Origin of the sequence: Erysipelothrix rhusiopathiae, assembly GCF_900637845.1 — a bacterium.
Lineage (GTDB): Bacteria > Bacillota_I > Bacilli_A > Erysipelotrichales > Erysipelotrichaceae > Erysipelothrix > Erysipelothrix rhusiopathiae.
In genome coordinates this window covers 865070-1770411 of the sequence record NZ_LR134439.1, presented here as the reverse complement: position 1 = coordinate 1770411, position 905342 = coordinate 865070, and the positions used below count along the sequence as shown (strand labels likewise).

The window sequence follows — 905342 nt, the reverse complement described above, 5'->3', positions numbered from 1 at the left end:
AAAGCCACGGCTAACTACGTGCCAGCAGCCGCGGTAATACGTAGGTGGCAAGCGTTATCCGGAATTATTGGGCGTAAAGGGAGCGCAGGCGTTTATCAAGTTTATGGTTAAAGTTCGGGGCTTAACCCCGTGATGCCATAGAACTGGTAGACTAGAGTGCAGGAGAGGTTAGTGGAATTCCATGTGTAGCGGTAAAATGCGTAGATATATGGAGGAACACCAGTGGCGAAGGCGGCTAACTGGCCTGTAACTGACGCTGAGGCTCGAAAGCGTGGGGAGCAAATAGGATTAGATACCCTAGTAGTCCACGCCGTAAACGATGGATACTAAGTGTTGGAGAAATTCAGTGCTGTAGTTAACGCAATAAGTATCCCGCCTGGGGAGTATGCGCGCAAGCGTAAAACTCAAAGGAATTGACGGGGGCCCGCACAAGCGGTGGAGTATGTGGTTTAATTCGAAGCAACGCGAAGAACCTTACCAGGTCTTGACATACCGCGCAAAAGCACAGAGATGTGTAATAGTTATGGCGGATACAGGTGGTGCATGGTTGTCGTCAGCTCGTGTCGTGAGATGTTGGGTTAAGTCCCGCAACGAGCGCAACCCTTGTCTTTAGTTACCAGCATTAAGTTGGGGACTCTAAAGAGACTGCCGGTGATAAACCGGAGGAAGGTGGGGATGACGTCAAATCATCATGCCCCTTATGATCTGGGCTACACACGTACTACAATGGCGTATACAGAGGGCAGCGAAGCAGCGATGCGGAGCGAATCTCAGAAAGTACGTCTCAGTTCGGATTGGAGTCTGCAACTCGACTCCATGAAGTCGGAATCGCTAGTAATCGCGGATCAGAATGCCGCGGTGAATACGTTCTCGGGCCTTGTACACACCGCCCGTCAAACCATGAGAGTTGGTAATACCCGAAGCCGGTGGCCTAACCTAGTTTACTAGGAGGGAGCCGTCGAAGGTAGGATCGATGATTGGGGTTAAGTCGTAACAAGGTATCCCTACCGGAAGGTGGGGATGGATCACCTCCTTTCTAAGGAGTAATTAGAAAGACGTGAAGTTGACACCTAAAGTTTCCTGTTTAGTTTTGAGAGTCCGTTGGAATCTCAAGAAAAATGATCTTTGAAAACTGAATAACAGAAAAGAAAAAGAGATAGACAAAGAAATAAATGTTATCAACATGATCTTTTCGAATAGTTGTATAAAACTAGATTTACATCAAGTTAAACAAAAACAGTAACTTAAGCAATTAAGTAAGCAATCAAAGCAAACACACAGCTTATCAAGCGATAAGCGTTAAAAAAACCTGATTTTAAGAATTAGGGCGCGAAATTACATGTGATTAAATATGTAAGGGCGTACGGTGGATGCCTAGGCACTAAGAGCTGATGAAGGACGCGACTAACAGCGAAATGCCTCGGGGAGTGGTACGTACACAACGATCCGGGGGTATCCGAATGGGGAAACCCAATACTGGTTATGCAGTATTACACATAAATGAATACATAGTTTATGATGAGGCAACCTTGCGAACTGAAACATCTTAGTAGCAAGAGGAAAAGAAAACAAAAGTGATTCCCTGAGTAGTGGCGAGCGAAACGGGAAAAGCCCAAACCATCTTCGTGATGGGGTAGTAGGACCACAACGTGGGATATCGAAGCTAGTCGAATGGCATTGAAAGGCCAGTCAAAGAAGGTGCAAACCCTGTAGACGAAAGCGTAAGATACTCTAGTGGTATCCTGAGTACGGCGAGGCACGAGAAACCTTGTCGGAATCAACCGGGACCACCCGGTAAGGCTAAATACTCCTTAGTGACCGATAGTGAACCAGTACCGTGAGGGAAAGGTGAAAAGAACCGCGGAAGCGGAGTGAAATAGATCCTGAAACCGTATGCTTACAAGAAGTCAGAGCCCGTTAATGGGTGATGGCGTGCCTTTTGTAGAATGAACCGGCGAGTTACTCATAATGTGCGAGGTTAAGTTGAAGAGACGGAGCCGAAGCGAAAGCGAGTCTTAATAGGGCGATATAGTACATTGTGGTAGACCCGAAACTGAGTGATCTAGCCATGACCAGGTTGAAGTTTGGGTGAAACCAAATGGAGGACCGAACCGACCATCGTTGAAAAGCTGGCGGATGAGTTGTGGCTAGCGGAGAAATTCCAATCGAACTCAGATATAGCTGGTTCTCCCCGAAATAGCTTTAGGGCTAGCGTCAATGTAAGGCCACTGGAGGTAGAGCACTGAATGTATGATGGCCCCATCTCGGGGTACTGAATATAATCAAACTCCGAATGCCAGTGGATAGTAGTTGGCAGTCAGACTATGGGTGATAAGGTCCGTAGTCGAAAGGGAAACAGCCCAGACCATCAGTTAAGGTCCCAAAATTCATGCTAAGTGGAAAAGGATGTGGGGATGCACAGACAACTAGGAGGTTGGCTCAGAAGCAGCCATCCTTTAAAGAGTGCGTAACAGCTCACTAGTCGAGTGACCCTGCGCCGAAAATGTACCGGGGCTAAGTATGATACCGAAACTATGGATTTATTGTTTCAATAAATGGTAGGGGAGCGTTCTATACTGCGTTGAAGCTGTACCGTAAGGAGCAGTGGAGTGTATAGAAGTGAGAATGCCGGTGTGAGTAGCGAGATGTCAGTGAGAATCTGACACACCGATTGCCTAAGGTTTCCAGGGGAAGGCTCGTCCTCCCTGGGTAAGTCGGGACCTAAGATGAGGCTGAAAAGCGTAGTCGATGGACAACAGGTTGATATTCCTGTACCCGATACATAAGTGAAGGAATGACAGAGAAGGCTAGGTTATGCCAGCGACTGGAAGTGCTGGTTTAAGCGAAGGAGCTGTATGGTAGGCAAATCCGCCATGCAAAGCAAAGGCGTTACGAGGAGTGAACCCGTGAGGAAGTAGCGAAGTAACTGATGCCAGCTCTCAAGAAAAGTTTCTAGCGTTAATTATGTATTGGCCCGTACCAAAACCGACACAGGTAGGCAAGGAGAGAATCCTAAGGTGAGCGAGAGAACTGTTGCCAAGGAACTCGGCAAAATGACCCCGTAACTTCGGGAGAAGGGGTGCTCGTAAGAGCCGCAGTGAAGAGGCCCAAGCGACTGTTTAACTAAAACACAGCTCTCTGCAAAGTCGCAAGACGAAGTATAGGGGGTGACACCTGCCCGGTGCTGGAAGGTTAAGGGAATATGTTAGAATTCGTTCGAAGCATTGAACTGAAGCCCCAGTGAACGGCGGCCGTAACTATAACGGTCCTAAGGTAGCGAAATTCCTTGTCGGGTAAGTTCCGACCCGCACGAAAGGTGTAACGATTTGGGCGCTGTCTCGGCAGCAGACTCGGTGAAATCTTAGTACCGGTAAAGATGCCGGTTACCCGCAACTAGACGGAAAGACCCCATGGAGCTTTACTGTAGCTTGATATTGAACTTTGAGCCTACATGTACAGGATAGGTGGGAGACTATGAAGCATGTACGCTAGTATATGTGGAGTCGCCATTGGGATACCACTCTTGTATGTTTGAAGTTCTAACCGCGTACCGTGATCCGGTACCGGGAGAGTGTCAGGTGGGCAGTTTGACTGGGGCGGTCGCCTCCTAAAGAGTAACGGAGGCGCCCAAAGGTACCCTCAGATTGGTTGGAAATCAATCGACGAGCGTAAAGGCAGAAGGGTGCTTGACTGCGAGACCTACAAGTCGAGCAGGGACGAAAGTCGGGCTTAGTGATCCGGCGGTTCCGAGTGGAAGGGCCGTCGCTTAACGGATAAAAGCTACCCTGGGGATAACAGGCTAATCTCGCCCAAGAGTTCACATCGACGGCGAGGTTTGGCACCTCGATGTCGGCTCATCGCATCCTGGAGCTGAATTAGGTTCCAAGGGTTGGGCTGTCCGCCCATTAAAGCGGTACGCGAGCTGGGTTCAGAACGTCGTGAGACAGTTCGGTCCCTATCTGTTGTGGGCGTAGGAAATTTGAGGAGCGCTGTCCCTAGTACGAGAGGACCGGGATGGACATACCGCTGGTGTACCAGTTGTTCTGCCAAGGGCATCGCTGGGTAGCTAAGTATGGACTGGATAAGCGCTGAAAGCATCTAAGCACGAAGCCAACTCCAAGATGAGATTTCCCATACGTAAGTAGTAAGACCCCTGAGAGACGATCAGGTTGATAGGTCAGAGGTGGAAGCATAGTGATATGTGGAGCTGACTGATACTAATAGGTCGAGGTTTTAATCACAAAAGATACAACGATTCGAAAAAGATCAAATTTCTGTTATTCAGTTTTGAGAGTTCATCTCTCTAATGCACTACGATCTGGTGATTTTAGCGAAGTGGTCACACCTGTTCCCATCTCGAACACAGAAGTTAAGCACTTTAGCGGCGACAATATCTAGCCACGCGCTAGTGAAGATAGTTCATCGCCAGGTAATTTGACACTCTATTTAGAGTGTCTTTTTTTATGTTTTCAAAGAAGCGCTTATACTGACCATCACGGTATAAAATGATGAAACACGATGTCGATCTAAAAAATCATAGAATAAAGTGGTAAGTCTAAATAGGTGCTGCATTGTGAGCTGGATCGGTATCAAGCTTATAAAACGCCAACTTTTGTGAGCGAAAAGGGAAAAAGAAACAAAAAACTATCCAAAAACCGCCTATAAAAAAGACAAAAAAACAGGTAAAACAGGCATATATGAACCATGAAAATCACGAATGAACTGAAAAGACCTAAAAAAAGAAGAAATGTCAAAATAAAGTGAAAATAGTGTTGACGGTGGCTAAAGAGGGTGGTATTATATACAAGCGCTAAGGGAAACCGAGTGCAGAAAATGGTCTTTGAAAACTAAACAGGAAACGTCAATTTCAAAAAGAAATACGGATAAATTAATAAACAAAACTCGTCAGAGTTAAAAAGAGAAAGAATCAAATGGAGAGTTTGATCCTGGCTCAGGATGAACGCTGGCGGCGTGCCTAATACATGCAAGTCGAACGAAGTGAAGAGGAGCTTGCTCCTTGGAACTTAGTGGCGAACGGGTGAGTAATACATAAGCAACCTGCCTCGATGCCTGGGATAACAGAGGGAAACTTCTGCTAATACCGGATACGTTAATCTAAGACATCTTAGATTAATTAAAGATGGGATACATCACAACGAGATGGGCTTATGGCGCATTAGTTAGTTGGTAAGGTAACGGCTTACCAAGACGATGATGCGTAGCCGACCTGAGAGGGTGACCGGCCACACTGGGACTGAGACACGGCCCAGACTCCTACGGGAGGCAGCAGTAGGGAATTTTCGGCAATGGGGGAAACCCTGACCGAGCAACGCCGCGTGAGTGAAGACGGCCTTCGGGTTGTAAAGCTCTGTTGTAAGGGAAGAACGATAGGAAGAGGGAATGCTTCTTATATGACGGTACCTTACCAGAAAGCCACGGCTAACTACGTGCCAGCAGCCGCGGTAATACGTAGGTGGCAAGCGTTATCCGGAATTATTGGGCGTAAAGGGAGCGCAGGCGGTTTATCAAGTTTATGGTTAAAGTTCGGGGCTTAACCCCGTGATGCCATAGAAACTGGTAGACTAGAGTGCAGGAGAGGTTAGTGGAATTCCATGTGTAGCGGTAAAATGCGTAGATATATGGAGGAACACCAGTGGCGAAGGCGGCTAACTGGCCTGTAACTGACGCTGAGGCTCGAAAGCGTGGGGAGCAAATAGGATTAGATACCCTAGTAGTCCACGCCGTAAACGATGGATACTAAGTGTTGGAGAAATTCAGTGCTGTAGTTAACGCAATAAGTATCCCGCCTGGGGAGTATGCGCGCAAGCGTAAAACTCAAAGGAATTGACGGGGGCCCGCACAAGCGGTGGAGTATGTGGTTTAATTCGAAGCAACGCGAAGAACCTTACCAGGTCTTGACATACCGCGCAAAAGCACAGAGATGTGTAATAGTTATGGCGGATACAGGTGGTGCATGGTTGTCGTCAGCTCGTGTCGTGAGATGTTGGGTTAAGTCCCGCAACGAGCGCAACCCTTGTCTTTAGTTACCAGCATTAAGTTGGGGACTCTAAAGAGACTGCCGGTGATAAACCGGAGGAAGGTGGGGATGACGTCAAATCATCATGCCCCTTATGATCTGGGCTACACACGTACTACAATGGCGTATACAGAGGGCAGCGAAGCAGCGATGCGGAGCGAATCTCAGAAAGTACGTCTCAGTTCGGATTGGAGTCTGCAACTCGACTCCATGAAGTCGGAATCGCTAGTAATCGCGGATCAGAATGCCGCGGTGAATACGTTCTCGGGCCTTGTACACACCGCCCGTCAAACCATGAGAGTTGGTAATACCCGAAGCCGGTGGCCTAACCTAGTTTACTAGGAGGGAGCCGTCGAAGGTAGGATCGATGATTGGGGTTAAGTCGTAACAAGGTATCCCTACCGGAAGGTGGGGATGGATCACCTCCTTTCTAAGGAGTAATTAGAAAGACGTGAAGTTGACACCTAAAGTTTCCTGTTTAGTTTTGAGAGTCCGTTGGAATCTCAAGAAAAATGATCTTTGAAAACTGAATAACAGAAAAGAAAAAGAGATAGACAAAGAAATAAATGTTATCAACATGATCTTTTCGAATAGTTGTATAAAACTAGATTTACATCAAGTTAAACAAAAACAGTAACTTAAGCAATTAAGTAAGCAATCAAAGCAAACACACAGCTTATCAAGCGATAAGCGTTAAAAAAAACCTGATTTTAAGAATTAGGGCGCGAAATTACATGTGATTAAATATGTAAGGGCGTACGGTGGATGCCTAGGCACTAAGAGCTGATGAAGGACGCGACTAACAGCGAAATGCCTCGGGGAGTGGTACGTACACAACGATCCGGGGGTATCCGAATGGGGAAACCCAATACTGGTTATGCAGTATTACACATAAATGAATACATAGTTTATGATGAGGCAACCTTGCGAACTGAAACATCTTAGTAGCAAGAGGAAAAGAAAACAAAAGTGATTCCCTGAGTAGTGGCGAGCGAAACGGGAAAAGCCCAAACCATCTTCGTGATGGGGTAGTAGGACCACAACGTGGGATATCGAAGCTAGTCGAATGGCATTGAAAGGCCAGTCAAAGAAGGTGCAAACCCTGTAGACGAAAGCGTAAGATACTCTAGTGGTATCCTGAGTACGGCGAGGCACGAGAAACCTTGTCGGAATCAACCGGGACCACCCGGTAAGGCTAAATACTCCTTAGTGACCGATAGTGAACCAGTACCGTGAGGGAAAGGTGAAAAGAACCGCGGAAGCGGAGTGAAATAGATCCTGAAACCGTATGCTTACAAGAAGTCAGAGCCCGTTAATGGGTGATGGCGTGCCTTTTGTAGAATGAACCGGCGAGTTACTCATAATGTGCGAGGTTAAGTTGAAGAGACGGAGCCGAAGCGAAAGCGAGTCTTAATAGGGCGATATAGTACATTGTGGTAGACCCGAAACTGAGTGATCTAGCCATGACCAGGTTGAAGTTTGGGTGAAACCAAATGGAGGACCGAACCGACCATCGTTGAAAAGCTGGCGGATGAGTTGTGGCTAGCGGAGAAATTCCAATCGAACTCAGATATAGCTGGTTCTCCCCGAAATAGCTTTAGGGCTAGCGTCAATGTAAGGCCACTGGAGGTAGAGCACTGAATGTATGATGGCCCCATCTCGGGGTACTGAATATAATCAAACTCCGAATGCCAGTGGATAGTAGTTGGCAGTCAGACTATGGGTGATAAGGTCCGTAGTCGAAAGGGAAACAGCCCAGACCATCAGTTAAGGTCCCAAAATTCATGCTAAGTGGAAAAGGATGTGGGGATGCACAGACAACTAGGAGGTTGGCTCAGAAGCAGCCATCCTTTAAAGAGTGCGTAACAGCTCACTAGTCGAGTGACCCTGCGCCGAAAATGTACCGGGGCTAAGTATGATACCGAAACTATGGATTTATTGTTTCAATAAATGGTAGGGGAGCGTTCTATACTGCGTTGAAGCTGTACCGTAAGGAGCAGTGGAGTGTATAGAAGTGAGAATGCCGGTGTGAGTAGCGAGATGTCAGTGAGAATCTGACACACCGATTGCCTAAGGTTTCCAGGGGAAGGCTCGTCCTCCCTGGGTAAGTCGGGACCTAAGATGAGGCTGAAAAGCGTAGTCGATGGACAACAGGTTGATATTCCTGTACCCGATACATAAGTGAAGGAATGACAGAGAAGGCTAGGTTATGCCAGCGACTGGAAGTGCTGGTTTAAGCGAAGGAGCTGTATGGTAGGCAAATCCGCCATGCAAAGCAAAGGCGTTACGAGGAGTGAACCCGTGAGGAAGTAGCGAAGTAACTGATGCCAGCTCTCAAGAAAAGTTTCTAGCGTTAATTATGTATTGGCCCGTACCAAAACCGACACAGGTAGGCAAGGAGAGAATCCTAAGGTGAGCGAGAGAACTGTTGCCAAGGAACTCGGCAAAATGACCCCGTAACTTCGGGAGAAGGGGTGCTCGTAAGAGCCGCAGTGAAGAGGCCCAAGCGACTGTTTAACTAAAACACAGCTCTCTGCAAAGTCGCAAGACGAAGTATAGGGGGTGACACCTGCCCGGTGCTGGAAGGTTAAGGGAATATGTTAGAATTCGTTCGAAGCATTGAACTGAAGCCCCAGTGAACGGCGGCCGTAACTATAACGGTCCTAAGGTAGCGAAATTCCTTGTCGGGTAAGTTCCGACCCGCACGAAAGGTGTAACGATTTGGGCGCTGTCTCGGCAGCAGACTCGGTGAAATCTTAGTACCGGTAAAGATGCCGGTTACCCGCAACTAGACGGAAAGACCCCATGGAGCTTTACTGTAGCTTGATATTGAACTTTGAGCCTACATGTACAGGATAGGTGGGAGACTATGAAGCATGTACGCTAGTATATGTGGAGTCGCCATTGGGATACCACTCTTGTATGTTTGAAGTTCTAACCGCGTACCGTGATCCGGTACCGGGAGAGTGTCAGGTGGGCAGTTTGACTGGGGCGGTCGCCTCCTAAAGAGTAACGGAGGCGCCCAAAGGTACCCTCAGATTGGTTGGAAATCAATCGACGAGCGTAAAGGCAGAAGGGTGCTTGACTGCGAGACCTACAAGTCGAGCAGGGACGAAAGTCGGGCTTAGTGATCCGGCGGTTCCGAGTGGAAGGGCCGTCGCTTAACGGATAAAAGCTACCCTGGGGATAACAGGCTAATCTCGCCCAAGAGTTCACATCGACGGCGAGGTTTGGCACCTCGATGTCGGCTCATCGCATCCTGGAGCTGAATTAGGTTCCAAGGGTTGGGCTGTCCGCCCATTAAAGCGGTACGCGAGCTGGGTTCAGAACGTCGTGAGACAGTTCGGTCCCTATCTGTTGTGGGCGTAGGAAATTTGAGGAGCGCTGTCCCTAGTACGAGAGGACCGGGATGGACATACCGCTGGTGTACCAGTTGTTCTGCCAAGGGCATCGCTGGGTAGCTAAGTATGGACTGGATAAGCGCTGAAAGCATCTAAGCACGAAGCCAACTCCAAGATGAGATTTCCCATACGTAAGTAGTAAGACCCCTGAGAGACGATCAGGTTGATAGGTCAGAGGTGGAAGCATAGTGATATGTGGAGCTGACTGATACTAATAGGTCGAGGTTTTAATCACAAAAGATACAACGATTCGAAAAAGATCAAATTTCTGTTATTCAGTTTTGAGAGTTCATCTCTCTAATGCACTACGATCTGGTGATTTTAGCGAAGTGGTCACACCTGTTCCCATCTCGAACACAGAAGTTAAGCACTTTAGCGGCGACAATATCTAGCCACGCGCTAGTGAAGATAGTTCATCGCCAGGTAATTTGACACTCTATTTAGAGTGTCTTTTTTTAATTTTTGTGTAAGAAGTGTGATATAATTATTCGGATGGTGATAAAAATGAAAAAACAAATAAAAACATACTCAGTAACTGAGACAATGAAACTCGGAGAGCAACTTGGACAAAGTCTAACGAAAGGTTGCCTCATTTCTCTAGCAGGTGATTTGGGAGTTGGGAAAACAGCTTTCACAAAAGGTCTTGCAAAGGGATTAGAAATTAACGAAACGATTAGTAGTCCAACATTTACGATCTTAAAGGAATACGATGGACGACTGAACCTAAAACATATTGATGCATATCGATTAGAGGGTGTATCATCCGACGCAATCGGTCTTTTTGACTTATTGGATGATCGTAATGTCGTCGTACTTGAATGGGGTAAGTACTTAGATGATTTAGATTTCAAAATCGATTATTTAATTACTCTAGATTATGAAGATGAAAATGAGAGAACGATTACAATTGAGGAGCTAAATTAATGAATACACTAATTATAGATACATCGCATAAATTTCTTGCTGTTGGTTTGAAAGTGAATGATGTACTAAAGGTAAATAAACAATCACTCATGGATAAAAAACAATCTGAATTCTTATTAACTTATGTTGATAAAGCAATTCAAGAAGCTGGATTAGCGCCAATGGATATCGATAAAATCGTAATTACTAGTGGTCCCGGTAGCTATACAGGATTAAGAATCGGTATGACATTTGCTAAAACATTTGCTCTTACAAACCATAAGCTTGAGATATACAAAGTCAATACATTACTTTCTTTATCAGGAAATAATAACGGTTTCTCATTTATTGATGCGAGATCAGATCGTGTTTTCGGTGCTTTTGTTTCAGATGGTATCGTCAAGGATGAGCGCATCTATACGCTTGAAGAGTTAGTTGATATCAATGTTGATCTATTTGGTGATCTTGAATTAGTTCATAAAGCAGTAGAACAACCACAAATAATTCAAAATATAATCGATGTTGAGAAATCGTGGGAAATGGAATCGAATATTGACTTACTCGTTCCCAATTATTTAAAATAATGATACGAAAAGCTACGCAAAATGATCTGAGTGAGATTGTTAGTATTGACCAGAAGACACTAACTTCTCATTGGACAGAGAAACAATATTTAAGTGAACTCTCAATTGAAAATGGATTGATGTATGTTATTGAAGTAGAAAATTACATATGTGGATTCTTCAGTCTCAGAATTCTTGATGATACCTGTGATTTATTACAGATAGCAGTTCATCAGGATTTTCAATCACGAGGGTATGGAAACATGCTTATGAATCATTTATGTAAAGTAGCAATTAATTATGAGATAAAGAATATCTTCTTAGAAGTCGAAGAAAACAATAGGAAAGCACTCCAATTCTACCTCAAATACAATTTTGAAGTAATTTCTATTCGAAAAGACTATTATGGGATTAATAGAAATGCAGTAGTGATGAGAAAGGTGTTATAAATGTTAATATTAGCTATAGAATCAAGTTGTGATGAAACATCTTGTGCAATAATTAAGGACGGTTTTGAGGTTTTAAGTAACTCAGTGTCAACACAGATAGAAATCCATAAACAATATGGAGGTGTATTTCCTGAAGTTGCTTCAAGACTTCATGTTGAAAATATCAATATTGTAATTAAAGACGCTTTGGATAAAGCAAATATAAAAATTGAAGACGTTGATGCGATTGCAGTAACGCAGGGACCCGGATTGATTGGTTCGTTACATGTAGGTGTTATGGCTGCGAAAACTCTTGCATGGAGTCTAGGAAAGCCTCTTATTCCAGTTCATCATATTGCCGGACATATTTATGCAAATAAACTTGTCGGTGATTTAAAGTTTCCTCTGCTTGCGCTCGTTATTTCCGGTGGTCATACAGAGCTTGTATCAATGCAGGACGAATATCAATTTGAGGTAATTGGAAAAACTCAGGATGATGCAGTTGGTGAAGCATTCGATAAAGTTGCACGATTACTTGGTCTTGGATATCCTGGAGGTCCTGTAATTGACAAGTTGGCACAAACTGGTAAAGAAAACTACCAATTGCCAAAAGTTAAGACAGAAAATCCATTGGATTTCTCTTTTAGTGGTTTAAAGTCAGCAGTAAGGCAATTAACATTGCGTGAGGAACGTAACGACCGTGAGATCATTGTTGAAGATGTTGCGTATGCGTTTCAACATGCTGCGGTTAGAGAACTAATGTCACGGGTGGAATATGCACTTGAAAATTCTGAGGTTCAATATGAATCGCTAGTATTAGCAGGCGGTGTCGCCGCTAATTCAGAAGTTCGTAAACAAATTGTAGCTTTAAATGCTCAATATCCAAGTTTAAATATTTTAGTACCACCACTTTGGGCATGCATGGACCAAGCTGCGATGATTGGACTTGCGGGTCAAATTGCCTATGATAAAGGCGTTCGTGGAGATTGTGAAATTTCCGCACTTTCTAACAAACAACTGATCTCTTATTAAAGTTTTCACATTTAATAAGGCAAGACTTTGTGATATGATTTACACGGTGGTGATATCATGAGTAATATATCTAATGTACCAAAAGCAACAATGCAAAGGTACCCTATATATTTAAAGGCATTAAGAAAACTCTATAATATGGGAGTTGAACGTATTCTATCAAGAGAACTATCTTTATTTGTAGATATTGAATCTACAACAATACGTCGTGATTTTTCGTTTATTGGTTCGCTTGGTAAACAAGGTTATGGTTATGATGTAAAGACCTTAATTGAAACGTTTGATAATCTTTTAGGTGTGAGTTTTGAAGAAGAGTTAATTTTAGTAGGTGCCGGAAATTTAGGGCGTGCTATTTTGAATTATAATCGTTGGAATCACGTCGTTGGTGAAATTGCATGTGCATTTGATATTGATCCAAACAAACTTGGAGAAGCATCAGATATTCCAATCTATCACATGAGTGAGTTGGAAGAACGAATGCCCAAAGGATGTCGCATAGCAATCGTAACGGTTTCAAAAAATGTTCAAGAAACAATAGATAAACTCGTAGATTTAGGAATCGTAGGAATTGTTGACTTTTCAAGTGAACATATTCAGGTTCCAAAACATGTAATTGTAAAAACAGTAGATGTCGTATCTACGGTTCAGGAATTAATATTCCAGACTAATAATATTCGTTAAAAATAGTTGAGGTGTAAAGATGATTTCATATTTAACAATACGAGAGTGCTATGACCTGTTGTCATATGGCTCGGAAATTGAAGTTGATGCAATTGAATTTGTGCAATTGCAAGGTTGGGTTAGAACTAACCGTAAAGGAAAAAATGTAGGGTTCATCGAGTTAAATGATGGAACTTATTTTAGAAGTGCACAATGTGTTTATGCAGCAGATTTAGATAACTATGATGAAATAGGTAAATACAATACAGGTACAGCGATTACGGTAACTGGATTGTTTAAAGTTACTCCGGATGGAAAACAACCTTTTGAAATCGAAGTTAAAGAAGTTAAATTAGAAGGCGAATGCAGTTCGGATTATCCGTTACAGAAAAAACGTCATAGTTATGAATATTTAAGAGAAATTGCGCATTTACGCGTAAGAACAAACTCATTTATGGCAGTGTTCCGTGTCCGTTCTGTTCTTTCAATGGCAATCCATGAATTTTTCCAAAATCAAGGGTTTGTTTATGTGCATACACCAGTAATTACAGGAAATGATGCTGAGGGTGCTGGTGAAGCATTTGTCGTTACAACACGTGATGATGCTAAATATGAAAAAGATTTCTTTGGAAAAAAAGCAAGTCTAACCGTATCTGGTCAATTACATGCTGAAGCTTTTGCACTCGCATTTAGAGATGTATATACTTTTGGTCCTACTTTTAGAGCTGAAAATTCAAATACAGCACGCCATGCAAGTGAATTTTGGATGGTTGAGCCAGAGATTGCATTTGCAGATCTTGAAGATAATATGAATTTAATAGAAGATCTCGTTAAATATTGCATCGAGTATGTGCTTGAGAATGCTCCAGAAGAAATGAAATTTTTCAATGAGCGAATTGATACCACGCTATTAGAACGACTTAACGAATTACTTTCAAGTGAATTCAAACGAATGACGTATACAGAAGCGGTTGAATTACTTGAAAAACAAAATGACCGTTTTGAATATAAGGTTGAGTGGGGTACGGATTTACAATCTGAACATGAACGTTATATTAGTGAAGAAGTTGTTAAGGGTCCTGTATTTATTACAGATTATCCAAAAGAAATTAAATCCTTCTATATGCGACTTAATGAAGATGGAAAAACCGTTGCAGCTTGTGATTTATTAGTTCCACATGTTGGGGAACTTGTAGGTGGATCACAACGTGAAGAACGTCTTGATGTTCTTGAAAGACGAATGGAAGAGTTGGATATTCCAAAAGAAAGTCTTGAATGGTATTTAGATTTAAGACGTTATGGCGGTGTCAAACATTCAGGTTTTGGAATAGGATTCGAGCGCTTCTTGATGTATATTACTTCAATGACAAATATTCGTGATGTAGTACCATTTGCGCGTACACCACGTCATTTAGATTATTAGGGGTAAAGCATGGATTTTAAATCAAAATATGTTCCAAAAGAAAGAAAAAGAGTGAACTACAAAATTGTAGTTCCTTTTATTCTATTATTAGGACTGTTATTTTATGCTGTTTATGATCTTTATAAACCAGCGAATCAAGAAACAGATAATCACTTTTCGATATGTAAGACAGATTTTATTCAAACACAAGAATTGCTTTCGACTTTAGAACATCAACCTCCAATCGATTTGAACGATTATGGTATCTATGGGCAGACTTTAGGATTGTACAATAAAGCTTATACAATCCACGAACAAGATCCATTTGATGGAAAGACGGTGTTTTTGAATAACCTCTGTAAAAATGAAGAAAGTGTCTACATGATGAATGTTGATTTAGATAATAAAATTCCAATGGAGATGCTCGAAGATGGATTCTATCAAATAAAAATATTGGAAGGTCTCAAACAATTATCCTTACGTTCAGATAATAAAATCGATGATGTATTTTATTCGGTATCCAAGGATGGGTACTCTAAGAAAATTAGAATGATTGCCGATATGGATTTATTTAATGATGATTCTAAAAAGGTTATGAACGATAATTATGTTTTTTTGGAGGTATCATCTGTTGAAACTCCAAAAGATAATATCGATATTGTAATCGATCCAGTTGGTTTAGTTGAAGATGAAAACGGAAATATTGATTATGGAGGTCAACGTTCCGATCTTATAGAGAGTAAAGAAATGTATCGCACAGCAGAGGAGATTAAAACGCAGTTGGAAGCCAAGGGGCTTACGGTTATGATTGCTCGTGATGACAGTAAACCAAAGTCTTTAAATGGCACGGAAGGGCGTTTAAAATCAGCTTATGATGTTGGTGCAAAGTACTACATTCAGTTAAGATTTCCAAATAGTCCGTATGAAGGCGATAAGGGTACAACAATTATGTACTCCAATTTCACATCAAATAAACTTGCTACAAATATTATGAAGAATATTATGAATGCTACCTCATTAAAACCTTCAATATGGTCTTCTGGTAGAAGTATGGATGGTGTTTACCATCCTGAACAAATTGAAGGATATGATTCAATTGATTCAATACGTGAAGCGGGTGGGCGTTTTACAGGTGCTGGAACCATGGATGAGACTTATCGTGAGTTAAATCAATTTGCGTCTGAAAGCAATAAGGGCATGCATTCGATTGTAATTGAATATGGGTTCATGAATGATGATCAAACATTTAATACATGGAAACAAGAACATTCAAAAATAGTCGATGCCACTGTATCAGGTATTCTAGCAGAATTGGGATACTCTAAATAATTAGGTGATAGTATATGTTAGTTCAAATTAAAAGTGCATTTAAGTCTTTTGGGAGCCAAGAGCTTTTTAAAGACTTAAATTTAATCATACAAGAGAATGAAAAAGTTGCGCTCATTGGCGCGAATGGGGTTGGTAAGACAACTCTTTTTAACGTTTTATCTGGGAATGAGGGTTTGGATAAAGGGGATGTGTTTTGGAAGTCGGGAATACGAACTGGATTTTTAGAACAAATTCATGTAACTCAGGATGAAGTAATACTGAAGGATTTCTTTGCGGAGGCATACAGCGATATCACAAAGCTTCAGACTCAACTCAATGATTTGGAAGCTTTGATGAAGACAGATCACAGCGATAAAATTCTAAAGTCTTATGATCGAATTCAAACTGAATTTTTAAGACGTGGTGGATACTCAATTGAAACAGAAGTTCATACACTGCTTACAAAATTTAACTTTACAGTATCGGACTTAGACCGTTCCCTTAATACATTTTCAGGAGGCCAAGTTACGCGTTTAGCGTTTGTTAGGCTTTTATTAAGTAAACCCGATATTCTTTTTCTAGATGAACCAACAAATCATTTAGATATTTCAACCATTGAATGGCTTGAGGGCTATCTAAATGCATATGATGGTTCTGTAGTTGTTGTTTCACATGACCGTTTATTTTTAGACCGTGTTTGTAATGTGGTCGTCGAGATAGAGGATTACATCGCGACACGTTATTCAAGTAATTATACGGGTTATCAAGTATTAAAAGAAAAAGATATCGAGCGCCATAACATTAAGGTTCGAAATCAGCAAAAAGAAATCGAACGTATCGAAGGTTTAATCGAAAAATTTAGATATAAAAAGAATAAAGCTGCTTTTGCACAGTCAAAAATTAAATATTTAGATCGTATTGACCGACTTGAAACTAAGGATTCTAAGACAAAGGAATTTAAAGCTGAATTTAAGTCACAATTAAGAGGTGGGAAAGATGTACTCACTCTAAGTGATTTTGTAATTGGCTATGATAAGCCTTTGACAACAGTGACGCAAACATTCACAAGAGGTCGTCGTTATGCGATTGTTGGTGATAATGGTACCGGTAAATCGACGCTTCTAAAGTCTTTATCAGGACGTTTAGAACCACTTGGAGGCGATATTTTGTTGGGACATCAAATTAAGATGGGTTACTTTGATCAGAATCTTCTTGATTTCTCGATGGATAAATCTGTTTTGGAAGAGGTATGGGACGAATTTCCGCAGTTGGATCATACAGAGATTCGAACCGCTTTAGGTCAATTTCTCTTTAAGGGTGAAGATGTCTTTAAATCGGTTTCTGTTCTCTCTGGTGGTGAACGTGTTCGCTTATCATTGATTAAATTAATGTTAAGGCATGATAACCTTCTTGTTCTTGATGAGCCAACGAATCATCTTGATATCCAAGGAAAAGAAGCTTTAGAAAAATCACTGAGTCATTATGATGGTACAATGATTTTTGTATCACATGACCGTTATTTTATTGAGAAACTTGCGACGGATATTTTGTTACTGAAAGATGGTGTCCTTGAACATACAGAAATGAGTATGACTGATATTGTTAACGAAAACAAACAAAAATCTCAAGAGCAGAAACAAACCAATAAAAATGAATATGTGAATATTAAAAAATATAAAAACAGACAAAAGAAACTTGAAGAAGAACTGATTGAATTCTACGAGGATTTAGAAATTCATCGTGAACTTCGGTTCAGTCCGGATTATTATCATGATTATGAAAAAATGAATCAATTAAATCAAACAATAGATGAAATTCATAATGAAATTAAGCATCGTGAAAATGAATGGGCTGAGGTTTCGGAAATCTTGGAAGAAAACGATTAGAAATTGCTTTCTTATTTGGCTATTTTGATATTATTGTGTATAATAGGAATTGGTAAAAAATAAAGGAGTAGATTACTATATGGCTAAATGTTTAGTGGCTCAATCAGGTGGGCCAACATCAGTAATTAACGCTACTGTTGCAGGTATCGTTAAAGCAAACCAACTGAACCCAATTTATGATGTGGTTTTAGGTGGTCTTCATGGAATCGAGGGAATTCTTGAAGAAAAATTTGTGGATTTAACACACATGAGTGAAGACGAAAACAATGTTTTACGTCAAACACCTTCAAGTGCATTAGGTTCATGTCGTTATAAATTAAAACGTGAAAACGTGGCAGATTTCGAAAAATTATTCGCAATTTTAGAAAAACATGATATCCGTACTATGTTCTACGTTGGTGGAAACGATTCAATGGATACTGTTTATGCATTATCACAATATGCAGAAGCAAATGGCCACACTGAATTCCAATTTGTTGGTTGTCCAAAAACTGTTGATAATGACCTTATGGTTATTGATCACTGTCCAGGATTTGCAAGTGCAGCGAAATTTATCGCTACAACTGCTTACCAAACATGGTTAGATAGTACTGTTTATACACGTCAAGATGTATTTATTCTTGAAACAATGGGACGCGATGCTGGTTGGTTAGCAGCAAGTGCTTGTGTTTCAGGTGTTGTTGATATGGTAGTTCTTCCTGAACTAGCGTTCGATAAAGAAGCATTCTTAAAAACAGTTCAAAAACATATTGATGAAAAAAATAAATGTTATATCGTTGTAAGTGAAGGTGTTCGTTACGAAGACGGAACTTACTTAGCAGCAGGTGAATCAAAAAATGATACATTTGGTCATGCAGTTCTTGGTGGAGCAGGAAATGCTTTACGTGAATTAATTCTTGAAGCAGGTATTTCAGAACGTGCTAAAGTACAAGACTTAAGTAACGCGCAACGTTCACATGCTACAGAACAATCAAAAGTAGACGTTGAAGAATCATTCAAACTTGGTATGTCAGCACACATGCGTTCAATGGAACCATCATTCACAGGGAAAATGGTTGCACTTAAACGTGTTGAAGGTGTTGAAGAATATGATGTTGAATTTTTCGCAACAGACGCAAGTAATGTTGCAAACCATGTTAAGAATTTCCCAATTGAGTGGATCTTACCAGAATTTGCAGGTATTGCTCAAGAAGCTCACGACTATATCGCTCCTCTTTTAGTAGGACGTCCAGTTGTAATGTTTGACGAAAAAGGATTACCTCGTCAAGTTAAACCTTTCTACATGCGTTAATTTAAAAAGACTCCTTAGGAGTCTTTTTTTCATGACAATTTCATTACGAGAACGCACAGATTGTTGATTTAAAATCATATAAGTGATTAAATAGAATTACACATGTCACCCATAAAAAAAATCACTCTAAAAGTGATTGTTATTTTTATTATGGCGGAGAAAGAGGGATTTGAACCCTCGCGAGCTTTCACTCCTATCGGTTTTCGAGACCGACCCCTTCAGCCTCTTGGGTATTTCTCCAACAATGTGTATTATACCAAGTTTTAATAAAAAAAGAAATATTTTATTGAAATTTATTTTTGATAGGAGTATTATAGGTTTTGTCTTTTTAAGGAGGGCAAATTATGGATGAACATATTCTTCGAATATTGAAAGCAAATCAAAGTGCAAAGCAGTTGGTTCATGAACATGAGTTGACGAGTGAATTTGATCAAGAACACTTTGAAGAATTAAAAAAATCGATAGATAATGCGTTATCAGAAGTATTTGAACACGAGTCTGCGAAGATTCGAGAAGAGTCTAATGCACGCTACGAACGCCTTAAGCCTATGTCAGATCATGAATATAACGAACGTGTCAAGGACTTGGACGAGCGGTTTAATGTAGCAAAAAAAGAATGGGAGCATATTCTTTTTACAAGAATTACTACATTAGATGGCAAGTGATTATGCAATGTCTACCAAGGCACGTTCGTTTTATAGTCAACATTTAACAGCGGCACACTATCGATCGATGCTCGAAATGCCAGATATACCTGGTATCGCAAGTTTCTTAAAAAATGAAACACGGTATTCAGATGTTTTAGAAGGTATTAATGAGAAAGGAATCCATCGTGGTTTTTTTGAACAACGTATTCGTTTAAAGTCACATTTGGAATTCCTAAGTCTTATGCGGTTTATTCAAACCAGTAAGCATCATTTTTATGAATTCTATGTTCGCGAAGTCGAGATCGCGCAAATTATTTTTATTTTGCATGCAATTGATGCAGGTACCAGTCATTTTGTGGAAGACTTCGTTGAAGATCTTAATCATCTTATGTCATTTGATGTATATGGTTTAGCGCAATGCACAACTTTTGAAGAGGTTTATAAGTATTTAGAGCACACGTCATACAATAAGCCACTCGCGTTCCTTACAGATAATGTTGTTGATATATCTAAGTGCGAAGATAGCTTAAAAATCTTTTATAACCAACGCATGTTGGATTTAATTCGCCACGAACCAAACAACAAAGAATTGCTCGAAGTTTTTCGAATTAACATTGAACTTGAAAATATTTCGAACGTTTACCGAATGAAAAAGTATTTTAATATGACATCAACAGAGATATTAAAACGCGTTCATTATGAGCCGTACTATATTTCAGAGAATCGATTGCAAGAGTGGATTCTCAATTTAGATGCAGAAGCATTTTTAGAAGCTTTTAAAGAAACACCCTACGGTAAATATGAGGACTTCGAAGGAAATCGTCACATCGAGTATTATTTCGATATGATTCGTTATAGTATTTTAAAACGAAAAATTCGATTTTCTACGAATTCAGATGTAATTTTGTTTTCATACATGTTTCTTTTAAAAATAGAAATAGAAAATATTATTGATGTTGTTGAGGGTGTTCGATACCAAATGAGCCCCGAAGAAATTGTTAAGTTGCTGATTATTTAGGAGGTGGTTTAGTGGCAATAGAAAAAATGAGACTTGTTATGGTATCAACAGAACCTAAAAATGTGTTGTCGATGATTGATAACATTATGACTTGTCCAAATTTTCATCCAGAGCTTGCAACTGAGGTTGTTAAGGATGGAGATGGGGGGTTAATATATCCAAATGATCGTATTTACGATAGTTATTTATCACGTTGTGAACGTATTATTACAGATTTACATTTGACCTTAAGTGATCATTATGATCGCGAGTATTCAGTCGAGCAAATCGAAAATGCACTTCAAGAAGCGGAACAACGGTATAATACGCTTCATCGCCAAGAATCATCACTATCAAGTTTAAATGATGATGACAAGATGGCACTCAGTAAGTTAAAAGAATATCCAATGGAGCATGTAGAAGAAGGCTTTATTCGTGTTCATTTCGGTAGAATACCAACAAATTCATTATCTAAAATAACTTTACATAATGATGAACGTTTTGTATTCACAGAATTACATCGTACAAAACAATATGGCTGGATTGTGTGGATTTGTTTGGAAGCGGATGAGAATCATCTGGTACAGATGTTTGAATCTTTATTTTTCGAACCTCTTGCAATTCCAATTGGAGCAGATGATGGTTTAAGAAAAGAATGCTGTGATTTGTTGGAAAATATGTACGGATACATTAAAGTTCAGTCATTGAAGGAAGCTTATTACAAGTACATAACAATTTATAATCAAGAAGCGGTTATTGTAGGTTTTATACCTGAAGTGCGATTGACGGTTTTTGAATCATTATTTCCAGAGGAAATGAAAGTATTAAACTTTGACGCTTCGACTCAAGAAGGATTGTTAGCGCCAACACGATTAAAAAATGGTTGGTTTTCACGACCGTTTGAAATGTTCGTTGAGATGTATAGTCTACCTAAATACGGTGAATTTGATCCAACATCGTTTTTTGCAGTTACATATTGTCTGTTGTTCGGAATTATGTTTGGAGATTTAGGACAAGGGTTTGTGATTGCATTAGGTGGGTATTTACTATCTAAGAAAAAAGGAATCAAACTTGGTGATGTTGCAGTTCGTATAGGGATGTTTTCAATGTTCTTCGGATTGATTTACGGATCGTTTTTTGGAAATGAAGAAATTTTGAAACCCTTATTGGCACCTTTAGGATTGCCAATTCATGTTACAAGTCCTGATTTCACAATGACGCTTTTACTTACGACGGTAACACTGGGTGTTATTTTAATACTCATGTCAATCGGGCTTAACATTGTTCTGTCCTTTAAGAAAAAAGATTTCACAAGTGCAATCTACAGTCAAAATGGTATTGCAGGACTTATGTTTTATGGATTTATTATGGCTGCAGTCGCACTAAGTTCCCAAGGAATTCATGTTGTAAATCCACTCACAATTTTTATTTTTATCGTTTTACCTTTATTAATGATTCTATTTAAAGAACCATTATCGAATCTTATGAATAAAATGAGTGCTTCCCCACATGAAGGTTGGGGCGGGTACTTAGTTGAAAGTTTTTTTGAGTTATTTGAAGTTCTTTTAAGTTTTATTGCAAATACGATGTCGTTTCTTCGTGTTGGAGGTTTTGTTCTCTCACATGCGGGAATGATGAGTGTTGTGATGACTCTAAATGAGATGGCGGGAAGTGCGGGTATTTTGATTTTAATATTCGGTAATATTTTCGTTATTGGTTTAGAAGGACTCATTGTTGGAATTCAAACATTACGTTTGGAGTATTATGAAATGTTTAGTCGTTATTACGACGGTGGCGGTAAGCCATTTAAATCAGTCTACTAAGGAGGAAATACATATGTCATTATCATTATTTGAAATTATTGGACCAATGCTTTTAATCGGTCTTATTACACTACCACTCGTTCCGGTTTACAAGAAAAAGGTAGATCCACAAAATGCGAAGTTCCGTGTTTGGTTCCAAGTATCATGTTTCTTTGCAGCTCTAATTGGTGTTGTTTTAATCACAGGTTACACACATGCGGATGAGGCAGTATCAAATGCATTCCAAGGAAGTAACGCTCAAGGTATGGCGTATTTAGCTGCTTCGATTGCGGTCGGTTGTTCAGTACTTGGTGCAGGTTATGCTGTTGGACAAGCCGCTCCTGCAGCCATTGGTGCTATTTCTGAGAAGGGTGAAAACTTTGGTAAAGCAATGATTTTCGTTGCTCTTGCTGAAGGGGTTGCGATTTATGGTCTTTTAATCGCTATTCTTATTATTAATAAATTATGAAAATGTATCTTATCAGTGACAACATCGATACCCAAATGGGACTTCGTTTAGCTGGTATCGAAGGTGTAGTTGTGCACGAGAAAGAAGAACTCAAAGAGGAGCTTGATAAAGCGATTCATAATCAAGAAATTGGAATTGTTTTACTCACAACTAAGATTTTTGATTTAGATCGTGAATACATTCAAGACCTAAAACTCAATGTTCCGAGTCCGTTAATTGTTGAAATATCAGACCGACATAAGTCTCATGAAGTTCAATCGATGATTGATGAAACAATTTCTAAAATTATCGGAGAGGTGGTATAAATGGCTGGAGAAAAAGCAAAGGTTTCTAAAGAAATCGTAAATATTATTGATGAAGAGGCACATAATTATGCAGAAATGAGCCATCGTGCTCAAAAAGAAAAAGTTGACGCTGAATTATCTGCTTATAAATTGCAGGTAGAACATTCAATTAAATCTCGAATCAAAAGTATTAAAGATCGAGAAGAAAAAAAACGCAGTCGTGTTGAATCCGAATTAAGATTTAGTGTGCAAAAGCGGTTGAGAATGCGTCGACAAGAATTACTTGAGTCATTTGGAAACGATTTGAAAGAAGATGTCATTCGTTTTCGAGAATCAAAAGGTTATAAGCGTTATCTTGAAGAGGGTTTAAATGTTTTAAATATCGATGAAACAACACCTGTCATCATTTCGATTCGCGAAGAGGATCAATTATTTTTTAATCTCAAAAATGCAAAGTTCAATTTTATCGACCTCGAACTCGGTGGGTTTTTATGCGAAGTTGGAAATGTTGTATACGATTATACATTGGATTCTCGATTTGATTCAGCAATGGAGTATTTTGTTCAGGAAAGTAAATTATGGATATAGAGGTGATCAATATGAGTACAATTTATTGGATTAATGGTCCGATTATTAAAAGTCGAGATGTTGATAACTTCACAATGTCAGAGATGGTATATGTTGGACATCAAAAATTATTAGGAGAAGTGATTGGAATCGATGATGATTATGTGACGATTCAAGTCTACGAGTCGACATCATCCATGAAAATTGGCGAACCAATTGAACATACAGGACAACCGTTAAGTATTGAGTTAGGACCCGGTCTCCTTGGTAATATTTATGATGGAATCGGTCGTCCACTGCAAGGATTATCTGAGAAATACGGTTCCTATCTGGATGTTGGGCAAAGTATGCGTACATTGTCTGAAGAACGAGAATGGAATGTTAGTTTTTCTGTTTCAAAAGGCGAATCGATTCAATTAGGTCAAATTTATGCAACATTTGACGAAACGGGTTCAATTGAACATCGTCTAATGGCAACCAAAACAGGTATTATTGCCACTGAATGTAAAGATGGTTTGTATAAAATTGACGATACGCTCTTATCTTTAGAAGACGGTACAGAATTTAAACTTTCTGTTATGTGGCCAATTCGACATGAACGACCAGTTGCAAGTCGAATTGATGCGAAAGAGCCTCTTATTACTGGCCAACGTGTTATTGATACCTTGTTCCCAATTGTTAAGGGAGGGAGTGCAGCAATTCCTGGTGGATTCGGGGCTGGTAAAACAATGCTTCAACATCAGCTAGCGAAGTGGTGCGATGCAGATATTATTGTTTATATTGGATGTGGTGAACGTGGAAATGAAATGGCTCAAGTGCTAGAAGAGTTTTCAGAATTAATTGATCCAAAGACGGGTCGTACCCTTATGGAACGAACGATTTTGATTGCAAACACTTCTAACATGCCTGTAGCCGCTCGTGAAGCGTCAATCTATACTGGTATTACCTTTGCAGAGTATTATCGTGATATGGGCTACCATGTAGCGCTTATGGCGGATTCCACATCTCGTTGGGCTGAAGCCTTACGGGAATTGTCCGGACGTTTGGAAGAAATGCCTGCAGAAGAAGGATTTCCAGCATATCTTGCTTCACGTTTAGCAGCCTTTTATGAAAGAAGTTCTTATGTTGACACACTCAATGGCGATGTTGGTTCGATTAGTATTATTGGAGCAATATCCCCTCAAGGGGCTGATTTTTCAGAACCTGTAACACAAAATACGCAACGTTTTATCGGATGTTTTTGGGCTCTTGATAAGTCATTGGCTTATATACGTCACTTTCCATCGATAAACTATAATTTATCGTATAGTGAATATCTCGTTCAACTTGAGGGATGGTATGACCAAAACATTGGTCCTGAATTCTTGGAATACAGACAAATGATTCTATCGATTCTAAATGAAGAAACCAGTTTAATGGAAATCGTAAAACTAATTGGACAAGATGTTTTAGCTGATCGACAAAAATTAACACTTGAAATGGGACGTGTAATTCGTGTTGGATACTTACAACAAAATGCATTTCACGAATATGACAGCTCTGTTTCATTACAAAAACAATTTGAAATGTTGAAGCTGATTAACTACACATATAAACAATGTCAGTTGGTTCTTCAAGATAAAAAAACAATGAACGCAATTACGAACACTCATATTTTTGATGAGATTGTTGGAATTAAATATGCAATTGACGAAGATTTAACAAAATTTGATGCATACTACAAAAAAGTTGACGACGCACTTGCGTCCATTCAATAGGAGGAGATCGATATGAGTATATTTTTTAAAGGATTATCGAGTATTAATGGTCCTCTTGTAGCGATTGAAGGCGTAAAAGATGCTTCGTTTGATGAACTCGTTGAGCTCGTCGATGATGATAATCATAAGCGTCTTGGTCGAATTATTGAATTGCAAGGTGAACGAGCATTAATTCAAGTTTTTGAGAATACAGAAGGCATGTCAAAGAAAAATATGTTGACGAAATTGTCAGGCAAGCCAATCGAAATTGGACTTTCTGAAGAAATATTAGGGCGTAGTTTCAGTGGCTCAGGTGTACCAATTGATGGTTTAGGAGCTGTGTTTACAGAAAAATTTTCTGATATCAATGGTCGTGTTATTAACCCGGTTTCCAGAATCTATCCTCGAAACTATATAAACACAGGTGTTTCAGCCATCGATGGACTCAATACGCTCATTCGAGGCCAAAAATTACCAATCTTTTCGGGTAGTGGATTATCACATAATGAACTTGCGGCACAGATTGTACGTCAGGCAAAGTTACATGGTGATAAGAATGAAGATTTTGCGATCGTATTTGCAGCAATGGGTGTTAAACATGATGTTGCGGCATTCTTTAAACAAACGTTTATGGAACACGGTGTTATGGATCACGTAACTATGTTTTTGAATCTTGCAAATGACCCGATAATTGAACGAATTTTGACACCGCGTTTTGCCCTAACTGCAGCGGAATACCTTGCATTTGAAAAAAACATGCATATTCTTGTTGTGATGACAGATATTACTTCATACTGTGAAGCATTGCGTGAGTACAGTTCTTCCAAGGAAGAAGTACCAGGACGAAAAGGGTATCCAGGGTATCTCTATTCAGACCTAGCGAGCATGTATGAGCGAGCAGGTTGTGTTGAAGGAAGTACAGGGTCATTAACACAAATCCCGATTCTTACAATGCCAAATGATGATATATCCCATCCTATTGCAGACTGTACGGGGTACATTACTGAAGGACAAATTGTATTGGATCGCAGTATGACTCAAAAAGGAATTTATCCACCGATCAATGTCTTACCCTCACTATCACGTCTTATGAAAGATGGTATCGGTGAAGGATTAACAAGAGGGGATCATTCAAGTGTTTCATCACAATTATTTGCGGCATATGCGAAAGTTATTGATGTTCGAAATCTTGCTTCTGTTATTGGCTTGGATGAACTTTCAAAAGCTGATCAAAAATATTTATCGTTTGGTAAGTTATTTGAAAATTACTTTATAGGGCAAGGAGACAAAACGAATCGATCCGTATCTGAAACACTGGATATCGGTTGGCATTTATTGTCGTTGCTACCAATTCATGACCTAGATCGTCTTGATGCGAAATTGCTCGATGAACATTATGATAATCATTCAGCAGTGGTATATTTCAAAGAAAATAGCCCAGAACTTGTGGATGCGGTTTTACTAGAAGGAATCCATTAAGGTGTTAATTACCAAAGGAAATTTACTTGCGTGTAAAGAGTCGCTTCGATTAGCGAAGTTGGGCTACGAGCTAATGGATCGAAAGCGAATAATTCTAATGCAAGAGTTGTCTAAAATGATGGATGATGTCAAAGAATTACGTGATGTGATTGATGAAACGTATGACAAAGCATATATATCTTTACAACGCGCTAATGTTTCTTTAGGTGTTATTGATCGTATTGCGAATTTAATGCCAGTTGAAGAAGATATCAAGATTGTATACCGTTCTGTAATGGGGATTGAAATACCCAAAGTTACGATTGAAGAAAAGGAAGTTAAAATTCCTTATGCACTCAGTGTGAGTAATTCAAGACTTGATGAAGTTTTTTTACAGATGCGTCAGGTTAAGTTGTATACTGCTAAGCTAGCAGAACTAGATAATGGTATGTATCGACTCGCGAAAGCGATTGAAAAAAGTCGAAAACGTGCGAATGCATTAGAACAGATTGTTATTCCAGATTTGGAAATTAAGATTAAAACAATATCGGATGCACTTGAGGAAAAAGAGCGCGAAGAATTCATTCGCATGAAATTAGTTAAGAAAATGTAATTAATAAAAGACAGACGTTTTAAGTCTGTCTTTTATTAATTACACATAAAGTAAACGAAGGATTCACTTTATGTTGAATGGGAATTCTTAAATTAGAGCAACTCTGTAATAGAGATAGAATGTTTCGAATGTGATTTTTCAAATATAGAGCACCAAAGTTTCATACTAACTTTTACTAAAAACTTTGATTACGTAAGTAAAAAGTGCTAAAATGACAATGATGAAATAGGGAAAAAGGAGATTATTCTATGATTAAAGGTATTGCTGCTTCAGCAGGTGTTTCAGTATCAAAGGTTTTCAAACTTCAACATCCAGTTTTAGAAATTGAAAAACGTGATGCTAACCCGGAAGAAGAAATCAAAAAATTACAAGATGCTGTTATTGCTACTCAAAAGGACATTACAGCGATTAAAGAAAATGCAGTGGGACGTCTCGCTGATGAAGAACTTGCAATTTTCGATGCTCACTTAATGGTTACTCAAGATCCTGAATTTGTGGGTCAAATCGAAGAGATGATCAAAAATGATTCTGTTAATGCAGAATTTGCAATTAATGAGATTGGTAATATGTTTATTGGTATGTTTGAGAGTATGGATGATCCTTACTTCCGAGAACGTGCAGCAGATATTAAAGATGTAACTTACCGTATGAAATGCCATGCATGTGGATTAAACATTCCAGATTTAACAACAATTAATGAAGAAGTTGTTATTGTAGCGGAAGACTTAACACCTTCTGACACAGCACAATTGGATCGCAATTTTGTTAAAGGATTTGCTACTGAAATTGGTGGACGTACATCACACTCAGCTATTATGGCTCGTAGTTTGGAAATTCCAGCAGTTGTAGGTTCAGGTAAACTTTTAGATCAATGCGAACATGGTGATGAAGTAATTCTTGATGCTTTAGAAGGTGTGATTATTTTCAAACCTACTGAAGAAGAAAAAGCTACATACTCTAAAAAAGCTGATGATTATGCAGAACACCGTAAGAGTCTTCTTGCACTAAAAGATGCTGAATCAGTATCGAAAGATGGTCGTCACGTTGAACTTGCCGGGAATATTGGTACACCAAATGACGTAGAAGGTGTTGTTAATAATGGTGGAGAAGCTGTTGGTCTATATCGTACAGAATTCCTTTACATGGATGCTTCTGAATTACCAAATGAAGAAGATCAATTCCAAGCATACAAAACAGTACTTGAAAACATGGCTCCAGGTCGTGTAGTTGTTCGAACACTTGATATTGGTGGTGATAAGGAATTATCATACCTAAAATTCCCACATGAAATGAATCCATTCTTAGGATACCGAGCAATCCGTTTATGTCTTGACCGTCCTGATATTTTCCATGTACAAATCCGTGCATTATTACGTGCAAGTGTTTATGGTAAATTAGCAATCATGTTCCCAATGATTGCGACTATTCAAGAATTCCGCGATGCGAAAGCAGTTGTGGAAGAAGAAAAGAAAAATCTATCAAAAGAAGGCATTGCTTTCAGCGATGATATTGAACTTGGTATGATGGTTGAAATTCCTGCAGCAGCAATGCTTGCAGATCAATTTGCTAAAGAAGCAGACTTCTTCAGTATTGGTACAAATGATTTAATCCAATACTCAATGGCTGCTGATCGTATGAACGAAAAAGTATCATATCTTTACCAACCTTATAACCCATCAATTTTACGTCTTGTTAAAATGACAATCGATGGCGCACATAAAGAAGGCAAATGGTGTGGTATGTGTGGTGAGATGGCTGGAGATGAAAAGGCAATTCCTTTACTCTTAGGACTTGGTTTGGATGAATTCTCGATGTCTGCATCATCAATTTTAGAAGCACGTCGTATTATCCGTGATTTAAGTTACGAAGCTATGAAAGAACTAACAGATAAAGCTCTAAACTGTGCAACTACAGAAGAAGTGCTTGAACTATTAGAAAATGCTATCCAATAATCAAATTTTTATTTTAGATAATCTAGACCAGAACATTTTTAAAATGATGTCCAAGGACAAATCTGGTCATGATTATTACCACATAAAGCGTGTTGTGAATCTCACTTCACGCTTAATTTCTGAAACGGATAATGAGTTTGTAATTAAAGTAATTGCTTATTTACATGATGTATTTGATGATAAAATTTGCAAGACGGATAATCTTGAGTTATCGCTGAAAAATCTATTTTTCGAATGGGATTTAGATCTTGAGGGTTATGATGACGAGATAATATTAGGCGTTTCGCAAATTGGATATAAAGGCGGATTCGGTATTCAAAATAAAATTCGTGTCGCTCAAATTGTATCGGATGCGGATTATCTTGATGCGATGGGTGCAATTGGTATTGCGCGTACTTTCTACTATGCTGGAAGTAAGGGAACACCACTTTATGATCCGACGCTTAAAAGTATTGAAATTGATTCGCTATCAACATATCGAAATACAGAACGAAATGCGATTGCGCATCTCGATGAGAAATTAATCAAACTTTATGATTTACTTGAAACAGAAAAGGCCAAAAAAATTGGTAAGGTGCGTCATCAACGATTACTGGACTTTTATCAGGCCTTCTATGACGAAATGAACGAATCAGATATGTAAAAAAAACAGGAAACTGTTTTTTTTTATGATGCAAGCATGAATCCAATACTTATAAGCGGGACGAAAGGATAGGGGGTATCATGTGAGATGGGATTTCGTATTAGAATAAGTAACAAGATTATCGATGCAACTGATGTATAATAAATTCCCATTAGACTTTTTTCCAAACCAAAATAAAAACATAATGACTGAATAAGTAGGACATCACCAAGGCCAATGCTTTTCCGATAATGACATAACAAATGAAAAGGGAATCCAAGAGAGATTAAACTGATAAAATTATCAATCGTAATTGGTGCAGGATTTACAATTCGAATAATGTAAATAAAGTTAATAAGACATCTTGGTATTTTCAGTATTTTGTAGTCAATGTATGACATAACAAGCAAGTCTATCATAAGTAAAGTATTTGTTGATTTAATAAGTATCACCCTTTATTAAATATTCAAAAATACGATTATGACATAAAAAAAGAGCTTTCGCTCTTATTTAGAAAAAATTGTAATTGATGCGATGAAAGGAAGTTCCCCTTGCTTGTACTCACCATCTGATTTCCAATTTCTGTAGTGTCCACCAGTTATTTTACCACGGATATGATAAATTGAATCAAAGGACTTATGGACCTCAACCAAGTGTTTTGTAGGAATATAACCAATAAGAACAAGGTCGTTATCTGAAACACCGGCCATCACTTTAATATGAGTCAGGGTTTCTTTACGGTTTCGTTCTTTAACAAGACTGATTGAAGGGATATCATTAAAGATATTTTCGAAAATATACTTATTGCATAGCTTATGATTTTGAACTTGTTCAAAGTTCATTTTATATGCTACAGATTCTTTTAGAAGTCCTCGGGCGTTCATTTTATGGAGCAGTTGATAGATGTTTTCTTGGTTTTCATCACTTCGAACAAGCGTCAATGTAACGCGTGATGACTCATCAGTTGTTTGCTGTTCGGATTCATTTTGCTTCATATCAATGTTTTTTGAAGGAGATTGAGCCGTTTTTAAAGGGTCATCAAAATTTGTCGGATTAAAAATACGTGTTGAATTTGTGACTTCAAACGGATCAATGTCTTCCAACTCAATTTCAGGTTCAATCAATTCTATATCATCAGATTCTAAATTTTCTTCGAATTGATCAACCACTTCATCATCCAAATCCTCCTTAGAGTCCTCATCCGTAAGATTTTCATAATCTTGTCCTTTATGGATGGAGATAACGATAATACTCATAATTACAAAAAACAGTGAAGTTCCGCAAGCTAAAGCAGCATAGAGACGGTAACCTTCTTGGTTGAGGATGTAAGCACCACCAAGACATCCAAGTCCAATTAAAATAAATAAAGTTGGTAAAATATTTCTTTTTCTCATCTAAACACCCTCTCTTTACGACTATATTAAGTTTAACCCATCCATCCGTCATAAGGCAAGCAAATAATCAATGTGTTTTCAAATAAAAACAGTAGAAAATCTACTGTTTTTATTTATCTTCAAGTGCTTTAATTTGTTTACGTAATTTTAAGTACTTAATTGCAAAATAGCCGCTCATTGCGATCAATAATGCGATACCAATATACATAATCCATAAATCAAACTCGGATGGTGTATAGCGTCCATCTACATTACGTGTTAATAGAATAATAATCACAAGTAGGGGAACGACAACATAGGATCCTGTGTCTGTTTTTTTCGATTTAAGAGCACTCATTGAATTCAGTTTTGAATAATCTTCATCTGATATTTTAATAATATTTCGATCTTTTAGAAAAAAGAATTTTTCATAAAGATAAAAACCAATAAAGATTACTATTGAAACAATAACTGAAACAAGAAGAGATTGTCGCAGTAATCCGTAAGACATTACAAATCCGAGGAGAACCCAAAGATTTCGACCTGTTATGATATTCATAACTTTCATTTCACGTTCAAGAATATGATAACCTTCTTGTTTCCCTTTGATGATATAAAGTAAACGACGTCGTTTATCTTTTAACATATTCATCTTAAATAATTCTTCATCTGTAAAATTCATATTTCGCTCCTACCTAAAGTACACCATGATATTGTAAAGCGTACATAATGCCATCTTGATCAACATCGCGTGTTATAAAATCAGAAACTTCTTTTGCGGAATCACATGCATTCCCAAGTGCTACTGAATAGTTTGCATTTTTTAAGAAATCGACATCGTTATCGCCATCACCAAAACCAACATAACGTGATACATTGAGGTGTTGATTCAAGGTTATTAATCCGTTGTATTTTCCACCTTGGGTTGGAATGACTTCGAGATTTCCGAGTTGATCGAATGCGGTGTTTTTATCACCGATAAGTCTATTATAATCATCTTTTGAGAGCGTGTCGATATCATAACTAATTAAATTATAGATTTTTTCATTTTGATAGGATACAACAGGGTACTCAGCAGGAATTCCAAAATGCTTAAGTGATTCTAATAGACGCTTATTTGCTTTGCTTGTAAGCGTATTGCGAGCTCCTTCTAAAAGCAATGGACCTTTATTCACTTCAATAAGTTCATGAATAAATTCAGGTTCAAAGAAGATTTCAGAAATGACTTGTTGCTTTGAATCTAAAATGAGAGAGCCATTGGAAAGTACATATCCATCCCACGGAAAGATATCATCAACACCAGCTTCATGAATACCTAACAAACTTCTTCCAGTACATAAAGCAACCAAGTATCCTTTTTCTTTTAAGAGATACAGTGCATCCACTGTGCTTTGTGGAACGGTATGTGTAGTATTATCCAACAACGTACCATCTACATCAAAATAGAATATTTCATTATTTTTCATTTTATCACCTTAAATAGTATAGCATGAATGTGCTATGATACCCTTATGAAAATTGAAATCAATAGAAGCAAACGTAAAACAATGGCAATCTTGGTTCGTGATGGAAAGGTAATTGTGAAGGCACCCATCAATACATCCGATACTGTAATTGAGGCATTTATTACTCAAAAAAAATCTTGGATTGAAAAACATGTACAAGCTTATGAACCACTTGGTTATCATCATCAAACGATGAATAAACTTCGTGTTTTTGGTGTATACAAAAATGTGGAAACGTTAGAGGGAAACGTTTTTAAGATTTTTGAGTCAAGAGATTCGATAAAAATTACGACACCTTCATCGTTATCGGATGAACGTATCAACCAAAAGGTTGATGACTATTTTAAGAAACAGCTCGAAATACGGTTGGATTCGTTGGTGTGTTTGTATGCATGGCGATTAAAATTAAAAACGCCTCCCTTTAAAGTGAGACGTTATAAACGATTGTATGGTCGCTGTAATCAAAATCATGAGCTCGCATTTAATACATACTTATATCATGAGAGCATTCCATTTATTCATTATGTAGTTCTGCACGAATGCGCCCATATCTTTGAATTTAATCACAGTGATCGCTTTTACAAGGTAGTATCGTCGGTGATGCCCTCATATAAAGAAGTTATTCATTCAAATAAGATGCAACGAGCGATTCATCAGGATCTATAAAGATGCTCTTTTGTGTTGATACACTTACCAGTCCCGGATTAGCGCCTGGGATTTTTTTTATGTTTTTTGCTTGAGTGTAGTAGACCTCAACACTGCTGCCATGTCTTGCTTTTGAATAGAATGCTGCAAGGTGTGCACACAGTCTAATTTTAGGCTCATCCAATTCTGGAGTTTTGATAATGACATGGGTTCCAAATGTATTTGCGGCATGAAACCACATATCTTCTTTACGTGCAAGTTTAAAGGTTAGGTAGTCATTTTGGATATTATTTTTACCTACAAAAATTGTAGTTTCATCATCGTAGGTAATTGTGAGATAGTTCGGTTTTTTCTTTTTCTTTACGTTGTGTTTCTTCATTCTTTTTTGATTAATGATTCCAAGTGACATCAGCTCATCATTAATTTCTTGAGCGTCTTCAACTGTTGCTTGTTCGGCTTGTGTTTGAAGTTGTTCAAAATAATGGATGCGTGCTTCAGTTTTGTTAATTTGTTCTTCAAGATAAAATAAGCTGGTCTTTGCTTTTTGGTAGCGTTTAAAATAACGTTTCGCATTGTCTTTACCATTAAATCGAGCATCAAGTTCAATGGTTACTTCATTGCCCTCAAAGTCTGTAACAGTTATTTCATTATGGCCATTTGGTAGAGAACTCGCGAAAGCGAAGAGAAGATCTCCTTTTTCACGCAAATAATCACTGTCTTGAGCATGATCATAATCATCGTATAATTTGGGAAGTTTAATGCGACTCCGTTTCAATTCGCGTTTGATTAGTTTTAATAAATCACCCGTATGCGCTTTAATACGATCTTTTTGTTGAAGGTCTTTGAAGTATAAATCAAGACCTTCCATAATTGGTTCTATTTTAAAACTTTGATTGAGATGCGTTAATTCAATAATATGGAAATCACGTTCATACAGATAGATGTTTTGAGACTCAGACAAGAGTTTTATGATATCTTCAGGTTTCTGCGTTTTTAAACGATATGTAATCTCCCGTTCTAAAAGCGGCGAGATTCCATTAAATTGATTTTTTAATGCATCATCAGGATCGTAGGATGCAAGTTCTAAAAAAGATTTTTTATCAAATTGTGGTGGATATTCATAAAGACTACCACTTACAATTGCTCGCGAAGTATTTTCAAATGGGGATATACGTTTAAGTGCATCAATTATAATATTATTCGCATCAACGATAATAATATTTGCGTATTTCCCTAAAAGTTCAATAATTAAACGGTAGGGTCTAATGACGCCCATGTTATCACGATGCTCGATATGAATCTCTATAACACGATCAAAGCCGTATTGGCTTATCTGTGTGATTATACCACCTTCAAGATGCTTACGCATGAGCGTTAACAAATGAGTTTGATCAAGATTTGCAGTTGGTTTTTCTTTAGTCCATTGAACTCTACTAAACACAGGGTGTGTTGAGATGAACATATTCATTTTTTTTCCTGCAAAACAATGAAGCATAAATTCATGATTTGAAGGTTGAGTAATTTTATTTATTTTCACAGGACAATCTTCATTCATCATCCTAACAATTCGATTTAACAGTACGCCATCAATAGCCATATAATCTACCTCTCAATACTAATATTTAATATTATAACATTAAGTCCACGTGGTTTATAAAATTGTTTGACTTGTTATGGTATAATAAGTAAAATTATTAAAAGGGATGGTGTTTATGAGACGAGGATTATTAATTATTTTTTCAGGTCCTAGTGGGGTAGGAAAAGGAACAGTTCGTAAGTTGTTTTTTGATCGAGAAGAGTTGAACTTAGCATTTTCTATTTCGATGACAACACGCAAACCAAGAAATGGCGAAGTCGATGGACAAGACTACTATTTTGTTACTCAGGAACGTTTTAATGAAGCACTTCAGAATAATGAATTACTTGAGCATGCTGAGTTCGTTGGGAATCATTATGGAACGTTGTTAGCGGAAGTTGATCGTTTGAGAGATTTAGGTAAGAATGTATTGCTTGAAATTGAGGTCCAAGGTGCGCTCCAAGTTATTGATCGTGTTCCTGATTCACTCAGTATTTTTTTAGTACCACCAAGTATGGAAGAACTCAAGCGTCGTATTGAAGGAAGACAGACGGAATCTCAAGATGTAATTAATGAACGTCTTGAAAAAGCGGCTAAAGAAATGGAATTAATGAATCATTATCGTTATGTTATTTGTAATGAAGATCCACAAAAAGCTGCAGACTCTGTTGCTTTAATTATTAAAAGAAACATCGAAACAACTCTATAAGAGTTGTTTTCAGTCTATGGGAGGTGAAATCATTGAAATATTTAGAAGTATATATAGAAGAGAGTTTTTTAAATAATCAAACACTTACATATTCCGATAATGGTTTTGATGTTTCACCAGGAGTCAGGGTAATGGTACGAGTGCGTAATCGTCTGATGGTTGCCTTCGTTCATTCCGTAAAGGAACCCTATGAAACGACTTATACCGTAGCACCGATTGATTCTGTGTTGGATGAAGTGCCGATTTTAAATCAAGAGTTAGATGATTTGGCATTGTGGATGAGTTATGAGTACATGACACCGATGATTCGTTGTTTGCAGACTATACTTCCTAATAAGCTAAAACCTAAAAGTTCTGCGGGAACAATTAAAACAGAACGGGTTTTGAAATTAACAGGCCATTCGATGGGGTCTGATTTGACCCCAAAACAATGTGCTTTCTTGAAATATCTGGATCAAAACACGCCTCTCTCGCTTAAAGCAGCGCGACACTATTATTCAGATTATCGAAAACTCATCGAGAAGGGTTTTGTAGAGGAATTTGAACGTGAAGTTACGTATCAAGAGCAATTTATAAAAGCAGACTACCTAAAGCCTACTTTAACTCCAGATCAAATAGAGGCACTTAATAAAATTCAATTTGGTGTAGCAAGTACATACCTACTTCATGGTGTTACCGGAAGTGGAAAAACGGAAATATACTTAAATGCAGCGGCACAAGTGTTAAAGGAACAAAAACAAGTACTGATTATGGTTCCTGAAATTTCGCTAACACCACAAATGATTCAAAGGGTTTCCGAACGGTTTGGGGAAGATGTCGCAATCTATCATTCTGCTTTAAACGATCAAGAAAAATATGAACAATACGTTAGAGTCCAAAAACAGCAGGTTAAAATTGTCATCGGTACACGATCTTCGATTTTTATGCCCTTTGAACACTTAGGGTTAATTGTCATGGATGAAGAACACGATTCGAGTTATAAACAAGATCAAGTTCCCATGTATCATACACGTGACATTGCGATCAAGCGGAGTCAATTTCATAACTGTCCATTGGTTTTGGGTAGTGCATCACCAGCATTAGAAAGCTATGCACGAGCACTGAAGGGGAATTATCAACTTTTAGAACTTAATGACCGGATTAATCATACATTTCCAACCGTTACGCTTGTCGATACACGGACAGCACTTTATGAAAAGCAATCGCCTTATTTGACCCATACGCTTTTATCAGGGATTAAAAAGCGTTTAAGTGCGGGTGAACAAGTGATTTTACTTCTTAATCGAAGAGGGTACAATACCCTTTTGAAAAATGCGATAACAAATGAAGTATTACTCTGTGAGCATTGCGATGTCGCCTTAAACTATCATAAAGATGATCAAACGATTCGATGTCACATGTGCGGAGAAAGTTACCACCAACTACCACTTGTAGATGGTAAACCCCCTAAAATAATTGGAAGTGGTGTTGGTACACAGCGCTTAGTCGAAGAGCTTGAAGGGATTTTTCCCAAAGCGCGTATTGCGAGAATGGATGCCGATACTACATCAAAGAAAAATGCCCATCAACGCATCTTAAACGATTTTATTAATCATCAGTCTGACATTCTTGTCGGAACGCAGATGATTGCGAAAGGTTTAGATGTGGAAAATGTAACGTTAGTAGGGATTGTGAATGCGGACGCAACCCTTGCATATTCTGATTATCGTTCGGTTGAGTTAACCTTTAATATGCTCTTACAAGCCGCAGGTCGCAGTGGAAGAGGTCAATATCCAGGAGAGGTTATCATCCAAACAAGTAATCCAGATCATTATGCAATTGTTTGTGCAGTGAATCAAAAATATAAACACTTCTTCAAACAAGAAATGGAATATCGAAAAATAGCAGGATATCCGCCTTATAATTACTTGATTTCACTGGTTTTCTTAGATGAAGATGCACTGAAATCATGGCGAGCAGCAGAAGATTTTCAAAAGTTACTGAATGATCAAGACTTTCAAATTTTAGGTCCTACTGAACTGAGAAAACTTCAACGAAAACATCGTACCCGGATTATCTTAAAGGGTAAGAATTTAGAATCAATGATTAACATCTGTAATCAAGCATTACAGTTATATCGAAAAATTAACGGAACAGGAGTTGTTGTGGACGTTAATCCCATAACATTAGAATAATATGAGAAGAATCGAGAGTTATAAAGTACTGAGTGAAGTTTACTTTAAAGGACGACATGCGCATTTAGTACTCAAAGAGTTGGATTTACCTGCACAAGATCAAGCATTTGTGAGTGCTTTTGTTTATGCGACATTACAAAACAGTTTATTTTTAGATTATCAATATGAAGATTTAGTAGATAAAAAGTTACCCAAAGAAGTACGACTTGTTATTAAAATGGGATGTGCACAATATTTTAAAATGGACAAAATTCCAGACTATGCTTTGGTAAGTGAAACGGTTGATTTATGTAAAGCAATTGGGAAGCATCGCTATTCAGGTGTTGTGAATGCGGTATTGAAAAAGGTGATTGAACGCAATGAACGTGAAATCAGCGGGAGCGACCTTGAAGTGGCTTCAATTCAATATAGTATGCCACTATGGATTATGAAACTCTTATCGAAGCAGTACAGTGAATCCTTTTCATTAGCGTATGCGCAATATTGTCAAGATATTAAACCGACATATGTACGTTTTAATGCTTTAAAACCAACAACTGATGATTTATCGGATTTCATATTAGATGATCAGGATAAACATTTAGCTAAGCCTGCACTTTTTAAAAGTAAATATTTGCAAGAGGGTTATGTTCTTGTGCAAGATATCAACAGTCAAGAAGTCGTGCGTTGGATGGATTTAGAACCGTCATTGTCCGTACTTGATTGTTGTTGTGGTCCGGGTACCAAAACCGTGCAAATTGCAAATTATCTTGAAAATAGTGGAACCATAACGGGTGTTGAACTTCATGAATCACGTGCAGAAGCTACAAGAGCGCTTTTAGAACGTTGTAATGTTGTAAACGCGAATATTATTACCAGTGATGTCCTTCAGTTTCAAACAGATCAAAAATATGATCGAATTCTCGTTGATGCACCGTGCTCGGGATTGGGCGTTTTATCCCATAAGCATGATTTGCGATATCATATTTTTCCGCAAGATTTAGATGAACTCGTTAAAATACAACAAGAAATGCTTATCCATACATCACAGTTTGTTAAAAAAGATGGAATTCTGGTTTATTCCACCTGTACCTTAAATCGAAAAGAAAACGAAAAACAAGTCCAAACCTTTTTGGATCATCATTCAAATTTTGAACTGATTAAAGAGGTTACGCTTAACCCTGTTGAGACAAAGGGTGATGGGTTTTATATCGCTAAATTAAAGAGAACATGTTAATATAAATAGATAGAATAAGTGAGGTTTTCGCGTGAAGTATACAAGTATCAGTGAAATCGGATTAATCCGCAAAGAAAATCAAGACTATGTTGCTGTAGTTGAAAATGACAATGCACTTTTAGCTGTTGTATGTGACGGTATTGGGGGCGCGAATGCAGGATCTGTTGCGAGTCAAATGGTTGTGAAACTACTTCGTGAATCTTTTATTGATAAACGTGAATTTTCAAATCTAAAGGATATTCGAGCATGGTTTGATAAAGCTATTACCTCCATTAATCGTGCTACTTACCATGAGTCTTTAGTTGTGCGGGAGTATTCGGGTATGGGGACGACTCTTGTTGCTGTGGTAGTTTTAGGTGAAGATGTTATCGGATTTAATATTGGAGATAGCAGAATTTACAGTGTGAAAGATAATCGATTAAGCTGTTTGAGTCACGATCAAACGTATGCTTATGAGATGTATAAGCGTAATGAAATATCCAAAGAAGAAATTTATAACCATCCTAAAAGAAATATTTTAATGAATGCCGTTGGAATTGACGAGAATGTTGATTTTGAGGTTGTAACGATTACACCAAAGTGGGATTATCTTTTGCTTTGCTCAGATGGTCTTCATGGATATGTTCCTCAAGATCAAATTGAATCAACTTTTAAGATTAATGGTTTACTCGCTCAACGGAATCATTTGATGGAAATGGCGTATAAGGCGGGTGGATACGATAATATTTCAATCATCCTCCTTGAGGCAGATCGCCATGAATAGTATTATTGGAGAACGTTATCGAATTGTTAAGAAGATTGGTACCGGAGGGATGGCGGATGTCTACTTAGCATTGGATACTGTTTTAAATCGGGAGGTAGCCCTTAAAGTTTTAAGAGGTGATTTATCCCATGATCCGGTTGCACTGTTGAGATTTCAACGTGAAGCCAACGCAGCTTCAGGATTAAACCACCAAAGTATTGTTGAGGTGTATGATGTAGGTGAAGATGAGGGTCAGCACTACATTGTAATGGAGATGATTCGTGGTACGACTTTGAAACAACTTGTTCATCGTCGTGGTGCATTGGATAAATATGAGTCAGTCGCAATTATGCAGCAACTTGCCTCGGCATTGCAGCATGCTCATGCCGCTCATGTTATTCATCGAGATATTAAACCTCAAAATATTCTTGTTAAAGATGATGGTACCGTTAAGATAACTGATTTTGGTATTGCGCTTGCAGGTGATGCAATACAATTAACGAAATCAGACTCAGTACTTGGATCTGTACATTATATGGCGCCGGAGTGCTCTCGAGGGGAAGGTGCCGGGGAACAATCGGATGTTTATTCATTGGGAGTTGTATTTTACGAATTGTTGACCGGTGATGTGCCATATCGTGGTGAGACACCCGTTGAGATTGCAATGAAGCACATGAGAGAACCATTTCCTTCAGTGATGAAATTTAATCCAACACTGCCAAATTCAATTGCAAATATCATTGCACGGGCAACACATAAAAATAGAACGCATCGATATGCAAATATGAAGGAATTTGTAGAAGATTTAGACACATGTCTTTTGGAGTCACGTGCTGATGAGCCCTTGTGGGAAGCAACGATGGAAAGTGATGACGGAACTAAATTAATCGAAAAGTTAAATGGTGTAACTGAAACACTTCCAAATCAATCAAAACCCAAAAAGAAAAGAAAGATGATTGTTGGTGCAAGCTTACTGGCACTGGTCATCATCATCTTCAGTATTTGGATGATATTTGCTCCTAAAAAACCTAGTGATATCGAAATTCCAGATTTAGCAGGTCTTTCTGTTTCAGAGGCTAAGGAACACCTTGCAAATTTAGGACTCAATTACGCTCCGTCCTATTTATACGAAATCTCTGATAAATATGAAGACGGTAAGTTAATTGGGACGAAACCAGAGAAGGGTACGAAGGTACTTAAAGGTGATCAAATTAAACTGATTGTTTCTCAGGGTAAAATTTACACTGTAGAGGATTTTACAGGGAAATCGGTTAATGATGTGAAAGCGATTTTGTCGGATAAAAATATTAATATTAAAACTACTTCGGAGTACTCATCATCCGTACCGACGGGTCATATTATTCGTCAAGAAGGCTTGATGCCAGGTGATAAAATCAAACCAGAACAACGTTATGATATCGTTTTAGTCGTAAGTTCAGATAAAGAACTTGTTTTACCAGGGGATTTAATTGGTAAATCAATTGCGGATGCTAAAGCACAATTAGAAGGTCTGGGTGTTGAGGTAACAACTTCAGAACTTCCAACCCAAAATTTAAGCATTTCAGAGTTGAATAGTTTAAGTTATGGTACTGTAATTCGGTCAAATCCGATGCCAGGAAGCTATTATATCCAAAATTCCGGGAATTCTGTGACGCTTTATTACTATAGTGAGAGCAGTCGTCCAAAAGAAGAAGCGGATGAAAAAGAAGAAAAACCATCTGAACCCGAAGAAAAACCAGATGGTAGCAACGATAGGGAGGCATAATGAGAGAAGCAGTAATAACACGCATTGTATCAAATCGATATTCGGTTTATTTTGAGGGCGAATTCATTATAGCAACTGCAATGGGTAAATTAAGACTTGGTGACAAGCCAATTGTTGGTGATCATGTTCATATTGAAGAATTAGATGGGAAATGGGTAATTCAACAGGTTCTGCCCCGTCGCAATCAATTAATTCGACCACTTGTAGCTAATGTAGATCAAGCGCTTATTGTGATGTCTGCAAAAGAACCTGATTTTTCCTTTACACTTGTAAACCGACTCATTTTCCTTGTATCACTTCAAAATATTAATCCAATAATTATCGTTTCAAAAGGGGATTTGGCAGATTCAGCCTTGAAACAAAGTATTCTGGATGAATATGAACAATATGGATATACGGTCATCATGAGTGGAAAGGATATCTCAACAGATGCCCTTGAATCAGTCATGGAAAATAAAATTTCTGTTCTAGCAGGTCAAAGTGGTGTTGGAAAGTCGAGTATCTTAAATCGAATTAGTGATGATTTAGAGCTTAATACACAAGAAATATCTAAAGCATTGGGACGCGGACGCCATACGACACGTCATAATCAAATTTATCCACTCTGTGGAGGGTGGATTGCGGATACACCAGGGTTTTCTTCTTTAGATTTCAGTTCTGTTGATCCTGTTGAGTTATCACAATCCATTCCTGATTTTGTTCCGTTTATTGGAAATTGTAAGTATCGAGACTGTATGCATATTCAAGAACCGGGATGTATCATTAAAGAAAAAGTAGAGAGCGGTGAAATCTCAAAACAACGTCATCAAGATTATCTTGATTGCTTAACATTAATTAAGGAGGAGTCACGATGAGTAAAATCGTATCACCATCTTTATTATCCTTGGATTTTAAAGATATGAAAACACAGTTAAAACGCGTAGAAGTAGCAGGTGCAACATGGTTGCACTATGATGTCATGGATGGGGTTTTTGTAGATAACATTAGCTTTGGTCCATCAATCATGAAACAAATAGGTCAAGTTTCAGATTTATTAATGGATGTACATCTTATGATTGTTAATCCTGAAAAGTATTTTGATATGTTTATTGAAAATGGTGCTGATGCGATAACCTTTCATACAGAATGTTATGGTGATCCAACGCAAGGTATTGAAGCAGTTAAACAATTAAAGAAAAAAGGAATCAAAGCGGGTATTACGCTAAGACCGGGTACCGATCTCGATAAAATTGTTCCTTATCTAAAACACGTAGATTTGGTTTTAGTGATGAGTGTAGAGCCTGGTTTTGGAGGACAAGCTTTCATGCCTGAGATGCTTGAACGTATAAAACAACTTGATGAGATGAGAAAACTTAATAATTATGAGTATCTAATTTCTGTAGATGGTGGCATTAATGGTGAAACGGGTCCAAGAGCACGTCTTGCTGGAGCGGACATATTAGTAGCGGGAAGTTATGTATTTGGGGATGATATCGAAAAGGCGGTTTCATCGTTACTATGAAAATCGTCACAATCGTTTTAGGAGAACATCACGACACAATCATTGGAGATGTGATTGGTGTTGACTATGGTGCATTTGTTTGCGCTCGGGATGGAATATCGATGGATCTAGCCTGTGGCGATTTTGATTCTGTAACGGCAGTGCAATTCAAGGAGATTGAATTGCACTGTTCGCATATACACAAGCTAAACCCCATAAAAGATGAAACAGATTTCAAGTATGCATATTCACTTTGTAATGAATACGACATAATTCGCGTACTTGGCGGCCTGGGACGTCGTAAAGATCATGAGTTCATAAATATTATGACTGCGATTAAAGACTCGAGAATTGAGTTATATGATGATTTAAACAAAATAAAACGATATGACTCAGGGAGTCATATCGTAAATAAGTTGAATTATAAGTATTTTTCTATAATTGTGCTGACACAAGGTTTTATTACGCTTAATGGATTTAAATATCCTCTTACCCGACGAGAAATATTTCCTTTTGATGATTACCTCACTTCAAATGAAATGATCGGTGATACTGCGGAAATAATTCTCGAAGAAGCAAGTGTTCTCGTTATTCAAGCATGCGATTCATAATAAAAAAAACGGTGTAAACCGTATTTTTTATTATTTTGCTTGTTGTGCTTTCAATGATTTTAGTGCACGGGCGGAAATACGGACACGAGTTGGTTTTCCATCCACCATAATTGTTGCATTTTGCAAGTTTACATTCCATTTACGACGTGTTGCACGAAGTGAATGTGAACGTTTGTTTCCTGATAGTGTTTTTTTACCGGATACGGAACATACTCTAGGCATACCGTAACCCCCTTTCTTATCTATTTCATAACGCTTGACTATAATATCATATAGATTTTGTTTAATCAAGTATCTCAGAGAAAAATTATCACCAAAAATTCTTGTGTGAAATAACAAGCAAAAATGCACTTAACACACCATCTATCACTTTGCTATTGGACTTTATTATGATATTATGATAATAGCACAAGGAGGTTCGCTGATGGAGAAACAAATTATTGCAGCTTTAGAAATCGCGGATCATGAAGTGCGCTTGTTAGTTGGACAATTTTTCAATGGCCGATTAAATATATTAAAGGTTGAACGTGTCCCACATTTAGGTGTGGCAGGCTACTCGATCATGAGTGAAACACATGTGGTCGATTCAATTAAAAAAGCGATTGAAAATGCATCGCGAAATTTGGGGGTTGTAATTAAGCAAGTACTCTTACTTGTTCCAGGCGTCCACATGAAGCGAATTAATAAACAATTGCGCGTACCAATCACTGGGCGTATTTCTGAGAATGATGTAAAAAGAGCATATAAAGAATTATTAAACGTAAAAGCTCCTGAAGGACATATATTAACAAATGTTTTAATGAGTAAATATTTTGTGAACGGAAGTTCGACACGTAAATTACCATTAAACGAACGATGTGAAAGTTTGACTATTGAAGCAGATTGCTACTTTGGAAAACAATCCATCATTTTCCCATATGTGTCATGTGTTGAAAAATCAGGATTAAAGATTATTGATATTGTTTTAGATGACATTGGTTTTGCAAAAGAGGCTTCTTTATTCGAAGCATCGATTGACAAGCCGATTGTTGCCTTAACATTAGGTGAAAAGTTAACTAAATTATCATTATTCAGTAAAGGGATTCTCTTATCGAATGATTATATTGATCGTGGATTTGAAGTCTTTATGAAAAAAATCGAACGCACATTAAAGGTACCAACTGATGTTGTACATCGTTTGTTGTATTTTAATATCGATTTGAATAATGAAAATCCGAAAGATGACCCAATATTTATTTGGTCGACTAAATCGACATCCCATACCTTATCACAGGTAGATCTTATGAATTTAGTCGCAGATGATATTCATAAATTTGTGGGCGAAATATGTAGTAGTTGTGACCCAATTTTCGAAAATCTCGGAGAACCACGTTTTATTATCAGTGGTGAAGCAGCAGAGATTTCAGGCGTTACAGATTGTATTGAAAAAATAACAGAAGCGGAGGCGGTTACATACCGTTCTACAACATTTGGTGTAAAAGACTATGGTTTAACATCTCTTGTAGGGGCATTTTACTTTTATAAAGACCAAAGTATATTCCGTGATGTAACACTCTCAAGCGTTGATGAAGATGAGTTTAAACGAGTTGTGTTACAATATGAAAAAGATGAAGATGACTCGATTACTCAAAAACTAAAGAGCATGTTCTTTGAACGTTAGATGGAGGAGTGAACAAATATGGATGCGAATTTTGAACAAGTAGCAAGAATTAAAGTAATAGGTGTCGGTGGCGCAGGATGTAATGCGGTTAATCGCATGGTCGATGAAGGCATGAAGGGCGTAGAATTTTACGTCGCAAATACGGATTTGCAAGTGCTTAACTGTTCACCTGTAGTGAATCGTATTGAATTAGGCCGTGAAGTAACAAAAGGTCTCGGGGCAGGGGCGAATCCAGAAATGGGACGCAAAGCTGCTGTTGAGAGTGAAAATGAAATTCGTGAAGCTGTAAAAGATGCAGATATGGTATTTGTTACAGCAGGTTTAGGTGGTGGAACTGGTACGGGAGCATCTCCACTTGTTGCGAAAATTGCGCAAGAAGAGGGAGCACTTGTAGTTGGTATCGTTACAAAACCATTTACATTTGAAGGACGTCGTCGTTCAAATCAAGCGATGTCAGGTTTGGAAGAGTTGAAATCTTACGTTGATTCGCTCATTATTGTAAGCAATAATCAATTGCTCGAAGTAATCGGACGAATTCCATTCCAAGAAGCATTTAAAGAAGCAGACAATGTTTTAAGACAAGGTGTTCAAACAATTACAGATCTTATTGCTGTTCCTGCAATGATTAACCTTGACTTTGCGGATGTTCGCTCAGTTATGGCTGGACAAGGAAGTGCCTTGATTGGTATCGGTATGTCACAGGGTGAAAATAAATCAATCGAAGCAGCTCAAAAAGCGATTACTTCACCACTTTTAGAAGCGCAAATTGATGGAGCCCGTAACGCGATTGTGAACGTTACCGGTGGTGATTCAATTTCGATTCAAGATGCATCAGAAGCAGTGGATTATATTCGTGATGCAGCTGGAAATGATATTGACATTATCTTTGGTGTTGCAATTAATGAAAATATCGGAGATTCAATTATTGTAACTGTTATTGCTACTGGATTTGATGGAGCAGAAGAACCTGCACCTGAGGTCCATGCTACGCGTACTGCTGCAGAATCAAGACCAGCATATCAAACATCTCATAACAATCAGGAAGAACGTCGCACTGAAAATAACGATATTCCTGAGTTCTTTAAGACACGATAATAAACAATGTTTGATCTTTTTAAATCATAAGAACTAAAGAAAGAACACGTTTCTTTCTTTTTTTATGAAGTTATTTCTAAAGAACATACCTAGTAGCGGAGGTGATATATGCTTTCGTTATATTTAACAGGATTAATTGTATTGATAGGTTTGGCTGCTGTTTACAAAATCCTTACAAGTAGTAGCGGCAGTTTATCTTATGGTAAAGCCAAAATTCAATGGGGACGTTGATTTGGATCGTTCTCAATTTTTGCCAAGAGAAAAACTGTTGGTGCTTGGTCCGAATAAATTGACGGATGAGGAGCTTGTTGCGATTTTACTTAGGACAGGGACCCGTAATAAAAATGTTGTTTCCCTTGCTTCGGAGGTTTTAACGTCGATTGGTGGAATCCAAAATTTAATTAAAATTCAATACAGTCAACTGTCAAAGATCAAAGGAATGAAACAAGCGAAGTGTACAACTTTGCTTGCTGTACATGAATTGCTGCGAAGGATTGTGATGCCATTCCCTGGAGAAAAAATCAAACTCAGCTCATGTGATCGAATTGTTCGCTGGTTAAATCTTGAAATTGGATTTGAGGAACAGGAACTATTTCGAGTGCTTTTCTTATCAACTCAAAATAACTTGATACGTTATTTAGATTTATTTAAAGGTACAGCCGATAAGAGTTTAGTTCATCCTCGCGATGTCTTTCGGGAAGCGGTTCGATGTAATGCATCAAGGATTGTGTTGGTTCATAATCATCCAGGCGGGTCATTAAGCGCCAGTGAGGCGGATGTGGAAGTGACACGAGCCTTAATAGAGGTTGGAATGATGATTGGAATTGAAGTCGTCGACCACATTATTGTTACTTCTACAAACTCGGTTTCACTGCGCAATTTGCATCCGGTTTTGTTTGAAGAATAAGGGCTAAAACCCTTATTCTTTCATTTGTAAAAAGTTGGATTTGTAAGTATAATAAAGAAGGTGATTAAATGAAACGAAAGAATAATTTTAGACGTGTACTTATATATTTATTAACAACAGTTATTGTTTGTCTTTTTGGAATGGGATTTGTTAAAAAATCGTCATTTTATGAATCGTCAGATCGTAATTTCTTTAGTTTCATTTCGATGGTGCGTTATGGCCTTATCGATTATCCAATTGAGACAGTAAGTAATGTTGTAAGAGACACATCAATGATGTGGGATGTACGCCATGAAAATGATAAGTTAAGAACGCAATTGGAAACATCGCATCATTGGCAAACACGATTAAATGAGTTGGAGAGTGAAGTTGCAGAGTTAAAGGCTCTAAATGAGCTAAATTCAGTGTATTCAGAATATACACAAGTTAATGCGACGGTTAAAAACCGTTCATCAGAAAAATGGGATTCCGTAATTACAATTGATAAAGGGAGTCAAGACGGTGTTGCCGTAGGTGATGGTGTTGTAGCGCCTAAGGGAATTATTGGTAAGGTATTAAGTGTTGATAAAAATCAATCATTAGTAGCTTTACTTATCGCAAATGACGAAAATTCAAATGCGACGGTACAAATTGAAGTTTCTAAAGGGAATTATGTTCAAGGAATTTTGAATTCATATGACCACGAGAAAAAATTATTTTCAGTTGTTTTACTTGAATCAACATCGACCATTGCCGCAGAAATGCCTGTTTCAACTGCAAGTATAAGCAGTGTTTATCCAAGTGGATTATTTGTTGGAAAAGTTGATTCTGTTAAAAATGTTGCAGATAGTGTGGGTGTGTTAGTTTATGTAAAACCTTCTGTTGATTATAATAATATTAAATACGTATCGGTGGTGAAGAAATCATGAGAATGATTCGCTGGATGCATTTCTTGTATATTGTGGTTCTCTTGGTTCTAGATTCAATATTTAATGCCATATTTACACAATTGGGTCTAAGTTCCTTAACATTTGTGAGCAGTCTTCATTTTTTAGGGCTGATGTTATTGACTCAAAATGATTCTCAAACGGAATCGATAATTAAAGCAATTCTTTTAGGAATCTGGATGGATCTGTGCCATATTGGTTCATTTCCAATGTTTTTTGTCAGTTATTCAATCACGATAGCGCTTTTAAGGGTCTGGGACCGTTATATTGGTACTTCAACCTTTGAGTTCTTAGTCTTAGCCGTGATTGGTTTGTTTATTAAAGAAATGTTAATATTTGGCATGTTACCTCTAGTAAAAGGGGTGTCATATAGTTTAATTACTTTTATAAGTACCCGAACGTTATGGGTTATTATTGGTAATTTAATTCTGCTACCAATCGCTATGACGTTATATAAATTAATGCATCGTATGATTATGCAACGCGTTCAGAATTTATATATGCGTTAATAAAAATAGAGGGAGAAATAAATTAATGAACATTTTTCAACGTATTCAAAAATTTTTTGACGATCATTTCAGTTGGAAGCAACTTGTTCCATTTATGTTATTTTTATTAAGTGTTTTCTTATTGATGCAAACATGGGCAGTATGGCAACATGCTTTTGAATTAGCTAAGCGAATTCTTCTGCCATTTGTTATTGGCTTTGCACTTGCATATATTGTAAGACCGATTGCGGTGTTTTTTGAAAAATATAATATTAAAAGAGCAATCAGTGTTCCAATTACACTCGTTTTGTTTGTAGTTTTGATTGTACTGCTCTTTTCATCGATCTTACCATCATTGTATACAGATATTTCGCAGTTAATTGGTAATAGTATGGACGGCATACAGCAACTCTATAATTACTACAAAGAAATTAACCATAATAATCCTTCTCCATGGGCGGATGACATTTTTAAACAAGTGATGGGAATGCTTAACGGAATTGTGGGCCAGATACCTACATTGCCAGCAGCTGCTTCACAATTCCTATCAAAGATTTTTTCAACAATCACTACAGGTATTTTCTCGTTTATTATCGGGATGTATTTTGTATTCGATTATGAAAATTTTACGGGAAGTGTTTTACGCATTGCGAATAATATTTCTCCAAAACTCGGAAATTCAATTATTGTTATTGACCATGCTGTAAGTCGTTATTTAGGGACACTCGTTGTGATTATGACTATTACATGTATTGAGTACAGTTTGCTTTATTTAGCTGTCGGACATAATTATGCATTTGTTCTTGGTGTTCTAACGGCATTTGGGTTGTTAATACCTTACATTGGGCCAACAGTTGTACATGTATTAGGGATCTTAACCGCTTTAACGTTACCGTTACCGCGAGTGATTATACTTACAATTGGATTGGTTATTCTTTCAAATGTTGATGGGTATGTCGTTTCTCCTATGGTTTACTCCAAGCGTGATAAAATCGAACCGCTTTGGTCCTTATTTGCGTTTTTCGCATCAAGTGTTTTATTTGGTTTTGTAGGGATTTTAATTTCGATGCCATTATACTTCTCAATACGAGCATTATTCAACTTGAGAAAGAATAATTGGGTTATCCCTGAAGAAAATTAGTGTATAATAAAATGTGAAAAGAGGTTGTGTATGAAACGATTGATGAGTAAATTACTAGTATTGGTTATCATACTGGGGACATTGTCGGGATGCGTTCCTAGAAGTCGGAATGTCATCGTTACAAATTATCCGATTCAGTTCCTTGTTGAACGTCTTGCGGGAGAACGTGTTAACGTTCAGCGCATTGACACAGGATTAATACCTCAACAGGCAACGGTAAAAGAAGATTTTCAAGAAATTATAAAAAAAGCAGATACAATTTTTTATATTAATGAATTACAGCCTTATTGGCAACTATACTTGGATGATCTTCAAAACTCTAAATTACAGATGATTGATTTATCGGAACGTTCCATGTTATATCCATTTAAACGCTACACAAATGTTGTGGTTGATGGGCAATCGCATGCGATAGAATCCGAATATTATGAGTCTGATGCTTTTGCAGCAGTTGATCAATATGATAAAGATCCGTTTTTATGGATGGATCCTTTAGCGATGACTTCAATGGCGCGAACAATAAAAGATTGGCTTGTACAAACTTATCCGGATGAAGAAGCATACTTTACAGAGCAATTTGAAACATTAGAAGTAGAATTAACAGGGCTTCAAGCACAATATCAACTTTTACGTGATTCGGAGAAAGGTATTAAATTTGTTTCCATGACACCATCTTTTGGGAATTGGCAAAAGAGTTATAATATCGGTGTATATCCAGCGACATTATCAAAATACGGTGTTTTACCAGATGAAGATATGCTCAATGCGATCCGTGCACGGATTGCGAAGGATGGCGTACAATTTATTGCATATGAAGAGAATATGCCAGAAGAATATGTAAAATTATTTAATCAATTAAAAACAGAGTTTAATTTAACACAAATTGAATTAAGCAATCTTTATAATCTATCAGATAAAGATATCGAAGCGAATTATGATTACATCGCGAAAATGAGACTTAATCTAGAAACCCTTGAGACGATTGCTAAGTAATCCCAAGGGTTTTACTTATTTAGAAAGTAGGAAAACATGAATAAATTATTATTAATAGACGGGAATTCAATGCTTTTTAGGGCTTACTATGGAACGCTTTCAAGAGGATACATGAAGTCCAGTTCAGGTGTGGTCACCAATGCAGTATATGGCTTTTCAACAATGCTCGCTAAAGCAATAGAAATCATAAATCCTACACATGTCCTCGTGGCCTTTGATACAAAGGATAAAACATTTCGTCATGATATGTTTGATGAATATAAAGGGACTCGCAAAGAGGTTGATGAAGAATTGGTGTCTCAGTTTGCACTTGTACGTGAGTTTCTTGATGCATATCCGATTAAACGGTTTGAACTCAGTGGCTATGAGGCGGATGATATTATCGGAACAATGTCGAGAATGTATCCGGATTTCAAAGTTGAAATTTTAACCAGTGATCGTGATATGTTACAACTTATTGATGATAATGTTGATGTTTTACTTATGAAAAAAGGTTTAACAGATTTACGTCTTATGGATAAAACGAGTCTCATGGATGAAATGGGTATTGAGCCAAAACAAATTGTAGATATGAAGGCGTTAATGGGTGATACTAGCGATAACATTCCTGGAGTACCTTCGATCGGTGAGAAAACCGCACTTAAACTTCTTGGACAATATACTACTTTTGAGAACCTGTATGTGCATAAAGAAGAAATCAAAGGGAAAATGGGAGAAAAAATCCGTGAGTTTGAAGAACAAGCGAGAATGTCGTACAAATTAGCTGAAATTCATACCTCGGTACCCCTTGACATTGACCTCTCAAGTATTAAGTATGAAATACCGAATGAATCGTTAAATGCTTTCTATCGTAAATATGATATGAATTCACTTATTACCGATAATTATGACGTTGAAGTTGTTGAAAAAGAGACCATCGAATTTACTAATCTTGATTCATCTTGGAAGAAATCGATGATTGCGATTTCAATGGAACTTGATAAAAAAGGAAACCTTGAAGGGTGTTATCTTTCTGATGGTAAAGAAAACATATACTTAACATTTGGAGAAATGGTCGGCAATGAAGCCTTTAAAGCGCTTATTTCATCAGATACTTCAATAGTTGTGGATTCGTCTAAATCACTCTATCGATTCTGTTTAGAAAACAATATTGAAATTGCTAATCAATTTGATGATTTGTTACTTCTTGCATTTATAGTAAATTCGTCAATAACGACCATGGCACGATTAAAGGATGAATTTGGTTTGTGGTTCCATGAGTATGAAGGTATGGAAAAGGGTGCAGCGTTTACTCAAGCAATACTTTCACAATTCAATACACTAAAAACAGAAGCTAATAAAATTGAAGTGCTCTCTGTCTATGAAGAGATTGAAAAACCTTTAGTTCCCATTTTATCAAAGTGTGAGTTTAGAGGAATCAATGTTGATCGAAGCGTGCTTGATGAAATTGCGCTCGTGACACACCAAAAAATCGAGACACTGAGCAACCAAGTCTATGAACTTGCAGGGATGGAATTCAATTTAAATTCGCCAAAACAGCTTGCTGAGGTGTTGTTTGATCATCTAAAATTGCCTACGAAAAAGAAACGATCAACTGCAGTTGATGTACTTGAAGGCTTGATTGAAGAACATGCAATAATAGCTCCAATTTTGGAGTATCGAAAGTACCAAAAACTTTACAGTACTTATGCTGTAGGATTAACAAAGCATATCCATGCTGATGGAAAAATTCATACTTCTTTTAATCAACATGCAACACAAACCGGTCGTTTGTCTTCAAGTGACCCAAATTTACAAAATATTTCGGTTCGTGATGAAGAGACACGGATGATTCGGAAAGCTTTTGTAGCATCCGAAGGTTGTACCTTAATGTCCATCGATTATTCTCAAATTGAGCTTCGTGTACTCTCTTACTTAGCTGATGAAAAACGTATGATGGAAGCATTTAATGGTGGTCATGATATTCACTCCGAAACTGCGAAAGCGATATTTGGTGTTGATGATGTAACAAGTACGATGCGACGTCAAGCAAAAAGTGTTAACTTTGGTATCGTTTATGGCATGTCAGAATATGGACTTTCAAAACAATTGGATATCACTATTCCAGAAGCACGTCATTTTATAACACGATATAATGAAATTTACCCTAACATTACAAAATATATGGATTCTGTCGTTGAAGACTGTTTGCGTGACGGTTATGTCAAGACACTCTTTAATCGCCGTCGTTATATTCCTGAAATCTACGATGCCAATCGTGCAGTGAAAGATTTTGGAAAACGTGCAGCGATGAATGCGCCGATTCAAGGTACAGCAGCAGATATTATCAAAATTGCAATGATTAAAGCAGACGAATTATTAACGTCAAACAATTACAAATCGTCAATGATCCTACAAGTTCATGATGAACTAGTATTCGATGTTTATGACGATGAACTGGAACAAATTCAAGATTTAATGGTATCTGTTATGGAGCACATTGTCTCATGGCCTATTGATTTGAATGTTTCTGTGGATACAGGTAAGGATTGGTATTAATTATGCCTGAATTACCAGAAGTTGAGACAATTATACGCACCCTTGAGAAGTCTCTCAAAGGTAAACAAATTGATTCAATCAATTTTATTTATCCAAAACTGCTCGAAGATCAATCAGAGTATTCACTCGAGAATCTCGTCGGATCAAACTTTAAAGCGTTTCATCGTCGAGGGAAATACCTCTGGTTTGAGATGTCGAATGGTTTACATTGGATTCTTCACTTAAGAATGGAAGGGAAGTTTCATCTTTATGATTACGATAAAGCACCATCTAAGCACACTCACTGTGTTATTAATTATGATGGGGGCACGATTCACTATTTAGATACACGAAAATTTTCACGGATGGCTGTCGTGAAAGACCCGCTGAAATATTTAGAAACGAAAAACTTAGGTTATGAACCGTTTGACTCAAATTTAAATGGTGAATACGTCTATCAGAAAATTCATCATTCCAAACGCGTTATGAAATCAATATTATTAGATCAAAGCATCATTGCCGGAATTGGTAATATTTATGCAGATGAAATTCTTTTTGAAACTCAAATTCACCCACTAACTACGGGTTCGAAAATAACAATGAAACAGTGCGACTCACTCGTAGAGACGACGAAAATTATCCTTCGTAACGCTATTAAAGCTGGAGGAACAACTGTGCGTTCATACACTTCATCGCTTAACGTATCAGGACGGTTTCAAATTAACCTTAATGCATATGGGAGAGCAGGCGATCCGTGTTCACGATGTAATTCAATTATGAAACGCATCGTTGTATCCGGTCGATCAACTGTATTTTGTGAAAAATGTCAGAAGGTACAAGTATGAAAATAGGAATAACAGGAACAATTGGCTCAGGAAAGTCGAGTGTAAGTCATCATATCGTTGATCTGGGTTATCAGGTGTATGATATGGATCGTTTAACACATTCATTTTATGAACCAGAGGGTATTCTATATGAGTATATTATCGAATTATTGGGACCTGAAATTCTCCGGGTTGATAAAACGGTGGATCGTCAGTTGATGTCAAAAATATTATTTACGAATACTAATTTACTTGAACAACTTGAAAAAAAAGTTTTCTCTGAAGTTAGAGTATTTATCCAAGATATTCATGATGATAAAAATTCGATGATATTTTTCGAAGTTCCGCTTCTTTTTGAGTCAAAGATGGAAGATTTATTTGACTGTATTATCATGGTCAGTGCAGACTATGATGTTCGCATCAAAAGGTTATTAAATCGTGGCATGAAGACTGATGATATCAATCTAAGAATGAATCGACAGTATTCGGAAAAGATAAAAGAAGAAAAATCAGACTATATTCTATATAATAATAGTACGGTTGTTGATTTAAATCAGGAAACTGAGAAATTAATTAAAAAAATAAAAAAAGGAGGAGTCAATTGATGCAAGAAGTCGTATATAAAACAAATGTAGATTTTAAAATAGCCCCTGATCAAATGGAGTCATTGATCCTCTTATATCAACCCCTTTTTTCATATCCTGCATTAAGTTTATATTTGACACTATATGAGTTTGGTCAATTTGAGTCGGAGGTGCCAATTAAATCATTGACACATATGTTACACCTTGGGACTTCTGACTTAAACAATTATCGAAAAGAGTTAGAGCGTTTTGCACTTATTCGAACGTATGATACGGGTGTTTTAACCCTTGTTCTGACACCACCGCTAAGCCCTCATGATTTCTTACAGCATCCTACCTTTGGAAGACTCTATGCAATTGTACGCGGAAATGAAGCTTTTATTGAGGTTTGTTCACGTTACCGTAAAAGAAATTGTGTTGAATTGGATAATGAAATATCGGCAAGTTTTGATTTGTCTCGATTATCATCTTGGGATGAGTCGTTAGAAGAATCATATACATCAAAACGCGCTGAAGGAACAGATACAGATCGTAAGCATAAATTCGACGTTGAGGGCTTCTTTAAGTCGATCAGTAATGTGATGTATCCACGAGCATTTCGAACTGAAGATGTTCGTGAAAAAGTAGGGGTGTTTGGTTCTTTCTATAATCTAAACTACTTAGATATGAAATCTGTATTAATGGCTTCAACAAATTTTGAAACCGGTGATTTCGATTCGAAAAAGTTTCAGTATCTCATAGAAAAAAATCACGGAACACAAAGTGTTGAAAGTGTTTCTGATCCTTACGAACTTGATCCTGTCAGCTTCTTGGCTTATAAACAGGAAGATACATTCATCATTGACGCGGATCGAAAACTGTTAAAATCTTTAGAGCATAATTTCGGTTTTGATAACAAAGTCATTAATGTACTTGTAGAGTATATTCTAGAAACAAATGACAAAAACTTAAACAGAGGATTTGTTGAAAAGGTCGCATCATCATGGAAACGTCGTGGTGTAAAATCATTGGAGGACGCTCTTAAAGAACGTGAAGCGCCAAATCCTTCAAATACTAAGCGTGTACCGAAACCAAAGGTTGAAGTTGTAGCGCCAACCTATTCCACAGATACTACAATTGATAAAGATGTTGATGAACTAAAATCTCGATTAAAAGGGATGTTAAGTAAAGGAGAGATCTAGATGAGTTTACGTAATCTAAAATTTGAGTTATCCGATGAACAAGTTCAAAAGCGTGTCGAAACGTTTGAACGTTTACGTATCTTACCAGAAATAATCGATTTTATGGAACGATTTGAGTGTCCTGATTCGATTGTCGAAGCGAATGCGTTTCAATTCAAAAATTGGGTTCTAAATAAACGAAAAGCTGAATCATACTCAGCCCACGAACTTGAAAATGATCCAAGTTTGGGTCAATATGTAGACCTAATTTACGATCAATCAACAGGGATATTATCAGAACAGATTTTTGAACTTCCAATTGTTCGGGAAATTGCGGAAGAAAATGCTTATTTAAGTCAGTATGTTATCTTTGATTTACCACTTAGTTTACACGATGCATTATTTTCAAAAATATCAATTGAAAATGAAAACCCAAATTATTTAGGTGTTCTCGAAGATATGATTAACTTTGTTGAAAATGACAAACCAGGATATTATCTTTATGGCAATTTGGGTATTGGAAAGAGTTATTTAAGTGCGTGTGTTTCAAATGACTTTGCTAAGAGTGGTCGAAATGTGGCATTTATTCACGTACCAAAACTTATGAGTCATTTAAAGCAATTATTTACACATCCAAATGAGATGGAATATACGTTAAGAAAGTTAAGAAAAGTACCTTTACTTGTTTTGGATGATTTGGGAGCGGAACCAATCACGTCATGGAGTCGTGATGAAATCTTATTGTCGATTTTAAATGAACGCCTTGAAAACAAAAAAAAGACGATTATAACAAGTAATTACAGTCCTGACATGCTTGTTGACTTATATAAACTCGATAATAAGGGGACATCTGATGAGATTCGAGCTAAAAGATTAGTAGATCGTATCCATGCTTTAACAATCCCATATGAAATGGTGGGTCAAAATCGACGAAACAAGTAATTTATCAACATTTTGTAGAGAAATAGCAATAAAATAGTGGTATGATTACAAGAGAGGTGAATTATGAAGAAGATTGGCATATTAACTTCAGGTGGTGATGCTCCGGGCATGAATGCAGCGATTCGTGCCGTTGTCCGTTCTGGTATTTCAGCCGGACTTGAAGTATTTGGTGTTTTTGACGGATACGAAGGCTTAGTAAACGATAATATTCGTAAGCTAAGTCGTGGTGATGTTAGTGACATTATTATTCAAGGTGGAACAATTTTAGGGAGTGCACGTCTTGAGGACTTTAAGCTTCTTGAAGTTCGTGAAAAAGCTGTAGCGAACTTAGAGAAACACGGTATTGAAGGTTTGGTTGTCATAGGCGGTGATGGAAGTTACCGTGGTGCGATGGCACTTACAGAGATGGGGATTAACTGTATTGGAATTCCAGGTACCATTGACAATGATATTGCATCTACTGATTACACGATTGGTTTTGATACAGCATTGAATACAGTTATTCTTAATGTTGATAAGCTCCGTGATACTTCGAGTTCACACCATCGTTGTTCAGTTGTTGAGGTTATGGGAAATCGATGTGGTGATTTAGCCCTCTATGCTGGACTAACTACAGGTGCGGAAGTAATTATTACAAAAGAAACAGGATATGATGAATCAGAAGTATTAGAACGCTTAAGCAAAATTGAAGAAGTGAAGAAAAAACGACATGCAATTGTTATCATTAGTGAAAAAATAACAGATGTAGAACTTCTAGCGCAAAAGATTTCAAGACATACTGGTTTTTCTGGCCGTTCAACTGTTTTAGGTCATATACAACGTGGTGGATCACCGACAGCGCGTGACCGTATTTTAGCAACACAATTCGGTGATAAGGCAGTAAGACTGCTTATCGCAGGTGATGGCGGAAAATGCGTCAGCATCTTAAACGAAGAAATAGTAGCAATCGATATTGATGAAGCATTGAAAATGCCTAAAAAATCAAGTAGAGCGCTGTTTGAATTACATGACAGATTGGTATAGGAGGATAAACAATATGCATGAAATGAAAAAAACTAAGATTATTTGTACTATCGGACCCGCTTCCGAATCACCAGAGATGATTGAAAAACTCGCAAACGAAGGAATGAATATCGTTCGCTTTAACTTCTCACACGATGTTCAAGAAAATCATTTGCGTCGTATGAAAGTTGTTCGCGAAGTTAGCGATCGAATTGGTATTAACCTAGGGATTCTTTTAGACACTAAAGGTCCAGAAATCCGCTGTGGCGATATGGAAAACGGTGCACTTGAATTTGCAGAGGGCGATATTGTTCGTGTAGGTTTTGATGCAGATTATTTAGGAAATAAAGAACGCTTTACTTTATTAGTACCAGAAGTTTATGAAGATGTTAAAGTTGACGATTACCTACTTATTGATGACGGTAAAATGAAACTAACAGTTATTGATAAAAAAGATGGTGATCTTGTATGTCGTATCGACAATCCTGGTCTTATTAAAACACGTAAAGGTGTTAACGTACCTAACGTAGTGTTAAGTATGCCTTTCCTTTCTGAAAAAGACCGTGCAGATATCACATTTGGTGCGGTTAATGGTATTGACTATGTTGCGGCATCATTTGTTAGACGTGCACAAGACGTTCTAGATATTCGTGAAGTTATTGAAGCAGCTGGAAAACCCGATATCCAAATCATTGTTAAGATTGAAAACCAAGAAGGATTCGATAACATCGAAAGCATTCTTGAAGTTGCAGATGGTGTGATGGTTGCTCGTGGGGACTTAGGTGTTGAAGTAAGTACACACTTAGTTCCAATTTACCAAAAACAAATCATTAAAACAGCAAACAGAATGGGTAAACCTGTAGTTACAGCGACTCATATGCTTGAATCGATGCAACAAAACCCACGTCCAACACGTGCAGAGGCAAGTGATGTTGCGAATGCAATTTTAGATGGTACAGATGCAATTATGCTTTCAGGTGAATCTGCAGTTGGGGCATACCCAGTTGAAGCTGTACGTACAATGGCAGAAATTGCGATTGCAATGGAAGAAATTATCCCTTACCGTGATCGTTTACGTCATTCAATTAAATCATCAAAACGAACAATTCAAGATTCAATCGGGATTTCAATTGCTGAAACAGCATTAAACCTTGATGATGTTGCTGCGGTAATTGCATTTACTCAAAGCGGTTCAACTGCTAAACGTATCTCAAAATATCGTCCAAACGTTCCTGTGATTGCTGTTACTTTCACTAAAGAAGTACAAAATCGACTTGAAATTGTTTGGGGTGTGAAACCAGTTGTTTCAGATATTCGAAATGAAATGACAAATGATGATGAAATTGCAAATACAATTGCTAAAAACTTCGGAATCGAACCAGGTAAAAAAGTTATTATTGCTGCTGGATACCCAACAGGTACCGGTAATACAAATACAATGAAAATTATTGAAATAAAATAAGGAGATTGTTATGAATAAATATATCGGAGTTGATTTAGGCGGTACAAATGTACGTGTGGCTGTTATTGATGAAGATGGAAAGATTCATGAGCAAGTTAAGAGCGAATCATACGCACTTGAGGGACCTGAAGTTGTTTTAGATAATATCATTTCGATGATAAAAAATTTAAAGCAATTTGATGAATGTGTTGGAATTGGACTGGGTTTACCCGGTCCAGTGAACACAGAACTCGGGTGCGTAACCTTATCTACAAACATGAAAGGGTTTACGGAGTATCCGGTAATCGATTATCTCAAAAAACATATAGATTTACCAATCTATATGGATAATGATGCAAACGTTGCAGGTCTTGCTGAAGCACTCGTTGGTGCAGGTAAAGGCAATAATGTTGTGTATTATTTAACGCATTCTACAGGTATTGGGGGAGCACTTGTATTTAATGGACAAGTGCTTTCTGGTCACAAGGGGTATGCGGGGGAAGTCGGTAATATCGTGATTGATCGTGAACGTGTTCGACGGTCGGACATTAATACTTTAAATGCGGGTGCGGTTGAAAATGAAGCAAGTGGTTCGGCATTAGTTCGTAAAGCTCAAGAATTGATTGATCCAAAGATTCAGTCTGCAGAAGAAATTTTCACCTTAATGGAACAAGGAAATGAACAGGCAATTCAACTAATTGATGAAATGTCCTACGATTTCGCTATGATGCTCTCTTCAATTGCGCATGTATGTAATCCACATGTTTTTGTAATTGGTGGTGGTGTTACGAAATCGAAAAACTTATATTGGGACCGTATGATCGGTTATTATCAGGATCTCGTTCATGAACAAATGAGAGATACACAATTTGTTGAAGCGAAGTTGGATGAACCTGGTGTAATTGGTGCGGCGATGTTGTGTTACTCGAAAGAAGGTCACAGATAATGAATGATTTATTAAAAAAATATGCTAAATTAGCGGTTTGTTCAGGTGTAAATGTACAAAAAGGACAAACAGTTTTAGTAAATGTTAAAGCTGAGCACTATGAATTTGCTCGTTTAATTGTAGAGGAAGCTTATGCAGCAGGTGCTAAAAAAGTTGTTATCAAATTTGGTGATGATCATATTGCGAAAATGCATGTTCAAAATCAAGATATTGAAACACTTACCGATATTCCACAATGGCTTATTGATGAATACGATAGTTATTTAGATGAAGATTTATGTCGTCTCTCTATCTATGCACCATCACCTGGGCTTATGGCTGATGTAGACGGTGATAAACTGGCTGCACAAGCTAAAGCACAAGCGCAGGCTTTAAAACGTATGCGAGAGTATACGATGGCAAATCGAGGTCAGTGGTCATTAGTATCACTTCCAACCAAAGAATGGGCACACGTAGTTTTCCCAGATCTTGAGATTGAAGAAGCATATGAAAAACTGTTAGAAGCTATTCTTTATGCTGTACGTATTAATGAAAGTGATGATCCAGTTGAAGCATGGGAAAAACATAATGCAAAACTGTCACATCAAAATCAAATTTTAAACGACTACAATTTTAAATCGCTGCATTTCAAAAATGGTAAGGGAACTGATATTGTAGTTGGATTGGTCGATAATCATGTATGGGCTGGTGGTGAAGAAGTATCAGAACGCGGATATACATTTAATCCAAATATGCCGACTGAGGAATCATTTACCATGCCTGATCGCCTAAATGTAAATGGTATTGTATATAGCACAAAACCATTAAACTATAATGGAAAGCTTATTGATGAATTCTGGTTGAAATTCGTTGATGGAAAAGTTGTTGAGTTTGACGCGAAACAAGAACGCGAAACATTAGAACAACTTTTAAACACGGATGAAGGAAGCCGTCACATTGGTGAAATTGCACTCATTTCGCATCAATCACCCATTTCCGATCTGAATATTCTATTCTATAACACGCTTTTTGATGAAAATGCTTCATGTCATATGGCCTTAGGTCGTGCTTACCCAATGAATCTTAAAGGTGGTACCGAGATGACTGGTGAAGAATTACTTGCACATAATGCGAATGATTCATTAAATCATGAAGACTTTATGTTTGGTAGTGAGGATATGAGTGTTGTAGGAACGACACACGATGGTAAAACTATTATCGTATTTAATGAAGGTAATTTTGTAATTTAGTTGATATTTCTTTACTATTGATGTATAAATAATATATAAACAGTGAAGAGGACAAAAATACGTTGTTTTGAACTAGAGAGTGAAGTGGTTGGTGAAAACTTCTCGTAGAATATGCGTATTTACCACCTCAGAGTTGGATTTTAGAAAAAATCCCGTATTCTGGCGTTAACAGTTTAAGTGCACAATTTAAATTGTGAATTAAAGGTGGTACCGCGTAAATTCGTCCTTTTGGATGGATTTACGTTTTTTCTTTATTATAGAGGAGGTTATTATGGTAAATATTAGAGAAGACGAACGTCTAAATATCTTGAATCACTCATCAGCACACTTACTTGCTCATGCTGTGAAGCGTCTGTATCCTGAAGCGAAATTCTGGGTTGGACCTGTAATTGAAGATGGTTTTTATTATGACATGGATTTAGGAGATCAAGTTTTAACAGAAGAGGACTTACCTAAAATCGAGTCAATGATGCGTAAAATTGCGAAAGAAGACAAGCGCATTACACGTGAAGAGTTAACAAAAGAAGAAGCTTTAGAAATTTTCAAAGACGATTCCTATAAGATCGATATCATCAACAATCTTGAGGATGATGCAACAATATCAGCATACCGTCAAGCAGAATTCATTGACTTATGTCGTGGACCGCATGTTGAAACGACAAAGAAAATGAAATATTTCAAACTTCTTAAAGTTTCTGGAGCATATTGGAAAGGTGATTCCAATAACAAAATGCTTCAACGTGTCTACGGAATTACATTTGAAACTGAAGAAGATCTTAATCAGTATCTTGAATGGCTAGAAGCAGCCAAAGCACGTGATCATAAAAAACTTGGTAAAGAACTTGAACTCTTCATGATGAGTGAATTTGGCCCGGGTTTCCCATTTTGGTTACCAAATGGTATGACATTGCGTCATGCTTTGGATGAGTATTACTACAATGCACACATCAAACGTGGCTATGTATTTACACAAACTCCAACGATGTTAAATAAAGAATTGTGGGAAGTCTCAGGTCACTGGGAAAATTATCGCGAAAATATGTATACATCAACTATTGATGATCGCGAGTTCGCAATCAAACCTATGAATTGTCCTGGAGGAATGCTCGTCTATAAAAACGGTTTGCATTCATATCGTGATTTACCAATTCGTCTTGCTGAGATGGGTCATGTTCATCGTCACGAGGCAAGTGGGGCATTAAATGGGTTATTCCGTGTTCGTTCCTTTACTCAAGATGATGCTCACTTGTTTATGCGTGAAGATCAATTACAAGATGAAATTGTTGAAATTTTAGATTTCATTAATGAAATTTATTCGACATTTGGTCTTTCTTACTCAATTGAATTATCAACGCGTCCTGAGGACAAATACATTGGTGATATTGATGTTTGGGATCGATCAGAACAAGCGCTTAAAGAGGCTTGTATGGCCGCTGGTGTCGACTTTAAGATTAATGAGGGCGATGGTGCTTTCTATGGTCCTAAACTAGACTTCAAAGTAAGAGATTCTTTAAACCGAGTATGGCAATGTGGTACTGTCCAATTGGATATGAACCTTCCTGAACGTTTTGACCTCACATATGTTGCGGAAGATGGAAAGAAAAAACGTCCAATCATGCTCCACCGTGCAATTTTTGGGTCAATTGAACGCTTTATTGGTATTCTGATTGAGCATTTTGCAGGTGGTTTCCCACTGTGGATGGCACCAAAACAAATAGAAATCATTCCAGTAAATACGGAATTCCATATGGATTATGCAAACGAAGTCTGCGATCTTCTTTTAGAAAAAGGTATTCGTGCACATGTTGATGGCCGTAATGAAAAATTAGGTTATCGTTTACGTGAAGCGCAAAAGAATAAAATTCCACTTCAATTAATTATTGGAGATCAAGAAATCGAAGATCGTAGTGTTAACGTACGCCGTTATGGTGAACGAGCACAAAATCCATTTGATTTAGATGTATTCATGCAAATGGTTGAAAACGAAATCAGTACACGTTATATCCATAAAATTGAAAAATAACAAATTTTACAGTATTTAGAATTGCTTGAATTGAGTATTAATGCAGGGATGTGTTAATACTCTTTTTTTGTTCTATTCTTGTATTGTTTGGCGGTGCTTTTGAATTTATTCCTACATAAATGATACCGGTTACATTTATTTGTGACATTTCTATTGATTATCAATATAAAATTCGATACGATATAGATACAAGGAAACTTGTATGGAGGAAACAGATGAAAAAACTATTTTCTAGTGTTTTAGTTGTCTTGTTAGCTCTTACTCTTACCGCTTGTTCAGGTGGAGAAAAAGCTCAAGATGGAAAAGGCGCAGAAATCGCTTTGATTACTGACGTTGGTACAATTGATGACCGCTCATTTAACCAAGGTTCATACGAAGGCGTTAAACAGTATGGAGATGAAAACAAAGTTACATATACATACTACCGTCCCGTTGCGAAAGACGACGAGGCATACTTTAACGAAATCGAAAAAGCGATTACTGAAGGGGGCGCTAAGGTTGTTGTTATGCCAGGATTTTTATTCGCTAACGCAGCATTTAGAGCACAACAAGAATTTCCAGATGTAAACTTTATTTTTGTAGATGGTGCTCCTTCAGAGACACCACAGTCAGAACCCGTTATTGGTCCTAATATGTATTCAGTTGTTTGGGAAGAACAACAAGCTGGATTCTTAGCAGGATATGCTGCAGTTAAAGATGGCTACACTAAATTAGGTTACATTGGTGGTATGAAAGTTCCAGCTGTTGAAAAGTTCGGTTTAGGTTATGTTTACGGAGCAAATCACGCAGCTGAAGAATTGGGTATTACAGTAGATATGATGTACAAATATTCAGGTACATTTGAAGCGTCACAAGAAGTTCAAATGTTAGCATCAGGTTGGTATGCTGGTGGAACTGAAGTTATCTTTGTTTCTGCTGGTGGTGCTGGACCTTCAGTATTTAAAGCTGCAGAAGATAAAGAAGCTAAAGTTATTGGTGTAGATGTGGACCAAGCTGGCGAAAGTGAAACAATTATCACTTCAGCATTAAAAGAACTTCAACTTGCTGTTTATGAAGGATTGAAAGCGCACTATGATGGAAAATTCCCTGGTGGAACACAACATGCTTACAATATCAATGATGACGGTGTCGGATTACCTAAGAACTTCGACCGTTTCAAAACTTTCAAACAAGAAGATTTGGATAAAGTTATTGCAGATATGAAGGCAGATAAAGATGGTGTTACTTCAGCAATCAAGAAACAACATGCTGATGATTTCTCAGATGTTATCAGCGATCCAATCTTGAAAAACATTAATATCACATTTATTAAATAGTTATTTTAAAACGGCTTCATTGCCGTTTTTTTTCGTGTAAGTGGAAAAAGAAGTGTTTGAATCTCTATCTTTCACTTGATAAAGTTAAAGTGCAAGGGGGGATGATTATGAAATCCAAATTTATGATTTTGTTTATGAGTTTAATTTTGCTTGGGGCATGTTCTTCAAAGTCAACAGAAGATCAAAAGACTTCGGAGATTGCTTTGATTACGGATATTGGTACGATTGATGACCACTCATTTAATCAAGAATCTTGGGAAGGTATTATTGATTTTTGTAAGGAACATAATGTTTCATATAAATATTATCGACCAGAAAATAAAGATGATATAGCATTCTATAGTGAAATTCAAAAAGCAATTGAAGAAGGTGGGGCTAAAGTTGTAGTCTTACCGGGATTTTATTTTGAAGCAACAGCGGCTAAAGTGCAAAATGATTTTCCAAAGACTAAGTTTATTTTAATTGACGCTCTACCTAAACCTAATGAGTCGGGAACAATCGATATTCGGGACAATCTAGTTCCTGTTTTATTTAGAGAAGAACAAGCTGCGTATTTAGCTGGATACGTTACTGCACTTGAGGGTTATACGAAAGTAGGATTTGTTGGTGGCGCTAAAATTCCTGCGGTAGAACGTTATGGAATGGGTTTTCTACGAGGCTTACAAGAAGGCGCTAAAAGTATGAATAAAACGATTGATCTTAAATATAAATACTCAGGGGCATTTGAGCCATCTACTGAAGTTCAAATGCTAGGTTCGAGTTGGTATAATGAAGGAACGGAAATTATTTTTGGTTCAGCTGGCGGTGCTGGACAGTCAATCATAAAAGCCGCTGAAGATACAGATAAACGTTATATCGGAGTAGATGTTGACCAATCGTACTTAAGCAGTAAGGTGGTATATTCCGCAACGAAGGGTATTCGAAAAACGGTTAAGAATCTTCTCGTTGAGAACTCTGAAGATAAATTTCCAGGTGGGAAACGATTAAGTGTCGATTTAAATAATGAAGGTGTGGGTTTGGCTTTCGATGAATCCAGATTAAATCAAATCGGTAAAAGAGATATTAAAGCACTTCTTGAAAAAACAAAAAAAGAAATTCTAGATGATAAATTGGTAATTCTAACAGAACATGATGAACAGGGAGATGTTTTCACTGATCAAAGTTTATTTCCAAATCTAAAAATCGATTATTATCGCTGAGCAGAAAGCTCAGCGATATGTATGTGTTACACGATTGAAAGCGCTTGCTAAAACGTGTCGAAAATGCTAATATTTAGGTGAACATAAATCATATTCTATCGGGGGATGATTGAAGTTAGAACCCATCACAAAGGGTTAATTCACGAACAACCGGTTTTAATCGAACGCTTCAGTTGAATAGGGTATGACGGTTTATAGTGAAAAAATAATACGGGGATGATGCTTATTAAAAGTCGACAATTGGATATCAAGTATGCTTGATATTTTTATTATTTAAATTTTACTGTTTTATCGTTCTTTTTTTGTGTATGATATGTTTAAGGAGTGTAAGGGAATATGAAAAATATTGTTGAAATGAATCATATCACCAAGACGTTTCCAGGCATTAGAGCCAATGATGACGTCACAATTTCACTTCGTGAAGGGGAAATTCTAGCGCTACTGGGTGAGAATGGTGCTGGAAAGTCAACGTTGATGTCTGTGTTGTTTGGGATGTACCAACCAGACTCGGGAGAAATTGTCATTCGTGACAAAGTTACTCAAATCAATAACCCTCATGAGGCAACCTACCATAAGATTGGTATGGTACACCAGCATTTTAAACTGGTGGATAATTTTACGGTTACTGAGAATATTATTTTAGGAGTTGAGACCGTTGAACGCGGGATGGTCCGCCTTGGGGATGCTCGTAAAGATATTATCGAATTAAGTAATCGATATAACCTTAATGTAGATCCGGATGCAAAAATTTCGGATATATCAGTAGGGATGCAACAGCGTGTCGAAATTCTGAAATTACTTTATCGTGAAAGTGATGTCATGATTTTTGATGAGCCAACGGCTGTGTTAACACCGCAAGAAATTCAAGAGTTAATGGCAATTATGAAGCAACTTCGATCTGAAGGAAAATCAATTATTTTTATTACTCATAAATTGAACGAAATCAAAGAAGTAGCTGATCGTGTGTCGGTTTTACGTAAAGGGAAATTTATTGGTACCGTCAATGTAAAAGATGTAACTGTCGATGAAATGTCCGAAATGATGGTGGGTCGAAAAATTGATTTAAATATCGATATGAAACCGCAAGAGCGGGGTGAAGTAGTATTAGAAGTTACAAACATTAATGTTGCTTCTTCTCATGGAAATCATGATGCCGTTAAAGCAGCGTCATTTGCATTGCATGAAGGTGAAATTGTAAGTATTGCTGGTATTGAAGGTAATGGACAACATGAATTGGTTTACGCAATTGCTGGAATGTTACCGATAACACAGGGCGAGATCGTCCTTAAAGGTGAAAGCATTGAAGATAAATCAATCCGATACAGAAATACTCATGGGATATCGCATATTCCCGAAGACCGTCACAAGGATGGTTTAGTTCTTGACTATAAATTGGATTTCAATCTTGTATTAAAACAATATTTTACAGATCGTTTCCAAAAAAATGGAATGCTTCGTTTCGATAAAATCGAAACGTATGCACGTAAAATGATTGAAAAGTTTGATATTCGAAGTTCAAAAGGACCGAGTTCTGTTGTACGTAGTATGTCTGGTGGGAATCAACAAAAAGCTATATTGGCTCGTGAAATTGACATGGGATCGGAAGTTCTGATGGCTGTTCAACCAACACGGGGTCTTGATGTAGGTGCAATTGAATATATACATAACCAACTTGTAGCACAACGCGATGCTGGAAAGTCTGTTCTTCTCGTATCGTACGAATTGTCTGAAATTATGAACATCAGCGATCGAATTCTTGTAATGTACAATGGAGAATTTGTAGGTGAATTTAAGCCAGAAGATATTACGCAACAAGAACTTGGCTTATATATGGCTGGAGCAAAGCGGGGTACTCTAAATGGTAAAAACTAGTTCGATTGGTACAAAAATTAAAAAATTCTTCGCAAATGAGGGGAATCACGCTGTTATTGCATCCTTTCTTGCGATAATTATTGGATTGTTTGTTGGGTTCTTAGTAATCTTACTAACAACACCTCAATATGCATTAAGTGCATTTTGGATAATTCTCAAAGGTGGTTTCCACCATAACCTACGTGGTATGGGAAATGTTCTATTCCGAGCAGCTCCAATTATCCTGACGGGGTTATCGGTTGGATTCGCATTTAAAACGGGCCTCTTTAACATCGGAGCTTCAGGACAGTTTACAGTTGGTGCATTTACTGCAGTCTATATTGGCGTTAACTGGACTTGGATGCCTGCGGGTACTGGTTGGATTGTAGGTCTAATCGGTGGTGCTCTTGCTGGAGCACTGTGGGGTGCAATCGTTGGTATCTTAAAGGCTTATCGTAACGTAAACGAAGTTATTGCTTCGATTATGTTGAACTATATTGGAATGTATGCCGTAAACTATCTGATTACCAATACTGCATTCGATTCTGTTCACTCACGTACCTTGCCACCTGTAAATGCATATTTACCGGTACTTGGCTTAAACAAGATTTTTCCGAGATCATCGGTTAATATTGGAATTGTGATTGCGATTGTGATGGCAATTTTGATTTACATTATTTTAGAAAAAACAAAGTTTGGATTTGAACTGAAAGCAGTTGGTTATAATCGTCATGCCAGCCGCTATGCAGGTATCAATGAAAAAAAATCGATCATTTTATCAATGACGATTGCAGGTGCACTTGCAGGTCTTGGTGGTGCAGTGATGTACCTCGCAAATGTTGGGAAATACATGGATGTACTTAATGTTCTTCTTACAGAAGGATTTGACGGTATCTCAGTAGCTTTACTTGCTCAAAGTAATCCTATAGGTATTATTCTTTCAGGTCTCTTTATAGCACATATTACGTATGGTGGTAATAATCTTCAATTATTTGGTCTTGAGCCTGAAATTATCTCTGTTATCACCGCTACAATTATTTATGTGAGCGCACTTACAATACTTCTTAAAGGATTTATTGCGAAAGTGACGAAAAATTCCGGAGGTGATAACTGATGAACACACTTGCATTTATTGTTCAACAGATGTTGTATGTAGCAATTCCATTACTTGTAGTTTCACTTGGAGGGTTATTCTCTGAGCGTGGTGGTATTGTAAATATTGCTTTAGAAGGGATTATGGTATTTGGTACCTTCTTTGGAGTTATCACTCTGTTTTTCCTTCAGAACCATATGTCTGGTCAATTACTTTACATTGTTGCCATGTTAGCAGCCATTCTTGCGGGTGTTGTTATGGGTGCAGTGCATGCATTTGCGGCTATAAATATGAATGCAGATCAAACTATTAGTGGTACGGCCATTAATATGTTTGCACCAGCATTTACAGTTTATATCGCGCGTCTTTTGTATTCGGTAAAAGAAATTCCGTTCAGAAATGAGTTTCTCATTCGAAAGGTACCGTTCTTATCCGAAATACCGGTTATTGGTAAATTGTTTTTTACCAATGCGTATATCTCTACCTATATTGGAATTGCAATCCTCTTTATCGCAACGTTTGTTATCTATAAAACACGATTTGGATTACGATTACGATCAGCAGGAGAGAATCCTCATGCTCTTGACGCAGCAGGTGGAAATGTAAAACGTATTCGTTGGGCGGGAGTTCTTATCTCTGGAGCTCTTGCGGGGCTTGGTGGACTTATTATAACAGTTCCAATCAGTACATCATTTACAGGTACTGCAAATGGTTATGGGTTCCTCGCGTTAGCAATCCTTATTTTCGGTCAATGGAGACCTAAGACAATATTCTTTTCATCTCTATTTTTCGCTCTTGCATTAACGCTATCCAACGTTTATTCGGGAATACCATTCCTCAATGGACTTGGAATTCCGGATCAAGTTTTCAAAATGTTACCTTATATTGCGACCCTAGTAGTCCTTGTATTCACATCTAAGAAGTCTGCAGCCCCTAAAGCAGCGGGACAACCTTATGATGCAGGTAAACGTTAAAATAATTATTCACAGCAAAAAAGGTATGAATCTCACATGGAAGAGGTCATACCTTTTTTTTATCTGTATTTAAGGTTAAATACGTTTAGAATGTTAAAATTGATTATTTATTTTTACTAATATTGTGGAGAAGCTCCAATTTCAAGTCATAAAGTTTCTGAGATAAATCAACATAATAACGATGCGGATAATGAAGTCGTTTTACCTCATCCCAAATTGTTTCCAATTCCTTTTGAGAATAGAGTGCAATTTCTTCAAGATTCGGTAACTCATAGACACATTTACCATTTTGGTAAATAGGTACTTGTAATTCTCTTACTTGATAATCCGTCAGTGTTTTCTTCTTCCAAGGTGCGGAAGGGTCGAAAATGGTAATGGTATCAGTTGGGATTACTTCATCTGCGAGGGCGATGTAATCGGCAAGGGCTTTGTTCGTGTGATTATCATAGAAACGATAAAGTCGTTTGTAACTTGGGTTTGTTATTTTTTCAATGTTTTCACTTACTTTAATTTTTGGTGTAAGGGTTCCATCTGCGCGTTCTTGGGCTACAAGTTTATAAACACCGCCTAAAACAGGTTCCGATTTTGAAGTAATAAGATTTTCGCCAACACCAAATGAGTCGATTTGCGCTCCTTGGTAGATCAAGTCATCTATGAGATATTCATCAAGTGAGTTTGAGGCCATAATTTTACAATCTTGAAGACCTGCTTGATCGAGCATTTTTCGGGCTTCTTTGGATAGATATGCTAAGTCACCAGAATCAAGACGAATTGCTTTGAGGCGGAAACCGTTTGGAATAAGATATTCATGTGCTACTTTAATTGCATTTGGAATTCCAGATCCCAATGTATCATATGTATCAACGAGGAAAATTGCGTTATCAGGATTGATTTCCGCAAAAGACATAAACGCTTCAAATTCAGAATCATGAAGTTGAATGTATGAATGTGCCATTGTTCCAGAAACATGAGCCCCGTATTGATAACCAGCAAGTGTATGGGATGTTCCGATACAACCCGCAATAATTGCGGCACGTGCTCCATCGACGGAAGAATCGTAACCGTGAGCACGGCGAGCACCGAATTCGAGTACAGCACGTCCACGTGCAGCATTTACAATACGACTTGCTTTAGTTGTAACTAAAGTTGAGTAGTTAATCGATAATAATAAAAGTGTTTCAATGAGTTGTGCTTCGATAACGGTACCACGTACTGTGACCAACGGTTCATTTTGGAAAACAACCGTTCCGTCTTCAACAGCCCAAATGTCTAAATTTAATTCTAAATTTAATAAATAATCAAGAAATTTTGGATCTGTAAATCCTTGTTCATAGAGGTAATCGATATGTGACTGTGTAAACTTAAAATTATTAATGGTTTCAATAAGTTTACTCAATCCATTAAAAATAAGATAACCACCTTGGTTTGGTATTTTCCGGGTAAACATATCAAAATAAACAATTTCTTCATGTCGGTTTTGTTTGAAATATGTATAAGCCATTGTAAATTCATATAAGTCAGTCAAAAAGACTGCGTCGTTAGGTTTTATCATTATGTCACCGTTCTTTCTATTTACATCATATTGATGTACAATGCTATTATATTGTATCATTTTTTGGAGGATGTATCATGAATGAAGAATTAATATTAAAAAATGACATTAAGGTTTATCAAATCAATGAAGAAAAGTTTCATGAAGTGTATCTTTCGTTAAAAATTGTATTTAAGCTTGAATCAAGAACGAATACTATCGCAAATTTACTCACGCGGATGATGGGAGATCGTTTAATTGAAAACCCAACTAAAACATCACTCGCACAGCGACACGATATGTTATATGGAGCGAAGACAAGCGCTTTAACTTATACTTTAGGAACATACCAAGTTATAGATCTTGGAATTAAAATGATTCACGAACGATTCACCAATGAATTGTTGTTGGACAAACAGATTAAATTACTTGAAGATATGTATCTTTATCCACTATTAACAGAACAAACTCTTGAAGAAGCAAAGAAAAACTTACGCATCAGTCATATGCATATCAAAGAAAATGCATCGCAAAATGCGCTGGTTAAGGGTTTTAAACATGCAGGTGAAGGACAGTTGTTTGGTTTAAGTGCTTTTGGGGATTTGGATGATTTAGATTCTGTAAGCTTGAAAGATATCCAAAATCTTCATACACGTTGTATTCAAGAGTTTAATAAACAAATTTATTTGGTGGGGGGCGTTGACCGCGCATGTAATTTCGATGCATTTACGGTTGGTCACTCAATGCCAATCAACGAATCACTTTTAAAAACAGAAATTTCAAATTCGTATCTTGAAGAACGATATAAAGGAAGTCAAAGTGAACTTGTATGCGTTTATGAAACAAGCATTACGCCTTATGATGATTTGTATTATGCCTATCTCGTGTTTATTGCATATCTTGGTCAACTTCCGACCTCACTACTTTTCCAAAATATTCGCGAAAAGCATAGCCTATGTTATTCAATCTATGCATCACGTCAAGTCTATGACGGGATTTTCTATATTGCGACGGGAGTGAGTGATAAAAACGTAGAAAAGGCTTTATCACTGATTGAAGATCAATTTGAGATTGTTCGAAATGAACCTTTAGATTTAAAAGCGGCTATCAACTATTTAGATCTCTCCTTAGAGGGTAATACAGAACGGATAAAGAGTATTGCAGATCATACCTTTAGGAATAATATGCTGCAGGTAGATGAGTCCATTGAAACAATGCAGGAAAAAATTCGTGCAGTAACGGAGTCGGATGTGAAAGCTGTATTAACAAAAATCACAGAGCCGTTTATCTTCGCATATAGAGGTGAAAATGATGAAAACAATTAAAAATGATTTTAATGAAAAAGTGTATACCTTTACAACACCAAGTGCTCTGAGTGTAACCATTGTGCACCGACCTGGTTTTAAACGTTCAAGTGCTGTATATGGGACTCCGTTTGGTGCATTGAATCTTAAACAAAGTCTCGATGGAAATGTAATTGAACATAAATCGGGTGTTGCACATTTTCTGGAACATAAACTGTTTGAAGATGAGAGTAAGGATATATTAAGTCAATTTGCGGAACTTGGTGCAAGTGGCAATGCTTTTACTTCATACGAACAAACCATGTATTACTTTGGTCATAACGGTGATTTGGAAGCGCCCTTACGCTTACTGATTCAGTTTGTAAGTAAGTTTAGTGTGAGTGAAGAAAGCGTAGAAAAAGAAAAAGGGATCATCATCGAAGAAATAAAAATGTATGATCAAATGCCGGATATGCGTTTATTGAATGAGACGTATGTGAACTTATTTCATCATTATCCGTTTATCTATGATATCGCAGGAACAGAAAAAAGCGTGACGGAAACGACGCGTGCGGATTTACTCCGTGCTTTTGAAATGAACTATTCTGATCACCGCATGTCATTAACAATCGTAACACCGATGGATCCACAAAAGGTTGCGGAGATCGTCTTAGAAGAAACGCAATCACATCATGCTGTGAGTGAAAATGTAATGGATTTGTTTGATGAAGAACCGCATCATGTTGCGTTTAAAGAACGGGAAATTCAAGGGGATGTAGAAGTTCCGAAAATGACCTATTCATTTAAATTTCCTTATAATCGCAATGATAAATTAAAAGATGAGTTTTTGATACGTATGCTTTTAGAGATGAATTTTTCAGAAATGATCCCCGACTATCAGGTTTGGCTTGATGAAGGAATCGTTTCAAACTCATATGGCTATGATGTCGATATCCGTGAATCATTTGGTGTCATCTATTTTGTGAATGAAGGGCATAAGCACGAATCGTTTAAAGAAATTATTAAGTACCGCATGAATCATTTAAAGCATGATGAAGCAATGTTTAACCAGTTGAAGAAGCGATATTATGGTGAAATGATTATGTCACTAAGTAAAACAGATGAACTTGCAATTACATTGGGACGTGCTCACTTCGATGGAGTTTCGTACTTTGAGTATTTGGAAATGATTCGTGATTTATCGTATGATGCATTGGCCAATCTTGTGGATGTGATTGTGGATAGTGACGATACATTTTTACGGATGGTTAATTCGAATAATTAGGTTAGATTCTAGAGAATCTAACCTTTTTTGTTGTTTTTTTGAAAAAAATATTAGGAAGGTTTTTATTTGCAGTAAATTTATGAGTGTGGGGTAACCCACATTATGAAGAAAAGGAGGTCAAAATGAACTTTGTACAGCTAGTTGGACACATTGAAACCATGCCGGTGCCCATTGAGGACCACTCAAATGAAAGTTATGCATTGATGCATGTTAGTGTCACTTCAAATTTTAGAACGCCAACGGGTATTTTCAGAAAGGATACATTTCCGATTTTACTATGGCGCGGTGCAAGTGAGACAACCACAAACTCATGTAAACCAGGAAGTTTAATTTCTGTGAAAGGTAGATTAGAAATTAATGATGAAAAATTTATCTTAATTGCAGAACATCTTGAGTTCTTATATCCGAAATAGTACCAAAGAGAGTGATTTTTTTGTATAATAGAATGTAGGTGATAAAATGAAAAATTATTTGGAAATGTGTCAATTTGTATTAGACGAAGGTTCACGAAGAGAAGATCGTACGGGAACAGGTACGACAGGCGTTTTTGGTTATCAAATGCGTTTTGATTTAAGCAAGGGTTTTCCCTTGCTTACAACTAAAAAAGTTCATTTTCCATCGCTTGCGAAAGAACTTTTATGGTTTGTAAGCGGCGATACCAATATTAAATGGCTTGTCGAGAACAAGGTTCGAATTTGGAATGAATGGCCATACGAACTTTTCAAAAAATCAGATGATTACAATGGCGAAACCATGGATGAGTTTATTGCACGCATTGTAGCTGATGATTTGTTTGCTCAAAAATATGGAGAGTTGGGTCCCGTTTATGGTAAACAATGGCGTGATTTTGGTGGTGTTGACCAGATTAATAACGTTATTGAAACAATTAAAACAAACCCGTATTCACGTCGTATTATTATGAGTGCTTGGAATCCGACCGAAGTTGATCAAATGGCATTACCACCTTGTCACGCATTTATGCAGTTTTATGTAAGTAATGATCGAAAATTATCATTGCAACTTTATCAGCGTAGTGCAGATGTATTTTTGGGTGTTCCATTTAATATTGCTTCGTATGCGCTGTTGTTACACATGATAGCTAAAGTCTGCGATTTAGAGGTTGGAGAATTTGTCCATACTTTTGGTGATTTACATATTTACAATGATCATTATGATGCAGTTCAAATGCAATTAGCACGCGAACCGAAATCTTTACCACAACTCATAATTCATGGAAACCAAGAAAAAATTACAGATTTCAAGTTTGAAGATTTTGAAGTAGTCGGCTATGATCCACATCCATTAATAAAAGCAAAGGTGAGTGTGTGATGATTAAAATTATTGTCGCGATGAATAACCATCGCACCATTGGTTTAAATGGGTCGATGCCATGGCATAATAAAGAAGATCTACAGCATTTTAGAAAGTCGACACTGAATCAAAAAGTGGTTATGGGTCGAAAAACGTTTGAGGGTCTTCCTAAAAAGCTTGATAATCGAGAAATCTATGTCGTAACACGAAACGCTTCGATTGAAAATGCAATTCCAGATCTTAGGGCATTTTTAATGCAACACAAAGAATCGAGCGAAGATATTTTTATCGCGGGTGGCGGAGAAATTTACGCTCAAAGTTTGCCTTTTGCTCACGAGTTAATCATTTCGTATATACCAAATGATGTAATTGGTGATACATTTTTTCCGGATTTTTCTGATTTAGAATTCAAGATCAAGAATCAGGTTGAATACAGTACTTTTAAACAAGTAACTTACGAGAGGATATAATTATGACAATAGTAGAAATAATTGAAAAGAAACGTGACGGTATGGAATTAACTCATGAAGAGATTAATTTTTGGATTCATGGTGTTACAGATGGTACGGTTAAAGATTATCAAACCAGTGCATTGCTCATGGCAATTGTATTAAAAGGAATGAGTCTCGACGAGACAACAGCATTGACAGATGCGATGATGCGTAGTGGAGATGTTATTGATTTGTCATCCATTGTTGGCAAGAAAGTGGATAAGCATTCAACAGGTGGTGTAGGTGATAAAACTACAATTATCTTGAGCCCAATTGTTGCGGCAGCAGGTGCAAAAGTTGCGAAAATGAGTGGTAGAGGCTTAGGTCATACAGGTGGAACACTTGATAAGTTAGAATCCATCGCTGGTTTCAACATCGAGGTTTCAAGTCAAGATTTCATTGATCAAGTTAATGCTATTAATCTTGCAGTCATTGGTCAAACTGGAAATTTGGTTTACGCAGATAAAGTTCTCTATTCGCTTCGAGATGTAACGGGAACAGTTAATGCGATACCTTTAATTGCATCATCCATCATGTCAAAGAAATTGGCAGGAGGTGCAGACTGTATTTTACTTGATGTGAAATATGGTGAAGGCGCATTTATGAAAAATGTCGAGGATGCGCGTGAGTTAGCAAATACAATGATCACGATTGGCCGGAATCTTGGACGTGAGGTTAATGCGATGCTTTCAAATATGAATCAACCGTTAGGACATTCAATTGGAAATGCACTTGAAGTAGAAGAAGCAATTATGACTTTAAAAAACGAAGGACCAAAGGAATTAGAGGAATTGTGTCTTGTAGCATCAGGATATATGCTGTACCAAGCAGAACTTTCTGATTCATCAGAAAGTGGTTATGAACTCGCAAAAGAAACATTACGAAGTGGTGCAGCTTATGAAACATTCTTAAAATGGATTGAAGCACAAGGTGGAGACATTTCAATTTTTGATGATCTTGATTCCTTTACGAAAGCTAAATATGAAGTCGAAGTGTTCGCTGAGCAAGATGGTTACTTACACGATTTAAAAGCAATGGAATTAGGTATTGTATCCATGCACTTAGGTGCAGGAAGACAAACAAAAGACGATATTATTGATTATAAAGCGGGGATTGTACTTCGAAAAGAAATTGGAGATTTAATTCATGCGGGTGATTTACTTGCTACTTTATATAGCGATTCACCAATAACCGATGATCATAAAAACAATACAGTATCATGTTTTGTGATGGGACAAGAACCTGTTGAAAAACCAAATTTAATCGCAGCCGTGCTATAATAGTTTAGATTGGAGAATAACCATGAATTTTGAAGTATCTATTGATCAATTTAGTGGTCCCTTGGATTTAATGCTTTATCTAATTAAGGATAAAAAACTAGATCTTTTTGATTTGAATATTGATGAATTGGCGGATCAGTACATTGCTTTTATAGATAGCGTTCGAGATCAAAAACTTGAAGTAGCGTCTGAATATCTTAGTGAACTTGCCGGTTTAATTGAATACAAAAGCAAACGTCTGTTGCCTAGAGATAAAAGTGAACTGGATGCAAAAGATGTAGAAGATGATGAGAATGACCTTGTGAGACGACTTATTGAGTATCAACGTTATAAAGAGGTCAGCATTGAATTGGCAGAGCGTTATGAAGAACGTTCAAAGCAATTCGCAAAACCAATCTCATCGGGTTTGTTTAAAGAAATTAAGACGAGTTTACAAGATTCGATTACTTATGAACAAACGCCCTATGACCTTATGAATGCAATGATGAAAGTAATGAGTCGTTTTAAGTTAGCGCACCCTCAGGATGTATCTATAGAACGAGCGGAACTCTCAGTTGACGAAGTCGTAGAAGATTTAAGAAGAGTGTTTCAGGGTGGTGTCGTTTTGTCTCTTGACCATGTATTGTCTCAAGCACCCACCCTGCAATACCTGCTCGTATCATTCTTAGCAGTTTTAGATATGTTACGAATGGGAGATTTAAAAATGAGTTATCAAGATGAAGAGGTCTATCTGAAAGGGGCGATTTAATGACTGATTTTGCAATTATTGAAGGCATTTTATTTGCCTTTGGGGAAGAAGGCGTTGATAAAGAACAATTAATGCTCGCTCTTGGAATTGATGACGAAGCATTTAATAACAAAATACAAGATTATAAAATAAGTTTAATGGATTCGAATCGTGGATTGGAACTGGTTGAGTTTGGTTCAGTTTACAAGTTAATTACTAAAAAAGAACTGCACGAGACCATTTCCGATATGCTTGAATTTAATAAAAACCGTCAATTATCTCAAGCTGCTCTCGAAACACTTGCGATTATTGCATACAAACAACCGATAACGCGTTTAGAAATTGAAGAAATACGCGGTGTTAATAGTGACATGATGTGTCGAAGATTGGAAGCATTGGATTTAATTCAGGAATGTGGACGAGCTGATTCAGTTGGTCGTCCAATACTCTATGAAGTGACAAACTCATTTATGGATGTATTTAAACTGACGAGTTTGAAAGAATTACCCGAAATTAAGATAGAAATGTTGGAAGAAAATAATGAACTCTTTAAATAATATAAGATTACAAAAATTTATAGCGATGAGTGGATATTGTTCCCGTCGTAAGGCTGAAGTTTTAATAAACGAAGGTAAAGTAAAAGTTAATGGGATTAAAGTTACAGAACAGGGTTTGAAAGTTTCGACTGAAGACCGTGTTATGGTCAATGGAATCCTTATTAATGTTGAAGAAAAAAAAGTATACTACATTCTCAATAAACCTCGTGGCATTGTATCAAGTGCAAATGATGATAAAGATCGAGAAAGTGTCGTAGATTTAGTGCCAAATGACATTCGTGTTTTTCCTGTAGGCCGCCTCGATCGTGAAACAACAGGTGCACTCATCCTCACCAATGATGGAGATTTTGCTTACTACATGACACACCCAAAATTTGATCTATCAAAAATATATCGTGTAAGTGTTAGAGGAAGACTTTCCTATGAAGTGACCAATTCACTTAAAGAAGGCATTACCATTGAAGGTGTCGAATATAAAGGTGTCGAAATTAGTCGTGTGAAATATGATGCTGCTAAAGATAAAACTCAATTTTCGATTACGCTTCACGAAGGTAAAAACAGACAAATCCGTAAAATATTTGCGCATTTTGGACTTCCAGTCTTGAAACTTCACCGCTATCAAATTGGATATCTTGATATTGATGAACTTAAAATCGGACAATACCGTGAATTAAAACCATTTGAGGTTAAAAAATTGCTTTTAACAGCAAAAGGTGAAATCTAATGCAACAATTCTTCATTGAATCAATTGAGGACTTGCAACTCAGTGCAGATCAATTACATCAATGTCGAAAGGTACTTCGAATGCAAGAGGGTGATTCGATTCGACTTGTAGATCATCGTGGTAATGGTGTGATCGCTTCATTTACGGATGATACGCTCACACATCTAACAGTTAAAGAACCAATTGAATGGAACGAGAAAAAATTTAGATTGCGAATTGTCGCTTCATTAATTCGATCAGAACGCCTCGAGTGGATGATTCAAAAAGCATGCGAGTGCGGTGTAGATGAAATTATTCTTTACCAAAGTCAACATGGGGTTGTACGTGATTTTGGGAAAAGATCAGATCGTAAAATGGAACGCCTCAACCTCATTGCGAAGGAAGCGTCGGAACAATCTTACCGACAGTATGAAGTACCCGTTAAAGGAATCGCAACACTTGATGATTTACCTCAATATCAATCCGATTTAAATCTTTATGCGGATATAGGAGATGAAGCGCATTTGATTCATACAGTTCGGGAAGATACAAAGTCTATCACGGTACTTGTAGGACCCGAAGGCGGTTTTAGTAATGACGAACGCAGTAAATTTGAAGCAATGGGATATCGTCAAGTGAGCCTTGGAGACAATGTTCTTAGAGCTGAGACAGCAAGTATCTATATTTGTAATATTGTATCGGCGTGTGAGGTGATAAAGTGAATATACTAAAAAAATATCATGACCAGAAGCGTTCTAAAAAAGAAATCAAGATGTTGATGGATATGAATAAGATGTATAATTTAGGGCTTAATCCAAAATCTGATTTTGATCTTTTAAAACTTGATGTTTTTAAGCATAGTTTAGAGACTAAGAAAACATTCGAAACAGAGTTTGAGCGAATTCGGAATGAGCATCTGGATATGTGGGATAATTTACTTTTCAAAGAACGAAACTTTATCGTTCAGTGTGACATCGCCCCAATCAAATCAAAATTGAAAGTATTCCAAGTCGAAAATGAAAACAGAGTATACATTCCTATTTTTGATGGATTGTTGAATACCTTGTATGATCGTGAAACCGCGATTTTGGAGTTACCACAATACTTTAAATTATATAATGACTTTCAAGATCGTTTGATTCCAATCGATACGTATGGATTACAGCCCTTTATCGCAAATATGAGTTCAGGTCGATGTATCGCACAAAGCACATCCGATATTGTATTGTATCGAGAAGATATAAATATTTTTTATCGATACAATTTGACGGAATGCGAATCATATCCTCTATGGACGGAAAAAAAACTTGAATCCGAACACATTAAAGAACTTGCAGATTTAATATTAAATTCAGATGAAAAAGCATTATTAGATTATTGTATTGAAAATGAACTTATCAAACCGCGCTGCATTAAGAAAATTAATAAACAACGCGTTAAAGCAGAAAAAAAGAGTAGGAGATAAGTATGAAATTGAATAAACTTGTGAACACAGAATTGGATTGTGACATTGATCATTTGGTTCTTGATTCTCGTGATCGTGTTAAAAACGGCATGTTCTTCTGTTTAAAAGGCTTAACTGTTGATGGTCATCAGTTTGCGAAACAAGCAGTTGAAAATGGTGCGGTAGCGGTAGTCCACTCGGATGATATTGATGTAATCGAAGGAATTGTATATATTCGCGTCGATGATGTGATGACTGAATTGCATCGTGTAACGGATGTATTCTATAACAGTCCATCAACAAATATGTATGTTTATGGAATAACAGGAACGAATGGAAAAAGTACGACGATGCTTACAGTTCGCAACATTCTGAGAAGATTTGGTGTAAATGCGGGCTATATTGGTACAATCTCTGTAGAGTATAACGAACATAAATTCGCTCCTTCATTAACAACACCGGATATTGTAGAGTTGCAATCATACCTTCAGGATATGCGATTAGAAGGTGTTGAAGAAGTTTGCCTTGAAGTATCAAGTCAAGGACTTGCATTAAGAAGAGTTGAATCAATCGATTTCGATAATGCATCCTTTACCAACCTAACGCATGATCATCTTGATTATCATAAAACAATGGAAAATTATTTTGAGGCGAAGAAAATGCTTTTTGATAATTTAAAACCGTCTGGATTTATGGTTCTAAATATTGATAATGAATATGGTGAAATACTTCAAAATCAAGATTATTCAAATGTTGTAACATATGGAGTCGACAATCCGAAGGCACATTATCGTGCAAAGGATATTGTATTACATGAAGACTTTACCGAATTCACACTGATTCATGAAGGAAAAACCTATCCTGTTGTCACAAATTTTGTAGCGATATTTAATGTATACAACATGCTTAATGTCATCGCAATTCTACATCAACGTGGTTATGCTCTCGAAAAAATAATTCCTGAGCTTAAAGATATTGAGCACGTCGATGGTCGCCAAACAATGGTTAACAAGGGACAACCATTTAGAGTAATTGTTGATTTTGGACATGCACCAGACAGCATGAAAAATGTTTATGAATTTGTACGTTCGACACAAGATGAAGGTGCACGTTTAATTACTGTATTCGGTGCAGCAGGTGGGAGAGATACAGCAAAAAGACCGATAATGGGCCGTGTCGCTTCGATGTATTGTGATCACGTAATTATTACAGAGCATGATAATCGAGACGAGCGTGTTGTGGATATTACACAAGATATTATTACAGGGATTGAATCCAACAATTATGAGTTTGTGCCCAATCGTACAGACGCAATTGAAAAAGCTTTAAAAATGGCCCTGCCAGGTGATACGGTTGTTCTAATCGGTAAAGGTGAAGAAAAATTTATCTATCGTGAGCAAGGTTCAAAAGAAACGTGGATGGGTGACGAAGTATGTGCATCACTGATCCTTGATAAACTATACGGAGGAAAAGAAAATGAAATTAAGTAAATATATTGATCATACGCTGTTGAAGCAAAATGCTACAGAAGCGCAAATTCGTGTTTTATGTGATGAGGCAAAAGAATACGATTTTATGAGTGTGTGCATTAATCCGGGATTTGTTTCACTTTGTAATGAACTTCTAAGTGGTACTGATGTTAAAGTATGTACTGTAATCGGTTTTCCATTAGGTGCAAATACAACTGAAGTAAAAGTTTTCGAAACTAAAAACGCTCTTGAAAACGGTGCGGATGAGATTGACATGGTTATCAACGTAAGTGCTTTAAAAGACAAAAAATACGATTTAATCGAAAATGAAATTCGTTCAATTAAAGACGCATGTGGTGAAAACATCCTTAAAGTGATTATTGAAACATGTCTTTTAGAAGATGACGAAATCGTTAAGGTTTGTGAACTTGCTGTTGCTGCTGGTGCTGACTTTGTTAAGACATCAACAGGATTCAGTACAGGTGGTGCAACGTTTGAAGCTGTTAAACTGATGAAAGATACAGTTAAAAATCAAGCTTCTGTAAAGGCTTCTGGTGGTGTTCGAAGTCAAGAAGATATGGAATCGATGATCGAAGCAGGCGCTACACGAATCGGTACATCATCCGGTGTTGCATTGGTTAAAAACGAAGTAAGTCAATCCGATTACTAAAAAAAGGTGTTTCAGCCCTTCAAATGTATTCAATACGTTTGAAGTAAAGGCTGAAAACACCTTTTTTTTTATTGATACCAATTAATCTGTTCGTTTTCACTTATTAGCGTACGATAACCGATTGAAAGTGAAGTAAATGTTGTGAGAGCGACACCTGTTGTGATCGCAATCATAATTGCTGTTTGATACATAATGGCAGTTAGGGGAGGCGTTCCCGATATGATTTGTCCCGTCATCATTCCGGGTAGCGAAATAATGCCCATATTCAACATATTATTAAGAGTGGGTAAAAGTGCCATTTCTAACGATTGATTGACGAATGGAATCATAATCCTTTTAGGTGTGACTCCTAAGTTTAATAAGGTTTCAACTTTATTGCGTTCAAGATCAAGTGTATCAGTAAGTGTTTTGATTCCTAAACTCAATCCATTCATGGCATTACCAATGATCATTCCTCCTACTGGAATGGCATATTGAGGGTTGAAGATACTTGTTCTTACAATAATCCCTACAAAAAATGCAACGACAAAGAGACCCGAAGCCATAAGACATAAAAAGATAACACGCTTAAATTGGGGATTTAATCGGGGGTTTTTCTTTAATATTCTAAAAGTTGAAAAGAGAACCATCGAAGTTAAATAAAGAACCACAAAGAGGGGGTGTGGGTTTCCAAAGATGTACGTTAAGATAAGACCTGATAAGTATAATTGAACCGACATCTTGATACTTGCGGTAAATAAGAGACGTGTCTGACTTATATTTGCCCGTTTCATGATAAATAATACAATCAACAGTAACAGATATATTAAACTGAATTGAACAATGCTTAATTCAATGATTCCGCTATTCATGAGAATTATCCTCCTTCAAATTTGAAATGATGACTAAATTATCGGCGTATTTCTCACTTAACGCTGAATTGTGACTCACAATAATGAGGTCAAGGTGGTTTTGAATGCAGTACGTTTTTATGTTCTTTAACAAAGTGTCCGCAGTCACATCATCAAGAGCGGAAGTGGGTTCATCAAACATGATTGCCTTTCGCGCTAAAGATAAACAAAGAGCGATGTAAATTCTCTGACGTTCACCGCCAGACATAGAAATTACAGAATCATCAAGGTGTGCACTAGAGCACGATAGTTCTAGAAAGTTTTTGATTTGAGAATCTGTTAGGAGAGATTCCTCTCTTAAATTGTAGAAAGAATGAAAATTATCACGTACGCTTTGGTCGTATAAAAAAACAGATTGATCGCATAAAATATAGTCTCTACGCAACTCAATGCGATTATAATCCTCGATTTTCACGCCATCCAATGAAATGATTCCATCCTTGGGATCAACGGTTCCGTTGATGAGTTTTAGGAGTGTTGATTTACCAGAACCTGATGGCCCTGTTATAAATGTTGTTTCGCCTTCAACAATTCTAATTGTTGGGTAATGCAGTATATCTTTAAAATTAATGTTTGTTAGTTCAATCATAAAATGCCTCCGTAGAATTATCATAGCTTAAATAGAGGGAAATTAAAGTAAAACAGCACATTAATTTATTTTTGTTTACATTGGGCTCATAAAACTATAAGATTAAACGGTTGGTGTTCTGATTATGAACACAAAATGTATAAAAGAATTTAAGGAGTAATTATATGGAATTTAAAGATTTAGGTATCAATGAGAAAATTTTACAAGCGTTAACGGAACAAGGTTATGAAAAACCTACACCGATTCAGGAACAAGCAATTCCAACTTTATTAAAACATAACGATTTAATTGGACTCGCTCAAACAGGTACAGGAAAGACTGCTGCTTTTGCGGTACCAACGTTACAAAATTTAAAAGAGAAAGCATTTGATCGTAATGGAAAACGTAAAATACGTGCACTTGTACTCACGCCCACTCGTGAACTTGCCATTCAAATTCAAGAAAATTTTGAAATGTATGGTAAGTATATGGATTTACGTTCAACAGTAGTTTTTGGTGGTGTTGCGCAACGCTACCAAGTTAAAGCACTTCGTAACGGTGTTGACACATTGATTGCGACTCCCGGTCGTCTTGAGGATTTGATGAGTCAAGGTTATATTGACTTATCGCAGATTGAGATTTTTATTCTCGATGAAGCGGATCGCATGTTGGATATGGGATTTATTAATGATGTGAAACGCATTATTAAAAAACTTCCTAAAAAGAAGCAAACACTTCTTTTCTCTGCAACAATGCCATCAGAAATTTCAAGTATTGCGGAGATGCTTTTAAATAATCCTACTACAGTCGCAGTTACACCTGTATCTTCTACAGTTGAAACAGTAGAGCAAAGTGTTTATTATGTAGATCAACGTAATAAGACTCAACTTCTGATTGATGTTTTAGAGAACAAGTCTTTTGATTCTGTTCTTGTCTTTACACGTACAAAACGTGGTGCAGACCGTGTGGCACGTGATTTATGCCGTAGTAACATCAATGCAGTCGCAATCCATGGCGATAAGTCACAAGGGGCACGTCAACGTGCTCTGAGTGGATTTAAAGATGGTACGATTAATGTAATGGTCGCAACAGATATTGCGGCGCGTGGTATTGATATTAATGAATTAAAATATGTTGTGAATTATGAATTGCCAGAAGTTCCTGAAACATATGTGCATCGAATTGGTCGAACAGGTCGTGCAGGTTTTAGTGGCGCAGCGATTTCATTCTGTAATTTTGAAGAGATTCCATTACTTAAAGATATTGAACATGTGATTCAGATGCGTGTTCCTGTAATTAAGTCACATAACTATCCTTTACTTGATAAAACAATCAAGGATGGGAAAATCAGTAAAAAGAAAAAAGCTAAGTTAGAACGTATTAAAGCAGAAGAATCCAAAACTAAGAAAAAACCGATGAAACAAAAAGATTCCAAATCAAAAGGAAAACCTAAGAAAAAAGAAAAAGAACTCAATGGCCCTTATGATTGGAGTAATCATGCTTCGAAGAAAGCAAAGAAACAATCTCAAAACGGCAAGAAGCCAAGTGGAAGTCGTACACGAACAAAAAATCAAGAACAAAAAACAACAAATCGTCGTAAAAAGTCAGCATAAAGAATGCTTAATTAGGATGATAGATCGATTAAATTGTCCCAAAACGTGAGTGTGAGGGTGCTTATACACTAGGTTTTTACCGTTTAAGCAATATATTAGCAATATATCGAAAAAATCCTAATTATATACTTGATTTTGATTGATGAAGTGTTATAATTAATTTGCTTGCATCAGAAGGGAGGTTAGTCATGTCGAGAATTGTAGTAAAAGAGAACGAAGGTTTGGATGACGCATTACGCAGATTCAAACGTCAAGTATCTCGTAATGGTACCCTTGCTGAGGCTCGCAAAAGAGAGTTTTATGTAAAACCTGGCGTACGACGCAAATTGAAGTCGGAAGCTGCTCAAAAAGCACGCCGTAAAAAACGTAGATAACAAATCAGAAGCGCAAAGCGCTTCTTTTTTATTGCATGTTTTTAAATTTGCGATATGATTAATACATAAGGAGGACTACTCTTGGTAACTCAAACAGTTAATTTAAATGAACTTGAAATCTCACTCCAACAACTCGTCGGTATTGAGAATAAAAATATTCGTCACATTGAAAAAAATTATGAAGTAAATATTCATGGACGGGACGCTTATCTTTCCATTGATGGATCTGAAGTGAACGTAAATAACACCGTCACATTTATTCGCCTTGCAGCCTCAGTTATTAAACGCTATGAGCGTTTGGATGTTCAAGAATTTGAGTATTTGTTTGATGTTGTGCGTTTAAATCAAACAGATCGTTTTATTGAAATGATGGATGAAGTTTTAACGCGGTCTTTTACCGGTAAGCCAATTAGACCTAAAACTTTAGGTCAAAAGGTATTCATCGACGCATTTAAACAAAGTGATTTGACTTTTGCGATTGGACCAGCAGGAACGGGTAAGACATTTTTAGCGGTTTGCTATGCAGTAGAACTTTTAAGAAAAGGTGAAATTCAGAAGATTATCTTAACGCGTCCTGCTGTTGAAGCGGGTGAGAACTTAGGTTTTTTACCTGGTGATCTGAAAGAAAAAATTGATCCTTACTTAAGACCGCTCTATGACGCATTAGATGATATGCTCTCTCCAGAACGTGTTCAACGTTATATGGATAAAGGTGTTATTGAAATTGCGCCCTTAGCGTATATGCGTGGCCGCACCTTAGATGATGCAATGATTATTCTTGATGAAGCACAAAATACGACAAAAGCACAAATGATGATGTTTTTATCAAGACTTGGTCGCAATTCGAAAATGATCGTGACCGGAGATGTTGACCAGATTGATCTTCCGCGTCATCAAGCTTCAGGGCTTCGTGTTGCGCAAGATTATTTATCAGATGTTCCCGAAATTCGCTTTGTTAATTTATCACACAGTGATGTGGTTCGCCATCCATTGGTGATTAAAATTCTTAAGAAGTTTGCGGAAGGAGATCGTCGTGAGCAAGAAAATACTAATTATCGAAGATGAGGAAGGCATACGTCGCCTGTTGCGCTATGATTTAAAGCAGATGGGTTTTGATGTCTATTCTGCTAAAGATGGTCGTGAAGGTCTTGAGATGGCTTTGCAGGGACAGTATGATGTCATAATTGTTGATTGGATGCTTCCTTACCATGATGGCATTGAACTTGTTGCAAAATTTCGTGACCGTGGATTAAAAGCCATTTTAATCATGCTGACTGCAAAAGATGAGGAAGCAGATATTCTCGAAGCGTTTGATGCGGGTGTAGATGATTACTTGTCAAAACCATTTTCACCACGAGAACTTTCAGCGCGTATTACAGCACACCTACGCAGAGTTGATATGAATCATGAACTTAGAAGAATTGAAGTGGGTGATATTGTCATTAATTTGGATCAACATACAGTAGTGGTCGGTTCAAATCCTGTTGAACTTACCAAAAAAGAATTTGACCTGTTAATCTACCTATTACAGAATGAAAATATAGTATTAACACGTGATCAAATATTGTCTGAAATATGGCACTTTGATTACGATGGAGATACGAGAATTGTTGATGTTCATATATTTAAATTAAGAACAAAATTAGAAGATTCAAATGTTAAGATTAATTCGCTGAGAGGAGTTGGTTATGTTGCGAAAAGAGAATAAAATACAATTATTAATTCTCGTACTTCTTTCTGTGATTGCTCTATGGAGTCGTACAGTTGTATCAATACTTTTTTTAAGTTTAGGGATGGCTCTGCTATTTATCCTGGATACCTTAAACACTAAAAACAAAGTTGAAACAATTAAAGAAGATGTTGAAATGGTAAAAAAAGAGGCTACGGTACAAGCAGACTATGCTTATGATCGTACGGTACAATTAATCAATGCAATTCCATCACCGTTGGTTTATATTGATCAAAGAGGTGATTTTGAGGTAAGTAATCAATATTTTGATCAACTCATTCATGTAGACGCAAAAAGTGTGTACGATGTAAAGATTGATTCGCCGATACGCCAAACCTTATTGGATGCATTTCTAAATGAAAAGCAGTTTGTTCGTCAAGTAAGTTATCAAGATGTCGAGTTTCAAGTTCTATCAATTCCTTTTCTCACTGAAAAGCGCCGTTATAACGGATGTATGTTGATTTTTCAAGATGTTACACGCATTTTAGAGGGTGAAAAGATGCAGAAACGATTTATTGCGGATGCATCCCATGAACTGCGGACTCCGATCGCTTCGATCAAAGGAATGGTTGAAATTTTAAACCGACCTGAGTTTGATGATACGGAAACATTAGAAGCGTTTTTAAAACAAATTGAGAAAGAAAATAACAGACTTGATCATATCGTTGAAGATTTATTGCTTCAATCACGACTTAAGTCAAATACCGTATATTTAGAGAAAACAGTTTTTAATTTAAAACAGTTCTTTGATGGTTTGATCTATGAACGAAGACAAGAATTGCATCAAGCAAATATTAAAGTCGTTTTAAATTGTCCTTCAAATATTACAGTTTATGCTGATCAATTTCGTCTTTCACAAGTTTTCTTAAATCTTTTCAATAATGCCATTAATTATGCCGAAAACGGACGTATTAAAATTCAGTGTGATACTGATGAAGAATATGTTCACATTGATTTTATGGATAATGGCAAAGGTATGGAACCGGATTTAATTCCGCATATCTTTGAACGATTCTATCGTGGTGAAAAAGATCGCAGTCGTGAAAATGGTGGTAGTGGTCTTGGTCTTGCAATCTCGAAATCGATTGTGGAGGCACATGGTGGAACGATTAATGTCACAAGTAAGATTGATAAAGGTACAACCTTTACAATAAAGTTAACACAGAATTAACCTTTAATTGATTTTCTTTTAATGATACCTCGCTATACTTTCAATAACAGTTGGAAAGGGTGTGTGTATCATTATGAGGAAATCTTTTATTTTGCTTTTCCTGTTCGCGATCATGCTCAGTGGATGTCGGGCACAAGGCAGTGAGGATCAAATTAAGGTTTATACACGAGATGGTTCATCTGGAACTCGAGAAGCGTTTGAATCCATTGCGGGAATAAAATCAATTACTCACAATAGCGCAGAGACTACGGGTAATGGGGATATGGCAACGCAAGTGGGGCAAGCTCACAATGCAATTGGATATGTATCACTAGCCACAGATTTTAAAGGCAATGGTATTAAACCGTTACAATATTTGGGTGTCTTACCATCCATAGATTCGGTTAATCAAGGTTCGTACCAATTAGCGCGTCCATTCAGTTTTGTAACACGACGTGAGGGAGACTATGAATCGGATGAGAAACAAGCATTAGTGCTTGCATTTCTAGATTACTTAAATAATTCGATAGAGGGTAAGGAAATTGTATTAGCGGCTGGTGGAATCGTGGATGTGTCCAAAGGTGTGTTATGGGAGGATTTGAAACAAAATCACCCGATTGTATTAAGAGATAACACAGACCTCGTACTTAAAACAGGAGGTTCTACATCTGTAGAACCAACAATTAAACCTGCCGTAGAATCCTTTATTCCGATGGCAGGTAATTTTAAATATGAACCAAATCATACGGGTTCTGGAGATGGTTATAAGCGAACTTTAGGGAGTGAAAAGAGCGGTGCAAATCATATTGATATTGGATTTTCATCACGAAAATTTAAAAAAGAAGAGCCGGTAAGTGAGGGCATGACCTCTGGAGTTTATTGTATGGATGCAGTGGTTGTGGTCGTCAATGAGACAAACACTTTGGATGATATATCACCCGAACAACTTCAACAAATTTTTAGCGGAGAACTCTCGCAATGGAAGGATCTTGTATGAGTTACAAATCAAATCGTTTCAGCACTGAAGGATATCAACGACGCAAAAAAACAGTGGATGTTTGGGTTCAAAGTTTATTAAAACTTACAGGAATCCTTGCAGCGTCCATGGTTATCATTATTTTCATATTTATTTTTAAACGGGGGATTGCTGTTTTTCTTCCATCTTATGGTCCAAATCAAATTTCATTGATTGATTTTCTGACAGGTTTTGTTTGGGAAGCTGATAAACATGTTTACGGTGTCCTGTTTATCATTATCAATACCGTAATTACAGCTTTTTTGGCAATGTTGATCGCATTCCCAATTTCTGTATTGACGGCATTATTTATTTCAAAGATTGCGCCCCAAAAATTATCAAAGCTGCTTACGACGGTTATTGAGATGCTTGCGGCAGTACCTTCTGTTGTGTACGGTGTATTTGCTTCCGGTGTCATCGTGCCTTTTGTCGATCAATTTGCAACCGTGCTTGGATTCTCGACGTTTGGTGGGCGCTCAATGTTAGCTGTTGTTATATTACTTGCGATTATGGTGTTACCGACCATGACATCACTTTCAATTGTTTCTATGAATGCAGTTGATAAGAATTTAGAACTTGGATCACTTGCATTGGGGGCTTCTCCCACTCAAACAAATTTTAAAGTTGTTTTAACATCAGCGAAGTCAGGAATTACAACAGGACTTATTCTTGGCTTAGCGCGTGCTTTTGGTGAGGCTACCGCCGTTTCAATGGTTGCGGGTAATAAACCAACAGGTCCAACTTGGAATCCGTTTGATATTACCCGAACCTTAACTTCCACAATGCTTTCAGGGATGAAAGAAACTTCTGGTGTTGATTACGATGTACGTTTTAGTGTGGGTATTGTATTAATGATCATAATTCTTATCTCTAATTTAATGATTCATGCATTTAAACGGAAAGTGGGGAATGAAGGAAAATGACACGTAGACGTAGCATTCACGATTTTTTACTAAATGGAATTACGTATGTGGCAGCACTGCTCTCTGTTTTGGTCCTTCTGGGTATTTTTAGTTTTGTAATCGTTCGAGGAAAGGATACGCTGAGTTGGGATATGTTGAGATCGAATTATTGGTCTGAAAATTATCTACTTGGTTTCTCGAAAACGGAATCTGAAATGTTTGCGAATCCAGGGAATTTAAATTCAGGTGATGTATTTAATGAATCGTATGGAATTGCTGTGCGCGATGATAAGAACCATGAAGGTAAGCAAACTGTTATCGTAACTTACATTGATGAAAAAAGTCCGTTCAACTCAACATATAATCTAACTGCAGGTTCTCAATTTGAAAAGCAGCAAGTTATGCATCGTGGCGATGCGATTGAGCGGATTACGATGCATGATTCGCAAGGGAATCGTATGATTTCTGGACATGTAGCTGGTGATGATGCGCACGCTTTAAGTTTGAAACTTGATCAAGCGCAACGATTAGAGTCTATATATTTTAAAACGCAAAGCGGCGGTATTTGGGGGTCAATTCTTGCGACATTACTGTTGATTGCAACCTCACTCTTATTTGCATTGCCACTTGGAATCGGGGCAGCATTGTATTTAACAGAAATTGCACCAGATACAGCGATGACACGAATGCTTGAAAGCAGTATTGAAATGCTCGCAGGTGTTCCAAGTATCATATTTGGACTTCTTGGGATTGCGGTGCTCTTCCCAATTACTGCATTCTTTAATGTTTCGGGTTTGAGTATTCTGTTAGGTGGTATGACAATGGCAATCATCTTGTTACCAGTAATCATTCGTTCAGTAAAAGAATCGTTGTTGGTTGTACCTGATAGCTTACGTTCTGCCTCGCTATCTTTAGGTGGAACACAAACCCAAACTATTTTTAAAGTGGTACTTCCAAGTGCATTACCAGGAATTTTATCTGCTGTATTACTTTCAGTAAGTAGAATTATTGGGGAATCTGCGGCTCTTATTTATACGATGGGAACCTTTGTGAACGATGTGCCGGGATTAACTCAAGGTGGAACGTCTTTAGCTGTTCATATATGGTCAGTGATGAGTCAAGAACAGCCTAATTTCGAGTTGGCAAGTGCAATTTCAATTGTAATCTTAGCATTAGTTTTAATTTTAAATTTAACCGTCAAATACATTTCTAAGCAACTTCAAAAAAGGATGGGATATTAATTATGAATAGTTTCCAAGTCAAAAATCTAAATCTTTTCTATGGCGAGCACCAAGCACTTAAAGACGTTTCTATAGACATAAAGAAGCAAAAAGTTACTGCTTTTATTGGGCCTTCTGGCTGTGGTAAATCAACATTTCTACGATGTTTTAATCGTATGAATGATCTGGTAGAAAATTGTCGCATTGAGGGGAGCGTTCTTTTTGAGGATGAAAACATCTACGGACGTGATGTGGATGTTGTTGATTTAAGAACACGTGTTGGTATGGTGTTTCAACATCCCAATCCATTTCCAATGAGTATTTATGATAATGTTGCTTATGGATTACGCTGTCAAGGAATAAAGGATAAGCAAGTTTTAGATGAGGCCGTAAAAAATGCATTAATTAAAGCAGCGTTGTATGATGAAGTTTCAGATCGCCTGGGTTCATCAGCACTTCGTTTGTCCGGAGGACAACAACAACGTTTGTGTATTGCACGCGCGATTGCATTAAAACCTGAGGTTATCTTAATGGATGAACCGACTTCGGCCCTCGATCCAATTGCCACAGCGAAGATTGAAGAATTAATTTTAGACTTGAAAAAAGATTACACCATTATTATTGTCACGCATTCAATGCAACAGGCGGGGCGTATTAGTGATATGACTGCTTTTTTCCTGATGGGTGATATTGTTGAATATGAGACGACCCGAAAACTATTTCATACCCCTAAAGATAAACGTACTGAAGACTATATTACAGGCCGATTCGGCTAGGAGGAACTATGCGACTAGAAGATAAAATGTTAGTATTTGAAACGGATTTGTTGACGATGGCAGATCGCGTTCGCAAGCAAATGGCGATGGCAATTCAAGCGATTGTAACGGAAGATAAGACACTTGCTCTAAATGTTATTGAAAAAGATGATTATATTAACGATTCTGACGAAAGCATTAATGATCAAGCGATTGAAATTCTATCTCTAATGCAACCAGTTGCTAAAGATTTAAGGATGGTTGTGGGTGGTATCAAGGTATCTGCGGATTTGGAGCGTATTGGTGATTATGCTAAGAACATGGGTCGATATGTGATTAAAAGTAAAGAGTCGCAACCTGAATATCAATGCGATGTTGAGTTATTGGGCGCCAAGTTTCTTGAAAATTTTGATGCCGTGGTGTCACTTCTCAAAAACCCAAGTGTGAAAGATGCTTACGATGTGGCCGAGATGGATGAATCTTTGGATGAGTTATTTCAAGGGATTATGGCACGTTATGCATCTGAACCTTTGGAAACAGATCGTATCCCCACCCAAACAATCGGAATCTTGCGTAATATTGAACGCGCTGGGGACCATGCAACCAATATTTGTGAGCATGTTATCTATATTGTTAAAGGACGTCATATAGATTTTGGTTAATATGTGATAAAAGGCTTAGATTTAAGCCTTTTTTTTGTGATATAATTAATGAGGAAGTGATAAAATGGAAATAAATTATATTAATCAATCAAATGATGACTCTTGGGATGCTTTTGAAACATACCTCAGTCCAATATTGGAAGAGACTTTAAATAAAACTGGTTTTAAAAATCCGGTTGAAGTTAATGTTGTTTTGGTAGATGACCCAAGCATTCATAACTTTAATAAGGAATTCCGCGATATTGATCGTCCTACAGATGTTTTAAGCTTTGAGGATGGTTCAATGGAAGGGGAAGTTTTTATGATGGGGGATATTATTATCAGTGTTGATGCGATTCGCCGACAAGCAGAAGAATACGGACACTCAATTAAACGTGAGTTTTGTTTTCTTGTAGCGCATGGATACCTCCACTTACTTGGGTATGATCATCATACACCTGAAGAAGAAGTCGTAATGTTTGGACTCCAGAAAGAGATATTACATGATATCGCTCGCAAAGATTCTTAAGCGCACCCGAAAAAAGTTTAAGTCGGCATTTCAGGGTGTAAAGACCGGAGTGTTATATGATCACAGCATTCTTATTCAACTTATTCTTGGGTTGATTGCTGTTGTCTTTTTTGCTTTTATTGGGATCACCCCTGTTGAATGGATGTTTGTAATCAGTGCGGTGTTTATGGTTCTGGTTACTGAGTTTTTAAATTCAGCAGTTGAGGATATTTGTGATTTGCTAATTAAAAATTATAATTTGCACGTAAAGGAAATAAAAGATATTGCTGCTGGTGCGGTGTTGTTAGCGGCTCTATATGCAATCATTATAGGAGTTATCGTACTCACAAGGAGATTTATATGAAAGACGAACTCATTACAAAAGCTTTTGAAGCAATGGGCAATGCCTATGCACCTTACTCTAACTATCATGTTGGTGCGTGTCTCCTGACACGTGATGGAAAGACATTTGTAGGTGCAAATATCGAAAATGCATCGTATGGTGCAACGAATTGTGGTGAACGAAGTGCTGTGTTCTCAGCCTATTCTCATGGATATCGTCAAGAAGATATTATGGGTATTGCAATCGTTACAGACGGGAATCTCTTAGCAGGTCCTTGTGGTATTTGTCGTCAAGTGCTTTCGGAATTACTTGAACCGACAACCCCTATATATTTATCAAACGGTAAGGAATCAATGACAACTAACATTGAGGAACTGATGCCGTTAATGTTTGGAAAGAAGGACTTAAATGACATTTAAATCAGGATTTATTTCAATTGTTGGGCGTCCCAATGCAGGGAAATCAACACTCATTAATCAAATCGTTAAACAAAAAATTGCGATTGTAACAGAAAAAGCACAAACAACGCGCGATGCTATCATCGGTGTTAAAACAGAAGAAGATTATCAATTAATTTTTATTGATACTCCTGGGATTCATAAACCGAAACATCAATTGGGAGAGCGAATGAACCGTACCGCATATGCTCATTTTAAAGGTGTGGACTTGGTTTACTACATCATTGATGGTGCAGAGCCGTTTGGAACGGGTGATGAATTTGTAATTGAACGTTTAAGCAAGCTTAAAATACCTGTGTTTTTGATTATTAACAAAGTTGATAAAATGAGTGAACAGGCATTGCTTGAGCGTATTGCTGCTTCAACCGATTTTCAATTTGCGGAAATTGTACCTATTTCGGCCCTTGAAAATAACAATGTAGATCGCTTGCTTGACGTAACCTTAAGTTATATGGAAGAGGGTGTAATGTATTACCCTAAAGATCAAGTCAGTGCATATCCAGAGCAATTTATTATGGCGGAAATTGTTCGAGAAAAAATTCTTGAACTTACTGAAGAGGAAATTCCACATAGTGTCGCTGTCGCTATTGAACGCATTGTGAAAAAGAAAAATGCAACAATTATCAGTGCTGTTATTCTCGTAGATCGTCCTTCGCAAAAAGGGATCATTATCGGTAAACAAGGCAGTATGATTAAGCAAATTGGTGAACGTGCCCGTGGTGAGTTGGAAACAGTACTAGGTGAAAAAGTCTTCTTAGAAACATATGTTCGTGTTGAAAAGAACTGGCGTAATCGTGCTCGTATGTTGAATCAACTCGGATATATCGAAACTGAATATGAACAATAAGGATGTTGGATTCATTGTATCGATTGTTCCATTTCGAGAACATGATGCGATGGTCCATTTTCTTGGTTATGAGTATGGGTTGATCCGGATGATTTTGCCGGGCTATTACCGTGCAAAATCAAAACAAGGACGACTGGGACTCGAATTTTCTAAAGTTCAATATCGATTTAATTTTCAAGAACATAAATTAAATCGAATTATAGGTGGTGAATCAATCAATGCATATTTACAAGTGCGGCAGAATCTTGATTGGTTGATGTATATGTCATTGGTCTCTGAATTAACAGTGCGATGTTTTGATTTCGATTCACATCACTTATTTTATCAATGGTTCGAGAATTGTATTGAGTCCAACAATTTAGAGGTTCACTGTATAAAGTATTTGGCTTTTATAATTCAAACACAAGGATTCACACCTGATGTTGAAGGATGTGTCATGTGTGGGAGTACAAATGTAAATGCTTTTTCAATTGAACACGGTGGCTATGTCTGCGCAACGCATGCACAACATACAATTAAAACGACTAAATCATTGATGATTGCACTACTTGGTATTTTTTCGAATCGTGATGTCGATGCATATTTGGAAACAATTAATCGATATGATTTACTTAAAATACTCGTGGAATATTTAGAATTTCATGGTGATTATAAATTTAATAGTTGGAAACTCATTTCTGATGTATAATAGAGGGAAAGTAATTGGAAGGTGAAAGAATGAAAAAATATGAATTTGAGACGATAGTAAACCATGTAAGAACAAGTGGTTTTGTCTTTCAAGGTAGTGAGATTTATGGTGGTTTAGCGAATACTTGGGATTTTGGTCCTTTAGGAATCGAACTTAAACAAAATGTTAAGAAATTATGGTGGGAATCATTTGTTTCTCGTAATCCATATAACGTTGGGATTCAATCCGCAATTTTAATGAATCCATCTGTGTGGCAGGCAAGTGGTCACTTAGATACTTTTAATGATCCTTTGATGGATTGTCGAAAATGTAATACTCGACACCGCGCGGATAAACTTATCGAAGAATTTTCTGAGACAGAAATTAATGCGGGTGTGATGAGTAATGAGGATATGGAACTGTATATTCAAGAGCATCAAATTCCATGTCCTAATTGTGGTGGTCATGATTTTACAAATATTCGTCAATTTAACTTAATGTTTAAAACATTTCAAGGTGTAACAGAAGATACTTCAAATGCGATATATCTTCGCCCAGAAACGGCACAAGGAATGTTTGTTAATTATCGAAATGTTCAACGTTCGATGCGTAAGAAATTACCGTTTGGAATTGCTCAAATTGGTAAATCATTTAGAAATGAGATTACACCAGGTCAATTCATTTTTAGAACACGTGAATTTGAACAAATGGAACTTGAGTTCTTTGTAAAACCAGGAGAAGACCTTGAATGGTATGAGTACTGGAAAAAATTCGCAATGGATTGGTTAATTGGATTAGGAATTAAGCCTGAGAATTTACGACTTAGAGAGCATGATGAAGATGAATTATCTCATTACTCAAAAGGTACAAGTGATATCGAGTACCGTTTCCCATGGGGATTTGATGAGTTATGGGGTATTGCAGATCGTACAGATTATGACCTTAAACAACATCAAGAGCACTCTAAAGTAAGTATGGAATATTTAGATCCGGAAACAAACGAAAAGTATATACCTTACTGTGTAGAGCCTTCTTTAGGGGTTGAACGATTGATGCTTGCATTGATTTGTGAAGCTTATGATGAAGAGGAACTTGAAAATGATACACGTGTTGTAATGCATTTTTCTCCAAAACTTGCGCCAACACAAGTTTGTGTTTTACCGCTTTCAAAAAAATTGAGCGAACCAGCGCGTGAGATTATGCACAAATTAATGGGTTCTTTTGCTTGTGATTTTGATGAAACTGCAAGTATTGGTAAACGTTACCGTCGTCAAGACGCAATTGGAACACCATTCTGTATTACATTTGATTTTGATTCTTTAGAAGATGAAAAAGTTACTTTACGTTACCGTGATTCAATGGAACAAGTTCGTGTAAGTGTAGACGAAGCGATTGCATTGATGAATGCAGAAATTAATAAATAAGAATAATGGGTGAGTGATATGAAGCGAATGCCAGAAGAACTGATCAATGACATTCGTTCGAAAACGGATATCGTTGATACCATTTCTCGATACATGACACTATCAAAAAAGGGCAAAAATTACTGGGGGGTTTGCCCTTTTCATGATGATAACAATCCGTCAATGTCTGTTTCACCAGATCGACAAATCTATAAATGTTTTGTTTGTGGAGCGGGAGGGAATGTTTTTTCTTTTGTTAAGGATTTTGAAAAAATTGGATTTATTGATGCAGTAGTGAAAACAGCATCTTTTATTGATATTGATGTCACAGAATACGAACCGCAAAATACTGTTCCGGTAGATGAAGAAAAATTAAAGTTGTTTCAAGCACTCGATGAAACTCAAAAATTTACTGAATTTCAGCTTTATACAAAAACAGGTAAAGATGCGTTAAGTAAGCTTGAAGCGCGTGGATACAGCATGGAATTGATTAAGAAGTTCGGTATTGGTGTTGCATTTGGCGACAATCAATTATCAAAATACTTAATTGCAAAAGGCTTTAATGAAAAAGAACTCGTGGATGCGGATTTAGTACGCGTAACAGATCGTGGTATTGAAGATGTGTTTTATCAGCGAATTATGTTCCCAATCTATGACCGTCATGGTCGTGTGATTGCTTTTAGTGCACGAGCTTTGAGCGATGAGAACAAAGTCAAATATATCAATACGTCAGAGACACGATTGTATACTAAGGGTTTAACGATTTATAACTTACACAATGCAAAGGAAGCGGCAAGAAAGCATGATTTTATTCTTGTAGCCGAAGGTGTAACGGATACAATTGCCTTTACAAAATCAGGCTATGATAATACCGTTTCACTATTGGGTGTCGCATGTACAAATGAACAAATTCAAATGTTGAAGCAATGCAGTTCGAATGTTGTTTTAGCGTTTGATGGTGATCGTGCAGGACTTGAAGCAACATACCAAGTAGGAATGAAATTGCGTAAAGCACATTGCTCAGTAACAGTATGGTATAATGATACGGGATTAGATCCAGATGAGTGTATACGTGAATATGGCATTGAACGTGTACAGAAAGGTGTCGATGATCGTATAAATTGGCTTGATTTTTTAATGAGTTATGGAATTGGTAATTATGGTTTAGATTCATTTGATAATCGTAAGCGCGTAGTTCAATTTATGATTGACCATTTAAAAAATGAAGACGAATTAGAACAAAGCTACTATCTCAAAAAACTTTCAGATAAGACAAATTTTGAATACAGCGTATTATCACAACAATTAAACGCGCGCAGCGTAATGATTGAACGCGATACACCGTTGATTTCAAATAATGTTTCAAATACCATGGAATTTAATGTTAATATCCCCGAAAGAGCGATTTTGAGACAAATGCTGATTTCTAAAGAAGCAGCGTATTTATATCGTGATCAATTAGGATTTTTAGTGTCAGATCTAGCAACCGATTTTGCACTCATTATCTTAGATTGTTATCGAAATCAAGAAGTTATCGAAATTGCAGATATACTATCACTAAATATATCTGAAAAAATGAAAAAATTTGCTATCGATATTGAATCAAGCGACTTATTAGATGGCTATAATCGAGCAAGTATGGAGCAAAATATTAATTTGATTCGAAATCATCTTGTCGTCATGGGAATCCATGATATGAAGGGTCGGGTGCTTCAACAAGATAAGATTGATGATCAAGCGGCACTACTCGAAGAAGCAATAAAACAATTACGAAATAAAAATAAGAGAGAAGGAGAACATTGATGGCAGCTAAAAAATTAAAAACATTAGAAGAAGTTAAAGAGAGTTTTCTAAAACAATATGAGAAAAAGCGTGTTCTATTAAATGATGATGTAGAGAAGGCAATCGATCACCTTAATTTGAATGACGATGATTCAGAAGAGCTTTTTGAATGGTTCACGGAAAAAGGAATCATTTTAAGTGATGATGAAGATGATATTGATGAGGAGGTAATGCTCGAAGCTGGAGAACCAGATGTCGATGATGATTTTATTAGTGATGAAGCAGAAGAGGATGAGATTTTTGATGACTCACTAAATAAAGTTGACCTTAGCTCATATGAAAATGAATTAACCAGTGCAAATATGGTACGTATTAACGATCCCGTTAAGATGTATCTTAAGGAAATTGGTCGTGTTAATCTTTTAGATGCTAAAGATGAGCCTGAAATTGCACGCCGTCTCCAAGAAGGGGAACAAGCAAAAGAATTTATTATCAACAAGTATAAAGAAATTGTTGATCCTGCGATTACAGATGAAGAACTTGCAGAACGATTAACAGAAAACCAAATTGGTTACTTTTTTGATGATTTCGAAGCGTACCTCACCGAAAATGGTGATGAAGAAAACTTAGCGTTCCTGACAAACTGGGTTGCGACATATTATGATGGTTTAGAAGCACGTCGCATTCTTATTTCAGCAAACCTTCGTCTTGTAGTTTCAATCGCTAAAAAATATGTTGGTCGTGGAATGCTATTCTTGGACTTAATTCAAGAAGGAAACATGGGTCTTGTTAAAGCCGTTGAAAAATTTGACTATACAAAAGGATTTAAGTTCTCGACATATGCTACATGGTGGATTCGTCAAGCGATTACACGCGCAATTGCTGACCAAGCACGTACAATTCGAATTCCAGTTCATATGGTGGAAACAATTAATAAATTGACACGAATCCAAAGATCACTTGTTCAAACATTAGGACGTGAACCAACTGCTGAAGAAATTGCGGCAGAGATGGAAAACATTACACCTGAAAAAGTTCGTGAAATTCAAAAAATTGCTTTAGATCCTGTTTCTTTGGAAACACCTATTGGTGAAGAAGATGATTCACATCTTGGAGATTTTATTGAAGATAAAGACGCATTATCACCTGATGAGTATGCTAATAATCAACTTCTAAAAGAAGAAATTAAGATGGTACTTGAAGGTTTAACAGAACGGGAAGAAAAGGTCTTACGATTGAGATTTGGTTTAGAGGACGGCCGTACACGTACCTTGGAAGAGGTTGGAAAAGAGTTTAACGTTACTCGTGAACGTATTCGTCAAATCGAAGCAAAAGCACTTCGCAAGTTGAAACATCCAACTCGATCAAAACGATTAAGAGACTTTGTAGACAAACGATAATATGAAGCTTTCGAATCGACTTACAGAGATTTTTAATTTGATTCCTGACAAAGCACGGGTTGCTGATGTAGGAACAGACCATGGATTACTCCTGATTAAAGCAATTCAAGAGCATAAGGCGATTAGGGGTTATGGTCTTGATATTGCTGAAAAACCATTACAACAAGCACGTGAGAACGTTGAGCGTTTTGGTTTTCATGATAAAATTGAACTCCACCTTGGTAATGGGCTTGAAGGATTTAAAGGCGATGCAGATTGCTTTGTAATTGCAGGCATGGGTGCAGAAACAATATGGTCTATAATTTCTAATTATAAATTTAAGGTGAATGATACAATAATCATTCAATCAAATACAAAAAATGCTTGGCTTCGACAAACAGTAGCCATAAACGGATTTGACATTGTTGATGAGCGTTTTCTTTTAGAACGTGAGATTCCTGTTTTTATTATGGTAATAAAAATCTCAACATCAACTAATAATGCATTAACACAGGAAGATGTGTTGATTGGTCCTGTGTTAAAACAACATATTACAGAAGATTATTTAATCTATTTAACCAATCGCGCAAATCATCTATATTCAATCAAAAAGCACAATGTTGCTTTTGAAACGGAATATAACACCATAAGAAATATTTTAGAAAAGGAGTGTTAATATGATGAATAATATTAATAAAAAGTTTTTTGAACTGAATAAATTTAGAGAGCTAACATCAGTTCAAGAAAAAGTTCTTAAAGAAATTAAGAACAAGCGTGATTTGATTGTTAAATCGGATACAGGTACGGGGAAAACCCATGCGTTCTTATTCGCAATTTTAGAGCTCATTGATCCTACTGTTGACCAAACTCAAGCCTTAATTCTTGCACCTACACGAGAACTCGCAATGCAAATTCAAAATTTTGCTCGCGAAATTACGACACTAGATGAACGAATTACAACTGAGCTTGCGATTGGTGGTATGGATAACAGTCGTCTTAAGAAAAAAATCGAAAAACAACCAATGATTTTAATTACTACACCAGGAAAATTTCTTGATATATTAAGCTGGAGTGTTTTGAGACTCGATTTTATTAAAGCTCTTGTTATTGATGAAACAGATATGATGCTTGACTACGGATTTATTAATGAAGTTGATACGATTGCATCGAGATTGTCTAATGACACGCTTTTTATGCTTTACAGTGCAACGATTCCAACAGGGCTTCGTGCATTCATTAAAAAATATTTGAAACATCCAATTGAGATTGTTTCGACAGAAGAAAAACTAAAACCGAGAATTGATCACATCTTAATCAATCAACGTCATCGTGATATGAATGAAGCGGTTCTTGACGTTTTATCCGCAATTAATCCTTTACTCGCTGTTGTATTCACTAATACGAAAGTACAAGCGGGCGAAGTAGCACGATATCTTAGAGATTATGGTATCGAGTGTGTTGAACTTCATGGCGATGTGAGTGACCGTGGACGTAAACAAGTTCTGAATCAAATCAATAGTAAACGTGTTCAATATATCGTTGCGACGGATTTAGCGGCTCGTGGTATCGATTTACCTGAAATTAGTCATGTAATTAATGCTGGGTTACCCAATCATGATTTAGATTTTTATACCCACCGTTCGGGTCGTACTGGTAGAAGTGGACGTCAAGGTTATAGTATTAGTATCGTGACTCAAAAAGATCAAGGCGCCGTAACACGCTTAATGAAAAAAGGTTTGCGATTTGAATATAAACGTGTCAAAGACGGTGCACTTGAAGATGTTCGTCCTTGGTTTAATTTAGAAAAACGTACGAAACAACTTGATCCAGAAATTGTACAGGTTCTTCATCGTAAAAATGTTAAGATTAAGCCTGGCTATAAAGTAAAACGAAAACGTGAAATTGAACGATTAACAAACAAGAAAAAACGTAATATGATCCAACAAGAAATTAGAGATCAGAAAAAAGAACGTGCAAAAGCAAAACAACGCGAGCGTGCACTCGATACTGAAAAGTAGTGACTTAACGGGAGGTTTTGATGGGTATTTTTAAGCGACGAAAAAAAACTGACAATTACACGGGAAGTAGTGAACACCTAAAACAAGGATTAGATCTTGATAAGATGATTAATACACGTCTTAAAATCTTTGTTTTAATATTGGTTGCGATTGCTGCGGGTCTTGTCTTTAGATTATATAAGATTCAAATTGTAGGTCAAAGTCATTATGAAGATTTACTTTCTAAATACTCATCGCCACCTGTTCGAATGCCCACTATGCGGGGTGAATTTCTGGATTCAAAGGGTCGAATTATCGTTTCAAATAAAGCAGTAAATTCAATAACATATTATCCTTCTAAGATGCCTAAGGGCATGAAAGAGGAGGAGGTGGCTCTTAAATTTGCAAAGCAATTTGAGATTAAAGATGAATTGAATGAAGATGATCTCAAGGTATTGTGGTTGAGAAAGAACAAACTTGGAGAAAGTCTTTTATCCGAAGAAGACCGAAAAACGATCAAAGAAACAGATATGGATCAAAGTGCTGTTGAGGCATTGAAGAAAAGTAGAATCACAAAAGAAATGACAGATACACTTTCTAAAGATGACCGTCTTGCATTTCAAGTCCAAGTCAAGATGGGGAATATCCAAATGGGACAACCATCAATTATTTTAGAAGAAGCTACCAATGAACAAATTTCTTATTTAGCGGAACATGCAGCTGAGTTTCCAGGTTTCTCGCGTACTACATCTTGGAAACGAGAACCCAATAAAGAAGTTGATCTTATGTCGCTAATTGGTGATTTAGGTGATGTTCCTTATGAAAAACGCGATTACTATGTAGCTGAGGGATATGAACTGAGTGAACAAGTAGGAGCGTACGGTCTGGAATATCAGTATGAAAACTTCTTATCAGGTTATAATAGTGAATATGAACGAACATCGGGAAGTAAATTCAAATTACAGAAGGATGGTCGGAAAGGGAATGACATTCGTTTAACCATTGATATGGATTTACAAAAAGAAATGGAAAAAATTGTCAAGGAACGATTAGATTATCAGAAGAGTATTGGCGAGCGCACAAAAATTAATAATCAGATCCATGTTGTAGCAACAGACCCTCAAACAGGCGACATTCTCGGTATCGTAGCGATGGTTCGTGGCAAAGATGGTAAATATTACAACGATCCACAATTAACGATGCTACAAGGTTATCCTGTCGGTTCGACAATCAAGGGTGCAACGGTCTATATGGGCCTTGATACAGGGGTTATGAAGCCGGGAGAGACTGTGAATGATACACCAATGTACATTGAAGGAACACCGCCACGACATTCATGGCGTAATCTTGGTATTGTAGATGATCAAACTGCATTACAACACTCATCTAATATATACATGTTTAATGTTGCGATACGTCTAGGTGGTTCATCTTACGTTCCAAATGGACCCCTTGTATTTACGGATGCTGAAAAAACATTTGCCCAAATGAGAAACTATTATAGTCAATTTGGTTTAGGTGTTCGTACTCAAGTGGATTACCCACGGGAAGAAATTGGTTATAAAGGTGGTACGACAAATTCGGGGTCATTGCTTGAATTTGCAATTGGACAATTTGATAACTACAATGCTATGCAACTGAGTCAATACATCACGACAGTGGCTAATGGAGGATACCGATTACAACCTCATTTTGTCAAAGAGGCATTGAATCATGATACGCATCGTCCAGTTTACCAAAATAATGTAAATATTTTGAATTCATTAGAAAATAAAGAAATGCTTGAACGTGTTCGATCGGGTATGCGTTTATGTGCTTCTTCAAATATGTGTGGGGATTTAATTGCAACAGTGCCATACAGTGCTGCTGCAAAAACGGGTACCGCACAAGCGTACGATCCAGAGATTGGTTCATACATCAATAATACGTATGTTGCATTTGCTCCTTATGAGCAACCTAAGATTGCGGTTGCGTGCATTGCACCCCTTGCATATACAGAAGATTTGTCGAATCCTGTTACAAATATTTGTACTTCAACGGGAGATCGAATTGTAGATGCGTATATGAATTTAAAATAATATATGCAATTAAAATAATATATGATATAATGAGTTGGCTAATAAATATTGGAGGTAACTATGAGAACTCAAGCGATTTTAGTTTGCACAGAATGTGGCGAAGAAAACTATCACACAAGTAGAAACAAAAAAGTTCAATTAGAACGTATGGAAGTTACAAAATACTGCCCACGTGAGCGCAAACATACATTACATAAGGAAAAAAAATAAGCCTATTTTGGCTTTTTTTTCTAGGTGAAGACAATGAAGATAACATATCAAACATTAGGCTATGCAGCCACAAATACATATTACTTAAGTAGTGGGAATCAAATGTTAATTATTGATCCTTGTTTAGACCCAAATCAAAACACGATTAATCTATTGAAGCCTACACAGGATTACGAAGTCATTGGTGTTCTTTTAACACATGGACATTTTGATCATATTTCAGGTGTAGACGTGATTGCGGAAAGATTTAATTGCCCTGTCTACATGTACCACGAAGAAATTCATTATCTTAAAGACATGTCCTATAATCTCTCCAATCAAACACCAGAGCCTTTTACGATTAAAACGAATCCGATTGCGATTGATCTAGAACCGTTAACAGTAGGACCCTTTGAATGTGATGTTGTTAAGACGGCGGGACATACTAGCGGGTCTATTTCCTATGTCTTTGATGATTTCATTTTTGATGGTGACTTTATCTTTGAACAAAGTATTGGTAGGACAGATTTACCGACCGGAAATATGAATGTAATGAATGCATCCCTTCGAAGTTTTATTGATGATTTTGGAGACGTGGACTATACTCTTTATCCAGGACACGGTTCACCAACTACACTTTTTAAAGAAATTGAGACGAATCCATATTTAAAACCTAAACTTTAGTTTAGGTTTTTTTTATTGATTCACGTAGTTTTAAGTATGGAATATATTGATAAAAAGTTACATGATTTGCTTAAAATGGCCATTGGACTTTCAATTACAGATATACACTTTAATATCACAGAGGTTTATCAGGTAATTCGACTAAGACGTCACAAACAGACAATTAAAATCATACACGATGATTTATCAGTCAATTTATATGAGCATTTAAAATACATATCTCGTTTTGATCTAAGTCAGAATGAAATACCTCAAACTGGTAGCTTTACGATGATCTTCGAACGGAGATACTTTTTTAGATTTGCCTCCATTGAATCATTTGGGCGGAAAAACGGTGTGATACGTATTTTAAACATTGTATTGATCCGCTCACTAAGTGAGTGCATTTCAAATAAGAGAGTTTTAAGAGCTCTTTTAAAATCATTTAGTGCACGTTCGGGATTAATTTTGTTTTCGGGTGTTACAGGCTCAGGTAAATCTACGACAATGTTTAATACGCTTAAAGAGGTTTCATCAGAGGCTATCTACAGTGTTGAAAGTCCGATTGAACATTTCTATAACCATGTAATTCAACTGGAACCCATCGAATCACGACTTACTCAAGAAGATATTTTGAATCAACTGTTAAGGATGGATGCTGATATTATTGTATATGGAGAAGTTCGAACAAAGGGTGATTTAAGATTATGTCTTCGTGCCGTTAATATGGGTCATTTGGTCTGTGCTTCAATTCATGCAAGAAGTTGTTTCCATACATTAGACCGTCTTTATGATCTTGGGGCAACGGATTATGAGATTGAATCGGGACTTATTGCTATTTTGTATCATTATTTAAAACAAGAGAAAGGAGAGGTTGTTTTTAAGCATGAATTTGCTGATCAAGTTCAAATCCGTCATCGACTCAGTCAATCGTTTAAGGATAAAGATTCACCCGATAACCGAGACGGATAATTCTGTATTCAAGCTTTTAAACGGAGGTATTGCCTTTCAAGAAATAAAACAATATTTAAATATTGATGATATATCTTTTGATGCATATCTTAGACGTATTATTCCAAAAAATTTGTATTTACTCTATCCGAAGGTTTCAGGAATTACGCTATTGAAACTTTATAATGAAGTATCTATACGTAGACATAAGCGCCTAAAGGTACTCTATCAATCTGTAGGTTATTGGCTGTTTCTTCATTTTATGGTTTTGGTCATGCTGTTATTTTATAGAAAGTTGCTACTGCCAACAATTGCTTCAGAAATTGAAGTGTTTTCAACCAAACCACTGTTCTCAACGATTTCTAGTTTGTTTTCTTTAGGGCTTGTTTATTTGCATGGTGCTTTTCTTTTGTTTGTTCTTATCATGTCTTTGGTTCTTTTTCACCGTAAAATGCGGATGATCGTTATTGCTGGTTTGAATACATTTTTAAAATGCAATTTAATTGTCTTATGCATTTCCGAACAATTTTGTCTATTCTATAATGTACTCTATCCTGAAACAAAAACAACTCTTTCTACGATTAAATGTTTACGAACTTCACTCTCAAATACGTTAGCAGGTTCAATTGCTTTTGAAATTGAGCGAATGTTAGAGCATGGAAAAGATATTTGTGATGCATTAGCCCATTCATCGCTACACCCTATAATTAGAAGAAATATGCGAGAAGGATTTTTGTTTAATGAATTAGAGAAATCATTAAGTTTGTGTCTGAATCTTTCGGATGTTTTGATTTTATATCAATTAAAAAAAGTTATATGTGTTTATAGGGTATTTGTTTCGATTAACATAATTATGATTGTGGTTGTTTACTATGAATTAGTAATGATACCACTCAAATTGATGGAGGGATTATGAAACAAGGTTTTACGCTTATTGAGATGGTGCTTGTGATGACAATTATTGCAATCATATTTATGTTGACGTTACCCAATATCCAAAAAACCATTACAATGGTTAATCGAAAAGGGTGTGATGCACAGAAGAAAATAGTCGATGCGGCAATTATGCAGTACAAAATTAATTATGATGAACTACCAACAACCATTGATCAGCTCATAAATGCAGGGTATCTCAGAGAAAATCAGTACAAATGTTTTAATGGAGAGGTTATTCAAATTGCAGATGGTCAAGCAGTCTAGTATGAATTTTACGCTGTGTGAGATTCTCTTAGTTGTTTTTATACTCAGCATATCATTGCGAATGTTTCTTTCACTTCGAGTAGAATCGAAAAACGAGCCAGCCTTACTTGAGTATCAATTAAATGCGATGGAGCACTTAGAAACGGTTCCAATTCATGAGAATCATTGGTTTAATGCGAACGGCAATATTAATAAAGCTGGAACCTTCAGAGTTAATAAATATACATGCGTAATACAACTAGGGTTTGGAAGGTATCAGTGTGATTAATTTCTTTACATATATTGAGGTGATGTATTGTTTGTGTCTTTTAAGTTTGATGGTATACCTGCTCTGTATTTTTTATGCATAAAGCCTATTCGTTTGTTGAGTTTTTAATCTGTCTAGCAATTACTCCCTTATTAATGATTGTTTTGAATCAAATCCTCGAACGCAGTTATCAACTTATCTCGGATGCACCGAGGGTCAAACAAAATACCGTTTTTGAACTGCAATTACAGCAGTTATTGATTCGGAGTCGACGTGTTAAATGTGTTGATAATCGCATACTGTTTGAAAAAAACAATCTAAACAACGAAATCAGTTTTAATGGAAAGTATATTATTAAAAAGCCGGGTTATGAAATACTTTTGCACCATGTTACTGATTTTGGTTGTAAAGACAGCAAGGTGACATACGTTTTTGAAACAGAAAAATTTGAATTTTATGGATGGTAGTCTTATAGGTTGTACCCATCTCGTTTTCATTGTTTTATGTTTTAGTATTAGTAAAGCGTCAATGCTGTACGTCAAGCATTACCGAGTCGTAGAATCTATCAAACGTATTCAAGAACGAATTGAATTGGAGCGTCTTGTGATCGACCATTTTTGTTTTGAAGATGAAGATTTTACGTATGAAGATGAATTCTATGAGATTAAGGCACAAAAAAAAGACGAAAAAGTTTATGTTTCGATAAATGGTATTAGGTCATATCGGTTTTCTTATGATATAATTGATGATGGAAGTTTTAACTTAACTAAAATGGAGGATTAATTATGATTCAATCAAATGATTTAAGAGCTGGGATGTCAATTATTTATGAAGACAACCTATACCAAGTGTTGGATACATCACATAATAAGACAGCGCAAAGACAAATGATTATTAAAGCTAAAGTTCGTAACATGCGTTCTGGTTCCGTAACGGAATTAACAATGATCGGTGGGGATAAAGTTGAACAAGCTCATATCGATAAACGCGTTATGCAATATCTTTATGATGCAGGTGAAGAACTTGTTTTTATGGATGGTGAAACTTACGAACAACTTGAAATTGCGAAATCCCGTCTTGAGTGGGAAATGAACTTTATGAAAGAAAATCAAGACATTACAGTCGTTTTCTATGAATCAGAAGTTCTAGGTGTGAATTTACCTGAAAAAATTGCATTAACAGTCACTCAAGCTGAACCAGCTGTTAAGGGTGATACTGCAACAAATGCACAAAAAAATGCTGTTGTGGAAACTGGATTAGAAATTCGTGTGCCACTCTTTATCAGCGAAGGCGAGGTTGTTCTCGTTAATACTACTGATGGTAAATACTCAGGTCGTGCATAAGTCTTAAATAAAATCATAAAAAGCAAATTCACCGTATCGATTGAATTTGCTTTTTTATTTCACAGTACAAATATTGGACATTAGCCTATTGTTTACTTATAATAAACTTGTATACTTCAGGGCAGGGTGTAATTCCCGATCGGCGGTAAACCCCGCGAACCAATTTGGTAGAACTTGTTAAATTCAAGTGGCGACAGTTAAAGTCTGGATGGAAGAAGTTTTTTTCATGTTTGCCTTGAGTATTAATATTTTTTTACAAGGAGGCTAATATGAAAAAATATAATACTCGCACAATGGTTAATATAGCAATGCTTACAACGGTATCCATGATACTGTATATGTTTGAATTTTATGTACTCCCAGGTTCTCCATTACAAGCGGATCTCAGTGATTTGCCAGTTATTGTAGGTGGATATCTATTAGGGGCAGGACCCGGACTCATGATTGCTTTTTTAAAAAATCTCATGCATATGTTATTTTTATCCAAAAATGCAGGTCCAGTCGGAGAAATTGCAAATTTTAGTTATGCAGTCTTGATTATGTTACCCATTGCATTGTACCAACCAAAGACTAAGTCTAAACGGGTTGGCTTATATGTGTTTACGGTGTGTGCGAGTGGACTTTTAATGAATATTATTAATTACTTTATAACATTCCCATTATATGGAATGACCCAAGAAGGTGCCTGGAATTTGCTCTTTGCGGTGTTTTTACCATTTAATTTAGCAAAAGGGACGCTATTAATCGTTTTCTTTAGTGTTTTACGTCCCCATATACATAGAATCACAGGACATTAATGTGATATAATTACCTCAAGGAGTGATTGGATATTATGAAATCTCGAGTGAATAAATATCAAGACTTACATGAGCAAATTGCATTGGACTCTGAAAGTAATATTGAAAATTCAGATCTCTCACATTTTGCGAATCGATTAAATCAAATTGATGATCAGTTTGATAAAATGGATGTCGTTGCCAGAGAAGATCGTGAGCCAACACATGCACGTCAAATTGAAGAGGTTCAAGAAGAACATTCAGTGATTGAAGAAGCAAAGACTGAACCACAATTTGATACTTTTGAAAGTGCATATCTCAAGGATTTTTTAGATGAAGTTAAAGAGTATAATGTTCGCAAAGGTTATCGGGATCTTGAGAATACCGATGCAAATATTTTAAGCGAGTTGAATAAATCGTCAGAAATTGCAAAACCATTTAATGATGATGAAATGACAACCGTTTTACATGCTATTGATCCAGAATTGTCTACAATGGATGCAGATGTTTTTATTGAGGATGAAATTGAAGAAGAAGTAAATCTTGATGAATTACCAAATCTTGATGAGACAATAGTATTCAAGTCTGTAGAACAAAGTAATGCCGATACATTTGACGAAGAAGATGAGTTGGAAAAAACCATTGCAATGGCTGTTCAAGAAATGGTAGATGACGAAGATGTATCGTTAGATTTATCAGGTCAAGATTCATTTGATTCGGTAGAATTTGAGTTGGAAGCGGATGAGTTTGAGAATATCTTATCTGAAGAAGATGATTCGATTTTCGAAATGCAGGCTCAATTGGATGCAATGGAAGATTATTCCGATAATGATTTTGATTCGGATAAGTTCCGTAGTGAATTACTCGCTCAAACACAAACTTTACAACATAAAATCATTGATCAAGAACAAAACATCGATCAAATGAATGAAACAATGGTTCGAACAAATCGAATGTTGAACGTTGTTCTTTCGTTATTAATCCTTGCGATTATAGTTGTATTGTTGCTGATTGTAGCGCAATTTAGGAAGTAGGATAGTTTTTGTGTTTAATATAGCAATTGATGGACCGAGTGCGTCGGGGAAAAGCACCATCGCTAAGCAATTAGCAAAAAAATTAGGATTTGTGCACATCGATACAGGTGCAATGTATCGCGCAGTTGCACTAATTTGTTTGAATCAAGATATTGATTTAAATGATGAAAAAGCATGCTTTAATATCGTTAAAGATTTGAAAATCGAATTGCCCGAAGAAAATATGATTTTAGTAAATGGGCAGGATGTATCACTTCTTATTCGAAACGATAAAGTTTCGAAAGCTGCTTCACAAGTATCTAAACATAGATCAGTTCGTGATGTTTTAGTATCAATTCAACGAGACATCGCTTCAAAAAAAGGATTTGTTTTGGATGGACGTGATATCACATCAGTTGTTCTTCCAGATGCTGAAGTAAAGATATTTCAAACCGCAGATGCGAGTGTTCGCGCGCGTAGAAGATATAACGAATTGATAAAAAATGGAATTAAAACAACATATGAAGAAGTTCATTCTGATTTAGTTGAGCGTGATGAGCGCGATATGAATCGTCAAGAATCACCACTGATTAAAGTTGAAGATGCCATTGAAATAAATACAACTTCGATGTCAATTGAAGAAGTTGTATCACAAATAGTAAATATTATAGAGAGTAGGAATTTGAATGATTGATGGAGTAGTAGCAATCGTTGGCCGTCCTAATGTAGGGAAATCGTCTCTGTTTAATCGAATTATGGGTGAGAGAATTTCTATTGTTCATGATGAAGCAGGGGTTACACGTGATCGTCTATATGGAAAGACCACATGGTTAACAAAAGATTTAAGATTTATTGATACGGGTGGAATTCAAATGGAAGGCCAACCGTTCCAAGAAGAAATTAAAATGCAAGTTGATATCGCTATCGATGAAGCGGACATTATTCTCTTCGTTGTAAGTGCTAAAGAAGGCATGACTACAGATGATGAGTTTATAGCACGTCTTTTAAGACAAACAAACAAACCTGTCATCATTGCGGCAAATAAGGTAGATGATGTTCAATTTGTATCGGATATCTACGAGTTTTATGCACTCGGCTATGATGAACCTTTTGCAGTATCTTGTGAACATGGTATCGGTTTAGGTGATCTTTTGGATGAGGTCATTAAAAAATTACCACAAGACGGGATTACGATGTATGAGGATGAACTTAGCTTCTGTGCCATTGGTCGCCCTAATGTAGGGAAAAGTTCATTGGTAAATGCAATGTTGAATCAAGATCGTGTTATTGTTTCGAATATCGAAGGAACGACACGTGATGCAATCGATACACCTTTTAGAATGAATGAACGTGATTATGTCATCATTGATACTGCGGGAATTCGTAAACGCGGTAAAGTCTATGAAGATGTAGAAAAATATTCAGTATTACGTGCTATGAGTGCAATTGATCGAAGTGACGTTGTGTTATTTTTAATCGATGGTGAAGCAGGTATACGTGCACAGGACAAACATGTTGTTGGGTTTGCGCACGAAGCAGGAAAGCCAATCATTATTGTTTATAATAAATGGGATGTTGTAGATAAAGAAGAAACTGCGATGGAAGATGTAAAAAAAGTTATTCGCAGTGAATTTATGTACTTATCCTATGCTCCGATTGTATTTGTATCTGCATTAACACGTAAACGTGTTCATACGTTGATTCCGCTTATTGAAGATGTTCATGCAAACAGTATTAAACGTATCAGTACAAGTGTAATCAATGAAGTAATTCATGATGCTGTAATGCTTACACCGCCACCATCACACAATGGAAAACGTTTAAAAGTATTCTATGCATCACAAGTTAGTACAGTGCCACCAACATTTGTTATTTTTGTAAACGATCCCGAGTTGTGTCACTTCTCGTATAAACGCTATTTAGAAAATGCTCTGAGAAATGCCTTTGATTTCACAGGGACGCCAATTAGAATTCTAATTAGAAAGAGGGGAGCTTAATGAAAATCGGAATTGTAGGTTCTGGTAGTTGGGGAACTGCTTTAGGTCAAGTCTTAGCGGATAATGGACATGAAGTTATGATGTGGGGACGTAAGTTAGATCAGGTTGTAGATGTACATCTATATCATTTAAATGAAGAATTTTTTCCTGGTGTTAAACTTAACGAACGATTAGATGCTACACAAAATTTCGAAGACATATTAGACTCTCAAATTATACTTCTTGCAGTGCCAACAGGCGCTGTAGAGGAAGTTTGTATTGAGTTGAATGCTCATTTAAGTAATCCTGTCATTATTATCAATGTTGCGAAGGGATTACATCCTACAACGCATGAATTACTTGATCATGTTATCAAACGCGTCATTGATTCAAATAAATTGAAGGGTGTTGTGAGTTTAATCGGTCCTTCACATGCAGAAGAAGTTGTGCTAAGAAAAATCACAACAATTAATGCAGTGTCGGATAATCCTGTTCTTGCCGAAGAAATTCAAGTTCTATTTTCGAATGATTATTTTCGAGTTTACACCAATGATGATGTAATAGGATCACAATACGGTGTAGCAATCAAGAATGTCATTGCGCTTGCAAGTGGCATCGCTGCAGGATTGGATGCGGGAGATAATGCGCGTGCTGCATTAATAACTCGTGGTTTAACTGAGATGCAACGATTTGGTGTTCACATGGGTGGACAACCTGAAACCTATCTTGGGCTCTGTGGTGTTGGCGATCTCGTCGTTACAGCTACATCGGTCCACTCACGAAATTTCCAAGCAGGAATGGAAATTGGTCAAAAAAATTCAGCTGTTGGATTTCTAGATCATAATACAAAAACTGTAGAAGGTGTTTTTGCTGCAAAAGTAGTTTATGAAATTGCAGTGGAAGAGGGCATTGATATGCCGATTACTGAACAAATATATAAAATTATATATGAGGAAAAACGCCCTTCTGAAGCCATAAGTGAATTAATGGTGAGAGATTTGAAACCTGAGCGTATTTAACTTGTCAGACAGCAGTTATAATGCTATTATTTGATTATGAAATGGAGGTTTCAATATGAGTGAAACATACAACAAGAAATTATTAAGCGAGTCAATCGCTGGCAAATTAGACATTAGTAAAAAACAAGCAAATGAATTTATCGAAACATTCCTAGACGAGGTAAAAGAAATTCTCGAAAATAAGGGAACAGTCGATTTAGCTGGTTTTGGAAAATTTGAGGTTCGTCATCGTGCAGAGCGTGATGGTTTTAATCCTCAAACAAAAGAAAAAATCCGCATTGCTGCATCACACAGTGTAGGATTCAAACCTGCGAAAGCTCTTAAAGACGCAGTTAAATAATAAATGATTTTAAAAAAGGAGCCTGTCTCCTTTTTCTATAGTGGAGGTTAGTATGGGTTTAATGGGTGTCGGCTATGGATTTGTAATCCTTGCCGCTATAATATCTTTTGCTGCACAGATGTATGTTCAATCTGCTTACAGCAAATACAGCCAAGTGGATACATTTGAACATTTGTCCGGTGCACAAGTTGCACGTCGTATTTTGGATCTTAAAAATATTGATGATGTTCAAGTTGTTGAATCAAGTGGTGGTGAATTGAGTGATCATTACGATCCAACAAAAAAAGTTGTGGCTCTATCACCAAAGGTTTATCACGAAACAAGTATTGCTTCAGTTTCAGTTGCAGCTCACGAGTGTGGTCATGCCATACAACATGCTGAAAATTACGGATTTATTGCATTACGTAATAAAGTTTTACCGTTTGCGATTGTCGCAAGTAAATTCAGTATGATTCCGATCATGATTGGTCTGTTTGGAAGTCCACAGTTTCTCAAAATTGGAATTATTCTGTTATGTGTAATTGCGATTTTTCAATTAGTGACGCTTCCTGTGGAATTTGATGCGTCATTACGAGCAATTAAAATCTTAGAACAAGAATCATTGCTTGATTCTGGGGAACTTCAAGGATCAAAAAAAATGTTAACAGCAGCGGCTCTTACCTATGTTGCAGCGTTAGTTGGAACTTTATTAAGTATTCTTCGATATATTGCGATTTATAATCGTCGCAATGATTAAGACACCAAGTGTGTCTTTTTTTTATGTCCGACTATGTATCGTGTTTATTTAAATAAGGGGATGAATATGCGTTGTTACTTATTTTTTTTATTTGTATTTATGTTTTGTTTCACGACAAGGGTTAAATGTGAATATATCGATGATCGACGACACGTTCCAAATGAGCTACTTGAAGTGATGTTTGATAAAAAAATGCTTCATTTGAGAGGGTGGGCGTTTGTAAGAGATTATCAAAATTACTATGATAGTTCGACTCATGAGTATCGACTCCATTTAACGGGTCCTTCTCATAAAGTATTCCCATTGTCACTAAATTCCGTAAATCTGACTCGAATCATGTCTTATCGAGGTTATCGCTTATGTGATGATAATCAGATGAATCAAGAATCCTGTAATCATCATTATGAAAATGTAGGTTTTGCGGGCTCTATACCGCTTGATACCTTGTTAGAAGGTGATTACGCTTTGACACTAGAGATATACCATAGACAAACACATCGTAGCGTAGAGGTGCCTTTATATCTAACAAGCATGAAATCTATATCGCATCAGTATGAAGGTCAAGACTATTTGATTGACTCAGTTTTTAAACAAGGAGGAATTACAGTGTATTATCATACACTGATTGCAACGGCTACACCGTTTCCGTCGTATGAAGGCAAAGTAGTTGAGTATGGACAGAATTGTTCACTTTCTCATGGAAATACATCTTTTTATCGTCAAGGTGCAGTGTTTCAAAAAATAAAAGATGTAACCAAGTATAAAGGAATTGTTTCTTATTTCAAAGTTGGAGCAAAACAATCGGGTTGTGTTGATGGGCGACAACGGTTAATTGAAGGAAATGATGTCACAGTCTATATACCAAGCACGTTTGTGAACTATACAGGAGGAAGTATGAAGCTTAAAATACGAAATCGGATACCGAAGCTTGATGCTCAACCGATTTCAATCAGTCAATATCAACCTTATGATGTTTTTAAAAGTGTAAAGGCGGTTGATTACGATCAGAAGAATATTTCACAACGGATAAAGGTTACATCGAATAATGTTAATGAAAGGATCCCAGGAACGTATCAGACATGTTACTCCGTAACGAATTTTCGAAATCAAAGCGTAAAATCGTGTCGGAAAGTTGTTGTGGAAATGATACCAACATACTTTAGATATCTTAGTGATTCGAGCCTGCAAAAAGCACATTTAAAAATTTGGAATCAGAGTTCGTTTGACTCTGTTTTAAGAGATACATTGTTGAGGCGGAAAAAGTATATAAAAAAATCGTATTGATGAAAGTAGAAATTCTTTCATCAATACGAAAACGTTAATTATTTTTTGGATTCTTTTTCTACTGCAGCTTGAGCAAGTATATTTAAGTAGTTCCAAGGACGGTCAAAATGTGGTTGGAAGAAAAAATCAACATAAGCTAAATCTTCGATTGTCATTTTGTTTTGAACTGCTAGTGAAAGTGTATTGGCGGATTGAGTAATATCGTATTTTGAGATTACTTGACCACCGACAATACGATGTGTTTCTTTTTCATACACAAGTTTCATCATCACTTGTTCAGTTGTAGGCATGAACTCAGGACGGTAGTTATCTTTAACAAGTACTGAATCTACGTCTAAGCCAAAGAAAGGTGCTGAATTAACGGTAACTCCAGTGGAGCCAATATTATATCCAAAGAGGTATAATCCAGAAGTACCTTGTGTTCCACGGTATTTAACTTTATTTTCAAGAATGTTCTTTCCGACAAGTGTACCCATTCGAACTGCATTTGTAGCAAGAGGAATATAAGCATGGTCACCTGTTGGGTTATAGTGAACTGCTACGTTATCACCAGCAGCATAGATTTCAGGACGACTTGTTTGCATATACTCATTAACTTTAATTGCACCATTTGGCAAGGTTTCAACTTTATCCTTAATTAATTCTGTACTTGGTTTAAATCCTACACACATAATTACGAGGTCTGCATCATAACTTCCCGCAGAAGTAATTACTTGACTTACATTTCCATTGTCATCGGACTTAAACTCTTGTACAGTTTGGTTAAGTGCGAGTTTGATACCACGGTTTGTGAGGTCTGCTTCTAATACATCAGTAAACTCAGGATCTAGATACTTATTAAGGATTCGATCAAGTCCGTCAACTAAAGTTACATCTTTACCAGACTCTCCGAATGCTTCAACAAGTTCAATACCTATATAGCCACCACCAACAATAACAACTTTTTCAGCTTTGTCTTTGCGTGCGATGATTTCTTGAGCTTGATTATAGTTTTTACATAACATAATATTTTCAGCTTCAATTCCTGGAATTGGTGGAACAATCGGCCATGACCCTGTTGTAAGAACTAACTTATCATAAGTTTCTTCAAAAGTTTCATTTGTAAGTAAATTTGTAACAGATACGCGTTTTGCTTCAACATCAATATCTGTAACATTATGTTCCATATTAACATCTGCGCCTAATTCTGCAAGTTCTTTAGGGCTTGAATAAAATAAACTTTGTGCGTCTTTTACAACACCACCGATATATAAAGCAATTCCACATGATAAAAATGACACATTATCATTACGTTCAAAAACCTTTACCTCAGCAGTAGGGTCTTCATTAATAATCGCTTTAACTGCGGATGTACCTGCATGTGTACAACCAATAACTACAACTTTCATACATAATCCTCCTTAATGTATACGCTTATTATACCAATGTTTAAAATGAAATTTGAGTGATATGACCGTAAACGAATAACTGTTGTTGACACAGAATTAAATCAAACATATAATAGTTGTTGCGAACCATTTGCATATGGTTGTGATTCGTATATTTCAGTGTGATTATCATAAAAATAATTGGTATTTATAAATAAAAATAAAGAATGAAAATATATAAGGAGATGGCATGAAATCGATACTTAAATTAGAGAATATGGATTTTTCATATTCTAAAAACAATATTTTAGAGTCCGTATCCTTTGCGATTGATGAAGGGGATTTTGTAGCTTTAACAGGAGCAAATGGGTCGGGGAAATCGACGCTTCTTAAAGTTATTTTGGGCTTTGAGAAGGCTCAATCAGGAACGGTAACACTTTTAGACGAGCCCATCGATGCCTTTAGTCAGTTTGACGATATAGGGTATGTTCCACAAGGTGGATTATTGGGTGTTGCGGATTTTCCGGCGACGTCGTTGGAAATCGTGATGCTAAGACTTTCCAAAGGGAGTTTTTTTAATTTTTATAATAAGTCACGTAAAAAACGTGCACTTGAAGCACTTGAGCGCGTCGGTATGGAAGCATATGCCTCAGAAATGATTAACAATCTTTCAGGTGGGCAATTGCAGCGTGTATTAATTGCACGAGAATTAATCGTAGAGCCAAAGGTATTATTTTTAGATGAACCGACCAATGGTTTAGATCAAGAGGCGATACGAAACTTATATCAACTTCTTGAAAAACTGAATCAAGATCAAAAAATGACTATCGTAATGGTTACCCATAACTTAGACCATGATGTACAAAAAATTAATCGTATTTTTGAAGTGAAAGATCGTAAGGTTCAAGAGGTGAAGACTCATGTTTAAATATGAATTTATGCGAACTGCATTTCTTGTTGGTGGCTTGTTAGCGGTCATTATACCACTCATTGGTGTTGTAGTTGTTTTCAAAAGAATGTCGATGATTGGTGATGCATTATCACATGTTTCTCTAAGTGGTATTACGATAGGGTTAATTCTCGGTTTTAATCCAATTGTTGGGGCGATTGCATTAAGCTTGGTTGCTGCGTTGAGCATTGAGTTTATACAAAAGAAATTTGGGAAATATCAAGAACTTGCGATTGCGATTATCATGTCCTTTGGAATCGGTTTGTCAGGTGTTTTGCTTGGCTTTGTGAAAAACCCGGCGAATTTTAATAGTTTTCTATTTGGTAGTATTGTCGCAATCGGTGATAGTGATAATTTACTTGCGATTTTACTCAGTTTGGTAGTTATTGGTGTATCAATTCGATATTATCGTGAATTTTTCTATCTCGCTTTTGACGAAAAATCCGCATTTCTTTCAGGTATTGACACAAACCGCATTTCATTGATATTCACAATTCTTACCGCAATCACGGTTTCGATTGCATCACGAATTGTGGGTGCATTGATCGTTTCATCACTTATGGTTATTCCTACAGCGTGTGCTATACAAGTTTCAAAGAGTTATCGCTCCACAATGCTTTATGCAATTGTATTTTCCTTAACCTTTGTGTGGCTAGGGCTTGCGCTGTCATATACCCTCAATCTTGCTCCTGGTGGAACGATTGTGCTTTTGGGTGTTGGGGTATTAGTTTTACTTATTATAATAAAAGCTGTATTAAAGCGAGGGTAATCTTGAATTTACCTTCGCTTTTAGTTATAATAGAGAAGATAAAAATCATTGAAGAGAATTAGTAACAGGCAACATCTTTTATAGAAACAATAGGGTTGATGGAACTATTGATTGATAACCTGCGAATTCATCTTGGAGAGAAGCTAATCACTTACGTTTCGTTTGCGTTAAAAACGAAGAGATGTATACATTATTTGTATAAATCAGGATGGTACCGCGCTTGACGTTCCTGGACGTGCGGTTTTTTTTATGTTTAAGGAGGATTTATATGGACTTGAAAGAGATTATGAATCAAGGGATTGAAGCAATCAAAAAGGCAGAGACTCTTGAGCACTTAAATGATGTTCGTATTGAATATCTAAGTAAGAAAGGTCTTTTAACGAAAGTTATGGGACAAATGAAGGATTTATCAAATGAGGAAAAACCATTGTTTGGTAAACGCGTGAATGAAGCGAAACAAAGTATTGAGTCTGCACTTAAAGAAAAACAAACAGACTTAGAGGCAGTTAAATTAAAAAAAGATATGGCTAAAGATGCGATTGATGTGACATTACCTGGAACTCAATTTAAACAAGGAAGTCAAAATCCACTCATTCTTATGCGTCGTGAAATGGAAGATTTCTTTAGAGAAATGGGATATAAAGTTGTCGAAGGTGACGAAGTTGAACTTGATTTATATAACTTTGAGCGTGCTAATATTCCGCAAGATCACCCAGCTCGTGAGATGCAAGATACATTCTTTATTGATGAACATACCTTACTTCGAACCCACACAACGGCAATTCAAATGCGTGCGCTCGAAGAATATGCACCATCCGTTCCAGTGAAAGTAATTTGTCCTGGAAAAGTATATCGACGTGATGACGATGATGCGACACATTCCCATCAATTTGTCCAAATGGAAGGTTTAGTATTAGGTCACGGAATCACCTTGTCGGATTTAAAAGGTACTTTAAACCTTTTTGCGAAAAGAATGTTTGGCGAAAGTCGTGAAATACGTTTTAGACCTAGTTATTTCCAATTTACGGAGCCAAGTGTTGAGATTGATGTAACTTGTCATATCTGTGGTGGTAAAGGATGTAGTATTTGTAAAGATACAGGTTGGATCGAAATTCTTGGTGGTGGTATGGTTCATCCTAACGTCTTGCGTGCTGCAGGTTATGATGACCCAACACTTTCAGGATTTGCTTTCGGTATCGGAGTTGAACGTATAGCAATGCTTAAATATGGTATTGATGATATCCGATCATTTTATACAAATGATAAACGTTTCATTGATCAGTTTAAGCGTTTTGAGTAGGAGGTTAGAATGTTAGTTAGTAGAAAATTATTAAATAGATATGTAGATATTGCAGATATTGACACATTAACACTTGCGGATACCTTAACAAACGCAGGGTTAGAAGTTGAAGGAATTGAACCGTTAATTCACGGAACACATTTAACGGTGGGGCATGTATTAGAATGTGTTCCGCATGAGGATAGTGATCATCTAAACGTCTGTCAAGTTGATTTAGGTGATCGTGTTGAACAAATTGTATGTGGGGCATCAAACATTAAAGCAGGATTATATGTTTGTGTTGCGCAAGTCGGAGCAGTATTACCTGGTGATTTTAATATCAAAGCCTCAAAAGTTCGTGGTGTTGAATCCAATGGAATGATTTGTTCCCTAAATGAATTGGGAGTTGCTGAAAAATTCCAAACAGAAGAACAAAAAACAGGAATTGTTGTTCTTCCTAAAGCAGAACCGGGTAGTAATCCAGCAGTTGCGCTCGGATTGGATGATGAAATTCTTGATATTTCTCAGACACCAAACCGATCTGATTTTATGTCGATAATTTCGATTGCGCATGAAGTAAGTGCATTATTTGGACGTGAACTTACTTTGCCTCAATTTGATGGTGCATCGGATACTGGCAGTGAGACAGAACTTAAGATTCAATCTTATACTGAAAAATCACCTCTGTTCTTAGGAAAAGTGATTGGTAATATAACAATTGGCACTTCTCCAGCTTGGATTCGTGAAGCACTTATTGGTTCCGGTATTAAGCCGATTAATAATGTCGTAGATATTTCAAATCTTGTTATGCTTGAAACAGGTCATCCAATGCACTTTTACGATATTGATTTCTTGAAAAATCAAGATTTGTCAGTTCGTGATGATTTTGAAGGAACCGTAGAGGCACTTGATGGTCAAACATATGATCTAGAAAAAAATGACCTTGTTATTATGAATGGTTCGGTTCCAGTAGGGATTGCAGGGATTATGGGTCTTGGAAATTCCATGATTCAACCTCATTCAAGAGGACTTGTAATTGAAGTAGCGCGCTTCAATCATGTTTCAGTGCGTAAAACCGCAACACGTTTGGGTTTAAGTAGTGAATCTTCCACACGTTATACCAAACCAATGGATAATAATGCTTCAAAACAAGCAATGGATCGTGCAGTTTCACTTTTAATGGAGTATGCAAGTGCATCAGCACTTGAAGAAACTGTTCAATGGGGTTCACTTGACAGTACACCGGTTGTAGTATCAATTACCGTTGATCGCATTAATAAATACCTTGGAACAGCTTTAGAAGAAGCAGAAATTATCAATGTTTTTGAGCGTCTAAATTTTAAACCTCAAAATTTGGATGGTAATATCACGTGTACCATACCGTCGTACCGTAAAGATATTGCAATTGAAGAAGACTTAATTGAAGAAGTAATTCGAATTGTTGGCTATGATGTTATGGATGAAACATTACCATTAATGGATTTAACGCTTGGTAATCTCAATGATCAACAACTTAAGGCACGAATGATTGAAGATGTGCTTCTTGGATTTGGTGCTGATCAAATTTTATCCTATACACTTGTTGATGAATCAAAGACTGTTGGTTCTGAAAGTTTAGGGTCACCAATTCGTCTAGCGAATCCGATAAGTGACAAACGTGCTTATTTAAGAACACACTTGTTACCATCGATGGTTGAAGTTTTAGCATATAATAATGCGCACAAGATTTCAGATGTACTCTTCTTTGAACAATCTTCAGTATATGCTAAAGGGGCGAAATCAAATCGTTTGGGCGTTATTGGCCAAGGATCGCTATGGAATCAAAATTGGACCAAAACTGATATTCCTTTAGATTTCTATACGCTCAAAGGGATGATCATGGAATTATTTGAAAAACTCGGTTTTAACGAAAAACGATTCCAGTTTAAGCAAAGTGGCTTTGATGATACAAAATTCCATCCATTCAAGAGTGCAGAGATTTTATTTGATCGTAAACACTTAGGTGTTATTGGACAATTGCATCCTCTTTATGCAAAAGAATATGACTTAAAAGACCCAATTTATTTAGAAATTGATTTGGACTATCTTTTAGGGCAAAAAGCAGGTGCAATTAAAGCGACTTCAGTAGCAAAATATCCAATAATGACTCGAGATTTAGCAATTCTTTGTGATAATGAAGTTGCAGTAAGTGATTTAATTCAATCAATTGAAAAAGTATCTCGAAAATATTTAGTTGATTTAAATGTCTTTGATGTATTTACGTCAGAAAAATTAGGAAATAAGAAATCCATTGCATTCCAATTGTCTTTTGGGCAAGACCGTACCCTCGAGGTAGAGGAAATTAATGATATAATGAGTGCAGTGATTGAAGAACTTAAAAAACGTTTCAACGTTGAAGTGCGATAACATTAGGAGGTAAAAATATGGGTAGAGCATTTGAAGTTCGTAAGGCGTCGATGCAAAAGACAGCGGCCGCTAAAACGAAAGTGTATTCACGATATGGAAAAGAAATTTATATGGCAGCGAAAGCTGGAATTCCTGATCCTGAGATGAATGTGGGTTTAAAACGCATCATTGATGAAGCAAGAACTAAACAAGTTCCTGCGGATGTTATTAAACGTGCTATTGATAAAGCGAAGGGTGGTTCTGAAGAGAACTATCACGCAGTTCGTTATGAAGGTTTTGGACCGGGCGCATCGTCATTTATCGTTGAATGTTTAACAGATAATGATAACCGTACATACAGTGAAGTACGAAATTGCTTTACAAAATCTAAAGGTAAAATCGGTGTAAATGGTTCCGTAGTGCATGGCTATGAGCACGTTGGTTTGTTGTCATTTGAATCCAGTGATGAAGAAACAATTATGGAAATTCTTTTAGAAAATGAAGTAGATCTTATCGATATTGAACAAGAAGAAGGTCATATGACTGTCACTGTTGATACGACAAGCCTACATAAAGCAAAAGAAGCACTTGAAAGCAAATTGGGTGAGATTCAATTTGACGTGCTTGAAATTACCTATTTACCAAATGAATACGTAACGGTTGAAGGCGAAGATGCTGATAATTTCAGAAAAATTCAAGCGATGTTTGACGAAGTTGAAGATATTCAAGAAGTATATCACAACGTAAAATTTGAAGATTAATTATTTAGATAACCTCTAGTTTAAGCACTAGAGGTTTTTTGTGAACCTTTGATGAAGAATGTAAGGATTGAGTCAAAACCTTTGATTGCTTCGTATGATATACGGTATAATCAACATATACAAAAAGGGAGGCTTTATGATATGGGAAATTTATTAGACAAAGCAAAAGAACTTGCAGCAAAGGCAAAGAGCTCTGCTGATGATTTGGGTGAAAAAGCCAAAGAAACCGCTGAAGATCTTGGTGAAAAAACAGAGTCAGTAACTAAAGAAGCATCTGAAAAGATGAATGAATTTGGTGGCAAAGCCAAAGAAGCTGCTGAAGATGTACTTGAAAAAGGTCGCGATATGACAGCTGATGCAGTGACTAAGGGTAAAGAAGTTGCTGAAGATTTGTCCGAAAAAGCTAAAGAAACCGCTGAAGATTTAACGGATAAAGCAAAAGATATCTTCAATAAATAATCTGAAGTATTTAATGGCTTTAAAATAATAAAAAACCTTAAGATTTTGAAACGTGTGTTTCGGTCTTAAGGTTTTTTTATTAGAGTGTTTCAATAATTTGTGGAAGTCTTTTATGAACCAGTTTCTTTATTAATTGATACACAAGAACACTGAGAATCATAAGAAGTACACCAAATACATAGATTACATGAATTGGATTATATTTAAGGGATGCAAATACGAATCCTCCGATAATCAAGAAAGAAGAGAAAAGGGGAACCGCAGCGAGGAAATTTTGTTTGATCGCTTGTGTTTCATTATCCCAAATTAATTTTGGAGAGAGTACATCCAAGACGATAGCACTTGTATTGGAAAGGATGGAACCTAAGAAGGAACTAATGATAAAAAGGCATATATACCCGATATTTAGTTTAAGGAAACTAGCGACTAGAATGCCGATAATCCAAGTCGGAATGACCGTTATGATTGAACCAATTAGAATTTTGGCGTGAATTAGGGTCATAAAATCAAGTGGCATTGCTCGGAATTGTTGGAGGGTACGACCCTCACGGGAAATGGATGTTGCGGTTATCATACCGACATTTGCCATAAAATACGAAATCAGAAGACCAATTATAGATACTAATGCAAATTTAACGTAAAAGGCTTGGCTGTAGAAATTGGTGTTCATAATTTCCTGTAGTGTCTGGTTGATTTCCGTAATTGAGACAGGTGATTTGGATATACCTATAATTAGTGGAATGACAAAAGATACCGGTATAATAATAAGTCCCGCAAAATAATTGGTGGTAAATGTTGGTGTTCGAAGAATGTTTCGAATATCATATCGCATAATTGAGCGTAGTGCGGATCTTTGTTTTGTAGATTTTTGAAAGGCCTCCGATGTTAATACAGTTTTTTTAGAACTGGCTTCATCAATGCCAATAACTCCTTTGAAGTACAACTTTTGAACGAGTGTTACGAGCAAGAAAGGGCTTAAAATAGACACTACAATGCCTAATATCATTTTTCCGTAATCAGCATACACGACGCCTTGAGAAAGTAAAGGAATCGTAGGAAAGACACCGTTGAGTACCTTTAATAAAGCATTATCTCCTGAAGCGATGCTCGCCATAATATTAGCTAAAAAATCAGCGCCTCCGGTTCCGGATGTTTGGCCAAGATAGGCCATGCCAAGACCAAGTACAACACCAAGGAATGTAGAAACATAAGTATAGACATCCTTATTCTTAAAGAAGGGAATAAAGGTCAAAATGAGAATCATGAATACTAATGATAGTGTGAATGGAATGATGGGTATCATTAGTGAACTGAGAATAAAACGAATTATAAAAAATAGATCCGGTTTAATGTTCACAATATATGCAAGAGCAAAGGGTATAAAAATAACGGCTGCACTGACGTACATTGTCACTAAACTAGTAATAAATTTTGAAAATAAAATATCTGAAGCTTTAACCGGAAGTACTAAATATCGTTCAATATCTTTTGAAAAATAGAATATACCTGGAACGATAAGAATACCAATAATTAATATATAGACACTTGCACTTGCGAATAATGTGTGAATTGCGATGCCAGGTTGTCCTAATGAAACAGCAGATTTAATAAGTGTGTTCCAAAGATAAAAGACGATCCCCCCAAGATAGATAAAAAGAAAAGCAAATAATAGAATCATAAACTTGGAGTTCTTTTTTTTCTTTGTTGAAAGTTGTTGTGTAAAGTCATAGGTCGTTGTTTTCAACATCGTTTTGGTCAGTGTTAGAATTCGATTCATTTTGTAAGCTCCAAGAAGATTTCTTCAAGCGATAATTGGTTATAGTTTGATTTGAGGGATTCTAGAGTCCCAGTATAAACAATTTGACCATGATTGATGATAACGACCTTGTCACACAATTTTTCAGCTACTTCAAGAACATGAGTTGAGAAAAAGACGGCACCACCTTGATTTGCGTGCTCACGCATTGCTTCTTTTAAAATATAGGAAGATTGTGGATCTAGTCCGGTTAGCGGTTCATCAAGAATTAATAAATACGGATTATGAAGAAGCACTCCAATTACCATTATTTTTTGACGCATACCATGAGAATAAGATAAGAGTTTATCATTCAAAGCCTTATCCATTCCAAGGAGCTGGGTATAGTTTTGAATACGCTTTTGACGGTCCAATTCATTGATGTTGTAGATGTCGGCAATAAAATTCAAATACTCGATACCTTTTAATTTTAAAAATGCATTTGGGTCATCGGAAACGTATCCAAATTGTTGTTTTGCTTCGATGGGTTGATCACGGATGCTCAAGTCATTAAGTGTAATAGATCCGGAATCCGGAGCTAAGATACCTGTCAGCATTTTAATAGTCGTTGTTTTACCAGCGCCATTGGGGCCGATAAATCCAACGATTTCACCAGAATTAATTTGAATGGACACATCATCAACGGCTTTATGGGTACCATTATAAGTTTTCGTAACATTCTTAATATTAATCATATTTTTCTCCTTGATTATAATATGGTTCAATTATATCACTATTTTCACTATTTTCAATATCTTCACCAGCTCTATAAAAAAATAGAGGGAAACTTTCCCTCTACATCCATGTAATTTTTCGTTCGGAACCGTCAAGAATTCTCTGAATGTTTGATCGGTGTCGATAGATAACGATTGCTGCAATGATTGCGAAAGCAATTGTAACTTGAATATTTTCCTGTGTAAAGCCAAGAATCACGACTGCTGTCGTAACTGAAATCATGGCAGATAATGAAACCATTTTAGATAGATACAGCGCTGCAAAGAATATAAGTACTGGAACTATAAAATGAAGTACAGGTCTTTTTGTGACAAGAATTGATATTCCAAGTAAAAATCCCATTGCGGTTGAAACAGCCTTACCACCTTTAAACTTAGCAAACACTGGAAAGCAATGACCCAAAGTAGCGAAAAATCCAGCGTAAATAGTTGCTTCTGGGAAGACTAGATTGGTAATAACCATAGCAATGGTTGCTTTTAAGACATCCAATATCGCAACTGCAACACCAGCTTTTGCACCGAGTGTACGACCGGCATTTGTTCCCCCAAGATTTCCAGAACCGTGTTCACGGATATCCGTATTGAAAAATACTTTCCCAATGACTAACGCATTGGGAATTGATCCTAAGAGATACCCAAGGACACTTGCTAATAATATTTCCATAAATTCACCTCAAAATCATTTTACCATGTTCAATGCCAAAGTTAAAAGAACTTTAGTTAAAAGAACTTTTCATGATGGTTCAACTTTTAGTACTCAAATAATCATGAGGTCATGATATAATACACGTTGAGAGGAGTTGGAGAGCTTGAGTACACAAAATTATTCAGCATCAAGTATTGAAATTCTAGAAGGTCTTGAAGCTGTAAGAAAACGCCCTGGGATGTACATTGGATCTACCGATTCACGTGGTTTGCATCATTTAGTATGGGAAATTATGGATAATGCGATTGACGAGGCCCTTAATGGTTATGGGACGACAATTCGTTTAAATATAGAAGATGATATGACTGTATCGATTCGAGATGAGGGTCGAGGAATGCCGATTGAGACACACACGAGTGGAGTCAGTGCATTACAGGTCATTTTTACTGTGCTTCATGCCGGTGGGAAATTTTCCGAAGCGGGTGGATATAAAACAAGTGGAGGTCTTCACGGTGTTGGTGCATCTGTTGTGAATGCGTTAAGCGAAGAAGTTAATGTAAGTGTCTTCCGTAAAGACGGAACCTATAATATGACTTTTAGAAATGGTGGTAAAGAAATTGAACCACTAAAAAAAACAAGTGATCGTGGTCCAATAGGTAGCCGTGTTCGTTTTAAAGCAGATCCAACGATTTTTAAAAATTCAAAATTTAGTTTTGATACTATTTGTGAACGTGTTCAAGAAAGTGCTTTTTTACTGCAAGGAATTCAGTTTATTGTTACGGATGAGCGTGTCAATGTAACGCGTGAGTATCGATACGAAAAAGGTCTTGAAGCATTTATGGAATACATTCATGAGGATCAAGAAGTTCTAAACGACGTCATCCTTTTAAATGGTTCAGATCAAGGTATTTCAGTGCAGATTGCGTTGCAATATAATGAAGGCTATAACGAAGATACTTACTCTTATGTTAACCTTGTTCGCACTCATGATGGGGGGACCCATGTTGCGGGTTTCCGTTCAGGATTTACAAAAGTTATTAATGAATGGGCACGTAAACATAACCTTCTTAAAGATAAAGAAAAGAATTTTGAGGGGAATGATGTTCGGGAGGGGCTTTCAGTTATCCTTTCTGTAAGTATTCCAGAAAATTTACTACAATTCGAAGGTCAAACCAAAGGTAAATTAGGAACACCCGTTGCGAAAGGTGTTGTGGATGCAGTTATTTCGGAACAACTACCTTACTATTTAGATGTTCATCACGAAGAAGCTACAAAAATTATTACAAAAATACAAAAAGCTTCCCATGCTCGTTTAGCTGCTCGAAAGGCACGAGAACAAGCACGTAATGGAAAGCGAAATAAAATTGAACGCATTCTATCAGGGAAACTTGCGAATGCGCAAACACGAAATAAAAATAAAAATGAATTGTATTTAGTCGAAGGGGATTCTGCTGGTGGTAGTGCGAAGCAAGGCCGTGATAGTAAATTCCAAGCTATTTTACCTTTACGGGGAAAAGTACTGAATACACAAAAAGCAAAATTTGAAGATATTCTTAAAAACGAAGAACTCAATACCATCATTCATTGTGTTGGTGCAGGTGTTGGTAAAGATTTTGAATTAAAAGATTGTAACTATAACAAAATCATTATTATGACCGATGCGGATACCGATGGTGCCCACATTCAAGTATTGTTATTAACCTTTTTCTTCAGACATATGCGTCCGCTTGTTGAAGCGGGGTATGTTTATATTGCGCAACCGCCTCTTTATCGTGTTAAATCCGGAAAGAACGTTCATTATGCTTATACAGAAGATGAATTAGATGCATTCCGCAAACAATACGGTAAAATTGAATTGCAACGTTACAAGGGACTTGGTGAAATGAATGCGGATCAACTATGGGAAACTACAATGGATCCCGAAACGCGTTCATTAATTCAAGTTCAAATTAATGACTTTTTAGTTGCAGATAAGCGCGTTTCAGTACTTATGGGAGATAAAGTTGATGTTCGTCGAGAATGGATTGAACAAAATGTCGCATTTACGTTAGAGGAGGATCCACATGTCGCATGATTCATTAATTAAGTTACCTATCGAAGACATTGTTGGTGAACGGTTTGGTAGGTATTCAAAATATATAATTCAGGAACGTGCGCTCCCAGATGTACGTGATGGATTAAAACCGGTTCAACGTCGGATTTTGTATGCGATGTTCCATGATAAAAACTTCTACGATAAACCTTATCGTAAATCCGCAAAAACAGTTGGTCTTGTAATTGGTAATTATCATCCTCATGGAGATAGTTCTGTTTATGAGGCAATGGTTCGTATGTCACAATCTTGGAAGATGAACATGCCGCTCATTGATATGCAAGGGAACAATGGGAGTATTGATGATGATCCTGCAGCTGCTATGCGTTATACGGAAGCACGTATTTCAAAGCTATCACAAAAACTTTTAGAAAACATTGATGAAGAAGTGGTTCCATTTGTATTAAACTTTGATGATATGACGACAGAACCATCTGTATTACCTGCTCGTTATCCAAACCTTTTGGTAAACGGTTCTACAGGGATTGCCGCAGGATATGCAACCAACATTCCGCCGTTTAATCTTAATGAAATTATGGATGCTTCAATCTATCGTTTACATAATCCGAATTGTAGTGTTGAAGAAATTATGACGATGGTTCAAGGTCCTGATTTTCCAACTGGTGCAATTATTCAAGGACAAGAAGGCATTGAGGATATCATTCGTAAAGGTAAAGGCCGTATTGTAGTCCGTGCTAAGGCAGAGATTGTTGAAAATAAAAGCATGAAACAAATTGTTATTACCGAGTTACCTTATGAGGTAATTAAGTCGAATGTCGTTCGAAAAATTGACGAATTACGATTTACGAAAGCCAGTGAGGGATTTGGCGATGTTATGGATGTTCGAGATGAATCGGACCGTACGGGATTACGAATTGTTATTGACTGTAAACGGGATGCAAATGTCGAAAGTATCCTAAACCTCTTCTATAAATACACGGAACTTCAAGTTTATTACAATGCCAATATGGTTGCGATTGTAGACCAACGTCCGAAGGTTTGTGGTCTTTTAGAAGTTCTTGATGCGTATTTAAAATTTAGACAAGAAGTTGTTTTAAATCGAAGTAAGTATCGCTATGAACAAAAAGAAAAACGTTTACACATTCTTGAAGGTCTTATGAAAGCAACTTCAAACCTCGATGAAATTATTGCAGTAATTCGTAGTTCAAATAACCGATCTGAATCTCGTAATAATATCATGGCTGAGTTTGGATTCACTGAAGCTCAAGCAACTGCGATTGTTGATTTACAGCTTTATCGTTTATCATCGACAGATATTAATGCGCTTCGTGATGAGTTTGCGAAACTTGCAAATGAGCTTGAATATCTGGATCTTGTTATTAATAATATCGATATGTTGAATAATATGATTGTTAAAGAGTTTATGGAAATAAAAGAAGCGTTTGATACACCACGCAGATCTGTAATTGAAGCAGAAATTTCAGAGTTGGAAGTAGATCATCTCAGTCTTATTACAAATGAAGCTGTTATGGTAACTGTATCGCGTGACGGATATCTGAAAAAGGTTTCCTTACGATCATATGGGTCAAGTCAAAAAGATGTGATTGCGCTTATGGATGAAGATATGCCTGTATTCAGTTCAGAAGTTGAAACGACTGATTATCTCGTTTTTGTAACTTCAAGAGGCCGATATGGCATGATTCTTGTTCACGAGATTGATGAAGCCCGTTGGCGCGATACAGGTTCACATATTAATCAATACATGAAATGCGATCCAAACGAAAAAATCATTAGTGTCTTTACGTTAAAATCATTTGATACATATCGTTTTATCGTGACATCTACTGCATCAGGTATGATTAAGAAAACAGCGATTTCCGAACTAGAAGTTAAACGTACAAATCGACTTTATGACGTCATGAAGTTAGGTAAGCATGATGAATTGGTGGGTGCGGTTATAACTTCGAATGACGAACACTTGCTTCTAGTAAGTAAAGAAGGTCAATGTATGCGCCTCGATCTCGCTGAGATTAATCCTATTGGCCTGCGTGCTAAAGGTGTTATCGGAATGAAACTGAAACTTAATGATCGTGTAGTCTCTACTATGGGCTTATCGGATGAGTCAGAAGTTGTCTTTGTATCCGATCGATTCCAAATGAAACGGATCAAAGCACAAGATATTGCGATAAACAATCGTGCAACGCAAGGAACCTCTATTGTGAAAATGGTTAAGAGTAACCCACATTGCTTGGCTGAACTTTTTGTTGGAAATATTCAAGATCATATTTTAATTTATAATGATCATACTTCAATTATTCCAATCAAAGATGTTCCGATTATGTCTGCAGATGCTACCTTCTCAACGGTAACTACGGAGAAAGATTTCTCAATACTGAGACCTCTTGTTCATGTAGTGAAAGTTGCAATTCCTAAAGTAGAAGATAAAAGCGTTACTGAACCTTTGAAACTTGATTTATAATTATGTATAATTGTAGGGTAGAGTTATTACGTTCGACCTTACAAAACCAAGTCTGGCGGTTGTATACTTCCAGACTTTATTATTTCAATTAGGAGGTTTTATGATTAATCGGTATTCAAGAGATGTAATGAAAACAATTTTTAACGATCAGTTTCGTTTTGAGGCATGGCTCAAAGTTGAGATTCATGCGGCAGAAGCATTCAATCAACTGGGTGTAGTTCCAGATAACGATCTGAAAGCATTGCAAGCAAATGCTTCCTTTGATATCAATCGTATTTATGAAATTGAAGCTGAAACACGTCATGACGTTGTGGCATTTACACGAGCGGTAAGTGAAACACTAGGTGATGAAAAACGATGGATTCATTACGGATTGACGAGTACGGATGTTGTGGATACAGCCTATGGTTATATTTATAAGCAAGCAAATGATATCTTAGAACAAGGTCTTGTGGATTTTATCGAAGTATTAAGACAACAAGCAATACGGTATAAGGATACCCCTTGTATTGGACGAACACATGGAATTCATGCCGATATAACGAGTTTTGGATTAAAATTTGCGCTTTGGTATGATGAAATGAATCGAAATTTTGGTCGATTTCAAGCTGCTCGTAAAGATTTAGAAGCGGGTAAAATAAGTGGCGCTGTTGGGAATTTTGCGAATACAGATCCTTTTGTTCAAGATTATGTTTGTTCTCAATTAGGCATTACGTCAACACATATTTCAACGCAAGTGTTGCAAAGGGATCGTCATGCATTTTACATGTCAACGATTGCAATGATTGCAACCAGCATTGAAAAAATCGCAACGGAAATTCGTCATCTTCAACGTACTGAAGTGGGGGAGGTTGAGGAATTCTTTAATAAAGGTCAAAAAGGTTCTTCGGCAATGCCACATAAGCGTAACCCAATAAGCAGTGAAAATATGGCAGGATGTGCACGAGTAATTCGTGGATATATGCTTACTTCGTTTGAAAATGTGGCGTTATGGCATGAGCGTGATATATCACATTCGAGTGCAGAACGAATTATTTTTCCGGATGCAATTACTTTATTAGACTATATGTTGCATCGATTTACACGAATTGTTGCGAATTTAGTTGTTTATGAAGACAAAATGGTGGATAATATCAACTTGACACACGGTGTTATTTTTGCGCAACGTGTAATGACTACATTGATTGATAAAGCAGGTCTAAGTCGTGAAGAAGCGTATGACTTAATCCAGCCCCTTGCAATGGAGGCTTACAATACGCATACATCATTCTTAGACGTGCTTATTGAAAACGGTAACGTATTAACATTGATGACTCAAGAACAATTAGAACAGTGTTTTGATTTAAACTACTTTTTAAGAAGAGTAGATACCATTTTTGAAAGGGTAAATATATATGGAAAATAAAAAATGCGTTGGTTGTGGTTCAGTATTACAAACTGAAGATACAATGGGACGCGGTTATGCGAAGGCAATTGAAAATGATTATTGTCAGTCGTGTTTTCGTTTAAAACACTATCGTGATTTTAAACGTGTTAAAGCAGATGTTAATGATGGGACTACGCTTGAGTTTATTGAGCGTTTTGAAGGCCATATTTTATGGGTTTTAGATATCATGCATCTGAATCAAAGTATGCATACAGGACTGCTTCGTGCTTTAAGAAATAAGAGTGTTGTGCTTGTTGTCAATAAGCGTGATCTTCTGCCGAAGTCTGTTTCAAATAACAAACTTACAAATGCAATCATGCGTTCATTAAAAGATGAAGATGTTTCGTTGATGGATATTGTTTTCGTTTCTGCTCTGAAAAAGAATACACTTGAATCGTTGAATCCTTACTTAGAGGATGCACCGTGTGCATTTGTAGGATGTGTCAATGCAGGAAAGTCATCATTACTTAATGCACTTATGGGTAAAAATGATCTATCAGTATCCCCAGTAGCTTCCACAACCGCGGATGTGCTGCATATTGAGACAGAAAATTATGATGTTTATGATACACCAGGCTTAAGTAATGAAACAAACTTATTAACCAAGTTTACAGATGAGAACCTTGTGATGTTAGCACCTCAAAAAACGCTCAAGCCAGCAGTGTATCAATTGTATGAAAAGCAAACAATTATGATTGGGAATTTAGGGGCCATTACGGTAAGTCCTAAATCACAAGTTCATGTGGTATCTTATCTTCCATTTGAATTAAAACGAATTAAACCGGAACGACTTGAAGCTAATTTTGAGTTAGAACATGATTTTATGATTCAAAATCCTTCTTATCGTAAGAAAAAGTGGCCTGTGACCGATAAGCATATTGATATCGAGATTTTCGATGTTGGATTTATTAGTATTCAAGGTGAATTAAAAGAATTAGAGACAAGTTTCGATAAAGAAGCTGAAGTCGTAATCAGAAAGGCGATCATTTAATGTTAAGTAAAGATCAAAAAAAAGAATTAAAACGAATTTCTCATGAGGAGAAAACAACCGTATTTATTGGAAAAAATGGATTAACGGAGACTGTATATGAAACCTTTGAAACATCCATGTTAGCTCATAATCTTGTGAAAGTAAGTATTCAAAAGAATTCTGATGTTACCATATTAGAAGCAGTTGAAGCGTTTGAAGACCGTTTTAGTTGTGATTTAGTAAGTAAAATAGGGCGTGTTGCGGTTTTCTATCGATTCAGTAAAAACGGACGCATCAAAGTTTGAGAAAAATAATCTTGTTTGGGGGAAGTTTTGATCCCATCCATGATGGTCATCTAACAATGGCAAAAAATGCCCTAAAACAACGTAATGCTGATGAACTATGGTTTATTGTAAGTGCACAGAATCCTTTTAAAGTCGGAAGTTCTGCCTTTCATCATCGTTTAAATATGGTTCAATTGATGATTAAGCCTTATCACAAGATGAAAGTCATTGATCTTGAATCCAAATTGCCTTTGCCTTCCTATTCAATTGATACAGTTCGAATACTGAAGGCACAGAATCAGGATTGCGAATTTGAATGGTTAATTGGTTCGGATCAATTACCCACTTTAAATAAATGGAAAGAATATGACTTATTAAATCAAATGATTCAATTCATCATATATGCTCGAGATTTCAATATTGAATCTCAATTTCCAATTGTTACGGGTCCTGTTTTACCAATAAGTTCGACAGAAATCCGAAAGGGATTGATTACTACGACTTCACCACGCGTTCTACAATACATGACTGGATATGGTATATATCTGGATGAGATATTAAAAAACCGAGTTTCTCAAAAGCGGTATGATCATGTATTGAGAGTTAAAGAAGTTGCTTTAGAGTTAGCTGATGTTCATAATGTTGATAAAGACAGGGTGACACTTGCTTGCATGATTCACGATTTATGTAAGGAAGATTCGAAAGAAGATTTACTCAATACCATGAATGCGAATTACCCAAGTCTTGTCGGATTGCACCCGGCATTTTATCACGGATTTGCAGCGGCTTCGGAGCTATCAAAGAAATACTATGTTCGAGATAAGCAGGTTTTGAATGCGATTCGAGGACATGTTAATGGCGTATCAACAAACAAAATTGGAATGATTTTATATATTGCAGATAAATGTGAACGGGGTAGAGGCTATGACAGTGAGCCCCTAATAGCATTATCAAAACAAAACTTAGTTGATGGGTTTAAAGAAGTAAAAAAGGCACAAGATGCCTATTTAAGGAGACATAATGAATAATTTATTAGATGTAATTGTGAAAACAATTGATGAGAAAAAGGCAAATGACATTGTAACAGTTGATTTTAAACGAGAAAATCCACTCTGTGATTATTTTGTAATTGCGGATGCACCCAGTGTACGTCAAATTAATGCGATCGCTGAGTTTGTAGAAGTTGCAATTAAAAAAGAAGGATATAAAATCCGTAGTATTGAGCGTCAACATGGATCAACATGGATTCTTATTGATGCATATGATGTTGTTGTCCACTTATTTTTAACTGAGGAACGTGGTCATTACAATTTAGAAAAACTTTATCAGGACTATATCGATGAAAACGTATTACGATAGTCTTTTTGCTTCAAAAGAAGGAACTCAGTTATATAAAGAATTTATCATAAAGCATGCTGTTGGAACGTCACTACTAGAACTGGCATGTGGAACTGGCGATTTACTGAATGAACTTAATGAACAGTATGATGTTAAAGGTGTTGATCTCGATGATTCAATGCTTGCTCTCGGTTATGAAAAATATCCTGAATTATCGTCAAAGATGGTACAAGGGGATTTCTTAACCTACAATGACGAAAAAACTTATGACACGCTAGTATGCGTAGGTGATAGTCTTAATTACATTCTTACTGAGGATGATTTGTTGAAGTTTGTGGATCAAAGTGTAACACTTTCATCACACATTATTTTGGATTGTCATCATCCATACCGTTTGAATGAATTTGCGGATGATTATTATGAAGAAGGATCAACGGATTCCTTTGATTACGCATATCAAATTGAAGTTGATGGTTCACATTTAGTACATGTCATTAACTTTCTAGATGGAACATTTGACAGTGTATATCAATGGGTTTTTGATCCGCAAATTCTTATTGATGCTTACGAAAAACATGGTTATTCAGTAAGTACTTATACTGATTTTAACCAAGCTGGTATCAGTTCTGAAGGCGAAAAAGTAATGTTTGTCATTACAAAGGAGCGCATATGATTTTAATTATTGGTGCTATGCAAGAAGAAGTATTCGCATTAACATCATTGATGTCAGATGTTAAGTCCACTCGTGTATCGGGTGTTGATGTTTATACGGGTGTTCTTTCTAATCAAGAAGTCATTGTAGCGCAAAGTGGTGTTGGTAAAGTTAATGCAGCATACACCGCTTCTTCCTTAATCGGAGTATACAAGCCACATATTGTACTAAATATTGGAAGTGCAGGGGGTCTAAAATCAGATCAAAAGCACGGGGATATGGTTGTTGCTACACACCTTCAATATCACGATCTTGATATTGGTCCAGGTACACAGACAGATAAACGATTTATTTTTGAAACGGATGCAAATCTTTTCCAGACTGCCAAGAAAACGCTTGAGAGTATGGAAAAACGTTATCATGTCGGTCTTATCGTTTCCGGAGATCAATTTGTTACAAAATCATCACAAGCATTTTTAAATATTCAAAAACACTTTTCAGATGCAATTTGTGTTGAAATGGAAGCAACTGCGATTGCACATGTGTGTCATCGTAGCCAAACACCATTTATAGTATTAAGAGGCCTATCAGATGTTACGCATGACCCAGAAAATGACATTGATTTCGAACAGTACTTACCGTTAGCAAGTAAAGTGAGTGCAGCGTTGTGTCAGGCATTTATTCTAAATCTATAAAAAAAACGTACAAGTTAACCTTGTACGTTTTCTCTTTTGATTTGAATTGTTTATGATTTTTTGTTTTCAATTCCATAAGGACCAGTCCAAAGACCGTTATCAAAAAACCATGTTTTCAGATCGTCGCTTGTAAAGGGGTTGTCTTGTTTGAAGACGAGTGTAGATTTAACATCTACTTTATCCTTTTTAGCTTCAATTACGACAAATGCTGGATATTTTTCAACACCCAATAATTGTTTTAAGCGTGTTACAGATATGTTTTGAGCTTCAGACATATCAATTGAAATGATTTCCGGTGTGGGACGTACTTCTTGTTCTGTTGTTAAAGGAGCTAGTAAGGCATCTTCAACATAATCAGAATCAGAATCACTATCTTTGAGTAAAAATACGTGTTGTCCTGGATTATCATTTAAAAAAGTCTGGATTTCATTAAGTTTAATAACCGTTTCGCTCTTAGGCATACCGGCACGCAGCGTTAGAGCACTTGTTTTTGGTTTAAATTGATCGTATAAAACGACAAATAAAGATACGAGTGCAACTGCAGTAAACGCAATTAGAATAATTCGTTTTCGCATATTTCCTCCTAACGTAGCCAATAAAAGAATAGCACTTTGTAGACAGAAAATCAAATTGTTGGATACATCTTTCATGTTTCAGGATATTACGGTATAATAAGTCCATATAAGAATGGGGGTTTCTATGTTCCTCAAAAAGATAGAAATGCAGGGATTTAAATCATTTGCGGATAAAGTTGTAATTAACTTTGATGATGCCGTTACCGGTATTGTAGGTCCAAATGGATGTGGGAAAAGTAACATTAGTGATGCGATACGTTGGGTTTTAGGCGAACAGTCCGTAAAATCAATGCGTGGCTCGAGTATGACTGATGTTATTTTTAATGGGTCTGAAACGCGCCGGAAAGTCAATCTTGCGGAGGTTACACTTGTCTTCAATAATGAAGCACGGCCACTCAATAGTGACTACGAAGAATTAGAAATAACACGTAGACTTTATCGTGATACACGAGAATCGGAGTATCTCATCAATAAAGTTCCATGTCGATTACGTGATGTCCATGATTTAGTTATGGACACCGGATTAGGTAGGGACTCATTATCGATTATTTCGCAAGGTACAATTAGTTATTTTGCGGAAGCTAAACCCATCGAACGTCGTGTAATTTTCGAAGAGGCTGCAGGTGTTTCCAAATACAAAAAACGTAAGATTGAATCCATTAACAAACTTGAACGCACAAAAGAAAATGTTGATAGAATGCAAGATATTGTGGACGAAATAACACGTCAGGTTAGTTCTTTGAAGCGTGCTGCGAAAAAAGCGGAACAATACAAAGAAAAGAAAGCGTTGCTTGAATCGATTGAGGTGTCTGTGATTTGTCGTGAAATTAAAGAATTAGAAGAACTTATTGATTCCAATAAAAACGAAACATATCGCTTGGAATCGGAGATTGCTTCTTTAGAAACAAATATCGGTGTTTATGACCATGAGCTTCAAGAAAAACGTCAAGAAATATTCAAAATGGATCAAGATATCGTTAAGGGGCAAGAAAAGATTATGCAATTTGTTCGTGAAATCGGTATTTTAGAAACACGTAAAGTTGAAATTGATGAACGTCGTAAGTACACCTTGGAAGTTGGTGATAAACAAGCCAAAGCCCAAGAATTATTTGCGGCGATGAATGATGCGAAGCTGGAATATGACGAGCGTAAAGATCGTCACAAAAAACTGAATGCGGAAGTAGAACTTTTAACAGAATCCACTTACGAAAAGAATAGAGAACTGGCGGATAAGCAACAATCGCTCAATACCTTATTATCATCATTGAACCAATTGAAAAATCGATTAGAACTTGTAGTTCATCGTTTAGAACGACCTTTTGAATCACAAGCGGGCGTTCAAGCTGTTATGAACAACAAAGCTTCTCTTTTTGGAGTTCTTGATGCAGTCGGAAATGTTTTTACACCAGAGTCCGGTTTAGAGTTAGCGATTACAACTGCTTTAGCAGGGTCGATGGTTCATATCGTTACAGAAAATGATAAAGCTGCTGTGAACGCAATTAATTTTTTAAAGAAAAATATGTCGGGAAGAGCAACCTTTATTCCGTTAACATCCTGTAAGTCACGCTCTGTTTCTGAAGATGCCCTAACGGTTTGTGAGCATGCACCAGGATTTATGGGTGTTGCTTCAGATTTTGTATCGAATGATGCTGTGTTTGATATCTTAAAAGAAAGCTTGCTTGGGAATGTTTTAATTGTATCTACGATTGAAGATGCAAACCGCCTCGCGAAGCAATTACATCACTCCTATAAAATCGTTACATTGGATGGAGATGTAATGCACCGTGGTGGAACTATGTCCGGTGGTAAAACGAAAAACAACCAACAGTCGATGTTAACGCTAAAAGGTGATAAGGAATCGTTAGAAGTAGAAATCTCAAAATTAAAAGATCGTATCGTATTTTCGGAAAACGAAGTTCGAATGCTGCAAACGACAATTAAAGAGACGAATGATGTTTTAATGCAACGTCGTATTGCGCTAGCGCAATTAGAACCTCTGTTGGATGTTAAACGCTCTAAATATGAACGTCTACAACAAGAGTATGAGGAAATTAATCCAAATGACGAGTTTATGACGGAAGATGTTGTGGATGAAGTTGTTGGGAAATTGAATCGTGCTTATATGGAGCGCGATGAATTGAGTTCAAATCTTGCTTTAATTCGTGAACGTCGTTTGGCACTCGGTAATGATGTGCAACGTAAAGAAGTATTGATTCGTCAATACCGAAGCGATTTGAATAAGCTAACGCAAGAAAAACATCACGTTAATTTAAGTGATACGAAACATGCGACACGGCTTGAATCAAATCTTGAGCGTTTGTCCAGTGAATATCAAATGACCTTTGAATATGCACTTGAAAATATTTATGATGAATCAGCTGCTAACAGTCGCGATGAGGTTCTAAAGTTGCGTGGCGAAATTGCTGCGTTAGGAAATGTGAATCTTGAAGCCCCAGAAGAATACCAAGAGGCATTCGAGCGTCATGAGTTCTTAACAAAACAGCTTGATGATTTGATTTCTTCTCGCGATAAGCTTCTCGGAGTCATTGAAGAGATGGATCAAATAATGGTTAAACAGTTTAAAGAAATGTTTGATAAGATTAATGCAGAATTGGGACCGGTTTTTGGAGCGTTATTTGGTGGCGGTAAGGCAAAACTTGTATTAGAAGATGAGAATGATTTGTTAAATACGGGTATTGATATTGATGTGCAGCCACCCGGAAAATCTGTTCAAAACATTCGTTTGTTTTCAGGTGGTGAAAAGAGCTTAATTGCAATTTCGGTACTGTTTGCGATTTTAAAAGCCCGTCATGTTCCACTTTGTATTTTTGATGAGGTTGAGGCTGCGTTGGATCAAGCTAACGTTGAACGTCTTGCAAACTATATAAAGGATTTTAGTGATGATACACAATTTTTGGTGATTACACATAGATCTGGAACAATGGCGCAATGTGATGTCTTGTATGGCGTTACAATGCCGACACGTGGTGTTTCATCCATGCTTCGCGTGCGATTGGATGAAGCAATTGAATTAAAGGAGGAAGCATAATGGGATTTTTTGATATGTTTAAAAAATCGAATAAAAAAGATCAAAAAGAACAGGAACTTTACTCAACGGGTTTAGATTCTACTAAAGCATCTTTTGGTAATAAGTTAAAACAAATGTTCACTGGGAAACCAAAGTTTGATGATGCTTGGTATGATCATCTTTTAGCAGTTTTGATTCAAAGTGATGTCTCGTTGAAGAGTGCACAAAAAATTATTAAAACATTTAGAAAAAATGTTAAAGCCTCAATGAGTGAAGAGGAAGCATTGGAGACTCTTGTTGAAGTAATTTTAAGACAGTATGGTGATAATCTAGAACCTTATGCAATCGAACCGGGACGACTTAATGCAATTCTGGTTGTTGGTGTGAACGGTTCAGGAAAAACAACAACATGTGCTAAATTGGCGTACAACTATCAACAAGAAGGCTATAAAGTCTTATTAGTAGGTGGTGACACATTTAGAGCTGCTGGAAGTAATCAACTCAAAGTTTGGGCCGATGAAATCGGAGTGGACTTTGTTGGAGGTAAGGATAATCAAGATCCCGCATCAGTTTATGTTGATGCGGCACGATATGCCAAGGAACATGATTTCGATGTCATGATTTGTGATAGTGCTGGTCGTTTACAAAATAAAGTGAATCTCATGAAAGAACTTGAAAAAATGAAGCGTGTTTTAGAACGTGAAGTTGGAAGTATCGATCACACTTATCTTGTTATTGATGGAAATACAGGTCAAAACGGATTATCTCAAGCGAAAACCTTTACTGAAGTGACTCCTGTTAATTCTTTAATCGTTACAAAACTCGATGGTTCGCCCAAAGGCGGGGTGCTGTTGAGTATTAAAGATGAATTGGATCTCAAGGTAAGCCATATTGGTTTAGGAGAAACAGTGGGGGATCTTAGAGCTTTCGATATTGAAAGCTATCTGTATCATCTTGTTAATGATAATCATGAGCGTTGAGAAAGCAGTCGAGCTAAATCGACTCTTTGATTACTATGAAAGTTTGTTAACAGAAAAACAAATACAAGTTTTTCAATATTATTACCAAGATGACTTGTCATATCAAGAAATTGCGGATATCCTTAATATTAGTCGTTCGGCTGTTTATGATAACTTAAATCGAACAACCAGATTACTCGAAGAGTATGAGCAAAAGTTGGGAGTTGCGACATCCTATCAAAAATTATTTGATAAACTTTATGCCCTTGGGGATGGGGAAGTCAATAAAATCTTAGATGATTTCAATAGAGGAGGAAATTATGAGTAAAGTTTTAGCGGTAAATGCCGGAAGTAGTTCATTGAAATTTCAATTACTAGAAATGCCAGAAGCAGAAGTGCTTACAAGTGGAATTGTGGAACGTATTGGTTTAAATGATGGAATTATCACATTTAAATACAGCGATCAAAAAGATACCAATACATTGGATATTCCTGATCATCACGTAGCGGTTGATCTTGTGTTAAAAGGTCTTGTGGAAAAAAATATCGTTTCTGATTTATCAGAAATTGTAGCTGCAGGTCATCGTGTTGTTCATGGTGGTGAATATTTCCAAGGTAGTGCAGTATGTGATGAAGTGTCAGTAGCACAAGTTGAAGAACTTGCAGACTTAGCGCCATTACATAATCCAGCAAACTTGATTGGATATCGCGCATTTAAAGAAGCACTACCAAATGCAACACATATCTTTGCATTTGATACTGCTTTCCATCAAACTATGCCTGAAGAAGTGTTTATGTATGCTTTACCATACGAATACTACAGCGATTTAGCGGTTCGTCGATATGGTGCTCACGGTATTTCACATGAATACGTAGCACAACGTACAGCTGAATTAATGGGTAAAAAAGTTGAAGATGTTAACTTGATTACACTTCACTTAGGAAATGGTGCATCAATTTCTGCTGTTAAAGGTGGAAAATGTGTTAATACATCGATGGGATTTACACCATTAGCTGGATTAATGATGGGTACACGTACAGGGGATTTAGATCCTGCAATCGTAACTTACTTAATGCGTAAGCTTGATATTACTGCAGTAGAAGTTCTTGATATCTTCAATAAAAAATCAGGTATGGCAGGAATTAGTGGAATCTCAAGTGATGCACGTGATATCGAAAACGGCATCGACGAAGGTAATGAGCGTGCTATTTTAACACGTAAGATGTATGCACAACGTGTATTAGAATACGTTGGAGCCTATGCACTTCAATTAGGTCATGTTGATGGACTTGTCTTTACAGCAGGACTTGGAGAAAATGATACAGGGACTCGTGAAGCAATTTTAGATGTATTGCAACCAGGTTTAAAACTTGATTATGATCGTGAATTAAACAATAAAACACGTGGTAAGGAAGTTAAATTAAGCACTGATGCTTCATCAATGGATATTTGGGTTTGTCCAACAAATGAAGAATTAGTCATTGCGACAGATGCTTACCGTATTCACAATGAACAAAACTAAATTTCTAGAATACGTTGAGTCCTTTGATAAAATTTGCTTATTTCGTCATGTTCAGCCGGATGGAGACGCATTAGGGTCTCAAGTTGGACTTGCAAAATGGTTAAAGCTTAATTATCCTGAAAAGGAAATTTTGATGTTAGGAAGTGATCTTCATAATTTTACGATTTATGAACCCATGGATTGTGTAGAAGAACTCGGAACATTTTTAGCAATTGTACTGGATAGTGCAAACCAAGAGCGAATTGATGATCAACGTTATCAAGAAGCAAAGACAATCATTAAGATTGATCATCATCCTGAAGTGGATGCTTATGGTGATTTACAGATTGTTGATTCAGGTCGTGGAAGTGTTTGCGAAATTGTTGCAGACTTATTACACGATCTCCAAATGAAAATGGACGAATCCGTTGCGAATACACTTCTTTCAGGTATTTTGACGGATACACAAAAATTTTCAATTGAAACAACTTCATCAAAAACACTTCGTGCTGCAGCTTGGCTGATGGACGAAGGTGCGAATATCACAAAACTTAATCATGCACTCTTTTTACGAACACGTAGAAATTTTGAAATTAATCGTGAAATTCAAAACCACATTCAGGTTAAAGGTGCATTTGCTTATGTGATCATTGATCAGGTTTTACTTGACCAAATGCAAATTACAGAATCAGATGCGAAAATGTTTACTGGATCAATGGCTGGAGTTCGTGAGTTTAAAATTTGGGGATTGTTCATCCAGACGGAAGATGGAACCTTTAAGGCTTCGTTAAGGTCTCAAAACAATACCATCAATACCATTGCGCAACGTTATAACGGTGGAGGGCATCGTTTAGCCTGTGGCATTAAAGGTTTGACGCATGAAACTATGGATACATTAATCAATGAATTGGCAGAAACATCGCTATTATAGCGATGTTTTTTCATGTATAATGATGTTAGAGGTGGCAAAATGGCGACACACTTAATGGTCCGCAGTCATTATTCTCTTTTAAAGGGAATGATGCCTGTTGAATTAATCTGCGAAAAAGCAAAACATAATGAATCAAAGAGCATCGCCTTAACAGATCGGCATGTTCTTTTTGGTGCATTAGATTTTTATGATGCAGCACGTAAACATCATATTAAACCGATTTATGGCATGGAAATTACAATCTTGGAAGATGAGTCTTATTACGATTCATTAGTGCTTGCACGAACAAACGAGGGGTATCAAGGCTTAATCCATTTATCATATTTACTCTCAAAACAAGCTTATATTTCCGAAGCGGATGTAGTGCCTTTTGAATCTGAATTAATATTTATCGCGTATTCAGAACAAGGTCCATTTGAAAAAGGCATGTTGAGTAAAAATCTTGATGAGGTTGCGAATACGATGGAACGTTTAAAAAAGATGTTTTCATATTTTTATATTGGTTTATCCCATCAAGAATCCGGATTCTTTTCAAATGTTAATGATCAGCTCCGACAAATGGCTGTTTTACGTGAAATTGAATGTGTTGCACTTCCTAAAGTGTATTATGAAAATAAAGACGATGAGGAAGCGTTTCGAGCACTACAAGCAATCGATAAGAGCACGTATTTAGAAGATAAAACGCTTGTGTCTTCGCCGAATCGAAACTTTATTAGTGACGATGATTTTAAAGTTCTTTATACCGAAGCAGAGCTATCACTAACTGATACAATCGCTGAAATGTGTAATGTGTCAATTATGAATCTTAAAACGGAGTTACCGGAATTTGAAACCCATCAAGAAGTAAGTAATAAGGTTTTCTTAGAACAACTAAGTCACTTTGGTTTGAAACGGAGGTTAAACAATTCTGTTCCAGAAAAATATCGTGAACGCTTGAATTATGAGCTGAAAATTATCAACGAGATGAATTTTACCGATTATTTCTTAATTGTTTACGATGTTATTCGTTATGCTAAGAAGGCGGGGATTTATGTAGGGCCAGGGCGTGGGAGTTCTGCAGGTTCACTTGTCGCATATTGCTTGGGTATCGTCGAAATTGATCCCATTGAATACGACCTGTTGTTTGAACGTTTTTTAAACCCAGAACGTGTTTCAATGCCGGATATTGATATTGATTTTCCGGATGATAAACGGCAATACGTAATTGATTACGTGAGAAATAAATATGGTGATGATTATGTTGCGCACATTGTAACCTTTGGGACACTTAAAGCACGTCAAGCTTTCCGTGATACAGCACGTGTTTTACAAGTTCCCATTCGTAAAGTCGATCAAGTATCAAAGTTGATTGATCCGATGATGGGATTAAGAGACAATTATAATAAAAACAGTCGATTTAAATCGCTTATTCAATCAGAGGATCTTTTGAAAAAGACCTTTGAACTCGCATGTAAAATAGAGGGGATGCCAAGACATACTTCAACGCATGCGGCAGGTATTGTTTTAAGCAAGAAGCCGCTTGATGTTGTTGTTCCAGTTATTCAGTTGGATTCGGAAACAAAAGCGGTTCAATACGAGATGAGTCATCTTGAGTCCATTGGTCTTGTGAAAATTGATTTTTTAGGTTTGAGAAATCTAACAATTATTGATAATATTAGTCGACAAATTAATGAATCCGAAGCATTTGATATTATGTCAATTCCATTGGATGATCAAAAAACGTACGAACTAATATCACGGGCAGAGACGGTTGGTGTTTTCCAACTCGAATCGGATGGAATGAAGGCGCTTTTAAAGAAAGTTAAACCACATAAGTTTAGTGATATCGTCGATACAGTCGCACTATTTAGACCGGGTCCGATGGAAAATATTCCCTTGTACTTGGAAAATCGCGATCATCCAGAAAAGGTTAAATACATCCATGATGACTTGAAGAGAATTACAGAAAGTACCAATGGCATTCTGATCTATCAAGAACAGATCATGCAAGTTGCTCAAATCATGGCTGGATTTAGTTTAGCTCGAGCAGATATTTTAAGAAAAGCAATGGGTAAAAAGAATGCTAAAGAACTTGATGGTTTAAAAACAGAATTCATACAAGGATGTATTGATAAGGGCCATAAGGAAACATTTGCGGAAGAACTTTTCTCGCTTATTTATAAATTCGCAAACTATGGTTTTAATAAATCTCACTCCGTCGCGTATGGGTTAATTGCTTATCAATTGTCATATTTAAAGGCTAATTATCCTCACTTGTTCTATACGTATCTTTTAACCAGTGTTATTGGTAGTGAAGTTAAAACACGCCAATACATTGACGAATGTCGACGACGAAAGGTCGATTTGCGTCCTGTTAATCTAGAGCAAAGCCGTAACAGTTATACACTTGAGGGCTATGCAATTCGTTTGCCATTTACCGTTATTAAAGGTATTAGTAAGAGTATCGGTACCAAAATTCAAAATGAGGTTCATGATAATGGTCCGTATTTAAATTACTATAATGCCATCAGTCGTTTAAACCTTGTAGGAATTAAGAAAAACCAGTTTGAATTACTTATTCAAGCGGGTGCATTTGATTATTTAAATTCAGATCGTCTAAGTATGATTGCATCACTTGAAGAGGCATTGCGCTATGCGAATATCATTCGTGTTGAAAAAGATGGTCAATCATCATTAAATATGGATTTAATCAGTGAACCCATTTTTACAGTGGTATCTGAAAATCGAAGACAAGTTTTAAATGATGAATTGGTTGTTTTAGGATTTTATTTCAGTGAACATCCAACCTTACGTTTGAAGAAAAAGCATGAATCGGATTCGCTGATTGAGGTCAAAGTTCGTGATAAATATTTTAGAATCATCGCCATGGTCGATCGAATTAAGCTGCATCGAACCAAAAAAGGGGACCAAATGGCCTTTATTCAGTTAAGCGATGATACAGGTTTGATTGATGGAGTGGTATTTCCGTCAGTATATGATAAAATAAAAGTGAACCTAGAAATAGGAGCACTTGTCTTAGTGAAGGGGCAGATGCGTGAACCAGGATCTTTGATCATAATGGATATGTATCGATTTGATTCAAAACCGGAGTTTCACGAATCATAAAATGAAAGAGGTGAATTCACATGGTTAGATTTTTGATTGTAGATGATGAAGAAAAAATTAGAGAAGTTGCCAAGGAATATGCAAAGGCAACGGGGTTATTATGTGATGAGGCGTCCGATGGAGCTGAAGCAATTGAAATGGTCAAAAGTAATGACTATGATGTTGTGGTTTTAGATATCATGATGCCAAATCTTGATGGTTTTACTGCATGTCGTGAAATAAAGAAAATCAAAGATGTTCCGATAATTATGTTATCTGCACGTCAAGAGGAGTTCGATAAGTTGCTAGGGTTTGAATTGGGGATTGATGACTATGTCACAAAACCGTTCTCACCTAAAGAATTAATGGCTCGTATTAAAGCTGTGAGTGAACGTGCCAAAGGGATGAAACACAGTGTTTATTCATTTGGTGGTCTTGAAGTTGATATTACCGGACGTAATTTAATCATTGATGGTGAACGTATTAATGTCACACCGAAAGAGTTTGATCTGTTGGTCTTCCTGATTCAACATAAAGATCAAGCATTATCACGCGATGTGCTATTAGATAAAGTATGGAATTATAATTATTATGGTGACTATCGTACCGTCGATACTCATATTAAAATGTTAAGACAAAACTTAGGTCCATATCGTGACTATATTGTTACGGTTCGTGGAACAGGTTACAAGTTTGAAATCAACAACTAAGAATATGGCATTTCGTATTTGGTTCTATTTCCTATTACTAACAGGGATTATGCTGTTATTTTTATGGATGTTACAAATTTCGTTTATAGGACCTTATTACGAACGCAATCGATCTCAAACAATTCAAATGAAGGTTACTGAGATTGAACGGTTATTAGAACGATCGGATATTTCAATCGTCGAGGAAGCAACAGGAAAAATTCTAGCTACGGAAAATATGTGTATTAGTATCTATAATGATCTTGGGGTTCGTACTTATATTGGTGAGAACCCAAATATTCCTTGTCAGTTAAACAATCTTAAAAACTCAACAATGAAAGAATACATGATTATGGCTGACAATGCTCCGACCCATGATTTTTCGATTAATTTTAATAATGGAATTCATGAACAAGGAATGTATTTTTATGGAAGAAGTACACTTATAAATGGTAAACCCAATTATATTTTTGTGATTTCTCCTATAAAGCTTTTAGATTCAACGGTATTTGTTTTAAAAAGACAATTTGGATTGTTGGCTCTTGTAGTATTTAGTGTTGCGACAATTGTTGCTTTTATTTTATCAAAGCGGCTTTCAAGTCCTATTACTAAAATTACAAATAGTGCTAAAAAGTTAGCAGATGGCGATTTATCAGTAGATTTTGAAGGAAATGATTATTCTGAAGTTGAAACACTTGCCAGCACATTAAATTATGCTACACAAGAGTTTCGGAAAACCGACGAATTACGTAGAGATTTGGTTGCGAACGTTTCCCATGATATCAAAACCCCATTAACAATGATTAAAGCTTATGCAGAAATGATTCAGGATATCTCAGGAGATAATCCCGAAATGCGTGAACAGCATCTTAATGTTATTGTAGATGAAGTTAATCATTTGGAGCGTTTGGTAAATGATATGTTGACACTGTCTAAATACGAGGCCAATGTTTTTGATATTAAAGAAACTGAATATTTTATGTTACAGCAAATTCGTGCTACAACTCATTTATTCTTAGCGCTGGATCTGCATTTTGAAATTCATTGTGACCCCAATTTAATGGTGGTAGCGGATGAAATAAAAATGGGACAGGTTCTTTACAATTACATTAACAATGCCACCAAGTATGTTGGTAACGATAATGTTATCGTAATAAAAGCAGACGTTGAGGGTGATCTTGTTGTTGTTTCAGTGACAGATCACGGAATCGGAATCAGTCCGGATATTATTGATCATATTTGGGATCGATACTATAAAATTGATAAAAATTATCAGCGAAGTGGTTCCAGTAGTGGACTTGGATTATCGATCGTTAAAGCGATTTGTGATGCTAGTGGGTCAAAATATTGGGTTGAATCAGAACTTGGTGTAGGTACTTCATTCTTCTATTCCGTAAAAAAAGCAAAATAAAAGTTAGGATTAGCCTAACTTTTTTTATATTACTGAATAGGATCAGCGTTGAAATAAAGTGCATTTGTTTTAACGATATCATTACGTGATTCGAGTAATTCCTCAACCGTCACAAATTTATAACCTTGATCATGAAGTTTTTTTGCGGCACATTTAAACCCTTCATAACTTGACTCATAAATATCGTGAAGTAATATAATTGCACCGTCATGTTTATATTTATCAATTGTGTTACAGATTTGTTGAGGGTCACGAGATACCCAATCTTCACTATCCACAGACCAGTTGACAAATGTCACGGGAGCTCCCTTGCGAACTTCTGCATTTGCATTTCCATAAGGAGGTCGAACCATAAATGGTCCCTTTAAGCCAGATGCCTTAAATAGTGCTTCTTCAGTATTTTTAATCTCTTTATTAACATCTTGAATATCCATTGAATTAAAATCAGGATGTGTAAACGAGTGATTTGCAATTTGGTGTCCACGACTCACAATTTCTTTTACGATTGATGGGTTTTGGTTTACCCGTTCCCCAAGCATAAAGAATGTTGCTTGACCATCATATTTATCCATTTCATCCATAATTAGCTGAGTATTACGGTGATGAGGTCCATCATCAAATGTGAATGCAACCATTTTTTCTTTCGGATCAATACCACGATCAAGATATACGGGTGCAATTTCACCATTTGTTTTTTCGAAAGAACCAATTGAATGGGAGAAGTAATCCGTTATTTTAGACAAATCAAATGAGACAGGTTTATTAAAACCCTTGATGTTGAAGACAACATTTGATTTTGATATAGATAGTGCGGTGTCTTCATCCAAAGATGTCGCTTTGAGATAACTTTGGCGTTCCATTTCTTTCGGTTTGGAAAGTGTTGCTCTTACATCGCTGATTAATTTTTTGAGACCAAGCTCGTTAAATAAATCTGATGCTTTTACAAATTCTCCGCTTTCAATATCATATGTACGGGAAATTACATCTGTAATTTCGCTATTCAAAGATGTTTTAATATCTACAGTTACATATTTATCATGGACTTGATAAATCGAGTAATCCTGAAATATTTCAGCTTTCTTACCATCTTTGTTTGATAATCCTTTAGAACGCTCTTTACTTTGATTGGTAAATTCTTGAATCCAAGTATTTACTTTTTCATTATCAAGCGCTGGGTAGTGTAAAACAGTGACACGATCATCTGTTGCTTCTTTGATGACTTCATGATGACCAATTTTTTTATACTCGTTTGAAACACGTGTCATGTATTTCGGATACTTTGAGAAAGGATTAAATATCAAAGTAACGAGGATTGTTACAACGACGAGTAGTGCGGCAATCATCATAGCGACTGCCTTCATATTGAGTTTGCGTACTTTTATGCTTCGTTTTACTTTCATAGACGCACCCACAATTTTAAAAATGCTTTCATCCCAAATCCACCTTTCGATAAGATTTTAACATACAAACAGCGGAAATAAATTTTATTATGTGAATCTTAAGAGGAATTTAAGGAATAGAGTTATAAAACAGTTTTAATTGCAGATTTTTCGTGTTATTGTTGATTCAAATATATCGTTAAAAGTGTTAAATCTTTATTAATATTAAGCTTGGAATAGAGGTCATATTAATTCTCTAAAAAGTGCTTGACCTACTATGATTTTGTGTCTGATAAATCTGAGTGATTAATATATAAAATAATTTAGATATACACTAGACATTAGAATAGGACTGTTATATAATGTTAAGGCATTTAAAGGCGTAGTTGCATGTCTCTGGACGTACAACCGCACACTGTAAGGTTTAAGTGATTCGTCCACCTTACTTGGCGAGTCTTATGGCAAAAAATTGAAGGAGGTGTACTATGTACGCAATTATTGAAACAGGTGGAAAACAAGTTTTAGTTGAAAAGGATCAAACAATTTTCGTTGAAAAATTGGATGTTCAAGAAGGTGAAGAAATCGTTTTCGAAACAGTTGTTGCTGTTAAAAACCGCACACTTAAAGTTGGTACTCCATACGTTAAAGGTGCTACTGTAACTGCTAAAGTTGAAAAACATGGAAAAGGTAAGAAAATTACTATCTTCAAGTATAAAGCTAAAAAAGGTTCAACACGTAAAAAACAAGGTCATCGTCAACCGTATACTAAGTTAGTTGTAACTGAAATTAACGCAGGATAGTTCGATGATACATGTATCTGTTTTAATTAGCAAAGGGTTCTATAAAAAAATGACTGTTACAGGTCATGCCGGTTCTGGTGATCACGGATTTGATCTTGTGTGTGCCGGAGTTAGTTCCATTATGGTTGGTGCTCTTAACGGTTTTGATGCGTTGACTGATTCTGTAGGATTGATAATGACTCAAGAACCACTAATTGAAATTGAAATTAAACATAGTAATGAACTAAATCAAAAAATATTTGAGTTTGTATTGTTACAACTTAAAACAATAGAACAAACTCAATCTAAATATATCGAAATTAATGAAAAGGAGGTTACTTCATGAAATTCGTATTAGATATCCAATTATTTGCTTCTAAAAAAGGTGTTGGTTCGACAAAAAATGGTCGTGACTCACATTCAAAACGTTTAGGCTCAAAGCGCGCAGATGGTGAATTCTGTACAGCAGGTTCAATCTTATACCGCCAACGTGGTACAAAGATTCATCCAGGTGTTAACGTAGGCCGTGGTGGCGACGACACTTTATTCGCTAAAGTGGATGGTGTTGTTAAATTCGAACGCATTAGCAAAACTCGCAAATGTGTTTCAGTTTATCCAGTAGCTTAATCTGAAGCCCCCTTAAATAGGGGGTTTTTAATTGAAATGGAAAGGGTGATTTAATGTTTGTAGATCGCGTTAATATAAAAGTAGTAGCCGGAAACGGTGGTGATGGAATGACATCTTTCCGTCGCGAAGCATTTGTTCCACTTGGTGGACCTTATGGCGGTGATGGTGGTAAAGGTGGCGATATCGTTTTTGTCGCAGACTCTAATAAATCAACATTGCTTGATTTAAGATATAATCGTGTTATTAAAGCTTCACATGGTACACCTGGGAAGAATAAAAAAATGCACGGGGCCGGAGCAGATGATGTAATCTTAAGAGTTCCAGTTGGTACTATGGTTATTGACAACGAAAAAGGTATTGTTATTGCTGACTTAACAGAAGTGGGCCAACGTGAGGTTGTAGCTCATGGAGGACGCGGCGGTAGAGGTAATGCTCGATTTGCGACAGCAAATAACCCTGCGCCTACGTTTTCTGAAAAAGGTGAATTAGGTCAAGAACTTGATATCACAATTGAATTGAAATTACTTGCTGATGTAGGGATTATTGGTTACCCATCCGTTGGGAAATCAACATTACTATCAGTAATTTCGAGAGCAAAACCAGAAGTTGCGGATTACCATTTCACAACGATTGCTCCAAACTTAGGTATTTCAAGTAGTCCAGACGGTCGTTCTTTTGCTGTGGCAGATTTGCCAGGATTAATTGAAGATGCACATTTAGGAAAAGGTCTTGGACATGTTTTCTTAAAACATATCGAACGTTGTCGTGTATTAGTACATGTTGTAGATATGGGTGCAGAAGATGGTCGTGATCCGATTGAGGATTATAAAGTCATCAATAATGAACTTGAAAAATATAACGAAGACTTATTGAAAAAACCAATGGTTGTTGTTGCGAATAAAATGGATCTAGAGGTTGCACCTGCAAATTTAGAGAAGTTTAAAGCAGCATATCCGGACTTGGAAATTTTCGAACTTGTTACAATGGTTGGAGAAGGAATCGATTCGCTTCTTTACCGTCTTGCAGATATTCTTGACGAACATGTTGAAGAACGTATTGAAGAACAAAGTGAATCTGTTGTTTATAAATATGAAGCACCAAAACGTAATTTTGATATTGAACAAATTAATCAAACAAAATGGCGTGTTACCGGTGATATCATTGACCGTCAATTGCGTCAATATGAATTTGATACTGAGGAATCCGCAGTTCAGTTTGGGCTTGCTATGAAGCGTCTAGGTGTTGATCAAGCGCTCCGTGAAGCAGGTGTAAAAGATGGTGATATTGTAATTGTTGCAGATATTCAATTTGTTTTTGAAGAAGGTATGGTAGAATAATAATAGGTGATAATATGATTGCATTTATTTCAGGTGTTGCAGTGGATCGAGGAATCGATTATGTTGTGGTCGATAACCATGGTATTGGTTATCAAGTTTTTTGTGGGAATCCAGAAATGGTTACATTAAATGAGAGCATAATATTTCACACTTACCAACATGTGAGAGAAGATGCAATCATTTTATTTGGATTTGTAGAAAAACGTGAATTAGATATTTTTCGTCAGTTAATAACAGTCAAAGGGGTAGGACCTAAGACTGGGATTACAATTTTAAGCCGTTTTAGTGGTGATGATATCGTTCGTGCTATTGATCAAGAAGATATGGCTTTCCTTAAGAAACTACCGGGTGTGGGGCCTAAGATGGCTTCCCAAATGATGTTAGATCTTAAAGGTAAGTTTATTGCATCCGATACTCCTTCAACAACTAAAAAAGCATTACCACTTGTCGATGAAGCACTTGATGCTTTAGGTGATTTAGGTTTTAAAAAAGTGGAATTAAACAATATAAAGCATGAGTTGTCGCTTCTAAATCTTGATTCTGTGGATGATATGATTAAAGAAGGATTAAAACTCTTGCATTCAAGAAAGAGAGGGCTGTAGATGGAAGAGCGTCTTATGTCTGGTGAAGCGATTTTATCCGGTCAAGATTACGAAGAAAGTCTACGTCCTCAAACGCTTTCTGCGTATGTTGGGCAAGAAGGACTAAAAGAAAATTTAAAAATTTTTATTGAAGCGGCAAAATCGCGTAATGAAGCATTAGATCATTTATTGTTTTATGGTCCTCCTGGATTGGGTAAAACAACAATAGCGCATGTAATCGCAAACGAAATGCAAACAGGAATTAAAGTGACCAGTGGGCCAAGTATTGAGCGTAGTGGCGATCTTGCAGCAATCTTATCAAGTTTGGAGCCTGGTGATGTTTTGTTTATTGATGAAATTCATCGTATGCCTAAAGCAGTAGAAGAAGTCTTGTATCCTGCGATGGAGGATTTCACTTTGGATCTTGTTGTTGGTAAGGATTCATCAACAAGAAGCATTCAAATTGATTTACCGCCGTTTACGCTTATTGGTGCAACGACACGAGCTGGCGATTTGTCCTCACCATTAAGGGATCGTTTTGGTATTATTTCAAAACTTGAGTATTACAGTCAAGATGAACTTGAAACCATCGTTTCGAGAACAAGTCGTGTCCTCAATACAGTTATTGATCGAGAAGGTGTAAGCGAGATTGCGAAACGTTCTCGAGGAACTCCACGAATTGCAAATCGTTTATTTCGACGTGTAAGAGATTTCGCTCAAGTTTTAAATGATAATGTTGTTGACATTTCAATAACTAAGTTGGCACTTGACAAACTAAAAGTGGATCATTTAGGACTTGATGACGTAGATTTACGTTATCTACGTGGAATTATTGAACGCTTTGATGGTGGACCTGTAGGGATTGAAGCTATAGCCGCTTCAATTTCTGAAGAAACCATGACACTGGAAGATGTTTATGAGCCATATTTGTTACAACTAGGATTTATAAATCGAACACCACGTGGTCGTGTTGTAACAACAAAAGCATATGAACATCTAAAAATCGATGTAAATCAAAGGCTATTTGAATAGAGGTAGGGTATGAAAGTATGTATTGTTACAGGTGGTAGTGGTGGTCATATTTACCCCGCAATTACCTATGCTGATTTCATTAAAAAGAATCGAAATACAGAAGTTGTTTTCATTGGAAACGACCATAAAATGGAATCTTGGATCGTTCCAGAAGCAGGATATCCCTTTTTTGCGATTCACAATCAAGGACTTCAAGGCAGTATCTTTGATAAAATTAAAGCAGTTTTTTCTCAATTCGGAGCTTATCGTTCTGCAAAAAAACACTTAAAATCATTGAAACCAGATGTTGTATTTGCCTTTGGTGGATATGTTTGTGGTCCTGTAACATTTGCAGCAAAATCACTCAAGATTCCGATTGTTTTACATGAACAAAATGCGTATCCTGGGAAAGCAAACAAGATGATTGCAGATTCTGCGAAAGCGATTATTACATGTTATGAGGAAGCATTTTCAGGTAGAGATTATGTCCACTATCTTGGAAATCCTCGTGCTTCGTTAATCCATGAGGAAATTAATAGTTCGAAAGAAGTTGAACGACTTAATTTGGATTTAAATTTAAATACAGTCCTTATGGTTATGGGGTCGCAAGGCTCAACTGCTATGAATAAAAAATTCGAAAAATTTGTTAAGTATTATGATGACCCAACGACTCAAGTGATTATTGTTACGGGTCCACTTCATATTGATAACTTCAAAAAGACAGTTGGTGAGGTTCATCCCAACATTCGTCTCGAGGGATTTGTAGACCAAAAAGCGCTTTTACCGGTAATTGATTTAATCGTATGCCGATCGGGTGCTTCTACAGTAGCTGAGATTGAATCATTTGGTTTGCCGTCATTACTAATACCAAGCCCATATGTGGCAAATAACCATCAATTTTATAATGCTAAATCGTTATTTGATAAGAACGCTTGTGATATGCTATTAGAAGAAGATATCCATGATGACGTATTAAATAAACATGTTTTTGAACTGATTCGTAATAAACAACGTTTGGTTGAATTAGGTCATAATGCACGTAAGCTTGCAACGCCTGATGCGGTTTCGAATATTGCAGATTTAGTTGAAAAGGTGGTGGGAAACGATGACGCGTCGCAATAATCCTGAATTGAATGATGAGCGTGAGCCAATTGATAAAATTAAGGCTTCGATAGACCTTAAAAAGAAGACAATTCGTCGTAATAAGCGAAAACGTCGGTTGATTAAAATGCTTCAATTTTTAATTGTAATTGGGGTTCTTATAGGGATTTACTATTTTGATAAAAGCGATGCTTCTCGAGTTCACAATGTACGCGTGAATGGAAATGTAATTCTAAGTGACGCAGAAATCAAAGATGCGCTCAATATACATGAAAATCAACGTATCTATTTAACGTTTAAACCTTTCATTAATCATAAAGGTAAAAAAGTTAAGGGGATTGACAATATTGACGCTAATGTATATTATCGTCAAGGTATCATAAATTTAAACGTAACGGAAAAGAAAGCTGTGGGTTACACATTAGAACCGTCCATTCGAATTTATTTTGAAGATGGATTCTATAAAGAGTTGGAAACGCTTAATCCTTCAGTGATTGAACGTTTACCATTGCTTGTAGGGTTTACAGAGGAATCAATATCTGAATCTCTATTATCTGCTTTGGCTACCATTGATGATGGTTCTATGGCTTCCGTTTCTGAAATTCATTTCGAGCCTACAAAAGTTGAACCTGACTATATGAGGATTGTAATGAATAATGATTATTTTGTTTTTACAAATGTAGAAACTTTACCACAACTGAATAAATATGCTACTATTATAAGTGGGGCTGATTCGAATGCTCGTTGTATCGAGTTTATCGAGTACGGTCCAACTGAAGAAACACAGTCTGCTGTTGTTAAGGCATGTGGATCATAAAATATAAAAATATGAAAGAGGAGGAGAAATGATGGCGATTGAAAAAACCAATGAATTTGGAAAAATCAATGTTTCAAACGAAGCAATCGCAATGCTAGCTGGCGGTGTCGTGACAGAATGTTATGGTGTTGTTGGTATGGCCTCTCAGCAAGTCTTTAAAGATGGCCTTGCAGAATTGTTAAAGGGTGAAAATTATTCCAAAGGTGTAATTGTGCGTAAAGGGGATAACGGTTTTGATTTAGATTTATATATTATTGTAAGTTATAACGTTAAGATTTCAGAAGTAGTACTCGAAGTTCAAAAGAAAGCGAAATACATGTTAGAAAAAACACTTCAACAAAACTTTAATACGATTAATGTTTATGTTCAAGGTATTAAGGTTGTTCAATAATGAATACTATTAATGGCGATATCTTTTTGAAGATGCTTCAAAGTGGTGCCAACAATCTAACAAATAAGCATCATGAAATAAATGCTCTTAACGTTTTCCCAGTTCCTGATGGAGATACAGGAACAAATATGAATCTTACTTTTACAAGTGGCTTAACAGATTCTAAAAAAGCTGTTACATCACACTTAGGTCAATTATCCAAAACATTATCTCGCGGTTTATTAATGGGCGCACGAGGAAACTCAGGCGTTATCCTTTCTCAAATCTTCCGAGGATTTGCGCAATCCGTAGAAAATTTACAAGAAGCAAGTGTTATGGATCTTGCGGAAGCTTTCCAAAAAGGTAAAGAAGTTGCTTATAAGGCAGTAATGCGTCCTGTTGAAGGAACCATTCTAACTGTTTTACGTGAAAGTTCACAGGCAACCTATGAGTTTGTTCTTAAAAATCCAGAAATCTCAGTAATTGAGTTTTTTGAATGTTTAGTATCCGAGGCAAATACATCCCTAGATGGAACTCCTGAACTTCTACCAGTATTAAAAGAAGTTGGTGTTGTCGATAGTGGCGGTAAAGGTTATGTTACCGTTTTAGAAGGATTCTTAGCAGAATTAAAAGGAAACCCTATTGAACTTGAAGAAGGCGATGAGTCAAATCATGCAGCTGCTTCAGATTTCGAACATGATGAATTTGGTTATTGTACTGAATTTATCGTACGTCTCGATGAAGAATCAATCAACCGTTATAATGAAGACAAATTTAGAGCGCAACTAGAGGCACTTGGTAATTCATTAGTAGTTGTTACGGATGAAGATTTAGTTAAAGTTCATGTTCATACATTGAAACCAGGTAATGCTCTAAACTTAGCGCAACGCTATGGTGAATTTGTTAAACTTAAGATTGAAAATATGTCTGAACAACACAATACGATATTAGATGCAGAATCTAATGCTACTAAAGCACAAAAGCAACACAGCAAATATGCAATTGTTGCTGTTGCTGCAGGTACAGGTGTTGTGGATATGTTTAAAGAGCTCCGTGCAGAATATATTATCAGTGGTGGTCAAACAATGAACCCATCAACTGAAGATTTTGTTGCACTTATCAATAGTATCGATGCAGATCATATTTTTATCCTACCAAATAATTCAAATATTATTATGGCTGCAAAACAAGCTCAAGATATTTGTGAAGACAAAGATATACACGTTATTGAAACAAAAACGATTCCTCAAGGATTATCAGCATGTGTTATGTTTAATCCTGACGTAGATGTTGAAGATAATTTAACTGAAATGCTTGAAGCTGTTGCAAATACCAAAACAGGTCAAGTTACATACGCTATTAAAGATACGATGTTTGAATCCATTGAAATTAAACAAAATGATTTCATGGGAATTCTTGAAAAAGACATTGTTGTAACCAACCCTAATCGTTTAGAAACAACGAAAGCACTTTGTGCGAAGTTAATTGATGATGAAAGTGAACTTGTTACTTTAATCACGGGAGAAGATGTATCGGATGAAGAGGCCGAGACAGTTGTTGATTTTATTGAATCTACATATGATGTAGAAGTAGAATCACATCGTGGTGAACAACCAGTTTATTCATACATCATTGGAGTAGAGTAAAAGGGCTTAGCCCTTTTATTTTTTTATGAAACTCACGGATAAACAATTAAAAATCATTGAAACTTATGGTGCTGACACACCTGAAAGTTTCTTAATGGTTTTTCCCTATCGTTATGAGCGTCTGGAGGCGAAACCTCGAGATGCATGGCGACCAGGAGATACCGTTGTTTTTTCGGGACGATTATTGGGTGGTTTTAAAAATTTTACATTCCGTCGCAATCAATCAGTAACAAATTTTAAAGTTGTTTTTCAAGATGAGATTGTTCCTGTCGCGATTTTCAACCGACGCTATCTGAATACGCGCCATTACGAACACGGTATTGTGGTAGTTGGTGTCGTCGGAAAAGAAGGTAATATCACTGCGAAAACGGTAAGTAATAAGGATATTCAAGATATCGTTGGAATTAAACCGATCTATAGTCAAAAATCAGGAATTAAACAATATGAAATTGAGCGTTTAATCCTAAAGATTATGGAAAATGTATCGTTGCCCAACATTATACCTGTAGAATTTCAAGATCAATATAAACTTATGGATCGTTTTGATGCTGTTAAATCAATTCACATGCCACGAAGTGAAACAGAACTTCACCATGGTTTAAGAACACTTAAATATGAGGAGTTTTTAGCTTACCATCTTTCGATTACATTAAATAATAGTGATCGCGAGTATGGTGTCTCCAAGTTATTTGAACGCGCTAAGGTTCTAGAAGAAATTGAGATCTTGCCTTTTAAACTGACTGTTGATCAAAAACAATCTTTAGATGATATTCTTAATGATCTTGAATCATCTAAAAAAATGAATCGATTACTCCAAGGTGATGTTGGGAGTGGGAAAACTGTTGTTGCGTTTCTTGCTGCCTATGCAAACTATTTAGCGGGATATCAAGTCGCATTTATGGTTCCCACTGAGTTATTATTAATGCAACATGTTCGGTCTTTTCAGAAACTTTTTCCAGATATCAATTGTGTTGTGTTATCTCAAGGTATTGATCATCGAGACGACGTGATTCAAGCAATCGGTACTGGTGAAGCATCTGTTATTTTTGGTACGCATGCACTTTTTCAAAAAGACGTGGTCTTTCATAATCTCGGTCTTGCGATTATTGATGAACAACATCGTTTTGGTGTCGAACAACGTCGAGCACTCATCACAAAGGGAAAACGTATTGATACCCTCATGCTTTCGGCGACACCCATACCACGTACCCTTGCCGCGAGTTTATTCTTTGACCTCGATGTTTCTACGATTGCGACTTATCCAAGTCATCGAAAAGAAATCGAAACACATTGGATTCATGAAAATTCACTCCGTAGTATTATGAAGCCAATTCATGATCGTTTAAAGAATCAAGAGCAGATTTATATCGTTTGTGCAGCGATTGAAGAGGGTGAGCGGGCAGGTGTTAAAAATGTTCATACAATTTGTGAGAATCTTAAACCAGTATTCAGTAGTTATAATGTTGACTTTGTACATGGTAAAATGCCAAGTGAATTAAAGGCTTCGAAAATGCAATCGTTTGTTTCAGGGGATATTGATATTCTTATTAGCACAAGTGTTATCGAAGTAGGTCTTGACGTGCATAATGCCAATATGATGATTATTTATAATGCTGAGCAGTTTGGTCTTGCAACACTTCATCAGTTAAGAGGTCGTGTAGGGCGTGGTGGTAAGCAAGGTGTATGCTATTTGCTTAGCAGTAATGAAAGTGATGAAACAGCACATAGAATGAACGCGCTAGTTTCTTCCCATGATGGTTTTGAATTATCAATGATTGATATGAGACTTAGAGGGTTTGGAGATGTTTTAGGTCAACGTCAGTCGGGACTTCCAAACTTTATTCTGGGAGATATTATAAAAGATGAAAATATCCTTAAACAAGCTAAGACAGATGCAATCGCTATTTCTCAAAATTTAGATAATGCAGATTACCAAGAAATAATTGCGGATGTCGACCGCCGACAGTATTTTAAAACGACATAATGGTGTATAATATTATAAGGTGATAACATGACAAAATGGGATTTATTGGATTCTATGAAGATTCCATACTTTAATAAAGATTTAATTAATAATGCTTTTATTCATTCTTCTTATGTGAATGAGGCAGAAGAATTATTAGAAGATAATGAACGTCTTGAATTTATGGGCGATGCTGTATTACAAATTTGTGTATCAGAGCGTCTTTTTAAGCATCAAGATCATTTTAATGAAGGGGATATGACGCTTTATCGAGCAAAACTCGTTTGCGAAGATGCCCTTGCACAATATAGCTTAAAACTTAAACTCAATGATTATCTAATGTTGGGGATGGGTGAGGAAAAAAACGGTGGTAGAGTCAGAGTTTCAATTATCGCTGATTTATTCGAAAGTTTTATTGGTGCACTCTATTTAGATAGTGGTATCGATAGTGTTAATCGTGTACTTGATTCTGTAATGAATGATGCTTTTAATGAACTTGAATCCTTAAGTATTACGGATTATAAAACTAAGTTACAGGAGTATATACAATCTGACTCACGTAAGTCGGTCAGTTATGAAGTTATCAATGTTGTGGGTCCATCCAATGCACCTGAATTTGAAGTGGTTGTGAAGTTGGATGAACTTATTTTTGGCCAAGGAAAAGGCTTATCGAAAAAGAAAGCAGAACAAATGGCAGCGAAGGATGCATTTGAGAAACTTGTAAAATAAAAAAGGAGATGATATCGTGACCGAAATTTTTGACAAACTTGGAATTAATAAAAATTATTCGTTTCATTTTGAGGATGCGGACATTATCTCGTGTAAGTATAATCCAGAAAAAAAGAAATTGATTCTCAACGTGAAGGTAATGAATGCATTACCTTTTTCAGTCTATAGAGAGTTAACGAAAAAATTAAAATTGTATACAAAAACGGACGTTGAGCTTATTGTTCAGTCTAATCATTGTGAACTTGATTTTTTAAATATCAGTCAATATACGGATATGATTGTTCGTGCGAATAATTTAAGTGCTGTAAAAGAAGCATCGTTGCAACTTGTTGATAAACAGCTTAGGTTATTATGTATTGATCAGCATCACCAAGAAGCAACGTTACGAGAGTGTAATGCTTTGTGTGATGCATTAAAATCATTGGGTATTGATCTTGAAGTGGATGCGGAAATTTCAACGGGAAGCCTTGAAGATGAGGTATCCGAAATGCCTAAAATTGATAAAGTTGAAGTAGTTGATCGAAAAGTTGTTTCCAGAGTTCCGAAACGACGAAATGGTAAAGGAAACTATAATCCGATAAAAATGAGTTTACTTACGGATGAAGCACGTGATGTTTCGGTAGCGGGTAAAGTCTTTGATGTAGAAGTTCGTGAAACAAGAACAGGGAAATTCATTGCGAAGTATTATTTAAGTGATGGGGAATCTGCAATTTGTGTTGTTGATTTTGCGGACACTGAGGAAGAAATCATTTCCAAAGGTATTTGTATCCGTGTTTTTGGAACCTATGTGTTTGATGCGAAATATGAACGTGATTACATTTTCAAGATGGATCGTTATGAGGAAATTGATAATATTTTCCGTCGTTTTGATACAGCTGATGAAAAACGTGTCGAGTTTCATTTACATACGAAGTTTTCTGAGATGGACGGAATTAATGATGCCTCAGAATATATGGCGCAAGCTTTTGAATGGGGCCATCCGGGTATGATCATTACAGATCATACCGGTGTCCAAGGTTTTCCGAAAGCATATGGTAATCTTAAAAAATTACGATCGAAATATCCGAACCATGAATTTAAATTGGGATACGGTGTTGAGATGAATATGGTTGATGGTGAGCTTAAAATTGTTTCGAATGCTCATGGTGAATCACTTCAAACAGGATCCTATGTTTCTTTTGACTTGGAAACAACAGGTCTTTCAAATTATTATGATCACATCATTGAATTTGGAGGGGTTTTAATTGAAAATGGTCGCGTTGTTAAGAAGATGCAAACATTTATAAAAGCACCGGTTCCGGTTAGACCTTTTATTCAAGAACTAACCAATATAACGGATGCAGATCTCGTGAATGCGCCATCAATTGAAGAAGCGATGGATGAAATTTTAGAATTCTTAGGCGATCATGTGCTGGTGGCCCATAATGCGCAGTTTGATATTGATTTTATTCAAGAAACACTTCGTAGAATAGGAAAAGAACCAATTCAAAATGCAGTGATTGATACTTTAGATTTATCACGTGCACTCTTTGATAATCGACGCTCATATCGTTTGGGAAGTATTGCACGATTTATGCGAATTGGTTATGACGAAGGTGTTGCTCACCGTGCTGATTATGATGCCGAAGTATTATCGCTTGTATTCTTAGAAATGTTACGTCTTGAGCAATTGAGTACGATGCAGACGATTGATGATCTCCAATCTTTAAATAATGAATCAAGTTTTAAAAAATTACGGAAAAGTCATTGCACTGTAATTGCTAAAACACAATCCAGTATTAAAGATCTATATCAATTAATAACCCTTTCGCATACAAAATATCTTGCGTTTTTTGGTAAAACGTCAAAAGGGGATGCGGTCATGGCAGAGCCAAGAATTTTAAGGCGTGAATTAGAACGATTCCGTGAGAATTTACTAATAGGAGCAGGGTGCACCAATTCTGAACTCTTTGAAATTGCTATGAATAAAAGTCAAGAAGCACTTGAGCGTTGCGTTGCGTTTTATGATTATGTAGAGATTATGCCTTTAGACTTATATGCTCCTTTGTTGGAGAGTCAGGCAATTGAAAGTGAATCACGTTTACTAGATATTATTAATCGTATTATAGCGACAGCTACAAAGCTCAATAAACCGATATTAGCTGTTGGGAATGTACACTATAACCATCCTAGTGAAAAAGTAATCCGCGATGTTTACATCCATTCACAGGGGATTGGTGGCTCACGTCATCCCTTATATATTTTTAACGAACAACGCCGAATGGCTTTCGAGGCCCCGAACCAACATTTTAGAAGTACCAATGAAATGTTGGATGCATTCGCATTTCTAGGTGCAGATAAAGCCTACGAGTATGTCGTTAAAAACCCTGTAAAATTATTAAATGAAATTGAAGATATTTCACCCAAGAAAAAAGAGTTGTTTACACCTCATCTTGAAAACAGTGATGAGCTCCTCAAAGATATTGTTTACCATAATGCGCATAAGCTCTATGGAAATCCACTCCCTGAACTTGTTCAGGCACGAATTGAACGAGAACTTAAATCAATTTTTGGAAATGGTTACGGTGTTATTTACTATATTTCTCATCTTCTTGTGAAAAAGTCGCTCGATGACGGTTATCTAGTAGGGTCTCGTGGTTCTGTTGGTTCTTCTCTTGTTGCTACGATGGCTGAGATTACCGAGGTTAATCCGCTTGCGCCTCATTACGTTTGTGATAATTGCCATTACAATGAGTTCTTTCTAAATGGTGAGTACTCTTCGGGATTTGACTTAGACCCTAAAGATTGTCCGAATTGTGGCAAAGCGTTACATTGTGAAGGCCAAGATATTCCGTTTGAAACGTTTTTAGGATTCGAAGGTGACAAAGTACCTGATATCGATTTAAACTTTTCAGGAGACTACCAGGAATTTGCACATGCATACACCAAAGAAATATTTGGTGAGGAATATGTTTATCGAGCAGGTACGATATCAACGGTTGCGCAAAAAACTGCATTTGGGTATGTTCTGGGTTATCACGAGAGTATGAATATTACAAATAGTAATAATGCATGGAATACCTATCTTGCCATAGGAGCAGAAGGGGTTAAACGAACAACAGGACAACATCCTGGTGGGATTATTGTTGTTCCAGACTATATGGATGTTCATGATTTTACGCCTATTCAATATCCAGCAAACAATCCGGATTCTACGTGGTATACAACACATTTCGAATTTCATGATATTGATGATAATGTACTTAAACTCGATATCTTAGGACATGTGGATCCAACAGCGATGAAAATGTTAGAACGTTTAACCGGTGTTGATATTCATGATGTACCGATGAATGACAAGAAAACCTTATCACTTTTTGGTTCGACAGAGGCCTTAGACGTCGATGAGCGCAAATATCATGAAGTCACTGGTGGATTGGGATTGCCCGAGTTTGGAACTCCATTTGTTCGTGGAATGCTTGAAGCAACGCGCCCGAATAAGTTCTCGGATTTAGTGCGTATATCAGGTCTTTCTCATGGAACCGATGTTTGGCGTAATAATGCTGAAGAATTAATCAAACAAGGATTAGCGTTTGATAAGGTAATTGGGTGTCGAGATGATATCATGGTTGATCTCATGCATTATGGTCTTGAAGCGAAGGAAGCATTTACCATCATGGAAAGTGTTCGAAAAGGACGCGGACTTACCGATGAATGGATTGCTTCCATGAAACGAAATAATGTACCTGAGTGGTATATTGATTCGTGTCTAAAAATCAAGTACATGTTCCCTAAGGCGCATGCTGTAGCCTATGTTATGATGGCAATTCGTGTAGCGTGGTTTAAGGTTTATTATGCGAGAGCTTATTATGCAGTGTACTTTACATTGCGGGTAAACGCTTATGAGATTGAAACGATGTGTGCATCACAAGAAATAGTCGCAAGTCGTTTAAACTCAATTAATATGCGGTTAAAGAGTTTTGATACCAAAAAAGATGTAACAATTAAAGAAAAAAATCTAATTGATACACTGGAGGTAACACTTGAACTCCAAAGTAGAGGGTATAAAGTAAGTCCTCTAGATTTAGAGTTGTCAAAGGCTACGGAGTTCAGTCTGGATCCCCGCGATGATAAAGCAATTCTTCCACCGTTTAACGTAGTGGATGGTTTGGGTGATAACGTTGCCCGACAACTTGTGAAAGCACGCGAAGAACAACCATTTATATCCAAAAAAGATCTGATGACGCGAGGTGGAATTAGTTCTACTTCGGTCAAAAAACTGGATGAGTTGGGTGTTACTTCCCATTTACAAGATAGTAATCAGATGAGTTTGTTTTAGAAGATTAAATGACTTAAATTTATCTATTTTTAACTGCTGAAACTGGATGCATAGATTTGCTTTTACCTCGGTTTAAGTGTATAATATGCATATACTTTGAAACAGAGGAGTGGTTAAGCCACTCCTTATATATTGTCTAAGGAGCGATTATGGAAAAGTATTTAGAGAAAATTAAACCAACTGCAGAAGCACTGGGACTTGATATTATTGATGCAGAACTCATTAGTAATGAATTACTTGAATTGAGTATTGCACGTAAAGACTTCAAACCTGTGGATCTAGAAATCTGTGCGAAGGCTGGTGAAGCATTTGGTGAAGCATTGGATTATGAGATTGGTCTTGATGTAGGTTCTGCAGGTGCAGAACGTGTCATTCTTGAAGAAGATTATGATAATGTTGTTGATCAATACGTATTAATTAAATTTAAAAATCCAATACAAGGTGCTGACTATGTAGAAGGAACAGTAATATCCGTAGACGAAAACGAGGTTGTTGTATCTTATAGACAAAAAACAGCATTAAAGAAAATTGCAATTGAACGTTTAAATATTAAAATGCTAAGATTAGCGGTTAAAGTTTAAGGAGATAGTGAAATGAACGTTAAAAATGTTATATTAGCGATGCAAGAAATTGAAGATAATCGCAATATTTCAAAAGAGATTATTATTGATGCATTACAAGACTCACTGATTAAAGCGTATCGCAAACAAATTGGTGTTCCTGATGCACTTGTCGATGTAATCATTGATGAAAGAACTCAAGAAATGAAATTATTCCATAAATTTCTCGTGGTTGAAGAAGTTATGGACGATGAATTAGAAGTTGGAATTACAGAACTTCCTGAAGGTGCAGAAGGACTTCAAGTAGGCGAGTACTACATGATTGAAGAACCAATTGTTGAATTAGGACGTGCTGCAGCGACACTAGCGAAAAATGTTATTAAACAAAAAATTCGTGAAGCTGAAAAACAAGCTGTTTATGATGAATATATTGATCAACTCGGCGAAATGATTATGGCAATGGTTGAAAGTGTTGAAGAAAAATTTGTTGTTCTTAACTTAGGTAAATCTTTAGCAGTTATGCCTCGTGCTGCACAAATTGAAGGCGAAACATACCGTGAAGGTCAAACGCTTAAAGTTGTAATCACTGATGTTAACCGCGATACAAAAGGTGCTCAAATCCTTGTATCACGCGCTGATGCGATGCTTGTACGTCGTTTGTTTGAAAATGAAGTTCCTGAAATTTTTGAAGGACAAGTTGAAATCAAAGCGATTGCACGTGAAGCCGGTGAACGTACAAAAATTGCAGTTTATTCACATGATTCAGATATTGATCCTATTGGAGCATGTATCGGACCACGTGGTAGTCGTGTTCAAGCAATTATTGAAGAACTTAAAGGTGAAAAAATCGATATCTTTGAGTGGAGCGATAACATGGTTGAGTTAATCAATAATGCACTCGCTCCAGCAGAAGTGATTGCTGTTTATCCCAATGCGGATAATAAAGGCCTTGTTGTTATTGTTGATGATAATCAACTCTCACTAGCAATCGGTAAACGTGGTAAAAATGCCCGTTTAGCGGTACGTCTAACGAAACAACGTATCGATATTAAATCAGTGTCTGAAGCAGAAGCAGATGGTATTGATTATGTTTCACTAATGGCTGCTTACGAAGCTGAAATACGTTCTAAACAAGTACAAGAAGAAGTGAATGAAGAACTTGTAGTTCGAACTGAAGTTGAAGCAACTGTTGACGCAGAAGAAATTGTTGAAGTTGAAGAAACAGCAGATCTTGCAGAATCAATTATTGAAGAAGTTCAAGAAGTTGAACAAACAGAAGTAACGGATGTAGTTTCTGAAGAAATTATAATCGAAGAAACTGAAGAATCAGAAGAAGCAATTAAACTTGATCGCAAAGATGTTTTCAAACCACGTACAGATTATGTATCTAAATTTGAACAACTTGCAGATGCATCACGTAAAGAAGAACAAGATTTACGCCGTCGTAGACGTAAACCAGAACGTGAAGAAGATAAGCCAGTTAATACTAGTGAACTTCTTAAAGAAAAAGAGTATGATATTCTTCCTGAGTATTCACCTGAAGAGCTCAAACAAATTGAGAAACAACAGGCAGCTGAATCAAATTCATGGTTAGAAGAAGAAATCGACTTTGATGAATTTGATGAGTACTACGACGCCGAATAATCTTAGGAGGTGTGTAATGAAAAAAGTACCATTGCGCAAGTGTATCGTAACTGGAGAACAACATCCGAAGGGTGAAATGCTTCGTGTTGTTTTAACACCAGAAGATACAATTGAAATAGACCCAAGTGGCCGAAAAAATGGGCGCGGAGCATATTTATATGTGACGGAAGAGACCATTGAGAAAGCTCAAAAGTCTCGTGCTCTTGAACGTGCACTTAAAACAAAAGTTCCGGTTGAAATCTATGAGGAGCTTAAGAACTATGTTCGATAAACAAAAAATGTTAAATACACTTGGTTTATGCCAACGTGGACGTAAATTAGTTTACGGTGATGAATTGCTTCCAGCAATTACGAAAAACAAAGTGTATGCAGTTGTATTAGCGGATAATGCATCCGAAAGAACCCGAAAACAAATTCAAGATAAATGCAACACAGCGGGTATTCCTGTAATAGGCGGAATAACACGTGAAGAGTTGTCATGGTCAATTGGTATGACAAATCGTGTTGCTGTAGGGGTAAGTGATCGTGGTTTTAGTAAAGTATTTAAATCTTACTTAGTAGAAAGAGGTGACGTAGTAAGTGAGTAATAAAAAAAGACAGAGAAATAATAAAAACAAACAAAATCGTAATAATAAGCGTCCCGCTCAGGACAACTTTAAACCGAAAGATAACGTCGTAATTTCGGAAATTGAGTATACTGATGGTATTACGGTTAAAGATTTATCAGAAAAAATTAATAAGAGTCCAGCAGAAGTCATCAAGCTCTTATTTATGATGGGAACAATGGTTACGATCAACACTTCTTTAGATGATGATACAGTTCAGTTAATTTGTATGGAATACGAAGTTGAAGCAACTCGTGTAGAACCAGTAGATGAATTAACACTGGATGATGAAGAAAAAGATGATCCAAAAACACTTGAACAACGTCCTCCAATCGTTACAATTATGGGTCATGTTGACCACGGTAAAACAACGACATTGGATACAATTCGTAATACAGATGTTGTTGCAGATGAATTTGGTGGAATCACACAACATATTGGTGCTTACCAAATTACCCATAAAGGGAAAAAGATTACATTCTTAGATACTCCAGGTCACGAGGCTTTCACAGCGATGCGTGCTCGTGGAGCAAGTGTTACCGATATTGTTATTGTTGTTGTAGCTGCTGACGATGGTGTCATGCCACAAACACGTGAAGCAGTTGATCATGCTCGTGCAGCGAATGTACCGCTTATCGTAGCTATCAATAAAATTGACAAACCAAATATCAATATTGATCGTGTGTATTCAGAATTCAGTGATCTTGGAGTTATGCCAGAAGAATGGGGTGGAGACACTGTATTCGTTAAGATTTCTGCTAAATCAGGCGAGGGAATTGAAGAGTTACTTGAAACAGTTCTTGTTGCTTCTGAATTAGAAGAATTAAAAGCAAACCCAAATCGTTTAGCGTTTGGTACTGTTATTGAAGCGAAACTCGATAAAAGTCGTGGACCGGTTGCAACCTTACTTGTTCAAAAAGGAACATTACGTCAAGGTGATCCAGTTGTAGTAGGTACTACATTTGGTCGTGTACGTAAAATGGTTGATAACCGTGGTCGTGAGTTACAAGAAGCATTACCTTCAATGCCAGTTGAAATCATTGGTTTAAGTGATGTTCCAATTGCGGGTGATTCATTTAGAGCGTTTAAAGATGAAAAGAGCTCACGTGCTGTTGCAGATAAACGTAACCAAGCTCGTATCTTAGCGGATCGTAATCAAACAAGTGCATTAAGTCTTGATGATTTATCACAACAAATTGCTGATGGTGAAATTCAAGATATTAATGTTATTCTAAAAACAGATGTTCAAGGTTCAGCAGAAGCTGTAAAAGCATCGCTAGAACGAATTGAAGTTGGTGATGGACATGATGTTCGTGTAAACGTAATTCGTGCTACCGTAGGTGGAATTACCGAAAATGATATCATGCTTGCATCTGCATCAAATGCAATTATTATAGGATTTAATATCCGTCCTACTGCAGCGATTCGAAAGAAAGCTGATGAAGAGGGTATTGAAATTCGTCTCTACAATATTATCTATAAAGCAATTGAAGCTATGGAAGCAGCGATGAAGGGTATGTTAGCGCCTGTATTCGAAGAAAAAATCTTTGGACAAGCTGAAGTACGTGAAATCTATAAAGTTTCTAAAGTTGGTACAATTGCTGGATGTATGGTTACAGATGGTAAAATGCTTAAAGAATCTGGAGTACGCTTAATGCGTGATGGTGTTGTTATTTATGAAGGACAAATGGCTTCATTAAAACGATTCCAAAATGATGCAAAAGAAGTATCTCAAGGATTTGATTGTGGTATTACTATTGAAAACTATAATGATATCAAAGAAGGCGATGTTATTGAATCATTTGGTGAAATTGAAGTTGAACAAAAGTAGAACAGAGGTAATTTAATATGACAGTTAAAAAAGAACGTATTGAATCTATCATTAAGCGTGAACTTGCACCAGTTATTCAAAATCGATTAAATGATCCAAGTTTAAAATTTGTAAGTATTACAGAAGTGGATGTTACCAATGACTTCTCATTTGCTACAATCTATGTTAGTTTTTTAGAAGATTCTAAGAAACAACCTGGAATGGATGCTTTAAATAAAGCTAAAGGCATGCTTCGTTCAGAAGTAAGTAAAGCATTGAGTATTCGTCGTACTCCTGAATTAATTTTTAAACTCGATGAATCATCAGAATATGGTGCTAAAATCGATGGTATTTTAGAATCGCTTAAAAAATAAAAAAAAGAAACTTGGATTAATTTCCAAGTTTTCTTTTATAAAGTGTTGCTACCACAATAATTTGTTTGGTATAGTAATGTTAGTGGTCATTTTGTAGTCTAATATCTTCATAACAGTGAACTTGTTTTAAAGCAATTATCATCGATATAGTGTTTCGTCATATCTTAAAAGGAGCATAAATTATGATTAACAATACAGATGTATTTTATACCATTGTAAGTATTATGTGTCTCATTTTTATAATGATTGCGTTGTTGTTAATAATCTATGAATCAAAAGAAAGTTGGAATAAACAAATACATAGATACACAAACTCTATCTATTTGTTAGTGTTTCCGATTATTTTATACATCGAAAAGCCAGGCACAGATATTGTAATATTCGCTTATTTGATTATTTATATTTGTTTTATCATCATCCGAAGAATAATATTAGAAAAAGAGACGCTGTAGTCTTTTTTTTGAGCGTGAATCGTTTATGTTGTCTGTGATTTTAGAAATTAACTTGAACCTAATCCAAGTTAATTTGTACTAAATAGGGTGTAAAAAAACGGCCATGAGCCGTTTTTTTTTATGATTAATTATACTTTCATGAATCGTGTTAAGAACTGTTTTGTACGTTCTTCTTTCGGGTTTAAGAATAATTCTTCGGGTGAACCTTCTTCGAGAATAATACCACTGTCCATAAACAGAATTCGATCGCTTACTTCACGAGCAAAATCCATTTCATGCGTTACGATAAACATTGTGTAGCCTTCTTTTGCTAAGCTCTTAATAACTTCGAGTACATCTCCGACCATTTCTGGGTCTAGAGCTGATGTAGGCTCATCTAAGAGGAGAAATTCTGGTTTCATGCATAATGCTCGTGCAATCGCAATGCGTTGTTTTTGGCCGCCTGATAGTTGTTTTACGTTTTGATCTTTAAATTCTACCATCCCAACACGTTCCAGGTTTTTAATCGCTTCAGCCTCAGCTTCTTTCGGATCAACTTTTAAGACCTTAATCGGTGCGAGGGTACAGTTTTCTAAGACCGATTTATTATTGAAAAGGTTAAAGGATTGGAAAATCATTCCTACTTGGGATCGATACTTATTGATATCCATTTGTTGATCAGTAACATCTTCATTATTGAAAGTGATGGTACCATTATCAAAGGTTTCAAGGAGGTTAATGCAACGAAGAAGTGTTGATTTACCACTACCACTGGATCCAATACATGAAACAACTTCACCTTTTTTAATCTCAAGGTTTATATCTTTTAAGACTTGTAATTCACCAAATGACTTATTTAAATGGGATATGGATAAAAAACTCATTGTTAATTACCTCCTTCTTTTTTACCAAAATGAACTTTATGGGTAACTGATGCGGGATAACTTCCTTTTGGTGCATCCATTCTTTTTTCAATCATATTCAAGATTTGAGTTGAACAAATTGTAAGGACTAAATAAATGAGTGAAACAATAAAGAATGGTTCCATTTGTCGGTAATAAATACCTGTAAGACGATTCCCTTGGAAGAATAGTTCGGAAACTGTAATTACATTTAATACGGATGAATCTTTGATATTAACAACAAATTCATTCCCAATAGCTGGAATAGCGTTTCGAATCGCTTGCGGTAAAATTACATAGCGTAATGTTTGTGCTTCCGTCATTCCAAGTGAACGTGCAGCTTCATTTTGACCTTTGTCGATGGCTTGAATACCAGCACGAATAATTTCAGACATATAAGCAGAGGTATTAATCGATATAATGATAATCCCTGCAGTAAGTGGTGAAATGGCAACCTCTAATCCACGTAATCCATAATAAATTAAGATTCCTTGAACCATCATTGGAGTCCCACGTAAATACTGAACATATGCGGTTACAATGACATTCATGATACGTTTAAAGAGTCGTGTGATACCTTTATCGCGGTCACTAATTTTAATTTGTCGTAAGCCAGCAATAAAGAGACCGATAATTAAACCGAAAGAGGTACCTGTTAAGGCAATAAGCAATGTGATACCTAATCCATTCAAGAATAATTTCCAATTATTTTGAATAAGGAAACCGACCCCTGCGAAGAATCCACTTGGCATTAGTTTTGTTTGGTCTTCATTAGAACTTGGTTGGCGCTTGATAGCGTCAGACATCATTACATCACGTTGTTCAGGTGATAACTTGCTTAATGCATTATTTACATCACTAAGGAGTTTATCATTTCCTTTCGCAATACCAATTGAAACAGTAACTTCTTCTGCGTCTACGATAAAACCATTATTTCCTTCAAACTCAACAATTGATAAGTTGGGGTTACTACTTGTGATTGCAAGTGCAACGGGTTTTTCGGAAACAAATGCATCAATCGCATTATTATTGACAGCGGTTGTTAAAAACGGAAATGACTCAAGTGGTACGCCATGCTTTACAGCAGGAATTTGATCCACAAGTTGATCATGCATAGTACCAATTTGTGCTGATACATGAGCACCCGAGAAATCTTGAAGTGTTTTTGCATCTACATAAGGACTGTTTTTCTTGGTTACAAGTACCATTTGACTTGTATAGTACACATCAGTAAAATCAACTTCTTGACGACGTTCTTCTGTGTTTGTCATTCCTGCAATAATAAGATCAATATCACCAACTTTAGCGGATTCGAGTAAGCCTTTAAATACCGCGTGTTCTTTGATGACTAAATTACGATCGAGTTCTTTAGCGATATGACGAGCCATTTGAACATCATAACCATCACAATAACTATGACCATCGGATAATGGTTCTGTAAATTCTGTTTCTGTAGATTGTGTCCAGTTGAATGGGGCATAGTTACATTCCATTCCAACCACTAAATCATCCTGTCGATGACCTGAGTTCGTACAACCAGTAATGGTTAATAGAACTAGAAATAAAAGTAATACTTTTTTCATGTTTTTGCTCTGCATAACATGTCTCCTCCTAAAAATAAACAAAAAAGACCCACGCTAGAGGTCCGTATTGAAATAAGGATAGTCTAGCTCCACTTCACTAAGGAAGGAGTGTTATAGGTATTTCCTATAACCCCACAGTAAAAATTTGCGGTTTTTACCGTTCGGCGATGGTTGCCTTTTTGTATCTTCAAAGCCTGCAAGCTCCAATACATACTTATCTGCATCGCTACCTCTAATATTGTCTTTTAATAGACTAATCATATCACTCAGTGAAATTAAGTCAAGTTTGGTTTTGACTAATTGTGAAAAACCTATATAATTTATAGGTAGAAATGAGGTTCTTATGGACGGTATCTTATGTATTAACAAACCACAAGAAATGACATCGTTTGATGTGGTAGCGAAAGTGCGAAAATTATTAAAAGTCAAAGTAGGGCATAGTGGAACTTTGGATCCAATGGCCACAGGTGTTTTAGTGTTAGCAGTGAATCAAGCAACGAAAGCACTTCCTTATTTAGGTTTAAATGACAAAACGTATCGAGGGAAATGTAAGTTGGGTATGAAGACTTCAACCGGTGATATTTGGGGAGCGGTAGAAGAACAAGCGTCTATACCGCAATATTCGAGAGAAGATGTTTTGACATGTTTTGAGAAACTTACGGGCCCTCAAACACAACGCGTTCCGAAAGTTTCCGCAAAAAAAATAAATGGTAAAAAATCCTATGAGTATGTGTTCAATGATGAAGAGGTTAAACAACTCTACACAGACATAACAATCTATAATTTAGAACTTATTGCTCTTGAAGGTGATGAAATTGAATTCAGAGCGTTCGTGTCAAACGGTACTTATATTCGTACCCTTTGCGAAGATATTGGTATGTTGTTGGGTACGCTGGGGACGATGTCGGCTCTAGAACGTGAACAGGTAGGACCTTATACGCTTGAGAATGCTTTGACTTTAGAAGCGTTGACGCCTGAAACTAAGTTGATATCTGTAAAAGATACAATTGCTTTACCTAAAATCGTAAACCCCCGCATGGAGGATTATGTTAAAAATGGAAAGAGACTTGAATTAGATATTGAAGAAGATCAAGTTCTTATTGATACGGGCACTTATTATGCCGTATACGAACGAGAACATGAAACAACATTTAAATCAGTAAGAGGACTTTGGTAATGAAACAAATTACAATACGAGATTATCTACAACTTCATCGTAATGATCATCAACTCGCAGCATGCATTGGTTATTTTGATGGCTTACATCGAGGTCATCAAATTTTAATTAATGAAGCAAAAAAGATAGGTCAAGAGTTTAATTATGAAACAGCACTTATAACATTTGATCCAGATCCTTGGACTGTGATTCATAATAAATCTCATGTAAAACATCTAACACCAATAAAAGAAAAAGTTCGTATTGCGGAATCTTTAGGTATTGATTATTTGATTACCATTGAATTTACGAAGGATTTATCAAAATTATCACCACTAGAGTTTATAGAGAAAATCCTTGTGCCTCTCAATGTTAAGACACTTATCTGTGGTGCAGATTATAAATTTGGTTATCGTGGTGAAGGGTCTGTTGATGATTTAGAGGCACTTGGGCATTATTATTTTGATACCCATGTTGTCCCTTTAGATCACGTGAATGAACAGAAAATCGGCACGACGGCAATTACACAAGCGATTTTAAATGGTGATGTACAACAGGCAAATGACTTATTAGGAAGACTTTATTCAATAAGTGGATTTGTTGTGGGTGGTCAACATCGTGGGCGAGAAATTGGGTTTCCTACGGCTAACATGGATGTAGTAGACGAATATGTTATACCAAAACAAGGTGTATATGCAGGTTTTGTAGAGGTTAAGGGAACAATGTATCAATCGGTCATAAATATTGGTCATAATCCAACCTTTAATACAACGGAACATTTATCTCTTGAAACATACATTCTTGATTTTGACGAAGATATTTATGGTGAAGTAATTAAACAATCCTTTGTGAAGCGTCTTCGTGATGAATTGAAATTTGATTCCATTGAAACGCTTGTCGAACAAATGCATCGTGATGTAAAAGAAGCGAGATTGATCCTTGATGAAACTAACGGCTGATTATCAAAAAATGCTCATCGAATCATTTGGTGAACCACAATATCAAAAAATTATAGCGGCATACCAAATGGATTCCGTTCATGGATTAAGACTGAACCCATTAAAACCATGTGTTTTACCTTTTAGTGGAATAGCTTCACGTATCGATCCTACAATTCTAATACCAGATGATTATGCAAAGACAGTAACACATCCTTTAAGCCATGCAGGATGCTACTATATTCAAGACCCTACAGCGACAACACCGGTCAGTGCGTTAAGGGTTGAGCCTAATGACATTGTTCTGGATTTGTGTGCCGCACCGGGTGGCAAAACGACACAAATTCTAAGTGCATTAACAACAGGGTTCCTAATAAGTAATGAAATTGATTCCAAACGTAATATAAAATTACAACATAATTATGATCGATGGGGTTCCGAACGTGGCGTTGTTACACAAATGGATACGGATGAATTGGTAGACAAGCTTAATAATACCTTTGATAAAGTGTTATTGGATGCACCATGTAGTGGAGAAGGTCTATATCGTCGTACTCCTGATTTTGCCCTTGAGTTTAAAAATTCTGAACCCCTCCGTTTTAGTCGACTACAAAAACAGCTGCTCGAAAATGCTTTTAGGGCATGTGTCGATGGTGGTGTGATTGTCTATTCAACATGTACTTTAAATTTTCACGAAAATGAACAAGTTATTCTCTCTTTTTTGGAGGAACATCCAAAGTGTCAATTAGAACCTGTAGACCTATCCGAGAAAAGTAGTGGATATCTTGGATTAGGAGAACAAGTTGCCCGTTATTTTCCTTCCAAAGATGGTGAAGGGCATTTTATAGCTCGAATTCGCGTATATAAAGAGAATACAAGCCGTCATCTTCTAAACTTCGGTATCAATGAACCAACATCTTTTAACTGTTTTGATCGGAAGTTGGTTGGAAATATACAAGAAAAATCAGGTAAAATTTATGGACTTCGTCATCGAGGTTTTCTTGATGAACCCCTCCATATAACGCGTGATGGTGTTTTTATCGGAGAAATTAAGAAAAACCGTATTGAATATAGTCATACACTTGCTCAATCGCTTAATTTCACAGATGTTTTTGAACAACTCGAATTAGATCTGGATACAGCTTATCGCTACCTGTATGGACATCCTATTAATACGACAATAAAAGGAATTCATTGTGTTACATATCAAGGTCATGTTTTAGGTTTTGTCAAAGGTGATGGAAAAAAAGGGAATAATCGTTATCCTAAGGGATTACGCAATAAATTTGAATCCTATAAATAAAGGGAGGGAAACATGGTTGTAAGTAAGCGCACGGCAATTGCCAATATCAAAAAAGAAACTGGATTATTTCTTGAGGAAAATATGAAGCATTTTATTATTGACAATGCATCGATGGAATTTTATGCCATGGCTGTAGATGTGAACTCTCAAAATGGTATGCTAAGCATCTCTCTCAATACAGATTTTGATTTTAAAAAGAAATTACTGCAGTATCGTATCCAAAGTCAAAATGATCAATATAATCAAAACGATGCAATCGAAAGGTTAAAGTTCACGACGAATGAGTGGCATTATCAAGCTTTCGCATCGATGTGTCCATTAAATGAAGATTTATATGAACATTATTTTAGTCAAAATTTTGAGACGTATCTGGATATAATTACAGCATGTTTAATTGAGTTTAAAGACACTGAAGCATATGATATGATTCCGAAATGTGACTGCTTTTCAATTTTTTGTAAAGCGGAGGAAGAACCCCATAATATCTCATTAAATCGAATCAAACGCATCGAAGATAAAATGGTCATTTGAGCCGTCTTAAGAGATAATTGTTAAACCTTTTGTGTTCTTGCTTTTGTTTAGATTTTTTTTCTGTTATAATTAGTTTAGTAGGTGATAAATATGTCAAATGAATATGTCTTAATTCAAAATGAGAAGACTGGTCTTGGTCAAATTGCAATTTCGAACAATGTTATTAATCATATTGTTCAGATTACAGTGAATGAAAATGATGCTATCTTTTTTGAAGATGGATCAGGTAAAAAATCATTGATTGTTTCAAATGAAAACGGTCATGTTAATGTCGATCTTAAAGTACGCGTAAAATATGGTAAAGATGTTGAACGTGTATGTCGTGCATTACAAAATGATTTGCAACGCAACATTGAATTAATGGTTGATTTCAGTAATACTTCAATCAACATTAACGTTGTAGGATTTAAGTTTAATTAGAAGCAGGAGTCTGCTTCTTTTACTGTGGAGGTTTTTTTATGGTAATGTCGCGATATAACGAACGGCAAAATGCAATGTCAGCAATTTATATTCATCTCTTGAGAGAGCAATCCATGCAAGAGGTTCTTGAAGATAATCGCTTCGTATCAGAAGTTGGCACATTTATTCAAGATTTCAATCTTCAGGATGAAATGTTACAAGTAGTGATGAATGTAGAAGCACGTAAAGATATTTATTCGCGAGCAATCGATCATTATTTAACGAAATGGCGTTTTGACCGTTTAGGATTTATTGAACAAGCGATTCTTCTAATGGCTTGTGCTGAATTAGAACTCGGTTATCAAGATAAAGTTGTTATTGTTAATGAGGCGGTTAATCTCGCTAAAGATTTTTCAGACGAGGAATCTTATAAATTAATTAATGGAGTCATTGATGCACTATGATAACTCAGGATGTAATTACGGTTACAGAATTTGTTAACGAATTAAAAGGTGTTATTGATCAACATCCTTCTTTTAAGAATGTCGCATTAGTCGGTGAGCTTTCGAATTTTAAAGCACATCATAGTGGGCATTTTTATTTTTCCCTCAAGGATGATAAAAGTAGAATTACTTGTGCTATGTTCCGACGTAGTGCAAGCAAAGTATTATTCAGACCTAAAGATGGTGATAAAGTTGTTATCTTTGGACGCTGTGAGGTTTATACCGATACGGGAACTGTCCAAATCTATGCTGATCGTATGAATCTTGATGGTTTGGGTGACTTGTATATTCAATTTGAAAAATTGAAAAAAGATTTTGAAGATCGTGGATATTTTGATCCCAATCATCGTAAAAAAATCCCTAAATATCCGCAACGAATCGCTGTTATTGTTGGTGAAAACAGTGCAGCTTATGCTGATATTACCCGTACACTCCAAGAACGATGGCCAATTGCCAAGCAAATTGATTTGTTAGCCTATGTCCAAGGAGACAATGCCTCTAAAAGTTTGGTACAACAAATTCAAAGAGCACATCATGAACAAGCAGATACGATTATTTTAGGACGTGGTGGGGGATCAATTGAAGACCTCTGGGCTTTTAATACACCGGAAGTAGTTGAATCAATTTTTAAAAGTGAAATTCCAATAATCTCTGGTATTGGACATGAAAGTGATGTTACTTTATCCGATTTTGTTTCAGATTATCGAGCTGCAACGCCCACTGCTGCAGCTGTTGCAGCGACACCAAACTGGGTTGAGATGAAAGCGATGATTCGTGATTATAAAAACCAGTATTACCTTGCGGTACGAAATAAATATCTTCGACGTTCAGGTGATTATACATCGTTGATTCAAAGTAGTGCTTTAAAAGATCCGGTGCTTTTTGTTGAACGTAAACAACAAAAATTAGATACCTTAACCGTACGGATCACACATCAACAAGTTCTATTTGATGAATCAAAACGAATGCTCGCATTAATATCGAATCGTATGGAAAATTCATTATTACTGAAATATAACAACTCGTCTAATATTATAAATCAATATCTCGGTTTGAGTTCTGCGACAATTCAACAGAAGATGACTCAATCACTTCAAAAAGTTGATATGATGCGAAGTCGTTTTGACTTTTATTCGCAGTATATTGATCGAAGTATTAAGCAAAATCAAGGAATGATTCAGCAGTATGATGAACGTTTTTATTCAATTATGGAACGCGGGTTGAACTTGAAAAAAGAGCGTTTAAACGATATACTTAAATCATTAAAGTATCGTTCACCACTCGATGTAATTCAACGAAATTTAAACCAAGGTTATATCATTCCACGTGTAAATGATATCCATGTTGTAAATGCAGAGTCCGTTAATGTTGATGATCGAATTCAATTAGAATTTAGAGATGGATTTGTGCTAACACAAGTCATCAGTAAGGAGCCCAAAGATGAATAAAGATTTTAATTTTGAAATTGCAATGGCGCGTCTTGCGGAAATTGCAAATGAATTAGAGAAGGATAGTTTACCTCTTGATCAAGCAATCGTTCTTTTCGAGGAAGGTCTTAATTTATCCAAGCAATGTCAGGAACGCTTAAGTGGTTATGAAAATCAAGTTAAAGCGTTAGTTCAAAAACACCAAGGGGATCAAAATGATTAAAGATATTGATGCGCGTTTAGATGCGATTTTAGAGTATTATCCAAAAACATCTGTTGTTAGAGAAGCTATGACGTATTCGTTGATGAGTGGTGGAAAACGATTGAGGCCACGTCTTTTACTGGCGATGCTTGAGGATTTTGGATGTGATTATAAACTAGGATTAAATCCAGCATGTGCTCTTGAGATGGTTCATACTTATTCCCTTGTACATGATGATCTACCAGCTATGGATGATGATGATTTACGCCGTTTTAAACCAACCAATCATAAAGTGTTTGGTGAGGGCGTTGCAATTCTTGCCGGTGATGCACTCTTAACAGGAGCCTTTACAGCCTTATCACAATCTTCTTTAGATTCGGATGTCGTTGGGAAGTGTCTTGAAATTTTAGCTCGAAATGCGGGTAATAATGGAATGATTTTAGGTCAAGAATTGGATATCGATGATCATATCGATCATATTGATGATTTAGTTGCTTGTTATAATCTTAAAACAGGATGTTTATTTGCAGGGGCATTTGAAATGGCAGTCGTAATTGCAGGTAAAGATTCATATCAAAAACTTGCACATGATTTAGGTCTGACTCTCGGAGTTGCTTTCCAATTCCAAGATGATCTTCTTGAAGTTACGAAAACATCTGAGCAAATTGGAAAGAGTAATCAAAGTGATGCCGATCGTGATAAAACAACCGTGGTTAGTCTACTTGGTGTAGAGCAAGCCCACACTTTAACGGAATCGTATTTTTCAAATATTAAAGATTTATTAAAACAAATGAATATTGAAAATGGAAATCTGAAACAGATTATTGATGAAATGATGAGTCGCGAATTATAGGAGGCACGTCTCTTGTTTGAACAATTTAGCAAATCGTATGATTTTACGTCATTAACCGTTGATGAATTAGAAAAACTCAGTGATGAAATCGCTGTTTTTCTTGCGTCAAAAACACGATATGAAGTAGATACAATTATTGAAAATATCAATGTACTTGAAACAACACTTGCGCTCCATCATGTTTTTGATTTAAACCATGACAATATCATTTTCGATGGTGGTAAGCAAGTCATGGTTCATAAAATTCTTACAGGTAGATCTGAAGATTTGTTGCTTAGAAATTCTGGTTCCATGTATTTAGATGATCAAAATCCAATGGATCGTTATAGTGGTGGAAAACCTGGGGAAGGGTTGGGTGTGGCACTTGCATATGCTATTGAACATCCAGATGTTAATAATGTTATCGTTCTCAATGATTATGCTTTGAATTATGGCATTACTTATGAGTCGTTGGTTCAAATAAGTCGCTTTAAACCCAATCTAACCATTATCCTCATTGATGAACAACAATCGCTTTTAAGACATTACAGTTCGATGGATGCGTTAATCAAATCAATTCGCATCAGTAAAACCTATACCGGTTTAAAAAAAGATATGAAATCACTCCTAGATTCCAATCCTATTAGTCGACCAATCCTTGCGACGCTTACTAAAATACGAGATGCGGTCAAAGAAACTGTATTGGAACCCACAATATTTAAACAATTTGGTGTGGATTACCAAGGACCTATGGATGGTCAAAATCTTAAAGAGTTAATTCGTGTGTTTGAATTATCGAAAAAATATAAAGGTCCTCATGTAATTCATGTACAAACGCGCTTAAAGAATAAAAAACAACGCAAACTTGAATTTCCAACCTTTAAAACGGACCATGATCGAGCAGAAAATTATCATACGTATTTAGAAGCAATTGATTATCAATTAACAGATATTGCTCAAGATGATCCAGATTTATATGTTCTTGCGGATACTTACAAGTTAAAAGACTATTTGCCGACCTTTGCACTGACAAGACCTGATCACTTTATTGCAACATCGGGTTCAACACAGGCTTTAGTAGCAATTGCACACGGTCTTGTTCAAGAAGGAAAACACGTTATTATTTCAATTCACGCCTCTCAAGTCGATGGCGTCGTGTTGCAACTTCGAAATCAATTTTCAATCAAGCAGTGTCCAATTACTATAATTGTGAATGATTCCGGTCTTAGTCCGGAAGGGGATACATACCGACAAGGTATTTTTGATTTAGGTGTTTTTTCAAACCTTGCACACTTTAAAGTGTATATGGGGAAATCAATAGTTGATACGATTTCCATTTTAGAACAGGTAATTCAAGAACCACAAATTAGTGTTTTAAGAGTTCCATCAGGTCTAGAGTACGTTGCGCCGGAAACTGCTTTAATTCCGGTAAGGGGATGGCACATTGAAAATGATTTTAGTAAGGAAAGCACAGGGGTTATCCTGTCTTTTGGTCCATCCATCCACTCTCTTAAGCAAAGAATTGATGCCAATCAGTTAGATCTTGGATTGATTAATTGTTCTGAAATTTTATCTGTGGATCACGATATTTTAGAAAGAATTATTGCATATAAGCTTAAGATCGTAGTTTATGATGTAGAAAGCACAAAAAGTGTTCTTTATCAAAATGTTATTCAAAATCTTCATCAGCTAAAAGCAGATAATGAATGTATCAATTTACATGTCTCATGTCTCCATTTAAACAAGACTTCAAAAGATGCGAAATCATCTCAAAAGATTCATATAAACAATGTTTTCGATTATTTTCAATAGTAAAGGAGGATTACCATGCTTACTCATTTAACGATAGATAATTTTGTTTTGATTCATCATATATCGGTTGACTTTTCAGATCGTTTCAACGTTTTCACCGGTGAAACTGGTGCAGGTAAATCGCTTCTCGTCGATGCATTAAATTTTGTCTCCGGACAGCGTAGCAGTGCATCTGTTGTTGGAAAAAACGGTAAAAGTGCACGTGTAGAGGTTGCTTTTGACCTTGAAAAAGCAATAAATCTTAAAATGAAACTCGTCGCTTTTGATTTGTATGATGAAGATGATGAGTACGCTGTTATTTCAAGAGAAATGAATCTTGAAGGACGTAGTATATGTAAAATAAACCAACGTGTTGTTAATCTATCGACGGTTAAATCGTGTTTGGATGGTGTACTCGATATTCATTCTCAACATGAGACACAATATCTACTGAACCCTAAAAACCATTTGAAATTACTCGATGAATTTGCCCAAAATGAAACGGAACGTTTGTATTACAATGATTTATTTAGGAAATATCAAGAAGCACAAATGCGTTTAAGAAATCTGGAAAACAGTAATATTAATCCTGATGAAATTGCATTCGCAAGTTTTCAACTTAAAGAGATACATGATTTAAATCCAAGCATTGATGACTATCATTCGATAAAGGAAAGTCTTGAAATGCTTACGAATTTTGAAAAGACGAAATCGTTTGTGAATGATCTCGAAGAGACATTGGATGGAGAGCAGGGTGTCGTTGGCCGTCTTTATGAATTTTTAGATACCATTGATGCTTTACCCGATCAAAATCTTCAGGAACGTTTTAAAAACGTCTATTATGAAGTGGAGGATATTCGCGACGAGTTAGTTCGTTATAACAGTGGTCTTGTTTTTGATGAGTATGAATACAATCTTTTACAAGATCGTGTTTATCAATATGATCAATTAATTCGTAAATATGGATCTCTTGAAGGTGTATTTAAGAAGCAAGATGCGCTTATCCAACAGATTGAACAAGCTGAACATTTCGATGATTTTAAAACTGATTTAGAGAATGAGATTGAGGCAATGTATGATCAACTGCTCGAAGCGGCCCGTAGCCTTTCTGAAACCAGAATTCAAGCGAAAAGTGATCTGGAACATGCTATTATCGAGCAACTTGATGACTTATTACTTGAAAATGCACAATTTGTAATTGCACTTGAAAATTCAGAATTAACAGCTGATGGTTCGGAATCTGCACATTTTCTCGTATCGATGAATAAAGGGATTATGCCATCGCCATTAGAACGTGTTGCAAGTGGTGGGGAACTTTCCCGATTGATGTTAGGACTTAAAACGATTTTCAGTTCGATTTATGGGGTTTCTACAATTATTTTTGATGAAATCGATACAGGTGTTAGTGGACGTGTTGCGCTTAAAATTGGTTCGAAAATGAGTAGTCTTTCTCAGACTTCTCAAGTGTTAACGATATCCCATTTAGCGGCGGTTGCAGCGTGTGCGGATCATCATTATCTTATATCTAAATCAGAATTCGAAGATGACGTTGTGACCGATATTAAAGAAATAACAGGGCAAGATCGAATTCACCAGATGGCATTAATTATGTCGGGTAATGATACGGGTGCATCGTTAAATTCTGCGCAAGAACTTCTAAAGGAAGGTCAACAATTAAAATGGCACAAGTAATATTTCATATAGATATTAATGCGTTTTATGCAAGTGCTCATCTCATTACAGATTCAAGTTTATATGGAAAACCCGTAGTTGTTTGTAGTAACCAAAGAGGATCTGTTGTTACAACTGCATCCTATGAGGCGCGCTCATTTGGCGTTAATTCCGCAATGCCACTCGCACATGCCAAACGTCTTTGCCCTAATCTGGAAGTCATTGAAGTTGATTTTGATTTGTATCAAGAGTTATCGGTTAAATTTATGAATATTATTCGTTCTTATTCTGCTGTTATGCAACCTGCGAGTATTGATGAATGTTATGTTGATATGACAGAGGTTATAAAAAAATATGAGAAGCCACTCGATCTTGCCGTTGAAATTCAGAAAAATATCTGGGAAGCATTGCGACTTCCCATTTCTATTGGTGTAGCGCCAAATAAATTTCTAGCTAAGATGGCGAGCGACATGCAGAAACCTCGTGGTATTACAGTACTTAGAATTCGTGAAGTATCACAAAAATTATGGCCGCTTTCGATTGAATCAATGTACGGAATTGGTCAAAAAACGGTGCCTAAATTAAAACAAATTGGTATAGAGACCATTGGGGACCTTGCTCGTTTTAATCCCGATCATCTTAAGAGCATTTTGGGAGTCAATGCACAAAATTTTGTACAAAAAGCAAATGGATATGATCACTCAGTGATCGATACTGATGTGACCATGAAATCAATCGGTCAATCGAAAACATTTAAGGATGCGATGACTGATCTTGATGAGATTCGCAATGCGATCTTAAATGAATTGGTTGAAGTAAAGCGCCGGATGGAACGTCAAGATGTTGTTGGTAAGACCGTTTCATTCTCAATTCGACTCGATGATTATAAAACGGCAACCCGTTCCTTCACTTTTGATGAATATACAAGAGATCAAAATTTAGTTTTCGAGAGGCTTATGAGTTTATATGATGAATTTGAAGGGGAAGGCGGCGTATCTTTCATTTCAGTAACAATGACAAACTTATTGCCTAAAGATGAAATAATTGAACAGTTAAATATCTTTGATGATTTGGATGAAATTACGGTCAATGACATCATCCAGCGACTTAATAAGGAACTTAACCAAGATCTTTTTAAGACGACTCGATCTGTTCTTAAGGAGAAAAGTCATGAAAAACAAAGCTAATGATTTTATTCACTACCTCCAATTTATTGACCCTAAAGCAGCATTAACCGTTGCATCTTATCGAAATGACTTAAATCAGTATATTGAGTATTTAGAGCACGAATCAGTTTCATCACTTGAATCTGTTGATGCTGAAGTAATTCGAAAATATATTGATGATATAAAGAATGACTATGCCGCATCAACAATACAGCATAAGATTGTAGTGATACGTCAGTTTCATCAATATTTACTGAACAGTGGTCAATTGCAACATGATCCAACAGCATTTGTTTCACTTAAAAACAAAGGGACTCGATTGCCTACAATTGTTTCAGATGATACGATCCGTAAACTTTTTTCTTTTGATCGAGTCACTGGAAAAGACTTTATGGATTACGCGATTTTATTGCTGCTTTACCGATGTGGCTTGCGTGTTTCAGAATGTGTTCATCTCGAGTTTTCGCAAGTGTATCTTGATCAAAAATGGTTACGAATTCTAGGTAAAGGAAATAAAGAACGCATGATTCCTTTATCTATTGATGCCATTGATGGCTTAAGTGAATATATAAATATAATTCGTCCGCAGTGGATGATTCAACCAACAGAGCAAATATTTATTAACGCAAAAGGCAAGGGAATATCAAGACAATACATCGATTCTATGATAAAATCTAGATGTAAAGAAATGGGAATTTTAACTCCTATTTCAGCGCATACTTTGCGACATAGTTTCGCAACAGCTATCTTAGACACAGGCGTAGACTTGCGTATTATTCAAGAACTCCTCGGTCATCAAGATATCTCAACAACCCAGATTTATACTCACGTCAATAAAAAAACATTAAAGCGAGAGTATGATCAGTTTTTAAAAGGTGGTTTTTCGAATCAAGGAGGGAATAGAGATGAAGAAATTTGATCGAATTATTACAGTAGTGATGGATTCAGTTGGAGCCGGAGCAGCACATGATGCTGCGAAATTTGGCGATGTAGGTACAGACACTTTAGGCCATATTGCGGACGCAATGAATGGTTTAAATATGCCTAACCTTGAGCAACTTGGACTCGGTAATTTGCATAATATTAAAGGTGTTTTACCGGTATCGAAACCTAAAGCATACTATACAAAAATGATTGAGGCTTCGAATGGTAAGGATACGATGACAGGTCACTGGGAAATGATGGGACTCTATATTGAAAACCCATTTATCACATTTACCGAAACAGGTTTTCCGAAAGAACTTTTAGAAGAACTTCAAGAACGTACGGGTTATGAAATTATTGGTAATAAGGCAGCAAGTGGTACTGAAATTTTAGATGAGTTGGGTGAAGAACACATGGCGACGAAAAAGATGATCGTCTATACTTCCGCTGATTCTGTACTTCAAATTGCAGCGCACGAAGATGTTTTTGGACTTGATGAACTTTATCGATGCTGTGAAATTGCTCGTGAATTGACAATGAAGGATGAATGGAAAGTTGGTCGCGTCATTGCTCGTCCATTTGTGGGTGAGGGCAAAGGTGCTTTCAAACGCACTTCAAACCGTCATGACTATGCGCTTAAACCTTTTGGGAAAACTGCTTTAGATTCACTTAAGGAAAACGGTAATGATGTTATCAGTGTCGGAAAAATTTCAGATATTTTTGATGGCGAAGGGATTACTGAGTCATACCGTACAAAGAGTAATGAGCACGGGATGGAAGAAACAATCCGAATTACTAAAGACCATGATTTTAATGGATTTATGTTTGTAAATCTTGTGGATTTTGATGCAATGTATGGTCACCGTCGTGATCCAATTGGTTACGGTAAAGCTTTAGAAGCTTTCGATGTGCAGCTCGGTACTTTACTACAACATATTGGTGATCGTGATTTACTTATTATTACAGCTGATCACGGTAATGATCCAACGCACACCGGCTCAGATCACACACGTGAAGAAGTACCCGTTCTCTATTATTCTCCTTCATTACAAGGTAAGGGTATGTTAGAAAAAAATAATACGTTCTCTGATTTAGGTGCAACCGTTGTAGATAATTTCGGTGCAAAACCTACGGAGTATGGTACATCAGTTCTTGATCAGTTAAAATAATACAGCGCCAGGTTACTGGTGCTTTTTATAAAAAGGAGGGTCTATGAATTTTGTAGATTTTTGTGATGCGGTAAGTGTTATAAAGGGTTATGTACTCTATGATCCGCTTCAAAACTTGCGGGAACAAGCTTATAATCCAGATTCTGTGACTAAACTGATAAGAGATGGAGAACGCATTTTTGTTGCAGATTTGAACGTTTTAGAACGTTATACATTGAATCACAATCTTGCGTATCTTTACCGACTTAATCATCTCTATAAAGATGCTCTTTATTATACTGAAAAGTGTATCGATTATGCACACGGAACCAAAGACCATGAAATTCAAATTAATAATCTCATCGATAAAGCGATTGTGCTCAAGTGCTTAAAATATTATGAGATTGCGATCGAACTCTTCGATTCACTTGAAGCCAATGAATTTTTAAATGATGTTTCGGGAGCTCTAGATCGAATTTACCATGAACGCGCAAAGTGTTTACTAGAAATGAATGAGTTTACGCAAGCTAAACACTACTTCAACAAAGCTCTTGATATCAGACTTCAATCAAATAACAGTGAACTAATTGATGAAACTGAAGAAGCTTTAGATTATGCGCAATCTATAGAATTTAAATTAATAAATGGACATGAATTTCCAATATATATGGATGATATGGTACTGGTTGATGCATATTATGTTCCAAGTTCAACTGTAGAATCCTATATAAAAGATCGTGAATTCTTTGCGATGAAGGCACAAGATGTATTCAGTTCGTTTTGCTCACGGGTAGAACGAAAGTGGGAAAATACTGAAGAGGGTGAAGCCATTGTAGGTTATGATGAGAACAATAACATTGCTGCTTTGGTTTATCTCAACCCTAAAGGGATTGAAAATATGCTTTACGCCTATCAAAACCACGACCTTGAGTCCTATCTATTAAGACTGAATCAACTCAGTAAAGCAATACAATAACAAGATCTTTTGGATCTTGTTTTTTTATTTTTGAAATATACTTGATTAAATAGAGTGACATGCTATAATATCCATGTTTTTACGAATCGTATATCATCACTAATATGGAGTGATAGTTTCTAGCCGATACCAATGTAAATTTCGGACTACGATAGGAAAGTTTTTTTCCTATTGGTAAAAACTTTTTTTATATTAAAATAGAATCTTTTTTATCATATATGTGTCTAATAAGGAGACACGTTTCTACCTGATACCGTAAACATCAGACTATGATAGAGAGTGTTTTTTAGCTTTCTATCATTCTAATGATAGGAAGCTTTTATTTTTGTTAGGAGGCGTTCATGAAACGTTTTAAAAATTCGGTGTATCTGTTTCCGGGATTATTTCTTGTAATTGTTTTTATGATAATTCCACTTGTAATAACCATTATGCCCACATTTATCAATAATGGTTTTACGATTGAAAACTATACCGCCGTACTTACGGATTCGTTTTATCAAAGTATTTTGATACGAACAATTCGAATTGGTCTTGTTACTACCTTAGTTTGCTTCTTATTGGGTTTTCCAACAGCTTACTTCATTGTAACGGGATCAGCATTGAGACGAAAATTAACGATGGCGCTCGTATTGTTTCCATTATTCACAAACGCGGTGATTCGCGGATTTGCATGGATTACAATTTTAGGTAAAAATGGTTTTCTGAATCAGTTATTACTCGGTATGAAATTGATTCATGAACCAATCGGATTTATGTATACAGAATTTTCGATTATTATCGGTTCTGTTTATTTATTTCTTCCCGTTATGGTTAATACCTTAGTCTCTGTTTTATCTAAGGTTGATGGAAAGCTCATTGAAGCTGCACAAACACTAGGAGCTAAAAGGGGTACAATTTTTAAAGAAATTGTCTTACCACTCTCTTTTCCGGGTATTGTCTTAGGTTCGGTTCTAGTCTTTACAGGTACGATTAGCGCCTACGTAACACCTTCATTACTTGGTGGTAATAAGAATATGATGCTTTCGACGCTTTTGTATCAACAGTCAAATGAACTGATGAATTGGCAATCTGCAAGTGTCTTTGCATTTATTATGATTTTGTTATCAGCAGGCGTAATGAGAATGATGACATACCTCAGTAATAGAGTTGATAAAAGGGGGGTATCTCATGAATAGAAATCGATTTTTGGACAGTATCGCATACCTTGCAATTGCATTTATTGGCTTGCCGCTTCTGATTATAACCGTTACTGCATTTGGGGAAGCACCTATAATTGAATTTCCTATTCAGGGATTTACGATGAAATGGTTTATTAAAGTCTTCCAGTCTCAAGTTTTTATGGATAGTTTTGTTTTAAGTTTGAGAATCTCAGTACTTGCGACGATTCTATGTATGGTAATTGCGATTCCAGCCTCTTATGCATTAGTAGTAACAAAAGGCAAATGGAGTGAACGGTTTAAATCAATATTCTTAGCACCATCTCTGATTCCATCAATCGTTCTTGCCTATGCACTCTTTCAATACTTAGTGATTCAACTTCATATCAGTTTGAATATGGCACTTATTATTGGACATATGTTGATTGTATTCCCATATACGATACGCATTATATGTGCATCGCTTCATGATTTTGATTTGAGTATCCATGAGGCATCCATTATTCTGGGGTGTGGCCAATTGGAGGGGTTTATTAAAGTAGTTCTACCAAATATTAAAGATGCTTTACTCTCTGCAAGTATTATGGGATTTATTAATTCATTTAATAATTTACCAGTATCTATGTATCTCAAAGGACCTGGAATGAATACCTTACCGGGAGCATTGATGAATCATATTGAATATAATTTTGATCCCATTGTAAGTGCACTATCCGTTATTCTCATGGTATTTACCATGGTATTGATGATTATCATGGATAAAGGATTAAGTAGAAAAGGAGCCAAAATTTGATGAATTTTGCAGTATTAGATCGTATTTGTGTTTCCTATGACGGAAAACACAATGTGCTTCAAGACTTAGATTTAGAAATAAGAGAAGGTGAGCTATTATCATTATTGGGTCCTTCAGGATGTGGTAAATCCACAACATTACGCACAATCGCGGGATTTAATACGATTCGTTCGGGCACTTTCTATGTAGAAGATAAAAAAATGAATGACGTTAAAATAAATGATCGTGATTTTGGAATGGTATTTCAAAGTTATGCATTGTTTCCACATTTAAGTATTCGCGAAAATATTGCATTTGGTTTAAAACAGCGTAAAGTAAGTCGTGAAGCAATGAATGGTGAAGTGGAATCGATGGCAAAAACGTGTGGACTCACTGAACTTCTTGATCGTTATCCAAATCAGTTATCAGGTGGACAACAACAACGTGTTGCGCTAGCGCGTGCACTTGTCATTAAGCCAAAGTTATTGTTGCTTGATGAACCGCTTAGCAATCTTGACGCACAATTACGTATTCAGATGCGAGAAGAAATTCGAAGAATACAACAAGAACTTAAAATTACAACAGTATTTGTTACTCATGATCAAGATGAATGTTTTGCAATCAGTGATCGCGTTGCTATTATGAATAATGGCAAAATCGAACAACTCGATGCACCAGAGGTTATTTACTCAAATCCTAAAACGCATTATGTTGCGGAATTTGTTGGATTTGAGAACATAAAACGAATTGAAGATATGAAGTTTTTAAATAATGGAAAGGGTCTAATTACATCCGAAGATGAGTCAACTTCAACATCATTTGGCATTCGACCATCCGAAATTATCTTAGGAACTGGCATCAATGAAATAGTGGGTAAAGTAGTATCCGTTGCATATCTTGGTAGTTGCTATCAATACCAAGTCGATACTGAATGTGGCGTGTTTAAATTATGTACACAGGAGAAACTACAAATCGATTCAGTGGTTCCCTTTAGATTAGATCCAAAGTCAATTATTTTTATTTAGGAGGAAATTATGAAAAAGAAAATTGCTTTAGCACTAGTACTATTTATGGTTAGCGGTTGTTCACAAAAGAATGAAACCCAAGAGTTGGTTGTATCCTCATGGGGTCTAAGTGAAGAAGTATTACGTGAGGAGGTTTATAAACCTTTTGAAACGAAACATAATGTAAAGATTGTTTTAGATAGTGGTAGTACTTCAGAACGTTTTGCGAAGTTTAGTAGTGGTGACAACAGTAATATTGACGTAATTGAACTCTCACAAAAAGCAGCAGATGATGGATACCAAGCAGATCTATTTGAGAAAATTGATCTACAAAAACTAACAAATGCATCATCATTAATTGATGCAGCTCATGAAGTCACACGAAGAGGATATGGCGTACCATACACCATTAACAGTATTGGTATTGTTTATAATAGTGAAACTGTAAAGGAACCAATTACATCATGGAATGATTTATGGCGTGAAGATCTTGTTGGGAAAATCGCAATTCCTGAAATTGCATCCACATTTGGACCTGCGATGATTCAAATGGCCAATGATTATAGTGGGGGAGATGTCAGCAAGGATAATGGTGAGAAAGCATTTGAGGGCCTTGAATCTCTAAAAACAAACATTAAAAAGACGTATAAAAAATCTTCGGACCTCTCCGTTATGATGAGTACAGGGGAAATTGATGTTGCAGTCGTAGGGGACTTTGGTTTTGATGTTATTAAGAAGTCAGTACCCAGTGCAATCCTCGTATTCCCAGAAACAGGTACATATGCAAACTTCAACACAATCGAAATTAATAAGAATTCAAAGAATAAAGACCTTGCTTATAAATTTGTAGATTGGCGATTAAGTCAAGAGTTACAAGAAAAAACAGCAGAGACATTGAACGAAGCACCCGTTAATAAAAATGTTGTGTTGAGTGATGCTGTCGCATTAAATAAAACTTATGGTAAGATTGCTGAAAATGCAAAAACTCTTAATTACGAAGTAATGAATCCACTAATGCCTGAGTGGATTGATCGTTACAATCGTTTGATGAATCAATAATGATTACAAAATATACAGACGCTTTCCTTTATAATACATCACAGCGAACATTTGAGAAGGGTGACCTTTATATTCAAGATTCAATGATTTACCATATCGGTGAGGCAGATATCATTGTGGATCAAGAGATTGATGCAAAAGGAAAGTGGATCATACCGGGACTTATTGACATTCACATGCATATAGAAAGTTCAATGACCAATCCCAATGAATTTTCCAAAACAGTACTGCCAATGGGTACCACAACAATCGTAGCGGATGCTCATGAAATCGGAAATGTTTTTGGTACACAAGGACTTATTGATTTTATGGACATTGATACGCAACTTGATATCTTTTATGCAATTCCTTCTTCAGTACCATCTACAAATCCATTTCTAGAAACAACGGGTGGAATTGTTGATGAAGCTGCAGTTGAAGTTTTATGTAAACATCCCAAGGTAATTGCCTTGGGGGAAATTATGAACTTTAAAGATGTCATTTCCGATGAAGATACAATGACACGTAGAATTATTGAAACATTTAAAACATGTAAACCAGGTTCTCCAATTGAAGGACATATTCCAAGAATTTCTGGACTTGAATTATCGCGGTTTATTCAAAGAGGTATTGGTTCTGATCATACACTTCAAACAAAAGCATCGATCCTAGAACGCACTCGAATGGGTGTTTTAGTTCAAATGCAAGAAAAATCACTCAATCAAGAGACCATTTCGACTCTGTGTAAGCATAATCTCCATGGAAGTTTTTGCTTAGTTACTGATGATGTAATGCCCGATGATTTAATCGCCAAAGGTCATCTGAATCATCTTATCCAAATATGTATTGAGAATGGTATGCGACCTGAAGATGCAATTTATGCGACGACTTATGTTCCAGCTCAACGAATGCAACTTTATGATCGTGGTGTTCTTTCTCCAGGGAAACAAGCCGACTTCATTATCCTTGATGATTTGAATGCATTCTCAATTCATTCGGTATATAAGAAGGGAAGCAATATCAAAGATCTTCCCGAAGATTACTTTAATTTTAATGATCAATACATCTATAATACGATTAAACGAAAACCCATAAAACGTGATGATCTTATATTGCCAATCTCAAATTTAGAGGGAGATGAGGTTAGGTTAAGAATCATGCATCGTGAAACAACAAACACCTTTACAGAAGAGCTGATAATTCCCGTTAAAACAAGGGAAGGGGTCTTACAGTGGCAGGATGCTGGTTTAACGATGATTGCAGTGATTGAACGTTATGGTCATCAAAATCCGATAGCAATTGGATTTGTGGATAATGGCTTTACCGAAAAGGGTGCAGTCGCAACCTCGTGGACTCATGACCATCACAACATTTTGGTTATGGGAACAGACTTAGATGAAATTGTAAATGCAGTAAATTTATTAATTAAAGTGCAAGGTGGAATCATTTCATCCATTAAAAACAAACACCACAAAGTACCACTTGCATATGGTGGTATTGTTTCAACGAATTCGATGGAATCACTCGCGAGTGACGTAGCTCAAATTCGTCAAGATTTAAAAGGTCTTGGATATAAAGCACAAAATGAGTTGATGAGTTTCTCAGTACTTGGTTTGTTAGTATCACCAAGTTTAAAAATATCCGACAAAGGATATGTAGATGTGAGAACTCAAGAAATTAAGTCATTATTCGTATACTGATAAATTACATAATATACATTATACGAAGTTGTTAATATAATAAGAAAAAGACCGAAGATTCATATAATTCGGTCTTTTTCTACTTTATTTGGATTTATTGAGAACTTTAAGTCCATTTTTACTCAATGCAAGTGTTACATCTGCCAATTTCGCAACTGATTTACTGTGTGTAACAATAATAATGCCTTTGTTCTGCGTATTCGCAAGTTTTTTAAAGATATCCATAATAACCGTAGCGTTTTCTTCGTCCAAATTACCCGTTGGTTCATCTGCGAGTATAAATGGTGCTGGTGATGCAAGCGATCGCGCGATTGCGACACGCTGTTGCTGTCCACCAGATAATTGGAGTACATTACGTTTAAAATCTTTAGGATCAATACCCAGTTCAATTAATAGTGAACCGGGTGCATTTTTTTGAACTAATCTAAGATTTTCTATGGGTGTCATATAGTCTATAAGATTATAATTCTGGAAAATAATCGTAATATTATCTTTTCGATGTGTACGGTAACCTTGTTGTTTGATATCAATGTTATTTAGATAAATTTGTCCGCTTTGTGGTGTATCCAGACCAGCTAATAACGACAGAATGGTCGTTTTTCCAGATCCTGATGGTCCACATATGGCGTAAACTTTACCAATTTCAAAATCATAATTGATGTTATTCAATACTTGATGTGACGCATTGTTTTTATAGGCATAACATACGTTTTTCATAGTTAAATTCATACTTTTCTCCTTATTAAGACATCTGAGATAGAATTTCTTTTGGTTTGAGACGTATTATATAGTTTGAAGCACCAAGTACTGAGATGATAATAATCACACTACCGATGATGGCGACTTTTATTAATTCCGAGTGTGTAATGCTTACATCGATCGAATCAACCGTTTTAGTTGTGACACTTGTATTTGCATCACTACCAAAAGCCATTCCGTTAAGTTCTTGGTTTTGTTGTCGAATCGTTTGTGTTTGTGCTTGTTTGATAATCGACGATCCAATATTTCTCGCAATTTTATCGGTTGTCATAAATGATAACGAAAAGCTTAGGATTGCAATGATTAATACCTCAAGTACAAATTGTGAGAGGATATTTAACTTACTCATACCCATCGACAACAAGATTCCGGTTTCATGAACTCGTGTACCAATCCATAACCAAAGCACGACAGAAAGCATGAGAATGCTCATGATAATAGAACCGGTCACGAGTTTGTTTATAATGCCGTCCATATTATCAAGCGATGATGTTAGGCCCATAAAGGTCTGGTCTGCTTTATGAACAACATATCTAACCCAATCAAGGTCCATATTTTTCACATCCGAGATAATCGATTCAATTTTTTTAGGGTTATTGACATAAAATGTTGCACTTTCGTATAACGGTTTGTGTTCCATACCACGAAGTGTAGCGGCAGTGTTGAGATCGGACAGCATTACATTTTCAAACAATTCTGAAAAATGATTTGCGCGATCTTTATTAGACCCTTTAAAAATACCAATTATTTCAAGTTTTTGAGACTTGATGATGTTTTGATTACGATCTTTAGATTCAGGTATTGTTATAATATCATGGAGTTTTAAACCGTTTAGCGTCGCGAAATCATGATGCACCATTACTTTTTGAAAATCGTCTTCATTTAGATGTCGCCCCTCATGAAGTTCGAGTACTTCTGAAACGAACTTTGAATCCAATTCAGATTTACGTGTTCCTTCTAAATCAAAATGTGATTTTAATAAAGCTTCTTGATCATCTTGATACTTAATTCTACTTTCTTCCAGTTGAACTTTCTTAAGTTGCGGCAGTTGCGCCTCTCCAAAAATGGATGCGTTGAAATCTCGTATTCCTTCATGTTTAGAAATTTTCTCAATCATCATTTGACTAATATTTCCAAAACCTCGATCACCCACCCCCATATTTGTTTGTAAGTTGGTTTTTAATTCAAAACTTGCGTTAATGGACGCATTAATGGATTCTCGTGCATTGTGTGCAGACTTTCGAATTGTAATACTGCTTAAAATGGCAGTGCTTATTAGAAAAAGAATCATAAAAATTAATACGGTTCGAGATTTTTTTCTAAAAATATAAATAAAAGAACGTCTCAATATAGACATTATAATACCTCCTGTAACGAAAACATCGTAATGTATGTATATGAAACGTATATGAATTATTAAAAAAACAATTTGAAAATGAATCGATTGTCTAAGTTTTGTACATGATACGTAATATTTAGGCGTTGGAGGTTTCGTTTCGTAATGTACAAACCGAGACCATTTCCAGTAATTCCCTGTCCCCTGCTTTTATCGTATCGATAAAAGGGTTCAAATAATTTTTCAGTCTCAATGGTTTGATCTGTAAGGTAGATGTTTGAAATAGTCAGACATTGTTCCTGAAGTTCTATTACTATGGTCGTATTGGAAAGACTGTGAACCACTGCATTGCCGATAATATTATTCAGAACATCCTGTATTAAGCGCTTATTGGTATCGACTTCTAGTTGTGATGATTTGAATTCTATGTCTAAGTGTTTATGTTCGATAAGCAATTGATTTTGCTTGATAATATCTGAAATTAGAGCATGAATTGCAACTGTATCATGTTGATGGTCTGGACTGATATCATCGGAACTAGCGTCGAGAATTTGTTTTAACTTGATGTTTGTATTACCAACCAACTCTAGTGCTTTGGGTAGATATTTTTCATGATTATGATACGGTTTGATACCGTATATCATATTTTCGAGAAGAATAGATAAGGATGTTAGCGGAGTTCTGAGCTCATGTGAAGCAGCTTTGAAGAACATCTCTTTCTGTTCTTCAAGATTCTCCATTCTTTTAAGATTATCCTGGAGTGTGCTGATTGCTTTGAGTAATGACGCATACATTTTGTTTATGTGAAAACCTAATTGCGCAATTTCATCATTTGAATCACTTGAGAATGAAATACCCTCTTTAAATGCAGCCATATCATTGGTTATTTTGAGTAAATCGCGAATGGGTTTCGTTATTTTTTTACTATAAACAAAGGCAGCTATACCAGCAATAATGATGCAGAGTACGATTGAATACGGTAATAATTTGAGTGTTAAAGCCTTTATTTCATGTACCGGTTGAACACTCATCATAACTTGAACGTTTATGGGTTCGTTAAAGTTGTTTTGAAATTGAAGTGTTTCCAGTATAACCCCTACTTTATTGAGTTCTCCTGGAGTTTGAACAAATAAATTGCTTTGAATCGCTTGAATCTCTTCAATGGTTAAATCTTCGTTGAACTCTATATGAAATTGCATTAAACCGTAGTAAGGGTAGGATTGATTATTGATGGTCACCTTCATATTTGTATTATTGACATATGCGAAAGTTTCACTTAGATCTAGAATAGACTGATTATCCATATGATTCATATAAGATGTTAGCTCTTGAGTAAGATTTTTCAAATCTTGGTGTTTTTGATTTAAATATAAGGTTGGTATAAATGAATAAAGAATCCCATGAATTAATAGAACAACCGAAATAAGAACAGAAAAGGTATAAATAAAGTTTTTTTGAAAAAGATTAAGTTTATTCATGATTCAGTACCATGACATACCCAAGCCCTTTTACAGTCCTGATGCAATCCAACTGCAAGTGTTTGCGGATGTTTTTAATGTATACATCAATAACACGATCGTTTGGATATTGGTCAACCCAAAGTTCATTAAGAATTTGTTCACGGGATAGAATTTGATTTGGATTTTTAATGAAAAAGTGGATGATTTGAATCTCTTTAACTTTAAGATCGACCACTTCGTGATTGTAATAAGCAGTAAATGTGTCAAAATGAACTTCTGCTTGACCATAGTTCCAAATATTCTTGACGCGGTTTTCATATCTTCTTAAAATCGCTGCGACTTTTTTCTCGAGAATCATCAAAGAAAATGGTTTAATGACATAATCATCAGCAAGATAGTCATAGGAAGTTGTCTGGGTTTTATCATCTCCAAGCGCAGTTACCATCATCACTGCGACATCTTTTGTATTTTTAAAATATTGTAGGAGTTGTAATCCATCTTCGTGAGGAATCATAATATCAAGAATAACAAGATCAAAGTCATGTTGGTCAAATGTGTTACGAGCAGAATGTCCATCTGCTGCACTGAGGACATGGTATTGGTGATGAGTTAAAAATGCCACAATGCCTTCACGTGTAATTTGATCATCCTCAATGACTAATATTTTTTTCATATTGATGCCTCCATATCTAGTTTGAGTATAGTGAACTTCTAAAAGTGTGTCAATAGATTTCGAGTATGGGCCCAATAAAAAACAACCCGATTTGAATCGAGTTGTTTGTCTTTTAAGGCTTAATGTATGCATACCCTTCGGTCTGTTTTTCAATAAGTTCATAAACACCAGTAGGTACTATTCGAATACCCTCGCATAATTCATCTGCATGAATATGATGGGCATTTAATGAGTTTTGACACGCAACGACATCAACCTTTTGATCTAAGAGCTGTTTGAATTCTGATTGATTTTCTGAAACGAAAAGGGTTATTGCATCACCATTAATTAAGAGTTCAAGTTTTTCTAGATTTCTTTGACTTAAATTACGAATATTCGCAATACAATGATTTAATCGTTCAATTTGATTTAAATGAAAAATGACCTTCATAGGATACTCCTTAGTTTATATGGTACATCGTAAACGTACCGGTATCACACAATACATCGTTATCGTCGTATATTTTGATATCAACAACGCATGTTTTTCGTGTGCGACTTAAAACGGTACCAATACATGTAATCATTCCTGTTTGAATACCAGACATGTAATTAATATTCGCGTTCAATGTGACGTAATTATCTCCACGACTGCTTGCCGTATAACCTGCCGTCGAATCTGCAAGCCCAAAATAAAGACCACCATGGACATAACCATAGTAATTCATCGATGCCTCATTAACATGAACAATACATTTCGCATAATCTTCTTTAACTTCAACACATTCAATCTTATTAACAGACATAAAATCTAATTTTTTATCCATTATAAACTCCTACTAATTTTTAAAACTGTGAATGGGTGCCGGAATACGTCCACCTCGATTAATAAAGGATTCACAGCTAAAAGGATTTACCTTCATGATAGGAGCATAACCCAACAACCCACCAAATTCAACCGTTTCGCCTACCCCTTTACCGTATGCTGGGATGATTCGTACTGCGGTAGTTTTATTATTGATCATTCCAATTGCAGCCTCATCACCAATAATGCCTGAGATTGTCGTCGCAGGTGTATCCCCTGGGATCGCAACCATATCTAAACCAACAGAACAAACACAAGTCATTGCTTCAAGTTTTTCAAGTGTAAGTGCCCCTTTTTCCACAGCAGATATCATAACATGATCTTCGCTCACGGGGATAAAAGCACCACTTAGACCACCAACATAAGATGAAGCCATCACGCCACCTTTTTTCACATTGTCATTAAGCAGTGCTAATGCAAGTGTTGTACCGGGTGCACCCGGTTCTTCAAGTCCCATCTCTTGAAAGATTTCACCGATACTATCACCTATTGCAGGTGTCGGCGCGAGTGAAAGGTCGATGATTCCGAAAGGATATCCTAGACGCTTCGATGCCTCTTGAGCAATCAACTGACCAACTCGGGTAATTTTAAATGCAGTCTTCTTTATCGTCTCACAGAGTGTCTCAAAATCTGCCCCACGTGCCGATTCCAATGCACATTTAACAACACCGGGTCCACTGACCCCAACATTAATCACCGTATCAGCTTCACCAACACCATGGTAAGCCCCTGCCATAAATGGATTGTCCTCGACTGAATTACAGAAAACAACAAGTTTAGCACATCCAATGGATTCGCGATCTCCAGTTAGTTTGGCACAATCAAGAATCGTTTGACCAAGCTGTTTAACCACATCCATATTAATACCACTACGACTTGTACCAACATTGACACTCGCACATACACGATCGGTGACTGCTAATGCTTCAGGAATGCTTTGAATTAGCACTTCATCTGCAGCTGTACACCCTTTTTGAACAATAGCACTAAAACCACCAATAAAATCAACACCAACCTCTTTTGCGGCTTTATCGAGAATCTTTGCGGTTGAAACAAATGATGTCGCATTACATCCCGATGCAGCAATCGCAATAGGCGTAATAGAAATGCGTTTATTAACGACAGGAATTCCATACTCATGTGCAATTTCATCACCTATGCGTACTAAGTCTTTAGCACGTGACGTTATTTTATGATAGATTTTTTCATTAAACCGGTCTAAATCAGAATCTGCACAGTCTAATAAACTGATCCCCATAGTAATGGTACGAACATCTAAGTTTTGATTTGAAATCATTGATTGTGTCTCTTGAATTTCGAATTGATTAAGCATAAATCCTCCTAAATTCGGTGCATCGAGGAAAAAATATCCTCACGTTGCATCGTAATGACAACTCCAAGGGTGCTTGCCACCGATTGAAGTTGCTTTGATATTTCATCAAAGGGTTTTGAACATTGTGATAAATCAACAATCATAAGCATATTAAAATATGCATCAACAATTGTTTGGTTGATATCAAGAACGTTAATCTGTTCTGATGATAAATATTGACATACTCCTGAGATAATTCCAACGTTATCTCGTCCTACTACTGTAATAATTGCTTTCATAATTCACCTCTCGGGATAATAATATCACATTCAAAATGGATTTGGACTTCAAACTTAAATATAAATCATTTATTGTTTACTTCGTTCATAAAAAAAGCTTTCTTATTATAGAAAGCTTAAATTACAGGTTTAAAGCGTGTTATTTGTTGAGATTTTAGACGTTACTTTGAGAGCAATCCAAACTGCAAGAAGTCCTGCAGTAAGTTTCCCAATCATCAACGGAAGGATCAACTGTGGTTGAAAATTAGCGGTGAATGCTAGATGGTCACCAATAACAAATGCCCCACAGACTGAAAATGCTGTAATTACGATAATTTCACGATCATCCATCGTATCATCGATCATTGTGAATGCGGCGATCACATTTGCGGAACTCGCTAGAATTCCGGTTGCAATCTTCCGTGAAATATTAAGTTTGTCTGATAAATTTTCAATAGGTTTCTTAAGTTTTGTTTCAATTAGATATACCATTGGCAAGGCACCACTTAACATTAAACCAATGTATCCTGCAACTTCAAGTGCACGTTCAATATCAACGCTATCTGCAATAATAGGATCTAAAGGATAGGTACCAAAAAGATTACTGAAAATATGTGTGAAGTGCTCAAGTATACTGATTGTCAGGATAACCTTTGTGAATATTTCAATAAATTTTGAAAAGTTTTGAAATCCTTTAATCATAAGTTCTGATTTTTTCCAAAGACCAATTGCCATAAGTAAACATATAATAATTAACGGTAGTAAATTTTTCATAAGAATTACAAATGTCATATTTAATAATACTTGTGGTGCATTTGGGTCTGAAGAAACAACGGTTCGGATCATTGGATTGAAAATCATAATAAGAATATTTGTAACTAAAACACCAAACGGAATTGTGATAAAACCAATCATCGTTCCGATTGAAAGTTGTCGATGATATTTTTCATCGATAATCTTAGTGGCAATTGGAATACTAAACACAATGGTAGCACCTGCCATATAACCTACAGTCATGGAAATAATCCATGCTTCATGGGTTTGTGCTAAAGCAGCAGCAAGTTGATATCCACCCATATCAACTGCAAGCAATGATGTCGCTGCCATGGCTGCGTCTGCACCAAATACGGTGAAAAGTGGTGCAATAAATTTTGAGATAAAAACATTGAGAATCGGTAACGCTGCCATAATTCCGGCAATGGGAATAAATAAACCACCAATTGATTCAATGCCTGCTGTGAATTGTTTACCCAATTCGGATTCACTATCCTTAATTGAGTAAAAACAACCAATAACAGCACAAGCCATTATGATGTAGATGACAAGATCACTAATTATTTTCATAGGTTTCCTCATAAAGTGCAAGTGCTTTGTTTCCATAGAATTTTGAGTTATTATACCAAATTGTCAGATATTCACCAACTGCCGCACCATTTGATTCTTGGAAAATAGCCCATACGAACCAATAATAGGATGCAATCGCGATGTATGCGATAAAGTGGCGCTGCATTGATGCGTCCATAGGTGTCTTATTATAAAGTTCAAGAACCTGCATTGCCTCTTCATAAGTATAGTCCGAACATGCAATAAAGGTACCAATATCAACTCCAGGATCATCAACTCCTGCATATTCCCAATCAATGAGGTATAAATCGTTTCCTGAAAACAGAATATTTGGGTCATAAAAGTCACAGTGACATAATCGTAAAGGAACATTATCCTTATCTGAATATTTTTTTACAGATTCAATCAGTTTAAATAACTCATCAAAATCACTGAATACGTCTTTATCTTGTTGTGATAATTTACCAATAAAGTCGCAGGATTTATTCCAAATATTAAACTCAAATTCACCGGATAATTGTTGATCATGCATGTCTTTAATCATTTCGAGTGCTTGCTTTACTTCATCCCATTGATGATAATCAAGTTTTCGAGCTTGATCAATAAAATAAGATAATTTCCATCCTTTTTCGGGATCCATATAAATATAGGAATCATCAAAACCTAACTCTTTTGCTTTTTGTTGTGCAAAAAATTCAGATTTACGGTTTATGTATTCATCAGTCCCAACACCTGGATGACGGTAAATATAAGCCTTACCATCATATTCAAACTTTAGAGATAAATTGGTGAGACCGTCTTTAACAGGTACAATACCCGTGATATCTGAAACTTTGCACTTGAGCACAGACATTATATTATTGAAGATTTCACTATCTTTGATTTCGAGATACGAAGCATCAAAGGCTTGAAGTTCTTCAAGTGAATCAAATTCTTTAATGATGTCTTTGGAATAGACTTCTGCGTACATTGTGAATTGATCCATATGTTCTACATAAACTTTTTCCCAAAGCTTAGATTTAGTCTCTTCTTTTGGATATTCTTGTTTTAAGAGCTCTCCAAAATCGTGTGAGAATGCCTGATCAAAGAATACATGACCAACCATACAATTGTAAGTGCCTGACCCGATGCCGATTTGAGTAATTAGCCCTTCATCCGTAAAATCCGCATAATATTCTCCGCTTTCATGTGTCGTATGTACTTGTACTGGATAAGTAGTTTTATATTCGTACGGATTAAATACATTCTCTACGAAGTAGTTATCGGATGAGCAGATATATGTATTTTTTAATTGATCCAGCACAAGCATCAGTGTCGAAGTATTATTGTAACGATAGTAATCATCATTGACTACAATTTTAACGTTGTACTTGTCTTCTAAGTAGTAAAACTGTTCTTTCATGTATCCTAAAACGATTGTGATATCGGTAATACCTCGCTCATGTAATTGACGGATTTGTCGTTCAATTAGAACTTCGCCACGAACATTCAAAAGCCCTTTAGGACGTTCGTAGGAAAGCGGCGCAAAACGAGAAGACATTCCTGCAGCCATAATGATCGCATTATCGACTCGGTAAGCTTCCATAGCCTCTAAACCTTTTGATGTTATTTTCCCCATTTGATCGAGATAGTCCATATTTATGAGAGCTTGGTATGATGATTTCATTGCTTCATTGTCTATTGCTAGAGCGTGTGTAGCGTCATTTAAACACTCACGCAAAATTTTAAATTGATAGATATTCATGAAATTCTCCTTTTAATAATTTTATCATTTATGTTCAAGAAAGACAATGATATCAAGAAATTGAACAAAAGAAAAAACAACACTTTTTTGTGTTGTTTTCTTAGCAATAATTATTATTTTTTACGTCTGAAAAGTTCTATTAATTCACGTGGGTTTTCGGAAGAAAGTATCGATCCAATCATGATAAAAATAACGAGAATAAAGTTTTTATAGTTAAATGTATGATCGACCATAAACTGGAACAGAAATGCCCATGCTGGATAACTGATATTAAGTCCCATGGCTTTACTTGGACCAATAAGAGATATGGATTTATAGTAAAATGAATACGAAATGGAACCGATGATTCCACTGATAAGAATCATTAAGAATATAGGGTGTTTCACAACTAAAAACTGAAGTTGAGAATAGCCAACTAGTGGCATTATGATCAGTCCATATGTAAGAAATGAAACGAGTTGACGAATCGCAAGTGCAATATGAGATGGTACATCTTGTTTAAGTGCAGTACTGATAATTACGGCTTCACTTCCCCACCCAATAATGCATATAGATATAAAGAATAAACCCGCTTGTAAGTTTATTACCCCTGAACTACCTGTAAATCCCATCAAGACAATCGCGGATATCGCAATAAGAAGGCCTAAAAGAGTTCGTTTATTAGGCTTTTCTTTTAATATTATAAAGCTTAATACAGATCCAAATAGTGGATAAATCGCAGAAATGCTTGCGGAAATTGCAGGTCCAAGATGGTTTATGGATAAGATATAAGCACCCATGCCGATTGGGCCACCTAAAAGTGCTGCGATTGCGATAATCATACCCGACTTCGAAAATAGAACACGTATCAGATCGTTCCCCTGTTTTTGAATCACAATGAGGATTAGTAAAAATAGGAAGGACGCGCCATCATGGATAAATGTTGAGATTAGCGGTGCATTGGATCCAAAAGCTAAGAACATCGTGGATGCCAATACAACACCAATCATAACCGTATCAAGTCCCCAAAAAAGACCTGAAAATAAACCGGTAATCGTTCCCTTATTACGCATTGCGATGATCTCTCAAAACAACCTCATGATTGGAAACACGTTCTGATTCTGGAGGTAATTGCATATAGTCTCCATAGTTTGAAGTCAGAATTTCATCATAAGCTGTTGGAATTAAGAATTCATGGCCTTCAAATACACCTGAAGTAACAGAATCTAAAACTTCATTACGGATAAATGTTGATTTGTAGATGGCGTCGTTATAATTGAACACTAGCATATTCGCATACTCTGTTTTTTCATTATTATATTTTTCAATCCAATATTGACGTTTTTTATAGAGACTTGGAAGCAAGAAATTTACACGATAAAAGATTCGATTTAGATGATAAAAAATATTTTTGATGATACGTTTCTTACCTTTGTCTTCATCGGTAACGAATGTATACACAAATAGAGAAATAAGTTTATTGTAAAAACCTACTTTTTTCTTTTGTTCATCACGAAGTGTTATATCATCAGGAATGTTATCATAAGGAAATATATCAATCCAAACTCCATGATTTATATTAAGGTACTCAGTTGATTTTTCAACAAGCTCAACCTTATTACTTCGAATTTTGCTGAAGGCATGATAGTGATCTTTTTCAGTATCAAAGGATTGATAGAAGAAATCTTTATCCAGTTCCTCCAGTACAATTTTTTCGAATCGATTAAATTCACTGCGAGACATATTGACATCAATATCATCATCCCAAGGAATAAAGCCATGATGACGGATTGATCCTAATAAAGTTCCCGATGAGAGTGAATAGATAATATCATGTTTTCGACAAATGCGATCGAATTCGACGAGAACATTCAACTCTTCTTGCTGTAATTTGTTCATTTAGTCCTCCATAGACAACGCTAAGCGTGCATATTTATGTGCATAGTGGTATTGATCCAATGCATAACTTCCAAACGATTCCCCGCTGGCTTGTTTAAATTGAGCCCATAAAGCCCAGAGATATCCTGATAAACTAACATACATAAATAAGATTTTAGACTCCTGTTTTGTAGGTTTTCGTTCAAGATAGATTTCAAGTAATTTTAAGATTTGATCATCTTGATGTCCTGAGTAAATTGCGTGCATCGCGATATCTAATATTGGATCGCCCATGGCTGCATACTCCCAATCTAAAAGTCGTAAAGAACCATCATATAATTTCACGAAATTCGATTCCACTGGATCAATATGACATAAAACTTTCGGACGCTCAAGTGTATTAAGATAGGATATTTCTTCATCAACGAGTCTTGATACCTCATTGATATCATCGAATAAAATCGCATTAGAATCTTTACATAAAGTCATATAATATGCAATGCGTTCTTCTAAATTAAAGGAATGACTCACTGAGATATCGCTTGAGTGCAACATTCGTAAGATACTAAAAGCTTGCGGTATATCATCTTGGGTAATCGACTCACAATTATCATAATAACGTGAAATTTTATAACCGTTTTCTGGGTTGATATAATAAAGCTTATCCGATAACTTTAAGTGATTAATTGCCTGGTACACTTTCGCCTCTTCGCGTCGGTTTATCAGTTGTTCAGTTCCTTTTCCAGGAGCCCGAAAAACATAAGACTTGTTATTGACTCTAAAGATAAAGGAATCATTTGTCATCCCTTTTTTCATGGACTCAATTCCGGTTATCTCATTTGATGTAACTCCGAAGACATTACAAATAATTGAAATCATTTCATTTTTTGTCTCGGTAATATATGTCGTATCAAAAACACGTAACTCTTCAATTGATTCGAACTCGAAGATTGACTCTGGTTCGACCTCGTTTGAATAAATTTGAATTTGATTGATTCGATCGAGCCAGCAGTTCTCCCAGTAATACTGCTCTTTTCCAGCAATCTTAATATCCTGATTAACTGCTTTAATTATTTTTTGGGATGTTTCGGCGTCAAAAAATGTGGGTCCATAAAGGCCAAGTACATCCTTGCCGCCAATTTCCATCTCGGTAATAAGGCCGCTTGGTGCTGTTTTTGCAGTCCATTCATCCGTTTCACCTTCAAAAAACGTTGTAGCGTACCAAGATTTAAATTCATATTTATGGAACATATTTTCCATTATATAGATATCTGATGGCATTATTAAAGTGTTTTTCATAACATCTTGTGCATGATAAATCGTAGAAATGTTGTTGTATCGATTATAATCGGGATTATGAATCAATTTGACCCCGTATTTTGTTACGAGATATTCAAATTTCTCTTTGAGATAACCGACTACGACATATATTTCTTTAATGCCTACTTCTTGAAGTTGTTTGATGAGACGCTCGACCATGCGCTCACCGTGAACTTCCATAAGACCTTTAGGTGTTTCATAGGTATAAGGTACAAACCTTGATCCAAACCCTGCAGCCATAATAATTGCGTTATCGACCTCGTATTCTTTAAGAAACCTAAGTCCTTCTTTTGTAATTTTGAAATTATTTACATATCCTTGATTGATGCAATCATTCAAGAGTGAATTGACTTTCCCTAGGGAAAAATTTGTGTGTTTACTTAATTCACGCTGTGATGAAATTTCTTGCTCAAGTAACGTTCTGAGAATATAAAATTTCGAAAACATAAAACCCTCCGTTCAATTTTGCTTACATATTGTAACATTTGAACGGAGGGTTTTCAATTACCGTTGATACAACTTAAGAGTGTTTGACACAAATGTATGGGAATCGTGTGACTGACTATCAAAGTGATCAAAAGATATATTTTTATTTGAATTGAGCTCATGTACAATTGCTTCCAAATCTCCTTGGGGAACAATTGTCATAAACGGCTTAATCGAAACTTCTTTATTACCACCTGTATCATATGCAATCACAGGTGTATGACAGCAGAGTGCTTCGATATTTGTTGTAGGATAGTTATCCTCATAGGTTGGATTGATAAAACGGTGCGAGAGTGTGTAATACGCTGCAAGTTGCTCTGCACTGTCCGTTCGTAATACACCATCAATTGCAGTGGGTAAAGATTTCTTTTGCTCTTCAGTCAAACCAATCAGTACGATTTTATAATTATCAGAAATCATGGTACTTAACTTAATGAAATCGTTTAAGCCTTTGCGCTGCTCCCAAATGCTTGCAACACCAAGTAAAACGAGTTTATTCTCATATTTTTTTGTTAATTCTGCATCATATGTAGGCTTAAAGAGATTGGTGTTAATGCCGTTATGGATTACTTCACACGGGTACTGAGCTAAAAAACTTTTTGCAAGTAACTCTTTAAGCCAATAAGATGGCGTAACTAGGGTTAAATTATCAAGCCCACTGAATGCCTTTTTCTTCCATAGAAAATTTTTCTTTTGACGTTTGAATACTAATGCTTCAGGGTAATCACGTGTCGAATTGCATTCAACACAACCTTCATCCCATGTTTTACAACCGTGATAATCAAAATAAGCACTGCTACCACTGATTGGCCAACAGTCATGAAAGGTCCAATAGATTTTTCCCTTAAATGTTTTTAATGCCTCAAACAGCATTTCAACATTTAAGTAGTATCCGTGTAAATTATGCAAATGAATCACATCCGGATTAAAGGTTTCAATTTTTTCAATTAGTTTTTGAGTTGCACGATTTGAATGCAGTCCATGTCGGTTAAAGACACGCGTCATGAAAACATGACTGTATGTCGTAAGCTTATCACCAATATAGAACGTATCCGTATCTTCTTTTGCCTGATGACGACCGTAACATATTAAAACTTCGTGGCCTTCTTTTTTTAGTCCGTTTGCGAGATCACGTACAATTTTACCCGTACTTCCGTAGTCACAAACCGAATTAACAAATAGAACCTTCATTATTTACTCCAAACATTGCGATTTATGTAGTCAACATAAGAAATAATAATACGTAATATTTTTTCAGATACATTAGGCATGCTGTAATCAGAGACATAGCGTAATGTTTCCGGTTCTTGTTCTTCCAATACTTCTAGCCCTTGTAAAATACGTTCTTTTTCAAGTCCTACCATCATAACGGAGGCTTCTTCCATAGCTTCTGGGCGTTCATGAGCTTCACGTAGATTAAGTGCTTTAAATTTAAGAATCGATGATTCTTCACTAATCGTTCCACTATCACTCAGAGTAGCTTTAGAATCTACTTGAAGTTTTACGTAATCATTAAATCCCATTGGTTTCATAATTTTTACAAGCGGGTTAAAAGATACACCTTTCGCATCAATCATGTTTTTTGTACGTGGATGTGTACTTACGATAATTGGCATTTGATATTTTTCTGCGATAGCATTTAAACTATCTACAAGATTCAAGAAATTTCTTTCTGAGTTAATATTTTCATCTCGGTGTGCTGAAACTACAAAATACTCGCCTTTTATAAGTTCAAGAGATTCGAGAATTGTACTTGCAGCGATATCTTCCTGACGGGATTGGATTACTTCATACATAGGGCTTCCAGTTTTAATAACACGATCTGCGGAAAGACCTTCTCGTAATAAGTATTCACGTGCAATGTCACTGTAAGTTAAGTTGATATCTGAAATATGATCGACAATTTTACGGTTTGTTTCTTCCGGAACACGTTGGTCAAAACAACGGTTCCCAGCTTCCATGTGGAAAATTGGAATATGTTTGCGCTTTGCAGCAATTGCACAAAGACAACTGTTAGTATCCCCAAGTACTAAGAAAGCATCAGGATTTACTTCTTCTAAAACAGGTTCAATATTGATAAGGATATTACCAATCGTACCAACAGGTTTTCCTGTAGCGGTTTCCAAAAAGTAATCTGGTTTTCTAAGTTTAAAATCATTAAAAAACACTTCATTTAATTCGTAATCGTAGTTTTGTCCTGTATGCACAAGTACATGTTCAATTGCATCACTTGATTCTAAGCGATTAATCACAGCAGATAAACGAATAATTTCAGGACGTGTTCCCACGACAGTCATAACTTTTAGCTTTTTCATCTAAACCTCCAAATAGTGTGTATCGGGCGTATCAGGATCAAATGGTTCATTTACCCACATAACCGTGATTAAATCAGTGTCACCCGTGTTAATAATATTATGTGTATAACCGGTTGGAATATCGATTACCTCGAGTTTTTCTCCAGTTACATGATATTCAATAATTTCTGTTTCAAAGATATCTCTAAATTGGATACAACCTTGACCCGAAACAACGAGGAATTTTTCATTTTTACTGTGATGCCAGTGATTTCCTTTTGTGATTCCAGGCTTAGAAATGTTAATGCTTACCTGTCCCCGATCTGGTGATTTTAGAAATTCAGTAAATGAACCACGATCATCACATTTCATATCGAGAAAATAGTTAAATTCATCCTTAGGTAAAAATGAGAGATATGTACTATACAGTTTTTTCTCAAAGCCTTCTTTGAGATTGGGTACAAAAAGTGAATTGCGTGATTCTTTAAAAGAATGTAAGAGATCTGCAATCTCACCTAAAGTAACATCATAAGATGTCGGTACCGTACAGTAAACCCCTTCAACAACAGTAGGAGATCCATTAATAGCTCGCATTATTTCTAAAACAACATCATCAATATACATGAGGTTTAATGAAATACTTGGATCGTTGACGTGTATGGGTTCATTTCTTGATATCGCATGACACCATGTCGCAATAACCGTGTTGTAATGAGGACGAGACCACTTCCCAAATAGATTTGAGAAACGATAAATCCACACCTTAGCATCCATTTGTTCCATATGATTAATTAAAACAGTTTCACCTTCACGCTTACTTCGTCCATAATCATTATCAAGCGCTGCTTGGATGCTGGATGAAACAAGAATGGGCGCTTTATTGTTGTTTTTGGCTAATGCATTGCATAGAAGTTCTGTAAAACCAACATTACCTTTTTTAAATTCTTCAGGATCTGTAGGACGATTAATCCCAGCAAGATGCACGACCACTTCTGCTTGAGAAGCATAATTTTCAAGTTCTTCAAGTGAATTATTGCGGTCATACGCAAGTACAGTGTGACCAAGATGATTTAGTGTTGCTACAAGATTTTTCCCAACAAATCCCGAAGCACCTGTAACAAGAATTTTCATTTACATCATGCCCTTTAGTTCATCTTTAATTTCATAAAGATCGACTAACTTAGCCTTGATTTCTTCAACATTAAGTCGGTATGTGTTATGAGAATTATATTCTTGTTCCTCATGAATTTCTTCACCTTCCATGAAATATTTATCATAGTTGAGATCGCGTTGATCCATAGGAACTCGATAATAATCTGTAAGATCTTCAGCTTTTTCGAATTCTTCTTTAGTTAAAAGCGTTTCATAAAGTTTTTCACCGTGACGTGTTCCAATAATTCGGGTTCCTTTTTGGTATCCTGTAAGTTCTATGATTGCCTGTGTTAAATCTTCAATCGTACTTGCAGGTGATTTTTGGACAAAGAGATCACCGGGTTCACCGTGTTCAAAAGCAAATAATACTAATTCAACTGCTTCGTCTAAACTCATTAAGAAACGTGTCATATGTGGGTTTGTAAGCGTTAATTCTTTACCATTTCGAATTTGTTCTAGGAATAATGGAATTACAGATCCTCGTGAAGCCATAACATTTCCATAACGGGTTCCACAAATAATAGTATTTGTTTCTTTTGCAATACGTGCTTTCGCAACAAATGTTTTTTCCATCATAGCTTTTGAAATTCCCATTGCGTTAATTGGGTATGCAGCCTTATCTGTCGATAGACAAACAACGCGTTCAACACCACAATCAATGGCTGTTTCTAAGACATTATCCGTTCCGATAATGTTTGTCTTTACAGCTTCAATTGGGAAAAACTCGCAGGAAGGAACTTGTTTTAAAGCAGCAGCGTGGAAAATATAGTCAACACCTCGAACTGCATGAATCAGTGATTCTTTCTGACGAACATCTCCAATATAAAATTTTAAGCGATCATCATTGAAAAACTTACGCATGTCATCTTGTTTTTTCTCATCTCGAGATAGAATGCGAATTTCTTTAATGTCTTCATTTAAAAGACGACGTACAACGGCATTTCCAAATGAACCGGTACCGCCTGTGATGAGTAATACTTTATTTTTAAACATATTTTTTACGCTCCCATGTGTTTTATAATTATTTCATATGCGTGTGCAACGGTATAATGATTCATTAAGTATTCATGCCCCTTTGCACCCATTTCTATTCTTAAAGTCTGATTGGATACGAGCGTATCAATTGCTTGATACCATGCCTCAACATCCGTACTTTCAATCCCAAATCCATATTGATTCGTCATTGCAATCGTTCCGATATCAGTCGCTGTGTCTGTAGCACAAACAACGGGTTTAGAAGCCTCAAGATAGGTCAAGAGTCTTTGCGGATAATTAGGTATCGTAAAACGATGATCTAAGAATATCAAACCAACATCACATTGACTTACAAGACTATTATATACCCTGCTTTCAAGTTGCCCTAGGAAAAGTGTGTTGGATATATTGTTTTCTTGAATAAAGGAAGTAATCAGTTCTTCTTTTGCACCCGACCCTGCGATTAAAAATACAATACGATCATCATTTTTAATGCGATCGATACATTCGATCACAAATGGAATTGCCTGTGGTGCCCCTAAGTTACCGCCATAGAGAAGAATCGTTTGGTCATCACGAATGGAATACGTCTCACGAATGGAAATGCTGTCATGAGCCGTATTGTTTTCGTTAATATCTAATGCGTTTGGTAAGATTTCGAGTCGTCCTACGGTAGATGGATGATGTTTTTCCATATAGTTTAGGTTCGCAGGCGACATCGTGCCAATCACATCAAACATTTTGTAGAGTGCTTTTTCTTTATGAGAGAAGAAACGATGAATCAAACCCATTTCTTTCATAAATCCAAGATCAACGGCATTTTGCGGAAAGATATCCTTGAGCATTAAGTAGAGTAACGCGTTTGGATTCTTTGTTTTAAGATAATTAACGGTTTTTAGTAGTGTTATAGGGGGCGTTGAATACAGAATAAGATCAAACGATTCATGTCCCAGATGTTTTTTCAGCGCATTCTTGAATTGTGAATCAATTCGAAGTGTTGCGATGCCTTTATCAATTAAATTACTATTTTTCGTTAAATTTCCAGTTTTAATGCCAAGATAGTGTATACCAAATTGTTCATAATACTCTGTTTCTTGGCCTAAACGTTTTTCACGAGCATATGCAATCGTAACATCATGTCCTTTTTTCTGAAATTCAGAAAGTAGATCAAAGTAAATACTGTGACGATGCATCCCTGAATTTGTTGAACTTAAATAAAGTACTTTCATAGGACCTCCTTAATATTGCCACAATAAAGAACCATCTTTATTGTAAAGGCGTTGACGACAATATGTATCTACAGTGATAACACCATCCGGTGCAATCCGATAAAAATCATTACTTAAAACAGGTACAATGGGTTCAAATGACTCATCTACATAAATAAAGAAATGATAATCAATGTATTCAAGATCTAGAATCTTGTAGGCATAAGGTTTGTTGAATTCAACATATTTTGCACTTATGATTTCATCTTTATAAGGAAACATATTAACAATGCTTTCAGGAAGTTTCTCAACATCGTAAGATTTGACATCAAGTGCTTGTGTTGTGATTTCTTGACGTTCAAGTGAATCCTTGCTTAAAGCTTCTTGAATGTGTTCTTCGGTGACTTCTTTACCCGATAAATCAAGATACTCTGTAGATTTAAAAGCTTGTTTTAAGTCATCATTAGGAGTAAATGCAACCAGCGAACCATAGACTGTTGGTTTACGTTTAAAGGTCGGTTCTACAATCCAAGTTCGATCGGTTCCTAAAATTCCATACAGTTCTGATTCATGATCCCACATTGCATAATAGGAAAGATTCTCTTGATACTTTGATGATGAAGGTAACGCGGCTTGAGAATCTAAAAGCTCATCGCGCTCATCATTACAATTACGTCGAACTGTTAGATATGCAAAACGATTGTCATAATCATCATAGCTCGGACGATTGAAAATTGTGTTAAATCGTAATAGCTTGTTTGGTCCACGATAATTAGATTGGTGCATGTAGGCATTGATATCTTTGTAGAGAAACAAACCTGTAAAACATGCGAGTCCTGTATAGATTAATCCATTCAGAACTTTTGAGTCTTTTAAGAAATAGTGGTCAAGTATATATTTGAATACGACGATGCAGAGAATAAACGTATAAATCGTTGTTCGACCAGCAATTAATTCTGAGAATTTCAAACAAAAGTAAACTGCAAATCCAAGTAAAGTCGAATCAACCATGAATTTCTTAAATACGGAATCCGTGATTTTATCGTAGTGATAAAGAATTACTGTAGCGAATGCAATACGGACAATTCCTGCAAAGTTCAAGACTTGTGTCTTCGCATCAATATATCCCATTATTTTCTTAGATCCTGGAATAAATGGAAGGTGTGCGAGTACGCGTTGCCATGGAATGAATGCAAAAACAAAAGAAATACCAAGAACAATGATCAGTGTTTTTTTATTCCATTTAACGTTGCGTGCTAAGAATATAATCGGTAGGTAGAATAATACAGAAATATGGAATAGCGCAAGTGCTGCTACAAGTAAGATTGATTGCTTTTTGGATAGATTTTTTTGAGGATTAAAGAAGTAATAGGACGCAACTGCCATAACAAGACCTTGACGAATTGCACTTAAATTCCAAACAAAGAAAAACATACCAATAAAGAGAATCAGTGAAACGAGTGATGAATCCGTCGTCTCATCAATCCATTTTACAAAGAAAGCGAGTGTAACGGCTCCAAAAAAACCAATAAAAAATTGGAATGGTAAACCAATGGATTTAAATATAAATATAAAAATGCGAAATCCGAGTTCAATGTTACTTTGATGGTCTAACATTTTCCCAAACGTTGTTACGTTTTGTAAATTATAGAGATATTCATAGGAAAAATAATCTGTACCTACACCTACTCTAAAAATTACGATAATAAAAAGTGGGACCGTTGCCAAATAAAACTTTTGCTTTTTTGTTAATTTTGGTAATAAACTAACAATAAAAGGAAATACCAGTGCAAAATAGTACATAATTACCTCCAATAAAATAATATAAAATAATAAGTCTTAAAGATAAATTCCCTAAGACTTAAACGAGTTTAAAACCCTTCTGTACTGTCTTTTTTAAAAATAACTACAACAGTGCGTAAGATTAATTTAAAATCAGTCCAAATTGAATAGTTTTCTATATACATAAGATCCATAAGAAGTTTATCTTTTGGAGATGTATTGTACTTACCCTCGATCTGCGCTAGACCTGTTAAGCCTGCTTTAACCTTCAAGCGGTAAGCAAATTCGGGCAACACTTTTTGATAAGAATCGACATTTTCAAGCATTTCAGGACGAGGACCTACAATGCTCATTTCACCTTTAAGTATATTGATGAGTTGGGGAAGTTCATCCATACGAATTTTACGAAGAACCTTTCCAACTGATGTGATTCGGTCATCATGCTCTGTAGCAGAATAATTTTCAACATTTTCTTTCATTGTTCTGAATTTATAAACATCGAAAATGCGTCCGTCAATTGTCGCTCTTTTTTGTTTAAAAAGAATTGAGCCACCATCATTAAGTTTGATAGCAATTGCTGCGATAATCCAAATTGGTGATGATAAAATGGCACCAACTACGGCTACAAAGATATCCAGAATTCGTTTTAAAACACGTTGTTCGAAAGATAGACCTTGAATATTTACCTCAACCATAGCCTTATCATCGACAACCATCGAGAACCCTGATAATTCAACAATATCCGAAATCGAAGGCGCAAACATGAAATTTAATTGATGCTTGTAACAAAGATCAACCAGACGTTTTCGCTCACTTATAGGTGTTTCTAAGATTACAACATAATCAACATTGTAAAGCATTGCTTCCAAATTCGGATCATCAACAGCAATGCAACCTAAAATATCATATTGCAGCTTAAAACGCTCTAAATAATGTTTAACTTTACCTAAACTCACTTGGTCGTTTTCATCATATACAATAATAGTACGAGACGGCTTGTACATCTTGAAGTAAATATAATTGCCTAAATAGGAAAAAATCACAATCCCAATAATCTGAATGAGTATGGTATAGAATAATAAATCCAATTGCTCAATTTTAAAAGATTGATTGTTATTAGGATTTGTATTCATGACCATCAATTGAAAAAATGTCGCTAAATCCGTTAACATAATTGCAATCGTTGAATTATAAATAATTGGTTTGCTCTTTTTTACACCAATTTCGAAAGGTCCGTAAACCTTAAGCATTAAAATGCCAATCAAGATAAAGGTCGATCCTGTAATGACCGCTGTTCTTGACCAATTTTGTAGCGCAATATTTTCTTTGCCAAAGAGATAAAAGAATACCGCTGCTAAAAACACAAAGATAAATCCCTTTAGAGCCACAATTACTAATGACTTTAGATTTTTACTCATATTTTCTCCTAATTATTAACTACTACCCGTAAAACACAAATTCGTTTTCATATAGAAACATTTTTATATTTTTAGTAATCAAATACGTTATAGATAAAGTGTAATCACAATAAATTCCATTGAAGTGGTTGAATCATGTTTCAATGGAATCATTTTGTATAAAACACAGTAGATAACCTATTTATCCTTGTCAATTATATCATTTTGACGTATTAGATTCAATATTGATAGGACGTCTTCAGTAATTGTTAAGAAACAATAAAAAAACAGAATCAATCTGATTCTGTTAGTGATGACCACGGGTTTGGGCAGATTTGACCAAGGATCATATGTTCTTTCGAAGCTGTTGCAGATGGCACATTACTTGACCTGCCCGCCAATGTTTCATTACCCAATATTGCAAACGCAATGGCTTCTTTTGCATCACTTGAAAAACCGAGGTCTTCTTGAGTACAAACCATGATGTCATCAGGTAACATCATTCGTATTTCTTCGAGCAATACGGGATTATATGCGCCACCACCACCAATAATCACTTTATCGATCGTATGTTTAGGCATAATAAAACGTTTGTATGCATCTGTAATTGAATGTGCTGTAAATTTTGTTAATGTATAAATAACATCATCAGCATCATAACCTTCTTTATATAATTTTGAAACTAAGTGCTCTCCAAAAAGCTCACGTCCAGTTGATTTGGGTGGTTCAAGTTTTAGATAAGGATGATTTAAAAGTTTTTGATAAAGTGCTTCGATTAAAGTACCTTTTTTCGCATGCAGTCCATTCTTATCATATAACTCATTATAATAGTGAGATGTTGCTGCATTCATCATCATATTACCAGGACCGGTATCAAAAGCATACAAATCATCAAGATGAGCATTTTGGGGAATGACAGTAACGTTGCCAATTCCACCAATATTTTGAAGTAAAACCGTTTTATGTTTTTCGCGATACATTAGAAATTCAGAATATGGAACCAGTGGAGCACCATCCCCACCTGCCACAATATCCATGACTCTAAAATTAAAAACTACAGGAACTTTATGATGAAATGCGATGATTGATGGATCTCCAATTTGAAGTGTTGACTTCATCAATTGATTACTTGGATTTGGAAGATGGTATAACGTTTGTCCATGGGAAGCTACAAAATCAAGTGATCCCTTAAAATTACTTTCTGTCAGTACTTTTGTCGTTGCATCATTAAAGAGGTGTCCTAATTCAAAATTCAGTGAACAAATTTCATCAACACGTGATGTTTCTGGTACACTGGCTCTTAAAATTCGTTGACGAATCTCTTTTGGAATCTCAAGCGTTACAAAATGAATTAGAGTACATGACGTTTCAGTACCCGAACCTTTGATTTCTACTAAAGCTGCATCAATCCCATCAAGAGATGTTCCAGACATCAGTCCAACTGCATATTTAGTTTCCATATTGTTCCCCTATTTATTTTCCAAAGCACGTGTAATATGCCCTTGGTTTTGGTTTAGAAGATGTAACGCTTCTTCAACATCAAGATTACATAACTCCATAACAATGGCTACTTTGACACTTTTATCACTTAAATTCAATAAATCGGTTGCACGTTCATAAGTACACCCAGTTGCGTTCATAATTATATTGCGTGCACGTTCGATAAGTTTTGCATTTGTTGCTTTAACATCCACCATTAAATTTCCATAAACTTTACCCAGTTTAATCATCGCTCCAGAGGATATCATATTTAAAACCATCTTCGTTGCAGAACCTGATTTCATACGTGTAGAACCTGTTATAACCTCTTGCCCAACTACAACTTCGATTGGATGATCGGCGTATGCAGCCATCTTGCTTTGAGAAACACATGCAACTGAAATTGTTTGAGCACCAAGTTCTTTAGCGTATTTAAGACCACCAATACAGTAGGGTGTTCGACCGGATGCACCAATTGCACACAAAATATCATCTTTCGAAAAATTAATGGCTTTCAAGTCCGTGATACCACTAACTTCATCATCTTCAGCAGCTTCAACTGGATGTCTTAAAGCGATGTCACCACCTGCAATAATTCCTATTACTGACTCTTCACCAACACCAAATGTGGGGAGACATTCGGATGCATCAAGGACGCCTAGACGGCCTGATGTACCAGCCCCCATATATACAAGGCGACCACCTTGAGCAATTGCGTCATAGGTAGCGTCGATAGCAGCGGCAATTTCATAAGTTTGTTCACCAACCGCATCGATAACACGTTGATCTTCATGATTGATCAAGGTTACCATCTCGACGGAATCGAGTCGATCGATATTTTTAGTATTTGGATTTTGAAGTTCGGTACCAATTTTTGATAAGTCGATTTTCATATATCTGTCCTCATTTCATTGTATATCTATTATACCTTCTTTGAAATGATATTTCAATTTAATTAACAAAAGCGTGAAATAAAGTTAAATGTTTCGAATTGATTTAATCGTGTCGCGTGTATTTACGATCTTACGACGTGTTTCTTCTATATTGTTTTTCGCAACACCCAAGTAAAGTAAATCTGAAATAGCTAACATTGAAAAACGTGATGCAATAGAACCCAAACGAACTTCTGACTCTTCTTTAGGAATGTTAATGACAAAGTCAGAATTCTTCGCAAGTTCATTACGTCCTACTTGAGTGATCGCAATCGTTGTAGCCCCTTTATCTTGAGCGAGTTTTTGAGCCATAATAATTTCACGCGTTTGACCCGAATAGGATAAGGCAATGGTGACATCGTTTTCAGTTATATGCGTTAGTGAAGACATTTCCAAATGAAAATCATCGAAATAAACAACATCTGCATCAATACGAACGAACTTATGGTAAAGGTCCTGACAAACAATACCTGAACCTCCAATACCTAAGAGATAGATGCGCCGCGCATTGCTTATTGCTGCAATTGAAGCATCCAACACCTCAAGATTCAAAAGTTTATATGTGTTATCAAAGGTTCTATGATTGCTGTAATGTGATTTACGTACCATGGTTTCAATCGTATCTTCTTCTTTGATGAGTTTATCAAACGATTGTTCTTCTTCACTGTGATCTCGAGCAAGCTCTACTTTTAGGTGAGTGAATCCATTATAGCCAATTTTTTTAGAAAAACGAACGATTGCAGCTGCAGAAGAATTAATCTCCTTCGCAAAATGTTGCGATGAAAAATTAACAACTTCATCTTTATTCTCAAGAATGTATTCCGCAATACGTTTTTCTGTATCAGTATAAGTATGCATATTCTCTTTAATCCTATAAATACAACTCATCTAAAATCCTCCTATGATATATTATTTATCGTGTTCTTGTTTAACCAACGATTGATCATACATTCTAAAAAACGGAAAATAAACTAGCGTCGTAATACCGACTAGAATAAGTGCTAATAGCAGTGAACGCACATCTCCTAAGGTTGAAATAAATAAACCTAAGGGCATGGGAATTACCCATGGTGCTACGATACTTGGAATCGAAACATAACCCAGTTTCATTGCCCAATACGCAACACTTCCTGTTATTAACGGTGCTAAGAAAAAAGGCACTCTAAAATACTTATTCTCGACAATCGGTGTTCCAAAAATTATATTCTCGTTAATATTGAATATATTTGAAAGAAGGCTATCTTTTCCAAGTGTTTTAAGATGACGGCTTTTCGCAAAAAGCAAATTAACCGTTAATCCTAATGTGCATCCAGACCCACCGATCCAAACACACCACCCTAAGAATGCTTCCGTACCGATATATACGGGTAAATTACCTGAAACGATCATAAATCCATTCACAAGCATCATATGGAACCAAAACGGTCTCATTAATGTTCCTATAACGCCAACACCATGAATCCCTAAAACCCAAAACATACAAATAATCATGATGAGTGATAGTATGATAATAAATTCACTCAAAACATTGGTTACTACTATAATACCATTAGCCAGCGCTAGAAAGAAATGATTAAAAATAAATATAAAGATTAATAGACAAAGCAACATGACGATAGTTGGCCATAAGCGGTTATAGTAATCCGTAACAGCTTGGGGAATCCGCGTTCCTTTAAACTTAAACGAATCCAAATAATTGAAAGCGAGTGATACGATTACAGATACGATCATCGTAACCAATGGAAACGTGGTTGTGTGTCCATTTGGAACCAAAACAATTCCAGGTAATAACGATAAGAAAACAGTACTCATCGTAAAACTCACATCAACATCCGTATTTAAGACTTCACTTGCAATTAGATACGATAAAGAAATCGATAACATGACGCAATACAGCTGGTAAAACAAAACAGCTTGATTACGAAATGGATCACGGACCCAACCGATTTGATCAAACTGATAATACACAAAAATACAAACACCCAAAACGATATTGATATATGCCATTTTATTAATCGCATTTTTTATAGCGTTTAAACAACGACTTCCCTGTATCAATGAAACAAACTTTTCTAAAAACATAATAAACTTCCTCTTCTACTTACAGTATTGCGTACGTAGCATTTTAAAAAAGAAGGATAGAATCCTTCTTAGTCAATACGCACAAATTTTATTTTAGTATATCGATCAATGGCATGAACAAGATCTACGTAATCAGGATGAATAAATCCGATTACATTGGTTCGTGCATCCATTGGAAATGCTTTTTTACAAATTTGCATTTCACCACTGTATCGTCCCGATAATTCATTCTCAATCGTAATCGCTCCACGGACACGTGGTCCATTATCGGTTACGGGAATCCCAGGAATACGTGGTGTTAACATGCGAATCACATTTTCAGATAAATCCTTACGTACTTCAAACATTTTATCATACATATCTGGTGCATTTTTAGTAAAGAATGCAGGTATATGCATCATTGAATCTTTCATATACGATTCAATATAGAATAACGTTTCAAGGTGTGCTTTACTATCTCCAATTAGAATATCCGTGATACCACAATCATGAATCAATTCCACGGCTGCAAGATACGGATTACATTGACGATGTTTCTCAACGGTAGGTAAACCCTCATAAAGAGGGAATCGTTTTAAAGCATCACCGGGTACAAAAGCCATAATTTTTATATTGTGACGAATAAATACTTCATTGATTTTTTTAAAATAATCTAACGATAGTCCCGTCTCCGTTTTAGGATAAAAGTTATGTAGAACAGAAATATTCTTAAAATCAACACCTGCTTCCAAAGCATCAAGAATATACGGTTCATTTACAACACTTGCATTCAACATTAAATCAAAGTCTTTTTGAAGTGATTTAACGACTTCAAAGTCATCAAATCCATAGTCAAGACGTAGTGATGTAAAACCAAGTGTTTTAAGTGCTTTATAATCATTTGCAGCAATTCCCAGTTTTTCAAAAGTTGCAGGAGAAATATCGGGTACTAGTTCAAGACCTAAGCGTTTAACTTCCGATAAAAACTTTGGAATTTCTTGATCCAATTTCGATAAATCTTCCTCTGGGATATGAAGTGAAGTAAATAAATACTTCACTCCTATAGCAGCCGCAGCTTCTAAATATCCGTAATCTAAATCTTTAAAATAACTTGAGATACCTAACATAATTTAGTTTTCTTCTGCTTGTTCCGCAGCAGCCATTTCAGCGAGGTCGTTTTTCTCCATTGCCTTCACAAATGGATAGAAGCATAGGAACATAAATACCCAACCAACGAGTACAAACGCTGTTGCTGGAATACTTCCTGCAGTCGCTAAATATGTTTTAATCGGTGCTGGTGTAATCCAAGAAATCATCAATGCCGGTACTGGTATGACACCTAATGTTGTTAAAACGATTGCGGCAAGTGCTAGCACTAAGTAACTTAAGATGAATGGAATCATCATGAGCGGATTCAACATAATTGGTAATCCAAAGATAAGAGGTTCACCAATATTGAATAAGGATGCAGCTAAAGCAAGTTTACCTAAACCGCTTAAACGTGGTGATTTTGACATAATTAAGCAAAGTGATAATGGGAACAATCCAGTCCAAATATAGTTATCCATAAATACGGATGTATATGTGTGTGGTAGATTTGCAAGTGTACCGGTAGCTTCAAATGCAGCAAGGTTTAATTGTGACATTTGACCCCAGAATGTACCACCTACTGAGTTTACAATGTTAGATCCATGAATCCCAACAGCCCATAGAATACGGTTTAGAAGTGTTGCAATCATAACAACGATTGGTGAATCACCAACGGCTACTAATGGTTTGAACACGCCTGCAATCAATTCTGGAATGTTTAATTGGAAAACATGACCCAATAACCACCAAAATAAAATTACAAAGAAACTTGGAATTAATGCAATAAATGATTGAGATACCATTGGAGGAACTCCCTCTGGCATTTTAATAACAAGTTTTTTATTAACAACAAATCGATAAATTTCAACCGTAATAATTGCGACAATCAATGCAGCGAATACGCCAAGTGCGCCCATATATGTTGATGGAACACCTGTAAACTTACCTTCAACACCATCAACCATCGTTGTAACAGTTTGTGCTGGATTTAAAAGTAAGAATGATGCAACGGCTAGAATCATCGGTTGAACAATATCGTGATTTTCTCCGCGTTGTTTATTGTAGTATTCGACCAATCCATACGATGTCGTGATTACAGTATAGAGGGCAATAAAACCTGTCCCTACTCCAGATGCTGCTGCAATAACCCAGCGTTTATCTCCTAAGAAATCAGTCCAAGCCTTAACTGGGAATGATGCAATAAGTAAAAATACAGAACCAATAACTAATAGGGACATGATTCCAAGTCCAGTACGTTGCATTACTTGAACGTATTTTAACTGAGAAAATTTGATGAGTGGTGGGGCAATCTTCTCTTCTATAAATTGTGTTAACTTCTCCATATTAACTCCCTTTCCTGCACTTGTTAGTGCTTACATATGAATAGTAACCGATTTCAAAATATATTTCAACCTTTCTTTGTAAATATTGGAATATTATTTCAATATCGTTGTTTATCATTGTAATCGTTTCCATATTTTGCTACTATTATTTTGTAGAAAGAGGTATTAATATGAATACAATTATTATAAATAGTCCTATAATGCAAAAACAAATTCAAAAAATTGTTGAATCAATGACCGATCCGAAATGCACTTTTGTAAAGAAAGATGGTATCAAACTCTATTTCGAAACGGACATGGAAGATAAAGACGAAGCGTGCAAACGCATTAAAGCTGAAATCAAAAAAGATCCTATGGCTGGAGCAATAATGTTTACAGTTAAAGCAGATGAGTATATCTAAAACAATATAAAACGTTCACTGATAACAGTGAACGTTTTTTTATGTATTTTAAACTATGAATGCATCGACTCTTTTTCATGATAAGTACTAACAATAGATGTTTTCGAAATCCGTTCATAAAAAAGGCGATAATCCTTGCGAAACAATGTTGAAATAATATGACTCACAATAAATATCCAATAACCTAAAATCACCAATAAATATAGAACCGACGTAATGGTACCAACATATAAATTGGTTGATGAAACCATTTCAAATAGTGCACCTGTAATATCTCCAAAACGAATGATAAATATATAAACAAGAACAGTTCTTAAAATTATAGATTTGATTCTTGATGCACTCTGCTCTGCCACGATACGGACTTGCACCACTGACATTCCTATGGTAGATCCTTGATGTACAATTGGCCATATCGCAAAAAAGAAGATGAATCCAATGAAGTTAATCATCGACATAAATACATTATTCTGGGCTACTACGGGATTGATTGCACCCATTCCAAGCATAAATACTGAAATAGCCACCGACATTATCGCTGTATCAATCAAATAAGCCACAAGACGCCGTATATAAGTAACTCGAACCGATTTTTCAGCAGATTCTAAGTCCAACGCTTCTCGGGATGGGAAAAAATAAGTCATTAAGGGTGCGATACCATATCCGAAAAGCCCACCTAAAGTATTTAAAATTAAATCATCCACATCGAATAAACGATAAGGTCCTGGATACAGTCCATAAAGTCCTGTAAGCTGTGTAAGCTCAAAGAATAATGATAATATAAAACTTAAAATCACTGTTTTCTTTAAATCACAGTTAAAGTAATAACGTAAATAAATTCCAAAAGGGACAGTCATCAGGATATTAAAAACCGGTTGAGTGAATACCCCCTCTTTTAATCCCATCAGAATAGAGCTTGGATTTGATAAACGCATCGAGGACTCTCGAATAAAGTCAGATATAAATGAGAATGGAATGGGTTGAATCATATCTTTCCAATGTGTATGCACTGTTTGTCGATCGGGTAATGGTAAAATTACCAGATAAAAAGCACACAGTAAATAGAAAATAAAACTGTAGATTACCACAGCCCGCCATTTTGAGACCGATCCATGTTTATGATAATCATAAATTAAATATGGAATTAACATCGCAAAAGCAATGAAAGGAAAACTGATTAGAGCTGTTCGTATTGGATAAAAATAGGTTTGCATCGTCAATTCCCCTTAACTTGTTATTTACGGTCTAAATATTCTTGGTATGTTCCGAGATAGTCTACAAGCGTACCATCTTCTTTAAATTCCATAATACGTGTTGCGGTTGTTTCAATAATTTGGTGATCATGTGATGCTAAAAGAATTGTACCTGGGAATTTAATCAGTGCATTATTCAATGCAGTAATGGATTCCATATCGAGATGGTTTGTTGGTTCATCAAGAATTAGAACGTTTTTACCCATAATCATCATCTTGGACATCATACAACGCACTTTTTCACCACCGGATAGAACATTAAGTTTCTTCAATGCATCATCTCCAGCAAAAATCATGCGTCCTAAAAATCCACGTACATACGTTTCATCTTTTTCATCAGAAAATTCCATGAGCCAATCAACAATTCGTTCATCAGTTTCAAAATCTTCATCAAAGTTTTTATTGAAGTATCCATAATCAACACTTGATCCCCAATGCACAAAACCAGCATCTGGTTGAACTCGTTCTGTAATGATATCAAAAAAGCGTGATTTAGTGATTTCTTGGTCTCCTACGAAGGCTACCTTTTCGTTATTTCCAATTGTGAAACTTAAATTTGTGAAAAGTTCTTTGCCATCTAAAGTAGCACTCAGATCGCCAACTTCTAATACTGAACTTCCGAGATTACGTTTTGGTTTAAACTCAATAAATGGGTAACGACGTTTTGAAGGTACCATCTCATCAAGTTTGATTTTTGATAGAGCTTGTTTACGTGAGGTTGCTTGTTTTGATTTTGAAGCATTTGCACTAAAGCGATCAATAAAATCTTGAAGTTCTTTAATTTTTTCTTCTTTTTTCTTATTTGCATCTTTCATTTGACGAAGGATTAATTGACTGGATTCATACCAGAAGTCATAGTTTCCTACAAATAACTGAATTTTACCGAAATCAATATCCGCAATATGAGTACATGTTTTATTTAAAAAGTGACGGTCATGGGATACTAAAATTACGGTGCTTTCAAAATTAATTAAGAATTCTTCAAGCCATTGAATGGCTTCAAGGTCAAGGTGGTTTGTTGGCTCATCAAGTAGAAGAATATCAGGATTACCAAAAATTGCTTGGGCTAATAATACTTTAACTTTATCAGAACCTGTGAGTTGTTCCATTTTCGATTCGTGATACTGACGATCAACGCCTAAACCATTTAATAATGTGAACACTTCTGCTTCAGCATTCCAACCATCCATATCCGCAAATTGTTCTTCCAGTTCACCGGCACGAATTCCATCCGCTTCTGAAAAATCTTCTTTTGCGTAGATTACTTCTTTTTCTTTCATAATTTCATAGAGTTTTTCGTTCCCCATGATAACTGTTTCTAAAACAGTAAAATCATCGAAGGCAAAATGATCTTGTTTTAAAAACGAGAGTCGTTTTCCATTTGGAATTGATATATGACCACTTGTTGGTTCAAGCTCACCGGATAAGAGTTTAAGGAAGGTTGATTTCCCTGCACCATTTGCACCGATGACACCATAACAATTACCTTCTGTAAATGTTATAGATACTTCTTCGAATAATGCCTTGCCATCAAACATTAACGATAAATTATTTGTACTAATCACTGATATTCTCCTTTAAATTCATTCAAACTCCTATTATAGAGTATATTTATAAATAAACAATAAAAACAAGACAGATTTGTCTTGGCTTTTACATTACTTATCTTCTTAATAGTATAGCAAATTTTTATGAATATAGTAGTCTTATGATATTGATGCAATTATAACCACGATACAAGCCCTGTTGTTATGTCATAAAACGCACTCACCACTTTAACATCATGACGTTTGATAGACGAATTGTCTGCGATTTCTGAAGCCGTTTTTTGAGCGTGGTTTTCCGATGAATGATCAATGCCTTCACTTAAAATGTGTCCTTTGATTTGATCCACAATGGTTTTAAGATTCCCATCCAGTGATAGGTTATTGAATGCGGCACTGATAGCACCGCATTGACTATGACCTAAGACGACAACTAAAGGCGTTTTAAGATTCTCAACCGCATATTCAATACTTCCTAACACCGAAGAATCTGAAATATTTCCAGCATTTTGAATCAAAAACAAATCCCCTAACTTACAATCAAATATAATATCCGGTGACACACGAGAATCCGAACAACTAAGAATAATCGCATAAGGATTTTGTCCCGTTCCTAAGTCTTCCATCTCATGTTGAGAATGATGTGAATTTCGAACCGTTTGATTTGTAAAGCGAAGATTTCCATCTTTTAATAAATCTAGTGAATTTTTCCATTTATGACGCATAACTACTCCTCTTCTTTCATCGCTGTTTGATTGTGTTTTAAAAACAATTACGATCTTATAGTTATTATAAAATGATTATTCAAATATGACGACGGCTGTCATGAAACTATCACAAAATGTCATCAAGAATTCTTCTCGTTAAAAGACAGTAACAATGGTATTATAGTGACAGAACGGAGTTGAATTATGAAAGCAGAAATTATTTGTGTTGGAACCGAATTGTTGTTGGGGGATGTTGTGAATACAAATGCAACGTATATTGCCCAACAATTAGCGACTGATGGAATATTTTGTTACCATCAAAGTGTTGTGGGTGATAATCCAAAGCGTCTTAAGCATAGTTTTTCGGAAGCTTTAAGTCGTAGTGATGTCATTCTTCTTACAGGTGGACTTGGACCAACTTATGACGATCTTACAAAAGAAATTATCGCTGAAATGCTTGGTCTTCCTCTTATACTTCACCAACCTTCCATGGATAAGCTTGAATCGTATTTTAAAACAAGTGGTAAATCTATGACCGAAAACAATATTAAGCAAGCGATGATTCCCCAAGGTGCTTTTGTATTTGAAAACATGTGTGGTACCGCTCCAGGCATTGGTATTGAAACCAACACCAAAACTGTTATATTACTTCCGGGACCTCCACGTGAAATGAAAATGATGTTTGAAACATCTGTTAATGATTACTTAAAACAAAAAACAAACGTGACGCTTGTATCGCATAAGGTCTATTTATTTGGAATTGGTGAATCAACAGTCGAATCAATTCTCAAAGATAAAATGATCGATTATCAAAATCCTACAATTGCACCATATGTTTCAGATGTCAGCGTAATGTTGCGTATTACTGCAAGTGCTCAATCTTATTTTGAAGCGGACACACTTATAAAACCCGTAATCGAAGAAATCAAAGAACTTTTTCAAGATTATTATTACAGTGTTGATGTGCCCTATCTTGAAGATGTGATTGTTCCCTTACTTGCACGAAAAAACATGAGCGTTTCAACGGCTGAAAGTTGTACAGGAGGACTTTTAAGTTCCCGAATAACACGCGTTTCCGGCAGTTCAAAAGTATTTAATCTGGGTGTTACTACGTATTCAAACGATCAGAAAAACGCAATCCTAAACATACCTCATGAATATTTTGATACCGTTGGAGCTGTTTCTCCGGAAGTTGCGAAACTAATGGCCTCCAATATTCGTACACTTGCAGGTTCAGATATTGGTATTGGTATAACAGGAATCGCAGGACCTACAGGTGGTTTTGATGATAAACCGGTAGGACTTGTATATATTGCAATTGCGACGTCTAAACATGTTGAAGTGAAAACCCTCATGTTGGGCCGAAATCATACCAATGAACGCATCCAAATCCAAAAAATGGCAACAAACCATGCATTAAAAATGATTTTCGATGAGATAAAATAAAAAAAACGATGTAGCTCAATGACAGTAGACTACATCGTTTTTTTATGTCGGCTATATTCAAGGAGAAGAATGAATATATTTTAACAGTACCCATGTATTGGGAATACATGTCCCCCCCGACTGTCCGACACCTATATATTAAAACCTAAATCTTAATATAAACTTAAATAAAACTTAAATCGATTTAAGATTAAACATTATTATTAGAAACATCATTTTAGTATCGAATTCATATAACAGATACCCTATATTAAAATAAATCGTTTAAATGATGAGAAAGATGACCTATAATCGCTAAAACAGTGTATAATCCTAATTATAGCGCTTTTATGGGGGAACGATGTATATGAATAAAAAGAATATCTTAACCTATTTTCTATTAATATCGATGTGTATTGGTTTGTTTATGTATTCATCACTGAATCCATTTATGAAAATTACACGATTTTATAAATGCGGCAATGAATTAGAATCACAATTGATTTTAACCCATACAGGAACATACGTTATTTTAAATCAGGATGGAACGTTTTATAAAGATAATTATCATCGCACTTTTCTAAGATCTTTTCGTCTAACAGACCATAAGGACGTAAAAATCGCATCACTTAATGAATCAATCCGGTTCAAGTCTCGAAGCCACGGTGATATGATTTGCAGTCAAAACTATCGCAATGACGATCTCAATACCCATGATCGAATGGCTTCGCTTATTCTTGATCACCATAACCGTTTAATCCAATTAAGTAATATCATTAAAAATAAAACAAACAATTCAAGTCCTATAATTACATACAACACGATTGACTATCAAATTACTCTATTTGAAAAAAACTTTGACCATATCCTTGGTAATTAATGTGATTTCACTCAATATCCACCTTTACACTATAAACTTAAATTCTAGAAATTGAGGTCTTTTATGAATAAATTATCACGCCATGAGGTGCTTTCTCTTGGTATCACTGTTTTCTCTATGTTTTTTGGTGCTGGAAATCTGATTTTTCCTTCCATGATTGGTTATCTATCGGGATATAACCTTCCAATATCAATCTTCTTCTTCTCAATGTCTGCAGTGTTTTTAACGTTTTTAGGCATTAGTGCCGTCGCAAAAGCTGAAGGGTTCTATCCAATTGGCTCAAAAGTTCATCCTTACTTCGCTACAGCGTTCACAGTTATTATATACATCTCAATAGGACCTGGATTAGCGATTCCACGAGCAGGTACAATGCCCTTTGAAATTGCAATTAAGCCGATATTATCTGAATCAAACCTGAATGTTGGAATGCTTATTTATACCTTTGTGTTTTTTGGTATTGCCGCATGGTTATCCATGAAACCCAATAAGTTAGTGGATCGGATGGGTAAAGTATTAACACCGATTCTTCTCAGTCTTTTGATTATTACTTCAGTCCTGATTTTTTCTAAACAGGCACATGTAATTTTACCTCCCAAAGATCCATATCGTCTCCATCCGGCAACTGCCGCATTTATTAATGGTTATATGACGATGGATGCGATCGGATCCCTTACAGTTGGACTTGTACTTTCAATGATTATACAAGACATCGGAATTGCCGATAAAAAGGTGATTCGTAATACAACATATAAAGTTGGTGCGATTGCAGGTATCTTATTATTTCTTGTTTATATTCTTTTGGCACTTCTAGGCTCTCATATTGCACCAAATTTAGCAAATGCTACCAATGGTGTAGAGGTCTTAATTGCTGTTTCATATGCGGCCTATGGGTCTTATGGTCCAATTGTACTTGGATTGATCTTTACCTTAGCATGCCTTACAACTTGTGTCGGATTAATTACTTCATGCAGTAAATATTTTTCAGAACTTCTACATATCCTAAGTTACGAAAAATTTGTTATCTTACTCTCAATAATTAGTCTAATCATCGGTAATTTTGGTTTGAATCAGATTTTAGCGATCAGTTCACCGATACTGAGTGCAATCTATCCGATCGCAATTACTTTAATTCTCTTAACCCTTATAGGCGACATACCCGATATAACATTTAAAATAACGACGATTGTTGTGGGATGTATTAGTATCCTATCGAGTATTAATCATGCTCACAGTACATGCTTTAAACTCATCTCAACGCTTCCATTACATAACCTTCAACTTTCTTGGGTCATACCTGGAATCATCATTGCCATTATCACAACAATCTATGCAAACCTTACACTGATTGAAGATTAAAAAAACGACCGAAGTCGTTTTTTTCCTAAATTCAAATCTCAACCGCACCACCCAAGGTGCGGTTGTTTTTGTATAATAAAAGGAGCCCACCCGACTAAAAGGAGCTCCCATATGAAGTATAAACAATTAGATAAAAAAATGAAAGACCAAATTGATATTCTATTAAGCATCGGCTATTCTATGCGCAAGGCAGCACGTAAACTCAATATATCTCATTCTACGATTTCTAGATATAAAAATAATGTCTATAAGAAACGAACGATTGATATTCGAGACAAATATTCCCACTTAATCGAATATCTTCATTCTCACTATGATCCTAAAGTTCATTCGGTAGAAGTATGCTTGAGTAACTATAAACGATATCATCCATATAAACCGTGCGTTACATCGCAGCAAGTCTATAACTGGATTAACCAAGGTAAGCTTGAAATAAAGCCAAATAGAATGTGCTATAAACGTCGAAAACGTAAAAAGAGAATTAGTGGAATGATGAATCACTTGAAATGGAACTTGGAAGAGAAAACGGTACTTCCAATTAGCCTTAGACCTAAATACATTGAGGAACGAAACGAGATTGGTCATCTCGAAATTGACTCCATCATCGGTAAGAAACATGAAACTGCAGCGATTATATCTATTGTGGACCGCTGCTCAAGAATGATCTGGCTTATTAAAGCAGAATATAGATATGACTATTACACATCAAACTTAATTCGGAAATTTATTGAAGAAAACAATATAACAACAAAATCGATAACAGTAGATAATGGACTTGAATTTAAAACACTAGGAATTACAGCCAAGCGGTTGGGTGTGAAACTATATAAGTGTGATCCGTACTGTTCTTTTCAACGTGGAACCAATGAACGAGCCAATGCAATCGTGAGAAGGTTTATACCAAAAGGAAAATCAATGTATGATATAGCGCAACAATATCTTGATGATATTTGCTTCAAAATTAACTCAATGCCGCGAAAAATATTTGACTTCAAAACGGCCTATGAGATAGACTTTAATAAAAGTAAAAGTGGTGCGGTTGAGATTTGATAAAAGAAAAAAACGACCGAAGTCGTTTTTTTTTACTTTGAAAACTTTTCTTTAATCCAAGCAAAGAATCCTTGGTGTTCTTGAACAGTTTCTTCAATAACCTTTGTTTCTTTTTCTTTTTTAATTGCTTCAGTTCTCATAATCATTTTGGAACTACCTTCCATGTCAGAACCAAGTCCACTGAATGTTGTATTTGTTTCAGCGATCTCTAACAGACCATCTTTAACATCAAGAATTTGAGTTAAATCATCCATACTGATCTCATCGTGTGATTTCGCTTCAGCCATCCCTTCGGTAACTTTGACATTAAGCTCTGAAGAACCTTCTGCAAGTTTGGATGCTCCTGCTTCGAGTTGTGAACCAGCATGATAAACTTGATTTGTTCCTTGTGCAAGCGCATCAAGTCCGTCTTTAACGACACTGGATCCATCATTTAGTTTTTGAATCCCTGTTGCAAGTTCTAGAGCGCCCGAAGAAAGTTTGGACGAACCATCAAGTAGAAGTTGACTTCCACGTGATGCTTCTTTAGATTTAGTATCAAGTACCAAGGCTCCAGCATTTAGTTTTTGTGCATTCTCATTCAATTGAGCAGACACAGTTTCAAATTGTTCCAATCCATGATCTAGTTGACCAAGTCCTGTTAAGACTGATTTTTGATTTGTATTCACAGTTTCAAGTCCTTGTTTCACAGCTTCACTACCTTCAACAAGCGTAGGTAGTTGTGTATCAACGTGTCCATAGATTGTATTTACTGCTTCGTTGGATTGTTCGAGTGCATTAACCGTTTTAACAAGTGTTTCATATTCTTGTTGAATTTCTGTACGATCTTTGTCTTCAGGAATCAATGCAATGGCTTTTTCAAGTACCGTAATTTGTTCTTTAAGTGATGCAATGGCTTGCGTTGTTTGATTAATTTGATTTAATCCCATCGTGTTTGCACCTTGAACTCCAGTTACACCTGCTACAACTTGATGACTTCCTGTCATCAACTTTTGTGTGCCTGAATCAATTTGAGTCATTCCAGTCTTAAGCTTAGTAACAGAACCTCGAACAGGTTTCAATGCTTCAGAAGCTTTAATAAAACCATCGCTTAGTTGAGTTGCCTTTGATGCATATTGCATGACACCTTCACTTAAGGCTAAATAACCATTACCTAATTGTGCTGCTTTCTCTGTAAATAAAGATGTATTGTCAGCAAGGGATTGTGCACCTACTGAACTTCGATAAATACCATCGAAGAATACACCTGAACCTGAAGAAAGTTCATGCGATCCATCGTTTACTTTACCAACTGCACTAACATAGTCAGTAATACCACTATTTAATTGATTTGAACCATCTGATAATTGTTGTGTTCCGTTTGCAAGTTGGTTGGCAGCATCTTTTAAAGTCTCGATACTTCTTGCAACATCTTCAACACGATCAAAATCTTCTAATGCTTCTAAATTTGGAATGTTTGAAGTGGCGGTAAATACAATTGGACTCATTTCAAAATCCACAACATCTGCTTGAACTTCGATATGGTCATTTAGACCAAAGAGTTCTTTTGTAATACCAAGATTTTCTTTCATTCCAGGAAGAACCGCAAAGGTAGCAATTTGGTTGTTTCCATCTTGAATTAACTTACCTGTATTCACAGTTACATCTTTAAAGATGTCTGAGGATAAGTTCATGACAGTTGCAACCATATAAGGTGCATAACCTTTTTTGGTTCCACCATTTTTTAATTTAATAGTGCGTGGATCGTTATTTTTAATGTCGATTGAAATTTTTAATCGACCACTTTGTCCAACAATATCTTCTGGACGAACCGTTTTACCATCTAAGGTATAATGTATGGAAGTTTCAATGGGTAACGATTGTTCAATATCTCCTTGATAATAAACATCTTTTTGATCTGTGTTCCATATTACTGTATTACCAGCTATACCGGGTTGATCATCTGTTTTAACATTCACAATATTCTTTAAATTTGATTTGTCGGAAACAGTCTTTAATTCTTTATTAGAATGTAGATGAACACTTGATACTTTATGAATCACACGTCCATCGCTATCTAAGTTAACAAATACTGTTTCATCTTTTTTTATTGGTTCATTTGCACTTACAGGTACAACGGCAACCATGCTGATTGCAATCGCACCACTGAGTGCACGTATTGAATTTTTAGTCTTCATTCGTTATAACATCTCCTTTATTACTTTTTCTCCAACCCCGTGTTGTTTTACTTATAATTCCTTCACATCCAAGTAAGATTCCCGGAAGAATGAATAAAATAACGAGTGTAGAAATGATTGCTCCACGAGCAATCATGCCGCTAAGACTTGATACTAATTCCATTTCAGAAATAATTGCGACACCAACGGTAGAACCGAAGAATGCAAGTCCACTTGTTGATATTGATTTCGCAGATTCTTTAACGGCAATTTCCATCGCTTCATGTTTTTCTAAACCATTACCACATTCTTCTTTAAATCGTGTTGTTAGAAGAATTGCGTAGTCAACTGTAGCGCCTAATTGAATTGATCCAATTACGATTCCAGCTATAAATGGAATTGAAGTTCCCATAAAGAATGGGACACTCATGTTGATAAAGATTGCCAGCATGATTGCTGCAATTAAGAGAACAGGAATTGATACGGACATGAATACAAGGGCAATGATAATAAATACAGCAGCAAAACTAAGTGCATTAACACGAGCAAAATCTTCGTCCGCAATATCGATCAAATCTTTTGTTAGAACCCCTTCACCCGTTAGTAATGCGTCATCATCATATTGTTTCATAATTGAAGATATCGCCTCTATTTGTTGATTTTCTTCATCCGTAGCTGATTTAAAAGATGAATTAATGATTAAACGTTTGTAATCACCTTTTTCGAAAATTGAGACTACCTTTTCAGGTAAAAACGACTCTGGTACAGTAGGTCCTACATATTTTTGATATGAAATAACATTTTCAATGCCATCCAACGATTCGATTTCTTTAATCATTCGGGTGATTTCGAAATCAGGAACTGTTTTCGGGATAACAGCAAAGTGTGTTGTTTGCATATTATAATCATCTTTTAATTTTGTAAGAGCGACCATTGATGTCATATCTTTTGGTAGAGACTCATCAAGGTTGTAGTAAACATCGTTGTTACTTTGTCCAAAATATGCCGGAACAAAGAGTAAAACACCAATGAGTACAAATACTTTCGCATGACGTGTAACTAATTTTGATAGATGGTTAAATTCAGGTAAAATTGTACGATGACGCCATTTATGAATTGGACCATCAAAGATAAGAATTAATGAAGGTAATACCGTTAGAACGGATAATACACCTAACACGACCCCTTTAGCCATTACAAATCCAATATCTTTACCGATTGTGAGATTCATCGCTCCGATTGCTAAAAATCCTGCAACCGTGGTTAATGAACTCCCTACAATCGATGATGCCGTTGACGCAATTGCGGAACCCATTGCTTGTTCTTTATTTGAATTCTTGCGTAATTCTTCTTCATAACGATGTAATAAGAAGATCGAGTAATCCAGTGTAACACCTAATTGCAATACAGCTGCTAACGATTTGGTTATATATGATATTTGACCAAATATCACGTTTGTTCCAAAGTTATAGGCGATTGCATATCCAATACTTAAAAGGATAATAAAAGGTATAACTGTAGATTCTAAAGTCATTGCAAGCACTAATGTTGCAAGTAATACTGCAAGCCCAACATAAATCGGTGTTTGTGCATCTGCAAGTTCTTTTGTATCTTTTAGTAATGCGGACATTCCACTTAGGAATGAATGTTCATCAAGCAATGATCGAATATCCTCAATTGCTTCATGGGTAAGTGGTGATGCATTTCCCTCATCAAACTTAACAATAAGTAATGTTGAGTTTTCACGGAAAAGTAACGACTGTACATCTTCGGGTAACATTGTTGAAGGAACCGATATATCTACAAGGTCATCAACCCAAATGACATCTTCGACACCTTTAACCGTTTTAATCTTTTCTTTTGTTTTTACTACATCTTTGTTTGTCATGTTTTCAATGACTAACATTCCTGTAGAAGCACCACCAAATTCTCGGTCTAATATTTCTTGACCTTTAACCGACTCAGAATCTTTAGGAAGATATGTTAGAATATCATAATTTATCTTCGTAGATACTGCTCCGTAAAGCGATGGAATCAAGAGTAACGTCGCAATAATTAATATTACATTGCGGTGTTTCGCAATCGCATCTCCAAACGCTTGGGTAAAACCTTTCTTCACGAAATCATCTCCTAATAATACGTTTTATGGTATCGAAGAGGAAGGGCTTCATGGTTTCTAAACTTGAGGGTTCCTCAAGAATTATTGTATTGTATGCAACTGAACCCGTAAGTTCGATTACAATGTAAATCGTATGATCAATTTCTGCTTCTGATATACCTAAATCTTTAAGCCCTTTTGTAAACATATGATAGATTAAATTTATCTCTTCATAGTCTTCTTTTGCCTTTTTAAGAACCCCCCATGACAAATTCTTATGGATAAGTTTTAGAAGCAGTCGATCTTGTTCTAAAAAATCAAGAATTACATTGATAAAAAATATCACTTCATCTTCAAAATGTTCAAATACGTTTAAATGTGTTTCGTTAACCGCATAAACTAAAACATCCGAACTTTTTTTAAAAATAATGCGATCTAAAATATCGTATTTATCTTTAAAGTAAAGATAAAAGGTTCCTTTACCAACTCCAGCGTGTTTCGCAATATCGCTGATTGATGTTTCGTTAATTCCATGACTCGTAAATAAATCATACGCAGCATTATACAATTTGTTCTCTTTAAGTAACTTGTTTTTCTCAAGCTTGGATACCATATTTCCCTCCTCCGATACAAACTGACCATTGGTCATTATGCCAGCCGTTGTTAAGTTTATCACCAAACTGACCGTTGGTCAACTATTTTAGTAATATTGTATCGTTTTCTATTTTTTATAGTTCTATTATCGCATCATTAGGCAAATAAAAACACGGTTTCCCGTGTTAATGTGTTGCATATGGCAAGAGTTGATCAAGGATTACTAAATGGTCTTTAGAAACCATGATCTCACATTGCTTATTATCTGAATTTATTTGTGAAAGAAGTTCACGTGTTTGACCTGAAGGTGCAATCACGTTTCCTTCGCCATTAACTGTAACCATCTTTACAAAATGTGTTTTTCCAGACTTTAAAGCCTCTGCAATAGCGCTTACGCCTGAATTACATCCTGCTGCTGTTGTACTTTGAACAGAAATCCCAGTAAATACGATTCCATCTACCGATAATAATGCCGTACATTCTCCATTTAATAATGCATTTGAGGATAGCACATCGCATCTTGAATTTTGGAGTGCTATTTCGATTAAATCACTATATTTCATACTTATCTCTCCTATTTCTCCGTAATTCTATCACATCAATTACACAAAGAAAAGGATTTTGTTAAAATAAATATACATTTAGAATTCTTACATATTTGTATACTATTTTTTACGATATTAATTTATAATTTGACAGTTGTAAAACAGGAAAAACTGTTTTGATTCAGAAAAATATCGTCAATTCCATCATTATATTCCAAAATAATTAAACATTAATAAAAAAATCTTTACTTTTACTATAAATTATTTTATATTTTACAAGAAAAAGGAGATTTACTATGAAGAAACCGTACGAAGATTTTGGAAGCAAGCTCTTCACAAAGGATGTGATGAGTGAGTATTTACCCCGACCTGTTTATGAGCGTTGGCTAAATGCAATCCAATATAAAGAGAAAATGGATATGGCAAATGCGGAAGCAATTGCTCACGCGATGAAAGTGTGGGCTTTAGAACATGGAGCAACGCATTATTCTCATTGGTTCCATCCAATGACGGGCTCAAGTGCAGAAAAACATGATGCTTTTATTGAACCTGATCGAAACGGGAAACCAATTACACGATTCTCTGGTAAAACTTTAATTAAAGGTGAAACAGATGGCTCATCATTTCCAAATGGAGGTCTAAGACAAACGTTCGAAGCACGTGGGTATACATATTGGGATGTAACCTCTCCTGCATTTATTCGTGGTCATGTTTTGTTTATACCTTCAATATTTATTTCATATCACGGTGAATCTTTGGACGAGAAAGCACCACTTATAAAATCTATGGAAATCCTAAGTAAACAGGCAACCCGCATTGTGAATCTCTTAGGCGATAAAAGTGTCACAAGTGTTGATGCAATGATCGGTTTGGAACAAGAATATTTCTTGGTTAGCTCGAAATATTTTGAACAGCGGGAAGATCTTGTTTTTACGGGACGTACCCTATTAGGTGAAAACGCACCAAAAGGTCAAGATTTAGTAGGACATTATTATGGTAATATTCCTTCTAATGTTGTGCATTATATGGAAGATGTTAATGATGAACTATGGAAGCTTGGGGTATACAGCAAAGTAGAACATAATGAAGTTGCACCAGCGCAATTTGAAATTGTAACACATTTCGACAAGGCAAATATTGCCCTTGATCAAAATATGATCGTTATGGAAACTTTACAACGTGTCGCAAAAAAACATCATCTATCAGCACTACTACATGAAAAACCCTTTAAGAATATCAATGGATCCGGTAAACATAATAATTGGTCATTAGTAACAAATACCGGTCACAATCTTTTCGAGCCAGGCGAACGTCCGCACGAAAATATTCGGTTCCTTGTATTTGTGTGCGCCCTTGTAGAGGCCGTTGATAACCATGCGGAACTGTTACGTTTCGCTGGGTCATCGGCTGGAAATGATCACCGCCTTGGATCATCTGAAGCACCACCTGCAATTATTTCACTTTATGTGGGATCTGTTCTTGAAGAAATATTTAAGCAATTGGCGACCTCAAAGAAAATAAATATTGAAAAAGAAGTTCAATATTTTACGCCCCTTACTACACTCAGTGCTGTGACAAAAGATTACTCGGATCGAAACCGAACATCGCCATTTGCGTTTACCGGAAATAAATTTGAATTTAGAATGCCTGGCTCCTCGATTTGCAGTGCTTTTGTGAATACTGTGTTGTGTTCAATTATGGCGGAATCGCTTGAGCGCATCGCGGATGACTTAGAACAATACAAGTATGTTCAAGATATTCGCGAACAAGCTCTGGGGCACTGTCAGCGAATCATTAAAGCGCATCACAGGATTATTTTTGATGGAGACGCTTATCATGACAACTGGAGAGAAGAAGCGTTACGACGTGGTTTACCGAATCTTGAACACTATGTTGATTCAATCCCTTCCATGCTTTATCCAGATACTATTAAATTATTTAAAACCACTGAAGTACTTAGTGAACGCGAATTACAAGCCCGTACAATTATCGTTCAAACGCGATTTATAAAAACCATTAATACTGAAGCCAATACATTACTAAAAATGGTAAAACAAGATATTATGCCCGCAATTGTAACTTCAATCAATCACCTATCGCACTCAAACAGTCAAAGCAGTTATGTCCAACGCCAAATCAACGACCTCGAGACAAATCTTGATGCACTTGATGCAGCTATCATGACACTTGAACATAAATTAGGATGCGTCCATGAAATTACAGATTTAGAAGAAAAAGCACGTGCTATGCACCAACAGATTCGTCCAGAATTCGAAACGATACGATCTCTAGTCGACCAAATGGAACGCGTCATTTCTAAAGCACATTATCCCTTCCCCACTTACACTCAATTACTGTTTGAATTATAGTAATAAACAAAAAAAGGTATTCGCAATGAATACCTTTTTCTTTTTATGAATTGTATTTATAATGATCCATAAATGCATCTAAAGTTTCTCTTTGAGCTTCAATTTGCTTGTAGATACGAGCAATTTCCTCTTCAAAGTCATTTTTAGCTGCAACTACAGGTTCAACAACCTGTGGTGTTGGTACAAAATTTGAAACTGGCTCAAGGGCAGGCTCTTGTATATTCATATGTTGAATACGAGTACGTTCTTGAAGTGCATCATGAGATGGGTTTGTAAAATTAACACGTCCCATTAATGCTTCCATTTCTTTTTGCATATTCTGTAATTTCTGAAAGAGTTGATTGATTTGGGTGTCTTTTTCATCGATAATGCGTTCAAAGTCTTGTCTGGGTTGCCCTTGAAACGTTTGTGTATCTAATCGTTCTTTGAGACGACGCACCTCATCGTTCAATCCTTTACGAACCTGATATTTGTCAATCATTTCTTGCTTGAGTTCTTCTTGCAATTGCGCAATTTCTTGTTTTAGAAGTGCACGTTCTTGATCGAATGTAAAAGATGGCGCGCTGTTAACTTCTGCTTCCAAACGGTTAATGATAATATCCTTCTTTTGAAGTAATTGATCATATTGCGTACGGATATCTTCTACACGTTGCATAATATTCGGTTGTAATTGAACTTGTTCAAGTTGTTGTGTAAGATTTTGAATCTTTTCTTGCAACAACATTACTGTCTCATCTTTTTCAGATGTCATAAGGTCAAGTTTCTTAGTTAAAAACTCAACTTCATTGGTTAATGTTTCAACAGCTAAATCATCTTGGCTGTTCATTGCTTCAACAGCATCTGTAAGTTGTTGAATTTTTAATTCAAGTGTCTTAATCTCTTCTTCTTTTTCATCAAGTACATACTGCGTATGTTCAATTGACTCTTGTTGTTCATCAATTGTTCCTTGTTGATCCATAAGACGTGATTCAAATGCCTCGCGTTGGCTTTCTAATGATTCAACCATGCGAGCTGCTTCTTGAAGTGCATTATTGCGTTCAATAATCATATCTTCTTTTTGATCAATTAAAGCCATAAAGTTTTCTTCTTGAGCTTGATATTCTTCTAAGATTTTCATTGTACGTGCGATCTCTGAATCTTTTTCTGCTAGTTTTGTTTCCATAACAAGCATTTGTTCACGTAACTCATGAACTTCCGCATTACTTGTTTCAAGTTCAATTTCTTTTTCTTTTAAGAGTCGTACACTTTCTTCGAGTGCACGATTCTTTTCTTGTAGGCTAGATTCAAGTTGATCAAGGTATTGCTCAACTTTAATATTTTCTTCTTCATTTTCTTTCACTTGCTGTGTTAAAACGGAAACTTCACCATGAGCACGTTCTAACTGTTCCTGGAGTGATTGATAGTGAGAAGATATTTTGTCTAATTCTTCTTGTAATTCTCCACTAACGGTTTTGTATTGATTTAACTCAGTTGAAAACTGTAATTCTTGATTCTTAATATTTTCAGCTAATTCTTCATTTAAACCTTTAATGCGTTTGTACTCTTCTTCAATTTCAATCATTTTAGATTCTGCATCTGTAAATTGTGACTTGAGTAATGCATTTTCTTGAGAAAGTGAAGCTTTTTCAAGCAACATTTCTTTGATTTGAAATTCGAGGTTTCCTTGCATTTGTGAAACATTTTGTTCAATTTGTTCTACATATGCTTCAACACTACCGCGTGTATAGCCTCCGAAAAGTGTCTTTTTGAATTTATTCGATGATTCTTCGAGATCATCAACTTCATCATCGTCGATGTCATTTGATGCGTCAAATGTCGGCATGGCGAAGTCGTTTGATTTTGAATCATCACCAAAACTCATATCAAAAAAATCGTTCATCTTATCCCTCCTTCATAATTAATTCATTAAATGTAATATCACTAAGTGATGCTACTATTTGGGGTGACGCTTCAACTAAATGTCGCGCACCTTTTACTTTTTTACCGAGACGCCAAGGTTTTATTATTTCATGGTCAATAATATTAAAGTCTTTGTCTAGGTAAATTACACAAATGTCAAACTTCATAAAACAAGTATGAACACGTGCACAATGAAGAAATAACATTCCTTGATCTTCATTGATTTCTTTTCTTAACATCAATCCTTTGAAACGTGTTCCAAAGTTAGATGCAATTTCGAGGTTTTTTATCATTATCGGCCTCCCAATGCGTCAATAATTGTCGGCACAGCAGGTCCGAGCAGAATAATAAAGATAACAGGGAAAATAAAGAGTACCATTGGAATTAGAATTTTAACTGGAATCTTCGCAGCGCGTTCTTCAACATCCTGACGGTGTGAAGTACGAATCATTTGAGACTGACTCATTAAAACATTTTGGAGTGAAATCCCAAGTTCATCTGCTTGAATAATAGCGTTGGTAAATGATTTTACCTCTTCAATTTCAGTTCGTTCTGATAGTCGGTTTAATGCCTCTTTACGAGGTTTCCCCAACATAATCTCCCGTTGACAAATACGAAACTCTTCAATCAACGGTCCTTCTGCTTTGGTTGTAACATGTCCGAGTGCTTGGTCAAAACTTAAACCCGCAACAACAGAAACACTTAAAATATCCATAACTTCAGGTAATTGTCCTTTGATAATTTTTTTACGTTTTGTTATCTTTCCCTCTAGTGAATAACGACGATATACGTATCCACCAGCCATCCCCATCATCATATACATAATGCGAGAAAACCCACGTTGATGGGATGTAATAGCAAGATAAAGTCCAACTAATCCAAAACCGACAATAATAATAACATTCATCGCACGGTAATCTTTAGGATTCGTTGTAATCCCCGCTTTAAGCAAACGATCTGCAAGTTTTAATTGAGATTCTGCTTTAACCGGGAGCATTGTTGATACGGCATGAATCAACTTATCAACAATCGGTTGTAAGAAACGTTCTTGGAACGTTTTATCTAAAATGTCATCAGAACCATGTTTTTGTGAGCTCGAATTCTTTGTTTCATCCAATCGTTTTTTAATAACAAGTGACTTTCCTGTTAAGACACTCATTACAAAATCTACGAAGACATACGCAAAGATTGCTCCTGTAATTGCTTTTATCATGATTTCCTCCTACATCTCAATATTTGTTATTTTCTTGATCATCGCATAACCCATGATTTCAAGGGTTGCACTAACACCAAGCAATGCATAACCAAATGGAGTTGTGAATACTGGCTCCATATATTCTTTATTAACCATTGAAATTAAGACTAGAACGACAACAGGTAAACCCGCAATTACTTTCGCAGATACATCCCCTTGTGCTGTTAGAGCCTTAATATTTTTCTGAATTGTAATCCGTTCTCGAATCGCTTCACCAATATTATCCAAGACATCCGCAAGGTTACCCCCTACTTGTCTTTGAATACTAACAGCAGTGTTCATCAATTTCATTTCTTCGGATTCCATGCGTGTTGATACAGCGGCTAGAGATTTTTCAATATTCTCTCCCAATTCAACTTCACGACACACTTTAAGAAACTCAGGACCAATTGGATCCGGTAAGTCTTTCGCAATACTTGCAAGTGCTTGTTCAAAGGTAAAACCTGCACGTAAACTATTGGAAAGAATTAATAATGCATCACCTAATTGTTGACTAAATTTACCAATTCGTTGTTTTCTTTTAATTTTAATATACATCGGTGGACCAATAAGTGCTGCAGCGAAAGCGAATAATGTAACAATCATCCCTTTATCAAGTGCAACACAAATTACAACTGCAAACGCAGCAAGTCCTAACCACATTTTCAGAAATTCATCCGGTCGTAAGTTAATTCCAGCCATTAAGAGATTTTCTTTTAATTTTTCTGGAACTTCAATACTGATGGATTGTTTTTCTTTTTTCTGATCTTTTTTTGATTTTTTTGAATAACCGTATAAACTTTGTTTTTCGATTAAGTCCAAACGGTCTTTTAACATTATGAAGCGATGATAAATCAAATTTAATACAAATTGTAGGACAACAAGCGTAATGTAACTAAGGCATGCTGCCATTATAATCCACATTATTTTTGGAACCACTCATCTTTCACAAGGATACCATTCGCTTCTAATGTATCAATGATGTATGGACGAATACCCGTTGCCATAAATTTACCTTTAACTTTACCTGCAGCATCATAGCCTTCTTGTTTGAAAACGAAGATGTCTTGGAGTGTAACAATTTCACCCTCCATACCTGTAACCTCTGTGATCGCAACAACTTTACGTGAACCATCACGAAGACGGGTTTGTTGAACAATGATGTTGATCGCAGATGAAATTTGTTCACGGATCGCTTTAATAGGCAGATCCATTCCTGACATCATAACCATCGTTTCAAGACGTGAAACCATATCCCTAGGTGTATTCGCGTGACCTGTAGCAAGAGAGCCATCGTGACCTGTATTCATCGCTTGTAACATGTCAAGCGCTTCACCGGAACGAACCTCACCAATAATAATACGGTCAGGACGCATACGGAGGGAGTTCTTTACCATATCTCGAATGGTTACAGCACCCTTACCTTCAACGTTAGCTGGACGTGCTTCAAGTGTAATAACATGATTTTGCATTAACTGAATTTCAGCCGCATCTTCGATGGTTACAATACGTTCTGTTTCAGGAATAAAGCTTGAAAGAACGTTAAGTAATGTTGTTTTCCCAGAACCAGTACCTCCAGAAACCACAACGTTACAGCGTCCTTTAACACATGCTTCAAGAAAAGCAGCCATACCAAATGAAATCGAATTAAATCCAATTAAGTCACTGATTTGCAGTGGTGTTGAATTAAATTTACGAATTGTAATTGTTGGCCCACTTAAAGCTACAGGCGGAACAATGGCATTAACACGAGAACCATCCGGTAAACGCGCATCAACCATTGGGTTTGCTTCATCACATCGACGACCTAATGGTGAAACAATACGGTTAATAATTTGAGCTACGTGAGCATCATCTCTAAAGAAAACGTTGGATAACTCAAGACGACCTTTACGTTCAATATAAACCGTATTCGGACCGTTAACCATGATTTCAGAAATATCTTCATCACGGATTAGAACTTCTAAAGGTCCAAGTCCCGTAACATCGTCAAAAATTTCTTGAATTAATTGTTCGCGCTTTGCTTTCGTCATTGCTTCTGCACGTTGTGTTAAGCATTCCGTAATAATTTCACGAACATCAATTCCTTCTTTATCACCGTGATTGTCCTGAATTCGTGTATTATACGCATCAATCGTTTCACGGTGAATAATTGCTTTTAAATCTTTAAATTGGTCAACTTGAGGTTCGGCATCAACTTCAAATACACCAGGCATAAACGCTAGTCCATCACCCGAGCCGCCACCTTCAGTTGCTTTAGCACGTTCTAAGCGTTCTGATAACTTCATTATTTACCACCTTTTTTTCGTTTACCTTTTTTTGCTTTAGCAGGTTTTTCTTTAGGTTTTGGTAAAAATTTAGCAAGAAGTCCCGCAGGACCCGCTTCTTGTTCATCCGGTGAATCGGATTGATCAATTTCATCCGCCATAACTTGGTATGCTTTCGCAACACCGGATAATGGTGAATCAATTGCAATCGGTTTCCCTTGATTTAGAGCATCAATCGATGATTTTAAATCATAAGGGATGGTATGCCATAGCGGGAATTCCAAGACACGTGAAACATCTTTTGGCTTAACACGTCCAGGTTCTTCTTTCGCAACTACCAATTTAATTTTTTCATTACCTGCTAATGAGGTTACAATCGACAATCCTTTTTTGGTTCTACGTAATGTTGGAATATCCATTCCTGTTACATAAATAATTGTTGATGACAAATCAAAACATGACAAGTTAATGTTATTAAATCCCATGCTCGTATCAATAATTAGGTAATCGTAATAGGAACGAAGTGACGATACAATTTTTTCAACTTGTGAAACTGAAATGTTATCCGCAAATTCAGGACTGTTAGGTGCAGCAAGCACGTTTACACCAGAAGGGTGAACAGCCATATATTTTCGGATGGTATCTACGTTTGGACTTGCTTGTTCTTGTAATAACTCAGCAAGTGTATCTTTGGTTTCAATACGCATTGCCGTTGCAACTTCTCCAAATTCAAGATCAAAGTCTAAAATCGCAACTTTTAATTTCTTTTGAGCAAGTTTCACAGCCAAGTTCATTGCTACTGTTGTACGACCAACACCACCTTTTGAACTAAAAACTGTAATAACTTTTGATTTCCAGTTGTTTGTTGAACTGTTTTCTAATGCAATAAGTCGTGATGACTCATTACTATGAATTCCTTTTAATTGCTGTACTAAAGTAGAACGATCAATTTGCATCGGTAAAATATAATGAACACCTGTTTGCATAACCTTCTGCATCGTTTCACTTGTGTATTCTTGTGTTAAAACTACGGGTACAGATTTAGGACGTAATAAATAAATTTGTTGACATACACGTTGCAAAATACTTTCGTGAGAAGAATAGATTAGAACAATATCTGGTTTTGTTTTTGAGATATCATCTAAGACTTTGTTCTCATCGTTTGATTTACCAACGATGCGGATTTCATCATCTTGTAGCATTGGAAAGAGTCGTTGAGCGACACTATCTTCAGCAAATACTAAAACTTTTAACTCCATCTAATTCTCCTTCTCTATTTCAATAAATCGCCTGTGATAACACCAGGAACTTTATCAACCTTGTCATGATCATGACTTCTTAAGATTGCACGGTTAGTACCTACTGATTCAGAAACAGCTAATTTCAGTGCGTCTTCAGCAGAAACCGCTAATGTTACAGTTGTGTACATCTTATCCGCTACTTTTTTATCATCCGGTAAGGTGTCTTGATCAATTGCAAGAACTTCTTTATTTTGTAAAAGGAGCACTGCTTTCTTTTCTTTTAAACCAAGAACAGGAATGCGTTCTTTACCATCAACTGCAGTTTCAACAGATCCTGCATACAATTGAGGATAATTCTTCTTCAAATAATCATATTTTTGAAGTGTATCTTCTGGCAAATCACTATCTAATACAGTAATGATATCAATTTTATTTCCAACACGAATTAACCCTTGCATCCCGTATTGACCTTCAAGTTTAACAGTATAAGCACGCATATTGTCTGTAAGGACAGTACTTAATCCACTTGATCCTTGACCCACTACCTCTACCTTTTCACCGGTAAACATATCGCCAACGGACATCTTTGTAGTTGTAACTTTTCCAACAACACGTTCAGCATCCGCAAAAGCACCTTCAGGTGCAGCATCTTTATGAACATTTTTAACTTCGATCATATCTTGAGTAATTCGAGTTTGTGCTGTAAGGGGTTTAAGTGCTACAACAACTTGCGTTAAATCTTTCTTCGGTATTTCCTTTTTTAAACCTTGGATTGGGTTCATTAACGCTAAAAGAAATACACCTGCAGCTACAACTACAGAAATTAATTTATTCTTATCCAAAGTAATTCCTCTTTCTTAATATTAATAAACACCATTAATGGTTGGGGTACGACCATCCCAAATTGGTTGTTGATCTGTAAAGTTTTGCCATACAGGTAATTCAACTTTAATTGGGAACTCATCAATTCCAAGTGCTTTCAAAGTCGTCGTTTTATAAACATCACGCAAAATAATCGTTCCGGTAAGACTAATCATGTAGTTACCGTTTGGAGACATACCACGTTGTTCATTCCAGACCAACTCAAACTGACTTGGATCAATACCATTTCGTTTTAGGATCTCATGTGCATTATCCAATGCAATCTGTTGACCTTGTTGTGAATGCAACATTTCTTCTGTGATATCAAGACGTGCTTCACGAACCAAATAAGCTACTTCAGTTAATTTATCTTTTTTATTCATTGCTAAAACAACATCTGTTGAAAGCGCAACAAATCCCAATAGAAACATTAAAATAAATGCAAACATAATAAGAATATTTCCATCTTCTTCATTTTTAAAATTTACCATTGTTGATTCTTACCCCCTACTAACTCAATTCTTCTAATTTTGTAAAGATTATTTTTCAACTCAACACCATCTTTGAGGAATGGCTTTGAGAAAGGTGTAACAGGGTAAACTTTGTATTTTACATCCGACGCAATTTCCATTGTTGTTGTCTTAAATTTACTGTTTGCGCGATCTTTATCCGTACCATCTGGAACACCATAATTGAATTCGCGTTTACCAGCAAGTACCGCTATACGACTATTTTCAATCGTTACGCGACTTACATCAATGGGTGCACCCATTTCTTTGATATTTTTTTCATACATGTCTCGAATATGAGTATTTGCCCAACCTCCATCTACGATATAACTTTGATTCGTATGGAGCGCATGTTTTTGTTGAGGACCAAGATCCAATTGAATGGCCATTTTACGTAGTGAGTAATCAAACTGCACTTTGTTATAAACCACCCAGCTCACATCAATTAAAAAGCAGACAATCAATAGAAAAAGTGGCAGCACAATCGCAAATTCCACCATTGCCTGACCTTTTTCTTTTTTAGATTTATTGACCAACTTTGACATTTGCATCACCATCGCCTCCTATGTACATTAAACCACTGTACGTTTCTGTTAGACGAAGTGTCTCACCCATTACTTGTTTTGTAATATACATTGAGAAAGGAACATCATAAGTTGTTGTTACGGTTACATAACGTATATCAGTTCTATTTTTATGTCCGATAAAGCCACCATCATTTGCGCTCCAAATTTTTCGCGTAAAGTCACGATGCTCAATATCAGATAAATCAATTTCATATTTTAAGCGTTTAGGGTCAAGTGTACCGTTATTGTTTATAAGTGTTTCAATCGTCTTCTCTTTACTGCTAAATCGGGATTGATCTTTTACACCACCCGTTGCACCACCTTCGTCGTACAATACCGCAACCTTTTGAATTTCACTGGTTAGATATTGTAAATTGACCTTTGCATGCACCGCTTTACCAACGTCCATGATCAAAGCAAGCATAATTATGAGAATAGGAAGGATTAAAGCAAATTCCGTAACACTTTGACCACTTTCACCTTTAAGTTTTTTTATCATATTCACTCCTTAAAGCGACAAATAAAGGGGATGAAAAATCATCCCCTCGGAACTATCCAAGCCGGATAGAGATTATAAAAATATTTAAAGTTAAAGTATCACTTGCGCGATACTTTAACGATTTATAAATGCGTGTTAAGACTAAGCGCCTTTACCTGCTTGTAATTCTTTACCTACGTTTTCGAAGATTCCTTTTAGGTTTGTACCTAAAGTCTTCATAACAACGATAACTACTACTGAAACAAGAACTAAGATAAGACCGTATTCAACCATACCTTGTCCTGATTCTTCATTGAATAAAAAGTTTTTCATAATTTTCTCCTCATTTTTCTTCCCTAGTTAATTTTAGGGACTAGATCAGCGACTGTTTCAAACATTGTTTTAACATAACCACTCCCGATAGATTTGAGCACCACTACTGTAACTACTGAAACCAATACGAGAATAAGTCCGTATTCAACCATGCCTTGTCCAGACTCCTCGTCCATAAATTCATTTACGGTTATCATAACTATCTCCTAACATCCTAACAGAACACTGCAAATCAACATACTGATGACTGGGTAATACAGCGCGAATAAAGCACCGCCCATTAATTGTGCACACATGGGGAATGTACTACCTATGTACATCGTTTTGGTGTAAAAACCGATAACAATGTAAATTAACAAGCAAAGTACGATACCTATTAGAAATGTCAGAATATTAGGTAATCCCAACATAAATGATAATGCAATTGCAAGCTTTATATCGCCTGCTCCCACACCGAGACTTCCAGAGAATGCTTTTGTCAAGAAGGCTGTAGCAAAGAACAGTATACCTGTTAATAGCATTGCTATAAGTCCAGTTGACAATCCATGAAATCCATTTGAGACAAACTGATATATTAAACCTATGACAAGGACACAAAGGACCATCTCATTTGGAATAATTCGAATTCGTTGATCGATTCGAATACCATAAACTGCTAAGAAAGCAATTACAGAAATAACAGTTGCTTCAAACAATCCGAATGATGTATATGCAACTAAAGTAGCTGCACCGACATAAATGCCATTCATCAATGCGTCATGCGCATCTTCTGGACGAAAGACCTTATAGATCTTATTGTTACGTTTTTGTTTCCAAGCTACAGTATCTTTCACAAATCTTGAAATGTTGTATCCTAGTGTAAAAAATAAAGCAGTTAGAACCATATAAACAATAATATTCACTATAGAATCTCCTCATCACCGACATAGATAGTATATGATGATATGCATTCTGTATCTACCAATATTTTGACGTGAATTTCACAAAATTTTAACCATTTACCCATCTTTGTTGTAGACTACGCATTATTTGTCATCGCAGTTGTAAATAATTGTATTAAATGTGAAAGAAGTAAAAAAGATACCGTAATTTGGTATCTTTTTATATCTTATTTAACTTAATGAGACTAATATTCAACAAACTCTGATTGAATGCGTAATCTAATTCACCATCGATTTCCAAATATTTAACCTTCATTCGTGGATTTGATTGCTGGCGGATGTAATCACGCTCTTCTGGAGTCAGATTTGACATTCCGGTATCTTCAATCCAGTTCTGACAGAAATATGCATTTTTATAATCTAAATAGCGTTCCGTCATTTTGTAACGGCCACTAATGCTTTCAATTTTAAAATTAACCTTACGCTCATACTCTGAACCACTGTTACGATCTTTAGAGTCTACACGACGATACGATTCGTAATAGTTGGAATATACAATAATTGCATAATCATGATGATTCCGGGTCACGATATAACCCTCACCATAATCGACGACAGTACTAAACAATTCTTGAAGAAATTTAAGGACATAAAATGGCATCCGTTCAACACCAAGATAGTTATAGAAACTTGAATAAGACATCGGCATCAGTTGATGCTGCGACTTACCTAATATATTCCAAGATGAAAAGTAGAAGTCACCTAAACTTAGCTGAAGCAGAATTGGAAGAAAGAGTAGATTATAGAATGGATTATCAAATGCATCATTCCAACGATAATCATCTTCAACCGTATAGTTGAATGAAGCTGCAACAATATGTCTTCCTAAGCGATCCGCAGGTAAACTAATACGGATTGCATGATTAATCTCACGAATATCGTTAAGAATTTTCGGTAGTAATTGATCACTTCCAAAATCATTGTTTGTGAAATTGAGGTCACAAGTATAGAATGCTGGTTCGATATTCATTTCCGCAATCATCTCAAGATACTCTTGATGAATATCTCGTGTATCGTTATCAAAAGAACCAAGGTACAAGCCCCAACGCACTTTTTCCTGATCAAACTTTTCTTGAAGGACTTTTACGAAAGAATGAATACATTCTTTAAACATTGGTCTTCTTGATTGATCACTGACCGCATCGTTAATGGTTGGAAAGTATAATTCATAACCCCACTCACGAAGCTTAGAATTACTAATGATTAATGATGCCTCATCCAATGCTTTCTGCATTCCAACTACAGCATGATTGATTTCATTTAAACTCGCACCTTCTTGTAATAGCGCATTAAAGCTTACAAAATCAAGTCTCAATACTGGAATAATATCAAATTCAGAAAATACTGTGAAGATATTATAAATTTCAAATGACGAGAAATCACGCAAGGCACCAGATTTTGTTTGCAATTTAAAGACACCGTCTAAAAACGCAAGTTTAATTTTAACTGTTTTAAATTTAAATTGCCCCAGTGTTTCCCGTAATTCCGCAATACTTAAGAAATCACGATCGACCACACAATCCAAATCAACCACAACACCCCACGCATTCCGGAAGTGTCCTTTAATAAAGTTTGGATTGATTCGAGCTTCAAGTGCTTTAATAGGCTCGTTTTCTAGTTGACTTGGTCCTTTTGTACCCACTTCCAAGAAATAACGCACTTTAGAATCCGCAGCATAAGGATATTCTAAGGAAGCGATATGTTCCGTTGTGTATTGCTTACGAAATTGAGTTGGCGATAAACCAAAAACTTTCTGAAAATCTCTTCCTAATGCTTTAATATCTAAAAAGCCACAATGATTTGAAATCTCGGTCATTGTTAAGTCTGTGTTGATTAAACAATCAACAGCGTAATTAATGCGGTTCACTCTAAAATATTCACTGACATTCACGCCGGTTATTTTTTTAAACATTCTTGATAAATACGCACCGCTGACATTATATTCGTCCGCAAGCCCCTCTAAGGTTATTTTCTCATTTTTCGCATCTGCATACTTCTCCGTAATATCAATCACGATGGATTCAATAGAGTCTGTACTTAATATAGCGCGTTTTTGATTCATAACAAAGAGTTTTATAGAATCCACAACTTCTTTAACAGCATGATAACTTTCTTCAAATGTTACTTCACCTGCATCTTTTTGGCCATACAGATGACGAATGGATTCAATAAGACGGACTTTATTTCTATGGTCTTTAAGTGTACTATCGATACTTACCTTTGGCGATAAGTTAAAATGTTCCTCTGCAAACGATGAATCAATCTGTGCTACGAGAATTAAATTATCCCGACTGTTTGCATAAAAACAATGAGCTCGATTCGGTTCAAGAATATAAACATCACCTTCATTGAGATTTAAATACGAACCATTTACGCGAAGTCCAATCATGCCCTTTACGACATAGATCACTTCAAACGCTTTATTCGCCTCAAATTCTTTACCGTCAATTTGTTTTAAAAATGTCCGGTACGGTAAATTTCTTCTAACAACAACAATTCCATTATTCATAGCAATTCCTGCGAGCGAGCAGGATTCAGATTTTTTGATATGTATAGTATTCATGGTATGGTTCTCCCTTGCACATTGTCATCAAAAAGAATCATAGAGGATTCATTTAGAATCGTATGATTATCTTTTTCTTTGATAAGCATTACCCATACTTATTAAAATCAAAGATTGTTTTTTTGTTTATATCTTTTTCTTTATCGAATACAACATGTATAATTTAACACATTTCAACAAAATTTCACATAGGTTTTGCACATTTGGTACGTTTATACGCAAAATATGTCTATTTTGTCCACTTTTTCGTACAAATACGCAAAAAAAAGAAGGCTCTCCTTCTTTATGGATTTGTAATCTTTGCTTCACCAACCTTACGTGCAGTCGCAATTTTGGATTCCGTTATGAAATAAAAATAATCGCCACCATAATCTAAATCCCAGATGATTGAAAATAAACGCGCATCACCTTCATTGTGATGAGCATCTAAATAAATGCCACCAACATTATATTTCCCAAACGAATAATCTAGAAACAATACCTTTTGTTTTAGCTCAATCGTCGGATTATCCGAATGACTGCCCGCAAAATCATCTCGTTTCAATTTCATAGACCCTTCCATCGATACAGCGTATTGATCAAAGGAATAATACCTGCGATTTGCTTTCCCATTTGAAATCATATTCCTCATATTTAAGCGATAAGTAATTGAATCGTTTGCGGACACCTCTAAATAAATACTCGACATCATAAAAATAAACAGCAGTAAGATCGACATCACACCAAATCCTTTACGGTGTAACCAATGACTTTCTTTCTGATCAAAATATACCAGTACATGACGAACTGCATGATAATACAAACAATAACCGAAAAATCCCCCAAGTGTGTTAGTAATTAAATCAGTGACATCAAAATGCCATAAAATAACGCCAAAAGAAAGCGTCAATAGCAGTTCCGCACATTCAATCATGAGCGAAATCATAAATGTGCCAGCCACCGTCTTTTCAACTTTACGGAAACGTTTAAAAAAAACTGGTAAAAATACGCCCATAGGAACCATCATTAATACATTCAGGAGTGGCTCCTTAAGGTTTTTAAGACTAATTCCATTTCGAAACGGAATCAAATTATAATAATCAATGGATGCATTTTCAAGAGAAAAATGAATCGCAGCATTCTGTACTTCTTTTTGATTTAAAGGCAATGGAAATAATGTAAGATCCATGACTTTTCCAAGATACAAAATAAACAGAAGACCTAAAATCTTATTTTTAACCGTGGTTTTGCGAAATTTCACTAAAAAAATCATCGCAACAAGAATATAAACGATGATACCTGAATTAATCGATACTCCTTGAGTATTGTTTATGATAGGACTTAAATAACGTTCAAACATGTAAAACTCCATTCTATACCTAAATTTTACATGATTCCCCTAATCTTGTCGAGAATTCTCAAGATTAATATGTTTTATTTCGTCAATCGGCAATACTTTCACAAATTTACTGGGTTTTTCAGTTTTAAAAATTTCATCATCATGATAAATAATGCGTGTTCGCACTTCCATAATCCCATTCTCACCTTTAACTAGATCGATTATATCAAAAGATTTAGGATCAACCTGAATTGTCTTAAATGGTATCTCCACATATTCAACCAATACCGACGAAGTCACAACTTTACATGTGGCATGCACCGTTACATTATCTGTAACCATAATTTTACTTTGCGGACTTGTATGGCTATCAAACAGCCATCCTTTAAATAAGACTTCTTGGTCCGGTTCATACAAATTATGATCGGGTAGTACAAACTCAGTATTTTTACGTACAACATAGATTGTCTGGGTAAACCGTTGAAACGGAATTGTGTCTGACTTTAAGACCAATACGGCATATCGCATCGTAAACCCTCGGAACAAAACGACAAATACTAAAACAAGACTTACAAATACATTCATGTGTTTTCTATTATAATTCATAAAAAAACCCCCTCTATAACGTATCATAGAAAACGCAATATTTATTCGTTTCGCCGTATAAGATAAAACCATTCCTAATTTGTACAAATCTTAATTATTTAAAACAACTATGTTATAATATGCAAGATATTTTAAATGAAGGATTTTAAAGCATAAACCTTCATCACGAAAGAAGGTTTTTAAAAATGCCCTACCTTGAAATTAAAAATTTAACGCACACATTTGTGGAGCGCCAATTATACAGTAATGCAGAGTTTCTCTTACATAAAGGAGATCATATCGGACTTGTGGGTTTAAATGGAGCTGGTAAAAGTACATTAATACGCTTTATGACCGGAGATCTATCCCCTGATTTTGGAACCGTTGTTTGGCAAGATAAACTGAATGTTGCCTTTATGGACCAATATGTCAGTGTCGACCCAAGCCTCACCATACACGGTTACCTTTCCACAACTTACAAAGAGTTGTTTGATTTAGAGGCACGAATGAATGCCTATTACTTAGAATCGATTGAAGATGAAGATGCACTCCGAAAAGCGTCAAACATTCAAGAACGTCTTCTACAGGCGGATTTTTATACAATCGAAACAGAAATTCAGAAAGTAATTCAAGGACTTGGATTACACCTTCTTGGATCTGATACAAAAATTGAGCACTTATCAGGTGGCCAGCGCGCAAAAGTAATTTTAGGAAAATTATTACTCTCAGATGCAGACGTATTACTGCTTGATGAGCCTACAAACTTCCTCGATGTCGATCATATTGAATGGCTTGCAAATTATTTGAATGCTTATGCTAAGAGTTTTATCGTTGTTTCCCATGATGATTCTTTTATCAATCGTGTTGCGAATGTTATCGTAGATATCGATTTTCAAAAAATAACACGTTATAATGGAAACTATAATGCCTTTTTAAAACAAAAAGAACATAACCGCATGGAACAACTCAGCCTTTATTCCAAACAACAAAATTATATTGACAAAACAGAGGCTTTTATTCGTAAAAATAAAGCTGGTGGTAATGCGAAAATGGCACGAGGACGACAGAAACAATTAAATCGTCTTGATCGTGTTCATGCTCCCTTAGCACACGCAAAACAAAATTACGCTTTTAAAACACTTTCTCAAGCTAATGTTCGAGTACTTGAAACCCTTGAACTTGCAATTGGTTATGATTCTGTATTAATTGACGGATTTAATATGAAAATTTACGGTGGTGAGCGCTTTGCGATTACAGGATTTAATGGTATTGGTAAATCCACACTGATTAAAACAATCATGGGTCAACTTAAACCTTTAGATGGCAGCATCTATTTAAATGACGATCTAAAAATTGGTTACTTTGAACAAAGTCTTAATTGGAGTGATGATACTTTAACGCCACTTCAAATCGTAAGTCAAACGTATCCAAAGTTTTCTCAAGGAGAAGTGCGTAAGACCCTAGCTTCTGTGGGTATGAAGGAAGAACATTGGAGTCGTAGTATTAAAACATTAAGTGGTGGTGAACAAACTAAGGTAAAACTATGCTTGTTGATGAATCGCTATACGAATATGCTTGTGCTCGATGAACCGACAAACCATCTCGATATTGAAAGCAAAGATGCATTAAAATTCGCATTACAATCTTATACCGGGACAATCATTCTTGTATCGCATGAAGCCAGCTTCTATGAAGATTGGATTGATAAAATCATCAGTATTGAAAAATAAAAAAACTTAGGTGGAAAACCTAAGTTTTTTAATCTGTAATTTCAATTAAACGATAAACAGGATGATTAAAACTTTTAATGTAAACAAGTGGACTTCCATCATTTTTATAAATAATCGATTCAATGGATAGAATCGGAGTTTCAAGTTTAACCCCTAAAAGATTTGCGTACTTGATGGGGACGAGCATGGGTATCACCGTGAAGGATGCACTGCCACGATTAAAGAATGCATTAAAATTCTCTAACTTTGGTAAATCGTTGAACGCATCATCAGTCAATTGATTTCGAGCAATATAAACTTCTTCAAGTGCAATATTAATATTGTCTTTGGATAAAATACGAATAAACCGCACAACGGAAGTATCCCGAGAAATGTTCAACTTTAAACTTACATCCTCACCACAAGAAGCCTTCACATCAAAATATAAAATTGTATGTTTATCAAACTCCGGTGTTAGTAAAGAATTCTTTTTGATTAAGCGCTTGTCTGATACAAATGTACCACGATTGGCATCACGATAAAGGTATCCTTCATCGACCAATTCATTGATGGCTTTTCGAACAGTCATACGACTTGCCTGAAAGTGATCGGTAAAATCACGTTCACTTGGAATTGAGGCGTTTGGTTCCATGATATCAATCATCGCTATGATCTTATCTTTAATTTGTTGATAAAGTGGAATCTTCATCCCTACACCTCCAATATATACCTATTATAAAATAATATAATAAACAATCAACGATTATTTAATGAATGCAAAGGGACGCCAGGGTTTGATGTAGTCAAGCAACATCATTTCAGCGTCAGGGATGCGCCCAATTTTATTCTTATTTCCATCATTTGGCATGGATTCAAGAACAATATGTAATTCCCCTTTGTAACGCCCATATTCATCATTTAAAACAACCACATCGCCCCGTTTTAAGTCAACCGTATTCTTAGCTGGAATTGACGCTTCCGCATAGGTAACACGTGGCATCGTTGATCGTGCCATGTAAGAACTCATATCACCACGAACAAAATGATAATGATCATAGATTATCCAAGACTCAGTCTCTGAAAGTTCAACGTCTAAATCGATTTTAAACTGCAACTTACCCAACACAATATTTGCACATGACGCTAATTCTTCATCGGATGCATAGGCATTTCCGATAATAATATCATCGATCATTTCAGTCGCAATCAATTCTCGAATTTGCACATCAATTGGCAAGTCACGATGGTGTTCAAGTGTACACAAACCTTCATAAACAGGCCATGGACCAAACGTCCCCTCATTTTGACTTGATACAAAAGCAGCACTTTGAAGTCCTAGTCTTCGAATCTTTTGATTGCAATAATCAAAATGATTCTTACTCAAGCCTGTAAAGCGTTGCGGATAAAAATTATGACATGTGATTAATGCATTTTTATTTGGATAATACGTCATAACATTTTCAATATAATCATTTCCTTGACTCGAGTTTAATTCAATTTTTAAACCATACTCATTAAAAGTCATTTCACTTTCTAATGAACCATTAAAACCTTCATCAAGTCGAATGCCATCAACACCAATCTGGTTAAAGAAAATAAGATCTGTGTGGGTAATATTAAAAGCCTTAAATACTGCAGGCGCAACATCCACAATGACTTCCATCCCTCTTTGGTGTGCAGCATCCGTAAGCAAGCGATAATCTTGAATGAGTTGATCTTTATGATCAAAATCAGATTGAAGTAAACTCATAAAAATACGCTCAAAACCGCAGTCTGCCGCTTTATTCAAGTATGCGATATCCTTTTCCTTCGTGGAATTTTCGGGATAAATTGATATTCCTAAACGTGCCATAATCTGCTCCTTCTCTAATTGTTTGCAGTTCTTTCTCGTAAGATACCTTCAATTTGATCTAATAAAAGATTAATACGTTTCTGACTGCCTTTACGATAAAATCGCTCCATCAACTTAAAATTCAACATCTTTCTTTTTTTATGTGAGTGATACGACTCGATGTACTTTAATTGAAATTCTGAATCATCAATCGCTTCAAGATGATATTCCAGCATATTAACGCCTTGTGCACTCTCAAAACGCACTTTATATACATTCGGTCGTTTGATTTCTAAAATCGTCACAGTAACGATTCCGGAATTACCCATACGTCCTCGTAACTGTTTATCATAGTGAAACCCTTCTTGAATTTCGTCTTCGTTTACTGATTGACCTGAACTCGATAGGATATCCATGCACAGCGATTCAATCAATAAATCAAAACATTGATCGGGTGTTCCATTTATCGTTCGATATACTTCCATTAATCTCTCCCCTTTCGATAAAATATTCCAAGTGCAATCACAATGAGTGTCATGCCTAAAAGCATAATTCCACTTCCTTGTTCTACAGTACTAGACAATAGAACCAAAAGTGTACCAATCGCGAAAATAAAAACAATCCACTGCTTCATAACGACCTCCACTAAAACAAATATTAGGAGCTTTTACGCCCCTAATATTTCGCTAACATTATTTTTGTGCTTCAGTATAATCAATTTTATTTGCAACTAAAACGAATACCGCCCAAATTGCAGTACCAATAACAAGATTAATCAAAGCAAGCAAGGCCGCTGAGAATGAGAAACCTGTCGCCATCCAAGCATAAAGAATGGGTGGCATTACCCATGGTACTTCAAGGAATACGGGTGGTACAAGTCCTGCTGACGTTGCAAGATATGCAATTGTAACGAGAATTGTTGGAACTAAAATCCAAGGAATTAAGTAAATTGGATTTAAGACGATCGGTAATCCAAAGATTACCGGTTCATTGATATTAAACAGTCCCATTGGGGCACTCAATTTCGCAACAGCACGATTTTCCTCACGTTTTGAGAAAATAAGCAATGCGATAATCAGCCCAAGCGTACATCCAGCGCCACCCATCCACGCAAAGGCATCAAAAGATCCACGTGTCCATAAGTAAGGTAAATTATCTGCTGATAAAGCTGCATTATAGGCATTCGTATTTGCTGTTAAAGCAACTTTATAAACACCATCAAGTGCAGGCGCTAATACGTTGGTACCGTGAAGACCAAAGAACCAGAACACAGAAACAGACATCGTAACGAAGATAACAGAACCAAGTCCTTGAGAAACATTAAGGAATGGCATTTGAACATACTTAAGGATTAAATCACCCACCGATGCATCAAAGAATGTAGATGTAAGATATGCAAGCGTACCTACAGCATATAAAGCAACACATCCTGGAATGATTGATGCGAATGCACGGGATACTGCGGGAGGAACTTGATCTGGCAATTTAATTGTAATGTTTTTATTCATCAGTTTTGCATAGATGATGGTTGCGATAAAGCCCACAATTAGAGCTGTAAATAAACCCTTCGCATCCATATAACCAATTCCGATAAATCCCCATCCAACAACAGGTTCTGCTAAGCCTGCAACATCAATAGACGCTACTTGAGGTGTAACAACAATAAATGATGCAAGTGAAATCAATCCACCTGCCAATGGATCAACATCATAAGCTTTGGATAATTGATATCCGATTGCGAATGCGAACACTAAAGCTAAAATCGCAAGTGTACCGAACCAAATGTTTCCATTAATACCAATAAGCCAACTGAATGCATCTGTAATACCATCTGCACCAAACTTTGCGGGTAAATCACGTACAAGTGCGTTTAATAAAACGGCAACAGATCCTGCCATTGTAATTGGCATGATGCTGATAAAAGCGTCACGAATCGCAACTAAATGCTTTTGCGAACCAATTTTAATTGCAATTGGGACGAAATGCTCTTCCATCCATGAAGTTAATTTCTCCATATATATCTTCTCCTTTACTACGGATTATACCGTTATTTTTAGTGGTATATACCATGTAGTTAATCTTAATATACCATACTCATATCAAGATGCAAGCGTTATCATAAGAGTTTCACAAAAATAACATGAATCACCAAGGATAATAAAACAAAAAAAAACAGGTGTTGAAACCTGTTTAAAGTTATTGTTGACCAAGAAGACCAAGTGTACGTGATGTTTCAATGACAAAGATGACACCATGTCCTGGTTTATCAATTTCAAATGATGTATTTAGTGCTTCGACTATGGATGATGTTAATTCCATTTTCGATAAGATTAAGATAATCTCTTTCTCGGGTTCAATATCCATATTAAATAATTTTTCATGTTCATGCGTTCCAGATCCACGTGCATGGATAATCGTTCCACCTGTTGCCCCATGGTTTTTCGCAACATGCATAACATCTTGCGCTAAACCATCATCAACGATAATAAAAATAGCATCTGTACCCATATTTCGTTCACCCTCCTTTATCGTTTTAACATGACCCGGTAATTTCTGAATCCCTAATACACTTTTTAAGGGAACTGAGAAAACAACACCTGTATCAGGCTTTTTAAACTGAGTATGCATTTGGATGCGTTCGTAGAAGTCTGTCTCAAACATTTCAGGCATAATCGTGATACACACTTCCTTACGACGTTCTTCAATACCAAGCATATTAAGAAGCCGATCTCGAACACATCCTCTACCTTGAAATACAGTACCACCGGTTGCACCCACTTGTCGGGAAATTGATAGAATATGCGAACCGTGTTCACGTTCGACGATTGAGCAAACCATTATAAGATTTGATAATTCAAAAGGCATCATCTACCCTCCTCTTTTTTTTGTTTTTAGGGCGTATAAGAATCCTAAAATTTGAATCGCAATAATTGGCATCATTGCAATCATCGCAATAACACCAAAACCATCCGTCATAACATTTGCAGTGGGTATTGCGGATGCAGCACCTTGAGCAAATGCTAATACAAAAGTTGCAGTCATGGGTCCTGAAGCAACTCCACCGGAATCATATGCAATTCCCACGAAAATATTTGGAACCCTAAACGATAAAACTGTAGCCAGCATAAATCCAGGTAAGAGCAAATGCCATAGTTTTAAATGTTCTGATGTGATGCGTAACATGGATAACATCACGGCAAACGCAATTCCTATAGAAAGTGTTACAAGAATTGATTTTTTCTTAATGTGTCCTGAAGTTACTTCTTCAACTTGTTCCGTCAGTACATATACAGCCGGTTCCGCCAACACTACCACCATTCCCATTAAAAACCCTACAACTAACAACAGCGAGCGATTTGGGATCAAGGCAACACCTTCACCTAAAATTCGACCTGCATCCATAAAACCTGCCTGAACACCAGTCATAAAAATTGAGAGACCAAAGAAAGTATAGAAAAGTCCTTTAAATATTTTATCTCTTCGAAAACGTGTCAGTTTAAACTTCCACATATCAAAAGCAATAAACAATATTGTAAGTGGTAGCAGTGAAAGTAATGACTCTTTCAACATTGTAGGCAATATACGAATAAAAGGCAAGAGAATCCCTTGTGATTCAAGAATCACTGCACTCTCTCCTTCAATACCACCAAGCCCTCTAACTAAACTTAAAATCATAACCATAAATATAGGACCTGCCGAAGCCAATCCAACCATCCCAAAGCTATCCTCTTCCGCATGTTTCCCACCTTTAAGCTGAGAGACCCCATACCCTAATGCAAGAATAAACGGCGTTGTCATCGCACCAGTTGTGGCACCAGAAGCGTCTACAGAAATCGCTAAAAACTCTTCTGATACAAAAACACCCAATACCATGATTCCAAAATAAGTAACTGCAAAAAGTTTATTAAGCGGTTTATTAAACAAAATTCTTAAAAGCCCAATCGCAACCATAATCCCTACACCGACCGAAACAACAGCTACAATTAAAGTTGCTGATAAGGTACCTCCAGAAGCCATATTTACTTCATTCGCAAGAATTTGTAAGTCTGGCTCCGCAAATGTAATTAAAAACCCAAGAATTAAACCTAATACCGCAACAATACTTACTTTATTGGTTCGCGCAATCGATTTCCCCATAAGCGTTCCAATTGGCACAATCCCCAGTTCTGCACCAAATAGAAAAATGCCCAAACCGATGATTACAAAGAATGCCCCAATGAGAAATCGGATCAATACATCCGTTTCAAGTGGTACGAGAAACAAATGCATTAAGAGTACTAAAACTGTGATGGGCAATACTGAAAAAGATACCTCTTTAAATTTACTTAATAAGATATTCAAATAACCCCTCCTAACTAACTGTTTTAAATATAACATGAATGTACGTTCATAATGAGTTTATGTGTAATATCACATAAAAAAAATCTAACCGAAGTTAGATTTGAATTAATATTGATCAATACGGTGCTTCGCATCTGAAAGAGACATTCCAGTTTTCTCAACGAGCATTTTAATCGCTAAGATCTTTTTACCTGATAAAACAAGATGACGAATTTCTTCTTCAGTTGCTTCGCTTACGCGAACCGGATTATTCGGCTTAGCATTCGTTCCAAACTTCATCTCATGGTGATGTACCTCTGCTTCCGTATAAGGTCTTGATTTTCGCTCAGCCTCAAATACATCATACTCTGTTGTACGTTCTTGAATCCGTGCAATACTTAAACCAATAATAAGTACAACCAGTATAATAATTACCGCCACAAGTACTTGTTCCATAATAATCACCTTCTTTCTCATATCATATCCTATATGTGCTTTTTTTAAAACAAATAGTAGTAAAAACAATGTTTTTTTAAGCTTTTACTCACAATTAATGAACTTTTTGCTATACTATAACCAACTAATCATAGGTTAAGGGGATACTAAGATTAACTCATCATATCGGAAAGGTACGATGAAATGAAAAATACAATTAAAGAAAAACGTAAAGCATTAAAATTAACACAACAAGAACTTGCAGATCAAACCGGGGTAACCCGGCAAACGATTTTAGCTGTAGAGCATAATAAGTATGTGCCATCATTACAACTTGCTTTCAATATTGCGAAAGCGCTCAAGACTGACTTACAAGATGTTTTTATTGATGAGTAGTCCCCAGATCATATATTAGTTAACAGGCAAATGCCTGTTTTTTTATATTTTTCAATCATCGATTGAATCTAAATAGCTTCCAACACAAACCCCAACACTGCATCCTAAACCCAATCCAAGTACGAGCTTATCGAAGATAAGCCCTATAACCAAGCCCACACCAACGCCAATTGGAATCCATGTTGCCAGTGAATTTTTTTCATGTTTCATAACACCCCTCCTTAAAACTCAGTTCCTTTGAGCATCGGTGCCGCCCAAACAAATCCTGCCCCTGCTATTGCATAAGCAATAACACTCACAGTTATACCTAAAGCCAATGCATTTGCCTCAATATCAACGCTTAGAAGACCTGCAGTCGCAAACACGAATACAATTGGTAATACACAAAGAATCATGCGTAAAAGCATATCCACAATTTGGTTCTGACGTGACTTCATAATACGAATCGTTAGAATTGATGATACATTAATCAAAGCGACATAACTTGATACAAACACAAGAGCTACCAATGCCTCGCGAAGATTTGCACCAGCCATCCCGATTGACACTAAAGTAAAGAATAAAGCAATTCCCAGTGATTTAAGAAATGGTAGTTTAATTGTATTAAAAAGCTTACGTAATGGTGAATCTGGAATTAAGTATAAGTGATATTGTTTCAGATCATCAGTTAACGTATCAACATTTGCTTGATTAAATAAGGCAATAATAACAAACATGATGTATCCTTGAATCGGCATTTTCATAAAATAGCCCATAATAAGATAGATGATATAAATAAGAACATCTTTGATACTGATCATCCGTCGCTGTTTTTTTAATAAGAGAACATTCTTATTATGTATAGCACGAGCACCAGTCCCATATTTTACTGAAACCCGTTTAATATCATCGGTATTGATTTCTTGTTTTCCTGCTTTAGCTCGGGCATAGAATTCCGAAAAATCTTCAGCATCAAGCATGGCTTGCTCAAAGAAGTCTCCCTTTGTATTCGCAAAAACATAGATTGCAAGAACATGAAATAAGAGCATAAAACCAAAACCCAGTAAGACTTGAACTATGTTATGACTAACAAATCCAACAAGACCCAGTTTTGCCCATCCAAATAAAGGAATCCAGAAAAAGGAATCGTGCGTTACAAATGCCATTAACGATGCCATGACATCAAAACCATTTTGATAAAACTGAGCACCGAGAATTATTAAGGTACTCACAATTATAAATGCGAAGAAAATACGTGGTCCCTTACTCTTAGTTTTATGAATAATGCCTTTGAGATAAAACCATTCCATTATCAATGAGAAGGCACTTATCAAGAGTGTATTCATAAGAAATGTGATCAAGACAAGCTGGATTGGCATTACAAAATGCAAACTAAACTGAAACGCACTTAGAAATGACGCTAACAATGCCAACAGCATACTACCCCAAATGTTTTCAAAGGGTAAAAGACTTAAGATTTGTTTTCGATTAAAAGGGCCAATAAACATAAAGTATGAATCTTCTAAAAAGAAGAGACTTTGATGTTTTGAGAGGACCATAGAAAGCATGAAAAAGGCTGAAATTCCTAAAACAATCATAATATATGCTTGCATGAGTTCCAGTGCCATAATTGCTTTTCCTTCATGTCTAAACATTGGGATAAACATTGAACCGTAGAGTAAAATTGCACCAAGAGTAAAAAGTGCGGAAGTAGGCTTACTGAAAATATTTCTGATTTTCGCAAAGCGCTTCAGTAATGATAGTTTAAGCAATGTTACCATATTCTAAATCTCCTTACCTACTTCAAAATAAATTTCTTTAAGACTCTTATCTTTTATATCCTTACGCAGTACTTCACAAATAACATGACCGTTTTTCATGATATAAGCGCGATCCCAAACATCACTTACAATATCAATTACATGAGTACTTAAGAGAACACTGGTACCTTTATCTTTTAAATCTTTAAGCAGTTTAAGGGTATCTTCGATACTTTGAGGATCAAGGCCCATCATCGGTTCATCGACAAGAATTGCCTTTGGTTCCGTAATAAGTGCAAGAATCATTGAGAGTTTTTGACGCATTCCTTTCGATAATTCTTTCGCAATCGTATCTCGTTTGGAATCAAGTCGAAATAATTCTAAATATTCCGCAGCCAAATCTTTATAATTATTAACGTCATAGGCATGACCGATAAAATCAATGTGTTCTTGTACCGTAAGCAAATCATAGAGCACTGGTACTTCGGGGATATACCCAAATCGTTTTTTAGCTTCTACACTGTGATTATCATAACCACAAATTGAAATTTCCCCCTCATATTCCAATAATCCAATTATGGATTTAATGGTTGTAGACTTTCCAGCCCCATTTTCACCTAATAAAACAGTGATTTCTCCTGGATTCGCAATTAATGAGACATTATTTGCCGCTACTTTATGTCCGTATTTCTTTGTCATATTCTTAACATTAATCATATTCAATCTCCTTTGAATATCAAAATCGTACCATGAATCATTTAGAATCTTCTTTAAACGACCTAAATGACCCGATTTCTTGGCTTAATGACAAAAAAAGAAGGCTTTAGCCTTCAAGTGTTTTACGCCCTTTACGGGACATGGGTATGATTTCACCGTTATCCAGTTCAATTTCTGATTTACCGCGGTCAATGCGTTTAATCCGTTTTTCATTCACAACATAGGATCGATGCACACGTACAAAGGTTTTACCTAAGTCGATATCGATTTTAGATAGATTTCCAACAAAATCTAAAATATCACGATCGGCATGAATGATGATACGATGCTTCTCTTGAGATGTCTCAAAATAGAGAATCTCACTAACTGGAATATGATAGAGATCATCAAATATTTTAACCGTATAATATTCGCCAATTTCCATTTGCTCCTTAATGACACGATTTATGGTTTCATCAATACAATGGCGAATACGCTCATCCACTTGGCTCATATCATCCTTGAGGATATAATCCATGGCTTCAAGACGCATTCTAAATGTTTCCAACAACAATTCATCATGTGTTGTAATAAAAACAAGATAGCCACGGGGATCCCGTTCACGAATGATTTTAGCCAATTCAAAACCACTCATCGCATTTGGACCTAAATCAACATCAAGAAAATATAAACCACGAACATTTTCTGAAGCACCTATTTCTAAGATCGATTCTGGATTGTCAGTTGCGCACAAAATCTTCATATCATAATTTTGGATTACAATGTGCTTTTCGATTACATCTTGGATGTGCTCACGTATTATCATTTCATCTTCTAATATATATACAGGTATCATCTTAACCCTCCACTCTGAGTTCTTGTTTAAACTTATGATTTGTGCAGGATGTATGTCCTACAGCATTGCGATATTTATTTAAAATGCTTCGATAACTTTGTAAACCAAGACCTCTTCCGCTTCCTTTTGAACTGTAATCAGGACTGAAAATTCGGTTGATTTCGATGGGTTCATGGATTGTGTTTTCAACCACAACCTTTAGGTATGTATCTTCTTGATAAAGAAGTACGTTTATATAACCCGTCGGATGACCTTCTACTGCTTCAATCGCATTATCAATTAAAATACCAATTGCACGGATAAAATCATTAGAATGCATAGAAATCGTCTGAATTGGATTCATGCATTCAAAAACATAGTCAATTTTTTTACCTTGCATTTCGATGAACTTTCCAAGAAGTAAACTTTTAATTTCCATGATTTCAATATTCGCTAGCTGAGCTGTTTGTTTTACTTCCTTCTCAAGTTGGTGATCAACGGCCAATGTATTCGTTCTTAAATACTCTCTGCCGCCAGCCAAGCCACTTGATTCAATTTGATGTGCTAGTTGGTTAAACGAATCCCGGTAAATCTTTTGGCTTTGTCTCACGCCTTCTTGAAGCTTAAAAAGCGAATTCAGATAATAATTTTGCTCAGCAATATACGAATTGGTGGCATCAATACGTTTCGATACCGATTCAAACGAAAGAAAAACAACACTCCCAATAGCTAAACAGGAAAGAATTAAAATCAAATGAATACGATTGGCTTCAAGATACTGATAAATCCCTAAGTTTTTTCCTGAAACTTCCAGGATAACAATACCACCAATCACAAGAAACATTGAAATTCCCAAACCAAAACGCAGTTCATAAAGTGTGTTGAGAATTACCTCCACAAAACCGGTATCATTTGGTGTATGGGAAATTTGAATCGGTTCTGGATGGTCCACATGATCCATATATCGTTCCGTTTGATCTAGAATACGTAAAACCGTCTCATCCCCTTCATCAAAAGCAAGATAAATACTAGAGAATAAATTCTTAAAGTCATGCCTTAACATCCGCACTTCTTGAGTTAATCGCTCTAAGGATTGAGCCTGTTGAACTTGTTGTAGGTAATGGACACGTTGTGTATGTAAGATTAAACGTTGATGTTCCAACACAGAAATAACTAAAATGATGAGGATCACCTCAAACACGACAATGATACCTAAAACAAATGATGCATTGCTATAGCTTTTCGTACCATAAACATAGATGATGCGAAACACATCTTTAATACACCAAAATACAATGGTTACGATTACAGATTTTCGACGTGACGTAAACAATTTCGAAAAGTAGTCACTAAAGTTTGAGATGCGAAAAAGTATTGAGATTAAAAAAGCAACACACGCGGTTAACACATATCCACCTAAAACGGTATAAGGAATCAGATTAGGAAATGGAACCAAGATTTGATACAGAATCGTAGTCACAACGGTAAATAGACTTCCTGTGATAAAGTAACTGAATAAACTTGAAGATAAAGCATGGAGGTAGTTTATGTGAGCATCGCGCGCAAGAATAGTGGACAAAACAAGAGCTTGTACCGCAAACACCGGCCCTTCAATTAAATACAATAGATTTCGATTCATTAAACTTGATACTAATCCAGGCGTGAATTCTAAAATATAATTATTGAGAACTTGAATTAGAATAAAGATTCCGAGAAACTTAAAGAGCGTTTGTTTACGATGGCTTAAAACAATCATTTCTCGATTTAGAAAAAACCAAGATAGCCCATAAAAAAACGATATCGAAATCGCAACGATTGTAATCATTAAAAAATATGTCATGATACCTCCTGACAAACATTTTTGTACTTTTAGATAAAAATATTTTTAAATTTAAAACTGTTATCGTTTGAACTTAAACCCACGTTTTATGGAACAGCTGCGCTCATGTTGTGATCGCATAACATTACGATCGTAAAGGAATGGTGTCACAAGACGCTGAAAACTCTTAGAACGAACATGAACATCATCCCAATCAATTTCATCATACAAGTCAACTGCCAGGACTTTTGCTTGCTTCGGACTTAAAATCGATTGAATTTCAATCGCTTCTATGAGTTTATCCAAACGAAATTGTTCCAATTGACTAATCATGTGTTGTGACTCCTTTATAATCCATAAGATTTAATATCTCTTTATGGTTTGTTGCTTTAAACGAACACATATCCCCAGCAAACTCACCATCAATATTCATCGACATTACCGTATCCGACTGAATCTCCACCTCTTTACACTGACGAATCACAAACATGTCATTATCATACTCACGACTCATCATTCCCTTAAGAATTTGACGTATCTGTGAAACATTTCGCGGCTTACGTATTAACATCACCTCAAAAAGACCATCTGATAATTCAATCTCATTTTCATCATAATGAAAAATACCACCTACAGATTTAGAATTTGTGATACCTCCGAATACAAAACTACCCGAAAACAACATATCATCAATTCGCACTTTCAAACCGTATGCATGAATGCGTCGAAACGTTAAAAAACCATAGATCAAATAGGCTCGATAACCCAACCAGTTTTTTAAGTTTTGAGGTGTTTTATACGTAACCTCCGTAAAGTTTCCGAACGTAAGCGCAAACGTAAAACAATCCGTTTCATTTAAAACACCCAAATCGACAGGTCTTTCAGATAAATTTTCAAGATTACTTAAAATATCTGTAGTATGAGCTACATTCCCTAAATTTTTCGCAATCTCGTTCGCAGTCCCAATGGGTAATATAATGAGGGGCTTACGTATTTTGTGATTGTATAATCCTTGAACCATTTGACTTACTGTGCCATCACCACCTGCGATAATATAGCCTTCGTAGTTGTGATCCACCTCATCCATAATTTCTACTGGGCCATAATTAATATCTGTGAGAAATAAATCAAAACGAATCTTACTTTGATTTAAGCAATGAATGAATTCATTCAACTCGTTTCGTTGGGATAACCCCGCTTTTGGATTATAAATAAACAAATACATATCATCACCTCTTTTGTAAATATTATACCACATGACATCAACCGTAAGGATAATGAAACAAAAATAACGACAGAATCAAAGAGGACCCGGCCCAATCCAATTCATAAAAAAAACCTTTAGCACTATGCCTAAAGGTTTGATCGAGATTTGATTTATATTTTATAACACCACTGAAGTGCCAGAGTTCCGATACCTGCATGTGTTGCTACAGCAGCGGGTAGATTTACAATCTTAATGGTAAAAGGCCCTAAAGATTCTGTTAGAAAATCTTGGAATCGTTTTAGTGTGTCCAATCCTTCACTGTGAAGAAGATAAATATCATGGGTATCCGGTTTCACGTCGTGATGCACTAAGTCATTCACAAGCAATGAGAAAATTCGTCGTTCTGAGCGCGCAACACCCAATTTTTCAATCGACTCACCTTTATTCTCCAAGTACAAGACCGGCTTGATTTTCAATAAACTTGCGACTTTTGCGGCTGTCTTTGAAACACGACCACTTGCAATCACTTGATCAAGTGATTGAGGATAGATATATGAAATTTGATTTGAGAAAAAATGATCTAAATAAACTTCAATTTGTTCTACACTGTAGTCTTCTTCGTTCATTTTACGAATCGCAGCAACCGCTTGTTGAACAGGACCCGTAATGGAATGGGTATTGATTACAGACATGTTCTCAATTTTAAGATCTTGTTTCACCATCTCCATCGAACTGTAAGTACCCGATAAAGCAGTACCGATACTTAATGCAAAGATATGATCATAACCTTCACGCATCACTTTTTCAAACAATTCATAAATAGTCCCTAGGTTGGGCTGAGACGTCTTTACAACTTCATGATTACGTAATAAATCATTCACTTGATTTTCTGTTATCGTGACCTGATCAATATATACAGTATTATTATGGATAATGGTCAATGGTGCAATATAGACGCCAAACGTTTCAATTTCAGTTTGAGTAAATGACACCGATGAATCACATATTATGGCTATTTTTTTCATAATACCCCTCCGTTATAGATAGAGTATATCGAAGTGAATGCACCGTGTCAAAGTATATTTGACATAAAACACAATTATCTGAATTTTAACTCAATTAAGCAGTAAATATCACGTAAAAATGAATAATAATTGATACAGTTCATTAAATAAAACTATAAAATTTTACCAATATCTTTAAGCTCAATGGATACTTGACCATTGATATCTGTTGAAATATTAACCACGTCACTGATATCTAAAATATCCAGAGGCAAAATAATTTCAATTCCCGACTCCGTAACGATACGATGTTTTTTAGCTGCTTGCGTACGATTAACCATTTTAAGGTTAATCATGTCTTGAACATGTTCCTGTTCAAAAGTAGCGTCAATTAATCGTTCTTCTTCCTCAGAAAATGTGTCAAATACTTCTTTTAAGATTTGCTTTGGTTCAATTTCATCAAAAAAATCAACATTATCTGTGATTACTTGCTTTGCCTTTACGATATTTTCAAAATGAGAATCTTCGCGCACTTCCGATATCGTTCCTACAAGCGTATCCACGACTTGAAAACTTGTTTTAGAATTCGCAATAATTTCGCAATCTAAAATCGTTTCCAAAAGTTCACGATAACGAATATCTTGAAATTTGACTAAGGTTTCGCCCGTTGTCAGATTAACCATAAAAGCATTTTTAACACTTGCGAACGTTGCTGGAAGAATGGCTTGATTATGAACTAAAGCATTTTCCAAACCATGTTCATTTTGAGTAATTTTAATGTATCCATTTTTACTTAAAACCTCAAACATTGCTAATGATACAAAATCACCCATATCTACCATCGCAAATAACAGATTTGAACTCTCTACAGTCATGGTCGCAATATGATGATCAAACCATTGCTTTGCAAGTTTTTGGGTTTCTTCGATAAAGTTTATCGGAGTTCCAATTAAACTTAAAAATGGACTTCCTGAATTAAGCTTTGCTTTCGAAGCGGTTGGACTTGACTGAAATGCTTTCGCTAATTTCGCAATAAACGGTTCCACATCTTTCGATGTATTAAAATTTAAGGGTTTTTCTGATAGAATCATTGATTGTAAATCTCGATCTAAAGAATGTATTACACCTTTATCAATATTCATAATTACCTCCATGATGATACCTAACTAATATAACAAAAAACAACACGAAAATCATGTTGTTTTAGGTAAATGGACTGTTAATCCTTAATTAGATGCGTTCCTGTTTTTGTTTAATATAACAAATAGAACCGATAGCTACAACGACCAGTACACTTGTATATAAAACAATGTAGGTCCAAGGCTCTACGCGTGCTTGAATGAACTCCTCACTCAAAATCGGCGCCTTGTGTTCAGAACTTTGTAACAACTCCACATATTTATCTTGATAGGACCCATCTGCATTGATTGAAGGCCGCTCAATTGAATTTACGCGTATTTGTGGTCGTTTTTCTTCTTCTTTTGCTGGAATCGATCCAAACGCAAGAATTGAAACAGTTAAAGATATTGCAATTATCGTAGGTTTAAACATCCAATGCCTCATTTCTTCCCTTATAATTTATCACAATAAGTTCACATTATTCAATGGTATTTGAAGAAAAGAGAAAAAGACTGTTCAAAGACAGTCTTTTCCTAAATTCAAATCTCAACCGCACCACACAAGGTGCGGTTGTTTTTGTATAATAAAAGGAGCCCACCCGACTAAAAGGAGCTCCATATGAAGTATAAACAATTAGATAAAAAAATGAAAGACCAAATTGATATTCTATTAAGCATCGGCTACTCTATGCGCAAAGCAGCACGTAAACTCAACATATCTCATTCTACGATTTCTAGATATAAAAATAATGTCTACAAAAAACGAAAGATTGATATTCGAGAAAAGTATTCTCACTTAATTGATTATCTGCATTCTCACTATGATCCTAAAGTTCATTCGGTAGAAGTGTGTTTGAGTAACTATAAACGATATCATCCGTATAAACCGTGTGTTACATCGCAGCAAGTCTATAATTGGATTAACCAAGGTAAACTTGAAATCAAACCAAATAGAATGTGTTATAAGCGACGAAAACGTAAAAAGAGAATTAGTGGAATGATGAATCATTTGAGATGGAACTTAGAAGAAAAAACTGTACTTCCAATTAGCTTAAGGCCTAAATATATTGAGGAACGTAACGAGATTGGTCATCTCGAAATCGACTCTATCATCGGTAAGAAACATGAATCTACAGCGATTATATCTATTGTGGACCGATGTTCAAGAATGACCTGGCTTATAAAAGCAGAATATCGATACGACTATTACACATCAAACTTAATTCGGAAATTTATTGAAGAAAACAATATAACAACCAAATCGATAACAGTAGATAACGGACTTGAGTTTAAAACATTAGGAATTACAGCCAAGCGGTTGGGTGTGAAGCTATACAAGTGTGATCCTTACTGTTCTTTTCAACGTGGAACCAATGAACGTGCAAATGCAATCGTGCGAAGGTTTATACCGAAAGGAAAATCGATGTATGATATAGCACAACAATATCTTGATGATATTTGCTTTAAAATTAACTCAATGCCACGAAAAATATTTGACTTCAAAACGGCGTATGAGATAGACTTTAATAAAAGTAAAAGTGGTGCGGTTGAGATTTGATAAAAGAAAAAGACTGTTCAAAGACAGTCTTTTTAAGAAATCGTTGCTCGGATAAATTCTACAGGATCTTCAACCGTACTTGTTGGCATCGTTACCGACTTACGGAATATTCCTGGGGTCATGTTCTTTTGTTTCACAAAATTACGATGAAATGTTTTACTGTTATTATAACCTACCGCAATGCCAATATCGACAATCGCCAAATCGGTAGATAAGAGTAATTCACACGACTTATTGATCCTAAGATAATTCAAGAAGTCTTCAAAGTTCATTTCTACTTGGAAAAGCAAAATGAGGTTAAGTTCTACAAGTGGAATGTTGAACTTATCCGCAACTTCTTGAATTTTTAAGTTTTCTTTGTAGTTGTTATACATATAATTTAACACCTGATACGAAAGACTTAATTCTTTATCATTTATAACTTGGTGAATATTACGGTAAATTTTACGATATTCATTTGGCGTTGTACCGATGCGTTCATTATATACTTTTGATAAGTGCGACGCATCCGCAAACCCCGTTAATTCCGCAATTTCACTCAGTGACATGCCTGTATAAATCAGTAAGTCTAACGACTTCACAATACGCATCTCATTAAGTAATGCGGTGAAGGATAAGCCAGTTACATCATAAATGTACTTACTAATTGCAGATTCACTCATATAGAAAAATCCGGATAGTTTAGAAAGTGTTAATTTTTCACTTAAATGTGAATATAAATATTTGAAAATCTTATAGCGATGATCGAGTTCAATTTCTTGATTCGACTTCATCTTACATTCCTTCTTATTCGCAAAACGTTGGAAATGAATTACAAGTTCAATAAGTTTATTGGTGACATAAAGTTTTGATAAACTTTGCTCTTCAGGAATATCGAGGTTTGATTCAACCCCGACCTCATCACGAATCTCATCTAAAACTTTCAAGATAACATCAGCTTCTTTTGAAGTACATTGAATCACGTGATTTTTTTCTAAAGGTCCCGTCACTGCAATCATATCATTACTTGGATTCGCCCCACACTTCATTGCTTGAGAAATGTAATCGATATTATAGATTATGCGTACAAATTGGAGGGGCCTGGCCACGCTCTCAATTTCTGTTATTTCCCAAGGAAGAATTGCGATAAGAGAATTTTCTCTAATAGGATAACTTATCCCGTCAATCAAAATCGTTCCTTCACCTTTTTTGATAAAGAGAAAGCGTGACGCTTGATGAATGATCGGATAGGTTGGTAAGTCAATAAATTCCATGTCAAAACTGCAGAGCTTTCGCTTATCATATCGAGAGCAGTTTTTACCTTGTATTTCAGTTACAAAGTCCATGAAATATACCCCCTTTCACACTTCTTGATTACACTCTTATTGTACACTAAAAGAACACTTTTTTACAGTACCTAGATTGCCCTCTTACAACATAAATTATTTAATCTTAATCGTGTTTCGTTTCATAAATAAAACGTGTAGAGATTGGCATCTTACACGTTAAATAAACTTAAAACCCCTTGAAATAGCAATTCATGAAAATCAGTCAAGCTTCAGAGTATATCGATAAACGTAAATCATGATCTGTATCTGAAGGCTGATTATGACTATCTTGCTAAATGAAAAAAGGAATGGAAGGCAACATCCATTCCTTGATCCTATTTTATATTATAACTTAAATTATGAGCATAGCTCCGGTTAGGATAATAACACTTACAAGTGCAATTATGAGAATAATTTTCTTCGAGAATTTAATCCAAGTAGAGTATTCAACTTTGGCGATTGCAAGACCACCCATGATCGCTCCACATGTTGGGGTAAAGAGGTTGACAAGACCACTACCCGCCACGAAGATCATTACCATTACTTCAGGACTGAAGCCTAATTCTGATGCAAGTGGTGCCATAATTGGCATCGACACTGTTGCAAGTCCTGATGAGGAAGGAATAAGGAAAGTTAGTACAAGGTAGAGTAAGTATGCAAGTGGTGCAAAGATGATTCCTGACACCCCTTTAAGTGCATTTGCAGCATTGGTCAAGATGTAAACATCAAGTCCTGTTTCAGTCATAAGAACTGAAGCACCACGTGCTAATGCAATAACGAGTACTACACTCATCATATCGGCAGCGCCATCCATGAATGTATCGACGATTTCTTTCTCGTTAAGTTTACCAACAATACCAATAATAATACCCATGAGAAGGAACCAAGTTGTTGCTTCTTGGAAGTACCATTCTCCAAATGGAATCCCTGTTAACCAAGCAGTCCAACTATCAAAGAATGTAATTCCAAAGGATCCCCATGGAATAAAGGAAAGAATCATTACTAAGAATGTAATTCCAAACAAGATAAGAACTGTTTTGTGTGTACCTGTTAATTCAACTGTGGTAGCACCTTCTGCATGTCCATAATGTTTATCAATTTCTTGTTGTTCTTGAAGTGAAAGGATTGTAGATCCTTTATCTTGTTTAACTTTTTTAGCATAACTCATTACAAAGTAAATTGAGATGAGTAATGCTGAAATCCATAGTACAAGACCAATTAACATAACAAGTCCATTGTTCACTGGAATGTCTTTAGGAATCGCATCCAATGCTGCACCAACTGCAAATGGGTTAATTGTAGATCCAAGAACCCCAGCACCAGCACCGAGTAAGACAACTGCTGAACCAACAACAGCATCAAATCCTGCTGCAACCATTGTTGCAGTAAGCAGTGCGTAGAATGGCACAGTTTCTTCAAGCATTCCGTAGGTAGAGCCACAGATTGAGAAGAGTGTCATTAATACTGGAATAATTACAAGTTCATTACCTTTAAGTTTTTTAACTAAAGCTGCAATCCCCGCATCCAATGCACCAGTTTTTGTTACAAGTCCCAAAAATCCCCCAAGGATCATAACAAACACACAGACATCAATCGCATCTGCAAAACCTTTAACTGGAGCCATCATTACTGTTGATAATGTTGCACTTGTTACATCAGGAATTAAGACTGTTACAAGAGCTAAAACAAACAGAATGATAAAAAGAATTGAAAAGGATGAGAGCATTTTTCTAGTTTTCTTTTCTTTTGCCATATTTTTCTCCTCCGTATGTCATCTATATAGATTGACTATTTTTTGATGATCGTTCCGGTAACCCCTGCAAGTGCATCTTTTGCTCGTACAAGTGACGTAACAAGAGCTTGACCTTCAGATGCTTGTTCAACAAAATCGAGACAAGCTTCAATCTTAGGTAACATACTTCCAGGAGCAAAATGGCCTTCCTTGATGTATTGTTTTGCTTCTGCAACATTCATTGTTGCAAGTTCTTCTTGTTGTGGTGTGTTGTAATGAATGCATACACGATCCACTGCCGTTAAGATAATAAGCATATCGGCATTTAGGTCAAGAGCAAGCTTTGAGCAAGAACGATCCTTATCGATAACAGCTGCAACCCCTTTATAACCTTCAGCTGTTTCTATAACTGGAATACCGCCACCACCAACTGTAATAACAATATCGCCTTGACCTGTTAATTGCTTAATAAGATCAATTTCAACGATTTCTTTTGGCAATGGTGAAGCAACGACACGACGATACCCACGTCCTGCATCCTCCATAAAACTGTATCCCTTTTCTGCTGCAAGTTTCACTGATTCTTCTTCTGTGTAGAAAAGTCCTACAGGTTTTGTTGGTTTATCAAATGCTGGGTCTTTTTCATCCACAATCATTTGGGTCACAACACTTGCACAGTGTTTACTTAACTTACGTTTACGCAATTCGTTTTGAATAGCTTGTTGTAGATGATAACCAATGTAGCCTTGACTCATTGCCCCACATTCAGGAAATGGCATTGCTGGAGTTCCACCGCCATTATTAGCGGCGAACTCCATTGCCAAATTAATCATACCTACTTGAGGACCATTTCCGTGACCAACGATCACTTCATAGCCTTCTTCAGCCATATCAACGATTGTTTGTGCTGTTTGTTTAACGAGCTCGATTTGTTCTTCTGCATTATTACCGAGTGCGTTACCACCTAGAGCGATTACAATACGTTTTCCCATAGAAATCGCCTACTTAAGTGTTGCATACATCACAGCTTTGATTGTATGCATTCTGTTTTCTGCTTCATTGAAGACTTTAGATTGTTTTGATTCAAACACTTCGTTTGTAACTTCCATTTCTTTTAAGCCATATTTTTCATGGATTTCTTGTCCAATTGTAGTCTTAAGATCATGGAATGAAGGTAAGCAGTGTAAGAAGATTGCATCATCTGCTGCATTTGTCATAACATCACTATTTACTTGGTATGGACTTAAGAGTTTAATACGTTCTTCCCATACACTATCTGGTTCACCCATTGATACCCAAATATCAGTATAAATAACGTGAGCACCTGTTGTTGCTTTCTTAACATCTTCAGTTAAAGTAACAGTACATCCGTTTTCTTTTGCGATTGCACGGCATTCTTTAACTAATTCTGCGTGTGGCATTTGTGCTTTAGGTCCACAAGCTGTAAAGTTTAGACCCATTTTTGCACATGCTACCATTAGTGAGTTCGCAACGTTATTTTGAGCATCACCCATAAATACAAAGTTTAGACCTTTTAAATAACCGAAGTTTTCTTCAATTGTAAGTAAGTCTGCGATCATTTGTGTTGGGTGGAATTCTGTAGTTAAACCATTCCATACTGGAACGCCTGCATCATCTGCTAATGCTTGAACAATTTCTTGTGCATAACCACGGTATTCAATTCCATCATACATGCGACCAAGTACACGTGCAGTATCAGGAATGCTTTCTTTTTTACCCATTTGTGAACTACCTGGATCTAAGTATGTAACACCCATACCCAAGTCCATACCCGCTACTTCAAATGAACAACGTGTACGTGTTGAAGTTTTTTCAAAAAGTAATACGATGTTTTTTCCTTCGAGATAACGGTGTGGTGTTCCTGTGAGTTTTAAATTTTTAAACTCTTTTGATAAGTCTACTAAATATCTAATTTCATCTGATGTGAAATCCAAAAGCTTTAAGAAGCTTCTTCCGCTTAAATTTACTCCCATGTGATCTTAATCTCCTTTTATTATTTTTCTAATTAAATATCTTCACGAATTAATGGCATACTCATACAACGAGGGCCACCACGACCACGAACAAGCTCTGCACCACGTAACTCAATTAATTTGAGTCCATGTGATTTTAATAACTCGTTACTGATTTCGTTACGGTCATATACAACAACAACACCAGGTGCGATTGTTAGTGTGTTAGAACCATCATTCCATTGTTCACGTTCTGAAGCCATCATGTCTTCGCCACCACATTTAATTAATGTAACTGGACGTCCAACATGTTTTGATAAGATGGACTCTAGATCCGTATCAATCTTAACAATATTTACATCGCCATTTGTGCCTTTAGTGATCTCAAATACTTGTAGAGGTCCAAGGATACCTGGGTGAATTGTAAATTTGTCATAGTCAACTTGTGTAAACACAGTATCCAAGTGCATGAATGCACGACTATTTGGAATATCGATTGCAAGAATTGTTTCAATCTCTGTTCCTTCAACATTGAAGATATTATGTGCAATGTCTTCAATTGCTTGAGCTTGTGTACGTTGTGAAATCCCAATTGCTAATGTTTTAGCATTGATGTTTAGGATATCTCCACCTTCAATATGGAAATCTGCCGTACGGTCATAGTAGTAAGGAACATTTCCTTTATATTCTGGGTGGTATTTGAAGATGTAGTCTGCATAGATTGTTTCACGATTACGTGTTACAGAGTACATACGGTTCAAGCTTACACCATCTCCAATTGATGCAAATGGGTCACGTGTAAAGTAAAGGTTTGGTAGTGGATCTAAGATTAAATCTTGAATCTCTCCAGCCATCTCTACTAATGACTTTTTACCTGAATGATCAAGTTCATGTGTACGAACACCTTCCATTGTTTTTAATACAAGTTCTTTTTCATCTTTGATTGAGTCTAAGAAATTGTAAACCATGTCGTGTTCACGTTGTGTTTTGATTCCGCCTTCTTCAATGAATTGATTTAGGAATTGTTTACGTAGGCTTGAATCTTTAATCACTTCTGCCATTAAATCTTCGAGGTAAACAACTTCAATATCGTTATCACGAAGTGCTTGAGCAAATTTATCGTGCTCATCTTGTGCATCCTTAAGGTAAGGAATGTCATCGAATAGAAGACGTTCTAGTGTATCGGGAGTAAGGTTTAAAAGCTCCCTACCAGGTCTGTGTAATAAAACTTTTTTAAGCGTTCCAATTTCGCTTGTAACTCTAATTGCGCTCATTACGTTTCCTCTTTTCTTTTTTTTCTAGGTTTTGAAAGTGAACTGATCAGGAACACTTTCATTACCGAACATAGAGAGTCTAATTCCCATGGGTTGTTCGACCTTCTATGTTTACATTTACATTGTAAGCGCTTTTTTGAATACGTGTAGGACAATTAACCCTTTTCAAATTGTATTCTTAGCATTTGCAAAATTACATGTGATTTTTTTCATTAGTAAACAAAAAACAAACAAAAACCCACTCTTAAGTGGGCCTTTGATAAATGATATAAAATATTTTTCTACTAGAAATCCGATTAGGATCGTAGAAAAAAGCATGAAAACCTTGATTTACTTTAATTCATGTCCCTTTCTAGTCTTAGAAGACGCTCTTTTAACTCGATCCCACCTCTAAATCCTGTTAATGTTCCATTTTTACCAATAACACGATGACATGGTACACAAAGCAATAAAGGGTTTTGGGAGACTGCTCGAGCAACAGCACGGGTTTTGCGTGTTTCAAATAAGATGTCAGAAAGGCCTTCATAACTTATGGCAGATCCATAAGGAATCTCTTGAAGTCCTTCCCAAACTTGACATTGAAACGGTGTTCCCAACAACTTATATGGGAAATCAAATTGTGTACGATCACCACGTATATACTCGTTTAGCTGGCACACTATCGCCTCACACGATGTAGTATTTATTTGAAGATGTTCAACTTTAAATTTACGCTTAAAAAATTCTAAATCATCAGCAGTACTTATGAAGATCACATTACCTTCCTGCTCAACAATCAAGTACTCTTGACTATCGATGCTACAAATGCGTCCAATCATATTCATTCCTCCATCAATTTATAATATCGGGTTTAATTTCCCGTCTTCGAGGTTCCATACTTCATCCGCAATTTTAAGCGTTGATGCACGGTGCGAAACAATTACTATCGTTTTGTTGTGTTTATACTCAACGATTGATTTTAGGATGATAGCCTCATTGAGACTATCTAAATTACTTGTGGGTTCATCAAGCAAGATTAAATCACCACCATGTAAGAATATACGGGCAAGACCGATTCGTTGACGTTCACCCGATGATAGGTTACTTCCTAACTCTTCCATCATCGTATCATAACCCAAAGGAAGACTCATAATGAAATCATGAACCGAAGCGTGTTGAGCCGCCTCATAAATTTCCTCATCACTTGCATCCGGTTTTACGAAAGCAATATTATTCTTAATGGTATCTTTAAATATATCAGTATCTTGACTCATCATGCTTTCAATACTTCTTAAATGGCGCGTCGTTACCGATTTAATATCCTGATCATTGATATTAACACTTCCTTCATTCACATCCCAAAAGCGCATTAAGAGTTTGAGGATTGTAGATTTACCGGCTCCACTTTCTCCCGTAAGAGCAATAATTTTATTTTTAGTGATGGTCATATTGATCTCATCCAAAATGATTTCGTTGTCATAACTAAAAGTCACATCACGTACAGATGCTTCCTCAAATGCCTCATTCGTACCGTCCCAAACTTCATTAACTTGTGGTTTTTCATCCAACAAATCAAGAATACGTTGACCACTTGCAAGTGTATGGTATAAATCACCACTTAAGTTTGACAGGGCAATCACGGGTCCAAAGGAACTCATATGTAAGGTAAACACGAGCAATAAGATATTAAAGTCTAAGGTTCTTCCAAAATATAGGAGTGCGAAACCTGACATCATAATAATCAAATCAACTAATAAACGCATCATACTTTGATATCGGTTAAGTATATCTTGCTTTTCGTTAAGGTCATGTGTTCGTTGTTTAAGTAAATCCATGGTTCGTTGTGAATTTTGATATTGTTCCAATTCTTCAATTCCACGAATTGAATCCAATACGTTTGTGTTTAAGTCCCCAAGATCATTTCGTATTTCTAAACCCAATTCATTTCCGATTTTACTGGTTATAATTGGTACAATTACCCCTACCAAAACCAATGCAGTAACAGAAATTAAAGCAAGTGTACCCGCTTTTAAAGCAATCGTTGTGATAACCGTTGAGGAAATAATCACGGCTATTATAATCGGTGAAATGGTATGTGCGTAGAAAACTTCAAGCAACTCGACATCATTTGTGATCATCGCAATTAAATTACCACGATCTTTTGTTTCGAGTTTCGCAGGTGCTAGCGATCTGAGTTTCGCAAACACTTCATGACGAATGTGTGCTAAGAGTTTAAATGCAATAAAGTGATTTAGAGCTTGTTCACCATAACGAAAAACAGCTCGTAACAACCCACACCCCACAAGTATTATCATTAAGAAGGTTATGGAATTATTCTTGATAATCTCAACAACAATCCGGGCTGAAAGGTAAGGAATACCAATTGCCGCAAAATGTCCGAGCACACCAAGGGTAATGGCACCCGTCATCGGAAAGTAAAGGGGTCTCACAAATCCTACAAGACTTCTCATAATGCTCAATCCTGTTCGTTTTTCCATCATTCACCCTCCTTTAGAAATAAATACTGTTCAAGATTTTGTTGCGCCTTGACCAGTTCTTGATAGAGTCCTGGTGTTTGCATTAATGAAGCATGTTCACCACACTGAACAATTTCGCCCTTATCAAGTACATAAATACGATCGCATTCAAAACAATTCGCGAGACGATGCGAAATCATAATAATACCTTTACCGTCTTGACGTAGCTGTTGAATTGTATCGAGGATAATCATCTCACTTTCAACATCAATATTTGAGGTCACTTCATCAAAAATGTAGAATGGCGTATCATGAACTAATGCACGAGCAATGGCCAAGCGTTGTTTTTGTCCACCTGAAAGATTTGATCCGCGTTCTTTAATTTCGTGATCGAGGTTCAATTCGAGATTCACACGTTTCAAGCACCCTTCAAGTTCCATATCAGAATATGACCCACCCATCATAAGATTTTCGCGTACAGATCCTTTAAAGATGATGCTGTCATGACTTACGTATGTGACATGTTTATAAAGTTGACTGCAATTAATCTCCTGATCTCCAAAATAGAGATGCCCTGACTTAGGAAGAATACGTCCCATAAGTAATGAAACAAGCGTACTTTTTCCCGATCCGCTCTCACCTACAATACCAATAAATTCACGATATTCCGCACAAAAATTAATATTTGATAACACATTGGTATCCGCATATGAAAACGAAACATTATCGACCACGTATCCTTTTTCACTAAAAGAATCTGATAATATTTTCTTGCATCCTGCATCCGTCGCAAGTAATTTAAACATTTTTTCACTTGCTGCCATACCGTTCATCGCAATATGAAAGTAGGAACCCAGTTGACGCATGGGAATAAAAAATTCAGATGAAAGTAAAATAAACATTAACATACCCGTTAAAGATAGCGATCCGGATTTATAGGTAAACACTGAAACTACAAGTGCCAACATCGCGCCTCCGTAAGCAACGAGATCCATGACAGATATTGAATTTAATTGCATTATAAGAACACGCATTGTTACTTTGCGAAATGATTCCGCATCTTCATCCATTAAATCTTGTCGTAAACCATCTGCATCGAAAACTTTTAGAGTCGTAAGACCTTGTAAATTTTCAAGAAAATGATCTCCCAAGCTTGTATATTGTGACCAATATTTATTGAGTAATTTTTTTGCGAACTTCTGAACAATGATAATAGAAATTGGAATTAAGGGTACGCAAATAAACAAGATTAATGAAACCTTAAAGGAATACTGAAGTAAAAACACAAAAAGTGTTAGTGGCGCAAGTAAGCTATATATAAATTGTGGTGTATAAAGCGCAAAATAATTTTCAAGTTGTTCAACGCCTTCTGTTGATACTTGCGTAATCTCACTACTTGATAATACGGTTTGATAATCCGATCCCAGTTCAAATAATTTCCCAAAAATAAGTGATCGCATCTTAATTTTGACACATGAGCTCGTTTGGTGCATCGCCCGCGAACTTTTATAAAGCGCAATGCCCTTTATTAGAAGAGCTATCCAGAAATAAAAGGGTATCTCAAGCGGCGATCCCAAATTTATGTCTACTAAAATCATCACGAAAACGTGCGTTAATATGATGTTTGCAATTAACGCCAACCACTTATAAAAAACCGTCGCTATGATTGGTTTTTTTGCTTCCTCAACAGTCTTTATGAGTTGAATATTGATCATACTTTAAATCCTCCAGCGCAGTAACCTCATCTTCATCTGCAATTTTGAAGATGAAATAATAATATTTAAATAGTACAAGTAAACCAATAACAATGCGCGCATAGAAATTTTTCGAAAAATAAAATGCACAAGCCATCATCAAGGTAGCAAGAATTAGAATTTTTTGTTTACTCTTGCGTTTCATTGTATGTTTTGTGACAAAATCATCAAGATGATTCTGGTAAACAGAAGTGTGTGTTAACCATTGATGAAACCGGTCAGAACTTTTTGCTCCAAAAACGGATGCACACAATAAAAATGGCGTCGTGGGCAATACGGGTAGGAATACCCCCAACAAACCTAAACCTAAGAATAATAATGCTAAAATCATCATAAATGTTCGTTTCATAAGTCACCTCGTCAAAAAATTATAATCGATAAACAACCGATAAATCATGTGAAATCATTTGAATTTGTATAATTCGTATTTGAAGACTGAAAATCATCATCGAAAAGGTCTCGCTTGTGCAAATACCCCTCATATTAACAATTGTTTTGCAAGCGCTAAAACTTCTATTATTTTATCTTTTATCTGCGGGAGTCACATGATATAATTTCCAAGTAAAAAATATAGAGGTATTATTATGGGATCATGGATTATTACATCAAAAACACTTGGCTTGCGCATTGATCATTTTTTAAATGAACACTTAGACCTATCACGAAGTAAAATTGCTAGCATGATTAAAGACGGTACAATTTTATGTAACGATATGCCTACCAAAGCAAATTATAAAACGAAACTTAATGATTGTATTACCGCTTCAACTTACCAAATTAAAACATTAGATATAGAACCCGTTAAAATGGACATTGATGTCGTTTACGAAGACGAATACCTTCTTGTCGTGAATAAACCAAGAGGACTCGTCGTTCATCCCGGTAACGGTGTAAAATCAGACACACTCTTGCATGGATTACTCTATTATCTAAACAGCAATTGTGATCATTATATTCGCCCCGGATTGGTTCACCGCATTGATCGCAATACCTCTGGCCTACTTGTAATTGCCAAGGATGATAAAACACATCAATTTCTTGCTGAACAGTTACTTGATAAAACGATGAATCGTACTTATTATGCATTAGTTCATGGTGTCTTACCACAAGCTCACGTTCTAATTGATGCACCGATTGGTCCGGACAAATCAAATACAAAAATCATGACCGTCAATCAGGCCCGCAGTAAACCTGCCCGAACTCATTTTGAGAAAATAGAAACATATATAAACTCGAGTTTGATTTGTTGTAAACTCGAAACTGGAAGAACACACCAAATTCGTGTACATGCCTTACACGCAAATATACCCCTTCACGGTGACCCTCAATACGGTCATCCATCAGACACTGATAAAACTGGGCAATACCTCTGTGCTGCAAGACTTGAATTTGTACATCCAAAATACTTAAAGTTAATGCAATTTGAAATACCGCTTCCAAGGTACTTTCAAGATAAAATAACTGAATTATCTCATTCATGATTCCACAAAAAAAACAAACATGATATCATGTTTGTTTTTTTTATTATGATTCAAATCGATTCAAGATTTTAAATAGAATACCCATTACAAAAGCACCTAATGCACTCCATAAATAGAGTTTAAATGGATTCTGCTTTAACGTAATCGGCATCCCTACACGATTTTGTAGAAACGTCATAATAAATGGGGATACAAGATAAAGCATTAACATTATGATTGACATTATCAGTGCAATAGTCCCAAATAACTTCGACCACTGCCACTCACGATTCATTATTACTAAAACAAGAAGCGTCACTGCAAGAATTGCAATCGTTCCCGATATGATTTTACCGCGCATCTTTGTAAACCCATTAATATAAGCTAAAATGCGTTGTTGTTTCGGCGATAATTCTTGTTGAACGCGTGTAACAATCGTTTCATAGGTTTGTTGGAATTCGGGATTATTCAATGCTTCTTCCACAACCGTACTCACTTCATCCACTGACACTGTGCCTTCGCTTAGCGTTTCAATTTCAGGTGCATACGATTCAATATAAGCTTGGACATCTTCTTTAAAAGCAGTCTCGTTCATGCTCATTCCACCAGATACCACATCATTTAATGCGTTGGTTACCAAAGTTTCAGAAATCTCTTGGAACTTTGGATCACTGACAACTTGCTCTTGTAATGCATCAAATTCAGCTTGTTTTGTTTCTGGAATTGAACTTCGAATGGGTTCAAAATAATGTGCTACTTGTGATTCAACATCCACAAATGTTGGTTCAACTAATGATGATATATTCTCTAACTGCGATTGGACCATCAATGCCCCAACTAACACAATCGAAAAGCCAATGACGATTAATCCTAGAAATCCATTTATGATTTTTTTCATAATCCACCTCAATTCTTATTATACATGAATAAAACCGTTACGGTAACAGTCTTTGATTATGCTCACGTGTACGATCCTTCGCTTCTTGAAAGCCTTGAACATCCAAATCTTCCAATTTCCGCCCTTCAACACTCTCACAATACTGCGCTAAGGCGTGGATTAGAAGATCACCAATATAACGGGGCGTTAACGCAAAACCCGTAAGAATATCCAAAGATTGCATCGCATGTGGATTCACATTTACCACATCACCATGGCATTGTGAATAAAAATTACGGACAAGTTCACCACGACGTAATTGATCACCACAAACACTGATATAACATACCATAGAAGTTCGAGAACCTGATCGCCGTTGGGCAGTACCGCAAAACTTTTGACCTTTGATACTCATATCCGTATCGCCAGGACAATAGGCACCCTCAACTTTATAAATTTCGATTTCATTAGAAATCGGCTTCAGTGCATCACGAATAAAGTCACCATAAAACTGATAGTTCTCATTCATAGACTTCGAGGTATGAAAAATAAGCGACATATTTAAAACGCCTTCATCTGCTACAATCGATCGACCTCCTGAGTTACGAATTGTAACCGGAAGATCGTGTGCACGATAAAAGTCTAAACCTTTGTCGAAATCATCCATCCGTACGTCATCAACGCCCATATTTATACCTTGGTGTTGAAAAAGATGTAGAATCATCTCATCTTCCGCAACATTTTTTAAAGAATATGCATCAATTGCGGTTGATACAAAAGCATCTTCAACTTGTCCAATTTCATCAATAACAATTCCCTTCATAGTATCCCCCTACTTTCTAACTAAATCTTAGATTTTACGATGCAACAAGTCAACAATCATGACCTTTCACAAACACATGATATAATTAAGACAAAGGAGGATTATCATGCAAAAACAAGAACGCGATGTACTGGAACAACTTTATCTTTTATATCAAACTCGCTGTGATCGTAACGACTGTTCCCGAACAGTCTCAAACTTCAACAGTTCGTTTATTCAAGAAATTGCTTCAACGCTTAAAATTGATGCAGAACAGGTCATGGAAAGCATTACATTACTCCAATCAGAAGGTTATACAAAATTATGGGTCGTCGGTGGATTTGAACTCACGCGAAATGGAATTCGAGAGTCACAACGTCTTTTTGTATAATTGACTTTATTAAAAAACGCTCACGATTAGATATGAGCGTTTTCAATAAATAACTTTAAACCTCATACGATTATTTCTTACTCAGTCGTCTTTGCGATTAATTAAGTTGGAATCGATTGTGCTCACCCCAAAAATACATCGTGTTGGATTTTTATTGATTCTTATGTTTTTATAAGTTTTTTTTATAAAATCCACCAAATCTCATGGCTTTATGGACTCGATTTTAAGTTAAGCATTTCATACATTTATCATAAGCGAAAAGAGAGTCTAACGCCTTATTCAAACGTACTTCGGATGATTTTTTGAAGGTTTTCTTCATCATTAAATTCAAATTGATCCACAAGACTTGCATCTAAGTGCGTTAAAAAACGACTGTTTCCAGAGGCATCTATGGCAATGATCGCCTCACCATCTTCAGATCCAGCATAAGCACGTTCGATATTTCTAAAACCACGAGCAACGGCTTCTTCCATTATTTTTCGTGCAAGAAACTCTCGTTTATCGATATACGATTCTACTTCTTCATTGGTAACTAAATAGGCATCAACTTGTGTTGCATCATCAACAAGACCCGTCTCCGCACTATCCATATAGACTACTGGAATAACGAAAACAGAAATACGTTCATTAGGAACAAACATATGCTTGGTTATGGGCACCTGTTTACCATTATAGTGGATTTCTTCATAATCACCGAGATGATCTCGATTTATTGAATAATCGACAAAGGGTTCTTCAACCCCTTCAATCTGGTACTGTTCAATTTCAATGTGCGGAATTTGTTTGATAAAGTTAAGTGCATTTGCTTCCGTATCAAAGACTCCTAACGTATGATGACGCTCATACTGCATTACTTTAACGATATACATTGTGCTACTCCTTATGACGCTCTAGCGCTTTAAATGATGTTTGAATCTTATCGACATTTATATTACGGCCAATGACCACGAAATGACTGCGGAAACCATCAATTTCATCGCCATAGTCAATCATAAAGGTACTTCCGACACCTTGAACCACGATGGATGCTTCAAGTCCCTCTACAGATAAAATTCCTTTGTAACGAAGCAAATCATGGCCCATTAATTCGACAAGCTCTACCAACCAATCTTTAAAATCCGAAAATGAAAGTGGATTTTCTGCATAAAGCGTTAAAGTATCAACATGAGAATGACGGTGATGCTTCGTTTCTTTTGCTTGATCTAAAACAGATTGGCTCAGTGACGCATACTTGGTATGCGATGCATCAAAACGATCTTCACTTAGAAGATGTAAATACGTTTGATCTTGTTTTAAAAGTGAAACGGGAGCCAGTGGATTAATCGCTTTAAGTTTTCCCAATAAAGAATAAGGTGTTGATGTTGCTTTCGTAATATAGATGCGATCTGCAAAGGCAATTTGTTCTAAAGATTCGCGATAATTTTCAAGTGTTTGTTCCCCATTTATCGCATCCACAAGGGTGATAATTTCATTTAAAAAGAACTGTTTTTGAATGGGTTGTGATTTTAAAATTGTTTGGATTAATGGATTCACTTCCGCAAGGCCACTTGTTTCAATAATGATAGATTTTAACTGCATTTCCTGTAATTCGAATTGCATTTTTAAATCTAAAATGGCACGTTCAAACTCACGATCATCAACACAACACAAGCAAGCACTATTAATTTCAAAAATACGATCTTGATCGTACTTAATAAAAGCCTTATCCAAGTTTACCGATCCAATTTCATTAATAATCAAACCGATGGTATCCTCTTGAAACTCGCGTAGTATTTGATTGATGAATGTTGTTTTACCCGATCCTAAAAAGCCTGAAATAATCGTAATTGGTATCATAACGTCCTCCTTATTATTATATATATTATGCGTGAGTGAGAACTTCCATGCAAGTAAAAAGCGACTTAAAATGAAATAAATCAATACATTGTATTCAATTCCAGCAAAGTAGAGAGGTTTGTTTGACAAAACCGGTTTACTTAATTAGAATGGTTAGTGTTGTCGTCACCTATATGTGATGATTTGTGGAGGAAAGAATAACAATATGAAAAACAAAACAATCTTAAGAACCTACTTTAGTTTCTTCTTAAGTGGGATCTTTATCCTAGGTATTGGCGCAATTATGCCAGACCTTATTACAAACTTGAATTTATCATACAGTGATGCAGGAACCTTGCTCTCAATGTTTGCCGTAGGTAACCTACTCTCAAACTTTATCAGTCCCTTCGTATCCGAACGATTTGGAAATAAAATTGCGATTGGAATCCTTGCTGCTCTTGTACCATTGAGTTTTTTATCCATCGTTGTGTTTACAGATTCAATCCGTAAAATACTATGGCTCGGCTTTATTTTAATGGGTATTGGTCGTGGTGCTGTAAGTATCTTAAGTAATGCAATCGTAAATGATTTAAGTGATAACAAATCACGAGACATGAATATGCTTCATACGATCTTCGCTATCGGTGCAGGACTTGCATCATTTGTAATCATCGGCTTAAAGAAAATCGGGTTTGATTTTAACCAACTCATTTTATTTTTAACAGCCATTACAACAATTTCATGGATTAACTATCTTACAATGGATCTTGATTTAAAGGGACAACAAAAATCTACAACTGTTGTGGAAACACAAAAACTAGACTTTGCATTCTTCGCAGTTGCATTTGTAATGTTCTTCTATCTTGGACTTGAAAATACCATTAATGGTTGGTTTATGACTTACCTAAAGAGTATGAATATTCTATCGGATGCTTTTGCAGCAACACTTGTTTCCTTAACATGGATTATGATCATGATTGGTCGTTTAATCACTGCATTTATTTCTCAAAAAGTTAAAGGAACAAAATTAGTTCTAATTTACACAATTGGAGCTGCACTCGCATTCTTCGGACTTGTTTCAACTATGAATCCTGTAATTATTACAATTTCAATTCTGGGTCTTGGCTTATGTCTTGCCGGAATCTACCCTACAAGTATTGCGAATACATCAAAATATGTTATTGGTAATCAAAAACGCTTAGCCTTGCTCTTAACATGTGCCGCTTTAGGTGGAATTATTACACCTCAAATCATTGGTTCAATCGCTGATCGTACAAGTATGGTCTTCGCAATTAATGTGCTAGCGATTAATGCAATCGCAATGGTTGTATTTGCGTTTATATCTGATCGTAAATTAAAATAATTACACAAACCACTTTGTTTCAAAAGTGGTTTTTTTTATCGTTATTAAAAAAAGCCAATTCAACATGAATTAGCTTTTTTAAACTTAACACTGTTAGGATTCAATTGTAAGAATAATATCTTCTTCTTCATGTGTTGCAATCTTGCTTCCAATAAGTACAACACCAACATAAATCATGAAATAACCACATGTATAAATAATACTTGGTACACCATTTAGAAAACTCAAGGCTGATGGTGGTGCAGATACATAACCGTAATTAGTATGGAGTAAATGATTGATGAAACTTACAACAACAAAATAGCCTCCAACCATTTTAATAACGCCTACCGTTGCACTTTCCTGGATTGAAAAATGATAGCGATACTTCATATACAAGGGAACCAAGATCATCATCGAATGTCCTACAAAGAATTGGATAAACATTGCATTTGGAAAACTAAAACCACTTGTATCTGCGAGAATTAACGCAGTCACAGCTGCCGGGATTCCAAGAAGTCCCAGGACTTCATAAATACGCTCCTGTTTCGTAATTAAGAGGATAATCGTCATGATCTGTAAGATCCGACAAGGATAAAGAGGCAGCGCATCATTCAACGTTAGTTGCTGATTCATGCCATACCAACTATAAAGCAGAACTTGTTGGATAAAATACAGTCCAAGGAAAATCCAACGTAAGGATTGATATCCACCCGCTGCAATCTCTTCACGTTTTTTAATCAATAATCCTACACAAATTCCCACCAAAACTAACATCAAGATATGAATGGGAGAGTAGATATTGAAAGGATTTTGACTAAAGTATAAATTTTCAATTAATCGATTCATAAGAACTCCATTTTCTAATTTTTAACGTAGCATATATTATACCCTATTTCACCATAAAATCACACTGATATTATGAGTTGATTATGCAAAAGAAGTTCGGAATTCTTATGTGCTTAATTTTGATCGAAAAGATTTATAAATAATCCGTCTAAAATTTATCGAGACAAGTCTTTAAAATGATTCTGACTGTTTCAATTTATAAAAAAACACCAATTTTTTATTTGGTGTTTTTGAAAATCGAATCGTTTCAGTCATTGAATTGAGGATTTTGAATTATCTAAACGGTAGGTACTTGATGTATACAGAATAATTGTTTTTAGCGGTATAACTTTGATCCAGTATATAGCCATTTTTCAAGTACAAATCATCTGCAGAATCAGTTGTTAGGATCAATTTAAATCGTTGATTTCTTTGAGCAAATGCTTCCACTTCAATAAGTAATTTTGAAGCCATACCCGTGTTTCGATAGGATTTTTTTACCCAAAGTTCCCTTACAAATACCACCTCTTCACTAAAAAACCAGTTTGTAAATCTCTCCAACCTAAACATTATAAATGCAATAAGCTTACCATCTGCTTCGTATGCTAGTACTTTATTATCTTGTTCATTATTCATGGTTTCAAAAAACACATCGTTTTCAGGAATCTGATACCCAAATTCCTGAAAATATTCAATAAATGCATCCTGAAACTGATGATTGCGTAAATCATCAATATTTACTTTTTTCATAAATTTACCTGCCTTTTAAACCTTTATAAAGGTGAGCACTCTAAAAATATCAAAAGGTTATTCGAAAGATATAATTAGAGGAATCTTAGATTGTTTTTTCATAACAGACCCCTCCTTTCATTAAAAAAAGTATAGCATAGTATACATATCGTTTTCTACCACTCTTTAAAACAGTCTAAAAAAAAGAACTCAATAAAATGAGCTCTTTCTTAAATGATTATTTCTGTTTACGTTTCTTTTTAAGACTAACAACATACATTAACCCACCAAGAGTAATAAGGCTTGATACATTTCGTGTACCGACACCTGTCGTTGGTAATGTCGATGGTGGTGTTGTTGGTGCTTCAGGTGTAACGGATTCTTCTTTTGGTTCCGTAACAATTGGTTTACTACTTTCACCTTGAATCGTAACATCTACTTTAAATTCTTTAACATATGGATTGGACTTCATACGGAAGAATGCACGTTGTGCCCGAATGAGTCGAACCGTAACTGCATAGGTTCCTTCTGTATTTTGATCTACAAGTTCCATAAAGTTTGTTTCAATATCAAAGGCAACACCATCTGGGTTTTGAATATTTAAAGCATTGATAAATGCTTCTTCAGTAATCGGTGTTGATCCTTCAAATGATACCTTTGGATTCATCGTAATCGAATCAAAAGGACCTTTTACAGTTTGATCTCGATACTCTAATCCAAAGATTGCTTCACGAAGATTTTGGGTAACAACGTCAAGAATAACTGTTGTTGCGGAATCATCTTCGTAACTTACTTTCGCAAACGATAGTTGTTTATCTAAAGCAGCAAGACTTTCATCTGTATAAAGTGTCCGATCGATGCTTTCCGCAATATCAATCATCGCTTGTAAGGATTCACGTGCCTTATCAATTTGATCGCCCACGGCTACAAGATCATCAATATTTTTTTCCAGTAGTTTCGTTAGACTTTGAAGGGTTTTCACATCTGTATTTAAATCTTCAACTGCAGTTTGTGCTTTAAGAATTGATGCTTGCATTGCTTGTACACCAAGACTTTCATAGCCTTCAATTTCAACATTTTTAGCTTTTGAAATCATTTTCACTAAAGCATTGCGTGCATCACGAATGCTTGTGTCATAGGTAATCGTATAGGTTTCTGTTTTAATACCATCTTCTGCTCTCACAACATATTTCATACCGTTTTCGATTTCAATAGCGGTAATGTTTGCGTTATTTGTTGCTTGCAGTTCAAGTGATGGAAGATTGTTTGTTTTTTGTTCATATACAAAATTATGATCTTGCGTAAAGGCATCGACGTCTTTACCATCAACTTTTAGTGTTACTGTAAAGTCTTGATGTGCTTTTGCGATACGGTCATAAACTTCAATTTCCGTAACTGCAAGACCTTTTTTATTGGCTTGTTTTGTCATGTTAATACGTACTGCATACGTTTCAACGCCATCAAACGTTAAGGTATTCATTGTTTGATAAGCAAATGGTTTCGCCTTTAAGTTTTGAACCTCAACCCAATTATTTGGATCATTGAGCACTGAATCCTCACTGCTGATATGACCAAATTTTGTTGGTAATTCTGGCTTAATGCCTTCTTTAAGAACTTCAATTACATAGGATCCTGGATATCCAGTTCCATTGTCTTCAAAGAATCCAATATTAAAGTTATCAACGAAGCGTGGTGCCATAGTACCTGCGTCTGCAAAGACAATCCCTACCCAGTCTTTTTCGCGACTTTGGGCTTGCCAGTTTGTCCAACGGTTTGCTGGAGTATTCGTATACGATATGACTGCATCATTCATTGCACTTACGCGGTCATTTGATCCGGGTCCATCATTTGTAAAGGATGCAATTGCTGCTGGAAGTTCTGATCCAGTCCACATTTTAGCGATATTATCGCCCTTCTCATATTCTGCTGCTACACGAATGGTTAGTGTCGTTTCAGTATTTGCGGTTTCAACCATACCCTTAAGGATATATGTACCCGGTGTTTTTAGATTTTCTTTATCAAATGCTTCCCAAACGACATTAAATTCATCAACACGACCTGTATTATGGTATGCCTTCGCTTTGAGTGGTAATTTAAAGGATTTGTCCTTCGGTGTAACCAGACTAAAGCTTTCTACACCAACATATCCCTCAACGATGACTTTAGCCACAGCTTGTATATCTGTACCTTCTACGCGACCTTTAATTTCAAAGGTTCCGTATTCGTCAAGTCGTAACACATCAAATGCATCCCATGTTACGGCAACATCTTTATCAAAGAGTGTTTCATATTGTGCAGTAACAGTTTTTGGAAGCTCAATCTTTTGACTACGTTCTGTTCGAATGACAACAGGTTTAAACGCTTTAATCGGTTCTTGCACTTCATTTTTCGTTACTGTAAAGCTTACTTCGTTACTTTCGTATGTTTTACCACCGTAGGAAACATGTGCTTTAACAGTATATGTTCCTTCTTTATGTAAGTAGATTAAGCCCGCATTCATACGAATTCCAGATGCATCGCCTTGAACTACTTCATAGGTAATATCAAGAAGTGATGGTGCAATGGCAGTGCCATCTTCTAATAAACTTTCTGTTTTAAATGGAATTGTTTCTTGTGTCTTTCCTTCAATGCGATCAAGTGTCAGTATTGTATGATCATATACTGGATCTGATACAACATAAGTTACATCGTAATCTTTTGAATTAAGTCCATCTTCTGATGTTACACGTACTTTACCTTGATAGTTATTATCGCGAGTTGGTTGCACTACATTCACAAAAGATCCTGCTTTCGCAGTTCCTTTAAGTACAGGAAGTGCTTTTCCAAATGGTACACCCACAACATAAACATTTTGATCAACTTTAAAGTTCTCTAATGGTTTTGTATCAAGATGAATCATTTCTAATTCTGCTTTTGAATTGGCTTCAATCTTAAAGGTATCACCAATTACTTTTAATTCAGATAGACCCATGGGTCTTGGTTTATCACCGTTCATTTGAGACGTCATGTTGAGACGAACAAATTTCGCATCAACCTTATCAAATTTAATTGGAATTTCTGTTTTAACATCACCAGATGTTACTACAAAGTTATTGTTTTTACTTTGGTTAACAACCGGTGTGAACGTTACACCATCAACACTGGTTTCAATGGTTAAAGAAGCCGGTACTTTCGTAGTATTGTCTGTAAAGAAATGAATGCCTACTTGATGAATCGTTTCAATCTTTTCAAACTCTAACATTACCCATTCTTCTTGCTTATCACCAAAATTATTAACCCAGTTTGTCCATCGATTTTCAAATGCAATCGTTCCATCATTGATGCGTTCAATACGATCGCCACCGCTCATATAGGAACTTGTCGCAATCGGATAAGTATCTTGAGGACGACGAATAGCAATATTTTCTTGAACGGCAATCGCTTCTAATACCGTAATGTGTGCAAATACGGGATAATCTTGACCACCTGAATGTGCTTGACCTGAAATCTTAAGTACACCTGCTTCCGCAATCATGGCATCGGTAATGGATTCCCATGTAACAGGAAGGTTAACTTCTGCCCCGTTAGAATAATAGGCAATAACGGTTGAAGGCAAGCTTGGCATTGTACCTTTAGGTGTTGCCAGAACTGGATCTATGAGATCTGTAATCATACGCACCAATACTGTTGCGTTAACCGGTATTGCTACACCTTCTACAGTTCCTTTTACGCTAAATGATCCAGGTTGTTCAAGTTTGGATGCTTCAATGGTTTCCCAATTTACATCTACCGCTTTTTCAGAACCATCTGAATAAATAGCATTTACTGTTTTCGGTAATTCGGGTTGAACATGTGTTTCGGTAAAGACTGAAACATCATCAAACCCTAAAATACTAGGTGTTTCAGGTTTCTTCTCAATTGCGAAGACTTCTGTTTTACCTTCAGATAAGTTTTCTGCTTTAGCTGTAAGTTTAAATGAACCTTCTTGCCCATCCGATTTAACAATCACAAGCGCTTTACCATTAAAGGCTTTTCGTTGCCATGTTCCATCATGTTGTGCTTTATAGCGTTCATTACTTGCTGGATCACCGTTATCAACCCCAACAATTTCTCCATTCCCTTCAAGGGTAAAGATAATATTGTTTTGTGCATTCGGATTCATAACACCATTTTCATCAACTACATTCACATGAATGTATGATAAGTGATCACGTCCATTTTGAATTACACGTTTTTCAGGCACTAACTCAACTGCTGCAGAACCTTTCGATGTTTTAATCACATCTTCAGCGATGACATTACCATCTTTATCTTTAGCAATCGCTTTTAATGTTCCTGGTTTAAAATCCAAACGCCATTCTAAGTATAATTCTTTAGCGTTTGCACCTTCCTGATATGGACGTCCATACGCTGTTGTTTTTTGAACAAATGCTTTTTCGCCAAGTGAAACACCATCTAAGAACAGTTCAACTTTTGCGGCATTTGAGAAGATACGTACTGGAATTTTTCCATCACGTGTTCTCATGTTGTAATCTAATAACGATTCTTTTTCCCAGTTCCAGTGCGGTAAGATGTGAACCATTGGATCTGTTTCAACATCCTTCCATTGACTTTGGTAAAGGTAGAAATCATTTTTAGGGAATCCTGCGGTATCGATAATACCAAAGTAAGAAGATTTCGGTGGGGTTTGATTCTGGTTATGCCATGGTGTTGGTTCACCAATATAATCAAATCCAGTCCAAATAAATTGTCCTGCATACCCTTTTTCATCACGATCTGGAATCCATGAATTGGTTGCGGTTTTACCCCAACCTACATGATCATTCCCGTAATCAGATTGTTGGTATTTACGCGCTGCACTGTTGTCGTGTGAACGTAATTCATCTGGGAATGCGTAAACCCCACGACTACGTGTAGCGGATGATGTTTCCGATCCATAGATCAACCAATCTGGGTGTTTTGCACGGATTGCTTTATATGAATCTTCTGCATAGTTGATCCCTACAGCATCAACCTCAGCACTAATAAGTTCATGTCCTCCTGTAGGAGCCCAACGATAAACATCTTGTCCCATGGTTGTGTAACGTGTATCATCAACTTCTTTCGTCCAACGATGTAGATTACGAATCGTTTGAATTGCTTTTGCACTACCGCTATTGGATTCACCAATTTCATTACCGAGTGACCACATAATAACTGCTGGTGAATTTTTACCACGAGCAACCATTCGTTTTAAGTCATATTCAGCCCATGATTGACCATCAAGCGCTTCGGGATGCGTTGCTTTCGCATCAAAGAAACGACCGTAGTCGTATGGTTTTTTACCGCCATACCACGTGTCAAATGCTTCATCAATAATCATAAGACCTAAATCTTCCGCAATTGCGAGTAATTTATCATCAGCTGGGTTATGTGTAATTCGGACAGAGTTTACACCCATATCTTTTAGAATTTCCATCTGACGTCGCATAGCATCATAGTTTGCGACAGATCCAAGTGCACCTTGATCGTGATGCATTGATACGCCGTAGAACTTAACATCATTACCATTCAATGAAAATCCACCACTTGGTGTCCAGTTCATATAACGATATCCAAAACGTTCTACCGTTTCATCTACAACACGATTGTTTTTTAATACCTGAGTTTTAACGCGATATGTTACCGGTGAATCAATATCCCAAAGGCTTGGATTTGAAACCATAATTGCGGAATCCAAGGTTTGTTCATTTCCTGCTTGGATTTCGACTTCTTCAGTTTCTGCCTTCCCCATTGATGTCCCATCAACGGTTACAACTTCTGTCTTAACTTTAACTTTTTCTGCTTTTTTCGATTTATTTAAAACAGTTGTCTTAACCTCAGTTGTAACGTCTTTTCCAACTTCTTTATCTAAGTTAGGTGTTAAGACTGTTGTCCCGTATTCCTTAATCGAAACATCATCTGTATAGGTCAACGAAACATCACGATAGATACCGCTACCTGAATACCAACGGCTACTTGGCTGTTTATTTACAACTTTCACAGCAATGGTATTTGGACCTTCTTGATTAAGATATGATGTTATATCATATGAAAAAGGGGTATAACCATTAGGATAATTTCCAACTTCTTTACCGTTTACAAAAACAGTAGAATCCATATAGACACCACCAAAATTTAAGCGTACATTTTTTTCCATCTTTTTATCGAAGACAAAAGTTTTGCGGTACCAACCTGTACCACCATTCAACAAACCACCCTCATTTTGTGCCGGTGAGTTATGGTCAAAATCAAAAAAGATTGACCAATCATGAGGTAAGGATAACGCTTGCCAGTCTGTCTCATCATAGTCAATTTCACTTGGACTAGATGTGCCTGAAACATTTAATTTAAATTTCCAATCATCGTTAAAATCAACATTGCGTGAATCTGTTTTAGTCACAACAGGTTCCACAACCGCAGCATGGATCGGTGTTTTTTCAATAAATACACTTGAGCACGTCACAGCTACCACCACCCCCATAATTTTAACTGCTTTTCTAAATGACGAATTCATACTCTTCCTCCTATTTAGTAAAAACCAGTAAACATTTAAACATCTTTAATCGATATCTTTACCAAAGATATTTCTCATGTATTTCATATTGTTAGCGCTTACGTGTCCATTATTGCGTTTGCAAGCATACTTGTCAAGTGTAAACGGTAACATTTCACAAGTAAAATAATGGTAAACTTTACTTAATTTGAGAATACCCCCATCTAAGTGCTTTTAACCCTTAGCGTTACATCGTTATCGATGTTCGTCATTATTCTTAAAAAATTCTCTTCTCACTGGCAAAATTTCAAATATGGTATAATATAGGAAAATATGGAGGCATTATGAAAAAAAAAAAAACATTGATTGCAATCAGCTTTTTCGTTTTAATTTCACTTACTGGGTGTTCTCAAACCAAAGAACAACCGAAACCTGATCCATCTTCAGAAGTTCAAGACTTTTCAAAAGACACCAATCCGATCGTCACCATTGAGATGGAGGATGGTGGGATTATCAAGCTTGAACTTTACCCAGACATCGCTCCAAACACCGTAAATAACTTTATAAAACTCGTAGAAGATTCTTTTTATGATGGCTTGTTATTTCACCGTGTAATTCCTGGGTTTATGATACAAGGTGGCGATCCAAAAGGTACGGGAACGGGGGGGCCTGGATATACGATTAAAGGAGAATTTTCTCAAAATAATTTCGATAATCCGATAAGTCATAAACGTGGTATTATTTCAATGGCACGTAGTAAGGGTAATGATACTGCAGGATCACAGTTTTTCATCGTAACAACTGATGCACCACATCTTGATGGTAGTTATGCGGCATTTGGAAATGTTGTGGAAGGTATGGATACAGTTGATCGTATTGTAAGTGTTGATACCAACCAAGACAATCGACCTGTAGAAGGCAAAGAACAAGTCATGAAGCGTGTCACAGTCGATACCAAAGGTAAAACCTATACAAACCCTAATCAAAATTAAAACAACGAATTTTAATACATAAGAATAGCATGACCGTACACACTGTGTACGGTTTTTTTCATAACAAAAGGAGTTCCCCTCAAAGAGAAACTCCAAAAATTAAAGATTATACTTGACTAGTTTGATGTTGGAAGCACACGATTCACTTCACCCGCTAAATTAGAAATTGGCAGTGTTTGAAGTACAACTTGACCTGGTCCGGTAAGTTTAACCAAGAAGAAGCCTTCGCCACCAAAAAATTTATTACTTAAACCCTTCACTGTTTCAATTGCATAAGAAACTCCCGATTCAAACATAAATAGATTCCCCTGATCAACTAACAAACTTTCGCCTTCTTTAAGATCATAGGTAATTAAAGAACCATCCGCTTCGAGAAAGAGATTACCGACTCCAGAGAATTTTTGAAGAATAAAGCCTTCACCACCAAAAAATCCAGCAGAGAGTTTTTTCGTAAATTCATTTGAAAACTCAACACCCGGCTCTGAAGCTAAAAATGCGTTTTTCTGAGCAATAAACGTTTTAGATCCATCCATTTCAATGTGTTTAATAACTCCAGGCATCGACATCGCGAACGCAATTTCTTGATTCGAATCGCCTGCAGTATATGTGTTTTGGAAGAAACCTTCTCCTGAAAAAGCACGACCAAACGCCTTCTTAAATCCACCCCCTGAATGCACCTTATAACTCATGTTCGCAGTCATCCAAGACATATTCCCTGCACTTGTGATAAGGGATTCCCCTTCATCGAGAAAACAACGCAAAACGGGGTAAGTTCCTTCAATTTTAAATTCCATAAATGTTCTCCTTTTTCTTGAATTATATCATAAAAAGAAAAAAAGAGGCGTAATGCCTCTTTAGTGTTCTTTGCGATATGATTTATAGACAACAACCATACCTACGAATGCTATACCCAAAGCACCGTAAAGCAGAGTTTGGGATGTGGAAACTCCCGTTTGTGGCAGGGTGTTCGAAGCTTGAGTCACGCCTTTTTTAGGCGTTTCATTCTTCGTTGGTACCTCTGTCTTCGGTTCTTCCGTTTTCGGTTCCTCTGTCTTCGGTTCTTCTGTCTTCGGTTCCTCTGTCTTCGGTTCCTCTGTCTTCGGTTCCTCTGTCTTCGGTTCTTCTGTCTTCGGTTCTTCTGTCTTCGGTTCTTCTGTCTTCGGTTCTTCTGTCTTTGGTTCTTCTGTCTTCGGTTCAATTCCTTTAAGTTTTTGATCTAATGCTTTCAGTTTATTAAAGGCATCATCTGCTACTTGCAGTGTATGTGCTTGATAATCAAAGTCTCCTGAACGCATCATTAAACGTTTTTCAATATTGAGCTGGTCTTGAATTAATGAATCCTCAAACTCAATCCATTGTCTTTGAATTTCATTCCGCGTTACATCATCCTTAAATACTTGATGGGCAATTGAATTTGCATTCCAATACCATGAGTTCTCATCAAATGATGTACTGGTAACTTGATAGGATTTATGTGTGTCAGTGATGTTTCCCATATACGGAATGTACGGTGAAACAAGTGGTGATCCAACAGCAAGCCACATTACAGCACCTGCATCTGCAGGCAGCGAATCTTTAATTTGGAAGATATGTGCCTCCATGGTATTGATATTACCAATCGGATACTTACTGCGATCTTTTTCTTCTTGACTTAAAATATTCCCTTTATTATCCAATTTAATCTCATCTGAAGGGACAAATCCAGTACCTTCTAAACGGTTACGTTGGAATTTCATGACATCTTTCAATCCAACTTTACCATCCATCGATTGAAGTAATTCAAACGTAGCATCATTGTAATTAACCGTACTGTTTGGATTAATGGCTTTAATTCCTGACCAGACGCGTGATCGATTTCCATCCGTCATTTTAATTGGATTGTATGAGTTTGCAATGTGGAACTTCCCGTCCTGTTCAACATAACGACCTGCTGCGATAGCGGTTGCTTTGAGGTCTTTTGATTGAATAACATCTTCCGCTTCAAAACCATCTAGGGTTCCTAAATAAAAAGCATTGGGGAAGACACCGAATTTATCATCAGGGAACTTAATCGCTGCATATTGATGCCCCGATAGAATTTCCATATACCACACTTCATTTTTGTCCGCTAAAACAACAATATTCCCTTCACCAGATCCTTTTTCTTCAATGACCTGCGCTATTAACTCAATCCCCTCACGAGCTGATTGAATGCGCGGTAAAATTAACGTTGTGATGGCAGCCTCTGTTAATCCATCCGATACATATGGATCAACCGTTTTATAAGCAGGATCATACTTCGCAGATACCGTAGCCGTCATTACAACACCCTTTTCATTAATTCCAGCTGCGTCATACATCCCATCATTCAGGGTGACATCCGGTATAGCCGTATATTTATAATTATGTTCACTTGCTGTATAGGTAAAGCCATTGGATGGATCTACAAACGGAACTGTATTATCAAGCATCCGTCCTTCCACATTCTTCACAACAAATGTCTTATTATGATTTAATTCAAGGTCTTCAGTACGTCCAATAATCACAGAGCCATCTTCGGTTAAATTTTTCCCAACAATAATACCGGTACACGCGAATGTACTTGTGATGGTTAAGCTCATTCCAACAATCGTCATAAGACCTGTTAATGCAATTTTTTTTATTTTACTCATAGTTTCCTCCATACATAAAAAAATGCACACTAAAACATTTCGTAGTTTATATTTATATACCTCCCTTTCTATGTCTAAATTCATAGTATCACAATGAGAATTTTTGAAAAGATACGATTGTTAACTGAGCAATCATGTAATATATTTCTGTCATTCTCTCAAACATGTTCGAATAAAAAACGGTATACATTTTGTATATCGTTTTAAAGTTTTTATGATTTCACAAGAACTTGTTCCTCAGCTTGAAGTGCTTGAGGGAATTCATGATAGGTTTTAAGATCTAATTGTTCTAAATCATGTGCAACACAGACTGCACTGACTCCATCATCCACCACATTTATGGCCGTCACCAACATTTCTACAGGACGGTTAATTGCGAGGATGAAACTGTATGCAGCTAAAGCATACTGATTTGTATAGCCCATTCCGGTAAGAATTGTGAAGAGTAAGATTGCTCCTGATCCTGGTGCCGCAGGAGTACTGATTGATCCAATAATGGTCAAGAGAATTATCGATATTAGCTCAATAATACCAACATGATAACCCGCTACGGATGCGACAAACAATGTCGCAATAATTTGCATGACTGCAGTCCCCGTCATGTTTATGGTTGATGCCAGTGGTACGATAAACGATGCAACGGATTCATCTACACCGAGTTCGTTCATCACCGTTTCTTGAGTTAATGGAAGGGTTGCAGCTGAAGATGAGGTTGAAAAACCAAATACAGCAACTTTATACATCTTCTTAATAAATGGAAGTGGCGATAATCCTGTTTTAAATGCAATGAATATCGGAAACACTGCAAATCCAAGAACAAGAAGTGTTAATGACGTCAGTATCATATAGATAAGTGCCGGCTGTAAGTAATCAATCCCGTATGATGCAAGCGTTCTAACAAGTAAACAGAAGATTGCGATTGGACCGAATTTCATAATCACAAGATCCAATAATTTCATCGACAGAAGATAGATTTCATCGACAAGTTTTGGTAAGACTTCCATCTTCTCGCCAAGTTGATGTGACATCACACCAACAATCAACGCAAGAACGACGACGGCAATAATATTTGAATTACTGCTTAGTGTTCCGAGTGCATTATTATTGAAAGCATTCAAAATCATTGACAGTGGGTTTGTTTGATTTACAACCCCTTCTGTAATCTCAATCGCACTTAAATTGGATATTTGAAATACACCCAATTTGTATGCGGTAAAACCAGTAATACTTGCAAGTATAATTGCGATCGCTAAGAGTTGCATAAAGTTCGCAAACCCTTTCTTCGCAAGTTTATTGAGTACGCGTGTTTCTTGGATTTGTTGAATCGATCTTACAATCGATGTAAAGATTAGCGGTACTAAAACAAGTTGCAACAAACGCATGAAGATTTGTCCAATAATAAAGAAAATCCCTATGGCCGTCGGATTTGACTCATGTAAGATATCCGCAAATAACAAATCGTTGATCTGCTTCCAAAGCGATGCATTACCATTTCCAATCAAGGTCTCTCTTAAAAATATAAAACCAAGACCCACTCCTAAACCTAAAACCAAGGTCCAAATAATTCTACGTGTGAAGTTATTTTTCTTCATATTTCCCTCCTGTATTTGGTTCCAAATAATAAGTTTTCCAAAAAAAAAACTTATTTTGAATCAAATAAGTCCGAAAAGAATATAAATATATACTAAAAAAATATATTTTTACTCCTTATAAACATCTCGTGCTTACTTAAAGGATTCGTATGTAGTGTATCAAAGTTGTTCTAAGATTTCAAGCACCACAATACGATAAAATACGTTTTTTAAAATTAGGGTCTGAAATCGAAATAAAATAAGGCTTCATTTTGGTTTGCGTTTTTTGAGCTTGTGATGAGGTTAATAGGATGCTTGGATGATATACCCTAAAGCCCATCTTTCCAGGAACATGTTCGCTTTGTAAGATTTTAAATTGATCCATATCCCTAATATGGACCACAAAAAAACCCGGATCACGTTCATCCGAAATATAAATAATCAGTCCATCCTTCATATCTGATTGATGATACGGTATGTTTTTGAGTCCTTGAGAATCTTTCTGCCACAAGGTAACAAAATGACCCAGTTTTTTGGGCGTGCTGCGTCCTTCTCGAAATACAAATTCAAACTGGTTCGCAATAAGAACATTCATTCCCGCATACGCTTTATTAAATGGATCTTTTGATATAACATCAACACTTATATCTTCCTCACATAATAGCTTAATACCTTCTGACATGCTTTCTCCTTTAACATCAAAAAGAAGTCCTAAGACTTCTTATTTGTTTATTTCGTATTCTAGTACATCTTTCGCAATATCAGCCTGTGTAACAGCGTGATCATCATTAACAATCATGATTTTCTTACCATCTAAAGCTTCTTCACCATATTTATCTTTAAGGTAATTCATGGCTTCACGTTCTTTTACTTTATCTTGAATAATATCTTTTTCAATGATTTTCTTAACTACAACACCAATTCCTAAAACAGCTGCAGCACCAATTGCTACTTTAAATAATTTGTTCATAATATTACCTCCTTGTTAGTAATATTATAACATGACACTACGCTCTTATCATTAAATATCATTAGACCTTCACAAAAGAATTCAGTAAATGCTCCGCGATATATTCCGCAACGCCGTTTTCATTATTTGTACACGTCACCGTATCCGCAACGATTTTTAAAGAATGTCTCGCATTTTCCATTGCAACACCAATTCCAGCCTGTTTTATCATCGTCAAATCATTATCACTATCACCAAAACAAAGCACTTCATCGGGTTTAATACCACGGTAAGCAGCATACGCCATAACTGCATCACCTTTATTAATACGTTTAGGCATAATTTCAGCCCAACCAGGCGCTACCATTAATAAATCATAATCCGCATCTATATCTAAAGCAATCCGTTCTTTCACCAACTCTGTATAATCTGCATTTTGTATGTATACAATTTTAAGAATCGAATCCCCAGCTTCAAATCGATGACGAAGATCACTTAAATGATCTACCTTAGATACTCGAGCACCATCACTAAAAAATCTTAAACGATCTTCATCTTCGCCAAATACAAAATCTTCTTCAGATCGTGCATCCATTTGAAAATATATAATATCTTCAAAGCAATAAAGGATGCCCATAAAATACTTGGCACCAAGTATTTCCATGCGTTCACACGCCTCATAACTCATTGGAGCTTGGATTGCTCGATAATTTCGAATTGGGTGCTCTACGCGCATACCATTGAGCGAAACGATTGGAATTTGATGTGGATCAAGGTCCAATGCTTCCGCTATAGACGCAGCACTCTCATAATTTCGGCCCGTCGCAAGCATAAACTCATACCCTTGATTGCGTGCTGCATGAATCACCTCTCGCGTACGATCTGTAATGACATGTTCAGAATTCAATAAAGTACCATCAATATCACTTGCAATTAACTTAATCATAAAAAGCTCCTTTATCTATTTACTCTCGAGATCTTTCATTATACCAACTAATTGTTCAAACATTGCATCATCATAAGGACTATGACCACTCGCCTCAACAAGATGCAAGTGCACAGAATCTAACTTTTGTGATAATTCGTATGCCCCACTTGGTCTACAATCAACATCATAACGACCGTGAACAATTTCCGTAGGAATTGTTTGAATCTGATTGATATGATTTAGAAGATAATTATCATCATCCCAAAACATTCGGTTTGCGAAAAAATGACATTCAAGCGTTGCTAGACTTATGTCTGCATCAGTAACTTCTAAATCTTGCGACTTAGGAACTAAATGGACCAGCGAACTTTCCCATGTTGACCACGCTTTTGCACACAGTTGCTTTTGAACATCATCTGTTCCCGTAAAAACATTATAATATGCCCTAATTAAATCATGACGATCATTAGGGGCAATAACAGCTTTAAACGCTTCATGTTCTTCAGAATAGAAGTAGGACGCCCCTTCTTGATAAAGCCAATCAACATCCGATTGTCTTCCAAGAAAAATACCGCGTAATACTAATTGCGATACACGGTTGGGATGTTTAATCGCATACAACAGGGCAAGTGTCGATCCATAACTCCCACCAAAAACAGTCCAAGATTCAATCTCATATTGACGTCGAATCATCTCCAAATCCGCTACACCTGAAAACGGTGTATTATTTACTAATGTTGCGAAAGGCTTTGATTGACCACAACCACGTTGATCAAAGGCGATCACAAACCATTTATTTAAATCAAAAAAACTAAAAGACTTCTCCGAGATACAACCACCCGGTCCACCATGTAGAAAGACAACGGCTGGATTTTGCTTATTTCCACGCGTATAAACCGCTATAGATTGTCCATCTTGAGTTAATAATCGATCTGTAATTTCCATCTTTTTCCTCTTTTTCTTTTTATTATTATATCATGAATTTAAATTTGTCTATAAAACTTGAAATAATATATCGTTATCGCTATTATTAGTATGTTATGTAATTGAAAAGAGGTCCAACTATGAACGAATTACAACGCGAAGATTATAATATATTAGTATGGGTTAAAGCATTCTGTGATCGTGAAAACATCAATTATTTCTTATATGCCGGTACGTTACTGGGTGCAATTCGTCATCAAGGATTTATTCCTTGGGATGATGACGTTGATATCGCAATGGAACGTGAGGATTTTGATCGTTTTGATGCATTAATGGCGCAAGAACTTAAAAATAATACACCTTATCGTTACCAATCACGTCAAAACGATAAATACCTTGCCATTGAATTTTCAAAAGTACGATCCGATATTCTTAAAATTAAAGAAACCGTATCAAAAACACAAAAAGGATATGAAGGTGCATGGGTCGATATTTTCCCTATGGATCGCGTGCCTGATGATGAAACCTTACGTCGCAAGCAGTTTGAACAGGTTAATAAATACACACGTCTTTTACGCATTTTCTTATTAGTTCAAGAAACAGAAAATGATAAAGGCGCAAAACTCATTTTGAAGAAAACCATGCAATTTCTTAATGAAAAACTGTATAAGATTAATATCTTTATTCCAATTCTTATGAAAAAACGCTATAAAGCAATGACACAATACCGAGACGTTGAGACATCATGTATCGGTGACTTAGGTTACTTATACTTTGAAAATTACGATCAATACAACACATCAATCATTGAACGTAAACATATCAAAGAACCTATTGAAACACTATTCGAAGATGAGATGTTTAAAATCCCTACGGATGCGGATGCAGTTCTAACGCGTGCCTTTGGCGACTATATGACGCTACCCGCAGAAGAAGATCGAAAAATACATCGCATCGAAACACTTGAATCCTAAAATAAAAAAAGTGTATCTTCACGTTAATGTGGAGATACACTTTTTTAATTAATCTGCAAAGTTATCGAAATAACCTTGAACAAATACGATTGGTGTTCCTTTATCGCCAGATCCACTTGTTAAATCACAAAGTGAACCAATAAGGTCAACTAATCGACGAGGTGTCGTCCCTTGAGCTGCCATATTACCTACAAGATTATCATCTTTCTCTTTAATATGAGATTCGATTGCTTTCTTCAAAGCCTCACCTTGTAAATCTTTAAAATCATTATCTGCTAGATACTTCAATTTTAACTCATTTGGAGTACCTTCTAAACCTGTTGTGTAAGCAGGTGAAACGGTAGGATCTGCAAGTTCCCAAATTTTACCAATTGGATCTTTAAAAGCCCCATCACCATAGACCATCACTTCAACATGCTTCGAAGTTGCTTCAAGCATACGTTTTTGAATATCTTCAACTAAATCTGTACATTCTCTTGGGAAAAGTTTTACAGAATCTTCAGTAGATTTATTTGAGCCAAGTAAACCATAGCGTTCATTGTATCCACTACCGTCTACACTTTCATTTAGAATATCATCGAGACCACAAACAATTTTTGCGCCATTATCACGTAAAATACGTTTTGTACGCGCATTGGTATGAATATCACACGCTAAAACTTTATCAGTATAATCTAAGATTGTACGAGAATTGTTTGAGAAAATAATTTCAACCTCAGTTCCTGCTTCTTCAATTATACTTGCATAGTAAGAAACGTAATCAACACCCGTAAATGGATGCTTGTTTTCTCCAAATAAACTACGATATTGCTCAAGACTTAGAACATCACTATATGGGTTAATACCTGATGCATCAAGCTGGTCTAAACTCACAAGTTCATTCCCTACTTCATCTGAAGGGTAACTTAACATGAGCACAACCTTATCAACACCTTTAGCGATTCCACGTAAACAAATTGAAAAACGATTTCGTGAAAGAATTGGGAAAATAACACCCACTGTTCCACCTTCCATTTTTTTATTTACATCTTTCGCAATGGCATCAACAGAAACATAATTTCCTTGAGCACGAGCAACAATGGATTCCGTTAATGCGATAATATCGCGATCACGAACATCAAAATTTTCACTCTTCCCAGCTTCCAAAATGCTTTCTGTAACGATTTGAGCTAAATCATCACCTTCACGAATGATCGGACAACGAACACCTCTTGAAACAGTACCAATTTTTCTTTCCATATATAACATCCTTTTTCTTTATAAAACACTGAAAGCCTCGTAGAGAGGCAATCCATTAATGATTCTAACACATTTCGGAACAAATTTAAATAAAAAATATAAAACAGTATCCCTTTAGGATGCGTATATGCTATGATATCACTAAAACAATTTTAGAGGTAATCGCATGAAGCCAATTCGTTATCGTATCTATCAGCATAAAATCAAAAAAAAGAAGGGCAAAGATCGAGGTATGCAATTTGAACTCGAAGCGTTCAATCTGTTATCTCAAGACTCAAATACATTTGTATATCATAGTACCTATATTCCTATTGTTCGCAATAACGGAATAACAGAAATTGATTTGATTGTCGTAAATCGAAGCGGTATCGCTTGCTTTGAAGTTAAGTACACAAAGCATCCATTCATCGGTTCTTATGATGATGCATTATGGTTTAAGAAAGATACCGACCAATCAATACGTAATCCATTTATACAAAACCGTTATCACGTAGAAGCACTCGCATCGTACTTAGGGATTGATGCTTCACTTATCAAAAATTGTGTACTGGTCAATCAAATTGATCGCCCGATTAGAGATCTGTATACCCTAAGCTCGGCACGCTCATTTTCGAAGGGTGCCAAACTATCCCGTATTGAAGTTCGAAGGATTAATCGTTTATTGCTTCGGCGTCAACGCTTCATGATTTTGAAAAGATGGAAGCATCGGCGTTACCGTAAACGAATTGCAAAGAAAAATAGAACGACTTCTTAGGTCGTTCTATTTTTTTAGTGCTCCTTGAGTATCAAAATAATAAGTTCTGTTATGAATGGATGCTTTTCCAACTATCATCTGGCCACCGTCTTTAAAATAGTACCATTTATGATTGAGGTATTTCCAACCTGTAACCATTGCACCACTTTGATCCAAGTAGTACCACTTATGATTGAGTTTTTTCCATCCTGTTGCCATTGCACCAGAAGGTTCTAAGTAGTACCACTTATTTTTAATTCTCTTCCATGATGTTGCCATCGATCCCGATTTATCTAAGTAGTACCATTTCTGTTTAATCTGTTTCCAGCCCGTTGCCATAGCTCCTGAGTTTTCAAAGTAATACCATTTATTGGCTATTTTTTGCCATCCTGTTACCATTTCTGAACTTGAGTCAAAATAGTACCAAATACCCTTAATCGATTTCCACTGATTCTTGAGTGCACCTTCTAGGGTAAAGTAGTGCCACTTATCAGATATTTTTCTCCAACCGGTCACCATACCTTTTTCATGATCGATATAAAATTTATTATTCACGATTGAAATCAGGCCGGTCAAAGGTTTTCCTAAATTATCGAAATAATAACGTGAACCCGAGATTGTCTCCCAACGCCCCTTAACAAGTTCTAAAGTCTTGTCACGATAAGTGGACTTTCCTTTTTCGCCTTGCCATCCTTGGCTATGTTTTACGATTAAGTTTGGTTTTGGATCCAGTTTTGAAACTACAAGATTCCCTTTATGAGGGATTTGTTCTACTTTAATAAATTTTGATTCTAAAGATTTTAATGCCTGTGTAATCTGATTCGCTTCCAAAATACTGCGACTTGCAATTGCATGATCCAGTTGATTTGTTAAGATTTGCTTATCTTTATCAGTTATCTTATAACTTTTTTGAATTTGCTGTCTTAAACGCTCTGTGTGATTCATGAACAACTGATTCTCTTGATTTAGCTTAGTTGCTTGATCTCGTATTGCATCAAGTTCTTGTGTTGTTTGTGAAGCATTAATGAGAGCTAAAAACTTATTGATATCTTTAATTGTTAAAAATTTAAACGATATTTTCAAATCGTTGCTTAAAGCCTTCTGCTTATTAATGAATTGAATTCGTTGCGCTTCATCTTCACGTTGTTCAGACTCACCAACACTTGAATCGTCATTACCCTCTACAGACTCATTTTGTGGACGCTTCCATGCTTTCCCACCCTTACGAACATGTTCAGCCTCAATTTTCTCAAAATAAGGAACTACTTGTCCTTCAAAATTTTTAGAATTCAACCAAATGTTCGCAAGTTCTTCTGCATAATAATTTCTCATATCTTTACGGATTTTATCAAACGAATCAATTGCTTTAAGATAAAGTTCGACGTATTGACTATCCTGCATAATTTGCTGTTCTAAATTTTCAACTTCTTTTTTAAGCTCATCCAGTTGGGAATCATCCGCAGTCTCTTTAGATCGATCAATAAAATATTTTTTCTGAGAATCTGACAAAATACCTTTTCGCATTAAAGTGTTCTCAAAACGCTCTAGATTACGTAATCTTCGTTTTCGTTTGGTTGAGTCTTCAACCATTTTCTTTATCTGATTTATTTTTTCTTGACGATTCGGGATTGCTGTTTTTTCAATAATTTGAATATACTTTTCAACTTTTTCCGCATGACCTCCCAAATCAACAGTTTCATCATCCATATCTTCTAATGAAATGAGATAGGCTTTTAAAGCGACTAAATCACGTTCTCTCGGTTTTCGCCCCTCTGCAAAAATTGGCTGAGAAAAAAACAAAAAACCGGATACGAATGATAAAACGAGTAACATCGATAACATTCTCATTTTCAAAATCTCCTTATTGTGTCGAACGAGCTTAGGATAATCGATAACAAAAGCAATGTAAAGAATATTTATAAAACACTCTCGATAGTTGTTAATACAGGTTAAAATCAATTGGATTTGTGCGTGTTATTTGGTCATTCGCAAGATAATTACAATGTTGAAAACTTAAATATATGCATAAAGCTTAATAGGACGCCCTGATAAGTCACATAAGCCGAAATCAACAGAATGTCATAAGAGCATGATAAACAATGTAGGCATTGCACACGATTTGATATAATTAAAGTGTTAGAAGAAGGAGGAATAAAATGAAACTAAATATTGATTGTGTACGAGATATCCTACTGCATCTCGAACATACTGAGCCAACCATTACTTTCGAGGACCTATCCCTCAATGATTTACAAAATACAAACGATATAAAAGAATGCATGGACCATTTACATAAAATGCATCAGGCAAACATTGTTACACTATCTTCTACTGATTCTGAGAACCCTTCAATTCAATTAACACAAAACGGGAAAAACCTCATCGAGGCAGTCAAAGATACAAACCTATATAATGAATTTAAAAATGAAATTAATCAGAAATATCCAATTTATACGGTAGAAATATTTGCATACGGACTTTTTGCTTATCGATCTACACGGTATGGATATTAAGAGTGTATCCCGGATACACTCTTTTTTAATCGAATAAATTATAAATCTGAATGGCTACAAGCGAAATTAAAGTTGGAACCACCCATGCCAAACCATGGGAATTTAAAGGAATTCGGCTAAGTAACGATACGCTTGTGAAAAAGTAAGTATCAAAAATCGATAATAATGACATCAAGGTCGTGACTCCAATCGTAATTTGATACACAGACTGTTTTACATTCCAAAACAATTCGAGAAAACTGAGTACGATAAGAACCATTGCTATTGGATAAATTGCCTCCAAAAGTGGCACCGAAATCTGTAAAATTTTACTTAAACCAAGATTTGACGTTACAAAACTCCATACTGTGATACCCACGACCCAAGACTTATACGAATACTTAGTTTTTGATGAGAAATATTGACTGCAAGAAGTAATCAATCCAACAGAAGTTGTGAGACAAGCTAAAGTAAAAATAATTGCTAAGAGAATGATGCCAACGGGTCCAAATATATGAATGATAATATTCGCAAGCGTTTGAGCACCGTGTTCAGAAAAACCATAAATTGTTCCACTTAAGGCTCCAAGATATGCTAATGCACCGTAAACAGCAACTAATAAAATACCCGCAAACATTCCCGCACGTACTGTATTTTTTACGACGTCTTTTTCATTGGTGATTCCAAGATCTTTGATGATTAGTGAAATAACAAGTCCAAAATTCAACGCTGCAATGGTATCCATCGTTAGATAACCATCAAGAAACCCTTGAACAAAAGGAGTTGTTTGATAATTCCCACTTGCTGATGTAAAGCCATTAAATGGTTTTATGAAACTCCCTACAAATACAATTAACATCAAAATAAGTAAAAGTGGCGTAAGAAGTTTCCCCATACGATCCACCAACTTCGTAGGATTTTTTGAAATATAATAAGCAGCGATAAAAAAGATTGCCGTAAATATAAAAAGTCCTAATTGTTGATAGGATGCGTAAACACCGAGAAAAGGAGCAACAGCCATTTCAAAGGGCAAACTACCTGCTCTTGGAATCCCTAAAAGTGGACCGATTGAAAGATAGATTAAAAAAGTGAAAATCAAAGCAAATTTAGGATGAACCTTTGAAGCAAGCGGATATAAACCGCGATTTTGAGATATTGCAATGACTGCGAAAATGGGAAAACAAACTGCTGTAATATAAAAACCTGCTAACGACACTAAAGTATGTGTCCCTGATGATTCACCTAAAAAGGGTGGGAAAATGAGATTTCCAGCACCAAAAAACAGTGAAAATAATGTTAATGATACGAATAATGTATTCTTACGAGACAATTTCTGCATATGCTTCTCCTTAATTCCATAAATAATCGACAAAAAAACCTCATCCACAAGGGACGAGGTTATCGCGTTACCACCCAAATTCCATACAATGTATGGCACTCAACGTACATAATTATACGCGTTTCGGGTAACGGTGAACAACCGGTATTACTTACTTACTTCAGTAATACATCTAAGTGATGATTTTCAGATACTCTTGAATCATTGACTCTCAGCTCATGTCAACTCTCTGTGCATTCAATGAAGTACCCTACTCCTTCACTATCGTCGATTTATTTTTACTATAATAATCAATCTACGAGTGGTTGTCAATATATTACTCATTAATAATTAAGATTGATGTTTTCGACGAGATTCTAAAATCATTAATACGCCCATACCAATCATGAGAAATACGAATCCTGGCATGTCTTGAGCACGACCTGCTGACGGTAAATGACTTTCATCATTAGAAGCATTCGTTTCTGAATTTGGTAAGCCATTGCCAGTACCCGGTTTATTGTCTCCAGGTTTGGTTTCTGGTTTTTCGTTAGGTGTTTCTCCTGGCTTTTCTTCGGGTTTCACTTCTGGTTTTTCAGGTGTAATACCGCCGTTGCCATTGTTATCATCCTTAACAAGTTCTACAGTTTGAGTACGTGTTTGTCCATTTTTGGGATTTAAATCAAATGTCAGTACTTTTACATCTGATTTTGAACGCATCATGATGTCTTTATCTTTTAATACAATTTCAACATCTACTGTATCAACTGCTTGTGATGGATCACTTGCACTCACCGTTAATATCCCCTTCTCATAATGGAATACATATGAGCCTGGTTTAAGGTTAAGTTCCTTGATTGGAAGTCCATCAAAATCAAGGGATAGTTGATCTTCTTCAAAGACGTTCACTGCAATAATTTGTTGTTCTGCATCATACACAGCATGCATTGACGCATCATTTCTCACAATATGAATTGGATTAGCTTGACTTAATGACGCTGTTTCTGCTTGATTGTATTGCGGTAAGATCATAACAGCATAGGAATCATTTTCTGCTTTAGATGAATGGTTTTGACGAATTGATACAAATTCATTTTCATATTCTTTATCATTACCAAACAATGTGTTTATTGATTTATACGTACCTTTACGTGTTTCATATTCAAACGTAATGGGTGCTTCTTCTAAGAAAACATAACCAATTGCATCATTATGTTGTTTTGATTCGTAGTGTGCCCACATATTCGGTGTGACGGTCATTTTTTGTTGAGTGTCCGTCATGAGTTTCCCATTAATTGAGAATTGATCACCAATCTGTGTATCGATAATACGATTTTCAAAAATCGTTTCAATTGTCTCAGGAGAGTTTCCTTGAATCTTACTTCCCATAAGCACAACTTTATCATTTAAAAAGAGATACGATTTTTGTGCAGTGAGATCTTGTTGGTTAAAGTTTGATTTATCTAAGTTCATCACAGCTGTACCATTAGAACCTTGTTCAACACCCCCTACAAAACTTTGTGGTGAGAGCAAACGTTCGCCACTGCTTAAAGCAAGCTCACGTGTATCTAAGGTTACACCCGGTAAACGATATGGATTAACCGTTGGCCAATAACTAACTCCAAATTGACGATCATCATGGGTATAGAGGTAGTACATACCGTCTCCAGTGTACCATCCTTTTCCGTTTTCGCCACTGAATGATTCGAAGTTCGCAATACGATTTGAGTACATACTCAATCCTAAAGTATAACGCTCATGATGCACAGCAACACGATCCATTGCAGAGAAAATCGAAACTTTCTTCTCAAGTTCCACAGGATCACTTTGTGTATTTAAAGCTTTTGTAATTTGTTCAGCATGTTTCATATCCCGAACATGATCAAGCGGATTGATGGCTTTCTCAATGTTTGGATACCAAAGCGCTGTAACACTTTCAACTTTATCTCTAAATAAATCCGGAGCAATCTCACTTACAAAAAGCAAGTTCCCAAGCATACTGAACCCACCACCATAAGCACTGGAAGATTTCATCAGTTCAGGTGCACGAGACATTCCGCGTCCTTGCACCATTGCCATTAGTTGACCTTCATGAAGCATGCTGATAAATCCACGCTCTAATACAGGGAATAATGTTTGATATGTTGATTCATCTAATTTCCATGGGCTTGGTTGAAGTAAGGTAAGAAGACTTGAAACACCTTCTAAATATACAGAACCATATCCTCCAGTATAAGGAATTGTTTTATGTTGAACCATTGAGCCATCTTCATAAATACCATCTTCTGAAGTTGCCAGTTCAAATAAAGGAACTAAATCGTTTTGAAGTCTTTCCAATTTAGAAACATCTTCACTTAATAAAGCAGTCCCAAGTAAACTCATTGCTAAGTCCGTTCGGTTTGCCCCCGTTGCGATATCACCTTTTTTACTCATTTGATCAACAGCATTTGGTACATAGCTTTCTACGACATTAACCAAAGATTCAAGTCGTTGATGTGGCATGTAATCGGCGAGTAGAATTAAACTATCAGTAATTGCTTTCGCACTTCCAATTTGATAATCCCACCAGTTTCCTTCAAATACCGATTGGTTTCCGTTATAACTAAAAACTTTATAAAGATGTTCCATTCCTGAAACAATTTCTTCATAGACATCTCTTTGTTGGTATAAGGTGGATTCAGGCATTTGATATGCAAGAACCACAGCTTTTAGATTACGGAATTGTTTAGTCATATTCGAAGACTTTGTAGCACTGGTATTATCCCAGAGATCTTCTCTATAATCATTTGTTTTTTTCATACTACTATAAAGTGATTCACCTTCGCGAATGACTTTATCTTTAAACGAATCTTTAAGAGAACTTGAAATACTACTGTCTCCTATATATCGTTTTTGCCATTGATGAATCATTGATTGCATATCAGCATTTTTTTGAGACGGTGTAATTTCAACGTTAATTATTTTTAAAACGTTGTTTCCAAATAATATTTGAACTTCTGTTACACCTTGTTTTTGAGGCAGAAGCAAACCTTCCTCAGTCACAGCTACAACATTTTTGTTTTTAGAAACAAAACTCAAGTCTTTGTAGTTTGCATGAACAGGAGACATTTCAAATTCAAGATACTGAAGTTGGTTTTCATCAAGTTGAATCGAATTAGATGCTACTGAGATTGACTGAATCGGTAAAGAATTCGTATTTAACACCGTAACGGTCATTTCATCATAAATGGTTGGATCAAATGCAGAGCTGACACGAATTTTTGCGCTTCCCGCTTTAAGACCTACGATTGAACCTTGATCAACACGAACAATCGATTCATCACTTGATGACCATTCTAAAGTTTTTTGATTGATTGCATTCGGTTCGGTAACAACAGGTAATAATACTTTTTGATTTAATGCGATATCGAGTGCATCGTCATCCAATTGAATTGATGTTGCCCCGATTGGCTTTTCATAAAGCATGAGGTCATCCAGGAAATAAGATCCTTTCGTATTATGCATACGGAATACCGGTAAGATTTGTGTTGTTTTATCATCCGTCTTGAATTCAACTTTAAAACGAATCCATTGATCGGATGCATTAATGGTATCCGCATGAACTACGCCAGAAAATTTATTTGCTGCATAGCCATCTACTTGTAAATTAATGCGCGCTTGTGCTGAATTTAATGTTTCAAGATCTTGAGTTTTAAACCAACCCTCATACACATACGTTGTCTCGGGTTTCACATCATAACGTTTTTGTGGTTTAAAAAAACTTAAAGCACTTTGATCATTACGCGCTAAATTAATTTTCGCAGCATACGATCCATCTTTGACGTCGGATTTGACCATCTCAGCACTGTAGTACGATGCATCTAAATTTGACGATTTATAGCGTTCAAAAACCCATGATTCAGGTTTTAAGTCTTGATCCCAAAAACCAACATCTTGATGCCAATTTCCGGCACTTGTATTGCCTTTATTGGGTGCTTTGACGAGTTTTTCAAAGCTTCCATTTTCTAAAATATTTTTCGCAAATAGATTCGTATCTTTTGGAGCACGAACATTTACATTAACTTGTTTACTTAATCCACTTTTAGAGTCTGAAACCGTAATGACACTGAGTCCTTCAGAAACTCCAGTCACAACACCTTGTGCATCAACGGTTGCGATTGCAAGATCACTGGATGACCATTCCAAACGATCAACAGGATAATCACTCGGTTCAACAACAGGTTTAATCACAGATTGTGCTTGCGGTGCGAGTGTCATTTCATCTTGCACAACATTCAAATCTGTAAGTTTAATATCCGATGCGATTTCTTTTTCTTTCAGAGATATATTTTTTATTGAATAAGATCCTTTGATAAATGCGAATTTAAAAACGGGTAAGAAGTCTGTCGCAGACTCAATTTTAAATTCATGTTCAAAATCAGTCCAGGTAGGTGCGGCAGGAAGTTCGAACTCGATTGATGGTTTAATCAATGTGTTTTGATTATATTGATCAATATTCAAGTTAACGACTGCAGGTTTACCATTCGCAATGATTTTAAAATCAGTTTTATAGGACCCTTTCACAATATAAGTTGTATTGGGTTTTGCCTTTATTTTCTTCTCAGGTTTGAAAAAAGACATTGGTGTTTGGTATTGACTGTTTGACGAAGCGGTCATCACACCTTGATCTAGATCAGCCTTATATTGAGAACGATCGAGGGATGAGCTGCTGTAACGTTCAAACATCCATCCTTGTGGTTTAAGATCATTGGACCAAAAACCAATATCTTTATTGTTTGTTTTGTTGCTTTCATCCATTGGGACAACATTTTCGGTCAATGAAAAATCAGAATTGACGAAATACTCAGCTGCTGAAGCGGGTTGCCCAACATCCAACGCTTCAATACGTTGTTGGGTTGGGAACAACGTAACGGTGAGAAGCAGCGTGAGTAAAAACATAACGGGTTTTCTCATAAATGTAACCTCTTTCTTTTCAAGGTGATTATAAGGTAAACCGGTTAGGTTGTCAATTGTTTTTAACATTAATCATTAAAAAACAGATTCTTATCGAATCTGTTTTATTTTATTTTTAAATAAGTTCTAAATCCTCGAGCTGCATAATAGGAATCTGCGCCGTTATGATAAATAAACACTGTACCATAGCGGTAATCTCCAAATAAAGCACCTCCGAGATTACGGATTTTTGCGGGTGTTTCAATCCACGATGATGTTTTCTGATCAACGACATCATGATTTTGTAGAAAGCGGTAAAGCGTCTCATCCAACAAACGCACCCCTGCCTCCTGCGCAATTTGAACGGCACTGCCGCTCGGTTTATTCTTCTTGCGTTGTTCTAAGGCTAAAGCGTCATAACACAAGCTACGTCGCTCTACAGGACTTTCTGGAGCGCAATCCATGTATATCCATGAACCGTCATCCAAAACAAACAAATCCGGTTCCCCTTGCGTTTCTTCCATCCATAAAAGCGAATCTAAAACGTGTGAATTTGACTGAATCCCTTCAAGAACATCATCCCAAACAATCGTAGGATGACGGTGTTCATTCATTTCAAACCGTTCTTGTAAACTTATAAGCAATTCCTTTTGATTCATCCAAACTCTCCCTTTCTTCTACCGATTCATATCTTGATAATACATTAGTACTGATTTACGCGTAATAATCCCCATAAATTTATTACGATCATCCACAACGGGTACAAAGTTTTGATCTAAAATACGTTCTAAAACATAAGTTAAATCAACATCAATGGTTACCGGTGGATTCCAAGAATGACGCATAATATCTTTTAAATACACTTCTTCAACATCTTTCATGTCCGTTATTTGTTCATGAATTAAATACCAAAGAAAGTCACCTTCATTTATCGTTCCATAAAATTGACCATCTTCTGTAATTACAGGCATCGCAGTATAGCCATGGAACCTCATTTTCTCTAACGCTTGTCGAACACTTGCGGTATTTGTAATATATCCAATCAAGCCTTTAGGTTTTAATAAAAATGCAATACTTGTATAAGGTGCTTCATTTAAATGCTTTGAATTAATATTATTTAATGTTGTCATAATCCCATCCTTTTACACCCTTATTTTACCATGAGTTCCAAAGACGACCACCAAATCACATAACATTACACATTCCGTTTTAAAACCGCATCCATCCAATAAGGCGCATACGCTGATGTACATCCTTTAGCTACTTTCATATCTTTATAGACCGCAGATGCTTCACCAATCTCATAAGCTCTATCCACAAATTCAGAATAACCAAAGCCAATCTCACATAGAGCTCGATTCATCATCCATTGCGTTAAGGGATGCGCACGAACTAAATTCACTTCAATCTCATCCAATAAAGCCATGAGTTCAAGCTCTGATTTCTGCTTTCGCTTAATTGCATCCACAACAAAAGTCCAATAAGCACGCCCTAAATGATCTGCAGTCTCAAACTTCAAACGCTCAACCCACACATCTTTATCTTGTGAGAAAACAAGACATCGAAAAATAAGGTCCTCCTGAAGCGTCATAACCTGAATCTCATTGAGAAATTTAAATACGGTCACTTCATCCAGCTCATTGGGATCAAAAAGAAGTACCGCAAGCAATTGATAATCAATAATGTTAAGTTCCCATAAAGAGAAAGCTAATTGGTGGTCCTTCCCAATTTCTTTTGCCAATTTGCGCATAATTCCTAAAGGAACTCCCTCCGTTTTATCATTTGCACCTTGTTTCATCAAGGTCTTACGTCGACTCTCATTTTTAAAATCATCTAAATACAAAACAACGGATTCAACGGTCCACGTTTTCATATCATCACCTCTAGAATCTATTATAACGTCTAATTATTATTTTGACGCTTCTAACGACCCGAGACATTCTATTCTTGATTTATTTAATGAAAGTCGTATGCTTATTAAAAAGGAGTCTTTATGTCGAAAACAATGAAACACATTCTCGCTGTCATTATATCTCTAACAGTTCTCTTGGCTTACTTCTATATAAGCGCCCAAGCACCTGAGATTACACGTTATACTTCAAAGTATAATCCCGCCCTAAGCCAAGATGAAAATATGAATGCATGGCTTAGTGGCTACCTTCGTACTCATCAATCAAAACTCAACCAAAAAGCTCCCTTGATTGATTATAAAATCGAAGCTTTGAAATCGATAGATCCTGTAGCTGAAGAGCAAGGTTGGTGGATCTTCGATGTGAAACTTTCAACCGAAGCAACAAAACGACCGGATAAACTTTTTAAAACCTTGCCCTTACAAAATAACACTCACTACGAATACCACTTAATTCTATATATGAATTTGGAAAATGATGTACTGAGATATCATAACGATATGACTGAAAAAACCTATAAGGAAAAGCATTTCCCTACAACCCCGGATTACGAAACAGATCCTCAGGCATCTTTTTATGATGACCAGAATATGTTTTTGCGTATACGCGAAAATGAAGACAGTCCTTGGATTGAAACCCCGGTAGAATCAGACGACTTCACTACATCTTCGCAAGGTCATTTTCAAGAAGACAAGCGTATCTTCAGTTCAAAAAACCATCATGAAATTTTAAATAAGAAAGATGGCAAGGTTATCGTAACTGCAACAATGGATGGAGGCGCAAGCTGGTCCTCAACAACCATCTTTCATGAACCTCCATTATCAATTATTACTGCCGCTTATCTCGATTTCGTGAATGAGACAGGCATTCTTGCCTTGTCCAGTCATGTCGCATTAAACTCAGAAATTGTAAGTTATCATTATACTTTGGACAATGGTAAAACATGGACTTCACAACCCATCCCAAACTATACCAACAAGATAACTGATGCATCCCTAAGTGACCCTAAAACACTTTGGGTAACCCAACCCAATTCACCACACCTTTATCGAAGTAATGATTACGGTGAAACCTTTACTGAAGTTATCCTTCCAGCACAAACACTTAACGATACCGCTATCGGCTGGAATGATATTTTTATTCAAGCAACAGCACCCATACGCAAGAACAACGAATTATCGGTAAGACTTACCCAAAACAATGGCGACTACCGACAAAATGCTGATGCGGTCTTTATCAGTACCGATAATGGCGATACGTGGACCTTTAGTGAATACATCATTCCACCTAAAGTATTTTTCAAATAAAAAAACACCCAGTATTAAAATGAAACTGACCCAGTTCCGTGAGACTAAAGAAAAAAACCTCTTGTATGAGAATTATTGTAAAATAGTTCAATATAGGAGGTTTTTATATGGGAACACGAACTTTGCATAGCTATGAGACAAAGATGAAAGTTATAGAAATGAAATTGGCAGGATACTCAAGCAGGTTTATTCAGACTGAACTTGGAATAAAAAATGTAGCTCAAGTCAAAACATGGTGGAGATGGTATCGAAATGGTGAACACTATCGATTTTCTCAACCGGTAGGCAAGCAATATACTTTTGGAAAAGGGCCTGAAGGAGACACGGTCGAAGAAACACAAAGCCTTAGAATTAAATCTTTGGAGCAACAAATTGAACTATTAAAAAAGTATTTGGAAAGAGAAAGGATGTGGTTCCTGAAATAATCATCAAGCTCGTTGAAGAGTATCGCAACACTGTATCTATTAAAGATATCTTGAATCTTTTTGGGGTACCTAAGTCAACGTATTATCGTTGGACTAAAAAAGAGCAACTAGAGTCTAATAATTATTCTGTCAATGAAGCATTAGTAATTGAACTTTGTAAAGAAAATAAATTTCGCTACGGATATCGAAAAATAACTGCATTAATTCGAAAAGAAAGAATTATCAATAAGAACACTGTTCAAAAGATAATGCAGAAACATCAATGTCAATGCCGTGTTAAGGTCAAAAGGTATAGAAAAAACAAAAATCCGAAGATCATTATGCCCAATATCATTAATCGCGACTTTAAATCACTGCGTCCTCTAGAGAAATTGGTGACAGATATCACTTACATCCCTTATGGTCATAAGATGCTCTATTTATCTACGATCATGGATTTATATAATGGTGAGATTATTGCGTCTACACTGAGTGACAGACAAAACCTAGAATGTGTGGTTGATACATTAAATCAATTTCCGGATATCGTTCAGCCATGTATTCTTCATTCTGATCAAGGGAGTGTCTATACATCAAAAGAGTATCAACTTAGGGTGAAAAATAAAAGCATTACCATGAGTATGTCCCGTAAAGGTACGCCCGCTGATAATGCTCCTATCGAATCGTTTCATTCATCGCTAAAGTGTGAAACATTCGAATTAAACCCAGAACTAAAGGGTTCTACTAAAATTGTATCACAAACTGTGATAAACTATTTAAAATATTACAATGAAAATCGAATACAAGAAAAGCTAGGATATCAATCTCCCGTAAATTATCTATCGGTTGACCTCGTCCTAACTTGGTTTTTTCTTTAGTCCCACGGAACTAGGTCAGTTCCAATACCGGGTGTTTTTTTAAGCTATTATCCAAAAAATGTGAGGAGTAATCCTGCAGCAACTGCAGAACCGATGACACCTGCAACATTAGGACCCATTGCATGCATGAGTAAAAAGTTTGATGGATCTGCTTTTTGACCCTCAACTTGTACAACACGTGCAGCCATTGGAACTGCAGAAACCCCTGCAGCACCAATCATTGGGTTGATTTTATCTTTAATAAAGAGATTCATTATTTTAGCAACGATAACCCCTGATGCTGTTCCAACAGCAAAGGCTACAAGACCTAAAGCAATAATCCCTAAAGTTTGTGTATTAAGGAAGGTTTCAGCATTCGCTGTCGCACCAACTGTCATTCCTAAGAAAATTGTGATGGTATACATCAAAGGATTCTTAGCTGTTTCAACTAAATTGGGAACAACACCGACTTCTTTTATTAAGTTTCCAAACATCAACATCCCCACAAGAGGTGCAGCACTTGGAACGATGAGTGACACTAAGATCGTAACAACAATCGGGAAGAGAATTTTTTCTTTTTTAGACACTTCACGAAGTTGAACCATTTTAATTTCGCGCTCTTCTTTTGAAGTTAAAGCACGAATGATTGGCGGTTGTATGACGGGTACAAGCGCCATATAGGAGTAAGCAGCAACTGCAATAGGACCCAATAAATGTGGTGCCAATTGACTTGTTAAGTAAAGGGCTGTTGGTCCATCAGCACCTCCAATAATTCCAATACTGGATGCTTCCATCACATTAAATCCAAGTGCAATTGCACCTAAGAAAGCGAAGAAAATTCCAAACTGTGCCGCAGCACCCAGAATTAAACTTTTAGGGTTTGAAAGCAACGGACCAAAATCGGTAGCCGCCCCAACTCCCATAAAAATCAGTGGTGGGAAAAGACCAAGGTGAACCCCTTGATAAAGAAGGTTTAAAACACCACCTTCTTCCATAACCCCTGATAACGGTAAATTTGCAAGCAACATACCAAATGCAATTGGAATGAGTAAATAAGGCTCATATCCCTTTTTAATCGCAAGAAATAACAGTGTGCATGCGATAACAATCATCACAAATTGCCCTAAGGTCATAGCAGCAAAACCTGTTTGATTTAAGAAATCAAATAGAATATTTAACATATCTTAACCTCGGTAGGTCAACAAGTCTTGACCATTATCGACTACTTGTTTTTCGGAAACAAGCACTTGATCAATCACACCATCCTGATCGGCTACAATTTCATTTTCAAGTTTCATTGCTTCAATAACCATCACGGCTTGACCTTTTGAAACAGATTGTCCGGGTTTCACAAGAACACTAAGTACAGATCCTTGAATCGGTGCTTTTAATGCAGATCCAGAACCGCTTGATGAGACTGGTGTTGACACTGTTGGTTCAAAATCTCCAACTTTCTCAATTTCAACCTCATAAACTTTTCCATCTACAGATACTTTATATTTTTCCATTCATATCTCCCTTCTACTTAACTCTCTTAATTGATTTAATACGAATATTTTGAGACTCGTTTTCTTGAGCTAAACAGCTCACAACAAGTTTCGCAACAAGACGACGTTCTTCATCATTATCTTCAATTCTTTGTTCTGTTGGTGCTTCCGGTTTATCAAACTTCGACAACACCGCTGTAAATACTTGAAGTACAAGCGCCAAAAGTAAAAGAATAACAAACACAACAAGCATTGAAAATAAACTCACAGTTAATCCATCTAAAAATGTAAATGTTGGACTCATTTCACAGCTCCTCCATCAAACATCTTGAACTCAATGAATTCAGGACGAACTTTAGGTTCTTCACCTTCTAAAATAGCATTTTGAGGGAAGAGAATATAGGATAACACTTCTTCTTCTAAAGCTTCACGACCCAATTTTGATTCAAGTTCAATTTTACTTGCTTCATAAACACTTGGCATGGATTCAACAGGTTGTTTTTCAACACGTTTTTCATCTTTCAAGATAAGGTTAATAATCTCCTCGTTAACAGGACCTGGGAATGTGCCATAAAGACCCATAGCATAATCTTTAATTTCCTTAGGTACCATTTTATAACGGGTGCCTGTTAAGACATTCAAGACCGCTTGTGTTCCTACCATTTGTGACAGGGGTGTTACTAACGGTGGATAACCCAAATCTTCACGAACTTTTGGAATTTCTTTTAGAACTTCTTCGTAACGATCGGATGCACCTTGATCTTTTAACTGACTCATTAAATTACTGAGCATTCCACCAGGAACTTGATACGTTAAAATATTGGGATTAATCATTAATGCTTTCGCAGGATATTGACCACTTGCAATGTATTTCGTTGCAAGTTCATTTGCTTCTTCGTATGCGCCTTGTAAGGCAGTGTGTGTAAGTGTAGTTTCACGATTTGTGACATGTGCAGTTTCGAGCAGTGTTTCCAATGCAATATGGGATGTTCCATTTGAAAATGGTGAAATACAACCATCCACAATATCGACACCAGCTTTCATCGCTTGTTCAAAAACAAGACTTGAAAGACCTGTTGTTGCATGTGAATGAAGGTTAATTGGAACATCAAGTTCTTCTTTTAAACGCTTCACAAGTTCAAAGGTTACATCCGGTAATAAAATTCCCGCCATATCTTTGATACAAATCGAGTCCGATCCAGCTTCAACCAACTGTTTTGCATAAGTAACATAATAATCAATATTATGAACAGGACTTACCGTATAAGAAATTGCTCCTTGACAGTGTCCACCATGTTTCTTAATAAAATAGATTGCATTCTTTACATTTTCAATATCATTCAAAGCATCAAATACACGAATAATATCAATCCCATTTTCAAGACTTAGACGAATAAATCGTTCTAACGTATCGTTATCATAATGGTGATATCCTACAATGTTTTGACCTCGTAACAACATCGAAAAAGGTGTATTGGGTGCAACGCGTTTCATATCTCTTAAATTTTGCCATGGACTGCGCTTAAAGAAACGAAGTGCACCATCAAAGGTAGCACCGCCCCAAACTTCAATCGCATTCAGACCTACTTGGTCCATTTCCGCTAAAATTTTAAGGATGTCTTCATGTTCCATACGTGTTGCAAGTAACGACTGATTTCCATCACGTACCGTTACATCATTAATTTTAATTGTTTGCATAGATCTCCTTTCTGAACTATTGCATTACGGAATGAAAGAGAGACTTTGAAGTCTCTCTCTTTCCATCATTCATTACATAAAGATTGAGAATAATATGGATCCGATGATGAGCACGATCGCCCCACCAAGACGGGATGATAATTGTGCATAAGCCATCAGTCCCATACGGTCTCCAGCTCCAAGAACAGCAAGGTCTCCAGAACCACCACGGTTCGCCATACATAAACCAGCTGTAATCGCTGCATCGATTGGGTAGAATCCTACGAACCAACCAACAATAGCGGAACCAAGTGTTGCTCCTACAACAATTGCAAGGGCAAGAATAACGTTACTAAATGATAATGCACGAGCAAGTTCACCAAGGTCTAAATCAACACCAACTCCAACCATGATAATTAGTACAAGGTATTTTGAGAAGAATGATTGAAGACGTTTTGCACCTTCACGAATATTTTGAGGTACAACACCTGTTGCAGCTAGGATAACTACAAAGATAATCATGTAAGCAAGATTATGAATCTTAACACCAAAGATACTTGGTAAGATTAATTTACTCATTAAGAATCCAAAACCAAAGCAAGCAAGTCCTAATACAAGTCCAGCAGCAACATCTTGAAGTGTTGGATCATATTTTTCATCTTCTTTAACAAGTTCTTCAGATTCATTACGTAAGATTGTGCTCTTATTACCTGTTAAGTTCGGACGTAATTCACCAAGACGGTCAAGTAATGATGCCATCATGATTGCAAAGATATTTGCGACTGTAAGAATAATGATAGCGAATTGGTAGTAGTTTTCACTTGGAAGACCGGTAACATCCGCATACATTTGTGATAGTGGAACTGCTCCACCACCATTACCACCACCCATTACAGGTAGAACATAGTTTAAGATAATATCTTGTGGTGCTTTCCCGAAGAAAATTCCAACAACTGAAGCAAGTAAGAATGCTCCTAATAATCCACCAAGGATTGCAGGAATATATCCTACAAAGCTCTTAAGTAAAACTTTACGATCAAGTGATAAAACACTTCCGGTAATTAATACAATAATAAATAAGTTTAAGAAGTTTACTTTTTCTGTAAAGTTTCCAATTGATTCTACATATACTTCTGGAAGAATATTGAAGTATACCATTGCGGATGTTCCTAAGAACGCAAGAACAATTCCTCCCCCAACATATTTATTCCAAATTGGGATACGGTTTCCGATTTCATAAAGTGGAATACCTATTGTAAACATAACTAATAGTGTTGCAGGCATATCGGTTCCGAATGTTTCTGTAAAGATTCCGAGTGCACCGATTGCAAGGATTGCTAGCATAATTGGCCATTGAATCCCGTAAAACTTAAGTTGTTTTTTCTCTGACATAATGTCCCCCTAGATGTTTTTTACTTGACGAATCACGTCAATAAGTGTTCCATCGCGATATTCTACTAACGCTACGACTTTATCCTCAAACTCAATGTCTGCAGGTTCCCCTACAATGTCGTATGCAATATCACGTAATTCTTCAATTGTAACTAATGGTAAATCTGTTTTCTTAAGTGCTTCAAGAATATCAGGTCTTGCAGGATTCACCGCAACCCCATAATCAGTAACAAGAATATCAACACTTTCTCCAGGTGTTGTTACGGATGTTACGGATGTACGGACTGTTGCTAAACGACCACGAACTAATGGTGAAACAATAATACAGCACTTAGCACCTGCTGATGTATCAACATGGCCTCCCGGTGCTCCTTGAATGGTTCCATCTGAACCAACAACAACGTTAACGTTAAAATCAACATCGATTTCAAGTGCTCCAAGGATTACATAATCCAACTTATTAACATATGCACCCTTATTTAATGGGTTTGCATATTCAGAAGTTGAAATTTCAAAATGATTTGGTGTTTCATGCACTGATTCAACACTTGCGATATCAAAATCTTGTGTATCTGCAATCGCATGAATATAACCTTCTTTAAGCATATCAACCATGGGTTTAACGATACCACCTAAAGCAAAACTCATTTTAATATTTTGTTCTTCCATTGGTTGTTTCAAGAATTGTGTTACTGCTAAACTTGCACCACCAGCTCCAGTTTGGAAGGAGAAGCCGTCTTTAAACCATGGTGTGTTTACAACACATTTGGTTGCATATTCTGCAATCATTAATTCACGAGGATCTTGCGTCATACGAATTGCATTTCCTGCAATTTTTGACGAATCTCCAACTTTATCAACCTCAACAACATAATCAACATCAATTCCTTTAATTGAATATGGATTATTTGGGTAAGGAACAAGTGTATCTGTGATTACGACAACTTTATCAGCATAACGTGCATCAACATCAGAGTAGCTTAGAACACCACAATCTGCTTTTCCACCTTTACCCGAAGCATTTCCGTATACATCACTTGTTGGTGCTCCAATAAAGGCAACATCAATTTTAACTTGTCCAGTTTCAATAGCACGAACACGACCACCGTGTGAACGAATTAATGCTGGATTTTTAAGTTTTCCTGCAGAAATTGCATCCCCAATTTCATCACGAACACCTGAAGATGAAATGGTTGTAATCGTACCATCTTCAATTAACGGAACTATTGAAGCATGTGCTTTTCCTAAAGAGGATGCACAAAGATAGAGATCCTTAATTCCCATATCTTTAATCACTTCAAAGACCATTGCCGCAATGTAATCACCATTTCTAAAGTGGTGATGGAATGAAATACACATACCATCTTTAAGTCCCACTTTTTCAATGGCTTCACGAATTGAAGCTAAAACTTTTGAATCATGTGGGTTTACTTGAGCTTTAATTGTTGGTGCAGCTTTTGTATACTCATAATTATCACGATAATATTGTCCTTGGAAGGCTTCAACACCATCTACTAGAAATTCATCAGGAATTATACGATTTACTTTGTTTTTCATATTAAATCCCCCTTATATACGCCTGCTGCTTGAGCGAGTTCAAGGGTACGTTTTGCCCCTTCAACGTGGGCAACGTCAACCATTTGTCCATCAACAATAAGAACTCCAATACCTTTCGCAGCACTTTCCTTAACACCTTCTACGATATGTAGAGCATGTTCGATTTCTTTTTGAGTTGGTGTAAAGACTTTATGGATTGTCGCAATTTGTCTTGGTGAGATAATTGACTTCCCATCAAATCCCATGTCTTTAACCAATCGTGTTTCTTTTTCAAGACTTTCGAAATCATTAAGGTCTGTATGCACTGTATCAAATGCCATAATGCCTGCAGCACGTGCTGCAATCACAAGCATTGATCGAGCCATAAAGAGCTCTTCTCCCGTTTTAGTACGTGTTGCACGCATGGTACGTGTAAAGTCACCTGCACTTAATGCAACCCCCATCATACGTGGACTTGCTGTACAGATTTCATATGCGTTGATAACTCCAAGTGGTGATTCAATGGCTGCCATTAACATTGTTGATCCCACTTCACGACCGAATTCTTTTTCTGCTTCCGCCATTAAGCGTTCCACATCATAGATTTCTTCTTTAGTTTCGGTCATTGGTAAACGAATTCCTTCGCAACCGCCTGCAATCGCTGCACGAATATCTTCATGATAATACGTTGTTGTTGCGGGATTAATACGAACCCAACGTTCTACACTATGATAATCCACTGATTTTAACGTGTGGTAAAGTTGAACACGTGCTGAATCTTTTTCACTTTCTGAAACAGCATCTTCTAAGTCTAAAATGACACAATCTGGCTTGTAAACATAAACATCTTTCACAAGTGAAGCACGTTGTGCATTTAAGAACATCATCGTACGTCTAATTCTATTTTTCATAATTTAGACCCCCAAGGTAGGTTATCGACTGTATCGCTTGCACGAAGAACAGCAGTTTGTACGCGTGCTTTGATTGTACAATCTAAAGCACCTTGATCTTGAACGACAATTTTCGCATCTTTGACTTCTAATGTGTCTAAGACTTCATGAACCGTTTCAAGAATTTGAGCGCCATATTGTTTTATGACACTACTGTTTAATTCTACAGAGACTCCATCTGTAGAAGGTTCCACCATAACTTGTACATCACTTGATTCTAATGTACCTGCTATTGCGCTGTGTTTTATTTCCATTTCTTCTCCTTCCTCCTAAATCACAAACATCACACTTGTAACATAGGTTCCTGTACTTAATTAATACCATATGGCAAACGCTTACATCAAGGGTTAGGGTCCTTAAAGAACATTCAAAAAACACTTATGAAACAAAACTTTGGTATGCTATTATTGAATTGTGAAGAAAAGGAGATTATTATGATTAAAAAACTCTATATCAAATCAAATCCAAGCGTTAAGGAAAAATGGTTAAACCTCTTAATGCAAGAAGGCATTCGAGAGGAATCTACCTTAGATGAGACTTACGGATATTATAATGAAGAAGACGAACTGATTGCGACAGCATCACGATATCAAAATGTTATCAAGTGCGTCGCGGTAGATTCGACGTATCAAGGTGGATCACTCTTTAATGAAATCATTTCTCATGTCATGAATCAAAATGTACAAGAAGGGTTCTTTAAACATTATGTTTATACAAAACCAGGGTGCAAGAAAGGTTTTGAGTATCTCGGCTTTCATGAGATTGAATCTGTAGATCATACACTTGTTTTTATGGAGAAAGCCATCACAGGTTTTGATGCTTTTATTAAAAACCTCGAATCTTTAAATCAAAACGCGCCCAACACTGCCGCAATCGTCATGAATGCCAACCCATTCACCTTGGGTCATCAATTTCTGGTAGAAAAAGCGGCTTCCGAAAGCAAATACGTCTATGTTTTTGTATTGAGTGAAGAAATGAGTGCATTTAAAGCAGCACAACGTATTGAGCTTGTACGTCTAGGTACTGCACATCTTAAAAATGTGAAGGTCCTTCCAACTGAGAATTATATGGTTTCAAGCGCTACCTTCCCTTCTTACTTTTTAAAAGAAGATGATGATGTGACCTTTGTCCAAGCACGACTTGATGCCCGTGTATTTGCGCACCACATCGCTCCAGCCCTAAACATAACCAAACGTTATGTCGGTTCTGAGCCGTTTTCAAATGCCACAAACATCTATAATGAGGCCTTGCAGGAAGAATTTAAGGGAAAACTTGATTTAGAAATTGTCGATCGTATCGGAAATGAGGAAAGTATTATTTCCGCAACCAAGGTCCGTTCACTGCTCGCTGAAGAAAACCTTGATGCCGTGCGACACTTTGTCCCAGAAACAACCTTTGCGTTTTTTATCAGTGAAGAAGGCAAACAGGTAATCGCGGCATTAAAAGGAGCTTAATGTATGAATGAAGTAACTTTAGAAGCAATGCTTGATGCCCGTGAAAAACGTGTACAAACAATCGCTGACCTCAAAAAACAATTCCCTACCCAATCAATCATCAGTTTTAAACTGAATATTCCAGGTCCTACTAAATCAACGCCCAATTATCAGTGGGCATTCAAGCAAGGAATCTTTGAATTGGATCAATTCGCGAAATGTTATGACTGTCAACTTGAAAATCATACTGGTCCTGAAGCTTATTACATCAGCGATTTAAAAGCTGAAGCGGTGAAAGAAGCCATGGTCAACCTGGAGGATACACATCCGCTTGGTCGCCTTTTCGATCTTGATGTCGAGGGCATCAATCGTAAAGATCTGGGGATTGCACCGCGTAAATGTCTTATTTGTGATGATGATGCACATGGATGCAGCCGAAGTCGCAAGCATACCCTTGATACCGTAATCGATACAATCAATACCCTCATCGAAAACGTGAAATCGTCACAATAAACACTAAAAAAACACCCCATTGTAAACTCTTTGTTATTTCAAGTTTACAATGGGGTGTTTTTATGTTAATCTTCATTCGCAAAGGAGTATACTATGAAACCAAAAACCGTTCTCGATTTACTCATTGAACACGAAGATGCATTTATCAGCGGTGAACATATCGGCGACATCCTTCATATGACACGTGCCAATGTATGGAAAGAAGTCGATAAACTTCGTAAAAAGGGCTATACCATTTCATCCGTCCGAAACCGTGGTTACAAGTTAGTTCATAACGCAAACAATTTATCCCGTGCTGCAATCCGCAGTCATTTGCAATACGAATTGATTAAAGATGTTTACTGTTATGACAGCGTTCCTTCCACAAATTCTTCGGCTAAAGCGATGATTCCTGAAACCTTTACGAATCCCTTTTTGGTGGTAACCGATCATCAAAGTGAAGGACGTGGACGCAAAGGACGTTCGTTTTATTCACCAACAAAAAACGGTATCTACATGAGTCTCGCTTTTGTACCGACGCTTTCTCTAGAAGATACCCAGCTCATTACGATTATTGCTGCTTTGGCAGTGAAAGAAGCACTATACACTTTATACCAACTCGATGTCGATATAAAATGGCTTAACGACATCTACCTTGATGGCAAGAAACTTGCAGGCATCCTTACAGAAGGTGAGATTATTTTAGAAAGCAATCAATACCGTTATCTCATTTTGGGTATTGGACTCAATGTTTTCCATGATTCAAACCTTCCTCAAGAATTGAATGAGATTTATACATCACTCGATCAACATATCCAAACGGACATTGATCGCAATAAACTCATCGCAACCATCACAGACAGTTTCTTTAACCTCTATACAGATTTTCCGCATAATCGTAAAACCATCATTCACGATTATCGCTCATCATGCTTTATCATCAATCATTACATTTATATCAATCAAGACTTCTCACAACGGTTCTACGTAAAGGATATTGATGAAAAAGGTCAACTCATTGTTTGTGATGAAGACCAAAATATCCGTACATTAAACTCAGGAGAAGTAAGTATTCAAGGAGAAAAAAAATATGAACGTTAAAGATTTAGCCCTATCATCTCTATTTTCAGTATTTATCATTATTGGATCCATGATTAAAATTCCGGTTCCATTTGTACCCTTTACACTTCAGGTCTTAGCAATTTGCTTGAGTGCACTTTTATTAACTCGAAAACAAGCGGTAATGGCAGTATTAATATATATTATAATGGGACTTATTGGTTTACCTGTTTTTGCTGGTGGCATGTCAGGCCCAAATATCGTTATGTCACCAACATTTGGTTTTATCTTAGGATTTATTCCCATGGTTTATATTATTAACACCTTATATCATAAATTACCTAAAAACCGCCGTTTCCTTGCCTTTGTAGCCGGAGAAACCATCCTTTATACACTTGCCCTTCCAATTTTGTATTTTAATCTTAAAACCTATCACGGAATTGCATTACCCATTTCAAAATTATTTATTTCATACTGTTTCATGTTTATTCCTACAGATGTGTTATCTATGACTTTGAGTGCATTTATCGCATCACGAATGCCCGAACACATTAAAAATAAAAAGGATGCTTAATCAGCATCCTTTAATCGTTGATCACGATACATTTGAATAAAAATACTTAAAGCCAGTAAATCGGCAGTACCTCCAGGACTTAAATTACGTTCGATAAATTCGTAGTTCATCTGAATAAGATGTTCATCTAAATCTTGGTAAGGACTGTGTGCACGGGACTTCCCAAATTCAAGACCTTCAATCCCCCCACGTTTAAGCATATTCGTATCATTATTTGACTGCATTAAAGCAAGCAGTGCTTTCTTTCGGGCAACTACTTTATCGTTATCAGAATCTAACATTGGTAAGGCCACTTCAAAGACATGAGGAATCCCAGCTTCTACCTCACCACGTATTCCAGTAAACCCGTAGTCACAAAACATGCGCTCTCCATGGGTCTTATAAACTATAAGTGACTTAAGCTCCGCATCAACAAGTCCTGATGTCATGGCCTGAATCCCTTCCCTTAGCGTCTTTAAATCGGGCATGTCCATGAAAGCAATAGCAGCGATAACCACACCGTATAGAAAATTAGCACCTTTATGCGTATTAACATTTTCCGTCGCATGAAACATTGCCTTCTCATTTTCGATACCAACGTTTCGTATTACCTCAAAAAGTTCCGGTAATGTTCCACGATGATTGAGTCCAGCGTCAAAGTATGCTTCAAATCCAGGAACCAACGCAAAACAACTTTCTAAAAACATATTATAATCCATATCATCGTGTGATCCCGAATCCATAGGATCTACCAATCCAGGTTTCGGATATAAACTGACTTCTAAAATTAAAGACTTTAAAGCAAGTAATACAAGATCATTTTTTTTCATATTGTAATTGTCGGTCCATTTCTAAAAGAATAAAATCCCGAGATTCTAGAAGATGTTCCGTAATTACCATCTGAACTTGTTCGACATCATTATTTTTTAAACATCTGAAAATGAGTCGGTGTTCATGGAGTGCTTTAGCACGACGACTATCCGCTTTTAATGATATATCTCGGAATCGAATGATATAATCTCGAAGTCGATTCTGAATTGTTTCTAACCGCGGCATTTCCGCAAAACGATAAATCATCGTATTAAACTCTTTCGACATTGCAATGACTTTCTCAACATCCCCCACAGCTTGTGCCGCTTCTGTCTCCGTTAATAAGGTCTCCATAGCAGCTTCCCGTTCTGGTGTCATCAGTCGCATTGCATTTGTGGTTGCGAGAATGTCTAAAGCCGTTCGGATTTGGTAAATCTCATAGACATCCTCATGAGTAAATGTAGTAACAACAATGCCATAATTTGGCACATATTGAACAATCTCTTCGTTTTGAATTCGGTGTAACGCCTCTCGTATCGGCGTTCGACTCACATTTAGTGCTTGGGCATAATGCTTTTCATTGATACGTTCTCCCATTGGAATCACACCATGGATAATTGCGGATCGCAACCCTTCATAGATGATCTGATTCAAGGGAAGATTTTGATTCAAATCAATCATACTAATGACATCACTCATATAATCTCTCATCATTACCTCCTTCTGTTAAAAATACCTATTTAAGTTCATTATATGGAGAAAGAACTCAAATGTATACATTATAAACACTTAAAAAACACTATGAAAAAATTGTGCAATTTATGTTACTTATGACCTAAAAATAGATTCATTTTCATTATACCCTAAGATTTTAGGATGAAACGTGAAAAATTAGTATACATTTCATGATTTGTGGCTCATTTTGAGAGTAAGTACATGAAATTAAAACAAAAAGACACCCTAAAATGGGTGTCTTTTACTCTAATATAAAAATAACATAACTAACTACGTTTCAAGTAATACCCTAAAGTAATAAAAATACAGCCTAAAATAATGGATTGATTGCCAATACCGGTTTCCGGTAAGATGTTCGCATCAAATTCTAACTGCTCTGCTTCCTTTCCTGAATTTGCATTGAAACCTTTATCCTCATGATTTTCAAGATTAACATGATCAAAACTAATAATAAAACCATCATGCACTGCATCATTCAGAGATGAAACATCTTTAAACGTGTACGTGACGCGATCTCCGTTTCCATTTTTAATATTCATATCAAAACTAAATATATCATCTACAATTTTCAAATATTCCAAATGATCCGGTGTTGCGCGACTTGCCATTGTGTAAAAATCTCGCAATGCATCAATCTGTTCGGTACTCAATAAGTCTTTATATTCTTCTTTAATAATTAATTGTTCTCTTTCCTCAGATTGTGCTTCATCATAGAGAAAACTTTCAAATTCTGAGATTGTTATTGGGTAACCAGAATGAATCAACACATTTTTTTCTTGTTTTTGTGTATTCGCCTTAATTCCATTGATGTAAGTATCAATCGACTCTATATAAACATCATCCGATGTAAACAATCGAATATAAGCTCGATAATAATCACTCCCAAAATAGCCATGTCCCGCATAACGAATAAGAAGATACTCTCCTTCTTTTAAGTCAAAATCGGGATAGGGATTATTCGTGTTTTCCTCTAAAGGCAGTTCAATTCGTTTTGTCTTAAATAATTCTTGAGCTGATTTAAACTCATAGATACCTTTTCTTCCATCTCGTGTACTGAATTTCATACGATATTGAAGATTTTTTTCAAAATAAAGATTCAATTCATCCAGAGCCTTCGTCACATCTTGTCGAAGGATGCTGCATTCATCCGTGTCCTCTGTAAGCGATTCAACGACCTCACATGTGTCATCAAAAGTTTGCTTTGATTGATTGTATGATGCTTTTAAGGTTTTGTATTCTTCTCGCTGACTATCATTTAGAAGCGGCATAATATCTGTTTCAGTGATAAGAGAAACGGATGTTGTATCATCATCACCGTAAGCGATAGGCAGTGATACCGTATGATCATTAACTTCCAGTTCAAATTCAGAAAGCATGAGCGTATCATTTGCATCAGTCCGTAAATTGACAACCCATTCTCCCTCTCCCTCACTGCCGCCACCTGCCATAAGCTCTACAAGCGATGTTGATGAAGCTCGTACTGTTTGTGCAGGCATCAATCCAAAAATAAGTAAAGTAAGTAGGATAACTCTAAACCTTTTTTTCATATATACCTCCTTGTATCCTATCTAAAGCCTATCATTCCTAAACATCCTTTGGGGACACTTCATCAATTATTCATTTACGACTTAAAACCAACATTAATTCTCTAATAAGAAAGATTAAAAATAACCAAATGGTACGTACAACTTCATAAAAAAAGGTGCACATGCACCTTTAAATATTAATATCCTACTTTTTCAACACCATACAGTGCCTCTTCACTACTGAACCCTTCAAATTCAAGTTGTTCGATTAAACCATCGCGTGAAAAACTTGTGTAATTAAGATAATCCTGTGCTTTTTGAGCAGCTTGTAAATTCCAATTTGTATTTGTACTGTCAGCGGCACGTGTTGAATCGTCTTCACTAAAACCTTCAAACTCAAGTTGTTCGATCAGACCCGCACGTGAAAATGCACTATAGTTTAAATATTCCCTTGCTTTTCGATTCGCATTAATTTGAGACATCGAAAGCGCTGGTTTCTCAGATTTTTTATCTTGTGCTGCTTTCTCTTTTTTTTCTTGCTCTTTCTTATCAGCCTCTTCTTGAGCTTTTTTGATTTTTTCTTCCTCAACCTTTTTAGCCTCATCATTGAGCTCTTTTTGATGCGCTGTATATTCAAGATCATCACTAAATTCAGTATATCGGAAACCCAGTTGTGTCATTGCAGTCGTAGCATACTTCTTTGAAAATACATTATAAAACTGAATATGATCGGAGACTGCATCGCCATAGAAAATGGTACTATCATCAATTAAATCCGAACGATAATATACATCTTCAAGTTTAAAATCGTGATATCGATCACTTGATGTATTAATAACCTCTTTAAGATTCACTGAAGGCATTAAATCATTTGAAAGCTCACTGAGTGATTCCCCAATAAACCGACCGATTTCAGTGGCATCTTCTGTTTCTCTAATATCGTAATCTACCGTAAAATAGACTTCAGTCACATATTCATCAACCAAGCGAGCCATAATATTTACATCATGTTTAAGGTTTAGCGTATAAATATTTTCTCCGTAAATCTGAAATGATTCTTTGGATGATTTCATGCGTTCTTTTAGATTCTGTACAACATGTTGTTCCAATTCTAGAAGTGTTATACCCAAATTTTCATGATCCACTGTTATAGCTTTAAGTGGCACGGTTTTTGTTTGGCCACACCCAACAAGCATTAATAAAATCAAAAACACAATTCCAAATTTTTTCGACTGTTTCATAATTAGTTTTCTTTCCCCTTTGTACTTTTTCTGAAACATAAATTAAAAGACACCATAAAGTGTCTTTTAATTTATGAATTCTATTTTATATCTAGTTAACGCGGTTTGCAGTTGTGCCTGTTTCTAGAATTTCAAGTACAGACGTCAAGGCAAATTCCATAATATTACGCACAGATACATCAGTATAGTGTGCAATATGTGGTGTGAATAAGATTTTCTCGTGATTCAAAACTTCTAAGAATAGTTCATCTTCGATTGTTTGATTTGAGAAGTCTTTTGGAATAAAAGGACTTTCGTTTTCATATGTATCCAATGCAGCACCAGCAAGATGTCCTTGATTAAGCGCTTCAATCAATGCTTTTGTATCTACAACTGATCCACGTGCAGCATTAATGAAGTATGCATTTGGTTTAAATTTACGGAACATTTCCGCATTAAATTGATGATGGTTATCTTTTGTTGCGGGAACATGAAGACTTACAACATCTGACATTGAAACAAGTTCTTCTACAGAATCAACATAGGTAACATATTGTTTTGCTTCTTCATTTTGATATACATCAAATGCAAGCACTTTAGCACCAAAAGCACTGAATAATTCCGCAGACTTACGACCAATATGACCTGTACCAACTACCCCTACAGTCATTTCTTTTAAAAGACCTGCACGAATTTGTGGTTGCCAACGGAAATCATGTTGACGTGTTTTTTCTTCAATCACGCGGAGTTTACGAATTAAACTTAATGCAGATGTAACACTGAATTCAGCAATTGACTCTGGTGAGTAACTTGGTACGTTTGTAATGATTAATCCATTTTCCGTAGCTAAATCAAGATCATAGTAATCAAACCCAGCACTACGTTGTGCAATTTGTTTAATACCGTAACCCTTTAAGATTGAATACATTTCCGGCTCTAATTTTGTATTTTGACTAGTAGATAATCCATCAAAACCTTCAACCATATGGATGTTGTCCATTGATAATTGACCTTCAGCCATTGTAACTTCGACATTATTACGTTTAGCCCAATCAAGTGTCAGTTCGCGCTCTTCTTCACGAACATTAAATACGATAAATTTATACATAGTTTATGCTCCTTCTGTTAGTTATTTTCCTGAATTAAATGTAAAGATTTCATTTTTATAGAGATCCATTTTTGTAAAGATTGTATGTGTAACCATTGCAATCCCTAATGGAACAACTAAGTATTGAACAAGTAAGATAATAATTCGCACAACAGGTGTTGCAGTCATAAAGCTATAAGCATTAATTGGACCTGCAAGGCCTGTAATTCCAAAACCAGCTGATGCTGTTGTACCTTGAATTTGGAAAATGTAAGCAACAACGCCTGTTACTGCCGCATTAATTGCGATAGGTAAAGACATAATTGGATTTTTTAAGTAATTAGGCATCAACATTTTCGGACCTGCAAAAAATAATGCAAATGTTGTACCTTTGTTATTAACTTTAGATGAACCGTAAGCAAGTGTAAATACAGTAGCTGCAATCCCAACGTTTGCTGCTCCTGAACCAAGACCTGCAAGAGAAATTGCATATGCAATCGCAACAGTTGATAACGGTGTAACGATGATTAACGCAAAACATACAGCAATCAGAATCATCATTAAGAGCGGTTGTAACGTTGTAAAGTTTGCAATTAATGATCCTAATAAACCTGTGATCTTACCAACATAAGGTAATGTTAATAAACCGATAAATCCAGGAATAACACCTCCAATGATTGGTGTAATAACGATTGCAAGGTTCGGAATACGGTTGTTATACCAACGAATGATTAAGATTGCGACTGCAACAGTAAGCATTGTATTGATTAAATCCCCTGTACCTTTTAATACCCATGCACCTTCAACAAGACGTGCAGCACCACTACCAATAAATGCAGCTCCAATAACAGAAGCCATTTGAAGGCCATTTAATTTAAACTCAAGAGATGAGAACATCCCAACTAATACAGGCACTGTAAACTGAATTGCGAATACAATCCCCGCTAATGTTGCAAATACTGCAAAGTGGCTTCCTAAAGCCTTAAAAATTTCTCCAAATATTGCATTTGGAATCAAACCAACAACGATCCCCATCGCTGCTCCTTGTAAAATCTTATTCATAAAATCTTTGGAATTCATTTTCTCCATAATTTCCCCTTCTAAGTTGTGAATCAACTAACAACTAGTGTAAAGTGATATTATCATGCACTAAAATGACTGTCAATTGGCTCTCCACACATTCTTAATATTATATATTTTAATCAAAATTCGTCATTTTCAAGCAGATTGACGTAAAACCCACTCTTTAGTTAATCAAATGATTATATTTTTGATGATATGGTTAGATTCTTAAGATTTTAGAGCTTCACATCATGCACCACTTGTGAATTATTTCGTTTATTGTACAACTTTTATCGTTAAATCGTTAACTTTAGAATTGCTGTGGTTATAAAAAAAACTCGTAATTGGAATACGAGTTTTAAATATATTCATGAATGCATTCTAAGAATTGGGCACCATAAAGTTCAAGTTTTTTCTTCCCAACCCCTTTTACAGCTAAGAATTGTTCTGGATTTCGAGGCATTAAGCTACACATATCAATTAAAGAGACATCTGAAAAAATAATAAAGGGTGGTACACCTCGTTTATCCGCCAACTCTTTACGAATTGACTTAAGTGCTTGAAGAAGATCTGTATCTACTTCGTGAACTGTTGTTCGTGTTTCTGGCGTCTGCTTCTCTTTAGGTAGACGAATGCTTAAATCACTGCGATTGATAAGAAATGACTTCCCTTTTTCAGTAATTTTTAAAATATTGTATTGATCGGTAAGACGCTCAATATAATCAACATCAATTAAACCTTGAATAATAATCTCAATGCGTGACTTATCATATGAATTCATGATTCCATATGTACTGAGCTCATGAAAATCTAAATCTAAGATGCGTTGTGTTTTTGCGCCTCTTAAGACATCGATTACCAGACCTGTTCCATAACGCTCATGCATCCTTAAGATACACGACATGATTTTCTGTGCTTCCATGGTTACATTGACACTTTTGTAATGGTTTAAACAATTAAAGCACTGATTACATTGAGTTGGTGCTTTCTCATCAAAATAAGTCATTAATTTATACCGAAGGCATTGAGTTGTCTTACTGTAATCGACCATTTGAGATAAGCGATCATTGGCACGTTTTTTTACAACTGCAAGGTAATCTTGATCATCATGACTTTCATCAAGTTGTTCAATAAAAAATTGATTCGTACGAATATCTTTACCATTAAAAAGCAAGATACACGTTGCCACTTGGCCATCGCGACCAGCTCGACCTGCTTCTTGATAATACCCTTCCAATTCTTTAGGCATATTATGATGGATAACAAATCGAACATTGGACTTATCTATGCCCATCCCAAAGGCATTCGTTGCGACCATAACTTGGATATTCTCTTGGATGAATGCGTCTTGATTTACAATACGTTCCGATGCATTCATACCACCATGATATCCTGCCGAAGCGATGTGATGGCTTCGAAGTAGGTTTGTAATGGTCTCAACTTCATTACGAGTTTGACAATATACAATCCCTGAATCCTTTGTATTGAGACAATAATCTAAAATATAGTCTTTTTTATCGATATCTTTCAATTCGTTTGTTTGGAAAAACAAGTTGGGTCGATCAAACGATTGAATCGTTTCGAGTGGATTAATAAGTTTAAGATTTGTTTTAATTTCTTCGCGTACTCGTTCGGTTGCGGTAGCGGTAAAGGCCGTTACAACAGGACGTGGATGAACCATCTCTATAAATTTGGGTATGTCTAAGTATTGGGGTCTAAAATCATTACCCCACTGTGAAACACAATGCGCTTCATCAACCGAAACTTGAGAAATTGTGATCCCTTGAATCAACGTTTGAAATCGTTGCGTCAACAATTGTTCAGGAGCGACGTAAATTAATTTATAGTGGTTTTGAAGAGCACGCTCATAAACAAGTCTTTTCTGATTTTCATTTAATGAGCTATTGATGTATGCCGATGGAATCCCCATCAAGTTTAAAGCATTCACTTGATCTTTCATAAGTGAAATTAAGGGTGATACAACAACAGTAATCCCCTCCAACATTACTGCCGGAACTTGATAACATAAAGACTTACCACCACCAGTTGGCATTAACGCTAATACATCCTGACCGTTTAAAATTGTATTCACGATTTCTTCTTGACCACTACGAAATGCGTCAAATCCAAAATAATCTTGTAGCACTTGAAATGTATTCATGATGCCTCCTTATTATATTGTAAGTAAAAGATCAAGGTGTTCCTTCTCAAATGCATCCAAAATTGTACGCGCATCATCAGTGGTTTTTGTATCCATAAGTGCTGTACGCAAATCATTAGCTCCCTTAAATTCTCGAATATAAATCTTGAAGAAACGATGTAGTGGTTTTGATAAGCCGGGTTCTTGTGCAGAATACAAATCATATTGATCTAAATGATAGCGGAAAAGGTCAAGGAGTTCCTTTGCACTATGCTCTTGCGGTTCTTTTTCAAATGCGAATGGATTATGAAAAATACCACGACCGATCATGACACCATCAACACCATAAAGATCTGCAAGTTCTTTCCCCATTTTATAATCCATAATATCACCATTAATTGTGATTAAGGTATCCGGAGCAATTTCATCACGAAGTTTTAAGATTTCAGGTATTAACTCCCAATGTGCGTCAACCTTACTCATTTCCGTCTTCGTTCTAAGATGTATCGATAGATTAGAAATATCTTGACGTAGCACATGAGCAATCCATGATTTATATTCTTGAACATCACGATGTCCTAAACGCGTTTTGACACTCACAGGAAGACCACCTGCTTTAGCCGATTGTATAATTTCAGCGGCAACTTCGGGACGTAAAATTAGACCCGAGCCACGACCATGTTTAAAAACGTTCGGTGCAGGACACCCCATATTGATATCAATACCTTGAAACCCCATCTCAGCCAAGCCAATACTCATATCACGAAAATAGTCAGGATTATCACCCCAAATATGAGCAACAATCGGTTGTTCATCCTCTGTGAAGAGCAATCTTCCACGAAGACTCTCTCGTCCTTTCGCATGGAAATAACTCTCGCTATTTGTAAATTCTGTGAAATATACATCGGGTTGAGCTGCTTTCGCAACAACATGGCGAAATACCACATCCGTTACATCTTCCATCGGTGCTAGTATAAAAAAGGGCTTTGGTAGTGCCTTCCAAAAATTTTGTGTCATGATTCTTCCTCGCTTAATATCTTACTCTTTTTAATAGAGCCTTTGTGACTTATTGTCCCATTTTTCGTCTTTTTTTTCAATACATATAAAGTGTATAAGTATATCATTGTGTTAAATTCATACTCAGCTTCTCTAATTTATCTGTATTACATTTTCATGATACATTTGTCAATCAACAAAGAAAAACACTCCAAAACGAAGTGTTTTTGTTTGTCGATTATAACCAGACCCCATTCTCATTAAATCGGTACCATTTCCCCTGTATTTTGTGCCGTCCTGTTATCATAGCGCCTGAATCATTAAAGTAATACCATTGCTGGTTAACTTTCTTCCATCCCGTTGCCATCATTCCTGACGGTTCAAGAAAATACCACGTATTATTAATTTTTTTCCATCCTGTAGCCATCGCTCCTGAATTTTCAAGATAGTACCACTTATGATTCACTTTTTTCCAGCCTGTTGCCATCACACCTGAGTTTTCAAGATAGTACCACTTATTGTTTATCTTTTTCCATCCCGATGCCATAGCACCCGATTCCCCAAGGTAATACCACTTATTCGATACTTTTTTCCAACCTGTTGCCATAACACCACTGTTATCTAAGTAATACCACTGATTCTTAATCTTTTTCCAACCCATAACGACTAAACCGTCTTGTTCGGTAAAGTACCACTTTTTATTGACCTTATGCCAACCTAATTTCGTCCCATCTTCTACAGTTGCATAATAAAGTTTTTGATTTACATTGAAAAATCCAGTTAGTGGAAGTCCGTCTTGATTGAAGTAGTAATTCTTCTGATTGATTTTTTTCCATGTGTTTTTAATCAAAACTTTTGGTTTTTCTGGTAATACTGATTTGACAGGTGCTACTGGTTTAACAGGTGCTACTGGTTTAACAGGTGCTACTGGTTTAACAGGTGCTACTGGTTTAACAGGTGCTACTGGTTTAACAGGTGCACCTGGTTTTGCAGGCACATCTGGTTTTATATGTACAACTGGTTTTGCAGGTTCATCCGGTTTTTTAGTTTGGTTCTTATATTCCTGGATTGCGAGTTCAATGCGTTGAAGTCGTCTATCGGATACAAAAGACACACCCGAAATATCACCTTGAGGCCATGTTTTGAATATATCTTCTGCAAGGTGTTTTTGAACGGATGCAACATTAGGATAAAGCTTTGCTAAGCTTAAAGCTTTTCGTGCTGAATACTCTAACGAAACATAGTCCATGTGTTGCATTACTTTTTGTGAAATATATGATTCAACATCTTCAACACGTTTTTGCTTTTCCAATTCCTTCAACATTGCTTCTTTTGGTATACGCATTGATTGATATTGTTTCCAAAAAGGTTTATACCCTTGATAGAATGCAGTATCGGGTAACGGTTTAAGATCGTGATCCATTGCATCAATCATGGCGTATAAACGTTCGATTTTGGTTTTCGCATTCGCTTTCGCATTACCAAGGAGTGTTTCAGGAGCTTTTAAACGTGCCTTTTCATTCGCTTCTTGTGCTCGTTTGAAAACACTTTGCAGCATGTATTCATTTTTATCGTTGTATGCAGATTCCATCTCATCATCATAGTGATTTTTCTCACTTTGAGATAAAAATTTCATTTTGAAAAGTTCTTCACGAAGTTTTAAAAACACATCCGCCATTAAAGAATTCTTCTTATCAAGTGCTTGTAATTCCTCGCGATATTTCTCTAGTTCTTCAAGTGGTGCACTTTGAATTAAACTGATATAGTTTTCTTTAACGTTACTTGGAATAAAAAAGAACTTACCACGGATTTCCTCTGTAAGCGTCTCAATCGCTTTTAAACGATTTTCTCGAACTCTACGTTCTTCAAATGGTTTTTTCAGTTCCACAATCTTGGCCGCTTGCTGTTCTACCGGAAGTTTTTTAATCTGATTAATATAACGATTAACACGTTCTTCCGTCATCCCATCAAATGAGTATAAGTAAGCTTTAAACATTACTAATGCTCGTTCTGGTGTCAATTCAGAGTAGTATTTCAAATCTTGTTCTGCTTGTTTTAGTTCTTGAGCATTAATAAGTGTTGTCTTACTCATTAAAACCGTAAAACTAATACAAGAACATATCATAAACTTTAAAAATCGTGATATGTATTTTGATTTATGTGTCATGCCTTCCATCCCCTTTGTTCTATTTTGAAATATAATGTTGTTTTTTTGATATGTTTCTGAATTAAAAATAAAATAAAATCTCGGTCATGTAAAGATATTTTTTCGTTTTGAGCTGCTTTAAGGGCTCTATTAAGATTTCTTAAGATTTGTGAGTACATTCTAACGTTAATCTATACTTTTAATGAAATGCATTGTGTTATTAATGATACCGGTATCATTTTTAACGAGAAATGCTTGACAAGGCACTTTTTCTCATGTATTTTGATAATGTAAATGAATGTTCACATGTTACTATTTAATTAGGCAGGGTGATTACAAAACGTCGTTTTTGTAATTGTCCTGTCTTTTTTTATGGAAGGAGGAAAACGTTACCGTGAACATCAACCATAAGGAGGAAACAATGAAACACTTGAAGAAACAATTCGTAATCTTAGCTTTAAGTTTTGGATTAGCATTCACAGGTTTTGGTAATAAGATTTATGCGGACGAACCCGCCGAAGTCCCTTTAAGCATTCTTTCGATTGACGCAGGTCGAAAATACTTCTCTGAAGAACAATTAATGACCATTATTGATCAAGCACATCAAAATGGCTATACTGGGGTACAAATACTTCTTGGAAATGATGGCTTACGCTTTGTTTTGGACGATATGTCCATGAATGTACAGGGGAAAACATTTGAAAGCGATGCACTTAAGAAAGCCATCACAGTTGGTAATAAGAGTTATTATAATGATCCAAATGGTGATGTTTTAACTGAAGCAGAAATGACACGCATTCTAAATCACGCGAAAGCAATCGGAATTGACATTATTCCAGTCATTAACAGCCCCGGCCACATGGACGCAATCCTTGTAGCTATGGAAGAACTTGGACTAAGCAATGTCCGTTACCAAAACAATAACAAAACTTCAGAACGTACAGTTAATATTGAAAATAAAGAAGCAATCGCTTTTGTTCAAGCATTAACTAAGAAATATGTTGACTACTTTGGAAATGCGGGTGCATCCTCAATTTTCAACTTTGGTGCTGATGAATATGCAAATGATGTATTCACATCACCTGGTTGGGGTGAACTGCAAAAAAATGGACTTTATGGAGATTTTATTGCATACTCAAATACTTTAGCTCAAATCATTAAAGATGCAGGTATGAAACCCATGAGTTTTAACGATGGTATCTACTACAATAGTAAAGATCAATTCGGAACTTTTGATAAAGATATTATTATTTCATATTGGACTTCAGGTTGGTGGGGATTTAATGTCGCGAAACCAGACTACTTTGCATCAAAAGGACATCCAATTCTTAATACAAATGATGGATGGTACTGGGTATTAGGTCGAATCGATAAAGATGGTTACAACCTTAAAGATGCTCTGAAGCGAACACAAACCAACGATTTTAACGACTTAGCTGGGGGCAGTAAAATTCCATCGATTGGAAGCATGCAAGCGATTTGGGCGGATGATCCATCACAAGATCACGGTATGAATCATATTATCGAACTCATGGATGCGTTTGCTACGCGTCATGCAGATAAATTAGTGAAACCTGCAGATTATTCAGTACTCGATCACACTCTAACAGCAATCCCTAAAAATCTTGATCTTTATTCTGATGAGTCGGTAATGAAGCTTCAAAACCTTGTTGCATCAATTGTACGTTCATACCGAATCCCTGAGCAGAATAAAGTTGATGCAATTAATTCACAACTCGAAGATGCGATTAAAAATCTTGAACTAAAGATGGCAGATTATTCAAAACTAGAGGTCCTCAAAGAACGTGTTACGAAATTAAATGCTGATGACTACGAAAACTATGAAGTTATTACTGATGCATTAGCACTTATCGAAAATAATCGTAAAATCACACATCAAAGTGACGTGGATGAGTGGACTGAAACTCTAGAAAATGCACTTAAAGCGCTCATATTCAAAAACGATGAGCCAAATGTACCAAACCCTAAAGAAGATGACACAACAATCTTAGACACCAAAACAGAAAACAAACCCACAACGATGTCTAAAACACCTACCACACAGATAACTTCGACGACACAAACTATGAAACCAAAAGAAACAACACTTCCTATTACAGGAATCCAGTACGATTTAACCAATAAAATTTTGGGTAGCCTCATGTTATTCGGTGGCGCACTTGTATTAAAAAGAAAATCCTAATTAGTTCGTTCATGAAAAAAAGACACACGATATTGTGTGTTTTTTTCTTAATTTATCTATAAAACAATTGATCACAAATTATTTCGATTTTTTCTATGAAAATAAATTCCAGCACCTATAAGAATGTATCCACCGAGGTTTCTTGATTTACCGGTATTGTGTAAGATGTCCTTCGACTTTTTGTGTTTGTCTTCTTGGCTTACTTTTGGTACTACAGTTTTTTAGAAACAATCGCATATACAGGATCTTCTGGTTTTTATGGAATACTTAAATCCACTAGATCTTCTGGAACGACTGGGACATCCGCGTCGATTGGTGTAACAGGTATTATTGGCCTTTTAGAGGGATAAAAATGCGCTTCTGATTTACTCCAAAAATTATTGGTAATTACAGAACCTGCGAAGTGTCCTACATGACTATAAATATCCGACATGGGTGCTATGATGTGATACCAAAACTAAAAAATATTATAGTTTTGAAGTACTTGATCAAGTTCTCAAGTGTTTGTCAGATCGTCCGCATAAACGAATGGATTACTGAATGCAATCACCATCATAATACTTAATACGATACTACTAAAAATCGCTTCATTACAGCCTCCCACTATAGAAACATCAACGTTTTAATCTTAAAGAGTCTCGTCTCTATAGCCTAGTATCATCTCATAAAATCACATACTGTATAATATGTGTAAGAAATAGTTGACATAACTGTCACAATACGATTCAAACGGATATAGTGCCGTTAAGATGTACTTTTAATCATCATATATCTATATTCACTTAGGTTTCTAAAGAAATATTTCGGATAACATCCCAACTAATCACGTTATTTTCTACATAAAGATACATGTGATCTGAGTAGCCGGTAAATGAACCGGTAATGGTATCGATGAGATTATTGTTTTCATCACGTAGGTTTACTTGGATACTAATGCGACAGGATTTCGTAAAAGCATGTTGAAGCACCAAATCCATTTCCTCTTGGGTCATTTGTGGCAATTCAATATTTTTTTTCATTGCCTGAACCTGGCCTTCATTGATTGTTTTAGTAAGTTCTGATAAAGCAAAGGCCGTTCCCCATTTTAAACCGAAGCGACGATCATGGTAGTCATTATAATTTGTAAATGTTTTTCTTGTCCGCTTCCGTGTCATCTTCACTACCTCGACTTTCAATACCTTCCATGCCTCCAGCATGCCCACCTACTAAGGAGCTTCTCGCAATGGCACGCCCTCCTTGTGTCAAACTGCTTGCGTATACAAGTTTCGTAAATCCAAATTTGCTACGAACATCATCAACCACCTGATCGAGTTTTCGATCGCGATCTTTGATTTCTAGAGGTTCAAAAAGACTTAATTGATCTTGGGTAGGATTTTCCAGTTGAGTACAATTAATACCGAGATTTCGTACAACTTGCACGTCGTAATACTGATCAAAAATTTGAAGTAGCGCTTCCGCAATTCGGGCACTGTTGCTGGTTGCTTCGATTTTCACTTGTTTACTGAATCCGGTTTTACCGGTTTCATCAATATAGCTTAGCGAATAACCAATCCATAAGCCAATGCATTTTGTGTATTTGTTTTCCTTACGAAGTCGTGTCGCCACTTGGTCAGCCATTTCGCGAATCACAACAATAATCTCTTGTTTATTCGTATAATCACGGTTTAAAACTTGTGAGTTTCCAATCGATTTTGATTTTGGGATGTAGTGTTCTCCAAGAAAGGTACGATCAATGCCCCAAGCGTGTGCATACAGTTGCATGCCAATCACACCCATTTCTTTTTTGAGGTGATGATAGTTTGCGTGAGCGAGCTGTTCGATTGTATCGATTCCCATACGTTTAAGTCGAAGTGCCGTACGACTTCCGATTCCCCAAAAATCTGTAATCGTTTCAATCTTCCAAAGTTTCGATGCAACATCTTCATAACGCCATTCTGCTTTCATATCACGAGTATGCTTGGCTTCGTTGTCTAAAGCCAGCTTCGCAAGTAAAGGATTGTCACCAATACCCACTGTCGTATAAATTCCAGTATCCTTGTAAACATGGGTTTGAATGATTTTTGCAAGTTCATAAGCAGTTTTGCAGTTAAAATAGGATAACGAATCTGTCACATCTAGAAATGTTTCATCTACAGAATAAGTAGCAACATTTTGATCATCAACATAACATCTAAAAATTTCATTGATTTGACGATGAACGGTCATATACAGATTCATCCTAGGTGGAGCAATCACGAGATCTTCGGGATATGGAAACGGTAAATCACGTGCGCGACTTACATTGCTGATTCCAAATGCTTTCTTAGCCATAGGACTTGAGGCAAGAATCAAACCACTTCCTCGTTCACGTACACTATCACTGGGGTAACTCATCACAACTAACTTTGTTTTTAATGGATTTAAACCCCGAGCAACGGCTTCGCATGATGCATAAAAACTCTTACAATCAATGCATAATATATCCCGTGAAGGTTCTTTATCATAATCAAAGACCATATTCATACAAACCACCTCCTTACTGTAAGTATAGCGTGAATAAGCGACAGTTGGCGTCGTCTACTTTAAGTTTCTAAGTAAATGACATTGTCTGCTTGCGCAATCAAATCAGGATCATGTGTAACAATCACTAAGGTTTTCCCGAGTTTTTGTAATGTTTTTAACAGGTCAAATATTAGATATTTATTTGCCTCATCCAAACTTCCCGTGGGTTCATCTGCAAGAATCAAATCGCAAGGTTTAAGCAATAAGCGTGCTATCGCAATTCGTTGTTGTTCACCACCAGAACATTGGTAAACATATTGATCAAGAATATTGGGAAGTCCTACTTGTTTTAATGCATCAATCATAGCGTCTTTAGAATGTTTATACCCTTCCATTGCTATTTTCAAATTGTATTCAACGGTTTTCTCAGGAACCAGTGCGAAATTTTGAAATAAGTAACCGATGTGTTTCCGTAACATCGTGGAAGCACTTCGTGAGAATGGTTTAAGATTTCGTTGATCTAGAAGGGTTACATTACCCGAATCGGGTACATCCAAAAGTCCCATAATATTTAAAAGTGTGCTTTTTCCAGAACCTGAGGGTCCCGCAATAACGGTAAAACTGTTTTGATGAATCTCAAGAGAATAATCTTTGAGAATCACACGGTTTCCAAAAGTTTTCGTAATTTTATCGATTTGAATCATCCTAAATCTCCTTTCAATAAATACAACATAACTTCTTTTTCAAATTTTCGAATCTGATATATCATCCACATTAAATCTGTAATAAGCACTACAAGTGATAATACGCTGAGGCTATACAATGAAATTGCAGGATTCACTTCTGTAGCCGTAATACTACGATGAATAAGCGTGAAACCATACCCAAGCACTAATGACATCATGTTCCATAGCACAAGCTTACCATAGCGCTTTAAACGATATTTCCCCTGTAAATACTGTACGGATACTTCCATACCTTTTAAATCAATAAACATTTCAAATATTAACGTTGAAAATAAGATCATCAATGACACGGTTGCACCAAACATTGCATAAAATTTAAACTGTTGATGTTGATACAGGGTCATCGTAGTTTCATACGCATCTTCCAATTTTGTAACTTCTGGCATATCACTCCACATTGAAATTGCTTCAATCATCGCGTCAAACGATGCTTGATTGGATTTAGAAGTAAATACAGAACCATCCCCAATCCATTCCACAAACATTGAGTCGGGTGTAACCACAATTAGAATGGGCGCATTATCACGGATGCTTTTTTGAGTGTTATTGTAACTTATGGCTGCGACAGTAGGCGTTTTTCGAACCGGAATGGTATCCACTTTAAAGTGTGGAACGGCCATATCATCACTGCCTTCAGGTACAAGCAATGTGTTCGCTTCCAGTCTGCTTACATCAAGTTCATGACCATCACGGGTCATGATGGATTCATGCGTTAACGCATTTCGATTTGTAATGATATATCCAAGGTCATCATGACGATCTACCATTGCTTCATTGTTGATATATGATAAGCCATAGCGTTCCACCAATTCAAAAACTTTCACATTAAACAAATCTGTTTCAACCGAAGTCGTATCGTAACCATAATTAATTGAATTGATCATCATTCCTGATTGCAATTCAGGTTTTCTAGAAACAACGCTTTGATAACGACGAATGTTTTGATATGTATCATAGATTCCAACCAACGGAATGAGTAAGATGACGACCGCAACGATTTTAAAACTCGGAATGACAATCTGCATAATTTTAGATTTTGTGCGTTTCTTTAAAAATATACTTTTTACGGTAACGGTTTGAAATATGAAAAACAAAATGGTTGTAATGATGACAAACCCGATATAAATTGCGGTGAGAATAGCTAAATTCTGGAAATACCGTAAAGAAACAGTATTCATAAATCCCACGTTATAAATACTTAGTCCAATCAGTGTTCCCATAAACAAACCAATATAAGCCATCACGGGTTTCATAAAAATTCGCTTAAAAATAAGAAGCGACCGATTCCCATGAAGGTGACGAATGGTAATTTCACGATTTTGTTCCATGTTAATCATCATAAGAATGGTGAATAAGGTACCAATCGTTAGGATTAATAATGAGTTAGGAAACTCAAGTGGATTTGTAAAAGCATTCAGCTGCATGAGTTGATCAAGAATTTGTACTCCTGTATTATCAGTTGTAATAAGCATGCCACAATAAGCATTCGCACTGACATCTGAACAGGGAAAATATGGAAGCAAAAATTCATTGTAGTAATCAGTTTTAAATTGAGTTACCATTTCCGGTTGCACAAATACTTCCAGTCCGACAATTAAGTTTTCGGTCTTATTTTCTGTCTTATTCAAAAAGTGAAGCGGATAATAGTTTATCTCTGGATTGTATGAATCACTTTTAGGTGGTTTATCATTTCGATTAAACGGTAGTACGTATGCATACGCCTCGCTTTGAAGCGTACTGTTTGAAATAAATCGATATTCTTCTTGTGATTTAAAATTAAGATCATCAAGTCCTCTACTTAGTTTTAAATGATTCCATGCCACACTTTGATCAGTATAAACATAGAAATTATTGGTATAACGATCTTGAATGTTAACCAAGGCGTCGTAATCGTGATTTTGTAAGAACGTTATAAGCGCCTTAAGAAACGATGCTTGATCTCCTTGAAACCGTTCCATACTCAAACTCATCGTTACCGTTTGGATTGATTGGTTAAGTTGTTCTTGTTTATAGAGCGTTCTTTGACTTGCTTTATAACCGCGATCAAACTGTGTAAAAGTAATACTAAACAAAAGCAATGCCGTCAAAATTGTGAAAATCGAACCCAATTTCCGCATAGAATCCCCCCTTTATTTTGTGAAAAAACACAGGTTTAAGACACTGTGTTTTTTCATCTAAAAAATCCTTTTTAACGCTTATCGCGGATGAATCATCGATTCTGGTTTTAAAGCTTCATCCACTTCAGCTTCACTCATCAAACCTTGTTCAAGCACTAATGTCTTTAGTGATTTGTTTTCTTTTAGAGCTTGTTTCGTAATTTCAGATACTTTCTCATAGCCAAGATACTTAACGAGTGCTGTCGCCATCGCAAGAGAGTGTTCCACATAATCTTGAATGCGATGTTCATTGACCTTAATGTCTTGAATTGCGTGGATGCGTAAGGTTGCGCATGCATGCCGTAATATCTCAAGCGATTCAAACAGGTTATCGAATAGAACTGGTTCAAAAACATTCAATTCCATTTGTCCTGCTTCAGCCGCAAGAGTAACGGTTGCATCATTACCAATCACTTGAAAACATACTTGATTCACAACTTCGGGAATTACTGGATTAACTTTACCCGGCATTATTGAACTTCCCGGTTGTTTTTCTGGTAAAAATATCTCATTAAACCCTACCTTAGGTCCTGATGCCATCATACGGATATCATTACAAATTCGTGACAATCCCACTGCAAATGTTTTTAATGAACCATGGACATTCGCAAATCCATCCACATGTTTGGTTGCATCCACTAAATCTTCTGCACTCACAAAGGATTTACCCGTTATACGACTTAAATGCGTTACAGCATGTTCACGATATCCTTCTACTGAATTGATACCTGTACCCACCGCAGTAGCACCTAAATTAATAACTTGCATTTCACTGAGTGACTGTTTTAAACGTTGAATATCACGACGTACTACCGACTCATAACTATGGAAAACTTGACCCATTGATATGAGGACAGCATCTTGTAGATGGGTGCGTCCAACTTTGATGATGTTACTAAATTCAAGGGCTTTCGCATGAAATGTATCAGCAAGAAAGATCATTTCTTCGACGAGTAACAGTCCTAGATTTAAAACGGTTAGTTTTCCTGCCGTTGGAATGATATCGTTTGTGGATTGCGCCCGATTTACATGATCGTTTGGGTGAATGTAATCATAGACGCCAATGGGTCTATTTAATATTTGTGCTGCCCGATTTGCGATAATTTCGTTCACATTCATATTCATGGACGTTCCTGCACCACCTTGGATTGCATCAGTAATAAAGGCTTCTTTGTACTTACCACTGATAATCTCATCACACGCAAAAACAATCGCATCACAGCGGGGGCCATCCAATTCCCCAACCGATTTATTCGCAAGCGCACATGCTTTTTTTACCTGTGCTAATGCTAGGTACATCATATCATTAACGTGTCTTCCTGTAATCTGAAAATTTTGGAGTGCACGTACTGTTTGTGCACCATATAAAGCATCTTTTGGAACCTTAACACTTCCTAATGAATCATATTCAATCCGAACATTTTGGTTTTTCATACCGATCTCCATTTTGTATTTAAGTTTTAAGTGATTTAATCCGGTTGTATCATTTTTTGATAATCAAAGAATGCATCAAATTCATCGTCACCCATAGCACCCGACTCTACCACAACCGTTTTTATACTTTTTCCCTCTTGATGGGCTTGATTCACAATTTTCGCAGTGTGATCGTAACCGAACTTACGGTTTAAAAATGTTGCTGTCATCAGTGATTTGTGTAGGTTATCTGACATTTTTTCTTTATCAACCTCGATGCCTTGTAAACAACGAAGGTTAAAGGAATTAAGTGCATCTGAAAGTAAACATATTGATTGGGTAGTGTTATGAATAATTAACGGCATAAACGTATTCAACTGAAAATTACCCAAAGCCGCACCGACTGTGACCGCGGTTTGATTTCCCATAACTTGGGCACACACCATCATTAAAGCTTCACACTGAGTTGGATTTACCTTCCCAGGCATGATGGAACTACCGGCTTCATTTTCCGGCATAGAGATTTCTCCCAAACCACAACGTGGTCCACTAGCAAGAAAACGAATATCATTCGCCATTTTCAGACTATTTGAGGCAATGGCTGCAAGAGCACCCTGAAGGAAAACAAAACTATCTTTAGAACTGATCGCATGGAATTTATTGACAGAAGGTCTAAATGATTCGTGATACATTTGGTTAAGTTCATCACATATTGCTTGATCAAAACCTTCATAAGAATTTAAACCCGTACCTACCGCTGTTGCTCCCATTGCAAGTGGCTGTAAGGATTCAAGACACTGATTCAATTGGTCAAGACCCTCTTGGTACATATGTCGCCAAGCACCAAGCTCTTGGCCAAAAGTAATCGGTGTTGCATCTTGAAGATGTGTTCGACCGGTTTTCATCACAAGACCATATTGATCAATCAGTGCATCAAAGGTTTCAATCATGTCCTCCAAACTTAGCATGAGACTGTTTTTTACCAACAATACCGTACTGATATGCATTGCACTTGGAAAGATATCATTGGAACTTTGTCCCTGGTTCACATGATCATTGGGATGAACGTGATGTCCGTGAAATCGTGTATTCGCAAGATGAGCAATCACTTCATTCACATTCATATTTGTTTGGGTACCACTTCCAGTTTGCCAGATGGAAAGCGGAAATGCTTCCTTCAAGTCACCATCCAGAAGATAATCACACGCTTCCACAATCACTTTAGCGATATCCTCATCCATTTTATGATGAACGCGGTGTACTTTGGCTGATACTTTCTTTAATACAATTAAAGCTTCAATCAATGATTCAGGCATCGTTTCTTGACCAATCGGAAAATTTTGTAAGCTTCGTTGTGTATTAACACCCCACAACGCGCCTTCCGGAATATCAATCTTTCCAAACTTATCTTCAAATGTTGACATTTAGTCCTCCTTTACAACACCTGTTTCAAGCGCTTTTTGCGCTACTGCTTGAGATACTTCTTCCACAACACGAGGATCAAGGACACTTGGTATAATATACGTTTCCTTGAGTTCCTCTGTACAAATGAGTGATGCAATGGCTTCTGCAGCCGCAAGTTTCATGGGGGCATTAATTTCTGTAGCTCGAACCGACATTGCCCCTTTAAATATTCCTGGGAATGCAAGAACGTTATTGATTTGATTTGGATAATCCGATCGTCCTGTCCCTACAATACGAGCACCACCTTTTATTGCTTCATCATAAGGAATTTCTGGATTTGGGTTGGCAAGTGCAAACACAATCGCATCCTTACGCATTGATGCAATATCTTGTGATGTTAATAGGTTCGCAATCGACACACCAATAAAGATATCTGCATCAACCAAAAGGTCTTGCAGCGTTTTTGCTTCGTTATCTTCATTCAAATACTGATATAAAGCTGAAACAACTTCATCATCAGTATCTTGATGTGTTGGTGAAATAATGCCTTGACTGTTGACTGCATAGAGATGTCTTGCACCGTATGCATAAAGCATTTTGATAATAGCACTCCCTGCTGCACCCGTTCCTGAAATCACAATCTTTGTATCTTTTAAATCTTTCCCCACCAAACGACATGCATTAATAAGTCCCGCAAGAACAACAATCGCCGTACCGTGTTGATCATCATGGAATACGGGTATCGAGAGTGTTTTTTGAAGGGTTTCTTCAATGAGAACACATTCGGGTGCCCTAATATCTTCAAGATTTATTGCTCCAAAAGATGGTGCTACCATCTCACAAAATGAAATGATTGCTTCAGGAGTTTGCGCATTAATAACTAATGGAATCGCATTTAAACCCGAAAACGCCTTAAAAAGCATTGCTTTTCCTTCCATTACGGGAAGTCCTGCTTCTGCGCCAATATTTCCTAAACCGAGGACTGCAGAACCGTTACTAATCACAGCGACCGTATTGCCCTTCCATGTATAGTCATAGACTTTATTGAGATCTTCTTTTATTTGAAGACAAGGCTCTGCAACGCCTGGAGAATACAAAAGTCTAAGGTCCTCTTGTGATATTACAGGTTTTTTAATATTGACTTCAATTTTCCCTTGAAGTTTTCGATGTAATTCTAGTGATGAATCTTTTAATTGGCTCATACCATACTCCTTCTACTTTTTCTCTATTTTATCACTTTCACCAATTAAATAGGTTAAGGCTATGTGTAAATCAAAAAGAAAGCAATTCTGAACAACATGTTTATACAAAAAAAGCCCGCAGCAAAGGCTTACGAGCTTTTTCATTCTAAAAGTTTAAGATCTAATTACGATTTTTGATAACCATCAATGCCATGCCTGGGAAAACAAATATTGATCCGATATGATTATCTGAAATTCCGGTTTTCGCCAAAGTCTTTGGTTTGGGTTGGTGTTGAAAATGATTGGTGATATCAGCACTTCCCTTCCATCCATAGTTTAACAGAAGTCAGTTATCTATTTTTAAGGCGTTACTTACATGGGCGATGGCGTACAGATCTACAAACGAGAAGTAACATACCAAAGACAATTAAGTAATGTGAAACAGTATCACGTTCGCTAACGCCCGTCAACGGCAAGGTATTTGGTTCTACCTTATTATTTGTTGTCGTTTTGGATTTATTCGCAGATTTTGTTTCAGGTGGCATCACTGAGTGGGATTTATCTTCGTGTTGTTGTGGTCGATTTTGGGTATCTAAATCATGTTTTGGGGTGTTCTTTTCCTCTTCAGAAGTCTTTGACGTGATCACAATTGTTACTGGATGAGAAACCACATGTCCCGATTTAAAAACGACATTAAGATTGCGCTTGAGCGTACCTTCAACATCATAGTCGACAGGTACATCCAACGTCATTGTTTGAATCTCTGGATGATCATTTAAAAGTGACTCAAACAAATACGGATTTCCTAAAGATGTCGTAAATTCTTGAGGTAAATTTACTTTGGGCATTGGTTGCAGCGGAATAAGCGGGCTCGTTTCCACGATACGACCAATTTTCAAGCGACCCGTCATCATTTTTTCTCCATCACTCAAATCATTTTTTAAGAAACGAATCTCATGAACTAAATCAAGATCTTCAAGTGTAAATTCATGGTTTTCATTATTATATGTGATTTCATCCGAGAAAATATCAGGCTTAATTACGTCTCCATCAATCCACTTAAATGGATTCTTAAATGAGTACACACCTTCATGTTCTAAAAGATCAACTTCCGCAACTTGGTCAAATGCTTTCAAGTCCGTAACTGAACTTGGGATATGACTCAAATCAGAGATTCTATTTTTGGAAAGATCAAGTTCTTTCAGTTGCGGTAACGTTTTCAATGAATCTACATTTTTCAATTCATTATTTTTGAAATTCGCAAAGACAAGACGGTTTAGTTGGTCTACATCTGGCAATGATTCAAGCCCCAACGAATCAAGCGTCAAATATTGGAGTTGGGGATGATTAAGACTCAACGTCCTTGGATTAATCCGTTCATCCCGAACGATAAGACGTTCAAGTTCCTGGTAACCACTCAGAAAGTTCGCATCTTCCATTCCGGTATTTACCATCGATAAATCATGGATTGTGTTGGGCAAACGCTCTGGATTAACGACATTAATATTTTGAAATCCAAGTTGAGTAAGATGAATATTTTTCAGAACATCCGCATCAAATTGGGTATCATTTTTCTTGAACTGAGTAATCAAGAGACTCTTTAATTCATTTAAGTGCTTTAGTGGGGTATAGTCCTGCACTCCTGAATTCATAATCATCAGTTTCTTTAAGTTTGGAATGTATTCAAATTCATCTAGACTTTTGGTATTGCGAACTGGAAATCGATTTAAATCCTCTATTCCCTTTAAAGACTCTAAATCAAAGGCATTTTCTTTTGATTTCAATGCCCGTTGGACGGCATTTCGAATCCCTTCATCCCCGAGGGTAATGGATGTAGCATGTACAGGTATTTGAAACCAAAACATGAATGCACACAGTAAAACAACAATTTTTTTCTTCACGGTATCCTATCTCCTTTATTCTAAATGCAAAGCATTCGCATTTAGAATATTCGAATTTCGCTACGAAGTCAATAATTTTTATTAGAATCTACACAAATTTTATTATAATTTTCTTTTTCATATTCTTCACGTAAACTCAATTTTCGTTTGTATCTACAAAAAAAACGAGAACACGATCGTTCTCGTTAAAGATACTTTATTTCAAAATATCGAAATCTTGGCCATAGTAAGCATCACGTCCATGTTTTCGTTCATAATGTTTTTTTAGAATATAGTCCGGTAAATGCGATGCATCTTTTACTATCGTTTCTGTTTGGCAAGCCATAGTACAGATAATTTCTAAAATATGACTATTCATAACTGCTTCTTTAGCACTTGTACCCCAAGTAAAAGGTCCGTGACCATTAACAAGAATACCAGGTATCGCCATTTCATCTAAATGGCGCTCTCTAAATGTCTCCACAATTACGGTACCCGTATTTTTTTCATAATCTGTCGCCACTTCATTTTCCGTTAAAAACCGCGTATTTGGAATATCGCCATTAAACGTATCCGCGTGAGTTGTACCATAAGTTGGCAAATCACGCCCAGATTGGGACCAACTAACAGCATGAACACTATGTGTATGAACCACGGAAGATATGGAATGAAAATGTCGATACAATTCGAGATGTGTCTTTAAATCCGAAGACGGTTTGAGCTGACCTGACTCCAATGAATTTCCTTCAAGATCTGTAACAACCATATCTTCACGACTCATTTTGTGATAATCAACGCCGCTTGGCTTAATAACCACATACCCCTCAGTGCGATTCAAAACACTAACATTACCCCATGTTAATGTTACAAGGCCTTGTTCAATCAAATTTCGGTTAGCTTCAAAGACTTCTTCTTTAATTTTGTTTAAAGTTTCACGATTCAAGGACATATCCTGCCTCCTTAAGTATTGGTTTAATGTATAACAATGCTTCTGTTATCGAACGAACGGGATTCTGATCAGACTCACTCCACATTTCTAAAACAAAACTTCCTCGATATCCTATTCGAAACAAAGTTTTAAAATTAGCTAGAAAATTAACATCTCCTTCACCAAAACGTACATTTTTAAAGACACCGGTTGTTTGTGGAGAAACTTTAACAACATCTTTAATATGGATTGCTGCAATAGCCGCAATATTTTGTTCCAATTCCTGACCAACATCATTCCCGGGCCAAGCCGAAAGATTCCCAATATCAGGATAAACTTGTAGCCAAGGAGATGGTATTTGTGATTTGATGGCATTATACTTTGTAATTGAATTGATAAAAGGATCATCCATAATTTCGATTGCTAACATCACTTGTTTGGAAGCGGCAATTTCGACACATTTTTTTAAGTTACTTATAAAGTATTCTCGTGTTAGTTCAGACTTCTCTTCATAGTAAACATCATAACCAGCAAGTTGAATTGTACGAATTCCTAACATAGATGCTATTTTAACGGCTTTCTTCAGAATAATGAGCGCATGATGTCGTGTATTAGCATCCAAAGAACCTAAGGGATAGCGACGGTGTGCACTTAAACAAAGCGACTGAATCCGTATATCTGTTTTATCCATAGCATCAGAAATCTCCCTAAGTGTTTTCATATCCCAATCCAAACGATCTAAGCGCGCGTCTGATTCATCAATAGAAAGTTCTATATAAGAAAATCCTAGTTTTTTTGCAAGTTCGAATTTTTCGACCCAAGAAAGATTAGGGGGCAGTGCTTTTTCATAAACTCCAAGTGCAGTCATCATGAATCACACCATAGTTCACTAATTTTATTTTGAAATGCTTGCGCACGAGTTCCAGGAGATTCGGATTCTGTAATACTGCGCCCTACAATAAAAGTACCAATGTTCATTCCTTTGAATAGTTTCAAGGTCTCTAAATTGAGCCCTCCTGTCACCGAAATCTCAAATCCCATCTCGATTAATTTTTGGATTCTTTTCAAATCAGATGGTTCCCAGGATGTTCCTGAAAAAAGCGCATCACGACTTTGATGATAAATTAGATGTTTTACACCACATTGTCTCCAATTTACCGCCTGTTCCATGGTCCAGTCACCATATAATTCAATTTGAACTTCATCAATCTCCCTAAGTGCTGCTTTAATGGTTGGAAGCGTTGCTGAGCAGATACATGTCATCCAAGTAGCACCATTATCTTTGCAATTTTTGGCCACAGTACCGCCAGCATCTGCACACTTGGTATCCGCAACAATGATTTTGTCAGGAAACAATTTTCGTAGTATACGCGTCGCTTGCATTCCCGTCTGAAGTAGCATAATTGTACCTGCTTCCACAATGTCTACAGCACACCCTACTGCGACTGCAGCAGCAATTCCATCTTCAAGATTTGAATAATCCAAAGCCACTTGTAATCGCGGTCTATTCATTACAATTGTTCTCCTTCCCACTTAGATATGACGCCAACGCTGATGTCACTTCTGAAATAGACATCACATTTTTAATGCCAAAAACTTTAACATTGTGCTGATCTTGAGCACGATCGAACATCGAAACGAAATTCAATGGAGTAAAAACGACATCATAATTTTTTGCTGTGTTCTTACCTTCTGAGACCGCTGCTTGATGAATCAATGTGATTGGTTTATTTAAATCTTTCATCGCCTTCTCCACAGTCTTCTTCAGCATTAAACTTGTACCTGATCCATTACCACAGGCAACCAAAATTCTCATGATGGCACCCCCTCTTTTTTAAATTTTTGTTTATAACCTTCATAATCTTCCGTTATTAAGAAGTATGCATGAGGATTTCTTCGATATTGAAGCTGAGGAATCAGAACTAAAATAAAAATTACGACAAGAATTCCTAGATATCCCAGTGTTTTCATGATTATCGTAAATCCTGGCCATACAGTGGCCCAGTCAAACATACCTAGATAACCACCATATTGAGAAAGACCAATCCAAGAAGCAAAAAGTGCTGATCCTAAAACTTGAATCATTCCCGAAATAAATGGGAAAATTACAGCCGGTTTAATGCCACCTCGATGATTTGCATATGTTGCAATGACAGCATTATCAAAAAACATCGGAATAAATCCCGCAATGACAATCGTCGGTGCTTTTAGGACAATAAGTAGTATAATCATTAAAAACTGCCCCAATGCACCAAATAGAAATCCGAGTGTTACTGCATTTGGTGATCCAAATGCGAAATTAGCAGCAACATCAATCCCTGGTACTGCACCGGGTAAAAGTTTATTTGCAATCCCTTGGAAAGACTCTGTTAACTCAGCAACAAAAGTTCGTACGCCTAACTGTAAAATTGCAAGATAAACCGTAAAATGTAAGGCAGATTCGAGAATATAGAAAAAAAAGTTTTTATCAGCAGTAATAAATTCATTCTCGACTAAGTAAGGTTTCCCAAGAATCAATAAAATCGAACCAAAAAACATAAGCATAAGAAGTGATGTGGCTACCATGTTATCATTAAAAATTGACATAAATCCAGGTAACTTTATATCTTCAATACGCTTTAACGATTTCGAATTATCTTTAGGTTTAAAATATTCTGAGAGTTTCGAAAAAATAGCGACACCAAACATTTGTTGGTGAGCAATAGCAAATCCGGCTCCCTCTGTAAGTTCTTGCGCATAATCAACAGTTAAATTTGAACCCACAGCCCAATACAATCCCAAGATAATCGACATCACAACCAGTACTTCAACGCGTCCTAAAAATGGATAACAAAAGAGAATAATCCAAAATGCGGTAGAAGCCTGCTGAACTTGCACATTTCCAGTCGTAAAGACTGCGCGCATTTTTGTATACTTTTTCAATCGAACAAGAATAATATTTACAATAAATGCTATCAGAAGAAGCAACATTACATCACTAAAATGACGTCCAAATGTTGGTTCAACACCCGCAGTAATTGCATTTTGACCAAAATAAGGATCAATAACCATCGCATCTAAATTAAAGCGATCTTTTAATCCGACCAAAATTGGACGAAAGTTTTTAATTAATCCCCCCGACCCTACAGCAAGAATAAAATATCCAACTGTTGCTTTTAAGAATCCAGAGATACTCTCATAGAGTGGACGCTCAAGTAAAATATACCCAATCAAGACAATAAATCCGATTAAAAATGCAGGTTGTGTAAGAATATTTTGTGCAAAAAAAGACCAAACATTCATTGCAAAATCTAACATAATAATGTACCCTCCCCTTTTAAAGTAATTTTTCAAAATCCATCATGTTATCTGTTTTCATTAGCGTTTCAATTACGGATTCATCACTCAATAATTCCATCAAATTTACAATATTATTTAAATGCTCTGTTGCGTCTTTTGCTGAAACTGTAAAAAATAAATTTGCTTCTTTAACATGATTGCTTTCTGGAAATTGTATTGGCTCTTTAAACTTTGTAAAGGCGATGCCACTTTTTTTGATTTTGAACTCAACTGGCGATGCGTGTGGCATCGCCACATGGGGCAAAATTACGATATAAGGTCCATATTTTTCAACACAATCAATAATGCCCTCAACATAGTCTTCACCAATATAATCATGTTCAAGTAATTTATGACAACTTAATCGAATCGCTTCTTTCCAATCACACTCAGTTCTATCAATAAATTGCACTAAATCATTTTCTTTAAAGTACTTTAACATAAACCAGTCCGACTCCTAAAGAAACGACGGATAAGGAACATCTGTATCATTTTCGAAATGATCATGGAATCCTCGATCAAACATAAAAGCGATATGATTTGTATCTTGTGGATAACAATATTCACCTCCTACTTGCCAAATAAACGGTTTAAAATGGTATTTTAATCGATCTTTCTTAAAATTCCATAACGTTACGATTTCATGCGGATCTGCCCAGAAATTTGTCCAAATATCATAGTGGAGAGGAATAATAACTTTTGTTCGAAGCGCTTCTGCCATGCGTAATACATCTGAAGAAGTTAATTTATCATGGATTCCTACCGGGTTTTCGCCAAAATTTGCTAATGCGACATCAATCTTGTGTTCTTTCCCATGTTTCGCATATAGAACAGAATAATGAGAATCTGCACCATGATAGATGTTACCACCTGATGTTTTCATTAAAATATTTACAGCAATATCGTCCATATCTTGTGGAAGTGTTCCAGCTAGAATTTCATCGGGATTCTCTACCGTAATTAAGGCAGTATTATCAAATGAGTCTAGAAATTCAAGTTCGACGCTACCAACTTCTAAAACATCATTCGGTCTCACAATACGAGTACGTGCCTTCGGAATCCCCCATTTAATCCATGTTTCCACAACTTTTTTAGGGCCAATAAAAAGGGCATTAGGACAGTTTTCAGCTACAACTGCTGCTGTTACTAAATCAAGATGATCTGAGTGAATATGGGAAACAACAAGTGCATCGACCCCCTGAATTTCAAATGGATCAATAACAAATGGAACATTTCTACGATTTGGCTGTATTGCCTTTACGCCTGCCATACGCATCATTTGATGACCTTTCTTCATCATGCCATTCCCGTGTGTTCGCTTTCCTGTCCCAGACCACATATCAACTAAAATGTTCGTATTTTCATGTGTTTTCAACCAAATACCAGTACATCCTAACCACCACATTGAAAAAGATTTTTCTGGAACTTCCGTCTCTGCAATCTCTTCATTAAGCCATGTTCCCCACTCTGGAAATGTAGCTTGAAGCCATTTCTCTTTTGTAACATCATGAATACCATTCATATACATATCGTCTCCTTCTGTTTTTTACAGTATCATCATACTCCTGCGAGAAAGCGCTTACCAGTCCATTATATGTTCATTTTATGTAATTATATGTTCGTACCAACATTAACAACAAAAAATATAGTATTTATGTTATCATATGAACATAGGAGGTGCTTTATGTATAAAAAAAGTACTCAGGATGAACTTAAAACTCGAAGAACCACAATCTTAAATCTTTTAGCTGAAAATAAATCAAGAATGCTGACTACAGATATAGCTGATTATTTGGGAGTTTCGGAAATGACTGTAAGACGTGATCTTCAAACACTTGAGCAAACCAATCTTGTAACACGATTTCACGGTGGTGTTCGCTTGAATGAACTTCCTAACCATAAAAACACAGCTCACTGTGACATATATCTTGAAGGACTTAAAACATCCTTAGCACAACGAGCTGCAACCTACATACCTTCCGGATCAACGATATTTCTCAATTCCAGTTCTACTGCAGCTTCAGTTCTTTCCTATGTCTGCCAGGACAATCTTACATTAATAAGCAATAATTTACGATTGGCTACAATGAACCTACACTCGGGGATCACTGTAATCTTGACCGGCGGAGAGATTCGTTCTCATAAAGAGGCACTCGTTGGTGATATTGCATTGCGAGCACTTGAAAAAGTCCAAGCAAATATTGCGATTATGGGATGCTCTGGAATCAGTGCACAACATGGAATATCAACAAACAATATTCATGAAGCAAATGTTAACGCACGAATGATTCAGAATGCACACGACTTGGTTATTGTCGTTGCAGACCATCGTAAGGTGGGCAATGATACTAACTTTAATGTGACAGACCTCTCCCATGTCGATATCTTAATTACAGATACATACGCTGATACCCAAAGCATTCGGGAAATTGAAGAGCTTGGAGTTCAAGTACTTCAAGTTTCCTCGGATTAAATCTACTCGAAAATCTGAGTATTTTTCAAATTGGGGTTACTACTTTTGTATCTTTATAAGTATAAAAAAACCTTGATTCGAGAATCATTGGGAACTGACCTAGTTCCGTGGGAGATGATTCATTGAATTGAGGCTTTTTTATCTTTTCATAATTGAAATCTTATACGTGTTTTTAAACTTACTAATAATACTAGTTCGTATTACGCTTTGCTTTCATCGCTTCTAAAACAAGTAACAAGGCACCAACGCCAATGACCCCATCACCGAAGTAGGTATTTGAAATCCCCGTATTAGTAGGAATTGGATCTTGAGTTTTAGGCTTCTCATGAATTATCGGTGCGTTATCATCAATAACACGAACTGTAATCTCTGCATAAGTGTTCTTTTCATCACTACGTGACATAGATTTTAGGCTATACATAATCGTGTATTCGCCTGCATGTTGTGTGTCTACATAAGCTTTGACGTCAATGGTATCCAGTGAAGACTCGACAAAATTCCAGTCTTGGTCCTTTGCGGACATTAACTTATCTTTAGCATTCCACGTATCACTCACATGAATCGTCGAGTCTTTTACGTTAATACGCGTTAAGTCTTCTTTGACCACAATCGTGGCGCTTGCGGAAGTGGATTCATATCGATAGTTAATTAAATACGTACTCGGATTAGTCGTATCAACAACCCCATCAACAATAATGTCATCAAAAGCAGTAATTGAACTTAACGGATTGTTTCCAATTTATAAGAAATCAATGGCATCAAAATGAGCAAGTGCACTGATGTCTTCGATTACATTGACACTTAAAGTAATGATTTCCATTACAGTTTGTATCATTTAATTTAAATATGAAATATCACTAATTTTAATTTTTTGCTGTGCCAAGCGTTCTTAAATGAGCAAGGCTTGAAACAATGTACAATTCCAGTTTAAACTTCTCTTATTTATTCAACAATCCGAGCATTATATCTCCCCCTACCCTTACCAAATACATTAATTATTTAATGTAGAATATTAAACTGATAATAGTGTGTGATTTAACATCACACCACGTAAATACATTTTCCAATGCTATTTGTAGCGTTATTTTGTAATAGTTTCAATCTCTACGGTATTCAATCTATTTCCAAAACCGCGATACTTTTGATACAAATAAGTGTAAGGACAAATAAAAAACTCACAAGTCTGTGAGTTTTTTATTTCGTTCTGCTTAAGATATGCTCATCGTGTTCGTTTGATAATTAGAGCATGTTTAAAATCCATACCGAGATCTTCAACATATAAACTTAATAATTTTTGGTAATCTGATGCACCCCAATCAAATCCACATGTGAAGCTACACGCTCTTCCATAAACTTAAACAATCCTTGTCCAACCTTTTGATTTCGATAGGGTTTCGAGACAAACAATTCATCCAGTTCGAAAGCCTGCTCACCAACTTGGTCGTAGGATGTCGCTTGTGATAATGTCTTAATTGTTCCTAATGCATAACCAATTATCTTTGTTTCATCCGTAGCCAAAAACAATTCTTTATCCTTATAATAATCTTTCGTATTGGCACTGTAAGCCGTACTGCATTGTTCCTGATCCCACTCTATGGATAGATTAATGAGTGCTTCAAGTTCAAATTCATTGAGCGTTTCAAAATTAACATATCGGTATATAATCACAGCATCTACCTCCTAATTTTCAGTTATAGAAATATTAAAATCTAAATTTACTGATCAAAACCATAATATACACCCAAGAGCGATCTCAAGGTTTCCAACTCATCAAAACTCGATAATTTTGTATGATACATCTTATTGTCTACATCCATCAAATTATAGTTTGGTGAGAGTTCAACGACAACATCATCTCCATCATAAAAAGTAACCGTTATCGGCATTCCATAAATCACAAAAAAACGATGTCGACGTTCGAGTTTTATTTTGGAAGTAAGTTCAATTACTTTTTGAAAGTTAGGATCAGATTTTTTAATCTCAACAACATCATCAAAGTATCGTGTACTGATCCGTGTAATATTTTGTGTCTCGAGTTGATCAATTTTACGTTGACTTAAAAAACGATCACCCACTAGAGCAATAATCGTTACGATGATTCCTACCCCAAAAATCTTTATAAGTTTTTTCATGTTCTCCCCACTCCCATTATCCATCAATATCGATTCATACGACATTAATTTATTCGAATTGAAAGTTTCGCTTCAAGTCAAGAGGTTAATTATCTTAAACCTCATGACACTCCCCGACTCACATCGATTATCCGATGGATATGATTAAATCATTATCTTCTTAAACTCATCATATCATACCAAACCAAAATAATCCGACCATTATCCATCGAATCTAAAGAATAAAAAAAGATTTCAAAATGAAATCCTTTTAGTCTTCTAAAATTTCTTGGACGCGTCCCACTTGTCCGTCAGCCAACATTACTTTAATGCCATGTGGATGATGTGAACTGTTTGTAAGAATACGGTCTACATACCCTTCTGTAAGCTTCCCTGTACGTTGGTCTTGTTTCAACACAACATTAACATGGGCACCTATTGTTATATCTTTACGATTTTTTCCGTTCATGTAATTCTCGCTTTCAATTTTCTTATTAATATTATACCATACCCACTCCTATCCTATTCAAAACAATCGACATCTTATCATCATCGATGCTTATTCAATAAAGTTCATAATTGATTACCAAGGTAGATGTTCATCTTAATTTCATCTTAGTTTGATGTATATCCATGCGCTATCAGACCTAAAACTGATATACTTTATCCATGGAGGAACCTATGAAAAATACATATACTTTAAATAATGATTTAGAAATTCCTGTAATTGGTTTTGGTACATGGCAAACACCGGATGGCGAGATTGCGGAACAATCCGTACTCGATGCTCTTGAAGCTGGATACCGTCATATTGATACTGCTGCCGTATACGGTAACGAAGAAAGTGTTGGTCGTGCAATTATTAAAAGTGGCATTCCCCGTGAAGAACTTTTCATCACTACAAAACTTTGGAATGATGCTCACTCTTACGAAGGTGCTTTAGAAGCCTTGGATCTATCATTGAAAAAACTTCAATTAGATTATGTAGATCTCTACCTTATTCACTGGGCAAACCCACTTCCACTTCGTGACACCTGGGAACAAGCAAACGCTGAAGCATGGAAAGCCATGGAAGTAGCTTATCGTACCGGTAAGGTTAAGAGCATTGGGGTATCTAATTTCCACCCACATCATCTTGACGCACTTTTAAAAACAGCTGTGATTAAGCCAAGTGTGAATCAGATTTACTTAAGTCCAAGTGACATGCAAGAAGAACTTGTAGCATACAATAAAGCACATGGTATTCTAACCGAAGCATACAGCCCCCTTGGAACAGGTAGTATCTTCGAGGTTAAAGAACTACAAGAAATCGCTCAAAAGTATAACCACACAGTAGCGCAGGTTGTTCTACGTTGGTCGATTCAACATGGTTTCTTACCTCTACCAAAATCGGTAACTACAAGTAGAATTATTGAAAACCTTCAAGTATTTGATTTTGAATTAGATCAAGAAACGATGACTTTCATCGACTCGTTAAAAGGGACGGCGAAAGTAGCACTCGATCCTGATTCAGTAGATTTCTAAGATTCAACGTACTCAAACATATACAAAACACGCTCCTTTCTGACATAATTTCAGTTGCATGAGCGTGTTTTTTTTATCAATGTTTTATTGATTGGCTCTTATGCACAATCAACCATGATATTTTTATCTTGTATTGTTAAGACGGTATCTGCAAGGTGCTCGATATGTTGATACTCATGGCTTGTGAAGATAATGATTCGGTCTTCATTGATATATCTTTTTATTAAATCTACGAGTACCATCGTTGATCTTTTATCAAGAGCATTAAAGGGTTCATCTAAGAGTACGAGATTTGGTTGTTCCATGAACGCTTGAATAATTCTTAACTTTTGTTTCATTCCTAACGAATAAGCCTTATAACGCTTGTGAATATTGCGTTCCATATCGAAGATTTGAATTAATTCGTTAAGGAAGGTTTTATCCGTTTGTTTACGAATATTTATCAAGTACTCGAGATTCTCCATACCTGTGTAATTTTTGATGAAATGCGAGTCATTAATCAAAACCCCAACACTCCGTGGAAAATCACGGTTTACACCTAATGTTTCTTCATAGACATTGATTGATCCTGAGGTGGGTTTAGAATAGCCACACAGCATCTTCATGAGTACACTTTTACCAGACCCATTCTCTCCAACGAGGCCTACAATCTTACCCGTCGGAATTTCCAAAGAGACGTCTTCGAAAATTTCTAAATTTTTAAATCGTTTTGATATATTTCTAATCTTAATCATAATATTCTCCAATCTTTTTTGAATGACCCCAGTATAAAAAATAAGTCATAACAATGAAACAAATATAGATTGAGATATACCGTAAATTGATGTCATACGAGTCAGGCATCACAATTAAATGATACTTGCCGATGATTATATCTGCTAACAACAACATAAATACAGTAAATATTTTGTGAATTGATCGAGAACCGTTTTTTGTCGTTATGTTTATAAAGTTATAAAATAGTTTTAAAAATACCATCAATAGCACTATCTTGATGTCCTGTAAAAAAAGTTCAACTAAACTATTAGGAGACAAAACGAAACGAACGTGTTGAGCATTTGAAAAAGCAACTAAAAGTGCTCCATAACCCATAATTATGACGAAGGAGTTCTTTAAATATTTTAAAAATAGATAGAGCCAATAACAGGTTATACTTTTAAATCGTGACATCATAAACATATGAATTGACGTTTCTTGTTCGCTTACGGTATCAGTATAGAGAAACAAGTAATACACAATCAGATTCAATACCCCAAAGATTATTATTTCTTTGAAATATAGTCCGACTCTACTGAATGCAGCTGAGTTCATGAAATATACTTTATACTCATCGTAAATTTGGAATCCATGTGTCGTATCAAGGTGTACGTTTACCAAGTGTATAAAAGTAATGGTCAGTAATGGGAGGACCATCATACATGGTAAGATTGTTTTTATTTTTCTAAACTTCATAACGACGCCAACTTATAAAGTACAATACTCCTGCTGTGATAATCGGAACCAGCAATGACGATAGATACATAAGTGTATTAGGATAACTATAAGCTCCTGAAACGATCACAGCTGATGGATCGAACATATATCTAAAAACAGAGTTATAAGGGATAAATAATGAACTTGCGATTGAAAATGCAATAAAATACATCGTAAATACTAGTGTTGCCATAGGCAAATTTCGGAAATAAGGGACTACAAATCCATATGCGACGCCATAAATTAATGGAACAATAAAGAATACAAAGATTCCCCATAATAAGTGATACAGCCTACAGTGATTTAAAAAGAAATCTTTAGGAAACCAATCAATGAATAGTTTTACTGGAATACCAAATTGCATGTCATCGACAGTAACTTTGCTTCCCACAAAAAATGTGAATATATAAAAGAGTAGATATCCCAAAAAGATTGATGCCGATACTTTTAGCGATTCTCCAACAATTTTTTTAAGCATAAACTTCGAATGACGGTCATGACGATAACACTCAAAAAAGTACTCATTGTTTTTCTTTAAGTAGATGTTTATCCCAACAATAGTGATAAATAGTGGAAGTAATAATTGAAATAAATTTGTGCCCCAAATCATCATACCTATATAGGATCCAACACTATGGTGAAACAATGTCCACCAGTTTATTTCTGAGCCATACTTTAATGCTTCTAAGCTCGTAAGTTTGAAACCATTTTGGTATCCCTCCCAAAGCCTTGAAAGAGTACCATATTCGCACTCGATCGAGATAAAGAATACAGATGACGAAAGTAATGCAATAAGAAGGTAATCAGTGTTCTTTCTTACAAATTTCGGTAACATACTATCAATCATCACTTCATCTAAGGTCTCCAGGAACCTGAAACATGAGTTGCTCTAAAATCCCAAATATGTTGACGGCGTGCGCGCAAATCATATTGCACCCCTTTTACAGTGTCAGTACCCGTGATCGTAAAGCATCCATAATCTGAATTTGCAAAGAACACCTCTTTTTTAAGATAATCTGTTTTTGCTTCATGAATTGAGAAGTACATGTTAATCCCTTTAATAGAAGAAGCATCCCACTCAATACCGCTTGGACTATTGGTTTCCTTATCAACGATACTTGACACCCTAGCTCTCGTTCTATTTGCTTTGCCATCGAAACCATAATAATAGCAATTATAGTCCGTTGGTCCAGCAGCTTCATTCGCTTGGACGGATAAATCAACAATACTTCCTAACACCATCGTAAAAATCAAAAAAACCGATACACAAAACGTTTTTCTCATAACCACCCTCCTTTTCATTTGTGTACGCATAAAATATATCATAAAAAAAAGCGTTTTTTTACTCCGCTCTTTCGTAGGAATTTCATTCTATTATTAAGGAGATATTCGATTAATTGCATAGAATAAATCTATTCAGTTTAATATCAAAAGTACATATTTTTTAGAATTCAAGCACACTTTTCTCTTTGTTATGCTCAAGTGAAAGTCCTGAGAACCCAATGTAATAACAGAATAATTCTATTAACAAATAAAAGAACTAACGCCGGATTAAAACAGGTGTTAGTTCTTTTTGTTTATGAGGCTAATAGCTAACCAGGATTGAAACTTACTCAGTTAATCTTGATTCTTTCTTTGCTTAAGTTTTTTTCTATTACTGGTATATAGAATAGCGATTCCAGTAGCAATCATTGAAAGTGTTGCAATTATGATTGATCTAACCAATTTAGATTTAGAATTGTTAATTCTAAAATTTTCACTTAAATCGTTTTTACCAAAAACACTTTTAGATGGTCCGCCAAATAATTCGCTTCCTTTAGTAATGCCTTCTTCAGGAACCACAGTATATATTGCATCATAATATTTTTGCAATGGCCCTCTCAATTCTTCAGCTTTATATATTTGTCCGTTTTTAACGCCTTCTATTTCAATAAAATCTCCAATATTTTTATAGAAGGGAATAATTTCCTCTGTCTCAGTAGAATATACAAATGCTAAATCAGGACGTAGCCCAGTTCTAACATACGCAACCTTTTCTGAATCAAGCTTGTTATCATTAATATAATTTTCAACATAGTCCAAGTCGATAGAAAGTGTTCCACTATCGGTCATCTCTAAATTTGTTAGAATATATTCGCCATCTACTTCTTGAAAGTTTGCAATTTGATTTGTTTCTGTTAATGACTCAAATGCGATTGAAGCCTCATTTAAGTTGATGTCCTCATTTTCTAAAATAGAAATAACAATATCTTTATTCAACATGAGAAGCTTTATCATCTTACCACTTAGCGGACTAATAAAAGTATCCTGTCCTAGACTTCTACTTCTCCTTGGACTTTGATCATCGATAAACAATTCAAAAAACTTTTGACTCTCATTAACTGATTCCTTATCCTTAGCTTTTATACTGATCGCGTCTATTTGTGTACCCTCATCGCTATCTGCATAAACTAAGTTTTTTGGTAAAATATGACTCGAAGCAGTCACAATTAAGACGAATCCCAAAATAATCCAATACTTTATCTTAAATCTACTCATAATTAGAATTTCCCCTTCGCTACGATACTATAAACAATATTTGCTTTATTCCAGATATGATCTTTTCCTCCAACAAATGAAGCGTATTCAACAAAAACGGTTCTTCCCCAAGGATCATTGACTTCAATATAATGATAATCGGACGAGTTTTTATTTTCGACCCATTTATAACCTCTTCCTACAATCGCATGACCACTTCTTCCCTCTTTAAAGTCTGATTCAAATAAAATGATGTAAGGTTTTCCATTATTAATGGAAGTAGCATATTTCCAATAACCCAAAGGTCCATACTTAGAAATATAGTGATTTCCATAGGCAGAAGCATAATTAACAGCCTCGACCGTTTCAGAAACACTTCCTTTTGACGAAGTATTCCTCTCGCCTGTCACCTGATAGACTATATCTGAAATCGACCCTCTACTTCCGTAAAGGTAATCCCCTACCATCTTAGCTGACGTAGCCCAACACCAATACGTTTGCCCTTGCTTATACAGTGGAACCCATAAAGTTTTCTTACCACTTGCGGCATATAAATCTGTTAGTGAGGCTGAAAAGGTTATCACACCTACAAGTACAACAGTAACAATCTTCAAAAAACAATTTCTACGCTTCTCCATAATTTCCCCTCTTTATGTTCAATTTGTAGTATATACAAACAGTAACACTATTCAAATATTAAAATCAACATTGTTTTTTTCTCCGTAAACTTAACAATGGAAATAATATTATACTTTTAAGTTATTCTTGATTTTAAAGTACTTTCGATACTAACTTCAACGCGTGTAAATTAAAAAGTCTTTTGTATTTGAATTCATTCTAAAACGAATCTTGACGAAAGTCTTCTACCTAAATGTTGATTTCAACCGAAGCAGTCTAAGTACGGTTAAGATTATATATAAAAAAACACGTTCATTCGACTGGTCTACATCCAGTTTGATGAGCGTGTTTTTTTATCAATGTTTTATTGATTGGCTCTTATGCACAATCAACCATGATTTTTTTATCTTGTATTGTTAAGACGGTATCTGCTAGGTGCTCGATATGTTGATACTCATGGCTTGTGAAGATAATGATTCGGTCTTCATTGATATATCTTTTAATTAAATCTACGAGTACCATTGTTGACCTTTTATCAAGAGCATTAAAGGGTTCATCTAAGAGTACGAGATTTGGTTGTTCCATAAACGCTTGAATGATTCGTAACTTTTGTTTCATTCCTAACGAATAAGACTTATAGTGCTTGTGAATATTGCGTTCCATATCGAAGATTTGAATTAATTCGTTAATGAAGGTTTTATCCGTTTGTTTACGAATATTTATCAAGTACTCGAGATTTTCCATACCTGTGTAGTTTTTGATGAAATGCGAATCATTAATTAAAACGCCAACACTGTTCGGAAAATCACGGTTTACACCTAATGTTTCACCATACACATTGATTGATCCTGAGGTGGGTTTAGAATAGCCACACAGCATCTTCAAGAGTACACTTTTACCAGACCCATTCTCTCCAACGAGTCCTACAATCTTACCCTTCGGAAGTTCCAAAGAGATGTCGTCGAAAATTTCTAAATATTTAAATCGTTTCGATACATTTCTTATCTTAATCATAATATTCTCCAATCTTTTTTGAATGACCCCAGTATAAAAAATAAGTCATAACAATGAAACATATATAGATTGAGATATACCGTAAATTGATATCATACGTGTCAGGCATTACAATTAAATGATACTTGCCGATGATTATATCTGCTAACAACAATATAAATACAGTAAATATTTTGTGAATTGATCGAGAACCGTTTTTTGTTGCTATGTTTATAAAATTATAAAGTAGTTTTAAAAATACCATCAATAGTGCTATCTTGATGCCCTGTAAAAAAAGTTCAACTAAACTATTAGGAGACAAAACGAAACGAATGTGTTGAGTATTTGAAAAAGCAACTAAAAGTGCTCCATAACCCATAATTATGGCGAGGGAGTTCTTTAAATATTTTGAAAATAGATAGAGCCAATAACGGGTTATACTTTTAAATCGTGACATCATAAACATATGAATTGACGTTTCCTGTTCGCTTACGGTATCTGTATAGAGAAACAAGTAATAAACAATCAGATTCAATACCCCAAAAATTATTATGTCTTTGAAATAGAGTCCGACTCTACTGAATGCAGATGAGTTCATGAAATATACTTTATGCTCAGCGTAAATTTGGAATCCATGTATCGAATCAAGGTGTACATTTACCAAGTGTATAAAAGTAATGATCAGTAATGGGAGGACCATAATACATGGTAAGATTTTTTTTATTTTTCTAAACTTCATAACGACGCCAACTTATAAAGTACAAAACTACTGCTGTGATAATCGGAATAAGCAATGACGATAGATACATAAGTGTATTAGGATAACTATAAGCTCCTGAAACGATTACAGCTGATGGATCGAACATATATCTAAATACAGAGTTATAAGGGATAAATAATGAACTTGCGATTGAAAACGCAATAAAATACATCGTAAATGCTAGTGTTACCATAGGTAAATTTTGGAAATAAGGGACTACAAATCCATATGCGACGCCATAAATAAATGGAACAATAAAGAATACAAATATTCCCCATAATAAGTGATAAAGCCTACAGTGGTTTAAAAAGAAATCTTTAGGCAGCCAATCAATGAATAGTTTTACCGGAATACCAAATTGTATATCATCTGCACTCACTTTACTTCCAAATAATGAGGCGAATATATAGAAAATTAAATAACCCAAGAAGATTGAAATTGAAACTTTAAGCGACTCTTCAAAAATCTTCTTCCGTATGAATTTTGAATAACAATCAAAACGGTAACACTCAAAAAAGTGCTCATTGTTTTTCTTTAGGTAGATGTTTATCCCAACAATAGTGATAAATAGAGGAAGTAATAATTGAAATAAATTCGAGCCCCAGATCATCATACTAATGTAGGACCCTACACTTTGATGGAAAAACGGCCACCAATTGTTCTCTCCACCGAATTCTAACGCATCGATTCCCGAAAACTTAAAACAATTCTGAAATCCATCCCAAAGCGTTGATAGCGTGTGATTATTCGATTCTAGAGAAATGAAAAATACAGATGCAGAAAGTAATACAATAAGTAGGTAATCACTATTTTTTCTTACGTTACGTGAAAGCATATTACAATTCCTATCCTATTTTAAAGTCTTACGGTCTCCAAGATCCCGAAACTTGTGTATACCCACTATCCCATATATTTTGTCTGCGAGCCCGAAGATCATATTGAGTTCCTCTCTTTGTATTGGTATTTGTTATTGTAAAACAACCCGAGTCATGATTCATAAAAAGAACCTCTCTTTGTTCCTTACCCGTTCTAGAATTATGAATCGAAAAGAACATGTTGAGACCTTTTAAAGACGAATAATCCCATTCAATACCACTTGGGCTATACGTCTCTTTATCAACAACACTTGAAACTATCGCTCTTCTTCTATTTGCACGACCATCAAAACCATAATAATAGCAATTATAGTCCGTTGGTCCAGCAGCTTCATTCGCTTGGACGGATAAATCAACGATACTTCCTAACACCATCGTAAAAATCAAAAAAACCGATACACAAAATGCTTTTCTCATAATCATCCTCCTATTCTTTTGTGTACGCATAAAATATAACACAAAAAAAGCCTTTATTTTACTCCGCTATTTCGTATTAGAGACACGATTATATTTAGGAAATATTTAGATTATTGCATATAATACTTCCATTTTATACCCCAGTATTAAATTAGATACGGAAATTTTTTAATCGTCGTTTTACTCTTAAATGACAAAAAAGTGCGAATGATTTCGCACTTTGCATATATATTCATTTATCGAGTAATACCTAATTCAATTATTCTCAATAATAATTTTTCGAACATATCAAATCAGTATAAAGTTTATCGCTACAATACCGCATCGACCCAACTATCAAATGATTTAAAACTATTATTTTTAATAATATAATTCTCATTATTAATAATCAAGTAATAATTACCTACATTGTTAAATTCGTAAGTAGTTCCACTCTTTAGATTTATTGTTAGTGCTATCATTCCACCATAGATAACTTCCATTTTATTCTTAGAGATTTTCTCTACCTCAAATTCATCTAATGCGTCTACGAGTTCTGGGATATCTTCAGCATTCACTTCACGTTCTAAAACAGTTGGACCGATATGTCTCTCTATGCGAACACTTTCAATACCATTTAACTCAATATCATCTTGCATTGTCTTAAGCATGTCTTGCTTACTACAACCGGAAATGAACGCTAAAACAAGTACCCATACGATTATGAACCTTTTCATTCAAATTCCTCCTGTTAATTTTATTATACATGTTTTTCATCAACTTTAATCTATGTAGGATTATTCCAATTTAAGTAATCTACCATTCAAACATAAGATTTTTAAACAGAGTATTTTCATATTATTTACTGTCTAATATCATAGTGTTAGACAGAGTATTTCTACATAATGAATCTAACTCATTTTTTATAAAAAAAGTGCGGTCATTTCCCGCACTAACAAAGCTATACTCATTTAAAGGGCTGTAGATATTCAAACTAAATGATTTCTTCCAAATAGATAGACTGGATCTGATGTTTTTGATTCATATCCATATGGTCTATTCTTTAACAATATTAAGCAAAGAATAAATAAAAGCTATTATCGAAAATACAATTAATGCATATGATAATAGATTAATCATCGTAAGTCCTTTAAATTGTAAGAATATGTTCCATGAGTCTCCACTTATAACCCGATCAGCAGCATAAAAAACATGTGCGATTCTTAGTACAACAAAAGCAAAAAAGCCAGCACCAAATGATATTTCTCCAAGTTTCATTGCCTGTTTATTTTTATTCATAATATTCCCCCTCATAATTTTATTAATAATAAATTACACTCAATATTTGAATATAATTCTGTTCTTAAGCACTGCACTTACATTATACAAATAGACCCAAGGAGTACGAATTATGATCAAATCATCCCCTGAGTACCCATTTCTACTATGACTAGGTACTGGTACGCCAATTCGATGACTACGTCAAAACATACCTTTTGCTCTTTTGATTTGAATCTATAAGATTAGATAACTTGTTCATTATGCATTCGATCATTGGTTACGTTATAAATGTTGAAATTGAAAATAAAAAGCTACTATCTAATAGTTTATAGTCGATTCTTTTCTCAGAGAAATACTCCAACATTGATTATAGAAAAAGCATCTACCGATATTATTTATACCTTATAAAATCATGCTTCAACTTAGAAAGCCCTTACACAGATATTACCATAACATGATCAATAATCAAGACACTTTGTCAAAATAAAAAATAATAAGTGCATTGGTAATCTATCTTCCGAGATAGATTCATTTTAAGTGACACATCAACCGCCTGAAAAGCCACATGCATAATTAGGCGTTCGGTTTATTCAACGAAATATTAGATATAAAAATTACTACTATTATTTCGGAATTAAAGATCTAGATTTACGAATGCCCTTAATAGACTATTCATCTTATTATAGTTCTATAACTCGATCGCATAATTGCATAATTTCTTTACTATGAGAAACAATCACAACGACTTTCCCTTGCTTTGTAAACTCAGAAAGAATTCCCATCACAATCTCTGCATTTTCTTGATCCAAATTACCGGTTGGTTCATCCGCTAGAACGATATTACCTTTTTTTAAAATACACCGGGCCAATGCAACTCTCTGTTGCTCCCCTCCACTAAGTATATAGATTGGGGTTTCTAATATTGCGCTATCGAGTCCAACTTGTTTTAAAGCATCGTCTAACTTATTATCATCTTTCTTTTTAAGTACCAACTCAAGATTATACCGAACGCTCTCATTATCAATTAAGGCATAGTTTTGAAATAGATAGTTGATATTCTCACGGACCAATTGCACTTTTTTACGTTTGCTAATATTTTTAGTAGCTATCGAATCAATTAATAATTCTCCTTCATAATCAGAATCAATTAAACCGATTATATTTAATAGTGTACTTTTTCCAGAGCCACTTTTCCCGGATATCCCAACCAACTCACCCACCACAAATTTTTCATTAATATCATGAAACAGCGTGCGATTACCAAATGTTCGACTTACCGACTTCAATTGAATCATCATCTATTCCCCCTTTATCTGATTACTCGAATTATTTCTAACAAACTTCGATTTCACAATACTAAATACGATAACATCAATCATTATAATTAACAGAAACAGAACTCCAATTCCTTTAAAACTAATGGTCGTTTTTAAGAACACCGGCAAAATTACAGTAACAATAACAACAGCAAGTAAATCTGTAAAGAATAACAAAAGAATGTATTGTTTGAATATATTGAAATCAGATTCCCCTATTAGTTTTCTAACGAAGATTTCTTTTCGAATATCGCTCATATACGTATGTGTTATATTAAAGGATACAAAACTGATTAATAAAATTGAGATAAGCAGTATACCGGTATAGATCTTTACAGAAAATTCCAAAATAGAAATCATTATATTTAGATCATTTGAAGTGTTGTTAAAATGTTCAACAGAAATATTATTCTCTATATTGAACTGTTTGAAAACATCTTCATTCTTCTTATACCACGATTCCTTTGTTTCCGTCGAGTCCAGACTAAACTGCGCAGCTGTTGACGTTCCATAACCAAAGAATCGGAGTTGATAATCGGGAATCCCTTTAACTGTATTCTCATCAAATACAATTAATATCGGATTATGGATAAGATAATCCGAACCGACTACTTCACTGTTCATTGAGAAAAAATCTGAGTCTTCATAGATTATTGATTCCATCTGCAAATCATCTACGATTGTTTTCGTTGATTGGAAATACTCGCTATAGTCTTGAAGTATCGAGTTCTCAGAATCTTGTAGCTCTCTCGGTATTAATATGACACGTTTTTCTTCTTTTAGGGCGTTTTTAATTTGTTCCATCGGTAATAATTTATAATCGTTTATATAGATATCATTAACCAGAGCAAAAATATACTGATCATCATAACAATTTCTTGCTAACTTTCGTTCGTTCGTTTCATCAGGGCAAGAATAAGCGGAAAAATCAACATAGTAGCCATTATTACCCGCGACGATTTTTTTATAAAAATCTGAATAATTAAATTCTGGATATCCTATTGGAACACGCTTATTGCTTGTAGAATTATTATCTGATCTGTTTTTTGCATAACTTGTAAAAGCATAAGTGTCCCGATAGTTTTCAAAAATACTGAGTTTATAGCGTTGATCAGTAAGCGACTCTAACATATTTGTCGTATTGAGTAAAAAATATCCCAGGATAATTGTAAATAATACCTTGGACACCATCGAAATCCTAATTATCGCATTTGTTGTTTTTTGGTTTTTTGTAAGCGAAGCAATGCTATATTTTCGCGTAATAACAGTTGAAGCTGTAATAATCAAAATAATCGATGCCAGTAGATATACTGATAGATATGTGATCTGAATTTTAATTAGGTAAATATTCCAATAGTTCAAAATTAATGATGTCACAAACATTACAATAACCGAGAAAACTATATACCACGAAATATATTTAGATATTCCTTTTTTTGCTACTGAAAAATCAGACAATCCAAGTAATTTATATACGCCGATTTCTTTATTTCTTTTTACAAAACTAAAAATCGTTACGAGCATATTACTTATCGAAAAAATTACAATTGCAACCATCAAAAACAAGAAGAAAAACTCAGCATCACTTGAGATTGTTTTTTGCTGAACAATTTCATCAGCATCTAACCCCGCTCGCTGAGCAATTTCTTCAATATATACTTCAGCTTGTTCTTGATCTTTTGCATAGAGATCAAGAAAACCGTAGACTTCTTCGTCTAAGGTACTTTCATCAAGTTTTTTAAAAGTTAATTCAAGTTGCTCGTTTGAACCAATGTTTAGTGGTTTGACATAAAAATCGTGATTTTTATTCGTTTCAAAAGTTGATAAACTTAATGTTCCCGGCGGAATTCTTACGCCTAAAAATTCTTTGACGTCAGTGCTAAAGTCATTAACAGATACATAGCGAATTTTCTCGCTGTATTTTCCAAAATAAACATGGTTTTTTTGGGCAGAACCGATAATACTCATAAACTCATCTTTCGATATTTTTGCAGTATCTGGTATATAAATACTCTTATAGGATCCTGATTTAAAAATATCATTAAGCATCGTTTCTTGTTGTGCGGACACTAACAAGATTGAGAACATTACTATAAAGACGATGAAAACAGACGTAAAGACTCTCGTAATTTTTGATGACATTGCAATTCCCCTCTTTTTTTTAATGCTATGTTAGTTTTTAACCATTAAATTAACTTATTAAGTACGGGTTATTCATAACACAGAATAGCATAGGTGTATAAAGTCCCACCCAATAAGCGTAAACGTTGGGAAACCTCAGGTATCTTACCAATTTCCCACGATCCAACATGACAATACTCAGAACTTGCTCTATCTGTTGCTTATAATCAAATTTCTGCTTGACTCCAAATGCTATTTCTAGATTGCGGGTCCCAAGCTTCGATCCTCACTGTCTTCCATGAACTCAAGTATATTTCATCTTTTTATTTCAAACCATTGTCCGATCCAAAATTGCCGGAATCATCTAATACACAACTAACAGAAGTGATTAATTACATAAATACAGATATACGTAAAATAATTCTATTTGCATTATAGGTTCCTCTAAAGATTATGTATTCTTTATTATTTTTGCCAGTTTATTTTAAACGTTATTATCGAATCATTTTCCTCAGAAACTTTTACTAATTTTTCTTCTTTAAGTAACTCCAAGTCACAATTAACTTTATTTGTTACTGGTTTACGAAAGCTCTTACTATAAGCATTGGTACTTATAACAGTAAATTCTCTCGTTTTTTCAAATTTCTTGAATATATCTCGTTTAAATTGATTAGTTTCTTTCATTATTTCCAATATAGTTTTAGGTGACTTTACTTCTTCATTGCTGAATAGTTTGTCAATTAATTCCTTGTGGTCATCTATTACGTCGATGATGTATTTTTTATATCGGTCAAGGGCATTATTATTGCCTTCTGATATTATCTTTCTCAGCAAATCAAATGATGGATAAAGAAAACCTTTCTCAATAAGAATGTTCTCACAATCGGTATCACTAATTGTTTCTTTCATCGTGAATTCAACTAATTCTATTATTCTCAAGGGTAATTTACTTACAAGTCTTTCAAGTGATTCAACATCAGATTTATCTGAAATATTTACAAATAGTTTTGTGAAAAAAGTTCTACTGTTTTTACATTCCAATATATTAGAAACGCACTCATTATAGTCATATGTTGACAAAAATTCAAGCATTGGTTTATTGGGTTCACTATCTAAAAATAAATTAACAATATAGTCAATATTTGGTTGATTTATTTTAAATAAATTTCTAGTTATAACTTCCTCGACTACCTCTTCATTTAATTTACTTAAGTCATCAAACCAATGAATAAATTCGGAATTTGCATCTCTTCTAAACATATCCTTATACTGTAATGGAACTCTCTCAGTTGAGTAGTTCTCGATTGAATCAAATATTACAAGCGATTCTTTAAGACCCAAATTATTAATCAAACGTTCTTCAAAATCATACTCATTAAGACTTTTATTATTAATCCAGAATCTAATACTTTTATCTGTATCGATGGGTCTAGGTCCAACAATCAGACTATCTCTAGTTTCTATAGGATTTTCCAACATAAAGTCAATCATTTTTCTCTCGTTTTCTTTATCTAATTTTAGATTTAAATATAAAGCATCCTCGGAATCAGGATAAAAAAACATTAATTGCATCAATCTATGACTATTCTTAAATTGATGTTTCTCAATTTTTTGTTTTAGTGTTTCTTTATATTGAGTTAAACTTTTTTTAAATAAGACACTTGGGTTATCGATGAAATATCGTTCAAATTTTATTCTGATTTTATCAGATGCAACAAGAAGCATGAACTTTCTTTCAATCTCATTTATTTCTTGACCAAAATTGATGGTTCTATCGATAAGTGAATCTAATGACTTAATTTCAAACATATTGTTAACAAAGCTTACGAAAGAATCAATTTTAAGTATATCATCTAAACTCTTAGTAGCTAATAACGCTAGAAATAAGTAATAACTTGTATTGGCAAAACCCATCTCTTTGGAATCAAAATTATTGAACATAACACTAATAAACTCTTCAGAATAGTATTCACAATCTTGTAACATTATTTTATAAATATCATTACTATATTTTGCCATACCATAATATCCATATGAAAAGAACTCTATTGCCATTTGTGGTTTTTTTCTCTTAATTTGGTCTTCTAGATTAATTACCATCTGTTTATATTGTGAAATATATTGTTTTCTTTCTCTAAAAAAATTCATCATATTGTAATTAAACAACTTTGATGTTTCAAATTTTTCATTATTGATTAAAGACATGATGGTTGGAATATTTTCTTCATTCACTTTAATGCTTGGGTCGATACTAGTATCATTACTAATAGCCTGTTCAACTAGAAATGTCTCTTCAGGAGTTAAATCATCACTTCTATGGCTTATATATATACTTACTTTTGAAGTTAGATAGCCCTTAAAGAGTAATTCCCCGATTACTTCATTATAATTCGTATTTTCTGACCACTCTATTTTAAGTTCATTATCTCCTTCTGGAACGTAATAAGATATTTTCATCATATTAGAATTAATTTTTTCCTCTAGATCAGCAATATATTTTTCATAATTAGAATTTAAGAACTTGATTCGCGTTTTATAACTTTGCGATTGCATTACATCCTTAAAATGACGATTATAAATATATCCATATGAACTACTTAGCTCAGAATCATTAAAATAATTTGGTTCTGAAATTTTAAAAGTCTCAACCAATAATATTTCTTTCTCATCATTTAAAATATCTTTCTTTGCTGAATCAATATTTTTTTCATAAGATTCATTACTTGTTTTTAATTTAGCTGTTTGTTCGTTCTCATTTTTTATAAGAAGGCTATGCAGATTGCCATTACCTTCTAAAAAACTGTTGTAATCTTGTGTGAAAATATGTTTGTAAATTGATAGCGAAAGCAATAAATCTTCAATTTTTGTTCTCTCCTGATCTTCCAAACCAAGTTTTGAAATTTTATCTCCATAATAGGATTCAGATAGAAATATATAGTCAGATATAATTATTCTTAGTAGTCTAGACTCATGAATGCAATTTGTTAAAATCCTTATCAGTCCATCCGAAACGTGAGTCAATGAATAGTTTCCTAAATCTTCACAAAGTTTTTGAATTTCTTTAACATAACTATAAGAATACGAGTAACTCATATATGGGACAACATTTATGGAATGGTCAAAAAACTTCGCTCTTAGTTTTTCATCATCGATAGTACTAAAGTCTAAGAGAAATATAAACTTCATTTTGCGCATTGCGCTTCTATTGTATAAATTAGCAAATTCTCTTAATTGAAAAATAACACCCTTATCCATAAATCGATCTAAATCTTCAACAATCACAGCATCAAAATTTGATTTGGATAATAGTCTTATTAATTCTGTCGTTACTCTATCAAACCCAACATCATGTTGACTAAGTTGTACCTCGATCGACGGAATTTTAACTCGATTTATTATTGACGAAAAGTTTGAAGTTGAAATCAAAACATAAATCGAGTAAAGAATCCACAAAACTGAGAAAGTAAATAGTATGACGGTTGATTCAGGCAATATAGGTATTGCCTTTATAGTTATAGCATTTCTAAGGGTACTCCAAAAAGATTTTATATTTTCAATCCTTGGTCCTAAAAAATAAACGATAGCAATTCCAAGTGTACATAGTGAAAAGAGTGGATACAGAAAATAGTCAAGTCTCTGGTTGGATCTGTTAGAAACTTGATTATAGATTTGCTCAATTATTTTTTTCTCTAACGCAATCCCACTATTACAATCAGAATCAAGTTTACTTTCGTCATCTTCAATGTGGTTTTTCTGTTTCACATTTGATGAATAAGGAAGTGCTGAAATATAACAAAATTTTAGTTTTTTATTTTTTTCTAGTGTTTTAATGAGTGTGCTTTTTCCGGTACCATATCCCCCAACAATCGCAGTAGTATTAATTTCTTCATTAGAAAACACAAGATTTAATTGTTCTTCATACTTATCATAATCATCTTTATTTGAATTAGGATATACATCCAAGAGTTTTTTTCTTTTCTCAATTATATTATCAAAATTTTTTGGTTTGTTTTCTGAAGTTTGCATTTAGTTTCCTTTCGTAGTTATATATGCATATAGTATATCATTAAAAAAACGATAAATAGGCAGATTTAAGATATATAGATTCGTTTTATTTTCTATCGTTTTTATGAATGAGGTCAACTTTATTATATTTTCATATTACAAATTCCACTCTGCATATATATGTATGTTAAGTTGGATGGGCTACACTTTAGATGACAGTTTCTTAATAGACATACAATAATGTAAGAAAGTGAGGAACATAGTATGACTAGAAAAAGATAGAGTGTGGATTTCAAGAAGCAAGTCGTTGAGCTTTATAACAGCGGCAAGACCATCCTGAATATCGAGCGAGAGTACGACCTTCATGCATCTGTAATCTACTGATGCATGAAGCGCTACAACAAGAGTGGCTCATTTAAGGCATCTGAGAATATACTCCTGAAGAGAACCGACTCATTGAACTTGAGAAAGAAAACAGACAGTTCAAGATGGAAAATGATATTTTAAAGCAAACGGCGCTGATTATGCCACGAAAGTAAAACTCATCCGGTCAATCGCCGTAAGTATCCCATATCAGCAATGTGCAATATTCTAAACGTTAGTAGACAAGGCGTTTATACCTATGTGGATTCAAGTGAGAAAGTTGATGAATACGCTGAGAAAGTCACCAAGGTATTCTATGACAGTCATGGAATCTATGGAACACGAAAAATGAAGGCGCTACTGACACGCGAAGGAGTTATCTTATCCCGTAGACGTATATCACGAATCATGTGTGACAATGGCCTAGTATCTGTTTATACCAACAAGAAATATCGACCATACAAATCAAAGGTCAATAAAAATACTACAACAAATGCAATCAATCGGAAGTTTGATGATCGTAAGCAGTTTGAAGTAATAGTCAATGATTTAACTTATTTAAGACTTGGTTCTAGTTGGAGTTAGATCAGCACCATCATCGATTTACATAATTGTGAAATCGTTGGATGCAGTTGTGGGCAAAAGAAAAACGCAGAACTTGTTCATAAGGCGTTTGTGAATATACATTTAAATTTAGGTAGCATTAAGTTCTTTCACTCAGATAGAGGAAGTGAATTCGATAATTATTTAATTGATGATGTCTTATCAACGTTTGGGATTAAACGGTCGTTAAGTCAGAAGGGCAACCCTTACGACAATGCCGTCCCGAGACACAATTCAAGACGATCAAAACAGAGTTTGGCAGATAGCATATTTTCTCAACACTTAAAGAATTGAATTGTGAGTTCGGCAACATGCTGAGTGCTTTAATTCCAAGAGTCTTCATGCAGCATTGGAGTATAAAATACCATTAGAATACAAGCAACATTCTACTATTAATTTGTCTATATAAGTGTTGCCATTCACTATGTCTTTACTAAAGATAATGGTTTATACTTTAGTTAAAACTAATGAGGAGGATATTACTTTATGCTAAAGATTGAAAAATTTGATAATGTGTACGGAATAAAAAAGCTGACTAACCCTGAATTGATCAAAAAGAACACCCTAATTTATGCTCCAAATGGAGTAATGAAGTCTTCATTCAGGGATGGATTCATTGATTTGAAAAACGGTTTGAATCCAAAAGATTTGTTTAATAATTTGGAAGCAAATATATCAATTGAGTATAATGGCGAGAAATATGATTCAACTTCTGTTAAGAAACTTGACGTAGTAGTCTTCGATTCTGAATTAACAGGTAATGATATTTTTTCTATTCCTGATATAGCGAAATTAGTGATGTCAAGTGATCTAAGAAAAAAATACACAAAGGAAATTGAGAAAGTCAAAGCATATATATCAAGAATTTTGGAGTTATATTCAACTAATGTTACTGAAGAAAAACGAGGAACTTCAAAAACTGAATCTTTGATCAGAACGATTTATCCCGGCAAGGATATTGTAGAATCAATATCTAATTTAACTTTAAGGTTTGAAAAAGATGAACATGAATTGGAAAAATACAACAAACTATCGTTTAACGATTTCAACAACGATAGCGTGCAAGCACTATTTTCGAATGATAATTTTGCACAAAGTTGTACCTTATATTTAGAAAAAGTTAACAAAAAAATTGATGAGTTTATTTTTAAAGAAGGATTTGGAATTGATGAACTTGTTAATGTAAATAAGAACCTAAAGATCAGTAAGTTCTTTGATGCAGGACATAAAGTGGTACTGAACGAAGTTGAATATAAAAGCGAAGATATTGATTTATTAATTGAAAAAACAATTAAGGATCTCTATGAAGATACTGATGTAGAGACACAGTTTTCGAGCATAAAAAAAGCATTGAACAAAAATAGAGATACGAGAAAATTATTAACTGTTGTACAGGGTGATAAGACGATAATTAACGATTTCTCTGATCCTGTTTTTTTGCGAGATAGAATTATTTATTCAAAACTGTTTGATTATAAAACTGAAATCATAGAAATTAAAGATGCACTTAATGAATCAAAAGATAATATTAATATTATTATTGATGAGGCGAACAATGAAAGTACGATTTGGGACAGTGTGATTGAAATATTTAATAAGAGATTTTGGAGTGGAACATTTGATGTAAGTATTTCAAACAGATCTGATGCCTTGATTGGAAGAATGTTACCAACATTTAATTTCTCAGTGCGAGAAAGTGGTATTCCAGTTGACGATTCTGTCTTCACAAGATTTAGTAGTGGAGAAAAAAGAAGTATTTTTATTCTAAATATGATATTTCAAATTGAAATAATGAAATCTAATAATAGCCCTTTTATCGTTTTACTTGACGATGTAGCGGACTCGTTTGATTATAAGAACAAGTATGCAATAATTGAGTATATTAGAGAATTACAATCAAGTGATAAAATTCAGTTAATTATTTTAACTCATAACTATGACTTTTTCAGATCTGTTTCTATTTCATGTGATAATTTGAATTCAAAAATACTGGCCTATAAAGACCAAAATGGCGTGGTATTATATGAAGCCAAAAACAAGCAATTGTTTGATTATAGCTATTTTAATGGTTGGAAAAATGATAAAAAATTAAATTCATTAATTGCACTTATTCCTTTAGCAAGAAACTTGGTTCAGTTGCAATCAAATGCCACGGACCCTGATTATATTAAGTGCACAGAGTATCTTCATTATACTGATACAAGTGATCAATTGTTATTGGATGATTTAGATAATCTTTACTCTAGATACAACATTACGAAAAAATCTGAGTATAATAACCTGAACTATATTGATACATTAGAAAATGAGGTTAAATCTATCTTGAAAAACGATACTCTCAAAGAAACTAGCATTAAGGAAAAATTAATACTAGGAATATTTCTAAGAGTTTTTTCTGAAAAGTATTTATATGATTCATATCTTCTATATACAGAAAATATACCAAGTGTTTCTTTTGATAGTCACTATTCATCAAAGTTGTATGATGGAATAAAAGATAAACTTATACCTGAAGAAATCAGTGTAATAGAAAGTTCCAGAATTATCGCGCCATCTTTTATTCATGTTAATAGTTTCATGTATGAGCCACTTATTGATGTTGGTACCGAACGTTTGAAATTTGTAGCTGAGGATCTAATGAATATTATTGAAAATCGTAAGAATACATAAATTGAATTATTCTTCTATTGTGGCTTTAAAGATTGAAAACAAGTATATTGTTTGTAAGTGAGGAGACCTATGAAGAAAAATGCTCTATATTCTATAATTGTTGCAATTATAATAAACGTAATTTCGTCAGTTATTTATGCTTTAATTGAGAAGATTAATTTTATTGAAGCTTTTTTGCAAATATGGGAATACTTATTTGAACTAATAGCAAATATTTTAAATTTCGAAATTAAGATATGGCAACTTATTGTTCCAATTATTTTATTATGTGTCACACTATATATCATTGCTCTTAAATCATCAAAATCAAATACTAAGATTTCAAAAGAATATATGGAATATATCTCAGGAAAATATAAAGATATTCATTACAAATGGACTTTAGATTCATATAATAATGTCGTATCTATTAATCGATTTAACTTCCGACCAGTATGTGGTTGTGGTGGAGAGCTAACATTCAAGAGGCAATTTGGCAATATGCATTTTTCATCCGACAAGTTATTCTGTGTTAACTGTGAAAAACTTATTGATGGTGATTATAATCATGAAATTCATAATGATGCATTATTGTTTTTTTCTAATAATCTAGGAAAGAAAATTGAAAAGCATAATCGTACGATTTTGGATGAATCTTAAACAAGTGATATCAAAATGATGTCAAAAACTTTGAGAAACAAGATAATCGTGAGAATACAGAGAAAAGTGATATTAAAATAGGCTTTGAAATGGGTAATTTGTGGTTAATGAAAGATTTTATGTAGTTGAGTGGGAGTAGCAAACTCTACTTATAACATTTATATATCGGTAGAATTCTTAAATTTAAATCTCAACCGCACCACCGAAGGTGCGGTTTTTTCTGTTTAATAAAAAAAAGTCTGTACGATTATGAACTAACCCCAAATCTTGGACAATCAAATTATCTGCTAAATTTAAGGATTGATTCCTGTATTAATTAAGAAGAACTCCATTAAGTAATTACATATATCTAATATCATTCTACCAAATTAAAAGTTTATTAATTATTCAAAAGAGTGACGAGTTCTATCACAATAGCCACACCTACTTAGGTTATCTGTTGAATTATGAACCCTTCTTTATTATATCAGATGTTTGCCATTCAAGTATTTTTTATGGATTAATATCAATTATAACTTAATCATTAGTATCTGTTATGGCAACACTTTTTTAGACAAATTCACTAGTTAGTCTTTGTTGGTATTCGACTGGGCTCAAATAACCCAAAGTCGAGTGAATGCGTTTGTGATTGAACCAATAAATGTATGTCGATAATTCTTCCTTTAACTCATCGAGACTCTCAAATGATCGTCTCCTTACAAACTCTGTTTTAATAATCTTGAATGTGGCTTCCGCTACTGCATTGTCATTAGGTGTACCCTTCGCACTAAGTGATCGTGTAATCCCAAATGCTCCAAGCATTTCGCCAATGCTGTAATTCTTGAACTCTGAACCTCTATCGGTATGAAAATATTTTATATTAGATAGATTTCCGTCTACTTTCGTAAAGGCATCTAGGACAAGAGATGGCGTTTTCCTTTCACCACAACTTGATCCAATTATTTCTCGCGCATGAAGGTCTAAAAGTATGCAAATATAATTCCAGTTATTCCCAACTCTTACATAAGTCAAATCACTGACAACAACCTGCAACTTACTTCTATCATTGAAATCTCGGTTTACTAAATTTTCAATTTTTGATTCGATGACATCAGATGAATGATTTTTATACTTCTTTTTAGTATAAACTGACACCAGTTCATGTTTTCTCATAATTCTTGATATCCTGCGTCGTGATGTATTGATTCCATTTCTTCGAAGGTCAGCTCTAATTTTACGACTGCCATATATCGAATGACTCTTATAAAATACATCAATAACTTCATCTTCAAATTGATCGATTTCTTTTGTCTTTGGCCTGTATGAATAGATCGCGCTTCTTGCTACATTTAGATATTTACACATTGAAGAAATTGAATATTTATCCGAATTCTTACGTATAATCTCTATTTTCGTCCCATAATCAATGTACTACTATGCCCCAAAACTCGAAGAGTACAGGAGGCAGCGCTGCTTGCTTTAAAATATCATTTTCCATTTTTAACTGTTGGTTTTCTTTTCGAAGCTTTATAAGTTCATTTTCTTCGTCAGTTCTATTAACAGCAGCTTTGAAATATCCTGAAGTAGTCTGTTGTTTTACCCATCGGTACACCAGCTGTTCATTCAAATCGTAATCGCGCGCAAGGTCACCTGCAGATCTTCCACCTTGATACAATTTCACAATTTGTGTTTTAAATTCATCAGTAAATTTTCTTCTTGTTCTTTTTTCCATGATAATATCCTCTTTCTGTTATTTTATACTAACTAACAGATTTGTCTATAACATTGTAGCCGGTCCATTTATCGAAAGAATCACCTAAATCAGATATAAATAGTATAGGAGTTTTAATTGACGTTAATTTAATATAATCTTGAAAACTAAATTTTTCAGTAGATTTATTAATGATATTTATAATATAACTTTCATCAATATAATGTGAAGGTGGCATAGTCATGTACTTAATTTCCTTCATAAGCTTAATAATAGGCCATTATAACCAAAGCATAATTATAGTGTTTTACTTTGATTGACCCTATTTTACTAAATCCTTTAATTTAATTGTAAAATAATCTTGTGAAAATACGGCAAAAAAAACATTCTTGACAACTGATATCAGGTGGCATATATTTAGAATATAAAGGGTAAGCGCTTTCAAATAGAGAGGAACGCGATCACGATGAAAATTCCAAGTAATGTTATGCTTAGAAAAATTGTTTTGAAGACCATTGGTAGCACGTATATCTATAACTCTGACTTTGATGAAATAACTAAAATAGGTTCATTAAATATTACAACTTCTCAAATTAATGAATCTATCAACAGTTTCCAGAATATGTCGGTTCTTCAAAGAAAATGTGCTCCTTCTACTGATGAGATGTTAGTCAAAGAAATTCTAAACAGACAAATTTCTCAGCTAACTTTACAAGTCACTCAAGGTTGTAATTTAAGATGTTCTTATTGTCCCTATAGTCAAGAGAATACTTTCACAAGAAGCCATAATAACAGTTTAAATATGACAGTTGAAACTGCAAGAGAAAGCATACTATTCTATGCTCAACACTCTAGAGATTGTAATAATAAAAATATAGCATTTTATGGTGGAGAGCCCATTTTTAATTTTAAGCTAATTAAAGAAGCAGTTGAATTTGGGAACAAAATGTTTGGTGAAAATGTTTCATATCATATGACTACAAATGCAACGCTATTAACTCGGAACATCTTAGAATTCCTAGATACTAATGATTTTAGGCTCATGATTAGTATTGATGGGCCAGAAAATATAAATGATCGCAATAGAAAATTTTCTAATGGACATCTCGGAGTATTCAAAAGGGTTATTGATAAAATAGAGTTAATAAAAAAAGATTATCCCTGTTTATATCGTTATTTAAGTATCAATATGGTATTAACTCCCGATAATACATTTACAGAATACCAAGATTTTATTCAATCCAATATGTACATATTTAAAGATATTGGTGTAAATGCTTCGATAGTTTCTGAAATAGGCCTGGATATCAGCTATTCCCAGAGTGAAATTTTTATTGAAGAGTACAAATATTTCCAATTTTTAGTTCTTATCGATATATTTACAGAAATAGAATTCCCTCACCAATACCTAGTATTAATGAAAAATTATAAAAATGATTTATTAACATTTTTAAGAAAATTCCAACTTTATTCTGGTATACCTCATAAAGGAAAAATCAACACTACGGGCCAATGCATCCCTCTAAAAACTAGAATGTTTGTTTCTGTTGACGGGGATTTACATCCGTGTGAAAAGGTAATGGAAAATCATTCAACTGAACTAGGAAGTGTTTATACAGATATTGACCATAATAAGGTGAATCAACTATATAGATTTAATAGCAGTTTTTATGAAAAATGCGAAAATTGTTTCGCTTTAAATTATTGTTCCAATTGTATTGCGCTTTGTTCTGATAAAGATTTATGTAATTATGACGGATATGGCGAGTCTTGTGGATATATAAAAAATAATCTTGTTAATAATTTAGCTACTGTTTGCATTATTAGAGAACTTTCAACGAGAGGTTTACTATGAAAATTTTATATCTTTCTGCAACAAAAAAAGATTACTCTGTCATAGTAAATTTACATGATCAAGGTAATGAATTATTTGTTGTATGTGATTTGAAATATGGTTTAGGAGAAGACGATATTTCGATTCTTCTTAATTTCCCACCTATTGGGATTACCAATTGTAATTTTGATGATATTAAATTTGAAAAATTCGACTGTATAATTGATAAGAACAACATCTTACGCTCTTCAGAAATTAATTACATGACTTTGCCAACTTCTCAATATATTGATGAAAGTTATATTATGAATATCATTAATAAATCTACTGAAAAATTTAGTTTTCAAGATTATATTAAATTAACGCCAATTAAAACTCCTATACTATTTATATCTGATTTAGGTGATTCTTTCGATAAATATTACATAGCTAACAAACTTAAAATTCAACTTGAACGATTGGATGTAAATCCAATAATTATTACAGATTTGAGAGAATCAGCTATTCTAAAATCTTATATTTATCCTGATATTTTCTTTGATTGGAGAAGTCCAGTTGACTTTCGGTTAAGTTATCTAACATCCTGGATTAATTGGATAGAAAATAAAGAAAACCCTGACTTAATTATCTTGACTATACCTGGAAATTACAGCGAAGTAAGTGATGAACTTATTGGTGATCTGGGTGTATATAATTATCTTTTATCATACTCGTTATCTTGTGATTTCTCAGTTCTTTGCTCCTCTTATATATTAGAGGTTGAAAATGATAATTTTGAAAAATTTAACAGATCAAGATTTGGTTACGCTATTGATTTCCATATAAAAAATAATGTTTCTTTACTAAATGATGAACCAGTTTTTGATTCTTCCAATCGAGATTGTTTTAGAGTAAGCCATGACTATATTATAGAATTCGAGAAGGAATCCGATTGCAATAAAAATTTTGTTTACGTGAATAAAACTTATGAAAAACTAGCTAAAAGTGTTGTTAATAAATTGAAAGTTGATTAACCAAGGAGGAACATATGGAACATAGAAGCATTTACGATATAATTTTAGGGCTAATGTTACAAAATCATATCATTAAAGATCGAAACATAGATTATAAATCTTCTCTGTTAGGCAAAAATAATGATTTATCACCATCAGAATTATTTTACCTAATCAAAATAATTGAAAACCATTTTAATATTAATTTTTCATTAGAGGATTATCGGAATTATGGATTATCAACTTTAGAAAAAATTGTAAATAGAGTTTACAATTTAAATGGAGAGGAGGTGAATTATGAATAAACTACAGAAAACGAATCAAAGTACTTCTTCTATTAACTCATTACTTTCAAATTGTTCTTGTATAAGTAGAGGTTGTACAAATTGTAGTACGTGGGGCGATAATTTGGCACGCTTAAATCAGGATAAATATATTGGTTCAAAAAATATTTCTAATCAATATGTTACAGGAGACCCATGGTAATTAATAGAACGCACTTTAATCGAGTGCGTTCTATTAATTAGGGCAATTACTTATGGTTAATAAATTCTATTTGGAAATTTACAAAAATAATAAATCTCTTTTTACAGGTATCTCTTTACTAAAAATATGTAACTACTTTTTACTGCTAATCTGTCCTAAAATATATGGTGAGTTTATTAATGAGTTGCTATACCATGGTTCTAGCAAACAAATTATCGCGTATCTTTTACTAACTATCCTTTCACTTCTCATCGGTTTATTAATTTTTTGGCTTCAAAAAAATTTATATTTTAAAATAATAGAATGCATTAATAAATCACTAGTCGAGAACTATGATATGTTATCTTACGAAAGTCAAAAAAATGCAGACGAAATGCTATACTTACAACTTATAAGTGAAGACAGTCATATATTAGCCAATTCATTTTTAGAATTTATGGATGTTATCTTGATACACTTGCCACTTATGCTTTTTGGTTTACTATACTATTTATCTGTTAGCTCTAAATTATTAATATTTATTTTAATTTCTGTTCTTGTTCACTCATTATATTTATTATATATTATGAAAAAAGAAGAAAAATGGTACAAAGATTCACTACGGAATCAAAAATCAATTAATGATGTGGCATTTTCAAAAATTAAATCTCTCTGGCACTCAACATTAAACGATCTCACAGCATTTTTTAATTCGTATTATTTATTACAAAGAAAGAAATATTATAAAACTGAACAAGAAATAGAGTTAAAAACACAACTATCTGATCGTGTGTTTACTCTACTATCTGTTATTTTGACTTGTTCATTCTATTTTCTACTAGCAAAAAATTTAAACAGTTCTATTTTTACGGTTGGCGATTTTTATAAATACGGGAGTTACTATGGATATATAAATTCATCTATGATTTCAATATTAAATTATTTGATAGTAAGAAAAAAAGTTATAATTTCAATGGAAAGAATTAAGAATAATTGTATAATGAAGTCAGTGGTTCACAAAAGAAAAAATATTAATCATTCATGTAACAATCAAAAAGTTGAACTTCGTTTGGTTGACTGCTCATACGATATAAGTGATTATAACCTGATTGAAGACTTTTCTTATTCATTTAAAATCGGTGAAATCTACGTGATTAACGGAAAAAATGGTAGTGGTAAGACGACTCTTTTAAATTTAATATACGGTAATATTACACCAAATAAGGGAGTAATTATAAGTCACAGTTGGTTGTTAAAAAAAAGAATATTACTTAAGAATGAAGGAATAGATGACATCTATTATGATCAAATAATTATCCCTATATTAGATAAAGTATATAATGACTCTGATTGTTTTGCTGACACTACTTTATTTAAATTTTATAAAGATATTAACGGTAAACAGTACTCTCGCATGTCAACTGGTGAACAAATGAAAGTAGAAATTCTCATAGTTTTCTCTGAAAAATGCAAAGTATATCTTTTAGATGAACCGACAATAGGTTTAGATAATAATTCTATAACTTTGTTAAGAAATTTTTTAAAAAGAATTTCTCAAGTCTCAATCTTGATTATCGTATCACACGATCCTGAAATTGTAGATATGGCTGATAAAATAATTGATTCGGCTACTTTTAGAGAGGTGATTTAATATGCTCATACAAATAAGTAATTTGTCCAAGATTTTCGGTGATAACATCGCATTGGATAATGTTAATTTATCAATAAAAGAAAAAGAAATAGTCGGTCTTTTAGGACCGAACGGTGCTGGAAAGTCTACACTTATGAAATGTTTGTGTAGCTTAATGAATCCCTCTTCTGGCACAGTTTGCACTTACAACTGCAGTATATCTTCAGTCATAGAAGGCCCCGGAGTATATTTAGATCTAACAGGACGACAAAATTTAAATTTTTTCGGATCTCTTAAGAAGGTTACACAAGAAAGAATTGACTTTTGTAGTGATTTAATTAAATTGGGAAGTAATCTAGATCGAAGGGTGTCAACATATTCGATGGGTATGAAACAGCGAATTGGTCTTGCTGTTGCTTTACTCAGCGAACCTGATTTGTTGATTCTAGATGAACCAACAAATGGATTAGATGTCGAAGGTATTACAGATTTTTTAGAGGTTTTGGAATTAATTCGTAGTAACTTTAACACAAGTATATTATTGTCGTCCCATAAACTTGATGAAGTCGCAAAAATCTCTGATCGTTTTGTCTTTATTGATAATGGAAAAATTCTTGGTGAAGTGGAAAACATCCCACAATACGAGAAGATCATTGATTTTAAAAGCAAACAAAATAAATCTAGTGATTTTTTTAATGAATACAATGTAACTAAAATTAACCACGATTCCTATAGAATGACCTTAGCAGATAATGAAAATTTAGACTGTGCAATAAATAAAATAATTAAAGAACAAAATACTATCATAGATATTGATAAAAAAATGATTGATTTAGAATCCATATATCTAAATATTATAGGTAATAAAAATGACTAAACTAATACTTTTAGAATTAAAAAAATCTATATTGCAGAAGAAAATGATTTATTTTATTCTCTTGGGTTTTTTAATTGTTTCTGTATTCTTGGGATTTATGTTTATACAAGAACAGCAATTTATAAGTTCAGAAAATAATTATTATGAGAACCTGAGTAGAGAGTATCAAAAACTGATTGACATCAATAGAAATCAAAAAAAAATAGGGGTTATTTCTAAAGATGAAATGGATTCCCGTAATAATTATTATAATAAAATGAGACAATATATCTATACACATGAAATGAGCATCAATAATAAATCTAAAAACATGGCTGATCTCCATCATACAAAAGACTTTTTGATTGAACAAAGTCACGGTGTGTCGTTAGAATTTGACGAAGTGATGATCAATAACCCTAAATGGGTAGATAAACTCGATAATGACTTAGAATTGACCGAGCTTTTAATAGAAAGAAATATAAAGCCCTACTATTCCCCTTACTCAATAAATAGCTTTAATTTATTATATCAAATGGTCGAATCCCCTGGCTTTATTGTTGCAATAATAATTTTGATATTATTGTTTTCTTCCGATTTTATAAGTGATGATTTTGAGTCAGGTGCATACAAAACCTATTATTGCAGAGGTGCAAATTTAAGAAAAATATATATTTCCAAATCAATAACGGGTCTGGTGTTCTGTTTTATGAATCTTATAATTCTAATTGTTTCATCATTTATTATTGGTTACGTAGTGGGTGGACTAGGAAATCCTCAGTACCCTGTTGTTACTCTTAATTCAAATCAAATCGTTCATATTAGAATTGGTTTATTAAAATTATTAGGTTTAGTTTTGATTAACGGACTGATTGGTCCAACAGTTGGATTGATACTAAAAAATAAAAACTCTATTTTAAATTATTCTATTATATATTGTTTTGTACTCTACATAAACACTACCATCACAAAAATAGAAATACTTAATTTTTTGCCAAGTAACGCACTTCTGTCAACGGGAAATACTTTGTATTTTTTATATAATATAATCTTTGCATTTTGTTTATGGTTTGTAGGACTATATGTCTTCGTCACAGTTAGGTGGGAGCGTTAACATGACTAATATAATAAAAAGTGACTTTATAAATTTCTACAAGAATACATTTTCTTATATTGTTATTATTTTGTTTACTATATTATCCATAACAATCCTTAATAGTTATGAAAATAAATACTTTGGTAATATTAACAACAACTCAAGGTTTGATTATCATATGAATAATGAATTTATTATGATGCTTTTTGAGGACTATGATGATTTGAATCGTGAGCTTAATCAGTATAATATTGAAATTACTAAAAATATACAAGATAAAAATATTGACGAATATTTAACGAACCAGGAAAAATTTGATTTTACTTACTTGTTAAATGTCTATAATTCCATGAGCAACGGTGAAAAAGAAAACTATGCTCAAAGAGTCGATTTACTTTACCAGATGATTAATGATAGGGGTTATCAGATTAACACGCATGAAAAAATGCATGGTATCGACCTAGAAACGTTTGATTATTTAGTATCCTCTCAATATGTCAATATGTATGGAAAGACCCTCGATCATACCCCCATAAAAGCATATCAGAATACTGGATCCAGTTCTATTTTTAATTATATTAGAGATATATTACCTGTTTTTCTTCCCCTTATGATACTAATAGTTTCACTCTTTGTATTCGGAAGAGATCGTAATAGTAAAATATATGCAACACTTTTGCAGTCGGTTTCGAGAAATTCTTTGTTTACAAGTAAAATAATCTCAATATCACTTATAGTTCTGTCCTTGGTAATCATACAGATAACTTCTCTATCTATATATTATGGTTTGACCTTTGGGTGGCAATTTGAGATTCCTACATTAATTAATAAGAACATGATGATTGATTCATCAAAGTTACATAAAATGATGTTTACATACTCAATCAAAACAACGACCATAAAAGATACTGCTGCTATAGGAATCAATGTGGTAGAATTTTTTGATCCAATTTATTATTCTGAAAATTTAGTATTTATTAAACTGAGCATATTTTTACTTGCAACAATTCCTCTTATAATTCTTAATATCATATTCTTAACTGTTTTGGTTATGTTACTTTACACATCGTGGTTAAAAAGCAATAAATTATTTCTTGAATCAACTATTATTGCAGGATTAATTCTTTTATTTTCCTTCTATTCTCCCTTAGGAACATATTCCCCATATTACTACCTAAACTGTGTTCATCTCTTATGTTCTTTCTTTTCTCCACCAATTTTACAAGGGTATCTTGTTTTTATAGGTTGGATACTCCTCTGTTTCGTAATATTATTTAAAATTTCTAGTCAAATAGATTTCAAATAATTACCTCTTTCAATCCAATTGGATTTGCTAAAACAAATACTGGACCGGCTACAATGTTATAGACAAATCTGTTAGTTAATATAAAATAACAGAAAGAGGATATTATCATGGAAAAAAGAACAAGAAGAAAATTTACTGATGAATTTAAAACACAAATTGTGAAATTGTATCAAGGTGGAAGATCTGCAGGTGACCTTGCGCGCGATTACGATTTGAATGAACAGCTGGTGTACCGATGGGTAAAACAACAGACTACTTCAGGATCTTTCAAAGCTGCTGTTAATAGAACTGACGAAGAAAATGAACTTATAAAGCTTCGAAAAGAAAACCAACAGTTAAAAATGGAAAATGATATTTTAAAGCAAGCGGCGCTGCCTCCTGTACTCTTCGAGTTTCGGGGCATAGTAGTACATTGATTATGGGACGAAAATAGAGATTATACGTAATAATTCGGATAAATATTCAATTTCTTCAATGTGTAAATATCTAAATGTAGCAAGAAGCGCAATCTATTCATACAGGCCAAAGATAAAAGAGTTTGATCACTTTGAAGATGAAGTTATTGATGTATTTTATAAGAGTCATTCGATATATGGCAGTAGAAAAATCAGGGCTGAGCTTCAAAGAAAAAGAATAAATACATCACGACGCAGTATATCAAGAATTATGAGAAAACATGAACTGGTGTCAGTTTATACTAAAAAGAAGTATCGAAATCATTCATCTGATGTCAACGAATCAAAAATTGAAAATTTAGTAAACCGAGATTTCAATGATAGAAGTAAGTTGCAGGTTGTTGTCAGTGATTTGACTTATGTAAGAGTTGGGAATAACTGGAATTATATTTGCATACTTTTAGACCTTCATGCGCGAGAAATAATTGGATCAAGTTGTGGTGAAAGGAAAACGCCATCTCTTGTCCTGGATGCCTTTACGAAAGTAGGCGGAAATCTATCTAATATAAAATATTTTCATACCGATAGAGGTTCAGAGTTCAAGAATTACAGCATTGGCGAAATGCTTGGAGCATTTGGGATTACACGATCACTTAGTGCGAAGGGTACACCTAATGACAATGCAGTAGCGGAAGCCACATTCAAGATTATTAAAACAGAGTTTGTAAGGAGACGATCATTTGAGAGTCTCGATGAGTTAAAGGAAGAATTATCGACATACATTTATTGGTTCAATCACAAACGCATTCACTCGACTCTGGGTTATTTGAGGCCAGTCGAATACCAACAAAGACTAACTAGTGATTTTGTCTAAAAAAGTGTTGCCATACCAAATATCAGTCTTATTACTATCAGTATAGATAGGGTAAAGATTCTTTACTTCAGGGATTTCTCCACTATTTAGTCGCTTATTTGTGCTTCTTTCATTAGCATTCGTTTCTTCTATCTTCTCTTTATCGTCTAAAGAATCACTAGGAAATTGAAAGTATTCATCTTCAATCATGTACATAAAAAATAAGTTTGGCTTTCTTAATCCCTGTCTTACTTCTTCTAGCAACCCATGTTCTTTTAATGCTTCCATTGCTTTAATTACTGTAGGTTTACTGACTTGTAACATGCGCATCATCTCTTCACGCGTATAGATGAGATATACTTCCCCATCATCAGTTAACCATCTGTTTTTTAGTGATAACTCGTGTCTATCTTTTAGCATGGCATAAAGTAACCGCGCATCACTATTTAAATCTTTAAACTCATCTGTAAACAGAAATTTAGGAACTTGAAAAAATGTACTATTAATCACATCACTAACATGAAATCGTCTTCTTTGCGTCATAATTACCCCTTCTTTCTTAATTCTTTGATGCATGCACTTACACATGAAATGTATTCAAGAACCTATAGATTCCTGCATCAATATAGATCTATGTCTCAACTTTAATCATTAAATTAAAGAAAAATGAAAAATAGTGTATTTGATTGCTGGATGTTGCAATATTCGCGTTGATTTTGAGTTGAGTTTACCTTATAATATTTTTACAAGCGGTCAGTTAATCTGGACACGCTTAAAAGCACAATTTACGCAATTATAAATTGCATATTGTGGTGAATCACTTATTAGATAGTGCGAATATCTAATAAGGTTGTAACGCAGGTTGGAGCCGTAAAGGCTCTTTTTTTTGCGTTTACTTAAACTCACCATATTATTGATGATTTCTTTCAATGTCACTCCAAGATTATTTAGGAGTTCATCAACAATATCTAATCGAACACCTCCAGAATTTGGATATTTTAGTTTCTGAATTGTCGAGTGTGAAACACCTGCTTTTTTGGCAAACCCTCTAACAGTCAAACCGTTTTTTTTTACTTCATCAGCCACAAACTCAGAAAGTATAAATCTGAGTGGCTTTCTTTCCATTTCATCACCTCCATAAGCACAAAAAAACTCTTGATTTAGATAAAATCAAGAGTCTGTATTTATGCATATGGTGCCCGAGGACGGACTCGAACCGTCATGAGTTTTACCTCGCTGGATTTTGAGTCCAGTGCGTCTACCGATTTCACCACTCGGGCTTGTTGTTTGCTTAATAATAATATCTTAAAAGGGGCTTAAATGCAACCTAAAACTTAAAGTATTTCACATTAATAACGAATTTATTTATTTCCAATGAAAATAAAAGAGTTCACGTATGTGAACCCTTCTATTTCTTTAAAATTTGATCTTTTAATACTTGGTATTGTTCTTTATTAATCTCGAGGGGTTCATGGCGCATAGCACGTTCAATTTCAGTAAGTGCGCGTTGGTCATGACCATTTTCTTCCAAGATCATCGCTTTACGGAAATACCAAACACCTTTAAGTTCCTCGGGGGATTGTTCGATCAAGGTGTCAATGGCAGCTAGTGAGTCCATATCGTGATTAATAAAAATTGATTCATCCAAATCCAGTTTCTCAAGAAGCTGGGTGCGATTATCCATATCTGATTCACGAATAAAGGTACGCAATGCTTCAAGTGCTTGTTTGGTGGATTCAACTTCATCACGCATCAATGCATATTCATAAAGTTTCATTAAGTACTCTAATTTTTGATTGCGGTTCATATGAAGTTTCTCCATACCCTGCGCAATGCTTTGAACCTGCTCACTGTCATTTACACTCATAAAATAATTAAGTTTAAAGAAGTTACGGTTAAATGTGGGGATGGTCAGCTTCGCAAGCCAACTATCAATGTTTTTCGTGAAGGTTGGGGTGTCACTTTCCATAAATGCTTTCATTGCCTTATCACTCGCTTTTTTACCCAGTAATCGGATTAAAAGTTGGATTGCGATAAATGCAACGACAAAGATCATAAATATTTTTAAGTAATCCATGGCTTCCTCCTATTTGGAATATCTAGTACTATAATAGACTATTTCACGTAATAATGAAATCCCTATCACCATTATTCGAAGCTTTCAAATTCGATAATCCCACATGCGACCCCAAGCATTTCCGGATGTTTGTATGCATCACGTTGTAATTGAGTTGTTTTGGCCATGCGACTGATTTCATACATATCGGTTGTCCCATAGATGCGTTCCAGTGCTTGATATCGGTTATGTGATGAAGCAATTACTTCAAAGCGATTTCCAAACTGAACGATATGGCTGTTTGGATCACCAATTAAAGCCATAATACCGCGATGAATTAACCATGTTCGGGTAATAAACGCTTTAAAATGATGTTCGGGGAAGGTCTTTGTAAAGAAGTCATGTGCTTGCTTGAGGGATGCATCGATGGCTTGTGGTGATAAATCGGCATCACGTTTGATGTGGATGTTAAGCATCATGGTGTATTCAGGAAAACGGTGTTTTTGTTGTTGGGGTAAGTGCATGGTGTCATGACCACTTCGTTCAATCTCCGCATAACTGAAGGGAAAGATTTGATAGCGCAAACTTCCAAGTTCAAACATTTCAAAACGGAACATAAAGCGTAACCAGATGACATCACTATCGCTGAGTCCATAATGATCATTGGATTTATGATAACGTTCAATACGATAGTTTAGGTCTTGAATGCTGGCGTTAAAGATTGCATCGTCAATACCACGCTGAATATATTGTGCTTTGAGCTCAGGAAGCATATAAAGCGTTCGCATGAGCCGTTCTTGGGGATTGAGTTTCAAGATAGGGAGTGCATTCTTTTCACCCGTATACGGCTTCTCACAGGTTTCCAAGACATATTGATAGTTATCATATTGTGAGATTAGGATTGAAATTGCATCGTCATTAAACTGTGCTGTTTTTAATAGTTTCTTAAGCATTAGGCCACCTCTTTCATAATTTGGAAAAAAAAGACATCATGAAGATGTCTTTTAAGCATTAATTGAGAAAATATCTTCAGACTCGGGTGTTACCGATTCCCCTTCTTTAAGAAGCGTAATGGATTGACCTGAAGTTAGAATAAAAGGACTTATTAAAGATTTTCCGTTTTCACGGATATAATCAAGATCCACAGTGGTTAACAGATCACCTTGGTTAACCTTATCCCCTTGCTTCACAACACCATTAAATCCTTTACCATTAAGTTCCACCGTATCAATTCCTAAATGAATTAACATCTCCACACCACTTGCATCCGTAATGCCAAAGGCATGACCTGTAGGAAAGACTAAGGTTACATCACCACTGATGGGTGCATAGACCTTCCCCTCAGTAAGTTCAAGGGCATAGCCATCCCCCATCATTTTGGTTGAGAACACTTGATCTGGTACATCCTTAAGGGCTAAGACGGTACCGGTACCAAATGAACGGTATGATTCTTTATTTTTTTTAAACAAACCAAACATAATATCGTCCTCCAATCGGTTTCTCTAATTTTATCATATTATTTTAAAAATATAATTGCTAAGTGTTTGAAATTTACGCATAAATTTCGTAAACGATTTCGGATATGGCGACTAAGCCTTGAAATCGTGAAGTGATTCAAGTAATGCCACCAAGAATTCGTAGGTACGGTCAAATGACGCAATATCCAAACGTTCATCCGGTGTATGAATATCAAACATAATTGGACCAAAACTTACGATATCGATATGAGGCATTTTACCCTTCCAAATTCCAAGTTCCATTCCACCATGTGTTGCTTCGGTTTCCATGTCTTGACCACGAAGTTCTTTATAAACACTCATTGTACGTTCGCGTAGTTTTGACTTCGCATCATAGTTCCATCCAGGGTAACGTGATGTAAACTCGGTCTCAAGATCATTTTGTGCTGCAATCCACTCAACTTGACGCATTACCGTATCTAAGACAAACGCTTGGGTTGCACGAATCGACATGGTGATTTCAAGTTCTTTTTCGTCTAAACGAACCGTTCCAATATTTGAAGACGTGATGACCAGGCCTTCAATTGCTTTACTCATTTGAATTACACCGTAAGGAAGCATAAAGAGTGCATCCACAACACGAAGTGTGTCTGCTTCACATAAAGCTCGAGTTGTATGACCTTCTGTTAAGGTAAAGTTTAAACCGACATCACTGAATTCATATTGTTCTTTAAAGCCTGCTTCCATTTCTTTAAACCATGCTTTAAATCCTTCAATATCTTTCATAGCTAAGGTGAAATCATGTTCACGCGTAATCGCGTTCATTTTTAAACCACCCTCTGCGGCAACCACACGGAAATCAAAGTGATCGAGTGCACGACGCATAATGATTCCTGCAATCTTGGAAGCATTCCCACGCTCTTGATCAATTTCACCACCTGAGTGACCGCCTAAAAGACCACGAATCGATACGGTAATTGTATCCGAATCAACATCTTCAAATTGTACTGCCTTCGCAAGACGTGCACGCACACCCCCACATGAGGATACATACGTTTCAACTTCACCCGATCCATCCAAACCAATGCATAATTCTGACTTAAGCATTGATGTATCAAGTTCAGTCGCACCCGTTAATCCCGTTTCTTCTTGGACCGTAAAAACACATTCAAGGGCAGGATGTCCCGTTTCTGAGTCCGCTAAAATCGCCATCATATAAGCAACCCCAGCACCATCATCAGCACCCAGTGTTGTATTATTTGCATAAAGCATCCCATCTTTAATGATCAGTTCGATTGGATCCACATCGAAATCATGATCACTGTCTTTGTTTTTTTCCGCAACCATATCTGTATGGGATTGAAGCATTACAGTCGGTGCATTTTCATAACCTTGAGTTGCCGGCTTAAAAATAATCACATTCCATAATTCATCTTGGATGTAGTTTAACCCTAATCCTTTCGCAAAATCAACTAAGTGATTACTGATTGCTTCTTCATTAAACGAAGCACGAGGAATCGCACTGATTTCTCTAAAATATTTCATTACAACTGATTCACTCATAAAAGACCTTCTTTCTTGTTATTTGTCGTATAAATCATATCACATTCCTTTGAAATATCACATAAATCAATTATATTATTAATAAGGAGGAGCAGTATGAAAAAATTTATCACAGAATTCAAAGAATTCGCAATGCAAGGGAATGTGATTGACATGGCAGTTGGGGTTGTTATCGGGGGTGCGTTTGGGAAAATCGTAACGTCACTGGTAGCAGATATCTTTACACCACTCATTAGTTTATTAACCGGGGCCGCAAACTTTGAGGACTTGAAATGGGTTATTAAACCTGCAGTCGGTGAAACACCAGCCGTTGTCATGAGTTACGGAAACTTCCTACAATCAACAATCGACTTTATTGTTATTGCTTTATGTATCTTCATGGTAATCCGCGCTATGAATAAATTTAAAAAAGCACCTGAAGTTGTGGAAGAAGCACCCGCACCAAAATCAGATGAAGTTGTCTTACTTGAAAACATCTTAGAAGAACTTAAGAAAAATAAATAATCGCTGAAAAAGCATAAAAAAATAACACCTATTATAAGCGGTGTTATTTTTCTTATAGTAGTATTATAGCTACCATAATAGATTTTGTCTCCCAAACTAAATCCACCATGTCTAAGATTCATCACGTCTCAGACAAATCTATTATATCAAATTTTTCTTACTTTTCAAATGCTTCTTGCAAGCGTTCGGTTAAGTATGTATTGCGTTTGGCTTCATGGTGATTTTTAACCGCAGTATTAAAGGCTTCCAATTCACCAACTAAGACCAATGATTTCGAAGAGCGCGTTGCTCCGGTATAGTAAAGACGACGTGATAACATGCGGTAAAAATCACGCACCGCTACAAGAATGACAATGGGATATTCCGATCCTTGTGCTTTATGAACACTCATCGCATAAGCATGCGTAATGTTTATATAGGAAGATGGCTCATACTCGACGAAGTTTCCGTCAAAATCAACGACCAAACGTTTGGCTTCAACTTCCACAAGCATCCCAATATCCCCATTAAATACAAAATCATCCGGTTGATTTTTAAGTTGAAGGATTTTATCCCCTTCCCTAAAAATACGTGTCCCATACATAATCTGTGCTTTTTGAGGACTCTCAGGATTACACATTTTTTGAAGGAAGTGATTTAAATTATCAATCCCAGCCGGTCCCGAGTACATGGGTGCTAAGACTTGAATATCGCTTAAATCATAACCGCGTTGCATGGCTTCATCCACAACCTTTAAGACAATATCTTTGACACTGCCATAACGGCTATCAAAGAAACGGACATCACGATGATAATTTGAAACATCCAGAAGACCTTGATTCATATTGACGGCTAAGTCGATAACTTCAGATCCAGCCTCTTGACGGTAGTTTCGTTCTAATGAAATTGTTTTAAATACCTTTGATGCAATTAAATCCCCCAATACAAAACCACTGCTCACTGATGGAAGCTGATCTTTATCACCCACAAACAGCAGTTTTTTTACCTTCTCCGATGCTTTTAAGATATGAGCAAGAAGCCATGTATCCACCATTGAAAACTCATCGATAATTAAAATATCGGTTTCTAATGGGTTTTCTTCATGCATACCAAACTTATTGGATTCCAAATCCCATTTAAGTACAGAGTGAATCGTAGCGGCTTGGACGTTGGTTAATTCTTCCAAGCGTTTTGCGGCACGTCCAGTCGGCGCACACAAGGTAATGTGTAACCAGGGACAATTTGCTTGGAGTAATGTGACCACACCTGAAAGCAAGGTACTTTTCCCCGTTCCCGGTCCACCGGTTAAAATCATGACATCTTCACGTAAAAAGGACTCAATGGCTTCACGTTGGGTATCATCAAATTCAATGCGTAACTGTGATTCAATCGATGCAATTTTAGATTCCAAATCATCCAAATCAAAATCATAGCCTGAGTATTTAAAATCCTTAAGGGTTTGGGTAACATAAACTTCACTATCATATTGTGTACGGTGGTAAAGACGGTCACCATCTTCAACCAATTCACCGCTTTGAACCAGAGCTTGATACGCCGATTCAACACGCTCTGCATCGCCCATTCGTACCCCATCAAACAATTTGTCTTTGGTTATAAAACTGTCGCCAGCCCCCAAACAAATTGTTTTATAACGGTCAAGGACCAGTGCCTCAACTCGCAAGGGATCATCAAGTGCATAGCCAAGCGACATTGCGACTTTATCGGCCGTTTTAAATCCAATACCATCGACGTCATAAACAAGACGATAAGGATTTTCACGAATTACTGAAATCGCATTATCACCATATTCTTTGGTTATTTTAATAATTTGCTTATTCCCAAGTCCATGGGCAAGCAAAAACGATACCGCATCTTCTTGCGCATCTTGTTTTCGAATCACTGAAATAATCATTTCCGCTTTTGCTGCAGTGATTCCCTTAACTTCAAGTTTAAAGGACTCATCTTCACGAATTTGATCTAATACATCTTCGCCATAGGTATCCACAACTGCGGTTGCCGTTTTTTGGCCAATACCAGGAAAATTGGGTCCACTTAAAAAACGAATAATGAAATCACGGTGTTGGGGAAGCATTTGTTTAAAGGCAATGACATCAAACTGCATGCCATAACGTGGATCTTCAACGTAATCCCCTGTAAACTCATAAAACGAATCCAGCTCTAAAGTCGCTAAAGGGCCCTTAATGGTCATCGGTTTTTGATTGCTATTGAAAAGAACAATCCGGAAAATACCATATCCAGATTGTTCATTTTTAAATATACATGTTTCGACAGATCCTTTAATCGTTTGTTCCATAATATTGACCTCAAATCTAACCTAAAAACATTGGTAAAATTACAGTTAATGTTGCGAAGGCATTGTTCAACATATGGACAAAAATTGCCCCCCATATTGAACCGGTTACCTCAAATGCCATAATCATAAAAATTGCCATACCTGAATAAGGAATCAAGTAAATCAGTTGCGTTAAATCTCCAGTTGTCATCATGCTGGGTAAGATATGGATTAACCCAAAAAGAAAACAGGATATCGCAATGCTTGAATAATATGATTTTTCAGAACGAAGGGATTGGTATAATGCTCCGCGAAAGACAATTTCTTCCACGATTGGCGCAAAAACAATCGTCGCAAACATATTCAGAAACGGAAAATTACGTAACCCTTCATTAACCGCATTTTGATTTGCACTGACCGTACCACTTCCTAGAATTAATTGAACCAACAAGCCCAATGCAATATTAAATAAAAGCAAAAGACCCGCAATCCTAAAAACAGGAATTATATTTGTACGTATGTTTCGTTTAAAGAAATAATAGCTTGCACGTAATTGTCGATGTACAATTGCAACCGTGGATATCAGCGTAAAAAGATAGATAAACATTGCGACACGAGGTGTCACAACAGTTTGGGAACCACTAACCAAAGCTCCTAAGCGTGGGTAAAGGTATTGATATCCACAAAAATAATTTATAATCACAAGAATCAATTGCAGGGGTGTAAATTCAAACCGTCCCTGATCAAGATCATAATTTCGAATCATACTTCACTTCGTTTCCATCAGTATCAAATACACGATCAATACGACCACCACCAAGGCATTCTTCACCAAGATAGAAAACCGCTTCTTGCCCCAACGTTACCGATTTCACATCATCAATCATTTCAACACGTAATCGAGTCTCATCAAGCCATGAAATACGAACTTTAATATCTTTTTGACGGTATCTAAATTTTGCGGTACATTCAAGATCTACTTTTTCATCCGTAAACCAGTTCATTTCCGCAATCTCGGCAGCACCTGCAAAGAGCATCGGATGGTCTGCACCTTTTCCAACATAAATACGGTTTGTTGATAGGTCTTTCCCCACCACAAACCATGGACCTACTGCTGTACTGATATCTAAACCATGACGTTGCCCTATTGTATAGAACATAACACCTTGATGTTTTCCAAGTACTTTTTGTGTATCCACATCAATAATATCCCCTTCCACATCCTTAAGATAGTTTTTGAGGAAATCACGATATTGACGTTCACCTATAAAACAGATACCCGTAGAATCTTTTTTGGTTGCTACCGGTAAATCTAATTCTAAGGCGATACGGCGAACTTCATCTTTAGTCAAAGAACCTAATGGGAATAATACCCGTGGTAAGACTTCCGGACGTACACGACTTAAAAAATACGTTTGATCTTTGTTTTGATCTACAGCACGGTACATTTTCCCATCACGTGTGATGGCATAATGACCCGTCGCAAGTGCTTCAAAACCATTCGCATCCATAAAATCATAGAATGCATCAAACTTCACAAAACGATTGCATAAAATATCCGGATTCGGAGTATTCCCGCGTTCTGTTTCTGCTAAGAAAAATGAGAACACATGATCCCAATATTCTTTAACGTAATCCACGCGAAGTAATTCTAAACCTAAATGGTCAGCAACACGTTTCGCATCATCATAGTCCACTTCTTGTGAACACATATCATCTTTAATTGTTGGGTTTCCCAGAATATCATTATTCGCAAAAGAATCCCAGTTACGCATAAAAGCGCAAGTAACATCATGTCCTTGCGATTTTAATATATGAGCCGCGACTGCGCTATCGACGCCTCCAGATAAACCTACTAATACTTTCATTTTTCATCATCTTTCATTGCCATGCTGCATGACCCATACTTTGGACAGGTTGGATCACACGAATGTCTGTTTGCCGAACGTAATTCCGGCGGTAGAAATGCATCGATTTCTTCTTCATCATACCCCACTAAGAATGATTTATCATTCATAATGATTGGACGTTTTAAAACGGATGGATGTCGTTGAATAAATGTAATTAATTCACTCATCGATAATTCCTCTAAATCAAGTTGTGATTCTTGCATCACTTTCGAACGTTTAGAGATAATATCTTCCGTACCGTTTTCACTTCGCATAAGTAAATGTTTAATTTCTTTTTCGCTAAGAACCGATGTAAATATGTTTTTTTCAATAAATTTTAAATTCCGATCTTTAAGCCATTGTCGAACTTTTCGACACGACGCACAACCAGGAGATGAATAAAGAACAATCATGTGCAAACCTCCCTTTTAATCAATTATACATTTTATATGTATATTTTGAAAGACCTAGAAAATAATTCTAGGTCATAATTCATGAATCTTTTTGATATTTATGATAAGTGAACTTAGTCGCGTTTCCAATCAAGACCAAATTTTGCTTGGACATCATGCAATGTCGCTTGAGCTTGAGGACGAACACGGGATGCGCCTTCCGCTAAAACATCATTAAGCGTATTGGATTCAATGCACTCGTGATAACGTGCTTGAATCGCCTCTAATTCAGCGCAAACAACGTCTGCGACTGCCTTTTTGAAGCTTCCATATTGTTGGCCTTCAAATGCTTTTACGGCATCATCAATACTGATTTCTTTCAATGAAGCATAGATCGTCAACAAGTTCGCAACCCCTGGTTGGTGTTCTGGATCATATTGCACAACACCAATACTATCGGTCACTGCAGACATAATTTTCTTACGTGCTTTTTTAGTGTCTTCTTTTAAATAAATGACACCTTTGTCCCCTTCGCGATCGGATTTACTCATTTTCTTGCTTGGATCTTGTAAGGACATAATGCGTTTTCCAACCTTCGCAATGACCGGTTCTGGAATTTTAAACGTTTCCCCAAATCGATTATTAAAGCGTTCGGCTGTATCACGTGCTAATTCAACATGTTGTTTTTGATCTTCACCAACAGGTACAAGTTCTGCGCCATGAATTAAAATATCGGCTGACATTAAGGTTGGATACGTATAAAATCCTGCACTTAAGGAAACACCACTGTCTTTTTTATCTTTATATTGAGTTTGTCGGTTTAATTCACCCATTGGGGTAACACACGATAATAAGAAACCAAGTTGCGCAATCTCAGGAACATCACTTTGAAGAAAGATGTCCGTTTTTTGCGGATCAAGACCACATGCAAGATAAAACGCTAAGGCATCTCTTAAATTTGTCTCGAGTTCTTTTGGATCAATAGGCATGGTAACGCAGTGTAGATTCGCAATAAACACACTCAAATCGTATTCATCTTGGGAAGATACAAATGGCTTTAACGCGCCAATATAGTTTCCTAATGTTAATTGTCCTGTTGGTTTAATACCACTAATCATTCTTTTTTTCATTTCATTGTCCTCCATAAACATCCATTAAATAGATTTCTTCGGCACGTTCTGCTGTAATTTCTTGGGCATCGACCAAACGATTTAATACATGACGTTGCCGTGCTTTAGCCGCCTTGAAATTTGAGCTTAAGGCGTAATACGACGGTGATTGTGGCAAGCCCATTAAAAGGGTAGCCTGGCCTTCATTCAGTTCTGTAGGAAGAACGTCAAAGTACCCCATGCTAGCATGATAAATCCCAGTATAACCATCACCGTAATAGATTATATTAAGATACATCTCCAAAATTTCTTCTTTTGTATACGTTAAAAGCAAGTCACGCGTTACAAAATATTCTGATACTTTCCGCACAAAAGAGGCGTCGTGATCAAAATATATATTTTTAGAAACTTGTTGGGGAATGGTTGATCCCCCTTCCACAAGTTTACGACTTTGAATATTATGAACAATCGCACGTAAAACCGCACGTACATCCATCACCGATTTCCGGCTAAACAAACGGGTATCTTCCGTTGCCACCATGGCTTTCAAGGCAATGTCTGGAATTTCATCGATTGTTGTATATGCTTCATCTTTTTTTAATTCGATTAAAACCGTATCAATTGGTTTTTTCTGAATTACCAATTGATACTCTTTGTATCCGAAAAATATGATGACCCCCGCAACCACCAAGGCAACGGTCACAATCATTAATACAAGCTTTCGTATCAATTTTCTCATATTCACACATCGTAATAAAAAACACAGTCGCCTGTGTTTTTTATTGTCCCATCGACTTCATGATTTGACGAATTTGCGCTTCAGACGGTTTACGTCCCATTTGCATGTACATCGCACGAATCATTTTTTCGTTAATTGGTGGGTTTTCTTTTAATTGTTTTTCAAAAATCTTCTTAGTAACAAAGAAAGCAATTAAAGCACCAACTGCTCCTCCTAAAAGAAAATAAACAATTGATAAACCTGTTGTACTTATTAGTGTTAACATACTCTCACCATCCTATATCTATCTATATTTTATAACGATTCCTTGATAAACACAAGGACCGATTTAATCATTCAAAATAAAAACCCAAAGGGTTGATATTATTCCCTGTGTTAACAGGTGGGTATCCTGTTATGTGTTTAGGATTCTAATAAATTAGCTTTCACACCACGCATAAACATCCAGATTCCCTTATATCAAAGTGTCGGAAATATATTTCCCTTTGGGCACCACTATTATAACACACAATTCATGGTTTCGTGATATACTATATGAGAAAATTACGAGGTGAATGTATGAAATTAAGTAAAAGTTTCTTTTATACCATTAGGGAAGATGTTCGTGATGAAGATTCTACCAGTGGTAACCTACTCGTTCGAGCTGGGTATATTAAAAAAAGTTCTTCCGGGGTATATATGTATATGCCACTCGGTTTAAAAGTTAAAAATAAAATCGAAAATATTATCCGTGAAGAGATGAATGCCATCGATGCACAGGAAATGACCATGCCTACTTTGATTCCTGAAGATGTTTATGTAGCCTCAGGACGTCGTGATATTATTGGTACAAGCATGTTCCAATTGGATGACCGTTTTAAAAAACCATTTGTTTTAGGTCCTACGCATGAAGAGTTGTTTGCGCAAGCAGCACAAATGAAAATTCGTTCGTATAAAGATATGCCATTTAGCCTTTATCAATTTCAAACGAAATTTAGAGATGAAGCACGTCCTCGTTTTGGTTTAATTCGTGTTCGTGAGTTTGTGATGAAGGATTCCTATACCTTTGATGCTGATCTTGAATCTGCAGATAAGTCCTATGACGCAATGTTTGAAGCATACAAACGCATCTTTGATCGTGTTGGATTGGATTATCGTATTGTTCGTGCAGATACAGGTATTATGGGTGGATTGCTCTCTGAAGAGTTCCAAGCTGTTACTGATATCGGTGAAGACATCTTAGTGCTTGGCGAAGAGACTGGATATTCAAGTAACCTTGAAGTTGCGGAAAACGTATATCGTATTCAATCTGATGAACCATTCTTAAGTAAAGAAAAAGTCTACACACCAAATGCACGTACGATTGAAGAGGTTGCTGAGTTTTTAAAACAACCGGTTCAAAAATTTGTTAAAACATTAATTTATCGCTTGGATGATCAATATGTTGCAGTTTGTGTACTAGGTGATCGCGATGTAAACGAAACAAAACTTGCGAAATTATACAAAGCAACTGAAGTTGAACTCGCAGACTTTGAACACGTTCAAAAACATACAGGTGCTTCTGTTGGATTTGCAGGACCTGTAGGTCTTGAAATTGATGTTGTTGTTGATAAGATGATTGAAGGATTACGAAATTTCACAGTTGGTGCAAATGAAAATGACCACCACTTCATTAATGTGAATCATTCTGATTTTGAGGCAACACACATTATTGACGTATCAAATGTTAAAGAAGGCGATCCAAACCCAGATGGTAAAGGTGTGCTTACATTCTCAAAAGGGATTGAAGTTGGAAATACCTTTAAACTGGGTACAAAATACTCAAAAGCTATGGGTCTTGAATACTTAGATCAAAACAATAAACTTCAAGATGTATATATGGGTTCTTATGGGATTGGATTGGGTCGTACCCTTGCAGCTGTTGTTGAACAAAACAATGATGAAAATGGTATTGTATGGCCAATGAATCTTGCACCATTCCAAGTAGCAATCGTTGTTATCAATAATAAAAACGAAGAACACATGGCCTTTGCAGATGATCTCTATCAAGAATTAAGCCAAGCTGGACTTGAAGTAATTCTCGATGACCGTAAACAACGTCCTGGTATTAAGTTTAACGATATGGATCTAATTGGTGTTCCATTACGAATTACGGTAGGACGTGATGTGGAACACGGTGAAGTCGAACTTAAAGAACGTAAATCAGGTAATGAACAAAAAATTAAACGTGAAGACATTCTGAATGTCCTCAAATCTTATATGTAAAAAAACAAAAACTGGATAATTAGGTCCAGTTTTTGTTTATGCCTTTATAAAAAAAGAAGCCGAAGCTTCTATTCTTTTTCCTCACGATGATGTTTCAATACAAACATTCCGATTCCTGAGATTAATAATAAACTACCGTAAAGTAAGACATTGTTTGCACTTACGCCTGTTTGTGGTAGTTGTTCTTTACGAACACCTAATACTTCAGGTTTTGTTGGTTCTACGGGTTTTGTAGGTTTTACGGGTTTTGTAGGCTCTACAGGTTTTGTAGGCTCTACAGGTTTTGTAGGCTCTACAGGTTTTGTAGGTTTAGTTGGTTCTTTTGGTTCATGTGGATCTACAATAACAGGTTTGTCATAGTAGTTTGTAACGGTTAATCCGTCTTCACTATAAACCGCAACATAACCTTTAGGTACGTCCAATTCTTTAATGGTATAAACATAGTCTTTACCATTTGGATCTGTTTTAGGTAAGTCTTCAAACACTGCTGTTTCTTCACCATTTACTAGATCTACCGTAATGCCCATTTCAATACCATCACGTACTAAACCAAATGTGATTGTAGGTTTAACACTTGGACCACCGTCCCAGATTTTATGTGCAGTAATATCAATTTTCTCGACGATAAAGTGATTTGTAATTGTGAGTGCATCAGTTTGTTCCATTTCATATCCTTCAGGAACATTAACTTCTTTAGCAGAATAAACAATTTCTTTTCCTGCTTCATCAAAGATTGGTAAATTCTTAAATGTTACCACATTAGTACCTGATGTTAATGTTTCAAGATGATTTTCAAGTGCAATATCATTTGCATACAGTTGAATTTGGATGGTTGGGTGAACCGCAGGTCCACCAACCCATACTTTGTTTACAGCTACATCACGTAGGTTATAGGTATTGGTTACTTCAAGTCCATTTTCAAGTTTGATATAGTTCTCTAAATCTGTTGTTTCCTTAACGGAATATGTATATTCATTGCCTTCTTTGTCGAATTTTAACTGTTTTCCAAAATCAGCGGTTGTTTGACCATCAACCAATTCAATGGATGCACCGTCAACACGTTCTGTAACACCCTTTGCGCTACGGTATAGATCAAAGGTTACTGTAGGACGTGGTGATGAACCACCCACCCATTTCTTTGTCGCTACAACATCAACACGTTGATAATCGTTGTAGATTGACTTCGATTGGGATTTTTCAGTCATTTCAATTTGATATTCTGTTGTATCTAACTCAAAACCATCACGTGTTTTGATTTCTTTTAAGGTATAACTACCCGGTTCAAGATTAAAATCAAAGATACCATCTTCATTGGTGATTCCTTCAATTTTCTTTCCATCTTTATCTGTAATCTCAAAGGTAACGCCTTCAAGAACTTCATCTGTATCTTTAATAAATTTTTGCACGCGGAATACACCTTTATCCTTCATTTCACCACCGATTGTTGCATCATCAAACATATTCACAACCGATGTATCAGTATAATGCTTTGGTGTATCCGTTACAAGATTTCCCGATTCATCTTTATATTCAATTGTTGACGAGTTTTTATAATTTTCAAGTTTCTTATCAAAAGCACGCGTATCATAAGTAACTGTAAATGTTGTCTTTGCTGCTTTTTCTTTTGGAATCATGACTGTTAAGACTTGACCTTCTACAGTAATTGTTCCGTATTCCTTATTAAATGCTTCAGCACTAATATGTTTGAGTTCTCCATTCGCTTCAACATCAACCATAATCGATCCATCAACCAGTTTATGACCTTCACCAATTGTATCGATTACCTTAACATCAGATTGTACTGCTTCTTTAGGACTGTTGATGTTTAACCACCAGTTCATATCGCCATGAACTTCTGTGGAGAATGTTCCTGTTTTCCAGTAAAAGATTGGACTTGGTTCGACACCTGTAGGGGTTCCAGGTTGTGAGATTGTAATCATTTGCTTATCCAATGAACCCAATCCAAGATTGGTAGGAAGTTCCGCAATTTTATCATCTTCACCACGATATGCATTATCGTATACTGATTTTAGATTAATCGTACCTGTAACGTTTTCAAGTTGAAGTACGTCTTCCATAAATTCAAAATGGATGTGACTTCCATTAAAGGTTAACTCACCAAGAGTAATTTCTTTTCCGTTTTTATCCTTAGCAAGTACAGGCATTTTTGAACCCATAGCACGAAGGGAACGTAAGCTAACTTCATCATTACTTGGTAATGTTAAGTCAAAGAAGTCTCCAGGTTTAAATTTAACTTTTTGACCGTTGTTCATATCACTGAACGCCAAGTTAAATTCGATCGGTTGACTTGGATTGTTAATTAATCCCTTAGGATTAACGTCGAATTGGGTAAAGATCGCTTCGTTTGTATAATCTTTAGGACTGCTTGATGCATTCACATTTGTTGTAATACCCGAAACGATTAGAACTAAGGCTATTAGTGACCTTAGAATCAACTTTTGCTTCATGTTTTTCATATTCTCTCCTTTGCTTGTGAACTTTCATAACCTGCTCACAATCTCTTTGTATATGTAGTATATGCGGTTTGTCACAAAACTTACACATTTTTGCACCTTTTTGTCACAAAGTTTTCACGATTCCTTACAAAATGTATCTAATGAACAAACTCAAGCATTTGTTCACTTATTTATGCAGTGTAACACACATCTTTTTGCACAATAAAAAAACCTACACGCATGTAGGTTTTGTTTCGCTATTTTCTTTTTTTACGTCTAAGGATTAACCCCAGCGCAATCAGACCCAGCGCAGCTGTATACTGCATCTGAGGTCCACCTACCCCTGTATTTGGAAGAGCACTCAAGCGATCTTTACTCATTCCTAACACATTAACTCCATGAAGTGGTGGTACTGATGGTTTGGTTGGTCTGTTGTTTAAGGAACCAACTCCATTATCTATTTTTGTATAGGTATTAATTGCGGTTAAACCATCCGCACTGTATGTAATTTTATAACCAGGAACATCATGTTCCACAATATGGTACTTAATTCGTTTTCCAAAATCATCAAACACAGGCTGACGTCTAAAACTGATTGACTTAACACCCGACCCTAAGATTTTTTTCACACCAAGGGGTTTGTTGTTGGCATAAAGTTCAAAGACAACATCCGGTTTATCATCTGGTCCACCAACCCATACTTTATGGGCAGTGATGGTTTGAGAACCTGGATTGAAGGTATTCGTTACGGTTAATCCGTCCGCACTATAGCTTACGTCATACGCTTCATGTTTCGAACGTTCTTGAACCGTATAGTGAATGATTGATCCATCTTGATTACGAACTGGTAGTTTTGTAAAACGTGCTTGGGTCGTTCCGTCATGCAAGGTTGCCGTCTGATGCGTCTTAACGCCATCTGCATACAAATCAAAAATCACGGTTGGACGATTGCTTGATGCACCACCCACCCATTTCTTCGTTGCAATCACATCACGAATTCCTTGGTTATACGTATTGGTTACGGTAAGTCCATCTGAACTATAACTTACGTCATAATGTTCAGGTACATTCACTTCTTCAACACGATACACAATTTTTGTTCCTTGTGCTGTATAAACAGGCACATCCGCAAAGGTAACCGTCTTCTCGCCAGAAGCAAGAACTTGGGTCATCCCTGTAGCCTTTTGATCAGCGTAAAGCTCAAAGGTAACATTTGGACGTGACATTGGGCCACCATTCCATCGTTTTGTCACACTTACATCACGCATGCCTTGATTAAAGGTATTTGTAATCGTTGTTCCTTGATAGGATACATCGTAATTTTCAGGAACATCACGTTCTTGTACTGAATATACAATATCAATACCTGCCTCATCACGTTTTGGTAGGTTTGTAAATGATGCTTCATGTTCTCCATGTTGGAGCGTCAGTGCATGTTCTGTTTTAACGTTATTCGCGTATAAATCAACTACAATTGTAGGATGTTTTTCTGGACCATCAACCCATACTTTTTTAAATGCAACTTCCGTTACACCTGGATTGTAAGTATTGGTTACCGTTAAGCCATCATCACTGTAAGAAGCATCAAAGAACTCAGGTCCTTGTATTTCTTTTACACGATACTCAAAACGTCGTCCTTGCGTATCAAACTCAGGAACATCTGTAAACGATACCGAAGCCATCAAAGGTGTCAGTGTTTCCTTTTGATTCGGTACAGCTTCAAAAGCTTTATCTTCAACACGGCGATACAACTCAAAAACAACATTGTCCCGTGCTTTTTCGCCACCAGACCATACTTTAAAGGCACTCACCGTTTTTAATGGCGCATGATAGGTATTGGTAACCTCGATTGTATTCGCGTCTGTTATCGGTGCTACGGAAACTGTATAGTTTTCGGGTACAGAAACTTCGCGAACAGCGTATTCATACGGTTTACCTTGATGATCATTTTGAGGAACATCCACAAAATCAAGATGGGATTGACCCGAAGGCAATTGTTCTTGCATGCCTAATACATCTATAAATTCATCGTGTGTCCCTTTTAAACGTCGCGTTAATTGGAATGTAGTGTCAGGACGAACTTCAGGTCCATCAACCCAAGTTTTTAGAATACGAATGGATGTCGTAGGTGATACGTAGTGATTATAAACTGTTAAGCCATCGGGACTGTATTGCGTTACCGTATTGGGTACCGACGTTAATTCCTTAACAAAATACGTATACGTTTTACCTTCGTCATCACGCACTTCTAAATCTTCAAAAACGGTAGTTGTTTCTCCATCACGTAAGGTTTGAATCATACCCGTTGATTCCCCTACTTTATCGGATGGGGATGTCGTACGACGCAGTTCAAACTCAATATCAGGACGGGGACTTACACCATTCGTCCAAACTTTTTTCGCAGTGATGTTTTGTAATCCGTAATCATAAACGTTTGTTAATGTAACACTGGTATCACCGTCATGCGAAATATTTTCAAGACTATAATGTTCAATGTCATTAACTTCACGAACACTATAAAGATAAGGCACATTGTCCTCATTAAATTTCGGTAAGTTCGCAAAAACGATATCATGATCTCCTGGCATCATCTTTTGAATCACGCCCGTTGACTCACCGTTGCGAAGAAGTTCAAGTTCTAATGGCACTGAAGGTCCAGGACCCCCTTGCCATATCTTTTTCACATTTAAGTGCGTTACCCCTTCTTGGAAGGTATTGGTAACCGTTAAGCGATCTGAACTGTATGAAACGGAATAATTTTCAGGTACTCCAGCTTCACGCACAAAATACGTAATGTCTTTACCATCAAGTGTACGTTCTGGTAAATCTGTAAAGGTTACAACCTGTTCTTCTGATTCTTTTAAAACACGTTCCCCATTAGGTACTGGTGTTTCAATACCATCTACGTCTTGGTAAAGACGTAGTGTAACCGTCTCCTTGTGTCCACCCACCCATATCTTTCGAGCGGTAACTGAAGTATTCCCTTGATCATAAGCATTGATTAATTCAAGGTTATTCAAGCTTTTAATTTGGGTATAACCATTTGGTACGTTTACTTCTTTAAGTTTGTATTCAATACGACGTCCTTCAAGTGCGAAGGTTGGCATTGAATCAAATCGTACCGTATCACTACCACTTTTTAATATTTTGGGTGCAACACCGCTATCACGATAATCTGTTTCACCATCATAACGCTCTTGAAGTTTAATCTCGATTTCCGGTTTAAGTTCCGGTCCACCACGCCATACTTTTTTACCATAAATTGGGCCTGTTTTGACGTCAAAACGATTAATAACCGTTAAAGGATCCGAAAATGAATTCAAACCTAAATAACCCTGCGGCACTTCGACCTCATTGGCGAAATAGGTAATCGTTTTCCCATCCAAGGTTTTAATTGGAAGGTCACCAAAATGAGCCTCCGTTTCACCATCTTTAAGTTCGATTGGCGCAAGTGGAACCGGTAGAATTTCATTGGAACCTTCAATCCGTTTTGATAGCACAAGTGAGATGGTAGGTCTTGGACTCGGTCCGCCTTCCCATACTTTACGCGCAATAATGGGTTTGGTCGGTATTTGATAATCATTAATAATCTTCAAATCTGTACCAGATCCTTCATATCGAGTTACATAATGATCCAATTGCGTTAATTCCTTAACAGAATATACAATATCTCCATCATGATCTTGTTTTGGTAGATTTCGATAAACTAGATTCGTTTGACCATTTCTTAAAGTTCGTTTTCCATTTGAAACCGGAACTCCATTTGCGTAGAGTTGAATCTCAATTTCAGGACGTACTATTGGGCCATGATTCCATATTTTCTCTACATTTACAGAGATCATATCCGGTTTGAAAGTATTGGTAACGGTTAAACCATCAGCACTGTAGTGAACCTCATAGTGTTTAGTAATATTCGCTTCGCGTACAAAATAACGGATTGATTTTCCGTCTTGAGTTGTTTTAGGAAGGTTCTCGAATGTGACAGAGCCCTCACTTAAATCTTGATAGACCCCATTAACTGCCGAAGAAACGCCATCAATACTTTGGAATAATTGAAATCTTACTGTAGGATGATTGCCTTGGTTCAAGGAATCCACCCAAACTTTATTTGCAGTCACATCGACATACTCCATACGGAATGTATTTGTGACCGTTAAACCATCGTCGCTATACGATGCATCATATCCTTCTGGAATGACAACTTCACGTACGCTGTAAACAATTTCTTTGCCTTGTTCATTATACTTAGGCATATCTTTGAATGTATGACTGGTTTGTTGGGTGAGGGTTATCGTATTTTGTGTATCAACACCATCCGCAACTAAAACATACTTCGTTTCAGGACGAACAGGATTCCCTCCGACCCATTTTTTGGTCATTGTTACGTCTTTTAATAAGTATTCATTTTCAATATGATTCGGTTTTATAATGTTTTCTTTATAATTTTCAGGTACGTCAACCTCACGAATACTATAATCAATCGCAACACCACTCTTATAAGCCGGTAAATCTTTAAACGTTACAGAGCTTTGACCGGATGGAATTTCAAGGATGCTTCCTTCAACAAGTTCACCATTTGCATAAAGTTGAACGGAAACAGATGGTTTCGCAGAAGGTCCACCCTTCCATGTTTTAAAGACTTTAAAATCCGTTAACTCGGTATCTTTAATAAATGTATTCGTAACAAAAATCTCATTGTTTTCATTAATTGGTGTGATGTCAACCTGATACTCATCGGTTGCGAAACCTGCTTCTTCTACAGAATAGGTAATCCTTTGACCCGTAGCGGTTGCTTGAGGAAGGTCTTCAAAAACAACAGATGATTTTCCGCCTTCAAGCGTTAAAATACGACCTGATTCGGTTGTAACGCCATCAACTGTTTGCATTAAGTTAAATGCAACTACAGGATGTGGAGAAGGACCACCAACCCATTTTTTGGATACTTTAACATTTGTTTTCTTAATTTCATTTTTAAATACGGCTAAAGTACCAACTTCCGCATTTTGATCTACATCTACCGTGATTGGTTTTGAATCAACCACAAGCCAAGAAGGTGCTTCAACTTCTTCAATAGTGTAACGACCATCTTTAAGCGAAAGATTAACCACGCCAGACTCATCTGTAGTAACACGTTCAATGAGAGCACCACGATCATTTTTCACAGTAAAAGTAACACCAGCTACAGGTGTTTCAGTTCCATCAACGACTTTCACAATTCGTAAAACACCAGGCTTTGGCTTATTACCAACAATCGATCCTGAAGCATAATGATTTTCTACAGATACTTCTTTTTCAATTGTTTGTGGGTAGCCTTCGTTATCATAAAAACTTGCGACTGCCTTATTTTCCAATTGAGCTTGCTTCAAATCCGTTATTTTTGTGTTATACATAACTTCAATTGAAGCATAGTGTAATTTACCTGGATGGGTCGACACAATGAGAGACTGACCATTAATCCAGACCCCTCCAAATTGATTACGGAATTCTTGTTCACTAACACTATAGCGATTCCCAGTATGATCTGTAACCATAAATACTAACGATCCGGGAATATATTCATGACCCACACCGATCGTATCACGGACTGTCATTTCAGTCATAAAACCTTCACGTTCACCGTTTAAAAGAAGAACCCATCGCACGACTTCTTCCTCATCACGAGACATACCGCCAAGTTTTGAGAACATTTCATAAGAACCACCACCCTGGAATTCACCTTCTACCTGAACTGATTTTTCAGATAAACTTGTACCCAAATTCGTGTAAATGGTTTCTTTAATGTTTTGAGTATTATTGTTATATCCTTCTACTCGAAACGTAAAAGATCCAGCAATATTATTAAGTTGATTGACTTCATCCGTAAATACAACATGAACATTGCCTTCAGTAACATAAACATGACCCAGTGGATTCTCTACCCCTGGCATCGTAAGTTTAATCGTTTGTGAGATCCCTTTGAGTCCCACGGAATAAGGAGATCCGTTTGAATCTACTTTCTGATCCATTGGTAATCGGAGTTCCATAACATCACCAGAATTCAATTTACGATTTCCTGTTTCCGCGAATTGAACTGTAACGCTGGTTTCATACCCATGGTTTAAATTAGTATTTGAGAAATTAAAATCAGTTATGAGACTGTTTTGATTTGCGACACGTGCTGTATCTGCATCCAACTGAATACCAGTCGATACAAACATGACCACAGCCATCAATAGTGCAAATAGCTTTCTTTTCATATACCCTCCCATGAATCCAAATATAAAAATTTAGACTAACGGTATAAATATACACTATTTTTAAGACAATTTCACTACATTCGCACAATTTGTTCTCTTAATATACATAATCTTAACAATACCTCCCTAAATTTAACGGTAAATGACAAATAATGGGTAATAATCACACAAATAAAAAAGCGCTATAGAGCGCTTTCTGGTTCAATATCATCTAATTTTATATAAACATCACGAGGTTTACTGCCCTGAGCAGGTCCAATAACACCATTTTGTTCTAATGAATCAACGATGTTGGCGGCACGATTATATCCAATTCTAAACCGTCGCTGTAATAAAGAGGTTGACGCTTTCTTTTGACGCACAACATATTCCAAGGCTTCTTGATAGAGTGGATCATCTTCCACACCCAAGACACCTTGATTCCCATCAACACCATCAAGTTTAATGAAAGAATCATCAAATCGTGGTTTTGCTTGCGAACTTGCTTTGTCAGCAATTTTTTTAACTTCATCATCGCTGACATAACAGCCCTGAACGCGAATTGCATGCGGTTCGCCCATGGGAACATAAAGCATATCGCCATATCCGAGCAGTTTCTCAGCACCCGTTTCATCAAGAATCGTTCGAGAATCAATAGCACTTGAAACAGCAAAAGCGATACGTGATGGAATGTTTGCTTTGATAATACCCGTCACAACATCAACAGAAGGTCTTTGTGTTGCGACAATAAGATGAATCCCTGCAGCACGTGCAAGTTGTGTAATTCGTTGAATACTTGTTTCAACTTCTTTACCGGCAACAGACATAAGATCTGCTAACTCATCAATAATAACAACGATCCATGGTAATTTGGAAAGGTTTTCCGCTGGGAACGCCTTAACTTTTTCATTGTAAGATCCAATATTTCGTACACCTGCTTTTGAAAATAAATCATAACGTTGTTCCATTTCCTCAACAACCACCTTTAAAGCCGCTGAAGCTTTATGGGGATCATCAATAACAGGACCAATTAAATGTGGTATTTCAGTATACGGTGTAAATTCTACTTTTTTGGGATCAATCAAGAGAAGTTTCAAATCTTCAGGTGACTTCGTAAGAAGTATGGATGTAATAATTGTATTCATACATACCGACTTACCACTTCCAGTTGCCCCCGCCACAAGTAAATGAGGCATTTTATTTAAAGCAACTGTAATCGGTTTTCCAGTTAGATCTTTACCCAAAGCAACATTAATGTTATCTTCAGCCATAAATTGTGACGAACCCATCACAACATCTTTCATCTTAACTGGAACCATTTCCACATTGGGAATTTCAATCCCCACTGCACTCTTACCTGGAATTGGTGCTTCAATACGTAATGTTTTTACTGCCAATTCCATCATTAAGTTATCTTGAATTGAGGCAATGCGACTGATTTTCACATTACTATCCGGTTTTAATTCGAACTTGGTAACTGCTGGTCCAATATGTATATCCATAAGAGCGGCATCAATACCAAACTGTTTTAAAACTGCAATTAAACGGTCACCTTTATCTTTAGCACTGCTAACATTTGCTTTTGAGGTATTCGAACCACGTCCCGCCTCTAATAAGTTAATGGAAGGAACTTTGTAATGATCAAATGAACTGGATCTAAAATCCTCACCGTGTTCAAGTGCTTCTTGTGTACTTGTTTTATCTGATAATGAAACCGGATCTAAACCCGCATTTTCAAGACCAAAGGGATTCTCATCAGATTTAGCGACATCACTTGGAATCGTTGCGGATGGTTCGTCCATTGTCATAAACGGAGTTTTAGAAGTCGGTTCGACACCACTTTGAGGTGAATCAAAAGAAATAAACCCAGCTTTCGTTGGCTCTGCTTCAGATGCATAATCATTTAATTTCTCATCCAATTCAACTTGTTTTTGATGAAGTGCTTTCTCACGTCGTTTTGCTTCTTTTTGTTCACGACGTTTTTCAAATGCAGACTTGGTAGCATCCGTACTCTTTTGAGCACTACGCAACATTTCTCGAGGTGTAAACAAGAGAGCAAGACCACTTAGAATTAAGACAATCACAAACAGCAATACACCAGCACGATCTACAAGATACGATAACAAACCAAATAAAACGGCTCCCACTACACCACCATAAGCATTCTCATTCGAATTCATAAAAATCTTAGGAATTCGATTAAAATACTCGGATATCACCGATAAACCGGATACTTGAGGTTGTAGAAAGAAATTAACCGAAAGAATCATTGCTGTAAACAAAAGTCCTACAGCTGTCCAAAAACGCCACGTTTTATGTTTATGATCTGTATCAATCATTTTATAAAATGTGATACCTATGATCAAGATATGGTAAGGCATTGGATATTGACCTACTAAAACACGCATGCATTGATTTAAAAAACGACCAATAACACCCAGTTCAAACATCGCAATAATTGCAAGTGCAATCAAAGAGAGTTCAACAACAAATTTAATAAGCTCTTGTTGTTTAAGCTGTTCTTTTTTAGTTTTCTTTCCCTTAGAACTCACTCAATCACCCCTATCAGATATGAATTTCGATAATAACAGGTAAAATCATCGGACGTTTTCCTGTTTGTTTGTAAATGTATTTCGCAATAACATCACGAGCTTCATTACGGGCCGTAACATTATCGTATTTATGCTTCTCAACAAGTTTCAAAATCGTTTGTTCAAGAATAACACCGACTTCTTTCATAATATTATCGGCATCTTTTAGGTAGATAACACCACGTGATTGCACATCGGGTCCGCCCAAAATTTCTTTAGTTTTATTATTAATTACCATACCTACGATGATTGATCCATCCGTTGCCAATGTTTGACGATCACGGAGCACTAATCCTGATGTATCTAAATGATCCTTACCATCAATCAACATATCTTCTAATTTCAGAATTTCTGAAGTAGCTTTTAAACGTCCTTCATCAAACTCTGCAACTTGACCGTTGTCTAAAATCACGATATTACCAGCACTGATACCCATATCAACAGCAACACTCGCATTCGCTACAAGATTTTGATATTCACCCTTAACCGGAACATAATACTTCGGTTTAAGAAGTGCAATCATCATTTTTAAGTCTTCTACCGATGCATGCATTGGCATAACATCTTTATAGTTGAGTGACATCACTTTAACGCCATCTTTATACAACTCGTTAATCATTGCACCTGCGACCGCTTCAGTACCAGGAACAACTGGAGATGCGACAATCACATGATCGTTTTCATTCACTTCAACAAGTTGATCTTCCCCCATAGCAATGCGTCCCATTTTATTGAACACACTTGGACCAATATCGGATACAATCACGACAACATCTTTAATATCATTATTAAACTGCTCTGGCTTAATTTCTAAACCTTTAGGCATGTGGTAATAGTTAAGACGTTCAAGATGCTTCATCAAACGGCGTTGCTTTTCACCGTAGAAAAACACTTTACGTTTAAATTTCTGTGCTGTCTCAATAACTTCGATAAGTCGGTAAATATTTTGTTCGTATAAAGTAACGAGAATACGTTCATTTGTCTCTTCAAAAACACGTTCAATTCGCTTTGTAATACGATGATTTGGTGAAGTAAATCCTTGACGTTTCGAAGCAACAGACTCGGCTGTTAATAAGAAAACACCTTTTTTCCCTAATTCAGAGATGTTCGCGACATCACACATAAAACCTTGATTACGCACATCAAAATCAATTATAAATTCACTTGAATGAACAACATAACCTTGATCTGTATCAATAGCAATCCCAAATGTATCCGGAATTGAATGCGTTAAACCGAACGCGACAAAACGACGCTCACCAATTTTAAAACGACTGTTACGTTTAATTTTGTGAATATGCGCATTCTTGACTTTATTTTCTTTAAACAAGTCTTCAATCATCAGTGCAATCAAAGGTGTTGCATATACCGGTGCATTTACTTCCTTTACAAGATAAGGGAGTGCACCCATTACGTCATCATGACCGTGTGTGATAAAGATAGCTTTAACACGTTTTTTATTTTTCTTTAAATATGATAAATCGGGAATTACAATTTCAACGCCCAATTGATCAGTTTGTGGATATTTTAAACCTGCATCCACGACATAAATCTCGTCATTAATCTCGATGACTGACATATTCTTGCCATCTTCATCAAGACCTCCTAATGCGAGAAAACGAATTTTATCCATAAAATCTCCTTTTAATTAATTTCTATTATGATGTAAACCATTTCCTATATTATACACTAGATTTCCTTCACTTAAAAACGAAGCACTAATGTTTGCACAGAAACTTCAATAAAAAAACCAAGCAAGGCTTGGTTTTACTTACTTTAAATTGCAATTCTTTGAATTGATTTCGACTTCATTGTCTTATCATCAACATCAATCACTACAGCATTTAAGAATGCATCACCTTTAGCCACTTTGAAGTGTGTATTTTCATTTAAAATTACGCGATCATACAACTCATCAATGTCACGTCCAATAACACTATCACAAGCGCCACACATTCCTACATCCGTAATATAAGCTACTTGACCAATAATACGTTCATCTGCAGTTTGAACATGTGTATGGGTTCCAACCATTGCATCAATTTCTTCTGAATAAATATGAGCAAATAACATCTTTTCACTCGTCGACTCCCCATGGAAATCCACAAAGTAATAATCATACTCTGTATTCTCCAAAAGCCAGTCCATATAAGGATAAGGACGATCACCAACGCGATTCATAAACGCTTCACCATAAAGGTTTACTACACATATTTGTTTTCCCTTAACATCAAAAACTTTGTAGTAGTTTCCAAAATCAATGGGTTCAATGTTAGCAGGTATTAAAAGATTAGGACATTCGTCATAATCATCGATAATTTCACGTTTTGCGAATGTATGGTTTCCCATCGTAATACACTCCACGCCTGCTTCCGTTAATTGATTGTATATTTTCTTTGTAATCCCTTTACCATGCGCACTGTTTTCACCATTTGCAATCGTAAAGTCTATTTCATATTTCTCTTTTAACATAGGTAAGTGGTCAACAACAATTTGTCGACCACTTGCTCCTACGATATCACCTATAAATAATATCTTCATTACTTAGCTAACTCCATTGCGCGTAATTCACGAATCACGGTCACTTTAATTTGACCAGGATATGTGAGTTCTTCTTCTATTTGTTGACGAATATCGCGTGCCAATTTTACCGTTTGAAGATCATCGATTTCATCTGGTACAACCATAACGCGTAATTCACGACCTGCTTGAATTGCGAATGCGCGTTGGACACCTTCACGTGTCGATGCAATTGCTTCAAGTTCTTCAAGACGTTGAATATAATTTTCAAACGACTCAAAACGTGCGCCCGGTCTTGCTGCACTTAATGTATCCGCTGCTGCGACAAGTACGGCAATCGCACTGGTTGCTTCAGTATCACCGTGATGTGATGCAATCGCATTAATCACAATTGGATGTTCATTATGTTTCTTCGCTAAACGTACTCCTAAATCTACATGGCTACCCTCGATTTCAAAATCAAGGCCTTTACCAATGTCATGAAGGAGACCTGCACGTTTCGCAAGTTTTTGATTCAAGCCAAGTTCTGCGGCCATCATACCCGCTAAATTTGCTACTTCAATACTGTGTGCTAAGGCATTTTGACCGTAGCTGTAACGATATTTAAGACGTCCAAGGATGGTAACAATTTCTTTATCCATCTTACTAATACCAAGATCAAATAAGGTGTCTTGACCCGTTTTATTAATAACTTGATAGAGTTCTTTACGAGCTTTATCAACAACTTCTTCAATACGACCCGGTTGAATTCGACCATCAGTCATAAGAGTATCCAATGCCATTCGCGCAACTTCACGACGAATTGGATCAAAACAGGATAATGTAATAATTTCAGGTGTGTCGTCGATTAAAAGATCAACGCCCGTAGCATTTTCAAATGCACGGATATTACGTCCTTCACGACCAATAATACGGCCTTTCATTTCCTCACTTGGTAAGGTAATTACCGATGAAGTACGTTGTGAAGTCTCTTCTTGTGCATATCGCGAAATAGCAAGAGAAATTATGTTTCTTGCGATGTCTTCAGCCCGTTGATGAGCCATTTCTTCTTGTTCACGTATGTATGTAAGAACTTCTTGTTCCATTTGCTTTTCGACAACTTCGAAAAGTTCAGCTTTTGCTTCCGATGCAGGCATATGTGCAACACGTTCTAATTCTCTTAATTGAACTTCTGTGCGCTCAATAAACTCCTGCTCCATCTTATCTAGTTTGGCAGTTCTAGCCTCTAAGTCACGTTGCTTATTCAACATTTCTTTATCTTTAGTAACTAAGTTTGCATCGCGAAAATTTAGATTTTCTTCACGGCGATCCAATTTATTTTCATATTCTTGGAGTTCCTTACGCTGCCCCTTAAGTTCCTTTTCAGCATTTAGTTTGATCTCATATGCATGAGTTTTCGCTTCTAAATGTGCTTCTCTTTTTATTGATTCTGCTTTATCTTCAGCATCTTTAATTAATGAATTTGCACGTTCCTTTGAACGGTTTAAACCTAATTTATTAACGACAATCATCGCAAAAATTGTCAAAATAAAAACAATAATACCAGTTAAGACGGAATATAATAGTTGATTGTCCATTCTATTCCTCTTTCTTTATTAAAAAATATTTAAAAATTAGTTTCCTAATACATATATAATACTTTATTAATGTGAATTCCACAAGGACAAAAAAAAGAATGATATATAATATCATTCTTTCTCCTCTTTTTTCTCTAAAACTTCACGTTTCGGTAGAATAATCTCGCGAATTTGCGCAGCAATTTCTTCAGTTATCTTAGGATTATCTTCTAAGAAACTTCGTACCGCTTCACGACCTTGTCCGATTTTCTCATCTTTATAAGAATACCATGATCCACTCTTATTGATAAAGTCGTATTGAACACCTAAGTCGATTACTTCACCAATATAGCTAATTCCCTTACCGTAAATAATTTCAACTTGTGTTGCTCTAAAGGGCGGTGCCACTTTATTCTTTACGACTTTAATATTAGCTTTATTACCCACAATATCTGTACCTTGTTTTATTTGTTCACTACGACGAATATCAAGTCGAACAGAAGAATAGAATTTTAAGGCACGACCTCCCGGTGTTGTTTCAGGATTACCAAACATAATTCCTACTTTTTCTCGAAGTTGATTAATAAAAATTGCAGTACACTCGCCTCGGTTCATTCCACCGGATAATTTACGCATTGCTTTAGACATCATCCGAGCTTGTAAACCAACTTGAGCATCGCCCATTTCCCCATCAAGTTCCGCTTGTGGAACAAGTGCAGCAACACTGTCAACCACAATCAAGTCAACCGCACCACTTCGTACCAAAACATCCACAATTTCCAATCCTTGTTCACCGCTATCGGGTTGTGAAAGAATTAAATCATCAATGTTAACGCCTAAGTTTTGAGCATAGATAGGATCAATCGCATTTTCAGCATCGATAAATGCAGCTTTTCCACCCGCTTTTTGCACTTCTGCAATTGCATGTAATGCGAGCGTTGTTTTACCGCTTGATTCAGGGCCGTAAATTTCAATAATACGACCTTTTGGGTATCCGCCAATTCCAAGTGCAGCATCTAAACTTAACGACCCTGAACTAATAGCATCAATATCAACCGCTGCTCGATCACCCAAGCGCATAATTGAACCCTTACCAAATTGTTTTTCGATTTGTTTTATTGCATCATCAAGAACTTTATCTTTTTTTGCGTTATCCATACGATCCTCCATATATGAAACTAAACAAAGACTACATACTTTCTGTAAAGAATGAACGGCTTTGAATTACATACGAAGCCCCACTTAAGACTGACATTAATGTTGCAAACCATACTGCAATGGATGAAACTGGAATATGATACAACTCAAATGGCAGGTTATTCAGCAAGACTAAAATAATTGCAATCATTTGCGCTACAGTCTTTACCTTACCTAAATACCCAGCAGCCATAACCATTCCTTTTTGAGCAAGTAACATTCGTACTGCATCTACAATGGTATCGCGCCAAATCATAATCAATACTGCCACAACAGGAACAATTCCTTGATAAGCAAAAATTATAAATAATGTATTCACTAAAAGTTTATCCGCAATTGGATCTAAGAACTTACCAAAGACGGTAATCATATTGCGACTGCGTGCAAGATAACCATCCAGGAAATCTGTAAAGGATGCAACCGCAAAGAGTACAAGAACCGCGATATTTTTATAAGATAACATTACGGTTTCGATATTAATATAGGGAACGGTAATCCCAAAATGACTGTAAGGAAATAATTCAACCAATACGATGATTGGTATTAAAATAATCCGAAACACGGTTAATTTATTTGCAATATTCATTAGTTAGCTCCTCCAATAAACTTGAAGGTAATTGTTGCATAGTCTGGTAAGGTTGCAATCGATGCATCCAATTCAACTTTTTCACCATTCAACTTAATTTCATTACCATTCATATAACCAAACGTTGCTTCCAACGACTTCCCTTCAACAACATTGAAGATCACACTTGCTTTCTCACCTGCATTAAAAATCTTAGCTGCAGGGTTTGCAAGTTGTTGACCATCTTCTGTAAAGGATGTCCATGAAGCATTGTGGAACTCAAATTCAAACGTTGCTTTTTCATCTTTAACCCAGTTCTTTACTTCATAAACAACACTGGATCCTTCAATCGATTTTTGCGCAACTTCAAGTTTCACTTTTTCAGGTTCTTTTGGTTTTTCTGTTTCAGGTTTTTTCTCGTCTTCTTTAGATTCCTCTTTCGGATCTTCTTTTGGCACAACAATTGTACTTCCTGGATCTTCAATTGGATCTTTAACGTTGAGACTTCCACTCAACAATTTATAACCACCAAAGAATAAAAGCGCAAGAATTGCAATCGCAAATAGAAGCATTGCAATTGTTTGCAAATCCATCTTTTTACGGCCTTTCGAAGTGGGTTTACTTTTAACTTTTGTTTTCTTTGATTTTTTTTGGACATTACTTGTAATTTCGTCTTGCTTTTTGATTTGAGAAACCGTGATGGAATCCGTATACGCGTTAATCGTATCATCCAACTCATTTCGCAATTCATTATAATCAATACCTAAAGCATTTGCATAATATCGTACAAAGTAACTCAAATACGATAAATCATCTTTAAAAAATTGAATATTTCCTTCTTCAATAGCACTCAACTGTACGGTTGATAATTTCGTTTTAACACTCATTTCTTCTAATGAGTAACCTTGTTCTTTACGGCGTTCTTGTAGTATTAAGCCAATTTTTTCCAAGTTATGCTCACCTTCCTTACACATATAAAATAATTATAACAATCATTACACTTTATTACAATGTAATACGTGTGCATTTATCAAATTAAAAAAGGAGTATTTCTACTCCTAAATGCATTAACACTCATTAAGCCATGTTCTGTTGCGATAATCATTTATCTACGTTTTAAAAACGTCTCACGTTACCTTCATTTCAGTAGTGTGAGTTCCCCTACCAATTTTGGGTTTCTCGCTTATGGGGTTTACCTCGTTCCACTTCCTAGGTTTCCCTAGGAACTTCGTCACTGTGGCACTTTTATAGCCTCCATCCATAGTTTCCCTTAGGATTTTGGTCTGCCGTTATAGATGCCTCTATACCTCAGCTTATTGATTCACTGAGCACAAACACTACCACCATCTCAGGTGGTGCGAGCATGGACTTTCCTCTACATTTTACTGCAGCGATTATCTTTCGTGTTAGTAAGATTTATTTTTTATTATTAAAGACCGCTTCCTCAAGTCGTGAAACACGTTTTAGAATGTCTACATGACTGAATTGAGTTGGCATATCCTTAGACACACGATCTCTTCCTTCATATTCTAAAAGCATGCGTTTTTGTTGACCTAATGTGGTTTCATATCGATCTAACAACTCTTTTTGTTCTTTGATAATGCCTTCAAAGAATTCATAGTCGTGCATTACTTGATCAAGGAATTGATCAACCTCAACTGCATTATATCCCTTAAAGTCCACATGGAACTCTTTATCCAGGATTGCTTGCGTCGTTAATTTTTGTGCCATAAATTCACCTCTCATCTATTATTACAAATTACCGTTTGAAGTTCAATAGGAAACCTCCGCTTTCCCCGAAGATTTTTAGTATATGATATTTGATGTGAATTATAGTATAATATTGTTGGTGATTAGATGATTCAATATCCAACTGGAAAAAAAACTTACAACAAACCCAGTGGTACTGGCGTTACAAGTAGACGTGGTATGAGTCTTGAAGAAGATATCAACAAAACCAATGACCACTATCTAACGAAGGACATGGCGGTAGTTCATAAAAAACCTACGCCGATTCAAATTGTCAATGTTGACTATCCTTCACGTAACAAAGCAAAAATCACTGAAGCTTATTTTAGACAGGCATCCACAACCGATTATCAAGGTGTATATAAGGGATACGCCCTTGATTTTGAAGCAAAGGAAACAAAGAACAAGACATTGTTCCCACTCACTGCGCTTCATCAACATCAGCTCGATCATCTTGCTGCTGTTTCACGGCATGGAGCCATAGCATTTCTTATCATTCGTTTTTGGACGATTGATGAGACGTATTTGATCTTTGCAAAAGACTTTGTACCTTATATTAGTGAGAAACAAGTACGTTCATTACCCCTTTCGTGGATTCGAACGGTCGGTTTCCAACTAGAGAGTACATATCAAATACCTTGTCATTATCTTGACATTATTAATAGAGTCTATATAAAGGAGTGTCTATGACAAATAGAAAAAGTAAAAACGAACCTGAGATTCCACATATGAAAAGTGGATCTTCAAATAATATAAATGGTTCTCAAAAAAAAGCAAAACCAAAAAAAGATAAAAAACCCTTAACACCCGAACAAAAGAAACTTAAACGACAACGAATTGTCGCATGGGTTTTAATTGTCTGTGTATCGATTGGAATTCTTGGCGTTACGGGCGTGGGAGCACTCACCGTTAAAAATATGAAGAATGCTCCAGCACTGAAAAAGGATGATTTTTTAACACAATCAGCCTCAACCATCTTTGATAAGAATGGTGAACCCATTTATAATACTGCTGCAAAAAAATCGGATCCAACAACATTTGATCAAGTGCCTCAATCATTAATTGATGCATTTGTAGCTGTTGAAGACTCAAGATTCTTTGTCCATGGTGGTTGGGATGTTCCCCGCTTTACCAAAGCAGCACTTTCAAATCTTCTTGATTCATTAAGACATGGATCGATTAGTTTTGGTCAAGGAGGATCAACGCTAACGATGCAACTGATCAAAAACCAGTATTTTATGGAGAATGAGGATGCAGCAACAGGTGTAAACCGAAAACTGCAAGAAATTTATCTTTCTACTAAATTAGAGCGTGAACAAGTCCTCAGTAAGAAAATGATTTTCGAACTCTATATTAATATGATTAACTATGGTGTTCCACGTACGATGGGTGCTGATGCTTCAGCTCAAGCATACTTTGGAAAACGTCTTTCAGAAATTAACCTTACAGAAGCTGCATTCCTTGCAGGTGTTATTAATGCACCAAGTGTCAATAACCCTTACTACAGTATTGAAGCAGCCGATGAACGGACTAAAGAAGTACTCTATTTGATGAATTATCACGGATATATAACCGATGAAGAGTATCAACTTGCCAAAGCCGTACGGGTTGAAGACTTGCTGGTTGAGTCCTCGGCTTCAGAAGGTGAAATGTTTGAATATCAAGCATTTATTGACGTTGCGTATCAAGAAGCACAAGAACTCACTGGACTTGATCCAGGAAAAGTTTCGATGAATATCTACACAAGTATGGACCCTACGGTTCAAAAAGGAATCGATGATTTCCAAAACCGTAAGATCACAGACTTAAACCCTTCAATGATTGATGAAGAGAAGAATGAATACCGACCAATTCAAGTAGGTTCGGTTATCTTAAATAACCGTACCGGTGAAATTGCCGGGATTGTTGGTGGTTTTGATTACAATGGGGCATTCTTACATAACCGTGCCATTGCGAAAAACTCCTCACCAGCATCCGTTATGAAACCACATATTGCCTATGCACCTGCATTTGAATATCAAGGTCTTGCGACCTCACATGTATTCTTGGATGCTCCCATGAATTATCGAGGTACCGATATTTTAATTGGTAACTATGATGGTCGCTATTTAGGACAAGTTCCTTTAATGATGGCTGTTGCCGACTCACGAAACATACCTGCTTTAGAAGCAACACAAGGTACAATTGATACCATTGGAAATGAAAAGATGGTCGAATATCTCAATAAACTTGGATTCAGTTCCGTATCTGAAGATAACTTCCGACCAGGATTTGCCATTGGTGATGGAACATTTACAGTTAGCCCTGTTGAATTAGCGGGAGCCAATGCCGTTATGTTCAATGATGGTAATTATATTAAACCTCATACAATTACACGCATTGAGTTTTTAGATAGTGATCGCGAACCTTATGTTCCATCACATACAGCGACACCTGTTATCTCTGATGCATCTGCATGGCTCACAACACGAATCATGAAGTATGCTGTAGATAGCCCTTATAATCCAGTTATTTCACCCGTTCGTCGTAACTATCCAGTATTTGGTAAAACAGGTACAAATAAATACGACAATGAAACAGCTGACGCAACCGGTGTTCCACGTAATGCAATTAAAGACCGTCTCATGATTACCGCAACATCAGAATACAGTATTGCGACATGGACCGGTTTTGATTCAAAAGATAAAAAGAACCCTTACTTTATTGATGAGTATGGTGTTGATGAAGCATCACAAAACCTTACAGGTAAATTAAACAGTTATTTACTCGATCTTATTGAAGAATCCTTCGGGACAGGTGATGATGTTGCCCGTCCAGGTTCGGTTGCAGATATCCAACATATCTTGGGTACCTTCCCGTATCAAGCGCCTGTAGAGGGCATGGATCAAAGTTTACTTGCTACAGGTTACATTAAACGTGACTTCCTCAAACTTGCAGAAGCGAGTCCAAAAGACTTATCTGCGCTCAGCGATCATAAAGTTATGATGAACCAAAAAGGCAATAAATTTAATTTCGATATTAAGATGGCAACCTATCCGGATGCCTCGCAATTAACCGTTGCACCTTCAACCATAACCATGAACTACCCAAGTGGTGGAACTGTGGATGGAAAACGATTGTATGATCCATCATGGCTCTTTGGAGCGGTGCGTTATAAATCCGAAATTCGTGTTGATGGAAAACCTATCGCGGAATCCATGACCGAAGGTCCAAACCAAGAAATCTCAGTCACAATCGAGAACTTAAAAGGTAAGATTGAAGCATGTTCATACTATACCTTTGATAAGAGTACCGGCAAGAAGAGTAATGTTGTCTGTACATCAGTTGATGCGAAAGAAATCAGTGTTTCTGTACCATCAGCTGGTACCGCATTTAATGACTTTGTAGAACAGATGGTTGCGGCAGGATTTAGTCGTGATCTTATCCAAGGAAACTATGTTCTTGAAGGCAACAAGTATAAATCCGTTGTCTCCGCAGATCCAAACATTCTTGGAAAAAGCGTAAAACCTGGAGATTACTCTGGTACAACCATTCGAGTTAATGTCACGGACTTAGAAATTACCGCTTCTGGTGACTATCTCCGTTCAAATCTAAAACGGGCTGCCGATGCAGGTTATTTGACCGTCGACACACAAGGCAAGGCATCGGGTGTTATCGATTCCTTTACTGTAGATGGCGTAGCCATGAGTTCCTTTAGATTAAGTGATCATGAAGGTTCTGAAGTAGTTGTAAACTTTAAATAGAAGGCTTCGGCCTTCTTTTTTTGTGCGAAAAAAAAAAGTACCCCAACTATTGAGGTGCTCTTTTTATTTCGATTCGATTTGATGAATGTAAATGCGAGGAATGTCATAAAGAATATGACTGATCAACTCATTGATGGATTGACCTGTGATCCCAATGTAATCATAAATAGTTTGTTTTTCATGACCAAAGAGAATAACACGATCTTCAAGGTTGCACGGAACCCCCGTGACATCAACCATAAATTGGGACATCGCAATATCTCCAACAATAGGACATAGCGTATCATTAATGACAACATGACCACCATTAAGTGACAACGACTTCATCACACCATCGCAATAGCCCGCAGAGACCGTTGCAAGCATCATGTCGTCTTCTGCTTGGAATGTTCGACCATAACCTACAAACTCCCCTTTTTTAAGCTCACGCACCATACAAACGCGTGATTCAAAGGATAAGACGGGCTCATACCCATCATTTAAAGACATTTCAAGTTGAGAAGGATGATAAAGACCAAACATAATCATACCGCAACGTACTGCATCAAAACCTAAATCTCCAAAATTAAGAATAGAAGGACTGTTTTGAATATGCGTCATTTTAGGATCAATACCATCGTGACGAAGTTTATCGATCACTGCTTTATAACGATCAAGTTGTAACATAGAAAACGCAACCGCATCCCCTTCATAAGATTGTGCTTCCACAAAATGACTGTAAATTCCACAAACTTCTAGTCCCTCAAGGCCATAGCAAGATTTAATTTCATCATAATCTTCCATGCCCAAACGATGAAGACCTGTATCAACTTTCACGTGTGTCTTAACTTTAACACCGTGATCAAGTCCGAATTGATTTAATTTTAAAGCATAATCGTGATTAATGATAACTTGCATTAAATCATATTCGATTAAATATTTAAAGTTTGATTCTAAAGTGGCACCCAAAAGTAAAATTGGTGTTGTGATACCGTGCTTTCTTAAATCACGCGCTTGTTCGATATTAAGTACCGCAAGGACATCAATCTTCATTTTTTCACAGGTATGTGCAACCTCTACAAGACCACAACCATATCCATTCGCTTTAATTACCGCAATGATCTTCGTCTCAGGTTTGATAATTTCACGTAATTTTAAAGTGTTATTTAAAATTCTTTGTTCATCTACAAATACAGTACAGTTATTAATCATAGTAAATCCTCAATCATTTTTGTAATCAATTCAGGGTAACTTACACCCGCACGATCCAACATACCTGGGTAACGTGATGAACTTGTAAACCCTGGAATTGTATTGACTTCGTTTAAGAAGATACGATGATCTTCAGTCACAAAGAAATCAAGACGTGAAAACTGCGCACAATCAAGAACATTAAATGCAAGTTCACCCAGTCGTTGAACTTCTTTGCGTACAGATTCTGGGAATGTGGAAACAGGCAATGTCTCTGTAGCGTGTGGATGGTACTTCTCTTGGAAATCAAACACTTCTCCAGAAACATTCACTTGATCCACTTCACTTACAATAAGCTCTTGATCGGTTTTAAGAATGCCTAGACCGACTTCCGTTCCTTTGATGTATGCTTCAATTAAAACCCTTGAATCAAACTCAAAAGCAAACAAACATGCATTTAAGAGTTCATCATAATTACGTACGTAACTCACACCAAATGAAGATCCTTCTCGACTTGGTTTCACAATACAAGGATATTCAACTTTTTCAAAATCAATATCATTAATATGAGTAATGAGTTGGTAAGCTGCCATATCAATTCCTGCTGCTTCACAGATAATATGCGTAAACCCTTTATCCATACATAATGCGGAAGATAGAACATCACATCCAGTAAATGGGATATTTGCACATTTAAGAAGCCCTTGGACTTGTCCACCTTCTCCCATACGTCCGTGTAACATTAAAAATGCGACGTCCACAGGCAGTAAACTTTGATCATCTGCATAAATAAATCCCGGACGATCATAATTGAATTGTAAATAGAGTTCTCGATGTCCTTCCAGTTTATTGGATTGCATCATATCTAAAGTATAATTTCCAGTATACCATTTTCCATCTTTACCGATGTATAAGGGTACACAATCAAATTTTTCCTTTGGAAAATGTTCTAAAACGGAGGCTGCACTTGCAACAGAAATATCATGTTCGCTATTAATCGAGCCAAAAACTAATGCCACTTGTAACTTATTCATCTACTTTACCTCTTCCATTAATCGTTCGAGTTGATACGAACGTGATCCTTTAATTAATATCATCGCATGCTCATCAAAACATGGTGTAACACGTTCTACAAATGCCTCAAATGTGTCATCATTCGTAAAACGTGACGCATCCAGTCTACTATCGGATAGTGCTTTCTTAAACTCTGGCCCTAATGTATGAGCCATCTTAATGTTTAAATCTTGAATGCAATCTAAAACCTCAAGATGTGCCTTATGACTCTCAGGACCTAACTCTACCATGTCGCTTAAAATCGCTACACGGTCGCCATCATATTCATAATGAGCCAGTAAATCGAGCGCATACTTAGCACTAATTGGATTGGACTTATAGGCATCCAGTAACACCAAAGCATTTCCCTTTTCAACAAGTTCTGTTCGTAGAGACGTTAATGCGACATGATTTAAACCCTCACGAATCACGGCATCATCAATACCAAGCTTACTCAATAAGGCAATCACACCGGCACAATTACTTGCTTGATGATTTCCTAAAAGATTGCTTGAATACGCAACACCATCAAGCTTGAATGAAATTCCGTGATTATTTGAAGAAACATCCGATACAACCCATTCATTATCCTCATTAAAACCAAAGGTATGCTCACCATGACTAATACTACGGTATTGTTCAAAGTCACCCTGATAAAAGGATAAATCTTTGTGTGTTACAAAATCAAAAATTCTCATTTTTTCTGAAGCAATATGTTCGATACTATCAAAATTCATCATATGTGCGGGTGCCAAACTCATCACTAGGCCTGCATCCGGACGAATACACTCCGCCATTACCGCAACATCTCCCACATAATCAAGACCCATTTCAAAAATACCAAACTCTGTATCGTCATTCATACGAAAGAGGTTAAGATACGTTCCAATTTCTGTATTTTGATTTTTGTAAGTTGCAATAGAATTCCCAACTCTACTTAGAATACTAAAGAGTATATCTTTGGTTGACGTTTTTCCATTACTACCTGTAATTCCTATAAATGTAGCATTTAGTGTGTCACGATATGCTTTAGCAAACAATTGTAATGCTGCCATGGTATCGTCAACGATTATTTGACATACATCAAGGTTATCGATTTTGTGATCAACTAGAACTGCGACTGCACCTTTACCGATCACATCTTCGATATAATCATGACCATCCACGCGCGCCCCTTTAAGACACACAAATAAATCACCGGCTTCAACAGCTCGTGAATCAACCTTTACACCTTGAACTTGTGTAGAACCCAATACAGAACCTTTTACCCAATTTGCTATGATATCTGTTTTTAAATCTTTCATCGTTGATGTTTCTCCTTTAATTCTTCTAATAATTCAAATGCATCACGCTCATTACGTGCTGTACTGTGATAACGACCAAATAGTAAGAGTAGATGATGCGCCCTTGCCCAGTCTTCACGTGGTATTTTACGCATTAACTTACGTTCAACATCCTCAACTGTATCATTTGGTTTCGCGAGTTTTAATCGCTTAGCGACACGCTCAACATGTGTATCTACAGCAATCGCTGGCAGTTTGAAACCTTCCGCTAATACAACATTCGCTGTTTTACGACCAACTCCTGGCAATTTCATCAGTTGAGTACGTGTTCTCGGCACTTCACCTTCAAAATCATCAACAAGCATTGACGCACATGCCACGATATATTTTGCCTTATTGCGATACAATCCAATCGTTTTTAAATATGATTCCACATCTTTTACATCTGCTTGCGAAAGACTATACGGTGTCGGATATCTTTCAAAAAGAGCAGGTGTAACTTTGTTGACGGCAACATCTGTTGTCTGCGCCGATAAGGTAACAGCAATCAACAATTCAAAGGGATTGCGATAATTTAAATCACTTTTCGCATTTGGGAACTCAGCATCTAAAATTTCGATAATTTCTGCTACTGTCATTGTGAACCCAAACGTTCTTTTTGTTTATTCGCGAGAATCGCATTGATATATTGCATCGATACTTTTTTATAAATGACCGCATTACGAAGACCATCTAAAATATCCGCTTCCGAATATTTTGACAACCACGTATTCAACGTCATCAGTTCATTTTGAGATAAAAGTCGACCAAACTCCGATTCAAACACTTCAAAAATTCCTTCATTAACATATTCATAACGTACACCATCTTGAAATAATCCATCGAGATTAAATTCAAGTGCATCTTTCGATACCTTAATTGCGAGGATGTTTTGACGTACCAAATCATGAATCGTTTCATCAACAACATGACTTTCTACAGCCGTACGTTCAGCCAACAATTCTAAGGTGATGGGAACGCCTTGTTGATTCAAGAAATCAATCATCAACAACACTAATGTTTGTGTTGGACTCAATTTCATCGATCCCAAATTTTCTAAAATCCAGTCCCTACGATTAATGTAAGCTTTATTCCACCACATAATTAAAAGTCCTCCAATTCAAATACAACCGATAAATCATCCACATCTACAAATACTTCTTTATTTTTAGTTTTTAATACGTATACAAGTTTGTCATCATACACACCAAAGCGAATCTTACGATTTGAAATGTCCAAAGACTCAGCCAGATCATAAACGGGCTCATAAGTGACCATATCATGTTCACCAAAAGCATCTAAAGCCTTATTAAACCATACAATTTTAGATCCTGATTCTTCTTTAATTTCGGTTATGTAATAGACTTGATCAAGCGAAAAACGACTCAATAGACGAGCCTCTTGATATCCTTTTAATTTCATCATTGCTTCCACATGCAATTGGTCTTCACGTTCATAAGCACGGCGAGGTCCACCAATAAATCCTACATAGCCGATATAGATTGTCAAAACGATTAGGAAAATCAAAAATACATTTGTGGAAAATGCTTTAACTCTATTTTTCATGTTCACACCTCAATCATTATTTTACCATAATTACAAAGAAAACGGCGGACATTCCACTGGAATTATCTAGAAATCAATCTTCTTACCAATCAGGACCGACTTCTAGAATAATGATATAAAAAAAACTGAATTGCTTCAGTTATTTTTTCTTAAATTTAAGCAAACCTTTACGCTCTAAAATACTTGCGATGAGTCCGCTCGACACAACTGCTAAGGCGCCAGAAAGTCCCCAAGTCGCAGTAACATACGCATTATCGACATGATCAAAGCCTACAATAGACCACTCGATATTTTTTTCAGTATCAAGATTATAAAAACCTTGCTTCCCTTTGGCATTTACTCCATAAATCAACTGCGATTCATTTTCTAAATCCCATGCTTTATATGTTTCTTTAAAATTCAAATCTGGATCAATTTCAAGGATTTTCTTATCCAATTCAAGTGTGTGATCCACATAAGTTGCTTTGTTAACCTTTTCATGGTCACTACCATTTGTAGTTGATTGGATAAAGAATGGTTCTTTTTCAGATCGTAGCATCATCACCGCATCGCCTAAAAACTCATCATCTTTATTGAATAATCGCCATGATGCTTCCCCATCTACAAGAGTTAACATTGCTTTAAGATTGTCGTTACCAAAACCGTTGATCTTTTGGTCACCAATTTTAATCTCCGTTTTTTTAAATCCGATTTTATCCATGTATCGATCCAGCAGTTCATCTTCATAAACCGTTACGTCTTGATCCTCCATCTTAACAACAGTAGGTTCATCTAAATTTTGTTTCAAAGTAAGTTTATACTCTTTCACAACATCCTCTTGAGCACCACGAATCGTAATAACATGTTCTTTAACATCTTCTTTAAATTCGTACTCTTTATCATAGGTGAGTGTTACATCACCTGATGTTGAAGCGACATCTAAAAGGAATTTATTAACACGCTTTGGAAGCGTATATTCATATTCAGTTTTACCCTCTTCGATTTTAATGGTTTTAAGAGTTTCACCATATAGTTTCGTATCACTGGATACGATATCAATCGATTCTACTAAGAGCGATTTCGCAATTTCTTCTTTACGTTCTTTCTCTGCTTGTTCCGCTTCAGCTTGAAGTTCCTCCGGTGTTTTGGACGGTGCTTCGGAACCACCTTGGTTTGAGCCGCCTGAAGATCCACCTGAAGACCCACTATTTCCTGAAGAAGTTCCACCACTTGAAGGTGCAACAATCGATACTTCTTTAGATCCTCCGATTGAAAATTCAGAATTACTTCCTGACGTAGTCGCCGCAGTTCCCGAAACTGAAATTACCACAGTACCACTTGATCCAGCCGTTACTGAGATGTTAGCACTCTCCGTTTTGCTTTCACCACTACCATAGGCGCCACTCGATGTCGCGCCACCGGCACTACCATTTGAAACTGACGTACTATATGAAAAGTATGCAGTCTCGGACGCATTGAATGTTAATGTATAATACCCTGTTTCCCCGGGAGCAAGTGATGAAGGACCCGAAACTGAAATACTCCCACTTGCTGCATGAACTGTATTCATATTGAACGGTAATAAGAGGACCGTCATGAGCCCCACAACAACTATTTTAATAATTTTCTTCATGATTCACCTCTAGTTTAATTTACTGTTTCCTAATAAATGACTTTTAATCATCGCTAAATCTAATAACGAAAGCTTACCATCACCATTAACATCTGCTCTTGCAAAACTGTCACCACTAAGTTTTGAATTTCCTAATAAATGACTTTTTACCATCGCAAGATCGATTAGCGATATTTTTCCATCTCCAGACACATCCCCGCGTTTCATATTTGTTTCTTTATGCAATTTCCCAGCTACTGTCTTCACTTCACTACCCTTTACATACCCATAGTTATGATTTTCATTATAGGGTGTCTTAAAAGGTCTTGTCGTTGTATCCCAAGGCATTAAATCGCGATTCGATGTTAATAATGGATCCGAAGCGATTTTATACCACACCTCTGAACCCTTCTTAATCTCATCAAGAATTAATACATGTTGTCCTGTAACGTTTAATTTGTAAATCGAAGCAGAACTACCATTTGCTTCTTTATAAACCGACGGGGATCCACTGGATGTAACTAAACCAATGGTATATTGTTTGTAATCTTTCATACCCATATACCAATCCATAATATAGAAATACTCTGCTGCTTTTTCACCCCAAAAAGGATCCGATGAATACTTAACATTAATTCCACTTTGTTTATCTCCGAGGTATCCACCAAAGTAGTTCGCTTCAGTAACATCCATATAATGCCAATTCAGAAAATGAGTCATATGATTTGAGATTGACATTCCAACACTTTCATAAACCGTTGCGGATTCTGGTGATGAGTCATAAGCTTCATGCCCAAATATGTTTTTATCTTTTAATGCAATATTACTACGACCCCATCCCGATTCATTAACGGCAGTTCCAAATGTAATAAGTGGGTTAATACCATATTTCTTTCCTTCATTTATGAAATGACTTTCCGATCCGACGAGTAAGGACTCATTCGGTTTTAAATTTTCTACTTCTGTAACTTTTGGTGAAGGTGCCGCTGTATACCCTTTACGTGCTAGATATTTATTAATATCTTGAGCAGTAACAGCTGATTTTGCGCGGTTGGATAAAAATTGGTAGTAGTTATACCATGGGTTTGTTGAATTCAATGCCCCTGCATTTTTATTTAGTTTTAAATCCGCAACCATGGTTTTTAGATTTGTATAAAAGTAATGACCATCTGCGGAATAGTAGTTAACACCTTGGCGTAAATAACTTGGTGCGGGTCCCAATAAAATGGTTGCAGCTTTCGTTTGGTTTGCACCCCGACTGATATAGTGGACCAGTTCATTATCACTGTTCACTTTATACATATTCATCGATTTAGCTTCCGCAAAACTGTATTCTCTAAAGTTTGATGCGTTAACCCAACCTACTGCCCCTGCGATTTGAATTTGGTAGCGATTGTTTTCTTTTTTATAGAAAGGAAAGACACCACTGTAAAGCACACCATCGGAAATATACGTACGCGCTGCTTCTTCTGTTGAATTATTGTATAGGAGAATGGTCGATTTCCCAGATCCATTCGGTTCAATTATACCCTCAGTGCGTTGTGCACGTGCTCCAACAGAAAAACTCCGCATTTGATTTAACACGGTTACTGTTTCATTATCCTCGCCTCCAAGTGATGGGACCTCTGGATTTTCATTCAAATCTAATTCCCCCAAGTCCTCTTCATCACGAAGTTGCTCTATTTCAGGATCAAGTACTTGTGTAAAACCTTCCAGACCCTTCTGGTCAGCATGGATTGATGCATTTGAATTTACACCTACAATTCCTAAAATAACAGCACAAATTATTAGTTTTAAAAGTCTCTTTTTAAGTTGAGAAAGCTTCATATTCACCCACCGCCTCTAGTGTAAAATATACCATAATTCCCTCACAATCACAATTCAACGACTGAATCATGAACAATATTTCACATACCGACATGCATAAATATACTGTTAGTTCATATGTGGATAGTGTAGAATAAATCTAGGAGGTAATTATGACAAACGAAAATTCAATGAAACACATGGTCAAACTTTCTTTTAAAGAAGAGATTTTAAACTGTGTTTCTCACGGAATCATGGCTCTAGCGCTCCTTATTAGCCTTCCCTATGTTTCCATTCATGCATACAAAGATGGTGGTGCTTTGCTCGCTACTGGAGAAGCCGTATTTGTAATCTCTTTATTTTTTATGTTTTTAGGATCAACACTTTATCATTCAATGGAATACGGCTCAAATCATAAGTATATCTTTAGATTTCTTGATCACAGTTTTATTTTTGTAGCAATCGCGGGGAGTTACACACCCATTGCCCTCTATGCAATCGGTGGCAGCTTTGGAATCGCTATTGTATTAATCCAATGGTTAATGGTTGTCCTGGGAATTCTTTATAAAGCTTTAGCTAAAAATGCGAAACCATCAATCACCGTTGGAATTTATCTTGTAATGGGTTGGACGGCCGTTGTACTTATTCCCCGTCTATTAAAAAATACATCGCCACTATTTTTAGGACTTATCGTTCTTGGTGGTCTTCTGTATAGTATTGGTGCATGGTTTTATATGCAGAAAGATAAACAGTATTACCATTTTATTTGGCATTTGTTTATTAATTTCGCATCCATCGCACACTTTGTCGCAATCGTATTCTTTATGGCATAAAAAAAGAGCAGATTAATCGTCTGCTCTTTTATATGGGCAATCAAATACATATTCTTGTTGTGCATCCACGACACGTCTCATATCGCCATCCGCGACATAATCATGTTCATGCATCCATTCTGCAATTCCCGTATGAACATCCACAAATGAATCCGCAACAATACGTATCAACTCATCGGGTTTCTCTTGAACAAATTTAATCGGTCCAAGGTCTTCAATCGGTTCTTTCACAGCAATGAAAAGCTTAACATCAACAAGTTCGATACGATCTTCTGAATCATATGCGACTGTATAGTTATATTCTGGCTCTGTTAATTCAACATTAAGACGAATCAATTCATTACGTAATGAATCAATTGCTTTTAGGTATAGATTACGTGAATAATCAGGTACCGTAATCTCCATAGTAGCCAGCCACATTTTATCTAATGAAAGTTTTTCAATTTTATACGCCATAAAATACTCCTTTTGACCATTATAACATAAAAAAAGGCTATTGCCTTTTTTTAACTTAAATACACCTGGGATTAGCCAATTAGTTTTCGAATATCATTAAACATGATAAATACAAAGAGTGCCATAATCATTGCTACTCCAATTGACATAATTCCATTTTCAATTTTTTCTGGAATCGGTCTTCGAATAATCATCTCGATAAGTGTTAGCAGTGCACGTCCACCATCCATTACTGGAATCGGAACAAGATTAATCACCGCTAAACTCACAGACAATTGTGCAATTAAACTGAGGAAGAAGATAAAACCTTGACTAGAAATCTGTGATGTCACTTGGTAAATCCCAATAGGTCCACCTACAGAGTTAAGACCAACACCATGTACAAGACGACTTAAAACAAAACCAAGTTGTTGGATTATCGTGCCCAGCATCGTAAATCCCATGCCAAGTGATTCAAAGAAATTCAAATCACGATGTTCACCACTGATTGCCTGCACACCAATGAGATAACGTTCTTCTTCTTTATTAAACTCTGGTTTAAGTTTTGTATCTACTTCATTACCATCACGCATCACCGTAACAGTCACTTCGTGATCTTCATAGACCATGATGCTTGTAACCAATTGATTAAAATCATGAGGCGTCACAACTTTACCATCATCAAAAGTAAGTTTGATAATTTCATCGTTGATGCGCAATCCTGCTTTTTCTGCTGGAGAACCTTCTGCAATCCCAGCTACAATTGGTTTGGGTGCATCAACTGTACCAAGATGCATCGAAAGTCCTGTGAAAATCACAAAAGCTAAGACTAAATTCATAAAAATACCTGCAAGCATAACAATAAGACGCTTCCAAGGTTTGATACCAACAATGGTACGTTCACGATCGACACCAAAATCACCTTCACCAGGCTCTCCTGCCATCGACACAAATCCCCCTAAAGGTAATGCTCGAATTGAGAAACTTGTCTCCCAACCTTCTTTTTTATATTCGAAAATTTTAGGTCCCATGCCGATTGCAAACTCGTTACAATAAACACCAAAAACCTTCGCAGCCATAAGATGACCTAATTCATGAATGAATACAATCAATCCCATAACTAAAACAAAATAAAATATATTGAGTAATATTTGCATGCAAACCTCCTATATAAAGATTGTAAGTATAATATTAAATGTTAAGAGTGCAAAAATAACACTATCAACACGGTCTAACACCCCACCATGACCTGGGAATATATAACCAAAATCTTTCACATCAAAATGACGTTTGATTGAACTGAATGCTAAATCACCAATTTGTCCGATAAAAGGAATAATAAGTGAACCCGCGATGATTACGTTAAGTGGTACATAGTTAATGATGAACATCGATCCGAAGATAAAAGATAGAAGTGCTGACATCGTATAACCAATGACTGCACCCTCAATTGTTTTCTTAGGCGAAATACGTTCAATCAGCTTATGTTTCCCAAACATCATTCCTCCAAAATACGCAAAGGTATCCGTTAAGTAGGTTGCAAGGAGAACATAAATAAACACAAGTTTATCATATTCTAAAACGACCGTCACCGCTTGTACTGCTAGCACTAACATCATAATTAAGATAAACATATACGAAACATTATCGAAAGTATACCAGTCAAAGAATACGGTCAATGCAAAGAGTGTCATGATCAATACTGCTGTAAATGAAGGTATATACTCAGGTAGAATTAAGCCACCTGTAATGGTAAATGCAATGATGATTGGAACTATAATCGGTTTTAATCGCTCTTTATTTAGAAGATATATTTCATAAGCTCCCAACAGGATTAAACCCATTATTAAAGTAAAAAGAGCCCCGTTCCCTGCAAATAAAGCTGCACTAAAAACAGCGACTAATACAATGGCAGTGGTTATGCGCTCTTTCATACTAAAGTCCTCCAAATCTACGATTTCGTTGATTGAAATCCTCTACACACGACTTAAACATTGGACGATCAAACTCTGGCCATTGAACATCTACAAAGAGAAGTTCCGCATACGCTAATTGCCACAATAAGTAATTCGAAAGTCGGCGATCGCCGCCTGTGCGAATTAAGAGATCTACAGGTGGTAATCCAAATGTATCTAAATACGATTCAAAAACAGTTTCCGTTACAGTCTCAATTCCATCATCCACTATTGATTGCGCAGCACGTACGATTTCATCCCGTGAGCCATAATTCAATGCGAAATTAAGAATGAGTTTATTGTTATCTTTTGTGCGTTCAACCGCATTATCCATTACCTTGCGCGTGCGTGCTGGAATTTTCGTTAAATCACCAATGGTTCGGATTTGAATGCCTTTTTCCATCAATTCATTTAAGAACTTTTCAAAAAACACAGCAGGTAATTTCATGAGATAATCAATCTCTTTTTGAGGACGTTTCCAGTTTTCAGTCGAAAATGCATACAATGTAATGACCTCAACACCCAAATCTAAGGCTTCCAAAGCAATATCACGTACATTCTCACTACCGTAGTAGTGACCGAATGTACGTTCTTTCTTCTGCTTTGTTGCCCAACGTCCGTTACCATCCATAATGATGGCCACATGTTTTAGGCTATTCATAATTAAATTGTCATGATTTCCTTAACTTTGTCTTTAGAAATCGCATCAATTTTCTTTGTAATATCGTCTGTAAGTTTTTGTACATCATCAAGAAGACGTTTCTCTTGATCTTCTGGAAGATCTTCAAGATTCTTGATTTCATCATTTAAATCACGGCGAACATTACGTGCAGCTACTTTAGCATCTTCCGCTAAAGATCCTACTTGTTTTGAAACTTCTTTACGTGTTTCTTCTGTTAATTGAGGCACATTGATGCGTACTACCGTACCATCATTTTGTGCTAATAACCCGAGGTTACCGTTGTTGATTGTATGTTCAATTTCTTTAAGTGCAGATGGATCAAATGGCTTGATTACCAATTGACGTCCTTCTACTACAGAAATTTGAGCAATTTGTTCAATGGGTGTTGCTGAACCATAATAGTCAATTGACACTCCATATAACATTGACACATTGGCACGTCCTGAACGTAAACCACCTAAGCGTGTCTCAAAGTTTTCAATTACTTCGTCCATTAAAAGACGACCATCGTTAATGATTGATTGCATCTTTATTTTCCTCCCTTAGATACGCGTGTTGCTACTGCTTCACCTTTTACTGCTTTTATTATATTATTTTTTTCATTCATATTAAATACAATTAAATCAATATCGTTATCCATACACATTGACGTTGCAGTTGTATCCATAACGGCAAGTTCTTCTTGAATAACATCCATATAGGATAAACTATCATATTTTAAGGCATCCGGATTAATTCTTGGATCAGAATTATAAACACCATCGACACCATTTTTAGCCATTAAGATTACATCGGCTTTAATTTCTGATGCGCGAAGTGCTGCAGTAGTATCCGTTGAAAAATATGCAGATCCTGTACCCGCACCAAATACAACAACACGTCCTTTTTCTAAGTGACGGATTGCACGACGTGGAATAAAGGGTTCTGCGACCTTAGTCATATCAATCGCTGTTTGAACGCGTGTTTCAACACCGTTACGTTCTAAAGCTCCTTGGATTGCTAAAGCGTTAATTACTGTGCCCAACATTCCCATGTAGTCAACTTGCATGCGATCGATGCCTAATTCTTCAGCCATTCGACCTCTAACAAAGTTTCCTCCTCCGACAACGATAGCGACTTCGACACCATCATTGACAATTGTTTTAATTTGTTCTGATAAATCATCGAGAACGACCGGATCAAAAATTTCTCCATCTGTTGATAGAGCTTCACCGCTTAATTTTAACAATACGCGTTTGTACATGTTGCACGTCCTTTCAAAAAGGACACAGTAACTGTGTCCTTATATCATAAATTAAACTTGAGCTGCTTTTGCAACTTCAGCTGCGAAATCTTCTTCGCGTTTTTCAATACCTTCACCAACTGCGAAACGAATGAATGATTCAACGTTTGCATTTGCTGATTTAAGTACTTGTGAAACCTTAGCTTTACCATCCTTAAAGAAAATTTGGTCAACTAAAGAGATGTCTTGCATTGATTTGCTTACACGTCCCTTAATGATTCCTTCAACTACTTGTTCTGGTTTGTTTGAAAGTGATTCGTCATTTTTAACGATTTCAACTTGAATGTTTGTTTCGTGATCAATGATTTCTGAAGGAATTTCAGCTTGTGACACATATTGTGGTGACATTGAAGCAATTTGCATTGCCATGTCTTTTGCTAATTCTTCATCAGCGTTCTTAAGAACTGCTAATGCTGAAATTTTTCCACCCATATGCATGTATTCACCGAATACTTCATCATCTGATTTTTCAACGATTGCAAATCGACGTAATGTAATTTTTTCTCCGATTGTAGCTGTTGCAGCAACAACTAAGTCAGATACTGTTTGTCCATTAACATCAACTGCTAAAGCTGCATCTAAATCTGCAGGATTAGCTTCAAGAAGTACGTTGCTTAATGTATCAACGAGTTCTACGAATTGAACATTCTTAGCAACAAAGTCTGTTTCTGAGTTTACTTCGATAACAATACCGCGGTTTCCCTTAACAGTAACCTTTGTTGTTCCTTCAGCAGCAATACGACCTGATTTCTTCTGAGCATTTGAAATACCTTTTTCTCGTAACCAGTCAACTGAAGCTTGGATATCGCCTTCAGTAGCTTCAAGAGCTTTCTTACAGTCCATCATTCCAGCTCCAGTAAGATCACGAAGTTCTTTAACTAACTTTGCACTAATCATCTTTACGCCTCACTTTTTTCTGTTTTTGTTTCTGTTTTTGCTTCTACTTTTTCATCACGATTGTTTGTTGGACGGTCAGTACGTGTATAACGTTGTTGACGACGACGATCATCGCGTTTACGACGTTCTTCAAAACGTTGACGACGACGACGGTCATTTTCAGCAGCTTGTTGTTCTACATTAACGATAACGTCTTCCATTGTGATGTCTTCTACATCTTGATCTTGGTAAGCAACTTGTAATACGCCACCTTTTGGTTCGATCATTGCATCTGCCATTAATCCTACGATTGTACGGATTGCGCGGATTGCATCATCATTACCAGGAATTGCGTAATCAACTGCATCTGGATCACAGTTTGTATCAACGATTCCAAATACTGGGATTCCTAATTTACGAGCTTCAGCAACTGCGTTAGCATCTTCAATTGGGTCTACCACAAATAATGCATCTGGAAGTTTCTTCATTTCTTTAATTCCACCTAAGAAGTTTTCTAGACGGTCTTTTTCTTTAAGTAATAATGATACTTCTTTTTTAGTATAAACATTGATTGATCCGCTGTTTTCCATTTCTTCAATTTCAACTAAACGACGAATTGATTTTTGGATTGTACGGAAGTTTGTTAATGTACCACCTAACCAACGTTGGTTGATAAAGAATGATCCACTACGTAGTGCCTCTTCTAATACGATTGTTTGAGCTTGTTTCTTTGTTCCTACAATTAAAAGTTTACCGCCTTTTTCTGCGATATCTTTCATTGCTGCATATGCTTCATCAAGTTTTTCTTGAGTTTTATTTAAATCGATAATGTAAATACGATTCTTTGCAGCATAAATATATGGTTTCATTTTTGGATTCCAACGACGTGTTTGGTGTCCATAATGAACTCCGCTTTCTAATAATTTCTTCATTGTCACAACTGACATAACTAAATTCCTACCTTTCCGTTAGTCCTCCATCATTTCTAAAGTAGACAACTCATCGTGAGCACGGGGTCTACGAATCCATGATGTGTGAATTAGGCATTCTTTTGATGCCATTGTTTATTTTATCATAATGTCCTTGCTTAAACAAGGTTCTTTCGCGATTTATCCATGGTAAAATCTTTGATAAATCGTTCCAGTCGATCCAGTCCTTTTTCCAGCACTTCTAAAGGGCTTCCGTAAGAAATTCGAATAAATCCTTCTGTACCAAAATAGATGCCCGGTATTGTTACCAATCCATACTCTTCCGCGAGTCTTGTTGCGAAATCTTCTGACGACATACCAAAGTGTTGAATTGAAGGAAAAACATAAAAGGCTCCTTCTGGTTTTACATAAGGAAGTCCCATTGCATCCAATCGTTTTAATACGTAACTTCTTCGAATTGCATAAGCTTCAACCATATACTGTGTGTCCACATCCAACGCCGCAATACATGCCGGTTGTGAGAAACTTGAAATTCCGGTCACAAGATTTTGATGAAGACGATGCATCAACTCAATGAGTCCCGCTTCCGCTATCACATACCCGACACGCCAACCGGTCATTGCATGAGACTTTGAAAAACTTTGAGTAATAATAATTTGATCTTGAAGATGCTCATCCATACGCAATGATGGAATATCCCCTTCATAAAGCATCGAACGATACACTTCATCGACAATTACATAAATATCTGATCGTTTTGTTAACACATCACGAATTGCTCGAATACTTGTTTCATCGTAGACCACGCCGGTTGGATTATTTGGAGTCGCAAAAAGAATTGCACGGGTACGTGGCGTAACCACGTTCTCAAGCATCTCAGGTGTTACTTGAAATTGAGTTTCACTTGTATTAACTAACACAGGTTTAGCTCCCGCAAGGGTAACTTGAGTTTGATACAATGGGAAACTCGGTGTGAAAATCACGACTTCATCCCCTTCGTTCACCACAGACCAAATCGCTAAGGTAAGACCTTCTGTTGCGCCATTTGTGATAATAACATTTTCGGATTGGTAAGGACGGATGTTAAATTGTGATTCATGACGCGCAATCGCATCCCGCAAATCTAAATTTCCAATGGCAGGTGGATAATGCGTTTCATTTCGCATCAATGAATCTACCGCTGCTTGCTTAATAGTATCCGGTGTGTCCAAATCGGGTTCTCCAATCGTTAAGAAAACCATATCCTCACGTCCTTGATAACGTGCCGAAAACTGACGTATCCCACTTAGGGTTAATGCTTCAATCCTACGCTTCATCCACATACCTCCAGTCGCTTGTTTGATAAATTGCATAAAGTGGAACTTCGTTCCCATTAATCGTAAGAACAGTCTTGCCAAAAGCATTCTCACGTTGACCATTCCAAGAATTAAACTGACCAAATAGTCGTGTAACAATCGTACCCAACCATACATAATCGGTTAACCCACCAACAACTACAATCTTATCAGGGTTGATCGTTTCAATTTCTTGACGGACAACACGACACAACTCAGGTTTTTCAATTTCATAGACATCCATTAATTGTTCATTTGGAAACCCTTTTCGTAAATCCAAATATTCAAAATCAAGGTTTAAATCGGTTAGTTCTTGCTTTACAGAATCCCGATCACTGATAACTAATAATTTCATGATAGACCTCTTTTCTCTTCTAGTATTATTTTATCATAGAACTTCTAAATTCAAGGTATGAATCATCTGCCATTTATAATTTCAGTTGTTTTTTACCCATTCCTTGTTAATTTATCGTATGATTAATTAAACTTATATTGAGGTATTATTATGAAACAAAAAATTGTCCTAACATTTTTACTCTTAACCGCTACGTTATTACCCATCAAAGCTGATGGAAATCATGACCTAATTCCCATCTATGATTTAGACTTACAAAGTCAGAACTATATTCTCGTTGACCCTAAAACAGGTCAAACTCTAGCCGAAAAAAATCATGACGCATCAATCCACCCCGCTTCCATCACAAAGGTACTCACCGTAATTACCGCAATTGAAGCTTTAGGTGAGACATCACTTGACACACTTTATACAATCCCTCCCGAAGTATTTGAAGGCTTAGACCCAATCGCTTCAGTAGCAGGATTTCAAGAAGGTGACCAAGTAACACTGAACGATTTACTTCATGGAATCATGTTACCCTCAGGTGCTGATGCAACGCGTGCAATATCATCCTACCTTACACATGATCCCGAAAAACTTGTAGTTAAAATGAATCGACTCGCCCAACGCATTGGTATGAAAAACTCACACTTTGTCAATACAAGTGGACTGGATGACCCTAAACACCTTACAACACTTGATGATCTTGCTTTACTTCTAAGGTACGCATTAGAAAATCCAACATTTGAATCCATTTATAAAACAGAGACTTACCTCACGTCCTCAACACCATCCCATCCAAATGGTATCGAGCTTACAAACGAATCCCTTAGCGTCGCACATCAAAAAGGTTATACCATGATTAAAGGTGCCAAATCCGGAACGACTGATCTAGCAGAGCGTGCACTTTCAAGTGTTGCGGAAGATGCTTCACAGTCCTATATATTCATCTCAACCAATGCACCCTTTGAAAACCGTCTGTATACTCAAGTTATTGATCACGGAACTGTCTACCAACACGTAATCGAAAACTACCAATATGCGCCTTTACTGTATAAAAACACTACAATTCAAACCATACCCATCAAACACGGACGAACTGATTTTGAAATTTGGTTTAAAGACGATATTATGAGTTACCTACCGAAAGATTATGATCCTAAAGATATCAAGATTGAGTTTATTCCCAGTCAGAAAGAATTTGAAGCACCCTTACCAAAAGATTTCAAAATGGGTGAAGTTCGCTTCAATTACAAAGGAAAGCAATTGCTTGAAAAAGAAGTTATTAATAATGAAATTATCAAACTTTCATATCTTAAAGTAGCTTTTGAAGCTTCAAAAATCATTGGATTTATACTTGCTGTTGGCTTAGGAATTTTAGGTGTTGTCTATTTAATCTATCGCCAATGGAAAGATTATCGAGACCATAAATACTACCTTAAAAAATTGGATCGACGATCCCGTATAGACTAAAAAAGAACCTTTTTCGAAAGGTTCTTTTTTTAGTTTTCCTCTTCAACAACTTCTTGAAGTAATTTTGCTTCTTTTGGGCTAAGGTTTCTCGCTTCCAAAAGATCTGGACGTACACGATAAGTCTTTCTTAACGACTCTTTTAAACGATACGTTTCAATATTCGCATGGTGACCACTCATAAGAACTTCAGGAACATCTTGTCCTTTATAAGAGCGTGGACGTGTGTAATGTGGATATTCTAATAAGCCATCACTAAATGAATCATCTTCATGGGATTCTTTGGTAATAACACCATCGACAAGACGTATCACAGAATCCGCAATAACCATCGCAGCCGTTTCACCACCGGTAAGAACATAATCACCGATAGACATTTCCATATCGACATAACTTCGAATTCGTTCATCAAAGCCCTCATAATGACCACAAACCAAAATTATATGACTCTCTTTACTTAGATCATACGCTAAAGATTGTTTCAAAGTCTTCCCTTGTGGGGTTAGCATAATAACAAGTGACCCTTCTGTACGAGTCGCTTCAATCGCATCAATAACCGGTTGACACATTAACACCAAACCGGCCCCACCACCATAAGGATAATCATCAACACGGTTGTGTTTATCTTCTGTAAAATCACGCATATCTACAACATCAACTTGAATCAAATCACGTTCAATTGCTTTACTAATAATGGATGACTCTACAAAACCTGTAAACATTGATGGGAAAAGGGTTAAAATACTTACGCGCATTAGAGCCCCTCCATCCAGTTAATATCAATACGCTTTGATTTGGTATCAACATCTTGAATAAAGCGTTCGACAAAAGGCACCAAAATATCGCGTTCTTCAGCTTTAATACGCAATACAGGATGAGCTGGTGTCTCCATAATCTCAGACACAACACCCAATTCAACACCCTCTGAAAACACGGTACAACCTTCTAAATCAATAAAATAATATTGATCTTCTGGAAGTTCATGTTGTGATTCGCGATCAATCGATATCTCCCCTTTATGGAAAAACTCAACATCATTAAGCGAATTTAATCCTTCAAATTTAATCAGAATCGATCCGTGATGACGGCGATACGATTCAATAACGTAATCTGTAGTTTTTCCACCTAATTTAAAATGAACACGTTGACCTGGTGCAAAACGGTCTTCCACAAAGTCTGTTTTAGGCGCAACTTTTAATTCACCCTTAATACCAAAGGGTTTTTGTATAATACCAATAATAATATGTTCCATATAACCTCCAAAAAAAGGATGTATTGCTACATCCTTAATATGATTCAAATTTAATTGAAATACGTTGATCAAGGACACGTGAACCAATTGCCATTGTTTGACGAATCGCATGTGCCATCGTCCCTTGTCGACCAATTAAACGAGCAATGTCTGCGCTATCCGCATAAATCGCAAGTATAATTTCATTTTCATCTAAGCTCGGTAACCTTTTGACACTCAAACTCTTTTCTTCCTCCACAAGTGGAAGAACTAAATCATAAAGAATATCTTCAACCGGTTTCATGATTATTTCGTTAATTTAGATTCGTGGAAACGAGTCATGATTCCTTCTTTTGAAAGGATACTACGAACTGTGTCTGATGGTTGAGCTCCAACTGATAACCATTTTAATGCTTTTTCTGCATCAACTTTAACTTCAGCTGGTGAAGTTGTTGGATCATAATATCCAACGATTTCGATGAAACGTCCATCACGAGGTGCGCGTGAATCTGCTGCAACGATTCGGTATGAAGGTTTTTGTTTTGAACCCATTCTTCTTAAACGTAATTTAACTGCCATGTGTATAGCCTCCTAATAATTTTAACGTAATTGTTAATTTCCTTGTTAAGTATATCATAACAGGAAGTGGTGTCAAGTGTTTTTACTTGACACCCTTTGCTTTATAGAAATTTCGATTATCAAGAGCAAACATACGTGTACTAAATTCGCCCTCTTCAAGATCATCATAGAACTTTTCAAACATATTCGTACGTGCATCAATGTTATCAATAAACGTTAGCATCTCTGCTTCTTTGATCATCGGTAACACCGGTGATCCATACTCTAATTTACCGTGATGCGATAAAATCATGTGACGTAATAACAGCACTTGCTCCGTATCTTGATGACCAAGACGGGTAGCAACCTCTACAAAATTTGAATGTTCAATTGAAATATGACCCAACAATTTTCCTTTTGCACTGTACTCACTTAACATCGCTGCGGTATACTCTTCAATTTTACCCATGTCATGAAGAATAACGCCTCCAAGTAATAAATCGCGATTATAGATTGGATACAAGTCACAAATGCTGTTGGCAAGTTGACACATCCCAAATACATGCGTTGCAAGGCCCCCAACAAAATCATGATGATTCCGTGTTGCAGCAGGATATTGGTAGAATTGTTCGCCACAATCCACTAAAGATGCTTCAACAAGTTCTTTAATAATTGGATCTTCAATTTGATCTTTAAACCCATTAATTTGTTCTTTCAAAAATTCAATATCGTATTTCGACGCATTCACGAAATCACTTAATACATACTCTGATTGTTCTTTAATTTCGATATTATGAATTCGCAACTGTAAACTTTGACGGTATTGTAAAACATCACAATGTACCACACCAATTAAACCCACTTGAATCAACAATTCTTGTTCTGGCTTAACATCCCATATCTTTCCTTCAATCTCACCGGTATCATCTTGTAACGTAATTGACATATAAGGTGCACCATTTTGAGTTACCCCTTTTGTATAACGTGAAATCAACAACGGTACTGTGTTTTTTTGACCGGCTTCAAATTCTTTAATCTTCATTTTCATACTCCTCCAGAACACGTGCAATCATATCGTAATCGTAACCACGTGATAATGCATGTCGTACAACACGATTTCGTGTTTCACGCGCATCATATTTACGAGCATAACGTGCAGTGCTTTTTTCCATAACTTTTTTAAGACTTTCAAATTCATCGGTCTCATCAAATTCATCTTTAATCAAGCGACCCACAATATCGTTAATCACTTCAAAACCATAACCTTGTCGTTGGAGATGCTGACGCAATTTCGACTCGCGTTGACGACTTGAACCATCACGCAATGTCTTCATAAACGTTTCAGCACGTCGAACACCCCGCTCAGTATAGTCATCATAGTCTTCATCTTCTAATGCAGATAAAATACGATCTGCTTCAAATCCACGTTTGCGCAAGTCCTCAACGATACGTTGATTCCCACGCATTTGCTCACGGTGATAATCCACTTTATCTCTAAAGTAACGATCATCATCAATAAAACGACGACGCTTAAGTAATTCAATGACAATATCAACTTGCTCTTGCGTTAACTCAAGTTTCTTATGCAAGTATTCCGACATTTCAAATGAGGTATAATCTTTAATCCCGATTCGCGATAACGCTAACTGGTATGCTTCATAGATGGCTTGATCATCCTCAATTTCATTTAGCTCGTTTCGTGACAATTCGCGACCCACCTCAATTCCTCTCCGATCAAACACATACTGATCAATCACCATGCGTTCATCACTATCTTTCGATTCAAAATCAATAAATACTTCTTCTCCAACACGTTCTATTCCCGTAACAACATAACGTCCAAAGTATGTATCAATGGCACGTTGGTATACTGTCAATACACTATCTGCAAATTTCGAACTATCAAAGGTCGATGCTTTTTGAAGTGCATTGGATTTAAATTGTTCTAAAAGGTCTTTGTCTGATTGTAGAAGATGTTGCGCTTTATCCGCAAACTCTTCTGATGATTCGAATAAATACCCCGTCTCACCATCTACAATAATACCCTCAAGCGGTTTATCGGGACGTGCAAACACACATAAGCCACAGGCTAATGCTTCAATATACGTCAAGCCTTGTGTTTCTGTTAACGAGGCTGAAATAAACGCATCTGAAACATGATAGAAATTCACAACATCATTTGCATCAACAGGTCCTACAAAAATGACAGAATCTTGAATCCCGATTTTTTGAGCTTGATGTAAAAGATCCTTATCAGAAGGTCCACCACCAACAATTAAGAGTTTCGCTTCTACATTCCTCTTTAAAAGTGCAGCGAAAGCATCAATAACAACATCGATACTCTTTTCCTTAGCAAGTCGACCAATATATACAAATGTTGGCTGCGAACCTAAATGGTATGACTCACGAATTTCTTGAATCCGTTCTTCATTCCGGGTCGCAAACCGCGTTAGATCTAATCCTGTAGGGATTACAGCAATCTCTTTACGTATATCATAACCCAACAACATTTTCTTCGTTTTATCCGACGGCGAAATAATCACTTGAGCCTGTTTTGTAAACATACGACTCATCTTCGCAATTGCTTTTTTGGATAGTTGATCAACGGACTTAAGTCCTAATAAATTTACATAATGAGTATAGTCCTCATAGGTTGTATGATACGTTGAAACTAGAGGTAGGTGTAGGTTTTTCGCGACAAGTCGCGCAAACATCCCAACACCAAATTCTGAATGAACATGCAGCACATCCAAATCCATCTCTTCAATAACACTCATCGCTTGAATGTGTAATGGACTACTCATAACATAGCCATACAAAAATTTCAATTCTAAACCTGGAAGTCGTAATACGCCATCTTCATAAGTCGTGCTTAAAATTGACGGTTGGTTTGTAATCACAAAAACATTATGTCCTTGCGCTTCTAACGCATTTTTTAAAGTAACTATTGACGTTACTACACCATTTATATCCGGTGTATAAGTATCTGTAAATAAACCAATTCTCATTGAGAATGCCTCCTTTGGCATTTAAATTCACTGTATTAATAATAATCTAATTTAGAGAAAATATCAAAAAAAGACACCCCGAAAATGGGGTGTTCGTTAATAAAGGACCACACATTCTTCTGAATCATCTTCACGAAGTTTTACTTTTACGGTTTCATTGAGTGATGTTGGAATATTCTTACCAACAATATCTGCACGAATTGGCAGTTCACGATGACCACGATCAACCAAAACTGCTAACTGTACGCGTTCAGGTCTACCGTTATAGATAATACCATCCAACGCCGCACGAACCGTACGACCTTTAAAGAGCACATCATCTACAATCACCACAACACGATCTTGAACACTGATTGGTAAGCGGAATGCTTGATCGGATGCTTTCACGTCATCACGCCAGTAACTGATATCAAGTGATGCTACTGGAACTTTAATATTTTCGAATTGATACATAAGTTTTGCCATACGAAATGCAAGTGTTGCACCACGTGTTTCAATTCCTAACAATACAACTTTATCGAGCCCCTTATTCTTCTCAATAATTTCGTGCGTCATTCGAATGAGCGAACGATTAATTGCACTTTCATCCATTATAGTTTTCATAATTTAACACCTCAAGAAATATTATATCAAATACCTATTGATATTGATATACGACTATGGTATTATTTGTTGGCAGTCAGTTAAATAACGTCTTGCAAAGCCTTTTAGGGGTATAGTTCAATGGTAGAGCAACGGTCTCCAAAACCGTTAATGTGGGTTCGAGTCCTGCTACCCCTGCCAACAATACAATTACAGCCACTTCTAAGTGGCTTTTTTTATTTTCACACAAATGTTCCTGCCATACATCTGCCATACAAAGTGCTTTTTGTACCCTTAAAATCAATTAATTTCACCACATTTTATCCTTTTTTCTTCTTTTCGCAAATTTGAAAATATAATATAATAAAAATATAAATTATGGAGGGGATTTTATGTGGAAATCAAACAGTAATAAAGAACGTTTAATCGCTACCATGATTATATGGGTTGGAGCTTCCATTCTCTATGGAATTCTAGGTCAAAGTGAAACATTGGCAGCTATTTTCGGTATTATTTGTATGGGATCAACCGCGTATGTTTGGATAGCTCGAAATGATAAACCTAGTGACAAAGTCGCTAAGCGAGATAAGCCAAAGAAAAAACACGTAGAGCCAGATGAACGAGAAATACCTTATGCAATGACAAGTCTGCGGTACTTAGGTGGTGGTACTATTAATAAGGAAAAGAATGTTCCTATTATCGTCACCTCAAAAGGACTAAGATACGGTAATGAGTTTATACCTATAGAAAACATCACTGCTACAGCCATTGAAACTCAATCGCAAATACTGAGCAGAATTAGCGCTACACGAATGCTGGCATTTGGTGTTTTCTCGCTTGCTATGCCAAAAAGAAAACAAATAAACCAAAACTTCCTAACAGTTGACTATGATCATGGTTTCCAATCAACACTCATATTCGAAGGAAAAAAGATTGTAAAAGTTAACTCAGCTCTAATCAAAGCAAAACAAACATCAAAATACTTAAAATAATAAAAAGTTAAGACCACTCTAAAATAAGAGTGGTCTTTTTTTTCTATATTCTATCTTTAATAAAGTTCGTACGTTCAATCTTTTCTAAACGTCCCTCATGTTCATTCAGTCTACGGTCCTGCTCGACATCTTTATCATCTTTGGACTTTTGCCATTCAAGTAAGTTGTCAACGGATACCGTGAACTTCGCAATCGACACGGAGAGTTTGAAGATTGATACGATTGTAGGGATTCCTACTAGAAAGAGTAATCCAATAAATTCTGTATTGCTCATAATCTATCCTTTAAATCCAATGCCTGATTGCCACTTTATCCCTACAATTTGCGGATCAGCATAAGGAATGTTGACGATGTAATGACCATCCGCGATTTGTCGCAAGATTTTGAACTCACGATTACGAGGACTTAATCCATCAGGATATTGATACGTAAAGTCTTTGTTATAAAGCGGTACGTATCCCGCGTAATCATGAATGACAAGGGTTTGCCCTGTGTAGTCTGTGACATTGCTTGAGTTCTTTCCATAGATACGCCCCACAGGTTTATCCGTTACCGTCGCACGTGTTGAATCCACAAAGATTTGTTGTTTCCCAAAATCACGTGTTTCAATGCATGCAACTTGTGGATTTACCCAATCTACAATCTCATAGGAAATCCCAGTATTGGGTTCAAGTTCCATCACTTCGATGTAGTGGCTGATATTCTTAGCAACTGGTACCACACCCATGTCATAAGTCCCATATCGTGGATAATCTTTGAGCGGTAATAGGTTAATATATTTTCCTTTAGTGCTCTTACTTGGTACCGGTGCTTCATAAGATGTTGCAGGTTTAAGGGGTGCAAGGTAACGAATGACTTTCATACCCCATTGATGTTCCACATCTTGGATACTACGTCCATATTTGAATAAGAATCCATTGGTTCGTTCACTGTAAGCGGACTCCGATAAGTATGTGCGTCCATTTTCTATTTTTTCAATAAAAGCAACATGGCCATAGTCATCAGGATCTCCCGGTATCCCAAAGACAACAATACCTTCTACTTTAGGCTTATCACTGAGAACTGCACCATCACCGTCACCCCATCGCTTTGCATCCCATCGACAACACGGATAGTCTGGACGAATTTTAAAAACTTCAAGCATACGTCCAAAAGCATACCAGGTACAATTTCCAAGCGCATATTTGTTCTTTAAACCACTCATGGTTCCTTGGACACTTAATGGTGCAAACTCGTCATGATAAGGGTTCATAGTGCCATTTGCGTAGGAATTGTATTCAGGGAGACGATGTAAATCACTCACTGTGGTTCGTATTTTAAATGATATCCTGATGACAGCCTTTATTGATCCACATGACATCTCAATTATTCAAACCTCCAACAAAAAAATTCAGTCAACATCGTCCGCCCTTCATAATTAATGTCAGTACCCGTTTGATATTATAATCTATGAACAAATCTTTACACGCTACCTGTACAGTTTTAGATGTGAAAGTAATACTTAAATAGAGTTTTATTATTCCTACGAAATTAATGTATGAAAATGGATTCTCTAATTCATATTTTTATTAAACAATAATATAACATCTTCTTGACTTATAGATTACAAATAACCTTCGTTTTTTTGTGATTTGTTCTCGATATTATAGTTTATCTTCTTAAGTTCATAAATTATTAAGTCAATAACTAAACAATTCTTAGTTTTAAGCAAGAAAATTTATCTACAACAACTGTAAAATGTACTTTATTAGTCTAGAGTTTTAATAAAAAATTATGACAAAGTAAATCTAAGACAGCGAAACTTTTAGAAACAATTCTGTTTCGATTATTCATGATATCTTCCTCAAAAATTTCCGCCTATTTTTTATTGATTTAAATTAATATATATCATTATTTGGTTATTAAAGGTTAAAAATCAAATTCATATATCCTAAATCTACTGTTTCCAATTCTAGAAATTAAGTAAATAAATAATTCGTTTCTATCAATTATTTAATAACATCAAATAATAAGAGATAGATATTATTAATTTATTTGTGTATAGTTAATGTAGATGAAGTGAAATAGTAATAAAAGAAAAATATTTCATTTAAGGAGGGGCTTATGATTATTAAAGAAATTGAAATTGAAAATTACAAAGGAATCACTGATAAAGTTAGGATTTCTATAGGACGAAAAATCGTCCCTATAGTGGGTATGAATGAATCAGGTAAAACTACTATAATAGAAGCAATATATGCGTTTGATAATGGGAACGACGAACTTAATAATGGATCACATGTTAACGAAATTAAAAATCAATATTCTGTTATAAACAATAAAGATGCTAAAATATCATTTCATATTAAAGATAATATAGTTCCTTACTTTATCATTTACATTGAAGAACAGATGGAAATGATATATTTAGATGTGGAGAACCATTGTAACAAAATAATCGATATTTCTAAAAACAATGAGTCGTATGAATCTCAATTGGTCGATATTAAAGAGATAATAGAAGAGTCTCGAGCTCAAAAAAAAGGGAAACTTTATAAAGGAACTTTCGAAAAATTTAACAGCCTTTTAGAATCAGTAAATAATGATCCGGAGTATAAAGAATATCGACTTTCGTTTGATTCAAATGAGGCTTCAATACTAACAATTTGCCTAAAAAAATTAGAAACTATAAAAGTATTTAGAAACCTAACGAGTCAATTTCTAGAAATAGATGAGTATGTTATTACGAGGGTTTTTCCAGACGGTAAAAAAGAACTAAGTTACTACACTCTCGAAAACTCAAATATTCCAGAATTAGAAGATAAAACTTACTATGATAGTGTTATTGATGAAATCGTTAAAAGTGTCATGCTTTCGTTACCACAATTGATCTATATTGATGAATTTAGTAAACCCCCTAAAAGTAGAATTCAATTGAATGATAAAAATGATTACTGGTACAAAATATTCAATAACGTTTTTAAACAAGTAAGTCTTAAAAATTACAATCAAGAAGTTGATATTACAAAAATGCTCGATCTTGAAAAAAATAATCAGGACATGTTTTTAGAAGACGTTAGCCTTACTTTGTCAAATACTTTTAAAAATGCTTGGAAGGATTTAAAGACCGATAAAGAAAATATTAAGTTTAAATTAGACCTAAATACAGAATCACAAACTTTTATCGATCCAGAAAGTAACGAAGAAAAAAAAGGAAATGTAAATGTATTATCAATCAGAATAGTAGAAGTCAAAGAAGGATTAAGTTATAGTATTTCAGAATTATCAAGTCGGAGCAAAGGTTTTATATGGTATTATAACTTTATTATGAACACAAATTTTATACCGAGTTATAAAAAAAATGCCAATTGTACAATATTTTTGATTGATGAGCCGGGCGCTTATTTACACTCTACTGCCCAGACCGAACTTCTAAATAATCTAGTATATCAAGCAGTAGATAACTACATTATTTATACCACTCATTCTCCAGCACTACTGAACCCAGATATAGTTCCTTCTAATAATATTCTAATTGCTCATAAAGAAGATAAAAATATTATAGTTAGCAATATTACTAACTATAAATCAAATATTTCTAACAAAGACAGAACACATGCATTAGAAGCTGTTTACGACGCACTAAGAATACCTATGTATGATCAAGTGTATACCGAGAATGTTAAAGTAATTTGTGTAGAGGGTATTTATGATTTATATTTTCTTAAGTTGTTTTGTAATTTGGATTCTGACGTTAGAATATTTCCAGGGACAGGAGCGCAGTCTATATATAAAAATATTAGTTATTTCATTACTTATTCAATACCATATATCTGTATTTGGGACAATGATCCAGAAGGAGTAAAATGTTTAGAGGCCGCACAAAAATTTTATGGCCCAATTGAATCTCAGAAGATGATTACTTTATCCGTATGTGAAAATAATGTCTCGGAAATGGAAACTATATTAGGCGAAAAAGAAATAGGCACTATTCTCCCAATATTAAGACTTAAAACAACAAATGTTTTGAAACAAGATTACCAAAATATGTTACTTGAATTATCATATAAATGCGACGATATAACAATAAAAGAGATTATTGATAATTTAGAGCATTCCACGACACAAAAAATCGCAAAGTTAGAAAGTAAAATAAGATACTTATTAAAACAAAAATAGTATATATATATCAAATTGAATAAATAAATCGTGTTGATATTATAACTATCATTATTAAAAACTGCGATATAATGCTCTATTATACTTATTTGGCTATAGGAATAAGCTTTTTGAGCTTTTTGAGCTTTTTGAGCTTTTTGAGCTTTTTAATGTTTCTCCCAATTTTATAAATAAACCACTTTCGAGTGGTTTATTATATTTTACTCTCTTTCTTTGGCCTACAAAATGCCATTTTTTATATTAACTTCAATCGTGTTGTTTGGAATTGCCATGGCGAATTCAACTACACCTGAAAGTACCAAAGATGAAGAAACCGTAGCACAACCAACAAAAGAAACACAAAAAGATATAAAGGATGAAACAAAAGAAGAATAAAAAGAAGAAACAACAAAAACTGAGCCAGTTAAAGAGAAAGAATCTGTACCGATTGAGTATAAAAATGCTTTGATCAAAGGACAACAATATGCGGAACGAATGTATATGTCAGAACGCGGTGTTTATGATCAATTAGTCTCAGAGTATGGAGAAAATTTCCCAGAAGAGGCAGCACAATATGCCATTGAGAATATCAAAGCAGATTATAATAAAAATGCTCTGGAGAAAGCAAAAACTTATCAATCTCGAATGAGCATGTCTCGTGATTCTATTTGGGAACAACTCGTATCAGAACATGGAGAAAACTTCACCGAAGAACAAGCTAATTTCGCGCTGGAAAATTTACCAAATTAATCGAATTTGAATCACAAACGCTTAGATGCTTCGAGATTTATAGCCGGTATACACCCTTCTTTATTATGAATCATACAAATTTATTATCTTGTTATGAAAATTAAAACAAGTATCTCCGTTAAAACCTTGAAGAAATCTATCAAAAATAAGCACCCGCTGTTGTAGTGGGTGCTTTCATTTCTTAATATTCATTAACAATCTATTAAGAATACCTAATTCTTAGATATGTTACGTAAGACCTTGCTATAATTTTTGATGTAGCGATGCATGTCTTTCTCCATAAAAATAGATTATCATCTGTACAATCGTTACAAATAAGACTCAAGTTCGCATACGGACTCGAGTCTTTTGTATGTTATAATCCAATTAGGGGGAATTGAATATGAAACAATCGATCATAAAGCATCAAAAGATGCTTTTAAGTTTTATCGCTTTTATATTGGGATTATCTTTATCAAAGCTACCACCAATAATCAGTACAGGAGTATTTTGGTTTATGATTGCTTATGGTGTTTACGTTATCTATGATGCAATTCAAATCCAGAAATCAATAAAAAACAAATCAAACAAAAAAGCGTGAATCTTCACGTTTTTTTATTTCATTAAAGCATTATGTTATCTTGCGTGAATTTCATGAACCATTTCTTAAGAATGATATAATACTCTTAGGTGATAATATGGAAAACATACGACACGATCTCCAACATCGAGGCTATCTCGACTTAAATATCGTGACACATTGTGCAGATTTAAGTGATGAAGCATTGGTGAAGCAACTGAATGCGAAAACTGCACAAGAACGCACCGCTGCTGTCCATGTCGGTGCAAGAAGATGGAATTATGAACCTTGGTTTGTTGATTTACTCTTAAAGCAACTCATGAATGAAAAAGCGCTTTATACACGACTTGAAATTTGTCGTGTTTTAGAAGGTGGCAATAATGACGTCGCTGCTGCGATGATGCCCTATCTTAGAAAGATTGGAGACAACCAACATCAGTTCATTCCAAAAACTGTTTCACGTAAACGCGGCTATCCTTTACCGCGTGATATTATTGCGCGGACGCTGGGCAATATGAATGCATCCATCCTTTATACGATGATCGATCAATTAGATTCGTTGTCTCAAGATCAAATAAGCGAGTTTGTGGATGCCTATGGTTATTTTATTTCTAAACATCCACACTTAGCGACACAAGCACATTTAAATGTCATCGAGTATCTCATTAATAATTACTCAGATAATACTCTAATTAAATGGAAATGCATGCAATGTCTTTCTGTGTTTCCACTTGATCACGCGCTTGAGATTTTAAACGACCAATCCACATTATGTGATCATCCGACAATTAAATTAGAAATTAAACGAAGTATTCATCAAATTTCAAAAAAAAGAGAAGCTATATAGCTTCTCTTTTTGTATATGGTTCGAGCTGGAAAAAGTAGTGATGATCTTGAGCGTACGCCTCTAGTTTACATATCCCTTGATACACCCCTTCTTCGGATGCATCTTCTGTTACCGTTTGAAACAGTTCGATTTTAGGATTCTGCTTACGCTCATGAGCCATCGCTTTATGAAACCATCCTTTAATGCGTGCAGGTGTGGAAGCACAATAAAGAATATCCACGATCTGCTCCCGTACCATTTCGAAATGATTATTCTCTTGAGACGCAAGAACACGACCGAGAGCACGCGCTTTCGCATCATCAATTTCTTGACATAAGAATTTTGTTGAGTACCAAAGTTGATAAACATCGGACCAGGTGCTCAATTGTGTCTCTTTGACGTAATCAATGCTTTTTGCACGACGAACAACATCCCATGATTTTAAATCAGATTGTACTGTTTCAGATGTCACAGTAATCCCTTGATTTGGTAATTCATCAACCCAAATCAGACGATCTTCTTCTTGAACTATAATCGAATTCGGTGTAACGCCGTTTATGATATAAATTGCCTCTTTCATCATTGATTTAGACTGCGAAAATCGCAATGACTCCCAATGTATTCCAAATCATATGTAAATACATCGCAGCTTTGATGCTGTTTGTTTTTTCATAAATATATGCGAAAAACGTTCCCATTCCTGCATAAATTATGAGGTTAAACATCATCACCCATTGTCCCGTCACAAGTTCTGTAGTGAGATGCATCAAACCAAACAGAATTGAACTTAGAGCATAGGCTGCAAAGCGGTTTTTATGAATAAGCTTGCGGAAAATTAATCCTCGGAATAGCAGTTCTTCTTTAATTGGACCTGCAATAACCGCGAAGACGAAATACATCGGGAATCCTATCCCTTTCATCGCTATCAATGCTTCTTGATTAATGGGTTGACTTGTTCCACCAAGTGATTCAATAAGCATTGCGACTAGTGGACTTACAATAAAATTCGCAAGGACCATAACTACAAAATAGAAACCAACCTTACGTAATACTTCGAAACCTGTTAATCGATTTGGAAACGTGCGTGCTTCTTTAATTAATGGTAAATTAATCCATAATAAAATGACTGTAGTCAAAATCATCATTACAATTGGGGTAAATGCGGTCATGTTTATTTCCTGACTCATTTGCATTTCTATAAACACACCTACAAATACATCTGAAAATGTGGAAAGAATAAAAATGGAAAGTACACTCCAAAATAATCGTTTTCCTTTTAATGGAGATTCTACATCCAAAATCCCTACCTCATGCTTTAACGGTTCGTAGTCTAACGCTTCTTCTCTATACATACATCCTCCTCAAAATTTCTTGCTTTAATTATACCTTAATTCCGTCTCTAAATTCATCCTTCATGAACAAGCACCCTTTGAAGCAATAAAAAAAATGCACCATAGGTGCATTTATGAAACCTGAAATGCACACTCCGAGGATAAACGTACCTCGTCATTGCAACCGATTAACGTCTTACACATCGCAACCATTTCAGTTGCGTATCCATTCCCTCGAAACGCTTCCTCGACATAAATCATTTGAAGTCGTGCATGATGCTTATTAAAGGCATCTTTTTGAAAGTGCGCAAACCCCGCTGGAAAGCCACAATCATATTTAATAACAAAAACATCTTGATCTGAATTTAGTTGTGCTTTGATTACGGCTTGTCGATGTTCGTAAGAACAATCCGTTTCACACATAATACTAAGGTATACCAATTCTTCAAGTTGTGCTTGTGTACCAAGACAAATCATTACGACATCCTCCATAAACCTATCTTATCGTATTCATGGTCATGTGTCATGAAAATTAAATGAGCGTTTATGAACGGCGCTCACAACCGTAACACCATAACGCGCTCTTGTTTCAATGTCAATTATTTCAAGCATTTTCATGAAAAAATAACGATTTTATTGATCTGCATGCTATACTAAAACCAGTAAAAAGAGGTGTAATATGAATTCATTCGATCTTAATCATGAAAACAGTCGTTTCGCATATATTTTCTCATTTATATCCGGTTACTTAGATGTATTGGGAATCCTTGCTATTGGTGGGGTTTTTCTTTCTTTTATGAGTGGTAACTCTACACGCTTAGGAATTCATTTAGTCAATCACGAATGGATGGAAGTACTTCGCTATGTTCTCGTACTTATCACCTTTGTTTTTGGCGCTTTTATTGGTAATCTTTTCTGTATTGGAAACCACACGCAATCCATCAAACGAATCTTAGAACTGGATATCCTTTGTTTGGTATTTGCCCTGATGTTTCAATTTACAACATACCAATCGTGGAGCTTTCCACTCATAAGTTTTGCGATGGGGATTCAAAATAAGGCACAAGTTGAAGTCAATAACGCCACTATTGGAAAAGGATTTATGACTGGAGTGCTTTATGGTATTGGTGAAGCACTCGCTCGATTTGTACGTAAGGAAACAAGTTGGCATGAAGTGTCAACGTTGATTCTAACGTGGTTCCTATTTTTCTTAGGTGCTATAACCTCTACCTATCTGCTTTGTGTCATAAGTTCTACTTTAGCTTTAGGCTTGATTGTTGGGTTTCTGTGCATCATTTATCTCAGTTTTTGTTTCTATCATAAACATTAAAAAGAGCCAGATAGCTGGCTCTTTTTAATTTAAAGTCTTACGAGGTTCAAGAATATGAATTTCAAATTCATGATCTTGGGCATCGATTTCAAGGACGCTATTATCTTCCACATCGTTTTCAATGAGAAGATATGCAATCTTGGTTTCAATTTCACGTTGTATGAAACGTTTCATTGGACGTGCACCATAAGTTACGTCACTACCTTCCGCAACAATAAGATCAATTGCCTTATCTGTAACACTTAACTTGAGATTACGACGTCCAATACGGACTGCAAGCTCATCTATGAACTTACGAGCAACATCGTGAAGCACCGCATCGTTTAAGGCATTGAAGACAATGATTTCATCAATACGATTAATAAACTCGGGTTTGAAGTGTCCTTGAACCGCCTGCATGTATTGTTTATCTCTATTTGCTTGATCCGATTCAAATGCAAACTGACTACCAAGATTTGAAGTCATAATGATAATGGTATTCTTAAAATCAACCCTTACCCCTTTGCTATCCGTAATATGTCCGTCATCAAGGATTTGAAGTAACACATTAAACACATCTGGGTGTGCTTTTTCAATTTCATCTAAAAGCACGATTGAATACGGATGACGGCGAACTTGTTCAGTTAATTGACCACCTTGTTCATAGCCAACATATCCAGGAGGGGCACCAATGAGTCTTGATACGCTGTGTTTTTCCATATATTCACTCATATCAATGCGAATAATACGATTTTTATCATCGAAAAGTTGTTGGGCTAAAACACGAGCAACTTCAGTTTTACCAACCCCTGTAGGTCCTAAGAACATAAACGAACCTAAAGGTCGATTTTCATCTTGGATTTGAGCTTTAGAGCGTAGGATTGCGTCTGTAACAGTTTGAAGTGCTTGATCTTGTCCCTTAACATAAACGCCTAATTCATGTTTAAGGTTCAAGAGTTTTTCGCGTTCAGAAGCCACAAGTTTCGTAACATCAATTTGTGTCCATCGTGATACAATTTCAGCGATCAACGCTTCATCAACAACCTCTTGTATCATACTTCCTTCATGATCGTTCTCATTACTTTCTTGAATTTGACGTTCAAGGGCAGGAATTGTTTCATATTGTAGACGCGCAGCTTCTTCATAACGGGCTTCATTCTGTGCTTTCTCAAAGTCTAAGCGTGCACGTTCTAATGCCTCTTTCGCATCTTTGACGCCATCAACTTGCGCTTTTTCTTTTTCCCAACGAGCATAAAGATCCTGATAGTTTTCTTTCAGGTTGCTGAGTTCTTCTACAATCTCGTCACGACGTTCAAGCGTCTTCGCATCCGTTTCTTTTTTTAGGGCAGCTTCTTCAATTTCAAGTTGGCGTATTTTGCGTGTTAATTCATCCAATTCTTCTGGCATCGATTCCATCTCAACGCGAATGGAAGCACACGCTTCATCAATCAAGTCAATAGCTTTATCCGGCAAGAAGCGGTCCGTAATATATCGATCCGATAATTTCGCAGCGGCCACAATGGACTCATCCAAAATTTTAACCCCATGATGAGACTCAAAGCGATCTTTAAGACCTCTTAATATAGAAATAGTGTCATCCACAGAGGGTTCATTAACAGTAACCCGTTGGAAACGACGCTCAAGTGCAGCATCCTTTTCAATGTGTTGTCGGTATTCATTATAGGTTGTCGCACCAATTAGGTGGAGTTCACCACGCGCTAACATTGGTTTTAATAAGTTTGCGGCATCCATCGAACCTTCTGTTTTCCCTGCACCTACGAGATTATGAATTTCATCAATAAAGAGAATGATGTTTCCATCTGCTTGTTCTACTTCTTCGAGAACAGCTTTTAAACGTTCTTCAAACTCTCCACGGTATTTTGCACCCGCAATTAAAGAACCCATATCCAACTCAATGAGTTGTTTATTTTTTAAACTGAAGGGGACATCACCACGCATAATCCGCCATGCTAGTCCCTCTGCAATCGCCGTTTTACCAACACCCGGTTCTCCAATAAGGATTGGATTATTTTTTGTTTTACGGGATAATATTTGGATTACTCTACGGATCTCATCGTCACGACCAATAATTGGATCGATTTTACCATCACGAACATCTTTTACCAGATCTCGACCATATTTTAATAGGGCATCAATTTGATTTTCTGCTTGTGGTGAATCCATGACTCTACCGGAACGATGACTAAGAATTGAAGTTTCAATCGCGCGGTAATCCGCTTGATTTCGATAAGTATTTACAGCTTCTAAGATTCCTAAAAAAAGTGCAAATAGAGAAATATATGTATCGCCTTGTTTGGTTGACCATGCCTGTGCTTTCGCGAAAACATTCGTGATTTCTTGGTCCATGGTTAATTGTGCACCTTGAACCTTTGGAAGTTTATCTAAAATTTCATCGGCAGATTGAAGAAGTTTAGACTTACTGGTTCCAGTTTCTTCTAATATTAAATCAAGATCACCTGAATTCAGGATTGCCTTCATCAAGTGGGCTGACGACACAGCGCTGTGTTGCATTTGTGTCGCATAATTCACAGCTTCCATTAAAGCTGCTTGAGCTTTTTCAGTTAAGTTTTCGTAGTTCATGCAATTCACCTCCGTTTTAGCAATTGACTACTTAGAGTGCTAATATAAATTCTAAAGAAAAGTGACGTGTGTCACTTGAACGCTTTTTTAAAGCGGTCAAAGACACTATCACCTTTTACTTCTGTTTCTTTTAACGCTTCTAAATGTTCACGTTGTTGACGTGATAATTTAGTTGGTACTTCTAATTTAACTTCAACGTATTGGTCTCCCATACGTCCGGAACGAAGGTCTTGAACCCCTTTTTCACGGAGTCTAAATTTAGTATTGGGTTGTGTACCTGCTGGAATCGTTAATTTAACATCACCATGCACGGTTGGAACTTCAATTTCTGTACCCAATGTGGCATCGATTACCGACAAAGGAATATTAATATGGATATCATTACCCTCACGTCTGAAGTGTTTATGCGTTCCGACTACAATCTCAATAAAGAGATCACCGTTCGGTCCACCATTTGCCCCACGTTCACCCTTACCGGAAACACGTAATTGTTGTCCAGTAACGATTCCCGCAGGAATTTTAATATCGACTTCGACACGTTTGGTATTAAATCCTTTACCATGACATTCACCACAGCGTTTTGTAATTGTTTTACCTGAACCACCACAGTCCGGACATGTTGCTTGAGATTGGAAAACTCCAAAAGGTGTACGTTGTTGCGTAACCGTTTGACCCGTTCCACCACAACGTGAACATGTCTTGATATCATCTTTGCTGTGTGCACCCGACCCATGACACGATGTACATTCTTCATCTACATTTAAAGTCACGGATTTGTTTGCACCAAACACAGCTTCCATAAAGTCAATTCGCATACTCATAAAGCGATCTTGACCCTTCATAGGTCCATTAGGATTACGACGCTGACCGCCGCCTCCGCCGCCGAAGAATGAACTAAAGATATCTCCGAAATCATCAAAGCCACCACTAAAGCCGCCACCAAAACCGCCTGCTCCCTGATCAAAGGCTGCATGGCCGTATTGATCATAGCTCGCACGTTTTTGAGAATCACTTAGGACTTCGTAAGCTTCTTGGACTTCTTTAAACTTAGCTTCAGCATCATCCTCTTTGTTGATATCAGGATGATACTTTTTAGCTAATTGGCGATAGGCTTTCTTAATTTCTGCATCTGTGGCAGATTTACTTACTCCAAGTATTTCATAAAAATCTCTTTTATCTGCCATATCTACCTCCGAAAGTTTTTAAACTAGTTTTTTTCTTCAAATTCAGCGTCAACTACAGTTTCATCATTTGATGAAGCATCTGCTTCAGGTTGACCAGCTTGTTGCTCATACATTGCTTGTGACATTGCTTGAGCTGCTTGTTCTAATTGTTCAAGTTTTTCTTTTAATGTTTCAAAATCATTGTTGTCCATTGCTGCTTGCAATTCATCACGTAATTTTGTTACTTCTTCTTTTTGAGCATCATCCACAGGTGAATCTTCACTTGCTAATGATTCATCGATTTGATGGATGAATTGTTCTGCACGGTTTTTAAGTTCTGCTTCTTCTTTTAAACGTAAATCTTCTGAAGCATTTTCTTCCGCTTCACGAACCATACGTTCAATTTCTTCATCACTTAATCCTGAACTGTTTGAAATTGTAATAGATTGTTTTTTGTTTGTTCCTTTATCCATTGCCGAAACATTTACGATACCATTTACGTCAATATCAAATGTAACTTCAATTTGAGGAATACCACGTTTTGCAGGTGCAATACCATCTAATTTAAATAAACCAAGTGATTTATTATCCTTAGCCATTGGACGTTCACCTTGTAATACGTTAATGTCTACAGCAGGTTGATTATCTGCTGCTGTTGAGAATACTTGTGATTTTGATGTAGGGATTGTTGTGTTACGTTCAATAAGAACAGTCATCACACCACCCATTGTTTCAATACCTAATGATAATGGTGTAACGTCAAGAAGCAATACATCTTTAACATCTCCAGAAATAACACCACCTTGAATTGCGGCACCCATTGCAACAACTTCATCAGGGTTTACAGATTTATTAGGTTCTTTTCCTAATTCATTTTTAACTGCTTCAACAACTGCAGGAATACGTGTTGATCCACCAACAAGTAATACTTGATGAATATCATTTTTTGTAAGTCCAGCATCTTTTAATGCTTGACGAACTGGAACCATTGTACGTTCAACAAGGCTCTTTGTCATTTCTTCAAATTTAGCACGTGATAATGTTGTTTCCAAGTGTAATGGACCATTTTCACCTGCTGAGATAAATGGTAATGAAATTGAAGCATTTACAGTTGAAGATAAATCTTTTTTCGCTTTTTCTGCTGCTTCTTTTAGACGTTGCATTGCCATCTTGTCGGATGATAAATCAATTCCGTTTTCTTTTTTGAAAATATCTACTAAATAATCAACAACAATGTGGTCAAAATCATCTCCACCTAATTTGTTGTCACCAGCTGTTGATAATACTTCAAAAGTACCATCTGCTAATTCAAGAATCGAAACGTCAAATGTACCACCACCAAGGTCAAATACAAGAACTTTTTCTTCTTTATCTGTCTTATCAATTCCAAATGCAAGCGCAGCTGCAGTTGGTTCGTTAATAATACGTTCTACTTCTAATCCAGCAATCTTACCAGCATCTTTTGTAGCTTGACGTTGTGCATCATTAAAGTATGCAGGAACTGTGATTACAGCTTTTGTAACTTTTTCACCGAGGTAATCTTCTGCATAGCTCTTCATATAACCTAAGATCATTGCTGAGATTTCTTCTGGTGTATAATCTTTGCCTTCAAGTGTAACTTTTTCGCCTGTACCAATTAAACGTTTAACAGATACTGCTGAGTTAGGGTTTGTAACAACTTGACGCTTTGCAGCATCCCCAACAATACGTTCACCATTTTTAAAACTTACAACAGAAGGTGTTGTACGATTTCCTTCTGGGTTTGTAATTACTTTTGCTTCTCCACCGTCCATTACGGAAACAGCTGAGTTTGTTGTTCCTAAATCAATACCAATAACTTTACTCATAATATATATCCTCCTATAGACTCACTTTTACTAAACTCGCACGTAGAATGCGATCTTTTAACATATATCCTTTTTGGAATTCTTCAATCACGATATTGGATTCTACTCCCTCTTTTTCCTCAGTCATCATCGCTTGATGAATATTTGGATCAAAAGGTTGATTTAATGCATTAATCGGTTCCACACCTTCCGCTTTAAGGGATGCCATCAATTGATCATAAATCATTTGTACACCTTCTCTTAACGCTTCATCCGTTGTCTCTTGTTTTAATGCACGCTCCAAATTATCTAACACAGGCAATACATCTGCCGCAAAACCTTGAATTCGGTATTTACGCAGTTGATCATGCTCACGTTGCAGACGTTTTTTTAAGTTTTCTGTATCTGCTAACATTTTAAAATAGTCGTTTTTTAACGTTTCAATTTCTTTTCGTAAGGCTTCATTCTCATCAATTGCTTCATCTGTTTCAGAAGCCTCGTTCTCTGAGTTTGAAGTTTCAAGTTCTTCGCTGTCTGTTGCTTCAACTTCTTGTTCTAATTGAACTTCTTCGTTGAATTCTTCAGCGGTTTTATTCATCTTGCTCATCATTGCCACCTTTCCCATACACCGTTTCGATCATCTCCGAAACATAATCCATTAACGAGACAACGCGACTGTATTCCATTCGGCTTGGTCCCACAATCATTAACTTATGTTCATGATTATCGAGTAGATTAAACGAACTGGATACAACGGCCATATCATCAACCCAAACAATTTCACTTTGATCGCCTTTTTTAAGACTTAGGTGATTTTGTCCTGTGGATAAGTTACGCCACATTTCACTGTTTTCGAGCATATCCATCATTTCACGAAGTTTCTCTATGTTTGAGAATTCTGGCTGGTATAACATATTGCGTTCACCACTTAAATAGACTTCGTCCTGAGCAAATTTAACAAATGCTCCCACAAACGCCTCAAAGAGTACCTCATACTTTTCGATCCGTTTCGATAAGATGGGTCTTAAACTCTCCATTTTATCTACAACTTCCGATAGTGCTGTACCTTTTAATCGTTCATTTAATATTGAAGTACACGCCTCGAGGTCATTCACATCCACTTTACTATCAAAATTAAAGATTCGATGCTCCGCATGCCCTGATTCTGTTACGAACACGGCCATTGCATTAAATTCACTCAATGGAATTAACTGGACACTTTTCAGTGTTTCATTCATTGCACTGGGCCCTAATACAACCGTAGTGAGATTCGTCATTTGCGATAAGATATCACAGCTTTGACGAATTGCTTCATCAATACCGAGTCGTCGATCGGAGAAGATTTGTGCAATTGCGGTTTCAATACCGTAATTCTCTTCTTCATCCATAAGGTGTTCTACATAGAATCGATACCCCTTTGTTGAAGGGATACGTCCACTGGACGTATGTGTCTTTTCCAGTAGTCCTATTTTTTCTAAATCTGACATCTCATTTCGTATTGTCGCAGACGAGTATGATAAGTTATATTTATCGATTAACGTCTTTGAACCCACAGGTTCAGCTGTGTTAATAAATTCTTTAACAATCGCCTTAAATATTTCTATTTTTCGTGGCGTCAACATATTAATCTCGCCTCCTAAACACTCTATTCTTTGTGTCTAGTATTATTCTACACCACGAGTTTAGCACTGTCAACCTTTAAGTGCTAAAAAATAAAAAAGGACTTATTTGTCCTTTTTGTAGTATCGTACTTTACTAATTCCATAATCTTTAACACAATCTAACGAATAACCATCAATCTCATCAGGTAAGTCGTAATTTTTATCCGTCTCACAAATTATCAACCCACCATCTACGACCAAATCACGCTTGATTATCAACTTTATGATTTCAAGTGTTTGCGCGTAGCGATAAGGTGGATCAAGGAAAACAAATTCAAAGGAACCGGATACCGTTTCCAATAACTTCATCGAATCACCTTTTTTGAGTTGAATGCGCGATTCAAGACCAAATGTTTTTGTATTATCCTGGATAACACTAAAAGCTCGTACATCTTTTTCAAAAACTACTGCGCGCTCGATACCGCGACTAATTGATTCAATTGCCATCGCACCCGATCCACCAAATACATCTAACATTGCCCCTTCATTAAAGAAAGGTCCAATTCGATTAAAAATTGCGGCACGAACCTTATCCGTTGTAGGCCGTGTCGTATCTCCTTTTAATGTTTTGATGGGTCTTGATCCAAATCTTCCTGCTACAACTCTCATTACACTACCTCTGTTAACCGTTTTAAATTTTCTTTACGTTTTGTTTCTTCTTGTTTAATCCGTAATTGGTCTTTACGTTTTACATTAATAATACCCATTTCATATCGGGAAATTACATTTTGTGTTAGACCAATGGCAATCATGATTGCCATACGACTGGATCCCCCCTTAGAAATAAAGAGAAGCGGTACTCCTGTTAGAGGAATCAGTGCCGTAATACCTCCTATATTAAAGATAAAGTGAATCATAATATAAGCAACAGTCCCCATTAAAATAACTTTATCGGATTCTTTTTTAACTTTAAATGAATATTTAACCAGTTGGAATAGCATCGTTCCATATCCAATTAGAATCACCGAGAACCCAATCATCCCCAATTCTTCAATTGTTATAGCAAGAATAAAATCCGTATGAGCTTCTGGAAGATAACCATATTTGATTAAACTATTCCCATAACCCATTCCAAAAAGACCACCTTTAAACATCGCAACCATTCCATTAAAGATTTGATATCCACTTCCATAACGATCCAAGAATGGATTCGAGGATGTTTTAAATCGTCCAATCATATAAGGCGGAATGTTTAATTTTTCAATGAGACTAATTCCGAACGAAGAATCCAGAAAGATCAGTCCTATGATTCCTACACCTGCAAGAATAAACATTACTTTTTGTAATCGTGTTAGTTTGTCATGTGATGGTATTAAAACACAGATATATGCAACACCAATAATAACAACCGCTGACCCAAGGTCATGCTGCGCTTTCACAACAAATACGAAAATCGCAAGAATAATAAAGAATGGCTTTTTAACCATATCAAATGTGCTAGCACTTGTTCGTTTATTACGATCTGCAAGAAATGTTGCGATCGTAAGGATTCCAAAAATCTTAGCAAACTCACTAGGTTGTATGGTCATTACTTTAAGATTAATCCAAGCTTTCGCTCCATTAATTGCAGGGAAAACAAGCGTAATTCCCAACATACCAACCATTAAAAGTAATATTTTCGCATAATTTTTTCTAAAATAATTAAGTGAAAATCTTCGAGCGACCATAACCATCATAATATAGGATACAATCACAAAAACGAGCTCCTTAACCCCAACCAAGACTAGTGACTTCGGCGTACTTCCGGATGTCATGCTTCCTGAGATAACCATAAGGACCCCAAAGATATTTAATATTAATGCTGCTGCATGGATTGGGCGGTTATAGCCCATTGGCATTTTAAGTGATATTTTTCTTTTCTTCATGGCTTTATTCTATCATAGATATAATGAAAAATAAGCGAAAGCCTTTCAAAAAGAGTAAAAATACGATAAACTATGCATAAAGAGTTTGAATAGACCCACATATAATTCATACTTAAATATTATAATATATGGCATATATATTATTTATTTTTATCATGGAATAGAGGAATTTTAAATGCACGATATAAATATGGACACAATTGTCCTAGATCCAAACCCAGTTCTGCGTGAAAAATGCGAACCGGTGTCTTTTCCTTTGTCGGAAGAAGACCGTAATACACTTGAAAATATGTTGCAATATGTTCGTGATTCAAGAGATCCTGAACTCGCTGAAAAGTATAATTTGCAACCTGCAAACGGAATTGCTGCACCTCAAATTGGTGTTGCGAAACAAATGACAGCACTTGTTGTTGATCTTGAAGATAAACATGGAAATGTAAAAACGGTTGAATATGCTTTAGTTAATCCTAAAATAGTTTCAAATTCGGTAAAGCAATGTGCACTCAGTTATGGTGAAGGTTGCTTATCCATTCGTAAGGATTACCCAGGACTTGTTCGTCGTAGCCAACGCATTAAAGTTTTAGCATACGATATGATAACAGACCAACGTATTGAGATTGTCGCAAAAGACATCTTAGCAATTGTTTTACAACATGAAATTGATCATTTAAATGGTGTACTCTTTTACGATCATATTGATTCAAAAGACCCATGGATGGCTGAAAAAGGACTTAAAATCATAGAATAGGAGATTATATGGACGAAAAAAATATGAAATTAAGAAAAACCGATACCCTAGTCTATGCTTTAGGTGGCTTGGGCGAAGTCGGTAAGAATATGTACTGTATTGAACATGATGATGAAATTATCATTATTGACTGCGGGGTAATGTTCCCCGAAGAGAACTTATTGGGTGTTGATTATGTCATTCAAGACTATGCTCACTTAATTCGTAATCAAAAGAAAGTTAAAGCCCTCGTTATTACACACGGACACGAAGACCACATTGGTGGTATTCCTTTCTTGCTCCAAAAAGTGAACGTACCTCAGATTTACGCACCGCAATTTGCGAAAGCTCAAATTGAACGTAAACTTGAAGAACGAAAAATAAGAACAAAACACAAAATTCAAGAAATCGATTCAAAATCTACAATTAAAACAAAACATTTTGTTATTGGATTCTTTAATGTTGTTCACTCGATTCCCGATGCACTTGGGGTTCTTGTTAATACACCAAATGGACGCATTGTCTCAACAGGAGACTTTAAATTTGATTTAACGCCTGTTGGAAATAATCCAGATTACCAAATTATGTCTTATATGGGTGAAATTGGCGTTACGCTTTTAATGAGTGATTCTACCAATGCAGAAGTTAGTGGCTTTTCCATCAGTGAAAAAGAAGTTGGACGTGAAATTAAACGAATTTTCAACAAGACAGAAGGTCGTATCATCATTGCTACCTTTGCTTCAAACGTTTATCGTGTTCAGCAAATTATCGAGGCTGCTATTGCGGATGGTCGTAAGATTGCAATCTTTGGTCGTTCGATGGATAACGTTGTTAATATCGCACGTAAACTCGGTCATATTGATGCAGCTGACAAACACTTTGTTAATGCTCATCAATTAAATAAACTTCCTGCTGATCAATCTTGTATTATCTGTACAGGAAGCCAAGGGGAACCCTTGGCTGCGTTAAGTCGTATTGCAAATGGAACACACCGCCAAATCAGCATTATGCCTGGTGATACGGTCGTATTCTCATCAAGCCCAATTCCTGGAAATGCTACCAGTGTTTCCCATGTTGTAAACCAATTGACTCGTGCCGGTGCAAATGTCCTAACAAACTCACCGCTCAACTCAATTCATACAACAGGTCATGCTTCAAAAGAAGAACAAACACTGATGCTTCAATTAATCAAACCGAAATTCTTTATGCCAATGCATGGAGAATACAAGATGCTTAAAGCACATCGTCAAACAGCAATTGAGACGGGTGTTGACCCAGATAACATCTTTATTTGCTCAAACGGTGATGTTGTTGCACTACGTGATGGTGTTGCATTCATGAGTGATACCCGAATTCAAGCCGATGACATTTATGTTGATGGAAATGATTCGAGTGGATTATCGACTGCAGTGCTTAAAGATCGTAAGATTTTATCGGACAGTGGGCTGGTTTCAGTTGTAGTAACCATTGATTCACGTCAAAATAAAATTCTATGTAAACCAACTATTGTTACACGAGGATTTGTATTCATTAAAGAAAATCAAACATTACTTAAAGAAGCGGAACTTGTTGTTTATGAAGCACTTAAAAAACGTATGACAAAGAAAGTTACCTTTGGAGAAATTAAGAATACAATTCGTGGTTCTCTCGAGCCCTTCCTTTACAAACATACTCAACGTAACCCACTTGTTATTCCTGTAATCTTAAACCAAAAAACAGCGATGACACCGGTAAAAGTCGAAAATAAAAAAGAAAACTCAGGTCAAGAAACAAAACCTGTAAAAAAACAGAAGAAAAATAACAACAAACAAAATAATGAACCGAAACAACAAAAGGATGCTAAAAAACCAAAAACACCGAAAGCAACAAAACCTCAACAAGCTCGTGAAGCATGAGTAAAAAAAAGTTAGCGGTTTTACTGGGGTTGATTGCAATTGTGTCATCACTAATTTATTTTGAAATGACACATTTTGCACCTCAGCGTGTTAAGTTGCGTATTGAAACGGTGGAATCAACACGCATTCCTGCATCCTTCAACAATCTTTCAATTGGATTTCTATCCGATGTATACAGTCATGAAGAAAATCTTGATAAAGCACTTATAGAACTCGATTCATTTAAACCCGATATGATTATATTTGGTGGTAATTTATTTAAAGCTGCTCCTTCTGAGAAGGAACAAGCTGCAATGATTGAAAAATTAAGTAAAGTAAATGCGAAACTTGGTAAGTATGCAGTATTGGGTGAAAATGATATCCGTAAAGCAAATGAAGTGACGCAAGAAGTTTTAACACAAAGTGGATTTAAACTCATTTCAAATACAAAAATTGATGTTCACAACTTTACGACCGATTCGATTCAACTTGTTGGTATTGATGCGAACAATGATATTAACAAAGAAACTGAGTTCCCTTACCCTACAACATCAGAGGACCTCTTCAACATTACCATTGCAAACAATCCGGATAATGTGAAGGAATTTGATGATACGGAAGTGGATCTCATGCTTTCTGGGAAGACAATGGGTGGTTACATCCGATTACCACTTATTGGCTCGATCACAGAGTCTTCAGACTATATTAATAAACGTCAAACAGTTGACGAAACAACTTTAATTATCTCATCAGGAATAGGATTAAAAGAACCTGAAATGCGTCTTTTATCTAATCCTGATGTCATGATTGTTATTTTAAAAAGCCCCGAAGCATAGGGCTTTTTTTTGGAGGTATTATGAATCATAAAGAACGATCCCATCAATGGATGAAACAATTTCTCAATAAGGACTCAATTGTCGTGGATATGACCTGTGGTAATGGATATGATACGCATTTTCTAGCCAATCATGCCGGTCATGTTTACGCCATCGATATACAAGAAGAAGCAATCTTGAGTTCAAAACAATTAAACCAAAACTTTTCCAACATCACTTATATCCACTCCGATCACAGTCGTGTTAATTTCGAAGAAAAAGCACCCTTTACAGGTGCTATATACAATCTTGGTTACTTACCTCGAAGTGATAAGTCGATCATTACAACGTCACATACAACGGTCTCATCACTTAAAAACATCTTTCCCTTACTTACAGACTTTTTAGTAATTGCTTGCTACTTAAAGCATGAAGGTGGTTACGAAGAATATGAAGCAGTTCGTGATTACATTATATCGACAAACATGCCCTATGAGACCTTGGAATACGAAACGCCTCTTAGTCCCGTAACGTTTCTTGTTGATCTACGAAATAACGCATCATAAACCGTTCCCGCGCATGAACCAGCTCATTGACGCCATCTTGTGGTTTATCCAAAATGTCTAACCACACATTTGGTAGTTTCCATTCAATCGAATCAAACAATTGTAATTCAAGACATGTTCGAGCATAACATGTCTTTTTTGCGAGCTTACAAACAAAATAATTATGGACTGTAGTAAGTTCTAATCGATGGTATGCGTCCACAACACTTGCGAGATAGGAAATTGAATCCACCTCATATCCAAGTTCTTCTTGTATTTCGCGATGAACTGCTTGAATCATTGACTCACCAACTTCAATACCACCACCGGGTGATTCATAATGATTTCGCTTACCAAATAAGTCTTGTCCTTTAATTAGAATCATTGCACACTGTCCAAATTCATTCAGCACAAAACAACGAACGGTATTACGAACATTACAGATATTAGCCGCTTCAAATTGATCATCATCGAAGTATTTAATTATCATTATAAAACCTCCTGGTCATATAAAAAAAGACGCACGCTGCGCCTTTCAATGAAGTTGTTGAATCACACAAATATCTTGGGTGGGGGGGTAAAGAATATTTGGTGTTCAACCGGTCATCACTGACCATGTACAATAATACGCTCTTGGTCATTTATTGTCAAGGATAAAACCAAAAATTAAATTTTTATTAAGATTTACTTTGCTAACAAAGTAACAAGTGCTTAGAAAGCTTAAAAAAGAGGGTTTCCCCTCTTTGTTATTAGTGTTTATGACGTCGTTTTAGAGCCAATCCTAATCCTAACATTACGATACCACCGTATAGGCTTGTATTTGAAACACCGGTTTTAGGAAGTTCTTTTGTTTTATCTTTTTGAGATATAACACCCTCAGTCCCACCTTTATTCAATGCTTCAGAAGGATTTGTTTCAGGTTTCACTTCTGGTTTTTCTTCCGGTTTCACTTCTGGTTTTTCTTCCGGTTTCACTTCTGGTTTTTCTTCTGGTTTCACTTCCGGTTTCACTTCCGGTCTCACTTCCGGTTTTTCCTCTGGATCCACGGATTCATCAATACGAACAAGTGCATCCATTGCTGTTTCGAGTTCTAAAACAGCTTCATTGAGTTCTTCCTGTGATACGGGTTTAGGAATTGAAATACTTCTAAATTGTCTACCTTGAATACGTCCTAAAATGGTCTCTGCCTTTTGGAGTGCATTTTCAAGCCCTACGAAGCTTTCTTCCGTATAGTGAGTTACATCAAGTTGACGTGCTTCACTGACACGGTCTTCCAAGCGATCAATCATTTCCTGATCCAGTTTTACAGGTCGTAAATTTATGACAAGTTCTTGAACTTTTTCTGCGACTTCATCAATTTCATCTTGAGAGAGATTAAGATCCAAACGCAGCGTGTTCACCTGCTCAATATATTCTTGAAGTGCTTTAAATGTTGTTTCATCATAACGGTTTGCTTCAAGTTCTCCAAGCATTTCTATAAGTTCATCAACACCACTCCAATCTTGACTCATATCAATTCGTTCAAGAAGTGATAAGGCATGTTTTAGATTTTCTGCTGCGTCATCGATATCTTGTTGTGTTGATAGTTCAAGTTCCGCAATGGTTCGTGCATGTTTGTGTGCATCATGAAGGCGAATTAAACTTGACTCTGTATAGAGATCTAAGTTTACTGCATCGGCTTCTTTGATAAGTTGTTCAAGGAATTCGGTGTTACGGATTCGTTTTAAACCATCGATGGATTCTTGTAGAGATTTAACTAGAGCATCCATCTCTGTTTGATATGACACTTTATTCCGTAATGTTTGAACATTTTCGAGTACCTCTTGGAATGTCGCAAAACTTTCTGATGTATAAAGACTGGCATCGATTGTTTTTGCCGATTCAATAAGAGCATCCAATGCTTTTATATCGAGTTTCAGTACTAAATCATCAAGCGCTTTGTTAAGACGTTCGTGAATTGTTTTATACTGTGTCTCGGATGCCTCGTTTCCTTCAAGCATTGCCTTAGCTTCAGCATAGATTGTATCAAATTGTGCTAAGGAGGCTTCGGTATAGACACTTCGGTCCAAACTCTCAAGTTCTTGAATACGCTCTTGAAGCTTCACATATTCTGCATCGTGAATTTTCTCAAGCTTATCGATAGCATCGTTCAACTTAATTAGCATCGCTTCATAATCTTTTTCTTGCGCAGTTTCAAGTTCAAGGAGCGCCTTTGCTTCTACAACGACTGAATCTGCTTTTTCAAGGGATGCTTGTGTATAGATTTTACGATCAAGCTTTTCATACGCTTCAAGCCCTATGTTTAAGGCTTGATATGATTTTGATTGAACAAGCGTAATGGATACTTGATTCATGCTTATATCATCTTTAACTTCAAAAGGATATTCAAGGATATTATTAGGATAACCTTTAGGAAGTGTTTTTAGTGTAAGTGTATAGTTTCCTAATGGTAATTCAGTTTCAATTCCCGCTTGAGTACTTACACCTTCATAGACTACTTTGTTTTCGTGATTTTTAATCATAAATGGTACTTCTATGGCCTCATTCACATCACTTGTTATATGGATTGAAGTCATTGCTTTTGTTTCTGTTGGAATTTCGAAAGCAATACTGTTTTTAAAACTTTCTTCCGAGAAATCCGGTTGGATGGTGTAGTAAATCAAACCATCGTACTCACTAAAATCGAAATCTTTAAGGACCATGGTTCCTTGTTTTTCATTGCGAATGGATTGATTTGGTTTTTTATCTTCAAGTTTGCGATAAAGGTGTACGGTTGTTTTCGCAGGAACATGTTTAAAGGTTAATGAACCAATACCATTTGCTTGAGGTTTTGCTTCAACTTGATTGAGTAATAAGTTATTGGGTTTTGGGAAGGAATCCGTTTCAAACATTTGCCATTCATAAATACGAACTGCTTGCCATGGCGATGACCCCGCTAAATCAATCTTCAATTTCCACTCTTGAGAGGTAATCGGTTCATCTAACAAGACATCGGTTACGGCTTCACGATTATTTTTAATCTGTTTTGCTAAGATCCAATCGCCTTTCTCATTTTTATAATGCAGTGAGAAGTTAATGGTATTCATGTCTTTGGCTTCTCCACCGTATTCCGCATGCTCAACACGCCAACGTTTGATTGTTTTTGGCGCATCCAGTTTGATATCCATGTATCCATTACTTTTTGGTGATGAAGCCCATTTACTGTTTCCTTGTGCTGTTCCATCTAAAGCTTTCGATGCAGGTTCCGCATCATTTTGATGACTTACAGCTGTTACTTCCGCATTTAACGCAACATTTATGGGAACTTCCATTTCCACAACTTCACTACGGTTGAGGTCTACACCCCATTCAAAACGACCCTCTGTACCAAGGCCTCGTTGTCCGTCTTTATTTATGGTGATTACTTGAATGGTTGTATGGTTGTCTTCAAATGCATTCGCATCAGTTCGAGTAATCTTATCAGCATAGAAATGATTGTTTGTACTTGTGCCTAATAACACAGGTACTCCATCGTTATTTACTTGGTAGACTTCATAATACTGAGCACCGTCTACTTTGTCCCAGGTCGCTCTAAATTGAGCCATACGAGCATCCGCAAGCAATTGTTCGGTTACCACAATGTTTGACGGACCGGCCAAGCGTGGTGCCGTATTTGTATACACATGAATTTGGCCAAGATTTACTTTAATCGGCCCTGCTTGTTTCGCTTCAACTTGAAGACTAAGTGCATGCATCACAGAACCACTATAAGTGGATAAATCTACACTGTGACGTACCCACCCATCTTTATCGGATGTAAGTGTAAAGAATGTCGCATCATGATCTTTATAGTTTTCATCAAACGTTACCCCTAAACGTAGCGTCGTATTCGGTGTCGTCTTTGTAACGACATCAACTTTTGTTGTATCGGTTACATTTAATTTTGTACTATATAACATAACTTCATTCGTGTCCCCTGCTTTAAAGTTACCTTCAATTTTTAAAGCATTCCCACCATTGTATGCATCATCAAAATCGTAAGCAATGGCAGCGCGAGCTTGACCCGCTTTATGATCTTTAACCCAAAAACGCCAGGTTGGCATGATATCTTGAATCGCACGGTTGTGCCATGCACCATCACGCGTTAAAACACCATCCGTAAACCATTTACGACCATGACCGGAATTAAAACTTGTTTGAAATTCCGTACCCGTGATAACCGACTTGTCCACAACATAACGGGACATTCCCTTCCAGTTTTGGGAATCATCTGCTAAAGTTGGATCGCCTTGAGGTCCTGTATATAAGATATTTTCTTGATGATGGAAATCTTCAGGATCTCTCGCAAGACCCATGGTTGAATTGGATGCGTAAAGCGCGATGGATGATAGAATGCGTTTATCAGCACCAATTAGAGTTCGAGAATCAATATTTGTTTTATGAGAACGTTGTTGGATCTCAAAACCTGTATAAGCGTCAAACGGATTACGTCCAATCGATTTTAAATAATCAGATGTTCCTTGAACACGACCTTGCCAGTTATAGTTAATGAAAAATTCATCAACACCAAAATCATCTTTATGATCAACAGGTTTCATCCATAAGTCATTGGATTGATTAATTGCATTTTGATGACTTACATTCCCATTATTCGCCATGGCATCATACCAAGAAATGTTAATAGGATATCCCATTTCACGTGATTTGGTACGCATATAACGTAGCATCGCATTCAATTGATTCGCAACACGTTGGTTGGATCCATAAGTTTCTTGATTAAAGAAATACCCATCAAAGCCAAAGTATTGCGCAATTTCGATCATTTTATCCGCTGCAGGAAATGATCCATCGGGATTTTGTTGAACCATCGCTTCGAGTTCCTTTAAGGAATCTGGTTGACCACTACCCCATGGAAATCCTAATGTCGCATACACTGGAACACCATTTTTATGCGCTGCATCGACGATATCGGGTGATGGCAAAGCAAAAATCCCTTCATCCGTACCAGCCCAATATATGAGTGAATCAATGTATTGCCAGTTATCAAATGCATATATATTGAAATCACTACCACCTGTTGATGGTGAGCTATCATGATTTGCATTGATAATCGCAGCATTGGTGATCTTCGCATCAGGATGAGCAAGATCGTTAATTTGATGGCCTTTAAATCGGTTGGTATTTAAAGGAATTGTTGCACGATTCAATGATGCATCGGGATCTGTTTCTGGTGTCCATTTCATCAATGTTTCGAGTCTAAAAGCGGGTGATAAGGGTTGAAGTGAAAGCCCATCATGATACGCTTCATTCACCTCATCCGTTCCATCTCCAGTAACAAGTGCATGAGATGGCATGACAAAAAAAGGTAATAATAACGAAAAACTGGTGACAACCGCAAGTGTTGTCTTTACATATGATTTAAATCTAGAATTTCTTTTCATAAATATCCCCTTTCAAATGTGCATGCGTTTTAGAAAACGCTTACACTTATATGTTATTTTGAAATTGAATTCTGAACAAGTCACAAATCATATGAATTTGGGTATAAAAAAAAGACCCAATGGGTCTTTTAGTTTTTTGTGGATTGACGTGGTGTATAAAGATAACTAAGTTCAATTTCTTTATCTTCAACTTCATCTTCATTAAGCATTTTTGTAAGAACACGCATTGCAACTGCACCCAGATCATAGGATGGAATTGCGAAACTTGATAAGCGTGGACGTACCATTGAGTTATACTTCGTATCAATTAAACATACAATTTCCAAATCTTCTGGAATATTCATATTACACTCATGCGCCGCATTCATTGCGGAAATCGCTTGAGAATCGCGGTTTGCAATTAAGAAATTGTAATTCATTGATTCAATATGATCTAAGAAATAATCATAAGAACGACGGTAATCTAGTGGAATTTCAATATACCCTTCATCATCAATACCTAATTCTTGATATGCACGTTGAACACCTGAAACCATTTGATTTGTTGTGAAATCATTTTTGCGGTCTTGAATTACAGCAACACGGTTTTTAGGATCCATTTGAATTTTTTGCATCGTCAATTCATAAACTGCTTTTTCAATATCAACGTAAACGGATGAAATTTGCTTATCAGACATTTTATTACCGATAATTACAATTGGGAATTGATATTTATTCAATTCTGCCAATTCATTTTCCATGAGCTTATCGTTATAGATAATTACACCGTCCACACGTGATTTAATGATATCATCAATAACATCTTTAATGTCTACGATACCTTCAGTCATTGTGTGAAGCATAATATTGTATTTATAAATCTTTGCGACATCAATCAAACCATTAATAATTTGACCGGTATAGCCAAAACTTGCTTCAGGTACGAGTAACGCAATTGTCGTAGTTTTTTGTAAAGCAAGGCCTTGAGCAATAGCATTTGGTTTATATCCTAATTTATCAATTGCAGTTTCTACTTTAACACGTGTTTCTTCACGAACAATTTCGAGACCATTAATTACACGTGATACAGTAGCGAGTGATACCCCAGCTTCTTTCGCTACATCATAAATCGTTACACGTTTCATACTTCTTCATCCTCTTTTACTTCATCTAATTTTTTATCGAGTTCACGAACTTGTTTTTCAGCCGCTTCTACAATATTTGAAGGTTCAAGGTTTGATTCTGCATCTCTTGATACTTGATCCAATTCTTCTTCTAAGGTATCAAGAAAACTGAATGCATCTTCTTCAAATTCATGTGCTTTCGTTTCTACGGTATCTTCAACAATTTCTGATACTTTTTCAGCACCATCATGGACTTTAACTTTTACCGTTTCAGCGCCTGCATGGACTTCTTTTGAGACTTTTTCTGCCTTAGCTCTTAATTCTTGTTCTGATACCCAATCTGTAACGTTTTTAGATGTATCTTTAACAATTTGAGTTCCAGCATCAACAGCCTCTTTTGTTTTTTCTTTTACAATCTCAGTACTTTTAACGACACCAGGATGTTTAGCAAGGTCATCCAAGCCCTTCTGCATTTTTTTAAGACCTAAAAGTGCGCCTTCTTTAAAACGATCAAAAGTTTCGGACTCTTCAACTTTTTGAAATGTTGTTTTTGCCGATTCAAAAATACCGGTTGCAAGATTTCCTAAATCATCAAAAAATTCATTGCGTTCCGGTGCTGCACGAAGCACTTCTAATGCGGAATTCACAATATCTTTATTTTTTTCAAGTAAATGTTCTGCACGTTCTTGTATTAAATCACTGTCTTTAAATCCCGAAATGATTTCCAGTGAGCGAACATTCATATCGTTAATGGTATTGAGCGTTTTATCTCTAAATGTTAAGAGACGTTCTTGACCATTTTTAGCGGCAATAATTTCATTGCTTTCGCTATAAAAGTTATAAACAACATCATCGATTTGATAAACAAGTTCATTTAAAATTTCATCATATTTACTCATAAATTCCAAAATCCTCCTCTTTTTCATCTCCAGTTTCTTGAACATCCGAACTTTCAGGATTCCGTCCATTACGACGTTTATCTAAAAGGTCTTTTGTCCAATTTACAATGGCATCGGAATGTTTCGCACCATAACTTGCGACAGAGCTTACAGCACTTACGGCTGATTGATTTACCAAGTCCACTGTATTTGTGACATTATTTAAAGTATTTAAAGGTGCTTGAAGCTGATCCACTGAACTTTGTGTCGAATCAATAACACCGTTAACACGGTCAATTGTTTTCGGCAAATCCCTCACAACAACATAAATACGATACAAAATCATTGCCAATATAATTAAACAAACCACACCAACTATCGGTGCAATTAAGATTGATACTTCACGTAAATTCTGAATTAATGCATCCATTCTATCACCTCTCTAATGTCATTATAACTGTATATGAAAAAGTTTTCAATCGTTGAAACGTATTTTCAATGCATCTTTTAAATCATAAATATCTTTCGAACTCATAAATACATAAACGGCTGGTCCAAAGGACTCAAGCAAGTCTAAATCATGATCATTTAAATCCACAACATGACTGTCTTCAATGCGATCTTGAAGATAGGTGATATCAATGTCAATCCCCTCTTCCGCATCATCAATACTTGTGAAAGGACATAAACACACTTCGTCAGCAAGACTGAGTGCGTCTGCGAATTCATCCGCAAAGTAATAAACACGTCCAACACGATGAGGCTTAAAGATCCCTACGATTTTACGATCTGGATAACGGGTTCGAGCCGCTTCAAGTGTTACACGAACTTCAGTTGGATGATGTGCATAGTCATCAATATAAACATTATCTTTTCCCGTTTCAATTACAAAACGACGTTTAGCGCCTGTAAAGGTTTGAAGTCCTGCCTCAATATCATTGGGTTCAATGCCTTCATATAGACCCACAGCAATCACTGCAAGTGCATCTAAAATCATATGATCCCCTACGATTGGAAGATTAAAACGGTGAATACGTTTTCCATCTACTTCAACATCAAAAATACTGTGAGTCGTTGTCTTCTCAAGTTCTGTTGCACGAATTTTATTGCCTTCACCAAAACCATAAGACCATGTTTCCACATCGAATGATAAGTCTTGGTAATGAGGATCATCACCCCAGACAACAATTAACGATTCCACATTCTTTGCGAATTCTTTAAACGCGGATAAATAATCCTCAACGGATTTAAAGTAATCCACATGATCAATCTCAAAATTCGTCATAATCGCAATTTTAGGTTTATATGCCAAGAAATGACGACGGAATTCACATGCTTCTACCGCAAAATATTCATCATCACGTTGCAAGTCACCACGACCATCACCAATGAGGTATCCCGTTTCTTTTGAATAACTTAACATATCACGTAAAAGTGTTGTAGTCGTTGTTTTACCATGGGACCCACTCACCGCAATCGTCCGGTACGAATCCATCATTTTCCCAAGATATTCATGATATCGATACGTTTCAACTGTCGGATTCGCCTTAGCTGCTTGTACTTCTTCATGATCATCTAAAAATGCATTCCCGATAATCACAACGGTATTATCTTTAATATTGTTTTTGTTAAATGGGACAATTGGAATGTTTAACGCTCTTAACGCATCCTCTGTAAAGAAATGACGATCAATGTCTGAACCCATCACTTCATAACCCATTTTGTAACAGATACGCGCTAACGCTGCCATACCGGTCCCTTTAATACCAATAAAATAAATTGGTTTATTCTTCATGCTCATCAATTCCTTCTAAATAATCATACAGAGAAACCTGAACTGTTTCTCCTTTTCCTTCATTTGAAATAATATCATCCACACGTAAATCCATAAGTGACTCATCAATTTTACGTGCTTCTGCTTTTGATTCTTCTTGTACCTTGCCATACATTGGACTTATTACTTCCGCAACAGGTACATGTTTGGACGCTTTATTTTTCTTAGGAATATCCAAAGGCTCTGAGGGTTGTGAAGGCCCACCATACATTGGACTAATAATATCTTTTCGTTGGTATTCGAATTTTTTTACTTCCAATTCGGATGTGCGTGCTGCTTTAGCGCGCTCCATTTTACGTTTTGCTAGGTCATCATCAGCCGTAATCATGCGAGATTTACGGTTTAACTCACTGGCTGCTTTCACAGCCTCGTCAGGAGTCATATCAGTAATAGGCTTTTCACTTATAACAGGCTCTGTTATATCAACATGTTCTGTTACGGTTTTTGGTTTTTCTACAATTTTCTTTTCTTTGGGAAGAATTGGTTTCAACTCAGGAATTTCCACTTCACCAACATGATCAGAAATTTCTTCTTCTATAACGATTTCTTCTTCTTTAAATAAAACTGATGCTAAACGACGAAACATGATATTACCTCTACCTTTCTATCCTACTCCGTTTTTGGAGCTGTCTTATCAATTATATCCGAGATTGCTCCAGATTCTGGTATCGCATGCTCAAAGAATTCTTCGTATCTTTCGTGATACGTAATAATATCTTTCTTCGAGAAATCTTGGACTACTAAATCTTCATTTACAGTGATGCTACGCATTGTTGTAAACATTGATTGCACAATCATATCCATATTGGCATCATTCACAATTGCCATCATATCGACTTGACCATTTTCTAACACAACAGCTTTATGCTTTTCTAAATCAACAATACTAAAGATAAAGTGTTGTTCTTTATCCGAACCGTCTACATAGGTACCGGTGGTACGATACGAAACTGCTTCTTCTTTGATTAATGACGAAAATTGAATTTTAGAATCTTCTTTTTGATCCCCTTTTTCTTTTCCTTCATTATTCTCAGTAATCTCGGTATAACGTTTCGCTACAATATTCGCAACATCAAGATCAAGCATGATCGGTTTGCGATCAATTTCATAGAGTGTTGAAATTTGTGTTGATTGCTTAATCCCAACATCGGGTAAAAGATAGTAACGATAATATTTTTTATTATGATTGGTAGCTTCTGGCATTGGTCTACTCAATGCACTCTTAACAAGATCATCATAATTGATCGCTGCAGGTGTACATCCACTTACAAGAAGTAAAAGTAGCAATGCAGTCATTAACTTACGCAATGACATCACCCCATGTCTTCTTATCAATAAAGTGTAATAAGGCCTCACGTGCTGCTAAGTAATCATCCGTATCCAAAATTGAACTGGATGTATGGATATTACGAGCACATAAACAGCATGTTAATGTTTTAACACCGGAATTCGATTTGTGAACTGCACCTGCATCTGTTCCACCTGGTGAAAAATAGTATTGGTGCTTAATATCATGTTCGTTACAGATATCCACAAATTTGTAGATTAAATCTTTTGTTGCAATCATATTACCATCCATAACACGGACCAAGACGCCACCACCTAACTTGCCGATTGCCTTGGAATCTAAAGCGTCATTAGCAGGCGAACAATCCAGAATAATCGCAAGATCGGGTTTCACAAGATTTGCGACCGTTTGCGCACCTCGTAACCCAACTTCTTCCTGAACACTGCATCCAACATAAAGATCATAATCCAATTCTTGATCTTTCAGTGCTTCAAGCAGATCCAAGCCCATTACACATCCATAACGGTTATCAAATGCTTTGGCTAAAAGGCGTTTTCCCTTGTTTAATACATTGAATTCACCATCAACCACAACCATGTCACCAATTTGAATACCCATGGCGTGTACTTCTTCAGGTGTTGTTGCGCCAACATCCACAGTCATCTGAGGAATCTGGATTGGCTTTAAACGTTCTTCAGCTGAGAGCATATGTGGTGGTGTTGCACCGATAGCGCCATCATAAACTTCACCATTACGTGTTGTAACACGAACACGATGTCCTAAAAGCACTTGACTAAACCAACCTCCAACAGGATGTATTTTTAAAACACCTGTCTCCGTTACTTCACGTACTAAAAAACCTACCTCATCCATATGTCCTAAAACTAAAACTTTAGGTGCGTTTTTTTTCTTACTACGACGTACGGCAAGAATACCTCCTAAATTATCACGAAGAATTTCATCGGTATAGTTTGAATATTCATTAAATAAATATTGAGCAACTTGATGTTCATGACCACTCACACCATCAAGTTGTGTTAAAGTTTCAAACCAATTTAATTGTTTCTCATTCAACATTATTTTTTCCTCCAAATCGCTCTAAAAATCGGTTGCCCCATTTCATGGAACTTACGTTCATATTCGGTAAATGGATCTTCATGTTCATGACTTCTAAAATCTACGTCAACTTCCACAAGTTCAAACTTATGTTGACCAACACTCACGAGTGAATAGTTAAAAAGACCCACATTGTCTGTTTTCATCCAAATCTCACCTCTATCCGATAAGACAGAATAATATTCATCCAATTTATCTTTATACGTTAGACGACGTTTTGTATGACGTTTCTTAGGCCATGGGTCACTAAAGTTTAAATGAACCACATCCACTTCACCCGGTGCAAACATATCGTTTAGATTTTCCGCATCACCATAAATAAATCTTTTATGATCTCCTGGGTTTTTTTCTAATTTCTTCAATGCGATTGAAGACGCTGTAAAATCACGTTCCATCGCTACAATACCGCGATCTGGGTACAGTGCCGACAACTGATGCCAGTAATCACCTTTACCCGATCCAATCTCTAAATGAAGCAATTCGCTACCGAGTGCTTCTTTCCAATTTCCTTTAATTGTTTCAAATTCTGTTACTGTGTAGTCAGCAAAAGTTTCAAAGACTTCTGAGCTCCACTCTTTTTTACGTAATCTCATGCAATCATCCTCATTTTAATATGTACATTGTACCATGCTTCAAGACTTCTTACCTTGTTTTTTACATTATTTTCATGAATATGTGATAAAATACAAATATGAAAAACAAACTCACCGCAACTGGGATTATTGTTGAATATAATCCTTTACATAATGGTCATTGTTACCATATTAAAAAGACCCGTGAAATCACGCGATGTGATGTTTTAATAGCGGTCATGTCACCAAATTTTGTACAACGCGGTGAACCGGCTTATCTGGATAAATGGGTTCGTACAGAAGCGGCTCTTGAATCAGGTGTGGATTTAGTTTTAGAACTTCCAACTATTTATACTTTACAAAGTGCTGATGTCTTCGCATTTAAGGCAGTCGAAATCTTAAATCATGTGGGTATTCAGTCCCTTGTATTTGGTTCAGAATCAAATGTTCTTCCCGTCAAACCACAGTTTGATAAAGGCTTACTGAAACAAGGGCATTCCTTTGCCCATGCTTCAAATACGTCCAACCATCAGTCAAATGATATTTTAGGTGTCTACTACGTCCAAGCATGCCAAACATACGGGATAACGCCATTAACCATTCTCCGCACGAATAACTACCACGATCAAAGCATTAGTACCAGCATCGCTAGTGCCTCCGCAATTCGTAAAGCACATCAAGAAGGCATCTCTGTTAGCCATACAACGCCTTTAGACCTTAATACACTTACAAACTATCAACTCAAGGAGTATGAACCCTTTATTCACTATTTGCTCTCCGTTCAACCCTCTAAAACACTGAGTCAAAATTCATTAGTTTCAGAAGGGATTCAAAATCTATTCATCAAACATCGACATCTTCCTCTTGATGTTTTAATTGAAACGTGTACCTCTAAACGCTATACACGATCACGGGTACAACGCACCTTAATGAACTTACTTTTAAATTTTACGAAAGATCTTGAACAACCCCTAGAACACGTTCGAGTCTTGGGCATGAACACCAAAGGAAAAGCTTACTTACGACAACTGTCCGATGATGAAATTCCCTATACAACGCAATTTAAGCATTACCAGTTTAAAGAACTGGAATTACGCGCAACTGAAGTTTACACCTTACCCAAAGATGAGACGATAAAAAAAAGACTTCTTAAACAAGAAGTCTCCGAACTTATTATTAAAACTTAAGCGGTTTAATAACTTCCCATGGGAAGCCATCACGACCGAAATGACCGAAATTTGCGGTATTACGATAGATTGGACGTAATAAATCAAGTTCCAAAATAATATTGCCGACTTTAAAATCAAAGTTGGCTTTTATTATGTCTAAAATCTCTGATTCAGGACGTTTATGCGTTCCGAATGTATCAATATGAATCGAAAGGGGATCCGATAAACCAATTGCATAACTCAATTGCAATTCAATTTTATCGCAAAGCCCTGCAGCCACAACACTTTTTGCGACATAACGTGAGAAGTAAGCTGCTGAGCGGTCCACTTTAGATGGATCTTTCGAACTAAAGCATCCACCACCGATACGACCAAATCCACCATAGCTATCCACTACAATCTTACGACCTGTTGTACCACTATCACTAAAAGGACCTGCAATACTAAACTCACCACTTGGATTCACAATAAAACGTGTTTCTTCAGTAATCCATTTTGAATCAATTACAGGTTTAATAATCGACTCCATAACCGTTTTCTCAATGGTAGCGTGATCAATTCCTGCTTTATGTGATGCACTCACTAAAACCGTATGCACAAACTTAGGCTCATTGCCTTCATATGCAACTGTAACCTGTGTTTTCCCATCGGGATAAAGCCAATCAATTTCTGATTTCGCATCACTTAATCGTTTTGATAAGGCATGCGCTAAATGAATTGGAAGGGGCATATAATTTTCAGTTTCATTACATGCAAACCCAAACATAATCCCTTGATCGCCTGCTCCCACATTTTCTTGAGAAACAACAGCGTTATTGATTTGGGATGATTGTTTATTAACCTTAACCATGACTTCATAATCTTCAGGATAACCAATATCCGCAATGACATCTTTCGCAACCTGTGCATAATCAATCACTGCTTTTGTATTTGCCTCCCCGTAGATTAAAACAAAATTATCTTTAATGGTCGCTTCAACTGCCATCTTAGAATTAGGATCTTGTTTTAATGCTTGATCTAAAATTGCATCCGCAATTTGATCACACATTTTATCCGGATGACCATCCGTAACACTCTCTGACGTAAAAAATACTAAATTCATACTAGCCTCTTTTCTAACGACATAAAAAAAAGTCCTAGCAACAACACTAAGGCTCAGAAATACATCTATAGCTTCTTATCGTTGTTAGCTGTACCACCTTGCTCTAGCAGGTTGGTATGAGGTTAATGAGCTAACTCTCTACCTCAACTCTTGATAATCGTGCCTACATCTTAAACTAATTGTACTGAAAAAGCAACAGATTGACTGGAATTTTCAATAAAGAAATTAAGCGTAATGAAAAATATAAAAAAAGAATAAGCATGAATGCTTATTCCAGTGGTTTTTGACGATAATTACCTTCAATACGCTCTACAGAAGAAATTTCAATAAATGCTTTCGGATCTGTATGCGTAATCGCATCAATAATGCATGCAAGTTCAAATTGGTTCACAACAATATACAAAACTGCTTTATATTTTTGTTTAAACATTCCAATACCATCAATCTTCGTAATACCATGACGTGTCACAGCCATAACAGCATCTGAAACTTCCGTTGGTAGATCTGTAATAATATGTAAACTCGATAACTTATAACGATCATGATAGTGATCAATGACTTGCGTTGAAACAAATTGGTAAATAATTGAATACAATGCAAGCATCCAACCATAAACAAAGCCAGAATAAATTAATAGGGTAATATTGAAATACATAATCTTATCCCACATCGGTTTATTCTTAACCATAGAGTAATAAATTGCGACAAAATCAGTACCGCCTGCTGAACCCCCTACCTTTAAAGCAAATGAAGATCCGACACCGTTCATCACCCCTCCAAAAATTGCAAGGAGAATCAACTGATCATTAGGATCAACATTGGGTAAGACGGTAACCACGGGGAGTATTTCCACAAATAACGATACCAAACCAACGTGTAAAAAGGACAATGCAAGGAAACGACGACCGAGTTTTTTCCAAACAAATATCAACACGATAGCATTAATCAGGAAGAACACAATTCCATAAGACAATTCAATTCCAAATAATCGACTGCTCTCTTTCAGTAATAAGATTGTTAATCCACCAGCTCCAGCAGGAATCAAATTCCCTGGACGAACAAACGTTTTAATTGCTAATGCCGAAAATAACGCACCAACAACAATTCCAACTATATGTTTGGGTTTAATTAACCTTAAATTTTCCATATTTATCATAACTGTACTTTAAGTACATCCCTTCTTAACTCTAAATTGATAATAACACATATTTGAAAAAACCCAATCAATCACTCCTTATTTTTGTAAATCTATGATAAAAACTATGTGAAGAAGCGCACAACTTCAATTTAAAAATAAAAAAAAGAGGTTGCTGTCTAATCACAACAACATCCCTCACACGCTTCATCTTCTTCTTCAAATTCCATATCTTCACGCGCAATCGCAACACAATCAATTGAAATCTTCGCATTCTTCGGTAAACGCGATACTTCAATACAACTACGAGCTGGGTAAGGATATGAAAAATAGATGGCATACATCTGGTTCATCTTATCAAAATCTTCAAAATCGGTAAGATATACAGTTGTTTTCACAACATCACTCAAACTTAGACCGCTGGCTTCCAAAATATGTTCCATATTTTCGATTGTTTGAATTGTCTGCTTCACAATGTCTTCCGCAACAAGATTTGATGTCGCATCAATCGGCAATTGCCCTGAAACATAAACCGTATTATCGATAAGTAATCCCATTGAATAAGGACCCACGGACTTCGGACCCGTTTCGGGACGGATTTGTTTTCGAACCATCTTACATGCCTCCTACAATAAATCGCGATAATACTCGTCGATTTCTTCATCTTTCTTAAAGCGTTTGTTTAATTTGAAGTAACCCACAATCGCACCAACGACGATAATAAGAAGGCTTCCTAAACTTAAGAACCCATTTAAATCTTCAATCATCTCTGTCACCTCGTTTCTTATATTATAGTTTAATGGTTTTTTGAATTCAACGAATCCGCACCACCGTATTCATGTCCTTGAGACACTAAAAATCTTTTAGGAAATCTTTCCCTTTAAGAACTTCATGTGTGGCTAATTCTGGATATCCAATTTGACGCAGAACCTCAAAGACACAAATTGCGACCGTGTTTGAAAGATTCATACTTCGAGCATTTGGAGCCATAGGAATTCGGAAACAATGATCGTAGTTTTCTTTAAGTATTGATTTAGGAATACCCGTACTTTCCTTACCAAACACAAGGTAGATATCCGTTTCAACTATCGCTGAATAATCAAAATCACTGTGGGTATATTCACCATAGCGAGTCAGATAAAACACAGGCCCCTTAACCGTCTTTAGAAAACTCTCCCAATCAAGATGACGTGTAAGATTCAAATCATCAGAATAATCCATCACACTACGTTTAACACGCTTCTCATCCAAAATAAACCCTAACGGTTCAATTAAATGAAGTGCAGCACCACTTGCTACACAAGTTCTCATAATATTACCGGTATTCTGAGGAATCTCCGGTTCGTAAAGCACGACGTGAATCATATTTAACCTTCCAATCTAAGCCAAAATAGGCAGCACCCATAAGGGCAAATATCACTGCGGTAGCAGCAAAAATACGATAAACAAGCCCTATAAAGAAGGGTTCTGGAACCAATAAAATTAAACGGTCCACCCTTGGATTTAAAAGCCATAAATCATTACTAAATACAATATTGTGGAATGTAATCCAAAATGTATCAAAATCTAAAATTGCGATCATACTAACCGTTCCAAAAACAACAGCCAACACAATAAGCGCGGATCCTAAAACATCACGATTTAAAACCAAATCAAGATAATCGCCCGAACCCAAGCTCACCACAATCATCATCGCAACAAAAATCATGCCTAAATTGCGAAACAACATCGCTTTTTGATAGAGTGCTTTCACATCTTTCATATGCTCTTGTTCACGCTCATTAAACATCGGAACCGTTTCACCCTGAATAACTACAGTTTTCGATAAAGCAGGCGCACGATCTTTCAAATAATTTAAAAGTTCTACCGTTACATCTTCCAATTCCGTCTCAGTAATACCAATTTCTTGGGCAGTATTCGCACGTGTATAGAAATTATGATAAGTACTTCTATTAAATGATAAGATATCAATCGCCGTAATCATCATACACACTACAAAAACCACAACAGCGAGGCCATAAAATTTCCGTTTCATCTTTACCCCCTTAAATAATTCAAGAGGCCTTGAACCGCTCGACCACGATGTGATATTTTATTTTTCGCATCATGTGACATTGTGCCAAAGGATTGATTTGACCCTTCTGGATAGAATATTGGATCATAACCAAATCCCGTTCCACCTTCTTGAATGGGTCCGATCACACCTTCAACAACACCCTCAAAGACTTCATCACACTTTGGACCATAAAGCGAAATGGCACAATGGAAGCGTGCACTACGGTTCTCAACCCCATCTAAACGTCTTAATATTTCATTATTTTTTAATTCATAAGATGTATCTTCACCCATGAAACGCGCTGATTTCACGCCAAGAATATCGGGTAACGCATCAATGACTAAACCCGAATCATCTGAAATAACTGTTAATCCTGTTTTTTCAGATAAATATTTTGATTTAAGGCGTGCATTCCCGCGAAATGTTTCCTGATCTTCAATTACAGCGTCCATTGAAATGCCATAATCTTTTGCACTCAGTACTGAATAGCCTAAAGGTTCCAAAAGTTCTCGAAACTCCCGGATTTTTCCTTCGTTATGGCTTGCAATTAATAGTTCCATAGTATACCTCCAAGTCTTATGAAATTATAACACTTATGCTATAATTACACTATGAAAATTCAAAAAACGATTCGAGACATTTTAAATGAAGCTGCACTTCATATCAAACACATCGATACCGGACTTACCAATGATAACTACTACGTAAAGACGGAGCATTATGATGTGGTTTTAAGAATGCCAAAACCAGAAAACCTTGGATTGTTTGATTATGAACATGAAGGCCATGTGCTCAATCTGTTGAATGATTCCAATCTTGAACCACATCTTTGGTATTTTGATCCCACTACAGGGATAAAATGTGCCAACTATGTCGCAGATGCGAGCACCTTTTCGATTGAATATCTGAATCGGGCTGCAAAACTCATGCGTTCATTTCATAATTTGAAACTCAATTCAGGAAAAGTATTTAGTATTAAGGAACATTTTGAAATGTACCGAAATCGAATCAACAATCCTTGTTACGATCTGAATTTTGTGATGGAAATTATGAACGAAGCCGATGCTTACTCGCATGACAACCCAATTTTATGTCACAATGATTTAGTACCCGGTAATTTTTTGTTTACAGACAAACATGATTATCTCATTGATTTTGAATACGCCATGGATAACGACCCCTGTTCTGATGTCATGTCTTTCATCACTGAAAATGATATCACAGACATCAATCTACGAAATCAGTTCTACCACGCGTACTTCGGCTCCTTACCTGACCCAACACTCCAACATAAGCTTGATGTCTTTGAAATGGCTCACAACGCCTTATGGTGTGCGTGGGGCCTGATGATGCTTGAATCACATCAACAAGACATATACCAAGAAATCGCAGATTTGAAATATCTAAGACTGTGTGAGGCTTATCGTAAAGAAACACCCACCAAACAATAATTGGTGGGTGTTTTTATAAAAAAAGATCCCGAAGGATCTAATTAATTTCATATAATTCTTTGAAGAATTCATTAATTTCCGCAATGGAATCAATGAGTTCTTCTTTATCTTGTAGATGAAGTAGCAGTCGTTCTGACATAGCTTCATGAAATTGATTATGAATTTCCATAACCGCCTCACCTTTATCCGTTAAACGGAGTCGATAAACACGTCGGTCATTCTCATCTTGTTCACGAAGAACATAGCCCTTTTGACTTAATCGATTGATCGTTGTTGTCAAAGTGCCTTGCGTTATTCGAAGAGCCTCCGCAACATCCCGCATCATTTTCGATTTGCTTTTTTGAATGCTTTCAAGTGCATGAATTTCCGTCATAGATAATCGAACACCATGAACACGATGATATCGTTCTTCTAATATTAAAATTTGATTAAAAATATCAACCAATAATTCATTAATTACTTTACCAGCATCATCTCTCATGATTTATTATTTTTCTAAAGCTTTTTGAGCTTTTCCTACTAAAGTTGTAAATCCTTTAGGATCATGGATAGCAATTTCTGATAACATTTTACGGTTAATTTCGATGTTTGCTAAACGTAGACCATGCATTAATTGGCTGTAGCTCATGTCATTTAGACGAGCAGCAGCGTTAATACGTGTGATCCAAAGCTTACGCATTTCGCGTTTTAATTGTTTACGGTCACGGTAAGCATAACGTTGTGAACGCATAACTTGTTCATTAGCTGTACGGTAAAGTACATGTTTTGAACCATAGTAACCTTTCGCTAATTTTAATGTTCTTTTACGGCGTGCACGTGACGCTACTGAATTTGTTGATCTTGGCATACTAATTCATCCTTCCTTAATCTTGTAACAAATGCTTGATGCGTTTGTAATCGCTCTTAGAAACTAATGTAGCTTTACGTAATTGGCGATTTTGTTTATTTGTCTTATGTCTAGCAAAGTGAGAAACATAAGCTTGTTGTCTTTTTAATTGTCCTGATCCTGTACGTTTAACACGTTTTGCTAAAGTACGTTTTGTTTTCATTTTAGGCATAACTGGCCCTCCTCTTATAAACTATTTCTTTTTATTTGGAGATATTACTACAGACATTGTATTTCCTTCGAGTTTAGGACGTTTTTCAACAGACCCTAAATCTGAGCATTCCTCGATGAAACTATCCATTGTCTTTCGTCCAACCTCTAAACGAGTGATAAGACGTCCTCTAAATCTCATGTCAACTTTAACTTTGATTCCTTCTTCTAACCATTTACGAGCATGACGTAACTTTGTATCAAAGTCATGTTGATCAATAACTGGTGATAATCGAAGAGGTTTAATTTGGGTAACATGTTGATGTTTCTTCGCTTCTTTCGCTTTCTTTTGTAATTCAAAACGATAGCGACCGTAATCCACGATTTTACATACTGGTGGGTTTCCGTTAGGCGCAACACAAAGCAAATCAAGATTGTGCTCAAAAGCTTTTTCTAAAGCCTCGCGACGCATAAGGATTCCAAGTTGTTCACCTTTAGGTCCAATAACAAGAACTTCTTTAAAACGAATTGCTTCGTTCACTAAATCCTCTGGTCCTTTAGGCTTTTCATTTCCATATCTTCTACTAATAAAATTCACCTCCTTGTGGTGTAAACAATAAAAAATGTGTCTCATTATAGGAAACACACTCAAAGGTATAAATAAATAGTGACCTAAGCTTATTACCTATGAATGAATCATCAGGTGAGAAGTGTGCTTCTGCTTTCTTATTGCTTGGTAAGTATATCACGGTCATATCAACATGTCAATGAAATACTCAATAACAGCTCCGGAAACAAAGTCCACAAAGCGTGAATTATTAGCCAACATATTATACATTTATTTTCCCATTCTGCCTATACTTATTTTAAATATAATTCTTCAAATTATAAATACACAAAAAAAGCACCCGAAGGTGCTTTTAAATTATTCTGAGTCTTTTTTCTTATGGACGATTTCTAGATGCAATTCTTCAAGTTGTTTATCAACAGCCGGTGAAGGTGCATTGGTTAATGGGCAACGTGCTGATGCATTTTTAGGAAATGCAATAACATCACGAATTGTATCGGAATGTGTTAAAGCCATTGCAAATCGATCCAATCCAAATGCAATACCGCCATGGGGTGGTGTACCGTATTTAAAGGCATCCACAAAGAAACCAAAACGTTTTTTAATTTGTTCCGGTGTAAAACCAATAATTTCAAACATTTGTTGTTGTAATTCTTGACGGTAAATACGCATTGAACCACCAGCAATTTCAAATCCATTTAATACAAGGTCATAAGCTTGCGCAATGACTTTGAGTGGATCTGTATTCAGAAGTGCCTCATCCTCTTCACGCGGTGCTGTAAACGGGTGATGACGCGCAATAATAACATCTTCATCCATTTCAAACATTGGGAAATCCACGACCCAGCAATAAGCAAAGGTGTTTTCAGGAATGAGATTGTAATCTTTCGCAAGTTGAAGGCGTAATGCACCAACTGCAGTACATGTGTTTTCCCACATACCACTACCAATAAACACAACATCACCGACTTCTAATTCATATTCTTGAATCATTTGAAGGCGTTCTTGTTCATCGATAAATTTAGCTGCACCACCGGCGAAACCATCTTCTTCAACTTTCAAGACTACCAAGCCTTTTAATCCATTTTTCTTTACAAGATCAGTATATTTGTCCATAACTTTACGAGTCATTGATTCTGCTTGTCCTTTAAGTACAAGACCTTTCAAGACACCACCCTCTTTAAGGGTATCACTGAACACTTTAAATTCGCTAAGCATAAAGATACGGTTAAAATCTTGTAAGTACATTTCAAAACGCATATCTGGTTTATCAGAACCATAAACATTCAATGCATCTTCGAAACGAATTTGAGGAATGCGTGGTTTTTCAAGACTTAAGACATTGACCATAACATTATCGACAACTTCTTCCACGAGACTCATGAATTGTTGTTGATCCAAAAAGGATGCTTCAATATCAACTTGAGTAAAGTCTAACTGACGGTCAGCACGTAAATCTTCATCACGGAAACAACGAGCAACTTGATAGTAACGCTCAAGACCACCAATCATAAGTAATTGTTTGAAGATTTGTGGTGATTGTGCAAGCGCATAAAACTCACCTTCATGAACACGGGATGGGACAAGGTATTCACGAGCCCCTTCAGGTGTTGATTTTGTAAGCATTGGTGTTTCGACATCAATAAATCCCATCTCATCAAGAGTACGACGCATCTCTGTAACAATTCGTGCACGGGTAATCAGTTTATTTTGCATTACCGGACGACGTAAATCAAGATAACGATACTTGAGACGTGTTTCTTCCAATGCATCCGTTTCATCCGCAATAATCATCGGTGTTTGTGCTGCTTTATTGATAATCTTAACTTCAGTTACTTCGATTTCAATATCGCCAGTATCCATTTTAGGGTTTTTATCCTGACGTTCACGAACGGTACCACTTACCGAAATAACAAATTCATTTTTTAATTCTTGAACAATTGGATATTCATCATGATTCACAACTAACTGAACCAAACCGCTTCGGTCTCTTAAATCAATAAAATTAATTGAACCAAAGTTACGACGCTTCGCAACCCAACCAACCAGTTCCACATGTTCTCCAACATGCTCAATTCTTAACATTCCATTATGATGTGTTCTTTCCATTATTTAGCTCCAATCCACATTCTAACCTGTTCCACGACATCGTCGTGTGCCACACGACATTGTTCTTGTGTTTCAATATTTTTTAAAGTTACGACATTTTCCGCAACTTCATCACTACCACAAATCATCGCAATCTTCGCATTAAAGCGATCAACTTGCTTAAATTGTGCTTTCATGGATTTGTTGTAGTAATCCATATCCGCATCATAACCTGCTTCACGCAAGGTTTCGATCATTTTAAACATTGAGCCATTTGCTTCATGTCCTAAAGGCATTCCAAATACATCAATACGATCTTCGGTATCAAATTCGACACCCGCTAAATCTGCATAGAGTAGAAGGCGTTCAAGACCCATCGCAAATCCAATTGCATCTACTGAAGGCCCCCCAAAATATTCTACAAGCTTACTGTATCGTCCACCTGCGAAAATTGTTGACTGAGATGCCGCTTTAGGATCTGTAGAAATAAGTTCATAGACTGTGTGGTGGTAATAATCCAAACCACGTACCAATCGTGAATCAATTTCATAAGCAATCCCTTGTTCATCAAGCGTTCGTTTTAATTCTTCAAAGTATTCTCGTGAAGCATCGTTTAAATAGTCATGATTAATTGGAGCGGTTTTCATCGCTTCATGTTCTTGATCTACTTTACAATCCAACATTCGTAAAGGGTTTTGTTCATAACGACGTTGACAATCCGCACACATCGTATCGAGATGACCTGCAAAATGATCACGTAAGGCTTTTTTATAAGCATCCTGAGATTCTTGATCACCCAATGTATTGACTACTAATTTAAATTGTGTGATTCCAACTTCTTTTAAAATATTGATACCGACAAGCATTGATTCAATATCGATATATGGGTTTGCTTCTCCAAGAAATTCAACACCAAATTGGTGGAATATACGCAAACGTCCAGCTTGAGGTCTTTCATAGCGGAAGTTTGGTGCAATGTAGAAGTAACGTTGCAAAGCGCCTCCTGTTGCGTAAAGTTTATGTTCTACAAAACTACGAACTAAACCTGCAGTTCCCTCCGGTTTAAGGGTCAGTGATCGATTTCCGCGATCTTCAAACGTATACATTTCTTTATTGACGACATCACTACCATCATTTCCACGCGCAAATACATGTGTATGTTCAAAAACTGGTGTACGCATTTCAGTGATATGATATCGATCACACATCTCCCGAGCGATGCGCTCAATGTGTTGCCATTTTTTAGCCTCTGCTCCAAAAACATCTTGTGTACCGCGAGGTGCGCGATAATTTTCTGACATAATTCTACCTCCTCTAGTATATAAAAAGGTGCTACCAAGGACGCAAATCGCGTGGTACCACCTTTGTTTTTTACTTAATCTCTTAACGCGAGTCACGACAATTTCTACTGATTCAAAATTGTATCTCCCATGTGTCCCATTCCTTTATTGATATGCTTTTCACCAACCAGCATTTCTCTACAATCAAACCAGAATTTAATCATGATCATTGAATATGATATTACTTTAACACAATCACACATTAGATGCAATTACAATGTGATGCGATCAACACGAATAACACTATCAACTTTTCGTAAATTCGCAATCAATGTTTTTAAATGATCTGCATCACGAACAACTGCACGCATGGTCGTCGTAGCATGAATTCGATCTTCGTTGATTTCTGAATTGACAGCATTCAGTCGCACTTTGAGTTGTGAAGCAATCGTGATGATATCGGTAAGTAAGAAATTACGATCTGTGGAAAGAATTTGAAGCACGGCTTCATACTCCCCTTGCTCGTGATTTTCTTCCCATTGAACTTCAATCAAACGTGCGGTTTCATGTGCAATGTTTGGACAGTCCTTTCGATGGACCTTAACACCACTACCTTTAGTAACATAACCTACAATTTCATCGCCATAAACAGGATTACAACAATTACTCAAGCCAATCATCATCGAATCAATTCCCGATACACTCACACCCGACTTACTGGTTGACTTACTTTGTTGGGTCGCACTACGGGCCACAACTTTTTCAACCTTACTGTTTTCGTCATTAAAGTTTTTATTAAGATCTAATCTTTCAAAAAGAGCGGGAAATGACAAGGATTTTGACGCAATCGCATACATTAAATCATCAAATGAATTCACCGAAAATTGACTGTAAACATGTTCAAAGCGTTTGGACGCTTTTAATTCTTTCTCATCAATACCACGACGTTTACACTCATCCTTAAACATCGTTTCGCCTTTATCGACAATTTCTTTACGATTATCCATCTGTTGTTTCAGAAGGAAATTACGAATTTTGTTGCGTGCATGGGTTGTTTGGACTACTTTAAGCCAGTCTTCACTTGGAGTCGATTGTTTTGATGTCTTCACTTGAACAACATCTCCAGTTTTAAGCGGAGTATTCAAAGGTACTAATGTACCATTAACGATAGCACCAACCGTTTGATGACCGACTTCAGTATGAACTCGATACGCAAAATCAATCGGGGTCGCACCATTAGGAAGACCAATAACGCGTCCTTTCGGAGTCATAACATAAACATTTGCTTCAAAAATATCTTTTTGAAGAACATTCATATAATCCTGAGCATTTTCATCGACGCCCTCGGTAAGAATGTTGATATCTCTAAACCATGAGAGTCGGTCTTCAATTTCTTTTTGATTTGCTTCTTGATTGGTATTGCCTTCTTTATATCGCCAATGCGCTGCGACCCCACGCTCTGCGATTTCATCCATTTGTTTCGTTCGAATTTGAACTTCAAAAATAGCACCTTCGTCACCAACGATTGTGGTGTGAAGGGATTGGTACATATTCATCTTCGGCATTGCAATATAGTCTTTTAAACGTCCAGGAATGGGACGGTAGTTCGCATGAATATGACCTAAAATTTCATAACAATTTAACTCGGTCTCCGTAATAATACGAATCGCAAGCAAATCTAAAATTTCATCAAATCGCTTATGCTTTGTCGTCATTTTTTTATAGATAGAGTAAAGGTGCTTGGAACGACCAAAAATATTAAAACGAATATTATTTTCAAGTAATAACTCTGCAATATCTTCAATCATACGTGTAACTTGAGCATCACGCTCAGCTTTACGATCATCCACAAGACGGGCAATTTCATAATATTTATCACGGTGAAGGTAACTAAAACTTAAATCTTCAAGTTCATTTTTAATTTCCCCAAGACCCAATCGATGGGCAATCGGTGCATAGACATCCAATGTCTCTGCCGCAATCTTTTTTTGCTTCTCGGGGTTATGGTATTGAAGTGTTCGCATATTATGAAGACGGTCTACCAGTTTAATAAAAATAACCCGAACATCTTTTGCCATCGCAATAAAGATTTTACGATGATTGGCAGCAAGATACTCTTTTTCATCTTTAAATTCAATATTACCAATTTTTGTAACACTTTCCACAAGTGTTGCGATTTCTTGATTAAACTCTTCCGCAAGTTCTTCTTTACTTACATCACAGTCCTCAATAACATCATGCAAAAGCCCTGCAGAAATTGTGGTTGGAGACATGCCTAAATTTGAGAGAATATAGCCCACGTGTAAAATATGAACAATATACGGTTCACCACTTTTACGATATTGACCTGAATGCTTCGCTTCCGCAAACTCGTATGCATGCGTAATTAATTCAATGTTTTCAGGTGATGTAATATATTTTGACGTCTCTTCGAGTATCATATCAAAACTTATATCTTGAAATTGTCTCATCGGCTACCTCCAAATTTGAGAAAAGAACGAAGGGATCTTCGTTCTTAGTATTGCATAATTGTAAAGACTTCATAGCCCTCAAGTTTATCGCGGCCATTTAAATCTTCAAGTTCGATTAGGAATCCACATCCTACAACTTCAGCACCTAATTCTTCAATGAGTGCTACTGAAGCTTCAACGGTTCCACCTGTTGCAAGTAGGTCATCAATAATGAGAACCTTTTGACCCGGTTTAACACCGTCTTTATGGATATGAAGCTCATTGGATCCATATTCGAGATCGTATTTGTAACTTACCGTTTCACGTGGTAGTTTACCTGGTTTACGAACAGGAACAAAGCCAATATTCATTGCATATGCTACGGGACATCCAAAAATAAATCCTCGGGATTCAGGTCCCACAATAACATCTGCACCCACCTTACGGGCAAATCCTTCAAAAAGTCGAGTTGCTTCCGCAAACGCTTCGCCATCTGCCATTAAAGGGGTAATATCTCGAAACTTGATGCCTTCTTTAGGGAAATCATCAATTGTTGCAATATAGTTTTTTAAATCCATAACATCCTCCAAAGTACAATCATTATTATATCATAGTTTTTTCTTTTTCTTGTACTTATTAAAATAGAAAAAACCACTTCCTCCAACAATCGTGAGTACGATGATTAATAAAGAGATGATGATAAAATGGTCATCTGTTTTCGCAAGTTTATTAAACGTAATCACGTAATCATTATTGGTAACTAAAAATTTAAGTCGGTCTTCATTAGATACCGATACTTCTTGATTGGTAAACTCTAAGTCACTTTCATTGGTTCGCTCATAAATAAAATGCATTTGAGAAAACGTTGACTCAATTAATTTCGCAGATAATTCTACAGTTGTACCTTCACCAAATTGTGCTTGATTCGCAAATACCAATTCAAATGCACGTCCTGATAATTGTTCATATAGGGGTGAACGCTCCGTAATCTGCATGATTTTGAATCGTAAATCCACATCATGAGGATAAGCACCTTGGAAATTATAAATAATTAACGGAACATTGCGCTTATCTACTAAGTGAATGGATAAGGTTTTATCCGTTAATGCACTCATTACCGTTTCAGGAACAATAAACGATTCCAAATTCGTCATATCTTTTTCTAATAATACATCATCAAGAACAAGAATCACTTCTGAATGATCACGCGCTTCAATAAACTTGGTTAAGATTTTATCCGGTAAAGTTAAGGCATATTTTTGATTATCAGCTTTACTTAAATTATCCGTAACAAGAACAAGGCGATCGCCTTCTTCTTTATCAACTTTTAATTTGATAATATCAGCACCCGATTCTGTTTGCTTTGACTTTACCGTTACTTCTAACTCAGCCTGGTGTTCACCGATTGTTGCTGTAACTTTTGTTTTACCGATTTTTTTCGCTACAAGACGATCTTCCACAACTTCAACGATGCCATTGTCTTCCGAAACATAACTTGCATTACGTGAAGTAGTGGTATCGTAAGGCACAAAAATAAGATCCGGTATTGAGACTTCATCTTCTAAAACAATCGTTAGATTGGACGGATTAAACTCGATATCACGTAAGGGAATTGTGACTGTAACTTTTACACTTGATGTAATCGTTCCAATACGCGCTGTAATGGTTGTCGTACCCGCTGACTTTGCCGTAACTTTTCCATTCACAACATCCGCCACCGCCGTATTATCGGATGACCAAATGATACTCTTATCTTTCATAGCATCATTACTTAAGGTATATTCCAGTTCATATTCAAAACCACGGTTAATATACACGTCTTCATTTTTAAAATTAATGGTTCCATCAAGAACACTAACCTTAACACTGATTTCCTTTGTGTAGATTTCTTCCCCATCTACCGCCACAATTGTAATGATGGATGATCCTTTTGTGATTGCAGTAATCAAACCTTTTTCGGATACACTTACGATATCCGGATTTTCACTTTTGAATGATACCGTCGCTTGTTTACTTAAACCTTCCAAGGTGTAATCAATTTGCATGCTTGAATTTTCATACAACTCATATTTAGCCTGTTTAATTTTTATAGGATCTTTCGCAACTTCCGCATCATCTTGCGTCACCGCAACACGACGTGATGTAGGAGGAATCTTATCCGCAATGGGTTGCTTATTTATTTGTGGATTTTGCCCAATACCACTAAGAAGTAATACTGTAGCTAAAAATGTTTTAAACATAACATGCCTCCTATTCAATAGTCCTATCATATCACAAGTTATTCAAAATCTTCTACGAACAATACATTTTTTGAACGACTGTCTAAATCTAAAGTTCCAATTAAACGTCGGGCTGTTTGAAGTTGGTATTTTTGATACTGTTGTGTAAAAAACACTGCTTCATCAAATGAAAAACCATTAAAAGCGTATTTAAAACCATAACCATTAAGGTTAAACAACTGGAAATCACGAGGAATTTTAATACTCATTAAGGGCAATTTAAAGCCTTCTCCGAATGGTTCAAGTTGACGTAATTGTTCAAGAGCAGCTTGTGTGATCCATGATGGATCAATGGAAAGAACAGACTCATGACGTCCTTCAAAAGCACCAAAATCTGACACAATCTGGTTTACATCAGATTTAAAATCCTCAAACGTCGCTTTATTAAGCGTCATTCCATAAGCAAAATCATGTCCGCCCATCGCAACAAAATAATCTGAACGAACTTCTGTAAATATATCTTGTAATGAAAACGTCATACTCCGAGCACTGCCCTTTAAGACATTATCGTATTCTGTAAGGACTAAGGTCGGTTTCATGGTTTCCTGAGCTACTTGATTGGCTACTATCCCTAACAAGCCTTCGTGGAACCGTTTATCAACAATAATTTGAATGGGGTCATCATTGACCTGCATCATCGCAACTTCTTTAAGCGCTTTTCCTTGCTCTTTGCGATAGTCATTTAATTTAAATAATTGTTTGGCGTAAGACGTTATCACCGATTCATCCGTTGTAGTGAAGTATTGAACTAAAGTATTCACATTCGCAAGATCACCCAATCGTCCCACAGTGTTAATTTTTGGAATTGCTTGAAACGAAAGCAATTTCGCAGAGTAATGTGTAAAACGATTACGCTTAACCAGTGCGTCAAATTGTAAGAACTGATTTTGATTTAAAGCATGAATCCCTTTTCGAACGATTTCTCGGTTTTTACCCCATAACGGCATCACATCCGCAACCGTTGCGGTACATGCCATCGCAAGCATATACTCATCCGATAGACCCATTGTTTCCGCAACACAATAAATTAAACCGCTTGCACACATCGATGCTTCATAAGAACTGCATACATCGGGATGTAAAAACGCATCAGCCATTACGGGTTCATCAATAATATGATGATCTACAACAGCTACTTGCATACCTAAAGACTTCGCATAAGCAATTTCCTCGTGTGCTTTAACACCGTTATCAATAATTAAGACATCTTTATAGCCACGTTCATGGGCCATGGTGATGGTATCTTTTGAAACACCATAACCTTCTTTAAGACGATTTGGAATATAATATCCCACTTCGATCTTACATTTTTTTGCTAACAACACCGCAATGCTTGTTGAAGAAACACCATCACAATCATAATCACCACATACAATTAATTTTGTGGCTGTTTGATAAAAACGAATCATCGAGTCAATGGCTTCATTTGAAACAACATGATCTGTTGGTTCAAACAATTCCAGTAACTGAATATCGGACAAGTCCATGGACTTCAGGGTTTCTTGTACAAGCGTTGATAAAGAATTAAACATATCGTTCACGTTTTTGTACCCACCTTCTAATTAACCAAGCAATACAGTAAAGAATGATTAACGCTAAATAAATCGAGAAAATCATCATCATTAAAATCGCAATCATTTCAACCGTAATTGGAACAGGAATAATAATTAAAATCGGCGTTGAAATAATCGCAAATAAAATTACATTAAGCATCAATGAATCCATAAACTCTGATTCAAAGAGATCTAAATTAAAGAATCGATTTAGAGAGTATTGTGAACTGTAGTAACAGCCAATAATCAAAGGTATTGTCCATACAATATAAACCGTTTCCCTGCTCCACTTAATATGATAAATCATCGTTAAAAACACAAAGAGCATCGAAGACAGTACGCTTAATATTGGAATTAAGATACTGCGCTTAAACCCAAAGATACAACTAACCATAATCCATGAAGCGAGAATAAACACACCCAAGGTTAGATAGAAATCCACATCCTCCAAAGGAAATAAATTCTCATGGGTATCATAATAGGTCCCCTTAACATTAAATTTTGTTTTCACACCTCTTGCTGCAGCACCCAATTGCTTGGACGTTACATTTTCATCAAAATGAATCCACGTATCGCCTTGTTCGGTTACTTCATAACTTAATTGATTATCAAAAATACCAACTTCGTAAAGTGTTGCTTGCAACTCAAGATAAGCAGTCGAACGTGCATCATTCATAATGAGAACATTTTGATTCGCAAAGTCCCACCCCTTGTGTAGATCAATACCTTTTGGTATCGCAAACAATGTACTTAAAAGCAAAACTGCAAGCATCACCGACACGGTATTCTTAAACAGAATATGCGTTGGTTGTGTTATTTTCAAAATGTTTATATTTTGAAATTGAACAAAACTGGATTCCTTTGGAATTTTAAGTAAGAATCGCTCAAAAACAAAATTAAATAAAAGAAATTGTATCAAGACAATATAACCTAAGAAAATCATGTACCATCCCGTGCGTACAAGACCATAACGGTTCAAGACCACTGCCACAAAACCAAAGATCAGATAAAACGCTGAGTGCAGCAATGATACACGAATGTGTCGTTTACGGATATCTTGACGTGATTCCACAACTTCATGTAAGGTCAACCCTTCTGAATCAACTAAATACATTTGCTTTTGATAAACAAGCATCATAAATGAAATCAGTACAGAATACCAAAGTGATTTTGTGAATGGATATCCAAAGAGCGAAACTAAAAGCAGGGATAACATCACGCCAATTACAATCTCCATCCCTGCAATCCATCCAAAAAACCGAAACCTAAAACAAAAATAGCCTGCCGTTAAAGCCATAAATAAAACTAAATATAAACTAATAAAACTTTGAGTGCTGATTAATTTTGTCACTGATCCAAAGGTCCCTGTATTCCAAACCACAAGATCTGAAACGTGGGCATCAATACTGTTAACCAAATCCGTAATATTCTCAACACCGGAAAACGATAACGCATAGTGATTTGAATCAATTACACGTTTACGCCATTCCCGATTATTTCGTGTTTGATTCGAAAGAAAATTATTTAAGCCGGTTCGATCTTTCGTTTCCACAATCAATCGGACATCATGGCCAAATCCTAAACCCGTATTCAATCTTCCAACCGTCGTTAGGGTCAAAAACCCTACCAACACGGTAACAATGATTACAATAAACGAAACTCTTAACTCAGCTTTTGTTTTCATTGAATCTCCTCATCCTCAAATAAATTTTGATAGTCTTCAAGAGATGATTTTAACCCATTGATTTTAGACTCAGTCGCAAGCCACCTTACAACATCTTCATCAGTCGTTTTAAAAATATCATCGGCCAATTCACTTAACCGAGTTGGCTCTTTATGACGCCATACATAGGTTGTAAACATGCGGTACAAATCATCATATGAAACGCCTTCTAATCCATTATTATGTATTTGACGAAGTCTTAATGTTAGTAACAATTTAAATTGTTGTGTATTTTCATCTTTCATACATTCACCTCGTCTCATCACGTATATGATACACGAAAAACGCAAAAGAAAAAACTCTAACTAGAGAGTTTTAACGTATTCTTTAAATATGTTACCACGAATTTCAAAATTTTCAAATTGATCATAACTTGCACATGCTGGCGACAACACAATGATATCACCGGATGATGCCTGTGATTTTGCTTCGACAAAAGCAGTTTTCATGGTATCAACTTTAATTGCAAAAGGAAATACTTCACGAATTTGATCAGCACTTTCTCCAAATACAAACAGTATTTTAATGCGATTTTCATAAGGTTTAAGTAAATCAAAAGAAATATGTTTATCGAAACCCCCTGCGAGTAAGATAATTGGCTTCTCAAAAGCTTGAAGACAAACTTCCGTAGATTCAGGGTTTGTTGCCTTGGAATCGTTGTAGTAGCGAACGCCATCCACTTCATCCACAAATTCGATGCGATGTTCAACACCACTAAAGGTATGGATTACATCTCGAATATCTGAAAGCTTAACACCTGCAAGAAATGCAAGACTTGCGGCAAAGGCAGCGTTCATTAAATTATGCTTACCGACAAGTTTTAATGAAGATACTTCAAAAAGTGGATTATCAAGAAAATAGACCCAACCCTCACGCAGACAAATATCGGCGTCGTGAGTCATGGATAAATCATAAACCTTGCCTTGATAATCTTGCGTCAAACGCATAATGTTTTGATCATCACAATTTCGAATGAATGTTTTAACATTCGGTAATATGTTTAACTTAGCTTTGTAATAGTCATCAACTTCGTCATAACGATCCATGTGATCTGGACTTAAATTCATAAGCGCATACACTTCTGGTGAAAATGTAGGCGTGCCTTCCATTTGAAATGCAGAAATCTCTAAAGCAACATCACGCGTTAGATCCCCATCGCGATAAATGGCTTCACTCAGTGCATAGCCCACATTCCCCGCAAGAAGCGCAGCTGAATCTTTTTTCAATAACATTTCATGGAGACATGTTGTTGTAGTTGTTTTCCCATTCGTTCCTGAAATTGCATAAAATTTCGCATGATTTGCGAAACGAGACGCAATTTCAATTTCATTATAAATGTTTGGAAATTGAGAAACGAGCGGATGGTCATTGGGTATTCCTGGATTTTTTATCACAAAATCATATGTACCTAGAAGACTCATATCTTTATCATCCAAAGATACATGAATCCCTAATGATTCAAGTTCATGACGTTCTGGAAAGTCTTGATTTGTCGTCAATACCACTTCAAAACCCTCTTTATGAAGAAGACGAGCACATCCAATTCCTGAACGTGCTCCTCCGATAATTAACGCTTTCATATTATGCAATCGCGTTTAGCGCTAAACCAATGATTGCGAAGGCTACACCAAGTGCATAGAAGAAATTGACGACATTCTCTTCTTTCCAACCATTGAGCGTAAAACTGTAATGAATCGGTGTATATTTAAATACTTTTTTATGTCTTAACTTCCATGAAGTACGTTGAATAATGACACAAAGTGTTTCAAATACAAAAACACCTCCAATAATCGCTAAGAGAATTTCTTTATTAAGTAAAACGGAAACACCTGCAAATAAAGCACCAAGTGCAAGAGATCCAACGTCACCCATAAAGATTTTCGCAGGTTTACGATTAAAAACTAAAAATCCGAAAAGTGCACCAATAACGGCTAACAGAACCATAAAGATATCCATACGATTTACCGTATACGCAACAAATGCGAACGCTGAAAATCCGATGATACTTGTACCACCCGCTAAGCCATCCATACCATCTGTAAGATTTACAGCATTCGAGGAACCTGCGAAAATAAACATGATAAGTGGTAGGTAGAACCAACCAAGATCCAAAGGCTCTTTCATAAATGGAATTGCCAGCTTATTATCGCCGCCCATTTTAATATAGATAACGTAAAATAGCACTGCGAGCAATAATTGTCCCAACATCTTAAATCGTGGTGAAAGACCATCATTTTTCCCTTCTTTCACAATTTTATAATCATCAACCAATCCAATTAATGCATACATCGCATAGACGCCTACAAGTAAGAGAACCGATCCATTGAAATTAAAACCATTAAAGACGAGAGCGACTAAAACAGGAATAACGACAAAAACAAATCCCCCAAATGTTGGTGTTTTTTGTTTGTTTTTAAACTCTTCTAATGCATACTCACTAACTTTTTGTTCCATGTTGCTTTTCTGAAGATATTTAATAAATCTTGGGTAAGCAACAACACTGAGTGCAAATGCTGTTAGCATTGCGATAATTCCTACAATCATAATCTTTCTCCCTTACATCTTACTCATTATAACAAATTCTTAATTCAGTTTAAGTGAAACCGTATCATCTTTTGTGAAAATTGTTCCTGGAGGAATCGACTGTTCGGTAACATAACCCGAACCACTTACCTCCGCATTTAAACCTGAGATACTCATAAAACTGAAGATTTCCTTACGCGTCCACCCTTTAAAATCAGGCATGGTCATATTATGATCACCCGCATAAAGATAAACACGTTCATTATTAATAACCTGACGGTTCACTTCTGGTTTTTGATTAATTACCGTTTCCCCATCACCAATAATAACTGGTTTGTATCCTAAAGACTCAAGCGACTCTTTAGCCTTTGGTACCGGTGAATTAATGTAATTTTGCAATTCTTGAACTGTAATTTCTGTAATCGACTCTTTACCGCCTTCATTGGTCATGCCATACGTCGCGGCAATCTTATGAAGAATATCCCGAATATAGACCGCTGAATAATCCACATCATGTCCATAATTCGCTTTATACGCAGTATAAACAAGGACTTCAGGATCTTCATAAGGTAAAGCCACAGCACTTGAGAAGTTATAGATTGTCGGTGAATAACCCGGAACCCCTTCCACAACCGTTTGTGCAGTACCTGTTTTCGCGATTACATTGGTCTCTGGTATATTAAAACGGTAACCAGACCCTGTAATATCAACAACATATCGCATTAAATCTTGAACCTTTTTTGCGGTTTCCTCAGAAAACACTTTTCCAAGATTTTGAGTTTGTCCTTTATAAATTACTTCACCCGTCTGTGAGTTTTTAATTTCGTCAATATAGTAAGGTTTAATCATAACCCCTTTATTTAAGACCGATGTATACGCTTGAGCGAGTTGCAAGACTGAAGCACTCGAACCTTGACCAAAACCATTACTGATTTTTTCAAGAGGTTCTTGCCATAAATCATAACCTTGCTCTTCGGGTATTTTATCCGTATTCACACTCTTAAAGAATCCAAGTTTGTAGAGGTAATCATGGAACACTTCCGGATCTAATTTACGTGTCAACAATTCCGCAATCATAACGTTCGAACTTAATGCATAACCATAGTCATAACGCATTTGCCCATAAGTATGGCCTCCCGCATTGGTAATCGTATGAACACTGCCATCTTCACTTGGTAAACGGTACGCTTTATTATTTTCTACACCAACATGGAATGGGTTGGAATCAAAAGTCTCTTCGTTATTCCATACACCTTCTTCAATTGCTGCCGCAACCGTAAATGTCTTCATCGTTGAACCGGGTTCAAAAGTACTTTGAGAAACACGGTTTGTAAATCCATTACTAAAGTCAGGTGCGTTTGGATCAAAACTAGGAGCATCACCCCAAGCTAAAATTTTACCGGTTTTTACTTCCATAACAATTCCCCAGGCTTCAGATGCCTTTACACCTGGATCTTGAGTAATGCCTAAAAGAGCACGTTCAAGTGAATCTTGAATCCCACGATCAAGGGTCAACTTAACATCATTACCATTAATCGGGTCTTTACGTTGACCATCGTCAAAACGCAATCTAAAATTATCGCGGTCATGAGTGTACTGTTCAAAGCCATTTGTACCCTCTAACACATCATTATAAGCACTTTCAAGTCCCATCTGACCAATTTGACCTTCTTCTAATTCATCATATTGAGAATAACCAATCAACTTGGATGCAAATACCTTTAAAGGATAATTTCGTGTAATAATTTTTTCAAACATTAGGCCAGGAATTTTTGAATCTTCTAAAGCTGTTTTTTGATCTAATGTTAAGTACTTACCTGCATAACCAAACTCGACTTGAAGCGCATCTTGACTGATAATCTCCAAAACCTTGTCATAAGGGGTCCCAATAACTTCACTGATCACTTTTGCAGCTTTTTCTTTGTCATCAATGTGCGCTGGTGTCTTGTCCGAATGCATACGCGATTCATCAAGACTTGCTTGTAAAGTATAGGCTACCAGATCTTGAGCAATCACAGTATCATTTCGGTCAACAATCTTACCGCGATTTGCTGGAATTTTACGTTCTACGGTATGTATTCCATTAATATCATCACGAAAATCCGTACCCGAGTTCAAATGATAACCCAGTACGGATACAACAAAAACATTGGCACCCACTACAACAAAGAGGAGCGCCATTGTGATTGAAACAATTAAAACTTTATAGTTTGCACTTTTTCGTAACTTCTTCTTTTCCAAATCTAATCACCATGCTTTACGGTCACAACATTATGTGTGTTATCTAATCCCGCTTCCGTTGCAATTGATACAACGCGGTTTGAATCACTCAAATCTTGAATCTCTGCTGTTAATTTTTCATTATTAACATTAATATCTGCTTGCTGTTGTTTAACAACTTGAATTTCTCGTGCAAGACGAGCATTTTCTGAACGAACAAAAATCTGCGTAACAAATGAAAATAATAATGCCATCGTGAATACAAATCCTACAAGTCCACTCCAACGAATTGTTTTCTTTTTTCTTTTAATTACGTGTTTTGCCACAATTATTTCACCCTTTCGATCCCTCTTAAGATTGCACTATGTGCGCGATTATTAAACTCTAATTCTTCTGTAGAGGCCTTGAGTGCCTTTGAAACCAATTTATAATTAAGTACTTGTTCTTCAATTATTGGTAATCTCGGATCAACCTTTTTAGGTTTACCGTAGTTACTGAAGATTCGTTTAACAATTCTATCCTCGATAGAATGGAATGTAATAACAACAACACGGCCGCCTGGCTTAATAACATGGACCGCTTGTTCAACTGCATCTTTTACTTCTTCAAATTCATTGTTTACTTCAATGCGTAAGGCCTGAAATGTTTTCTTAGCTGGATGTCCTTTTTTAAGATCTTTTCCAGGATAAGAACGTTTAATCAATTCAACAAGTTCGAATGTTGTTTCTACAGGTCTATTTTCAATAATATTCTTAACAATACGGCGAGCATAACGTTCATCCGAATTATCTTTAAGAATCTGAACCAAATGTTCTTCTTCATATTCATTGACGACTTCATAAGCACTGAGTGCTTGAGTTTGATCCATACGCATGTCCAATCTACTATCAAAACGATAACTAAATCCGCGTTCTGCATCGTCAAACTGTGGTGATGAAACCCCTAAATCAAAAAGTACACCATCCACTTCATCAATCCCTAACTCATTTAATTTTTCAGTAAGCTGGGTATAACTTCCATGAACCATGGTAACTTTATCCCCAAAAACTTCAAGACGTTTAGAAGTGCGTTCAATCGCATCCAAATCTTTATCAAATCCAATGAGCCTACCTGTTGTCAATTGCTTACAAATTTCATAGCTATGACCACCGGCACCTAATGTTGCGTCAACATATATTCCTTCTGGATTAATATTTAATAATTCAATTGTTTCATTAAGCATGACTGATATATGTTTCATTAGAAAAACTCCGTTAGCGATTCTGCTATTTCTTCAAAATTCTCGCTCGCTGCTTCACAGTAATCCGTCCATCGTGTTTGATCCCAAATCTCAACATGATCGCTTACCCCAACTACAACACAATTTTTAGTTAGCTTTGCTTCTTGTGTTAAATGTGCAGGAATACGAATGCGCCCTTGTGAATCTAAATCACATTCAGCGGCTTTGGACATGATCATATGTGTATACATACGAACTTCTCGTTTCGTTGATGGCAACTTTTTTAAATTTTCATAAACTTGTTGCCACTGTTCAAGTGTGTAAAGTGCGAGGCATCCATCGAGCCAACGCGTAACGATCATTGCTTCGCCGAGCTCCTCACGGAATTTAGCGGGAACAATGATTCTTCCTTTGGTATCGATATTGTGCTGATATTCTCCAATAAACATTGAATTGTCCCCACTTTCCTCCACTTCTTACCACTTTGTACCACTATTGTAACATATCACCTGATATATGGGAAGAAATCAACTCATAGAAAAAGGAGTGGCATAAGCCACTCCTAGAGCGTTTTAAACATCATTTCACGATTATTTCAGAAAACTTAAGATTAAATTTCGCACAAATTGTACTTTAAAGGCCAAGATTGCGATTAAATATGCCAAGCCTGCCACAAGTATGATTACAATTGTGGATAACTTACTTGGAATGAGGTATTGAATGGGACTTTTTACCAATACAACTACAACACCCATAATGAATGCTGCTAATGTAATCTTAATAAAATCCAATGCAATAAAACGCAAGCGTGAACGGGGAATGTGTTTCTTCATACTCTTGTAAAGTGGAATACATGAAATCAATGCCGCTAATGAATACGCAAACGATAATCCCGCTAGAGGCATTCCGAATTTTCCAAATATAAAACTAAACACGACCATCCCAACTACAAACAGGACCGATACGAGAACTGTATTGCGTACAGGACCTTTCATATCATGATATGCATAGTGGATGCGGAACATTAATTCTCGCATCGCATAAGCAAAGAGCACAATCGTATCACAAATAAAGATTGGGACAATTACAGAAATATCTGCAGGCGTTACAGCGCCACGAAGGAACACAAACTCTACGATTCCGCGTGCTAAGGTCACAAACCCTACCATTGCTGGTAATACGAACAATGCTATCATCAATACCGCATCATTAATCGAGTCATTAACTTTACGCATATCTTTTTCCACAACGCTCTTTGCAATCGTAGGATAAGTTACTTGAAGAATCGCAATAATAAAGATCCCTTGCACAAAACCAATAAGCTTTGTGGCATAGGTCATATAACTGTAACCACCTTCACCTTGCAAGACAGTAGCATAATTCTTCATTACAATATCATTAAATTGACCTAAGAATGATGATAAGACTAATGGTAAAGCTAAAGCAACCATTGAACGTAAATCATCATCTTTTAAATCAATCACGGCATGGTATACAAAACCACTACGCCACATAAAGAATAGAATAATTATTGCCTGTACAATCAATGCAATTAATTGTGCATAACCAAGAATATAAGCATTCCCAGCTTTACTACTAATTGAAATTCCAACTATCACGATAAGATTCATTGGAATGGTTACCATCGCTGGCACCACAAAGTTTCCTTTTACATTAAGATACCCTGTACCCAATTGCATCACCGCTACCGAGAAAACCCCTAGAGACAAAGTCCGTACAAACACAACGGCATAAGCCAAGGTTTCACCTTTAAATCCACCTGCTACAATTTTTAAAACCACTTCTGGAACTAAAAACATAAAGAGTGACAGTGCTAAAGAAAATACGATCATAATATTGAGGACATTACTTGCGAAACGATCGCCTCGCTTTTTGTCTTCGTGAGAAATCTTCGTCAACATTGGAATCACACCCGTAATCAGTGCAGAACCAATAACAGACAATACAACTGTAGGGATTGCTACTGAAGCATTAAACGCATCCGTAATTGCACCCATACCAAACATTGAAGATAAGGTAATATCACGGATAAAGCCTAATACTTTAGACAAGACACCGATAAACATTACAATAATCGTCGTTTTTTTCATGTTAGATTACACGCCATTCTAGTTCTAGATCAACATCGTATTCATCCTTAACACGTTTTTTACATTCTTGAATTACTGCGTGAACATCATCAACTGAAGCATGACCAACATTCACAATAAAACCAGGGTGCTTCTCAGAAACCATCGCATCACCCACACGGAATCCACGAAGATCAACACCATCAAAAAGCTTCCAAACAAACAGTGATTCACCATCTTTATCTTTAGGACGCTTGAAAACACTTCCAGCATTCGCGTAATTACGTGGTTGTTTTACATAACGTTCATGACGGTAATAAAGCATTTTTTCAAGTGCTTGATTATAATCGCCTTCAATTGTTTTCAAACCACTTCGTAATACATAAACTGGTAAGTCATTTAATCGTGAATAACGGTAGCCGAAAAACGCTTCATCCGGAACCAATCGTTCAACTTCTTGTGTTTCATAGTTGAATACTTCAATCCAATTTACGAATTGTCCAATCGCATATTGCCATTGACCCGCATTCATAATTAATGCACCACCAACAGTTCCCGGAATATCTTCACAGAATTCCATATCGCCTAAAGATTGCTCACAAGCAAACCAAGCAAGTCGGTTTAAACGAACGCCTGATTCCGCAACAATCTCATTATCAACAATCTCTAAATCATTTAATAAAATCGTAATAATAAATACGGTATTATCATCATAATGTTCTTGAGAAAAAATCATGTTTGATCCATTCCCAACAAGAACAATGCGTTTCCCTGTATGGTCACGTAATGCTTCCACCAATCCATCAACAGTATGAGGAATAATCACCGTCTCCGCTGTTACATCTAACCTCATTGTATTATAGCGTTTTAACGACGCATTTTTCATCACAAAATAATCTGCCATAAGAACTCCTTTTATATAGTGTTACCAAAGATAAATATACACGTTACTGTTCAATTATTCAAGTTCACGTATAAGAATTGGTAAATCCGCAACCGTAAAAATACCGAGCGGTTTTTCATTTTGTTTTCCAGTTTCTGTAACAATAATGGCAATGACACTTTTTCCACGATTATGATTGGTCTCATAGACCTCTAATAATTCAGGAATAGACATTGATAATGGAACAAAAACAACCCGATCATCCGGTTGGTAATATTGTAATAATTCCTCAACACGAATCAAGGCTAAATCATACGATGTGCGTGAAGCATCCTCCATCAGTCTTTGATATAATCTTGGATGTACGACACCCACATAAACATGATTATTATATACCGGAATCGCTGAATAGTGTTGATGTTTTTGCTGCTTAACCATATCAAGCAATAACATGTCCGAACTTACACTAAATGGTTTCTCACGGACTAAGTCCATCACGGTTTTACGATTTTGGATTTTTGATACAATCGCTTGAATATGCGTTACAACTGAGTCATGCGGTTCAGCAATCGCTTCTTCGTTACCACCGCGGTTATGAACAATCGCATTACGCAATTGAGCATACTCAACAAGATCTGTTTGAAAATGACGAATCACTTCATCTTTTCGGGCACCCATATGAACCATTTGCACAAACCCAACACTTGGATTATTTAATAGATTACGTAAATACATCTCAATCTGTACAAAAGCATTTAAAAATAAAACTGAATTCGCTGTGGTTTCTCCCACTACGATCCCTCCTTATTTGCGACGATTAAATCGCTAATCTGTTTTTGTATTGACGCAACACTTTCATCAGAAGGCCAATAAACATAATATTTGTATCGTCCATCCTGACTATATGTCGGTTGCATATCGCCTTCACCGCGAAGATAATCTTCTTCAAAATGCCACTTATCACTGGTTTCAATTTGCTTAGAGATCAACTTAGAAATACTTCCATCATCGAGGTTCGTATCAACAACTTGACTCACAAGTCCTGTTAATTGTGGTGCTTTGATAATATTTTCGGTTTGCGTTGCTTTTTCAAAAATTGCTTTAACCAATTCTTGATGATGCAATCCCCGAGCAACATCACCATATTCAACATGATCGCGTTCTCGTGCAAACGCCAAAGCCTTCTCACCATCAACATGATTCATGCCCTTCACGAATACATCACCATTTTCAGTAATGAAATCATAATGAGATAGAACATCAACACCCTCTAGAGTATCAACAATTTGAACCAAGCCCGTAAAATTAACGCGAATATAATAGTTAATATCAATATTAAATAATTTTTCAAGGGTCTTAACCGAACAGGTAACCCCGTAAAGACCCGCATGTGTCAATTTATCCAACTCACCGTTTTCACATCCCAAAGGCACATAAGTATCACGGGGAACAGATACCGTCAATACTTCATTTGTTTTTGGATTCACCGTTAGCAAAAGATTCATATCGCTGCGAGAACGGGTTACTACATCACCATAAACATCAATCCCACTGAGATAGATTGTGAACGGTTCTTTTAGTACATCAACATGTTTCACAATCGAATCTCGGCTTAAGCGATATTCGTAGCTGTTAACCAAAATCGTATCTTTAATAAAATCGGGATATAGAAAGGATAAATTCGCAAGCATCGCCTTATTAACAAAAAGACCATCGATATCTTGAGCATAAAATGAAGAAACGACTTCATCAATGTCTGAGAACTTCTTAAAGCGATCTGTCCCTATTTCATTTTTTAAATCTTCTGAAATTGCTTCCAGATGATTTTCCTTAACTCCATATAAACCAATAACTGGATTTTTCTCAAATTCGTGATCTTTCATGCGAAGTAAATCGTATTTTATGAGTTCATACTCTTTCGTATCAGCCATTTGGTCCACAAATTTTTGAGAACTGAATACAAAAACACTGGTTACGAGAATACAAATCGCAATTAAATAACGCCAAAATGGCCGTTTCGTTACAATCATAACAACCATTGCACCGATAACCGCCACTACTAATATTATAAGACGATTCCGTATCGGCATATACTTCGTAAATACTAAAACACATGCTAAGCATGCGAATGAAAAAATTACTGCCAATGGACCGAAAACGACTGATTTACGATTCATAATAAACACTCACTTTCCCAAATTTTCCCATATTTTCACATAAAAAAATCTTGGATATCCAAGACTTAATTATATTATTTAACCTCGTCGCGATTTGCACGGTGTGGTAATTTCCACTCCCCAGTTTGAGGATCTTTAGCTAATGTCACATTAGGTAATTTATAATGTGTACGACGTTTGTTTTTTCTTGCTTTAGATGTGCGTCTTTTTGGAACTGCCATCGTCTCACCTCCATTTAATCAAACTTAAAGTCTTTTAGTTTTGCAAGTCTAGGATCAATCTCTTGACTCTTCTCTTTTGTATAATCTTCTTCAGTCATAACCTGCCAGCCTTCTCCCTCTGGATATTCCTTAAGATCCGGATGGATTGCCTTTAGGGGAACTGCAGCTAAGATAGAATCCAATAAATATGGATCAAGATCAAGCTCTTCACCTTCAATTTCAATACCTACTTCGTCATCTTCGAGTTTCTCGAAGCTAAACACATCACCAACTGGTATTGAAAATTCAATATCAAAAGGTTCTAATGTAATGGCGCAGGGTACTGTCATAATACCTTCTATTGTCAGATCAGTAATTAATTTTGAAGTGTGTTCGTCATAATAACCATGACCTACTGCGAAGATCTCACGTAAAGCAGTACATAGAGAAAAACCTTTCAAGAGATCTTGATCGATGATTATTTCCTCGTCTATTTCTAAACGTGGTGATTTTAACCGATCTAAATCAGCTCTATAAAATTTCATACTCTCACCCTACTCTTTAACGCTACTTAATTATATAGATTACAAACTGGAATGTCAAACAAAAACCGTTCATGTTTTCGATGATTCGTTTTTTTGTAAATTCAACCTTAATTTTGTACAACTTATATAATTGTAAAACTAAAATAACATACTCTTTATATCCTTAATAGCGCAACAAGTCAAGATATATTTATTTTAAGGGTCTTGCGAATTCTACGCAAAAAAAAGAAAAGCTCTATTATTTGCTTCTCTTTTTTTACTATTTATTTATAAGGGGAAAGATTATGTATGATTTTTGGTTATTCATAAGGGGATATGAATAAAGGAGAAGAGGAATCATACGCGTAAGAGTTTCTTCTTACATATGAATCATACACAAACAATATGTAAGAATTATACCAAAAGTATGTAAGATTATGTGAGTGGTATTTTTTCAATCGCATCATCATATACTTCTTTAATTTTTTGCATACTCACATGCGTGTAGATTTGAGTTGTACTTAATGATTCATGACCTAACAATGTCTGAACCACACGCAAGCTCGCACCATTGTCCAATAAATGCGTCGCAAAGCTGTGACGCAACATATGCGGGTGCAACTTCATTCGAAGTCCTGCGGTCTTACCTTGGTGCTCTAGAATGTGTTGTATTCCTCGTGGCGTAAGTGGCTTGCCTCTTTGATTCAAAAAAACAGCTTCAGTATCCGAAACATTCGGAAATTGAGGACGATAGAGATTAAGATAGGACCAAAGTTTAGGTACAAGGGATTCATAAAAGAAAAGCTGACGCTCTTTATTGCCTTTTCCAATTACACGCAGCGAGCGCTCTGTAAGATCTAAATCATGAATTTGTAAATCCACAACTTCGCTCACACGCAAACCACAAGCATACATTAATTCAATCATGACCTGATTACGAACACCTAAAACAGACTCATCACAACTTAATAATAAAGTTTCGATTTCATCATACATTAAGAAATGTGGCAGGTGTCTTCCTTGACGTTTAATTTTAATTTGTTGGAAGGGATTATCAGTTAGTCCGTAATTAATTTGTAAAAATTTATAGAATGAACGAAGTGTGGAAATCTTTCGCGCTACACTTGAACTGGAAAGATTTGAATCATAAAGCATATTTAAGTAATCATATGCCATCAAGCGATCTACTTCATGAACTGCTTGCCCTTCAATAAAGTCGAGAAATTGACGAATGTCACGTTCATAGGCAACATTGGTATGTTCTGAAGATGTGTTTGTAATCGCAATATGACGCATAAAATCCATAACAAGTTCTTCTGTTTTCATTCAATCACCTCTTGTTTTTATTATACGCTAATCTAAATAAAAAAAGACACCGAAGTGTCTTATCCAAACTGAGAAACAAATTTATCGATGTGCGCAAGACTTCGAACAGACATTGCTTCACGATCTTTTAATCGATTCGATACAATTCCAAAGTTCGCATTCATAGGTTGGAACTGTGATGGATTTGCATGTGAAATATAATAAGCCATTGAACCCATTACCGTTTCTTGAGGAAGATCAATAAGTGGTTCTTGTTTTAGGAATTGCGCCATGTTAAGTGCCGCAACAAGTCCACTTGCAGCTGATTCAACATACCCTTCCACACCACTTACTTGTCCCGCAAAGAAAAGCGATGGCTGAGTTTTTGATTGATAGTGATGATTTAAAAGTAAAGGCGATTTGATGAATGTATTACGATGCATCACACCATAACGAACGATTACTGCATTTTCCAAACCAGGAATCATTTGAATAATCCGTTTTTGATCACCCCATTTTAAACGCGTTTGAAATCCTACTAAGTTATATAGAGATCCTGCTGCGTTATCTTGACGTAATTGGACTACTGCATATGGACGCGTGCCATCCGGTTTTTCCAAACCTACGGGTTTTAATGGCCCAAATAACATTGTTTTAATACCACGACGCGCCATTACCTCAACAGGCATACAACCTTCAAAAACCTTAACGTCTTCAAAATCACGCATTGGAGCTTCTTCCGCCTCTAAAATAGCACGGTGGAATGCTTCAAATTGATCACGATCCATTGGACAGTTAATATAATCTTGACCATCCCCTTTATCGTAACGTGATTTACGATAAGCAATATCAAAATTAATACCGTCTACCGATACAATCGGTGCAATCGCATCATAAAAATACATCTCCGATTGTCCAAGATAGTTCATCAAGTATTTCGAAAAATTATCGGATGTTAATGGGCCGGTTGCAACAATTGTTGGTAAATCATCCAGTTCGGTCATTTCGCGATTTGAAACGATTATGTTATCCATCTTTGAAATTTTTTCCGATACTTTCTCACTAAAACCAACGCGGTCTACAGCTAACGCACTTCCCGCAGGCAAACGATGTTCATCCGCCGATTTCATAATAATACTATCAAAGCGACGCATTTCTTCCTTAAGAAGTCCTACGGCGTTATTTAAATCATCAGAACGAAATGAATTTGAACAAACAAGTTCTGCGAAATGCTCCGTTACATGAGCAGGCGTCATTTTAACAGGACGCATCTCCACAAGTTCTACGACAAATCCACGTTTTGCAAGTTGGTAAGCAGCTTCGCTCCCTGCCAATCCTGCACCTATTACTCTAACTTGAGGTTGTTTCATAATTACCTTCCTTATCTTAATTTTATGCCAAAGAAAACTGACATACATTTTAAATTATACGCGATGCATCAAATACAAACGCGTTTAATGCACCATAATTTAATAATGGATGTCAGCTCGTTAATTAATCTTTAATTTCTTCACCTAAAGGTTCATGTTCCGCTGACACTTGTTCGGGTTTTTTTGTTTTTGGTTTTTTTGCATTTTCATTAGGTTGAATATAACGACATTTAGGGAACCCAGAACATCCTACAAAGAATGTACCATAACGACTCTTACGTTTTACTAAGGGTTCACCGCAGTCTGGACAGACTTCCCCAGTCTTTTCAGGCTCGGGACGTTTATCTTGATCCAAGGCGCGATTATAACGACACTCCGGGAAGTTTCCACAAGCTATGAATTTTCCATAACGACCAAATCGGTAAACAAGCTCGCCGCCACAATCGGGACAAACTTCACCAACTTTTTCAACTTCAATCTTTTCCATTTTTTCATCTGCTTCTTCAAGCAATGGATAGAACTTATCTACAAAACGCTGTAACGCTTCAACATTATTTTCTTCTCCTTCAGCAATACGGTCTAATTCATCTTCCATATTCGCTGTGTAGTGAACATTAATAATATCCGAGAAGTGTTCTTGAAGTTTTTCGTTCGTTAAAATCCCTTGATCTGTAGGTTTAAAGACCTTCGTTTTCGATGTCTCAGAAACGGCACCAAACGTTGCATAGGCACGATAAACAATCGTTTCTAAAATCATTGAGTAGGTACTTGGTCGACCAATACCCAATTCTTCGAGTTCTTTAATTAAACGTGCTTCCGTATAACGTGCTGGTGGTTGTGTAAAGTGTTGGTTCTTTTCAATTTTTTGCGCATTATACGCTTTCGTTTCATCCAACTCACCCATTACTTTATCGGTAGTTTTTTCATACTCATATACCTTTAAGTAACCATCAAAGGTCATGATTGAACCACTCCCATTAAAATCATAATCATTTTGACTAAAAACAACACTTACTGAATCCGAAATGGAAGGTGCCATAAGTGATGCGAGTGTTCGATAGTAAATAAAACGATATAATTTATATTCATCCGGTGTTAGGTAAGATTTAACTTCTTCAGGACGACGCGAAATACTTGTTGGTCGGATAGCCTCATGAGCATCCTGTGTATTTTCAGTCTTTTTACCTTGACGGTATTTACCTAAATATTCTTTTCCGTATTCTTCAACGATAAATGCTTTTGCATCTTCAACAAAAACATTACTGAGTCGCGTTGAATCGGTACGCATATAAGTAATTAAACCTTCTGTATCCGCACCCATCTGAATTCCTTCATAGAGTTTTTGAGCAACACGCATTGTTTTCTTTGCAGGAAAACCAAGACGTGTTGATGCTTCTTGTTGAAGTGTGGAAGTAATGAAAGGAAGTTTTGATTCCTTCTTACGTTTTTTCTTCTCAAGTTTTGTAATCTTAAAGGACCCTTGAGCTGCATCGAGCACAGCTTGTGCTTCTGCTTCATTTGTGAGCTTTAACTTTTTACCTTTGAAACGTTCTGCACTAGTTTCTATGATATTTCCTTCATTCTCAAAGAACGCAAGCACTGACCAGTATTCTTCAGGTGTAAATGCATCAATTTCTTTTTCACGATCTACGATTAATTTCAGCGCTACAGATTGAACACGCCCTGCACTTTTACTTTTAATCTTAGCTTGTAATAACTTAGACAATTTAAAACCTATAATACGGTCAAGAATACGACGTGTCTCTTGTGATTTCACCAAGTTCATATCAATATGACGTGGTGATTCGAATGCACTTAAAACAGCATCTTTGGTAATCTCATTAAAAACAACTCGATTATCCTGATCAAGATCAACGCCTAATTCATTCGCAAGATGCCAAGAAATCGCCTCTCCTTCACGGTCAGGGTCAGTTGCAAGATAAACAGCATCTGCTTTTTTTGCTTTTGCTTTTAATTCCTTAACAACATCTTTCTTATCTTTACTTATTTTATATGTTGCTTCAAAGTCATTATCGAAGTCTACACCGAGACCACCTTTACCAGTCGTCGCTAAATCTCGAATATGACCTTTTGAAGAAACAACTTCAAAATCCTCACCAAGATACTTCTCAATTGTTTTAGATTTTGAAGGTGACTCCACAATTACTAAATTTTTCATAGCCAACACTCCTTAGTTTATATATTGGATAAATCTTCGAGGTTTGTCAACACCTCGGCTCCCTCTTGAATCAAAAGGTTGCATCCAGCACCTGTGATATCATCAAGATTATGAGGAAGACATATAACTCTTCGGTTCAACTTTAATGCTTCATTAACCGTGTGCATAGTTCCACTGCGAACAAATGCACTCATGACATACACACTTTGAGACAAAGCGGCAATCAATCGATTTCGAAAAGGAAAATAATGCTTATGCGGATGCACACCCTTTGGATACTCCGAAATGACTAAATGATTTTTTTTCATAAATTCAAACTCAACCCGATGCTTTGATGGGTAACATATATCTAAACCACACCCTACCACAGCTATCGATTGAAAATCAAGTGCTGCTCGATGTGCTGTGATATCAATACCATATGCAAGACCTGAAACAATTGTATAATGCTCCCTTACATTTCCAACAAAATCCTCAGTCATTCTTAGAGCATATTCGCTGGGAGTTCTTGAACCAATTACAGCAATACATTGTTCATTTAAAAATGAAAGATTCCCCTCATAAAAAATTACAAATGGCGGACAATCCAATTCATAAAAACTACTTGGATAAGCGCGATCACCATAACAAATATAATTCCCTTGATAGTCATAGGAGGGAACATTACGACCCTCATGAATGAAACGACATATACTAGGATAATCCCCTCGTAAATGTATTGCAAGATTTTTTAAGTAATTTCTCACATTATCACCAATAATAGTTAAGCAATAAAAAAAACAAGACCTAAATATCAAATGATATTTGTGTCTCGTCTTTAAATCGAAAAGATTTACGATGAATGGGGCAACGACCAAATTTAAGAATTGCTTCTTTATGTTGTTTCGTGCCGTATCCTTTATGTTTGGCAAAACCATACTCTGGAAACTCAAGATCGTAAACTTTCATCAGACCATCTCGAACTGTTTTAGCAAGAATGCTTGCAGCTGCTATAGAAAGCGAACGCGCATCTCCCTTAACAATTGCCTCAACAGGAATCGCGATATCATCTAATGGCATCGCATCCGTTAATACAATATCAGCCTTACTTTCGATGGCTATTTTTTTCATGGCATTTTGAGTTGCACGATAGATATTATCACGATCGATAATATCAACTGGAATTATTTCCGTAAACGTCCATAATGCATTCGATTCGATATTCGATACCAATTCATCACGTTGCTTTTCGCTTAACTGCTTCGAATCGTTAATACGAGCATCATAATACCCTTTTGGGAAAATAACACCTGATACGACACAAGGACCTGCCATCGGGCCACGACCCGCTTCGTCAATCCCGACAACAAGTTTCCCTTGTTCCCAATAATTGACTTCAAATTCATCTATAAGTGATCCCATGTAATGCGTCCAATCCGTCCATTTTGAATATCACTTAAAAATGCAACGCGCGTTTTATCATCATTCACCGTTCCGCCTTCTCCGAGAAGTCCGCGATAACGACCCACTTGATCATAAAAATCATCAAACGATTCGAGTTCATAACGTCGTTTTAATTCTTCAGGTTTATATTGAATGTAATAGTCACGTGCATAATCCGTGACAAGCGCCATTGGATACCCAGTATCTTTAACCGATCCAATAACAGCACAAATAATACCCATCTCTTCACTTTCAAATTTCGGCCATAATACACCTGGTGTATCAACCAATTCAAGATCTTGTGTTACGCGAATCAGTTTTAGTGATTGTGTAACACCCGGTCTATTTTCAACACCTGCAGCTTTACGTGCAGATATTTTATTTATAACGCTGGATTTCCCAACATTAGGAACACCTACAATTAATGCACGTGCAGTTCGAGGACGAATCCCACGACGTTTATCGCGTTCACGTTTCTCTTTTAAGACGATATCCGTCTTTTCAATAATCATTTTACGTACGGGATCGTTAATAACGTCCACCAAAAGTACGACATTCCCTTCAGATTCGAGCTTTTCTACCCATTTTTCACTTTGCTTTGGGTCCGCTAAATCTTTCTTTGTCAAAACAATAAGACGTTTCTTTTGTCCAATTGACCGTGACAAAACAGGATTTCGAGTCGACATCGGTGCACGTGCATCACGACATTCGATGACAAAATCAACGACTTTGATTTGCTCTTCAATCAATCGAATCGCTTTTGCCATATGACCCGGAAACCAATGTACCTGTGACATCAAATCACGCTCCTATTTTCCTACTGTTCTTATTTTATTAAATGGAACAAAGACAAATACGTCTTTGCTCTTAATTGCATCACGTTTAAAAGTTCCATAATCACGTGAATCACTGGAACGAATACGATTGTCCCCGAGCATAAAATACTCACCCTCAGGAACTTTAATCGGACCAAAATCACGTGAAAACTCTTTTCCCGTTGAAGTCATTTCTCGAACGTAATCCGTATCTAAGAACGGTTGTTCAACTTCTTTTCCATCGATGTACAACTTCTCATCGCGAATTTCCACAACTTCACCAGGCAAACCAATAACACGTTTCACAATATGTTTCTTTTGCGAATCAAGATAGAGCACAAGAACATCAAAGCGCTCTGGATCTTTCATTTTCATGCTTAAAATATTTGAAAAGCCTAATTCTTTATCGTTAAGACTCGGGTACATGGATAAACCTTCTACCCGAACAGGACGCGCAATAAATTGCGTTACTAAAATAACTAAAACAAGACTAATTACCATACTTTTAATAAAGTCTTTAACCGCGATTAAAAACTTATCATCGCCTTTATTCATTTCATACCCTCCCTACAATAAAGAAAAAGCCGTATAAATACGGCTAATACTAACGAATTTCTTTAATACGTGCTGATTTACCTGAACGGTCACGTAAGTAGTATAGTTTTGAACGACGTACTTTACCTTTACGTAATACAGTTACGCTGTCAATAATAGGTGAGTTGATTGGGAATGTACGTTCCACACCAATTCCTGATGACATTTTACGAACTGTAAATGATTCTGAAATTCCAGTTCCTTGAGTTTTAATAACAACACCTTCAAATGCTTGAATACGTGTCTTTCCACCTTCTTGGATCTTAACGTCTACGCGTACTGTACATCCAGGACGGAATTCAGGAATGTCGTTACGTAATTGTGACTTTGTAATTTCTTGTACTAATGCTAATGACATAGTAATTCTCCTTTTTCTGTCTATATATGTTAAAACTGGTTCATAATGATTCCAACAGCGGAACCAGAGTGCTTTAAGCCTATATAATTTATCATAAACGGCTTAAATAATCAAGTTAAATTTAAATATGAAACAAACACTCTGTACGAAGTGCGTTTTCACGATTTAAATCAAAACATTTAGAATTGGTATTACCGTGGAAATACCGCATCCTCATGCTGTTTCTGATTGTTTATTATTATAAAATGAGACTATTTACCCATGAAACGAGATAACATCTTCATCTGTTTTTGCATTTTTTCATATTGGCTTAACAGACGGTTAACATCTGTTGTAGATGTACCAGAACCCTCAGCAATACGACGTTTACGTGTTGAACGAATAATTTTAGGATCATTGCGTTCTTCAGGCGTCATACTTAAAATCATTGCTTCTGTTTTCTTCATCGTACTTGAAGCATCTGCATCATCGATTTGCCCTGCTAATTGGTTAGCACCTGGCATCATTTTCATAAGCCCTGATAATGGTCCCATCTTAGAGACTTGTTGCAATTGAATTAACATGTCATCAAGCGTAAATTGCCCCTTCATCATGCGCTCTGCTGAACGCTCCGAAGCTTCGATATCCATTTTTTCTTGTGCTTTTTCTACAAGACTTACAATATCTCCCATACCTAAAATACGGGATGCTGTACGATCTGGATAAAACTCATCCAACTCATCAATACCTTCACCAACTCCGACAAATTTTACAGGGACTTGGGTCATATAACGAACCGAAAGAATTGAACCACCACGGGAATCACCGTCAAATTTTGTAGCGACTAAACCCGTAATATTTAATTTTTCTTTAAACCCATTAGCGACATGAATTACATCCTGACCACTCATTGCATCAACACTGAGTAAAATCTCATCAGGTTTTGTAAGTGCTTGAATGTCTACAAGTTGTTGCATTAACGCGTCATCAATTTGTAAACGCCCCGCTGTATCGATAAGGATAAGATCAAAATCTTTACCGTGTGCAAGTGCATTCTTTACAACTTCAACAGGTGTACTGTTTTCTTGTGCAAATACTTCAACACCGATTTGCGTACCAAGTATTTTGAGTTGCTCAATCGCTGCTGGACGTGCTAAGTCAGCTGCAACCAACAATACTTTTTTTCCTTCTTTATTGAGTTTGTTTGCAATTTTAGCAATTGTAGTTGTTTTCCCTGAACCTTGCAAACCAACCATCATTAAAATTCCTGGTTTTTGATTGAAATCCAGTTCAGACTTTTCTTCACCTAAAATTTCAATTAATTTATCATTAACAATCTTTACAAACATTTGTGAAGGTTCCACATCACGTGTAACTTTCATTCCAAGTGCTTCACTACGAGTATGTTCTAAAAGTTCATTAATAACATCTAAACTTACGTCTGCTTCTAAAAGTGAAATTCGAATTTCACTTAAAGCATCAGTTATATTTTTTTCAGAAAGTTTTCCCTTTCCGGTCATATTTCTAAATGTATCTTGTAATCGGTTTGTTAAATTATCGAATGCCATAACTTCCTCCTATAAGAACGATGGTGTATCTTCTTGTTTTTTCTTTGTAACTTCTACTACTTCGATATTTTTGATTGCTTCATCAACAAGCGCGTCAATATCGAGTCCCTCTTCAAATCGTAAAATCTTATCCCCATGAGGTTTCGTTGTAGGGTTTTTAGGTGTAAAAATTGTACAACAATCTTCAAACGGTAAAATTGACGTTTCATACGTATCAATTTTACGTGCTAGATCAATGATTTCAACTTTATCGTATGTAATTAATGGACGTAAGATTGGCAAGGTTCCAATATTCGTAATTTCTTTCATACTGTGAAGTGTTTGTGATGCAACTTGACCTAAGCTTTCACCATTCGCAATTGCCAAGCAATTACGTCGGAATGCAAGACGCTCAGCAATACGCAACATAAAGCGACGCATCATAGTGATCGCATAACTTTCGGGCACTTTTTTATAAATTTCAAGTTGTACATCGGTAAATGGCACAACATTAATGCGAATGTGGTCTTGGTAATTTGTAAGTTGTTGCGCAAGATCCATAACTTTCTTTTGTGCTTCATCTGAAGTATATGGTGGTGATGCAAAGTGAATTGCTTCAATACGTACGCCGCGCTTCATCATAAGATATGCAGCTACAGGAGAATCGATTCCACCTGAAAGCATAACCATAACTTTACCTTGGATTCCAACGGGATATCCACCAGCACCGTCAACCCGCCCCATCATAATGTATGCTGAGTCACTGCGAACTTCGATGATAATTCCTACATCTGGTTTACGCACATCAACTTTAAAGTCTGTTGTTTGTAATATTTTCGTTGCAACATGGCGGTTAATTACATCTGAAATATGTTCGTAAGATTTGTCATGACGACGTGCAATAACTTTAAAAGTTGCTTTGCCTTCTTCTTTTTGAATCATTTCTGCAGCTACATCAGCAATAAGATCGAGGTCTCGTTCCACTTTAACTGCAAGAGAAAAAGAACTCAAACCAAATACGTGACGAAGTTCACCACTTACGGCAAGGCCATCTTCACCGTTTAAAGTGATATAAAGACGGTCATACGTCTCACGATATGTTAGATTTGGGAATGCAACAAGTTGCGAGCGTACATTACGCACAAGTTGCGCTGTAAAGTTACGACGATTTTTCCCTTTTGTTGATAGTTCACCATAGCGGCAAACAATAAATTCATAATTAGTGTTGTACATAATTTTTAATCTCCAATATTGTTTCACAAACTTTTTCGAGTTCTTCCATTGTTGTTAAATGCGATAAACTAATGCGTACACTTGTCAGTGCGCACGTTTCATCACAACCCATGGCTTTTAATACATGTGAAGGTTCCAACGATTTCGAATTACACGTACTTTGTGCAGATACGTAAATGCCTTTTGCATTTAATCCATTCATCATTATTTCCGATCCAACATTTAAAACAGACATATTAAAGATATACGGCGAACCGTTAATATCTGAGTTAATGTGGATGTTCTCCATTCCATCAAAAGTATCGTATAAAAATTTATTCATGCGTATTATATCATTAATTGAACGTTTGTGGTCTTCAACTGCTAAACGGAGTGTTTTAGCCCACAAAATCGCAGAGACATTATCCAATGTTCCACCACGTAGGCCGCCTTCTTGCTGTCCCCCATTTACAAGTGGTAAGCAATTAACATTTGCTTTTTTCACAAGAAGTCCGCTTCCCTTTAATCCATAAATTTTATGCGCAGAATAGGAAACACTGTCAATTTGTTTCATAGGGAAATCATGTCGCGCGAGCGCCTGAACTCCATCAATATGAACGTAAGCACTCGAATACTTTTTTGTTATTCGAGCTACTTCTTGAACATCTGTCATGCTCCCTACTTCATTGTTTACTGCCATAACAGTAACTAATACAGTGTCTTTACGAAGTTTTTGTTTTAATTCATCAAGTGAAATACAACCTTTCGTATCAACACCCAAATAATCTACTTCAAAGCCAAATTCTTCTTTTAATTGTTGTACCGCACCCATTACTGAGCTGTGTTCAACACATGTTGTAATGATATGTTTACCACGATGACGGTTTGCAAGCGCAATTCCCTTGATCGCTGTACTGTTTGACTCACTGGCTCCAGACGTGAAAAAAATCTCATGAGGAAGCACTCCAAGCATTTTTGCTAATGCATCACGAGATTGCACTACAAGATCTGATACGCGTTGTCCACCATAGTGGAGCGAGTCTGCGTTTTCATAATACTTTTCCATAATTACCAACGCATCCTTGAGAATTTCAGGACGCGTTGGTGTTGTACTTGAATAATCTAAATATATTGGTTTATCGTGCGCTTTTTGCATTGTCACGAATCATCTCCTCATAAGCCGTATTTGGTCTGTATCGATCAATAGAATTAATGATTGTAGTCAAACTCTGTGTATAATCACCACTATTGAAGGATAACTCTGCACGGGTTAACTCGGCATCGATATCTGGGACAAAAGCTCTAAATTTATTTGCATAAACGATTGCATTTTCACACATGTCGACCACACCCACTAAATTATTGACGTTGTTGTGTAGTTTATAGATATAATCGATTGCTTCATCAACAGTAGCGTTTAAAAGCTTAACATCAATTACATCTTGACCTAGCATTTCTTTTACTTGATCAGTATATTTATATGCTCGTTCCAAATCCGAAGCATACTTATCGGATATTGAAGGTAACGAACGTTTTTGAATTCTTACTTGAACATCGTTAATGATAAGATGGAGTTTAAGAAGTTGTTTCGTTGCGCGAACTTCATCTGCATTCGCACGTTCCACTTTTTCATTCATAACGAGATATTCATCTTTAAGCATCGAAACATCTTGTCCGAGTTCTTGAAGCGATATGAGGATTGTTGAGGCTGGAATTTTTTCTTCTTCAATCATTCTTGAAACCTTAACACCCGATTCGCTAAACTCTTGAATTCGTTGCGAGAATACACCCACATTTTCTGTATATCCATCAAAATTAAATCGCGTTTCAACTTTGTGTGCATCCTTACACATCTTCTCGATGCTATCCACAAGGAATTCTAAATTCTCAAATACTTCTTCACTCAGTGAATCGACTTCACGTTGAGCCTTATCTTCTTTTTGAATCGAAAGTGCAAGTTGTTCTAAACGTTTTTGACTTTCTTTTAGGCTGGTACGTGACTTTTCAATTTCACCTTGTCCAATATTAATGAGATCATCTTTTAGAATTTCACTGAGAACACCAATATTCTTTGGAACTTCAAGATGCTCAACAAAAACACCATTTTGACGAACACCTTGATACAGTTTCGATACCTCATCAAGTAATTGAGGAATCAAGCCTTTCGCATGTTCGTAGAGTTTAGGAATTTCAGTAATCTTCGTCTCTAAATCATCAATTGAAACCCTTGTTTCTTCACTGATTTCTTGTGCTTTCATAAAATCAGAAGCATACATCCATTCTTCAAAAATGGAAAAGTTTTGTTCAATTTCTTTAATTTGATCTTCTATTGTTGGGAAAGCATCGCCTAAACCTGAAGTGTTTTCAATTGCATTTTTCTTCAATTCTCTAAAACGATCCTTTAAGGCTGTGATTTCCATGCGTTGACGTGTTTCTTGCTCGAGTAACGTTTCGAGATTATCATTAAGGGAAATTGTTTGTTCCATCGACTCCGCAATTAACTCATCCAAAAGCGATAAGTGCTTCGATGCTTCTTTTAGTTTTCCAAATGCAAGTGCATCCTCCGAATCCGCAAGTGCATCTGAAATCTCTTCTTGTCGTGCATTAATTTCACTGAATTCTGCCTTACACTCCGAAACTTTTTTCTCAACATCTGGATTTAATTTAGCCAATCCGTTTGCTTTATTTATTTTAAACAACACAGGAATACTCATCAGCTCGTTGTATCGAACCTCTAAGGTCTCAAAGGCTTTATTTAATCGACGTTTTTTAGCCATACGTATGTAGACAAAAACACCAATGATTAACAGCACTAGGACAACAGCAATTATATATTTGTAGTCATTCATTAACTTTAATATCATCTGAAAATTCATACGTTCACCTCGTTGAATTTATTGTACCATAGATAGCTTGGTTCTTAAATGCGTTTCGTTGACTTTTCACCTCAATTTAGGTATATTATATAAGCGTCATATTTTTAGTGCAGCACGCAAAGTTATTAGCCACGTGTTTATCCCGCGGCAGGAATCAAAGTACCTACGCTGTACAGGGAAACGATTATAGATAAACTCAACTAATAATAATTTGCGGAACTCGCTAATGACATATTAGGAGGTCATTACTATGGCAAGAATTAAAGGTCCAGTTTGGAAAAAAGCACGTCGTTTAAGTTTCTCAATCCTTGAAACAGGTGAAGAGCTACAACGTCGCGATTATGCACCAGGACAACACGGTAAAGCACGTCGTCCAAAATTATCAAACTACGGTTTACAATTACGTGAAAAACAACGTATTCGTTACACATATGGAGTTACTGAAAAACAATTCTATAACACATTCAAAAAAGCTTCAAAACTTGAAGGTGTTGCAGGTCACAACTTCTTATTCATGTTAGAATCACGTTTAGACAACGTTGTATACCGCATGAACTTATCACGCACACGTCGTGGAGCTCGTCAATTAGTTAATCACGGTCATATCTTAGTAGATGGAAAAAAAGTTGATATTCCTTCATACATTGTAAAACCTGGTCAAACAATTGAAGTTAAAGAATCTTCACGTTCAATGGCAGCAATCAAAGATTCATTAGAAGCTAACGTATCAATGGTTGATTATGTTACATTTGACAAAGATAAATTCAAAGGTGAATACAAACGTTTACCAGAACGTAGTGAATTAAACCAAGAAATTAATGAAGCATTAGTAGTTGAATTCTACAACCGTTAATCTTCATAACCCTAAGACTTCCTCTATGAGGGAGTCTTTTTTACCCTCTAAATCAAAAAAACCATTCTCACTTTAAGAATGGTTTTTTTAATACTTTAAATCGTAACCCTATTCATCGTCTTTATCGGTTTTATCTACTACTTCTTCTTTTTTAGGTTCCTCTTTTTTTGAATCAGCTTTATTGGACTTTGATTCCTCTTTTTTCGGTTCCTCATATTTCAACTTAAACTGAACAAATTCACGTTGTGTTTCAAGTTTTGTATTATTACGCCATGAAACAAGAACATTCAGCGTTACCTCAGGGACATCAACTTCCCCTGCGAGACTGATACCACCCATATAGTTGCGATCTTTTCGTACTTGACCTGGTACTAAATTATATTCAGAATCAAAAATACCCGCAGTTGGCATCATTTTATCGGCATGGTAATCTTCATTGTTTTCTAATACAACAATTTCAACGCCATACATCGCAATCTTCGGTTTATCAACAACAACACCATAAACATAAAGATCCTCATGTTTTTCGATTGTAGCTGAAATATCAAAGAATCGAGATGACTCTACGAAGCGGTCATTATCATTAATTGCATTCCAATAAGACTCATACCTTTTAAGTTTTTCAGTATAGAGTTTTTTTTCATTCACTGAACATCCTGTTAATAAAAATATGCTCAAGAGTACCAAAAATAGTTTTTTCATATTATACCTCTTACGATTTAGTTTGTGTGATTAAAGATATGATACGTTTTCTTACCTCTGCGTATCACTGTTACTTCTTTACCAATTGCATTGTCTTTCGAAATGACAAAATCTGTATCATTTACAACTTCACCATTAACGCGAATTGCACCGCCTTCGATCAGTTGACGTGCTTCACGCTTACTTGGACATACTTTTGTATTTACGAGTAATTCAACAATATTTTCATCTGCTGAAACTTCAATGGATGCACTATCTGCAAATACTTGACGAATTTGTTCAACAGTTAATTCTTGAACATTTCCAGAAAAGAGTGCATTGGTTACACGTTCTGCCATCGCAAAACCCTCTTTACCAAAGACTACTTCCGTTAATTCTTTCGCAAGTTCTTTTTGCGCAAGTCTTAAATGAGGCTCTTTAATAAATGAAGCTTCAATTGCTTGAATTTCTTCCACACTCTTGAATGAAAGACGTTTTAAGAAATCAATAACGTCATCATCACTTGTATTAATAAAGAATTGGTAGAAACTATAAGCATCCGTACGGTTTTCATCCAACCAGATATTTTGACCTTCACTCTTACCGAATTTTGTACCATCAGACTTCATAATTAAGTGCGATGTAATACCAAACACTTCTGCTTCCGGTCCTTCAACCTTACGAATTAAGTCCGCACCACTTACAAGGTTACCCCATTGATCCGAACCACCAATTTGAAGCTCAATACCATAGTTTTTGTATAAATGTAAGAAATCAATCGATTGTAAGATTGTGTATGAGAATTCCGTAAAAGAAATTCCAGTACTTAAACGCTTCGCAATGGTATCTTTGGCTAACATGTTACTTACGCTGAAGAATTTACCATAATCACGTAAGAAGTCTAAAACTGTTAGACCTCCCAACCAGTCGCGATTATTTACGATTGTTACTGGGTTATTATCACTTGATAGAATACGTTCAATTTGCGCTCCAATTCCATCTACGTTTTTTTGTAAATCCGCATCATTAAGCATTGAACGTTCTGTAGTAGGACGTGGATCACCAATCATACCTGTAGCACCACCAACTAAAGCAATAGGCTTATGACCTTGCATTTGGTAACGTTTTAATAAAATTAATTGTTGAAGATGACCGACATGGAGTGAATCCGCAGTTGGATCAAACCCGCAATAAAGCGTAATCGGTTGTTCTAATCGTTTTTCCAATGCTTCATAGTTGGTAACGTCCTTAACAAGACCACGCCAGTTTAATTCTTCTAAAAAATTCATTTTCTTTTCCACCTTTATTTTTCTTGTGTATCAAATAACATTTTAATTTTCAAATAATAACGTTGCATAATATCCAACATACATGTGACCGCTAAAAGTGTCGTTGCATCATGTGGATAGATATATCCTGATGCACAAAACTTATCGAGCTCAGCCCACTTATCTTCTTTAAAAATCAAGTTTTTAGCCAAAAACTGTGTTTTTAATAATGCTTGCTCTCCATTATGCATTAAAACGGCTTGATCATCATGACGACTCATAATATAGAGAAGTGTTGATGTAATCGATTTGTTTTTTTGTAAGAATGGTACGTATTGATTAAACACCTCACGCATACCATTGTTTAAAATCTCATATCGCTTCGGTTCCTCAGTAAACATATTATTTTGAGTGAACCCCTCACTGATTTTTTTAATTTGTTTTGTTATATCCGCATAGCCACGTGAATTTATAAATGCAAACATTACTGTGCTAGTAATGAATACGGTATAGTGGTAGGATTGCTGATTTAAAACGGCACGTTGAATTTTTGTTTCAACCTCATTTTGGAATCGGGCAATATCAACCGTACTTGTGCTATTAACAGAAAAAATACGTTGCATTTCATCTTTGTAAGTACGAACAAGATGAATAAATTTTTCAAAATTCATTTGCTCATTACTGCCACGATAATTCGGGCCATACATACCAAATCCCATTGTTTTGGTAAAGGAACTCACATAACCATAAACTAAGATGTTTGACAGAATCGTCTGCTTATCACCTTTTACAATATAACCTTCAACTCGTTTTGTATAATTATCAATGTACTTTGGATCTTCTACAATATCATTCATCAGTTCTTCAAGCGAGGACTTATAATAGTCATCAAGTCTATTTTTATAACCCAGCGCCTCACGGGTCCACTTTTGATCACAATCGAATACATCACTATCAATTGCAAAACCTAATGGATGGTGATCTTCGTAGTGAACCAAAATATCTTTGACCGTTTTTGCGCTTTCATCAAGTTTAATGTAGAACATAAGACCTTCTTCATCAAACGTATACGACCAAGACTCCATATTAAATCGTTCCCAAAGCTCAAAAAAGATGGTGAATACTGCATAAGACACAATGTTACGTTGGCGTTCTTCCCCCGCAAAAGACCCACCTAAAACAAGGAGGGAACCATCCTGCCCTTCAATCATACTTTTCATGATACCATTACGCTTCTCGCGTAACTCACGAATTGATTCAGATGTTAATTGAACAATATTCATAATAATACCTCTTTCAACATATAATATTCTACCATGAAATCATCGTTTAAGGTAATGTAAAACTCAAAGAGCCATAAAAAAAAGGCAATACGCCTTTTTTTCGGAAAAATATTATTTAACAAGGGAAATCTGTAACCATATTTATTTTTAAGGAGAAGAAAATATAGTCATTGTAAACAATTTGTTTACGTATATAGAATACAAAAAAATTGTGGTAAGAATTCGCAGAAACTGTGTTAATTTGTGTGAGCTGGTTTAAAGATTGAAATCATGATAGTTGGAATGATCATGATTACTCCAAAAATAAAGATAACGATTTGTATAGGCATGCGTTCGACAAGTATTCCAGATACAAGCGGTGTAATAATCGCAGAGAATCCAATACTCATTGAGATTGAAAACATTTGTGCAGTCGATCGTAAGTGACTTGGTGATTCTCTAAAAATTAAATCTTTCTGTGCAACAAGTATTAATGGGAACGTAATCGCTTGAAGTGTTGAAAGTACGATAATTTGAAACACCGAAGTTGCCATCCCATACGTTACCATACGTATAATCATAACAATACTGGAGAAAACCATCAGGTTCTTTCCACCATATTTCTTTAGGAGCGTTCCCCCTACTAACATAAGTGGAATTTCACTTAATGCTTCCACAAACCATTTGACACCAACATCTTGCGCATTCCCACCAAGATGAAAGATATAGTCTGTAATCGTAATCGAGTCTACATTCATAACAAAATATGTCAATGTAAACACAACAACCAAATACATGTAACGTTTATTCGTAAGAAGAACTTTCAAATCTTTTAATCTTAAGGCAGTCGCAACATTATCATTTTTTTGTTTTGTGGCATCTTCAAGTTTGAAGGAATAGAAAATGACAACAAAGCTCATAATCCCTGAAAGATAACCCAGTGATGGATAACCATAGCGATGAATAAAAAAACCTGATACAAGAGAGGCTAAGGCCCACCCAAGTGAACCAAAGCTTCGAATAAAACTAAACTGATGATAAATCCCATCAACCTCTAGAACCCATGTTTCAAATAAATTAGAGAGAATTCGGACAGTACCTGCCATCGTCCCTACTAAAAAGAAGTGATAATAAAAATTATGAATATTAACACAGTAGGAAAGCATTCCTGTTGCCGCAAGGATAAAAGTTCCATAAATAAAGAAACGTTTAATCGTCCCATATCGATCACACAAATATCCCGATAGAATTTGTCCTACCATCGCAATAATAGCAAGAAAAGAAAGAATGAGTCCCCGCTGTGATGCCGAATAACCAAGATGCGTTAAAAATGGCACAACCTGTGGAAACAACAATCCATGTGAAGCATACATCAAAAACATGACAGCACTAAAATTAAAAACTTTTGTTTTATTAGACATTTTTATACCTCATATACTCTAAACATCATTATAGCATTTAATTTCCTAAAGTTTACACCAATTAAGTTATAAAAAAACCCTAATCTTGATTAGGGTTAAAAATTGCATTTTCGGTAATAATGACATCACAAGGGATATCATGATCTTCTTGAAAAAGAACATCCGTTTCCTGAAATGAGTACGCAATTCCGATTTTTACGGGGCTCACTTTCGCTAAAAATCGATCGTAATATCCGCCACCATAACCGATTCTATAACCGTTTTGATTAAATACTAGCATCGGTATGATAACAACGTCGATTTCATCCGCTGAAATTTTCTGATTACCTGTAGGTTCCAAAATCCCCATCACTCCAGGTTGTAGTTGATCAAAGCCTGTTATGACGTAAAATTCCATGGTATCACCTTTAATTTTAGGTAAACAAATTGTATAGTGCTTATCCCAAAATAACGTTTCCATAATACCATACGTATCTACTTCATGATTAAATGCGGCATAAAGTGCAATGGTTTGGTGACCCTCTAAACGATCAATAACAGCATTATGAATTGCCTTATCCCAAGGAGCACGCATGAGCACATCGTATTGCTTGCGCTTTTCTAAGACACCTTGAGCAATCTTTTTCTTATCCAACAGAACCTTCCATCTCCATTTTCATCAATTGATTTAATTCTACCGCATATTCCATAGAAAGTTCTCGAGTAAATGGTTCTAAAAATCCCATAATAATGGTTTCAGATGCTTGTTCTTCACTTAAACCACGGCTCATAAGATAGAAGAGTTCCTCTTCTGAAATCTTAGAGACACGCGCTTCGTGTTCAATAATTGATGCATTCGTATCCACCACATTCACGGGCATCGTGTCGCTCATCGAAAGTTGATCAAGAATTAAGGTGTCACATTCTATTTTTGTTTTCGCATTAATTGCATTTTTATCATGATGCACAATCCCACGGTAATTCACCGTACCACCATTGCGTGATACAGATTTTGAGATAATTGTACTCTGAGTATTTGGTGCTTTATGGATCATTTTAGCGCCAGCATCTTGCCACTGATTAGCACCTGCCACTGCGATTGAAATTGTCATGCCCTTCGCATATTCTCCAATTAAAACACATGACGGATATTTCATAGTAATATAGGCACCGATATTACCATCAATCCATTCCATCATTCCATGCGCTTCCACCTGAGCACGTTTAGTAACTAAATTATAAACATTCGATGACCAGTTTTGAATTGTCGTATAACGACACTTAGCATTTTTATGTACAAAAATTTCCACCACTGCAGCATGCATCGCATCTTTTTTGTAAATGGGTGCCGTACATCCTTCAACATAATGCACATCTGCACCTTCATCCACAATAATCATGGTACGTTCAAACTGTCCCATTTGCTCTGCATTAATTCTAAAGTAGGACTGAAGTGGTTTATCGAGTGTTACACCTTTAGGGATGTATATAAACGACCCACCGGACCATACGGAAGTATTGAGTGCTGCAAACTTATTATCATTATAAGGTACAAGTTTTCCAAAATATTGCTTTACAATCTCTGGATAGTCTCGCAATCCTGTATCCATATCAAAAAACAATACCCCTTTGGATTCTACTTCTTGAAGCATACTTGCGTAAACAACTTCAGAATCATATTGTGTTGCAACTCCGGATAAATATTTCGCTTCTGCTTCAGGAATTCCTAATCGATCAAATGTATTACGAATTTCTTGAGGAACATCATCCCAACTGCGTTCCACTTGGTCACTAGCTCTTAAGAAATAGATATACTCATCAAAATCCACCTTGGAAAGATCAGCACCCCACGAAGGCATCTTTTGATCCATAAACGATTGATATGCTTTCAAACGGATTTCAAGCATCCACTCAGGTTCATTTTTAAGTCGTGAAATCTCACGTACAACCGATTCACTCAATCCCTTATCAAACGCTACAACACCTTCAACATCATCATGAAATCCGTATTGGTACTCTTCATTAGGTAATCGATCGCGATCATCCATTTTTTCTTCACTCATCATTATCCCTACTTTCTTCAATAATATCCGTTAAACCACGCCATCCTAAAGTTGCACATGTAATACGATTCGCTTGGCGACCAACATTTTTAAATGCAACAGCTTCTTGAAGCAGTTGTTCATCAAAGTTTTCCAAGTGAATCATACGATTGTATTCTGCAATAATCTGATCTGCCTCCGCGACAGTCTTCCCTTTCACAAGTTCCGTCATAATGGAAGCGGCGGAAGTCGCAATCGTACAGGCTTGACCATCGAAACAAACATCTTCAATGACACCATTTTTAATGAATGCTTGAATGGTTAAATCATCAATGCATGAATCAGTACTTACACGCTTTTTCGGATACGTTTCGTCTGTACGTTTATTCCGAGGATTTTCATAATGGTCCATAATTAATTGACGAAGAAAACGGGGATCTTCAAAATAATTCATTTTATCACTCCAAATCTATAAATAAAGGTCGATACACTTTTCTAAAGTAATCGTTTCTAAAGCTTTAATCAGTTTAGTTACATCCGCATCATTATTATAAAAATAAAATGAGATGCGAACACTTTTTTCCATATTCAATGCTCCATTGATCAGTTTAGCGCAATGTTCACCTGAACGGACACTTACGCCTTCGCGGTTTAGATAAGCTGCAACATCCTGAGCAAAAATCCCTTTAACACTAAATGTGATCAGTCCCATATCGGCGTGTTGATTGTAAACCGTAATGTGATCCATTGCATTTAACGCATCCAAAGCACGCTTATGGAGCGGTAGAATAATCTCATGGATACGATCCATACCAAATTGATTTAAGTAATCAATTGCAGCACCAAAGCCTAAGACACCTTCAATATTTGGGGTTCCTGCCTCAAACTTCGCGGGACCTGACTTAAGTTCGACCATGCCACATGCATCAAAACGAATATTACTGCCACCACCATGAGAAATGGGATACATTTTCTTTTGAATTTCAGGTTTTGCATAAAGTACCCCTACACCGGTAGGTCCTAGCATTTTATGAGCTGAAAAGGCCATAAAGTCAACATCTAAATCCACGACATCAATTGACATATGTCCAATCGATTGAGCGGCGTCAAGACAAAATAATGCGCCATGATCATGGGCATACTTTGCGAAAGATTTAATATCATTAACATATCCCAAAACATTTGAAACATGAGCCATTGATACCACTTTAACGTTTTCATGGAATGCACTTGCTAGCATTTCAAGTGTAATATGACCTGAATCATCTAAAGGTATAAATTCAACACTAAAACCAACTTCCTCAGCCAAAGCATACCAAGGTAAAATATTTGAAGCATGTTCTGCTTGGTTTAAGAGAACGACATCACCTTTTTTTAGGTAATACTTTGCGTATCCACTTGCAACAAGGTTTAAGGATTCACTCGCACCAGATGTGAAAATAATCGAATCGGGTGTTGTTTTAATAAACTGAGCTGTTTTCTTTCGAACTGCTTCATAGAGATCACTGGTTTCAAGTGATGTATTATAATCGCCTCGATGAATGTTGGAACTAAGGCGTTCATAATAATCAACGACCGCATCGATCACAGTTTGAGGTTTTAATGCAGTCGCAGCATTATCAAGATAACTTACATCTGGATGATGTTTAAAAAAAGGGAAATCTTTTTTTATTGAATCCATTGCGTATTCACCTTCTCCGTAATTTCTTCTTTTAGTTGTGCTTTAATCGTCTCATCATCAATTGCATCCACAATTGGCATGAGGTATCCCATTATAATAAGACGTAATGCATCTTCACGTGTCAGTCCACGTGATTGCAGGTAATAGATGTGTTCTTCATTGGGTTGGCCCACGGATGCAGCATGGGATGCAGCAACATCGTTTTCATCAATTAGTAACATCGGGTAGACAACACCATGAACTTCTTCGCCAAGATTCATTATGCGACTCATTTGATGCGTTTCGGAACCGGAATTCCCTTTCGAGATACTACCAATGACTTCTAAATTTAAACTTCCTTTATTAAGGACGATAGCATTACATTCAACCATTGCATAACTTTTTCGAGCTTGATGATCTGCTTTTATGGTCCACTTAAGTTTATTAAAAGCAATCACAGCACCTTTAAATTCACAATGACTTCCAATGCCGAGGTACTCAATATGTGTGTGTTTTTGATGGTTTCCTTTGCTCATTTCACCATAATTCGCAACAAATTGTGCGTGTTCATGCAACTTAATATGCTCATTAACAACCAATGCTTCATCACTTTGATTAATCCACAGATATTTAAAGTTAGCATATTCTAAAACATCGATCGTTAGATCTAACGTTCCCTTACCTTTCGCAATAATATAGAGCGTTCCTTTTGATTGTTTCGGAATGGTAATTGACACGCTTTCTTCACCTTTAATATCAAGTACGATTGAATTCATCGGTTCCATCAAGGTAAATGTCGCCATTATTTATCACCTATTGCTTCACGCACCGCACATGTTCCAAGAACAGTTGGACGCTTGGGATCTTTCTCTTTTTGAATATCGGCTTCAATCCAATCGTATCCTTCACGGTCAATTTTACGTACTAAGGTTTCATCAGAACTTAAAACAATTCGACCATCAATCATAATGTGAGTATGGGTTGGTTGAATCAGTTCAAAGAAACGTTCGTAGTGACTTACAATAATAAGACCCATTTTTTGTTTATCTTGTTCTTCTTTTAATACTCTCGCAACAAGTGCAAGCGCATCAATATCAAGTCCGGAATCAATTTCATCCAACATTGCGAATCGAGGTTCCAACATAATCATCTGTAAGATTTCATTACGTTTCTTTTCACCACCACTAAATCCTTCATTAAGGAATCGGTGAGCAAGATCTTCCTTCATTTTAAGGCGGTCAATGCTCCCTTCCATTGACTTTACAAACTCAAATAAACCAATCGGTGTATCACGACGTGCATTTAATGCGGACTTTAAAAAATCAGAGTTCGTTACGCCGGAGACTTCTTGCGGATATTGCATCCCTAAAAACAAGCCAAGTTTACTGCGTTCATCAACTTCGAGTTCAAGTACATTGATATCATCTACAAAAACAGAGCCTTCTGTAATTTCATATCGGGGATGACCCATGATAGCAGAAAGAAGTGTTGATTTCCCATTCCCATTGGGTCCCATGATTGCGTGGATTTCATTCTCATTAACTACAAGATTGACACCCTTGAGTATTTCTTTTCCTTCAATTGCTACATGTAAATTTTCAATTCTTAATTGTGCCATATTATCACTTTCCTCTACTTATATCTTAATTTATATATTATAGCACAAGATTAATCCGAATAAGGCGACCATCGCTCACGAAACGTATTCGTAACGTGTTGCATTGACCCCTTAAATAACCTATAATTAATGAGACAAAAGGAGGATTGTAATGATTGACAATTTAAAAAAATATTGGTTTGTCGTCGTTATAGGTTTGGTACTGATTGTCGGTATCGGGTATTTTACTAAAGAACAGATGAACGCTGTTTTGAGCGGTAAAAAAGTAGACGGTAAAGATGTAATATATGAGGTTGCTGGGAGTGATTATACTGCAGATGCATACTATGATGAACTCTTAGAATCGAAGGGAACGGCAGAGATTTATAAGTTATTCGAACGTGCTGTTCTTGATTCAATGGAAACAACTGAAGATATCGTTAAGAAATCTAAAGAAGAAGCTGAGACAGTTAAAACTAATGTTTCTGCACAAAATGGTGCAGCAGGGTTAGAACAATTGAATAAAGCACTTGTTTCATTGGGTTATAAAGGTGTTGATGAAATGAACAAGTTTTATGAAAATTCAAATAAACTTGATGTCATTTTAGGAGATTACCTTGAAGCAAATTACGATCAATATGCGAAAGCATTTGTCGAAGAAAAACAACCTCGTGTTGTAAGTCACATCCTTGTCAAGATGGACGATTCAAAAAATCCTACAGCTGAAGAAACAGCTAAGATGGAGAAAATTGATGCAGCTTTAAAAGAGGGTAAAGCTTTTAGTGATGTTGCTATGGAATTTTCCGATGATGGAACTGCCCAAAATGGTGGTTTACTCGGATATATGGATAAAACATCAAGTTTAGTTCCTGAATTTATTGAAGGAGCTACAAGTATCAAGAAGGGTGAAACAACTGGGTGGGTTACTTCACAATACGGTCGTCATCGCATTACAGTTCAACAAGACTCTTTCGAAGAAATCAAATATGATAAAGATTTCTTAAAAGCAATATCAACAAATAATCCTAAAATCCAATATCAAGCAATCTGGGAAAAAGCAGAAGGCTTAGATATTAAATTTGCAGACGAATCCGTTAAAGCAGATTTAATGGCATTTATGGGTCTAGGAGGTAATCAATAATGAAAAAACTTCTAGTTTCACTCCTCGCATTGCTGATGCTTGCGGGATGCAGTGATGCACGCGCAATGATTTCCACAGATGAAGAAATATTCTCTGTTGGTAATGAAAAAGTTACTTCTAAACGTCTTTTTGATGTTATGAAGCTCAGTGATGGTGGAATGACGGTTGTTAAGTCAGCTCAAAACAAAATTACTGAAAATGTTGCGGACGAAGATGTTAAAGCGGAAGCTGACAAACGTCTTGAAGAAATTAAAGAAGTCTTCGGTGATCAACTTGAAGAACGTTTAAAACAAAGTGGCTACGATAGTGTTGATGCATTCATGTCACAAACAGTTTATCCAGAACTCAAAATGACACATCTTCTTAAAGAAAAAATGGTTACAGATTTTGAAGCATTAACTACAGAAAATGCACCGCGTAAAGCACGCATTCTTCAATTAGAGAATCAAGAGAAAGCAGACGAAGCACTTGAAAAAATTAAAGCAGGTGAAAACTTCGATGATATCGCAAAAGATTACAAAGTTACAGGCTCTCCATATGATGGAAGTGCTAAAGTACACTTATTGAAATCGGTTCAATATCCTCAAGAAGTTGCGGATGCACTCAAAAATGCAACTGAACCAACATTATCCGGTGTCCTCAGTGATGCAAGTGATGATAGTAAATATATTGTTCAAATTATTGAAATCGATGCAAGTCGATATCAAGATGAAACCATTGAAGCATTTGTAGGATCAAAGGACATCGTAAATAAATACCTTGCACAACTTTTTGTTGACAATGGTTTTAAAATTTACGACAAAGACGTTTATGACGCCGTTGCCGAGAAATTCCCACAATACTTAAATATTCAAAAGGAAAAAGACGCTAAATAAGCGTCTTTTCTTTATGCTATAATAACGTAAAGGAGGTCTATTATGACACTGTTTGAAAAAATTATTAACCGAGAAATCCCCGCAAAAATAATATGGGAAGATGAGGATGTCATTGCATTCTTAGACATATCACAAGCCACTCAAGGACACACCCTCGTTGTACCCAAGCTTGCAACAGAATCTGTCCTTACAGCCACACCTGAGGTCGTCTCCAAAGTAAATTGTACCGCTCAAATGCTTTCACTAAAACTCATGGAAACTTTTGGTGCTACCGGAGTTAACATCTTAACTAATGCTAATGAAGTAAGTGGCCAAACCGTTCCTCATTATCACGTGCATGTCATTCCACGCTACGATACCGATGAATTAAAATTTGTACCGCTTCAAAAAGACCATGATCTCGATGCAGTTTATAAAACCTATCAAGAAAAAAATCTTACATTTTAAAAATAAACAAAGTATTGATGTACACGCTTCAATACTTTTTTACTTAAACAAGCACCGCTAAGTCATCGTCATTGAAAAAAATAATTTACTTAGTATATAATCAAATTAGATCATATGAGGTAGTTTTTTCGATTCATATTTCAAAATTATATACTTTCTATGACTTCCAATATTTAGAAAAGGAGTAATTATCATGAAAATAGAATTAGGTATCAGTACGTTTGGCGAAACAACACCTCTTGAGAATACTGGCATTGCCCCTTCTCATCCGGAGCGCATTCGCCAACTCGTAAAAGAAATCGAACTTGCAGATCGTGTTGGTCTCGATATTTACGGAATTGGAGAACACCACCGATCCGATTTTGCGGTTTCCGCACCTGAAATTGTTCTTGCTGCTGGAGCGGTGAATACGAAACACATTCGTTTAAGTTCTGCAGTTACGGTCCTTTCATCTATTGACCCAGTACGTGCGTACCAACAATACGCAACGATCGATGCTTTATCAAACGGTCGTGCGGAGATGATGGTAGGACGTGGTTCCTTTACAGAGTCCTTTCCTCTATTTGGCTATGATTTAAAGAACTATGAAGCTTTGTTTACGGAAAAACTACAGATGCTTCGTACTATCGTTGAAAATGAAACAGTTACTTGGGATGGTCATCATACCCAATCCCTTGATAATACAGGTATCTACCCCCGTTCTGTACAAGAAAAGCTCCCAATTTGGGTCGCAACAGGGGGAAATGTGGAATCAACCGTAAACATTGCACGCCAAGGATTACCGATTACCTATGCAATCATAGGTGGAAACCCCTTACGTTTTAAATCACTCATCGAAGCCTACCACGCAATTGGTAAACAAATGGGATACCCTAAAGACCAAATGCAAGTTGCAGCACACTCTTGGGGATTTATAGCGGATACATCACAAGAAGCAAAAGACAAATACTTCTATCCAACCAAACTCTTGATTGAAGAAATTGCGAAAGACCGCTCAAATTGGGTTCAAACTTACCGCCGTCAAGATTTTGATATTGCGACAGGTCCTGGAGGTGCAATGTTTGTAGGAAGTCCTGAAGAAGTTACTCCAAAACTCATCAAGATGATTGAAGATCTCGGTTTAAGCAGATTTATGCTCCATTTACCTATTGGTTCTATGGAACATCAAGACGTTCTTCATGCAATTGAATTGTTTGGAACACAAGTAGCTCCTGCGGTTCGCGAATACTTTAAAGATAAATAACAAAAAAAACATCAATCATAAAGATTGATGTTTTTTAAGTTCATTTATTATTCAGCAGACTTTTCGTCTTCTTTTTTAACTTCTGGTTTTGGTAATAATGCTTTACGAGATACATTTACACGTCCTTTTTCGTCAATTTCCATAACCTTAACTTTAACAATATCGCCCAATTTCACGATATCTTCTGGTTTTTCAACACGGTTATGATCCATCTTAGAAACATGTAAGAGTGCATCCGTACCTTGGAATAGATTTACGAATGCTCCGAATTTTTCAATACGTACAACTTTCGCATCGTAAATTTCTCCAACAGCAGCTACACGAACGATATTTTCAATCATTGCTTTCGCTTTATCAATTGAAGCTTGATCAGTATGATAAATTACAACACGACCATCATCTTCAATGTCAATCTTAACATCATTACAGTCTTCAATGATTTGGTTAATGATTTTTCCACCCGCACCAATAACATCACGGATTTTGTCCGGTTTGATGTTCATTTGAGCGATCTTAGGAGCATATTCACCAACAAAGTTACGAGGTTCTGAAATAACTTCATCCATCGCAGCCATCATTTCCGCACGACCTGTTTTCGCTTGTGCTAATGCTTCACGTAAAATGTCTTCGGATAAGCCTTTAATCTTAATATCCATTTGAAGGGCGGTAATCCCTTTTTTAGTTCCAGCAACCTTAAAGTCCATATCTCCAAAATGATCTTCCATTCCTTGAATATCTGTAAGGATTGTATAATCATCACCATATTGAACAAGACCCATTGCAATACCACTCACTGCGGCTTTAACGGGAACACCCGCTGCCATAAGTGCTAATGAACCTGCACAAATACTTGCTTGTGAAGAAGAACCGTTTGATTCAAGAACTTCCGCTACTAAACGAATTGTATATGGGAATTCCTCTTCAGAAGGAATAACATAGGATAAAGCACGCTCACCTAAAGCACCATGTCCAATTTCACGACGTCCTGGTGCACCCATACGGCCTGTTTCACCAACACTGTATGGTGGGAAATTATAATGATGTAGGAAACGTTTTGAATCCACATCGGATAAGTCATCAATAATTTGAGTATCTGCCATTGCACCTAATGTACAAACAGAGAGTACTTGAGTTTCACCACGTGTAAAGAGTCCACTACCGTGTACACGACTTAACAAATCAATTTGAACGTTTAAAGGACGTACTTCATCAACACCACGACCATCAGGACGAATTTTTTCAATCGAAATGAGTCGACGAACTTCATCCGCAACCATGCCGTGTGTGACTTCTTTAACGTACTTCACTGTTTTATGCTTTTCAGATTCCGTTTCGTATGATTTCGCTTCGAAATGCAATACAGCTTTTTCCTCGAGTTCATCAATCATGCCATAACGTTTTAATTTTTCATGGATTGCGACTGCTTCACGTAAGTCTTTACCTACAAGCGCTTCTACTTCTTCTACGATTTCAGAAGGCACTTCGTATAGGGTAACTTCCATTTTTTCTTTCGCTACTTCTTGTGCAATTTCAATTTGGAATGCACATAGACGTTTGATCCATTCATGACCAAATAACATCGCTTCAAGCATAAGTTCTTCTGAAACTTCTTCTGCACCCGCTTCAACCATATTAATAGCATCTTTAGTACCCGCAACAATCAAATGCATTTTTGATTTTTCTTGTTCTTCAAGTGTTGGATTAATTACAAATGTTTCATCAATATACCCTACTGTAACTCCAGCAATAGGACCTTCAAAAGGAATATCCGATACCATTAATGATAAAGATGCCCCAAACATTGCAGCCATATCAGGTGCGCTGTCTTGATCAACAGATAATACTGTATTTACAACTTGTACTTCATTACGGAATCCTTCCGCAAACAATGGACGAATTGTACGATCAATTAAACGTGATGTTAGTGTTGCATGTTCACTTGGACGTCCTTCACGACGTAAAAATCCACCTGGAATCTTACCAACTGAATATAATTTTTCTTCATATGTAACTGTAAGTGGGAAGAAATCGATATCTTTCGCTTTCTTACTTGCAGTTGCAGCTGATAATACTACAGTATCTTCATAACGCACTAAAACAGATCCACCAGCCTGTTTCGCTAATTCTCCCGTTTCAACTTTTAGATTTTTTCCACAAAAATCCAGTTCAAATACTCTCTTGTTCATAGATTCACCTCAATATCTTATTCAATTTTAACACATTCTATACGTATTTGATATAACAAAAAAGGAGCAACTGCTCCTTTTCATGTTTTTTATTATTTTCTTAATCCTAGGCTTGTGATTAATTCACGGTAACGGTTAATGTCTTCGTTACGTAGGTAAGTTAATAAATTACGACGACGTCCAACTTTTTTAAGAAGTCCACGGTTTGAGTGGAAGTCTTTTTTGTGTTCTTTCATGTGTTCTGTAAGCAAGTTAATTTCTGCTGTAAGAACAGCTACTTGAACTTCTGCTGAACCTGTATCGCCTTCATGACGTGCATATTGAGTCATGATTGCTTGTTTTTCTGATTTTGATAACATGTATGTATCCTCCTGTTTTTCAGACCTTCATCACCGAGAGTATCGTCGAGGAAACGGATATCCCAGTCATAAAGCCTATAAATAATAACATACCGATGCTTAATAGGCAAGTTAATTCCTTCGCCGTTACATTCATAATTTTAAAGCGTCATCTTGTGCTTCTTGATTTTGTATCAGACATCTCACTTCTAAATAAATTGAAGTGTTAAAACAATAAATTCATCTGAATTTGAATCGGTTGTGATATGTGTATAAAGATCACTTAAGGTCACACTATCAGAATAGATAGTGTTTGAAGCATAGGCAAGAAGATACGTCTCTCCAAATTCAAGTGTTTCAAGGCTGTCATTCAATAGAAATAAGTTTGGTGCTAAAGACATGTCGATTTGTTCTTCAACAGTTACAACCTGCTTATTTGCCATCTCAAGCGCTAAAACAATCTTATCTGGCAACAACTCAAACTGAATCACTTTGAGTCGTATATCGCTTCCACTTTTTTCTTGAAGCCGATTTTGATTCAATAATACTTTATTTTCAACAATTGCACCCTGACGAATTAAAACACGATTCAATTGAAAGTCTTGTGTTTGAAGCCGTTTTGAAAGAGCGAGGGTATTGTGTTCTGTAAGCACAAGATCAGCACTTGGATTCGTCACTTGAATCATGATTCCGAAAGCAACCACAACCACAAGACCCAAAAACATCGTTTTATATTTCATATATACCCCTTTTTTTATTATTATAACACAGGCATGGTATAATTATTGTTACTTAAGGAGGGTATTAATATGAAAAAAATAGCGTGGATTGGTACGGGTGTCATGGGAAAACCCATGGCGAATCATTTGGCTGAAGCGGGTTATACAGTTTCAGCGTACAATCGTACATTCTCAAAAGCAAAAGCGATGGAACCATCCGTAACTGCATGTCAAACAATTGAAGAAGTAGTGCAAGATGCGGATGTTGTTTTTGCGATTGTTGGGTATCCAAGTGATGTGAAGGATGTTTTTGAAGAGGTCATGAAGCATGCGAAACCGGGTTGTCTTTTGGTGGATATGACAACATCATCCCCATCGCTTGCGAAATCATTGGCACGTGATGCAAAAGCACACGGATTTAGAATGCTTGATGCGCCCGTTACCGGTGGTGACTTAGGGGCAATAAATGCAACACTTTCGATCATGGTGGGTGGCGATTCGTCTGATTTTGATGCCATTCTTCCTCTTCTAAATGTAATGGGTAAAACGATTAATTATATGGGTACACATGGTAATGGACAACATGCGAAACTTGCGAACCAAACTGCAATAGCGGGAGCACTTGCCGGAACTGCGGAAGCATTACATTATGCTCACCATCATCAGATCGACATGACAACCATGCTTAATGTTATAACTGGAGGTTCTGCATCCTCATGGCAAGCTGCAAATAACGGTCCAAAAATGATCTCAAAAGACTTTAAACCAGGATTTTTTCTGAAGCATTTCCTCAAAGATTTAAAACTTGTAATGGATGAAAAAGAAGATCTATACCTTCCAGTCGTAGAGAGTGTATGTAAGATTTACGAAACCCTTAGCGAAAATGGGTATGACGAGATGGGTACACAAGCCATTATCGATTATTATATTAAACAGTTATAATGAAGTTTAAAGTTAATCGAAATACTTTAGTATCAATCTCAGCCGCAATTTTATCTTTCATTGCTTTTGTTTATGTTTATCTAAAACACGAACAATTCACGCCAATGGGTATCAGTTTACTTGTTGTTCTTTTGGTTTGCGCACTCAATGCATTGTTATTTGGGCTTTACAAACGCCTATCAAAACGTGCAGGCGCACTGGAACTAAAATTTCTGAAACTTATATGGATTGGACTTAGCATGTGTCTTATACTTATTTCTGTTGCGGTTGTATTGGTGTTGGTTTCTCTATAAAAAAACCCTGTATGAATTTCCAAATTGGTGGAATCGTACAGGGTTTTTATTAATCATTTAATATTGACATGAAAGGCAGTAGTGTATCATCCAACATTACAAATCCTTCAAATGTTGTCTTTAAGACATCATCCGATTTATAAAGAAGTTTTCGAGAAATACCTTCTGCAATAGCATCTGAGAAAACATCTTCAAGTGCCACTCCAAAACGTTCTTGAAATCTTGAATAGGCAACGCCATCTTTAAGACGAAGTCCCATCATCATAAACTCAAACATTTCATCTTCAAGTGTTAAGTCAATGACTTCATGATAGGCATCTTCTTTTAAGTACATCCCAAGCTTGGTCGTCCATGTTTTACGTTGATGATTATGTTTCAAACTTGATCCAGGTCCAAGCGCATAAAAATCTTCATAGCGCCAATAGACTTGGTTGTGTTGACTTCTTGATCCCGGTAAAGCGAAGTTTGAAATTTCGTACTGTTCGTAGCCCGCACCTTCCATTAATTGAATGCAAGAAAGAAACATTTCAGTTTCAAGTTCAATAGGTACCGGCTGAATACCACGTCTTCCAAATAACGAATTGGGTTCAACGGTCAATGCATAAATGGATACGTGATCAGGTTTGAGTGCGATAACATCACGCATTGAAGATTCAAAACTCTCCAAGGATTGTCCTGGTAATCCGTACATTAAGTCTAGAGATATGTTTTCAATACCAATCTTTCGTAAAAGCTTCACGCCTACTTCAACATCATAGAATTTATGATGTCTTCCGATTTTTTCGAGTAAGTCATCATGAGTTGTTTGAACACCCAAACTCATCCGGTTTACACCGTAATTATGAAGCATTTGTACATTTTCCTCGGTAAGGTTTTCTGGGTTCCCTTCAAAGGTCCATTCGTACTCATCCGCTAATTTGGGTTTCAAGGCTTTGAGTAATGCCTCTAATTGATCATTTTCTAGAGATGTTGGTGTACCACCACCAACATAGATGGTCTTCAAATCTCCTGGTAAAACATTGATTTGTTGGATCAAGCGAATCATAAATTGATCAGAAATTTGTCGCGCATAATGAAACCGAGTAAAATCACAATACCCACAAATATGATCACAAAACGGGATATGGACATACAGTGCTTTAGTATTCACGCTTCATCACCTCATCAATTTTATCGTTGATAATCGCTTCAATATCATAGTCTCGATCCAAACAAATGGAAATCGTATACATTAAAACATCCGCAAGCTCTTTCTTAAAATTTTCTTCATCGTCGAAACTCTCTTTGAGTTCATGTGCTTCTTCCACGACACACGCAGTCATAAATTCGATGGTGTCTGTTTTATCCCATCCAAAATGTTTGCGCATCGTTTGGATGCGATCATAAACGCGACTATTCATCATCCATTGAGAGAACAGACATAAATGCTTCTTGAGGTATTTCCACAGAACCTACTTGCTTCATGCGTTTTTTACCTTCTTTTTGTTTCTCTAGAAGTTTCTTCTTACGAGAAATATCACCACCATAACATTTCGCAATAACGTTTTTACGAAGTGCTTTAATGGTAGAACGAGCAATCACTTTTTGGTTAATTGCAGCTTGAATTGGAACTTCAAATTGTTGTCTTGGAATTAAGGTTCTAAGCTTTTCAGTAATTGCTTTACCGCGATTAAATGCGAAGTCACGATGCACGATTGTGGAAAGGGCATCGACAATTTCTCCATTAAGAAGTATATCCATCTTCACAAGATTAGATTGTTGGTATCCAATAAAATCATAATCAAAAGACGCATAGCCTCGTGTTGTGGATTTAAGTCGATCAAAGAAATCAAAAACGATTTCCACAAGTGGTAGATGGTAAACAATATTCATACGTGTACCATCAATGGTTTGCATATCAACGTAGATACCACGTTTGTTTTGACAAAGTTCCATAACAGCACCTACATAGTCAGATGGCACCATAATTTGCGCTTCGACAAATGGTTCTTCAACATGATCAATAACATTTGAAATCGGCATTTTTGATGGGTTATCTAATTGAAGCATTTCTCCATTAGTAAGATAGACATGGAATTCTACCGATGGTGCCGTCGCAATTAAATCGAATTGATATTCTCGTTCCAAACGTTCTTGAATTACATCCATGTGAAGCAAACCGAGGAATCCACAACGGAATCCAAAACCAAGTGCTTGTGATGTTTCGGGTTCAAAAACAAGTGAAGAATCATTGAGTTGCATTTTTTCCAATGCTTCTCTTAAATCAGTATAACGTTTACTGTCAATTGGATACAGTCCACAATAAACCATAGGATTTAATTTACGATAACCCGGTAATGCATCGGATGCAGGATTATCAGCCAAGGTAATTGTGTCACCGACCCCAATTTCTTTAATTGATTTGATGCTTGCGCTAATCCAACCAACTTCTCCTGTTACAAGTTTATCTTTTTTAATTTCAGTCGGTGTACGCACACCTAACTCCGTAACCTCAAAGACAGCCCCTGAAGCCATAAACTTAATCTCGTCGCCAACTTTAACTTGCCCTTGTTTTATATTAACAAAAGCAATAACGCCTCGATAAGAGTCATAAATAGAGTCAAAGACCAAAGCTTTAAGCGGTGCTTCGACATCGCCTTGCGGTGCAGGAATTTGCGCAACAATACCTTCAAGCACTTGATCAATATTTAAACCGGTCTTCGCACTGATTAATGGTGCATTGCTCGCATCAATTCCGAGTACATCTTCAATTTCACGTTTAACACGTTCAGGATCGGCAGATGGTAAATCAACTTTATTAATAACTACCATAATTTCAAGGTCATTCTCGATTGCAAGATATGCATTCGCAAGCGTTTGTGCTTGAATTCCCTGTGTTGCATCTACAATTAAAATTGCACCTTCACATGCTGCCAATGATCGCGATACTTCATACGTAAAGTCAACATGACCTGGAGTATCAATTAAATGGAAAATATACTCTTGGCCATCATCAGCTTTGTAGGCAAGTTGTACAGCATTTAACTTAATTGTAATGCCACGTTCACGTTCAAGATCTAATTGATCGAGAAGTTGTGCTTGCATGTCTCGATGAGCTACCGTATGTGTTTGTTCTAAAATACGATCCGCTAATGTTGATTTTCCATGGTCAATATGAGCGATAATTGAAAAATTTCGAATATTTTTTTGATTCATTTAGTTACCTCTTAAATATTTCATTAGTTTTTGTAATCTTGGATAAAAAATTGTCGCCAATATGACTGCGAAAACGCCTTGGAACAAATCGCCTTTTAATGTCACAAAAAATGCCGGCCAGCTCTTTGTTAAGAAAACCGCAACAAACCCATACATCGTCATCATCCACAGTGCAGCAAGTGAAAATGGAATCCAACGCTGACGAGTGTCAAGGTAGCGTTCTAAAAGCTTAATAATTATAACTTCTCCTGCTTTTATAAAAAGTGAGAAAATTGCGTAGACTGCATAGCCTCCTGCAATATCTGCAAGCGCACAACCCACTCCTGCTGCGAAAATAGCGCCACCAAGTGGAAGCATAATGGGAGAAACCATTATGACAAAATCACTCAGGTTAAGATACCCTCCAGTTGCGGAAGGAATTTTAATGATTAATGTTACGGTCGCAATAAGCCCAGTAACAATACCAATCATGACTAAAGTTTGGGTACGTTTTATTTCATAGTTTTCTCTCATTCAAATCGTTTCCCCTTCCAATTTCGACCAAGCCCATTTGCGAAATCATGCGCAGACGTAACTGGTTTTCCTGCAGGTTGTATTTGAGTAATTGTAACGGTTCCTCCGATACAAGCAATTGTAAGTCCATTCTCATCGACGGAAACAACTTCCCCTGGGTCAGAAGAATGCTCTGAATTGGACATCATGACGCCATGAAACTTAACATTCATCCCTTCCACAACACCATAACCTACGGGCCATGGAATCAGACCACGAATATGATTGTAAACATCCACGACGGGTCTCTTAAATGTAACGAACTCATCATCACGTTGGATTGTATAAGCAAGTGTAACGAGATCTTTATCTTGTGGAATAAATGACAACTTACCTTCTAAATAGGATTTTAAATCCTCATGAATAAGGACTTTGGAAGCTTCCATTAACTTAGCCTCTACATCACCCATCATATCTTGATCTTCAATTGACACACTGCGAGATGAAAGCATATCTCCACTGTCCATACCAACATCCATTCGCATCAACGTTACACCGGTCTCTTTTTCACCACGAATAATTGACCAATGAATCGGTGCACCGCCTCTAAATTTTGGAAGCAATGAAGCATGAACATTCAAGCAAAGAAATTTTGGATAGTCGAGTATTGCTTTAGGTACAATTTGACCATAAGCACACGTAACCACTAAATCAGGTTCAAACGCTAAAACATCTTCAATTGATTCTTTAATTTTAATTGGTTGAATAACCGTAATTTGATGTTCGATTGCTAATTCCTTAACCGGTGGTGCTTTTAGTACCTTTTTACGACCAAAAGGTCGATCCGGTTGCGTTACCACTGCAACGACATCATAACCATCATCTAATAATTGTTGTAACACAACACATGAAAAATGTGTTGTTCCCATAAACATAACACGCATATTATCACATCCTAGCACATATTATAACACGTGCTTGAAACAAGTGCATCGTTCATTCTAAATTTACAAAAAACATTATTCGTTCCAATGTGAAATTTATATCACTGAACTTACACATAGCAGAAACTTCAAACGTGTTACAATAAGTCTATACTGGGAGGTGGCAATTTATGGCAATTATCGCAAGTAATGCAAAACGTACTAAAACGAATCGCAAATCGGAAGCTGCAAACAAGAGCCAACGTTCAAGTTTGAAAACATCACTACGCAGCTTTAATTCCGCAATCGAATCGGGCGACAAAGAAAAGGCAGAAATCCTATTCAATCAATCCAATTCATTGTTGGATAAATCGATTACAAGTAATATTCATCACAAAAACTACGTTGCACGTAAAAAATCAGATTTATCATTAAAACTTAATTCATTAAAATAACCTTCATACGAAGGTTATTTTTTTTATATCATCGCTTCCAACATAAATAATTCAAAAGCCACAAAGCGATCAATTTTCCCTTGTTTAACATCTTGATCAATTTGCGCAAGCTGATTTAATAAACTCAACAATCCAAAGGAAGGTCTCATTTGATGTTTAACCAAATAATAAACCTGCTTTTCTGAAAGTGACAAACGATCCGCAATTCCTTTATTTGAAACCCCTTGTTCATACAGGGCACTAATTTGGTAGATTTTACGAATGCTGCTTCCAATCAAACCTAAGAGTGCAAGAGGATCTACTTTTTGCGCAAGCAAATTTTGATAAACTGAAAAAGCCTTGCTAATATTTTTCTCTAAGAGTGCATTTGAAATCGCAAAAATATCTTCATCGATATTTTTAGATACAAGTTTACGAACATGTTCTTGTTCTATTGCTTCACCCACTAAACTCAATTTATTTAACTCTTGATATAGGCGTGCTACATCATTACCAACACGATCTAAGAGTTCGACCATTGCGGGGTTGGACATTTTGAAATCAAGGCGATCAATTTCTTGCTTCATCAAGAGACTGAGTTGACCAACATCCATATCTTTAATTTGATGAACACGTGCATGCTTCGCAATCGCTTTCCCGATAACGGATTTGACCAGTGGTTTCTTTTCGAAGATTACAATAAGACTTACATCAAACATTGATTGTGACATCAACTCACCTAATGCTGCTTCGACTTCTTTAATTAATTCGTCATGTGTGTTTAAAACAACCGCCTTTTTATCACCAAAAAGCGATACAGTCATAGCACTTTCAAGAACGTGATCGAAAACGAATCCTTTATCACGCGTGTCAAAATGCGACACATCAAAAACACCATACTGATTTTCATATTCTTTTATGATACTCTCGACCTTACTCTTAACAAGAGAAGGTTCTTTTCCTACGATTACGTCTATCATCTTATCACCATACCTATTATACCAAAGTGACCGCGATTTGACACAAAGTAATCAAAGAATGGTGTGAACACAAAATCTATGGTTCCAAGTTTTGAAGTCTCTAATACTTCAACCTCATATTTCTCTAAGGTATCGATTACTTCTCTATGAGGATGACCATATTTAGATGGATCTGAACTTACAAGCCCAAACTTTGGTTTTAAGTCATGAATAAACCTGGGGTCTGTCGAAGTCTTTGAACCATGATGACCCAATTTGATGAGAAATATTGGGTCTTCAAATTGATATAATCGCGTCAAATCTCTTTCTTGAGCTTTTGATGCATCACCCATAAACAAAAAAACATAATGCTTAATCTTCAAACCCAATATGATACTGTTATCGTTTTTTGAGGCATAGGCCTTATCTTCTAAAAACTCATAGACTACCTTGAGAGGAGTTCCCTTTTTGTCGATGACCGTACCGACCTTATAGTCTTCAAGAATTCTATTCCTTAATCCATCATGATCTTGATCTGCATGAGTAATAATTAACTGATCAATGTTTCGGATACCATAATTAGATAAGACGCGTCGCACCTCAAAATACGCTGAAGGTCTTCCCGTGTCGATCAATGTTGTATGGAACGAAAACGGTGTTCGTATCAAAATACTATCCCCTTGACCTACATTAATAAACGTTACGGTATAACAGGGATTATAGACCGTTATAAACGCAATCAAAACGAGTCTAACAACGGATTTAACGTGAGAATTAGCCCGAAACAAAAACAATAAACATACCAATGGAGGCAGACCATATACTGTAAATCGGTCTTGTAATATAGCATTCACATTCATCCAAATTAAAAAAAACCAATCATATAGACCTAACGGTGAACCAATTAGAATCAGTACATACATTGTAAACAATACAAACCCTAAAATCGGTTTTACAATTTTGGTCAAGACCATACTTATGACATCCAAACGTTTACAGGAATAAAAAACCAAAACAGACCGAAGAAACCACTCTGGTATGTTTTGAAATATGCGGGACAGATTTCTCAGTAACAGAGGTCCATAGACAATGACAAATGATGGGTTCTTAAGTGGTTGTGGAAATAATAAAATCAAAAGGATCATCGTGATTCTCTGAGAACATACTTGCCGCAACAAAATACTAAGATTTGAAGCATTTACACCAAACAGATATTGATACCAAAGTGTCACACAAACTCGTATCGTCTTCGTCTTCATTGGAATACCAAACCGTTTCTTTATGATTACGACAAATTCAGAAAGCGATCGAATCTGAAAAGAAATTAAAGATAAATAAGATTCATTTCGACTAAAGAAATAGGATTGGATGCTTGGATTTATACTCATAGCATGATAGATTGTACCCATCAGTGGAAGTGTTCCAAATTTAGTGAAATGACCTGATTGTAACTGTTCATCGGACACCCAGAGGACATCACCAATACTGCCCTTATATTTTACAGGAATTCGATATTTTCGATTAAGAGCATTAAGACACAAAATACCCTCGTCCATCGAAACAACAACACCAATTGGTATGATACATTGATGAATCATAATCATAATGAGAAATAAGAATGGAAACAGATATCGAAAACAATGCTTACGGTAAAATAGAAAACCAGTCCAGGCAAAACACACCAACACTTTTAAGTAGAAAGCCTCTACTAAAGTACCCAAAAGCATTCCGTAAACTAGATACATACAAAATCTTTAATCCGATCTAAAAGTTTTGGACCAATGCCTTTAATATTTAAGAGTTCTTCAACGCTTATAAACTTTTCATGTTCAATGCGATATTTTAGAATCGCATCCGCTTTGCGAGGACCAATCCCTTTGATTTGAGTGAGGTCTTGGGCCGATGAGGTATTAAGTGAGATACACTGTTTTCTTGATTCAAGGTGAATCACTTGTCCTTCATAAAAGGAATTTATATCAGGTATTTCTTTTAAACTTGAAACTTGAATTCCAACACGTGTAAGAATTTTCTGAATCGTATCGTCATGTTCAACAGACACGTGATATGATTTCGAATCGACTTCCACGGTAATTTCTGTCTTTTTTTTATATTCTAATCTTCCAATAAATCCTAAGGAAACAAAACCTACAAGGAAGAAACACAGCACAATTAACTTCATCAACCACCCCTTAGTTAATTATGCAATCAAAGTTTAGAACCATAAAAAAAAGAAGCTTTCGCTTCTTAGTTAATTTTTAGAACTTTAACTTCATAAGGTTCATCGACTTGAACTTCAACAACGTCGCCTTCTTTAGCTTCGTTCATAGCTTGAGCAAGTGGTGAAACGTTTGAAAGTTTACCATTTTCTGGATCTGCCTCAACAGAACCAACGATTGAAAATGTTTCTTCAATTTCCATTTCCATATCATAAATTGTAACCGTTGCACCAAGACCAACTGTCTTATGTTTTTTTGCTTTGTCTCCATCAATAATTTCAACTTTAGTTAAAGTCGCTTCAATTTCACGGATACGAGCTTCGACACGTGCTTGACGATCACGAGCTGCATCGTAATCAGCATTTTCAGACAAGTCACCTTGTGCGCGTGCTGCTTTTAAATCTTCAATAACTTCTGGACGTTCTACTTCGATTAATTGACGAAGTTCACGATTTAATTCATCTAAACCAGCCTGTGTTACAGGAATTCTTTCTGTCATGTTCATCACTCCTTGAATAAAAATTATAACACACTCGTACCAATGATACTACTTATTTTAGTTGTAAGTAAATCAATAGCAACTGTGTTATGAGCCCCTTCGGGGATAATAATATCAGCATAACGTTTTGAGGGTTCTACGAACTGTTCATGCATAATACGAACTGTAGACATATATTGCTCAATAACGTGTTCCAACGTACGTCCGCGTTTATTGACATCACGTACAAGACGTCGAATAAAACGAATATCTGCCGGTGCATCCACAAAAACTTTAATATCGAGAAGATCACGTAAACGAGCGTCGTCTAACGTCATCAAACCTTCCAACACAATAACATCATTGCATTGAATTTCTTCCGAATATTGACTTCGGGTATGATTCATAAAATCATATACAGGCTTTTGAATTGATACACCTGATTTTAAAGACTCCATATCGGAAACGAGTAAATCCATATCAAATGCAAATGGATGATCGTAATTGGTAGCCAATCGTTCTTCCATTGGTAAGTGGCTTTGATCTTTATAATAGTCATCCATTTTAATAATGACGACTTTCTGTGTTTCATCAAAATGTTTTTTTAACTTTTTCGCAATACTTGATTTACCGGATGCACTTCCACCAGCAATCCCAATAACAATTGGACTCATTATAGCCTCCTAATACTTAATTGAGTATCTCTTTGACACGTTGGTCATGTTCTTCAAATGTTTTTGAATAATATATTTTTCCATAATCTGGATCGTTTTTATCTGCCTTAACATTCGCAACAAAGAATAAATAGTCATGATGTGAATAGTTAATCACCGCTTCAATCGCAGACTGTGAAGGATTAAGAATCGGTCCTGGAGTAATGCCTTCATAACGATAGGTATTATAAGGGGAATCAATTTGATTATTGGTCATTGACTCACAATCATCCCAATCTTGAAATTCATAAAGTGCGTAACAGATCGTTACACTGGATTCAAGTTTCATCCCTTGTTTTAATCGATTCATAAATACACCTGCAACATCTTGCATGTTTTCATATCCCGGTGCTTCATACTCAACAATCGACGCCAAGCTGAAAAGTTGATATGGCGTCATCCCTAAAGAATCAATTTGATCTTTATAGTTTTGATACTTGTCGTTACCGTTAGCAATAAGTCGTTCTGTAATTTCTTCCTCAGAATTATTAGCATTAAACTCATATGTATCTGGATAGAGATATCCTTCTAACAATACTTTTGCATCTTTATTTTTGAGTAAATCTTTTGATAGAACCTCATATTGAGACATTAATGATTCAATATATTTGGGATCATTCCATAGTTCTAAAAAACGCTCAGCTGTAGTATTCGTTTCAGAAGCAATTTTCTTTGCGATATCCTTAGCCCAACTGCCCTCAATAAGTGTAATGGTTACTGAACCCGTCTTATCATGCTCATAAGAAGGTTTTTCGAGATACTCCAAGATTCGATCGACATCCCAACTTTTATCAAGATTAAATTGACCTTCATAGAGTTGATCGTGATGTCCTAATTTTGCTTTGATTTTAGTGAAAAAAGCAGAACGAACAATACCATCATCCGCTAAACGATCGATAACCGTCGACATCGTGTCACCTTCATTCACATTAAAAAGAACAGTTTGACTGTCCTTTTTAATGCTTTGTGTGTTGATATTGAATAGAAGCATAAATCCTATAACAACAATCACACACACAAGCAAGAGGCCACCAAGAATTTTCTTAGTGTGAGTGGTCATGCCCACATCCACAACTGCACTCATGATCTTCAGACGATTCGTGATCTTTACCACAAGCACATGCGCCTTCTTCATTTGATTCATCGTGTTGGATTACAAAAGCATTAAATACTTCTTCAATCATTGCCCATTCTTTAGGATCTGTAACAGCGTTCAAAGTTCCGTCTTCAACATAACTTGAAACAAATACTTCACCTGTTGTATCTTCCGGACTTACATATAAGACATATTTTTTATTAAATGTATCGTCATCAAATGTAAATAAGATATCCATTTCTTGTTCAGTTCCGTCATCATTGATGACAATAAGTGATTTTTCTTCCATTTTAATTTCCCTCCATAAAACGGCGTTTATCCAAGTACGTTTGTAGTATGTGAACAGCCGCAAGTTGATCGACAACTTTCTTTCTTTTTTTTCGTGATACATCTTGATCAATGAGTTGGCGATTTGCAACCACACTTGTAAGTCGTTCATCGATGAGAACGACTTCACAATTAAACCAAGACTCCAATGTCTTTTTAAACTCTTCAGAAATTTGTGCACGTTCCCCAACATCATTATTCATCATCTTAGGAAAACCCAGTGCAATAACTTTAACGCGCTCTTTTTTTATTAAAGAATCCAACGGTTCCTTTAATTCGTCTATTGAGACTTTATAATACAATGTTTCAACTGGATGAGCATACATTCCAAGCCCATCCGATAGTGCTACACCGCATGTTTTCGACCCTAAATCGAGACCAATTATCTTACCAATCATTTACTTTTCACTAAGATAAAAACGCACTAACTCTTCAATAATTTCGTAACGTTCAACTTCCTGAATCTTCACACGCGCGTTATTGTGTGAAGAAATATATGCTGGGTCATTTGAAATCAAATACCCAGAAATCTGACTCACTGATTGATAGCCGCGATCCTCAAGTGCTGATTCTACTTCAGCAAGGATTTCTTTAATTCGATCACGACGAACTTCATCTGAATTGAAAGCCATTGTTTCTGTCACATTATGTTTCGACATTTATATCACATCCTTTATTCTTATTTTATCGTATAAACCCTAAAAGATAAAGTTATTAAGCAATTTTGTTAGAAATCACTAATTTGGCATCTTCGATTTTAGTGATATCTTTACCACCTGCTTGAGCAAAATTAGGTTTTCCACCACCATTACCCCCTGTTGTTACTGCAGCTTCTTTGGCTAAATCCCCTGCCTTAACGCCTGCTTTAATTGCCTTATCACTACATCCTACAACGAAATTCACTGATGATGCTTTATGATTTGCAACAAACACGATATCCACATGATCACGAATTCGCTCAACAAGTTCTTTCACAACATTCATTTCTTGATCATCCATGTCAATCCATACAAAACTTAAGTCATTTCCAACAACTTCCGCCATTTGAATATATTCTTGAGTTTTAGCTTTAAGAACATCCGCCATCATAAGTTTATATTTACCTTCTAATAGCTTCATTTCTGCTTCCATTTCTTCAATCTTAGTTTTGATTGACTTTTGCGGTGATAACTTAAGTTGCGTGCGAATCGCGTCAACTTCGAATTCTGTTTCTTTGTAGGATGTGTATGCACCAAAACTTGTTTTCCCAAGAATACGACGCACTCCTGAACCAACACTTTCCTCAGAAACTAATTTAAAGACACCAATTTCTCCTGTACCATGAGCGTGAGTACCACCACATAATTCCATGGATGCATCACCCATCGTTACAACACGAACAACTGATCCGTAGTTTTCTGAAAACAACGCCATTGCTCCCATTGCTTTGGCTTCTTCAAGTGGTTTCTCAACAACAGTAATTGGAAGCGATTCTGCAATCCATTGATTTATCATAAGTTCAACTTTTTCAAGTTGTTCATCCGTTACTTTTTCGAAATGTGAGAAGTCAAAACGGAAATAGTTATCGTCAACATAAGAACCTGCTTGAGATACATGATCCCCTACTACCGATTTTAAAGCAGAATGTAACAAGTGAACGCATGAGTGATTTTTTCGAATTAAAATACGACGTTTCGCATCTATTTTCAAATCAAAAACTTGTCCCATCGTAATCGTTCCATCAACATCAACAAAATGAAGTGGTTGACCACCATTCGCTTTCTTGACATCCAAGACCTTACCTTTAGCACTATCAGACTCAATTGTACCCGTATCGGCTACTTGTCCACCACTTTCAGCATAGAAACATGTCTTATCAAATACAACGTGACCTTTACCTGTAAACGAGTCTACACGTTTTCCATCAACAAACAATCCGACAACACGGCCTTGTGTTTCAAAAACGTCGTAAATAAATTCACTGTTTTCTTTGAAATTTAAGAGGTCTTCTTGTTGTGAACCCATTGATTCTACTTTTTGGCGACTGCTACGTGCTCGTTCTTTTTGTTCTTCAAGTGATGCTTTAAAGCCATCAAGATCAACCGTAACATGATGTTCTTCAGCGATTTCTTGTGTTAATTCAATAGGGAAACCATATGTATCATAAAGTTTAAAGGCCACATCCCCTGTAATCACCGCTTCTTGATTTGCTTCGATTGTATCAAGGAGTAACTTTTCTCCACCTGCTAAAGTCTTCGCAAAACGTTCTTCTTCACTCAAAATCAATTTCACAATCATATCGCGATGTTCAGCAAGGTTTGGATATGAATCACCCATTACCGCAATCACATCATCTACCAATCCATGTAGGAATGTTCCTTCAATTTCAAGAACCTTACCAAAACGTACAGCACGACGTAGAATACGACGTAAAACATAACCACGACCTTCATTTGAGAACACAGCTCCATCCGCTAGTGTAAAGACAAGTGAACGAATATGATCTGAAATAACACGATATGCCATAACATTGTCTTGATATTTCATAGGTGTTAAAGCCTCAATTGCTTGAATGATTGGAATGAATAAATCAGTATCAAAGTTTGTATCACCATCTTGAACAATACTTACTAAACGTTCAAAACCCATTCCCGTATCAATATTTTTTTGTGGAAGCTCTTTAAACGTATGAATGTCGCCACCTTCAACACCATCAAATTGAGAAAAGACGATATTCCATACTTCAACATAACGGTCATTTTCAAGATCTTCAAAGAATAGACGTTCTCCAATATGCTCTGGATCATACTTCTCACCACGGTCATAAAAAATTTCTGAGTTTGGACCACAAGGTCCATCACCAATTTGCCAGAAGTTATCATCAGTACGTAAAATACGTGATGGGCTGACATTATATTTATTAACCCAAATATCAAAGGCTTCTTGGTCATCCGTATGAACGCTAAAATATGCTTTATTTACATCCAAATCAAGCCATTCACTTGAAAATAAAAACTCATATGCAAAACCAATGGCTTCCTCTTTAAAATAATCTCCAATTGAGAAATTTCCGAGCATTTCAAAAAATGTATGGTGACGTGCAGTCTTTCCAACATTATCGATATCATTTGTACGTAATGATTTTTGAACATTCGCAATACGTGGTTTCTTCGGTTTAACGCGCCCATCAAAATATTTCTTTAACGCTGCAACACCCGAATTTATCCATAAAAGGGTATCATCATCAATTGGAACAAGGGGCGCACCCGGTTCAATCATATGATCTTGTGCTTTAAAATAATCCAAGAACATTGTTCTTATTTCACTACTTGTAAGTTGCTTCATAACTTCCTCCTAAACATAAAAAAAACATTCCATCCAGGAACGTTTTCACGCGGTACCATCCTGATTTATACAAGTGTATACATCTCTCCTGTTTTTAACGCAAACAATACGGAGTTTCCTCATCTTCTAAAGGAGCATCGATTTCGTGTAACTCAAGTTTTTCACCAACCAACTTGTCTCTAAAAGTTCCATCAAAATCAATATATCTTTAGTACGATTTTTCAAGATAATCTTACCACATCACACTTTATTTGACTAGCCTTGAACTAACATTTCTACCTTAACAACATCCGCTACATGCCCTACTACCACCAGAACATCATTTTCTTCAAAAATTGCATCCGGTCCTGGAGATAAAATCATCGTACCTTGACGGTTCAATGCAATAATTGTCATCTTAGTAGTCTGGTAAAACGCAGAACTTCCAATTGTTTGACCAATTAATTTCGAGCCCGAGTGCAATGTAAACTCAAAGCGTTTTAACGGGTCAGAAAATGAGAATCGACCTGATAAATCCACAATTTGACTGATGATCGTTCTGATTTCTTCATCAATTTCATGACGTTTATCCATCAATGCATTAAGCCTGTGCTTAAGTTGAGTAACATCTGTAACCGAGGAAAATGAATCTAAATAAGCAATCGCTGCTTCTTTTGATCCAATGATAACACCATAATTATTTGCGACATGCACCACTTCAACCTCTTCAAGAAGACTCATCGCTCTACGAATTGTTTCTGGAGAAACACCGTATTCGCTGGATAAAATAGAACGACCTGAAATTCGTTCACCTTCTCTTAAATCATTACGTGCAATTCGCGCCGCAATATCAAGTGCTATTTGTTGATATCGTGCTTGTTTTTTCTTTGTCATCATCTCTAACCTCGCATTCACCCTATATCTTAAATATTACCATAGATTCTCTATGTTTAAATAAAAAACACTACCTTAACCTTACACTATAACTAAAAAAGGTATTTCCTTTGCGTAAGGGAATACCTTTTGATTTAAAGTTCACTCTATATCATAATGCATTGAATTTATAATTTCAGTTTAAGACTTCGCTTACTCGTTAAACATTGGTGTTGATAAGTAACGTTCACCAGTATCTGGAAGAACAACAACAATCGTCTTCCCTTCATTTTCAGGACGTTTTGCGACCTTAACCGCAGCTGCAACCGCAGCGCCTGAAGATACACCAACAAGTAAACCTTCTTCTTGAGCTAACTGACGACCGACAACAAATGCTTCTGAGTCCGTAATTCGAACAATTTCCTCATAGATATCCGTTTGAAGAATTGAAGGAACAAAACCAGCACCTAAACCTTGAAGTTTATGTGGTCCAGGTTTTTCTCCCGAAAGAACTGCTGAGTTTTCAGGTTCAACTGTAATAACTTGAACATTTGGATTTTTTTCTTTTAAATACATACCGGTACCTGTAATGGTTCCACCGGTACCAATACCAGCAATAAAGATATCAACTTGGCCATCTGTATCTGCATAAATTTCTGGACCTGTAGTTGTGTAATGTGCTTGAACATTAGCGTTGTTATCAAATTGTGATGGAATAAATGAATTCTCATATTCTTTCGCAAGTTCCTCAGCCTTAGCAATGGCTCCCTTCATGCCAGAAGCACCATCTGTAAGAATCAATTCGGCACCATAAGCTTTTAATAAATTACGACGTTCAACACTCATCGTTTCAGGCATTGTTAAGATTACTTTAAGTCCCATTGATGCACCAATTGATGCAAGACCAATCCCAGTGTTACCACTTGTAGGTTCGATAATGACTGTATCATCATTAACTAGACCTTGCTTGCGTGCTTCAGTTAACATTGCGAATGCAATACGATCTTTAACACTACCACCTGGATTAAAAAACTCTACTTTCGCAAGAATCGGATTTTTAAGTCCCGCTTCTTTTGAGATATTATTCAATTCCACAAGGGGAGTACGACCGATTAATTCTGTTATATTTTTATATGTTTTCATATTATCACCTTTACCTATATGTTATATATGTATTATACAACGAATTGTACTCGTGTCAATTCAAACACTCTTTGAGTTTCATTGACATTACATACTAAAAGACATAACATTATAGGTAATAAGGAGTGATGACATGAAATTATCCGCACGAACACGTTACGGCATCGCCGCGATGACTTATATGCACATCAACGATCAAGAACTTACAACACTTGTGAACATCGCTGAGCATCTAAATATTTCTAAAATTTATCTTGAACAAGTTTTTTCCAGCTTAAAACAAGCCAATCTCGTTGACGCAGTTAAAGGTCCTGCGGGAGGCTATTATTTAAAATCCAAAGAATGTAATATGTTTAACATACTGAACGCTTTAGAGCCATCACTTTTTGAAAAAACACCAGCATCTACGGATGACTCTATCATTAATGCTGCATTGTGTACTCATTTATATACGCCGATTGATGCAGCACTTCGAGAAACTTTAAAAGGTATTAAATTAAAAGAAATCGCCGAACTCATTAAAAATGAATCCGGCGACGGTAATATGTATTATATCTAATCTTCAAGGGAGTCGAGATCGACTTCCTTTTCTTTTGTTACACGAACTCGTGCGATAACTTTTTCATCAAGTTCCATAATAGAGAAACGATACCCATGGTAAATGACATCTGATAAATCTTCACGTACATCCTCTTCAGTAGGTAGACGTCCAATTTGACCGACGACAAAACCACTGACGGTATCATAATCTTCAACCGGAAGGTTTATATTGATAACATCTTCTAGATCTTCAATATCACAAGCACCATCAACTAAATACTCATCCAAATTCACAGCAACAATCTCTTGCTCCTCTTCTTCATCGTACTCATCCATAATGTTTCCCATAATTTCTTCAATAAGATCTTCCATTGTTACAATACCAGCGGTACCACCGTACTCATCAATCACGACTGCAAAGTGCATCTTACTATTTTGTAATTCTCTAAATAGTTCATCCGTACGTTTTGAATCAGGAACATAATACGGTTCGCGAATGATTTTTTTAATCTCAAACACTTCATCATCACGATGATCTTTAACATAACGCAATAAATCACGCAGATGAATTAAACCGATAATGTTATCAATACTATCTTCATAAACTGGATAACGTGTATAACGTTCTTCATCAACAAGTTCCATAATGTCCGCAAAAGAACTGGATACATCAATACCGACAACTTCTGTACGGTGGGTCATGATATCCGCTACATCAAGATTATCAAATTCAAATATATTATTAATCATTTCTTTTTCTGTGACATCAATTTCACCCGCATCAACCATGATTCGGATTTCCTCTTCTGTCACTTCATCTTCAGCTTTATCGGGATCAATTCCAATAATTCTCAGTACAAGATTCGTCGATACCGACAATACTTTGACTAAGGGTTTCGTAAACACTGCTAAGGCTGAAATTGGATAAACTACAAAAAAAGCAAATTTTTCTGGACTGGTCATCGCAATGCGCTTTGGAACAAGTTCCCCAAAAACAAGCATTAAATATGACGTCAACAGTGTAATCAAAATCATCGAAATTGGCTTCATAACTGAAGCTGCCATCCAACCATTTTGTACGACCCAATCTGTAAGAACTTGCGCAAACGCTTCCGAAGCAAATGCCCCCGATAAAATACTTGCCAATGATACACCAATTTGAATGGTTGACAAGAAACGGTTCGGAACAGCTTTTAATTCCAATACACGTTGCGCTTTCTTGTGTCCTTCTTCTGCCATACTTTTAAGTTTGTTATTATTAATTGAAACAAACGCTAATTCACTTCCGGCAAAAAAGGCATTTAAGAGTACTAAAAACAATAGGGTTATGACTTGTACAAACATTATTGAACCCCCCCTATAATTACACTGTATTTTTGATTCCTTTTAGGATAACTATCCTGGTCACTGTTTTCCACAAACAATCCTCCAAATTTTCTATAACAGTAATTCTACAAACTACCTCCTCAATTGTCAATACTGAGGCATTATCGATCAAACGATATTATTTATTATTATATCATAATTTTAAAGTGAAACGACAAACTATGGAAAAGAGGCATACGCCTCTTTTTGAATTTTAATCATCAAATGTCTTCAATGCTTCGCTCATATTAACATTGTTAGCACGGCGGGCCATGAGAACATTGATCACAATTGAAAGTGCAAATGTTAAGACAATTGCCATTACAATACTCATCGGTAACAACTCTCGATTAAACATGATTGCATCCAGTTCTGCTTGTACCACAACAAATTGATGGAGGAAATATCCAAAACCAACGCCAAATATAAGACTGATTAAGGTAAGAATTATATTTTCACGTAGGATATATGTAGCAAGTTCTTTAGGATAGAAACCAAGAACTTTTAACGTCGCAAGCTCTTTATACCGTTCACTAATGTTCATGGTAATAAGGTTAAGAAGTACAATCACTTCCAATGCAAATGCAGCACCGACAATCACATAAATAACAATATCAAAATTCCCCATCATGTCTTGGTACGATTCGCGCATATCCCCTAAGAAACTTACGTTAAATACAGAATCTTGACTGAGTAATTGTTCTGCTACGTGATCATGATCATCCGGTGTATTAAAGAGATACATGTTTTCAGGTAATTTTTTTCCGGTTATGGCTTGATGTTGCGCTTCACTCATAAAGATATAATGGGCAACATAGTTCTCTGATATCCCACCAATTTCAAATTCATATTCGTGTTCATTCACTTTGAATGTGAGAACATCGCCAACATCCACATTTTTTAAGATTGATAGTTTTTCAGTAATCACGATCGGATCTTTTTCTACAGAAATTGGTTCTTTTGTATGACGATCTTTTAACTGTATAAAATTCGGTAAAGCTTTAAAATCTTCCGCAACATAAAGTGTTACATCTAAATCATCGACTTTTGCTGCTTCTGTTGCAATATGAATTGACTCAGTAACAGTTATATTCTCAGTAGAAATATCTTGATCATAGAGAACCATTCCGTCATATTGAACAACTTCATCAAATTGTTTATCGACAATTGAGTAGATTGAATGCTTAATACCAAATCCTGTAATAAGAAGACCACAACATCCGCCAATTCCAACAACAGTCATCGCAAATCGTGTTTTGTTTCTAAATAGATTTCGTAGACTTACTTTATATAGAAAATTGAGTCGATCCCAAAACATGGGTATCCGTTCAAGAAGAATGCGTTGACCACTTTTGGGAAGTGGTGGACGAAGCAAGTTGGCAGCCTTTTCCCGGCTCACAGACATTGATTTAACCATTGCAACACCAACACTGGATACAAAACTAATGAGAAGTGGAACTGCTGCATAACTCCATACAAAGCCACTTTCAAGTTCCGGTGTTAAATACATAATGCGATATGCATTATAAATAAGGGTTGGAATCATATAGAATCCCATGATTAAGCCAAGGATCGAGCCTAAAACCCATGCAAGTCCTGTAAATCCAACAAACTTCATTGCTGATGCTAGCCAGGAATACCCAAGAGCCTTATAAACCCCCATCTGCATACGTGATTCATCGACCATACGCGTCACAGTACTAAGTGTCACAAGAATCGCAACACCAAAGAAGATGAGTGGGAAAACTTGACCAATCGCTTCAATACGATCACTGTCTTGGTAAAACTCGCGATATCCGATAAGTACATCTTCTCGATCAAGCAAGTAGAGTTTTCCATGATCTGCTTCTTCAAGTTCTTTTAAACCTTCATCGATTGTTTTTTGACCGGATTCAATTTGACCATATACATCCGACTTTTTCAGATCAAAGTCCCGTTCTGCTTCGGTTAAACTTTTTAGTCCTAGATTATATTCTTGGATTCCTTTTTGAATCCGCGTTTGTCCTTCTTTAAATTTCGCCTTCCCTTGCTCTAAACTTTCAAATCCAGCCTTAATCTCTGCCTCATTTTTATCAAGTTCTGCTTTTGAATCAATAAGAGTCGCTTCTGTTTTTTCAAAAGTTGCTATCGCTTTTAATGCCTCTGTTTTTTGAGGTTCTGGAAGGGTGTCGACATTTTCCTTTAACGCATCGATTTCTGCGCGTTTAGCCTCAAGAGCAGCGAGTCCTGAGTTATATTGTTCTTGTCCTTTGGTCAGTTCTGCTTCATAGCCTTTTAGAATGTTTTCACGTTCACCTACAGTTTGAGCAAAACGACGCACTGCGCTATCAAGTTTGGTTTGTAAATCTCCCGGCCCCGGTTGAGATGATAGTTCAAGAATGCCGTTTTCAAGTTCTTCATGTGCATCTTGAAGTTGCAGTCTTGTTTGCGTTAGTGTTTGAGCACCTTTCGCAAATTCTTGATCTGCTTCAAGACGTTTTTGATCTAATTCTTTCTGTGCATCTTGAAGTTTTTCCGCGTCCGGCTTTGAAGCACGATCAAAACGTTGTGATGAGATTGCTGCTTCTTGCTCTTTGATACGGTCTTTTTGTGCTTCAATATCAACATCTTCACCAAAGACAAAGCGTGCACTGGTGAACACGTCAATTTCTTTATCCAAATCAAGACCATACATAAACCCGAGTACGTTTCCGGATCCTATCTTACTTTGACCCCGTTCAAGGTTCATATACAAACTGGATTCCGCAAACCCTACTATTTTTAGATTTGCTGGCTTAAATACATCATTTTTCTTTAACTTTAAAGTATCCCCAAGTTCAAAACCTCGATGTTCATGGAGCACCTTATCAACCACTACTTCATTTTTTTGAGTTGGCATGCGTCCATCCACAAGGGTAATATCTTTTTCGGTTTGTTGATTAATTTCAATAACCTTCATGACACCATCAACATCACGCAGTCCAATGAATGCATCACCATCATAAACACCGACTGCATCCCCATCCACAATATCACTGAGCTGTTCCAACATCGCTTGATCAATACCAAGACTGTGACGGTATTCTAAATCCATCACTTCGCTTTCTTTCATGTATCGATCCCCTGTAGCACGCATGTCATATCCCGTTACACGAATCCCAACAAAAAAACCAACCCCCAACGCGGTAATTATAAGGATCGCAACAAACTGAAACCATTTGGCCTTAATTTCGCGTAGGATATCTTTTACCATGAGATGTCATCCACCGACTTCACATGGTCATTAGCCCAATTTCGTTCAACTTTACCGTTTTTAATTTCAATAACACGGTCTGCAATTTGTGTAATGGTTTGATTATGGGTAATAATCACAACCGTCATATTATAGATATCGGAGCAATCACGAAGCACACGAAGTACTTGTTGACCGGTTTCAGTATCCAATGCTCCTGTAGGTTCATCACAAAGTAATAACTTTGGATTCTTGGCTATTGCCCGTGCAATCGCGACACGTTGTTGTTCGCCACCTGACATTTGCGCTGGAAAATTCCCCATACGTTTATCAAGACCCACTTGTTCTAAAATTATTTGAGGATTCTTAGCATCTTTACATATTTGGGTCGCTAGTTCCACATTCTCCAAAGCGGTAAGATTTGGAATTAAGTTATACGATTGGAAAACAAAACCGACATCATCACGTCGATAAGCCGTCATTTCGCAATCACTCATACCCGTAATTGCCTTACCATCGATGGTAACACTTCCAGAAGTGGGGGTATCCATACCACCAATAATATTCATTACAGTTGTTTTACCTGCTCCCGATGGTCCAACAATGACGATGAACTCACCTTTATTAATTGAAAAATCCACCCCTGCACATGCTGAGATTTCAACGTTTCCAACTTTGTATACTTTTGTAATATCTTTAACTTCAATATAACTCATTCTTCATTTACCTCCTTAATACAATTCAACAGTGATTCATGCGTATTTGGAAGCGTTCCTTCAATAACACGATCCAAGCACATATTTAAATACTTATTAATTGTTTTTCCTTCAATACCTAATTTTTTTAAGTCCGACGCCGTGATCACAAGATCACGAATGGATGTAGGACGTTTTTGATCTCTAATTTCTTGGATAATTTGACTTATATGCGTACATCGTTGTAGCTGATACTGTGCTCGCGAACCTTTAGCTAAGTTATCAGCACGCTTTACTGCCATTAAGTCCTCAACCCACTCAATTCCATGAACTCGGATGAGTTGTTGGAGTTGCGCGGATACCGGTTGTAATTTTAAATCATGTTCAAGAATCAATTTCTCTAAGTACGCGATCTTCTTTATTGAGAATTGCAATGCTTCAAAAAAAGGACGCGCTATAATACAGCTTGCTTGCGCATGACCCGGATAGTGTGCAATACCTTGATCATCTACAGTTTGCACGTTACTTTTGCCTAAATCATGAAACAACGCAACCAATTTCAAATCAACACGATTTGGAATTCCTTGCATTGTACGAATGGTATGCTCGTAAAGCGAGTATTCATGGAATGGATTATGCTGATCAAACCCAAGTGTTTCCTTGAGCGGTGGAAAGAGTGTCATTAAAAATTCAGGACAAAGAAGGCTTGTCTCTAAAAAATATGGACCCAGCAAATAACGTGAAAGTTCTGGATATATTTGTACTAGTTTTAAACGTTGGAGTGACTCTATCTGTGTTTGCACCACATAGAGTGTTTCCGCATCAATGTCAAAACCGAGCTCCGATTTAAAGCGATAAAGACGCGCAATACGTAAAACATCCTCTTTAAAACGAACTTTAGGATCCCCAATAACACGGAGTGTGTGGTTTTGTAAATCCTTAACGCCATCATAGTAATCTATGAGTCCATGACGTGGATGATAATAAAGAGCGTTAACCGTGAAATCACGACGCTTTGAATCATCGAAAAGATGATTAATAAATTCTACGCGTGATGGACGTCTTCCATCCTCATAATCCCCTTCAAGCCGCATTGTTGAAATTTCAAAATGTTCTTCACCCGACATAAACTTAATGCCGTAATCATGTCCATTTGATTCAATTGAATATTTTTTATAAATTTTTAAAAGTTGTTCCGGTAAGGCATTGGTACATAAGTCTATATCAAAGGATCGATGTCCCATTAAAGCATCACGAACAAAACCACCAACAACAAAAACTTCAAATCCACGGTTGGTAAGCTCCATCATAACAATTTCAATATTTTTTGATAATTCGATCATTTGCATCAACTCCACTTAAATTATAACACCCTTCGTTCAAAGGTGAGCATTGTTCACCAAAAATTAACAAATCAAAAAAAGAGGATTTCTCCTCTTTTCTACTGAACACGAATCTTACTGGAGTTGTGTTCTTCAACTTTTGTTGGAAGTGTAATTTGGAGTACACCTTGTTGGTAGCTTGCATCAATTGCGTTCGCATCAACTTCCGCAAAGCGAATTTGACGTTTAATGTTTTTTTGATTGCGTGATCGATAGAAGTAATTTTTTTCGTCTTTTTCTTCTGATTCGCGACGCGTTGCTTGAATGGATAAGATATCACCACTAAATTCAATATCAATATCTTCCTTTTCAAATCCTGGCATTTCAATTTCTACGAAATAACTTCCTTCTTCACGATAGATATCAACACCGGTTCCATAACCTGCGTTATTCATAAAATCATCACCAAACAAGCTTTCTAAAAGTGTTGTCGGTCTTACTGTTTGTTTCATATAATTACCTCCTATTTTAGCACTCGCCCACATAGAGTGCTATTACACCTTTAGTATATCACATTAATTAGCACTGTCAATACAAGAGTGCTAATGAATGACAATTAGGCTAACCTTTCTTGACACCCTTATTATACAGGCGTATAATACCAATTAAATTAGGTGACCCTAATTAAATACAGGAGGTCCTATAATGACTATTTCAAAATCATTGTTATCCGAATTTAAATCGGAATATCAAAATAATAAAGCGGCTCGTACGCTCGAAAACGCAGTAACACACAGTGGAATTCACGACATCGCTGTGGATCATTCATTATCATCACGCTATCCTGATGCCTTCTCTGTTCAGGCAAAAACAGGTCAAATTACAAATCAAAAGGCAAGTGGACGTTGCTGGATGTTCGCATCGCTTAACACAATGCGCGCCGATGTCCTTGGATGTCTTAATGTTGATTCCTTTGAATTTTCAGAAACCTATCCATTCTTTTGGGATAAACTTGAAAAAGCAAATTACTTCCTCGAAAGTATTCTTGAGACAAAAGAAGAACCAACCGATGGACGTTTGATTCAACACCTTCTATCCGGCCCCATTCAAGATGGTGGTCAATGGGATATGTTTAAAGGAATCTTAGAAAAATACGGTGTTGTGCCTAAAGAAGCAATGCCTGAAACTTTCCACAGTTCAAATTCCGCATTTATGAACAAGATCATCACATCAAAACTTCGCGAATTTGCTTATGAACTACGCGAATCCGAAAACCCACGTAGTAAAGATGAAATGTTATATGAAATTTATCATATTCTATGTTTATGTCTTGGAACACCACCTGAATCATTCAGTTATGAATACCATGATAAAGATGGTAATTACAAAAAAATCGATACCATTACACCGGTTGATTTTATGAATCAGTATGTAGGTTGGAACCTTAAGGATAAAGTAAGTATCATTAATGCCCCTACTAAAGATAAGCCTTATGGAAAAGCATTTACCGTTAAATATTTAGGTACGGTAAAAGAAGCCGATCCAATTAAATATGTGAATGCTCCCAGCCATATCTTAAAAGAAGCTGCGATTGCCCAACTTCAAGATGGAAAACCTGTATGGTTTGGATGTGATGTTGGACAAATGCATGATCGCGATAACGGTATTATGGCTAAAGATGCCTTTGATTTCAAAGGTGTTTTAAACACTGAATTAAATCTTGATAAAGCCGGTCGTCTTGATTATGGTGATAGTTTGATGACGCATGCAATGGTATTTGTGGGCGTTAATTTAGATGAGAATGGAAAACCAACACGTTGGAACGTTGAAAACAGTTGGGGAACTGATCGTAATGCACGTAAAGGCTATTACACCATGACGGATGAATGGTTTGATGAATACAACTACCAAGTTATGGTGGATAAGAAATATGTACCTAAAGATTATCTTGAAGCGCTAGAAAGTGATCAAGTCATTGAACTTGAACCATGGGATCCAATGGGTGCCCTTGCGCTTGTGAAATAAAAACTGAGTGTATTTCTAATTAAACGATAAATAAAAAAAACGTATCCGAAGATACGTTTTTTTATTCTACCGTAACCGATTTCGCAAGATTTCGCGGGCAATCAATATCACAATCTCTAATATTCGCACTATAATATGCAAATAACTGATGTGCAATCACACTGATAAAAGGCATTAAGGCATCATCCACCTTCGGTATCAAAAGTACTTCGTCATATGCGTTTGACAAGGCGGCGTCACTGCTTATGATGAGAACCTTACCCGCTCTTGCTTGTACTTCTTGCACATTGCTGAGTGTTTTTTCTTTGGTGTTCATTTGCGTTAAAGTAAAAACAGAAAGAACATCCGGATCAATCAAGGCAAGCGTACCATGTTTTAACTCTCCTGCTGGATAAGCATCACTCATAACATAGGAAACTTCTTTAAGTTTGAGGGAAGCTTCAACGGATGTCGCATAGTCAAGCCCTCTTCCTAAGAAAAACACAGCCGAGACATCCATAAACTTGCGTGCTAATGTCTCAATCGCATCGGTTTGTTCAAGGAGCGCTTGTTGAGCGGTGACACATTCTTGAAACTTTACAAGTGCTTGATGTGGATGACTCGTGTCTTGCAACACTAAGGTGATGAGATAAAGCAAGGCTAACTGTGCCGTATATGCTTTAGTACTTGCTACAGACTTCTCAAATCCCGCACAAGTATATACACACACATCGACTTCACGGGCAATTGAAGATCCTTGCGTGTTCACAATTCCAAGTGTTTTGATACCTTGCTCCGACACCATACGTAAACACGCAAGACTGTCTGCGGTTTCCCCACTTTGCGAAATAAACCATGCACAGTCATCGTCATCGAGCTTTAAAGGATAATAGCGAAACTCGCTCGCTGTATGAACCATGACCCGGTAATTCGTTTCGGCTTCAATCCAATACTTTGCGCATAATCCTGCATAAAGTGCAGTACCACATGCAATAATGTGGATGGTTTTAATGTTTGTAAAAAAATCACAGGGGATGGGTAAGGATACGTTTAACGAACCCTCATCATCAGCTTGTGTATAAGTTCTTAATGTTCGATCAAGAACATCTGGTTGTTCATGAATTTCCTTCAACATAAAATGTTCAAACAATTGGCGATCTGATGATTCTTGATTCCAATTCGCAAAATGAATTACTTTATCTTTAACTTCGATACCATCAGATCGATACACCACAAACGAATCCGATTCAAGACGGACAATTTCACGATCATCAAGAAGTATATACTCATTGGTATAACTCAAAATTGGTGACATATCCGAACCAAGAAACATTTCATCTTTTCCGATCCCTAGACACAAGGGACTTCCGTAACGAATACCATAAAGAACATCGTGTTCGTTTGAAAACATAATCGCAAAAGCATAACTACCATGAATCCGGTCACAGAGTAATTCAATGGCTTTTTGGTTTGAAATTGATTGCTTTGTAAGGTAATCCAAATACTTTGCGGCAACTTCAGAATCTGTTTCAGATTCAAAACTGTAACCAAGTGCCAAGAGTTCTTCTTTTATTTCTAAATAATTCTCAATGATGCCATTATGTACCAACACAACGTTTTCCGTGCCATGTGGATGAGCGTTATTTTTAGAGGCGCGACCATGCGTTGCCCAACGCGTGTGGCCAATACCACAGGATGGCTCCCCTTCACGAGCTGCTTCAAGTTGCTTTTCCAGATTCTTTATTTTCCCTTTTTCTTTATACGTTATTAATTTTTTGCCTTCTTGAATCGCTAAACCAACCGAGTCATACCCTCGGTACTCCAAGTGGGATAATCCCACAGTTAAAACGTCGACAGCATTGCGCGTGCCAACATATCCTACAATTCCACACATATTATATATCTCCTATTATATTTAAGATTATGGGTGATAAGGGATTTGTTCAATTTGTCCTTATCTTACGATTCCATATAACCGAAGAGGCATCCGCCGAAGTCTCGATTCTCCTCTTTCCTCGTCGCTCTATATGAGCCAGGCGCTTAAATTCCTAAAAATCCTCCTTTCATTTTCTATTTTATCACAGTCTTTTTTATCCTTATTATCTTTTTTCTTAAACATCTATTTGGAGTAAAAATTAGAACTTAATCATTCTTTGTGTTTTATTCATAAGAGTTTGCTATAATGTGCATATTGTAATTTTGGAGGTTACACAATGTCTTATTTTAAGTTTATGGGGCATGAGATCTTTTATGAAGAATTCGGTATGGGAGACCCCTTGATTTTCCTACATGGTAATGCATCATCATCTGATGTTTTTAAACCGATTATTGATTTATATAAAGATGACTTTAAAGTCGTTCTGATTGATTTTTTAGGCTATGGGAAATCCGAGCAGATTGATACATTCCCACTTGATATTTGGGCTTATGAGGCTGCTCAAGTCTTAGAACTGATTCATATCAAAGATTATCGGGATGTGAAGTTAGTGGGAATGAGTGGTGGTGCGATTGTTGCAGTAAATATCGCTCTTAAAGAACCTGGACGCATCCACAAAATCATTGCCGATAACTTTCAAGGTGAATCATCAAGCCCTCAATTTCTTGAATCTCTCGCGCTTGAACGTCGAAAGTTACTTTCCAGTATACCGGGAAAATTTAACCTCCGAAGAATTCATGGAAAAAAATGGCATACAACAGTGGTTAATGAAACCAATGCAATCTTAGAGTTTGGGAATACACCCTACTTCGATGATTTGAGTAACCTACGTGCTCCCCTTCTTTTAACGGGATGTCGTGATGATCAACGCATTCGTAAATGTCATTACATCCATATCTATAATTGTCTCCTTAAAAAGGTTCGACATACCTCGATTTATTTATTTAAAAATGGTAAGTACCCCGCCGTACTTGCCCATCCTGAATCGTTTTCCGATTTAGCCTATCATTTCTTCGATGACGATGACACGATTCAAATCTATAAAGTAGAATAAAAAAAACAATCAGCTCAATCTGATTGTTTTTTTTTTACTTATTTAAAAACTTTTACTTTACCCTTTACATCTTGAAGTGTTTTAGGTTGTACTTCATCAATTGCTTTACCAAATGGCATTTGCGCAACTAATTTCCAACTTGATGGAATTTCAAAAGCCTCAGCTGCACTTGCATCCACAAGGGGATTGTAATGTTGTACGGAAGCTCCGATTCCCGCACCTGCTAAAGCGGTCCATGTTACCAATTGCATCATTCCATTTTCTTGTTCTGCCCAAATTGGGAAATTATCTGCATAAAGTGCAAATTGATCTTGTAAGCCTTTCACAACATCAGTGTCAATATAATAAAGAATTGTTCCTTGACCTTGTTTGAAGCTTTCCAATTTCGTAACTGTATTTTCAAAGCCTTCTTCAGGCGCTACTTTACGTAATGCTTCACGTGTTAAGTCCCAAAATGTATCACTGTGTTTTCCAAATAAAACGACTGCGCGTTGTGTTTGAGCATTAAATGCTGATGGTGTATGTTGAACTGATGCTTCTACCAATTCAATTACTTCCTCTTCGGTTAAAACTGCTTCCTTTGATAATCCATATCGAGAACGTCTAAGTTCTAAATCTTCAAAAATCTTAGTCATGACATTTACCTCCTGAGTCACTATGTTTTACGAATTATATTATATAGTTGCTGACTATGTTAATTCAAACCATATGCTCTAAAGATGATTGTGTAATTTTCAAGTTTGTGAACTAGTCTGGATAATGTAGATTTTAGAAAAGGAATGGTGTAAAATGATTAAAGAACTAGGAGGAATTGATTATGATGAAATTAGTTGTAGTTCGTCACGGTGAAAGTGAATGGAACGAAAAGAACCTCTTTACTGGATGGGCTGATGTAGAACTTTCAGAAAAAGGTGTAGAAGAAGCTAAACTTGGTGGACGTATGCTTAAAGAAGAAGGTTACGATTTCGATATCGTTTATACTTCATACTTAAAACGTGCAATCCACACTATGGACAATATTTTAAATGAAATGGAACGTACATGGTTACCAATCGTTAAAGATTGGAGACTTAACGAACGTCACTACGGTGCGTTACAAGGTTTAGATAAAGCTGAAACAGCTGCGAAATATGGTGAAGACCAAGTTCTTATTTGGAGACGTTCATTTGACGTTAAACCTCCAGAATTAGATCCTACTGACGAACGTGCTCCACGTAACATGGAAGCATACCGTAATGTAGAAGATAAAGATATCTTACCATTACACGAATCCTTAAAAGAAACAATTGAACGTGCTGTTCCTTATTTTGAAGAAACAATTAAACCTCAAATGTTAGATGGAAAACGTGTTCTTATTGTTGCTCATGGTAACTCATTACGTTCACTTGTTAAATATTTTGACAATATGAGTGATGAAGAAATCATGAAGGTAAACATCCCTACAGGAGTTCCTTTGGTTTATGAATTTGATAACGACTTTAATGTTGTAAACAAATACTACCTCGGTGACCAAGAAGCACTTAAAGCTAAAATGGAAGCAGTCGCAAACCAAGGAAAAGCTAAATAAATTTAAAAAACGAGTCTCACTCGTTTTTTTTCTTGTTGGTCTAAGTTATAAGGCTAGTTTATTAGCTTAGATTTTTGTACAATAGTTATAGACTTTGGAGGTAATTATGAAAAAAAATGATATAGGTGTTATTGGACTTGCAGTCATGGGGTCAAACCTAGCCCTTAATATGGCTGATCACGGGTATAATGTATCGATTTATAATCGTACATATGCTGTTGGTCAAAAAGTAATTCAAGAAAACCCACACGAAAATTTAAGTCTTTTCGAAAGCTTAGAAGATTTTGTGACTTCACTCGAAGCACCTCGTAAGATCATCCTTATGGTTAAAGCGGGACCTGCTGTCGATAAAGTAATTGAAAATTTAATTCCACTCCTTAACAAGGGTGACATCATTATGGATGGTGGTAATTCTAATTTTAAAGATACCATTCGTCGTACACAAGAAATTGAAGCCCTTGGATTCCGTTATTTAGGTGTAGGTATTTCTGGTGGTGAAGAAGGTGCTCGTTTTGGACCTGCTATTATGCCAGGTGGAAGTAAAGACGCTTATAAATTTGTTTCAAATATTTTAGAAGATGTTTCCGCTAAAGCACAAGGCGAACCATGCTGTACTTATATTGGTGAAAATGGTGCCGGACATTATGTCAAGATGGTACATAATGGAATTGAATATGCAGATATGCAGTTGATTGCGGAAAGTTATTCAATTTTAAAACATGTTGGTGGTTTTTCAAATGAAGAGCTTGAGCAAATCTTTAGCGATTGGAATCAAGGTGAACTTGATAGTTTCTTAATCGAAATTACAGCACAAATCTTTGGTGAGATTGATCCGGATACCGGTAAGCATATGGTGGATGTTATTTTAGATACAGCTGCTCAAAAAGGAACGGGTAAATGGACCGCTGAGGAAGCATTAAACACCGGAACGGATGCATCCCTACTTGCTTCTGCTGTTTTTGCTCGTTTTATATCCGCTAAAAAACAAGAGCGTGTTCAAGCACAAGAAATTCTTAACTATGAAGCACCTCATATACAACTAAACGATCGGGAAGAATTTATCGAACAAGTTCGTCAAGCCTTGTATGCAAGTAAGATTATTGCCTATGCACAAGGTTTTGACTTGATGAAAAATGCTTCCATTGAATATGGATGGGACTTAGACTTTGGTGCAATTGCGAAAGTATTCCGCGAAGGATGTATTATTCGTGCGAAATTCTTAAACCGTATTACGGATGCATATACCTTAAATCCTGAATTGCAGAACTTAATGTTGGATGCATCTTTTAAAGAAAGTCTTCTAGACTATCAAGGTAGTTTACGTGATGTGTGTGGTCTTGCCATTCAATCCGGAATCAGTGTTCCAGCCTTTACAAATGCAATCAGTTATTTCGATGCTTACCGTAACGGCCGTTCAAATGCAAACTTAATTCAAGCACAACGTGACTTGTTTGGTGCTCATACTTTTGAACGTGTTGATAAACAAGGCAGTTTCCACCACGAATGGAATCCCAGTAATGAAGCCAAATAATCATATCGTCGCAATTTTCGGAGGTACAGGTGACCTAACCTACCGAAAATTGTTACCTGCATTCTATAACCTTCTTGAAACAAAGAGCCTACCTGATTCGTTTCATCTTGTTGTGATTGGTCGACAAGAGTTAACGACAGCGGCATACCATGATTTGGTAAAGCCTTGGCTTCGAGAACAAGCACGTTTTGATGTGAAAGAGGAGATTCTGGATGTCTTCCTCGAATACGTATCGTATTTTAAAATGACATTTACCGAAGATGAAGGGTATCCACGTCTTAAGACATACTTTGAGACACTTGATCCACAAGCACAAATCCTTTACTACTTCGCAGTTGCGCCTTCTTTCTTTGAAACAATTGCAACACAACTCGATCGGCATCAACTGGTTTCCAATAGTAAAGTTATTATTGAAAAACCCTTTGGTAATGATTTAAAATCCGCAATCGATATCAATAATACCTTAACGCATATTTTTGACGAAGATCGTATTTTCCGTATTGATCACTATGTTGCGAAAGAAATGGTTCAAAACATCTTTACCATTCGTTTTTCTAATATGATCTTTGCGGATAGTTGGAATGGAGCGTCCATCAACAATATACAAATTAGTGCGGCAGAAACGGTTGGGGTTGAAAATCGTGGTAATTACTACGATCATACAGGTGCTTTAAAAGACATGTTTCAAAATCACTTGCTTCAATTATTATCCATTGTACTCATGGAAGAACCGCATGCATTTAATGCTGCGGACATTCACCATGAACAAGAAGCCGTATTGGAAAGTCTATATGTAGAAGATTACGAAAATGATATTGTTTACGGTCAATACCTTGAAAACAGAGATTCGAAGTCCTATACACACGAAGATAAAGTTGAACCGAATTCCACAACTGAAACCTATGTTGCGTTAAAGCTTGCCTCTTCACTACCCAAATGGCAAGATACACCCATCTATATTCGGACAGGAAAACGCATGCATAAGCGTTCAACGGAGATTATGATTGAATTTAATCAGAAAGACCACGAACAACCAAATGTGTTAATCATTAAAGTTCAACCGGATGAAGGAGTCTATCTTCGCTTCAATATTAAAAAACCAGGTCAAAGCCATGATAGCCAAACGGTTTTTATGGATTTTTGCCAGAGCTGTAATTATGAAAACAGAGAAAATACACCGGAAGCTTATGAACGTCTTCTTAAGGCAGCCATGGATTCCGATCAATCCCTTTTCGCAAGTTTTAAACAAGTCCATTTAAGTTGGAGTTTGGTTGAAACAATTCTAGAACATAAAGGAAACGACAAACCTGAAGGCTATGATGCATATTCATCCGGTCCTAAACGTGCCCATGATTTATTAGCACGTGATGGCAATCAATGGATTGAAGAACAGGTTATGGGAGAAATTTTTAAATACTAAACATAAAAAAACTTCTTAAATGACTAAGAAGTTTTTTTTATGTTTACATTCCCGTTCCTAAGTACTGAGATATCGCAGCTGACAAGCGCGGTATGATTTGATTCTTTCTTGAAACAACATCTTGTAAGAAGGTACGTGCTTCACCATCTTTATTGGGAAACGCATCCAAGACTGCTTCTTTTAAACTTCCTGAAGCAACAATAATGGATCCATTATCCTCAACACTGGTAAAGACGACAACCAATAAATCCAGGTGATGTTGAGTTACAAATTGTTCCATCACTTCTTCAAATGAATCTAAAATATCATCCAACTCATCAAAGTGGTAAATTACAAGCTGGGATACCATTACCTCTTTTTGAGAAATGTAGAATTTCTTAATATCTTGGTTAATAATATCTTCATATGGTTTATTTTTTAAGCCAGATGTTACTTCGTACATATCACGTGCAAATTCATTGCGATCAAGACCCGATCGATCTTGAAGAATGTTCGCAATTTCAAAATCTTTTGGCGTCGTCGTTGGTGATTTTAAATTTAAGGTATCAGATACCAGTGCTGCGAGTAATAATGAAGCAATATCTTTTGGAATTTCGACACCATGTTCCAAATACATCTTTGTAATGATTGATGCCGTTGATCCGATGATTTCATTTCTGAAATATATCGGTTTAACGGTGCGTAGGTCGCCAATACGGTGATGATCAATGATTTCTAGTATTTCTGCTTGTTGGATCCCATCCACGCTCTGTGAGGCTTCATTGTGATCCACAAGAATCATCTTTTTACTTGATGAGTTTAAAATATGGTACCGTGACACAAAACCATAAATCTTATTCTGATCATCCAATACAGGGTATGCTCGATAACGTGTTTTTAGCATTCGCTTTCCAACATCATCTACAAACTCATTCCAATTAAATGTAATTAAATCCGTGGACATTACTTCACGAACACTTGGCGCAAACAGCAAATAACGCGAAGTATTCATGGTTCCATGTGTTGATCGAATAATTCCACAATCATGCAATTTCGCAAGCGATAAGACCGATTCTTCAATCTCATCTGTCCATACTGTCACAATACAAGATGCACCTTTACGAATTGCAGTTAACTGTGATTCCGTATCATTACCAATAATTACGAGGCGGTCTGTTAATTCATAATTATCCAATTTTGTTTTAGATATCGCAATGATACTTGTTTTCCCATTAAAATGAAAATGCTTTGGTTCATAAATCAATTCACCATCGATTGCTTGCGCAATATTACACATCGGTGTTTTCTTTAAAAGTGCGATGGAATGTTTCGTATCACCCATCGCGATATGAGCAAGATTTGAACTGGTCACAAGCCCAATAAGTTGATCCCGATCATCAACTACCGCAAGTGTCTGTCGCTTATCTGAGATAATTTCCATTGCTTCCTTAATAGAAGTATCCAGATGAATCTTTACCGCATCATCCATTTCAATCTCATCAAGTGTTGCACGTGCATCTTTGAGAAGTGTTGGCGTTTCAAAACCAAAGCGATCAAGAAGATAGCTGGTTTCATCACTCAGTTCACCCAAACGACAGGGTACTGCTGGAGCACCCAGAATGTTTTTAAGATGAGCATATGCAATTGACGATACAATTGAATCCGTATCTGGATGACGATGTCCACAAATATAGATTAAATCTTTTTCGTTTTTCATATTAATTCCCTTTCAATGATTAATATAAGTTTATCATATCTACTTAATATATAAAGATGACCCTGTGAAAAAGAACCACGATTAAACACTATTTATAGGTATAACTGACTAAATCTAATTCTATGTTGCGTTATTTATTCTGTTTTTCTTTCAAAAACAGGATTTCTGAAATCATCTTGCTTTTTTTTATCTAAATAAAAAAACACTGATTTCTCAGTGTTTAGTCTTCATGAATCATATCGTAGCGATATGATGAATGTTTAATCATATTTGGATTTGGTTTGCGTGTTCGGTGAATTTCTTTATGCAAGTCACTGCGTTTAAAATTAGTATAGGCATCTTCATTTTCCCAAACAAATGAAACATCCACACAATCATAACTGTGGCATGACTCATTCAGCCCTACACGAATACTAACAAATCCTGGAAAATCTTTAACTACCGTACGATTATAAAAATTCTCGGCAAAGTCACGACCTGTTCCTTTTTTCATTTCAAAATGTTTAACTTCTACATATTTCATTGTGATACCATCCTTTTTAAAATCGTAAGTTCTCTATGTATATTCTATTCAAACCTTATCGATGAATCAAGCATTTCATAAGTTAAATTGATGATATTATTCACAAAGTATCGTTTACGAGAATAATTTGTTCTAAAAAATGGTACTCATGTCATAAAATAAAAAGCACAGGAAACCATTTGTGATTTCCGTGCTTTTCTACACAAAGTTATTTTGTAAGTGGTGGTAAATCAAGTACTTCTTCAATTGAATTGATAATATACTTCGCACCATGTTCTCGAAGTTCTTCAACACTTCGAAAACCCCATGATACTCCTACAGGTACCATCCCTGCATTCTTAGCTGTTTTCATATCCACATCACTATCACCCACGAAATAAATCAATGAAGGATCTATGCTCATTGTTGATGCAATTGCGAGCGGATAGTATGGGTCTGGCTTATGTTTACCATCAAAGGTATCCCCAATTGTCGCAACAAATTGAATATCATCATAATAATGCTTCACAATACCCTCTGTATATTCTTGTTTCTTATTTGTACAAATTGCAATCGGGATGTTGCGTTGATTCAATTCTTTTAAGGTATCACAGACCTTGCTATAAGGCACAGAAGCCTCTGTGTAATGACGACTGTATTCATCAAGGTATTCTTCTAGGATTACATCAAATGCTTCGTAATCGCTCGGTAATGCCCGCTCAACGAGTTTCTTCATCCCATTTCCTACAAACTTTTTATACTGTGCGCGATCATAAGTGGGAAGATCATGACGCAAAAGCACTGTATTTAAATTATTTCCTAAATCATCAATGGAATCTAATAACGTTCCATCCAAATCAAATATAAAAGCCATCTGTATCCAACTTTCTAAATAATATTTCTAAAAACTTGATTATCATGTTTTGGTTCATAACATGTTGTGATTGGACGTGACATCGCCCAATTGAAAAAGCGTGAATCATCATGCTTTGTTTTAATTGGAAAGAAACAAAGCGGTTGGAGTAAATCAAGTGCTTCACGCGCACCACGATCAAAATCTTCACCCATTGAAGGTTCGAGTGTAAACATTAAGATGTCAATCGGTGCATACACCGCAATCTCCTGAAGAATTTCATGGAAGCGATGCGTTTCAAAACGTGATTCTGCAGGCGTAAACGTATCCTTCCAGTGCCAGTTGTTAAGCGAACCGGCATGCAAGATTTTTAAATCTCCCTCTTGAATAAAATAACACACACCACCACCCGTACTTCCGTACGTACGTACTTTCGCAAAACCCAAATGAATTTCATCACCTGGCTCCATCATAAATACATTACGGTACGGTGAGACTAAAATATCCGATGACAGAATAACCGTCTTGCCATAACTGTAAATTGATTCATTATAGTGATTACGATGACGACTTGTTACAAAAAAGAATGTTTCTTTCTCACTGTATAAATACCGTGATGGCAACAGCCCCTCAACATAATCAAAAATATAAACGGCTTTTTCCGTTTCCACAACATAACCCGCATTATTAATATATTCTACATTAACCATCATAATGCCCCCCTTCTTTTTATTATAACACGAAAAAGAGTAGCATAATGCTACTCTAAGCTAACTGAGATTGTCCCGAATATAATGATGCATAACGTCCGCCTAGTTGAATTAAATCATCATGGCTACCGCGTTCAATAATTTCACCATGTTCTAAAACAATAATCGCGTCTGCATTTCGAACTGTAGACAGACGGTGTGCAATCACAAAGGTTGTACGTCCTTCCATAATTGAATCCATCCCTTTTTCAACCATACGTTCAGTACGGGTATCGATGGAGGATGTAGCCTCATCAAGGATAAGAATTTCAGGATTGGCTACCGCAGCACGTGCAATATTCAGTAATTGCATCTGACCTTGCGATAAATCATCCCCATCCCCACCAAGAACCGTTTGATAGCCATGTTTAAGTTGACGTATAAAATGATCCGCATTCGCAAGCTTTGCAGCTTCAATACATGCCTCATCACTTGCATCAAGATTACCATAACGAATGTTTTCCATAACGGTACCACTAAACAAATGCGTATCTTGAAGTACCATCGCAATATGTTTTCGTAAACTGTAACGATTAATGGTATCCAAAGGTTTTTCATCAATTAAGATGGTACCTGCATCAATATCGTAGAATCGAGATATTAGGTTTGTGATAGTCGTTTTCCCTGCACCTGTAGATCCTACGAAAGCAATTTTTTGTCCCGGTTTCGCCCAAAACGAAACATCTTTTAAGACTGGAACACTTGGATTATATCCGAATGTTACATTTTCAAAACGCACTGACCCTACAACATCTTCAAGAATTAAATCCGTTTCATTTTCAGACTCTAAACTCCAGTCCAGCAGTTCAAAGATTCGTTCAGCTGAAGCGATTGCAGACTGAAGTGTTGTGAATTGACTCGAGATTTCATTAATTGGTTTTCCTTGAGTCCGTGTCATATTTACATAAGCACCCAAGTCTCCAATACTTAATCCATGATTAATTGCAAGGTATCCCCCAACAATCCCAATAACCGCATAACTTATTGTATTCACATTTTGCATCAACGGGTACATCATAATTGAGGTAATCTGAGCACTTTGAGAATTCTTTCGGTAGTCTTGATTTAGCACTTGGAAATCTTTCTCAGCTTCTGCTTCATGATTAAAAAGTTGCATAACCATTTGGCCTTCCATGGATTCTTCAATGTAACCATTGAGGGTTCCAAGGGAACGTTGTTGGCGTTTAGAATAAATGCGACTTCGTTTTACGATTGCATTTGCCATAATTGAAAGGAGTGGCAAAATAATCAGAGTCACTAGGGATAGCGTAGGACTTAAGATAAACATAACCACGATTGTCCCTAACAACGTGAAGATATTAATAACAATTGAAGCAGCAGCGGAGTTTAACCCTTCCCCCACAAGATCAATATCATTGGTAAAACGACTCATTAAATCCCCGTGAGCATTTTGATCGTGATACTTAACATCCATCTTCAACACATGATCAAACATGTCTTTGCGAATTGTTTCAACAGTACGTTGTGATATCTTCACCATCATACGGTTTGAGAAAAGCATCGCTAATACTTCAAGCGCGAAGATAATTGCAAGAAAGACAAGTTTACTAAAGAGCTGTTGGAACATCAAATCTCTTGAAATCGATCCATTTAATCCATTTTCAATAATTTTGATTAATGGAGAGATAGAATACGATCCATAAAGCCCACCCAAGGTGGAGACAATCGATGCGATGATTACCATAATTAGTAAGATCTTATTTTGTCCTAAATATCCTAACAGGCGTTTCAGTGTTTTTTGTTGGTTTCGTGGTTTATGACCAATGACAACTTTACGTTCACTCATCTTATTCATCCCCCTTTCTTTGTTGGCTTTCATAGATTTCTTGGTAGACATTACAGGACTCAAGCAATGTAGTGTGTGTTCCTTGCCCGACAATCTTACCCTCATCCATAACTAAAATCATATCACTGTCTGAAACAGAACTAATTTTTTGCGCAATACTTATAACCGTAACATCTTCATAAAGACTTTGAACGGATTCTTTAACCCGTTGTTCTGTAGCAGCATCCAAGGCACTGGTACTATCATCTAAAACAAGAATTTTAGGTTCCACAACCAATGCTCGAGCAATACACATTCGCTGACGTTGACCACCTGATAAATTGGTACCACCTTGTTGGATCGGTGCTTTAAAACCTTCTTCTTGTTCCATGATAAAATCATAGATTGAAGCAGCTTTGGTAGCACGGATAAGATCTTCTTGACTTGCATTTGGATTTCCAAGTTTCAGATTGGACTCAATGGTTCCCGTAAAGAGCACATTTTTTTGGGGAACAAATCCAAATTGACTGCGTAACGATTTTAAGTCAAGCGTACGGATGTCTTTTCCATCAAGGTAAATTGTTCCTTCAGTAACATCAATTAAACGTACCATCAGATTAATCAAAGTCGATTTACCGGAACCTGTAGAACCGATAATCCCAACATGTTCACCGGGTTTAATAGCAAAATTAATGTTTGTGAGAATATCATTTGCATCCTCATAATAACGGAATGAAACATTATCAAAATGTATATCACCACGCGGATTTTCAGGAAGTGTATCCAGTATTGCCGCATTGGTAATATCTGGTTCAGTTTCCAACACTTCTTTCAAACGAATGACGGATGCTTTCGATCGTGAAATCATCATTAAGACGTTTGTAATCATCATCATCGAGAACATCGTGAAACGAAGATAGTTTATAAAGACGAGTAAATCTCCAATATTGATTAAATGTTGATCAACAATGAGGAAACTTGAAATCCATACGATAAACAGTGTCGCAAAATGAATCGCACCCATTAGTGCAGGATTCATAACAACCATTAAATTCATTGCGCTGACGGAAGCATCAAACAACTCGCCGTTTTCATCTTGAAATTTATGGGATTCTTCATCCTCACGTACAAAAGATTTAATAACTCGAATGTTCATGAGGGATTCTTGCACCTTACGGTTCATCTTATCCACTTTATCTTGCAACTTGACAAATCGTGGAAATCCTTCTTTAATTACATAAAGCAGGACGAGTGATAAAACCACAACTGCTCCCAACATTACAATGGACAGATCAGGACTAATCATATAGGTCATGACAACTGTACTGATTAGAAATACTGGTGCACGCACTAATAAGCGTAAGCACATCATTATGGTTCGTTGTAGAAAGTTAATATCATTTGTCAAACGGGTTACTAAAGAAGCCGTTTGAAATTGAGACATATTCTTTAATGAAAATGTTTGGACACGTTTAAAGATGTCTCGACGTAAATTTAAGGCGAAATTGTTGGATGCTTGCGATGGGAAAACCAAACCAAGCATTGCGATGACTGCCCCTAGCAAGGCAAGTCCAACCATTTTTAGGCCAACATTAAGGATTACTGTAAAATCTTGATTCGCAATCCCTACATCGATAATTTGCGCCATCAATTGAATTTGATACAATTCGATGAAGGCTACACTACCGACAAAAATTATTCCCAATAATGCGATTGGGATCTCAGGTTTAAAATATTTAAAGAACGTTTTCATTTGTCTCTCTTGCCTCCAATCCTTTAATCATTTCTGTAAGTAATTCTTCTAACTGCAGTTGTTGTTCCGGACTTAAGTTCAGGAACATTGAGTTATTTATGGAATCGAAGTTTTTCTTCAACTCAACAATCGTTGCTTCCCCTTTTTCAGTCAGGTATAGCTGACGACAACGTTTATCATCTTCCGGTATTTCCCGGCGAATAAAATCACCTTGTTCAAGACGTTTAAGAGCCACAGATACTGTTTCCTTTGTAACCACAAGTGTTTCTGCTAACTCTCTTTGTGTCAAACCAGGATTTCGATACAGTTCAAACAAAAAACGTGGTTGTCCTATATAGAGCCCTAAAGTATCTAAATAGGTTTGGACAACACTTCTGTGTTTTCGTTCTAATGCGCGATAAAGTTGTGATAAAACAGATTCCATAAGCTTCTCCTTTAGTTAAACGACTAACTAATTATATCAAAAAAGAAAAAGACACTGTGATAAATAAATGAAAGCCGTCCTGAGACGGCTTCCTTAGTGTCTTTAGCCAATGAAGATCAGCCATAAAAGTCCATAGATTAATCCTAATACTAGGAGTAGTGCTGGTAAAAGTGTCACGATTGCGGCAATAATCATCGCCGTCGTATCATTTTTCTCAAACTCAACATCTTTAAACTTTTCTTGAATTTCTTCTTCAGTTAGTAATTTTCTTTTTTTTCGTTTATTCAACATAATTATTTCTTTAAATTACACGCAACGTAATGGTTCTCACCAACACTATGCCAATCAACATCCGCAATCGCGTTTGTTTTAAAGTTATAGAAGTCATAAACATCATTTTCTGAAGAATAGAGATCTGCTTCAACTTCTTTACGATCTTTACGTCCACTGATATCCGTTTTTAAGAATGCGTTTAATAAGCGTTTCGTATATGGATGTTTCGCATCTGTAAAGATCGCTTTGATTGGTGCCGCTTCAACAATCTTACCACCATACATAACAATAACATCATCTGCCATTTGGCTGATAACACCGAGATCATGAGTAATAAAGAGAATTGATGTGTTGTAATCTGTTTTGAGATCATTCATTAATTTTAGAATCTCTGCTTGAATAATAACATCAAGAGCCGTTGTAGGCTCATCAGCGATTAAAAGCTTAGGATTACATGCAAGCGCCATCGCAATCATAACACGTTGACTCATCCCACCTGATAATTGGTGAGGATAGTTTTTTAGAACTTTCTCTGGACGAGGAATTTTAACGGATGCAAGCATTTCTAGTGCGCGTTGACTCGCTTCTTGCTTTGTCATACCTTGGTGAAGCATTAATACTTCACTAATTTGACGTTCAACCGTAAATACTGGGTTTAAACTTGTCATTGGTTCTTGGAAAATCATTGAAATATCATTTCCGCGAATTTTACGTAATTGTTCTTCAGTATAATCCGATAGAACTTCACCGTTAAAAATAATCTCACCTTCATAGATACGTTGGTTTGATTCAAACAATTGTAAAATCGACATTGCTGTCTGACTCTTTCCACTTCCTGATTCACCAACAATACCCAATGTGCGTCCTTCATCTACAGAGAAAGAAACACCATTAACAGCTTTTACCAAGCCACGTTTTGTATCAAAGTAGGTATGTAGGTTTTTAATTTCTAATAAAGCCATGCTTACATACCTCCTTTCTTGTTCTTTGCTTCGGCATTAAGCAGACGACATGCTACAAAGTGATCTGGTGCCACTTCATACCAATCTTTATCGGCTTCACCCGTTTCTTCAAATGTGAAATCAAAAATGCCATTTGGAACAACTTTAAGAAGTTCCGCAATCTCTGCTTCATCTTTTTCCATTCGAGGAATCGCTGCAAGCAATTGTTTGGTGTATGGATGTTGCGGATTACTGAAGATTTCTTCAGCAGGTGCAAGTTCAACCAAGTTACCAAAATACATAACTCCAATACGGTCACTGATATAACGTACTACACCTAAGTCATGTGTAATGAATAGGTATGTTAAGTTGTGCTCATCTTTAAGATCTTGAAGTAAGTTAATAACTTGAGACTGGATGGATACATCCAACGCACTAACCGCTTCATCACAAACGATAAACTTAGGACGAAGTGCTAATGCACGTGCAATCCCGATACGTTGACGTTGTCCACCTGAAAATTGGTGAGGATAACGATGTATAAATTCCTTCTGAAGTCCACATTTTTCCATTATATCAATAATGTATTCATTATATTCGTCACTGTTTGCATCCTTGAAGAGTTTATGAGCAATCAGCCCTTCTCCAATAATGTTTCCTACGGTAAAACGAGGATCAAGTGATGAATATGGATCTTGGAAAATAATTTGTAAATCCTTACGTAAGAAACGCATCTCTTGTTTGTTTAATGATGATAAATCGATACCATCATCAAGTAAAGATTCATATTCTTCAAAATTATCATGTGAAGATAATTTTGCCTTCATTTCGTTAATAACCACATTAACGTCATCAAGCTCTTTTTGAGCTGCTGCTAATTTTTCTTTTAAACTTGATACATTACCATTTGCTTTTTTATCATGCATGGTATTGCGTAATGTTTCCATTTCAAGTTCTTTATGTAACTTCGCAACTGCACTCCCTTTTTGATATTTTGAAAGAAGCAATTTACTTACTTCATTGAGATTATCATGAACGAGAAGTCCACCTGCAAGACGGAAAATATTACCGTATGTTGTTTCATATGCAATCTTTAAAAGACGCAATGATTCATTAAGTTCAATAAATTCTTCGCCTGATGTTCCTTCAATTTTTGATTCAAGGTCCTTAATCGCTTTGTATTCTGTATCATGTTTACCAAATACCTTTGGTATTGATTTATATACTCCGCGTACGTACTCAGGCATCATTTCTTCAATTGTTTCACCATAATAAAGTGATACTCCACCTGTTTGCTCGTACAATTGAATTAATGTACGACCAAACGTGGATTTACCACAACCTGATTCTCCAACAAGTCCTAATGTTTCACCTTCAAAAATTTCAATTGAGATATCTTTGTTGGCTTTTACATATTCTTGTTTACGTTGGAAAACACTGGATTTTTTTATTGGGAAATATTTTTGTAAGTGTTCAACCTTTATGAGAACGCGATTATCTTTATTTTCCATTATATAATCCCATCCTTACTTTGTAATTTACTGTATTTTTCATTTTATCTACCATCCCCTACTTCTGGTTCGACTTCGGATCCATTGCATCACGAAGTGCATCTCCCATTAAGTTTACAGACAAGGCTGTGAACATAACGCAGAGTGCTGGTAGAAGCCATTGCCACCAGTAATTTTCAATAACTGTTGTATTCGCAACACCATTGAGCATATTACCCCATGATGGTGAAGGTGGCTTAACACCAAATCCTAAATATGATAATCCAGCTTCTGTAAGCAAGCTTGATGCATATCCAAGTGTCATATTAACAATAATAAAGTTAAACACACTTGGTAAGATATGGCGAATAATAATTGTTTTTTCTTTTAGCCCTAACGCACGTGCGGCAAGAACAAAGTCTTTTTCACGTTCGGCAAGGATTTGTCCACGCACAAGACGTGCAACACCCGGCCAAGAGATTACCCCTAAAATAACCATAATCATAGCGAGTCGTTGTGACTGTGTTGTCGATGAAGGCAACAAGGCCGATAAAGTAATAGCAAGCGGTAAGAATGGGAATGCACTAATAACCTCAGCGATACGCATGAGTAAGTTATCAACCCAACCACCATAGAAACCTGCAATTAAACCAACGAGAACCCCAATTACAGTAGAAATGATCATTGAAATCGCACCAACTGTTAGTGAGATGCGTCCACCATAAAGTAAACGTTCTCCAATTGAACGACCCATATCGTCAGTACCTAATACAAATCCTTTATTTCCCCAACCTTTAATTTGGTTGTCTTCACTAACTGCAAAGGATTGGAAGTGATCTGAGAAAATTTGTTTGTTTTTAACGTTTGTTACTGATGATGGAACATCCGTTAAATTAAATTTACCTTCACCCCAAGCATAAACACTTCCAGATTCTGTAAGTGCATTAAATGATGATAATGTTGATGCAATTTGAACTACTTTACCATCAAGTTCTGGAACGCTTTGATATTTACCTTGTGCTCCCCATGTATGAACATTACCATCAGCATCTAAAGCGATTGCTGAAGTCTTAGTAAGTTCTACTTGAGTAACTTTTACAGAACCATCTGTTAATTCTGTCGGAATGGCACCTACTTCAGTACCACCTTGACCAAACGCAACCAATGATCCGTCATCAAGTAAAGCGATGATATTGAATTGTCCAATTGCGATGTCTTTAACACGCCCTTGGATACTTTTCGGAATATTATCGAGGTTGTTTTCAAGAACACTACCCCATGTATAGATTTTTCCTGTATCAGTAACAATCGCAGTAAATCGTTTTCCTGCTGCTACTTTAACAATGTTATCACTACCAAGTTCTTCCATGACATCAAATGGTAGTTCTGTTTGAGAGAATGTATTTTCACCTACACCAATAAATTGATTGTTTTCGGTGACTGCAACAACAAATTTATCTCCAGACGCGAGTGACTTAATTTTACTATTCTTAGTTTTTTCAACGATTTGATCTACTTTAAATTTCTTATCCGGGCGTTGTCCCCAAAAATGTACTTTTCCTGCATCATCTAAAGCAACGGAGTATGAAGTACCACTACTAATTGTATCAATGTTTTTACCTTGTATTTCCTTGGGAATATTCAAATACTTTGTCCCAGGTGCTAAGTTATTTAATACTGTTTCATGTTCGTATGAATTATACGGTCTAAATGATGTAGTACCAAATACAACTACAAATATTAATACGAATGCTACAAGTCCTGTAACACCTAATTTATTTTCAAAAAAGTTTCTCGCAATTTGTTTTGATGGGCTAATTACCACATCATCAGCGATTAAATCTTCAAGTTCTTCGCGTCGTTGCCCACCGCTCTTAAACAGATTAGCAAACATCGATTTGATACTTGACCAAAATGAATTTTTCTTATTGTTGTCCATATCAAAACCCCTAATCTAATTTAACACGTGGGTCAACCATCGCGTATCCAATATCCATAACAATGTTTGAAACGAGTGATAGGATCGCATAGAACATGTTCATTGCTAATACAAGCATGAGATCACGACTACCAACTCCTTGAATCAAGACGTTTCCAATCCCGTTCCACGAGAATATCTGTTCAGTAATTGCGGCACCCCCAAATATACCAGCAATCGAACCTGCAAGAACCGTTACAACTGGAATTAGAGCATTTCTAAACGCATGCGAATAGACAATGACTTTTCCAGATAACCCTTTAGCACGTGCAGTACGAATATAGTCACTGTTTAACACTTCAATCATTGCATTTCGGACATAACGAATTGTCGATGCAAATGAACCAATAGTTAATGTGATAATCGGTAAGGCTGCATAACGGAACCATTGACCCACATATGCAATCCCTGTAGTTCCAGCAAGTGGCATCCCACCTGTAGGGAAGATGCTTAATTTAATTGCAAAGAAGTAAATTAACAAGATCGAGATTAACAATGTTGGCATTGACATTCCGACAAGTGAAAAGACTTGCCAAAACTTATCAAATTTTCCACCACGATTCACGGCTGATTTAATACCTACAATAATTGAGATAACAAACGCAATTGTTGTAGAAATTATATTAAGAAATACTGTATTTTTTAGTGGTGTTGCAATAACCTCTTTTACGGGTTTGTTTTTAGATGTTGAAATTCCTAAATCACCCGAAAGTGTGTTTTTTACCCAGCGAACATATTGTTCTGGGAGTGGCTTGTTATGACCGATGCGCTCTGCAGCTTCATCATAAGCCCTTTGGTATTGTACTGGATCTTTAATCGCTGGGTTAATCATTCCTATTACGGGATCACCAGGCATCATTTTCACTAATGAAAATAGCATGATTGAAATGATGATCACAACAGGAATCAACGACATAATCCGTTTTATCATATACTTAAACATCGTTTTTCTCCTTTTAACACGACTATAAGAAGTGCCGATTGACACTTCTTATAGTACTTACATTCAATTATAACTCAAATTATCCTTCGATTGAGATATATTCTATAGTTTTTGACCAGTCCATCTCTGGTGTTACTTTTTCTAAACCTTTAACACGGTTTGACGCGATATCATGGTATAGATTTGAGTAGAGAGGAATTTGGAACAAGAGATCATTCCAAAGTTGGAAGTATTCTACAACTGCTTCTGAATAAGCTTCACGGTTTCCTGGTTCAATACGACGTACCTTTTCAATAGCTGCATCAAGTTCTGGATCTGAAATATCACTCCAGTTTAAACCTGTACCAACATATTTTGAATGGTTTTGCCATGGATCGTATAGTGATGTGAATGATGTTGCAAGGTTAAATGCATTAAAGTCATTCTCTTCACGTCCTTGCATGTATGCACCTAATGTAGCAAATTCTCCTTGCTCAATGTAGTATTCCATACCAGCTTTTTCCGCTGCAGGAACTAATTGAGAAACAATTAAATCTGTTACTGAGTTCTTTTCAGAACCAAAGTGTTTAACAACAAGTTTATTTCCATCTGCATCGTAACGAGCATAATCTTTACTTGCTTTACTTGCATCAAATGGTGTTACACCATCTTTTTCGAATTTGTAGATTGATTGATCTAGTAATTCGTTTGCTTTAGTAATGTTGTAAGTATAGTCAATAAGTGAACTTTCGATCTTGTCCTTGTTATCTTTATAAAACCATTGTGATAGTCCGAATGGTCCGTTAACTACAGAACCGTATCCACCAGCAATTTTTTGAACAAATTCGTTACGGTTTAACATGTAACCAATTGATTGACGTACTTCTTTATATTGAGTAGGTCCTTTGTTTGCTTTTAATGTGATGTTACCAAATCCATTACGTGGATAGTTAACTGTTTGTAATTCAAGTTCTTTTGCTTTATTGATGTATTCACCTTCGATGTTACCTGGTGATAAATCAACTTCACCTTTTTCGATCGCTTGTACTGTAACGTTTGAGTCAACTTGACGGATTACAACTTTTTCAACTTCAGGTTTTTTACCTTCGTAGTTTCCTGCATATTGATCATTTTTAACAAGAATTGTTGTACCATTTTCATAGCTTTCTAACTTATACGCACCGACTACTACAGTTGGTTTGTATCGTTCAGTTGTTGAAACATATTCAACAGCTGCTTGAATTTCTTCAGGTGTGTTGTCGAATGCATTTCCTTCAGCATTTAATTTAGCATCCTTAAACCAAACATGCATTGGTTCAGGTGAGATATCAGCTTTACTTGCTTCAAAGTAGTAAGGCAAGTTTGCTTTATCAATTGTTAATGAGAATGTGTTGTCATCGATTAATTTAACCCCTTCGAAAACTTTTGATTCCCCTGTACTATATGCGTTGTATCCTAATAGTTCATCTCCGGTACTTTCCATTGATGCAACTTTCATCCAAGCTGGATGTGTACGGAACAACATTGACATAACGTAATCTTTTGCTGTGATCTCTGTTCCGTCAGAGTATTTGTTGCCACCTTTGATTTTGAAGGTATAAGTTTTATTTCCTTCGCTATCTGCTTTTACTTCGTGACTTTCTACGAAGTTAGGGTTTGGCTTGATCTCTGAAGTATCGCGATCAATATAGAAAACGCTTGCACCAATGTGCATTAAGTTAGTTGCCCATCGGTCATAGGCATTTGATCCGAACCCTTCCACAAAGTCACCATTTTGTGAAGCAGGGGCCGCAACCGTTAATGTACTGGATGAACCTTGTGATCCACAACCAGTAAGAACCAATAACGCTGCAACGAATGCAATCATTAATTTTTTCATGGTAATTCTCCTCCTTTTGTTGTCAAACATTGATACAGATAAGTGATACTGTATGAATGTATTATATAGGATACAGAAAATTTGTCAATTGATTTTTCAGTATATTATCAATTTTATGAAAATAAATCATAAAAGATATGAAACAATTTACATTTAGCATATTTAAGCAAATAAACCACTAATTAGTGGGTTTAAAGATACAGATTGTATGTTGGATGAAAACATCGTATGAAAATAAATCTATAAATATCACAAGAAATCCATAGAACTCGTTGATTTGGCAAGTATTCTTGAAACAACTTTCAGAAATTTATGCAAGATAATACAAAATTATCATGGTTTAAATGAAATAAATAAAAAAAAGGATGCTTTCGCATCCTTATTATATAGATTAAATATGAATTGGCAATCCGAGTGAAATTTCAGATGCATCCATAACTGTTTCTGATAGTGTTGGGTGAGCATGGATTGTTAATGAAAGATCTTCAACATTCATGCGTGCTTCAACAGCTAATCCGATTTCAGCAATAATATCACTTGCTCCAACACCGGCTACTTGTCCACCAAGTAGTAATCCTGTGTCTTTTTCTGATACAAGTCTTACAAATCCTTCACCTGCATTAAGTGAAAGTGCACGACCGTTTGCACCAAATGGGAATTTTGATACTTTAACTGTTAATCCTTGGTCTTTTGCTTCTTTTTCAGTTAATCCAACAGTTGCTAGTTCAGGGTCTGTGAAACATACCGCTGGAATCGCAACATAGTCGATTTCTGAAGGTTGGCCTGAGATTGCTTCAGCAGCAACTTTTGCTTCGTATGAAGCTTTGTGTGCTAATGCTAAACCTGGAGTAACATCACCAATTGCAAAAATATGTTTTTGGCTTGTGCGTCCTTGTTTATCTACAGTGATAAGACCACGTTCGTTTGTCTCAACACCGGCTACTTGTAAACCAAGATCATCCGTGTTAGGACGACGTCCAACAGTAACCATAACGTAATCTGCTTCGATTGTTGCTGGTTTGCCATCTACTTCATAAGTAACGACAACACCATCTTTTGTTTCTTTAGCATCTTTAGCCATAGCGTTGTTTACGATTGTAACGTCTTTTTTCTTAAATTCGTTTTCAACAAGTTTAATCATGTCTTTATCGAATTGAGGTAAGATTGAAGGTGCACCTTCAAGGATTGTAATTTCTGATCCTAGGTTAGCATAAACACCTGCTAATTCTGAACCAATGTATCCTCCACCGATAACAACAAGTTTCTTAGGAATTTCTTTTAAGTTTAATCCACCTGTTGAGTCAATGATGCGTTTTCCAAATTTGAAACCTTTGATTTCAATTGGACGGCTACCTGTTGCAATTACACAGTGTTTGAATGTATATGATTGAGCTGACTCATCATTTACAACACGTAATTGATGTGTGTCATTAAAGAATGCTGTACCACGAATGATTTCAACTTTATTTTTCTTTAATAACATTGCAATTCCAGATGTAAGTTTATTAACAACTTGCTCATCTTTCCATGCTTGTGTTTTTGTGAAGTCAATTTTAACATTTTCAGCTGTAACACCGAATGTTTCTGAATTCATTGATTCTTGGTATCGATGACCTGCATTAATTAACGCTTTTGATGGAATACATCCAACGTTAAGGCAAACGCCACCAATATTGTCTTTTTCAATAATTGCTACTTTTTGGCCTAATTGAGCTGCACGAATTGCTGCAACATATCCACCAGGACCTGAACCAATAACAATTGTATCTAATTCAAGAGCTAAATCTCCTACTACCATGTACTATTCCACCTTCCAATTAAGATTCCATTAATAGAAGCTCAGGATTGTTTAACAATCTCTTGAGTTCGTTCATGGCATTTTGTGCTAGGGCACCATCGATAATACGGTGGTCGAAGCTTAATGATAATGCTAACATATTTCCAACGCCGATTGTTCCATCTGCTAGAACAACTGGTTTCTTATCAATACGTCCTACACCTAAGATCGCTACTTCTGGGTAGTTGATGATCGGTGTAAACCAGAGTCCACGTGCTGATCCAATATTACTAATTGTAATTGAACCATCGCGCATATCTGCTCCAGCTAATGTATTATCATTTGCTGCGGCTGCCAATGTTGAGATTTCTTTAGCTACTGTAAAGATACCTTTTGAATCAGCATTTTTGATATTTGGAACATATAAACCGTGAGGTGTATCTGCTGCAAAACCGATGTTAATGAAGTTTTTGTAAACAATTTCTTGTGTTGAATCATCAACACTTGAATTTAAGATTGGATATTTACGTACTACTGCAGTTAATGCCTTAACAATATAAGGTAAGAATGTTAATTTAACATCTTGTGCTGCTGCAATTTCTTTAAATTTCTTACGGTGATTTACAAGTTCTGTAACATCAACTTCGTCAAATAATGTAACGTGTGGTGCTGTTGCTTTACTTGTAACCATAGCTTTTGAAATTGCTTTACGAGTTGGAGTCATTTTTTCACGTGTAGTAGATCCTGTAACAACAACTGGAGCTGGTTTTGCTGCTGGTTTTGCTACTGGTGCTGCTTCAACGGATGTCGTTGCTTCAACTACTGGTGCTTCAACTACTGGTGCAGTTGCGCCGCCTGCGATAAATGCTTCAACATCTGATTTACGGATATGACCGTGTTTACCTGTTGCTGTAACAAGTGTTAAATCAATGTTATTTTCGCGAGCAAATTGACGAACAGATGGCATTGCGAGAACGCGTCCTGCAATTTTATTCTGTGCGAAAGTTTCGCCGTTTCCTGAAGCTTGTTGGCTTGCTGCTGCAACAGGTGCTGCTTGGGCAGGAGCTGCTGCTGGAGCATGTCCTTCTGCCGCAAACTCAACAAGTGGTTGTCCAACTGTTGCCACTGTACCGGCTTCGATCATGATATTCATGACTTTACCTGATACTGGGGATGGAATTTCTTGAACAAGTTTATCGTTTTGAACTTCTAATAGTGGTGCATCTTCTTTAATGTCATCACCAACTTTTACGAACCATTGTACAATTTCACCTTCAGCGATACCTTCACCAACATCTGGCATATTGAATACAAATGATCCTGCAGCTGCTGCGGGTGCAGGTGCTGCTGTTTCTTCTTTAGCAGGTGCAGATGCAACTGCGCCTTCTGCTACGATTTCTACGAGATCGTCACCAACTGTTGCTACAGTTCCTGGTGCGACCATAATTTTTGTAATTGTTCCTGCTACTGGGGATGGAATTTCTTGAACAAGTTTATCGTTTTGAACTTCTAATAGAGGTTCATCTTCTTTAATTGTGTCGCCTTCTTTAACGAACCAACTAACGATTTCTCCTTCAGCAATTCCTTCACCTACGTCAGGCATTTTAAATATAAATGACATTATGCACTTCGCCTCCTAAATTAATCAAAGTTAACAATTTCACGTACTTTATTTGTGATGTCTTCTTCGTTTGGTAACCAATCGTTTTCAGCTAAACCAAATGGGAAAATTGTATCTGGTGCTGCAACACGACCTACAGGTGCTTTTAATGTAAGAATTGCGCGTTCTGCGATTTCTGACATAACATGAGCCCCTACTCCGGCTTGACGTTGTGCTTCTTGTACAACAACTAAACGTCCTGTTTTCGTTACAGATTCAATAATTGTATCTAAATCAATTGGTGAAACTGTACGTAAGTCGATTACTTCTGCAGAAATTCCTTCTGCTGCTAATGTTTCAACAGCTTTAATGGATTCACGAACCATTGCTCCATAAGTAATAATTGTTACATCATTACCTTCTTTTACAACATTTGCTTTTCCTAATGGTACTGTATAGTATCCTTCTGGAACTTCATCACGGAATGAACGGTATAATTTCATGTGTTCTAAGAAAACAACTGGATCGTTATCTTCAATAGAAGCTAAAAGTAAACCTTTTGCATCATATGGATTTGATGGAATAACCACTTTAATTCCAGGTGATTGTGCCATTAAACCTTCTAAGTTATCTGAATGGAGTTCAGGGGTATGAACACCACCACCAAATGGTGAGCGAATTGTAATTGGCATGTTACGTGTATTTCCTAAACGGTAACGTGTACGTGCCATTTGTGCTACAACTGAGTCCATAACTTCGAATACAAATCCGAAGAATTGGATTTCAGGAATTGGACGGTATTTTTCTAATGCCAATCCGATTGCTAATCCACCAATACCTGATTCAGCTAATGGTGTATCAAATACGCGGTCTTCACCGTGTTTTTCTTGAAGTCCGTCAGTTGCACGGAATACTCCACCGTTTTTCCCAACGTCTTCACCGAAAATCAATGTATTTTCGTCACGTTCAAGGGCAATATCAAGCGCTTCAGTAATGGCTTGAATCATTGTTAGTTGTGCCATTATTTGTTACCCTCCTTGTTTTCAAAATATTCAATTTGTTCTGCAATTGTGTTTGTTGGTTCTTCGAACATATTTTTTAAGAAGTCAGAAACTTTTTGTTTTGGTTGTGAATCAGCAAGTTTAACTGCTTCTTTGATTTCATCATCAATTTGAGCGATTAATTCAACTTCTTTTTCTTCGTCCCAAAGACCTTTTTCTGTTAAGAAATTACGCATTCTGATCAATGGATCTTTTTTATCCCATTCATCAAAACTTGCTTGAGTTCTGTATCGTTTTGGATCATCACCTGAAAGTGAGTGAGGACCGAAACGTGATGTTAATGTTTCGATTAACACTGGACCATTTCCTTCGATTGCCCAATCACGTGCTGCTTTTGTTGCAACATAGACTGCTAGGGGATCCATACCGTCTACTTGAACACCAGGGATACCTGCAGCTGCTGCTTTTTGAGCAAGTGTAGGTGCTGCTGTTTGGACGTGACGTGGTGTTGAAATCGCATATCCATTATTTTGAATAAAGAACACTACAGGTGCTTTAAATGCTCCTGCGTAGTTAAGACCTTCATAAGTATCACCTTGTGATGATCCACCGTCTCCTGTATATGTGAATGCTACTTGAGCTTTTCCACGTTTTTTAAGTGCAATTCCAGCTCCTGCAGCTTGAATAATTTGTGCACCGATAATAATTTGTGGAGGCATTGCATTGAAATCTTCAGGGTAGTTATTTCCTTCAACATGACCACGGCTCCATAAGAATGCCTTATGTAGTGGTAATCCGTGTTTTACTAATTGAGGAATATCACGATATCCTGGGAACAAAATATCCCCCTTATTAAATGCAAAGTGGCTCGCCATTTGACTTGCTTCTTGTCCTGCAGTAGGAGCAAAGAATCCAAGACGTCCTTGACGTGCTAATGTAGTTGAACGGTCGTTTAATGCTCGTGACCATAACATAGTTTCAAAGAGTTCTACTAACTCCTCATCTTTTAAGTCTGGTAACATTTCTTTGTTAACAACTTTTCCAGTTTCATCAAGAATCTGGAATGTTGGGTAAAGCTTTTCAACATTTTTAAGTTGAGCAGCGAAATCCAACGCTTTATCTTTCTTAACTTGTGCCATTGAAATTTCCATTTCCCTTCTATATCTTGCTTAGGTCATTAAGTGGTAATGCCTAATTACAGTTTAAATGTAACACGTAAGCGCATTTCATTCAACGATATTGCTACTTTCGAGCAAAATTCATATTGTTGTTTGAAACTAATCAAACATCAACTCTAATAATTCCTCTTTTGTGATAATACCAAAGTATTTTCGTAAATCCATTTCTGAAAGTACGGCATCGACATCACTTTGTTTAAAACGCGTTCCTTGGAGGCGTCCTTCAACATCCGCAACATCTTCTAAACCTAGGTAATCTCCAATAAAACGAACGTTATCGATGTGGCCTTCGCTTACATCCATCAAGACCTCAACGCGTCCGCCTGCAAATCGCTTACTGTTCTTTAGGTTAAACTCAGGTGAAGCACCGTAAATCCAATCCCATGTGCCAAATCGATTGATTGCTTCATATTCGATTTTCGCAATTTCTTCAGGTGCGAGAATAATTTCCGCATCTTGCCCCTTATTTGATAAAAAGTATTGTAACTCATCCCAGAAGGTTTTAAGATCTGTCCCTTCAGGTAAATGTTCCTTAATATTGGTTACACGTGATCGCACTGATTTTACACCTTTTGATGTAATTTTATCAGGATCAACGTTTAACGCTTGAACCATATCTTCAATATTAACATCAAACAACAACGTACCATGGTGCATTAACTTTCCATTGGCCATTCGTTGCGCATTTCCTGAAATCTTAAGGCCATCAATTAAAATGTCGTTACGTCCCGATGCCTCAGCATTGATACCCATACTTGCAAGTGCATCAATAATTGGTTGAACATACTTCTTATAATTGACTTTTCCTGGGTCATCCACATTAATCACAAATGTAAAATTAAGATTTCCAAAATCATGATATACTGCGCCACCGCCTGAAACACGACGGGCAACCTTGATTTTGTTATCATCAATAAATTTCTGATTAATTTCTTCCACGGTATTTTGATTTTTACCAATAATTACCGCTGGCTCATTTTGCCATAGAAAGAAAAAATCCTCCTCACAATTGATGTGCTTCATTGCATATTCATCAAGTGCTAAATTAAAATAAGGATTTGTTGATGGATTTTTTAAGTATCTCATACTTGTTACCTCACTCTCTATCTCCCACATCCACTTTCATTTTAAAGACCATTGCGATATAATTCAACTAAAGTGAATTTATATTTCACATTCACTTCGTTATCGTTTTGACAACTAAAAAGGAGATTAAATTATGGAATTCACATTACAAACACCCGCAATGATTTTTCCGGCAATTTCGCTGCTTATGCTTGCTTATACAAATCGCTTTGTCGTGCTTGCTGGACTCATTCGTGACCTCTACGAAAAACATCAAGATTCCCCGAATAAACAGATTCTCGCACAAATTATAAACCTTCAAAAACGCATGAAATATATAAAGTCCATGCAAGTTCTCGGAGCAATGAGTTTTATTGGAGCTGTGCTCAGTATGCTCCTAACCCTTTTTGCACAATATAACGAAGCAATGGTTACTTTTTCTCACATCATATTTGCGCTCAGTTTAGTGCTTCTTGTTATTTCTTTAGTTTATCTACTTAAAGAACTTTCAATATCGATTGAAGCCCTTACCATTCAGCTACAAGATATTAGAAATAAAAATGAAAACAATTAGCACTTATGTGCTTTTTTTATGAATTGTAATCAAGGAGTTATTATGAAAACAACAATTTATCTTATTCGCCATGGAAAAACTTTATGGAATCAAGAACATCGAATGCAAGGTTCTAAAAATTCACCTTTAACGGCTGAAGGAAAAGAACAAGCAATGCTTCTTCAAAAACGTTTAGAATCAATAGACTTTGATGAAGTCATCGTAAGTACCAGTGAACGAGCACAAGAAACTGCAGCACTTGTATTTCCACAAACACCAATTCGATTAGAACCAGGCATTCGAGAGATTGAAATGGGCGTTTGGGAAGGGCAACTACATCAAGATGTTAAAAAACAGCATCCTGATCAATGGTATGCATTTTTTAATGATCCCCTTCATTACACACCTGTTGGTCCCGGTGAACGATTTGAAGATGTTCACAATCGCATCGCTCCCGTGGTCAAAAACCTGACGACTCAATATGTTGGCAAGACGATCGCACTTGTATCCCACAGAATCACACTTAAAGTATTGACGAATTTTTTTATAAACCATGACTTAACGTCCATTATTAATCAAGAAGATTTTGATTCAACAAGTCTCACTAAAATCATCATTGATGAAGACGGAACTCATTTAATTTACCGTAATGATACATCGCATTACCAATAAAAAAAATCTCCCGCAGGAGATTTTTTAATGCATTAAACGATTCTCATCATTAACCAGAGTGATAAATTCTTTAACTGCATCAAAGATCATCTTTAATTCATCAGGATCCATATTTTCAATATCACTGGAAATAAAATACTCGACAATTGGTAAGACATCCCCTTCTTCCATCGATTCTTTAAAAGCGGAAACGAATAGAACTATGCGTTCAGCAACCTCTTGGTTCATAATTTTTGTTTCGATTTCTAGTTTGACTTCTTCAAAATTATCTTCAATTTCAAAAAGATTTATCGGACGAAACGGCGGTATGACAATTTGAATACTGGAATCGTAAGGATTACGATTTACGATAATAACTTGTGATTCATGTCCTTGTTTCATAGAGTATCATCCTTTCTTTCATATTCTAACATACTTATATGTACATTGCATTTGCCTTAATACCAAGCGTATAATGATGAAAAGGAGTAACACTATGAAAAGAATCGATAAACTAACAAATCTAATGCAGGAATCACAGCTGATTATCTCAGATAAAATGATGATTTTTTACTATACTGGCCATCGTTTTGACGTTGGTGAACGCATGATTGCACTTTTGGTCGGAAAAGACCATGAACCCATCTTGTTTTTAAACAAACTTTTTGAAGCACCCAAAGATATAAAAACTATTGTTTATGAAGATGGTGATGATACGACATCACTCATTGAAAACTATCTCACACATAAACATATCGCAGTTGATGGAAATTGGGCTTCTCGCTTTTTAATCCCGTTCATTAATAAAGGATACAAGGTTGTTAATGGTTCCACTTACCTCGAACAAATCCGTACGCTTAAAGATGAACTAGAGCTCGCTACACTCATTGAAGCATCCCATCATAATGATCGCATTATGCTCGAAATGGAATCTTTGCTTAAAGTTGGTATGACTGAAATTGAACTCGCTGAAATTGTTCGCGAAAAGCAAAGTACACCACCGTTAACGGGGGTAAGTTTTGAACCCATCGTACTGTTTACTGAAAACATTGCAGATCCCCACGGTGTTCCATCAAGTCGCACCTTACGCGAAGACGATGTAGTACTGATTGACATGGGTGGCATATATCAAGACTATTGTTCCGATATGACACGATGCTTCTTTATGGGCGAAAACCCTGAGATGGAACATCTCTATAAAATCGTACTAGCCGCAAATAAAGCGGGTATTGATGCAGTAAAGCCAGGGTCACGTTTGTCGGATGTTGATAAAGCAACCCGCGCTGTTATTGAAGCAGCTGGATATGGTCCTTACTTTGTACATCGTACAGGACATGGAATTGGTATTGAGTGTCATGAAAACCTCGATGTTTCTTCCAAAAACGATCGAATCATTGAACCCGGAATGTGTTTTTCAATCGAGCCGGGAATCTATATTCCTGGTAAAGGTGGCATCCGAATTGAAGACCTTGTACACGTTACAAAGGATGGTGTCTTTGTAATGAATCAATGTAAAAAAGAGTTTACCGATATTAAAAAGTGAAACACTTGTGAAATGAACTCGTATTAATTTACATCTGTATCTTTAGAAGGTATGATGTATATGCAGTCATAAGATTGTAATGCTTTACATCCCCTCAAAGCATTTGGCAGCCAATGGCTGCCTTTTTTTAAATAAAAAAAAGCTGGTCGTTAAAGGACCAGCTTTTTAATTTATCCAAATACAGCATTAACAATCTGTTCAGTGGCATTACCGCCATAGGTGACATGATTTTCTTTCATCACTTTTGTCTTTGCAACTTGTTCTTCATAGTCCATCGATTTAATGTGCTCAATGAGATGTGTTTCATCTCGAATGATACCGCTTGGAATCACTGTCTCTAAGTCAATATAGAATCCACGTTTTTCAGCATACGCTTCATAATCATAACCAAAACAGATTACAGGTCTTTCAAGAACACAATAATCAAAGATAATACTTGAGTAATCTGAGATAAGCATATCTGAAATCATCATCAAGTCATTAACACGAGGATACATCGTTCCATCAAAGAAGAAATCATCAAAGGTAACACCCATCAATTCGTTGGTATAAGGGTGGGTTCTTAAAATCACAACATACTCATCGCCCAAAGCTTTTTTCCAAACATCACAATCAATCGGTGGCTTGATTTGATAACTCTTACCAAAATCTTCACTATCACGCCATGTCGGTGCGTATAGAATCACTTTCTTATCTTCTGGAATGTTCAAGTTTTTCTTAATTTCAATGACTTTATTAGGATCCACATGATACAACTCATCATTACGTGGAAGACCTGTAGGAATCATTGACTCTGGACGCGCATTAAAGTCACGATAATAAATCGGTCTTTCATTTTCTGCACTATAACAAATATAATCTGTGTCAGACCAATCAAAATCAGTACGTCCTGCTACGGCATTTCCCATTTCATTAATTGCAACGCCATGCCATGTATTAAGAAAGACCGTCTTTTTCTTTTTAAAATGCAAACCTCGTTCAATATTAACACTGGTAATCCAATATTGTGCTTTCAAAGCAGTCTTGAAATATTGCCACGTATCCGCTTTAACAAGTTCTGCCCCTTCAATTGTTTGCGTAACATCATCAACAGCCCACACAAAGCGATACTGAGCATATTTGGGGTCTTTTTTCATATATTCATAGATTGCACGAGGACTATCATTATATCCGCGTGAATTAGCGGAAATTAAGATTAAATTTTCTTCAGTGCGAATAAATAAACCGACGAATCGGAAAATCATCGAAAGCGTCTTTGTAAATACAATCAACAATATTTTATTGTGCTTTAATATATAATCAAGTTTTTTCTTCATTCATAACCTCCTTGAAAGGCTTTATATACACGGGGTATTATACTATAAAATACAGACAATTCCTATTACCTTTGGAATAAAGAAAAGGTGCATCATACACCTTCCTTTATTAGATTAATTCGATTGTTTTAATGATTTGAGGTTCTGTTGGCTTATCGTTACGATCACGTTTAACATGCACGATCTCATCAACAACATCAAGTCCATCCACAAGTTTACCAAAACTTGCATATTGACCATCTAAATGCGGTGCATCTTCAGCCATGATAAAGAATTGACTTCCAGCACTGTTTGGATCCATCGCACGTGCCATTGATAAAACACCTTTACTGTGTACTAAATCATTTTTAAAACCGTTTGAAGTAAATTCGCCTTCGATTTCATAACCCGGACCACCCATTCCAGTTCCATTAGGGCATCCACCTTGAATCATAAATCCAGGAATTACACGGTGAAAAATCAAACCATCATAAAACTTATCTTCAATCAACTTCACAAAGTTTGCGACTGTTTTAGGCGCAATGTCTTCATAAAGTTCTGCTGTCATGGTTTTACCATTATTCATTGTAATTTTAATTGTTTGTGTCATAAAAATACCTCCGTGACAATCATAGCAAAAGTGCTATACTTTTACTAGGAGGAATTCTTGAAAGCATAAGGCGAATTAATCTATTCCAACATCAAGAGTCCAAAACCTAAAAATTTTATTTATAAGGATTAATATCATCAATCCTTACAGAGCGTTTGCGTTACTTTTCTTAGACCATGGTATAATTGAGATAAAGGAGCACATTATGTCACATAAGTATCGTATGATTAGTACTATAATAGAAGATCGTATTATGGATGGTATCTATCCATCTAATACAAAAATCCCTACAGAAGAAGCGTTGATGCAGGAATTTAATGTGAGTCGAAATACCATTCGAAAAGCCATTGCCCTCCTGTCACGACAAGGTTATATTATTTCCGTTCAAGGGAGTGGTATGTTTGTTCGTGATGTGGACCACATTAATGCGATAAACTTAGAAAACTTTCACGGTTTATCTTCAAATCATAAAAAGAATCGTATTGAAACGAAAATCTTGGATTTTCAAGAGATTAGCGCCGATCGTGAGATTGCCATCGAGATGAATTGCGAAGTGGGTACCCAATTGTATTTTGTGAATCGGCTACGAATTGTGGATGGAAACCGGTGGGTTGTCGAATATTCATATTTCAATCGTAATTTAATTCCCTATCTCAATCGAGAAATCATTGAAAGTTCTATATATTCCTATATTCAAGAAGGTCTTAGACAAGAAGTTGGCTATATTGACCGCCTAATCGAAGCATGTTCTTTAGATGATATTAATGCTGAGTTACTTGGACTTCATCAAGGCGACCCTGCTTTAAAGACGACCAGTAAAGCCATGCTTAAAAACGGAGAAATTTTCGATTATTCAATTGACTACCATCATTATAAATATGCACGATTCTTAAAATTATCCAGTCCAATTTAAAAGGGAGCTATGCTCCCTTTTCTGTTTCTATCATGAATTTAATCTGTTGAAGACGACCTTTAAGCTGTTTTCGAACTTTTTGTTTTACAAAAGGAAGGCGATACACCATTTCACCTTTACTCTTTTCATCATACGATGATATAAAGGTTCCATCTTTGTCCTCAAAAAATTCATAATGCGTTGTTACGTTTTCTTTAGGGTTTTCCGATATAAAAGCAAAATGTTTATAGCGATCATGAATGATAACACGTTGCTTCAATTCAATTTCCCGTCCATTCATAGTTTTAACCTTTGCCTTCATTTCGCGATGAAGCATTTTTTTAGGACTGCACTTGAAGAGTTTTGCGAATTCAAGTTCGAATCGATCCCAGGCTTCTTCTAAAGGAGCCTCAATAAAAACTGTTTCTTTAAGCATACACTACCTCACTTTATTCTATTATAACTGAAAAAAAGATAAGTCATAGACTTATCTTTTGTAGTTTTGTAAGGATTCAAGCACATCCGCATCGCATCGTTTACAGAATTCAGTAATGAGAGCAACTGTGTCTGCGTAATCTTTACGATGAATAATTCCTAAATGCGAGTGAATATAACGTGCAGGGATTGAAAGGGTTAACGTAATAACACCATCATGAACTTTATGGATTTCTCCGGAATCCGTTCCCCCAGCAGCTAAGATTTCAAATTGTGTATCAATGTTCATTTCTTCTGCTAAATCTTGAAGGTAGTAAAGAAGTCCTTTATGACCAATTACAGAGCCATCCATTACTTCTAAAGTGGCACCAACACCCATTTTAATACGGTTGTCTTCACCTGGTGTATCTGTTGCGATGGTGACATCAACAGCAAAAGCAATATCAGGGTTAATTGTTTGTGCAGCAGTACGAGCTCCACGTAATCCCACTTCTTCTTGTACTGTACCAACTGAATAAATGTGTGATGCTGTTTGAACATCTTTAAGCTGTCTCATAACATCCACAACAATTGCAGCACCGATACGGTCATCCCATGCTTTTGACATTAAGAAGTTAGGATTTGCGAGAACATGAAAATCTGACTTTGGCGTTACAGTATCCCCAACTTGGATTCCTAATAATTCAACTTCATCTTTTGATGCGACACCCAGATCAACAAACACTTCTGTAATATCCATAACTTTGTTACGAACTGCAGGAGTCATACCATGAGGTGCTTTTGATCCCGTAACACCAACATACATCTTTCCATCACGTGTTTGAATTGTGACTGGTTGTGATAATAACACATGTGGCCACCATCCACCAACAGGATGAATTCGTAAGAAACCATTATCATCAATGCTTCGAACAAGGAAACCAACTTCATCAATGTGACCCGCTAACATAATTTTAGGTCCATTTTCAGCACCTTTTTTATGAGCAATAATCGATCCAAGATTGTCAAAGCAGATGTCATCTGCACTTTCTTCAACCCATGATTTAAAAACATTTGCAACATCTTTTTCATGACCTGAGATACCATTTGTAAGCGTAAAATCAGCAAGCATTTCTAAGTTTACATCACCATATGCTTCTTCAAGCGTAATATTTTTCTTCATATCATTCTCCTATTTCTAGACCCTAACTTTAATCCAATAATCTTACAGTATTAAGATGGTAATTATTATGTACTACAACATCTTACAATGACGTGACTAAATCCTCAAAAAAACGAATCATTAACCACATGTAACGTCAATTGGTGGGAATGAAAGAGCCTCTTTTTTCTAAACTATCATATCACAAAGATTTCTATAGGACACGAATTATGATAGCGAATATTCAAGATGACAAGAATTGCGATAAAAACACCTATTCGGAAATAGGTGTTAGTGTATTCATCATATTTGTTTGATTTTTCTCGTTAAACTGGTTCATATAGAGTTCGTAATATCGTCCTTTTTGGCTCATAAGACTGTGATGATTTCCATCTTCCAGTATCTGACCTTTATCAATGACAAGAATTCGATCTGCATTCACAATCGTTGAAAGACGGTGAGCGATTATGAAACTTGTTTTCTCTTTAAGTACCGTTTCGACTGCATTCTGAATGATGGCCTCAGTTTCTGTATCGATTGAAGCTGTTGCTTCATCGAGAATAAAGATTGATGGATCAACAAGTATTGCTCGTGCAAACGAAATTAACTGTTTTTGTCCCGTAGACAATCGGTTTCCTCCTTCACCAACATCCGTTTGATAACCATCTTCGAGTTCCATGATGAAGCGATGCGCATCAACAAGTTTTGAAGCCTTTATCACGTCTTCATCCGATGCGTCTGGTTTTCCATAGGCAATATTATCTCGAACAGATCCAGAGAAAAGATGCGGTGCTTGCAAGACATATCCAAGGTGAGAATGAAGCCAGCCAATCGAGCGATCTCGATAATCAACACCATCAATCAGTATCGAACCAGAAATCGGTTCATAAAAACGACATATTAAGTTAACAATCGTCGATTTACCACTTCCCGTTTCACCGACTAAAGCAATGCGTTGCTTCGGTTGCACGGTCAGATTAAATTTATTTAGGATAGGCTCTGATGCCTGATAATAAAAATCAACATCTTTAAATTCAATATCTCCCACTATTGGTTCATAAACGGATTCGTTGGGATTTAAGATGGTTCCGTACTTTTCAATAACATCTGGACGATCAACGAGCGTTGAATCTTGTTCCAACAATGAGAGTACACGTTCCGCAGAAGCCTGCGCCATTTGTAATTGTGCAAACACGTTACTGATGTTTCGTAACGGTTCAAAGAACCGTTCTGCATACTGGGTAAATAATATTAAAGTCCCAATTTGGATAACACCTTGTAATGCCATGTTACCCCCAACGTAAATAATGCCAGCATTTCCCAGTGAAGAAATAAGGGTAATCAAAGGCATATAAAGTGCACTCAGAATAACAGCATGAATCGATTTGGAGCGCATTGCCATCGTGTTATTTTTAAATTCACTATAATGTATCGCTTCCAAGCCCATTGTCTTTGTGGTCTTTGCGCCGGTAATCCCTTCACTGAATCCGTGTGTTATTTTTGAATTTTCAGCACGAACACTGCGATAGTTTTGAAGAATGCGCTTTTGAAACCAAGCACTCACAAAGTAAACCATCGGTACGATTACAAGGATAATTAGAGCGAGTTTCCAATTTACAGTAAACATCACAATCAGTAACAAGATCATCACCAAAAACCCCCATACAAGGTCATTAAAACTCCAGGAAAGTATTTCGGATAGTCGTGATACATCACTGGTCATCCGAGCCATAATCCATCCTGTTGGCGTTTTATCATAGTACGAAAAGGGAAGCGTCTGAAGTTTCTCCATAACATTTTGACGGATTTGATAACTAATATCCATCTCAATAAGACCACTGCGATAGATGAACTCGTAAATTAAAAATGCTTGAACCGCAACCAAGCCTCCATAAAGTAGCGTAAACTTCAAAATCGTTTCGGTTGATCCATGCCCTTGATAGAAAACATCAATGGCGTAACGATTTAGAACCGGTAGGATGACTCCAATAACCGCTTCCAACAAAACAAAAAATAAAGCTAAAAATAGATTCTTCTTATTTTCAAGTAACATCTTTAGGATTTTCTTCCAAAGTCCCACATCTAATTTTTCTGAAGTGAATTGCTCTTCTTCTCTATAACTCATACAATGCACCTCCTTTCTGATTCGTTTGGATATCATAAATATTTCGGTACAAACCATCAACTTCCAATAAGCTATCATGAGTACCAATTTGTTTGATCTCACCATCTAGAACAACAATAATTTTGTCTGCATTTTGTGCACTGTTTATACGATGGGTAATGATGATAGACGTTGCATTTTTAGTATGATTCAATGATTCTCGAATTGACGCATCTGTTTGCGAATCCAAAGCAGACAAGGAATCATCAAAGATTAAAATTGGTGTATTGGCAATAAGTGTTCTCGCAATCGCAACACGTTGTTTTTGTCCACCCGATAAGGTAACACCTTTTTCACCCACTGGTGTTTCATACCCAAGATCAAAAGATGTAATCACATCGTGAATTGACGCGACACGGGATGCATCGTAGACATCTTGTTCTGAGGCATGAGGTATCGCAATTCGAATATTTTCAAAAAGTGTTTTCGAATATAAATAAGGCTCTTGAAGAACAAGTCCTACGTTTTTTCGAAGATAGCTTTTTGAAATATCATTAATATCAATGCCATCAATTCGAATAGTCCCTGAAGTGACATCATAAATGCGGGTAAGTAAATGAACTAAACTCGATTTACCACTTCCGGTCGGTCCCATAATCGCAACCGTTTCACCGGGATTAATTTTGAAATTTAAATTTTTGAGTATGGGTGTGCTTGCATCATCATATTTAAACGAAACATTATCAAATAAGATTTCACCTTGGATATCAGGGGTTAGACCGGATTCAAGATTTTCAATGGGTAATTCTAAAATTTCATTTAAACGATCAATACTCACACTGACCTTCCCCATATCCGAGAGGGTTCGACCCACATTACGAATTGGCCAAAGCACCATATTTACATAAGAAATAAAAACAATTGCATTCCCAACGGTTAAGTTTCCCGCACGCACTTCAAAAATACTTGCGATAAGAACAATCAAGGTTTGCATAAAACAGAGCAAGTCCGAAGTTCCCCAATAAACACCGAGAAGTCGAATCATTTCTTTGGTAATCGAAGCATATTCTTTATTTTTAACCTCGAATTTTTCAACTTCAAACTGTTCTTGATTAAACGCTTTCACAACACGTACTGCATCCATACTCTCTTGAAAGGTATTCGACAAAGCCGCTTCAGCTTCGTCACTTTTCTTAAATACAGCTTGCATTTTTTTAAAGAATAAAAACGCGAATCCAAAGATGAATGGAAATGAAATCATTGTAATCCATGTCATCTTGGCATTAATTCGAAATAAAACCGTCAGTGCAATGACAACCATCGTTACTGCATACACCAACTCTTGAATTTTCGATTTTAAAAACCGTCCTATTTGATCTACATCACTGGTACAACGTTGGATTAAATCACCCGTTTTAGCGCGTACATGATAGGCATAGGGTAATTTTTGTAAATGATCAAAAACATCATTACGTAAATTTTCTGAGAAATACTCCGAAAAAGAACCAATTGAGTATGAAGCCCAAAAATGAGCAAACCCACTCAAAACATTCAAAATCACAATCACAACACCTACATACCATAAGTGATCACGAACGGAATTCATTCCTCCAAAAAAATCTGTAAACATCATCATCCATGAGGTGTTTATCGGTAAGTCGTTTAAAACATGATCAATTGTATACTGCAGTAAAAGCGGATTCACTAAAAGTACTGCACAATAAATAATTACTGAGAATGCCATCATTATGATTTTATTTCGATGCCCCTCAGTATATTTAAAAATAAATTTAATATTTTTCATATTCACCTCGATATTATATTATCTTCTCCTTTAAGGCTTAAAAAACACATTTCCATGTGTTTTTTATGATATCTATGCTGAAAATAAGTGTGCTAAGAGGCACTTACAGAATCACACAGACAATCATAAGTATTTTGTATACCACAAAATGCGACGCTCGATAATGCAATATTATCATTTTTATTCACTTGGGTTAAAAGGTGCTTACTATTTCTTGGAGACACAAAAGCCCCTTGTTGATTATGAGAGCCAAACATACCATTCGACATAATCGTTAGAAATAAAATAACACACATTAAACATTTATCTGAGCGATTCATAAGTTCCTCCTTTCATTTGTTTATATTTTATCATATATTTCAAAAAAAGTAATCAATACCAAACATCGTAAGTTAGATTTGGTATAATAGATTTGGTGATAAAAATGAAACTTAAAATCGTCGTCACAACAGACGTCCATGGAAATATCTTTCCAACAAATTATACAAGTCGTGAAAACCTTGAAGATTATGGGCTTGCACGCATCAGTACTGCAGTTAAACAGTTCCGAAATGAAGGAAATGTTTTACTTCTTGATAATGGAGATGCCTTTCAAGGCACACCTCTTTTAACCTATGCACATCAACATGCGCAAACGGTAACCAACCCGATGGCACAATGTTTTAATGCAATGAACTATGATTTCATCAATCTTGGGAACCATGATTTTAATTATGGTCCTAAAATTTTAAACAAATATATTAACGAAAATAATGCGCCTTTGCTTACTTCAAATATAGAAATTGAGGGTAATGTACCCGGAAGTACGCAGATTCTTACCTATGAAGGTAAAAAAATAGCGTTAATTGGAGTTTTAACCCAATATATTCCACATTGGGAACGTCCTGCTCATATTAAAAATATGCGTTTTAAAAGTGCTTTTGAACACCTTCAAAAAGAAGTTTTACGTGTGCGAAATGATGTCGATTATGTCATCGCAATGTACCATGGTGGTTTAGAACGGGATCCACAAACCGGTGAACCTACTGAACGACTTACTGGTGAAAATGAAGGTTATGCTATGACTGAGATAGAAGGACTCGATATTTTAATTACAGGTCATCAACACCGTTCTTTTATTGAAACCGTTAATGGTGTTTTAGTAACTCAAAATACCTTTAAAGCAAAAGAATTCATTACTATAGATCTTGATTTAGAAACAGGAAGCACCTCTGCACAACGCCTAAGTGCAGCTGATTATGATATCGACCAAGACCTCCTTGAACCCCTAGAATCTTTACAAAATAAAACACAAACATGGCTGGATCAACCGGTTGGAACCTTAGAAAACATGGATGTGATGATTGATGACGAATTGGATGCACGACTTCATAAGCATCCACTCGTGTCCCTTTTAAATCAGATCCAACTCAAACGTTCGGGTGCGCAAATTTCATCAGTAGCACTCTTTAATGGCGCGCAAGGATTCAATAAATCTATCACTATGCGTGAATTAGTGAGTACTTACCTCTATCCCAACACATTAGTTGTAAAACAAATGAGTGGGAAAGCACTTCGTGAAATGATTGAATTCAGTGCACATTACTTTACCTTAAATGAAGTGCATCAAATTGTACCTTCTCCAGAGTATGTAGAGCCAAAACCTCAACACTATAATTACGATATGCTTGATGGTGTGGACTATACACTTGATATCTCAAAACCAAGAGGCTCTCGAGTTACATCTCTAGTTTATCAAGACAAACCCGTACAAGACGATGATCAATTCACAGTCGTTGTGAATAATTATCGTGCGATGGGTGGCGGAAACTATACAATGGTTGCGGAAAGCGAAACATTGGATGATATTCAAGAAGAAATGGTCGATATCATTATGGATTATTTTGTAGAAAATTCTCCAGTTCATGTAAATCATCGTGATAATATTAAAGTTATTGCCTCAACATAAAATCCTAAAATACAAAGTTTCAAGTTCTTAGAAATTTTGTATTTTTTTTATTCTATCAAAAAAAAATCTTGACACTCGAAAAAAATAAAAGTATTCTAGTTCGTGTACAGTGAGACACCAAGGTGTCTCATTTTGTATTTTTAGGAGGTAATTATGATTAAAGCTATAGTAGGTGCTAACTGGGGCGATGAAGGTAAAGGAAAGCTTACCGATGTATTCGCAAGTGAGTCAGATATCGTCGTTCGATTCCAAGGTGGAAATAACGCAGGTCATACAATTATCAATGATCAGGGCAAGTTTGCACTTAAAATGTTGCCATCCGGTGTTTTTTATAAACATACGATAAATGTTATTGGTAATGGTGTTGCCTTAAACATCCCCGCATTCATTCAAGAATTAGAAGAATTAAAATCACGTGGGGTCCATCCTCAAGTTATTGTAAGTGATCGCGCTCAAATTGTGATGAGTTACCATAAAAATTTTGATGTTTATGAGGAAGCGCGTATGGGTAAAGATCAATTCGGATCCACAAAATCTGGGATTGCTCCTTTTTATTCGGATAAGTACGCAAAGATTGGTTTTCAAGTGTGTGAGTTATACAACGAAGACTGGTTACGCAATAAGATAAATCGCATCTTAGATATAAAAAATACATTATTAGTAAATTTATATCATCAAGAACCTTTATCTGCGGATGCAATTTTTGAAGAATTGATGACATACCGAGACTTAATTGATCCTTTTGTTCGTGATGTCTTTACCTTCTTAAATGAAGCGCATGATATGGGTAAAAACATTCTCTTCGAAGGACAACTTGGTGCATTACGTGATCCAGACTTTGGAATTTATCCCTATTCAACCTCATCATCTACTTTAGCTTACTTTGCAACTATAGGGGCAGGCTTACCTCATCCTATCGATGAAGTATGGGCAGTCACAAAAGCTTATTCAAGTTGTGTCGGTGCTGGTGCTTTTGTCTCAGAAATATTTGGAGATGAAGCGGAAGCATTGCGTAAACGTGGTGGCGATGCCGGAGAATATGGTGTCAACACAAAACGTCCACGCCGAGTTGGTTACTTTGATGCTGTTGCAACGCGATTTGGTTGTAAAACTCAAGGAGCAACTCATGTAGCTCTGACAAACATTGATGTACTTTCTTACCTTGATGAAATCAAAGTCGTTACTGCGTATGAGTATCAAGGGCAACAATCAATGCGTTTTGGAAATATTACAGAACTAGAACAAACACAACCTGTTATTGAAATATTCCCAGGATGGAAAGAAGATATTACTCATATCACCTGCTACGATGATCTTCCTGAAAATTGTAAAAACTATATTAATAAACTCGAAGCGCTCATTGATACAAATATTGCACTTGTTTCAAACGGTCCAAATCGAAACCAAATTATGAAGCGCACTCCTTTACGATAAAGAAAAAAACGAACAGAATCTGTTCGTTTTTTTTATAATCTTCCTTCATCACTACACTTATTGCGTATTGTTCGAGCTGGAATCCCAGCAACAATATCACAACGCGCAACATCTTTGGTCACAACACTACCTGCACCAATGACAGCTTCATCATGAATCATAATATTACCCAGTACTTGTGCTCCAGCACCAACGTGTACTTTATTACCTAAAGTAGGGTGTCGTTTCCCTGGCTCTCTCGATTTACCGCCTAATGTAACTCCGTGATGTATCAAACAATCATCACCGATGATCGCAGTCTGTCCAATAACAACACCGCTACCATGATCAATAATAAATCGACGACCAATTTCTGCACCCGGATGAATTTCAATTTGAGTAAAGAATCGTCCAAGCTGCGAAATAAGCCGTGCCACAAAGAAAAACTTAATACGATAGAAACAATGTGCGATTCGATAAAATCCCATCGCATGGTATCCTGGATAAAGTAAAATAACCTCCAGAACTGATCGTACAGCAGGATCTTGTTTTTTATATGCACGTGCTGTCTCTAAAAATCTCATAAAATACTCCTTATTTTAATTCGAGTAACGCTTCATTGATGAGTTTGAGAACATAGATGCGATCGGCTTCATTATTTTCAAAATCAAGATGATCAACATTAATTTTAAGCATTGGTGAAAGATCGTAATTGTCAAAATAATTACTGTATTCATAATTGAGCTTTTCCCAATATTCACGCTCAACAATCAATTCATAATCTCTTCCACGTTTCTTAATACGATTCATTGCCTCATCAACACTAATCTCAAGATATACCATTAATTTTGGAACATGAACATGTTCAAGCATATTTTGTAATAACTCAGAATAAATTTGAAATTCTTCGTCACTCATTTCTCCACTTAAGTTTAACATACGAGCGAATATTGCGTCCCCATATATGCTTCGATCCATTACCGCTTTACTTACATCTTTCGCTTGTTTGATGTGTTCAAAACGCTTATTTAGGAAAAAAACTTGTAGAGGGAATGAATAACGACAACGGTCATGATAAAACTTATCCAAGACTGGATTATCAACTACCGGTTCTTCAAACTCTTCGTAGCCTTCTTGACCAAGAATGCGCATTAATGAACTTTTTCCAACTCCAACAACACCTTCAATAACTATCATGTCATAAACCTCTTTCCGTGATACATAATTTAATATATCGCTATAATTAAATCCCATAACTCACCACCATCTCATGTCCCTAAGAGACACTCTATCCATAAGTTTAGCTTTGTCATGACAAAAAAGCAAGCCTCTTAACGATAGAGTTTCGTAATTTTATGACATTCATCAACAATCCATTCTCGAAGCCACTCTGGTTTTAAAACTGTAATATGAGAACCACCTTGTAATATAAAATCTTTTACGGCAAGTTCGTTGGAAAATTCAACTTTTAAGACAAAACGATGATCGTCAATCCATGTAATTTCCTGGTGTTCGCCCCAAATATACTCACTGATATAATCTTGTTCAAAAACCTCTAATTCCGCAAATACGGGTTTAATTTTATAACCAAACTTCGAAAAAACATGTTTACTTGATGTCTCATCATCAAAACGAAATATCTCATCACGTAACGATAATTCATGAATTCGATTCACTTTTAGACTTAAGTAACGATTTTTTTCATCATAGCCCAACAAATACCAAAACTTATTCACGATCACAAGTTCATAAGGCTCAAAGATGTATGATCGCTTCTCACGATGATTTTTATTATAGACAATGTCTATACGCAAATGGTTTTCAATAGCGTTCTCAAGCATCTCTATATGTTTTTGATAGAGATTTGGATCGACATTAAGCTTAACCGATTGGAAAGCAGATATGGAAACATTACCACTATAATCTAATTGATGCGATAACTTTGAAATCACCGCAACAAAATCATTACCTAAGGTTGGATTATCTTGTGATAACAAAACCGCAAAAGCTTGCTTCAACATTTTACGTTCATTGCGCTCAAAAGCAAGTGGCTGAAGCTGTGTTTTTGATTCCAATACATAACCACCACCTGGTCCCATTACCGTTGTAATCTCATATCCAACAGATTCAAGCTCGCCTTTCAGACGTTGAACGCCACGCTCACTTATCTCCAAAAGATCCGCAAGCTCTGAAAGGGGAACAACAGAGCGTGCGGATAATACATCTAACATCACAAGTGCGTTACTTAACTTACTCATAAATCGTTTGACCTTCGACAATATAGCAACGTGTTAGCAGATCATTAAATTCTGATTCGCTGCGTGCAATTTGACAAAGTCCTCCAAGCGTAAATTCTGGTAACATATCACTCACCTCAACAATACATTGACGACTTAAAAGCTCACCACGATGAACTGCGCCAGTAAACTCGGTACCGGTATACGTTTGAATAAAAGAAATTTCAAAGTTTAAGTCTAGATCACGACTTACAGTTAACAGATTTGGTTCATTCGATCCAAAATAATCATAAAGTGTTTCAGCACCGGATACAGTTAGATAATGCGCTCCACAATCAGATGAAGCAACTGAATAGTCGTTTGAATAATATGCATTAAATTTTAACTCATTATAGAAATCCTGTGCATCCTCATGGGAATCAAATTTTAGCGTAACGGAAACACAATCTTCAAATGATAATCCAAATCGTTCTGTAAAACGAAGTGCTTGATCATTAATAAATGAGCTCACATCATTTCCTTTCATTGCAATCATCAAATCTTTTAAATTAAATCCTTTTTTCATCTTGTATCACCTCTTGACTTAAGTATACCAACAGTATACGACATTAATGGTCGTATACTCAAGAAATCCCAAAAAAAAAGTGGATTTAGAATCCACTTTTGATTTAATTATTGCCAGATTGTTTGTAAAGAAGTTTTGTATGACTCCATTACGGATTCTGGTGTTTTTGATGTATCAGACAGTAATTCTTCCATCTTCACAGTTGCTTCTGTATAAGCTGCATCTGAGTTTGCGGATACTGGAATTGTAAATACATCTTTCGTAATTTCTTGAATTAATGGTGCAATCATTGAACCACTTTCTAAGTATTCTTTACTTTCGATAACACTTGTACGCACTGGAATATAACCTGTTGATTTAGCCCAGTGTAATTGTGAATCAGCAGATACTAAGAATTTCATGTATTCAAACGCTGCAGTTTTTTGTGCTGGTGTTGCGGATGAGAACATGTATAAGTCAGTACCTTGTTGTAAACTGATTTTTTCAGGACGTTTAACAACGCCAATTTCGAAACGACCGTCTACACCTTTAAGTACGTGTGATTCTCCTGCTGTACTACCAACATTCATTGCAAGTTGACCATTACCAAATGGTCCGGATAAGTATTTGTCAGTTCCTGCGATACGTAGGTAACCATCTTTTACACCTTCTTGGTAGAATGATGCAACTTCAATACTTTCTTTACTTGTAGGATCCATATCCTTATTGAATTCGACGCCTTTATTGATTAATCCTGTAGCATAGTAGTTATTGAGTGAGTCAAAACCTGCTCCCACAATATTTTTCTTTTCATAAACAGTTTTACTTACTTCTTTTAGTTCTTCAAGATTCGTTGGAGCTTTAAGTCCTAATTCATCAAGAAGCGTTTTGTTATAGTAAAGAACTTCTGTTGATTTATTAAATGGCATACCATATGTTACGCCTTCAATTTTACCACCTTCACGGAATCCTTCAACAATATCATTGTAGTCTTTCATTCCGATTGTATCGTTTTCGATATATGGTGTTAAGTCTGTAACAAGTTTATCTACTGACGCATTAAACATCCATGCTGGATATGCTTGTGTCATTGTAGGCAAGTCTTTAGGACTTACAAGTGTTGCAGATAATTTTTGACGTAAATCCGGATAACTTGATTGGTTTTGTAATACAACTTTAACCTTTGGATTTGCAGCCATAAAATCTTCAGTAAGTTTTGTTAATGCTTCTTCTTGTTTACCATTCATTGCATGCCAGAAACGAATTTCTGTTTCTTCTGTTAACTCAGTAACAATATCAGCAGATGCTGTATCATCACCTTTATTTGAACATCCTACAAGAACAAGTAAAGCAAGTAATGCTACTAAAATCTTTTTAATATTTCCCATATTTGTTTTATGTGTCTCCTTTAGATAGTTTCCCCACGGGTTGGTAAATGACGCATTCCATATTTATTCTCAAGTAAATCTGGTCTTAGAGAATGAATTGGAACTAATAACTTCGGTTGAATTAGGCCTACAATACGATCTAAATCTTCAGGGTAAGCATGTCCAGAACACGCTATACGATTAAATTCAATATCGCAATCCTTCAACAACTGAATAAATGGTAAATATGCTGGATCAAATTCTCCTAGCGGCGAAGCGTCGCTATGGATATAGACACCACCTCCTTTAAGGTTTTCGTGATGATCAACAACCTGCCATAGATAATCTCCCTCATCTTCAATCAGTGTATTGTAATCCACTTCAAGATTCTTATCCAGGTTAAAGTTGTTGTCATTGGTATTGTAATACTTACACTCCATATTTAAACACTCTTTCAAGATATTTGCAAAGGATGCTTCGAGTACCACCTCACGTGGACTTTGTCTTACAATCTCAGCTAAACGTTTAACGTTTGCAGGATAGCAATTGAAAGTCACTTGTTTGGTTGGATTACTGTTTACAATATTCACGATTTTCTTAAGTAAATCTGCTTCTGTTTCAATTCGGCCCGTTGCACGGTCCTCTTGAGGGAAGCTTATCGACACACCTTCAATAATAAGCATATCTGTGTTCTTCGCTTGTTCACAATAGTGAAGGGAATCTTCAACATCAAAACCATGAAGTCGTAAATCACCAGTGTAAGCAATATGCATATCCGGTGTTGTAATCAAAAGACCACAAGCACCATAAGCATCATGGTCAACACGACTTAATTCTACTTTGATATCTCCAACTTCAATCACATCATGATTATCACAACCGATAATATCACGTGTAAAGGAATCTGAAGTCTTTGCTCTTGGTAAAATAAAGTCATTTTGTGCATTCAAACTGTTTAATAAAACTTTAGTTTCTTTAAGTGCATACATCGGAATTTTTGGATCTAAGTAATTAACCATACGCGTATGATCAAGATGACAATGACTTAAAAACACAGCTGTATGGGTATAGTTAGGGCCCTTATCGAAGGGATATGTATACCCTAATTCAGGATCATAAACATTCTCTAAATGGGGCACTAAACGATGATCAATTAGTTCTTGAAGCGATTCATTTTTAAGATTTAATTCCGGTTTAAATTCTGTACCGAAATCAAAAAAGATATGTGAATCTTCATACGCTATTTCAATAACAGTACCACCAATTGTAAGGACACCGCTATGAAATGTAATTTTTGTTTTTCTATCCTTTAAGTCCACTCTTCGACACTCCTTTAATAATTTGATTTCTAAATATAAAGTAAATAATCAGCACAGGAATAATCGTTAATGTCGCAGCTGCCATTTGAAGGTGAACATCCGTTCCACTCTCAGTAGCAAATGCGCTCAACCCATTATTCAATAAACGCATACTTGAATCATTTGTAACCAATAGTGGCCACAAGAATGAATTCCAGTGTGAGATAAAGCTTAGAATACCAATGGTAACCAGAGCAGGTTTTGATAAAGGAATCATAATTTTACGAATAAATTCCAAATCAGTACACCCATCAATTTTCGCTGCTTTATAGTATGAAATTGGAATACTTGTTAGATATCCTTTTAGATAGAATATATAGAATACGCTGGCAAGTGATGGAACGATCAACGCAGTATATGTATTCAATAAACCAAGGCGCGCAATCGTCTGATAATTTGTAAAGACTGTTGACTCATACGGTACCATAAGCAAAGATACCATGATTAGAATAATTAGACCTTTGTGTTTAAACTCGAGCTTAACAAGTGCAAATGCAGCCAAAGTTGATGTAATTAAAATTCCAAGTGTACTAATACCTGCAACCACTACAGTATTAATGAAATAACGAACAAACGGTGCAGTTTGAAATACTTCCACAAAGTTGTGGAACTGTGGTGATGCAGGAATTAATGTAGGTGGAATACTTGTTGCTTCTTGATAGGTCATCAAACTTGCGAGAATCATATATACAAATGGAAATAAGGTGATGATCGCCATAACCACAATAAAGATTGTCGCAATTACTTTAAATATCTTAGTTAGTATCATTTTTAAACTTGGTGAAAATTCAGATTTTTCGTTCACGGCTATCTCTCCTCTATCTTCTTCAACACTTTATTCTGAATCAGTGTTAATACAAGAATAAACACAAACAGAAGAATTGTTGCGGCCATAGCCGGACCATATCGATTATCAACATGGAAGGTAGTGAATATATAGAATACGGCAGTTGTCGCACTGTTTGCAATTCCCGCCTTACCATTAAAGATCGCAAAGACTTGAGTATATACTTTAAAGGCATTAATTAAGTTAACTGTTAACAGGAACGTTAAAGTTGGGATAAGTTGAGGCAAAGTTATTCGAAATAATTTTTGAAGTTCCGTTGCACCAAACATATCGGCTACCTTATAGTATTCACGATCAATATTACGAAGGCCTGAAAGTAGAATGATTATATTAAACGCAAGACCATTCCAAATTCCAAAAATGACCAGCGTTGGCAAACTCATCATGATGTCGTCCAAGAAATTAATTGGACCTACATTAATAAAGCTTAATAGAAAGTTAATGAATCCGTAAGAACCATTAAAGAGATAACGGAACACAACCCCAATCGCAATAACACTTGTTAAGTAAGGAATAAAGAAAATTGTTTCAAAGAAACTCTTATTCTTTATTTTCTCAAAAATAAGCAGTGCAATAAACATTGAAATAATTAAACAAATTGGAACTACAAGAAAGGCATAAACTGCAGTATTTCGCATTGCAATATGAAACTTTGGATCTTGTAATACGTATTGGTAATTACTAATACCAGCGGGCTTCAAGTTTGTTAATGTACCTGATTGAAATGACATGATTAACGCGCGGATTAATGGATATATATTAAATAAAGCAATAATCACCAAAGCAGGCAAAAGAAACAACCAAGCTTGTCTTTGATTTTCAGCGCTATACTTAAACTTCTTCATTAGTAGACCCTCTCGCCAGATTCATTAAACATAAAGATACGTGGATAATTGAAATCGCAATTAACGATTGTTGCAGGATCAATTAAAGATTCGATACTTACGATTCCCTTCGCATTTTTTGAACCAATTTTAAAATTAAGGATTCCCTCACGACCAATAAGTTCTACGGTTTCAATTTCCGTATTAAAAATTCCTTGCTCACCGAAAATAATATCTTCTGGACGAACACCTAAAAGATATGTTCCATCAGTTAAATCTGTTTTAATTCGATTTTGTACGAGTGAACTCTTATTGAATTCAAAAGTTTCTCCTACGATTGTGCCATTTTTAACTTCTACAGGAAGAATGTTGATGACAGGATTACCAATAAATTGAGCAACAAATAAATTATTAGGTTCTAAATATAGATTTTGAGGGTCATCATATTGTTGGATAACACCTTCGTTCATTAGAACAATTTTATCACTAATCGATAACGCTTCTTCTTGATCATGCGTTACAAAAATTGTAGTAATGTTAATTTCTTTAACAAGACGACGAATTTCTTCACGAATTTTCAAGCGCAAACGCGCATCAAGGTTACTTAATGGTTCATCAAGTAATAAAATTGAAGGGTTTTGAACTAAAGCACGTGTAATCGCTACACGTTGTTGTTGTCCACCAGACATTGTCCCTGGTTTTTTATTTGCTAATTCTTCAATATCTGTTAACGCCATATATTTACGAGCAATTTTTTCAGCTTCTTCTTTAGGCATTTTTTTATCGCCAACACGTAGTGGGAACATGACATTTTCTAATACTGTCATATGTGGGTAAAGTGCGTAGTTTTGAAATACAAAACCAATATCACGATCTTTAGGATGCTTATCAACCATTGAGACCCCTTCATTGTGAATTGTGCCATCTGTGGGATCGAGTAATCCAGCAATTAAATTTAAAATTGTTGTTTTTCCACAACCACTAGGGCCAAGTAAGCAAACCAAATCACCTTTCTCAATCGAGAATGTAACTTGTTTTAATGCCTCAAAACCATTATCAAACACTTTCCGTAAGTCCTTGACTTCAATCATTCATCTTCCTCCTATAAACATATTATTACGTAATTTTAATATATTCGATATTATTTATTTCGTGAACACCACGAATTTTACGTACAGTTGTTACATCATTATTATAACAGTCAATACATGTATTTGTGTTAAAAACCATTAACAATATTAAATAAACATGTGAAAAAAATATAAACCGTCACATAATCACAACTAAAAGCATATATAAAAAAAGACACTCTAAATAGAGTGTCAAATTACCTGGCGATGAACTATCTTCACTAGCGCGTGGCTAGATATTGTCGCCGCTAAAGTGCTTAACTTCTGTGTTCGAGATGGGAACAGGTGTGACCACTTCGCTAAAATCACCAGATCGTAGTGCATTAGAGAGATGAACTCTCAAAACTGAATAACAGAAATTTGATCTTTTTCGAATCGTTGTATCTTTTGTGATTAAAACCTCGACCTATTAGTATCAGTCAGCTCCACATATCACTATGCTTCCACCTCTGACCTATCAACCTGATCGTCTCTCAGGGGTCTTACTACTTACGTATGGGAAATCTCATCTTGGAGTTGGCTTCGTGCTTAGATGCTTTCAGCGCTTATCCAGTCCATACTTAGCTACCCAGCGATGCCCTTGGCAGAACAACTGGTACACCAGCGGTATGTCCATCCCGGTCCTCTCGTACTAGGGACAGCGCTCCTCAAATTTCCTACGCCCACAACAGATAGGGACCGAACTGTCTCACGACGTTCTGAACCCAGCTCGCGTACCGCTTTAATGGGCGGACAGCCCAACCCTTGGAACCTAATTCAGCTCCAGGATGCGATGAGCCGACATCGAGGTGCCAAACCTCGCCGTCGATGTGAACTCTTGGGCGAGATTAGCCTGTTATCCCCAGGGTAGCTTTTATCCGTTAAGCGACGGCCCTTCCACTCGGAACCGCCGGATCACTAAGCCCGACTTTCGTCCCTGCTCGACTTGTAGGTCTCGCAGTCAAGCACCCTTCTGCCTTTACGCTCGTCGATTGATTTCCAACCAATCTGAGGGTACCTTTGGGCGCCTCCGTTACTCTTTAGGAGGCGACCGCCCCAGTCAAACTGCCCACCTGACACTCTCCCGGTACCGGATCACGGTACGCGGTTAGAACTTCAAACATACAAGAGTGGTATCCCAATGGCGACTCCACATATACTAGCGTACATGCTTCATAGTCTCCCACCTATCCTGTACATGTAGGCTCAAAGTTCAATATCAAGCTACAGTAAAGCTCCATGGGGTCTTTCCGTCTAGTTGCGGGTAACCGGCATCTTTACCGGTACTAAGATTTCACCGAGTCTGCTGCCGAGACAGCGCCCAAATCGTTACACCTTTCGTGCGGGTCGGAACTTACCCGACAAGGAATTTCGCTACCTTAGGACCGTTATAGTTACGGCCGCCGTTCACTGGGGCTTCAGTTCAATGCTTCGAACGAATTCTAACATATTCCCTTAACCTTCCAGCACCGGGCAGGTGTCACCCCCTATACTTCGTCTTGCGACTTTGCAGAGAGCTGTGTTTTAGTTAAACAGTCGCTTGGGCCTCTTCACTGCGGCTCTTACGAGCACCCCTTCTCCCGAAGTTACGGGGTCATTTTGCCGAGTTCCTTGGCAACAGTTCTCTCGCTCACCTTAGGATTCTCTCCTTGCCTACCTGTGTCGGTTTTGGTACGGGCCAATACATAATTAACGCTAGAAACTTTTCTTGAGAGCTGGCATCAGTTACTTCGCTACTTCCTCACGGGTTCACTCCTCGTAACGCCTTTGCTTTGCATGGCGGATTTGCCTACCATACAGCTCCTTCGCTTAAACCAGCACTTCCAGTCGCTGGCATAACCTAGCCTTCTCTGTCATTCCTTCACTTATGTATCGGGTACAGGAATATCAACCTGTTGTCCATCGACTACGCTTTTCAGCCTCATCTTAGGTCCCGACTTACCCAGGGAGGACGAGCCTTCCCCTGGAAACCTTAGGCAATCGGTGTGTCAGATTCTCACTGACATCTCGCTACTCACACCGGCATTCTCACTTCTATACACTCCACTGCTCCTTACGGTACAGCTTCAACGCTGTATAGAACGCTCCCCTACCATTTATTGAAACAATAAATCCATAGTTTCGGTATCATACTTAGCCCCGGTACATTTTCGGCGCAGGGTCACTCGACTAGTGAGCTGTTACGCACTCTTTAAAGGATGGCTGCTTCTGAGCCAACCTCCTAGTTGTCTGTGCATCCCCACATCCTTTTCCACTTAGCATGAATTTTGGGACCTTAACTGATGGTCTGGGCTGTTTCCCTTTCGACTACGGACCTTATCACCCATAGTCTGACTGCCAACTACTATCCACTGGCATTCGGAGTTTGATTATATTCAGTACCCCGAGATGGGGCCATCATACATTCAGTGCTCTACCTCCAGTGGCCTTACATTGACGCTAGCCCTAAAGCTATTTCGGGGAGAACCAGCTATATCTGAGTTCGATTGGAATTTCTCCGCTAGCCACAACTCATCCGCCAGCTTTTCAACGATGGTCGGTTCGGTCCTCCATTTGGTTTCACCCAAACTTCAACCTGGTCATGGCTAGATCACTCAGTTTCGGGTCTACCACAATGTACTATATCGCCCTATTAAGACTCGCTTTCGCTTCGGCTCCGTCTCTTCAACTTAACCTCGCACATTATGAGTAACTCGCCGGTTCATTCTACAAAAGGCACGCCATCACCCATTAACGGGCTCTGACTTCTTGTAAGCATACGGTTTCAGGATCTATTTCACTCCGCTTCCGCGGTTCTTTTCACCTTTCCCTCACGGTACTGGTTCACTATCGGTCACTAAGGAGTATTTAGCCTTACCGGGTGGTCCCGGTTGATTCCGACAAGGTTTCTCGTGCCTCGCCGTACTCAGGATACCACTAGAGTATCTTACGCTTTCGTCTACAGGGTTTGCACCTTCTTTGACTGGCCTTTCAATGCCATTCGACTAGCTTCGATATCCCACGTTGTGGTCCTACTACCCCATCACGAAGATGGTTTGGGCTTTTCCCGTTTCGCTCGCCACTACTCAGGGAATCACTTTTGTTTTCTTTTCCTCTTGCTACTAAGATGTTTCAGTTCGCAAGGTTGCCTCATCATAAACTATGTATTCATTTATGTGTAATACTGCATAACCAGTATTGGGTTTCCCCATTCGGATACCCCCGGATCGTTGTGTACGTACCACTCCCCGAGGCATTTCGCTGTTAGTCGCGTCCTTCATCAGCTCTTAGTGCCTAGGCATCCACCGTACGCCCTTACATATTTAATCACATGTAATTTCGCGCCCTAATTCTTAAAATCAGGTTTTTTTTAACGCTTATCGCTTGATAAGCTGTGTGTTTGCTTTGATTGCTTACTTAATTGCTTAAGTTACTGTTTTTGTTTAACTTGATGTAAATCTAGTTTTATACAACTATTCGAAAAGATCATGTTGATAACATTTATTTCTTTGTCTATCTCTTTTTCTTTTCTGTTATTCAGTTTTCAAAGATCATTTTTCTTGAGATTCCAACGGACTCTCAAAACTAAACAGGAAACTTTAGGTGTCAACTTCACGTCTTTCTAATTACTCCTTAGAAAGGAGGTGATCCATCCCCACCTTCCGGTAGGGATACCTTGTTACGACTTAACCCCAATCATCGATCCTACCTTCGACGGCTCCCTCCTAGTAAACTAGGTTAGGCCACCGGCTTCGGGTATTACCAACTCTCATGGTTTGACGGGCGGTGTGTACAAGGCCCGAGAACGTATTCACCGCGGCATTCTGATCCGCGATTACTAGCGATTCCGACTTCATGGAGTCGAGTTGCAGACTCCAATCCGAACTGAGACGTACTTTCTGAGATTCGCTCCGCATCGCTGCTTCGCTGCCCTCTGTATACGCCATTGTAGTACGTGTGTAGCCCAGATCATAAGGGGCATGATGATTTGACGTCATCCCCACCTTCCTCCGGTTTATCACCGGCAGTCTCTTTAGAGTCCCCAACTTAATGCTGGTAACTAAAGACAAGGGTTGCGCTCGTTGCGGGACTTAACCCAACATCTCACGACACGAGCTGACGACAACCATGCACCACCTGTATCCGCCATAACTATTACACATCTCTGTGCTTTTGCGCGGTATGTCAAGACCTGGTAAGGTTCTTCGCGTTGCTTCGAATTAAACCACATACTCCACCGCTTGTGCGGGCCCCCGTCAATTCCTTTGAGTTTTACGCTTGCGCGCATACTCCCCAGGCGGGATACTTATTGCGTTAACTACAGCACTGAATTTCTCCAACACTTAGTATCCATCGTTTACGGCGTGGACTACTAGGGTATCTAATCCTATTTGCTCCCCACGCTTTCGAGCCTCAGCGTCAGTTACAGGCCAGTTAGCCGCCTTCGCCACTGGTGTTCCTCCATATATCTACGCATTTTACCGCTACACATGGAATTCCACTAACCTCTCCTGCACTCTAGTCTACCAGTTTCTATGGCATCACGGGGTTAAGCCCCGAACTTTAACCATAAACTTGATAAACCGCCTGCGCTCCCTTTACGCCCAATAATTCCGGATAACGCTTGCCACCTACGTATTACCGCGGCTGCTGGCACGTAGTTAGCCGTGGCTTTCTGGTAAGGTACCGTCATATAAGAAGCATTCCCTCTTCCTATCGTTCTTCCCTTACAACAGAGCTTTACAACCCGAAGGCCGTCTTCACTCACGCGGCGTTGCTCGGTCAGGGTTTCCCCCATTGCCGAAAATTCCCTACTGCTGCCTCCCGTAGGAGTCTGGGCCGTGTCTCAGTCCCAGTGTGGCCGGTCACCCTCTCAGGTCGGCTACGCATCATCGTCTTGGTAAGCCGTTACCTTACCAACTAACTAATGCGCCATAAGCCCATCTCGTTGTGATGTATCCCATCTTTAATTAATCTAAGATGTCTTAGATTAACGTATCCGGTATTAGCAGAAGTTTCCCTCTGTTATCCCAGGCATCGAGGCAGGTTGCTTATGTATTACTCACCCGTTCGCCACTAAGTTCCAAGGAGCAAGCTCCTCTTCACTTCGTTCGACTTGCATGTATTAGGCACGCCGCCAGCGTTCATCCTGAGCCAGGATCAAACTCTCCATTTGATTCTTTCTCTTTTTAACTCTGACGAGTTTTGTTTATTAATTTATCCGTATTTCTTTTTGAAATTGACGTTTCCTGTTTAGTTTTCAAAGACCATTTTCTGCACTCGGTTTCCCTTAGCGCTTGTATATAATACCACCCTCTTTAGCCACCGTCAACACTATTTTCACTTTATTTTGTTTTATTTTGTTTGGTTCTTTTACATCACGAATCAATAATATTTTCTTCCTTATATATAAGCACTACAACAAACAAAAGAAAATAAAGAAAAAAGGCATTGCTGCCTTAGATTGTTTCTACATAATTATCGTCATATGATGCAAACATATTTAATAAATCAGTTTTCGTAAGTTTGGATTTTTCATCATTTGAAATATCACGGATGATCGTACCATTATGAAACATCAATAATCGCGTACCATAATCGAGTGCATGCTGTAGATTATGCGTTACCATAATGGTCGTAATTTTTCGTTTGCTTACCATCTCCTGAGTAAGTTTAATGATGGATTCCGAACTTTTTGGATCAAGTGCTGCTGTATGCTCATCAAGAAGTAATAAGTTTGGATTATTCATTAAAGCCATGAGTAATGACAACGCTTGGCGCTGCCCTCCTGAAAGTTGACCAACTTGGACATGTAATTTATCTTCAAGTCCTAAATCTAGCGATTTCAATAACGCGATAAATTCTGATTCTTTTTTATGGTTAATCGCCTTTTTTAAACTCATGAGTTTCCCTTTATTTGAAGCAAGAGACAGATTTTCCAACACAGTTAGCGAAGGTGATGTTCCGGCCATCGGATCTTGGTATACGCGTGAAATTGTTTTAAAACGTTCGTGATTCTTCATTTTTAGAAGATTATGACCCATAAATATCAAGTTACCTTCATCAGGATCGATTTGGCCACATACTAAATTGAGTAACGTTGATTTTCCACTACCATTCGAGCCAATAATTGTGACAAACTCACCCTCATCAACTTGAAGATTCACATTTTGGTAAAGTTTCGTCTCCATGGGGGTATTTCGATTGAACGCTTTTGAAATGTTATTAAGCTGTAACATGTCGTTTCTCCTTCGTATCCATATGTTTTGGAAGTTTAATTTTATTCAGCATAATTGCTCCGATGAAGATTGCAACAGTCATCAGTTTCATGAACTGTGCATCAATTCCCATTCGAATTGCAAATGCTACAATTAGACGGTAAACAATTGCTCCAAAAATAACCATTGTTGTTGATTTTAATTTAGTTCTTCCTAAAATTGTTGTTCCTAAAATTACAGAAGATAATCCCAGGACAACCATTCCCGTTCCAAGCGAGATATCAAAGTATTTATTCACTGAAACAGCCAATCCACCACTAAATGCAACAATCGCATTCGCTAAAGCCAAGCCCATGATTTTCACTACACCAACATTGTGGCCAAGTGAGGTAACCAGTTGTTCATTGTCGCCCGTAACTTTGAGTAAATAGCCCGTTTTAGTTGTCAACAGTTGATCAATGATTACCTTTATTATAAGTACCAGAACCGCCATGATAATGAGTTGAAAGTTATTAATTATAAAATTGGGTGCTCCGATTTGTTCTAACCATTGCGTAGAAAAGATTGTTTCAAATTTAAAAAGCGGAATGTTAGGTTTTCCTCCAGCTACAACTAAATTGATGGAATAAAGTCCTGTCATCACCAAAATACCACTCAGTAAGGACGATATACCAAATTTAACATGGAATACTCCTGTAACAACACCTGCAGATGCGCCCGCAATTGTTGAAATGAGTAATGCTAACCACGGATTAAATCCATTAAGAATTAAAATAGCACTCACAGCTGCCCCCAGTGGATATGTTCCATCGACGGACAAATCCGGAATATCTAAAATTTTATAGGAGATAAGAACTCCCATCGACAAAATTCCGTATAGAAATCCTTGAATTAAGATGTCTGAAATAAATGAAGCATTAATAAGTCCCATTATTGAATTACCGCCCTTTCACGTACCGTTTCTGGAATACTGATACCAAGTTTCGATGCAACGTTCTCACTTACGAATAATTCCGTTTGTTCGGAAACATAAACTGGAATTGATGAAATCGCTGATCTATTTACTAAAATTTCGTAAGCCATTTCCCCAGCTTTTTCGCCAAGTTGTTTATAACTTACCGAATCTGAAGCGAGAATGCCTTGATCAAACTGTCCAACCTCTGCCATAAATACAGGTTTATTGGCACCATTTGCAGTATCTACCACAAGTCCAGTAGCAGCAGCAATCATATTATCGTTTACGATATAAATTGCATCGGTCTCTTGAACTAATTGTTGTGTTGCAATCGCAATCTCGTTAGCCTGACTTACACCTTTTTCAATTACATTAATTTCTAAATCTTGTGCAATACCACGCACTTCATCAATCTGATTTCTACTATTAATTTCGCTTGTATTGAATAATATTCCTATATTTTTAGCGTCGGGAAGCATTTCTTTGATCAGCGCAACTTGTTTCGACAGCGGCGGTAAATCACTAACCCCTGTTAAGTTGCCTCCCGGTTGCATTAAATCATCGACTAATCCTGCTTGTTTCGCATCCGATACAGCACTGAAGATGACTGGGATTTCTGTTTTTTCAACTGCATTCATCGCTGCTTGAGCAGCTGGTGTTGCAATTACAAATATTAGATCAACAGAATCACGTACAAACTGATTTGCAATGAGATGTGCAGTACCGACATCCTCATTCGCATTTTTAACTTCCAGTGAAATCTTATCGGTCAAGCCATGATCATCAAGACCTTTTTTAAATCCTTCTAATGAATCTGCTAGCGCTGGGTGTTCAGCCCATTGAATAACACCGATTCTCATTTCCTTCTGTTTACTATCCATGCACCCTGTAAGTACAAGTGCTCCTATGAGCATCAATATTATTTTTTTCATTTTTTTCTCCTCTTTCAATCCAACAAAAAAGCCATGTACAGAAATCTACACGGCTTTGTTAAGTTGATACGAGATTGATGGGAGCCTGTAGATTTTAGTAACACAAAATAGCTAATATCCACGCGGCATATTAACTAATTAACTAAAATAATAATAGTAGCTCCATTGTTGGGCTTGATTTAAATTGTTTATATTTTTCATTGGAATACCCAACCTTTCGTTACAACCATAACACTGTTGTTTTTTAGATGCAAGTACTTTTTCAGTTTTATTCATTTCTTACATTCTTAATGAATATATTTTCATTTTAACTCATTACGTTCTGCAAGTGATGCTGGAATCGCAATACCAAACTTCTTAGCAACCTCTTTATTTATAAACAATTTTGTCTTATCTGAAATTAAAATAGAAAGATTATTTGGATCTACCTGATCCACAAGGATTTTACAGATTAGATCACCCGCCGATTCCCCTAGATCAAAGTAACTTAACGATTCCGTCGCTAAAATCCCCTCATCAAGCTGACCATCTTCCGAGGCAAACACCGGTACCTTATATTTTGAAGCAATATCCGCAATATTCGCAGTTGATGCAACGACCATGTTATCTGTTATGTTGAAAATAACATCTACCTTTTCTGCTAACTGTTGAGTTGCAATTGGTAATTCTTGCATACTTGTGACCCCAATCGAAACGACTTCTAAATCTTTTTCGAAGGAAGTGATGACTTCAACTTGAGTCACAGAATTAATTTCACCAATATTATAAACAATCCCCATACGCTTCGCTTCAGGTAAGAGTGCTTTAATAAGCGCTAACTGTTTTTTAACGGGCGTTTGATCACTAACTCCCGTAACAAATTGCCCAGGTTGTTCCATCGAATCAACAAGTCCTGCAGTAACTGGATCTGTAACCGCGTTAAAAACTACTGGAATGCTTGTTCCTTCCGTCGCGTTTTTAGCGCTTTGTGCGGAGTTTGTTCCAATTGCATAGATTAAGTCCACGTTTTGAGATACAAAACCACGAGCCATCAATTCATTATTTCCGTTTTCTCCTTGTGCATTTTGATAAATAATTCGATAGTTTTCACTTCCTATAATCTTGTCTAACTTAACCTTCATCCCTTCATAAGCCGCATCCAACGATGGATGATCTGCGAATTGTAACACACCAATCGTATATATATCTTTTTGTTTTGTACTATTACAGCCTACCAATAATAGTAGAAGCATACAGAATATCATTGTTTTTTTCATCGTTTCCTCCTTCAAACAAAAAAAGCTGCAAATGCAGCTTTTTGATTAGTGAGCTACATTCGATTAACCTAGGAAAAAGGGTTAATACCGTGTAGCGATATTAACCTTTATCTAAAGTAAAAGAAAGAGCTGTTTTGTTTGTGATTTATGTTGGTCATAGGACACCAACCTTTCTGTAAAGAAACTTTAACATGTTTGGTTTGTTGTTTCAATGTTTTTCTGATAATTTGAATATCATTTACATTATTATGTAACAAACTTTCATAATTGTGGTATAATTCTAATATATTTAAAGGAGAATTATATCACAATGTATACATGGAATTTAGACGCCCTTTATAAAGGGTATGACGCAGACTACACTTCAGATGTAGAAAAGCTCAAAACAATTATTAAATCAATGAATGACTTAGCACCCAACCTTACAAATTGCAAGGACTTAGAGGCCTTTATCACTCTCGATTCAGAACTCAATACACTTGCAAATTCACTCGTAAGCTTTGCAAGTTTACAGATTTCAGCAAACGCAAGTGATAATGAAAGCAATCGCCACATGGGACAACTCCAAAACATACTCAGCGAAACATCACGCGCTTACGCTCTTTTCAGTCAATTCATGGCTGATTCAAAAGATGTATTTCCGCAATGGGTTTCGGAAAGTCCATTAGTTAAAGAACATGAATTTATCTTGCAAGAAATGATCGACCTCAGCAAGCATAATTTAAGCCCTGATGTTGAAGAGGTCATTTCTAAATTGAATATTAATGGCGCAAGCGCTTGGAATCAATTATTTGGTCACCTTACTTCAATGACAACAATTGAATTTAATGGTGAAAAACACACGATGGCTTCAATTCGTAACCTTGCATACGCTCACGATCCCAAGGTTCGTAAAGATGCTTATTATAAAGAATTAGAATTGTATGAAAAGATGGATGATTCCATCGCATTCGCATTGAACAGCATCAAAGGTACTGTAAATACGATTTCTGACTTACGTGGCTACGAATCAGCACTTGAAAAAACACTTTTCGATTCAAGAATGAGCAAGAAAACACTCGATGCTTTGTTAGAGGCTATTGAAGCGTATCTTCCTGTATTTAGGAAATATCTAAAACATAAAGCCCATCTCATGAATCATGAAAACGGACTACCTTGGTATGATCTCTTTGCACCTTTTGAAACCAAAAACCCAAAAACGTATACAGTTGAAGACTCCAAAGAAATGATTCTTAATAGCTTTGCAGTGTTCTCAGATGATCTTGCGGATATGGCGAAAACTGCTTACGAAGATGCATGGATTGACTTTTTACCTCGCGAAGGAAAACGTAGCGGTGCTTTCTGTAGTAACCAATCACAGATAAAACAAAGTTATGTTCTTACCAACTTTGACGGTTCTATCTCGGATATTGTTACGATTGCACATGAATTAGGGCACGCATACCATGGTATGATGATTGAAGATCTACCAATACTAAACACAAGTTACTCAATGCCTGTAGCAGAAACCGCATCAACATTCTGCGAAAACATTGTCTTCAATGCCGCACTCAAAGCATCGAGCGACGAAGAAAAACTCGTGTTAATTGAAAACTCACTACAAGATTTAACACAAATTATCGTTGACATTTTATCACGATTTAAGTTCGAATCTGAAGTCTTCGAACGCCGTAAAACTGAATTTTTATTCCCTAAAGATTTGAAAGAAATTATGATCGAAGCACAACGTCAAACGTATGGAGATGGCCTCGATGCAAGCACGTATCACCCTTATATGTGGGCATGTAAAGGACACTATTATAGTGGCGGGTTAAGTTATTACAACTTCCCTTACGCATTTGGTGGTTTATTCGCATTGGGTCTTTACGCTAAGTTTGAAAAAGAAGGCGAAGCATTTGTTCCGGCATACCGAAACCTTCTAAAAGCTACAACAACTGCATCCTGTGAAGATGTCGCTGCACAAGCAGACATCGATGTTACAGATGTAGATTTTTGGAAATCAAGTCTCCAAGTTGCGGCAGATCGCATCGAAATGTTTATCGAACTAACTCAATAACAACAAACAATCAGACATAGAAAAACCATAATCACAATAGTGACTATGGTTTTTTTATATTTTTAAAGCATACGACCTGAACGATCAAAACGATATCGAGTACCATTTATCGTCATTGTTTTATCTGAAATCATCACACAGTCAGAAGGATTTAAATAATACCAAGCACCACCCAGCTTAATCCAGCCTTTTTGAAGTGCTCCAGAACCCGTAGCATAATACCATTTTTGATTCAGCTTTACCCACTGATTGGCATGCATTGCAGAATCCGTTCCAAAAGCATAACTTGAACCACCGATTCGATGAACACCACGTGCGGTTCCACCATGACTTAAGAAGTAGTACCATTTACCACCCGACTTCTTCCATTGATTGGTTAATGCCGCACCTGAATCCGATACATAAGACCAAGTACCACTTGCATTTTTATACCACTGGTTTGAAAGCATTTTGGTACTTGAATCAAATACATACCAATTACCGTTAATCTTCTTCCAACCCGTAATCATTTCACTATTTGCATCAGCATAATACCATTTCCCACTGACTTTAACCCATGCATTTTTTACAGCCGCACCACCTGAATTGAGATAATGCCACTTCCCTTTAGAATTTTTAATCCATTTATTTGCTTTCATATCCGCATCAGAACCAAATTCATACCATGAACCTTTTACTAGATGAAGACCCGAACGAAGCATTTTGCCATCATTTCCAGCATAATACCATTTTCCTGCGGATTTAAACCATTCATTCTTCAATGCTTTACCATCCGTACCAATGTAACTCCAACGCCCTTGAACATCTTTAGTCCATGTACTCGAATACATAACGCCTGTGCTGTTATTAAAGAGATAATAACTTCCACCAATTTCTCGCCACCCTTTTACAGGTGTATTGTTTTCATAATAGAGCCATTTCGCTCCATCTTTAACCCAGCCCTTTTTAGGCGCTGTTGGGATCGTTTCAGTTGTGAGATAATCTTGTGATACATAGCCAATTTGATTATTATAGACAACTTTTGCCCATCCATTTGTAGTTGGATATGCTTGAACAACGGTCTTTGCAGGAATTGTCGCTAAGACACGATTTGAAGTTCCCCAACCACTACGCATATTGAGATCTTGTGTTACAGTGTATTTCTTTGACGATTCCGCTACCGTAATACGCGTGCTTGGAGCATTTGATTTCTTTACACCATTTGATTTAATTTTAACCCGTGCACTATTTGCAATATAACCAAAGTTTGCCGGTAAATCTACAGGCATTGCTTTAACGGATACCGAGCCATTTACTACCGGCATTGATAAATATGTTTTCATAAAACCAGCTGAATCACCCAGATCAAGAACAACTTGATGGTTCAACCCGGAATTTGTTGCATAATAAACACCTGAATGCGTATTCGCCCCTTTATATACAGGCGTACTTGTTTGATTGTTGATTCGTGCTAAGGAATAGCCATTATGGTCCTTAAATCCTGCTGCACGATCTGTTGTATAAGCGATACCCGCTACTTTAATACCATAAAACGGATCTGAAGCATAACGCACAGCAATTCCAGAACCCTTATTTCCAAAACTCAGTCCAGCATTACGCCACTCTCCAACATCGAAATAAGAACTTAATTGTTTGGACATATGATAATTAATACTGTTATAAACACCTGTATAAGTCAATGCTTGACTTGGATCGGAATCAACTGCATTCCAACCAAACAAATTGAATCTATTTTTAGCCAACCACGAAGTTCCATAAGCAGATTCATGTGCAGCTTGTGCAAATAACAGTAGTGGGTTCATACCATAAAGATGACCACTTTCAATAAATGCTTGTTCATTTCCAAACATAATTGAGTCTGTTTTATCGAGATAGCGTAGGCGCGCATTTAAATCATCCGCACTAATATTTGAAAAACTACGAACCGGAAGCCATTGATAATACGCATAAAATTCTCCCGGTTGGTTCCCGTCCATTATAGGTTTTTTCAGTTCCTTATCGCTAAAGAAATGGACACCATCTTCGGAATAGTATGGATTACCGGATTCAGGAAGCCACGAAGGTGCTTGCGCATACGTAATTCCTTGTTCTCCACTTTGGGCGTAGGTTTGAGAGAAGTATAATGATATTTCTCCATTTTTCACCCAATAGTAATCTGGAGCGACGACTTTTCGATAACCATCGTCATCAAGATTACCACCCAAATAAACTGGAATTTTTTTATCGATATAGTGCATCGGAATTAAATCAACTTTATTAAGATCGACATACCCTTCCGCACCTTGAATATTAACCCGAATTACCGGGTTTCCAGAGTCCGTTAATTCAGTCCCTTTATACTGCATTTTATAATTACTTGAGATATAAGTAAGCGCAGATCCCGAAAGATTACGATTACTATAGATGTTTAATGTTTCAGTACTTGCAAGATCTTTAATTTCCCCTTTGCGACTTGGAAGTGAATGCGCATATCCTGAACTCATGGCCACAATCCCCAAATGACTCAAACCAGCCTTCGACGTCACAACATAACCACTTCCGAGTTGGTTCATTTTATTTATGGCATCATTAAGATTATTACTTACAAAATCTGCCTTTCCCGTTGCAATACTACCATCATCCATAATTTTCTTAACGGAATAGGTATGGGTAGCACTGGTTTCACGAATGAGATGACTTGATGAATCAAAATAATATGAAACATCTCCAACTTTTTTCCATTGTGATTTCGCTGCCTTACCATTTGAGCCTAGGTAATAAGAATAACCTCCAGATTGAGTCCATTGGTCTTTAAGCATTACTGATTTAGAATTAAATAAATACCAGACACCACCTATTTGAGCCCAATCATTTTTGACCGCACTCCCACTTTTACTAAAATAATACCAATCATCACCGCTTTGATGCCATGCTTGTGACTTCATTTCACCATCCGGTCTGAAGAAATACCAATATCCCCCAATTTCTTTCCAATTTTTGATTGGGTTTCCATTTTCACAGTAAAACCAAGCAGTCCCTTTTTGTACCCAACCCTCTTGGACACAAAGACTCGAAACCGCCTTTAAAGTATTCAAAGGTGCTTTTGAAGGAACTTCAGGTTGAATTTCAGGATCAACCACAGGTTCTTCAGGTTCCAATTTAGTTGGTTCCTCTATAATTTCTGACTCTTCTTCTTTTTCAAATTCAATTTTATGATTTAAATCAACTTCTTGATTCACATCAGTACTTAATGATGCATCCGGTTCTTCAAATGCTAATGTATTATAAGTAACTGAAGTAACAAGCATTACTAACGTTAAAAATAACGCTAGAAATCTCTTTCTTTCCATAAACAAAACCTCCTCGACAATAATAGTATTATAAACTATTCTTCTGATATAAAGTACTCTAACAAAGAATCATATATTAATTAATCTTAATTTTACCATGAATTCACAAGAATATGAAAAAAGCACTCTCTCGAGTGCTTTATCGTGCGCCACTTCCTGTTAGAACCACACGAATTGTTTTGAAGATAATTACGATATCTTGTTTAAATGAAAACGCATTGAGATACTCTCGATCAAACACAAGTTTCTCAGCAGGAGTAATGTCATACCCACCATTAACTTGAGCCCATCCGGTAATCCCTGGCTTAACAAGAAGTCTTTCTTTAAAGCCTGGTATTTCCGTTTCAAACTGATCCGTTAAATCTTTACGTTCTGGGCGAGGACCAATAATACTCATTTCCCCAATTAATACATTTAAGAATTGTGGAAGCTCATCAATACGTACTTTACGAATAAAGCGTCCCACCTTCGTAATCCGCGGGTCATTTTTCTCGGCCCAAACAGCACCAGTATTGACCTCGGCATCGACACGCATCGATCGTAATTTATAGATTTTGAATTCTTTACCTGCTTGTCCTACACGTTGTTGCGTATAGAAAGCAGGCCCCTTAGAATCCACCTTAACAATAATTGCGAAAATCACAACAATTATAATAATAATTGGTGAAAACAATAGTGTTAAGATAAGATCAAAAAATCGTTTTAAATAAACGTATGGGTGTTTTTTCTTAAACTCTTGATACTTTTCCATTAATTTTTTATTCTCATTAGCATCGGAGTTGTTGTTTATCATATTTTCCATCCTCATTATCTTAACAGAATGTTTATTGCTTAATAAACACTGCTTTTTATATATTTTACAAACAGGTCAATTATAGCATATTAGCCCTATCCTAACAAGGTTATGTGCGGGTTAGGAATTAGAAACAAAGAAAAAGAATCTTTCGATTCTCCCTCTTTAACTGTTATCTTATTATTTTTTGATAAAAGCCATGATACGCTCATAGTCTTCGATATAATCAACCTCACCCCAGAAATTTGGAGCAACATTTTTAACATGAATGGGTTGTTCCTCAATCATAGAGTAAAGAATATTTTCCCACCATAAACCATGTTGTTGTGAATCAATAAGAATTTCTAAACGTTGTAAGAATTCAGGTAAGAAGTCTGAAGATAATTTCGCAATCCCAACATATTCTCCAGTAATATCATCACCCGTTAATTCTTTACCGTGTTTGATTAAGATATCGTTTTCGTAGTAGAATTTGTAATCACTTTCTTCTTTACGTGTATCATCTGAGAACAATACAGGTGATTTTTTCTCAGCTAAGATAATATCAAGTGTTTTTTGTTCTAAAAATACGTCTGCATTCATGATTAACACATCTTCTGCAGGTTCAAAGAAATCTTTCGCAAACCAAATTGAAGCAACACTGTTTGTTACATCATAGAATGGGTTGTAGTAAAACTTAACATCTTTACCTTTTAATGCTTCACGAATATATTGACCTTCGTATCCCAATACAATTGCAATATCGTTAATACCATTCTTATTGAATAATTCAATTGTATATTCGATCAGTGGTTGTCCCCCAATATCAACAGTACATTTAGGTCTTCCTTCTAAATAACGGCTAATACGAGTTCCTCTTCCTGCTGCTAATAATACTAATTTCATTAGATTATACCTCTTTCTTTAAGTGAATCGAGCGCATTATATAATGTCTCCATATTTTCTTGAGTGATTTCACCGATGTGTGAAACCCTTATAACTGAATCTGCATAAGCACCACCACTTGGCGTTACCCAGATTTCATATTCATCCTTTAGAACCGTAAAGATTTCTTTCGCAGATTTACCTTCTGGTACATAAAGCGCTGTCACTGCATTCGAACTCGAATCGGTAACACACTTGAACCCGTAATCTTCGATTTTTGATCGAAACGACATCGCGAGTGCTCTTGTATTCCCAATTGTTTGATCGATGCCATCTTGCTTAACTTGTTTAAGTCTTAGATTGAGTTGTAATACAATACCGACAGCAGGTGTAAACGGTGTTTGCCCACGCTTTGCATTCGATAATGCGCTCTTTAAATCTAAGTAGTAACAAGGACGTTTGTTTTCATCAACGCGACATTGAGCATCTTCAGACAACACAAGAATCGAAAGTCCTGGAGGCAATGCTAAAGCCTTTTGAGATCCTGTAATGAGAATATCAATGTTGGATTGCTCCATCATAATTTCATCCGCAAGAAACGCACTGATTGCATCCACAATCAAGAATAAATTATTACGTTTACAAAACGATGAAATTAAATCGATATCATATAAAACACCCGAAGATGTCTCATCTAAATTCACAAGAAACCCTGTAAATCCCGCATTTTCATAAGGTTCTAAATCAGCCGATGTCAAACTTTGACCAAAATCTAAATTAATGGATTCAAAATTTACATCATATACAGAACATATTTCACAAAAACGAGCTCCAAAAGAGCCGCCATTAACAATTAAAAACTTATCGTTTTCTTTTGCACAATTCACAATAGCTGCATCCATTGCAGCTGTACCCGATCCCGTTAAGACAACAACTTTGTCCTCATCTCGAGCACCGCAAATTTCTTTAACGATTAATTCATTTTCCAACATAACATCTGAAAACTCAGGTGTTCTAAAGTATGGAACAGGCTCAGCACCAACATCCATTATGTCTTGACGCATCATGACCGGCCCAACTGTAAAATTAAGCATATTTTCCTCCTTAATTGTATCATCATATATTATTTAATCAACATCGATGAAACAATCAAACTTTATATATTAAACATTTATATTATACCTTATTTTGGAATCTATTAAAATTCTTAATTTCAAATTAATGATTCTAAAACTGCTTTAATACTAATATTTATGGAATTGTTATATAATTGAATACGGTTAATCCCATTTTGAGACAAGGAGGTATCACAGTTTTGAAAAAAAAGATTGTTATCATAATTTTCAGCTTAATGCTTTTTATTACTACACTTTCACTACTGAGCCCAGATCGTAAAAATTCAGACTTAGAATATCGAAGTCTAGCTCAATTTCCAAGTGCAGATATACAAGAAGTACTAAATGGAACTTATTTTCAAGAATTAGAAACATATCAACTGGACCAACTTGTATTTCGAGATTCTATTTTGAAGTCTAGTTCTAAAATCGATAAATTACTGCTTAAATCCATTCGTAAGAATCATTTTATCAGCAATTCCGGTTATATTTTGGAGTTTGAAGATTATCAGGAACAAACACTCAGTTCGTTACAAGAGTCCCTTGATAAACCGATATCAAACCTTCAAAATCTAAAAAATGTTTCAGAGAAAAGTGGTGGTCAATTTATTTTTATTGATATTCCGCAAAAATATGATTTCCACAACGAACTGTTCCCAAATTATTTCGCAACAAATACAATGCATAAGTTAGAATATAACAACACACTGCGTACACAGGCAGATAAAGCATCCGTTCAGACTATATCAGGTTCTGATGTTTTCCTAAAAAATGGTTTGCTTGAACCTTACTATAAAACCGATAACCACTATACCGCTGATGCATCGTTATTAATTTATCAGGAACTCCTTGAAACAATCAACGATCCTCGCATTCAGACACGTCCCATCAGCAATTACGAACGAATCGTTTATGAAAGCCCCTTTATCGGGAATAATTCTCGAACGATGGCGGATACAAGCTATTCTAAAGGAGAAATCTTTTACTACCTCAAACCCCAAAACCAATCGCTCCCAAAATATAAGCGATATGAAGACAGTTCACCATCGGATGAACCCGTAATGATTGCGGATGAAACGATTTCACTTTATGGTAATTATATGAATGGTGATAAAGCAAATACAGTTATAAAAACAAAACGCGACAATCTACCTAAGATACTCTTTATCGGAGATTCATTCGCCAATGCTTTAGAGTACCTTTCGATTTATGATTTCAATGAAGTTCATTCACTGGATTTACGTTCCTATAAAGGTAATGTATATGAATACATTGAAAAAAACAAATTCGACGTAATCGTCTTTGTTCGAAACACACAACTTAATTTAATTGAAAATGAATAGGAGATTCTATGCCCCTTACAAGTTACACATTTTTATTTGTTTTCCTTCCCCTTGCAATTCTCATAAACCTTGCGACACATGGAAAACATAAGACATCCCTTTTAGCAGTTCTTAATTTATTTTTTATCAGTTATCTTGGACTTGGTCCATTGCTTATCATTATTTTATCGATGTTGAGCTATTTCTATGCTGCATCCTACTTGTATAAGAAACCACATAAGCAGGTGTTTATAGCTACAGTTAGTCTAAATATCTTAGTCTTAGTTTTCTTTAAGTATAAACCGCTTTTTATTGAAACAACAAACTTGACTTTTTTAGAAGGATTAATGGCTCCTCTCGGCATATCTTTTTATACATTTCAAGGTATTGCTTATCTAGCAGATGTCACATATCGTGGTCGAAAGCCCGAAACGAACCTGCTTAAATTCAGTGCATTCTTTATGTTATTTATGACTATCACGTCAGGACCTATCTTAAGATATGATGAAACCAAACTTGAAAACAAAGATGTACCGAATGAAATGTTATACAATGGTTTTATTCGCTTTACTATCGGTTTATTCAAGAAAGCATATTTAGCCGCTAATTTTGGACTCATTGCCTCAAAAGTCTACGAAGGGCTTTATACAACTGCTTTCTTTACCGGAACAGCATGGCTTGGCTCCATTGCGTTTATGCTTCAACTATACCTGGATTTTTCAGGATATACAGACATGGCAATTGGTATTGGTGGAATGTTTGGAATTCGATTACCAGAAAACTTTAATGATCCATACCTCGCACGATCATTTAGCGACTTTTGGAAGCGATGGCACATTACCCTTACCCGTTGGTTTAAAGATTACATTTACATCCCTTTAGGCGGAAATCGTAAAGGATCAATGCGCACTTATCTGAATATGTTCGTTGTATGGCTCATAACCGGATTTTGGCATGGCTCATCTCTAAATTTTATTATTTGGGGATGTTTCAACTTCTTAGTTATTATTTTAGAACGTAATGTGTGGGGAGAAACACTCAAAAAAGCACCACGAATCCTTCAACACCTTATCACCCTGATCATCATCAATATCGGTTGGGTTTTCTTCCGTGCAGGTTCCCTAGGGCAAGCTTTTGATTTTCTATCAAAAATGTTCATATGGGATATGAATTTAATTGGTATAAAACAAATCCTAACCTATGTACTCTCACGACCGATTGATTGGATTCTCGCAATCCTGTTTTGCACACCCATCGTTAATGCATTTATCATGCGTTGGAATGAAAGCGAAAAAAAATGGCAACAAAGGGCAAGTATGGTCTTGATCGTTGGATTATTTATACTCGGCATTATCTTTGTTGTCACAAGTTCCTTTAAAGCATTTATTTACCAACAGTTCTAATGAAAACAAGCAACAAAAAGACCCATAAAAATATGGGTCTCTTTTCTTTATTTCTACTCATCGAGTAGATTGATTTAAATTTGGCGGAGAACATGAGATTCGAACTCACGGAAGCTTTCACTTCGCCACCTTTCCAAGATGGTGCCTTAAGCCACTCGGCCAATTCTCCAGTGCTTATTTATTATACATAATAATTAAACAGAAAACAATGTATAATATACAAAAAGGAGGCTTTCTTTGTGCTACTTATCAATCGAATCAAAAACAGTACCCAACTTTCGGATACCGAATCAAAAATTGCGCAGTATATCCTTGAAAATCCGCAACTTGTGACTCAACTTACAATTCATGAATTATCTGAAATTACATATGCAAGTGCGTCAACCATTACCCGTTTTTGCCGAAAAATGAAAACGGAAGGATTTAGTGATTTTAAAGTTAAACTTGCTGGTGAATTAAGTTCATTCTCAATAACTGAAAATCGCATACGTGATGATGTTCCTTTCCAAAGCAATCACACAAGCACTGAAATTGTTCAATCAATCTTATCGCTTAACTATCAATCCATGAGTGATACCTATAACAACATCGACCTTGAACAACTCGAACGAATTGCCCATAAAATCTATTATGCGCCTCATATCTATTTATACGGATCGGGACAATCGTTAATTCTTGCTCAAGATTTCCAATATAAATTGTTTCGCATTGAACTCGATTGTAACCTCGAAACATCACTTGGTTTTCAATCACTCAAAGCCAATACACAACCGCTGGACAGTATTGCCCTCATTATTTCCTATTACGGTCAAAATGAACATAACAAAACCATTGTGGACTCCCTCGTTGAACGAAATATCCCCTATATCTTAATTACGGGTCCCTTAAACAATCCCTTATGCACACATGCCTCAGAAGTCGTACATGTTTCACCCCAAGAAGAACTTGTAACCAAGATGGCATCCTTCTCTTCGCGAACATCAATGCAACTCGTTCTTGATTTCATTTACGCTTTAATCTTCGCAATCGATTATGAAAAAAACCAAAAAATCATCGAAAAACACCCTTGGTATATAAAAAAAGACTCCTATCAGTGATTGGAGTCTTTTTTAAAATTTATATTGATCAAGATATCGTTTAACACCGTCTTCATGATTAAAACCACAGACTGCATCCGCAACATCCTTTACAGCTTGTGTTGCATTCTCCATCGCAACACCATGCCCTGCATCTTCAATCATATGTAAATCATTATTATTATCACCAAAGGTCATAATTTCATCAACTGTAATACCATACTTATCCATATAGTACTGAAGTCCGACCATCTTATTAATCCGTGGATCCATAAATTCAATTAACTCTTTTTGAGAGTAAAACGCAACATAGCGCGGATCGGGATTTTCATGTACATATGCTTCAATACGCGCTAAAGTTTCAGGTTCTCCACTGAAGATGATTTTAGCATGTGAATCTAACACTTTAGAACGAACATCGACATACTCCAAATCAATATGTGTACGAACTTCGATATTATAGAAATCCTCAAATTGTGTATACAGTTTTCCAGGACCTGTTAATACGGGGTTTCCACCCATGGGCATAAAGGTATCTAAAATTTCACGAATTAAATCACCACTCAATGGGAACTGTTCATGGATCTCACCATCCGCAAAATCATAAACAAAACCACCGTTATCACAGATTGCGAAATCAAATAATTCTGCGATATCGGGTATACCAAAGACTGCGGAATCCATGGGTCTGCCCGTCGCAACCCCAAACTTAATCCCCTTCTGACGCAGTTTTAAAATCGTTTCCCGCATCGAAGGCGTTAAAGCATGATCTGCGTCCAAGAGTGTCCCGTCCATATCTGTCGCAATTAATTTAATCATATACTTCCTCAACTTTCATAAAAAAAACAGAAGGCAAAGCCTCCTGTCCATTATAGCAATATAATCCCTAATCTGCGATGTATTTAACGCCTTGGCTTTCGAGTTCCGCAATTTTATCTGCAAATTGCGGTAAATACGCTTTATGGGCTACAAGCATTTCGTGAAGCATATCGATTGTGTAATGCCCCCCTTGAATCATGGGATTAATCGAAAAGGCTTGAACCGCTTTACGATAATTTCCAGTAACCGCGGCTTCAATGACCGTTTCTTCCATGGCTTTCATCATTTGGAGTTGACCACGTGCTGCCGGTTCAAAAGAACCCCAGTTAAATGGTTCGGCGCCATGAGAGGTAATAACACTTGTAACCTCCACAACACAATCATATGGCAAATCGGTAATCGTACCATTATTTTGAGTGCTTACAGTCATTACGGTTCGTAAATCATTATGAATCGATGCAATTAACTGACAAGCTGCATCAGAATAATGGGCACCACCACGTTGTGTTAGCTCATCCGGCTTGTAATTCAAATTCGGATCTTTATACAACTCAAATAAAGCCGCTTCGGTTTGTTGAACCGTTTCAGCACGTGTCTTATGATTCGTCCAATTTTCCATAAACTCTTCTGTCATATTTCGTGCGATATAGTAGTAACGGTGATAAGAACATGGAATCATGCCTAAATCCTTCAGCTGATCAAGGTTATAAGGGATGGGTGTAATATTTTTCACTTCTTGGACTTTTGAAAATGCACTGCTTGGATCAAACAATCGCTCAATTAACATCTGCGTCACTTCGGTTCCATCTTGATCCCAAACACGGTGCCAATGAAAATGGTTTAGCCCCGCAAACTTTTCAAATAAAACATTCGCATTCTCATCATAGCCCATCGCTTCATGGTTAATTTTTGTACATCCAACTGGAATATTACAAAGTCCAATAGTACGTTTCCAACCACCCCACTTAATTGCAGCTTCAGTTATAATCCCTGCAGGGTTTGTGAAATTAATCAGCCATGCATTGGGACATAATGTTTCCATATCTTTAATAATATCAAGAATTACAGGAATGGTACGAAAGGCCTTAAAAATTCCACCTGCACCATTCGTTTCTTGTCCCAACGACCCATATTTCCCGGGAATTCGTTCATCACGTTTACGAGCTTCAAGTTGCCCAACACGAAATTGTGTCGTCACAAAATCCGCATCTTTGAGTGCTTCACGACGATCAAGCGTTAATTTAACCTTCCAGTCAAGGCCGGCTGCCTCAACCATTCGTTGTGCCATTGCACCTACAATTTCTAACTTTTCCTTGCCTTCTTCAACGTCCACCAACCAAAGTTCTGAAATATCAATTTGATCTGATCGTTTAATGAATCCTTCCATAAGTTCGGGTGTATAACTACTCCCCCCACCAATCGTAACAATCTTTATTTTTTTAGTCATAGTCGCCTCCTTGGTATTCAAATTGTATCCCTTATTAAGTCTTCTCACAATAAACCACACCGAACTTGATTTTTAATTTCATTTAAGTGTTTTCTTAAGTGTTAAGTGTGAAATTAAATACCATATTCTTATGGTATAATTTATTTAGGAGGCTTTTATGACTAAAATATTACTTGGAACTTATACAAAATCTGAAAGCAAAGGGATTTATGAAATTGACTTGGAACATGATCGTTTAGATCGTTTAACGCACATTGCAAGCGTTGAAAATCCAACCTACCTCGATTATGACCCAACAACTCAAACCTTATTCAGTGTCTATCAAAAAGATGATCTAGCAGGGATTGCGACATGGAAGTATCAAAGCACTGACACAGAACTTATTGAACGTTTTATTGAGCCCGGACCTGCGCCGTGTTATGTCGCCTATGACAAAAATGAAGATCAAATCTATGATGCGAATTATCATAAAGGACGCGTCAATGTTTATAAAAATCATCAAGTCTTTAAAAAAATTGAATACAAAGATGGATCGCATGCTCACTTCGTAAATAAGAAACCAAACACCGAATTTGTTTATGTTTGTGATTTAGGCTTAGATACGGTTCGTAAATATGAACTTATGAATGAAATCGCAACGTATAAAGCACCTGCAGGGTCGGGTCCACGACACCTTGCCTTTCATCCACATTTACCCTTACTTTATCTATTTTCGGAGCATACATGTCATGTTACGGTTTTAGAGGATGATGGATTTGATTTTATCGAGCACGGTGTGTTCGATGCATTGCCAGAAATTGATGCAATTCGATCTGCAGCTGCAATTCGAATCTCTAAAGATGGAAACTATCTTTATGTATCCAACCGTGGTCATGACTCAATCACAGTCTTTAAAATCAGTAAAGACGGGCTCCAGCTTGAATTAATTCAAAATATTTCAAGCTTTGGTGAACATCCGCGTGATTTTGCACTCAGTCCTGATCAAAAATATCTTGTTTGCGCAAACCGCGATACAAATAATCTCAGCTTGTACGCAAGAGATGAGACGACTGGGAAGCTAACATTACTCCAATCGGATGTTTACGCACCGGAATGTGTTTCAGTTCTCTTCGTTTCATAAAAATAAAAAAGACATCGCTGCATTCAGATGTCTTCTTTAATTCTAAAAAAAAATCACGCGGTTTCGGCGTGATTTTTTCGTTTAATAAATTATAAATTAAACAGTTCTTTCGTGAGCCGTTCTCATAAGAACATCAAGTTGTTGTTCTTTTGTAAGTTCTACAAATCGAACAGCATAACCGGACACACGAATTGTTAAGTTAGGATATTTCAATGGATTGGCCATAGCATCTTCAAGAAGTGCATTGTCAAACACGTTAACGTTTAAATGGTAAGCTCCTTGCGCGAAGTAACCGTCCATAATACCACGTAGGTTTACGATACGTTCGTCTGTAGTTTTACCCATTGCGATTGGCGCAATTGTTTGTGTATTTGAGATACCATCAAGTGCACAGTTATAGTCTAATTTAGCTGTAGAGTTTAATGAAGCTAATAAACCATTCTTTTCTGCACCGTATGATGGGTTCGCACCAGGTGCTAAAGGAACACCTTGTCCACGTCCATCAGGTGTGTTACCTGTAGCTTTACCATAAACAACATTTGATGTGATTGTGAGTAAGCTTAATGTCGGTGTTGAATTACGGTATGTATGGTGACGTTTGATTTGACCCATGAAGTATTGTAATGCCCAGTTTGCAAGATCATCTGCTCGGTCATCATCATTACCATATTTAGGGAAGTCTCCTTCGACTTCATAATCTACAACTAAACCTTTTTCGTCACGGATCGTCTTAACCTTAGCGTATTTGATTGCTGATAAGGAGTCAGCAACGTGTGAAATACCTGCAATACCAGTTGCAAAAGTACGTTTAAGATCGGAATCCATTAATGCAAGTTGTGCTTTTTCATAAGCGTATTTATCATGCATGTAGTGAATTGAGTTTAATGTATTTACATATAATTCAGCTAACCAGTCCATCATGTCTTGGTAAGCAACTTTAACTTCATCAAAGTTTAAGTATTCTGATGTAATTGGACGTAAACGTGGTCCTACTTGTGCTTTAGTAACTTCATCAATACCACCATTGATAGCATAAAGTAAACATTTAATTAAGTTTGCACGAGCTCCAAAGAATTGCATATCTTTACCGATAACAGTTGCGGACACACAACATGCGATGGCAACGTCATCTGAACCCCATTTTTCACGAAGTAATGTATCATTTTCAAATTGAATTGAAGATGTTTCGATTGCTACATGTGATGCAAATGTACGGAATCCTTCTGGTAATTCTTTACAGTATAGAACTGTTAAGTTTGGTTCTGGTGAAGGTCCCATGTTAATGAGTGTGTGAAGTAAACGGAAGTCAGTTTTTGTAACAAGTGAACGTCCGTCAAATCCCATACCAGCGATTGATAATGTTGCCCAAATTGGGTAACCACTGAACAATGCGTTGTATTCAGGTGTACGTGCAAATTTAACCATACGTAATTTCATTACAAGGTGGTCAATAAGTTCTTGTGCTTCTTTTTCAGTAATCACACCATTGTCTAAATCACGTTGAATATAGATATCAAGGAATGCTGAGATACGTCCAATTGACATCGCTGCCCCGTTATTTTCTTTGATAGCTGCTAAGTAACCAAAGTATAACCATTGAACTGCTTCTTTAGCATTTGCTGCAGGTTGTGAAATATCGAATCCATAAGAAGCAGCCATTTCTTTAATTTCTGCTAATGCATGAATCTGATCGCTGATTTCTTCACGTAAACGAATTACATCATCTGTCATTGTTTTGTAACCTGTGTGTGCTAAATCATTTTTCTTACCAGCTACAAGACGGTCGATACCATAAAGTGCGATACGTCGGTAATCACCGATAATACGTCCACGTCCATAAGCATCTGGAAGACCTGTAATGATCTTGTTCTTACGTGCTGCACGCATTTCAGGTGTATAAACATCAAATACCCCTTGGTTGTGTGTTTTACGCCATTTTGTAAAGATATGTACTAACTCCTCATCGGGTTCATAACCATTACTTTCAAGAGCTTTCACAGCCATTCCAATTCCACCGAAAGGAATAAATGCTTGTTTTAATGGTTCATCTGTTTGGAACCCAACAATTTGCTCTTTATCCTTATCCATGTAACCTGGACCGTGTGAACTTACAGTCGATACAATTTTTGTATCCATGTTGTAAACGCCAGCTTTTTCACGTTGTACAGCATTCATTTCTTCAAGTTGTTCCATAAGATCCAACGTATTTTGAGTTGGTCCTTCTAAGAACTCATCGTTACCAGTATACTCTGTGTAGTTATTTTTAATAAAATCACGAGTATCAATGTTTTCTTTCCAATAGCTTCCTTTGAAGCCTTTCCATTGATTATACATTAAGATACCTCCTTATTCTCGGGTTTGATTCCCAATATCTTATTTGTATTACACGCATATTATATCAAACTTAGTACAATACGTTTTATTTTTCACATCCTTTTTAGGCACGTTCTGGTATACACTTGTGCTTAATTGCTTCAAATCATACTAGTTTGCGAATTCACAGACTTTTTTCACAAAATTAATTACACCACTTGGAAATCAAAAATACTCACTTCTAAGTGAACTTCGTTCAAATGAAAACCTTTTTGAATTGTATACCCAATTCACAAACTCACTCGCACCAATTAGCACTATATTGCTCTATACTGTTCGTGTTATCGACAAGCGAGAGACGATTTAAGTATGGTTTTAATGTTATTCATTAAGAATGTATTGCTTTCTCTATGGATTTAAAGATTTAAAAGCAAGATTGTTTCAATTAAAATAAAAAGACTGATATAAAATCAGTCCTTAAGTGCTTCAATCAACATTGGTAAATAAATTGGTAGATCCGGTGGACGTCTCCCAGAAACAACATGCCCATCTCGAACTGCAGGTTCATCAACCCAATGTGCGCCTGCATACATTAAGTCATGCTTAATTCCCGGTGTACTGGTTACCGTTTTTCCGCTTAATATTCCAGCTGATGATAAAACCCAACCAGCATGACAAATTTGTCCAATAACCTTTTTATTGGTATCCATATACTTCACAAAATCAAGTACTGGTTCCAATCGACGAAGATAATCTGGTGCCCATCCGCCCGGAATTACAAGACCATCATAACGCGTAATATCCACATCCGAAAACTTTAAATCACTGACAACCGATAAGCCGTATTTTCCACGATAGGTCGTGCCACTTAGTTCAGCTGCTATATCAACCTGTGCACCAGCTTCGCGAAGTCGAAGGATTGGGTACCACAATTCTAGATCATCAAAATCATCACTTACGATGGTTAAAACTCTTTTACCACTTAATTCCATGTCATCACCTCTTATTTAAACTCTATCAATATCCATTTCTAAAGTATAGTTATTTGCTTTAAGATTGTAGTCTACGATGCATCTTGATACGATACATATATATAAGGAGGAATTTTTATGTTTTATCTAGGTTGTCATCTCTCATTTGCGAAAGGTTACGAAGCAATGGGACATGAATCACTTCGTATTGATGCCAATACGTTTCAGTTCTTCACGCGAAGTCCTCGCGGCGGAAAAGCAAAGCCCCTTAATCTTGAGGATTTAGGAAAACTTAATACTTTAATCGAAGCAAATAATTTCAAGCACATTCTTGCACATGCGCCATACACGATGAACCCATGCAGTAATAAGGATTATACGCGTGATTATGCCGAAGAACTGATGCGTGATGACTTGTCCCGTATGAGCCATATCAAAGGCAGTCTTTATAACTTCCATCCGGGAAGTCATGTAGGGCAAGGTGTTGAACCTGCGATTGTGATGATCTCCGATATGTTAAATCGTGTTTTAAACTCAGATCAAGAAACAATTGTCTTGCTTGAAACGATGGCAGGTAAAGGAACTGAAGTGGGTCGCACTTTTGAAGAAATTGCTGCGATTATTGAAAAAGTGAATGTTAAAGAAAAAATTGGAGTATGTTGGGATACATGCCATATCTATGATGCCGGTTATGATATCGTGAATGATTTAGATGGTGTCATCGAACACTTTGATGAAGTTGTTGGTTTAGATAAGCTGCATGCGATTCATATCAATGATAGTAAAAACCCCTTTAAGTCTCATAAAGATCGACATGAAAAAATTGGTCAAGGATCGATTGGTTTGGAAACATTTGAAAAAATTATAAACCACCCCAAATTACGTCATCTTCCCTTTTATCTTGAAACGCCACAAGATGATAACGATGGCTATAAAGCAGAGATTGAGCTCTTAAGATCAATTCGAAAATAACAACTTAAGGTTTATTTATGACATCTTACCCTTTTTTTGTATCGATTCGATTATAATTATTTATAATAGAGTCAGGAGGAACATCCGTGAATATAAAGGTTATTATTAATCCGAATCTTGAAGAAGATATCGTTTTAGAGTGTCGCGAAATGACACCTCAAATTGAGAAAATGATTCATACTTTGGATACCCAATCGATTAACGCGGTTCACCGCGGTAAGGATATTACACTTGATCTTGATGAAGTTTGTTTCTTCGAGACTGAAGACGATGCGGTTTATGTCCATACAGCAAAAGATTCATTTCGCACACATTATCGCCTATATGAGTTAGAGGCATCCTTGCCAAGTTCATTTATGCGAGCATCCAAATCAAGTATTGTGAATCTTAATCAGATTGATTCACTTGAACGTAATATTACTTCATCTCGAAGTGTTCAATTTTATAACAGTCATAAGATAACGTATGTATCACGCATGTATTTCCAACAAATTAAACAACGATTAAAGGAGGAGAGTATCTAATGAAAAAAAATGATTATTTCTGGGGCTTTGTCCTAGTCTTACTGGCATTTGGATTATTTGGTAGTGCATTTAATCTTTATAGTTTTGGTCCCAATGCATTTAAGATTGCATTTACGGTAGCCTTAGTAGCGTTCGCAATTTCAAATATGCCTAAGTTAAATTTCTTCGGGATTGTTTATCCACTTACTTTGGCGCTTTGGATTAACCGTGTTTATTTTAATATTCACGGAAATGGAGGAACCCTATTTTGGGCAAGTACATTTCTAGCTGTTGGTCTTTCCGTGATCTTCAAACGACGCAAACGGCACGTGAACTTTCAAAAGTATGAATCGTATCGTGAAAGTTCAAGCTATGCAACGGATGAAGATGGTAATCAATATGAGTATCACACAGGAACACAGAATAGTCGCAGTGGTTATCGCGATGACGACCATGCAGACTATATAAATATCGAAGCATTATTTACGGATCGTACGCGATACATCCGCTCAAAAAACTTTACCGGTGGTTATATCGATAATACCTTTGCTTCATTATCAATCTATTTTGATCAGGCTCAGTTTAACCCTGCAGGAGCACAACTTGAAGTAAGTTGCGCATTTGGTCAGGTAAAATTGTTTATTCCTTATAATATCAACGTTATTAATAATATTGATAATACACTTGCAAGTGTCAGTGATCCCCATCGAAATACAGTCGTTGATGGTCCTACATTAACCTTAACGGGTGATGTAACCCTTGGCGAAATCAAAATTGTGTACGTATAATCACTATTTAAGCGGTTTTAGGCCGCTTTTTTTATATTTTCATTCTTTTTTAATTTTTATTGAATTTGGGTATTGCTTTCTTAGAAATGGCTTGTTATAATCTATTAGCAATACAAAGTGAATACGCGGGCGTGGTGAAATTGGCAGACACACTAGACTTAGGATCTAGCGCTTCGGCATGGAGGTTCGAGTCCTCTCGCCCGCACCAATTATTAAATCACAGTCATTACTTCGGTAATGACTTTTTTTTGCGCTTATTCCGGTTAATTGTTTTTAAAAATAAGATTTGCTATAGTTTATTTAAAGGAGATTATTATGAAAACATCGATAAATCACCGCATCTCACAGTACCAAGAAAGCATTAATCAACACGACATGCCTTCAACGCACAAATATTTAATTGACACAATGAATGAGATTCAACGTAATTTCAAACTTGATTCATTCACGGCAAAATCCGTTCTGAATGGTTATCTTGATTACACTTACTTTTATTTTGATGATGATTTTCTTCGATCACAGGGTTTAAAACTCGGTCTGATTTTAAATCATCAAGCGATGACCTTTGAACTTTGGCTTATGGGACGGACAAAACCCATTCAAAAAAAATATTGGAACGTCTTCAAAGATACCCCACTTAATACTTTTGATGAGATGCCTCAGTGGTATATCGTCGCTAAGGATTTAGTGACCCATCCAAACTTTGAAGATCTTAATGCACTGACACAAACACTCCTTAAAGCGATTCCAATCGCTTATGAACAAATACACGCTTATCTCTAAGTTAAGAACATGCTTTACTTTTTTCATCACATTTACAAGTTCCCCTTCACACCAATGTATTATAATAATCATATAGAAAGAAGGAACTTCCATGAAACAATTTATAATAACTGATGATTTCTGGTCTTTATTTCCTGATGCTTGTTTTGGGATTGTACTTGCACACGATGTCCAAAACAAGGATCTTACCCCAGAAGCGATGACTGCAATTTCTAAATTTCTTGATGAGAGTCATCATGAAGCTCAAAAGTATCTTACCGAAGATGTTTTAAGTCAAAATGCTGTAGTTTCTGTATGGCGTGATGCATATCAAAAGTTTAAAACTAAAAAAGGAGCGCGTGTCTCGATTGAGGCTTTATTAAAGCGGGTTTCTAAGGGCAATACGATTGGATCAATCAATCCTCTCGTTGATATCTATAATGCAATCTCATTGACCTATGGGCTTCCTTGCGGTGGTGAAGACATTGATACTTTCGTTGGGGCATTACAATTAATTAAAACTCAAGGAAATGATTCCTTTATGGCTCTTGGTGATTCTGAACCTGATAATACACTCCCTGGAGAAATCGCATACGTTGATGATGTGGGTGCGGTTTGTCGTTGTTGGAATTGGCGTGATGGTCAACGCACCATGTTAACGGATGACACAACGAATGCATTCTTAATTATTGAGTGTGTCGATCCAACACGTCGCGACGATTTAGAGAAGGCTACCCACCACCTTGCAACATTTGTTGAACAACATCTTGGTGGGTCTGTAAAAAGCACTATCATGGACTACGAAAACGCGAGTCTCAATCTTGAATAAAAGATAATTTAAAAAGGAGAAGAAAATCATGGCACGTCCACAAACTAAAGAAACGCTGCTTGAAGCAGCAACTGTAAACTTTAATAAATTAAATGAATTTATCGATTCTTTGAGCGAAGAAGAGCGTAACGCTCCATTTGTACTTGAAGATCGAGATCGTAACTTACGTGACGTTTTATGTCATTTAATCGAATGGCATAAAATGATGATCCGATGGTATCAAATCGGTGTTATAGAAAATGGAATGCCGGATATTCCCGCAAAAGGATTCACATGGAAAACAACACCTGAACTAAATCATAAAATATGGGAAGCCTACCAAAATACAACATTAGAAGAGGCACTTACCGAAATTCAAAATACCCATGCAGAAGTTGTGAGTCGTATACATAACCATACGCAAGAATCATTATTTGATAGAAAGGTATACCCATTTACCAAAACAACAACCTTAGGTGCATATTTTATCAGTGCTACCTCCTCGCATTACGACTGGGCATTAAAAAAATTAAGAAAACAGTATAAAGCCATGAAGCGTGATACAATAGGGTAAAAGGAAGTGATACCATGAGTATTGATAATTGGTTTAATTTTCGTCCTAAAGTAGATCTTGATCGAGATCGGGAAAAATATCTCAAACAAGTCTTTCCACGTGGTGAGCAACAAAAGCAAATGATTCAAAACGTACTCCTTGAGTTATTTCCGAAACGAGATCAAAAAGAACTTCTGTATCATTACATTGTTTGTAAAGAAATCATAACCAATGATGCATTGGATCCTTTTGATCAAATTCATAAAATCGAAAAAGCACTTAAACGAGTTCGCCCTAAATTAGACTTTACCGAAACAGAAACGTTAACGAATCTGCTCTATATTGATGCTAATGAAATCGAAACTATCGATTCACAAAAACTATTAAATCGAGTTAGACATAAAGCCATCGTATGATGGCTTTTTATTTTATGTATCTATATTTTTGACTTCTTAATACTCGTTTTTTGTGTGATTGAAAGGATAAACTTGTAAGTCATCGATTCCTTATTTATGATGTGTATCGTTATTAAAGGAGATTTATTGTGTCTAATCATTTAAATTTAAGTCGTGTCGATGGGGATCTTTATATTGGTAAAGGTGCCGGAAAAGAAATTATGACATGTTTTAATCAAAGTAAACAAACAATTAAGATTGTATCCCCTTATGTTAATAAGGATTATGTACAAAAGTTAATTAAACAACATCAAGCAGGTATCGCAACGGGTTTAGTATTCACATGGGATTATAAACAAGGTCAAAAAGCAAATCAAGATTTGGCGCACACTCTGTTCACCCAAACGCGTATTAAAAGTGATGAAGCATTACGAAAGAAACGTATGGGCCGTTTTATTGCATTAGGGTGGTGTTTTGTTAATTTTATTATTCTCGCGCATGCGATAACACTTAAAGGTACTGTTGGGTTTTGGTTTGAAATGATTGCTGTTGTGGCGCTTTTCACCGCAAATTTCAAATATTTCGACCACGTTCATAAGACACCCATTTATAGCTACTCTTACGAACCCAATATGCCAATCTCTATCTGGAAAACCAACCGCTATCAAAAGCTACATACAAAACTGTATGTCGTGGATGATGTTGCTTTTATTGGTTCTCTCAACTTTACAAAAAACGGTTTTTACTCAAACTATGAATCATGCATGAGTATTCATAAAAAGGATGAAGTCATCGATTTACATCACTATATCGATTCCCTTTTAAATGACAAAGAATGTCAGCAGTTTTATTTTAATGAAATTGGAAAACAATACTTTGAAGAACCTGCCTACTAAAAAAAGTCCATTTCGGACTTTTTTTATTGAATCGTTTTAATAATTTTCGCAGGATTTCCCGCAAGAACAACATTATCTCCAAAACTCTGTGTAACAACAGATCCCGCTCCGACCACTACATTATCCCCTAAGGAAACGCCGGGTAATAGAATACAACTTCCACCAAGCCAAACATTTTTTCCAATACTTACTGGTTTTCCATACTCCCATCCTGAACTTCGTGTCGAAGGGTCAAGTGGATGCGTAGCTGTATAAATTTGGACATTGGGTCCGCACATACAATAATCACCAAAACGGATTTCACAGACATCAAGCATGACACAATTATGATTTGCGAAAAAGTGATCTCCAAGATGAATGTTTACACCATAGTCACATGCAAAGCCTGGACAAATACAAAAGGTTTCAGGAGCACTCCCAAGTATTTCCCGATAAATATCCGAACGTACTGTGCCATTTGCTTCTTGATTTGCACGGATCGTACACTGTATTGCTTTTAAGTTGAGTTTCATTAATGTTGGATCATCGCTACGATACATGTCTCCACGAATCATCTTCTCAAACATCTGCATGACAATACTCTTGTTTAAAATCCACAAGTTCTTTATAGATTAATGCGACATCATGACGGTATGGGTAATTTTTAGTTTCTTTTTCAAAATTTTGAAGTATCTGAGAAGCACGAACTTCATCATTCTCAATTACTAACGCTTTCAAAAATTCAAATTTTAAACAATCTGGATTGCCTTTGATTTTCTTCACAATGGTATTCATCATTGGAGTGGGTTCCACAACCTCCCCTTCCAACATTAAACATGAAGCATGGTCTAAATCCACAAACACTTTTTGAATCGGGATCATTTCAAGATCTTTAAGCGCTTCATACGCTTCAATGCGCTCACGATTTGACTTCAAAGATTCGATATATATTAGTTGAGCCGTTAAACCGATTGGATTGTCACAATCTTGAAGTGGAATCGATTTAATAAAACTCGGATTGATTTCTTCATAACCTTTGCCCTGTGCTTTCATACCAATAACGTAAAGTTGTAACCAGAAATAAGGACGCAACTCTGAGCGATGTCTTAACAAGGATGCATTGTAACCATCATTGGGTGTATCTTCCATAATAAGTCCATTCACCAAAATCGCGAATATTCCGAGGAGAATCAGTAAGGTTAGAAATATTTGCATGTAGGGTCCAACTGGAAACATTACAAGGAGCACTAGAGCCACAAGTGTAATGACACCATTTGTAATAAGTCCCCCAAAATTATAAAGTTGAGTCGGAAAGTCTTCGTTCATTGTTTTAGGTGGCATCATCAAACACTGGCCGGCAGTACCCGGAATTTTGAGCGATTTCAATTTGTATCCGTGATTTGTTTTAATCAGTGTCAACGAGAAAAAACGAATCAGAATAAATTGATAACCCGTTATTAAACCAAAGATGAGATGACCTGTTTCATGCATCACAATATGAATTATAAAACTTAATATTATAAAGCCCATCGAAGCCAGAAAAATATTGAGGGGACCGATACTATATGTAAAGGATAACTTTTGGGCCATATGGCCTCCCGCAAACCCCAAGAATGCGCAAAGAAATACTAAGGTTATTTTCAGTAATTTATTTTTCATACAATCCTCTTTTCATGTCTATTAGACCATAAAAAAACCACTCATGCAAGAGTGGTTAAAACTAGAAGATTCGATTTAATTCATTTTGAAGTTTTGCTTGTTCACGAACATATTCATCAAGTTTTGCTTCGTTTTCTTCATAGTTGTTTTTAAGACCTGCAATTTCTTCTTGTAACGTTTCAGAATCATTTGTTTTTGCTTGACCTTCAAGACTTGCAATCTTAACTTTGATTTTTTCGTTGAGTTCTTCTAAAGCATCACAACGAACATCGAGCAGTTCAAGTTCTTCTTCGATTTCATTTCGACGTGATTCTTGTCGATTAAAGTCCCGATTTTTTATGCGTGCATAGAAATCATCTTGAATCCCTCTAAATGTATCCCAAAGTTTCGGCTCATGATCGCGACCACTATGTCCTGCTTCTTTCCAGTCATTAAACAGTGCTTCCATATTTTCACGTGTGGTTGCATCATTGAATGTTTGGACAAGATCTTTTGCCTTCTCGATAATCGCTTCTTTTTTCTCACGTGCGTTATCTTGTTCTGCACGTAATCCGTCAAAGAACTCACGTTGTTTTTGATAGAAATTTTGACGATGACCGTTAAATTCTTCCCATAAACGATCTTCATGTTCACGTCCAGCAAATCCTGCTTCTTTCCAACGTGTCATTAAATCGCGCATCGCATCCGATGTTTCTTTCCATTCCGTTGAATCTTTAATTGCTTCTACTTCCACAATTAAAGCTTCTTTCAATGCTTTCGCATCTTTGCGAAGTAACGTCATTTCTTCAAAGTGGGTGGTGCGTGCATCAAAGAACTCATCATTAATCGCACGGAATTTTTCCCAAAGCTCTTGATCTACATCTTGACCCGCAAATCCTGCTTCTTTCCATTGTTTTTGAAGTTCTTGTAATTTAACGGCTGTTTTATTCCAGTCCGTTGATTTCTTTAGTTGATCAGCTTGTTCAATTAAGTCTTTCTTAATCGCACGTGCTTTTTCAAGTCGTTCTTGGCGATGTTCGTATTGATCAAGTGCCGTTTTGAATTTATCTTCTAAATCTTGGTCGATGCCTTCTTCAGATAAAGATTCCCATTCTTTCTTAACAAACTCAATGCGTTCATCATCCCCTGTACTCATAACACTGTATACTTCTGAAATTAATTGGTTTTGTCGAGACGTTTCCACAGAAGCAAGACTTTCCCATCCAAAATCATGTCGCGAAAATTCAGGCTCCCTTACTTCCTTTTCTACTACTTCTTCTGTCTCATTAATTTGTTTCTCGTTAATGTCGAACACCTCTTTCTTATCAATTAAAATATTTTGTCCTGCAAAAATTATGCTTCGAACAAATATACTTCTTTTTTATCTAATAAATCATATCATTTATATGTGATTTAAACGTGAAAATCATGTGTGCAAACTTGCATTTTTCGATTTCTTACATTTATTTTGATTTATTTTTTCAGTTTATCAATCATTCCAGTCTGAAAATCTTTGAAACCTCCTAATCCACCCTGTTTAAAGCCTCTTTTCTTGAATTAAGGTGTGATATTTGTCACGTATTTGTCTGGATTTCATCATCTTTTTAGAAGTTGATGGGTTGAATCCTGAAAATACCGTCGTCTTTTAGTTGTAATGAATCCTGTTTCATTTTATAATCTTACGTATAGTTAAATCTATACGAGAGGAGAAGTGTATGGTCGATACTGTTAATCTTTGGCTCCTAGTTGGAGTTCTTATTATTGTTGTTGGATTTGCAATGAAAATTGATTCAATCGCTGTTGTTTTAGTCGCTGCTGTTGTTACCGCTTTAATTGGTGGTATGAACTTCGGTGAGATTTTAGAAACACTGGGTTCTAACTTTGTTAAGTCCCGTGGTTTAACGATCTTTGTCTTAACGCTACCGGTAGTTGGGGTATGTGAGCGTTATGGATTGAAAGAACAAGCTGTAAAACTTATTCAAAAAATGAAAGTTCTTACAGCAGGACGTGTTATTTGGGTTTACCAATTAATTCGTCAATGTGCCGCTGCAGGTGCATTACGTTTAGGAGGGCATCCTCAATTTGTCCGTCCATTGATTCATCCAATGGCTGAAGGTGCTGGAATTCAAGAAAAAGGTTCCGCATTATCTGTTGCAGAGGAAGAAGAAATTAAAGCAGGCGCCGCTGCTGCTGAAAACTATGGTAACTTCTTTGGTCAAAACTTATTCCCTTATGCAAGTGGTGTTATCTTAATTGTTGAAACACTGGTTGAACAAGGTTATGACGTAACACACCAAGGAATCGCACTTTGGAGCGTTCCAGTCTTTGTAATTGCTCTAGTACTTGGAGGCGTTCAAACAGTTCTGTTAGATCGTCGCATTAAGAGAGGGGCTAAATAATTATGACAGCTAATTTTTGGGAATTATTCTTAGAAATGTGGTATATGGTTGTTGGTTGTATTTTTATCGCAACTGCAGTTTCAGCATACCGCAATATTGATGATAACCGTAAATACGGTGCCGCATCATTTTGGATTATTTTAGCCGTATTGTTTATGTTAGGAAAATACATTCCTAATAAAATTAACGGGTTACTTGTCTTAGCACTTGGAGTCCTTTCATTTATGAAGACCGTTAACATTGGAGATATTGAACAAATTTCTCAAGATTTCCGTGATGAACAATCAGATCGAATCGGATTTAAAATCTTTATTCCATCTGTATTTATTGCAATCGGAGCATTCTTATTCTCCTTTGTATTACCAAAAGTTGCGCCAGGTGTTAGTGCTGGTGTTCTTGGGTATATTGCAATTGGATTGTCTGCAGCATGTGGATTAATCGCAACCTTTATTATTACAAAAACAAAACCTAAAGGTGTCATGAATGACGCAACACGTCTTATGCGTACAATGGGTTCATTCAGTATCTTACCGCAATTGCTTTCAGCCCTAGGTGTTGTCTTTACAACAGCCGGAGTTGGTAGTTTGATTGCGACACTACTTGGTAGCTTTATTCCTAATGGAAACATCTTTGCAGGTGTTGTTGCTTACTGTGTTGGTATGGCCATCTTTACTATTATTATGGGGAATGCTTTTGCGGCATTTACCGTTATTACAATTGGAATTGGGATTCCATTTGTGTTTGCACAAGGTGCTAACCCACTGATTGCAGGTGCGCTTGCAATGACTGCTGGATTCTGTGGTACCTTATTAACACCAATGGCTGCGAACTTTAATATCGTTCCAGCTGCATTACTTGAAACAAAGTCACAATATTCTATTATTAAATATCAAGCACCTATGGCTCTTATTATGCTCGTAATCCATATCTTCTTGATGTATTTCTTAGCTTTCTAAAAAATTATTGAAGGAGGACGTATCTATGAAAGTTTTAATTACAGGTTTTGATCCATTTGGTGGGGAAAAAATGAATCCTGCTTATGAAGCAGTTAAATTACTCCCTGATACAATCGAAGGGGCCGAAGTACTTAAACTCGAAGTTCCAACCGTCTTCAACAAATCGGTTGAGGTATTAGATGAAGCGATGGCTAAACATCAACCTGACATTGTCATCTGTGTTGGTCAAGCTGGAAATCGTTTTGGGGTTACGCCTGAACGTGTAGCGATCAACCAAGATGATGCTCGTATTAAAGACAACGAAGGCAATCAACCGATTGATGAAACAATCTTTGAAGATGGTAAAGCAGCCTATTTCGCTACATTACCAATCAAAGCAATGGTTGAGAATATGAAGCAAGCTTCTATTCCCGCAAGTGTTTCAAACACTGCAGGTACCTTCGTATGTAATCATCTTATGTATGGATTACTCTATTTAGTTGATAAAAAATATCCTAATGTTCGCGGTGGCTTCATTCATGTGCCTTTCGCAACACAACAAGTTATGGATAAACCTACTGCACCAAGCTTAACTTTAGAACAAATTGCTAAAGGCTTAGAAGTATGTATTGCTACAGCCGTAACGGTTAAAGAAGATCATAAAATTCAAGGTGGCGCAATCAGCTAATGAATAATCAAATGTTTGTTTATGGATCTTTAATGGAAGGGTTCTTTAATTTTGATAAATATGTCGATGGACATGTTGTTTCAATTGAAAAAGCTTATGTTCTTGGAACATTGTACGATATGCCCTATAAAGGCTATCCTGCACTTCTACAAGAAGGCAATACCAAGGTTTGGGGTGAAATCATTACAGTCAAAGACCTAAGTCTCATCATTGATGATATTGATGCGATGGAAGGTTTTAATGGACGTGATGATGACGAGTATAAACGCATCCCCTCTACCATTACCAAAGAAAATGGTGATACAGTAGAACTGGGTGTTTACTTCTATAATCTTAAAGATCAAGATGTTCGGTTTGATGAAGCAATTCTTCTTCCAGAAGGAAGTTGGAGAGCATTTAAAACCTCAAAAAAATAAAACATGCCTAATTGGCATGTTTTTTTTATATCATCTTAACCTTGTAATAAACATCCTCTTGTCCTTTTGTGACTGGGATCATCTCAAATTCATAATGATATTCACGATGAACATCCAAAAACTGAGGATCGTGCTTTGATAACCACCCGACAACATCAACTGCCACAATACATGCTACACAGTCATCATCGGTTCTACACGCCCCAACATTAAGTGGTAATCGATCAGACTTGATCATAAGGCCTTTTTGCAATGAATTCGTCAAGGAAGCCCAAAAGATTTGCGTATGATTTTTATACGTCTTTGGACTTACTTCTTTTTCGATAACTTCCTCATATACAGCCAAACCGAGATCCTCATTTAAATTTTGATAATTCGCATGCGGACCTTTTCCAAAATAATGAAACGCGTTATATGACGGTTCAAGAGGAATCTTAAATCCGATCATCGACAGCCCTGAATGGTTTGAGGGCTTAAACGATTGCCGCACCCAAACACGTCCATCTGCGTAGACTTTATAAATTGTATGCACTACGGAACCATTTGCAAGCACGCTACGAATCGTAATGCGAACGCGCGAATCATTTACAACTACAATTGAAAAATGCTGTGTCGTCGATTCAACGGCTTCCTGCGACCACTCACGTGTAAATGAATTCCAATGTTCGTTATCTTCATAATTCATCGGTCCACGATTACACAGTAGATTCATCGGCCGACAAAACAACATTTCATCATGAAAACAATACGAATCCATAAAACCCGTTTTTTTATTAAAAGACAGTGAAAAATATTCGCCGTATACACCACATCGTTCTTGTGACTCCACAACTTCTATGGCAGCATAATCATCAGCCATTGAAACCTCTTGCTTCACCAAATGATGAAGACGCAATTGATGACACAACACATCCTCATCTGTGTAAGGATCTTTAACATAAAGATTCAAGTGATACATTGCATCAAATTCATAAAAACTTGGTGTATTTACAGGTACTTCTTGAATTTCACCCACCCTAATAGCGATCGTTACGGATGATTCTGATCCTGAAATTCTGTGCCCATCTTTAAGCACACACGACCGAAACACCGCATGTTCCGTATTTAAGTGTTTAAAATTATTACGGACACTTATGGTTTTTGTTTTGGGATTAAACTGGGTAAATGTTAAGACTTGGTATCGAGGTGAGAAATGACCCGATAACTTACCCTGACACCATTCGTGAAGTTCATCCAATTGCTGTTGTATTGGACATTCCAGATGTATATCGAAATCTTGCCTTTGCGATCGATCACAATCTGTATTCCTTAGTCTTTGAGCCCTACTTTCTTGCCTATCTGCTCGAAAGTCATCACCAAAACATCCGCTTAGTATATGACTCTTAACTTTCGGAATACTTATTGTTTTATTTTCAGAGCTACACGGAAGTTCATCTTCCTGACTCTTTAATTCTATTTGATCGCATTTCATGATTTCGCCCCCTTATAAAATATGCATCTGAATGCGCTTTCTAAAAAGATACCACCCTAGAGTGGTGATGTCAAATATTAATTGATTCATATGCAATTAAAAGCATATTACTATTTTTATATACCCCCTGTGGTATAATGAGTTTGTAATAATTAGAGGTGGACAATGATGTTTAATGAAGCATTACAAAAACTAAAGTCATCGAGGTCGTTGATGAAACTTGCGTTATTTTCGATTTTCTTTCTCGCAATCTATACGCTGATTGATTCCTTCAACCTTAGTTACCGTGAGATGATACTTGAATATGGTATGTATCTCGTTATTATCAATGTGTTTATAAATCTATTAATGGCGCTTCTCAGTGGTCTCTTAATGGTTTTAAATACAATTATGGTGGATCTAAAAGGTATCGAAAGTAAAGGTGCAAATCTCAGCTTTGTATCGATTCTATTCGGAATTCTTACCTATGGATGTACACCTTGTGTTATTGCATTCTTCGCAAATATCGGAATTGCCTTCTCGGTTATGGCCCTTCCGTTAGCCGGACTTCCGTACAAATTACTTTCATTAGTACTAATCCTTCTCGGACTTGTCTGGACACGTTATGAAATCAATAATACAACATGTAAAATAAAAGCACCTACTGCATAGGTGCTTTTTACTTATCGTTTATAGTGTCTCATTAGCGAGACTTTACAATGAGATTAATCGCATCTTGAACACGTTCATGATCACGACCGGATTCATCTACACAATCAAGTAGATTATCTACTGCTATTAATTTAATAATACGATCAACACTTGATCGTACAGCCGTTAACTGAACCAAAACATCTTGACAGCTCTCGCCTTCTTCAAGCATACGCGTAACACCACGTATCTGGCCTTCAGCACGTTTTAAACGGTTTAATAATTGTTTTTCACATGTCATTGTGACATCGCTCCCTTATAAATCGACATACCGCCCATTACATTCACAACGTTAAATCCTTGATTCGAAAGAAAACGTGACGCTTCTTGAGAACGATGACCGGTTAGACAAATGATATGATACATCTTGTCTTTAGAAAGCTTCTTATACTGGTCTTCCAATTCACCAAGAGGAATATTCAGCGCACCTTTGATATGGCCACTTTCAAACTCCCATACATCCCGAACATCAACAATATTCAAATTTTCTTTACGACTTAACAGTGATTCCAATTCTGGGGTCATAATAGTTTTATACATACTCATACCCTTCCTAAAAAATATAATGTGGCGTATGCCACATTATATCATATCTTTACGATTATATTTTACTGTCTAAGTATTTCTCAAGCGCTTGTTTTGGTTGGAAGCCACTGATTTTCTCAACAGGTTCTCCATCTTTAAACAAGATCATTGTTGGGATACTCATAACGTTAAACTCTGTAGCAGTTTGACGGTTTTCATCAATGTCTAACTTCGCAACTTTGATTTTACCTTCGTATTTTTCTGCAAGTTCATCAATTACAGGTGCAAGCATTTTACATGGTCCACACCATTCAGCGAAGAAATCTACAAATACGAGTCCCTCTGAGGTTTGTTCTTTAAAGTCTTTATCTGTTATATGTAATGCCATAATTGTTACACTCCTTTTGGTTATTTACCTTATGACTCTATTATACCCCCTACGGTATAATAGTAAAGTGATTTGCATCAAAAAAAGACAATCTTTTAAAGATTGTCCCTTTCTTATTCATTGTGATCTTCTAGATCATTAAATCGTTGTAAGTCTTTTTCTTCTACAAGTACAAAGAAGAGATCCCCTTCACGTACTTTGTATTCTGGACTCACAAGAATTTGAAACTCTTGATTATTATCACACTTCATCCCAAGAATATTAAAACCATACTCTTGACGAAGGTTTAAGTCGTTAATGCTTCTACCATACCATGATGAAAGTGCATGAATCTCGACAATATTGTATCGATCATCAATTCTCAAGGCATCAATTACACTATGTTTCGCAATCTCATTCGCAAGTCGTTTTCCCATTTCTACTTCAGGTAACACGACACGATCAGCACCTACTTTTTTCAGAACTTCATAGTAATCCATATTTTTTGTTTTCACAATAACATGTTTACAACCCAACTTTTTAAGATTTAGAACACCGAGGATTGTGGATTCCAAACGTTCTCCCGACGCAATAATTGCGATATCGGCATTTGCGACATCCGCAGCTTCGAGTTGTTCAAGTTTGGTGAAGTCGGCTTGAACAGCATGCTCCACTAAATTCGCTACTTCTTCAACACGTTCCATTTTCGAATCCATCGCAATAACATCAACTTTATGTCGCGCTAATGTTTTCGCAATCGATGCTCCAAATAATCCAAGCCCTAAGATAGCAACAGTTTTATTTGTCATTATTTCGCTCCTTTATCCAATTAAGACATTCCCTTCCGGGTAACGAATTAACGGTTCTTTCTTTTCTGCACGGCCACCAAACGAGAGGAAGAATGTTAATAATCCAATACGTCCAGCAAACATTAATACGATTAATACAATTTTACCAATCACAGTAAGATTTGGTGTAAGTCCCATTGTAAGACCTACGGTACCAAAACACGAGAATACTTCTACCAGCACATACTCAATACCGTAACGCTCAGGTATCGTTTCTGTTATCAGAAGTATGAGTGAAGCAAGTAAGACCATAATAATCCCAGCAAATACAATTAAGAGCGCCTTCTCTACTTTTTCATGAGAGATGGATCGATTCTTAAAGTGTGTTTGTTCATCTCTTAACTTAGCACGAACAAAGAGTACAATGGTAGCAACAGTTGTTACTTTAACACCACCACCGGTTGAACCCGCCGAAGCCCCAATAAACATTAAGAGAATTGTAACAAAAATACCCATCGACGAAACCGTCGCATAGTTAACATTCGCATAACCTGCCGTACGCGGGGTAATCGCCATGAACAGATAATTTATAAGTTGCATATGGAATGGTAAATCCGCAAAGGTTCCATTGCGACTTTCACTCAACCAAAAGAGTAAGAAGCTTACGCCTAAGATTGAAAGTGTCGTTATCAGTGTAATTTTGGTATGCATAAGTAATTTACGATTCCGTCGGTACGATAACACATCACGCCAGACGATAAACCCTAAGCCACCCACGACTATAAGTCCACCAATTGTGAGAATCACAAGTGGATTTCGAGTAAAACCTTCCAAACTGTCTCCAAATAAATCAAATCCAGCATTACAAAATGCGGATATACTATGGAATACAGAGAAATAAATACCTTTGAATAAACCAAATCTCGGAATAAAATCAATCGCTAAAAGTGCCGCACCAATTGCTTGAATCGTAAGTGAAAATCGAATAATATATCGAATTAAGAACTGCGCATCCGATAGGCTATCCGTATTAATGGCTTCACGAACAATCAAACGCTGACGTAAGTTTAGACGTTTTCCTATAAAGACAAAAAACATCACGATAATTGACATGAACCCAAGTCCACCAATTTCAATTAAAGTAATGATTACCGTTTTTCCAAAATAGTTCCAATGTTCTGCTGTATTAAGCGTAACCTGGCCGGTCACACATACTGCAGATGTCGCTGTAAATAATGCATCCAGAAAATTTGTTGCATGGCCACTTTGACTTGATATTGGCAAAGACAACAAGGTCGCACCAACAAAAATTGTTAGTGCGAAACCAAGTGCAATATATTGAGGAATTGTAAGTTTTTTAAATTTACGTTTCATTTTTTCAACCTCAACCTCGATAATGAACGCATAAGAGCAAGTTGAGCACGTTTTAAATCAAGCCCATCTTCATACTCTTTCTTTTCATTCAGACGCTTTTCAGCACGAATTCGTGCCTGTTCAGCTCGATGGAAATCAATTTCTGCTTCGCTCTCGATTGTAGCAACCAAAAGGGTTCCTTGATTGTTTTCAAACGTAAACAAGCCTTCTGAAACCGCAAAATTCTCTTTTCCATCTTTCGATTTTGTATACATTGTTCCAATTTCAATTGGCAAAACAATTGCCATATGTTCTTGGAGCACCGTGCGTTGTCCATCAGAAGTTGGGAGAGTGATGGATTCCACATCAACACTCCGGTATGCTCCCTCTGGTGTAACTATTTTTAGATTAAACATTTTCTTTTGTTACGCCTGCCTTGCGGTAAACGTCATCGATTGTAGATGCAAACAAGAATGCTTGTTCAGGTAAGTGATCCACTTCTCCATCTAAAATCGCTTTAAAGCTACGGATTGTGTCAGCAATTGGCACATAAGAACCCGGAATACCGGAGAACGTTTCCGCAACGAAGAACGGTTGGGACAAGAAGTTACGGATCCTACGCGCACGGTTAACCGTTAACTTATCATCTTCACTTAATTCGTCCATACCTAAGATTGCAATAATATCTTGTAAGTCTTTATAACGTTGCAAGATTTTTTGAACTTCTGTGGCAACATAAACGTGCTCTGCACCAACAACATCTTCAGATAGAAGGTTACTGCTGGATTCAAGTGGATCAACCGCAGGATAAATCCCAAGGGCTGCAATATTACGATCCAATACCGTTTTCGCATCTAAGTGCGTAAAAGTAATGGCAGCAGCAGGGTCTGTTAAGTCATCCGCTGGTACATAAATCGCTTGAATTGATGTAATTGATCCTGATTTTGTTGAAGTGATGCGTTCTTGTAATTGACCCATTTCTGTAGCAAGTGTTGGTTGGTAACCAACAGCAGAAGGCATACGACCCAGTAAAGCCGATACTTCTGAACCTGCTTGAGTAAATCGGAAAATATTATCGATGAAAAGTAAAACATCTTGTTTGTTTTGATCACGGAAGTTTTCAGCCATCGTTAAAGCGGATAATGCAACGCGCATACGTGCTCCAGGCGATTCGTTCATTTGACCGTAAACAAGCACAGTATTTTCAAGAACTTTCGCATCTTTCATTTCGTGATAGAGGTCATTCCCTTCACGAGTTCGTTCACCAACACCCGCAACAACAGAAAGACCACTGTGTTCGATTGCGATATTGTGAATTAATTCTTGCATTAGAACAGTTTTACCAACACCCGCTCCACCAAAGAGACCAATTTTTCCACCTTGTGGGTACGGACAGAGTAAATCAATAACTTTGATTCCTGTTTCTAACACAGTATTCGTAGTTTGTTGATCTTTAAAGGGTGGTGCCTCACGATGAATTTCATGCATTTCAACACCTTCTGTGCTAAACGCTTGTTCATCGATTGGTTCTCCCAATACATTAAACATTCGGCCTAAAATTTCTTTTCCGACCGGAACTTTGATCGCAAATCCTGTATCCTCAACTTCGAGTCCACGAGACAAGCCATCGGTTGGACCCATTGAGATACAACGCGCTAAATCATTACCAATATGTTGTGACACCTCGAGAGTGACATCCATTGATTCATGTTTAACTTTTAAAGCATTGTACAGTTTTGGCATATGCTCTTTTTCAAAGCGAACATCCACAACAGGACCTACAATTTGTACGATACGACCTTTCATCTAAGAAACCTCCATTCCAGAAACAATTTCTGATATTTCTTGTGTGATTGCCTCTTGACGCACTCGATTATACTTGCGGCCAAGATCGTCAATCATATCTTGAGCACTATCAGTTGCTTTTTCCATAGCAATCCGACGTGTTGTATGTTCACTAACTTTTGAAGTTAGATATGTAAATTTAACGAGACTCATCAGTGATTGTTTAATCATCATTTCCGATGCTTCTTCAAAGCTTGGTTCATAGATGACATCATCACGACGACCACTTGATTTGGTATTCAAAATATGAAGTTTAAATTCAAGAGTCATCGCATTTTCATACTCTGGTATGATTGCGACAATTTGATGTGTTGATACAAACGGATCAATCGTTTTGATAATATCGTGTAGTTCAATACGCTCACTTGATACCTCAGGATTAATGATGTTTACACCTCGAGTTTGTAAAAAATCGTAAGCTTGTGCACCAAGACTGATGACCATGTCATCTTCGCGGTAAACTTCTAGGAGTTTACGTGCTAGACCTTGGGTATATGCAGAACATAACCCTAAATCTGGCATGACAACAAGATATAGTCGTGGTGTGTCATCAATAATCGCTTCATCAAAATGAATAAATTGTTCTGAAACTTTAGTAACCGCTTCATAGTAATCTTTGAACTCACTCATTTGATCACGATAACGTTGTAATTTACTTAAGGAAACAAGTTTCATTGCCTTAGTAATTTTTTGAGTTGAAGTTATGGATTTTATACGTTTTTTTATACCTGAAGTATTAGGCATGATGCGCCGCCTTAAAATCACTTATTTCTTCATCAATAATTGTTTTTAAGTCTTCAATTAATACATCATCCAAGACATAGTCTTTTTTAATACGTTCAAGAACATCTGTATGTGTTTGAACAAAACGACCATGTAAGTGTTTCTCAAACGGTAAAACTTCTTTAACCTCTAATTGATCAAGATAGCCATATTTGTTTAAGAACATACTAATAATCATCAACTCATGCGGTGTCTTTGTAAGCGCACCTTGTTTAAGAAGCTCAGTTAAACGACGACCATGGTCGATCGTTTTTTGTGTTGCTTCATCAATATCTGAACTAAATTGAGCAAAACTCAATAATTCATGATACGTTGCAAGTTCTAGTTTTAGTGACGATGCTACATGTTTCATTGCTTTAGTTTGAGCTGCTGATCCTACACGGGATACAGACATTCCACTATCTACAGCAGGACGAACACCACTATTGAATGAATCTAAGTTTAAGAATAACTGACCATCTGTAATTGAAATTACATTTGTAGGGATGTAGGCTGAAATATCACCTGCTTGCGTTTCAATAATTGGTAACGCAGTCATCGATCCGCCCCCGTAATTTTCATTCAGCTTTGCAGAACGTTCGAGTAAACGTGAATGAAGATAGAAAACATCTCCAGGATACGCTTCACGACCTGCTGGTCTTCTTAATAGCAGTGAAATTGTTCGGTATGCAACAGCGTGTTTAGATAAATCATCATAGACAATTAGAACATCTTCGCCGTTATCCATCCAATGTTCACCAATTGCACAACCTGTATAAGGTGCAAGGTATTGCAGCGGTGCTAACTCACTTGCAGTACTTGAGACAACAACAGTATATTCAAGTGCATCATGCTCTTTTAGTTTTTCAACAACCATCGCAACCGTTGAAGCTTTTTGTCCAATTGCAACATAAATACACTTAACGTTTTGACCTTTTTGATTCAAAATAGCATTTAAAGCAATACTTGTTTTACCTGTTTGACGGTCTCCGATGATTAATTCCCGTTGACCTTTTCCAATAGGAATCATTGAGTCAACGACCTTAATCCCCGTATGAAGTGGTTCATGAACAGATTTACGCGTCATAACACCTGGAGCTACACGTTCAATTGGACGTACATCTACAGTCTCAACTGGTCCTTGACCATCAATTGGTTGACCTAAAGCATTAACGACACGTCCTAAAAGGGCATCGCCAACACCTACTTCAATAATATGGTTTGTACGGTAAACAACATCCCCTTCTTTTACAAGTTTGTCATTCCCTAAAAGTACAACCCCTACTTGGTTTTCTTCTAAGTTTAGAGCTAAACCAAATACTTCATCATTGAAACGGAGCATCTCACCAGATAGAACTTGATCTAAACCACGCACGAAGGCAATACCATCACCAACTTTGAACACTTTACCAACATCAACATTGGCTTCATCAAATTCGATAGTACTTATTTTTTCCTTTAACATCTGTAAGATGTTTTCAGTTTGGTTACTCATTCTCTAATCCTCCCTGGTTTAAGATTCGATCTAACTTACTTTTAATACTCGTGTCATAAATATCATGGTTGACACGCACCACAAGACCATTAATCAACGAATCGTCAACATGATACGCAACTTCAAAAACACCTTCATATCGCGTTTTTAAATTATGCATCAATTGGCCTTTTTCATCCTCAGTTAAAACCTTTGGACTTGTAACTTCAACAACATTGAGATGCTTACCTTCTTCAAGGAAATCACGATATTCGCGTAAAACACGACTAAAATCGCTCATAAGTTTCGCATCTTGAATCATGCCAAGAAATTTCACAACCTCTTGAGGAAATATTTTTCCCAATTCATTCCATACTGGTGTCAACGCATTCTGATCTAAAAACGTTGCCACCATAATACGATTAAATTCTTCATCGTTCAAAAATTCTTGAAATGTTTGTAACGCTTCATAGAATTCGAGAGGTTTACGTGTTTCAACCCCTACTTGATAAAGTGCTTCTGCGTAGACTTTAGTGCTTATAATCATAAGCATTCATTTCCTTCGCAAGATCATCCATCATCTTCGTATCATTCAGTGCAGCGTCTTGTAAAACCTTACGGTTTACATCCACCGCCACCTCAAGCATGTACTGTTGAACTTCTGTATAGAGTTTTTTCTTTTCTAATTCATATTCTTTTTGCAATGCAGCTTCACGACGATCGATTTCAACCTGAGCAGACGCAATAATATCTTTGCGTTTTGCTTCAGCGTCACTCATCATGTCACCCTCAATTTTTTTCAGGCGCTCCATTGCGACAACGTACTCATGACGTTGTTCTTCTTTAAGTTTTTTTGATTCTAGCTTAAGTGCTTCTGCTTCTTTTACTTCGCTCTCAATTAATTCCGAACGTTTTTCTAAGTATTCTTGAACAGGTTCGTGTAAATATTTTTTATACATCAAATATATTACGAATGTAGCACCAAGCTGAGCTGCCATCGTCAAGAGATTTGGCATTAACTTTTGTGCAATATCGATAGTCATAGAACCCTCCTAATATCTTACTTAAATACAAAGATTAACAAGAATGAAATTAACATACCATAAATAGCAGCTGTTTCAGCAATACCAGCACCAAGAATTAACATAGCACGGATTTTACTTTCTGCTTCTGGATTTTTTCCAACTGCCTCTACAGCTTTAGCCGCTGCATAACCTTGTCCAATTGTTGAGAAAATCCCTGTCATAACCGCTAAAGCAGCAGCAATCGCTACTAACCCTCTTCCAACACTAACTGTATCCATTTTAAATCCTCCTTATTCTGAATACTCGACAGCAATTAAAATTGATGTCAATGATATAAATATAAATGCCTGCAAAAATGCAGAAAATAAATCAAAATATAAATGCAATACTGGGGCTACAATAACACCCATAAAGTTGAATCCACCAATTACTGGAACAAAACTACTTAACCACGCTGTAAACGTATAGAGTAATGTCATAATGACCGTTCCCGATAATACGTTCCCAAATAAACGTAATGACAAACTTATGAGCGGTGCAACAGTACCGAAAAAGTTTGGAATTACAAACGGGAAGAATGGTTCAAAGAAACCTTTGATATATCCCTTGGCACCATTCGCGTCAATCTTTGCAATTTGGATGAGAACAAACGTTATAATTGCGAGAACGAGTGTAACACTATAGTTACTTGTCGGTGCTTCTAATCCCGTTAAACCCATCATATTTGCTAAGAGAATGTAAATAAACACACTCCCAATGTACGCCGCCATGCGCTTCCCATGTTTTTCTCCCATGTTCTGCACAGTAAACGTAGTTATGGTTTGAACATAAAGAACGGCTTTAAGGGCTAATCCTTTCGGACGTTCCTCAAGCGTTAAATCTTTAAGTTTAGTACCAATAACATAAAACAAGGCGGAGACAGCAACTGTTAAGATCAAGACTGAATAGAGTTCACTCTGTACCATGCTTATTCTCCTTTGTAAATAATCCCGACATAAATAATATGAGTCGATCAATCAAATACGATGCAGCTAATGCATACGGGTTAATTGCATTAGGAAACATAAATGCAAGCAATAGTGGTAACCATAAGATTACAAATACAAATATGATGTACCGTACATATTTACCTACAGTAAACTGATCTTCATCGAGAATAATCGCATAAAATTTTTCTCTGAAAAATCCTAGCGTTAATAGACATGCCCAGCCAATGAGCCAACCAAGAGTCATTCGCCAATCAAAGAACATCAGAATCATTGCCACAATCGCAATCACACCAACTTTAATTTTCTTTGCCATAAGCACCTCCATAATCTCAAAAAAACCCCGTTTTGTTCGCATCCACTTTCTGTAAAAAAAGTTAGACATTCATAACGGGTTATCGACTCCTTCATTCAACACTGTGAATACGGGTAAATCGTAACACATTGAAGGTTATTTTTCAATGAATAATGCACCGTGGAATGTACAACAACAAGGAAATAAAAGGCTTAAATTTGCCCCTATATAAATAGGATAGAAAAACCAACTTTTTAACGCCTAATTTTAACACAAACTTAACAATTTAAAGTTGTATTTTTATTGTTTATTGACTGTATGCTTGATAAACAATAAAAAAACTGCAATCACCTCAAACAGATGACTGCAGTTTCACATTATTTATTCGCTTGCGAAAGTGGAATCATTGAAAGTTGCACACGTTGTTTTGCTGCATCTACATCAACAACCCAAACCTTCACAACATCACCAACCGCAACGACATCCGTTGGATGCTTAACAAACTGATCACTTAATTTAGAAATATGTACCAGTCCATCTTGCTTAACACCAATATCTACAAATGCTCCAAAGTCGACGACATTACGAACGGTACCGTTGAGTTCCATTCCCAGTTTCAAATCCTCCATCGTTAAAACATCAGAACGTAAAAGCGGACCACTCATCTCATCACGCATATCGCGTCCTGGAGCAATCAACGCTTTAAGAATATCACTGAGTGTCTCTTTACCTAAATCGTATTTCTCAGATAATTTATTGATTGATAATGACTCCAAATGTTTTCGTGTCGCTTCCGTCCCCAAGTCTTTGAGTGCAATTCCCTCATCACTTAAAAGTTGTTTCGTGATGACGTAGGTTTCAGGGTGAATTCCTGTATTATCTAAAATGTTTTTTCCTTTAGGAATGCGAAGAAACCCGATTGCTTGCTCAAATGATTTGGGTCCTAAACGTGGTACTTTTTTGATTTTTGTACGCGAATCAAAAGAGCCATTTTCCTCACGGTACGATACAATATTTTGCGCTGTAGTTTTCGTTAATCCCGCAACATGTTCGAGTAATTGCGGGCTTGCCGTATTCACATCCACACCAACTTGGTTAACTGCTGTTTCAACCACAAAATCTAACTGATTTGTTAAGTTCTTTTGACTCACGTCATGTTGATATTGTCCTACACCAACAGACTTCGGATCAATTTTAACGAGTTCTGCTAATGGATCTTGAATTCTTCGCGCAATACTTACCGCAGATCGTTGTTCAACTTGAAGATCTGGAAATTCTTTACGAGCAATATCACTTGCAGAATAGACGGATGCACCGGCTTCATTAACGATCAGATAGAACGTTTTGGTTTTAACATTCTTAAGGTTTTCCGCGACAAAAACTTCAGACTCACGACTTGCAGTACCATTACCAATAGCAACCATGTCAACGTGATATTTTTCTATAAGATTTATAAAAATTTGTGCAGCTTCACGTTGTTTCTGTGCTGGGGCTGGATTGTGTGGATAGATAACATCGATCGCTAAAACTTTACCAGTTTCATCAACAATTGCCAGTTTACATCCAGTACGATAAGCAGGATCAAATCCCATAACCGTATGGCCCTTTAACGGTGCCTGCAATAACAAATTCCGTAGGTTTTCACCAAAAATTGAAATCGCTTGTTTATCTGCTTCTTCGGTTAACAAATTGCGCACTTCACGTTCTATGGCAGGTTTTATAAACCGTTTATAGCTATCTTCGTATGCATCTCGAACCATTTGAACGGTTGGCGAATCGGTTTTATTCGCGATGATTTGATGATCTAGATAACGCATAATTTTGGTTTCGTCAACGGCAATATCAACCTTAATAACGCCCTCTTTTTCGGCGCGATTCACCGCTAAAACACGGTGAGAAGCAGCATTTTTGACGGGTTGTGTAAATTCATAATACATCTCATACACATGACGTTCATCTTTCGATTCATCTTTAAGTGCTGTTGTTAAAACACCGGTTTTGATTGAAAAATCACGAATCCATTCGCGAAATGCAGGTTCATCCCCAACACGTTCCGCAATAATTTCATGCACGCCTTGGTACACTTCTTCCAACGTATTTAACTCAAATTCATCGCTTAGATACGGTGTTCCGTGTGTTTCAAGGTTGAAATCATAAGGACAAGATAAAACGTAATCGGCTAGTGGCTCCAAGCCTTTTTCCTTTGCAATTGTCGCCTTTGTACGTCGTTTTTGCTTATAAGGACGGTATAAATCTTCAACTTTTTGGAGTACTGCCGCCTTACCAATCTCCAAAGCTAAATCGTCGGTTAACTTACCTTGCTCATCAATAAGACGCAACACTTCCTCTTTACGCGATTCTAACGATTCAAGATATCGATGACGCTCTTCAATTTCACGAATTTGTACTTCATCTAGTGTTCCCGTAACTTCTTTACGGTAACGCGCGATAAAAGGTACTGTATTACCATCAGCTAATAATTTTAAAACCGCATCAATTTGATGCGGACCGTACTCTTTAAGCTCTTTCTTGAGTAAATCAACTATATTTTTTTCCATTTAATTTCCTCACTTCTCCCCCTATTTTAACACACCTTAATCAAAATAAAAAAGCGTGTATCACGCTTTTGAAAATTCTGCTAGTAAGCCTTCATATACAACCTCAAACGCTTCAACTTTCGTGAAATCATAAGGATGCACAAGATAATTAGGGGTTTCCCAAAACACAAGATTAGCCTGTTCCATAACCTCCGCGACAAACTCTGAGCAATAATACCCATTTTCACGCGCGATGCGACGGTTAAACGCCGCACCAACAAGCCCCACAAAATTATAGTGGTATGCATCCATATTTTCCACAAACACCCCGACATTTGCCTTTAAAAGTGCATACGTCTCCGATTCAACATCAAGTTTAAGAACCAAACACCGTGTATTCTTAAATCGCTTAAACGTTCCCTCATAAAAACTCTCCTTCACAAACCCTCCCCAAAAAGGATTGTGAGGTTGTTTCCGACCAAAACTATACAGCGTATGCAACGAAGCATCAAATGATATTGAAACATGATTATACGGAGCACCTGTAACCATCTTGATAATTCGAGTTAAAAGACTCCCTGTATCACTTAACACAATATAAACTTCTTTATGTTCCACAATTCACCTCAAATATTAATGAAAATATTATATCACAACTTTTAACGCAATCCAGTCACCTTGCCATCAACATAATCCATATCCACTGCATTTGGATGCTTTGGTAAACCAGGCATCGTTAAAATGTTGCCGAGTAACACAACTACAAAGCCCGCACCCGCTGCTAATCGGACATCACGCACATGAACAGAAAAGTTTGAAGGTGCATTGAGTTTTTTAGGGTCATCACTGAATGAGGTTTGAGTTTTCGCAATACAAATAGGAAGTCCACTAGGGTATCGTGCTTCAATATCCTTCAGTTTCTCAAGAGCAAGATCCGAATAAGATACGGAATCCGCACGATAAATTTCTTGCGCTACCGTTTCGATTTCTTGTTTAAGATCCCTGCTTAAAGGGTAAAGAGGCTTAAATTGAGATGGTTTGTTACACATTTCGATCACAGCACGTCCCAAGGCTTCACCACCTTTTCCACCTTCAGAAAATACGCTCGTTAAGATCACTTCACATCCAAGCTTATCTCCAAGCTGAATTAAGTATTCGATTTCTGCGTCTGTATCCGATTCAAATTGATTAATTGCGATAACGACATTATCAGAAAACTTTTTCAAATTTTCAAAATGTTGAATTAAATTTTTTGACCCTTCCTTTAGCGCTGCGACATTTTCGCTACTTAATTCAGAAAGAGCAACGCCTCCATTATATTTAAGAGCACGAATTGTCGCAACTAAAACTGTGGCATCTGGGACTAGATTTGCGCTTCGACATTTTATATCATAAAACTTCTCAGCCCCAAGATCAGCCCCAAATCCCGCTTCTGTGACAACATAGTCGCTTAATTTGAGAGCCATTCGTGTCGCAATCACTGAATTACAACCATGCGCAATATTCGCAAACGGTCCACCATGAATCAATGCGGGTGTATTCTCCGTTGTTTGAACTAAATTAGGTTTCATTGCATCTTTTAGAAGCAACGACATTGCACCCACCGCATCAAAATCACGAGCCGTTAAAACAGCTCCATCAAACGTATAACCCACGACAATACGACTTAAACGTTGTTTCAAGTCATCCATATTTTCTGCCAAACATAAAATCGCCATAATCTCTGACGCTACCGTAATGTCAAAAGAAGTTCGATGTGAGACACGCTTACCGATGATTTCCAATTCACGTAAGGAACGATCATTCATATCCATAACACGATGCCAAACAATACGGTTTGGGTCAACGCCCATCTCATTGCCATGATAGATATGGTTATCAACTAAAGCAGCAAGAAGGTTGTGTGCGGACGTAATCGCATGGAAATCTCCTGTAAAGTGAAGATTAATATCATCCATCGGCACAACCTGAGCATAACCACCACCCGTTGCACCGCCTTTCATACCAAAACAAGGACCCAAAGAGGGTTCGCGTAGGGCACTGATTGCAGATACCCCCAAACGGTTTAAAGCCATTGAAAGACCAATATTTACCGTGGTCTTCCCTTCTCCAGCTGGTGTTGGGTTAATGGCAGTCACAAGAATTAACTTCCCCTTCTCAGGACGCTCCATAATATCCAGTGACAGTTTCGCTTTACTTTGTCCGTAAGGTTCAACCAAAGACGCAGATACACCCAGTTTATCCGCCACGGATTGGACCGGTACTCTTTTCGTCATTTCTGATATCTCTACATCTGTTTTCATAAAATTCCTCCTTAAATATAAGAAAGCATAGGAATCCTATGCTTTGGTTAATCGTGATTTGTAAGGTTTTATATAATCCAAAACCTTTTTCAGTACAAAAATCTTAATGGGAAGCATGACTAAAGATTTCGTTACGCGAATTGGTATCATCGCTAGATAACTCTTACCAAGAATCAAACTTAACCAATACGTATTCAATAACAAATTAATCACAATTGTATTAAAAAGTGCAATCCCAATAATAACGGACCAGCTGCAATCTGAATCTTTCAATAATCCATACATCGCTCCAATAATAAACGCAGATAGCGTAAACCCTGGAAAATAGGCACCGCTTTGTGGAAACAGCATCGCTCCTAAGACATCAGCCAGAGCAGCGGCCACCCCACCAAATAACCAACCATATAAATACCCCGCAATCGCCATGGGTACATACGTAAAACTTATCTTAACAATGGGTGTGGGTATTGATAAAAATCGTGAAACAACGACTTGTAGCACCACAAACATCGCAAGATGAGTCAGTTTTCGTGTATTCATCATAAATCCCTCTTTTCTTTGTCAAGCAAAAAGAAAAGGTCTCGCAACGGACGCAATAACACACCGCGCTTTCGCTTCGTCATACAGCAACTTCCCATCTGTATGCACTTAACGCGTGTCATTTACTTTGCTTGATAAATAAAGAATACCAAGACTGCCCTAAGAAATCAACTTATGTTACTATATACTCAAATGAGGTGTATTGACTATGAAAAAAACGAACGCAATGCGCATTCTTGATCAAAAGAAAATAGTATATCAAATGCGCGAATATCAAAGTGATGGCATCAATATTGATGGCATCTCTGTTGCTGAACAAATCCAAGAATCTGTCGAACGGGTCTTTAAAACCATTGTCTTACACAATGGACACAGCTACTATGTAGCTTTAATCCCTGTGGCAGATCATATCGATCTTAAAGCATGTGCTAAAGGATTGGGTGTTAAGAAACTCGAACTGCTCCATGTAAAAGAACTCTTTGATTTGACGGGCTACGTACGCGGTGGTTGTTCTCCGATTGGTATGAAAAAACAATTTCCAACGATTATCGATGAAACCTGTCTGCTCTTTGATACCATCATTTTTTCTGGAGGCCGCATCGGCACACAAATTGAAATGAAACCCGAAACTTTGATTGAACTCATCGGTGCAAAAACAGGTGCCATTACCGCTGTTGAGAATTAATAACATTACCATTCACTAAAATTGATGCATTCAAAAAAAGTAAACACCTTAAATGCGTGTTTACTTTTTTGATGCATGTGTAGAAAACTAGTTGGATAAATCTTGTTCAACATAAACAGTACGTGTTGGAAATGGTAGTGAAATATCATGTGCCTCAAGTGCATAGATAATAACACGTCGCAGATCGCGTTCCACCGCCCAATTCTTACCCACATACGTTTTACATGTAATCCGTATATTTAATGAGCTTTCCTCATATTCTGTAACACCCTGTACAACTGGTGCCTGCATGATTGAACCCGGATTTTGGTAGTGTTTCACGGTATCATTTAAAACTTCTAAAATAGTATCCAGATCTTTATCGTAAGGAACGGGTACATTGACAACCGCAAACATATACTCTTTCGACATATTTGTAACCATCTTAATCTCACCATTGGGTATGATATAAACCTTCCCATCAGTGCCATTGCGTAAACGCGTCGTACGTAATGTGATGTCTTCAACCGTTCCTGTCACATCTGACAACGAAACCACATCACCAACATTAAATTGATTCTCAGATAGAATAAAGAATCCATTAATGACATCCTTTACAAGTTGTTGCGCACCAAACCCTACCGCAACACTTCCAATACTTGTGACCGCAAGAATCGGTTTTGTATCCAATCCAATTGTTTCTAAAATTATGATAAACGCAATGAAATAAACAACATACACCAGTGTTCTTGAAATGATTGGGTATACAGTTCGTTGTTGTTTCCCAAGTGGTACTTTATTTTCAATTTTAATTAAACTTCTACGTATGACTCGAACAATCACAAACACAATAAGCAGCGTTAATGCAATGCTTATCAAACGTAAAACAATCGGTTTTTCAAAAAATAATATGATATTTTCCATAAACTTCAACTCCCTTTAAATAGTTTACCAAGGTTTCGTTTCTAATACAATTCAAAAAGAAACACCACAGTGTTTCTTAATCTTGAAGCTCTTCTGATTTTTCTTCGTCTTTCGGTAATGATTGTTGATCACGACTTCGCTCAATATGGTCATGAATAAATTTCTCTTCTCGCTCATCAATTTTCTCATTCGTCTTTTCAAGAATCGAAATAAGACGGTGTTTTCCTTGAACAGGAAGTGTATCATCACGAACAACATAATTAATACAATATCCAAAAAAGACAACCCATGCAATAATCCAACCTGAAATCAAGAGAATCATCATCGATGCGAGTGGACCGTAGATAGTTTGATAATTCGAGTATTGATTTATATACACAAAGAACAATCGCCCTAATAAAATTAAGACAATTGAAGTAATGGCAGAACCCCAAATTACATCACGAAATCGTGTATATTTGAACGATAACAGTCGATAGAAGAAAACAAAGAAAAATGTAATGACGATCGGTGTCGTAAATTTATTGATAAATGGAACATAGCCGATTAAGATACCAAATGCCATAATCCCTAAAACGATCATAATAAAGTAGACACAGGCTAAAATTCTTAAAAAGAAATGATTGATGTTGACGCCATCTTGTTCACTGCTTAAAAGCAGAAATGAATAGATACTTTTTGATGCAACCCAAATTGATACACCCAGTAATGAAACAATCAACCATAAATTCGATAAATCTGAAGTTTGAATATAGTCCACAAAAGGCAGAATTAAATCCGCCGGTACATATCGTTGTAAGAGTTGAATAATCTGTGATACGTCGTAAACATACGTTCCTACAAACACCACCGATATAATGATAAACGGTGCAATACCAACAATAATTGAATACGCCAAAGCATATGTAAAGAGTGTCCCCTCGTTTGAAGACATCATTTCCATAACGGTTTGGATTTTTTTAATGAATTTTTTCATGCACCACTTCTCCTTATACCAATGTAACAAAAAGACTGGAATAATTCCAGTCTAAATGATTTTTTCGAAAAATGCGTTTACTTTTGATGGATTGGTATCAACCAGTACCTCGCCACCACCAATTAATACAGGTGTCGCCATAATACCGTGTTCTAGAGCGATTGATTTAAAACGTTCAGGATCGTCTTCACGCTTTACCACTTCGATGTGTTCTGCATATTTATTTCGAAGTCCCAACTCTAAGTAATTTTTTAGCGCCATACATTTAGGACAATTGTCCTGAGTTAACATCATTATTTTTGTCATTATCGTGCAATCCTTTCTTTATCAAAGAAGAAGTCATCATCATGTAATGACTCTGATTTCATTTTCTGATAACCATTTCCTTTCATGGAGAAATTATCCATAGTTTTTGTTTCTGTATTTAACCCATTAAGCACAACTGGGTTTACTTCTTCATATTCATAGTATGCATCAAAACCAAGATTCATCATTGCTTTATTCGCATTATAACGAACAAAGATCTTAACGTCGTGTGATAACTCTACCGGATCGTAAATTGCTTCAATCAGCTCTACTTCTTCCTCATAGATTGCATCAAGATAGGTTGTAAGCCATTCATAAAGTGATGCTTGTGTTTCCGCATCAAACTTGCGATACAATTCCATCGCTAAGTTCCCAATGTAAAGTCCATGGATACTCTCATCACGTAAAATCAGATTAATAATTTCACCTGCTTGCATCAACTTCCCTTGACCATAGAAATAAAGCGGATAATAGAAACCACTATAGAAAAGACATGACTCCAAGAATACACTTGCAACCATCGCTTTCCATTGTGCTACATCAAACTCAAAATCATCCACGGGTTCGCCTAAATCAGCATATTGCTTACGATAAGTAAGACGGTCCAGATTTTCATAATAACCAATGATTAATGCGAGAATATTTTGCATATTCTTATTTTGTTCACCCCAACGGTAAAGATCATCAATTTCTTCATTTTTCATATAGGTCATAAAAATATTTGAATAACTTTTCGCATGAACTGCATTTTCCATGGCAGCCATAAAGTTCAATACAGACTTACGTTGATGATACTTGTGGTCAATCGAACGCGACACTACCGGCATTCCGATATCCCCTTGATAGGTATCTAAGAAGGTAAGTACTAATAAGTTTCGGCCGTATGCCAGTTTCACATCTTCAGACAAGCTTGCCCATAGATTTAGATCTGGCTGAAGACTGATATCTTCAGGTCTCCAAAACTGACTTAAATTTTGTTCGTAAAACGTTTGTGTAAAATTATCTTCATGTTCATTCCAATTCGCACCATCATATTCACGATTTGCTTTGATCTCATTAATTTGCTTCAACATCATCGTTTGCCTCCTCCTTAAACTGCACAACTTTCACATTCATCAATTCTTAGTTTTTGTGTTCGTGTATAATACAACGTCTTAATCCCTTGGTAATGTGCATAAAGATAATAACGTTGAAGACTTCGTGTCGTTTCATCTGAAGTGATGCACAGTTCAAACGAAATTCCTTGATCAACATGTTTCTGAGCCGTTGCAATAACGTCAATGATCTTATACTTATCCATTTGGTATGCCGATTCGTACATAAACCCTGCAACATCAGCAGCCGGCATTGGGAAGTATGTTTTTGAGTTTCCATAAGTACGTTCTTCCACAACTTGCTTAATCGGTGTTAAGGAAGGTGTTGCACTCATCACATATGCAATGGATCCATTAGGTGCAACCGCAAGACGGTTAGAGTTATATAAACCATAGGCCATCACATCTTCTTTTAATTGTGCCCAGTCTTCATCCGTTGGGATTTCAACATCTGCTAGTAATCCCTTCACAACTTCAGTTTTAGGTAATACTTGGCCTCGATCGTTGAAATAGCTGCCATCTGCATAAGAACTGCGTTCGAAACCGTAGAATTTTTCTCCCGTTTCTTTCGCTTTTTCCATTGAATGAACAAGACTGTAGTAATTAATCAAACTGAAGAACACATCAATTAAATCAATATCTTCCTCACTTCCGTAAGCAATGAAGTTTTCCGCAATGTAACCATGGTGACCCATGACCCCAAACCCAACACTACGCATAATTCGGTTTGCACGCGCTACGGCAGGAACATGTGCAATATTTGTTTTCTCAGAAACGGAGTTCATAATTTCCATCGCTGCAAATACAGTCTCTTTAATTGAGTTGTTTTTAATCATATTACCCATATGACCGCTTGCAAGATTACATGAAATGTCTAAGCCAATTTCATCTTCATCACGACGGTGGTAATCTCCGTAATGGGAAACAATTGACGGTTGTAAGATTTCTGTACATAGATTTGAAAATTTAATTGGATCTGCAAGTGGATTTTCTTTATTTACGTTATCTGCATACATAATGTAGGGATAACCGGATTCCCCTTGTAATTGCGCAATCATATCAAACAATTTACGCGGATTGATTTTACGTTTACGCACATTAGGATTCTCAACCAATTTGTCATACCATTCATCCATTTTAATCGCAACATCTGAGAAAGGAATGCCATATTCTTTATAAACGGTATGAGGATAGAAAACATACATGTCTTTATCTTCGCGCGCTAATTCAATCATTTTATCCGGCATTACAACACCCATTGAAAGTGTTTTAACGCGTACATCATCATCAGCATTTAATTTTTTTGTTTGTAAAAAATCTTCTATATCTGCATGGAATACGTTGAGATAAACAGCACCCGCACCTTGGCGTTGGCCCATTTGATCAGCATATCGGAAGGCATTATCCAAAAGCTTCGCTACCCCAACAACACCTTTCGCAACATTTGGAATATCTTTAATGGACTCACCCTTTGCACGTAAGTTAGTGAGGTTGATTGAAACACCACCACCTAATTTTGAAAGTTGCATTGCAAACTCTTGAACACGCGCAATGTCATTTAACGAGTCATCCACTTCGAGTAAGAAACATGATACAAATTCACCACGTTTTTTCTTCCCTGTGTTTAAAAGTGTTGGCGTCGCTGGTGTAAAGTCTTGTGCAATTAACGATGTAATCAATTTTTTCGCGAGTTCAAAATCACCATCTGCGTGATAGAGTGCGATAACTGAAAGTCGGTCTTCATATCGTTCTAAAAACACACGTTCTGCATCGATCGATTTCAAAGCATAATCATTATAAAACTTAAATGCTCCCATATATGTTGGGAAACGGAACTTTGCATCGTATGCGATATCATAAACTGCTTGAATTTGTTCAAACGTATACTTTTCTAAAAATTCTGTTTCGTAATAATCATTGGTTGTGAGATATTCGAGTTTTTCTTTTAATGAGTGAAAAAACTGAGTTTTCTTATTGATTTCGTTTAAGAAGTACGAACGTACCGCCTCTTTGTCTTTATTTAGATCTTTAATATTACCATCACCATCAACAATTTGATTATTCAGAATTACCCATTCTGGAATTTGATTTGATTTATTTTGTACTGTCATTTATTTGTCCTCCCCTTATAAGATTCTATCCACGTTTGAACAAGTTCCACATCTTTTGTGAAGCCTGATCCTTCAAACTTTAAAACAAGTTCAATGTTATATTCATGATGAATTTTGTCGCCTGCTGCACCGAAGTTTGTGCCCCAATTGCGATTGCCACCTACTGCAAGGCCAATAACCTTTGCTGCTTCGTGTTCTAAAAATGCTTTGGTCTCTTCCGTTACCTTTCCAAAATCCCAAGATCGGGTTACTAGAAAGATGTCTTCATCTATCGGTTCATAGTCTAAGATATCAATACAAGGAACACCAAGTTTTTCCGCAAATCGTTGACATTGTCCTGTTAAACTGTCAAAAACTACAATCACATCGTCACATCCTTTCGAACTAATTTCATTTAAACATAACCCTCTCGGAAATTCTTGAGTATTGCATGAAATTACAACGAAATTCCAAAATGTAAACTTGAAAGATTAATTAATTAACGATTAACGTTGTTAGTAACTTTGTTTTTCATTTCTCATGGTTTTTTTAAAGTTTTTATGTTTTACCCGTTGACACCAAAAACAGTCTTTAAATCGCGGTTTTGAAACCGCTTAAATTTGTTGCACGACCGTTCGTGCAAAAGTCCCTATGGAACTGAAAAGCACAGGTATGTATGATAAAGGCGAGCAAAGGAAAGAGAGGTGACTCAATGAATACATTAATGGATTGTATTATTGAAATCCCAGAAAAACTAGAGCAATTACGTGATCAACAAAACGTCATTACAACCGCAATCAACCATGCTACAAATGGAGATACTGTACGCAAAGTTGTGGTTATAGGATCTGGTTCATCATACAATACGGCATTCACCACAAAATCATTTGCGGAATCGACATGTCAAATTGAAGTTGAATTAATGTACCCCAGTATTTTCGTTGAACACTACAACTTAGAGTTATGTGATCAAAACGCGCTCTATATCTTCATCTCACAAGGAGGCCAAACAAAACTTGTGTATGAAGCCATACAACGCGCAAATCAATTAGAACTCAAAACTGTTTCAATTACTGAGTCGCTTGATACACCGATTGCAAAAGCGGCTCAAACGGCACTTGAAATGGGCAGCGGAAAAGAACAATTTATGTTTAGAACCCTTGGTTTCTCAACCACATGTACCGTTCTTTATCTGATTTACTTGTCACTTGGTGTTTTAAACAAACAGATTGATCCCACACAATCTGAAGCGATTCTCAAAGACTTAGACGTGATGATTCAAGAACTCCCCCACATTCGCGAATCATCAGATATTTATTATCATGCCAACAAGTCTTATTTCTCAAAGACTGATGCCTATATCTTTTCTGGACCGGGCGCCCTATGGCCCATCGCTCAAGAAGCTGATATTAAGTTTATGGAAATGCTACCCAGTCTTACCAATAGTTTCGAGCTTGAAGAATTAATTCATGGTCCACAAAATATGTTTACAAGCGACCAAGGGTTCTTCTTACTTGCTCATCATGAAAAAGATTTACAAAAAAGCAGGAAGATTCAAAAATTTATAACACAGGAAGTTCATGCACGCTGTATAATTGTCTCAAATACAAACGAAGACGATTTCAACATCAACACGAATTCCACGTATTTTTACCCTCTTGCTTACATGACTTTCTTCCAAGTGCTCGCATATCACATCGCTACGCAACGTGGTCGTGACTTAACAAAAACGATGTATCCACAACTTACGAAATACATCAACAAGACACTTGAAACAAAGGCTCCCTAAATAAGACACCGCGCTACACTTTAAATCGTACAAAGTATCGGTTCTCATAACACACGTTTGTTTAAATCGTAAACGCTATAACTGATGACGACACGAACAATCTCAAAGCATTAGCCGATATTATATAAAGAAGGAGTTTATTATGATACAAAAAATTAGAATTGATGACCGCTTGTTACACGGTCAAGTTGCTTACAGTTGGAAGTCTGCTTTAAATTATGAAGCGATTGTCATCGCAAGTGATGATGCAGCATCCGATCCCATTCGTAAACAAGCACTAAAGCTTGCGAAACCTGACGGCGTGAAACTTGCAATCCGCTCTATTGATGAAGCCATTGCACTTTTAAACAACGAAAAACTTAAAGGTCTCAAGGTATTTGTCGTTACTGCATCCCCACACGATGCACTCAAGCTCTACCAAGGTATTGATGAAACACCTGTCTGTACGTTGGGTGGTGTTCAAATGAAAGATGGTCGTAAAGCCTTTGCACCTGCAGTATACTTCACACCCGAAGAACTTGGTGCAATGGACAACCTCATTACATTAGGAATCTCTGTTGAAGTGAAACAAGTTCCTGATGATAAAGGCAAAGACTTCTCTGATTTACGTCAAAAATATTTAACACAGTAATTAAACAAAAAATATAAGGAGGAAATATCTATGCAAGAAGCGTTACTTGTTGGTCTCGTCGTTGCCTTGGTATGGTTTGTCGAAAAGATGCTCGGAACCCCAATGGCCAATAGACCACTTATTATCTCACCCCTTGTTGGTCTCGTTTTAGGTGATCTACAATCAGGAATTATTATTGGTGCAAGTCTTGAACTCGTCTTTATGGGAGCTATCCAAGTTGGTGCGGCGGTACCACCCGATGTGCTCATTGGTTCTGCACTTGGTACAGCTTTCGCAATCTTATCCGGTCAAGGATCTGAAATTGCGCTCGCACTCGCATTACCGATTGCAATTCTCGCTCAATCTTTAAAAGTTATTATCTTTATCGTTCGATCATGGTTTATGGACTTTGCCATGAAGCTTGCGGAAAATGCGAATATTAAAGGCATGTTTGCACTTAATATTGGTGGACTTTTACTACATTGTCTTATGTACTTCACCGTAGCATTTATCGCTGTACTCTTTGGTGCAAGTGCAGTTGAGGGTTTTGTTCAAGCAATTCCTACTAATCTTATGAACGGTCTTGAAGTTGCTGGAAAATTACTTCCTGCAGTAGGATTCGCATTATTACTACAACCAATGATGAATGGAAAGAACATCCTTTACTTTATTCTTGGATTTATTCTAATCGCTTATCTTGAGTTACCAATCTTAGCCGTAACCTTATTTGGTGTTATCCTTGCATTCATTATTGTATTTGAAGTCGGACAGACACCTACAGCCATACAGCATGATGAATTGGAGGACTTATTCGATGAATAAAATTGAAACAACAAAAGAAGACAAGAAATTATTTAGAGAAATATTTTGGTATTCATTCTTACTTGAAAATTCATATAACTATGAACGCCAACAAGGTCTTGGATTTGCCGTTGGTATGTGGCCTGCAATTAAACGCTTCTATCACACAAAAGAAGATCGTGCCGATGCCCTTGTCCGTCATATGCAAATCTTTAATACGACACCACATGTCGTATCCGCAATTACCGGTGTTGCGACTGCACTTGAAAAAGAAGCAAGTCAAAACCCTGATTTTGATAAGAATACCATCAACAGCATTAAGATTTCATTAATGGGTCCTTTTGCCGGTATTGGTGATTCCTTCTTCTGGGGTACCATTCGTATTATCGCTACCGCAATTGCATTACCTTTATCCCAACAAGGAAATATCCTTGGTCCAATTCTATTCTTAATCGCATTTAATGTACCTCACTTAATCGTTCGATACCTTGGTGGTGTCTTTGGATATAAATTCGGTACAAACCTTATGGATAGTGCTTCAGAATCCGGGATTTTCGCTAAAATAACAAAAGCCGCAACGATTGTTGGATTAATGGTTATTGGGGGTATGAGTGCTCAAATGGTTAAACTTAAAACCATCGTAGCCTTCTCATTCAACGATACCGAGTTTCTCCTCCAACAATACATTGACCAAATATTCCCGTTACTTCTACCACTACTTTATACATTACTCATGTTCCACTTATTAAAGAACAAGAAAAAGAGTTCCATGTTCTTACTCCTTGTCACCATTGCATTTGGTATCATTGGGTCATATATTGGATTACTCTAATTGCACAAGTTAAGATGTTGCGTTATCGTAAAGATACGCAACATCTTTTTTTAAGGAGGACTTATGGAATTCACAAATCGTCAACTGATCATCATGCACCATCTTGCCCAAGGCAACACTGTTACAGCCCAAGAACTTGCGCTTTCAAGTAATGTATCCATACGAACGATCAAGAAGGAAATCCAAATCCTTCGCGAGATCTTAAAGTCATATCAAATTGAAGTCAGTTCGATTCCAGGACACGGATACCGCCTCAATCCATTAGATGAAGATCAGGAAGAAAAAATATTTGAAAATATTGGTTCGATCAGTCTTATTCGACGCATGAATAGCTTTTCTCGAAATAATTCAGAGCGTGTTTCATATCTTATTCGAACACTCTTAGAAGCTTCTGACTATCTTAAAATTGAGGACCTCGCTGAACGTATGTTTGTAAGTCGTACAACCATCCACAATGACCTTAAGGATGTTCGACTACAACTGCGCCGGTTTCAACTCGAACTCAAATCACGTCCTGCATACGGACTTAAATTAACGGGTTCTGAGTTCAACCTTCGCCTTGCCTTTGCGGAATACTTTTTCCATAACACCTTAAGTCTTGTCGAGTCTAAAGAAAAGGAACCCTTTATCTTAAACAAAGACACTCTCTTTAAAACCGAAGAAATTGTTAAGGAATCATGTTTCAAGGTAAACATTCTTCTTTCCGACTTCTCCCTCCAAAACATTGCGGTCCATATACTCATTCTCTTTAAGCGACGTCGTGAAGGCCATCGCATTGATATCCACAAAACCACCGATTCACTGCTCCTTCCACTTGCTCGAACCATAGCGAATGCGGTAAGTACCCTTCTAAACGAAGTTGTCCTTGAAAAACCAGAATTACTTTATCTTGCCATTCACCTTGACAGCAAACAAATCATTGCTCACTCAGGTAAAACAGATGCTCAAGATGAAGCGCTTATCTACGATATCTTTACAGAGATTGATAATAACTTCGCTATCAACTTTTTGGACAACCATGAACTCTTTCGCTATCTTTTATTACACATACCTCAAATGATTAAGCGCATCCAAAACGGTCTTACCATAAGAAATCCCTTAATCCATCGAAATTTACGAGAATTTCTCTTTGCCGCAAAAGTAACTATATCCGCGGTATCGGTTATCGAAGCAAATTATCCAGATATCTCCATCAATCTTGATGAGTTTGGTTACTTACTACTCTATTTCCAAGGAGCACTGATGACTCGACGCCACCAACAAACTCTTAATATAGGTTTTATCGGTGGAAATGGTCGATCTGAAACCATTGTATACGGGCAAACCTTGCGCGAATACTTTAAAAATGACCACATTACAGTCAGTGTATACGGCTCACTCCAAGAAATTACCCAAGATCTCGACATTGGAGTCTCAATGGCCAAAATGAGCATTCCACAAGCCCGAGAAGTTGTCGCAATCGAAGATGGCAACTACCTCACCCATATCGAACAAAAAATTAAACAATTTGACCTAGCCGAAGCAGATTTAGACCATTACCTCAAACCACAGTATGTCATTTACAACCTCCCTGGCAACAACAAAGAACAAGTACTCCACAACCTAACAGATACGATGAATACCATGAACTTACTCAAACCTCACTATGATTCAAACCCCTTCGCTACCCACGAAATCGGACACAACCTTGTCCACCTTCAAGATCTAAAAAAACATGTCGATCGCGCGTTGTGTTTTGTGGCTGTGTTAGAAAAACCAATTATTTGGGACAAAAGTGAAGTTCACGTTCTTTTCCTTATTAAAACAAAACGAGATGGAGATCATGACCTCTTCTACCTTTGCGATCGCTTTTCAAAATGGTCCATGGATCGCTTTAAAGTCCAACAACTTATCGAAGGTCAGTCCTTTGATGATTTCAAACAAGCCCTTCTATCCAGTTAGCGCATGACTTGTCCCCAAACCTCACATCATGTATGATGTTTTCATATTTAAGACGTAAGGAGTACTCAAAATGATACATAGATTTATTGATAACGGAAGTGATAAAACACTTGTTTTATTTCATGGAACCGGTGGTGATGAAACCGTATTGCTGCCTGTAGCGAAAATGGTAGCGCCAACGATGAATCACCTTTCCATTCGCGGTGATGTTGTTACCTTTGGAAAACGTCGTTTCTCCGCCGTACAAAGTGAAACACAAATTCTAGATGAAGAAGATTTGCTGGGTCGTGTTGATACCATTCTCGAAACAGTGCAGACATTAAAAGAAACATACGATCTGGGTGAACTTTGGGCATTAGGATTTTCCAATGGAGCCAATACCATAGCCGCCTTAATCCTTGAACAAGTTACCCCTTTTAAAAAGTGTGTGTTGTTAAGACCCATGAACTTTACAAGCGATACACACGAACTTGATTTAAAAGACATGGATATTTTAATTCATAGTGGTCGATTTGATGATATAATTCCATATGAAAGTGCCGTAGCTTTAGAAAAACGCCTCATCAATAACAATGCTCGTGTTACACACCGCATTTATGAGCTTGATCACCGTATGCGCGCTTACGAAATAGAAGAAATCAAACAATGGTTTGATATGGAGCTGACAATATGAATAACCCTTATGAAATCCTCAATGCATCACAAAACTTTGTGGTTGTAGGAATCAACAACAAACCCGAAACCTACGCAAATCGTATCTATAAGTTATTAGAACGAAAAAACAAAACAGTTATCGGTGTCAATCCAAACTATACTGAAATTGACGGTAAGACCATTTATCCTTCATTTTTAGAAATCACCGATGCCGTCGACGTTGCTGTGATGGTTGTAAATCCTAAGATTGGACTGAATATGCTGGAATCTATTAAAGAAAAAGGCATCAACGTTCTGTGGCTTCAACCCGGCACCGTTAACGATGCTTTACGTACCAAAGCACAAGAACTCGAACTTAATGTAATTGAAGCCTGTGTGCTTGCGGAATACGCTCAAAACGAAAAATAAACACGTTAAAAACGGAACATCACCCAATATAGGATGATGTTCCGTTTTTTTTATTATCTATTTTACAAGTAATGTTCGTAATTCAGCCATACGTTCGCCAAATTTCTCAAGCGTAGTATCAACAGCAGTCGATTCAGTCATATCCACGCCCGCCTTACGAAGGACATTAATAGGATAATCCGAACTTCCTGACTTCAAGAAATCAAGATAAGGTGTCGCATCACCACCATTATATATTGTTTCACTGAATAAAGTTGCTGCACTAAATCCTGTAGCATATTGGTAAACATAGTAATTGTAGTAGAAATGAGGGATGCGTGCCCACTCATAACCAATTTCTTCAGTGCTGATTGATTCACCATAATAGAATTGATTGAGTTTATAGTAAGACTCAATCAGATAATCAGCCGTTAAAGCAACGCCCTCTTGGTCTGATTTATGAATAAGGTGTTCAAACTCAGCAAACTGCGTTTGACGGAACACCGTGCCTTTAACCGTGTCTAAATAGTGATTCAACAAGTAAGCACGAACCTTTGGATCCTCATATTGATCCAACAAATAATTCAACAGCAAATTCTCATTCGTTGTGGAAGCAACTTCAGCAACAAAAATAGAATAATCTCCGTAAATATAAGGTTGATACTTACGCGTAAAGTACGAGTGAACACTGTGTCCAAGCTCATGAGCAAGAGTAAACACATTATCTATATTTTCTTGCCAGTTTAAAAGAATATACGGTGCACTTCCATAAGTACCTGAAGAATAGGCTCCCGATCGTTTTCCTTTATTCTCAACAACATCAATCCAGCGTTCATCAAAGGCACGTTTCAACACAGCACAATATTCTTCTCCAAGAACACTCAATGCGTCCAAAATCACTTCTTGTGCTTCTTCATACGTAAACTTCAAATCCACTTCATCAACCATTGGGACATAAATATCATACATTTGAATATCATCAATACCCAATGCCTCTTCACGAAGGGCTACATAATCATGCAGTAAGTTAATATTATTATGAATTCCTTCTAAAAGGGAATCATAAACTTCTTCGTCAATATTATTTGCGGCAAGAGCAGCTTGACGAGCCGACGCATAATTACGGATTGTTGCATTGAAATTATGAACCTTAACATTTCCCGACAGCGTACTTGCAAGAGTATTCTTTAAATTACCATAAGTTGTTTGCATCGCTTTGAAAGCATCTTCACGAACACGTCGATCTGCACTTTCCATTAACAGTGAATAACGACCGTGTGATAATTGAACATCATTTCCCGATTCATCTTTAATTGTAGGGAATTGAATATCTGCATTATTCAACATGCCAAATGTCTGCGAAGAAACACCAAAGATTTCTCCTAATGAGGCAAGAATGCGTTCTTCTTTTTCACTAAGAATATGTGGTCTTGATTTGAAAAGACGATCAAATTCATGATTATATAAACTGAGTGCTTCATTCGATTCAAGATATTCTCGAATTACAGCTTCATCGGCAGATAAAATCTCTGCTTCATAGAACGAAAAACTTGATCCAAATTGCGCAAGAAGCGATTGCACGCGCGCATTCATTGCTTGATACTTAGGGTTTGTGGTATCGACATCAAAACTTAAATGTGCATAAACATATAAAAACTCAATACGATAACTTAATTCATCACGAAACTTAAGACCCGCTAACAAACTTTCAGCGCTTTTCGTTAAAGTACCACGGTATGCAGCCACTTCACTTAAGTCATTTTGAATCGCATCAAATTCTGTATTCCATGCGTCATCATCTTTAAACATCGGTGTTAAATCCCATGTATCTTTTATATCCACTTCACTACGAAGTGGTAATTCATATTTATCCGACATAAATACACCTCTTATCTATAGCGGTTTTACCCGTTACATCTATTTTACCACAAGACGATTATCTGTGCGAAAAAACACACAAAACTCGAGTATACAAAAAAAACTCACTTCCTAAGAAGCGAGGTTATTGACACTATGGTGACCCGTACGGGATTCGAACCCGTGAATGCATGCGTGAAAGGCATGTGAGTTAACCGTTTCTCCAACGGGCCATATAAATGGCGCTTGTTGCAGGACTCGAACCTGCGACCCACTGGTTAACAGCCAGTTGCTCTACCGACTGAGCTAAACAAGCATCACTTAAGTGCTCATAAAATATACCATACCAGAAACCACTTGGCAAGCCTTATTTCACAAATAAATCATACTTTTATAGAAACTTTAAATTCTGTGAATTTCAGTCACAATTCCTAAGATCACATACATAAAAAAAGTTACATCGTAATGATGTAACTTGTTATTTACACTATGGTGACCCGTACGGGATTCGAACCCGTGAATGCATGCGTGAAAGGCATGTGAGTTAACCGTTTCTCCAACGGGCCATATAAATGGCGCTTGTTGCAGGACTCGAACCTGCGACCCACTGGTTAACAGCCAGTTGCTCTACCGACTGAGCTAAACAAGCATCGCTTAAGTGCTCATAAAATATACCATACCCATTCCTACTTAGCAACCTTTTTCAGTAAAAATAATCGATTATTTTACCTTTTTTTAAAGGTGTGATTTAAGGTCGTCAAAATCGGCTGATTTACGCTTCAATTTCAATCGAAAGATTGATTATGATTTATTATAACCTTGGATGCGTACGCAAAGAAAAACCTCATCGTGATGATGAGGTTTGTTATTTACACTATGGTGACCCGTACGGGATTCGAACCCGTGAATGCATGCGTGAAAGGCATGTGAGTTAACCGTTTCTCCAACGGGCCATATAAATGGCGCTTGTTGCAGGACTCGAACCTGCGACCCACTGGTTAACAGCCAGTTGCTCTACCGACTGAGCTAAACAAGCATCGCCAAGTGCTTATAAAATATACCATACTAATATTGCCTTGACAAGCATATTTTAAAAATAGTTTAAGTTTTTTCAATTATTTCGATATGTGTTGGTTTTGGGACCAAGATTTGAGACGGTTGTCGCCTTGGAAGACAGAAAACCGCTACAAATAAGAGGCTTGTTTGTACTGCAAATAATGGAATATCAAATATTCCGTACATAATGGTCGCTACTAAAACGCCCAACGCTAACGGATAATCAAGATAATATGCATTTAAGTACACATCACGTAACTTACCAATTAAAAACGATACAAGAATAATAGTTCCACAAATACCAAAACTTAAGAAACTCTCGATAAAAATATTGTGCGCATCAATATTATCGAAAAGCAGTGCATAGGTAAACATCCCTTTACCAAACCAAGGTTCTTTTAATATTTGATGAATTGCTTTGTCCCAAATTTCGAGTCGAATTCCACTATGTTCCGCAATTTGCATAAATCGTGGAAATAGATCCGGTCTTGAAAGAATAAACAAGGTTAAAAGTGCTCCAAGAAGGATCATCACTTTAAATTGCGTCCACTTCCTTTGAACCAGTATTACCGTTAGAAGACCAAACATCAAGGCTACGATAATAGATCGAGTACCTGTTAGAAACATTGCATAGAGGTTAATGATAAAGGCCCCTGCATAGAATGCACCCAATCGATAGTTTTTAAATGTAATTTGAAATTGAAGTTGATTAAAACAAACCAACAGAACAATCAGAAGAACAAAAGCATAAAGGTTGGGATTATCAAACGTTGAATATGCTCTAAAATATCCATCACCATAAAATGGTAGATGACCCATTTGAATTACACCATCAAATAAACTCATAAATGATTTATACCAAAATGGTCGCCAGCGAATAAAATTAAAGAAAAAGTTAAATAAGGAACACCAAACAATATAATATTGCATCTTCATGTATTCCTTAGGACTCATTCTTCGATTTAAAACAAATGCATAGGCTACTAAGATAATTAGGTACATAGTCCCCATGATCCCCTGCATATTCTTGTTTAAGACCGCTACAATGAGGAGATACGCCCATAAAATCCAGAACAGACTCCATTTATAGCCTTTATATCGAATCCATTCGTACAATACAAAAATTCCCGCCACAATAACCGCTGGATATAACAAATAATCTGGTAAGAATAGCACCATAATCATCAAAAAAATTACATTTTCAGATAACAGCGTTCTTACTTTTGTACTGAAGTCTTTAATTATTTTCATCATATATATTTTACCACATTAAAAAGTGACGACTATTACAATAGTGTCACTTTAATCTAAGAAGCCATCCAATAAAGCGAAATCACTATAATTTACTCTTCTTTTTTCTCTTCTTTCGACGGTTCTCCGTTTTCATTTGCTTTTTTTTCTTTTGCTTCAGCTTGTTCTGTTTTTAAACGTTCAACAAGCTCTGCATCTTTCGATTCAGAAATAAGCTGAATATGCTTATCTTCCATATTTCCGTTCTTAACTAATTGGTAGTAAATAAAGTCACCACGATTATCTTTAGTAACATCGGTAAAGTTGAAAAGATTAATTTCTAAATCGTATTGTTTTTTAGAGCCTTCTGTCTTGAAGTACTCTGCTACAGGTAAAACTTCAACAACGCGATCGTATGCTGATTCAATCAAAGCAGAAGCATCTTCTTTTGACGTATCCGGCTTCATTTTAAGCTGAATACGGAGCGTCGCAGTTTTGAGCGATACACTCACAGACTCAAATTCGGAACTTTCCTTGAGAGATTCTTCAACTTTTTTTTGTAGATCTGAAGTAATTTCAGGATCATGATCGTTTGCGAATCGTTGTCCTGTTAATGGTTTTCCCGATTCAATCGATGCCTTAACGATTGTAAAGCCCAACCAAAGGGATGGAATTAGGATTAAAACAAGACAGATAATGATTGCATAATAAGACCAGTCATGTTTTTTAGTTTGTTTTTGCTTTTTAACTTGAACTTCTTTATTTTGCTTTGGATCCATTTTTTTTGTCATTGCGATCCTCCTTATGCATTTAAATATTATATTATTTTCTATTTATTATCAAGCACACGCACAACCAGTTCATTGGTTACTCGTGGATTTGCTTGTCCTTTTGATACTTTCATAACTTGTCCTACAACAAATTTAATGGACTTATCAAGACCGTTTTTATAATCCTCAATAACTTGCGGACTTTGTGTTAATACGTCTTCAATCCACGCTGTAATGGTTGCTTCATCACTGATTTGAACCATTCCAGACTTCTTAATTACATCTTTAGGAGATTCCCCTTCAACAAACTTCGCAAATACTTGTTTTGCTTGTTTTGAGTTGATAGATCCTGTTTGAATCGCTTCAATGAAATCAACAAAATGGTCAACATTAAGCCATGCTTCAAAACTGCGTTCACCTTTTTGATCAAGTACCGCCAACACATCTTGTGTCAACCAATTCACCAAAAGCTTATAAGCATCCGTTTTTTGAGCTAATACATCAAAATAAGCCGCCAAGTCAGGGTTTTTAACCAAAACATTTGCATCATATAGGCTAAGGCCCATTTGATCTTGGTATCGTTGAATACGTGCCATTGGTAATTCAACTAATGTTTGATCCAAAATATCTTGACCAATACGTACTGGTACAATATTAGGTTCTACAAAATAACGATAATCTACTGCTGTTTCTTTTGTACGCATCGCAACAGTTTCTTGAGTTTTTTCATCAAAACGACGTGTTTCAGTCACAACTTTTTGTCCTGAATTTAAGATTTCTGCTTGACGAACACTTTCGAATTCAATTGATTTTTGAACATTATTTGTCGAGTTTAAGTTTTTGATTTCAACTTTTGTTCCAAAGGCTTCTTGACCTTCAGGTCTTAGCGAAATATTTACATCACAACGGAGAGACCCTTCATCCATACGACCATCAGAGATGCCTAAATAGACCACTAACAGACGCAATGCGTCAACATATGCCGCCGCTTCTTCACCAGTTCTAAAATCTGCTTCAGTAACAATCTCAAGTAAAGGTGTTCCTGCACGATTAAAATCGATCAATGTTTTATCACCTTCATGAAATTGTTTCGCCGTATCTTCTTCCATATGGATACGGTTAATACGCACATGCTTAACTGTTTCACCAACAAGAACATCAAAATGTCCGTGTTGACCTAATGGAAAGAATTGTTGTGTGATTTGGTATCCCTTTGGTAAATCAGAGTAAAAATAGTTTTTTCGATCAAATCGAATTAAATCATCAATCTCACAATTTAGAGCTTTACATAAGCGAACACCATAATTGACTGCTTGTTTATTTAATTGTGGTAATGTTCCAGGGTAACTTAAATCAATTTCATTGATTGCGGTATTTGGCTTTTGGCCATATCCGAGTGGTGCTCCTGAAAACATTTTTGTTTTTGTTTTTAATTCACAGTGAATTTCAATTCCAATAACTGCTTCGTATCCCATTAAAATGCTCCCTTCCAGTTAATTAGTGACTCAAATGCTTGTCCATATGCAAACATTTTAGCTTCAGTAAAGGGTTGTGTTGAAATATTGATACCAACAGGAAGTCCATCTACTAAATCAAGTGGCAATGTCATGCTTGGATAACCACTAAAGTTGTTGATGACCATGTGGTTTTCGCCAATTAAGTATGCATCCGACAATTCATCCATCAATTGATTTTCAACTTTCGGTGCAACCGTTCCAGATGCTAAGGTAACCATAATATCAACATCTTCAAAGCATGATGCGTAAGCATTTACTAATAAACGACGAACTTTCTTCGCTTGATCAAATACTTCTTTTTGATTGGCATCATCTAATGCAAAAGCACCAAAGATGAAACGACGTTTAATTAAGGAACTGAATCCGTTTGTTCGTGTATTCTTCATGATTTCTTCAAGCGAATCGCCCTCTTGTGATAAACCAAATCGAACACCATCAAGATTTGCATGGTTTGCCACTGCTTCTGAATTTGAAATCACACTGTATACTGGTAGCATTGTACGCATTAACGTTTTCTCAATCGTTTTCTCAACTAAAATTGCGCCTTGAGCTTCAAGTTTTTCTTTAAATTGTACAAATGTTGCTTTAACCGCTTCGTTTTCAATAGCATCTTCAACTGTTTTAAAAATTCCAATACGTTTACCTTCTAGATCCATGTCAAGAAGTTTCGAATAAGACACAACCGGTTCCATAGAACTTGTCATATCGCGATCATCACGTCCAGCTAGCACTTCAAGAAGACATGCTGCATCGGCTACGTTTTGTGTGAAATAACCGACATGATCAAGAGATGATGCGTAAGGAATTACACCGTATCGTGAAATACGACCATAAGTTGGCTTAACACCGACAGCACCACAATATGCAGCGGGTTTACGAACGCTGTCGCCTGTATCACTACCTAAAGCTGCCCGAACCGCTTTCGCACCCACAAGCGCTGCAGAACCGCCTGAAGAGCCACCTGAAATACGTGTTATATCATATGGATTGTAAACTGGGCCAGTAATCGCGGATAAATTAGTACCACCCATACCCAACTCATCCATCGATGTTTTCGCGACAATAACTGCGCCTTCATCTAAAAGTCGATCCACAACATGTGCGTTATAAATCGATTTGTGGTTTGAAAGCAACTTACAACTTGCTGTTGTTAGAGTATCTTTCATATTGATATTATCTTTTAAAGCAATATCCCATCCAGAAATTAAACCATCAGTAACTTCATTTGGATCTACAAAGCTTACAATTGCGTTAAGACGCTCATTTTCTTTTTTTAAATTCCCGATAATTTCATCGATTGATTTACTCATTTATTAACCACCTTTACAATTTCAAAATAATCACCATCAACACGCGGTGCATTTTCAAATGCAAGGGATTGATCAATGACATGATTGGGTTCGTCATCACGAAGCCATGTTGTTTCCATCTCAAAAGGATATGACATAACCTCAACACCTTCTGTATCAATTGCTTGAATCTTATCAACATAACGTTCAAACACATGAGCATTTGCTTCAACCATTTCAAGTTCTTCGTCTGTTAGACGAAACATTAAATCGGAAGCAAATTTTTCAATAAGCTCTTTATCTAATTTTTTCATAAATCCTCCTAAGTTACTGTAATAATAATGGGTTTGTTATTCCCTGGTTCTTTACGAACAATCATCCGTGAATTTTGATAGACTTTGATATTTACCGTTATCGGAGCTTGTATATCTGAAAATGCATTGATACGTTCAGATACATATTGCGCAAGCCCATAAATTTCGAGATAGGTCTTTGCACCTGTTGTTAAATCAATGTCAAGTTGTTGAACCTTTTTATCGATTACAAACATCTTACCGGTAACACCAATACTTTCATCATTCATAAAATCCACAACTTCACGTTTAAACACAGAGAAATCAGCAGATGTTTCTGGATATTCTTCAGACGCTTCTTGAGTACCTAAAAGTGTCCACTTTTCACTTGTTTGTTCAAATTGTCCACCACGTGATTCGAAGAATCCTTCACCAATAACACGTCCTGGTAAATATTTCCCTGGCAATGTGTCTGTATCACTTTCTTGAGCATATAACACAAGATAAATGGGTACATCACTCATACCTTCAATTGTACGTAAATAAGAGATGAGTCGATTTCCAATTGAGGTACGTGCAATCTCATATAGTGTTTCGTCTGACAAACGAACGGGTAAGCCTGTTCCAGCTTCTGTTTGTACGCGCTTCATTACAAGTGCAATACCAACACCATCAATTTTATTGATATCATTTCCTGAATGAAAATTCACCTCTACCACATCCCGTACGAATGTAGGTGTCTGAATTTTACGTCCTTTTTCAACAAACTCCGTCCCATCAACAGGATTTAAGCCATAGGGATAGTTTTTAGACTCATGTCGGAGCAGTTGGTCATAATGGTCATCATTAATGATTGATCCTTCTGAGATATTAAAGTTTGCTGGATTAAAGTGATCTTTTGATTTATCTTGGAGTCTTCGTCCAATTTCAATCATGTCCACTTCTCTAAAGTTTGTTCCATAGTTTTGTCGCAATGGCGACGTTTTAAACGGTGTTAAAATTGAATATTCACCCTTACCACCTTGAATTACCGAAACATTCTCTTTACCTGTTTCTGGTTTTGTTTCTTGACGCGCACATCCCGATACTAACAAGAGTCCCGCCAAACTAATCATCATCATTTTTTTTAATTTCATGAGTTCACCTCATTCAAGAATTCTTCTTCTGTCCATGTTTTAACGCCCAATGATTGAGCTTTTGTAAGCTTTGATCCAGCACTCTCACCATACACAACAACATCTGTCTTACTGCTAACACTACCTGATACACTGCCGCCAAACGATTCGATCATTTTCTTTGCATCCGTTCGACCCATTGTTTGTAATGTTCCCGTAAGCACAAACTTCATCCCTTCAAATTTACTGGAAGTCACAACATGATTGTAGTTCCCATTCACGCCACGTTCAAGTAAATCTTCAATTAATTCGCGATTATGATCAATTTCGAAGAATGAAACAACAGATTGAGCGATGACACCGCCAATCTCATCGATTTCAATGAGTTCATCATACGTAGCGTCCATCAGTGAAGCAATCGTTTTGTAGTAAGCGGCAAGAACATTAGATGTTTTCGCACCGACATGTCGGATACCGAGTCCGAAAATCAACTTCTCTACCGAATTGTTTTTGCTGTTTTCAATTGCATCCAGTAATTTTTCTGCACTTTTGGGACCCATTTTCTCAAGTTTTTCAAGTGCATCTTTATGTTCCTGTAATGTATAAATATCCGTAATTGTGTTGAGCAATTTCGCATCATGCAATTGATAAACACGACGTTCGCCTAACGTATCGATGTTCATGGCATCTCTTGAGGCGAAATGAACCAAGGCCTCCGATATTTTCGCAGAACAATCAACATTTACACAATAATGATCCGCCTCACCTTCAAATCGAACAAGATGCCCCATACATACAGGACATACTTTAGGAAAGTGATATGGCTTAATAACATCCGTTCGATTACTTACATCAACTGACACAATCTCCGGAATAATCTCACCGGCTTTACGAACAACAACCTCATCACCAACTCGAATATCTTTGTTAGTAATGTAATCCTCATTATGAAGGGTTGCATAACTTACCAGTGAACCTGAAATCTGAACCGGAGTGAGTTTCGCATTGGGTGTTATCTTTCCGGTACGACCCACGGTCACAAAGATATCCTCAACACGAGTTTTCACTTCTTCTGCTTTAAATTTATAAGCAATGGCCCAACGCGGGGTTTTAACGGTAAATCCGAGTTCTTCCTGCATCGCAAAATCGTTTACTTTAATTACTACACCATCGATGTCATAAGGTAAGGACGCACGCATGTGCTCGATTTCTTCTATACGTTGCCATACCGCATCGATTGTATTGCATAACTTTATTTCTGGGTTCACCTTAAAGCCAATTTGTTTTAGATAGGTAAGGGAATCATATTGACTTGTAATCCCTAATTCTTTAGCGTTAACCAACGTGTACCAAAAACCATCTAAGCCTCGAGTCGCAACAACTTTTGAATCAAGTTGACGAATTGTTCCCGCTGCCGCATTACGACAATTCGCAAACAAGGCTTCATTATTTTCCTTACGTGATTCATTGACTCGAGTAAACGATTTAACCGGCATAAACACTTCACCACGAACCGTAACATCTTCATCAATATTTAATTTAAGAGGAATGGAGTCAATAACACGAATATTTTGCGTTACATCTTCACCCACCGTACCATCTCCACGTGTTACAGCTTGTATAAACAAACCATCTTCATAATCAATCGACATTGCAAGTCCATCAATTTTCAACTCCACAACATAAGAAACATTTGGGAATTGTGCACGTAAACGCTCATCAAACACTTCTAAATCTGAACGAGAAAATGCATTCCCCAACGAAAACATTGGAAAACGGTGTGTAACTTTTGAAAATCGTTCAGATACGACACCACCCACTTTTTGTGTTGGCGAGTTAATGTCAAAGAACTCAGGATGTTTTACTTCAAGCTCATTCAATTCACGTAATAATTGATCGTATTCAACATCCGCAATTGTCGGTTGATCCATAACATGGTATTCGTAATTATACTGATGTAATTTTTTGCGCAACGCTAAAATTCGTTCTTTACTCATGACATATCTCCCTTCAACCGAATGCCTGCATATTTTCTTGAAATCACCTTTGTTCCGTGTGGGAAATTAAAGGCAATCTTGATGGTGTCATCATCAACACGAATCACAATCCCTTCACCAAAGTCATCATGAACAACCTGGTCTCCACTTTTGAATTTAATTTTTTTCTTTAACTTTGAAAGACCGGATGCTTTTTCAAAGGAACTTATAGCATCTTGAACTTCACTACGACTTATCGTTGGCGTTGCTTCCATCTCCGAAGTTTTTTCATCTAAATGCATTTCTTTTATAAAACGCGATGCACGGGCATACCCTCCAGCAACAAAGTTATACCCAATATTATTGGATAAGAAGAGCCGTTCTTTCGCACGGGTAATCGCAACATACATCAAGCGTCGCTCTTCTTGAATTCCTCCAGAACCTTCTTGAATGCTGTTTTTATTTGGGAAGATATTATCTGCTAACCCCATAATAAAGACGTTTTCAAACTCCAGCCCTTTCGCAGCATGAACCGTCATGAGACGAACATACTCCCCTTCCACAACTTCACTTTTATCCCCATACAGACTCACCATTTGAATGTATTCATCCAAACTTGGATTTTCGTAATTTTCTTGGAACGTTAAGGCGTCACCAATTAATTCTTTAAGACTTTCAACGCGTTCTAATTCTTGAATTTTTTCGAAATGCTCTCGAAGTCCACTTCGTTTTAAAACATATTGCATAATCGTTTCGATCGAGGCTTCTTGCGCCATTTCTCGAAAATCTTCAATCATCATCACGTAATTTCGAATTTTCGGTGTTGCTTGTTGATGATGAACATCATAAAGCATGCTTTCATACATCGTCATTTCACGTTCACGGGCTTGCAACATGATTGTATCTAATGTTTTTTCACCAATACCCCGACGTGGCATCGCAATACTTCTTCGTAAAGCGAGATCATCACCGTGTGTAATCATCCGTAAATAACTCATCATATCTTTTATTTCAGCTTGATCGTAAAAGCGTAAACCGCCATAAATCACATAAGGTATGCGCCGCGCCATCAGGACTTTCTCAAGTGCACGTGACAAATAATTTGAACGATACAGAACTGCCATATCTAAATAAGAATGTCCTTCATCATGCAACTCTAACATTCTATTGGCAACCCAATACGCCTCTGCATCACCATCATCAAGTGTTGCATATTGTACTGGAAATTCACTTTCCTTATTCGCATACAACGCTTTATCCGGACGATCTTTATTATTTTTAATTAATGTATTAGCACTATCGAGTATATGTTGTGTTGAGCGGTAGTTTTGATTCAGAGTAATAGTCTCTGATTCTGGATACTTCTTATCAAAATCAATAATAAAATCAACATTGGCCCCACGCCAAGTATAAATTGTTTGATCAGGATCACCAACGACATACAGTTGATTTTCATCGCCCACAAGCGCATCCACAATCCCATACTGAACGTGATCCACATCTTGAAACTCATCAACCAAAACCACATCAAAACGACGTCGCCATTTATCACGTACTTCGAGATTTTCTTTAAATAAACGATTTACTTCCAAAAGTAGATCATCAAAATCCAAAGCGAAAAGTTCATGCAAACGATTCACATAAAAACGATACAAATTTACTTTTTTCTGTTCATGATAATTCGACCCCGCCATACGTTCTGCTTGCGCAACATCAACCCCAGCAAACTTATTATTTGAAATATAGGTCAATGCTTCACGAAATGAAATGTCTTTACGGTCATAGTCAAATTGCTTATACGCTTCACGCATAACCGCTTGTTGATCCGATGTATCCAAAATCGTAAAATTACGAACTAAATTTAATGCTTCATACTCCTCACGAATAATACGAACACATAAAGAGTGAATGGTTGAAGTATGAACCCGTATTGCATCGGGCAACATCGCTTCCATTCGTTCTTTCATTTCATTCGCTGCTTTATTCGTAAACGTGATCGCACAGATTTTAGATGGATAATATCCAAGATCTGCGATGAGATGCACAATCCGTGTTGTGAGAACCCGAGTCTTTCCACTCCCAGCTCCCGCAATCACGCGTACATGTTTTGCTTTTGTTAAAACTGCTTCTTTTTGTTCTTTATTTAATCCTTGAATATAATCCATTTTATCACCGCTAACATTATAGCATATTCACTCGTTTGACTGAGTGACATTTACTAAGGAAATGTTTGCGCTCAAACACCTTTCTAACCTATAATATGTAGGAATATATTTAGAAACTGAGGTAAGAGTATGAGAGTCCCTATTGAATGGACTGATTTTGAAGTCCTAGATGCTGGAAATGGTTTAAAAACAGAACGTTATCATGACATTATTGTGCGCCGTCCAGATCCTGTTGCGACATGGAAACCCACAACACCCGGAATGCCCATCGATGCTTTTTTTAAGGATGGATGGAATTTTAATCGAACACTCCCTGAAAGTTGGATCATCCAATATAAAGATTTAAACTTTAAGGTGCGCCCAACATCATTTAAACATACCGGGATTTTCCCCGAACAAGCTGTTAACTGGGATTGGATGCGTTCCGTAATTCAAACACATACAGAACCCGTTCGTATTCTTAATTTGTTTGGATATACCGGTGGTGCAACGATTGCGTGTGCTAAAGAAAATGTTGAAGAAGTTGTTCATATTGATGCACTCAAAGGGATGATTGCTTGGACACGTGAAAACATTGAACTCAATGATTTAACTGATAAAAAAATCCGAACCATTGTCGAAGATGCGATGAAATTCATTGAACGTGAAAAGCGACGTGGACGTACCTATCACGGTATTGTCATGGATCCGCCAAGTTTTGGTCGTGGCCCTAAAGGAGAACGTTGGAAGATTGAAGAACAACTACAACCGCTCTTAAACGCTGCGATGGAGCTCCTTGACCCCAATGCACTCTTTGTAGTCTTAAATACTTATACGACAAACCTTAGCCCTAAAAAAGTGCGTCACGCCCTTAACGATGCACTACGCGATCAAAAGTTCCCACTCAACACACACAGTGAAGCAATCGGCCTTCCCATTACTTCAATGGAAACAATGTTACCCTGTGGTGTCACAACAAGATGGTGTTACGATGAAAATCTTTTATGAGGATAACCACGTCATCGTCGTGGAAAAAAAACCAAACCAACCCTCTCAAGGGGATGAAAGCAACGACCTTGACTTACTTACAGAAGTTAAGGAATACATTAAAGTAAAATATGATAAACCTGGAAACGTTTATGTCGGTCTTGTGCATCGACTTGATCGACCAGTAGGTGGTATCATGGTCTTCGCAAAAACATCGAAAGCAGCAGGACGACTCAGTGATCAAGTTCGAACCCGCACCCTCGATAAAACATATACCGCAGTTTGTACAGGGTATGTCGAACCCACTACATTCCGTGATACCATGGTAAAAAACCGCAAGACAAACACGTCTTATGTAGTTGATAAAAATCATCCTGATGGTAAATACGCAGAACTTCATATCATCGAAGCTTACTACCATCCAACTGATAATCTATCCACCGTTAAAATTAAACTTGTGACTGGAAGATCTCACCAAATCCGAGTTCAATTCGCATCACGTGGGAATGCCTTATGGGGTGATGCACGCTATAATAAGCACTCACAACCGGGACAACAAATTGCTTTATGGGCAACCGAACTCAGTTTTGATCACCCCATAACAAAAGAGCGCATGACCTTCACAAGTCACACGCCCTCTAAATTCCCCTTTAATCTTTAGAAACCATTGCCATAATTTCATCACGGCGCAATTCACAATCATCATGTGCCATCTTAAACAAATCTTCAAACTGTTCCTCAGAACCTTTAAAGCGACCTACACCAACTTCTTGAGTTGGATAAATGTAGGTTGCTTTTTTCTCGTCCACAAGTTTATTAATCAGTTCACGTTCTTCGTAATAAACATCACGACGACTTTCAAAATCGTGAACGAGTTTAGGATATTTACGATAAACAGTCCGTAAAAGCATTTTCTGCGCAAATCCTTGATCTTTACGTACATAATCTGCGGATTTCGTTGTCACAACAATATGTCGCGTACATCCTTCATCAATACTTTTTTGAACCGGAATCATGGTTGTGATACCACCATCCATATATTTACGTCCATGAATCCAAACAGCACGTCCTGCAACCGGCAAGGTACATGCCGCTTTGATAAACAATGGATCTTGAGCTAATTGTTCTTTATCAATCCATATTGTTTTTTCACCAGCGATGTCGTAAACACCGATATCGATCTTACCCGGTATTTTATTCATCTCAGTAATCGGATAATCTAATTCCTGTGTAACAGTATTGTAAAGAAAATCATATCCCACAAGCGTTTTTTCCGCTAAAATCGGGCGAATCCCTACATTGCGTTTATCCGCTGCAACTTCAATCGCTGCTTTTTCAAGTGTGTCTTTTTTTCCTAATGCAAACATACCACCATATAGCGCTCCAGATGATATCCCTACAATATAATCAAACTCTATTTTTTCTTGTAATAACCAATGTAAAACACCTGCAGTGTATGCTCCGCGCATCCCACCACCTTCTAAAACCAAACCAATTTTTTCCATGTTAACCTCACATTAAGCCACTAAATATTCGGGCAATTGATCGAAAGAGTCTTACCAAATAAGGGACCGCAAGACAATCCTCCAAGGTAATCTCAATCGCATTCTCTGTAATGGTATGCATTACATCATCATAACAATCACCCACGATGTTGTTGTTGATAAAGAGAATACTGCACTCAAAGTGCAAATAATAACTTCTAAAATCCATGTTTGTTGTTCCAACAAGTGCAATTTGATCATCTGCTACAAACGTTTTTGAATGCACAAATCCGGGTTCGTATTCATAAATACGCACACCACTTTCAATCAAAATTTGATAGTTGGATTTTGTCACGTGATTCACAATTTTCTTATCAGGAATATGTGGGACGATAATACGTACATCGACCCCACTTCGTGCTGCAAGTTCAAGAGCTTGTATAACTTCATGCCCCACAATTAGGTATGGCGTTTGAATATATATGTAATCGCGTGCATTGTTGATCATGGATAAATGAGCATCCAATCCCAAATCATAATTATCTGTTGGTGCATCCGCAAAAGGCATCACGTATCCTTGCGCATTTTCTAAATCACCAAAGTCGTACTTATAATCATTCGGATTTTCAATCTCTCCCGTATAATAACGGAAAAACTGTAGAAACATCAAGGTAAGTGAATGCACTGCATCCCCTTCGATCATTACAGCAGTATCTTTCCAGTGGCCAAACTTACTGCCAATATTGATGTATTCATCCGCGAGATTAATACCCCCAATAAACCCAACACGACCATCCACAACGCAAATTTTACGGTGATCACGATTGTTCATTTGAATAGCTAGACGAGCTACTAGTGGATTAAATTCCACACAAACAATGCCTGCTTCTTCACATTGCTTCTTTAAGTCACGAAAGAGTGCACAACCCCAGTCATCATACATCAACCGAACATCCACACCCTCTTCGACTTTCTTTCGCAAAATAACTAGCAATTCTTGCCACATCAAACCTTCTTTAATGATAAAATATTCTAGAAAAACAAACTTCTCAGCCTTTCGAATTTCTTCTTTCATATGCAGGAATTTTTCTTCCCCACTTGCAAGATACGTTGCTTCTGTATTTTTATAAATTGGGTAGTGCGAACTTGCCATTAAATACTTCACAAGACGTGCCCAGCGTGGTGTTGCCTCAATTGACTCTTCCAAAATCCCAAATGATTCATCCTGTAAAAAGGCATCTTTAGAATAAGTGTCACTAATGCGTTCACGTAATTTCTTCGGAACCTTTTTCCCACCAAAAATCAGATAACAAACAGCACCAATCGGAGGAATTACGAGAATGATAATAGTCCAAGCCAATCGATAATATGGATCATCATTACGATTGGTAATGTAGATAATAAGGAGGACTGATAAAAACACAAAAAATGCGTGCATAAGCGCGTAATTAAGCGATAAATTCCAAATTAAGGCAACTACAATCGCAAACTCCGCAATCACAATAAGTCCAACCATAAAAATCTTATTCGTTAATAAACGTAGTAATGTTTTCATAAGTCCTCTTTCTATATGTAAATTATACTTTAAACTAAATTCAATAATCAAGTTTCTACTTGATTAAGACTAATGCAAAAGTTATGATATTAAGGATAGAGAGGTTGATAATCATGACAATCAAACCAAATGACAATAAAGAACTTGAAGTAATTGTCGATGGCAAACGTTACCAACGTTTACCTTTAAAAACAAAATTAATCATGCGAGATGATAATTTAATTGAAGTAATCAAAGAATTTGCGGATGCTTCATTACAAGATGGAGATATTTTATTTGTTACTGAGAAAGTTGTAGCAATCACACAAGGACGTGCTTATCCTATTAAAGATGTGAAACCACGTAAACTTGCATTTACATTATCGAAATATGTAACCAAAACACCTCATGGAATTGGTTTAGGAATGCCTGAAACCATGGAAATGGCACTTCGTGAATGTGGAACACCACGCATTATCCTTGCCGCAGGTGTTGCTGCAATCACAAAACCATTTGGACGTAAAGGTGATTTCTACCGTGTAGCGGGTTCGAAAGCACGTGCTATCGATGGACCAACTTCCCATACAATTCCACCTTATAACGAATATGTAGTACTTGGACCTGAACGTCCAAACGAGGTAGCCAAAGCAATTAAAGCTTCATTTGATAAAGATATTGAAGTTATCGTAACTGATATTAATGATCTTGGTGGAAATATACTAGGATCAAGTGCTTCTTCAATTGATCACCAATTAATGGTTAAAATATTAAAGGATAACCCCCTTGGTCAAAAAGCACAATCAACACCATTAGGAATTATCCGTAAAATTTAAAGTTTAATCGTATATATTTCTTTAGACGTTTCTCCAAGTTTAAACAACTCATGATCCGCCATGATATCAATGGTCGAATGATAGTTGCCACCTAACTTGAGAATCGTCTTTTTTGATGCAATATTATCAGGGTTACAGGTAATGATTAATTCAGGTAATCCAGCCTTTACCGATTTCACAATATCAAAAAGCGCAACACAAGCATGATAAGCAAAATTATGCCCTCGATAAGGTGGATAGATGATATAACCAATATTTCCGTAATACCATAGATCCCGACCATGCTCATTACGATACTCACACCGTCCAACATAACGATCAATTTCGCCTACATAAATATCAAATAAGAGTGTTTCGACACCATTATCATCAAATTCATCTGAAATATCGATCAATTTAAGTTCCATTATGATTCACCTCGAATTAGAAATCTTCTTTATAAAATATGTACCCAGTATATCCAACAAGACTTGATACCACTAATTTGATAGCAATGAGTAAAAGTGGACTTGCAATTTGATATTTCGCAAATTCAATCACCAATCGGTAACTCACTAGAATACCCACTGCAATGATAGCGTACGAAACACCTCTGTCTTTTCTAGATGTAAAGAGACGGTATAGAATAATGAGTACAGTTGCATAGGCAATAAAATCTGCTAGAACAGAGACCGAAACATCTAAATAACCGATAGGTTGAATTGCAAGAACTGAGTCAATCGCATTTTGAACCATTTCGGGATTGGTATTATCACCAATAAATTTCGCTGTGTCTCCTTTATTAATCGCAAGAGATAACATAATATAATTCATCAATGACATCGCAGTTTGAAATACATTCATAAGCATAAAACCAAGAATCATCATGATTGGTGTATTTTCATTCAAATGTTTTTTTACGAAAGCTTTCATTACAAAAAATGAAATGATCACAAACGATAACGCAACAACTACAGTAAATAACATCAACTGTGCTAATTGCGGTAAAGATAGAAACCAACTTGTTTTATTTAACACAACGCCAAACCCATTCACAATGGCATTTGTACCCATAAAGATTACAAGTCCCCAGATTAAGGTACGACTTAAATCTTCATCACGACGGTAACGTCCTAATAATACAACCATCATCGCAATAATAAACACAAAACTCACAACCATCATTGCAATTTGCATACCACTTACATGCATTGCTCCATCCATAAAAACTACCTCCACGTTTACATTTACCTCTATTCATTATATTATAAACAAAGGAGGAATACCATATGAATCATCGTAATGAAAATGCTAGTTTTATGGATGTAAACGTAACCGTAATCGCAATTATCTTGTGGGCTTTTAGCTTTGCAGCTGCTGTTGGTAATCGTGATTTAAGTGTTTTTCCATTAATCTTCGCGTTTCTCGTTTTATTTTTAGAAAAACGTAGTCAGTACCTTAGAAATCACGCAGGTCAGATAGCCGTATTAAACATCGCAATCTTCGTAATCAATCTAATCATCGGAATAATTCAAACCGTCTTTATATCTGTTCTTGGTTGGATTGTACTTGTAGGACCCACCGCTGTTCTGATTTTCACGATTATAAACATCGTTTTAAGTCTTATATACAGCTTGTATCATATCTTTGGAATCGCTAAAGCAGGTAAATTTCAGTACTGTAAATTGCCCCTGATTGGATTTTTTGGGGATATGCTTGAACAAGCTATTACGAATAGATAATTAAAGCACCCTTAATCATGTATTTACTTTAATGCGATCAGCGTGCTTAGTGTTGTAATATAGAAAAAAAACAGTGGACGAATCCACTGTTTTCATTTTAGCTAACTAATTAGATACCTCTAACGTTTGCTGCTTGTTCGCCACGTGGACCTTCAACAACTTCGAAGCTAACTTCTTGTCCTTCTTCTAAAGTTTTGTATCCATCAGCAACGATTGCTGAGTAATGAACAAAGATATCTTGTCCACCCTCGATAGTAATGAATCCGTAACCCTTTTCAGCGTTAAAGAATTTCACTTTACCTGTACTCATGCTAGTACCTCCTATCAGAATAAGATGTACTCAAGCGTAATTCGCAAACTAATATACCAGTTCTTCAAAACACATTGAGTTTATTACGATTTAATATATATACTAATCATAAACATTCTTATTACAACTTGATATTATCACTTCTAAAACACCTTGTCAATGAATTATCGTGCCACAAACCCATAAATATTAAGCGTTTACATTTAGATGGCAAAACACAATAAATACGCTTTAGGATTGACTCTTTCGATTCATTGATAGGCTTTGTTTTAATCTATCGAAAATGATCATTTTGAGACGTGTTCAAAATGTAGGGTTTTTGTTATATTCCGAACACAATGCTTAATTCGATTTGCATAATAATAATTGTCTTTTATCATCAAAACCTTAGGATTCTCCAAAGTCTGCCACATGCTTTACCTCAAACTGTGGCATGATTCAAATACCCACTTCTAATTGGACCTAATGTTAATTTGTAAAATGATTCCTTCAGGTCATTTTAAGTTTAATACCGAATTACTATCCCGTCATAAGATTTCTATTAAATCCATTTATATTTATTATATAGAGTTGATATCATAATCTGTTTAATTTTACTCGTTTTGTCTTTAATGTTAGTACGCACGCCATCAATGATAAATAATGAAAACTATTACCGTTTGGTAATGGATAAAATGAAAGCATATTACGTATGTTTATCTGGATTTTTCATCATTTTCCACACTTCGATTATCACAAAAGTTTCATCTTAGCATCAGCATGTTTTCCCGTATTTTCCTTCATATCTTTATGTTATACCGGATAATGATTAATCTGAATCAATTCTGTTCTCGCTCACATTTCAGTTCACCTCTACATTCTAAGAAATATAACTTGTATCTTTCATCATGAATTTCTGTCATAATAGAGTACGAAATGAGGAATATATATGAAACATATTTTAAAAGTAGAACATAATGATGAACTTTTGAATTATCTCTTGAGCCAAGACTTACCTTATAGTCGCTCAAAGATTAAATCACTCTTAAAACACGAGTGTATTTCAATTGATAATGAAGTTACAACACAATTTGATGATCTCATCACTGCGGGACAAACCATTACAATTGTAAGTCATAACCAACAACGCGATACGCCTTTACAAATTCTCTATGAAGATAAAGATATTTTAGTTGTGGATAAGCCTTACAAGCTCTTGACGGTCTCTAATCGAAAAGAAGAAGAGTTGACAGCATTTCGTCTCGCTAGTGATTACGTAAAGAAACAAGATTCTAAAAATCGTATTTTCGTAGTACACCGTTTAGACCAAGATACATCGGGTGTCTTGATGTTTGCGAAAAGCGAGTATGTTAAACGCTTGTATCAGGATAAGTGGTCAGAACTTGTGGATGAGCGCTTGTACGTTGCGATTGTTGAAGGTGTTGTGCCTAAAGACAAGGATGTCATCCGTTCATTCTTAAGACAAAATAAAACAACACACATGTACTCTACATCATCGGGTCAAGAAGCAATCACGAACTATGAAGTGATTAAGCGTACGGAAAACAATACAATTTTAAAAATTCAAATTGATACAGGACGTAAAAACCAAATCCGTGTCCATATGAATGATATTGGACATCCTATTATTGGTGATAAGAAATATGATGCTAAGACAAACCCACTCAAACGTCTTGGTTTACATGCTTACCGTTTAAGAGTTATGAACCCTAAAACAAAGAAAATGATGACTTTTGTATCACCATTACCACCAAAATTTAAAAAATTATCCAAAATTACGCCAACACAAGAAACATCAATATAAAAAAAGCCCCACTTATTATGCGTGGGGCTTTTTTTTTAGATTATATTATTTGTGGACCACTTCAAAATCGCGTTATAACTCAGTAAAGCAAGAACGAGAATAAGCAAGCGTTTTGGAGAAAACGTATTTGTAAGAAGCATAAAGATCATGCGCATGATGATAAGCAAGATAAAACTTATCATGACAAAATGTTCAAATTCTTGTTTTATTTCATTTGAGCTAAATCCCAGAGATTTTAGTTGTATCAGGTGATTTTCATCTTGGAATGTTTGAGTAGTATTTTTTAAAAACACCCCCATTATCACACAGCTTGCAACAAACCAGATACTAATTAACATCTCGAATGACATCGTATTGCGAAATGATACAAATAGGAGTAAGTCACCAATCAAAATGACAAGTCCACCAAGAAGCCGATCTCTAAAAAAACATTCTTTAAGATATATTTTCATGTTGTTCAATCAACGCTTTTAATATTGGGGTGAGGTTTAAGCGTTGCATCCTTTCATAGTGATGTACCTCGGTATCAATTACTTGAATCCCTGAATTTAAGATTCCCACAGCAGCAGCATCATTTTTTGTTTTATTCCATAGTTCTTGAGTAATTCCCTGATAACGGTCTTTAAGATTTTCAACGGTATCCGAAACAATACACTGTCCTTTGGACATCAGGACAATTTCATCCGCAATGGTTTCAAAATGTTCAGGAGTGTTGGTTGCGATGATGACAGTGTGATCATCACGAAGTAGTTTTGTTTGTATGTCATCCCGTAGTTTGTTTAAATGACGTGCATCAAGACCAAAGCTGGGTTCATCCAAAAGATGTAGATTGCTTTGTTTCTGCATCATGAAATGATAAAGAATTTGTTGTTGCAGTCCTTGTGACATTTCATCGATACGATCTAAATTTGAAAATCCCATTGTTCTTACTTGTTGCATAAATAACTTAAAATCCCAATTTGAAATCAGTGCTTCTCCATATCCCCCTAAATCCGATAATCGAATCGAAGTTTTAAACGGAAACTGAGAAGGAATATAACAAACCCCTTCGGTTATCGCATAGTCATGAGCAGATTTGTTATCAATGGTAATATTCCCAAGGTCTGGTTGTAAGCCACCACTTAATAACTTAAGCAGTGTTGTTTTTCCATTGCCATTTGCCCCAACTACCAGAATCAACTTCCCGGAATCTAGGTTTAGTTTTGGAATATCAAGTGTTAATGTATTACGTTGGATTTTTAGATTGTTTATGTGGATCATACGTTACACCCTTGCATCATTTGAATAAATTGATCCAAACTCGGATTTCTATCAAATACACTCAAATCTAGATGACGTTTCGCTAAGCATTTTCGCGCATCGTGTGGAAATTGTTCGATGTCTGTAAAAAGTACACAGCTTCCCTTTTCCATATATAAAACATAATCCAGTAAGTTTTCAATTCCTTTCACATTATGGGTTGATATCATTGCGATTGCTTCTTCCTTATAGATATTTTCATGTAATAACCTGATGAATTCATCACGCTTAAATGGATCAATGCCTTCAGTAGGTTCATCTAAAATATACAGCTTTGCTTCAGTCGCAAGTGCGATACAAAACATAAGGTGTTGTTTCTCACCCAAACTAAGTTTGTTTAGGGGTGTTTTAAAGTTCAAATTAAATTGGAGACGATATTGTTCAAATAAGGATTGATTCCATGTTGGTATGAGTAAAGATTCTAAGGTTACAATTTGTTGAGGAGTCATGTTTAATGGATAGGGAATTGTATCGGGTATATAGGAACACAAAGAATTGACTAGAGGATTGGAACCCATTGTTATTGATCCTGATGTGTGCTGATACTGTTGCATCATCATTTTCATCAGTGTTGTTTTTCCAGCACCATTTTCTCCAAAAACACCACACATTGTTCCTGTCATGATTTCAAACGACATCGGCTTGATTTCAAATGACCCTTCAAATTTACGACCAAGATGATCGACGGTTAAATTGTTTGACATAGTTTCTCCTTTAAATTAAATCTAAATGACTTAATGCATATTGATAGTTTTGATAGATGAGTGTAATTGATGCAAGACTACCAATAATCACTTTATAGAGGAGTGATAGTGGAAGACTTACAATGCAGCCGATCAGTATAATTGCGATGATAATTTTCACAGCAACCATACCTATTTCCTTTGGACGTTCGATATGAATTTTATAAATACGCGTTAAACTGAATACTTGTAAGATTCCTACGATATACAAAATGGTCATACTCTTGTAAATTTCTTTCCAAAAAAGTTCATTGGAAATCTGTGTTATATTAAATCCCGCTTGTTGGTAATGCATCATTTCTTCACTGGATATTATGATTTCAGGTCCAAAAATACTACGGAGTCCAAAATAGAAGAACGCGATAATCATTGCGTTAAATATAAATGTAATGAGACTTACGCCAAGCATATCGATAAAAAAAGTTGTCTTGGAACGATATCGTAGCGAAACATAGTTTTTCCAATTTTTTTGAGTAAAGAAGATAATTGTAAAGATGCCTGGGTTGATGCGATATTCCTGAAGTACAAAAGCATAGATACATATCATCAACATTATTACTAAAAATGTTTTATATGTGTAAAACGATTTAAAAAGTGTGTACTGCCGTTTGATTGCATTTTTCATAATTTTCTTTCCCGTTTCTATTGTTTTTCGTATGCTTCATCTAAGAGCTCGATTAAAACCTGCTTGGTAATATCAGCATTTTTTGCAATGGTGATGATTGAATCAAGATGTGACTCAATGGAACTTACAGAATCTTTATAAAGTTTATCTTTTCCAAGTCCTGATACATACGATCCCTTACTTGGGATCGTATAAAGATATCCTGCTTTTTCTAGTTCCTCATACGCCCTTTTGGTAGTAATGACACTTACCTGTAATTCTTTAGCTAGAAACCGAATCGAAGGCATGGCTTCATGTGGCTTAAGGGTACCATTTCCAATTTCTTGTTTAATCTGAACAACTATTTGTTCATATATGGGTAAATCATATTCTGTTTTGATGTATATGTTCATAGGAATCCTTTCTGTGTATATACAGTATATACAGTCAAGAAATTCTTGTCAATCTAAAAAAAACAGCCTTTCAGCTGTTTTCATAAATTTCAATCCAGTCATCCGGTGTTATCTTGGCAACAAGATCTTGAATAAGTTGAATTGGTATTTCGGTATTTTTCGTAAAACGGATGCACGACTTGCCCATGTTTAATTTGGTTGGAACAGATTGTTGATAGGATGATTCAAACCAACTTAATATTTCCGGTTGTGCATAGATGCCCATATGGTAAAAACCAATATGATGTTTTTGATATCCTAAACTTATAAATGGCAGGGGTACCGTGGGATCACCACGATATCCTTTGGGGTATAGCGATAATGGTACAACAAATGATGGCATGTTGTATTGCATAACCAGTTCAAACCCATCAGGTATCGAGGATTGTATGGCGTTAAACAGTAAGGTGTATTGTTCTTTAAATGCACCCTCACCATGATTTATATAGCTTTGAATGGTCATTAAAACATTCTCCTTTTAACGTCCCACTCTTCACGTAGCATACCGTATTTTAATGCATCATAATACTTTCCTTGGTAATAACGAACACTTCGAATTTTTCCTTCCAAAGTCATTCCAATATTCTCACCAACACCCATCATCGCTTTATTACCCGACCAGGTAGAAAATCCAAGTCGTTGGATGTCGGGGAATGCTGTAAAGAGTTGATCCATCCAAAACATAGCACATGAACTTCCAAGTCCATGCCCCCATTCATTCTCATCATAAATTACAATTCCAAATTCAAGCCAACGTGTTTTATATGACTCCCAATAATAGGATACAAGTCCAATTAAACGACCGTCTTTAAAAATTCCCTGTCTAAAATCAACATCCAAGTATAATTCAAGTCGTGAAGCCTCAAATTCTTCGTAGGATAATGGAAGATGTTCATCAAGAAAAGGTGCATCAAAGGACATCCACGGTCTTTCTTTTTGAAATGCATATTCCCAAAGTAATTTCATGTCTTCTTTTTGTAGTTTACGTATCTCTATCATAGGTCACACTCCTTAATGATATTATACCTTAAATATCATAGAAGTTCTGTCTTGGAGGTTTTTGAGGTATAATATGCGAAAAAGGTGGTCGAATATGTCTGATTATTCAGTAGTGATAATTCTTTCTATAATGTGTATTGGTTTAGGGGGTATTCTTTTTATATCCTTTAGGCGCAATCGTGGGCGGATTTTAAATGGATTTTTATTCAATGCGTTATTGATGCTTATCGCAGTTGATATCATTGCGTTTTCTTTCACCCATTACAATCCCTTTCTCCAAGCAATTTCTTTGTTATTAATGATTCTGGGAATTTTAGTCTTTCTTTTAGGTTACTATATTCTCATAATCGGTCTTTTTAAAAATGCGAAACGTTTAATCCAGAAAGAAGGGGTTCGTTTTTCAAATTTATTAACGCTTTTTGCAGGTATCGGTTTAATTTTCTTTGTCTTTATTATTCCGTTACTGTCTAAATTAATACCACAAGAGTTACGATGGATGCATACACTTTTGACCTGTATTACGTTTTCCTGCTTTTACTTTATTTTTGTTTTCATTAATTTCCTATCGTCCTCTTTTCTTTATCAGTTTTTTAAACCCCATAAAGATCGTGATTTTATTATTGTATTGGGGAGTGGACTTCGAAATGGTACCGAAGTCCCCCCACTGCTTGCTGCTCGAATTGATGTAGCTCTTGAGTATTATCACCATCAAACCGTACCACCTCGTCTGATTTTTAGTGGTGGACAAGGGGAAGATGAATGCGTTCCCGAAGGGCAAGCGATGCGTGATTATGCACTTAATCGCGGCATTCCCGAATCCCACGCCCTCATGGAAACGCGATCCACAACAACCTATGAGAATATGCTTTTTTCAAAAGAAATTATGGATACTTACGAATTTGACCATCCCTATACTTGTCTTTTTAGTTCCAATACCTTCCATATTTTTAGAGCCAGCCAATATGCGCGACGTGTCGGTTTAGATGCGCATGGCATCGGCGCAAAGACGGCCGGTTATTTTGTACCCAATGCTCTGATTCGTGAATTTATTGCGTTGATGGTTATGCATCGACGCTTTCATCTCATCCTTAATGGCCTTGCCTATGCTGTTATTTTCCTTGCAAGTTTTCTCTAATTTATTCTTAAAGAGTCTTAAGTGGCTCTTTTTTTTATGATTATTATTGACAATATTTGTTCATTAAAGAATAATTAGAAAATGAAATTAAAATTTTAAGGGGTATTATATATGAATAAATTATCAAAATCACAGTTATTATCTGTAAGTTTAATGTTGTTTTCGATGTTTTTCGGTGCTGGAAATCTTATTTTTCCGACGATGATTGGTTATCTTGCAGGATCTCATAAATGGATTGGTATTTTCGCATTCAGTGTTACGGCTGTACTTTTACCGATTCTCGCACTGGTTGCTGTTTCAAAACAAGATGGATTTTTAAATCTAACGCATAAAGTTCATCCTTGCTTTGCATTGATTTTCCCAACTATTTTGTATCTTTTAAGTGGTCCACTCTTATCGGTACCTCGAGCGGGTATTATGCCTTTTGAAACCTCACTGCGTCTCCTCTTTAATAACCCGCATCATGTCCAAATTGGATTATTGATTTATTCATTCTTATTTTTTCTTTTATGCTTTGGTTTTTGTATTAAACCACAAGCACTCAGTGATCGTGTTGGAAAAATCTTAACACCATTACTCTTACTGTTTATTCTAATTTTGTTTGGTGCTGCTTTCTTCACAAGCTTGTCCCGAAACACCATTTCTCATGAGCCTTATCTCACATCCGGGTCCGCTTTCGCAAGTGGTCTTGTGGATGGTTACTTAACACTCGATGGATTGGGTGCTTTAAACCTTGGTATTTTAGTCACAATGTCAATTAAGAGTTATGGATTGAAAGATGAACAACAAGTTCGAAAAGCAACTGTACAATCAGGTGTTATTGCAGGGGTTCTCTTGTTTGTTGTTTACTGTATGCTTGGTTTTTTAGGAAATCTCATGTCAAGTGAGCTTATTCAGGCTCAAAATGGTGCGGAAGTTATTGCACATCTTGGAACACGTTTATTTGGAAATTATGGTCCTTTTGTTCTTGGTATGCTTTTCTTTCTTGCTTGTCTTACAACCTGTGTGGGTCTTATCAGTTGTTCTGCGGAATTCTTTGCGGAACGATATCCACGCTTAAGCTACCGTCGTAGTGTATCAATCCTTTGCTTTATAAGTTTCGCAATCTCCAATATTGGGCTCACAACAATTCTGAAAATCAGTGGTCCCATCCTCGCGTGTGTCTATCCAGCCGCAATCGTTTTAATACTCTTAGGTTTATCCTCAAGACCCTCTACCCTTACATACCGGATCGCAATTATATCCAGTACGCTTTTTAGTGTTATTGCAGTCCTTGATCATTTCAAAGTTTCAATTCCCCTCATAACTCAATTCTGTCGAGCACTGCCCTTCTACGCACTTAATCTTGGATGGGTTGTTCCCACATTTATCCTTGCATTATTTAGTTTAATGCTCCAAAAGAAAGAGGAACTTCAATAAGTTCCTCTTTTATTTTTGGGTTAGATGATAAATTGCCTCAATTTCTTTTTGTTTCAAGTGATGTTTTAGATACACAAAGTGTAAAGGCCGTTTTAATTCAAAATCTTCGAGATCAAGGTATGTTAATGCTTTGTTTTCGATTTCTTCATGCGCAACTTTGGTATACATAAATGAAACAGCATGGGATTGTTTTAAAAATGTTTTGATTGTTTGAAAACTACCAATCTCTTGTACGGATTGAAATGAGGTTAAGCGATGATTATGAGCCGTCAACCAGTTTTCGAAAATTGAGCGCGTACCCGAACCTGGCTCACGCACTATAACCGGATATAACAGGAGTTTCTCTAAACTCACACTTCGACCCACCAAAGGATGATTTCGTGCCACTACGGGCATAAAGCGAGCTTCTGTAAAGATATGAGAAGTAAAAATATCTTGGTCAAACATGCCTTCAACCAAAGCACAATCAATAACACCCGATTTCAAATCCTCTAAAAGCGTATCCGTATTCGCAACTTTAATTTTAAAATTGACACACTCTTCAATAAGATACGATCGTAAAGATGTCGGAAAATAGTAATCCGCAATCGACAGAGTCATACCAATGGATACCGGGTTTTCAACACCTTCAAGTTTTTGAAACAACACCTCCTGGTATGCACTTTGTATTTTAGCGTAATCATAAAGTAAATAGGCTGATTGTGTAAAATGCAAGACTCGACCTTCAAAAAAAACCAACTTACATTGGTAGATTGATTCCAAGCGCTTAATGTGTTGAGAAACTGCAGGTTGGGTTAAATGAAGCACGGTGGCAGCCTCTGTATAACTTTCCAACTCCATCACCGTCATTAATGTTTTTAACTTTGGATCCATACACCCTCCATAAATATTCTTTATCTATTATAACACAGAATAATAAACCGTTATGAATAGACATGCTATACTTTCTTTGGAAAGAGGGGTCTTATGAACTCAATTAAAAAATATACACCCGGTTTTATGCTTTCATGCCTAGTAGCCCTTATCGCTATTCTACTTGAAAGCCTATTACCCGTTAAATTTGTCGGAGCATCCGTCATTGCACTGCTTATTGGAATGCTTGTGAATACGTGGAAAGAACCCAGTCCTGTTATCAAAACAGGTTTAAAATTCACATCCAAGCATGTTTTAAAATTCGCAATCATTCTTTTAGGAGCATCACTAAATATTACGATGATCTTAACAGTTGGAAAACTATCCTTAGCGGTTATGGTATTTACACTGCTTACATGTTTTGGTGGAGGATACTTTATTGGGAAAAAACTTGGTTTAAATTGGAAGTTATCCAATTTAATCTCTGCTGGTACTGGAATTTGTGGTGGTTCCGCAATTGCTGCGATTGCACCTGTCATTGAAGCAGAAGATGAAGATATCGCTTATGCGATGTCCGCAACATTTTTATTTGATGTACTGATGATTGTATTATTCCCTATCATGGGAAAAGCATTGGGTCTCACAGATATGGCTTATGGTTTGTGGGCAGGAACTGCTGTGAATGATACATCAAGTGTTGTGGCAGCGGGCTATGCATTTTCGGAAGCAGCAGGTGATTTCGCGACGATGGTGAAATTAACACGGACGTTGGCTATTATTCCAACCGTAATTGTCTTCTCATTAATTCATGCACACGTTAAAAAACGTGATGGCTTAACTCCCGCAAATGAGTCCCTTAAATTAACACAAATCATACCTTGGTTTATTTTATTATTTATTGGAATGGCTATCCTCAACAGTACTGGTATTATACCCGTTGGCGTCAGTCATCTTCTCAAACAAATTAGTAAGTTTTTAATGGTTTGTGCACTTGCTTCAATTGGATTGAATACAAAATTTAAATCCATGATTAAGACTGGACTTAATCCGTTCCTCCACGGTTTTATTATTTCTTTACTCGTGGTGGTCGTTGCATTGGGTGTTGAATTTATGATGGGCATTGTTTAGACACACAAAAAAACAGGATGAATTTCCTGTTTTTTTGTGTGTCTAGATGAAACTGAAGGACTGATAGTGGAAAGAATATGGATTGATAACATGACGCTATCAAATCAACGAGATTAATTATGTATACGGTCATTCAGTTTTAAGACATTGTCAGTATACAAAATTATTGCCTCGAATAGAATTTTCTTTTTCTTAATAATTCTTAACTATTAACTCCAAACATAATTGAAACTGGGTTCCATTGCGATTCCACGTTAAAAATCCATCTTGAAGATTCATCAAGCGTTCGCAGCTTCTTAACCCGATACCATAACTCTCATGATTTCTTGGCACCAAGGCTATTTCATTCTCAACAAGTATACGAACTTTTGTACCGATCATTTTTATTTTAACCTTAACCCCTTGATCATATTGAGCGTATTTAATAATATTTGACGTTACATTATCAAAAATACGATGCATTAGGATATGAGAAACATAACACCAACCCTCCTGCTTACCTAAATCTTCAACCACAACCTCAATACCATACACCTCAAGCGATGACCGTAATTGCTTTAAAAAATCGTGTTTTAAGTCATTGAAAGATGTTTTAATAATTGGAAAGGAATGCTCTTCTTGGTTTGCGATATCTGTGAAGCATTGGAGTAATTCTTGAGTTAAATCTTTAACTTGATGTGCTTTATCATAACATCGATGAATTTTATCGTGATGCGATGAATTCAAAGTTTCATCATTTTGTAAGTATTCAAGATAACCCAGTAATATTGTCATTGGCGTTCGAATATCATGCGATAAGGTTGTGGTTGCATCTTTTAATGCTTCTTGTGATCGTACAACCATCTCAGTATTCGCAATCAGTGCCTCACGCATCATATTAATGCCACGGGCTAGATCCGTTAATTCATCATTTCCTTGTTCAGATACTTTCGTCTCAAGCATCCCCCCACCAATCGCATTCAACTCATTGGTAATGGTTTCAATGTAAGAGGTCATACTTCGTAATAAAATACACATCACCGTTACGAATGCGATAAACGAAACTACGCGGTTCACTTGATCAACACGATCTAGAAATTCAATATTATCCTGGCTCATAATATCAACACGAAGCGGTGATCCGCTTACATCGAGACCAAATGTTTGAAGTGGATATGATGCATCATTGCGTGTATCAAATGAGCGTACTTCCACCTCAAGATCGTTGGTATACAACAATTTCGAATCATTGTAGATATAAAAAAGCGAATATGGATATTGTTTAACCCAGTCATTGAGTTGATCAAGGGACTGCTCAGTAATCTTTTTTTCCGCGATATAAGTTTGTAAGGAATCCACACGTTGATGAATCGTATTACGATTGGGATGGACACTTGTGATATAGACTTCTGAAAAATGTCTCATCGTGCAGTATAAACAAGAACTCATAACCGTCGCAATAAGGATGTAGATAAGAATTTGAAACGAAAGCCGTGTTGGCTTTTTCGTCTGCCTAAAGACCATCGTATGTATACCCTTTACCCCAAACATTTTTCACAATCTTAGGTTTATTGGGTTCATCTTCTACTTTTTTACGGAGATTACGAATATGAACCATGACTGTATTGGAACAGGAATAGAAATACGTATCTTCCCATACAATTTCAAAAAGTTGTTCCATGGTGTAAATACGGCCTGGATTCCCTAAAAGAAGACGTAAAATACGATATTCACGCTCCGTTAAGTCAAGTAAAACTCCATTTTTATAGACTTCATTGGTTCTTCGATTTAAGCGTAGATTTCCTTCTTCAAGCATCTCATAGTCATTTCCTTGTTGCTTACTTCCATAATTACAGTAACGTCGTAAAAGTGCTTTAACCCGAACACTAAGCTCTAGATATGAAAAGGGCTTCATTACATAATCATCGGCACCCGCAGAAAACCCTCTCACAACATCTTCTTCTTTCTCTTTAGCTGTCAGAAAAAGAATTGGAATTTGATGTGCATCACGTATTTTCCGGCACAGTTTAATACCATCAATCTCAGGCATCATCACATCTAAAATCGCTAAATCAAATCCATCATCAAGCGCCTCCAATGCATCATACCCGTTCGAATACGTCTGCACTTGAAAGCCATCGTTTGTAAGTAGTAGTTCAAGTAGTTCCCGAATTTCAAAATCATCATCGACCACAAGTATACGATTCATAAAACATCCTCCTCAAGTAAATCAAGTTTAAATATAGAGATTCTCACTTTTCTTGTCAATAATTGTTATTCAAAATCACAAAAAAAACGATCATATTTGATCGCTTTTTATCTTAATCCGTCGTGATGTATTCCATAAACAAAGGTCCACAATCACGATAACGTTCAACATTTCCATGTGTCGTTACTTCGATCATACCATCCCGTTGAATTTCAGTTCGATCAAGGTTGATAACATAGCGTGTCATCATCGATCCTAAATATAAAACACAAGCGAGAAGAAAGACAGTTAGAAAGACACGACGCGAAATATTTTCAATTCCATAACGTCGGTCAAAAGCATTCGGTCTCACCAGATAATAAACCAAATAAAACATTAATAAAATCATACAGGTAAAGAAACACCCATAGAGAAACATTTTAAAATGTGACCGGTAAACAAGATGTAACTCCGAATAGAGTATAACCCGCACCATCGTCAACATCATAAAATTAATGACTGCAATTAAGACGATGATATTTTTAAGTTTAAATAATTTTTGATTCATATGCACCGTCTCCTTCACTTTATTATACGTGAGAAAACGAAGCATGTCACTTTAGTGGAAAGCTTAATTTGACTTTAAAGAGATCGCCATCAATATGCAACTTCAAGTCTCCTCCCATTACTTCAGTTAAGGCTTTTGCGATTGAAAGTCCCAGACCACTACCTTCTGTATTTCGGGATGCATCCCCACGTACAAATCGTTCCATTAATTCATCCGCACTGATGTTTAGGGATACATCTGAAATGTTTTTAATTTCAAGAACTGCATTCTGATCAATGTGTTTTAGTGAGACATAAACCCGAGATTGCATTAAGGAATACTTACAGATATTTCCAAACAAATTATCCAGAATACGAAAGAGAACATTCCCATCTAAATTCGCATAAACAACATCCTGAGTCAAGACGAGTTCTAATTGTTTCTGATCAAAGCGATCACGGTATTCACCAATGACCTGATCTAAAAGGACATTAAGATCGGTATCTTCTTGATTAAGATGAATGGATCCTGAACTTGCTTTCGATGCTTCAACCAAATCCTCAATTAATTTCTTAAGTCGTGAAGATTGTCTGGAAAGAACATCTAAGTATTCTTGCACTTCAAGATCTTCAAACGATTTTTGTTCAAGAAGTCCAATGTAATTGATGATTGAGGTCAGTGGGGTTTTGATGTCATGAGAAACATTTGTAATCAAATCTGTTTTCATGCGTTCTGATTTCATTTGTTTCTCAACCGCAAGATGCATCCCATCTGAAAGTTGATTTAAATCGTGTGCATGATCTTTCAGGACACCATGGAATTTTGTTGTATCAAGAGGCTCATCTAAATTTCCAAAAACCATCGCGTGTGTCGCATCTCGAATCACTTTACCATCCAACGTAAATTTTAGGATAAAATAAACAACCACTCCTGTTTTAAGTAACCAGAAAAAGATCATGGTGCCGTTATTATGATTAGAGATTGAGATCATCGTTATGAAATCGAACAATAAAGATGCTCCCACAATCATAGAAACTTTAAGAATCAGGTCACGATTTTGGAACGATGATTTATAGAGACGTTTTATCGGTAAATATCCCCATCGATAAATCCATGAGTTCACCAATAACTGTTTAGCTTTAATACGTTTAATAAACGAATTATAAAAAATAAATGACAAGCCTAATAAGAGGAATGTTATACTACTGCCCATGAGAAATGCATTGGGAACATCACGATAGAACAGATTTACACTCTCGCCAATAAGACTGATTGAAAATCCAAAAACGAATAAATATAAAAGTGCAAAGGGTTCTAAAGGAATGCGATCAAAAGGATTCTGTTCGATTGTGCCTTCATCATTACGTATCCCTGCATGTTTTGTGAAAGTGACCCATGAAGCAAGCATTAAGAAGGCAGAGACAATCAGTATTCCATACAGTCGATAGCCTATTTCTAAGAGCTTGGTGATTAAGATTTCATAGAACCAGAAAACATCATGTGCCCCCTTTACAATCTGACTTTCAACTTTATATTCTTTTTGAATCATCTGAGATTTTATGTAATTACCGTAATCATCATATTCATCCACGCTTTGATAATCCGAAAGAGTATAGACTGTGATAAATCCAGACTTCGAAGGGGTTTCTTTACTGTATAAAAGCGTATTGTCCGAATTATAGATTTTAAAAAAATGATTGGGTGACACTACGGATGTTTCCGTATCTTTAATTCCTCCGGAAAAGCGCTTGTCGGACACATTATCAAATGATGACATTCGAATTAAAGAATGAATTTGTTCTTGCGCAGTTTCATTAAAAACATATTCCCGTACTGCTTCCGGAGCCATACTGTTTACATGCAAGGATTGCATCTTAACCAATGCATAGATACTCCCGGCAAATCCACTTAATGATGCGATAAAGACTGCTGCCGATACGAAGCGGATTACAAAATGTTTGCGTTTATTCGGATTCATGTTTTAGTTCTCCTTCTATTTTATACCCTTGCCCCCATACCACTTTAAAATAACGGGGTTCTGATGGATTGATTTCGAGTTTTTCTCTTAAGTGACGAATATGAACGGCAACCGTTCCTTCCGCACCATAAGAATGGTCTTTCCATACATGTTCATAAATATGCTTGGGCGAAAAGACACGGTTTGGATGTTCCATCAAAAACTTTAAGATATCAAACTCTGTAGGCGTACAACGAACCTGTTTTCCATCCATACTTACCGATTTGGTTTCATCATTAAGTTCCAAACCACCTACTTTTAATATGTGTGATGTCTCCACATAACCCTGATTAAATTGTGTATAACGACGAAGTTGTGATTTTACCCGTGCGATTACTTCCATTGGATTAAACGGCTTTGTGATGTAATCATCAGCCCCTACATTTAATCCTAAAATTTTATCTGTGTCTTCCCCCTTTGCGGTCAGAAGAATAATTGGTATTGTCGTTGTTTTACGAATGTGCATCATCGCTTCCAACCCATCCATAACAGGCATCATAACATCCAATAACACAAGATCAATATGCTCTTGTACAAGAATCTCCAATGCTTCGACGCCATTAAATGCTTCATAAATAATATAATCTTCTTGTGATAAATAAATTTTTAATGCGTTCACAATATCTCGTTCATCATCACAAATCAAAATTTTTGCCATCTCGTCACCTCTTAGTTCTATTATAGGGAGTAACTGTTTAAAAACCAACGGTCCAAATGTTTAAGAATTGTTTAAGATACCAGATTCGTCTATAATTAATTCAGGAGGACATAAGGATGAATTTAAAAAATAAACTCACACCACTTCAATATGAAGTAACCCAAAATAGTGCTACTGAAGCACCATTTACTGGAGCATACGATGATTTTTATGAACCAGGAATTTATGTCGACATCGTAAGTGGCGAACCTCTTTTCTTATCAAATGATAAGTTTAATGCAGGGTGTGGATGGCCCGCTTTTTCAAAACCGATTGATGCATTGCTTGAGGTTGAAGATGAAACACGACGAATCGAAGTACGTTCCTTAAATGCAGATTCACATCTTGGCCATGTCTTTAATGATGGCCCTCAAGAACTGGGTGGACTTCGATACTGCATCAATTCCGCTGCACTTCGTTTTATTCCACTTGATCAAATGGAAGAAGAAGGCTATGGACAGTATATCCAACACATCAAACATGACTGATACAGAATTATTAGAATCGCTTTTAAAAGAAGCACCAAAACACATCGTTGTGATGTGGGCTGGAGATTGCCTTGAACATGCCTTAACCCTTTGTCGCTACAAAGATGTACATGCTAGCGCATCCCTTAAAGCTACCCGAGATTGGGTAGAAGGAACCATGGCGACAGATGAAGCACGAAAACGCGCCTTAAAGGCACATGAGCGTGCACGGGAGCTCACAAAAACAGAACACGTCTATTTACTCAGAGCCAGTGGTCATGCCGCAGGAACAACACAAGTTAAAGCACATGGCATCCAATGTGCAGATTATGCATTAAAAGCAGTACAAGTTGGAAAACGCAGCAAACGTTCAATTGAACGTAAATGGCAACTTGATACCTTATCCAATTATCTCGATAAAAAAACTTCTTAAAAGAACAAAACGAGTTCTTCAAAGAAGTTTTTTTTATGCATTAGCCTTGATTCGTTTTTTTATAATTTCATCATATTCAGGTACACCCATAAAATGCATCACCAACATATAGACCGCAATACCAAAGCCAATCGCAATCACGACCCCTTTTTTTCCGATATCACTGAGGATGGTTGGATAATAGATGGCATAAACCGCAAAACCCATTATAAGTGAGGCGAACGCCGTTTTAGAGAATGAACGAATAAACTGACCTGTTCTCAAACCATCTAAGCGTATACGCAAAGCATTATAGAGTAACAGCGAACCGATAAATGCAGCCAATGTTGTCGCAAGAGCAAGACCGGTTACCCCCATTATCTTCGAAAGTACAAGATTTAATAGAATATTTGCGACGACGGACACAACACCAATCCGTACCGGAGTTTTGGTATCTTCCAATGCATAGAAGGTTTTCGTTAAAACTTGACGCATTCCAAAAGCCACAAGACCCAAAGCATAGAAAAATAGAATTGTACCTGTAACTACAATCGCTTGATCATCAAACTGACCATGCCCTAAAAGCATCATCACAATCGGTTTTGAAAGCACCATAATACCAATCGATGCAGGAATCATTAATAAATTAACAACATTTAATATTTTCGTAACAGTTCCCTTGAGTTGTTCTGTTTCATTACGAACCGCATTCCCCACCAGGGTTGGATAAAGGACTGTCGCCATCGTTGAAACGAAAACCCCCAATACCGCATCATTGATTTGCGATGCATAACTGATGGCGGAAATCGATCCATCAACAAACGTGGAGGCAATTGTCCGATCAATAACAAGATTTATTTGATCAATTGAAGCACCCAGAATAATTGGAATCGCCATCACAGTCATCATCTTCACATAAGGATTACGGACATCAAAACTTAGACGACGCTTAAACCCTTTACCTTTTGATGTAAGGTAAGCAAAAAGATATTGGATGACACTCGCAATAAAAATCCCAATGGGTAAAACCATGATATCCGTCTTCACACTCATGAATATTGATAGAATAACTACAATATTCATCATGAAACTTCCAATTGGCGCAATAAGAAAGCGATTATGAATCTCATGATAACTCTCATAAATCGAACGCGCTCCAATGAAGAAGATTGATAATAACGTAACTTTAGTGAAGCGAACAGCAAGTTCCAGTTTCGCACCTGTATACCCATGCGCAAACACCAGTACCAATTCTTTGGTAAAGACAAGCCCTAATAATACCAGAACTACGGCTAGAACTGTAATCAAGTTAAGAGCATCACTCATATAACGATCCGCAACAGATTCACCCTGTTCTTCCGATGCACGAATATAAACTGGAATAAACGTACTCACAAGTCCAATTGCCACAAATCCAAAGATAACGTTAGGAATACTCCATGATGTAAAGTAAACATCGGATACCATTGATGTTCCGTAAAAATACGATAAAACAAGTCCTCTTACAAGACCCAATATTTTTGAGATAAGAATTGCGATGGTTAAATAGGCTGCATTACGTTTCATGGAATTCCTCTTTTCTTTTCTATTATACCCTTTTAATCAACGAAACCTAACGAAAATGTCGTGTCACACAATTAAACACTTTCCCGGTCTTTACACGCCGATAAAAAAGGTTAAAGCACCCATGCTTTAACCTAATGTATTATTGATATTTAAAGTAATAGAAAACACCGAGTGACGACCAAATAATCATAAAGATAAATGATGGTAACTGGAGTTGTCCAGGTGATCCCGGTATGACGAGAAGTCCCATAAATACAAGACTTACAAAAGCACCGACGGCACTCAGTTTTCGTGAGTATCCAATCGATTTTCGATAGCTAATCATACAAACATAGAAGTAAACAATGGCCGCTAGAAGCGATGACATATCGACGATATAAATAATCATCTCACGTCCAAACCATGGAGCAACAAGACTTACTATTGTAATAAAGCGTATTGCTTTCGTGTACATACCATTTTGGTTTTCATAGTTATACTTTTCAGGAATGAGTTTATATTGAGCTAATGCCCCAATAAGTTTACTACCCCCAAGCATAAAGCCATTAATACCGCCCGATACAGCCCCTGCTAGTGAAATCAGCATCAAGATAAATGCCGCAAATCCCAAGCGACTTAAAACCGCTGATCCTAATGCCCACTCCTCAAGCACACCTGCTTGTGGCGCAAAGACCAAGGCAGTGGTGATGTTATTGAGATTATAAAATACAACGCCTGCAAATACAGCAAGAATGGTGACTCGAACGGCTTTTGAAGCACTGAAGTCTAAATCCGTTGATACTTGAGGTATTACATCAAACCCTACAAAGAGAAAAGGCGCAATTGCAAAGACTTTTGCAATTTGAGCAAGATCAAAGGTATAAGGTGTAATGTAGTATTCTTTTAAAACGGAAGTTCCTTGTGTGGTAAGCATCATGGTGAAGATTACCATAATATTTGCGACCGTAAGTAAAATCATCACATTTTGAACTTTTGAACTCATTTTAAGTCCTTGGATATTAATTTTCGCAAACACGATGATGATGGAACTCGCGATAAGTATTTCTGAGAGATATACGGAGGTTCCTCCGATATCATAGAGGTATCCAAACGTTACAACAGATCCAAAAAGTTTCTTCACGACAAGCACAAATGCTGTCGCATTTAGGGGAACCATACTGATATAACAGAGAATTAAGAACCAGCCTACAATGAAACCGTGTTTTTTTCCTAAGTTATTGTACGTATATGAGAATTCACCACCATCTTCATGATGGGTAGACATCATGACATGATATCCTTGAACAATAAAGATGATTGCGATTCCACCAAGAATAAGCCCGATTGCAGTGTTAATCACACCACTTTCGGGCAAGAACTTGGTCCCTGGGAGCGTAAACGATCCCCAACCGATAATTGAACCTAATGCAAGCGCCAAGATATCCAGTTTACTGAGTCTTTTGCGCATAGATTTTCCTTAGTTAAAGTTGTATTCTGTAACGATTTTATCACGGCCTGTGACTTGATCATTAAAGTATTCATAAACACAGATTCCAAGATATGATCCTGAAATATTAATCACATTATCAAAACCAAGGTTTTGAAGTGCCATTACAGCATTGTATGAACGTTGGCTTGAACGACAGTGTAAATATACAGGTTTATCTGTAGGAATTTCATCCAAGCGATCACGAATTTGGCTTAATGGAATATTTACTGCATTGATAAGGTGACTTAATGCATATTCATGTTCTTCACGAACATCTATAATACATGCATTGGACTCTACCAATTCACGAACTTGCGTTACAGGAACTTGGTTGAAACGACCGTAAAGAAGGTTTAAACCAACAAGCGCTGCATGATTCACGACATCTTTAGCCGTACCAAATGGTGGTGCATAGCATAATTCAACTTCTTTAAGATCTTCAAGAGTTCCACCCATTTGAATCATTGTCGCAATCACATCAATACGTTTATCAACATTTCCCTTACCGATTGCTTGTGCACCCAGTAATTTACCTGTTGGATATTCAAATAAGAGTTTAAAGTGCATTGGATTTGCATCTGGCATTAATCCAACTTTATCACCAGGGATAATGTAAACAAAGTCATAATCGAAACCGTTAGCCTTTGCCATTTTTTCATTAAGACCGGTTGAAGCAGCATTTAAGTCAAATACTTGAACACATGATGATCCAACAACACCTTTATTGTTATGAGGAATTCCATACATATGATCTGCGGCTGCACGTGCTTGACGTTGAGCAGGACCTGCAAGTGCAAGACGTGTTGGTTTATGTGTGATTTGATGGAAGACTTCAATCGCATCACCCACTGCATAAATGTTTTTATCATTTGTAAGGTAATTGTGATCAACTTTAATTCCACCTGTAACACCGATTTCAAGATCTGCAGCTTTCGCAAGACTTGTTTCAGGTGCAACACCGATTGCCATTACAACTGCACCGGATTCTAAGATTGTTCCTGAACCCAGTTCAACACTTGTTTCTGTAATCTTCTTAACGCCATCACCCAGAATCAGGTTAATGCCGTGATCCATCATTTCTTTATGTAGTACTTGTGCCATATCATAGTCGAATGGACTCATGATTTGATCAATTGCTTCCACAAGTGTTACGTTTTTACCTGCATGACGCAAGTTTTCCGCAACTTCAACACCGATAAATCCACCACCAACAACGGTAATGTTTTCAATATTGTTGTTGACGATATGTCCGTTTAATTTTTTAATGTCGACAACATTACGTACGGTAAAGACATTATCACCGTCAACGCCTTCGATACTGCGTGGTAAAATTGCACTTGCTCCTGGTGATAAGACAAGCTTGTCATATGCTTCATCCATTTCTTCACCGGTTTCAAGATTTTTAACCGTTACAGTTTTCGCATCACGATTAATTTTTAGAACTTCAGTGCTTGTGCGTGCAATGATGTTATATTGTTTTTTAAATTGTTCTGGTGTCATTAAGACTAAGTCATCACTTGATGCGACAATGCCACTTAAGTGGTAAGGCAAGGCACAGTTTGAGAAGGACACATTCGGTCCGCGTTCAAACATAATGACTTCCGCATGTTCATCTTGACGACGAACACGAGCTGCAACTGAAGCACCTCCAGCTACCCCTCCAACAATTAATATTCTTTTACTCATGGTAGAATCCTCTTTCTTTTCTAAGTTATCGTTTTAAGTTGTTTATTTTTGTAAATGTTTCGCAAGTTTGTTTCCTAAGTAACCACCGATTACCATCACAACAAGGAACACCCAGCCGGATAATGAGAAGTTCGCAATCGGTGTATATAAAGCACCAACGTTACATCCATTCGCAAGACGTGTCCCAACACCCATTGTGATACCACCCATTGCATAAAGAAGTCCATCTTTAACGGTAATGTGTAGTTCTGACATAAATGTATTTTTAAATTTACCTGCTGTCAGTAAGTATACTGCAGTTCCGACAAGGATACCCATGTTTTGAACTGTCACAGGGTTTGCTAAGAATGGTTTTGAGAATACAGCTGGATCCATTTGTGTAAATGATCCTAGAGATTCTGCGGATACACCAAAGAGTGTTAAGAATTTACCGAACCAGAATCCGTAAGGTGTTGATGCACCCCAACCTGCTTTAGTAACACCCATTAATAATGTAAAGAGAATCGCGATGATCACTGCACCTTGTTTTAAAGTCCATGTCTTTACAAAGAGACGTTCATAAGTACTTTCTGTTGGGAAAGCATAATCTTTCTCAACTTCAAATGCTTCCATACTGTCTTGGCCTTTTTCCACAAAATGACCTGTGTATGTACCCTCTTTTTTACGTTTTGCTTCGTATTTATTTGCGAGCACAACCACAAGACCACAAAGAAGGGCCGTTAAGATTAAAGCACCAAGGTATCCACCAAGACCATCCCATTTAAAGAGGTCTGGTAAGAAGACACCACCTGCAGTTTGTGATCCAACTTCAGATACAAACCATGATGTCGCAACCCAACCTTGCTTTTGAAGTGGGAATCCAATAAAGACCCCAAAGCTAAAGAATACAAGTGTAATTAAAGCACGTGGTAAACTTGTAATTAAATCCGTTAAAACCCCGGATGCACAGCATGATGAGAATGCCATCCCAAATCCGAAAAGCACACCCCCAACAAGTAAGCCACCATTAATTGGATTAACCCATAAATCCATTTGTGATGGATCTTGGAAAATCATAAACGATGCGGATAATGCTGTGGTAATAAAGAACATAAACATTAAGGTTTTCATTAATTTTGTGGAACCTGTATTTGCGGCACGGTTCACACTTCCTGCAAACCCCGTTGCAGCACGTGTTAATGTATATCCTAATGCAATCCCCATTACAAGTCTGAATAAATGCATATCAGACGCTAAGAAATTCTTTCCAAGGATGAATACTGCGATAAGCAATACAAATCCAATAATATTTTCTGTCTTCTTCATGTTCTCCTCCTATGAATGACAAAGATGCAAACGACACCTTACATTTATTTGATTATCAGATCCCCGTATCTTTTGCGCATGACCGCATGGATAATCATCAAATGTTTAAGGCTAATCGTTGCCTTGCTCATAAATCGTATCACGTATCGATGACATTTCAACTAATTAACTCACGAGTTTTATGGACTTTAGCCATAATCTGCTCTTATATCACTTTTTTCGATTTAAAAGTGATTTATTTCTTTTGTGTTTGTGAAATTAATAACTTGTATCACAAAATTCACCGGTTTTTGTGCTTTTGTCATAAGCATTGCTTATAACCAAAACCTATTGCATGATAAAAATTGATTATAGCACAAAAAAAAGCCGCTTAGCGGCTTTGGATACGTCGATTCATTTCCTCAAGTTCATGGACACTTAGATAACGCCACTCCCCTACCTTTAAATCACCCAGATTAATATTCATAATTCGAACCCGGTTTAACGTTGTGACTTTAAAACCCAATGCCTTCGTCATACGACGAATTTGGCGATTGAGACCTTGATTTAAAACAATACGAAATGTCTTCGGTGCAACTTGCTCCACATCAGATGGATTGGTAACTTGCATACGATGGGTTTGTTGGTTATAGATTTCAACCCCTTTAGACATTTTGGTAATAAAGTCTTCATCAATCGTTTTATTCACCGATACGATGTATTCTTTATCATGGCCGTATTCTTCGCGTAATATTTTATTAACGATATCACCATCATTGGTAAGTAAAATTAAGCCGCTGGAATCTTTATCCAAACGTCCTATTGGGAAAATCATCTTTGGGTAGTTCATAAAATCTGAAATATTTCCCTCAATAGCTCCATCTGTTGTACACGTGATACCACGTGGTTTATTTAAAGCGATATAAACTTTCTCGTCATCGATGGTAACGTGATTGCCTTCAACGGTTACACGTTGCCCTGGCAGTACTTGCTGGCCAACAGTGGCCGTAACACCATCAATTGCAACTACACCTTCCGCAATAAAACGATCTGCTTGGCGACGTGAACAATAACCCGAATCACTGATATATTTATTTAAACGCAACGATTCCCGTGCTTCGTGCTGAATGGGATTAATCTTTTCATTGGCGTTTGATGCTTGTTGTCGTGCTTGTTTCATAAAGTCCTCAATCTATTTTCTAATTATTTACCTCTATTCTACCATTTACCGTATAATATGTCACAAGGAGAATAATCATGATTACCATACAAACAACTACAATTGAACAGGTTTTACCCATTCGCCATAAAGCGATGTATCCTGATGGACCCATAACCTTAGCACAAACTGAGGATGACCTCCATGCAACTCACTATGGACTTTTTATAGACCAGCAATGTCTATCTGTGATTACTGCTGTTGACCATGATGATACGATTCAGCTTCGAAAATTCGCGACCCTGCCAAGCCTTCAAAATCAAGGTTACGGGAGCATGTTATTAAGTCATGTGCTATCATTATATAATGGACGCATCATTCTTAATGCGCGAACAAGCAAAATTTCATATTATAAACGCTTTGGTTTTAGACAAACAAATCAAACATTTACCCGCAATGACATCGACTATTGTATTATGGAGGTATTACGATGACAAACCCTTACCCTTATTCCCTTGATAACAAGCGTTATCAAACTTATAACTACTTTACCCAGAAGACTTATGGACAAAAAGCATTTAAAGTCAGCATCGACGCAGGATTTACTTGTCCAAATCGTGATGGTACGTGTGGAAGTGGGGGTTGTAACTTTTGCAGTGCCCGTGGATCAGGGGATATGATTTTAAAAAATCCAGACTTAGATAAGCAAATCGAGCACAGTGAAAATATAATGCTTCAAAAATGGCCCAACGCCGCCAAGATTGCATATTTTCAAGCCTATTCGAATACACATGATTCCTTAAAAAATCTTAAGAAACTTTATGACCCTTTCTTTGATGATGATCGTTTTGTGGGAATTGATATTGCGACACGCAGTGATTGTTTAGATGATGAGAAGATTGCATATTTTGAAGCAATGAGTCGTAAGAAAGACTTGACGATCGAAATTGGCTTACAAACCATCCATCCTGAAACTTCAGAATGGATGAATCGGGGTCATGATCTTGAATCGGTCACTACCTGTATTCAAAAACTCAAAGCAGCAGGCATTCGTACCTGTGTTCATATTATTAATGGATTTCCCCAGGAAACCCCTGAGATGATGCTTGAAACAGCCGATTATCTTGCGAAAATGCATCCTGAGATGGTTAAAATACACATGCTTCATATTATTAAGGGAACAAAACTGGGTGCAGAATATCAAAAAAAACCGTTTCCACTTTTAACGCGTGATGAGTATGTGGATGTTGTTGTGAAACAAATTGAACGTCTCCCCGAAGATATCGTGATCGCACGACTGACTGGAGATGGTATGGCGGATGATTTGCTTGCCCCAGTTTGGACGATACGTAAAATTGTAGTCACTAATGAAATCGATAAACTTATGGCAAAAAGAAATACCTGGCAAGGTAAATATCAAAAGGAGCGCTAAGCTCCTTTTTTTGGTAATCATTTTCGTTAAATACACAATCTTAATGCTTATTTTCGACCCTATAAGAAACTCATTTTCGTGAATATGAAATTTTGTAAATTGTTTTGGACATGATAAAAAAAGATGCTATAATGTCGATGAATGAAGCGCTTACATTTGAATCATCCATACATTACTTATATGAGAGGGGTATTTAAATTGAAGAAAATAAGTAACATTTTCGTCGTGCTTCTTACACTTGTATTGGGTATTAGTCTTTACCCAAGTTCTATCTTTGCTATGAATGATCTAAATCTTAATGACCTACACTTAAAGGGAGAAGGTGCTGATATTTCCGACCATTTATCACACATCAAAGAATTTAACCAAGGTTCCCTAACCTTACGTTTCCGTTCTGAATCACTATCCAGTGATCTTACTGCACTGTTTTCAATATCAAACGCAAATTTGGAAAACAACTATTTCGCGCTTTACTATCAAAACAGTACCGGTAAGCTTGGCATTGAATTCAGAGATGAAACCGGCAAACATATTATCAATACTTCGGGCACAAGTACCCAGCTTGCCAACGCAAACTGGCACACCGTTACCGTTTTAAATCATGGAAATCGTGTTGAAATATATGCAGATGGAATCTTACTTGCATCCCAAGATAATATTGATTTCACGAAAATCCAATCTTTACCTTGGAATCGTATGAAACTGGGTGGCGTTGCACGTTTAAAAGGTGAAAACTTATGGCCTTTTAGTGGGAAAATTTCTTCCCTAAACCTAACGCATGACATCCTCGATGTCGATACCATTAAAACACTGCATAACGACACTGCTTCAACTGTTGATCCATCGACTTCAGAAGCAATTGAGCTCTATGCACCGGGACAAGATGGCAGTAAAAACTACCGCATTCCAAGTCTTCTTACAACGCAAGATGGGACCGTCTTAGCTGCGATTGATAAACGTATTACCCATCAAGCAGACTGGGGAAATATCGATATCGCAATCCGTAGAAGTCAAGACAGCGGTAAAACATGGTCTGATACCGAAGTGATTATTGATCTAAAGTCAGATCCAAATGTATCTCAGGAAAATGTAAATACGAACTATCAAAGTTCCGCATTCCTCATTGATGCGGCAATGGCACAAGATAACCGTAATGGACGTATCTATCTTTTAGTCGATATGTTCCCAGAATCACGTGGATTCTTTAGTGTCCAAAATGAAGACCAAGACTTTGGTCAACCTTATGTAACCAAAGAAGATGGTACCCATATTGTTCTGAAAGGTACTGATGGCAAAAAATATTACGCAAAAGCTGATGGAACCGTATTTGATCTAAATACTGATATCATCACGAATTACCGTGTTGTCTTAGAATCTGAGAAAGGCATGCCTTTCAATGATCTTGGTGACCTTTATGAAGGTGATACGTATGTGGGAAATATCTACCTTAAGAAAAGTCCTCTACGCATTCGTCAAACCGCTTATTTATGGTTAACCCATTCAGATGATGACGGTCAAACATGGTCATCACCCCATGATATTACACCACAAGTCAAAGCGGATTGGATGCAGTTCATTGGAACGGGTCCCGGTGTTGGGATTCAACTTAAAAATGGCGAACTTGCCTTCCCGATTTACCATACTAACCGTCATGGTGGTAATTCACAATCTACATCAATGATCAAAAGTGCCGATGGTATTACATGGCATAAAACGGAATCACTCAATGACAATCGTAACTTTAACGGTCAAGTTTTAAATTCTAAAACCTTAAATAACGGCGGTGCATTGGTAACTGAATCTCAAGTGGTCCAACTTAATAATGGAACCCTGAAACAATTTGCGCGAAATGTATCCGGAAAAGTTTTGGTAGGTACTTCTTATGATAATGGAGAAACCTGGGAGAATGATCTTGAAACACTTCCAATTACCGATGTTTACTCACAAATGTCCGCCCTACATTATAACCATGAAGGTAAAGAGTATATCTTACTTGCAAATCCAAATGGTCCTAAACGTACCAATGGGGCTGTGAAACTGCTTCAAGTTTTAGAAGGTGAACGTCTCGTACTTCTTTCTAATACGCATATGCAAAGTGGAAATTACGAGTACAATGTGGTTCAACCACTTCCTGATGGACATTTCGGCTTAATGTATGAACATAAAAAACCTGAAAACGGGGATAATATGTCGATGATGTTTAAGCGCTTCTCCTTTGAAGATTTAGGTGTCAAAGATACCTCAAGTCTAAGTCTTGATATTCAGGATACCTATCTTGAAATCAAATCGGATAAGGCTTTAATTCCTAGTTCAAACTTAACGTTAACGTATAATACAACTCAAACAACAAAACCGAAACGTGTTGATACGAACACATTACGCTTTAACTTAGCAGAACCCGTCACCATTCTCAATGGATTTACTGAAGGGTATCTTGAAACACTTGATGGAAAAGCACTCAATATTGCGAATAAACAAGGTCTTGATGAATCGCTTGAAACACTTAAAGCCCTTGATTTTGAAAACTTAGCACCAAGTGTGAAGGATGCAGCGGATCAACTGATTACCAAAGCAGAACTCTTAAGTGATAATCCCTTTACCATCGGTGATTTCATCCAACAAATTCATGCAATGATTGGTGCGATTGATCCAACTTACATTCCAAACTCAATGTTTGATGTAACGGCATCAAGTCAAGAAGATGAAAAAGGGAATACACAAGTAGAAGGTCCCATCGGTTTAGCCTTTGATGGAGACCCAAGTACCTTCTGGCACTCCAAATGGGGTGATAAGAACCCGCCATTTGATGTAACGGTTTCGTTCCATCATGACATGGTTGTGAATGCGTTGACCTATCTACCACGTCAAGACGGAACCCTTAATGGTGTCGTCACAGAATATCAAATCTTAGGTAAATTGGGCGATGCACCACTTCATGTTCTCAATGAAGGAACCCTTGATACAAACCTTACAAAGAAAATAATCACGTTTGAGGATGCTCATGTGGATACACTGATCTTTAAAGTTGTGAAAGGTCTTGAAAACTATGGAAATGCTGCGGAAATTACCCTGCATGGAAAAACGTATCGTGCACCTCTTGATTATTCAAGCTTAAATCAAGTACTTAAAACACTTGAAAACTACAACCAAAGTCTTTATACCGAAGCAAGTTTTAAACCATTACTTGAATTAAAAGAAAAAGCCTATGAGCTTCTCGATAACTCAGAAACAACACAGGAAATGATTGATGAAATGGTTATAAACCTCAATGAATTCATCAATAATCTCGAGTTAAGCAACTATACTTTAGATTCATTACGTCTGAAAATTCAAGAGGTTGAAGATTATATGAATACACTTGATTTGGCTCTCTACACACAGACAAGTGTACAGGCTGTTTATGATGCTCTTGATTCAGCGAAAGCACTGCTTCAAACGCCACGCTTCAGTTTTAGAAGTCTCTTCAAAGCTTCTACACCAAACGAAGCTCAGATTAAAGAAGCCATTGAATCCTTGGACTCAGCCGTTAGAGGTTTAAGCAAACGTGAGGTTGAAACAGAGGAACCATCAAATCCTGATGAAAACATCACACCTCCAATCGTAGATCCAAAACCGGATACGGATTCTCAAAAACCTGAAACTCCAGATAGCAATACTGAAGACAGTGCTCAAATTTCACCTACCGACAAAACCGATGTAACACTTCCTAAAACAGGACAAGCTGTTTCTGGATTTATCGGACTTGGTATGCTTGTATCCCTATGTGGTTTTGTGATTTTTAAACGAAAACAATAAAATTTTAAGATACGTTAGTAATAACGTATCTTTTTTCTAAAAAAAACTGTAGCTGCGTCCATTTAGGTTCAGCTACAGTTTTTAGTTTTTTATAAGAGTCGTTCGTATTCCGTTTTATTGGCACGGTTTACTTTACGAGGTCGACCTTTGATAGGCATTGTTTTAAGAGCATTAAGAACAAGATCCCCTTTACCATTTAGAATCTCCACAAAGGTAGAAACATCCACAATACTGATAACACCAATGTCTTCTGCATTCATGCCTTCAATGGAACATAATGCTCCAACCACATCAACAGGTCTCATTTTAGTTTTCTTACCAGCATTAATATGAATTTTGGTAATCTCTTGTTTGAAGTCATGTGCTTTATCTTTTTTGACTTTAGGTTTACGATCGCGTTTGGCTTCAAATGCATCACGACGTGCATCCACAAGACTTTGTCCTGGTTTCACAACTTTTTGAAGTTCATGATCCGTATCATTTATAATTAGATTCATAAATTTCATTTCATAGGGACTTGCGAAGGTTACTGCTTTACCGTATTTATCCACACGTGCGGTACGTCCAACACGATGCGTATAGCTTTCGGTGTTTTCAGGAACATCAAAGTTCACAACAAGTGAAACATCGTCAATATCCAATCCACGTGCCGCCACATCTGTAGCAACAAGATAACGGAAAAGACCATGTTTAAAGTCCGCTAGGACTTTTGTACGGAAACGTTGTTCCATCCCGCCATGAAGAGTATCTACCTTGCACCCTAAGTCTTCCATAAAATTGGTTACGGATTCGACCTGTTCTTTTGTATTACAGAAAATGATTGAACTATCTGGATTTTCCGTAATAAGTACGGATTCAAGTAACGCCATTTTATCGGGATAATCCACAATATAGTACCGCTCATCAATACGGTCTTCAACACGACTTTCTGTTTCAATATCAATCCATTGCGGATTTTTTATGTAAAGCGTACAGAGATCTTTAACGCGTTCTGGCATGGTCGCGGAAAAGAGCAATTTTTGGCTCTTCTTCGGAATACGGTTGATGATACTTGTAATTTGATCAATAAACCCCATATTAAACATTTCATCAGCTTCATCAATCACTAATGTTTCAATATGTGAAAGATCCACGGTTTCTCTTGCCATATGATCCAATAAGCGACCTGGCGTTGCGACAAGGATGTGTGTCATTTCTTTTAAACGCTGTGCTTGCTTCTCAAATGAACTGCGCCCAAATAACGCTTCAACCTTCAAGCGTTTAAAACGACCAAGATTAAATAAATCTTCTTGGATTTGGATGGCAAGTTCACGCGTCGGTGCTAATACTAAAACTTGAGGTTTACGTTTTTTCCATTCAACTTGATGACAAATAGGAATCCCAAATGAAGCGGTCTTTCCACTGCCTGTTTGTGATTGTACAACAATATTTTTCCCGCTTAATACTGCCGGAATTACTTCTTGTTGAACATCTGTTGGGGCTTCATAGCCCAAATACTGAATTGACTTTAGAATTGAATCATCAATTCCATAATTTTTAAATGTATGTTTCACGATATCATCTCTTTTCTATGCATGGTTATTCTAAACCGAATTCACCATACCGATTGGACATGTGTGAAAGTGCTTTTTCATTATACACTATCTCAGTACAAAGTGGTTAATGAGCAATCCAAAAACACTCACATCTTTTAGATTATGTATTTTTTATAACGATTTTGATCCGATTCACGGATTACAGCACGAAATTGTGCTCCTTTTTCCGTATAATTTAAACCAATGATTTCATAGTTGGATGCAATCGCATCTAAGATTCCAAGATCCGCAAACGGGATTTCAAAACTTACTTTCTTAAAACTTGACTCAAGTTCTACCTCAATGGCATCGACCAACCGATCAATATCTTCTATGTCGAGGGCACTGATATACATACGATTCCCAAATTCACTTTGATAGAAGACGATATCTTGATCCATCGCTTGATCCATTTTATTAAAGACTGTGATAATTTTTCGATCCAAAACATCCAAATCACGAAGCATTTTATACGTTGTATCCATTTGAATGTTTAAGTCAGGATTGGATGCATCCACGACATGAATGATAAGATCAGAATACTTAATTTCCTCAAGAGTCCCTTTAAATGCTTCTACAAGCGTATGCGGTAATTTTGATACAAATCCTACGGTATCCGTAAGAATAACATTCAGTCCATTATTAAGACGCGCCTTACGCATGGAGGGTTCTAAAGTCGCAAAGAGCATATCCTTCACAAACACATGTTTATCGTTTGCTTGAGGATCACCATTGGTTAATATTGCGTTCATTAAGGTCGATTTACCCGCATTGGTATACCCTACAAATGAAATAATTGGAAGATTTGAATTTAAGCGTTTACTGCGCGTGATTTCACGGTTTTCCTCTGATTTTGTTAAGGCATTTTGGACGTGAAGAATTTCGCGTTGAATATGACGACGGTCAAGTTCAAGTTTTTGTTCACCCGGACCACGTGTCCCAATACCACCACCGGTACGCGATAAATAGTCACTATACCCAATTAAGCGCGGTAAACGATACTTTAGTTGCGCAAGCTTTACTTGAAGTTTCCCTTCGGCCGTTGTTGCGCGCAAAGCAAAAATATCAAGGATTAAATTGGTTCGATCGACAATCTTACAGCCAATTAAGCTTTCAAGATTTCGAATCTGTGATCCACTGAGTTCATCGTTGAATACGACTGTATCCGCATCATACGTTGCCACCGCACGCATCACTTCTTCAATTTTCCCAATCCCAATATAAGTTGCACTCTCAGGACGATCTCGGTTTTGCGTAATCTGATAGACAACCGTTCCCTCAGCCGCTTCAACCAAATCGCCTAATTCAATCATGGATGATTCTAAGTCAAAATCTTTTTTTCCAAAATCCACGCCGACTAAAACGACGCGTTCTTTAATTGTTTTTGTATCTAACATGCATTTCCTCAACCTTCTCCTATCAATATAACAAGTTTTATGAAAAAGATACACACTTATCCGTGTGTATCTTTTTTGTCTATTCTGTTTTGGTATCGTTTAAGTGCGCTTTGATGATGCGTTTATAATTTATAAATGCATCCGTTAACAAAAAGTCTTCATTGCGAGGTTTGGGATTATCAATGACTAATTCATACGTAATTTTTCCCGGTTTTCCACTTAATACATAAATGCGATCTGAAAGTAAAATCGCTTCATCGATGTCATGTGTTATAAAGAATGTGGATAGATTTAATTGACTCATAATATCCAAATACCATGTTTGCATTTGATGTTTGGTAATTGTATCCAATGCACTAAACGGTTCATCCAACAAGGCAACATCATCTGAGAATAGAAATGTTCTTAGAAAAGCGACACGTTGACGCATTCCACCCGATAATTGGGCAGGATACAGATTTTGTGTTCCCTCTAAACCAAAGGTCGCGAAATACTTTAAGGCCGCTTCACGACTCTCTACTTTGCTCTTACCTTGAATTCGTAACGGCAACGCTGCATTATCAATGACCGTCTTATAAGGCAACAATAAATCTTTCTGAAGCATATACGAAACATGACCCGTCGTCCCTGTAATATCCTGTTTATGTAAAGATACGGAACCTTTATCAGGGTGAAGTAGTCCTGCAATCACATTAAATAACGTCGTCTTACCAACACCACTTTCACCCAAGATGCATACAACTTCCCCTTGATTTAAGGTCACCGAAACATCGTCTAAAACGTGCTTAGATCCATAAGCCATTGAAACGTGTTCGAGCACTAAAACGGGATTAGTTGAGATAGTCATTGGTAAATCCTACATTCTCAGCAATGGGCATCTCAATTAATTGATTATCATAAAGCCATGCATAGAAGCGATTCCAACGCGCACCATCAAAGGTACCCCACTTCGTGACTTCAGCTTTATATTCTTTCGCAAGAAAATGTTGGCTTGCTTTAATTAAATCAAGATCAAGTTCTGGTACATGCTTTACAAGAATCTCCGCTGCTTCATCGGGATTTTCAATCGCAAACTCATATCCTTCTTCTAAGGCTTTTAAAACTTTCTTCGCTTCTTCCCCATTTTCTTCCAAATAACCATTATTCGCAATCAAAACGGGACTGTAGAAATCCAGTTCTTGACCATAATCCGCAAAGTTTAGAAAATGTGTATCCAAACCGGCTTGTTGGATAGCCATGCCATCCCATGCTTTAAAAATCCAGACTGCATCAATGTCTGTTTGAAGTGCTGATACCACATCCGTAACTGTATTAGGTATCATCTTAATATCATCATAATTTCCACCATCATCCGTTACAATTTTACGAATAATCGCTTGTTCAATCGGTGAATCCCATGTTGCATAAGTATGTCCAGCCATCTTACGGGGTGCATCAATTCCTTTTTCTTTTAATGAAACAATACCTGAGGTATTGTGTTGAATTAAGGCCGCTACCGCAGTGATTGGTAGTGGGTGTTCACTTGCTAGTGCCGGTGCCATGGTATCTTGGAAACTAATCCCAAATTCTGCACCACCTGCACCAATTAACGATGTCGTGGATCCTTCAGGCGGTTGCACAATCTCCACTTCAAGACCTTGTGCTTTAAAGAATCCCTTTTCTTGGGCTACATAAATCCCGGTATGATTCGTATTGGGAGTCCAATCCAAAACGATACGTACAGGCTTGTTTGACTTTGCCCCACATCCCGTTAAAAGCAAACCCAAAACCATCATCCCCATTAATTTCTTTTTCATGAATTATCTGCTCCATCTCTTTGTAAGGTTTCCGCATCAAGCCATGGTTGAGTCCGTTTTTGTAACCACGAAACAAACCCCATTAATACCAAGCTTAAGAAAGATATAAAGAAAATTACGGCAAACATCTTATCAAACGAATACGATTTACGTACACGCGTCATATAAACACCCAATCCACTATAACCACCCAACCATTCCGCTACTACAGCACCGATTAAAGAATACGATACTGAAATTTTTAAACCGGAAAAAAAGTAAGGTAAAGCATGTGGAAATTTTATATGACGAAACGTTTGAAAAGTATTTGCACCCATTGATTTCATTAAATTTAAAGCGTCCTTATCACAGGACTGAAATCCATTCATACATCCCATCGTAATGGGAAAAAACGACGTTAAGATGATTAACGTAATTTTTGGAAGTAATCCATAACCCATCCAAAGCACCAAAAGGGGCGCTAATGCAACAGTAGGAATAGTCTGTGTCAAGATAATAAGTGGGTAAAACATTTTATGAAACCATGAAACATGATCCATAACCACCGCAAATATAAATCCTAACAAAACCCCAAATGTTAATCCTAAAAAGGCTTCTAAGAGCGTTGTTCTCGCATGATACATAAGTAAACTAAAATCATTATTAAATGCTTTAACGACATCACTGGGAGCGGGCAGCATAAACCGCGGAATCACTCCAAGTGATGAAAGACCTTGCCATAATACCAACAATCCAAGAATTGCGGATACTGACAACAATCTATTTTTGATGTTTTGTGATTTTTTCATCAATGGTGAGAATGTGTGCTGTAGGCGCATAGGCAATCTTTACATATGCCGATACTTTATCAGCACCTGCCTTAACAGCAATGAGTTGACAGTTCTTAACAATTTCCATCAATTCATCATAATCCCCTTCTATAGATGTTTCAAAGGGTCCAACTACATAGTTTAGACCTGTTTGCGCGATATACTCAATCACCTCATCCACGATACGAATTGTTTCTTCATTCGAAGTTGTATTCGGTAAAATTTGAATTGCTACACTTGCGTTCATATGAACCTCCTTATAATATAAAAAACCTCTTCTCGTACGAAAAGAGGTATACACGTTTACTCAAAAAAAGTATGCGATTAATACATCCCTCCGCCAGTATTAGCTGGATCAGGTACAAAGCTTAAAGCTTAGAGTTTAAAACGTAACCGTTTATTCTCAGCCCGAAATACGAGCACCCCTTGTACGAATTCAATTTTCTTAGTCTCCATCAGAAACTAACTTCATTATACTAAACCCCCATTAATATGCAATCGAAAGACAAAAAAAAATATAACCTGGCACTGGTTATATTTTCACAAGCAATTACGATCATGTATAAAGCACTCAGATGTGGTTTGCATCACGAGCAAGAAACAGTAACACTGGAGATATGAATGCAAGAACGCTTGTTAACCCGAATAACAGCGAATCATAGGGTGTTAATGTTATCGCTTTATAAACATTGTTGTAATATAAGAAAGCAGTAAACACATTTAACACAGCATTAAGATAGAGCAATCTCTCGTCGCGTACTTCATGCTTTAAATTAAATATTTGTGTTATCGCAAAGATTAGAATCACCAAGAATGTTACAGTACCCGTTACAGTTAAAAGTAAATCCGGATGAATCACAGTTCGTGTAAGAACAACGAGCGTAAATGCAATAAACACAGCATAATAGTTTTTCATAAAATCCCCCTAACCATATGCATGTTTAGCTCTCTACACAAATTATACACAAATTACACAAATATAGCAAGCGCTTACATTAAAGACGGGTCAAAGGCCAATATTAAAAGACCGCCAAACTTGTTGACAGTCTTTATGCGTTCCATATTATTGGGCTTCACACTTAAAATTATTCGCTTGTAATTCATTCAATACTTTCTCTATAGATGCACCATCTTGATACGGTGACATCAGTAACATGGCATCACGATCTAGTTTCCCATCACTTAATACCATATTGGTGTAACCATAGTTATCTGCAAAATGTGCAACATCATTACCACGTATACGATCAAAACTATAAATAAACATCAAACTCCCTTTTGAGTAAGCATGCTTATCAAAGTAATCGACCGCATTTACATTATTTTGTGTATCCGCTGCATAACATGCATACTCTAGTTTGAAATTCGTATAAGTATCGGGATGTTTCGCATAATCTGCTTTAATTTTATTGAACGCAAGATTTTGTAACTCCTTGTATTCCTTAATATCATCTATACTTGCATAAACATCACTTAGGCCTTCCACTTTAACAGTTGTCTGTTCTTCAGAAATTTTAACTTTATGTTGGTTCATGGCTGCCATCGCTTCTTTATTAAAGGTCGCCTTGACAGTTATTTCCTCACCATTCACAAGATTTTTATCTTTTGAGAATGATAAGGTTGTTCCTTCCACAATTGTTTGAAGATATGACTCATCCACATCCAAATACATATCATAGGTAACCGTACCACTTCCATCCATCCCTTCAAAATTAAATGAGAATTGTTCAAAGAGATTAAACTGTTCGGAATCATAGAGATCCTTAACTACGATTTCTTTTTCTAAATTTTCAAGACGGTATTTATGTGTTTTTAAGAGTTTATCTGTAGACTCAGATTTCTCAGCAATCAGTTTAATACGATTACCATTTTCGAGACCTTCTTGTGGACTCAAGCTATACGTTAAGCTTTCATAGATTTCTTTTTGTTCAGGATTTTTAATTGCGTCTAGGTCCACTTCTAATGTAGCCGTTCCTTTTGTATCGACCCCTTCAAAGTCAACCTGTACATATTTAAACGCATCCAAGGCTTGTCCACTAAACTTTAGTTTCCATACCGTAAAGACACCACCACACACTACAATTAAAACAAACAAGGCAATCAATGCATTGCGTTTGTTCTTCGATTTCTTGTGTTTAGACTTACTATGCTTATCAGAACGTTTTGGTTTTGACTTTTTAACGACGGTTTCTTCTACAGATTTTGGTGATTCTGCTACGACATAAACCTTTTCGATCACAGCTTCAGGTTTAGACTCAATCTCATCGAGAATGTCATCAAGATCTTCTTCCTTGTTTTCCAAGTCATCAAGTTCTTGTTCTGTTTCTTCCAAGTCCTCTAATCGTTTTGCTTCCGCATCATCTTGCGCATCGACTTCATCAAGAATGTCGTCCAATTCATCTTTTTCTTCCATTTCTATGCCTCCTACTCTTGTACTTTCACAAGAACTAATTCATCTTGTTTAACTAATACCACAACAAACGCAATTACCGTTAACAAGCAAACTACGGCTGTGATTTTTCCTAAGACTAATGAAAACATAAGTTTTAAAACTAAATTTAATGAATTTGCACTCATTATGACAAAAATACCCATCAGTGCATTCATCAATCCAAGTCCACTCGTCCATAAGACGAGTTTACGACTTAAATAATATTTCGCATGTGCATTTTCACTCCGTTCAATCATACGAATCACCAACATTGATACAAAGAGCAAAATACTCAATATAATCCAAAGCAGTGGTGTTCCTTGATCAAACATACTAACTAATTTCTCAAAACTGCGATTGCTCATCATCACAACACCCAAACTCGCTACAGACAAGCCTGTAAGCAATGTCGCAAAGAATTGCGTACTAAAGCCAACAGTTGGCGCTTCCACCGGTTCGATTGGTTCTTCAGAGATTGGTGCATTATCGGATTCGAGTATTTCGGGTTGCTCTTCATACACCTCTGCATAATGTGTTGCGACGGATGCAACAACTTTCGCATATTTTTGGGCAGACACCTTCGGCTTGATGTCACGTCGTAAACAATCCAATGCTTCATCCAAAGATTCCACATGTTCTAATTTTAAACGTTCTAATTGTTTTGAACTAAGCATGATAGGTTACCTCTCGTTCCATCACAATACGCGTATTTTGTTTATGAGCATGAATCAGTCCCAAAACAAGACCGAGCACCGCAATTACACCCCATGCAATAATACGATAAACCGATTGTGTCGGTTCAACGATTTCAATAAGATTCGTAAGCTTTGTGATTTTATTTATATTCACTAAGGTTAAGAAAAAAAATACGGTCCCAATCAAGCTATACAAGCGATTAACTTCACCACGTTTTTCTTTAAACGCAATCATGTCCCAAATCATCAATAAACCTACACAAATTGAGACAACCATCAGAATCGAAACCATCACCTTAGTCTTGATCACATTCCCCGCAAACCGTTCAACATGTGTCATGGCATTAAAAATATTTCCAAAAGTCATTTGCGTTAAGACCAGTAAAATAACAGCTCCTACTAAAAGGATTACTGGGCCCCATTTATAAATTATATTTCCTAGATTTCCATTTGTTTTAAGTCGATATTCTTCAATCAAATTTCGCATACAATACCTCCTTGTCGCTCTCTACACCTCTATCTTAGCACAAAGCACTTAAAGCCTATATTCATGTCTTCTGTTTTCATGGATAATTCATAAGAAAAAGGTGCATTTGGAGTGCACCTTTAAATGTGTTCGTGTCGATTTGAGAAATATTGAATTAAGTATACCATCGCAACCACAATACCGGCTGCCCCAATCCCCACTAAGAACCATCGATAGGATTCAACGCTGGGCTCTTTCAATGCGAAATAAAGTAATAAGATACCCAAGACACCATACAAGCCACTATTGAGAAGTATGTTTGATGACGAGACCGTTTTATGTTTCACCTGCGCCAAAGAAACAGGATGACATTTTTTTAGAAAATCAAAACGATAACGAAGTTCCGCAACAACACCAAATCCCCCTGCCAATAACAGACTCAAACCAGTTGAAACGTTAAAACTGATCAGAAAGATTCCCAGCATAATTGCAATCACAATACGATTACGGTAAAAAACAAGCTGTTTTTCTTGGCCTTGATTCACTTTATATACTTTGCGTGTTAGAAAATCAGTAAATGTATTTTTTGGGTTTCCGCTCATAATTGACTCCTTTTCTTTATTGTACTGTATAACATTTCTATTTCACTTGTCTTTTTTAACGAGGTTTTTGTATCTTTAACCAATTTGGTTGAGGTCGTATCAATGCTTACCTATAATGACAGTGAACAATGAAAGATAGGAGACATATACACTATGTTTAACAACAATGAACAAACTTGGAAAGATCTCAAAGCGTTTGATACCGCAAATGAAATCCACCAACAACCGCAAACATGGGATAAAACATACCATATTGTTTTAGAACGCCGTCAAGAAATCCAAAACTTTATTAATCAAGTGATTAATGAAAGTGAATACGATGTAATCTTTACCGGAGCGGGTACCAGTGAATTTGTAGGAAATGCACTTGCACCTGTACTTGTAAAGGAATTCAATTCAAATTTTAAATCAATTGCTACTACAGATATTGTGGCTACACCTGCTTTATTTATCGACCCTGTAAAACCTACATTACTTGTATCCTTTGGTCGTTCAGGTAACTCACCTGAATCCATTGCAGCTGTAGATGTTGTGAATGAAATCAATAAAAATGCGAAACACTTAGTGATTACATGTAATCACGAAGGAAAACTTGCACTTCGTGATGATGAAAACATCTACTCAATCAAACTACCTAAAGAAACAAATGACCTCTCATTTGCAATGACAAGTAGTTTCTCAAACATGTTCCTTGCTGCATTCTTGGCTTTCAATACGGAAAACCTTGAAGCACTTTACCCTTCAATTAAAGACATTATCCGTGTGGGTTATGCATTTAATGAAGAAGGCTATAAAGTTGCGATGGACCTTGTAGAAAACTTTAAATTTGATCGTATTGTTTACCTTGGTGATGCAGATCAAAACGGATTCGCTCAAGAATCTGCATTAAAAATGCTTGAACTGACTGCAGGTGAAGTTGTGACAATGCATAACTCACCACTCGGCTTCCGTCATGGTCCTAAATCAATTGTAAATGGTACAACACTGACAGTTGTCTATATGAAAGAAGATCCTTATACACGTCAATATCAAGTTGATATTATTAAGGAAATGAGTCCTCAACGTAATGGAAACCAAATCATGGTTGTGGATACTATGAATGATGATGTGATTCGTGAACTCGTTGATGTTTATGTTTCAATTAACTATAATGAAGATACAAACAAAGATTTAGTGGGACTTAATATGGTTATGTATGCACAAGTATTATCCCTTTACAAATCTCTTGATTTAGATAAGTCACCGGATAATCCATGGCCATCAGGACTTGTAAACCGTGTCGTACAAGGTGTTATTATTTATCCATATTCCTACGAGGAGGAAAAATAGATGATTGGTATTGTCGTAACAGGACACGGACGTTTTGCGGAAGGCTTAACGTCTGCTGTAGAATTAATCGCTGGGAAACAACCCTCATATGAATCCGTTCTCTTTTTAGAGGAAAAAGGACCTGAGGCGTTGTCTGAAGACTTAAAAGTTGCAATCAACAACGTTAACACTGGAGATGGTGTTCTTGTCTTTACAGACTTAAAAGGTGGAACACCGTTTAAAGAAGCAGTCATGATTGCGACACAACAAGAAAACGTGGAAGTTCTCACAGGAACCAATTTATCCATGTTACTTGAAGCCAGTCTTATGAGACTTGGTGAACCATTACTCCACGATTTTGCTTTATCACTAAGCGAAACAGGAGCATCGCAAGTTGATCTCTTCGACATCGCAGACTTACAACGCGATGATGAGATTGAAGATGGCGATGGCATCTAACAATTAAATCGAATTTGGTAATCTATCAAAGCTTATCAAATCAAATAAAAATACCAGCTAATCATCGCTGGTATTTTTATTATATAAAGACTGCGCATACTCGGTGGGAGACAAGCCAAATTGTTTTTTAAACTTACGGGAGAAATAGTGAATTGAACTAAAACCTAAACGCATCGCTACCTCAGTAATGGGTAAATTTTCTTCCAAAATCATGACTTGTGCTCGCATCATCTTAATATCATTAATATACTGCTTTGGAGGCATGTCCATGTTTTTCTTAAAAAGAACTTGTAAACTTGAACGACTGATCGCAAAGTGATCACATAAATCCTCTACCGATATGGGTTCACAGATATTATTTAAGATATACTTATTAATCTCATTTACCAATTCATTTTCAAAATTAGCTTGAATAGGATTCGAGTTCAAATGTTGTGTGTGATTTGGGCTGTCATATTGAATGACCAAGATGATCAGTTCTTGCAAGTACGAAATCATGAGATCTCGTGAATACGGTACGTTATATGTTTCTAAAATCGTTGAATGTTTAATAAAACTATTAAACAAATTATACATTTCTTGTGTACAGGTAAAGACTTTATTTTTAATATGATCAATATCATGCACATTAATGTTCATGTCAAACATGATTGTTAAGTAAGAACAGGACTTATCCCCTTCAATGCGTTGTTTATGAAATTGATTTGGGAAATAAAGCATCATGCTTTGACTTTCAAGTTTGAATTCTTTCCCATCAATTTCCGTAACCAACTCCCCTGTATCCACATACGTAATTTCCCAATAGAAATGCGATTCCCCAGAAAAATGATAGTTTTTCCCTTTAACACTATAATAATATGAAAAAATATCGGTAACATAAAACTTAGGACGTATCGGAAGGTAACCTACCTCTTGTTCATTCTCATAGTGATGAACGGTGTAAACACCATCCGATTGAATGGATTCTTCAATCACAGCACTTTGTGTAAGTGGGATTACGGTATAAGGGATATCAGGATTTAATCGGGCAATCCGATGGATTACAAACTGTTCTGGATCACCTGATGGATCTAAAATCACAACCAATGCAATCCCTTCTAATACTTCAAGTGTAACGGGCACTGATACTGACTTTAAGTACTGAGGAACTTTTCCTTCCACAAAGAAACGATGAACTTTAAAGTTTGATGGGTGATCTTGTACTTGTCCATACTTCAAGAATTGTGGGCTTGTCGTTTTTAAATACATAGTTTCTCCTTTATTCATTACAAATATTCTAACTTAATCATAAGATATTCTTGTTCTTATTGTGTGATAAGCAAACGAGTAAACACAAAAGTGCAAAACAAGTATAAAATTGTGCAAATATTATTTGTGAATGTTAAGGTACACTTATACTATAAGAGCGCTTACATCTCTTATGGCAGAAGGAGGAGAGTTTAGATGCCTAATATTGTATTAACACGAATTGACAATCGATTAATTCATGGTCAAGTCGCAACACAATGGTGTTCCGCTATTGGAGCTAATTTAATTCTTGTTGCGAATGACGAAGTAGCATCAAATAAAATGCGTCAAGGATTAATGGATATGGCTGCACCAAGTTATGCAACCACACGCTATTGGACCTTACAAAAGACAATCGAAACAATTCATAAGGCTTCAGACAAACAAAAGATTTTTATTGTTTGTGAGAGCCCTGCTGACGTATTAACACTTGTGGAGGGTGGTGTTCCCATTACGAAAGTAAATATTGGAAACATGCATATGTCAGAAGGAAAACGTCAAGTAGCCCAAGTTGTGGCTGTTGATGATCATGATGTGGAAGCATTTAGACGTTTAAAAGAACTGGGTGTAGAGCTAGAGATTCGAAAAGTTCCTACCGAAAGTGCTGATAACATCGAAAAGTTATTTCAATAATATATAGGAGGAAAGAATTATGAGTAGTTTTTCAATTATTCAATACTTGCTCGTATTTATCGTTACATTTATTGTTGCGATTGACCAATTCAGTTTCCTTGAATCACTCTACCAACCTATCGTTGTTGGTCCTGTAATCGGAGCGATTTTAGGAGATATGAAAACCGGGCTTGTTGTTGGGGGAACATATCAATTAATTCAAATTGGTAGTATGCCTGTTGGGGGAGCACAACCACCAAACGCAGTTATTGGTGGGATCATGGCAACAATCTTTGCAGTTTCCATGCCAAGTGTTGATCCAAGTGCCGCTGTGGGGATGGCGGTTCCATTTGCACTTTTAGGTCAATATGCTGTAACAACAGCCTTTACGTTAATGTCACCATTAATGAAGAAAGCGGATGAAGCTGCGAAAGCTGCAAATCCAAAAGGGATTGAACAAATCAACTATATCGGGATGGGTTTAATCGGACTACTCTTCGCTGTCATTATTATGGTTGGTATGAAACTTGGTGTTTCCTTTAGTGGAGCAATCGTTGATTGGTCATCCAATAATAGTTGGTTTATGGCCGGTCTTGCAGCTGGTGGTAAGATGATGCGTTATGTCGGATTTGCAATTCTTATGAAGATTATGCTCTCCGGAGAACTCTGGGGATTCTTCTTCCTTGGATTTGCATTCGCTACAATTATCAGTAAAGTTCCAGGACTTGGTGGTTCCGCATTGCTTATTATCGCAATGATCGGTACTGCTATTGCAATCTACGATTTCCAAACAAATACAAAACTACGTGACTTAACATCAGGTGGAGGTGACGAAGATGGAATCTAATACATATAAAGATCTAAATCCAGCACAACAACTGGATAAGAAAACGTTAAATAAAATGGTTTGGCGTTCACTCTTCTTACAATCATCGTTTAACTACGAACGTATGCAAGCAGGTGGATGGCTCTATGGTATCTTGCCGGGACTTGAGAAAATCCATACAAACAAGGATGATCTCTCAGCATCTATGGAACATAACTTAGAGTTCTTTAATACGCACCCATTCCTTGTTACGTTTGTAATGGGGATTGTACTATCACTTGAACAACAAAAAGCAGATATTCCTACCATTCGTGCCGTACGTGTTGCGGCAATGGGACCACTTGGTGGTATTGGGGATGCACTCTTCTGGTTAACACTCGTTCCAATTACTGCTGGGCTTACAGCGAATATGGCAATTAACGGAAGTTTAATGGGACCAATCTTATTCCTCTTAATCTTCAATATTGCGCAATTTGCAGTTCGTTACTTCTTAATGCATAAGTCTTATGAGCTTGGTACAAATGCTGTATCACTCTTTACAGAAAATGCGAAAGAGTTTACCCGTGCAGCAAGTATTCTCGGTGTATTTATTGTTGGGGCACTTGTATCAAACTATGGTGCTACATCACTACGTATCTCAATTGATCAAGGTGGTGGAGCTTTCATTAACTTCCAAGAAGTCTTGGATGGTATCTTACCTCAATTAATTCCATTAATTATTACATTGATGCTCTTTGTACTTGTTAAGAAACATAATTGGACGCCTACAAAATGTATTGGATTACTTCTCGTAATTGGTCTTGTAGGTACTGCATTTGGTATTTGGGCTGAAGACTCCGGTGCACTTGATGCAAATGGGAATCCAATTCAAGGTGGTTATACCCCAATCGTTGAATGGTATAAACTTCCTGCGCCTAGCGATTCAGAATAGGCAGTAAAAAAATGCTTAAGTAGAGTTGTCAAAAAAAAGTAGACAAGTAAAAAAAACTTGTCTACTTTTTTTGTATAATAATAAAATCAAAGATAAAACGGAGGTATTAATGATGGGAAGACCCAGAGGTGGTTTAAATAATAAATGGACTTATGAGGATCGTATTAAAGTCGTTACACGTTATACTGATGAACATATAAGTGCTGCGAAACTGTCACAAGTCCTAAAGGAACGATTAATGGGTGGATTGATCGTTTCATGCGCGATGGTAAAGAGGGTTTAAAAAACAAGAAAAAGACAGGAAATCATTTTTCTGCGCTTCATACGACTAAATCATTAACTGAGATTGAACGACTACAACTCGAAATTCTAAAACGAGATATTGAGATTGCACGATTAAAAAAAGGGTACCAGGTGAAAGGAGTTGGTGTAAACAAGGCGTTCGTTACTTTAAAAGACAAGAATTCCAAATAGCACATAATTTATCTTTTAAACATCCGATTACGTTCACTCTTAGCTTTGTGATTAAAGACTGGCATCGCCGTTTTCCAAGTTATGGCTACCATGATATCGCTGCAGTCATGAGAAAGCAAAGTGATTTAGGAATCAAATTTTCCGATAATTTAATCCACAAGTGCTGCAAGTTTTTAAGTATTAAATCAAAAGTTAAACACTATTCCTATAAAAAATCTGGAACACAAAGTCGAATTTATCCCAATATTATAATGAATCAATGGAAGGCAACACAACCTTTAGAAATTATTGGTTCTGCATTATCGCGTACAACTGGTGATCCCAAGTCTTACTATAAGTGTCTTGAGGATATCCTTGCGCTACTTAAGGATAATAAAAAAACAGCGCCCACGATTCTTCCCACAGATCAAGGAGCTGTCTACCACTCTAAAGCTTTCGCTAAAGCGCATGAAAATTATAACATAATTAGATCTATGTCACGAACTAGAACACCTACAGATAATCCAATTATCGAATCATTAAATGGATGGATTAAAGCAGAAATGGCGTGTGATTATCAATACTGGTCCGTAGATAACTTTGAAAATTTTATCGAAGAATATGTACATTATTTTAATTTTGAAAGACCTGCTTACTGTTTAAATTACAAAACCCCTATCCAATATAAAATGGATAAGGGTTTCTAGTCTTTTATTAATATCTGCTTTTGTTTAACAACTCCACTTAAGCATCTTTTTTTGTGTTCTTTTTGTGTTATTTACGAAGTATATGTGGAATATGTATATTTCATAACATCTAGGCGTTTTTTTATAACACTTTTCAATAAGGTATTCTTTGTAAGGATATAATGAACTCACGAAAAGAATGGAGTGAAACATTATGAATAGTCCTATAAGAAAATTAAGTATGGGAATCCTAACCGCACTTGTATTAACTGCTTCCCTAACTAGTGTCCACGCTGCTTCGACAACCGTAGTGGAAAATGTCGTGGTTAATCAAAAGTTTGCGAACGCATCCGGGCGTGTCGATTCTGATTTCTTTTTCTACCAAGTAAACATCACAAATAACGGGAAAAATAACGATCGTCATGATGGTTTTGATTTTAACGCTAATTTTTATCTCAAACCTTCAATCGAGGGGCGTCATTTGAAATATGTAACCAACGCGATTGATCATGTATATTATAAAAAAGATTGGTATGGCGGGAGTCGTAAAGCTGCGACAGCTATGGTTTGGGATAATGAAGAAGGACAATGGAAGGTTCCAAATCCTTGGGTAGATATTGATGGGAATCCACTAGATACTGTGACTCCCGGAAACCCGAATGGTATTCGTCTTAAAATGACGGATGGTGGCAAAAATGCACTAGAACTACGTCCTAAAGAAGATACTCCGATCCCTGAAGTTGGCTTATCAGGTCCTTTTAATTCATTAGTAAATAACGGATGGAATATGACAGAAATATCAAAAAACAGCCGTAAAAATAATGTTTTAGCCTATGATCTTTATAATGGTGAAACAGGCAAAGTGAATAATGGGAAAATTTTGGAAATTAGTCAAGAAAAAGATGAATCGCTATGGCCGCATTCACACGGTGCTTGGCACTACTTTAGTTTTGGTAATTACATTTATTATGAAATTGATAACGATGCAAGCATTACTTACGAACCCGTTATGATTAACGATGACTATGATATCGGTGATATCGTATCCCTGAGAACTGAAGCAAGTATTGATGCGCCAGTAAGCTTCAAACTCACTTATCAATGGCAAATCAGCGATGATAACGAAAGCTTTGTGAATCTTGAAGATGAAACATTAGATACCTTGTCCTTCGAAGCACAGAAAGCAAATGATGGCGCATATTATCGAGTTGTTATTGGGGTTGAACGTTCAAACACTGAAGTCGTATCTAACGCCGTAAAATTAAATATTAATAAAAATCTTGTATCATATGAATCACAACTTAGTGATGTGGAAAATCCAGATGCTTTCTATACATACAAAGATGAAACATTAGGAACATTACCTACATTAACACATCCTCTTCATCAATTCTTAGGATGGTTTTATGATCAAGATGGTACCAAATTTGCACAAAGCACTGATCCAGTTACAACGGATACACCTTTGTATGCTTCATGGGATTTGGTTGAGGATGATGAACTCTTCGTAGATGAGGAAATCAGTTATAAAGTGGGGACAGTAAGTGATGAAGCATCTTTCCTTACCCAAATCCATGCCCATGTGCGTCGTCGAAATGCACGAATGATGATTGGTGGGATCGATATTGATTCGGATATAGAAACAGCAGTCGACTTCAATGTGATTGGTGACTATGATGTAACTGTAGGTGTAACGGACAAAGTACACCATACCGCTCAAGATAAGCATGTATTGGTTCATGTCATACATGATGAACCACAAGAACAACCTAACACAACGTTACCTGAAGTTGAACAACCAGTAGACCAAAAACCTTTAATCAAACCACAAGTAAAACCCGAATTAAAACCAATCCTTCCTGAAACACCACTCGTTACAAATCCGGATAGCGAAGAAGAAGGTGAACGGGTTGAAAATGGTAATGTTACCACTGAGGTAAATACAAAATTTGTAATTAATGACGAATCAGGCTTAATTGATAGTGAAGATGTTCCTTATCCTACGCAACTACCTAATACCGGTGTAAGTTCTAATTCAAATGCTTTATTGGGACTTGGAATTACGATCGTAGGCTTTGCAGTCTTGATTTATTTCAACCGAAAAGACAAATAGGCATTAAAAAACCGTTCTCATTAGGACGGTTTTTTAATTTTTTATGCTTCTAATTCATCAACATGCGTTGCATATTGATAATCTTCTAAATAAAGTTTAATGTAATCTTTAATAAGTGCTTCCGCATTATTCTCAACAATTCCCTCTTTAATACGACGGTATTGATATGGCATGTATTGAGAAATTAATGTCATTGGAATTTCTACAGAATTTAAATTTGAAACAAGTTTTGTAATTGCAGCTTGTACTGAAGGTACTGGTAAGTAATAACGAGCACGATCACTATAGCTGTATTTACGTTTGATGAAAAGCTCAACATCTGTTCCATGGTAATGTTTTTGCCAGTTTCCAGGTTGATCAAGCATTGCAGTTTCTAAAACATCTACAAAGTTTGATGGATCTGTACAGATTTGACTTTCGATATGTGCAAGCGCAAAGAGTGCTTCACGGTATGCGAATGTTAATGCTGGTCCAACCTTCAAGATTGTGATACCATCTTCAACCATTTCACGTAAATGTGTTGGTGTTTGATAGTCTGTTGAATGACCTTCAAATACAAATGAATCAAATTCACGTTTTAATGTATCCGTAAGTTCTTTCGCATTTTCACGATTGTATTGGAATAAATCTGCATCACCAAATTCAACCCCCGGTTGCACAACAATACCGATTACAGAATCGAATACTTTTTCCACGTCTGCTGCTTTAAATGTTTCTTGGAATACACGGTATGTTTCTTTAAATGCTTCTGGAGATGTTACTGCTAAAGTATCTTCTTCCTCTTGGGCACCACCTGGAATTGGCACTTCACTACCAATAATAAATGCAGGGAATACTGCTTCAGGATCTTCTTTCAATAAATCATCATAAGCTTCTAAACAAACTTTTGCCATCATTGCTGAACGACGTGCAATGGTTTCATTTGATAACACTTCTTCAGTACTATCATCTGCAACACGCATTGATGTATCTAAGTGAATTTTTGTAAAACCAGCACGAACATAAGCATAGACTAAGTCACATGCATTTTTCATTGCTTCATCTTCATTTAAATCAGTCCATGTTAAAGGACCTAAATGGTCACCACCAAGAATGATGCGTGATTTGTCATATCCAACTTTATCGGATAGTTCATAAACAAACGCTTTAAAATCAACAGGTTGCATTCCTGTATAACCACCAAATTGGTTTACTTGGTTTGCGGTTGCTTCGATTACTACCGAAGAATTGTGTTCTTTTGCGAACTCTAATGTTGCTTCAAGTACGGGTCCGCTTGCCGTACATGCAGAATAAACACCCACAGGACGTTTATTGTTTAATAAAAATAATGGATTTTTTTTCATCTATGTCACCTCTCGAATATAGATTATCATGTTCATCGTAGCAGTGATTTAGTTTAATAAACAATTCAGTTGTACTTTTCGATTTTGGTTTGAAAAATGCAAATGAAACATCAACCATAAAAAAACGGCCGAAGCCGCTTTTTTAATAAGTCTCTTTAATTTCTTTGGGTTTATCAATAAAATTCAAGAAAAGGTTTAGGAGAATTCCGACAATTGCCGCTAAACTCATCCCTGTTAATGAAGTTTGTGATGTAATTTGAACACTTGCTCCACCAAGACCAATCACCAACATGGATGCAACGACAACCAAGTTTTTCATATCGGATAAATCCGTACGATCTTTAATTAATACTTTAATACCATTTGAAGCAATTAATCCATAGAGCACAATGGTCATACCACCAATAACAGCCCAAGGAATACTTGTGATAAAGGCTTGAACCCATCCTAAGAATCCAAGTAAGATTGCGAAGATTGCAGCCAATCCTGTCACATATACAGATCCTACACCCGTCATCGCGATTACCCCTGTATTTTCACCATAAGTTGTGTTTGCAGGTCCACCGATTGATGCAGAGACAAATGTAGCCAATCCATCTCCTAATATTGTACGGTTTAGTCCTGGACTTTCAAGATAATCTTCACCCGTAATTTCACCTAATACTACGTGGTCTCCAATATGTTCCGCAATTGTTACGAGCGCTAATGGTGCGAAAGCTGCAACGGCTGTGAAATCAAGTTTATATGTTCCAATAAATTGGAATTTTGGAATTTGAATAAAACTATAGCCTTGGAATACGGTTCCAAGATCAACAAGACCTAATACAACAGAACTAAAATATCCTACAAAAATTGCGACAAGGAATGGAACAACTTTAATAAAACCTTTTCCTCGAATGGAAACAAGCACTACACTCATGAATGTTACAAAAGCTACTAAAGGAACTTTCCATGCTGCTCCTTGAACACCCACATACTTACCTTGTTCTAAAAGTACATCAATCCCCATTAAACCTGCTTCTTTAACGGCTGTCGGAGCAAGGGATAATCCGATAATCACAATCATCGGCCCTACTACTACAGGTGGTAATAATTTCTTAATCCAACCACTACCGGTAAAAGTAATAACGATAGAAACGATTAAGTAAATTAAACCAACCACCATTAATCCGGTATAAGCACTTGCTGCGCCTCCCGTTGAAGCGATTGCGGCAGCAACACTTCCGATATACGCAAAGGAACTCCCCAAGTAAATTGGAACCTTAGCGCCTGTACATAGAATATAAATTAAGGTACCAATACCACTTGCGACAAGTGCGACCCCAACATCCAGACCCGTTAAAAATGGAACGAGAATGGTGGCACCAAACATCGCAAAGACATGCTGCAAGCTTAGGATAACCCACTTGCTAGTTGAACTGGGTTTCTCTTGAACCCCTACTGTAAGATTATGACTCATGTGTAAAACCTCTTCTTTCTCCCGTATGGTCTTTTATACAAAAGGACACCCGAAGGTGTCCTTTAAGTTTAAATAAGGTAAAAAGCAGCTTTATGCATCATAATACAAAAGTTGACTGCGTACCTTGCTGTGCTCTCTGTCACAACTTAAAGGACTCATACTATCGAGATTATAGCATAGGTTCTCAGATAAATACAAGTTCAATTTAAAAGACCCTTGTATAAGATAAAATGTGAAATACCATTTAGTTAGAAATATCATCATATTTCCAAACAGAAACCTTCAACTATGTACAACTGATGGAAATCATTAGCGAATCACTTTTGAAACTACAAGATAGTTCTTTAAAAAATACCTAATATTTACTGATCTCTCTTAGAAAAGAAAAAAAACCAAACTAAGTTTGGTGTTAATGTTTATCTCGATGTACTCATTATGTGAGTATTAATCAAAATGAGTATCTAAAACTAATCCCCCATGAAAATTGAGTTCATACACTAATTCGTCTTTATTAAAGATAAGTTCTCTGCCGATAAACCAAGAAAAATCACCATTTGCCTCCATTACATAGGTATAATCACCTTCAGAATAAAACGGTTTACCCCTAAATGGATAATCAATTGTTGGCTCCATCAAGGCCCTTTTTAAGAACTTGCTTGAAAATTTCTCTTCATTAATGACTCTTCCACTATAATTCATTGCCCAAACAGGATTTAATTGATTCCAGATTGCTTCTTCACCCGTGAACAAATGAGTACCTAAATAACTATCAATGTATTTGTACTTTCCTGAATTAAACTCTAAATCATATGAATGCGGTCGACTACTATCTACTTTTCCAAAACCTGATGCATAAGTATTTTTTTTGGCTTCAATTAGGAAAACAATTAACGCTTCATAATTCATAAAAATCTCCCTCTTTTAGTTATATTATGGTTTCTACACTTAATTGACACAGACTTAAAAGATAAATATCGTAGCGCTTAATTATGATTCACGAAGATGAATGATTTGTCCTAAAGCAAACGTTACCGTTACTACCATAATGACATTCATTACTACCAAAATAATATCAAAGATACTCGGGAGGGCTAGGGTTAGGATAAATAAAATGATGCACATGATAATAATGTAACTCATAAATCCTGAATTTTTATTTAAACGAATATTATTACGATTAAACAGAAACACAAGCATAATCGACCCACAAAATGCCGAAGATAATAACATATAAGGGACTTTAAAACTTGTATCAATAACACCTGGACCAAACACTGAAAAAACATAAGCAAAGACGGTCATAGTAAAACATCCAAAAAATGTATTTGAATGAAATGTATCATCTAAACTTCGAAGTGCCCCCAACATCACAACAAACGCAAGTGTTGGTCGAAAGCAATGAAATACAATACCCATCAGAATTATAAAACCAAAAGTAAAAAGATTGGACATCACGACTTCTAAAGCAAAGCGCATGCGATCACAATCATCTTCATCAATATATCCGTACTTATAAAAATTATGACTTAATTTAAATGATATTTTTTTCATGTAACACCTCTATTTGTATTATATGAAAAAAAGATACATGATAAATCGAAATGGTTTATATTGTATCTTTTTATGCATATTATGATGATTTTGAAAGAATCAATGTTAGTTTGAAATAATCATCTTCAATTTTACTATCCATTCTTCCTAAATATTTATTCGTTGTTTCTTTCATAGCAACCATCCCAAAACCACGTTTATCCCCAAGTCGTTTTGAAGAAAGGTAAACACCATCTTTCATTCGTGGCATTTCATGAAATGTATTTAAAACTTGAATCTTACAAAACTGGCTGTTCTCTTCAAGATATAACTTCACCACACGATTACGTTCGCATTTTCCTGCAGCTTCAATAGCATTGTCTAAAGCGTTTCCCAATAATACTGTTAAATCATACGGTTCAATTTTAAATTCAGAAATACCGACACGGGTTACAAAATGGATGTGTGGATTTTGAGTAATTTTAGAGTTTACGATGGCATTAATAACGGGATTGGGTGTATTCACATACGTTTTCAAAGCCTCATGATGAATCAGCTCATGGATATAATTACGGGCTTCATCATCTTTCCCAGACTCGATCATATACGATAAAGATGCCATATGATTTTTGAGATCATGTTTAAGTTTTAATACTTCCACATCGGATTCTACACGTTCCACTTCACGTTTTTGGTATAAATTAAACGCATCAATCATCGTTTGATAGGTCTCGTTTTTGACCTTCATTTCAAAGTAGTTACTGATAATCATAAACATGATTGAAATTAAGATAGTCTGGATTATAATAAAGTAAAAGATAAGATTTTTAGAAATAATATAATCTTGAGTCAAAACAATATCAAAAAGTACAATGATTACGAGAAGATTCACAACAAGATAACCGAGTGTATAGTTAGATACGAAAATATCTTGGGTAAACTGCTTTGGCCCTAATAACCGTCGTAATAACTCAATGAGAATGATTGTAATGGTCTTAATCCCAAACATCACAATCATTCTTAATTCGGTTGCACCCATCAAGACATCAACTTGAATATTGGTAATCTTTACAACTGCGGATATTACAAGAATTGTGATAATTCCTAACAGCAGATAATAAACAATTGCGGACATGACCTTCGCAAAAACACTTCCATCAAAAAGCACAAATACATAAACAACCAGCAGCACCCCCATAATAATCGAAACAAAGGAGGAAAATGCTGTCGATACGGTTGCGCTAAAAATTAAAAAGGATGTTAGGAAGGTAACACCCCAGAATTTGAATTTATGATTATCTTTAGTTGTAAGAAAGACTTGCGCCGCTCTAAAAAGCAACAATACATCTAAAAGACAAAACAATGCTTCCCCAATAAGCATCATGCCTTCATTTGTCATCTACAATCGCTCACTTTCTACTAAGAAATCCAAGTAATTTTGATATAAATTTTTAAACTGACCGCGTGAAACTTCAATCAGATCATCATACCCCTTCAGTTTGATAACCCCTTTTCGCATCTCTTGAATATACATCATATTCACAATATAACGACTATTGGGTTGAATAAACATGGATTCAGGTAAACTCTCATACACTTTTGTGAGACTGGTTGACTTCATGACATAGGATTCATCTTGAGTAAAAATCGTTATATTTCGATTTTCATACAATGCAAAGACAATTTCCATGAGTTCTAAATTTAAAATCCCTGAATCAAACTTAAAAACAACACTATCACGTTGTGTAAGACGTGTTGTAAGTTGAATTAACGCCTCTGGCAACTGCAAATCCAATTCTTGCTTTAAGATATAGTCATAGACATTCAGACCAAATGCGTCCTTAATATAGCCCTCATAGGAAGTGATAAACACAACAACGGTACTTGGACTATCCAAAGAAAGACGTTTCGCTAACTCAACGCCATTTCGAGAACCCAACTCGATATCCAATAAAACAATATCGATCTTGGTCTGTTTAACACATGACAACACATCATCTGGATTATCAAAGATTAAGACGCGATAATCAATATCTCGGCTAAGCAGCGTTTGATTCACAACTTCCCGAAGACGATCATGCATTATCGTTTCATCATCAACAATTGCTATTTTAATCATAACCATACCATTCCTTTGCCTAAATTATAGCATAACCCCAACCTAAAATTGAAGCCATAAAAAAAACCTTGGTCCGTTACTAACCAAGGTTCTTTATTATTTTTTCTTTGGCAATTCTGGCTTATAGAAAGACCATAGTGATAATGTCGTTGCTTGATCTGAAATTTTCAACAGACCGTTTACAACGTGATTAACTATTTTTTTCATTGGCCTCCTCCTTCCGCCCCAAATATCTGTATTGCTTCACATCCCCTTGATCAAAACAAAATTTGGTACGATGTGCTTTGTCTGCATGTATGATAGAATGCAAACAGATCGTTATGCGTAATAACTGAAGTAACAATGCTTGAGTATATGGTCAAGTATAACCAAGCGTACAAATCGATTATGTGCGATATAATGATTTATAGGAAGTTCATATATTATTTAGAATATCCCACCATACCTAAATAAGAGCTCCGAAGTGTGTTCATCTTCGTTTAAACATTCCTAACTGTTACTTAACTTCATCGAAAAGCAGTCGTCTCACCAAAGACGGTTGCACACGACTCATCACACACTGATGAATCATTATTATGGTGTGTGCTGCATACATACAAAGAAGGTTATGATTTTTTTTTGTATTGTTATGCAAACCTATAATAACGGAAGAATGACATAATTTGATATTTTATGTATAATTTGTATGAAATTAAGGATATTTTGCATTTTTACACATAAAAGAAACATGAGGTGCCACATGGACACGAAATATTTACCGGGTTTACGAATTTTAAAAACAACCCTCGCGGTTGCAATCTGTCTCATCACTGCTTGGACGTTAAACTATCCTGCTCCCTTTTATGCAGCGATTACCGCCGTTTTAATGATGAAGTCATCACCGGAACATGCAGTGCGTGCTTCGCTTGATCGTATCTTAGGAACTTTATTTGGAGGAATCATCGGAATCTTATTTCTACTCATTACAATCTATTTTAATATTCCCAGTGAGTCTTTAGCTTATACGCTACTCATTGTGGCTGTGCTTTTAGTAGATCTAACACTTTGTAAAATATTAAATCTTCGTGAGTACGCTACATCCATGTCAGCGATTTTAGTCCTTGCGGTCTTACTGAATCATAATGGAACTCAAGGCGATGCAATACAGTATATGATCCGACGCATCCTTGAAACGCTTTTTGGAATCTTTATTTCTGTTATTATCAATAAGTATATCAACCATAAGGAAGATTTATCCTAAACGATAAAAAGTCTCAACGACCAACCGCTGAGACTTTTTTTAGTATGCTACAACTCCATGAAGCAACATTTGCATGGTGTTTTCAACCGCTTCTGCTTGTGTTACATTACCCACATACACTTGAACCCAAGCAATCGAAACGTAATTATTGATCGTATTAATAATCCAACCCTCATTAACATTTTGATTCAACATCTTCTTTTTATACATCTTGATCACAACTGTATAGAGTGGTTTTAAGATTGCATGACATTCTTGACGTAACTCATCTGAATTTAAGCCATCTGGATAATAATACAAAAAATACACCCGATCACCCAGTTCAATTAACACATCCACAATATCTTTTAAAGATTCAAATAAATCCAGTTTACGTTCAAGACCTTTAAGCGCTGTATCAATTTCCTCAATACATGCACGAGCCATGACATCATAAAGCTCGTCACGTCCAGTAAATGTACGGTGAAACGTAGCACGACTGATACCGGCATTTTTTGCGATATCGTTCACTGTAGCAGTGGGATTCATAATTATAAAGGGAACAGTTCTTCTAATAATTTCTTGTTGTTTCATCATAACCTCTTTGCGACATAAGTGTGTCATTCCACTTATAATACAACTGCCACATGGACAAGTCAAGGACATTCGCAGTCATTTTTCACACTTATTTCATAATAAAATTGATTGCGTATTAAAACAACAAAAAAAGCGCAATTAAGCGCGCTTTTGATACTTCATATAAACCAACTGACCCTTCGTATAACTTTCAATCAGATTAAGTTGGTGACTGTTTATCGATTCATCAAATAATGGGATACCCTTACCCAGTAAAATAGGTGCAGCAGCAATCCAATATTCATCAATAATGGATGCCTCCACAAGTGCTGAAACTAGCATTCCACCTCCAACAATCCAGATATCTTTTCCTTCTTGTTGCTTGATTTCATTAAGTACTCCAATAACATCTTCCGAGATGAGTGCCATGTTATTACGTGGTTTGATATCCTGTGATGAAACAACATAGGTAAATGAATCCTCATAGGGATACACATCTGGTGAAAGTTCTTCGGTAACTTGTTTGTAGGTTTTTCGACCCATTACAACCGTATCAACTGTTTTATAAAACATTTCATAGGTATCATCATCCACAGAGTTATACGATTCCAACCAATTAATTGAACCTTTCTCATCTGCGATATAGCCATCCAAACTTATGGCAATGAATAGTTTAATTTTTCTCATCATACTGCTTTCTAACTTTCACGAACTAATCTTTGCGCAAAACCTTCCCGGTAATCGCATCAACCTTGATGTCGATCGATTTTTGATGTGCACCCACAATCTCAATTTCATAAACTAAGGTATCTTTATCTTTTTTGAGTTCAACTTCAACAAAATGTCCTGGTTTAAAAGTTAGGGCTTGATGCATTGCTTCGGACACAGGAATTATAGTTTCAAGCTCATCACGGGTAAATCCATCGCGTTCAACTTCAACCTGTTCTTTGTGGTCTAAATATTCATTTGTCTCTGAAAGAATGTCGTGATTATTATTAAATACAATTTCAACTTCACTGTCTTCAATTGCCGCCTTAACTTCATAGACCCCTTCTTCATGGAGGGGGCGATAGGCAATCTCTGTAATAATTGAAGCTTCATCATGCAACGAAAAATAAAATTCAACAGCATCTTCAAATGAGACATCCGGAAGATGATTAGGATTTTCTGTATTTGGCTTAACGGGTGGAAGTTTATGAACCTCTTTATCGATGGGATGAGGTTTCACTGAGGTCGCAGTTTTACCACGATCTGCACACCCAGTAACGATTCCTAGCATCAAACAAATACAAATGATTTTTTTCATGTCGACAGTCCTTCCTCATTTTCTTATGTTTATATTTTAACACACACACCCCTTTACAACTGTGTGTTGTATTGTGATTTAAAAAAAGAAGCCGAAGCTTCTTTTAAAATAACAGTGGTTTTACCACATAGAAGAATAATAGTACAATGATTCCTAAAACAATTCGGTAAACACCAAATGCTTTAAAGTCATTCTTCTTAAGGTAATTGAGTAAGAATCGGATTGCGAATACTGAGACGATAAATGAAACAACCATCCCTACTACTAGCAAACCAAATTCCGAAAACATGAATCCATTCCCCTTAACGAAGAACTTCGCTAATTTCAAAATACTTGCTCCAAACATTACCGGTACTGCGAGGAAGAATGTAAATTCAGTTGCGACAATACGTGATACACCAAATATTAATGCACCTACGATGGTTGCACCAGAACGTGATGTTCCGGGGAATACGGCAGCAATTAATTGGAATAAACCAATAATCAATGCAGTTTGATATGTAATTTCAGAAATTTTAGTAATTTTAGGTTTTGCATTTTTATTACGGTTTTCTACCACAATAAAGATAACACCAAATAAGATTAACATAATTGCGACAACGGTCGGATTATACAAATGCGCATCAATCCAATCATCAAATAGAATTCCAACAATACCTGCGGGAATACATGCAACAACAATTTTCAGCCACATATTGATGATGTCTTTTTCAACCGTAATCTTACCATTTTTGTTTTTCTTAAATGGAAATAGTTTATGCCAATAAATAACTACAACGGCAAGAATCGCACCTAATTGAATCACAACAAAGAACATTGATTTAAATTCAGGTCGTGCGTTCAGTTTAAGGAATTCATCAACAAGAATCATATGACCCGTACTACTAATCGGCAACCATTCTGTAATTCCTTCAACAATACCGAGGATTATAACTTTTAATAACTCAATCAAACTAGAGTCCTCCTATTTATATTATGCCTTAACAGACTATGATTAGAATAACATATTGAACACTCATTGTGATGAATTTGACGTAAATTTTAGTTAAATCATCGTGTTTGGATTATTTCATACGATTCTTTTTATCGTTGATTACTCGAATCACAAGCCCCAATCCAAGGAGTGTATACCCGCGATATTGTGGTGTTACACCCGTTTGAGGTAATGATTCACTCACGACTCCAAAATGAATCACCGGTTTATCTTGTTTTATACTTTCAACTTGAGAAACAGGATCTTTTGGCTTAACAATTGGTTTTTTGAGATTATCAATCGGTTTTAAACCGCTATCTACTGGTTTCGTTGGTTTCGTTGGATCTGTTGGCTTCACGGGATCAACTGGATCTGCGGGTTTTACCGGATCAACAGGGTCTGTGGGTTTAACTGGATCAACAGGGTCTGTGGGTTTAACTGGATCAACTGGATCTGTTGGTTTAACTGGATCAACTGGATCTGTTGGTTTAACTGGATCAACAGGGTCTGTGGGTTTAACTGGATCGACAGGATCTGTTGGCTTTACCGGATCGACAGGATCTGTGGGTTTAACTGGATCGACAGGGTCTTTTGGCTTTACCGGATCGACAGGATCTGTTGGCTTTACCGGATCGACAGGATCTGTGGGTACGATAGGATCAATTTCTACGGGTTTTGGTTTTGGTTTAACTGCGACGGCTACGGATTGTTCTTCACCGTCTTTGGTGCGATAACGCACATCTGTTTGACCTTCTTTTAGACCTTTAAACATCATCTCTTGATCATTATTTTGAGCGGTTCCTTCAAGAAACTCAGCATCCCAAATCCATTTTCCTTGCGCAGGTTTTGGACTCAACTTAAACGTATTTCCAACTTCGACGCTCATCGCACTTGGTAAATTTTTAATTACTTGAACCAGTTGGTTCATTGATTTCTCAAGTTTTTCAACCATCGTATCGATGTTGCTTTGATCAATTCCTTTTTGCTTACGAAGGGTTTTTGCTTCCTGAAGTGTTGTGGTAAGGGTTGTGAAAGATGTCTTGGTGTAATCATCTGCATTAAGATTTGATGCCTGACTGATTAGAATATCAAGTTTTTTCGTATCCAATCCCCCGACTTTTACCTTCGCAACAGCACGTGTACCATTTTTCAATTCCGCAATGACTGCAGCCTCACCCGCATGCTCACCAGTAAATTTGAGTCCTGCAATACTTACATGTTCCTCATTACTTGTGAGCAAGCGTGTTACAACTTGAGGATTACTTGGGTCATCGTTTTCAATGGTGAATTTTGGTGCAACAACTTCACCTGAATTGATTTCATAAACTTTTTTATCAAAACTTAAGCTTGGTGTATATTTCGGTTGATCCACAACTTCAACTTCATACTCTAATTTTTCATAAGCGTTTTGAACCGTAATTTTCGCTTTCCCTTTTTGATGCGCTTCAATTTCTCCGGTATCACGAGCCGATACGATGTGTGGTGCATCAGAATCAAAGGTACGTTTTCCTTCTAAATTGTAAGAAATAAGTTTACGTTTTTCTCCAACCTTCATTTGAAGTTTTAACGATTCTTCTTCAAACACTTCAATGAGCGCAACAAGATCAATTCCATTTTTATCTTTAATTTTAATAAAGGTTGCTCCAGGTTTTAATCCCGTTACCAGTCCTTTATCGTTCACATCCGCAATCTCCGGATCTTCTGACTCAAATGTAGGTGTTTGCCATTTAAAATTACCGGGTTCAAGCTCTATTTGTGCTCCTACTTTAATTTTAAATTCATCAACTTTAAGATGTGGTTTCGGTGTCCCTGGAACTACAGTTTTATAATTCGTTTCAAGCATTCCTGCATCAACTGCGGAAATAACCACTTCTTGTCCTTTTAAATTTGTCACATCCACATCAAAAGCATGACGCGAGACAAGATCGTATGGTGTATATTGTTTCTTTAAAGGACGGTTTACTTGTACTTTACCATTATAAACGGGGTAAAGTGCAGTTTGTGTTAAGAATGTATTGTCATTACTTTCCACATGCATCATAACCGTACCATTTTTTTCCGTAAACTTAATTTTATCTTGAGGTATGACCGGTTTCGTATGATCAACGTGAATCGTATGAACAATCTCTTGATCAATACCTTTTCGATAACCTAAATCTGCACTGATTTTCAAATCATATCGACCTTCAGGTAGTGGGTTTTTCTGTTGATCAAGACCCGTAAATGTTGAGAAGGGCCAAAAGAGTATATTCGGAACCTGTTTTCCATAGGAATTGTTGTAGAACGTTTTGCGAATATTTGGGCGTTCTTCTTTTATAATGACTTGTTTTGTTTTTTTGTTCGTAATTTCCATCGTCATGGATTCTACGTTACGTAATTGTCCTAAATTAATACCACTTAGTTTATCGTATAATCCATCACCATTGGGTGATATTACAAAACGACTCGGGTTTGTATAGATCATGCGTCGATCAAAAATATTACCACCCATTGGCATTTTGTCAGATAAGTAACGGTGTGCATAATTACTTGCACGTACCCCCATCTCATATTCCGCAGCATGATCAAAGATTGGTGCTTTTTCCCAATCACCGTAGAAAGCAAGGAACGGAATGCTTATTTGAGGATGACTTGCATGCGTAAGTTGTACAAACCCTTCCACATACGTTCCGTTTTCAAATTCTTGGTTTAAACGGTTTTTCTCAGCTTGTGTAAGTTGTACTGTAATCGAAACATCTTTTGTCTCTTTTGCTTTTACAGTTACTGATGTCACACCTGAACGAGTTACATCTACACTGCGATTATCATCTGTCATAAATGCACGTTCGCGATGATCGTCCATAATGCTACGTTTGATAACGGGTACACTTACTTTTTCTTTAATCTGATACGTTTCAGTTTGAGTTCCCATATTCGTAACTTTAAATTTAAGTGTATAATTTCCCGTCTTGTTTTGATCATCGCCTAATTCGATCTTAGGACGATTGGATCCATCATGATTTTGTTTCGGATCAACACTCAAGTAAACAGGTGTTTTGATGGCTGCATTAATATCCATCATCCCTGAACCTTGTTTTCGAACGGGTTGTGGTGCACCATCTTTTTGTACAATTGGATGAGCCGTACTCATCAATAAATTGTTGGTAAGTTCCATTTTTTGAATATTGGTTAAATTTCCAAATTTATCGTTTAAGTATTGTTTCATTAATGCGGAAGCACCTGCAACATGAGGTGTTGCCATGGATGTTCCTGACATTTCATCGTAGTTTTGACCGTTTAAACGTGGCATCGCAGATCGTATCCAAGCACCCGGTGCAGATATCTCAGGCTTAATACTGATATTAGGGGTTGTACCAATACTTGAGAAGCCTGATAAGGTTACTTGAGTCGGATCGATTGTCTTGCTACCTGGACGATATTTTGTATTGTTCACACTGGCAACAGATATGGGTGAAGCATAGGTTGAAGGACTACCGACAATGCCATGATCTGGATCAGATGCAAGTGTTAGATCATTACCATATAAGTTTTTCTCAGATGATGACATCGCGTTTCCTGCCGCAACATCAAGTACAATTCCATTATCACGAATACGGTTGTACATATCATTGGTAGGTTTGTAGGAATCATGCATAAACCCAGCATCACTCCCCAAACTCATATTAATAACATCAACACCTAAATAAACACAATCTTCTAATGCGGATACTAAGCTAATATCACTCGCCCCACCACCTTTATCACTAAACACTTTAAAGATCATGAGTTGTGCTTCCGGTGCTACGCCTCTAAAATCCGCTTGATCTTTTCCGGCTACAGTCCCTGCAACGTGGGTTCCATGCGCTAAACGTCCATAATTATGCGCACTTGGATCAACAATTGCATCTTTATCCGCATAATCATAAACAAACGGTACTTTGTCATTAATATAAACATGATCTACCGTAAGACCCGGTGTATTCGCTGTAGCTTTCAGTTTTTTATTATTTAGAACTGTTTGAATTTTTTGTTTATTAATTCTGAATTGTGATGGTGCTACCGCAAATGCAGGATGTCCAGTATCAAGACCGGTATCCAAGACTGCCACCACAATATTTTCACCCTTGTAGTGTGATTGCGTCCAAACTGTGTCTGAACCAATCGTACGGTTACTATCGACCATTTGAGGTTCAGGAATATCATACGTTTGACTTACAAAAGCACTCTTAACACCTTCGATATCTTTGATTAAATTCAAATCATCCAATGATGCTTTAAGAGAGAAACCATTCATAACCCGGGTAAAATTACTATCAACTTCCACATCTTTTTGAATGACTTCAGAAATTTTATCCACTACAGCTTCATGAGATTTAATTAAATTGGCTTCGAGATCTTGCGCTTGTTTCGTTTCTGAAAAGTCGCCTAAACTCCCTACCTGCTTAATCTCGTTTTCGTAATCTAAAATCGGACGTGCTTCAAGTTCCACAATAATATCGACGGGAACACTTGGGTCTACAGAAAGCTCTGGATCTTCCTCTGGAGTATTTGTTTCTTCTTCATCCAAGATGGATTGAACGATCGACACATCATCCATAGCTGTGAGTTCCGCTAGGGTTCCCTCATCATTCGCACGAATATTTGTTCCTGTTGTTATCACTAAAAGAAGTGATAACACAAGTGGCATCATTGCTTTAAATCTTTTTCTCATAAAAATCACCGCTATCCTTATATATAGTATTTATTAATTACTTTTTTTTATAATACATGAATTATTTTTTTTATGGTTAAGATTTAAGAAAGTAACCAAATCAATCAAAAATCGCGTGATTTTATGTCAAATACAGAGGAATTTGGATACTGAAAACATATATAAAAACAAAAAAGTGCCTTCGAAAAAGGCATAAAAAAACTCTCGTTACCGAGAGTTAAATGATAATGTTTTAATTAAGCAACTTTAACGTTGATAGCTTTATCACCACGTGTATCACTTTCAATATCGAAAGTAACAACATCACCGTCATTTAAAGTTTTAAAACCATCGCTGATGATTCCTGAGTAGTGTACGAAAATTTCTTTTCCACTGTCAGTGATGATGAATCCAAAACCTTTATCTGCATTAAAGAATTTTACTTTTCCTGATTCCATAAGTATGCCTCCAGTTCTAGTTAATTAAGAAGGTCATGCTTACTTTGTTCACACAATTGCAATGAGTATCTTTTAACTTCTACAGTATATCACATCATTTCGCTAAATACTACTAAACATTAAAACTAATTCAATTATCACTAAAATTCCACAAATAAGTCAGTTCGAATTTTTATACATTTATCTTGTAGCACGGGTTAAACTAACGTAAAATTAAATTATAGAAATGGGGTTCCTCATGAAAAAACATTTAAAAACGATTTGGAAAGCCTTACTCAGTTTGGTACTTGTCATTGTAATCATCCTTGGTGGTTTGATTAGCTACGCCTTCTTAACAGATTATAAGCCAGAACCGCTCACGGATTTGGCTATTGACAAGGCGCATGTCCAAGCCACACTCTACACCAATAAACCATATACTTTATTAACTTATAATATTGGCTATGCTGCACTTGGCCAAGACCAAGACTTTTTTATGGATGGTGGTAATAAAGCCGGCGCTGATACACTCGAGGAAGTGCTTCTAAATATGGATGGCATTCTCTCTATATTCCAAGACACCAATCCTGATTTCGCGCTCTTTCAGGAAGTGGATCTTTCCGGCAAGCGCAGTTTTAATGTGAATCAATATGATCTCCTTCGTAATGAAGGCTATCACGGAATTTTCGCCCCTAATTACAAAGTGAAATATGTTCCTGTACCGTTCACGCATCCAATGGGAGGGGCAGAAAGTGGGATTGCCACTCTATCAAAAGCAGAACCCTTAAGTTCCACACGCTATCAGTTCAATGGGAAAGAACCCTTGGTAAAACAACTCTTTGACCTTAAACGTGCATTCAGTGTGACCCGATACCCGATGGATAATGGAAAAGAATTTATCCTTATTAATGCTCATTTCTCCGCATTTGATAAAGGGGGCAAGGTTCGTGTCCAACAACTTGCGCAGATGAAAGAGGTACTCGAAAGCGAATATAACCAAGGTAATTATGTTGTCCTTGGTGGTGATTTCAATCATGAATTGCCAACGACCGATTCTCACAATTTCACTTGGACGGATTCTTATCCTGATTGGATTATGGAGCTGCCAGAAGACTTTGCTCCTTCCGGCTACCATTGGGGTGTAGACCCCGATAATCCTTCAGTACGTGCGGTTGATAAAGCATATCGTCCTCAAGAAACGTTTATGGCGGTCATCGATGGTTTTCTTGTTTCCGACAATATCGAAATTATTGATACAGTTGGACTGGGAACTGTTGATTTCAAATATTCCGACCACAATCCCGTCAGCATGACGATTATATTTAAATAGACACTCTCGTTTGAGTTGTAAATTAAAAGCAGACATTTTTTCATCTCTGCCTTTAATTTACAACTTTTTAAGTGTTGGTTTTTATCCGAGTTAGCATTTGTACTAGTATTTCATAATTTTCTCGTCCAAGCGGTCGGCAATCAATTTTAATCTTCCTACCGTCATTATGTTCAACTAATTCTAAAGCCATACTTAATCCTTCTTCATAAGCTTTAATTTGATAGTCCTTCAAATAATAAATATGCTCTAATTTCCCGAATTGATAGTATATAAGTTTTTTTTTATTAACTCTTATTTTAACTTCATCTTTTAAAATTAAAAAATAAATGCAGCCAACCATCACGATCCCAGCTACGGCAACGGAGGCACCTAAGACGTTAGCATAATCCAACCGTGTTTCGTTTTGCATAATTTTAAACATAAGCCCACCATTCATTAAAGGTAGCAAAATACTCAGTAAATAACTTATTACAATTCGTGAGTGTGGTCGTCTAAATGTCAACATCTGGCACCTCCTTTGGTGAAAAGTATACTTGAATTCTAAGAAATTTGTGTTAAGAAACGATGATAATTGAATACAAAAAAAAACGGAATATCTAATTCCGTTCTGACGTTTCTGTTTTATTTAATCTTCTTTACGACGCACTTGAATGAGTATCCCAATAATTACTAGACTTCCTGCTAAATAGTAATTTTGGCTTGCTCCTGTAGATGGCAAATATTTGGGTGTCCCTTTTTTAGAAGTTTCAATTTTGGGGTTCACAACTTTCTCAGTGTTAATCTTTTCACCTTTTCTAGGTTGTTTAATGATTCCATTCTTGTTAGGATTCGTTTCCGGTTTTTCGGAGGGATCCTTTATAGGTGCATCCTTCGATGCAACTACTTCATACACAAGATAGACGTCTATATTACCATTGATATAGTTGCCAACCATATCTCCTTCAATTCGATTAAATTCATAACCTTCAATTGTTTTTTGAATTATTTCAAGTTCTAGGGCAAAAGATTCTTTATGGACCCCTTCATTGATGAAAACAGGCGCAATGGCGTTCCCCGCTTCATCAATATAATGAACGGTAACGAATGATGTAATAATTGGATCTTTTTCATAAATATAAACAATTTTAATTGCTTCATTCCCGTATGTTCCAATTAAATCCCCTATAATGTTTTTAAAAGTGTAGCCAGGAATCTCTATTTTTCTTTCTTCAACGTTATACGCATCGCCCACTACACCTTCAACAATCTCGGTTTTATGAAGTAGCTTCCCTTCACTATCTTGATATTGAATTTCGACACTCCCCTGTGTAATTTCATCTTTGATGTAGATTAAGATAAGTGTATACGCTTGATGACTGAACGTACCTTTTAGTTCACCTTTATATTTTGAGTAGGTATATCCTGGTATCTTTAACAGTTTCTCCTCTAGATTAATTGCATATGACTCCCCAAAAATTCCTTTTAAACTTATCGCTTCAGCTATTTCATTTCCGAACGCATCGTGGTATAAAATTGTCAAATCTGCACCATGAACAACATTTTTTTTATAGATATACGTTACCGTTTGCACTTTATCAGTAAATATCCCTTTTTCAGTGCCTTTTACTGATTTAAAGGTATAGCCTGTAAAATCCGTCTGTAATAGTGTTGTATCATAGCTATCACCAACATTTCCTTCTAAGATTGAATCTTTGCTGATTGATATACCTGCTTCGTCTTCAAATCTGACTGTTACATTCTCTGCTTTGATTGCATCTTTTGAATAGACATACGTTATAGTTTGCGCTTGATCAGTAAATATCCCTTTTTCAGTGCCTTTTACTGATTTAAAGGTATAGCCTGTAAAATCCGTCTGTAATAGTGTTGTATCATAGCTATCACCAACATTTCCTTCTAAGATTGAATCTTTGCTGATTGTTATACCCGCTTCGTCTTCAAATCTGATTGTTACATTCTCTGCTTTGATTGCATCTTTTGAATAGACATACGTTATAGTTTGCGCTTTATCAGTAAATATCCCTTTTTCAGTGCCTTTTACTGATTTAAAGGTATAGCCATTAATGGTGGTTTTTAGCGGGCTGACATCATAGGACGTTCCTTGTACACCATCTTTTCTTTGAGATTCTAAGATTGTATCGCCATCCTGATTCTTATATTCAACGTACACATAACCATATTTGGGTATTATTTTCGTATAGGCAACATCAACGACGACATCGTTCTCGGCTATCCCCTTCACATTATCGGTTATCGTTTTTTCTAATAATTCATAGCCCACTAATTTGTCAGATTTTCGTGTTTTAATATAATCTGTGAAATCATATTTTTCACCCATTACCAGAGGATGGATTTCCTGTTCAATAATTTCTCTATAATACGGACCATCAACTTGTGACCACGTTCCTACCTTATAATTAATTCGCAATTGTGGTTGTTTTATTGCTTTTGCAGATATTTGGGTAAGTTTTTTGTCCTTATACCAAATTGAGAACATAACATCATTTGCGGTTGTATTATTGATACCGTAAGTAACTTTTATTTTTGTATTATCTTCTAAATTTTCTAATTTAAAAGATTCGGTATTGCTATAGGCCTCTACCTTTTTTCCGTCTACAGCGATGACGGGATTATTTGTAATGTAATGATTTTCATCGTTACGGGAGAACGGATCAAGATCCGTTCTTTGTTCACCTAAATAAAGTATGGTGTTCTCATTTTCAAGAATATATACCAAGGGTGAGTAATCATAGATACGATTATTCGCCAGCGTCACCATCGTGATATTTTTTTGTGTAAAATCAGCCAAAGGACTTAGGTCTTCGATTCCATTCCCTGTAAGTGTTATGTGCTTTACTTCGCCATTTAGTTTTTTGAGTTCACTCAAATCTTGAATCCCAGTATGATTCATATTTAAAGATTCGGTGATATTCATATTCTCAAAAACATCGAGATGAGTAAGTAACGGATTACTTGCTAAGTAAACGTCATCCAATTCTTTGAGTGTTCCAAGCGGTTTGAGATCATCGTTTTTCAGATTGTTCGCTCCACTTTTAAATGTTTTTAACGGTTTTCCTTCAACCCAAGTATAATCAGTTATCTTAGAATATCCTACTTCCACATAATTTAATTCGGTTAATGAATTCAATACCTCAATTGTATTATCACCTAAGTTATCAAGTTCATTTATTTCTAATTTTTTAAGTGGCATTCCCATTATGGATGAAATATCTGTAATTTTCTCATTTCCATTAATATTTAAATGACTAACCGATAAACCTTTAATTGCACTAATATCTTCAAGACTGTCCGTATATCCCGCTATGTCAATAACCTTGAGATTTTTAGCATATTGCAACCCTTCAAAGTTTTTCCATTGCTTAATATTATTAATTCTACCCCATACATTCTTGTCGAGTGCAACAACACGAAGCATATCTTTTTCTGTAATGGGCGTCCCAATTTGAATTCCTGTATAGATACGAATAATGTCTTCCATAACGGGATCTGTGAAAGTAACGACCGGGCTTTCCTTGTTCTCAGTGTCTAAGGGTTTCGATACCGTTGTCTCTACGGTATCCTTCTCAATTTGTTGAGGCTGGTCATCATTTATATTAACTTCATCAATATCAGTTTTTTCTTCGATTACCTCATTTTGACTAACAGTTTCATTAATCTCAACAGGATCATCGAAGGTGTCTGGCTTCGTATCTGCAGCGACAAGGGTTGTCACCTGCGCAAATATAAATAGAAGAACGATTACCCCTTTTAGTTTATTATCCATTTTTCCCTCCCACACAATGTTGATGTGTAATCACATCCTATCGTCCTTATTTGTATTATTGGTGAAATAAACATGTTTTGAGATTTAGCGCAATTTAGTGTTATACTATTTCAATAAATAATAAATTTGATTATTATTAACATTAAACACAGGACTAAGGTTGTTTATTAAATTAGTCATCGTAAGAAAATCTTATTTTTTATTAATAAAAAAAATCTCTTAGATACCAGTACCTGTCAAGTTGACACTAAATAAAAAGTAGATTTATATTTGATAGAACTAAGATATCCAAGATCTTTCTGGATACGTTCGGTATTATACCAATGAACGTATCCTTTTGTTTTTGTTTTTATTTTTGTTTCTTGTTTTGTTAATTTCCCATCGATTCTAATTCATTCTTCCTTTAATTGAGGAAACCAATTTTCTATTGGACTGTTTTGCCAGCAATGGCCACGTTTCGACATACTCATTTGATACCCATGTTTTTCCAATTTATCAATATAGTATCCTGAATAGTAAAGAGAGCCTTGATCCGAATTAATCATTGCAATGTCAGAGCAAGGCTTAGGAAGTCCCTTCATCGTTTCTTTTAATAATTCAATATTACTTTTTGTAGATATAGAATATGCTATAATTTCATTATTAAAGAGATTTTTAATAGCAGATAGATATAATAATCCGTCTGAACATTGAATGTAACCGACATCGGTTGAAAGCTTTTCTAGGGGTTTCGTTGATGTGAAGTCTTCATTCATTAGGTAAGGAGCCATTTTTAGATGGCTCTTTTCTTTTCTCAATTTTTCAAAAAACGGACGCCTTACTCTAACTTTAGTTTTGAAACAGGGTACTCTTTTTTTAGAATATAAATGATCTGATATTTTCCTATTCGTGTTGTATTTTTCGGATTTTCATGAGTAGAGTATAAGACTTTTTTATAATTTCTATGTCCTCTACTTCCCCAGGTTTCTTGCGGCATCTATCTAAATGTAGCGTTCTCTCCATAAGTTTTCTTTTCCAGTTTGCAATTGTTCCAGTACGAACATTATATTTTTCACTGACACTTCTATATGATTTACCATTCAAAATCTCTTGTACAATCATTAACTTATCTTCATATGATCTTATTGTTTGTTTGCCCATGAAAAAAAATACCTCCAAAGTTTAACTAAATATTAACACGATAGTGTTTTTTATTTAGTGTCAACTTTAAAGGTATTATAATCTATAAAATCTTTGATATTTATTGCTATTTACTTTTGTATTGTTAAGAGTTGATCTGTTGAGGGGTCAACCATCTCATCCTCTTTATGAAGTACAATACTTTGACCTGATGTAAAGATAAAAGGACTTATTAAAGATTTTCCTTGTGCCTTTATGAATTCGAGGTCAACGTGTGTTAAGACATCACCTTGTTTTACCTTGTCACCTTGTTTCACAACAGCATCAAAGCCTTCGCCCTTTAGTTCTACGGTATCAATGCCAATATGAATCAGAAGTTCTAAGCCTGCATCCGTTGTAATTCCAAATGCATGTCCTGTAGGGAAAATCATGGTAACTTCACCACTTACTGGTGCAGTAATTGTACCCTCTGTAAGTTCAAGAGCGTATCCATCCCCCATCATTTTTTGAGAAAACACTTGGTCCGGAACTGCAGTTAACGAGCGTGCAATCCCAGTTCCAAATGGTTTCATAACTTCTTCTTTTTTCTTAAATCGTTCAAACATGGTGAACCTCCATACATAATTTCTCAATGAACACTACGGTGACCATTGTATTTTATTCAGATATTTATGAGTATTATTCGTCGATACCTAAGATATCGACAATATTATTTTTATATAGAATTGCTTTTGCGCCGTAGATTGCTTGAATACCATCTCCGACCACAAGTACATCTGTAGCACCTAGTGCTTTCAAACCTTCTTTGTTTACACGTTCTTGAGATTTCACTGAAACACGAAGACGTGTAATGCATGCATCAACATCTTCAATGTTCTCTTGACCACCAAGATATTCAATAATTTTAACGGAATCATCTTTAAGGGAATCTTTAGTTGTAATTGCTGCTTCTGGAGCAACTTCATCTTCACCACGACCTGGTGTTGGGACGTTGAATTTCAAGATATAAGTCTTGAATACAAAGTAATAGATTACAAACCAAAGCGCCCCTACTGGTAAGACATAGAGCCAGTGTGTTTTAGCTTGTCCTTGTAAGATTCCAAAGAGTAAGAAATCAATAAATCCACCTGAGAATGTGTTACCAATTGAAATGCGAAGTACATCCGCAATTAAGAATGATACACCATCTAAGAATGCGTGAATTACATAAAGTACAGGGGATACAAATAAGAACATAAATTCAATAGGCTCTGTAATCCCTGTAATAAATGATGTAAGTGCAACACCTAAGAATAAACCACCATATTGTTTGGCTTTATCTTTCGGTACACAGTGATACATTGCAAGACATGCTCCTGGTAATCCAAACATCATTGTTGCGAAACGACCCGCAAAGAAACGTGTTCCATGTGTATAAAGACCTACATGGTTTGGATCTGCAAGTTGTGCAAAGAATATTTTTTGAGCACCTGCTACAGAAACACCATTCACAACTTCAACACCACCAAGCTCTGTAAACCAGAACATTGGGTAAATCATATGGTGAAGCCCTGCAGCACCACATAAACGCATTAAGAATCCATAGAGGAATGTTCCAATTGGACCTAAAGTAGCAATAAAGTCACCACAACTTACAAGAAGTTGTTGGAACGGAGGCCAAACAATGTAGAATGCTGCTCCTACGAAAATTGCAGCAAACGATGTAATAATTGGAACAAAACGTGATCCACCGAAGAATCCAAGTACTTGTGGTAATTGGATATTGTGGTAACGGTTATGGAAATATACCGCAACACTACCAATTACAATACCACCAATAACACCTGTATCAATAGCTGCCCCTTCAGGACTAAAGATACCAAGAAGTGCAGTCATGGTTCCATTCATAACAAGATAACCAACAACACCCGCTAAAACAGCTGTTGCTTTATCTTTTTTCGCAAGACCTGCACAAAGACCAATTGTTAAGAGTAATGCAAGATTTCCAAATACAGTACTTCCGGCTGCAGACATAACTTGGAATACAGCCTGTAAGATTGGTTGATTTAAAAATGGATAAGCTGCTACAGTATTTGGGTTTGATAGTGCTCCACCAATCCCTAAGAGCAATCCAGCAGCTGGAAGGATTGCAATTGGCAGCATAAATGACTTACCAATTTTTTGTAGTTGTTTAAACATTATTTCTCCTTAATCGCTTCTATAAAGCGTGTCGCAATTTCTTGAGGACGGGTAATGGCACCACCAACAACAGCACTATGAACCTTTAAATCCATAATACGTTTTAATTGCTCAGGATAGTGAATCTTACCTTCCGCAATTACAGGAACCTTTACCGATTGAACCATCTTCTCTACCAGTTCAAAATCCGGTCCATCAACATTTTTAGAATACGATGTGTAACCTGCAAGTGTACATGAAACACAATCGAAACCAATACGTTCTGCCTCGATTACTTCTTCAAGCGTTGAACAGTCTGCCATAGCAAGACGTCCCCCATCATGAATTTGTTTTACAAGGTCTTCCGTTTTCACACCCATTGGACGTACACGGTTTGTTGCATCAAGTGCAATCATTTCGCATTCTGTTTCAAGAAGTGCTTCGACTTCTTGATGTGTTGCAGTGATGAACACTTCACTGCCTTCATAGTTTTTCTTGATAATACCAATAACCGGTAAATCTACCGTCTTTTTAATTTCATTGATATCATTAACCCCTTGAGCTCGAATCCCTACAGCACCTGCCGCCTTTGCAGCAATTGCCATACGGCCCATAATCATCGAACTTTGTAACGGTTCCCCATCAAGTGCTTGACAGGAAACGATAAGTCCACCTTTCACAGCTTCTAACATAATCTAACCTCCTCAACACTAAGAGTGTTGTAAATTGTAAATGTGTAGTGCAATATAACCAATTTCTGATTCAGGAAGTTGAATATTAAACTCTTGATCAAGCATTAATGCAAGATCTTCAGAGATTTCATAGGCTTCACAATACCGTTCACGTAGAATATCAATCAATGGATTGGTGAGGGTTACATTATCTTCTGAACGTTTAAATGCAAATTTGAGGTGTGTAATTAAACGCGCTTTTCCCACACTGTTTTGAGTGAATTCTTCTGGAATACGCTTGTTGATAAAGTCGACGGATGCAGTAATCACCTGAGCATAAAAGGCACTGTTTGAAACCTTACCTTGATGCATGGCAGCATGTAAATGGAGAATTACCGAGCCAACCTCAGAGTGAGGGAGTTCCACATCCAATTCGTCATTAATCATTTCAACCATATGTTTTGAAATATCATAAAGCTCGGAATACATAAGATAGTATTCCTCGGTGAAGAAGTTGCTCATCTTAACGCGATTATGATAACGATAAATCGCAAAATTAATATGATCGAGTAATGAAATATGAATCGATTCATCAAATTTATAATTCAAAGTCTTTTCCGCATAAGCAATTGCCGCTTCCGTTACGAGCAGTACTTGATCATCTGTGTTCATAACAATCTTTTCATACTGACTCATTTTATCTAAATCTTGAATACGGTAAAAACTTGTGACAGACTCTTCATCGATGACCGCTTTGCTCTTAGCGTCAAAGCCGATGCCTTTTCCAATCAAGATATAGTCATACTTATCAAGTTGGGCAAAGACAATGTTATGGGTGAATGCTCGAACTACTTTGAACTGATTCTTCATACGTTCATCTCCTTCTTCCTGGATTACACTAGAGCTCATGCAACAAAAAAAACAACTATCCTCGCTGAAACAAGAGCTCACGAAAAAAATTTCGAGTCGCTAATGCCTATATGCGAAATATAGTTGCACGCATATGGATTATAGCCGAAATCCCTTACAAAATCAACGAGTTTGTAAAATAAATTTGAAATTTCACATTGTTGAAAATCATTACCGGAATATCTTGTATTTCTAACCCTATATTAAATTAATTATCAGTTTATATCAAATTTATCACAAACATATCACATCATGCAGATTGGTGATTCGGTTTAATTATTTCAAATTAAGCGTATAATAGACCTATAAGTAAAAAAGGAGTATCTATGATTACGATTAAATCAAAACGCGAAATTGACGGAATGTATCAATCCGGACAATTACTCGCTTCCATCCATGAGTCCCTACGAGACTTTATCAAAGCTGGAATATCAACACACGATATCGACCAGTTCGTACAAAAAATGATTGAAGACAATGGTGCTGTCGCAGCCCAAATTGGTTATGAAGGTTATAAGTACGCTACATGTTGTAGTGTAAATGATGAGATGTGTCATGGCTTTCCAACCCACACAAAACTTAAAGATGGCGATCTTGTTAAGGTAGACTTTTGTGTAGACCTTAATGGATTTCTTTCTGACTCATGTTGGGCATATTGCGTTGGAAACAATCCAAGTCCTGAAGTTAAACAATTAATGGAAGTTACCGAAAAAGCTCTTTACATCGGTATCGAACAAGCCCAAGTTGGCAATCGTGTTGGTGATATTGGTGCAGCGATGGATGAATACATTACCCAATTCGGTTATAAAATGTCCCTTGATTTCTCAGGACATGGTTTAGGTCCCACAATCCATGAAGAACCTATGGTTCCATTTGTGGGTGTTTACGGAACGGGTGCGAAATTAAAAGAAGGCATGGTTATTACGGTTGAACCAATCGTTAATGAAAGCACACCGTATGCGAAGTTAGATGATAACGGTTGGACTGCACGTACCAACAACGGTTGTCTCAGTTGTCAATATGAGCATACTTTCGCAATCACCAAAGACGGTCCTTTCCTAACTACAAAACAAAAATAAAACGTTCCGGCATAAGCCCGAACGTTTTTTTATGAATCGGTATATTTAAGTTTACGTCCACAATACTCACAAGGAATTGTTTCGTGTTGAATCACTTCATTTGAAGCGCCACATCCAGGACATCGAATCATCTTAGACTGTACCTGAGCTTTATATTTCGATACAAACAAGCCTTCAATCATTCTTGTTTCTCGATTGACACTCATATCTTGAAGATAGCCTTTGCGTACAAGTTGATCTAAATCTTGGAGTGTTTCTTGATACGTTTTATCCATTGATCGTGCTAAAGAATCTATAGAAAAGGTTCCTTTCTTAAAAATAAGTTGGTTATAGGCATGATATCGTTCTAAATTTAAGTTTGATTTTGTTGCTGAGTAAACCATCGTTAACCCAGCAAACATGAATGCAATACCGATAATCATACCACTGTAATCATATCGATACGCATCTTGAACTTCAGTTACAAGTCCAAAAAGACCAAAGAAGAACAAGACTGCACCCCATACCAACCGCCCTGTTTTACGTTGGTAAAGACGCGTTTTTGGATTAACCGTTATTTTTCTAAACTGCATAACTTATTTCATTTCCAAGCGATCAGCTTTATTCTTAACGATTAAAAGAAACACCATGAGTAATGCATGAATCACAATTTGACCGATTAATAAGGTTTGATCTGATTGGTGGATTAAGCATGACACAACCAAGGTAAAACTAATTGATACCAATGCATAAAGCACCATGATTGTAGCGATACTGCTTTTTAAAAATGTCGATTTCATAGATCCACCAAATCCAGTGATTAAAAAGAATAATACTTCTGTAATCAAAATCCATATAAATGCGATTTCTGTAATAACACCACTGAAATAACCAATTAAGATCGTCGCTAGAACTGTAATCAATCCGATAATACTATAATTTTTATTCATGATCATCGACCTTCTTTCCACAAGTTCCACAGAATTTCGCATCAATTGATAACGGTGCCTTGCAAGATGTACATGTTTTATGAAGTTGGGTTCCGCATTCATGACAGAATTTTTGAGAACCATCTTTGAGTTCTACATTACAACCCGGACATTTATTTATGTCATGGTTGAGAACTTCAGAGCATGTTCCACAATACTTATCCGTATCTTGAACACTGGAACCACAATGAGGACATGATTTACCCGCATCCGTAGACAAGGACCCCATGGTCTCACTCATTGTCTTACCAAGTCCTGCACCTAAACCTAATCCCATTCCTGCTCCCATTACACTTCCTAAACTGCCTTCATTTTGTGCCGCACCAACTAATGTATCAAAGGAACGTTCTTGTTTGTAGTCGTATCCTACAATATCCATCTCTGCACGTTTTGAAAGTGCTTCTTTAAGACGCATAACCGCACCATCTGTATCCGGAACACTAATATCCGCAATATAGAAATTCAATAGGGTGATGCCATACTCTGTAAAGGTAGGTTGCATTTGTTCTTTAACTGACTCAGATAACTCTTTAAGATATGCACTCAGTTCAAGTACTGTAATTCGTTTTTCCACAAGATACGTTGAAATTGCATCTTTCACATGGGTATTATAAAACCCTCTAAAATAATTAATAATTTCATCACGTCCAAAACTTTTAAGTGTTCCTACTAACTTAATAAGAAAGGCTTTTGGATCTTGTACTGTAATTCCAAATTGACCGTATGCACTCAGTGGTACATAAATACCATACTTTGGATCTTGGATTTGGATGGGTGATGTTGTTCCCCACTTAATATCAAGTGTATGTGCTTTATTAACAAACCATACCTCCGCTTTAAACGGTGATTTCTTTCCAAACGGAAGATTCACAATCTTATTAAGAAGTGGAATATTTGCGGTTTCAAGAGTATGTCTTCCTGCTTCGAAGACATCATAAGCAACCCCTTCCTTATATAATACTGCCGCCTGTGATTCATTCACAATAAGTTGTGTATATGTTGTGAGTTCATCACCGGGGTATTTCCAAGCAAAAATATCTTGATTCCCTTCGTATTTTACGATATCGATAAGTGCCATAAAATAATCCTCCTATTTTTCTAATGTAAACGTACCGGATAATAAGGTGCGATTACTGTCTGATACAACGGTAAATTCTAACTGATCACCAAGATTCATTTTCATGACTGAATTGCTGTGTTCTTCTAATTCGTAGAGCACTTCTTTCGGTTCATTGGGATTGATGAAACTTCGACTTGATGTTGGATAATTGGAACGCTTGCGTCCGGTATTAACGGATTCAAGTGATGTTTGTAGGTCATTAACTTGGATTGGACGATTCCCATGATTATCAAAGCGTACCCGATACATCATTGATCGTTGTACCCCTTTTTCCGCATAACGTCTTCCTTCCAAATAAGAAGGCTTATATTCGCCATTAATGAAATCAACACGTTCAAGTGTCGCAGATAACGTTCCATCATCTGATTTAAAGGTTACTTCTGGATTATATTGTTCTGTGACAACACCTTGACCATAAGCCGATCGAAGCATGTTTGTCGGCAAAGCCAAGACTGTATCATAAATCTTTAACACTTCCGATTCCGCAATGGGAACATCCAGTTGACGGTAACTTTCAAATAAACGGTCATCCGTTAAAGCCCCCTCAAAATTAATCTCAGGAGACTCGAGTTTAAGTCCTCCCTCCATAAATATGTTTGCATAATGTGTTGGACTTAAAGCAACTAAGAGTTCACCCTCTTGGGATGCTTCGGGTTGGATTGTAATATGACCACCTGTTGCGGAAACACTTGACCAATTTAAATTCGGATAGCTTGCATCCGTTTTAATTGCATTAAGATAATCCCGTTCAAAGTTAAAACTTTGAAAATTCTGCACAACAATCGCTTCTGACTGATGGTTTTCGATTACTACATGTGCAATCAAATACCGTTTGGTCGATGGGGTTCGTGAAGAGGACCCTATTTTGATGGCTTGTTCCAATTCAACTAATTCATAACCTTGAAATACAACGTCAATTTTATTGGAATTGTAAGTAAACGGTTTTTCGAGTTTGAATAGTGATTTGGTAACAGGAGATCCGAGCGTTTCAAAATAGTTGTATGTGTCTTTAAAATCATAAGATCCCTTTATGGTTTCATAGTTTTGCACATTGGTATAACGTGCAGAACGCATTTGTGCAGGTCGTATTTCCCAAGCTAGCCAAGAAAGCGTTAAAAGTCCCACTACAAGCAGCACAAATAAAAGCTTATAATCATTGATCCACTGTCTTAAATGTTTTATTTTCAATGCATCCACCCCTTTTTTATATTAATTTTAAAAGTTAGAGCGTGAATGAATGGCTTAATGTTATAAAACACCGTGAATATGTTATTAGCATCAAAAAAAGGATAGCTTAAGTGGAGTTGTCAAACAAAAGTAGACATTAATATAAGACTAGAAACCCCTATCCATTTTATATTGGATAGAGGTTTTATAATTTAAACAGTAAGCAGGTCTTTCAAAGGAATAGCGTTTAACTTTTGATTTAATATTTAAAAACTTGCAGTACTTGTGGATTAAATTATCGGAAAATTCAATCCCTAAATCACTTTGCTTTCTCATGACTGCAGCGATATCATGGTAACCATAACTTGGAAAACGGCGTTGCCAGTCTTTAATCACAAAGCTAAGAGTGAACGTAATCGGATGTTTAAAAGATAAATCATGTGCGATTTGGAATTCTTGTCTTTTAAAGTAACGAACGCCTTGTTTACACCAACTCCTTTCACCTGGTACCCTTTTTTAAATTGTGCAATCTCAATATCTCGTTTTAGAATTTCGAGTTGAAGTCGTTCAATCTCAGTTAATGATTTACTCGTATGAATCGCAGAAAAATGATTTCCTGTCTTTTTCTTGTTTTTTAAACCCTCTTTACCATCGCGCATGAATCGATCAATCCATCCATTAATCGTTCCTTTAGGACTTGTGATAGTTTCGCAGCACTTATATGTTCATCAGTATAACGTGTAACGACTTTAATGCGATCCTCATAAGTCCATTTATTATTTAATCCACCTTTGGGTCTTCCCATCATTAATACCTCCGTTTTATCTTTGATTTTATTATTACACAAAAAAAAGTAGACAAGTCTTTTTTTACTTGTCTACTTTTAGTTTACTACTCCACTTAAGCTATCCTTTTATGGTTTTCTATAATTTCTAAGATTGAATCAAGATAGTGTTCATCATAATCCACTTGATAGTCTGCATAGGGTGCAAGACGTTCATTAAAGTTAATCATAATTCCGGGATTTGCATGTTCAATCATTTCGATATCATTAATATCATTACCCATCGCAACGTAATCTTCAATTCCAAGACGTTTTAGAGCATCATATTTCGATGTTTTATAGGCTAGAATATCTAGAGTATCCGTAGATTCATGACGATAGAATGAAACCGGTAAATCTCTGAGGCGATCATGAACTCGATTCATATCCTCAGCCTCTAAAACGATGAGCTTCATAACACCATCTAACGATTCAAACGGAACATTCTCACCAAGATTTCCACGATTAACATACTGCATTAATTCATGAGAACCATCGCCATTATAACTAAAGTTCCATTTTCCATCAGCTAAGTAAACAACAGATTCATCTTCCAAAATCACCATGATTGCTTTGAGTAATTCTGATTCAAAAAGACATACATCCACAATCTTGTCATTTTGAGAAATAATCGATCCATTACCACCAATTAAGGTATAGTTACGATAACGGTCTTTAAGCACAGGCAGCATGTCACGGATTGGTCTCGCTGATGCGAACATCACGCGATGTCCTGCTTCTTCAAGTAACTCTAAAAGTTGAAGACCTTCTTCACTTAAATTCATATAATCAAAACAAATGGTTCCATCTATATCAAAAACACAATTCATAATCTGCCTCTTTATTTTCTATCTGTTTAAAAGTAATCTGAAAAATAAACACGGTCGGATACTACGATACGCTTTAAGTTGCGTAATGCACGTTGTGATCCTACAATACGTCCAAGTCGTGAGAGATATGATACGGATTTATAACCCATTAATAATGTAGTAAGTGCACCGATATCCAGACGGATTTCAGGACCCACGGTTTCATTACTGATGAGAATATTTTCTTCTTTATCCCAATCAATTCCGAAAACACGATTGTTCCAAGGGGCTGTATGATCTTCGACCACGAAATGAAAGGGTTCACAAATATCTGCGAAAGGATAATCACGAAGAAATCCTTCCACATCCACAATCCGAGCCATGTAGTAGGGTTGGATCGTTTCCACAATATCACTGTCTTCTAAATAAAATGCAATCGGTTCTCCAGAATAATTTTTCCCACTCACCGACTCAATCATTGAAAAGTGCGCTGCAATAAAATTCCAAATCCCTTTACGCGCATCTTGATTAATAAAGATCATTTCTTTAATATTGAAGACTTCATCGGAAATCCAATAAAAACAAAGTCCCGTTGGTTCCTCATCTGCATTATAATATACAGCCGCAAATCGATCTTCTTCATTTTCCCAACGCCAATATTCTTCCCACGCTAAGCGATCTCGAATCATTGCGCCATGGTTATTTCGCGCAAACTGATCATAAACACGATAGACGTCTTCATCATCGATTTCTAATCGTTCAACATGACCTTTTACAGGAACTGTTTTTGGAAGTTGACTGTCTTTAAGGATAAATGTCATTTGATCTGAAATAATTTCCCAACCTTTATGTCGATAAAAAGGAATACTGTAAGGATACAAATATGAAATATATTGTTTATTCTCACGCATTGATTCCAATGCTTTTTGAATTAACTCACGAACCAATCCCATATTGGCATACTCAGGATATGTTCCGACACCGGTAATACCACCCATCTGATACAAAGTCCCATGAACATTCACTTCACAGGGATAGATTGCGATTTGGGATACAAGTTCATCTTGGTTATACCAACCAAAAACATCAGCCTGACTCAGAATTGGACGTTTCGCACGTACAATTTCTTCTTCGTCTTCATATCCCGAACTGATTATTTCTTCCCCAGTAACTTGAAATACATACCGCAACAATTCATTAAATTGATCAATATCCTCAACAGTTACGGGTTTAAGTTTTAGTTTTCTGTGCGTAGAATGCTTACTCATTCTTTCACCTCTTTATTTTATTATAATTAAAAATAGATCACTTTACAATTGATTCAAAATTTGCGTATTATTCACAAACTCGAATACACGAGAATCATCATGACACACAAGTTTTGAAACACTTAAGTTCTCAGGACTACGGTTTAACCAAACGCCTTCTGCATATAATTTAAACAGTTGTGCACAAACCGCACCATGACATACGAGCATCACGTTTTCATAGCCCTGTTTACGTGCATCTTCCAATGCATCATCAAGACCTTCGACGATACGCTTTTCAAAATCAGCTGCTGATTCAGCACCACAGTTATCAAATTGATGAATCCAATCGAGACGATCAATCATATTTACTTCTTTCTGTAAGTGTTCAAAGTTTTCATACCCGCGATGTTTTGCGATTTTATTCCACAATTCCACAACCGGAACCCCTTCAAAATGCCCAAAGAAAAATTCACGGAATCGACGATCTGCTTGCATTGGTAAAACGTTGCCATAACCTTCTAAAATACAGTCACGCGTTTGATAGACACGACCACTATCACTTGAATAGAGTGCATCAAAATTTATTGTTTTTAAGTTTTTTCCTAATTGGCGTGCAAGCACTTCACTTTCTTCAAGTAAAGGGGTATCACTCCACCCTTGCATGCGATCATAATTATTAAAAATTGTTTTTCCATGTCTAATAACATATACATTAATTGGTTTACTCATACTTACCTCCAACAACCATACTTTGATAGTATAGCATTTTCTAAACATTCCTGCTTTGAGAAACCTCAGTAAAAAAAGTGCCCAAGGCACTTTAAACCGTTATTGATAAGAAAGTTGCAGATCCAGATAAGTGGATGGCATCCGTATTTGCCTCAAGAAAGAGTGTTTCTCCTGCAAGAAGTTTTACGGTTTGATGATTATGGGTGACATCGATTGAACCCTCTAAAACAACCCATGCTTCAAAACTTTCAGGTCCGACTTTATGATTTCGAGAACCTGATAGATTAATTTTTGTAGTCTTGAAATATGGACAAGATACAAGCAGTTGCTTTTGATAATTACTGTGTGTTTCAAGGGTTCCTTGTGGTTTAAATTGGGTATCCAAAGGTCTTAAGTTTGAAACATCTAATGCTTGTTTTAAATGCAGTTGACGTAGATTCCCACAAGCATCTTTGCGATTATAATCATAAACACGATAGGTTGTGTTTGAATTTTGTTGGATTTCACAGATCATAATCCCCGATCCAATTGCATGAATGGTCCCTGCCTCCACAAAGATTACATCCCCTTTTTTAACCGGCACACGATTTAACACATCCAGTACAGTATTGGTTTCGATTGCTCGCGCAAAGTCATCACGATTGATTCGATTTTTAGTTCCATAGTAAATAGCGGAATCCGGTTCTGCTTCAACGATATACCACATTTCTGTTTTGCCGTATTCCCCTTCATGTTTAAGTCCATATTCATCATTTGGATGTACTTGAATGGATAAATCTTTTTTCGCATCGATAAATTTAACTAAGATAGGGAAAAAATTAAAATCTTGCGCATCCGTTCCCAAGATTTGGGTTCCATAGTATTTTATATATTCTGTAAGTGTTTTGCCTTCATCAACACCACTTACAACATAACTGGGACCATCAGGATGCGTCGATACTTCCCAACTTTCTGCCACGATCTCTAAATCTGTTTGTTTTTGATATATTTCTTTTAAGCGTGTCCCACCCCAAAGATAGTCTTTAAATGCAGGACTCAGTTTAATTACAGCCATATTAACCTCCCTCAAGGTTGGTCACGTGTTGTGGCCAACCACAACACTTATGAAAGTGAATTAAACACGAGTAAAGCACCACCAATGATGCCATTATCATCACCAAGCTTTGCTTTCTCAATACGTACATGTTCTTTTTGAACCGCGTAAACTTTTTCTTTAACACGTTGTGACACATCTTCAACATAGCCGTCGATTTTCAATGCCACACCGCCTCCTAAAACTATAATATCTGGGTCGATCATGCCGATCATGCCCGCAAGTGCATTCGCAAGATATTCTTTACTTTCATCAAGAATCACTTGTGCATCATGATTTCCTTGATTCGCAAACGAAACCACATCCCCTGCATGTTCTACTTGGAGTCCTAATGTTTTGGCACGGGCAACAAGTGCTGTCCCACTACACATCGATTCTAAACTTCCGGGCATGAGTGGTTTTAGTTGATGACCACCAGGCACTAAAATGATGTTCGCAATTTCTTGCGCAAATCCATGTGCACCTTGGAATATGTTTTGATTGATAACCAAACCACCTCCAACACCAGTACTTATTGTTAAGAATTGTACGATGGAAAATCCTTCTCCTGCTCCCTTACATGCTTCTGCAAGTCCAGCAAGATTCGCATCATTTTCTACGAACACGGGGCATTCAAAACGTTTTTCCGCGTATTGTTTTAAAGGAAAACCATGCCATCCCGTTAAATTAGGAGGGGTCAATACAATCCCTTGTTTTAGATCTAAAGGACCTGGACAAGACATCCCCACACCAAGGACGGGAGTCTCAAATGCTTTCATCACTTCATAAATGCTTTCAAGATTTGCTTCAGGATTATTCGCATCAGTTGTGAACATTTTTCGTTTTACAACTGTTCCCGTTTCATCAACTAATGCGACTCGAGTATTGGTACCACCAATATCGACACTCACGGCATATTTCATGATTTTGATCCCCCTTCTTGACTTAAGTGTGATGCGACAGCTCCGATTAAGTTCGCATCATTATGGTATGCACAAGCTTTAAGATTGATATTCAGATTTTCAAGTTGTGCTGCTTTTAAAAGATTTTTAATACGACGGTTTAATTCTGGGATTAATTCTGAATACTTTGAAACTCCACCGCCTAAAACAATACAATCAGGGTCTAGGGTGAATTGAAGATTGTAGAGACCAAGAGCAAGTGAATCATAAAAATTATTAACTTCTTCTGAAGCAATCGGATCATGATCAGCTCGGTTAAATACTTCTTCCCCCGATACAGCATCCTTCTCAAGACCTTTACGTACACAGTAACGTTCAGCCATGTGAACAGCAGTTCCCGCCATACTCCACGTATTTACACCATCAAAAACCATGCATCCAAATTCACCTGCAAATCGCTGTGATCCGCGTTGTAAGCTTCCATCAACAATTACTGCACCACCGATACCTGTTCCAATTACAACAAACAAGATGTTCTTTAAATCTTTAGCGACACCACGCCAACTTTCCGCAAGCGCAGCACAGTTCGCATCATTTTCAATACTTACCGGTAAGCCAAATAATGTTTCCATTTCCTCCACAATTTCAAAATTATGAATATAATCGATTGCACTTAGACCACCGATAATCCCTCGTTGAATATCGACGCTTCCTGGTGAAGATATCGCAATTCCTGCGACTTTGTCCTGATAAGGTTTAACGCGTTCTAACATCTCAAGTTTCATGTTTTCCCAAGTTTTAGGTGTTTTAAATGCACCGTGATCACTTAAGGTTTCTTCATCCCAAAGTGCATATTTCACAGAGGTTCCACCCCAATCAAACACAAAATATTTCATGATTTACTCCCCCTTTTGATGGTATGAAATCAGATCACGCATCCAATAACTACTTTGTTTTGCGTATCGTTTCTGCGTTTTTAAATCAATGCGATAAAATCCATAACGATTTCGATATCCGTTAAGCCAAGACCAACAGTCCACAAAGGTCCATAGATGGTATCCAAAACAATTCGCACCATCAGCAATAGCCTGTTCTAAGACCTTGAGGTGATCGTAAATAAACTCAATACGATAATCGTCTTGAATCGTTCCGTTTTCATCAACAAATCGCATTTCATCCGCAACACCCATTCCATTTTCAGATAAGTACCATGGGATATTATGGTACGAGTCTTTAATAAGTGTCGCTATATCACTTAAGGCTTCTGGATAGATCTCCCAACCACGATAAGGATTCATTTTACGGTCTGGCCATAGATACGGAATGTAGAGATCTTCCGGATCTTGTGCAGGTGTTTTTGAAGTCGTTGGTGCTTTAACGCGACGCGGTTGATAATAATTAACACCAATAAAATCAAGGCTAACGTTTGAAATAATTTTTAGATCTTCAGCGTTTGTATCCGGCATTAAATCTTGTTCGCGTAGTAAATCAAGCAGGGGTTCTGAAAACGTTCCAAGCACCATGCCGTCAAGAAAGCTCTTAGTATTCAGTAAATCCGCTGCTTCTCGTGCTTTCACATCCGCTATTTGATCACTTTTACCATAGACAGGCGTTAAATTAAGGATTGTACCCAGTTTCAATTTTGGATTTAGAGTACGCATTGCTTCAATTGCTTTAGCGTGCGCTAAAATCGTTTGATATCCTGCGTAGATTGCCTTTTTAAAATCATGGATTGCGGGATAATGATATCCATACAGATAACTGCACTCCACATGAACAATCGGTTCATTAAATGTCGTCCAATACGTCACCAAATCTCCAAAGGTTTCTACGCATACCGAAGCATAATAAGCAAATGCATCACTGACACCTTCATATTCCCATCCGCCTTTTTCCATGAGCCACCAAGGCATATCAAAGTGAAAGAGATTGATGACTGGTTCAATGCCTCCATCTCGCATTGTCTTGAAATAGTCTCGATAAAATGCGACGGCTTTCGGATTCAACGTTTTACCATCTGGCAAAAGACGCGTCCATGCTATGGAAGTACGGTATGAATTAAGTTTCATCGCTTGCATACGTTTCACATCGTCACGGTAATGATGGTAGACATCACTGGTTTGATTTGGGCCCATTTCAAGATCAAAGCGTTCTGGTTCTAATCTGTGCCACATGTCCCAGGTGCTTGGGCTTTTTCCATCTACATCTGAAGCACCTTCTGTTTGAGGAGCAGATGCAGCCGCGCCAAACCAAAAATCTTTAGGCAGTTTTAAATCATCAGTTGGCTTCATCACATGCCTCCTCTTTAAAACGAAGGGTTATTATTTCCGCAGGTTTGATTACGCCATCAAAATCACCTTTGTCGCGTTCTAAGACATCTGATTTCATTACGGTATGATTATCTAAAGACAGCTCTAACTGATCATATCGCTCTGATTCCATATTGTATAAACGTAGGATAGGGTCTTTCCCATGCTCTTTACGTTTTAAAGCAGTCATCCACATTTGTTGACTCTTTACGTTTAGGTATGTATGTGTAGGAGCAAAGGTTCCCATGTGATGATTACATTGCTTCACTTGGAATCCAACTTGTTTTGCTTTAACGGTTTGATAGGTTTCAATACGATCCGTATCGTTATGACATGCGAGATAAAGGGTTGTGTGATGCGTTCCCAAACATTGTGCTTCAGGTGTTGGGAAATATCCCCAGTCTCCCATTTCCCCTACACTTCGAAGTAAGGTCACAGTGATCGTGTCATTATTCACAATTTCATATTCGTTCAACCCAACATTCCCCACTACCACCCCTTGACCGTGTGTATACAAACCGCAGAAAGCTTGTTGGTGTTGTGGATTCGAAGGATTTTCCCACGATTTACTTACGGCATTCGGGCGTGTTACAACTTCATAAATACTTTCAGCTTGATGATGTGTTGTCTTAAACCCGACATCAAAACATGCACGCAAGCGGTGATCTTTCATTTCATTTGTAAATTTCGTATCGATTTGTAATACAGGACTGTTTGCTTCCAATGTGAATTCTGTAGTAATTGGAAGTATTGCAGTTACCAAACTACGTTTAGCCGTGCGCTGACGCATTTCTGTAACTGAGATTTGTTCATGCAGTAACATTTCGTCTGCACTCACGGGTATCTCAAGATTTTGAGTCATTGCAACACGTTGGATCAGATGGCTGCGTTCAATTTCTTCAACCGTTGCATGTGCATTGCGGCTGCTTATCGCTTGGTCGCCATAAGGTTGTTTAAAAATGTATTCGTTCCCAATATCTCCAGCATCATCGTAATAAAAGACATCTAAATACGATTTATGATTTGTCTTGTCATAAACATCCACTGTCCCATTTTCGTGAATACTTACTTTTAGAAACTGGTTTTCTAAAATATTTGATTCAATCGGTTCTGTTTGTGTGACTGCATTTTCACCTTCCGCAAGAGCCAATGTCTTCCAACTTAATGCAGGAAGTTCACAAGATAGTCTCACCTTAATGCGTTTGGACATATGAGGAACACGGAAACCATCTTTCGGTAAGTCATAATCAAACTGTACCCATGAGTCTAATATTTCTGCCTGTACTTTATTTCCTTCTTCATCAAGAACACATAAGGGAGGTAAAACTTTGTTTTCAAGTTCTTTATACAGCTCGTTTGGCTTTTCACGATTGAAATCTAAACGATCCCATTCAAGTGTTATTGTGACCGTTTCATGCCGTTTGATTCCTAGGGTATTAAAAAGAGTAAAGGGACGACTGTTCTCGGGGAACATCGAAGTATCAATTCGTTTTTCTAAGTGATCCAATGCTAGATCTCTAACATAAATTCCAACTTCTTCAGCATTTTCAAAACGCGTCATCATTTGTCGATGAACTGCATCAACAGAACAACCACAAATACTGTCATGCGGATGATTTTGCATCAATGTCTTCCACGCATAACGCAGTGTTTCATGTGGATAGTCTGTTACCATGGCCATTGTAGCTAGGGGCTCTGCTACCAATTCAAGCAAGTTTTGTACTTCCGTATTTTTTTGTTTCAAATAAACACGTGAAGAAGATGTATTCGCAAGCGTATACCATCCATCCGTTTCCTGACTTGTGAGTTCTCCTTTGACTCGTCCCAAATCATCCGGCAATTCTGAAGTAACAGCTTCAAGATAATCATCAAAATTACTGTGAATAAACTCATAGTCGGGATACAGTTCATTTGCAAGACGAATGGCTTCTGTAACATTTTTTTGAACAGGTTGATGATCCACACCGTTCATCATGAGTAGATGACGCGTGGACGCATACTTCTCAACATCCGCAAGCTTTTCATTCCAAAATTCTTGGGCTGCCTTTTTTTCAACAGGAATTTCATTACCATTGCTATACCAGTTCGCAAACAAAATACTGAAGATTTCAGTTTTGTCTGCACCTTCCCACATCAGTTCAGAATAATTTGAAACATAGGTCTCATCCACAACCACATTATTAAACCCAGTTGTCTTAACGCCGCGACCGTATGCCACTGCATGAATGTCTGCTTGTTTCATTAGTTGTGGCGCTTGTCCCATGTTTCCAAAGGTATCCGGAAAATAACCCAACATGACTGGGTTTCCCCATTGTTTACTTTCATCAAGCCCTACTAACATGTTGCGCGTATTCGCTTCAGAACTGATTAAGAAATCATCTTGGAGAATATAGAAGGGTCCTATTTTTAATTTTCCAGTTTGTGTCGCATCAAGAACTTCTTGACGTCGGTGTGGTCGAACCGCTAAGTAATCATCAAGAGGTATGGTTTGCCCATCTAAATGAAAACTTTTAAACTCAGGGTCTGTCTTAAACAGGTCCAAAAGGTCATCAATAAGTTCGATTAAACGCATATGATGTTGTTCATAAGGCAAATACCATTCACGATCCCAGTGACTATGGGATATAATATGTACAATTTTTTTCATCGTCTAAACTTCCTTTCCAACACGAATTCCAAAGTAGTCCATGACCAATTCACAAAACATCATGTTCGCCCAAGAGAACCATTCACGTGTATATTGTGTTGGATCTTCTACGTTGAAACTTTCATGCATCATTTTGGTGCCACCATCTGTCTTAACTAAAGTATCTAAGATTTGTTTTTTCGCTTCTTGATTTGGTGTGGTCAAGCCCTCGATTGCTAGTGCAATCGGCCAAATGTAACCTTTCGGTGTATGGGAACTTCCGCATCCTGATGCAAATGTACCCGATTCAAAATATCGGTTTGAAGGACTTAAAATGTGATTACGCGTACGAAGATATATAGGATCATCCCATGCGCAATAACCCAGATAAGGTGCTGCTAATAGCGAAGGAACATTGGGATCATCAATTAAACTCGCATTTCCCAATCCATCTACCTCATAGGCATAAACCGAACCAAAGTCCGTATCCACAACAGCAAAAGATTCAATACCCTTTTTAATTTCATTGCGTAGTTTTTGTGCTCGTTCTACAATTTCTAGATCGCTTAAAACTTGGGAGTAAATCTCTTCGATGTATTCCAAAACTACAACCGCAAACATATTAGATGGTACGAGATAGTGATATTCACAGGCATCATCACTCGGTCTAAACCCAGACCATGTCATCCCGGTATAAGCAACCGGTGTTCCTCGACCTTCATTCGTTAAGGTATCTTCAGGACGATCTGTTGGTCGTGTGAAGGTATATGGGGATGATTCATGATTTTGTTCTGTTTCCCATACATCTAAAATTGATCGAACCGCTTGAGTATAGGCATCACTGAATACACTTGAATCTTGAGTTGTTTGGTAATAGAGATATGACAATTGAATCGGATAGCATAAGGAATCAATCTCATATTTACGTTCCCAAATAAAAGGTGTCATGTAAGTATTATCCGTTTGGTGACCTGCTCCATTTTCCGTTTCATTAAATGCATTCGCATACGGCTCGTGATTAATGCAGAAAATTTGACGATTGATAAGACCTAAAATCATCTTTTTAATGGATTCATCTTCGTTCGCTAGAACTAAATAAGGGCGAATCTGCGCTGTAGAATCTCGTAACCACATCGCGGGTATATCACCCGTTAAAACAAAAGTGTCCTCATCTGAAATGCGTTTAACAGTCGTGAGCAATGTGTTTGAAAAAACATTTTCAAACACTTCTCCCCATGATTTGTGTTCTTCACCACATTGCGTCTGAATGTCGCGAATCAGTTTATCTACTGACTTCGGTACCGTATTGTAAGTTGTCATAAACCCTCCTGGTTGATATATCATTTTATGATTACCGTTTACACAATCATTGTATGATATACCAACATATTTAATAACGAACAAATTATAGGTTTTTATGTACCTTTTACAGGATTGATTTAAGGCTTAAACATGCTATAATTTCGATATGATATATCAACTAGATAGAGGTCTTAAAACATGACAAAACCCTTGTATGAAAAAATAAAAAACGATATCCAACGCGATATCATGAACGGAACCTTATCGGTAAACAGTCAACTTCCGACTGAACTGGAACTTTCCACCACTTACGGAGTAAGTCGGATTACCTCAAAACGCGCATTGAACGAGCTAGAACAAGATGGTTTGATTTATCGTGTTCAGGGTAAAGGAAGTTTTGTAGCAGAAACAAATACGAAAAAGACATCCGAAGATGTCTTTGATTTACTCTTTATGATGCCCTTCCCTGACGCTTCAAATTTCGGAGATTATACATCGGGTATGCTTCAAGCGCTTCAAGGAACGCCCTATCGTTTGCATATTCAACGATATGATTTAGAGACACAATACGATGATTATGCTGGGGTAATTTTTTATCCTATCGATAATCACGATGCTCTCGAGGCTGTCTTTACCCTTTATGCACGAAACATCCCTGTCGTAATTTTAGACAAGGAAGTATCCGGTATGCCGATAACAACGGTTGTTTCAAACAACGACCAGGGCGGTTATGAAGCAACCAAGCACTTAATGGAACAAGGTGTTGACGAAGTCTTGTTTGTGACTTCGGAAGATATTGAAAATGTATCCTCAATTCGAACGCGTTACTTCGGTTACTTAAGAGCACTTTCAGAATCATCCGACTATACCCATCAAAATCCAATTTTGTGGTCTCAATCAAATCGAACCTTAGATCCTGGATTCATTAAACAACTTCAATCCAAACATTGTGGGCTAGTTTGCGGTAACGATATTCTAGCCTTAACCCTTATGACCGAACTTAAACACCTTGGATTCCTTATTCCACAAGACGTGAAGATTGTTGGGTTTGATAATACACAGGCAAGTGCCTATGTTGATCCCCCCTTAACAACAATCGCCCAAAATTTCGAAGAAATTGGACGTGTAGCCATGTCTGAGTTGCTTTCACGCATTCAAAACCCAAGTCATCCCATATCCCGACAAGTCCTTGACGTCAGCCTTATCAAACGAAAATCAACCGATTAAAGGAGATCTTATGAAATCACTCAATATTGATACACGCATTGGTACCGAAAATCACCACGCTTTCTCAAAAGGAAATGCTTTACCCTATACCGGGGTACCTTTTGGAATGAATTATTTCGCACCCCAAACGGATGGTACGAAGGGAAGTTGGTGGTTTCATCCCGAAACTGAAACCTTCCAAGGTTTTCGGGTAACACATCAACCCAGTCCTTGGATGGGTGATTTTTCATCGATGTTAATCAGTCCGTTCTCTGGTAAACAACGTGTAAGTTCGCTTTATGATATTCAATCCACATATCGTAAGCACGAAGCAGTTTTTGAACCCCATTATCTAAAACTTTACAGTCCAAGATACCAACTCACAAATGAACTAACAGCTTCAATGTATGGTGCTTCAATGCGACTTCAAGGACCACAATCCATCTCGGTTGCATTTAGTGCCATCAATGAGATTCAATTGACCCAGAACAATCAAATCCTTGAGGGTTGGGTATCAAACCCTTCAGGATGTGAAGACCCAAATCTTAAGATGTATTTTGTATTTAAAATAAATCAACCCGGAACGCTGATTAAGGTAAATGATTTTTATGTTTTCCAAACCGATTCCAACCACTTACAAATCCATGCGAGCTTCTCACATCAATCACTCGAGCAAGCCCACCGAAACCAAAGTCGTGAAAGCGATGATTTTGATACCATGTATAATCATGCCTTTGCCCTTTGGTCTCAAAACCTTGGACGCATTCGTTTTGACCACCACAATCCTCAACAAAGCCAAATGTTCCGTCATTGTCTTTATCGTGCCCATTTATTCCCAATGACATTTCATGAATATGACGAAGCAATGAATCCTTGTTATTACAATACACTATCCCAAAAAACTGAAGTAGGTTATATGGTTACAAACAATGGTTTTTGGGATACATATAAAACGGTTTTTCCACTTATGAGCTTAATTAATCATGATCAATACGCTTTGAGCCTTAAAGGTTTTCTAAACCATGCAAACCATACGGGATATCTTCCCAAGTGGCTTTCTCCAGATGAACGTGGACTCATGCCAGGAACACTAATTGATGCCGTAATCTGTGATGCCATCTTAAAGGGTATTGGAACTGAAGATCGTGAACAACTGCTTGAACTTATGATTCACGCATCATCTAAAGAATCATCCAATTCAAACTATGGTCGCCGTGCCGTTAACGACTATCTAAGGTATGGATATGTACCAAATCACTATGGAGAAAGTGTCAATCAGACCCTCGATAATGCTTACTCTGACTTTTGTATTGCGCAAGTTGCAAGGTATTGTGGAAAAACCGAGCAAGCAGTGGCCTATCTTAAACAATCCTATAACTACCAAAATCTTTTTGATTCTCAAATAGGTTTCATGCGCCCTCGTGATATATCCGGAAACTTTGAAGAACCCTTCAACAGTCATCGTTGGGGTGGTGCGTATACAGAAGGATCCGCTTGGCAAAACAGTTTTGGCGTTTACCACGACATCCAAGGACTGATCAACCTCTATGGTGGAGCCATACCGTTTACACAAAAGCTAGATGAACTCGTAAATCAAAAACCAACCTTTGATGTAGGAAGTTACGGTTTTGAAATACATGAAATGAGTGAAATGGCCGCAATTGATTTTGGACAGATGGCAATCTCAAATCAACCATCCTTCCACATCCCTTATCTTTACACCTACGCAAACAAAGCCAGTTCAAGTCAGGTTTTACTACGACAATTAATGACACATTGCTTTACAAACAGTTTCCCAGGAGACGAAGATAACGGGAGTATGAGTGCTTGGTATATCTTTAGTGCTCTCGGTTTCTATCCCGTATGTCCCGGTAGTTTAGAGTATGTTATTGGAATACCCCTTTTAGATTCAGCACAGATCCATCTAAGTAACGGTCAAACCTTCAATATCACCACCCACAACAATCTTCCTCAATGTAATTTTATAAGCGAGATTCGATATAATGGAGAGCCTTATCATGATTGTGTCTTAAGACATGAGACCCTCATGAGTGGCGGACATCTTGAAATAACACTTGGAGTTGTACCCAATGATAATTGGTTTAATGAAAAGAAACCTTTTTCAAATACAAAAAAGCACAAGTAAATGTGCTTTTTCTTTCGCTTATTTAGAGTTAGATATGGTATAGTAAAGCCTAGACAAAGGAGCATTAATGATGACATTCACTTCAATCATTAAAAAAATTGCGCCCCTACCCGACTTAGATGTTTTTTTTCAACGTTCGAATCGATAGGAGGACTATTTTTTGAGAAAAAACATCGTAAATTCAGAACCAACATTTTTATTAATTATTATACTATTGGGATTTCCCCAACTTCATGAGGCATTATTTGCACCATCCTTACAACATGTCATGCAAACATTTTCTGTAAGTGTCAACAGTGCCCAAAACACCATTAGCATTTATTTTCTAGCATTTGCTTGTGGTGTTCTCTTTTGGGGAACCTATTCTGATTCCCACGGACGAAGACCGGCAATGATGTACGGATTGTCCATATATTTAATCGGTGCTTCATTAATATTTATAGCACCTAATTTCACTTTATTTCTTATGGGTCGTGCAATTCTAGCCTTTGGAATTGCAACAACATCAGTTACAACACAAACCATCTTGCGTGAAGCATTTTCACCGGATGTGCGCAATCAATTATTTTGAAAAGTATCTGTTGGCTTAGCTTTTGTGCCAGGCTTAGGACCCATACTCGGTGGATTTATTGTGGAACACTACACCTTATACTCTTTACTCGCTCTATTAGTTGTTTTGGGTCTAAGCATACTTGTTCTCGCTTACAACAAATTACCCGAAACACGGATTCAAGATGACTTGCCGAAAAACAATGTTTTCAAAGTCTTTACAAGATTAGTTAGAACTCCAACAGTTTGGATCTACGGATTCTTTATTGCAGTTATGAACGCGGTAATGTCCTGTTACTATGCTGAAGCACCGATAATCCTTCAAGCATTTTTCAATCGTTCGCTCACAGAAATTGGAAGTTACAGTGTGTTTTTCGCAATATCTACAATTCTGGGAGCACTTTTAACTCAAAGGCTTTTAAAACACTATAAACCCGAACGCATCATGCTCATTGGTAATATTGTTTTCGGACTCGGTAGTTTAACCATGGTTTTTGCCTCACACAATCCTTCCCTTGTATTTTATATTGGTGGAATGATTGTTGTTAGATTTGGTACAGCCATTTCACTATCCAATGCAATCAGTTTAGCTCTAAATGGTTTCGAAGATGTTTATGGAACAGCAGGTTCCCTATTCAGTCTGGGTTACTACCTATGTATTAGTCTGTTAGTTCGTATAATGGCAACACTTCACACCGGGAGTATGCTTTTAATGCCACGATACTTTTTAGTACTCGCAAGTACACTAATCGTGCTATCCCTTTATACACTTAAGTCCAAAAAATCATAGCGTATACGAAAGTAAAGCCTCAACACAAAGATGTTGAGGCTTTTTTTATCGAATCCGTTCCGGTTGTTTTAGATAACGTTCCCGATATTCTTTCGGTGAAATGCCGCATTCTTTTTTAAAGTTTTTATAAAAATAACCTGAACTTGTATAACCGACAAGTTCCGCAATCTCATTAATATTATGATTCGACTTTAAGAGTAAATTCTGTGCCTCTTTAATCCGAAAATGATTTAAGTATTGAGAGAAACTTTTGTTTGTTTCTTTCTTGAACAGTTGTCCAAGGTACATCGCATTCATATGCAATGTATCCGCAATCGAACTGATTGTAATATCTTGAGCGTAGTCTTTTAAAACAATTTGAAGGACTTTTTGAATATTCGGATTATGTTGTTTTAAAACCTGATCATAACGGGTTGCTTCAAGTGCATGATGTAATACTTCCCGAATTTCCGCGATGCTATCACACTTATTCAATTCATGAAGTAAATCATGATACATTTGTGATCCAACACTTTCATGTTGACGATAAATATCCGAGAAAATCACAAATCCAATATAACGAACATACTCCGGATCTGCTTCATATTCGAAAAGCAGCTTAAACATTGCTCCGATTTCAGACTTAATCAAATGAATATCCCCAATTGATAAGGCATGATGAAATTTTTTAAACGAGATTTCATACATCGATTCATTTTGTTCAAGTTTGTTTTTAAGCATCATCCGTTCTGTAATCGGATGGTCTCCGTAAAAACGAGACACACTTACAAGTGTTTCCGCTTGTTGGTAACTGTTTGGAACTTCTTCGAGCGGAACTAAAAGTTCTCCCACCGCAAGAATTTGCTTTTGGTGATCAATGTGACCTGAAAGATCTTTTCGTATTGCATCAAAGGCAACGCGGTCGCCCTCTAAAATCATGACCAGATCTTGGTCATCATAAAATGCATAGTATTGATTGTGAGAAATAAGACGTTGAATCCAAGCAGTCTGAGAAGACTCTTGAATTTGGGTAATGATCATACAGGTATAAAGCGCATGTGCCTGTAATGGTTTTCCCACTTGTTTTAAAATACGTCGTAGATCCACATTATCAATATCATCATTGACCCATCGTTCAAGTGTATTCTCAAATAAAAGTGTATCTGTATGTGCATGTCGTTTTTCACTATCAAGTTTTGATACTGTTTTCCTTAATGTCTCATTCAATTCTTCTTTACTGATGGGTTTTAATAGGAAGTTTTCAGCTCCAAGCCGGATTCCCTCTTTCACATACTCAAACTCTTGATATCCCGATAAGACCACAAAGTTAAAGTTGATGTCTTCCTCTTGAGCAGCTTGTACAAATTCAATCCCTGATTGTTCAGGCATACTCACATCCGTTACCACAATATCGACTGGATGCTTCCTTACAAATTCAAGGGCTTCTTGACCATTGGATGCGGTCCCGACACATTGCAGTCCTAAGTCATCCCAATTAATAATTTTTTGTAGTCCACTTAAAATCATATATTCATCATCCACAAGTAAAACATTATACATATTTATCCTCCTCATCAAAACGCATTGTGACCGTAAAACCTTTTAGATTATTGATGCTGATTGTCATACTGTAATGGGAATCACTAAAGTATGTTTTGAGTCGTTCATGAACATTTAATAAACCAACCGAATTATGGTCGTTGATGTTGAAAACTGACTCATCGATGAGTTTCTGAATATGTGCTAGGCGTTTATTATCCATGCCTTTACCATTATCTGAAACTTCTAAAACAATTTTACCTGTTTTACGATAAGCTGTAACTTTAATCGCATTATCGACGCGTCCAAAATCAATACCATGAATGAAATAGTTCTCAATAAGTGGTTGCATCGTGAATTTCGGCATGATGATTTGTTCCAAGCCTGGTTCTATATCAAATTTATATGCAACACGATTTGGATATCGCATTTGATGCAAGTAAACATACTTCTCACAAAACTCAAGTTCCTTAGCCAAAGTCGTCGTTTTTTCTAACGAAATATTATTACGAAGCAGACTGGCAAAGGTATAGACGACATCTGCCAGTTCATCGACCCCTTCACTCACCGCATACATTCGAATGAATTCTAAAGTATTATAAAGAAAATGTGGATTGATTTGTGATTGAAGGGCCCGAAGATTAATATCTTGTTGGCGAATCTCAAGTTGATATATTTCCTCCACGTACTGACTAATACTATCGAGTGTTTCATTAATACCGATTGAAATATCTCGTAATTCATCTTCTTTATCTTCCGTCGGAATACGATAATCAATAGCCCCGTCTTTCACGCGTCCCATAGATTGTAAGATATCATCAACTTGATGACTGTATCGACCGAAGGTTCGAAAGAGAAGCCATAATAAAAGCACATCTAAAACAATACTGCCTAAAATAACTGAAGCATATGTTTTAAATGATTTCGCTACAACATCTGCCCGATTCACTGCGACTACAACACGATTACCATTTTGAAGGGGTACTTCATGTTTAAGGTAATGCTGGTCAATCAAGGCACTGTAATCGCGCCCTGTCTCATAACTTTGACGCAACATAACCCCCAACCCTTCATCTTCGCGATCGGTATAGGCATACTTAATTTTCCCATTGTCCGTTAAGATGTAGATTGAGCGTGGAACCGAATGATTGATAGAATCAATCTGTGTATTAATGCTTTGCGTATCCGCTATAAGATGGATAATTCCTACCGGATCATACGAGTCGTAATTTGTTAGAACGCGATGAAACATAAGTTGTTCACCAATATTGGGAACACGTTTCGGTTTATAACCCATTTTTTGTAATGTATGAGAATAGTACAAATCATTTGAATTATTTAAGGTAATCATAAACCCTTCAATCCCATCGTAACGATCGTAGAGCTTCTGAATATCTTTTGGAAAGAAGATAAAAGGATCTTGTGATAATTGTTGCGTATAATACGTGGGCAGATCCATGTAAAAGTAATCTTTCATACTTTGTACATGATCTGCATCCGTAAACAAATCAAAAACAATTTTACGTAAATCCTGTTCATAACTTTCAATAATTTCCGTCATTTTTTGACTAATCGCTTTATTTTGAAGAACTGCCTCATCGTAGTCTCGTTTTGATGTGACATACCCAACTGTAATTGCGAAAATCGTAATGATAATGATTAAGATAACGGAATAGGACTTAATCAACTTTTTCATTAAACTCGTGTTTTCTGTATGCGTGTTAAAGGATTTCAATCTTTTCATCAACTTCATGAATCCAACCGTTTAAACTCCAATGCATAAGCGCAATATAGATTCCAATACTACCAAATAAAATTAATCCCTTATATCGATATGTTAGTGCGAGTACACACATCATTAACATAAGGATACGAAAGATTTTAAAGAAATTTACAAATACAGAAATAACACTCAGTTTAATAAGGTTATAGAAATCAATTTCAAATGCGGCATTTAAAACCAAAGCGTAGATATATGCAATTGATAGGAAAATAAACATTGCAATCAAGATAAAATCTAAAACAAAAAACAATGGATGTTTCACTTGCGTTGCGAGATACACATTATAGCCCAGCAAAATTTGCGGAAATAAGACCGTATAAAATAATGCATTTCCACGTTTGAAATGCGTTTTAAAAAGTGACACAAGATTACGCCATGCATAACCACGATATTCCCAACCATGTTCATGATATAAATCCATCAGAACAAGAAAAGCTGGACCAACACCTAAAACAACACCACCCATTAAAGTTAGTACCCAGAACATTAAACTCATCTTCATAACGGTATAGACTCGTTCGAAGACGTTCGTTATTGTTGTTGCAACCATAAAAATAGACCCCCTGACATCATAATCATAGCAAAAATCGGGATATCAAACGATACCCCAATTTGTGCTCTTTGTTCAATTTATTTATTATTTACTTGCTTGGAATGCATCGAATTGTGTTTGCATTTCTTCCAATACTTTATCCCAACCTGCTGCTTTAAGTTTTTCCACAAATTCTGGAACTTTAACTTCTGGATCAACAGTTCCTGTATTGATAACTGCTGAGTATTCTTCCATAACGTTCATTAAAGCACTGATCTCTGTTTTAACTTCATCTGTCTTAAAGTTAAAGCCTAAGATTGGTGAAACTGGTGCATTCTTAGTATCTTCTGCACGTTTCGCAATCATTTCATCGGTAATCTTAGCTTGTTGGAGTAGAAGGGCACTGTTCCCTGTATTCCATGCAGCCATATGATTATCTTCTTTATAACCATCTAATAATTCTAAGTGGTTATCATCAATTTTTTTCCATGCTTCGCCTTCAATACCATAGATTAATGTATTCATCATTTGTGCATTGGTATTTAATAGGTTTAACCATTTTACTGCTTCAACTTTATGTTTTGAGTTGATTGCAACGATAAAGTTACCCATTTGTGCTTGAGCTGTAGATTTTAAAGGTTTGTTTAGTGGACGTGAAATGATTTCTTTACCAGCTACTTGTGATAGTAGAGAATCACCATAGTCTGCTGGTCCTTGTGTTTCTTGTCGCATAAACCATACTGGGCTTTCAAGTGCATATCCTGTTGTGGAAGTTGCTGCATCTTGAGGAATTAATCCTTTTTTGTAAAGTCCGTGAATTTGTTTTAATGTTTCCATACCTTGTGATGTTTCATAAGCATTCACAATTTTTGTTGTGTCGCCATCAAGGTTGATTGCAAATGGTAACTTATCACCTAAAATATAGTCAAAGTTTCCAAGTGTTGCTTTGTAACCACTACCGATTGCAAATGGTGCTACTTCAGGTTCATTATCTTTTACAGTTTGAAGTGCTGCTTCCGCATCTGCGTAGCTGTTGATGTTTGATACATCAATGTTGTATTTGTTTAGGTAATCGGAGTTAAATGTAAGCATTTGTTGTGCAAACACGTTACCGTTGATTGGGAAACCGTATAGTTTACCATCAATTACGTTACCATCGTAGTAAATTGGATCTACAGAATCAAAGAACTCTTTTGCGTGTTCTTTCACTAAATCTGTTAAGTCTGCATAAGCACCTTTTTGTGCGTTAATGGTATAGTTATTCGCAAATGCTAAGTCAAACTCATCACCTGCTGTAACCATTACAGACATTTTTTGTTCATAGTCTCCCCAACCAATATAGTTAAATTTAACTTTAACCCCAATTTCTTCTTCAGAAATTTTATTGATTGCATCTGTTAGTTCATCAAGGTTCTTGGGTGCATCCCCTACTTGATAAAGTTGTAATGTCACAACTTCTCCCTCTGGTTTATCAGTTTTCTTGCCACAACCTGTTAATACAAGTAATGCAGCCATTAAAACTGTAAACGTTTTAAAAACGCCTTTTTTCATGATGTTCCTCCTCTATAAAATATCATAATTAGGCAAAGCTGTTTATATCGCTCTTATTCCTTAACGCCCCCAATGGTTAAACCACTGACAAAGTATTTCTGGAAGAATGGATACGATACTGCAATTGGCAATGTGGACAGAACAACCATCGCCATACGAGCAGATTCTTTCGGTAAACCGATGCCACTATTAATTCCAGATAACCCTACATTTTGTGAGATATAATCAAGATTTGATTGGATCTTCATCAATAAGTATTGAAGCGGGTATAGGTTTTCAGAGTTGATATACAAGAGTGCATTAAACCAGTCATTCCAGAAAGCAAGTGCCGCAAATAAACTAATGGTTGCGATACCTGGAACCGCAAGTGGTAATACAATTTGAATAAAGATACGGAACTCACTTGCGCCATCAATTCGGGCTGATTCAATGATTGCGTCCGGAACAGTTCGTTTGAAGAATGTTCTCATGACGATGATATTAAATGGACTTAAAGCCATCGGTAAGATTAATGCCCATACCGTATCCTTAAGACCTAATAATTTGGTCATCACAATATAGTTGGGAATCATCCCTGCACTAAATAACATTGTGAGTAATGCGAATTTGGTAAAGAAGCGACGATATTTAAAGTTAGGGCGTGAGATTGCATACGCATATGTTGATGTAAATGTTGTATTAATAAGCGTCCCAACAACCGTGATAAATACCGTAACACCAAATGAATTCAAAAGTTGTCCTTTAAAGTCATATAAGAATTTATACCCATCCAAACTGACTTCTTTTGGAAAGAGTGTGTAACCATTTACCATTAAAGCTGTTTCCGTTGTAAATGAGACAACGATTACAAAGATAAATGGAAAGATACAGGATAGTGCGAAAAGTCCAATAATCACATTAAACACACGGTCTGTATTTTTACTAAAACTTCGTACTTCTACTTTTTCAATTTTCTTCTTTTTCATACATCCTCCTAGAATAATCCTGATTCAGGATCAACACGGCGAATGATGGCATTAGCAGAAACTAACATCACAAACCCTACAACGGATTGGTATAAACCCGCGGCGGATGACATCCCTAAATCCCCTGATGCCGATAAGCCTTTATATACATACGTATCAATAACCATCGTAACTTGGTTTAGTGGACCTGAGTTACGTGTTACGTTATAGAATAATCCAAAGTCAGATCGAATAATATTTCCAATTGCGAGAATCAACATGATACTAATTAAAGGAATAATTTGTGGAATCGTAACGTGACGAATTTGTTGCCATCGGTTGGCACCATCCACAATTGCTGCCTCATAATACGTTGGATCAATCCCCATAATAGAAGCAAAGTAGATAATACTGTTATATCCGATATTCTTCCATATTCCGATGATAACGATAAATACCGGCCAATATTTCGGTTCATTGTACCAGTTAACCGGTTCTTTACCCATCATGGCTAAAATACTGTTTAACGCGCCCTTATCCGGACTTAAGAATGAATATACAAAGAATCCAATGATAACCCAAGATAGGAAGTATGGAAACAACATCGTGGTTTGAAATATTTTTATTTTTTTCTTCGATCGTAACATACTCATAATAACAGCTAAGACTACTGCGAGAAACGTTCCGACGATAATAAAGACTAAGTTATACAACACGGTATTGCGCGTCATGATATAAGCATTATCGGTAGCAAACAGGAACTTAAAGTTCTGGAATCCTACCCACTTACTGTTATACAGACTTGCGAAAAATCCATCCGGAGAAAATCTAAACTCCTTAAATGCAACTACGTTTCCAAGGACTGGAATATAGAAAAAGAAGATCATCCAGATTGCCCCAGGCAGCGCCATCAGTAGAAACGGTGCATTTTTTTTAATATTGCGTAATACTTTTTTCAATTGATTCACCCCAAACATCTATAAATTCTAAAGTCTTGCTGTTGTTTTACATATTAAGTGTACCGCTTTCATTAAAGAGATATAAGAGACAAAATATACTATTAAATCAACAAATTATAGTTATCTTTATCCAAAAAACCTATAAAAAAGACATCCTTTTCGCATTGATCCTATCAATACCACAACCGAGAAGGAAGCAGGTATCTCAATGCGTAAGCATGTCTTTTAAGGTCTTAAACAGGAGACACCGTTACAAGACCTTGTGTACTCGATTATCAAGAATTATAGGCTCTTGATACATAAAGTTTACGAAAATTTTAAGAAGCACACAAGAAACGTATTATAGGTATTCACCTATTAATCTTAGTTTTCATGCCAGCATTTTAAAGCGAATGCACGCAGTGGATCTTGAATTTTCAATGCTACTTCTTCTGTCGTTAATGCTTCTGGTTTATCACACCAAATCGAAAACATTGCACCCAGTGTTTTTGAACGTTGTTCTAAATTACCTTCACAGGTCTCATGACGGTTTGGAAAACGATCGGGTTCAAAGGATGTCATGATGGATGTTTCTGTTGGATATGTATACCCTGCATTTTCTCCTAAAACAAAATACAGTAAACTATCCATATAATTCACCACATTATGGCCTCGATCCACAAAGGTTTGAACGGGTGCCATCTTTGGATTCCAACTGGTCCAATAGGTAATGATGATGTCTTTGTTAAGGATTATTGTTGGTTCTTGATCGATACGATATAAACCGTCATTCCAAGCGCGAACGGTCTTACCTCTACCTTGGATGTGGGATGCGATATCATTGATATAATCTACGAATGTATCAAAGCCTTTCGCATTTGGACCGAAGTGTTCCTTCGCATACGCCTCAAGTTTAGGGAACTCATCGTATTTTCCAAAATCGATAAATTCATCTGCTCCCATGTGAAAACTTGTGGATGTGTGGAATAAATCATCCATCTCATCGTAAATTTCTTTAATAAACGAACGTGCTTTTGGATTGGTAATATCAAGGCCCATCGTTGTGTTTTCCATGAGATATTCTGGGTAAGCTTCTAATACAACTTGAAGATGACCGGGTGAATCAAATGATGGAATAACATCGATATAATAATCATTAGCATGCTTGATGATTCGTCTTACAGCGTCTTGACTTAGATGTTCTCGAGATACAATTTGTGGAAAACGTTTCGATTCAATACGAAAGCCTAAATGTTCTGAAAAATGCATCTGCAAGGTATTTAGCTTAAGGCGTGCCATCAATTCAATCGTGTCCATAAACCACGCTTCACTAAAAAATTTACGGCCCATATCCACATGTAAGCCACGCTCTTCTACCTTTGCCTTATTAAGTGTTGTGGAAGGATTGCCTGAAAAAACATCCAAGAGACCATAGAAATGGCCACGTTCAGTTTTTGAGGCAATAATGATTAAATCATCATCATAATGAATTTGATATCCATCAAACCCATAATTTTCGAGTACATGTTGGTTAAGTTGTATCTTCGTTATATCCAAATCTGTATTCGGATAAAGTGCTTGTGCTTTTTTAATTAATCTCTGTGTGTCCATGGTATTTGCTCCTTTTGGTTTAATGTTTTATAAGTTATTTTGCTTTCTTTTCGCCATGCTTTCGCGCTCATCGCACAAAGTGGCATGTGTATTTGTTTTATAATTTCATCCTCTGTTTGAAGTTCTGGCTCATCACACCAAAGCGAGTAGTAGGCACCACACACATTTTCTGAGAATTGATCTGAAGGAAAATGATTGGGTGTCCAAGTTTCAAACCACCCTTGTGGATCAATGCATTTGACCCCTACTTCAGGATGTAAGACGTAATAAAAATTCTCAGCATGAAAGTTAATCAATGTAATGTCCCGGTCTTCAAACGCCTTTAAGGGTGCCATATAACGGTTATACTTCGTCCAATAACAAACCTGTATCGACGTCTTTAAGTCGATGACAGGATTTTGATTAAGACGATACAAGCCGTCATTCCATAACCGTACCGTAAATCCTTTCGCCTCCAATCGTGATGCGATGGTATTGAGGTAATGAATATACGTATCGTAACCCGATTTCCCACCAATATGCTCTTGGGCGTAAGTCTTAAGTTCTGGGAACGCATCAAACTGTTCAAAGTCTATGAATTCATCACCACCGATATTAAAGTATCGTGATTTTTGAAATACCTCTGCATAGTAATCGTACAGTTCATAAATCATGTTCAACGCTTTAGGATTGGTAATATCCCATGCTTCACCATCAGATCCTGGTAGTGCAAACTCCGGATAGGATTTTAAAACATGTCTAAGGTGACCTGGGCTATCAAAAGAAGGAACAATTTCGATACAGTATTCATCCGCAAGTTCCATAATTTCTTTTAATTCTTTTAAACTTAATGCATCTTGGCTTGTGATTTTAGGATACTGTTTACACTCTAAGCGAAATCCTTTATTCTCACTAAAGTGTAATTGAAGCATGTTTAAGTTATGCCAAGCTAATATATCAAGAAGTTGACGAATCCATTTAGGCGTGAAATATTTACGTCCGCAATCTAAATGAAAGCCACGTTCTTCTACACTGGGTTCATCCGTAATGATTCCCTTTTGAAGATCACCGTACGTACGTTCGTATTTAAGAAGGGTTTGAATTGCATAAAGTGTCCCCTCTTCATCATTGGTGTTGATCGTAATCTCATCATCAATTGTGATGGTATAACTCCCACGAGGGTTTTCATGTTTTAGAGGTAAGATACGAATGGTCGTCACATCATCCCCACCCTCATTGACAAGGGTTCTATGATTTTGTTGAATGCGCTTGTAGATTGCTTTTGAAATAAGTCGCTCAGTTTTAATAAAGATTTTAGATTTAAGTTGTACGACACCTTCACTCAGTTGATACTGTTTTACTTCTGGAATGATGGTGCGTTTTGAGTAAGATTCCATAAGCCCCTCCTTATATAACTAAGTAATACCATGCTTTCCACACTGCGTCATCATCAAAACAAGATGTTCAATAATATGTATCGAAAAGTCTAAAATAAATACTTAGATAAAAAAAACACATCGAGCCGATGTGCTTTATTTTTTATTTAGATATTGATCAATTTTGGTCTTGATATTTGTGACTTTGGGTCCATAGATAACCTGTACGGTATTTCCACTGATTAATGATCCAGCTGCACCCGTTTGACTCAATTGGTCTTTGTTGACACGGTTTGCATCAGTCACTTCGATACGAAGTCGTGTCGCACAGTTATCAACAGTTACAATATTCCCTTGACCTCCTAGGGCTTCCACAATCAATGCAGAGACATCTTCTTTATCTTTTAAATCTTTTTTAGTGTAAAGTTGTACATTCCCATTTTTCTCCCGTCCTGGGGTTTTAAGATCAAACTTTTTAATTGCGAATGTAAAGACAAAATAATAGATTAAGCCGTAGATAAGCCCAACTGCGACAATAGGAATCCAATGGGTCATCTGATTTCCGGGTAAGATACCATACAAGATGAGATCAAGAAGTCCTCCCGAAAAGGTAAGACCAACTCCAACAGAAAGTATATGCATCAGCATAAATGAAAATGCCGCCAGAACAACATGTACACCAAAGTAGAGGAATGGGGATGCAAACAAGAATGAAAACTCAATAGGCTCTGTAATTCCCGTCACGATTGAGGTGATGGATGCAGATACCAACAAGCCCTTAACTTTCGCTTTATTTTCAGGATAAGCCGTTTTATACATTGCAAGGGCTGCAGCTGGAAATCCGAAAATCATGAAAGGGAAAAGTCCAGAGAAAAAACGAGCATAGGAAGGATCGACAGGGATTCCTGCTGCAAGTTGCGCAAACACAATATTTTGTGCCCCTTCCACAACCGTCCCCGCAACCACTGTACTGCCACCAAGTGCAGTTTGCCAAAACGGAAGATAGAAAACATGATGCAGTCCTAATGGAATGAGTGCACGATATATAAAACCATAAATAAAGGTTCCAAGGTAGCCCATTTTTGAAATCGCAACACCCAGAGAAGCAATTCCAAAGGCGATGCTTGGCCAAATCCAAACAAAAAGAATACCTAATCCAATTGCGAATACGGATGAAATAATGGGAATAAAACGAGTCCCACTAAAAAACGAAAAAGCATCATTAAATTCAATTTGATAGAATTTATTATGGAGAACTGATACCATAATCCCCACGATAATCCCACCAAAAACACCTGTATTTAACGTATTCTCAATCCCCAATACATGTGTTATCAAACCTGAAGTTTGCATTAAATGTTCGAGATTACCGAATTGTTCAATTGTTGCGGCCATGGCGACATTCATCATCAAATATGCAATCGCTGCCGCAAGTGAAGCAACCTCTTTTGACTCACGAGCCATTCCAAACGCAACACCAATCGCAAATAAAAGTGGTAAGTTCGCAAACACAACTTCACCACATGACTTCATGATCACAAGAATTTTATACAGTACGCCTGTTTGTGCCAAAACCCCTTCAAGATGATACATTTCAATTAATGAAGGATTGGTAAAGGTTGCGCCCAACCCCAATAAAAGCCCCGCAAAGGGTAATAAAGCAATCGGTAACATAAAGGTACGACCCAATTGCTGTAGAAAATCAAAAACCTTCTTTTTCATACTTTACCTCCTCAAGTGTTTATACTTTACCGAAAAAAGTAAGGGATTTCAAGATGGTTTTGATAAAAAATGATAAATTAAGATAACACAAATAGGTGTTTGATTTATAGCGAAATATACACTTACAAAAAAAGACTGTTGATTAATCAACAGTCTTTCGGCTTCCTAAAAATTAAACTATTCGTTTTCTTTTGATTCTTTATTCAACTTCAACATCACATAACCGATACATGTCAGTGATAACGCAACCACAATTGCGAAACTTGATGTATATTGACCCGTATTCGGTAGAGTCGTTTCAGTCGATGTAACGTCCTTTTCTTTTTTCTCACCAAGAACTTCCGCAGGCTTGTTCTCTTCTTTAGGTACTTCTGGAATTTCCCGAAGTGATACATGCACGGAATGTTCGTCATTTTTGACACCATAGAGAACGGTAAACATTCCAGCTTCCTTCACAACAAGTTCTGGATTCTTCCATGTCCATCCTTGTGGTAAAGTAAGTGTCGATAGCGTATTACCTTCTGTTATTTCAAGTTCAAACGATTGAGGAAAGGCTTGCTTTGAAACAACAAGTGTTGTTGCTTGACGTGCAACCGGTGTTTTAATATCCTGTGTCAAATCAACACCCTTTGGCGTTGCACTATAGTGAAGATTATACGTTCCTACTGGAAGATTTGAAATAAGATCCATCTCATCCAAACCCTTTACAAGAAGTTTCACATTTGAATTACCACCACGTGGATTAAACATCGGTGTATCTTCTATTGAGAAATCTAAATCATAACCTTCAATTGTATTAATACCTTCAAGCGGATTGATTGTTCCACCTTGCATGATTGTTAGAGGTTTAACCCCTACTAATTTTGGTGCATTATCATAATAAGCCTGAGCAGCTTTCGCTTGCGCAGCAGTTTGTTGATACGATACTGAATCAATCACAAATTCAGTACCGGCAAGATTTTCCCCAACAGGTCCAGGCCATGCCCCACCCATCGCTAAATTAAGTTGAATGTATTGAGGCTTATTGAAAATATCTTTAGCCATTGGATCTTGTCCATACGGTACCGTACGGACTTTTTGATCATCAACATACCATTCAAGAGCATCTTCGGTCCAATTTAGTGCAAAAGTATGAAATTCATCATTAAAGTTTCCTTGAGGAATCGTATACGCAGTTCCGTTTCCAGAAAAACGTCCTACATTATCCTCAGCAGGACCATAATGAACCGTTTGATAAACAGTACGGTTACCATGTGAACCATCACGATCTTCACCAATTAATTCCATAATATCAATTTCACCAGTACTTGGCCATCCACGTCCTTGTTCTGACTTAATCTTACCATCAAGCGTAAAGTCAGCACCTAGAGTCCAAAATGCAGGGAAAGCGCCTCTTCCTTTCGGAAGCTTTGCTCGAATTTCCAATTTACCGTATAAAAATTCTCGTTGACCATGTGTACGAATACTTCCTGAGTTATAAATAACATTACGGGAAGTGTCACGTGGATGTAAATATTGATCCGCAACATCACGATCTGTTGCTCGTAATACAAGTTTACCATCACGTAAGAATACATTTTCTGGATTGTTTACATAATGTTGTTGTTCAATACCACGAATCGAACCCAATTCATAACCCCAATCTTCCATATTTAGGGATTCTTGATCAAAATCATCACGCCATACTTCTGTAAAGACGTCATCATCTTTCTCTTCTGAAACATTTGATTCTTTCGTTACCACAACGTTATCAATATAAGCATTGGATTGCTTTGTTTCTTCTTTTTCAGACCACTTAACAAGTTGAATTAACGCACCTTGTTCGGTACCTGAATTAAACGTATAACTTACTTTTTGCCAATCGGTGGATGATACAAGTTGATCAACGGTTTGACCGTTTTCTCCCTTAATAACATCGCCTTGTTGTCCATTCCAAAAGCGTGCTGTAAAGATGGCGCCCGCCCCTTTAACATCTACTTTCGCATAAGCACTTACGTGATAAGTTGTATTCGGTTCAAGTCGAATAACTTGACCAATAAACCCGTTTGCAAAGTTACCTGAGATTGCTGTATTCGGTACAACACCAGCATACTTTCCATCGTAAGACACCTTATCCTGAACTTCACCTTTATTACGTTGAGTCCATGAGGACCCACCTTGTTCAAAATCACCATCTTGAATTACATTCTTAGCATCAAGCTCAAGTGCTGAGATTGACGTCATTGATAAAGCTAAAACCATAAATACTGTAACGATATTTTTTAAACCTTTACGCATTTCATGCTCCTTTATAAATGTTTAGCGATTTACAGAGCGGGCACATGATGACAGTGTGTGTCGAATACCACGGATTGCTTGACCGATTGCGAAAATATTCTCAACCGGAGCTAATCCTGCATATCCTGCGTCACCAATATGATGAATATCCACGCCGCAAATCTTATTTTGAATTGACATCTGTGCAATTATTTCAGGTGTTGAACCTTCTTGGCTCGTACCAATTGCACTCATAACCAACGTATCACGGGCATGTGCAAATTGCACAATTTCTTTTTGTTCTTCCGCATCAAATCCTGGAACCGTTCCAACTGCTGGTACTAAAATAACATCCGCACCTGCGTCAATAAACGCTTCTACTGTTTTTAAATCAATAATTGGACCCACAACACCGGCTCCATGCATCTTACCTGCAATAATAAGACCCGAGAACTTCTCTTTTGCGATTTTAATTGTAGAGATAATCGCTTCGTTTGTTACACCTGTACCAGGATTTCCCGTAAAACAAACAAAATCAAAGTTACGACGTTCAATCTCTTCAATTGTCTCTACAGTTGCCTGTCTTCCTAAAGCAATCTCAAAGCGTGACTCCGTCATTTCTGCATTTTGATCAATGGGTTCTAAATTAACACCAATGGGAGCTCCAACTAAGCGATGAAGCTCATCCACAAAATTCTTTTCAATACATTCAATTGCAAATAAATCCGGATTAAATACATCGACGCCATTGAGTAAAATTAAGTCTGCACCACATGCACGTGCAATCTCAGAGTTACTAATATCTCCCACAAAGCTTTCGCGAGCTGCGTAGTTTTCCGATAAAACTACGCGTCCCTCACTCGCTTTTATACTTTGTTTAAGTTCTTCAGCTGTCATGTTTAAAATATCACTCGTATTTGCACTAATTAATCGTTTCATCATTTCACACTTTCTATATATAAATTACTGTTCTGCTGTTTCTTCTGCCTTAAATCCTTTTTCAACCATTGCGAAGAATGGTAAGTATAAGAGAATATCAAGTGCAATTAAAATAACTTGTAAGATTGATCCTCGGATACTACCTGTTGTTAAGAATCCACTAATTACTGGTGGCATTGTCCAAGTTGCTACACTACGTGTTAATGGAACTAATCCTGATGCCATTGCGAAATAAGTAATTAAAGCGTTAAGCATTGGAGCTAAGATAAATGGAACAATTAATAATAAGTTAAGTACTACTGGAAGTCCAAACATTGTAGGCTCATTAATATTAAAGAGTCCTGGAACAACTGTAATTGGAGCAAGTGCTTTTGTACGTAAACTTGTGTTTTTCTTACGTGCATAGAATGCGATTGCTAGAACTAGACCGATTGTGGCTCCACCACCACCGATATATACAAAGTTATCCATAAATGGTTCTGTAATAATGTGTTTCAATGCATCACCAGCTTGATAAGCAAGACGGTTTGCATCTAAGTTTGCAATCCAAATTGGTTTCATAATTGAGTTAACAACATGACCCCCATGAATTCCTAAGAACCAGAAAATACTGTTAAATGCAACAACAATAATTGTACCAATAATATTATTTCCAAGTAATCCGAAAGGTTTTCCTAAAACAACTGCTGCAATATCATGCAAGTTTGGTAAACCAAATTTATCAAGTAAACCAAAGATTGTTAACCACATTGTAATGATTACTGCACCTGGAATAATTGCACTAAAGCTTTTCGCAACTGCAGGTGGAACAGTATCGGGCATTTTGATTTCGATTTCATTATTGATAAACCATTGATAGATAAGACCACTAATATTACCTAAGATGATCGCTACAAAGAGTCCACGAGCACCAACGAGTCCAACTGTAATACCAGCACCTGTTTCCCCTTTAACAAAAGGAGTTACAACGATAAATGCTGATAAAGCAATAATCCCCGCTGAAATTCCATCTGTCTTATGCTGATCAGCAATACTGTAAGCAATACCAAATGCTGAAATTAATCCAACTAATCCAAAACTACTGTCTACACCCTTCCAAAGATAGCCAGCAACACCAATATCTCCTAACCATGCTTCCCAACCTGGTACAGGAAAACTTGCTATAACCATAAAAATCGAACCGATGATAATTAATGGCATTGAAAGTGTAATACCATCACGAATTGCAATTAAAAATTTATTACTTGAAAGCTTCGCTGCTACGGGCAAAACTTTTTCTTCTAAAAAATCTCCTACTTTATTCATAATATCCTCCTCTTTTGGTTATAATATAGAACAATTAGATTGAAAATGTGCGCAATATCTCAGTAATTAATTATTTTATATTACCAACTACCTACACTATAGACCACTTCATTATAAATGTAAAGCCTTACATTTGATAATTGTGTTGGTTTTGTTAAATTTCACCCATTAATGATTACAAATAATAATTAATAGGTTACAATGTACCTAATGGAGGTGGAATATGCAACTCAGTAAAGCAAAAACAAAGCAAACGGCTTTAATTCTTGACTTATTATACTCAAAAGGCCCGCTTTCACGCATTGATATTTCAAAGTCACTTCACATTACCCCGGCGACTGTAAGTGATCTCACACAGCACTTAATCAACGACAAAATAATTTGCGAAATCGGAGAAGATACCGATAATACTCGTGTCGGAAGACGAAAAATACTCTTAGGACTTCTTCCTAATCATTCCTATTATCTCGGAGTCGAACTGTTTGAACACTCCTTCACACTCGCTTTATCCGACAATTTAAATGAGATTTGCTTCGAAGAAGCATTCACACTCTCGAAATCCGATCACGTGCGACACGATTTATTAGTGAAAACAATCAACGATTTTTTAAAGAAACATTCTGATACAGCCGTTACAAGTATCGGAATCGCAATTCCAGGGCATTACGATAAAACCTCAGCTCATATCCTCACAAACAACCATTCATGGGCAAATTTCTCACTAGATTATTTAAAAAAACATTTAAAATATCCCGTTTATTTCGAAAATAATGTGAATGCGATGGCAATTCGCGAACGATTATTTGGACACGATAAAACGGATGCGAATTTTTTATTCCTCCATTTTAGACGTGGAATTTTCTGTTCTTATGTATATCAAGGCGATCTTTACGCTCGAAATAACTATTTTGTAGGAGAAATTGGACATCTCGTCGTTAATCCATTTGGTGAACAATGTGAGTGTGGAAAAATTGGATGTCTTCAGACATATGCAAGTCAAACCTGGTTGCTCCATAAAGCAAGTCTATTATTCAACAGTTCCGCAAACACATACCTAAAACAGCTGGTAAATGAAGAACACGAGTTATCAATGGATATTTTGCTACAAGCCTATCACCTCGGTGATTCTGCAGTAATTCAATTATTAGAAAATGCAATTAATTTTCTAGCTATTGCCCTCAATAACATCATTGTTACCCTTGATACAGATATCATTTATTTACACGGTCAATTGTTTGATGATGAACAATTATCTACATTGTTACTGAATAAAATTCGAGAACACGATTCCGAATTCATCTCAAGACAAACAATTCAAAAGGAAATCAAACCGTATTCCAAGGCAAATGGAGCACGCGCTGCCTGTGCACTAGCTATAAGCGAAACCTTACTTTGTCAGTAAAAAGAGCCAACATAAAGTTGGCTCTTTTATTTATTTATATGCACATAATGTTAGAACTTCATAGTCTGATCCAGCATCATATCCTTTGGTGTAATCTCCATACCACTCAATCTGACCATAACCACTATTCCTTAACATCGTTTCCATCTGATCTATTTGATACCAATATAAATCGAAAATTTCTAACTCTTGTTCGCATAATTTATTTTCACGCCAGAGTTCATATCTAAAAAATTGTCTTGTTTGCTGTGTTTGCCAATTTATTGTATGTTGATGATCTTCAAGAAACAATACATCCTTTTGGTTCGGATAAACTACGTGACGATGAACACTCCCCGGAACAAATCCATGTGGAAAGATTAAATCAAGAACTAACTTACCACCTTTCTCAAGATGTTCATAACAGCCTTCAATCACGGCATTTGGATCACTAAACAAACAAAAAGTTCCGGTAGGAATAATGATCGCATCAAATGTTCCGACTTCACTCATATTATAGACATCGATTTGCTTTACATTCGCTTCAACATCATGCTCTATACAATGAGTGATACACATTGAGACCATATCGCTTGAAGCATCAATGCCTTCAATTTTCAGCCCTTCTTTTAAAAACGGAATTAATAATCTTCCAGTTCCCGAACCAACTTCCAAAATTGATCGTGATTGCTTTATCGCTTCAAAATAAAATTCTAGATCACCACCAAGTGATGTCCCAATGGGTTTTGATGTTTCATAGTACATCGTACTTAATTTAGAATACATTTCCTAAAAAACCTCTCTTTACTCAATCTTAATTCATTGTATCAATTTGTATTTCCGTTTCAAGCATTTTCTCAGGATTGCGTTCTTTTACCTTCTCTACGATATTAATACAATGATCACCAAGTCGCTCTAACGAAGCAAGAATATCAACGTATAAACTACTTGCGATTGGATCATCACAAATACCGTCAGAAATACGATGGAAATGACGTTCACGGTATTTCACATCAATTAAATCAAGGTAATCCTCATCCTGCACCAATTTTTCATATCCTTGTAGGGAATCTGACTTAAGTATTTTGAAACTTCTTTGTATCATATCCAATACAAGTTTATACATGGTTTCAAGATCATACAGAGCTTCATCTGAGAATGTTCCTCTGTTTTCAAAAATCCGTTCATAAAATCCCGCAATATTGGTCGTAATATCCCCCATTCTTTCGATATTTTTTACGATATCAACGCTGGTTGAATATTGTTCTGCCATACGGCCATCGAGTTGTGTGTCCTTCGCAATCGCAAGCAGATAACGAGTTAGATTATAATCTAATTCGTTGACCATCTCTTCCAACTGGCCAATGACATCAAAATCTTCATCATCACGAGTTGTAAGATAGTCATGTGTAGTTTCAAATGACTCCACAACTAAATCGGCCATTTGTAGTGTTTGTTTCTGCGCTAATTGAAAAGCACCATCGGGGAATGTCTTGATTAACTCATAATCCAGTGCTTCAATTTTTTCGCGTTCTTTAATGCGATCCTCTCCAGGTATTAGAATTTTTAATAGTCTGATACACGCTGGAATAAATGGAATAATTCCAACTACCCAAATTAAATTAAAGACAAAGTGGTTAATTCCAACTGCCATTTCCGGTGATCCACCCATTTTCCCGTTAAGATATAATATAAAGTTGGAATACGGATAGATAAACAGCATGGTTATGAGTGCACCAATTACATTATAAAGTGCGTGAAACCAACCTGCTCTTTTTGTGGATACAGATCCTCCCGCTGAAGCAAGGATTGCGGTTAGAGTTGTTCCTACATTTGATCCATATACAAATGCAGAGGCTGCAACCATCGACATCCCTCCACCTGCATATATTTTTTGGACAAGCGCAATCACAGCCATTGATGAGTTGATTACTGCTGTACCAATCGTTCCTGCTAATAACGCAAGCCATGGATTATCTGACATTTTTACCAAGTAAGCTTCAAACTGTGGAACATCTTGCAAGATGATGAGTTGATCACTCATTAACTCAAGACCGACAAATGTTATTCCCAGTCCAAAGAATATCTGACCCACACTTTTATAGCGTTTCTTCGTAAGAAGGATTATGGCACCAATAAAGACAAAATAATAACCCATGGCCTCTATATTCAGTCCAATCATCAAAGCCGTTACCGTAGTACCTAAATTCGCGCCAACAGAAATTCCAATTGCTGCCTCAAGACTCATCAATCCCGCACGAACAAGGCTGATTGAAATTACAGTAGCCGCTGTACTCGACTGCATAAGTGCCGTGATTACCGTTCCCACCAGAATTGCGGAGAGTAAATTACCGGTATACCGTTCAATATAATCTCTTATTTTTGATCCTGCTGCATCTTTAAAACCATCCCCTAGCAACTTGATCCCTAATAAAAACATTCCAAAACCACCAAGTATTACATTAAATGCGATATCTGAAAACTGTGCAACTTCTCCGATTAATATCATCCTGCACCTCCTGCCATTGGTTTCTTTAACTCATCGTATCACTCAGAGCCAAATCTAGTGTGATATTTTGTTAATAAATGAGGGTGGAGGGGAAATTTAATAAGGATTCAATTGTGATGAAACGATGATATTCTTGCGAAATCACCTTGGTTTTATGTATTATATAAAGATTTCCCCTATAATATTCATGCAAGGTAAATCTTGGGAGGTTTATATATGTGCACAAACATCACGTTAAAAAGTACTCAGAATCATTTTTTAATGGCTCGAACAATGGATTTTTCATTCGAACTTGATCCTGAAATGGTTTTAATTCCACGTAACATTCCACTTCATTTTACTTATTTAGATCATGAGGTCTCAAGTCATTATGCTTATCTCGGACTCGCTAAAAATATTGGTTCTTACGCATTAGCAGATGGAATTAATGAACATGGACTTGCGGCAGCTGCTTTATATTTTGAGGGTTATGCAAGCTATGACCAAGAGTGTGTACCCAATCAATCGCTTGCACCACACGAAGTTGTCATGTGGGCACTTGCGCAGTGCAAGACCATTAATGATGTACGTCTTATGTTTGAGCAGCATCCGATTACACATCATGTTATTGAATTCCTAGGGATTGTCCCACCGCTTCATTGGGTTTTCCAAGATGCAGAAGGTGCATCCATTATTGTAGAACCCACTGAACTTGGAATTCAAATTCATGACAATCAAATTGGGGTACTTACAAACAGTCCCGACTATACTTGGCATCTAACAAATATTCGCAATTATATTGGTCTTGATCCAGGTCAAGTTGAACCAAGAACACTTTACGGAAAAGAGTTTAAACCATTTGGGCAAGGTAGTGGAACCTTTGGGATTCCTGGAGACTTAACACCTCCCTCACGTTTTATAAAAGCACTTTACTCAAAACTAAGCGCTCAAAAACCAAATACAGATAAAGAACTTATTATTACCGCAAATCACATTCTAAACGGTGTTGATATCGCCAAAGGAAATGTCATTACACAAAGAAAAACGATTGACTATACTCAGTATATGTCGTTTATGGTTACTTCAACTCAGACCTATGCTTATAGAACCTATGACAGTTATAGCACGCATAGCTATTGCATCCATGATTTTAATCTTGATCAGTCTGAGTTGATTAAAATATAAAGGGGGAATATAAGATGAGCACATTTTTCAAATTAAATTGGTTAGTCTTTGTAGTGACCATCGCAATACTGTTTGCAGGGTATTATGCTGAGAAGAAAAAACATATCATCAGCCACCAATTCGGTATTGAAATGAAAAGTTTTTATGGATTAATCGCTTTATTAGGTATTATTATCGCAATTATAAATTATGTTGCGATTGTGATCTTTGGTTCATGGCAAACCATGATCTTCGCTACCCTCATAACGGTAGCTCTTGGATCAGTTGTATTTTACTTTTTAAAACATCGAAATAAAAAATAGAAAAGAGGATTTATATGAAATCATCATATTTTGACGGATCAATTTGGTCCTATATTGGATTACAGTTAGTTAATATTATTATCGCAATTTTCACTTTAGGTTTAGGTACACCTTGGATTCTCGTTCGAACCTATCGTTGGGAGTCAGAACATACAGTTATCAATGGACAACGTTTTCGCTTTAACGGTGACTCTGTAAGTCTATTTGGTCACTGGGTCATATGGTGGATTTTGACTCTAGTTACATTTGGATTATATGGAATTATTGTACGCGTAAAACTTATCTCGTGGCGTGTCGAGAATACTGAAATGCTTGGTAACTACGAATATTAGTCAAATAAAAACAGCGAAAATATATCGCTGTTTTTTTTATTGATTGGTTGGTAACTCAACTTTTGTTGTAAAGACATTTTCATCTTTTGAAGTTGAAAAATGACCTTTATGAGTATCAACAATTTTTCGACACGATAGTAATCCAAAACCAGATGCTTCTTCAGTAACTTGATCAACTCTAATCGCATTCTCAATCTCAAGAGTACACGATGAATTTTCAATTGTAATTTCAATCTTTATCGTTGATTTTGGCTCTGCATACTTTAACACGTTCGAAATGATGTTTTCGAAAAGGCGATCCATATAATATATGTTCAGGTTTACATAATGGTGCTCTTCATTTACTGTTTGGTGAATCACTACCTCAAAATCTTTGAGATTTAAATCTGACTTGAGACGATCAGCAGCACCTTCCATAAAGTCCTGTACATGTACACGCTCAAGAGGTAACTCACTATCTTCATTTAGAGAGAGCGTCGAGAAGAGAGAGAATAACTCATCAGAAATCGTCTTCATTTGAAGTGCTTTTTGTTCACATCGGTTAGCAAGATCTTCAATATCTTCTGATTGTGCTTCAAGTTTTATAAGGGTAATATACCCAATTAAAGAAGTCAGTGGCGTTCTTAAGTCGTGGGCTAGGCTTGTTACGAGTTCTTTTAGTGCATTTTCAGAAATAACAAGTTCTTGGTTTTTTTGAGATAATTCAGTAATAAGGGCATTAATTTCAAAACTTAATCGGCCTAGCTCATCATTTCCTTTATCACTGATAAAACTATTGGGCGTTCCTGCTCCAATAATTTCAATCTCATTAGTAAGTTGCTTAACCCTTTTCGTAATGTTCCGAATCCCATAATAAAAGACAAGCAAAAAGGTAATTGATGAAAGAATTAAGGCGAGATAGGTTGCATAATTTTCTACTTCGGCGCGTACAGAATACAACATATCAATATAGAAATACTTGCCACCGATATATAGCATCGTCGATTCAAGTGATGTATTCCCGGCAATCTCTAGTTCTTTACTTACAAAAAGATCATCGTTTGTATACACAATGTTATTGTTATCCACATCCACGATATAGATAATCATATATTTGTGATTTTCTAACCACGGACTCAAATCTTCGATATTCATTGGCGTAATATCGTTATCAATAATGTAGTGTTGTAGATCCTGCTTATCGTTAAGCATTCTTGAGTGAATCCGTTCCTCACCTTTCACATATGTAGCAATTGGATCAATAGATACCGTGATTGTGATTACAAATACTAACAACGACGCCATGATTGAACCAACCGTAATGAGAAATATTTTTAATCCAAGCGTGAGTGACTGCGTACGATGTTTAATCAATTTTATAACCTCGACCCCAGATGTTTTTTATAATTTTAGGATTTTCCGGGCAGTTCTCTATTTTTTTTCTCAAATTGCGGATATGTACCATAACCGTATTTGCTGACGAGTATAAATATTCATCTTGCCAAACGTTTTCATAAATACTTTGAATCGAGAAAATTTTTCCACGATTGGTCGCTAACAATTTTAAAATACGGAATTCACGCTCCGTTAAATCAAGTGGCAATCCATCTTTAAGAGTTATGCCTTTTTCAAGATCAATTGTAATTGAATCAATCGTATTAACTTTATTCTGTTCCAATGCATTTTCTGTTGCTCGATCATACTGAATATAGCGTCTTAAGAGTGATTTAACACGAAGGCTTAGCTCAGAAAAAGAAAATGGTTTGCTTAGATAATCATCGCCTCCAACAGAAAACCCAACAAACTTATCCTGTTCTGTGGCTTTAGCGGAAACAAATAAGATAGGAACATTGTAATGTTTTCGGATTGCCTCACTCACCTCAAACCCAGTTATTTCAGGCATCATCACATCCAAAATTACGAGCTTAATGCTTTCATCGAGCGCGCGCATTGCATCATGACCATCTGAAGCTACTACAACCTCATAACCATCGATTTCTAAATAACGTTTCATTAAATCTCTGATTTCTTTGTCGTCATCAACGATAAGTATCTTTTTCATAAGCACCTCCTTTACTCTATTATATGTCGCTTTTACTATACTTTGTGTGTTATTTAAGAAATTTTAAGATTTAGTGCATCTTTGTTTCATTGAGCTTAGGGATTAATCTGTTGAATAAACGCATCAAAATCTTTCTTCCATAAGTCTTGTTCCGCTTCAGTGTATTCACTTTTAATTTGATAATTTTGTCCGACATATTCAACGAGACGTTTTGTTACTTTTTCTGCACCCTTAATATTCAAATGATCACCTTTATCGTAGGTATCCTCTTGCCAATTAATGCCCATAGAATCGGCTTCTAAGTTCAGATCTAAAAACGGAATTTGATTTTCTTTTGCATAGTTACTTACTCCATTGTGTTTTTCGTAACTCCAATTTCTTGGAGATGGGACACTAACAAGAAGCAATTGAATATTATGTTCTTTACATAAAGAAACGATTTCATCAAGGTAATGGCGATTTAGAGTCGGAATTTCGCGCTCTTCTAATGTCTTGTGCATATACGGTCCACCTTCATATGCATTTTCTTTACGATTAATGCGCCACCCCTTCAGAGGATTTCGCTTAATCTCAACACTTTGTGCTTTTTGAAGCGATAAAATCTGCTTCCAATTATCATGGTAATTCAAAATTGGAAAGACATTCGCCAACGTATTTGTCATCGATTTGTCCACAAGATTCGCAAGTCCTCCAATATTGGTATAAACTTGATTTGTTTCTAAAACAATCAATTTCGGATTTTGCTTTTGAATAATATGATTTATTGTCTTATGACCATCTGCTAAATTTTGAGATGCGACTGCAATATTGTACGATTTAATACCGAGTTTTTCCCAAAATCGCATTGGCATGAAAGATGTAAATGATTCACTATCACCCGTGAAAAGCATATCAAGACGATTGGTATCTTCCGCAAAAATGCCGTTAAATGCTGTACTGTTTCCTTTGGCAAATTGGTCGATTTCATAGGGAGCAAAAAGAGGTGTTATTGTAAATAATATAGCAATAAAACCAAGGGTAAACAAAATTGATCTAATTATTTTCATAAGACCTCCTAAAAGTTTGCATAAATGAGTTCTACGATGGCATAACCATAACCATAAGCCCCAAAGATGACTAAGAACAACATCGCAGCATAATAAAACGGAATACGAAGGTAACTTTTCCACTGCGCAATTCGACTTCTTATTTGGATATGATTTTCTTTAAGAAAACCGACAACAACCATGATGGTAAAGCCAATTAAAATAATTCCAAAATCGTGAATGTCCATACCTTTATTTAAAAGCGATCCATCCACAATTTGATTCACATTAAAATCTTGAATCATCTTTATAAACATCGACAATGCCTTTGATAATCCGTGAGAACGAAATAACATCATTCCAACATTAACAATTACCATAGTTCGTACCCATCTAAATCCATCTAGTATTCTACTTTCGCGATTAATCTTTGTTTTATGAAAAAAACCAGAGAAAATCGGTTCGAGAATCATTCCCAATGCAATGATTACAAAATAATACATACCATAGGCTAGGTATTGCCACTGTGCTCCATGCCAAAGTCCATTGCATATCCAGACTAATAAGAGGGCACCTAATGTCGGTACCAAGCGACTATATCTTTTACCAATTTTTGCTTTAAGTGATTTTGTAAGTTTGCGGTTAAACTTTGATAATGATATTGGATAAAAAATATAATCTTTGAAGAAACCACCCAGCGTCATATGCCAGCGTCTCCAGAACTCAGATGCACTTCTTGAAAAGAACGGCTGGTTAAAGTTTTCCGGAAGTTTCACTCCAAATATTTCAGCACTTCCTAAAACAATATCCATCGTACCCGAGAATTCTGAATAAAGTTGAAGCGTATATGCAAGAATCGCAATCAAAATTACGACACCTCCATTTGTGTCTACATTCTTAAATACTGAACCCACGAAAGGATCAAGACGATCGGCAATTACGATTTTTTTAATAAGACCCCAGAGTATTCTTTGTAATCCAAACGTTAGCGAAGAATATGTAATTGCCTCACCAGCACTAAGCTGTGGAATAACCTGATCATATCGTGCTATCGGACCTTCAATAATCGTTGGAAAAAATGATAGATATAGTAATATTTTAAGCGGATTTTGTTCTGCTTTTGTTTTTCCCATTTTCACATCCACAAGATAACTTATTGCTTGTAATGAAAAAAATGAAACACCGATTGGTTGAATAAACTTTCGATATGGAATGGTTAATTCGAATCCCTTTATGACAGAATTAAGATTTTCTCCGATAAAGTTGTAATATTTGAAGACCGTCAAAATCCCTAATGGAATGAGAATACCAAGACACAGTAGGAATCTTTTATACTTTTGTTTCGATTGAGATAAGCCTAGCCCAATGACATAAGTTGATAGACTAATAAGCAGCAAATACACAATTAATTTTGAGCTCATTAAGAGATAAAAAGTAATGCTTCCAAGAAGCATTACTAAGTACCGATATTTTTTATTGCACAATTGATACGCAATCATTACAATCGGTAAAAACAGGAAGAGATAAATATAATTATGATATGCCATTAGTTTTCACCGCTAAGACGACTTACCATTTCCCACATATTCTTGAGTGTATTAAAATTATTCGGTTTGATTTCATCATACGGAATTTCAATGTCAAAGGAATCTTCCAATTCCGCAACCAATGTGAGGATTGAAAACGAATCAAGAATTCGTTTATCTACAAGCTCATTTTCTTTTTCATAATCGATGTTCGGTTTAATATCCTCTAAAATTTCAAGTAATTTATTCATGTTTATTTCTCCTTAACTGAATTCAGTCTATCTATTTCAATTGTATCTCTAATGATCTCAATACCGGTTTGTTTACGGTATAGGTTTACTTGTGGAAGATCTCTACTTAGGAATAAGCTAATTCCTTCAGTAATGCTGTAGGCTCCTACATTTTTAAATGCCACAACATCATTTAATGCGAGTGGTGTTTCGTAATCTTTTATCAAAACATCTGCTACGGTACATAAAGAACCACACAAATTCCACTGAGCATGTAATTCTGGAGATTTTTCCATATCTACACGTTCAATACTAGGACACTTCATTCCTAGAAACTGACCGTAATAACTTACATGATGAATGCCGCCATCTAAAATCGCATAATGCTTCATGTCGTTTGTTTTTATATCTACAACACGCGTCAAGTATGTACCACACGCCGCAACAATTATTCGTCCCATTTCTAAAACAATTGTTCCATCATAATTGAGACTTCTCAGAACGGAACTAAATTCAGAAACAGAAAGTGTTGGTTTGTCTGATTCGAAGTATTGTACACCCAATCCTGGTCCAAACTCTAAACACGGTAGACTTATTTGATAACGACTTCTCAATGTCTCAATATATGATTTTAACGATTCGATTTCTCCTAGAACTTTGTTTAGCTTATGCTTTTGTGTTCCTGAATAAAGCTGAATTCCATGCCACTTTATAAACCGGTACCGATTTGTTTGATCCAATACCCGTTCAATTTCGGAAGCATCCATACCAAATTGGTTCCCACTCGTGAGTCGTAAGATTACGTTTATCTGTTTTTGATACTCAGTTGATAAATCGTTGAGTAATTCCAGTTGTTTCATTGACTCGACGGTATAGATGGGTTGCTCTTCCATCTGTATAATCTCCCTGATATCTTCAGAATTTTTATAAACCCCAGAAAGAATAATTTTTAGATTAGAAATATTATTCCTTTGACAAATTCGGTATTCTCCGGGAGAGCATACTTCAAATGAATCCACCATTTTGTCGAGAATACCAACTAAAAACGGATTGGCTTTCATTGCATAACATAACTTTGTATTATTCGGTAATGATGCCTTGATTTCTTTGACATGTTCTTCTAAAAAATCAACATCGAAGATATAACATGGTGTTTTGAGTTCATTGTTAGATGTACACAGTTCTTTCAGATTCATACTTGTATCCCTACTTCCGATTTTAAGAGTTGACGATCTATTTTCCCATTTTTTGTTAAGGGCATCTGATGCACCTGTATAAATGTATTTGGAATCATATAATGTGGTAGCTTTGTTTCAAGATATGAAATAAGCGCCTTCACATCGAGATTACCGTGATAGATGCCATAGATTTTATATTTTTTTTCATGATATATACAACAGGCTCTAGAAACATTTGGGTGCTCCTCGATTTTACGTTCGATTTCTTCTAGCTCAATTCGATGACCCATATGCTTTATTTGAAAATCTTTACGACCTCTAATACATAATTCACCATTTTTGTTATAGTATCCTAAATCCCCAGTACGATAAATGATGTCTCGATAATATGGATTCAACGGGTTTTGAACAAATACTCGATCAGTTTGTACTTGGTTATTAAAATATCCTAGCGCTAAACTCAAACCTCCAACACAAATTTCCCCAAGCATCTCCGAATCTTTGACAAGCTCATCTTTTTCATTTAGTAGAAATACTTCATCATCATAAAACGGAATGCCAATTGGAAGTTCCTCAGCATATTCTCGTTGGGATTCCAAAACATAGTAAGTACAATTACATGTGATTTCAGTTGGTCCATATAGATTTACAAACTCAGTGTTTGGACAGGCTTCACGCCATTTTTCTAAATGTTTAATGGGCATACGTTCTCCACTGAACATAATTTGTCTCAACTGACTTGGTTTCCGATAGGATAGACCCTTTAATTGACTCACTAGACATAACGCTGATACAGCCCACGTTAGTACAGTTGCTTTCGATTCACAAATAAAGTCCAACAAGGTTACAGGATTTGTAAAATAAGATTTAGGTATTAACACTAAGGTAGAACCTTTCATAATCGAACTATAAATATCCTTAACCGAAACATCAAAATCAAAAGGCGCCTGATTCGCAATAACATCGTGTGAAGAAAAACGAAACTTATCTGTAAAATCGCGAATAAATCGGATTACAGATTGATGTGAAACAACAACACCCTTCGGATTGCCTGTGGATCCTGATGTAAAAAGGATGTAGAGTGGATTTGTCGATATATGCGATGACAATCGATTCTCTATCAGTGAATCCTCTGATTTTCCACAAAACACTGTTTTAATATTTATAAATTTAATGTTTGGACCAAATTTTTCAATACGATCTTTTTGATCATCATCGCCAATAATACAATTCGTTTTTAATGTTTTTAGAATTGAAATGATACGCTCGTTAGGTTGTGATGGATCTATGATTACGTAAGGACAGCATGCATAGGCTGTACCAAACATTAAAGAAAGTGTATCAATCCCTTTCTCCTTAAAAATAACAATCGGTTTATTCATTTCAAATTGATTTATAAACCATGTTGCCGCGATACGAGCCTTATTATTCAGATTTTCATAAGTTATTGTCTGATTTGGTTCAATGACTGCAACTTTATCTGGATAACGTTCTGCACTTAATTCGAGATGCTTTAATATATGATTCATCATAAAACTCCTTTTATTTCGTGCCAATTATAACATTCGCTTTCTTAACACAATCTTAAGAACGACTTATAGATTCTTAAGTGCACAAAAAATACACAACAATAATGCTATGCTTGCATTAATAAGGAGGACTCTATGGAAAATCACGTAATTATCTATCAAACAAAAGAGCCCAAACTTCATACCCTTGATGCTTGTATTCAAGATTTTACGAAACGATACAAACTCGATAACACTTGGTATCTTTATAAAACAGCAAATGGAAAACCTATTATCCTAAACAATGATTTTTACTATAGTAAAACTATTACTGCGGCATTTTCCACCTACGCATTCAGTCTGAATCCAATTAGTATTGACATCCAAAAATTCGAAGAGAATATAGACTTCTTGAAAATCGCAAATCGGTTTTACCATCACAAAGAAGCTGAGTATGTAAAACATCACGGCATCCAAAGTTTCTACGAAATCTGGTGTCTTAAAGAGTGTTATATAAAATTTTTTGATCTTCGTATCGAAAAAGATTTTCAACATTTTTCTGTACTGGAACTTTTAGAAAATAGAGTGAAGAATCTTTTCTATACACCACTACCAATAAATAGTGAGTACTATGGTTCCTTATTAACAGAGACACCCACTACTTTTGAATTTGTTTCCATCAAAACAAATGACTAAACAAAGACCTCCCGAAACAAAATCTTTATAAACCGGTTCACTTGAAGAAATATATGTTAAGATACTTATATAAATTAGGAAAGGAATTATTATGAAAAAATTAAAATTAGCGTTAATTGGGCCAGGATTTCTCAACGATATCGTAGCTCAAGCTTGGGTAGATGGTTATCTTCCTGAATATGAACTTGTTGGAGTATTAGGTCGAAACCCAATTCGTACCGCTGCATTCGCAAACTACTATGGTTGTAAAGCATGTTCAACAATTGATGAACTAATGGCACTTGAGCCAGACTATACATCGGAAGCAGCTTCTGTAAAATCAGTTGTTGACTACACTGAAACAGTACTACGTTCCGGTTCAAATCTAGTTGTCTTATCAATTGGAGCATTTGCTGATGCGACATTTTATAATCACGTACAAGAAGTTGCGCGTGAGACAGGTAAAAAAGTTCATATCGCAAGTGGAGCAGTAGGAGGATTTGATATTTTACGTACTGCTACTCTCATGAGTCCTGTAAACGTAAAAATGACAGGAATGAAATCCCCTCGTGCATTAGTACATACATCACTAAATCGCGAAGGATTAATTGATACTCAAGAACCTGTTGAAGTATTCTCAGGTACAACAAAAGAAGCAATTGCTGCATTACCAACACACGTTAACGTTTCTGTAGCTATTGCACTTGCAAGTGCTGGACCAGAAAACACAACCCTTAAGATTAATGCAATTCCAGGTTACGTTGGTGATGAGCACCGTATCATGCTTGAAGGCGAAGAAATTAAAACAGATTTAAAAATCTATAGCCGCACAAGTCGCGTCGCAGGCTGGAGTATCGTAGCCGTGCTTCAAAACATCGTTGCACCGATCGTATTCTAGATTATACAAATATCTTAGAAATTACAAAGCAAAAAAAATAACTCATGAGAGTTATTTTTTTGCTTTTATAATATCTTTTATTTTTAATTTATTTCCATAATTTAAAGATCCGAATCGGTAAATATAAACCGAAATCTTCGCAATCACTAATGTTGATAAAATCATAATCGCCATTGATATCACAATTTCAATCCAATTAACCGAAGTTAACATGAAGCGAATCGGCATTGTAAATAATGAGACGAACGGTACATAAGAGCTAATAATTGTTAATTGACTATCTGGTGCACTTAAACTACTTGAAGCGATAAAGAACGCAATCACAAACAAGACTGTAATTGGTGTTGTCGCAGAACTTACATCTTCCACTTTAGAAATCAAGGATCCCAATGCTGCAAATATATACAGATATAGAATATAACCCGCAACTGAGAACACGAAATATACAAGTGCCGTAGACACCGTTAGTGAACCTTGTACCATCATCAAAATATCAGGATCATAGTTTACTTTGTTAAGCATAAAACCGATAAATACGGATAATAAAATCGTACCTACCTGAAGTAATCCAACAGCACCCATCGCAAACACTTTCCCTAAAATAAGAACTTTCGGATCTGTACTTGTAATGAGTAACTCCATAGTTCTACTGTCTTTTTCACGTGCAACCGATGTTGCTACAGATTGACCAAAGAATAGAATCAACATATACATCGCAAACAGAATGACATACGCAATAAAGAAACCTTGAGATGAATCTTTTCCGATCGCCTCAATCTCAGATGTAATTGACACATTCATTGCATTACGTGCATCCGAGACATCGATATTACTTCCTTTAAAATTCTCGTCTATTGCCATTGTTTTTAAAGTATCCTCGATAATGCTATCCTCAAAACCGAACATATCCTTATCAATTGTTAGAACTTTATAAGATGTACTATTGTAAACAATATATCCTTTTTTAATTTCTTTATTAAGAAGAGCAGTCTTCATATTGTCTTCAGAATCAAATTGTTTAAGGTGATCCAGTCCAAGAAGCACTGTAAACTTCTCTTTATCGACTGAATTATCTTCAAAAATAAATCCCCATTCATTTCGTTCCTCTGGGACAACTTCACTTGTCTGTGTCTCATCTGATTTTTCATCCATAAACACAGATTGAATTGTTGGCACTGATGTCATCAACAACACTGCAATACATAAAATTAGAGTCGTTACTTTAACACTACGTTTCCGCAACATTTCTAAAAATTCAAATTTAAAAACCGTTTTGAGTTTATTCATGATGATCTCCTACCTTTGCTACAAAAATATCTTGAAGACTTGGTTCATAATCGGACAAGAGTTTCAAATCAATATCAGATTCAATGATAGATGTCATCCACGATTTCTTTGATAATTCTTTTGATAAGGAAACAATAACCGATTTTTCATCCGATTCAACTGAAACCAAATCAGTACGTAATTTCTCCATTAATTCCTTCGTATCATAATTACGTGCTTGTATACGAATTTTATCTTTACCAAGTTCCTTTTTAATTGAATTAAGGGATCCATTTAGAACTATTGACCCTTCATTAATAATCGCAATGTCATCACAAAACGTTTCAACATAGCTCATTTGGTGACTTGAGAAGATGATGATCTTATCATCTGCAATATAATCTGTTAATGCATCTTGAAATACTTGAGAATTAACAGGATCTAATCCACTAAAAGGTTCATCTAAAATTAAGATATCTGGATCATTTAGAAATGCTTGAGTGATTTGTACTTTTTGTTGATTCCCTTTTGATAAGGTTTCTAATTTTCGACCGAGATACTCTTCAATCTTAAATTGTTTTGCCCAGTAAGCCACAGAAGTCATCGCTTCATCACGTGTGGCACCTCGAAGCATTGCAAAGTAAACAAGTTGATCAATAACCTTTGTTTTCGAATACATACCACGTTCTTCAGGTAGATAGCCTATCCGGTAATCTTCAGGATTGAATGGTTTTCCATCCATCGTAATAGAACCTGAATTCGACTTGAAAACATTCATCAAAATTCGAATTGATGTTGTTTTCCCAGCACCATTACGTCCAAGATAACCAAAAATTTGGCCACTATTAACTTCAAAAGAAATATCTTTAAGAACATGATGTTCGTCAAAAAACTTATTGATTTGATTAAATTCTAATTTCATAACTTTCTCCTTCTCACTTTAAAAATATTCTATCACATGAAAAAGCATTGAGTATGATGCTGTTCTGAATAGACAGATTTCATACCCAAACGACAGATTCACAGTTAGACTAAAAAAAGCTTAGCATCTTGAATGCTAAGCTTCTAATAAATCAAGGCTAACTAAGCTTCTTCTTGTTTACGTTTTTTAACAAGTACCAAACCGAGACCAATTAAAGTAAGACTTGCAATTACTGCAACATTACTTTCAGATACCCCTGTTTGAGGTAAATCTGTTTGATTATTTTCGCCTGGTTTTGTTGGATCTACTGGTTTTGTTGGATCTACTGGTTTTGTTGGATCTACTGGTTTCGTTGGATCTACTGGTTTTGCAGTTTTATTCCATTGTGCAAATAAACTAACATCCCCAGTTACTTCAATTGAATCGCCAGGAGCATAATTTTTACCTTTTCCATCAGTTTGAGTATTCCAACCAATGAAATCAAATCCTTCTTTAACTAAGTTATATGAACCCATAACGATGATTTTCTCACCTTTTTCATAAGGATGTGAATCAATCGGTGCATTTCCGGAAGTATTGCCGTTTCCATCATATACAACAGTGTATGTATCTACAACAACAATTAATTTTTTCCATTGTGCATAAAGTGTAACATCCTCGTTAACAGTCATTGTACCACTTACTGTGTCACCTTTTCCATTAGCTTGGGTGTTCCATCCAACAAATTCATAACCGTCTTTGATAAGATCTCCAGCTCCAAGAATTGTTGCCGTGTTACCTTTTTCATATTCTTTTGTGTCAACAGGTGCTGTTCCAGATGTATTTTCATTACCTTTATAAGTAACTGTGAATTTTTCTGTAACTGGAGGAACATCCTCTTCCCATTGCGCATAAAGATCTACATTCTGAGTCATTGTAATATTCGCATCTTTTGCATAACCAGTTCCTGTTCCATTAGCGAGTGTATTCCACCCAACGAAAATCCAACCATCTTTAACTAATGATGATTGATCAAGAACTGTTGCTTGTTCGTTTGTTTCATAGGTATTGGTATCTGCTGGCTCAATACCATCCGTATTTCCATTACCATGATATGTAACAGTGAAAGCATCGCTTGCACGCCATACAGCGTATAAACGTAGACTGTCATCTTCAACTTTTACAGGTTTACGTGTGTTAAAGTCTGAATCTGGAGTTGTTGCATCCTTATCTTTTGACCAACCCATAAACTTGTATCCTGCACGTTCTGGACGGATACTATCTTCTGCTTGTTCTTCTTTAATAGAATCTGCAAAGGTTACATCATAGTATGATACAACTTTCGAAGAAGTATCTTTTTCATAGTATGTTTCACCCTCATAGTCATTCATTTCTTCTAAGTTAAAACTACCACCATTAGCATCATAGTTAATCCAAAGGATTTCTACAGCACCAATATCGGCTAAACGTTTTTTACCACGTTGATCGTATCCATCAGTATTTCCTCCGCGGAATGCGTCATCAGCTGGACCTTCTGGTTTAATTGCGATTGTAGGAATAATTTCTCCTTCAATCCCTGCAACTAATTCCGATTGATCACGACTCAGACCTACATTTTTATAACCAAAGATATCTTTCTTTGCCTGAGCAGCAAGTTCGACTGTAGTTTGGTCAACATTAAGGATATTACCTTTTAAGTTTGATGTAGATAGAGTATTTGAAACATCTTTATATTTTGCTTTTGGTTCAATAACTCCATTTACATATACTTTATTTCCTAAGAAAAGCGTTCCTTTGTAGTCAATTGGTGCAGTCGCAAACAAACCTGCACCACTTAACGAAATTGCACCACCTCTATAATCGATGGTTGAATCTGCATTCCCTGCAATATTATCCACGAATGTAGAACCCGAAAGAGTGTTCGTCATCTTCGAAGAACCACCGTTTTTAAAGTACATGATAGCACCACCAGGTAAATTCGCACCATCGGTACCACCTGCTTTATTGCCATAGAATGTACTGTTGTGGATGTTTGTTGTTAATCCAGGGTTACCAGTACCTTGGAATAAGATTGCACCACCATCATCTTTTGCTTCATTGTAAGCAAAGGTTGTTTGGTCAATATCTACGGTTGCACCATCACGGCCATCAAAGATATAAATTGCACCACCATCATAGGTTTCAGAATGGCCATCGCCACCAGCTTTATTTCCTTTGAAATAACTTTGTTTGATGGTCATATTTCCACGGAAGTAATGGAATGCAATTGCCCCACCACCGCCGCCAAATACTCCGGTGTTAACGGAATCATTATGATTACCACTAAATACAGTATTTTCAATGCTTATATTGCCATAGAAAAATTTGCTACCAATTGCTCCTGAACTATACCCTCCAGTTTTTCCGGTATTGTTCGAGATAGTACTATTTGTGATATTAATCGTTCCTCCGCTGTTTTCAGCAATTTGAATCGCTGAACCTCCAACTCTACCAAGGTTATTAGAGATAAGTACTCCATCGATATTAAAGTCTGTTCCTGCTTTTATATCTGCATGAATCGGAGTTCCATCGTTATTTGTAAATGTAGCATTAGTTAAATTAACAATCCCTACTTGGTTATTAATACGTAATAAATTACCTGTATGACCTGATCCATCCATGATTAAATTTTTAATCGTGATTGTTTTATTGTTTTCGGTAACAATTTCAAGCGTCGAATTTTTCAACGTCACATTATTTGCATCAAAGACGATATTTGCATTAGGTGCTTTAAGTGTAATATCTTCAGCAACAAAATCAGTTGCTAATGTAATTACGTCACCTTCAAGAGCTCCTGCAAATGCAGCTTCTAATTCAGTTTTGTTTTTAATCGCTCCAAGATTATATTTAACTGCTTTAACCTTTTTAGCGTCATCTTTAGTTGCTTCTTTTACAGTTTCTTCTGTTTTTTCAACTTCTTCAACATCTGTAGAACCTTCTACTGTTTCTTCTGTTTTTGTTTCGTCAGAAGTCGTTTCCTCAACTGTTTCAACGATTTCTTTTTTTTCCACTTCTACTACTTGTTCTGACTCTTCAGAATCTTCACCTTCTGTAGTTTCGTTTTCTTCTACAACTTCTGTGGTTTCTTCTTGCTTTTGATCAGTTGGCTCTGTTACTACAACGGAATCTTCTGAAATAAATTCAGTATCTTCATTTGCAAACGCAACTTGAGCGGTTCCCACGCCGAGCATAAGACATAACACGATTACCAATGATTTTTTAGCATAAGTACTTTGTTTTTTCATACCCTTACCTCCATGCATTCATTATATTTTCATCTTCTTCAAAAAAATTTAAGATGTCACTAATCTACATCTTAATGTTATAAATAATATATAGTTTATGAAATATAACACACGCATATATTCTTCCAATATGGTTGAAAAATAACAAAAAGATGAGTATTTGTGCGTAATAATACTCATCTTTCATTCGTTAACCCAATTTATTTTTTGTTTGTTTTCTTAATACTTCTAATCCTGCCATACCCAATCCTAATCAAAGAAAAAACCACAAAAATTTACTCCCTTATTTGGTGATATTTGTTGTATATTACTTTCCGTCCCGGACACAACTTAATTTTAATAGTAAACGTATTATTACAGATTTAAAACAATTTAGTTATTTGCTTACGATGTAATCGAATCCATTAGACACCGCCTGCTATAATCTAACTCTATGTGTTTTATCTCATTCAATCGATTTATATGAATCCATCTATATAATTAACATTTACTACATATTAGATATAATTTGATTTCTAAAAACACAATTCTAAATTGCCTACCCTTCCACACCCTTCTCTAAAAGACAATTTGAAAATATCATCCTTCTTATGTATTGATAAATAACTCATCATTATGAACAACATGGGTAATATTAAACGAAAGCATACAAGAAGATTTATACTTTACACTTGATTTAAAGGATCATACGTCTTAATAAAGAAAAAAAAACAAACAATAAAATTGTTTGTTTGATTATCATATTGGCTGGGCCACCTGGGATCGAACCAGGGAATGTCACAGTCAAAGTGTGATGCCTTACCGCTTGGCTATGGCCCAATATCTTTCGTGTTTGCTTGTTTATTATAGCATAACACGTAGGCAATGCAAGGGGTAAAATGCATTTTTTTGCATAATTATCATTCTTTCAAATATTCAATTCTAAATGTGATTTTCGTTCACGAATCATCGCCCAAATAACTGCATATTATCGTACTACATAATTATATACAATAAGAACCAACATTGGTAATACGATAAAAAACATATCTGTTGAAACACTTATTAACTCTTGGCGTTGCTTTTTATGATTACTATTTGGATTTTTCTTCTCTTTACTCCCAATAATCACATTACCAAGTCCAACCAGCACAATCCCTAATAAAACTAACGACGCCAAAAATTCTAACATCGCATAAAAATCGAAAGGTAAAATAAAGCTTAATCCGTAAGTAATTGCAGAAAGAATTAAACCCAATGCTATATAGATAATATTTTTATACTCTTTCATAGTTTCTCCTTATATATATGGGAAAAAGGAGACTGTGTCTCCTTTAATAAAACCTACTTGATAATATTTTCTGAATCGATATCGAAGAAGTGACCTTTACTTAAGTTCATTGAAAGTTCGACTTCTTGACCTGAACTATATGCTTCATTAACACCGAGACGGGAAATAAAGTCTTGGCCATCAATTGAAGCATGAACCATTGTTTCAGCCCCTAATAACTCGGATACGGATATCAGTGCTTTCACAATCGATTCTGGTTGTGAATCTAAAACAAGTGGCTCATCATGAATATCTTCTGGACGGATTCCAAAAATAACTTCTTTTCCTTCATACCCATTATCTTGAAGTACTTTATATTTTCCTTCTGGGATTGGAACATTAAGATTTTCACTTGCGATAAAGCGTCCATTTTCAATACGTCCGTTAAAGAAGTTCATTGCTGGTGAACCAATAAATCCAGCTACGAATACATTATTTGGTGAATTATAAACTTCTTTAGGTGTTCCGATTTGTTGGACAATTCCTTTTTTCATAATTACAATACGGTCTGCCATTGTCATCGCTTCCGTTTGGTCATGGGTAACATAGATTGTTGTTGTTTTAAGACGTTGATGTAGTTTTGTGATTTCTGCACGCATCGCAACACGGAGTTTGGCATCCAAGTTACTTAAAGGCTCATCCATTAAGAATACTTCTGCATCACGAACAATCGCACGTCCAAGTGCAACACGTTGACGTTCACCACCAGATAAAGCCGCTGGTTTACGATCTAAATATGTGTCTAAACCTAAAATCTCTGCTGCATTCTTTACAGCCTTATCAATCTCATCTTTCGGCGTCTTACGAATCTTAAGACCAAATGCCATATTATCATATACTGTCATATGAGGATATAAAGCGTAGTTTTGGAAAACCATCGCAATATCACGATCTTTTGGTTCGACATCATTTACCAAACGATCACCAATCCACAATTCACCAGAAGTAATATCTTCTAAACCTGCAATCATTCTTAATGTTGTTGATTTACCACATCCTGATGGACCAACAAACACAATAAATTCTTGATCTTGAATTTCTAGATTAAAATCCACTACCGTATCATGATCATTTTTATCATAACGTTTATAAATACTCTTTAAGCTAATATTTGCCATTAAATTATCCCCTTTACTTTCTTAATCCCATTATAATAAAGCGGTTACAAATATGATATAGTATTATTGACCAAAGAAATTGTGCAAGGAGACCATATGACATTTAACGACTTACAAAAACTCTACCCAAGTGCTCGTATGAGCCAAATTAATAATGCCTCTGAAAATGAGTTTGTACTTCATGATGGGCATCAATATTTTATGATTAACACCTCACTCCTAAATAAAACAGAGAAAGATTTACTATCTTTAATGTTTAAAGAAGAAGATCAAAAATCTATTTGGTATCAACACCTTATCAATGGAGAAGCATTAAATAATACTTCCAACAAACTCTACCATTTCGTTCATTTCCACGTGAAATATTTAAACCAAAATCATGACTTATGGTTAAAAACATTCCAACACTTCTTTACTGCACCCCTTGATGCTTTCTATATTAATAATCATTCCGGTATCATTGTCTTAGATTCACGCAATTATGATATCGAATCACTCGAGGGTTTTATTGCTGCACTTGATGATGATTTTTCTACAAACACTTCCTTATATATAGGAGCCGACCGTATGATTCATGATGATCTGATTTCTTTGTTTAAAGAAGAAACATTCTTATTTCATAAATCTGGTTATCCAACACGTATTAACAACTTTGCAAATACTTATTTAAAAGCATACGTGACGCCAAAAATCCGATCAAGCTCGATTGGATCATCCATTCGACAACTCATTTTGTCTCAGGATGATATGGTCGAAACCATTACATGCATGTGGAATCATGAAGGTAATGTAACTTCATCTGCGCAAGCTTTATTTATCCATCGAAACACGCTTAATTATCGTATCGATAAGTTTAATGAGTTAACCGGTTTGTCTCTCCGTCATTTGGATGATCTTCTTTTAGCTTATTTACTAATTGTATAAATTGTTCTTTTTGATTTCTTTTTAAGCCATTTTCTTTTACTCGTGAACATTTGGTGTATAATAAGTAAATGTATATAGGAGGTAAACTTACAAATGGATTTATTTGAAGGTTTAAAAGAAAAGATTTCCGGGAAAGATATTAAAGTTGTTTTTCCAGAAGGTATTGATGCACGTATTATTGGTGCTGCAGTACGTTTAGCAGCTGATGGACTGTGTCATCCAATCATCTTAGGTAATAAAGAAGTAATTTTATCGTCAGCACAAGATTTAGGTTTCTTGATGGATAAAGTAGAGATTATCGATCCAGAAACTTATCCTGAAGACAAAAAAGAAGCAATGGTTGATGCCCTTGTGGAACGTCGTAAAGGTAAATTAGCTAAAGAAGATGCTTACGAGTGGATTAAAAATGTAAACTATTTTGGAACAATGTTAACATATATGGGTGATGCGGATGCTATGGTGAGTGGTGCTATTCACTCAACAGGTGATACGGTTCGTCCAGCATTACAAATTATTAAAACAAAACCTGGTGTAAGCCGTACAAGTGGCGCATTTATTATTTTCAAACGTCATGAGTCATACTTATTCTCAGATTGCGCAATTAACATCAACCCTAATTCACAAGAATTAGCAGAAATTGCTGTTGAAAGTGCAAAAACAGCTGAGCTCTTTGATATCGATCCAATTGTTTCGTTATTAAGTTTCTCAACTAAAGGTTCTGCAAAGAGCGACGAAGTTGATAAAGTTGTTGAAGCAACACGAATCGCTCAAGAACTTGCTCCTGAATATCAAATTGATGGTGAACTACAATTTGATGCTTCATTTGTACCTACAGTAGCTCAATTAAAAGCTCCTGAGTCAAATGTTGCAGGTAATGCACGTGTCTTTATTTTCCCGGATTTACAATCAGGTAACATTGGTTATAAGATTGCTCAACGTCTTGGTGGATATGAAGCGATTGGACCAATTCTTCAAGGACTTAACAAACCTGTATCAGATTTATCACGTGGTTGTGTTGAAGAAGACGTTTATAAACTTGCAATTATTACAGCTGCACAAACTTTAATTAAATAATATTGGACACTCTTCGGAGTGTTCTTTTATTTTTTGAAAAGGATTGAATTAAAATATTACATAAAATTAGCTTAATAATGCATTAAAACGGGCTTATTGTACCTTTTAAAGAACCTTTTATCGTTTCGCTAAAACTTTATCGAAATAATTGAAATAAATCGACTTTTAGTGTTGACTATATCAAGAAGCGTATGGTATATTATTAAGGCGTTAAGGAATACAAGCAAACGCAACAGACCTGGAGGTTTAGCTCAGTTGGGAGAGCATCTGCCTTACAAGCAGAGGGTCAGCGGTTCGAGCCCGTTAACCTCCACCATATATATGCCGACTTAGCTCAATTGGTAGAGCAACTGATTTGTAATCAGTAGGTTGGGGGTTCAAGTCCTCTAGTCGGCACCATTTTGAATAAGAATGGGGAGATAGCGAAGTGGCTAAACGCGGGTGACTGTAAATCATCTCCTTAGGGTTCGGCGGTTCGAATCCGCCTCTCCCCACCATTCTTTTGTCTCGTTAGCTCAGGTGGTAGAGCAACTGACTTTTAATCAGTGGGTCGTAGGTTCGAGTCCTACACGAGACACCATTCAAAATGCGGGTGTAGTTTAATGGTAAAACTCCAGCCTTCCAAGCTGGCTACGGGAGTTCGATTCTCCTCACCCGCTCCAATTAAATATAAACTGAGGATCGTATATTACGATCTTTTTAATTTGTTCTTTGTTGATTGCATTGGTTTTCGATACAAATCACAGTCAATGTCTACTTCAATAAAAAAAGTATATTTTTTTAATCTCATATTTACAATCTCCAGAAGATTTGTTAGAATAATTAAGCAAGCAAACCTTGCGGGTGTAGTTTAATGGTAAAACTCCAGCCTTCCAAGCTGGCTACGGGAGTTCGATTCTCCTCACCCGCTCCAATATATTTAATTCAACCGATTGATCGGTTTTTTTTTGCTGTTTTTCAAGAGTTTTTGGTCTGTTTTGTATTATTATCCTCAAAGAATTGCTCTGATTCTATAACTGATTGACTTCGTATATCACACTCGTTATTATAAAAGTGCTCAAGATATGTGATCGAAAGCAAAAGCAGAATTTTTATTCTGCTTTTTTTGCCTTTATATTCAGTCACTTCCAAGTTATAATAATCGAAAGGAGATTTATATGATACGTACATGTGATGCTATGGATTTGGAAGAAGCAATGGATTATGCTTGGTCTCATCAATCAAATCCATTAACTCAATCATTTCCAAGGTATAAAACTAAATCAGAGTTTTCAAAAATAATAAAAAAATCGCTTTGTCTCGCTAAGTATAACGAAAATAACGAGATTGTAGGTTTTGGGGCATTTATGATTGCTGAAGATGATTGCATCATGCAGACCGTTGCAGGTATTTACGCTTCAGATGACTTTCATGAAGTTCTACGCTCTTTTGTGGAATATTTAAAACGTGCTTTCCCTAACTATCAGTTACTTTGTGGTTTTCCCATTTCAAATCAAACGGCTCTTGAAACTTACGATGACTTCGATGCAGTATTAATTGATGATTGTACTGTTATGCTCTTGGATGTGGAGCGTATTCCAAAACTAAAGTGTGCTACACTCCACATGGAACCACTCCTTGAATCGAATGAACAACGTTTTAAACATCATCATGACCAAGTAAATCCCGATATTTTTTGGTCTGCTGATAAAATATTCAGAAATAAAAAACCATGGTTGATTTTTCTCGAGATGAGTAATCAATCCGTGGTCGGGTCGATCACGCTCAAAAAATATAATCGTGTTTATGCCGAAGTGTTTTCTTTCTATTCAAGTATGGAATCAGCTTATGAATTTTTAAATCGAACTGTACGTTATTGTGCCGATCAAGGAATTGAGGAAATTCTATTCTTTGTAGATACAGAAAATGCTATCGCCCTTGCCGCCGCAACTGCGAATGGATTTAGAGAACAAGATCATTACTTTAGTTTTAAAATTATGTTATAAAATATTTCCTGGGTGATTAACAAGAACCCTAAAAAAACACACGTAGTTCTACTGTGTGTTTTTTTGTGTTAATGTTTTTTCTATTGCCCGATGCCACTCTGTTAATTTTTTAAATCGCTCATCATCGCTAATTTTTGAATCCCAAGATGTATTTTTGGTACGAACATCAATGAGTGTTTCTTTATTCTTAAAAAATCCAGTTTGTAATCCCGCTAAGAAACATGCACCCAATGATGTAGACTCTGGGGTAAAGGACCGTTGAACATTCACATCTAGAAGGTCAGCTTGAAATTGCATCAAGAAATTATTGCTTGATGCGCCACCATCTACTTTTAAAGATTTGATTTTAATTTTAGAATCTTCCTCCATGGCTTTCATGATATCGTAGCTTTGGAATGCTATGGATTCTAATGCTGCTCGAATGATATGATTTTTGTTTGTTCCTCGTGTTAATCCAAATATTGTGCCGGTCGCATCCATATCCCAATAGGGCGCACCTAATCCCGTAAGTGCCGGAACGAAATAGACACCTCCGCAATCACGAACTTTCTGTGCGAAATACTCTACATCAGAAGCATCGTCAATAATCCCCAGTTCGTCTCGTAACCACTGTATAACAGCTCCTGCTATAAATACCGACCCTTCTAATGCATATTCAATCTTTCCATCTAAACCAATCGCAATCGTAGTGAGAAGACCATTCTCACTCTCAACAAATTGTTCTTTAGTATTCATGAGCAGAAAGCATCCAGTACCATACGTATTCTTTACATCACCCGAATTGAAACATGTTTGACCAAATAAAGCAGCTTGTTGATCTCCGACAACACTTGAGATTGGAATTTGATATCCTTGAATATTGGTATAGCCATACAAATGGCTGCTATCGAACACCTTTGGCAACATGTTCATTGGAATATCCAATGCTTTTAAGATGGTCTGATCCCACTCTAAACGCTTGATATTGTATAACAGGGTTCTTGAGGCATTGGTATAGTCTGTTGCATGAACTTTCCCCCCTGTAAGATTGTAAAGTAACCATGAATCTACAGTCCCAAACATCAACTCGCCACGATCTGCTTGATCTCGAGCACCCTCAACATGATCTAGAATCCACTTCACTTTTGTTCCTGAAAAATAGGCGTCAATAATTAATCCTGTATTCTTCTTGATATAGTCTGATAATCCTTGTTGTTTTAAATCTTCACAAATTGATGCCGTACGACGACATTGCCAGACAATCGCATTATAAATTGGACGTCCTGTATTTTTATTCCATACGACAGTGGTTTCACGTTGGTTTGTAATGCCAATCGTCTCAATTTCCTCTGGACCTATCCCTGCCCGAGCTAAGACTTCATTAAGAACACCGCTTTGAGTTGCCCAGATTTCCATAGGGTCTTGTTCTACCCATCCTTGTTTTGGATAGATCTGGGTTGTCTCCGTCTGTGCTTTCGCAATGATGTTAGATTCTTTATCGAAAATAATAGCGCGTGAACTTGTAGTTCCTTGATCAAGTGTAATAATATAGTTCTTCATGATTATCTCCTTATTTGATTTTATTATACCATTCTGTTCTGAATCTTAGGTGATGATTTGTCTGTTTAAGTTGTTTATTGAGCTATTATGTGGAGAATAAATCACGTTTTGAATAATTAGTCATATTATTTCGTTTTTTGCCTTTATTTGCTTTACATTGTTCAATTTGTTTGTTAATATAGTAAAGCATTAAGGAAGTAATTCGGAGGTTTAGCTCAGTTGGGAGAGCATCTGCCTTACAAGCAGAGGGTCAGCGGTTCGAGCCCGTTAACCTCCACCATTTTTTTTTGCTCAAATTTTTGCTCAAACTGCCGACTTAGCTCAATTGGTAGAGCAACTGATTTGTAATCAGTAGGTTGGGGGTTCAAGTCCTCTAGTCGGCACCATAATGTCTCGTTAGCTCAGGTGGTAGAGCAACTGACTTTTAATCAGTGGGTCGTAGGTTCGAGTCCTACACGAGACACCATTTAATATAAATTATAAGCATCATCTCGATGCTTTTTTTTATGTCTCAACCATTAATATTAAATAAATATAATGAGAAAGCGATAACATCAAGGATATTTTACACATTCGTCGTAAAAAGTGATAAAATGAATGCAGTTTTGTTAAGGAGATTTCTTATGAACATACTAAGTCAATTATTTTTAATTCTCGCATTTTCTTATGCAGGTGAAACGATTACAACACTACTCCACTTACCTGTACCCGGAAGTATTGTTGGGCTTTTTCTTTTATTCGGCGCATTACAGTTGAAGCTTATTAAAGTAAAACAAGTTGAAGAATCAGGGTCGTGGCTAAAGAATAATATGGCGTTTCTTTTTGTTCCAGCAACCGTAGGTATTATGCCTTATTTCGACATTATCCAAAAATCCTGGTTAAATATTACAATCATTTTAATCGTTTCAACCTTGATTACGTATATTGTCACAGGAGTTGTTGCTGAGTTTTTAAATAAGAGAGGTGTACATTAATTATGATTTCACTTTATAATAGTCCCCTTTTTGGACTTGTGCTTACTTTTGGTGTCTATCTTGGATCTCAACAATTACAGAGAAAATTCAAGTCACCACTTTTGAATCCACTCCTCATTACATCCTTAACAATTATTGTTCTTCTCACCGTGTTTGGTATCGATTATGAAAGTTATAACCAAGGCGGTAAGTTTTTAACCGCACTGATTGGCCCTGCCACAGTTGCACTTGCGATTCCTCTTTATAATAATCTCGATCTACTTAAAAAGTATAAAAAACTTGTGCTTATCAGTACACTGACAGGTGTTATCGTACATGCCCTTTGTATTTTAGTTCTTTCTTTAGTTTTAAATCTCGATTCAAAGATGATCGCAACAGTAATCCCTAAATCGGTTACGACCGCTATTGCGGCGGATGTTGCATTAAGTTTAGGCGGAATTAAAACACTTACGATTTGTATTGTAATTGTAACAGGAATTCTTGGAGCAGCACTTGCACCGATTATCAATAAATGTTTCCATATTGATAACCCCCTAGCTCAAGGTCTTGCATTAGGAACCGCTGCGCATGCAGTTGGGACTTCTAAAGCAATCGAAATGGGTGAGTTACAAGGCACGATGGCTACACTGTCATTAATTCTAACTGGACTGGTTACCGTAGCACTGAGCCCGATAACATTGAAAATTATTACTGCTATAATGTAGATGAGGTGAATTATGAAACATATTTTATTTGTATGTCTAGGGAATATTTGTCGTTCTCCTATGGCTGAAGGTATATTTAAAAATTTATACGGAGATCAATATGTTGTTGGGTCTGCCGCTACAAGTTCTTGGGAACATGGGAATCCTGTACATCCTGGAACAGCATCTATTTTGGAAGAGATGGGGGTTTCCACTGATGGATTGTCTTCAACACAAATAAAAATCAACGATTTTTATGAATATGATTATATTATTGGGATGGACAAAAGCAATGTTGAAAACATCTTAAAGATTGCACCTAAAGGAACCGAACACAAAGTTTACCTATTCCTAGATCTTGTAGATGATTTAAAGGGACAAGAAGTTCCAGACCCCTATTATACTGGTGATTTCGAAGAGACTAAAAATCTTATTTTACAAGGCTCTCATGCATGGAATCAATTCCTAACTAAAAAAGAATAAACCTAAGTTTATTCTTTTTTTATGCTCGCTATTAATTCACTTACTAAAGCCACGATTGGGAAAATAATCCATCCCGGGTGCCATAAGTTCATGGTAAATCCAAGTATGAGATACACCATGGCAGCAAGCCCCATCAGAATACCTGTGATATTTTCAATACGTTCCTCACGTTTTAAAGTTTCATTTAAACGCGCAGATCCAGATTTACTTTTAGCCCATTCATGGCGTGTTGTGAGTGTTGCAATGTGAGTTTGGTTTACACCCGCATTAATAAACAATACCATCGCAAGAGCGGTAATCACCATAAACAATAATGAAGAGTATTGTTTAATATGCATAAATTCTTCTAAATATACAACTGAGAATACTGCGATGATGCATAACGCCACACCAAGAACGATCGAACGAATAAAGAATGGTTGATAATTCTTTTGAATTTGATTGAGTCGTTGATACTGAACTGAGTCCACTATACCTTTATCGGTAATATCATCGTAGGTTGCGTAGAGCATACCATAGTATACAAAGATCGTCACACCTACGATGAGAGAAAGAAAGAAAATAACCAGATTATCAAAAAACTCTGTTGAACCAATTCCAATCATAATTACTGCAACCCCTATTGAAATCATCATTGCGAATCTTCTAATAAATCTAAGATACTCATCAACGCGCGCAGTTTCAAGATAAACGATGTCTTCATCATCGGCCACATTTAATCCAAGGGCCTCTTTGAGTTCTTCAATACTTCCAAACTCTCCAATTACAAGTCCAATTGCCTCTGACTCTCGTTTTCCTTCTTCAATATACTGATTAAATTTCAATTCCATCGAGTCTGTCATGTTCATTTTGAGTCTTTCAACTTCGTCTGTTTGTGGCAGAGATTTAAACATCACTTCGATATAATCTAAAATTTGATTCATAATGTATCCTCCTGATTTTGTGTAAAAATATCTATAATTTCCTTTACCAGATTCCACTCAAAACATTTCTCAAGATAGTATTGGTTCCCTGAATCTGTAATATGATAGTAAGTTCGTTGACGACCTTTTGTTTCTTCTCCACCACTATATGATTTGATATACCCGTTTTTTTCGAGACGGGCGAATGTGGAATAGAGCGTTGTTTCTTTTATAGTATACTTTCGGTTCGAAAGTTCTTGAATCTTTTGGCCAATCTCATATCCATACGAATCATTCGAGCGCAAAATATAAAGAACAATCGTGTCATTGTATCCTCTCATTACATCACTACTAAGCATTGAACCACCTCTACTTCATCTGTCGTAGTAAATATAACATATCTACTACGACAGGTAAAGTACTTTTGATTTTTATTATTAATTTCTCACATAAAAAAAACCAATCGCACATTCGCAATTGGTGGGTAATTAAAAATCAATAACAACAATTTCCGGTCGGGCAAAAATTCGAATCGGTATAAGATTAACGGTGCCACCTACACCAGAAGTAATGTAGATACTATGATTTTCATCATGGACTATGCCATAACGATAGCGTTGTCCGTACTCGCTATGATTCGCAGCAGGTGCATAAAGACCAAAGAATGTTAATTGTCCACCATGAAGGTGGCCAGCTAAGGCAAAATCGATATCTGCATCACTATCTAATTTAGGTGCATAATCTGGATTATGAGTTACAAGTAAATTTAGGCTATTATCATACTTAGGGAGTTTTATTTTTCCACGTTTATAGTCATCCACACCAATTATATTCATACCATGGAAGCGAACAACTTCGTTTTTAATAACTTGTACGTTCGCGTATTTCAAACCTTCTAGCGAGGTTTCGAGATCACGGTAATCATGATTTCCCAATACCCCCACTTTAGGTGCTTCAATTTCTTTTAAGTAATCAAAAATGCGATTGTTTCTGCGATGCTTTTGGTGAATGTAATCTCCCCCTAAGATAACTAAGTCAGGTTCAAGACTATTCGTTTTATTGACAACATTTTGTGCAGCATGGTCTAGAAAATTACGACCTCGATGATCAAATTGAAAGTCAGAAATGAACACAATTCTTTTCCCTCTTAATTGTTCAGGAATATCTTTTTTTACTTTAAAATCCTTTATATTTATTTGTTTTGTTTTGAGCCAATAGTATTCCAGTAATCCGTAGAGCACTAAAACTACTATAAGAATAAAAATGAATAATACTATTTTAAATACCATAGGTCACTCCGTTCATAAACTTATAAAAAGTTTGGAAACAAACTATATCACGTTCAATATTCGTTGTCATCGATAACACATGTTGATTTAAGATAATCATTTTGATAAAGGATTCGTAATCCATCGCTAAGAAGATCGGGCTTATGAACGAAGTCAGGAAGCTCATCATGAATCAGTTCCGCATAACCACCGGTAATCAACTTAGTGCACTTCATTCCTAATTCTTTTTCCATCCTTGTTGCAAGACCTTGAATTTGCACAACCAAGCCGTAGGTAAGTCCCGACTGAATGCAACTATGTGTGTTAGTGCCAATGACATTGGGAGGAACTTCAAGTGATACTGTGGGAAGGTGCGGTATATAGTGGACAAGAGCATCCAGAGATGTTTGTATGCCTGGAATAATTACACCTCCAGAAAATGCACCCTCACGATCAATGACACTTATTTTTGATGCACTTCCAATGTCAGCGATAATAATAGGCGTTTTATACTGTGAAAAAGCACCAACAGCGGTCGCAATAAAGTCCGCTCCAATTTCATTAGGATTATCTAATTTCACCTCAAAATTTTGAATATTATCAATCGATACATTATAGATACCGCAAGTAAATTGTTCTGTTAAAACATCAACAATCATATTTGTGATGTTTGGAACAACACTTGATAAGACCACAGCCTCAATATTGAATTCCAGCGATTCAAGATGGGACGCGTAATACGAAACAACATTATTTTTTTCAGTAATGATTCTCTTTTTATAAACTATTTGATTATTTTCATAACCAACTATTACCGTATTTGAGTTACCAACATCGATTGTTAAGATCATAATCTTACCTCTTTTCATAATTACCATACACCATTTCATCATAATATTCTATAATTCATGATACAGATTTCTACGTCTGTATCATGTATGTAAGACCTGAATCTTCAAGTTTTAGTGGTAAATCAATTGAAAATAGTGAAATACTTTTTATCAACTTTACCCGATAACGACCCGCCTCCCGTTTAGTTTGAATTGAAGTGCCATTACACATTTCTAAATCCGCTGTCTGAATTTCCGAGCTATGATAGTGATTCATTCTGGTAATCACATGTTCCTTACATAAAGCCAAGTTGTTTTGCTTATGATTTAGGTCAATAATACAAAATAATACACAAATGGATACCATCATAAGTATTATTTGTAAGTATCCTTCAATTGCTTGCTTCATTAATTACGTGTTGTCATTGTTTGCCACTGATTAAGGAGTGTTGTTTTCAACACATCTTTAAATTCATTCGAAAAAACAATCATACCCGTCGCAATTACTGTTACCACAAGCACGAGTCCATATTCCTCAAAAAAAGCTTTTATACAACTCACCCCCCTTCCATGAGTGAAACAACCACAAGCCCCATTAAAAGTAAAAATAAAATACCTACACCCACAAGCGGAACTAAACCCATTGCACTAATTTGCGTAATTTTCATTTCTTTCTTCTGATTTCTGGAGAACATAAGCCAATGATGTGATTCCGCAATCATCGCATTAAGACGTGTCGTCGCATCATCAGTACCCGCTGTTCCCACTCGATGAAGTACCTTCATGACTCTTCTTACCTCCAAACTATCGTAGTCTTTTAGGAAAGCATGATAAGGATCAATTGACGATGGATGCATTTCAATCCCCTTCACAAGTTCATTTATAGAGTAGCGCAATGACTTCGGTGCAATCTCATAACTTGTCTTGATGGCCTGATAAACCGTGTTATAGGCTAATAAGCATTGCAGTTCCCTTAACCACATTGGGAATTCATAAAGAAGCATCGAAATTTCTTTTTTATAGTTACGGTATGCTCTAAAAAAGACTGAAACTTCAATAAATAAGAGCATCATACCACCACATAAAATTGCTCTTCCACCACATAAAATGCAAGGAGCCAAAATATACAATAGATTTTTATGTAGTTTCATATTACGTGAAGGATTAACTCGCGTAATTCGGTGAAATTTATGATATTGCTTTAGAAAAAATAAATCGATTAAAGGTTCTCCAAATATATGAACTATAAAAATATAGAGAACACTTATACAAACTCTAATCAATACACTCTTCCTCGCAAATCCAAGACACTTTCATTCCTTTCATAGTTTCCATAAGTACAATTAAAATAACAATCAAAAATCCAGTTACTGCATACTGATAGAACCATGAATGGACAATTTCCACTGTTTCACTCAACATTCCTATTGATAGATACGCAATGCCAATACTCATTATAGTGAGTAACAAAACCTTTAATCGCATTCCTAAAAGTTCTTGGTTTAGTTTCTCTGTATACACTTTCCATTGATCTAAATCTTCTTCATAACTAAGAAGTGCGTGATCTAGACCGGCATTTCCATAAGTTTCTGCCATCTCCATAATTACAGCGAGCGTTACAACAAGATAATGTGTCGAAATTTTTTTATAAGCGCTAATTAACGATGCGCCACATTCGATATCATTAAGTATGATGTCTGTATAAGATTTAAAGGACGGTTCAGTAGCTACAGTGTGCTCTAAACACGGTAATACTTTTTCCCAATTTCTAAAAAACGATGCGTTTGAACTTAGAAAAAGATACAAGGATTGAAAGTTATTTTTTTGATTCTGATAGCAACACAATATATGAAGTAGAATAACACCACAACATATCGAAAATGCACTGAGCAAGGCAATCAGGGGTGTTTTAAGTCTAAATAGTATTCCAATAAATACGATGGAAACAAGTAGGATAAAAGCAATTAGATAAAGTTGATATGTTTTATACATACCCGTATAAAGTTCATATTGGCTAACACATTTTATTGCTTGTATAAAATCATGACGGTTACGATAAATATATATGAATACAATGACTAAAACTACTACCATTTTACACCATACAATTCTGCCTTTTCCTTGATTAATTCTGGAATTTTAGTCTGGAGCCGTTTACCTTTAAAAGTATACAATCGGTAATGACCTTCGCGTGTAAAAACAACGATTTCTCTTACATAACGCTGAATCCCACCAGAAGAAATTTTTAAATCAATGTGTATACCAATATTAATTGCATCAGATATTTTTTGTTCATTTATATGCTCCGTTGCATTAATTGGCGTCATCTGTTGAATACGATCGGGAATTTCCATCGCACTTCTAGCGTGAACGGTACTCATAACACTCGCACCTGTAGAAATACACCTTAGTAGATCCACGATTTCCGACCCTCTTACTTCACTTAGTAATAACCAATTTGGTCTTTGGCGTAGGCTCGCTTTAATCGCTTGCGAATAATTGAAACGTTCATCAACTTTAATTTCCACTGTATCTAAAGGTGGATAAATTTGTTTTAGATGTAATTCATAGGAATCTTCAATTGTGATAATTCGTTCATCGCGACTGATATAACCAGCCAAAAACTTAATCAATTCAGTCTTACCTGCCCCTGGAAGCCCACTTACTAAGATATTACACTTAGAGCGCACTGCGTATTTTAAGAATTTAAGAGCAGAAATGCTCATGTATGACGAAGATTCAATATAGGTTTCACTCAAACGCAATTTAAACGTTGTCTTTCGAATTGAGACACTTAAGAAGCGTGTAACACTTGGATGGATGACACTAATGCGCAATTCATTTAAATCCGTTTCCAAAACAGGATGTTGTTGATTAAATGGAAGGTTTACAATATTAGATAGACGTGAGCAAATTCTCCACATAATTTCGTGACTTGAAAAATTACGATGAACGAGTCTTCCCCTCACTAAATCATCAATCCATAAATCAACACCGTTAAAATTAATATCTGTAATGTTTTCATCCTCTACAAAAGGAGTGAGCGGTCCAAAATCAAAGAATGTTGTTAAAATGGTCTACCACCTCTTTTTGCAAATCATTGATAACACTTGGAATTCCATTACAAATCACTACCGACAAATCTCCTATTTCGATAGCTTTGTGAATGATACTTTCAATTTTTTGTGGAATCGCGAAACTAAATACGCTTGGTTGCTTTCCTGCTTCAATCTCATGGCCGTCACGGTCTCGTACATTTACGACACGCACTCCTTTCAATAAAGGCATTATCCTACTTCCCCCATCAAACTCACGTAGTTTCACGCTTAAGTTTACATAATCTCCTGCCCTTAACACGTTTCCTCCTGTATTCACCATCGACGCTTCTGCACTCATAAGCACTTCTTCAGGTTCAAGTAGCAATAATGGTTTTCCGCGAGCATCATCAAAGTGTTCAAAGTCACGTCGATCAACGATTTGCCCCTTATACACCGTGTGTCCAAGTTTCACGTACCGACCGATGACATTTTCCTTATTACGAATCATAAATTCGTTGATGCCTTTTTCTGGCAACGATATTTCCTCCAAATGATGATCTTCAATTTTTTCACGTTGTGTTAAATCGGTATTAAGGCGATAAACTTTTTCAAACCGACATCGAATCCGCGTCATTATTTCAATAAAACTTACGATCATAATCACACACACTACGGATAATACAACTTTTCTTTTAATTAAAACCCCTCCTCAATCATCAATTCCCCAAATACAATATCCAATCCCCTTACTTTCGTTTTATATATAACCTGCAGCAACTTTGGATAAAAATGATACGAAAGATCGACTATTTCACCATGTTGATCATTCATAAGTTCCGCAAAAACAGTTTTAAGATTATCATCAGGATGCATTTCTTGGATTAGAATTTCCAAAGCATTTCGGAATTGAAATCGTTTTTGTTGATATTCACGTTTGAAAACAGAAAACGACACAATCGAAAGAAACAACATCATGACCAAAATGACATATCCATAGGCCAAAACAATACTTTTCATATATCACCCACTTTTAATTAAAGTGCAACACAAACATTTCCTATCAAGAAAATAAAAAAAAAGCAGACTTTCGTCTGCTTTAGTTTGGTTTAACAACCAAGTTAACAATTTTATTTTTAATTACAATTTCTTTGATTACGGTCATGCCTTCAAGATTCTTTTGAACTTGAGCTTGATCATATACAAGAGCTTTTAATTCATCTTCTGGTAAATTATTTGGTGCAACGAATTTAGCGCGTACCTTACCGTTAATTTGAACAACAATCTCTAATTCATCAAGTACTAATTTACTTGGATCAAATGTAGGCCATGGTTCGTAACTAATATCCCCATTTCCAGATACAATTTCGTAAAGTTCTTCACCCAAATGAGGTGCGAAACAAGCGAGCATCTTGATAAAACCAAGTGCATACTCTTTATAAAGTGTCTCTGCTTTATATGCTTCATTCACAAAAATCATTAACTGTGAAATCGCTGTATTCATACCAAATGTTTCAATATCATGTGTAACCTTTTGAACGGTTTGATTATAAACAAAATCAAGACTACCATCATTGGTTTCTGAAATTTTATCAGACTCAACCATTAAACGGTAAACGCGATCAAGCCATTTACGAATACCATCAAGGCCACGTGTACTCCATGCAATAGCACCATCCAATGGTCCCATAAACATTTCGTAAACACGAAGTGCATCCGCACCGTGACTTTCAACGATATCATCAGGATTCACAACATTTCCGCGTGATTTACTCATTTTCTCATTATTAGCACCGAGAATCATGCCTTGGTGGTATAGCTTACCAAATGGCTCTTTGGTATCGACAACACCTAAATCAAAGAGTACTTTATGCCAGAATCGTGCATAAAGAAGGTGGAGTACAGCATGCTCCGAACCACCCATATAAAGATCTACGGGCATCCAATGTTTTAGAAGTTCTGGATCACCAATCGCTTCATTGTTTTCTGGGTCAATATAGCGTAAGTAGTACCAGCAAGATCCTGCCCATTGTGGCATTGTATTTGTTTCGCGACGGCCCTTAGTACCATCTGCAAAGGTAACATCCAACCAGTCCCCTGCATTCGCAAGTGGGGACTGACCATCACTTGCCGGTTTATAATGCTCAACCTCTGGAAGTTCCAAAGGAAGTTCATCGATTTCAACAGTTCTCATGGTTCCATCTTCTAAATGAACAATTGGAATTGGTTCTCCCCAATAACGTTGTCTTGAAAATAACCAGTCACGAAGTTTATATGTAGTCTTCGCTTCACCATAACCATTTTCAACCAACCATGATTGCATTGTTTCAATCGCTTCATCTTTACCCATCCCATCTAAAAATCCAGAATTGATATGAACTCCATCACCGGTGTACGCTTCAACAGCAATATCGCCACCCTCAATCACTGGAATAATTTCAAGGTTGTATTTCTTAGCAAACTCAAAGTCACGTGTATCGTGTGCAGGTACTGCCATAATCGCACCCGTACCGTATGCTGCAAGAACATAGTCTGCAATGTAAATTGGCACTTTTTTTCCATTAACTGGATTAATTGCATAAGCACCTGTAAATACACCAGATTTTTCTTTATTCAGTTCAGTTCGTTCTAAATCAGACTTGTGTAACACTTTTTCAACATAAGCATTGACTTCGTCAATATTTTCCGCTGTTGTAATTTCTTTCACAAAAGGATGTTCTGGCGCAAGAACACAGTATGTATTTCCAAATAATGTATCCGCACGTGTTGTAAATACTGTAAATTCCTTATCATGATCTGCAATTTTAAAGATAACATTGGAGCCTTCGGAGCGACCAATCCAGTTAATTTGCATTTCTTTTGTTGAATCTGGCCATTCAACTAAATCCAAATCTTCAAGTAAACGATCTGCATATTCTGTAATTTTTAATACCCATTGACGCATCGGCATACGAATTACATCAAAACCACCAACTTCACTCTTGCCATCAATAACCTCTTCATTTGCAAGAACGGTACCCAATTCTGGACAGAAGTTTACAGGCTTTTCATCAACATAAGCCAATCCCATATCATAAAGTTTTGTGAAAATCCATTGAGTCCATTTGTAATAACCTGGATCCGTTGTTGAGATTTCTCGACTCCAATCATAGGAAAGTCCCAGACTTTTAATTTGATCGGTAAAGTGAGCGATGTTTTGCTTTGTAAATTCATTGGGGTGATTACCGGTCTTCAAAGCAAATTGCTCTGCTGGTAAACCAAAAGCATCCCATCCCATTGGGTGTAATACATTAAAACCATTCATACGTTTATAACGTGCAATTACATCCGTGGCAGTATATCCTCGTGGATGACCTACATGCAGTCCATTACCTGATGGATATGGGAACATGTCTAAAACATAGTATTTCGGTAAATCAAAGTTATGAACATCTGTTTTAAACGTTTCATGTTCATCCCAATATTTTTGCCATTTTTTCTCAATTTTTAAATGGTTATACATTTTTTATCCTCCTATAACATAAAAAAAAGTACCTATAAAGGACGAATTGCTCGCGGTACCACCTTAATTCCTATCGATATTCGATAGACTCTCAATCCTTTAACGCAGGGGACGTAATTTCCTACTGATTCAGAAATTATGCTCAAAGATGAGTTCAAAAATCTTAATACACTGATTCGCACCAACCATCAGTTCTCTTAGCTATTTTAATTTTCTACTATTTCTTATCATCGCTTTCTTAAATAATAGTTGAAACATCACTAAAAGTCAACAAACCAAATCATTAAAAAGAGGCGTCTTACGCCTCTTCATTTTTAGAACCTTCTTTAACAATTGCCATAAGAACAATATTGGTTACGATTAATCCCGCCGCCAAAAACATTGATGGTTTACGATTCGCCTTTTTCACAGCTTTATTCACTAATTTCTTCATCAAAGCCTCCTATAAATTTAATCTTGTTTCTAACTTATCTAAGTGATAAACATCCCAGAGATTGATACGTTTAATGTTTGAGTATTGCTCTGCTTTTTCAGTGAACGCACCGTTTGTAACAACAATACCAATTTTTGCTTTATGGAACACTAATGCAGCTGCGAGTTCTGAAATCGGCTCTGTCCCTACTTCTCTAGGATTAAATACGATTTTAAATGCACAACGCATCCCATCTTTCTTTGCAACAACATTGACGCCATGCGCATATTTTGATTCGGGAACTTGAATCGAATCATAACCTAACAACGGCAATAGTTCTAAGAAATAATTTATAAATTCTTTTTGATTGCGAACCTCTAAAATATGTTTAGGTGTTCGTGTTTTAAAAAGCGAAGATATAAAACTCATATTTAATACCACCTTTCGTTAATCAATAATAAGACCCAGATAACCAATCAACGCACTCGCTTGATCTGCACGAATGCGCATCCCTTTAATGAGTGATGGTGAATATACAATCGTATCAAATGTACAAGAGGTTAAATCTAAAGCATTGCAGCGTGTATCGGATAGATTTAAACCCGTTAGCTCGCAATTTTTAAACTTCATATTCTTATACTTTGCCATCATCAACGACGACTCATTAAGTCGACATCCATCAAACAAAACATTCTCAAAACTTGATTGTGATAAATTCATAAAATTCATTAGCGTATCTTTAAAAACGACATCTTTAACTTTGCTGTCATAAATTTCACTGGCCATTAACTTACACGAAAGAAATTCACATCGATAAAGATAACTTTTTTGTAGAGAATGATTGCTTAAGTCACAACGGTCAAACACGACATCTAAAAACTCTGCCCGATCACAAGCATCCATCTCAAATTCACATTTACTAAAACAAACTTGTTCACATTTTACCAATGCGTGATCTTGATAAATCAAACATGATTCATACCGTGTATTGCGTTTTAATTCCGAAAATAGCACTCGAGCATTGCTCACTACAAACTCTTCGATAAATTGAGGTCTTTTCATAATGTCTCTTTTCTATAAATTGCAAGACCAAACTCTAAGCCCACATTTAGGTGTGAATACTGCGTCAGTCTTTCAATATTTTCTTTAGGTGTACGATGTGCATACGGTGTCATCGCAAAAACATTTAAAATATCCTCTGTCGATGTAATTTCTATAGGTCCTTTAATTTGCATCACATCGAGCAATTGAAATCCCTCGTACATTTTCACATCAACATCGTTTGCATAAGGTTTGTCATAAACAATTTCTTTGAGTTCCATCAAATGATTTGCAAGTGGAAATACCTGAATAAAAATGCCATCTTCTTTTAATACCCTTAAGATTTCTTCAATTTTAAATGGGGCGAAAACAGATAAACATCCATCAAATGAATCACTAATTAGCGGTAAATCAAAGGTACTACCAACAGCGAGCGTCAAATCAGAATTACGCTTTGATCCTAAATCAACCGCATTCTTCGAAATATCAACACCGTAAACCGTCCTTTCGGGTTTCAGTAATGATTCTGTATACCAACACTCACCGCATCCCGCATCCAAGATTTGCTTGCACGAAAACTTATCAAAGACATTTTTAATCTGCTCAAGCAATAATCCATAATAACCTTTATCTAAAAAATCTCTACGGGCACGAACCATCTGCTTATCATCGCCATGTTGCTTCATTTTATCTTTTTGAGACATGAGCAAATTTACATAACCACTCTTGGCCCGATCAAACTGATGACCCTTAGAACATACGTATGAACGATCCTGTTCTTCCAATGCTTGTCCACAATTCGGACATTTAAAATATGTCATATAAATCCCTGCCTTACTTAAATACAATTATACCACACCTAAATCCCTTTTCTAACAACATACTTAACATATACAAACGCTATGTTTTTCTTGCATTTTTTGAAAAAAGTTCTATAATTTAAGAGACTAAGGAGGTCATTATGAAAAAAACATTACTTGTCCTACTCGTTTCAATTTTCGTATTAACCGGTTGCACCTCAAATAATCTCATGAAAGATTATAAAGGTTTCACCAAGAAAGATCACCACTATGTAACAACAGATTCCGAAACGATTATTAAAAATTTAGAAGATTCTAAAGAAGGTATTTACTACATTGGCTACGCAGATTGTCCATGGTGTGTCGCACTCGTACCTGAAATGGAAACTGTTATCACAGATTTAGAAGCAAGCTACAAAGAACAAGGAATCGAAATTAAGCCTGAGATTATGATGTTGGATGTTCAAAATTCTGAATATAGTAATAACGACGACTTAAAAAAACGATTATCTGATTGGGATAAACAACTTCCTGAAGCACTTCGTTCAAATGGATATGTACCTTTTGTTGTTGCGATTGATAAAGATGGAAAAGTACAAACACACTTAGGTACGGTTGACGGCCACAAACCTCCAGTAGCACTCACTGAAACTCAAGTTAAATTCTTGCATTTACGTCTTAAAAATATGTTTGACGGAATTGATGCACACAGAAATTAACGAAATTATTACTATTTAATAATAAAAAAACGAATCCCTCTTCTTGAACTAAGAATTGGAATTCGTTTTTTTTATTATTATGACTTATTTAATTGGTTTATGAACAAACCACCAGTCGAGGTACTCTGTATCGCCTTCATTTGCTTGTGCTTTTCGTTTTTCAGCATCTGCGATTGTTGATGCAGGTGGAACAATACCATGATCTCCAATAAATTCATTATTTGGCCAGTTCTCAGGAATTGCTACACTATATTTATCTGCTGTTTGAAGTGCTTTTGTTGCACGAAGAATTTCATCAATGCTACGTCCAACTTCTTGTGGATAATACATTGTTAATCTTAGCACACCTTTATCATCTACGATAAAGACTGCACGAACTGTATTTGTACCCATTGCAGAATGAAGCATGCCAAGTTGTGATGCTGCACGTCCAAGTTCATCAGCAATAATTGGGAATGGAATCTTAACATTTGCATGTTCATCAATCCATTCAATCCATTTCATATGAGCATGAACGCCATCAATTGATAGACCAATTAGTTCTGCCCCAATTGCATTAAATTCATCTGCCGCTTTCGCAAATCCAATAAACTCTGTTGTACACACAGGTGTGAAGTCACTTGGGTGACTAAATAGAACGAACCATTTTCCTTCATATGCATCCGGTAAAGTCATTTGACCTTGAGTCGTTTTCACATTTAATGTAGGAAATTTTTCTCCCAACAATGGGAATGTACTGTTGTTTTCCATATATATCCTCCTAGTATAGGGCACTTGCCTTATACATCCATTATAGTGATAATGATTATCATTGTCAATGAAATCTAATGATATTGTAAGCTCATTTATGGTATGCTTGTCTTATATTTACAAGGATTGAGGGAACTTATGCCAAAGATTATACATAATATTGAAGAAGAAATATTTGCGAGCGCAGAGCATCTTTTTTATTTGCATGACTATGAAGATGTAAGTATGAAGATGATTGCAAAGGAAACAAACATCGCAGTCGGTACACTTTATAATTATTATCGTGATAAAGCGTCACTGTATGCTGCAGTCGTGCATAAAAGTTGGGCTGATACGTTTGCTCGTTTGAAAAATTGTATTACCACAGAGGTCGACTTTAACGCAAAATTTCGGAAACGCTTAGAGGTTTTATACTATGACTCTGAAAAAAGACATGGACTTGGAGTGCATTTTAAACGTGTTCGTGGAATGAATGCCGAAAGTTTAGAAGATCTACAAGGTTTTGTTCTTACGAATATTAAAGAAGTGTTCAAAGATATGCCCATTGCGAATCCTTGGGTATTTGATACTGAAATCATCACAAAGTTAATTTATTCATTATTATCCAATCTTTCATTTTTAATTGAAAATTATCCGTTATCAAAACAAGATAACATTGATTTTTTATATCATTCATTAATCGCATTCTTCCAGTAATTTCTAAAAAGACCACATTCAGCTGATGTGGTCTTTTTAGAAATTGGTAATGTGGTTATATAAAGATTGATCAATATGTTCCTGTTCATCAAGTTTCACAAGCATCGCTTGCATATTTTCTGTGAAGTGTGGCATCGGTACACATTGACGTTTTCCTTCTTGATAAACCTCATAACATATATACATTAAATCATCGATGTTATTATGTCTCTTCATTGATTCCCGCGCAATACGACTTGTTTTAAACTTTACTTTCATTCCCCATCCAGAAATTCCTGCAGGAAATTTATACGGTAAAATCTCTTGTTTAAAATGATTCATATTAATCCCTCTTCCACGAGCGATTAACAGTGTTTCTCGTATTGTACGTATACAATGAGCTAATGCCTTACTGTTTGTCATGACATACTCAACAGAGGGTCCAGGGAAACTAAGATTTCCATACAGCGCAACGGTAGAAACAATTGCTGCACTTACGGACATCCTCACCCACATCCACTCCAACATATCATGTGGAATCTCAAATGTTATATCACAACTCTTAAATAGTGACATCATAAGGTTATAGTTCTGTATTCGAGCATGCGATTTCGATTCGATCATAACGTATTCATTCACAACTGCCTTAAGGACTCCGTCCTCATCCATTGAACCTCCACCTACAGGATATCCTAAAATATAATTGTAGAAACCCATAATTTCATCCAGACGCTTATGGTCTGTCCATACTCCAGTGAATAGTAATACGGTTCCATGAATTTTCGCATTTCTTAAACAATCCATTGCTTCCTTTAGATTACCCGATGAGACACTGACAAAAATAAAATCATACTCTTTTTTTGTTGATGGATTAATTTTATAGTCGTAGGAGAGTTCTTTTCCTTTTGGATTAAGTCTTCCATCAAGTAACTTCACATGAACACAATCGACATGTTCTTTTCCTTCACGAAGGAAATGTTCAACATTATGACCGGCACGAGAAAACAAGGAACCATAAAGCGTTCCAATCGTCCCCAGACCAAGAATTAAAATATCCATGAGCTCACGCCTCACTTCCTTTAACTCTATTTTAAACGATTTCTAAATTATTTTCATCTTTCTTATTGTTTTCTCAATCGATTATAGTTTCGATAGAACCGTTGATAGCGTCTCCTTGATATTGGTAAACGCGTACCATCGTTTAAAAAAAGCAAACTCGAAGACACAGCTCTTACATATTTTAAATTGACCATGATACCTCGATAACAGTGTTCAAATGTGAATCGTGATAAAAGTTTTTCCCAAATCGAAAAGATACGATTACTATAAAATCTCCCATTTTTAGTTACTACTGCAATTTTCCTGCCTTCTGTTTCTACATAATAAATATCCTCTGCACAGACACGTTGTGATGGTTTTCCATCAATCACAATACAATCTGACCAAGGACGGTGCTCCTGAATTATCGTCAACAAGCATTGATAAAGTTTATTCGGACAAAACGGAATATGGTAAGTATGTTTCAGGACATCATCCACCATAGGAACATCAAGATACACTACATGTTGATCTAATCCTAAATGTTTCGATTGCGCGAAACAATGATCTGTTATCACAATTTGATAATGTTGATCAACTTTCCGAACAGAATCAGCAACAATTGGTAACAACAAAATCTCACTACATTGCGTCACCACTTTTTTCACAAGTTCTCGATTTTTTTCTGTTTTAATACACATGGCAATAAATATCACTTCGATCACCTCATATCTTTCTCCACAAATTTATCGAATGTATAAACGCTTGTAAATGCAGTTTGCTTAAGTGGTATTTATATGCATAAGTGGTAATTTTAATTAAACTTTTTTTCATACAAAGCCTAATCATTTACCTTGACTTATATCGACTACAAATGTAATCTAATTGTAGAGGTGATTCGATGAAACACACGAAATTGGTATCAGATTCAGAATGGCAAGTATTACGTGTATTGTGGACATTAGATCATGCCACAAGTCGTGAGGTTGCCGACCATTTTAAACACGTTAAAAATTGGGAACCTGCAACAACTAAAACATTGATTAGCCGTTTGGTGAAAAAAGGTTACGTTAAAGCGGATACTGAAGGTAAAGCTTATGTCTACCGTCCTACAATGACTGAGAAGCAAGGAACACAGAGTCGAATTATGGAAGCATTTGATTCAATTTGTGCTCAAGAAGTTGGGAATACGTTGCGAAATATTATAGATCACTATGATCTCTCCCACCAAGATAAGAAAATGTTGTTGGATGTGTTGAGCGATAAAAAATCTGTTGATTCCGTCGACTGTAACTGCGTTGTTTCATGTGGTTGTGATCAAGATAACTGTACTTGCAAGAAAGCGTAACGCGCTTTCTTTTTTTTCTTAAGAGAGTCTTAATAGGTTTTAATACCAATCTCTCATATAATAGAAGCGAAAGGAGATTTTTATGAAAACATTTAAAATAATTGAGACACTTAAGAAAAGTTTTATTCAAATCAAAGATGACACCTTCCGTTATGTACTTATTATTATCCTCGCGGAATCAATGTCGCTACTATTAATTAAACAGATTGCAGATCGTGTGTTTAAAATTGCACTGTTTAGAGCAAACATCATCGGGATTACAAACGAGAATTTTTGGGAACTATTAGGAAGTCCTACATCACTTATATTCTTAATTATGAGTGTCCTACTCATCGCGATTTTTATTTTATTTCAACTTACTGTAATCATAAAATTTGCGAATCGTCCCTATGAAAATCGGAAATTGGGAAAAAACGATTTTATTAATCCGCTACGGAAAATATTTTCGTCGCAAATTTTACTCATATTAGTTTATATATTTTTAATCATGCCTAACGCTAATATCGGCCTCACAACAAATATAACATCCAATGTACACTTACCTCGATTTGTTGTCGATGCTGTTTTAGAAAACCCTGCAGGTTTAATTGCATATACTTCAGCTATTGTGTTAGCCTTTATTTTAAATATTAGACTTTTCTTCACACCTGTAATCTTCATCACTCGAGATGAACTTAGCTTTATAGAGTCTGCGAAAGAGAGTTGGGCACTTACCAAAAAAAGAAGTTTCAAAATATTTCAACTCGTTACGGTAATTACCTTATTAACGTCTGCGATTACGATTGCGGGAGTTTTCCTTCTTTCGATCCCCATGGCTTTAGTACCCGACACAAAGATTCAGGTTGCGAAAATTACTGGAGCACTTTCTGTATCCATGATTTTCTTTTTTCTAGCATTCACGATTTCGTACTCAAGCATCTTTACCTTACAGGCTACAGTCGTTGCATATCATGAGATTCTGGGCGAAAAACCCTATTTACGGGAGAAAAACTTTGCACCTAAAAAACATCATCTCCTTGTAAATATTGTTATGGTTGTTGTCTTTATTGTATTTGGTGTTAACGTTTACGTGAATACACCCAGCGACGCTTTGACTTCCTCGACCAAAGTCGTATCACACCGTGGTGAATCTGTAAAAGCAATTGAGAACACACTTGAATCGTTACAAATTGCAAGTACATACAAGCCCGACTACGTTGAAATGGATATTCAAATGACACAAGATGGACATCTCGTTGTGTTTCATGATAATACGTTAAAACGCCTCAGCAAACAATCTGACAACATTCATCTTCTTACACTTGAGGAAATTCAGAAAGTAACCTTAGTCCACAATGGCTATGAAAGTCGAATTCCAACTTTTGATGAATATGTTGCGGAAGCAAAAAAACTTAACCAACCGCTTATGGTTGAACTTAAAACCTCAAAGTATGATCAAGATGACTTTATCGAGAAAATGATCGCCACGCTCGACAAATATGAAATGCGTCCTGTGACCGCGTTTCAATCACTCGATAAAACCGCAATTCTTAAACTTAAAGAATTGTATCCCGATACGTATACTGGTTATATACTTGGCTTAAATATTGGTGGATTAGAACGATTGGATGTCGATTTTTATTCTATCGAAGATTCTTCGATTTCTTCTCGTACATTAAATGATATCGAACGTTACAATAAAGACCTTTTCGTTTGGACTGTAAACGAAGAAGATCGTATGGATTTATACCTAACCATGGAAGTTACTGGAATTATAACTGATCATGTAGAAGCTGCACAAAATGTTATTGAAGATCTAAAAGCAGCAACACCCTTTGATCGAATTTATAAGGATGTATTATCTTCATTAAAATAAAATTGTGAAAGTCATGCCCCAATCAACGTTTTCTTAACAAACTCTTTGTTTCTATTCTAAAATCCCTATTTTTCGTAGAAACTGCTGCTTCAAACCTTTTCAATTTAAGTGAAAATCTATAAACTTATGCCGAGAGGATGTTGTAAGTATGAAAAAAAAGTATTTAATTGTATTTCTAATTATTACTAATTTATGTTCTTTAAGCTACATTGGTTGGAAGCAATCACAACCTGTTCCCTACAAATCTGAGTTAAGAGTCTTTGTAGAAGAGATTTCACGGATTACCGGAGAAAGCCCAGATTTGATCAAAGATGAAATACGAACACTTGCGAAAGACAATAATTTAAATAAAATGGAAGCCGCACAAATTCGGCTTCGAGATGCAATTTTGTCGCAAAACGAACATAATCTATTTCAAGAATAAGGACCGCATTTAGCGGTCCTTATTTATTTCATCCATCGTTAATTTTATGGCACCTGCGATCGTCGCAGGATTATTCCGAGGTTGTCCAAAATGGTGGGATACATTCTTCATTTGTTCTTGAAAATATTCTTGAAACAACTTCGAATCAACTAATGTCCGATCTACGCTTTCGTTATAAATATATGCGTACTCTCGAAGCCCTTGCTCAAACCAATACACGTGTTCTGAGCTTACGGCATATGCCTTCATCCAATCCCAAATGATTTGAGGATTACTGATATTGGGATTATCTATATGACAATGCTTGCAAAGCAATACAAAATTCGATGGCGTATCCAATCCGTCTAAAGACTCGGCAAGAATATGACATCGGTCTAAACGTTTTTTTACACCACATCGCCAACAGTGTGTACCCGCTTGTTTCGAAGATACCGTCAAGTTCAGCGCATCGATTTGGGAAGCCCAATAATCCGCAATCTCTTGTTTTGTTGTTTTAATTCGCTTTGTCATTATAACCTCCTACAAAAATAACACAGATATCTGTGTTATTTTTTCATTGCTTCAATCGCATCTTCTAATTTCTTGTGAGGGTCTTCCCAACCCTTAGGTTTAATGGTCTTACCATCTTCATTGTAATGTGGTTTACCATCTTCCCAAAGCTTACTCATATTTGCATGTTGAACAATTTCAAAGAGTGGTTCTGGTTCAATTCCCATCTCTACAAGCGTTCCTAAAGCAAAATAGATTGTATCGATCATCGCATCTGCCTGTTCAACAATATCTTCCGCTTCGATAAATTCATTAATTTCTTCAAGCATCCATGCATAACGTTTCGCTGCACGATCTGCATCCATCATTACAGGCTCATTTTTTACTGGATGTCCAAATTTCTCATGAAATTCCTTAACGGCATTAAATTCTTTATTCATTCCCATAATAAACTCCTTTTATATCTGATATTAAGATATGTTGTCTTAATCATATCAAATAAAGTGAGGAAATTCATGTCATTGGCTAACCTTTATCCTCTACGACGATTTATTGTGATAAACACCATTCCTAAGCCAACAAGTAAAATTGATTCAAATTTTGATTGTACACCCGTAAGCGGTAAATAATTTTCCGTTGAAGTATAATTTGATTCTTTATTTTCGGATGTATCAGTCGGTTTATCTGTCGGCTTATCCGCTGGTTTATCCGTTGGTTTATCCGTTGGTCTGTCGGTTGGTTTGTCCACTTTATGCACTTCAAGATTTTTGTATGCGGCCATTAAGTTAAGATATCCTTCATCGACATCCTCTTGTGTTATGTCCTTTTGATTCAATAATGCCTGTACATTCACTAAGACAACCTCTAGTGCATTCCAACTTTCCGAAGTATAATCACTCTTTACTAATGTCTCTATCAATTCCATCAAACCATTAATTTGATTCAGCTCTAAACTTACCGGAATATTTACCGCTTCAAATTCTTTATAGACTACCGTGCGATGATCTTCGAATGTAACCTTCATAATTACATCTTGCGAAGGAGTCATTTTACGATTTAGATTTTCGCGGGGAACATTATTAAATGTTGTGGTGATGATCGAATCTCCTGCATTTACCTTTAAATCATTAAGTTGATATTTATGTTTAAAATCAATTGTTTTCGTATCGAGTTGAATTAATTCTTCTCCTAATTCAATTTTTTCTATATTTTTTGTAATTGGAGCATTGCGAAGTATATGTATGACATGCGTATCGGTTGTAATTCCATCTTCTGCTAGTGCTTTAACATGATAGCTGGTTACACCGTTAAAAATGTCTAAATGTACGCTTCCCACTTCATCAACAGTTTTAATTATTCCGTGGTCTTCATTCACAACAGTAATATTCTCATTTGGTACATTGGCTTTGATTTTAAGTTCGAGCGTATTCTCACGATCACTATAAATAAACGAGTCCCGATGGTTTAAATCAACCGTTCCAAAGGATGTTTCGATATCTTGAAGTTCAACTTCATTCGAATTAACTTTATTGAGATAAACGTGCTTGTTATCAAGTGTAATCGAATCACGATGTTCGATCGATACCGGCTGCAATTTCCCGTCCAAATCAATGTAAGATAATTCGAGAAGATCTGCAGGAATTGTGAGAATCATCTGATCTTCAAGTTTTTGATTATGAATTGACGCATACGCTTCGCCGTCTTGAGTTGTATAAGTTTGGTGGATACGATTTGAGAATTTACCACTTGATGCCTCATGGATTACATCAATATCATATGTTTTCCCATCTTGTAAGTGAATGATATCTTTATCCACATATTTTATTTGCTCTTGATTTCTTACGAATACATGCGTTTTTCCCTCATAATTCGTTTTAACGCGATACAAGTTTGCCTCTGTATTCAAAATCTCGACGGATTCAAGTTCGTACGAGTTCGAATCTGGAATTTGTATCTTAAGGGGTTCTACATTACCACTATCCGAAAGCGACCCGTTATATATTTTAAGATCGCTCACTTCAAACGTGCGATTATTTTGTGTATTACCCCATCCTGCAAAGGCTAGAAATGGACTCTCACCGAGATGCTCAATATTTTCAAATGTATGAATGAGTTTAAATGTTCCATCTTTCAAAATATAGGTGTTGATTTTGTTATTGAGGTGCTCCAGTGCAAACGTTTGTTTGACTGTAAAATTATCCTCAATCGTGTTTGTTGCGGCTTCTTTTCCTTGTCCATGAATCTCTTGTACAAACCCAATTCCATCTGCATGAGCGCGTTTTCCAACTGAGATATAATTATCACGGTCTAAGGACCCATCTTGATTTTGTTTCATAAGCAACATATAACTCGAATCCCAACTGTTTGAAGCCCGTAAGGGTAATCCATCCAATGTCGCAACAATCACCCGCTTTCCGTCATTAACGGCGTTTAAATCGATACCTACAAGATTGGATAAGCGGTTATCTTTCCCCCATAAATCTTGACCATTCTCACGATCGATGGAAAATGATGTCGAATTAAGACTTAGTCCTTTATTTTGATCTTCTACGGAGATTTGTGGATTTAAAACAAGTTGATCTTCAGGATTATCCACAACAAAGTACACAAGTCCTTCTTTCCCTTCATGGCTTATGGATGCTTTCGCAATACCACTTTTCTTAATGTTTGCGATTCCGTTTTCAAATGTGATGATCGATTCATCTAAACTTTCAATGTGTAAGTCTTGTAGACGAATCGATACGCCATCAATAATAAGGAATTGCGGTTCACTGGAAGGGTTAATCTGTATAATGGGATTCTCCACACTCAGATTAAGAGTCTTTGATTCATCAACAGTTATTGACTTAATGTTTGATTTAATGATCGTATCGTTCCAAATGGTATAAGCATAAATATCGCTTGTACCTGCTTGATGTGCACGAATGATACCATCACTATCCACACTCACAATGTCAGGATGGGTCGATACATAATGGATATCACCCACAGGTTCTGTTGGCTTCTTATTTTCACGTTTCGTTAAGATATTTAAATCTTTATCTTTAATTTCATAATGATGATCTTGCATGCCCTCTATGAGAACATTTTTTTTGAGTCCATCATCATAGGTATTACCTTTTACATGCACATTTTTGCTGTTCTTAAATTCTAATACATTCGCTACAGATCCAGAATTATTCTCTGGACCATTTGGTAATATCCCTAAACCCTCTACTTGATTTCCGTTTGCTTCAAGACGAAGTGGATGTTCACTCCCAAGAGCAATTGTTTCATCTCCATCAAGATGGAGTCTAATCTCTGGGTTAAGTCGAAGCACTTTATTATTTTTAAATGTAAGGTTCTCAACACTTTCTGCTCGAAGTACCCCATCACTTTCTAAGTAGAATGTATTATCTTCAATAAGAATGTTTTTATGGATTGGATTCTCCACGGATGGGAGGTTCCCTCCTTTTGTAACAGGATGGAAGTAAATCGCGGGTGCGTACTTCCACCACGTTCTTCCAAGTGATCGAATTTTAAAGGTATTATTTCGTATTTCTAAATCACGAATAGGACCTGATTCATACCATTCATCCGAGTCATTAGAGAAAAACAAGGTTGGCATTGTCGGAGCATCAAAGCGATTGTCTTCAATGATAACCTTCTTTCGAGATGTTACAAGAATCATACGCGTAAATACATTTTTAAAATCATTGTTTTTAATAAGAATTTCCGGTGTGTATGTAATGTTTTCCGCTACATACTTCGGTTGATTTCCAATTTTATCATCCACATAACTTGGAATCGCTTCTTCAAATTCCACAACCATTTTGCGCGGATCACTCGAATTGGGTCCTTGAACACGTTTGACGGTATACTCTTTTTCTGAGTCTTTGGATTCGAGGGTATCACGAGAGTAAAAGACTACCTTATCTCCAGGATAGAATTGTGGAAAACCACCCTGCTGTTTATGAATATAATTTAGTTGTAAGCTTGTGTCGGATATTCTTTTTTCCACACGAGTAAACGTTCCATGAATATTAATAGGATCATCATGGGTATTATTGAAAAATGAATTGGTGATTTCAATTTTTCCTTTTGAACCTGATACATGAATGCCATCGGCATAACTTGAAGTGTTTTTTCCAGTCTCAATATCTGTTTCCATTCTTAAACGATTAAAATAAACATTCTCAGACATCTGGACCAAAAGCCCAAACCCATGCATATATGAAATCTTAACATCCTCAAATGTTACGTCCTTACTCTCCCACACGAGCGCACCGGCTGTACTGCGTTCAGTATTGGATAGCAATTGGTAGTTCATACCCAATACCGGATCAATTTGCGGCTTTGTGTTGTAGGTAAAGCGTAAAAGACCACTGGATAAGGTTTCGATGTTTGAGACACCATGAAAAGGGTCTTGGTTCGCATAATAACTTCGTCCCATCATTTCTGTAGGATATTTAACTTGAATTCCATAATTGCGGTGACCATTACGTTCCGTCCAATACGGATTTCCGCTTGAATCCATTTCTGATTTCCATAGGATTGAATTTCCTTGAATCTCATAATTAAAATAGGACGGAATAAAGAAATCGACGGTTTTATTTTCAGTATCGAAATCAAATACAGTCATTTCAGATGTTGTGGGAACTAAAAAGTCCCATGATAAATTATGAATTTTGATATTGGAAGATTTCACAACACCCAAAGCCATCATATTCCCTTCGAAAAGTATTTGTGACCCTTGACCATTGAGTGTTAGATTATGGTTATCTTCGATTAAAAGTCCAATATGTTTGGTTGGAAAATCAACACTGTCTGTATTGGATGTGTGGATTTCCCGCGTTTGCGCAAACTCTTTGGTTATACGGTATGTTCCTGGATCAAACTGAACTTCGACAGGTCCATCAAATGCCTTTGCTTCCTCAAGTGCTTTGGTAACAGCTGGTCCACTTTCTTTCATTCCTGATGCATCCGCACCATAATCATTTACTGAGATGATTTTCATAGAGTTGTCCCCGCTAATTTTTGTAATTGGTAACAATGGTATCGCTAGGCTAACTGATAAAAGTGTCATAACCATGCGATATTTACTTTTTTTCATATTCCCCTCCTGTATACGCTTTCATTAATCATTATAGTTAAATCTATGACGACTATCAACTTTAAACAGGTAAACATTAGACGTTACGGTTACTGAAATTTACTAAATACAATCTTTCGTTTAAGTTGTTTTGTTAATGTGCGCAAATGATTGGAATTTTTTGTGGAGAATTTGTTATATTTAATATACAAAGTGATTAAAAAGAACCGTATTTCTATTCTAAAAACTGGTTCTTGATAAAGAAAGTAGGTCCCAATGAAAAAGGTAAAGAATGTTATTATTGGTTTTGGAAAAGGCGGAAAAACGCTCGCAAAAAGACTTGCTTCTGAGAAAGAAGAAGTTTTAGTTATTGAAAAATCACCTGAGATGTATGGTGGCACATGCATTAATATTGGATGTATTCCTTCAAAAGCATTAATTCACGGTAGTGAAACTCACATCCCTTTTACGGATGCAGTCAGTGCAAAAGACCAAACAGTTTCCCTTCTTCGAAATAAGAATTATCACATGCTTAGTGACAATCCACTCATTACAGTTGTAGATGGAACAGCTCGTTTTGTTTCAAATATGATTCTTGAAGTAACAAGCGATGCGATGGAAACATATCAAATCGAAGCCGAACGGATTTTTATTAATACGGGATCTGTTCCCATCCAACCTCAGTCCCCAACGCTTCAAAACAGTCAGCATCTTATCGATTCAACGCAAGCAATGAATCTCACAAAACTTCCTTCTGATTTAGTTATTATCGGAGCTGGATATATTGGCTTAGAATTTGCTTCAATGTTTAAAGCTTATGGATCAAATGTGACTATTCTCGATGAAAAAGAGGTTTTCCTACCACGTGAAGATCGTGAAATCGCAAATACGATTTATGATACGCTTACGGATATGGGGATTTCGATTAATATGGACGTAACAATCAGCGCTGTGGATGATTACCAAGACCATGCTTTGGTAACTTATATTACACAAGATGAACTACACAGTATTAGAGCCTCTAAAATCCTTGGTGCAATCGGGCGTAAGCCAAACACTGATGATTTAGGTCTCGAACATACGGATATCAAACGTGATCAACGTGGGGCAATTATCGTTGATGCACACCTTAAAACAACTGTACCCAATATTTGGGCCTTAGGTGATGTGAAAGGTGGACAACAGTTTACTTATATTTCACTTGATGATTTCCGCATTGTGGAAGATGATCTCATTGGCGATCATCAGCGCACAACTGAAAATCGAACGACTGTACCCTATACCCTGTTTATCACACCACCACTTTCAAGAGTTGGGCTTACTGAACAACAAGCCCTCGAACAAAACATCGATTACCAGGTGTTCAAACAAGCCTTAAGCACCATCCCTAAAGCACATGTGAGTGGTAATACAAAAGGGCTCTTTAAAATCCTAATTGACCGGTCCACAAATCAAATCATTGGTGCTTCTCTCTTTGGGATTGAATCCCATGAAATGATTAACTTAATAACGCTTGCCATGGATTTAAAACTCGATTATCGTGTGTTGCGTGATCGTATTTATACACATCCTACAATCACCGAGTCCTTAAACGATATCTTGAAATAAAAAAAAGTGAGACGCTCAAATTTGCGTCTCACTTTTTTACTTCGCTACTATTTGATGAGCAATACAATTGTTTCCACATGTGTCGTTTGAGGGAACATGTCTACAGGTTGCACCTTTTCAACACGATAACCACCGTCTATGAACGATCTTAAATCTTTCGCAAGAGATATTGGATTACAACTTACATAGACAATACGACGAGGTTTTGAAGCAATTGCGGCATCGATAAATAAAGGATCAAGACCTTTACGCGGTGGGTCAACTACCAATACATCAATTTCAATGCCTTCTTTAACCCACGTTGGCATAATTTTTTCGGCTTCCCCAACTTCAAATTGCACGTTTTCAATGTGATTTAATTTCGCATTTTCCTTCGCCATAATAATTGCGTCTTCCACAATCTCAACACCATAAACAAACTTCGCTTTGTCTGCCAAGTTTAAGGTAATTGAACCAATCCCACAATAAGCATCAACAACAACATCATCGCTTGTAACCTCAGCCATTTCAATGGCTTGTTGGTAAAGGACTTCCGTTTGTTTTGTATTAATTTGGAAGAAAGACTTCGAAGAAATCTTAAATGTTTTCCCTAAAAGTTGATCATGATATAGATCTTCTCCAAAAAGAATTCTCTGTTCGCTTCCTAAAATAACATTTGTTTGTTTGGTATTAATATTTTGAACGATACTTACCGTTTTGGGTAAAGCTTCTACGATCGAATTCACAATGTCTTTTTCAAAAGGAAGTTCCGTACCATTTGTAACCAAAACAACCATTAATTCTTCAGTGTAGTGTCCTTGTCGGACCATAATATTTCGAATTAACCCTGTGTGATTTGCTTCCTGATAAGCCTCAATCTTAAAGTGACGGAGTAAATCGCGAATAACCAAGATTGCTTTATCCAATGCTTCTTCTTGAATATAGAAATTTTCAACCGGAATCAGTTCATGTGTTCCCCGTTTAAAAAATCCCGTCTCTAATACGCCCTTAACGGATTGTACCGGTATGGTTGCTTTATTGCGGTAGTGCCATGGATTTTCCATTCCAAGTGTTGGTAGGACTGGAACACCTTCAAGATCAATTACTCGTCCTAAGGTTGCTTTAACTTGATTCTGTTTATACTCACATTGAAGATCATATGCCATGTGTTGAAGCGGCATGGTGCCAATGCGTGTTCCAACTTTATCAACCAACGCGACACGTTTGGGTGATGGATTTTCAATGCTTATAATGCGACCATAAGCATAGCGTTTGGTCACTTTTGTGACAGAGATTGTTACGGTCTCACCCGGTATTGAATTTTCCACAAAGATTGGAAAACCATCTTTCTTAAACACACCAAATCCTTCAAATGTAAGGTCCAGTACTTCAAGTGTTAATTGTTCATTTTTTATTACGGGTATTTTCTTCATATCCATCACCTTTTTCTTCCTTTAAGAATAGCATAAATTAGGACCATTGGCACAACTTTAAGCATACAAGATGCAAGCAACACGCTTTAATTCTATAATAGATATAAGGAGCGTGATTGATATGGAAATTACAAAAAAAGGAGTTCCAACTTCTTTAGCAGGATCTCTTCCTGTTATTGGACAAAAAGCACCAGCATTTAAACTTAAGAATTTAGAGGATGTTTATGTAGGTACGGAAACACTTGCAGGAAAAGTTGTCTTACTTAGTGTCTTCCCCGACATCAACACGCGTATCTGTGATTTACAGACGCGTCATTTCTTCCAAGTTGCAAGTGAGCTTGAAGATGTAACAATTGTGAATATTTCTAATAATACTAAAGAAGAGTTTGCATCATGGTGTGCAACCAATGGCATTGATAGTGAAATGTTACGGGATGAAGATCATTCATTTGCAGACGCTTATGGTATTTGGATTCCTGAATTTGAAGTACTTGCACGATCGATATTTGTGATCGACCAAGCCGGTGTTCTTGTTTACTCAGAAATAGTTCCCGAAATGGCACAAGAACCCAATTACGAAGCAGCAATCGCTGCAGCAAAAAACATCTAATTTTTAAAAGAAAAACGAACATGTTGATTCATGTTCGTTTTTTTTACTTTACTTTTTCTTTTTTGAGAACCAGTAGAAGACACCTCCAATGAGGACGACTCCAATTCCCACATAAATTGCAGTTTGAGTTGGTGTAACACCCGTTCCAGGTAGTTTACCACCAGGTTTGTCTACTTCTTTTTCTAAGATTGTTATTGGTAGTTCTGTTTTCTCACCTTTTTTATTTGTATACGTGATGGTTGTGGTACCTGCTTTTAATGCGGTAAAGGTTGCAGGACTGTTGAAGGTTGCGGAGAAGAATACGTCATCATATACCCATCCTTCACCTTTTTCTTGGTCATCACTGCTTGGTGTTAGAACGAAAACATCGCCGACACGAACTTTATCCGGTAATCCTGTAAGTTTTAAAGTAACCTTAGGATCAGGTTTTGGTTCTGGCTCCGGTACTTTAACATCAATGTTCATCGTATCGCCTAAATATTTTGTGAATATTCCATTGGTCACATAGCGATAATCATCTTTTTGATGTGCTTTGTTTGTAATCGAGTTTGCGAAGATTAAAAGGTCATGTGTATCATTTTTTAGTTCGATGGCCTGAATTGAATTTTTATATGTATCAATGTGTTCTTGCGACATAAAGCCTTCAATTGGTTCTTCATCGGTTGTTTTAATGAGTACTTTTGATCCTTCTGGCGCTTTAACGATGCTGTTTCCACCGTGACCATACATAATATAATCGTTATCTTGAGCATATTTCGATGTTATGTAACTGGATTCTGGATACGTAACTGTTGTGAGTGCATCATAACTCATGTCGTAATTTGCTTCGATGTCCAAGCCCATTTTCTCAAGTGAATCGAGCGCATATCCCCCATATCCAATATAGGATTTTCCGGCATTTACGGCATTACGTTCATCCTCACGTAATGAACGATTCCCAATCACAATATCTGCTTCATCAAGATCTCGTGTTAAGTCAAAACCAAGTTCTTGTCCCCAAACATAATAATCCCAGTTGAGGTTTGTATTAAGACGATTGGTGTAGTTTGTATGACCGTACGGCTCACCCGTATCTTTTTTCACTGCATATGTTGGTGCAGCACCTGGTACATAAATTTTTGCGGATTTTGTGATAACTTGAGCCTTAGGCATGGTATTGGTTCGTGTTGCTTGAAGTACATAAGAATCCTCTATCAGACTAAATGTTGCCTCAGACATTACAAAGTCTCCACTATGATCACCTGATGTTATAAATCCAACTGCTTCTTCAGACTTAAGCAACTCATTGATTGCTTGTATCGAAGCCACGCTGTTATTAGAGACAATCACAATTTCACCCATACCATCAACATGCGTTGTGGTTTCAGGTGCTGCATCAAGCCATGAAAACTCTGCGCTTTCAAATGCACCAACTTGGGTGATCACATCCATATCAAAACCACGTAATTCCGAAAATGCAGTAAGTGGTTCTGAATAAAGGTCAGTCCAATTTTTAATGACAATGTTATTGTAGAGGGCAGCATTGGCCATGTTTCGTTTAGCTTGATGCAAATCAACAAGCATGGTTCCTTTAGGATACTTGGTTCCCTTAACTTCTACTTCATTGCCTAACACTTTAACTTTCACATCATTACGCAATAGATATTCCATCATTTCAGTTGCAGCATGCAAGTTTTTTTGCATGGATGGTTCCATTGGAATCACATAATATTCTGGGAAGAAGTTATTATTTTCTTCATAACGTGCACGGAAGATATCTGCTTCTGCGCCTTTTTCATCTTGTTGGTTTACGTAGTATGGACGAATTTCGTCCGCATCAATATTTTTATGACCACGATCCCAACCTTTAAGTTGATTTGTATAGAATTCTTTCTTATGCATTCCCACATAACGACCGTTATTTAATAACGCATACTTAACAGCTTGGGTCGCATCTTCGTTTCCATACGGCACTTCAACGGTATAAGCTACCACACCGTGTAACATTGAATATTGTGGTGTATAACTTGAAGACATATCATCAAATGGTTCCCATTCATAACCACCATTTTTGTTTGACTTAAGGTAATCACGCATTGGCATTTGGAAACTATTAATTGATTTATTATTGGTAATGGCAACACCACCAAATTCCTCTCCTTGAGCGAGTGCATTTTCAATAAAGAGATCATACTCCACATTTGGCTCATGCGTTGGTGAGCACGGCTCAATTTGGAATTGATTATAGAAACCATGAATTTCATAAAGGTTTACAGGGTTCCACGTTGAAATAAGACGCGCCATTGCTTGAGTTTCAGGTTGTGTTTGATATGTATTATCACGGTTTAAATCAAACCCGTTTCCATTTGTACGGACATTTGTTGCTGCGGCATCCGCATTCTCAGCAGGTACGACGATAAAGAACACATCCTCAAGCATTGCTTTAATGTTTAAGTCTACATGCTCCATTTCATAGAATTTTGAAAGTTGTTCTTCACTTAAATCAGCGGCCGCATCGGTACTGTTTGGATGTTCTTCACTTTTAACGTCATCCCGAATATAACCTACACCGGTCACATCATTCTCAATAAGTTCAGACCACTTAATACCTCTGCTGTTTTTTTCTGCTTCGACTTGTGCTTTTCCTTCAGATGTTAATCCGTTAACACGACGGTATTCAACACTTCCATTTGCATTCTCAATCATCACAGTTAAAAATTCCATAATCGCATCAATTCCTGGATTTTCATCGGAGTGAATGTTGTTGTAGAGAATCGGAACTTTATAATCGATTGCTCCGGATTCAATATCTTGAATCACTGATTGTGGATCAGATTCTGCACGTTCATTTAACGCCATATGATTTGAAAGCGTCTCAGCCGTATCCGCAATAAAGATCGCATTCATCGGTCTTCCCATTGCAGTTTGTCCAAATTCACGTACTTCCGCATGAATTCCTTTTGATAAAGCTAAGGCCGCAAGGTCTGCCAGTCGTTGATCGATTTCACTATAAAGTGTGTAACTGTTATACGGTTTAAATAAAACAGGTGTGGTCGCTAAAACTTGGTCGGCTTCTACCAGTTTTAAGTCATAAGTCCCTGTGTAATCTAGGAGTGCATTTCGGATTAATGGTCGTTCACGTCCATCAATTCCATTCACACCAAACATTAACACATTCTTAAACGTTAACTGTAGTCCTCCTGGAATTACCTCTGTTTTAATATCTTTGAATAAAGGATCTCCCGTAGTGGTAAATTTAGTTGTAAAGACTGTCCATTCATCTAAAGGTGCTCCCAAATATTGATATGGAAAATCTTCTTCATTTTGGCCCCCTTCTTCCCGCGTCAAAGTCCATGACGCAGTTTCAGCCAATGTTTTAAGCTCCTCTGGTGTTTTCCCCTCAAACATTACTGTAGCTTTATATTCCTTTGACTCGGTCATCGAAATAACTTCAGACTCACCTGTAGTATTTACAAAATCAATTACGGGTTGAGTATCACTATAAATTGGTCGTGCATGACTAAATACAAGTCCAATCGACAGTACAAATATGGTTAAGCATTTTAGGATTCTATGTTCATTTCTTTTGTCCATTTTTTTCTCCTCATTGTTTAATAAAAAAATATACGAACATCCAACACTTAAACCTCTGCAATCCCCCTTCCTTTTCTATTAATTTTGTGAGCTCATTAACTCACGCTAAGCATATTGTAATCAATTATATTTACGGTTGTAGGACATTTACAAAGACTTTTTATGTATAAACTGATGCAGTTTTAAGTACGCTTTTATCCGAAATAGCAAGATATCAAAGCCTTCACACCTAATTACTCACACTTTCTTAGATTTCGTGCAATTTTGTCATAAAAAACAAAAAAATGATCGTTGCCAATCATTTTTTAATTTTAATATTGTTTAAGCCCCATTCGATATATTCACAAACTTCTTCTGTAAAAGCCGATACAAGAATACATCCCATAAATATAAAAACCATTCCTGGAACATCATTCCAAAAATAGATCGTGATTATCATTAAGATTTGAGTTCCTATAAACAACACTTCTTCGAAACGAGCCTTATCAATAACCAGTGCCTTTGCATAGTCCCTATCCGACTTTAGTAAATCATCAACAGGCACACCATAAAACTCTGATATCTGTATCAACATAATCGCATCGGGATACCGTTTGCCTTGTTCCCAATTTGAGACTGCTTGTCGTGATACGTTTAAAGACTGTGCGACCTTGTCCTGAGTGAGAGCGTTCTCCTCTCGTAATCGTTTTAAATTATCACTAAGTTTCATAAAGCCTCCTAATGGTTAAAGCCTATCAAACTACCCCTTAAACGTAAAGACACATCTTGTTGCATCATAGTTTTTCAAGAACCATTGCACCAATTCCCAATAGACCTGTAAGGATAATTATCTTGGTAGGATCTAACTTAAATTTTCGTAAACCAATAATTGCAATCACAAACAAGAAACCATTCGAAACATCGAACTGACTAAAAGCAATTGCTCCTTCACCAAAAAACGCTGTAACAAGGATTGTAAGCCCTGCTGAAGCAATTAAAGCCACCACTGTAGGTCTAAGTCCATCCAAAACATTTTGAATGATGGTGACGTCACTAAATTTGTAATAAATCGTTGCAAGAAAAAGCACAATCACAATCGATGGAAAAACATTACCCAAGGTTGCTGCTACAGCACCGGGAATCCCTGCAACCCTTAATCCCACAAACGTAGCGGCATTCAAAGCAATCGGTCCTGGAGTCATTTGCGAAATGGTAATTAAATCAGTAAACTCAGTCATCGTAAGCCAACCATGACCTACAACGACTTGACTTTGAATCGGTGCAAGGGCAGCATAACCACCACCAAAACTTACAAGTCCAATTTGCATAAAAGAAATAAAAAGTTCCCAAAGAATCATTGCGATACCTCCGAAGTGCTACCTTGATGCAAGGCTCCAATAAAACCTGCAGCAATAATAATATAAAGCACGTTAATTTTTAAGAAATACGCTGCAATAAAAGACGTAACCATTATAACAACGGGCAATGTACGCTTAAGTTTAAATACTTGACGCGCCATCGACATCACAACATCCACAATGACTGCCGCAACACCCGCTTGCATACCGTGTAACGCAGCATTCACAAACACATTCGCTTTAAACTCCGCATAAAACTGAGAAATTATTGTAAGTAAAATTAAAGGCGGTAAGATTGTACCGAGAATGGAAAACATAGCCCCTATGATTCCGTCGATTTTATATCCCACTAAGATTGATGCATTAACCGCTAAAGACCCCGGTGACGATTGCGCAATCGCCATCAGATCCATCATCTCTTCTTCCTCAATCCATTCTAATTCTTCCACAAACTTAGTCCGCATCAACGGAATGATGACATATCCGCCACCAAACGTAAATGCACTTAAATGAAACGATGATTTAAACAACTTCCAATAAACTTCTGATTTTTTCATAATCCACGACCTTCCACTGCTTACTATTTTATCGTGTATCTTTTCAAGATTGCAAATGCGATAAAAAAAGAGCGTATGTCACGCTCTTATTTCTTAACTAAATTTACATAAATCTGTTCTAGTTTTTTTACGTTTACTTTTTCATCAAATCCTTTTTCAATCAATTGTTCACGGGTACTTCGACGCTCATAGTCTAAATGCCCAACAATGTAATCCGACCACTCATGGGGATTATCGATCGGTAGAAAGTGAAAGTTATCGGTCAAAGCACTTTGACGATCAATCGTATCGGATGCAAAGCATAAAAGTCCTGCAGCTTGCGCCTCTACTAATACATAAGGTAAGCCTTCGAAAACAGAAGGTAGCATAAAGACATCGAGAACCTGCAATACATCCGGAATGTCATCCCTTAACCCGAGAAACTTAACGTGATCTTCGATTCCAAGATTTTTAACTTGATTCTCCACATCATCAAGCAACTCTCCTTCACCTGCTAGCGCTAAAATCGCATTGGGTTTTGTTTTTAAAATTTCCGCAAAAACTTCGACTAGGAACTTATGATTTTTTTGAAAATTAAATCTGCCGATATGACCAAATACCAATTGATCATCCAACTTTAATTCTTTACGCAATCGTTTGCGTGTTACTTCATTATATTCGTATTGTGCAAGATCAATACCGTTATTCATGATTGTATAATCATGGCCTGGATAAAGAAAATCTCCTGCTTCTTTTGAACACGCTAAAAGCACATCCGCATAATCAGGAATTTTCTTCATTAATTGATCTTTATATTTAATCAGCAAGACATTGTCAACAAAATGACGACTCCCATGAGAATGAGAAATCATATACGGAATCCCTATTTTTCGAGCAGATCGAAACAACAATGGATTCAATGCATTCATATGACTGTGAATAATATCATATTGCTCTTTTTCGAGCATTTTTAGAATTGTTTTACGTGAAGGATAATTACCAAAAAATTCTTGTGGTGTTAAAGGAATTCTAAAAATCTTTCCACCCTTTGTTATAACTTCTTTATCGTAATGGCCTTCCTTGCATCCAAAAACAAGAAAATCAATATGTACCTTGTTTGGATCAACATTTCTAAATACACTCATCATATACGCTTCAGTACCTGCTTTTTCAAGCGTACCACCATGGGCAAATAATACTTTAATTGGTTTCATAGACACCTCGAAAATAATCGTATCATTTAAAAATAACGATTGCAATGACCATAAAATACCACTCAACCGTTATTATTTTACTTGATTATAGTATTCTATAAATTGATTCATGACACCATCAATAAACGTTACAGTACCTTCATCAATTAACATCCCTGATTCATCGAATTTCGTATGAACTGCACCAATAAGAATATCATTCCCCGGTAATAGCCACATAGGCATTGTATCAAGTACTGTATAAAGGTTTAAATATCCACGTGCCCCCGCAGTTTGTCCCATTGAACATGACGCAATTAAGCCAGGTTTATTCTTAAGCCCAGGTTGAGTACGGCTTGCCCAATCTATCGCATTCTTTAAAACACCCGATAATCCATGATTATACTCCGGAGTAATCATAAATACTGCATCCGCATCATGAATTTTTTGATTCATGACTTTTACCTTCTCTGGGGTATCCGTTGGATTATCCAAATCTCCGTTATAGTTTGGAACATCAATATCTAAAATTTCAATTTCTAACTGATCAGCATACCGTTTTTGGATATGTTTCCCCAGCATCATATTGTAAGAACCTTTACGTAAACTTCCAACCATCATCACAATTTTAATCATAGTATTCGCTCCTTTTATTTATAGTATACGTGATTTTAAGGGCGCGAATTTGAAAACTGTATTAAATGTTAAATTAATGTGATGAAATAGTGTTTTTTAATTGATATTATCTTGCTCTTTCTATATGATAGTCTTAGCGTTTTTAGAAGGAGGTCGAATCGATGAATCTAAAGCGATTTGTAGGCGATAAAGACTTTTACAAAAAAGCTTTATTTATTGCAATTCCGTTAATGCTACAACAACTTATCAGTACGTCTGTAAACTTATTAGACAACTTGATGATTGGTCAGCTCGGGGACCATGCATTA

General features: G+C 36.5%; 834 protein-coding genes, 21 tRNA genes, 9 rRNA genes, 2 other RNA genes, 3 pseudogenes, 6 riboswitches and 6 other annotated features (1 of these 881 cut by a window edge). Of the genes and pseudogenes, 329 read left to right on the top strand and 540 right to left on the bottom strand.

Features of this window, described 5'->3' with window-relative positions; genetic code table 11:
* The 15 genes from EL194_RS08620 (at nt 1) to EL194_RS08475 (ending at nt 18911) form a co-directional block, all read left to right on the top strand.
* Nucleotides 1-1036, top strand: a 16S ribosomal RNA gene (locus EL194_RS08620).
* 307 nt (nt 1037-1343) lie between these two features.
* Nucleotides 1344-4241: ribosomal RNA gene (locus tag EL194_RS08535) — 23S ribosomal RNA — on the top strand.
* Nucleotides 4242-4317: 76 nt separating this feature from the next.
* Nucleotides 4318-4431, top strand: a 5S ribosomal RNA gene (rrf, locus tag EL194_RS08530).
* A 497-nt stretch (nt 4432-4928) separates the two neighbouring features.
* Nucleotides 4929-6467, top strand: a 16S ribosomal RNA gene (locus EL194_RS08525).
* 308 nt (nt 6468-6775) lie between these two features.
* Nucleotides 6776-9673, top strand: a 23S ribosomal RNA gene (locus EL194_RS08520).
* Between the two features lie 76 nt (nt 9674-9749).
* Nucleotides 9750-9863: ribosomal RNA gene (gene rrf, locus EL194_RS08515) — 5S ribosomal RNA — on the top strand.
* A gap of 79 nt (nt 9864-9942) precedes the next feature.
* Nucleotides 9943-10362: a tRNA (adenosine(37)-N6)-threonylcarbamoyltransferase complex ATPase subunit type 1 TsaE gene (gene tsaE / locus EL194_RS08510; protein WP_013853088.1), complete on the top strand. Its 420-nt coding sequence runs from the start codon at nt 9943-9945 to the stop codon at nt 10360-10362.
* Complete coding sequence (gene tsaB, locus EL194_RS08505; RefSeq protein ID WP_003774013.1) at nt 10362-10925, top strand: tRNA (adenosine(37)-N6)-threonylcarbamoyltransferase complex dimerization subunit type 1 TsaB; 564 nt, start codon at nt 10362-10364, stop codon at nt 10923-10925. Before tsaE ends, tsaB begins: the two co-directional genes overlap by 1 nt.
* Complete coding sequence (rimI, locus tag EL194_RS08615) at nt 10925-11353, top strand: ribosomal protein S18-alanine N-acetyltransferase (protein WP_003774012.1); 429 nt, start codon at nt 10925-10927, stop codon at nt 11351-11353. The genes tsaB and rimI overlap by 1 nt, the downstream gene beginning before the upstream one ends.
* The gene (gene tsaD, locus EL194_RS08500) at nt 11354-12364 is read left to right on the top strand and encodes a tRNA (adenosine(37)-N6)-threonylcarbamoyltransferase complex transferase subunit TsaD (protein WP_003774011.1); all 1011 of its coding nucleotides are present in this window, start codon (nt 11354-11356) and stop codon (nt 12362-12364) included. It begins immediately after the preceding gene.
* Between the two features lie 57 nt (nt 12365-12421).
* Nucleotides 12422-13045, top strand: a complete 624-nt coding sequence (locus tag EL194_RS08495; protein ID WP_003774010.1) for a redox-sensing transcriptional repressor Rex — start codon at nt 12422-12424, stop codon at nt 13043-13045.
* A gap of 19 nt (nt 13046-13064) precedes the next feature.
* The gene (asnS, locus tag EL194_RS08490; RefSeq protein WP_003774009.1) at nt 13065-14447 is read left to right on the top strand and encodes an asparagine--tRNA ligase; all 1383 of its coding nucleotides are present in this window, start codon (nt 13065-13067) and stop codon (nt 14445-14447) included.
* 9 nt (nt 14448-14456) lie between these two features.
* A complete protein-coding gene (locus tag EL194_RS08485) occupies nt 14457-15755 on the top strand; it encodes an N-acetylmuramoyl-L-alanine amidase (protein WP_003774008.1) in 1299 nt (432 codons plus the stop codon).
* 14 nt (nt 15756-15769) lie between these two features.
* Nucleotides 15770-17620, top strand: a complete 1851-nt coding sequence (abc-f, locus tag EL194_RS08480; protein WP_003774005.1) for a ribosomal protection-like ABC-F family protein — start codon at nt 15770-15772, stop codon at nt 17618-17620.
* Between the two features lie 79 nt (nt 17621-17699).
* Nucleotides 17700-18911 (top strand): diphosphate--fructose-6-phosphate 1-phosphotransferase, encoded by a 1212-nt coding sequence (locus EL194_RS08475; RefSeq protein ID WP_003774003.1) that lies wholly within the window; start codon nt 17700-17702, stop codon nt 18909-18911.
* A gap of 151 nt (nt 18912-19062) precedes the next feature.
* Here the strand turns inward: EL194_RS08475 and EL194_RS08470 are convergent.
* A tRNA-Ser gene (locus EL194_RS08470) sits at nt 19063-19151 on the bottom strand.
* Between the two features lie 104 nt (nt 19152-19255).
* Between EL194_RS08470 and EL194_RS08465 the strand changes: the two genes are divergently transcribed.
* The 11 genes from EL194_RS08465 to EL194_RS08415 all read left to right on the top strand — a co-directional run bounded on the left by EL194_RS08465 (nt 19256) and on the right by EL194_RS08415 (nt 30079).
* Nucleotides 19256-19576, top strand: a complete 321-nt coding sequence (locus EL194_RS08465) for a hypothetical protein (RefSeq protein WP_003774001.1) — start codon at nt 19256-19258, stop codon at nt 19574-19576.
* Between the two features lie 7 nt (nt 19577-19583).
* The gene (locus tag EL194_RS08460; protein ID WP_223270454.1) at nt 19584-20576 is read left to right on the top strand and encodes a V-type ATPase subunit; all 993 of its coding nucleotides are present in this window, start codon (nt 19584-19586) and stop codon (nt 20574-20576) included.
* A gap of 11 nt (nt 20577-20587) precedes the next feature.
* Complete coding sequence (locus tag EL194_RS08455) at nt 20588-22378, top strand: V-type ATP synthase subunit I (protein ID WP_003773997.1); 1791 nt, start codon at nt 20588-20590, stop codon at nt 22376-22378.
* Between the two features lie 13 nt (nt 22379-22391).
* Nucleotides 22392-22826, top strand: a complete 435-nt coding sequence (locus EL194_RS08450; protein WP_003773995.1) for an ATP synthase subunit C — start codon at nt 22392-22394, stop codon at nt 22824-22826.
* The gene (locus tag EL194_RS08445; protein ID WP_003773994.1) at nt 22823-23131 is read left to right on the top strand and encodes a V-type ATP synthase subunit F; all 309 of its coding nucleotides are present in this window, start codon (nt 22823-22825) and stop codon (nt 23129-23131) included. Before EL194_RS08450 ends, EL194_RS08445 begins: the two co-directional genes overlap by 4 nt.
* A complete protein-coding gene (locus EL194_RS08440; RefSeq protein WP_003773992.1) occupies nt 23132-23698 on the top strand; it encodes an ATPase in 567 nt (188 codons plus the stop codon). It begins immediately after the preceding gene.
* 11 nt (nt 23699-23709) lie between these two features.
* Nucleotides 23710-25434: a V-type ATP synthase subunit A gene (locus tag EL194_RS08435; protein ID WP_081580984.1), complete on the top strand. Its 1725-nt coding sequence runs from the start codon at nt 23710-23712 to the stop codon at nt 25432-25434.
* A gap of 12 nt (nt 25435-25446) precedes the next feature.
* Nucleotides 25447-26892, top strand: a complete 1446-nt coding sequence (locus EL194_RS08430) for a V-type ATP synthase subunit B (RefSeq protein WP_003773988.1) — start codon at nt 25447-25449, stop codon at nt 26890-26892.
* A gap of 1 nt (nt 26893) precedes the next feature.
* Nucleotides 26894-27484: a V-type ATP synthase subunit D gene (locus tag EL194_RS08425; protein WP_003773987.1), complete on the top strand. Its 591-nt coding sequence runs from the start codon at nt 26894-26896 to the stop codon at nt 27482-27484.
* Between the two features lie 248 nt (nt 27485-27732).
* The gene (ptsP, locus tag EL194_RS08420; protein WP_003773985.1) at nt 27733-29436 is read left to right on the top strand and encodes a phosphoenolpyruvate--protein phosphotransferase; all 1704 of its coding nucleotides are present in this window, start codon (nt 27733-27735) and stop codon (nt 29434-29436) included.
* Nucleotides 29423-30079 (top strand): HD domain-containing protein, encoded by a 657-nt coding sequence (locus EL194_RS08415; protein WP_003773983.1) that lies wholly within the window; start codon nt 29423-29425, stop codon nt 30077-30079. The genes ptsP and EL194_RS08415 overlap by 14 nt, the downstream gene beginning before the upstream one ends.
* A 485-nt stretch (nt 30080-30564) precedes the next feature.
* Here EL194_RS08415 and EL194_RS08405 read toward each other — a convergent pair whose 3' ends face one another.
* The 3 genes from EL194_RS08405 to EL194_RS08395 form a co-directional block, all read right to left on the bottom strand.
* Entirely contained in the window at nt 30565-31452 is an 888-nt protein-coding gene (locus tag EL194_RS08405; RefSeq protein WP_003773981.1) for a hypothetical protein, read from the bottom strand.
* Between the two features lie 109 nt (nt 31453-31561).
* Nucleotides 31562-32113 carry a hypothetical protein gene (locus EL194_RS08400; RefSeq protein ID WP_003773978.1) on the bottom strand — a complete coding sequence of 184 codons (552 nt, stop codon included), beginning with the start codon at nt 32111-32113 and terminating at the stop codon, nt 31562-31564.
* Nucleotides 32114-32126: 13 nt separating this feature from the next.
* Nucleotides 32127-32897, bottom strand: a complete 771-nt coding sequence (locus EL194_RS08395) for an HAD-IIB family hydrolase (protein WP_003773977.1) — start codon at nt 32895-32897, stop codon at nt 32127-32129.
* 45 nt (nt 32898-32942) lie between these two features.
* On the opposite strand from EL194_RS08395, the gene EL194_RS08390 reads away from it, so the two are divergent.
* Nucleotides 32943-33602: a M48 family metallopeptidase gene (locus tag EL194_RS08390; RefSeq protein ID WP_003773974.1), complete on the top strand. Its 660-nt coding sequence runs from the start codon at nt 32943-32945 to the stop codon at nt 33600-33602.
* Here EL194_RS08390 and EL194_RS08385 read toward each other — a convergent pair.
* Nucleotides 33556-35178 (bottom strand): Rqc2 family fibronectin-binding protein, encoded by a 1623-nt coding sequence (locus EL194_RS08385; RefSeq protein WP_003773971.1) that lies wholly within the window; start codon nt 35176-35178, stop codon nt 33556-33558. The two genes, EL194_RS08390 and EL194_RS08385, sit on opposite strands and share 47 nt — an antisense overlap.
* A gap of 115 nt (nt 35179-35293) precedes the next feature.
* Between EL194_RS08385 and gmk the strand changes: the two genes are divergently transcribed.
* The 8 genes from gmk to EL194_RS08345 are packed head-to-tail and all read left to right on the top strand — an operon-like array spanning nt 35294 to nt 43854.
* Nucleotides 35294-35866: a guanylate kinase gene (gmk, locus tag EL194_RS08380; RefSeq protein ID WP_013853072.1), complete on the top strand. Its 573-nt coding sequence runs from the start codon at nt 35294-35296 to the stop codon at nt 35864-35866.
* 32 nt (nt 35867-35898) lie between these two features.
* A complete protein-coding gene (gene priA / locus EL194_RS08375; RefSeq protein ID WP_013853071.1) occupies nt 35899-38040 on the top strand; it encodes a replication restart helicase PriA in 2142 nt (713 codons plus the stop codon).
* A 1-nt stretch (nt 38041) separates the two neighbouring features.
* Nucleotides 38042-39256 carry a transcription antitermination factor NusB gene (locus EL194_RS08370; RefSeq protein WP_003773964.1) on the top strand — a complete coding sequence of 405 codons (1215 nt, stop codon included), beginning with the start codon at nt 38042-38044 and terminating at the stop codon, nt 39254-39256.
* Nucleotides 39257-39287: 31 nt separating this feature from the next.
* Entirely contained in the window at nt 39288-40019 is a 732-nt protein-coding gene (locus tag EL194_RS08365) for a protein phosphatase 2C domain-containing protein (RefSeq protein ID WP_003773962.1), read from the top strand.
* The gene (gene pknB, locus EL194_RS08360) at nt 40012-41763 is read left to right on the top strand and encodes a Stk1 family PASTA domain-containing Ser/Thr kinase (RefSeq protein WP_003773959.1); all 1752 of its coding nucleotides are present in this window, start codon (nt 40012-40014) and stop codon (nt 41761-41763) included. The genes EL194_RS08365 and pknB overlap by 8 nt, the downstream gene beginning before the upstream one ends.
* Nucleotides 41763-42617 carry a ribosome small subunit-dependent GTPase A gene (gene rsgA, locus EL194_RS08355; protein ID WP_003773956.1) on the top strand — a complete coding sequence of 285 codons (855 nt, stop codon included), beginning with the start codon at nt 41763-41765 and terminating at the stop codon, nt 42615-42617. The genes pknB and rsgA overlap by 1 nt, the downstream gene beginning before the upstream one ends.
* Nucleotides 42614-43264 carry a ribulose-phosphate 3-epimerase gene (rpe, locus tag EL194_RS08350; RefSeq protein WP_003773954.1) on the top strand — a complete coding sequence of 217 codons (651 nt, stop codon included), beginning with the start codon at nt 42614-42616 and terminating at the stop codon, nt 43262-43264. The genes rsgA and rpe overlap by 4 nt, the downstream gene beginning before the upstream one ends.
* A complete protein-coding gene (locus tag EL194_RS08345) occupies nt 43261-43854 on the top strand; it encodes a thiamine diphosphokinase (RefSeq protein WP_003773952.1) in 594 nt (197 codons plus the stop codon). Before rpe ends, EL194_RS08345 begins: the two co-directional genes overlap by 4 nt.
* Before the next feature lie 30 nt (nt 43855-43884).
* On the opposite strand, the gene rpmB is transcribed toward EL194_RS08345, so the two are convergent.
* Entirely contained in the window at nt 43885-44076 is a 192-nt protein-coding gene (rpmB, locus tag EL194_RS08340; RefSeq protein WP_013853067.1) for a 50S ribosomal protein L28, read from the bottom strand.
* Between the two features lie 202 nt (nt 44077-44278).
* Here rpmB and EL194_RS08335 point away from each other — a divergent pair, with 202 nt between their 5' ends.
* From EL194_RS08335 to EL194_RS08230, 22 genes are all read left to right on the top strand, one after another.
* Nucleotides 44279-45514, top strand: coding sequence for a cell division protein FtsA (locus tag EL194_RS08335; RefSeq protein ID WP_034886587.1), 1236 nt, complete (start codon nt 44279-44281; stop codon nt 45512-45514).
* Nucleotides 45515-45532: 18 nt separating this feature from the next.
* A complete protein-coding gene (ftsZ, locus tag EL194_RS08330) occupies nt 45533-46609 on the top strand; it encodes a cell division protein FtsZ (RefSeq protein WP_003773946.1) in 1077 nt (358 codons plus the stop codon).
* A gap of 199 nt (nt 46610-46808) precedes the next feature.
* On the top strand, nt 46809-47516 hold the full coding sequence (gene radC / locus EL194_RS08325) for a RadC family protein (RefSeq protein WP_003773944.1): 708 nt from the start codon (nt 46809-46811) through the stop codon (nt 47514-47516).
* 68 nt (nt 47517-47584) lie between these two features.
* Nucleotides 47585-48424: a rod shape-determining protein MreC gene (gene mreC / locus EL194_RS08320; protein ID WP_003773942.1), complete on the top strand. Its 840-nt coding sequence runs from the start codon at nt 47585-47587 to the stop codon at nt 48422-48424.
* Entirely contained in the window at nt 48421-48951 is a 531-nt protein-coding gene (locus EL194_RS08315) for a hypothetical protein (protein ID WP_003773940.1), read from the top strand. Before mreC ends, EL194_RS08315 begins: the two co-directional genes overlap by 4 nt.
* 25 nt (nt 48952-48976) lie before the next feature.
* A complete protein-coding gene (locus tag EL194_RS08310; protein WP_003773938.1) occupies nt 48977-50071 on the top strand; it encodes an AI-2E family transporter in 1095 nt (364 codons plus the stop codon).
* 30 nt (nt 50072-50101) lie between these two features.
* Nucleotides 50102-51064 (top strand): metal ABC transporter substrate-binding protein, encoded by a 963-nt coding sequence (locus tag EL194_RS08305; protein ID WP_003773936.1) that lies wholly within the window; start codon nt 50102-50104, stop codon nt 51062-51064.
* A gap of 36 nt (nt 51065-51100) precedes the next feature.
* Nucleotides 51101-53602, top strand: coding sequence for a DNA polymerase I (gene polA, locus EL194_RS08300; protein WP_003773932.1), 2502 nt, complete (start codon nt 51101-51103; stop codon nt 53600-53602).
* Nucleotides 53603-53604: 2 nt separating this feature from the next.
* Entirely contained in the window at nt 53605-54426 is an 822-nt protein-coding gene (gene mutM, locus EL194_RS08295) for a bifunctional DNA-formamidopyrimidine glycosylase/DNA-(apurinic or apyrimidinic site) lyase (protein ID WP_003773930.1), read from the top strand.
* Entirely contained in the window at nt 54423-55010 is a 588-nt protein-coding gene (gene coaE, locus EL194_RS08290; RefSeq protein ID WP_034886584.1) for a dephospho-CoA kinase, read from the top strand. Before mutM ends, coaE begins: the two co-directional genes overlap by 4 nt.
* Entirely contained in the window at nt 55010-56170 is a 1161-nt protein-coding gene (locus EL194_RS08285; RefSeq protein ID WP_003773926.1) for a DnaD domain protein, read from the top strand. The genes coaE and EL194_RS08285 overlap by 1 nt, the downstream gene beginning before the upstream one ends.
* Nucleotides 56171-57091, top strand: a complete 921-nt coding sequence (locus EL194_RS08280) for an ATP-binding protein (protein WP_003773924.1) — start codon at nt 56171-56173, stop codon at nt 57089-57091.
* Nucleotides 57092-57154: 63 nt separating this feature from the next.
* Nucleotides 57155-58114: a 6-phosphofructokinase gene (gene pfkA / locus EL194_RS08275; RefSeq protein ID WP_003773923.1), complete on the top strand. Its 960-nt coding sequence runs from the start codon at nt 57155-57157 to the stop codon at nt 58112-58114.
* A gap of 13 nt (nt 58115-58127) precedes the next feature.
* On the top strand, nt 58128-59555 hold the full coding sequence (pyk, locus tag EL194_RS08270; RefSeq protein WP_013853055.1) for a pyruvate kinase: 1428 nt from the start codon (nt 58128-58130) through the stop codon (nt 59553-59555).
* A gap of 10 nt (nt 59556-59565) precedes the next feature.
* A complete protein-coding gene (locus tag EL194_RS08265) occupies nt 59566-60480 on the top strand; it encodes an ROK family protein (protein WP_003773921.1) in 915 nt (304 codons plus the stop codon).
* On the top strand, nt 60480-61709 hold the full coding sequence (locus tag EL194_RS08260) for an aminopeptidase (protein ID WP_003773920.1): 1230 nt from the start codon (nt 60480-60482) through the stop codon (nt 61707-61709). The genes EL194_RS08265 and EL194_RS08260 overlap by 1 nt, the downstream gene beginning before the upstream one ends.
* Before the next feature lie 33 nt (nt 61710-61742).
* Nucleotides 61743-61940, top strand: a binding site (T-box leader).
* A 40-nt stretch (nt 61941-61980) separates the two neighbouring features.
* Nucleotides 61981-63732 carry a threonine--tRNA ligase gene (gene thrS / locus EL194_RS08255; protein ID WP_034886582.1) on the top strand — a complete coding sequence of 584 codons (1752 nt, stop codon included), beginning with the start codon at nt 61981-61983 and terminating at the stop codon, nt 63730-63732.
* A 215-nt stretch (nt 63733-63947) separates the two neighbouring features.
* On the top strand, nt 63948-65048 hold the full coding sequence (locus EL194_RS08250) for a BMP family lipoprotein (RefSeq protein ID WP_013853051.1): 1101 nt from the start codon (nt 63948-63950) through the stop codon (nt 65046-65048).
* Nucleotides 65049-65155: 107 nt separating this feature from the next.
* The gene (locus EL194_RS08245) at nt 65156-66247 is read left to right on the top strand and encodes a BMP family lipoprotein (RefSeq protein ID WP_034886580.1); all 1092 of its coding nucleotides are present in this window, start codon (nt 65156-65158) and stop codon (nt 66245-66247) included.
* A 336-nt stretch (nt 66248-66583) separates the two neighbouring features.
* On the top strand, nt 66584-68119 hold the full coding sequence (locus EL194_RS08240; RefSeq protein ID WP_003773913.1) for an ABC transporter ATP-binding protein: 1536 nt from the start codon (nt 66584-66586) through the stop codon (nt 68117-68119).
* Nucleotides 68106-69212 (top strand): ABC transporter permease, encoded by a 1107-nt coding sequence (locus tag EL194_RS08235; RefSeq protein WP_003773911.1) that lies wholly within the window; start codon nt 68106-68108, stop codon nt 69210-69212. The genes EL194_RS08240 and EL194_RS08235 overlap by 14 nt, the downstream gene beginning before the upstream one ends.
* Nucleotides 69212-70165, top strand: a complete 954-nt coding sequence (locus EL194_RS08230) for an ABC transporter permease (protein WP_003773910.1) — start codon at nt 69212-69214, stop codon at nt 70163-70165. The genes EL194_RS08235 and EL194_RS08230 overlap by 1 nt, the downstream gene beginning before the upstream one ends.
* A gap of 103 nt (nt 70166-70268) precedes the next feature.
* On the opposite strand, the gene EL194_RS08225 is transcribed toward EL194_RS08230, so the two are convergent.
* Nucleotides 70269-71717 (bottom strand): nicotinate phosphoribosyltransferase, encoded by a 1449-nt coding sequence (locus EL194_RS08225; RefSeq protein WP_034886579.1) that lies wholly within the window; start codon nt 71715-71717, stop codon nt 70269-70271.
* A 77-nt stretch (nt 71718-71794) separates the two neighbouring features.
* Here EL194_RS08225 and EL194_RS08220 point away from each other — a divergent pair, with 77 nt between their 5' ends.
* From EL194_RS08220 to deoC, 13 genes are all read left to right on the top strand, one after another.
* Complete coding sequence (locus EL194_RS08220; RefSeq protein WP_003773904.1) at nt 71795-73021, top strand: M16 family metallopeptidase; 1227 nt, start codon at nt 71795-71797, stop codon at nt 73019-73021.
* Nucleotides 73005-74264, top strand: coding sequence for an EF-P 5-aminopentanol modification-associated protein YfmH (yfmH, locus tag EL194_RS08215; protein WP_003773902.1), 1260 nt, complete (start codon nt 73005-73007; stop codon nt 74262-74264). The genes EL194_RS08220 and yfmH overlap by 17 nt, the downstream gene beginning before the upstream one ends.
* 122 nt (nt 74265-74386) lie before the next feature.
* Nucleotides 74387-74677 (top strand): single-stranded DNA-binding protein, encoded by a 291-nt coding sequence (locus EL194_RS08210; protein ID WP_013853045.1) that lies wholly within the window; start codon nt 74387-74389, stop codon nt 74675-74677.
* Between the two features lie 46 nt (nt 74678-74723).
* Nucleotides 74724-75593: a thymidylate synthase gene (gene thyA, locus EL194_RS08205; RefSeq protein WP_003773896.1), complete on the top strand. Its 870-nt coding sequence runs from the start codon at nt 74724-74726 to the stop codon at nt 75591-75593.
* Nucleotides 75593-76045 carry a dihydrofolate reductase gene (locus tag EL194_RS08200; protein ID WP_003773894.1) on the top strand — a complete coding sequence of 151 codons (453 nt, stop codon included), beginning with the start codon at nt 75593-75595 and terminating at the stop codon, nt 76043-76045. Before thyA ends, EL194_RS08200 begins: the two co-directional genes overlap by 1 nt.
* 2 nt (nt 76046-76047) lie before the next feature.
* Nucleotides 76048-77346 carry a pyrimidine-nucleoside phosphorylase gene (locus EL194_RS08195; protein WP_003773892.1) on the top strand — a complete coding sequence of 433 codons (1299 nt, stop codon included), beginning with the start codon at nt 76048-76050 and terminating at the stop codon, nt 77344-77346.
* Nucleotides 77347-77368: 22 nt separating this feature from the next.
* Nucleotides 77369-78094, top strand: coding sequence for a segregation and condensation protein A (locus tag EL194_RS08190; protein WP_003773890.1), 726 nt, complete (start codon nt 77369-77371; stop codon nt 78092-78094).
* Complete coding sequence (gene scpB / locus EL194_RS08185; RefSeq protein WP_003773887.1) at nt 78094-78630, top strand: SMC-Scp complex subunit ScpB; 537 nt, start codon at nt 78094-78096, stop codon at nt 78628-78630. Before EL194_RS08190 ends, scpB begins: the two co-directional genes overlap by 1 nt.
* Nucleotides 78614-79354 carry a pseudouridine synthase gene (locus EL194_RS08180; RefSeq protein WP_003773885.1) on the top strand — a complete coding sequence of 247 codons (741 nt, stop codon included), beginning with the start codon at nt 78614-78616 and terminating at the stop codon, nt 79352-79354. Before scpB ends, EL194_RS08180 begins: the two co-directional genes overlap by 17 nt.
* The gene (locus tag EL194_RS08175) at nt 79354-80055 is read left to right on the top strand and encodes an RsmE family RNA methyltransferase (RefSeq protein ID WP_003773884.1); all 702 of its coding nucleotides are present in this window, start codon (nt 79354-79356) and stop codon (nt 80053-80055) included. Before EL194_RS08180 ends, EL194_RS08175 begins: the two co-directional genes overlap by 1 nt.
* Entirely contained in the window at nt 80052-80798 is a 747-nt protein-coding gene (locus EL194_RS08170; RefSeq protein WP_003773881.1) for a hypothetical protein, read from the top strand. The genes EL194_RS08175 and EL194_RS08170 overlap by 4 nt, the downstream gene beginning before the upstream one ends.
* A 2-nt stretch (nt 80799-80800) precedes the next feature.
* Nucleotides 80801-82267 carry a UDP-N-acetylmuramoyl-L-alanyl-D-glutamate--2,6-diaminopimelate ligase gene (locus EL194_RS08165; RefSeq protein ID WP_003773880.1) on the top strand — a complete coding sequence of 489 codons (1467 nt, stop codon included), beginning with the start codon at nt 80801-80803 and terminating at the stop codon, nt 82265-82267.
* Nucleotides 82254-82916: a deoxyribose-phosphate aldolase gene (deoC, locus tag EL194_RS08160; protein WP_003773878.1), complete on the top strand. Its 663-nt coding sequence runs from the start codon at nt 82254-82256 to the stop codon at nt 82914-82916. Before EL194_RS08165 ends, deoC begins: the two co-directional genes overlap by 14 nt.
* Nucleotides 82917-82984: 68 nt before the next feature.
* Here the strand turns inward: deoC and EL194_RS08155 are convergent, their stop codons facing one another.
* Both EL194_RS08155 and EL194_RS08150 read right to left on the bottom strand, forming a co-directional pair.
* A complete protein-coding gene (locus tag EL194_RS08155; RefSeq protein WP_003773877.1) occupies nt 82985-83767 on the bottom strand; it encodes an ABC transporter permease in 783 nt (260 codons plus the stop codon).
* Nucleotides 83760-84395 carry an ABC transporter ATP-binding protein gene (locus EL194_RS08150; protein WP_003773876.1) on the bottom strand — a complete coding sequence of 212 codons (636 nt, stop codon included), beginning with the start codon at nt 84393-84395 and terminating at the stop codon, nt 83760-83762. The genes EL194_RS08155 and EL194_RS08150 overlap by 8 nt, the downstream gene beginning before the upstream one ends.
* A gap of 164 nt (nt 84396-84559) precedes the next feature.
* On the opposite strand from EL194_RS08150, the gene EL194_RS08145 reads away from it, so the two are divergent.
* The 36 genes from EL194_RS08145 to EL194_RS07960 all read left to right on the top strand — a co-directional run bounded on the left by EL194_RS08145 (nt 84560) and on the right by EL194_RS07960 (nt 116972).
* A complete protein-coding gene (locus EL194_RS08145; protein WP_003773875.1) occupies nt 84560-85987 on the top strand; it encodes a DEAD/DEAH box helicase in 1428 nt (475 codons plus the stop codon).
* Nucleotides 85988-86175: 188 nt separating this feature from the next.
* Nucleotides 86176-86361: a 30S ribosomal protein S21 gene (rpsU, locus tag EL194_RS08140; protein WP_003773874.1), complete on the top strand. Its 186-nt coding sequence runs from the start codon at nt 86176-86178 to the stop codon at nt 86359-86361.
* 81 nt (nt 86362-86442) lie between these two features.
* Nucleotides 86443-87426, top strand: coding sequence for a PhoH family protein (locus EL194_RS08135; RefSeq protein WP_003773872.1), 984 nt, complete (start codon nt 86443-86445; stop codon nt 87424-87426).
* On the top strand, nt 87395-88069 hold the full coding sequence (locus tag EL194_RS08130) for a response regulator transcription factor (RefSeq protein WP_003773870.1): 675 nt from the start codon (nt 87395-87397) through the stop codon (nt 88067-88069). The genes EL194_RS08135 and EL194_RS08130 overlap by 32 nt, the downstream gene beginning before the upstream one ends.
* Nucleotides 88050-89261, top strand: a complete 1212-nt coding sequence (locus EL194_RS08125; RefSeq protein WP_003773868.1) for a sensor histidine kinase — start codon at nt 88050-88052, stop codon at nt 89259-89261. The genes EL194_RS08130 and EL194_RS08125 overlap by 20 nt, the downstream gene beginning before the upstream one ends.
* Nucleotides 89262-89334: 73 nt before the next feature.
* Nucleotides 89335-90237: a substrate-binding domain-containing protein gene (locus EL194_RS08120; protein WP_034886577.1), complete on the top strand. Its 903-nt coding sequence runs from the start codon at nt 89335-89337 to the stop codon at nt 90235-90237.
* On the top strand, nt 90234-91178 hold the full coding sequence (gene pstC / locus EL194_RS08115) for a phosphate ABC transporter permease subunit PstC (RefSeq protein ID WP_013853033.1): 945 nt from the start codon (nt 90234-90236) through the stop codon (nt 91176-91178). Before EL194_RS08120 ends, pstC begins: the two co-directional genes overlap by 4 nt.
* Nucleotides 91175-92398 (top strand): phosphate ABC transporter permease PstA, encoded by a 1224-nt coding sequence (pstA, locus tag EL194_RS08110; protein ID WP_003773863.1) that lies wholly within the window; start codon nt 91175-91177, stop codon nt 92396-92398. Before pstC ends, pstA begins: the two co-directional genes overlap by 4 nt.
* Before the next feature lie 2 nt (nt 92399-92400).
* Entirely contained in the window at nt 92401-93153 is a 753-nt protein-coding gene (gene pstB / locus EL194_RS08105) for a phosphate ABC transporter ATP-binding protein PstB (protein ID WP_003773861.1), read from the top strand.
* Nucleotides 93154-93161: 8 nt separating this feature from the next.
* Complete coding sequence (phoU, locus tag EL194_RS08100) at nt 93162-93794, top strand: phosphate signaling complex protein PhoU (RefSeq protein ID WP_003773859.1); 633 nt, start codon at nt 93162-93164, stop codon at nt 93792-93794.
* Between the two features lie 64 nt (nt 93795-93858).
* Complete coding sequence (gene ybeY, locus EL194_RS08095) at nt 93859-94302, top strand: rRNA maturation RNase YbeY (RefSeq protein WP_003773857.1); 444 nt, start codon at nt 93859-93861, stop codon at nt 94300-94302.
* Nucleotides 94277-94645, top strand: coding sequence for a diacylglycerol kinase (locus EL194_RS08090; RefSeq protein WP_003773854.1), 369 nt, complete (start codon nt 94277-94279; stop codon nt 94643-94645). The genes ybeY and EL194_RS08090 overlap by 26 nt, the downstream gene beginning before the upstream one ends.
* Entirely contained in the window at nt 94642-95043 is a 402-nt protein-coding gene (gene cdd / locus EL194_RS08085; RefSeq protein WP_003773853.1) for a cytidine deaminase, read from the top strand. The genes EL194_RS08090 and cdd overlap by 4 nt, the downstream gene beginning before the upstream one ends.
* Complete coding sequence (era, locus tag EL194_RS08080) at nt 95033-95929, top strand: GTPase Era (protein WP_003773851.1); 897 nt, start codon at nt 95033-95035, stop codon at nt 95927-95929. The genes cdd and era overlap by 11 nt, the downstream gene beginning before the upstream one ends.
* Nucleotides 95919-96617, top strand: a complete 699-nt coding sequence (gene recO / locus EL194_RS08075) for a DNA repair protein RecO (protein WP_003773849.1) — start codon at nt 95919-95921, stop codon at nt 96615-96617. The genes era and recO overlap by 11 nt, the downstream gene beginning before the upstream one ends.
* Nucleotides 96618-96646: 29 nt before the next feature.
* Nucleotides 96647-98020, top strand: coding sequence for a glycine--tRNA ligase (locus EL194_RS08070; protein WP_003773847.1), 1374 nt, complete (start codon nt 96647-96649; stop codon nt 98018-98020).
* Between the two features lie 18 nt (nt 98021-98038).
* On the top strand, nt 98039-99802 hold the full coding sequence (gene dnaG / locus EL194_RS08065; RefSeq protein ID WP_003773845.1) for a DNA primase: 1764 nt from the start codon (nt 98039-98041) through the stop codon (nt 99800-99802).
* On the top strand, nt 99802-101181 hold the full coding sequence (rpoD, locus tag EL194_RS08060) for an RNA polymerase sigma factor RpoD (protein WP_003773843.1): 1380 nt from the start codon (nt 99802-99804) through the stop codon (nt 101179-101181). Before dnaG ends, rpoD begins: the two co-directional genes overlap by 1 nt.
* Nucleotide 101182: 1 nt before the next feature.
* Nucleotides 101183-101836 carry a class I SAM-dependent methyltransferase gene (locus tag EL194_RS08055; protein WP_003773841.1) on the top strand — a complete coding sequence of 218 codons (654 nt, stop codon included), beginning with the start codon at nt 101183-101185 and terminating at the stop codon, nt 101834-101836.
* A 1-nt stretch (nt 101837) separates the two neighbouring features.
* Nucleotides 101838-103178, top strand: coding sequence for a DEAD/DEAH box helicase (locus EL194_RS08050; protein WP_003773839.1), 1341 nt, complete (start codon nt 101838-101840; stop codon nt 103176-103178).
* 20 nt (nt 103179-103198) lie between these two features.
* Nucleotides 103199-105235 (top strand): peptidoglycan D,D-transpeptidase FtsI family protein, encoded by a 2037-nt coding sequence (locus EL194_RS08045; RefSeq protein WP_003773837.1) that lies wholly within the window; start codon nt 103199-103201, stop codon nt 105233-105235.
* Between the two features lie 60 nt (nt 105236-105295).
* Nucleotides 105296-105445 (top strand): 50S ribosomal protein L33, encoded by a 150-nt coding sequence (gene rpmG, locus EL194_RS08040; RefSeq protein ID WP_003773835.1) that lies wholly within the window; start codon nt 105296-105298, stop codon nt 105443-105445.
* Nucleotides 105446-105478: 33 nt separating this feature from the next.
* On the top strand, nt 105479-106108 hold the full coding sequence (locus tag EL194_RS08035; RefSeq protein WP_003773833.1) for an MBL fold metallo-hydrolase: 630 nt from the start codon (nt 105479-105481) through the stop codon (nt 106106-106108).
* A 36-nt stretch (nt 106109-106144) separates the two neighbouring features.
* A complete protein-coding gene (locus tag EL194_RS08030) occupies nt 106145-107059 on the top strand; it encodes an ATPase, T2SS/T4P/T4SS family (protein ID WP_003773830.1) in 915 nt (304 codons plus the stop codon).
* Complete coding sequence (locus tag EL194_RS08025; RefSeq protein WP_145912119.1) at nt 106974-107954, top strand: hypothetical protein; 981 nt, start codon at nt 106974-106976, stop codon at nt 107952-107954. Before EL194_RS08030 ends, EL194_RS08025 begins: the two co-directional genes overlap by 86 nt.
* On the top strand, nt 107951-108238 hold the full coding sequence (gene comGC / locus EL194_RS08020; RefSeq protein ID WP_003773827.1) for a competence type IV pilus major pilin ComGC: 288 nt from the start codon (nt 107951-107953) through the stop codon (nt 108236-108238). Before EL194_RS08025 ends, comGC begins: the two co-directional genes overlap by 4 nt.
* 679 nt (nt 108239-108917) lie before the next feature.
* A complete protein-coding gene (locus EL194_RS08005; RefSeq protein WP_223246800.1) occupies nt 108918-109268 on the top strand; it encodes a hypothetical protein in 351 nt (116 codons plus the stop codon).
* A gap of 2 nt (nt 109269-109270) precedes the next feature.
* Nucleotides 109271-109828 carry an elongation factor P gene (efp, locus tag EL194_RS08000; RefSeq protein ID WP_003773819.1) on the top strand — a complete coding sequence of 186 codons (558 nt, stop codon included), beginning with the start codon at nt 109271-109273 and terminating at the stop codon, nt 109826-109828.
* 108 nt (nt 109829-109936) lie between these two features.
* Nucleotides 109937-110052, top strand: a riboswitch (FMN riboswitch).
* A gap of 45 nt (nt 110053-110097) precedes the next feature.
* Nucleotides 110098-110625, top strand: coding sequence for an ECF transporter S component (locus EL194_RS07995; protein ID WP_003773817.1), 528 nt, complete (start codon nt 110098-110100; stop codon nt 110623-110625).
* Nucleotides 110626-110660: 35 nt separating this feature from the next.
* Nucleotides 110661-111638: a hypothetical protein gene (locus tag EL194_RS07990; protein WP_003773816.1), complete on the top strand. Its 978-nt coding sequence runs from the start codon at nt 110661-110663 to the stop codon at nt 111636-111638.
* Between the two features lie 10 nt (nt 111639-111648).
* A complete protein-coding gene (cmk, locus tag EL194_RS07985) occupies nt 111649-112311 on the top strand; it encodes a (d)CMP kinase (protein ID WP_003773815.1) in 663 nt (220 codons plus the stop codon).
* Entirely contained in the window at nt 112304-113614 is a 1311-nt protein-coding gene (der, locus tag EL194_RS07980; RefSeq protein ID WP_003773813.1) for a ribosome biogenesis GTPase Der, read from the top strand. Before cmk ends, der begins: the two co-directional genes overlap by 8 nt.
* Nucleotides 113614-114612: an NAD(P)H-dependent glycerol-3-phosphate dehydrogenase gene (locus EL194_RS07975; RefSeq protein ID WP_003773811.1), complete on the top strand. Its 999-nt coding sequence runs from the start codon at nt 113614-113616 to the stop codon at nt 114610-114612. The genes der and EL194_RS07975 overlap by 1 nt, the downstream gene beginning before the upstream one ends.
* Nucleotides 114613-114667: 55 nt before the next feature.
* Nucleotides 114668-114952 carry an HU family DNA-binding protein gene (locus EL194_RS07970; protein ID WP_003773810.1) on the top strand — a complete coding sequence of 95 codons (285 nt, stop codon included), beginning with the start codon at nt 114668-114670 and terminating at the stop codon, nt 114950-114952.
* Between the two features lie 52 nt (nt 114953-115004).
* Nucleotides 115005-115688, top strand: coding sequence for a zinc metallopeptidase (locus EL194_RS07965; protein ID WP_003773808.1), 684 nt, complete (start codon nt 115005-115007; stop codon nt 115686-115688).
* Between the two features lie 66 nt (nt 115689-115754).
* Nucleotides 115755-116972 (top strand): immunoglobulin-like domain-containing protein, encoded by a 1218-nt coding sequence (locus tag EL194_RS07960; protein ID WP_034886572.1) that lies wholly within the window; start codon nt 115755-115757, stop codon nt 116970-116972.
* A gap of 38 nt (nt 116973-117010) precedes the next feature.
* Here the strand turns inward: EL194_RS07960 and EL194_RS07955 are convergent, their stop codons facing one another.
* Nucleotides 117011-118360, bottom strand: coding sequence for an FAD-dependent oxidoreductase (locus EL194_RS07955; protein ID WP_003773804.1), 1350 nt, complete (start codon nt 118358-118360; stop codon nt 117011-117013).
* Nucleotides 118361-118589: 229 nt separating this feature from the next.
* On the opposite strand from EL194_RS07955, the gene EL194_RS07950 reads away from it, so the two are divergent.
* The 6 genes from EL194_RS07950 (at nt 118590) to EL194_RS07925 (ending at nt 124941) form a co-directional block, all read left to right on the top strand.
* Nucleotides 118590-119267, top strand: coding sequence for a metal ABC transporter ATP-binding protein (locus tag EL194_RS07950; protein WP_003773802.1), 678 nt, complete (start codon nt 118590-118592; stop codon nt 119265-119267).
* On the top strand, nt 119260-120057 hold the full coding sequence (locus tag EL194_RS07945; RefSeq protein ID WP_003773800.1) for a metal ABC transporter permease: 798 nt from the start codon (nt 119260-119262) through the stop codon (nt 120055-120057). Before EL194_RS07950 ends, EL194_RS07945 begins: the two co-directional genes overlap by 8 nt.
* 39 nt (nt 120058-120096) lie before the next feature.
* Nucleotides 120097-120291, top strand: a binding site (T-box leader).
* A gap of 34 nt (nt 120292-120325) precedes the next feature.
* Nucleotides 120326-121357, top strand: a complete 1032-nt coding sequence (gene pheS, locus EL194_RS07940) for a phenylalanine--tRNA ligase subunit alpha (protein WP_003773797.1) — start codon at nt 120326-120328, stop codon at nt 121355-121357.
* 9 nt (nt 121358-121366) lie between these two features.
* Nucleotides 121367-123742, top strand: a complete 2376-nt coding sequence (pheT, locus tag EL194_RS07935) for a phenylalanine--tRNA ligase subunit beta (RefSeq protein WP_003773795.1) — start codon at nt 121367-121369, stop codon at nt 123740-123742.
* 17 nt (nt 123743-123759) lie between these two features.
* Nucleotides 123760-124482: a YebC/PmpR family DNA-binding transcriptional regulator gene (locus EL194_RS07930; protein WP_003773792.1), complete on the top strand. Its 723-nt coding sequence runs from the start codon at nt 123760-123762 to the stop codon at nt 124480-124482.
* A gap of 141 nt (nt 124483-124623) precedes the next feature.
* Nucleotides 124624-124941 carry a hypothetical protein gene (locus EL194_RS07925; RefSeq protein ID WP_034886571.1) on the top strand — a complete coding sequence of 106 codons (318 nt, stop codon included), beginning with the start codon at nt 124624-124626 and terminating at the stop codon, nt 124939-124941.
* A gap of 79 nt (nt 124942-125020) precedes the next feature.
* On the opposite strand, the gene EL194_RS07920 is transcribed toward EL194_RS07925, so the two are convergent.
* The 3 genes from EL194_RS07920 to plsY form a co-directional block, all read right to left on the bottom strand.
* Nucleotides 125021-126718 carry a hypothetical protein gene (locus EL194_RS07920; RefSeq protein WP_003773788.1) on the bottom strand — a complete coding sequence of 566 codons (1698 nt, stop codon included), beginning with the start codon at nt 126716-126718 and terminating at the stop codon, nt 125021-125023.
* Nucleotides 126715-127431 (bottom strand): ABC transporter ATP-binding protein, encoded by a 717-nt coding sequence (locus EL194_RS07915; RefSeq protein WP_003773786.1) that lies wholly within the window; start codon nt 127429-127431, stop codon nt 126715-126717. Before EL194_RS07915 ends, EL194_RS07920 begins: the two co-directional genes overlap by 4 nt.
* A 100-nt stretch (nt 127432-127531) precedes the next feature.
* Entirely contained in the window at nt 127532-128134 is a 603-nt protein-coding gene (plsY, locus tag EL194_RS07910) for a glycerol-3-phosphate 1-O-acyltransferase PlsY (protein WP_003773783.1), read from the bottom strand.
* A 145-nt stretch (nt 128135-128279) separates the two neighbouring features.
* Here plsY and parE point away from each other — a divergent pair, with 145 nt between their 5' ends.
* From parE to EL194_RS07865, 9 genes are all read left to right on the top strand, one after another.
* Complete coding sequence (gene parE, locus EL194_RS07905; protein ID WP_034886570.1) at nt 128280-130190, top strand: DNA topoisomerase IV subunit B; 1911 nt, start codon at nt 128280-128282, stop codon at nt 130188-130190.
* Nucleotides 130180-132648: a DNA topoisomerase IV subunit A gene (gene parC, locus EL194_RS07900; RefSeq protein WP_003773779.1), complete on the top strand. Its 2469-nt coding sequence runs from the start codon at nt 130180-130182 to the stop codon at nt 132646-132648. The genes parE and parC overlap by 11 nt, the downstream gene beginning before the upstream one ends.
* A gap of 100 nt (nt 132649-132748) precedes the next feature.
* Nucleotides 132749-134053 carry an adenylosuccinate lyase gene (gene purB, locus EL194_RS07895; RefSeq protein ID WP_003773774.1) on the top strand — a complete coding sequence of 435 codons (1305 nt, stop codon included), beginning with the start codon at nt 132749-132751 and terminating at the stop codon, nt 134051-134053.
* On the top strand, nt 134043-135065 hold the full coding sequence (locus EL194_RS07890; protein WP_003773772.1) for a GTPase: 1023 nt from the start codon (nt 134043-134045) through the stop codon (nt 135063-135065). The genes purB and EL194_RS07890 overlap by 11 nt, the downstream gene beginning before the upstream one ends.
* Nucleotides 135065-135349, top strand: a complete 285-nt coding sequence (locus EL194_RS07885) for a YhbY family RNA-binding protein (RefSeq protein ID WP_003773770.1) — start codon at nt 135065-135067, stop codon at nt 135347-135349. Before EL194_RS07890 ends, EL194_RS07885 begins: the two co-directional genes overlap by 1 nt.
* Entirely contained in the window at nt 135346-136356 is a 1011-nt protein-coding gene (gene nadD, locus EL194_RS07880; protein WP_003773768.1) for a nicotinate (nicotinamide) nucleotide adenylyltransferase, read from the top strand. Before EL194_RS07885 ends, nadD begins: the two co-directional genes overlap by 4 nt.
* Nucleotides 136349-136687: a ribosome silencing factor gene (gene rsfS / locus EL194_RS07875; RefSeq protein WP_003773765.1), complete on the top strand. Its 339-nt coding sequence runs from the start codon at nt 136349-136351 to the stop codon at nt 136685-136687. Before nadD ends, rsfS begins: the two co-directional genes overlap by 8 nt.
* Nucleotides 136668-137339, top strand: coding sequence for a class I SAM-dependent methyltransferase (locus EL194_RS07870; protein ID WP_003773763.1), 672 nt, complete (start codon nt 136668-136670; stop codon nt 137337-137339). Before rsfS ends, EL194_RS07870 begins: the two co-directional genes overlap by 20 nt.
* Nucleotides 137336-138013, top strand: coding sequence for a 5'-methylthioadenosine/adenosylhomocysteine nucleosidase (locus EL194_RS07865; RefSeq protein WP_003773760.1), 678 nt, complete (start codon nt 137336-137338; stop codon nt 138011-138013). The genes EL194_RS07870 and EL194_RS07865 overlap by 4 nt, the downstream gene beginning before the upstream one ends.
* A gap of 50 nt (nt 138014-138063) precedes the next feature.
* Here the strand turns inward: EL194_RS07865 and EL194_RS07860 are convergent, their stop codons facing one another.
* The gene (locus EL194_RS07860; protein WP_013853004.1) at nt 138064-138588 is read right to left on the bottom strand and encodes a hypothetical protein; all 525 of its coding nucleotides are present in this window, start codon (nt 138586-138588) and stop codon (nt 138064-138066) included.
* A gap of 124 nt (nt 138589-138712) precedes the next feature.
* Between EL194_RS07860 and EL194_RS07855 the strand changes: the two genes are divergently transcribed.
* Genes EL194_RS07855 through EL194_RS07820 form a run of 8 tightly spaced genes read left to right on the top strand, consistent with a single transcriptional unit; the run spans nt 138713 to nt 150192 of the window.
* The gene (locus tag EL194_RS07855; protein ID WP_013853003.1) at nt 138713-141637 is read left to right on the top strand and encodes an AAA family ATPase; all 2925 of its coding nucleotides are present in this window, start codon (nt 138713-138715) and stop codon (nt 141635-141637) included.
* Nucleotides 141637-142596 (top strand): signal recognition particle-docking protein FtsY, encoded by a 960-nt coding sequence (ftsY, locus tag EL194_RS07850; protein WP_003773755.1) that lies wholly within the window; start codon nt 141637-141639, stop codon nt 142594-142596. Before EL194_RS07855 ends, ftsY begins: the two co-directional genes overlap by 1 nt.
* On the top strand, nt 142586-142903 hold the full coding sequence (gene ylxM / locus EL194_RS07845; protein ID WP_013853002.1) for a YlxM family DNA-binding protein: 318 nt from the start codon (nt 142586-142588) through the stop codon (nt 142901-142903). The genes ftsY and ylxM overlap by 11 nt, the downstream gene beginning before the upstream one ends.
* Nucleotides 142896-144098, top strand: coding sequence for an acetate/propionate family kinase (locus EL194_RS07840; protein WP_013853001.1), 1203 nt, complete (start codon nt 142896-142898; stop codon nt 144096-144098). Before ylxM ends, EL194_RS07840 begins: the two co-directional genes overlap by 8 nt.
* Nucleotides 144085-145008, top strand: coding sequence for a DHH family phosphoesterase (locus EL194_RS07835; RefSeq protein ID WP_003773751.1), 924 nt, complete (start codon nt 144085-144087; stop codon nt 145006-145008). Before EL194_RS07840 ends, EL194_RS07835 begins: the two co-directional genes overlap by 14 nt.
* A 39-nt stretch (nt 145009-145047) precedes the next feature.
* Nucleotides 145048-148113 carry a DNA polymerase III subunit alpha gene (locus EL194_RS07830; RefSeq protein WP_034886569.1) on the top strand — a complete coding sequence of 1022 codons (3066 nt, stop codon included), beginning with the start codon at nt 145048-145050 and terminating at the stop codon, nt 148111-148113.
* 20 nt (nt 148114-148133) lie between these two features.
* Entirely contained in the window at nt 148134-148802 is a 669-nt protein-coding gene (locus EL194_RS07825) for a response regulator transcription factor (protein WP_003773749.1), read from the top strand.
* The gene (locus tag EL194_RS07820) at nt 148786-150192 is read left to right on the top strand and encodes a sensor histidine kinase (RefSeq protein ID WP_016357186.1); all 1407 of its coding nucleotides are present in this window, start codon (nt 148786-148788) and stop codon (nt 150190-150192) included. Before EL194_RS07825 ends, EL194_RS07820 begins: the two co-directional genes overlap by 17 nt.
* Nucleotides 150193-150221: 29 nt before the next feature.
* Here EL194_RS07820 and EL194_RS07815 read toward each other — a convergent pair whose 3' ends face one another.
* Nucleotides 150222-151592 (bottom strand): polysaccharide deacetylase family protein, encoded by a 1371-nt coding sequence (locus EL194_RS07815; RefSeq protein WP_003773747.1) that lies wholly within the window; start codon nt 151590-151592, stop codon nt 150222-150224.
* Nucleotides 151593-151967: 375 nt separating this feature from the next.
* Nucleotides 151968-152038, top strand: a sequence feature (ribosomal protein L21 leader region).
* Between the two features lie 18 nt (nt 152039-152056).
* Between EL194_RS07815 and rplU the strand changes: the two genes are divergently transcribed.
* From rplU to rbfA, 19 genes are all read left to right on the top strand, one after another.
* Nucleotides 152057-152371 carry a 50S ribosomal protein L21 gene (gene rplU, locus EL194_RS07810; protein WP_003773746.1) on the top strand — a complete coding sequence of 105 codons (315 nt, stop codon included), beginning with the start codon at nt 152057-152059 and terminating at the stop codon, nt 152369-152371.
* A 4-nt stretch (nt 152372-152375) separates the two neighbouring features.
* Entirely contained in the window at nt 152376-152696 is a 321-nt protein-coding gene (locus EL194_RS07805) for a ribosomal-processing cysteine protease Prp (RefSeq protein WP_003773745.1), read from the top strand.
* Nucleotides 152693-152977 carry a 50S ribosomal protein L27 gene (gene rpmA, locus EL194_RS07800; RefSeq protein WP_003773744.1) on the top strand — a complete coding sequence of 95 codons (285 nt, stop codon included), beginning with the start codon at nt 152693-152695 and terminating at the stop codon, nt 152975-152977. Before EL194_RS07805 ends, rpmA begins: the two co-directional genes overlap by 4 nt.
* A gap of 53 nt (nt 152978-153030) precedes the next feature.
* The gene (obgE, locus tag EL194_RS07795; protein ID WP_003773743.1) at nt 153031-154314 is read left to right on the top strand and encodes a GTPase ObgE; all 1284 of its coding nucleotides are present in this window, start codon (nt 153031-153033) and stop codon (nt 154312-154314) included.
* Between the two features lie 14 nt (nt 154315-154328).
* Nucleotides 154329-154916, top strand: a complete 588-nt coding sequence (gene ruvA / locus EL194_RS07790; protein ID WP_003773742.1) for a Holliday junction branch migration protein RuvA — start codon at nt 154329-154331, stop codon at nt 154914-154916.
* Nucleotides 154917-155927, top strand: a complete 1011-nt coding sequence (gene ruvB / locus EL194_RS07785; RefSeq protein WP_003773741.1) for a Holliday junction branch migration DNA helicase RuvB — start codon at nt 154917-154919, stop codon at nt 155925-155927. It begins immediately after the preceding gene.
* A 9-nt stretch (nt 155928-155936) separates the two neighbouring features.
* Complete coding sequence (gene murG / locus EL194_RS07780; RefSeq protein WP_003773738.1) at nt 155937-157028, top strand: undecaprenyldiphospho-muramoylpentapeptide beta-N-acetylglucosaminyltransferase; 1092 nt, start codon at nt 155937-155939, stop codon at nt 157026-157028.
* On the top strand, nt 157012-157824 hold the full coding sequence (locus EL194_RS07775) for a cell division protein FtsQ/DivIB (protein WP_003773736.1): 813 nt from the start codon (nt 157012-157014) through the stop codon (nt 157822-157824). The genes murG and EL194_RS07775 overlap by 17 nt, the downstream gene beginning before the upstream one ends.
* A 31-nt stretch (nt 157825-157855) precedes the next feature.
* Nucleotides 157856-158215: an Asp23/Gls24 family envelope stress response protein gene (locus tag EL194_RS07770; protein WP_016357183.1), complete on the top strand. Its 360-nt coding sequence runs from the start codon at nt 157856-157858 to the stop codon at nt 158213-158215.
* Nucleotides 158215-159840, top strand: a complete 1626-nt coding sequence (locus EL194_RS07765; RefSeq protein WP_003773733.1) for a DAK2 domain-containing protein — start codon at nt 158215-158217, stop codon at nt 159838-159840. The genes EL194_RS07770 and EL194_RS07765 overlap by 1 nt, the downstream gene beginning before the upstream one ends.
* 25 nt (nt 159841-159865) lie before the next feature.
* Nucleotides 159866-161824 (top strand): ATP-dependent DNA helicase RecG, encoded by a 1959-nt coding sequence (locus EL194_RS07760; RefSeq protein WP_003773731.1) that lies wholly within the window; start codon nt 159866-159868, stop codon nt 161822-161824.
* A 27-nt stretch (nt 161825-161851) separates the two neighbouring features.
* Nucleotides 161852-162532 carry a ribonuclease III gene (rnc, locus tag EL194_RS07755; protein ID WP_003773729.1) on the top strand — a complete coding sequence of 227 codons (681 nt, stop codon included), beginning with the start codon at nt 161852-161854 and terminating at the stop codon, nt 162530-162532.
* Between the two features lie 16 nt (nt 162533-162548).
* On the top strand, nt 162549-166850 hold the full coding sequence (locus EL194_RS07750) for a PolC-type DNA polymerase III (protein WP_003773727.1): 4302 nt from the start codon (nt 162549-162551) through the stop codon (nt 166848-166850).
* A gap of 149 nt (nt 166851-166999) precedes the next feature.
* Nucleotides 167000-167431: a ribosome maturation factor RimP gene (locus tag EL194_RS07745; protein ID WP_003773725.1), complete on the top strand. Its 432-nt coding sequence runs from the start codon at nt 167000-167002 to the stop codon at nt 167429-167431.
* A gap of 12 nt (nt 167432-167443) precedes the next feature.
* On the top strand, nt 167444-169054 hold the full coding sequence (gene nusA / locus EL194_RS07740; RefSeq protein ID WP_003773724.1) for a transcription termination factor NusA: 1611 nt from the start codon (nt 167444-167446) through the stop codon (nt 169052-169054).
* Between the two features lie 16 nt (nt 169055-169070).
* A complete protein-coding gene (gene rnpM / locus EL194_RS07735; RefSeq protein WP_003773722.1) occupies nt 169071-169325 on the top strand; it encodes an RNase P modulator RnpM in 255 nt (84 codons plus the stop codon).
* A complete protein-coding gene (locus EL194_RS07730; RefSeq protein ID WP_003773719.1) occupies nt 169315-169641 on the top strand; it encodes a L7Ae/L30e/S12e/Gadd45 family ribosomal protein in 327 nt (108 codons plus the stop codon). The genes rnpM and EL194_RS07730 overlap by 11 nt, the downstream gene beginning before the upstream one ends.
* A complete protein-coding gene (infB, locus tag EL194_RS07725) occupies nt 169634-171490 on the top strand; it encodes a translation initiation factor IF-2 (protein ID WP_003773717.1) in 1857 nt (618 codons plus the stop codon). Before EL194_RS07730 ends, infB begins: the two co-directional genes overlap by 8 nt.
* Before the next feature lie 17 nt (nt 171491-171507).
* Nucleotides 171508-171843 carry a 30S ribosome-binding factor RbfA gene (gene rbfA, locus EL194_RS07720; RefSeq protein ID WP_003773715.1) on the top strand — a complete coding sequence of 112 codons (336 nt, stop codon included), beginning with the start codon at nt 171508-171510 and terminating at the stop codon, nt 171841-171843.
* 580 nt (nt 171844-172423) lie between these two features.
* Here rbfA and EL194_RS07715 read toward each other — a convergent pair.
* Together EL194_RS07715 and EL194_RS08715 are read right to left on the bottom strand one after the other, a co-directional pair.
* Entirely contained in the window at nt 172424-173158 is a 735-nt protein-coding gene (locus EL194_RS07715) for an amino acid ABC transporter ATP-binding protein (RefSeq protein WP_003773713.1), read from the bottom strand.
* A gap of 2 nt (nt 173159-173160) precedes the next feature.
* Nucleotides 173161-174774 (bottom strand): ABC transporter substrate-binding protein/permease, encoded by a 1614-nt coding sequence (locus EL194_RS08715; RefSeq protein WP_003773712.1) that lies wholly within the window; start codon nt 174772-174774, stop codon nt 173161-173163.
* A gap of 61 nt (nt 174775-174835) precedes the next feature.
* Nucleotides 174836-175002, bottom strand: a riboswitch (Lysine riboswitch).
* A 100-nt stretch (nt 175003-175102) separates the two neighbouring features.
* Between EL194_RS08715 and truB the strand changes: the two genes are divergently transcribed.
* From truB to EL194_RS07610, 20 genes are all read left to right on the top strand, one after another.
* Nucleotides 175103-175936, top strand: a complete 834-nt coding sequence (gene truB / locus EL194_RS07705; protein WP_003773708.1) for a tRNA pseudouridine(55) synthase TruB — start codon at nt 175103-175105, stop codon at nt 175934-175936.
* Nucleotides 175936-176874 (top strand): bifunctional riboflavin kinase/FAD synthetase, encoded by a 939-nt coding sequence (locus EL194_RS07700; protein WP_003773707.1) that lies wholly within the window; start codon nt 175936-175938, stop codon nt 176872-176874. The genes truB and EL194_RS07700 overlap by 1 nt, the downstream gene beginning before the upstream one ends.
* Nucleotides 176858-178156, top strand: coding sequence for an RsmB/NOP family class I SAM-dependent RNA methyltransferase (locus EL194_RS07695; protein WP_003773705.1), 1299 nt, complete (start codon nt 176858-176860; stop codon nt 178154-178156). Before EL194_RS07700 ends, EL194_RS07695 begins: the two co-directional genes overlap by 17 nt.
* 12 nt (nt 178157-178168) lie before the next feature.
* A complete protein-coding gene (locus EL194_RS07690) occupies nt 178169-178687 on the top strand; it encodes a DUF4303 domain-containing protein (protein ID WP_003773703.1) in 519 nt (172 codons plus the stop codon).
* Nucleotides 178688-178777: 90 nt separating this feature from the next.
* Entirely contained in the window at nt 178778-179107 is a 330-nt protein-coding gene (locus tag EL194_RS07685; protein ID WP_003773701.1) for an Asp23/Gls24 family envelope stress response protein, read from the top strand.
* Nucleotides 179108-179145: 38 nt separating this feature from the next.
* Nucleotides 179146-179550, top strand: coding sequence for a transcription antitermination protein NusB (locus EL194_RS07680; protein ID WP_003773699.1), 405 nt, complete (start codon nt 179146-179148; stop codon nt 179548-179550).
* Complete coding sequence (gene xseA, locus EL194_RS07675; RefSeq protein WP_003773697.1) at nt 179547-181037, top strand: exodeoxyribonuclease VII large subunit; 1491 nt, start codon at nt 179547-179549, stop codon at nt 181035-181037. The genes EL194_RS07680 and xseA overlap by 4 nt, the downstream gene beginning before the upstream one ends.
* Nucleotides 181030-181239: an exodeoxyribonuclease VII small subunit gene (gene xseB / locus EL194_RS07670; RefSeq protein WP_003773695.1), complete on the top strand. Its 210-nt coding sequence runs from the start codon at nt 181030-181032 to the stop codon at nt 181237-181239. The genes xseA and xseB overlap by 8 nt, the downstream gene beginning before the upstream one ends.
* Nucleotides 181232-182071 carry a polyprenyl synthetase family protein gene (locus tag EL194_RS07665; protein ID WP_003773691.1) on the top strand — a complete coding sequence of 280 codons (840 nt, stop codon included), beginning with the start codon at nt 181232-181234 and terminating at the stop codon, nt 182069-182071. The genes xseB and EL194_RS07665 overlap by 8 nt, the downstream gene beginning before the upstream one ends.
* Before the next feature lie 12 nt (nt 182072-182083).
* Nucleotides 182084-183862 (top strand): 1-deoxy-D-xylulose-5-phosphate synthase N-terminal domain-containing protein, encoded by a 1779-nt coding sequence (locus EL194_RS07660; protein ID WP_003773689.1) that lies wholly within the window; start codon nt 182084-182086, stop codon nt 183860-183862.
* 15 nt (nt 183863-183877) lie between these two features.
* Nucleotides 183878-185533, top strand: a complete 1656-nt coding sequence (recN, locus tag EL194_RS07655) for a DNA repair protein RecN (protein WP_003773688.1) — start codon at nt 183878-183880, stop codon at nt 185531-185533.
* Nucleotides 185521-186699, top strand: coding sequence for a DNA polymerase IV (dinB, locus tag EL194_RS07650; RefSeq protein WP_003773687.1), 1179 nt, complete (start codon nt 185521-185523; stop codon nt 186697-186699). Before recN ends, dinB begins: the two co-directional genes overlap by 13 nt.
* A complete protein-coding gene (locus EL194_RS07645; RefSeq protein WP_003773685.1) occupies nt 186683-187597 on the top strand; it encodes a tyrosine-type recombinase/integrase in 915 nt (304 codons plus the stop codon). Before dinB ends, EL194_RS07645 begins: the two co-directional genes overlap by 17 nt.
* Nucleotides 187584-188771 (top strand): phosphopentomutase, encoded by a 1188-nt coding sequence (locus tag EL194_RS07640; protein WP_003773683.1) that lies wholly within the window; start codon nt 187584-187586, stop codon nt 188769-188771. The genes EL194_RS07645 and EL194_RS07640 overlap by 14 nt, the downstream gene beginning before the upstream one ends.
* A gap of 43 nt (nt 188772-188814) precedes the next feature.
* A complete protein-coding gene (locus tag EL194_RS07635; RefSeq protein WP_003773681.1) occupies nt 188815-189726 on the top strand; it encodes a hypothetical protein in 912 nt (303 codons plus the stop codon).
* 66 nt (nt 189727-189792) lie between these two features.
* A riboswitch (purine riboswitch) is annotated at nt 189793-189895 on the top strand.
* Nucleotides 189896-189918: 23 nt separating this feature from the next.
* A riboswitch (purine riboswitch) is annotated at nt 189919-190016 on the top strand.
* A gap of 51 nt (nt 190017-190067) precedes the next feature.
* A complete protein-coding gene (locus tag EL194_RS07630) occupies nt 190068-190901 on the top strand; it encodes an ABC transporter permease (RefSeq protein ID WP_003773679.1) in 834 nt (277 codons plus the stop codon).
* The gene (locus EL194_RS07625; RefSeq protein WP_003773677.1) at nt 190894-191676 is read left to right on the top strand and encodes an ABC transporter permease; all 783 of its coding nucleotides are present in this window, start codon (nt 190894-190896) and stop codon (nt 191674-191676) included. The genes EL194_RS07630 and EL194_RS07625 overlap by 8 nt, the downstream gene beginning before the upstream one ends.
* Nucleotides 191676-192680, top strand: coding sequence for an ABC transporter ATP-binding protein (locus EL194_RS07620; RefSeq protein ID WP_003773675.1), 1005 nt, complete (start codon nt 191676-191678; stop codon nt 192678-192680). The genes EL194_RS07625 and EL194_RS07620 overlap by 1 nt, the downstream gene beginning before the upstream one ends.
* Before the next feature lie 9 nt (nt 192681-192689).
* Nucleotides 192690-193718: an ABC transporter substrate-binding protein gene (locus EL194_RS07615; RefSeq protein ID WP_003773673.1), complete on the top strand. Its 1029-nt coding sequence runs from the start codon at nt 192690-192692 to the stop codon at nt 193716-193718.
* A complete protein-coding gene (locus EL194_RS07610) occupies nt 193718-195397 on the top strand; it encodes an adenine deaminase C-terminal domain-containing protein (RefSeq protein WP_003773671.1) in 1680 nt (559 codons plus the stop codon). The genes EL194_RS07615 and EL194_RS07610 overlap by 1 nt, the downstream gene beginning before the upstream one ends.
* A gap of 84 nt (nt 195398-195481) precedes the next feature.
* On the opposite strand, the gene EL194_RS07605 is transcribed toward EL194_RS07610, so the two are convergent.
* The 26 genes from EL194_RS07605 to EL194_RS07480 all read right to left on the bottom strand — a co-directional run bounded on the left by EL194_RS07605 (nt 195482) and on the right by EL194_RS07480 (nt 224522).
* Nucleotides 195482-196126 carry an ABC transporter ATP-binding protein gene (locus tag EL194_RS07605; protein ID WP_003773669.1) on the bottom strand — a complete coding sequence of 215 codons (645 nt, stop codon included), beginning with the start codon at nt 196124-196126 and terminating at the stop codon, nt 195482-195484.
* 13 nt (nt 196127-196139) lie between these two features.
* A complete protein-coding gene (locus EL194_RS07600; protein WP_003773667.1) occupies nt 196140-197513 on the bottom strand; it encodes an ABC transporter permease in 1374 nt (457 codons plus the stop codon).
* Between the two features lie 59 nt (nt 197514-197572).
* A complete protein-coding gene (locus EL194_RS07595) occupies nt 197573-198970 on the bottom strand; it encodes a sensor histidine kinase (protein WP_003773665.1) in 1398 nt (465 codons plus the stop codon).
* Nucleotides 198963-199625, bottom strand: a complete 663-nt coding sequence (locus tag EL194_RS07590; RefSeq protein WP_034886564.1) for a response regulator transcription factor — start codon at nt 199623-199625, stop codon at nt 198963-198965. Before EL194_RS07590 ends, EL194_RS07595 begins: the two co-directional genes overlap by 8 nt.
* 112 nt (nt 199626-199737) lie before the next feature.
* On the bottom strand, nt 199738-200055 hold the full coding sequence (locus tag EL194_RS07585) for a DsrE family protein (protein WP_003773660.1): 318 nt from the start codon (nt 200053-200055) through the stop codon (nt 199738-199740).
* 10 nt (nt 200056-200065) lie between these two features.
* On the bottom strand, nt 200066-200431 hold the full coding sequence (locus EL194_RS07580) for a PaaI family thioesterase (RefSeq protein ID WP_003773658.1): 366 nt from the start codon (nt 200429-200431) through the stop codon (nt 200066-200068).
* Nucleotides 200432-200443: 12 nt separating this feature from the next.
* Entirely contained in the window at nt 200444-201802 is a 1359-nt protein-coding gene (locus EL194_RS07575) for a PFL family protein (RefSeq protein WP_003773655.1), read from the bottom strand.
* 8 nt (nt 201803-201810) lie between these two features.
* Nucleotides 201811-202080: an ACT domain-containing protein gene (locus EL194_RS07570; protein WP_003773653.1), complete on the bottom strand. Its 270-nt coding sequence runs from the start codon at nt 202078-202080 to the stop codon at nt 201811-201813.
* 129 nt (nt 202081-202209) lie between these two features.
* Nucleotides 202210-203403, bottom strand: coding sequence for an ethanolamine utilization protein EutH (locus EL194_RS07565; RefSeq protein WP_003773651.1), 1194 nt, complete (start codon nt 203401-203403; stop codon nt 202210-202212).
* On the bottom strand, nt 203390-205147 hold the full coding sequence (locus EL194_RS07560; protein WP_003773650.1) for a phosphotransferase: 1758 nt from the start codon (nt 205145-205147) through the stop codon (nt 203390-203392). The genes EL194_RS07565 and EL194_RS07560 overlap by 14 nt, the downstream gene beginning before the upstream one ends.
* Before the next feature lie 113 nt (nt 205148-205260).
* The gene (locus EL194_RS07555) at nt 205261-206199 is read right to left on the bottom strand and encodes a DMT family transporter (RefSeq protein WP_003773649.1); all 939 of its coding nucleotides are present in this window, start codon (nt 206197-206199) and stop codon (nt 205261-205263) included.
* A complete protein-coding gene (locus tag EL194_RS07550) occupies nt 206192-207025 on the bottom strand; it encodes a LicD family protein (RefSeq protein WP_003773647.1) in 834 nt (277 codons plus the stop codon). Before EL194_RS07550 ends, EL194_RS07555 begins: the two co-directional genes overlap by 8 nt.
* On the bottom strand, nt 207026-208771 hold the full coding sequence (locus EL194_RS07545; protein WP_003773646.1) for an NTP transferase domain-containing protein: 1746 nt from the start codon (nt 208769-208771) through the stop codon (nt 207026-207028).
* Nucleotides 208772-208828: 57 nt separating this feature from the next.
* Complete coding sequence (locus EL194_RS07540; protein ID WP_003773644.1) at nt 208829-210001, bottom strand: glycosyltransferase; 1173 nt, start codon at nt 209999-210001, stop codon at nt 208829-208831.
* Entirely contained in the window at nt 210001-211125 is a 1125-nt protein-coding gene (wecB, locus tag EL194_RS07535; RefSeq protein ID WP_003773643.1) for a non-hydrolyzing UDP-N-acetylglucosamine 2-epimerase, read from the bottom strand. The genes EL194_RS07540 and wecB overlap by 1 nt, the downstream gene beginning before the upstream one ends.
* Complete coding sequence (locus tag EL194_RS07530; RefSeq protein ID WP_003773640.1) at nt 211126-212235, bottom strand: polysaccharide biosynthesis C-terminal domain-containing protein; 1110 nt, start codon at nt 212233-212235, stop codon at nt 211126-211128.
* Nucleotides 212236-213249: a polysaccharide biosynthesis protein gene (locus EL194_RS07525; protein ID WP_003773638.1), complete on the bottom strand. Its 1014-nt coding sequence runs from the start codon at nt 213247-213249 to the stop codon at nt 212236-212238.
* Nucleotides 213250-213254: 5 nt separating this feature from the next.
* The gene (locus tag EL194_RS07520; protein WP_003773636.1) at nt 213255-214460 is read right to left on the bottom strand and encodes a glycosyltransferase family 4 protein; all 1206 of its coding nucleotides are present in this window, start codon (nt 214458-214460) and stop codon (nt 213255-213257) included.
* Nucleotides 214461-214469: 9 nt separating this feature from the next.
* A complete protein-coding gene (locus EL194_RS07515) occupies nt 214470-216242 on the bottom strand; it encodes an EpsG family protein (RefSeq protein ID WP_003773634.1) in 1773 nt (590 codons plus the stop codon).
* A gap of 68 nt (nt 216243-216310) precedes the next feature.
* On the bottom strand, nt 216311-217639 hold the full coding sequence (locus EL194_RS07510) for an exopolysaccharide biosynthesis polyprenyl glycosylphosphotransferase (RefSeq protein WP_003773632.1): 1329 nt from the start codon (nt 217637-217639) through the stop codon (nt 216311-216313).
* 272 nt (nt 217640-217911) lie between these two features.
* The gene (gene anmK / locus EL194_RS07505) at nt 217912-219078 is read right to left on the bottom strand and encodes an anhydro-N-acetylmuramic acid kinase AnmK (protein WP_003773630.1); all 1167 of its coding nucleotides are present in this window, start codon (nt 219076-219078) and stop codon (nt 217912-217914) included.
* Between the two features lie 9 nt (nt 219079-219087).
* Nucleotides 219088-219990 (bottom strand): N-acetylmuramic acid 6-phosphate etherase, encoded by a 903-nt coding sequence (murQ, locus tag EL194_RS07500; RefSeq protein WP_003773629.1) that lies wholly within the window; start codon nt 219988-219990, stop codon nt 219088-219090.
* Nucleotides 219991-220074: 84 nt separating this feature from the next.
* Entirely contained in the window at nt 220075-220917 is an 843-nt protein-coding gene (locus EL194_RS07495; RefSeq protein ID WP_003773626.1) for a MurR/RpiR family transcriptional regulator, read from the bottom strand.
* 21 nt (nt 220918-220938) lie between these two features.
* A complete protein-coding gene (locus EL194_RS07490; RefSeq protein ID WP_003773624.1) occupies nt 220939-222111 on the bottom strand; it encodes a PTS transporter subunit EIIC in 1173 nt (390 codons plus the stop codon).
* A gap of 68 nt (nt 222112-222179) precedes the next feature.
* Nucleotides 222180-223217 (bottom strand): MupG family TIM beta-alpha barrel fold protein, encoded by a 1038-nt coding sequence (locus EL194_RS07485; protein WP_003773621.1) that lies wholly within the window; start codon nt 223215-223217, stop codon nt 222180-222182.
* Between the two features lie 3 nt (nt 223218-223220).
* On the bottom strand, nt 223221-224522 hold the full coding sequence (locus EL194_RS07480) for a PTS sugar transporter subunit IIC (RefSeq protein ID WP_003773620.1): 1302 nt from the start codon (nt 224520-224522) through the stop codon (nt 223221-223223).
* A 170-nt stretch (nt 224523-224692) separates the two neighbouring features.
* Here EL194_RS07480 and EL194_RS07475 point away from each other — a divergent pair, with 170 nt between their 5' ends.
* A complete protein-coding gene (locus EL194_RS07475) occupies nt 224693-224923 on the top strand; it encodes a hypothetical protein (RefSeq protein ID WP_003773618.1) in 231 nt (76 codons plus the stop codon).
* 53 nt (nt 224924-224976) lie between these two features.
* Here EL194_RS07475 and EL194_RS07470 read toward each other — a convergent pair whose 3' ends face one another.
* From EL194_RS07470 to EL194_RS07460, 3 genes are all read right to left on the bottom strand, one after another.
* Nucleotides 224977-226137 (bottom strand): VanZ family protein, encoded by a 1161-nt coding sequence (locus EL194_RS07470; RefSeq protein ID WP_003773616.1) that lies wholly within the window; start codon nt 226135-226137, stop codon nt 224977-224979.
* A gap of 20 nt (nt 226138-226157) precedes the next feature.
* Nucleotides 226158-227741 (bottom strand): ABC-F family ATP-binding cassette domain-containing protein, encoded by a 1584-nt coding sequence (locus EL194_RS07465; protein WP_003773615.1) that lies wholly within the window; start codon nt 227739-227741, stop codon nt 226158-226160.
* A gap of 158 nt (nt 227742-227899) precedes the next feature.
* On the bottom strand, nt 227900-228445 hold the full coding sequence (locus EL194_RS07460) for a carbonic anhydrase (protein WP_003773613.1): 546 nt from the start codon (nt 228443-228445) through the stop codon (nt 227900-227902).
* Nucleotides 228446-228631: 186 nt separating this feature from the next.
* Between EL194_RS07460 and EL194_RS07455 the strand changes: the two genes are divergently transcribed.
* From EL194_RS07455 to EL194_RS07440, 4 genes are all read left to right on the top strand, one after another.
* Nucleotides 228632-229873 carry a competence/damage-inducible protein A gene (locus tag EL194_RS07455; RefSeq protein ID WP_003773610.1) on the top strand — a complete coding sequence of 414 codons (1242 nt, stop codon included), beginning with the start codon at nt 228632-228634 and terminating at the stop codon, nt 229871-229873.
* Between the two features lie 346 nt (nt 229874-230219).
* Nucleotides 230220-230732, top strand: a complete 513-nt coding sequence (locus tag EL194_RS07450; protein ID WP_016357163.1) for a hypothetical protein — start codon at nt 230220-230222, stop codon at nt 230730-230732.
* 63 nt (nt 230733-230795) lie between these two features.
* Entirely contained in the window at nt 230796-232088 is a 1293-nt protein-coding gene (gene brnQ, locus EL194_RS07445) for a branched-chain amino acid transport system II carrier protein (protein ID WP_003773605.1), read from the top strand.
* Nucleotides 232089-232199: 111 nt separating this feature from the next.
* Complete coding sequence (locus EL194_RS07440; protein ID WP_003773604.1) at nt 232200-233138, top strand: IS30-like element ISErh4 family transposase; 939 nt, start codon at nt 232200-232202, stop codon at nt 233136-233138.
* Between the two features lie 32 nt (nt 233139-233170).
* Here the strand turns inward: EL194_RS07440 and EL194_RS07435 are convergent, their stop codons facing one another.
* From EL194_RS07435 to EL194_RS07420, 4 genes are all read right to left on the bottom strand, one after another.
* Nucleotides 233171-235315, bottom strand: coding sequence for a hypothetical protein (locus EL194_RS07435; RefSeq protein WP_003773596.1), 2145 nt, complete (start codon nt 235313-235315; stop codon nt 233171-233173).
* Nucleotides 235305-237413 (bottom strand): efflux RND transporter permease subunit, encoded by a 2109-nt coding sequence (locus EL194_RS07430; protein WP_003773594.1) that lies wholly within the window; start codon nt 237411-237413, stop codon nt 235305-235307. The genes EL194_RS07435 and EL194_RS07430 overlap by 11 nt, the downstream gene beginning before the upstream one ends.
* Before the next feature lie 4 nt (nt 237414-237417).
* The gene (locus tag EL194_RS07425) at nt 237418-238005 is read right to left on the bottom strand and encodes a TetR/AcrR family transcriptional regulator (protein ID WP_013852952.1); all 588 of its coding nucleotides are present in this window, start codon (nt 238003-238005) and stop codon (nt 237418-237420) included.
* Between the two features lie 166 nt (nt 238006-238171).
* Nucleotides 238172-238549: a hypothetical protein gene (locus EL194_RS07420; protein ID WP_003773591.1), complete on the bottom strand. Its 378-nt coding sequence runs from the start codon at nt 238547-238549 to the stop codon at nt 238172-238174.
* A gap of 278 nt (nt 238550-238827) precedes the next feature.
* On the opposite strand from EL194_RS07420, the gene EL194_RS07415 reads away from it, so the two are divergent.
* On the top strand, nt 238828-240900 hold the full coding sequence (locus EL194_RS07415; RefSeq protein ID WP_003773590.1) for a glutamine synthetase III: 2073 nt from the start codon (nt 238828-238830) through the stop codon (nt 240898-240900).
* Nucleotides 240901-240943: 43 nt separating this feature from the next.
* Here EL194_RS07415 and EL194_RS07410 read toward each other — a convergent pair whose 3' ends face one another.
* The 16 genes from EL194_RS07410 to EL194_RS07335 form a co-directional block, all read right to left on the bottom strand.
* Complete coding sequence (locus EL194_RS07410) at nt 240944-242779, bottom strand: hypothetical protein (RefSeq protein WP_003773588.1); 1836 nt, start codon at nt 242777-242779, stop codon at nt 240944-240946.
* 1 nt (nt 242780) lies between these two features.
* Complete coding sequence (locus EL194_RS07405; protein WP_003773586.1) at nt 242781-243092, bottom strand: DUF192 domain-containing protein; 312 nt, start codon at nt 243090-243092, stop codon at nt 242781-242783.
* Complete coding sequence (locus EL194_RS07400) at nt 243092-244012, bottom strand: type II secretion system F family protein (protein ID WP_003773583.1); 921 nt, start codon at nt 244010-244012, stop codon at nt 243092-243094. The genes EL194_RS07405 and EL194_RS07400 overlap by 1 nt, the downstream gene beginning before the upstream one ends.
* A 9-nt stretch (nt 244013-244021) precedes the next feature.
* Nucleotides 244022-244945 (bottom strand): type II secretion system F family protein, encoded by a 924-nt coding sequence (locus EL194_RS07395; protein ID WP_013852949.1) that lies wholly within the window; start codon nt 244943-244945, stop codon nt 244022-244024.
* A gap of 11 nt (nt 244946-244956) precedes the next feature.
* Nucleotides 244957-246321 carry a CpaF family protein gene (locus EL194_RS07390; protein ID WP_003773579.1) on the bottom strand — a complete coding sequence of 455 codons (1365 nt, stop codon included), beginning with the start codon at nt 246319-246321 and terminating at the stop codon, nt 244957-244959.
* Nucleotides 246321-247559, bottom strand: coding sequence for a P-loop NTPase (locus tag EL194_RS07385; RefSeq protein ID WP_003773577.1), 1239 nt, complete (start codon nt 247557-247559; stop codon nt 246321-246323). Before EL194_RS07385 ends, EL194_RS07390 begins: the two co-directional genes overlap by 1 nt.
* A 14-nt stretch (nt 247560-247573) precedes the next feature.
* Entirely contained in the window at nt 247574-248383 is an 810-nt protein-coding gene (gene cpaB, locus EL194_RS07380; protein WP_003773575.1) for a Flp pilus assembly protein CpaB, read from the bottom strand.
* A gap of 21 nt (nt 248384-248404) precedes the next feature.
* Nucleotides 248405-248893, bottom strand: a complete 489-nt coding sequence (locus EL194_RS07375) for a TadE/TadG family type IV pilus assembly protein (protein ID WP_003773572.1) — start codon at nt 248891-248893, stop codon at nt 248405-248407.
* On the bottom strand, nt 248887-249462 hold the full coding sequence (locus tag EL194_RS07370) for a TadE family protein (RefSeq protein WP_003773570.1): 576 nt from the start codon (nt 249460-249462) through the stop codon (nt 248887-248889). Before EL194_RS07370 ends, EL194_RS07375 begins: the two co-directional genes overlap by 7 nt.
* Nucleotides 249437-249976 carry a TadE/TadG family type IV pilus assembly protein gene (locus EL194_RS07365; protein WP_003773568.1) on the bottom strand — a complete coding sequence of 180 codons (540 nt, stop codon included), beginning with the start codon at nt 249974-249976 and terminating at the stop codon, nt 249437-249439. Before EL194_RS07365 ends, EL194_RS07370 begins: the two co-directional genes overlap by 26 nt.
* A 141-nt stretch (nt 249977-250117) precedes the next feature.
* Nucleotides 250118-250288 carry a Flp family type IVb pilin gene (locus tag EL194_RS07360; protein ID WP_003773567.1) on the bottom strand — a complete coding sequence of 57 codons (171 nt, stop codon included), beginning with the start codon at nt 250286-250288 and terminating at the stop codon, nt 250118-250120.
* 23 nt (nt 250289-250311) lie between these two features.
* Nucleotides 250312-250485, bottom strand: a complete 174-nt coding sequence (locus tag EL194_RS07355; protein WP_003773565.1) for a Flp family type IVb pilin — start codon at nt 250483-250485, stop codon at nt 250312-250314.
* A gap of 9 nt (nt 250486-250494) precedes the next feature.
* Nucleotides 250495-251190 (bottom strand): prepilin peptidase, encoded by a 696-nt coding sequence (locus EL194_RS07350; RefSeq protein ID WP_034886562.1) that lies wholly within the window; start codon nt 251188-251190, stop codon nt 250495-250497.
* Nucleotides 251191-251389: 199 nt separating this feature from the next.
* On the bottom strand, nt 251390-253792 hold the full coding sequence (locus tag EL194_RS07345; RefSeq protein WP_003773561.1) for an AraC family transcriptional regulator: 2403 nt from the start codon (nt 253790-253792) through the stop codon (nt 251390-251392).
* A 283-nt stretch (nt 253793-254075) separates the two neighbouring features.
* Nucleotides 254076-255131: a VanZ family protein gene (locus tag EL194_RS07340; protein WP_034886561.1), complete on the bottom strand. Its 1056-nt coding sequence runs from the start codon at nt 255129-255131 to the stop codon at nt 254076-254078.
* Nucleotides 255132-255170: 39 nt separating this feature from the next.
* Complete coding sequence (locus EL194_RS07335) at nt 255171-255716, bottom strand: hypothetical protein (protein WP_126345132.1); 546 nt, start codon at nt 255714-255716, stop codon at nt 255171-255173.
* 185 nt (nt 255717-255901) lie between these two features.
* Here EL194_RS07335 and EL194_RS07330 point away from each other — a divergent pair, with 185 nt between their 5' ends.
* Complete coding sequence (locus EL194_RS07330; RefSeq protein WP_003773556.1) at nt 255902-257425, top strand: ABC-F family ATP-binding cassette domain-containing protein; 1524 nt, start codon at nt 255902-255904, stop codon at nt 257423-257425.
* Nucleotides 257426-257453: 28 nt separating this feature from the next.
* On the opposite strand, the gene EL194_RS07325 is transcribed toward EL194_RS07330, so the two are convergent.
* The 8 genes from EL194_RS07325 to EL194_RS07295 form a co-directional block, all read right to left on the bottom strand.
* Nucleotides 257454-258113 carry a GntR family transcriptional regulator gene (locus EL194_RS07325; RefSeq protein WP_003773554.1) on the bottom strand — a complete coding sequence of 220 codons (660 nt, stop codon included), beginning with the start codon at nt 258111-258113 and terminating at the stop codon, nt 257454-257456.
* 54 nt (nt 258114-258167) lie between these two features.
* A complete protein-coding gene (locus EL194_RS07320) occupies nt 258168-259256 on the bottom strand; it encodes a DUF871 domain-containing protein (protein ID WP_003773552.1) in 1089 nt (362 codons plus the stop codon).
* Nucleotides 259257-259270: 14 nt separating this feature from the next.
* Complete coding sequence (locus EL194_RS07315) at nt 259271-259720, bottom strand: DUF3284 domain-containing protein (protein ID WP_003773550.1); 450 nt, start codon at nt 259718-259720, stop codon at nt 259271-259273.
* A complete protein-coding gene (locus EL194_RS08595; RefSeq protein WP_013852936.1) occupies nt 259720-259869 on the bottom strand; it encodes a hypothetical protein in 150 nt (49 codons plus the stop codon). The genes EL194_RS07315 and EL194_RS08595 overlap by 1 nt, the downstream gene beginning before the upstream one ends.
* Before the next feature lie 58 nt (nt 259870-259927).
* Nucleotides 259928-261250 carry a PTS sugar transporter subunit IIC gene (locus EL194_RS07310; RefSeq protein ID WP_003773547.1) on the bottom strand — a complete coding sequence of 441 codons (1323 nt, stop codon included), beginning with the start codon at nt 261248-261250 and terminating at the stop codon, nt 259928-259930.
* A 181-nt stretch (nt 261251-261431) separates the two neighbouring features.
* Complete coding sequence (locus tag EL194_RS07305) at nt 261432-262103, bottom strand: P-II family nitrogen regulator (protein WP_003773545.1); 672 nt, start codon at nt 262101-262103, stop codon at nt 261432-261434.
* Nucleotides 262104-263576: a DUF1538 domain-containing protein gene (locus tag EL194_RS07300; RefSeq protein WP_013852934.1), complete on the bottom strand. Its 1473-nt coding sequence runs from the start codon at nt 263574-263576 to the stop codon at nt 262104-262106. It lies immediately after the preceding gene.
* Between the two features lie 105 nt (nt 263577-263681).
* Nucleotides 263682-264032: a hypothetical protein gene (locus tag EL194_RS07295; protein WP_232012990.1), complete on the bottom strand. Its 351-nt coding sequence runs from the start codon at nt 264030-264032 to the stop codon at nt 263682-263684.
* A gap of 162 nt (nt 264033-264194) precedes the next feature.
* Between EL194_RS07295 and EL194_RS07290 the strand changes: the two genes are divergently transcribed.
* A complete protein-coding gene (locus tag EL194_RS07290) occupies nt 264195-264386 on the top strand; it encodes a helix-turn-helix transcriptional regulator (RefSeq protein WP_003773539.1) in 192 nt (63 codons plus the stop codon).
* Between the two features lie 51 nt (nt 264387-264437).
* On the opposite strand, the gene EL194_RS08590 is transcribed toward EL194_RS07290, so the two are convergent.
* From EL194_RS08590 to EL194_RS07245, 10 genes are all read right to left on the bottom strand, one after another.
* Nucleotides 264438-264596 carry a hypothetical protein gene (locus EL194_RS08590; RefSeq protein ID WP_003773538.1) on the bottom strand — a complete coding sequence of 53 codons (159 nt, stop codon included), beginning with the start codon at nt 264594-264596 and terminating at the stop codon, nt 264438-264440.
* Nucleotides 264597-264607: 11 nt separating this feature from the next.
* Nucleotides 264608-266146 carry a putative ABC exporter domain-containing protein gene (locus tag EL194_RS07285; protein WP_003773537.1) on the bottom strand — a complete coding sequence of 513 codons (1539 nt, stop codon included), beginning with the start codon at nt 266144-266146 and terminating at the stop codon, nt 264608-264610.
* A gap of 3 nt (nt 266147-266149) precedes the next feature.
* Nucleotides 266150-266842 (bottom strand): ABC transporter ATP-binding protein, encoded by a 693-nt coding sequence (locus EL194_RS07280; RefSeq protein WP_003773536.1) that lies wholly within the window; start codon nt 266840-266842, stop codon nt 266150-266152.
* Between the two features lie 106 nt (nt 266843-266948).
* The gene (locus EL194_RS07275) at nt 266949-267677 is read right to left on the bottom strand and encodes a LytR/AlgR family response regulator transcription factor (RefSeq protein ID WP_003773535.1); all 729 of its coding nucleotides are present in this window, start codon (nt 267675-267677) and stop codon (nt 266949-266951) included.
* 1 nt (nt 267678) lies between these two features.
* Nucleotides 267679-269496, bottom strand: coding sequence for a GHKL domain-containing protein (locus EL194_RS07270; RefSeq protein ID WP_013852931.1), 1818 nt, complete (start codon nt 269494-269496; stop codon nt 267679-267681).
* Between the two features lie 60 nt (nt 269497-269556).
* Nucleotides 269557-269808: a hypothetical protein gene (locus EL194_RS07265; protein WP_003773533.1), complete on the bottom strand. Its 252-nt coding sequence runs from the start codon at nt 269806-269808 to the stop codon at nt 269557-269559.
* Nucleotides 269801-270700, bottom strand: a complete 900-nt coding sequence (locus tag EL194_RS07260; protein ID WP_013852929.1) for a diacylglycerol/lipid kinase family protein — start codon at nt 270698-270700, stop codon at nt 269801-269803. Before EL194_RS07260 ends, EL194_RS07265 begins: the two co-directional genes overlap by 8 nt.
* Before the next feature lie 152 nt (nt 270701-270852).
* Nucleotides 270853-271707, bottom strand: coding sequence for a DegV family protein (locus EL194_RS07255; RefSeq protein WP_003773531.1), 855 nt, complete (start codon nt 271705-271707; stop codon nt 270853-270855).
* A 152-nt stretch (nt 271708-271859) separates the two neighbouring features.
* Nucleotides 271860-272828 (bottom strand): nucleoid-associated protein, encoded by a 969-nt coding sequence (locus EL194_RS07250; protein WP_034886558.1) that lies wholly within the window; start codon nt 272826-272828, stop codon nt 271860-271862.
* A gap of 88 nt (nt 272829-272916) precedes the next feature.
* Nucleotides 272917-273237: a hypothetical protein gene (locus EL194_RS07245; RefSeq protein WP_003773527.1), complete on the bottom strand. Its 321-nt coding sequence runs from the start codon at nt 273235-273237 to the stop codon at nt 272917-272919.
* Nucleotides 273238-273423: 186 nt separating this feature from the next.
* Here EL194_RS07245 and EL194_RS07240 point away from each other — a divergent pair, with 186 nt between their 5' ends.
* The gene (locus EL194_RS07240) at nt 273424-274362 is read left to right on the top strand and encodes an IS30-like element ISErh2 family transposase (RefSeq protein ID WP_003773525.1); all 939 of its coding nucleotides are present in this window, start codon (nt 273424-273426) and stop codon (nt 274360-274362) included.
* A 32-nt stretch (nt 274363-274394) separates the two neighbouring features.
* Here the strand turns inward: EL194_RS07240 and EL194_RS07235 are convergent, their stop codons facing one another.
* The 9 genes from EL194_RS07235 to EL194_RS07195 form a co-directional block, all read right to left on the bottom strand.
* On the bottom strand, nt 274395-275687 hold the full coding sequence (locus EL194_RS07235; protein ID WP_003773520.1) for an AraC family transcriptional regulator: 1293 nt from the start codon (nt 275685-275687) through the stop codon (nt 274395-274397).
* A 334-nt stretch (nt 275688-276021) separates the two neighbouring features.
* Nucleotides 276022-277422: a YfcC family protein gene (locus EL194_RS07230; RefSeq protein WP_003773518.1), complete on the bottom strand. Its 1401-nt coding sequence runs from the start codon at nt 277420-277422 to the stop codon at nt 276022-276024.
* A 35-nt stretch (nt 277423-277457) separates the two neighbouring features.
* A complete protein-coding gene (gene arcC, locus EL194_RS07225) occupies nt 277458-278393 on the bottom strand; it encodes a carbamate kinase (protein ID WP_003773516.1) in 936 nt (311 codons plus the stop codon).
* 9 nt (nt 278394-278402) lie between these two features.
* Entirely contained in the window at nt 278403-279395 is a 993-nt protein-coding gene (argF, locus tag EL194_RS07220) for an ornithine carbamoyltransferase (RefSeq protein WP_003773514.1), read from the bottom strand.
* A 32-nt stretch (nt 279396-279427) separates the two neighbouring features.
* Nucleotides 279428-280648, bottom strand: coding sequence for an arginine deiminase (gene arcA, locus EL194_RS07215; protein WP_003773512.1), 1221 nt, complete (start codon nt 280646-280648; stop codon nt 279428-279430).
* A gap of 335 nt (nt 280649-280983) precedes the next feature.
* On the bottom strand, nt 280984-281466 hold the full coding sequence (locus tag EL194_RS07210) for a methylated-DNA--[protein]-cysteine S-methyltransferase (RefSeq protein WP_013852925.1): 483 nt from the start codon (nt 281464-281466) through the stop codon (nt 280984-280986).
* Nucleotides 281467-281484: 18 nt separating this feature from the next.
* Nucleotides 281485-283125: an amino acid ABC transporter ATP-binding/permease protein gene (locus tag EL194_RS07205; protein WP_034886556.1), complete on the bottom strand. Its 1641-nt coding sequence runs from the start codon at nt 283123-283125 to the stop codon at nt 281485-281487.
* Nucleotides 283125-284819, bottom strand: a complete 1695-nt coding sequence (locus EL194_RS07200; protein ID WP_003773507.1) for an ABC transporter ATP-binding protein/permease — start codon at nt 284817-284819, stop codon at nt 283125-283127. The genes EL194_RS07205 and EL194_RS07200 overlap by 1 nt, the downstream gene beginning before the upstream one ends.
* The gene (locus EL194_RS07195) at nt 284788-285207 is read right to left on the bottom strand and encodes a YbaN family protein (RefSeq protein ID WP_003773505.1); all 420 of its coding nucleotides are present in this window, start codon (nt 285205-285207) and stop codon (nt 284788-284790) included. Before EL194_RS07195 ends, EL194_RS07200 begins: the two co-directional genes overlap by 32 nt.
* Nucleotides 285208-285442: 235 nt before the next feature.
* Here EL194_RS07195 and EL194_RS07190 point away from each other — a divergent pair, with 235 nt between their 5' ends.
* A complete protein-coding gene (locus EL194_RS07190) occupies nt 285443-286339 on the top strand; it encodes an RluA family pseudouridine synthase (protein WP_003773503.1) in 897 nt (298 codons plus the stop codon).
* Nucleotides 286340-286382: 43 nt separating this feature from the next.
* On the opposite strand, the gene EL194_RS07185 is transcribed toward EL194_RS07190, so the two are convergent.
* Together EL194_RS07185 and EL194_RS07180 are read right to left on the bottom strand one after the other, a co-directional pair.
* Nucleotides 286383-287216, bottom strand: a complete 834-nt coding sequence (locus EL194_RS07185; protein WP_003773500.1) for a hypothetical protein — start codon at nt 287214-287216, stop codon at nt 286383-286385.
* Between the two features lie 37 nt (nt 287217-287253).
* Nucleotides 287254-288018, bottom strand: coding sequence for a lipoate--protein ligase family protein (locus EL194_RS07180; protein ID WP_003773497.1), 765 nt, complete (start codon nt 288016-288018; stop codon nt 287254-287256).
* Nucleotides 288019-288124: 106 nt separating this feature from the next.
* Between EL194_RS07180 and EL194_RS07175 the strand changes: the two genes are divergently transcribed.
* The gene (locus EL194_RS07175; protein ID WP_003773495.1) at nt 288125-288388 is read left to right on the top strand and encodes a hypothetical protein; all 264 of its coding nucleotides are present in this window, start codon (nt 288125-288127) and stop codon (nt 288386-288388) included.
* A gap of 275 nt (nt 288389-288663) precedes the next feature.
* Here EL194_RS07175 and EL194_RS07170 read toward each other — a convergent pair whose 3' ends face one another.
* Nucleotides 288664-289257 (bottom strand): hypothetical protein, encoded by a 594-nt coding sequence (locus EL194_RS07170; RefSeq protein ID WP_003773493.1) that lies wholly within the window; start codon nt 289255-289257, stop codon nt 288664-288666.
* A 4-nt stretch (nt 289258-289261) separates the two neighbouring features.
* Nucleotides 289262-290224, bottom strand: a complete 963-nt coding sequence (locus EL194_RS07165; protein WP_003773492.1) for a CobW family GTP-binding protein — start codon at nt 290222-290224, stop codon at nt 289262-289264.
* A gap of 205 nt (nt 290225-290429) precedes the next feature.
* Here EL194_RS07165 and EL194_RS07160 point away from each other — a divergent pair, with 205 nt between their 5' ends.
* On the top strand, nt 290430-291566 hold the full coding sequence (locus EL194_RS07160) for an MFS transporter (RefSeq protein ID WP_013852920.1): 1137 nt from the start codon (nt 290430-290432) through the stop codon (nt 291564-291566).
* 93 nt (nt 291567-291659) lie between these two features.
* Here EL194_RS07160 and EL194_RS07155 read toward each other — a convergent pair whose 3' ends face one another.
* The 3 genes from EL194_RS07155 to EL194_RS07145 form a co-directional block, all read right to left on the bottom strand.
* Nucleotides 291660-292394: a YwaF family protein gene (locus tag EL194_RS07155; RefSeq protein ID WP_013852919.1), complete on the bottom strand. Its 735-nt coding sequence runs from the start codon at nt 292392-292394 to the stop codon at nt 291660-291662.
* Between the two features lie 273 nt (nt 292395-292667).
* Nucleotides 292668-293123 carry a GNAT family N-acetyltransferase gene (locus EL194_RS07150; protein ID WP_003773486.1) on the bottom strand — a complete coding sequence of 152 codons (456 nt, stop codon included), beginning with the start codon at nt 293121-293123 and terminating at the stop codon, nt 292668-292670.
* A 217-nt stretch (nt 293124-293340) separates the two neighbouring features.
* Nucleotides 293341-299616, bottom strand: a complete 6276-nt coding sequence (locus EL194_RS07145) for an Ig-like domain-containing protein (protein WP_003773484.1) — start codon at nt 299614-299616, stop codon at nt 293341-293343.
* A 323-nt stretch (nt 299617-299939) separates the two neighbouring features.
* Between EL194_RS07145 and EL194_RS07140 the strand changes: the two genes are divergently transcribed.
* The gene (locus EL194_RS07140) at nt 299940-300587 is read left to right on the top strand and encodes a peptidylprolyl isomerase (protein ID WP_126345130.1); all 648 of its coding nucleotides are present in this window, start codon (nt 299940-299942) and stop codon (nt 300585-300587) included.
* Between the two features lie 116 nt (nt 300588-300703).
* Here EL194_RS07140 and EL194_RS07135 read toward each other — a convergent pair whose 3' ends face one another.
* The 7 genes from EL194_RS07135 to pip form a co-directional block, all read right to left on the bottom strand.
* A complete protein-coding gene (locus tag EL194_RS07135) occupies nt 300704-301381 on the bottom strand; it encodes a TIGR00266 family protein (RefSeq protein ID WP_003773481.1) in 678 nt (225 codons plus the stop codon).
* 60 nt (nt 301382-301441) lie between these two features.
* Complete coding sequence (locus tag EL194_RS07130; RefSeq protein WP_034886555.1) at nt 301442-303238, bottom strand: C69 family dipeptidase; 1797 nt, start codon at nt 303236-303238, stop codon at nt 301442-301444.
* 212 nt (nt 303239-303450) lie between these two features.
* Nucleotides 303451-304830, bottom strand: a complete 1380-nt coding sequence (locus EL194_RS07125; RefSeq protein WP_003773478.1) for a dicarboxylate/amino acid:cation symporter — start codon at nt 304828-304830, stop codon at nt 303451-303453.
* Between the two features lie 178 nt (nt 304831-305008).
* Nucleotides 305009-305491, bottom strand: coding sequence for a MepB family protein (locus EL194_RS07120; RefSeq protein ID WP_003773476.1), 483 nt, complete (start codon nt 305489-305491; stop codon nt 305009-305011).
* Nucleotides 305492-305530: 39 nt separating this feature from the next.
* Nucleotides 305531-305779: a hypothetical protein gene (locus tag EL194_RS07115; protein ID WP_003773475.1), complete on the bottom strand. Its 249-nt coding sequence runs from the start codon at nt 305777-305779 to the stop codon at nt 305531-305533.
* A gap of 61 nt (nt 305780-305840) precedes the next feature.
* Nucleotides 305841-306704 carry a Cof-type HAD-IIB family hydrolase gene (locus tag EL194_RS07110; protein WP_003773472.1) on the bottom strand — a complete coding sequence of 288 codons (864 nt, stop codon included), beginning with the start codon at nt 306702-306704 and terminating at the stop codon, nt 305841-305843.
* Nucleotides 306705-306719: 15 nt separating this feature from the next.
* Nucleotides 306720-307631, bottom strand: a complete 912-nt coding sequence (pip, locus tag EL194_RS07105; RefSeq protein ID WP_003773471.1) for a prolyl aminopeptidase — start codon at nt 307629-307631, stop codon at nt 306720-306722.
* A gap of 119 nt (nt 307632-307750) precedes the next feature.
* On the opposite strand from pip, the gene EL194_RS07100 reads away from it, so the two are divergent.
* Complete coding sequence (locus EL194_RS07100) at nt 307751-308584, top strand: LicD family protein (protein ID WP_003773469.1); 834 nt, start codon at nt 307751-307753, stop codon at nt 308582-308584.
* 48 nt (nt 308585-308632) lie between these two features.
* Here the strand turns inward: EL194_RS07100 and EL194_RS07095 are convergent, their stop codons facing one another.
* A complete protein-coding gene (locus tag EL194_RS07095) occupies nt 308633-309823 on the bottom strand; it encodes a coenzyme F420-0:L-glutamate ligase (RefSeq protein WP_003773467.1) in 1191 nt (396 codons plus the stop codon).
* Between the two features lie 166 nt (nt 309824-309989).
* Here EL194_RS07095 and EL194_RS07090 point away from each other — a divergent pair, with 166 nt between their 5' ends.
* Nucleotides 309990-310577 carry a nuclease-related domain-containing protein gene (locus EL194_RS07090; protein ID WP_003773466.1) on the top strand — a complete coding sequence of 196 codons (588 nt, stop codon included), beginning with the start codon at nt 309990-309992 and terminating at the stop codon, nt 310575-310577.
* Nucleotides 310578-310583: 6 nt separating this feature from the next.
* On the opposite strand, the gene EL194_RS08710 is transcribed toward EL194_RS07090, so the two are convergent.
* The gene (locus tag EL194_RS08710) at nt 310584-312404 is read right to left on the bottom strand and encodes an N-acetylmuramoyl-L-alanine amidase family protein (RefSeq protein WP_034886554.1); all 1821 of its coding nucleotides are present in this window, start codon (nt 312402-312404) and stop codon (nt 310584-310586) included.
* Between the two features lie 308 nt (nt 312405-312712).
* Between EL194_RS08710 and EL194_RS07080 the strand changes: the two genes are divergently transcribed.
* Entirely contained in the window at nt 312713-313069 is a 357-nt protein-coding gene (locus tag EL194_RS07080) for a DUF2513 domain-containing protein (protein WP_003773461.1), read from the top strand.
* Nucleotides 313070-313094: 25 nt separating this feature from the next.
* Here EL194_RS07080 and brnQ (EL194_RS07075) read toward each other — a convergent pair whose 3' ends face one another.
* The 5 genes from brnQ (EL194_RS07075) to EL194_RS07055 form a co-directional block, all read right to left on the bottom strand.
* A complete protein-coding gene (gene brnQ / locus EL194_RS07075; RefSeq protein ID WP_003773459.1) occupies nt 313095-314387 on the bottom strand; it encodes a branched-chain amino acid transport system II carrier protein in 1293 nt (430 codons plus the stop codon).
* A 46-nt stretch (nt 314388-314433) separates the two neighbouring features.
* Nucleotides 314434-314664, bottom strand: a binding site (T-box leader).
* Between the two features lie 53 nt (nt 314665-314717).
* Nucleotides 314718-319319, bottom strand: coding sequence for a polysaccharide lyase family 8 super-sandwich domain-containing protein (locus EL194_RS07070; RefSeq protein WP_034886552.1), 4602 nt, complete (start codon nt 319317-319319; stop codon nt 314718-314720).
* A 104-nt stretch (nt 319320-319423) separates the two neighbouring features.
* Complete coding sequence (locus EL194_RS07065; protein WP_003773455.1) at nt 319424-319957, bottom strand: DUF4256 domain-containing protein; 534 nt, start codon at nt 319955-319957, stop codon at nt 319424-319426.
* 18 nt (nt 319958-319975) lie between these two features.
* Nucleotides 319976-320428 (bottom strand): CBS domain-containing protein, encoded by a 453-nt coding sequence (locus EL194_RS07060; RefSeq protein WP_003773454.1) that lies wholly within the window; start codon nt 320426-320428, stop codon nt 319976-319978.
* A 65-nt stretch (nt 320429-320493) separates the two neighbouring features.
* Nucleotides 320494-321171, bottom strand: coding sequence for a DNA alkylation repair protein (locus EL194_RS07055; RefSeq protein ID WP_003773453.1), 678 nt, complete (start codon nt 321169-321171; stop codon nt 320494-320496).
* 120 nt (nt 321172-321291) lie between these two features.
* Between EL194_RS07055 and EL194_RS07050 the strand changes: the two genes are divergently transcribed.
* Complete coding sequence (locus EL194_RS07050; RefSeq protein WP_003773452.1) at nt 321292-322515, top strand: WD40/YVTN/BNR-like repeat-containing protein; 1224 nt, start codon at nt 321292-321294, stop codon at nt 322513-322515.
* A gap of 107 nt (nt 322516-322622) precedes the next feature.
* Nucleotides 322623-323797, top strand: a protein-coding gene (locus EL194_RS07045) for an IS3 family transposase (RefSeq protein ID WP_126345128.1) whose coding sequence is annotated in 2 segments (ribosomal slippage) — nt 322623-322896 and nt 322896-323797 — 1176 coding nt in all. Because the reading frame shifts where the segments join, the coding sequence is not laid out codon by codon here.
* Nucleotides 323798-323844: 47 nt separating this feature from the next.
* Here EL194_RS07045 and EL194_RS07040 read toward each other — a convergent pair.
* From EL194_RS07040 to citD, 8 genes are all read right to left on the bottom strand, one after another.
* The gene (locus EL194_RS07040; protein WP_003773449.1) at nt 323845-324957 is read right to left on the bottom strand and encodes a sodium ion-translocating decarboxylase subunit beta; all 1113 of its coding nucleotides are present in this window, start codon (nt 324955-324957) and stop codon (nt 323845-323847) included.
* Between the two features lie 3 nt (nt 324958-324960).
* Nucleotides 324961-325284, bottom strand: coding sequence for a biotin/lipoyl-containing protein (locus EL194_RS07035; RefSeq protein WP_003773447.1), 324 nt, complete (start codon nt 325282-325284; stop codon nt 324961-324963).
* 13 nt (nt 325285-325297) lie between these two features.
* Nucleotides 325298-325567, bottom strand: a complete 270-nt coding sequence (locus EL194_RS07030) for an OadG family transporter subunit (RefSeq protein WP_003773443.1) — start codon at nt 325565-325567, stop codon at nt 325298-325300.
* Nucleotides 325564-326961 (bottom strand): pyruvate carboxylase subunit B, encoded by a 1398-nt coding sequence (locus tag EL194_RS07025; protein ID WP_003773440.1) that lies wholly within the window; start codon nt 326959-326961, stop codon nt 325564-325566. Before EL194_RS07025 ends, EL194_RS07030 begins: the two co-directional genes overlap by 4 nt.
* 72 nt (nt 326962-327033) lie before the next feature.
* Nucleotides 327034-328332, bottom strand: coding sequence for a 2-hydroxycarboxylate transporter family protein (locus tag EL194_RS07020; RefSeq protein ID WP_003773437.1), 1299 nt, complete (start codon nt 328330-328332; stop codon nt 327034-327036).
* A gap of 9 nt (nt 328333-328341) precedes the next feature.
* Nucleotides 328342-329889, bottom strand: a complete 1548-nt coding sequence (gene citF, locus EL194_RS07015) for a citrate lyase subunit alpha (protein WP_003773434.1) — start codon at nt 329887-329889, stop codon at nt 328342-328344.
* Entirely contained in the window at nt 329886-330779 is an 894-nt protein-coding gene (locus EL194_RS07010) for an aldolase/citrate lyase family protein (RefSeq protein WP_003773431.1), read from the bottom strand. The genes citF and EL194_RS07010 overlap by 4 nt, the downstream gene beginning before the upstream one ends.
* Nucleotides 330776-331072 (bottom strand): citrate lyase acyl carrier protein, encoded by a 297-nt coding sequence (gene citD / locus EL194_RS07005; RefSeq protein ID WP_003773429.1) that lies wholly within the window; start codon nt 331070-331072, stop codon nt 330776-330778. The genes EL194_RS07010 and citD overlap by 4 nt, the downstream gene beginning before the upstream one ends.
* Nucleotides 331073-331252: 180 nt before the next feature.
* Between citD and citC the strand changes: the two genes are divergently transcribed.
* From citC to EL194_RS06985, 4 genes are all read left to right on the top strand, one after another.
* Complete coding sequence (gene citC / locus EL194_RS07000; RefSeq protein ID WP_034886549.1) at nt 331253-332272, top strand: [citrate (pro-3S)-lyase] ligase; 1020 nt, start codon at nt 331253-331255, stop codon at nt 332270-332272.
* A 3-nt stretch (nt 332273-332275) separates the two neighbouring features.
* Nucleotides 332276-332764, top strand: coding sequence for a citrate lyase holo-[acyl-carrier protein] synthase (gene citX, locus EL194_RS06995; RefSeq protein ID WP_003773427.1), 489 nt, complete (start codon nt 332276-332278; stop codon nt 332762-332764).
* A 93-nt stretch (nt 332765-332857) separates the two neighbouring features.
* Nucleotides 332858-333844 (top strand): biotin--[acetyl-CoA-carboxylase] ligase, encoded by a 987-nt coding sequence (locus EL194_RS06990; RefSeq protein ID WP_003773426.1) that lies wholly within the window; start codon nt 332858-332860, stop codon nt 333842-333844.
* Nucleotides 333834-334376: a biotin transporter BioY gene (locus tag EL194_RS06985; RefSeq protein WP_003773423.1), complete on the top strand. Its 543-nt coding sequence runs from the start codon at nt 333834-333836 to the stop codon at nt 334374-334376. Before EL194_RS06990 ends, EL194_RS06985 begins: the two co-directional genes overlap by 11 nt.
* Here the strand turns inward: EL194_RS06985 and EL194_RS06980 are convergent.
* From EL194_RS06980 to EL194_RS08705, 9 genes are all read right to left on the bottom strand, one after another.
* Nucleotides 334373-335185, bottom strand: coding sequence for a triphosphoribosyl-dephospho-CoA synthase (locus EL194_RS06980; protein WP_003773422.1), 813 nt, complete (start codon nt 335183-335185; stop codon nt 334373-334375). The genes EL194_RS06985 and EL194_RS06980 overlap by 4 nt on opposite strands.
* Complete coding sequence (locus tag EL194_RS06975) at nt 335172-335876, bottom strand: GntR family transcriptional regulator (protein WP_003773421.1); 705 nt, start codon at nt 335874-335876, stop codon at nt 335172-335174. The genes EL194_RS06980 and EL194_RS06975 overlap by 14 nt, the downstream gene beginning before the upstream one ends.
* A 290-nt stretch (nt 335877-336166) precedes the next feature.
* Nucleotides 336167-337447: a hypothetical protein gene (locus EL194_RS06970; RefSeq protein WP_003773420.1), complete on the bottom strand. Its 1281-nt coding sequence runs from the start codon at nt 337445-337447 to the stop codon at nt 336167-336169.
* A 176-nt stretch (nt 337448-337623) separates the two neighbouring features.
* Nucleotides 337624-338667 (bottom strand): Ltp family lipoprotein, encoded by a 1044-nt coding sequence (locus EL194_RS06965; protein WP_034886545.1) that lies wholly within the window; start codon nt 338665-338667, stop codon nt 337624-337626.
* Nucleotides 338668-338758: 91 nt separating this feature from the next.
* Nucleotides 338759-339754, bottom strand: a complete 996-nt coding sequence (locus EL194_RS06960) for a D-2-hydroxyacid dehydrogenase (protein WP_003773418.1) — start codon at nt 339752-339754, stop codon at nt 338759-338761.
* 21 nt (nt 339755-339775) lie between these two features.
* Complete coding sequence (locus tag EL194_RS06955; protein ID WP_003773416.1) at nt 339776-340822, bottom strand: PTS transporter subunit IIC; 1047 nt, start codon at nt 340820-340822, stop codon at nt 339776-339778.
* Nucleotides 340823-341153: 331 nt separating this feature from the next.
* Nucleotides 341154-342956 (bottom strand): DNA helicase RecQ, encoded by a 1803-nt coding sequence (recQ, locus tag EL194_RS06950; RefSeq protein ID WP_003773415.1) that lies wholly within the window; start codon nt 342954-342956, stop codon nt 341154-341156.
* 12 nt (nt 342957-342968) lie between these two features.
* Nucleotides 342969-343952: a tRNA dihydrouridine synthase gene (locus tag EL194_RS06945; protein ID WP_003773413.1), complete on the bottom strand. Its 984-nt coding sequence runs from the start codon at nt 343950-343952 to the stop codon at nt 342969-342971.
* A gap of 217 nt (nt 343953-344169) precedes the next feature.
* Nucleotides 344170-346098: a surface protective antigen SpaC gene (locus EL194_RS08705; RefSeq protein ID WP_003773412.1), complete on the bottom strand. Its 1929-nt coding sequence runs from the start codon at nt 346096-346098 to the stop codon at nt 344170-344172.
* A gap of 400 nt (nt 346099-346498) precedes the next feature.
* Here EL194_RS08705 and EL194_RS06935 point away from each other — a divergent pair, with 400 nt between their 5' ends.
* Nucleotides 346499-348280 (top strand): family 20 glycosylhydrolase, encoded by a 1782-nt coding sequence (locus EL194_RS06935; protein ID WP_034886543.1) that lies wholly within the window; start codon nt 346499-346501, stop codon nt 348278-348280.
* Between the two features lie 782 nt (nt 348281-349062).
* Here EL194_RS06935 and EL194_RS06930 read toward each other — a convergent pair.
* From EL194_RS06930 to ulaG, 15 genes are all read right to left on the bottom strand, one after another.
* The gene (locus EL194_RS06930) at nt 349063-349434 is read right to left on the bottom strand and encodes a hypothetical protein (protein ID WP_003773408.1); all 372 of its coding nucleotides are present in this window, start codon (nt 349432-349434) and stop codon (nt 349063-349065) included.
* Nucleotides 349394-350782 (bottom strand): Y-family DNA polymerase, encoded by a 1389-nt coding sequence (locus EL194_RS06925; protein ID WP_003773407.1) that lies wholly within the window; start codon nt 350780-350782, stop codon nt 349394-349396. The genes EL194_RS06930 and EL194_RS06925 overlap by 41 nt, the downstream gene beginning before the upstream one ends.
* A 59-nt stretch (nt 350783-350841) precedes the next feature.
* A complete protein-coding gene (locus EL194_RS06920) occupies nt 350842-351465 on the bottom strand; it encodes an ATP-binding cassette domain-containing protein (protein ID WP_003773406.1) in 624 nt (207 codons plus the stop codon).
* Nucleotides 351462-353624 carry a hypothetical protein gene (locus tag EL194_RS06915; RefSeq protein WP_003773405.1) on the bottom strand — a complete coding sequence of 721 codons (2163 nt, stop codon included), beginning with the start codon at nt 353622-353624 and terminating at the stop codon, nt 351462-351464. The genes EL194_RS06920 and EL194_RS06915 overlap by 4 nt, the downstream gene beginning before the upstream one ends.
* Nucleotides 353625-353702: 78 nt before the next feature.
* Nucleotides 353703-355097 carry an aspartate ammonia-lyase gene (locus tag EL194_RS06910; RefSeq protein WP_034886537.1) on the bottom strand — a complete coding sequence of 465 codons (1395 nt, stop codon included), beginning with the start codon at nt 355095-355097 and terminating at the stop codon, nt 353703-353705.
* A 35-nt stretch (nt 355098-355132) separates the two neighbouring features.
* The gene (locus EL194_RS06905) at nt 355133-356500 is read right to left on the bottom strand and encodes a class II fumarate hydratase (protein WP_003773403.1); all 1368 of its coding nucleotides are present in this window, start codon (nt 356498-356500) and stop codon (nt 355133-355135) included.
* Nucleotides 356501-357682 (bottom strand): NAD(P)-dependent malic enzyme, encoded by a 1182-nt coding sequence (locus EL194_RS06900; RefSeq protein ID WP_003773402.1) that lies wholly within the window; start codon nt 357680-357682, stop codon nt 356501-356503.
* Between the two features lie 347 nt (nt 357683-358029).
* The gene (locus tag EL194_RS06895; protein ID WP_003773401.1) at nt 358030-359562 is read right to left on the bottom strand and encodes a leucine-rich repeat domain-containing protein; all 1533 of its coding nucleotides are present in this window, start codon (nt 359560-359562) and stop codon (nt 358030-358032) included.
* A 196-nt stretch (nt 359563-359758) separates the two neighbouring features.
* A complete protein-coding gene (araD, locus tag EL194_RS06890; protein ID WP_003773399.1) occupies nt 359759-360490 on the bottom strand; it encodes an L-ribulose-5-phosphate 4-epimerase AraD in 732 nt (243 codons plus the stop codon).
* Nucleotides 360474-361340: an L-ribulose-5-phosphate 3-epimerase gene (locus EL194_RS06885; protein ID WP_003773398.1), complete on the bottom strand. Its 867-nt coding sequence runs from the start codon at nt 361338-361340 to the stop codon at nt 360474-360476. The genes araD and EL194_RS06885 overlap by 17 nt, the downstream gene beginning before the upstream one ends.
* On the bottom strand, nt 361337-361981 hold the full coding sequence (locus EL194_RS06880; protein WP_003773397.1) for a 3-keto-L-gulonate-6-phosphate decarboxylase UlaD: 645 nt from the start codon (nt 361979-361981) through the stop codon (nt 361337-361339). The genes EL194_RS06885 and EL194_RS06880 overlap by 4 nt, the downstream gene beginning before the upstream one ends.
* Nucleotides 361974-362285: a PTS sugar transporter subunit IIB gene (locus EL194_RS06875; RefSeq protein WP_003773396.1), complete on the bottom strand. Its 312-nt coding sequence runs from the start codon at nt 362283-362285 to the stop codon at nt 361974-361976. The genes EL194_RS06880 and EL194_RS06875 overlap by 8 nt, the downstream gene beginning before the upstream one ends.
* Nucleotides 362282-363766 (bottom strand): PTS ascorbate transporter subunit IIC, encoded by a 1485-nt coding sequence (locus tag EL194_RS06870; protein ID WP_034886535.1) that lies wholly within the window; start codon nt 363764-363766, stop codon nt 362282-362284. The genes EL194_RS06875 and EL194_RS06870 overlap by 4 nt, the downstream gene beginning before the upstream one ends.
* Before the next feature lie 19 nt (nt 363767-363785).
* Nucleotides 363786-364229 carry a PTS sugar transporter subunit IIA gene (locus tag EL194_RS06865; protein ID WP_003773394.1) on the bottom strand — a complete coding sequence of 148 codons (444 nt, stop codon included), beginning with the start codon at nt 364227-364229 and terminating at the stop codon, nt 363786-363788.
* 15 nt (nt 364230-364244) lie between these two features.
* Nucleotides 364245-365309 carry an L-ascorbate 6-phosphate lactonase gene (ulaG, locus tag EL194_RS06860; protein ID WP_016357139.1) on the bottom strand — a complete coding sequence of 355 codons (1065 nt, stop codon included), beginning with the start codon at nt 365307-365309 and terminating at the stop codon, nt 364245-364247.
* Between the two features lie 162 nt (nt 365310-365471).
* Here ulaG and EL194_RS06855 point away from each other — a divergent pair, with 162 nt between their 5' ends.
* On the top strand, nt 365472-366260 hold the full coding sequence (locus EL194_RS06855; RefSeq protein WP_003773391.1) for a DeoR/GlpR family DNA-binding transcription regulator: 789 nt from the start codon (nt 365472-365474) through the stop codon (nt 366258-366260).
* Between the two features lie 190 nt (nt 366261-366450).
* On the opposite strand, the gene EL194_RS06850 is transcribed toward EL194_RS06855, so the two are convergent.
* From EL194_RS06850 to EL194_RS06835, 4 genes are all read right to left on the bottom strand, one after another.
* Complete coding sequence (locus tag EL194_RS06850; protein WP_003773390.1) at nt 366451-366867, bottom strand: bacterial Ig-like domain-containing protein; 417 nt, start codon at nt 366865-366867, stop codon at nt 366451-366453.
* 677 nt (nt 366868-367544) lie between these two features.
* Nucleotides 367545-367928, bottom strand: a complete 384-nt coding sequence (locus EL194_RS06845) for a GNAT family N-acetyltransferase (RefSeq protein ID WP_003773389.1) — start codon at nt 367926-367928, stop codon at nt 367545-367547.
* 47 nt (nt 367929-367975) lie between these two features.
* A complete protein-coding gene (locus EL194_RS06840; RefSeq protein ID WP_013852875.1) occupies nt 367976-368392 on the bottom strand; it encodes a hypothetical protein in 417 nt (138 codons plus the stop codon).
* Nucleotides 368393-368642: 250 nt separating this feature from the next.
* Nucleotides 368643-368840: a YwbE family protein gene (locus EL194_RS06835; RefSeq protein WP_003773387.1), complete on the bottom strand. Its 198-nt coding sequence runs from the start codon at nt 368838-368840 to the stop codon at nt 368643-368645.
* 212 nt (nt 368841-369052) lie between these two features.
* Here EL194_RS06835 and EL194_RS06830 point away from each other — a divergent pair, with 212 nt between their 5' ends.
* Nucleotides 369053-369895 carry an aldo/keto reductase gene (locus tag EL194_RS06830; RefSeq protein WP_034886532.1) on the top strand — a complete coding sequence of 281 codons (843 nt, stop codon included), beginning with the start codon at nt 369053-369055 and terminating at the stop codon, nt 369893-369895.
* 98 nt (nt 369896-369993) lie between these two features.
* Here EL194_RS06830 and EL194_RS06825 read toward each other — a convergent pair whose 3' ends face one another.
* The 13 genes from EL194_RS06825 to EL194_RS06755 form a co-directional block, all read right to left on the bottom strand.
* Nucleotides 369994-370629 (bottom strand): ABC transporter ATP-binding protein, encoded by a 636-nt coding sequence (locus tag EL194_RS06825; protein ID WP_003773385.1) that lies wholly within the window; start codon nt 370627-370629, stop codon nt 369994-369996.
* A gap of 707 nt (nt 370630-371336) precedes the next feature.
* Nucleotides 371337-372215 carry a hypothetical protein gene (locus EL194_RS06815; RefSeq protein WP_003773382.1) on the bottom strand — a complete coding sequence of 293 codons (879 nt, stop codon included), beginning with the start codon at nt 372213-372215 and terminating at the stop codon, nt 371337-371339.
* An 8-nt stretch (nt 372216-372223) separates the two neighbouring features.
* Nucleotides 372224-372652, bottom strand: a complete 429-nt coding sequence (locus EL194_RS06810) for a hypothetical protein (protein WP_034886529.1) — start codon at nt 372650-372652, stop codon at nt 372224-372226.
* Between the two features lie 333 nt (nt 372653-372985).
* Nucleotides 372986-373906 (bottom strand): hypothetical protein, encoded by a 921-nt coding sequence (locus tag EL194_RS06805; protein WP_003773378.1) that lies wholly within the window; start codon nt 373904-373906, stop codon nt 372986-372988.
* 2 nt (nt 373907-373908) lie between these two features.
* A complete protein-coding gene (locus tag EL194_RS06800) occupies nt 373909-374523 on the bottom strand; it encodes a C39 family peptidase (protein ID WP_003773376.1) in 615 nt (204 codons plus the stop codon).
* 358 nt (nt 374524-374881) lie between these two features.
* Nucleotides 374882-375517 carry an ABC transporter ATP-binding protein gene (locus tag EL194_RS06795; RefSeq protein ID WP_003773374.1) on the bottom strand — a complete coding sequence of 212 codons (636 nt, stop codon included), beginning with the start codon at nt 375515-375517 and terminating at the stop codon, nt 374882-374884.
* A 707-nt stretch (nt 375518-376224) separates the two neighbouring features.
* The gene (locus EL194_RS06785; protein WP_003773370.1) at nt 376225-377091 is read right to left on the bottom strand and encodes a hypothetical protein; all 867 of its coding nucleotides are present in this window, start codon (nt 377089-377091) and stop codon (nt 376225-376227) included.
* A gap of 28 nt (nt 377092-377119) precedes the next feature.
* Nucleotides 377120-377548: a hypothetical protein gene (locus tag EL194_RS06780; protein WP_034886527.1), complete on the bottom strand. Its 429-nt coding sequence runs from the start codon at nt 377546-377548 to the stop codon at nt 377120-377122.
* Between the two features lie 311 nt (nt 377549-377859).
* The gene (locus tag EL194_RS06775; protein WP_003773365.1) at nt 377860-378264 is read right to left on the bottom strand and encodes a hypothetical protein; all 405 of its coding nucleotides are present in this window, start codon (nt 378262-378264) and stop codon (nt 377860-377862) included.
* Between the two features lie 319 nt (nt 378265-378583).
* A complete protein-coding gene (locus EL194_RS06770; RefSeq protein WP_126345126.1) occupies nt 378584-378826 on the bottom strand; it encodes a hypothetical protein in 243 nt (80 codons plus the stop codon).
* A gap of 662 nt (nt 378827-379488) precedes the next feature.
* Complete coding sequence (locus EL194_RS06765) at nt 379489-380106, bottom strand: ATP-binding cassette domain-containing protein (protein ID WP_003773360.1); 618 nt, start codon at nt 380104-380106, stop codon at nt 379489-379491.
* The gene (locus EL194_RS06760) at nt 380107-382266 is read right to left on the bottom strand and encodes a bacteriocin-associated integral membrane family protein (RefSeq protein WP_034886525.1); all 2160 of its coding nucleotides are present in this window, start codon (nt 382264-382266) and stop codon (nt 380107-380109) included.
* Nucleotides 382267-382710: 444 nt separating this feature from the next.
* Nucleotides 382711-386271, bottom strand: a complete 3561-nt coding sequence (locus EL194_RS06755; RefSeq protein ID WP_003773355.1) for a YobI family P-loop NTPase — start codon at nt 386269-386271, stop codon at nt 382711-382713.
* A 603-nt stretch (nt 386272-386874) separates the two neighbouring features.
* Here EL194_RS06755 and EL194_RS06750 point away from each other — a divergent pair.
* The 4 genes from EL194_RS06750 (at nt 386875) to EL194_RS06735 (ending at nt 390525) form a co-directional block, all read left to right on the top strand.
* Nucleotides 386875-387198 carry an IS3 family transposase gene (locus EL194_RS06750; RefSeq protein WP_016357128.1) on the top strand — a complete coding sequence of 108 codons (324 nt, stop codon included), beginning with the start codon at nt 386875-386877 and terminating at the stop codon, nt 387196-387198.
* The gene (locus EL194_RS08745; protein WP_081484478.1) at nt 387199-387510 is read left to right on the top strand and encodes a DDE-type integrase/transposase/recombinase; all 312 of its coding nucleotides are present in this window, start codon (nt 387199-387201) and stop codon (nt 387508-387510) included.
* Between the two features lie 192 nt (nt 387511-387702).
* Entirely contained in the window at nt 387703-389886 is a 2184-nt protein-coding gene (locus EL194_RS06740) for a hypothetical protein (protein WP_003773351.1), read from the top strand.
* 69 nt (nt 389887-389955) lie between these two features.
* Nucleotides 389956-390525, top strand: coding sequence for a hypothetical protein (locus tag EL194_RS06735; protein ID WP_003773349.1), 570 nt, complete (start codon nt 389956-389958; stop codon nt 390523-390525).
* Between the two features lie 549 nt (nt 390526-391074).
* Here the strand turns inward: EL194_RS06735 and EL194_RS06730 are convergent.
* A pseudogene (locus EL194_RS06730) lies at nt 391075-392242 on the bottom strand (IS3 family transposase).
* A gap of 439 nt (nt 392243-392681) precedes the next feature.
* Here EL194_RS06730 and EL194_RS06720 point away from each other — a divergent pair.
* The 9 genes and pseudogenes from EL194_RS06720 (at nt 392682) to EL194_RS06680 (ending at nt 401663) form a co-directional block, all read left to right on the top strand.
* On the top strand, nt 392682-394070 hold the full coding sequence (locus tag EL194_RS06720; protein WP_003773340.1) for a radical SAM protein: 1389 nt from the start codon (nt 392682-392684) through the stop codon (nt 394068-394070).
* Nucleotides 394067-395062, top strand: a complete 996-nt coding sequence (locus tag EL194_RS06715) for a P-loop NTPase family protein (RefSeq protein ID WP_003773338.1) — start codon at nt 394067-394069, stop codon at nt 395060-395062. The genes EL194_RS06720 and EL194_RS06715 overlap by 4 nt, the downstream gene beginning before the upstream one ends.
* Before the next feature lie 14 nt (nt 395063-395076).
* Entirely contained in the window at nt 395077-395346 is a 270-nt protein-coding gene (locus EL194_RS06710) for a hypothetical protein (protein ID WP_003773336.1), read from the top strand.
* Nucleotides 395339-395527: a hypothetical protein gene (locus EL194_RS06705; RefSeq protein ID WP_013852855.1), complete on the top strand. Its 189-nt coding sequence runs from the start codon at nt 395339-395341 to the stop codon at nt 395525-395527. Before EL194_RS06710 ends, EL194_RS06705 begins: the two co-directional genes overlap by 8 nt.
* Before the next feature lie 52 nt (nt 395528-395579).
* The gene (locus EL194_RS06700; protein ID WP_003773334.1) at nt 395580-397157 is read left to right on the top strand and encodes an ABC transporter ATP-binding protein/permease; all 1578 of its coding nucleotides are present in this window, start codon (nt 395580-395582) and stop codon (nt 397155-397157) included.
* 1 nt (nt 397158) lies between these two features.
* Nucleotides 397159-398013: an ABC transporter ATP-binding protein gene (locus EL194_RS06695; RefSeq protein ID WP_003773332.1), complete on the top strand. Its 855-nt coding sequence runs from the start codon at nt 397159-397161 to the stop codon at nt 398011-398013.
* Nucleotides 398006-399106, top strand: coding sequence for an ABC transporter permease subunit (locus tag EL194_RS06690; RefSeq protein ID WP_003773328.1), 1101 nt, complete (start codon nt 398006-398008; stop codon nt 399104-399106). The genes EL194_RS06695 and EL194_RS06690 overlap by 8 nt, the downstream gene beginning before the upstream one ends.
* Before the next feature lies 1 nt (nt 399107).
* The gene (locus EL194_RS06685; protein WP_003773326.1) at nt 399108-400394 is read left to right on the top strand and encodes a hypothetical protein; all 1287 of its coding nucleotides are present in this window, start codon (nt 399108-399110) and stop codon (nt 400392-400394) included.
* 101 nt (nt 400395-400495) lie between these two features.
* Nucleotides 400496-401663 (top strand): annotated as a pseudogene (locus EL194_RS06680) (IS3 family transposase).
* Here the strand turns inward: EL194_RS06680 and EL194_RS06675 are convergent.
* From EL194_RS06675 to pepD, 7 genes are all read right to left on the bottom strand, one after another.
* A complete protein-coding gene (locus tag EL194_RS06675; protein WP_003773319.1) occupies nt 401643-402218 on the bottom strand; it encodes a replication initiator protein A in 576 nt (191 codons plus the stop codon). The pseudogene EL194_RS06680 and the gene EL194_RS06675 overlap by 21 nt on opposite strands.
* Before the next feature lie 177 nt (nt 402219-402395).
* Entirely contained in the window at nt 402396-402767 is a 372-nt protein-coding gene (locus tag EL194_RS06670) for a helix-turn-helix domain-containing protein (protein ID WP_003773317.1), read from the bottom strand.
* Nucleotides 402768-402835: 68 nt separating this feature from the next.
* Nucleotides 402836-402922: transfer RNA gene (locus EL194_RS06665), tRNA-Leu, on the bottom strand.
* Between the two features lie 128 nt (nt 402923-403050).
* The gene (locus EL194_RS06660; RefSeq protein WP_003773315.1) at nt 403051-403719 is read right to left on the bottom strand and encodes a hypothetical protein; all 669 of its coding nucleotides are present in this window, start codon (nt 403717-403719) and stop codon (nt 403051-403053) included.
* Nucleotides 403720-403790: 71 nt separating this feature from the next.
* Nucleotides 403791-404651 (bottom strand): acyltransferase domain-containing protein, encoded by an 861-nt coding sequence (locus tag EL194_RS06655; RefSeq protein WP_003773314.1) that lies wholly within the window; start codon nt 404649-404651, stop codon nt 403791-403793.
* A gap of 51 nt (nt 404652-404702) precedes the next feature.
* Nucleotides 404703-405176: a PTS sugar transporter subunit IIA gene (locus EL194_RS06650; protein ID WP_003773313.1), complete on the bottom strand. Its 474-nt coding sequence runs from the start codon at nt 405174-405176 to the stop codon at nt 404703-404705.
* A gap of 111 nt (nt 405177-405287) precedes the next feature.
* The gene (gene pepD / locus EL194_RS06645) at nt 405288-406718 is read right to left on the bottom strand and encodes a beta-Ala-His dipeptidase (protein ID WP_003773311.1); all 1431 of its coding nucleotides are present in this window, start codon (nt 406716-406718) and stop codon (nt 405288-405290) included.
* A 96-nt stretch (nt 406719-406814) separates the two neighbouring features.
* Here pepD and mscL point away from each other — a divergent pair, with 96 nt between their 5' ends.
* Complete coding sequence (gene mscL, locus EL194_RS06640) at nt 406815-407222, top strand: large-conductance mechanosensitive channel protein MscL (RefSeq protein WP_003773309.1); 408 nt, start codon at nt 406815-406817, stop codon at nt 407220-407222.
* A gap of 157 nt (nt 407223-407379) precedes the next feature.
* On the opposite strand, the gene recD2 is transcribed toward mscL, so the two are convergent.
* The 8 genes from recD2 to ssrS all read right to left on the bottom strand — a co-directional run bounded on the left by recD2 (nt 407380) and on the right by ssrS (nt 414118).
* The gene (gene recD2 / locus EL194_RS06635; protein ID WP_003773307.1) at nt 407380-409515 is read right to left on the bottom strand and encodes an SF1B family DNA helicase RecD2; all 2136 of its coding nucleotides are present in this window, start codon (nt 409513-409515) and stop codon (nt 407380-407382) included.
* Between the two features lie 16 nt (nt 409516-409531).
* Nucleotides 409532-410260, bottom strand: a complete 729-nt coding sequence (locus tag EL194_RS06630; protein WP_003773306.1) for a CPBP family intramembrane glutamic endopeptidase — start codon at nt 410258-410260, stop codon at nt 409532-409534.
* Complete coding sequence (gene mnmA / locus EL194_RS06625) at nt 410244-411362, bottom strand: tRNA 2-thiouridine(34) synthase MnmA (RefSeq protein ID WP_003773304.1); 1119 nt, start codon at nt 411360-411362, stop codon at nt 410244-410246. The genes EL194_RS06630 and mnmA overlap by 17 nt, the downstream gene beginning before the upstream one ends.
* A complete protein-coding gene (gene spx, locus EL194_RS06620) occupies nt 411359-411796 on the bottom strand; it encodes a transcriptional regulator Spx (protein WP_003773302.1) in 438 nt (145 codons plus the stop codon). Before spx ends, mnmA begins: the two co-directional genes overlap by 4 nt.
* A gap of 113 nt (nt 411797-411909) precedes the next feature.
* Nucleotides 411910-412905, bottom strand: a complete 996-nt coding sequence (gene trpS / locus EL194_RS06615) for a tryptophan--tRNA ligase (protein WP_013852843.1) — start codon at nt 412903-412905, stop codon at nt 411910-411912.
* 1 nt (nt 412906) lies between these two features.
* Nucleotides 412907-413623: a biosynthetic peptidoglycan transglycosylase gene (locus EL194_RS06610; RefSeq protein WP_003773299.1), complete on the bottom strand. Its 717-nt coding sequence runs from the start codon at nt 413621-413623 to the stop codon at nt 412907-412909.
* 40 nt (nt 413624-413663) lie between these two features.
* Nucleotides 413664-413888: a YneF family protein gene (locus EL194_RS06605; protein ID WP_003773297.1), complete on the bottom strand. Its 225-nt coding sequence runs from the start codon at nt 413886-413888 to the stop codon at nt 413664-413666.
* A gap of 77 nt (nt 413889-413965) precedes the next feature.
* A non-coding RNA gene (gene ssrS / locus EL194_RS06600) (6S RNA) lies at nt 413966-414118 on the bottom strand.
* Between the two features lie 63 nt (nt 414119-414181).
* On the opposite strand from ssrS, the gene EL194_RS06595 reads away from it, so the two are divergent.
* A complete protein-coding gene (locus EL194_RS06595; RefSeq protein ID WP_034886520.1) occupies nt 414182-415867 on the top strand; it encodes a proline--tRNA ligase in 1686 nt (561 codons plus the stop codon).
* A gap of 68 nt (nt 415868-415935) precedes the next feature.
* Here the strand turns inward: EL194_RS06595 and rspB are convergent, their stop codons facing one another.
* From rspB to EL194_RS06540, 11 genes are all read right to left on the bottom strand, one after another.
* Nucleotides 415936-418344 (bottom strand): sortase-dependent adhesin RspB, encoded by a 2409-nt coding sequence (gene rspB, locus EL194_RS06590; protein WP_003773294.1) that lies wholly within the window; start codon nt 418342-418344, stop codon nt 415936-415938.
* Between the two features lie 236 nt (nt 418345-418580).
* Nucleotides 418581-424559, bottom strand: a complete 5979-nt coding sequence (gene rspA, locus EL194_RS06585) for a sortase-dependent adhesin RspA (protein ID WP_034886518.1) — start codon at nt 424557-424559, stop codon at nt 418581-418583.
* 182 nt (nt 424560-424741) lie between these two features.
* The gene (locus EL194_RS06580) at nt 424742-427090 is read right to left on the bottom strand and encodes a DNA translocase FtsK (RefSeq protein ID WP_003773291.1); all 2349 of its coding nucleotides are present in this window, start codon (nt 427088-427090) and stop codon (nt 424742-424744) included.
* Between the two features lie 13 nt (nt 427091-427103).
* Nucleotides 427104-428762, bottom strand: a complete 1659-nt coding sequence (locus EL194_RS06575; protein WP_003773289.1) for a ribonuclease J — start codon at nt 428760-428762, stop codon at nt 427104-427106.
* Nucleotides 428763-428905: 143 nt separating this feature from the next.
* Nucleotides 428906-429670 carry a TIGR00282 family metallophosphoesterase gene (locus EL194_RS06570; protein WP_003773287.1) on the bottom strand — a complete coding sequence of 255 codons (765 nt, stop codon included), beginning with the start codon at nt 429668-429670 and terminating at the stop codon, nt 428906-428908.
* A complete protein-coding gene (gene rny / locus EL194_RS06565; RefSeq protein ID WP_003773285.1) occupies nt 429670-431226 on the bottom strand; it encodes a ribonuclease Y in 1557 nt (518 codons plus the stop codon). Before rny ends, EL194_RS06570 begins: the two co-directional genes overlap by 1 nt.
* Nucleotides 431227-431337: 111 nt before the next feature.
* Entirely contained in the window at nt 431338-432363 is a 1026-nt protein-coding gene (recA, locus tag EL194_RS06560) for a recombinase RecA (protein ID WP_013852836.1), read from the bottom strand.
* Between the two features lie 31 nt (nt 432364-432394).
* Nucleotides 432395-432988, bottom strand: coding sequence for a CDP-diacylglycerol--glycerol-3-phosphate 3-phosphatidyltransferase (gene pgsA / locus EL194_RS06555; protein ID WP_003773281.1), 594 nt, complete (start codon nt 432986-432988; stop codon nt 432395-432397).
* Nucleotides 432988-433917, bottom strand: coding sequence for a helix-turn-helix domain-containing protein (locus EL194_RS06550; RefSeq protein ID WP_232012989.1), 930 nt, complete (start codon nt 433915-433917; stop codon nt 432988-432990). The genes pgsA and EL194_RS06550 overlap by 1 nt, the downstream gene beginning before the upstream one ends.
* 128 nt (nt 433918-434045) lie before the next feature.
* Nucleotides 434046-434368: RNase P RNA component class B (gene rnpB / locus EL194_RS06545), an RNA gene on the bottom strand.
* A gap of 15 nt (nt 434369-434383) precedes the next feature.
* A complete protein-coding gene (locus EL194_RS06540) occupies nt 434384-434698 on the bottom strand; it encodes a DivIVA domain-containing protein (protein WP_013852834.1) in 315 nt (104 codons plus the stop codon).
* 126 nt (nt 434699-434824) lie between these two features.
* On the opposite strand from EL194_RS06540, the gene recU reads away from it, so the two are divergent.
* Complete coding sequence (gene recU / locus EL194_RS06535) at nt 434825-435406, top strand: Holliday junction resolvase RecU (RefSeq protein ID WP_003773278.1); 582 nt, start codon at nt 434825-434827, stop codon at nt 435404-435406.
* Nucleotides 435403-438459 (top strand): transglycosylase domain-containing protein, encoded by a 3057-nt coding sequence (locus tag EL194_RS06530; RefSeq protein WP_003773277.1) that lies wholly within the window; start codon nt 435403-435405, stop codon nt 438457-438459. Before recU ends, EL194_RS06530 begins: the two co-directional genes overlap by 4 nt.
* Before the next feature lie 63 nt (nt 438460-438522).
* On the opposite strand, the gene alr is transcribed toward EL194_RS06530, so the two are convergent.
* The 8 genes from alr to EL194_RS06490 all read right to left on the bottom strand — a co-directional run bounded on the left by alr (nt 438523) and on the right by EL194_RS06490 (nt 446988).
* Nucleotides 438523-439650 (bottom strand): alanine racemase, encoded by a 1128-nt coding sequence (gene alr / locus EL194_RS06525; RefSeq protein WP_003773275.1) that lies wholly within the window; start codon nt 439648-439650, stop codon nt 438523-438525.
* Complete coding sequence (locus EL194_RS06520; protein ID WP_003773274.1) at nt 439647-440663, bottom strand: D-alanine--D-alanine ligase family protein; 1017 nt, start codon at nt 440661-440663, stop codon at nt 439647-439649. The genes alr and EL194_RS06520 overlap by 4 nt, the downstream gene beginning before the upstream one ends.
* A complete protein-coding gene (locus EL194_RS06515) occupies nt 440664-441986 on the bottom strand; it encodes a UDP-N-acetylmuramoyl-tripeptide--D-alanyl-D-alanine ligase (RefSeq protein WP_003773273.1) in 1323 nt (440 codons plus the stop codon). It abuts the gene before it with no gap.
* Entirely contained in the window at nt 441983-442603 is a 621-nt protein-coding gene (gene nth, locus EL194_RS06510) for an endonuclease III (protein WP_003773272.1), read from the bottom strand. Before nth ends, EL194_RS06515 begins: the two co-directional genes overlap by 4 nt.
* Nucleotides 442600-443106: a DnaD domain-containing protein gene (locus tag EL194_RS06505; protein WP_003773270.1), complete on the bottom strand. Its 507-nt coding sequence runs from the start codon at nt 443104-443106 to the stop codon at nt 442600-442602. The genes nth and EL194_RS06505 overlap by 4 nt, the downstream gene beginning before the upstream one ends.
* Before the next feature lie 2 nt (nt 443107-443108).
* A complete protein-coding gene (locus EL194_RS06500) occupies nt 443109-443570 on the bottom strand; it encodes a hypothetical protein (RefSeq protein WP_003773269.1) in 462 nt (153 codons plus the stop codon).
* Between the two features lie 139 nt (nt 443571-443709).
* Nucleotides 443710-445182: a hypothetical protein gene (locus EL194_RS06495; protein WP_003773268.1), complete on the bottom strand. Its 1473-nt coding sequence runs from the start codon at nt 445180-445182 to the stop codon at nt 443710-443712.
* Between the two features lie 9 nt (nt 445183-445191).
* The gene (locus tag EL194_RS06490) at nt 445192-446988 is read right to left on the bottom strand and encodes a dockerin type I domain-containing protein (RefSeq protein ID WP_003773267.1); all 1797 of its coding nucleotides are present in this window, start codon (nt 446986-446988) and stop codon (nt 445192-445194) included.
* 152 nt (nt 446989-447140) lie between these two features.
* On the opposite strand from EL194_RS06490, the gene trhA reads away from it, so the two are divergent.
* A complete protein-coding gene (trhA, locus tag EL194_RS06485) occupies nt 447141-447800 on the top strand; it encodes a PAQR family membrane homeostasis protein TrhA (protein ID WP_003773266.1) in 660 nt (219 codons plus the stop codon).
* Between the two features lie 12 nt (nt 447801-447812).
* Here the strand turns inward: trhA and EL194_RS06480 are convergent, their stop codons facing one another.
* The 10 genes from EL194_RS06480 to EL194_RS06435 form a co-directional block, all read right to left on the bottom strand.
* A complete protein-coding gene (locus EL194_RS06480; RefSeq protein ID WP_003773265.1) occupies nt 447813-448256 on the bottom strand; it encodes a hypothetical protein in 444 nt (147 codons plus the stop codon).
* A 71-nt stretch (nt 448257-448327) separates the two neighbouring features.
* Complete coding sequence (locus tag EL194_RS06475) at nt 448328-449392, bottom strand: M50 family metallopeptidase (protein ID WP_003773264.1); 1065 nt, start codon at nt 449390-449392, stop codon at nt 448328-448330.
* A 9-nt stretch (nt 449393-449401) separates the two neighbouring features.
* Nucleotides 449402-450169, bottom strand: a complete 768-nt coding sequence (locus EL194_RS06470; protein ID WP_003773263.1) for a phosphatidate cytidylyltransferase — start codon at nt 450167-450169, stop codon at nt 449402-449404.
* Between the two features lies 1 nt (nt 450170).
* Nucleotides 450171-450851: an isoprenyl transferase gene (locus EL194_RS06465; RefSeq protein WP_003773262.1), complete on the bottom strand. Its 681-nt coding sequence runs from the start codon at nt 450849-450851 to the stop codon at nt 450171-450173.
* A gap of 2 nt (nt 450852-450853) precedes the next feature.
* Nucleotides 450854-451399, bottom strand: coding sequence for a ribosome recycling factor (frr, locus tag EL194_RS06460; protein WP_003773261.1), 546 nt, complete (start codon nt 451397-451399; stop codon nt 450854-450856).
* Between the two features lie 2 nt (nt 451400-451401).
* On the bottom strand, nt 451402-452115 hold the full coding sequence (pyrH, locus tag EL194_RS06455) for a UMP kinase (protein WP_003773260.1): 714 nt from the start codon (nt 452113-452115) through the stop codon (nt 451402-451404).
* A 51-nt stretch (nt 452116-452166) separates the two neighbouring features.
* Nucleotides 452167-453051: a translation elongation factor Ts gene (gene tsf, locus EL194_RS06450; RefSeq protein WP_003773259.1), complete on the bottom strand. Its 885-nt coding sequence runs from the start codon at nt 453049-453051 to the stop codon at nt 452167-452169.
* Nucleotides 453052-453053: 2 nt separating this feature from the next.
* Complete coding sequence (rpsB, locus tag EL194_RS06445; protein WP_003773257.1) at nt 453054-453977, bottom strand: 30S ribosomal protein S2; 924 nt, start codon at nt 453975-453977, stop codon at nt 453054-453056.
* Nucleotides 453978-454117: 140 nt separating this feature from the next.
* Nucleotides 454118-455275, bottom strand: coding sequence for a pyridoxal phosphate-dependent aminotransferase (locus EL194_RS06440; protein ID WP_003773256.1), 1158 nt, complete (start codon nt 455273-455275; stop codon nt 454118-454120).
* Nucleotides 455265-455648, bottom strand: coding sequence for a hypothetical protein (locus EL194_RS06435; protein ID WP_003773255.1), 384 nt, complete (start codon nt 455646-455648; stop codon nt 455265-455267). Before EL194_RS06435 ends, EL194_RS06440 begins: the two co-directional genes overlap by 11 nt.
* Nucleotides 455649-455798: 150 nt before the next feature.
* On the opposite strand from EL194_RS06435, the gene EL194_RS06430 reads away from it, so the two are divergent.
* A complete protein-coding gene (locus EL194_RS06430) occupies nt 455799-457103 on the top strand; it encodes a serine hydrolase (RefSeq protein WP_003773254.1) in 1305 nt (434 codons plus the stop codon).
* A gap of 29 nt (nt 457104-457132) precedes the next feature.
* Here the strand turns inward: EL194_RS06430 and trmD are convergent, their stop codons facing one another.
* From trmD to pyrR, 7 genes are all read right to left on the bottom strand, one after another.
* A complete protein-coding gene (gene trmD / locus EL194_RS06425; RefSeq protein ID WP_003773253.1) occupies nt 457133-457855 on the bottom strand; it encodes a tRNA (guanosine(37)-N1)-methyltransferase TrmD in 723 nt (240 codons plus the stop codon).
* On the bottom strand, nt 457855-458352 hold the full coding sequence (gene rimM / locus EL194_RS06420; RefSeq protein WP_034886515.1) for a ribosome maturation factor RimM: 498 nt from the start codon (nt 458350-458352) through the stop codon (nt 457855-457857). Before rimM ends, trmD begins: the two co-directional genes overlap by 1 nt.
* Before the next feature lie 34 nt (nt 458353-458386).
* Complete coding sequence (locus EL194_RS06415; protein ID WP_003773251.1) at nt 458387-458635, bottom strand: KH domain-containing protein; 249 nt, start codon at nt 458633-458635, stop codon at nt 458387-458389.
* Nucleotides 458636-458637: 2 nt separating this feature from the next.
* Complete coding sequence (gene rpsP, locus EL194_RS06410; RefSeq protein ID WP_003773250.1) at nt 458638-458910, bottom strand: 30S ribosomal protein S16; 273 nt, start codon at nt 458908-458910, stop codon at nt 458638-458640.
* 82 nt (nt 458911-458992) lie between these two features.
* Nucleotides 458993-459931, bottom strand: coding sequence for a 3'-5' exoribonuclease YhaM family protein (locus EL194_RS06405; RefSeq protein WP_051009462.1), 939 nt, complete (start codon nt 459929-459931; stop codon nt 458993-458995).
* Nucleotides 459921-461897 carry a glycosyltransferase gene (locus EL194_RS06400; RefSeq protein WP_034886512.1) on the bottom strand — a complete coding sequence of 659 codons (1977 nt, stop codon included), beginning with the start codon at nt 461895-461897 and terminating at the stop codon, nt 459921-459923. Before EL194_RS06400 ends, EL194_RS06405 begins: the two co-directional genes overlap by 11 nt.
* Before the next feature lie 96 nt (nt 461898-461993).
* Nucleotides 461994-462500, bottom strand: coding sequence for a bifunctional pyr operon transcriptional regulator/uracil phosphoribosyltransferase PyrR (gene pyrR, locus EL194_RS06395; protein ID WP_003773247.1), 507 nt, complete (start codon nt 462498-462500; stop codon nt 461994-461996).
* Between the two features lie 106 nt (nt 462501-462606).
* On the opposite strand from pyrR, the gene EL194_RS06390 reads away from it, so the two are divergent.
* A tRNA-Trp gene (locus tag EL194_RS06390) sits at nt 462607-462680 on the top strand.
* A 191-nt stretch (nt 462681-462871) separates the two neighbouring features.
* On the top strand, nt 462872-463471 hold the full coding sequence (locus tag EL194_RS06385) for a hypothetical protein (RefSeq protein ID WP_003773246.1): 600 nt from the start codon (nt 462872-462874) through the stop codon (nt 463469-463471).
* A 43-nt stretch (nt 463472-463514) separates the two neighbouring features.
* Here the strand turns inward: EL194_RS06385 and EL194_RS06380 are convergent, their stop codons facing one another.
* A complete protein-coding gene (locus EL194_RS06380) occupies nt 463515-463745 on the bottom strand; it encodes a hypothetical protein (RefSeq protein WP_003773244.1) in 231 nt (76 codons plus the stop codon).
* Between the two features lie 3 nt (nt 463746-463748).
* A complete protein-coding gene (locus tag EL194_RS06375) occupies nt 463749-464831 on the bottom strand; it encodes a CHAP domain-containing protein (RefSeq protein ID WP_034886509.1) in 1083 nt (360 codons plus the stop codon).
* 743 nt (nt 464832-465574) lie between these two features.
* On the opposite strand from EL194_RS06375, the gene EL194_RS06370 reads away from it, so the two are divergent.
* The 4 genes from EL194_RS06370 (at nt 465575) to EL194_RS06350 (ending at nt 469764) form a co-directional block, all read left to right on the top strand.
* On the top strand, nt 465575-467629 hold the full coding sequence (locus EL194_RS06370) for an AAA family ATPase (protein WP_003773242.1): 2055 nt from the start codon (nt 465575-465577) through the stop codon (nt 467627-467629).
* A gap of 426 nt (nt 467630-468055) precedes the next feature.
* Nucleotides 468056-468358 carry an Ltp family lipoprotein gene (locus tag EL194_RS06360; RefSeq protein ID WP_267878720.1) on the top strand — a complete coding sequence of 101 codons (303 nt, stop codon included), beginning with the start codon at nt 468056-468058 and terminating at the stop codon, nt 468356-468358.
* A 382-nt stretch (nt 468359-468740) separates the two neighbouring features.
* The gene (locus EL194_RS06355) at nt 468741-468938 is read left to right on the top strand and encodes a hypothetical protein (RefSeq protein ID WP_003773238.1); all 198 of its coding nucleotides are present in this window, start codon (nt 468741-468743) and stop codon (nt 468936-468938) included.
* A 97-nt stretch (nt 468939-469035) separates the two neighbouring features.
* Nucleotides 469036-469764, top strand: a complete 729-nt coding sequence (locus EL194_RS06350; RefSeq protein WP_013852766.1) for a hypothetical protein — start codon at nt 469036-469038, stop codon at nt 469762-469764.
* Here the strand turns inward: EL194_RS06350 and EL194_RS06345 are convergent.
* The 3 genes from EL194_RS06345 to EL194_RS06335 all read right to left on the bottom strand — a co-directional run bounded on the left by EL194_RS06345 (nt 469757) and on the right by EL194_RS06335 (nt 471551).
* On the bottom strand, nt 469757-470326 hold the full coding sequence (locus EL194_RS06345; RefSeq protein WP_003773236.1) for a hypothetical protein: 570 nt from the start codon (nt 470324-470326) through the stop codon (nt 469757-469759). The two genes, EL194_RS06350 and EL194_RS06345, sit on opposite strands and share 8 nt — an antisense overlap.
* Before the next feature lie 4 nt (nt 470327-470330).
* Complete coding sequence (locus EL194_RS06340; RefSeq protein WP_003773235.1) at nt 470331-471095, bottom strand: CPBP family intramembrane glutamic endopeptidase; 765 nt, start codon at nt 471093-471095, stop codon at nt 470331-470333.
* Between the two features lie 111 nt (nt 471096-471206).
* The gene (locus EL194_RS06335; RefSeq protein ID WP_034886507.1) at nt 471207-471551 is read right to left on the bottom strand and encodes a GNAT family N-acetyltransferase; all 345 of its coding nucleotides are present in this window, start codon (nt 471549-471551) and stop codon (nt 471207-471209) included.
* Nucleotides 471552-471753: 202 nt separating this feature from the next.
* On the opposite strand from EL194_RS06335, the gene EL194_RS06330 reads away from it, so the two are divergent.
* Nucleotides 471754-472404, top strand: coding sequence for a YoaK family protein (locus EL194_RS06330; protein ID WP_003773233.1), 651 nt, complete (start codon nt 471754-471756; stop codon nt 472402-472404).
* A 24-nt stretch (nt 472405-472428) separates the two neighbouring features.
* Here EL194_RS06330 and EL194_RS06325 read toward each other — a convergent pair whose 3' ends face one another.
* From EL194_RS06325 to EL194_RS06295, 7 genes are all read right to left on the bottom strand, one after another.
* On the bottom strand, nt 472429-474984 hold the full coding sequence (locus EL194_RS06325; protein ID WP_003773232.1) for an ATP-dependent Clp protease ATP-binding subunit: 2556 nt from the start codon (nt 474982-474984) through the stop codon (nt 472429-472431).
* 71 nt (nt 474985-475055) lie between these two features.
* Nucleotides 475056-476168, bottom strand: coding sequence for a molecular chaperone DnaJ (gene dnaJ, locus EL194_RS06320; RefSeq protein WP_003773231.1), 1113 nt, complete (start codon nt 476166-476168; stop codon nt 475056-475058).
* A 23-nt stretch (nt 476169-476191) separates the two neighbouring features.
* Entirely contained in the window at nt 476192-477994 is a 1803-nt protein-coding gene (gene dnaK, locus EL194_RS06315) for a molecular chaperone DnaK (RefSeq protein WP_003773230.1), read from the bottom strand.
* A gap of 13 nt (nt 477995-478007) precedes the next feature.
* Nucleotides 478008-478580 carry a nucleotide exchange factor GrpE gene (gene grpE / locus EL194_RS06310; protein WP_081580980.1) on the bottom strand — a complete coding sequence of 191 codons (573 nt, stop codon included), beginning with the start codon at nt 478578-478580 and terminating at the stop codon, nt 478008-478010.
* Complete coding sequence (gene hrcA / locus EL194_RS06305; protein WP_003773226.1) at nt 478564-479595, bottom strand: heat-inducible transcriptional repressor HrcA; 1032 nt, start codon at nt 479593-479595, stop codon at nt 478564-478566. Before hrcA ends, grpE begins: the two co-directional genes overlap by 17 nt.
* 102 nt (nt 479596-479697) lie before the next feature.
* The gene (rsmD, locus tag EL194_RS06300) at nt 479698-480243 is read right to left on the bottom strand and encodes a 16S rRNA (guanine(966)-N(2))-methyltransferase RsmD (protein ID WP_003773225.1); all 546 of its coding nucleotides are present in this window, start codon (nt 480241-480243) and stop codon (nt 479698-479700) included.
* Nucleotides 480243-481499 carry an FtsW/RodA/SpoVE family cell cycle protein gene (locus EL194_RS06295; RefSeq protein ID WP_003773224.1) on the bottom strand — a complete coding sequence of 419 codons (1257 nt, stop codon included), beginning with the start codon at nt 481497-481499 and terminating at the stop codon, nt 480243-480245. Before EL194_RS06295 ends, rsmD begins: the two co-directional genes overlap by 1 nt.
* 175 nt (nt 481500-481674) lie before the next feature.
* Here EL194_RS06295 and def point away from each other — a divergent pair, with 175 nt between their 5' ends.
* The 4 genes from def to mnmM are packed head-to-tail and all read left to right on the top strand — an operon-like array spanning nt 481675 to nt 485481.
* Entirely contained in the window at nt 481675-482247 is a 573-nt protein-coding gene (def, locus tag EL194_RS06290; RefSeq protein ID WP_003773223.1) for a peptide deformylase, read from the top strand.
* 8 nt (nt 482248-482255) lie between these two features.
* Nucleotides 482256-484121, top strand: coding sequence for a ribonuclease J1 (gene rnjA, locus EL194_RS06285; protein ID WP_003773222.1), 1866 nt, complete (start codon nt 482256-482258; stop codon nt 484119-484121).
* The gene (locus EL194_RS06280; protein ID WP_003773221.1) at nt 484118-484936 is read left to right on the top strand and encodes a metallophosphoesterase; all 819 of its coding nucleotides are present in this window, start codon (nt 484118-484120) and stop codon (nt 484934-484936) included. Before rnjA ends, EL194_RS06280 begins: the two co-directional genes overlap by 4 nt.
* Nucleotides 484937-484956: 20 nt before the next feature.
* On the top strand, nt 484957-485481 hold the full coding sequence (mnmM, locus tag EL194_RS06275; protein WP_003773218.1) for a tRNA 5-(aminomethyl)-2-thiouridylate-methyltransferase MnmM: 525 nt from the start codon (nt 484957-484959) through the stop codon (nt 485479-485481).
* Here the strand turns inward: mnmM and EL194_RS06270 are convergent.
* From EL194_RS06270 to trmB, 10 genes are all read right to left on the bottom strand, one after another.
* Nucleotides 485435-485950 carry an NUDIX hydrolase gene (locus tag EL194_RS06270; protein ID WP_003773216.1) on the bottom strand — a complete coding sequence of 172 codons (516 nt, stop codon included), beginning with the start codon at nt 485948-485950 and terminating at the stop codon, nt 485435-485437. The genes mnmM and EL194_RS06270 overlap by 47 nt on opposite strands.
* 259 nt (nt 485951-486209) lie before the next feature.
* A complete protein-coding gene (locus tag EL194_RS06265; RefSeq protein WP_003773215.1) occupies nt 486210-490880 on the bottom strand; it encodes an endo-beta-N-acetylglucosaminidase in 4671 nt (1556 codons plus the stop codon).
* Between the two features lie 128 nt (nt 490881-491008).
* Nucleotides 491009-492004, bottom strand: a complete 996-nt coding sequence (locus EL194_RS06260) for a LacI family DNA-binding transcriptional regulator (RefSeq protein WP_003773213.1) — start codon at nt 492002-492004, stop codon at nt 491009-491011.
* Nucleotides 492001-492882 carry a hypothetical protein gene (locus EL194_RS06255; protein ID WP_003773211.1) on the bottom strand — a complete coding sequence of 294 codons (882 nt, stop codon included), beginning with the start codon at nt 492880-492882 and terminating at the stop codon, nt 492001-492003. Before EL194_RS06255 ends, EL194_RS06260 begins: the two co-directional genes overlap by 4 nt.
* Nucleotides 492875-493291, bottom strand: a complete 417-nt coding sequence (locus tag EL194_RS06250) for a hypothetical protein (protein WP_003773209.1) — start codon at nt 493289-493291, stop codon at nt 492875-492877. The genes EL194_RS06255 and EL194_RS06250 overlap by 8 nt, the downstream gene beginning before the upstream one ends.
* A gap of 45 nt (nt 493292-493336) precedes the next feature.
* The gene (gene murC / locus EL194_RS06245; protein WP_003773207.1) at nt 493337-494662 is read right to left on the bottom strand and encodes a UDP-N-acetylmuramate--L-alanine ligase; all 1326 of its coding nucleotides are present in this window, start codon (nt 494660-494662) and stop codon (nt 493337-493339) included.
* A complete protein-coding gene (locus EL194_RS06240) occupies nt 494646-495281 on the bottom strand; it encodes a hypothetical protein (protein WP_003773206.1) in 636 nt (211 codons plus the stop codon). The genes murC and EL194_RS06240 overlap by 17 nt, the downstream gene beginning before the upstream one ends.
* 23 nt (nt 495282-495304) lie before the next feature.
* Nucleotides 495305-496009 (bottom strand): hypothetical protein, encoded by a 705-nt coding sequence (locus EL194_RS06235; RefSeq protein WP_003773205.1) that lies wholly within the window; start codon nt 496007-496009, stop codon nt 495305-495307.
* Complete coding sequence (locus EL194_RS06230) at nt 495996-497060, bottom strand: M42 family metallopeptidase (protein ID WP_003773204.1); 1065 nt, start codon at nt 497058-497060, stop codon at nt 495996-495998. Before EL194_RS06230 ends, EL194_RS06235 begins: the two co-directional genes overlap by 14 nt.
* Nucleotides 497060-497692 (bottom strand): tRNA (guanosine(46)-N7)-methyltransferase TrmB, encoded by a 633-nt coding sequence (gene trmB, locus EL194_RS06225; protein ID WP_003773203.1) that lies wholly within the window; start codon nt 497690-497692, stop codon nt 497060-497062. Before trmB ends, EL194_RS06230 begins: the two co-directional genes overlap by 1 nt.
* A gap of 98 nt (nt 497693-497790) precedes the next feature.
* On the opposite strand from trmB, the gene EL194_RS06220 reads away from it, so the two are divergent.
* Nucleotides 497791-498858, top strand: coding sequence for a nucleotidyltransferase family protein (locus tag EL194_RS06220; RefSeq protein WP_003773202.1), 1068 nt, complete (start codon nt 497791-497793; stop codon nt 498856-498858).
* On the opposite strand, the gene metK is transcribed toward EL194_RS06220, so the two are convergent.
* From metK to rdgB, 7 genes are all read right to left on the bottom strand, one after another.
* On the bottom strand, nt 498848-499942 hold the full coding sequence (metK, locus tag EL194_RS06215) for a methionine adenosyltransferase (RefSeq protein WP_003773201.1): 1095 nt from the start codon (nt 499940-499942) through the stop codon (nt 498848-498850). The genes EL194_RS06220 and metK overlap by 11 nt on opposite strands.
* 268 nt (nt 499943-500210) lie before the next feature.
* Nucleotides 500211-501098 carry a YitT family protein gene (locus tag EL194_RS06210; RefSeq protein WP_013852743.1) on the bottom strand — a complete coding sequence of 296 codons (888 nt, stop codon included), beginning with the start codon at nt 501096-501098 and terminating at the stop codon, nt 500211-500213.
* Nucleotides 501099-501256: 158 nt separating this feature from the next.
* On the bottom strand, nt 501257-501691 hold the full coding sequence (locus EL194_RS06205) for a Rid family detoxifying hydrolase (RefSeq protein WP_003773199.1): 435 nt from the start codon (nt 501689-501691) through the stop codon (nt 501257-501259).
* A 12-nt stretch (nt 501692-501703) separates the two neighbouring features.
* Nucleotides 501704-501844: a hypothetical protein gene (locus EL194_RS06200; protein WP_003773197.1), complete on the bottom strand. Its 141-nt coding sequence runs from the start codon at nt 501842-501844 to the stop codon at nt 501704-501706.
* A gap of 85 nt (nt 501845-501929) precedes the next feature.
* Nucleotides 501930-502442 (bottom strand): tRNA (cytidine(34)-2'-O)-methyltransferase, encoded by a 513-nt coding sequence (locus EL194_RS06195; RefSeq protein ID WP_003773194.1) that lies wholly within the window; start codon nt 502440-502442, stop codon nt 501930-501932.
* Nucleotides 502393-503112, bottom strand: coding sequence for a TIGR01906 family membrane protein (locus EL194_RS06190; protein WP_003773193.1), 720 nt, complete (start codon nt 503110-503112; stop codon nt 502393-502395). Before EL194_RS06190 ends, EL194_RS06195 begins: the two co-directional genes overlap by 50 nt.
* 2 nt (nt 503113-503114) lie before the next feature.
* Nucleotides 503115-503693, bottom strand: a complete 579-nt coding sequence (rdgB, locus tag EL194_RS06185) for an RdgB/HAM1 family non-canonical purine NTP pyrophosphatase (protein ID WP_003773191.1) — start codon at nt 503691-503693, stop codon at nt 503115-503117.
* A gap of 51 nt (nt 503694-503744) precedes the next feature.
* Here rdgB and EL194_RS06180 point away from each other — a divergent pair, with 51 nt between their 5' ends.
* Nucleotides 503745-504584 (top strand): choline kinase family protein, encoded by an 840-nt coding sequence (locus EL194_RS06180; protein ID WP_003773189.1) that lies wholly within the window; start codon nt 503745-503747, stop codon nt 504582-504584.
* Nucleotides 504585-504621: 37 nt separating this feature from the next.
* On the opposite strand, the gene EL194_RS06175 is transcribed toward EL194_RS06180, so the two are convergent.
* The 36 genes from EL194_RS06175 to EL194_RS06000 form a co-directional block, all read right to left on the bottom strand.
* A complete protein-coding gene (locus EL194_RS06175) occupies nt 504622-505065 on the bottom strand; it encodes a MarR family winged helix-turn-helix transcriptional regulator (RefSeq protein WP_003773186.1) in 444 nt (147 codons plus the stop codon).
* A gap of 6 nt (nt 505066-505071) precedes the next feature.
* Nucleotides 505072-505431 (bottom strand): 50S ribosomal protein L20, encoded by a 360-nt coding sequence (gene rplT, locus EL194_RS06170; RefSeq protein ID WP_003773184.1) that lies wholly within the window; start codon nt 505429-505431, stop codon nt 505072-505074.
* Nucleotides 505432-505447: 16 nt separating this feature from the next.
* A complete protein-coding gene (gene rpmI, locus EL194_RS06165) occupies nt 505448-505642 on the bottom strand; it encodes a 50S ribosomal protein L35 (protein WP_003773183.1) in 195 nt (64 codons plus the stop codon).
* A gap of 21 nt (nt 505643-505663) precedes the next feature.
* Nucleotides 505664-506254, bottom strand: a complete 591-nt coding sequence (gene infC / locus EL194_RS06160; protein ID WP_003773181.1) for a translation initiation factor IF-3 — start codon at nt 506252-506254, stop codon at nt 505664-505666.
* Nucleotides 506255-506545: 291 nt separating this feature from the next.
* Entirely contained in the window at nt 506546-508297 is a 1752-nt protein-coding gene (gene aspS, locus EL194_RS06155; RefSeq protein WP_003773179.1) for an aspartate--tRNA ligase, read from the bottom strand.
* Complete coding sequence (gene hisS / locus EL194_RS06150; RefSeq protein WP_003773177.1) at nt 508297-509577, bottom strand: histidine--tRNA ligase; 1281 nt, start codon at nt 509575-509577, stop codon at nt 508297-508299. The genes aspS and hisS overlap by 1 nt, the downstream gene beginning before the upstream one ends.
* A 33-nt stretch (nt 509578-509610) precedes the next feature.
* Nucleotides 509611-509795, bottom strand: a binding site (T-box leader).
* A 33-nt stretch (nt 509796-509828) separates the two neighbouring features.
* Nucleotides 509829-512027: a RelA/SpoT family protein gene (locus tag EL194_RS06145; RefSeq protein ID WP_003773175.1), complete on the bottom strand. Its 2199-nt coding sequence runs from the start codon at nt 512025-512027 to the stop codon at nt 509829-509831.
* Between the two features lie 44 nt (nt 512028-512071).
* On the bottom strand, nt 512072-512584 hold the full coding sequence (locus EL194_RS06140; protein WP_003773173.1) for an adenine phosphoribosyltransferase: 513 nt from the start codon (nt 512582-512584) through the stop codon (nt 512072-512074).
* Nucleotides 512585-512614: 30 nt separating this feature from the next.
* The gene (locus EL194_RS06135) at nt 512615-514246 is read right to left on the bottom strand and encodes an Ig-like domain-containing protein (RefSeq protein ID WP_034886495.1); all 1632 of its coding nucleotides are present in this window, start codon (nt 514244-514246) and stop codon (nt 512615-512617) included.
* Between the two features lie 38 nt (nt 514247-514284).
* On the bottom strand, nt 514285-515817 hold the full coding sequence (locus EL194_RS06130) for a single-stranded-DNA-specific exonuclease RecJ (protein WP_003773171.1): 1533 nt from the start codon (nt 515815-515817) through the stop codon (nt 514285-514287).
* On the bottom strand, nt 515810-517522 hold the full coding sequence (locus EL194_RS06125) for a hypothetical protein (RefSeq protein WP_003773170.1): 1713 nt from the start codon (nt 517520-517522) through the stop codon (nt 515810-515812). The genes EL194_RS06130 and EL194_RS06125 overlap by 8 nt, the downstream gene beginning before the upstream one ends.
* Nucleotides 517519-517806, bottom strand: coding sequence for a post-transcriptional regulator (locus tag EL194_RS06120; RefSeq protein ID WP_003773168.1), 288 nt, complete (start codon nt 517804-517806; stop codon nt 517519-517521). The genes EL194_RS06125 and EL194_RS06120 overlap by 4 nt, the downstream gene beginning before the upstream one ends.
* A gap of 60 nt (nt 517807-517866) precedes the next feature.
* Nucleotides 517867-519141, bottom strand: a complete 1275-nt coding sequence (gene murD / locus EL194_RS06115) for a UDP-N-acetylmuramoyl-L-alanine--D-glutamate ligase (protein ID WP_003773167.1) — start codon at nt 519139-519141, stop codon at nt 517867-517869.
* A gap of 1 nt (nt 519142) precedes the next feature.
* The gene (gene mraY, locus EL194_RS06110; RefSeq protein WP_003773165.1) at nt 519143-520105 is read right to left on the bottom strand and encodes a phospho-N-acetylmuramoyl-pentapeptide-transferase; all 963 of its coding nucleotides are present in this window, start codon (nt 520103-520105) and stop codon (nt 519143-519145) included.
* Between the two features lie 39 nt (nt 520106-520144).
* Nucleotides 520145-522325: a penicillin-binding protein gene (locus EL194_RS06105; RefSeq protein WP_034886492.1), complete on the bottom strand. Its 2181-nt coding sequence runs from the start codon at nt 522323-522325 to the stop codon at nt 520145-520147.
* A 2-nt stretch (nt 522326-522327) separates the two neighbouring features.
* Nucleotides 522328-522630, bottom strand: a complete 303-nt coding sequence (locus EL194_RS06100) for an FtsB/FtsL family cell division protein (RefSeq protein ID WP_003773162.1) — start codon at nt 522628-522630, stop codon at nt 522328-522330.
* Nucleotides 522631-522632: 2 nt separating this feature from the next.
* A complete protein-coding gene (rsmH, locus tag EL194_RS06095; RefSeq protein WP_003773161.1) occupies nt 522633-523544 on the bottom strand; it encodes a 16S rRNA (cytosine(1402)-N(4))-methyltransferase RsmH in 912 nt (303 codons plus the stop codon).
* Complete coding sequence (mraZ, locus tag EL194_RS06090; protein ID WP_016357089.1) at nt 523544-523972, bottom strand: division/cell wall cluster transcriptional repressor MraZ; 429 nt, start codon at nt 523970-523972, stop codon at nt 523544-523546. Before mraZ ends, rsmH begins: the two co-directional genes overlap by 1 nt.
* Nucleotides 523973-524113: 141 nt before the next feature.
* Nucleotides 524114-525634, bottom strand: a complete 1521-nt coding sequence (gene murJ / locus EL194_RS06085) for a murein biosynthesis integral membrane protein MurJ (protein ID WP_003773159.1) — start codon at nt 525632-525634, stop codon at nt 524114-524116.
* A gap of 1 nt (nt 525635) precedes the next feature.
* Nucleotides 525636-526517, bottom strand: a complete 882-nt coding sequence (gene murB, locus EL194_RS06080; RefSeq protein ID WP_003773158.1) for a UDP-N-acetylmuramate dehydrogenase — start codon at nt 526515-526517, stop codon at nt 525636-525638.
* Nucleotides 526518-526571: 54 nt separating this feature from the next.
* Nucleotides 526572-527288, bottom strand: a complete 717-nt coding sequence (locus EL194_RS06075; RefSeq protein ID WP_003773157.1) for a CBS domain-containing protein — start codon at nt 527286-527288, stop codon at nt 526572-526574.
* Nucleotides 527288-528673, bottom strand: coding sequence for an LCP family protein (locus EL194_RS06070; protein ID WP_003773156.1), 1386 nt, complete (start codon nt 528671-528673; stop codon nt 527288-527290). The genes EL194_RS06075 and EL194_RS06070 overlap by 1 nt, the downstream gene beginning before the upstream one ends.
* Nucleotides 528674-528747: 74 nt before the next feature.
* The gene (gene rpmF, locus EL194_RS06065) at nt 528748-528894 is read right to left on the bottom strand and encodes a 50S ribosomal protein L32 (protein ID WP_003773155.1); all 147 of its coding nucleotides are present in this window, start codon (nt 528892-528894) and stop codon (nt 528748-528750) included.
* Nucleotides 528895-528908: 14 nt separating this feature from the next.
* On the bottom strand, nt 528909-529418 hold the full coding sequence (locus EL194_RS06060) for a YceD family protein (protein WP_003773154.1): 510 nt from the start codon (nt 529416-529418) through the stop codon (nt 528909-528911).
* 414 nt (nt 529419-529832) lie between these two features.
* Nucleotides 529833-530723, bottom strand: a complete 891-nt coding sequence (xerA, locus tag EL194_RS06055) for a site-specific tyrosine recombinase/integron integrase (protein WP_003773153.1) — start codon at nt 530721-530723, stop codon at nt 529833-529835.
* A gap of 59 nt (nt 530724-530782) precedes the next feature.
* Nucleotides 530783-532072 (bottom strand): methylenetetrahydrofolate--tRNA-(uracil(54)-C(5))-methyltransferase (FADH(2)-oxidizing) TrmFO, encoded by a 1290-nt coding sequence (gene trmFO / locus EL194_RS06050; protein WP_034886486.1) that lies wholly within the window; start codon nt 532070-532072, stop codon nt 530783-530785.
* Between the two features lie 124 nt (nt 532073-532196).
* Nucleotides 532197-534251: a type I DNA topoisomerase gene (topA, locus tag EL194_RS06045; RefSeq protein WP_003773150.1), complete on the bottom strand. Its 2055-nt coding sequence runs from the start codon at nt 534249-534251 to the stop codon at nt 532197-532199.
* Between the two features lie 17 nt (nt 534252-534268).
* Entirely contained in the window at nt 534269-534997 is a 729-nt protein-coding gene (gene dprA, locus EL194_RS06040) for a DNA-processing protein DprA (RefSeq protein WP_003773149.1), read from the bottom strand.
* Nucleotides 534998-535037: 40 nt separating this feature from the next.
* Nucleotides 535038-535652: a ribonuclease HII gene (locus tag EL194_RS06035; protein ID WP_003773148.1), complete on the bottom strand. Its 615-nt coding sequence runs from the start codon at nt 535650-535652 to the stop codon at nt 535038-535040.
* A complete protein-coding gene (gene ylqF / locus EL194_RS06030; RefSeq protein ID WP_003773147.1) occupies nt 535637-536470 on the bottom strand; it encodes a ribosome biogenesis GTPase YlqF in 834 nt (277 codons plus the stop codon). Before ylqF ends, EL194_RS06035 begins: the two co-directional genes overlap by 16 nt.
* A gap of 12 nt (nt 536471-536482) precedes the next feature.
* The gene (gene lepB / locus EL194_RS06025; RefSeq protein WP_003773146.1) at nt 536483-537043 is read right to left on the bottom strand and encodes a signal peptidase I; all 561 of its coding nucleotides are present in this window, start codon (nt 537041-537043) and stop codon (nt 536483-536485) included.
* A 49-nt stretch (nt 537044-537092) separates the two neighbouring features.
* Complete coding sequence (rplS, locus tag EL194_RS06020; protein ID WP_003773145.1) at nt 537093-537440, bottom strand: 50S ribosomal protein L19; 348 nt, start codon at nt 537438-537440, stop codon at nt 537093-537095.
* A 251-nt stretch (nt 537441-537691) separates the two neighbouring features.
* Nucleotides 537692-538987, bottom strand: coding sequence for a signal recognition particle protein (gene ffh, locus EL194_RS06015; protein ID WP_003773144.1), 1296 nt, complete (start codon nt 538985-538987; stop codon nt 537692-537694).
* 9 nt (nt 538988-538996) lie between these two features.
* Entirely contained in the window at nt 538997-540199 is a 1203-nt protein-coding gene (thiI, locus tag EL194_RS06010) for a tRNA uracil 4-sulfurtransferase ThiI (protein WP_013852718.1), read from the bottom strand.
* The gene (locus EL194_RS06005; protein WP_003773141.1) at nt 540186-541334 is read right to left on the bottom strand and encodes a cysteine desulfurase family protein; all 1149 of its coding nucleotides are present in this window, start codon (nt 541332-541334) and stop codon (nt 540186-540188) included. The genes thiI and EL194_RS06005 overlap by 14 nt, the downstream gene beginning before the upstream one ends.
* Nucleotides 541315-543054: a septation ring formation regulator EzrA gene (locus EL194_RS06000; RefSeq protein WP_003773137.1), complete on the bottom strand. Its 1740-nt coding sequence runs from the start codon at nt 543052-543054 to the stop codon at nt 541315-541317. The genes EL194_RS06005 and EL194_RS06000 overlap by 20 nt, the downstream gene beginning before the upstream one ends.
* 250 nt (nt 543055-543304) lie before the next feature.
* Here EL194_RS06000 and rpsD point away from each other — a divergent pair, with 250 nt between their 5' ends.
* Nucleotides 543305-543907 carry a 30S ribosomal protein S4 gene (gene rpsD, locus EL194_RS05995; RefSeq protein WP_003773135.1) on the top strand — a complete coding sequence of 201 codons (603 nt, stop codon included), beginning with the start codon at nt 543305-543307 and terminating at the stop codon, nt 543905-543907.
* A gap of 108 nt (nt 543908-544015) precedes the next feature.
* Here the strand turns inward: rpsD and EL194_RS05990 are convergent, their stop codons facing one another.
* From EL194_RS05990 to sufC, 10 genes are all read right to left on the bottom strand, one after another.
* On the bottom strand, nt 544016-544609 hold the full coding sequence (locus tag EL194_RS05990; RefSeq protein ID WP_003773132.1) for a membrane lipoprotein lipid attachment site-containing protein: 594 nt from the start codon (nt 544607-544609) through the stop codon (nt 544016-544018).
* Nucleotides 544610-544626: 17 nt separating this feature from the next.
* Nucleotides 544627-545877 (bottom strand): tyrosine--tRNA ligase, encoded by a 1251-nt coding sequence (gene tyrS / locus EL194_RS05985; RefSeq protein WP_034886483.1) that lies wholly within the window; start codon nt 545875-545877, stop codon nt 544627-544629.
* A 14-nt stretch (nt 545878-545891) separates the two neighbouring features.
* Complete coding sequence (locus EL194_RS05980; protein WP_003773127.1) at nt 545892-547139, bottom strand: citrate lyase holo-[acyl-carrier protein] synthase; 1248 nt, start codon at nt 547137-547139, stop codon at nt 545892-545894.
* Between the two features lie 236 nt (nt 547140-547375).
* A complete protein-coding gene (locus EL194_RS05975; protein WP_003773125.1) occupies nt 547376-548539 on the bottom strand; it encodes an MFS transporter in 1164 nt (387 codons plus the stop codon).
* Nucleotides 548540-548618: 79 nt separating this feature from the next.
* A complete protein-coding gene (locus tag EL194_RS05970) occupies nt 548619-549173 on the bottom strand; it encodes a 5-formyltetrahydrofolate cyclo-ligase (protein ID WP_003773123.1) in 555 nt (184 codons plus the stop codon).
* Nucleotides 549166-550581, bottom strand: a complete 1416-nt coding sequence (gene sufB / locus EL194_RS05965; RefSeq protein ID WP_034886480.1) for a Fe-S cluster assembly protein SufB — start codon at nt 550579-550581, stop codon at nt 549166-549168. Before sufB ends, EL194_RS05970 begins: the two co-directional genes overlap by 8 nt.
* Nucleotides 550574-551014 carry a Fe-S cluster assembly sulfur transfer protein SufU gene (gene sufU / locus EL194_RS05960; RefSeq protein ID WP_003773118.1) on the bottom strand — a complete coding sequence of 147 codons (441 nt, stop codon included), beginning with the start codon at nt 551012-551014 and terminating at the stop codon, nt 550574-550576. Before sufU ends, sufB begins: the two co-directional genes overlap by 8 nt.
* 15 nt (nt 551015-551029) lie before the next feature.
* A complete protein-coding gene (locus tag EL194_RS05955; RefSeq protein WP_003773116.1) occupies nt 551030-552241 on the bottom strand; it encodes an aminotransferase class V-fold PLP-dependent enzyme in 1212 nt (403 codons plus the stop codon).
* On the bottom strand, nt 552229-553023 hold the full coding sequence (locus EL194_RS05950; RefSeq protein WP_003773114.1) for a SufB/SufD family protein: 795 nt from the start codon (nt 553021-553023) through the stop codon (nt 552229-552231). Before EL194_RS05950 ends, EL194_RS05955 begins: the two co-directional genes overlap by 13 nt.
* Nucleotides 553023-553838 carry a Fe-S cluster assembly ATPase SufC gene (gene sufC / locus EL194_RS05945; RefSeq protein ID WP_003773113.1) on the bottom strand — a complete coding sequence of 272 codons (816 nt, stop codon included), beginning with the start codon at nt 553836-553838 and terminating at the stop codon, nt 553023-553025. Before sufC ends, EL194_RS05950 begins: the two co-directional genes overlap by 1 nt.
* Nucleotides 553839-553989: 151 nt before the next feature.
* Here sufC and EL194_RS05940 point away from each other — a divergent pair, with 151 nt between their 5' ends.
* The 4 genes from EL194_RS05940 to EL194_RS05925 all read left to right on the top strand — a co-directional run bounded on the left by EL194_RS05940 (nt 553990) and on the right by EL194_RS05925 (nt 557523).
* Complete coding sequence (locus EL194_RS05940) at nt 553990-554958, top strand: peptidylprolyl isomerase (protein WP_003773110.1); 969 nt, start codon at nt 553990-553992, stop codon at nt 554956-554958.
* On the top strand, nt 554958-555833 hold the full coding sequence (locus tag EL194_RS05935; RefSeq protein WP_003773109.1) for a peptidylprolyl isomerase: 876 nt from the start codon (nt 554958-554960) through the stop codon (nt 555831-555833). The genes EL194_RS05940 and EL194_RS05935 overlap by 1 nt, the downstream gene beginning before the upstream one ends.
* Nucleotides 555834-555875: 42 nt before the next feature.
* Nucleotides 555876-556280 carry an HIT family protein gene (locus EL194_RS05930; protein WP_003773107.1) on the top strand — a complete coding sequence of 135 codons (405 nt, stop codon included), beginning with the start codon at nt 555876-555878 and terminating at the stop codon, nt 556278-556280.
* A 193-nt stretch (nt 556281-556473) separates the two neighbouring features.
* Nucleotides 556474-557523, top strand: a complete 1050-nt coding sequence (locus tag EL194_RS05925) for an LLM class flavin-dependent oxidoreductase (protein ID WP_003773105.1) — start codon at nt 556474-556476, stop codon at nt 557521-557523.
* A 47-nt stretch (nt 557524-557570) separates the two neighbouring features.
* Here the strand turns inward: EL194_RS05925 and pnp are convergent, their stop codons facing one another.
* The 3 genes from pnp to EL194_RS05910 all read right to left on the bottom strand — a co-directional run bounded on the left by pnp (nt 557571) and on the right by EL194_RS05910 (nt 560787).
* A complete protein-coding gene (pnp, locus tag EL194_RS05920; RefSeq protein WP_003773102.1) occupies nt 557571-559709 on the bottom strand; it encodes a polyribonucleotide nucleotidyltransferase in 2139 nt (712 codons plus the stop codon).
* A 92-nt stretch (nt 559710-559801) separates the two neighbouring features.
* Nucleotides 559802-560068 carry a 30S ribosomal protein S15 gene (gene rpsO, locus EL194_RS05915; RefSeq protein WP_003773100.1) on the bottom strand — a complete coding sequence of 89 codons (267 nt, stop codon included), beginning with the start codon at nt 560066-560068 and terminating at the stop codon, nt 559802-559804.
* Between the two features lie 188 nt (nt 560069-560256).
* Nucleotides 560257-560787: a hypothetical protein gene (locus EL194_RS05910; protein WP_003773098.1), complete on the bottom strand. Its 531-nt coding sequence runs from the start codon at nt 560785-560787 to the stop codon at nt 560257-560259.
* A 69-nt stretch (nt 560788-560856) separates the two neighbouring features.
* Here EL194_RS05910 and EL194_RS05905 point away from each other — a divergent pair, with 69 nt between their 5' ends.
* Complete coding sequence (locus EL194_RS05905; RefSeq protein WP_003773094.1) at nt 560857-561708, top strand: NAD(P)-dependent oxidoreductase; 852 nt, start codon at nt 560857-560859, stop codon at nt 561706-561708.
* Nucleotides 561708-562001, top strand: a complete 294-nt coding sequence (locus tag EL194_RS05900; RefSeq protein WP_003773092.1) for a hypothetical protein — start codon at nt 561708-561710, stop codon at nt 561999-562001. The genes EL194_RS05905 and EL194_RS05900 overlap by 1 nt, the downstream gene beginning before the upstream one ends.
* A gap of 49 nt (nt 562002-562050) precedes the next feature.
* Here the strand turns inward: EL194_RS05900 and hemW are convergent, their stop codons facing one another.
* The 5 genes from hemW to fmt are packed head-to-tail and all read right to left on the bottom strand — an operon-like array spanning nt 562051 to nt 566632.
* Nucleotides 562051-563151 (bottom strand): radical SAM family heme chaperone HemW, encoded by a 1101-nt coding sequence (hemW, locus tag EL194_RS05895; protein ID WP_003773090.1) that lies wholly within the window; start codon nt 563149-563151, stop codon nt 562051-562053.
* Nucleotides 563141-563401: a MazG nucleotide pyrophosphohydrolase domain-containing protein gene (locus tag EL194_RS05890; RefSeq protein ID WP_232012988.1), complete on the bottom strand. Its 261-nt coding sequence runs from the start codon at nt 563399-563401 to the stop codon at nt 563141-563143. Before EL194_RS05890 ends, hemW begins: the two co-directional genes overlap by 11 nt.
* Entirely contained in the window at nt 563394-565196 is a 1803-nt protein-coding gene (gene lepA / locus EL194_RS05885; protein WP_003773087.1) for a translation elongation factor 4, read from the bottom strand. The genes EL194_RS05890 and lepA overlap by 8 nt, the downstream gene beginning before the upstream one ends.
* Nucleotides 565197-565709: an ECF transporter S component gene (locus EL194_RS05880; RefSeq protein WP_003773085.1), complete on the bottom strand. Its 513-nt coding sequence runs from the start codon at nt 565707-565709 to the stop codon at nt 565197-565199.
* Nucleotides 565706-566632 (bottom strand): methionyl-tRNA formyltransferase, encoded by a 927-nt coding sequence (gene fmt, locus EL194_RS05875; RefSeq protein ID WP_003773083.1) that lies wholly within the window; start codon nt 566630-566632, stop codon nt 565706-565708. The genes EL194_RS05880 and fmt overlap by 4 nt, the downstream gene beginning before the upstream one ends.
* Nucleotides 566633-566802: 170 nt before the next feature.
* On the opposite strand from fmt, the gene rpsT reads away from it, so the two are divergent.
* The gene (gene rpsT / locus EL194_RS05870) at nt 566803-567066 is read left to right on the top strand and encodes a 30S ribosomal protein S20 (RefSeq protein ID WP_003773080.1); all 264 of its coding nucleotides are present in this window, start codon (nt 566803-566805) and stop codon (nt 567064-567066) included.
* A 23-nt stretch (nt 567067-567089) separates the two neighbouring features.
* Here the strand turns inward: rpsT and holA are convergent, their stop codons facing one another.
* From holA to cysK, 12 genes are all read right to left on the bottom strand, one after another.
* On the bottom strand, nt 567090-568025 hold the full coding sequence (gene holA / locus EL194_RS05865) for a DNA polymerase III subunit delta (RefSeq protein ID WP_003773078.1): 936 nt from the start codon (nt 568023-568025) through the stop codon (nt 567090-567092).
* Complete coding sequence (locus tag EL194_RS05860) at nt 568022-569602, bottom strand: ComEC/Rec2 family competence protein (RefSeq protein WP_232012987.1); 1581 nt, start codon at nt 569600-569602, stop codon at nt 568022-568024. The genes holA and EL194_RS05860 overlap by 4 nt, the downstream gene beginning before the upstream one ends.
* Before the next feature lie 137 nt (nt 569603-569739).
* On the bottom strand, nt 569740-570183 hold the full coding sequence (locus EL194_RS05855; protein ID WP_003773074.1) for a ComEA family DNA-binding protein: 444 nt from the start codon (nt 570181-570183) through the stop codon (nt 569740-569742).
* A gap of 65 nt (nt 570184-570248) precedes the next feature.
* Nucleotides 570249-570719, bottom strand: a complete 471-nt coding sequence (gene greA / locus EL194_RS05850) for a transcription elongation factor GreA (protein ID WP_003773073.1) — start codon at nt 570717-570719, stop codon at nt 570249-570251.
* Between the two features lie 23 nt (nt 570720-570742).
* Nucleotides 570743-571372 carry a uridine kinase gene (gene udk / locus EL194_RS05845; protein ID WP_003773072.1) on the bottom strand — a complete coding sequence of 210 codons (630 nt, stop codon included), beginning with the start codon at nt 571370-571372 and terminating at the stop codon, nt 570743-570745.
* 16 nt (nt 571373-571388) lie between these two features.
* Nucleotides 571389-572471, bottom strand: coding sequence for an endolytic transglycosylase MltG (gene mltG, locus EL194_RS05840; RefSeq protein ID WP_003773070.1), 1083 nt, complete (start codon nt 572469-572471; stop codon nt 571389-571391).
* A complete protein-coding gene (locus EL194_RS05835; RefSeq protein WP_003773068.1) occupies nt 572455-572796 on the bottom strand; it encodes a DUF1292 domain-containing protein in 342 nt (113 codons plus the stop codon). The genes mltG and EL194_RS05835 overlap by 17 nt, the downstream gene beginning before the upstream one ends.
* 1 nt (nt 572797) lies before the next feature.
* Nucleotides 572798-573232: a Holliday junction resolvase RuvX gene (gene ruvX, locus EL194_RS05830; protein WP_003773066.1), complete on the bottom strand. Its 435-nt coding sequence runs from the start codon at nt 573230-573232 to the stop codon at nt 572798-572800.
* Nucleotides 573233-573493 (bottom strand): IreB family regulatory phosphoprotein, encoded by a 261-nt coding sequence (locus EL194_RS05825; protein WP_003773065.1) that lies wholly within the window; start codon nt 573491-573493, stop codon nt 573233-573235.
* 55 nt (nt 573494-573548) lie between these two features.
* Complete coding sequence (alaS, locus tag EL194_RS05820) at nt 573549-576158, bottom strand: alanine--tRNA ligase (protein WP_003773062.1); 2610 nt, start codon at nt 576156-576158, stop codon at nt 573549-573551.
* 255 nt (nt 576159-576413) lie between these two features.
* Nucleotides 576414-577034: a TrkA C-terminal domain-containing protein gene (locus EL194_RS05815; protein WP_013852690.1), complete on the bottom strand. Its 621-nt coding sequence runs from the start codon at nt 577032-577034 to the stop codon at nt 576414-576416.
* 189 nt (nt 577035-577223) lie between these two features.
* The gene (gene cysK, locus EL194_RS05810) at nt 577224-578153 is read right to left on the bottom strand and encodes a cysteine synthase A (RefSeq protein ID WP_003773059.1); all 930 of its coding nucleotides are present in this window, start codon (nt 578151-578153) and stop codon (nt 577224-577226) included.
* A gap of 133 nt (nt 578154-578286) precedes the next feature.
* Here cysK and EL194_RS05805 point away from each other — a divergent pair, with 133 nt between their 5' ends.
* On the top strand, nt 578287-578712 hold the full coding sequence (locus EL194_RS05805) for an RrF2 family transcriptional regulator (protein ID WP_003773057.1): 426 nt from the start codon (nt 578287-578289) through the stop codon (nt 578710-578712).
* Here the strand turns inward: EL194_RS05805 and EL194_RS05800 are convergent.
* From EL194_RS05800 to EL194_RS05780, 5 genes are all read right to left on the bottom strand, one after another.
* Nucleotides 578709-580037: a hemolysin family protein gene (locus tag EL194_RS05800; RefSeq protein ID WP_003773054.1), complete on the bottom strand. Its 1329-nt coding sequence runs from the start codon at nt 580035-580037 to the stop codon at nt 578709-578711. The genes EL194_RS05805 and EL194_RS05800 overlap by 4 nt on opposite strands.
* Nucleotides 580038-580272: 235 nt before the next feature.
* Nucleotides 580273-583290 carry an ABC transporter permease gene (locus EL194_RS05795; RefSeq protein ID WP_003773053.1) on the bottom strand — a complete coding sequence of 1006 codons (3018 nt, stop codon included), beginning with the start codon at nt 583288-583290 and terminating at the stop codon, nt 580273-580275.
* Nucleotides 583284-583985 (bottom strand): ABC transporter ATP-binding protein, encoded by a 702-nt coding sequence (locus EL194_RS05790; RefSeq protein ID WP_003773052.1) that lies wholly within the window; start codon nt 583983-583985, stop codon nt 583284-583286. The genes EL194_RS05795 and EL194_RS05790 overlap by 7 nt, the downstream gene beginning before the upstream one ends.
* On the bottom strand, nt 583982-585307 hold the full coding sequence (locus EL194_RS05785; RefSeq protein WP_034886594.1) for a CCA tRNA nucleotidyltransferase: 1326 nt from the start codon (nt 585305-585307) through the stop codon (nt 583982-583984). The genes EL194_RS05790 and EL194_RS05785 overlap by 4 nt, the downstream gene beginning before the upstream one ends.
* A gap of 98 nt (nt 585308-585405) precedes the next feature.
* A complete protein-coding gene (locus EL194_RS05780; protein WP_003773048.1) occupies nt 585406-585798 on the bottom strand; it encodes an Hsp20/alpha crystallin family protein in 393 nt (130 codons plus the stop codon).
* Nucleotides 585799-585991: 193 nt separating this feature from the next.
* On the opposite strand from EL194_RS05780, the gene EL194_RS05775 reads away from it, so the two are divergent.
* Nucleotides 585992-587311, top strand: a complete 1320-nt coding sequence (locus EL194_RS05775) for a C1 family peptidase (RefSeq protein ID WP_003773045.1) — start codon at nt 585992-585994, stop codon at nt 587309-587311.
* A 61-nt stretch (nt 587312-587372) separates the two neighbouring features.
* Here EL194_RS05775 and glmS read toward each other — a convergent pair whose 3' ends face one another.
* Nucleotides 587373-589184 carry a glutamine--fructose-6-phosphate transaminase (isomerizing) gene (glmS, locus tag EL194_RS05770; RefSeq protein WP_003773043.1) on the bottom strand — a complete coding sequence of 604 codons (1812 nt, stop codon included), beginning with the start codon at nt 589182-589184 and terminating at the stop codon, nt 587373-587375.
* 319 nt (nt 589185-589503) lie between these two features.
* On the opposite strand from glmS, the gene EL194_RS05765 reads away from it, so the two are divergent.
* Nucleotides 589504-590280, top strand: coding sequence for an alpha/beta fold hydrolase (locus EL194_RS05765; RefSeq protein ID WP_003773042.1), 777 nt, complete (start codon nt 589504-589506; stop codon nt 590278-590280).
* Between the two features lie 38 nt (nt 590281-590318).
* Here EL194_RS05765 and EL194_RS05760 read toward each other — a convergent pair whose 3' ends face one another.
* Nucleotides 590319-590915 (bottom strand): nitroreductase family protein, encoded by a 597-nt coding sequence (locus EL194_RS05760; RefSeq protein ID WP_034886475.1) that lies wholly within the window; start codon nt 590913-590915, stop codon nt 590319-590321.
* Between the two features lie 182 nt (nt 590916-591097).
* Between EL194_RS05760 and gpmA the strand changes: the two genes are divergently transcribed.
* The 3 genes from gpmA to zwf all read left to right on the top strand — a co-directional run bounded on the left by gpmA (nt 591098) and on the right by zwf (nt 594798).
* The gene (gpmA, locus tag EL194_RS05755) at nt 591098-591847 is read left to right on the top strand and encodes a 2,3-diphosphoglycerate-dependent phosphoglycerate mutase (RefSeq protein ID WP_003773040.1); all 750 of its coding nucleotides are present in this window, start codon (nt 591098-591100) and stop codon (nt 591845-591847) included.
* A gap of 106 nt (nt 591848-591953) precedes the next feature.
* Nucleotides 591954-593378 (top strand): NADP-dependent phosphogluconate dehydrogenase, encoded by a 1425-nt coding sequence (gene gndA, locus EL194_RS05750; protein ID WP_003773039.1) that lies wholly within the window; start codon nt 591954-591956, stop codon nt 593376-593378.
* Nucleotides 593365-594798 (top strand): glucose-6-phosphate dehydrogenase, encoded by a 1434-nt coding sequence (zwf, locus tag EL194_RS05745; protein ID WP_003773038.1) that lies wholly within the window; start codon nt 593365-593367, stop codon nt 594796-594798. The genes gndA and zwf overlap by 14 nt, the downstream gene beginning before the upstream one ends.
* 43 nt (nt 594799-594841) lie before the next feature.
* Here the strand turns inward: zwf and EL194_RS05740 are convergent, their stop codons facing one another.
* The 18 genes from EL194_RS05740 to EL194_RS05655 form a co-directional block, all read right to left on the bottom strand.
* Entirely contained in the window at nt 594842-596494 is a 1653-nt protein-coding gene (locus EL194_RS05740; protein ID WP_003773037.1) for a putative manganese-dependent inorganic diphosphatase, read from the bottom strand.
* Between the two features lie 220 nt (nt 596495-596714).
* Complete coding sequence (locus EL194_RS05735) at nt 596715-597017, bottom strand: antibiotic biosynthesis monooxygenase family protein (protein ID WP_003773035.1); 303 nt, start codon at nt 597015-597017, stop codon at nt 596715-596717.
* Nucleotides 597018-597225: 208 nt separating this feature from the next.
* Nucleotides 597226-597870 (bottom strand): HAD family hydrolase, encoded by a 645-nt coding sequence (locus EL194_RS05730; protein ID WP_003773034.1) that lies wholly within the window; start codon nt 597868-597870, stop codon nt 597226-597228.
* Nucleotides 597871-597884: 14 nt separating this feature from the next.
* Complete coding sequence (locus EL194_RS05725) at nt 597885-598562, bottom strand: hypothetical protein (protein ID WP_003773033.1); 678 nt, start codon at nt 598560-598562, stop codon at nt 597885-597887.
* Nucleotides 598563-598614: 52 nt separating this feature from the next.
* Nucleotides 598615-600405: an ABC transporter ATP-binding protein gene (locus EL194_RS05720; RefSeq protein ID WP_013852674.1), complete on the bottom strand. Its 1791-nt coding sequence runs from the start codon at nt 600403-600405 to the stop codon at nt 598615-598617.
* 1 nt (nt 600406) lies between these two features.
* Nucleotides 600407-602137, bottom strand: a complete 1731-nt coding sequence (locus tag EL194_RS05715) for an ABC transporter ATP-binding protein (RefSeq protein WP_003773031.1) — start codon at nt 602135-602137, stop codon at nt 600407-600409.
* Nucleotides 602121-602561, bottom strand: a complete 441-nt coding sequence (locus tag EL194_RS05710; protein ID WP_003773030.1) for a MarR family winged helix-turn-helix transcriptional regulator — start codon at nt 602559-602561, stop codon at nt 602121-602123. Before EL194_RS05710 ends, EL194_RS05715 begins: the two co-directional genes overlap by 17 nt.
* 102 nt (nt 602562-602663) lie before the next feature.
* Nucleotides 602664-602852 carry a hypothetical protein gene (locus EL194_RS05705; protein WP_003773029.1) on the bottom strand — a complete coding sequence of 63 codons (189 nt, stop codon included), beginning with the start codon at nt 602850-602852 and terminating at the stop codon, nt 602664-602666.
* A gap of 2 nt (nt 602853-602854) precedes the next feature.
* Complete coding sequence (locus EL194_RS05700; RefSeq protein ID WP_003773028.1) at nt 602855-603796, bottom strand: ABC transporter ATP-binding protein; 942 nt, start codon at nt 603794-603796, stop codon at nt 602855-602857.
* Nucleotides 603797-603798: 2 nt separating this feature from the next.
* On the bottom strand, nt 603799-605286 hold the full coding sequence (locus tag EL194_RS08700) for an oligopeptide/dipeptide ABC transporter ATP-binding protein (protein WP_003773027.1): 1488 nt from the start codon (nt 605284-605286) through the stop codon (nt 603799-603801).
* Between the two features lie 58 nt (nt 605287-605344).
* Entirely contained in the window at nt 605345-607204 is a 1860-nt protein-coding gene (locus tag EL194_RS05690; RefSeq protein ID WP_003773026.1) for an ABC transporter permease subunit, read from the bottom strand.
* A 10-nt stretch (nt 607205-607214) separates the two neighbouring features.
* Nucleotides 607215-608186 carry an ABC transporter permease gene (locus EL194_RS05685; protein WP_003773025.1) on the bottom strand — a complete coding sequence of 324 codons (972 nt, stop codon included), beginning with the start codon at nt 608184-608186 and terminating at the stop codon, nt 607215-607217.
* Nucleotides 608187-608265: 79 nt separating this feature from the next.
* Nucleotides 608266-610044, bottom strand: coding sequence for an ABC transporter substrate-binding protein (locus tag EL194_RS05680; protein ID WP_013852673.1), 1779 nt, complete (start codon nt 610042-610044; stop codon nt 608266-608268).
* Nucleotides 610045-610435: 391 nt separating this feature from the next.
* Nucleotides 610436-611842, bottom strand: a complete 1407-nt coding sequence (lpdA, locus tag EL194_RS05675) for a dihydrolipoyl dehydrogenase (protein ID WP_003773023.1) — start codon at nt 611840-611842, stop codon at nt 610436-610438.
* Between the two features lie 19 nt (nt 611843-611861).
* Nucleotides 611862-613442 (bottom strand): 2-oxo acid dehydrogenase subunit E2, encoded by a 1581-nt coding sequence (locus tag EL194_RS05670; RefSeq protein WP_003773021.1) that lies wholly within the window; start codon nt 613440-613442, stop codon nt 611862-611864.
* A gap of 20 nt (nt 613443-613462) precedes the next feature.
* Nucleotides 613463-614443, bottom strand: a complete 981-nt coding sequence (locus EL194_RS05665; protein ID WP_003773020.1) for an alpha-ketoacid dehydrogenase subunit beta — start codon at nt 614441-614443, stop codon at nt 613463-613465.
* A complete protein-coding gene (gene pdhA, locus EL194_RS05660; RefSeq protein ID WP_003773019.1) occupies nt 614443-615573 on the bottom strand; it encodes a pyruvate dehydrogenase (acetyl-transferring) E1 component subunit alpha in 1131 nt (376 codons plus the stop codon). The genes EL194_RS05665 and pdhA overlap by 1 nt, the downstream gene beginning before the upstream one ends.
* Before the next feature lie 126 nt (nt 615574-615699).
* Entirely contained in the window at nt 615700-616686 is a 987-nt protein-coding gene (locus EL194_RS05655; RefSeq protein WP_013852671.1) for a lipoate--protein ligase, read from the bottom strand.
* Between the two features lie 133 nt (nt 616687-616819).
* On the opposite strand from EL194_RS05655, the gene EL194_RS05650 reads away from it, so the two are divergent.
* Together EL194_RS05650 and EL194_RS05645 are read left to right on the top strand one after the other, a co-directional pair.
* Nucleotides 616820-617239, top strand: a complete 420-nt coding sequence (locus EL194_RS05650) for a DUF2721 domain-containing protein (protein ID WP_003773017.1) — start codon at nt 616820-616822, stop codon at nt 617237-617239.
* Nucleotides 617240-617281: 42 nt separating this feature from the next.
* A complete protein-coding gene (locus tag EL194_RS05645) occupies nt 617282-617890 on the top strand; it encodes a histidine phosphatase family protein (RefSeq protein ID WP_013852670.1) in 609 nt (202 codons plus the stop codon).
* 24 nt (nt 617891-617914) lie between these two features.
* Here the strand turns inward: EL194_RS05645 and EL194_RS05640 are convergent, their stop codons facing one another.
* Entirely contained in the window at nt 617915-618271 is a 357-nt protein-coding gene (locus EL194_RS05640) for a hypothetical protein (RefSeq protein ID WP_003773015.1), read from the bottom strand.
* Between the two features lie 94 nt (nt 618272-618365).
* On the opposite strand from EL194_RS05640, the gene EL194_RS05635 reads away from it, so the two are divergent.
* Nucleotides 618366-619412, top strand: coding sequence for a M24 family metallopeptidase (locus EL194_RS05635; protein ID WP_034886470.1), 1047 nt, complete (start codon nt 618366-618368; stop codon nt 619410-619412).
* A 170-nt stretch (nt 619413-619582) separates the two neighbouring features.
* Here the strand turns inward: EL194_RS05635 and EL194_RS05630 are convergent, their stop codons facing one another.
* Entirely contained in the window at nt 619583-620728 is a 1146-nt protein-coding gene (locus tag EL194_RS05630) for a CDP-glycerol--glycerophosphate glycerophosphotransferase (protein WP_003773012.1), read from the bottom strand.
* 109 nt (nt 620729-620837) lie between these two features.
* Nucleotides 620838-621317 carry a peptidylprolyl isomerase gene (locus EL194_RS05625; protein WP_003773011.1) on the bottom strand — a complete coding sequence of 160 codons (480 nt, stop codon included), beginning with the start codon at nt 621315-621317 and terminating at the stop codon, nt 620838-620840.
* Between the two features lie 205 nt (nt 621318-621522).
* Between EL194_RS05625 and EL194_RS05620 the strand changes: the two genes are divergently transcribed.
* Nucleotides 621523-622230 (top strand): GntR family transcriptional regulator, encoded by a 708-nt coding sequence (locus EL194_RS05620; protein WP_003773010.1) that lies wholly within the window; start codon nt 621523-621525, stop codon nt 622228-622230.
* A gap of 7 nt (nt 622231-622237) precedes the next feature.
* Here EL194_RS05620 and EL194_RS05615 read toward each other — a convergent pair whose 3' ends face one another.
* The 5 genes from EL194_RS05615 to EL194_RS05595 form a co-directional block, all read right to left on the bottom strand.
* Complete coding sequence (locus tag EL194_RS05615) at nt 622238-622645, bottom strand: SRPBCC family protein (RefSeq protein WP_003773009.1); 408 nt, start codon at nt 622643-622645, stop codon at nt 622238-622240.
* Nucleotides 622646-622696: 51 nt separating this feature from the next.
* Nucleotides 622697-623806, bottom strand: a complete 1110-nt coding sequence (locus EL194_RS05610) for a M42 family metallopeptidase (protein ID WP_003773008.1) — start codon at nt 623804-623806, stop codon at nt 622697-622699.
* Nucleotides 623807-624059: 253 nt separating this feature from the next.
* The gene (locus EL194_RS05605; RefSeq protein WP_003773007.1) at nt 624060-625910 is read right to left on the bottom strand and encodes an ABC transporter ATP-binding protein; all 1851 of its coding nucleotides are present in this window, start codon (nt 625908-625910) and stop codon (nt 624060-624062) included.
* Nucleotides 625900-627693, bottom strand: coding sequence for an ABC transporter ATP-binding protein (locus EL194_RS05600; RefSeq protein WP_003773006.1), 1794 nt, complete (start codon nt 627691-627693; stop codon nt 625900-625902). Before EL194_RS05600 ends, EL194_RS05605 begins: the two co-directional genes overlap by 11 nt.
* A gap of 92 nt (nt 627694-627785) precedes the next feature.
* On the bottom strand, nt 627786-628013 hold the full coding sequence (locus EL194_RS05595; RefSeq protein WP_013852665.1) for a hypothetical protein: 228 nt from the start codon (nt 628011-628013) through the stop codon (nt 627786-627788).
* A 104-nt stretch (nt 628014-628117) separates the two neighbouring features.
* Between EL194_RS05595 and EL194_RS05590 the strand changes: the two genes are divergently transcribed.
* A complete protein-coding gene (locus EL194_RS05590) occupies nt 628118-629641 on the top strand; it encodes a bifunctional metallophosphatase/5'-nucleotidase (protein WP_003773005.1) in 1524 nt (507 codons plus the stop codon).
* 153 nt (nt 629642-629794) lie between these two features.
* Nucleotides 629795-631075, top strand: a complete 1281-nt coding sequence (locus EL194_RS05585) for an adenylosuccinate synthase (protein ID WP_003773004.1) — start codon at nt 629795-629797, stop codon at nt 631073-631075.
* 32 nt (nt 631076-631107) lie between these two features.
* On the opposite strand, the gene cysE is transcribed toward EL194_RS05585, so the two are convergent.
* The 16 genes from cysE to EL194_RS05505 all read right to left on the bottom strand — a co-directional run bounded on the left by cysE (nt 631108) and on the right by EL194_RS05505 (nt 648680).
* Nucleotides 631108-631638 carry a serine O-acetyltransferase gene (gene cysE / locus EL194_RS05580; RefSeq protein ID WP_003773002.1) on the bottom strand — a complete coding sequence of 177 codons (531 nt, stop codon included), beginning with the start codon at nt 631636-631638 and terminating at the stop codon, nt 631108-631110.
* A 10-nt stretch (nt 631639-631648) separates the two neighbouring features.
* Nucleotides 631649-632251, bottom strand: a complete 603-nt coding sequence (locus EL194_RS05575; RefSeq protein WP_232012986.1) for a deoxynucleoside kinase — start codon at nt 632249-632251, stop codon at nt 631649-631651.
* 134 nt (nt 632252-632385) lie between these two features.
* A complete protein-coding gene (locus EL194_RS05570) occupies nt 632386-633312 on the bottom strand; it encodes a helix-turn-helix transcriptional regulator (RefSeq protein WP_003773000.1) in 927 nt (308 codons plus the stop codon).
* Nucleotides 633305-633856 carry a hypothetical protein gene (locus tag EL194_RS05565; RefSeq protein WP_003772999.1) on the bottom strand — a complete coding sequence of 184 codons (552 nt, stop codon included), beginning with the start codon at nt 633854-633856 and terminating at the stop codon, nt 633305-633307. Before EL194_RS05565 ends, EL194_RS05570 begins: the two co-directional genes overlap by 8 nt.
* A gap of 107 nt (nt 633857-633963) precedes the next feature.
* Nucleotides 633964-635223: an ABC transporter substrate-binding protein gene (locus EL194_RS05560; RefSeq protein ID WP_003772998.1), complete on the bottom strand. Its 1260-nt coding sequence runs from the start codon at nt 635221-635223 to the stop codon at nt 633964-633966.
* A gap of 20 nt (nt 635224-635243) precedes the next feature.
* Nucleotides 635244-636521 carry an MBL fold metallo-hydrolase gene (locus tag EL194_RS05555; protein ID WP_003772996.1) on the bottom strand — a complete coding sequence of 426 codons (1278 nt, stop codon included), beginning with the start codon at nt 636519-636521 and terminating at the stop codon, nt 635244-635246.
* On the bottom strand, nt 636505-637365 hold the full coding sequence (locus EL194_RS05550; RefSeq protein WP_003772995.1) for a carbohydrate ABC transporter permease: 861 nt from the start codon (nt 637363-637365) through the stop codon (nt 636505-636507). Before EL194_RS05550 ends, EL194_RS05555 begins: the two co-directional genes overlap by 17 nt.
* A gap of 2 nt (nt 637366-637367) precedes the next feature.
* Nucleotides 637368-638252: a carbohydrate ABC transporter permease gene (locus EL194_RS05545; RefSeq protein WP_003772994.1), complete on the bottom strand. Its 885-nt coding sequence runs from the start codon at nt 638250-638252 to the stop codon at nt 637368-637370.
* Nucleotides 638252-639322 (bottom strand): ABC transporter ATP-binding protein, encoded by a 1071-nt coding sequence (locus tag EL194_RS05540; protein ID WP_003772993.1) that lies wholly within the window; start codon nt 639320-639322, stop codon nt 638252-638254. Before EL194_RS05540 ends, EL194_RS05545 begins: the two co-directional genes overlap by 1 nt.
* A gap of 238 nt (nt 639323-639560) precedes the next feature.
* A 5S ribosomal RNA gene (gene rrf, locus EL194_RS05535) occupies nt 639561-639674 on the bottom strand.
* A 76-nt stretch (nt 639675-639750) separates the two neighbouring features.
* Nucleotides 639751-642648, bottom strand: a 23S ribosomal RNA gene (locus EL194_RS05530).
* A gap of 308 nt (nt 642649-642956) precedes the next feature.
* Nucleotides 642957-644495: ribosomal RNA gene (locus EL194_RS05525) — 16S ribosomal RNA — on the bottom strand.
* 283 nt (nt 644496-644778) lie between these two features.
* Complete coding sequence (locus EL194_RS05520; RefSeq protein WP_003775420.1) at nt 644779-645558, bottom strand: ABC transporter ATP-binding protein; 780 nt, start codon at nt 645556-645558, stop codon at nt 644779-644781.
* A complete protein-coding gene (locus EL194_RS05515; protein WP_003775423.1) occupies nt 645545-646468 on the bottom strand; it encodes an ABC transporter permease in 924 nt (307 codons plus the stop codon). Before EL194_RS05515 ends, EL194_RS05520 begins: the two co-directional genes overlap by 14 nt.
* Nucleotides 646468-647424 carry an ABC transporter substrate-binding protein gene (locus EL194_RS05510; RefSeq protein ID WP_034886833.1) on the bottom strand — a complete coding sequence of 319 codons (957 nt, stop codon included), beginning with the start codon at nt 647422-647424 and terminating at the stop codon, nt 646468-646470. The genes EL194_RS05515 and EL194_RS05510 overlap by 1 nt, the downstream gene beginning before the upstream one ends.
* Before the next feature lie 302 nt (nt 647425-647726).
* Complete coding sequence (locus EL194_RS05505) at nt 647727-648680, bottom strand: ABC transporter substrate-binding protein (RefSeq protein ID WP_003775431.1); 954 nt, start codon at nt 648678-648680, stop codon at nt 647727-647729.
* Nucleotides 648681-648990: 310 nt separating this feature from the next.
* Here EL194_RS05505 and EL194_RS05500 point away from each other — a divergent pair, with 310 nt between their 5' ends.
* Complete coding sequence (locus EL194_RS05500; protein WP_003775433.1) at nt 648991-650736, top strand: M3 family oligoendopeptidase; 1746 nt, start codon at nt 648991-648993, stop codon at nt 650734-650736.
* 62 nt (nt 650737-650798) lie between these two features.
* Here EL194_RS05500 and EL194_RS05495 read toward each other — a convergent pair whose 3' ends face one another.
* The 4 genes from EL194_RS05495 to EL194_RS05480 all read right to left on the bottom strand — a co-directional run bounded on the left by EL194_RS05495 (nt 650799) and on the right by EL194_RS05480 (nt 656816).
* On the bottom strand, nt 650799-654065 hold the full coding sequence (locus EL194_RS05495) for a glucosaminidase domain-containing protein (RefSeq protein WP_003775434.1): 3267 nt from the start codon (nt 654063-654065) through the stop codon (nt 650799-650801).
* A 139-nt stretch (nt 654066-654204) separates the two neighbouring features.
* A complete protein-coding gene (locus tag EL194_RS05490) occupies nt 654205-654873 on the bottom strand; it encodes an exopolysaccharide biosynthesis polyprenyl glycosylphosphotransferase (protein WP_003775435.1) in 669 nt (222 codons plus the stop codon).
* Nucleotides 654874-655038: 165 nt separating this feature from the next.
* On the bottom strand, nt 655039-655743 hold the full coding sequence (locus EL194_RS05485) for a phosphocholine cytidylyltransferase family protein (protein WP_003775437.1): 705 nt from the start codon (nt 655741-655743) through the stop codon (nt 655039-655041).
* Nucleotides 655743-656816: a pyridoxal-phosphate-dependent aminotransferase family protein gene (locus tag EL194_RS05480; protein WP_003775439.1), complete on the bottom strand. Its 1074-nt coding sequence runs from the start codon at nt 656814-656816 to the stop codon at nt 655743-655745. Before EL194_RS05480 ends, EL194_RS05485 begins: the two co-directional genes overlap by 1 nt.
* A gap of 221 nt (nt 656817-657037) precedes the next feature.
* Between EL194_RS05480 and EL194_RS05475 the strand changes: the two genes are divergently transcribed.
* Together EL194_RS05475 and EL194_RS05470 are read left to right on the top strand one after the other, a co-directional pair.
* Nucleotides 657038-658180 (top strand): hypothetical protein, encoded by a 1143-nt coding sequence (locus tag EL194_RS05475; protein ID WP_051009468.1) that lies wholly within the window; start codon nt 657038-657040, stop codon nt 658178-658180.
* An 8-nt stretch (nt 658181-658188) separates the two neighbouring features.
* Nucleotides 658189-659562 carry an MBOAT family O-acyltransferase gene (locus EL194_RS05470; RefSeq protein WP_003775443.1) on the top strand — a complete coding sequence of 458 codons (1374 nt, stop codon included), beginning with the start codon at nt 658189-658191 and terminating at the stop codon, nt 659560-659562.
* An 81-nt stretch (nt 659563-659643) separates the two neighbouring features.
* On the opposite strand, the gene EL194_RS05465 is transcribed toward EL194_RS05470, so the two are convergent.
* Nucleotides 659644-659731, bottom strand: a tRNA-Ser gene (locus tag EL194_RS05465).
* 70 nt (nt 659732-659801) lie between these two features.
* Between EL194_RS05465 and EL194_RS05460 the strand changes: the two genes are divergently transcribed.
* A complete protein-coding gene (locus EL194_RS05460) occupies nt 659802-660659 on the top strand; it encodes a MurR/RpiR family transcriptional regulator (RefSeq protein WP_003775444.1) in 858 nt (285 codons plus the stop codon).
* A 12-nt stretch (nt 660660-660671) separates the two neighbouring features.
* Here the strand turns inward: EL194_RS05460 and EL194_RS05455 are convergent, their stop codons facing one another.
* Nucleotides 660672-661457 (bottom strand): Cof-type HAD-IIB family hydrolase, encoded by a 786-nt coding sequence (locus tag EL194_RS05455; protein ID WP_003775445.1) that lies wholly within the window; start codon nt 661455-661457, stop codon nt 660672-660674.
* Nucleotides 661458-661524: 67 nt separating this feature from the next.
* Nucleotides 661525-662904: a 6-phospho-beta-glucosidase gene (locus EL194_RS05450; RefSeq protein ID WP_013852648.1), complete on the bottom strand. Its 1380-nt coding sequence runs from the start codon at nt 662902-662904 to the stop codon at nt 661525-661527.
* Between the two features lie 157 nt (nt 662905-663061).
* Between EL194_RS05450 and EL194_RS05445 the strand changes: the two genes are divergently transcribed.
* Nucleotides 663062-664024: a lactonase family protein gene (locus EL194_RS05445; protein ID WP_003775447.1), complete on the top strand. Its 963-nt coding sequence runs from the start codon at nt 663062-663064 to the stop codon at nt 664022-664024.
* A 96-nt stretch (nt 664025-664120) separates the two neighbouring features.
* Here the strand turns inward: EL194_RS05445 and pflB are convergent, their stop codons facing one another.
* Nucleotides 664121-666358: a formate C-acetyltransferase gene (pflB, locus tag EL194_RS05440; RefSeq protein ID WP_003775448.1), complete on the bottom strand. Its 2238-nt coding sequence runs from the start codon at nt 666356-666358 to the stop codon at nt 664121-664123.
* 449 nt (nt 666359-666807) lie between these two features.
* Nucleotides 666808-667329 (bottom strand): type 1 glutamine amidotransferase domain-containing protein, encoded by a 522-nt coding sequence (locus EL194_RS05435; protein ID WP_003775449.1) that lies wholly within the window; start codon nt 667327-667329, stop codon nt 666808-666810.
* A gap of 117 nt (nt 667330-667446) precedes the next feature.
* Here EL194_RS05435 and EL194_RS05430 point away from each other — a divergent pair, with 117 nt between their 5' ends.
* The 9 genes from EL194_RS05430 (at nt 667447) to EL194_RS05390 (ending at nt 672985) form a co-directional block, all read left to right on the top strand.
* Nucleotides 667447-668280: a deoxyribonuclease IV gene (locus EL194_RS05430; RefSeq protein ID WP_003775450.1), complete on the top strand. Its 834-nt coding sequence runs from the start codon at nt 667447-667449 to the stop codon at nt 668278-668280.
* 86 nt (nt 668281-668366) lie between these two features.
* Entirely contained in the window at nt 668367-668804 is a 438-nt protein-coding gene (locus EL194_RS05425; protein WP_003775451.1) for a LytTR family DNA-binding domain-containing protein, read from the top strand.
* Nucleotides 668804-669571, top strand: coding sequence for a LiaF transmembrane domain-containing protein (locus tag EL194_RS05420; protein ID WP_003775452.1), 768 nt, complete (start codon nt 668804-668806; stop codon nt 669569-669571). Before EL194_RS05425 ends, EL194_RS05420 begins: the two co-directional genes overlap by 1 nt.
* 125 nt (nt 669572-669696) lie before the next feature.
* Nucleotides 669697-669779: transfer RNA gene (locus tag EL194_RS05415), tRNA-Leu, on the top strand.
* Nucleotides 669780-669886: 107 nt separating this feature from the next.
* Nucleotides 669887-670354, top strand: a complete 468-nt coding sequence (locus EL194_RS05410) for a DUF7000 family protein (RefSeq protein WP_003775455.1) — start codon at nt 669887-669889, stop codon at nt 670352-670354.
* Between the two features lie 91 nt (nt 670355-670445).
* The gene (locus tag EL194_RS05405; protein WP_003775457.1) at nt 670446-671162 is read left to right on the top strand and encodes a B3/B4 domain-containing protein; all 717 of its coding nucleotides are present in this window, start codon (nt 670446-670448) and stop codon (nt 671160-671162) included.
* A 28-nt stretch (nt 671163-671190) separates the two neighbouring features.
* Nucleotides 671191-671715, top strand: a complete 525-nt coding sequence (locus EL194_RS05400; protein WP_003775459.1) for a ClbS/DfsB family four-helix bundle protein — start codon at nt 671191-671193, stop codon at nt 671713-671715.
* 14 nt (nt 671716-671729) lie between these two features.
* On the top strand, nt 671730-672110 hold the full coding sequence (locus EL194_RS05395; RefSeq protein ID WP_003775461.1) for a hypothetical protein: 381 nt from the start codon (nt 671730-671732) through the stop codon (nt 672108-672110).
* Nucleotides 672111-672238: 128 nt separating this feature from the next.
* Nucleotides 672239-672985 carry a phospholipase D-like domain-containing protein gene (locus tag EL194_RS05390; RefSeq protein ID WP_003775463.1) on the top strand — a complete coding sequence of 249 codons (747 nt, stop codon included), beginning with the start codon at nt 672239-672241 and terminating at the stop codon, nt 672983-672985.
* Between the two features lie 23 nt (nt 672986-673008).
* Here the strand turns inward: EL194_RS05390 and EL194_RS05385 are convergent, their stop codons facing one another.
* From EL194_RS05385 to EL194_RS05375, 3 genes are all read right to left on the bottom strand, one after another.
* Complete coding sequence (locus EL194_RS05385) at nt 673009-673557, bottom strand: sugar O-acetyltransferase (protein WP_003775465.1); 549 nt, start codon at nt 673555-673557, stop codon at nt 673009-673011.
* A complete protein-coding gene (locus EL194_RS05380) occupies nt 673544-674623 on the bottom strand; it encodes a hypothetical protein (RefSeq protein WP_003775467.1) in 1080 nt (359 codons plus the stop codon). Before EL194_RS05380 ends, EL194_RS05385 begins: the two co-directional genes overlap by 14 nt.
* A 61-nt stretch (nt 674624-674684) precedes the next feature.
* On the bottom strand, nt 674685-675917 hold the full coding sequence (locus EL194_RS05375) for a DUF349 domain-containing protein (RefSeq protein WP_003775469.1): 1233 nt from the start codon (nt 675915-675917) through the stop codon (nt 674685-674687).
* 400 nt (nt 675918-676317) lie between these two features.
* Between EL194_RS05375 and EL194_RS05370 the strand changes: the two genes are divergently transcribed.
* Genes EL194_RS05370 through EL194_RS05355 form a run of 4 tightly spaced genes read left to right on the top strand, consistent with a single transcriptional unit; the run spans nt 676318 to nt 679040 of the window.
* Complete coding sequence (locus tag EL194_RS05370) at nt 676318-677001, top strand: DUF969 domain-containing protein (RefSeq protein WP_003775473.1); 684 nt, start codon at nt 676318-676320, stop codon at nt 676999-677001.
* Between the two features lie 2 nt (nt 677002-677003).
* A complete protein-coding gene (locus EL194_RS05365) occupies nt 677004-677957 on the top strand; it encodes a DUF979 domain-containing protein (RefSeq protein ID WP_003775475.1) in 954 nt (317 codons plus the stop codon).
* A gap of 25 nt (nt 677958-677982) precedes the next feature.
* A complete protein-coding gene (gene pcp / locus EL194_RS05360; RefSeq protein WP_003775477.1) occupies nt 677983-678624 on the top strand; it encodes a pyroglutamyl-peptidase I in 642 nt (213 codons plus the stop codon).
* Nucleotides 678624-679040 carry a gamma-glutamylcyclotransferase family protein gene (locus EL194_RS05355; RefSeq protein ID WP_003775478.1) on the top strand — a complete coding sequence of 139 codons (417 nt, stop codon included), beginning with the start codon at nt 678624-678626 and terminating at the stop codon, nt 679038-679040. Before pcp ends, EL194_RS05355 begins: the two co-directional genes overlap by 1 nt.
* A gap of 25 nt (nt 679041-679065) precedes the next feature.
* Here the strand turns inward: EL194_RS05355 and EL194_RS05350 are convergent, their stop codons facing one another.
* Entirely contained in the window at nt 679066-680511 is a 1446-nt protein-coding gene (locus EL194_RS05350; RefSeq protein WP_003775481.1) for a beta-galactosidase small subunit-related protein, read from the bottom strand.
* Between the two features lie 213 nt (nt 680512-680724).
* Between EL194_RS05350 and EL194_RS05345 the strand changes: the two genes are divergently transcribed.
* Entirely contained in the window at nt 680725-681162 is a 438-nt protein-coding gene (locus EL194_RS05345; protein WP_232012985.1) for a hypothetical protein, read from the top strand.
* A 31-nt stretch (nt 681163-681193) separates the two neighbouring features.
* On the opposite strand, the gene EL194_RS05340 is transcribed toward EL194_RS05345, so the two are convergent.
* The 18 genes from EL194_RS05340 to EL194_RS05255 all read right to left on the bottom strand — a co-directional run bounded on the left by EL194_RS05340 (nt 681194) and on the right by EL194_RS05255 (nt 696004).
* Nucleotides 681194-681442: a metal-sensitive transcriptional regulator gene (locus tag EL194_RS05340; RefSeq protein ID WP_003775485.1), complete on the bottom strand. Its 249-nt coding sequence runs from the start codon at nt 681440-681442 to the stop codon at nt 681194-681196.
* On the bottom strand, nt 681439-681741 hold the full coding sequence (locus EL194_RS05335; RefSeq protein WP_013852636.1) for a rhodanese-like domain-containing protein: 303 nt from the start codon (nt 681739-681741) through the stop codon (nt 681439-681441). Before EL194_RS05335 ends, EL194_RS05340 begins: the two co-directional genes overlap by 4 nt.
* Before the next feature lie 61 nt (nt 681742-681802).
* On the bottom strand, nt 681803-682114 hold the full coding sequence (gene trxA, locus EL194_RS05330) for a thioredoxin (RefSeq protein ID WP_003775489.1): 312 nt from the start codon (nt 682112-682114) through the stop codon (nt 681803-681805).
* A 113-nt stretch (nt 682115-682227) separates the two neighbouring features.
* Nucleotides 682228-682902, bottom strand: coding sequence for a potassium channel family protein (locus EL194_RS05325; protein ID WP_003775490.1), 675 nt, complete (start codon nt 682900-682902; stop codon nt 682228-682230).
* Between the two features lie 12 nt (nt 682903-682914).
* Nucleotides 682915-684255, bottom strand: a complete 1341-nt coding sequence (locus tag EL194_RS05320; protein ID WP_003775492.1) for a TrkH family potassium uptake protein — start codon at nt 684253-684255, stop codon at nt 682915-682917.
* Nucleotides 684252-684650 carry an ATP synthase F1 subunit epsilon gene (gene atpC / locus EL194_RS05315; protein WP_003775494.1) on the bottom strand — a complete coding sequence of 133 codons (399 nt, stop codon included), beginning with the start codon at nt 684648-684650 and terminating at the stop codon, nt 684252-684254. The genes EL194_RS05320 and atpC overlap by 4 nt, the downstream gene beginning before the upstream one ends.
* The gene (gene atpD / locus EL194_RS05310; protein ID WP_003775496.1) at nt 684643-686040 is read right to left on the bottom strand and encodes a F0F1 ATP synthase subunit beta; all 1398 of its coding nucleotides are present in this window, start codon (nt 686038-686040) and stop codon (nt 684643-684645) included. Before atpD ends, atpC begins: the two co-directional genes overlap by 8 nt.
* On the bottom strand, nt 686041-686823 hold the full coding sequence (locus tag EL194_RS05305) for a F0F1 ATP synthase subunit gamma (protein ID WP_003775498.1): 783 nt from the start codon (nt 686821-686823) through the stop codon (nt 686041-686043).
* Nucleotides 686816-688336 (bottom strand): F0F1 ATP synthase subunit alpha, encoded by a 1521-nt coding sequence (atpA, locus tag EL194_RS05300; protein ID WP_003775500.1) that lies wholly within the window; start codon nt 688334-688336, stop codon nt 686816-686818. The genes EL194_RS05305 and atpA overlap by 8 nt, the downstream gene beginning before the upstream one ends.
* Nucleotides 688329-688862, bottom strand: a complete 534-nt coding sequence (gene atpH / locus EL194_RS05295; RefSeq protein WP_223246840.1) for an ATP synthase F1 subunit delta — start codon at nt 688860-688862, stop codon at nt 688329-688331. The genes atpA and atpH overlap by 8 nt, the downstream gene beginning before the upstream one ends.
* Nucleotides 688846-689358, bottom strand: a complete 513-nt coding sequence (locus tag EL194_RS05290) for a F0F1 ATP synthase subunit B family protein (RefSeq protein ID WP_003775504.1) — start codon at nt 689356-689358, stop codon at nt 688846-688848. Before EL194_RS05290 ends, atpH begins: the two co-directional genes overlap by 17 nt.
* Nucleotides 689359-689375: 17 nt before the next feature.
* Nucleotides 689376-689618: an ATP synthase F0 subunit C gene (gene atpE, locus EL194_RS05285; protein ID WP_003775506.1), complete on the bottom strand. Its 243-nt coding sequence runs from the start codon at nt 689616-689618 to the stop codon at nt 689376-689378.
* A gap of 12 nt (nt 689619-689630) precedes the next feature.
* The gene (locus tag EL194_RS05280) at nt 689631-690305 is read right to left on the bottom strand and encodes a F0F1 ATP synthase subunit A (RefSeq protein WP_003775507.1); all 675 of its coding nucleotides are present in this window, start codon (nt 690303-690305) and stop codon (nt 689631-689633) included.
* Nucleotides 690292-690642 carry a hypothetical protein gene (locus EL194_RS05275; protein ID WP_013852633.1) on the bottom strand — a complete coding sequence of 117 codons (351 nt, stop codon included), beginning with the start codon at nt 690640-690642 and terminating at the stop codon, nt 690292-690294. Before EL194_RS05275 ends, EL194_RS05280 begins: the two co-directional genes overlap by 14 nt.
* Before the next feature lie 356 nt (nt 690643-690998).
* Nucleotides 690999-693179 (bottom strand): Tex family protein, encoded by a 2181-nt coding sequence (locus EL194_RS05270; protein WP_003775510.1) that lies wholly within the window; start codon nt 693177-693179, stop codon nt 690999-691001.
* Nucleotides 693180-693239: 60 nt separating this feature from the next.
* Entirely contained in the window at nt 693240-693776 is a 537-nt protein-coding gene (locus EL194_RS05265; protein WP_003775512.1) for a hypothetical protein, read from the bottom strand.
* A 41-nt stretch (nt 693777-693817) separates the two neighbouring features.
* A complete protein-coding gene (locus tag EL194_RS05260; RefSeq protein WP_003775514.1) occupies nt 693818-695461 on the bottom strand; it encodes a formate--tetrahydrofolate ligase in 1644 nt (547 codons plus the stop codon).
* A 36-nt stretch (nt 695462-695497) separates the two neighbouring features.
* Entirely contained in the window at nt 695498-696004 is a 507-nt protein-coding gene (locus EL194_RS05255) for a folate family ECF transporter S component (RefSeq protein ID WP_003775516.1), read from the bottom strand.
* 39 nt (nt 696005-696043) lie between these two features.
* Nucleotides 696044-696133, bottom strand: a riboswitch (THF riboswitch).
* Nucleotides 696134-696209: 76 nt separating this feature from the next.
* Between EL194_RS05255 and ybaK the strand changes: the two genes are divergently transcribed.
* Entirely contained in the window at nt 696210-696686 is a 477-nt protein-coding gene (gene ybaK, locus EL194_RS05250) for a Cys-tRNA(Pro) deacylase (RefSeq protein ID WP_003775518.1), read from the top strand.
* A gap of 87 nt (nt 696687-696773) precedes the next feature.
* Here ybaK and EL194_RS05245 read toward each other — a convergent pair whose 3' ends face one another.
* The 6 genes from EL194_RS05245 to nrdI form a co-directional block, all read right to left on the bottom strand.
* Nucleotides 696774-697589 (bottom strand): mechanosensitive ion channel family protein, encoded by an 816-nt coding sequence (locus tag EL194_RS05245; RefSeq protein ID WP_003775520.1) that lies wholly within the window; start codon nt 697587-697589, stop codon nt 696774-696776.
* A 76-nt stretch (nt 697590-697665) separates the two neighbouring features.
* Nucleotides 697666-698565, bottom strand: coding sequence for a YihY/virulence factor BrkB family protein (locus tag EL194_RS05240; RefSeq protein ID WP_003775522.1), 900 nt, complete (start codon nt 698563-698565; stop codon nt 697666-697668).
* A 51-nt stretch (nt 698566-698616) separates the two neighbouring features.
* Nucleotides 698617-698871 carry a glutaredoxin family protein gene (locus EL194_RS05235; RefSeq protein ID WP_003775524.1) on the bottom strand — a complete coding sequence of 85 codons (255 nt, stop codon included), beginning with the start codon at nt 698869-698871 and terminating at the stop codon, nt 698617-698619.
* On the bottom strand, nt 698871-699947 hold the full coding sequence (gene nrdF, locus EL194_RS05230) for a class 1b ribonucleoside-diphosphate reductase subunit beta (protein ID WP_003775526.1): 1077 nt from the start codon (nt 699945-699947) through the stop codon (nt 698871-698873). Before nrdF ends, EL194_RS05235 begins: the two co-directional genes overlap by 1 nt.
* A gap of 14 nt (nt 699948-699961) precedes the next feature.
* Nucleotides 699962-702076, bottom strand: a complete 2115-nt coding sequence (nrdE, locus tag EL194_RS05225; RefSeq protein ID WP_003775529.1) for a class 1b ribonucleoside-diphosphate reductase subunit alpha — start codon at nt 702074-702076, stop codon at nt 699962-699964.
* Nucleotides 702073-702441 carry a class Ib ribonucleoside-diphosphate reductase assembly flavoprotein NrdI gene (nrdI, locus tag EL194_RS05220; protein ID WP_003775531.1) on the bottom strand — a complete coding sequence of 123 codons (369 nt, stop codon included), beginning with the start codon at nt 702439-702441 and terminating at the stop codon, nt 702073-702075. Before nrdI ends, nrdE begins: the two co-directional genes overlap by 4 nt.
* A 326-nt stretch (nt 702442-702767) precedes the next feature.
* On the opposite strand from nrdI, the gene EL194_RS05215 reads away from it, so the two are divergent.
* The 7 genes from EL194_RS05215 to EL194_RS05185 all read left to right on the top strand — a co-directional run bounded on the left by EL194_RS05215 (nt 702768) and on the right by EL194_RS05185 (nt 709090).
* Nucleotides 702768-703844: an SIS domain-containing protein gene (locus tag EL194_RS05215; protein WP_013852629.1), complete on the top strand. Its 1077-nt coding sequence runs from the start codon at nt 702768-702770 to the stop codon at nt 703842-703844.
* 142 nt (nt 703845-703986) lie between these two features.
* Nucleotides 703987-704475, top strand: coding sequence for a PTS system mannose/fructose/N-acetylgalactosamine-transporter subunit IIB (locus EL194_RS05210; protein ID WP_003775534.1), 489 nt, complete (start codon nt 703987-703989; stop codon nt 704473-704475).
* A gap of 30 nt (nt 704476-704505) precedes the next feature.
* A complete protein-coding gene (locus tag EL194_RS05205; protein WP_003775537.1) occupies nt 704506-705276 on the top strand; it encodes a PTS mannose/fructose/sorbose/N-acetylgalactosamine transporter subunit IIC in 771 nt (256 codons plus the stop codon).
* Nucleotides 705269-706087, top strand: a complete 819-nt coding sequence (locus tag EL194_RS05200) for a PTS system mannose/fructose/sorbose family transporter subunit IID (RefSeq protein WP_003775540.1) — start codon at nt 705269-705271, stop codon at nt 706085-706087. Before EL194_RS05205 ends, EL194_RS05200 begins: the two co-directional genes overlap by 8 nt.
* A 63-nt stretch (nt 706088-706150) precedes the next feature.
* Nucleotides 706151-708028, top strand: a complete 1878-nt coding sequence (locus EL194_RS05195; RefSeq protein WP_003775541.1) for a BglG family transcription antiterminator — start codon at nt 706151-706153, stop codon at nt 708026-708028.
* Between the two features lie 70 nt (nt 708029-708098).
* Nucleotides 708099-708701 (top strand): alpha/beta hydrolase, encoded by a 603-nt coding sequence (locus EL194_RS05190; RefSeq protein WP_003775544.1) that lies wholly within the window; start codon nt 708099-708101, stop codon nt 708699-708701.
* The gene (locus EL194_RS05185; protein ID WP_003775545.1) at nt 708698-709090 is read left to right on the top strand and encodes a CoA-binding protein; all 393 of its coding nucleotides are present in this window, start codon (nt 708698-708700) and stop codon (nt 709088-709090) included. Before EL194_RS05190 ends, EL194_RS05185 begins: the two co-directional genes overlap by 4 nt.
* A 57-nt stretch (nt 709091-709147) precedes the next feature.
* Here EL194_RS05185 and pepF read toward each other — a convergent pair whose 3' ends face one another.
* The 15 genes from pepF to EL194_RS05110 form a co-directional block, all read right to left on the bottom strand.
* A complete protein-coding gene (gene pepF, locus EL194_RS05180) occupies nt 709148-710947 on the bottom strand; it encodes an oligoendopeptidase F (protein ID WP_003775546.1) in 1800 nt (599 codons plus the stop codon).
* A 136-nt stretch (nt 710948-711083) separates the two neighbouring features.
* Nucleotides 711084-711159: transfer RNA gene (locus EL194_RS05175), tRNA-Glu, on the bottom strand.
* 7 nt (nt 711160-711166) lie between these two features.
* Nucleotides 711167-711242: transfer RNA gene (locus EL194_RS05170), tRNA-Asn, on the bottom strand.
* Between the two features lie 174 nt (nt 711243-711416).
* Nucleotides 711417-711492, bottom strand: a tRNA-Glu gene (locus EL194_RS05165).
* Between the two features lie 7 nt (nt 711493-711499).
* A tRNA-Asn gene (locus EL194_RS05160) sits at nt 711500-711575 on the bottom strand.
* A gap of 228 nt (nt 711576-711803) precedes the next feature.
* Nucleotides 711804-711879 (bottom strand) — tRNA-Glu (locus EL194_RS05155).
* 7 nt (nt 711880-711886) lie between these two features.
* Nucleotides 711887-711962, bottom strand: a tRNA-Asn gene (locus EL194_RS05150).
* 65 nt (nt 711963-712027) lie between these two features.
* Nucleotides 712028-713236 carry an O-antigen ligase family protein gene (locus EL194_RS05145; protein WP_003775547.1) on the bottom strand — a complete coding sequence of 403 codons (1209 nt, stop codon included), beginning with the start codon at nt 713234-713236 and terminating at the stop codon, nt 712028-712030.
* Between the two features lie 89 nt (nt 713237-713325).
* Nucleotides 713326-714003 carry a hypothetical protein gene (locus EL194_RS05140; protein WP_003775548.1) on the bottom strand — a complete coding sequence of 226 codons (678 nt, stop codon included), beginning with the start codon at nt 714001-714003 and terminating at the stop codon, nt 713326-713328.
* Nucleotides 714004-714041: 38 nt separating this feature from the next.
* Nucleotides 714042-715457: an Asp-tRNA(Asn)/Glu-tRNA(Gln) amidotransferase subunit GatB gene (gene gatB, locus EL194_RS05135; protein WP_003775549.1), complete on the bottom strand. Its 1416-nt coding sequence runs from the start codon at nt 715455-715457 to the stop codon at nt 714042-714044.
* Complete coding sequence (locus tag EL194_RS05130) at nt 715457-716809, bottom strand: amidase family protein (protein ID WP_003775550.1); 1353 nt, start codon at nt 716807-716809, stop codon at nt 715457-715459. Before EL194_RS05130 ends, gatB begins: the two co-directional genes overlap by 1 nt.
* Nucleotides 716806-717102: an Asp-tRNA(Asn)/Glu-tRNA(Gln) amidotransferase subunit GatC gene (gene gatC, locus EL194_RS05125; protein ID WP_003775551.1), complete on the bottom strand. Its 297-nt coding sequence runs from the start codon at nt 717100-717102 to the stop codon at nt 716806-716808. Before gatC ends, EL194_RS05130 begins: the two co-directional genes overlap by 4 nt.
* Before the next feature lie 8 nt (nt 717103-717110).
* Nucleotides 717111-718217: a CamS family sex pheromone protein gene (locus EL194_RS05120; protein WP_003775552.1), complete on the bottom strand. Its 1107-nt coding sequence runs from the start codon at nt 718215-718217 to the stop codon at nt 717111-717113.
* Nucleotides 718214-720193 (bottom strand): NAD-dependent DNA ligase LigA, encoded by a 1980-nt coding sequence (ligA, locus tag EL194_RS05115; protein ID WP_003775554.1) that lies wholly within the window; start codon nt 720191-720193, stop codon nt 718214-718216. The genes EL194_RS05120 and ligA overlap by 4 nt, the downstream gene beginning before the upstream one ends.
* Complete coding sequence (locus EL194_RS05110; RefSeq protein ID WP_003775555.1) at nt 720190-722337, bottom strand: ATP-dependent helicase; 2148 nt, start codon at nt 722335-722337, stop codon at nt 720190-720192. The genes ligA and EL194_RS05110 overlap by 4 nt, the downstream gene beginning before the upstream one ends.
* 129 nt (nt 722338-722466) lie before the next feature.
* Between EL194_RS05110 and EL194_RS05105 the strand changes: the two genes are divergently transcribed.
* Together EL194_RS05105 and EL194_RS05100 are read left to right on the top strand one after the other, a co-directional pair.
* Nucleotides 722467-723324 carry a class I SAM-dependent methyltransferase gene (locus tag EL194_RS05105; protein WP_003775557.1) on the top strand — a complete coding sequence of 286 codons (858 nt, stop codon included), beginning with the start codon at nt 722467-722469 and terminating at the stop codon, nt 723322-723324.
* The gene (locus tag EL194_RS05100; RefSeq protein WP_003775559.1) at nt 723308-723964 is read left to right on the top strand and encodes an RluA family pseudouridine synthase; all 657 of its coding nucleotides are present in this window, start codon (nt 723308-723310) and stop codon (nt 723962-723964) included. Before EL194_RS05105 ends, EL194_RS05100 begins: the two co-directional genes overlap by 17 nt.
* Here the strand turns inward: EL194_RS05100 and EL194_RS05095 are convergent.
* Both EL194_RS05095 and cls read right to left on the bottom strand, forming a co-directional pair.
* Nucleotides 723954-724808 (bottom strand): patatin-like phospholipase family protein, encoded by an 855-nt coding sequence (locus EL194_RS05095; RefSeq protein ID WP_003775563.1) that lies wholly within the window; start codon nt 724806-724808, stop codon nt 723954-723956. The genes EL194_RS05100 and EL194_RS05095 overlap by 11 nt on opposite strands.
* Before the next feature lie 7 nt (nt 724809-724815).
* Nucleotides 724816-726342 carry a cardiolipin synthase gene (gene cls, locus EL194_RS05090; protein ID WP_003775564.1) on the bottom strand — a complete coding sequence of 509 codons (1527 nt, stop codon included), beginning with the start codon at nt 726340-726342 and terminating at the stop codon, nt 724816-724818.
* 113 nt (nt 726343-726455) lie between these two features.
* Here cls and EL194_RS05085 point away from each other — a divergent pair, with 113 nt between their 5' ends.
* Complete coding sequence (locus EL194_RS05085) at nt 726456-727154, top strand: coenzyme F420-0:L-glutamate ligase (RefSeq protein WP_003775566.1); 699 nt, start codon at nt 726456-726458, stop codon at nt 727152-727154.
* Here the strand turns inward: EL194_RS05085 and EL194_RS05080 are convergent.
* On the bottom strand, nt 727151-727561 hold the full coding sequence (locus tag EL194_RS05080; RefSeq protein WP_003775568.1) for a GNAT family N-acetyltransferase: 411 nt from the start codon (nt 727559-727561) through the stop codon (nt 727151-727153). The genes EL194_RS05085 and EL194_RS05080 overlap by 4 nt on opposite strands.
* 16 nt (nt 727562-727577) lie before the next feature.
* On the bottom strand, nt 727578-728357 hold the full coding sequence (locus tag EL194_RS05075; RefSeq protein ID WP_003775571.1) for a hypothetical protein: 780 nt from the start codon (nt 728355-728357) through the stop codon (nt 727578-727580).
* A gap of 65 nt (nt 728358-728422) precedes the next feature.
* Here EL194_RS05075 and EL194_RS05070 point away from each other — a divergent pair, with 65 nt between their 5' ends.
* Nucleotides 728423-728875, top strand: coding sequence for a hypothetical protein (locus EL194_RS05070; protein ID WP_003775573.1), 453 nt, complete (start codon nt 728423-728425; stop codon nt 728873-728875).
* A gap of 109 nt (nt 728876-728984) precedes the next feature.
* On the opposite strand, the gene EL194_RS05065 is transcribed toward EL194_RS05070, so the two are convergent.
* The gene (locus EL194_RS05065) at nt 728985-729185 is read right to left on the bottom strand and encodes a cold-shock protein (protein WP_003775575.1); all 201 of its coding nucleotides are present in this window, start codon (nt 729183-729185) and stop codon (nt 728985-728987) included.
* 928 nt (nt 729186-730113) lie between these two features.
* On the opposite strand from EL194_RS05065, the gene EL194_RS05060 reads away from it, so the two are divergent.
* Nucleotides 730114-730989, top strand: coding sequence for an RluA family pseudouridine synthase (locus tag EL194_RS05060; RefSeq protein WP_003775577.1), 876 nt, complete (start codon nt 730114-730116; stop codon nt 730987-730989).
* A gap of 35 nt (nt 730990-731024) precedes the next feature.
* Here EL194_RS05060 and EL194_RS05055 read toward each other — a convergent pair whose 3' ends face one another.
* From EL194_RS05055 to EL194_RS05025, 7 genes are all read right to left on the bottom strand, one after another.
* Complete coding sequence (locus EL194_RS05055) at nt 731025-731441, bottom strand: hypothetical protein (protein ID WP_003775579.1); 417 nt, start codon at nt 731439-731441, stop codon at nt 731025-731027.
* Nucleotides 731425-732249, bottom strand: a complete 825-nt coding sequence (locus EL194_RS05050) for an ATP-binding cassette domain-containing protein (protein WP_003775581.1) — start codon at nt 732247-732249, stop codon at nt 731425-731427. The genes EL194_RS05055 and EL194_RS05050 overlap by 17 nt, the downstream gene beginning before the upstream one ends.
* Nucleotides 732246-732992, bottom strand: coding sequence for an ATP-binding cassette domain-containing protein (locus tag EL194_RS05045; RefSeq protein WP_003775583.1), 747 nt, complete (start codon nt 732990-732992; stop codon nt 732246-732248). The genes EL194_RS05050 and EL194_RS05045 overlap by 4 nt, the downstream gene beginning before the upstream one ends.
* Before the next feature lie 10 nt (nt 732993-733002).
* Nucleotides 733003-733656: a hypothetical protein gene (locus EL194_RS05040; RefSeq protein WP_003775586.1), complete on the bottom strand. Its 654-nt coding sequence runs from the start codon at nt 733654-733656 to the stop codon at nt 733003-733005.
* A 17-nt stretch (nt 733657-733673) separates the two neighbouring features.
* Nucleotides 733674-734048 (bottom strand): GntR family transcriptional regulator, encoded by a 375-nt coding sequence (locus EL194_RS05035; protein WP_003775588.1) that lies wholly within the window; start codon nt 734046-734048, stop codon nt 733674-733676.
* A 70-nt stretch (nt 734049-734118) separates the two neighbouring features.
* Nucleotides 734119-734550, bottom strand: coding sequence for a DUF1801 domain-containing protein (locus tag EL194_RS05030; RefSeq protein ID WP_003775590.1), 432 nt, complete (start codon nt 734548-734550; stop codon nt 734119-734121).
* Nucleotides 734550-735086: a GNAT family N-acetyltransferase gene (locus tag EL194_RS05025; RefSeq protein WP_003775591.1), complete on the bottom strand. Its 537-nt coding sequence runs from the start codon at nt 735084-735086 to the stop codon at nt 734550-734552. Before EL194_RS05025 ends, EL194_RS05030 begins: the two co-directional genes overlap by 1 nt.
* 94 nt (nt 735087-735180) lie before the next feature.
* On the opposite strand from EL194_RS05025, the gene EL194_RS05020 reads away from it, so the two are divergent.
* Together EL194_RS05020 and brnQ (EL194_RS05015) are read left to right on the top strand one after the other, a co-directional pair.
* Entirely contained in the window at nt 735181-736221 is a 1041-nt protein-coding gene (locus EL194_RS05020; protein WP_003775594.1) for a YdcF family protein, read from the top strand.
* Between the two features lie 111 nt (nt 736222-736332).
* On the top strand, nt 736333-737640 hold the full coding sequence (gene brnQ / locus EL194_RS05015; RefSeq protein WP_003775598.1) for a branched-chain amino acid transport system II carrier protein: 1308 nt from the start codon (nt 736333-736335) through the stop codon (nt 737638-737640).
* Nucleotides 737641-737649: 9 nt separating this feature from the next.
* Here the strand turns inward: brnQ (EL194_RS05015) and EL194_RS05010 are convergent, their stop codons facing one another.
* A complete protein-coding gene (locus tag EL194_RS05010) occupies nt 737650-738513 on the bottom strand; it encodes a LysR family transcriptional regulator (protein ID WP_003775600.1) in 864 nt (287 codons plus the stop codon).
* 93 nt (nt 738514-738606) lie between these two features.
* Between EL194_RS05010 and EL194_RS05005 the strand changes: the two genes are divergently transcribed.
* Nucleotides 738607-739620: a YeiH family protein gene (locus EL194_RS05005; RefSeq protein WP_003775602.1), complete on the top strand. Its 1014-nt coding sequence runs from the start codon at nt 738607-738609 to the stop codon at nt 739618-739620.
* A gap of 192 nt (nt 739621-739812) precedes the next feature.
* On the opposite strand, the gene EL194_RS05000 is transcribed toward EL194_RS05005, so the two are convergent.
* The 5 genes from EL194_RS05000 to EL194_RS04980 all read right to left on the bottom strand — a co-directional run bounded on the left by EL194_RS05000 (nt 739813) and on the right by EL194_RS04980 (nt 745009).
* Entirely contained in the window at nt 739813-741024 is a 1212-nt protein-coding gene (locus EL194_RS05000) for a sensor histidine kinase (protein ID WP_003775604.1), read from the bottom strand.
* 88 nt (nt 741025-741112) lie between these two features.
* Nucleotides 741113-741808 (bottom strand): response regulator transcription factor, encoded by a 696-nt coding sequence (locus EL194_RS04995; protein ID WP_003775607.1) that lies wholly within the window; start codon nt 741806-741808, stop codon nt 741113-741115.
* Nucleotides 741809-741920: 112 nt separating this feature from the next.
* The gene (locus tag EL194_RS04990; protein WP_034886846.1) at nt 741921-742355 is read right to left on the bottom strand and encodes a hypothetical protein; all 435 of its coding nucleotides are present in this window, start codon (nt 742353-742355) and stop codon (nt 741921-741923) included.
* Between the two features lie 46 nt (nt 742356-742401).
* Nucleotides 742402-744312, bottom strand: a complete 1911-nt coding sequence (locus EL194_RS04985) for a sensor histidine kinase (RefSeq protein WP_003775610.1) — start codon at nt 744310-744312, stop codon at nt 742402-742404.
* Nucleotides 744299-745009, bottom strand: a complete 711-nt coding sequence (locus EL194_RS04980; RefSeq protein ID WP_034886848.1) for a response regulator transcription factor — start codon at nt 745007-745009, stop codon at nt 744299-744301. Before EL194_RS04980 ends, EL194_RS04985 begins: the two co-directional genes overlap by 14 nt.
* 116 nt (nt 745010-745125) lie before the next feature.
* Here EL194_RS04980 and msrB point away from each other — a divergent pair, with 116 nt between their 5' ends.
* Together msrB and EL194_RS04970 are read left to right on the top strand one after the other, a co-directional pair.
* The gene (gene msrB, locus EL194_RS04975) at nt 745126-745536 is read left to right on the top strand and encodes a peptide-methionine (R)-S-oxide reductase MsrB (RefSeq protein ID WP_003775615.1); all 411 of its coding nucleotides are present in this window, start codon (nt 745126-745128) and stop codon (nt 745534-745536) included.
* Nucleotides 745502-745948 (top strand): putative immunity protein, encoded by a 447-nt coding sequence (locus EL194_RS04970; protein WP_115354652.1) that lies wholly within the window; start codon nt 745502-745504, stop codon nt 745946-745948. Before msrB ends, EL194_RS04970 begins: the two co-directional genes overlap by 35 nt.
* Before the next feature lie 33 nt (nt 745949-745981).
* Here EL194_RS04970 and murJ (EL194_RS04965) read toward each other — a convergent pair whose 3' ends face one another.
* From murJ (EL194_RS04965) to EL194_RS04945, 5 genes are all read right to left on the bottom strand, one after another.
* Entirely contained in the window at nt 745982-747493 is a 1512-nt protein-coding gene (murJ, locus tag EL194_RS04965) for a murein biosynthesis integral membrane protein MurJ (protein WP_003775619.1), read from the bottom strand.
* 139 nt (nt 747494-747632) lie between these two features.
* On the bottom strand, nt 747633-748940 hold the full coding sequence (locus EL194_RS04960) for an APC family permease (RefSeq protein ID WP_003775620.1): 1308 nt from the start codon (nt 748938-748940) through the stop codon (nt 747633-747635).
* Between the two features lie 9 nt (nt 748941-748949).
* Complete coding sequence (locus tag EL194_RS04955) at nt 748950-750647, bottom strand: FAD-dependent oxidoreductase (RefSeq protein WP_003775622.1); 1698 nt, start codon at nt 750645-750647, stop codon at nt 748950-748952.
* A gap of 42 nt (nt 750648-750689) precedes the next feature.
* A complete protein-coding gene (locus EL194_RS04950) occupies nt 750690-751952 on the bottom strand; it encodes a YeeE/YedE family protein (RefSeq protein WP_003775624.1) in 1263 nt (420 codons plus the stop codon).
* A 370-nt stretch (nt 751953-752322) separates the two neighbouring features.
* Nucleotides 752323-753111, bottom strand: a complete 789-nt coding sequence (locus tag EL194_RS04945) for a pseudouridine synthase (protein WP_003775625.1) — start codon at nt 753109-753111, stop codon at nt 752323-752325.
* Nucleotides 753112-753188: 77 nt separating this feature from the next.
* On the opposite strand from EL194_RS04945, the gene EL194_RS04940 reads away from it, so the two are divergent.
* The 3 genes from EL194_RS04940 (at nt 753189) to EL194_RS04930 (ending at nt 758317) form a co-directional block, all read left to right on the top strand.
* A complete protein-coding gene (locus EL194_RS04940) occupies nt 753189-753584 on the top strand; it encodes a GNAT family N-acetyltransferase (RefSeq protein WP_003775626.1) in 396 nt (131 codons plus the stop codon).
* Entirely contained in the window at nt 753581-754522 is a 942-nt protein-coding gene (mnmL, locus tag EL194_RS04935; protein WP_003775627.1) for a tRNA modification radical SAM protein MnmL/YtqA, read from the top strand. Before EL194_RS04940 ends, mnmL begins: the two co-directional genes overlap by 4 nt.
* 198 nt (nt 754523-754720) lie before the next feature.
* Nucleotides 754721-758317: an exo-alpha-sialidase gene (locus EL194_RS04930; RefSeq protein WP_126345119.1), complete on the top strand. Its 3597-nt coding sequence runs from the start codon at nt 754721-754723 to the stop codon at nt 758315-758317.
* A gap of 89 nt (nt 758318-758406) precedes the next feature.
* Here the strand turns inward: EL194_RS04930 and EL194_RS04925 are convergent, their stop codons facing one another.
* From EL194_RS04925 to EL194_RS04875, 11 genes are all read right to left on the bottom strand, one after another.
* Entirely contained in the window at nt 758407-759870 is a 1464-nt protein-coding gene (locus tag EL194_RS04925; protein WP_003775629.1) for a DEAD/DEAH box helicase, read from the bottom strand.
* A gap of 137 nt (nt 759871-760007) precedes the next feature.
* Nucleotides 760008-761288 (bottom strand): GTPase HflX, encoded by a 1281-nt coding sequence (hflX, locus tag EL194_RS04920; protein WP_003775630.1) that lies wholly within the window; start codon nt 761286-761288, stop codon nt 760008-760010.
* A gap of 79 nt (nt 761289-761367) precedes the next feature.
* Complete coding sequence (locus tag EL194_RS04915; RefSeq protein ID WP_003775631.1) at nt 761368-762135, bottom strand: ABC transporter ATP-binding protein; 768 nt, start codon at nt 762133-762135, stop codon at nt 761368-761370.
* Nucleotides 762119-763084, bottom strand: coding sequence for an ABC transporter substrate-binding protein (locus EL194_RS04910; RefSeq protein WP_003775632.1), 966 nt, complete (start codon nt 763082-763084; stop codon nt 762119-762121). Before EL194_RS04910 ends, EL194_RS04915 begins: the two co-directional genes overlap by 17 nt.
* Complete coding sequence (locus tag EL194_RS04905) at nt 763081-763872, bottom strand: ABC transporter permease (protein WP_003775633.1); 792 nt, start codon at nt 763870-763872, stop codon at nt 763081-763083. The genes EL194_RS04910 and EL194_RS04905 overlap by 4 nt, the downstream gene beginning before the upstream one ends.
* Complete coding sequence (locus EL194_RS04900) at nt 763844-764140, bottom strand: thiamine-binding protein (protein WP_003775635.1); 297 nt, start codon at nt 764138-764140, stop codon at nt 763844-763846. Before EL194_RS04900 ends, EL194_RS04905 begins: the two co-directional genes overlap by 29 nt.
* Before the next feature lie 68 nt (nt 764141-764208).
* Nucleotides 764209-764330: riboswitch (TPP riboswitch) on the bottom strand.
* 134 nt (nt 764331-764464) lie between these two features.
* Nucleotides 764465-764809, bottom strand: coding sequence for a hypothetical protein (locus tag EL194_RS04895; protein ID WP_003775637.1), 345 nt, complete (start codon nt 764807-764809; stop codon nt 764465-764467).
* Between the two features lie 147 nt (nt 764810-764956).
* Nucleotides 764957-766306: a hypothetical protein gene (locus tag EL194_RS04890; RefSeq protein WP_003775639.1), complete on the bottom strand. Its 1350-nt coding sequence runs from the start codon at nt 766304-766306 to the stop codon at nt 764957-764959.
* Between the two features lie 11 nt (nt 766307-766317).
* Nucleotides 766318-766998: a hypothetical protein gene (locus EL194_RS04885; protein WP_003775640.1), complete on the bottom strand. Its 681-nt coding sequence runs from the start codon at nt 766996-766998 to the stop codon at nt 766318-766320.
* The gene (locus EL194_RS04880) at nt 766991-767506 is read right to left on the bottom strand and encodes a hypothetical protein (protein ID WP_003775642.1); all 516 of its coding nucleotides are present in this window, start codon (nt 767504-767506) and stop codon (nt 766991-766993) included. Before EL194_RS04880 ends, EL194_RS04885 begins: the two co-directional genes overlap by 8 nt.
* A gap of 119 nt (nt 767507-767625) precedes the next feature.
* Complete coding sequence (locus EL194_RS04875) at nt 767626-768087, bottom strand: hypothetical protein (protein WP_003775644.1); 462 nt, start codon at nt 768085-768087, stop codon at nt 767626-767628.
* Between the two features lie 153 nt (nt 768088-768240).
* Between EL194_RS04875 and EL194_RS04870 the strand changes: the two genes are divergently transcribed.
* Nucleotides 768241-769416 carry an SIS domain-containing protein gene (locus EL194_RS04870; protein ID WP_003775646.1) on the top strand — a complete coding sequence of 392 codons (1176 nt, stop codon included), beginning with the start codon at nt 768241-768243 and terminating at the stop codon, nt 769414-769416.
* On the top strand, nt 769417-769854 hold the full coding sequence (gene agaF / locus EL194_RS04865) for a PTS galactosamine/N-acetylgalactosamine transporter subunit IIA (RefSeq protein ID WP_003775648.1): 438 nt from the start codon (nt 769417-769419) through the stop codon (nt 769852-769854).
* A 57-nt stretch (nt 769855-769911) separates the two neighbouring features.
* Here the strand turns inward: agaF and EL194_RS04860 are convergent, their stop codons facing one another.
* The gene (locus EL194_RS04860) at nt 769912-771102 is read right to left on the bottom strand and encodes a helix-turn-helix domain-containing protein (protein ID WP_034886853.1); all 1191 of its coding nucleotides are present in this window, start codon (nt 771100-771102) and stop codon (nt 769912-769914) included.
* 195 nt (nt 771103-771297) lie between these two features.
* Here EL194_RS04860 and agaV point away from each other — a divergent pair, with 195 nt between their 5' ends.
* From agaV to EL194_RS04830, 7 genes are all read left to right on the top strand, one after another.
* Nucleotides 771298-771774: a PTS N-acetylgalactosamine transporter subunit IIB gene (gene agaV / locus EL194_RS04855; RefSeq protein ID WP_003775652.1), complete on the top strand. Its 477-nt coding sequence runs from the start codon at nt 771298-771300 to the stop codon at nt 771772-771774.
* Between the two features lie 19 nt (nt 771775-771793).
* Nucleotides 771794-772600, top strand: a complete 807-nt coding sequence (locus tag EL194_RS04850; RefSeq protein ID WP_003775654.1) for a PTS mannose/fructose/sorbose/N-acetylgalactosamine transporter subunit IIC — start codon at nt 771794-771796, stop codon at nt 772598-772600.
* Nucleotides 772590-773510 (top strand): PTS system mannose/fructose/sorbose family transporter subunit IID, encoded by a 921-nt coding sequence (locus EL194_RS04845; protein WP_003775655.1) that lies wholly within the window; start codon nt 772590-772592, stop codon nt 773508-773510. The genes EL194_RS04850 and EL194_RS04845 overlap by 11 nt, the downstream gene beginning before the upstream one ends.
* A gap of 109 nt (nt 773511-773619) precedes the next feature.
* On the top strand, nt 773620-773793 hold the full coding sequence (locus EL194_RS08570) for a hypothetical protein (protein ID WP_169313673.1): 174 nt from the start codon (nt 773620-773622) through the stop codon (nt 773791-773793).
* Nucleotides 773769-773984, top strand: a complete 216-nt coding sequence (locus EL194_RS04840; protein WP_003775658.1) for a hypothetical protein — start codon at nt 773769-773771, stop codon at nt 773982-773984. Before EL194_RS08570 ends, EL194_RS04840 begins: the two co-directional genes overlap by 25 nt.
* 107 nt (nt 773985-774091) lie before the next feature.
* On the top strand, nt 774092-774670 hold the full coding sequence (locus EL194_RS04835) for an integrase core domain-containing protein (protein ID WP_232012984.1): 579 nt from the start codon (nt 774092-774094) through the stop codon (nt 774668-774670).
* Between the two features lie 193 nt (nt 774671-774863).
* A complete protein-coding gene (locus EL194_RS04830) occupies nt 774864-776762 on the top strand; it encodes an LPXTG cell wall anchor domain-containing protein (RefSeq protein WP_003775662.1) in 1899 nt (632 codons plus the stop codon).
* A 41-nt stretch (nt 776763-776803) separates the two neighbouring features.
* Here the strand turns inward: EL194_RS04830 and EL194_RS04825 are convergent, their stop codons facing one another.
* The 7 genes from EL194_RS04825 to EL194_RS04795 all read right to left on the bottom strand — a co-directional run bounded on the left by EL194_RS04825 (nt 776804) and on the right by EL194_RS04795 (nt 783420).
* Nucleotides 776804-778105 carry a class II D-tagatose-bisphosphate aldolase, non-catalytic subunit gene (locus EL194_RS04825; RefSeq protein ID WP_003775664.1) on the bottom strand — a complete coding sequence of 434 codons (1302 nt, stop codon included), beginning with the start codon at nt 778103-778105 and terminating at the stop codon, nt 776804-776806.
* A 142-nt stretch (nt 778106-778247) separates the two neighbouring features.
* The gene (locus tag EL194_RS04820; RefSeq protein WP_003775669.1) at nt 778248-779564 is read right to left on the bottom strand and encodes a uracil-xanthine permease family protein; all 1317 of its coding nucleotides are present in this window, start codon (nt 779562-779564) and stop codon (nt 778248-778250) included.
* 444 nt (nt 779565-780008) lie between these two features.
* A complete protein-coding gene (locus EL194_RS04815; RefSeq protein ID WP_003775670.1) occupies nt 780009-780470 on the bottom strand; it encodes a DUF5680 domain-containing protein in 462 nt (153 codons plus the stop codon).
* 81 nt (nt 780471-780551) lie between these two features.
* Entirely contained in the window at nt 780552-781115 is a 564-nt protein-coding gene (locus EL194_RS04810) for an accessory gene regulator B family protein (RefSeq protein ID WP_003775673.1), read from the bottom strand.
* A gap of 79 nt (nt 781116-781194) precedes the next feature.
* Nucleotides 781195-782493: a sensor histidine kinase gene (locus EL194_RS04805; RefSeq protein ID WP_003775675.1), complete on the bottom strand. Its 1299-nt coding sequence runs from the start codon at nt 782491-782493 to the stop codon at nt 781195-781197.
* A complete protein-coding gene (locus tag EL194_RS04800; protein WP_016357586.1) occupies nt 782494-783213 on the bottom strand; it encodes a LytR/AlgR family response regulator transcription factor in 720 nt (239 codons plus the stop codon). It abuts the gene before it with no gap.
* A 96-nt stretch (nt 783214-783309) separates the two neighbouring features.
* Complete coding sequence (locus EL194_RS04795; RefSeq protein ID WP_013852584.1) at nt 783310-783420, bottom strand: AgrD family cyclic lactone autoinducer peptide; 111 nt, start codon at nt 783418-783420, stop codon at nt 783310-783312.
* Nucleotides 783421-783952: 532 nt separating this feature from the next.
* Between EL194_RS04795 and EL194_RS04790 the strand changes: the two genes are divergently transcribed.
* Nucleotides 783953-784453 carry an FUSC family protein gene (locus tag EL194_RS04790; protein WP_003775680.1) on the top strand — a complete coding sequence of 167 codons (501 nt, stop codon included), beginning with the start codon at nt 783953-783955 and terminating at the stop codon, nt 784451-784453.
* 39 nt (nt 784454-784492) lie between these two features.
* Here the strand turns inward: EL194_RS04790 and EL194_RS04785 are convergent, their stop codons facing one another.
* The 6 genes from EL194_RS04785 to EL194_RS04760 form a co-directional block, all read right to left on the bottom strand.
* Nucleotides 784493-785026, bottom strand: coding sequence for a TetR/AcrR family transcriptional regulator (locus tag EL194_RS04785; RefSeq protein ID WP_034886857.1), 534 nt, complete (start codon nt 785024-785026; stop codon nt 784493-784495).
* A gap of 141 nt (nt 785027-785167) precedes the next feature.
* On the bottom strand, nt 785168-785695 hold the full coding sequence (locus tag EL194_RS04780; RefSeq protein ID WP_016357585.1) for a dihydrofolate reductase family protein: 528 nt from the start codon (nt 785693-785695) through the stop codon (nt 785168-785170).
* A gap of 25 nt (nt 785696-785720) precedes the next feature.
* Nucleotides 785721-786314 (bottom strand): PepSY domain-containing protein, encoded by a 594-nt coding sequence (locus EL194_RS04775; RefSeq protein ID WP_013852579.1) that lies wholly within the window; start codon nt 786312-786314, stop codon nt 785721-785723.
* A gap of 103 nt (nt 786315-786417) precedes the next feature.
* Nucleotides 786418-787266, bottom strand: coding sequence for an undecaprenyl-diphosphate phosphatase (locus EL194_RS04770; RefSeq protein WP_003775688.1), 849 nt, complete (start codon nt 787264-787266; stop codon nt 786418-786420).
* A 112-nt stretch (nt 787267-787378) separates the two neighbouring features.
* Nucleotides 787379-791977, bottom strand: a complete 4599-nt coding sequence (locus EL194_RS04765; protein WP_003775690.1) for a S8 family serine peptidase — start codon at nt 791975-791977, stop codon at nt 787379-787381.
* Nucleotides 791978-792213: 236 nt separating this feature from the next.
* Nucleotides 792214-792414 (bottom strand): cold-shock protein, encoded by a 201-nt coding sequence (locus EL194_RS04760; RefSeq protein WP_003775691.1) that lies wholly within the window; start codon nt 792412-792414, stop codon nt 792214-792216.
* A gap of 238 nt (nt 792415-792652) precedes the next feature.
* On the opposite strand from EL194_RS04760, the gene EL194_RS04755 reads away from it, so the two are divergent.
* On the top strand, nt 792653-793723 hold the full coding sequence (locus EL194_RS04755; RefSeq protein ID WP_051009469.1) for an endonuclease/exonuclease/phosphatase family protein: 1071 nt from the start codon (nt 792653-792655) through the stop codon (nt 793721-793723).
* 67 nt (nt 793724-793790) lie between these two features.
* Here EL194_RS04755 and EL194_RS04750 read toward each other — a convergent pair whose 3' ends face one another.
* The 9 genes from EL194_RS04750 to EL194_RS04710 all read right to left on the bottom strand — a co-directional run bounded on the left by EL194_RS04750 (nt 793791) and on the right by EL194_RS04710 (nt 802321).
* Nucleotides 793791-794228 carry a hypothetical protein gene (locus EL194_RS04750; protein WP_034886858.1) on the bottom strand — a complete coding sequence of 146 codons (438 nt, stop codon included), beginning with the start codon at nt 794226-794228 and terminating at the stop codon, nt 793791-793793.
* A 120-nt stretch (nt 794229-794348) separates the two neighbouring features.
* Nucleotides 794349-797504 carry a MucBP domain-containing protein gene (locus tag EL194_RS04745; protein WP_051009470.1) on the bottom strand — a complete coding sequence of 1052 codons (3156 nt, stop codon included), beginning with the start codon at nt 797502-797504 and terminating at the stop codon, nt 794349-794351.
* A 236-nt stretch (nt 797505-797740) separates the two neighbouring features.
* Nucleotides 797741-797857, bottom strand: a complete 117-nt coding sequence (locus EL194_RS08740; RefSeq protein ID WP_414457992.1) for an IS3 family transposase — start codon at nt 797855-797857, stop codon at nt 797741-797743.
* A gap of 39 nt (nt 797858-797896) precedes the next feature.
* The gene (locus tag EL194_RS04735; protein ID WP_003775699.1) at nt 797897-798274 is read right to left on the bottom strand and encodes a DDE-type integrase/transposase/recombinase; all 378 of its coding nucleotides are present in this window, start codon (nt 798272-798274) and stop codon (nt 797897-797899) included.
* A 112-nt stretch (nt 798275-798386) separates the two neighbouring features.
* The gene (locus tag EL194_RS04730) at nt 798387-798644 is read right to left on the bottom strand and encodes a helix-turn-helix domain-containing protein (protein ID WP_003775700.1); all 258 of its coding nucleotides are present in this window, start codon (nt 798642-798644) and stop codon (nt 798387-798389) included.
* 110 nt (nt 798645-798754) lie between these two features.
* Nucleotides 798755-799228: a PTS sugar transporter subunit IIA gene (locus EL194_RS04725; protein ID WP_003775701.1), complete on the bottom strand. Its 474-nt coding sequence runs from the start codon at nt 799226-799228 to the stop codon at nt 798755-798757.
* Between the two features lie 73 nt (nt 799229-799301).
* Complete coding sequence (locus tag EL194_RS04720) at nt 799302-800801, bottom strand: PTS transporter subunit EIIC (protein WP_003775702.1); 1500 nt, start codon at nt 800799-800801, stop codon at nt 799302-799304.
* A complete protein-coding gene (locus EL194_RS04715; protein ID WP_003775703.1) occupies nt 800801-801472 on the bottom strand; it encodes an N-acetylmannosamine-6-phosphate 2-epimerase in 672 nt (223 codons plus the stop codon). The genes EL194_RS04720 and EL194_RS04715 overlap by 1 nt, the downstream gene beginning before the upstream one ends.
* Nucleotides 801473-801490: 18 nt before the next feature.
* Entirely contained in the window at nt 801491-802321 is an 831-nt protein-coding gene (locus EL194_RS04710; RefSeq protein ID WP_013852573.1) for a PRD domain-containing protein, read from the bottom strand.
* Nucleotides 802322-802686: 365 nt separating this feature from the next.
* Here EL194_RS04710 and map point away from each other — a divergent pair, with 365 nt between their 5' ends.
* Entirely contained in the window at nt 802687-803439 is a 753-nt protein-coding gene (gene map / locus EL194_RS04705; RefSeq protein WP_003775705.1) for a type I methionyl aminopeptidase, read from the top strand.
* A 29-nt stretch (nt 803440-803468) separates the two neighbouring features.
* On the opposite strand, the gene EL194_RS04700 is transcribed toward map, so the two are convergent.
* The 15 genes from EL194_RS04700 to EL194_RS04630 form a co-directional block, all read right to left on the bottom strand.
* The gene (locus EL194_RS04700) at nt 803469-804011 is read right to left on the bottom strand and encodes a hypothetical protein (RefSeq protein ID WP_003775706.1); all 543 of its coding nucleotides are present in this window, start codon (nt 804009-804011) and stop codon (nt 803469-803471) included.
* Between the two features lie 3 nt (nt 804012-804014).
* Nucleotides 804015-804368: a hypothetical protein gene (locus EL194_RS04695; RefSeq protein WP_034886900.1), complete on the bottom strand. Its 354-nt coding sequence runs from the start codon at nt 804366-804368 to the stop codon at nt 804015-804017.
* Complete coding sequence (locus EL194_RS04690) at nt 804361-805485, bottom strand: SPFH domain-containing protein (protein ID WP_003775709.1); 1125 nt, start codon at nt 805483-805485, stop codon at nt 804361-804363. Before EL194_RS04690 ends, EL194_RS04695 begins: the two co-directional genes overlap by 8 nt.
* Before the next feature lie 12 nt (nt 805486-805497).
* On the bottom strand, nt 805498-806724 hold the full coding sequence (locus EL194_RS04685) for a hypothetical protein (protein WP_003775710.1): 1227 nt from the start codon (nt 806722-806724) through the stop codon (nt 805498-805500).
* 362 nt (nt 806725-807086) lie between these two features.
* A complete protein-coding gene (locus EL194_RS04675; RefSeq protein WP_003775715.1) occupies nt 807087-807353 on the bottom strand; it encodes a hypothetical protein in 267 nt (88 codons plus the stop codon).
* Complete coding sequence (locus EL194_RS08565; protein ID WP_169313674.1) at nt 807329-807502, bottom strand: hypothetical protein; 174 nt, start codon at nt 807500-807502, stop codon at nt 807329-807331. Before EL194_RS08565 ends, EL194_RS04675 begins: the two co-directional genes overlap by 25 nt.
* Nucleotides 807503-807594: 92 nt before the next feature.
* Entirely contained in the window at nt 807595-808347 is a 753-nt protein-coding gene (locus EL194_RS04670) for an HAD-IIB family hydrolase (RefSeq protein WP_003775719.1), read from the bottom strand.
* A gap of 26 nt (nt 808348-808373) precedes the next feature.
* On the bottom strand, nt 808374-809594 hold the full coding sequence (locus EL194_RS04665) for a GNAT family N-acetyltransferase (protein WP_003775721.1): 1221 nt from the start codon (nt 809592-809594) through the stop codon (nt 808374-808376).
* Between the two features lie 42 nt (nt 809595-809636).
* Nucleotides 809637-810305 carry a histidine phosphatase family protein gene (locus EL194_RS04660; RefSeq protein ID WP_034886859.1) on the bottom strand — a complete coding sequence of 223 codons (669 nt, stop codon included), beginning with the start codon at nt 810303-810305 and terminating at the stop codon, nt 809637-809639.
* Between the two features lie 91 nt (nt 810306-810396).
* Entirely contained in the window at nt 810397-811359 is a 963-nt protein-coding gene (locus EL194_RS04655; protein WP_003775724.1) for a type I phosphomannose isomerase catalytic subunit, read from the bottom strand.
* A gap of 47 nt (nt 811360-811406) precedes the next feature.
* Nucleotides 811407-812300: an ROK family protein gene (locus EL194_RS04650; protein ID WP_003775726.1), complete on the bottom strand. Its 894-nt coding sequence runs from the start codon at nt 812298-812300 to the stop codon at nt 811407-811409.
* Nucleotides 812297-813175 (bottom strand): ROK family protein, encoded by an 879-nt coding sequence (locus EL194_RS04645; protein ID WP_003775727.1) that lies wholly within the window; start codon nt 813173-813175, stop codon nt 812297-812299. The genes EL194_RS04650 and EL194_RS04645 overlap by 4 nt, the downstream gene beginning before the upstream one ends.
* Nucleotides 813176-813178: 3 nt before the next feature.
* The gene (locus EL194_RS04640) at nt 813179-814570 is read right to left on the bottom strand and encodes a glycoside hydrolase family 1 protein (protein WP_003775729.1); all 1392 of its coding nucleotides are present in this window, start codon (nt 814568-814570) and stop codon (nt 813179-813181) included.
* Nucleotides 814557-817235, bottom strand: a complete 2679-nt coding sequence (locus tag EL194_RS04635; protein WP_003775730.1) for an alpha-mannosidase — start codon at nt 817233-817235, stop codon at nt 814557-814559. The genes EL194_RS04640 and EL194_RS04635 overlap by 14 nt, the downstream gene beginning before the upstream one ends.
* A 3-nt stretch (nt 817236-817238) precedes the next feature.
* A complete protein-coding gene (locus EL194_RS04630) occupies nt 817239-818534 on the bottom strand; it encodes a glycoside hydrolase family 125 protein (protein ID WP_034886861.1) in 1296 nt (431 codons plus the stop codon).
* 180 nt (nt 818535-818714) lie between these two features.
* Between EL194_RS04630 and EL194_RS04625 the strand changes: the two genes are divergently transcribed.
* The 3 genes and pseudogenes from EL194_RS04625 to EL194_RS04615 all read left to right on the top strand — a co-directional run bounded on the left by EL194_RS04625 (nt 818715) and on the right by EL194_RS04615 (nt 823207).
* Nucleotides 818715-819743 carry a GntR family transcriptional regulator gene (locus tag EL194_RS04625; protein WP_003775732.1) on the top strand — a complete coding sequence of 343 codons (1029 nt, stop codon included), beginning with the start codon at nt 818715-818717 and terminating at the stop codon, nt 819741-819743.
* Nucleotides 819744-819753: 10 nt separating this feature from the next.
* Nucleotides 819754-821868: a GH92 family glycosyl hydrolase gene (locus tag EL194_RS04620; protein WP_003775733.1), complete on the top strand. Its 2115-nt coding sequence runs from the start codon at nt 819754-819756 to the stop codon at nt 821866-821868.
* A gap of 160 nt (nt 821869-822028) precedes the next feature.
* A pseudogene (locus EL194_RS04615) lies at nt 822029-823207 on the top strand (MFS transporter).
* A 45-nt stretch (nt 823208-823252) separates the two neighbouring features.
* Here EL194_RS04615 and EL194_RS04610 read toward each other — a convergent pair.
* From EL194_RS04610 to EL194_RS04555, 12 genes are all read right to left on the bottom strand, one after another.
* Nucleotides 823253-824746, bottom strand: a complete 1494-nt coding sequence (locus EL194_RS04610; protein ID WP_003775738.1) for a response regulator transcription factor — start codon at nt 824744-824746, stop codon at nt 823253-823255.
* Nucleotides 824739-826421, bottom strand: a complete 1683-nt coding sequence (locus tag EL194_RS04605) for a sensor histidine kinase (RefSeq protein ID WP_232012983.1) — start codon at nt 826419-826421, stop codon at nt 824739-824741. The genes EL194_RS04610 and EL194_RS04605 overlap by 8 nt, the downstream gene beginning before the upstream one ends.
* Before the next feature lie 25 nt (nt 826422-826446).
* Nucleotides 826447-827058, bottom strand: a complete 612-nt coding sequence (locus EL194_RS04600; protein WP_003775741.1) for a YesL family protein — start codon at nt 827056-827058, stop codon at nt 826447-826449.
* Nucleotides 827059-827145: 87 nt separating this feature from the next.
* Entirely contained in the window at nt 827146-828591 is a 1446-nt protein-coding gene (locus tag EL194_RS04595; RefSeq protein WP_003775743.1) for an ABC transporter substrate-binding protein, read from the bottom strand.
* A 53-nt stretch (nt 828592-828644) separates the two neighbouring features.
* Nucleotides 828645-829556, bottom strand: coding sequence for a carbohydrate ABC transporter permease (locus EL194_RS04590; RefSeq protein ID WP_003775744.1), 912 nt, complete (start codon nt 829554-829556; stop codon nt 828645-828647).
* An 8-nt stretch (nt 829557-829564) separates the two neighbouring features.
* Complete coding sequence (locus tag EL194_RS04585; RefSeq protein ID WP_223246836.1) at nt 829565-830503, bottom strand: ABC transporter permease; 939 nt, start codon at nt 830501-830503, stop codon at nt 829565-829567.
* 354 nt (nt 830504-830857) lie between these two features.
* The gene (locus tag EL194_RS04580) at nt 830858-832084 is read right to left on the bottom strand and encodes a family 20 glycosylhydrolase (RefSeq protein ID WP_003775747.1); all 1227 of its coding nucleotides are present in this window, start codon (nt 832082-832084) and stop codon (nt 830858-830860) included.
* Nucleotides 832066-833460, bottom strand: coding sequence for a family 20 glycosylhydrolase (locus EL194_RS04575; RefSeq protein WP_003775748.1), 1395 nt, complete (start codon nt 833458-833460; stop codon nt 832066-832068). The genes EL194_RS04580 and EL194_RS04575 overlap by 19 nt, the downstream gene beginning before the upstream one ends.
* A gap of 135 nt (nt 833461-833595) precedes the next feature.
* Nucleotides 833596-835161, bottom strand: coding sequence for a PTS transporter subunit EIIC (locus EL194_RS04570; protein ID WP_003775750.1), 1566 nt, complete (start codon nt 835159-835161; stop codon nt 833596-833598).
* 177 nt (nt 835162-835338) lie between these two features.
* Nucleotides 835339-837438, bottom strand: a complete 2100-nt coding sequence (locus EL194_RS04565) for a family 16 glycosylhydrolase (RefSeq protein ID WP_003775752.1) — start codon at nt 837436-837438, stop codon at nt 835339-835341.
* Nucleotides 837439-837459: 21 nt separating this feature from the next.
* Nucleotides 837460-838359: a DUF7916 family protein gene (locus tag EL194_RS04560; RefSeq protein WP_003775754.1), complete on the bottom strand. Its 900-nt coding sequence runs from the start codon at nt 838357-838359 to the stop codon at nt 837460-837462.
* Nucleotides 838360-838380: 21 nt separating this feature from the next.
* Entirely contained in the window at nt 838381-839661 is a 1281-nt protein-coding gene (locus EL194_RS04555; RefSeq protein ID WP_003775756.1) for a PTS sugar transporter subunit IIC, read from the bottom strand.
* Nucleotides 839662-839884: 223 nt separating this feature from the next.
* On the opposite strand from EL194_RS04555, the gene EL194_RS04550 reads away from it, so the two are divergent.
* A complete protein-coding gene (locus tag EL194_RS04550; protein WP_003775759.1) occupies nt 839885-841063 on the top strand; it encodes an ROK family protein in 1179 nt (392 codons plus the stop codon).
* 30 nt (nt 841064-841093) lie between these two features.
* Here the strand turns inward: EL194_RS04550 and EL194_RS04545 are convergent, their stop codons facing one another.
* Both EL194_RS04545 and EL194_RS04540 read right to left on the bottom strand, forming a co-directional pair.
* Nucleotides 841094-841828, bottom strand: a complete 735-nt coding sequence (locus EL194_RS04545; RefSeq protein ID WP_003775760.1) for a class I SAM-dependent methyltransferase — start codon at nt 841826-841828, stop codon at nt 841094-841096.
* A 28-nt stretch (nt 841829-841856) separates the two neighbouring features.
* A complete protein-coding gene (locus EL194_RS04540; RefSeq protein WP_003775761.1) occupies nt 841857-843551 on the bottom strand; it encodes a Na/Pi cotransporter family protein in 1695 nt (564 codons plus the stop codon).
* A gap of 216 nt (nt 843552-843767) precedes the next feature.
* Between EL194_RS04540 and EL194_RS04535 the strand changes: the two genes are divergently transcribed.
* Genes EL194_RS04535 through EL194_RS04525 form a run of 3 tightly spaced genes read left to right on the top strand, consistent with a single transcriptional unit; the run spans nt 843768 to nt 845349 of the window.
* Nucleotides 843768-844715 (top strand): linear amide C-N hydrolase, encoded by a 948-nt coding sequence (locus EL194_RS04535; protein ID WP_003775762.1) that lies wholly within the window; start codon nt 843768-843770, stop codon nt 844713-844715.
* A 14-nt stretch (nt 844716-844729) separates the two neighbouring features.
* On the top strand, nt 844730-845017 hold the full coding sequence (locus EL194_RS04530; protein WP_003775763.1) for a hypothetical protein: 288 nt from the start codon (nt 844730-844732) through the stop codon (nt 845015-845017).
* 14 nt (nt 845018-845031) lie between these two features.
* Nucleotides 845032-845349: a DUF6693 family protein gene (locus EL194_RS04525; RefSeq protein WP_003775764.1), complete on the top strand. Its 318-nt coding sequence runs from the start codon at nt 845032-845034 to the stop codon at nt 845347-845349.
* 36 nt (nt 845350-845385) lie between these two features.
* Here EL194_RS04525 and EL194_RS04520 read toward each other — a convergent pair whose 3' ends face one another.
* The 7 genes from EL194_RS04520 to EL194_RS04490 form a co-directional block, all read right to left on the bottom strand.
* The gene (locus EL194_RS04520; protein ID WP_003775766.1) at nt 845386-846702 is read right to left on the bottom strand and encodes a HAMP domain-containing sensor histidine kinase; all 1317 of its coding nucleotides are present in this window, start codon (nt 846700-846702) and stop codon (nt 845386-845388) included.
* Nucleotides 846695-847390, bottom strand: a complete 696-nt coding sequence (locus EL194_RS04515) for a response regulator transcription factor (protein ID WP_003775768.1) — start codon at nt 847388-847390, stop codon at nt 846695-846697. Before EL194_RS04515 ends, EL194_RS04520 begins: the two co-directional genes overlap by 8 nt.
* Before the next feature lie 95 nt (nt 847391-847485).
* Complete coding sequence (locus tag EL194_RS04510) at nt 847486-848436, bottom strand: hypothetical protein (RefSeq protein WP_003775769.1); 951 nt, start codon at nt 848434-848436, stop codon at nt 847486-847488.
* A gap of 8 nt (nt 848437-848444) precedes the next feature.
* On the bottom strand, nt 848445-849962 hold the full coding sequence (locus EL194_RS04505) for an MBOAT family O-acyltransferase (RefSeq protein ID WP_003775771.1): 1518 nt from the start codon (nt 849960-849962) through the stop codon (nt 848445-848447).
* A complete protein-coding gene (locus EL194_RS04500; protein WP_003775773.1) occupies nt 849962-850192 on the bottom strand; it encodes an acyl carrier protein in 231 nt (76 codons plus the stop codon). The genes EL194_RS04505 and EL194_RS04500 overlap by 1 nt, the downstream gene beginning before the upstream one ends.
* Nucleotides 850193-850194: 2 nt before the next feature.
* A complete protein-coding gene (locus EL194_RS04495) occupies nt 850195-851367 on the bottom strand; it encodes an alanine racemase (protein WP_003775775.1) in 1173 nt (390 codons plus the stop codon).
* On the bottom strand, nt 851364-852878 hold the full coding sequence (locus tag EL194_RS04490; RefSeq protein WP_034886863.1) for an amino acid adenylation domain-containing protein: 1515 nt from the start codon (nt 852876-852878) through the stop codon (nt 851364-851366). Before EL194_RS04490 ends, EL194_RS04495 begins: the two co-directional genes overlap by 4 nt.
* A 135-nt stretch (nt 852879-853013) precedes the next feature.
* Here EL194_RS04490 and EL194_RS04485 point away from each other — a divergent pair, with 135 nt between their 5' ends.
* Both EL194_RS04485 and EL194_RS04480 read left to right on the top strand, forming a co-directional pair.
* Nucleotides 853014-853553 carry a 4'-phosphopantetheinyl transferase family protein gene (locus EL194_RS04485; protein ID WP_003775777.1) on the top strand — a complete coding sequence of 180 codons (540 nt, stop codon included), beginning with the start codon at nt 853014-853016 and terminating at the stop codon, nt 853551-853553.
* A gap of 91 nt (nt 853554-853644) precedes the next feature.
* Nucleotides 853645-854430, top strand: coding sequence for an aspartate dehydrogenase domain-containing protein (locus EL194_RS04480; RefSeq protein WP_003775778.1), 786 nt, complete (start codon nt 853645-853647; stop codon nt 854428-854430).
* A gap of 51 nt (nt 854431-854481) precedes the next feature.
* Here the strand turns inward: EL194_RS04480 and EL194_RS04475 are convergent, their stop codons facing one another.
* The 6 genes from EL194_RS04475 to EL194_RS04450 all read right to left on the bottom strand — a co-directional run bounded on the left by EL194_RS04475 (nt 854482) and on the right by EL194_RS04450 (nt 862308).
* On the bottom strand, nt 854482-855717 hold the full coding sequence (locus tag EL194_RS04475) for an ABC transporter permease (protein ID WP_003775779.1): 1236 nt from the start codon (nt 855715-855717) through the stop codon (nt 854482-854484).
* Nucleotides 855710-856618 (bottom strand): ABC transporter ATP-binding protein, encoded by a 909-nt coding sequence (locus EL194_RS04470; protein WP_003775780.1) that lies wholly within the window; start codon nt 856616-856618, stop codon nt 855710-855712. Before EL194_RS04470 ends, EL194_RS04475 begins: the two co-directional genes overlap by 8 nt.
* A 161-nt stretch (nt 856619-856779) precedes the next feature.
* Entirely contained in the window at nt 856780-859881 is a 3102-nt protein-coding gene (locus tag EL194_RS04465; RefSeq protein WP_034886864.1) for an InlB B-repeat-containing protein, read from the bottom strand.
* Between the two features lie 744 nt (nt 859882-860625).
* A tRNA-Gln gene (locus tag EL194_RS04460) sits at nt 860626-860700 on the bottom strand.
* Nucleotides 860701-860848: 148 nt separating this feature from the next.
* Entirely contained in the window at nt 860849-861151 is a 303-nt protein-coding gene (locus EL194_RS04455) for a hypothetical protein (RefSeq protein ID WP_003775783.1), read from the bottom strand.
* Nucleotides 861152-861204: 53 nt separating this feature from the next.
* A complete protein-coding gene (locus EL194_RS04450) occupies nt 861205-862308 on the bottom strand; it encodes an ABC transporter ATP-binding protein (protein WP_003775784.1) in 1104 nt (367 codons plus the stop codon).
* A 96-nt stretch (nt 862309-862404) separates the two neighbouring features.
* Between EL194_RS04450 and EL194_RS04445 the strand changes: the two genes are divergently transcribed.
* The 9 genes from EL194_RS04445 (at nt 862405) to EL194_RS04405 (ending at nt 866291) form a co-directional block, all read left to right on the top strand.
* Nucleotides 862405-863232, top strand: a complete 828-nt coding sequence (locus tag EL194_RS04445) for a helix-turn-helix domain-containing protein (protein ID WP_034886865.1) — start codon at nt 862405-862407, stop codon at nt 863230-863232.
* A 93-nt stretch (nt 863233-863325) separates the two neighbouring features.
* Entirely contained in the window at nt 863326-864306 is a 981-nt protein-coding gene (gene pta / locus EL194_RS04440) for a phosphate acetyltransferase (protein ID WP_003775786.1), read from the top strand.
* A 240-nt stretch (nt 864307-864546) separates the two neighbouring features.
* Nucleotides 864547-864622 (top strand) — tRNA-Val (locus EL194_RS04435).
* 7 nt (nt 864623-864629) lie between these two features.
* A tRNA-Thr gene (locus EL194_RS04430) sits at nt 864630-864705 on the top strand.
* Nucleotides 864706-864719: 14 nt separating this feature from the next.
* Nucleotides 864720-864803, top strand: a tRNA-Tyr gene (locus EL194_RS04425).
* Between the two features lie 7 nt (nt 864804-864810).
* Nucleotides 864811-864886: transfer RNA gene (locus EL194_RS04420), tRNA-Lys, on the top strand.
* A gap of 8 nt (nt 864887-864894) precedes the next feature.
* Nucleotides 864895-864968: transfer RNA gene (locus EL194_RS04415), tRNA-Gly, on the top strand.
* Nucleotides 864969-865145: 177 nt separating this feature from the next.
* A tRNA-Gly gene (locus tag EL194_RS04410) sits at nt 865146-865219 on the top strand.
* 244 nt (nt 865220-865463) lie between these two features.
* Nucleotides 865464-866291 (top strand): hypothetical protein, encoded by an 828-nt coding sequence (locus tag EL194_RS04405; protein WP_003775788.1) that lies wholly within the window; start codon nt 865464-865466, stop codon nt 866289-866291.
* Nucleotides 866292-866339: 48 nt separating this feature from the next.
* Here EL194_RS04405 and glpK read toward each other — a convergent pair whose 3' ends face one another.
* Nucleotides 866340-867830: a glycerol kinase GlpK gene (gene glpK, locus EL194_RS04400; protein ID WP_003775790.1), complete on the bottom strand. Its 1491-nt coding sequence runs from the start codon at nt 867828-867830 to the stop codon at nt 866340-866342.
* Nucleotides 867831-868034: 204 nt separating this feature from the next.
* On the opposite strand from glpK, the gene EL194_RS04395 reads away from it, so the two are divergent.
* The 6 genes from EL194_RS04395 to EL194_RS04370 all read left to right on the top strand — a co-directional run bounded on the left by EL194_RS04395 (nt 868035) and on the right by EL194_RS04370 (nt 869970).
* Nucleotides 868035-868110: transfer RNA gene (locus EL194_RS04395), tRNA-Val, on the top strand.
* Between the two features lie 30 nt (nt 868111-868140).
* Nucleotides 868141-868216, top strand: a tRNA-Thr gene (locus EL194_RS04390).
* A 4-nt stretch (nt 868217-868220) separates the two neighbouring features.
* Nucleotides 868221-868296: transfer RNA gene (locus EL194_RS04385), tRNA-Lys, on the top strand.
* 157 nt (nt 868297-868453) lie between these two features.
* Nucleotides 868454-868804: a CidA/LrgA family protein gene (locus EL194_RS04380; RefSeq protein WP_034886866.1), complete on the top strand. Its 351-nt coding sequence runs from the start codon at nt 868454-868456 to the stop codon at nt 868802-868804.
* Between the two features lie 2 nt (nt 868805-868806).
* Nucleotides 868807-869508, top strand: a complete 702-nt coding sequence (locus EL194_RS04375) for an LrgB family protein (protein ID WP_003775792.1) — start codon at nt 868807-868809, stop codon at nt 869506-869508.
* 12 nt (nt 869509-869520) lie between these two features.
* On the top strand, nt 869521-869970 hold the full coding sequence (locus EL194_RS04370) for a low molecular weight protein-tyrosine-phosphatase (RefSeq protein WP_003775793.1): 450 nt from the start codon (nt 869521-869523) through the stop codon (nt 869968-869970).
* An 8-nt stretch (nt 869971-869978) separates the two neighbouring features.
* Here EL194_RS04370 and EL194_RS04365 read toward each other — a convergent pair whose 3' ends face one another.
* The 16 genes from EL194_RS04365 to EL194_RS04300 all read right to left on the bottom strand — a co-directional run bounded on the left by EL194_RS04365 (nt 869979) and on the right by EL194_RS04300 (nt 881781).
* Complete coding sequence (locus tag EL194_RS04365; protein WP_003775794.1) at nt 869979-870893, bottom strand: permease prefix domain 1-containing protein; 915 nt, start codon at nt 870891-870893, stop codon at nt 869979-869981.
* The gene (locus EL194_RS04360) at nt 870890-871231 is read right to left on the bottom strand and encodes a PadR family transcriptional regulator (RefSeq protein WP_003775795.1); all 342 of its coding nucleotides are present in this window, start codon (nt 871229-871231) and stop codon (nt 870890-870892) included. The genes EL194_RS04365 and EL194_RS04360 overlap by 4 nt, the downstream gene beginning before the upstream one ends.
* 129 nt (nt 871232-871360) lie before the next feature.
* Nucleotides 871361-872161 carry a metallophosphoesterase gene (locus tag EL194_RS04355; RefSeq protein WP_003775796.1) on the bottom strand — a complete coding sequence of 267 codons (801 nt, stop codon included), beginning with the start codon at nt 872159-872161 and terminating at the stop codon, nt 871361-871363.
* A gap of 53 nt (nt 872162-872214) precedes the next feature.
* Complete coding sequence (locus EL194_RS04350) at nt 872215-872991, bottom strand: type III pantothenate kinase (protein ID WP_003775797.1); 777 nt, start codon at nt 872989-872991, stop codon at nt 872215-872217.
* Between the two features lie 70 nt (nt 872992-873061).
* Nucleotides 873062-873247, bottom strand: coding sequence for a hypothetical protein (locus tag EL194_RS08645; protein WP_223271082.1), 186 nt, complete (start codon nt 873245-873247; stop codon nt 873062-873064).
* Nucleotides 873248-873378: 131 nt separating this feature from the next.
* On the bottom strand, nt 873379-873531 hold the full coding sequence (locus tag EL194_RS08560; protein WP_003775800.1) for a hypothetical protein: 153 nt from the start codon (nt 873529-873531) through the stop codon (nt 873379-873381).
* A complete protein-coding gene (locus EL194_RS04340) occupies nt 873528-874043 on the bottom strand; it encodes a hypothetical protein (protein ID WP_232012980.1) in 516 nt (171 codons plus the stop codon). Before EL194_RS04340 ends, EL194_RS08560 begins: the two co-directional genes overlap by 4 nt.
* Nucleotides 874044-874245: 202 nt before the next feature.
* Nucleotides 874246-875064, bottom strand: a complete 819-nt coding sequence (locus tag EL194_RS04335; protein WP_003775802.1) for a hypothetical protein — start codon at nt 875062-875064, stop codon at nt 874246-874248.
* A complete protein-coding gene (locus tag EL194_RS04330; protein ID WP_003775803.1) occupies nt 875058-875894 on the bottom strand; it encodes a CpaF/VirB11 family protein in 837 nt (278 codons plus the stop codon). Before EL194_RS04330 ends, EL194_RS04335 begins: the two co-directional genes overlap by 7 nt.
* A gap of 130 nt (nt 875895-876024) precedes the next feature.
* Nucleotides 876025-876666 carry a CpaB family protein gene (locus tag EL194_RS04325; RefSeq protein ID WP_003775804.1) on the bottom strand — a complete coding sequence of 214 codons (642 nt, stop codon included), beginning with the start codon at nt 876664-876666 and terminating at the stop codon, nt 876025-876027.
* A 38-nt stretch (nt 876667-876704) separates the two neighbouring features.
* The gene (locus EL194_RS04320) at nt 876705-877025 is read right to left on the bottom strand and encodes a hypothetical protein (protein ID WP_003775805.1); all 321 of its coding nucleotides are present in this window, start codon (nt 877023-877025) and stop codon (nt 876705-876707) included.
* Nucleotides 877026-877104: 79 nt separating this feature from the next.
* Nucleotides 877105-879507 carry a leucine--tRNA ligase gene (leuS, locus tag EL194_RS04315; protein ID WP_003775806.1) on the bottom strand — a complete coding sequence of 801 codons (2403 nt, stop codon included), beginning with the start codon at nt 879505-879507 and terminating at the stop codon, nt 877105-877107.
* 34 nt (nt 879508-879541) lie between these two features.
* Nucleotides 879542-879747, bottom strand: a binding site (T-box leader).
* A gap of 58 nt (nt 879748-879805) precedes the next feature.
* Complete coding sequence (locus tag EL194_RS08695) at nt 879806-879940, bottom strand: hypothetical protein (protein ID WP_003775807.1); 135 nt, start codon at nt 879938-879940, stop codon at nt 879806-879808.
* Between the two features lie 9 nt (nt 879941-879949).
* Nucleotides 879950-880348 (bottom strand): restriction endonuclease, encoded by a 399-nt coding sequence (locus EL194_RS04310; RefSeq protein WP_003775808.1) that lies wholly within the window; start codon nt 880346-880348, stop codon nt 879950-879952.
* A gap of 18 nt (nt 880349-880366) precedes the next feature.
* Nucleotides 880367-880981, bottom strand: coding sequence for a pentapeptide repeat-containing protein (locus EL194_RS04305; protein WP_003775809.1), 615 nt, complete (start codon nt 880979-880981; stop codon nt 880367-880369).
* On the bottom strand, nt 880978-881781 hold the full coding sequence (locus EL194_RS04300) for a putative RNA methyltransferase (protein WP_034886871.1): 804 nt from the start codon (nt 881779-881781) through the stop codon (nt 880978-880980). The genes EL194_RS04305 and EL194_RS04300 overlap by 4 nt, the downstream gene beginning before the upstream one ends.
* Nucleotides 881782-881921: 140 nt before the next feature.
* On the opposite strand from EL194_RS04300, the gene EL194_RS04295 reads away from it, so the two are divergent.
* Complete coding sequence (locus tag EL194_RS04295; RefSeq protein WP_003775811.1) at nt 881922-882479, top strand: thioredoxin domain-containing protein; 558 nt, start codon at nt 881922-881924, stop codon at nt 882477-882479.
* An 84-nt stretch (nt 882480-882563) separates the two neighbouring features.
* Here EL194_RS04295 and EL194_RS04290 read toward each other — a convergent pair whose 3' ends face one another.
* Nucleotides 882564-883229: a peroxiredoxin gene (locus tag EL194_RS04290; RefSeq protein WP_003775812.1), complete on the bottom strand. Its 666-nt coding sequence runs from the start codon at nt 883227-883229 to the stop codon at nt 882564-882566.
* A 138-nt stretch (nt 883230-883367) separates the two neighbouring features.
* Between EL194_RS04290 and EL194_RS04285 the strand changes: the two genes are divergently transcribed.
* Nucleotides 883368-883925 carry a TetR/AcrR family transcriptional regulator gene (locus tag EL194_RS04285; protein WP_013852509.1) on the top strand — a complete coding sequence of 186 codons (558 nt, stop codon included), beginning with the start codon at nt 883368-883370 and terminating at the stop codon, nt 883923-883925.
* A 36-nt stretch (nt 883926-883961) separates the two neighbouring features.
* On the opposite strand, the gene EL194_RS04280 is transcribed toward EL194_RS04285, so the two are convergent.
* On the bottom strand, nt 883962-884963 hold the full coding sequence (locus tag EL194_RS04280) for a ketopantoate reductase family protein (protein ID WP_003775814.1): 1002 nt from the start codon (nt 884961-884963) through the stop codon (nt 883962-883964).
* A 62-nt stretch (nt 884964-885025) separates the two neighbouring features.
* Nucleotides 885026-885667 (bottom strand): LytR/AlgR family response regulator transcription factor, encoded by a 642-nt coding sequence (locus EL194_RS04275; protein ID WP_003775815.1) that lies wholly within the window; start codon nt 885665-885667, stop codon nt 885026-885028.
* Nucleotides 885668-885843: 176 nt separating this feature from the next.
* On the opposite strand from EL194_RS04275, the gene EL194_RS04270 reads away from it, so the two are divergent.
* The 3 genes from EL194_RS04270 to EL194_RS04260 all read left to right on the top strand — a co-directional run bounded on the left by EL194_RS04270 (nt 885844) and on the right by EL194_RS04260 (nt 888569).
* Entirely contained in the window at nt 885844-886290 is a 447-nt protein-coding gene (locus EL194_RS04270; protein WP_003775816.1) for a CopY/TcrY family copper transport repressor, read from the top strand.
* Nucleotides 886291-886372: 82 nt separating this feature from the next.
* Entirely contained in the window at nt 886373-888145 is a 1773-nt protein-coding gene (locus EL194_RS04265; protein ID WP_003775817.1) for a glycerophosphoryl diester phosphodiesterase membrane domain-containing protein, read from the top strand.
* A gap of 148 nt (nt 888146-888293) precedes the next feature.
* Nucleotides 888294-888569 carry a hypothetical protein gene (locus EL194_RS04260; protein WP_003775818.1) on the top strand — a complete coding sequence of 92 codons (276 nt, stop codon included), beginning with the start codon at nt 888294-888296 and terminating at the stop codon, nt 888567-888569.
* Between the two features lie 9 nt (nt 888570-888578).
* Here EL194_RS04260 and EL194_RS04255 read toward each other — a convergent pair whose 3' ends face one another.
* The 3 genes from EL194_RS04255 to EL194_RS04245 form a co-directional block, all read right to left on the bottom strand.
* Nucleotides 888579-889079 carry an HNH endonuclease gene (locus tag EL194_RS04255; protein ID WP_003775819.1) on the bottom strand — a complete coding sequence of 167 codons (501 nt, stop codon included), beginning with the start codon at nt 889077-889079 and terminating at the stop codon, nt 888579-888581.
* Nucleotides 889080-889114: 35 nt separating this feature from the next.
* Entirely contained in the window at nt 889115-889504 is a 390-nt protein-coding gene (locus EL194_RS04250; RefSeq protein WP_003775820.1) for a pyrophosphohydrolase domain-containing protein, read from the bottom strand.
* An 86-nt stretch (nt 889505-889590) separates the two neighbouring features.
* Nucleotides 889591-894150, bottom strand: coding sequence for a PT domain-containing protein (locus EL194_RS04245; RefSeq protein ID WP_003775824.1), 4560 nt, complete (start codon nt 894148-894150; stop codon nt 889591-889593).
* Nucleotides 894151-894405: 255 nt separating this feature from the next.
* Here EL194_RS04245 and EL194_RS04240 point away from each other — a divergent pair, with 255 nt between their 5' ends.
* Nucleotides 894406-895737, top strand: coding sequence for an FAD-dependent oxidoreductase (locus EL194_RS04240; protein ID WP_003775826.1), 1332 nt, complete (start codon nt 894406-894408; stop codon nt 895735-895737).
* A gap of 47 nt (nt 895738-895784) precedes the next feature.
* On the opposite strand, the gene rlmD is transcribed toward EL194_RS04240, so the two are convergent.
* Nucleotides 895785-897149 carry a 23S rRNA (uracil(1939)-C(5))-methyltransferase RlmD gene (gene rlmD, locus EL194_RS04235; protein WP_034886906.1) on the bottom strand — a complete coding sequence of 455 codons (1365 nt, stop codon included), beginning with the start codon at nt 897147-897149 and terminating at the stop codon, nt 895785-895787.
* A 121-nt stretch (nt 897150-897270) separates the two neighbouring features.
* Here rlmD and tpx point away from each other — a divergent pair, with 121 nt between their 5' ends.
* Nucleotides 897271-897759 (top strand): thiol peroxidase, encoded by a 489-nt coding sequence (tpx, locus tag EL194_RS04230; protein WP_034886875.1) that lies wholly within the window; start codon nt 897271-897273, stop codon nt 897757-897759.
* Between the two features lie 48 nt (nt 897760-897807).
* On the opposite strand, the gene EL194_RS04225 is transcribed toward tpx, so the two are convergent.
* The 6 genes from EL194_RS04225 to EL194_RS04200 form a co-directional block, all read right to left on the bottom strand.
* Entirely contained in the window at nt 897808-901332 is a 3525-nt protein-coding gene (locus tag EL194_RS04225) for an LPXTG cell wall anchor domain-containing protein (RefSeq protein WP_003775832.1), read from the bottom strand.
* Between the two features lie 298 nt (nt 901333-901630).
* Nucleotides 901631-902041 (bottom strand): helix-turn-helix domain-containing protein, encoded by a 411-nt coding sequence (locus EL194_RS04220; RefSeq protein WP_003775834.1) that lies wholly within the window; start codon nt 902039-902041, stop codon nt 901631-901633.
* A 64-nt stretch (nt 902042-902105) separates the two neighbouring features.
* A complete protein-coding gene (locus EL194_RS04215; protein WP_003775836.1) occupies nt 902106-902669 on the bottom strand; it encodes a chromate transporter in 564 nt (187 codons plus the stop codon).
* Nucleotides 902666-903226, bottom strand: coding sequence for a chromate transporter (locus EL194_RS04210; RefSeq protein WP_003775838.1), 561 nt, complete (start codon nt 903224-903226; stop codon nt 902666-902668). Before EL194_RS04210 ends, EL194_RS04215 begins: the two co-directional genes overlap by 4 nt.
* A gap of 86 nt (nt 903227-903312) precedes the next feature.
* Nucleotides 903313-904419: a glycosyltransferase family 1 protein gene (locus EL194_RS04205; protein WP_003775839.1), complete on the bottom strand. Its 1107-nt coding sequence runs from the start codon at nt 904417-904419 to the stop codon at nt 903313-903315.
* A gap of 72 nt (nt 904420-904491) precedes the next feature.
* Nucleotides 904492-905034 carry an NADPH-dependent FMN reductase gene (locus EL194_RS04200; RefSeq protein ID WP_003775841.1) on the bottom strand — a complete coding sequence of 181 codons (543 nt, stop codon included), beginning with the start codon at nt 905032-905034 and terminating at the stop codon, nt 904492-904494.
* Nucleotides 905035-905195: 161 nt separating this feature from the next.
* On the opposite strand from EL194_RS04200, the gene EL194_RS04195 reads away from it, so the two are divergent.
* Nucleotides 905196-905342 carry the start of an MATE family efflux transporter gene (locus EL194_RS04195; RefSeq protein WP_003775842.1) on the top strand. Its footprint extends 1251 nt past the window's final position, so 147 of the gene's 1398 nt are visible here — the first part of the coding sequence; the start codon lies at nt 905196-905198; its stop codon lies off the right edge, out of view.

Coding starts and splice junctions, on each gene's coding strand:
- tsaE (WP_013853088.1), top strand. CDS start 9,943: ATGAAAAAACAAATAAAAACATACTCAGTAACTGAGACAATGAAACTC.
- tsaB (WP_003774013.1), top strand. CDS start 10,362: ATGAATACACTAATTATAGATACATCGCATAAATTTCTTGCTGTTGGT.
- rimI (WP_003774012.1), top strand. CDS start 10,925: ATGATACGAAAAGCTACGCAAAATGATCTGAGTGAGATTGTTAGTATT.
- tsaD (WP_003774011.1), top strand. CDS start 11,354: ATGTTAATATTAGCTATAGAATCAAGTTGTGATGAAACATCTTGTGCA.
- EL194_RS08495 (WP_003774010.1), top strand. CDS start 12,422: ATGAGTAATATATCTAATGTACCAAAAGCAACAATGCAAAGGTACCCT.
- asnS (WP_003774009.1), top strand. CDS start 13,065: ATGATTTCATATTTAACAATACGAGAGTGCTATGACCTGTTGTCATAT.
- EL194_RS08485 (WP_003774008.1), top strand. CDS start 14,457: ATGGATTTTAAATCAAAATATGTTCCAAAAGAAAGAAAAAGAGTGAAC.
- abc-f (WP_003774005.1), top strand. CDS start 15,770: ATGTTAGTTCAAATTAAAAGTGCATTTAAGTCTTTTGGGAGCCAAGAG.
- EL194_RS08475 (WP_003774003.1), top strand. CDS start 17,700: ATGGCTAAATGTTTAGTGGCTCAATCAGGTGGGCCAACATCAGTAATT.
- EL194_RS08465 (WP_003774001.1), top strand. CDS start 19,256: ATGGATGAACATATTCTTCGAATATTGAAAGCAAATCAAAGTGCAAAG.
- EL194_RS08460 (WP_223270454.1), top strand. CDS start 19,584: ATGTCTACCAAGGCACGTTCGTTTTATAGTCAACATTTAACAGCGGCA.
- EL194_RS08450 (WP_003773995.1), top strand. CDS start 22,392: ATGTCATTATCATTATTTGAAATTATTGGACCAATGCTTTTAATCGGT.
- EL194_RS08445 (WP_003773994.1), top strand. CDS start 22,823: ATGAAAATGTATCTTATCAGTGACAACATCGATACCCAAATGGGACTT.
- EL194_RS08440 (WP_003773992.1), top strand. CDS start 23,132: ATGGCTGGAGAAAAAGCAAAGGTTTCTAAAGAAATCGTAAATATTATT.
- EL194_RS08435 (WP_081580984.1), top strand. CDS start 23,710: ATGAGTACAATTTATTGGATTAATGGTCCGATTATTAAAAGTCGAGAT.
- EL194_RS08430 (WP_003773988.1), top strand. CDS start 25,447: ATGAGTATATTTTTTAAAGGATTATCGAGTATTAATGGTCCTCTTGTA.
- ptsP (WP_003773985.1), top strand. CDS start 27,733: ATGATTAAAGGTATTGCTGCTTCAGCAGGTGTTTCAGTATCAAAGGTT.
- EL194_RS08415 (WP_003773983.1), top strand. CDS start 29,423: ATGCTATCCAATAATCAAATTTTTATTTTAGATAATCTAGACCAGAAC.
- EL194_RS08405 (WP_003773981.1), bottom strand. CDS start 31,452: ATGAGAAAAAGAAATATTTTACCAACTTTATTTATTTTAATTGGACTT.
- EL194_RS08400 (WP_003773978.1), bottom strand. CDS start 32,113: ATGAATTTTACAGATGAAGAATTATTTAAGATGAATATGTTAAAAGAT.
- EL194_RS08395 (WP_003773977.1), bottom strand. CDS start 32,897: ATGAAAAATAATGAAATATTCTATTTTGATGTAGATGGTACGTTGTTG.
- EL194_RS08390 (WP_003773974.1), top strand. CDS start 32,943: ATGAAAATTGAAATCAATAGAAGCAAACGTAAAACAATGGCAATCTTG.
- EL194_RS08385 (WP_003773971.1), bottom strand. CDS start 35,178: ATGGCTATTGATGGCGTACTGTTAAATCGAATTGTTAGGATGATGAAT.
- gmk (WP_013853072.1), top strand. CDS start 35,294: ATGAGACGAGGATTATTAATTATTTTTTCAGGTCCTAGTGGGGTAGGA.
- EL194_RS08370 (WP_003773964.1), top strand. CDS start 38,042: ATGAGAAGAATCGAGAGTTATAAAGTACTGAGTGAAGTTTACTTTAAA.
- pknB (WP_003773959.1), top strand. CDS start 40,012: ATGAATAGTATTATTGGAGAACGTTATCGAATTGTTAAGAAGATTGGT.
- rsgA (WP_003773956.1), top strand. CDS start 41,763: ATGAGAGAAGCAGTAATAACACGCATTGTATCAAATCGATATTCGGTT.
- rpe (WP_003773954.1), top strand. CDS start 42,614: ATGAGTAAAATCGTATCACCATCTTTATTATCCTTGGATTTTAAAGAT.
- EL194_RS08345 (WP_003773952.1), top strand. CDS start 43,261: ATGAAAATCGTCACAATCGTTTTAGGAGAACATCACGACACAATCATT.
- rpmB (WP_013853067.1), bottom strand. CDS start 44,076: ATGCCTAGAGTATGTTCCGTATCCGGTAAAAAAACACTATCAGGAAAC.
- EL194_RS08335 (WP_034886587.1), top strand. CDS start 44,279: ATGGAGAAACAAATTATTGCAGCTTTAGAAATCGCGGATCATGAAGTG.
- ftsZ (WP_003773946.1), top strand. CDS start 45,533: ATGGATGCGAATTTTGAACAAGTAGCAAGAATTAAAGTAATAGGTGTC.
- radC (WP_003773944.1), top strand. CDS start 46,809: ATGGTAAAGCCAAAATTCAATGGGGACGTTGATTTGGATCGTTCTCAA.
- mreC (WP_003773942.1), top strand. CDS start 47,585: ATGAAACGAAAGAATAATTTTAGACGTGTACTTATATATTTATTAACA.
- EL194_RS08315 (WP_003773940.1), top strand. CDS start 48,421: ATGAGAATGATTCGCTGGATGCATTTCTTGTATATTGTGGTTCTCTTG.
- EL194_RS08310 (WP_003773938.1), top strand. CDS start 48,977: ATGAACATTTTTCAACGTATTCAAAAATTTTTTGACGATCATTTCAGT.
- EL194_RS08305 (WP_003773936.1), top strand. CDS start 50,102: ATGAAACGATTGATGAGTAAATTACTAGTATTGGTTATCATACTGGGG.
- polA (WP_003773932.1), top strand. CDS start 51,101: ATGAATAAATTATTATTAATAGACGGGAATTCAATGCTTTTTAGGGCT.
- mutM (WP_003773930.1), top strand. CDS start 53,605: ATGCCTGAATTACCAGAAGTTGAGACAATTATACGCACCCTTGAGAAG.
- coaE (WP_034886584.1), top strand. CDS start 54,423: ATGAAAATAGGAATAACAGGAACAATTGGCTCAGGAAAGTCGAGTGTA.
- EL194_RS08285 (WP_003773926.1), top strand. CDS start 55,010: ATGCAAGAAGTCGTATATAAAACAAATGTAGATTTTAAAATAGCCCCT.
- EL194_RS08280 (WP_003773924.1), top strand. CDS start 56,171: ATGAGTTTACGTAATCTAAAATTTGAGTTATCCGATGAACAAGTTCAA.
- pfkA (WP_003773923.1), top strand. CDS start 57,155: ATGAAGAAGATTGGCATATTAACTTCAGGTGGTGATGCTCCGGGCATG.
- pyk (WP_013853055.1), top strand. CDS start 58,128: ATGCATGAAATGAAAAAAACTAAGATTATTTGTACTATCGGACCCGCT.
- EL194_RS08265 (WP_003773921.1), top strand. CDS start 59,566: ATGAATAAATATATCGGAGTTGATTTAGGCGGTACAAATGTACGTGTG.
- EL194_RS08260 (WP_003773920.1), top strand. CDS start 60,480: ATGAATGATTTATTAAAAAAATATGCTAAATTAGCGGTTTGTTCAGGT.
- thrS (WP_034886582.1), top strand. CDS start 61,981: ATGGTAAATATTAGAGAAGACGAACGTCTAAATATCTTGAATCACTCA.
- EL194_RS08250 (WP_013853051.1), top strand. CDS start 63,948: ATGAAAAAACTATTTTCTAGTGTTTTAGTTGTCTTGTTAGCTCTTACT.
- EL194_RS08245 (WP_034886580.1), top strand. CDS start 65,156: ATGAAATCCAAATTTATGATTTTGTTTATGAGTTTAATTTTGCTTGGG.
- EL194_RS08240 (WP_003773913.1), top strand. CDS start 66,584: ATGAAAAATATTGTTGAAATGAATCATATCACCAAGACGTTTCCAGGC.
- EL194_RS08235 (WP_003773911.1), top strand. CDS start 68,106: ATGGTAAAAACTAGTTCGATTGGTACAAAAATTAAAAAATTCTTCGCA.
- EL194_RS08230 (WP_003773910.1), top strand. CDS start 69,212: ATGAACACACTTGCATTTATTGTTCAACAGATGTTGTATGTAGCAATT.
- EL194_RS08225 (WP_034886579.1), bottom strand. CDS start 71,717: ATGATAAAACCTAACGACGCAGTCTTTTTGACTGACTTATATGAATTT.
- EL194_RS08220 (WP_003773904.1), top strand. CDS start 71,795: ATGAATGAAGAATTAATATTAAAAAATGACATTAAGGTTTATCAAATC.
- yfmH (WP_003773902.1), top strand. CDS start 73,005: ATGATGAAAACAATTAAAAATGATTTTAATGAAAAAGTGTATACCTTT.
- EL194_RS08210 (WP_013853045.1), top strand. CDS start 74,387: ATGAACTTTGTACAGCTAGTTGGACACATTGAAACCATGCCGGTGCCC.
- thyA (WP_003773896.1), top strand. CDS start 74,724: ATGAAAAATTATTTGGAAATGTGTCAATTTGTATTAGACGAAGGTTCA.
- EL194_RS08200 (WP_003773894.1), top strand. CDS start 75,593: ATGATTAAAATTATTGTCGCGATGAATAACCATCGCACCATTGGTTTA.
- EL194_RS08195 (WP_003773892.1), top strand. CDS start 76,048: ATGACAATAGTAGAAATAATTGAAAAGAAACGTGACGGTATGGAATTA.
- EL194_RS08190 (WP_003773890.1), top strand. CDS start 77,369: ATGAATTTTGAAGTATCTATTGATCAATTTAGTGGTCCCTTGGATTTA.
- scpB (WP_003773887.1), top strand. CDS start 78,094: ATGACTGATTTTGCAATTATTGAAGGCATTTTATTTGCCTTTGGGGAA.
- EL194_RS08180 (WP_003773885.1), top strand. CDS start 78,614: ATGAACTCTTTAAATAATATAAGATTACAAAAATTTATAGCGATGAGT.
- EL194_RS08175 (WP_003773884.1), top strand. CDS start 79,354: ATGCAACAATTCTTCATTGAATCAATTGAGGACTTGCAACTCAGTGCA.
- EL194_RS08165 (WP_003773880.1), top strand. CDS start 80,801: ATGAAATTGAATAAACTTGTGAACACAGAATTGGATTGTGACATTGAT.
- deoC (WP_003773878.1), top strand. CDS start 82,254: ATGAAATTAAGTAAATATATTGATCATACGCTGTTGAAGCAAAATGCT.
- EL194_RS08155 (WP_003773877.1), bottom strand. CDS start 83,767: ATGAATAGCGGAATCATTGAATTAAGCATTGTTCAATTCAGTTTAATA.
- EL194_RS08150 (WP_003773876.1), bottom strand. CDS start 84,395: ATGATTGAACTAACAAACATTAATTTTAAAGATATACTGCATTACCCA.
- EL194_RS08145 (WP_003773875.1), top strand. CDS start 84,560: ATGGAATTTAAAGATTTAGGTATCAATGAGAAAATTTTACAAGCGTTA.
- rpsU (WP_003773874.1), top strand. CDS start 86,176: ATGTCGAGAATTGTAGTAAAAGAGAACGAAGGTTTGGATGACGCATTA.
- EL194_RS08125 (WP_003773868.1), top strand. CDS start 88,050: ATGTTGCGAAAAGAGAATAAAATACAATTATTAATTCTCGTACTTCTT.
- EL194_RS08120 (WP_034886577.1), top strand. CDS start 89,335: ATGAGGAAATCTTTTATTTTGCTTTTCCTGTTCGCGATCATGCTCAGT.
- pstC (WP_013853033.1), top strand. CDS start 90,234: ATGAGTTACAAATCAAATCGTTTCAGCACTGAAGGATATCAACGACGC.
- pstA (WP_003773863.1), top strand. CDS start 91,175: ATGACACGTAGACGTAGCATTCACGATTTTTTACTAAATGGAATTACG.
- pstB (WP_003773861.1), top strand. CDS start 92,401: ATGAATAGTTTCCAAGTCAAAAATCTAAATCTTTTCTATGGCGAGCAC.
- phoU (WP_003773859.1), top strand. CDS start 93,162: ATGCGACTAGAAGATAAAATGTTAGTATTTGAAACGGATTTGTTGACG.
- ybeY (WP_003773857.1), top strand. CDS start 93,859: ATGGAAATAAATTATATTAATCAATCAAATGATGACTCTTGGGATGCT.
- EL194_RS08090 (WP_003773854.1), top strand. CDS start 94,277: ATGATATCGCTCGCAAAGATTCTTAAGCGCACCCGAAAAAAGTTTAAG.
- cdd (WP_003773853.1), top strand. CDS start 94,642: ATGAAAGACGAACTCATTACAAAAGCTTTTGAAGCAATGGGCAATGCC.
- era (WP_003773851.1), top strand. CDS start 95,033: ATGACATTTAAATCAGGATTTATTTCAATTGTTGGGCGTCCCAATGCA.
- recO (WP_003773849.1), top strand. CDS start 95,919: ATGAACAATAAGGATGTTGGATTCATTGTATCGATTGTTCCATTTCGA.
- EL194_RS08070 (WP_003773847.1), top strand. CDS start 96,647: ATGAAAAAATATGAATTTGAGACGATAGTAAACCATGTAAGAACAAGT.
- dnaG (WP_003773845.1), top strand. CDS start 98,039: ATGAAGCGAATGCCAGAAGAACTGATCAATGACATTCGTTCGAAAACG.
- rpoD (WP_003773843.1), top strand. CDS start 99,802: ATGGCAGCTAAAAAATTAAAAACATTAGAAGAAGTTAAAGAGAGTTTT.
- EL194_RS08055 (WP_003773841.1), top strand. CDS start 101,183: ATGAAGCTTTCGAATCGACTTACAGAGATTTTTAATTTGATTCCTGAC.
- EL194_RS08050 (WP_003773839.1), top strand. CDS start 101,838: ATGATGAATAATATTAATAAAAAGTTTTTTGAACTGAATAAATTTAGA.
- EL194_RS08045 (WP_003773837.1), top strand. CDS start 103,199: ATGGGTATTTTTAAGCGACGAAAAAAAACTGACAATTACACGGGAAGT.
- rpmG (WP_003773835.1), top strand. CDS start 105,296: ATGAGAACTCAAGCGATTTTAGTTTGCACAGAATGTGGCGAAGAAAAC.
- EL194_RS08035 (WP_003773833.1), top strand. CDS start 105,479: ATGAAGATAACATATCAAACATTAGGCTATGCAGCCACAAATACATAT.
- EL194_RS08030 (WP_003773830.1), top strand. CDS start 106,145: ATGGAATATATTGATAAAAAGTTACATGATTTGCTTAAAATGGCCATT.
- EL194_RS08025 (WP_145912119.1), top strand. CDS start 106,974: ATGAATTTGCTGATCAAGTTCAAATCCGTCATCGACTCAGTCAATCGT.
- comGC (WP_003773827.1), top strand. CDS start 107,951: ATGAAACAAGGTTTTACGCTTATTGAGATGGTGCTTGTGATGACAATT.
- efp (WP_003773819.1), top strand. CDS start 109,271: ATGATTCAATCAAATGATTTAAGAGCTGGGATGTCAATTATTTATGAA.
- EL194_RS07995 (WP_003773817.1), top strand. CDS start 110,098: ATGAAAAAATATAATACTCGCACAATGGTTAATATAGCAATGCTTACA.
- EL194_RS07990 (WP_003773816.1), top strand. CDS start 110,661: ATGAAATCTCGAGTGAATAAATATCAAGACTTACATGAGCAAATTGCA.
- der (WP_003773813.1), top strand. CDS start 112,304: ATGATTGATGGAGTAGTAGCAATCGTTGGCCGTCCTAATGTAGGGAAA.
- EL194_RS07975 (WP_003773811.1), top strand. CDS start 113,614: ATGAAAATCGGAATTGTAGGTTCTGGTAGTTGGGGAACTGCTTTAGGT.
- EL194_RS07970 (WP_003773810.1), top strand. CDS start 114,668: ATGAGTGAAACATACAACAAGAAATTATTAAGCGAGTCAATCGCTGGC.
- EL194_RS07965 (WP_003773808.1), top strand. CDS start 115,005: ATGGGTTTAATGGGTGTCGGCTATGGATTTGTAATCCTTGCCGCTATA.
- EL194_RS07960 (WP_034886572.1), top strand. CDS start 115,755: ATGCGTTGTTACTTATTTTTTTTATTTGTATTTATGTTTTGTTTCACG.
- EL194_RS07955 (WP_003773804.1), bottom strand. CDS start 118,360: ATGAAAGTTGTAGTTATTGGTTGTACACATGCAGGTACATCCGCAGTT.
- EL194_RS07950 (WP_003773802.1), top strand. CDS start 118,590: ATGAAATCGATACTTAAATTAGAGAATATGGATTTTTCATATTCTAAA.
- EL194_RS07945 (WP_003773800.1), top strand. CDS start 119,260: ATGTTTAAATATGAATTTATGCGAACTGCATTTCTTGTTGGTGGCTTG.
- pheS (WP_003773797.1), top strand. CDS start 120,326: ATGGACTTGAAAGAGATTATGAATCAAGGGATTGAAGCAATCAAAAAG.
- pheT (WP_003773795.1), top strand. CDS start 121,367: ATGTTAGTTAGTAGAAAATTATTAAATAGATATGTAGATATTGCAGAT.
- EL194_RS07930 (WP_003773792.1), top strand. CDS start 123,760: ATGGGTAGAGCATTTGAAGTTCGTAAGGCGTCGATGCAAAAGACAGCG.
- EL194_RS07925 (WP_034886571.1), top strand. CDS start 124,624: ATGGGAAATTTATTAGACAAAGCAAAAGAACTTGCAGCAAAGGCAAAG.
- EL194_RS07920 (WP_003773788.1), bottom strand. CDS start 126,718: ATGAATCGAATTCTAACACTGACCAAAACGATGTTGAAAACAACGACC.
- EL194_RS07915 (WP_003773786.1), bottom strand. CDS start 127,431: ATGATTAATATTAAGAATGTTACGAAAACTTATAATGGTACCCATAAA.
- plsY (WP_003773783.1), bottom strand. CDS start 128,134: ATGGAAATATTATTAGCAAGTGTCCTTGGGTATCTCTTAGGATCAATT.
- parC (WP_003773779.1), top strand. CDS start 130,180: ATGTCGCATGATTCATTAATTAAGTTACCTATCGAAGACATTGTTGGT.
- purB (WP_003773774.1), top strand. CDS start 132,749: ATGATTAATCGGTATTCAAGAGATGTAATGAAAACAATTTTTAACGAT.
- EL194_RS07890 (WP_003773772.1), top strand. CDS start 134,043: ATGGAAAATAAAAAATGCGTTGGTTGTGGTTCAGTATTACAAACTGAA.
- EL194_RS07885 (WP_003773770.1), top strand. CDS start 135,065: ATGTTAAGTAAAGATCAAAAAAAAGAATTAAAACGAATTTCTCATGAG.
- rsfS (WP_003773765.1), top strand. CDS start 136,349: ATGAATAATTTATTAGATGTAATTGTGAAAACAATTGATGAGAAAAAG.
- EL194_RS07870 (WP_003773763.1), top strand. CDS start 136,668: ATGAAAACGTATTACGATAGTCTTTTTGCTTCAAAAGAAGGAACTCAG.
- EL194_RS07865 (WP_003773760.1), top strand. CDS start 137,336: ATGATTTTAATTATTGGTGCTATGCAAGAAGAAGTATTCGCATTAACA.
- EL194_RS07860 (WP_013853004.1), bottom strand. CDS start 138,588: ATGCGAAAACGAATTATTCTAATTGCGTTTACTGCAGTTGCACTCGTA.
- EL194_RS07855 (WP_013853003.1), top strand. CDS start 138,713: ATGTTCCTCAAAAAGATAGAAATGCAGGGATTTAAATCATTTGCGGAT.
- ftsY (WP_003773755.1), top strand. CDS start 141,637: ATGGGATTTTTTGATATGTTTAAAAAATCGAATAAAAAAGATCAAAAA.
- ylxM (WP_013853002.1), top strand. CDS start 142,586: ATGAGCGTTGAGAAAGCAGTCGAGCTAAATCGACTCTTTGATTACTAT.
- EL194_RS07840 (WP_013853001.1), top strand. CDS start 142,896: ATGAGTAAAGTTTTAGCGGTAAATGCCGGAAGTAGTTCATTGAAATTT.
- EL194_RS07835 (WP_003773751.1), top strand. CDS start 144,085: ATGAACAAAACTAAATTTCTAGAATACGTTGAGTCCTTTGATAAAATT.
- EL194_RS07830 (WP_034886569.1), top strand. CDS start 145,048: ATGGCGACACACTTAATGGTCCGCAGTCATTATTCTCTTTTAAAGGGA.
- EL194_RS07825 (WP_003773749.1), top strand. CDS start 148,134: ATGGTTAGATTTTTGATTGTAGATGATGAAGAAAAAATTAGAGAAGTT.
- EL194_RS07815 (WP_003773747.1), bottom strand. CDS start 151,592: ATGAAAGTAAAACGAAGCATAAAAGTACGCAAACTCAATATGAAGGCA.
- rplU (WP_003773746.1), top strand. CDS start 152,057: ATGTACGCAATTATTGAAACAGGTGGAAAACAAGTTTTAGTTGAAAAG.
- EL194_RS07805 (WP_003773745.1), top strand. CDS start 152,376: ATGATACATGTATCTGTTTTAATTAGCAAAGGGTTCTATAAAAAAATG.
- rpmA (WP_003773744.1), top strand. CDS start 152,693: ATGAAATTCGTATTAGATATCCAATTATTTGCTTCTAAAAAAGGTGTT.
- obgE (WP_003773743.1), top strand. CDS start 153,031: ATGTTTGTAGATCGCGTTAATATAAAAGTAGTAGCCGGAAACGGTGGT.
- ruvA (WP_003773742.1), top strand. CDS start 154,329: ATGATTGCATTTATTTCAGGTGTTGCAGTGGATCGAGGAATCGATTAT.
- ruvB (WP_003773741.1), top strand. CDS start 154,917: ATGGAAGAGCGTCTTATGTCTGGTGAAGCGATTTTATCCGGTCAAGAT.
- murG (WP_003773738.1), top strand. CDS start 155,937: ATGAAAGTATGTATTGTTACAGGTGGTAGTGGTGGTCATATTTACCCC.
- EL194_RS07775 (WP_003773736.1), top strand. CDS start 157,012: ATGACGCGTCGCAATAATCCTGAATTGAATGATGAGCGTGAGCCAATT.
- EL194_RS07770 (WP_016357183.1), top strand. CDS start 157,856: ATGGCGATTGAAAAAACCAATGAATTTGGAAAAATCAATGTTTCAAAC.
- EL194_RS07765 (WP_003773733.1), top strand. CDS start 158,215: ATGAATACTATTAATGGCGATATCTTTTTGAAGATGCTTCAAAGTGGT.
- EL194_RS07760 (WP_003773731.1), top strand. CDS start 159,866: ATGAAACTCACGGATAAACAATTAAAAATCATTGAAACTTATGGTGCT.
- rnc (WP_003773729.1), top strand. CDS start 161,852: ATGACAAAATGGGATTTATTGGATTCTATGAAGATTCCATACTTTAAT.
- EL194_RS07745 (WP_003773725.1), top strand. CDS start 167,000: ATGGAAAAGTATTTAGAGAAAATTAAACCAACTGCAGAAGCACTGGGA.
- nusA (WP_003773724.1), top strand. CDS start 167,444: ATGAACGTTAAAAATGTTATATTAGCGATGCAAGAAATTGAAGATAAT.
- rnpM (WP_003773722.1), top strand. CDS start 169,071: ATGAAAAAAGTACCATTGCGCAAGTGTATCGTAACTGGAGAACAACAT.
- EL194_RS07730 (WP_003773719.1), top strand. CDS start 169,315: ATGTTCGATAAACAAAAAATGTTAAATACACTTGGTTTATGCCAACGT.
- rbfA (WP_003773715.1), top strand. CDS start 171,508: ATGACAGTTAAAAAAGAACGTATTGAATCTATCATTAAGCGTGAACTT.
- EL194_RS07715 (WP_003773713.1), bottom strand. CDS start 173,158: ATGAGTTTTTTATCCATATCCCATTTAAATAAGTCATTTGGTGAATTA.
- EL194_RS08715 (WP_003773712.1), bottom strand. CDS start 174,774: ATGCAGAGCAAAAACATGAAAAAAGTATTACTTTTATTTCTAGTTCTA.
- truB (WP_003773708.1), top strand. CDS start 175,103: ATGGACGGTATCTTATGTATTAACAAACCACAAGAAATGACATCGTTT.
- EL194_RS07700 (WP_003773707.1), top strand. CDS start 175,936: ATGAAACAAATTACAATACGAGATTATCTACAACTTCATCGTAATGAT.
- EL194_RS07695 (WP_003773705.1), top strand. CDS start 176,858: ATGAAACTAACGGCTGATTATCAAAAAATGCTCATCGAATCATTTGGT.
- EL194_RS07690 (WP_003773703.1), top strand. CDS start 178,169: ATGGTTGTAAGTAAGCGCACGGCAATTGCCAATATCAAAAAAGAAACT.
- EL194_RS07685 (WP_003773701.1), top strand. CDS start 178,778: ATGTCAAATGAATATGTCTTAATTCAAAATGAGAAGACTGGTCTTGGT.
- EL194_RS07680 (WP_003773699.1), top strand. CDS start 179,146: ATGGTAATGTCGCGATATAACGAACGGCAAAATGCAATGTCAGCAATT.
- xseA (WP_003773697.1), top strand. CDS start 179,547: ATGATAACTCAGGATGTAATTACGGTTACAGAATTTGTTAACGAATTA.
- xseB (WP_003773695.1), top strand. CDS start 181,030: ATGAATAAAGATTTTAATTTTGAAATTGCAATGGCGCGTCTTGCGGAA.
- EL194_RS07665 (WP_003773691.1), top strand. CDS start 181,232: ATGATTAAAGATATTGATGCGCGTTTAGATGCGATTTTAGAGTATTAT.
- recN (WP_003773688.1), top strand. CDS start 183,878: ATGCTTACTCATTTAACGATAGATAATTTTGTTTTGATTCATCATATA.
- dinB (WP_003773687.1), top strand. CDS start 185,521: ATGGCACAAGTAATATTTCATATAGATATTAATGCGTTTTATGCAAGT.
- EL194_RS07645 (WP_003773685.1), top strand. CDS start 186,683: ATGAAAAACAAAGCTAATGATTTTATTCACTACCTCCAATTTATTGAC.
- EL194_RS07640 (WP_003773683.1), top strand. CDS start 187,584: ATGAAGAAATTTGATCGAATTATTACAGTAGTGATGGATTCAGTTGGA.
- EL194_RS07635 (WP_003773681.1), top strand. CDS start 188,815: ATGAATTTTGTAGATTTTTGTGATGCGGTAAGTGTTATAAAGGGTTAT.
- EL194_RS07630 (WP_003773679.1), top strand. CDS start 190,068: ATGAAACGTTTTAAAAATTCGGTGTATCTGTTTCCGGGATTATTTCTT.
- EL194_RS07625 (WP_003773677.1), top strand. CDS start 190,894: ATGAATAGAAATCGATTTTTGGACAGTATCGCATACCTTGCAATTGCA.
- EL194_RS07620 (WP_003773675.1), top strand. CDS start 191,676: ATGAATTTTGCAGTATTAGATCGTATTTGTGTTTCCTATGACGGAAAA.
- EL194_RS07615 (WP_003773673.1), top strand. CDS start 192,690: ATGAAAAAGAAAATTGCTTTAGCACTAGTACTATTTATGGTTAGCGGT.
- EL194_RS07610 (WP_003773671.1), top strand. CDS start 193,718: ATGATTACAAAATATACAGACGCTTTCCTTTATAATACATCACAGCGA.
- EL194_RS07605 (WP_003773669.1), bottom strand. CDS start 196,126: ATGAATTTAACTATGAAAAACGTATGTTATGCCTATAAAAACAATGCG.
- EL194_RS07600 (WP_003773667.1), bottom strand. CDS start 197,513: ATGTCTATATTGAGACGTTCTTTTATTTATATTTTTAGAAAAAAATCT.
- EL194_RS07595 (WP_003773665.1), bottom strand. CDS start 198,970: ATGAATAAACTTAATCTTTTTCAAAAAAACTTTATTTATACCTTTTCT.
- EL194_RS07590 (WP_034886564.1), bottom strand. CDS start 199,625: ATGAAAAAAATATTAGTCATTGAGGATGATCAAATTACACGTGAAGGC.
- EL194_RS07585 (WP_003773660.1), bottom strand. CDS start 200,055: ATGAAGGTCATTTTTCATTTAAATCAAATTGAACGATTAAATCATTGT.
- EL194_RS07580 (WP_003773658.1), bottom strand. CDS start 200,431: ATGGATAAAAAATTAGATTTTATGTCTGTTAATAAGATTGAATGTGTT.
- EL194_RS07575 (WP_003773655.1), bottom strand. CDS start 201,802: ATGCTTAATCAATTCGAAATTCAAGAGACACAATCAATGATTTCAAAT.
- EL194_RS07570 (WP_003773653.1), bottom strand. CDS start 202,080: ATGAAAGCAATTATTACAGTAGTAGGACGAGATAACGTTGGAATTATC.
- EL194_RS07565 (WP_003773651.1), bottom strand. CDS start 203,403: ATGAAAATAATTAGTGATCTTGTCATCTACATCATAATGGCTTGTGCT.
- EL194_RS07560 (WP_003773650.1), bottom strand. CDS start 205,147: ATGAATATCTATCAATTTAAAATTTTGCGTGAGTGTTTAAATGACGCT.
- EL194_RS07555 (WP_003773649.1), bottom strand. CDS start 206,199: ATGCGTAATAAGGGAACGATTACCGGTTTATTTTCAGGTCTTTTTTGG.
- EL194_RS07550 (WP_003773647.1), bottom strand. CDS start 207,025: ATGAACAAATTACAGCAAGAAGAGTTGAATGTTCTCGTCGAATTCGAT.
- EL194_RS07545 (WP_003773646.1), bottom strand. CDS start 208,771: ATGTTTTCGAAATTTTATATTCTCAGAACGTTACTTGAGCAAGAAATT.
- EL194_RS07540 (WP_003773644.1), bottom strand. CDS start 210,001: ATGAAGGTTCTATTTGTTAATTCGGTTTGTGACTACGGAAGTACGGGT.
- wecB (WP_003773643.1), bottom strand. CDS start 211,125: ATGAAAAAGCTAAAAGTTATGACTGTCGTGGGAACACGTCCTGAAATT.
- EL194_RS07530 (WP_003773640.1), bottom strand. CDS start 212,235: ATGAAAATTCTTGTTACAGGTGCTTCGGGATTTGTTGGGAAAAATCTT.
- EL194_RS07525 (WP_003773638.1), bottom strand. CDS start 213,249: ATGTTTAAAAATAAAGTATTACTCATCACAGGCGGTACCGGTTCATTT.
- EL194_RS07520 (WP_003773636.1), bottom strand. CDS start 214,460: ATGAAAGTACTTTATTTAAGTTCAACAAATTCAGGGATGCATCGTCAC.
- EL194_RS07515 (WP_003773634.1), bottom strand. CDS start 216,242: ATGTACTATTTTGCACTGGTATTTCCTTTTATTGTTAGTTTATTACCA.
- EL194_RS07510 (WP_003773632.1), bottom strand. CDS start 217,639: ATGAGTAAAAATCTAAAGTCATTAGTAATTGTGGCTCTAAAGGGATTT.
- anmK (WP_003773630.1), bottom strand. CDS start 219,078: ATGGAAACTAAATATGCAGTTGGACTGATGTCTGGAACATCTCTTGAT.
- murQ (WP_003773629.1), bottom strand. CDS start 219,990: ATGAAAATCGACTTATCAAAAATTGGTACCGAACTTCAAAATCCAAAT.
- EL194_RS07495 (WP_003773626.1), bottom strand. CDS start 220,917: ATGAGTTGTATTTATAGGATTAAAGAGAATATGCATACTTATACTGAT.
- EL194_RS07490 (WP_003773624.1), bottom strand. CDS start 222,111: ATGTTTTTAGAAAAGTTTGTTTCATTGATACAGGGAAGTCGTTGTTTA.
- EL194_RS07485 (WP_003773621.1), bottom strand. CDS start 223,217: ATGTTAGGTATCTCAAGTTATTTTAAAGATTTAGATTACGGATATTTA.
- EL194_RS07480 (WP_003773620.1), bottom strand. CDS start 224,522: ATGGAGAAGTTAACACAATTTATAGAAGAGAAGATTGCCCCACCACTC.
- EL194_RS07475 (WP_003773618.1), top strand. CDS start 224,693: ATGAATACAATTATTATAAATAGTCCTATAATGCAAAAACAAATTCAA.
- EL194_RS07470 (WP_003773616.1), bottom strand. CDS start 226,137: ATGCAAACCTATTTTTATCCAATACGAACAGCTCTAATCAGTTTTCCT.
- EL194_RS07460 (WP_003773613.1), bottom strand. CDS start 228,445: ATGCGTCATAAATGGAAAAATTCACTAGATTTATTAAAAGATGGAAAT.
- EL194_RS07455 (WP_003773610.1), top strand. CDS start 228,632: ATGAAAGCAGAAATTATTTGTGTTGGAACCGAATTGTTGTTGGGGGAT.
- EL194_RS07450 (WP_016357163.1), top strand. CDS start 230,220: ATGAATAAAAAGAATATCTTAACCTATTTTCTATTAATATCGATGTGT.
- brnQ (WP_003773605.1), top strand. CDS start 230,796: ATGAATAAATTATCACGCCATGAGGTGCTTTCTCTTGGTATCACTGTT.
- EL194_RS07440 (WP_003773604.1), top strand. CDS start 232,200: ATGAAGTATAAACAATTAGATAAAAAAATGAAAGACCAAATTGATATT.
- EL194_RS07435 (WP_003773596.1), bottom strand. CDS start 235,315: ATGAAGACTAAAAATTCAATACGTGCACTCAGTGGTGCGATTGCAATC.
- EL194_RS07425 (WP_013852952.1), bottom strand. CDS start 238,005: ATGGTATCCAAGCTTGAGAAAAACAAGTTACTTAAAGAGAACAAATTG.
- EL194_RS07420 (WP_003773591.1), bottom strand. CDS start 238,549: ATGAAATATAGTGATTTAATCGAAATAGCACTCCAAAATTCAAGATGC.
- EL194_RS07415 (WP_003773590.1), top strand. CDS start 238,828: ATGAAGAAACCGTACGAAGATTTTGGAAGCAAGCTCTTCACAAAGGAT.
- EL194_RS07410 (WP_003773588.1), bottom strand. CDS start 242,779: ATGAACGATTTTTTTGATATGAGTTTTGGTGATGATTCAAAATCAAAC.
- EL194_RS07405 (WP_003773586.1), bottom strand. CDS start 243,092: ATGATAAAAAACCTCGAAATTGCATCTAACTTTGGAACACGTTTCAAA.
- EL194_RS07400 (WP_003773583.1), bottom strand. CDS start 244,012: ATGATAAAAGCAATTACAGGAGCAATCTTTGCGTATGTCTTCGTAGAT.
- EL194_RS07395 (WP_013852949.1), bottom strand. CDS start 244,945: ATGGCAGCATGCCTTAGTTACATTACGCTTGTTGTCCTACAATTTGTA.
- EL194_RS07390 (WP_003773579.1), bottom strand. CDS start 246,321: ATGAAGTTATCAGAACGCTTAGAACGTGCTAAAGCAACTGAAGGTGGC.
- EL194_RS07385 (WP_003773577.1), bottom strand. CDS start 247,559: ATGGAGTTAAAAGTTTTAGTATTTGCTGAAGATAGTGTCGCTCAACGA.
- EL194_RS07375 (WP_003773572.1), bottom strand. CDS start 248,893: ATGGTAAATTTTAAAAATGAAGAAGATGGAAATATTCTTATTATGTTT.
- EL194_RS07370 (WP_003773570.1), bottom strand. CDS start 249,462: ATGCAAATGTCAAAGTTGGTCAATAAATCTAAAAAAGAAAAAGGTCAG.
- EL194_RS07365 (WP_003773568.1), bottom strand. CDS start 249,976: ATGATAAAAAAACTTAAAGGTGAAAGTGGTCAAAGTGTTACGGAATTT.
- EL194_RS07360 (WP_003773567.1), bottom strand. CDS start 250,288: ATGAAAAACTTTTTATTCAATGAAGAATCAGGACAAGGTATGGTTGAA.
- EL194_RS07355 (WP_003773565.1), bottom strand. CDS start 250,485: ATGATAACCGTAAATGAATTTATGGACGAGGAGTCTGGACAAGGCATG.
- EL194_RS07345 (WP_003773561.1), bottom strand. CDS start 253,792: ATGAATACTATACATATCAAAAAATCTGAATCCTGCTCGCTCGCAGGA.
- EL194_RS07340 (WP_034886561.1), bottom strand. CDS start 255,131: ATGTTTGAACGTTATTTAAGTCCTATCATAAACAATACTCAAGGAGTA.
- EL194_RS07335 (WP_126345132.1), bottom strand. CDS start 255,716: ATGAATTATAATAGAAAACACATGAATGTATTTGTAAGTCTTGTTTTA.
- EL194_RS07330 (WP_003773556.1), top strand. CDS start 255,902: ATGCCCTACCTTGAAATTAAAAATTTAACGCACACATTTGTGGAGCGC.
- EL194_RS07325 (WP_003773554.1), bottom strand. CDS start 258,113: ATGAAGATTCCACTTTATCAACAAATTAAAGATAAGATCATAGCGATG.
- EL194_RS07320 (WP_003773552.1), bottom strand. CDS start 259,256: ATGGCACGTTTAGGAATATCAATTTATCCCGAAAATTCCACGAAGGAA.
- EL194_RS07315 (WP_003773550.1), bottom strand. CDS start 259,720: ATGGAAGTATATCGAACGATAAATGGAACACCCGATCAATGTTTTGAT.
- EL194_RS08595 (WP_013852936.1), bottom strand. CDS start 259,869: ATGAAGCAGTGGATTGTTTTTATTTTCGCGATTGGTACACTTTTGGTT.
- EL194_RS07310 (WP_003773547.1), bottom strand. CDS start 261,250: ATGGAGAAATTAACTTCATGGATGGAAGAGCATTTCGTCCCAATTGCA.
- EL194_RS07305 (WP_003773545.1), bottom strand. CDS start 262,103: ATGATGCCTTTTGAATTATCAAATCTTATAATGGTTTGCTCAATCGTC.
- EL194_RS07295 (WP_232012990.1), bottom strand. CDS start 264,032: ATGAGAAAGAAGGTGATTATTATGGAACAAGTACTTGTGGCGGTAATT.
- EL194_RS07290 (WP_003773539.1), top strand. CDS start 264,195: ATGAAAAATACAATTAAAGAAAAACGTAAAGCATTAAAATTAACACAA.
- EL194_RS08590 (WP_003773538.1), bottom strand. CDS start 264,596: ATGAAACATGAAAAAAATTCACTGGCAACATGGATTCCAATTGGCGTT.
- EL194_RS07285 (WP_003773537.1), bottom strand. CDS start 266,146: ATGGTAACATTGCTTAAACTATCATTACTGAAGCGCTTTGCGAAAATC.
- EL194_RS07280 (WP_003773536.1), bottom strand. CDS start 266,842: ATGATTAATGTTAAGAATATGACAAAGAAATACGGACATAAAGTAGCG.
- EL194_RS07275 (WP_003773535.1), bottom strand. CDS start 267,677: ATGATACCTGTATATATATTAGAAGATGAAATGATAATACGTGAGCAC.
- EL194_RS07270 (WP_013852931.1), bottom strand. CDS start 269,496: ATGACATATTTTTTAATGATTACAATCGTTGCGATTTCGATATCGTTT.
- EL194_RS07265 (WP_003773533.1), bottom strand. CDS start 269,808: ATGATTAGTCAATTGGAACAATTTCGTTTGGATAAACTCATAGAAGCG.
- EL194_RS07260 (WP_013852929.1), bottom strand. CDS start 270,700: ATGTATTTGTTTATTTATAATCCAAAAGCGGGGTTATCCCAACGAAAC.
- EL194_RS07255 (WP_003773531.1), bottom strand. CDS start 271,707: ATGAAAAAAATAGCCATAATATGTGATTCATCGGTGTCATTTACTCAA.
- EL194_RS07250 (WP_034886558.1), bottom strand. CDS start 272,828: ATGAATATTGATAAAGGTGTAATACATTCTTTAGATCGAGATTTACAA.
- EL194_RS07245 (WP_003773527.1), bottom strand. CDS start 273,237: ATGTTTAAACCTACGATAATTGCAATATCTTTAACTGTTTCAATTCTT.
- EL194_RS07240 (WP_003773525.1), top strand. CDS start 273,424: ATGAAGTATAAACAATTAGATAAAAAAATGAAAGACCAAATTGATATT.
- EL194_RS07235 (WP_003773520.1), bottom strand. CDS start 275,687: ATGGACTTTGTAACTGAAATACAAGGTAAAAACTGCTCTCGATATGAT.
- EL194_RS07230 (WP_003773518.1), bottom strand. CDS start 277,422: ATGGCAAAAGAAAAGAAAACTAGAAAAATGCTCTCATCCTTTTCAATT.
- arcC (WP_003773516.1), bottom strand. CDS start 278,393: ATGGGAAAACGTATTGTAATCGCTCTAGGTGGTAACGCACTCGGTAAT.
- argF (WP_003773514.1), bottom strand. CDS start 279,395: ATGGGAGTAAATTTAAGCGGAAGAAGCTTCTTAAAGCTTTTGGATTTC.
- arcA (WP_003773512.1), bottom strand. CDS start 280,648: ATGAGCGCAATTAGAGTTACAAGCGAAATTGGAACGCTTAAAAAAGTT.
- EL194_RS07210 (WP_013852925.1), bottom strand. CDS start 281,466: ATGATTGGACGCATTTGTAGCATCGATAGTCAAGAGTACTTGATTGTT.
- EL194_RS07205 (WP_034886556.1), bottom strand. CDS start 283,125: ATGGAAAAACGAACAGGATTGAGCATTATGAGAAGTCTTGTAGGATTT.
- EL194_RS07200 (WP_003773507.1), bottom strand. CDS start 284,819: ATGATCAATATTCAACTCATAAAGACTGTTGAGGAAGCAAAAAAACCA.
- EL194_RS07195 (WP_003773505.1), bottom strand. CDS start 285,207: ATGAAACGAACATTTATGATGATTTTAGCATTATTATTCTTAGGTTTA.
- EL194_RS07190 (WP_003773503.1), top strand. CDS start 285,443: ATGGGATCATGGATTATTACATCAAAAACACTTGGCTTGCGCATTGAT.
- EL194_RS07185 (WP_003773500.1), bottom strand. CDS start 287,216: ATGAAAAAAATCATAAATGGATTTCTAGGATTAATCGTCATTGGCTTT.
- EL194_RS07180 (WP_003773497.1), bottom strand. CDS start 288,018: ATGAAGGGAATTGTTATTGATGAAATTGGACAAGTTGAAGATGCTTTT.
- EL194_RS07175 (WP_003773495.1), top strand. CDS start 288,125: ATGCAAAAACAAGAACGCGATGTACTGGAACAACTTTATCTTTTATAT.
- EL194_RS07170 (WP_003773493.1), bottom strand. CDS start 289,257: ATGTATATCGTTAAAGTAATGCAGTATGAGCGTCATCATACGTTAGGA.
- EL194_RS07165 (WP_003773492.1), bottom strand. CDS start 290,224: ATGATACCAATTACGATTATTTCAGGCTTTTTAGGATCGGGTAAAACA.
- EL194_RS07160 (WP_013852920.1), top strand. CDS start 290,430: ATGAAAAACAAAACAATCTTAAGAACCTACTTTAGTTTCTTCTTAAGT.
- EL194_RS07155 (WP_013852919.1), bottom strand. CDS start 292,394: ATGAATCGATTAATTGAAAATTTATACTTTAGTCAAAATCCTTTCAAT.
- EL194_RS07150 (WP_003773486.1), bottom strand. CDS start 293,123: ATGAAAAAAGTAAATATTGATGATTTACGCAATCATCAGTTTCAGGAT.
- EL194_RS07145 (WP_003773484.1), bottom strand. CDS start 299,616: ATGAATTCGTCATTTAGAAAAGCAGTTAAAATTATGGGGGTGGTGGTA.
- EL194_RS07140 (WP_126345130.1), top strand. CDS start 299,940: ATGAAAAAAAAAAAAACATTGATTGCAATCAGCTTTTTCGTTTTAATT.
- EL194_RS07135 (WP_003773481.1), bottom strand. CDS start 301,381: ATGGAATTTAAAATTGAAGGAACTTACCCCGTTTTGCGTTGTTTTCTC.
- EL194_RS07130 (WP_034886555.1), bottom strand. CDS start 303,238: ATGAGTAAAATAAAAAAAATTGCATTAACAGGTCTTATGACGATTGTT.
- EL194_RS07125 (WP_003773478.1), bottom strand. CDS start 304,830: ATGAAGAAAAATAACTTCACACGTAGAATTATTTGGACCTTGGTTTTA.
- EL194_RS07120 (WP_003773476.1), bottom strand. CDS start 305,491: ATGTCAGAAGGTATTAAGCTATTATGTGAGGAAGATATAAGTGTTGAT.
- EL194_RS07115 (WP_003773475.1), bottom strand. CDS start 305,779: ATGAACAAATTATTTAAAGTAGCAATTGGTGCTGCAGCTGTTTTAGGA.
- EL194_RS07110 (WP_003773472.1), bottom strand. CDS start 306,704: ATGATTAAGTTAATTGCAAGTGATATTGATGGTACTTTATTGAATTCT.
- pip (WP_003773471.1), bottom strand. CDS start 307,631: ATGGAAATTACAGATCGATTATTAACTCAAGATGGACAATCTATAGCG.
- EL194_RS07100 (WP_003773469.1), top strand. CDS start 307,751: ATGAACGAATTACAACGCGAAGATTATAATATATTAGTATGGGTTAAA.
- EL194_RS07095 (WP_003773467.1), bottom strand. CDS start 309,823: ATGGAAAGAAAAATTGGTACTGTTTCAAGAGGTGTTCGTTGTCCGATC.
- EL194_RS07090 (WP_003773466.1), top strand. CDS start 309,990: ATGAAGCCAATTCGTTATCGTATCTATCAGCATAAAATCAAAAAAAAG.
- EL194_RS08710 (WP_034886554.1), bottom strand. CDS start 312,404: ATGAGAATGTTATCGATGTTACTCGTTTTATCATTCGTATCCGGTTTT.
- EL194_RS07080 (WP_003773461.1), top strand. CDS start 312,713: ATGAAACTAAATATTGATTGTGTACGAGATATCCTACTGCATCTCGAA.
- brnQ (WP_003773459.1), bottom strand. CDS start 314,387: ATGCAGAAATTGTCTCGTAAGAATACATTATTCGTATCATTAACATTA.
- EL194_RS07070 (WP_034886552.1), bottom strand. CDS start 319,319: ATGAGAAAACCCGTTATGTTTTTACTCACGCTGCTTCTCACCGTTACG.
- EL194_RS07065 (WP_003773455.1), bottom strand. CDS start 319,957: ATGAATCAAAAGGAATTGCTTATAAGTTTACAAGAACGGTTTGAAATG.
- EL194_RS07060 (WP_003773454.1), bottom strand. CDS start 320,428: ATGACAACATTAAATAATATTAATTCAAAGCATTTAAATGAAGCACCT.
- EL194_RS07055 (WP_003773453.1), bottom strand. CDS start 321,171: ATGAAAACGTGGACCGTTGAATCCGTTGTTTTGTATTTAGATGATTTT.
- EL194_RS07050 (WP_003773452.1), top strand. CDS start 321,292: ATGTCGAAAACAATGAAACACATTCTCGCTGTCATTATATCTCTAACA.
- EL194_RS07040 (WP_003773449.1), bottom strand. CDS start 324,957: ATGTTAAATATTCTATTTGATTTCTTAAATCAAACAGGTTTTGCTGCT.
- EL194_RS07035 (WP_003773447.1), bottom strand. CDS start 325,284: ATGGAAAAATATAAAGTATCTGTAGATGGAAAAGTTTATGAGGTTGAA.
- EL194_RS07030 (WP_003773443.1), bottom strand. CDS start 325,567: ATGAGTCCAACATTTACATTTTTAGATGGATTAACTGTGAGTTTATTT.
- EL194_RS07025 (WP_003773440.1), bottom strand. CDS start 326,961: ATGCAAACAATTAAAATTAATGATGTAACGGTACGTGATGGAAATCAG.
- EL194_RS07020 (WP_003773437.1), bottom strand. CDS start 328,332: ATGTCAGAGAAAAAACAACTTAAGTTTTACGGGATTCAATGGCCAATT.
- citF (WP_003773434.1), bottom strand. CDS start 329,889: ATGAAAAACAAAGTAAATCGTATAATTCCTGATGAATTTCTAGTAGAT.
- EL194_RS07010 (WP_003773431.1), bottom strand. CDS start 330,779: ATGAAAAATAGAATTAGACGTACGATGATGTTCTTAAATGCACAACGT.
- citD (WP_003773429.1), bottom strand. CDS start 331,072: ATGGAAATAAAACACAGCGCAATAGCAGGTACATTAGAATCAAGTGAT.
- citC (WP_034886549.1), top strand. CDS start 331,253: ATGATTAAAAAACTCTATATCAAATCAAATCCAAGCGTTAAGGAAAAA.
- citX (WP_003773427.1), top strand. CDS start 332,276: ATGAATGAAGTAACTTTAGAAGCAATGCTTGATGCCCGTGAAAAACGT.
- EL194_RS06990 (WP_003773426.1), top strand. CDS start 332,858: ATGAAACCAAAAACCGTTCTCGATTTACTCATTGAACACGAAGATGCA.
- EL194_RS06985 (WP_003773423.1), top strand. CDS start 333,834: ATGAACGTTAAAGATTTAGCCCTATCATCTCTATTTTCAGTATTTATC.
- EL194_RS06980 (WP_003773422.1), bottom strand. CDS start 335,185: ATGAAAAAAAATGATCTTGTATTACTTGCTTTAAAGTCTTTAATTTTA.
- EL194_RS06975 (WP_003773421.1), bottom strand. CDS start 335,876: ATGAGAGATTATATGAGTGATGTCATTAGTATGATTGATTTGAATCAA.
- EL194_RS06970 (WP_003773420.1), bottom strand. CDS start 337,447: ATGAAAAAAAGGTTTAGAGTTATCCTACTTACTTTACTTATTTTTGGA.
- EL194_RS06965 (WP_034886545.1), bottom strand. CDS start 338,667: ATGAAACAGTCGAAAAAATTTGGAATTGTGTTTTTGATTTTATTAATG.
- EL194_RS06960 (WP_003773418.1), bottom strand. CDS start 339,754: ATGTATAAATTTATCGTATTTAATGTTCGTGAAGAAGAGCGCGAACTG.
- EL194_RS06955 (WP_003773416.1), bottom strand. CDS start 340,822: ATGGAGAAAATGAATTCCAAAGATTTTATGAATAAGATTTTACAAGGA.
- recQ (WP_003773415.1), bottom strand. CDS start 342,956: ATGAATACATTTCAAGTGCTACAAGATTATTTTGGATTTGACGCATTT.
- EL194_RS06945 (WP_003773413.1), bottom strand. CDS start 343,952: ATGACACAAAATTTTTGGAAGGCACTACCAAAGCCCTTTTTTATACTA.
- EL194_RS08705 (WP_003773412.1), bottom strand. CDS start 346,098: ATGACACATAAATCAAAATACATATCACGATTTTTAAAGTTTATGATA.
- EL194_RS06935 (WP_034886543.1), top strand. CDS start 346,499: ATGAAACACTTGAAGAAACAATTCGTAATCTTAGCTTTAAGTTTTGGA.
- EL194_RS06930 (WP_003773408.1), bottom strand. CDS start 349,434: ATGACACGGAAGCGGACAAGAAAAACATTTACAAATTATAATGACTAC.
- EL194_RS06925 (WP_003773407.1), bottom strand. CDS start 350,782: ATGAATATGGTCTTTGATTATGATAAAGAACCTTCACGGGATATATTA.
- EL194_RS06920 (WP_003773406.1), bottom strand. CDS start 351,465: ATGATTCAAATCGATAAAATTACGAAAACTTTTGGAAACCGTGTGATT.
- EL194_RS06915 (WP_003773405.1), bottom strand. CDS start 353,624: ATGCGGAAATTGGGTTCGATTTTCACAATTTTGACGGCATTGCTTTTG.
- EL194_RS06910 (WP_034886537.1), bottom strand. CDS start 355,097: ATGAAAAACCAAAATGTTCGGATTGAATATGATTCATTAGGAAGTGTT.
- EL194_RS06905 (WP_003773403.1), bottom strand. CDS start 356,500: ATGTCAACATTTGAAGATAAGTTTGGAAAGATTGATATTCCGGAAGGC.
- EL194_RS06900 (WP_003773402.1), bottom strand. CDS start 357,682: ATGAGCCAATTAAAAGATTCATCACTAGAATTACATCGAAAACTTCAA.
- araD (WP_003773399.1), bottom strand. CDS start 360,490: ATGTCCTTGAATCGTGAAACTTTAAACAAAATTAAAGAAGAAGTCTTT.
- EL194_RS06885 (WP_003773398.1), bottom strand. CDS start 361,340: ATGATGACTGCACTTGGAGTTTATGAAAAAGCACTGCCCCCTAATCTT.
- EL194_RS06880 (WP_003773397.1), bottom strand. CDS start 361,981: ATGAATAGACCGCGATTACAAGTGGCTTTGGATTATTCAAATCTTGAA.
- EL194_RS06875 (WP_003773396.1), bottom strand. CDS start 362,285: ATGAGAATTTTGGTTGCCTGTGGTAATGGATCAGGTACAAGTTTAATG.
- EL194_RS06870 (WP_034886535.1), bottom strand. CDS start 363,766: ATGTTAGATTTTGCAATGAATGTTTGGTCTTTTTTTGCACAAAATATT.
- EL194_RS06865 (WP_003773394.1), bottom strand. CDS start 364,229: ATGTTAAAGTACTTTAAAGAAAATGATTTAGTGCAATTTATTGATAGA.
- ulaG (WP_016357139.1), bottom strand. CDS start 365,309: ATGAATGGTATTCATGATGTTACAAAAGAGAAATGGCTTCAAGCTACA.
- EL194_RS06855 (WP_003773391.1), top strand. CDS start 365,472: ATGTATAAAAAAAGTACTCAGGATGAACTTAAAACTCGAAGAACCACA.
- EL194_RS06840 (WP_013852875.1), bottom strand. CDS start 368,392: ATGAAAAAACTTATAAAGATTTTTGGGGTAGGAATCATCGTAACGATT.
- EL194_RS06835 (WP_003773387.1), bottom strand. CDS start 368,840: ATGAACGGAAAAAATCGTAAAGATATAACAATAGGTGCCCATGTTAAT.
- EL194_RS06830 (WP_034886532.1), top strand. CDS start 369,053: ATGAAAAATACATATACTTTAAATAATGATTTAGAAATTCCTGTAATT.
- EL194_RS06825 (WP_003773385.1), bottom strand. CDS start 370,629: ATGATTAAGATTAGAAATATATCAAAACGATTTAAAAATTTAGAAATT.
- EL194_RS06815 (WP_003773382.1), bottom strand. CDS start 372,215: ATGATTGATAGTATGTTACCGAAATTTGTAAGAAAGAACACTGATTAC.
- EL194_RS06810 (WP_034886529.1), bottom strand. CDS start 372,652: ATGAGAAAAACGTTTTGTGTATCGGTTTTTTTGATTTTTACGATGGTG.
- EL194_RS06805 (WP_003773378.1), bottom strand. CDS start 373,906: ATGAGTAGATTTAAGATAAAGTATTGGATTATTTTGGGATTCGTCTTA.
- EL194_RS06800 (WP_003773376.1), bottom strand. CDS start 374,523: ATGGAGAAGCGTAGAAATTGTTTTTTGAAGATTGTTACTGTTGTACTT.
- EL194_RS06795 (WP_003773374.1), bottom strand. CDS start 375,517: ATGATTAAGATAAGAAATGTATCGAAACGATTTAAATATTTAGAAATT.
- EL194_RS06785 (WP_003773370.1), bottom strand. CDS start 377,091: ATGCTTTCACGTAACGTAAGAAAAAATAGTGATTACCTACTTATTGTA.
- EL194_RS06780 (WP_034886527.1), bottom strand. CDS start 377,548: ATGAGAAAAGCATTTTGTGTATCGGTTTTTTTGATTTTTACGATGGTG.
- EL194_RS06775 (WP_003773365.1), bottom strand. CDS start 378,264: ATGAAAAGGTTCATAATCGTATGGGTACTTGTTTTAGCGTTCATTTCC.
- EL194_RS06770 (WP_126345126.1), bottom strand. CDS start 378,826: ATGAATAAAAATAAACAGGCAATGAAACTTGGAGAAATATCATTTGGT.
- EL194_RS06765 (WP_003773360.1), bottom strand. CDS start 380,106: ATGATGATTCAATTGAAGTCGGTAAGTCGAACATTTGGTAATCGCACG.
- EL194_RS06760 (WP_034886525.1), bottom strand. CDS start 382,266: ATGTCATCAAAAATTACGAGAGTCTTTACGTCTGTTTTCATCGTCTTT.
- EL194_RS06755 (WP_003773355.1), bottom strand. CDS start 386,271: ATGCAAACTTCAGAAAACAAACCAAAAAATTTTGATAATATAATTGAG.
- EL194_RS06740 (WP_003773351.1), top strand. CDS start 387,703: ATGCTAAAGATTGAAAAATTTGATAATGTGTACGGAATAAAAAAGCTG.
- EL194_RS06735 (WP_003773349.1), top strand. CDS start 389,956: ATGAAGAAAAATGCTCTATATTCTATAATTGTTGCAATTATAATAAAC.
- EL194_RS06720 (WP_003773340.1), top strand. CDS start 392,682: ATGAAAATTCCAAGTAATGTTATGCTTAGAAAAATTGTTTTGAAGACC.
- EL194_RS06715 (WP_003773338.1), top strand. CDS start 394,067: ATGAAAATTTTATATCTTTCTGCAACAAAAAAAGATTACTCTGTCATA.
- EL194_RS06710 (WP_003773336.1), top strand. CDS start 395,077: ATGGAACATAGAAGCATTTACGATATAATTTTAGGGCTAATGTTACAA.
- EL194_RS06705 (WP_013852855.1), top strand. CDS start 395,339: ATGAATAAACTACAGAAAACGAATCAAAGTACTTCTTCTATTAACTCA.
- EL194_RS06700 (WP_003773334.1), top strand. CDS start 395,580: ATGGTTAATAAATTCTATTTGGAAATTTACAAAAATAATAAATCTCTT.
- EL194_RS06695 (WP_003773332.1), top strand. CDS start 397,159: ATGCTCATACAAATAAGTAATTTGTCCAAGATTTTCGGTGATAACATC.
- EL194_RS06690 (WP_003773328.1), top strand. CDS start 398,006: ATGACTAAACTAATACTTTTAGAATTAAAAAAATCTATATTGCAGAAG.
- EL194_RS06685 (WP_003773326.1), top strand. CDS start 399,108: ATGACTAATATAATAAAAAGTGACTTTATAAATTTCTACAAGAATACA.
- EL194_RS06675 (WP_003773319.1), bottom strand. CDS start 402,218: ATGCATCAAAGAATTAAGAAAGAAGGGGTAATTATGACGCAAAGAAGA.
- EL194_RS06670 (WP_003773317.1), bottom strand. CDS start 402,767: ATGGAAAGAAAGCCACTCAGATTTATACTTTCTGAGTTTGTGGCTGAT.
- EL194_RS06660 (WP_003773315.1), bottom strand. CDS start 403,719: ATGGATTACTTAAAAATATTTATGATCTTTGTCGTTGCATTTATCGCA.
- EL194_RS06655 (WP_003773314.1), bottom strand. CDS start 404,651: ATGCTTAAGAAACTATTAAAAACAGCACAGTTTAATGACGATGCAATT.
- EL194_RS06650 (WP_003773313.1), bottom strand. CDS start 405,176: ATGTTTGGTTTGTTTAAAAAAAATAAAGAATCATACCGTTCATTTGGT.
- pepD (WP_003773311.1), bottom strand. CDS start 406,718: ATGAGTGAATCAGTTGTAATGAAATATTTTAGAGAAATCAGTGCGATT.
- mscL (WP_003773309.1), top strand. CDS start 406,815: ATGAAAAAATTTATCACAGAATTCAAAGAATTCGCAATGCAAGGGAAT.
- recD2 (WP_003773307.1), bottom strand. CDS start 409,515: ATGGAACAAACGATTAAAGGATCTGTCGAAACATGTATATTTAAAAAT.
- EL194_RS06630 (WP_003773306.1), bottom strand. CDS start 410,260: ATGATTCGAAATTATGATCTTGATCAGGGACGGTTTGAATTTACACCC.
- mnmA (WP_003773304.1), bottom strand. CDS start 411,362: ATGAAAGTATTAGTAGGTTTATCTGGAGGCGTCGATAGCGCAGTCGCG.
- spx (WP_003773302.1), bottom strand. CDS start 411,796: ATGATTGTTCTTTATTCATCTCCTGGTTGTGCGTCGTGTCGAAAAGTT.
- trpS (WP_013852843.1), bottom strand. CDS start 412,905: ATGAAAAAAAGAATGATTAGTGGTATTAAACCAACAGGACAATTAACA.
- EL194_RS06610 (WP_003773299.1), bottom strand. CDS start 413,623: ATGAGAAAATTGATACGAAAGCTTGTATTAATGATTGTGACCGTTGCC.
- EL194_RS06605 (WP_003773297.1), bottom strand. CDS start 413,888: ATGTTAACACTAATAAGTACAACAGGTTTATCAATTGTTTATTTTCTT.
- EL194_RS06595 (WP_034886520.1), top strand. CDS start 414,182: ATGAAATTAAGTAAAAGTTTCTTTTATACCATTAGGGAAGATGTTCGT.
- rspB (WP_003773294.1), bottom strand. CDS start 418,344: ATGAAAAACATGAAGCAAAAGTTGATTCTAAGGTCACTAATAGCCTTA.
- rspA (WP_034886518.1), bottom strand. CDS start 424,559: ATGAAAAGAAAGCTATTTGCACTATTGATGGCTGTGGTCATGTTTGTA.
- EL194_RS06575 (WP_003773289.1), bottom strand. CDS start 428,762: ATGGATAAAATTCGTTTTCTCGCATTAGGAGGTCTTGATGAAGATGGC.
- EL194_RS06570 (WP_003773287.1), bottom strand. CDS start 429,670: ATGAAGATATTATTTATAGGTGATATCGTAGGAGCAAGTGGTCGACAA.
- rny (WP_003773285.1), bottom strand. CDS start 431,226: ATGGACAATCAACTATTATATTCCGTCTTAACTGGTATTATTGTTTTT.
- recA (WP_013852836.1), bottom strand. CDS start 432,363: ATGGATAACGCAAAAAAAGATAAAGTTCTTGATGATGCAATAAAACAA.
- pgsA (WP_003773281.1), bottom strand. CDS start 432,988: ATGAATATTGCAAATAAATTAACCGTGTTTCGGATTATTTTAATACCA.
- EL194_RS06540 (WP_013852834.1), bottom strand. CDS start 434,698: ATGGCACAAAAATTAACGACGCAAGCAATCCTGGATAAAGAGTTCCAT.
- recU (WP_003773278.1), top strand. CDS start 434,825: ATGATTCAATATCCAACTGGAAAAAAAACTTACAACAAACCCAGTGGT.
- EL194_RS06530 (WP_003773277.1), top strand. CDS start 435,403: ATGACAAATAGAAAAAGTAAAAACGAACCTGAGATTCCACATATGAAA.
- alr (WP_003773275.1), bottom strand. CDS start 439,650: ATGATTAATAACTGTACTGTATTTGTAGATGAACAAAGAATTTTAAAT.
- EL194_RS06520 (WP_003773274.1), bottom strand. CDS start 440,663: ATGAATAAGTTACAAGTGGCATTAGTTTTTGGCTCGATTAATAGCGAA.
- EL194_RS06515 (WP_003773273.1), bottom strand. CDS start 441,986: ATGAAAGATTTAAAAACAGATATCATAGCAAATTGGGTAAAAGGTTCT.
- nth (WP_003773272.1), bottom strand. CDS start 442,603: ATGACAGTAGCAGAAATTATCGAAATTTTAGATGCTGAGTTCCCAAAT.
- EL194_RS06505 (WP_003773270.1), bottom strand. CDS start 443,106: ATGTGGTGGAATAAAGCTTACATTAATCGTAGGGACTGGATTTTAGAA.
- EL194_RS06500 (WP_003773269.1), bottom strand. CDS start 443,570: ATGAAAAATAGAGTTAAAGCATTTTCCACAAATGTATTTTTGATTTTC.
- EL194_RS06495 (WP_003773268.1), bottom strand. CDS start 445,182: ATGAAGAAAATTATTAAAATAGTTGTTGTGGGGCTCATGACGGTCCTC.
- EL194_RS06490 (WP_003773267.1), bottom strand. CDS start 446,988: ATGAAGCTTTCTCAACTTAAAAAGAGACTTTTAAAACTAATAATTTGT.
- trhA (WP_003773266.1), top strand. CDS start 447,141: ATGACAAACGAAAATTCAATGAAACACATGGTCAAACTTTCTTTTAAA.
- EL194_RS06480 (WP_003773265.1), bottom strand. CDS start 448,256: ATGGCGTATAAAATTGAAAAACTTTCATTAGATAAAATGTGGCTGGCT.
- EL194_RS06475 (WP_003773264.1), bottom strand. CDS start 449,392: ATGCAAATATTACTCAATATATTTTATTTTGTTTTAGTTATGGGATTG.
- EL194_RS06470 (WP_003773263.1), bottom strand. CDS start 450,169: ATGAAAGAGCGCATAACCACTGCCATTGTATTAGTCGCTGTTTTTAGT.
- EL194_RS06465 (WP_003773262.1), bottom strand. CDS start 450,851: ATGAATAGCCTAAAACATGTGGCCATCATTATGGATGGTAACGGACGT.
- frr (WP_003773261.1), bottom strand. CDS start 451,399: ATGCAATCAATCATTAACGATGGTCGTCTTTTAATGGACGAAGTAATT.
- pyrH (WP_003773260.1), bottom strand. CDS start 452,115: ATGTACAAACGCGTATTGTTAAAATTAAGCGGTGAAGCTCTATCAACA.
- tsf (WP_003773259.1), bottom strand. CDS start 453,051: ATGATTAGTGCAAAGTTAGTTAAAGAACTTCGTGATCTTACTGGAGCT.
- rpsB (WP_003773257.1), bottom strand. CDS start 453,977: ATGTCAGTTGTGACAATGAAGAAATTATTAGAAAGCGGAGTTCATTAT.
- EL194_RS06440 (WP_003773256.1), bottom strand. CDS start 455,275: ATGAAGCGTAGGATTGAAGCATTAACCCTAAGTGGGATACGTCAGTTT.
- EL194_RS06435 (WP_003773255.1), bottom strand. CDS start 455,648: ATGAAATTATTAGTTATCAGTGATCGGGATTCTGTAAAGCAAGAACTA.
- EL194_RS06430 (WP_003773254.1), top strand. CDS start 455,799: ATGAAACAAAAAATTGTCCTAACATTTTTACTCTTAACCGCTACGTTA.
- trmD (WP_003773253.1), bottom strand. CDS start 457,855: ATGCGCGTAAGTATTTTAACCCTTTTCCCATCAATGTTTACAGGTTTT.
- rimM (WP_034886515.1), bottom strand. CDS start 458,352: ATGGAACATATTATTATTGGTATTATACAAAAACCCTTTGGTATTAAG.
- EL194_RS06415 (WP_003773251.1), bottom strand. CDS start 458,635: ATGAAACCGGTTGAAGATATTCTTTATGATTTAGTTCTTCCACTTGTG.
- rpsP (WP_003773250.1), bottom strand. CDS start 458,910: ATGGCAGTTAAATTACGTTTAAGAAGAATGGGTTCAAAACAAAAACCT.
- EL194_RS06405 (WP_051009462.1), bottom strand. CDS start 459,931: ATGAAGATTAAAGAATTTGAAGCCGGTCAAAAAAACACAGTACCGTTG.
- EL194_RS06400 (WP_034886512.1), bottom strand. CDS start 461,897: ATGAGAATTGGTTTATTTACAGATACTTATACACCGGATATAAATGGT.
- pyrR (WP_003773247.1), bottom strand. CDS start 462,500: ATGAAAACTATAATGGATGAAAGTGCAATTAATCGTTCGCTCATTCGA.
- EL194_RS06385 (WP_003773246.1), top strand. CDS start 462,872: ATGTGGAAATCAAACAGTAATAAAGAACGTTTAATCGCTACCATGATT.
- EL194_RS06380 (WP_003773244.1), bottom strand. CDS start 463,745: ATGAGCAATACAGAATTTATTGGATTACTCTTTCTAGTAGGAATCCCT.
- EL194_RS06375 (WP_034886509.1), bottom strand. CDS start 464,831: ATGTCATGTGGATCAATAAAGGCTGTCATCAGGATATCATTTAAAATA.
- EL194_RS06370 (WP_003773242.1), top strand. CDS start 465,575: ATGATTATTAAAGAAATTGAAATTGAAAATTACAAAGGAATCACTGAT.
- EL194_RS06355 (WP_003773238.1), top strand. CDS start 468,741: ATGAAACAATCGATCATAAAGCATCAAAAGATGCTTTTAAGTTTTATC.
- EL194_RS06350 (WP_013852766.1), top strand. CDS start 469,036: ATGGAAAACATACGACACGATCTCCAACATCGAGGCTATCTCGACTTA.
- EL194_RS06345 (WP_003773236.1), bottom strand. CDS start 470,326: ATGATGAAAGAGGCAATTTATATCATAAACGGCGTTACACCGAATTCG.
- EL194_RS06340 (WP_003773235.1), bottom strand. CDS start 471,095: ATGTATAGAGAAGAAGCGTTAGACTACGAACCGTTAAAGCATGAGGTA.
- EL194_RS06335 (WP_034886507.1), bottom strand. CDS start 471,551: ATGATTTGTCTTGGTACACAAGCACAACTTGAAGAATTGGTATACCTT.
- EL194_RS06330 (WP_003773233.1), top strand. CDS start 471,754: ATGAATTCATTCGATCTTAATCATGAAAACAGTCGTTTCGCATATATT.
- EL194_RS06325 (WP_003773232.1), bottom strand. CDS start 474,984: ATGAACTACGAAAACTTAACTGAAAAAGCTCAAGCAGCTTTAATGGAA.
- dnaJ (WP_003773231.1), bottom strand. CDS start 476,168: ATGGCAGATAAAAGAGATTTTTATGAAATACTTGGAGTAAGTAAATCT.
- dnaK (WP_003773230.1), bottom strand. CDS start 477,994: ATGAGTAAAGTTATTGGTATTGATTTAGGAACAACAAACTCAGCTGTT.
- grpE (WP_081580980.1), bottom strand. CDS start 478,580: ATGAGCAAGATGAATAAAACCGCTGAAGAATTCAACGAAGAAGTTCAA.
- hrcA (WP_003773226.1), bottom strand. CDS start 479,595: ATGTTGACGCCACGAAAAATAGAAATATTTAAGGCGATTGTTAAAGAA.
- rsmD (WP_003773225.1), bottom strand. CDS start 480,243: ATGAGAGTTGTAGCAGGAAGATTTGGATCAAGACCCATCAAAACATTA.
- EL194_RS06295 (WP_003773224.1), bottom strand. CDS start 481,499: ATGAAGAAAAGAAAAATATCACTTAAAATGCCAATGGGCTATAACCGC.
- def (WP_003773223.1), top strand. CDS start 481,675: ATGCACGATATAAATATGGACACAATTGTCCTAGATCCAAACCCAGTT.
- rnjA (WP_003773222.1), top strand. CDS start 482,256: ATGGACGAAAAAAATATGAAATTAAGAAAAACCGATACCCTAGTCTAT.
- EL194_RS06280 (WP_003773221.1), top strand. CDS start 484,118: ATGAGTAAAAAAAAGTTAGCGGTTTTACTGGGGTTGATTGCAATTGTG.
- mnmM (WP_003773218.1), top strand. CDS start 484,957: ATGAATCATAAAGAACGATCCCATCAATGGATGAAACAATTTCTCAAT.
- EL194_RS06270 (WP_003773216.1), bottom strand. CDS start 485,950: ATGATAATTAAATACTTCGATGATGATCAATTTGAAGCGGCTAATATC.
- EL194_RS06265 (WP_003773215.1), bottom strand. CDS start 490,880: ATGAAAAGAAATTCTAGATTTAAATCATATGTAAAGACAACACTTGCG.
- EL194_RS06260 (WP_003773213.1), bottom strand. CDS start 492,004: ATGAAACGTGTAACGATTTATGATGTAGCGAAAGAAGCTGGGGTATCA.
- EL194_RS06255 (WP_003773211.1), bottom strand. CDS start 492,882: ATGAGTAAATATGATGAAATTTTAAATGAACTTGTTTATCAAATCGAT.
- EL194_RS06250 (WP_003773209.1), bottom strand. CDS start 493,291: ATGGATGCATTAATTCAGAATTTACGTGAAGTATCAATCTTAATTGCA.
- murC (WP_003773207.1), bottom strand. CDS start 494,662: ATGAGCATGAAGAATAAACCAATTTATTTTATTGGTATTAAAGGGACC.
- EL194_RS06240 (WP_003773206.1), bottom strand. CDS start 495,281: ATGTTTCGTCGTTTAGCATCAGTTTTATTTAAAGAAGAAGAAATCGTT.
- EL194_RS06235 (WP_003773205.1), bottom strand. CDS start 496,009: ATGTCATTGCGTAAGTTAATGACTGCATTGCTACTTTTACTTCTTGTA.
- EL194_RS06230 (WP_003773204.1), bottom strand. CDS start 497,060: ATGTTGAATGAGAAACAATTAAATTGGTTTGAAACTTTAACACAACTT.
- trmB (WP_003773203.1), bottom strand. CDS start 497,692: ATGAGATTACGTAAAAAAGAGTGGAGCTCAGAAGTCTTTGAAACTTTT.
- EL194_RS06220 (WP_003773202.1), top strand. CDS start 497,791: ATGAAAAACAAACTCACCGCAACTGGGATTATTGTTGAATATAATCCT.
- metK (WP_003773201.1), bottom strand. CDS start 499,942: ATGAATTTAGTATTTTTTACGTCAGAGAGTGTTACGGATGGTCATCCG.
- EL194_RS06210 (WP_013852743.1), bottom strand. CDS start 501,098: ATGATAAATATGGAAAATTTAAGGTTAATTAAACCCAAACATATAGTT.
- EL194_RS06205 (WP_003773199.1), bottom strand. CDS start 501,691: ATGGTTCGAAAACAAATCCGTCCCGAAACGGGTCCGAAGTCCGTGGGT.
- EL194_RS06200 (WP_003773197.1), bottom strand. CDS start 501,844: ATGATTGAAGATTTAAATGGGTTCTTAAGTTTAGGAAGCCTTCTTATT.
- EL194_RS06195 (WP_003773194.1), bottom strand. CDS start 502,442: ATGATTCACGTCGTGCTTTACGAACCGGAGATTCCTCAGAATACCGGT.
- EL194_RS06190 (WP_003773193.1), bottom strand. CDS start 503,112: ATGAAACGGAAATTTTATGGCCTCGCTGTTGTGGTTTTTGTAGTGTGT.
- rdgB (WP_003773191.1), bottom strand. CDS start 503,693: ATGGAACTATTAATTGCAAGCCATAACGAAGGAAAAATCCGGGAGTTT.
- EL194_RS06180 (WP_003773189.1), top strand. CDS start 503,745: ATGAAAATTCAAAAAACGATTCGAGACATTTTAAATGAAGCTGCACTT.
- EL194_RS06175 (WP_003773186.1), bottom strand. CDS start 505,065: ATGAGAGATGATGCTGGTAAAGTAATTAATGAATTATTGGTTGATATT.
- rplT (WP_003773184.1), bottom strand. CDS start 505,431: ATGCCAAGATCAACAAATTCAGTAGCGTCACGTGCACGCCGTAAAAGA.
- rpmI (WP_003773183.1), bottom strand. CDS start 505,642: ATGCCTAAAATGAAAACAAAACGTACTTTAGCAAAACGTGTTAAACGT.
- infC (WP_003773181.1), bottom strand. CDS start 506,254: ATGAGACACATTTTTTATTGTTTACACCACAAGGAGGTGAATTTTATT.
- aspS (WP_003773179.1), bottom strand. CDS start 508,297: ATGGAAAGAACACATCATAATGGAATGTTAAGAATTGAGCATGTTGGA.
- hisS (WP_003773177.1), bottom strand. CDS start 509,577: ATGTCAGAAAATTATCGCGCACCTCGCGGTACACAAGATGTTTTTGGA.
- EL194_RS06145 (WP_003773175.1), bottom strand. CDS start 512,027: ATGAGACAATTTCAAGATATAAGTTTTGATATGATACTCGAAGAGACG.
- EL194_RS06140 (WP_003773173.1), bottom strand. CDS start 512,584: ATGGATTTAAAAAACTATATTGCAACAATTGATGATTTCCCTAAAGAA.
- EL194_RS06135 (WP_034886495.1), bottom strand. CDS start 514,246: ATGTTTAAAACATTTTTAGCTACAGTATTACTTCTTAGTGGTATTGGG.
- EL194_RS06130 (WP_003773171.1), bottom strand. CDS start 515,817: ATGTTTAATTCTTTATCAACGCTTGTACAAGAAACCCTGAAGTCCATG.
- EL194_RS06125 (WP_003773170.1), bottom strand. CDS start 517,522: ATGAAAACAAAAGCTGAGTTAAGAGTTTCGTTTATTGTAATCATTGTT.
- EL194_RS06120 (WP_003773168.1), bottom strand. CDS start 517,806: ATGAAAGATGAAAATACACAACAATTTAAATTGTTACTAACATTAAGA.
- murD (WP_003773167.1), bottom strand. CDS start 519,141: ATGAAAGCGTTAATTATCGGAGGAGCACGTTCAGGAATTGGATGTGCT.
- mraY (WP_003773165.1), bottom strand. CDS start 520,105: ATGATTGTAGGAATTATCGCAATGCTAACAGCATTTGCACTCAGTGTT.
- rsmH (WP_003773161.1), bottom strand. CDS start 523,544: ATGAAACATATATCAGTCATGCTTAATGAAACAATTGAATTATTAAAT.
- mraZ (WP_016357089.1), bottom strand. CDS start 523,972: ATGTTTATTGGAGAATATCAGCACAATATCGATACCAAAGGAAGAATC.
- murJ (WP_003773159.1), bottom strand. CDS start 525,634: ATGAAAAAAACGACGATTATTGTAATGTTTATCGGTGTCTTGTCTAAA.
- murB (WP_003773158.1), bottom strand. CDS start 526,517: ATGGCAGATTATTTTGTGATGAAAAATGCGTCGTTAAAACGCTATAAT.
- EL194_RS06070 (WP_003773156.1), bottom strand. CDS start 528,673: ATGAATCGTAAATCAGTCGTTTTCGGTCCATTGGCAGTAATTTTTTCA.
- rpmF (WP_003773155.1), bottom strand. CDS start 528,894: ATGGCAGTTCCAAAAAGACGCACATCTAAAGCAAGAAAAAACAAACGT.
- EL194_RS06060 (WP_003773154.1), bottom strand. CDS start 529,418: ATGAAATTTTATAGAGCTGATTTAGATCGGTTAAAATCACCACGTTTA.
- xerA (WP_003773153.1), bottom strand. CDS start 530,723: ATGAAAACAGAAGAACTTGTTATGGATTTTATGCGTCATATTGCGATT.
- trmFO (WP_034886486.1), bottom strand. CDS start 532,072: ATGAAACAACCTCAAGTTAGAGTAATAGGTGCAGGATTGGCAGGGAGC.
- topA (WP_003773150.1), bottom strand. CDS start 534,251: ATGAAAAATTTAGTAATTGTGGAGTCACCTTCAAAATCTAAAACAATT.
- EL194_RS06035 (WP_003773148.1), bottom strand. CDS start 535,652: ATGGGATCACTTATAGATGAATTTGAAGTCAATTATTGGGAACAAGGG.
- ylqF (WP_003773147.1), bottom strand. CDS start 536,470: ATGTCACAGGTACATTGGTTTCCGGGTCATATGGCAAAAGCGATTCGA.
- lepB (WP_003773146.1), bottom strand. CDS start 537,043: ATGAATAAAGGCGATGATAAGTTTTTAATCGCGGTTAAAGACTTTATT.
- rplS (WP_003773145.1), bottom strand. CDS start 537,440: ATGTCATTAGCATTAGTACAAGAAATTACAAAGTCACAATTACGTAAC.
- ffh (WP_003773144.1), bottom strand. CDS start 538,987: ATGGCATTCGATAATTTAACAAACCGATTACAAGATACATTTAGAAAT.
- thiI (WP_013852718.1), bottom strand. CDS start 540,199: ATGTACAACACTAATTATGAATTTATTGTTTGCCGCTATGGTGAACTA.
- EL194_RS06005 (WP_003773141.1), bottom strand. CDS start 541,334: ATGCAAAAAGCGCACGATAAACCAATATATTTAGATTATTCAAGTACA.
- EL194_RS06000 (WP_003773137.1), bottom strand. CDS start 543,054: ATGAATTTTCAGATGATATTAAAGTTAATGAATGACTACAAATATATA.
- rpsD (WP_003773135.1), top strand. CDS start 543,305: ATGGCAAGAATTAAAGGTCCAGTTTGGAAAAAAGCACGTCGTTTAAGT.
- EL194_RS05990 (WP_003773132.1), bottom strand. CDS start 544,609: ATGAAAAAACTATTTTTGGTACTCTTGAGCATATTTTTATTAACAGGA.
- tyrS (WP_034886483.1), bottom strand. CDS start 545,877: ATGAATTTTTTAGAAGAATTAAACTGGCGTGGTCTTGTTAAGGACGTT.
- EL194_RS05980 (WP_003773127.1), bottom strand. CDS start 547,139: ATGAATATTGTTCAATTAACATCTGAATCAATTCGTGAGTTACGCGAG.
- EL194_RS05975 (WP_003773125.1), bottom strand. CDS start 548,539: ATGTCTAATAAAACAAAAGTTTTTAATTTTAGTGCTGTCATGTTTTTG.
- sufB (WP_034886480.1), bottom strand. CDS start 550,581: ATGAGTGAAGAAAAAATGGATGATCGCGATCGATTACCTAATGAAGAG.
- sufU (WP_003773118.1), bottom strand. CDS start 551,014: ATGAATTATTTTGAAGATCCCCGTTTTCTTCGTCAATTAATTATGGAC.
- EL194_RS05955 (WP_003773116.1), bottom strand. CDS start 552,241: ATGGATTCAATAAAAAAAGATTTCCCTTTTTTTAAACATCATCCAGAT.
- EL194_RS05950 (WP_003773114.1), bottom strand. CDS start 553,023: ATGGCGACATTTACCTTGATGGAACCGATGAATTCAATCGTACTTGAT.
- sufC (WP_003773113.1), bottom strand. CDS start 553,838: ATGGCACAATTAAGAATTGAAAATTTACATGTAGCAATTGAAGGAAAA.
- EL194_RS05940 (WP_003773110.1), top strand. CDS start 553,990: ATGATTGACAATTTAAAAAAATATTGGTTTGTCGTCGTTATAGGTTTG.
- EL194_RS05935 (WP_003773109.1), top strand. CDS start 554,958: ATGAAAAAACTTCTAGTTTCACTCCTCGCATTGCTGATGCTTGCGGGA.
- EL194_RS05930 (WP_003773107.1), top strand. CDS start 555,876: ATGACACTGTTTGAAAAAATTATTAACCGAGAAATCCCCGCAAAAATA.
- EL194_RS05925 (WP_003773105.1), top strand. CDS start 556,474: ATGAAAATAGAATTAGGTATCAGTACGTTTGGCGAAACAACACCTCTT.
- pnp (WP_003773102.1), bottom strand. CDS start 559,709: ATGAACAAGAGAGTATTTGAACTGGATTTTTGTGGAAAAAATCTAAAA.
- rpsO (WP_003773100.1), bottom strand. CDS start 560,068: ATGTTATCAAAATCAGAAAAACAAGCAATCATGACTCAATATGCACGT.
- EL194_RS05910 (WP_003773098.1), bottom strand. CDS start 560,787: ATGAAATATAAAACGATGTTTTTGGGTCTTGTGGTTGTGGTTGCTTTC.
- EL194_RS05905 (WP_003773094.1), top strand. CDS start 560,857: ATGAAAAAAATAGCGTGGATTGGTACGGGTGTCATGGGAAAACCCATG.
- EL194_RS05900 (WP_003773092.1), top strand. CDS start 561,708: ATGAAGTTTAAAGTTAATCGAAATACTTTAGTATCAATCTCAGCCGCA.
- EL194_RS05890 (WP_232012988.1), bottom strand. CDS start 563,401: ATGAATAGTCGCGTTTATGATCGCATCCAAACGATGCGCAAACATTTT.
- lepA (WP_003773087.1), bottom strand. CDS start 565,196: ATGAATCAAAAAAATATTCGAAATTTTTCAATTATCGCTCATATTGAC.
- EL194_RS05880 (WP_003773085.1), bottom strand. CDS start 565,709: ATGAGAGAAAACTATGAAATAAAACGTACCCAAACTTTAGTCATGATT.
- fmt (WP_003773083.1), bottom strand. CDS start 566,632: ATGCGTGTTATGTTTATGGGAACAACACATTTTTCATGTGTTGTGTTA.
- rpsT (WP_003773080.1), top strand. CDS start 566,803: ATGGCAATTATCGCAAGTAATGCAAAACGTACTAAAACGAATCGCAAA.
- holA (WP_003773078.1), bottom strand. CDS start 568,025: ATGATAGACGTAATCGTAGGAAAAGAACCTTCTCTTGTTAAGAGTAAG.
- EL194_RS05860 (WP_232012987.1), bottom strand. CDS start 569,602: ATGATTCATCAATGTATCATACCAATTGGTGTTGTTGTTTCGATGGAC.
- EL194_RS05855 (WP_003773074.1), bottom strand. CDS start 570,183: ATGAAGTTAATTGTGCTGTGTTTCTTCCTTGTAGGTTTTGTTTCCTTA.
- greA (WP_003773073.1), bottom strand. CDS start 570,719: ATGACAGAAAGAATTCCTGTAACACAGGCTGGTTTAGATGAATTAAAT.
- udk (WP_003773072.1), bottom strand. CDS start 571,372: ATGAGTCCAATTGTTATTGGGATTGCTGGTGGAAGTGCATCCGGTAAA.
- mltG (WP_003773070.1), bottom strand. CDS start 572,471: ATGACCACTCACACTAAGAAAATTCTTGGTGGCCTCTTGCTTGTGTGT.
- EL194_RS05835 (WP_003773068.1), bottom strand. CDS start 572,796: ATGGAAGAAAAATCACTTATTGTCATCAATGATGACGGAACTGAACAA.
- ruvX (WP_003773066.1), bottom strand. CDS start 573,232: ATGATTGGTAAGATAATTGGTCTCGATTTAGGGTCGAAAACATGCGGT.
- EL194_RS05825 (WP_003773065.1), bottom strand. CDS start 573,493: ATGTCGAAACATAATGTGACAGAAACAATGGCTTTCAATTCAGATGAA.
- alaS (WP_003773062.1), bottom strand. CDS start 576,158: ATGAAGCAACTTACAAGTAGTGAAATAAGAACAATGTTCTTGGATTAT.
- EL194_RS05815 (WP_013852690.1), bottom strand. CDS start 577,034: ATGATGACAAAGAAAAAACAAGCACGATATCAACAAATAGCACTTGAT.
- cysK (WP_003773059.1), bottom strand. CDS start 578,153: ATGAAAACATATAAAAATATAACAGAATTAATCGGTCGTACTCCCCTT.
- EL194_RS05805 (WP_003773057.1), top strand. CDS start 578,287: ATGAAATTATCCGCACGAACACGTTACGGCATCGCCGCGATGACTTAT.
- EL194_RS05800 (WP_003773054.1), bottom strand. CDS start 580,037: ATGTTTGTACAAGTCATAACCCTATTGTTTTTAGTACTCTTAAATGCC.
- EL194_RS05795 (WP_003773053.1), bottom strand. CDS start 583,290: ATGGTAAAAGATATCCTACGCGAAATTAAGGCCAAATGGTTTCAGTTT.
- EL194_RS05790 (WP_003773052.1), bottom strand. CDS start 583,985: ATGAGTTATATTGAAGTTAAAGATATTACAAAAGTATACAAAGTTGGA.
- EL194_RS05785 (WP_034886594.1), bottom strand. CDS start 585,307: ATGATCGAATTATCAAAAAATATTGAAATTGTTATGATGGAGCTTACC.
- EL194_RS05780 (WP_003773048.1), bottom strand. CDS start 585,798: ATGAAACAAACAGTAAGACCGACAACACTTTTAGAAAGCTTGTTTGGT.
- EL194_RS05775 (WP_003773045.1), top strand. CDS start 585,992: ATGACTATTTCAAAATCATTGTTATCCGAATTTAAATCGGAATATCAA.
- glmS (WP_003773043.1), bottom strand. CDS start 589,184: ATGTGTGGAATTGTAGGATATGTTGGCACGCGCAATGCTGTCGACGTT.
- EL194_RS05765 (WP_003773042.1), top strand. CDS start 589,504: ATGTCTTATTTTAAGTTTATGGGGCATGAGATCTTTTATGAAGAATTC.
- EL194_RS05760 (WP_034886475.1), bottom strand. CDS start 590,915: ATGACTAAGATTTTTGAAGATTTAGAACTTAGACGTTCTCGATATGGA.
- gpmA (WP_003773040.1), top strand. CDS start 591,098: ATGATGAAATTAGTTGTAGTTCGTCACGGTGAAAGTGAATGGAACGAA.
- gndA (WP_003773039.1), top strand. CDS start 591,954: ATGAAAAAAAATGATATAGGTGTTATTGGACTTGCAGTCATGGGGTCA.
- zwf (WP_003773038.1), top strand. CDS start 593,365: ATGAAGCCAAATAATCATATCGTCGCAATTTTCGGAGGTACAGGTGAC.
- EL194_RS05740 (WP_003773037.1), bottom strand. CDS start 596,494: ATGAAAAACGAAAAAGATTTAATCTATATTTGTGGACATCGTCATCCA.
- EL194_RS05735 (WP_003773035.1), bottom strand. CDS start 597,017: ATGAAATATGTAGAAGTTAAACATTTTGAAATGAAAAAAGGAACAGGT.
- EL194_RS05730 (WP_003773034.1), bottom strand. CDS start 597,870: ATGGCTTTTATATTTGATTTGGATGGAACGTTATTAGATTCCATTGAT.
- EL194_RS05725 (WP_003773033.1), bottom strand. CDS start 598,562: ATGATGGTTAATGTAGAATATATTAATAATGCGGGTTATGTTGTGGAA.
- EL194_RS05720 (WP_013852674.1), bottom strand. CDS start 600,405: ATGAGTGAACGTAAAGTTGTCATTGGTCATAAACCACGAAACCAACAA.
- EL194_RS05715 (WP_003773031.1), bottom strand. CDS start 602,137: ATGAAAACGTTCTTTAAATATTTTAAACCTGAGATCCCAATCGCATTA.
- EL194_RS05710 (WP_003773030.1), bottom strand. CDS start 602,561: ATGGAATCTGTTTTATCACAACTTTATCGCGCATTAGAACGAAAACAC.
- EL194_RS05705 (WP_003773029.1), bottom strand. CDS start 602,852: ATGTTGAATAAACGAAAAAAAAGAAAATTACTAACTGAAGAAGAAATT.
- EL194_RS05700 (WP_003773028.1), bottom strand. CDS start 603,796: ATGGCTTTATTAGAAATTAAAAACCTACATACCTACTTTGATACAAAA.
- EL194_RS08700 (WP_003773027.1), bottom strand. CDS start 605,286: ATGGAAAATAAAGATAATCGCGTTCTCATAAAGGTTGAACACTTACAA.
- EL194_RS05690 (WP_003773026.1), bottom strand. CDS start 607,204: ATGGACAACAATAAGAAAAATTCATTTTGGTCAAGTATCAAATCGATG.
- EL194_RS05685 (WP_003773025.1), bottom strand. CDS start 608,186: ATGTTTAAGTATATGATAAAACGGATTATGTCGTTGATTCCTGTTGTG.
- EL194_RS05680 (WP_013852673.1), bottom strand. CDS start 610,044: ATGAAAAAATTAATGATTGCATTCGTTGCAGCGTTATTGGTTCTTACT.
- lpdA (WP_003773023.1), bottom strand. CDS start 611,842: ATGGTAGTAGGAGATTTAGCTCTTGAATTAGATACAATTGTTATTGGT.
- EL194_RS05670 (WP_003773021.1), bottom strand. CDS start 613,442: ATGTCATTTATATTTAAAATGCCTGACGTAGGTGAAGGAATTGCTGAA.
- EL194_RS05665 (WP_003773020.1), bottom strand. CDS start 614,443: ATGGCACAACTAACAATGATTCAAGCCATTACTGAAGCGCTTGATATT.
- pdhA (WP_003773019.1), bottom strand. CDS start 615,573: ATGGAAATTTCAATGGCACAAGTTAAGAAAGATAAAGCGTTGGATTTC.
- EL194_RS05655 (WP_013852671.1), bottom strand. CDS start 616,686: ATGAGATACTTAAAAAATCCATCAACAAATCCTTATTTTAATTTAGCA.
- EL194_RS05650 (WP_003773017.1), top strand. CDS start 616,820: ATGGAATTCACATTACAAACACCCGCAATGATTTTTCCGGCAATTTCG.
- EL194_RS05645 (WP_013852670.1), top strand. CDS start 617,282: ATGAAAACAACAATTTATCTTATTCGCCATGGAAAAACTTTATGGAAT.
- EL194_RS05640 (WP_003773015.1), bottom strand. CDS start 618,271: ATGAAACAAGGACATGAATCACAAGTTATTATCGTAAATCGTAATCCT.
- EL194_RS05635 (WP_034886470.1), top strand. CDS start 618,366: ATGAAAAGAATCGATAAACTAACAAATCTAATGCAGGAATCACAGCTG.
- EL194_RS05630 (WP_003773012.1), bottom strand. CDS start 620,728: ATGAAGAAAAAACTTGATTATATATTAAAGCACAATAAAATATTGTTG.
- EL194_RS05625 (WP_003773011.1), bottom strand. CDS start 621,317: ATGACACAAACAATTAAAATTACAATGAATAATGGTAAAACCATGACA.
- EL194_RS05620 (WP_003773010.1), top strand. CDS start 621,523: ATGTCACATAAGTATCGTATGATTAGTACTATAATAGAAGATCGTATT.
- EL194_RS05615 (WP_003773009.1), bottom strand. CDS start 622,645: ATGCTTAAAGAAACAGTTTTTATTGAGGCTCCTTTAGAAGAAGCCTGG.
- EL194_RS05610 (WP_003773008.1), bottom strand. CDS start 623,806: ATGAAGAAAAATATTACGCTTGAAGAAGCATATGGTGATGTAAACTTA.
- EL194_RS05605 (WP_003773007.1), bottom strand. CDS start 625,910: ATGAGTTATAGAGAAGAAGAGCAATTCACTTCAGAAAAATTAGATGTG.
- EL194_RS05600 (WP_003773006.1), bottom strand. CDS start 627,693: ATGAAAAATATTAAATTTATTTTTAAATATACTGAGGGGCATCGAAAT.
- EL194_RS05595 (WP_013852665.1), bottom strand. CDS start 628,013: ATGAATCGCTCAGATAAATGTTTAATGTGTGTTATTTTATTTCTAACG.
- EL194_RS05590 (WP_003773005.1), top strand. CDS start 628,118: ATGAAACTTAAAATCGTCGTCACAACAGACGTCCATGGAAATATCTTT.
- EL194_RS05585 (WP_003773004.1), top strand. CDS start 629,795: ATGATTAAAGCTATAGTAGGTGCTAACTGGGGCGATGAAGGTAAAGGA.
- cysE (WP_003773002.1), bottom strand. CDS start 631,638: ATGAGATTTTTAGAGACAGCACGTGCATATAAAAAACAAGATCCTGCT.
- EL194_RS05575 (WP_232012986.1), bottom strand. CDS start 632,251: ATGATAGTTATTGAAGGTGTTGTTGGAGTTGGAAAAAGTTCATTAATG.
- EL194_RS05570 (WP_003773000.1), bottom strand. CDS start 633,312: ATGAGTAAGTTAAGTAACGCACTTGTGATGTTAGATGTATTATCCGCA.
- EL194_RS05565 (WP_003772999.1), bottom strand. CDS start 633,856: ATGAAAAAAGGATTTAATTTAAAAGATTTGATGATTGCAATGAAAGGA.
- EL194_RS05560 (WP_003772998.1), bottom strand. CDS start 635,223: ATGGGAAATATTAAAAAGATTTTAGTAGCATTACTTGCTTTACTTGTT.
- EL194_RS05545 (WP_003772994.1), bottom strand. CDS start 638,252: ATGAAGAAGTTTAAGTATAGCGCTGAAAATCAAAGACAAGCTTGGTTG.
- EL194_RS05540 (WP_003772993.1), bottom strand. CDS start 639,322: ATGATTGAAGTCAAGGACTTACGGAAAGTGTTTGATAATGGTTTTGAG.
- EL194_RS05520 (WP_003775420.1), bottom strand. CDS start 645,558: ATGTTACAGCTTAATAACATTTCAAAAGCGTTCAATCGAAATACCCCC.
- EL194_RS05515 (WP_003775423.1), bottom strand. CDS start 646,468: ATGGGACTTATTAATGCTTCATTTATTTCAGACATCTTAATTCAAGGA.
- EL194_RS05510 (WP_034886833.1), bottom strand. CDS start 647,424: ATGAAAAAAATAATATTGATGCTCATAGGAGCACTTGTACTTACAGGG.
- EL194_RS05505 (WP_003775431.1), bottom strand. CDS start 648,680: ATGAAAAAAACAATGATATTCTGTATGCTTCTACTATTATTGGTAGGC.
- EL194_RS05500 (WP_003775433.1), top strand. CDS start 648,991: ATGTATACATGGAATTTAGACGCCCTTTATAAAGGGTATGACGCAGAC.
- EL194_RS05495 (WP_003775434.1), bottom strand. CDS start 654,065: ATGGAAAGAAAGAGATTTCTAGCGTTATTTTTAACGTTAGTAATGCTT.
- EL194_RS05490 (WP_003775435.1), bottom strand. CDS start 654,873: ATGAGGATGGAAAATATGATAAACAACAACTCCGATGCTAATGAGAAT.
- EL194_RS05485 (WP_003775437.1), bottom strand. CDS start 655,743: ATGAAATTAGTATTATTAGCAGCAGGAAGAGGAACTCGTATTAGCCGT.
- EL194_RS05480 (WP_003775439.1), bottom strand. CDS start 656,816: ATGCTTAATTTTACAGTTGGGCCGGTCATGATGCGTCAAGACATAATG.
- EL194_RS05470 (WP_003775443.1), top strand. CDS start 658,189: ATGCCCCTTACAAGTTACACATTTTTATTTGTTTTCCTTCCCCTTGCA.
- EL194_RS05455 (WP_003775445.1), bottom strand. CDS start 661,457: ATGATTAAATTAATTGCGACAGATATGGACGGGACACTCTTGGACGCA.
- EL194_RS05450 (WP_013852648.1), bottom strand. CDS start 662,904: ATGACTAAAAAAATAAAGATTGTTACGATTGGTGGGGGGAGTAGTTAT.
- EL194_RS05445 (WP_003775447.1), top strand. CDS start 663,062: ATGACTAAAATATTACTTGGAACTTATACAAAATCTGAAAGCAAAGGG.
- pflB (WP_003775448.1), bottom strand. CDS start 666,358: ATGTATAATCAATGGAAAGGCTTCAAAGGAAGCTATTGGAAAGAAAAC.
- EL194_RS05435 (WP_003775449.1), bottom strand. CDS start 667,329: ATGGAATTAAGTGGTAAAAGAGTTTTAACCATCGTAAGTGATGATTTT.
- EL194_RS05430 (WP_003775450.1), top strand. CDS start 667,447: ATGTTTTATCTAGGTTGTCATCTCTCATTTGCGAAAGGTTACGAAGCA.
- EL194_RS05420 (WP_003775452.1), top strand. CDS start 668,804: ATGAAAAAAAATGATTATTTCTGGGGCTTTGTCCTAGTCTTACTGGCA.
- EL194_RS05410 (WP_003775455.1), top strand. CDS start 669,887: ATGAAAACATCGATAAATCACCGCATCTCACAGTACCAAGAAAGCATT.
- EL194_RS05405 (WP_003775457.1), top strand. CDS start 670,446: ATGAAACAATTTATAATAACTGATGATTTCTGGTCTTTATTTCCTGAT.
- EL194_RS05400 (WP_003775459.1), top strand. CDS start 671,191: ATGGCACGTCCACAAACTAAAGAAACGCTGCTTGAAGCAGCAACTGTA.
- EL194_RS05395 (WP_003775461.1), top strand. CDS start 671,730: ATGAGTATTGATAATTGGTTTAATTTTCGTCCTAAAGTAGATCTTGAT.
- EL194_RS05385 (WP_003775465.1), bottom strand. CDS start 673,557: ATGCAGATGTTTGAGAAGATGATTCGTGGAGACATGTATCGTAGCGAT.
- EL194_RS05380 (WP_003775467.1), bottom strand. CDS start 674,623: ATGAAAAATAAATTACTGAAAATAACCTTAGTATTTCTTTGCGCATTC.
- EL194_RS05370 (WP_003775473.1), top strand. CDS start 676,318: ATGGTCGATACTGTTAATCTTTGGCTCCTAGTTGGAGTTCTTATTATT.
- EL194_RS05365 (WP_003775475.1), top strand. CDS start 677,004: ATGACAGCTAATTTTTGGGAATTATTCTTAGAAATGTGGTATATGGTT.
- pcp (WP_003775477.1), top strand. CDS start 677,983: ATGAAAGTTTTAATTACAGGTTTTGATCCATTTGGTGGGGAAAAAATG.
- EL194_RS05355 (WP_003775478.1), top strand. CDS start 678,624: ATGAATAATCAAATGTTTGTTTATGGATCTTTAATGGAAGGGTTCTTT.
- EL194_RS05350 (WP_003775481.1), bottom strand. CDS start 680,511: ATGAAATGCGATCAAATAGAATTAAAGAGTCAGGAAGATGAACTTCCG.
- EL194_RS05345 (WP_232012985.1), top strand. CDS start 680,725: ATGAAACTTGCGTTATTTTCGATTTTCTTTCTCGCAATCTATACGCTG.
- EL194_RS05340 (WP_003775485.1), bottom strand. CDS start 681,442: ATGACATGTGAAAAACAATTATTAAACCGTTTAAAACGTGCTGAAGGC.
- EL194_RS05335 (WP_013852636.1), bottom strand. CDS start 681,741: ATGTATAAAACTATTATGACCCCAGAATTGGAATCACTGTTAAGTCGT.
- trxA (WP_003775489.1), bottom strand. CDS start 682,114: ATGGCATTACATATAACAGATAAAGACTTTAAAGAACAAACCTCAGAG.
- EL194_RS05325 (WP_003775490.1), bottom strand. CDS start 682,902: ATGACAAATAAAACTGTTGCTATCTTAGGGCTTGGATTATTTGGAGCA.
- EL194_RS05320 (WP_003775492.1), bottom strand. CDS start 684,255: ATGAAACGTAAATTTAAAAAACTTACAATTCCTCAATATATTGCACTT.
- atpC (WP_003775494.1), bottom strand. CDS start 684,650: ATGTTTAATCTAAAAATAGTTACACCAGAGGGAGCATACCGGAGTGTT.
- atpD (WP_003775496.1), bottom strand. CDS start 686,040: ATGAAAGGTCGTATCGTACAAATTGTAGGTCCTGTTGTGGATGTTCGC.
- EL194_RS05305 (WP_003775498.1), bottom strand. CDS start 686,823: ATGCCTAATACTTCAGGTATAAAAAAACGTATAAAATCCATAACTTCA.
- atpA (WP_003775500.1), bottom strand. CDS start 688,336: ATGAGTAACCAAACTGAAAACATCTTACAGATGTTAAAGGAAAAAATA.
- atpH (WP_223246840.1), bottom strand. CDS start 688,862: ATGATTATAAGCACTAAAGTCTACGCAGAAGCACTTTATCAAGTAGGG.
- EL194_RS05290 (WP_003775504.1), bottom strand. CDS start 689,358: ATGACTATCGATATTGCACAAAAGTTAATGCCAAATCTCTTGACGATG.
- atpE (WP_003775506.1), bottom strand. CDS start 689,618: ATGGATACAGTTAGTGTTGGAAGAGGGTTAGTAGCGATTGCTGCTGCT.
- EL194_RS05280 (WP_003775507.1), bottom strand. CDS start 690,305: ATGGTACAGAGTGAACTCTATTCAGTCTTGATCTTAACAGTTGCTGTC.
- EL194_RS05275 (WP_013852633.1), bottom strand. CDS start 690,642: ATGGCAAAGAAAATTAAAGTTGGTGTGATTGCGATTGTGGCAATGATT.
- EL194_RS05270 (WP_003775510.1), bottom strand. CDS start 693,179: ATGGAAAAAAATATAGTTGATTTACTCAAGAAAGAGCTTAAAGAGTAC.
- EL194_RS05260 (WP_003775514.1), bottom strand. CDS start 695,461: ATGAAAACAGATGTAGAGATATCAGAAATGACGAAAAGAGTACCGGTC.
- EL194_RS05255 (WP_003775516.1), bottom strand. CDS start 696,004: ATGATGAATACACGAAAACTGACTCATCTTGCGATGTTTGTGGTGCTA.
- ybaK (WP_003775518.1), top strand. CDS start 696,210: ATGAAAAAAACGAACGCAATGCGCATTCTTGATCAAAAGAAAATAGTA.
- EL194_RS05245 (WP_003775520.1), bottom strand. CDS start 697,589: ATGGAAAATATCATATTATTTTTTGAAAAACCGATTGTTTTACGTTTG.
- EL194_RS05240 (WP_003775522.1), bottom strand. CDS start 698,565: ATGAAAAAATTCATTAAAAAAATCCAAACCGTTATGGAAATGATGTCT.
- EL194_RS05235 (WP_003775524.1), bottom strand. CDS start 698,871: ATGACAAAAATAATGATGTTAACTCAGGACAATTGTCCTAAATGTATG.
- nrdF (WP_003775526.1), bottom strand. CDS start 699,947: ATGATGTTGAAGCAAATTAATGAGATCAAAGCAAATCGTGAATATGAT.
- nrdE (WP_003775529.1), bottom strand. CDS start 702,076: ATGACAGTACAAAATAAATCAAATCAAATTCCAGAATGGGTAATTCTG.
- EL194_RS05215 (WP_013852629.1), top strand. CDS start 702,768: ATGAATACATTAATGGATTGTATTATTGAAATCCCAGAAAAACTAGAG.
- EL194_RS05210 (WP_003775534.1), top strand. CDS start 703,987: ATGATACAAAAAATTAGAATTGATGACCGCTTGTTACACGGTCAAGTT.
- EL194_RS05205 (WP_003775537.1), top strand. CDS start 704,506: ATGCAAGAAGCGTTACTTGTTGGTCTCGTCGTTGCCTTGGTATGGTTT.
- EL194_RS05200 (WP_003775540.1), top strand. CDS start 705,269: ATGAATAAAATTGAAACAACAAAAGAAGACAAGAAATTATTTAGAGAA.
- EL194_RS05195 (WP_003775541.1), top strand. CDS start 706,151: ATGGAATTCACAAATCGTCAACTGATCATCATGCACCATCTTGCCCAA.
- EL194_RS05190 (WP_003775544.1), top strand. CDS start 708,099: ATGATACATAGATTTATTGATAACGGAAGTGATAAAACACTTGTTTTA.
- EL194_RS05185 (WP_003775545.1), top strand. CDS start 708,698: ATGAATAACCCTTATGAAATCCTCAATGCATCACAAAACTTTGTGGTT.
- pepF (WP_003775546.1), bottom strand. CDS start 710,947: ATGTCGGATAAATATGAATTACCACTTCGTAGTGAAGTGGATATAAAA.
- EL194_RS05145 (WP_003775547.1), bottom strand. CDS start 713,236: ATGATGAAAATAATTAAAGACTTCAGTACAAAAGTAAGAACGCTGTTA.
- EL194_RS05140 (WP_003775548.1), bottom strand. CDS start 714,003: ATGACAAAAAAAATGGATCCAAAGCAAAATAAAGAAGTTCAAGTTAAA.
- gatB (WP_003775549.1), bottom strand. CDS start 715,457: ATGGGATACGAAGCAGTTATTGGAATTGAAATTCACTGTGAATTAAAA.
- EL194_RS05130 (WP_003775550.1), bottom strand. CDS start 716,809: ATGAGTAAATCAATCGATGAAATTATCGGGAATTTAAAAAAAGAAAAT.
- gatC (WP_003775551.1), bottom strand. CDS start 717,102: ATGAAAAAATTAGATAAAGAGCTTATTGAAAAATTTGCTTCCGATTTA.
- EL194_RS05120 (WP_003775552.1), bottom strand. CDS start 718,217: ATGAAATTAAAAAAAATGATGATGATTAGTTTGGCGGGACTCTTGTTA.
- ligA (WP_003775554.1), bottom strand. CDS start 720,193: ATGAGTAAAGAACGAATTTTAGCGTTGCGCAAAAAATTACATCAGTAT.
- EL194_RS05110 (WP_003775555.1), bottom strand. CDS start 722,337: ATGGATTATATTCAAGGATTAAATAAAGAACAAAAAGAAGCAGTTTTA.
- EL194_RS05105 (WP_003775557.1), top strand. CDS start 722,467: ATGAGAGTCCCTATTGAATGGACTGATTTTGAAGTCCTAGATGCTGGA.
- EL194_RS05100 (WP_003775559.1), top strand. CDS start 723,308: ATGAAAATCTTTTATGAGGATAACCACGTCATCGTCGTGGAAAAAAAA.
- EL194_RS05095 (WP_003775563.1), bottom strand. CDS start 724,808: ATGGAAAAAATTGGTTTGGTTTTAGAAGGTGGTGGGATGCGCGGAGCA.
- cls (WP_003775564.1), bottom strand. CDS start 726,342: ATGAAAACATTACTACGTTTATTAACGAATAAGATTTTTATGGTTGGA.
- EL194_RS05085 (WP_003775566.1), top strand. CDS start 726,456: ATGACAATCAAACCAAATGACAATAAAGAACTTGAAGTAATTGTCGAT.
- EL194_RS05080 (WP_003775568.1), bottom strand. CDS start 727,561: ATGGAACTTAAATTGATCGATATTTCAGATGAATTTGATGATAATGGT.
- EL194_RS05075 (WP_003775571.1), bottom strand. CDS start 728,357: ATGGATGGAGCAATGCATGTAAGTGGTATGCAAATTGCAATGATGGTT.
- EL194_RS05070 (WP_003775573.1), top strand. CDS start 728,423: ATGAATCATCGTAATGAAAATGCTAGTTTTATGGATGTAAACGTAACC.
- EL194_RS05065 (WP_003775575.1), bottom strand. CDS start 729,185: ATGAGTACAGGTAAAGTGAAATTCTTTAACGCTGAAAAGGGTTACGGA.
- EL194_RS05060 (WP_003775577.1), top strand. CDS start 730,114: ATGAAACATATTTTAAAAGTAGAACATAATGATGAACTTTTGAATTAT.
- EL194_RS05055 (WP_003775579.1), bottom strand. CDS start 731,441: ATGAAAATATATCTTAAAGAATGTTTTTTTAGAGATCGGCTTCTTGGT.
- EL194_RS05050 (WP_003775581.1), bottom strand. CDS start 732,249: ATGATCCACATAAACAATCTAAAAATCCAACGTAATACATTAACACTT.
- EL194_RS05045 (WP_003775583.1), bottom strand. CDS start 732,992: ATGTCAAACAATTTAACCGTCGATCATCTTGGTCGTAAATTTGAAGGG.
- EL194_RS05040 (WP_003775586.1), bottom strand. CDS start 733,656: ATGAAAAATGCAATCAAACGGCAGTACACACTTTTTAAATCGTTTTAC.
- EL194_RS05035 (WP_003775588.1), bottom strand. CDS start 734,048: ATGAACATATACATCAAAACAGAATATGATTTACCCATATATGAACAA.
- EL194_RS05030 (WP_003775590.1), bottom strand. CDS start 734,550: ATGACCATTCAAAGCTATATAAATCATGGTGAGGGTGCATTTAAAGAA.
- EL194_RS05025 (WP_003775591.1), bottom strand. CDS start 735,086: ATGATAGAGATACGTAAACTACAAAAAGAAGACATGAAATTACTTTGG.
- EL194_RS05020 (WP_003775594.1), top strand. CDS start 735,181: ATGTCTGATTATTCAGTAGTGATAATTCTTTCTATAATGTGTATTGGT.
- brnQ (WP_003775598.1), top strand. CDS start 736,333: ATGAATAAATTATCAAAATCACAGTTATTATCTGTAAGTTTAATGTTG.
- EL194_RS05010 (WP_003775600.1), bottom strand. CDS start 738,513: ATGGATCCAAAGTTAAAAACATTAATGACGGTGATGGAGTTGGAAAGT.
- EL194_RS05005 (WP_003775602.1), top strand. CDS start 738,607: ATGAACTCAATTAAAAAATATACACCCGGTTTTATGCTTTCATGCCTA.
- EL194_RS05000 (WP_003775604.1), bottom strand. CDS start 741,024: ATGAGACATTTTTCAGAAGTCTATATCACAAGTGTCCATCCCAATCGT.
- EL194_RS04995 (WP_003775607.1), bottom strand. CDS start 741,808: ATGAATCGTATACTTGTGGTCGATGATGATTTTGAAATTCGGGAACTA.
- EL194_RS04990 (WP_034886846.1), bottom strand. CDS start 742,355: ATGAATCAAAAATTATTTAAACTTAAAAATATCATCGTCTTAATTGCA.
- EL194_RS04985 (WP_003775610.1), bottom strand. CDS start 744,312: ATGAATCCGAATAAACGCAAACATTTTGTAATCCGCTTCGTATCGGCA.
- EL194_RS04980 (WP_034886848.1), bottom strand. CDS start 745,009: ATGGCAAAAATTTTGATTTGTGATGATGAACGAGATATTGTGAACGCA.
- msrB (WP_003775615.1), top strand. CDS start 745,126: ATGAATTTAAAAAATAAACTCACACCACTTCAATATGAAGTAACCCAA.
- EL194_RS04970 (WP_115354652.1), top strand. CDS start 745,502: ATGGACAGTATATCCAACACATCAAACATGACTGATACAGAATTATTA.
- murJ (WP_003775619.1), bottom strand. CDS start 747,493: ATGAAACGTAATGCAGCCTATTTAACCATCGCAATTCTTATCTCAAAA.
- EL194_RS04960 (WP_003775620.1), bottom strand. CDS start 748,940: ATGCGCAAAAGACTCAGTAAACTGGATATCTTGGCGCTTGCATTAGGT.
- EL194_RS04955 (WP_003775622.1), bottom strand. CDS start 750,647: ATGAGTAAAAGAATATTAATTGTTGGAGGGGTAGCTGGAGGTGCTTCA.
- EL194_RS04950 (WP_003775624.1), bottom strand. CDS start 751,952: ATGAAGAAGACAGAAAATATTATTGGATTTGTATTGCTTATCGCAGTA.
- EL194_RS04945 (WP_003775625.1), bottom strand. CDS start 753,111: ATGAAACAAGCACGACAACAAGCATCAAACGCCAATGAAAAGATTAAT.
- EL194_RS04940 (WP_003775626.1), top strand. CDS start 753,189: ATGATTACCATACAAACAACTACAATTGAACAGGTTTTACCCATTCGC.
- mnmL (WP_003775627.1), top strand. CDS start 753,581: ATGACAAACCCTTACCCTTATTCCCTTGATAACAAGCGTTATCAAACT.
- hflX (WP_003775630.1), bottom strand. CDS start 761,288: ATGTTAGATACAAAAACAATTAAAGAACGCGTCGTTTTAGTCGGCGTG.
- EL194_RS04915 (WP_003775631.1), bottom strand. CDS start 762,135: ATGACTATCTCAACTAATCCCGTTTTAGTGCTCGAACACGTTTCAATG.
- EL194_RS04910 (WP_003775632.1), bottom strand. CDS start 763,084: ATGAAAAAGAAATTAATGGGGATGATGGTTTTGGGTTTGCTTTTAACG.
- EL194_RS04905 (WP_003775633.1), bottom strand. CDS start 763,872: ATGAAAAAATCACAAAACATCAAAAATAGATTGTTGTCAGTATCCGCA.
- EL194_RS04900 (WP_003775635.1), bottom strand. CDS start 764,140: ATGAACGCAAGTGTAGCAATTCAAATTTTACCGAATACAACTTCGAAT.
- EL194_RS04895 (WP_003775637.1), bottom strand. CDS start 764,809: ATGAAAAACTATTATGCTGTGTTTATTGCATTTACGCTCGTTGTTCTT.
- EL194_RS04890 (WP_003775639.1), bottom strand. CDS start 766,306: ATGGAAGAAAAAGATGAATTGGACGACATTCTTGATGAAGTCGATGCG.
- EL194_RS04885 (WP_003775640.1), bottom strand. CDS start 766,998: ATGCTTAGTTCAAAACAATTAGAACGTTTAAAATTAGAACATGTGGAA.
- EL194_RS04880 (WP_003775642.1), bottom strand. CDS start 767,506: ATGCGAAATTTGATTGAAGAATATCGACTTAAAACAAATGGAAATCTA.
- EL194_RS04875 (WP_003775644.1), bottom strand. CDS start 768,087: ATGAGCGGAAACCCAAAAAATACATTTACTGATTTTCTAACACGCAAA.
- EL194_RS04870 (WP_003775646.1), top strand. CDS start 768,241: ATGTTTAACAACAATGAACAAACTTGGAAAGATCTCAAAGCGTTTGAT.
- agaF (WP_003775648.1), top strand. CDS start 769,417: ATGATTGGTATTGTCGTAACAGGACACGGACGTTTTGCGGAAGGCTTA.
- EL194_RS04860 (WP_034886853.1), bottom strand. CDS start 771,102: ATGTATTTAAAAACGACAAGCCCACAATTCTTGAAGTATGGACAAGTA.
- agaV (WP_003775652.1), top strand. CDS start 771,298: ATGCCTAATATTGTATTAACACGAATTGACAATCGATTAATTCATGGT.
- EL194_RS04850 (WP_003775654.1), top strand. CDS start 771,794: ATGAGTAGTTTTTCAATTATTCAATACTTGCTCGTATTTATCGTTACA.
- EL194_RS04845 (WP_003775655.1), top strand. CDS start 772,590: ATGGAATCTAATACATATAAAGATCTAAATCCAGCACAACAACTGGAT.
- EL194_RS08570 (WP_169313673.1), top strand. CDS start 773,620: ATGATGGGAAGACCCAGAGGTGGTTTAAATAATAAATGGACTTATGAG.
- EL194_RS04840 (WP_003775658.1), top strand. CDS start 773,769: ATGCGCGATGGTAAAGAGGGTTTAAAAAACAAGAAAAAGACAGGAAAT.
- EL194_RS04835 (WP_232012984.1), top strand. CDS start 774,092: ATGAGAAAGCAAAGTGATTTAGGAATCAAATTTTCCGATAATTTAATC.
- EL194_RS04830 (WP_003775662.1), top strand. CDS start 774,864: ATGAATAGTCCTATAAGAAAATTAAGTATGGGAATCCTAACCGCACTT.
- EL194_RS04825 (WP_003775664.1), bottom strand. CDS start 778,105: ATGAAAAAAAATCCATTATTTTTATTAAACAATAAACGTCCTGTGGGT.
- EL194_RS04820 (WP_003775669.1), bottom strand. CDS start 779,564: ATGAGTCATAATCTTACAGTAGGGGTTCAAGAGAAACCCAGTTCAACT.
- EL194_RS04815 (WP_003775670.1), bottom strand. CDS start 780,470: ATGAATTATGAAGCGTTAATTGTTTTCCTAATTGAAGCCAAAAAAAAT.
- EL194_RS04810 (WP_003775673.1), bottom strand. CDS start 781,115: ATGAAAAAAATATCATTTAAATTAAGTCATAATTTTTATAAGTACGGA.
- EL194_RS04805 (WP_003775675.1), bottom strand. CDS start 782,493: ATGACAAATGAAGGCATGATGCTTATTGGGGAAGCATTGTTTTGTCTT.
- EL194_RS04800 (WP_016357586.1), bottom strand. CDS start 783,213: ATGATTAAAATAGCAATTGTTGATGATGAAACGATAATGCATGATCGT.
- EL194_RS04795 (WP_013852584.1), bottom strand. CDS start 783,420: ATGAAAAAAATAGTTAATCACGTTGTAAACGGTCTGTTGAAAATTTCA.
- EL194_RS04790 (WP_003775680.1), top strand. CDS start 783,953: ATGGACACGAAATATTTACCGGGTTTACGAATTTTAAAAACAACCCTC.
- EL194_RS04785 (WP_034886857.1), bottom strand. CDS start 785,026: ATGAAACAACAAGAAATTATTAGAAGAACTGTTCCCTTTATAATTATG.
- EL194_RS04780 (WP_016357585.1), bottom strand. CDS start 785,695: ATGAGAAAAATTAAACTATTCATTGCCATAAGTTTGGATGGCTATATC.
- EL194_RS04775 (WP_013852579.1), bottom strand. CDS start 786,314: ATGAAAAAAATCATTTGTATTTGTTTGATGCTAGGAATCGTTACTGGG.
- EL194_RS04765 (WP_003775690.1), bottom strand. CDS start 791,977: ATGAGAAAAAGATTTAAAGCAATGATGCCACTTGTGTTATCACTTCTT.
- EL194_RS04760 (WP_003775691.1), bottom strand. CDS start 792,414: ATGGAATCAGGAAAAGTAAAATTCTTTAATGCAGATAAAGGTTTTGGA.
- EL194_RS04755 (WP_051009469.1), top strand. CDS start 792,653: ATGAAAAAACATTTAAAAACGATTTGGAAAGCCTTACTCAGTTTGGTA.
- EL194_RS04750 (WP_034886858.1), bottom strand. CDS start 794,228: ATGTTGACATTTAGACGACCACACTCACGAATTGTAATAAGTTATTTA.
- EL194_RS04745 (WP_051009470.1), bottom strand. CDS start 797,504: ATGGATAATAAACTAAAAGGGGTAATCGTTCTTCTATTTATATTTGCG.
- EL194_RS04735 (WP_003775699.1), bottom strand. CDS start 798,274: ATGGCTCCTTACCTAATGAATGAAGACTTCACATCAACGAAACCCCTA.
- EL194_RS04730 (WP_003775700.1), bottom strand. CDS start 798,644: ATGGGCAAACAAACAATAAGATCATATGAAGATAAGTTAATGATTGTA.
- EL194_RS04725 (WP_003775701.1), bottom strand. CDS start 799,228: ATGTTTGAACGATTTAAGAAAAAAGAAGAAGTTATGAAACCATTTGGA.
- EL194_RS04720 (WP_003775702.1), bottom strand. CDS start 800,801: ATGTTTAAACAACTACAAAAAATTGGTAAGTCATTTATGCTGCCAATT.
- EL194_RS04715 (WP_003775703.1), bottom strand. CDS start 801,472: ATGTTAGAAGCTGTGAAAGGTGGACTTATCGTTTCCTGTCAAGCACTT.
- EL194_RS04710 (WP_013852573.1), bottom strand. CDS start 802,321: ATGAAGAATCAGTTCAAAGTAGTTCGAGCATTCACCCATAACATTGTC.
- map (WP_003775705.1), top strand. CDS start 802,687: ATGATTACGATTAAATCAAAACGCGAAATTGACGGAATGTATCAATCC.
- EL194_RS04700 (WP_003775706.1), bottom strand. CDS start 804,011: ATGCAGTTTAGAAAAATAACGGTTAATCCAAAAACGCGTCTTTACCAA.
- EL194_RS04695 (WP_034886900.1), bottom strand. CDS start 804,368: ATGAATAAAAATTATAGTATTATCGGATTGATTACAGTTCTAGCGACG.
- EL194_RS04690 (WP_003775709.1), bottom strand. CDS start 805,485: ATGGCACTTATCGATATCGTAAAATACGAAGGGAATCAAGATATTTTT.
- EL194_RS04675 (WP_003775715.1), bottom strand. CDS start 807,353: ATGCGCGATGGTAAAGAGGGTTTAAAAAACAAGAAAAAGACAGGAAAT.
- EL194_RS08565 (WP_169313674.1), bottom strand. CDS start 807,502: ATGATGGGAAGACCCAAAGGTGGATTAAATAATAAATGGACTTATGAG.
- EL194_RS04670 (WP_003775719.1), bottom strand. CDS start 808,347: ATGAATTGTGTTTTTGATATAGATGGAACCATTTGTTTTGATTATATG.
- EL194_RS04665 (WP_003775721.1), bottom strand. CDS start 809,594: ATGAGTAAGCATTCTACGCACAGAAAACTAAAACTTAAACCCGTAACT.
- EL194_RS04660 (WP_034886859.1), bottom strand. CDS start 810,305: ATGAGTAAACCAATTAATGTATATGTTATTAGACATGGAAAAACAATT.
- EL194_RS04655 (WP_003775724.1), bottom strand. CDS start 811,359: ATGGCTGTAATTAAACTGAGTCCTGCATTTAAAGACTATCTTTGGGGT.
- EL194_RS04650 (WP_003775726.1), bottom strand. CDS start 812,300: ATGAAATATGCCGTGAGTGTCGATATTGGTGGTACCAATACTCGAGTC.
- EL194_RS04645 (WP_003775727.1), bottom strand. CDS start 813,175: ATGAAATATTTTGTGTTTGATTGGGGTGGAACCTCTGTGAAATATGCA.
- EL194_RS04640 (WP_003775729.1), bottom strand. CDS start 814,570: ATGAAGCCAACTGATGATTTAAAACTGCCTAAAGATTTTTGGTTTGGC.
- EL194_RS04635 (WP_003775730.1), bottom strand. CDS start 817,235: ATGAAAAAAATTGTACATATTATATCCCATAGTCACTGGGATCGTGAA.
- EL194_RS04630 (WP_034886861.1), bottom strand. CDS start 818,534: ATGACAACTTACAATACGGTACCGAAGTCAGTAGATAAACTGATTCGC.
- EL194_RS04625 (WP_003775732.1), top strand. CDS start 818,715: ATGACAAAACCCTTGTATGAAAAAATAAAAAACGATATCCAACGCGAT.
- EL194_RS04620 (WP_003775733.1), top strand. CDS start 819,754: ATGAAATCACTCAATATTGATACACGCATTGGTACCGAAAATCACCAC.
- EL194_RS04610 (WP_003775738.1), bottom strand. CDS start 824,746: ATGTATAATGTTTTACTTGTGGATGATGAATATATGATTTTAAGTGGA.
- EL194_RS04605 (WP_232012983.1), bottom strand. CDS start 826,421: ATGAAAAAGTTGATTAAGTCCTATTCCGTTATCTTAATCATTATCATT.
- EL194_RS04600 (WP_003775741.1), bottom strand. CDS start 827,058: ATGGTTGCAACAACAATAACGAACGTCTTCGAACGAGTCTATACCGTT.
- EL194_RS04595 (WP_003775743.1), bottom strand. CDS start 828,591: ATGAAAAAAGGCGTTTTTAAAACGTTTACAGTTTTAATGGCTGCATTA.
- EL194_RS04590 (WP_003775744.1), bottom strand. CDS start 829,556: ATGAAAAAGAAGAAAATTGAAAAAGTAGAAGTACGAAGTTTTAGTAAA.
- EL194_RS04580 (WP_003775747.1), bottom strand. CDS start 832,084: ATGGACACACAGAGATTAATTAAAAAAGCACAAGCACTTTATCCGAAT.
- EL194_RS04575 (WP_003775748.1), bottom strand. CDS start 833,460: ATGGAATCTTACTCAAAACGCACCATCATTCCAGAAGTAAAACAGTAT.
- EL194_RS04570 (WP_003775750.1), bottom strand. CDS start 835,161: ATGAAAAAGAAGGTTTTTGATTTTCTACAGCAATTGGGTCGTACCTTT.
- EL194_RS04565 (WP_003775752.1), bottom strand. CDS start 837,438: ATGCGTAAAGGTTTAAAAAATATCGTTACAGTATTTATGGTTTTAGCT.
- EL194_RS04560 (WP_003775754.1), bottom strand. CDS start 838,359: ATGATGAAACGATTAATTAGTGCAAATACGAGTGATATTTTAAACATG.
- EL194_RS04555 (WP_003775756.1), bottom strand. CDS start 839,661: ATGAATAAAGTAGGAGATTTTTTAGAAGAAAAAGTTTTGCCCGTAGCA.
- EL194_RS04550 (WP_003775759.1), top strand. CDS start 839,885: ATGCAACTCAGTAAAGCAAAAACAAAGCAAACGGCTTTAATTCTTGAC.
- EL194_RS04545 (WP_003775760.1), bottom strand. CDS start 841,828: ATGTATTCTAAATTAAGTACGATGTACTATGAAACATCAAAACCCATT.
- EL194_RS04540 (WP_003775761.1), bottom strand. CDS start 843,551: ATGATATTAATCGGAGAAGTTGCACAGTTTTCAGATATCGCATTTAAT.
- EL194_RS04535 (WP_003775762.1), top strand. CDS start 843,768: ATGTGCACAAACATCACGTTAAAAAGTACTCAGAATCATTTTTTAATG.
- EL194_RS04530 (WP_003775763.1), top strand. CDS start 844,730: ATGAGCACATTTTTCAAATTAAATTGGTTAGTCTTTGTAGTGACCATC.
- EL194_RS04525 (WP_003775764.1), top strand. CDS start 845,032: ATGAAATCATCATATTTTGACGGATCAATTTGGTCCTATATTGGATTA.
- EL194_RS04515 (WP_003775768.1), bottom strand. CDS start 847,390: ATGAAAAAGATACTTATCGTTGATGACGACAAAGAAATCAGAGATTTA.
- EL194_RS04510 (WP_003775769.1), bottom strand. CDS start 848,436: ATGAAAATAATTAGATCAATTTTGTTTACCCTTGGTTTTATTGCTATA.
- EL194_RS04505 (WP_003775771.1), bottom strand. CDS start 849,962: ATGGCATATCATAATTATATTTATCTCTTCCTGTTTTTACCGATTGTA.
- EL194_RS04500 (WP_003775773.1), bottom strand. CDS start 850,192: ATGAATAAATTACTTGAAATTTTAGAGGATATTAAACCGAACATCGAT.
- EL194_RS04495 (WP_003775775.1), bottom strand. CDS start 851,367: ATGAATCTGAAAGAACTGTGTACATCTAACAATGAACTCAAAACACCA.
- EL194_RS04490 (WP_034886863.1), bottom strand. CDS start 852,878: ATGAATCATATATTAAAGCATCTCGAATTAAGTGCAGAACGTTATCCA.
- EL194_RS04485 (WP_003775777.1), top strand. CDS start 853,014: ATGGAAAATCACGTAATTATCTATCAAACAAAAGAGCCCAAACTTCAT.
- EL194_RS04480 (WP_003775778.1), top strand. CDS start 853,645: ATGAAAAAATTAAAATTAGCGTTAATTGGGCCAGGATTTCTCAACGAT.
- EL194_RS04475 (WP_003775779.1), bottom strand. CDS start 855,717: ATGAATAAACTCAAAACGGTTTTTAAATTTGAATTTTTAGAAATGTTG.
- EL194_RS04470 (WP_003775780.1), bottom strand. CDS start 856,618: ATGAAATTAGAATTTAATCAAATCAATAAGTTTTTTGACGAACATCAT.
- EL194_RS04465 (WP_034886864.1), bottom strand. CDS start 859,881: ATGAAAAAACAAAGTACTTATGCTAAAAAATCATTGGTAATCGTGTTA.
- EL194_RS04455 (WP_003775783.1), bottom strand. CDS start 861,151: ATGAAAGAGTATAAAAATATTATCTATATAGCATTGGGTTTAATTCTT.
- EL194_RS04450 (WP_003775784.1), bottom strand. CDS start 862,308: ATGGCAAATATTAGCTTAAAGAGTATTTATAAACGTTATGATAAAAAT.
- EL194_RS04445 (WP_034886865.1), top strand. CDS start 862,405: ATGACATTTAACGACTTACAAAAACTCTACCCAAGTGCTCGTATGAGC.
- pta (WP_003775786.1), top strand. CDS start 863,326: ATGGATTTATTTGAAGGTTTAAAAGAAAAGATTTCCGGGAAAGATATT.
- EL194_RS04405 (WP_003775788.1), top strand. CDS start 865,464: ATGATACGTACATGTGATGCTATGGATTTGGAAGAAGCAATGGATTAT.
- glpK (WP_003775790.1), bottom strand. CDS start 867,830: ATGAAGAACTATATTATTACACTTGATCAAGGAACTACAAGTTCACGC.
- EL194_RS04380 (WP_034886866.1), top strand. CDS start 868,454: ATGAACATACTAAGTCAATTATTTTTAATTCTCGCATTTTCTTATGCA.
- EL194_RS04375 (WP_003775792.1), top strand. CDS start 868,807: ATGATTTCACTTTATAATAGTCCCCTTTTTGGACTTGTGCTTACTTTT.
- EL194_RS04370 (WP_003775793.1), top strand. CDS start 869,521: ATGAAACATATTTTATTTGTATGTCTAGGGAATATTTGTCGTTCTCCT.
- EL194_RS04365 (WP_003775794.1), bottom strand. CDS start 870,893: ATGAATCAAATTTTAGATTATATCGAAGTGATGTTTAAATCTCTGCCA.
- EL194_RS04360 (WP_003775795.1), bottom strand. CDS start 871,231: ATGCTTAGTAGTGATGTAATGAGAGGATACAATGACACGATTGTTCTT.
- EL194_RS04355 (WP_003775796.1), bottom strand. CDS start 872,161: ATGGTATTTAAAATAGTATTATTCATTTTTATTCTTATAGTAGTTTTA.
- EL194_RS04350 (WP_003775797.1), bottom strand. CDS start 872,991: ATGATCTTAACAATCGATGTTGGTAACTCAAATACGGTAATAGTTGGT.
- EL194_RS08645 (WP_223271082.1), bottom strand. CDS start 873,247: ATGAATCACTATCATAGCTCGGAAATTCAGACAGCGGATTTAGAAATG.
- EL194_RS04340 (WP_232012980.1), bottom strand. CDS start 874,043: ATGATGCTCTTATTTATTGAAGTTTCAGTCTTTTTTAGAGCATACCGT.
- EL194_RS04335 (WP_003775802.1), bottom strand. CDS start 875,064: ATGGTAGTAGTTTTAGTCATTGTATTCATATATATTTATCGTAACCGT.
- EL194_RS04330 (WP_003775803.1), bottom strand. CDS start 875,894: ATGTGGAGAATTTGCTCACGTCTATCTAATATTGTAAACCTTCCATTT.
- EL194_RS04325 (WP_003775804.1), bottom strand. CDS start 876,666: ATGATCGTAAGTTTTATTGAAATAATGACGCGGATTCGATGTCGGTTT.
- EL194_RS04320 (WP_003775805.1), bottom strand. CDS start 877,025: ATGAAAAGTATTGTTTTGGCCTATGGATATGTCATTTTGGTCATGATG.
- leuS (WP_003775806.1), bottom strand. CDS start 879,507: ATGTATAACCATTTAAAAATTGAGAAAAAATGGCAAAAATATTGGGAT.
- EL194_RS08695 (WP_003775807.1), bottom strand. CDS start 879,940: ATGAAGAAATTAGTGAATAAAGCTGTGAAAAAGGCGAATCGTAAACCA.
- EL194_RS04310 (WP_003775808.1), bottom strand. CDS start 880,348: ATGAGTTTTATATCTTCGCTTTTTAAAACACGAACACCTAAACATATT.
- EL194_RS04305 (WP_003775809.1), bottom strand. CDS start 880,981: ATGAAAAGACCTCAATTTATCGAAGAGTTTGTAGTGAGCAATGCTCGA.
- EL194_RS04300 (WP_034886871.1), bottom strand. CDS start 881,781: ATGACATATTTTAAATGTCCGAATTGTGGACAAGCATTGGAAGAACAG.
- EL194_RS04295 (WP_003775811.1), top strand. CDS start 881,922: ATGAAAAAAACATTACTTGTCCTACTCGTTTCAATTTTCGTATTAACC.
- EL194_RS04290 (WP_003775812.1), bottom strand. CDS start 883,229: ATGGAAAACAACAGTACATTCCCATTGTTGGGAGAAAAATTTCCTACA.
- EL194_RS04285 (WP_013852509.1), top strand. CDS start 883,368: ATGCCAAAGATTATACATAATATTGAAGAAGAAATATTTGCGAGCGCA.
- EL194_RS04280 (WP_003775814.1), bottom strand. CDS start 884,963: ATGGATATTTTAATTCTTGGTCTGGGGACGATTGGAACGCTTTATGGT.
- EL194_RS04270 (WP_003775816.1), top strand. CDS start 885,844: ATGAAACACACGAAATTGGTATCAGATTCAGAATGGCAAGTATTACGT.
- EL194_RS04265 (WP_003775817.1), top strand. CDS start 886,373: ATGAAAACATTTAAAATAATTGAGACACTTAAGAAAAGTTTTATTCAA.
- EL194_RS04260 (WP_003775818.1), top strand. CDS start 888,294: ATGAAAAAAAAGTATTTAATTGTATTTCTAATTATTACTAATTTATGT.
- EL194_RS04255 (WP_003775819.1), bottom strand. CDS start 889,079: ATGACAAAGCGAATTAAAACAACAAAACAAGAGATTGCGGATTATTGG.
- EL194_RS04250 (WP_003775820.1), bottom strand. CDS start 889,504: ATGGGAATGAATAAAGAATTTAATGCCGTTAAGGAATTTCATGAGAAA.
- EL194_RS04245 (WP_003775824.1), bottom strand. CDS start 894,150: ATGAAAAAAAGTAAATATCGCATGGTTATGACACTTTTATCAGTTAGC.
- EL194_RS04240 (WP_003775826.1), top strand. CDS start 894,406: ATGAAAAAGGTAAAGAATGTTATTATTGGTTTTGGAAAAGGCGGAAAA.
- rlmD (WP_034886906.1), bottom strand. CDS start 897,149: ATGAAGAAAATACCCGTAATAAAAAATGAACAATTAACACTTGAAGTA.
- tpx (WP_034886875.1), top strand. CDS start 897,271: ATGGAAATTACAAAAAAAGGAGTTCCAACTTCTTTAGCAGGATCTCTT.
- EL194_RS04225 (WP_003775832.1), bottom strand. CDS start 901,332: ATGGACAAAAGAAATGAACATAGAATCCTAAAATGCTTAACCATATTT.
- EL194_RS04220 (WP_003775834.1), bottom strand. CDS start 902,041: ATGAAACTTAGTGATAATTTAAAACGATTACGAGAGGAGAACGCTCTC.
- EL194_RS04215 (WP_003775836.1), bottom strand. CDS start 902,669: ATGATTCTTTGGGAACTTTTTATTTCTTTTATGCAAATTGGACTTGTA.
- EL194_RS04210 (WP_003775838.1), bottom strand. CDS start 903,226: ATGAAAAAATCAGAAGTTTATTGGAAGTTGTTTAAATCATCGTTTCAT.
- EL194_RS04205 (WP_003775839.1), bottom strand. CDS start 904,419: ATGAAACCAATTAAAGTATTATTTGCCCATGGTGGTACGCTTGAAAAA.
- EL194_RS04200 (WP_003775841.1), bottom strand. CDS start 905,034: ATGATTAAAATTGTGATGATGGTTGGAAGTTTACGTAAAGGTTCTTAC.